This window comes from Pseudomonas sp. LBUM1671, assembly GCF_059695685.1.
Genome location: NZ_CP166782.1, coordinates 2,282,990 through 3,205,735 on the forward strand (window position 1 = coordinate 2,282,990; position 922,746 = coordinate 3,205,735).

The window sequence follows — 922,746 nt, forward strand, 5'->3', positions numbered from 1 at the left end:
CACCCACTAATAAAGACAATAGGGGTCGTCATGGATCAACCCAGTGCAAGCCCGCAGCGCAGCTATACCCGTGGTTCCCAGAACAAAGTGTTGTTAGCGATGACCATCGGCGAGAAGTTCGATCAGACCGTCACGCAATATCCGGACGGGGAGGCGCTGGTCGTGCGCCATCAGCAGTTGCGCTACACCTGGCAGCAACTGGCCGATGCCGTCGACCTGCACGCCAGAGCCCTGTTGGCGCTGGGCTTGCAGGCCGGCGACCGCCTCGGTATCTGGGCCCCGAATTGCGCGCAGTGGTGCATCAGCCAGTTTGCCAGCGCGAAGATCGGCGTGATCCTGGTCAACATTAATCCGGCCTATCGCAGCTCCGAACTCGAATACGTGCTGAAGCAATCCGGCTGCCAATGGCTGGTCTGCGCCGGTGCTTTCAAGACCTCCGACTATCACGGCATGCTGCAAGGCCTGGTGCCTGAATTGGCGGAGCAATCCATCGGAAAGCTACACAGCGAACGCCTGCCGGAATTGCGCGGCGTCATCAGCCTGGATGCGCAACCACCGTCGGGTTTCCTGCCGTGGTCGCAATTGGGCGATCTCGCTGCCAGCGTGTCCGCTGAACAATTGCGCGAACGCCAGGACAGCTTGAACTTCGACCAAGCGGTGAACATCCAGTACACCTCCGGCACCACCGGTTTCCCGAAAGGCGCGACCCTCAGTCACTACAACATTCTCAACAACGGTTACATGGTCGGTGAAAGCCTCGGGCTGACCGCCGATGATCGCTTGGTGATCCCGGTGCCGTTGTATCACTGCTTCGGCATGGTCATGGGCAATCTCGGCTGCATCACCCACGGCAGCACCATGATTTACCCCAACGATGCGTTCGATCCGCTCTTGACCCTGACCACGGTAGCCGAAGAAAAAGCCACCGCGCTCTACGGCGTGCCGACCATGTTCATCGCGATGCTTGATCAACCCAAGCGCGCCGAGTTCGATCTGTCGAGCCTGCGCACCGGGATCATGGCCGGGGCGACGTGTCCGATCGAGGTCATGCGCCGGGTCATCAGCGAGATGCACATGAGCGAAGTGCAGATTGCCTATGGCATGACAGAAACCAGCCCCGTGTCTTTGCAGACCGGTCCTTCAGACGAGCTGGAATTGCGCGTCACCACCGTCGGCCGCACCCAGCCGCAACTGGAAAGCAAGATCATCGACGAAGCGGGCAACCTGGTGCCGCGCGGCACCATTGGCGAACTGTGCACCCGCGGTTACAGCGTGATGCTCGGCTACTGGAACAATCCGCAAGGCACCGCCGAAGCCATCGATCAAGCGGGCTGGATGCACACCGGCGACCTGGCGAGCATGAACGACGAGGGTTACGTATGCATTGCCGGGCGTAACAAGGACATGATCATCCGCGGCGGTGAGAACATTTACCCGCGTGAGCTGGAAGAGTTCTTCTTCACCCACCCGGCGGTGGCGGACGTGCAGGTGATCGGGATTCCGTGTTCGCGCTATGGCGAAGAGATTGTTGCCTGGATCAAGTTCCACCCGGGCCACAGTGCGACCGAGCAAGAGCTGCAAGCCTGGTGCAAGGAACGCATCGCGCACTTCAAGACGCCGCGTTACTTCAAGTTTGTGGAAGAGTTTCCGATGACCGTGACCGGCAAGATCCAGAAATTCCGGATGCGCGAGATCAGTATCGAGGAATTGCGCGAAAAGCAGGGCTGATAAATTCTCTCTGGTGGGAGCCCGCCTGCTGGCGATAGCGGAGTGTCTGAATCACCGCAATCGCCAGCAGGCTGGCTCCCACAGGGGCGGTGGTGAAAACACAAATCGCAGAAAGCACAAAGGGGAGCCGAAGCTCCCCTTTAATTTTCGTTGCGCGTGCTCTTTTTTTATTATTGAGGGGCGGTCTGTTGTTGTTTTTAGTGACCGTGGCCCTTTACCGCTGTTTTTGTCGATCCCCATCCGGGATCAAGAGCAAACGTATTTTTTTGAGCGCTGATCTACTTTTTCGCTGAGCGATCCAACCAGTTCGGGAGCTACCTGAAGGTAGTTTTATTGTTCTCTGCCCGGTTGCGGGTTACTCCGAAAAGCACCCTGAAAAGCACATCCTCTCCAAAAAAATCTGTTAGCTGCGTCTCTGCCGTGTTGTTTTTGTTATGTCAGAGTCGTTACGTCTTATTTTTATTAGGTTTGCCGCTTTTTTTGTTCTTGTTATGCAGTAGAGATAGCAGAAGCCGTGCCAACTTTTAAAAATCGTTATAAATCAAATAGTTAAGATTTTGTCGGATTTTTCCTTCGGGCGAAACCAGACAATTTGTTTCCGTGTTACTCGCTTACGCCCCACGTTTCAGGCGCAGCGGTAACACCTCACGCCTCACTGTGCGCTACGAGCCTTGGCCACGCGCGAGCCGGTTGGTCGCCCCAGCACTGCGCAAATCTGCTGACCGGCCAGAATCAACGCGTCCAGGTCAATGCCGGTCTTAATGCCCAGGCCGTTGAGCAGGTAAACCACGTCTTCGGTGGCGACGTTGCCGCTGGCACCCTTGGCGTATGGGCAGCCGCCGAGGCCGGCGATGGAGCTGTCGAACACCGAGATGCCTTCCAGCAGGCTCGCATAGATGTTGGCCATGGCCTGGCCATAGGTGTCGTGGAAGTGCCCGGCGAGTTTTTCACGCGGCACCTCGGCCGAGACCACATCGAACATCTTGCGGGTCGCGCCGGCGGTGCCGGTGCCGATGGTGTCGCCGAGGGAGACTTCATAGCAGCCCATGGCATAGAGCTCGCGGGCGACCCGGGCGACTTGTTCCGGCGCGACGTTACCCTCGTAGGGGCAGCCCAACACGCACGACACGTAACCGCGCACGCTGACGCCGTTTTGTTTGGCCGCTTCCATGATCGGCACGAAGCGCTCCAGGCTTTCGCTGATCGAGCAATTGATGTTGCGTTGGGAAAACGCTTCGGACGCCGCCGCGAACACCGCGACTTCCTTGACCCCGGCCGTGATCGCATCCTCAAACCCGCGCAGGTTGGGGGCGAGGGCGCCATAGGTCACGCCCGGTTTGCGCTGGATCTGCGCGAACACTTCGGCGGAACCGGCCATTTGCGGCACCCACTTGGGCGAAACGAAACTGCCGACTTCTATATAGCCAAGGCCCGCTGCGGTCAGCGCGTCGACCAGTTGCACCTTGTCGGCAACGCTGATGGGTTGGGCTTCGTTTTGCAGACCGTCGCGGGGACCGACTTCGACCAGGCGTACGTGGGTGGGGAGAGGCATGGGGATTCACCTGTGATAGTGGGTGAACGACGATCTACTGTGGGAGCGGGCTTGCTCGCGAAAGCGTCAGGTCTGTCGAAATCAGTGTTGAATGACACACCGCTTTCGCGAGCAAGCCCGCTCCCACACTGGATCTTCGTACGATTATTGGACGGCCTGCTGGCTCTTGATCGTCTGCTCCAGCGCCTGGGTGCAGCGTTCCTGCGCCGTGTCCAGTTCCAGCTTCATCTGCTCGATGTCGAGCATCTGCTGCTCCAGCTGTTCGCGGCGCTCGGCGATCTTGCTCAGCATGGTTTGCAGTTGTTTCTGGTTGCCGCCGGTCGGGTCGTAGAGTTCGATCAGCTCACGGCACTCGGCCAGGGAGAAGCCAATGCGCTTGCCCCGCAGGATCAGCTTCAGGCTGACCTTGTCACGGGGCGTGTACACGCGTTCCTGGCCACGCCGCTCAGGGCTGAGCAGGCCTTGCTCTTCATAAAAGCGAATGGCCCGCGTGGTGATGTCGAGCTCGCGGGCGAGGTCGGAAATGCTATAGGTCTGGCTGCTCATGGAAGCGCTCGAAGAAGGTCATGGCGCTAAGCTAATGGCAGGTTGACGTTTACGTCAAGGGGCAGGGATCTTCATTGATATCACTGGCCTCTTCGCGGGCAAGCCCGCTCCCACAGAGATCGCGTTATACCTGTGGGAGCGGGCTTGCCCGCGAAGAACGATAACGCGGTCCAAAGCCCTAAACCTTATCGAGCTTCTTCTCATGCGCCGTCACTTGCTGGCACAACTCAATCATTTGTTCGCGCATCCAGCGGTTGGCCGGGTCCTGGTCGGTGCTTTCGTGCCAATAGAGGTGCGTTTCCACCGGCGGCACGTCGTTGACCGGCAAGTTCACCGAGTACAAGTCATGACGACGGGCAAAGCGCTCCGGCACGGTCATGACCATGTCGGTCTGCTGCAACACCTGGGACGCCATCAGGTAATGCTGCGAGCGCAGGGCGATCTTGCGCTGGATGCCCATTTTCCCCAGGGCCAGGTCGACATGCCCCAGGCCGCTGCGGCGGCTGGAAATATGAATGTGCGTCAGCGACAGATAATCATCGAGGGTGAATTTCTCCTTGCCCGCCAGCGGATGACCCTTGCGCATCGCACACACGTAGCGGTCTTCCATCAACTTGACGTGACGCACCTGAGGGTCGGTGTTGAGCGGCGCATCCACTGCGAAGTCGAGACGCCCGGCGGCCAGTTCCTTGGTGGTCTCACGGCGCTTGGACAGAAAACTTTCGATGATCACCGTCGGCGCCAGGCGGCGCAGGCGCTGGAACAGCGGCGGCAGAATGACCGCTTCGGTCAGGTCGGTCATGCTGATGCGATACGTCTTGACCGCCTGCAACGGGTTGAAGATCCGGCTTTCCTGCACCGACACGCGCAACAGGGAGAGGGCGTTACGCACCGGCCCGATGATGTTCTGCGCCATCGGCGTCGGCACCATGCCCTGCGCAGTACGCACGAACAACGGGTCGTTGAAGGTCTCGCGCAGGCGGGCCAGAGCGTTTGAGACGGCTGGCTGAGTAATGCCGACAATCTGCCCGGCGCGGGTCAGGTTGGCTTCGGTGTAGATCGCGTCGAAGACGATGAAAAGGTTGAGGTCGACCTTGCTCAGATTCATTACGCGGCTCTCTTGTTGTAGGGGCGTTTTTGGCCTTGATGATCAGCCGATCATATATCGGTGATGAATGTTAATACACGCCGAGAATAGGCTAGGTAAATTTTCGTAGCTGTTCTAGCATCGATTACATGACCTGAACAACTCCTCTGAACCCAGTCAAAAAGGTAGAGCTGCCCATGGATTTCGCTTATTCGCCCAAGGTGCAAGAACTGCGTGAGCGCGTGACCGCGTTCATGGACACCTACGTTTATCCCGCCGAAGCGGTGTTCGAGCGCCAGGTCGCCGAAGGCGATCGCTGGCAGCCGACCGCGATCATGGAAGAGCTCAAACTCAAGGCCAAGGCTGAAGGGTTGTGGAATCTGTTTCTGCCGGAGTCCGAACTCGGCGCCGGCCTGACCAACCTCGAATACGCGCCATTGGCGGAAATCATGGGCCGTTCGCTGCTCGGTCCTGAGCCTTTCAACTGCTCCGCGCCGGACACCGGCAACATGGAAGTGCTGGTGCGTTACGCCAACGAAGAGCAGAAGCAACGCTGGCTCGAACCGCTGCTGCGCGGCGAAATTCGCTCGGCGTTTGCCATGACCGAACCGGACGTCGCTTCGTCCGACGCCACCAACATGGCCGCCCGCGCTGTGCGTGATGGCGACGAGTGGGTGATCAATGGCAAGAAATGGTGGACCTCAGGTGCCTGCGACCCGCGCTGCAAGATCCTGATCTTCATGGGCCTGAGCAATCCCGACGCGCCGCGTCATGCCCAGCACTCGATGATCCTGGTGCCGGTGGATGCCCCAGGCGTGAAGATCGTTCGTCCGCTGCCGGTGTTCGGCTACGACGACGCGCCTCACGGTCACGCCGAAGTGCTGTTTGAAAACGTCCGGGTGCCGTACGAAAACGTTCTGCTGGGCGAAGGGCGCGGCTTCGAAATCGCTCAAGGTCGCCTTGGTCCTGGCCGCATTCACCACTGCATGCGTTCGATCGGCATGGCCGAACGTGCGCTGGAGTTGATGTGCAAACGTGCGGTGAGCCGTACCGCATTCGGAAAACCGCTGGCCCGTCTGGGCGGCAACATCGACAAGATCGCCGACTCGCGGATGGAAATCGACATGGCACGCCTGCTGACGTTGAAAGCGGCGTACATGATGGACACCGTCGGCAACAAAGTGGCCAAGAGCGAGATCGCGCAGATCAAAGTCGTCGCGCCGAACGTGGCCTTGCGGGTGATCGACCGGGCGATCCAGATGCATGGCGGAGCAGGGGTTTCCAACGATTTCCCGCTGGCCTACATGTATGCCATGCAGCGCACCCTGCGCCTGGCCGACGGCCCGGACGAAGTGCACCGCGCGGCGATCGGCAAGTTCGAGATCGGCAAGTACGTGCCGAAAGAGATGATGCGTAGCGGGCAGTAACCCTGTGGGCTGTTGTGGCGAGGGAGCTTGCTCCCGCTGGGGCGCGAAGCGGCCCTGAAATACGGCAACCCGGTGTTTCAGATGTACCGGGTTGCCTGATTTTGCGACTGCTGCGCAGCCGAGCGGGAGCAAGCTCCCCCGCCACATTTGTTCGCATGCAGGTTCAATACACCCAAACCTCAACCCGCCGATTCTTGATCCGCCCCTCATCCGCGCTATTCGCCGCCACCGGCATCTCGGCGCCAAAACCGCGGATCTCGCGAAACACCACGCCGCTTTTCACCAGCTCCCGCCGTACCGCCATCGCCCGCAGCTTCGACAACAGGTCGGCACGCGCCGGATCGCTCTTGGCATCACCAAACCCAACCAGCGTCACCTGTCGATTGGTTTTGTCGCGCTGCTTTATATAGTCGAGCACCCGCGACAAGTCTTGCCGGGCCTTGTTGTCCAGTGTCGCGCTGCCTTCCTCGAAGCGGAAATTCACCGACAACCGTTGGGCGTGGCGACTTAGCGCTTGATAACCCTCGGGCATCAAGGCGTTCGGCGTGACACTCATGGCTTGCACGGTCTGCGCGATAAAACCGTTAGACGCGACGATTTCCTGCCCTTTGCTGCTTTGCGCGAACGCCACCAACGCTTGTGCCCACGGATTTTTCCCGTTGGGTGGCAGGTAAAAGAACAACCGCCGGGACAGCGGATAATCTTCCGTGGCAATCAGGTTATTGAGCGGCAACATGGCCTGGGACTGGCCATCGGCAATCGCCACGGCTTTGGCCTGGCGCACGTATGGCAAACCGATAAAACCGATGCCTTGCGGATCCTGGCTGACGGCGTCGGACAATTGCTCGCTGGATTCGAAGCGTTTCGCGGCGCTATTCAGCGTTTTCCCACGACGACTGAGGACCAATTCCTTGAAGGTGTCGTACGTGCCCGACTGATCATCACGTGCATACAGATGAATCGTCCCACCACGGCCGCCGAGTTCTTCCCAGGTTTTTGCCTCGCCGCTGAAGATTCGCGCCAGTTGTTCGGTGGTGAGTGGGTTCAGCGGATTTTGCGGATGGAGGATGATCGCCAGTCCATCGATGGCGATGACTTGTTCCGCGCCGGGGCTTTTAAAGTCGCCCAAGGATTTGAGGTCTTCCCGTTCGCTGTCCTTGATCGGGCGCGAGGAGGCAGCAAGATCGGCGGAGGCGGTTTTCAGGGCGCTGAACCCGGTGCTGGAACCATGGGCCGCGACGTCCACCACAACCCGGCGTCCCTGAATGGTTTCGCCGACGATGCGTTGTTCGTTGGCTTTATCCGGGATTTCGCTGTGGACCTTGATGAGGCCCTGTTCGCGCATCAGGCCTTCGACCAGCGCCGGCCCCAATGCGGCGCCGATAGTGTTGGAGCCCTGGATGCGCAGGACCGGGCCGTTTTCGGGTGTCGGCAAATCGCCGGCCGAAGCCGTCAATGGCAAACAGGCGCACAGCATCAACAGGAACGATATGCGCAGCGTCATGCCGGCACCTTGTTTGGCCAAAGGAAGTGCCGGGAGAATAAGTCAGTAAGATTTCTAAAAGATGACAGCTGCTAAATGTGGGAGCGAGCCTGTGGTGAGGGGATTTATCCCCGTTGGGGCGCGAAGCGGCCCTGAACCTGTGATTACGGTCTCTCAGAAGAACCGCATTCTCCGGTTTTACGACTGCTTCGCAGCCGAACGGGGATAAATCCCCTCGCCACAGTTCGCTCCCACAGTTGATTTATGTAGATGTCGAGAGGATCAGCTCAACTCAAGCCAGATCGGCGCATGATCGGACGGTTTTTCCATCCCGCGCAGTTCGTAATCCACGCCTGCATCCTTCACCCGCGGCAACAGTCCATGGGACGCCATGATCAGGTCGATCCGCAGCCCGCGCTTGGGCTCGTCCTCGAAGCCGCGGCTGCGGTAGTCGAACCAGCTGAAACGGTCGGCCACGTCCGGGTTCAAGTGGCGGAAACTGTCCACCAGGCCCCAGTTCTTCAGGCGGGCCATCCACTCGCGTTCTTCCGGCAAGAAGCTGCATTTACCGGTTTTCAGCCAGCGTTTCATGTTGTCCGGGCCGATGCCGATGTCGCAGTCTTCCGGGGAGATGTTCACGTCGCCCATGACCACCACCGGCTGTTCATTGCTGAATTGGCTTTCCAGCAACTGTTGCAAGTCGCCGTAGAAACGCTCTTTGGCCGGGAACTTGGTCGGGTGATCGCGGCTTTCGCCCTGTGGGAAATAGCCGTTCATTATGGTCACCGGCACGCCATTGGCGTCGGCGAAAGAGCCCCAGATGAAGCGGCGCTGGGCGTCTTCTTCATCGGTCGCGAAACCTTTATGCAGCGCAATCGGTTCTCTACGGGAGAGCAGGGCGACGCCGTAATGGCCTTTCTGCCCGTGGAAATACACGTGATAACCCAGCGCCTGAACCTCGGCCAGCGGGAACTGGTCGTCATGAACCTTGGTTTCCTGCAGCCCGATCACGTCCGGCTGGTGCTTTTCGATCAGCGCCGCCAGCTGATGCGGGCGAGCGCGCAGCCCGTTGATGTTGAAGGAGACGATCTTCATGGTCGGCAGTCCTGGCAAAAGGGCGATGCTAGCTGACCTGTAGGAATCGGGCCAGTCCAGTCGATGAAGATCCAGCCTTGGTCTATACCTGTTGGGGAACTGTATTACCACCCAAAGGCTCGTACCAATAAGAGCGCCGCCATTTTGAGTGGCGCCCCGGGGAGATCTACCGTTATGCCCGAAACCTCGACCGCCATAGCCGATATCCACATGCTCGACAGCGGCTACGCCCACGAAGCGCGCTCCCTGCTTTACCACGCTTACCGGCACGAACCGACCTTCGGCTATTTGTTCGAGGCTGAACGCCCCGGCTACGAACATCGCGTGCGGGCGACGGTGCGGGAACTGGTCAAGCAACACTTTCTCCAGGACTTGCCGGCCATCGGCTTGCTGGTCAACGACCGCCTGATCGGCATCGCCCTGATCGCGCCGCCACAACGTCGACTGGGCATCACTGAAAGCTGGGCCTGGCGCTTGCGCATGGTGCTCAGCACTGGTTTCCGTTGCACCCGCCGCTATCTGGATTACCACGCCGCCGTTGCTGCTTGCGTGCCGTCCGACTCGGTGCATGTCCTGCCGTTGCTGGGGATTCATCCGCAGTTCCAGGGCAAGCACTTTGGCGAGCAACTGCTGCAAGCAGTGCACAACTGGTGCGCCGTGGATGAAACTTCCGAGGGCGTGATCCTTGATACCGGGAATCCACGTTATCTGGAGTTCTATAAACGGCAGGGCTACAAGGAAATCGGCGAGGTCGCCGTCGGACCGATCCGCGAACACGTGTTTTTCCACGCCAATCCCCAGGTGTTACAAACAGCAACGGCATAAAGGTAGAACTTTCACGCCACGCCAGGCTCTATCACGCTCCCAAGCTCGTGATAGCATCCGCGCCTATGAAGTTTCCAGGAAGAATTACCAGTGGCGTGCTGATGCTGATCACCAGCTGCGCGGCACTGGCGCAAAGTGAATTGGATGTGCGGATCAAACCGTCCAACGATGAACTGAAAGCCAATATAGAGGGCTATATCGGCAGCCTCGGCGGCCGTGACGAAGAAGCCTTGCTGCGCTTCAGTCGTGGCGCCGAGGAACAGGCGCGCAAGGCCGCCCAGGCCTTGGGGTATTACCAGCCGCAGATCGACAGCGACGTGAAGGGCGGCAAGACGCCGCGCCTGATCCTCAACATCGATCCTGGCGAGCCCGTGCATTTGCGCAATGTCACGATTCGCGTCGACGGCCCGGCGGCCTCGCTCAAATCCTTTCGTGTCCCCAAAAGCGCTGCGCTGACAACCGGCGCGGTGCTTAACCATGGCCGTTATGAAGACGCCAAGAAACTGATCCAGAATCAGGCCTCGCGCTATGGCTTCTTCAGCGGCCACTTCACTCATCAAACATTGTCGGTGGACCCGCGTGCCGGCGTCGCCGACATCGACCTCGTCTACGACAGCGGTCCGCGCTATGCGCTGGGCAAGGTCAGTTTCGAGGGTGACACGCCGTTCGATGAAGACCTGCTGCGGCGCATGGTGCCGTTCAAGGAAGGCGCACCATACGACTCCGAACTGATCGCCGAGCTCAATCAGGCGATGCAATCGAGCGGCTATTTCGAAAGCGTTCGGGTGGATGCGGCACCGACCGCGTCGAAGAACGACGTGATCCCGGTCGATGTCAAACTCGAAACCCGCAAGCCACGGACCATGGGCCTGGGGCTTGGCTATTCCACCGACGTCGGCCCCCGGGTCAAGGCCAACTGGACCCGGCACTGGGTCAACCCGCAGGGTCACAGTTATGGCTGGGAGACCGAAGTTTCGGCGCCCCGACAGAACGTCGGGGTGTTCTACGACATCCCTCTGGACCCGCCGCTGACCGACAAATTGCGTTTCGCTGGCGGTTATCAAAACGAAGAAATCGCCGACAAGGACTCTCTCAGTAAACTCCTGACCCTAGGCCCTGAGTGGCACAGCAAGTTGCCCAGCGGTTGGCAGCGCGTGGTGTCGCTCAAGTGGCAACGCGAGGAATACCGGCTCGGCGACGACTCGGGGCTCAGCACGTTGCTGATGCCCGGCGTCAGTTATTCCTACCTGAAAAGCGACAACCGCATCGACCCGCACAACGGCTATCGCCTGGAATTCGAGACCAAAGTGGCCAAGGAAGGCCTGGGTTCGGACACCAACCTGGTCTACGGCACTGCGTTGGTCAAAGGCTTGACCACGGTCTTCGATAAACACCGTTTCCTTGGTCGAGTGCAGGTCGGCGGCAGCGCCACCAACGGCTACAAATCCGTGCCGCCGTCGCTGCGCTTTTTCGCCGGTGGCGATCAGAGCGTGCGCGGCTATGACTATCAAAGCCTGTCCCCGGAAAACTCCGACGGCGACCGCATCGGTGGCCGCTACATGATCGCCGGTAGCGTCGAATATCAGTATTCCGTGGCCGAAAAATGGCGGGTCGCGACCTTCGTTGACCAGGGCAACTCCTTTAATACACTCGAACTGCCGAACCTCAAGACCGGCGTGGGCATCGGCGTGCGCTGGGTTTCCCCGGTGGGGCCGATTCGCCTCGACCTGGCCCACGCGATGGACGACGACGGCGGCATTCGACTGCACTTTTCCATGGGGCCTGAGCTGTGAAGCGTGGTTTGAAAATAACGCTGCTGGCGATTCTGGCGCTGCTGATGCTGGTCATCGTCGCCGTGACCACGGTGCTGGGCACAGCGACGGGCAGCCGTTGGGCGCTCGGCTGGGTGCCGGGTCTCACTGTGGAGAATTTCCAGGGCCGACTGGGCGGGCAGTGGAGTGCCGATCATCTGCTGTGGCAGCAGGACACCAGCCGGGTTGAGCTGAGCAAACCGATATTCGCCTGGTCGCCGCTGTGCCTGTTGCGCATGACCTTGTGCATCGAGCAATTGAAGGCCGATCAGGTCAGCCTGCAATTCCCGCCGGGCACTGAAGAAGACAGCGACGGGCCGATCACGCTTCCGGATCTGGACTTGCCCCTGGCGATCGAACTGGGTGATGTGCAGGTCGGCAGTCTGTTGTTCAACGGCAGCGAAGAACTCAAGGGCTTGCAACTGGCCGCGCACTGGACGGCGCAGGGCTTGCAGATCGACTCGGTGAAGTTGCAGCGTGACGAGCTCAGCCTGAACCTGTCCGGCCTGCTGCAACCCAGCGGCAACTGGCCGCTCAAGGCCGAAGGCACGTTGACCTTGCCGGCTCCCGAGCCTTGGAGCCTGGCGTTGAAGGTGGACGGTGACCTGCTGAAAACCCTGAACCTGAAAGCCGACAGCAGCGGTTACTTGAATGGCCAGCTGACCGGCGAGCTGCAACCGCTGGTGGACAACCTTCCGGCCAAAGTACGGATCACCGCCGATGGCTTCAAACCCAGCGCCGACCTGCCGGACACTTTGCAACTCAATCAACTGGAACTCACTGGCGACGGCGACCTGAAAAACGGTTACCAGTTGCTCGGCAAAGCCACGCTGCCTGCTGAAAAAGGCCCGGTGGCCCTGGTGCTGCAAGGCAAGGTCGACGCCAACGGCGCACAGATTGCTGCCCTCGATCTGACCGCCAACGACAAGCAAAACCTCAAACTCACCGGTAACCTCGACTGGAGCAAAGGCCTGAGCGCCGACGCGAAAATCGATTGGCTGGATTTTCCCTGGCACCGTCTCTATCCGCTGATCGACGAGCCAGAAGTGGCGTTACGCAGCTTCAATGGTGAAGTTTCCTACACCGACGGAAAATATATCGGTCACTTCAAATCGGCACTCGATGGCCCGGCAGGTGCGTTCAGCCTCGAAAGCCCGTTCAGCGGCGACCTGACAAAAATCTATCTGCAACAAATTCAACTCGAAGCCGGGCAGGGCAAGGCGGCAGGGCATCTGAACCTGCAATTTGCCGATGGCATTGCCTGGGACACCGCGCTCGACCTCTCGGCGATCAACCCGGCGTATTGGGTCGCGGAGTTGCCGGGGACGCTGGCCGGACCCTTGCGCAGCAAAGGCGAGATGAAGAATGAAAAACTCAGCCTGAACGCCGACCTCGACCTCAAAGGCAAACTGCGCGGACAACCGGCGGTGCTTCAGGCCAAGGCCGATGGCGCCGGTGAACAATGGAACCTCAACGCGCTGCACATCCGCCTCGGTGACAACAGCATCAACGGCAAGGGCAGCCTGCAACAGAAGCTCGCCAGCCAGATCGACATCAAGCTGCCGCGCCTGGCCCAACTCTGGCCGCAACTGCGCGGTCAGCTCAACGGTCGCCTCGACGTCGCCGGCACGCTCAAAGCGCCGCAAGGCAAGCTCGGGCTGCAAGGCACGCAACTGGCCTTCCAGGACAATCGCCTGCAAAGCCTGAACCTGGACGCGACCCTCGATAGCGCGCAACGGGCGAAAATCGACCTCAAGGGCAGCGGCATTCAGGCCGGTGACACCTCGCTGGGCACGCTGACCGCCCGCGGCCAGGGCGATATCAAGAACCAGAAACTCACCCTGGATCTGCAAGGGCCGAAGCTGAAACTGGCGCTCGGCCTGGACGGCAATCTGGACAAGGGCAACTGGCGCGGACGCCTGGCCAGCGGCGATATCCAGGCTGGCGGTCAGGACTGGAAGCTGCAAGGGCCAGCGAAACTTGAACGGCTGGCGGACGGCAAGATCAACTTTGGCGCCCATTGCTGGATGTCTGGCGCGGCCAGTCTGTGTGGCGAAGACCAGCGTCTGATGCCGGAGCCGAAGCTGCGTTATCACCTCAAGCAATTCCCGATTGAAAGCCTCGCGCAATGGTTGCCGAAGGAGTTCGCCTGGAAGGGCCGGCTCAATGCCGACCTGCAACTGGACCTGCCGGCCAGCGGCCCGAACGGCCAGATCAGCGTCGATGCCAGCGGTGGCACGTTGCGCATGAAGGAAAAGGATCAGTGGCTGGACTTCCCGTACCAGACCCTGAAACTCACCAGCAAACTCACGCCTAAACGCATCGACACCGATCTCAATTTCGTCGGCGGCAAGCTCGGCGAACTGATGGTGCAGGCGCAGATCAATCCGCTGCCGAAAAACAAACCGCTTACCGGTTCGTTCCGTCTCACCGGACTGGATCTGTCGGTGGCGCGGCCGTTTGTGCCGATGGTCGAGAAACTCACCGGGCGTTTGAATGGTAGCGGCACGCTCTCCGGCGATCTGCTGGCGCCGCAGGTAAACGGCAATCTGCTGCTCAGCGACGGCGAAGTGTCCGGGCCTGAACTGCCGATGGAGTTGCAGGGCTTGCAGCTTCAAGCGCAGATCGCCGGCGAAGCGGTGCAATTGAACGGTGGCTGGAAAAGCGGCAAAAGCGGGCAGGGCAGTCTTAACGGCAACATTGCCTGGGGTCAGGCGCTGGTGGTGGATCTGACGCTCAAGGGCTCGCAATTGCCCGTCACCGTCGAACCGTACGCCAAGCTGGAAGTGGCGCCGGACCTGAAAATCTCGATGAAGGATGAGCAACTGGCGATCGCCGGCAAAGTGCGGGTGCCCAAGGGCGAGATCACCGTGCGCGAGTTGCCTCCGTCCACGGTCAAGGTCTCCGATGACACGGTGATCATTGGCCAGCAGACCGAAGAGGGCAAACCGCCGCTGGCCATGAAGATGGACATCGACGTGGTGGTGGGTGAGGACAAACTCAGTTTCGCCGGGTTTGGCCTGACCGCCAACCTGCAAGGGCACGTGCACATCGGCGACAACATGGACACCCGCGGCGAGCTCTGGCTTAACGACGGCCGTTACCGGGCGTACGGTCAGCGGCTGACGGTGCGCCGTGCGCGGCTGCTGTTCGCCGGGCCGATCGATCAGCCGTATCTGGACATCGAGGCCATTCGCCAGACCGACGACGTGATCGCCGGCATTCGCCTCAGCGGCAGCGCCGAGCAGCCGACCACGCAGATCTTCTCCGAGCCGGCGATGAGCCAGGAGCAGGCGTTGTCCTATCTGGTGCTGGGGCGTCCGCTGAGCAGCAACGGCGAAGACAACAACATGCTGGCCCAGGCGGCGCTCGGGTTGGGACTGATGGGCAGTTCGGGGGTGACTGGCAAACTGGCCACTGACTTGGGGATTCAGGACTTCCAGCTCGACACCCAGGGCAGCGGCAACACCACCAGCGTCGTGGCCAGCGGCAATATCTCCGAGAAGCTCAGCCTGCGTTATGGCGTGGGCGTGTTCGAGCCGGCCAACACCATTGCCTTGCGCTACAAACTGAGCAAAAAGGTCTACCTCGAAGCCGCCGGCGGCGTGGCCAGTTCGCTGGATATCTTCTACAAGCGGGATTTCTAAGTCCCGCATTCTCCAAATCCGAGTCGCTCCCATCGCGGGCAAGCCCGCTCCCACAGGTTTAGCGAGATCCCTGTGGGAGCGTGCTTGCCCGCGATGGCGTCAGAGTATTCACCACAAAAATCCGCGCCTTTTATCAACTGAATAGCAAGCAACCTAACTATTACGTTGACATTCGCTGCCTAGGCAGTAACATCTCGACATACATTCTCTGCCTAGGCAGCTAATTGGTGGTCAGATGAAACACTTCACCCCAGACGAATTCCACACTTGCCATCTCGGCCTCCTGCTCGGGCGCGCTGCGCTGCTCAAGGACCGGATCATCGACACGCACATGGAACCCCACGGCATCACCGCTGCGCAGTTCAAAGTGCTGATCATCATGGCCCAGTTCGGCGTCGATACCCCGGCCGAGCTGTGCCGGCACCTGTCGCTGGACAGCGGTTCGATGACTCGCATGCTCGACCGTCTGGAACAGAAAGGTTTCCTCGCCCGCCAACGTTCCGAGGCGGATCGCCGTCAGGTGCAACTGGTGCTCACCGAGCAAGGCCAGCAATTGACTGACCGCCTGCCGGAGATCGGCGCTGATGCCATGAATGAACTGGCTGGCGCGATCACACCGGATGAGCTGAAAACCCTGGAACAGATCCTCAAGAAAATCCTTGTGGCGGCCGGTGACTCGATCACCTTGCTGCGGGTAGGTGACAAATGAGCAGTAAAACCCTGCGTGTCGGCCTGAGCCTGGTGCTGGCGGCCATGACCCTGGCCGGTTGCGCCAGTTACAGCGGCCTGAATACCGAAGGCGTCAGCCTTGATGCGACAAACCTCAAGGCCGGGCAATCCCTCAGCGGCGTGACCCTGTCGCCCGCGGCCTGGCCGAAAAGCGACTGGTGGAAAAGCCTCGGCGACCCGCAACTCGACGGCCTGATCCGCGAAGCCCTGCACGACAGCCCCGACATGCAAATCGCCGACGCCCGTGCCCATCAGGCCAGCGCCGCCGCGTATGCCGCCGATGCCGCGCGCATGCCGACCCTCGATGCCAGCGCCGGAGTCAGCCGTTCGCGCCTGGCCCGCGATCAAGACCCGAGCGGGCAGGGCGGCACGTATTCCACCGTGCGTAACATCGGCGCCAGTTTCAATTACAACTTCGACCTCTGGGGCGGTCAGCGGGATGCCTGGGAAGCTGCGTTGGGCGAGGCCCGTGCGGCCGAAGTCGATCAGCAGGCTGCGCAGCTGACCTTGTCCGCCGACGTCGCCCGCGCCTACAGCGATCTGGGCCAGGCGCACATCGTTTACGACCTGGCCAACGAAGACCTCAAACGCACCAAACAAATGCTCGACCTGAGCCAGCGTCGCCTGAGCTCGGGGATCGACAGCCAATACCAGTTCCAGCAAACCGAAAGCCTGGAAGCGAGTTCCGAAGCGAGCCTGATCGACGCCGAAAAGCGCCTGCAAAGCGCGAAAATCGCCTTGGCGGTGCTGCTCGGCAAAGGCCCGGATCGCGGCAATGAAATAGCCCGGCCAAAGATTCTTCAAGCCAGCGCCGTGGCATTGCCATCGGTATTGCCCGCCGAGTTGCTCGGTCGTCGTCCAGACCTGGTCGCCGCGCGCTGGCGGGTCGAAGCCGCGAGCAAGAACATCGCCGCCGGTAAAACCCAGTTCTACCCCAACCTCAACCTGAGCGCGGCGGCCGGTGCCGAGTCGTTGCTGGGTGATGCGATGTTTGGTTCGGCAAGCCGTTTCTTCAACGTTGCACCGACGATTTCCGTGCCGATTTTCGACGGCGGCCGCCTGCGTGCCGACCTCGATTCCCGCGACGCCGATTACGACCTCGCGGTGGCGCAGTACAACAAAAGCCTGGTGAAAGCCCTGGGTGATGTCAGCGACACCATCAACCAGTTGCGCGATATCGGGCGGCAGATCGGGGCTCAGCAGCATGCCACCGACATTGCTCAGGACTCTTACAACACCGTGGTCCAGCGGTACGGTTCCGGCATCGGCAACTACCTGGACGTGCTCAGCATCGAGCAGCAATTGCTCCAGGCCCAGCGTCAGTTGGCCAACCTGAATGCCGAGCAGATCGACCTGTCGATCCAACTGATGCAGGCGCTGGGCGGCGGCTTCCAGGGCGAAACCCTGACCGCAGCCAACGCACTCCCAGCCACGCAGCACAACTAATTCAAGGTATTTGTCATGGCCACTGCCGAAACGACAACACAAACCCCTGACAACGCTCAAGACACCAGCAATCCGCGTAAACGCAAAATCATGCTGGTGATACTCGCAATTGTGGTGATTCTCGCCGGTGTCGGCGTCTGGGGTTATCACGAACTCTACGGCCGCTGGAACGAAAGCACCGACGACGCCTATGTGAACGGCAACGTGGTGGAAATCACCCCGCTGGTCACCGGCACCGTGGTCAGCATCGGCGCCGACGATGGCGACCTGGTCCATGAAGGCCAGGTGCTGGTCAATTTCGACCCGAACGACGCCCAGGTCGGTCTGCAAAGTGCCCAGGCCAACCTGGCCCGCACCGTGCGTCAGGTGCGCGGCTTGTACAGCAACGTCGATGGCATGAAAGCCCAGGTCAACGCCCAGCAGGCCGAAGTGCAAAAGGCCCAGGACAACTTCAATCGTCGGAAAAACCTCGCCGCTGGCGGGGCGATTTCCCAGGAAGAACTGTCCCACGCCCGTGACGACCTGACCTCGGCGCAAAACGCCCTGGCCAACGCCAAGCAGCAACTGAAAACCACCAGCGCGTTGGTGGATGACACGGTGGTCTCGTCGCATCCGGACGTGATGGCGGCGGCTGCGCAATTGCGTCAGGCCTACTTGAACAATTCCCGCAGTACCTTGATCGCGCCGGTCACCGGTTACGTGGCCAAACGCTCTGTGCAACTGGGCCAGCGCGTCCAGCCGGGCACGGCGCTGATGGCGGTTATTCCGCTGGATCAGCTGTGGATCGACGCCAACTTCAAGGAAACCCAGCTGCGTGACATGCGCATTGGCCAACCGGTCGATATCGAAGCCGACCTCTACGGCAGCGACGTGAAGTTCAGTGGCACCATCGACAGCCTCGGCGCCGGCACCGGCAGCGCGTTTGCCCTGCTGCCCGCGCAAAACGCCACCGGTAACTGGATCAAGATCGTGCAGCGGGTGCCGGTGCGGATTCACATCAACGCCGAACAACTGGCCAAGCACCCGTTGCGCGTAGGCCTGTCGACCCAGGTTGATGTGAACCTGCATGACCAGAGCGGCCCGGTGCTGGCGCAACAGCCGCCGCAAAAGGCTTCGTTCAGCACCAACGTCTACGACCGTCAGTTGGCTGAAGCCGACGCGATGATCACGCAGTTGATCCACGACAACAGCGCAGCGGTCAGCAAAACCGCGCAGCGCTGATTGCCATCCGCCAACCCTGTGGGAGCGAGCTTCTGTGGTGAGGGGATTTATCCCCGTTGGGTCGCGAAGCGGCCCCAAAAGCTTTGCGACTGCTTCGCAGCCGAACGGGGATAAATCCCCTCGCCACACAAGCTCTCTTGCCACAAAAGCTCGCTCTCACAAGGTCAGCTGCGTCTGTAACAGGCGCTGCGCCCATCAGGTTTCAAAGGATTTGCGATGAGCAATAACGCGTCTTTCACGCCGCCCAGCCTGCTGCTCAGCACCATCGGCCTGTCGCTGGCGACTTTCATGCAAGTGCTCGACACGACCATTGCCAACGTGGCGCTGCCGACGATTTCCGGCAACCTGGGTGTGAGTTCGGAGCAGGGCACCTGGGTGATCACTTCGTTTGCGGTGAGCAACGCCATCGCGCTGCCGCTGACCGGTTGGCTCAGCCGGCGCTTTGGTGAGGTGAAGCTGTTTCTCTGGGCGACCATTCTTTTTGTAGTGGCCTCGTTTCTCTGCGGTATCTCGACCTCGATGCCCGAGCTTATTGGCTTCCGGGTGTTGCAAGGCCTGGTGGCCGGTCCGTTGTACCCGATGACCCAGACGCTGCTGATCGCGGTCTATCCGCCCGCCAGGCGCGGCATGGCCCTGGCGTTGCTGGCGATGGTCACGGTGGTCGCGCCGATTGCCGGCCCGATCCTCGGCGGCTGGATTACCGACAGTTACAGCTGGCCGTGGATCTTCTTCATCAACGTGCCAATCGGCATCTTCGCGGTGATGGTGGTGCGTCAGCAACTCAAGGCACGCCCGGTGGAAACCAGCCGTCAACCGATGGATTACGTCGGGCTGATCACTTTGATCATCGGCGTCGGCGCGTTGCAGGTGATCCTCGACAAGGGCAACGACCTCGACTGGTTCGAATCGAACTTCATCCTCATCGGCGCGGCGATTTCAGTGATCGCGCTGGCGGTGTTCGTGATCTGGGAAATGACCGACAAGCATCCGGTGGTCAACCTGCGGTTGTTTGCGTATCGCAACTTCCGCATCGGCACCATCGTGCTGGTGTTGGGTTATGCCGGGTTCTTCGGCATCAATCTGATCCTGCCGCAATGGCTGCAAACCCAGATGGGCTACACGGCGACATGGGCGGGGCTGGCGGTGGCGCCGATCGGGATTCTGCCGGTGTTGATGTCGCCGTTTGTCGGCAAATATGCGCACAAGTTCGACCTGCGGCTGCTGGCCGGTCTGGCGTTTTTGGCGATTGGCCTGAGCTGCTTCATGCGCGCCGGGTTCACCAACGAAGTGGACTTCCAGCACATCGCCCTGGTGCAGCTGTTCATGGGTATTGGCGTGGCGTTGTTCTTCATGCCGACCTTGAGCATCCTGATGTCGGACCTGCCACCGAGCCAGATCGCCGACGGCGCTGGTCTGGCGACGTTTCTACGGACGTTGGGCGGTAGTTTTGCGGCGTCGCTGACCACATGGATCTGGATTCGCCGGGCGGATCAGCATCACGCCTATATGAGCGAAAGCATCAGCACTTATGAACCGGCGACCCGTGAGGCACTGAATGCGCTGGGCGGGGCGGGCAACCCGGCGTATGCGCAGCTGGATCATGTGCTGACCAGCCAGGCGTACATGCTCTCCACCGTGGATTACTTCACGTTGCTGGGGTGGGCGTTCATGGGTTTGATCGTGATTGTGTGGCTGGCGAAACCGCCGTTTGCCGCGAAGGCGGGGCCGGCGGCGTCTGGGCATTGAGGGTACGGCTCAGGAGCCACTCCTCACCCTAACCCTCTCCCCGGAGGGGCGAGGGGACTGGCCGAGTTGTTCTTTTGATTTACATCGACCTGGAAGCCCGAGTCGAACTCAGGTCTGGAAAATGATGGAGATCTGCTCCCTTTCCCCTCTCCCCACTGGGGAGAGGGCTGGGGTGAGGGTGGCTCTCAGCCGTTTGGCAATGCCAATTGTGGCGGCGTACCAAAATCAAACGGCGCCAGCGCAAACCCTTGCTCATCCACCTGCAACGCCCAGCCTTGACGGTCCCAATCCCCCAGCACAATGCGTTTGGCTGCCTGCTCGCCAATCTGCAACTTGTGAATGGCCGGGCGATGGGTGTGCCCATGGATCAGGGTTTTCACGCCATATGCCTGCATGATCCGCGGCACTTCGTCTGGCGTGACATCGACAATGTCATTGGCCTTCATCCGCGTCTGGGCCCGGCTTTCGCTGCGCAGTTTGCGCGCCAGTTTATGCCGTGCGCGCAGTGGCAAGTGCCGCAGGATGAACAGGGTGATCGGGTTGCGCAGATAGCGACGCAGCTTCATATAAGCCTCGTCGCGGGTGCAGAGGCTGTCGCCGTGCATCAAGAGCACCGGCTCACCGTTGAACTGCACGACACTCGGGTCCTTCAGCAATGTGCAGCCGGCCTGTTTGCAAAAGGCCTGGCCGAGCATGAAGTCGCGATTGCCGTGCATCAGAAAAATCGCCGTGCCGCTGTCGCTAAGGGTGCGCAGGGCCTGGCAGATGGAACGCTGGAATGGCGTCATGGCATCGTCGCCAATCCACGCCTCGAAAAAGTCGCCCAGAATGTACAGCGCACTCGCCGAGCGGGCGCGTCCGGCGAGCAAATCCAGAAACGCCCGGGTAATGTCCGGGCGCTCCTCTTCCAGATGCAAGTCTGAAATCAGCAGTATCACGCTTCGATGATCTCGGCTTTCTCGATGATCACGTCTTCTGCTGGCACGTCCTGGTGGCCGGACTTCATGGTGGTGGAAACACCTTTGATCTTGTCGACAACGTCGGTGCCTTCAACGACTTTGGCGAATACGGCGTAGCCCCAGCCCTGAGTGGTCTTGGCGCTGTGGTTCAGGAAGCTGTTGTCAGCCACGTTGATGAAGAACTGGGCGGAAGCCGAATGCGGCTCCATGGTGCGAGCCATGGCGACGGTGTATTTGTCGTTCGGCAGGCCGTTGTCGGCTTCGTTCTGGATGCTTGGGCGCTTGTCTTTCTTTTCTTTCATGCCTGGCTCGAAACCGCCGCCCTGGATCATGAAGTTACCGATGACGCGGTGGAAAACGGTGTTTTCGTAGTGACCGGCGTTGACGTACTCGATGAAGTTGGCAACGGTCAGCGGTGCCTTTTCAGCGTTCAGTTCCAGGACGATGTCGCCATGGTTGGTGGTGAGTTTGACTTGGGTCATGATCGTGGACTCTTTTAGGAGATGCGTTTTATATGAATTCGTGGGTTTCGGGGCGTTACAGCCCCCAACCGGTCTGGCCAGCAACAGCCAAGGTGCGCAGTTTAGCGTGCCGGGCGCGAATTTCGAGGCTGTTTTTCATTTGCATCCGATTAAATGCAGCCGTTTTCGGGCCTGCTCTGTCAGCGACTTGACGGCATCGGCTATGATAAGCCCCTTTGTTTTAACAGCCGCTTTGATTTGGCCAACTGGCCGCGCACTTGTACGTTCAAGGATCCTATGAGCAAGCCCACTGTCGACCCTACCTCGAATTCCAAGACCGGCCCTGCCGTGCCGGTCAATTTCCTGCGCCCGATCATCCAGGCGGACCTGGACTCGGGTAAGCACACGCAGATCGTCACCCGTTTCCCGCCTGAGCCCAACGGCTACCTGCACATCGGTCACGCCAAGTCGATTTGCGTGAACTTCGGCCTGGCCCAGGAATTTGGCGGCGTCACGCACCTGCGTTTCGACGACACCAACCCGGCCAAGGAAGACCAGGAATACATCGACGCGATCGAAAGCGACGTCAAATGGCTGGGCTTCGAATGGTCCGGTGAAGTGCGCTATGCCTCGCAGTATTTCGACCAGCTGCACGACTGGGCCGTCGAGCTGATCAAGGCCGGCAAGGCCTACGTCGACGACCTGAGCCCGGAACAGGCCAAGGAATATCGTGGCACGCTGACAGAGCCAGGCAAGAACAGCCCGTTCCGTGACCGCTCCGTGGAAGAAAACCTCGACTGGTTCGCCCGCATGCGTGCCGGCGAATTCCCGGACGGCGCACGCGTGCTGCGGGCCAAGATCGACATGGCTTCGCCGAACATGAACCTGCGCGACCCGATCATGTACCGCATCCGTCACGCGCATCACCACCAGACCGGCGACAAGTGGTGCATCTACCCGAACTATGACTTCACCCACGGTCAGTCGGACGCCATCGAAGGCATCACCCACTCGATCTGCACCCTGGAGTTCGAAAGCCACCGTCCGCTGTACGAGTGGTTCCTGGAGAACCTGCCGGTCCCGGCGAACCCGCGTCAGTACGAATTCAGCCGCCTGAACCTGAACTACACCATCACCAGCAAGCGCAAGCTCAAGCAACTGGTCGATGAAAAGCACGTTCATGGCTGGGACGATCCGCGCATGTCCACGCTGTCGGGCTTCCGCCGCCGTGGCTACACGCCTGCGTCGATCCGCAATTTCTGCGACATGGTCGGCACCAACCGTTCTGACGGCGTCGTCGATTTCGGTATGCTCGAGTTCAGCATCCGTCAGGATCTGGATCAGAACGCTCCGCGCGCCATGTGCGTGCTGCGTCCGTTGAAGGTGGTGATCACCAACTACCCGGAAGACCAGGTCGAGAACCTCGAACTGCCGCGTCATCCGCAGAAAGAAGAACTGGGCGTGCGCAAGCTGCCGTTCGCCCGTGAAATCTACATCGACCACGATGACTTCATGGAAGAGCCGCCAAAAGGCTACAAGCGCCTGGAGCCGAACGGCGAAGTGCGTCTGCGCGGCAGCTACGTGATTCGTGCCGATGAAGCGATCAAGGACGCCGACGGCAACATCGTTGAACTGCGTTGCTCCTATGACCCGGAAACCCTCGGCAAGAACCCTGAAGGCCGCAAGGTCAAAGGCGTGGTGCACTGGGTGCCGGCCGCGGCCAGCGTCGAGTGCGAAGTGCGTCTTTACGATCGCCTGTTCCGCTCTGCGAACCCTGAGAAGGCCGAAGACAGCGCCAGTTTCCTGGACAACATCAACCCTGACTCGCTGCAAGTCCTCACCGGTTGTCGTGCTGAGCCTTCGCTGGGCAATGCACAGCCGGAAGACCGTTTCCAGTTCGAGCGCGAAGGTTACTTCTGCGCGGATATCAAGGACTCGAAACCAGGTGCTCCGGTATTCAACCGTACCGTGACCTTGCGTGATTCGTGGGGCCAGTGATTCAAGGAACCTCTAACGTGCTTTCGATCTACAACACGCTCACCAAGAGCAAAGAAGTTTTCAAGCCGCTGGATGGCAACAATGTGCGCATGTACGTCTGCGGGATGACCGTGTACGACTACTGCCACATTGGCCATGGCCGCAGCATGGTCGCGTTCGACCTGGTGACCCGCTGGTTGCGGTTCAGCGGTTATAACCTGACGTATGTGCGCAACATCACCGACATCGAAGACAAGATCATCAATCGGGCCAAGGAGAACGGCGAGCCGTTCGACGTGCTGACCGAGCGCATGATCACCGCGATGCACGAGGACGAGGCGCGCCTCAACATCCTCAAGCCGGACATGGAACCGCGGGCCACCGATCATATTCCGGGCATGCTGAGCATGATCCAGACCCTGATCGACAAGGGTTACGCCTACGCCCCGGGCAATGGCGACGTCTACTACCGCGTCGCCAAGTTCATGGGCTACGGCAAGCTGTCGCGCAAGAAGATCGAAGACCTGCGCATCGGCGCACGGATCGAAGTCGACGAGTCGAAACAGGACCCGCTGGACTTCGTGCTGTGGAAAGCCACCAAGCCGGGCGAACCGAGCTGGGAATCGCCGTGGGGCGCCGGGCGTCCGGGCTGGCACATCGAGTGCTCGGTGATGTCGACCTGCTGCCTCGGCGAGACCTTCGACATTCATGGCGGCGGCAGCGACCTCGAGTTCCCGCACCACGAAAACGAAATCGCCCAGAGCGAAGCGGCCACCGGCAAGACCTACGCCAACGCGTGGATGCATTGCGGCATGATTCGCATCAATGGCGAGAAGATGTCCAAGTCCTTGAACAACTTCTTCACCATTCGCGACGTGCTGGAAAAGTACCACCCGGAAGTCGTGCGTTACCTGCTGGTGTCGAGCCACTACCGCAGCGCGATCAACTATTCGGAAGACAACCTCAAGGACGCCAAAGGCGCACTCGAGCGTTTCTACCATGCGTTGAAAGGCCTGCCGAACGTGGCGCCGGCTGGCGGCGAAGCCTTTGTCGAGCGCTTCACCCAGGTGATGAACGACGACTTCGGCACGCCGGAAGCCTGCGCGGTGCTGTTCGAGATGGTGCGCGAGATCAACCGTCTGCGTGAGAGCGATCTTGATGGGGCGGCGGGTCTGGCGGCGCGCTTGAAGGAACTGGCCAGCGTGCTGGGCGTGTTGCAGCTTGAGGCGGATGACTTCCTGCAGGCCGGTGCCGAAGGGCGGGTTGATGCGGCTGAGGTTGATGCGCTGATTGCTGCGCGTCTGGCGGCTCGTGCGGGTAAAGACTGGGCAGAGTCCGACCGTATCCGCGACCAGTTGACCGCGATGGGCGTGGTGCTGGAAGACGGGAAGGGCGGTACGACCTGGCGCTTGGCTGACTGATTGCTGTGATTGCTACAAACAAAACCCGCCTTGTGCGGGTTTTTGTTTTTTGGGTAGCTGCAAGTCTGGTGGCGCCTCGACTGGCGCCATCGCGAGCAGGCTCGCTCCCACATTGGGTCTTCGCCAGGTTGAGCTCTGTGTTCGACACCATTCCCTGTGGGAGCGAGCCTGCTCGCGATGGTCTCCAGCCGAACGCAAACAGTGCGGCCTGCTTGTCATTCAGCCTGGCGCAACCGCTTGTATAAGGTGTTGCGGCTGACTCCGAGACGCCGGGCGAGGTGCGAAATATTCCCCCCAGCCGCCTGCAACAACCGATTCAAATCCTCGGCATCATTCAAATCCACCGCCAGCGGCTCTTGCGATTCCACCGGCTCCATCTCCAGATCGACAAAAAAATCATCCGGCAAATGCTCCGGCCGTACCGGTTGTTCTTCGGCCATGGCCAGCGCCACCTGCATCACGCTGCTGACCTGACGTAAATTCCCTGGCCACGGATGCCGGCCGAACAACTCCATCACTTCACGGCTCAATCCGGCCCACTGCGATGGTTCGCGATGCTGTTCCCACAAGCGCTTGAACAGCGCCTGTTTGTCGCTGCGTTCCCGTAGCGGCGGCAATTCCAGGGTCAAGCCGCCGATCCGGTAGTAAAGATCCTCGCGAAACCGGCCGAGCTGCACCTGCTCACGCAACGAGCGGTTGGTCGCCGAAATAATGCGGATGTCCACCGGGAACAACTCGCTGCTGCCCACCGGTTGCACGCAACGCTCCTGCAAAACCCTTAACAGCCGAGCTTGAGTCGGCAACGGCATGTCACCAATTTCGTCGAGGAACAGCGTGCCTTTATCCGCCTTGCGGATGAGGCCGATGCTGCCTTTCTGATTGGCACCCGTGAATGCACCTTTCTCGTAGCCAAACAGTTCGGATTCCACCAGTTCGGCGGGGATCGCTGCGCAGTTGACGGCGATGAATGGATTTTTGCTGCGGGAACTGGCCTGATGCAGGGCTTTGACAAAGACTTCCTTGCCGACCCCGGTTTCACCGTGGATCAACAACGGAATGTCTTTTTCCAGCAATCGTTCGGCCTGGCGCACGGCTTTTTCCACGCGAATGTCGCCGAAATGCAGGGTATTGAGGCTGATCGCAGCGGGCGCGGCCACGGCCGGTTCCGCGCTTTTGGTTTCAGAAAACAGTCTAGCTTGAACCGGCACCTGTTTTGGCCGTTTCAACAGGCATTGAAAACGGTTGCGCCCGGAGGCTTGCAGCGCAAAAGGCAGGCCTTCCGGTTGGTTCAGCAATTCCAGCAACGACACTTTGAACAGGCTCTCGACACTGACCCGCGACAGGCTGATACCCAGCAGATTGTCAGCCCGGCGATTGGCGGACAGCACCTGGCCGGTTTCATCGAAGATCAACAAGCCGGCCCATTGGCTGTCGAGGTTGTTCAGCCCGGTGTTGAAGGTCAGTTGAAAATGCTGACCGTGAAAGAGGTTGAGGATCAGCCGGTTTTCGACGGTCTGGCTCATCATCTTGACCATGCCGAGGGTGTGGGACGGCGGCAGGTAGCTGTCGCTGGACACGTCCAGCACCGCGATTACCTTGCGCTCGGCATCGAAAATCGGCGCGGCGGAACCGGTCATGAAACGGTTGGCCTTGAGGAAATGCTCATCGTGCTCGATGTGCACCGCCTGCTCGCAGGCCAGCGCAGTGCCGATCGCGTTGGTGCCGCTGCAACGCTCCATCCAGCTGGCCCCGGCGCTAAAGCCGCGGGTCAGGCTCGGTTCGATAAAACGCTGGGTGCCCCAGGACGTCAGCACCTGGCCCTGATTGTCGGCGAGCATGATCAGGCAGTTGGAATTACTCAGGATGTTTTCGTAATACGGCAGGACTTCCTGATGCGTGGTCTGCACCAGCGAATGCTGGCTTTCCAGCAACTGGGCGATGCCTTCGGCGGGCAACTGATCAAAGGCCGGGGCGCTTTGATGGTTGAGGCCGAACGCGCGACAGCGGGACCAGGAGTCCTGGATGATGGTGTCGTGGGAGAGCGGCGAGGCAGGTACGGCCATGGCAGTCGATCTCTGAGCATTATTATTTTTGTTATGTGCAGCGCGATTCATGTAGCAGCTGGCGGAGCCTGCGTTCGGCGACGCAGTGGTCGTAAAACCTGCATGTGCGGTCATCCTGACACATCGCGCTGCTTGATTTCACGACGACTGCGTCGCCGAACGCAGGCTCCGCCAGCTGCTACAGGATCGTGGTGAATTCGGATAATCGTGTCACAAAAGCATCCGTAGAGTGTTGTTCACTATTGTTCATTGTCAACGGCTGGATTGTTCAATTGTTCAGTCGCGGTTGTTCATTTCTGTTCAGCATCGAAAGCGGTTTTGTCGCTGCCTTGAAGATTTTCAAAGTAGTTCAACAACTTACATTTTCTGGCATGAAACTCGCTCTACAGCCTGGGTCGCTTGACTCCAAATAATAAAAAGGCCGAGCCATGTCATTAACCCTGGAGCACGTCAGCCGTACCGTCGAGGGCCAGACCTGGATCGACGATGCGTGCCTTAGTTTCGAAGCCGGATCCTTCAACGTTTTGCTTGGGCGTACGCTGTCCGGCAAAACCAGTCTCATGCGCCTGATGGCCGGGCTGGACAAGCCCGACAGCGGCCGCATCCTGATGAACGGCGTCGACGTCACCCAACGCCCGGTGCGTTTGCGCAACGTGTCGATGGTCTATCAGCAGTTCATCAACTACCCGACCATGACGGTGTTCGAGAACATCGCCTCGCCGTTACGCCAGGGTGGCGTTTCCAATGAGCTGATCCAGAGCAAAGTGCTGGAAACCGCGAAGATGCTGCGCATCGAGAAATTCCTCAAGCGCTATCCGCTGGAGCTTTCTGGCGGCCAGCAACAGCGCACCGCGATGGCCCGGGCGTTGGTCAAGGATGCCGAATTGATCCTGTTCGACGAGCCGCTGGTCAACCTCGACTACAAGTTGCGCGAAGAACTGCGTCAGGAAATGCGCGAGCTGTTCAAGGCCCGGCACACCATTGCGATTTATGCCACCACCGAACCCAACGAAGCGCTGGCCCTGGGCGGCACCACCACCATTCTTCACGAAGGCCGGGTGATCCAGAGCGGTAAATCCTCGGAGGTCTATCACCAGCCACAAACGGTGCTGGCGGCGGAGCTGTTCTCCGAGCCGCCGATCAACCTGATGCCGGGCCGTATCGCGGGCAACGAAGTCAGCTTCGCCAATTTCGTGCATTTCCCATTGAACGTCGATTTGCGCCCGGTGGGCGAGGGCGAGTTCCGTTTCGGCGTGCGCCCAAGCCATATCTCACTGGTGCCGAGCAACGACGATGACCTCGAACTTGCGGTAACCGTCGAGGTGGCCGAGATCAGCGGTTCGGAAACCTTCCTGCATGTGCGCAACGAGCATTTCCTGCTGGTGCTGCACTTGCCCGGCGTTCACGAATACGACGTCGATGCGCCGATCCGGATCTATATCCCGACCCATAAACTGTTTGTGTTCGATGCGCAGGGGCGGCTGGTCCAGGCGCCCGGTCGCCGTATCGCGAGGGTTGCCTGATGGCCGAAATCCGTTTGCAGAACCTCGCCCACAGCTACACCAGCATGCCGACCGGTCCCGAGGATTACGCGATCCGCGAGATGGACCACGTCTGGGAGCAGGGCGGTGCTTATGCCTTGCTCGGGCCTTCGGGTTGCGGCAAGTCGACGTTGCTCAACATCATTTCCGGGTTGCTCAGCCCGTCCCAGGGCCAGGTGCTGTTCGACAGCAAAGTGGTCAACGACCTGACTCCCGAGAAGCGCAATATCGCCCAGGTTTTCCAGTTTCCGGTGGTCTACGACACCATGACGGTGTTCGACAACCTGGCCTTCCCGCTGCGCAATCAGGGCATGGCCGAGGCGAAAATTCACAGCAAGGTGCAGGAAATTGCCGAGGTACTCGACCTCCAGGCGCTGCTGAGCAAAAAGGCGCGCAACCTCACTGCCGATGAAAAACAGAAAGTCTCCATGGGCCGTGGGCTGGTGCGCGACGACGTCTCGGCCATCCTGTTTGATGAGCCGCTGACGGTAATCGACCCGCACCTGAAGTGGAAACTGCGGCGCAAGCTCAAGCAGATCCACGAGCAGTTCAACATCACCATGGTCTACGTCACCCACGATCAGCTGGAGGCCTCGACCTTCGCTGACAAGATCGCGGTGATGTACGGCGGGCAGATCGTGCAATTCGGCACCCCGCGCGAATTGTTCGAGCGGCCGACCCACACCTTTGTCGGCTATTTCATCGGCAGTCCGGGGATGAACCTGATCGAGGTGCAGCCGCAGCCGGGCGGCGTCGGGTTTGCTTCAACGCATTTGCCTTTGTCCGACGCCCAGCAGAAACGAATCGCCGAATCGGAATGGAAAACCCTGAAGGTCGGCATCCGTCCGGAGTTCGTGCACGTGTGGGACGAGCCGTTCGATGACGCGATGCAGGCACAAGTCGTACACGTCGAAGACCTCGGCACCTACAAGATCATGACCCTGAACCTCGACGGCGCGCCGTTGAAAGTGCGTCTGGCCGAAGACAAACCGGTGCCGGAAGGCACGGCCTGGATCAGCTTCCCGGCGCAGTGGTTGATGGTCTATGCGGACGATTACCTTCTGCCAGCGCAAGCCAATAATGAGGTGCAGCCATGAACAAGGTGCAGAACAACAAGGCCTGGTGGCTGGTGCTGCCGGTGTTTCTGCTGGTGGCGTTCAGTGCGGTGATCCCGATGATGACCGTGGTCAACTACTCGGTGCAGGACATCTTCGACCAGTCCAGCCGCTACTTCGTCGGCGCCGACTGGTACAAGCAGGTGCTGCTCGATCCACGGTTGCACGACTCGCTGCTGCGGCAATTCATCTATTCCGCCTGCGTATTGCTGATCGAAATCCCCCTGGGCATCGCCATCGCCCTGACCATGCCGACCAAGGGGCGGTGGTCGTCGCTGGTGCTGATTATCCTGGCGATTCCGCTGCTGATTCCGTGGAACGTGGTCGGCACTATCTGGCAGATTTTCGGTCGTGCGGACATCGGTCTGCTCGGTGCCAGCCTCAAGGCCATGGGTATCAACTACAACTACGCGGCCAACACCATGGACGCCTGGGTCACGGTGCTGGTGATGGACGTCTGGCACTGGACCTCGCTGGTGGCGCTGTTGTGCTTCTCCGGGTTGCGGGCGATTCCGGACGTGTACTACCAGGCAGCGCGGATTGATCGGGCATCGTCCTGGGCGGTTTTCCGACATATCCAGCTGCCCAAGCTCAAGAGCGTGCTGCTGATCGCGGTGATGCTGCGCTTCATGGACAGTTTCATGATCTACACCGAACCGTTCGTACTCACGGGTGGCGGGCCGGGCAATGCCACAACCTTCTTGAGTCAGACGTTGACCCAGATGGCTGTAGGGCAATTCGACCTCGGTCCGGCGGCGGCTTTCTCGCTGGTGTACTTCCTGATCATCCTGTTGGTGTCCTGGCTGTTCTACACCGCCATGACTCACTCTGACGCCAACCGCTGAGGTCCGCCATGAGCAAGAGAAAGCTGATTCCGTTGCTGATCTACATCCTGTTCCTGCTGGTGCCGATCTACTGGCTGCTGAACATGTCCTTCAAGAGCAACACCGAAATCCTCGGCGGCCTGACGCTGTTTCCGCAGGATTTCACCTTTGCCAACTACAAGGTGATCTTCACCGATCCGAGCTGGTACACCGGTTACCTCAACTCGCTGTACTACGTGAGCCTGAACACGATCATTTCCCTGAGCGTGGCGTTGCCGGCGGCCTACGCGTTCTCGCGGTATCGCTTTCTGGGTGACAAGCACCTGTTTTTCTGGCTGCTGACCAACCGCATGGCGCCACCGGCGGTGTTCCTGTTGCCGTTCTTCCAGCTGTATTCCTCGATTGGTCTGTTCGACACGCACATCGCCGTGGCGCTGGCCCATTGCCTGTTCAACGTGCCGTTGGCGGTATGGATTCTGGAGGGCTTCATGTCCGGCGTTCCGAAAGAAATCGACGAGACCGCCTACATTGACGGCTACAGTTTCCCCAAGTTCTTCGTGAAGATTTTTGTCCCACTGATCGGCTCCGGGATCGGCGTCACGGCGTTCTTCTGCTTCATGTTTTCCTGGGTCGAACTGCTGCTGGCGCGGACGCTGACCTCGGTGAACGCCAAACCGATCGCGGCGGTGATGACCCGCACGGTCTCGGCGTCCGGCATCGACTGGGGCGTGCTGGCGGCGGCGGGGGTATTGACCATCCTGCCGGGCATGCTGGTGATCTGGTTTGTTCGCAACCACGTGGCCAAGGGCTTTGCCCTGGGCCGGGTCTGAGGAGCTGATGATGGAATGGATGAGCTGGACTGTCCCCACGGCGGCGTTCTTCATCGCCATTGGCCTGATTCTGGCGGGCATGACGACCTGGGAATTACGTTCGCCGAGTGTCCCTCGGCGTGGTTTCTTGCCGATTGCCACCACCCGTGGCGATCGGCTGTTTATCGGTCTTCTCGGCAGCGCCTACCTGCATTTGCTGGTAATCGGCGTCACCGACTGGAGCATCTGGGTTGCGTTCGCGTTGTCCCTGGTGTGGCTGTTGGCTGTGATGCGTTGGGGCTAGTCGAAATCGATCGGCAATGTTGCTCCGAAAACCAAACAGGAGGTCTCTATGTTCGACAAAAACAATAAGCTGCGACATAGCATTTCATTGGCAGCCATGCTGGCACTCAGCGGTCTGAGCGCTTCGGCCTGGGCCGATGCCTACGAAGACGCCGCGAAGAAATGGATCGGCAGCGAATTCAAACCGTCCACCCTCACGCCAGACCAGCAGCTCGAAGAGCTGAAGTGGTTCATCAAGGCCGCCGAGCCGTTTCGCGGGATGAGCATCAAGGTGGTCTCGGAAACCATCGCGACCCACGAATATGAATCCAAAACGCTGGCCAAGGCCTTCACCGAAATCACCGGGATCAAGCTGACCCACGACTTGCTGCAGGAAGGCGACGTGGTGGAAAAGCTGCAAACCCAGATGCAGTCGGACAAAAACATCTATGACGGTTGGGTCAACGACTCGGACCTGATCGGTACGCACTTTCGCTACGGCAAGACCGAATCGATCACCGACCTGATGGCCAACGAAGGCAAGAACTTCACTTCGCCGACCCTGGACCTCAAGGACTTTATCGGCATTTCGTTCACCACTGCACCGGACGGCAAGATCTATCAATTGCCTGACCAACAGTTCGCCAACCTGTACTGGTTCCGTGCCGACTGGTTCGAGCGGCCAGAGCTCAAAGCCAAGTTCAAGGAAAAGTACGGCTACGAATTGGGTGTGCCGGTGAACTGGTCGGCCTATGAAGACATCGCCAAGTTCTTCAGCGAAGACGTCAAGGAGATCGACGGCAAGCGTGTCTACGGGCACATGGACTACGGCAAGAAAGACCCGTCTCTCGGCTGGCGCTTCACCGATGCCTGGTTCTCCATGGCCGGTGCCGGCGACAAAGGCATTCCCAATGGCTTGCCGGTGGACGAGTGGGGCATCCGCGTCGAGGATTGCCACCCGGTCGGTTCCAGCGTAACCCGTGGCGGCGACACCAACGGCCCGGCGGCGGTCTATGCGACGCAGAAATACGTCGACTGGCTCAAGGCCTACGCACCACCGGAAGCAGCGGGCATGACCTTCTCCGAATCCGGCCCGGTGCCGTCCCAAGGCAACATCGCCCAACAGATCTTCTGGTACACCGCGTTCACCGCCGACATGACCAAACCGGGTCTGCCGGTAATGAACGCCGACGGCACGCCGAAATGGCGCATGGCGCCATCACCCCGCGGACCGTACTGGGAAGAGGGCATGAAGCTGGGGTATCAGGACGTGGGTTCCTGGACGTTCATGAAATCCACGCCTGAGAAGCAGAAACTGGCGGCCTGGCTCTATGCGCAATTCGTGACCTCGAAAACCGTGTCGCTGAAGAAAACCATCGTCGGCCTGACGCCGATTCGTGAGTCGGACATCAACTCGCAAGCCATGACCGACCTGGCACCGAAACTCGGCGGCCTGGTGGAGTTCTACCGCAGCCCGGCCCGCGTGCAATGGACCCCGACCGGGACCAACGTGCCGGATTATCCACGTCTGGCTCAACTGTGGTGGAGCCACATCGCGGAAGCGGCCAGCGGCGAGAAGACTCCGCAACAGGCTCTGGATGGCCTGGCCAAGGATCAGGACGCGATCATGGCGCGTCTGGAACGCTCGAAGGCTCAAGCCACCTGCGCACCGAAAATGAACCCGGAGCGCGATGCTCAGTACTGGTTCGATCAGCCGGGTGCACCGAAGCCGAAACTGGCGAACGAGAAGCCTAAAGGTGAAACCGTGAGCTATGCCGAACTGCTGAAATCGTGGGAGGCGGCGCGCAAGTAACAGACCATCTGCACTGTTGAACGGCACCTTCGGGTGCCGTTCTTGTTTAACGCTCACTTTCACGTTTCAGCGACTGGCGCACGGCTTTCAGAATCGGGAGGTCGAAGGCATTGTGTCCGGCGAAGAGTAGCCGGCACCGTAGCGGCTGGCGCTGCCGAAGCCACCGCACGCTGGACATGCCGAAGGTGTCTCTGATGCCTTGGATCACTTCAGTATGGGCATCAAGCGAAGGCGCTTCGTCCGCGCGTGTGAAGAAGTACTGGTTTACGTGGTAATGCAATTCCAGGCGGATAGCGCGCACGGCTTCGTCGTCCACGAATTCTTCGAGTGCGCTCGGCTGCATCGATTGTCCGCTCAATTGCAAAGTCGCCCTTAACCAGTGGAGGGCCGCCTGACGCTGCTGGATTGCGCAGCCATTGTCCAGGAGTTGGTAGATCGCACCGGCACTGACGGCGCATGCCCCATGTGCCATGGCTGACAGGCCGTCATTCAAGGTTTGATCGTAGGCATTTACGTTGGCTGCAAACGGTACGAATACTGAGACCAGTGTGGTTTTCAGAACGGCCTCTGGATAGCGTTGCTGGTATTGAATGGCCAGCCAGCTGCCCCATGAGACGCCGAGCATGCTGATTTTTTCGAACCCCAGATGCTGCCGCAGGGCATCGATGTCTTCGACGCAAAGCCCGGTGTCGTTGTGTTGGCGTTCGCCGTGGGGAACGGAGCGGCCGCAGCCGCGCTGGTCGAACAGGATAATGTCGAAACAGCGTTCATCGAAGAACTTGAGATGACGGCTGTCGCTGCAACCCCCCGGTCCGCCATGCAGGAAAAATATCGGTTCGCCACCGGGTGTGCCGTGCCGCTCCCAATAGAGTTGGTGACCGTCGCCGGTCGAGTAGTAGCCACTGTTCACCATTAGGCGGGTGTCCTCAGCCTGTAGAATTGAAACAGTTCTGTGTGGCCGGGCCGGGCCGCTACGCTGGATATCAGTTCAAGCTTCAGCGCCTGCGCCATATAGGGCACGGCGATCAGTACCGGCGTATGGCCGAAAAGGAGAATCGTGCCACCCGGTTTAACGCCGGCTGCCATATCGAGGAGAGCTCGCTGCGCGTCCTTGCGCGTCATCACTTCGGCATTGAGGAAACGAATGATCAGCACATCGCATTGAATACCTGTTGTCGCGATGTGGTGGGCATCGGCCAGGTAGAACCGGGCGGCTGAAGTGCCATGATGCTTTTTGGCATAGTCAATCATCGACGCTGAGCGATCAGACCCCAGGCATTGGCGATCCGGGAGTTCGCCAGCGAGGTGCGCGATGAACTCGCCCGTCGAACACGCCGGGTCATGGATCACCGCGCCGGGCGATGACAGGGTTTTGAGCAGGCTTGTGCAATGCTGGCGAAAATGCCCTTCGTCAGCATCCAGCTGTGTGGCGAGCGATTCATTGCATTGCCAATACTCGGGCGGGCAGACGCACTCTCGGCCGCTGTCATCCATGGCAGGAAACGGAAAACTCACTTCGCTGCCCGACTGCGTCAATGCGTTATGGAACGCGGTTTCTTTCTCCTGCGCAGTTACCGCACGGAAATAGATCACGGTGCCTTGATTGCCCCATTGCCATTGCACCAGCGGTCCGAGCAGCATCCAGGGTTGGAGCACGCTGCTGATGTGCCAGCCGACCGTCTCGCTGTATTGCAGGACTTTGCGGCCGACCCATTCGTTGCCGCCGACACGCAATACAAACACATGATGCAGGCCCGAGCCGAAGGGTTCGATGAAGCGATCGAGCTCGCCCGGCGATGCCTTGCGCCGGGGGAATGATTGAGCGAGGTGGTGTTCTCGACAAAGGGCAGGGGTCATGCTGCCACTCCCTGATTCCTTTGCAGGCGCCGCCCTCGTGCCTGCGGTATCACCACATTGCCACTGGACACCACAAAAAAACGCTCCAGCCCCGGAATGACGACGTTGACCAGCGTGGTCCCCAGCGAGGTTTGATGGAGTTGGGTGACCCCCAGCGCGCGCCCATGCTGGTGGAGATCTTCTGCCAGCAAGTTGATTTGCTCGGCCAACGGGCGTTCATTGATTGTTTCGGGTAAGTCGACCGTGACTTGCTCGCACAAGGTAAGCAGTGGATACAGGTCGAATTGCAGGCAGCGGAGCAGGCGAGGAAATTTGCTCAAGTGCCGTTGCGCGTTACTCAGGTAGTGTTGCAATTCTGGCTCCGAGGCCCCGTGATGGAGTTGGACGAGTTCGGTCAGCGCCCGCCAGGCGCCATGTCGGGCGCTGATCGAACTACCGCTGCCGAACACGCGAGGATGGGTGCCAGGTTCGGTTGAGAACGCCAGAAAGGTGTGTGGCAGGAATTCAGTGCTGATGTCGATCAGGATGATTTCCGCTCCGATCTCCGCTTCGGCATCCGACCACAGTTGGCCCAATTGTTCGTGATCTGCCACGCGACCGACCCGGCGCAGCACAGGCCGGTTCTCGTAGTAAAAATGCTCCAGCAGAAACAACGAAACCGCATCGCGCTCGATGCATTCATTTGCCGCATGCAAGACCGCTTCGTCGTAGCTCGCGCCAATGGCCGTTCCACTGTTAGAGGCATAGCGCCGTAATACACCGTAGTTCGTAGAGTCTTGTTCCAGTGGCTGGCGTGAATAGTCGGGAGTGCATAATGCAACGGGGTAAGAGAATAAAGTTTTTTTGAATATGTCCGTGTAAGTTCTGCAGGCTGTCAAAGCATCGGGTTGGTCGGTGAGAGTAGAAAGAACCGTGTCATCGACAAATAGTGGAGAGTCAGAAAAGTAGTGCGGGGCAATGCAGTGAATATCGCAGGCGCTGACGTGGTCACTTAGATGGTGTTCCAGTGTTTCGTAAAGTGCACCCACCTGGGCGTGATGGAGGTAACCTTTTCCCGCTCCCCTGGCGATGCCCTGTTGATTGCCAGCACTCGCCGAGACATGCACCGCGACAATTTTTTGCCCGAGTATGCGGGGTTCTGCGCGAAGCCCCAGGTTTTCCAATTCGGCGTGAATCCTCTTTTCAGCCTGCGCAAGGGTGAGTTCTCGTTCTACACGTGTAAAGTTATCCATCGTTCCCTCCCTTGAAAAACGGGGGGCATTGGCCCCCCGCTTTCTTAAACGGCTTCCAGTTCTGCTTGTTCATCCTCGGTCAGTTGCAGTTGTTCAATTTGCTCTGCTGTGGGGGTGTCCTGTTGTTCCAGGTCGATAACTTTGTTTGCGTTCCAGCTGACAAGGTAACCCATGGGTAAACTCTCTTTTTTGTTGGATAGTGGAGTGCTTAATCAAGCACGGAGCAACTGTATAAGTTGAAAGTTGGTCGGTCAAAAGTGACGTGGAGTTACGGTGTCGTTATTTCTGGTGTGAGGAAATACATGCACATTAATCCGCGATTGACGACTTTGATTCGTAAACAGGGGTGGACGCCGAATAAACGCCGCATTTGCTGCAGCGAAGGGGGAAATGGGATGTGGGAAAATTCAGATAGTTGGGTAGCCAGCTCGCAATGATTAGTTCGTTTTCGTTCCTTTACAGGTGGTAAGCGGAGACTTTTCCTATCGCGTTTGAAGTTTCTTCAGGCAGCGGTGCGGTTTTACCCTTCGAATTCAACCGGCAGAAGCCTTTGCTGTCTGCACAAATGAAAACGCCCCGAACAAGTCGGGGCGTTTTTCTTGAAACCACCTTCAGTGCCTTTTCACTCAGGTTTGAGAGGTGCCGTTTTTGTTTGTGCCAGCTCCACCGCTTTAGCGAGCAGGTCGAACCGTCATTCCGGGCGACGATCCGGTGAACGGGTCATTAAAGATGGCACAGACAATTCAAGTCAGCGCCGCCAGTTGCGCTACTGTCTGCGGAAAGCGTTCAACCAGGCGAATCAGTGTCGTGGCTTGGGCATTGGGTACTGCCCGACCCTGTTCCCAGTTTTCGAGGGTTCGGGTGTTGGTGCGCAGATACATGGCGAACACCGACCGGGAAAGATTGAGCTGTTGGCGGATGGCTACCACTTCCTCGGCCGTGATGGGCACCAGTTTTGGCAATTGAACCTTGTGGGTTCGCAAAGTGATTTTGCCTTGGCGCTCCTCCGCCAGAGCATCGAGGCCATCCATCAGTTCGGAAAAAATGTCACGTTTCATAGTGGGATCTCGTATCGGCTTCTCTATTGGATGCTTCTCGTGTTTCAACGCGCATGAGGGAAGCAATGGCAGCAACCCTTCGAAGGCATCCAGCAGTTCGTCTGACAGAGGAGCATCGAAGTCAGCGGGAAGCACAAGTTTGCCCTTCATTGCTCCGATTCGTTGTTCGCGCAGTTCTTCACGTTTCATTGTTCGCTCTTGCATCGGTTCGTCTTCCAGCAGGCATTCACGATAGAGGCATTGCCTCAATTCTGGCTGTAGGACGAACCTGACAATCCCGCATGAGCTTTCTGGGATTGCAGAAGGAGGGCAGGGCAGCGGTAACAAATCCCACAAATGCAAAAACGGCACCCGAAGGTGCCGTTCTTGTTTGTAGCCAGATATCGCCGAGTGATCAGCCCGCCAGACCCGACTGCTGAACCAGAGTCAGCAGCGGTTGTGGGTAGACGCCGAGGAAGAATGCCACCAGAGCGATGGCCAGCAGCATTACGCCGCCTGCACGTTGTTCCCAGTGCAGTTGCGCATCGTGGCGACGCAGGTTCGGCTCGATCAGGTACAGGGTGACCATGACGCGCAGGTAGTAGAAGACGCCGATGGCGCTGCCCAGTACCAGGGAACCGACCAGCCACCATTGGTGCGACTCGACACCGGTGGCGATGATGTAGAACTTGCCGATGAAGCCCGCGGTGAGCGGGATACCGGCCAGGGACAGCATCATCACGGTCAGGACGGCGGTCAGGTACGGACGACGCCAGAACAGGCCGCGGTATTCGTACAGGGCATCCGCGTCACGGCCGTTGTACGGCGAGGACATCAGGGTGATCACGCCGAACGCGCCGAGGCTGGTGATCACGTAGGTGACCAGGTACACGCCGATGGCTTCCACGGCCAGACCCTTGCTCGCCACCAGGGCGATCAGCAGGTAGCCGAAGTGAGCGATGGACGAGTAACCCAGCAGACGCTTGAGGTTGCTCTGGGTCAGTGCCAGCAGGTTACCGAACAGGATCGACGCAATGGCGATGATGGTCAGCACGTCGCTCAGCACACCGCTGCTTGCTGCAGGCGAGATCTGGAACAGACGCACCATCACGGCAAACACAGCGACTTTCGACGCGGTGGCCAGGAACGCCGCCACCGGTGCCGGAGCACCTTCGTAAACGTCCGGGGTCCAGAGGTGGAACGGTACCAGCGACAGTTTGAACGCCAGACCGATCAGCATCATGCCCAGGCCCAGTTGTGCCAGGGAGCTCGGCAAGCCGGTGGCGGCCAGCGCTTGGCCGATACCGACAAAGCTCAGGCTGCCGGAGTCGGCGTAGAGCAGGGCCATACCGAACAACAGGAACGCAGAGCCGGCGGCCGACAACACCATGTACTTGATACCGGCTTCCAGCGAACGCTTGTTGAAGAAGGCATAAGCCACCAGACCGTAGACCGGTACCGAGAGCAGTTCCAGACCGATGAACAACCCGGCCAGGTGTTGCGCGCTGACCAGTACGAGGCCACCGGCGGCGGCCATCAGGATCAGCAGGTAAAGTTCTTCACGGTTGCCCGGGTAACCCGAACCGCCATCGCCGAGGTAGGCGTGGGCGAGGGTGACACAGGCGAGGGTGGCGACCAGGATCAGCGCCATGTACAAGCAGGCGAAGGTGTCGATCTGCAGCAACGGAGTCACGGCCAGAGGCGCGACTTTCAGGGCTGGCAGGATCGACAGCAACGCCAGGTTCAGACCCGCCACGGAAATCAGGAAGGTCTGCGAGTGGTTGCGGCGCCAGGCAATCGCCAGCATCACCACGATGATCGTGACGCTGGTGATCAACAACGGCGCAAGCGCGATAAAGTGTTGAGTCGTGAATTCCATAGCGCTCTTACCGGGCCGAAGCGAGTTGAGTGAAGGCGGTGCCGAGCCACTGCTGCACGCCATGCATCGTCGCGGCAGAGGTGTCGAGGAACGGTTGCGGGTACACGCCGATGTAAATCAGCAATGCCGCCAGACCGACCACCATGATCAGTTCGCGACCATCCATGCCATGCAACACCGCGTCCGACTTGGACGGGCCGAAGTAGGCACGGTGGATCATGATCAGCGAGTAGACCGAACCGAACACCAGACCGGACGTCGCGATGATGGTGATCCATGGGGCGGCCGGGAACGTGCCGATCAGAATCAGGAACTCACCGACGAAGTTACCGGTGCCCGGCAAGCCCAGGGACGCGGCGGCAAAGAACAGGCTGATGGCCGGCAGGTAAGCGATCTTCGACCACAGGCCACCCATTTCACGCATGTCGCGGGTGTGGGTGCGCTCGTACAGCTGACCGCTGAGGATAAAGAGTGCCGCGGCCGACAGACCGTGCGCCAGCATCTGCATCACTGCACCCTGCAGCGCCAGTTGGCTGCCGGAGTAGATGCCGATCAACACGAAACCCATGTGGGAAACGGAGGAGTAGGCGATCAGACGCTTGATGTCGGTTTGTGCAAAGGCCAGGAACGCACCGTAGAAGATCCCGATCAGACCCAGGGTCATGGCGATCGGCGCAAACTCGGCCGAGGCATTCGGGAACAGCGGCAGGGCGAAACGCAGCAGGCCGTAAGCCGCGGTCTTCAACAAGATACCGGCCAGGTCGACCGAACCCGCTGTTGGCGCCTGGGCGTGAGCATCAGGCAGCCAGGAGTGGAACGGTACGACTGGCAGCTTCACCGCGAAGGCGATGAAGAAGCCGAGCATCAGGATGTACTCGGTAGTGAGCGACATCTTGGTTTTCAGCAGGTCGGCGTAGTTGAACGTGATCACGCCGGTGCTGTTGAAGTTGACCAGCACCAGGCCCAGGATCGCCACCAACATGATCAGGCCGGACGCCTGAGTGAAGATGAAGAACTTGGTCGCCGCGTAGATCCGGGTTTTCTTGCCGTCCGAAGAACTGTGACCCCAGAGCGCGATGAGGAAGTACATCGGCACCAGCATCATTTCCCAGAAGAAGAAGAACATGAACAGGTCGAGGGCGAGGAACACGCCGACGACACCGCCCAGGATCCACATCAGGTTCAAGTGGAAGAAGCCAACGTGACGCTGGATCTCTTTCCACGAGCAGAGTACCGAGAGGATACCCAGCAGACCGGTCAACAGGATCATCAACAGCGACAGGCCGTCGAGGGCCAGGTGCACGCTGATGCCGAAGCGCTCGATCCAGATGTGCTTGAACTCAAGCGCCCAGGTCGGATCGGCGCCAGGCGCCGGAGCAAATGAATAATCACCGTGGGCCCACAGCCAGAGGCCGAGCGCGAGTTCCAGGGTCATGGTCAACAGCGCAATCCAGCGGGGGAGGGTCGCGCCGAAGCGCTCACCCATCCAGCACAGCAGGCCGCCGATGAAGGGGATCAGGATTAGCCAAGGCAGAATCATGACGGGCTCAATTCCTTTCGCAAGTTCGCAAGGTTCATATCAGACCGCTACCAGCACGATGGCGCCGATGACCAGCACGGAGCCGGCTGCCATCGATGCCGCGTACCAACGCAGTTGACCGGTTTCGGTACGGCTCAGGGCGGTGTGACCGCCTTTGGCCATACGCGGGATCAGACCGATGGTCTGGTCGAGCGGGTCTCTGCGCAGTGCGTGGCTGATCGCAAGGTATGGCTTGACGAACAGTTTGTCGTAGATCCAGTCGAAGCCCCAGGCAGCGAACCACCAGGCCGAAAGGAAGCGGCCGATGCCGCTGTTGGCGATTGCAGTGACGAAACGACGCTTGCCGAGGAACAGCAGCGCGGCCAGCAGGATACCGGCTAGGGCGATGGCGCCCGAGGCGATTTCCAGACTGTGCTTGGCTTCGCCGCCGGCATGGCCGACGCTTTCCGGCAGCACACCGTGCAGTGGCGGAACGATCATGGCGCCGACGAAGGTCGACAGCACGATCAGCACCGACAGCGGCAACCAGTGAGCGATGCCGTGACCGGCGTGCGCTTCGGTCTTCGCTTCACCGTGGAACGCGATGAAGATCAGGCGGAAGGTGTACAGCGAAGTCATGAACGCGCCCACCAGACCTGCGTAAAGCAGACCGTGGTTGCCGCTGGCAAACGCTTCCCAGAGGATTTCGTCCTTGGAGTAGAAGCCTGCGGTCACCAGTGGCAGGGCCGACAGTGCCGCGCCGCCGACGATGAAGCTGGCGTAGGCCAGCGGCAGTTTCTTCCACAGGCCGCCCATCTTGAAGATGTTCTGCTCGTGGTGGCAGGCAACGATCACCGCACCGGACGCAAGGAACAGCAGCGCCTTGAAGAAGGCGTGGGTCATCAGGTGGAAGATCGCGCCATCCCATGCGCCAACGCCCAGCGCCAGGAACATGTAGCCGATCTGGCTCATGGTCGAGTAGGCGAGGATACGTTTGATGTCGGTCTGAACCAGTGCGGCAAAACCGGCCAGCACCAGGGTCACACCGCCAACGACGCCAACGAGGTGCAGGATGTCCGGCGCCAGGGCAAACAGACCGTGGGTACGGGCGATCAGGTAGACACCGGCGGTTACCATCGTTGCGGCGTGAATCAGTGCCGAAACCGGAGTAGGACCGGCCATCGCGTCCGCCAGCCAGGTTTGCAGCGGCAGTTGCGCGGATTTACCGACAGCGCCGCCCAGCAGCATCAGGGTGGCCATGACCATCCAGAAGTCGCCGGCCTGGAATTTCTGCGGTGCCAGCACCAGCAATTCCTGGATGTTCAGCGTGCCCAACTGTTGGAACAGGATGAACAGGCCGATCGCCATGAACACGTCGCCGATACGGGTGACGATGAAGGCTTTCAGTGCCGCGTTACCGTTGTTGCGGTTGCTGTAGTAGAAACCGATCAACAGGTACGAGCACAGGCCCACACCTTCCCAACCGAAGTACAGGAACAACAGGTTATCGCCCAGGACCAGGAACAGCATGCTGGCGATAAACAGGTTGGTGTAGGCGAAGAAGCGCGAGTAACCGGCCTCACCGCGCATGTACCAGGACGCGAACAGGTGGATCAGGAAGCCGACGCCGACGACCACACCGAGCATGGTCAGGGACAGACCATCCAGGTACAGCGCGAAGTTAGGCGTGAAGCCTTCCACCGCCATCCACTGCCACAACACTTGGGTGTAGTGACCGCCTTCAGGTGGCGCAACGTTGAATTGCCAGATCACGTAAGCCGTGACGATGGCAGACAGGCCGATGGAACCGACGCCAATCAGCGCCGACAGGTTTTCCGAAAAGCGGCCGCGTGAGAACGACAGCAGCAGGAAACCTATGAGAGGGAATACGAAAGTCAGATAGAGAAGATTCATCCGCGCATCTCGCTGGCAGCGTCGATATCGAGAGTGTGGAAGCGGCGATACAGCTGCAACAGAATCGCCAGGCCAATACTGGCCTCGGCGGCTGCCAGGCTGATCACCAGGATGAACATGATCTGTCCATCCGGCTGACCCCAGCGGCTACCGGCGACGATGAAGGCCAAGGCGGAGGCATTCATCATGATCTCCAGGCTCATCAGCACGAAGAGAATGTTGCGGCGGACCATCAGGCCGACCAGACCGAGGCAGAACAAGATGCCGGCGACCGCCAGACCATGCTCCAGAGGGATAGCAGGCATCGTCATTGCTCCTTGGCTTCGTTACGGCCCAAGTGGAACGCCGTGACGGCTGCGGCAAGCAGCAGCATCGAGGCGAGTTCGACCACCAGCAGATAAGGACCGAACAGGCTGATGCCCACGGCCTTGGCGTCTACGGTGGTGTGGCCGATGGCCTCACCGCTGGAGTGGCTGAACAGCACGTACAGCAGTTCAACCAGCAGCAGGGTGCCGAGGGCGACCGGGCCGAGCCAGATGCCGGGCTTGAGCCAGACGCGCTCTTGCTGAACCGAGGCGGGACCGAGGTTCAGCATCATCACCACGAACACGAACAGCACCATGATGGCGCCAGCGTAGGCGATCACTTCCAGAACACCGGCAAACGGTGCGCCGAGGGCGAAGAACGTCATGGCCACGGCGATTAGCGAAATGATCAGGTAGAGCAGGGCGTGCACAGGGTTGGTGTTGGTGATCACGCGAAGCGTGGACACCACAGCGATACCCGATGCGAAATAGAAAGCGAATTCCATCTTTCTTCCTTAAGGCAGCAAGCTCTTCACGTTGATCGGCTGGGCTTCATTCTGCGCGGAGCCTTTCGGCTTCCCGGCAATCGCCATACCTGCAACACGATAGAAGTTGTAATCAGGGTTTTTGCCGGGGCCGGAGATCAACAGATCTTCTTTCTCGTAAACCAGGTCCTGACGTTTGAACTCGGCCATCTCGAAATCCGGTGTCAGCTGGATCGCGGTGGTCGGGCAGGCTTCCTCGCAGAGGCCGCAGAAAATGCAGCGCGAGAAGTTGATGCGGAAGAAGTCCGGGTACCAGCGACCGTCTTCGGTTTCAGCTTTCTGCAGCGAGATGCAGCCAACCGGGCACGCCACGGCGCACAGGTTGCAGGCAACACAACGCTCTTCGCCATCAGGGTCGCGGGTCAGGACGATACGCCCACGAAAGCGCGGCGGCAGGTACACGGCTTCTTCCGGATACTGCAGCGTGTCGCGCTTGCGGAAGGCATGGCCGAAGATCATCACCAGGCTGCGAAGCTGGGTGAAGAAGCCATGCACGATGTCAAATATGTACTTCATGATTCTCTATCCTCACTGAGCCGCGACGGCGGGCGTGTTGAGCAACACGATCGCAGCGGTCACCAGCATGTTGACGAGGGTCAGCGGCAGGCAGAACTTCCAGCTGAAATCCATCACTTGGTCATACCGTGGGCGCGGGATCGAGGCGCGCAGCAGGATGAAGAACATGATGAAGAACGCGGTTTTCAGCGCGAACCAGATGAACGGGATCTGCGGCAGAATGCCGAACGGGCCGTGCCAGCCACCGAAGAACAAGGTCACCAGCAGCGCCGAAATCAACACGATGCCGATGTACTCGCCGACGAAGAACATGCCCCATTTCATGCCGGCGTATTCAATGTGGTAACCGTCGGCCAGTTCCTGCTCCGCTTCCGGCTGGTCGAACGGGTGACGGTGAGTCACGGCGACGCCGGCAATGAAGAAGGTCAGGAAACCGAAGATCTGCGGAATCACGAACCACAGGTTCTGCGCTTGATATTCAACGATGTCGCGCATGTTGAACGAGCCGACCTGGATCACGATGCCCATCAGCGACAGGCCCATGAACACTTCGTACGACACGGTTTGCGCCGAGGCCCGCAAGCTGCCCAACAAGGCGAACTTGTTGTTACTCGACCAGCCGGCGAACAACACCGCGTAGACCGACAGACCAGCCATGGCGAAGAAGAACAGGATGCCGATGTTGATGTCCGCCACACCCCAGGTTGGGGTGATCGGGATGATTGCGAAGGCAATCAGCAAGGCACTCATGGCCACGACCGGCGCCAACGTGAAGATCACCTTGTCGGCGAACGGCGGGGTCCAGTCTTCCTTGAAGAACATCTTTATCATGTCGGCCGCGATCTGGAACGCGCCGAACGGGCCGACGCGGTTCGGACCGTAACGGTCCTGCCAGAGGGCGAGCAGACGACGCTCGACCCAGCTCAGCAGCGCGCCGCACACCACCACGGCGAGCAGAATCACGATGGCCTTGAGGACCGCGATGATCACGTCAATCACTTCAGGCGTGAACCAGGTCATTGAGCTGCCTCCTGCAGACCGTCAACGGATTTGCCAAAGATCGCGGGCGGAATGCCGGCGATACCGGCCGGCAATGCGACCAGGCCGGCACCCAGCTCTTCGTTGATGCGCAGCGGCAGACGCAAGGTCTGGCCAGCAACGCTCAAGCTGAGCATGGCGCCGTCATTGACACCCAGGCGATCGGCTTCGGATTTGGCCAGCGACACGTAAGCGGCCGGAATGCGTTCCTGAACCGGTGCGGCTTTGGAAGAGTTTTCTTCGCTGCCGAACAAGTGGAAGAACGGTACGACTTGCCAGGTGCCCGGTGCCGGGTTGAACGCACGCGGAACAGCAGCGAACCAGTTCAGCGAATCACCGGTGCTTTCGATCAGGCGGGTGCCCGGGTCGCCAGCGCGGATGTGACCACCGACTTCGTCCTGGAACTTGTTCCAGGCTTGCGGCGAGTTCCAGCCCGGAGACCAGGCGAATGGCACTTGCTGACGCGGTTCGACCGAGCCCGAGTAACCTTCCATGGAGAACGAGAACGCAGTGTCGTTATCCTGGGAAGTACGCGGTTCGTGCACGCTGATGTCGGCGCGCATGGCGGTACGACCGGAGTAACGCAGCGGCTCGCGGGCCAGTTTCAGGCCTTTGATACGGAACGCGGCGGACGGTGCGGCATCGACGATGCGCGCCAGTTGCGGCGTGCTGGCGGCGCAGGCAGCAGTGACGTGGTCCAGTTGGGTCCAGTCGATCGGCTGGTTCAACAGGGTCGCGCGCAGGGCATGCAGCCAGCGCCAGCCTTCGTGAACCAGGATGCTCGCGTCGAGGTAAGTCGGGTCGAAGACCTGGAAGAAACGCTGGGCGCGGCCTTCCTGGCTGACCAGCGTACCGTCGCCTTCAGCGAAGCTGGCGGCTGGCAGGACCAGGTGCGCGCGATCGCTGGTGGCGGTCTTCTGATGGTCCGCCACGATCACCACTTTCGCGGCGTTCAGGGCAGCATCGACACGGGCTTTGTCGGTGCGGGTGTACAGATCGTTTTCCAGCACGACGATGGCGTCGGCCTTGCCGTCGATCACCGCTTGCAGCGCTTCGTCGACCGAGTTGCCACCGAGCATGGCCAGGCCAAGGCTGTTGGCCTCTGGCACGATCAGGCTGATGGAACCGTTCTTCTCGCGCAGCTTCAAGGCTTTGGCGATGTTGGCGGCGGCTTCGATCAGCGCCTTGGAACCCAACGAGGTGCCGGCGATGATCAATGGACGCTTGGCCGCGAGCAGGGCGTCAGCAATGCGCTTGGCCAGATCGAGGGCTTCAGTGTCGAGGCCTTCAACCGCTGGAGCGCTGGCGTCGAGGGCGTGAGCCACGGCGAAACCGATGCGGGCCAGGTCGTCCGGTGCTGCGTGAACGCATTCTTCAGCAATGTCGTCGAGCTTGGTTTCAGCCAGGCTGGCGATGAACAGCGGGTTCAGCGCGTGCTGACCGATGTTTTTCACTGCAGCGTCGAGCCAAGGTTGAACGCGCATGGCATCGGCCATGTCTTCGGCTTTGCCCTTGACCGATTGACGCAGGGACAGCGCCATACGGGCAGCGGTCTGGGTCAGGTCTTCGCCAAGCACGAAGATCGCATCGTGATCTTCGATGTCGCGCATGTTCGGGATCGGCAGCGGGCTGTCTTTCAACACCTGCATGACCAGACGAATGCGTTCCAGTTCGGCGGCTTCGATACCGGAGTAGAAGTGCTCAGCGCCGACCAGTTCGCGCAACGCGTAGTTGCTTTCGAGGCTGGCACGGGGCGAACCGATGCCGACGATGTTGCGACCGCGCAGCAGGTCAGCGGCTTTATCCAGTGCTTCGTCGAGGGTCAGCTTGGCGCCGTTGGCCAGCTTTGGCTGACGCGGGCGGTCTTCGCGGTTGACGTAGCCGTAGCCGAAACGGCCACGGTCGCACAGGAAGTACTGGTTTACCGAACCGTTGAAACGGTTTTCGATACGACGCAGTTCACCGTAGCGCTCGCCCGGAGAGATGTTGCAACCGCTGGAGCAGCCATGGCAGATGCTCGGCGAGAACTGCATGTCCCACTTGCGGTTGTAGCGCTCGGAGTGAGTCTTGTCGGTGAATACACCGGTCGGGCAGACCTCGGTAAGGTTGCCGGAGAACTCGCTTTCCAGGGTGCCGTCTTCAACGCGACCGAAGTACACGTTGTCGTGGGCGCCGAACACACCGAGGTCGGTGCCGCCAGCGTAATCCTTATAGAAGCGCACGCAGCGGTAGCAAGCGATGCAGCGGTTCATTTCGTGGGAAATGAACGGGCCCAGTTGCTGGTTCTGGTGAGTACGCTTGGTGAAGCGATAACGGCGCTCGTTGTGGCCGGTCATCACGGTCATGTCTTGCAGGTGGCAGTGACCGCCTTCTTCACAGACCGGGCAGTCGTGAGGGTGGTTGGTCATCAGCCATTCAACGACGCTGGCGCGAAACACTTTCGCTTCTTCGTCGTCGATGGAGATCCAGCTGCCGTCGGTGGCGGGCGTCATGCACGACATGACGATCCGACCACGCTTGTCGTTTTCGTCGGTGTACTGCTTGACCGCGCACTGGCGGCAAGCGCCAACGCTGCCTAGGGCTGGGTGCCAGCAGAAATAAGGGATATCGAGGCCTAGCGACAGACATGCCTGTAACAGGTTGTCTGCCCCGTCGACTTCGAGCTCTTTGCCGTCTACGTGGATAGTGGCCATGGTTCAAAGTTCTTCGTTGGCCCGGTGTCAGCGGGCGTGGCTAATGGAATCTTGTTATTCGTCCGAATCCAAACAGCCCATAAAAGGCGTCATCGAACGAGAAGGCGAAGGGCACGGACCCTTCGCCTTTTTAAGCGTTTACGCGCCGACTACGATCGGCCTTGCCAGAGGCGGGACGACGGCGCTGGTGGGCGCGATGCCGGCTTCGAATTCTGGACGGAAGTATTTGATTGCGCTGCCCAATGGCTCCACGGCGCCCGGTGCGTGAGCACAGAAGGTCTTGCCCGGGCCGAGGAAACCGACCAGACCCAGCAAGGTCTCGATATCGCCGGCTTGCCCTTCACCGTTCTCGATCGCGCGCAGCAGCTTGACGCTCCACGGCAGACCGTCACGGCACGGGGTGCAGAAACCGCACGACTCTCGGGAGAAGAACTCTTCCATGTTGCGCAGCAGGGACACCATGTTGACGCTGTCGTCCACCGCCATGGCCAGGCCGGTACCCATGCGGGTGCCCACTTTGGCGATGCCGCCAGCGTACATTTGTGCGTCGAGGTGTTCAGGCAACAGGAAACCGGTACCGGCGCCGCCTGGCTGCCAGCACTTGAGCGTGTAACCGTCGCGCATGCCACCAGCGTAGTCTTCAAACAGCTCGCGACCGGTGACGCCGAACGGCAGTTCCCACAGGCCTGGGTTCTTGACCTTGCCGGAGAAGCCCATGAGCTTGGTGCCCATGTCTTCACTGCCTTCGCGCGCCAACGATTTGTACCAGTCCACGCCGTCGGCAATGATCGCCGGCACGTTGCACAGGGTTTCAACGTTGTTCACGCAGGTCGGCTTGCCCCACACGCCAACGGCGGCAGGGAAGGGCGGCTTGGAACGCGGATTGGCGCGGCGACCTTCGAGGGAGTTGATCAGTGCGGTTTCTTCACCGCAGATGTAACGCCCGGCGCCGGTGTGGACGAACAGCTCGAAATCGAAGCCGCTGCCCAGGATGTTTTTACCCAGCAGGCCGGCTGCCTTGGCTTCTTCCACTGCACGGTTGAGGTGCTTGGCGGCGGTGGTGTATTCGCCGCGCAGGAAGATGTAGCCACGGTAGGTTTTCAGCGCGCGAGCACTGATCAGCATGCCTTCGATCAGCAGATGGGGCAGTTGCTCCATCAGCATGCGGTCTTTCCAGGTGTTCGGTTCCATCTCGTCCGCGTTGCACAGCAGGTAGCGGATGTTGATGGATTCGTCTTTGGGCATCAGGCCCCACTTCACGCCCGTGGGGAAGCCTGCACCACCGCGACCTTTAAGGCCGGAGTCTTTCACGGTCTGGACGATGTCGTCCTGAGCCATGTCGGCGAAGGCTTTGCGCGCGGCGGCGTAACCGTTCTTGGCCTGGTACTCGTCAAGCCAGACAGCTTCGCCGTCGTCGCGCAGACGCCAGGTCAGCGGGTGAGTCTCGGCCGAACGCTTGATGCGGTTGGCAGGACCGAAGGAAGTCAGGGTCATACGTAGCCCTCGAGCAATTTGGCAACGCCGGCAGGCTGCACATCACCGAAAGTGTCGTCGTCAATCATCAACGCCGGCGCCTTGTCACAGTTGCCGAGGCAGCAGACCGGCAGCAGGGTGAAACGACCGTCGGCGGTAGTCTGACCCAGGCCGATGCCCAGATTGTTCTGGATTTCGCTGACTACCGATTCATGGCCGCCGATGTAGCAGACCATACTGTCGCAGACGCGAATGATGTGGCGACCGACCGGCTGACGGAAGATCTGGCTATAGAACGTCGCCACGCCTTCAACGTCGCTGGCCGGGATGCCGAGGATCTCGCCGATGGCGTAGAGCGCGCCGTCAGGCACCCAGCCACGTTCCTTCTGGACGATCTTCAGGGCTTCGATCGACGCCGCGCGCGGGTCTTCGTAGTGATGCAGCTCGTGCTCGATGGCCGAGCGCTCGGTTTCACTCAAGGTGAAACGGTCTGTCTGGATAAGCGTGCTGTTCATGCTTAGCGGTCCACGTCGGCCATAACGAAATCGATACTACCCAGGTACGCGATCAAGTCCGCGACCATGCTGCCTTTGATCACCGAAGGGATCTGCTGCAGGTGCGGGAAGCTTGGGGTGCGAATCCGGGTGCGGTAGCTCATGGTGCCGCCATCGCTCGTCAGGTAATAACTGTTGATGCCCTTGGTCGCTTCAATCATCTGGAAGGATTCGTTGGCCGGCATGACCGGGCCCCACGAAACTTGCAGGAAGTGCGTGATCAGGGTCTCGATGTGCTGCAGCGTGCGCTCTTTCGGTGGCGGCGTGGTCAGCGGGTGATCCGCCTTGTACGGGCCTGCCGGCATGTTGCGCATGCACTGCTCGATGATCTTGATGCTCTGGCGCATTTCTTCGACGCGCACGATGCAACGATCGTAGGCATCGCCATTGACGGCCAGGGGCACTTCGAACTCGAAGTTCTCGTAACCGGAGTACGGGCGCGCCTTACGCAGGTCGAAGTCGCAACCGGTCGAACGCAAGCCTGCACCGGTGACGCCCCATTCGAAGGCTTCCTTGGTGTTGTAGGCAGCGACGCCGATGGTCCGGCCTTTGAGGATGCTGTTGTCCAGCGCGGCCTTCTGGTATTCGTCCAGACGCTTTGGCATCCACTCGACGAAGTCTTTGACCAGTTTTTCCCAGCCGCGCGGCAGGTCGTGAGCGACGCCACCGATGCGGTACCAGGCCGGGTGCAGACGGAAACCGGTAATGGCTTCGATCACCGTGTACGCCTTCTGACGGTCGGTGAACGTGAAGAACACCGGGGTCATGGCGCCGACGTCCTGGATGTAAGTCCCCAGGAACAGCAGGTGGCTGGTGATCCGGAAGAACTCGGCCATCATGATGCGGATGACGTCGACCTTCTCGGGCACCTTGATGCCGGCCAGCTTCTCGACCGAGAGCACGTACGGCAGGTTGTTCATCACGCCGCCGAGGTAGTCGATACGGTCGGTGTACGGGATGAAGCTGTGCCAGGACTGACGCTCGGCCATCTTCTCGGCACCACGGTGGTGGTAACCGACGTCAGGCACGCAGTCGACGATCTCTTCACCGTCCAGCTGCAGAATGATGCGGAACGCACCGTGCGCGGAAGGGTGGTTGGGACCGAGGTTGAGGAACATGTAGTCCTCGTTCGCACCGGAACGCTTCATGCCCCAGTCTTCAGGCTTGAAGCGCGCGGCTTCTTCCTCAAGCTGTTGCTTTGCCAGCGTCAGGCTGAACGGATCGAACTCGGTGGCACGGGCCGGGAAGTCCTTGCGCAGCGGGTGACCTTCCCAGGTCGGCGGCATCATGATGCGGGTCAGGTGCGGGTGGCCGGCGAAATTGATGCCGTACATGTCCCACACTTCACGCTCGTACCAGTTGGCGTTCGGCCAGATACCGGTCACGGTCGGCACGCTAAGGTCGCTCTCGGACAAGGCGACCTTGATCATTACGTCACTATTACGTTCGATCGACATCAAGTGATAGAACACTGTGAAGTCGGCGCCGCTTGGCAGCCCTTGACGCTTGGTGCGCAGACGCTCGTCCACGCCGTGCAGGTCATAGAGCATGACGTACGGCTTGGGCAGGTTGCGCAGGAAGGTCAGGACTTCGACAAGTTTGGCGCGGGCAACCCAAAGCACCGGCATGCCGGTGCGGGTAGGCTGGGCGGTGAACGCCTCGGGGCCAAAACGGTTGTTCAGTTCGACGACCACATCCTGGTCGTCTGCCTTATAAGGCGGGATGTACAGAGCACTGCCTGTAGTCATGGTTATTTATCGCTTTCGGTCAACGTAAAGAATGAAGCCAGTGTCTCGTTCTATAAAAGAAGCAGATCTGGATCAGACTTCGTCGGGGCTGCGCAGGTTGGTGACTGCGATACGCTGTTCGCGGCGCTGTTCCTTTTGCGAAGGCATCTCGGCGCGGTACACGCCTTGATCACCGACGACCCAGGAAAGCGGACGACGCTCCTGTCCAATCGATTCTTGCAAGAGCATCAAGCCTTGCAGAAAAGCTTCAGGACGGGGCGGGCAGCCAGGCACGTAGACGTCCACGGGCAGGAACTTGTCCACCCCTTGAACGACAGAGTAGATGTCGTACATGCCACCGGAGTTGGCGCACGAACCCATGGAGATAACCCATTTAGGTTCGAGCATTTGCTCGTAGAGACGCTGAATGATCGGCGCCATCTTGATGAAGCAGGTACCGGCGATAACCATGAAATCCGCCTGACGCGGCGATGCCCGGATAACCTCGGCGCCAAAGCGTGCGATGTCGTGGGGCGCCGTGAAGGCGGTGGTCATTTCCACGTAGCAGCACGAAAGACCGAAGTTATACGGCCACAGGGAGTTCTTGCGCCCCCAGTTGATCGTGCCGTTAAGCACGTCTTCGAGCTTGCCCATGAAGATGTTTTTGTGGACTTGATCTTCTAACGGATCGGAAACGGTTTCCCGCTCGCCAATCGGATACTGCTCGTTAGGAGCATCGGGGTCGATCCTGGTGAGATTGTATTGCATTGCCAAAGCCTCATTGTTTCAGCTTCGCCTGCCGCTTGCGACGAGCTTCCGGAGCCCAGTCAAGGGCGCCCACTCGGAACAGGTAGACAAGACCTGCCAACAGAATTGCTATGAAAACGAGAGCTTCGACGAATCCGGTCCAGCCGCTTTCGCGGACGGACACAGACCAGGCAAAGAGAAAGAGGGCTTCGATATCGAAGATCACGAAGAGCATCGCGACCAGATAGAATTTGGCTGAGAGCCGCAAGCGGGCGCCACCTGTAGGTAGCATGCCGGACTCGAACGGTTCGTTTTTGCTGCGACCCCAGGCTTTTGACCCGAGGAGGCTGGAGACGCCGAGCATGAAGGCGCAAAGGCCGACAACGCCCAGAAGGAAAATGGCAAAGCCCCAGTTGTGGGCCATGAGTCCTGTCGCTTCGGGCATGCTGGTAATCCTTAACAGAGAGCAAAGGTCTCTGAGCTTGAAAAGAAACAAAGCAGTGACGATATGTCGCAGCAATCAATCCCGCTGATTTTATGGCACAACACGGTGCAAGTAAAATTCAGATAGCGAAATTATTTAATGGAATAAGGACATAGCGCACCTCCGAAGCCCCGCAGCCCATGCGTTGCGGGCATTAGCCGGGTTTTTATCAATATTGTTTTGTAAGGAATGTAACGAACATAGTTGTAGCTAAATGATAATCAATATTGTTTGGCTTGGTTTTTAAACTGTTTAACGGCTGGGTGACTGGGAAGTTGTCTTATATGGCTGTTACTACAAGTAGCGGAGATGGACGTTTTACCTCGGTTTTCTGCGCGCGGTACCGCTCTGGATCAATGTTTTTCGTAGGACTTGAAGGTGCATGCATTCCTGTGGGAGTCGGGCTTGCCCGCGATGGCGGCCTTTCAGTCGACATCTGCAGTGACTGACACACCGTCATCGCGAGCAAGCCCGCTCCCACAGGGTTATGTGGTGTTTGGTAAATCGCGGGCAAAAAAACGCCCCGAACCAGTCGGGGCGTCAGATGTGCGGCGTTGCGGTTAGCTTTCTATTCGGTCCGCAACGGCCGTTAGCTCAGGCGAAGCAGATCAGTGGAACTGTTCTTCTTCAGTCGAACCGGTCAGCGCGGTCACCGAAGACGAGCCACCTTGAATCACGGTGGTCATGTCGTCGAAGTAGCCGGTGCCCACTTCCTGCTGGTGAGCCACGAAGGTGTAGCCCTTCGAAGCGTCAGCGAATTCCTGCTCTTGCAGCTTCACGTAGGCAGTCATGTCGTTGCGGGCGTAGTCGTGCGCCAGGTTGAACATGCTGTGCCACATGTTGTGAATGCCGGCCAGGGTGATGAACTGGTGCTTGTAACCCATGGCGGACAGTTCGCGCTGGAACTTGGCGATGGTCGCGTCGTCCAGGTTTTTCTTCCAGTTGAAGGAAGGCGAGCAGTTGTACGACAGCAGTTGGTCCGGGTATTCCTTTTTGATCGCTTCAGCGAAGCGACGAGCCTCGTCCAGATCCGGCTTGGCGGTTTCGCACCAGATCAGGTCGGCGTACGGCGCGTAAGCCAGGCCGCGAGCGATCGCCTGGTCCAGGCCGGCGCGCACTTTGTAGAAGCCTTCCTGAGTGCGTTCGCCAGTCACGAACGGCTGGTCGTACGGGTCGCAATCAGAGGTCAGCAGGTCAGCTGCGTTAGCGTCGGTACGGGCCAGGATGATGGTCGGAGTACCGGCAACGTCAGCCGCCAGACGGGCAGCGGTCAGCTTCTGTACAGCTTCCTGGGTAGGAACCAGTACCTTGCCGCCCATGTGGCCGCATTTTTTCACGGAAGCCAGTTGGTCTTCGAAGTGAACGCCGGCGGCGCCTGCTTCGATCATGCTCTTCATCAGCTCGTAAGCGTTCAGAACGCCGCCGAAACCGGCTTCAGCGTCAGCCACGATCGGTGCGAAGTAGTCGATGTAGCCTTCGTCGCCCGGGCCTTTGCCGGCTTTCCACTGGATCTGGTCAGCACGACGGAACGAGTTGTTGATGCGCTTGACCACGGTTGGAACCGAGTCCACCGGGTACAGCGACTGGTCCGGGTACATCGATTCGGCGGAGTTGTTGTCCGCAGCCACTTGCCAGCCCGACAGGTAGATTGCCTGGATGCCGGCTTTGACTTGTTGTACAGCCTGGCCGCCGGTCAGGGCGCCCATGCAGTTGACGAAATCTTTATCAGGACGGAAGGATGGCTTGGCGCCCTGGGTCACCAGGTTCCACAGCTTCTCGGCGCCCAGTTTTGCAAAGGTGTGCTCAGGTTGAACCGAGCCACGCAGGCGGACGACGTCAGCAGCGGAGTAAGCGCGTGTCACGCCTTTCCAGCGTGGGTTTTCAGCCCAATCTTTTTCGAGGGCTGCAATTTGCTGTTCGCGTGTCAGTGCCATGGAGATAAACCTCGTCGCATAGGTCTGGGGTGGAAAATTCCTGCTCCTGCCAACTACGCAAATTAAAGAAGCGTAAAAGGCTGCTCGCTGACCAGAAGCTTAGGTGGTCAAGTCGGATTCGGCGGGGTTGGCGACGGGATGAACGATGGGCTCGAGGGGAAGTGAGCAGGTAAGGGCGAACTGGCGAGCGGATTCGGGCGTCGTGGGCCTTTATACGAACTTCAGTGTGGAGCCGGGTTACCTAATTACGCTTCCGTCCCTCGGGACAACTTCGTTCCAGTCGGCAACCTCGTCAAACACACCTTGTGGGCGGTACAGACACGAAACGGCTCGCTGGGGTAGATGCGAGCATCGCTTCGAAGGCCCTTGCCAGGGCCCCTGATTAGCGGGAGCGAGGCCATCATGCCTTTGCTTTTTTCGATCGTCAAACGTTTTGTAGTGCTTTTTTTCAAGCACTACATCTTTGGTCTAATACGACTAATCAGTCAGTTTTCGGTGGTTTAGTCCAAAGTATCGACTTTCACCCGCAGGGTCATGTCATCCCGGCCTTGAGTCGAGTAGCTGCGGGTCAGGCCCTGTTTGTCGGCCTGAGTCTGGCGGTTTACCCCGGCCAGGGTGATCCACTCGCCCAAGCGTCCCGTGACAGTTGTGTCGGTACTTTGCACATTCACTACATCGGGACGTTCCTGGCTCATGCGGTCACGGTTGGTACTGATCGACAGGTGAACGATGTCGCCGGTGACGCTGGCGGTGACATAGAAACCCTGGGTGACGTTGCGGTATTCGGTCTGGCTGCGCAGATCGCCGTAGGAATCGGTCTGGCTGCTGGTGAGCGGCACGCTCTGGCCGACCTGAATCAGTGCCGGTGCGCCTTCGCTGGCCTGAATCTGCTGGATGCCGCCATCGCGGCTGTCGGTGCTGCGGTTGATGATGCGCGTCTGGCTCGGCTTGGCGCCGTTCACCGAGTAACCCTGGTCGCCCTGGAAGTTATTTTCGTTGGTGTCGACGGTGATCAGCAGGCGCTTGGCAGCCACGTCGAGTTGGGTAACAAGGGCCTTAAGTTCGTCGATCTTGCGTTGATCGGCATTGACGATCAGCTGATTGCCGTAGGCGCTGACCTGGCCGTCCTTGCCAATAAAATCCTGTGCCATGGGGAGCATATCAGCACTGGTGCGGTAGTTCAGGGGCACGATCTCGGTGGCTGCCATGGCTGAAAAACTGCACGTCAGCAGCAGCGTGGTGAGCAGGGTGCGTAGGGACATATCCGTTATCTCCGACATCTTGAAGTGTTGATATTGCCAGTTTGTCGGCCCGGCGTGGGGCAAGTTGAATCGCAGACAGCAAAACGCCCCGGCATCGGTCGATGGCGGGGCGTTTTGTGGTGTTCCCTGTGGCGAGGGGGGGTTATCTGTGGTGAGGGGATTTATCCCCGTTGGGTCGCGAAGCGGCCCCAAAATTTCTAACCACAGTGCATCAGGTATACCGCATCCGATGGTTTGACGACTGCTGCGCAGCCGAACGGGGATAAATCCCCCTCGCCACAGATTAAGTCCCCACCACAGGGTTTTAGGCGGAATGCCGCACCATGTCCACATGCGGAATCCCGGCTTCCAGGAATTCCTCACTGACCAGGCTGAAACCCAAGCGCTCATAGAACGCCGTGGCCTGGACCTGTGCGCTCAGCATCTGCTGCTTCAGTCCACGCTTCTCGGCTTCACCGATCACCGCTTGCATCAACGCATCGCCGACTTTCAAGCCGCGCCAGTCTTTAAGCACCGACACCCGGCCGACGTGACCATCGGGCAACAGGCGTGCGGTGCCGATCGGAAAGTCGCCTTCGAAGGCCAGGAAATGCACTGCCGTAGCGTCATCGGCATCCCATTCAAGCTCAGGTGGAACGGATTGCTCGGCAATAAACACCGTCTCACGAATGCGCCGGATCTCGGCGTTGTCCTTTTGCCAGTCTGCGACACGTACGTGAATTTTATTCATCAGCGAACCCCAGGCTCCCTTGCTTGATCAGTTCGCACAGCAGGCCGCGGCCGTCTTCGTCGCTCAGCCAGTCACCGAGGTTGTCGGTGTGCAGGGCGTCAGCGGCGCAGATCAATTTCAGCAGCTCGCGCAGCTTGCCTGGCAGGTAACGGCTCTGGCCGCTGGCGAACAGCAGCAGGTCGTCATCGACTTCGGACCAGGCCAGGCGCGCGCTCGGGTTGCGGATCAACACAGCGCCTTGTTCGAGGCTGGCGAGGAAGTCTTCTTCTTCGATTTCTTCCGGGCCGGCAACCAGTTCCGGGTAGCGCGGCTCGGTCATGTACTGGCCGAACCAGGTCAGCAGCAGGCGCTCGTCGCTCATGTGCTCGGCCAGCAAGGCTTTCAGGCGATCAAGGGCGTCGTGCTGGATCTGATGCGGATCGACAGCAGGCACTGCGTCGGCGTCGGTGTAACGCTCTTCGTCGGTCAGGAACTGGCTGAGGAAGTCGGTGAAGTGTGTCAGCACTTCCGAGGCGCTTGGGGCGCGGAAGCCGACCGAGTAGGTCAGGCAGTCATCGACGGCCACGCCGCAATGGGCCAGGCGCGGCGGCAGGTAGAGCATGTCGCCCGGTTCCAGGATCCACTCATCGGTGGCTTCGAAATCAGCGAGGATGCGCAAGTCCGCGTGTTGCAGCAACTTGCTCTCGGAATCGCACATCTGGCCGATTTTCCAGTTGCGCTTACCGTGACCCTGCAGCAGGAACACATCATAGTTATCGAAGTGCGGACCGACGCTGCCACCCGGGGCGGCAAAGCTGATCATCACGTCGTCGACGCGCCAGCTCGGCAAGAAGCGGAAGTTCTCCAGCAGCTCGGCGACTTCCGGTACGAATTGGTCAACCGCTTGAACCAGCAGGGTCCAGTCACGTTCCGGCAGTTTGCTGAATTCATCTTCGGCGAAGGGGCCGCGGCGCAATTCCCAAGGACGCTCGCCGTTCTCGATTACCAGGCGCGACTCGACTTCTTCTTCCAGCGCCAGTCCGGCCAGTTCGTCGGCGTCGATCGGGCTTTCGAATTCAGGAATCGCCTGACGGATCAGCAGAGGTTTTTTCTGCCAGTAGTCGCGCAGGAATTCGCGCGCCGTGATGCCGCCTAGAAGTTGAAGAGGAATGTCAGGATTCATGTGTAACCTATTGAAAAAATGCACTTTTCATACGGGAATAAAAACGCCCGGCGCTGCCGGGCGTCTCAAACGGGTAAAGCGGTCGATCAGATGCGTTTGGCTTGTGCCGCAGCGTTACCGATGTAGTTCGCCGGGGTGAGCAATTTCAGCTCGGCCTTGGCGGCGGCTGGCATGTCCAGGCCGTCGATGAAAGTTTGCAGTGCTTCAGGGCTGATGCCCTTGCCACGGGTCAACTCTTTCAGCTTTTCGTACGGGTTTTCGATGTTGTAGCGGCGCATTACGGTCTGGATCGGCTCGGCCAATACTTCCCAGCACGCGTCCAGGTCAGCGGCGATCTTCTGCGCGTTGAGCTCCAGTTTGCTGATGCCTTTGAGGCTGGCTTCGTACGCGATCACGCTGTGGGCGAAGCCGACACCGAGGTTGCGCAGCACGGTGGAGTCGGTCAGGTCACGCTGCCAGCGGGAAATCGGCAGCTTGCTCGCCAGATGCTGGAACAATGCGTTGGCGATACCCAGGTTGCCTTCGGAGTTTTCGAAGTCGATCGGGTTGACTTTGTGCGGCATGGTCGACGAACCGATTTCGCCAGCGATGGTGCGCTGCTTGAAATAACCCAGGGAGATGTAGCCCCAGATGTCACGGTCGAAGTCGATCAGGATGGTGTTGAAGCGGGCGATCGCGTCGAACAGCTCGGCAATGTAGTCGTGCGGTTCGATCTGCGTGGTGTACGGGTTGAAGCCAAGGCCCAGTTCGTCTTCGATGAAGGCGCGGGCGTTTTCTTCCCAGTCGATCTCAGGGTAGGCCGACAGGTGAGCGTTGTAGTTGCCGACAGCGCCGTTGATCTTGCCCAGCAGCGGAACGGCAGCGACCTGAGCGATTTGACGCTCCAGTCGGTAAACCACGTTCGCCAGCTCTTTGCCCAGGGTGGTCGGCGAGGCCGGTTGACCGTGGGTACGCGACAGCATCGGCACGTCAGCGAAACGGATGGCCAGCTCGCGGATGGCGTCGCAGGTCTGGCGCATCAGCGGCAGCATCACGTCATCACGGCCTTCGCGCAGCATCAGGGCGTGGGACAGGTTGTTGATGTCCTCGCTGGTGCAGGCAAAGTGGATGAACTCGCTGACCTTGGCCAGTTCCGGCAGCTTGGCCGCTTGTTCCTTGAGCAGGTACTCAATGGCTTTGACGTCGTGGTTGGTGGTGCGCTCGATCTCTTTGACACGCTCGGCGTGCTCCAGAGCGAAGTTGTCCGCCAGGGTGTTCAGCACCGCGTTGGCTTCGGCGGAGAACGCCGGCACTTCGCTGATGCCTGGGTGAGCGGCCAGGCGCTGGAGCCAACGCACTTCAACCAGAACGCGAGCACGGATCAGACCGTATTCGCTGAAAATTGGGCGCAGGGCCTGGGTTTTGCCGGCGTAGCGGCCGTCAACAGGGGAAACCGCAGTGAGCGAAGAGAGCTGCATGGGGTGTTCTCGGACAGTCGGGCAACGAAATGGGGCGCGTATCATACATGAAAAAATCCGCCGGTCCGTTGCCAACTGACCGGCGTATTACGCGTTACAGATCTAAATCAGTGTTGCGGGCGCGGTTCAGCTGCTGCGCATCAGCGGGTAAAGCTCTTTAAGCAACTTGCGGCGGCTGATCACCAACTGCCAGCGATGACCGCCCAACTGCCGCCACAGACGCGCGGAACGAATCCCGGCCAGCAACAGGGCGCGGATCTTCGAGGCGTTGCTCGGTTGCTGCAGGTTGCGCATGTCGCCGTGGACCTGAATTCGTTGGCGCAAGGTGCTCAGGGTGTCCTGGTACAGCGCGCCGCAAGCAGCAATCACGTTTTCATGCGCCGGGCCGAAGTGCTCGACCTGGGATTGAATCTGCGGCAGACGCTTGCCGATCACATCAAGCATGTCATCGCGCTTGGCCAGTTGACGTTCAAGGCCCAGCATGGCCAGGGCGTAGCGCAGCGGTTCGCGCTGCAGGGTGCTCGGGTCGCGCTCCAGGGCGCCGATCAATGCGCGATAGCCTTCGCGCAGATTGATGTCGTCGCCGCCGTACACTTCCAGGGTGTCCTTGGGGTCGCGGATCAGCAGACTGCCGAGCATGCAGGTCAGGCCGGCTTCGGTGGTCTGGCCGGTCTTGGCAATCTTGTCGACGAGGACCGCGGCGAGAAACACGCCGCCCAGCGCCGTCAGTTGCTCCTGAGTGGGGTTCATGCCTTGCTGCTCCATGGCTCTGCGACTTCAATCACGCCGCCGCCGAGGCAGATTTCACCGTCATAGAACACCACCGACTGGCCCGGGGTGACCGCGCGTTGCGGGTCATCGAATGTGGCGCGGTAGCCGGTGGCGGTTTTTTCCAGCGTGCACGGTTGATCGCTTTGGCGATAACGAACCTTGGCGGTCAGCTTGCGCGGCTCGGTCAGATCGATCGGGTTGACCCAATAGATGTCCGAAGCGAGCAGGGCGCGGGAGAACAGGTAAGGGTGGTCATTGCCCTGGCCGACGATCAGCTCGTTGTTTTCCAGGTCCTTGATCAGCACGTACCACGGCTCGTCGCCGGCGTCTTTCAAGCCGCCGATGCCCAGGCCCTGACGCTGGCCGATAGTGTGGTACATCAAGCCGTGGTGACGGCCGATGACTTCACCTTCGGTGGTCTTGATCTCGCCCGGTTGTGCCGGCAGGTATTGCTTGAGGAAGTCGCTGAAGCGGCGTTCGCCGATAAAGCAGATCCCGGTGGAGTCCTTTTTCTTCGCGGTCGCCAGGTCGTGTTTCTCGGCAATCGCGCGCACTTCGGGTTTTTCCAGTTCGCCGACCGGGAACAGGGTCTTGGCGATCTGTTCGCCGCCGACAGCGTGCAGGAAATAGCTCTGGTCCTTGTTCGGGTCCAGGCCCTTGAGCAGCTCGGTGCGACCATCGATGTCGCGGCGGCGCACGTAGTGGCCGGTGGCGATCAGGTCGGCACCGAGCATCATGGCGTAGTCGAGGAACGCCTTGAACTTGATCTCGCGGTTGCAAAGGATGTCCGGGTTCGGCGTGCGACCGGCCTTGTATTCGGCCAGGAAATGCTCGAACACGTTGTCCCAGTACTCGGCGGCGAAGTTGGCGGTGTGCAGCTTGATGCCGATCTTGTCGCACACAGCCTGGGCGTCCGCCAGGTCATCCATGGCGGTGCAGTATTCCGTTCCATCGTCTTCTTCCCAGTTCTTCATGAACAGGCCTTCCACCTCATAACCCTGCTCGATCAGCAGGAGAGCGGAAACGGAAGAGTCTACGCCGCCGGACATGCCGACAATGACGCGCTTCTTTTGTGTGTCAGAAGGGGCTGGATCACGCATAGGGATTCAATGAGTGTCTTGAAAAAGGACGCGATTCTAACAGGCCGAAGCCCGCAAGGCTAAAGAGAAGGGCGGATCAGTTCGAGACCGAAGTGAAAGCCTCCCAGATAATCATCGATACAGCGGATGATCAGCTCACTGCGCCAGTTTGCGCGCTGTGCCAGCAGTTCGTCACGGGTTAGCCATTTGGCGCCGACGATACCGTCGTCCAGTTGATAGTCGGGGTGATGTTTGAGCGGTTTGGCGGTGAAGCAGACGCGCTGGTAGGTCACGCCGTTGCTCGGGGCGGTGTAAAGGTAAATACCTACTACGCCGGTCGCTTCGACGTCCCAGCCGGTTTCTTCCAGGGTTTCGCGCACGGCGGCTTCGATCAGGGTTTCGTCCGGGTCGAGATGGCCGGCGGGCTGGTTGAGTACCGTTCGTCCGTGCTTGGTTTCCTCGACCATCAGGAAACGGCCGTCGTCTTCGACGATGGTGGCGACGGTGATGTGGGGTTTCCAGTCCATGAAGCTTCCTCGAATTCCAAAGGTTGAAACACTATCCCTGTGGGAGCTGGCCTGCCAGCGATTGCGATTAGTCAGTCACCATTAATGTTGCATGATAAGCCGCTATCGCTGGCAGGCCAGCTCCCACAGGGTTTTGCGTTGTCTTCAAAAACGCAAACCCCGGCACATGGCCGGGGTTTGTGATGCTTCCTTACAACCTTAAACCAGCGCAGCGATCGCGGCGTTGAAAGTGTTGCTCGGGCGCATGGCCTTGCTGATCAGCTCGGCATTGGCGTGGTAGTAACCGCCGATGTCCACTGGTTTGCCCTGAACGGCGTTGAGCTCGGCAACGATGGTTGCTTCGTTCTCGGTCAGGGTCTTGGCCAGTTGGCCGAACTGCGCTTGCAGTGCGGTGTCTTCGGTCTGGGCCGCCAGGGCTTGAGCCCAGTACAGCGCCAGATAGAAGTGGCTGCCGCGGTTGTCGATGTTGCCGACTTTGCGCGATGGCGACTTGTTGTTGTCCAGGAACTGGCCAGTGGCCTGATCCAGAGTCTTGGCCAGAACCAGCGCTTTCGGGTTGTTATAAGTAACACCCAGATGCTCGAGGGAAGCGGCCAGGGCCAGGAATTCGCCCAGCGAATCCCAGCGCAGGAAGTTCTCTTCCAGCAGCTGCTGAACGTGCTTCGGTGCCGAACCGCCGGCGCCGGTTTCGAACAGGCCACCGCCATTCATCAGCGGAACGATCGACAGCATCTTGGCGCTGGTGCCCAGTTCCATGATCGGGAACAGGTCAGTCAGGTAGTCGCGCAGTACGTTGCCGGTCACCGAGATGGTGTCCTTGCCTTCGCGAGTGCGGTCCAGGGTGAACTTCATCGCGTCGACAGGCGCCATGATCTGGATGTCCAGACCGGCAGTGTCGTGATCCTTCAGGTAAGCCTGAACTTTCTCGATCACCACGCCATCGTGGGCGCGCATCGGGTCCAGCCAGAAAATAGCCGGGGTTGCGCTTGCACGGGCACGGTTGACGGCCAGTTTGACCCAGTCCTGGATCGGCGCGTCTTTGGTCTGGCACATGCGGAAGATGTCGCCGGCTTCAACCGACTGCTCCAGCAAGGTGCGGCCAGCGCCATCGGAAACCCGAACGACGCCGTTGGCCTTGATCTGGAAAGTCTTGTCGTGCGAGCCGTACTCTTCGGCCTTCTTCGCCATCAGGCCAACGTTTGGCACGCTGCCCATGGTGGTCGGATCGAAAGCACCGTTTACCTTGCAGTCTTCGATGACCGCTTGGTAGATGGTCGCGTAGCAGCGATCCGGGATCACAGCCTTGGTGTCGTGCAGCTGACCGTCAGTGCCCCACATTTTGCCGGAGTCACGGATCATGGCCGGCATCGAGGCGTCGACGATCACGTCGCTCGGCACGTGCAGGTTGGTGATGCCTTTGTCGGAGTTGACCATGGCCAGCGACGGACGAACGGCGTAGACCGCCTGGATGTCTGCTTCGATCTGCGCTTGCTGTTCAGCCGGCAGGGCTTTGATGCGAGCGTACAGGTCGCCGATGCCGTTGTTCAGGTTGAAGCCGATCTGTGCCAGCACGTCAGCGTGCTTGGCCAGTGCGTCTTTATAGAACTCGGCAACGATCTGGCCGAACATGATCGGGTCGGAGACCTTCATCATGGTGGCTTTCAAGTGAACCGACAGCAGCACGCCTTTTTGCTTGGCGTCTTCGATTTCGGCAGCGATGAAGCTGCGCAGAGCGTTTTTGCTCATGACCGCGCAATCGAGGATCTCACCGGCTTGCACGGTGGTTTTTTCTTTCAGGACGGTGGTGGTGCCGTCTTGAGCGATCAGTTCGATTTTGACGGCGTCAGCGGCGTCGATCAGGGCAGCTTTTTCGCTGCCGTAGAAATCGCCGGTGCTCATGTGCGCGACGTGGGACTTGGAGTCCGCAGCCCAGGCGCCCATTTTGTGCGGGTGCTTGCGCGCGTAATTCTTGACCGACAGCGGCGCGCGACGATCGGAGTTGCCTTCGCGCAGAACCGGGTTTACGGCGCTGCCCTTGATCTTGTCGTAGCGCGACTTGGCGAGCTTGTCGGCGTCGCTGGTCACGGTTTCCGGGTAGTCCGGCAGAGCGAAGCCCTGGGCTTGCAGCTCTTTGATCGCGGCTTGCAGTTGCGGAACCGAGGCGCTGATGTTCGGCAGCTTGATGATGTTGGCTTCAGGCGTAACGGCCAGGTCGCCCAGTTCGGCGAGGTGATCGGCTACGGCTTTGTCACCCAATTGCTCGGGGAAGCTGGCCAGGATGCGCCCTGCAAGAGAGATATCGCGAGTTTCCACGGCGATATCAGCGGAGGCGGTGAAGGCCTCTACGATAGGCAACAGTGAATAGGTGGCGAGGGCGGGAGCTTCGTCGGTGAAGGTATAGATGATCTTCGAGCGGGTGGGCATATTCGGATTAACTCTCTCTTCTTTGCTAAAGCGTGCGCAGAAAAACTCGAGGGGCGCCGGGTAAGCGCGTTCGTTCAAAGTCGTCCATGAGCCGAATGTCGAGATTTGTGCGCGGTGATGTTGGGTGCATCAGTCGAGCGTCAAGCGGGTGGGTTGCGGTAACAACCCTGCTTTTTCAGGCCCAAGTCTCGGCTACTTATTCAGTTGCAGGAAAGGTTGGCCGTCGTGACTCTGTGGTCAGCGGGCGGCATTATACATAGGTAGCTGGCAATCTGCCGATGGTTCATACGTAACGATTCTCGTCCATTGGTCTAAAGGTCGCAGGGGCGAGTGGGGCGTAGAGTCTTGCACCGTGCTTGAGTTTGGCGCTTTTCCCTTTGCTTTCAGGCTTGTACGTCGCGAACTGTGCAGCTTTGCGGCAGATGGTTGGAACATAGGGTTTGCGTGCCGATTTAACTGGGGTACGCTCGAACGAAGCCAGATGTTCAATCCAAACAATGGAGTTCAGCATGGGATACAAGAAGATTCAGGTTCCAGCAGTCGGCGACAAAATCACCGTCAACGCGGACCATTCTCTCAATGTTCCTAACAACCCGATCATCCCCTTCATCGAAGGCGATGGTATTGGCGTTGATATCAGCCCGGTCATGATCAAGGTTGTCGATGCTGCTGTTAAGAAGGCTTACGGCGGCGAGCGCAAAATTTCCTGGATGGAAGTCTACGCCGGGGAGAAAGCGACTCAGGTTTACGATCAGGACACCTGGCTACCTCAGGAAACCCTGGACGCAGTTAAAGATTACGTGGTTTCCATCAAGGGCCCTCTGACCACCCCGGTCGGTGGCGGCATCCGTTCCCTGAACGTGGCCCTGCGTCAACAACTGGACCTTTATGTCTGCCTGCGCCCGGTGCGCTGGTTCGAAGGCGTGCCTAGCCCGGTCAAGAAGCCAGGCGACGTCGACATGACGATCTTCCGTGAGAACTCGGAAGACATCTACGCCGGTATCGAGTGGAAAGCCGGTTCGCCGGAAGCGACCAAGGTCATCAAGTTCCTTAAAGATGAAATGGGCGTCACCAAGATCCGTTTCGACGAAAACTGCGGTATCGGCATCAAGCCGGTTTCCCTGCAAGGCACCAAGCGTCTGGCGCGAAAAGCGCTGCAGTATGTAGTCGACAACGACCGCGACTCGCTGACCATCGTGCACAAAGGCAACATCATGAAGTTCACCGAAGGTGCCTTCAAGGAATGGGCCTACGAAGTGGCCGCTGAAGAATTCGGCGCGACCCTGCTCGACGGCGGTCCGTGGATGCAGTTCAAAAACCCGAAAACCGGCAAGAACGTTATCGTCAAGGATGCCATCGCCGACGCCATGCTCCAGCAGATCCTGCTGCGCCCGGCCGAATACGATGTGATCGCGACCCTGAACCTGAACGGCGACTATCTCTCTGACGCCCTGGCGGCGGAAGTGGGTGGTATCGGTATCGCACCGGGTGCCAACCTGTCCGACACCATTGCCATGTTCGAAGCGACCCACGGTACTGCGCCGAAGTACGCCGGCAAGGACCAGGTCAACCCGGGCTCGCTGATCCTGTCCGCGGAGATGATGCTGCGCCACATGGGCTGGACCGAAGCGGCTGATCTGATCATCAAGGGCACCAACGGCGCGATTTCCGCCAAGACCGTGACCTATGACTTCGAACGTCTGATGGAGGGTGCGAAACTGCTGTCTTCTTCGGCGTTTGGTGATGCGCTCATCTCGCATATGTAAGCGAATCGGCATAAAAAAACCGCCCTCGGGCGGTTTTTTTTATGACTGGATGACGGGGAGCGTCAGCTCGACACTTTCTCCTGCTGGATGGCAGGGGCAGCCTTTTCATTCTCGACAGGGGCGGTTGTAATGTTTACCGCGTGCAGCCCTTTGGGGCCCTGGATGATCTCGAAACTTACGATTTGCCCGGCCTTCAGTGTCCTGTACCCGTTCATATCGATGGCCGAGTAGTGGGCAAAGAAATCAATAAGACCACCGTCCTCGTCACGACCTTCTCTGGCATCGGTGTTAATGAAACCGAACCCCTTGGCATTGTTGAACCATTTCACCTTACCGACTGACATACCCATATCCCTCTGCAACAGACTCCATCACTGGAGTATCATCCAGTACATCCGCAGTCAGATCTTTAAATAAGATTGACTCCGCGGACCTTTTTTACCCACTGTGGGCTCTATTGGTTGTAACACTGTTTTCCCGATAGTCAAGGTGACCGGGCGGTCGGAGTTGAAATCGTCCATAGCCGCCCCCACCACTGTATTTGAACAACTGACGAACCTTTCTTTCCATGCATGCAATCAGCCAGATTCGACTAACATTCAATCAGGATCGCCCGGCTCTCCAAAAAGATCACCCGGAGCCCCACGACGACGATTCCGCAGGCATTGCTGTTCAGGAGGCAAAGCCTGCTTTACAGGCGCCGCCGATGTACAAGGTGGTTTTGTTCAACGATGACTACACACCGATGGATTTCGTCGTCGAAGTGCTCGAGGTGTTTTTTAACCTGAATCGGGAGCTGGCGACCAAGGTCATGCTGGCCGTCCACACAGAAGGACGGGCAGTATGTGGAGTGTTTACCCGCGACATCGCCGAGACTAAGGCCATGCAGGTCAACCAGTACGCCAGGGAAAGCCAGCATCCGCTACTCTGTGAAATCGAGAAGGACGGTTAATCGCCGACCACTTGGGTATGAGGTGAAGCTATGTTAAACCGCGAGCTCGAAGTCACCCTCAATCTTGCCTTCAAGGAGGCTAGATCGAAGCGTCATGAATTCATGACCGTCGAACACCTCCTGCTGGCCCTATTGGACAATGAGGCTGCCGCCACCGTTTTGCGTGCCTGCGGCGCAAACCTCGACAAACTCAAGCACGATCTGCAGGAGTTCATCGACTCCACCACGCCATTGATTCCTGTCCATGACGAGGATCGCGAAACCCAGCCAACCCTGGGCTTCCAGCGTGTACTGCAACGTGCTGTTTTCCACGTACAGAGCTCGGGCAAACGCGAAGTGACTGGCGCTAACGTGCTGGTCGCCATCTTCAGTGAGCAAGAGAGTCAGGCAGTGTTCCTGCTGAAACAGCAGAGCGTTGCGCGCATTGATGTCGTCAACTACATCGCCCATGGCATTTCCAAAGTGCCTGGGCATGGCGATCACTCTGAAGGTGAGCAAGATATGCAGGACGACGAGGGCGGTGAGTCTTCTTCTTCAGGCAATCCTCTGGATGCTTATGCCAGCAACCTCAACGAACTCGCGCGCCAGGGTCGTATCGATCCGTTGGTCGGCCGTGAGCTGGAAGTCGAGCGCGTCGCGCAGATCCTGGCGCGTCGTCGCAAAAACAATCCGCTGCTGGTGGGCGAGGCGGGCGTGGGTAAAACCGCGATTGCCGAAGGCCTGGCCAAGCGTATTGTCGACAACCAGGTGCCGGACTTGCTGGCCAACAGCGTGGTGTATTCCCTCGACTTGGGCGCCTTGCTGGCCGGGACCAAATACCGCGGCGATTTCGAGAAGCGCTTCAAGGCGTTGCTCAACGAGCTGAAAAAACGTCCGCAGGCGATCCTGTTCATCGACGAAATCCACACCATAATCGGTGCGGGTGCTGCGTCCGGTGGCGTCATGGATGCCTCGAACCTGCTCAAGCCGCTGCTGTCGTCGGGCGATATCCGTTGCATCGGTTCGACCACGTTCCAGGAGTTCCGCGGGATCTTCGAGAAGGACCGTGCCTTGGCCCGGCGCTTCCAGAAGGTCGACGTGTCGGAGCCTTCGGTGGAAGACACCATTGGCATCCTGCGCGGCCTGAAAGGTCGTTTCGAAGCGCACCACAACATCGAATACAGCGATGAAGCGTTGCGTGCCGCCGCTGAACTGGCGTCGCGCTACATCAATGACCGGCACATGCCGGACAAGGCCATCGACGTCATCGACGAGGCCGGCGCCTATCAGCGTCTGCAGCCAATCGAGAAGCGCGTGAAACGCATCGAAGTTCCTCAGGTCGAGGACATCGTTGCGAAAATCGCGCGGATTCCACCTAAGCACGTCACCAGCTCCGACAAAGAGCTGCTGCGTAACCTTGAGCGTGACCTGAAGCTGACCGTATTTGGCCAGGATGCCGCGATCGACTCGCTGTCGACCGCGATCAAACTGTCTCGTGCCGGCCTCAAGTCGCCTGACAAGCCTGTCGGTTCGTTCCTGTTCGCCGGACCTACCGGTGTCGGTAAAACCGAAGCGGCGCGTCAGCTGGCCAAGGCGTTGGGCATCGAGCTGGTTCGTTTCGACATGTCCGAGTACATGGAGCGCCACACCGTATCGCGTCTGATCGGTGCGCCTCCAGGCTACGTCGGGTTCGATCAGGGCGGTCTGCTGACCGAAGCCATCACCAAGCAGCCTCACTGCGTGCTGTTGCTCGATGAGATCGAGAAGGCGCATCCGGAAGTCTTCAACCTGCTGCTGCAGGTCATGGACCACGGTACGCTGACCGATAACAACGGGCGCAAGGCGGATTTCCGTAACGTGATCGTTATCATGACGACCAACGCCGGTGCCGAAACAGCTGCTCGCGCTTCGATCGGTTTCACCCATCAGGACCACTCGTCCGATGCGATGGAAGTGATCAAGAAGAGCTTCACGCCGGAGTTCCGCAACCGTCTGGACACCATTATCCAGTTTGGTCGCCTCAGTCATGAGGTCATCAAAAGCGTGGTGGACAAGTTCCTTACCGAGCTTCAGGCGCAGCTGGAAGACAAGCGTGTGCAGCTGGAAGTGACCGACGCAGCGCGAAGCTGGCTGGCAGCCGGTGGCTACGACTCGGCGATGGGCGCTCGACCAATGGCGCGTTTGATCCAGGACAAGATCAAACGTCCGCTGGCGGAAGAGATCCTCTTCGGCGAACTGGCCGACCATGGCGGTGTGGTACACATCGACCTCAAGGACGGCGAGCTGACCTTCGAGTTCGAAACCACGGCTGAAATGGCCTGACGTTAACCGCAACAAAGCAAAAGGCGCCGAGAGGCGCCTTTTTGCTGTCTGGGGTTTGTACACCGCACCTGTGGGAGCGAGCCTGCTCGCGATGAGGCCCGCACATTCAACATCAATGCAAGCTGATCCACCGCTATCGCGAGCAGGCTCGCTCCCACAGGGGGCAGAGTTGATCCATCAAATCGCAGACAAACAAAAACGCCCGGCATAAACCGGGCGTTTTGTATTGACTTGATTAGCGAGCGCGGTAAGTGATGCGCCCTTTGCTCAAGTCATAGGGCGTCAGCTCGACGCGCACTTTGTCACCGGTAAGAATACGAATGTAGTTCTTGCGCATCTTGCCGGAGATATGCGCGGTTACGACGTGCCCATTTTCCAACTCCACACGAAACATGGTGTTGGGCAGGGTGTCGACGACAGTGCCTTCCATTTCGAAGCTGTCTTCTTTCGACATGCAGTAAAGCCCTCGGTGTCCAATGAATGGCCCGGTGCAACTGCGCCAGGCAAAAGCGGCGTGCATTGTGCCCGAAAAATGGGGTTTAAGCCAAGGGGTTCTAGTTCAGGATGACCCAGCGCTGATTAATCAGCAGTTCGATAGGCCGATATTGCGTCTTGTAGCTCATCTTTTTGCAGTTTTTGATCCAGTAGCCGAGGTAGACGGCTTCCAGCCCGAGGCGCTGGGCCTCGGCGATTTGCCAGAGGATCGCGTAGCGACCCAGGCTGCGGCGTTCTTCATCGGGTTCGTAGAAGGTGTAGACCGCCGACAGACCGTTCGGCAGCAAGTCGGTCACGGCCACCGCCAGCAGTCGGCCTTCGAGACGAAATTCGTAAAAACGCGAGAACGGCAGGTCACGTACCAGGAACGTCGAAAACTGGTCGCGACTCGGTGGGTACATGTCGCCATCGGCGTGACGCTGTTCGATGTAGCGCTGATAGAGATCGAAATACTCTTCGCTGAATGTCGGCCGGGCCGGGCGCACTTGCAGGTCGGCGTTGCGTTTGAAGATGCGTTTCTGCTGACGGTTGGGTGCAAATTGCGCCACAGGGATGCGCGCCGGGACGCACGCATTGCAATTCTGGCAATGAGGCCGGTAGAGATGATCGCCGCTGCGACGAAAACCCATTTCAGACAGGTCTGCGTAGACATGCACATCCATGGGCTGACTAGGGTCGAGGAACAGCGTCGTGGCCTGCTCCTCGGGCAGATAACTGCAAGAGTGGGGCTGAGTGGCATAAAACTTCAAACGCGCCAACTCGGTCATGATCAACCCTCGGGAATAAGCTTTGGATTAAGTGTAAGCCACGCGCGCAAAAGTCGCTCAGCAAACCCAGGTGGCGCGGCTGGGTTGATCCAGATGCTGCGCGAGGAAGTTGGCGAAATCGCGCCTCGGAATCGCTCGGGCGCCGAGACTGTGCAGATGGTCGGTCGGCATCTGGCAGTCGATCAGCACAAAACCTGAATCTTTCAGATGTCGCACCAGAGTGGCAAAGCCATATTTCGAGGCATTGTCAGCGCGGCTGAACATCGATTCGCCGAAGAACAGCTGACCCATCGCCAGGCCATAGAGCCCGCCGACCAGCACGCCATCGTCCCAAACCTCCACGGAATGCGCGTAGCCACGCTTGTGCAGTTCGAGGTACGCCGTCTGCATCGCGTCAGTGATCCAGGTGCCGTCGGCATACTCCCGGGGTGCGGCGCAGGCGCTGATCACCGAGGCAAAATCCTGATCAAAGGTCACTTGATAGCGTTGCTGGCGCAGCAATTTATTCAGGCTGCGCGAGACATGCAGTTCGTCGGGAAAAAGAACGGTGCGCGGATCGGGCGACCACCAAAGGATCGGCTGGCCTTCCGAGAACCATGGAAAGCAGCCGTGGCGATAAGCCTGAATCAGGCGATCGGCGGACAGATCGCCACCCGCGGCCAACAGTCCGTTGGGGTCGCGCATGGCTTTTTCCAGCGGCGGGAAGGTCAGGGTGTTGCGTTGTAACCAAGTCAGCATGGCATCCGGGCTTGCAGAAGGGGAGGGCGGTGGCGGGCTGGAGGGCCCGCCGTAAAGTGTGCCGTCAAACGGTGGGAATGTCGTCGAGGTATTTCTCGGCGTCCAGCGCGGCCATGCAGCCAGCCCCGGCGGAGGTCACGGCCTGGCGGTAAACGTGGTCGGCCACGTCGCCGGCGGCGAACACCCCCGGGATCTCGGTGGCCGTGGCATCGCCTTCGCTGCCACCCCTGACCAGCAGATAACCGTCACGCATTTTCAGCTGGCCCTCGAACAGGTCGGTATTGGGCTTGTGACCGATGGCGATGAACACACCAGCCACCGCCAATTCACTGGTTTCGCCAGTATGACTGTCGCGCAGACGGGCGCCGGTCACGCCGCTGGCATCACCCAATACTTCATCGAGATTCTGATTCCAGTGCAGGCGGATATTGCCGTTGGCGGCTTTTTCGAAGAGCTTGTCCTGGAGAATCTTCTCCGAGCGCAACTTGTCGCGCCGGTGAATCAAGTGTACTTCCTTGGCGATGTTCGACAGGTACAGCGCCTCTTCAACCGCTGTGTTGCCACCGCCGACAACCGCGACCACTTGATTGCGATAAAAGAACCCGTCGCAGGTGGCGCAGGCTGAAACCCCACGGCCGGCAAAGGTTTCTTCCGATGGCAGCCCCAGGTACTGCGCTGAAGCGCCGGTCGCGATAATCAGGGCGTCGCAGGTGTAAGTGTCGCCATCGCCGATCAGCTCGAACGGCCGTTGCTGCAACTTGGCGGTGTGGATGTGGTCGTAAACGATCTCGGTGGCAAAGCGCTCGGCGTGTTTTTGCATGCGTTCCATCAGCACCGGGCCGGTGAGGCCTTCGACGTCGCCAGGCCAGTTGTCGACTTCAACGGTGGTGGTCAGCTGGCCACCTGCCTGTATGCCGGTGATGACAACGGGTTTGAGGTTGGCGCGGGCGGCATAAACGGCTGCGCTGTATCCGGCAGGGCCGGAACCCAGAATGATCAGGCGGGAATGCTTCGGTTCGCTCATAAAAACACCTCATAAGCCTTTGTCACAAAAGAGAATGCATGCTCAAATTGAACCGCGCGTAACGTGCTGCTGGCTATGCTACACCGAAGGGCTTCAAGCATGGCATCGGGCGAACAAACCCGTACAATGCCGTCTGTAACAGTGGTTGTAACAAAATAAGCTGTGCGTGCCGTGTTTATAAAAACCGGGGTGCAGTGTTAAAAGTAGTCCCAGTTGTGCGTGTTAACTTTTTTACCTGCCTGGATTGGGCAGTTTTTATAGTCATTCAACAGATGGACGCGCCACAGGCGCAGGAAAAGAAGCGTTTTGAAGAAATCCACCGCAGCACCTAAACCAGCCGTCGTTCCACTTTGGCGCCAGCATTTGCACTACCGGCTCAAGGAAGGTGCATTGATCGCCATCGGCGGCTTGTGCCTGTTCCTGATGATGGCCTTGTTGACCTATGGCAAGGACGATCCAGGCTGGAGCCATAACAGCAAGATCGACGACGTGCAGAACTTCGGCGGACCGGTCGGCTCCTACAGCGCCGACATCCTGTTCATGGTGCTGGGTTACTTCGCCTACATCTTCCCGCTGTTGCTGGCGATCAAGGCCTATCAGATCTTCCGTCAGCGCCACGAACAGTGGCAGTGGAGCGGCTGGCTGTTCTCCTGGCGCCTGATCGGCCTGGTGTTTCTGGTGCTGTCGGGCGCCGCTTTGGCGCATATCCATTTCCATGCGGCCACCGGTCTGCCGGCCGGTGCTGGCGGCGCGTTGGGCGAAAGCCTTGGCGACCTGGCCAGGAACGCGCTGAACATCCAGGGCAGCACGCTGTTGTTCATCGCGCTGTTCCTGTTCGGCCTGACCGTATTCACCGACCTTTCGTGGTTCAAGGTGATGGACGTCACCGGCAAGATCACCCTCGACCTGTTCGAACTGTTCCAGGGTGCGGCCAATCGCTGGTGGGCCGCCCGTGTCGAGCGCAAACAGCTGGTTGCGCAGTTGCGTGAAGTCGACGATCGCGTGCATGACGTGGTCGCCCCGACGGTGACCGACAAACGCGAGCAAGCCAAGGTCAAGGAACGCCTGATCGAACGTGAGCAGGCCCTGAGCAAGCACATGTCGGACCGCGAAAAGCAGGTGCCGCCTGTCATCGCACCTGCGCCGCCCAAGCCGGCAGCGCCGAGCAAGCGCGTAGAGAAAGAGAAGCAGGCGCCGTTGTTCGTTGACAGCGCCGTCGAAGGCACCTTGCCGCCGATCTCGATTCTCGACCCGGCCGAAAAGAAACAACTCAATTATTCGCCAGAGTCGCTGGCCGCCGTCGGCCACTTGCTGGAAATCAAGCTCAAGGAATTCGGCGTCGAAGTCTCGGTGGATTCGATTCACCCGGGCCCGGTCATTACCCGTTACGAAATCCAGCCGGCCGCCGGCGTCAAAGTCAGCCGCATCTCCAACCTGGCAAAAGACTTGGCGCGTTCCCTGGCCGTGACCAGCGTCCGTGTGGTGGAAGTGATTCCGGGCAAGACCACCGTTGGTATCGAGATTCCCAACGAAGACCGCCAGATCGTGCGTTTCTCCGAAGTGCTGTCGACGCCTGAGTACGACAACTTCAAGTCGCCGGTCACCCTGGCCCTGGGCCACGACATCGGCGGCAAGCCGGTCATCACCGACCTGGCGAAAATGCCGCACTTGCTGGTGGCCGGTACGACCGGTTCCGGTAAGTCGGTGGGTGTGAACGCGATGATCCTGTCGATCCTGTTCAAGTCCGGCCCGGAAGACGCCAAGCTGATCATGATCGACCCGAAAATGCTCGAGCTGTCGATCTACGAAGGCATTCCGCACCTGCTGTGCCCGGTCGTGACCGACATGAAGGACGCGGCCAACGCGCTGCGTTGGAGCGTGGCGGAGATGGAGCGTCGCTATAAGCTGATGGCGAAGATGGGCGTACGAAACCTGTCGGGCTTCAACGCCAAGGTCAAGGAAGCCCAGGACGCCGGCACGCCGCTGACCGATCCTCTGTACAAGCGCGAAAGCATTCACGACGAAGCGCCGCTGCTGACCAAGCTGCCGACCATCGTCGTGGTGGTCGACGAATTCGCCGACATGATGATGATCGTCGGCAAGAAGGTTGAAGAACTGATCGCCCGTATCGCCCAGAAGGCCCGTGCGGCCGGTATCCACTTGATCCTCGCGACCCAGCGTCCGTCGGTGGACGTGATCACCGGTCTGATCAAGGCCAACATCCCGACGCGTATGGCGTTCCAGGTGTCGAGCAAGATCGACTCCCGGACCATCATCGACCAGGGCGGCGCCGAGCAACTGCTGGGCCACGGTGACATGCTCTACATGCCGCCGGGCACCAGCCTGCCGATTCGTGTCCATGGTGCGTTCGTGTCCGATGACGAGGTTCACCGGGTGGTTGAAGCCTGGAAACTGCGTGGCGCGCCGGAGTACAACGACGAAATCCTGGCCGGTGTTGAAGAGGCCGGTAGCGGTTTCGACGGCGGCAGTGGCGGTGGCGACGAAGACAGCGAATCCGATGCGCTTTATGACGAAGCGGTGCAGTTCGTCCTGGAAAGCCGTCGTGCGTCCATCTCTGCGGTTCAGCGCAAGCTGAAAATCGGCTACAACCGCGCTGCGCGCATGATCGAAGCCATGGAAATGGCCGGGGTCGTGACGTCCATGAATACCAACGGTTCGCGTGAAGTCCTGGCGCCTGGCCCGGTACGCGACTGATTTGATTTTGAAAGGATGGCGCAGAGATGCGCCACCCGAACTCCCACGAATGTTATGAGGACTCCCATGCGTCTTATCCGCATGCTGTTGCTGCCGGTACTGGCTTTGACCACGCTCTCGGCCCACGCCGATGACAAGGACGTGGCGCGTCTGACCCAACTGCTCGAAAAATCCCAGACCCTGACTGCGCGCTTCTCTCAGCTGACGCTGGACGGCAGCGGCACCCAGTTGCAGGAAACCGCGGGTGAAATGTCCTTGCAGCGCCCTGGCTTGTTCTACTGGCACACCAACGCGCCAGCCGAACAGACGATGGTTTCCGACGGCAAGAAGGTAACGTTGTGGGATCCGGACCTGGAGCAGGCCACCATCAAGAACCTCGACCAGCGTCTGACCCAGACGCCGGCACTGTTGTTGTCCGGTGACGTGTCCAAGATCAGCCAGAGCTTCGACATCAGCGCCAAGGAAGCCGGTGGCGTGATCGATTTCACCTTGAAGCCGAAAACCAAGGACACCCTGTTCGACAGCTTGCGTCTGTCGTTCCGCAACGGCCTGGTCAATGACATGCAGATGATCGACAGCGTCGGTCAGCGCACCAACATCCTGTTCACCGGCGTGAAGGCCAACGAGCCGATCCCGGCCTCCAAGTTCAAGTTCGACATCCCTAAAGGCGCGGACGTCATCCAAGAGTAAAACGCAAAACCTGTGGGAGCGGGCTTGTGTGGCGAGGGAGCTTGCTCCCGCTGGGGCGCGAAGCGCCCCCCAAAATGGGACTGCTGCGCAGTCCAGCGGGAGCAAGCTCCCTCGCCACAGGATTTCGCCAGACTTGAGAACTGCGTAATAAAGCGAGGTTTCAACCGCACGTGATGGACCTGTTTCGCAGCGCCCCGATAGCTCAACCATTGGCAGCACGCCTGCGCGCAGCCAATCTGGACGAGTACGTCGGTCAGGAACACCTGCTCGCTCGCGGCAAGCCTTTGCGCGAAGCGCTGGAGCAGGGTGCCTTGCACTCGATGATCTTCTGGGGTCCGCCGGGCGTGGGCAAGACCACCTTGGCGCGGTTGCTTGCGGAAGTCTCGGATGCGCACTTCGAAACGGTCTCGGCGGTGCTGGCCGGCGTTAAGGAAATCCGTCAGGCGGTGGAGATCGCCAAGCAGCAGGCCGGCCAGTACGGCAAGCGAACCATCCTGTTCGTCGATGAGGTGCATCGCTTCAACAAGTCGCAGCAGGATGCATTCCTGCCGTACGTCGAAGACGGCACACTGATTTTCATCGGCGCGACCACGGAAAATCCCTCGTTCGAACTCAACAACGCGTTGCTCTCCCGGGCACGCGTCTACGTGCTCAAAAGCCTCGACGAATCGGCCCTGCGCAAACTGGTGAATCGGGCGTTGACCGAAGAGCGTGGCTTGGGCAAGCGGCAACTGACCCTCAGCGATGAAGGCTTCCAGATGCTGTTGTCCGCCGCCGATGGCGATGGTCGGCGCCTGCTCAACCTGTTGGAAAACGCTTCCGACCTGGCCGAAGACAACAGCGAGATCGGTGTCGATCTGCTGCAAAGTCTGCTCGGGGATACCCGTCGGCGTTTCGACAAGGGCGGCGAAGCGTTCTACGACCAGATTTCCGCGCTGCATAAATCGGTGCGCGGCTCCAATCCTGACGGTGCGCTGTACTGGTTCGCGCGCATGATCGACGGCGGTTGCGATCCGCTGTACCTGGCCCGGCGCGTGGTGCGCATGGCCAGCGAAGACATCGGCAACGCCGACCCGCGTGCCCTGAGCCTGTGCCTGGCGGCGTGGGAAGTGCAGGAACGCCTCGGCAGCCCCGAAGGTGAATTGGCGGTGGCCCAGGCCATCACCTATCTGGCTTGCGCGCCGAAAAGCAACGCGGTGTACATGGGTTTCAAAGCTGCCATGCGCAGCGCCACCGAACACGGTTCGCTGGAAGTGCCGCTGCACCTGCGCAACGCGCCGACGAAACTGATGAAGCAATTGGGTTACGGCGATGAATACCGTTATGCCCACGATGAGCCGGATGCTTATGCCGCCGGCGAAGACTATTTCCCGGAAGAACTCGAGCCGCAACCGTTCTATCAGCCCGTGCCCCGTGGCCTGGAGCTGAAAATCGGCGAAAAGCTCAATCACCTCGCACAACTTGACCGTCTAAGCCCCCGGCAGCGGAGAAAATAAGTGATTCCTTTGGTCATTGCGGTCTCCGTCGGCGGTGTCGCCGGAACACTGTTGCGCTTTGCCACCGGTAATTGGGTCAACGCTAATTGGCCGCGGCACTTCTATACCGCAACGCTGGCCGTTAATATCGTCGGCTGTTTGCTGATCGGCGTTCTATACGGTCTGTTTTTGATACGCCCGGAGGTGCCGATCGAGGTGCGCGCCGGGTTGATGGTCGGCTTCCTCGGGGGGCTGACGACTTTTTCATCCTTTTCACTGGATACGGTGCGCCTGCTCGAAACCGGGCAAATGCCGCTGGCCCTGGGCTATGCTGCCATCAGCGTATTCGGCGGGCTGCTCGCCACCTGGGCTGGCCTGTCCTTGACCAAACTTTGATAACGAGAGACCGATATGCTCGATTCCAAACTGTTACGTAGCAACCTTCAGGACGTAGCGGACCGCCTGGCATCCCGTGGCTACACGCTGGATGTTGCGCGCATCGAAGCGCTGGAAGAACAGCGCAAGACCGTCCAGACCCGCACCGAAGCACTGCAGGCTGAACGTAATGCGCGCTCAAAATCCATCGGTCAGGCCAAGCAGCGCGGCGAAGACATCGCGCCGCTGATGGCCGACGTCGAGCGCATGGCGAACGAATTGAGCGCCGGTAAAGTCGAGCTGGACGCGATCCAGACCGATCTGGATTCGATCCTGCTCGGTATCCCGAACCTGCCGCACGAGTCCGTGCCGATCGGTGATGACGAAGACGGCAACGTCGAAGTGCGCCGCTGGGGCACCCCGACCGCTTTCGATTTCCCGGTTCAGGATCACGTGGCCCTGGGCGAGAAGTTCGGCTGGCTGGACTTCGAAACCGCCGCCAAGCTGTCTGGCGCCCGTTTCGCCTTGTTGCGCGGCCCGATCGCCCGTATGCACCGCGCCCTGGCGCAGTTCATGATCAACCTGCACACCAGCGAACACGGTTACGAAGAGGCTTACACGCCGTATCTGGTCCAGGCGCCAGCGCTGCAAGGCACCGGTCAACTGCCGAAGTTCGAAGAAGACCTGTTCAAGATCAGCCGTGAAGGCGAAGCGGATCTGTACCTGATCCCGACCGCTGAAGTGTCGCTGACCAACATCGTGGCCGGCGAGATCGTCGATTCGAAACTGCTGCCGATCAAGTTCGTTGCTCACACGCCGTGCTTCCGCAGCGAAGCCGGTGCGTCGGGTCGCGATACTCGCGGCATGATCCGCCAGCACCAGTTCGACAAGGTCGAGATGGTGCAGATCGTTGAGCCGTCGACGTCGATGGAAGCGCTGGAAGGCCTGACTGCCAACGCCGAAAAAGTCCTGCAACTGCTGGAACTGCCTTATCGCACGATTGCCCTGTGCACCGGCGACATGGGCTTCAGCGCAGTCAAGACTTACGATCTGGAAGTGTGGATCCCGAGCCAGGACAAGTACCGCGAGATTTCGTCGTGCTCCAACTGTGGCGACTTCCAGGCGCGTCGTATGCAAGCGCGTTTCCGCAACCCGGAAACCGGCAAGCCTGAACTGGTTCACACCCTCAACGGTTCCGGCCTGGCGGTCGGTCGTACGCTGGTGGCAGTGCTGGAAAACTACCAGCAGGCCGACGGTTCGATCCGTGTGCCAGAAGTGCTGAAACCGTACATGGGTGGCCTTGAGGTCATCGGCTAAATGGACTATCTGCCGCTGTTTCATAACCTTCGCGGCAGTCGTGTGTTGGTCGTCGGCGGCGGGGAGATTGCCTTGCGCAAATCCCGCCTGCTGGCCGAAGCCGGTGCGCTGCTGCGGGTGGTTGCACCTGAAATCGAACCGCAACTGCGCGAGCTGGTTGTCGGCAGCGGTGGCGAGTGTCTGGTGCGTGGCTACGTCGAAGCGGACCTGGATGGTTGCGGGCTGATCATTGCCGCCACCGATGACGAACCGCTGAACGCGCAAGTCTCCGCCGATGCCCATCGGCGTTGCGTGCCGGTCAACGTGGTGGATGCGCCGGCCTTGTGCAGCGTGATCTTCCCGGCGATCGTCGACCGTTCCCCCTTGATTATCGCGGTGTCCAGCGGCGGCGATGCTCCGGTGCTGGCGCGGCTGATCCGCGCCAAGCTGGAAACCTGGATTCCTTCCACCTACGGTCAACTGGCCGGTCTGGCGGCGCGTTTTCGCAGCCAGGTCAAACGCCTGTTCCCGGATGTGCAGCAGCGTCGGGCGTTCTGGGAAGATGTGTTCCAGGGGCCGATTGCCGACCGCCAACTGGCCGGGCAGGGTGCCGAAGCCGAGCGCTTGATGCTCGCCAAGATCAATGGCGAAGCGCCGGTCGCCACGGGTGAAGTGTATTTGGTCGGCGCAGGTCCAGGTGATCCGGACTTGCTGACCTTCCGTGCCTTGCGCCTGATGCAGCAAGCCGATGTGGTGCTCTACGACCGCCTGGTCGCCCCGGCGATTCTCGATTTGTGCCGTCGCGATGCCGAGCGGGTCTACGTCGGCAAGCGTCGCGCCGATCACGCCGTGCCTCAGGATCAGATCAACCAGCAATTGGTGGATCTGGCGAAGCAGGGCAAGCGGGTCGTGCGATTGAAGGGCGGTGATCCGTTCATCTTCGGTCGCGGCGGTGAAGAGATCGAAGAGCTGGCGGCCCATGGCATCCCGTTCCAGGTCGTACCGGGCATCACGGCCGCCAGCGGTTGCGCGGCGTACGCCGGGATTCCGCTGACTCATCGTGATTACGCGCAGTCGGTGCGATTTGTCACCGGGCATTTGAAGGACGGCTCCACCGATTTGCCGTGGGCCGACCTGGTCGCGCCAGCGCAAACCCTGGTGTTTTACATGGGGCTGGTGGGCTTGCCGGTCATCTGCGAGCAATTGATCAAGCACGGTCGCGGGGCGGACACCCCGGCGGCGTTGATCCAGCAGGGCACCACGGTCAATCAGCGGGTGTTTACCGGCACGCTGGCTGATCTTCCTCGACTGGTGGCGGAGCATGAAGTGCATGCGCCCACGCTGGTGATTGTTGGGGAAGTGGTGCAACTGCGCGAGAAACTGGCGTGGTTCGAGGGCGCTCAGGCGCAAGTCTGAACACTGAGTCGCCCCAATCGCTAGCAGGCTAGCTCCCACAGGGGATTTGTGAACGACACAAATCCAGTGTGGGAGCTAGCCTGCTAGCGATTGGGGTCCTCAAAAACGGTACAAACCTCAGGCCCTGCGCCAAACCCCTTTCCCACTCAACCGCGCCCGATCATGGGTTGCTGTGAAATCCTGCGCCGGCCCTTTCGGCACAACCCCCGTCGGATTGATGGTCTTGTGGCTGCCGTAGTAGTGATTTTTGATGTGCTGAAAATCCACCGTCTCGGCAATCCCCGGCCACTGATACATCTCCCGCAGCCAGTTCGACAGATTCGGATAATCGGCGATCCGCCGCAGGTTGCACTTGAAGTGGCCGTGGTACACCGCATCAAAGCGAATCAGCGTGGTGAACAGCCGAATATCAGCTTCGGTCAGATACTCACCCACCAGGTAACGGTTGGCGACCAACAGCTGCTCCAGTCGATCCATTTCGGCAAACACATCATCGAACGCTTCTTCATACGCCTGCTGTGACGTGGCAAACCCGGCGCGATAAACGCCGTTGTTCACGGCCGGGTAAATCCGCTCGTTCAACGCATCGATCTCACCGCGCAGGGGCGCCGGATAGAAATCCAGGTCATTACCGGTCAGGTCGTCAAAGGCGCCATTGAACATGCGGATGATCTCCGCCGATTCATTGTTGACGATGCGATTCTGCTGTTTGTCCCAGAGCACCGGCACGGTGACACGACCGGTGTAATCGGCGGTGTCGGCGGTGTAGCGCTGGTGCATGAAATCGAAATGATCGAGCTTGTCGCCGGTCGATCCGAGGTTCTGGTCGAAGGTCCAGCCGTTTTCCAGCATCAGCCAGCTGACCACCGAGACGTCGATGAGGCTTTCGAGGCCTTTGAGTTTGCGCAAAATCAGCGTGCGATGCGCCCACGGACAGGCGAGGGACACGTAGAGATGATAACGACCGGCCTCGGCTGCAAAACCACCGACACCTGTGGGGCCGGGCTTGCCGTCGGCGGTCAGCCAGTTGCGACGTTGCGCCTGTTCGCGCTGGAACGCGCCGTCCTTGCTGCTTTCATACCACTGGTCCTGCCAGCGACCTTCAACTAACAAACCCATGTTCAAGACTCCTCAACCAATAAGCGTTGGAGAAGAGTCTATTCGCATAGGTTCGATAAAATAGCGCAAAGGTTCGGGGGTTATGATCGGTTAAATCGATCTGTCCCGAGCGTCCCAATACTGCTGGGCGGTTTTGAAGGCCAGTTCGCGGGTCTGGCCGAGGCCGCGCAACGCGAGGGCCATGGTCGAGATCAAGGCCATTTGCGGGTAGCTGTCGACCACATCACCGCGCCAGACGGCTTTCAAATGCTCGGGATCGAGCGCGGCGGGTTTGACGTGGCGCTGGCTCGACAACTGCGGCCATTCCTCGTCCCAGCTTTCGCCGCCGGTGGTGCCGTACAAGTGGCTGTCGGCGTCCGGGTTGATCTCGATTTCGCCACCGTCGCCCTTGACCACAATCGCCGTGTCACCGAGCAAGCCGCTGGCATCGCGATGCACCGCCTGGTAACCGGGGTGGAAAATGCTTTGCAGGCCGCAGCGAGCGCCCAACGGATTGAGGATCCGGGTGAGGGAATGGATCGGCGAGCGCAGGCCCAAAGTGTTGCGCAGGTCGATCATGCGCTGAAGTTGCGGCGCCCAGTCCACCAGCGGCATGAACGCCAGGCCACCGTTATCGAGTGCGGTGCCGACCTGCTGCCAGTTGCGGGACAACGGAATGTTCAATCCTTCCAGCAATTGCTCGCTGTACAGCCGACCGGCCGTGTGCGCGCCGCCGCCGTGCATGAAGATGCGCACACCGTTCTGCGCCAGGCATTTGGCCGCCAGCAAGTACCACGGCAGGTGACGCTTCTTGCCGGCATACGTCGGCCAGTCCAGATCGACCGCCAGGGCTGGCGGGTTCAACCGTTCACGCAGGGCTTCGGTGAAGCCGGCCATTTCCTCGGCGCTTTCTTCCTTGTGCCGCAACAGCATCAAGAACGCACCGAGCTGGGTGTCCTCGACCTTGTCGTCGAGCACCATGCCCATGGCTTCCCGCGCTTCGGCCCGGGTCAGGTCGCGGGCGCCACGCTTGCCCTTGCCGAGGATGCGCACGAACTGGGCAAACGGGTGTTCGGCGGGCGTTTCGAGAGTCAGCGCTGGAAAGTCGGTCATAAGCAATTCGTCGGTTTGGGCAGGCCCGCCAGTTTCGCGGCGAGTTTGGCAGGGGTGCCTTTGAACAGTTTATTCAGGTGCAGGCTGTTGCCTTTTTCCGGGCCGAGCTTCAACGCGGTGTACTTGATCAGCGGGCGGGTGGCCGGGGACAGCTGGAATTCGGCGTAGAAACTGCGCAGCAATTCGAGGATTTCCCAGTGGTCTGGACTCAGCTCGATGTCTTCGGCGGCGGCGAGGGCGGTGGCCACCTCGTTCGACCAGTCGCTGAGTTCGACCAGAAAACCGTCCTTGTCCAATTCGATGGCGCGAGCGCCGACGGTCATTGAATTCATAGCCAGCTGTTGACCTTGTCGTAGTGAATCGACAGCTCGACGAAGGCCGGGTAATCGATGGCCTTGGCTGCATCGGGAATCTCCAGCGCCCGAGCCTGGGCGTCTTCGGCCAGTACGAACAGTTTCAATGGGCGAGCATTCAGCGCGTTGAACGGCGCGGTGCCCGGCTGCAACGCGTATACGGCGTCACCGGTCAGCAACAGCGCATCGTCCGTGCCGATAACGCGCAAGCAACTGGTCAGGCGGTCATCGCCGAACGGGGAATGAGACAACACATGCAAAGTCGACATCAGAGGGTGATCACCTGGTCGTAACGGTCAATAAGTGCAGTGATTTCCTGAGCGGCCAGCACTTGGGCTTCTTCAAGCGAGCGACCGTTGAGGTCCAGACCCCGTTCAGCAGCACTGTCGCCACAGACAAACAGGTCTTCAACACCGAACATCGGCAACGCTTGCAGGTTGGCGCTGAGGTCTTTCTGTTGCAGCGTCTTGGCGTCCTGTTTCGCAGCGAGCTGGAACACCCCGTCATCGAGAAACAACAAGCCGATGGGCAGGTCGAACGCGCCGCCGGCCAGCACGATGTCCAGTGCTTCCCGGGCGCTCGGCCCGGACCACGGGGCCTGACGGCTGATGATCAGCAGGGATTTAGCCATCTCAAGCGCCTCCGAAACAGATCAGGCGGTCAGCGTCTTGCACCGCGTCATGCAACTGGCCGAGGCCGGACAATTCCCACGGCGCGCCCACGGCAACGGCGTCACGCTGATAGCGTCCGGCTTCCTCTGCGTTCAACACACCACGGCGCAGGGCGGCGGCGATGCACACCACGCCGTCCAGCTGATGCTCGGTGACAAAGGCGCGCCATTGCTTGGGCAGGTCCTGCTCATCCTGCGGGGTGACTACGCTGCCGGAGGCGTTATAGACGCCGTCCTGATAGAAAAACAGCCGGACAATCTCATGCCCGCCGGCCAGTGCAGCCTCGGCAAACAGCAAGGCACGGCGCGAGGAGGGCGCATGGGCGGCGGAAAACAGCGCGATGGCGAACTTCATGACGGACTCGATCAGCAAAACTGTGGCCATGATAAAGCTTTATCGGCGGGGCGGCGAAGGGCGTTTACTCCTAGACCGAGTCGCGGCCATCGCGAGCAGGCTCGCTCCCACAAGGGATTTGTGTCGTACACGAAATCGAAATTCTCTACAAAACCCTGTGGGAGCGAGCCTGCTCGCGATGGCTGACTCTCAGGCACCGCTCAACGCGGCATATACCCCAACTGCCAACGCCGCGGAATCTTCAGCGACAGCAACCCGATCGCCCCCGCCAGCAACCCGCTGACAAACATCGCTTTAAGCCCAAGGTAATGTTCCAGCACTGCGCCGAGCACCGCACCGGCAAACATCCCCGTCCAGGGAATCAACTGAACCCGCCAGCCATTACGCCGCTCACCGAGCATCCACCGTCCCAGCCCACGGCCGAAGCGCGACAGCGCGCCGGTGACATAAGTGAGGCCGACCGGCAGGCCGTTCACTTCTTCCACTGCGGCATTGAGCATGCCCATGGCAATGATTGCCGCCAGCAGCGCCGGCAATTGCTCTTCATAAGGCCAGGCTGCGGCGCCGCAGAGCAGCATCGCGATGCACAGCAACAAGGGCAGCGCACGGCGACCACCGAGGCGGCTGACGACAATGCCCAAGGCGTTACCGACGACGAAGGTCGCCACAAGAATCAACAGACGCAGTGTCAGCCCGAGATCGCCGTCGCTGATGGCCACGGCGAGGCGGGTGGTGTTGCCGCTCATGAAGGAGACAAAATCGCCGCTGGCCATGAAGCCGATGGCGTCGGTCATGCCGGCGAGTACCGAAAGGGCGGCCACCAGCACCATGCCGATGCGTCCGCGCCATTTCTGTATATGCAGATGGCCCGGACTGGCGCGAGAAGTCGAAAGGGATGGCAACATCGGCGGAGGTCGTCCTCAGGCAGCGACCGTCACGGTCACTTGGTCAAACCATATAACTCGCAATAGTCCAGCCAGTCCATACCAGCCATCTCGGCCACTTCCTTGTGCACTTCCCTACGCTGGGCCTCGTAGTCTTCAGGCGTCGCGGCAGTCAGTTGCAAGGTCAGCTCCCAGGCAAACAGACCCAGGCGCTCGGCCTCGGCTTCGAAGGCCTCATGCAGGCGCTCGTCGCGGTACTGCGCTGCGGTCTCGCCCTTGGCCTGAGCCAATAGCGGGTTGAGGTTGTCGAGTTCGTGGCGCAATTCGGGGCGCTCATCGAGAAACTTCTTCAGCGCCTGTTCGTGTTGCTGTTCGGTTGCCGCCATGGTCGTTCCTTGAGGCTGGGGTTACGAAGATTGCTTCTTGCTGGCTTTGGCCGCAGCGGCCAGGCACTCGAGGGCAAACTGCTCGGGGTAGGTCATCTGGATCGGCGTGGTTTCGCCTTTGACGGTGCGTTCGCCGTCGAGGATGTAACGAATCCGTTTGTCGGTGACGCCAATTCGCTTGGCGATCCAGGACGGCGTCTGACCGATCTGGCTGATCAGCTTGTCCGCGTATTCGGCGGTCGGTTTGTAATACTCGGCGTTGGGTGTCATGACCTTTCCAGAAAAATGAGCCCGAAAAAATGGGCGATGCAACGTTAATGGCGCGACAGGGTGCGCGAATCGTCACGCGGTGTCGCGGTATAAATGAAGTAAAGCAGAACGATACGCCGTGCCACGGTGATACAGTCCGCTTTTTCTTGATGAGCGAACACAATGCGAATTCTGATGGTGGCGCTGGCCGCAACGTTGCTGGCGGGATGCGCCGGCTCGGTGATGAACGATGCCCGCACCAAAGCCCCGTACAAGACCCTGAACTCGGACAAACCGGAAAAAGTCGTTGCCCAGTGCGTGCAGTTTTCCTGGCAGGACGAGGCGGTGTTCGGTGTTGATGCCGGCGCTTATTTGCAGCCGGGTGAGAAGGGTGGCTCCACCGTCTACACGCGTTCGGCGGAGTCGTTTGTCGACGTGACGACCGATGCTTCCGGTACCGTGCTGAGTTACTACGCGCAGCAGGATGACTTCGTGGCCAAGCGCCGCCTCGCGGCGCTCGCGACCTGCCTCTGATCTGAAGGCTGACGCAATTCCCCCTGTGGGAGCGGGCTTGCTCGCGAAGAGGCCGTGTCCGTCGACATAGATGTTGTCTGACACACTGCGTTCGCGAGCAAGCCCGCTCCCACAGGGGTTTGGTGTGAAGCGCATAAAGGGTTACACGTCGTTGATCAGGCGCTTCTGGAAAAACAGGCGCTTGTGCCCCGGCGGATAGTCGACGATCTGCCCCAACTCGCTATAACCCAACTTCTTGTAGAACTCCGGCGCCTGGAAGTCGAAGGTGTCGAGCCATACCCCGACGCATGCCTTCTCCCGCGCAAGGTCTTCGGCCATTCGCATCAGCTTTGAGCCCAGGCCTTGTCCCCGGGCCTGCTCAGGCACTGATAGCAATTCGATAAACATCCATTGGTAAAACACTCGACCGTAGAGACCACCGAGGATCTCGCCGTTGTCGTCACGCACCAGCAAGGCAAATGTCTCCTGCGTCGAGACACCGGCCTTTGAGGCGTTATAGGCACGCAACGGCAGAAGGATCGCTTGCCGTTCTTCATCCGTGGGGTTCAGCGATTGTTCGATACGCAGGGTCATCGGCTACATCCTTATGGCTTTGGAAAAAACAGGCCCAAGCCTATCGCGCCAAGCAGCCGTAGTTCCAGCGCTTCAGGTGGAACCCTCGCTCGCGCCTGGATGTCTAGCCTAAACAGCGTCATTCCTGAACGCGGCCAATGAGGATCACCCCGTGAATATTTTTGAAGCCCTGCGTGAAAGTCACGACCGCCAGCGCACCTACGCCAAAGCCCTCATCAAGACCAGCGGTGACACCCCGGAGCGGGTCGAGGCTTACAAACAGCTCAAGTCCGAACTCCAGGCCCACGAAACCGCTGAAGAACGCCACTTCTACATTCCGCTGATGGAGTTCGACAATGGAGTAGATCTCAGCCGCCACGCCATCTCCGAGCACCACGAGATGGACGAAATGATGGAAGAGCTGGATGAGACGGAAATGTCCAGCCCGTCCTGGCTGGCGACCGCCAAGAAGCTGTCCGATAAGGTTCATCATCACTTGGAAGAGGAAGAGCAGAAATTCTTCCAGATGGCCGGCAAGCTGCTCGACGACAAGCAGAAAGAGACCCTGGCTGGCCAATACGAAAAGGAATACAAGGCACAGCTTTCCTAAGCGTCACCATGACCCCGATTGCTGCCTTGCGTTGTAATCCTTTTGCTACACAGGGCGTAGGATTTGGATCAGATAACTGGTTATATATCCAGTATTTGCAGGTGATCAGCCAAAGCGGCCTCATCCGGGCCACAAATGGGTCGATGGACAAAAAAACCAGCTCCGTTAGGTTGAAGGCCTCTCCTCAGGAAGGAGAGTTCTTAAATCAACGGAGTGAAAAAAATGAACCAACCACAGACTCAACCGCAACTTCGACACGGTCGTGTCACATCCCCTTCCAGCCGCGGTGCGGTCGCCGTCGAGCTGGAGCTGCTGGGTAACTGGCAAGTCAACGAAATGGAAGGCGGCAAGAACTTCCCATCGCTGACGGCGGGGCCATTTGCGGCGCCGTATCAAACCGACAGCGACAGTGTCACGCCACCCGCCGACGGCAACATCCTCAGCGGAGGCAAGACGGATGCCCGTGACTGCATCAACTTCACCAACGAAGAAATGAGCCTCAAGCTTGGCCGCCCGTTCACCTGGCCTTTGCTGAACGTCGATCCGGGTCAGACCTTCAAGGTCACCTGGGAATACACCGCGCCCCACGTGACCCGCGGCTACAGCTGGTTCATCACCAAGGATGGCTGGAACCCGAAACAGCGCATCAACCGTGCGCAACTGGAGCCGAAATCGTTCTTCGACGACTTCTATACCCAGGTCCCGTACTTCAGCCATTCCGCTGAAATGAAGGCCAAGGTCAACCACGAAGTGAAACTGCCCGGCAACAAAAAAGGCCATCACGTCATCGTGCTGATGTGGATCGTGGCTAACACCGGCAATGCCTTCTACCAAGCGTTCGACGTGGACTTCAAGTAAGCCCGCAGCGTTAATCCTCCACACGTTCTGAAGGAATAGAACATGTCAAAATTCGACTTTACGTTATTGAAATCGCCACTCGCCGACGCCGCTTCGTTGATGCCGAGCATTGCCGGCAAAAAGATCCTCATGGGCTTCTGGCACAACTGGCCCGCCGGCCCGAGCGACGGTTACCAGCGGGGCCAGTTCGGCAACATTTCGCTGCAGGATGTGCCCAAGGATTACAACGTGGTGGCCGTGGCCTTCATGAAGGGCAACGGCATCCCGACCTTCAAGCCATACAACCTGTCCGACGCCGAGTTCCGTCGCCAGGTCGGTGTGCTGAATAGCCAGGGCAGGGCGGTGCTGATTTCCCTCGGTGGCGCCGACGCGCACATCGAGCTGCACAAAGGCAACGAACAACCGCTGGCCAACGAAATCATCCGTCTGGTGGAAACCTACGGCTTCGATGGGCTGGACATCGATCTTGAACAGAGCGCGATTGATTTCGCCGACAACAAGAGCGTCCTGCCTGCCGCGCTGAAGCTGGTCAAGGACCATTACGCCGGTGAAGGCAAGCACTTCATCATCAGCATGGCCCCGGAGTTCCCATACCTGACCACTGCCGGCAAATATGTCGGTTACCTTCAGGCGCTGGAAGGCTACTACGACTTCATCGCCCCGCAGTATTACAACCAGGGCGGCGACGGAATCTGGGTGCCGGAAGCCAATAACGGCAATGGCGCGTGGATCGCGCAGAACAACGACGCGCTGAAAGAGGACTTCCTGTTTTACCTGACCGAAAGTCTGGTGAGTGGCACTCGTGGGTTCACGAAGATCCCTGCGGACAAATTCGTGATTGGCCTGCCCGCCAACGTCGATGCGGCGGCCACCGGCTACGTGATCAACCCGGCGGCAGTGGTGAATGCCTTCAAGCGTCTCGACGCCAAGGGACTTTCGATCAAGGGCCTGATGACCTGGTCGGTGAATTGGGACAACGGGGTCAATAGGGACCGCGTGCCTTACAACTGGGAGTTCAGCCGTCGTTACGGGCCGATGATCAATGGCAAGCAGCTCTCTTCACAGGAAGACAGCGCGCTGCCTGATGTCGCCAGCCAGCTGTAAAAGAAGCCCGGCAGAGATGCCGGGCTTTTTCGTTTTCGCCTACCATGTGGATCTTCTGACGAAAAAAAGGATGCGTTGTGATGGCGAACACAGCCGAAAGGGTCAACATCATTGAGTCCCAGGTGTTGTCCCACGACTGGTACCTGCTGAAGAAAATCACCTTCGACTATCTGCGTAACAATGGCGATTGGCAGCGCCAGACTCGCGAGGTGTACGACCGTGGCAATGGCGTGGCGATTCTGCTGTTCAATCGCGAGAAAAGAACCGTGGTGCTGACGCGTCAGTTTCGGTTGCCGGTGTTCGTCAACGGCCATGATGGTTTGCTGATTGAAGTGGCGGCGGGGCTGCTCGAAGGCGCTGCACCTGAAGAGCGCATTCGCGCCGAAGCCGAAGAAGAAACCGGCTATCGCGTTCACCACGTGCAAAAGGTCTTTGAGGCCTACATGAGCCCAGGCTCGGTAACCGAAAAACTGCACTTCTTCATCGCCGAATATGACGCTGCGTCGAAAGTCAGCGAGGGCGGCGGGCTGGAAGAAGAGACCGAAGAACTGGAAGTGCTGGAGTGGACATTCGACGAAGCGCTCGAGGCGTTTTATCGCGGGGAGATCTGCGATGCGAAGACCATCATGTTGCTGCAGTACGCCGCGATGAAAAACATCTTCATCTGAGCGACGCTTGCCCTTTGTGGCCGCTGTCCTGTGGCGAGGGGATTTATCCCCGTTCGGCTGCGAAGCAGCCGCAAAACTTGAGCGCACGGTCTATCTGATGCACCGCGTAGTCCGGATTCACGACTGCTGCGCAGCCGAACGGGGATAAATCCCCTCGCCACAGAGTTTCCGGGGGCTCAGTTTAAAACAGCTCGCCCGTTCGCTTGGCCGCTGACCACTCGCAACCCTCCAGCGTCAACAACCGCTCCTTGGCCTCAAGCCCACCGGCAAACCCGGTTAACTTCCCCGACGCCCCAATCACCCGATGGCACGGCGCAATAATCGAAATCGGGTTCCTGCCATTCGCCGCGCCCACCGCCCGCACCGCACTCGGGTTGCCAATCTGTTCGGCGATTTCGCTGTAACTGCGCGTCTCGCCAAACGGAATGGTCAGCAGCGCCTGCCACACCTTCTTCTGAAAGTCCGTTCCGGCAAAATCCAGTTCCAGCTCGAAGCGATTCCGCGTGCCGGCGAAGTATTCCTGCAGCTGTTGAACGGCGCGCACGAGGATCGGATTGTCCGGGGCTTCGCTCATCGGCCCGAGCCGTACGCGGTTCGGCTTGTCGTTTTCCCAGAGGATGGCGGCCAGTCTTGAATCTTTCGCAACCAGCTTCAGCTCGCCGACCGGAGACGCCAGGGTGGTGAAGGTGTAGGTCATGCCGGCGAACTCCGCGCAAGGGCTGGACAGAGGCCAAGCATACTGCCTCGACGGGGAGGCGCAATACGCAATCCCAGCCATACTTGCCTCTGCTTTGAAACGTTTCCTCCGTTTTTAAACAGAGCCAAAAAACAAAAAGAGACCGACTCATGAAGTTCGAACCTTTTGCCAAATCGCTGATTGCGACCTCCTTGGCGCTCAGCTGCCTCAGTGCTTACGCGGCCTCGGTGGCCCCGGTAGCGGCCGAAAACGGCATGGTCGTCACGGCCCAGCATCTGGCCTCCCATGTGGGCGTCGACGTACTCAAGAACGGTGGCAACGCCGTCGATGCCGCAGTCGCGGTGGGTTATGCGCTGGCGGTGGTTTATCCCGCTGCGGGTAACCTGGGTGGTGGCGGTTTCATGACCGTTCAACTGGCGGACGGGCGCAAGACTTTCCTCGATTTCCGCGAAAAAGCCCCACTGGCTGCCACCGCCAACATGTACCTCGATAAAGAGGGCAATGTCGTGCCGGAGCTGAGCACCCGTGGCCACTTGGCGGTTGGCGTGCCCGGCACCGTATCCGGCATGGAACTGGCGCTGAAGAAATACGGCACCAAACCGCGCAAGGAAGTGATAGCCCCGGCGATCAAGCTCGCCGAAGACGGATTCGTGCTGGAGCAGGGCGATGTCGAATTGCTGGAATACGCCACCGACGTGTTCAAGAAGGACATCAAGGATTCCGGCGCGATCTTCTTGAGCAATGGCGAGCCGATGCAAGTCGGGCAAAAACTGGTACAGAAGGATCTGGCGAAAACCCTGCGGGAAATTTCCGAGAAGGGCGAAGACGGTTTCTACAAAGGCTGGGTGGCCGACGCTATCGTCACCTCCAGCCAGGCCAACAAGGGCATCATCACCCAGGCCGACCTCGACAAATACAAGACCCGTGAACTGGCGCCGATCGAGTGCGACTACCGGGGTTATCACGTGGTCTCGGCACCGCCGCCCAGCTCCGGTGGTGTGGTGATCTGCGAGATCATGAACATCCTCGAAGGCTACCCGATGAAAGACCTGGGCTACCACTCGGCCCAAGGCATGCATTACCAGATCGAAGCGATGCGCCACGCCTATGTGGACCGCAACAGCTACCTCGGCGACCCGGACTTCGTGAAAAATCCGATCGCCCACCTGCTGGATAAAAACTACGCGACTAAAATCCGTGCCGCGATTGATCCCAAGAAGGCCGCCGTATCGAGCGAACTCAAACCCGGCGTAGCGCCCCATGAAGGCAGCAACACCACGCATTACTCCATCGTCGATAAATGGGGCAACGCGGTATCGGTGACCTACACCCTCAACGACTGGTTCGGCGCCGGTGTCATGGCCAGCAAAACCGGGGTCATCCTCAACGACGAAATGGACGACTTCACCTCAAAAATCGGCGTGCCCAACATGTACGGCCTGGTGCAAGGCGAAGCCAACGCCATCGCACCCGGCAAGGCACCGCTGTCGTCCATGAGCCCGACCATCGTCACCAAGGACGGCAAGGTTGTGATGGTCGTCGGCACCCCCGGCGGCAGTCGCATCATCACCGCGACCTTGCTGACCATCCTCAACGTGATCGACTACGGCATGAACATCCAGGAAGCGGTCGATGCGCCCCGTTTCCACCAGCAATGGCTGCCGGAAGAGACCAACCTGGAAACCTTCACCACCAGTCCGGACACGGTGAAGATGCTCGAAAGCTGGGGCCACAAGTTCGCCGGGCCGCAAGATGCCAACCATGTGGCAGCGATCCTGGTGGGCGCGCCTTCGCTGGAAGGCAAACCAGTGGGCAACAATCGCTTCTATGGGGCCAATGACCCGCGCAGGAATACCGGATTGTCGCTCGGTTATTAAGGGTTGTTTTTCAAAGGGGACAGATCTATTTTCTGTCCCCTGATCCACCGACCTCTTAAGGAAGGAACCATGACTACTGCACTGCTGATCATCGACGTCCAGCATGCCTTGTGCACTGGCGAGTACGAATGCTTTGAGATCAAGCGCGTCATCGAGAAAATCAACAGCCTGAGCGCCAAGGCCCGAGAGGCCAAGATACCGGTCATCCTCATCCAGCACGAAGAAAAGGGCGATCTGCTGCAACAGGGTTCTGAAGGCTGGCAACTGGCCGAAAGCCTGATGACTTCACCGCAAGACCTTCGCGTGCGAAAAACCACGCGAGACTCGTTCTACAAGACCCACTTGCAAGCCCAACTGCAAGATTTTGCCATCGACCGCCTGATTATCTGCGGGCTGCAAACCGACTATTGCGTCAACGCCACCGTCCGCCAGGCCCTGAACCTGGGCTATGACGTGGTGCTCGCCGCCGACGCGCATTCCACCGTCGACAACGGCAACCTCGCCGCCGAAGACATCATCGCCGAGCACAACGCAGACCTGGCGCACTTGACGGGGCCCGTGGCACGGATCGACGTCATCCCGGCCAGCGAAGTAACGATCAAGAACTAAAAACATCGATCAGCTCGCTCAGGAACGCACTCACCAGATCCCGCTGACGCGCCGAATGCCGAACCGCCGCATGAAAGCCGACCTCATAGCGCAGCAACTCGGGGTTCAGCGGATGCAACTGCCTCAGCTGTTCATGCTTCGCCGCATAGTGCTGCGGTAGAAAGCCCAAATGCTGTCCTGACAGAATGAGCAACGCCGTGCCGTCCATGCTGTCGGTGAACACCCTGCCGTTAAAAAAGCAGGGCGGGTAGGCTTTGAATCTTGACGTAGGACCGGCTAATGGGCGTCCCCTTTTCAGTCCCCTTTTCGAGGGAATACTTTAAAGCCTATCTTGGAATTAAATGCACGGATTGGCGCATTCCAAAACGTCGATCCTTGAATGACTTGTTGTGCGCCATATGGTTCACAATGACTACACACCAATGAGGCGGCCAAAGTCGCTTTCCCCGAGTATGCGAATTTTCTGACCTTTGGCCATAAGTTCTTCGGCTTTCCTATGCTTAGTGCTCTTTTCTGCGCCAGCCAGCATGCGAATGTCTTGGTCGCCGACGACAAGCAAAGTGGTTTGTTTCGTGACGCCAGTTGCGACATCGCAGCCTGCTAACGATGCAACATTGGCAGCTTCTTGGCGAGGTATTGAAAGTGCTCCGGTGAACACAACCACATTACCGAATAGTGGGCCGTCTGGATTGGCCGTGCGAACCTCGGTGGATGATAATGACGCAGTTGGTCGTAATGCTAAAGAGCACCAATCGGCAGCACTTGAACCAGTTTCCTGAATTGCTCTAAGTAATATTTCTCCCGCAGCACGCGCATCCTCTTCTGCTTCGTGATGCTTGAAGCTTATGCCGAAGTGAGCGGCAACATTTGCAAGCCCATAACCAGACTGCGAAAAAATAGGCCAAGTGCGCCTAACAACTCGCGCCGTATCAAGCCACTGGCAATCAAGTGAGGTTGTTGAAGATTTCTCACAGGCTCTACGAATTGCAGTTCTGTCGAATGGCGTATGGCTAGCCAATATTTGATTAGAGTATTTGGCTCTCAGGCGATCATGTACTTCTATCCAATGCGGTGCCGATGCAACCATTTCCTCATTTATGCCGTGAACTGAAACGTTGTGAGAATCAAAGTAGTCATTTGGATTAACGAGCGAACTCCATGACTCTGAGAATTGTCCGTTTGAGAAAACGGCGATGCCAACTTGGCAGATGCTTGCAAGGTCTGGATTGGCGGTTTCAACGTCAATGACTACAAAATCCATGATGCCTCCTTAGGCGACATGCCATGTTGCGTTTCTTGTCGCGATGGCGTGTCGTATAACGTTCCTTGTCGTCCTGTAAGTCCTTGTCTAGCTTAGAGGTGGTCGCGGCATACGCGACATTGCTCAGGGAGAAACGCGACATGGATGACGGCAAGCCCTGCTACCTTCTGGAATCGAAAGCAGTGTCAGTGACCCTACCCATTTGCCATCACCGTGTCCACCGTCCACTTTTGGCTGATAGCTGTCTTATTCAAGAGACCACGTTGCACCATTCTTACGACGGTTACGCTTATAAAACCGCCAGAGACATCCTAAATGTTTCCCCGGTTGTCACCTCGTGCAGGAAGCGCGCGCCAGCTCATTAAACAACTATTGAAGGTTCGTGTTTAAACGCCCTCAAGGTTACGTCCTGAAAGCTACAAAACCTTGCGCCGTTGCCTACGGCTGCACCAGAATCCGCCGGCTTGTGCGCTTTTGGGACGCTCGGTAACTTGATTCGTGTCACTGCCCTTCAGTGATCGGGTTTAGCAGCCCGTCGTGACGAAGCGCATCTGCATCCAGACAGTCAGGTCATTTCATGCCTGCACTTTATGGTAGCTGTGCGCAGGGCGCCCTCGGGCGCGCCGGAGTTCGTCTCTGCCGGTCTGCTAACCTGCACACAGCTGCCACCTTACGTTTAGCAGCGTTCGGTGATGGCTCCATATGTTGGAGACAGAAATATGTTTAAGGCCACACCGAATCCACCCGACACCGATCCAGTTTCCCCCTACGAACCCGATTCAAAAAAACTCAACGAAGCCGCCGAACGCGCCCTCGACTTCCACTTCCCATCAAACGCCGATATCAAAGCCGCCCCGCGTACCTCCAGTAGGCTGTTTTCCGTAGACCCAGAAGCCACGGCCGAAACCCTGGCGGTTTTTTTGGTCGAGACGCTGGCGTCGGTGGATGTGATGGTTCATCAGTTGGTGGATCATTTGGAGGGGGAGTCGCGTTATGCCTTGTTGGGCATTTCAAACAGCATCATGGTGGCGGAGGTTGCGGCGAACCGGGTGTTGGATAGGGTTGAGCCGTCTAAGTAGTTGCTGACCTGCGGGGAGGGGGATTGCTTCCACTGAGCGGCGACGCGGGTTCAACAGATGGGCCTGCTGCGCAGGCCAGCGGGAGCAAGCTCCCTCGCCACAGGTTGCTTGTTGTTTGTTCTGTTTGTGTTCGTAAAAACGGGACGCTTGGCGTCCCGTTTTTTAGGGTGGTGGTATCAGCCTCCGGCGCGTTTATTCAACGCCTCTGCCGCCGCAGCGATTTCAGCCTGGCCTGCGCGAGCCCGCAGTCAAGCAGCGGCAAGCCCTCCATCAATCAGGTAGATCGCAAAGGAGAACGTCACGATCGACAGCACGGTGCTGACCAGAATGGAGGTCGCTGCTTCGCTTTGATAGGCGCCGGTCTGGTTCGCAAACATCGCCGGGATCGTCGCCGATGGAAGGGCGCAAAGCAGGATCATCTGTTGTGCGTACAGGCCATGAGTGCCGAGCAGTACCGTGGCGCCGAACATTAACACCGGGTGAATGAGCAGCTTGAGCCCAAGGTTGCCCCAGACTTCACCGGACATTTTCAGTTTCTCCGACGACATGATCAGTCCCAGGCACAGCAGGGATACACCAGGCGTGGCCTTGCCGAGAAGGGTGAAAGACTCCGCCGCAAGCGCAGGCAACTCGACCTGCAGCACGGAAAGCAGAATCCCCAAGGCCGGCGCCCACATCAGAGGACGACGTACCGCCCCTGAAAGGCTCGACAAAAACGCCTGGCCGCCACTGGCCTTTCCATCAGCGATGGTGAGCAACATGGTCGTCAGCGGGATCATCACCAGGCTTGCGACCAGGTTCAGCACCAGCACCGAGTAGATGCTGCCCGCGCCGTACATTGCACCCAGGATCGGGATGCCCATGAAGGCGGCGTCGGGATAACCGTTCACGAAGCCCTTGAGCGTTGCCACCTTGAGATCGCGAGTGCTGAACCAGCCGATTGCCAGCGCTATCGTGTACATGCCCATGATGCCGATGAACGTCGCCACGATGAACTTGAAGTCGAAGAGCTGTTCACGGGGCGTGCTCGCCATCCCGACAAAAAGCAACGCCGGGAATATCCAGCCCAGCACCAGCCGGCTGATCAGCAGGCTGTCCGAATGGGTCAGCCGTCCGCGCTTGCCGGCGATGTAGCCCAGCGCGATCACAAAGGCGACGGGCAAGATGGGTCCTACGATCCTGTCTAACATGTCATCAATCCTCGTATTTATTTTTATCAAGAATGTCGTCATGGCTGATCGAGGCCGACACGTCGGCGTCGATCAACGCTGCAGTGAACCAGCGGCTTTTGGGGTCAAGGTTTGAAGCGGTAGTCCCGGATGACGTCCTGGTCCGGCTCGATGCCGAGCCCCGGCCCTTGAGGTACGTCGATGCGTCCGTCACGCGGAATGATGGCGTCGCCATAGAGTTGCGCTTCGAGATCGAAGTAACGCCATTCGACCAGTGACTTGGCGCCGCCCAGGGCCGCACTTCCATGCACCGCCGCCAGCAGGCCGGGGCCGTCATAAAAGGCGTGGACCATCACGGTGACGCCATGGGCGTTGGCCAGTGCATAGACTTTTTGCAGTTCGGTGATGCCGCCCATTTTGGCGGGACTCGGCTGCACGAAATCCACCGCGCCGGCCTCAAGCAGGTGCTGGAAGTCCATGAGCGTCGAGGCATTCTCGCCAGCCGCAACCGGGATGCCGCCGTGCGCGCGCACCCTTGCCAGCCCCGAGTAGTCTTCCGGTGGCCACACCGGTTCTTCGATCCAGCGCAGGTTCAACGGGCGAAGTTTTTCGGTCATGTCCAGCGCTTCGCGCACCGTCCACGGAGCGTTGACGTCGAGGGTGATTTCCACGCCGGGACCGGCGGCTTCGCACGCAGCGCGGATGACGTCGATATCCACTTCGTGCAGCTTGAGGTGACGGAAACCGCTGTTGACTGCGCGCTGCACATTGACGCGGATGAGTTCGGGATCGGCATACCGGATCAGGCTTGCATACGCCGCAAGAGACGTGGCCTCACTGCCGCCCAGCAACTGGTAGATCGGTTTTTCGGCGGCTTTGCCCGCGATATCCCACAGCGCGATGTCAATCGCCGAGAGGCCATAGATGAACGCGCCGCTGCGACCGAAAACATGAAACTTCCTCTGCAGATCGCCTTGTAACTTCTCCCGTCGAGTGACATCGCTGCCAATCAGTTCAGGCGCAAGGATGGTGTCGATCACCACTTTTACCGCAGGGATCGCGGTGAAGCCGAAGGTTTCGCCCCAGCCAACGATACCGTCGTCGGTGGTGATTTTGACCACGAGAGAGTCGACCATTTGCAGGTCTTTCGGCCCCCAGACCCCGCCGGCCGACGGGCCACCCGTGGTGAATGGAATACGAAGCGGAATGGTTTCAATGCTGGCAATTTTCATAGGATTGCGCCTCAAGCGGGTTGCGAGGCTGGCACGGCGATTTTTTTTATTCGTCCGTGCCAGGTTGAGGGCAACGTACATCACATCCTGTTGTCCTTCAACAGAACAACTGCGTCATTTTGGCAGATTTTGAACTGCTCTTTATATAAGTGATTGTTTTATTTGAATAATGTGTTTTGTGCGTTCAGCGAATTTCAGTTTCAACTGTCAGGGACAAGTCTTCTGATGTAGATTAAGAAGACAAGTGAGGGGAGAAAAAAGAATGAGTGAAATGAATGTGCAACCCGTAACCCGCCGACCTCATCTGGCCGAGCACATCGCCCGCTCGCTGAGCGACGAGATTACTTCCGGGCGGCTGCGGCCGGGAGACCGTTTGCCCACTGAACAGTTTCTCTCGCAGAACTTCGGCGTCAGCCGCAACGTGGTGCGCGAGGGCATCGCCACGCTGCGGGCGCAGGGGCTGATTCAGTCTCGCCAGGGCGTAGGTGTGTTCGTCTCCGCCACCTCCCAAGCGTCAGAGCCTTTGGCACGGCAGGCGAGTGCGCCGATGCTGGACGGTGACAACACCATCCGAAACATGTTTGAAGTGCGGGCCGTCCTGGAAAGTCAGGCCGCCGCGCTCACCGCGTCGCACATGACCCCGGCCAAGCTGAAAGTCATTCAGGCCGCGGTCCTGCGCATGCAATACGAAGGCGAACCGACCCTGGAAACCGTCAACGCCGACCTCGATTTTCACAGGGCCGTTGCGGCGGCGTCGGGCAACGATTATCTCGAGACGATGATTCGCACAGTACTCGAGCCAATGCGCGCACTGATCACCATGAACTTCGCGCGGCGAGGCCCGGTGTTCAGCAACATTCCTCACGCCGCGCGCGGGGAGCATGAAGAACTCGTGCAGGCTTTTATCGATCGAAATGCGACGGCGGCACGCCAGATCATGGGGGAACATATCGTCAACGCAGCCTCGCGATTCGGCTACGAGATCACATTTTTCTGATGGTTTGTGCCGAGCGGATCTTGTTTCGTTGTTCTACAACCTGGTCAGGTTGTTCCTTTGGCCTTCCGAGCATCTTGAACACGTCTGTTCCATCAGGAGAGAAGGCGAGGGAATAGGGATGACTTGTCTCTGGTCAGGCACTCGGCACTCCTGTACCAGACGCAAACATCGGCAAGCGTTGCAACATCCAGTTCAGCAGCTCTTGAGCAGGGGCGGCCAACGGTCGGCCGGACTTCACCAACAGTTTTGCTTCAACCCCAAGAAACAACGGATGGTCGATCGGCACCGCCGCCAGGCTGCCATTAGCGATTTCCCGATAGGCCGCGAATTCACCGAGCAACGAAGCAAAACCGCCGTCCTCCACCATGCGCTTGAGCGCCGCGAGGGAGTTGCTGACGAGTACCGGGCGGATCTCGATTTTCTCGGCATACTCGAGCATCTTGATCGCATGACCGATACCGAACGTCGTGGGCGTCAGGACCAGTTGGCAGGCGAGGATATCCTCGACGGTTGCCGCCGCGCCCCGCGATGCCAGCGGATGATCCGGGCGAACCAACAGCATCACTGGTTGCGAAAACGTCGCGCGGTAGTCGATGTGCGGATGCGGCGGCGGATTGTACGCAAGGCCGATGTGCGCACGGTTTTCGGCGACTTCGTTGAGGACATCGTCGACGGGCAGGATGTCCAGCCGCACATCAAGTTTGGGGTACTGCTTGCAGAACGGCGCGAGCACGTTGTCGACCAACGCATCGACATAGCCCTCGCTGATGACGACGCGCACATGGCCTTGCTGCAGGCCCTTGATCGCTTGCAACTGATCTTCGAGTTTCTCTTGGTGCGATCGATAGCCGCGCCAGAACTCCAGCAGGTGCGCCGCAGCCTCGGTGGGCTGAACGCCCCGTGCCTGGCGCTCGAACAGTTTTGCGCCGATTTCCTCTTCCAGCAGCTTGATCTGGCGCGTGATCACTGAGGGCGACGTATTGATGTTGTCGGCCGCGCCACGAATCGATCCGTGAGTCAGCACCTCATGAAAATACCGAAGCCGTTGTTGATTGATTTCGCGCATGTCGGGAACTCTCTCCAGAGATGTAGCGTTGCCTATAAAGCAACACTACACGAACTTAGTTGCTCTTGCTGGTCCTGAGGTGCCGGTGCAACATTCTTTGGCACGAACGCGGACCAACAAGAATAACGGGAGATTCGCATGTCAATTCTTCAGGCGCAGGCACGAAGTGATGCCCTTTCAGCCCTTTACCGCAAACTCAACTGGCGGCTGCTGCCGCTGCTGTTCATCTGTTACGTATTTGCGTATCTGGACCGGATCAACGTCGGCTTCGCCAAACTGCAGATGCAGAATGACCTTGGGCTTTCCGATGCGGCCTATGGCGCGGGCGCCGGTATTTTCTTTCTGGGGTATGTGTTGTTCGAGTTGCCGAGCAACCTGCTGCTGCCGAAGGTCGGCGCACGGAAAACCTTCAGCCGTATTCTGGTGTGTTGGGGCATCACCTCGGCCTGCATGTTGTTCGTGCGCAACGTGCCGATGTTTTACGCCATGCGCTTTTTGCTGGGTGTGTTCGAAGCCGGTTTTGCACCGGGCATGATTTATTACCTGTCCTGCTGGTACGGTCCCAAGCGTATGGCGCGGGCCATTGCGATCGTGTTTATCGCTGGCCCCATTGGCGGCATTGTGGGTGGCCCCCTGTCTGCGTGGTTGATCACCACGTTCGAAGGCGTTGGCGGTCTGGCCGGCTGGCAGTGGATGTTTTTGATTGAAGGCTTGCCGTGCGTTTTCCTCGGTGTGCTGACTTATTTCATCCTTTCCAATCGACCCGCTGAGGCGCGCTGGCTGAGCCATGAAGAGAAGGGCTTGCTGGCCAGTGAGCTGGGTGAATCGACCGGTCGCGTCCATTCGTTCCGTGCGGTGTTGCGCGACCCGAAAATCTACATTCTCGCCAGCGCCTATTTCTGCATCATCTTCTCGATCTACGCCATGAGTTTCTGGCTGCCGGCAATCCTCAAGGCCCAGGGCGTCAACGACACCATGCAACTGGGCTGGTACGCCGCGATTCCCTATGTCGCCGCCGCTTGCGGCATGTACTGGATAGGGCGCCGATCAGACCGTGTCGGTGAAAGGCGCTATCACTGCGCAGTGCCTGCGGGGATCGGCGCGATCCTGCTGCTTCTGTACCCCTTTGCCGACGGCAACCTGATGGCCGCGCTGGCACTGCTGACCCTGGCAACCGCCATGATGTTCATGGCCTACACCGTGTTGTGGGCGATGCCCTCCGAACACATCAAGGGCGAGGCGGCGGCAGGCGGTATTGCCTTGATCAATACCATCGGTCTTTCCGGCGGCTTCTGGGGGCCGGCCATAATCGGCTGGGCAAAAACCGCAACCGGCAGCGCGAATCTTGGCATCGTTATCGTGGGTTGCGTATTTCTGTGCGCAGCATTGGTGATCTTGTCGACCAAGCCGAAAACGCGTGACGGCGCGGTGCCTGAATACAGTGCGGGTTGATCTTTCACCACCCGCGTTCTATGTCATGTTCCGCAAGGAACCCTTTAAAGAGAGAACTCAAATGCTTTTACACCTGTCGACCTGGGCCGAGATCGGCCAATTTCTTCAACGCAGCCGCACCATCGTGATCCCGATCGGTTCGAACGAACAACACGGTCCTACCGGTCTTCTGGGGACCGACTGGATGTGCCCGGAAATCATTGCCGGTGAGGCGCAAAAAAACGCAGACATCCTGATTGCGCCGACCTTCAATATCGGCATGGCCCAGCACCATCTTGGGTTCCCTGGAACCATCTCGCTGCGTCCGTCGACCTTCATTGCGGCGATTGGCGATTGGGTGCGCTCGCTGGCCGCTCACGGGTTTGAAAAAATCCTCTTCCTCAATGGCCACGGTGGCAACGTTGCATCGATTGAGGCGGCGTTCTCTGAGCTCTACGCCGAAGCCAGCTTCGCTCGACGCCCAGCAGGGTTCGCGCTGAAGTTGTGCAATTGGTGGGACCTTGAGGGGGTAGGGGAGCTTGCGCGCGAGCAGTTCCCTACGGGGCACGGCGTTCACGCCACGCCGTCCGAGATTGCGGTCACACAATGGGCCTACCCGGATTCGATCAAATCGGCTGAATACTCGCCGCAGATCGCCCCCTGGGGCCCGATCCGCGAAGCGATGGACTTCCGCGCACGCCATCCTGATGGCCGCATGGGCTCGGACCCGGCGCTGGCGACGCCAGAAAAAGGTCGTGACCTGGTCATGCTGGCAGCACAGAGCCTGGTGCGGGAGTTGGACGGTTTCAGCCGCGAATCAATGCCTGGCTGAACAATCGCATCAAGTCTTTTCAATTGGCCAACGCCCGGTATTTCCGGGCGTTGGCACGTCCTGTTTGAGGAAATCCCTATGATCGTTGATACGGAGGGTTATCCATGCCCCGGAGTTTGCACCGAGAAAATTCCAGCGGCAGGCCAAGCACTTCAGCGACAGCAAGTCCCAACTATTAATTACTCAGTGTAATAAGTGAAATTCAATTCAGGGGCTCTATCGCTGTCTTCTCTAGTAATAAGATGGCGCCATCAAACCATTGCTACTGGAGAATCGCGTGAAAAAAACCATTATTGCCGCCCTGTTAACCGCTGCCGCTAACTATGCCAATGCCGGCACGGTATTGGTTGTACTGTCGGATCAGGCTCAACTGGACCTGAAAGACGGCAAGGTCATGCAAACAGGCTTCTTCCTGAACGAATTAATGCAACCGGTGCAGACCTTCATCGAGGCGGGTCAAACCGTCGTATTTGCCACCCCTAGCGGCAAGGCGCCAACCGCGGACCAGAAATCCAATGATGTGAGCTTCTGGGGCGGCGATGAAAAGGCCCGTCAGGAAAGTCTCGCGCTGCTGGACACGCTGAAGCTGACCTCGAAGAGCGGCTCACCGGCAATCAGCTTCGCGCAGGTTCAGAAAATCGGCTACGACAAGTTCGATGCCGTATTCGTGCCTGGCGGCCATATCCCGATGCAGGATCTGCTGAAGGACAAGCAACTGGGCCAACTGCTGACCAACTTCCATGAAAAAGGCAAGGTCACCGGCTTCACCTGCCATGGCACCATAGCCATGTTGTCGGCGATCCCGGACGCGCATGGTTTTGTCTCCGCGCTGGAATCGGGCAAACAGCCGGCAGCGCCAGCCAATTGGATTTACAAGGGCTACAAAGTCACCGCCTTTACCGACGCGGAAGAGGAGCAGGCCAAAGGTTTCCTCGGCGGCGGCCATATGAAACTGTTCCCGCAGGATGGCCTGACGGCAGCCGGTGCTAACTTCTCCGAAGCCAAGCCATGGAGCGAGAACGTGATCGAAGACCGAGAAGTCATTTCCGGCCAGAACCCACAGTCGGCCAAGGCAGTCGCCGTAGCCATGCTGGCGAAACTGAAGTAATTCTGGGCGGCCGTCCCGGGCAATCCGGGCCGTAGGTGCTGGGGGTCGATCTGCTTTGGCTCCAGCACCACCGTCTATCCCGTGGTATTGGGCCTCGTACCCAGTACCGGATTGGTCCGAGCCGAAGTCAAGATGTGATCGATAATCTGCCAAGTCGCATCTCACCTGCCTACTTATATGCGTTCGACCTGACCAATTATTTGCATTGCACCTGACTAACCAGATACCAAAGTCGTAAGCGACCGGAATCGACCCGGTGAGGCTGGTGACAGACAGAAATCGACCATAACCGGCCGCTCGAAAGACGCCTGAGAACATCAAGTCGGAGCTTCGGATGATGTGTTTCTGCTTTGATCATGAGCCAATACAAAACCTCGCGCTGTCAGCCTGGCAGTTAGGACGCTTAATGCTCGGCGGAAGACCGGATGACAGTCGGCATACGGCAAATTATCGAGCGGAGCCCAAAAAAAGCTGAAGGTATGGCCATGGTCATCGAGCGTGTGATGAGTCCATTGCTCCGGCAAGGATGCCCGCGTGAAACACAGCTGGAATGACCATATCTGGTCGAGATGCCCGGCGTCCCAGCAGCCCATATTGCTGACAACCGAGGCGGCTATGCCTGATTCTTCGCTTAATTCGCGCAGAGCGGTCTCAGCTGGAGTTTCACCTTTCTCGATTGTCCCTTTGACCAGTTGTACGCCTGCTATTGGATGGCGGAACAGAAGGATGTGTGCACCAGGAATGCTGGAGAGGATGACGGGGCAAGCCTTGTTCGGTGACATGGCGATTTCCTTATCGACAACGAAGCACACATCTTGCGACCTTAGCCTCGATGTTCAGCTTGAATAAAGCGCTTCATGGGCAATCCTTGCGATGAAATCCTCAGAAATCATAGAAGGGTTCTCGACAATGTTTTGTTCACGATTTCAGCCAAAAATATATCCTACACTTGATCTATTCTGGATCGTGACAACAGACGCAAAGCTTGTTTCCTTCAGGGTCTCGAAAGTACGCCCCATAAAAATTCGGGTGGTATTCGGGTCGCAGGCCCGGAGTGCCTTCGCATGTTCCATCCAATACCAACGCCAAAGCATGGGCGTTGTGTACGATCTGTCGATTAGGTGCTAGCAGAGCAATCATTTGCCCATTTCCTAGCGTCGCAGATTCGCCGTCGAACGGTTTGCCCACCACGAAAAGAGGGCGTGCAGTGTCGGGGTGTTTCCAGCCAGCCCATGGGCGTTCAAGGTCTGTGAACTTGAGATCAAGTCCGAGTATCTGCATGACCCCTTGATAAAACACAAGTGCTCTATTGAAGTCATTCACTCCGATGAATACATGTGAAATCATTTTTGTCCTAAAAAGAGGAAGCCTTCTCGCACCATACCAAGAATTTTCAGGCTGTTTTCAACTCCTAGCCTGAAACATACTCCGTCGACCTGGAAGCTGTTTTTACACAAACTGGGCCGATTGCTGCCTGTTGTGAAGGGCTGCTATCAACCCAGGCTGTGTGAAAGCACAAGCAGCATTTTGAAGTCCTCGCCTTTACGTAAAATCTGCCAGCGTTCGGTCAGTCGGCGAACTTGGAGTTTGCTCAGAAACGCGATGTCCACTCCGATTACAATCGCCGCCGCTGATCGAAAGCGTTTTTCGATTGGTACCCTGTACCTATTCCCGAAGCTGCTTGCGTTACATCCGGCCATCGAGAATGGGTCCCAGGCCTAGTTTCTGAAACGAGCCCGAAACCCTCTCTCTAAAAATAAGCCGCTCTCCATAAAATGATACGTGTGCCGACTACATCGGAGGACGTTGCAATTTGACCCACTCCTGTACGGTTGGTCGTTGCCATTGGCGCTGCGCGTACTCCACCAGCGCGGGTGGTACGGAGTCACCATTGAATATCAGCCGGTTGAGCATCAAGGCCAGATCCACATCGGCGATCGACCATTGGCCGAACAGGTACTCGGGGCTGTCGGCCAGTAGCGTTTGTGCGGCACCGAACAGCTTGCGCGCTGCCGACTCGGCAGCTGGCGACAAGGGGTTTGATTTGAGTCCATAAAACACAACCAATGTGGATCGTTCCTGCCGAATGGGCAGCAGGTCACTTCGCACCCATGCCTGGACTTGTCGTGCCTTTGCATGCTGCATCAGGTCTTGTGGGTAAACCGGCGCCTGGGGGAAAACGTCTTCTAGGTACTCAGTGATCGCCGACGATTCAGATAAGGCGAAGTCGCCGTGCACAAGTGTGGGTACCCGCTGGGTCTGCGAGAGGCTGGCATAGTCCTCTGACTGGTTTTCGGATGCGTCGAGGTCTAGCGGGATCATTTCAAATTCGATGCCCTTTTCGCGGAGTACCACGAAAGCCGACATGGCATAGGGGCTGGAAAATTGAGAGTCAACGTACAAGCGCAGGCGGGAATTGTTCACAGGGTCATCTCCTTATGCAGAAGGAGGCACGCTACGAGATCCACAGCGATAAATAAAATTCATGATTTTCATGGGCGTATTCCTGACCGGAATACCTTGTTTGCCGCCCGCCCTCGTCTGGCTTCCTTCAGATTGGGCGCGCTCGGTTTTGAGGGTGTTGACCCCGCCACGACAGGTCGCCCGGCTTATCATTCAGCGGTCGTGCTGAAGATCTATCTCACGGCTATCTCAATCGGATTCAGTCCAGCCGCCAGCTTGAACGGGAGGCCGAGCGCAACCCACGGGGACCAGAGCCCCCTGAGTCGGTCCACGCATCCACATACCGGTCTGAATGGTCTGCGTGGACCAATCGGGTACTTCTTTTTCCCACCCCTCAGGTGAGCTGCGCAAGTTCTAGCGTTTAATTCATCCAGCGAGATTTCACACAGCCTTGGCCGATTGCTGCCCATCGCCAAGGGTTGCTCTGGGTCGAATAGCGACCACCACTCATTGTGACTGATCCACCCTTGTCCTCCCTGAGCGTGGAGGACAAGCCACGAACACTATTGCTACATACAGCCATCAGCCTTGGAACAAGGGAAAGATTGTCGGGCAGAAAGCCCCATTGCGGCAAAAGATTTGTGTAGGTTGAGCCCGCCAGACACGTCGATGATCTAGAATCGCTCTTGGAAATAAAAGGCGAAGGGAGACGCTGATGAGATTTGAGCTAGATCGATATAATGGAGTCGTGATCGATCCGACTTCACTGCCGGCAGACATTAATAATCTGATCATTGATCTCGAAGAATTAATCACCTATTTGATTCGGCAGCGAAAATCGCTTGCCTGGATCTCAGTCCCGATCGCGTCCGCAGCAAGCATTCCTCTTTTCATCAATGCAGGCTTTACGTTCCATAGCTGCCTGCGAAATGAGCTGACTTTGGTTCGACAACCGGAATATCCAACCTTCGTACCGTTTGTGCCAACACATACCATTGGTGCAGGTGCAATCGTTCTGAGCGACACAAACGAAATCTTGGTCGTGAAAGAACGGGGTAGCAAAGGATTCAAGCTGCCCGGCGGTCACGTCGAAGCAACGGAACGAATTCAAGATTCAATCCAGCGAGAAGTGCTGGAAGAAACAGGAATCGATGCAAAATTTGAGTCAATTGTCGGTTTTACGTCCAAACACCCCTATCAGTTTGGCAAATCCAACCTCCATTTCATCTGCCAGATGAGAGCCTTGACGCATGCTATTAACATCTTGGACGTTGATGAGATCGAGGACGCAAAATGGATTTCGCTGAACGCGTACATTTCGGACCCCACCAACAGCCTCTCGAATCGCGAGATGATTAGCCGTGTTGCTTTCAGCTCAGGGCTGATGGCAACGGACGTTTCAGGGAATAACGGACCGCACCGCAAACATGAAATTTTTATGGCCGTGCCTGCGGTCGTGGCCCATCTTAAGCCCTTCTCAGAGTGCTCATATCAAATATGACCGCTTTGGGTCGTTTTCTGCCTCTCGCGACGGCAGAAAACGACCCTTAGTGGACGGTCACTTGGGCCGATCAGATTGAACAAACGAGCCGTTCACCCACGCTGCTGATAAAGGTTTCCCGTATTGTTTTACCTGCTCACCCAATGCGAATATGCCGCTTTGCAAACCAAGGCAACATGGAGGCTTCGCACGTGAGCGCTACTTCTTCGATCTGGTTTTTTGTCGTGCCCTTCGCGATTGCAGCAGCAATCCCCGGCCCCGCTCAGGGAGCCCTTCTAGGTCAAGTGGTGTCGCGTGGCGCAAGGTCTACGATCCCTTTCATCGGCGGCATGGTGCTGGGTAATGCTGTCTGGCTGGTGGTCGCCACCCTCGGTCTCGCGGCGCTGGCACTGCAGTTCGAGCCTGTGTTCATCGCGGTGAAATGGCTCGGTGTTGCCTTTATCCTGTTCATCGCATGGAACTTATGGTCGAAGAACACCGAACAACTTCAAGAACCTCCGAAGCGCTCAGCTAGCCGAGGCCTTCTTGCAGGCGCTGTGCTGACTCTGAGTAATCCAAAGGCCGTTGTATTTTTCGGCGCGGTGCTGCCTCATGCATTTGATCTGACGGCGCTGACCTGGCCAGAAGTCGTCTTTATTACCGCGCTCGGCATCGGGATCGATCTCACCATCCAACTGGTTTACCTGGTTACCGCATCGCGAATCAAGCGCACCATCCAGTCACCGAAGGCAATGAAGCGTCTGAACAGAGCGTCAGCCGGCGTAATGACCGGTTGTGCGGGCTGGATGGCCGTTTCGCGCTGATCTTCTCTGCAGTAAGGCTTTGCAAGCCTGCAAAGCCTTTTCGCTTTGCAGTTGACCGAATAGCCCCCCTCTGCCTTCAATGATCTGATCTCCTGGTCGCATGCTTGGGTGGACGTCTGCTGTTGGCCGAAAGCGGTCCTTTCTGATGGGTGGTTTTTGGCCGAAGGGGGGCAGCTTGCACTGGTTTGTAGACCCGTACGCGAGTAGACCGGCAGGCTCGAAAGCGCCCTGTGCATGACAACCATCAAACCGGGTCGAATGAACGCCGCAACGGTGTACTGCCTCCCTTTTTGTCTATCACAGGGCCAATCAATCTCATCTTCCCCACAGCAACCTTTCAACCTCATCAAATTTGCCGGCGACCTTCAAATAAGTCTCAGCCCATCCACTACTCATGCCCAGTTCCTGCAACGGTCCGGTGGGCGCAAACAACACGGCGACGTTCAACCGCTCAGGCAAGGTACCGGTTTTTAATGAGTGGATCAGGGCTTGTAGTTCAGCTTTCGCCTTGAACTCATCAGCCCAATACGACCAGCAGAAATCATTTCCCGGAATCGACACCAGTTCAACAGCGGCCTCAAGTATGAGGACGAGAGACTCGACAGCGGAATTACACTCCGCTGTTCCCTGGAGCAAGCGATGCAGGTGGCGGGTTTCCATGGGTATTCCAGGACAGTTTGGACGATAAAAAGTGGGCGAAACATGATCAAACCACCGTGGGCCGCAACTCCTGCGCCAGTTCAATCAGTGCGCGCAATCGCGCCGGCACGAAGCGATGGCCCGAGTAGTAGAGCCTCAACCCGCCAAACGACGGACACCACGGCATCAACACCGGCAACAGGGCGCCGCTTGCCAGTTCTTCTTGGATGAACCACTCGGAAATGAAACCAATGCCAAGGCCCAACACCACGGCCTGTTTGATGGCCAGCACTTCGTTGGAGGCGAAGCGCACCGGCAGATCCATCTGCACCTTCTGGCCATCGCGCTCCAATTCCCACTGGTAGAGGCCACCATGGGCCATGCGCATGCCGATGCTCCGGTGGGTGAGTAGATCTCGCGGATGCTCGGGCACGCCGTGGCGTTCGAGGTACTCGGGCGTTGCTACCACGAGCATCCGGATGTCACCTGACAGTGCCACGGCAATCATGTCTTGCGGCACAGACTCTGCCAGGCGAATCCCAGCGTCGAAGCCACCGGCGATAATATCGACCATGCTTGATTCGCTGACGATGTCGATGCGCACTTCGGGATAGCGCTGAGCGTACTGCTTCAATAGCGGATCCAACAGCAGGTAGGCCGCGCCATGCGGTGCATTGATGCGCAATGTACCGCTGGGTTCATCGGGGCCGACGCTGGCTTCTTCGCCGGCACTTTTGATCTGCGCCAACGCAGGTGCGATGCGTGCCACATAGCGTTGCCCGATGTCGGTGAGGGCCACGCTGCGCGTGGAGCGATTGAACAGGCGCACTTTCAGGCGTGCTTCCAGGCTGGCCACCGCGCTGCTCACGGCGGTAGTGGACATGCCCAACTCCTGTGCTGCGCCGCGAAAACTGCTGCGGCGCGCAACGGCCAGAACCACTTCCAGCTCGGTCATTCCTGTTCTGTGCATGGATTGTCCTGAATATAAGGATGCTTCATAAGCCAAAGGATGGCTTATCGGAATAATGAACCCTTCTTAGACTTCATCACAGAGGCTCGATTCAGGCGAGTCATTTTGAGCGAGGAGTCGCCATGCAACGCATTGAACATATCTACATCAACGGCGAGTTCGTCATTCCACACGGTCAGGAATGGTTCGACCTTCATAACCCGAGCACCGAGAAAGTCATTGGTCAGGTTCGATTGGGCGATGCACTGGACGCTCAGCGTGCCATCGCAGCAGCCAAGGCTGCGTTCCCGGCGTGGGCTCGTACAAGCAGGGAAGAACGAATTTCGGCATTGCAACGCATGCACCAGGCCGTGGCGGCAAAGGAGGAAGAGCTGCTGGAAGCCATCCTCACGGAATACGGTGCGCCTGCGGCTCGCGGGCGCTCGATGGCGACTTATCCGGCCGACGTGATCGCGCAAGCAATCGGTGCCCTGCAGGCGTTCGATTTCGAGGAGCAGGTCGGCATGGCCAGGGTCATTCTCACGCCCGTGGGCGTTGCCGGTCTGATCACACCCTGGAACAGCAATGCGGGCTTCATCTGCAACAAGCTGGCCACCGCGCTGGCAGCAGGCTGCACTGCCGTCATCAAGCCAAGCGAGATGAGCGCGTTACAGACGCAGGTCGTGGTCAGAGCGTTGCACGAGGCCGGTCTGCCACCGGGTGTATTCAATATCGTCAACGGACGAGGCGATGTAGTAGGTGAGGAAATCGCCCGTCATCCCGACGTTGCCAAAATCTCGTTCACGGGCTCGTCCGCTGTCGGTCAGCATCTGGTAAGAACCGGTGCCGACACCATGAAGCGCGTGACGCTCGAACTCGGCGGCAAGTCGCCCACCGTGGTGCTTGACGATGCGGATTTCCAGGCAGTCATGCCGCTGGTGCTGCAAGCCGGATTTCTCAACAGCGGCCAGGCTTGCATCGCCGGCACTCGTATCCTCGTGCCGCGCAGCCGGTTGGCAGAGTTCGAGCGGATTGCGAAGGAGGGTGTCTCACAGATTCAATCGGGCGATCCACGAAACGTCGACACCGACATCGGTCCGATGGTGAGCCAGAAACAATGGGAACGGGTGCAGCGCTACATCCGTACCGGCCAGGAAGAAGGCGCGAGGTTGCTGGCGGGTGGCGAAGGTCGACCGGAAGGCTTGCATGCCGGATGGTTCGTGAAGCCCACGATCTTCACTGATGCCCACAACCGGATGCGCATCGCGCGTGAGGAAATCTTCGGGCCCGTGTTGACGATCATCCCCTACGAGGATGATGCCGATGCGATCAGCATTGCCAACGATACGGACTACGGTCTGAGCGCCCTGGTGCTGGGGAAAAGCGCCAAACGTTGTATGAACGTCGCCCGTAAGATCGATTCCGGACGCGTGCTCATCAACACCCTGGCCCACGAACCGCGTGCCCCCTTCGGTGGATTCAAGCATTCAGGCCTTGGGCGCGAAATGGGCAGGTGGGGGATGAGCGCGTATTTGGAGCCGAAGACGTTGATCAGGTATGACCCGTTGAAATGACTGGGTCTGGTTCCTGTCTGGGAACACTGGATGGGGAATGGCAGTTAGCGTCCACTTTTGGCCGATAGCAGGCTGATCCAAGAGGCCACGTTGCTGACACATATGCGATGCTTACCCTCGTAATCACGACATTGGCTTTCTGAATTTTTTTCGAAGCTTTCGCCGTCTGTAGGAAGTACGCATTAGCTTATTCAACAACCCTTGAGGGAGTATGTTTAAACACCCTCAAGGTTACGTCCTGAAAGCTACAAAACCTTGCGCCGTTGCCTACGACTGCACCAGAATCCGCCGGCTTGTGCGCTTTTAGGCCGCTCGGTAACTTGATCCGTGTCACTGCTCATCAGTGATCGGGTTTAGCAGCCCGTGGATAACCTAAGACGCACGACGCTTCTATCAGTCAGGTTTTGCACCTGCATTTTGATGGTGGCTGTGCGCAGGGCGCCCTTGGGCGCGCCGGCTTCTTAGGTTTCCCGGTCTGCTAACCTGCGTGCAGCTGCCTCCCTCTCGTTTAGCAGCAAGAGGTTGGCACACCATTAGGAACCTAAGGTATGTTCAAAATCACACCCAACCCACCCGACACCGATCCAGTTTCCCCATACGAACCCGATTCAAAAAAACTCAACGACGCCGCCGAACGCGCCCTCGATTTCCACTTCCCATCAAGCGCCGACATCAAAGCCACCCCGCGTACATCCAGCAAGCTGTTTTCCATAGACCCAGAAGCCACGGCCGAAACCCTGGCGGTTTTTTTGGTCGAGACGCTGGCGTCGGTGGATGTGATGGTCCATCAGTTGGTGGATCATTTGGAGGGGGAGTCGCGTTATGCCTTGTTGGGCATTTCGAACAGCATCATGGTGGCGGAGATTACGGCGAACCGTGTGTTGGATAAGGTTGAGCCATCCGTGTAACCGCTGTTCTGTGGCGAGGGAGCTTGCTCCCGCTGGGCAGCGAAGCGGCCCCAAAAGATGGGCCTGCTGCGCAGGCCAACGGGAGCAAGCTCCCTCGCCACAGGTTGCTTGTTGTTTGTTCTATTTGTGTTTGTAAAAACGGGACGCTTGGCGTCCCGTTTTTTAGGGTGGTGGTATCAGCCGCCAGCGCGTTTATTCAACGCCTCTTCCGCCGCAGCGATTTCAGCCTGGCGTCTGATGATCACGTCGCCCACCGGCGGCCCCTGGAAGCGGCGGGCTTCGAAGCCGAACCAGACGATGGCCGTCAGCACCAGAAAGCCGATGGTGATGTACAGCGCCCAATCGTTCGGTGGCTGGATGCCGATGATGAAGATGATCACCATCGACAGGATTGAGAGCAGGGCAAACACGGTGAACCAGAAGCGCCCCATGTTCCACGGTCCCATGGTGGGCCACTTCGACGTCCCGTAGGTGAACAGGCCCAGCACGATAGGGATGATGAAGGAGAAGAACAGGAAGATCACCGTGCAGGAGACCACGATGGTATAGACCGGCGTTTCGCCGACCGAGATCACCGACGAGCCCCAGACGAACAGCACTGCGAGGGTGGCGCCGGTCCAGATCGCCGCCACCGGGCTGCGCAGGGTCGGCGAGACCGAGGCCAGTGCTCTGGAGAAGGGCAGGCCGCCGTCGCGGGAGAAGGCGAAGATCATCCGTGACACCGAGGTCACGGTCGCCAGTCCGCAGAGGAATTGCGAGATGAAAATGGCCACGTACAGCGCCGTTTTTACCGTCGGGTTCACTTGCGTGTCCATTGCCCAGAAGAACACGGTCCAGCCATGCTTCGCGGCCTCGTCCATGCTCGGCAGCATCAGCACAAAGGAGCTGAGCATGACCCAGCCGAACAGCAACGACCAGACCACCGACATAACCATGCCGCGGGGCACCGACATGGCGGCGTTGCGGGTCTCTTCCGAGGTGTGCGCGGAGGCGTCGTAACCGGTGATGGTGTAGATCGGCAAGAGCAGGCCAAGCATGAAAACCCAGCCGTTCGAGACCTGCGGCCAGACGCTGCCGCCCGCTTCGCCGGAGTAGTTGCTGAAGGTCCACAACCGGGCGAACTCATAGCTGGGCGCCGAGATCAGGCAGACGATGGTCAGCGCCAGTGCCGTGGCGAAGATCAGATAGCCCGAGAAGTCGGTGAGTTTCGCGGTCAGGCCGATACCCAAGTGGTTACACAAGGCTTGCAGGCCCGTGAGGATCGCCAGGAAAATCACCCGTGTCGTGGTGGTGTCTTCCATGCCTATTGCCGGTCCGAAGGCGCCGAAAAAGAAGTAATAAGTACCGACGTTGATCGCGCCGAGCACGGTGACCAGCCCCAACAGGTTGAACCAGGCCGTCAGCCAGCCGGTGAAGCGGTTACCGAGAATCGAGCCCCAGTGATAGAGGCCGCCAGCGGTGGGGTAGGCGGAGGAGATCTGCGCCATGGCCATGGCGAAAACCCCGGAGATCAGGCAGCCGATTGGCCAGCCGATGCCGATGGCCGCGCCGCCTGCACCCGAGGTGCCCTGGGCAAGTGAGTTGATGCCACCCGAGAGGATGCAGATGATCGAAAAGGAAATGGCAAAGTTGGAGAAAACGCCCATGCGTCGCGAGAGCTGCTGGGCGTAGCCCATGCTGTGCAACACCTTGACGTCATCGTCTTGCGGCGCGCTTGTGCCGGGCTGACTTGCTGGATTCATGTTGTGTGCCCCTTCAGGTTTTGATACGCATCCATCCGGGTCCCGGATGGGCTGGCTTTCAACCCCTTGTCGTACTGCTCCTTTTCCAACCGCTACACACTGTCCATGCCTTATGTCTGGACAGACAACTGCTCTAAATACGGCCGTGATAAGCCGCCGCGAAAATGTTTGCCGCGCCTTCCCGGGTCAATGGCAATGGATTGCCGCCGGCAGAGGGATCGACAATGGCCATGTCCGCGATCAAGTCTGCTTGCCGATCATCCACGCCCAATTCAACCAGCGTGTGCGGCACGCCGATGTCTTTGCGTAGTTTGAGGATGAAGGCCAGAAAGCTGTCGAACCCGGGCGAGGGCAGGCGCAGATAAGCCGCCAGGCGTGTGATGCGCTCTTCGATGGCCGGGCGATTGAATTGCAAGACGTAGGGCATGAAGGTGGCGTTGGTCATGCCGTGATGGGTGTCGTACAGCGCGCCGACCGGATGCGAGAGGGCGTGCATGCCGCCCAGGCCTTTCTGGAATGCCGTGGCGCCCATCGCGGCGGCGGCGAGCATTTGCGCACGTGCATCCAGGTCGGACGGTGTGTGGACGGCCCGCACCAGGGCGCTGGCCACCAGGCGCATGCCTTCCACTGCGATGCCGTCGGCTAAAGGGTGAAAGCCGGGAGCGCAGTAGGCTTCCAGGCAATGCGCCAAGGCGTCCATGCCCGTGCCGGCGGTGACTTTTGCCGGCATGCCGACGGTCAGGGCCGGGTCGCTGATGACCACGCGCGGCATCATTTTCGGGTGGAAGATGATGCGTTTGGTGTGGGTGCGCTCGTCGATGATCACCGCCGCGCGACCGACTTCCGAACCGGTGCCTGCGGTGGTCGGCACTGCGATAACCGGGGCGATTTGGCTTTCGTCGGCGCGAGTCCAGTAGTCGCCGATGTCTTCGAAATCCCAGACCGGCCGGGTCTGGCCGCTCATGAAGGCGATGAGCTTGCCCATGTCCAGGCCGCTGCCGCCGCCGAAGGCGACCACGCCATCGTGTTTGCCGGCGCGCCAGGCATCGAGCCCGCCCGCGAGGTTGGCTTCGACGGGATTGGGCTTGAGGTCGCAAAACAGCGCGACACCGAGGCCGGCATCACGCAAGGCGTCCAGCGCCGCCGTGGTGATCGGGGCGCGCGCCAGGCCGCTGTCGGTGACCAGTAACGGTCGCTGGATACCCTGGCTGCGACAGACTTCGGCCAGCTCGGCGATGCGGCCGACGCCGAAGCGGATGCTCGTGGGGTAGTTCCAGTTCCCGGTCAGGCTCATGGCTCAGATCTCATGGCGCAAATGGAAGGATTTCGCTCGGGTCAGATGCTCGTAACCCAGGCGCGACAGGGTCACTCCGCGGCCGCTGTTCTTGACGCCGGTCCAGGCCAGGGCCGGGTCGAGGTAATCGCAACGGTTCATGAACACGGTACCGGTGTCGATCTCGTTGCCCAGGTGTTCGGCGGCGGCGAGGTCCTGGGTCCAGAGGGAAGCGCTGAGCCCGAACTCGCTGTCGTTCATCAAGGCGATGGCTTCGTCATCACTGGCCACCGGCATGATGCCGACCACCGGGCCAAAGCTTTCTTCGCGCATCACCGACATTTGATGAGTGACGTCGATCAGCACCTGCGGCGCGAGGTAGGCGCTGCCCGGTGCGTCGAAGGGAAAGGCCTTCGGATCGATCAGTGCCTTGGCGCCTTTTGCCAACGCGTCGGCGATCTGGTCGCGCACGAATTCAGCCGCGCCCGGGTTCACCAGTGGGCCGAGCGTGGTGGCTTCATCCAGTGGATTGCCCAGCACGTATTGATTCGTCAGCACGACGAAGCGCTCGACAAAGGCCAAGTAGATTTTTTCATCGACATAGATGCGCTCCACGGCACAGCAACTTTGCCCGGAGTTGAAGAAGCTGCCGTCCACCAGGTTTTCCACCGCATGTTCAAGGTTGGCGTCTGCGCGAACGTAGGCCGGGTCTTTGCCGCCAAGTTCCAGGCCCAGGCCGAGGAAGCGGCCCGTTGCGGCGGTTTCCATGGCTTTGCCGGCGTCGACCGAACCGGTGAAGTTCACCTGCTGCACGCGGCCGGAGGCGATGATCTCGCCAGTCTGGCGATGATCGAGCAGCAGGTTCTGGAACAGACCTTCGGGCAGATTGGCACGGCGAAATGCTTCGCCGAACCGTTCACCCACCAGCAGCGTTTGCGAAGCGTGTTTGAGGATGACGCTGTTGCCGGCCATCAACGCCGGAATGATCGTATTCACTGCCGTCAGATAGGGGTAATTCCATGGCGCGATGACCAGCACCGTGCCGAGCGGCTCACGTTTGGTATGCCGTCGAAAACCGGCGACAGGCGTGGGTTCAACCGCTGCCAACGCTTCAGGCGCAATGGCGATCATATGCCGGGCGCGCTCTTCGAAGCCGCGCAGTTCGCCCGCGCCAAAGCGCACCGGGCGGCCCATCTGCCAGGCCAGCTCCGGGACGATTTCGTCTTTCATGGCCAGCATCGCGTCCACCGCAGCGCTGCAAAATGCGGCGCGCTCGCTCAGTGGCCGGCGTCTCCATAAAGCCTGGGCCGTTGCGGCTGCCGTCAGTGCCTGTTCGAGTTGAGTCTCATCGGCACAGCGACGTTCGACATAGACCCGGCCATCGACCGGTGAGATGAGTTGAATCGTTGCAGTCATGATGTCGGTCTCAATAGCGCTCGAAACCGCGCTGCAATTCCCAGTCGGTGATACGCCGGTCGTACTCTTTCTGCTCCCATTCGGCGGTGTGCACGTAGTGGTCGATCACTTCATCACCGAACGCTTCGCGCAACATCGTCGAGCTCTGGAGCGCGGCGCAGGCTTCGCGCAACGTCTTCGACACCTCAGGCAGATGTTCGTCAACGTAGGCATCGCCTTCGAAGGGCGGCGTGAGGTTGAGCTTCTCGTCGATACCCGCCAGGCCCGCGGCAATCAATGCGGCGAAGGCCAGATATGGGTTGAGGTCGGCGCCGCCGATGCGGCATTCGATGCGGATGGATTTGCTGCTTTCCGCACACAGACGAAAGCCTGCGGTGCGATTATCGCGACTCCAGACCGCCCGGGTCGGCGCAAAGGTGCCGGCCTGGAAACGCTTGTAGGAATTGATATAGGGCGCGAGAAAGCAGGTGATGTCGTTGGCATACTTCAGCTGCCCGGCCACCCAGGCGCGCATCAGTTTCGACATGCCGAACTCAGCCTTGGCGTCGAAGAACAGCGGTTTTTTGCCGTTCTTGTCCCACAGCGAATTGTGGATATGGCTGCTGGAACCGGCGGCATCATACCGCCACTTGGCCATGAACGTGATCGCCTTGCCTTGCAGCTGCGCGATCTCTTTGCAGGCGTGCTTGATGATGACGTGGTGGTCGGCCATGGTCAGCGCATCGGCGTAACGAATGTTGATCTCTTCCTGGCCCGGGCCCCATTCACCCTTGGAGTTTTCCACGGGAATGCCGGACGCCTGCAGATGCTTGCGAATCGCCCGCAGCACCGGCTCCTCGCGAGTGGTCTGGAGGATGTTGTAATCCTCGATGTAGTGGCCGGCAGTCTTCGGCTTGAGGTAATTGCGTTTGTGGATAGCCTCGTAGCTTTCGTCGAACAGATAGAACTCAAGTTCCGAGGCGAACATGCCGGTGTAGCCGCGTTCGCGCAGTCGCTCGATCTGCTTTTTCAGGATCGCCCGCGGACTGTGCGGCAGGTCGCGCCGATGGTGGTGATCGAGCACGTCGCACAACACCAGCGCCGTGCATTCGAGCCAGGGCACTCGCCGCAACGTCGACATGTCAGGCTTGAGGACAAAGTCGCCGTAGCCTTTGCTCCAACTGGCAGCGGCGTAACCCGGCACGGGTTCCATGTCGATGTCGTCGGCCAGCAGGTAGTTGCAGCAGTGGGTTTCTTCATGGCCGCTGTCGATGAAAAACTCGACCTGGAATCGCTTGCCGACCAGTCGGCCTTGCATGTCGACCATGCAAACAAGAACAGTATCAATTTCGCCGGAGGCGGCAGCACGCTTGAGTTGATCAAAACTGAGGAGGGGCTCGGTCATCACGTAGTCCTGCGTGAAATGGTTGGGCCTGTCTGAAATAGCTGTTGCAGACGCTCTCCAGAACAACCCAAAACCTGCAGACGCGAGCATCGTGTGCAATAAGCTGCTCTAAGCTTAGCCTACGGTTGCTGAACGCAAGTTTTCTCGCGAGCAGACAAAAATGGTGAAGAAGAGAACTCGACACGTACCGACGTCTCGAACTGCAGCCCCCGGATTACCTGGCTGCCGTAAAAATTTTTACGCTTTCTTTACGTTCGTTGCTTTTGCCCGCAACGATACTGGCCGCGATTTTTTTGATCGTCCATGCGCCTTGCTTTTCCAATGGCCCTGGCAAACTGTATTGCCCAAGGATGGGATGCACTTCCTCCCCGTAATTTGAGAGAAGCGACCCTTGAGTGAGACAGCAACCGTTGCACACGAAGACTTCCCATCCAAAACCTCTGGAGTGGGCTTGCTCGTCGCCGCTGTCGGGGTGGTTTACGGGGACATTGGCACCAGCCCCCTCTACACGCTGAAAGAAGTATTTTCCGGCCACTACGGTGTCCAGGTAAACCATGACGGCGTGCTCGGTATTCTGTCGTTGATCTTTTGGTCACTGATCTGGGTCGTCTCGATCAAATACGTGCTGTTCATCCTGCGTGCCAACAACCAGGGTGAAGGCGGCATCATGGCGTTGACAGCGTTAGCCCGCCGCGCGGCTGCGCCTTATCCGTACATGAGCAAGGTCCTGGTGTTGCTCGGCCTGTTTGGTGCGGCACTTTTTTACGGGGACAGCATGATCACCCCGGCTATTTCAGTGCTCTCTGCGGTCGAAGGACTTCAGCTGGCGTTTGACGGGATAGAGCACTGGGTTGTGCCCCTGTCAGTGGTCGTGTTGGTGGCGCTGTTCTTGATACAGAAACATGGTACGGCCCGAATCGGCATCCTGTTCGGCCCTGTCATGGTGCTGTGGTTTGTGGTGTTGGGTGCACTCGGTGTCTACGGTATTTTGCAGCGCCCCGAAGTTCTGCAAGCGCTTAACCCCGCTTGGGCCGTGCAGTTTTTCGTGGTTCATCCGGGCATGGGTGTAGCGATTTTGGGCGCTGTCGTGTTGGCACTGACCGGTGCTGAGGCGCTGTATGCCGACATGGGCCACTTTGGGCGCAAACCGATTTCCCGTGCCTGGTTCATTTTGGTGTTGCCAGGGTTGGTTCTCAATTATTTTGGCCAGGGTGCGCTGATCCTGGAGAACCCGGACGCTGTGCGCAATCCGTTCTATCTGCTCGCGCCGAGCTGGGCGCTGCTGCCGATGGTCGCGCTGTCCACACTGGCGACCATCATCGCTTCTCAAGCCGTGATCTCTGGTGCTTTCTCCCTGACGCGACAGGCTATCCAGCTAGGTTACGTTCCTCGGATGTTTATCCAGCACACCTCCAGCCAGGAACAGGGGCAAATTTACATCGGCACGGTCAACTGGGCGCTGATGGTCGGTGTTGTGCTGCTGGTGATCGGCTTCGAGTCGTCCAGTGCCTTGGCTGCTGCCTATGGGGTCGCTGTGACGGGCACCATGTTGATCACCACCATTTTATCTTCAGCTGTCGTCCTGCTTCTTTGGAAAACGCCGCGCTGGCTGGCCATCCCGATGCTGCTCGGATTTTTGCTGGTAGACGGTCTGTACTTCGCCGCCAATGCGCCGAAGATTTTTCAGGGCGGTGCGTTTCCGGTGATCGCCGGTATTGGCCTGTTCATCTTGATGACCACCTGGAAGCGAGGGCGAAAAATCATCGTCGAGCGGTTGGACGAGACCGCACTGCCTCTGCCGTTGTTCATCAGCAGCATTCGTTCGCAGCCGCCGCATCGGGTGCAGGGTACGGCGGTTTTTCTGACGGCCAGGGCCGATGCAGTTCCGCATGCGCTACTGCACAATCTGCTGCATAACCAGGTTTTGCACGAGCAGGTAGTATTGCTAACCGTGGTGTCCGAAGACAGTCCTCGGGTGCCTGCTGATCGACGATTTGAAGTTGAAGCTTATGGCGAAGGTTTCTTCCGAGTCAGTCTGCACTTCGGTTTCATGGAGGAGCCCGATGTACCGATGGCCTTAAGTCTTTGTCACTTGAATGAGCTGGATTTCAGTCCGATGCGCACGACCTATTTCCTCAGTCGGGAGACGGTGATCGCCACCAAGCGCATGGGTATGGCGCGCTGGCGAGAAAGTCTGTTCGCGTTCCTGCTGAAGAATGCCAACAGCAACCTGAAATATTTCAGATTGCCACTGAACAGGGTGATTGAACTGGGGACTCAGGTGGAGATGTAAGGACAAACAAGGACGCGAACATGGTCAGTCCACTCACAGAGTTTCTGTGAGTGTCTTGAGGTGCTGATTGCGCAGACCATTGGTAAACAGCTGTACAACCTGAACAGCTCGCTGGACGCTATTACCCGGCCTATGGCATCGTCGAAAAAATACGTCGTACAGCGAACAGGATCAGAACGATGGAGGAGGGTGATGAAGTCGGCGCGCAGCCGTCGATGGCAACGCTCAAGGCGTTCAATCGTTGCGTGCTGCACCTGGGGCGGCTGGCTCGGGAGCGTGGCGCCTCGCAGTTCATCGCCGAAGGCCTGCAAGCGTTCCGCCAACTGGTGCCCTTTGCGTCGGCGTGGTGGGGCGAGATGTCTGCATCAGCCGTCAACGCACCGCCTAAAAGCTGGATGCACGGGCGCATCAACCTGCCCGAATCGTTTGCCGCTGAATGGCACAAGAGCGCGGGCCGCGACAAATTCTCCCACGACACCCTGAGTCAACCCGGTGCGGTCGTGCGCGACAGCGGCTTCACCGATCCTGATGAAGCGGTGGACGCCTTCGCTCGGCGCCATGACCTCTTTCATCCGATGTGCATCACCTTCGAATTGCCCGAAAGCGGCTTGATGTTTTTCGTCTGTCTCTACCGTGGCATGGATGCTCCTGCGTTCAGCGACAGCGAGGCCGCGTTGTTTTCGGCGTTCTGCGATCACCTGTTGCAGCTGTGGCGATTTCAGGTGCAAGACATGATCCGCGTCGACACGGGCAACGGCGCGAGCGACTTCGGTGTGGCGCGCATGGACGGCAGTCTGCTGTACGTCGGCGCCAGCCTGTGCGCCGCCATCCAGCGCGAGTTGCCCGGGTGGAGCGGTTCGATGCTGCCGGCCGAGGTGATCGGGCAACTGCAAAAGGCCCCTTGCGTGATGCGTCTGGGCCGGTGTGCGCTGACGCTGAGTCCCAACGCAGAGCATGTGATTCTGTCGCTCGAAGCGCAGTCCCGCGCAGCAGTGCTCCCGCCACGGGAACGGACGGCGGCGATGCTGTTTGCGGCGGGTCATTCCTATAAAGAAATTGCGAAAATCCTGACCCTGAGCCCGGCGACCGTGCGCACTTATCTGCGCAACTGCTACTTGCAGCTCGGCGTGAAAAGCAAGGTCGAACTGGGTTCCGTCCTGCGAGACGCCACACGCCGCGATTAACGCCACAAATCTCCCCAACTAAATGCTCGCTCCCACAAGGGGAGATTTGTTGCTGGGCTATTTTTGTTGCCCCTCCTCATTTGTGGAGGTCCCGCAGGCGGCGGCGCTCTATAGGGTATGCCCTGCATATCAGGGGCTTGCACGGCAGTCTGTCCGGGCCACTTCCAAAACTATAAAAACAGAGGTGAGGCAGTTGAAATTTTCCAGGCTGTTTATCGCGGTTGCGACCACTACGGCACTTTCTTCCATGGCGCTGGTGGGGTGTCAGACCCAGGGCTCGGCGCCCGCTGACATGGTGATGCGCAACGGCTACGTCTACACCGTCGATGGCCAGAACTCCGTGCAGCAGGCGATTGCCGTTTCGGGCGGGAAGATCGTTTATGTCGGCAGCGACGAAGGGGTTTCTGCGTACATCGGCAAGCAGACCCAGTTGATCGATCTGGCCGGGCGCATGCTGATGCCGGGCTTCATCGATGCGCACATGCACCCGGGGGACGGCGGTCGCGCCATGACCTTGTGCGACCTGAAATACCAGACGATGACGCGCAAGGTATTCCAGGAAACCATTCAAGCGTGCCTGGACGCCGACAAGGACAAGGGCCCCGATGTCTGGCTCGAAGTCGGCAGCTGGGATCGCATGGGCATGGACGGACTCGACGGCGACCCGGACAAATCAACGCTGGACGCGCTCAAGACCCAGCGTCCGATCCAGGTCCGCTCCACCGACTTCCATACCGTGCTGACCAACTCCCGCGGCCTGGCCGTGGCCGGCATCAACAAAAACACCGCCAATCCGAGCGATGGCAAATACGTGCGTGACAGCGCCGGCAACCCGAACGGCATCTGCGAAGACGGCGCGGCCGATGCCATGGCCGCCGTGGTGCCACCCGCCACCGATGCAGAGAAACTCAACCAGACCCGCGCCGCGCTCGACGCCATGCGCCAGCAAGGCATCACCAGTTTCTTCGATGCCTTGTCGGGGCCGGAAAGTGGCAAAGCCTTCACCAGCCTGCAGCAGTCGGGCGAGCTGACCGCCCGGGCCTTGCTGGCGATCAAACTGGACCCGGCCGCCGCAGCAGCAGACCCGACAAAAACCATCGCCGAAGCCAAGGCATTGGCCACGACTTACGATCAGGGCGAAGCCAAAGTCGCGCCGGGCGTGAGCATGCGCCACGTCAAATTGTTCATGGACGGCATCATCAATGCCCCGGCGGACACCGGGGCAATGCTGACGCCGTACTTGAAAAATGCCGGAACCGAAAAGGCACCGAAGTGGACAGCGGGCAAGAACGTCGGTGAGCTGTACTTCCCGCCGCAAGTGCTCAAGCCGTTGCTGTTGCAAGCCGTTCAAGCCGGCCTCGACCCGCACCTGCACGCCACCGGAGACCGTGCGGTGCGTGACTCGCTGAACGGCATCGAACACGTGCGTCAGCAATTGCCTGGCAATGGTTTTCGCCCGGCCATCACTCACAACGAGTCCGTGGACCCTGCCGACTATCCACGCTTCAAGGCCCTCGACGTGACCGCCAACATGTCCTTCCAGTGGGCCCAGCAGGCGCCATCCACAATCGACGGCACCAGCGATCACCTCGGTGCCCAGCGTTTCGCTCGCATGGAACCGTCGGGCAGCATCGCCCGGTCCGGCGGTCGCGTGGCGTATGGCAGTGACTGGCCTGTCGACCCGCTCGACGAGTTCCTCGCGTTGAAGATCGGCGTCACCCGCTCAGGCGATCCGCAGAACCCCCACAGCTATGGCCCCAAGTACGCCGGCCGGTTGAATGCCGACCCGGCACTGTCGCGCACGGACGTGCTGCGCACCATCACCATCAATGCTGCCGAACAGCTGAAACTGGACGCGGTGGTCGGCTCGGTGGAAGTGGGCAAGTTCGCCGACCTGATCGTCCTGGACAAGAACTTCATGCAAGTGCCTGAGGATGAATTGGCCCGAAATGAAGTGCTGATGACGGTGGTCGGCGGCAAGGTTGTGTGGGCCAAGGCGCCGCTTGTGGCTGGCGTACAAAAGCCGATCCAATAAAGGCCAAACACAAAACCCTTGTGGGAGCGAGCCTGCTCGCGATAGCGGTGTGTCAGCCAGCATAAATGTCGACTGACACTCCCTCATCGCGAGCAGGCTCGCTCCCACAGGTTCTGCGCCATAGATGATCGTCAGTAGCGTCCACCCATAACAAGAGAACACCGTAATGACCCAACAACGAAGTCCCCTGATCGAGACCCGTTCGATCGATTACATCCCCGAGGCCGAGCGTCATGGCAGCCTCTACAGCCAGTTCACCCTGTGGCTCGGCGCCAACCTGCAAATCACCGCCATCGTCACCGGCGCACTGGCCGTGGTGCTGGGCGGTGACGTGTTCTGGTCGCTCATCGGCTTGCTGATCGGCCAGGTGCTCGGCGGCGCGGTCGTGGCCTTGCACGCCGCCCAGGGACCTAAGCTCGGGCTGCCGCAGATGATCTCCAGTCGTGTGCAATTCGGAGTCTATGGGGCGGCGATCCCGATTGTGCTGGTGTGTCTGATGTACCTTGGTTTCAGCGCAACCGGCGCGGTCCTGTCAGGGCAGGCTATTGCGCAGCTGATCCATGTCAGCGACAGCGCCGGCATCCTGATTTTCGCCGCCTGCATCGCGTTTCTGACGATCTTCGGCTATCGGGTGATTCACCTGGTCGGACGGGTGGCCAGCGTGCTGGGCATCATTGCCTTTGCCTACCTGTTTACCCGGCTGATGACGCTCAATGATATCGGCCTGTTGCTGGAAAACCGTCACTTCGGCTGGAGCACCTTCCTGCTGGCCGTGTCGCTGTCCGCGTCCTGGCAAATCGCCTTCGGCCCTTACGTGGCCGACTACTCACGCTACTTGCCGAGTAAAACCTCGTCCTGGAAGACCTTCGCTGCCGTCGGCCTGGGCACCGTGCTCGGCGCCCAGGCGTCCATGGTGCTGGGCGTGTTTGCCGCAGCGTTGGCCGGCGTGAATTTTCGCGGTCATGAAGTGGCAACCATCGTCGGCCTGGGCAGTACCGGGGTGATGGCCTCGCTGCTGTACTTGAGCGTGGTGTTCGGCAAGGTCACGGTGTCGACGCTCAACGCGTATGGCAGCTTCATGTGCGTGGCGACGATCATCAGTGGCTTTCGCAGCCGTCTCGAAATCACCGCCCGCCAGCGCATGGTGTTTGTGCTGTTGATTGTCGCGGCGTCCACCACGTTGGCGCTGCTGGGGCAGTACTCGTTCCTCAACTCGTTCAAGTACTTCATCCTGTTTCTGCTGACCTTCTTCACCCCGTGGAGCGCGATCAACCTGGTGGATTACTACTTCATCAACAAGGAACGCTACGACATTCCGGCGTTGTCCGATCCGGCAGGCCGTTATGGTCGCTGGAACGTGCGCGGGATCAGCGTGTATGTCATCGGCGTATTGATCCAGTTGCCTTTCGTCGACACCCATTTCTACTCCGGACCGATGGTCGCGCAGCTCGGCGGTGTCGATATTTCCTGGATCGTCGGGCTGGTGGTGCCGGGCATTTTCTACTACCTGCTGGCGAGAACATCAGCGGTGGCGGTGTTGCCTGAGCAGCCTTCAAAGGCTTGAATCAAGGACTTACAAAGTGAATGCGCCGGTCACCGGCATGTCTTGAAGCGTCTCCTATACTGATCCGCGTTGACAGGTTCAACACAGATCCCGAACGCCGTTGGAACCGCGACTCGCGTTCCGACGGCTTCCCTACGAACTCACCCTCAGGAGAACGATCATGACCATCCGCATTGGCGACGAAGCACCGGACTTTACCGTCGAAAGCACCGAAGGCACGCTGCATTTCCATGAGTGGATCGGCGACAAGTGGGCGATTCTGTTCTCGCATCCCAAGGACTTCACCCCGGTGTGCACCACTGAACTCGGTTACATGGCCGGGCTCAAGCCGGAGTTCGACAAACGCAACACCAAGGTCGTCGGGCTCAGCGTCGACCCCGTCAGTAACCATGCAAGCTGGGCCAAGGACATCGAAGAAACCCAGGGACATGCGGTCAACTACCCCATGATCGGCGACGAGAACCTGGTGGTGGCCAAGCTCTACGACATGATCCATCCAAATGCCAGCGGCGGCGCACGCACGGCCGTAGACAACGCCACGGTGCGTTCCGTGTTCATCATCGGGCCGGACAAAAAGGTCAAGGCGATGCTCATCTACCCAATGAGCGCCGGGCGTAACTTTGATGAGGTACTGCGCCTGCTCGATGCGCTGCAATTGAATGCCAAGCACACCGTTGCCACCCCGGTTAACTGGCGTCCGGGTGAAGATGTGATCATCCCGACCTCGGTGTCCGATGAGGACGCGAAGAAGAAATACCCGGATGGTTTCAAAACGGTGAAACCTTATTTGCGCACGGTGGCGCAACCGAAGTAACTCATACGTACGGAGACCCTCAGCATGGCCGTTCAAGTCTTGCGCGTCGACACAACGCACATCGACAAAATCGCGAGTCTCTTCGACGCTTATCGAGGCTTTTACGGCCAGCCTTCGAACTTGCAGCAGTCTCGGGATTTCATTGCTGAGCGCGTTGCCCGGGATGAATCGGTTATTTTTTTCGCATCGGATTCCACCGGCGATGCGCAGGGGTTCGTCCAGCTGTATCCGACGTTCTCCTCAATCGACGCCCACCGCACCTGGCTGCTCAGCGACCTGTTCACCGCCCCCGAGGCAAGGGGGCAGGGCGTGGGGAGGTTATTGATGAACGCTGCCCGAGCCTTTGCGCTATCGACTGGCGCCAAGGGCATGGTGCTGGAAACGGCTACGGATAATTTCGGCGCTCAGCGGTTGTATGAGTCGTTGGGTTACGTGCGCGACACCGGTTATTACACCTACTGCCTCGACTTGAAGCAGGGTTGACTGAGTCACGCCACCCCTGTTGCCACTGGCGAAGCCTGCGCAGACTCGGCAGCTACACGGCAGGCGGTGATTTCGGCACCAGAAAGATGACCCCATGCGCTTCGGCAATCTCGAGTATCCGCGGCAAATCCTCCGGCACCCTTAATTGATCCACCGCCGCAAAAAACTGCCCGCCCCGTGGATCCGACACCACGCCAATCATCTTCGCGGTAGGGCTGATGTTCTTGTAGGCATGGATGGATCCGCCGGGGATATGCACGTACCCCCCGGCAGAGACAGTGGTGGACTTGCCCGCCACAGTCACTTCGACCTGGCCGTCGACCACGTAGAACGCTTCGTCCCAAGGATGAAAATGCGGCGGCGGTCCCCCGCCTTGCACGCCTTCCTGAATATGCATTTCAAAGGGCTTGCTCAGGTCGCCGCCTGCGAGAATCGTGATCGCCTCGCCCACGACATTCACCGGCGCAGGCGCTTGTTCGATGACGTGCACCGTTCGCATGATTACTCTCCGAAGATGAGTCAACACCCACTGAGTATATGCCTGGCGCGTCAGCCAAGCGGCGCCCCCACAAGCCCGTCCGTCAGGGCAAATTCAACGCCAATTGAATTTTTATCCAGGCAAATCGCTCTGCTGATGTAGAGACCTGTTGATTCAGCGTCCTGCCACTGGCCTCAGACCGAGAGATGCGCCCATGACTGCCCTGACACGACTTGAATCGCGGACTGCCGACGAACACCCGATCCCGGACGCCGGAAGCCAGAAACAAGCCTATGAACAACTGCTACTGAGCGACGACCCCGAGCAACGGCGCGCACTTGCCCGAAGCTTTCTTGAGGCGCAGATCGAACACGCCACCGACCTGCCTCAGGAGATGCCGACGGACCTGTCGGCGCTGCAATCGTTCGTCGAGCAGCACAGCGTCGAGGTCGCCCGCCAATACGCCGACTACTTGCAACAACGCAAGGCAGGCGGGCCGCGCCAGTTCTTTACGAACAAGGCGCACGCGCTGTTTTTCCTGCAAGCCGTGGCTCCGACTAAACTGGTTGACGGCGCCTGGCTGTATGGCCTGTTACGTCAGTGGCGCGACCCGCGTTTTGAAGGGCTGATTTGCACTTATCTGGAAGAGCTGGGCGACGGCAACCCGGCGCAGAATCACGTGGTGATCTACCGCAAGCTGCTCGCCGAACATGGCCTGCAAGACACCGGGGTGATCGCCGACGAGCATTACCTGCAAGGCGTGATGCAACTGGCGCTGGGCGAATCCGCCGACGAGTTTCTGCCGGAGGTGATCGGCTACAACCTCGGCTACGAACAACTGCCGCTGCATTTGCTGATCAGCGCCTATGAACTCAGCGAACTGGGTATCGATCCGTATTACTTCACCCTGCACGTGACCATCGACAATGCCAGCACCGGCCACGCGCACAAGGCCGTGCAGTCGGTGCTGCGGCTGCTGCCGGTGGAGGGCGATCGTGAAGACTTTCTGCGCCGGGTCGGGTTGGGTTATCGGCTTAATGATCTGGGGCAGGGCAGTCGCGCGATCATCGAATCGTTCGATCTCGACACCGAGCTGCTCAACATGCTTGAGCGCAAGCGTCCGTTCGGCCAGCACATGCATTCCGACTACTGCCGCTTCGAAGGCAAGACCGTCAACCAATGGCTGTCGGCACCCGAGCAGTTGCCAGGTTTCCTCACCGCCATGGAAAACAAAGGCTGGATCAAGCGTCAGCAGGACCCGCAAGCCAGCCGGTTCTGGCAGTTGATCGAGGGTGACGGTGCCGCGATGTTCGGGGTGTTCAGCCCTTACGAAAAACAGCTGCTGCATGACTGGATCGCCGGCGAATGGACGCCTGAGCGCCCGGCCCCAGCGGTTCGCCGGGGCACGAGCGTCGCGACAGAACCGCCGGTGCCCGAAAACGATCCGGACATTCAGAGCCTGCAAAGCTCGCTGGACGGGCTTGCCGCACACGAACAGATGCCGGTGTTGATCCCATGGTTGTCGGCGCATCGGCATTCTCATCCGGCCGGCCTGATGGCCACGCGACGGTTCATCGAACTCAAATCCCACCTGCGATAGGAGCACGGCATGAATCAGGAAGAGCAACTGGGCACGGCCGATCTGGCGCTGGTGCAACTGGGGCGCCGCTTGCAGGCCGATGGCTACCGGTTCATCACCCCGACGCCGCTCACCCATCAGCGGGTCAACGACCGCGCTTTCGGACAGAGCGCTCGGACCCTGCGTGATGTGTTCGGTTGGTCTCGCTCGTTCGAACCGGGCCTGCTGTCGGCGGATGAACAGTTGCAGTTACAGCAGGCGGGCGTCCTTCAAGAAAGCAACGGCCGACTGAAAAGCCGCGTCCGCTGGTCCAGCCTGGATGAAATGCTGTTCGTGCACTCGGGGTTTCCTACCGATGCAGCTGACGCGGTGTTTTTCGGCCCGGACAGCTACCGTTTCGCGCAGCTTATTCACGCCCATTTGCAGCAAAACTTCGCCCCGATCCGACGCGCCGTGGACATCGGCTGCGGCGCGGGTGTCGGAGCGATTGTGATTGCCCGCGCACGCCGTGAAGCCGAAGTGCTGGCCGTCGACATCAACCCCGCGGCGCTACGCTTGACGGCCGTCAACGCGGCGCTGGCCGAAGTCGCTAACGTCACGGTCGAAGCCAGCGATGTGCTGCAAGACGTCGACGGCCATTTCGACCTGATCGTCGCCAATCCGCCCTACATGGCCGACCCAGCCGAGCGTGCTTACCGCCATGGCGGCGGCGAATTCGGTGAGCAATTGTCGTTGCGCATTGTCGAGCAGGCGTTGTATCGCCTGGCGCCGGGTGGCTCTTTGGTGCTGTACACCGGGGTGGCAATGATCGATGGCCAGGACCCGTTTCTCGAGGCGCTGACCCCGCATCTCGAGGCGTCGATGTTCGGCTGGACCTACCGCGAACTCGATCCCGATGTGTTCGGTGAAGAGCTGCTGACCCCCGGTTATCAACGGGTGGAGCGGATTGCAGTCGTGGCCTTGATCGTCACGCGCATCGGCTCCGGCATTGGGGGAAGCGTTGAGCCAGCAGGTGCGCCATGAGCAAGAATCTCGACGACTACAACCGCATGCGCGATTTCTCGGCGACCTCTGAACCCGCCGCGAAACGCTCGGGCAAAAAAACCGCGAAAGACCACGCCTTGCAGTTCTGTATCCAGAAGCACGATGCCTCGCGCCTGCACTATGACTTTCGCTTGGAACTCGACGGTGCATTGAAGAGTTGGGCAGTGCCCAAAGGCCCTTCGCTGGACCCCAAGGTCAAGCGCCTGGCGGTCCACGTTGAAGACCATCCGATCGATTACGCCACGTTCGAGGGCAGCATTCCAGAAGGGCATTACGGCGCCGGCGACGTGATTGTCTGGGACCGGGGCGTATGGATTCCGCAGGAAGATCCGGCCAAGGCCTACGCCAAGGGAAAACTCAAGTTCGAACTCAAAGGCGAGAAACTCGGCGGCCTGTGGAATCTGGTGCGCACGCATATGCCCGGCAAGCAGGAGCAATGGTTTCTGATCAAGCACCAGGACAGTGCGGCGAAACCCGAAAGCGATTACGACGTGGTCGTCGCCGAACCGGACAGCGTGCTCAGTGACCGAACCATCGTCCCCAGGAAGGCAAAGGCCGAGGCCAAACCCAAACCCAAACCGGTCAAGAAGCCTGCGCGCAAGGTCACGCCGAAAGAACAGTCAGCGCAACTCACCGGCGCGCACAAGGCCAAGCTGCCTGACCAGCTCAAACCGGAATTGGCGACGTTGGTGGAAAAAGCCCCGCAGGGCGAGTGGAGTTATGAGATCAAGTTCGACGGCTACCGGATCATGGCCCGCATCGACCACGACGAGGTGAAACTCTTCACCCGCAACGGCCACGACTGGACCCACAAGCTGCCGAAACAGGCCGAGGCGCTGGCGGCGCTGGGCCTCGAATCCGCCTGGCTCGACGGTGAAATGGTGGTGGCCAACGAGCAGGGCGTGCCGGACTTTCAGGCGCTGCAAAATGCCTTCGAAGCCAACCGCAGTGGCAACATCGTTTATTACCTGTTCGATATGCCTTACCTCAATGGCGTCGACCTGCGCGAAGTACCGGTCGAGGAGCGGCGGGTCGCGCTGGCGACGGTGCTCAAACCCAATAAAGACCCGCTGCTGCGTTTCTCCGACGCGTTCGGCGAAGAACCGGAAGCCTTGCTCAACAGTGCGTGCCAGATGCAGATGGAAGGGCTGATCGGCAAGCGCCTGGGTTCGCCTTACGTGTCCCGGCGCAGCAACGACTGGATCAAGCTCAAGTGCAAGCATCGGCAGGAGTTCGTTGTGGTCGGTTTCACCGATCCCAAAGGTGCGCGCAATGCCTTCGGTGCGTTGCTGTTGGGCCTGCATGACCGTGACAGCGGCGAGTTGCGCTACGCCGGCAAGGTCGGCACCGGGTTCAACGAGACCACGCTCAAGCACATCTACGAACAGCTGAAACCGTTGCAGGTGAAAAAGCCGGCAGTGGTCAATCCACCGACCGGTTTTGACGCCAAGGGCGTGCATTGGCTCAAACCGGTTTTGCTCGCCGAAGTTGCGTTCGCCGAGATGACCAAGGACGGGTCGGTACGCCACGCGGTGTTCCATGGCTTGCGCGATGACAAACCCGCCGAAGACATCACTGAGGAGCGTCCGAAAGCCGTGAAAGCCCAGACCAGCAAGAAAGCCGCTGCTGACAAGCCTGCCGCCGCGGCGAAAAAGAAACCGGCCAAGGCAGCGCCCGCGCCCTCACAAATCGGCCTCGGCGAAGGCAAGGTGCGCATCACCCATCCAGACCGGGTAATCGATGCCAGCAGCGGCACCACCAAAGTGCAGCTGGCGGAGTATTACGCCAGTGTCGCCGAATGGATCTTGCCCGAGCTCAAGGACCGGCCAGTAGCGCTGGTGCGCGCCCCGGACGGCATCGCCGGCGAGCTGTTCTTTCAGAAAAACGCCGAGCGCCTGGCCATTCCGGGCATCACTACGCTGGACAAGGACGTAACCGGCCAACCGGTGATGATCATCAACAACGCCGAAGCCTTGATCGGTGCGGTGCAGATGAGCACCGTCGAGCTGCACACTTGGAACGCCACCACGGAGAATCTCGACAAGCCTGACCGCTTCGTCCTCGACCTCGACCCGGACCCGGCGCTGCCGTGGAAAAGCATGGTCGAGGCGACTCAATTGACGCTGTCGGTGCTTGATGAATTGGGGCTCAAGGCCTTTCTCAAGACCAGCGGCGGCAAGGGGATTCACCTGGTGGTGCCGCTGACTCGCAAATTGGGTTGGGACGAGGTGAAGGACTTCAGCCATGCGATTGTCAGCCACATGGCCAAGTTGCTGCCGGAACGTTTTTCTGCGGTGTCGGGGCCGAAGAATCGAGTCGGGCGGATCTTCATCGATTACCTGCGCAATGGTCTGGGCGCCACCACCATTTGCGCCTATGCCGCCCGCACCCGTGAAGGGCTGCCGGTGTCGGTGCCGATCTTTCGCGAAGAAGTGGCCGAGTTGAAGGGCGGTAATCAGTGGAACATCCACAACGTGCAGGAGCGACTGGCGGAAGTGGGTGATGAGCCCTGGGCGGACCTGAAGAAAACCCGGCAAGCGATCACCGCCGACATGCGTCGGCGGGTCGGGATGAAAAAATAGCGCCCGACACAGCCTTGTAGCAGCTGCCCTGTGGCGAGGGGATAAATCCCCTCGCCACAGGTTGCTAGCGGATAAACGCCTGCAAATCGCTGGTCAGTTTATCGATCGCCACTTTGAAATCCTTGGCAGTGATTTTCTGGCTGGCGTTTTCCAGTGTGCTGCCAAACACCTTGCGCACCACCTTGGCCACGGTCTGGTTGTTGCTGGGATCGATAAATTCAGCCTCGATGAACAGCGTGGTGTCCTGATCCCGATGCCCGCTGGCTGCGGAAACGCCACCGACGACAGCCGCGACAGGCACCACTTCATACCATTTCATGCCTTCGTTTTCCGCATTCACCCCGGTGATCGCCGCGCGCATGATCAGTTTTTTTGAACCGGCCGGCGCTGATTGTTCGCTCGACACCACCCGGTATCTCTGGCCCAGCACGCCTTTGGTCTTGCTGGTCATGTAGCTCTGCAGTTCATCCAGGGTTTGCCGATTGACCCGCTCGTTGGGCTTTGGCGCCGGATAGAGCTCCAGCTTGTTGAAGACGACGGTGTCATAGGCTTTCGGATTCCACGACGGGCTGACCCAGCGCATCGCGGTTTCGCCGCTGCTGGTGGTGACTTGCTGCAAGTTGTTGTAGTTGGACAGGAAGCCTGAGTACTGGTCTTTTTCCGTGACTTTCGAGGTGCACCCGCCGAGCAACAGGCTGGCAAGTGCAGCGCCTATGAACAGTTTCTGCGACAGGTTCATTTGTTTTCTACTCCGTAGGTTCAGCGCAGGGTCGGCCCGGTCAGTCCAGGCCGGGGCAAACCCTGGCTCAAACCGGATCCTTCGCCATGAGCGTAGGTTCGGTCGCAGAATTTTCCAGTCGGTTTCAGTGGTTCGACAGAGGATGGGGCGGCGAGCAACATCCGCCGCCCCGATGACAGCTATTTGCCGACCGTACCTGCCAGCAGCGGTGCCATTTGTTCATCGGTCAATGCCGCCTGGACGTCCATCTTCATGATGTCGTTCCACTCCAGCACCCACTTCTGAATCAGCACCAGATCACTGGCTTCTGCGATGCCAAAACCGCTCGAACCACCGACGGCATGCCAACGCCCGAGCATCTGCACGCCGGCCGGTGGGACGGCGCCGGTCTTGAGGAAGCGCTCGATCGCTTTGTTACGGTTGTCCGAATTTATCGACCAGCTGACGATGAATAACATTTGCCACCTCCTGTTACGGATCGGCACCTGTTTGTCTGAGCGCACCGGGTTGGCGCCGGGACCACGGTGACGCTGTGTCTAGCGCTACTTGCCCCCTGTGAAGGCATAGCAGCGCCCGGCCGTGTGCGTACGACCGCTGATCCTCTTTAATGGCTTTTTTCGAGGTTTGAGCGACGCCTGTTTCACCAGCGAAACATCGGCAGCGGCTTGAGCGGGGAGCGCAGGAATTGCCGCGCGGTTTGCCGGAGCAGCATCTCGTGAAAGCCATGATTGGGCAGCGCCAACTTCACTGATTTGATGTACGCCCGTGGCAGACCGAACGTCAGCAGGCCGAGGGATACATCAATGACATCGGCGCGTCGGAAGGGCTCGACGCTGAGCGCATGGTCGGCAGCGTAAGGCCGCACTTTGTGGTGCTCCAGAATCAGCGCCGTCACTTCGCCACTCAGGTGCGACAGTTGCCGCTTGGCGAGGTAGTCGGTGGCCAGGCGAACCGAGGGTTCCAGGTAATCGATGGTCTGGTCGGTCCAGATGCCCAGGTCGTGAAACGCCCCCGCGATCTGCACGGCTTCGGAGGGCAGGCTTTCAATACCGCTGATCGCGCGGTAGAAGTTCAGCACCCGGTAAATGTGATTGCGATAACCCGGCAGATCGGTGCCGATCGCCAGCGCATAGGACGTGAGTATTTCGTCGGTAACGGGGAATTCGAGAAGGAGGTTCATCGGTGCGGACCTCAGGCGTCGCGCAACAGGTCATTGGCGTTGAGGATCTCGAAGGCGATCTCCGGGCGCTTCTCCAGGCTGCGACGAATCGCGGCCGGGATCGACTGCCGGGTCTTGCGACACAGACCGGGCAATTCGCCGAGGGTGATGCCGATGCCGCGCATGGTGCGTACTTCGTTGAAGCTGGGGACGATGTCCACGCGGATGCCCAATTGTTCGTACATGCGGTTTTGCAAGCGTTCGAGGTCAGCCAGGCTTTGCAGGTTTTCCAGACGATCAAGCAGACGCTTTTCTTCCTGACGGGTCAGAAACAGGATGCGCACGTCCGCCCCCGGTGTTTCCAGCAACGGGTCTCGCCCGCAGATGCAGGCGCCGGGCGGGCAGGGTGAGCGGATCGGGGTCGAGGTCGTCATGGGCCTTAATCATAGAGCGGCCCGGACAAATCGTCAGTCGGAAATATCGGTCGCCGGGATGATCTGTTCGCCATCGGGCTGAGTGCCGGTGGCGGTTTTCTTTTCCCGACGATCATTGATCCAGTTGTCCACCTGGGCGCCGAACTCGGCCGGGGCTTTTCGCCCGACTCTGCGGGCAAGGTCGAGAATAGTCTGCTGGGCGAGGGCATCTTCCATGCGTTGCTGTGCGGTCATCATCACCGCGTGAACCGAGCAATGACCTTCCACGGCCCACGTCGGCGGGGAACCGTCAAACAACGCGCAGCGCCCGCGGATATCTCGACAATCGAAGATCAGCTTCTGGCCGTCGATGGCGTTGACGATGTCCAGCACGCTGATTTCATCCGCCGGCCGCGCCAGTTTGAACCCGCCACGCACACCCTCGGTCGCCACAACCAGTTTGGCCTTGGCCAGCTTGGTGAAGATTTTTGCCAGGTAGTCCAGAGGCACGCCTTGCAGTTCAGCGAGGTCGCGCACGCTTGCCTCACGGCTATCGCCGTAATCGCCTACCAGAAAAAGCAGGCAGTGAATGCCGTACTCAACGCCCGCGCTGTAAAGAGACATGGTTATCTCCGACTGAATGAGTCGCCAATGTTACCAGCCGATGGTCAGTGCTGCAACGAGCCATCGGCATGGCTTGAACACCTTTATGCACTGCGCAGCTTGTGGGTAGAAGCTCTAGTGAGGACGGCCGAAGTATCTGTATGAGTGATGATAACCATCGATAGATGGTCATTGCTTCCGTTAACTCGGATCACTATAGTCGCCGTTGTCAGCTCGGCAACGAGTTCAGTCTTTAGTCTTCTTCGGAGTTAAAACAATGAAACAGCACATTCTGGTAATAGGCGCAGGTTTCGGTGGCATGTGGACGGCATTGAGCGCCACGCGCCTGTTGGACATTCACGATCACAATCACGTAGAAGTCACGGTACTGGCGCCTCAGGCCGAGCTGCGGGTACGTCCGCGCTTCTACGAGCCGAATGCTCATCAACTCGCTGCACCCCTCGGCGACCTGTTCGATGCGGTCGGTGTGAAGTTCATCAAGGGCGCCGCAGAAACCATCGACGTGCAGCAAAAACGCGTCGGCTACACCGATGCGTCGGGTGCCAAACAAGTGTGCAGCTACGACAAACTCGTTCTGGCCACCGGCAGCGGTCTCGCGCTGCCCAACACCCCGGGCGTGGCCAAACACGCCTTCGACGTGGACCAGATCGAACAAGCCGTGCGCCTGGAAAACCATCTGAAATCCCTGGCCAACCTGCCGCAAAGCAAAGCCCGCAACACCGTCGTGGTGGCCGGCGGTGGTTTCACCGGGATTGAAACAGCGACCGAAATGCCGGCGCGACTGCGGGCCATCCTCGGTGAAGACGCCGACATCGAAGTGATCATCGTTGATCGCGGCGAAAAAGTCGGGGCGTCCATGGGCAGCGAAATCAGCCATTCAATCGCCGAAGCCAGCTCTGAGCTGGGGGTGAAATGGCGCTTGAAGTCGTCGGTAGTGGCCGTCGATGAAAACGGTGTGACCCTGGACAATGGCCAGCGCATCGACGCCAAAACCGTGGTCTGGACCACCGGTGTACGGGCCAGCTCGCTCACCGAGCAGATCCCGGCCGAACGCGATCACCTCGGCCGCCTGCACGTCGACGCGCATCTGAAAGTCATCGGTCAGGACGACATTTTCGCCACGGGTGATGTGGCCTATGCCGCCACTGACGACATCGGCAACTACGCCTTGATGACCTGCCAACACGCGATCTCGCTGGGGCGTCACGCCGGCAACAACGTTGCTGCGCAAATTCTGGGCGTGGATCCGAGGGCGTACAGTCAGCCCAAGTACGTTACCTGTCTGGATCTGGGGGCGTGGGGCGCGGTGTACACCGAGGGCTGGGATCGCCAGGTGAAACTGGTCAAGGAGGAAGGCAAATCGCTGAAGACCCAGATCAACACGGTGTGGATCTACCCGCCGGCGGCTGACCGTGCAACAGCGCTGGCGGCAGCGGATCCGATGATTCCGGTTGTGGCCTGAGAGGTTGGCAGCGGTGTCTCGATGATACGGCCTGCCTGAAAAAATCCCGCTCAAGTGATCTTGGGCGGGATTTTTTATTCAGATGCGGAAGGCTTGTCGGCCTACCAGCAACCATTTGCCAGCCTTCTTCTGCCAGATCTGGAAGTTCTCGATTTCAGTCGGGACCAGTTCGGTGCCCTTGATCGCCTGTGCCGAAAAATGATGGCGAACCAACGCAACATCACCCGAGACGGTGATGGTCTGGTTCTGCATTTCCAGGGTTTTGAAAGCGCTCTTGCCCGTTTCGATATCGGCGATGAAGTCTTTCTTGTCCTGGACCTTGCCGCTGGAGTGCCCGTAGGTCAGGTTTTCAGCGGTCAACGCTTTCAGTTCGGGGATGTTTTTATGGAGCATGGCTTGCGTCAGATGGTCCACAGCGTCTGCGACATCCTTCTCGCCCGGGGCTGCTGCCACGTAGCCACTGAACAGGCACAGAAAACCAATCAGCACGTTCACTTTTTTCATGGGTATTTCCTTGTTGTTATGAATGACTCGTCGGTCATCGTACAACTTGGCAGAATTAAAATGAAGAGTGGCAAAACGACGAAGCAAGACTTCTATGCTGATAGAAGTCTTGCCGGGTAAAGGGAAGGGCGTCTGGATTACAGCTTCAGGCCAGCATCGACAGCAGAGCACCTTGACGGTCCAGTTTGGCCAGGTCGTCGAAGCCTCCGACATGGGTGTCACCGATGAAAATCTGCGGCACGCTGCGACGACCGCTGCGGGTGAGCATCTCCTGGAATTTGCCGGGTTCCGATTGAACGTTTATTTCCCGGGTGGCGATCCCTTTGCTGGCCAGCAACGCCTTCGCATTGCGGCAATAGGGGCAGGTGTCAGTGGTGTAAAGCGTCACAGTATTCATGGTGTGTACTCCTCGAATTAGAGATCCGCTTCAAGCGTCGATGGCCGGGAAGTCGATGTCGGTCAGCGCCAGATTGTTCAGGTAGTTGGTCAGGGTCTGCGAGGCAATGTGGGCGACCACCTCGATGATCTTGGCGTCGGAGATGCCGGCTGAGCGCGCCGCTTCAATCTGCTCGTTGCTCACGTGGCCGCGACTTTCGGTGATCTGCCGGGCAAGCGTGGCAAATGCGTTGAGTTGGCCGTGTCGGGCGCTGACGATGTCTTGCGCAGACAACCCGGCCTTGCCGGCAAACAGCGTGTGCGCCGCCAGGCAGTAATCGCAGCCGTTGACTTGCGAGGTGGCCAGGAAGATGGCTTCTTTTTCAGGCGCGCTCAGGGACGTTTTGCCCAGGGCCACCGACTGTTGCAGATAGGCAGACAGCACAGCGGGGGCATGGGCCAACGTCTTGAAGACGTTGGGCAAAAAGCCGATTTTCTTTTGCACGCCTTCCAGCAGCGGGCGAGTGGTTTCGGTGGCTTGGTCAAGGCTCAGGGTGTTGATGCGGCTCATGGTGAGACTCCGTCGATTCAAGCGCGGTATGCGCTGGGTACGGGGTCCATGCTAGGGATCTGTGCTGGCTTTGAGGGTGCAAATCGTCGAGGATATGCAACAGATCGTCCAAATATGCTCCCGGGGAGTCGTTCCATGGATCGCTTGTCCACCTTGCTCACGCATTTCGGTGTCAGTGCCGGAACCTTCCACAGCGGGGATTTTTGCGGCGTCACGGCGTTTGATGGCGACCAGGCCACCGGACACCTGCATTTGCTTCAGGCCGGCGAACTGACGCTCAAACTCGCGGATGGGCGAGACCTGCAACTCAATGAGCCGACGTTGATTTTCTTCCCGCGACCTTATCGCCATCGGTTGCTCGCCAACGAAACGTCGGGCACTCAATTGGTGTGTGCCACCCTGGAATTCGATGGCGGGGCGGGCAATGCCCTGGCGGCCGCGCTGCCTGAATACCTGGTGCTCGAACTCGACAGCATCCCGACCCTGGCCGGCACGCTGGACTGGTTGTTTAGCGAAGCCTTCGGCGGCATTTGTGGTCGCGAGGCGATGATGGACCGGCTGTTCGAACTGCTGGTGATTCAGTTATTGCGGCACATTCTGACCAGCCGCGACCAGACGCCCGGGATGATGGCCGGTCTCGCCGATCCACGCCTGGCGCGCCCCTTGAGCCTGATGCATGACTCGCCCGGCAAAGCCTGGACGGTGGCTGAACTGTCGGCAGCGGCCAATATGTCCCGGGCCAGTTTCGCTGAATACTTTCGTTCCGTGGTGGGGCAGACGCCGGTCGACTATCTGGTGAGCTGGCGTATCAGTCTGGCGCAGAAACGTTTGCGTGAAGGCAAATCCATCGCACTGATCGCCGATGAAGTCGGCTACGAAAGCCCCTCGGCGCTGGCCCGGGCGTTCCGGCGCAAAACCGGCACCAGCCCGCGCGAATGGCTGCAAGACGCAAGAAGCCCGCGCTGACCACCCTGTCGATTGAACACAATCCCTGTAGGAGCGAGCCTGCTCGTGATGGCGGTGGATCAGTCGCCATCGATGTTGGATGTGCCGGACAATTCGCGAGCAGGCTCGCTCCCACAGGTTTCGTGGGCGTGAGATAGACTCATCAACGGGCATCGAACCGTGGGAGTGACACCTGTGGCGCAATTCAAATGGATTCGTTGATCACCGCTGCAGCGCACGCACTCGCGGCGGGTGATCCCCTCGGCGCGTTGAACCGGGTTGCCTTGCGCGACGATGCCCCTGCGCTGGCACTTCGCGGCATCGCCATGGCGCAGTTGGGCGATCTGGTCCGGGCCAAGGCATTGGTGCGCAGCGCCGCACGCGCCTTCGGTCCGAAAGCGCCGGTAGCCCGGGCGCGGTGCGTGGTCGCCGAAGCCGAAATCGCCCTGGCTTCGCGGGATCTGGCTTGGCCAGTGAAGACGCTCGAAGCGGCGCGAGTGACGCTGGAGGCCCATGGCGATCACTCGAACGCGGCCCATGCGCGGTATTTGCAGATTCGCCGTTTGTTGCTGATCGGGCATCTGGATGAGGTCGAAGGGATGCTCGCCGAGCTCGACCCTGCGCCGCTGCCGCCGGCATTGCGTGCCGTTCATGAACTGGTGGTGGCCGGGATCGCCGTGCGGCGACTCGAAACAAAAAAGGCGCGGTCTGCGCTCGAAAGGGCTCAACGTGCTGCGTTCGACGCCAGCATTCCCGCGCTGACCGCCGAGGTCGAACACGCCGCACAGGTCCTCGACACTCCCGTGGCACGACGGATTGCCCGTGGTGAAGAGCGCCCCCTGTTGCTGGATGAAGTGGAAGCGCTGCTGAGTTCACCGTCACTGGTGGTGGACGCGTGTCGATACGGCGTGCGCGGCGCGGGGATGTCGATATCCCTGGCCAAACGCCCGGTGCTTTTTACCCTCGCGCGGGCATTGGCCGAAGCCTGGCCCGCGGATGTGGCGCGGGAAACGCTGATCACCCAGGCCTTTCGCTTGAAGCTCACCGACGAGTCCCATCGCGCACGGTTGCGCGTCGAAATCGGTCGGCTTCGTGCGGCGCTGAAGCCTCTGGCCGGTGTCAGTGCGACGAAGCGCGGGTTTGCGCTGCAACCGCAGATTGCTGACGAGGTTATGGTGCTGGCGCGGCCCGTCGAAGAGCCGCAAGCGGCGCTGCTCGCTTTCCTGGCTGACGGCGAGTCGTGGTCGAGTTCGGCGCTCGCCCTGGCGCTGAAGGCCAGTCAGCGCACGGTGCAACGGGCACTCGATTCGCTGGCGGCGGCGGGCAAAGTGCAGTCCTTTGGCCGCGGGCGAGCACGGCGCTGGATGATGCCGCCGCTGCCCGGATTCGCGACGACTTTGTTACTCACAGCTTGGGTGCCGGGTGACTAGGATCCATTCCACCACCCAACGAAGAGGATGCAACCATGAAGCAATCATCTGCCGAAATCATCCGCGAATACGGACCCTTTCCGGGCGTCGACAGCGTGCATGGCGTGTCTTATGACGGTCAGCACGTCTGGTTCGCTTCCGGAGAAAAACTCAATGCCCTCGACCCGACTAGCGGGAAGACACTGCGCTCGCTTGATATCGCCGCACATGCCGGGACCGCCTTTGACGGCCAGCACCTGTTCCAGATCGCCGAGGATCGCATCCAGAAGATCGATCCTTCGAACGGCCGGGTACTCGGCAGCATTCCTGCGCCTGGCGGCGGTGGCGATTCAGGGCTCGCGTGGGCCGAAGGAACGCTGTGGGTCGGGCAGTATCAGGAACGCAAGATCCATCAGATCGACCCGGACACCGGCAAGATTCTGCGCACGATCGAGTCCAACCGCTTCGTCACCGGCGTGACCTGGGTGGAAGGCGCTCTTTGGCACGGCACATGGGAAGGAGAGGAAGGGGAATTGCGGCGAGTAGACCCGAACACCGGCGAGGTGCTGGAAAGCCTTACGCTGCCGACCGGTGTCGGCGTATCGGGGCTTGAGTCCGACGGCGCGGAGCGGTTTTTCTGCGGCGGAGGGAACAGCGGTAAGGTACGGGCCGTTCGTCGGCCCGCCTCATCCTAGAAGGTGAACGCGCGAGAAGACCGAGGCGCCCTTTGCGCCAATTCGATCTCCAGCAGGTGTTCAACCAAAACGTCATTGAGAAACCGGAACTGATCGTTGAGCCCGACCACTTCATTGTTGAAGTGGTTGGCGGCGGCCGGTATCAGCAATGCTTCGAATTTTTTGTCAAACACCAGCGACAGTGTTTTACGAGAAACGAATTCCTGGGAATAGTAGTTGTTGCCGAACACCGGGAAGCTGACGGATAGGGTGATGGCGTGGATCATGATCTGCGCTCCTCGGCGAGGACAATGTAGGAAAAAACGGTCAAGGTCACGGCCGTCAGGGCCAGACAGGTCAGCAGATGGATCAACATGATTTTCCCCTCCGGTGTGGGGTTTTGCCTTGGGATGAGTTGATCCTGCGCCTGGCGGTTTTTTAGCGGAAGGTAATCATCGCGATGGTGAGTATCGACGCCGTTGATGGTGGTCTCGCGGGCCTCATCGCGGGCAAGCCCGCTCCCACAGTGGTTTGCGGGGGAACACAGTTTTGCAATCGACACAAAACCCTGTGGGAGCGGGCTTGCCCGCGATGAGGTCCTGAAAATCACCACCAATCCCAAGCGAACAATTACCGCCACCTATACTCAAATAAATAGGCTTTTCGAGCGCCGGACATACCGCCCGGGGAACACTGTAGGAACCGCGATCTTGAACCTGCGTTCGCTGATCGTCGCCGTGATGGTGGTGTTGGCGGGATGCGCCACGCCTCCGCGTGCCCCGGTGGTAGCGCCGATCGTGGTGGTGTCCGAAAGTACTTGGCGCCAAGTGGATCAGGAGATTGTCGCAGCCTCCCAATCGGCCACCGAACAGACCAAAATCTACGCTCGCGGCGCCATGGATTACTGGCGCACCCGGGTCTACCAACTGACCGAAGAGAACTTCATTCCCTGGTTCAGCAGTTACTGGACCCAGGAATGGCTGTCGATGAAGGTCAGCTGGTACAGCCTCAGTGCCCAGGGCGAGCAGGATGCCTCGGCCAAGCGCCTGGCCGCCTATCTGCTGGAGCAATACCAGAAGCGCGTGCTGGCGCCGGTCGCGGTGGAGATCGATCCCGACGCGATTCTTGGCCTGGCGACGGCCTTCTACGTGGACATTGTTCAGGAAGAGCTGCAGCGAATCTCTCAGCGCCACGGCATACCAATGACCCAGCTCAACGGCCGCATCCAGAAAATCCCCGCCATTGCACTGGGCCCGCCGCCCGCCCGGGATGCTTCGTTGTATCAAGTGGTGCACACCCAGCCGTTGAACAGCTTGCCGGCGTATGCGGCGCTGATCGAGAAGATCCACAAGGCGGGCGGCGACAAAGGGGTGGATAACACCGAGACCGCCATGGCACCGGTGGCCAAGCGCGCCAGTAAACGGATAGAAGCGGAAATGGCCCCGCGAGGAGCGGCCAGTGCGGTGGCGGCGGCCGCCGGGAAACTGGCCGGAGCGCTGATTTCGGTGGGGGTCGCGGGCGTTCGGGCGATTATCCAGGCCAACGATCGGCCGGACAGCGAGGCGCTGATTCGCAGCAGCCTGGGCAATACGTTCGACAAAGCCTGGACGAAACTGGTGCAGAACCCGACTACCGGCGTGATGGCGGGGACGTTGTACATGGCGGCGCAGATCGAGGGCAACCTGGCGGGGAGCGCCGACGTACCGTCGGTCAGTTCGAGCAGCGGCGCTGTCGATTGGAGCCCGATGGAAACGACTAGCCAGCAGACCGTTCCATAACCGAAGGAGAAACACCATGTCCTACGTTGATGGCTTCCTTGCTGCCGTACCCACCGCCAATCGCGAAAAATTCAAGAAACACGCCGAAACCGCCGCAGTCATTTTCAAGGAAAGCGGCGCGCTCAGCGTCGCTGAATGCTGGGGCGACGATGTGCCTGAGGGCAAAGTGACTTCGTTTCCCATGGCGGTAAAACTCAAGGAAGACGAAACCGTAGTCTTCAGCTGGATCATCTGGCCAGACAAGGCCACCCGTGATGCGGGCATGGACAAACTCATGAACGATCCGCGGATGCAGCCGGACGTCAATCCGATGCCCTTCGATGGCCAGCGCCTGGTCTATGGTGGTTTCGAGATGATTGTGAAGGCCTGATCCCGACGAAAGGATCACTCCGGCGACGGGGTGATCCTGCAGCTTTTGCGGTTGCGGATCTCGCTGTCCGTCGGCCGCTCCCTGACGAACTCGAAGCGCGGCTCACCTTCGCTATAGTGAACCAGCCAGCCCCATTCCAGCTCGGACTCATCCTGCCCCGGTTTCGGTGGCATCGCCCACCATGGCTCTTTGCTGATGATTGCTCGCATGGCCCCCTCCCGTTGATTCGGTTGGTTCAACTATAACGTGCATGTCAGGAGCTGCCAGGCATGACTGACGAATCCCATGAACCGTCCAAACGGCTGTTCTTTGCGCTGAATTGCCCGCCGGAGCAACGCAAGGCCATTGCCCAATGGCGCAGCGCCCTTGAGCTGCGCAGCGGGCGCCCGGTGCCGGCGGACAGCTTTCACCTGACGTTGTTGTTTTTAGGGGCTGTCGGCGTGGCGCAGATCGGCGAGATCTGTGCGGCGGCTGCGAAGGTTCGCGTACCGGGTGCGCCACTGAGCCTGGCGCTGGATCGGCTGGATGTCTGGCGCAGGGCAGGGGTGTTGGTGCTGGCGCCAGAACAGGCACCACCGGAGTTGTTGCGTCTGGTGTATGCGCTCGAGCAGGCGATGCTGCCGTTTGGTTTTGAGGAAGCGTCGAAAGAGTTTCGGCCGCATTTAACGTTGATGCGCGACTATCGACTGCCGGTGCCTGAATCCGCGACGCTACCCGAGTTTTTCCTGCGCGCCGATCGTTTTGTCTTGTTTGAATCCCATAAGGGACGGTATCGGGCGCTGGCGGAATGGTCTCTCGTTCCCGCATAAAAAAAGGCGCCCGAGGAGGGCGCCTGAATTCACCTGAACCGAGGAAGCCAGGTGAGGCCGTTCGTCAGAGAGGGTGCAGCGGTGGTAAGGCGCTGCGTGAACGGAAACGGTAATACCTGCCAGCATTGATGGTGAAAGCTCTGGCCTCATCGCGAGCAGGCTCGCTCCCACATTATTCCGTGATGGAACACAGGCTTGTGAACGACACGAATCCCCTGTGGGAGCGAGCCTGCTCGCGATGGCGGTTTCAAATTCAGCAATTACTTCCCGAGCTTCACCCGCGTCCAGCCCCGGGTCATCACCCGTTGAACACCGATCGGCATATCCGGAATCGCATACAACGTCGCCATCACCGCTTGCGGCGGGTACGACCCCGGGTCATTCCGGATCGCCTCATCCACCAACGGCGTGGCCGCTGCGTTGGCGTTGCTGTAGCCGATGTTGTTGGTGATCTCGGCGATGATGTCCGGGCGCATCAGGAAGTTCATGAACAGGTAGGCGTTCTCGACGTTTGCCGCGTCCCGCGGGATCGCGACCATGTCGTAGAAGCTGCCGGCCCCTTCTTTCGGAATGCTGTAGTCAATCTTCACCTTGTCGCCCGCTTCCTGGGCGCGCGCTTTGGCCTGCAGCACGTCGCCGGAGTACCCGACCGCGACGCAGATATTGCCGTTGGCCAGATCGGAGATGTATTTCGACGAATGGAAGTACGCCACCGACGGCCGAATCTTCATGAACAGCGCTTCGGCTTCGGCGATCTGCGCCTTGTCCTGGGAGTTCGCCGGGTAGCCCAGGTAGTGCAGGGCGGCCGGGAGCATTTCTGTCGGCGAGTCGAGGAAACTGATGCCGCAGGCTTTCAGCTTTTCCGCGTTTTCCGGTTTGAACAGCAAGTCCCAGGAGTTGGTCGGTGCGTTGGCGCCGAGCACTTCCTTGACCTTGGCTGGGTTGAAACCAATGCCGATGGAGCCCCACATGTACGGGAAAGCATGACCGTTATCCGGGTCGCTCGCGGACGCGTTTTTAAGCAGCACCGGGTTGAGGTTTTTCCAGTTCGACAGCTTCGACTTGTCCAGTTCCTGATAGACCCCGGCCTTGATCTGCTTGGCCAGGAAACTGTTGGACGGCACAACGATGTCATAGCCGGATTTGCCTGCGAGCAGCCGCGCCTCAAGGGTTTCATTGCTGTCGAACACATCGTAGGTCACGCGGATGCCGGTCTCGTCTTCGAACTTCTTGACCGTGTCCGGGGCGATGTAATCCGACCAGTTATAGACGCGCAGAACCTTGTCATTGGCCTGGGCGCCAGTAGCCATTGCGCCCAATAAGGACAGTGTCAGCAGAGTCCTGCCAAACATTTTCATCGGTACAACTCCATTTCTTTTTTATTCAAAATCACACAGCAAGATGCAGTGAACACAAAACCCTGCAGTAAGGGGATTTACCTGTAGTGAAGGGATCTATTTGTGGCGAGGGGATTTATCCCCGTTCGGCTGCGAAGCAGTCGTAAAACCATCACACGCGGTGTACCTGATACACCTCGGTTGCAGGTTTTGGGGCCGCTTCGCGACCCAACGGGGATAAATCCCCTCGCCACAGTTTTTGTGTTCACTCACCTCATCAACAACGGCACTACGCCGTCGCTTCCGCCATTCGCTTTTCAGGTTGCTGCCACGACTCGCTCGCGGTCTGGTCCATCGCTTCCTGAATCGCGCGTTTACGGGTGGCTTCGGCGCGGCGGCTGAAGTACCAGACCATGAACGTTACGATCGAAACCGCCAACAAAATCAAACTGGCCACGGCATTGATCTCAGGCTTCACGCCCAGACGCACCGCCGAGAACACTTCCATCGGCAACGTCGTCGAACCCGGCCCCGACACAAAACTCGCCAGCACCAGGTCATCCAGCGACAAGGCAAACGACATCATGCCGCCGGCCGCCAGTGACGGCGCGATCATCGGAATGGTGATCAGGAAAAACACCTTGAACGGCTTCGCCCCCAGGTCCATGGCCGCTTCTTCGATGGACAAGTCCAGCTCACGCAAACGCGCCGAGACCACCACCGCCACATACGCTGCACAGAACGTGGTGTGGGCGATCCAGATGGTGACGATGCCACGCTCCATCGGCCAACCGATCAACTGCGCCATCGCCACGAACAGCAGCAACAGCGACAGACCGGTGATCACTTCCGGCATCACCAACGGCGCCGTCACCAAGCCACCGAACAACGTGCGTCCCTTGAAGCGCGTCACCCGAGTCAATACAAACGCGGCCAACGTCCCCAACGCGACAGCGGCAATCGCCGTGTAGCAGGCGATTTCCAGCGAGCGCACCACCGAGCCCATCAGTTGCGTATTGTCGAGCAAGCCGGCGTACCACTTGAACGACCAGCCGCCCCAAACGGTGACCAGCTTGGAGGCGTTGAACGAGTAAATCACCAGAATCAGCATCGGCAGGTAGATAAACGACAGGCCGAAAATCAGCATGAACTTTGAAAATCCGAAGCGTTTCATCCCCGACCCTCCATCTCTTTGGCCTGGCTACGGTTGAACAACAGGATCGGCACAATCAGGATCAACAGCATTACCACCGCCAGGGCAGACGCCACCGGCCAGTCGCGGTTGTTGAAGAACTCTTGCCACAGCACGCGACCGATCATCAGGGTCTCCGGGCCGCCCAGCAGTTCCGGAATCACGAACTCACCGACCACCGGAATGAACACCAGCATGCAGCCGGCAATGATCCCGTTCTTGGCCAGCGGCACGGTGATTTTCCAGAAGTTGTTGAAGTTGCTCGAACCCAGGTCGGACGCGGCTTCCAGCAAGCTTTGATCGTGCTTGACCAGGTTGGCGTACAGCGGCAGCACCATGAACGGCAGATACGCATACACCACGCCGATATACACGGCGGTATTGGTGTTGAGGATCTCGATCGGGTGATCCGTCAGCCCGGTCCACATCAAAAACCCGTTGAGCAAACCGTTGTTGCTGAGAATGCCCATCCACGCATACACGCGGATCAGGATCGCGGTCCAGGTCGGCATCATGATCAGCAACAGCAAAACGTTTTGCGTTTCCTTGTTCGCCTTGGTGATCGCGTAGGCCATCGGGAAACCGATCACCAGGCACATCAGCGTGCTTAAAAACGCGACCTTCAACGAGCCGAAGTAGGCCGAGATGTACAGCTCATCTTCGGTCAGCAGCGAGTAGTTGCCGATGTTCAGCAGCAGCTGGAATTTCTGCTCGGCGAAAGTGTAGATCTCGGAGTAGGGAGGAATGGCCAGGGCCGCTTCCGAGAAGCTGATCTTCATCACCAGGAAGAACGGCAACAGGAAAAACAGGCACAGCCACAGGAACGGAATCCCGATGACGAGCTTTCGACCACTCGGCATCAGCCGCATGAACTGCTGATTGAGTGTTTTCATGAGCGCAGTACCACGCCGCTGTCGTCTTCCCACCACACGTAGACCTTGTCGTCCCAGGTCGGACGGGCGCCACGGCGTTCGGCGTTGGCCATGAACGATTGCACGACCTTGCCGCCAGGCAGCTCGACGTAAAACACCGAGTGACCGCCGAGGTAAGCGATGTCATGCACCTTGCCTTCGGACCAGTTGTAACGGGTGTCCGGCTTGAGGGTGCTGACCAGCATTTTTTCCGGACGGATCGCGTAGGTGATCGACTTGTCCTGCACCGAAGTGCTGACGCCGTGACCGACGTAAATCTTCTGCTCCAGGTCCGGGCTGTGAATGATCGCGTGACCTTCCAGGTCTTCCACCACCGTGCCTTCAAAGGCGTTCACGTTGCCGATGAATTCGCAGACCATGCGGCTGACCGGTGCTTCATAAATGTCGATCGGGCTGCCGATCTGCGCGATCCAGCCCAGATGCATGATCGCAATGCGCTGGGCCATGGTCATGGCCTCTTCCTGGTCGTGGGTCACCATCACGCAGGTCACGCCGACGCGCTCGATGATTTCCACCAACTCCAGTTGCATCTGCGAGCGCAGCTTTTTATCCAGTGCGCCCATCGGTTCGTCGAGCAACAGCAGCTTCGGACGCTTGGCCAGGGAGCGGGCGAGGGCCACGCGCTGACGCTGACCGCCGGACAACTGATGGGGTTTGCGTTTAGCGTATTGAGTCATGTGCACCAGGCGCAGCATCTCTTCAACGCGGGCGTCGATTTCGCTGGCGGGCAAACGGTCCTGTTTGAGGCCGAAGGCAATGTTCTGCGCCACGGTCATGTGCGGGAACAGGGCGTACGACTGGAACATCATGTTGATCGGCCGTTCGTACGGCGGCATGTCGGTGATGTCGACACCGTCGAGGAAAATCCGTCCTTCGGTCGGGCGCTCGAAGCCGGCGAGCATGCGCAGCAGGGTCGATTTGCCGGAGCCGGAACCACCGAGCAGGGCGAAGATTTCCCCTTGATGAATCTCAAGCGAGACATCGTCTACGGCGCAGGTTTCGTCGAACTTCTTGGTGACGCGGTCGACTTTCACCAACACCTTTTTCGATGTCTGGTGACCTTCAAGAGCCTTCCTGTAAGTGCTGGAGGCGTTTGCCATGTGAAACTCCCAACAGGTTTCAGTCGTCGGGCCAACGCGGCCTGACTTAAGAGTGGATTGCTAGCCTGAGCCGGTATTACCGGTTGGCGCTTGCCCTTGTAGGAGCGAAGCTTGCTCGCGAAGACGGCGTGTCAGTCGACATCATCGTTGCCTGATACACCGCCTTCGCGAGCAAGCTTCGCTCCTACAGGGGATTGCGCTTGCTGACCGCTCAGGCTAATTCGGCGCCGCCATCCTGGCTGCCTGGGTCGTACTTGTTGTTATTGCAGTGTGTTGTTTCGCAAGTCACGGACGCGCAAAGGCACGCCCGCCGGACTCGCGGGGGCAGTAAAGGGGTGTTTTAAGTCAGCGGGTTTTACGCAGCGCGGCCCGTTGCCGGCACGCATCGCCGAACGCCTGGAAAATACTTAAATAGGGTGGATTCGAAAGGACCTGCCATTCCGGATGCCATTGCACGCCGACGGCAAACGCCTTGCTGTGCTCCACCGAAATCGCCTCGATCAAGCCGTCTGGCGCAACTGCTTCCGAGCGCAATCCCGGCGCCAGTCGGTCGATGCCCTGACTGTGAATCGAATTGACCATGAACTCCGCCGGCAACTCCAGCGCTTCGAATACACCACCCGGCTGCACCGTCACCGCATGGGCCGGTGCGTATTGCACCGCCAGCTCCGGACTGTCCGCTTCGCGGTGATCGAGCATGCCCGGCAGTTCATGCACCTTCTGATGCAGGCTGCCGCCGAACGCCACGTTCATTTCCTGGAAGCCGCGGCAGATGCCGAGCACCGGAACGCCCGCCGCAATGGCTGCACGCAATAAAGGAAGGGTAGTGGCGTCCCGCGCCGGATCGTGATCCGTGCCGGGGGCACTGGCCGGGCCTTGATAGTGGAAAGGTTCCACGTTTGAAGGAGAGCCGGTCAGCAGCAGACCGTCGAGATGCGCCAGCACATCTTCGATTTCAGTCAAATCGCCTAAGGAAGGAATGACCACAGGCAGCCCCAAAGCCGCAACGCTGACAGCACGCAAGTACTTGTCGCCGCTGATGTGGTAGGGGTGCAGGCCAATCTGTTTGACGCACGCTGTAACGCCGATCAATGGCTTGAATGCCATTTTTATCACCTCGAAGTTTCACACTTGAACGAGCTTTTCCGGAGCTTAGCCTTGTTGATTTTAATTAACAACTCTCATGTAAAAAATTCTAAACGCCGCACGTCTGATCATCAGGGTTTACGCAGTGCGCATGACTAAATTGGCACTCTCGTCCCCCAAAAAGGCCTGAAAATAAAGGTTGAGAGGCCAGGTGTTCGCTATTGACTTCACTTTGCCGTTCGGGTTGACTGGGCTCGCAACAAGGTAGTGAACATAATAATTAACAGCTAATAGGTGCATCATGTCGGTCCCTCTGCGTACCGTTCAACTCAACGAAGCAAACGCATTCCTTAAGAAATATCCTGAGGTTTTGTACGTCGACCTTCTGATTGCGGATATGAACGGTGTGGTGCGCGGCAAGCGCATCGAACGCACCAGTCTTCATAAGGTTTACGAAAAAGGCATCAACCTCCCGGCGTCACTGTTTGCTCTGGACATCAACGGTTCTACGGTGGAAAGCACCGGCCTGGGTCTGGACATCGGCGACTCGGACCGAATCTGCTTCCCCATCCCGGGCACCCTGAGCATCGAGCCTTGGCAGAAGCGCCCAACCGCTCAGTTGCTGATGACCATGCACGAACTTGAAGGCGAGGCGTTCTTCGCAGATCCGCGCGAAGTGCTGGCCAATGTGGTGCGCAAGTTCGATGAGCTTGGCCTGACCATTTGCGCGGCATTCGAACTCGAGTTTTATCTGATCGACCAGGACAACGTGAACGGTCGTCCACAGTCGCCGCGTTCGCCGGTGTCGGGCAAGCGTCCGGTGTCGACCCAGGTCTACCTGATCGACGACCTCGACGAATACGTCGACTGCCTGCAAGACATCCTTGAAGGGGCGAAAGAGCAGGGTATTCCTGCCGACGCCATCGTCAAGGAAAGCGCCCCGGCGCAGTTCGAAGTGAACCTGCATCACGTCAACGACCCGATCAAGGCCTGCGACTACGCGGTGCTGCTCAAGCGTCTGGTGAAGAACATCGCCTACGACCACGAGATGGACACCACGTTTATGGCCAAGCCGTATCCGGGCCAGGCGGGCAACGGTTTGCACGTGCACATTTCGATTCTCGACAAAGAGGGCAACAACATCTTTGCCAGCGAGGATCCCGAGCAGAACGCCGCGCTGCGACACGCGATCGGCGGTGTGCTCGAGACCCTGCCGGCGCAGATGGCTTTCCTGTGCCCGAACGTCAACTCGTACCGTCGCTTCGGCGCGCAGTTCTATGTGCCGAACTCGCCGAGCTGGGGCATCGACAACCGTACCGTGGCGGTGCGAGTGCCGACCGGTTCGGCAGATTCGGTGCGCATCGAACACCGCGTGGCGGGCGCCGATGCCAACCCGTACTTGTTGATGGCGTCGGTGCTGGCCGGTATTCACCATGGCCTGACCAACGAAATCGAGCCGGGCGCCCCGGTGGAAGGCAACAGCTACGAGCAAAACGAGCAGAGCCTGCCGAACAACCTGCGCGATGCCCTGCGCGAGCTGGACGACAGCGAAGTCATGTCGCGCTACATCGACCCGCTGTACATCGACGTGTTCGTGGCGTGCAAGGAAAGCGAGCTGGCCGAGTTCGAGAACTCCATCTCGGACCTTGAGTACAACTGGTATTTGCACACCGTTTGAGTCTGAAAGGCCCTCACCCTAACCCTCTCCCAGAGGGAGAGGGGACTGACCGAGTTATCTCAGGACATTCAGCGACCTGACCGATCCAGTCGATTATGGAGTCGGTACAAAAGCTTCAGGTCGCAGGAGTTCCCGAGCATCCCCCGATCAGTCCCCTCTCCCCCCGGGAGAGGGCTAGGGTGAGGGCTGGACCCCAAGCCAAACACATCAGCCAGACACCCACCCAATTTCCTCTGCGTCGAGTCACAACCATGACAAACACCCGCAGCGACTGGGAACAACGCTTCCAGTCCCTCACCATCGAAAGCCGCGCCTTCATCGACGGCCAGTACCGCCCGGCACTCAGCGGTGACACCTTCGAATGCATCAGCCCGGTCGACGGCCGCTTTCTCGCCAACGTCGCCAGTACCGACGAAGCCGACGCCAACGAAGCCGTGGCCGTCGCACGCCGCACTTTCGAGTCCGGCATCTGGGCCAACCTCGCCCCGGCCGAGCGCAAGCGCATCCTGATCCGCTTCGCCGACCTGATCCTGGCCAACCAGCAAGAACTGGCCCTGCTCGAAACCCTCGACATGGGCAAGCCGATCAACGATTCGATGAACATCGACATCCCGGCGACCGCCAACGCGATCCGCTGGAGCGCCGAGGCCATCGACAAGATCTACGACGAAGTCGCCGCCACGCCGCACGACCAGTTGGGCCTCATCACCCGCGAACCTGCGGGCGTGGTCGCCGCGATTGTGCCGTGGAACTTCCCGCTGATCATGGCCAGCTGGAAGTTCGCCCCGGCCCTGGCCGCCGGCAACTCGTTCATCCTCAAGCCTTCGGAAAAGTCGCCACTGACCGCGATCCGTATCGCCCAGTTGGCGCTGGACGCCGGCATTCCGAAAGGCGTGTTCAACGTCCTGCCGGGCTACGGCCATACCGTCGGCAAGGCGCTGGCGTTGCACATGGACGTCGACGTGCTGGCCTTCACCGGCTCCACCGCGATTGCCAAGCAACTGCTGATCTACGCCGGTCAAAGCAACATGAAACGCGTCTGGCTCGAAGCGGGGGGGAAGAGCCCGAACGTGGTGTTTGCCGACGCGCCGGATTTGCGCGCGGCAGCACAAGCGGCGGCCGGTGCGATTGCCTTCAACCAGGGCGAAGTCTGCACCGCCGGTTCGCGTTTGCTGGTGGAGCGTTCGATCCGCGAGCAGTTCATTCCGCTGCTGGTGGAAGCGCTGCAAGCGTGGAAACCGGGGCATGCGCTGGACCCGGAAACCACCGTCGGCGCGGTCGTCGATCAGCGGCAACTGGACAACGTGTTGCGCTACATCCAGGTCGGCAAAGACCAGGGCGCGCAACTGATCGCGGGCGGCAGTCGCACTCTCGAAGCCACCGGTGGCCTGTACGTGGAACCGGCGATTTTCGACGGCGTGACCAACGCCATGACCATCGCCCGTGAAGAAATCTTCGGCCCGGTGCTGTCGCTGATCACCTTCGACACCGCTGAAGAAGCGCTCGCCATCGCCAACGACAGCATCTTCGGCCTGGCCGCCGGCGTCTGGACCAGCAACCTGAGCAAGGCCCACACCTTCGCCCGTGGCTTGCGTGCCGGCAGCGTCTGGGTCAACCAGTACGACGGCGGCGACATGACTGCGCCGTTCGGTGGCTACAAGCAGTCGGGTAACGGTCGGGACAAATCGCTGCACGCGTTCGACAAATACACCGAACTCAAAGCGACCTGGATCAAGCTCTAATACCTATAAAAAAGCGACGGTCACCGGCACGCTGCCGGTGGCCATCGGAGAAAGCTATGAAACAAGATTCTGTGAAACAAACCCACGTAAACAGCTACTACGCCGCCACCCGCAACTTCACCGGCGACTTCCCGGTACTCGAACAAGCGGTGGACTGCGACGTCTGCATCATCGGCGCCGGCTACACCGGTTTGTCCTCGGCGCTGTTCCTCTGCGAAGCGGGCTACAGCGTGACCGTGCTGGAAGCCGCCAAAGTCGGTTTCGGCGCCAGCGGTCGCAACGGCGGCCAACTGGTCAACTCCTACAGCCGCGATGTCGATGTGATCGAAGAACGCTACGGCGACAAGACCGCCGAAGTCCTCGGCAGCATGATCTTCGAAGGCGCCGACATCATTCGTCAGCGCATACAACACTACGACATCCAGTGCGACTACAAGCCGGGCGGCATTTTTGCTGCGCTGAACAAGAAGCAGCTCAAAGGCCTGGCCGAGCAGAAAAGCAGCTGGGAGCGCTACGGCAACAAAAACCTGAAAATGCTCGACGCCGCTGATATCAAGCGCGAAGTCGGTTGCGACAACTACGTCGGCGGCCTGCTCGACCTGCAGGGCGGCCACATCCACCCGCTGAACCTGGCCCTCGGCGAAGCCTCGGCCATCATCGGCCTGGGCGGCAAGATCTACGAGCAATCCGCCGCAGTGGAAATCACCTACGGCGAACCGATCACCGTGCGCACCGCCAAAGGCATCGTGCGCGCCAAATACCTGCTGATCGCCGGCAACGCCTACCTGCCGCAAGACCTCGACAACCGCGTCACGCGCAAAAGCATGCCGTGCGGCTCGCAAATCGTCGTCACCGAACCGTTGTCCGAGCAAGTTGCACGCAGCCTGATCAAGAACAACTACTGCGTCGAAGACTGCAACTACCTGCTCGACTACTACCGCCTCACCGCCGACAACCGTTTGCTGTACGGCGGCGGCGTGGTCTACGGCGCCCGTGAACCGGACGATATCGAGCAACTGATCAAGCCGAAAATCCTCAAGACCTTCCCGCAACTGAAGGACGTGAAAATCGATTACCGCTGGACCGGCAACTTCCTGCTGACCATGTCACGCATGCCGCAATTCGGCCGCATCGAGAAAAATGCCTACTACATGCAAGGCTACAGCGGCCACGGCGTCACCTGCTCGCACCTGGCCGGCAAACTGATCTCGGAAATGATCCGCGGCGACGCCGAACGCTTCGATGCCTTCGCGTCGCTCCCGCACATGCCCATGCTCGGCGGCCGCACCTTCCAGGCCCCGCTCACCGCCATGGGCGCCGCGTATTACGCACTGCGTGACCGGTTCGGCATCTAGCCCCAACGCAATCCCTGTAGGAGCCAAGCTTGCTGGCGAAGACGACGGCACAGTCAACATCGATGTCGCCAGAACCGCCGCCATCGCGAGCAGGCTCACTCCCACAGGGATTAGCGGTGTACACAAACTCGGCTAACACACAGATCAAACTGTGGCAGCGAGCCTGCTCGCGATGAGGCCCTATCAGTCACCATCGATATCGCCTGACTCACGCTCATCACAAGCAGACTCAATCCCGCAGCTTGCGTCGCTGAACTGGCTGGCATCAACCCCCAACAACCTTTTCACCCAACCACTTATCGAACCTGCTGAGCAACACCCTCAAACGTGATTTAATACCCGCCTTTCACATTTCCGGGACAGGGAAGCGGTACTTTCGCGGCCAAAAGTCGCCCGCCATCCACCCCCATAACCCTTAAGTATTCCTCGCATAAGGCTGTCATGGACACGGGCTCACGACTCAAACTAGTACGCGAAAGCTACAAACTCTCCCAGCGCGAGCTGGCCCGGCGTAGCGGCGTCACCAATGCCACCATCTCCCTGATCGAACAGAATCGCGTCAGTCCCTCCGTCAGCTCCCTGAAAAAACTGCTCGAAGGCATTCCCATGTCCCTGGCGGACTTCTTCACCTTCGACCAACCGCCGCGCGAGCACCAATACGTGTTCCGCGCCAATGAACAGCCGGATCTCGGCCGTCATGGGCTGCGGTTGCTGCTGATTGGGGCTTCGGTGCCGAGCCGGCAGATGCGCTTGTTGCGTGAGCAATACGCACCGGGGGCGAGTTCGGGGGAAGAGCCGATTGTGCATTCGGAAGGGGAGGAGTGTGGGCTCGTGACTCGGGGCACTGTTGAGCTGACGGTTGATGGACAGATCAGTGTGCTCAACGCTGGCGACGGGTATTACTTCCCGACGACGCTGCCTCACAAGTTTCGCAATATCGGCCAGGATGAAGCTGAAATCATCAGTGCCAACACGCCGGCTAACTTCTGATATCAAAACGGACACCCTGTAGCACCTGCCGAAGGCTGCATCCGCGGCCAACGCCGATGGGCAGCAGCTGCTATAGGGTTTAAACAAAGTAAATGGACTTCACCTCATGACCTCACTCCGCATTCGCGCCCTAGCACTCTGCATCTTCCATCACGATGGCAAGATACTGGTCAACGAAGCACTGGACCCCGTTACTGGAAAGCCATTCTTGCGCCCAATCGGTGGCGGAATCGAGTTTGGCGAAACCAGCGCCCAAGCCGTAATACGTGAAGTCGATGAAGAACTTGGTATATCCATCACCGATGTTCGCCTGCTCGGCACGCTCGAAAACATCTTCACCTATGCCGGCACGCCCGGGCACGAAATCGTGCAGGTCTACGATGCAAAATTCGTGGATGCCGCCGTCTATGAACGGCCCCACTTGAACGCTCACGAAAGCGATGGCGCTGCCTTTATTGCGAAGTGGCTGCCGCTCGACAGTCTTACTGGCGATACGCCGCTGGTTCCTGCCGGGTTGTACGAGCTGCTGAAGAAGGTTGCACTGTTGGACTGATGTTTGGTCATTAGACATGCCGCTGTTTAGCTTACGATCGTTAGGATGCGGTCACTTTTCAAGGAACGAAAATGACAAACGCTGATGCCGACGCCGTTGAGGGCCCGACGATCAGTAACGGAATAGATGACAGCGCTCAATCAGTCAGCGCGCTCAAGGCGTTGGCAGTGATAACCGATCCAGAGCACAGCCGTTGGCCGGTGACTGTTTAGCCTGAAAGAGTCGAGCTCCGGAATCCAGATCAACGATGTTGATCTGGCAGCCGCTCATGACATTGGGGCCATCAGTGATTCCGCCCTTGATCACATAGCGGGCGCCCGGCAGGAACTCACTGACAAAATCGACCGTGCATCTGCGGTTGCCGCTGGCCCCGCCTTCCAGCACCAGGTGAATCGGTTTGCCCGCTTCAATGGCTCGAAAACCTTCGGGTTTCGAGGGGTACCCACCACTGACCGAGAACAGTTCCCGTGCGGGTGTAACGGGTACCGACCTGCCGTACTTGCAGGCTGTGGTCGGCGCTGCGCTAAGGGTCAGGTAGTTGCGACGGTTGATCAGTGCGTCCATTTCACTGCGAATCTGAGCTTGGGGCGCATTGGCGGGAGTTTCGTATTGCGGGATCGGCGAGCAACCCGCAATCAGAAGCAGGAGCGAGCCTGAATACAACGGTTTCATGGGCGTTTCTATCCGTAGCGCTTAGAGGTGGGCACTCTAATACTATTTGTTGGAAGTGGAATAAATAGATCAGGTCATTTTTTCTATTTTGCCCTGTCAGGTGTACGCCAACAGTCGACCGCAAAACACCACGCTGACCCATAACATAATCGAAAAGATCGCCTGGATTTTTGCTATTCCAGGCGCCGCGATGTCGGTGTTCCACCGGGCTACTGAACGGAAGACACCCACGTGAAAAAGAGCCGCATTGAGGCCCGCAATACCGATCAAGCAAAGCTTAAGAATGAAAACGCCGTTGGATGCGAAGTCGTGCGGATGGGCTGAAAACATCATCAGCCCAGCCGGGACGATCAATAGCAGGGCCGCGACTCCCCACCTCAGGAGGTGGCGAGCCAGTGCCGTCACCGCAAGATCTCTCGACAGCCCGAGAACCCGCAGGTCGAACATGACGACAGAGCCGACAAGCACCACGAAACCAAGGATGTGAACCACCTCGACGATCGGATACAGCCATAACTCGCTTCGCATGGCCGACCCCAGTTGCGAGTCACCCAGATAGTCCAGCCAGCCGCCCGGACCCGATCCACCGCTGGTACCAGTTGTCTGCATCAGCGTAACTCAGTGGTTTTGTTGTCGACCGTGATGCGTTCTGCGCGCAGTTCATCGGGGTTGCTGCGATTCTGATAGCCCACCACCGTAGCCCGTTTTCCGACACTCAGCATTTCCTTGGAAAGACCACGGTTCTCCATGCGCGAGGGCGGCGCCAGCACAATGTTCCAGGTCTTGTCGTCGGTCTTCAGGCGAACGAACCCGTGCGGGTGGGAATAACCGGACTCCTCGATTGTTCCGTCCAGCTGCAAGGCTTTGCTCGAGTCGTACTCACTCCAGCCGTGATGAGCAAACACCGCCGATGCCACCAGTAACAATGAGAATCCAAAGGACCCAAGCAAGCGCTTCATGATGCGATCTCCTGTTACGGATTATTGATGACCGTCAGCCTGTTCTGATCAGGAACAGGTCAATCCAGAGAATCTATAAAAATAGTACAAATTCGTGACGTGGGAAGGCCGACCAATTTCCCCCTCTAAATTGACAACCCGGATCATTCAAAACACTATCGACCCATGACTTCCATTTCCCGCATGAACATGATGTGCACTTCCATGACCGCCGCTGGCGGGCCGTGAGGTCACGCGTTCACAGGATTTGACGTAGTGACACAAGGCCCCGCCAGAAATGGACGGGGCTTTTTAGTTCTCCGTCCACCGATGGCTCAAGGAGAATGAAATGTTCGAGATCAGACGAGCCCAGCCAAGCGATGCCCAAACCGCATTCGATATTCGCCTTCAAGCGATACGGCACCAATGCATCGGCGCTTATACCGCAGAACAAATGCTCGCCTGGACAGCCGGAGCCGCCAATGATGGGTATGGCGATTTAATGGAAAAACACTTTTATCTGGGCTGTATTCAGGATGAACCGGTGGCGACAGGGATGCTTGATCTGGAGAACAGCGAAATCGGCGCGATCTTTGTGCTGCCGGGGTTCATGGGACAAGGCATCGGCTTGAAGATGCTCAACCATCTGGAATGCCTGGCGCGGGAGTTTGGCCTGAAGGAGGTCAATCTGGACGCCACGTTGAACGCGGCTGACTTTTATCGGCGCTGCGGTTTTGTGGGCAATGAACCTGCTATTTACCATTCACCTTCAGGGCTTCAGTTGGCGTGTGTACCAATGGTGAAGGGACTTTTGCTTTGATTCGGAAAGGAGGGCAGGGCTAAAAACAGGTCATGAAAAACCCGCAGTGATGCGGGTTTTTTGTGGCTGAAAAATGCGGACAAGATCTGTTCACTTTTTAATGGCTAGGCCACTTAAGATTCCACCACCTCAATCGTCCATTCTGCCTGCACGTTCTTCGTGACGTATTGGAACGGCACAAACATTCCATACGTTTCGAGGTAGACGTAAATGTCGGTGCTGTATTGGTAAGAATCTTTTATGCAGCTGATTACCTTGGCAGTCCCGATCAAACTCGGGTGATACGTGCTGGCGGGTTTCTGCGACAGCACCTCACAGCTGAACCTGTCGTCGACCGGCACCAGGGCTCTGGGACCTTTCCCGCCGTTGGTGTATTGAAGCCGCATCTCCTGCGCCGTGTATCGCAGAAGTGCGCCGACCGGCATGTGCGCCCAATCGCCCTCGAAGCTGAGGTTCGTCAGCGCCTTATCCTCAATCGATATCTCACCTGCACGAGAGCTGAATTCACTTTCCGCCAGGACAATCAGGCCTCGGAACGTGGCTTTGACCCAATGACCGCGTCTGTCTTCATAACGCTCTGTCAGTTGATTGCCTGCCTCTCCTGAAAGGTATGTCGAGTCACGCCCGTTGAGCCGCACGCCTTCATCTGAATACTGTCTTGGCTCGGAGTTATCCTTGAACACCCGGCGCAGGTGCTGAATGCTTTTCTCCGGTTTGGGCATATTCAATGCCTCGATGGCTTTCAACACCGGGGCAGCAACGACGGGGGCCGGTGGTTCGAAGGGCGACTGCTCACGCCCTTCAAATGGTTTGTATTGGTCAAGCGACTGCGGTTTGCCACAGGCCACCTGAACCAGCTGACGCTCATCGGCGCCGAGGCTTTGCGGGCCGATGGGTTTGAGATCGGTCTGCATGCTTCCAGCGAGTACACGGCTGTGAGTATCAAGGTAGAAATGGCTTAACGCAGTCAGTTGTTGCAGGGCGCAGTTGGCCGTCCACCGCTGGCGTACCTGCCCATACAAGGCGTTTTTGCCGGGCATCAACATCTCGCCGGGCAGTACCCGAGCCGTCCAGAAAGTCACCTCATCACCTTTTACTGTCAGGCTGCTGCGGTCGATCATCTGCCAATCCTGATGCTCGGGTGCCGAGAACACGCGCCATTGAGGAGGTGCTGTCTGGGCACACACCTGTTTCAACTGCGCACTTTGCAGGTACTGGCTCTTTTGTTCCGCAGGCAATTGCCGGTACTCCTCCGAAAGCCCCCGCGGGTTGGCGGCAAATAGCGACATTCCCGCTTTGCTGCGGTAAGCCATTTGCGCATCCGGCTGGCTGCAGTGGGCGTCGAAACGTGCCAGATAGTGGAGATCCGGACTTGGGGACGAAGTCACTAGATAGGTGATCCGATCGCCCTCACGCACGATCGAGTTCGGCTCCGGTGTCTCGAACAGCACACTGTTGAAAACCGCAAAACCCGGCTGGGCCTCAGGTGTTTTGATTTGAGCGGGTGTTGTTGCTTGGCATCCAGAGAGGATCACGGCAACGGTCAGCAGTGAAAAAAAGCTGAAAGGGCGGAGGAACGTGGCATCCATGCGGGTGTACTTCATTGATAGGGTGATGGCATATTAACATGAGTACTGGCTGCCAAATAGAACGGCGCTTACAGCGACAAACAGGCATCTGGATTTCAGGGCTGCGACTCAAATTATGGAGAGGCAAAGATGACTGGACAGGTTTTGAAGTCGAAGTTGGTGAATTTTCTGGTGGCCGATGCCGAGGTGAATTACGACAACGTGGACGATTTATATTCCATGGCTGAGGCGGGCAATGTGGGCGCGTTAGGCGATGTGCTGGAGGCCTTCAAGGAAGCGTACGGAGGACTTTGGGTTGGCGGGAAGATGGAGCTGACCCAATCGATGGTTCGTTTGAGTGCCAATGCCATGAATCGCCTCGTTCAGGATGGGACGCTGGATATTGAACTCCCACTGGCATTAATCCGGAAGGTCACGATTGAAGGCGGGTTCATGACGAAGATCATCCGACTGGATACCGGCGCTGGCAGCGTTAAGTTTCGGTGTTTTGGTGCGAAGGATGTTGCTGGGCTGATTGAGAAAACAATCTTCTCGCCCAACTAATAAAAAGGAACAAAAAGGTAACAGATCAATTTAAATAAATAGATCTGACACCTTTTCGCTTAATGGCGGGACGACCGACAACGGCCCAACGCCTGCTGGATCCAAGACTGGCGAACCAGGGCAGGCAACGGTAGCAGCATCGGAGGAAACTCTGGTGGCGGTTAGTTCGATCCTCAGTCCGCGCTGTTAGATGAACTCGGCTTTTGGAAAAAAGGTGACAGATCTATGTTCATAAATAGATCTGTCACCTTTTTACCTTGCGTCAATTGGGAAAGACGGGCAGGGGCGCCGCCCGGCCCTGAGCCGGGCTTTTTTCGTCGTTTTTTCATCCCGGTCCATGTGGTGGTGGCTCTGCGCCATGAGTGATAGGATTTGACGGCGGTGTTTCAGGGTGAGTCTTTTCTGCAGGCATCGCGAACGCAGATGGGCCTGGGAACTAAATCAATAAACTGCGCTTTCTTTCGCCCAATCGGTGTCGGCATCGAATTCGGCGAAACAGCACCCAAGCCGTCGTTCGGCGAGTTGAAAATACGCTCGCTGTGATTTTTATTAGTTATATCAAGGACGTTACATGGTCAATGTCAAGAAAGTTGGGCTGTATGCAGGGATTTTGGGAGCGCTGGCATCTGTGGGTGCATTAGTACTGCCGGATAAAGCCGTTTCGCAAAGTACCAATGGTGCCAACAGTCCGGTGGTATCAGGAAATGGAAACTCGGTAACCTATCAAAACGGGTTTCCTAATCTCGAAACAATCAAGGCGCAACGTCCCAATATCAGCAATGAACAGTACGATGCGATAAAGCCTGGAATGACGTATAAGCAAGTACTGGATGTAGTCAAGATACCAGGAAAAGAAGCATCTTCAGGTGGACCTGTGCAGGTTTATACTTGGGGTACTGAGTTGTATGTGTATATGGTGGTTACTTTGGTAAATGGTAAGGTGCAGTCGAAGTCTCACTGAACTTGATATAGGTGGCAGCTCTATTTTATAAAAAATAGATCTGTCACCTTTGTCATTAGTACCCTTATCTAAGAAAGGCCAAAGCTGTCCAATTCAGCGGGATTAAAGAGCACGATGGGTCGCTTCATGGCCAGTTGTGACGGGATCACTTCTCGAGCAAAAATCCAGGACAATCGTTTGAAGTCGAACATGAGGCGCGGATCGTGCATGTAACAGAATGCCGTGATGATGGAAACAAGCTGCGGGTTATGCAAGTTCTTCCTCCAGCCAGCGTCCAGCGCGTCAAGCAAGTTAGCATTGGAACAATAGGCTTGGGAGTACGCACCGTTCGGATTACCAAACTCAACGCGTATCGCATCGGAAATCCAACTGGAAAATGCTTGGTCTATCTTTGCGCCATCGAACGCGTAACAGTCCGATAGACGACAAAGGGTTACCAGAGCAGACATCGCAGCGGCAATATCCTCGTTCGTGTAGGGAAGGTTGCGCATGCCGTTCCACGCAGCGCGAGTCGACGCGACGAAGTGCTTTTCATCGATATTGTCGGGTAAGCCTGTAAAGTGCCACTCGACCGCCTCGGCCCTCAGCCCCGGATACCATTCAAGCGCGTTCTTTATTGATTGCTGAACCTGATAGGCAGAGTCGGGCGCTGCGTCTCCAACGCGTAAGGGTATCGGCATTCGCCGGCCGACGGTTGAATCGAAGTGTTCAATGGGGGCTCGCGACCAATCACTCAGTACATCGCTGCTCCAGTGCTCAATTGGCTTTGGAGGCGAGATGAAATAATCCTGTTGGTCCATTGAGAACTCATCCACATCAATATGTGTGAAGTTGGCCAACGTTCTCAAGAACGCTTGGTTTTCAAGCTTTCTCTCATTGAAGAAATACTGGTCCAGCAACTGCTCAAGAAAACTTTTCCCGGCGGGATAGATCTGTTCGCGGGTGGGGAATGCGGGAGCACCACTCCAGGGAAAAACGATGCGATCCATGGCGTAGTGTAAATACCACGGGTGGTCCGCGAACAAGAAACGGCCACGTTGTGACTGCAGACGCCACAGATTGGGTACGTCCACCTCCACTGGTTCGACAAGCAAAGAACGAGGATCAATGCTCTGGTTCAATTTGCTGTAGAAATCGACAAGCTCAGTTGTGTCTAGACAATAGATGACGCAGTTGCCAGGCGCTTCAGGAGGTTGCGCGGTATCGGAGGCGAAGAAACCAGCGATTGCGGGCTCGGTGGTGAAATCGATATAGGCCGTCGGAAAACCGTAATGTTGGAGCACAGCGAAAAGCGCATCTATATTCTCGGGTTCCGCCAGATACGCGAGCTGAGGTTGATCTCTGGCCCAATCGAAAAACCTGTCTAGCTGTGCCCCAAGCAGAGGCTTGGCGTTCGGGTTTTCATTCAACCGGCGCTCAAGCGAAGACTGCGGTGTCCACTCGCGCAATTGGCCTCGGAACCAGTTGTATTTACCCTCCTGTTTGAATTGATTCGCAAGCGCCACGGCTTCTTCTACGTTGGCGACGTTTATTCTCTTCATGCGTTATCCCTGAATAACTAAAGCCTGTGCTCAGACTGCATAGGGTGTATTACTACGCGTCTCTACTTTTGAAGAAATCAGAGCGCAGCAGAGTTGCCGTCTCTGGACAAAGTGAGTGGGCTACCATGCTAGTGATTTATTGCTTGCCTTTAAATTTTGCTTGTACATCATCCAGATCGTGCCGTAGTTGCACATGTCGATTTTTTCGCAGTAGTCATGGATCACAGCATTCATGATCTTACGGTCTGTGGCTTTGGTCGCTTCTTTGAAGGCGTCGAGATTCTGCTTCTCCATCATGCGCAAGGTGGTCTCCTGGCACATGTCGATTTTCTCGCAGTAGTCTTTTTTCACCGTTGCGGTGATGGAGTCGATCACTTGCTTTTTCTGAGCCTCGGAACCGTCAAAATCCATTGGGTTGAGGATTGTCGCGGCGGAGCACACGGCAGAGTTGAAGAAAATGAACGCAAGAAGCCACTTTTTCATTGAGGTGTCCTTTCCTGTTTTGGTGGGTGTCGCAAATGTTGAGCAGATCTACACGCTTGTGCAGCGCCTGTTTGTCCATGGTGTGGCAGAGTGCCATTAACTTTAAGGGAGTGGAAGAGACGCAGACCAAAGTCGATTAACCCCGATGCGCATGATCATGGCCACACATTCAGGTCGGCTCGAGCGGCTAAACCGGCACGACGGGCGATTGTTGGCGTTCAAAGAAGCACTAAAAAAACCGCAGTACGCGGTTTTTTTTTAGCGCAAAAGCTCACTGACTCTTTGGTACATCAAACCCACGCTGCTCAATCACCCGAAACACATCGCTCACATCCTGGACCATGATCCGGGCGATGTTGGTGACGGTGTTGATGTCGTGTTTGGCGTAGTCGGGGAGGCTGGTGCAGGCCATGAGGTTGAGGTATTTGAGGACGGCGTTGAGACGTTCGCTGAGGCAGTTGTGGAGTTCGCGCAGTGGCGCGTCGTAGTCGATGAGCAGGACGGGGTAGTCGGTGGCGAGTTGGGACATTGGGGTGAAGCGGCGGGGCGTGTTGTTCGTGGTCATTGGGTAGTTCTCTACGAGAGTAAATAGAGGCTCCACCTTTTTGCTGCGAAACAAGTGGGTGGCAGCTGTACGCGGGTTCGCAGACCGAGATGACCTAAACCCGGCAGACTCGAAAGTCTCCCACGCACAACCGCCATGAAATGAAACGCGGGCGAATTTTGCCAGAATTTTCATTCGACGGTTAAGGCCATCTCTTTTTTGGGCTGCGAAACCCTATCGCTAACTTTGGTCAGCGACGGGTCGAATATAGGCGGCGATTTTGGCGTCTGCAAACGGGGTTGTAGGACCGAAATCCGGATTTTGTAGGTGATGGTGGAGACTGCGTTTGGCTGAGTAACTGACGTGAATCCAGAGGTGTTTAGTGCCAGGTGAACCGTGCGCGCCGGGATTGCGGCTGCTGCGCAGCCGAACGCAGGCTTCGCCAGCTGCTACAGGATGTGGACACGTTTAAAAGTTGGGCGGGGTTTGGGGCGGCTTCGCCGCCCAGCGGGAGCAAGCTCCCTCGCCACGGCGGGTGGTTTCCTACACGATTTTCGGAAGGCAAAATCAAAAGATTATGGCTGTCGGCGGCTCATACGCTGATCGGATAGCCAGAAACAACAAAGCCCCAAATCATCGGGGCTTTGTTGTTTTGAATTGTGCAGTTTCCAAATCGTTATCGCGGACCATCCAACCTCATTGTCTAGCCTGCGGTGAATGCGGATTGTGCTCAGTGTGTTTCGGTCCCGCCAACGCCCACGCCACCAGCCCGATCAGCGGCACAAACACGATCACCACGATCCACAAGAGTTTGTTGCTCGATTTGCCTTGGGCTTTGCGCACTCGGTTAATGGCCCATAGCTCGACCAGCAAAAGAACGGCTGTGAGTACGATCCAGATTGTTTCGATTTGCATTAGTCACCCTCCAGATAGTCTTTCCGTTAGGTGGGGTGTGCTGGGCAGGGTTCATTTAATTTTGGGGAGACGTAAGTGGGATTGCTCGCGAGGGTGGTCTGGCAGGCAAAACAGTATTGGCTGTCAGGGCCTCATCGCGAGCAGGCTCGCTCCCACAGGGGATTGGGGGGTTAGTTAGATCGAGTTGGCCAGTTTTCCGGTTGAGAGGCGGCGTTTGTAGGCGGTGTCGCGGTTGGCCAGCCAATAGTAGAGCGGGGAGGTGATGAGCAAACCGACTAGCCAGGACAGGTCAGCGCCGTTGATGTGTTCGGAGATCGGGCCGACGTACAGCGGCGTATTCATGAACGGAATCTGCACCGCGATCCCGATCGCATACGCCAGCAACGCCTGCGGGTTGTAGCGGCCGTAGATCCCGCCATCGACCTGGAAGATCGATTTGATGTCGTACTGACCTTTGTGAATCGCGTAGAAGTCGATCAGGTTGATCGCGGTCCACGGCACCAGCACCACGAGCAGCACCAGCACCATGTCGACGAAGTGGCCGATGAAATTGGCGGACGCGCCGACGGCGGCGAAGCAGCAGGCGGCAAGGATGATGAGGGAGAGGACGGCACGGCTTTTCGCGGTGGGGATCCAGCGGTAGGCGAAGGTTTGCACCAGGGTGATCAGCGACAGCACGGCGCCGTAGAGGTTGAGGGCGTTGTGGCTGATGACGCTAAGCAGGAACAGCACGAGCATCAGCGGGCCGATGGAGCCGGTGGCGAGTTTGACGGCGTCCATGGTGTCCATGCCGACGGGCGTGGCGAGCACGGCGACGGCGCCGAAGATGAACGAGAGGCTGGAGCCGAGCACGGTGCCCAGATAAGTGGTCCAGAACGTGGCGGCGACGGGCACGTTGTCCGGCAGGTAGCGCGAATAGTCGGAGACGTACGGCGCGAAGGCGATCTGCCAGAGCGCGGCGAGGGAGACGGTGGCGAGCCAGCCGGAGATGTTGAAGCTGCCGCGGGTGAGGAAGTCGGCGGTTTGTACGTGGGTGAAGATGTAGCCGAAGCCGAGCACGATGCCGGCGCCGAGCACCCAAGTGCCGATGCGGTTGAGCACATGGATGAAGCGGTAGCCGATGATGCCAATGATGCCCGAACCGAGGGCGCCGATGACGATGCCGACTGGCACCGGGACGCTGTCGACCACGCCGTGCAGGGACTTGCCGGCGAGGACGATGTTGGAGGCGAAGAAGCCGATGTACATGATGCCGGCGATCAGCACCACCAGCAGCGCGCCGAGGGAGCCGAACTGGGCGCGGCTCTGGATCATTTGCGGGATGCCCATCTGCGGGCCTTGCGCCGAGTGCAACGCCATCAGCACGCCGCCGACGAGGTGGCCGACGAGGATGGCGACGATGCCCCACACCAGGTTGAGGTGGAACATCTGCACGCCGAGGGCGCCGGTGACGATGGGCAACGGGGCGATGTTGCCACCGAACCAGAGGGTGAACAGGTCGCGGGTTTTGCCGTGGCGATCTTCGGGCGGCACGTAGCCGATGGTGTGTTTCTCAATGAGCGGGGCGGAGGTTGCTGCTGTGGTAACCATGACGGACTCCAAGGCAATTTGAGTACGTGGACGTACTTCGGTGAGCGCTGCACGGGGGCGACGCTTTTCTTGTTGGAGTGGATGATGTGCGGTGGGGGCGGATAGATAAATTAGTAAGATTGTGGGTATAGACGTTAAAAAATGTATGCCGCCGGGTCGCCGAAAAACCTGTGGGAGCTAGCCTGCTGGCGATAGCGGTTTGACAGTCAAAATTGATTTGGCTGACAGATCGCTATCGCTAGCAGGCTAGCTCCCACAGGGGTTTTTGGGTGTTCAATGCTTCGTGATTTCAGGCCTGCCGGATCGTTAAAACACCACGGACCGTGTAGGAGCGAGGCTTGCCCGCGAAGGCGGCCGAACGATTCAACATCGTGGTTGACTGACACACCGCTTTCGCGGGCAAGCCTCGCTCCTACAGGTTGCGTGTCAGTCGGCGATGGAGGTCAGCATCCGTTGCAGCATGGTGTCGCAGGCAGTGAGTTGTTCGAGGCTGACGAATTCGTCGGGTTTGTGGCCCTGGTCCATGCTGCCGGGGCCGCAGACGACGGTGGGGATTCCGGCGGCATCGAACAGGCCGCCTTCGGTGCCGAAAGCCACGGTGCCGAACTCCCGGGAGTCGCAGAACATGGCGATCAACTCGGCCGCTTCGCTGTGCGCATCGGTGGCCAAGCCGGGATACGCCGACAACTGGCTGAATCGAATCTCACTCTGTTCACTCACCGCACGCATACGCGGTAAAACCTGCTGCTCGGCGTAGACCTTCAACGCCTGCGCAACCTCACCTGGATCATGCGAAGGCAGCGCGCGAATTTCGAAGTCGAAGCGGCAATCGGCGGGGACGATGTTCAATGCTTTGCCACCGGAAATCACCCCGGTTTGCACGGTGCTGAACGGCGGATCAAACCGCGCGTCGTGGAGCTCGGGTGCTTTGAGTCGGTTGCCGATCCGCCCCAGTTCACCGATCAGTTCGGCGGCGTATTCAATGGCGTTGACCCCAAGCGGCGCGTACGCCGAATGGCACGCTTCACCGTGAATATCACAGCGCATCGCCAGTTTGCCTTTGTGCCCGAGAACCGGTTTCAGTTCGGTGGGCTCACCAATGATGCAGAGCATCGGTTTGACCGGGCGCTGCTCCAACTCTGCCAGCAGCGAACGCACGCCGAGGCAGCCGACTTCTTCATCGTAGGACAGCGCAATGTGCACCGGCAGCCGCAGCCGGGCGTTCATCAACGACGGCACCAATGCCAACACGCAAGCGATATAGCCTTTCATGTCCGCCGTCCCGCGACCGAATAACTTGCCGTCGCGCTCGGTGAGTTCAAACGGCGCAACGCTCCACGGCTGGCCATCGACGGGCACCACGTCGGTGTGCCCTGACAGCACGATACCCGGCCGATCCGCCGGGCCAATCGTCGCGAACAGATTGGCCTTGCTGCGTTGCTCGTTGTAGATCAGTTCGCACGGCACATCGAAACCCGCGAGGTAGTCCCGAACAAACTCGATAAGGTGCAGATTCGATTCGCGGCTGGTGGTGTCGAACGCCACCAGGGTTTTCAGCAAATCGCGGCTTGCGCTCATCGGTCGTCTCCGGCAACGCCGTAGCCTGGGGATTTGTCGGGGGCGAGGGCGCGGTCGATGTAGTCCTGAACTTGTGGACGATAAGCGTCCCAGAGTTTTTCCAGCTGGCCGATCGGGTTTTCATCGGCCCAATCCACCCGCAGGTTGATGATCGGCCAGGTCAGTTCGCCGACCACCACCATCGCCGCCGAATGCACCGGCCCGGCTTCGCCACCGGCGACAATGGCCGCTTTCATCGCAGCGAGCAAGCGGTCGGCGAGTTGGCCTTCGCCGTGTTCGAACGCTTCGACCATGGCTTCGATCACCGCGCGGTCGGCAAGCATGTTGCCGGCGGCGACGCATTGCTCACCGGAGACGGCATTGTGCTTGCCGAGGGTTTGTGCGCCGCTGAAGTGGGCGGTCTGGCCGAGGTGGTCGATGGCGGTGATCTGGCGGTATTGGCTGTAGCCGTTGCGGGTCAACACCTTGTCCAGCGCCTCGGCGGGGGCGAGGCCTTGCTCCATGAGGGCGAGGACTTCCGGGCCTAACGACGGCAGGGTGATGTTTTGCGTCGAGACGGCGCCGACACCCGGCAGCAGCCACGGGCAGCGGGCGCCGACGGCGATGCTGGAGGAACTGATCGCAATGCCGAACTGACCGGTTTCGGGGCAACGGGCGGCGATGGAGAAGGTCATGGGTTTTGCTCCTTGGGTGGCCTTTGCAAAGTGGTTGTCAGGTCAGGCGCCATCGCGGGCAAGCCCGCTCCCACAGAGATCTTCAGTGGTCGCAGTTTTGTGCACGACGACTAACCTGTGGGAGCTGGCTTGCCTGCGATGGCCGCGACTCGGTCTACTTCCTTACTCAGGAATCACCGCAATCACATCAATCTCCATCAACCACTGCGGTTGCCCCAGCGCCGACACCACCAGTCCGGTCGAAATCGGAAACACACCTTTCAGCCACTTGCCGACTTCCTGATAAACCGGCTCGCGATACCGCGGATCAATCAGATAAGTCGTGGTTTTCACGATGTGGCTGAGGTCGCTGCCAGCCTCTTCCAGCAACTGCTTGACGTTGCGCATGGCCTGCTCGGTTTGCGCGCGCGGATCACCGAGACCGACCAGTCGGCCCTCAAAATCAGTCCCGACCTGGCCGCGAACATAAACGGTGTTGCCGGCCCGGACGGCCTGGCAAAGATCGTTGTCCAGGCTCTGATTCGGGTAAGTTTCCTTGGTGTTGAACATGCGAATTCGGGTATGGGTTGGCGTGGACATGTTTAGCTCCTGACAGAAAAAGGCTTAGGCACTGACTGTGGTTTTATGGGCGACCGGGGCCTGTTCAGTCTCGCGTTGCGCCGCATCGTGGTAGTCGAGATAAGAGCGCTGGATGGCGATGTGATCCGCCACGTACTTGGCGTCGTGCCAGACACCCCAGATGAACGAAGACCCGCGCCGCGACTGCCACGGCAGGCCGAGGAAATACACACCAGCCTCGCTCGACACACCGCGCTGATGCTGCGGTTTGCCGTTGTCGTCGAAGGCATCGACCTTGAGCCAGCTGTAATCGGTGGCAAAACCGGTGGCCCAGATGATCGAGGTGACGCCGGCCATGGTCAGGTCGAGTTCAAGAATCGGATGGGTCACGCATTCGGGATCCGGGAACACGTGGCGGGCTTCAGGTTCTTCCGGCAAGTCCAGACCGTTGCGTTCGATATAGGCGTCGGCGGCATTCAGCAGCGCCAGGTAGTTCTCATCGCCACGGGCCAGGTTGTCGGCCAGGTTCGGCTGGAACGTCGCCACGCCACCGTTGAACGATTGAGTCAGACCGACCAGCGTCATGCCGCGATGAGCCAATCCACGGAAGTCCACGGTGCGGCCGCCATGGGCGCCGCTGACCGCGATGGTCACGTGTTCCCGGCCCGGTTTCATCGCCGCTTGATCCCACTCGCCCAGCACCCCGAGCCACCAGCAGAAATCACGGTTGCGATAAGCGCGAGGAGGGCGGTCGTGAGCGCCGACCGAGAGGTAGACCTTCTTGCCGGCGCGCTGCAATTCATCGGCAATCTGCACGCCGGACGAACCCGCGCCGACCACCAGCACCGCGCCTTCAGGCAGTTGCGCCGGGTTGCGGTAGTCGGCGGAGTGGATCTGCATGAAAGGCTGATCTTTGGGCGCAATCGGTGGAATGACCGGCCGCTGGAAAGGCCCGGTGGCCGCGACTACGCGGTTGGCTTCAATCACGCCTTCGGAGGTTTCAATGGTGAAGCCCGGGCGACCGACATTGCGCTCGACTTTGAGCACGTCGACGCCGGTACGGATCGGCGCGTTGAATTTCCTGGCGTAGGCTTCGAAGTAATCGGCGACGCGTTCTTTCGGGGCAAATTCGTCGGGGCTGAGGTCGTCAAAATCAAGGCCCGGAAAGCGGTCATGCCACGCCGGACCATTCGCCACCAGCGAATCCCAGCGCCCGGTGCGCCAGCGCTCGGCAATGCGGCTGCGCTCCAGCACCAGGTGCGGCACGCCAAGTTTGCTCAGGTGTTCACTCATGGCCACGCCAGCCTGACCGGCGCCAACAATCAGCGTATCTGTTTTTATTTTTTCAGTGGTCATCTCAATACCCTTCGAAGTTGGAGTGAGGTCGCGAACGACCTGCCATTTCTTGGGCTCAAGACTAGGGATGACCCTGGTATCGGTAAAATATTATTAAGCTGGCATTTGAGTATAAATAACTGAGGCAGCGGGTTTGCTTGCGCTCTATCGAGCGTACGCCGTAGTGGCGTTGCGGGGTAAGATGGCGCTTTATCAAAGCACCAGACAACCTGTTCGGTAACGTAATGGAGTGGGGCGAGCATTGATCGAACGACGCCAATTTAGCGGAGGCATGAAGGGCAAAAACCTTCGCTACCTGAATGAGCACCCGGATGGGATCCAGCAAACGGTCCGCGCGGGATTCCTGCTGCTCGAACATTTCTCGCTGCCTGCGTTCACCCAGGCGCTGGACACGGTTGTCACCGCCAATCTGCTGCGGCCCGATTCGTTTTCTTCGCGCACGTTTGGCTTGAATGAAGGAGAGGTCGTCAGCGATCTGGGCCTGGTCATTCGGCCCGATGCCCGTATCGATTGTTCGGCGGTCAAAGAGTTGGACCTGCTGGTGATTTGCGGCGGCTACAGGACAGAACTCAAGGCCAGCGAAGGCTTGATCAGCCTGTTGCGCACGGCATCGGACCAGGGCATCAGCCTGGCCGGTTTGTGGAACGGTGCATGGTTTTTGGGGAAGGCCGGTTTGCTCGACGGTTACCGTTGCGCGATTCACCCGGAACATCGCCCGGCGCTGGCGGATTTCTGCAAGGCCACGCAGGTCAGCAGCGAGCCTTACATCATTGATCGGGACCGGCTGACGGCGTCCAGTCCTTCCGGGGCCTTCCATATGGCGCTGGACTGGATCAAGGGGCTGTATGGCAAAGCGCTGGTCGAGGGGATCGAGGATATCCTGGCGTTCGAGGAATCTCGCTACCGGCGCATCAAGCCGACGGAAAATGTGTGTGTGAGCGCGCCGTTGCGCGAGGTGGTGAAGCTGATGGACGCCAACCTTGAAGAGCCGTTGGAGTTGGAGCAACTGGCGGTTTACGCCGGCCGCTCACGGCGACAACTCGAGCGCTTGTTCAAGGAGCAACTGGGCACCACGCCGCAGCGCTATTACATGGAGCTGCGGATTACCGAAGCGCGGCGGTTGCTCCAGCATACGGAGCTGTCCCAAGTGGACGTGCTGGTAGCGTGTGGCTTTGTGTCGCCGAGCCATTTCAGCAAGTGCTACAGCTCGTATTTCGGCTACCGGCCATCCAAGGAGAAGCGACTCGTTAAATAGGATCAGCCGAGCCTAAATCCTGTGGCGAGAGGGCTTTTGTGGCGAGGGGATTTATCTGTGGCGAGGGGATTTATCCCCGTTGGGCTGCGAAGCGGCCCCCAGCGTCCATTCAGACAAACCGAGTTGTCCGGATTTACGACTGCTGCGCAGCCGAACGGGGATAAATCCCCTCGCCACAAGTAACCCTCGCCACAAAAGCTCCGCCAGGCCACAAATATGGGTGGCATTGCTTGGGTGAACAGCGTTAATGCATCTTGCTGTGATCAACCATGCCCAGTGCCCGAGCCTCAGCGTCTACCTTAATCGTCTCCTTCTCGCCCTTGGCGTTTTCCACGGTCAGGATCAGCGGGACTTTATCGCCTTCCTTAACTTGCGCCGTCAGATCCATCAGCATCACGTGGTAACCGTGGGGATCAAAACTCACCGGCTTGCCGGCCGGCAACTCGACGGACTCGACCTGACTCATGCTCATCACATCGTCTTTCATGCTTGATTGGTGAATTTGCACGATTTTAGCGACAGACGATTGCACGCTCAGCAGTTTGCTGTCGCTGTCGGCTTTCAGGGTCATGAACGCGCCGGTCGATGGCTGGCCGGCCACGGTTGCGCGGACCCAGGCGTCGTCCACTCGGGTTTGCGCCGAGACCTGCCAGGCCATGCCGATCAGGGCGCAGCCCAGGACCAGTTGCTGGACGCGTCGCGAGAAAGCAGTGTTTGCGTGGAGCGAATTCATTAGCAGACTTCCATGACGGTGAGCAGGTCTTCTGCGCACTCTTTAGCCGTAAGGGACGCGGACAGCCCCAGGCGCAGGTTGCCCCGGGAGTCGAAGACGTAGCTGGTCGCGGTGTGGGAGAGGGTGTAGGTCGAACCGCTGGGAATCTTTTCGAAGAACACGCCGAACTCTTTGGCGGTGGCGGCGGTTTCTTCCAGTGTGCCGTGCAGCGCCTCGAAACTCGGGTCGAACGATTTGACGTAGGCGTCGAGCATTTGCGGGGTGTCGCGTTCGGGGTCGAGGGTGATGAAGATCACCTGCAACTTCTCGCCATCGCGGCCCATCAGTTTTTTGGCTTGCGCCGCACGGGCCAGGGTCGTGGGGCAGACCGCCGGGCACTGGGTGAAACCGAAGAACACCATCGGCATCAGGCCACGATAGCTGGTGAGCATCTTCGTTTCGCCCTGGGCGTCTTTGAGCTTGAAGGTACGTCCCATGATCTTGTCGCTGAGGTCTTTGCCATATTTGAACGACAGCTTGGGGCTGTCATCGCAGCCGGCGAGCAGGCCAAGACCCAACAAGCCCATACCGCGCAGGACCGTGCGACGGGTAAACAACGTACTCATGGAAAAACATTCCTGTGTTGCGACGGGAAATCTACAGCGCCTGAAGAGTCAGACGAAAAAAACGCGTGGATATTAACAAACTGTGGCCGTACGTCGCGCATTGTTGGACGAGGGGCGGGTTGGGTACAGGTGCAGTAACTGCAGAAAACTACAGATCAGCAGAAAAGCGACCGACCATACCGCGATCCCCTGTAGCAGCTGGCGAAGCCTGCGTTCGGCTGCGCAGCAGTCGTAAACCCAGAATGCACGGAATGCCTGACACACCGCATCGCCTGATTTTACGACTGCTGCGCAGCCGAACGCAGGCTTCGCCAGCTGCTACAGGTTATGCGTTGCGGTTGATCGCTGGTATTGGACACATTGTCGCGCGGACACATTCCAGATACATAAGTGCGCTTTCATGGGCACGTCCCCCCATCACAATGAGAGCGTTGCCATGTTCCGTAAACTGCAACAAGCCGCCCGCGTCCTCCGCCAGAGCGCACGTTTGATGGTCGGCGTCCCCGATTACGACAACTACGTCGCCCAGATGGCGCTCAAACACCCGGAACAGCCGGTGATGAGCTATTCGGCGTTTCTTCGTGAGCGTCAGGAAGCCCGTTACGGCGGCAAGCAATGCACCACGCGTTGCTGCTGAATGCCGCCGGGAATGCGCTGATCACCACAATCTCCTCGCCATTGCGTTACGGCTGCTAAGCTTCGACGTTGCAGCGTCCGAGCCTTCTCGGAATCGGGCGTTGCGCGTGGCCATGGAGTACGACTTCAGTATCAATATCCACTTCTGACAGGGGTGGCGAACGATTGTCGGTAACCTGCACGGAGGCAGGCAATGGTGATCAAGCACGTAGGCCATTCGAGTGCCGAGGGTATTCCCGAGCCACTCGATCGTGAAGAGATGGAACGGGTGCTGGCGTTGTTGCTGGCCAGTCCGGTGTTTGCCAAGTCCAGGCGCATGGGCAGTTTGTTGCGGTTCCTGGTCGATCACGATCTTCAATTTTCCAACATTCCGCTCACTGAACATGCCATCGGCATTGCGGTGTTTCGCCGTGACCCGGCGGTTTACTGCACGGGCGATGACCCGGTGGTGCGCGTCCAGGTGGGCCGGTTGCGGCGCAAGCTCGCGACCCATTACGCCACCCTGGGGCAGCAAGACCCGGTTCGTTTGAGCATACCGGCCGGTTGTTATCGACTGGCTTACCAGCGGCTCAGGCCCAAAAGCACCTCGACTCGCCATCCTGTCCTGCAGATCCAGCCATTTACCTGCATCACCCGCGACGGCGATGACTTCACCCGGGGCTTGTGCGAAGAGCTGAGCTGCCGGCTGTTCGAGTCGTTCGAGCAGACGCAAAGCCATGGTAACCATGTGTTGATGAAGGTGCCGCGAAGCAGCATTAAGGCACTGGACGTTATGCGAGCCGGGCGCGGTAACTATTCCCTTGAAGGCAGCGTGAGGGTGGAGCCGAGCCGTGTCCGGACGTCGGTGCGCCTGATTGATGTCGCTCAGGGGCGCATCCGCTGGTCCGAGCAGTTCGATCGCAATCGACCTTACGGCATCGCGACCCAGGAAGATCTGGCGGAATCTATTTGTCGATCATTGACGGGCTATTTCGCCAGGGGCGGTGGTGACGTTTCCTGAGTAGAAGGGGCAACCGCGAGGTTGCCCCTCGATGCGACGGCTATATCGTTTTCCATTCGCCGCCTTCGTAGAGGCGGGCTGCATCATTAGCGAAGGTAAGGTCGATTTCGATGGACTTGGAGCGTGAGGTGCTGAACATGGTGCTGGTCTGCATATTCTGTTCGAACCACACGAGAATGGTCTCGACGGGGGTCAAAACGGTGTTGCCGGTGACGACCTGGTTGACGGCTACGTAGATGGGTGTACTGATCTGAGTGCCATCGATGCCCGTAGACAACTGATTAACTCCTGGGTGAATGGGCGCGTAGTTGTTCACCATTGTGAAGGAGGTGGCAGGGCCGCCTGTCACCGCAGGGCCCATCACACCACTGGAATCGAGTATCGCGGTTTGCCCAAGGCCAATGTCGACGGGTTTGGTTGAGGCTTTGACTGTTACGTTGTCCTTGAACACGTTGGAGGCAAACAACTGATACTGAGGCGTCCAGCTGAAGTCGTTGTTGCTCAGGTATGCGTCATAGGACTGCCAGACCACGTTGTAATCTTCGGTACCCACCTTTTTGGCAAAGCACAGCTTGTATTTAGACTGCTTGAGCATTTTCAGATCAGCGTCGGCGATCTCGATCGTGACCACTTTTTGAGTAGCTGCCAGAGTCGACCTCAACACCTTGCCATAGTCGGCAGGGCTCAAGGCCGTGGTGGCTCCAAGAATCGCCTGGACGGCCTCTTGCACGTCATTTTGAAGTTGTTGGCTACGATTGCTTACTGCGGTTGACTTGCTCATGGTTTCCCTCTTCCTTGGTTGTGTTGGGCAATCAATGGGCAGCGGGCAGCGAATCCGACAAGTGATCGGGCAGCACCCTCTAAACACATTGACGGCTTCACAGTAGGCGCAGGATTCAGGGCGGCGAAGTGTCTTGGCGTTACAGGGGGGAGGGTGTTTGAACCGGCGAGGTAACAGCTTGCGTAACCAGGTTGTATCAAGGGGATCTGTGATTGAAACAGCGGGGCGGCCGTGCGGCCGCCCCACCGTGGCGTCATGCCGCCGGGCTACTCACCTTCGCGTCCGCCCAGACGAAGTTCCAGCTGGTTCGTTTGCCCTTGGCAATCTCGATCAGCTTGTTCTCATACACGGTGTGATTGACCGTGCCGGTGTAAGTCAGCTTCCGGGCCGCGTTGCTCCCGGTGACTTCCCCGGGTTTGCCGCCAGAGTCGGTCATGGCCTTTTTCATATCGGCTTCCGACGGGGCGCTGCTCTGGTTTTTTTCAACGGTTACGAAACTCATGGTGTCACCTCTTCCGTGATGGGGGGATCGGCGGACAGCAGGGGCGAGAGGTTTTCTCGATCCTGCCAACACACCGAAGCCAATACTCTATTGGCCTGCCGGGCACCGCAGAAGTGACAACTCGGTCGGTAAGGTAACAACGCGGATACAGCGAAAAGCGCAATGTAACGGCGACGTATCAGCCGGCGACATCACTTCGCTTTCCAGTGCCCACCGCCCGATTCGCAATCGATCTTCGATTGGTTCAAGTGTTCCGCGCCGTAGTAATACGTAGTGACTTGGGCGTTGTCGGGAATATTCAGCGACTTGCTGTTCTTGTCCTTGCTGGTGGAGTGAGGGTTGGCCAGGGATTCCTGGGTCAAGGTCGCGATGCAGGTGGCCTGGTAATGGTCGTCACACTGTTCGACTTTTTTCTTGGTGCTGCTGAGCATTTCCTTGCTCTCGTTGCTGCATGACCAATCGATGGCGTTCACCGGCATGCCTTTGTACTCATAACAGCTATGGGACTCGACCACCGGAACGGAAGGGCTTTGGGATCGGGTCAGGACGTCACAGCCTTCAGCGAATACCAGCGTGGGGCTCAGGCTGGCGAGCAGAAACAGCAGTCTACGGTTCATCGGGATTACCTCTCCAATGGCGCTGCTCAAGATCAAAGATCGGCGCTTATAGGGTTTCGAATACGTGAAGAGGCGTGGGGTTCAATTCGTTTTGTGATCCCGCAGAAGGACTGCCCTCTCGCTCGCACGAGAGGGCAGGTGCCAGGCTCAGGTGTGATGAATCTCCCGGTCCTTGGTTTCCGGCATGAAGCATATGCCCAGAACGGCCGTCATCAAGGCGATGACGATCGGGTACCAGAGGCCGTAGTAGATATCACCCGTGGCCGCGACCATGGCGAACGCCACTGTCGGCAGGAAGCCGCCGAACCAGCCGTTGCCGATGTGATAGGGCAGCGACATCGAGGTGTAGCGGATGCGCGCCGGGAACAGTTCCACCAGCCAGGCGGCGATCGGGCCGTAGACCATGGTCACGTAGATCACGAGGATGGTCAGGAGCAGCAGGACCATTGGGTAATTGGTCTTGGCCGGGTCGGCTTTCTCGGGGTAGCCGGCCTCTTTGAGCGAGGTGCCGAGGGCGGCGGTGAAGGCGTCGTTCTTGGCTTTGAAGTCGGTCGCCGGCATGCCGGTGCCCTCAAAGCTCTGGATCACCTTGTCGCCGATGCGTACTTGCGCGACGGTGCCCGGTTCGGCTTTCTCGTTCTTGTATGGGATGGCCCGTTTCGCCAGTACCGTTTTGGCGAGGTCGCAGGAGCTGGTGAATTTGGCCTTGCCCACCGGGTCGAACTGGAACGAGCACTGGTCGGGATCGGCGATCACCGTGACCGGGTTCTTCTCCTGCGCGACGAACACGTCGGGGTTTCCGTATTGGGTCAACGCATGGAAGATCGGGAAGTAGGTCAGCGCCGCGATGATGCAGCCGGCCATGATGATGCCCTTGCGGCCAATGCGATCGGACAGGCTGCCGAAGATGACGAAGAACGGCGTGCCGATCAGCAGCGAGCCGGCAATCAGCAGGTTCGCGGTCTGTGGGTCGATCTTCAGCGTTTGCAGGAGGAAGAACAGCGCATAGAACTGCCCGGTGTACCAGACAACTGCCTGGCCAGCCGTACCGCCGAGCAGAGCCATGATGACGATTTTCAAGTTGTCCCAGCGGGCGAAGGATTCGGTCAGCGGCGCCTTCGAGGACTTGCCCTCAGCCTTCATTTTCACGAACACCGGCGACTCGCTCAGTTGCAAGCGGATGTACACCGAGACAATCAGCAGCAGGATCGACAGCAGGAACGGAATCCGCCAGCCCCAGGCCTCGAAGGCTTCGTTGCCGAGGATCGTCCGGCAAGCAAGGATCACCAGTAGGGAAAGGAACAGGCCCAGGGTCGCGGTGGTTTGAATCCACGAGGTGAAATAACCGCGTTTGCCTTTCGGCGCATGCTCGGCGACGTAGGTCGCCGCGCCGCCGTACTCGCCACCCAGCGCCAGGCCTTGCAACAGGCGCAAGGTGATCAGGATGATCGGCGCCGCCACGCCTATGGTCGCGTAGCCGGGCAGAAAGCCCACGATGGCGGTGGAGATACCCATGATCACAATGGTGATGAGGAAGGTGTGCTTGCGCCCGATCATGTCGCCCAGTCGACCGAACACGATCGCGCCGAAGGGACGCACCGCGAAGCCCGCGGCGAACGCGAGCAGCGCGAAGATGAAGGACGTTGTCTCGTTGACGCCTGCGAAGAAGTGCTTGGCGATGATCGCGGCCAGGGAGCCGTAAAGGTAAAAGTCGTACCACTCGAATACGGTGCCCAGGGACGAGGCGAAGATGACCTTGCGCTCCTCCTTGGTGATGCCGTGGTGGGGCGCGCTGCCCGTGGAAGTGTTGTCGATTGCGGCCATGAGTCTTCTCCGTCGTTCTTGTTATAGGCCGGAGTACCTAATACCTCTTTGCCGCACCCAGGCCCTTGGGCTGTTATCGTCGGATTACGGATTTCGCGAAGCATGCACACAGGTTGACTGCCTCGCATCGCTGCAAGGTTTCCTGAAGCATAATCGGCTTCGCGCAGATATCCACTCGCCATCACTTTCAACCGCTGGATCAGGCCGCAGGGCTCACTTCGCAACCATTCGTTTAATCAATAATCACCATCAAGGAAGGCAAGTTCCGTTTTTCTGTCATGAGAGGAGGATAGCGTCATACCAAAGTCGCCTCTGAAGGAACCTGCGCGATGAGAATCTCTACCATGTTGGCCCTGGCCGCCGTTTTGACCGGCAGTGTTGCCGCCACCGCACCGGCCTACGCGGCTGACCCGTCCTGCCATTTCCTGCCGATGGCCGACAGCCCCGCCAGCTTGCAGCACACTCAATCGGTGGGCGTGCTCTACAGCGAAAACACCCTGAATACCCTCGAATACCTTGAGCAGTACCATTCTGTCGCGCTGAACGGTGCGAAGAACCCTGCGCTGGATTCGCGCATCAGCAACGCCTTCGTCAACAGCTCCGATCCGAAACGGGCGATCAACTGGCTGATGGGCTCGCTGCAGAAACAATTCGCTTCGGTGACCGTCTACGACAACCTCGACGCCGTGGTGCAAGCCCATCCCGATGTGGTGGTGATGCTCGACACTTACAGCCGTCTGGTGTCCAAGCGCAACAACCAGGTCGAAGCGCGTTTCCTGGCTAAGTTCTACGACTCGAACCTGCAATACATCGGCAAGGCCGAGGGCTCACGTGAACAGCAGATGCCTTCGGTCTGGGTGCAAGGCAAAGCCGCCCCGGAGATTGCCGCGCAGATAGACCAGCAAAACGTGGTGCAGGTGAATGCGTTGAAGCAGTTTGATGCGTCGTTGAAGGCGCTGGTGACCTCTGGTAGTGGGGCGCAGGTCGCCAGTTACTGATGCACATTCAACGTGATCCGTTAATCCGCCAAATTTGTGAATTTTCCACATCGAGGTCTGACTGCGCACAATCCTGTGGCGAGGGGGTTTACCCCCGTTCGGCTGCGCAGCAGTCGCAAATCCTGCGCACGCGGTTTATCTGAATAAATGCGGTGGCAGGTTTTGGGGCCGCTGCGCGACCCAACGGGGGCAAGCCCCCTCGCCACAGGTTTTGTGTGCTCCCCTGCATTGAGGTATTGCCGCCCCCCTTGAGGCGGAGGGCGGTCAGATGATTCTCGGATTTATTCAAGTGCCGCGTTTATCAGGTGGCGCACGACCTCGGCCTCCACAGCCCCTTCGTTGCCGCTTTCATCAAAAATCGCGCAACTCGCCGAACGGCCGCCATCGACGCAGCGGTAGACCGCAATGACGCTGCCTGGTCCAGCTCCCGTGTGACCGCTCAAGGTGAGCCCACCCTCCACAGTGCCCTGCATCAAACCAAGGCCGTAACCCGGAGCAACCCAGGGACGTCCAGCCATCGGTCCGCCCAGCGTGCGTACGGTTTGCATCTCCCGCAGCAATGCTTGCGGCAACAGATCTCCACCCAACAACCGGTCCAGGCACAGGGCCGCGTCAGCAAGCGAACCGACCAGCAAACCGTGATAGACCCAACCCGGATCGTAACTCGCGGCCGCTCCCATCTTCACGCCATCCAGATCGTCGCGCTTCGTGGCCAGGCGCACCCGCGATAACCCGAGAGGGGACAACACGCGTTGCGTCAGTGCATCCTCAAGCGCGACACCGGTCACTCGCTCAATGAGTCTGGCGATGTACAGATAGCCCACGTTCGAATATCGCCAGCCGTCTCCCGGTGCATAGCGCAACCGGGCGGCATCCAGCCGCTGCAGCATTTCAGCGGCTGGCCAAGATGCCTCATGGCGAGAAACAGCGGCGTGGTAGTCAGCGAGTTCACCATAATCCGCCAACCCCGCCTCATGCCGCAGCAGTTGACGCAACGTGAAAGGACCTTCAGGCACAACATCGTCCAGACCGATCAATCCATCACGCACCAACGACAACGCCGCGGCGGCGAGCACCGTCTTGGTGAAACTCCACCACGGCACGGTTATGTCGGGCTGTTCAAGCGTGAGGAGTGAACCGTTTGAGACAAGGGCGAAATGCATGGGGTGAATGCTCTCGATGGACGCGCCGGGGAGTTTGCCAGAAAACAAAACCGCGATTGTGTTTGCGCAGCGCTTTGGCTAATCTCGCACAAACACGCAAAATCAGGCGCAAACATGCAAGATCAGCATTTGGCAAATGAGCTTCCTTCCGTGCGCCGGCAAAAAATCCTTCTGATTCTTGAGCGCGACGGCAAGGTCATGGCCTCGGAATTGAGCCAGCATTTCGCCGTTTCAGAAGACACCATTCGCCGCGACCTGTCGGAGCTGCACAGCGCCGGTCTGGTGCAACGCGTGCACGGTGGGGCGCTGCCTCGTCCCAAGGACACGGGCAAGGATTTCCTCACTCGGGTGGGTGAAACCGATGAGGTGAAAGTGCACCTCGCACAGCTCGCCGCGCGACACGTCCGGGACGGTCAGATCGTGATGTTCGATTCGGGAAGCACCACGCTGCAGATCGCCCGGTCCTTGCCTTCGACTATTTCCATCACGGCCATCACCACATCGCCGTTGACCGCGATTACCCTCGCGGAATACCCAGGCATCAAGGTGATTCTGGCGGGTGGGCAACTTAACCTGGCGACGATGTCGGTCAGCGGTCACGAGACCGTGCGTTTGTTGCAGGGCATCAAGGCTGACGTGCTGTTTACCGGGGTGTGTGCGATTCATCCGGAGGTCGGCATCAGCTCGCTGCATTTTGATGAGGTGCCCGTGAAGCAGGCGCTGTTCGACAGTGCCTCTCAAGTGATCGCCGTCACCACGGCCGACAAACTGGGGGCGGTGGAACCGTACATCGTCGTGCCGTGCTCACGTTTGCACACCCTGATTACCGAGCGTCACGTGGCGTCGGGCGACATCGACGACTATCGCAAGCTGGGAATCGAAGTGGTGCAAGCGCACGCCTGAGCGATCAGCCATGCCCCAGCGCAATCGCAAACGACACCACGATCAAGCACGCAAACGCAAAATTGATGTTCATGAAGCTTTCGCCCGAATTATCAGAGGTGGCGCCATCCTGAACTCGCCGCTGAAAAATAAAAAATTCGGCTTCATGATTTAAAAGATCGAAGCAATTGATAGCTGGGTCGCCCACACCTGCAAACAACCCCAAAGATCGCCGCCTCGTTTCACTCGACAGCTGCTACAAGCAACCGGTGTAGCAGCTGTCGAGTGGAACGAGGCTGCGATCTTTCGAACTTAAATCAGGTATTTGTTGAACCAGGCCACTGTCCTGTCCCACGCGAGTTTCGCCGCGGCTTCGTCGTAGCGAGGCGTGGAGTCGTTATGAAAACCGTGATTGCAGCCCGCATAAATGTAGGCCTCGTACGTCTTGCCCGACGCCTTCAGCGCTTTCTCATACGCCGGCCAGCCTTCATTGATGCCCTTGTCCAGTTCACCGTAATGCAGCAGCAACGGTGCCTTGATTTTCGGCACATCCTCAGCCTTTGGCTGACGGCCATAAAAGGGCACGGCCGCCGCCAGTTCCGGATACGCCACCGCCGCCGCATTGGAAACGCCGCCGCCATAGCAGAACCCGGTGATGCCGACTTTCCCGGTGGTCTTGTCGTTTTTCATCAGCCATTCAATCGCTGCGAAAAAGTCATTCATCAGTTTTTCCGGGTCGACAGCCGCTTGTAACTCCTTGCCTTTTTCATCGTTGCCCGGATAGCCGCCCACCGAACTCAGGCCATCGGGGGCGAGGGCGATGAACCCTGCCTTGGCAACGCGTCGGGCGACGTCCTCGATGTAAGGATTGAGCCCACGGTTTTCATGCACCACCACCACCGCCGGCACCTTGCCGGTGGCTTTGGTCGGGCGCACCAGATAGCCGCGGACATTGCCGTGGCCCTTGGGCGATGGATAGGACATGTACTCGGCGAGGATGTCCGGGTCGGTGAATTCAACCTGCTCGGCGAGCGCGTAGTTCGGGCTCAGGGCGGCGAGGAGGGCGCTGGCCGTCAGACCGCCCAACGTGAACAGCGCCGCCCGATCAAGAAACTCGCGCCGGTTGATCTTGCCGTGCGCGTAGTAGTCGTAGAGCTCAAGCAATTCCGGGGCGAAGTCTTTGGCGGTGAGACGGTCCATGGGGGCGCTTCCCGTTGGTTCAGGATCTGAATCAGTAAAGCAGTGTTTGGCGCACTGACTCAGTTTTCGAAGCACGACGCCAGAAAACCCATCACCGCCTGCACCGACGGGGTGTGCCGGATATCGCTGTGCACCACCAGCCAGACTTCACGCGCCAGCCCCGCGCCCACGGTCTCCATCGCTTGCAAGCCGTAGTGCTCGCCCAGGAAGTATGGCAATGCCGCAACGCCGGCGCCGGCCTGGGCAATGGTTGCCTGGATGTTCAGATCATTGCTGCGCAGCAGGATCGGGCGATCCCCCGCTTGTTGCTTGAGCCAGACCTGTTGCGGGGTTTGCTCCATGGACTCGTCGTAAGCAATGAAGGCCAGATCTTCCGGGGCTGTCTTGGCCAGATAATCCGCCGAGCCATACAGGTGGAACTGCACCGTCGCGACCTTGCGTGCCACCAGGTCCGGTTCCTTGGGCCGGCTCAGGCGCAAGGCAATATCGGCTTCGCGTCGTGACAACGACGCGCTGTCCAGACTGCCGATCAACTGCAACGACAGCTGTGGATGTTGGGTGCGCAACGCGTTTATTCGCGGCGCGATCAACGCGCAGGCGAGGGCGGGCGGGGCACTGACGGTGACTTCGCCGGCAAAGCTTTCCTGCCCGGCCAACGCCGTGCGCTGCACCGCGAAAGACTCGCTTTCCATGCGCCGTCCCAGCTGCGCAATGCGTTCGCCGTCCTCGGTGATGACATAGGAACGAGGGCGGCGGTCCACCAATTTTAGGTTCAGCGAACTCTCCAGTGCGCTGATGCGCCGCGCCACGGTGGCGTGGTCGACCTTGAGTTTGCGCGCCGCCGCGGACAGCGACTGCTCGTGGGCGAAGACGATGAAGTAGCGCAAATCCTCCCAATCGAACATGGGCGTTTTCTCACATGAAGGGTGAATAAATAGGGAATTCTGCACCGCTACCAAGCCTGCAAGAATCCTTCAACACCTGACAAGCAGGTCTGAAGCATTCCGCAGTTTGCGGTGTGTTCATCGCACGACTTGACGAGGAAACAGCCATGTCCAAATCAACGCCTCTCGCGTATGCCGGCATCGTCGGTGCTACGTTTTTCTGGGGCACCAACTTCAACGCCGGTGCCTACATCATCAAGAGCATGGCACCGATCAGCGCATCCATTGAGCGCTTTGCCATTTCCACTCTGTTGCTCGTGCTGATTTTCGGCTTGGCGGGCAAGTTGCGCCTCAGCACGCTGAAGCAAAATCTACCGGCCTTTATCGGTCTGGGCCTGCTGGGCTTTACCGCGTTCAACCTCGCAACCTTCTTCGGCCTGCAAACCACCACGCCCATCAACGGCGCGCTGATCCTGGCGACCACGCCGTTGTGGACCATGATCTTTGCTGTGCTGCTGGAAGGCGAACGCATCGATCGCGGCCGCGCCATCGGGCTTGTCTTGGGTTTGCTGGGCGTGGGTCTGGTGATTACGCGCGGGGATATCCAGGTGCTGCTCGGCCTGAAAGTGGCGACCGGTGACGCGATCATCCTGGCCGGCAGCATCGCCTGGGCGGCCAACATGGTCGGCACACGACGCTTCGTCAAAGACTCGACTCCGCTGGAAACCACCACGTTTTCGATGCTGTTCGGGGTCATTGGCTTGGTCGTGCTGGGCTTCATCTATGAGGATCCGATGGCCTCAATCAGCACGGCTTCGCTGTCGGTACATGGCGCTGTTGCTTATCTGGCGGTCTGCGGTTCGTTGATTGCGTACTTGCTGTGGTTCAGGGGCATTCATGCGATCGGTGCGGCGCGCACGTCGATCTTCTTCAACCTGGCGCCTGTCTTCACCATGTTGGTGTCCTCGATACTCGGTGTGCTGCCAAATGTGTGGCAGTTGCTGGGGGCGGGTGGGGTGATTCTTGGGGTGGTGTTTGCTTCGGGGTTGGTGTTTGGAGCGGGGCAATCTTCGGCGATGAAGGTTCGTGGGGACTTGGCAGACAAGGCCGTTTGATAGGACAGTTCTGTTCACTAAAGCGCGAGCCCCCTCGCCACAGGTTCTGGCTTGACTGAGGATTCACCTGGTGTGGGAAGCTGGCACCAAGTGAATAAACATCGCTAATTAGGCCGCCACCTTATTTCCTGTCACGCCATCGACTTCGGGCATGCAGATAGGCAGTCAAATCGCTGTAGCCCAATTGAGCTGCAATCTCCGTTAACGACTCTCCTTGCAACTCAAGATGCAGTTCCAGTTCTGCACGAATCTGATCGAGTAATTGTCTGAAGGTTGTGCCTTGCTCTTCCAGGCGTCTGCGTAGAGTCCTGGGCGTCTGGTGCAGCGCCTTTGCCAGATTTTCCAGGTTAGGAGTTTCACCCCTCGCCAGAGAACGTCGCGCACCTTCGGCAACCTTGGCTGACCAACCGCTGAAATTGCGATGCGCGGCAATTCGTCGATCTAGCTCCTGAGTCAATAACTCCAACATCCCGTGATGACGGGTCTGCATCGGCAGGCTCAAGCTTTGAGCATGGAAATAGAAGCAGTTCACCGGGCAGTCAAACTCGATACGGTCTCCAAACCACTGGGTGTATTGCTTGTAATACGGCGGACGCGAATGAATGAATTTTGCCAGAGTCGGCTGCACATCCTGCCCCGTTCCACGTCGTAATTGCGCGATGGACATCACGCCGTAGTGTTCGATGACATACCGCGCCAACTCTCCTGGTGCATCGACGCCAACCTCGATCCCGACGCCATTTTCATCATTCACCAACTTCACTATGTCTGTGTCCGATGCAAGCGGTGCGTACCGGGCCCAAAGGTGCATGGACGACAAAACGTCGGGGCTATACAGGCAAAGATAAGCCAGGACGTGCCAGTCCTGAGGCGTGAACAGCGCGAACAGTTTTAACCCGATAGCCGGATCAATGCGCGCCGCCTCGCGCCAAAGCTGATCCAGCTCGATCAGGCTGTAATCCGTGCTTTTTCGGGAAACCTGGCTGTCAAGGAAGCGCTCCAGCACTTGGCCCAGCCTGCCACGATGAAAGCGCTGGGGCGGGCGATTGGCCGGTTCTAGCTCAATTCTGTCCATTTCGCGCATTGGGAAGGCTGACTCCTGAGTTTCTAATGACAAGGCATTGCCCACAAGGGCCTAAATCGAGAGTGCCATGAATATAACAATGCTCGCCAATAACCCTGCTGTGATAGTGGCCGGGATTTTCCTTGCCTTCATTTTGCTAGAGCTTGCCTGTTCCTCGTTTCGTCAGTCGTCAGGCGGCAAACGAGACGTACTCATTGAAGTCGTCGGTTCTGGAATACTGGTGGCGGTCACATTCCCTTTAGTCATGTGGCTAAGTGGCAAGATGTTAAATCAGGCTGTACCGGACATGAAGGACGCGTTGGCCGGAATTCCGTGGATGGCAGGATTTGTATTGTTTTTACTGCTGGATGACATGACCCAATATTGGTGGCATCGTCTGACTCACCGGGTTCCTGCACTTTATGCATTGCATCGTGCGCATCATTCCGCGCCTTACATGAGTGTTCGCATCGTCTATCGCAATAACAGTTTCTACTATCTTCTGATGCCCGGCATCTGGTTGTCCGGCGTGCTGATTTATCTTGGGCTTGCTCCTGTTTATTATGTTTATTTGATTCTGAAAATGACCGTGATCTTCGCTGCACATAGCAGCATCGCGTGGGATGACAAACTTTATCGCATCCCCGCGTTACGCCCAATTATTTGGGTTTTAGAGCGAACCTTCTCCACACCATCCACTCACTCTGCGCATCACGGTTTGACTGCAGAGGATGGCGTTACGCATTACAAAGGCAATTTCGGCAACCTGTTATTTCTTTGGGACGTACTGTTCGGAACAGCAAAAATTACCCGTCGGCGTCCGCCAGCCTACGGAATCGAACACTTGTCACCGATAAGCTGGAAAGAAGAATTGTTCTGGCCCATCGTGCGCTCCCGCCGTACCGCACCCAAGGTAAACGCTAACCAGAAGGTGGCGCGATGAGTCGTCATATCGTTTTGCTGTCTGGATCGAACAGATCAAATAGTCAATCAGTCAAGGTCGCCAGGTTTCTGCGCGATCGATTAGAGAAACTTGAGCTTTGTGACTCAAGTGAATTGATAGACCTGGCTTCTCATCGGTTACCGCTTTGGCCAGAAGAAGACACCGACAGAGTCTGGAACGCCCAGCAATCCATCCTCAAAAGAGCAACTGCACTGATCGTGATCAGCCCTGAGTGGAATGGCATGGCTTGCCCAGCCCTGAAAAACTTCTTTTTGTACGCAGGGCTCAATGAAATTGGACATAAGCCTGCGCTCTTGGTGGGCGTTTCGGCTGGGCTTGGCGGGGCATATCCAATTGCTGAGTTACGTGCATCGAGCTACAAAAATAGCCGGATCTTGTATTTGCCTGAACAACTCATCATTAGAAACGTAGAGTCGATGTTAAACAGCGAAGAGCCTTCAGATGAAAATGATAGTCGCATTCGGGCACGTGCCGACTGGGTGCTGCAAATACTATGTCGATACGATGCAGCCTTACTCACCCTACGATCTGCAATCGAACACCCGCCAGAGTTCTCTACCGGAATGTAGAGCCCCGAATGCTGAAATCCATCACAACTCCAGGTGGTCGCGCACCGTGTGGGGGCGTGAGGATCTGCAGAAACAATATGAAGAACGTCGTCGGTGCCATTTCAGTTCAACCACGGGGCGAAACTATGCAGTGGGCACTTAACGCGTTGAAGTTCAGAGCCCGATCAAATCACGATGAACTTCCAGCGCATTACGCTCCACCCAGTTGTGCGCCAGCAGGCCGTCCGGGCGAACTTCCCAGACCGCAGTGCCGAGCATTTCAAACGGGCTGTTACACGAGCGGCCACCAATAAAGCCCTGGTTCTTTCCGACCAGTTTCCAGCGTGAGGCAACGCGAGTGCCTTCGGCATTTTGAAACGTCTCGATACTGCCGAATTCGAAGTCTTCGATCTTCGACAGAAAGACACCGATCCATTGAATGAAGGCTACGCGGCCAACGATATCCATACCGCCAGATGTGATGACAAAGTCTTCGGCCACAAAGCGCGCCGCGGCGTGTGGATCTTTGGCTTGCCAGACTTCGCGCCAGAAACGTTCAACGATCTCTACGGCTGTATTGACTGACATTTTGGAACTCCTCGTATTCAGGTTGAGTACGATGTTCGGCAATTGCTATCTAGAATACAAACGCATAAATTTAATGACATCCAGTTGAAAGGCGAATTCATCATGCAAGGCAGCGACCTTGAGATTGGCCTGCTACGGGCGTTTATCGCAGTGGCGGAGACCGGCAGTTTCACCGCCGCTGCCGAGGTGATCGCGCGGTCGCAATCGGCGGTGAGCCAGAAGATCATCCGGCTGGAGGAGGTGCTCGGCTTTCGTGTCTTCGAACGCACCAGCCGCGCGCTGACGCTGACCCCGGACGGCGAGCGCCTGCTGGTAGGCGCGCGCCGGATGATGGTGCATTTCGACACCTTCATGCGGGACATCAAGGCGCCGGCCACCGTCACCCTGCTGCGCCTGGGAATCTCGGAAAACCTCGTACCGACCCAGTTGCCCAAACTGCTGTCGCGCTTCACCCAGTTGTATCCCGACATTCAACTGGAACTGACCACCGGCTTGAGCGACGACCTGCTCACCGATTACGAAGCCGGGCTACTGGACGTGGTCATTTCCAAACGAAAATTCAGTTCGGGCGCCACGCGAGGCCGAGTCATCTGGCGCGAGCCGTTGGTGTGGATTGCCGCGAAGGATTACCAAATCGAATCGTCGAAACCTGTGCGACTGGTGATGATGCGGCCACCCTGTGCGTATCGGGCCATCATGATCGAGGCCTTGGCTACGGTTGGGCGTGAATGGGCGTCAGCGTGCCTGGCCAGCAATTTGATGGGTGTTCAGGCGGCGGTTGCGGGTGGGTTGGGGATTACGGCGTTGGGGACGTCGTTTTTGCAGGAAGGGATGCGGATCCTGGAACCGTCGGAAAAGTTACCAACTTTACCCAGCACTGAAGTGGCGGTGATTGGCGATGATGTTCGCACTCAGCATCTGGTGCAGCCGTTGGTGTCATTGCTGACGGAGGGGTTGATGTCGGGGGGCCGTCTGACTTGATCCGGCGTTGCAAGCCATAACCCGGGCAACTCGCCCGGGTTATGGACCGTTTGACGTTTAGTGCCCGCCCACCACCATGCTGCTGAACGGCGCCACATACGCCTGCAACGTCACCAATCCACCGACCAGAATCGCCAGCACAATCGAGTGGAAGAACACATAACGCAGAATCTCCCCTTCATGCCCGTACCAGCGAGTCGCCGTGGACGCGACCACGATCGACTGCGCGTCAACCATTTTGCCCATGACCCCGCCGGAACTGTTGGCCGCGGCCATCAGCACGGGACTGATCCCCAGTTGCTCGGCGGTCACTCGTTGCAAGCCGCCGAACAGCACGTTGGAGGCGGTGTCGGAGCCGGTCAACGCCACACCGAGCCAGCCGAGGAGGGTGCCGAACATGGGGTAGAAAATGCCGGTCGCGGCGAAGGCCAGGCCCATGGTCGCGTCGAGGCCCGAGTAGCGGGTGAGGAAGCCGAGCGCGAGCATGGCCACGATCGTGATGAGTGAGTAACGCACCACCCACAGCGTTCGCAGGTATTGGCGTGCCAGTTGCGGGATGGAATAGCCCATCAGCAGGCCGCCGACGATGGCCGCCAGGAGGATGCCGCTTCCGGTGCTGGTCAACCAGGTGAACTTGTAGACCGCTTCCTCGGTTTTAGCCGCGGGCACTACGGGTGGCACCTTCTCGATCTGCTGGTGAATGGTGGTGAAGGTCACGACCGGGGCGAAGATCGGGTTGGCTTCGCGCATCGGTTTACCTTGTGGATCGAGCTTGGCCGAGTTGGTGGCCGGATCGATCGCCGGACGGGTATCGAACATGTTTTTGAAGCTTTGGGTGCCCCAGGCGAACACGAACACGGTGAGAATGATCCACGGCATCCACGCGCGCATCACCGCCGGTTTCGCATCGCTGGCAAAGGCCCCGCTGGACTCGGGCTTTTGCTGATGCTCCTCGTCGATTTTCGAGTTGTCGACGCGCCCGGACAGGGCGGCGGAGGTGTGGATCGTGGCCGGTTTCCAGACCTTGAGAAAACCGGTCAGGCACGCCATGGAGATCAGCGCGGCGATCACGTCCACCAGCATCGGCCCGTGGTAGTTGGACACCAGGAACTGCGGCACGGCGAAACTGACCCCGGCCACCAGAATGGCCGGCCAGATTTCAAGCATCTTGCGCCAGCCGGCAAAGGCCCAGATCAACCAGAACGGTACGAGCACCGAGAAGAACGGCAATTGTCGGCCGACCATCATCGACAGCTCCATTTCATCCAGCCCGGTGACCTTGGCCAGCGTGATGATGGGCGTGCCCAGCGCGCCGAACGCCACGGGCGCGGTGTTGGCGATCAACGCCAGGCCGGAGGCGGCCAGCGGCGAGAAGCCCAACCCGATCAGAATCGCCCCGGTCACCGCCACTGGCGTGCCGAACCCGGCAGCCCCTTCGAAGAAGGCGCCGAAGCAGAAGGCAATCAGCAGCAGTTGCAGGCGTCGATCGTCGGTGATGCGCGCCAGGGAATCCTGCAGCACTTTGAACGAGCCGTTCTCGGTGGTCAGCCTATGCAGGAAGATGATGTTGAGCACAATCCAGCCAATCGGCAGCAAGCCGTTGGCGGCCCCATAAAGTGCCGCCGAGCCGGCCATGTCCGCGGGCATGCCGAAGGCGAAAATGGCGATCAATAGCGCCGAGCCAAGAGCCAGCAAGGCCGCCAGATGCGCCTTGATATGAAAAAACGCCAGGGATGCCAGCATCACCACCACGGGCACTGCCGCCATGAGGGTTGAGAGCACCGGGTTACCAAAGGGATCGTAGATTTGCTGCCAGACCATGTTCCACCTCTGCTTTTTATTGTTGGTAGTGCAGGCCCCGGGCGGGGTTGGTGGCATGGAGTATAGGTGGCATTACGCCGCTGTCCCGCCGCAACATCAGGCTTCTCGCCACCCATCCCGCAACGCGCAACCGATGTAGCAGCTGTCGAGCTCCGCGAGGCAGCGTTCGGCGGCAAAGCCGTCGCAAACCCTGCAACCGAGTTCTCTCTGTTAGACGGTAGACGCAGCCTCGCGCTGCTCGACAGCTGCTACAGAATGTTGACTTGAACAAGATTCGGCGTGCGGGTTTTACCGAAGTCGTCAACAATGAGGAGATCACGATCAACGCGGTGAAGCGGCTTGCACAAAGGGGGTTATCTCCGCGTGCCCCGTTACTCGGCTACTACCGACGAGAGGGAGACAGCGATGACTGAACGCCATGAGGAACACAAGGAAACGCTTTCCAACGGATGCAGGATCGAGGTGAAAGCCGAAATATTGAAAGACGGCTCCCTGAAGATGTTCATCGGAGTCTACCGGCCGGACGGCTCGGTCATTGAAGAGGACAATCGCCCGTCCCCCCATATGCTGGACATGGAGGCGGCGTTGGAATGGGCAATCGAAAAAGCCAAAGACATCGGTAACCAACAACATACGTTGTAAGAGCGGTGAACCACCGCTCTTGCCACCGCCGTTATTGCGTACCGAACATGGCGGTCCAATAAATCCCGGCGTCACTCTTTGGATCAACCGCATAGGCCGCGCCCAGTTCGCGGAACTTCGGGTTCATCAGGTTGGCGCAATGCCCGGCGCTGGCCAGCCAGCCATCGACGACCTTGCGCGGGGTGTCTTGCCCGGCAGCGATGTTCTCGCCGATCTCCTGAAAGTTGTAACCCGCCAGTTCCGCGCGGTCACCCGGCGTGCGGCCGTCGCGGTCCTTGTGGTCGAAGAAATTGTTATTGGCCATCGACCGGGAATGTTCCTGGGCCGCAGTCGCCAGCGTTGCGTTCCAGGCCAGCGGCGTGGTTGCGGCGAACGGTTGACCGCCGCACTGGCGCGGCTGGGTGCGGGCGGCGTTGAGCATTTCCAGGAGCTTCTGGCCTTCAACCGCGGCGTCGCCCAGGCGTGCGGTCAATAGGGGGCGCGCGAGCACAATGCGCCAGTCGCGTCCCTCGTGGCTGACACCGACGTCGACGAACTGCGAGTCCAGCACCACTTGGCAGAAACTCTCCTTGATCGCCGTGATGGCGGACTGCGCATCACGCGGCCCGGACAAGGTGATCGCCTGCACGTTGACCATCGGGTACGACGCCCGGGCCATGGCTTGCTGCAAGTCGACGGGCCCGCTGGCCGATAAAACCAGACGCTGATCGCTCGTCAGCGGTGGCAATTCCTGTGACGCCTGACCGGCACACTTTTGCGCCTGGCTGCGGTAAGCGTTGATCGACTCGACCAGTTGCGTTTCTTCGGTGGCCACGGCAGTGGCGGCGAATACCAACCCCAGCGGCAACACGGCAAAACGCACAGCGGATGACAGGACGCGCATGGAATTCTCCCTTGAATTGACTGCGCCCATGATGCGCGATTCCACCCCATGCCGCGCAATGCCTTTTTGTGCTTTGTTGCCAGCGTTTGACATGATTTGGCTACTACACTGAAGCCAAGTCGCCAGACGGGCGCTTCCCTCGACGCCACACAGAGTGTCTCCATCATGTCCTTCAAATGGTCCGTTGTGATTCTTGTGGTTACCCTTGTCGCAGGCCAGGTTATTGCCGACGACCAGCAGCAGAAAAAAGAAGTGGCCGAAGACAAGGCCCAAGTGCTTGAGCACAAAGCAGCAGAGAAGGGCGGCGATCTGCCCGTACCGAAATCCGAAGCGATTACCCAGTCCGAAGTCCAGGCCGTCGATCCCACCGGCAAGTCCCCGCTGGACGATGCGATTACCTGCATGGCCCGCTCCATCTATTGGGAAGCCAAAGGCAAAAACACGGCCGACATGGAAGCGGTCGCCAACGTGGTCATGAATCGCCTCGGCCACGAAGGTTTTCCCGACACGGTGTGCGCGGTGGTCAAGCAAGGTTCCGAAACCAAAAGCTGCCAGTTTTCGTGGTGGTGCGATGGGAAACCGGACACGGTCCAGGAAGAAACCCAATATGCCCTCGCCAAGGAAATCGCGCGCAAGGCGTTGAACAAACAACTGCCTGACCGCACCCGCGGCGCGATGTATTTTCATGACCGCACGGTGAAACCGGACTGGTCCAGGTCGTACACCAAAACCTTTGAGACCAAGATGTTCCGGTTTTACAAACCGCATGATGGGTCGGCGAAGTAGGCCGACAGCCATCTGCTTTTTTGATCTACGGCTGATTCCATTTTGGAGGGCGTGGGGTTTTACTACGATGGCTTGAAACCCGTCATGCCACGTAATCGGACAGCCGCCATGCACACCATCGGACTCATCGTTTACCCCGGCTTCCAGGTGCTGGGCCTCGCCATGTGTGCCACCTTCGAGTTGGCCAACATGGCGGCCGACGAGCCGGTGTACAGCATCGCGTTACTTTCCGAGCACGGCGGCACGGTGAAAACCTCTGCCGGATTCGGCGTGGAAACCAGCGCATTCGACCAGCGGATGTTCGATACGCTGCTGGTGATGGGCGACAACCTGATCCGCCCGACATCACCGGGCATGGTCGAGTTTTTGCGCAATGCCAGCCTGACCACTCGACGTCTGGGTTCTATCTGCACCGGCGCGATTGCGCTGGCGGAGGCCGGTTTGCTGGATGGTCGGCGGGCGACGACTCACTGGTGTCATGCGCCGGCCTTGCAGCGGGCGTATCCGAAAGTGAAGGTCGAAGAAGACCGCATCTTCATCAACGACGGCCACATCTGGACTGCCGCGGGCATGAGCGCTTGCGTCGACCTGGCTTTGGCCCTGGTGGAAAAGGATTTGGGCGCGGACGTCGCACGGCGGGTGGCCCGGCAACTGGTGGTGTATCACCGACGGGCGGGAGGGCAGTCGCAGTTTTCGGTGATGCTGGAACTTGAGCCCAAAACCGACCGCATCCAGGCCGCGCTGACCTACGCCAAACACAATCTCAAATCCGCGCTGTCGGTCGAAGAGCTGGCCAGCGCCGCCAATCTCAGCCCACGGCAGTTCAGTCGGGTGTTCCAGGCTGAAACCGGCCAGTCCCCGGCCAAAGCCATCGAAAACCTGCGGGTGGAAGCGGCCCGGCTGATGATGGAAACCGGCCGGCACTCGATCGATGTGGTGGCCGCCGACACCGGTTTTGGTGATCGCGAGCGCATGCGTCGGGCGTTTATCCGTGCGTTCGGGCAGCCGCCGCAGGTAATCCAGCGCGCCCATCGCGCGTGACGTTAGTTGTGTCCTAAAAGGTGGTGTATTCGGCATTTGAGACAAAATATGATTGCCGTAATCTAGATCTCGTTGAAGTCCAACCCCAATGAGATCACCGCCATGACCCTCGTCAAAGCCGCCGCCGTACAAATCAGCCCGGTGCTCTACAGCCGCGAAGGCACCGTCAATAAAGTCGTGCAGAAGATTCTGGAACTCGGCGACCAAGGCGTTCAGTTCGCCGTGTTCCCGGAAACCATCGTGCCGTACTACCCGTACTTTTCCTTCGTGCAGTCGCCGTTCGAAATGGGCGCCGAGCACTTGAAGCTGCTGGATCAGGCCGTCACGGTGCCTTCTGATGCCACCGATGCCATCGGCGCCGCCGCGAAACAGGCCGGCATGGTCGTGTCTATCGGCGTCAATGAACGGGACGGTGGCACGCTGTACAACGCGCAGTTGCTGTTCGATGCCGATGGCACGCTGATCCAGCATCGCCGAAAAATCTCACCGACTTATCACGAACGGATGATCTGGGGCATGGGCGATGGCTCGGGCCTGCGTGCCACCGACAGCGTAGTCGGGCGCATCGGCCAACTGGCGTGCTGGGAGCATTACAACCCGCTGGCCCGTTACGCCTTGATGGCCGACGGCGAGCAGATTCACGCCTCGATGTACCCGGGGTCGTTTGCTGGTCCGCTGTTTGCGTCGCAAATGGAAGTCAACATTCGTCAGCATGCCCTCGAAGCAGCGTGTTTCGTGGTCAACTCCACGGCGTGGCTCAACCCTGAGCAGCAGGCACAAATCATGGCCGACACCGGTTGCCCGATCGGCCCGATTTCCGGTGGTTGCTTCACGGCGATCATCAGCCCGGACGGCGTGGTGCTGGGTTCCCTGCAGGAAGGCGAGGGCGAGGTGATCGTCGACCTCGACATGAGCCTGATCGACAAGCGCAAACGCATGATGGATTCTCGCGGTCACTACAGCCGTCCGGAGTTGCTGAGTCTGCTGATCGACCGCACGCCAGCGGCGCATGTGCATGAGCGGGGTGCTCATCTGCAGGTGGCGGTGATTGATTCTGTGGAAGAGATCAGCCGCTGATTGGCTTGAGACCGCGCCGCCCCCTTCGCGGGCAAGCCTCGCTCCTACAGGTCATACGCCACATCAAAATGGGCGCATGACCTGTAGGAGCGAGGCTTGCCCGCGAAGAGGCCATCACAGGCGCAAACAAAAAAAGGGACTTGTCTTTACAACTCCTGCCCCAAAAAGATCAACGTATTGCCATGAGCCTCAGCCGCCGCACGCTGGTTGTAACTGTCGCGATGCGAGCAGTTGAAACCATGCTCGGCCTCCGGATAAACGACAATTTCCACGTTGTCGTTATTTTCGAAACGCTCGGCGATTTTCTCCACGGCTTCCAGGGAAATGTGGCTGTCCTGTTCACCGAAGTGCATCAGCAACGGCACCTCGATTTCATCGGCGCGGTCCAGATAATTCTGGATGCCGCCGCCGTAGTAGGCGATGGCCACATCCACCAGGCCATTGGTGGCGGTCAAGTAGGACAGCAAGCCGCCAAAGCAGTAACCGATGGACGCGATCCCGCCTTCCAGGCCAGGTTGCGCATCCAGCGCGTCGATGGCCAGTTTGATGTCGGCCTGTGCCTTGTCGATGTCGGTGGCGTTCATCAGTTCGACGGCGCGTTTCCAGCCGGCTTCGTCGTAAGTCAGCTCGATACGGTGGCCGTTGCGCCAGAACAGGTCCGGCGCGATCACCAGGTAACCATCGGCGGCGTATTGCTCCGCGACCGATCGGATGTGTTCATTCACGCCGAAGATCTCCTGGATCAACACGATCCCCGGGCCTTTGCGGGTATGCGGAATCGCCAGGTAAGCGCCGAAGGTGCCTTCGTCGCTGTCGATCTCGATCCATTGGGTGGTCACGCTCATGGTGGCTCCTGTCTACGCAAGTGAGAGGGGAAAGCTTATTGCGGTGGTGTGGCCTGAAAGCTCGGCAATGCCTGAACCCGTTTCCACCAGTCATCGAAGCCATTAACGGCAAACACCTGCGGTGCATCCGGGGTCATTGCCATGTAAGCACAAGCCGGTGCCAGGTAAAAGTCACCGAGGCTCGGATCCTGGCCGGCGACGAAGGGGTCGGAGCCTTTGATTTTCATCAATTCACGCAGGACCATTTTCGAGGTCTCGATGCCTTTGCGACGGGATTCTTCGTTCTTTCCGCCGATAAAGTCGGGGAACAAGTGATAGCCGAACACCGAGCCTAGTGCACCGTAGCCATAAGAATCGTAAATTCCCATGACCATATGTGTGCGGGCACGGTCGTGGGCATTGTCGGGCGTCAGGGAAGGGCCCGGCAGGACTTCGTCCAGATAGGCCACGATCGCGTCGGTTTCAATGATGCGGAAACCGTCGTGATCGATGACCGGCACCTTGCCGAATGGATGGCGTGCCAGGTGTTCGGGCAGGTGCGGTTCGCCTTTCATCACATTGACCTGCAACTGGTCGAAATCCGCACCTTTTTCCGCAAGCAGCATCTTCACTGTGCGCACATACGTACTGCCGTCAAAACCGTAGAGAGTGAGGCTCATGGCGAATGCTCCGTGTTTATGGGAGTGGAGGACGCGCCGGGCTCTGGTCGGTCAACGGTTATGGCGACGCCAGAAGAATCGAGCCAACAGTGCATCCAGGCTGAGCTTGCCGGCACCCGAGAGCAACAGTGGCATAAGGGCGGCGAGGTAGATCAGCGGCAGTTTGAAGTTGCCGTGGCCCTTATTGCTGATGGAGTAACCCTGGGCAAGCTCACTCAATGTAGACCAATCGGCCGGCCAGTGAACGGCGGCGGTCGCGACGATGGTGACAACAATCAGAATGATGGCCGATACCCGTGTTCCGAGGCCGACCAGGATGGCCAGGGCGCAGATCAGTTCAGCCCACATCGACAGTTCCCAGTTCAGCGTGGCCGGCACGTGGTTGAACGGAAACGGGAAGGCGTCCTGGATGTCGGCGAACCAGTTCTCGCCGTTCCATTTTTCCAGGCCCGACTCGAAAAATTCCCAGGCAATGAACAGCCGCAGCGTCAAAGGCGCGAGCCAGCTGCCGGCACGGTCGAGGTTCAGGTGCAGGCCTTTGACGGCCGATGAAATTGAGGTGTTCATGAGCTTGATCTCCGTTCAGTCGGGTGTGCGGGGCAGTAACTGCCCCGCGGCAATGAATTACTCGCCGGAACCGCACTTGCCTTCACCGCACTTGCCTTCGCCACATTTGCCTTCAGCGGGTTTTTCCGAGGTGTCGGCCTGGGCCTGGCTGTAGCCGTGGGCCAGTTGCTTCATGCTGAACGCTTCGGATTCGGAAGCCGAAGCGACGTTGGACAGGGCCAGGCCGCCGGCGATGATCAGGCCGAGGGTGAGGGAGGAAGTCGAGAGCTTGAACATGGTGATACTCCGTAGCGTTGAGTGAGTTGAGCGCTTTGATCGGCGTGGCCGATCGACAGGCACAGTTCATCAAGCGGGTGTATCTGCGATGTGTCTTTGGTGCGGGGTTTTATGGATGGGGTGTGTCGCAGGCGGGTCTGTACACACTGCGATACATAGCCACTAAAACCTCGAGCCGGTGCCTCCCCTGTGGGAGCTAGCCTGCTAGCGATAGCTGACGGTCAGTCGACATTGATGGTGTCTGACACACCGCTATCGCGAGCAGGCTCGCTCCCACAGGGGGCATGGGTGATTTTGAGATTGTGGTCGGTCAATCTGTGGCCTCGCGCCAGCCAACAGCGTCTAGCCTCCGTGTCCCCGCAATCCCACGGGGCGAGACTTCGGAACCCGGCATGCAAGCGCTGTTGAACGAGATCCTTGACGCTGTCCGGCCGCTGATCGGTCAGGGCAAGGTGGCTGACTACATTCCCGCCCTCGGCACGGTGCCGGCCAATCAGTTGGGCATTGCGGTGTATGGCAACGACGGCGAGTTGTATTGCGCGGGCGATGCCGATACGCCGTTCTCGGTGCAGAGTATTTCCAAGGTGTTCAGCCTGGTACAGGCCATCGATCATTCCGGCGAAGCGATCTGGGAACGCCTCGGTCACGAACCCTCCGGTCAACCGTTCAACTCGCTGGTGCAGCTGGAGTTCGAGCGCGGCCGCCCGCGCAATCCGTTCATCAACGCCGGTGCCCTGGTGATCTGCGACATCAACCAGTCACGCTTTGCCGCGCCGGCGTTGTCGATGCGCGACTTTGTCCGTCGGCTGTCCGGCAACCCGCAGGTCATGGTGGACGGCAAGGTCGCCGAATCCGAATACCAGCACCGCGCGCGCAACGCGGCCATGGCGTACCTGATGCAATCCTTCGGCAACTTTCACAACGATGTCGAGGCCGTGCTGCGCAGCTACTTCAGCCATTGCGCGGTGCGCATGAACTGCGTGGACCTGGCCCGGGCGTTCTGCTTCCTGGCCAACGACGGGTTCTGCAAACACAGCGGCGAACAGATCCTCACCGCGCGCCAGACCCAGCAGGTCAACTCGATCATGGCCACCAGCGGGCTGTATGACGAAGCCGGCAACTTTGCCTATCGTGTCGGTTTGCCGGGCAAAAGCGGCGTCGGCGGCGGAATCGTCGCGGTGGTGCCGGGGCAGTTCACGGTGTGCGTCTGGTCACCGGAATTGAACGCCGCCGGCAACTCGCTGGCCGGGATGGCGGCTCTGGAATTGCTCAGCCAGCGGATTGGCTGGTCGGTGTTCTGAGGCGTTCAGGCTGGCGCGGTTAATGACGCTCCGTGGATTTTCCTATACATTTTCCAGCCGCCCCCTGCATGGTGAAACCGCTTCATGTCTCTTGCGCTCGAACGTCTAGTCGCTGGCACGCCGATCCCTTTCGCCGGTAATCGTGTCACCGTCGTCAGTCCCGAACTGGCCGCGCGCTTTCAGCCCGGGGACCATCTGCTGGTGGAGCAGGTCAGCGGCGAATTGTTGCTGATTCCGGTGGCTGACCAGCAAGCGGCGGCGGTCGCTATCGAGCGCGCCGAAGCGGCGTTCAGCGTGCTGTCCAGCGTTTCGGATCAGGCGATCAGCGCGTTCTTCGATCTCTTCGCTCAGCGCTTGGAAAACCCGGATTGCTGGGCCTTGATCGAGGCCGCGAACCTGGCTGACATCGAACGCGCCAAGGCCCGCGGACGTTCCACCACGCGCTTGCTGGCCGATGAACGCATGCGCCGCGACATGATCGCCGGCCTGCGTGCCTGGCGCGATGCGTCGGCGACTCGCGGCAAGGTCATCAGTTGCGTCGAGCACGACGGCTGGAAGGTCGAGCAAGTCGTGTCGCCGCTGGGCATCGTCGCGTTTGTGTTCGAAGGCCGACCGAATGTGTTCGCCGACGCCGCTGGTGTGTTGCGCACCGGCAACACCGCCGTGCTGCGTATTGGCAGTGATGCGCTGGGCACCGCTCAGGCCATCGTCACTCACGCACTGAACCCGGCCCTCAGCGATGCCGGTTTGCCAACCGGCGCGGTGTCGCTGGTGGAAAGCGTCAATCACGCCGCCGGTTGGGCGATGTTCGCCGACCGCCGCTTGTCCCTGGCCGTGGCCCGTGGCTCGGGTCGTGCGGTCAGTCAATTGGGCAGCATCGCCCAGCAGGCCGGCACCGCCGTCAGCCTGCATGGCACCGGTGGTGCCTGGCTGATTGCTGATAAAGACGCTGACGCCCAGCGCTTCGCCGCCGTGGTGCGCAATTCTCTGGACCGCAAGGTCTGCAACACCCTGAACGTCTGCCTGATCCAGCGCGACCGCGCCGCTGAACTGGTGCCGTTGTTCCTCGACGCACTGCAACAGGCCGGCACCGCTCGGGGCCAGGGCTGCAAGTTGCACATCGTCGAGGGCAGCGAGTCGTGGTTGCCGACTGAATGGCAAACCGGCAGCGTTGAGGTGTATCGCGCTGAAGGCTACCAGACCGAAGCGCTGGCCGAACCCTTGGCCGAGGATCAGTTGGGCCGCGAGTGGGAGTGGGAAGAAACCCCGGAAGTCAGCCTGAAAATCGTTGATGACCTGGACAGCGCGATTGCCTTGTTCAATCGCTACAGTCCGCAGTTCACCGTGTCGCTGATCAGTGAAGAGGGCGCGGCGCATGAGCGCTTCTACAATGCGGTCAACGCACCTTTTGTCGGCAACGGGATTACCCGCTGGGTCGATGGACAGTACGCGCTGAACAAGCCGGAACTGGGGCTTTCGAACTGGGAGAGCGGTCGCCTGTTCGCCCGCAGCGCGATTCTTTCGGGAGATGGCGTGTTCACTATCCGTAGCCGCATGACCCAGACGGATCTGTCGGTCAAACGCTGAGCATTCCGGGCGCAGGCAACGATCGCACTATAATTAAGGGTGTGTTTGCGTCTGTGTTCTGAGTGAGGGCTGCGTCATGAAACTTCATTCTTTTCGGCATTACTCCCACGATCTGGAAACGGTCGTCCACGACACATGGATTACCACCAAGGTGAAATCTGCCCTGACCAGGGCCGAGCCGGCCCTTGGCATGAATATCCATGTCAAAACCCATGCGGGCACGGTCTCACTGAGCGGTCGCGTCAACACGCACCGCCAGTGTGAGCAGGTGGTTGCACTGGCCCGGTCGGTGCCGGGTGTCGTCGAAATCGACGCCCGGGACTTGCTGACCCACGTGTTCACGCCTGGCAGTCATCCAGTTCCCCCCAACGCCGAAGAAACTACCGAGCGTCGGCCTTCATCGGAAGATCAGGACGACCACTGATCAGGGCGACCTTGTGAGCAGCGCTCCCGTCAATCGGGAGCGCTGCGTCGCGGGCATTTCAGTTCCAGCAACAATGGATTGCGTTTTCTGGGTGTTCTCTCATGTAAGGCAAAGGCCGACTATCGGCCGATCCCTGAGAGGTGTACCCGATGAAACGCGTCCTCATGTTGTTGGCCAACGGTGTTGAACCGCTGGAAATGGCGGCTTTTACCGATGTGCTCGGTTGGGCCAATCTGCTTGGCGACCAACCCGTGGAATTGATCAATGCCGGCCTGCGGCCGCAGATCGTGACGACCTTCGGGCTGTCCCTCAACCCGGCTCATTTGTTGAGGGACCTTGACCTGGACAGCTTCGATGCCTTGGCATTGCCCGGAGGTTTCGAACCGTCGGGCTTTTATGAAGAAGCCTTGAGTGAGCCGTTTCTGGAGGCCATCCGGCACTTTGTCGCGGCCGGTAAAACCGTCGCCAGTGTCTGCGTGTCTTCGGTGTGCCTGGGTGTTGCCGGGGTGCTGAAAGGCAAAGACGCCACGACCTATCACCAGGTGGGTGGCAAGCGCAAAAACCAGCTGGTGGAAAGCGGTGCGCGTTTTGTCGACTGGCCTGTTGTAGTCGATGGCCGCATCATCACCTCAAGCGGTCCCGGCACGGCAACGGAAGTCGCCTTCGTGCTACTGGAACAGCTGAGCAGCCCCGCGAACGCCGCGCATATCCGGCAGAAAATGCGATTCCCGACGCCGTCTCGCCAGTGGTATGAAACGCCGCAAGTGCCTTGATCTGGCCCGTACATCCGACGACCCGCCACAGGCCGTTTTAGCGAACTACGCTTGAACGCCTGAGCCACAAAAGCCAGCACCGGCTTGCGGGCGAAAGACACCTGTTTACGAAGGCGTAGAGGTCGTCATGAATCAGTCGCAGGAGCAAGGCGCGTCACCCTGGCACGCGGGCGAGCGGCAGTTGCAGGAAAGCGTCGGTGTGGCCGAGCGCATGGAGGTGTTCGGGCGCAAGGTGGTGCGCGATTACCTGCCCGAGCAGCATCAATTGTTCTACGCGCACCTGCCGTATTTACTGGTGGGCGCCGTCGATGAGCACGGCGTGCCATGGGCGACCCTGATTGAAGGGCCGCCCGGATTTGCGCATTCGCCTGATCCCCGTCAGTTGTTACTCGACCGCCTGCCCGCCGAAGGCGATCCCGTCAGGCCCGCGCTCAAGGCGGGTGCCTCGGTGGGGCTACTCGGTATCGACCTGAAAACCCGCCGACGCAACCGAATGAATGGTCGCATCAGCACCGCCACCCAAGACGGTTTTGCCGTGGCCGTCGAACACGCCTTCGGCAATTGCCCGCAATACATTCAACTGCGCGCCGTCGACCCCGGGTCAGTGGGCCGCGCTTCGTCTGCTGTGGCGGTCGAGCGATTGGATGAGCTCGACGAAGCCGCCCGGGCGACCATCGGCAACGCCGATACCTTTTTCCTTACCAGCTACGTAGACCTTGATGGCGACCCGACAAAACGTTCGGTGGATGTCTCGCACCGTGGCGGCAATGCCGGCTTCGTGCGGGTCGAGGGCAACGTGCTGACGATCCCCGATTTCGCCGGCAACCTGCATTTCAATACCTTGGGCAATCTGCTGCTTAATCCGCAGGTGGGCCTGCTGTTTGTCGACTTCGAATCCGGTGATGTGCTGCAAGTCGCGGGGCGCACCGAGATCATCCTGGAAGGCCCGGAAATAGCGGCGTTCCAGGGCGCCGAACGGCTCTGGCGAATGACTGTGGAACACGTCGTGCGTCGCGCCGGTGTGCTGTCGCTGCGCTGGCAATTTGAAGGATTCTCCCCGAACAGCCTGATGACCGGCAGTTGGCAGCAGGCCGAAGGGCGTTTGCAGGCCGATGCCCTGCGCGATCAATGGCGGCAGCTGCGCGTGACCCGCATCGTTGAAGAAAGCACCCGTATCCGTTCGTTCTACCTGGAGCCGACCGACGACGCGGGCTTGCCGCGCTTCGAGGCCGGGCAGCATTTGCCCGTGCGCTTTTGCCTAACGGAGGGGCAGGCGCCTTTGGTGCGCACGTACAGTCTGTCGAGCGCACCGTCGGACAGCTTTTTCCGGATCAGCGTCAAGCGCGACGGGCTGATTTCATCGCATCTGCACGAGCGTGTCCGCGAGGGCGATCTCATTGAAGCCCGCGCGCCACAGGGCCGGTTCACGGTGAAAGCGGATGAGCGTCGACCGCTGGTGCTGCTGGCCGCAGGCGTCGGCGTGACGCCATTGCTGTCGATGCTGCGCGAAGTGATCTACGAAGGCGAACGCATCCGCCGCACTCGACCGACCTGGTTTATTCAAAGTGCCCGCAGCCTCGCCGAACTGGCGTTTCGCGATGAGCTGTACGAACTGGCCACTCGTGCCAAGGACTCGGTGCGAGCGCTGCGCCTGCTCAGCCAACCCGAGGATCATGCCCGTGAAGGTGAGGATTTCGAGGTGGCGGGGCGCGTTGACATCGAGTTGCTCAAGGCGTTACTGCCGCTGGACGATTACGATTTCTACCTGTGCGGCCCCGGTGCATTTACCCAGGGGATTTACGACAGCTTGCGGGCCTTGCGCATTGGCGACGAGCGCATTCATGCGGAGACGTTCGGGCCTTCCACGTTGGTTCGTCTACGCGACCAACTCAGCCCGGCCCCGGCACAGGTGCCGGCAGCGGACAGCCCGGTGAAAGTGGTGTTTTCAGGGTCGGCCAAGGAGGCACGCTGGGAGCCGGGTGGCGGGAGCTTGCTGGAACTGGCTGAAAGCCGCGGCTTGAATCCGGACTTCAGTTGCCGTGGAGGTTCGTGCGGGACGTGCCGCACCCGGTTACTCAGCGGGCAGGTGCATTATCTGAACATGCCCGCCGAGCTGCCGGCGCAAGGGGAGGTATTGATCTGCTGCGCGGTGCCGGCCAAGGGCGATGAGCCCTTGGTGCTAGAGATCTAGCGCGGCCAGCCATCAAGCAGCTTCGACCGCTTTGCCATACACGGCGCAGGTGGTCGGGTGTTCAGCCAGCGACACAAAGCGGCGGCTGTCGGCCTCCAGGGCGTCGATCGAACCGGTCTCAATGTCGTAGACCCAGCCATGCAGGTTCAGCTGACCTTTTTCCTGGGCCAGGCGCACGCTCGGGTGCGTCTGGATGTTGGCCAGTTGCGCGATGACGTTCTCCCGGACCATCGAACTCACCTTCGCCGCGTCGTCGGCGTGAGGGCGGGATTCATTGATGACCTTGGCGGATTCAGCGTGTTGCAACCAGCCGCTGACAGCTGGCAGGTGATCCATGCATGTGCACTTGGCGATGGCGGTCATGGCGCCGCAGTCCGAGTGGCCGCAGATCACGATGTCCGTCACGCCCAGTACTGCGACTGCGTATTCGACCGTGGCCGAGACACCGCCCGGATGCGGGCTGTAGGAGGGCACGATGTTGCCGGCATTGCGGATCACAAACAATTCGCCGGGTTCTTGCTGGGTCAGCAGTTCCGGGACCACGCGGCTGTCGGAACAGGTGATGAACAACGTGCCGGGATGCTGGGTGGTGGCCAGGTGTTTGAACAGGTCGGTGCGTTGCGGGAACGCTTCGTTCTGGAACTTCAAGAAACCTTCGATGAGCGCTTTCATGGTGACGTCCTCATAAGTGATGAACAGTGGCTACTCAGTTCGAGCAACCGGTGCCGAATTCGCTGTATTGCAGAATGTGAGTCGCGCCTTTGGAGTCGAGGTAAGTCATCTCCACCGGAACCACGCCGCAGACATCAGCGGCCGGGGTGATTGCGACGACGTGGGCGATGTCCAGGTTCATGCCGTATTGGTAGGCAACGGCGGCGTCCTGGGCTTGAGCCTGGGCCGATACGCCCGCTATCAACGAAAGAACCAGCAGCATTTTTTTCATGGGGCATCCTCCAGACGAATGTGGTGGCTGAAAAAGTGTTTGGGGTGTCGGGTCTGGCCCACACCGGAGTGCGGGCCGGTATCAACTCAGAAAGGACGCAGTGGCAGGAACTTGCCGTCGAGGGTGATGACTGCGCGGTGGCCGCCTTCCGGGTCTTCGACTTTCTTCATGTCGAGCTTGAAGTTGATTGCGCTGATGATGCCGTCGCCGAACTGCTCATGAACCAGGGCTTTCAATGTGGTGCCGTAGATCTGGATCATTTCGTAGAAGCGGTAGATGGTCGGGTCGGTTGGCACGCCGGAGAGGCTGCCGCGCAGTGGAATGATTTGCAGGCGGGCCACGGCGTCGGCGTCCAGGTCGAGTTTTTCGCCGACCACTTTGGCGGCGGATTCCGGCAGCGGGTGCTGGCCGAGCAGGGCTGCGGTGACGTAGGCCAGGCTCAGGCCGGTGCCCTCGGCCATGTCTTCGAATGACAGGTTTTTGCGAGCTTTGGCGTCCAGAATTTTGGCGGTCAGTTCGAGGTTGGTGTCGTTATAAGCGTGGGACTGTTGCATGGTGCTTCTCCTATCGGCGTTGTGTTGCTTGGGTGTGAAGCAATCTTCTGCCGATTGATCCATAGCGTCCAAGATCGATATACAATGCTTTGTATAAGTCCTGCCTATAGATGGTGTTCACCATGTTGCTGCGACATCTGCGTTACTTGTTGGCGGTTGCCGACCACGGCGGCTTCACCCGCGCCGCCGAGGCGCTGCACGTTTCACAACCGACCCTGTCCCAGCAGATCCGCCAACTGGAAGAAACTCTGGGCGTGAGCCTGTTCGACCGAACGTCGCGCACGGTCAAGCCGACCGATGCGGGCGAGGCCTACATCGAATGTGCTCGTCGAGTGTTGGTGGAACTGGAGGCCGGCAAACGGGCGCTGCATGACGTGAAGGATTTGTCGCGCGGCACCTTGCGCCTGGCCATGACGCCCACGTTCATGGCGTATCTGGTGGGGCCGTTGGTGCGCGACTACGTGGCACGATTTCCCAACATCCATCTGCAAATTTTCGAGTTGTCGATGGATGACATCGAGGCGGGTCTGGCTGATGACTCGCTGGACATCGCCATCGCCTTTACTCAGGTGCGAAATGCCGACATCGAATCGATCCCGGCGTTTACCGAAACCCTGGGGGTGATGGTAGGGCGGGATCACCCGTTATATGAACGCCAGGTCGCGTTGTCCGCTGAAGAGGTGGCGCAACTGGACTTTGCGCTGTTGGCCCAGGACTTCGTCACCCGCACTCGCATCGATGAATATTTTGCCCAGGAGCAAATCACGCCCAAGGTGGTGATTGAGGTCAACTCGGTGAGCACCTTGCTGGAGGTGATCCGGCACACGGCCATCGCCACCATTCTCCCGGAGCCTATTGCCACTCAGGACCGGGCACTGCACAGAATTCCGTTGCTGGGTGAAGCGCCTACGCGTGGGGCGGCGCTGCTTCGGCGCAAGAACAACTATCACAGCGCGGCGTCGGTGGCGTTCATGAATCTGGTGTTGGGCGCGGTGGCGACGGAGTCAGTCGTCCAGTGATTGGCAAACGCCGTTGGGGGCCTTGCCCGTGGAGCTTACGGTCACCGAGTCATCATCGGCGAGAACGATCGAAATCGTCACGCCTGATCCCTTGGCTTCGAAGCTGCGCTCTTTGATCATGGCTTTGGTTTCGGCTTCTACGTTGTTGATCAACACCGGTCCGCCCTGATCCGCGTGAACGATGATTTTTCCGGGGCATTCGACATCGAATGATGGAACACCTTCGATCTTGTTTGCGTGAGCAAGCGTTGCGGTTGTCAGCAACAGCAGAAATGTCAGGGCATTTTTCATCGCAAGTCTCCATGGGCACAGCAGCGAATACGCTTAACGATAGCTGCATTTGCCGCGCACGAGACAAACAAAAAAAGGCCCCGCTCGATATTACGAGCGGGGCCTTTTTATTGTTGAGCGGCGGGGGAGATATCAGTAGAACCGGTCAATCACCCGAACTTCGTTCTGGTTCTGCATCGAGGCCCACGCCTGTTTCAGCGTTTGCAGAACATTACCGATGAAGTCCTTGTCGGCTGCGGCTTTCTTGCCGACATAGCCTTGGCCGCGACGGTACATCTTCAGTCGGGCCAGCAGGTTCTGGTTGTTCTGGTCGAACTCCGCTTCATGGGCGTGTGGCGACAGGCAATCGATATGAACCTGGCCCGATTTGCTGATCCACAGAATGTGGCTGTCGTGGCTGTCTTTTTGCGCCGCGAAGATACGAGCCAGTTCATCGATAGTAGGTTGATTGTTCAGATTCATAATATGCCCCTTGACCATTTGGTGATCTTTCAAAGTTGATTCGCTAATACAGGTAGCCCATCGGTTAGTTGATCCCTGGCACCGAAACCAGGACGTCAGCGGTCAGCCGTCAATTCGACGGGGTCTCGCGTCTGTTGCATGTAGTCGTGTTGAATAACTGCTACGCAATAGCGTCACAACGAAGAGAAGCAGCGAAAACCTGGAGGCCACCGCCGACTTTTGAGGGTCGGCCACAAGCTTCATGAGGATTGATCGCCAGCGCTTCTCGTCTTTGTACTGGACGTTCGGGCCAGGTCAGCTTCTTCAATCTGCCTTGTGGGCAGCGTGTATCCGGGAAAAACAGCTCGGCGGTCAGACGAGCTTGCTCAAACATGTTGCCTTACTCCCGATCGGGGAGATGTCTGCATCATGCAAGGGCAAATCGGAGGCGTCAACCGTTATGTAGTGATTATTTTCAGTCACTACATATTGTCGGACAAAGCGCTTTGGAATTAAAAACGGGAGTCGCGAGGTGCCAGTCAGGACGATGGCGGCGGGTGTTGAAAGCGGTAGAAGGTGCAGGGATGACCGTCTACCGGCAGCTGATGCAGGGTGAATCCATCGTCCGCGAGCTCGGGCATCACCTTGGCCCAGAACCGCCGTGCAGGCTGGTTCGCGTCGATGTGGAAAATCTGCCATTGCCCGGGGAACCGGCTCAAGAGGGTGGACACGACAAACTTTGCGACGCCTTGGCCACGAAAACGCCGACTGACAAACAAGTAGCCGATGTTGTGCTCGGCGCCGTCGATATGCGTGTCGTCGTCCACGGTCACGAAACCGGCGAGCTCACCGTCCACCTTGATCAGAAATGGCTGGGTCCCAGGCTTGCGCCAGTAATCTTGGTTGGATCGGATGTCGAAGAAACCGTGCTCGCCGAGTTTCAGCGGCAGCCACTCGCTGAAGTCGTGCATGTAGAACTGCATCAGGTTTTCGATCGTTTCCAGTTCGTCGCGGTGTGCGGCGTGCAGTTCAATCGAAGGCATGCTGGGCATCTCTCCAGATGCGGGCCGTCCGTGGCCCTTTCGGGATCACTCAGTGGGGCGCGAAGTCGTACGTGCCACCCGTCTTCAACGCCGCCGCGTAAGCAGGACGGGCCTGGAAGCGTTCAACCCAGGCCGCCACATGAGGGTAGTTGCCCAGCTTGCCTTGGGCGCGGGCAATTTCACCGATAAAGCTCATCTGGATGTCGGCGGCGCTGAACTCGTCACCGAGCAGGTAATCGGACTGGCTCAAGGCCGTGTCGAGGTAGCCGAGGTAGTTGGCCACTTCCGAGTTGATACGCGGATGCAGCGGCGCACCGGCCTCACCCAGGCGCCCGACGTACAGGTTCAGCATCAGCGGCAGCATGGCCGAACCTTCGGCGAAGTGCAGCCACTGGACGTATTCGTCGTAGGCGGCGGTGGATGGGTCCGGTTGCAGGCGGCCTTGGCCATGACGGCGGATCAGGTAGTCGATGATGGCCGAGGATTCGATCAGCTTTTGCGCGCCATCTTCGATGACCGGCGATTTGCCCAGGGCGTTGATCGCTTTCAATTCCGGCGGGGCCAGATTGGTTTTCGGGTCACGCTGATAGCGTTTCAGCTCATAAGGAATGGCCAGTTCTTCCAGCAGCCAGAGAATTCGTTGGGAGCGGGAGTTGTTCAGGTGGTGCACGATAATCATAAACAAGATTCCTGTAGCAGCTGTCGAGTGAAACGAGGCTGCGTTGCTTTTTAGAAAAGGGGGCCATCGCCGGGCTTGAAGAACACTAGACCATCACGGCCCATCCGAAGTGCCCTCACGCTTTGCTGGCCGGTTTCGCCGCGCGCGTGGTGCCCGTCGCTGGCTTGCGCTTGGCAGTTTTTCGTTTGTTTTTCCACGGTGTGGCACCCCGTCCGGCCGGGCTCGCCGGCCCACTGATGGTCAGGCTCAGGCCGGCGCAACGGGCGACCTGCTTGCTCATCCACGCGGCCTGCTTGGTGACGAATTCTTCCAGACTCATCTCGCCGCTCTGCACCATGTCCAGCGCCTGTTCCCAGATCGCCGTGGTGCCGGGATCGGCAATCGCGCGCGGCACCGCATCGATCAGGCTGAAGGCGGCCGGAGTCGCGGCCAGGGCCTTGCCGTTCTTGATCAGATAGCCGCGGTCGAGCAGGCCCTGGATGATCGAGGCGCGAGTCGCTTCGGTGCCAATGCCGGTGGTGTCCTTGAGCTTCTGTTTGAGCAGCGGGTCTTCCACCAGTTTGGCGACGTTCTTCATCGCTTTGATCAGGTCGCCTTCGGTGAATGGCTTGGGCGGTTGCGTCCAGAGGTCCTTGAGCTTCACGTCGGCCACCGCGCAGTCCCGCCCTTCGGCCAATGCCGGCAGGGTTTGCGGTGCCGGCGCCTCGCGACCCTTGGCCGGGGCGAGCGCTTCGGGCAGGGCGCGTTTCCAGCCCGGCTCGACGATCTGCTTGCCGACGGCACGCAAGGCTTCACCGGCGCAATCGAAGTCCGCCTGGGTGCGGTCGTATTCATGGTTGGGAAGGAACTGCGCCAGATAACGCGCACGGATCAGCGTGTAGACCGCCCGTTGCTTGCCCACCAGTCGATCAAGATTCTTTGCGGCAGCCGTGGGGATGATGCCGTGGTGAGCCGTGACCTTGGCATCGTTCCAGGCCCGTGAACGGCGCTGTGGCTCCAGGTGATCGTTCAAGGCATCAAGAGACGGATCGGCCTGCCGGAGCGCGGCGAGAATGCCCGGGGCTTCGCTGTGCTGGCTCAGCGGCAGGAAACCGCAATCGCTGCGCGGGTAGGTGATGACCTTGTGGGTTTCGTAGAGCGCCTGGGCGATGTCGAGGGTTTCCTGGGCGCCGAGACCCAGTTTCTTCGAACAGACTTCCTGCAAGGTGCCCAAGTCAAACGGAAGAGGCGCGATTTCACGCATCCGCTCAGTGCGCAGCTTGATCACCCGGGCACTCGCGGCGCTGCTGATGGCGGCGGCCGCTTGCTGGGCCAGCGCCTGATTCAGGCAGCGATCCTGATCGTCACAGACGTCGGAGGCCGCACGCCACTGGGCGGTGAACGCCGTGCCGTCGTGCAACAGCTGCACGTCGATGGCCCAATAGGCGACCGGCACGAAATCGGCAATGCTGCGGTCGCGATCCACCACCAGCCGCAAGGTCGGCGTCTGCACCCGGCCCACCGGCAACACGCCCTGATAACCGGACTGCCGGCCCAGCAGTGTGAACAAGCGGCTCATGTTCATCCCGATCAACCAGTCGGCCCGGGAACGCCCCAGCGCCGAATGATAAAGGCTGAACGTCTCGGCCCCCGGTTTGAGCGCCGCCAGCGCCTTGCGTATCGACGCATCGTCCAGCGCCGACAGCCACAGTCGTCGGATCGGCCCGCGATAGCGGCAATGCTCGACCAGCTCCCGGGCAATCATCTCGCCTTCACGGTCGGCGTCGGTGGCGATCACCAGTTCATCAGCCTCGCCAAGCAGGCGTTTCACCGCTTTGTACTGGCTGGCCGTACGTGGTTTGACCGTCATCTTCCACTTGTCCGGAATGATCGGCAGATCCGCCAGCACCCAGCGCTTGTAGCGCGCGTCGTAGGCGTCCGGCGGCGCGGTTTCCAGCAGATGGCCGATGCACCAGGTCACCGTGACACCCGTCCCCAGCCAGCAACCGTCGCCCCGACGCTTGGCGCCGAGTACCGCCGCGATGTCTTTGGCCTGGGAAGGTTTTTCACAGAGGTACAGCTGCATAACCACCATCGTTCATCAAGTGTGCAAGAGGCGCACAGAATGGCCGTTGATGAGCAATGGATCAATCATTATCTGTATGGATGTACAGCAAAGCTGTTGCGTTTGTTTGCGGCAGTCAAAATACCCCGTTCGGCTGCGAGGCCGTCGTGTCGGCGAATTTTGGGTTATACCTGACACTTCGCAGTCTCAGATTCTGGGGCCGATGCGCAGCCCCGCGGGAGCAAGCTCCCTCGCCACATGAGCGGGGCGCAAATCTTGCCTCCACAGGTCCATCACCGTCATGAGGAACGTATTCCATGAAAAGCACCGGTCCCAGTCCTGTCATCACCATCGCCGAGGAGCCTAGCTTCCTGTTGGTGAAGTTTCACGGTATTCAGGTGGCTGCCTCCTCACGGGCGCTGGTGCTGCTGGAGGCCAATTATCCGCCGGTGTATTACGTGCCCTGGGAGGACATCGACGAACAGTATTTTGCCCGCACCGACCACACGACCTATTGCCCATACAAGGGTGACGCCACTTATTACAGCCTGCAAATCCCGGGGCATGAGGGTGCCAATGCGGTGTGGCGCTATGAAGATCCCAAAGTATCGGTAGAGCAGATTCGCGGCTACGTGGCGTTCTATCCGGATCAGGTTACGTTTGAGTTGCTCAAAGACGTTGAGTGAACCGCATTGACGGCAATGCAGTGCTCTCAAACCATCCTTGTCGAACACAAAATCTGTGGCGAGGGGATTTATCCCCGTTGGGCTGCGAAGCGGCCCCCTGCGTCCGTTCAGACCGACCGAGTTGTCTGGATTTACGACTGCTTCGCAGCCGAACGGGGATAAATCCCCTCGCCACAAGGGCCCCTTGCCACAAACGATAAGTAAACGACATTGCCCGCACCCTCAGCGAACAGCTCCCACCAACGTTGATTCATCAATCTGACCAATCGAAGTTACCCCGGTCAGCGTCATGGCCACGCGCATTTCCTTGGCGAAAATATCCAGCATGTTCTCCACCCCGCGTTGCCCATCGGCGGCCAGCGCATAGGCCATGGATCGCCCCAGTAATACGCCTTTTGCGCCCATGGCCAGCATCCGCACGACATCCAGCCCCGAGCGGATGCCCGAGTCGACCAGCACCGTCAAATCATTGCCCACCGCCTGCATGATCGGCGGCAACGCCTTGGTGGTGGAGAGCACGCCGTCCAGCTGCCGTCCGCCGTGGTTCGACACCACAATGCCATCCGCGCCGAAACTGACCGCGTCCTTGGCATCCTGAGGGTCGAGGATGCCCTTGATGATCATCGGGCCTTCCCAGAAATCACGAATCCACTGCAGATCGGCCCAGCTGATCGACGGGTCGAAATTGTTGGCCAGCCAGCCCATGTAGTCTTCGAGCGTGACGGCTTTGCCCAGGTACTTCGAGATGTTGCCCAGGTCGTGCGGACGGCCCATGACGCCGACGTTGAACGCCCAGTCCGGTTTGGTCATGGCCTGAAGCATTCGCCGCGATGAGGCAAAAGGCCCCGACATGCCTGAATGCGCGTCCCGGTAGCGGGCGCCGGGGGTAGGCATGTCGACGGTAAACACCAGATTTTTCACGCCGGCGGCCTTCGCGCGCTCCAGCGCGTTTTTCATGAAGCCCCGGTCTTTCAATACGTACAACTGAAACCAGATGGATTGCTGGCTCTGCGCCGCGACTTCCTCGATCGAACACACCGACACCGTAGAAAGGCACAGGGGGATGCCTTTGTTCTCTGCCGCTCTGACCGCCTGCACTTCACCTCGGCGGGCGAACATGCCCGTCAGGCCGACCGGCGCCAATATGACGGGCATTGAAAGTGGTTGATCGAAAAGGGTGGTTTCCAGGCTCAGGGTTTCGACGTTTTTCAGGATGCGCTGACGCAGGCTGATGCCCGTCAGGTCGGCGCTGTTGGCCCGTAGCGTGTGCTCGGCATAAGCCCCGCCATCGATGTAATCGAACAGAAAACGGGGGAGTTTGCGGCGTGCTGCCTCGCGGTAGTCGGATGCGGATGAAATGATCATGGTGCCTCGGTCTGGTGAGTGTCGGGGCTGTAGAGACCGTTGAGCTTACCTGTGGTGAGGGGATTTATCCCCGTTGGGCTGCGAAGCGGCCCCAGCGTTCTTTCATACTGAATGAATTGTCCGGATTTACGACTGCTTCGCAGCCGAACGGGGATAAATCCCCTCGCCACAAAAGCCCCCTCGCCACATATGTGTCGCCCCGGGCTTGAGTGAACAGTATCACCGCAGCGCGGGGCGTTATTTCACGGTCGCTATCAGTTGGTATCCAGATCCACGTTTTTCGTCTCACGCAGACAAATCATCCCCACCACCAAACTCACGGCGGTAATCACCACCGGGTACCACAGCCCGTAGAAGATGTCCCCGGTATACACCACCAACGCAAACGACACGGTTGGCAGGAACCCGCCGAACCAACCGTTGCCGATGTGGTAGGGCAGGGACATCGAGGTGTAGCGGATGCGGGTCGGGAACAGTTCGACCATCAGCGCCGCCAGCGGGCCGTAGCACATGGCGGAAATAATGATCAGCACCACCATCAGCCCCACGATCATCGGCTTGTTGACCTGTTGCGTATCGGCTTGTGACGGATACCCCGCCAATGTCACCGCACCACGCAGGGCCGCTTCGTCGAAGCCATCCAGTTTCACGTCACCGACGCTGACTTGCACGGCGCTACCGGCCGGGGCCGCTTCGCTCTTGTAAGGCAGGCCCTGTTTCACCAGGAAGGTTTTGACCTTGTCGCACGGGCTGTCAAATTTCGCCTTGCCCACCGGGTCGAACTGGAAGGTGCAGGTGGCCGGGTCGGCCAGTACGGTGATCGGTGCCTGACGGCTGGCCTGGTCAATGGCCGGGTTGGCGTAGTGGGCGATGGACTTGAAGATCGGGAAGTACAGCGCGGTCGCCAGCAGCAAGCCGATCATCAACACCGGTTTGCGCCCGACCTTGTCCGACAGCCAGCCAAAAAAGATGAAGAACGGCGCGCCGATGATCACGCTGACAATCAGCAGGCTGTTGGCCAGGGCCGGGTCCATCTTCAGGAACTGGGTGAGGAAAAACAGCACGTAGAACTGCGCCGCATAGAAGGTCACGGCTTGCCCGGCGTTGATGCTGAACAGAGCAATCAGAACGACTTTGAGGTTTTCCCATTTACCGAAGGAATCGCGCAGCGGCGACTTGCAAAGCTTGCCTTCCTCTTTCATTTTCACGAAGGCCGGCGACTCGTGCAGGCTCAAGCGAATCCAGGTCGAGATGCCCAGCAGCACGATGGAAAACAGAAACGGAATCCGCCAGCCCCAGACTTCAAACTGGTCACCGGTGAAGTAACGGCAGCCGAGCACCACCAGCAGCGACAGCAGCAACCCGAGGGTCGCGGTGGACTGAATCCAGCTGGTGTGGAAACCACGTTTACCCATCGGCGCGTGTTCCGCGACGTACGTCGCAGCACCGCCGTACTCACCGCCCAGGGCCAGGCCCTGGAGCATGCGCAGCACCACGAGGATGATCGGCGCGGCGATGCCGATGCTGGCGTAGGTCGGTAGTAACCCGACGCAGAAGGTCGCCAGGCCCATGAGGACGATGGTCGCGAGGAACGTGTATTTACGCCCGATCATGTCCCCCAGCCGTCCGAACACCAGCGCGCCGAATGGCCTCACGATGAAACCGGCGGCAAACGCCATCAGCGCAAAGATGAACGCCGTGGTGTCGTTGACCCCGGCGAAAAACTGCTTGCTGATTACCGCCGCGAGGGCGCCGTAGAGGAAAAAGTCGTACCACTCGAACACCGTCCCGAGTGACGACGCGAAGATGACCTTGCGGGTGTCGGGGCTGGTGTCGACGCTGAGCGTGGCGTCCAGCGGCTGAACATGTTCTGACATATCGGTATCCCTCACAGTGATTGTTTTTGTTGTTCCACTGGTGTTGCGTAGTCAACGTCCGTGAATCAGGGTGCGATCCCTTGTGGGAGCGAGCCTGCTCGCGATAGCGGTGTGTCAGTTGACACCAATGCTGGGTGTCACACCGTCATCGCGAGCAGGCTCGCTCCCACAGGGGGTGTGTCAACAGTAGCGGTAAGGATCAGTTGCGCAGCCTTTTCGGCAATCATCAACGTAGGCGAACAGGTATTGCCCGAGGTGATGCGGGGCATGATCGAAGCATCAGCAACGCGCAGACCGGGAATCCCATGAACGCGAAGCTCGGCATCCACCACCGCATCCCCATCATTGCCCATGCGGCAGGTGCCCACCGGATGGAAAATCGTCGTGCCAATTCGCGCTGCGGCTTCGTGCAATTCCTCTTCAGTCTGCAAGCGGTCACCGGGCAAATACTCAATAGGTTTGAACGCTTGCAGGGCAGGGGCGGCGACGATGCGCCGGGTCAGGCGAATAGCATCAGCCGCAACCCGCAAATCCTTCGGATGGCTCAAATAATTGGGTTGAATCAACGGCGCTTCCTGCGGATCAGTGGAACGAATTTCCACGCGCCCGCGACTCTGCGGCCTCAGATCGCAAACCGACGCAGTGAAAGCAGGGAAGGCATGCAACGGCTCACCAAACCGCTCCAGCGATAGCGGCTGAACATGGTATTCAAGATTGGCCGACGTCTGCTCCGGCCCCGACCGGGCAAACGCCCCGAGCTGACTCGGCGCCATCGACAGCGGGCCGCTGCGGTCATACAGATAGCGCAAGCCCATGCCCATCTTGCCCCACACGCTGCCGGCGATCTGGTTCAACGTGCGCGCATTTTCCAGTTTGTAGATCAGCCGCAGTTGCAGGTGATCCTGCAAATTACCGCCCACCCCGGGCAGCTCATGGGCCACGCCGATTCCCAGTTTTTCAAGCAGCGGGCGAGGGCCGATTCCGGAGCGTTGCAGGATGCTCGGCGAGCCGACAGAGCCCGCGCACAACACGATTTCCTTGCGTGCCTTGAAGGTTTTCGCCTGACCCTGATAACGCGTACTGACCGCCGAAGCACGGCCGTTTTCCAGCAGCACGCGGTCCACTTCGACGTCGGTCAGCACGGTGAGATTGGGTCGGTTACGGATCGGTTTGAGAAACGCCTTGGCCGCGTTCCAGCGAATCCCGCCTTTCTGGTTGACCTGAAAATAGCCGCAGCCTTCGTTATCGCCCTGGTTGAAGTCATCGATGCTGGCAATGCCGGTTTGCTCGGCGGCGCTGCGGAACGCGTCCAGGATCGGCCATGACAGCCGTTGACGCTCGATCCGCCATTCCCCGGCGGCGCCGTGAAATTCCGAGTCGCCGGCAAAATGGTTTTCGCTTTTCTTGAACAGCGGCAGCACGTCGTTCCAGCGCCAGCCCGGATTGCCGTCGGCGGCCCAGCCGTCATAGTCGCCGGCCTGGCCGCGCATGTAGATCATGCCGTTGATTGAGGAGCAGCCGCCCAGCACTTTGCCGCGCGGGTAACTCAAGGCGCGACCTTGCAGGCCGGGTTGCGCTTCGGTCTTGAAGCACCAGTCGGTGCGCGGGTTGCCGATGCAGAACAGGTAACCGACGGGGATATGAATCCACGCGTAGTTATCGCGGCCGCCGGCTTCGAGCAGCAATACGCGGTGTTGCGGGTTGGCCGACAGCCGATTGGCCAGCAAACACCCGGCCGGCCCGGCGCCGACCACGATGTAGTCGAATTCATCAAGGGAAGTCTGCATCCCTGACCTCGTATTGTTGTTCTTGTTGTCGGTCATCCTAGTTGTTAGCTTTCGTCAAAAGAATGTTAGTTTTTGCGCAGCCGCTGTGCGTTTTTAGACAGCACCTCACCCAGCGTAGACCCAAGGACGACTCATGTTCGACTGGAATGACCTGCGGTTTTTTCTCGAATTGCAGCGCAGCGGGCGTTTGCTCACCGCCGCCCGCCGTTTGAACACCACGCACGCCACCGTCGCCCGGCACATCGAGGCCATCGAAAAGAGCCTCGGCACCGCGCTGTTTGTCCAGCACGCCCAGGGCTACGAACTGACCCCGGCCGGCGAAGCGCTGCTCAAACACGCCGAAGCCATGGAAAACGTCGCGTTGCTGGCGCAAGAGGAAATCACCCAGTCCACCGCGCCACTGGGCAAAATCCGCGTTGGCGTCACCGAAGGATTGGGCATCATGTTCCTCGCCAGCCGCATGAACGGCCTGTTCGAACGCTACCCTGGACTGGAAGTGGAACTGGTGGCCGTGCCGCGCTTCGTCAGCATCCTCAACCGCGAAGCCGAGATCAGCATCCACCTCGAACGCCCGGCTGCCGACATGCTGGTCACGCGCAAACTCACCGACTATCGCCTGGCGCTCTACGCCAGCCAGGCCTACCTCGACAAGGCGCCCCCGCTGCACAGCCGCGAAGACCTCGGCCGCCACGCGTGGATCGGCTACGTCGACGATTTGCTGTTCAGCCAGGAATTGATGTTCCTCAACAGCTTCTGCCGCAACCCGCAAGTGGTGTTCCACAGCACCAGCGTCATCGCCCAGCAACAGGCGGCGCGTTCGGGATTGGGGATCGCGGTGCTGCCGTGCTACATGGCCAGCGCCGATCCGGAACTGGTGCCGTTGTTTCCGGATGAGAGCATTGAGCGCAGCTACTGGATCAGCACGCGGCGGGAGCTGCACAAGTCGGTGAGATTGCGGGTGATGTGGGATTACGTGGTGGAGCTATGCGAACGCGAACAAACCTTACTGCGCGGCCCAAATCCCCTGTAGGAGCGAAGCTTGCTCGCGAAGGCGTCAAGCCTGATACACCGCGTATTCGTTCTTCGCGGGCAAGCCTCGCTCCTACACACCCACGTCAGGTAACTCAGTTTTTCTTCACGACGGCCGATGAAGTTCAGACGATTTCATCGGATGCAGTTCATGAACAAGGCTGTTGCTTTACTGGCGTTCACTGCTCTCATTGCAGGATGCCAATCCATCCTCCTTCCAAGCGGTCTGGACAATAAAGTTTCCCCCGGCTTGCGTTGCTTTGGTTACTGGGGTCATGAGTCCACCAACGCGCTGGAGGCCGCCTATATCCAGGAACTTAGCAAAAGCGGCGATAGCTTATGCAGATCGATCCTCGGCAGTCTTTACGAGAATGGTCATGGTGTGCCCCAGGACATACCGAAAGCCAAGGCTATCTATCAGTCCTTGGCCGACGCCGATCCGAGGGCCTATGGCGAACTCGGCCGCATGGCGGAAAAAGGCATTGGCGGGCCGCCCAGCCTGGTTGAGGCCCGACAGTTTTATCAGCGTGCCGTCGCCAAACCCGGGGCTCCCGACAATGAAGTCAAACTGGCTGAGTTCATGGAGTACGGCATAGGCGGCCCCCAGGACTTCCAGGGTGCGCTGAAGCATTACTTGAATTCCGCCGGGGTCATCGACAGCGCCTCATGGGAAGGCGTGGCACGGATGCGCGCCAAAGGCCTGACCCTGACAACTGAACAGCAACAGCGCTACAACTACGTCTTCGCCAGCCGCGTGCAGGACGGCGTCAGAAAGAAGAGCGAGGCCATCAAGGAGACCCTGGCGGCGGAGCACACGCCGGTGCCTGCCAGCAAACGTGTGCAAGTACAGCTGGTATATACGCCCGGGTCGGTGGTTCCTGCGATCTCGTTGCTGGAAAGTTCGGGTAATAGAGCAATCGACCAAAAGGTAATGCAGGGCTTCAGCGACTATCGCTTCCCCGCCGATCCAATGATGCCCCCGAGCCAGAAGACTTATAAGGCGATTGGTACCCTTAATGGAGCGTTGAAGTGACAGGCTCCAGCCAACACCGCTGAGTTATTCGCAATGACGAGGCGGGTCGAGTGAAGGCGGGGCAGGGTGGTTGCCGGAATTGCACTTGGCGTCCAATCTTAGGCGTGACGACAAGGAGCGTTATCCGACACTCCGTCGCGAAACAGGGAGCTTGCAGCATGAGCGAAGAGACAAAAGTGAAAGGCCCGGCGTCGTACTTCCCGTCCATCGAGAAAAAGTATGGCCAGCCGATCAGCCATTGGCTGGATTTGCTGGGAACCGTGAGTGGCAAGAAGCATATGGAAATGGTGGCTTGGCTGAAGGAGGAGCACGGGATGGGGCATGGCCATGCGAATGCGTTGGTGGCGCATTATTTGGCGAGTGCTAAAAAGTGAGGCAGCTGTTAACGGCTGGCTAAGTTGTATGGCAATGACTTCAAGGCTGGATGTGCCACCGCCATCGCGAGCAGGCTCGCTCCCACATTGGTTCGGTGTCGTTCGCGAGTGTTGTGGTCGACACCGGCCCCTGTGGGAGTGAGCCTGCTCGCGATGGCGTCGGATCTGACACACCGCATTCAGGCGAGGATTACTCGCTCGGCGGTATCGGGATCACTCAAGCACTCGGCGGCAACTCGCGGGTGGTTCGCTGGAGCGGGTCGCGCGGCTGGCTGTCGGGAATGGACAGCGTCGCGCACAACCCACCTTCGGGGCGGTTGGCCAGCGTGATGCGTCCGCCCAGTCGGGTTGCGATGGTGTTGACGATGGTCAGGCCCAAACCCGCTCCATGGGCATTCCCACGGCTGTAGAACCGTTCAAACAACCGCCCGCGATCCGCTTCGTCGATGCCGGGCCCCTGGTCCTCGACGCTCAGCGAATAGAACCCGTCCGCCTGACTCAACTGCACCGTGATAACGCCGTGTTCGGGGGAAAAGTTGGCCGCGTTGCTGATCAGGTTGTTGAGGGCGATGTCGATGGCGGCGGCGTCGGCCACCACTTCAAAAGGGCGATCCGTAACGTCGAACGCCAGCTCAAGGTTTTTACTCAGCAACCACGGCGTCAGTTGCACGAGGCTGTCTCGCACGGTGGCGGCCAGGTCGATGCGCTGCAGCACCGGGTCCATGCCTTTGGGTTCGAGGCGGGCCATGGTCAGCAGTTGATTGACCAGCCGGCTGGTGCGGTCGACGCCGGCAATCAGGAACTCCAGGGATTCACGGCGTTCCTGTTCAGTGCCGGCCTCCAGCAGGTTTTGCGCATGCACACGCAGCACGGCCAGCGGGGTGCGCATTTCGTGGGCGGCGTCGGCGATGAAGCGCCGTTCGCGGCCCAGCACTTCCTGAATCTGCGCGAGCATGCGGTTGAGCGCCGCTTGCATCGGCTCCAGTTCACTGGGCAACGGGGTCAGTTGCAGCGGCTCCAGCGAACCGCTGTGCCGCGCGCGCAAGGTCGCCGCCATGTCTTCCAGCGGCTTGAGGCCCCAGCCGATGGCCATCCAGATCATCGCCGCCAGAATCAGGCTGCCCAGCACATTGGGCCACAAGGTGTGCCGCACGATCCGGTCCACCAGGTCCGAGCGCACGTCGTCCCGTTCGCCCACCCAGATTCTCAGGTCGTTCTGTTTGTCTTCCAGCAGGAACGCGCGCCAGTGGCGGTTGTTCAGGTCCACCACGTCGCTGAAGCCGGGTTTGGTCGGCGGCGCGTTGAAGGAGGGCGCGCTGGCCGTGTGCACCAGCACTTCACCGGTGCGGTTCCACACCTGAAAGGCCATTTTCGATTCGTAGGGATGGCCGTCGACCCGAGGCTCCGCTTCGCCCAGCGCCTTGTTGAAGGCCTGATACAGATCGGCGTGTTCCTTGCTCGCCATCGGCATGCGCATCACCCCCTGCAACAGCCGGGCGTTTTGCGCGAGTTGGGCATCGTAGACTTCGGCGATTTCGTGATTGCTGTCGTGCAGGTTGAACAGGCTGATCACCGCCACCCCCACCAGCATCAGGCCGATGATCAGCGTGAGGGTGCGGCGCCGGATCGACGTCATCGACGCTCCTCCACCAGATAACCGACACCGCGAATGGTGCGGATCAGGTCGGTGGAGAATTTTTTGCGCAGGTGATGAATGTGCACTTCCAGGGTGTTGCTTTCGGCTTCTTCATTCCAGCCATACAGCAACTGCATCAAGTGATCGCGGGTCATGACCCGGCCCGGCGGCGACAGCAATTCGTGGAGCAACTGATATTCCTTGGGCGTCAGCGCCACTGGCTCGCCCTGATAACTGACTTGCTGGGTGCCGGGGTTCAGGCTGATGCCAGCGTGTTCGATCAGCACCTGGGCGCGGCCGGCACTGCGGCGCAACAAGGCCCGCAAGCGAGCCTTCAGTTCCGCCAGATCAAACGGCTTGATCAGGTAATCGTCGGCCCCGGCATCCAGTCCGGCAATGCGGTCTTCGGTCGCGTCCCGCGCGGTGAGAATCAGCACCGGCAGGTTGGAACCGCTGTCGCGCAAGCGCCGCAGCACTTCCAGCCCGTCCATGCGCGGCAGACCGAGGTCGAGCACCGCCAGGTCAAAGGTTTCACTGAGCAGCGCATGCAAGGCGCTGGCGCCGTCCTTTAGCCAGTCGACGGTGTAGCCCTCGCGGCCGAGGGCTTGATGGATGCCCTCGCCGAGCGCAACGTCGTCCTCAATCAGTAATAAGCGCACACGGACTCCTGTCAGTTAAGTTTCTTGTTCACGTCCACCAGCAACGTTTCGATCTCTTTGCGTCGCCCGGCGTCGGCGAGTTCCCGGCCTGGTCTTGGGGCGGCTTGCAGGGCCTTTTTCAATGCGGTCTGCGCTTCGTTGTAGCGTTTTTGACGGTAGAGGTGATCGCCCCAGAAGTACAGACTATCGATGCCCTCCGGGTTGAGTTGCAAGGCCTGTTTGAGTAACTGTTCGGCCTTGTCCGAGTCGCCGAAACCGATCGGCCAGCCGGGGACGCGGTCATACAACGCGCCGAGGCTGGTGTAGGCCGAGCCTTGCAGGGCTTTGGGGTCCAGCGTCATGGCTTTTTCCAGATCGGCTTTCGCCGCTTTCACCTTGCTCAGCGCACCGAGTCCACCCTGCGCACCGGCCCAACTGCTGCTGACGATACCGGACCAGATCCACGCTTCGGCCACCGATTGGCGTTCCTGGGTGAACGCGGACGCCTGGGCCGCCAGCCTCTCGAAGGCGGCGGTGCGTTGCGCTTCCGGGACTTCGTATTGAATGTGCGCCCAGCTTTGCTGGATGCCCTGAAGGCGTTGCTGGTCGGCGGGTTCCAGTGCCCAGACGCTTTGGCTCAGGGCCCCCAGCAGCAGGCACGCGATGATTTTTTTCATGGTTTGAGGTTCTCGTTGTCAGGCTTTTGACTCAGGCGACGGATCAGCGGCAATTGCTTGCGCAAGCCACGGTCCACCAGATTGGGCAGCAGGCTGTTGAGGCGCACGAAAAAGCGCTCCGGCCAGCCCAGGTACAAGTCGCGGCGGTCACCGGCAATCGCATGCATCACCGCAGCGGCAACGGTTTGCGGATCATCGACGTTGGCCTTGAGCGCATCGTTCAACGCCTGCGCGGCCGGGCTGTTCATGCTGGTGCGGGTGGCGCGCGGGGCGACGTAGAGCACGCTGACCCGGGTGTCCGCCAGTTCCCGGCGCAAGGCCTCGGAAAACCCGCGCAAGGCAAACTTGGTGGCGCAATAACTGGCGTAACCGGGGTAGCCGATGGAGCCGTAAGTCGAGCCGACGTTCACCACCATTGCGCTCTCGGCTTGCTTGAGCAGCGGCAGCAGGGTTTTGGTCAGGCAGATCGGCGCGCTGATGTTCACCGCCAGCATCGCGTGGACGTCGCTGTCCTCCAGCTGTTCGAGCATGGCGAAGTGATTGACCCCGGCGGCGTTGATCAGCAGGTTGACCCCGCCAATCGCTTCTGCCGCGCTCAGCACCTTGCGCCGGTCGGACAGCACGGTCAGGTCCGCGCCGATCCAGCACAGGTGTTGCGGATAGCGTTCAAGCAAAGGCAGCAGCGGTTCCTGGTGCCGCGCCACCGCGAGCACCCGGGCGCCACTGGCACACAGCGCGGTCGCGATCGCCAGGCCGATGCCGCCGCTGGCACCGGTCAGCACCACGCGAGCTTCATGCAACTTCATGCAGGGCCTCCCCGTCACGCGGCAAGCCGCGGAACATGTCGGTGTAAAGCCTGTACACCACTTTGGAAGCGTGAATCACCGCCGCCTGGTCCGCCGGATCGTCAAGGGTGTTCATCAACCGGCGATAGGTTTGCATGTGCTCGATGTCCAGGGAGCCATGGGAACTCAGGTAACTGAAGGCGCTCTCCGGCAACGCCAGACGCTCGCGAATGCTGCCGGCGGCGTGGGTGGCCAGGGCAATGCTGGTGCCTTCCAGCACGTTGACCATGCCGAACAGACCGACCGGGTTATCGCGGGCAATCAGGTCGTAGAGGTAGCTGACCATCAATTCAATCGGCAGGCTCGGACGACCGTCGCGCACGGCAATGCGGTCGCCGCCGCAGGCTTCGATATCGTCCAGCACCCACTGCTCGTGACCGTATTCCTCCTCGATGTACTCGCACACCGCTTTACGCAGCCATTCAAGGCGGGACGGCAATTTCGCCCCGCACGCCATCATCAACGGCACGGTGTGGCGCACGTGGTAATAGGCTTGCGCCAGGAAAGCCCGGTAGCTTTCGAGGCTGACCTTGCCCTCAAGGGCATCGCGGATGACCGGCAGGTTGAACAGTTCATGGCGTTCGTGTTGCGTGGCTTCTTGCAGCGTGTCGAAAAAACTCATGATGCGGATTCCTCGGAAAATACAGATTCAGTCAGTTGCGCCCGATAGCGCTCGACGATGGCGTCACGGCGCGGGCGGCCATTGGCGGTAAGCAGGCCATTGGCGGGGGTGAACGGTTGATCGAGACGGGTCCAGTGATGGACCTGCGCATAACCGGGCAAGGCCTCGTTGGCCTCGGCGACGGCGGCGGCCAGTTCGGCGTCGGTGCAGTCCGGACGATGCGGCCAGAGCAGCGCGTGGTTGTGCGGCATGGCTTCGCCGTAGACGAAGGCCTGGGCGATATGGCGGCGCTGGGTCAGTTCGGACTCGACCCATTCCGGGTTGACGTTGCGCCCGAAACTGGTGACGAACTGATGCTTCTTGCGCCCCTTCAGATAGAGAAAACCATCCGGGTCAAACTCGCCGAGATCGCCGGTTGGCCACCATTCTTCGCTGTGCGGCGCCTCGCCCAGGTAACCGAGCAAGGTCGAGCCCTTGACCAGCACTTCGCCGTCCTCCGCCAGGCGAATCTTCACGTGGGGCAGGGGCTTGCCAACACTGCCGGCGCGGCGCGCTTCGGGGCGATTGAGGCACACCACCGAGGCGCATTCCGACAGCCCATAACCTTCGTAAACGGGTAGGCCAATCCGTTGCGCACGCTGCAGCAACTCCTCGGAAACCCGCGCGCCACCCACTGCGGCGAAACGCAGCGAGTAGGGGCTAAAGGCTTTCTGCTCCGCGGCGCTGACCAGCATCAGCAACAACTGCGGCACCAGGATCAGACTTTCGGGCGCACGGGCCGCCAGGCAACCCAGCAACCGCGGCACATCAACACCGCTGGCCCCCTGAATCCCCAAGGTTTTCTGACTGGGCAAACTCAACTTGGCACCGGCATACAACGCCGCGTAGCACCCGAGGTTTTCCAGCAAAATCGCCAGCGGCAGCAGGGCCAGGTGATGCTGCGGATCGCTGGGTTTGCTGGCCTGATTCAGTTCGCGAGCGACCGTCAACAGGCTCTCGGCGCTAAGGCACACGCCTTTGGGCGTGCCCGTGGTGCCCGAGGTGAACGTCAGTTTGGCGGTCCCTTCCGGCATACGGTTGGGGCCGCTGAACGTGCGGCGCCAGAACTCACCGTTTTTCTCGTAACCGGCCGTTTGCAGCTCGTCGTCCAGCGCAGGCTCGGCAATCACCCGTTCCGCCTGGCTCTGTTCCAGGCAATGGGCGCGTTGAGCCGGGCTGAAAAACGGCGGCAGCGTCAGGCACGTCAGGCCTTCGAACAGCGCCGCCAAGTCCCAGAGCATCGCTTCGACGCCATTGTCCAACGCCAGCGCGATCACCTTGATTTGCTCATCGCGCAGCCGTTGCTGGCGATACACCACCTCGGCGTACAGCGTCGCGTAATCCACCGTCTGCTGGTCACCCCACAACGCGATGGCGCTGGTCTTGCGCTCAGCGTGGCTGCGCAGGGTCTGTTTGAAACGCTCGGTTTCAGGCGACATGGCTGGATTCCTCAACGGACGTCGGCAAACCCAGGCGATTGAACATCCCGATGTTGCGCAAATGAATGAAACCGGCGCGGATGTTGCCGACGTGCACCCAAGGCTTGCTCTCGTAATAACTGCCCCAGTGCTGGCGCTCATCGCCCAGCCGCTCGGGATCGGCCGCGCACAGCGTCACCGGTTTCAAACCGAGGCGATGAAAGCTGTTGACCAGGCCGATGTTGCCGGTGAACGCCACCCATTCCAGGCCGCCCATGGCCAGCAAATAAGTGATGGCGATGATGCTCATCCGCGCACTGCCGGTGTCACTGGCGGCCAGATTGCCGACCTCGACGATACCGGCACGATCCACCGGGCGGTCCGCCGCAGCACTGATCAGCGGCTCGATCGACTCGTCCAGATAACGTTCCAGAAACAACGACTCAGCATTGGCCATGCGCACACCGGCCACCGCACACAGCGAGCCGGAGGCATCACTCATGCCAAACAGCTCCGGCATGAAATGACGAATGTCGGCGCCATGGGCCTTACGAAAACGTTGCTGAATAAAGGCTTCAAAGACCGGGCGCTCGACGTCGTCCGGCAACGCCCTGGCCAGGTTCATCGGCGGAGCTTCGGCCTGGCCGAAGCGTAGGGGTAGAGGAATATTCCATTCAAAGTCAGGCATTGGAAGACGCCTCCCGAGTAAGTGTGGGAGAAGTATCGAAGCCATTTCTTAACGGAGTCTGAAGGTGAAAAAAAGAGCGACCGGCGCAGTCTTCAGATTGCCTTAAGACTAGGCGGGCAGGGTGTGGCCCGTCGGTGCGGTGACACACCGGACCCCGGCCGCACGAATGACTCGGCAGCCGGCAATGACATTCAAGAGGCCCGTTATGACCCGCGAATCAATGACCCATCGGTATGGAAAACTCTCAATCACCTTGCACTGGCTGATGCTGGCGTTGTTTGTGGGCGTGTACGCCTGCATCGAAATCAAAGGCCTGCTGCCCAAGGGCCAACCGTTGAGAGCCATGTTTCTCGGGCTGCACGGCCTCTTTGGCTTGAGCATTTTTGCCCTGGTGTGGGTGCGCCTGCTCGGACGCCTGACGCCTCGGCCACCGATCACCCCGGCACTGCCCAAATGGCAGACCGGCGTTTCGCACCTGATGCATCTGGCGTTGTACGTCTTGATGATCGCCACACCGTTATTGGCCTGGCTGATGCTCTCGGCCGGCGGCAAACCGATGCCCTATTTCGAGTTCTACCTGCCATCGCCGGTCGCGGTAGACCCGGACCTGGCCAAGCAATTCAAGTACTGGCACGAACTGCTCGGCAGCGCGGGCTACTGGCTGATCGGCTTGCACGCAGCGGCGGGGCTGTTCCATCACTACTGGGTCCGCGACAACACCCTGACGCGCATGCTGCCGGGCCGATCCAGTAATCCCATCAACCAGCGCCAGCGATAAACCCGAACCCGATGCACCCACGACGTCGAATTCGCCACAAGCCCTGTGGGAGCGGGCTTGCCCGCGATGACGCCAGACCTGACACCCCATATTCAGGCATGAATGTTTTGCTCGACTGTCGATGCACTTAAACAGGTTTCAAGGCCCACGTTTAAAGACACTCAGTGTTACGTCCCAACGGCTACAACGCCTTGCGTCATTACCTACGCGTGCGCCAGAATCCGCCGGCTTGTGCGTCTAGGGCGTGGGTTCTATCGTGGTCCCGTCGCTGAAAAACAGCGATGGGTTTGGTAGACCCACAGCATCGACGCATAGCGTCACCTTCGGCGGTCCTTCTTCAGGACTGCGATTTTATGGTGGCCATGCGTAGGGCTTCTTCGGAAGCGCCGGTTCCGATGCCCGGTCTACCAACCTCCGTATGGCCGCCACCCTCCGTTTGGTAGCGAGAGGGCGATGGCTCCTTTTTTAAGTAGCATCGGAGTTTCACCATGATCAAACCAACACCAAACCCACCAGACACCGATCCGGCATCCCCCTACGAATCCCTCGATTCCAAAAAATTCCACGAAGCCGCCGAACGCGCCCTCGACCACTACCTCAACCCAGGTGCCAACATCATGGCCAGCACCCACGAACCCGAACCCATGTTCCTCGCCAACCCCAAATACGATACCGAATCCCTATTGGCCAACGCCAGCGAATCACTGGGCTCGGCTACCACCATGCTCAGCAATTTTGCGGCGTTGCTGGATAACTCGCACCGCAAGACGCTGCTGGGGATTACGCAGGTGGTGATGTTGGGGGAATTGGCGGTGAATCAGGCGTTGGATAAGGTTGAGGTGAAGGAGTAAGGGCAAGCCCTCTGTGGCGGTCGGGTAGGCCGTCGTCACAGAGGGGGCATTAGCAAGTCGACATCCAAATGCATGAGGCCTCAGTTTTCGGGCGAAACCGGATCATTGTTGGCCGCTATCGGGGCAGATGCAGTCAGTGAACCGGCTCAGTCTCGTATAGCTCTCCAGATTCAGTGTCACGTCTTGAAGTGATATGAGCAGCGAACAGACGTGGAGTAATATGCGCTAGCACTCAAATGGTCAGGCTCATGGAGCTGGCTCCCAGGTCAGTTGCTACCACTGCGCGGTTAAAAATCCCGATGGCTATAAAAATTACTCCTCATCTCGTTCAATTAGCCTATGAAGCCGCTCTCAAATCTTTCTGGCGCAAGGAGTCGCTCCGCAAGTTTCTCCGACAATCTCATGTTGCAGAGACTCACTTAGCAACATGGGCGCCGGAAGAGAGTAAGCGAGACTTTTTGGATCGTACGTTCGCTGCGTTGCAGAGAAATGATAAGGGCAAGGCCGTTATTGGAAAAATGGCCAATTTCCTAGCCGAGCAAACTACCTTCCCTGATCTTCGTAATTGGGAGGACTCTGCTTTAAAGATTCAGGATGCATCTAAGGCTGTTTCTGAGTTGAGGGCGTTAATTGCCCGTCAATCCGAAGAGATTCGAACTGAACGAGAACGCGAAGCTGCAAAGGAAAAAGCGCGAGAAGAGCGTGAGATCATTCAAAGACAGCAAGGAAGCCTCGCCACGTTAACGCAACGACTAGATGATCTAGCCCCGCAGATGGGTACAGCGCCGGGAGGGTACGCATTTCAAGACTGGTTCTATGACTTCTTGGCTTTCGCAGAAGTTGAGCATCGCCGCCCATACAATACGGGCGGCAGACAAATTGATGGATCAATCACCATTGACGGAACCACCTACCTTGTTGAACTAAAGTTCACTGCGAGTCAAGCAGGGGGGCCGGACATCGATGTCTTTCGTGGGAAAGTTGAGAGCAAAGCCGATAACACAATGGGTTTGTTCCTATCCATGGCTGGTTATTCTTCGGTGGCGGTAAGGGAGGCATCGGGCAAAAAAAGCACCTTGCTGCTGCTAGACGCCTCTCACATTTACCTCATTCTCACGGGCGGAATGCATTGTTTGGATGTTATTCGTAGGATTCGCCGCCATGCATCTCAAACTGGAGAGGCATTTTTACCAGTTTCATCATTCGGTGGTTGAAGTCATAAAAAGGGGCCGTTTTAGTTTTTTAGTTGGGAAATAGATATGTCCCTTTCTACCCTCCAACCCAAGTGCCCACATCATGGCCAGTACCCACGAACCCGAACCCGTGTTCCTCGCCAACCCGGCGTACGACACCGAATCCCTGCTGGTCGACGCCAGCGAATCACCGGGCTAGGCCACCACGATGCTCAGCAATTGTGCGGCGCTGTTAGATAAGTCACACCGTAAGACACTGCTGGGGATTACTCAGGTGGTGATGTTGGGGGAGTTGGCGGTGAATCAGGCGTTGGATAAGGTTATGAGGTGAGGGAGTAAGTACAAACCCTCTGTGGTGAACGGGTAGTCCGTCGCCACAGAGGGGGAAGTTTAATAAGTCGGCATCCGGATGCGTGACGTCTTAGCTTTCGGGCGAAAAGCGGATCAGCACTGGCTGATATCTGCCCAGAGTGTGTGAAAACGCATCCGTCATTTTGAATCTTGCGTTGCTATTTAAAATCTACCAGCGCTCGCTCAGTTAATAGACCTAAAATTTACGTAGGAACACAATTTTCGGACTTTTTCGTCCGCAGCTGCTGGTCACAAACGTTTTTACATATCCTAGGCCAAAGAAGTCGTCGGCGAGAGCCGACGAAAATCTGGGCGATTTAGAATAGAGTTGATGGTGACTGGTATGTATGGGCCTTAACGGCCGAAGCAAGTTTTTTCAAGTTTTTAGGGCCCGATCTTGCCATATATGATGGCTATACGCTACTCTGTCTATATTTAACTCTGTGGGGCCTAAATAGCTAAACCCTAGGATAGTATATCCAAAATCATATATTCGAAAGTAGCAGGTGGATCCTACGGTGGTGCGCGATCATTAATTACCGCTTTGGTGTTGAGCGATTTGACCATCATAACTTTCAAAAGGGTTTGTGTAGTGAATGTGTTTAAGTATTTCAGGCCTGACGTCTATTTTGAAAAAGCAGTGCGTTACAATGAGTTGTATTTTTCTGAAACTCATGAGCTTAACGATCCTCACGATCTTAAAGCTACTTATTTTTTTGAAAATGATCCGGAGATCTGGACCAAGCTTTTATGTTTGTCAGAGAAAGATTCGGCCTGGTCTATTGATCTCCATGTGGATCCTAATGGCAGAAACCTTGCCAAGAATTTAAATGACCTTTTTAAAGATATTGAGTTCGAGTCCTCTAGCTCAATCAAAACCGTGGTGGAGAGCAAGGCGAAAGAATTAGATGAGATATTTGTATCAGAATTATGGGAGGGGAGCCCAACACTATCGAACTTCTCATTTGCTAGTAAAAACCCACCAAAGGCTCGTGCAGAAATGTGCAGGTTTGAGCTCACGGCACTATTGGGTCGCGGTCATAATAAACTGTTTTACAGTTTGTCATTTTCGAAACGCGCGCTCGAACCAATGATGTGGGCTCACTACGCGGATGGTTTTAAAGGTTGTGTTTTAATTTACGGAGCTGCGAATAATAAACTCTCTGTGAAGCATCATCCTCTAGCACGAGAGGCCGATCTCTACCCATTGCTACCCGTCACATACATAAATGGTGACAAGAGAATTCCTATATTAGATTGTGCGGTCAGTGGCAACATGAAAAAAGTTGCTGCATTGCTTCAAAAAAATTCATTCTGGGAATACGAAAAAGAAGTTCGTCTACTGACAATGGAGGGCATAGATAATAAATTTCAAGCTATTCTGCCTAAGATTCCGAAGAACAGTCGTCAAAAAATTCTCTATCACAATACGAATGATTTGGTTGGTGTGATATTTGGACCTCGCTGCGACGAAAAATATAAAAAGAAAATTGAGGCAATTATCAGGAGTAATCGGTTTTATCAGGATCAGCAATCATTTTTTTCTCTTGGTACTACATTGACCAATGATGGCGAGGTTAAGGTTACTGAAGCCGCGAGATGCATATGTGTCAGTCAATTTGGTGGGCGAAGCCCTATCCCAGAGGATGATTTAGAATATTTACTATCAAGTATCGGGGTCAATTGAGATAAAATTAGTATTTTCTGGGTGTCCAGATCAAAAAGCCCGAATCTATTCCCCTCCAATAATTGCCAATATAGTTATTGCGAGCAGCGTTGGTTAAGGGTATTGGCTGTATCTGAAGGGTGATGCATAAACTGCCTAAGACATAGGATGTCTCTGGTGAAATTATTATTAATATATTTGTTGGTGTTTATATGTCTGCAAGCCTGCTTTTTGGTAATGGTTTCAATAGGGTTTTTGATGTGGGTGATAATTCTGTTAGCTGGGAAGGCTTGCTTTCAGAAATTAAAGGGTTAAATAAGTTTGAAAGTGAAAGCCTTCCCAATACTTTGACATATGAGAGAATTGTTATCGAGGGAGGAGAAAAAAATATAACTTTATCCGAGGAGCATACAAAAAACCTAATAGCTGATAAGTTTTCTATGCAGGGTACGAATAATTTATACGCGCAGATAATTGACTTAGGCTTGAGCAATTACCTTACTACTAACTATGATTTGGCCTTTGAGTTGGCCGTCCAGTCTCCTCCTGTTCTTGAGAATAACTCTGAGGAGCTGTACAGCATACGGAGGAAAAAGGAGTATAGCATTGGTGATTGCACAGCAAGCATTTGGCATATTCACGGGGATATCAACAATCCAAAATCTATCATGTTAGGCTTGGATCATTACTGCGGGTCAATTGGCAAAATCGACGCGTACATCAAAGGGACCTATACATATTCTATAGCTGGTGAAGGTAAGAGAGTTAATGGTATTTCAAAAAAAATAGAAAGTGATTCGTTTGATGGTGTGTCTTGGGTAGAACTATTTTTTAAAGAAGATATTCATATCGTAGGACTGTCACTTGATTACAGTGAGACGGATCTTTGGTGGATATTGGCGCGGCGAGCAAGGATGCAAAAAAACGGAATTTCTATACAAAATAACATCTTTTTTCATTGCAGTTCTTCGGACTGTCCGCAGAAGATAGGCACTCTTAAATCGTTAAATGTCGTAGTAATCCAGTATGAGACTGCATACGGATATGAAAGCATGTATCGGCAGATTATCGCGAATGTAGATAGTATCGAGTGCCAAAAACAGTTCGTGAATAATGTAACGATTATCAACGAATCACAAGTTGCAGAGCTCTCGAATACGAACTACCTGTTTTCTGCGAAAAAAGAATTGGACGCTCAAGAAACATCTTTGGAGTAGTGTAAGAGCGGTGGCGAATTTTTTGTCCCATATGGAAATCAATTCGTCCCTTTTCGTTTAGAGGAACATATTGTTTTCGTTTGATTTGATAGAGGAAGTTGGGGATGTCAATTTCTTATGATTTAAACTCGGAATTAGGTTGCACAGCTAATTGCCAAAGTGGTAGTTGCTCTCCAGAATATCCATCTGGAATTTTCACGGAGAAGACTTCAGGGTCAACCTTCGCGTCTAAAGCGATGATTTTACTTTCATATACAGTGTGTTCGTTGTAAGCACTAGTCACCATAGAGCTTAGCTCACCCAGTATGGCAAAGCCTTGCTCTTTCTCCCAGGGTACGTCTGGGTAAAACTCATACCTTACAGATTCAACCCTGTCTCCATTCATCTGAGCAACAGGCGTATTTGTAGTCCAGCTACCAAATCGAATTAAATAGAATGCAATGTGTTGTTCTACATTGTTTGTTATTTCGACTCCGGCGCAGTACATTTTGACATCACCAATAGTAATGCTGGCCTGTCCATCCTCAGTGATAATTGCTTCATTCCCTTTCCTAGATATCAACTCAAATGATAGATTTGGGGTGCTACCAATCAACCTGTCGCCGAGAGTGATCATTTCGTTCATCGCATACGCCTCAATAAAATTTGTGGTGTATTTATTTCGATGCGCTGTCATTGAATCCTTGGATAGTAGAACCCACTTATGAATTCTGGAGAAATATATTGCGAATTTTACAGCGGTTCCCTGTAATGCTGCATAATTTTCTAAGCGCTCAACGTAATCCTTTCGAAACTCGTAGTCATCTTTTGGGTTTTCGTGATGACAGTTTTTAACTTCAACTAGAAATCTTCTGCCATCCTTCAGAGTTATCGAATAATCAGGAGCTTGAATCGGTTTTCCGGCTGCGAATATATTTCCGCTATCTTCCTGTTTGATCATGGCGCATTTGCCGAGCGCTCCTGCAATATGCGCAAATAGGGCTTCTACACGTTTACCATGGATCATGTTCATGTTTTTCAGCGAGGATTTAAGTGAGATTCCAAATTTCGCTATAAAATCGTTAATATCCTCTTCAATATCGATATTATAATCATTGTCGCGGCTAACAGCCGAAAACAGTTCAATTGGATCAAATTTCAAAGGATTTCTGGATAGACGTTTCAATTAAATGCCGCTCCTTGTTTACTAACAATCAGGCGTTTCTTCTAAAGTGATCAATCTATAATTGGTGCTATTGTGGAGTCTTCCATTTCTTTAAGTGTTCTACCATCAACAGAGTACCAACTTTGCGGTCCGCTCCGTGAAGTTCCTGCGATGAATGCCGCTGCGTAACTCGAAGAACTCATAAGTACGTCTTCAGCAAGATATAAATGGTCACCGTTATCAACAAGTCTGCCATCTTCCAGTAATTGTTCCTTCATCTTGACTAGCTTCCCGCTGAGACTATCAGTGTTGATCTTCGATGCTGCGGACCCTTTTTTGAGTACAAATCCTTCGTCAGTCTGCACCCCATGCGCAACAAGCTTGTGAACTGTAAAGGTTAGCTCTTCACTGGATGCGTCGGGTGGAGGAGTGGATGCCGCAACCAATGGGATAGGTTTGTTTTGAATAAGAGGCTCTAGGATTGGATAGCCTAGTGTCCCTAATACTAATCGAATGTCCTCTAGAAGCTCATCCATAGCCTCGCGCTCGGCCCGTGGGAGGCTGGATTTCGTAGGCGTATTTCCGTTCTCTAACTTGTAGCGATCAGCGGTTTTAGCCAATGCTTCGAGTTTTGATTCAAGATATTTTATATGCGACTTAGTTAAATTTTCGTCCTTGCTTGTGAATATCGCTACGTCATTCCAGAATTCTTTTTTTCGATCATGTGTTAAGAGGCGATCTGCAACGTTCTCAGACTCTCCTATATATGCAAGTGGCTTCGAGTCACCTAAACGCGCTTCGAAAAGAAAGTAAACTCCAGGCTTGGAAGTTTCGGGCCAGTGCTTGAGTTCATCAAGGCGACTTCTCGGGCACGCCACTGTTTGCCCTGTGCGATTAACTATCTCTGCGTGCCGAATGCCGGCGGCAGTTGCATCTGGAAGAAAAATACGGACAGATTTCCCATATGGCATATATGTGTCTCTCTAGCAACTTACGGAAAAGATAATGGGGGATACTAGGTTCACTGCCAAAGCTTGTTGGCATCAAAATCCAGTTTCGCGGCTTTCAGTTCTTTCACCAGTTTTGTCTGCCAACCATCTGCTGAATCCATCTCGGTATAGATCACGCCATACAGGTCTGAGGGGATTTCAACATGACCTTTACGCAAAAGACATACACGGCCTCTGCCCAACTTTCCGGCAAAAAAGCCAAGCTCAAAAATGACGTTTTGTCGAGCTCTAGGATCCGGAATATCCGACTTTGCGGATTTAGCTAAATCGTCAGGCGTTAACAACACGACAGCAAAACCGACATCATCCGCCGAGTCCTCGAATTTCTCGATAATGGTTCGCCCTTGGTCAGGCTGCTCCTTAAGGATAATGGCTTCTAGACCCAGCTTTTCGAGGAAGCGAGCAAGGCCTTGTAGTGCCGCGTCATCGTGACCATGCACCACAAATACACGGCGTGACAGAATTGGCGTTTTGGGACTTACCGTAGGCTCAGGTTCACTGTCGAGTACATGATCAGCAAGATCTTCCCTCAGAGTACGCTGCGCCTCTGCAAGCATAAGTATCGATTGCTGAATATTATTCTGAGTACCTGTCACGTAATGCTGCCTAAGCGGGTAGTCATGCGAGTAGTACCCAGGGAAAAAATGCAGTGTTGCTGCGCCTCCTAAACGGTCGAAAACCGATGTGTTTTCGCCAAAACACCGCTCTAAGGTGTCTTTGATTGCGGCCGAAAGGGCCGATAACTTTGGAGAGTCACCCTCATCGTTGAGTTCTGACGCATCGAAATTTCTCAACTCAGTGATGCGATCTTGGAGACGTTGAATCCCCCGCTCAATTTGGTCTGGGGCCAACTTCAGTTTGGGAGCAAATCCAGTAGTGCCGGTCGGAGATTTAGCGCGGGCCATCGGGTAAATCCTTTTTTATCCAATGTGTGATAACGGGCATATTAAACATTTGATGACAACAAGGTAAGCGAACTGAATTCTCGTTGTTTTTGGGTCGCTGTGAATGGCCTATTTTGGCCAATTGCTGCCCGTCGCGAAGCCCTGCAATCGAGCCGTAACGGACGACATAAATGGCAGATTTTTTTTCTAATATAGTGGCAGGTCAGGCTTGGCACCATCGCCGCCAAGCTTCGCTCCTATAGGAAAACGGCGTATTTTAGGCGAGGATTTCGAATGAGGTGCTGGCCAGCCGTTCCCCGTTCACCAGAATATGCACTGCGTGTTTGCCCACATAGTGCTTCCGAGTAGTCAGCTCCTTGATCTGCTGCCCACGACTAACCCGTTCAGTCGCCCCACCAGCCAACGTCAACGCCTTCAGCTTGAACACCTTCGCCGAAGTGCTGCCATTGGCTTTGACGTAATCAATTGCATAATCAATCACCAGCCGCTGACTCTCCGCCACTGTGGATTTCACCGCAAACGACAACGTTATCTTCTCCCCCAACCGAATCACCGCCGGCTCAACCTTCACCCCAACAATCTCAACCTCCGCTTTACCACTCGCCCCAATAATCGCCAGCGCCCGCTGATTCCCCTGCTTGATCAAACTACGCAACGCATGCTTCGCAATCCACGCGGTGTGCTTGTTCTCCAGCGACCACCCCTCAATCAAGTCCAACACCCACTCCGGATGGTCCTTGGTAATGTCATTCAGGTGATTGGCCACGGACTTGCGCACGTAAAGGCTGTCATCCGCCTTGAGGTTGTCGAGAATCGCCGCCGCCAATGTCGGGTCGCTCTGAATCTGTTCCAACCGAAACGACCACGGCAAGCGCGGTCGACTGCCTTCACTGGCCAGGCGCCGAACATGCTCATTCTCATCCCGAGACCATGCCTGCATCAGCGCCAATGACCGCTGCAGATCGCTACGCAGAAAATACCGAATCGCAAATTCCGCTGAGCCAAACGCGGTGAAGTATTTGAGCGCGTCCATCGATTGCTCGAAGTCATGCGCGCCATACATCGCCACGTAGTGCGGCAGCGAGATGCTGACGAAGCCGCTGTTGAGGCGGGGGGCGAGGGCGCGCAGGACTTCGAGGGATTGGTTGTAGTCCAGCGGGAGCACGGCGTGCAGGCATTCGCTGACGCGGGCCATGCGTTGCATGATCGACAGGTCGGCGAGGCCGTCGTTGGCCATTTTCAGGAAGGCTTTGGCGTTGAAGGCCGGGTAGACCGCCGTCATTTCGGTGGCGATGTGCTTGAGGCGTTCGGCGTTGAAGATTTCCTTCAGCGCCGGGGCAGGTTGTTCGGCGGCGGTCATGGTCGGGTCCGTTCGAGGGGGCCGGTCAGGTTATCGGGGTACTGATGAAAGCCTCAAGCTTTTCTGTCTGCGCGGCGAATTCCGTGATAGTGGCGGGCTCACGGGTCAAATCATTCCCCAGGGGATCGACGTTCGTTGACGCTGACGATGGACGCTCGGGCCGGTTCGGGAGGGGAGTTGAGTGGGTCCATACGGACGGTGCCTGTGAAGTACGCTTCAGGGGCTTTTATCGATGGTTGCGAGCCTGCGCGCTTGAGGATCATGATCCGGTCCTATTGATAAATGAACAGGAAATTTTATGGGCCTCACGCTCCGCATACACTCTCTGCATGTCCTGGAGTAAAGCGACCCATGGAAGCCAACCGTTTTGGTGACATCGCTGCATTTGTCGGCGCCGTAAAGGCTGGAAGCTTTACCGCGGCGGCGGCCTCTCTCGGTCTGACCCGGTCGGCGGTGGGAAAAAGCATAGTTCGCCTGGAAAGCCGGATGGGCGCACGGCTTCTCAATCGCACGACGCGCAAACTGAGCCTGACGGACGAGGGGCAGGTGGCCTATGAGCGCTGGCGTCAGATTCTCGAAGATCTGGATGAAGTGGAAGCGACCATGGCCTTGCGTCGTGGGCGGCCCACCGGGACCTTTAAGCTCACGGCACCGCTGTCCTTTGGTCAGCGCCACATTCTGCCGATTCTGGATGCTTATCTGAAGCAGTGGCCTGAACTGCGGGCGGATGTCTGGTTTACCGATCGCTTTGTTGATCTGGTCGAGGAGGGCATCGACATCGCCATACGAATTGGCATGCCCAAAGATGACTCCCAATTATTTACCCGTACCGTGGCTTGGCAGCAATTCGCGACGTGTGCATCGCCTGCTTATCTGGCCCAACGCGGCGTGCCGCAAACGCCCGATGACCTTGTCGGGCATGACACCATCGCTTTGTTCGGTGGCGAGCGGCCGACCGTCTGGCGTTACCAGACACCTGCCGGCCTTCATCTTTACGAACAGCCGGGGCGACTGAACATCGACAGTTCAGAAGCCACGCGCGAAGCGGCGCTGGCAGGCATCGGCCTGATTCATCTGCCGACCTACATTACGGGTAACGACCTGCGCGATGGCACGTTAGTGGAAGTGTTGAAACCCTATCGCGCACCTCCTGATCCCATCAGAGTCGTCTACACCAGCAAGCGTCACCTGTCCCCCCGCGTTCGCAGGTTTATTGACCTGTTGATCGAGCGTTGGGAAACAGGCGTGCCGTGGGAAAGATAGCGATATTGGGGACTCAGCGGACCGTGTAACGGTCGTGAACTGCTGTTTATCCAGCCTGGGGAATCAATAAATATGTCAGTCATCGTCACTCACGGGACTGCCATCATGACTACCGCCACACACTTCTCGCCGCCAGCTCAACCTGCGACTTTACTGACTGCCCATCCTTCGCTTGAGCGCCATCCCGGGTTTCAACGCTTGTTTAAACCGCAGGCGCTCACGATTGGCCTGATTTTGCCCCTCGAAACCCACCCGGGCCGACCAGCGCCGACCATGCGTGATCACGTGGAGATGGCGCAACGCGCCGAAGCGCTGGGCTTTGGTGCCTTGTGGATGCGCGACATACCTTTCTACGACCCGGATTATGGCGATGTGGCGCAGATCTTTGAGCCGCTGGTCTACATCGGTTACCTGGCCGCCGCCACCCGCAGCATTGTCCTGGGCACCACGGGTATTGTGCTGCCGACCCGTGATCCGATGTATCTGGCCAAGCAAGCGACGTCCCTCGATCAACTCAGTGAAGGTCGCCTGGTGTTGGGACTGTCCTCGGGTGATCGATACAGTGATTACCCGATGCTGGGCATCGATTATGAATCCCGTGGCGATCGCTACCGTGATGCTTTTTCGGTGTTTCGAACCCTGATCGAGCAGAGCTTTCCGCGTTTCCGCTCCGAGCGATTCGGTGGCTCACACGGAAACCTGGACCTGGTGCCGAAAGCGCCGTATGGCCGCGTCCCGTCAATTGCTGTCGGCCAGGCGCAACAGAGCGTTGAATGGTTGGCTCAGCACCTTGATGGCTATCTTGCCGGCGTCCAAAGCCCGGAGCGGTTGGCATCGTTGGGCGAGAGCTGGCACGCCGCCGTGCAGGAGGCCGAGAACCGCAACGCTTTCAAACCGTTGGGCCTGGGTGGCTATTTCGACCTCAGCGATAACCCGGATCAGCCATTCCAGCGCATCCAGGGCGGCTTCCGGGCAGGGCGCAACGGCCTGCGCAATTACCTGGAGCACGCGCAATCTGCCGGTGTCTCGCATATCGCGCTCAACCCCAAGGTCAGCCGTCAACCCTATGGCGAAATCCTCGACGAACTCGGCGAGTACGTTCTGCCGTACTTCCCGTCACATGCCTGAGATCACGCGGAGGAATCACTCATGTCATCACTTTTCGAATCTTATGACCTTGCGGGTCAGCAGTTGCCCAATCGCATCGTCATGGCGCCGATGACCCGCGCTCGCGTCGAGGGCACCGTGCCCTCTGAAGACATGGCGACCTATTACGCCCAGCGCGCCGGAGCCGGCCTGATCATCAGTGAAAGCGCGCAGGTGTCTCCACAGGGACGCGGCTACCTGTATACCCCGGGGATCCACAGCGCAGCGCAAATTGAAGGCTGGAAGCGCGTGACTGATGCGGTTCATCAAGCCGGGGGACGCATGTTCCTCCAGCTCTGGCATGTGGGGCGCGTCTCGCATTCTTCCTTGTTGGACGGACGCTCACCTGTCGCGCCTGTGGCCATGCCCGCCGGTCAAACGCTGGTGCATGCCTACGACAGCGACGGCAAGCCTGCGCAAGTTCCGGTGAGTACGCCCGTGGCGTTGGATGCCGAGGGGATCCGGCAGGTCATTGCAGACTTTCGCCTTGCCTCGGCCAATGCCCTGTCGGCAGGTTTTGACGGCGTCGAAATTCACGCCGGCAACGGGTATCTGTTTGAACAGTTCATCAACGGCGGCTTCAACACGCGTGGAGACCGTTACGGTGGTGCACCGATCGCGAATCGCCTGCGATTGCTGCTTGAGACGGTCGATGCGGTGAGTGCGCAGATCGGCAGTGCGAAGGTGGGTGTGCGCGTGTCGCCTTTCGCCCACTTGGCGGATCTGCACCCGTTCGATGGCGAAGAGGCCACTTGGCTCGCTCTGGCCGGAGCACTGTCGCAACGCCAGATTGCCTACATGCATGCGAGCCATCTCGGCACGGCGGACTTTCAAAAAGACTTCCGCGCAGCTTACGACGGCACCTTGATGGTGTCGGGCGGGTTCACCCTTGAAACCGCGCAGCAGGCCATCGAAGAAGGATTAAGCGACCTGGTGGTTTTTGGCCGGCCGTTTATAGCCAATCCCGATCTGGTCAATCGCTTGCGCCATGGCTGGCCACTGGCCGAAGCGGGAAGGGAGGCTTACTACGGCGGGGGAGCGCATGGCTACATCGATTATCCCGCGTACTCGTCGCCAGTCGCAGAAAGTGCATAGTGGACCCGTCGTGCAGCGCCGGGGCAGGTTGTTCGGCGGCGGTCATGGTCGGGTCCGTTCGAGAGCGCCGGTCAGGTTATCGGGGTACTGATGAAGGCCTCAAGCTTTTCTGCCTGCGCGGTGAATTCGGCGATGCGTGGGAAGCGCGAGGCGTCGACTTGGTCCGGGGTGACGAGGTTGGTGAAGCTCCAGGCGACGGCGAGGGTGATGCCGTCTTGTCCGATCAAGGCACCGTTTGCCAGAGGCTGTTTTTCCAGCTCGCGCTCAAGCGCTGAATAGGCGGCGGCGAGTTGGCCTTCGACGCGCTCAACCCAAGGCTGGTATTGAATTTCGGCGGGGCGCAGGTTGCGTTCGTAGTAAAGCTGCACGGACTTTTCGCACGCTGCCAAGCCGAGGCCGATCAAGCGCCATGCGCGCAGTCGTTGCTTGAGGTCGCCGGGCATCAGGCTTTTGCCGGGGCCGGCCAGGGCTTCGAGGTAGTCGATGATCAGTGTCGAGTCGATCAACACTTCGCCGTCGTCCAGCACCAGGGTCGGGGCCTTGACCACGGGGTTGATCTGCTGGAAGTGCTCGAAGTGGCGGAACACGGAAACCGATTCGTGCTCCAGGTCGATGCCCAAATGCTTGGCGGAAATGGCCACGCGCCGCACGTAGGGCGAATCCAGCATGCCGATCAGTTTCATTGCGCCGCTCCTTCAGGTGTCCATGTCGGGATGGACTACCTTAGCTGAGGTTCGGCGACCTGCAAACGGCGCGGGGCTAATCCTCGAAACCGACCTGTTCGTGAATCTCGTCAACCTTCAGTTCCAGGCGATAGGCCACGGCGATGAACAGCGCCTGGCACAGGCACAACGTCGCGCTTAGCGAGCGGAAGGCGAACGAGCTGCCTTCGTTGACCAGTAGCACGGTGTTGGCGCGTTTGGCCAGGGGCGAGAGGTTGCTGTCGGTGATGATCAGGGTTTTCGCCTGGTTGTGCTGGGCGATGCGCAGGCAGTGTTGGGTTTCTTTGCCGTACGGGGTGAAGCTGATGGCGATGACCAGGTCATTGGCGCGCACGCTGCGCATCTGCTCGCGGTAGCTGCCGCCGAGGCCGGAGACCAGATGGATGCGCTTGTTGGTGTGTTGCAGGTTGTAGACCAGGTAATCGGCCACGGCGAAAGAGCGGCGCACGCCGACCACGTAGATGTTGTCGGCATTGACCACCAGGTCCACGGCTTTGTCGAAAGCCTCGTCATCGAGTTCCTGCCCCAGTCGCTCGATGCCGGACAGGGTCGCGTCGATGCACTCGCGGGCGAGGTCGCCGCCGCTGGCTTTCTGCGATTTGTTGGCGATCATGCTGCGAATGCGCTGCTGGTAGTTCTGCACCGGCGTGGTCTTGTGCGTGTACGCCTCGCGGAACAGGGCCTGCATTTCGCTGAAACCGCTGAACCCGAAGCGCTGGGAAAACCGCACGATGGCCGACGGGTGGACTTCGCACTCGCGGGCGATGTCGCTGATGCGGTCGACCATGATCCGGTCGCTTTGCTGGCTCATGTAGCTGGCGATGCGTTTGAGCTGGCGCGGCAGGCTTTCGTATTCGTTGGTGATCAGCTGCAGCAGACGCTCGGCATTGATCGGGGGGCTGACGAGATCGCTGTCGGGCGTGCTCTCGGTCGTAGCCGGCTGATCGGTGCGGGACATAAGGAATCCTTCTGGCTTGTTCTTATAGGGCTGACTTGCGTGTCATCCCCTGACAATAGGTTGGCTGTGCGCAGTCTACAGGGTAGGCCGGAATAAAATCTTGAGCTTGCGGCCGGCGTGAGGTTTGCTGAAACGATGCACTGTGTCTGGAATGCTTTTGTAAAAGTTTATTGGAAAAAATATTCCACGTAAAAATTATTTGGAATAATTATTGATTGTTCGGTCCCGGTCGTTTTAGTCTGCATCCCACCAAGAGCGTTCGGCGCCTGAAACGCCCCGAACGCAGGCTGATAAAAATAACAGGAGCCAGCATGGGCCAGACTCGTTTTGCCAGTGGGCGTCAATTGGATCTGATTTGCCTGGGGCGCCTTGGCGTCGACCTCTATGCGCAGCAAGTCGGGGCGCGGCTGGAAGATGTTTCAAGCTTCGCCAAATACCTTGGCGGGTCGTCCGCCAACATCGCGTTCGGCACCGCACGGCTGGGCCTGAAATCGGCGATGTTGAGCCGGGTAGGGGACGACCACATGGGTCGGTTCCTGCTGGAATCCCTGGCCCGCGAAGGCTGCGACGTCAGCGGCGTCAAGGTTGATCCGGAACGCCTGACCGCCATGGTCCTGCTCGGTCTCAAGGACCGCGAAACCTTTCCTTTAGTCTTCTACCGCGAAAACTGCGCCGACATGGCGCTGCGGACCGAGGACATCAGCGAGGCCTTTATTGCCTCCAGCAAAGCCTTGCTGATCACCGGTACCCATTTCTCCACCGACGGCGTCTACAAGGCGAGCATCCAGGCGCTGGATTACGCCCAGAAGCACAACGTCAAACGCGTGCTGGATATCGACTATCGCCCGGTGCTGTGGGGGCTGGCCGGCAAGGCTGATGGCGAGACGCGATTCGTCGCCGATCAGAATGTCAGCCAGCATGTGCAGAAAATCCTGCCGCGTTTTGATCTGATTGTTGGCACTGAAGAAGAGTTTTTGATTGCTGGCGGTTCGGAGGATTTGCTCACGGCGTTGCGTAATGTCCGGCGTTTGAGTGATGCAACGTTAGTGGTGAAGCTCGGGCCGCAGGGTTGCACGGTGATTCACGGGGTGATTCCGGTGCGCCTTGAAGACGGGGCGATTTACCCTGGCGTTCGGGTGGAAGTGCTCAACGTGTTGGGGGCCGGCGATGCGTTTATGTCGGGCTTCCTCAGTGGTTGGCTGGAGGATGCCAGTGACGAGCGCTGCTGCCAGTTGGCCAATGCTTGCGGCGGTCTGGTGGTGTCGCGCCATGCCTGCGCCCCGGCGATGCCGACCCGCGCTGAACTTGATTATCTGTTCAATAGCCCGGTGCCGATTACCCGGCCGGATCAGGACGCGGTGTTGCAGCGGCTGCACCAGGTCAGTGTGCCGCGCAAACAGTGGCGGCAGCTGTTCATCTTTGCCTTTGATCATCGTGGGCAACTGGTGGAATTGGCGCACAAGGGTGGTCGTGACCTGAACGCGATCTGCGAACTCAAGCAACTCTTTATCAAAGCCGTGGAGCGGGTTGAAACCGATTTGCGTGAGCAAGGGATCGATGCGGATGTCGGGTTGCTGGCTGATCAGCGCTTTGGTCAGGACTCGCTGAATGCCGCTACCGGTCGTGGCTGGTGGGTGGCGCGGCCGGTGGAAGTGCAGGGCTCGCGGCCGTTGGCGTTTGAACATGGGCGCTCGATTGGCAGCAACCTGATTGCCTGGCCGCAAGAGCAGATCATCAAGTGCCTGGTTCAATTTCATCCCGATGACGAGCCTTTGCTGCGCCTGGAGCAGGAAGCGCAGATCAAGGGTTTGTATCAGGCCTCCCAAGTCAGTGGGCATGAACTGCTGCTGGAAATCATCCCGCCGAAGGATCATCCGTCGACCCACCCGGACGTGCTGTATCGCGCGCTGAAGCGCCTCTACAACCTCGGCATTTACCCAGCATGGTGGAAGATCGAAGCGCAGAGTGCCGAGGAGTGGAAGCAGCTTGATGAGCTGATTCAGGAGCGCGACCCGTATTGCCGTGGCGTGGTGCTGCTTGGGTTGAATGCGCCGGCGTCTGCGCTGGCCGAAGGGTTTCAGCAAGCGAGCCAGAGCCAGACATGCCGAGGTTTCGCCGTGGGCCGCACGATATTCCAGGAACCGAGCCGCGCATGGCTGGCGGGTGAAATCGACGATGAGGCACTGATCCGCCAGGTGCAGGACACCTTCGTCGAACTCATCAACGCCTGGCGCACCGCCCGCGCATGACGCAACACCGCGTTATCGTTCTTCGCGGGCAAGCCTCGCTCCTACGGTATTGCGGTGATTTGTAGGAGCGAGGCTTGCCCGCGAAGACGGCCTCAGACCCAACGGAAATTTAAAAAACAACAAAAGGTGCAGCCATGCCCGCTATCCGAATTGGCATCAACCCGATCTCCTGGAGCAACGACGACTTGCCGTCCCTCGGTGGCGAGACGCCGCTGAGCACTGCGTTGAGCGAAGGCAAGGAGATCGGTTACGAAGGTTTCGAACTCAACGGCAAATTCCCCAAGGATGCCAAAGGCGTCGGTGACGTGTTGCGGCCGTACGATCTGGCGCTGGTGTCGGGCTGGTATTCCAGTCGTTTGGCCCGCCGTTCCGTGGCCGAGGAAATCGACGCCATCGGCAGCCATGTCGAGCTGCTGGCGAAGAACGGCGCCAAAGTGCTGGTTTACGGTGAAGTGGCGGACTCGATCCAGGGCCAGCGTATTCCCTTGGTCGAACGCCCGCGTTTCCACACCGAGCAGGCCTGGCAGGAGTACGCCGACAAGCTCACCGAACTGGCGCGTTTCACCCTGTCCCAAGGCGTGCGCCTGGCGTATCACCACCACATGGGCGCTTACGTCGAATCCCCGGCCGACATCGACAAACTGATGGCGTTGACCGGTAGCGAAGTCGGTCTGCTGTTCGATTCGGGCCATTGCTACATGGGCGGCGGCGAGCCGTTGCAGGTGCTGCGCAAAAACATCGAGCGCATCTGCCACGTGCATTTCAAAGACGTGCGCAAACCGGTGGTGCAACTGGCGCGCAACAACCTGTGGAGCTTTCCGGACTGCATCATCAACGGCACTTTTACCGTGCCCGGCGATGGCGACATCGACTTCGCCGCGCTGCTCGACGTGTTGCTGGCCAACGATTATCACGGCTGGCTGGTGGTCGAGGCCGAGCAGGATCCGGCCGTGGCACCGAGCTACGTCTACGCGAAAAAAGGCTACGACACCTTGCGGGCGTTGCTCGACGAGAGGATTGCCTCATGAGCCTGCTAATTAAAAGCAACGCCCGTGGCCGGACCATGGTCGAGTTGGGCCAGGGAGAATTGGAGTACGTCGGCTTCGCCGCTTACCGCTTGAGTCTGGGCGAAACCTTGCCGGTGGCGGCGGGCGAAAAAGAACTGTGTCTGGTGCTGCTCAGCGGTCGCGTCAGCATCAAGGGCGAAGCGCCGGGGCAGGGCGCCTTCGACTGGGACAACCTCGGCGATCGCCAGTCGGTGTTCGAAGACAAATCACCGTTCGCTGCTTATCTGCCACCAGGCAGCCAGGCGCAAGTCGTTGCGTTGAGCGATGTGCAGATCGCCGTCTGCGCCGCACCGGGCTCAGCCGAAAAGGGCCTTGGTCCACGGCTGATCAAACCCGACACCATGAAACGCAGTGTGCGTGGCAAGGGCGCCAACACCCGTTATGTCTGCGACATCCTGCCGGACACCGAGCCCGCCCATTCGCTGCTGGTGGTGGAAGTGCGCACGCCGTCGGGACACTCGTCGAGCTACCCGCCGCACAAGCACGACACCGACGATCTGCCGCACCAGAGCTTTCTCGAAGAAACCTATTACCACCAGATCAACCCGCCCCAAGGCTTCGTGTTCCAGCGCGTCTACACCGACGACCGCAGCATCGATCAAGCCATGGCCGTGGAAAACAGCGACCTCGTGGTCGTGCCCAAGGGCTATCACCCGGTCAGCGTGCCGTATGGCTACGAGTCGTATTACCTGAACGTGATGGCCGGCCCGAAACGCGTCTGGCAGTTCCATAACGATCCGCAGCACAGTTGGCTGCTTGATCTCTGAATCTCACTTTCTGCACGGAGAACAAGAACAATGAGCAACGCCCCGGTCATCGGCCATTACCTCGACGGTCAAGTGCAAGACAGCGGCAGCGAGCGGTTCAGCAATGTCTTCAACCCGGCGACCGGCGAGGTGCAAGCGCGCGTCGGGCTGGCCAGTCAGAAAACCGTCGATGACGCCGTTGCCTCGGCCCTGAAAGCATTCCCGGCCTGGTCCGAGCAATCGTCCTTGCGCCGTTCGCGGGTGATGTTCAAGTTCAAGGAACTGCTCGACCGTCATCACGATGAACTGGCGGAAATCATCAGCCGCGAACACGGCAAGGTATTCTCCGACGCAAAGGGCGAAGTCACCCGTGGCATCGAAATCGTCGAATACGCCTGCGGTGCGCCGAACCTGCTGAAAACCGAGTTCAGCGACAACATCGGCGGCGGCATCGACAACTGGAACCTGCGCCAGCCACTGGGCGTGTGCGCCGGGGTCACGCCGTTCAATTTCCCGGTGATGGTGCCGCTGTGGATGATCCCGCTGGCGTTGGTCACCGGTAACTGCTTCATCCTCAAACCCTCCGAGCGCGACCCGTCCGCCAGTTTGCTGATGGCCCGCTTGCTGACCGAAGCCGGGTTGCCGGACGGCGTGTTCAGCGTGGTCCAGGGCGACAAGACCGCCGTCGATGCGCTGTTGCAACACCCGGACATCGAGGCGATTTCCTTTGTCGGCTCGACGCCGATTGCCGAGTACATCCACCAGCAAGCCACCTCGCGCGGTAAGCGGGTTCAGGCGCTGGGCGGGGCGAAGAATCACATGATTGTCATGCCCGATGCGGATCTGGATCAGGCCGCAGACTCCTTGATCGGCGCGGCTTACGGCTCGGCCGGCGAGCGCTGCATGGCGATCTCGATTGCCGTGGCGGTGGGCGATGTTGCTGACCAGCTGATTGCCAAACTGCTGCCGCGCATCGATCAGCTCAAGGTCGGCAATGGCATGCAGGGCGACAGCGACATGGGGCCGTTGGTGACGGCCGAACACAAGGCCAAGGTCGAAGGCTTCATAGATGAAGGCGTGGCCCAAGGCGCGCAGCTGATTGTCGACGGTCGCGGGTTCAAGGTGCCGGGCGCGGAGAACGGCTTCTTCGTCGGCGCGACGCTGTTCGATAACGTCACCACCGAAATGAGCATCTATCAGCAAGAGATCTTCGGCCCGGTGCTGGGCATCGTCCGCGTCCCGGATTTCGCCAGCGCCGTCGCTTTGATCAACGCCCACGAATTCGGCAACGGCGTGTCGTGTTTCACCAGCGACGGCGGCATCGCCCGCGCGTTTGCTCGCACCATCAAGGTCGGCATGGTCGGCATCAACGTGCCGATTCCGGTGCCGATGGCCTGGCACTCGTTCGGCGGCTGGAAGCGTTCGCTGTTTGGCGACCATCACGCCTATGGCGAAGAAGGCATCCGCTTCTACAGCCGCTACAAAAGCGTGATGCAGCGCTGGCCCGACAGCATCGCCAAGGGCCCTGAATTCAGCATGCCGACAGCCAAATAATTCACCTGTGCGGAGAACAACAATAATGAGCAAGCCCCTGCGTTTCGCCCTGAACCGTATGGTCGCCCCACGTTTGTCACTGCCCGCGTTCATCGACCTGGCGGTGGCCCTCAAGGCCGATGCCATCGAGATTCGTAACGACCTTAAAGGCGTCGAGATCGAAGACGGTACTTCGGCCGAGCATGTCCGTGAATTGTGCGTGGCCCAAGGCATCACCGTGCTGTCGATCAACGCGCTGTATCCGTTTGATGTGTGGAGTGACGAGCGCCGGGTTCAGGCCTTGAAACTGGCGGCTTATGCCCGGGATTGCGGCGCGCAGGGTTTGGTCATGTGTCCGCTGAATGATCGTACCGATACGCGCAACGAAGCCGAACGCGCCGCCGGCTTGCGCACCGCGTTGAGTGAACTGGCGCCGATCCTGCGCGATCACGGCATCCTCGGTTTCATCGAACCGCTGGGTTTCGAGGAGTGCTCGCTACGGCTTAAACATACGGCGGTGGACGCGATCAAGGCTGTCGGTGGGCTGGATGTGTTCCGCTTGGTTCACGACACCTTTCACCATCACCTTGCCGGCGAGTCCGAGTTTTTTCCCGAGTTGACCGGGCTGGTGCACATCTCTGGCGTGGAGGATGCCGAGGTGCCGCTGGCGACCATTCGCGACGGCCATCGCGTGCTGGTGGGCGAGGGCGACATTCTTGGCAACGCCGCGCAGATCGACACCTTGCTCAGCAGCGGTTACAGCGGCTACCTGTCGTTCGAACCGTTTGCCGACAGCGTCCATGACCTGCCGAATATCCAACAGGCCCTCGGCGCAAGCATGGATCACCTGCAAAATTCCCAAGATTAATGAAGATCCCTGTGGGAGCGGGCTTGCCCGCGATAGCGATCTACCTGACACATCAATGTTGAATGTACTGCCGCCATCGCGGGCAAGCCCGCTCCCACAGGTTTTTTTGGTGTATTGAAGGATCGGTTATGACCACAACAAGACTGACCATGGCCCAGGCCCTGGTGAAATTCCTCGATAACCAGTACATCGAGGTCGACGGGGTCCAGAGCAAATTCGTCGCCGGGATCTTTACCATTTTTGGCCACGGCAACGTGCTCGGCCTGGGTCAAGCCCTGGAGCAGGACAGCGGCGACCTGATCGTCCATCAGGGCCGCAACGAGCAAGGCATGGCCCATGCCGCCATCGGTTTCGCCAAGCAACACCTGCGGCGCAAGATCTACGCCTGCTCCTCATCCGTCGGCCCGGGCGCGGCGAACATGCTGACCGCCGCCGCGACGGCCACCGCCAACCGTATTCCCTTGCTGTTGTTGCCCGGTGATGTCTACGCCTGCCGCCAGCCGGACCCGGTGCTGCAACAGATCGAGCAGTTCCACGACCTGAGCATCAGCACCAACGACGCGTTCAAGGCCGTGAGCAAATACTGGGACCGCATCAACCGCCCCGAGCAGTTGATGACCGCGGCGATCCACGCCATGCGCGTGCTCACTGACCCTGCCGAAACCGGCGCCGTGACCCTGGCCTTGCCGCAAGACGTGCAAGGCGAGGCCTACGACTATCCTGATTACTTTCTGCAAAAACGCGTGCACCGCATCGAGCGTCGTCCGGCCACCGAAGCGATGCTCGGCGATGCCTTGGCGCTGTTCAAAGGCAAGCGCAAACCGCTGATTATCTGCGGTGGCGGGGTTCGTTATTCCGGTGCCAACGAAGCGTTGCAGGCGTTTGCCGAGCGTTTCGATATTCCCTTCGCTGAAACCCAGGCCGGCAAGAGTGCGGTGGTGTCCAGCCATCCGTTGAACGTCGGCGGGATTGGCGAAACCGGGTGTTTGGCGGCGAATCTGCTGGCCAAAGAGGCGGACCTGATCATCGGCATCGGCACCCGCTACAGCGATTTCACCACCGCGTCGAAATCTCTGTTCCAGCATCCGGACGTGCAGTTTCTCAACCTCAATATCAGCCCGTGCGATGCCCTGAAACTGGATGGCGTGCAACTGCTGGCGGATGCGAAAGCCGGTTTGCAGGCCTTGACCGATGCCTTGGGCGATTACCGTTCCGCGTGGGGCGATCAACCGCGCCAGGCCAAGGCGCAACTGGACGAGGAGGTCGATCGTCTCTATCAGGTCGAGTACCAGACCCAAGACTTCTCCCCGGAAATCAACGACCACATGGACCCGGCGGTCCTGCGTGAATTCATCGAGCTGACTGGCTCCTGCCTGACCCAGAGCCGCGTGCTCGGCGTGCTCAACGAAACCCTCGCCGACGACGCCGTGATCGTCGCCGCCGCCGGCAGTCTGCCCGGTGACTTGCAGCGCAGCTGGCGCAGCAAGGGCGTGAACACCTATCACGTCGAATACGGTTATTCCTGCATGGGTTACGAGGTCAACGCCGCACTGGGCGTGAAGCTCGCCGAGCCGGGTCGCGAGGTCTATGCGCTGGTCGGCGACGGCTCTTACATGATGCTGCACTCGGAGCTGGCGACCTCGATCCAGGAGCGACGCAAGATCAACGTGGTGCTGCTGGACAACATGACCTTCGGCTGCATCAACAACTTGCAGATGGGCAACGGCATGGACAGCTTCGGCACCGAATTCCGTTTCCGCAATCCGGACACCGGTAAGCTCGATGGCGGTTTTGTGCCGGTGGATTTCGCCATGAGCGCGGCGGCCTACGGCTGCAAGACTTACAAAGTGAACACCGCTGACGAGCTGAAAGCCGCGCTGGCGGATGCGCGCTTGCAGACGGTGTCGACGCTGATCGACATCAAGGTCCTGCCCAAAACCATGATTCACGGCTACCTGTCGTGGTGGCGGGTCGGCGTGGCGCAAGTCTCCACCAGCGCCCGCACCCACGCGGTGGCCAAGACCCTGAATGAACGACTGGCCAAGGCCCGTCAGTACTGATTGCCCTGAATCGAACAATAAGGAGTCCTTACATGTCATTAAAGTTAGGCGTCATCGGTACCGGGGCCATCGGCCAGGACCACATTCGTCGTTGCAGCCAGACCTTGCTCAACAGCCAGGTGGTCGCTGTCACCGACATCAATTTGCAGCAAGCGGTCAAGGTCGTTGCCGACCTGAAGCTGACCGCCGAGGTCTACCCGGACGGCCTGGCGCTGATCAACGCGCCAGAAGTCGAAGCGATCCTCGTCACCTCCTGGGGGCCGAGCCACGAAGCGTTTGTATTGGCGGCGATTGCGGCGGGTAAACCGGTGTTCTGCGAAAAACCCTTGGCCGTCACCGCTGAAGGTTGCCGCAACATCGTCGAAGCCGAAGTGGCCCACGGCAAGCGCCTGGTGCAAGTGGGTTTCATGCGCCCCTATGACGAAGGGTATCGCGCCCTCAAATTGGTCATCGACAGCGGCCAGATCGGCGAACCGCTGATGCTCCATTGCGCGCACCGCAACCCGACCGTGGGCGAGAATTACAAGACCGACATGGCGATCACCGACACGCTGATCCATGAACTCGACGTGCTGCGCTGGTTGCTCAATGACGATTACGTGTCGGTGCAAGTAGTTTTTCCACGCAAGAGCAGCAAGGCCCTCGCACATTTGAAAGACCCGCAGATTGTGTTGCTGGAAACCGCCAAGGGCACGCGGATCGATGTGGAAGTGTTCGTCAATTGCCAGTACGGCTACGACATTCAATGCGAAGTGGTGGGGGAGACCGGCATCGCCAAACTGCCTGAGCCTTCGCAGGTTCAACTGCGCAGCGGGGCGAAGCTGTCCAACGCGATTTTGATGGACTGGAAGGATCGCTTCATTGCCGCCTACGACGTTGAGTTGCAGGCGTTCATCGATGGCGTGCGTGCCGGGCAAGTGGGCGGTCCGTCGGCATGGGACGGCTTCGCCGCTGCCGTCGCCGCAGATGCCTGCATCGAAGCCCAAAACAACGGCCAGATCGTAAAAGTCGCACTCCCTGACCGCCCCCATTTCTACGGCTAACCAAAAAACCTGTGGGAGCGGGCTTGCCCGCGATAGCGATCCGTCAGTCACATAGACGTTGAATGTGCTGCCGTCATCGCGGGCAAGCCCGCTCCCACAGGGACTGTGTTCTATTTATAAGGAGAATCCATTCATGCGCATCGGACTTGTCGGCTACGGCCACGGCGGCCGGTTTTTCCATGCTCCGCTGATCAGCAGCCTCCCAGCAACGACGTTCGTGGGCGTGGTCACTCGCTCCCCGGAACGCCGACAACTGCTGGCGACTGAGCACCCGAGCGTACCGGCCTTCGACAGCATCGGCCAACTGGTGGAGGCCGGGATCGATGTGCTGGTGGTGTCCACGCCGCTCAAGGGCCGTCCGGCACTGGTGCTCGATGGCATCGAGCACGGTGTGGCGGTGGTCAGCGACAAACCGTTCGCCGCCGATGCGCAGCAAGCCCACACCCTGATCACCATGGCCGAGCGCCAGGGCGTACAGCTCAGCGTCTACCAGAACCGCCGCTGGGACTCGGATTTCCTCACCGTGCGCAAACTCATCGAGTCCGGCGCCCTGGGCCACGTCACCCGTTTCGAATCGCGGATCGAGCGTTACTCGCCGCAATCGGTCAACAACGGCAGCGGCGGTGGCTTCCTTCGCGATCTCGGCAGCCATCTGGTGGATCAGGCGATGCTGCTGTTCGGCCCGGTAACCCGGGTTTATGCCGAACTGGATTGCCTGGAAAAAGGCCAGACCTACGACAACGGCTTCTTTATGTCCCTGACCCACGCCAACGGGGTGGTCTCGCACCTGGGTGGCAGTTGCCTGCAAAACACCCCGGGCCCGCGTTTTCGCGTGACGGGCACCCAAGGTTGTTACAGCGTCGATGGCCTGGACGGGCAGGAAGCTTCAGCGCTCGCCGGGCTCTCGCCGAAATCCGAGGGTGAGCGCTGGGGCGTGGAGGAGCATCGGCGCTGGGGCTGGTTCGAACAGGGCGAAGTGCGCGAGCGGGTTCCCTCGGAGCGCGGGTGCTGGAACCAGTTCTATTTGCAGTTACAAACCGCGTTACAGAGCGGTGGCCCACTGCCTGTGGAAGCCCGTGATGCACTGGCGACCACCCGCGTTCTAGACGCTGCGCGGTTGAGTTTCGAACGGCGTCAGGTGGTGGAATTGAGCACGTTTGAGAGCCATGGAACAAAATCAGAATAAAATTCTAAAATGAGTTGATATAGAAATAATATTCCAATAAAGTCATTTCCAGCGAACTGCCTCTCGCTCGTTTTCTCAGCTTTCCCGCTTGCCTGCTTACTGAAAATCGTCACGCCTCATCCATAAAACCAACAAGAATGTGGAGAAAGACTTTTCATGAAGACCAAGATCCGTTTTGCCTCACTGGCCTTGTCCCTGATGTTCGCCAGTGGCGCTGCCCTCGCCGACATGAAGATCGGCGTCAGCATGTCCCAGTTCGATGACACCTGGCTGACCTACCTGCGCGAATCCATGGACAAGAAGGCCAAGTCCTACCCCGATGGCGTGCAGCTGCAATTCGAAGATGCCCGCAGCGACGTGGTCAAGCAGTTGAGCCAGGTCGAAAGCTTCATCAGCCAGAAAGTCGATGCCATCGTGGTCAACCCGGTGGACACCGCCGCCACCAAGAAAATCACCGAAGCCGCCGTCAAGGCCGGCATCCCGCTGGTCTACGTCAACCGTCGCCCGGATGACCTGAAGCTGCCCAAAGGCGTGGTCACGGTGGCCTCCAACGACCTGGAGGCCGGTGAAATGCAGATGCAATACCTGGCCGACAAAATGGGCGGCAAGGGTGACATCGTGATTCTGTTGGGCGACCTCGCGAACAACTCCACTACCAACCGCACCAAAGGCGTCAAAGAGGTGCTGGCCAAATACCCGAACATCAAGATCGAACAAGAACAGACCGGCACCTGGCTGCGGGATAAAGGCATGACCCTGGTCAACGACTGGCTGACCCAGGGCCGCAAGTTCGATGCGGTCGTGGCCAACAACGACGAGATGGCCATTGGTGCCGCGATGGCCCTGCAACAGGCTGGCGTCGACAAGGGCAGTGTGCTGATCGCCGGTGTCGACGGTACGCCGGACGGCTTGAACGCGATCAAGAAAGGCAGCCTGGCGGTCTCGGTGTTCCAGGACGCGAAAGGCCAGGCCGACGGCTCCATCGACACGGCAGTGAAAATGGCCAAAAACGAGCCGGTTGAACAGGCCGTATGGGTGCCATATCGCTTGATCACTCCGCAAAACGTCGACACGTTCAAATAGCTCGTCTGCCCCATAACAACAATAAGCACGCAAGGTCGCCACCGCGACCTTGCTGATGGAGTACCTGATCATGTTCGCTTCAGCGACTGCTTCAAGCACCCCGTTGGTGGGTATCCAGCCAACCGCAACACCTGTCGATGAGCCGTACCTGCTGGAGATCATCAACGTCAGCAAGGGGTTTCCCGGTGTGGTGGCGTTGTCCGACGTGCAGCTGCGGGTTCGCCCCGGCTCCGTGCTGGCGCTGATGGGCGAGAACGGCGCGGGCAAATCGACCCTGATGAAAATCATCGCCGGCATCTACCAGCCGGACGCAGGCGAACTGCGCCTTCGGGGCAAACCGGTGGTGTTCGACACGCCGCTGGCCGCGCTCCAGGCCGGGATCGCGATGATCCACCAGGAACTCAACCTGATGCCGCACATGAGCATCGCCGAGAACATCTGGATCGGCCGCGAGCAGCTCAACAGCCTGCACATGATCGACCATCGCGAGATGCACCGCTGCACCGCGAAATTGCTCGAACGTCTGCGGATCAACCTCGACCCGGAGGAGCAGGTCGGCAACCTGAGCATCGCCGAACGGCAGATGGTCGAGATCGCCAAGGCAGTGTCCTACGACTCCGACATCCTGATCATGGACGAGCCGACCTCGGCCATTACCGACAAGGAAGTCGCGCACCTGTTCTCGATCATTGCCGACCTCAAGAGCCAGGGCAAAGGCATCATCTACATCACTCACAAAATGAACGAAGTGTTCGCCATCGCCGATGAAGTGGCGGTGTTCCGTGACGGCGCCTACATCGGCCTGCAACGGGCCGACAGCATGGACGGCGACAGCCTGATTTCGATGATGGTCGGCCGCGAGTTGAGCCAGTTGTTTCCGGTGCGCGAAAAACCCATCGGCGATCTACTGCTGTCGGTGCGCGACCTCAAGCTGGAGGGGATTTTCAAAGGCGTGTCCTTCGACTTGCATGCCGGCGAGATTCTCGGCATCGCCGGGCTGATGGGCTCGGGCCGCACCAACGTTGCCGAAGCGATTTTCGGCATCACTCCTAGCGACGGTGGCGAGATTCGCCTCGATGGCGAAGTGGTGCGCATCAGCGATCCGCACATGGCGATCGAAAAGGGCTTCGCCTTGCTGACCGAGGACCGAAAACTCAGCGGCCTGTTTCCGTGCCTGTCGGTGCTGGAAAACATGGAAATGGCAGTGCTGCCGCATTACGCCGGCCACGGCTTCATCCAGCAGAAAGCTTTACGAGTCTTGTGCGAAGACATGTGCAAGAAGCTGCGGGTGAAAACCCCGTCGTTGGAACAATGCATCGACACCTTGTCCGGCGGCAACCAGCAGAAAGCCTTGCTGGCGCGCTGGCTGATGACCAATCCACGGATCCTGATCCTCGACGAGCCGACCCGCGGCATCGATGTCGGCGCCAAGGCCGAGATCTACCGGCTCATTTCCTACCTCGCCAGCGAAGGCATGGCGGTGATCATGATTTCTTCGGAACTGCCGGAAGTGCTCGGTATGAGCGACCGGGTGATGGTCATGCACGAGGGCGACCTGATGGGCACCCTCGACCGCAGCGAAGCGACCCAGGAACGAGTCATGCAACTGGCCTCGGGGATGTCCGTACGCCATTGAATCAAGGGTGAGCAGAGTCCAGGGGTGAACCGGGATTCTGTGGCGAGGGAGCTTGCTCCCGCTGGGCTGCGAAGCAGCCCCAATGTCTCGGACATACCGTAGAACTGGCGAGCGCTACGCACTCGAGCGGGAGCAAGCTCCCTCGCCACAGGTATGTAGTCGATGCCGGAATTCATTAGAAGGGTGAGTGGTTATGAACGCAATTCTGGAAAACAAGCCAGCAACGGCACCGGTCAAGAGTCGCCGGCGCTTTCCGACCGAGTTAAGTATTTTCCTGGTGCTGATTGGTATCGGCCTGGTCTTCGAAGTGTTTGGCTGGATCGTGCGCGACCAGAGCTTCCTGATGAACTCCCAGCGCCTGGTGCTGATGATCCTGCAAGTGTCGATCATCGGCCTGCTGGCGATTGGCGTGACTCAGGTAATCATCACCACGGGGATCGACCTTTCCTCCGGTTCGGTGCTGGCGCTGTCGGCGATGATCGCTGCCAGTCTGGCGCAGACCTCGGATTTCTCCCGGGCGGTGTTTCCGTCGCTGACTGACTTGCCGGTGTGGATTCCGGTGATCGTCGGGCTCGGCGTAGGACTGCTGGCGGGCGCGATCAACGGCAGCATCATTGCCATCACCGGGATTCCGCCGTTCATTGCCACCCTCGGCATGATGGTCTCGGCGCGTGGCCTGGCGCGCTACTACACCGAAGGCCAGCCAGTGAGCATGCTCTCGGATTCCTACACGGCCATCGGACATGGCGCCATGCCAGTGATCATTTTCCTGGTGGTCGCAGTGATCTTTCACATCGCCCTGCGCTACACCAAGTACGGCAAGTACACCTACGCCATCGGCGGCAACATGCAGGCGGCGCGCACCTCGGGGATTAACGTCAAGCGTCATTTGGTGATTGTCTACAGCATCGCCGGGTTGCTGGCGGGCCTGGCGGGCGTCGTGGCCTCGGCGCGTGCCGCGACCGGGCAGGCGGGGATGGGCATGTCTTATGAGCTGGACGCGATTGCCGCGGCGGTGATCGGCGGCACCAGCCTGGCCGGTGGCGTCGGGCGCATCACTGGCACCGTGATCGGCGCGTTGATACTCGGGGTGATGGCCAGCGGGTTTACCTTTGTCGGGGTTGATGCGTATATTCAGGACATCATCAAGGGAATGATTATTGTGGTGGCGGTGGTGATCGACCAATACCGCAACAAGCGTAAACTCAAGCGCTGAGTCGTAGAACAGACAGCCAATGCGCCACGCCTGACCCGCGTGGCGCAGCCGTTTGTCTTCTCTATACAGCCGCTCGATTGAATTTCTTGCTATAAACGCACTCCGATAACCACCGCAAAGACTGCCATAGAGCACTTTCCGGGCTTTGTCGGACAAATTCGCTGTCTTTTCAGTTGCTGAGGCCTCAAGTCGGCCTTAGACTGCCGGCCCTCGTAAATTGAGTGCCGGGTGGCGCTTGGAATAAACGGCGCCTTTCCGATGGCCAGACCTGGTCCGCCGGAATGCTCCCTAATTCGCCTTAATGCACGTTTTTTTATAGAGATATCAATGACAAAGGACAAGTTGCTGGCCATGCCGGCGGATGACTACATGAATGCCGAGCAACATGCTTTCTTCTCCGAGCTGTTGCAGAACATGAAAGTCGAAACCCATGAGCGCATCGAACAGAACCGCATCGCCATCGAGAGCCTGGACACTCCAGCCGATCCGGCCGACGCTGCTTCTGTTGAAGAAGAGCGCACCTGGCTGGTGAACGCGATCGATCGCGACCAGCGCATGCTGCCTCAGTTGGAACAGGCTCTGGAACGCATCAAAGAAGACAGCTTCGGCTGGTGCGACGACAGCGGCGAGGCCATCGGCCTGAAACGCCTGCTGATCAGCCCGACCACCAAGTACTGCATCGAAGCTCAAGAGCGTCACGAACAGATCGACAAGCACCAGCGTCAGGCCTGATTTCGTAGCGCCCCGCATCGCGGGCAATCCCGCTCCCACGGTTCACGATGAACCTGGAGTGAGGCTTGCCCGCGATGCTTTTTGCTGTCTGCGAAAACCTCAAGCACTTCTATTGATCTGCTGCAACGCCCACTACTAATGGACCATAGATAATGGCCCTGTAGTGGCGTTTAATGCATGCACAACAATTAGAAGGTTCATGGGGTGACGAAGATGACGAGAGACGGATCTCTGGTTGCGGCAGTGCCTGCACCAGTGTTTTTGCCGAAAAACCCTTGGCTGACGCCAACCCTGCAAAGCGTCGCCCTGATGCTCTTGCTGTGCGGCATGGCGCTGGGTGGCTGGTCGCTTTACCTTTGCCTGCCACTGGCGGTGCTGGTGATCTGGCTGCCTCGACTGCGCACGCGCGCCACTCCCGAAGCAACGGCTGTCGACGGCGCCTGCGCCATCGCCGAGTTGACTCGCGATCTTTCCTACACCACCAGTCATAACGCCTTGTCGGCCGCAGGCGTCGCCTTTTCGGTCAAGCAACTGGCGGACAAACTGCAATCGCAACTCGACGCGGCGGCGCGAATCGTCAGCAACGCCGAAGTGATGATCGCGACCGAAAAAGCCACCTCGACACTTAGCCGCGAAGCCCTCAGTGCCGCCAGCGAAGCTCATCAGAGCAGCGCAGCAGGGCGCACGGAACTGATCGAGTCCATCAGCCGCATGCATCAGCTCAGTCAGCGCGCCAGTAACAGCCGCGAACTGATCGAGGCCCTGAGTCTGCGCAGTGACGATATTCAACGGGTCACGTTGGTGATTCAGTCCATCGCCAGCCAGACCAACTTGCTGGCGTTGAACGCCGCGATCGAAGCGGCCCGGGCCGGGGAGCACGGTCGTGGATTTGCGGTGGTGGCGGATGAGGTTCGCGGTCTGGCGGCGCGCACGGCGACGGCGACTGGTGAAGTCGGGGAGATGGTCGCCGATATCCAGCGACGCACGGCGCAAGTGGTGGAGCAGATCCGCCAACTGTCCAGCGACCTCGACATCGGTGTCCAGCAGGTCGAGCACACTGGCCAGCACCTGGAAAACATTGCGCGCCTGGCCGCTGGCGTCGAGAGTCAGGTCGGGGAAATCGCCAAGGGCGCGGACACTAATCGCGAACAACTCGACAGCCTGTTCCACGCCATCGAACAAATGCGCAGTGACCTGGCGGTCAGTGACCAACAGACCCAGCGACTGGCCCAGGCTGCGGTGCAAATGGAAGGTCAGGCCGAAACCATCAGCGAGCGTCTCGCCGAAGTCGGACTGGATGACTACCACCAACGGATTTATGACCTGGCCCGCGAAGGCGCCAGCCAGATTGCCGCGCGTTTCGAAGCGGATATCGATCAGGGTCGGGTCAGCCTCGATGACCTGTTCGATCGCAGTTACCAACCGATCCCCAACACCAGCCCGGCCAAGTTTCAGACCCGCTTCGATCGCTACACCGATCAGGTTTTGCCGGCCATCCAGGAACCGTTGCTGCCGCGTCATGAAGGCCTGGTGTTTGCCATCGCCTGCACCCAGCAGGGTTACGTGCCGACCCATAACAAAATTTTCAGTCAGCCGCTGACTGGCGATGCGCAGGTTGATACGGTGCAAAATCGCACCAAACGCAAATTCGCCGACCGCACCGGCATCCGCTGCGGCAGCCATCAACAGCCGGTGTTGTTGCAGACCTACACCCGCGACACGGGCGAACTGATGCACGACCTCTCGGTGCCGATCATGGTCAAGGGCAGGCATTGGGGTGGGTTGCGGTTGGGCTACAAGCCCGAGAGTCCTCGCTAAAGGCGTGATGCTGGTTTTTGTGGCGATTGGGCTTCCCGTGGCGAGGGGATTTATCCCCGTTCGGCTGCGCAGCAGTCGTAAATCCGGACAATTCAGTATGTCTGAACGGACGCCGGGGGCCGCTTCGCGACCCAACGGGGATAAATCCCCTCGCCACAAGGTTTATCGTTTAGCTCAGGAATAGATGTCAGTGAACCTGATGCATACGCAGGTTCAGGTCATCGACCACCCGCGCCCAATCGGCGTCTTCACGTAATTGTTCTTTGAGGAAGCCGGCTTGTTGCGGCGTCCAGAACTCGGCATCGATCAATTTCTTGTCGTCGGCCAAAGGCGAATGGCTGGCGATGAAATCGTCGATGGCTTTCTCGCTGGAGTCCAGACCGAGCTGGTCGAACAAACCTTTCAAGTCGTGTGTAGGTGAATCCATCTTTATCTCCTTGCGGTCGCGATCTGAGGTGCGGCTTCATTGCATCTGAGGGGGCCGCGCGTCAGGAGTTCGAAAGCGGTGTTGGAAAGCAGGAGAGAGCGTAGACGGCAAATCCGACGATCAGGCTTTCAATGCACCGTTATCGACGGCAAGTTTCAGCTCTTTGGCAGCTTCCTGGGCGGCAACGGCGGCGACATCCGAGGTTTTGAACCAGCGATCCTTCTCGACCTGGTGATACGTCACCGCGGTCAAGGGAGGTTTGGCACGCATGACAATGACTGCCTGGAATTCGCCTTCGACCTCTCTGGCTTCGCCCCGGATAAAAAATTCACCGATATCAAATTCCGTCACGTAGCTGCCTTCCCTTGGAAATATGTTGTTGTATTGAACGCCGTCCGTCCTGGGGACGGATTTCATTGGTCGGGCAGTATGGCAGCAGTTGCCTGCCGGCGGCTGAGTTAAGTCGCCGGTGTGACGAAACGTCTATAGGCATGAAGACAGACGAGGGCGTCAGCCGCGTAGCTCGAATGAGCGGGCGAGGGCGCAGGCTTCGTTATGGCAGCCACGGAAACCTCTTACACGACCCGTGGAAATTTCCTTGATATGGAAGAAGGAACTGCCCGCCAGCACGACCTGAAAGCGCGGCAGCAGAAGGCTTTCAGGCTGCAACTCATGGGGCTGGTACATCGCCGGGTGCAAGGGGGCGGAGCTGTTTAAGCGCGTTGCCTGCGAGGAAGCGAAGTGAGTCATGGTGCACATGTGAAGTCCTTTTCATTGTTTTACCGACGTGTGTACGTCGTTTTGGGTAGTCTCGGTGAGCATGGCTGCTCTAGAATCACCAACACCGGTTGGCGAATGGTGTTCATCTAAAGCAATTTTTTACTGGCGATATGTCGGAAAAGTGCTTTTTTTAGAGAGAAACTTCCCTAAAGTTGGTAATCCGGTTTCCTCTGGCTGCAAGAAGGGCGTTTTCCTTCAACACCTGACGACTTTCACAGAGGACGGCGCGAGTGGTATTCCAGTAATCTCACTGTCCTCGCGAGGCATGAGCACTCTGCTCGGCTCAGGATTTCAATTCGGGTCTTACGGTAAAACTTCGGCATGGCCGCTTTTTTCTGCTGTGCGCTTTTTCTGCGTGCGGCATCAATTTCAGATGTGGGGATGTTTCCTTGGCAGTAAGTAATCTCGATATGCATGCTTTGTTCGTGCTGGGTGATTTGCGCGCAAAGCTGGTTAAACAGTTCCAGTCACGTTTCGTTTACATCACCGAACAGAACGCTGAAGGCATTTACATTGCCGAGATAGACACCGAAGAGGCGTTGGTGGTCGATGACAAGCCAGGGCTCAAGCTCAAGGTCGGTGATCATTTCAGCGCTTCGGTATTGCCCAGTCGTGAAGGCGGCAAGCTCGACATCAAGTTCCGTGAAATCAAACTGACGGTGTACGGGCTGGGCGATTACGCCTTTGTCACCACCGCAGACGGTCAAGCGGTTGTGTTCAAGGAAGGTCATAGCGTGGTGATGGTCTTCGCCGCCCACCAGCAATTGCAGGAAGGCCTGACCAAAACCCTGAAAGCCGTAACCGCCAAAGCCGCCAAGTGGCGCAAGGGCGAACTGGTGACGTTCAAGGCCAGCGAGTAATGACCCTGGCCCGCGCCGATTTCCACGAACTGAACCAGGCCAGTGCGCAAGTCGAAGCCCGGCGACTGTTCGAGCAGAAGGCTGTTCTGCAGGGAGGCTGGCTGAATTGGGTGGCGTCACAGATCTACACGCTGCGCCCGGCGGCGTACGCCAGCATGGTAAGAAGAGAGCTGGCAAGCTTGCAGGAAACTTCCGAAAAGTAATTCATGCCCCCTCGAATGCAGGAACCTCTACTACAGTCAGTTGACTGAGTATTCAGAGGCTTGCGGTCTTCTGTCAGGCCATCCTGCTATTGCTGTGAACAGCACGAGGTGCAAAAGCATGAAAGGATTTCGACGGTTGCTGGCCGTTGCCCTGGCCACGTTGGGTGTGTTGAGTTCGCCCGTTCCGGTATCCGCTGCCCAGGCGCCGATTCACTTCGCCGACCTGAACTGGGAAAGCGGCAGCCTGATCACCGACATCCTGCGGATCATCGTCGAGAAGGGCTACGGCCTGCCGACCGACACCTTGCCCGGGACCACCATCACCCTGGAAACCGCCTTGGCCAACAATGACATTCAGGTCATTGGCGAAGAGTGGGCCGGTCGCAGTCCGGTCTGGGTCAAAGCTGAAGCCGAGGGCAAAGTCGTGAGCCTGGGCGATACGGTCAAGGGCGCGACTGAAGGCTGGTGGGTGCCCGAATATGTGATCAAGGGCGACCCGGCCAAAGGCATCAAGCCGCTGGCCCCGGGTTTGCGAAGTGTCAGCGACCTGCCCAAGTACAAGGACGTGTTCAGCGATCCGGAAAGCCCGGGCAAGGGACGCTTCCTCAACAGCCCGATTGGCTGGACATCGGAAGTGGTGAACAAGCAGAAACTCACCGCCTATGGCCTGAACGACAGCTATGTGAATTTCCGTAGCGGTTCCGGGGCGGCGCTGGATGCAGAGATCAGTTCGTCGATCCGTCGTGGCAAGCCGGTGCTGTTTTATTACTGGTCACCGACGCCGTTGCTTGGGCGCTTCAAGCTGATTCAGCTGGAGGAACCGCCCTTTGATGCCGAAGCCTGGAAAACCCTGACGGACGCTGACAACCCCAATCCGAAACCGACGCGCTCGCTGGCCTCGAAGCTCTCGATCGGCGTGTCCACGCCCTTCCAGAAACAGTATCCGCAGATTGCCGATTTCTTCAGCAAGGTCGATTTCCCGATCGATCCCTTGAACAAGGCACTGGCCGAAATGAGCGAAAAACACACCCCGCCACGGCAGGCGGCAGAGGCGTTCATGAAGGCGCACCCAGAGGTTTGGCAGGCATGGTTGCCGAAGGATGTGGCGGATAAGGTTTCTGCCAGTCTTCAGTGACAATTGTGGCGAGGGGGGCAAGCCCCCTCGCCACAGGATGAGAGCCTGACGGTCGATGTAGCCATTGCCGGTGTTGTGGCTGACGTAGAGTCGCGACTGCAGGCGAACACGTTGAACAGGACGCAGCAATAAAGCATCCAAGCCATCAATGTGCGATCAGTTCGGGCGAATTTCATGGAGCGGCGCTTTATCACCGTCGATAACAAATACCCTTACAAAAACGTTCAAGGAGGTTCATCCTGCTGCGACATTTCACGCTGGATGTCTGAATATGAGCCTGATGATCGCGCAAGGGATGGCTACCATCTTCCTGTTGATCAGCCTGATCCACCTGTACTGGGCGGCAGGTGGAAAGTTGGGTAGCGAGGCGGCGGTGCCGCGAATATCACCAGACGGTGGCGGGGAACCCAGGCCGGCGTTCAAACCGTCGGGGTTTGCCACGTTGCTGGTCGCGGTGGGATTGCTGTTGATCGCGATGCTGGTGTGCCTGCGGGTCGGGCTGTACTTGCCGGCGGTGCAGCACTGGGCGCTGCAATGGGTGATCAGCGCCATTGCGATGCTGATGTTTGCCCGGGCGATCGGCGATTCGAATCTGGTCGGGTTCTTCAAGCAGGTCAAGGATTCGAAGTTTGCCCGGCTCGACACCTGGGCGTATTCGCCGTTGTGTGTGGTGTTGGGGGCGGGGTTGTTGGCAGTTGCCTGGATCTGAGTCGTTGCAGTAATAGCCATCGCGAGCAGGCTCGCTCCCACATTGGATTTTCAGTGAACACAGATTTTGTGTCTGACAGAGATCAACTGTGGGAGCGAGCCTGCTCGCGATGAGGCCCGCCCAATCAACAAAAACGTCTGAACCTAACTCCCGCTTTCCGTGCGCCGGCTACTCACCTCAGCCGGCACATCATCCCCCGCCATGCGCTTGCGAAACAGCGCCGCCCGCGCCAGCAGCAATGTTGTCACCGGCACTGTGATCGACAACAGGATCGGAATCAGCCAGGCATGCAGCACCGGCCCGGACTTGAGCGCCGAAAAGTAAATGATCGACGCCAGCGCCACACACCACGCCCCCAATGTCGAAGCCAGCGCCGGCGGGTGCATGCGCTGGAAATAATCCTTCATACGCACCAGGCCAATGGCGCCGATCAGCGCAAACACGCTGCCAAGCACCAGCAGGATCGCCACCGCAATCTCAATCCACAGAGACAGTTGCGTGTTCATTCGATCACCTCGCCACGCAGCAGGAATTTGGCCAGGGCAAACGAGCCGACGAAGCCGAACAGGGCGATCAGCAGCGCCGCCTCGAAGTAAGTGTCACTGGCATAACGAATGCCTAGCGCCAGCATCATCAGCATCGCAATGATGTACAGGTAGTCCAGCGCCAGAACCCGGTCCTGGGCCGACGGGCCTTTGAACAGGCGAATCAGGGTCAGGATCATCGCCAGGGAAAAAATGAACAGGCTCAGCAGGATCGCGTTCGACAGCAATTCGCTCATTCGAAGATCTCCATCAGGGGGCGCTCATAAGTCACCTTGAAGTGCTCGATAAACAGCGCTTCATCGTCCAGATCGAACACGTGCAGCAACAGGATGCTGCGGTCCAGCGCCAGTTCCGACCAGACCGTGCCGGGCACCACCGTGCAGATCATCGACAGCGCCGCGAGGCCGTTGGCATCGCGCAAAGCCAGCGGTACTTTAACGAAACGCGAGCGCGGTGGGCGGCGACCAGCGTTGAGCACGCCCCAGGCGACGACGAGGTTGGACACCAGCACGTCGCGACCGACCATAAAGAACAAACGCAGGATCACCCCTGGTCGACGAATTCGGATCGGCAGCGGCCGCAGCTTGCGCATCATCAGCGGCGCGCAGAGCCCCAGCATCGCGCCGAGCAACAGATTGCCAGGGCTCAGCGAGAGGTTCAGCAGCAGCCACAGCAGCCACAACGCCAGTGACAACCACGGTGCCGGAAACAGATGCTTCATGGCTGCACCTCCAGCATCGCCGCACGGGCTTCCGGGCTCGGCACCACACGCGTACCCAGCACCGCCATGACGTATTGCTGCGGATTGTTCAACGCATTAGCGGCTGCCTGGGTGTAGCGCAGCAGGGGTTCGGCCTTGAAGGTCAGCGCAACGCTCAGCCCCAGCAGGACGATGATTGGCACGCATTCGAAACGGCGCAGCAAGGGTGACGGCCGTTCTTCGGGGGTCCAGAAACGCTGGATGCCCAGGCGTGAGAAGGCAATCAGCGACGCCAGCCCGGACAGAATCAACAACGCCAGCAAGCCCCACGCCGCATTCGACACCGGTTCATCAGCGCCATTGCCCAACCCCAGCGGGTTAAGCAGGGCGCTGAGCAGGCTGAGTTTGCCGATAAACCCGGACAGCGGTGGCATGCCGATGATGAGCAGCGCGCAGGCAATGAAGCTCAAGCCGAGGAACGCCACGGTCCAGGGAATCACCTGGCCGACCACGGCTTTCTGCTCGTCATCGAGGTTGATGCCTTTGGGCGGTTGCAGGGATTCCATCGGCCGTGGCAGCAGGTCGCCGTCGTCGAACAGCGGCATTTCGTTGGCCGAACGGGAGCGCTCGATCAACTCGGCCAGAAGGAACAGCGCGCTCAACGCCAGGGTCGAGCTGACCAGATAGAACAGCGCCGCGCCGATCAGGTTCGGCTGGGCGAAACCGATGGCCGACAGCAGGATCCCGGCCGACACCAGAATGCTCAGGCTGGCCAGGCGTTCCAGCCGTTGTGCGGCAAGAATCGCCACGCCGGCGCAGGCGATGGTCGCCATGCCGCCGTAGATCAGCCAGTCGCCGCCAAAGTACGCCGACGCCCCGGCCTGCCCGGAGAACAGCAGGGTCCACAAGCGCAGCAAGGTGTACACGCCGACCTTGGTCATGATCGCGAACATCGCCGCCACCGGCGCGCTGGCCGCCGAATAGGCCGGCACCAGCCAGAAGTTCAGCGGCCACATCCCGGCCTTGGCCAGGAACGCTACGGCGAGAATTCCCGCGCCGGCATGCAGCAGGCCGCGATCGGCTTCCGGCACCAGCGGGATTTTCAGTGCCAGATCGGCCATGTTCAGCGTACCGGTGACCCCATAGATCAGCGCTGCGCCGATCAGGAACAGCGACGACGCCAGCAGGTTGATCGAGATGTAATGCAACCCCGACGACACCCGCGCCCGGCCCGAACCGTGGAGCATCAGGCCGTAGGAGGCTGCCAGCAGCACCTCGAAGAACACGAACAGGTTGAACAGGTCCGCCGTCAGGAACGCGCCGTAAAGTCCCATCATCTGAATCTGGAACAACGCATGGAAACTCGAACCGGCGCCGTCCCAACGGGCCATGGCGAACAGCAAGGCGCTGACGCCGATGATCCCGGTCAGCACCAGCATCAACGCCGACAGGCGATCGACCACCAGCACGATACCGAACGGCACCTGCCAGTTGCCCGGCAGGTAGACACCGATCGAGCCCGGCACGCCGGTGGTTTGCGTCCATTGCAGCAACAGCACGGAAATCCCCAGGCCCAGCAGGCTGGAGAACAGGTTGATCTTGGCTTTCAACGGGCGGTGTTTCTCGCCGAGCATCAGCATGATGGCGGCGGTCAGCAGCGGCAGCAGAATCGGTGCGGCGATCAGGTGCGTCATCGCAGTCATTCTTTAGGCTCCCGGCCATCGACATGGTCGGTCCCGGTCAAGCCCCGGGAGGCGAGCAACACCACTAGAAACAGCGCGGTCATGGCGAAGCTGATCACTATGGCGGTCAGCACCAGCGCTTGCGGCAAGGGGTCGGTGTAATGCAGCAAGTCCTGCGGCACGCCGTCCTTGATGATCGGCTCCTTGCCGATAAACAGGCTGCCCATGCTGAAGATGAACAGATTGACGCCGTAGGACAGCAGGCACAGGCCCATCACCACCTGAAACGTCCGTGGCCGCAGGATCAACCAGACGCCGGACGCGGCCAGTACGCCGATGGCGATTGCGATGACTTCTTCCATCAGACGGCTCCTTTGGTGGCGACGGATCTGGGCAGGGCTGCGGTCTTGTGACCCCGAACCGATTGGTGGGCGAGGGCGGTGAGGATCAACAGCGTCGAACCGACCACCACGGCGTACACGCCGATGTCGAAGAACAGTGCGCTGGCGATGTGAATGTCGCCGAGCACTGGCAGTTCGAAATGCCAGGTGTGGGTGGTCAGGAACGGATACCCGACCGCCATCGCACCGAGCCCGGTGGCCGTGGCGAACAGCAGGCCGGTGCCCATCCAGCGCAGCGGTCGAAGGCTCATTTGCGCCTCGACCCACTGGGTGCCGGCGACCATGTATTGCAGGATGAACGCGACCGACATCACCAGCCCGGCGACAAAACCGCCGCCCGGTTGGTTGTGCCCGCGCATGAACAGATAGAAGGACACCACCACTGCAATCGGCAGCAGCAGGCGCACCAGCACCGCCGGGACCATCATGAAACCGAGCGCGGTGTCGCTGGCGTGACGCGGGTTGACCAGGTCGGTGACGACGTCGGGTGCGAGCAGGCGCTGCTGGGCCGGCAACTGCAGGCTTTCTTTCGGTGGGCGGAAGCGTCGCAGCAGGGCGAATACGGTCAGGGCCACGGCCGCCAATACGGTGATTTCACCGAGGGTGTCGAAGCCGCGGAAGTCCACCAGCATCACGTTGACCACGTTGCTGCCGCCGCCTTCGGGCAGGGCGCGACTGAGGTAGAACGAAGAAATGTGGTTCGGCGTCTGGCGCGTCAGCATCGCGTAGGACAGCAACGCCATGCCGCCGCCGACGGCGGTCGACAGCAGCAAGTCGCGGATACGCCGCACGCGCGCCTTGCGCAAGGTGCTCGGCAGTGGCGACACCTCTTCGATCCGGCGCGGCAACCAGCGCAGACCGAGCAGGATCAGCACCGTGGTCACCACTTCGACCACCAGCTGCGTCAGCGCCAGGTCCGGTGCCGAAAACCAGACAAAGGTCACGCAGGTCATCAGACCGCAAACGCTGACCATGGTCAGGGCCGCGAGCCGGTGATACTTGGCCTGCCACGCGGCGCCGAGGGCGCAGGCAATCGCCAGCAGCCAGAGGGTCACGAACACGATCGAGCCGGGAATTTTCGGCCGGTCGCCCCAGCTCAGGCTGCTGTGCAGCATCGGGATCAATCCGGCAAACACCGCTGCGAGGACCACCAGGAATAATTGGGTTTGCAGGCGTTTGGTGCTGCCCCGCCGCTCCAGCCGACGGGCCAGGCGCATCATGATCACCAGGCTGCGCTCGAACTGGCGCTTGCCGTTGAACCGGCCAATGATCGGCGGGTATTTGAAACGCCCGAGTTTGAGCTGCTTGCGCAACAGCAGATAGAGCACGATGCCGCAGGACATGGCGATCAGGCTCATGATCATCGGCGCGTTCCAGCCGTGCCAGATCGCCAGGCTGTATTCGGGCAAGGTTCCGCCCACCACTGGCAGGGCCGCCGCGGCCAGCAACGGGCCGACCACTTGCGCCGGGAAAATCCCCACGATCAGACACGCGAACACCAGCAACTCCACCGGCGCGCGCATCCAGCGTGGCGGTTCGTGCGGGGTGTGGGGCAGGTCGGTGGCGGTCGGGCCGAAGAACACGTCAACGGTGAAGCGCAGCGAGTAGGCGACGCTGAAGGTGCCGGCGATGGTCGCAACGATCGGCAAGGTCATCTCGACCCAGGCCGTGGCGTTGATGAACACGGTTTCGGCGAAGAACATCTCTTTTGACAGGAAGCCGTTGAGCAGCGGTACGCCCGCCATCGAGGCGCTGGCGACCATCGCCAGGGTCGCGGTGAACGGGATCAGCTTGATCAGGCCGCTGAGCTTGCGGATGTCCCGGCTGCCGCTTTCGTGGTCGATGATCCCGGCGGCCATGAACAGCGAGGCCTTGAACGTGGCGTGGTTGAGGATATGGAATACGGCGGCCACGGCGGCCAGAGGGCTGTTCAGACCCAATAGCAGGGTGATCAGGCCGAGGTGGCTGATGGTCGAGTAGGCCAGCAAACCTTTGAGGTCGTTCTGGAACATCGCGCAGTACGCGCCGAGCAACAGGGTGCAGGCCCCGGCGCCGCTGACGATGTAGAACCATTCTTCACTGCCGGACAGCGACGGCCATAGCCGTGCGAGCAGGAACACCCCGGCCTTGACCATGGTTGCCGAGTGCAAATAGGCCGAAACCGGTGTCGGTGCCGCCATCGCATGGGGCAGCCAGAAGTGGAAGGGGAATTGCGCACTTTTACTCAGGGCGCCGATCAGGATCAGGGGTAGCAGGATAGGGTAGAGGTGGTTCGCGCGAATCAGGTCGCCGGCGGCCAGGACCTTGTCCAGGTCATAGCTGCCGACCACATGGCCGAGCAGCATGACCCCCGCCAGCAAGCACAGTCCACCGGCGCCGGTGACCATCAGCGCCATATAGGCGCCGCGTCGCGCATCGGCGCGGTGGTGCCAGTAGCCGATCAACAGGAAGGAAAAGAGGCTGGTCAGCTCCCAGAAAAACACGATCTGGATCAGGTTGCCGGAGATCACCAACCCAAGCATCGCGCCCATGAACGCCAGGAAAAACGCGAAGAACCGCGGCACCGGATCGTCCGGCGACATGTAATAGCGGGCGTATAAAGAAACCAGCGTGCCGATGCCCAGCACCAGCATCGAGAACAGCCAGGCGAAACCGTCCATGCGCAGGACGAAGTTCAGGCCCAGGCTGGGCAGCCAGAAGAACTCTTCACGAATGACGCCGCCATCGGCGATTTGCGGGTACAGAAGGGCAACCTGCACGGTGCCTATCAAGGCAACCAGGCCAGCCAACAAAGATTCGGTGTTACGCGCGTTGTGAGGCAGCAATGCCGCCAGACAGCTGCCGATAAAAGGCAGAAGCAGTAGAACTATCAGGGACATAGGCTTCTAATCTGCGGAAGTTTGTGAAGCATCATACGTGCCAGCTCCCCGATCACCAAACGCCAAGCTGTCGCAGAATCCTACAAGGTAGATGGAAAAAGCCTGATTTACATTGTTTCAAAGGGCTGTATTCAGCAGGTCTGGCCTCTTCGCGAGCAAGCCCGCTTCCACAGTGGATTTACTGTGTACACATAACCTGGGCACAACACAGTTCCAGTGTGGGAGCGGGCTTGCTCGCGAAGGCGATCTACCATACGCCACAGATAATGCGGTTTAACCCTGAGTTTCGCGTTCCAGCTCTTCCTCCGCCGCAGCCGCCTTACCCTTGGTCTTCAACTCACTCACAATCACCGCCGCCACGATCAACCCCGCGCCCACCAGCGCAATTGCCGGCAACCGTTCCCCGGCGATCCCTCCGACAATCCCGGCCCACACTGGCTCCCCGGCATAAATCAACGTCGCCCGGGTCGGCGAGACACTCTTCTGCGCCCAGTTCATCGCCACCTGAATCGCCGCGCTCGCAGCCCCCAGGCCCAACGCACTGCACAGCAACAGCCATGAGAAATCCGGGATCACTTCCTGAGTCGGCACCACCATCAGGAACGACAGCACCGACGTGGTCGCCAATTGCACCACCGTTACCCGCCGCACATCGACCTGGCCGGCATAGGTGCTGATCAAAATGATCTCCGCCGCAATCGCCACGGCGCTGATCAACGTGGCGATTTCACCGGGACTGAAATTAAAGGAAGCACCAGCCGGCCCGGACAGCAGCATCAACCCGGTAAACGCCAGCATGATGCCGATGCTCGGCATCAGCCCCGGACGCCGCCCCAGCACCAGCCATTGCAGCAATGGTACGAAGGGCACGTACAACGCGGTGATAAACGCCGACTGACTGCTGGGAATGCTCTGCAGTCCGACGGTCTGCAAGCCATAACCGAGCATGATCGCCACGCCGATAAACGCCCCGGCCTTGAGTTCGAACAGGGTCAGTTCCCGCAGATGACGCCAGGAGAACAGCGCCACAATGATCGCTGCCGCGGCAAAGCGCAGGCCGACGAAAAACATCGGTCCGCTGACGGTCATCGCATGCTGCACCAGCAAGAATGTCCCGCCCCAGACCATGGTGATCAGCACGAGCACGCACTCGGCTTTGCTGAACCGCGAGAAACGGGAAGAAGTGTGAGGGGCGTTCACAGACGTCATGACCTTGCGTACTACCTGAGGGCGACGCACAATGCGCCGAATGTTGCGCAGTATACTGCCCAACCCCACCGAGTGAGCAATATAGTGCACAAAGATTCTCCCCAGCGGGCTTCGGTCCTCCAGCACGTCAGCCAGAACGTCCGACGCCTGCGCCATGCCGCCGACATGAGCCAGACCGCGCTGGCCGAAAAGTCCGGGGTCAGCCGCCGCATGCTGGTGGCCATCGAGGCCGGCGAGAAGAACGTCAGCCTGACCACCCTCGACCGCGTGGCCGAAGCGCTGGACGTGGCGTTCAGCGATCTGATCCAGGCCCCGGATGCCCGCGACCCGAGCCGCATCAACGAAGTCGCCTGGGCCGGGACGATTCCTGGCAGCAAAGCCGTTTTGCTGTCCAAAGCCACCGCCACTCGCGAAGTGGAACAGTGGGAGTGGTGCCTGCAACCGGGGGAGGTTTATCCGTCGCAGCCGGATGCGGAGGGCTGGAGTGAACAGATCTATGTGTTCGAAGGCTGCCTGACGTTGATGCTGGGCGATACCCCCCATGAGATCGCGGCCGGCGAGTTCTACATGTTTGCCAGCGACCAGCCCCATGCCTATCGCAACGATGGGCCGGTGGCGGCGCGATTTGTGCGAAACGTGGTGATCTAAGCCCTGATTACCGCTCATCGGAAATGAGCACATACCTGTTATTTCTGACAGTAGACGTTAAACGTCATTGAGCTCTCAATAGCGTTCAGCGCTTCATAACTTCAGCGGTGCAAATTATCTGCTGATAGCGCTTCTCTCGAACGTGTACTAGAAGGAATCAGGAAATGGATTTGGACCCGCTTAAAATTAAAGAAGCTATCGATGGGGTGATCACGATGTCGGCGGTCGAAGAGGGCGGGACGGCTATTATTTCTTGTTGGTCTGATGCTTCTCGTGGTGATGAAGTTGATATTCACATTAAAAAAGAAGTTGTCTACACCTATACACTTACGGGGCTGGAAGGTGAAGAGATAGAGGTGGTGGTGCCAAAAGAATTCTTCCTGAACAACTCAGGCCAGGGAAAGGTTCCTTTCACGTATATGGTCTACTGGGGTGGCGGTGGTATCGGAGTGGAGTCAAAACCGGTTTCCTATGAAATTCACTTGGCTGAGAGATCAATCTAAACTTCCCTGTTTATAAGCAGGGAGGACTTATAAGTTGGTTTTGATTGCTGCTTCGATGGCATGCTCAGCGTTCTCTAAGCGAGAGCGCTGACAAGTTCCCCTACATGCTGTTGCTCAAGCAACAGGTAAACGTCAGTTTGCTGCATATTCTTTATCGGATAATGCATGTTTTTTTGCATAACCAGTTGAATAATAAGGAATAGATATTCTGGCACGGCTTGTGAAAGAGATCTCGGGTACTCACCCGAAATCCGGAGTCGGCCCATGACAGCCTCTGCCCAAGCCCCTCGCACCGCCCACGTCATCCACTCTGACGCCGAAGCCATTGCCGTCGCTCACAAGCTCGCCGCACGCTTCGCCGTCGAGGCCAGTGTCCGCGACCGTGAACGACGCCTGCCCGTCGCCGAGCTCGACGAGTTCTCCGCCAGCGGTCTCTGGGGCATCACCGTTCCCAAGCCATACGGCGGCGCCGGCGTTTCCTACGTGACCGTCGCCGAAGTGATCAAGATTATTTCCGTCGCCGACTCATCCCTTGGCCAAATTCCGCAAAACCACCTCGGCGTCCTCGACATCCTGCTGCAAACCGCCACCGAAGAGCAGAAGCGCTACTACTTCGGCAAAGTGCTGCAGGGCTATCGTTTCGGTAATGCCTTCTCCGAATCCAAAAGCAAAAACGCCGGTGCCTTCGAAACCCGCATTCGTTTCGACAAAGCCGGCACGGATTTCGAGATCCACAAACGGCTCAAGTAGAACATCCTCGACAAGGGCAAAAGCGACCTAAAGGACCTGAAGAATTTCGGCAGCGTCTACTACAACTCCGGGCTGGTGAACGCCGCCGTGATGGTCGAAGCGATCCGTACCGCCCAAGGCAAGTTCGGCAAGCGCCCGCTCAATGGCGAGGAAGGGCGCTGGGGCCTGGAACACCTGAACATCGACGATGCGCGGCTCAAAGACATGGGCTACTTCGGTTTGATGCAGAACCTCAAGCTGTCCTGCAAGGATCACGAGGGTGGCGGTTCGGCGCGGGTTCAACAATGGGACGGCGCCAACTGGACGCTGATCAGCGACTGGATCCCCGCCGACCGTGCACTGTTGCGGCCATTGATCGATGAGAAATCCGCCGCCTTCGCCAAGGAAAAAGGTCTGACGCCACGCACCTGCACCGGGGATGAATAAGCCATGAGCCAAGCCGCCAGCGACATTGCTGCCCAGGACCTGTTGCAGGTCAAAGACATCGAGGTGATTTACGACGGCGCGATTCTGGCCGTGGCGGGCGTGTCGCTGACGGTGCCCAAGGGCGGCATCGTGGCGTTGCTCGGGGCCAACGGCGCGGGCAAAAGCACCACGCTCAAAGCGATCTCCGGGTTGGTGCGCGCCGAGAGGGCGGAAGTCAGTCGCGGGAGCATCGAGTTTCTAGGGCGCGATACGGCGGGTGTCGATCCAAGCCTGCGGGTGCGCCAGGGCATGGTCCATGTGCTGGAAGGTCGCCACGTCTTCCCGCAACTGACGGTCGAGGACAACCTGCGCAGCGGCGGGTTTGTCCGGCGTTTGAGCCGTCAGGACATGGCCCGTGATCTGGAGCGCATCTATGCTTGGTTTCCGCGCCTGAAAACCAAGCGCAAGACCCAGGCCGGGCTGACTTCCGGCGGCGAGCAGCAAATGGTCGCCATCGGTCGGGCGTTGATGACGCGTCCTACTTTGGTACTGCTTGATGAACCTTCCATGGGATTGGCGCCTATTATCGTCCAGGAGATTTTCGAGATCGTCGCGCAACTCAATCGCGACGAGCAGGTGAGCTTCCTGATTGCCGAGCAAAACATTAACGTGGCACTCAAATACGCATCGACGGCCTACGTGTTGGATACCGGTCGAGTGGTGCTGTCCGGGAGCAGTGAGGCGCTGCTGGCGCGGGGCGACCTGCACGATTTCTATTTAGGTAAACATTGACCAGTGAGAACGCCATGACTCAAACCCAACGCGCACAGGCGACCGACGCCATCCGCCACGCGGACATCCTGATCGTTGGCGGCGGCCTCAGCGGCGCGATGCTGGCGGCGCAGTTGCTGCGATTGCCCGGCAAGCGTTCGGTGCTGGTGATCGAGCCGCGCGCCGAACTCGGCCTTGGCGAGGCATACAGCGCGGTCGAGCTGGGCCATACGCTCAACGGCAACGCCGCACGCATGAGCGTCGACCCGGACAACGCCGACGACCTGACCCAATGGCTGACCGAGCACATCGCGGCGGGTGGCTGGCCGGAGTCGGATGAGCAGCATGTGCCGGTCAGCGAATTGTTCCCGCCTCGGGGGCTGTTCGGTGTCTATGTGCAGCAGCGCCTGGCGGAGGCGCAAGCGGTGGGGGCGGTGAACGGTTCAACGGTCGAGCATGTGCGGGCCGAGGTGGTTGATCTGCAAACCCGCGATGATTCGGTGTTGCTGACCTTGAGTGACGGGCAACGGTTGCAAGGCGCTTACGCGGTGCTGGCCACCGGGATGTTTCCCGCCGCGCGCACGCCGCAGACCGAGTCCAGCGGTTTGAACGCTGCCGCGCTCGATCCGTGGGATGTCGCGGCCATGCGCCGGTTGGACCCGCAGTCGACAGTGCTGATCATCGGTTCGGGCCTGACCATGGTCGATGCCGTGGTGTCGCTGGAACAGGCCGGGCATCGCGGGCCGATCGAAGTGTTTTCCCGTCATGGCTTGCTGCCGCACGTGCGCCGGCAGCCGCCAACGTGGGTGGATTTTCTTGCCGAGGACCTGAGTATTCGCTCACCTCGACAGTTGGTGCGCGAGCTGCGCCGGCATTGTCGGGACGCCATTGCTCAAGGCATCGACTGGCAGGCACCGCTCGACACCGTGCGGGCACATATTGGCCGGTTGTGGAATCAGGCGACGGACGTGCAGCGACGGCAATTTGTGCGGCATGTGCGGCCCTGGTGGGAAAGCCATCACCACCGCTCGCCACCGTTGAGTGCCGAACTGGTTGCACGGCTGCACGAGGAAGGGCGGTTGCGGATTCAGGCGGCGTCGTTCAAAGGGCTGGAATCGACGGTCGAGGGGCGGGTGAGCATTCGCATCCGCCGTCGTGGTGAGGTTGAAACCACGGTTGTGAGCGGCGCGGCGTTGATCAATTCCAGCGGCATTGAATACGACTGGCGCCGGGTGGCTCGACCGTTACCGCAGCAACTGTTGGCTCGCGGGCTGATTCAACCGGGGCCGTTGGCGTTGGGGATTGCGGCTGCAGTTGATGGCGCAGTGCTGGACGCTGACGGGAAGATCGCCGAACGCCTGTTCGCCATGGGCCCGCCGTTGCGCGGTATGTGGTGGGAAAGCACGGCTGTCACCGACGTGGCGAGCCAGGCCAAAGCCCTCGCCGAACGACTCACCCGGTTTCTGTAGCCGCTTCCGTTGTGGCGAGGGGATTTATCCCCGTTCGGCGGCGCAGCCGTCGTGAAACCTGTGATCGCGGTTCGCCTGAAACACCGCGGCGTCTGATTTCACGACTGCTACGCAGCCGAACGGGGATAAATCCCCTCGCCACAATGCAAGCTCGACAGCTGTTACGGGATCAATGATCACCTGAAATGAAGAAACCCCGGGTAGATCGGATCTACCCGGGGTTTCTTGTTTCAAGCAGGCCAAAGCCGTTAATCAATAACGCTGATACTTCGAGCCAAACTCAGGGCGGTTTTCAGCGACGTAGAGTTTGCTGGCTTGGTTGTCTTTGTGATCAACACCGACAGTGTTTACGTTCACTGTTGCCGGTTGGCTGACTTTAGCGGCTGCGACAACTTGCGAGGTGGCGTGTGGGGCGGCGATGGCGGAAGTAGCGCCAAGGACCGACAGGGCGAAACCGAGACCGATGATGCTTTTCATGATGTTGCTCCAGTAGAGTGGGGAGAAGATGTGGCCACTGTAGGGCTGGAGCGTCGCAATGAGAAAACACCTTTGCGCATAGTTGTTATCACGCGCGTTGATCCACGGTCAGCGGGGCAGGTTGTCGCTGAGCCAGCGTTGCTTGAGTTGTTCGAGGCGTCCGTCGCGGCTCATTTCCTCCAGGGCCTGCTGCCAGCGCGCCACCTGACGGGCATCGGTGAGCGGAGAAAACGCAATGTAGGCGCCTTGCTTCATCAGCGGCATCTGGTAATGCAGTTGACTCGGCGCCAGACCTTCCTCCCGCGCCAGGGCGGTGATGGAGAGGGTGTCCGCCACTACGAATTCGGTACGCCCCAGGCGCGCCAGACGCATCATTTGTTCGGGCGTTTCCACGCCGTATAGGTTGTTCAAACCCTGCTTCTGCAAGTAGCTGTAGACCAGCCATTTTCGTGGGACAACGATGCGGCCCACGCTAACGGCGTCCTGCAAGCTGCGCACCGGTTGTTGGGCGTCATTGGCGGAGTAGAGCGCCGTTTCCACTTCCATCAACGGGCCGACCCATTGGTACTGGCCATCGCGCTCGGCGGTGCGCAACACGGTAAACACCGCGGTGGCCGGCTCGGTGGCGGCGACACGCAAGGCGCGTAGCAAAGGGACTTGTTGAAAATGCACCTGGTCGCCGGCGCTTTCGGCCAGCGCCTGCACCACATCTACACCGAACCCCACCAGTTGGTTGCCTTGCTGGAAATGCAGGGGCGGATGGTTGTCGGTGAGCAGGTTCAGATCAGCCGCCACCGCAGTGAATGTCAGGATAGACAGCAGGCAACCGGCAATGCGCTTCATGAATCGTCCTTGATTGAATGAGGTGCAAATCTTAGTACGGGTGTATTCAGCTGTCTCGGGAATTTGTCGGACTATTTCGACAGATTTCAGGATTTATGGCTTTAGTGCAGGAACATAGGCAAAACACTAAACAACTGTGGGAGCGGGCTTGAACGCGAAGAGGTCCTGTCAGTCGACATCATTGCCGTCTGACACACCGCTTTCGCGAGCAAGCCCGCTCCCACATTTCGATCTCTGCTGTGTTGTCGAGCTTGCTCAGTAACGCTGATATTTCGAACCGAACTCAGGGCGGTTTTCTGCGACGACCACACCCCCTTGTACGGCATTCTTCGGGCTGATCAGCGCGACACGTTCGCGCAGTTCTTGCAGACGCTCAGCACCGCCTTCAGCGACGCGGTTCTCGATCAGGCGATCGGAGCCGCCTTCAGCGACACGGTTCTTTTGCAGGTTTTCAGAGCCATATTCAGCGACGCGATTCTGTTGCAGGCGGTCCGAACCACCTTCCACCAGCAGTTGCTGGATCTGGCTGTGGGACGCAGCGCTTGAGGTATTCGCCGATGCCAGGTTCGACAGGCCGAGACCGCCTACCAGTGCCAGACCGAGTGCCAGGGACGAGACTTTCGAGAAGTTGAACATGGTTGATTCTCCGTGCGCTTGAGTGTGTGGGTCGGTAGCTGCTGCTATCCGGTGAACACAGTTAAACGCCGGGGTGTATCGGTGATGTGTGCTTGAACGAGCTGAAATCGGCTTCTACGTATCCGTTCGGGGTTCTTATACAGACGGATACAAAACCCTTGAGATTTTTGAGCAGCGGTCGTAGTCCTGTGGTTCCGCGTGAATCGCTTTTCGTAGGAGCCAGGCTTGCCGGCGAAGGCAATCTTGAGGACGCCTTCGCCGGCAAGCCTGGCTCCTACAAGGGCGATTTGCGGTTGCCCGGTGAGATCTACACGCTGTGAGGGCCGAGGGTGAGTTCGGCGCACAAGCCGCCGCCTTCGCGGTTGCTCAGCGTCAGCGAGCCGCCGATGGCCATGGCCAGTTGTTGCGCGATGGCCAGGCCCAGGCCGGTGCCGCCGGTGTTGCGGTTGCGCGAGTTTTCGACGCGGTAGAACGGCATCAGGACTTGCGCCAATTCTTCTTCGGCAATCCCCGGCCCTCGGTCCAGCACCTTTATTGAATGGCTGCCGTCGGCCTTCGATACCACCTGCAATTCGGCGGCACCGGCGAACTTCAGCGCGTTATCCGTCAGGTTGACCAGTACCCGGCGCAGGGCATGCGGGCGCGTGTCGATGACCCCGGCGTTGTCGCCGCTAAGCTCCACGGCCTTGCCCATGTCCTGATAGTCGTAGACCAGGCTGTTGAGGAACGAGTCCAGATTGATCCGGCAACTGGCTTCGGTGGAACCGTGAACGCTGCGGGCATAGGCCACGCCTTCGCGCACCAGGTGCTCGATTTCGCTGAGGTCGTTGGAGAGTTTTTCTTTCTCGCTGGAATCGTCCATGAATTCGGCCCGCAGTTTCATGCGGGTGATCGGGGTTTGCAGGTCATGGGAAATCGCCGCCAGCAGTTGCATGCGTTCTTTCAGGTAGGCGGCAATGCGCGCCTGCATGGCATTGAACGCCCTGGCGGCATGGGCGACTTCGGTCGGGCCTTTTTCGTCCAGATGCACCGCGTGGGTGTTCGGGTCCAGGGTGTCGACTGCTTGAGCGAGGCGGGTGAGGGGGCGGATGGCGACCCGTACCGCGAGCCAGGTGCAGATCAATAGAAGGGTCAGTTGCACCAATAGCACCATCGGCAACCAGGAGGACAGCGGCATCACGGACGGCCGGACGTCGATGGTCAGCGGGCTGCCGTCGGCGAGTTTCAGATGGGCCTGGAAATGCTGCTGCGCGCCTTCGATGCGAGTGAAGGTGAGGGCATATTGCTCACCAACAGCGTCCTGGATGGACTGCACCGCGTCGTGGGCATCCTTGAGATTGATTGGCGTGCCTGGCAAGCCTTCGCCCAGCGAATAGCGATAGGTGCGGCGCTCGAAGCGGGGCACCCAATCAGCGCGCTCGGCGGCCGGCAAGCGGTCGAGGATCGAGACCGCGATCGACACGTCGTTTTCCAGATTACCCAGCAACATCGCCTCGGCGCTGCGATAACGTTCGTAGAACTGCACGCCGAAGGACAAGCCGTGGGCGACGATCAGGCCCGCCAGGAAAATCAGCGACAACCGGGACGCCAGCGTACGCGGCCAATACAGGGCTGGCTTCATGATTCTGCGCCGAGCAATTCCACGGGGTAGGAGAAGACGTAGCCTTCGCTGCGCACGGTCTTGATGTAGGTCGACTCCCGGGAGTCATCCATCAGCCGTTGGCGCAGGCGGCTCACCAGCAAGTCGATGGAGCGGTCGAACAGGTCGGCATCGCGGCCCTGGGTGAGGTTGAGCAACTGGTCGCGGCTGAGCACGCGCTGCGGGTGATCGAGGAACACCCGGAGCAAGCGGTATTCGGCGCCACTGAGCGCGACCATCGTGCCGTCTTCGTCCAGCAAATGGCGGGCGGTGGTGTCCAGGCGCCAGCGGCCGAAGCCCAGCAACCGACCGCTTTCGGTGATGAGCAGGTTGGGCGGCAGCATCCGGGTGCGGCGCAGCACGGCGTTGATCCGTGCCAACAGTTCGCGGGCGGCGAACGGCTTGGTCAGGTAGTCGTCGGCGCCCATTTCCAGGCCGAGGATGCGGTCGGTTTCGTCGTTGCGGGCGGTGAGCATCAGGATCGGCGTGGCCTTGTGCTTGCCCGAGCGCAGCTCGCGGCACAGCAGCAGGCCGTCATCGCCGGGCATCATGATGTCGAGCACGATCAGGTCCACGGTGTTGGTTTCCAGAAAGCTGCGCATTTGCCGGCCGTCGGCGACCACCGTGGTGCGCAGGCCGTTCTTCTTCAGGTAATTACCGACCAGTTCGCGGATCTCGCGATCGTCGTCAACGATCAGGATGTGGTTCACGTGTTCCATTGCTCAACCCTCTTGTTATTCGCACGTCGCGCATTCTAGGGAGCCGCACCGCGCCTGCCTGCCGGCCTTTGTATCTCACTGTATCTGGAGGCGACTTTGATACATGGGCATACAAGGCGGCTTTTTTCAGGTGTGGGTGTATCGAACTGTATCGGGTGCCCCGTGTGACACCTTACACCTTGATAATCCCGGTTTTGCGACACATGGCAGATACCTCGGGCCGGTTAAATGGGTTCCATCGAGGCAGGATGACTTGCCTCGCTCCACTGCCCATCGACTTAGAGGACAGATCATGAATTGGAACAAATTGGTTGCCGCTGGCTTCTTTGCTGTCCTGAACGTTGCGGCGTTTTCGGCGCATGCGGATGTTCAGGCTCGCAGCAGCCACCTGGACATCAAGAAGGTGATTTCAACTGTAGAAGATGGCGGGGCGAATTGCGGGATTGTGAATGCGCGGATGACGTATCTGGATTCGAGCGGTACGCAGAAGGTGCTGGATTACAGCAAGTTCGCGGCGTGTGGCAATCAGGGCGGTTGACCTAGGCGGCCTGTCAGCCGACCAATCTCTTTCAGATGTACACACAATCCTTGTGGGAGCTGGCTTGCCTGCGATGGCGGTCTGACATCCAGCATTTATGCCGGCTAACACACCGCCATCGCGGGCAAGCCACGCTCCCACAGGGGGAAATGAGTCGTGCACAAAACTGGCGTTCGACACCGCTTTACTGTGGGAGCGAGCCTGCTCGCGATGAGGCCTTGTCATTCAACATTAATGTTGGATGACACTCCGCCATCGCGAGCAGGCTGGCTCCCACAGTGGATTGGGTGTTTGTCAGGCGCCGTTTATTACGCAACTACCTGATAACACGGCACATAAGCCGCGCCACCCGGCAGTTTCATCCGGTGCTGCGCAACGAAGGCCTTGAGCAGTTGATCCAGCGGATGCATGACCGCTGCATCGCCCCGGATCTGGTACGGCCCGTGTTCTTCGATCAGGCGGATGCCCTTGTCCTTGACGTTGCCGGCGACGATGCCGGAGAACGCGCGGCGCAGGTTGGCAGCCAGTTCGTGGGGGGGCAGGTCGCGGCTGAGTTTCAGGTTGGCCATGTTTTCGTGGGTCGGGTCGAACGGGCGCTGGAAGCCTTCGTCGATTTTCAGCAGCCAGTTGAAATGGAACGCGTCATTGCGCTCGCGGCGGAACTGTTTGACCGCTTTGAGGCCTTGGGTCATGTGCCGCGCGACTTCGGCCGGGTCGTCGATGATGATTTCGTAGTGTTGTTTCGCGGCGTCACCCAAGGTCGCGCCGACGAACGCGTCCAGTTGTTCCAGATACGGAGCCGCATGTTTCGGCCCGGTGAGGACGACCGGGAAGGGCACGCCGGCGTTGTCCGGGTGCATCAGGATGCCGAGGAGGTACAGGAACTCTTCGGCCGTGCCGGCGCCGCCCGGGAAAATGATGATGCCGTGGCCCACGCGCACGAAGGCTTCCAGACGTTTTTCGATGTCTGGCAGGATCACCAGCTCGTTGACGATCGGGTTCGGCGCTTCGGCGGCGATGATGCCGGGCTCGGTCAGGCCGAGGTAGCGGCCACCGTGGATACGCTGTTTGGCGTGGGCGATGGTCGCGCCTTTCATCGGGCCTTTCATCACGCCAGGGCCGCAACCGGTGCAGATGTCGAGGCTGCGCAGGCCCAGTTCGTGGCCGACTTTCTTGGTGTATTTGTATTCTTCGGTGTTGATCGAGTGGCCGCCCCAACACACCACGATCTTCGGTTCGACGCCGGGGCGCAGGGTGCGGGCGTTGCGCAGCAGGTGGAAGACGTAGTCGCTGATGCCCTGGGAGGTGCTCAGGTCGATGCGCTGGGCGTCGAGTTCGTTTTCGGTGTAGACGATGTCACGCAGGGCGCTGAACAGCATTTCCCGGGTGCTGGCGATCATTTCGCCGTCGACGAAGGCGTCGGCCGGGGCGTTCAGCAGTTCCAGGCGCACGCCCCGGTCCTGCTGGTGGATGCGGATTTCGAAGTCTTTATAGGCTTCGAGGATGGTCTTGGCGTTATCAACATGGGCGCCGGTATTGAGGATGGCCAGGGCGCACTGGCGGAATAAGGTGTAGGTGCTGCCGGATCCGGCTTCGCTCAGTTGCTGTACTTCACGTTGAGAAAGGGTTTCCAGGCTGCCTTTAGGGCTGACGGAGGCGTTGATTACTTGTCGTTGGGTCATTCAATGATCCTTAAAACGATGCCGTTCATACCCGCAAATGGCATCCGAATAGTATGTATCCATGAAAGAAGATGGCACGAACTGCGCGGTATCGCCATGTTCCCCGATTGACGATGAAAAGATGAAGAGGCGCCCAGCATAGCTAAATCCTGCGCAGGGGCGATAATGCCCCGCAGTCTTTTTGCTCACCGAGCCTTTTACCATTGATGCAAGGAACCCCGTCACGATGTTCGAAATCCAGCCGATGAACGCCGAACGCTTTCGACAACAGACGCGACGCAGTACGGTGATTATTGCCCTGATTTTCCTGGCCCTGGCGATGGTGCTGTCCACCACGGCGGTGGCGTTGTTCGGTGAACCCGGGGGCGACAATCTGCGGTTTAACGTCGGCGGCGTGTTTGTCGCGGTGTTGGCGATGGTGGCGCTGATGCGCGGCACGTTCTGGTCTCAGGCGTGGATGGCGCCGGCGGTGTATGGCTGGCAGCTCAAGCGCAGCCTGATGAGCATCACCAATGTGATGCATCAGTTGACGGCGGCGGTAGAGGCGGGTGATCCGACGGCCATGAAACTGCTGCGTTTCTACCACCTTGGCTTGAGCCAGATGCACGAACTGGATGGCAATTCCAGCGATCATGGCCAGTTGATCCGGGAAATGGAGCAACACAAGGCGCGAATGGAAGCGCTGGGACTCGACACCGAACAGACGCAGTTGAATCCCGCCTGGCTTGAAGCGATCAAGCAGACGTCGAATTAAAATCCGTGGTGTGGCTCATCACCCCGACATAAACCCTTCACAACGCTAACAGATCGCCTATCTTGTTTCTGATGGGGCACCGCGATCCACAACTGGATGGGGCTAAAAGGGCGAACGGGAAAAGTCGCCATGTCATAACGATTCAGGGAGCGTCATGGGACATCCGTCCATCAACGACCGAATTGAACACACCCGGCCCACCTTGCCTTGGGAGCCCGAACCGATTGAGTCCCGACTCAGGGTTCGCTATGCGGTTGTCCTGCTCGTGGCGGTGTGTCTGTCGTTAACGACCATTGTGATCTGGGAAGCCTGGAGCTCACGTCAGTACCATTTGCATGACAAAGAAGTGGCGATGTCCAACCTGGCCCAGACCTTGGCATCGCAAGCGCAATCGTCGATCAAGCAGGCCGATACGCTGCTGTTTACCTTGGTGGACCGCATCGAAAATGAGGGCGTGAACCCGGCGCAGTTGCCCAGATTCAGACGTTTGCTCGCCACCCAGCGCAGTGAGCTGGCCCAGCTCCATGGCTTGTTCGTATTTGACGAAAAAGGCGGGTGGATCGCCAATTCCAACGGCGCGGATATGCCCGGTGCGAACAATTCCGACCGTGAATATTTCATTTACCATCGTGATCATCCTGACCGAGGCCCCCACATCGGTCCGTCGATCAAGAGTCGCTCGACCAGCGAATGGATCATGACCGTGTCACGCAGGATCAACCACCCGGATGGCAGTTTCGCCGGTGTGGCGCTGGCAACGATCTACCTCACCCATTTCCTCGGGCTGTACGACAGCATCGACATGGGCAAGAACGGCGTGATCAACCTGATCGCCGACGACGCCAGCATCGTCGTTCGCCGACCATTCAACGAAGCAGAAGTGGGCACCAGCGTCGCCAAGGGGCCGCTGTTTATGCAGCTGTTGCCCAAGGGCAATTCCGGCACGGCCACCGTCAAGTCTTATGTGGATGGTGTCGAGCGCGTGGTCGGGTTCCGACGAGTCGATGGTTATCCGCTGATCGTCTTCGCCGGCCTGGACAAGCAAGACGTCCTGGCCGGTTGGCGCGAGGAGTCAATCCTCAGCGCCGGCATCGTGCTATTGCTGCTGGTGTTTCTAGGAGGGCTCGGTTATCGCCTGATTCGCTTCATGAAGCAGCAGAATCACATTCAAAGCGTATTGCTCGATGCCCAAGAGAAGCTCATCGAGGTCAACCGCAGCCTTGAATTGCTGGCGCTCGAAGACGCACTGACCGGGCTTTCCAACCGGCGTCAGTTCGATCTGTTTATTCTCGCGGAAATGGGCCGTGCCCGGCGCACGGTGACTCACCTCGCCATGCTGATGATAGATGTCGATCACTTCAAGAGCTTCAACGATCGATACGGGCACGTGGCAGGCGATGAGTGCCTGCGCAAAATCAGCGCGATCATCAAGGACAACATCAAGCGCCCCGGCGATCTGGCCGCCCGCTATGGCGGCGAGGAGTTTACGGTGGTGCTGCCCGGCACCGATTATGTGGGGGCGTTCCTGGTCGCGGAAAAAATCCGCCGCGCGGTCCAGCAGGCCAGTATCGAACACAGCGAATGCCCGGAAGGGACGGTGACCGTCAGTGTGGGAGTCTGCGCCTACAACCCGGCCTCGCAGGATCAGCCCGACGACCTGGTCAGCGCTGCGGACAAGGCCTTGTATGTGGCCAAGGCCAGTGGACGGAACATGAGCGTCATTGCCAACTGAATTCAAACGAAGCGATCACTACTTTTTTTTCTCTGTCCTCGGCGGGTGTTTCAGGCAGCTCGGCGTAACTTCCACAACCTGATCAGCCGAAGATAGACCACGACGTTGATCACCAGCACCACACTGCCCAGCGCCAGTTGAATCGCGGGTGTCAGCCCGGCCGGGTAGATGACCGGCCACACGTAATGTTCAATGAAACCACCGCCGTAACCGGTTTGCCCGGCGGCCTGGCGCATGAGGTTTTCCCATTGCGTCAGCGGGCATGGCAGGTGAAAAACCTCCACACTCACGCCCCACACAGCCGCGGGCAGGTGCCACCAGATCAGGGGGCGCCATTTGAGCACCAGCAGCCCGCCGAACAGCACGAACAGAATGAACAGCAAGTGAAACAGCACCAGCCCATCGGCGGCGATCCGGTAAAGCATGTCGACTCCCTGACGCATTAGGCGAATAGCTCCATGGTACTCGCGTTCTCTTCATTACAGCGGTTCAGCGCCATTTGGCAGGCGTTGCCCGCAAGTGCGCAAGATTGTTCAAGCCATCGACCGCAACTGCTGGCACAGTCTGGCGTCTTTCCCTGGTTGTAGAGCGTTATGTCGAACTCACTCATGCCGCGCAGTGCCTTTCTTCGCGGCGCCGTAGCGATCATGCCGTTGTCCCTGGCGACTGCGCCCTGGGGGTTGCTGGCCGGGTCCATGGCCATCGAGGCCAATCTCACGCCGCTGCAAGGTCAGGGCTTGTCGAGCATCGTGTTTGCCGGTGCCGCGCAACTGGTGGCCATCGGCATGCTCAAGGGCGGTGCCGGGATCTTTTCGATTCTGCTGACCACGCTGCTGCTGACCTCGCAGCATTTGCTGTACGGGATGAGCATGCGTTCGGTGATTTCACCGCTGCCGGGCCGTTGGCGTGTGGGGCTGGGCTTTTTGCTAACTGATGAGCTGTTCGCCCTGACCAGCCAGCATGACAAGCAGCAGTTCAATCGCTGGTATGCCCTGGGCGTGGGCCTGACGTTCTACATCGCCTGGAACCTGTTCACGCTCGCGGGCATTGTGCTCGGCAGCAGCATTCCCGGCCTCGAACACCTGGGGCTGGACTTTTCCATTGCGGCGACTTTTATCGCCCTGATCACCCCGGTGGTGCGCAACGTGCCGACGGTGGTCTGCGTCGCGGTTTCGCTGTTTTGTTCGGTGCTGTTCAGCTACTGGCAGTGGGGCTCGGCGCTGGTGCTGTCGGGATTGGCGGGTATGACTGCAGGCTTCATCTGCAACAAATTCTACATGGGGCGCACATGATGGTCTGGGCTGTGATTATCGGGATGGGTGTGCTCGTCTTTCTGAACCGCTACGTGTTCCTCGAACCTCGACTGCCGCTGCGCCTGAGCAGCAATGCCCGGCAGTTCCTCGGTTTTGCCGTGCCGGGGATGTTGACCGCGATCTGCGGACCGATCGTGTTCATGCCGGACAAACAGCTGAATCTGCAGTGGGACAATCCGTACCTGATCAGTTCGCTGGTGGCGGTGGGGTTGGTGCTGTACACCCGCAATACCTTGCTCAGCATGTTGTTGAGCATGGGGTTTTTCTTTTTGCTGCGTTGGTGGCTTTGAGTCGGGCTTTGGAAATTGTTCTACGCTTAAAGGGGATTCCCTTCAGGAGGTGAGCATGGCTAACGAACCTAAGCGGCGTACGGATCTGAATGAAGAAGAGGATGAACCCACGGAGGAAGAACTCGAGCGGCAGAGGCGTTCAAGCCAGACCTGGAAACATGACGACAGTCGAGAGCTGTCAGACCGTGACGAAGAGCGTCCACTGAAGCCTTGAGCGGTCAGCACAAACCAAAAGCTCGCGATCAAGCGCAATGTTGTTCACTCAATCTTCAATCGAGCAAGAAACCTGTGGCGAGGGAGCTTGCTCCCGCTTGAGTGCGCAGCACTCACAACAATCGGCATGGTTATCACATTTTGGGGCCGCTACGCAGCCCAGCGGGAGCAAGCTCCCTCGCCACAAAGACAGGCGTGCCTGAAGTACTGTGATTGAGTGAACAGCGCTGCGCAATCAAGCGCAGCGGATCAAGGGGTCAGATCGCCTCATTCCAGCGTATCTGCGTGATGCCCCATTGTTGAGCAGTCAACCGCGCCGCTTCGAGAGAGGCATGTGCGGCGATCTTTCGCTCGGATTGCGGAAAGGCATGCGCGGAGGCCGAATGAATCGCGTCCACGTCGGAGAACTGTTCAGCCAGTTTGAAAAAGTGCTGACGAACGCCGTTGAGCAAATAGTGCACGGCATAGGGAACGAGTTCGCTCATGTATTCCTCCTTAACTGCGCAGGGCTCTGGTTCAGTCTTCGAATGGGTCATTGAAAAAATCTGCGGTGTCATCCTTGCGCAGATAATGAAGGTTGAAAAAAAAGAGGCCCGGTGGCCTCTTCTTCAGAGTGCAAGGGTTTCCGGTTCGTTCAGTCGTGAGTTGAACTGAACCGTGTATCACTTTAAAGATCTTCCAGTGGCGGAAAATCCGGGTGGGAGGCCCGATAGCCCAACGTCTTGTCGATCCAGGCATTCAGCTCGTTGACCATGACCGGCGGTTTGCCGGAGTAGGCCGCGAGGGTGGAACGCAGGATGTCGTTAATATTGGGAATGGAACGCAGGTTTCGGGTCTTTATGTATTGCCCGATAAAACAGTCAAGTTGAAAGCGTTCTGTCAACGACAGGTACACGCAGTCCAGACCGCTGACTTGATTAATTACAAGATCGTCGCGCAACTTAGTTCTCTGCAAGGCTTGTTAGATTTCGGGATTTCCTTGTTTATTGACTCTTTGGTCAATTGGGTGCTGCCGAGGGAAATGCGGCGCGCATGCTAGCTGTAGCGTTTCTAAATGTATGCACGATGATTCAATTGTCAGACAAGCGGTTAATGCGTCCTTTTGCTGCATTCCGCCAAGTGTTTCTATTATGAAACAGTGTGCGTAACGTCTATCTCGTTTGGTTATTCAGGCTCAGGAATGGATCCACTTTAAACCAGCTTGTTAATCAAAATCGCACCCTGGTTCCTGACATTTCCCACCGCTTTATCGACCCTGTACCACTCGAACACTTCGCTGGCTTCACCTTGCATCAGCACCATCTGCTCGGCGCGCTCTTTGGGTGTGGCCGGGTCCAGCCATTCACGGGCCAGTACCGCTGACAACACCACCGGTCGCCGGTCATGAATGTCGAGCATGCCGCCGGCGCTGTCCGCGGTGATGATGACAAAACCGTCGCCTTCCTTTTGCTCGCTGCCACTCGATGGGAACTGGCCGATCGCCGCGCAGCAGATCGGCGCCCGATCCCGTCGACGAATCAGCCACGGTTGCCTCGTCGAATCGCCGGCATCCACCCATTCGAACCAGTTGTCGATCGGCACAATCGCACGGTGCGGCCAGATCGCCCGGAAAAACGGGCCATGAGCGACTTTTTCGACCCGGGCGTTGATCGGCGCCGCGCGATCCTTCGCCCAATGCGGCCGCCATCCCCAGCGCACCGAATCGGCGTGCAACCCGTCGGGCTCAAGGTGCAGCAGGGCGAGCTGGGTAGTAGGCGCGGCATTGTAGCGGGCCAGCGGTTCATCACCGACATGGTTGATCAGCGCGTCGGGAATGCTCAGCACCGCGACAAAGTCGTGGATGCCACGGTACTGCGAGAGTCGTCCGCACATCGGCTGATCTCCGGCTGGAAAGCGCTGGCTGGAGCGTTCAGCTTAGTCTTCAAATCACAGGGGCACGCTGCAACTCGGTCAGCGACAACGCCTTCAGTTGCGCGAGCAACGGGTCCCGCCGGTCACGAGGATGTGGCAATTCCACAGCCAGCTCCTGACGAATGCTGCTCGGGCGAGCTACGAGGGTGAGCGCTGGAACCAAACACTGTGTAACCTGATCCAACCTCGGCCCGTAGCCACCTGCGGGCCGACAATGGATCAATGGGCGAAGGGTTTTTGCCGTTTAACGTGATGACCTTAACGGTCTGGCCCAAGGCAAACCATGAAACAGCTGTTCAAGGTTCTCTGTGCGCTCGCCATCGCTGTCGGGCTGGTGGGCTGCATTGCCTCACCGATCGAACTGACCCCGCAAACCGAACAGCGTCTGCGCGAGCAGCCACCGATCCGCTTCCTGCTGACCTTCGACGACGGTCCAAGCGCGTCGAGCTTCTGGAACCCGAGCATGACGGTGCTCGACAGCCTCGCGCAGAACCCGGTGCAACCGGGGATCAAAGCGGTGTTCTTCGTCCAGACCGGCGCGCCACGGGCCGGCGACAGCGACATCGGACGCGCAGTTATGCGCCGGGAACAGGCGGAAGGGCATGTGCTGGGTTTCCACACGGCGACTCATTCGCACACCAATCACCGCTCGCTCAGCCCGCAAAAGCTGGAGCAGTCGCTGAGCAAAGGCAGTGCCGACATCGCCGCCATCACCGGCGCACCACCCACCCTGGTGCGTCCGCCGTTCTGGAACTACGACAAACGTGTGTTCGCCGCCTACCAGCGCCACGGCATGCACCTGTTGCTGACGGACCTGAGCGCCAACGACGGCAAGATCTGGGGCTTCAACGCCAGCCCGCGTCGACGGGCCAACATGCTGCTGCAACTGTCGCAAGTCCGCGAACGTATTGCGCTGGGCGAGTTGCCGACGGTGGACGGTGTGGTGCCGGTGGTGGTGACCTTTCACGACCTGAATCGCTATACCGCCCGGCATGCCCGCGAATATCTGCAAATCCTCCTGGACAGCGCCCGTGACACCGGGGTGACGGTGGCGCAAAAGCCGTTTTACGATGACAGAGCAGCGCTGCAACGGGCGGCTTTGGCGCGCACCGTAAGTAGCGGTTCAGAGGAAGTGAAGTTGCCGGGGATCTGGAATTGGCTGTGGGATGGGGATTCTCATTAGAACGTGAGAAATATGAGAAACGGCCCGTAGGAGCGTAATACTGTTCACTTAAACGCGAGCCCACACATTTGTGGCGAGGGGATTTATCCCCGTTGGGCTGCGAAGCGGCCCCAGCGTCATTTCAGGCAGAATAAGTTGTCTGGATTTACGACTGCTTCGCAGGCGAACGGGGATAAATCCCCTCGCCACAGGTCATTTTTTGGCTGCTCCATCACCGGGGCAGCAACTCATCAATCATCTTCAAGCAGTGATTCAACCCCGGCGTCACATCGCCCACGCGCCGGCTGAGGATGATCGGTGAGGTCGCGTTGTCTTCCAGCAGCGGGGTAAAACCAATGTCGTCTCGGTGCAGCAACTGCACCGACGCGGGTACCAGCGTGACCCCGATTCCAGCCCCCACCAGACCAATCGCGGTTTGCAGTTCGTTGGTCCATTGCGCCACGTGGATGCTCACGCCATAGGATTCGAACAGCGCAATTACATGATCGGCGTAGCTGGGGCGCGGGTTGCCGGGGTACAGCACAAAGGGTTCCTTGGCCAGTTGGCGCAGGCTGATCGGCCCGGCCAGCAGCGGATGGCCGGCGGGCAGGGCGGCGACCAGCCGGTCTTCGGTCAATACGGTCTGAATGATCGCCGGGTCGTCGATGCGAATCCGCCCGAACCCGATGTCGATGCGCCCGGCCTTTAGCGCCTGCACCTGTTGCAGCGTGGTCATTTCCGAAAGCCCGAGCTCAAGCTCCAGGGGCTCGCCACTGCGTAAACGGCGGATCAGTTCCGGCAGCACGCCGTAGAGGGTCGATGGCGCAAAGCCGATGCCCAGCCAGGTCTTTTCCCCCAGACCGATGCGCTTGGTGTTGTCGCACACTTTGGCGAGTTGTTCGAGCAGGGCGGTGGAGTGTTCATGGAAGAAACGTCCGGCGTCGGTCAGCTTCAGCGGCCGGCCGCGTTCGAGCAATAACACCCCGAGTTCATCTTCCAGTTGCTGGATCTGCCGGCTCAGGGGCGGCTGGGCAATGTGCAGCAGCTCGGCGGCGCGGGTGAAGTTGAGGGTTTGAGCCAACACCTGAAAATACCGCAGGTGACGCAGTTCCATGGGGCCTCCAGGCATTGATCAGTTGAATACCTTTAAGGTATCGAGCCAGACCAATTCTATATTGGCCGTGGGGAAAAAGCCGTACGAGAATCCATTTCAGAACTTCAAGAACCTGACGGGTATCGACATGCGTGCAACTGCCATTGAATCGATCGAGACGATCATCGTCGATCTGCCGACCATTCGCCCGCACAAACTGGCCATGCACACCATGCAGAACCAGACCCTGGTGATCATCCGTGTGCGCTGCGCCGATGGCATCGAAGGCATTGGCGAGTCCACCACCATCGGTGGCCTGGCCTATGGCAACGAAAGCCCGGACAGCATCAAGACCAACATCGACAAACACTTCGCGCCCCTGCTGATCGGTGAGGACAGCGGCAATGTGAACGCCGCGATGTTGCGCCTGGAACGCAGCATCCGTGGCAACACTTTCGCTAAATCCGGTATCGAAACCGCCTTGCTCGACGCCCATGGCAAACGCCTTGGCCTGCCGGTCAGCGAGTTGCTGGGCGGTCGCGTTCGTGATGCGCTGCCGGTGGCCTGGACCCTGGCCAGCGGCGACACCGACAAGGACATCGCCGAAGCGGAAAAAATGCTCGACCTGCGGCGCCACCGGATCTTCAAACTGAAAATCGGTGCCGGCGAAGTCAATCGCGACCTGGCCCACGTCATCGCCATCAAGAAAGCCCTGGGCGACCGCGCCAGCGTGCGGGTCGATGTCAATCAGGCCTGGGACGAGGCTGTCGCACTGCGCGCCTGCCGGATCCTGGGCAGCAATGGCATCGACCTGATCGAACAGCCGATCTCGCGCAACAACCGTAGCGGCATGGCACGCCTGAATGCCGTGAGCCCGGCGCCGATCATGGCCGATGAATCCATCGAGTGTGTGGAAGACGCCTTCAACCTGGCGCGCGAAGGGGCCGCTTCGGTGTTCGCCCTGAAGATCGCCAAGAACGGCGGGCCACGCGCCGTGTTGCGCACCGCCGCCATCGCCGAGGCCGCCGGTATCGGCCTGTACGGCGGCACTATGCTGGAAGGCGGGATCGGCACGCTGGCCTCGGCGCATGCCTTTGTCACCCTGAATAAACTGGCCTGGGACACCGAGTTGTTCGGCCCGTTGCTGCTGACGGAAGACATCCTCAGCGAGCCGCTGGTCTATCGCGATTTTGCGCTGCATGTCCCGCAAACACCGGGCCTTGGCCTGAGCCTGGATGAAGAGCGCCTGGCGTTTTATCGCCGCGACAAAACATCCACTTCCGTTCATCAAGCCTGAGGAGAGCATCATGCTATTCCACGTAAAAATGACCGTGAATCTGCCGGTCGACATGAATCCTGAAACAGCCACCAAGCTGAAGTCCGACGAGAAAGCCCTGGCCCAGCGCCTGCAAGAGCAAGGCAAATGGCGTCACCTGTGGCGCATCGCCGGGCACTATGCCAATTACAGCGTTTTCGACGTCGACAGCGTTCAGGAATTGCACGACCTGCTCATGCAATTGCCGCTGTTTCCGTACATGGCGATCGAGGTCGACGCGATGTGCCGGCATCCTTCTTCCATTCGAGACGATGACCGCTGAACCCAGCCTGTTCAGTTCGCTACGCTAATAATTACAAGATGAGGAACCGCCAAAAATGAACGTCAAGATTTCCCACACTGCCAGCGCCCAGAAGTTTCTCGAAGATGCCAGCGGCTTGCTCAACGACGCTGGCGACCCACGGGTCAAAGCCCTGATTTACCGCATTCTGCGTGATTCGGTGAACATCATCGAAGACCTCGCCGTGACCCCGGAAGAGTTCTGGAAAGCCGTCAACTACCTCAACGTACTGGGCGCGCGTCAGGAAGCCGGTTTGCTGGTGGCCGGGCTCGGCCTGGAACACTACCTGGACTTGCTGATGGACGCCGAAGACGAGCAGGCCGGGAAGGCGGGCGGTACGCCGCGGACCATCGAAGGTCCGTTGTATGTGGCGGGTGCGCCGCTGTCTGACGGTGAGGCGCGACTGGATGATGGCGTTGATCCGGGCGTGGTTCTGTTCATGCAGGGCCAAGTGCGCAACACCGCTGGCGAACCGTTGGCCGGTGCGGTGGTGGATGTCTGGCACGCCAACACCGGCGGCACTTACTCTTACTTCGATGCCACGCAATCGGAGTTCAACCTGCGCCGCCGCATCGTCACCGATGCCGAGGGTCGCTATCGCTTCCGCAGCATCGTGCCGTCGGGCTACGGTTGCCCGCCGGACGGTCCGACCCAGCAATTGCTCGATCAACTGGGCCGTCATGGCCAGCGTCCGGCGCATATTCACTTCTTCATCTCCGCGCCGGATCACCGTCACCTGACCACTCAGATCAACCTCGACGGCGACCAATACCTGCACGATGACTTTGCCTATGCCACCCGCGACGAACTGATCGCCCACATCGCCTTCAGCGACGATCCACAGCGTGCGGCGGCCCATGGCGTCAGTGGCCGGTTTGCCGAGATCGAATTCGATTTCACCTTGCAGACCTCTGCGCAACCTGACGAACAACAGCGTCACGAACGGGTTCGTGCACTCGAGGATTGATTGCTGCGCCTTGTGGGAGTGGGCCTGCTTGCGAAAGCGGAGTGTCAGTCAACGTTGATGTGAGGCTGGTGGCCCTATCGCGAGCAGGCTCGCTCCCACATTTTGACCGCGTTGGCCCTGAAGAAACCCGGCCAACTGTGGGAGCGGGCTTGCTCGCGATAGGGCCAGAACCTTCCACAGGTCAGCCCACTGACACACCGTTGCAGGTACTGCCTTAGAATGGCCCGACAACACCTATAACAACAACGAGAGTGACCCGATGATGCACGCGCAACTATTGAGTCAGCGCAGCAGAATATTCGACCACGCCGACCCTTACGCGGTGTCGGGTTATGTGAATCAGCATGTCGGCAACCATTGCATCCTCATGCCCAGGGCCGGCAGTCCGCTGGCCAGCCTCGGTCATCGCAAATTCGCCAGCCTCGACCTGTGCCGTATCAGCTACGGCGCCAGTGTGCGAGTGACCTCCGGCGCGCTGGAAACGATCTATCACCTGCAAGTGTTGCTGCGCGGCAACTGCCTGTGGCGCGGGCACGGTCAGGAGCATTACTTTGCGCCGGGCGAATTGCTGCTGATCAACCCCGACGATCCGGTGGACCTGACGTACTCCGACGATTGCGAAAAATTCATCCTCAAAGTGCCGACCCGACTGTTTGAGTCGGTGTGCGAGGAGCAGCGCTGGCGCTATCCGGGGCAGGGCGTGCGGTTTCTGGAAAACCGTTATCAGCTCGATCAACTGGAAGGTTTCGTCGGCCTGCTGGCGATGATTTGCCAGGAAGCCGAAGCCACCGAGCAGATCCCACGGGTGCAAGAACACTACGCGCAGATCATCGTCAGCAAGATGCTCAGCCTGATGAAAACCAACGTCATCCGCGGCAGCCTCGGTTCGTCGTCGGCGACGTTCGAGGGGATTGCCGATTACATCGCACGCAACCTCAAGCAGGACTTCGACAGTGAAGAACTGGCGCGCCAGGCCAGTATGAGCCTGCGTTCGCTGTACGGCTTGTTCGAGCGCAACGCCGGCACCTCGCCGCAAAACTACATCCGGCAGAAGAAACTCGAACGCATCAACCTGTGCCTGAGCGACCCGACCTGCAATGTGCGCAACATCACGGAAGTGGCCATGGATTACGGCTTTCTGCACTTGGGGCGGTTCTCCGACAACTACCGCAAACAATTCGGCGAATTGCCGTCGGACACCCTCAAGCGCCGGCACTGACTGCAGACGACGAACACCTGTGGCGAGGGAGCTTGCTCCCGCTCGACTGCGCAGCAGTCGCAAACCTGTGACCCCGGTTTTACAGAATGATCGCGGTTGCAGGTTTTGGGGCCGCTTCGCAGCCCAGCGGGAGCAAGCTCCCTCGCCACAGGTCAGTGTTAATCCTTGTGATAAGCATCAGCCATTCACCGCACGTTGCAGTAATCGGATGCACGTCTGCACCCATCGGATAGTCCCCCGCATCCCCCCGTCCTAGCATGGCCCTGCCTGAATAAAAACAATGGAGGCGGCGGCCATGTCCCTGCGACCCGAATACCTTCACTCCCTGCTCGAAGACGACAAAGAACAGGGCATCTACCGCTGCAAGCGCGAGATGTTCACTGACCCACGGCTGTTCGACCTGGAGATGAAACACATCTTCGAAGGCAACTGGCTGTACCTGGCGCACGAAAGCCAGATCCCCAACATCAATGATTTCTACACCACCACCATGGGGCGCCAGTCGATCTTCATCGCGCGCAACAAGGAGGGTGTGCTCAACGCCTTCATCAACGCCTGCAGCCATCGGGGCGCGACGCTGTGCCGGCACAAGACCGGCAACAAGAGTTCCTACACCTGCCCGTTCCACGGCTGGACCTTCAACAACTCCGGCAAACTGCTCAAGGTCAAAGACCCGGCGGCTGCGGGTTACCCCGCGAGCTTCAACTGCGAAGGCTCCCACGACCTGACCAAAGTCGCGCGTTTCGAGTCCTATCGCGGCTTCCTGTTCGGCAGCCTCAATGCCGATGTCGTGCCGCTGGTTGAGCACCTGGGCGAGTCGGCCAAGATCATCGACATGATCGTCGACCAGTCCGCCGATGGCCTCGAAGTGCTGCGCGGCTCCTCAAGCTACATCTACGAAGGCAACTGGAAACTCACCGCGGAAAACGGCGCCGACGGCTACCACGTCAGCTCGGTGCACTGGAACTACGCCGCCACCCAGAACCAACGCAAACAGCGTGAAGCCGGTGACAGCAACCCGACCATGAGCGCCGGGAGCTGGGCCAAGCAGGGCGGGGGTTTTTACTCGTTCGACAAGGGCCACATGCTGCTCTGGACCCGCTGGTCCAACCCTGAGGATCGTCCGCTCTACGAGCGCCGCGACGAACTGTCCCGGGACTTCGGCCAGGCCCGCGCCGACTGGATGATCGAGAACTCGCGCAACCTGTGCCTGTACCCGAACGTGTACCTGATGGACCAGTTCAGCTCGCAGATCCGCATCGCCCGGCCGATCTCGGTCGACCGCACGGAAATCACCATTTACTGCATCGCCCCCAAAGGCGAAAGCGACCACGCCCGGTCGAGCCGGATTCGTCAGTACGAGGATTTCTTCAACGTCAGTGGCATGGCCACGCCGGATGATCTGGAAGAGTTCCGCTCGTGCCAGACCAGCTATCAGGGCAGCGTCACGACATGGAATGACATGTCCCGCGGTGCCGAGCACTGGGTCGAGGGCGCCGATGAGGCGGCCAAGGAAATTGATCTGCATCCGCTGCTCAGCGGCGTGCGTACCGAAGACGAAGGCCTGTTCGTGCTGCAACACAAGTACTGGCAGCAAACCATGCTCAAGGCCCTGGCCGCCGAACAGTCCGGGTTGATTGCTGTGGAGGCCGTGCAATGACCATCACTTATGACGCCGTGCGCGATTTTCTCTACCGCGAAGCGCGCTATCTCGATGACAAGCAATGGGACGACTGGCTGGAAATGTACGCCGCCGATGCCTCGTTCTGGATGCCGTCCTGGGATGACAACGACGAGTTGACCGAAGACCCGCAGCGCGAGATTTCGCTGATCTGGTACGGCAACCGCACCGGCCTGGAAGACCGCATCTTCCGGATCAAGACCGAGCGCTCCAGCGCGAGCATTCCGGACACCCGCACCTCGCACAACATCAGCAACATCGAGCTGCTCGAACAGGCTGACGGCCTGTGCAAGGTGCGCTTCAACTGGCACACCTTGAGCTTTCGCTATAAAACCGTCGACAGCTATTTCGGCAGCAGTTTCTACACCCTTGATGTGCGCGGTGAAAACCCGTTGATCAAGGCCAAGAAAGTGATCCTGAAGAACGATTACGTTCGCCAGGTCATCGATGTCTACCACCTCTGAGGCGGCCGTCATGACTCATTCCATTGCATTCAATTTTGAAGACGGCGTCACCCGGTTCATCGACGCCAATGTGGGCGAAACCGTGGCCGATGCTGCGTACCGCCAGGGCATCAACATTCCGCTGGATTGCCGCGACGGCGCGTGTGGCACTTGCAAGTGTTTTGCCGAGGCCGGTCGTTATGACTTGGGCGAGGAGTACATCGAAGACGCGCTCAGCGCCGATGAGGCCGAGCAGGGTTTCGTCCTGACCTGCCAGATGCGCGCCCAGAGCGATTGCGTGGTGCGCGTGCCGACTTCATCGCAGGTGTGCCGCACCCAGCAGGCCAGTTATGACGCCACTATCAGTGCCGTGCGACAGCTGTCCGACAGCACGATCGCGCTGTCGATCAAGGGCGAGTCGCTGAGCAAACTGGCGTTCCTGCCGGGCCAGTATGTGAACCTCGGGATTCCCGGCAGTGAACAGACACGCGCGTATTCCTTCAGCTCGCTGCAGCGTGACGGCGAAGTCAGTTTCCTGATCCGCAACGTGCCCGGCGGCTTGATGAGCAGCTTCCTCACCGGCATGGCCAAGGCCGGCGATAGCATGCGCCTGGCCGGGCCATTGGGCAGTTTTTATCTGCGTGATATCCGCCGGCCGTTGTTGCTGCTGGCGGGCGGCACCGGTCTGGCGCCGTTCACCGCGATGCTGGAAAAAATCGCCGAGCAGGGCAGTGAGTATCCGCTGCATTTGATCTACGGCGTGACCAACGATTTCGACTTGGTGGAACTGGATCGGCTCGAAGCGTTTGCCGCGCGAATTCCGAACTTCAGCTTCAGTGCCTGCGTCGCCAACCCCGACAGCCAGCACCCGCTCAAAGGCTACGTAACCCAGCACATCGAGCCACGGCATTTGAACGATGGCGACGTCGACGTCTACCTGTGCGGCCCGCCGCCGATGGTCGAAGCGGTCAGCCAGTTCATTCGCGAACAGGGCGTCGCCCCGGCGAACTTCTACTACGAGAAATTCGCCGCCAGCGCGGCTTGAGTATCAGCAACGACACCGTCTCTGTAGCAGCTGCCGAGCCTGCGAGGCTGCGTTCGGCTGCGCAGCAGTCGTAATACTTGAGTGCACAGTCTTCCTGATGCACCGCATTCACTGATCTCACGACTGCTTCGCAGCCGAACGCAGCCTCGCAGGCTCGGCAGCTGCTACAGAGATAGCCGTTCCCGCGAAATTGATTTTCGTATTGAGGTGACCATGAACAGATTTCACGAAAAAGTCGCGCTGATCACTGGCGCGGCGCAAGGCATCGGTCGGCGGGTGGCGGAGCGCATGGCCGCTGAGGGTGCGCGATTGATTCTGGTTGATCGCTCGGACCTGGTGTTCGAGGTGCAGCAACACTTGGCGCAGGACAGTCAGGTGCTTGCCTTGACCGCTGACCTTGAGCAATACAGCGAATGCAGCCGTGTGATGCGCACCGCCGTCGAGCGCTTCGGGCGTCTGGATGTGCTGGTGAACAACGTGGGCGGCACGATCTGGGCCAAGCCTTTCGAGCACTACGAAGAGCAGCAGATCGAGGCTGAAATCCGCCGTTCGCTGTTTCCGACATTATGGTGCTGCCATGCTGCGCTACCGTTCATGCTGGAGCAGGGCAGCGGCGCCATCGTCAACGTATCCTCCATCGCCACCCGCAGCATCAATCGCGTGCCGTACGGCGCGGCGAAGGGCGGCGTCAACGCGCTGACCGCCTGCCTGGCGTTTGAAACCGCCGGGCGAGGGGTTCGGGTCAATGCCACTGCGCCCGGTGGCACGGAAGCGCCGCCACGGGTCATCCCGCGAAACAGTGAAGAGCAGAGCACCGAAGAAAAGGTCTGGTACCAGCAGATCGTCGACCAGACGCTCGACAGCAGTTTGATGAAGCGCTACGGCACGCTGGATGAGCAGGCAGGCGCTATCCTGTTTCTGGCCAGCGACGAAGCGTCGTACATCACCGGCATGATCATGCCGGTGGGCGGCGGCGACCAGGGCTGAGATGACTGCACAAACTTACAGGCGACGCTGAAAGGCTCTGACGATCTTGAGCGTGGCGTCGCTTGTGTTCAGGTTCTGCACCGCATCCAGCGGATACCACAAGCAATCGAAAATCTCATTGAGTGGCCGGGCTTCGTCCGAATTGAGCACTGACGCCTCATAAACATGGTGTCGGGTGCTGCCCGTTTCCAGCTCCATCAAGTACAGCAAGCCGTCGACGCCCAGCCCTGTTTCTTCCCGGAGTTCGCGCATGGCTGCGCCCGCAGTGGTTTCACCGCGCTCGACTTTTCCTCCGGGCAAGGTCCAGCGGCACCTGGGTTTGCGCACCAGGAGAACATGCCGATCCTGCTCGCAAATGACTGTTGCCCGTACTTTCATGTGTTACTAAACCGTCGCTTGTCATAAAACAGTCATAAAAATGCAATATTCAGGCCGAGGCCCGTGTTTCAAGGGTTGGAGTCAAGGGAGCCGCAGAAAGTGCAAAGCGATGTCGTAAACCCGGCGCGACGTCTGGTCGGCACTTGGGCGAAGGTCGGGTGTAAGGTAGCCAAGTCAATCGAGGCTTATCACTGCCGAAAAGGAGGTGACTATGAGCGTTCCGATGCTGAATAAAATGCACATGAACGGTTATGACGTACTCAGCGTAAACAACGGCCCCTGGCGGGTGTGCACCAAAGGCGACCGGCTCGGAGCCTTTGGCAGCAGAGAGGAGGCACTGGCGTTTGCAGCCGCTCTTCCCGCCTACAAAGCTAGAGCGGGTCGATCGACTGCAAGCCAGAAATCAGAATGAGCGAGCGTTTGAAGCCCTGGTATGCCGGGGCTTTTTTTTTGTCTTCAAACCAGGGGCGGGAGGATTTTAAACGTGACATTTGGGTGATAGGGTGGCCGCTTTCAATTCAAGGAAGAAAGCATGTTGAAAGGTCGCTGGGCTGCTCTGGCAATGTTGTCTGCTCTTTGCCTCGCGGGTGTCAGTCAGGCTCACGCCCAGACGCAAGGCGAGATTCACACCAATCAAAAGGTCTGCGATGTTTTCCGTGTTTTGGCCGGATCGATCATGCAGTCCCGGCAAAATGGGGAATCGAAAGAAAGTCTGCTGGCGGTGAAGTCGGGTAATCCCGAGCATGACAAGTTGGGCGCAATGTTGATCAACGTAGCTTACAAAGAGCCCGTTCTCGATTCTCCTGACCTCAAAAGCGAAAAGATCACTTCGTTCGCGGATAAATGGCGAGACACTTGTAATAAACCTGTTTCCGGCTAGCCCGGTACGCCGCACTGGCTAGTAACCTCCACCGCCAGCACGACGACCAGCGCGAATGGAAGCTTGTTCATGACAAGGCTCCCGCTATCGCGCTTTTTGAGCTTTCGTCCGACTGATGATTTTGGCTTTCACTTCTTCGGCATAGCCCGCCAGTCGCTGTTCATCGCCTTGAAATAGATTGCACAACTTCATGGCCGCTTGCGCATCAACATCATTGCCAGCCAGGCGTAGTTGCTCTGCAATGCGCAAGAGTTCCACCGCCGACCACCTCAGGTCTGACGCAAGTCCTTGCAGATCACGCCGAAGTTCATTTTCATCCTCGTTGAGCCACATGATGACCTCCTGCAAATACCCCGCTACAAAAGAGTAGTCCCAATTAACGGACAAGGCGTCTGTTCGTCGGCTGCTCAATGAATGGAAGACGCACCGCTTGTCGGGAGAATGAGCGCGAACGAACAGACGTGATGTCGTACTGAGGTGGCGAATTTTCGCTAGGGCAAGGGAACCTCAAATGACCAGTACCGATGATTTCAGATTCCATGCACATGAGTTGATTGTTGACCTGGACGCAGCCACCACGGAGATGATGAAGCTGATTACGGCCCATCAGTTGAGCGGGCCGGAGTGGGAACGGGTCACTCTATGGCAGCATGAAGCGTATGAGCGATGGATGACGTATTTGAACGAACGGTCTTATCCAGCGCCCGGCGATCACAATGCGGCTCCCTGAGGGCTGATTCTATTGATGGATGTCCGGTCCGCTACGCGCTACATTTCCCGTTTTTCAGGATAAGGAAGCGTCATGCGAATGTTGATTGGGGGATTAGCGATGACGATGCTGGCGGGTTGTTCATTGCCGGCATCCCTGGTTCCAGGTGAGCCTAACGTCAGCAAGTACAGTAATAAACCGCCCAAAGAGTACGCCGCGTGTCTTTTGCCATTATGGCAACAGGAAGTCTCCAGAACGACTCAGACTGCGATTTCCAATGGTTACCGGATCAACGCGCCCAGCATCATCACGGCTGACGAGATTCTGGACATCGTGAAATACAAGGACGGCAGTCGCGTATCGCTGTATCAGGGGCCGCCGTGGGCCAAATCGGACGCGATGCGTAAAGCGGTTCGCAGCTGCTTGTAACACTCGCTTCTTCTGAGCTTCATAGATAAGCGCCGTACGTCGGAATCGAGGAACGGTCATTCATTCAGAAACTTCCAAGTGAAAAACTGGCCTTGGAGTTGGGTGATGAATGACGATCAAAAGAAACAAGCCCTGGCGGCCTGGTACAAACTTCTGAACGAGCCGGAAATTCGCATGGATGTTGAAGAGCAGTACGACGAGTTGCTCAAGGCCGCCGACGAGATGGAACGTATCGGGCTGATCAACAGCACGGAATGGCGCAAGTTAGTGAAGGAAGCGGGTACCGCATTTGCAAAAGCGATAGAGGGTGTGGACGGCGGCACGTAGGTGGGCCGCACACTGGCGTTTAAGGTAACTCCTCCCAATTGACCTGTATCAAGCCATGTTCCTGTGCATGGCTGCGCACAGCATCGAAATTTTGTTGGTCGTGATTGTCCCCGTACGAAAGCCCGATTCCCGAATGCAGGCAGGCGTAGTACCAAGCGTCTGCCTCAGTCATGTGGGAGTCGGGTTGTACAAAAATATTCCGAGTCTTGTTAAAGCCATACGTGATTTGAAAATATCGAGGGCGGGTCATCCGAATCTCCAGGTGCTGCCACTACGACATTGATGGCGTAGTGCCAGTTCCTTCTATTTTCGGACTTTTGTCTGCTTCAACAAAACGCCAGGTTTTTCCGTCATTCATTTATGCACGCGCTCATGGCGTGTTCTCGCGGGGGCGCTCAGCCAGCATGCATTGAAGGCATTCAGTGTTGAGCTGCAAGCATTCCTTGTCGGCCTCTATCCGTGTCAGGTAGGTGGTGGGAAGTCTTCGTTTTTCTTCATTGTCGTAGAGGTTGAACCCGATGGGGGCGGTTTTGCAGTAGAAGCGCGTTCCGTTGCGCGTTGATCCCGTTTCCGTGGGTATTGCAGGAACAACAACGAATCTTGGAATCATCCTCGCGTACTCCTTCCGAATTCACCTTAACGTGTAGCGGCTACTGGCCACCACCGCAAGGGAGCGCTTGAAGTATCCGATGAACAGAGCAGATCTGTTGAACTGTACGGACAGAAGCCATCAGGAAGTCGGGCGGCGGCGCTCGACGCCAGAAGGGTTTCCGGTGTCTATCAGCCTTCGCTCTGCCAGGACATTATCAAGAGCCTGGCGGGCATTGCGGTCCAGTTCATTCTCTCTCTCTTTGAGTGCAAGCAAGATTGGGTTGGACCAGGCGCGATAGGTTTTCTCGGCTTTGTAAATGGACGTCATCTATCCTCCTTGATCACGCGCCCGCTGGGGAAGCAGGGCCTCTCGATTCGGTAGAAACCCTAGTCGAGGAAACGGCTTTGCGCCAGTGAGGCGCACTGCAATGGTGCGCCTGGGGGGAGCGTTGATTGCTCTATCGAGGAGCGCCATTGCGCTTTGATCAGAGATTTAGACGGTGTAAATCAGATACACAGCAACGATCAGGGATGAGCCGGGTAATCACGTTCCGGGGTGACGAGCAAACCATCCAGCTCAACGTGCACGGCCGCCTGCAAAGTAACAACGCCGACATCTTGCGCGAAGCGGCAATTGCGGGCGGCGGGGTGACCCTGCTGGCCGACTGGCTGGTGCGCGACGACGTCGCCGCAGGCCGGCTGACCCGTTTGCTGGAACATTACGAAGTCAATCCCGGCAGTGCGAGCAGTTGCATCAATGCGCTGTATTTGCCCAATCACCGGGGTTCCAGCCGCATCAATGTATTCATCGACTTTCTGGAGGAGATCCTCACGCCGCTCACTCCGTGTACTGTTAATCCTTGAGCTCGCTCGGGTCGCTGACCAACATCACGTTGCCCTGAATAGCGGCCAAGGTGTATTCGAGCAATGACGTGCCCCGTCCCAGTGTCGCGGCCTTGTCCTGCTCCAGTGCCTGTTGCAGAACGACAAGGTAATTTTGCGTCTTCGAGGCCGAGGCAGGGATCACATTGTCCTCTTCCAAATGCCCCTTTACGTATTTGGAAATGCGCGTGGACTGGCTTGCCGAATGGCTGACGGATGCTTCAACCAACTCACCTTCGACATAACCGATGCGGCTGGTGCTGCTGGCCTGATCGTTGATCTGGTAGTACCGGTAGTTTTGCGATTCCGAGTCAGTGGTCAGTTCCAGCTTTTGCCCGGCATACAGTGGCTTATGGTACTGGGCTGTCAGATGTGATTGCTGGTTCTGGACAAGGGTGCGGTTGAGCCGATTCAGACCTTTGGATTGCGTGGCTTGGGATAAGTCGTAGCTAAACGAATCGAGCTCGCCAGGCCGTGCGGGATTGCCATTTACAGTCTTCTCGGTGACCGTCGCGCTGAAATCGGCGAGGCCGGAGAGCAAGCTGCGGTCGGTGTCTGTCAGATGGTTCGAGCCAGGGGGCTGCTGCACGGTTGCGGCGAGGCTTTCCGAGTAATTTGTGTGTACGGTCTTGAACGCACTCTCGAACATCGATAGCAGGCGTGAGTCGCCATCGCCTCGATCGCGCGCCGCTTCTATTTGACGCAGGTAGCTCTCGAGCGCCTTGGCCTTCTGAGTGCTGTTGCCGAGAATCGCAGCATTTTTCAAGTCCGCGGCGATGTTGAGATCACCCGCCGCGCCACTCATGCGCACGCGGCGCTGGCTTGCATCGGCATGCAGATCAAGGGTCTGCGTGCTGTCATCGCTGAGCTTGAACCGTGTGACCAGGTCGACCGAAGAAAACACCTTGGAATCGAACTGCATCAGCGCCTCCAGCTTGAGTTGCGGCGGCACCGCAGTCAGTCCTTGAATGGCCGACTCAAAGCCATCCGCCATTGCGCCCAGCGCAGCCAGTTCTTCTTTGCTCAGATCACCACCCTCGACCTGCGCCTGCACCGCCAGCGCATTGTCCTGGCTGGACAGGGTCAATTGGACAGTCTTGCCACTCGCTGTTTTCAGCGTGAGGCTGATGGAATTGTCCGCGACGCCACTGTGAAGTTTGGCTTGGGCAGCCGCCAGCTCACCGGCCTCAAGCGGCCTTCCAGTCGATGAGCGAATCACTGACTGGGAAATGTTTTTGTTGGTTTCAGCCAATTGCAAAAGCAGTGAAGCGCCCAGGTTCTGGAACCGGCCGACAGTCGACGAATTCCCGAAATTGCCCCTCATGTGCATGGACACTTTGTCGTGCTGCAGGTATTCCCAGGAAAGCGGTGCATCAAGCTCCGCTATCACACCCCGAGAGGTATACGTCTGTGCATCAATGGCTTTGTTGTCTTGCAGCAAAGTGACTATCGACGAGGGCGAAGACACGGTGGCTGTCGATTCGGCGGGATGGCCGACGAGCACGGAGGTCGCTACTTTTGCGACCGTCAGTGGCTGTGTGGCGGAGATAGAAGAGATTACGGTCACGGCTGCTCCATGCTGATGAGGTCCTGGGTAATTTGTCGGCGGTGGATGCGACAACTTGAGGTTTGGGTGCGGGAGGTAAAACCTGCGAATTGAAACTTTGAACACCTTCCATCGCGACCGGCCTAATCCACTATATGAATCAGGAGGGCATGATCATGTCCGAAGCCGCCAGTTATTTTGCAATTGCCGTAGCAGTGATTATCTTGCTCGTCGACCTGTGGGCAATTGTCAGTGTGTTCCGCAGTGACAAGCCTGTGGGCATCAAAGCCGCCTGGGCCATCGGGTTGATCGTTTTCCCGGTGCTCGGATTGGTTGTCTGGGGGATTGCCGGACCGCGCGGGATCAAGGAAGGGCCTACATCACCTGAACACAGCAAGGGGTGAGCCGATTCAGACGGAGCAAAAAAATCGCCTGATCGCCGGGCCTTTTTCGCCGTTCGTCCAATGCCTGGCACTTGCTCTGCGCTCTCTGCTCTCAATTACAAGCACGGACATCCCGCGCATCAGAACGGAGAACCCGCATGGACATTGATGAAAATGCACCTGGAAACATTTCTCAGGCAGGCGTAACGAGGGGCACGGATAACGAAGCAGGTCACGATCCCAAGGGGAAGGACCCTGAGGTTGCGCTGCCGCCGGACGACGAAGCGCCTGTCGATGAAGAGTTGGCGGATGTAGACGCCGACAACTCGGTGTCGAGCGAGCATCCCAGGCCGTAAAGATTTCCAACGCCATGGCAAGACGTCCCGCTGACCGCGATGACATTGGCGACCGAGCCGAAAGGGGGCAAGTGTGTCCTGCGCACTTGTCGACCACGTTGATTCTGGTTTTTATCTAAGGTATCGCATAGACCTTGAAGAGCTTTTTGGTCGTCTCGCTGACGCCACCGAGGTACTTGTCGAATCCCTGCTCAATCTCGCCCGACCTGTACATTTCACTGAGCGCAGTATCAACCAGCAAACGAAAATTCTCATCGTTTCGGTCCACTGCCATTGCGGTGGGTGAGTACTCAAAAACGCGTTCGAGCAGCACCAGGCTGGTTGCCGACTTATCTGTGGCGAGGAGGTTCTGGAGCATCATGCGTTCGGCGAAGAACGCGTCGGCTTTGCCTTCGGAGACCAGCGTGAGGCCTGCGGCGGTGTTTTCGACGGTGACCAGAGTGGCCACCACGCCCAGTAGTCGCATCTGCTGACGAATCCATGTTTCGGTGACACCGCCAGCCGTGGCGGCATAGGTTTGGTTGGACAGCCCATGGTTGACCGTCGCTCGCCAGGTTGGCCCGGTCCGAGCCACCTTGCCATTCAGCACATTGAGCAACGCCTCTGATGCATCTTGGCGCACCACGGCCGAGAGGCCGGCCGTGTAGATCGGTACCGAGTAGCTCACTACCTTGCGCCGCTCCAGTGTGGGGGGCGTCGGCGTACAAAGAATATCGACCGTCCCCGAGTTGACGGCGCTCATCTCGTCGGTGACCGTGACGGGCAGGTAACGTATTTGCAGGCCGGGCAAACCCAACTCAGTCTTCACCTTGTCGGCGATTTTCAGGCAGAGATCGATGGCATAACCGCTGGCTTTATCGGCTGCCTGGACACTGAAAGGTGCAAAGTCCGGCAGGTAACCGAGGGTGAAGGTATTGCTCGCCCGCACGCGCTCAAGGGTATTGGCATTGGCCAGTACGGACACCAGCATGAGCAAGCAGACGAGCAGCAGGTTGTTGGTGTTGGTCAGTTTCACGTTCATATCCTGATTCCCCGAATTCAGATGTCTGTGCAGTTCTGAAATCAACGGTCAAGGGGTGTCGGCCCGGGTCTGCGCGGCGGGAGATGCCTCGACACTACGTTTGGCGAGGAAACCATAAAGCAGGTAGCCGAACACCAGGACGAGGGTGCCGCCGAACACGGCGTCTCTGCCGCAGGCATACAGGGCGTACAAGGAATAGGCCACGGCAACCAATAACAATAGGGTGTTGCGGGTGTACACACCGAAACCGACCTTGGCTTTGTACATCATGATCAGCAGGCCGGTGGCCGCCGTCACGTAGGGGATGAGGTTGGTCACTGCCGCCAGGCTGACAAGTTTTGCGAATTGGGCACTGGCATTGGGCGAAATGGTCGATAGTGCCAGCAACGTCTGCAACACACCGCAGACCAACATTCCGACTATAGGGGCATTCCGTGCGCTGACCTTGGCGAACAGTTTCAGGAACATACCCTGGTCAGCCGTCATCTTGGCGGTTTGCGCCAAGGTGAACTGCCAGCCCAGCAGCGAACCGACACAGGCCATCACCGCCAGCGCCATGATGATGTTGCCCACCGTGGGGTTGAACATGTGTGCATAGACGAGCGCGAAAGGGGCCGATGAGTTGGCCAGTTCGGCATTGGGGATGATGCCTTGAATAACGGTTGTCGACAGCACATAAACCACTGCCGCACCCAGCGTGCCAAACAGGCACGCCAGCGGTACCGTGCGTTTGGGATCTTCCACTGCATCGGAGGCCTGTGCTGCCGATTCCATGCCGAGGAAGGCCCACAGGGTCAGGGGAATCGCCTTGCTGATGGCTTCAGAGATGGGCAAGTCGTTCGGGTTCCAGGCGGCAGCCAGCACATCGGGCTTGAACCAGAACCAGCCGATGATGCTCAAGCCGGCCACCGGGATGATCACACCCCACACGGTAATCGCACCGATCTTGCCCGTGATGCCGGGGCCGCCAAAGTTGGCCACAGTGGTCAACCAGAGCAAGCCGACCGTTCCGATGAACAGCGGAATGGCGCCACTCCCCAGCCACGGCAAGAACGATGTCATATACCCCACTGCGGAGATGGCGACCGCCACGTTGGCGATGGCCAGCGAAAGGAAGTACAGATACGAGCAGAGGAAGAACCCTGATTTGGCGTGCGCCTCTTCGGTATAGGCGGATAACCCGCCTGGGCGCGGACAGTAGATGCCACACTGGGAAAAGCAATACGCGATGGCCATGGAACCGACGGCAGTGACGATCCATGACAACAATGAAACAGCGCCGAGCTGAGCCATGCTTGTCGGTAACATGATGATGCCCGAGCCCATCATGTTAACTGTCACCAGTGTGGTGAGCCCCATGAGGCTCATTTTCTTGCTTGAGTCGGCCATCGAAAACTCCTTGATCTGCTCAACGCATTGAGCCTGAATCCGGCGTTTGATTACGTGTTGTCGGGCAAGGGGCCGTCCAGAGAAAACACGGCGCCGGCACCATCGGTATAGTCGGTTTGATCGAGAGCGGAAATCTTTGTGAAATTGCGAAAGCAAATTTCATATTTAGTTGGCGACCGCTTGCTTGAAGGCGCAGAGATAAGCAGGTTGAGTTCGTCAGTTGTTGAGTCATCTGATTTGAATCAATCAATCGACAAATCCTTTGCTCCTCGCATTTGAAGTCCACACAAAAATCAGACTTCAACGGGTCTCGAACATCTCGCGAATCAAGTTAGGCGTGCTGCCGGTCCAGCGCTTGAAGGAGCGCCGAAAGTTCGCCGCATCGTTGAATCTCAGGTAGTCCGCGACTTCTTCGTTACTGAATCCCTTGATCTGATAGAGGTAAAGCGCCACATGCTTGCGCACCAAATCCACCTGTTGTTGAAATCCTGTGTCGTGTTTTTGCAGTTTGCGCTTGAGCGTGGCGGGGCTCATGGCGAAGGCCAGGGCGGCCTGTTCGAGGTTGGGGGCTTGGCGAACATGGGTTTGAAGGTAGCGATAAACACAGTCGATGAAGCTTGAGGCAAATCCCAATTGTTCGATTTGTCGGTGGGCTTCCTGGCGGGCAACCTGGCCTGCTGTGGCCGAGGCGTCGGGCCAGGACTGAGTGAGATATTCCCGGGGGATGCGCATTTGGTCCAGCGGGCGCTTGAACTGTGTGTGCTCACCCAGATGCACCCAGTATTGCTCGACATAACGGGGTTCGGCATGGCTGAAGCTGCATTCCCACGGCAGGCGCTGGCCACTCTGTGACCGGCTCATGGCCACGATCGAGGTCATGCTTGCCTCCAGCACAAAACGCCACTGTTCACCCGCTCCGCAGCTGTCCAGCCAGTAGAAATAGGCGTGTTTTTCATCCAGCACCAGTCGCGGGGTGGCCAGCGGGCTGAGCAGCGCCTGTAGCTGCACCAGCGTGTCGAGGGCCTGGTGCAGGTTTTGGGCGTGGCGCAGGGCGTGGCTGGCGGGACCGTAATGCCCCGGTAGCAGGCGCTGGCCGAACAAAAAGCTGCTGTCGTCGGCATCCAGCAAGCGCCGGCAGTTGCCGATCAAACCGAGAAACTGCTGCGGGCTGAGGCGAGTCTGGCCGACCAGGATGTCGTCATGAAACAGTCCGGTGCCGCGTAACAGACGATGGCTGTCGATTCCCCGGGACAGCGCCAGATCGATCAGGGTTGCTGGCTGGTAATGCCCGGGAATGAAACGGCTGTCGGTTTCGTACCAAGTGGTTTTCAGGGTCATGGCCGGGTCTCAGGCCGTTCTGGCCAGAGGCTGCTTGGCCCGGGCCAGCGCCAGGTTAAGGCGCTTGAGCAGGGCGTCGGGTGACTCGTTCAGTGCCATCACCACCGCCGTGCTCGCCGACAGTTGCAAGCGTTCGCCGTGCTGCCGGGTTTTGTGCGCCAGGCCCTGAACCGCTTGCTGCAGTTCCAGCGCCAGCAACCGTGCCTGGCTCTCGCCGGTGTTGGGCAGTAGCACCACGAAACGGTCGCCGGCCAGTCGGCAGAGCAAGTCCTGTCGGCGCAGGTTGAGCAGCAGCACATGACTGAGTGCTTGCAGCACGGCGTCGCCTTCGGCATGCCCGAAGGCCTGATTGATGGCCGAGAAGTTGTCCAGGTCCAGCGCCAACAATGACAGCGGCTGTTGTTGACCATGACTTTCCTCAAGACTGCCGGTCAGTTGCCGCTTGAGGTAATCGGCGCCGCCCAATGGCGTGAGTTTGTCGAACAACCGATGCTCGCGGAACAGCCGCTCGCGTTTCTCCATCTGTGCGCTGATTGCCAGTTGTTCGCGGTGCCAGTGATAGATGCCGAGGGTCAGCAATATCATGCCCACCGGCATCGGCCCGGACTCGAGCCAGTGATCCCAGGTGATGCTGTCGGGCAGGCGGATGAACTCGTCGAGGCTGTCGATCCACCAGGAGAAAAAGATGCAACTCAAACCCAGCACCAGGTAATGGGTGACGCGCCCGGCCGGCCGACTCTTGAGCACCAGTCCCAGCCAGACCAGCGCGAGCAGCGCCGAACCGCCTTCACCGACGATGTCCAGCCAGACCCATTCGCTGACCGGTTTGACCTCGCCGCAGGCCAGATGCACAAGCAACCCCAGGTTGGCGGCCAACAGCAGCAGGGCGAGTTTCCAACGGTGAGGTTTGAGCACTGAGAACATGGCCGCGATCCTTTGGCGAAGAAGCAATTCGCGCCAGCACAGCAGATGTTTGTGACAGTCGGGTGACTGGGGTGTGAGGTCGAATCAGCTCATGGTCCTGTGGGATTTTCTGGCGAGTGAGGACCAGCAAGCAGTAATGCGATCTGTAGCAGCTGTCGAGCTTGCGAGGCTGCGTTCGGCTGCGAAGCAGTCGTCAAACCAGAGATTGCGGTGTGGCAGGCAGACCGCATCAACCTGATTCACGACTGCTGCGCAGCCGAACGCAGCCTCGCAAGCTCGACAGCTGCTACAAGAGTGCGTCGCGGCAGAAATGGCATAACTGACTGGACAGCAAAGTCATTTCAGCTCACTTCCCTCCCCGAAACCCGGCAAAACCCCGGTTTACCGCACCTCCCGCCAACCCCTGTCACAGAACCGTCATCCCCCGTGCCTAGCGTGCCCTCCCAGTTGCCGGGCCACTTGCCTGGCGTTATCGGACTCTTGGGGGAGGACCACCATGTATAAGCGCAGCAGCACCGCTGGAGTCGTCGGCTTCACGCTCACCGCCCTGGCTATGGCAATCGCCAGTGAACGCCTGAGCGCCGCCGAAGCCGTGGCGAACACCGAACACGTCGAAGTGGTGGGCCAGGCGGCGAGCATTGATCAGGCGCTCAAGGAGCAGCGCAGTTCCGACAGCATCAAGAGCGTGGTGCATGCCGACGGCGTGGCGCAGTTGCCGGACGAAAACGTCGCCGAAGCGGTGCAGCGTCTGCCGGGAGTCAGCGTCGAGCGCGACCAGGGCGAAGGGCGGTTTGTCAGCGTGCGCGGCCTCGGTCCGGATCTGAACAGCGTGACCATCAACGGCACACTGGTGCCATCGCCGGAAAGCGAACGGCGGGCCGTGGCCCTCGATGTGCTGCCCTCGGAATTGGTGCAGTCATTGTCGGTGATCAAAACCCTGACACCGGACATGGACGCCAACTCTCTGGGCGGCACCGTGGATGTTAAAAGCCTCTCGGCCTTCGATCACAAAGGGCTGTTCTACACCGGCAGCAGCGAAGCCAGTTACGACAAAAACACTCACCAGACCAGCCCGAAATTTTCCGGTGCCGTCAGTGATCGCTTCAGCCTTGGCGACGGCATCGACAACTTCGGCGTCGCTGCGGCGCTGAGCTGGCAGAAGCGCGACTTCGGCTCGGACAACGTCGAAACCGGCGGCGCCTGGGACTTCGAGCAAGGCGCCAAATTGCAGGAGTTCGAGCAACGCGATTACGACATCAGCCGTGAACGCTCCGGTGGCGGCCTGAACTTCGATTACAAACCCGACGACCTCAGCAGCTATTACCTGCGCACCCTGTACAGCCGCTACAAGGACAGCGAGACGCGCAATTCCACCAGCCTGGAATTCGCCGACCCACTGGCGGCGGGGGAGTTGGGCGATGCCGAAGGCGCCCGAAAACTCAAACAACGGGAAGAGACCCAGGAAATCCAGTCTTACGTATTGGGCGGCGAACGTATGTTCGGCCTCTGGACCCTCAGCGGCCAGGCCGGCTACAGCCGCTCCAGTGAAGACAGCCCGGGTCATATCGCCAACGCCGCGTTCAATGGCACCGACGACTTCGCCGACAGCGGTTTCTACGACACCAAAAAACCGCGACCCCTGATCGGTCAGGGCTTCTACAACCCGGACAACTTCAGCCTCGACAAGGTCGATTGGGAAAAACAGAAAACCACCGACACCGAGAAAAACCTGCGACTGGACCTGGCCCGCGACTACGACCTCAGCGGCTATGCGTCCCAGGTCAAATTCGGCGGCAAGGTCAGCCGCCGCAACAAAGACAACAACCTCGATGCCTGGGTCTATGAAGATTTCGACGATCTGGGTTTCAGCGATGAACAGCTCAACCTCAGCCGATTCCAGAAAGGCACCGTGGACTATCGCCTCGGCCAGTTCGGCCCGGGCATCAGCGGCAGCGGCATCAAGCAGTTGATCGGTGGCCTGAATCAAGCGGACTTCTATGACGAGACCGAATCGCGGGTCAACGACTTCAAGATCAGCGAAGACATCGACGCCGGCTACCTGATGAACACCATCGATATCGATGACTGGCGTTTCATTGCCGGCATGCGCTACGAAGGCACCGAGTTCGAAGCCAAGGGCACGGGCGCCACCGGTGGCGAGTTCCAGTCCACCGAAACCAAACGCCGTTATCACCACTGGCTGCCGGGCTTGCATGCGCGCTATCAACTGGACAAGAACACTCAGGTGCGCGCGGCCTGGACCAAGTCCGTGGTGCGCCCGACGTTCGGCCAACTGGCGCCGGGTTTTGTCATCGACGATGACGAGGCGACCTTCGGCAACCCGGAGCTCAAGCCGCTGGAATCCAGCAACCTCGACCTGGGCATCGAGCACTACATGGGCCATGCCGGCACAGTCTCGGCGTTCGTGTTCTACAAAGACATCAAGAACTTCGTCTACAACACTGACCTGGCGGGCACCGGCGCCTGGGCCGATTTCTCCGAGGCTCATACGTTTGCCAATGGCGACAGCGCCAAGCTCTATGGCCTGGAACTGGCCTACTCGCAAAAATTCGACTGGCTGCCGGCGCCCTGGAATGGTCTGCTGCTGGGCGCCAACACCACCTTCAGCCGCTCCGATGCCGAGATCGAAGGCTTCGACGCCGCCAGCGGTATCGACCGCAAGCGCAGCATCGATTTGCCCAACCAGTCGGACACTGTCGGCAACCTGATGCTCGGTTGGGAAGATGACAAGTTGAGCCTGCGCCTGTCGGCCAACTACAAGTCCGATTACCTCTTTGAGCTGGCCTCGATCAACGACAAAGCTCACGACCTGCACGTCGATGCCCAGACCTTCGTCGATTTCAGTGCGCGGTACTCGCTGACCAAAAACCTGCAAGTCAGCTTCGAGGCGCAGAACCTCACCGACGAGCCGTATTTCGTCTACACCGGTAACCGCTCCTATAACGGCCAATACGAAGAATACGGCCCGACCTACAAGCTCGGCCTGACCTTCACCCACTTCTAAGCCCCGGGGCGGCAGCCCGGTGCTGCCGCCGTGATGGATGCACGACAAGGACTTTGCCTGTTCATGAGTATTTCGTGGTTACCCAAACACGGTCTGCTGACCACCCTGATCAGCTTGACCATCGGCCAGGCCATGGCGGCCGCGCCGAACCTGAGCCTCACACCCTGGGCGCCGAACCTGGCGGTCGACGCGGTAGCGTTTTTGCCCGCTGAGATTGGCCCTGAACGCCTGGCCGCCAGCGAACGCGTCGGCTTGCTGCTGCTCGACGCGCAAGGCAAAGAGTTGGCGCGCCTGAAAGGTTCGTTCAGTAGCCTGGACAGCCGCGCCGCCGGTCAACACGTCTTGGTGGCCAGCCTCGACAACGCTCGCCAACAAGCGTTGCTGGTCAGCCTCGATCCGGCCAAGCGCAGTTGGGGGCAACCGGTGTATCTGCCAACGCGGGATTACCCGGTGAACGGTTTGTGCCTGTACCGCGACGAAGCCAGCAATCTGTTCCTGTTTCTGGTGGGCGAGGAGGGCAAGGGTGAGCAATGGCTGGTGGGCAACGGCGCCACTTTGAACCCGCAACCGCAACGGGTGCGCGGTCTGCCACTGCCGCCGTCGGCACAGTTCTGTCAGGTCGACGACGCGGCCAATCAACTGGTGGTCAATGAAGAGAACGCCGGTTGGTGGGCCTACCCGGCGCATGCCGAGGCTGATGTAACGCGCACACCTGTGGCGATGCGCGAACCGTTCGGCGAGATCAAACAGTTCGCGGGTGCGATGGCCGTGGTGCCGGGTGGCATCGTCGGACTCGATCCGAAAGCCGCGCAACTGCATCTCTATCAGCAGCAGGGCGAACGCTGGACGGCTCAGGCCACCTTGGCGTTGCCAGGCTTGAACGAGCCGGAAAACCTCGCCCTGCGCCCGACGGCCAAAGGCTTGCAAGTACTGTTGCGCGACGATGACGACGGCCTTCTGTATCAGGGCGAACTCAACTGGCAAGCCACGCCGGTGCCCTTGGCGCCGGTGCTGCCGAACGTAAAAGCAATCAGCCAAAGCGACCCGGTTGGGCGCCAGGGTGATGCCGCGGATGATCCGGCGATCTGGATTCATCCGCAGCAAGCCGCACTGAGTCGGGTGCTGGGCACCAATAAAAAGCAGGGGCTGATGGCGTACGACCTGCAAGGCAAATTGCTACAGGAGTTGCCGGTGGGCCGCCTGAACAACGTTGATACACGGCCGAATTTCAAGCTCGGTCAGCAGACCGTCGACCTCGCGGTGGCGAGCAATCGCGATCGAAACAGCCTCAGCCTGTTCAGCATCGACCGCACCAACGGTGAGTTGCGCGAAGCCGGTGAGATCCCCACGCCGCTCAAGGACATCTACGGCATCTGCCTGTTTCAACCGGCCAGCGGCGAACTTTACGCGATCGCCAACGGCAAGGATGGCACCTTCCTGCAATACCGCCTGAGCGCGCCGAACGGCAGCGTACAGGGCGAGCTGGTGCGCCAGTTCAAGGTCGACAGCCAACCTGAAGGCTGCGTCGCCGACGACCAGCGCCAGCGCCTGTTTCTCGGTGAAGAGGACGTCGGCGTCTGGGCGGTGGACGCCCGCGCCGATCAGCCGGCGACACTCAGCAGCGTGATCAAAGTCGGCGCGCAGTTGCAGGCAGATGTGGAAGGGCTGGCGCTTTATCAAAGCGCGGCGCAGGACTATCTGGTGATCTCAAGCCAAGGCAACGACAGCTATGTGGTGCTCGATGCCGAACCGCCGTTTGCGTCTCGCGGTGCATTGCGCGTAGGGCTGAACGCCGAGCTTGGTATCGACGGTGCGTCGGAAACCGACGGCCTGGAAGTCACCTCGGTGAACCTTGGCGGGCGTTGGAGCCAAGGCCTGCTGGTGGTGCAGGACGGCCGTAAACGCATGCCCGAGCAAACCCAGAACTTCAAATTCGTGCCCTGGGCCGAAGTCACCCGGGCCCTGAAGTTGCCTTGACCCGGTCTGTCATCAACGCGTCATCACATTTTCATCGAATAGCTCAACGGCCGTCGCGCATCGGCGGCCCGAGAGCATCAGACAAGGAGTTTCACCATGCAGGCCACACTCGAACACATGACGATCTGGGGGCTGATCAGCGACGCCAGCCTGTTGGTCAAGGCGGTCATGCTTACCCTGTTGCTGGCCTCGTTGCTCAGTTGGTACCTGATCATGCAGCGCAGCCTTGTGCTGCAACAGCGCGAACGGCAGATGAATGCGTTTGTGAAGCGCTTTCGCAGCAGCTCGGATCTGCTGCCGCTGTACCGGGACACTACTGACAGCGAGAACGGCGTCGAGCCGATATTTCACGCCGGGCTTCACGAGTTCAACCATCTTCATCAGCACACGGGCAATGCCGCCGACGTGGTGCTCGAAGGTGTGGAACGCGCGCTGTACGTCGCCATCAGCGAGCAGGAAGTGCAGCTGGAGAAAGGCTTGCAGTTTCTCGCGACCGTCGGTTCGGTCAGCCCTTACATCGGTTTGTTTGGCACGGTTTGGGGAATCATGAATTCGTTTCTCGGCTTGTCTCAGGTACAGCAAGCGACGCTGTCGACCGTGGCCCCGGGCATCGCCGAAGCGCTGATCGCCACGGCCATCGGCCTTTTTGCGGCGATTCCGGCGGTGATTGCCTACAACCGCTTTTCCTCGCGCAGCCAGACCTTGCTCACCCGTTACTACGCCTTCGGCAATGAGCTTCAAGTGCGCCTGCATCGCACGTTGCATGGCAAGCCGTTGAACCTGGCCGCCGCAGCCTGAGAGGAGAATGAAGATGCTGGTCAGACCGCAACGCAAGCACGGGCCCAAGGCCGAAATGAACGTGGTGCCCTACATCGATGTGATGCTGGTGCTGCTGGTGATTTTCATGGTCACCGCACCGATGCTGACCCAGGGCGTGAAGATCGAATTGCCCAAGGTCGCCAGTGAAGCGTTGGCCACCGATACCCGCCAGCAAATCCTTACCCTGTCGGTGAAGGCCGAGGGCAGCTACTACTGGAACCTCGGCGGAGAACTGGATACGCAGCACCAGACCGACAGTGCGGTGGGGCTCGATGAGATGCGGGCCAAGGTCGCGCAAATCGTTGCCGAGCGTCATGACACTCAGGTTTACATTCGCGCCGACAAGGACGCCGGTTACGGCAGCGTGGTCGCGGCCATGGCGGCACTGCAACAGGGCGGGGTCAGCAACCTCGGGCTGGTGACCGAGGCTGCGCAATGACGGCGATGATCATGCACGACTCCACCATTACGTTGCCGCGCAGTGCTCCCGGCGGGTTCTGGCAGAACAGTCTGGCGGCGGGCCTGGCCGTGGCGCTGCACGTCATCGTTCTGGCGTTGTTGGTACACGGCTGGTCGCTGGAGAAAACACCAGTCAGTCAGCCGGCAGTTTTGAAAACCCAATGGGTGATGTTGCCGCCGGAACCTCAGGTGCAGGCTCCCGAACGGGCACCCGCAATCGAGCAGCCAGCACCTCCTGAGCCCGTTGCAGCCGCACCCATCGAGCCGATCAAACCTGCTGTCGATCCACAACTCCAGGCTCAAAAACGCGAACAGGCAGCGTTGGCGCGAAAGCGGGTCGAAGATAAAAAACTCGAGCAGCAAGCCGAGCAGCAACGCGAGCGACTGGAGACGCAACGACGTGACCGGGAGACCCAGCAGCGGCAACTCGCCCAGCAGCAAGAACAACGTGCCGAGCAGGCCAGACTGGCTGCCGAACGCTCGCGCCGACCAGCCGCACAGAACGCTGCCGACATTCGTCAGTATTTACCTCTGAGCAAGGAAGCACCGGACTATCCGCAGCGGGCTCTGGACAAGAACATAGAGGGTGATTGCTCGGTGGAATACACCGTCAACCCACAAGGCAAAGTCGAGAATCCCAGGGTGCTTGATGGTTGCCATCCGCTGTTCATTCGACCATCGCTGGCAGCCGCTAACACCTTCCGTTACCAACCGCGAGTCGTCGACGGCCAAGCCGTTGCGGTGCCGGCTGTGCGCAATACGTTCCATTACCGGATCAAGTAAGTGGTAACCCTGTCATGTGACAGGCAAATCATTCACCTTGCTCGGGTCTGCTCGATGGTTTCGACAAATGCCTTGACCAGCGGGCTGCGTTCGCGTTTGCGCGTCAATATCAGCAAGGGTGCGGTGGCCCCGGGTTCAGCCAGGGGCCGATAGGTCACGCCGCGCTTGACCAGGGTCTGGGTGCATTGGGGCACCACGGCGACGCCACGGCCTGCGGCGACCAGGGCGATGATGGAGGTGATCTGCTTGCCCTTCGGCGCGGGCAGGGGGATCAGCGCCTGGCGCCGATAGAGCGCCTCGATGATCTCGTTCAACCCGGAACCGTAGTCGGTCGGGAAGGCGATCAACGGGTAGGCGCTCAAATCGGCGAGTGTCACCTGTTCTTTCCGGGTGAGCGGGCTGTCACTGGCAATGGCCGCGACCAGCGGCTCGTTGTCCAGGCAGATGGCTTGAATCTCGGCATCGTCGGCGGGCGGCTGCATACGGCTCATGCCGATATCCAGACGTCCCTCGATGAGCTGCGACCATTGAGTGCTGGACGCGCCTTCTTCCACCGTCAGTTGCACATCCGGGTACGCCGAGCAGAAGGTCTGAATGGTCTGGCTGAAAATGTCCGACAGCGCAATCGAACTGGCGTAGCCCACCGCGAGATGACCCGCGGAACCCGCCGCCAGCTTGCTGGTAATGCTCGCCGTCAGATCGACTTGTTCCAGCACCGCCCGGGCGTAGGGCAGAAAGTGCCGGCCCTCGGAGGTGAGCCTGACATTGCGGGTGCTGCGATCGAACAGGCGAAAACCCAGATCCGCCTCCAGTGCCGAAATCTGCCGCGTCAGCGGCGGTTGGGCAATGTGCAGGCGTGCCGCGGCACGGCCAAAGTGCAGCTCGTCGCTGACGAGCAGGAAGTAGCGCAGGCGGCGGAGGTCAATCATCGTCATCCTTGAGGTATCAATCGGTCAGAAATAGGTATTGGATCCTTTCGACGGTCTATCTTATAAAATTGTAAAAATACATTACAGATAATCCAGGGAATCGTCGCGTGAGTTGTCCTCGAGTTGCCTTGTTTCTGGCTGGGTGCGCCGCTTTTATCAACCTTTATGCCACACAAGGGCTGCTCAACGAGTTGGCTGCGGCGTTTCACATTTCCGCCAGGCAAGCGAGCTGGAGCATCACCGTCACCACCCTGGCCGTGGCAATCACCGCTCCCTTTGTCGGCCGGTTGACGGCGCGGGGCGAGCAGCACCGGGTCATCGCCGTGGCCGCGATATTGCTGGCACTGCCTGCGGTGATGGCGGCCTGCTCGGGCAGTTTCAGCGAGCTGCTGCTCTGGCGAGCGGTGCAAGGCATGCTGATCCCGGTGGTGTTTGCCACCAGCGTTGCCTACATCGGCGTGCGCTGGAGCGGCGAGGCCGTGACGGAAATGACCAGCCTCTATGTCGCTGGCACGGTGCTGGGCGGCTTTAGCGGACGCTTTTTGTCCGGCCTGGTGACCGAGTTCGATGATTGGCGCCTGGCGTTGGCAGTGCTGGCCGGCTTGAATCTGATCATCGGTCTGGGGATTTTCCTGCTGTTGCCGCGCAATCTTCGGCCACCCGTACAAACGCCTGCCGATCGCAAGGCGATGCGCAGCGAATTGCTAAGCAGGCCGTTGCTGGCCACCTACGCCGTGGGTTTCTGCGTGCTGTTCGCCCAAGTCGCAATGTTTACCTATGTCGGCTTACACCTGAGTCGGGCGCCGTTTGCGCTGGGCACCGCTGCGCTTGGTTCGATTTATGCGGTGTTCCTGCTGGCACTGGTGGTGGTGCCGATCGCCGGGCGCATGAGCAAGGCCCGCCCTCGCAGTGAATGGGTGAGGGTGGCGGCATGGCTGGGCGTCAGCGGCTCGGTGCTGACCCTGTGGCCATCGTTGTGGCTGATCGTTGCCGGTCTGGCGCTCAGTTGCACCGGCGTGTTTCTCGCCCAGTCCGCGGCCAATGCCTTTATCACCGCTCATGCCCGGCAAAACAAGGCCGGCGCCGTGGGCGTGTATCTGACCTGCTACTACCTGGGCGGCAGCTTCGGCGCGTTTGTGCCTGGCGTGCTGTGGGAGCAATGGGGCTGGCCTGGCTGTATCGCGTTGATCGCGGTTTTCCAGTTGCTGCCGCTGCTGATCGTGCGCAGTGGCTGGAAGTATTCCCCATTGCCATCAATGCCGCTCCCGCGCCCGTGAATGTGCCTGAAATCATCATCCAACAAGGAAAATAGAGATGACCGTGAGTAACCTGCTGACGCTGCAAAGCCAGTTGTTGAACGTGATAGAACCGGTGCTGGAGCTGATGCCGGCCGGGGTTTTGAAGCAAGCGTTGGTGGATGCGTTTCGCAGCCAGGAATCGGAATTGCTGGACATCGAAAGTACGTTTCAGACGCTCACCTCACGCCGCCATGCGGCGCCGCAGTTGCGCAAGTTCTTTGGCAGTTGGTCGAAAACCAACAACTCGGCGGCCAGTGTGTCCGGCCTGGCCAACCGCATCACGCTGCTGGCGCGTTCCGAGCAGTGGGGCGAAGCGGCGCAACGGCTCTACCGAATCTGCGGCAACCTGCAACGGATCACCGACGAGGACCTCGGCGCACTGAGCAACACGCTGCATTCCGAACTTTTTTACAACATGGCAACGCGGATCTGCGGTGACGATCAGTGGCTGCTGACAGACAATTGCCTGCCATCGGCGCAGGCCTTCAAGGACTGGACGGACGCGCAACGCCTGCGTGACCGTGACCTGTTGCAGGGGCTGTTGGTCACCCTGGTTCACGAGGTCTACACCCACGGTGAAGTGGAGTTCATTCATCCACTGTTCAAGCAATGGTTCGAACGTGACATGGGCGTGCCGCCCGCGAAGGTACGGGCCACCGTTGCCTGGGTCACCGTGCACACCGGCGGCACCGAAAGCAATCACTTCGCCCACGCGGTGGCAGCGGTCGAGGAGTTCGTCGATGTCATGGGCATCGTGGTGGTCAAGTCCGCCGCCCAGGAAATCTTCGGCCAATACCTGCAGCGCAAGGCTGCGGTGATGCGTGAGTGCGGCCAATACCTGGGCTGACAGACCACGATCTGACCAGCGCTTGGGAAAGTATCAATAACGACGGCATCGGTATTGGCCTGTCCTTCAGGTTTTTATCAAGATACTGAGGCTCCGGATCCGGCGTGGATGTGATGTGCCTGAAGTTGGAGATTTACAAACTATGGAAGATTGCAAGGAAAGCCGCATGCAGCTCATTGTTTTTTGCCCGCCGAAAATTCTTCTCCAGCACTCTGCCTCGAGCTGGTCTGCTGCGCTTGGCCAGGGGGGCATGCTGTTGAGCTGTGCCTCGCGATCTCAAGAGATTGCGGCGCATCTGGGCCATACCGTCCACTTTCAGCTCTTCGACAACTTTAACGACAGCGCGCTGGTCGAGATCGATGTCTATGAGCTTGCACGGGAGCTCCATGCGCCGCTGTGTGTGGCGCTGGCCGAGATCGATGTGCTGCGGGTGGCGCGCATCAATGATCGGCTCGGGATTACGGTGGGTGCCGAGGATCGCGCCTCGTTTTACCGGGACAAGTTCCTGATGAAACAACGCACCAGGGACTGCGGGTTTGCCATCGCCGAAATGGCATTGATCAGCAATGCCACGCAAGCGGTTCGCTTCAGCGAGCGCTTCGGTTTCCCGGTGGTCATCAAGCCTTGCGATGGCCGCGGCTCGAACGGCGTGGAGGTGCTCGACGATGCGCAGCAGCTGCGCGAATGGCTGGCCGGGCGCACTTCAAGCACGTTCCACAACCTGATGATCGAAAGCTATGTCCGTGGCCGCCATTACATCGTCAATGGCCTGTACATCGATGGCCGTCCGATCCTGGTTTCACCGGTTCGGGTCATGACCTCGGCGCTGGATTTCCTCGGCGGCAAATCACATGACCTGCACATGCTCGACGCCGACAACCCGATGCGCGACAGGTTGGTTCGCTATGCGCGTTCGCTGGTCGAAGAGGTGCTGCCATCCGATCCGACCATGCTGTTTCATCTCGAACTTTTCGTCGATGGAAATGACGAGATCGTTCTCTGCGAAATCGCCTCGCGGTTGGGTGGGGTGTTCTTCAATCAGGAGCTGACCCACGCCTGGGGCATTGATCCGCGGATGAGCTTCCTGCGCGCGCTGCATGATCCGTTCTACCGTCCTGAGCCAATGGCCGCGCCGCTGCGGATGGTCGGGCATATCAGCATCCCGCCACGGGTCGGTCTGCTGCGCGACGTCCCGCAAACCTGCCCGCTCGACGGTGTCCTGGAGTACCGGATTTCCGCCAGGAAGATGACCTCCTATGGCGACATGGAATTCACCAACTCGGAAATCCTCAACGCCATTGTGGCGGGCGGGGATGAGGCCGAGTTGCGCAACAAGCTGCATCAGGTCGAGGCCTGGTTCCACGAGAGTTGCGACTGGTCGGACAGCGAAATCGCCGCCGCGATATAGACCCTGCCGCGCTCTCTTTCGACATTAATCGAGCTGACCTCCCTGAGCTGGACGATCTCGTCACGCCTGCAGAAAAGTGGATATCCAATGAAGACAGTGTTTGAAAGCCTTATCCCGATTCCCGTGGCGGCCCTGGGCGCATGGCTCGGTTACCTGACCGGGCTTCCACTGGGTGAGCTGATCGGCGCGATCTGCCTGGTCACGGCGCTCAGTAAAATGGGCGTGCGCATGCGCATGCCGTATCCGTTCGTGGCCACCGTGCAGTTGCTGCTCGGGGTCAGTGTCGGCTCCATCGTCACCGCCTCGATGATGCATGAGCTGACGGACTTCAGCATTCTGGTCGGTCTGCTCATCTGCATGACCACGCAGGTTTTCGTCGGCTACAACTGGCTACGGCGCATGGAGCGCTGGGGGCATATAGAAAGCCTGCTCGGGTCGATTCCCGGCGCAATGGCGGCGGTGATGACCGTCTCGGGAGAGGAGGGCCCGGCCTCCGGGCGCATCGCGTTCGTGCACATTGTCCGCTTGCTCGCGCTGTTGCTGGTGGTGACGATCATTGCCGGTGGGCACGCCGAAAGCGCCGCGCCGGTGCTGGGCACGCTTGATAATTACCTTGGCGTGATCCCTCCGGCGATCGCGGCGGTGGTGGCCGGTTATCTGCTGGAGCGCTTCGATGTTCCCGCGCCTTACATGTTGACCGGGCTAGTTTGCAGCGCAGCGGTCAACGTCGGTTTTCCTCAAGTCCATCTGCATGTTCCCGATCCGCTGGCGATCGTTGCGCTGATCCTGCTCGGCGGCCTGATCGGCATTCGCCTCAAGGACATCACGTTCAAGGATTTCGTGCGTTACATCCGCGCCGGGCTGGTGGTTACTGCCCTGACGTTCTGCACGACACTGCTGGTCGCCTTCGCGTTCAGCAAGCTGACTGGCAAGCCGTTCCTTTCGCTGTTCATGTCGTGGGTTCCGGGCGGTGTCGAGGTGATGACCGCAGCGGCTTTGCTGCTCAAGCTCGATCCTGCCTTTGTGATGCTCAATCACGTGGTGCGGATGTCGATCATCCATATTTCGCCGGCGTTCCTGCCCAAACGGCTGCTGCAGGAAAAGCCCTCGGCCTGATCGTAATGGCTGCAAAAAACTTCGAATGATGACAAGGACTTGATCTCGATGAGTATTGCAATTCACGACCCAACGCTGCGCGACGGAAATCATGCTGTCTCCCATACGCTGAGCCTGCAGGACATTGCCGCCTACTGCCGCGCGGTCGATGGCTGCGGCCTCAGCGTTGTAGAAGTCGGCCACGGAAATGGCCTGGGTGCGTCCTCCCTGCAACTCGGACTTGCGCGCTACAAAGACAGCGAGATGCTCGAAACGGCGCGAGCCAACCTGACGCATTCCAGGCTCGGCATCCACATGATTCCCGGGTTTGCCAGGCTGAGCGATGTTGATACCGCACTGCAGATCGGCGTCGACGTACTGCGCATCGCGTCCCATTGCACCGAGGCCAGCCTGACCGAGAGCTACATCGAGCATGCGCGGTCCAAGGGCGCGTACGTCCAGGGCGTGCTGATGATGACCCACATGGCCAGCCCCGAGACGCTGCTCGAAGAAGCGTTGAAGCAGCAGGGCTATGGCGCCAATGCCCTGGTTCTGATGGATTCGGCGGGGCACTTTGACCCGGACAGCACACGCGAAAAGATCGGCCTGCTGGTCAGGGAGCTTGCTATTCCCGTGGGCTTCCATGGCCACAACAATCTTGGCTTGGCGGTTGCCAACTCGCTGGCTGCCGCCCAGGCCGGGGCGACCATCATTGACGGCTGTATGCGCGGATTCGGCGCGGGTGCCGGCAACACCCAGCTGGAGGTGCTGTGCGCGGTGCTTGAACGCTACAAATTCGAGACCGGGGTGAAGGTTTTTGACCTTTGCCGCGCCGTCGAGAGCCTAGAGGATTCAGCACCGGTCAGGACTCCCACGGTGGTGAAGACTGCCAATCTGATCAGCGGCCTCTACGGTGTTTGCAGCGGGTTCGAGAAGCACGTCGCGCGCGCGGCGGCGGAATTTCACGTCGAGCCGCGAAAAATCTATGAAGAGCTTGCGCGATGCAACGCCGTGGCCGGCCAGGAAGACCTGATCATCTCGGTGGCCAGCCGCCTTTCTCAACCCGTCGTCGCCTGACTCTGGAGCTGAAAAAATGACTTTGAAAACCGCCATCATCGGCAGTGGCAATATCGGCTGCGACATCCTGTGCAAGGTGCTGGCCCATCCGAATCTGGATTGCACGCTGGTTGCCGGTCGCTCCTTGCACTCATCGGGCCTTGCGTTTGCCCGTGAGCGCGGGGTCGCCACCACCGCGGACGGCATCGACGGCCTGTTTGCCCGGATCAACGAATTTGATCTGGTGTTCGATGCCACCTCGGCAGCCGACCATGAAGCCCACGCACCGCGCCTGATCGAGGCCGGTAAAGCGATCATCAACCTGACCCCAGCCTCTCTGGGCGCGTTGTGCGTGCCGTCCCTCAACGGCGAGGAGCTGACCGAGGCGAGCAATATCAACATGATCACCTGTGGTGGCCAGGCTTCCATCCCGCTTGCGGCCGCGATCGCCCGGGCTAATCCGGGCGTGCGCTACATCGAAGTGGTGTCATCGATCAGCGCCGAAAGCGCCGGCCCGGCCACTCGGCGAAACCTGAGCAACTACATCACTACCACCGAGCATGCGTTGAGCCATTTCACCGGCTGCAAGGACGTCAAGGCGATCCTCAACATCAATCCGGCCAAGCCGAATGTCTTTATGCAGACCGCGGTTTCGGCGCTGATAGAGACGGTTGATCTGACCGCCACCCGCCGTGAAGTGGAACGTGCCGTGGCCCAGGTGCAGTCTGCCGTGCCTGGGTATCAGGTCATCGTCGATCTGCATTACAGCGAGGGACGCTTGTTCACCATGGTGCGCGTTGAAGGGGCAGGGGACTTTCTCGATCCAAGCGCCGGCAACCTCGACATCATCACGGCGACTGCCACTCACATGGCCGCGCTCATGGCCCGAGCCCGCGTGACCGAACGCGCAGCCTGACTCAGCGTAACGGAGCCATTTTTATGCCTACTCTTTCGCCAGATCTCGAATTTGCACGGTTTTGCCCGATCCTGGGTGTCGTTCAGAAAGTCAGGGAAACCCTGCATCCAGTGATCGATCTCGGTGTCGGTGTGCCGGGTTTTCTTCCGGCGCCGCACATCGTCGAAGCGGCCGTCAAAGCTGCCTGCGAACACACCGGCGGGTATGGCTCAAGCCGCGGAGATGAAGCGCTGCTGGCGGCGTATCTGGATCATCTGCATGGACAGGGGTTCACCCACTATCGCGAGCAGAATCTGGTGGCCGGCCTCGGCGCCAAGCACCTGTTGTTCAGTGTGCTGCGCGCGATCATCCGCCCCGGCGACGAGATCCTCGTGTCCACCCCTTGCTGGCCGACCTATTTCGACATTGCCGATCTGGTCGGAGCGGGCGTGGTCAACGTCACCTGCTCGGCACAAACCGATTTCAAGATGACGGCGCAGGCCCTTGAAGAGGCCTTGTCCGACAAGGTGCAGGTGGTCATGCTGAACTCGCCGGGCAACCCTACCGGCGCCGTGTATTGCGCCGAGGAACTCGCTGCGTTGGCACAGGTGCTGCGTAAAAAGGATGTCTGGATCATTTCGGATGACGTCTATCAGCGATTCGTCTACGACATGGATAGCTGCCCCAGTCTGCTGTCGGTCGCACCGGATCTGAGCGACCGCATCATCAAGATCGACAGCGTATCCAAACTCTATGGAATGCCGGGCTGGCGCGTCGGGCTGTTGGCGGCCAATGAACGGATTGCCGCCGCAGTCACCACGCTCAATTCCAACTCGATCTCCAATATCCCGCCGATTGCGGCGGCTGCGGCAGCGGCGGCCTTCAGCGGTGACCAGGCGTTCTCCTACGCCGCAAGAGACCGCTTGTACAGTCAGCGCCAGGCATTGCTCGCCGACTTGCAGGGGGCGCCACACCTGAGATTCTGCGAACCAGCGGGGGCGTTTTATCTGTTCATGGATATCAGCCAGGTCCTGGGCAAATCCCTGCACGGCAGGTTGATCGCCGATGACGAGGCATTTTGCGCCTTGCTGCTGGAGGAATACGGCGTCGCGCTGATTCCCGGCAGCTTTTTTGGCGCACCGGGTCATGCGCGATTGTCGTACTCCAGCGATGTCGAGCAGGTCAGGGCCGGGGCCGCGCGCTTGAGAGAGTTCCTGTCTGCCGTTTCGTGATTACCGGTCTGGCAGGGGCGAGGTCTGGCGACGTTGAAGTGTCCCGGAACGGGGGGTGGCTGGCTGCGCCACGTCTGCTGCCGGGAGGAAACACACGTAGGGAAGCGGTTCACTATAAGGAAATACCTTGATGAAAAATGCCTTTGCAATCGTAGGCTGCGGCGCGACGGCTATCGCATTCCTGCAACGTCACCTGGATCGCGTCGCGGCATGCAACGCACCGGCCGGGACCATTTACCTCTTCGAAAAACGCGAAGACTTCGGGCGCGGCGCGGCATATGAGGCTGATTTGCAGAGCAACATCCTCAATACCAAGACAGGTTTCATTACGCCCTATCCGCATCTCCCTGGTCATTTCCAGCGTTGGTTAGAGGACCATCCCGGGGCGTGGCGGCATGCCTTTCCCGAGTTTTGTCCGACCCCGGAGAGCTTTGCTCCGCGGGCCTTGTTCGGCGTTTATTTGCAGCACCAGATCAAGAAGATCGTATTGCGGGGCGCTTCGCTCGGCTGCCAATTGGTGCTGATGAATGCCGAGGTCTGCGCGATCGATCTGATTGACGGAATGGAGACCGTGCGGACGCGATGCGGGCTGAGTCTCGCCACGCACAAGGTGTTGCTGTTCTGCGGGCCGTTGGCCAAGAAAATTGATCCGGACCAGCACGACGAGCGCGTCCTGGCGACACCCTATCCGGTTGCGCGCCTGCTCAAAACAATTTCCCCGGACGAGCGGGTGGCCGTCATCGGTGCGCGGTTGAGCGCCATTGACACGGTGATCGCGCTGATCGAGGGCGGGCATCGCGAGTTGATTCGCATGCATTCGCGTAGCGGCTATTTCCCCGTGGTTCGCGCAACCCAGGAGCGCGTCGAGCTCCAGCACCTGACCCTCGAGGGTGTTCGCGCGCTGGTCGCGCAAAACGGGCCTTTGCAGATCAGTGATCTGGTCGCACTGTTTCGCAAGGAACTGGCCACCCACGACCCGGCCTCGACGAGTGCCGTGATCCCTCTGCCAGCACCGCCGGCCGATGTCATCAGCTTTATCGAAAACGAGATCAATGCCTCGCAAGCACCGCGTATCTGGCAGGCCATCCTCTATGCAACCAACGGCTTCATCGAACACCTTTGGCAGGCGCTGGACGACACTGCACAAGCCAGGTTCATGAAAGAGTATTTCAGCTTCTTCATGGCTTACCGCGTCTCCATCCCGGCGGAAAACGCGCGCAAGATCCTCGGTTACCTGCGAAGCGGCCAGCTGGAGTTCGTCCCCGGTGCGTTTACCGCGCCCGAGCCAGTTGATGTGCCGGGACTGAGCATTCGGGTGGCGGGCTGTGAGCATGTCTATGATCGGGTGATCTACGCAACGGGCTTTCCTCGAGATGCGAACCTCATTGAGTCGACCTTGCTGAGCTTGCTGATCAAGAACGGCACGGCCACCTGTCATCCTATGGGGGGCATCTGCGTCGACCCGGATACCTACCGCATTCAGGGCCGGACGGGCTCGGCGCGGCAGATTTATGCGGTCGGCGAGCTAACCGTGGGGCAGTTCTTCTTCACCTCTGCGCTGGAAATCAACGGGCGACACGCCTTCTGTTGCGCGGACGCGCTGCAATGGCGCGAAGAAACGCACAGGGTTGAGCGTGTGGAAGAGCATGTCTGAGAAACAGCGGCGCGGCAGTGGTGGGTGGCCTGACATTCCGAACGTCTGCCTCTACACACTGGCGGACAGTTATCGAGAGTGGGAAAAGACCTGTTTGAAGTCAGAACACGATGCGAATCGAGTTTGAAACAGGTGAAATGAAGCGTCATGAAAAAAACAATCCTGGCCTTCAGTCGCGTCTCACCCAGCCAGGCAGTCACTCAAGTATGGCTTTTCACGCAGGGCGGCGAGTTCGGCTGGTATCCCTGGATGGCGGACACCCGAATTGACGACTGTATTCTCGGCTGAATTGCGATGGGCTTTCGTAGCCCACTCGATAACATGCACTCGCCACATCCAGCCCTTCGCCGAGCATCAGACGGCGGGCTTCCTGCAGACGGAGTTGCTTCTGAAACTGCAGCGGACTCATGGCCGTCACTGCCTTGAAGCGGTGATGCAACGTAGAGCTGCCCAAATTGGTTACCCGGGCAAGCTCTTCGATGCGTAATGGTTGGGTGTAGTGGTTACGCAAAGCCAGGCAGGCTTCAACTACTCTCCAGGCGCTGCCTCGTACCTTATCCGCGCACCCGGAAATCAAGGACATTGTGATTCAGCTGTTCACCCATCGCAGCGTCATTGAACCCATTCTGGTGCCTGCGGTGGTGGACCCGTTGCTCGTACTGGTGCTGGCGGGGGCGGCGAGGGTGGAGGAGCGCGTACTGGGTGGAGAGTGGAAAGCGGCAGATGTCAGCGCTGGCGATTTCTTCCTCACCAGTTCCGATGAGCCGTATGGAGTGCGCTGGCAGACTCGCGGGGGCGATACCTTCGAAGCCATGCACCTCTATCTGGGTTTACCGCTGATCGAGCAAGCTTCGAGCGAGCAGCTAGGTGAACACGTAAGGGCTGTACGTTTGCGCGATGTATCAGGTGCACGGGACGCGCGAGTTGCGTTTGTCATGGAGCAGTTGCGCACTGAGTGGGTCGAAGAGCGCTCGCCCAGCTCCCTTTTCGCCCGCTCTCTGGCGCAGGCGCTGGCAGTACATCTTGTGCGCAGCTATCTCTGCGACATCCAGCCTGGGCGTCGGGTCAACGCATTACAAGCGTACAAGCTGCGCAAAGTCACTGACGCGATGACACGTTCGCGGGGTGCTACATGGCATTGCCGCCGTCTTGCCAAGCATGGAGGCGCAAGGGTACGGGCAGGTCATCAATATTTCATCGATCGGCGGCCTTGCGGTGTCCCCGACAGCCGCAGTGTATTGCGCTACAAAGTTCGCGGTCAGGGCTGCGGAAACGAGCCATGAAGACGTAACAGAAATCGCCTGCCGCAGAAACGACAAAGCCCTGAATAATCAGGGCTTTGTCGGTACAAATATGGCGGAGGCGATGGGATTCGAACTCATGGACCTGTTACAGTCGACGGTTTTCAAGACCGTTGCCTTAAACCACTCGGCCACACCTCCGTTTGCGTTGCGGGCGCCATAATACCTGAATGAAACACACTGTCAAACTCTCTGCATGGCTTGTTACAGAGCGTCTGTTATGATCTTTGCGACTGAACGTTTCAAACCAACAGGAGTGTCGCCATGCGCGAACAGGATTACGCAGTTAATAACAGCGTGCAGGCTGAGCAGCTAGAGGTTAGCCGCGTCCTGCGCAACACATACGGCTTGCTCGCTCTCACCCTCGCATTCAGCGGCGTGATGGCGTTCGTCGCTCAGCAGATGCGTGTCGGCTACCCGAATATTTTCGTGGTGCTGATCGGTTTCTACGGGCTTTTCTTCCTCACCAACAAGCTCCGTGACTCGGCCTGGGGCCTGGTGTCGGCATTTGCCCTGACTGGTTTCATGGGGTTCCTGCTCGGCCCGATCCTCAACCGTTACCTGGGCATGCAGGGCGGCGCTGAAGTCGTCAGTTCGGCTTTCGCGATGACCGCGCTGGTGTTCGGTGGTCTGTCGGCCTACGTGCTGATCACCCGCAAGGACATGAGCTTCCTCGGTGGTTTCATCACCGCAGGTTTCTTTGTACTGCTGGGCGCGACGCTGGCGAGCTTCTTCTTCCAGATCAGCGGTCTGCAACTGGCGATCAGCGCAGGTTTCGTGCTGTTCTCCTCGGTCTGCATTCTGTTCCAGACCAGCGCCATCATTCACGGCGGCGAGCGTAACTACATCATGGCGACGATCAGCCTGTATGTATCGATCTACAACCTGTTCGTCAGCTTGTTGCAGCTGTTCGGCATCATGAGCCGCGATGATTAATCGCAGGCTCTAAGTAAAAAACCCGCTCAGGCGGGTTTTTTATTGCCCGGAATTCGGGTTTATTCCGTGATGATAATGCTGCCATCGGCCTGCTGGCGGTAGATGGTATAGGGCAGGAGCAACGTATCGAGGGCGCCGGAAATGACTACGTCGATGAGGACAATGGCCGGAGCACTGTCATGCACCTGCGCATCCCGTCCTTTTTGCAGGGGAGCATTGAGCATGCAGAAATCGTAAGTCACGCCGCTGTAGATACGGGGAACGGCACCGCAGTAACTTTTGTACTCCTTGAGATCCTTCGCCGCCACTTCGTCACCGCGAATCACAGTCTGTACCGTACCGCAACCCGTCAGCATCAATGCCGCGAGTAAAACCACCTGAATTTTCATACCGCCAATCCTTCGCCGGAAAACTGTCAATTTACGCGTTTCCAATCAAAACCGCACTCAAGCCATCGGTGGCAAGCGGCGTTTGACCGGGGTCTTCTTGACGATGGCGGTGTTGGTTTCGGCGTGGGTGTTGAGGCGGTCGAGCAGGGTGTCCAGTTGCTCCATCGAGCGAACATGCAGGCGCGCGATGAAACAGTCGTCGCCGGTAACTTTGTCGCACTCGGTGAATTCGGGGATGGCCTGAATCTGCCGCTCGACTTCCTGCAACTGGCCCGGCAACGGGCGTATCCGTACGATGGCCTGCAGTTGATAGCCGAAGCATTTCGGGTCGATTTCGACGGTGTAACCCTTGAGCACGCCACGCTCTTCCAGCCTGCGCAAACGCTCGGCAACGCTGGGTGAGGACAAGCCGCTGATCTGCGCCAGGGCCTTGAGCGAACGGCGGGAATCTTCCATTAATGCGGTGATGAGCACTTGGTCGATGTCGTCGGTCATGGCAAATCCTCTGTTAGGCAGTTGACGGAATACGCCTTGATAAAAAAGGCAGAAACCGAGTTTAGCCTGCTTTTTGCGCTGGAGAAGCCCTTGGGCGGATTGGCATAATTTGGGCTCAATCACAGGAGTCTGATGATGGACAAAACAATACGTCGCGGTTCATTTGAAATGACCGCCGCCATGCTGATCTCCGGGACCATCGGTTGGTTCGTGCTGGTGTCCGGGCAGCCCGTGCTGGACGTGGTGTTCTGGCGGTGCGTGTTCGGCGCCGGCACGCTGTTGCTGATCTGCGCGGCATTCGGCTTTCTGCGCCCGGGCATCCTCACCCGCACCACGTTCTTGCTGGCGGTGCTCAGCGGCGTGGCGATTGTCGGCAACTGGGTGCTGTTGTTCGCCTCTTATTCTCGCGCGTCGATTGCCATTGGTACGGCGGTTTATAACGTCCAGCCGTTCATGCTGGTCGGGTTGGCGGCGCTGTTTCTGGGCGAGAAAATCACCCTGCAAAAGCTGTTCTGGCTGGGTATTTCGTTTCTCGGGATGCTGGCGATTGTCAGCGCACATGGCGAGCAGGGCGCGAGTGGCAACGATTACCTGATGGGCATCGGCCTGGCGTTGGGCGCTGCGTTTCTGTACGCGATTGCGGCGTTGATCATCAAACACCTGACCGGCACGCCACCGCACTTGATTGCTCTGATCCAGGTCAGCACCGGCGTGCTGCTGCTCGCGCCATTTGCGCACTTTTCAGCGTTGCCGCAAGCGCCCAGTGCCTGGGCCAGCCTGGTGACGCTGGGCATTGTTCACACCGGCGTGATGTATGTCCTGCTGTACGGCGCGATTCAGAAACTGCCGACGGCATTGACCGGCGCGTTGTCGTTCATCTACCCGATTGCGGCGATTTTCGTGGACTGGTTTGCCTTCGGCCACCGCCTGGAGCCGCTGCAATGGATCGGTGTTGCCGCGATTCTGCTGGCCGCCGCTGGCATGCAGCAGGGCTGGGGCCTGAAGACTCGTCGCGCGGTCACCCAATAAACAGGCGTCAGATGTTCCAGCGCGGCGCGGTCTTGGCCAGTCGCTGGCGCATCTCGCCGATGTTCGATGCGAACTGGCGGATCAATAACCGATAGCCGTCCAGCGCGTTATAAACGGGCGCTTCGAGACTTGAATCAACCGGCAAATCGACAGAACGACTGAGGCGCTGCGATGCGCCGGTTTTCAGCGCCCGGGCCATGCCGATCAGTTGCACGCGAATCTGCCGGTGCTCGGCTTTGAAACTCGATTGCAGATGGGCCATGGCGTCGCGATCGTTGGCATCGGGCCGGGTGTTGCCGAGGATCTCCAGGGTGCTGACGCACATCCGCAAATTGCGCTGGATGGCATCGAGCTCAGTCATGGAAATCTTCACTTCCTTGGACACCGACGGCATCAGCGAACGCAGTTGCACCATCGCTGCGTTCAGGCGATTCATGATCTTCAGGTGTTCGTCATCGGAGACGGGCTGACCATCGATGATGCGCCCGTAAATCGTCGCGCAATCGCGCAGCGAGTTGGCCAGGTTGTAGCGCCAGGAATAAACCGCATACGACGGCAGGGCGAAGGAAAAGGCCAGGGCCAACGCCACGCCAATCAGAATATCCACGCCGCGCCACAGTCCGTCGGAGATCGGGTTGTCACCATGCCCGGCGACAATAAACACCGTGATCCCCGCCAGCAACGCGGTGTAACCGCCCTTGCCGATGGCGTGATACGAGAAGAATCCGCACACCACCGACATCACAAAATAGGTCAGCCACGGCATTCCGAGCCAGGCCTGTTGCGCCACCAACAGCAAGCCGATGGTGGCGCCGATCAACGTGCCGACGGCGCGCTCGGCGGCTTTTTTGCCGATGTTGCCGTGGTGCTGCAAACCGCCGATCACCACCAGCATCGTCACCGACGCCCACTCACCGTGGGGCAGGTTGATGCCGGTGGTCAGCACGATCGATGCCAGCAACCCCAGCGACACGCGGACCGCGTGGATCAGTTTCGCGTGGCGGTAGCGCCGGTACGGGTCCAGCAACGGACGCAGTAGCCGACGCAGCAGCGGTGGCAGTCGATGGGCTCTGAACGTGTTCAGGCTTGGTGTCCTCAGAAGATGTAATCGGTGGTCAGGAAACTCGAACTGCGTCCGCTGATGATCTCGCTGATGAGTTCTTTATTGGTTTCCTGGAACTTGGTTGCCACCAGCGTGCGGATAGAGAACACCCGCAACGCGTCATGCACCGACAGCGTGCCTTCGGCGGAGTTTTTGCGGCCGTTGAACGGGTAGGTGTCCGGGCCGCGCTGGCACTGGGCGTTGAGGTTGATCCGGCCGACTTGGTTGGCAAAGGTGTCCACCAGCCGACCGACCGCCACCGGGTTGGTGCCGAAGATACTCAACTGCTGGCCGAAGTCCGACTCCAGGACGTAGTCGATCACTGTGTCGAGATGCCGGTAAGGCACGATTGGCACCACCGGGCCAAACTGCTCTTCCTGATAGACGCGCATCTGCGGCGTCACCGGGAACAACACCGCCGGGTAGAAGAACGACGCCCGTGCCTCACCGCCATTCGGGTTCACCACCCTGGCGCCTTTGCTGACCGCGTCCGCGACCAGCGAGTGCAGGTAATCGACCTTGCTCGCTTCCGGCAGCGGCGTCAGCGCAACACCGCTTTCCCACGGCATACCCGGTTTCAGGGTGGCCAGTTTGGCGTTGAATTTCTCGATGAACGATTCGACCACGTCTTCATGGACGAAGAGGATTTTCAGGGCGGTGCAACGCTGACCGTTGAACGACAGCGAGCCGGTCACTGCTTCGTTGACCGCGTTGTCCAGATCGACCTCCGGCAACACGATGCCCGGGTTCTTCGCATCCAGGCCCAATGCTGCGCGCAAGCGGTGGGGTTTCGGGTGGAGTTTTTTCAGGTCGCTGGCGGCTTTGTTGGTGCCGATAAACGCAAAGATATCGATCTTGCCGCTGGCCATCAGCGCGCTGACGGTCTCGCGGCCGCTGCCGTAGATCACGTTGATCACCCCGGCCGGGAAGCTGTCGCGAAAAGCTTCCAGCAGCGGACGAATCAACAGCACGCCCAGCTTGGCCGGTTTGAACACCACGGTGTTGCCCATGATCAGCGCCGGAATCAGCGTGGTGAAGGTTTCGTTCAGCGGGTAGTTGTAAGGGCCCATGCACAAGGCGACGCCCAGTGGAACGCGGCGGATCTGCCCGAGGGTGTCCTGTTCCAGCTCGAAGCGGCTGGAGCGGCGGTCGAGTTCCTTGAGGGCGTTGATGGTGTCGACAATGTAATCGCAAGTGCGATCGAACTCTTTCTCGGAGTCCTTGAGGTTCTTGCCGATCTCCCACATCAGCAGCTTGACCACCGCCTCACGCTGTTCGCGCATGAGGCCCAGAAATGTTTCGACGTGCTGGATGCGTTCGGCCACGCGCATGGTCGGCCACAGTCCCTGACCCCGGTCATAGGCGCGGACGGCGGCGTCCAGTGCGGTCAATGCAGTTTCAGCGTCGAGCAGCGGCGTGCTGCCGAGGATCACTTGTTCGTCGCCATTTTCGCCGGTCAGGTACACGGGACTGCGGACTTGGGCGAGGGGGCCGGACCAGGTTTTCAGTTCGCCATCGACCAGGTATTCACGCTGCTCGGTCTGACCGTCGAGGCGGTATTTTTCCGGGATGTCGCTTGAATCGGGAAACAGGTTGCCAAGGATGTGTGCTGTGGTCATGTCGCTACCCCGTCTGGATTGGGTGATGAACTGATGAATCGTTTTAGCAGACCTCGGCCTCGCTTGTCATGACTCATCTCATCGTTCGGCGGTTCAGGGTTTTCGATCGTGGAACGGCCGGCACCTACGGTCATGGCCTCAGATGCCCCCCTTGTTGGCCCCCGATGCCCTCAACCCGTGCGCGTTGGTGCCTTAGTGTTGACCTGTGCCTGATCACAATAAAAAGTGCTCCCCGCGAGGGATGCCCAACGAGAGGACAACCATGCGGGCCAGTCGAGTCTCTGAAAAGCCTAGCCTTTGTTTGGCGTTGATGGGCGGCATCTTCGCCGCGCTGCTGAGCGGTTGTGGTGATGAGCGGAAAAGCCCGGCGGTGCACGGCGACGGCCAACGCCATTCCCACAATAAGAACGGCGGATGCGATTCATGACGATGGATTTAACACGGCGCCAACTGCTGCAACGGGCGAGCGTCATTGGCGCCTTCACCGCGCTGGGCTCAACCCCCGCGTTGGCCGAGTTCCTGCGCGGGCCACGGCTGATTCCCTGGCGTAACTGGTCGGGCGGCCAGAGTTGCTTGCCGGCAGCCGCACCTTGCGTCGGCGCCTGACCGAACATGCGCTGACTTTCGAGACGCTGCTGGAACAAGTACTCCAGGCCCGGACGATGAGCCTGCTGGCCAATCCGGACCTGTCCATCGAGCGCATCACCGAAGAAGTCGGCTACAGCGACGTGCGCAGCTTTCGCCGAGCCTTCAAACGCTGGACCGGCATGAGCCCGAGCGCGTTTCGCAATGAATCCCCACTCTCAACAAATCCCATGTAGCAACTGACTTGTGGTGAGGGGATTTATCCCCGTTCGGCTGCGTAGCAGTCGTAAAACCTGAACGCACGGTCTATCTGGCGCACCGAGTTGTCTCATTTCACGACGGCTTCGCCGCCGAACGGGGATAAATCCCCTCACCACAAGGGAGCTGCGACAGGGAGTGCACAGAAAGGCTCATCCCCGGTTAAACTCCGCGCTCTTTTTCAAGGAGTTCATATGAGTTACTACCAGCCGGGCATTCTCGCCACCCCCGTTCCGCCTCAAGCCCGTCATATGTTCTTCGCCCTCGAATCCGCCGAAGCCTTGCCAGCCGCGCTCGATAACTTGATGCAGCTGGTGGACGGAAAGTCGGTGGTGGTCGGCTTTGGTGAATCCCTGGTCAAGGCGCTGCACGCGCAAATCGATGGCCTGCGACCGTTTCCGGCGCTGACCGGTGTCGGCGTCGACAACCCGTCGACCCAACACGCGCTCTGGTGCTGGCTGCATGGCGTCGACCGTGGCGAGTTGCTCAATCGCAGCCACGCCATCGAAGCCTCGCTGGCCCCGGCCCTGCGCCTGGTGCAGATGAACGAAACCTTCCGCCACATGACCGGCCACGACCTGACCGGCTACGAAGACGGCACCGAAAACCCGCACGACGAAGCCGCCGTGGCCGCCGCGCTGTTGGGCGACGGCGCTGAAGGCCTGGTCGGTGGCAGCTTCGCCGCGATCCAGCAGTGGCAGCACGACCTGAAAGGCTTCCACGCGATGCCGTCCCATGAAAAGGACAACATCATGGGCCGACGCTTGAGCGATAACGAAGAGCTGGATGACGCGCCGATTTCCGCCCACGTCAAACGCACGGCCCAGGAAAGCTTCGCCCCCGAGGCGTTCGTGGTCCGTCGCTCGATGCCGTGGATCGAAGGGGATCGTGCCGGCCTGATGTTCCTGGCGTTCGGTTTTTCCCTCGATGCGTTCGAGGCCCAGCTGCGACGCATGAGCGGACTGGAAGATGGCATCACCGACGGTTTGTACCGCATCAGCCGTCCGATCACTGGCGGTTACTATTGGTGCCCGCCGCTCAAGGACGGTCATCTGGACCTGCGCGCCTTGAGCATAGGCTAAGGATCAAGGAGAAAACATGGACGTCGTACGCTGGGGCATGATCGGTTGTGGCAGTGTCGCCGAACGCAAGAGTGGGCCGGCCTTTTACAAGGCCCCCGGTTCGGCGCTGGTGGCAGTGATGGGGCGACGCCTGGAGGCGGTCACCGACTACGCCGCACGCCACGGCATCGCCCGGGTTTACACCGATGCACAGGCGCTGATCGATGATCCCGAGGTGGACGCGGTGTACATCGCCACGCCCCCCGACAGTCACCATGCCTATAGCTTGATGGTCGCTGCGGCCGGCAAGCATTGCTGCGTCGAAAAACCGATGTCGCTGAATGCCGGGCAAAGCCGCGAGATGCAACAGGTCTTTGCCGACGCCGGATTGCACCTGTTCGTGTCCTATTACCGACGCTCGCTACCGCGCTTTCAACACGTGCGGCAGTGGTTGGAGGAGGGGCGGATCGGCGAGGTGCGGCATCTGTCCTGGACCCTGACCAAAGCACCTTCCCCGAACGATCTGGGTGGCGCCGACAATTGGCGCACGAATCCGGTGATGGCCGGCGGCGGCTACTTCGCCGACCTGGCCAGTCATGGTCTTGACCTGTTCCAGTATCTGCTCGGCGATATCGTCGAAGTCGCCGGTTTCACCGCGCGGCAGGCCGGTTTGTATGCCGCCGAAGACGCCGTCAGCGCCAGTTGGCGGTTCGCTTCGGGTGCCCTGGGCATGGGCTGCTGGAATTTCGTGGCGGATCGCCGAGAAGACCGGGTCGAGCTGATCGGCAGCAAGGGCCGGATCAGTTTTTCAGTGTTCGATGAACACCCGGTGCAGCTTGAAGCGTATGAGCACCTGAGCCTGCTCATCGACCATCACGAGCACATCCAGTGGCATCACGTGCTGGGCATGAACGCTCACATCCGTGGCGTTTCGCAGCATCCGGCGGTGGCCGAACAGGCGCTGAAAACCGATTGGGTGATGGACCAGATCCTCAAGCGCACCTGAAACCTCCCGAGTTCACTCACGAAACGGAATCGCTGGATCAGCTGCCGACCACCGCGAGGCTGCGTTGTGGCACAGTGCCGGTTATCAGCCATTGCGATGCAGTACGCCGAGCGGTCTATGCTTGCCAGTGCGCCCATCGTAATGGGAGAACTCTGATGATCAACGTACGCACCGCCCGCATGCTTGCCGATTACAAGCAATGGGCCGATCAGCGCCTCTTTGACAGCCTGGCCGCATTGCCGCCGGGGGAGGTCAACAAGGAGCGAGTGTCGGTGTTCAAGAACATGATCGGCACCCTGAACCACATCTACGTCGTGGACTGCATCTGGCAGGCTCACCTCGAAGGCCGAGGGCACGGCTTCAAAACCTCACACGATCTGCTGCATCCCGACCTCGCTGATTTGCACATGGCGCAAAGGGAGATCGATCACTGGTATTGCAACTGGAGCGCCCGACAGACAGAGAGGTCGCTGGATAAACCCGTCGAGTTCACTTTTGTCTCGGGCGAAAGCGGCACCATGAGCGCCGGCGCGATGCTGCTGCACGTGGTCAATCACGCCAGTTATCACCGTGGCTGGGTGATCCAGATGTGTTTCGACATTCCCGCCATGCCGCCGATGACCGACATGCCGATCTTTCTGCGCGAGACCGATCCGGATTTCAACTCGCTCAGAGCACCGGCAGTTCAGCCGACATGTGTTGGGCAATTCGCGAGCGCAACCAACGTTCTGCCGGATCGTTATCGTTGACCCCGTTCCAGACCATGGACAGTTCGGACAGCACGATGTCAAACGGCGGGTCGTCGGCTCGCATCTGGTTGCTGCCTTCGATCAACGCACACGCGGCGTAGTCCGGCACCGTGGCCAGCATATCGGTGCCGGTCAGCAAGGCGCGCAGCCCGGAGAACTGCGGCACCGCCAGCACCACCCGCCGCGAGCGGCCGATGCGTGCCAGATCGTTGTCGATGGCACCGGTCAAATCCCCGGAAAACGACACCAGCGCATGGGGACGTTCGCAATACTCATCCAGGGTCAATGGACCCGGACGGTTATCGCCACGCAGAATCTTCACGCTCAAGTCCCGCAACTTCTTGCGCTTGGCATTGGCCGGCAGTTCCGTGGTGTAGCTGATCCCGACGGAAATCTCCCCGGAGGAGAGCATCGGTGACATCAACAGGTAATTCACCCGCCGCACCACCACCACGACGTTCTGCGCTTCTTCGCGTATCTGCTTGAGCAGCGGCGGAAACAGACCGAACTCGGCGTCGTCGGACAGGCCGATGCGAAACACATCACGGCTGGTCGACGGGTCGAAATCCTTGGCCCGGCTGACCGCACCGGAGATGGTGTCCATCGCCGGCTGCAACTCCTTGAGAATCGCCAACGCCCGTTGGGTCGGCTCCAGCACCCGACCGTTGCGCACCAGCAACGGATCGTCGAACAGATCGCGTAACTTCGCCAGCGAAGCACTGACCGCAGGCTGACCGAGGAACAGCTTCTCCCCGGCCCGGGTCAGGTTCTTCTCGAACATCAACGTTTCGAAAATCACCAGCAGGTTCATGTCCACGCGGCGCAGGTCGTTGCGGTTCATGGGAGGGCTACTCGCAGGGTTTTTGGGGTCTTTTCAGTAAAGCATCAAACCCTGTGGCGAGAGAGCGCCGGTGATGAGGGGGTTACCTGTGATGCAAGACCCACCTGAAATGAAAGCCCTACCCGTGGCGCAGGGATTTACCTGTGGCGAGGGAGCTTGCTCCCGCTCGACTGCGCAGCAGTCGTAAACCCTGTGCATGCGGTGTACCTGAATGACCGCAGTTGCAGGTTTTGGGGCCGCTTCGCGACCCAGCGGGAGCAAGCTCCCTCGCCACAGAAAGCGGCGCTTATTTGGGCAGATCAATCTTGTCCAACACCCGGTTCGCGGTGATCTCCGCCACCATGATGCTGTTGGAAATACCCAGCAGGGCGTAGCGCGACTCTCCCTCCAGGTGATCCACCAACTGATGGACCATCACGTCGACCGAGGCGAGTATTTCGACCAGATAGACCGCCAGGGTTTCGGCCGTGGCCTCGGGGTCTACGGAGAACAGGGTGCTGCGGGTTCGCGGGGTGGCTTTGATGTCGGCGTTCGATGGGAAGTGGAAGTCGAGCGCTCGCTCGGCTGCCTCGTTGAGTTTTTTTGAATCGGGCTCGTAGGGGGAGGCCGGATCAGTGTCCGGTGGGTTGGGCGTTACTTTGAACATATGCTGAGTTTCCAAATTGGGTGCCACCCCTCTTGCGACTAAACGTAAGGGGAGGCAGCTGCACGCAGGTTAGTCGACCGGGAAACTCAGCAATCCGGCGCGCCCTAGGGCGCCCTGCGTACAGCCACCATCAAGTACAGGAATGAAAGACCTGCATGACAGATGCACGCACAACTGAGTTAACGCGGGCGACTAAACCCGATCACTGATGGGCAGTGACGGGAATCAAGTTACCGAGCAGCCCCAAGGCGCACAAGCCGGTGGATTCTGGCGCAGCCGTAGGCAACGGCGCAAGGATTTGTAGCTTTCAGGAAGTATCTTCGAGGGTGTTTAAACAAGCGCTGTTTCGGTGTTAAACAGGCGAGCGCGACAGGACCTATTCATCCACCCAGCTCTGTGGCGAGGGGATTTATCCCCGTGGGGTGCGCAGCAACCAAAAACCTGCAGCCGCGGTCATTCAGTCAAACCGCATGCACAGGATTTGCGACTGCTGCGCAGCCGAACGGGGATAAATCCCCTCGCCACAGGGGTTTTGTGAACTCCAGACATTGAGGTTTTGCAGGCCAAAAGGTTTTTGATCGCTCCCACGCGTGGGAACGATCAATGCGGGCCCGGCTCGGTCAGCACCTTCCTGAACGTCTCCACCAACGGCCGCAAATTGATCCGGTGCCACGCTGCCCACAAGGGCGTGGTAAACGAAATCCACGGTACTTCCCGCAGCACCACGCCCGGCGGTGCATTGCGGCTCAAGCCTTTCTGAATCATCGCAATCCCCAGCCCCGACGCCACCAGCCCCAACGCAGTGAAAGGCTCGGTGGCTTCCATGCGAATGTCCGGGGTGAAACCGGCGCGGATGCAGGCGCTGACGAAGTCTTCGCGGCTGGCACAATTCTGGCGGTGCTGCACGCCGATCCATTCCTGATCGGCCAGGTCCGCCGGGGTCAGCGTGGCCTGCTGGGCGAGGGGATGGTGTTCGGGCAGGGCCAGCAGCATCGGGTCGTCCAGCACTTGAAAACCCAGCAGGTCCGGGTCGTCGGCGACGGGCGGTTCACTGACCAGGGCGATATCCAGACTACGCTGGCGCAGGCCTTCGAGTTGTTCGGCGGAGCTCAGGTTGTACAGCGCAACGTGCACGCTCGGTCGGTCGACGCGCAGCACCCGCAAGGCATTGGGCAACACGCCGGCGTGCATGGCGTTTTCGATATAGCCGATGCACAAGCCACCTTCTTCGCCGCGACCAAGGCGTTTGCCCAGGGATTCGAGGCGGCTGGCGTGGGTCAGCAGGGCGCGGGTTTCGGCGAGGAAGGTCTGGCCGTCGCGGGTCAGGCGGATGCGCTGTTGGCTGCGCTCGAACAGGGTCAGGCCCAGGCGTTCTTCGAGCTGGGCGATCTGCCGGCTCAAGGGCGACTGGGAGATGTGCAAACGTTCGGCGGCGCGACCGACGTGTTCTTCTTCGGCGACGACGACGAAGTAGCGCAATTGGCGAATGTCGATCATGTCAGACCTATCGGGACTTAAGTGCTGCACATTATGTCTTGGACGGTCCGACCATCGCAATCTAGGATCTGCTCAACGGTCAGGCAACTGACCACTGAAACTGACGAGGATTGAATCATGAGCTTGAAAGACAAACTGCCCGGCACGCTGGGTTTCGGTACCGCTCCATTGGGCAACATGTTCCGCGCCATTCCTGAAGACGAGGCGCAGGCCACCGTGCACGCCGCCTGGGATGCCGGCGTGCGTTACTTCGACACCGCGCCGTTCTACGGCTCGGGCCTGTCGGAGATTCGCCTGGGCACCGCACTGGCCCAATACAACCGCGACGACTACGTGCTGAGCAGCAAAGTTGGCCGGGTCATCCTGGATGAAGTCGAAGACGCTGCCGCCCGCGACCTGGGTGAAAAGAGCGGGGTGTTCGAACACGGCCGCCCGAACAAGATCGTCAACGACTACAGCGCCGACGCAACGATGCGCTCGATCGAAGACAGCCTCAAGCGCCTGCAAACCGATCGCCTCGACATCGTCTGGGTGCATGACATCGCTCAGGACTTCTACGGCGATCAATGGCTGGAATACTTCAATCAGGCCCGTACCGGCGCGTTCAAAGTGCTGACCCGTTTGCGCGAAGAAGGCGTGATCAAGGGCTGGGGCCTGGGCGTGAACAAGGTCGAACCTTGCGAACTGACCCTTGATCTGACTGAAGCCCAGCCGGACGGTTTTCTGCTGGCGGGTCGCTACACTCTTCTCGACCACGACCGCGCCTTGCAACGTCTGATGGACGCGGCGCTGGCGCAGAACGTTGAAATCGTGGTCGGCGGTCCTTACAGCTCGGGCATTCTGGCCGGCGGTACGCACTTCGAATACCAGAAAGCCAGCCCGGCCATCGTCAACAAAGTCGAGCAGATCAAACGCATCGCGGCTGCCCACGGTGTCGACATCAAGGCTGCAGCCTTGCAGTTCTCGCTGGCCAACCCGGCCGTGGCGGCGGTGATTCCGGGCTCCAGCCGTCCGGACCGGATTGCTGAAGATGTTGCGGCACTGTCGGCCGTGATCCCCGCTGCATTCTGGCAGGCGATGCGTGACGCGAAACTGGTGAGCGAACGCGCTCCATTGCCAATCTGAGGAGTTTGAGCATGAAGATCGATCTGACTGGAAAACTCGCCATTGTCAGCGGCAGCACTGCCGGCATTGGCCTGGGCATCAGCAAGGCGCTGGCCGAATCCGGCGCCACGGTGGTGGTGATCGGCCGCGAGACGGCCAAGGTCGAACAGGCGCTGGCGAGCATTCGCCAGAGCGTGCCGGGCGCGCAATTGCGCGGCCTGACCGCCGACCTCGGCACGGCCGAAGGGGCTGAGCAACTGTTCGCCGCCGAACCGCGCGCGGACATCCTGGTGAACAACCTCGGGATCTTCAACGAGGTGGATTTTTTCGACACGCCCGACAGCGAGTGGACGCGTTTCTATGAGGTCAACGTGATCTCCGGCGTGCGCCTGTCCCGGCATTACGTGCCGGACATGGTCAAGCAGGGCTGGGGCCGGGTGATCTTCTTGTCCTCGGAATCCGGCATCGCGATCCCGGCCGACATGCTCAATTACGGCGTGACCAAAAGCGCCAACCTTGCGGTGTCCCATGGCTTGGCCAAACGGCTGGCGGGCACTGGCGTGACGGTCAATGCGATCCTGCCGGGCCCGACTTTGACCGATGGCCTGGAGCAAATGCTCAAGGACGCCACCGCCGAATCGGGGCGCAGTGTCCGGGAAGAGGCCGACGCATTTGTACGCAAGGCGCGGCCGACCTCGATCATCCAGCGCGTGGCGGATGTCGAGGAAGTCGCCAACCTGGTGGCCTACATCGCTTCGCCGTTATCCTCGGCCACGACGGGCGCGGCATTGCGGGTCGACGGCGGTGTCGTCGACAGCATGGCGATCTGAATTTTATTGATTGAGAGAGAGCATTACATGGCAAAGGCATCAGCGTTTATTGATATTCCGGCTTCGGCCGATGCGGTGTGGCAATTGATTGGCGGCTTCGACACGCTGCCGGACTGGCTGCCGTTTATTCCGAAAAGCGAACTGAGTGAAGGCGGGCGAGTGCGCAGTCTGCAAACGTCCGACGGCGCGGTGGTGGTTGAGCGGTTGGAGACGTTTGATAACGCCGGCAAGACCTACAGCTACTCGATTTTGCAGGCACCGTTTCCGGCGACTGAGTACCTGGCGACGATCAAGGTAGAGGCTCAAGGGCAGGGGGCTCGGGTGACGTGGTCGGGTCGGTTCACGCCCGTCGGTGTCAGTGAGGCAGAGGTTGAGGCGTTGTTTGCCGGGATTTATCAGGGTGGGCTAGAAGCCCTGCGGGCCAATTACCCAACCTGATAAACACCACAAGACCCTGTGGGAGCGGGCTTGCCCGCGATAGCGGAGTGTCAGACGACAGTGTTTTGCCTGTCAGGCCGCCATCGCGGGCAAGCCCGCTCCCACAGGTTTGTGTTAGCTCGGATGTTGGGTCAGGTTTGAGGTATCAAGTCCTGTCCGCAATCGAGCACCAACCGCGCCCCACCAAGCTCACTGCTGCCCACTTCAAGCGCAAACCCATGCAGGCTGACAATCGCCGCAACGATCGACAGCCCCAATCCGAACCCGCTTTTCTGATTCCCGCCCTCGGCACGGTAAAAGCGCTGGAACACCGCTTCGCGTTCGCTTTCTGGAATACCGGGCCCTGAGTCGAGCACTTCGATTCGCGTCCGTCCACCTTCATTGATCCCCCGCAAAACCACCTCGCCACCGGGCGGTGTGAATTTGATCGAGTTGCTCAACAGGTTCGCCACCGCTTCAAACAACAGCGCCCGATCACCGTTCAACATCGGCAGCGATGCCGGCAGTTGCAGCTTGAACACCAGTTCGCCTTCCTCCGCCAGCGGCAGGTAAAAGTCATGCAGTTCCTGCAACAACGGCACCGGTTCCAACTGGACAAAACCGGATCGGCGCTGGCGATCCTCCAGTTCGGAAATCCGCAGCAACCCGCGAAACCGTGCCATCAGCGTATCCGCTTCACCGAGGACGGAATCGAGCTGCACGGCCAGGGGCGAGCCGTCATCCGCCTGCTGTTGGATCCGGTACAACTGCGCCCGCAAGCGGGTCAGCGGTGTGCGCAGGTCGTGGGCGATGTTGTCGCACACACCCTTGACCTCGTTCATCAGGCGTTCGATGCGTTCGAGCATGGCGTTGACGATGGCGGCGAGCATGTCCAGCTCATCGCGGCGGTTGGACAGCGGCAAGCGCCGGGTCAGGTCGCCGGCGACGATGGCCTCGGCGCTGGCCTGGATCGCCCGAATCCGCCGCAGCGGACGCCGCCGCAACAGATGCCAACCGGCGATGCCGGGCAGGATGGTCAGCGTCACGCCCCAGAGCAACGCGTGCAGAATGATCCGGGTCACGGCAAACAGCGAACCGTTATCGCGCACCAGCACCAGCCAGCGACCGTCCTTGGTCTGGGTCGCGACCGCGTCGCAACTGTCGGTGGGCAGGCTGGGGTCGTCAGACTCTGCGCAGTCGCCGAGCATGTGAATCTTGCCGTCCAGCGGCAGGCCTTCGGGCATGTGCCGCAGCGCGCCGCTGAGGTAGCGGTGCTGCGAATCGAACAGGCCATAGGCGTCGATGCCGCGAATGTCAAAGGTCATGCTGACGGCGAGGGCGTCGGCCAATTGCTCGCCCTTAAAGTGCGAAAACAGATGCTGGCGTTGCATCAGCGAGTGCTTGGCCAGGTTGTCCAGGTATGCGGACACTTCGTAATACATGACCCCCATCAGAATCCCGCTCCAGATCACGAACAGCGAACTGTAGAGCGCGAGCAAGCGGCTGCTGGAAGAGCGCCAGCCGTTAGAGGGGTTCAGCAATGACATAACCCGAGCCTCGCACGGTCCGAATCAGTGGGACTTTGCCAGGCGGATCGATCTTCTTGCGCAGCCGGCCAATGTGCACGTCGATCAGGTTGGTGCCCGGGTCGAAGTGATAACCCCAGACCTCTTCGAAGATCATCATCCGCGAGAGGATTTGCCCGGTGTTGCGCATCAGGAATTCCAGCAACTTGTACTCGGTGGGCAGCAGCGTCAGCAACTGATCGTCGCGACTGGCTTCATGGCTGATCAGGTTCAACTCCAGATCGGCGACCCGCAGCGTGGTCGCCTGGGCGGTCACGGTGTTCTGGCGACGCAACAGCACTTCAACCCGGGCGGCCATTTCATCGGTGGCAAACGGCTTGGTCAAGTAATCGTCACCACCGGCCCGCAAGCCGCGCACCCGCTCATCGACGTCGGAGAGGGCGCTGATCATCAGGATCGGCGTGGCCACGCCCATGGTCCGCAGCGTGGTGACGATGGCCAGGCCATCGAGCTCCGGCAGCATGCGGTCGAGGGTGATCAGGTCGTAGTTGCCGCTGACCGCACGCTCCAGGCCTTCGCGGCCATTGTCGACCCAATCGACGTCGAGGCCATGGCTACTGAGTTCGGCGACGATTTCCCGGGCGGTCACGGCGTCGTCTTCGATGGTCAAGATGCGGGTCATAGGGCTGGCCTGATAGTCAGTTCATGGCAGAGTGTGGGGGCATTTTGCCAATAAATGCTTGCGGACTTTCTAAATAAAACTTCACGTGAAGGAAAGACAAGAACTCGCAGCCTCGTTTCACTCGACAGCGGCTACAGAGTAATGCGTATTCCCTGTAGCCGCTGTCGAGTGAAACGAGGCTGCGAGCTTTGGATCGTCCAATGCATAAAACCCGCTGCGATTGCCGCTTCCTTGCAATTTGCATGGATTTCGGAAGTTCAAAATTTATAAGCAGTTGAAATAAATCGATTTATTGAAAGTTGGCGACTGGCACGGTGACTGCAATTACTCATTCGAAGAGTTGTAACACCATCTTTCCTGCCTGGAGCGATACAACAATGAATAGATCCTCTGATGGTTTCTATCCTGCCGCAGAAGAATCAAGCACGCTCTCGGGTGTGTCCTGGGGAGCGATCTTCGCCGGTGCCGCTGCGGCAGCTGCGTTATCGCTGATTCTGGTACTGCTGGGTTTTGGTCTTGGATTCTCGGCCGTTTCGCCTTGGGCTAACGAAGGTGTGAGTGCCAAGGGCCTGGGGATTTCAACGATTATCTGGCTGGCCGTTACACAGATCGTCGCGTCCGGGCTCGGTGGTTACATCGCCGGTCGCCTGCGGGTCAAATGGGCCAACATGCACGGTGATGAAGTCTATTTCCGTGACACGGCTCATGGCTTCCTGGCTTGGTGCGTTGCAACGCTGGTGACCGCGACGCTGGTCGTCGGTTCGGTCAGCAGCATCGTCAGCGGTGGTGTGCAAGCCGGGGCGAGTGTGGTCGGTGGCGCTGCCGGTGTTGCGACTCAAGCCGCGGGCACTGCGGCGGGCAATACCGACAGCGACCAGTATGGTTACTTCGTTGACAGCCTGTTCCGCGATGATCGTCCGGCTGCCGTCAGTGATGACGCTGCCCGTAGCACTGTGACGCGCATCTTCGTCCGCTCCCTGAGCAATGATGGTCAGCTGTCTGCCGAAGACCGGACTTACCTGGCCCAGCTGGTCGCCCAGCGCACCAACCTGACCCAAGCCGATGCCGAACGCCGTGTCGATGAAGTCTATGCCCGCACCCAAAAAGCCGTGGCCGACGCCAAACTGGCTGCACAACAAGCGGCTGACACTGCTGCCAAAGTCGCTGCCTGGACGTCGCTGTGGATGTTCATTGCGCTGCTGATCGGTGCGTTTTTCGCCAGCCTCGCCGCTACCTTCGGCGGTCGTCGTCGGGATGCCGTGGAGTATGTGGAAACTGACGCTTATGTGACCACCACTTCCGTGCCACCTGTTCGCTAACCCAGGAGAATTACCATGCGCTCATTACTGCTGTTCTTTCTTGGCGTGCCAATCCCGATCATCATCCTGATCGCCCTGTTCATGCATTGATCTTCTGAGGCTCATGCCTCTGCCGCTTCCGCCTCGGGTGGAAGCGGCGTTTTGCTTTCTGGCGTCCAATAAAGCGAAGATGCGCCCCTTAGTTTGCATTGACTCAAGAAGGGGAGAAGTACATTGGACAAAAAGGAAATCAAACGGCAACTGGTGGCGATGCTCGACGCCGGGCGTTCCAAAACCGAGACGTTCAAGGCGTTCTCCGGTGGGGCGGTCAAGGATCGGGTACTGGCTTACTGGATTGGGGCCAGGCCGGATCCGGCACTGCGCGAAAAGCACTCACTCAAGGTCAACATTCTGATCGCGCTGACTTGCGTTCAAGCCTTGCTGGGAGCGGTCTCCGGGTTTTACCTGGGCGCGATGATCGGCTCCGGTGCGGTCGTGTTCTTCACCTTGTTTGCGGCATTGGTACCGCTGGCGTTCGCCTGGGGCTTCTACAAGTACGTGCCACAGGCTTACACCATTTACGTGATTCTGACGGTCAGCCAGGTCTCGCGGATGTTCAAGGGTTATGAAGAAGACCCGGTGATGACTGTGGTCGGCGTCGCAATCACCTTGGGCATGGCGTTCTTCGTCGCCTTGGTCAAAAACCTGCTGTTCCCGGACCTGGGCTTCATCGGCGCGAAAAAGGTCAGGGGCGAGTACGTGTTCTCCAACTGATCGACGAGGTGGGGGCGGCGTCTTTCACTGGCCTGGATCAATATTCTCTTACGCAATTTCTCCTACCGTAAAAGATCCAAGCCCCTACTGCGGCTTCGACTACATTGCTTTGACGCGCACCCTGTTGCGCTGTCGAAGTACCAGTGCGAGTTTTTACATAGCCGTGGCCCGCAAGGTGTAGTGCAGCAAGGAGCTGTGGAACCTCACCTGAACTCATCATGGATGAACATCGCAATGCCACGCTTAGACAGAACGTTTGATATCCAGCCGCTGCTGCGCGCGGATATGACTGTGCACATCAACGGCCAGGCGGTCCGCGCCGCCCTCGGCGAAACCGTCCTCTCGGTCATTCAATCCCTTGGCCTGCGCCAGGTGGCCCGTAACGATCACGACCAAATCAGCGGCGCCTATTGCGGCATGGGCGTGTGCCAATGCTGCCTGGTGAAAATCAATGGCCGACACAAACGTCGCGCCTGCCAGACCTTAGTGCGTGACGGCATGACAGTCGAAACCCAAGTCAACCGCATCGTTGAGCAGGAGGGCGTATGAGCCAGCTTCCGGTGATCGTTGGCGGCGGGCCGGCGGGGATGGCTGCGGCCATTGAACTGGCCCGACACGGCGTGCGTTGCACATTGCTTGAAGAAGCTTCGCGGCTGGGGGGTGTGGTCTATCGCGGACCGCTGCGCGATGGCGTGCAACTCGACTATCTGGGGCCGCGCTACTCGGAAGCGCTGGACACCTTGCATGGCGAGTTTCAGGAACACTCGGCGCTGATCGACGTGCGCCTGAATCACCGCGTGATCGGCGCCGAAGGCACGCGCGCGTTGGTGGTGCTGGACAGCGACGAGCAGTTGCAGGAAATCGACTACCCGCAACTGCTGCTCGCGGCCGGTTGCCATGAGCGCAGCGTGCCATTTCCGGGCTGGACCTTGCCCGGCGTTATCCTGCTGGGCGGTCTGCAATTGCAGATCAAGAGCGGAGTGGTCAAGCCGCAGGGGCCGGTGGTGATTGCTGGCACCGGACCGTTATTGCCGTTGGTGGCCTGTCAGTTGCACGCGTCCGGCGTGACCGTCGCGGGTGTGTATGAGGCGTGCGCGTTCGGCAAGATCGCTCGGGAAAGCCTGTCGCTGCTGAACAAGCCGCAGCTGTTCCTCGATGGCTTGAGCATGCTCGCGTTCCTCAAACTGCATGGCATCCCGATGCATTACGGCTGGGGCGTGGTGGCGGCGCAGGGCGAAGGTGAGCTGAACTCCGTGACCGTGGCGCCGTATTCCAACACTTGGGTGCCGGACCTGAGCCGCGCCGAGCAGGTTCCGGCGCAAACCCTGGCGGTTGGCTACGGTTTCATCCCGCGCACCCAACTCAGTCAGCAGATGGGCCTGAACCATGGCTTCAGCGACGACTGTTACCTGCGGGCCAGCGCCAATATCTGGCAGCAAAGCAGCGAGCCCCACGTGCACCTGGCCGGTGATATGGGCGGGATTCGCGGTGGCGAAGCGGCGATGCTCGCGGGGCGGATCGCGGCCACGTCGATCCTGTTGCAACGGGACGTGCTGGACGCCGAATTGGCGCTGGTTCGGCGCAACCGCTATTTGTCAAAACTCAAGGCCATCGTGCGCTTCCGTGCAGCAGTGGACCGCTACACCGAACGCGGCGCCGGGCAAACCGCGCTGCCGGCCGCCGACACGGTGATTTGCCGCTGCGAACACGCGACCCGCGCCGATATCGACCGGGCGCTGGAGCAGGGCGTGCAAGACCTGGCCAGCCTGAAAATGCGCACTCGGGTGAGCATGGGCGATTGTCAGGGGCGGATGTGCGTCGGCTATTGCACCGACCGCTTGCGCGAAGCCACGGGTCGGCAGGACGTGGGCTGGTTGCGGCCGCGTTTTCCGATTGATCCGATTCCCTTTTCTGCGTTCCACTCCGTCGGCACGGAGGCCGCACATCATGAGTAGGTTTTATGACGTGGTCATCGCCGGTGGCGGTGTGATCGGGGCGTCCTGCGCTTATCAGTTGTCGAAACGCAAAAACCTCAGGGTCGCGTTAATCGACTGCAAGCGCCCGGGAAATGCAACCCGCGCTTCCGCCGGTGGCCTATGGGCGATTGGCGAGTCAGTGGGGCTGGGTTGCGGGGTGATTTTCTTTCGCATGATGTCGGCCAACCGCAAGCGCGACGCCCTGGGTTCGGCGGTGGTGGTGGACGCCAGCACGCCGCACATTTTGCCGCCGTCGTTCTTCGATTTTGCCTTGCAGTCCAACGCCATGTACCCGGCGCTGCACCAGGAGTTGAAAGACCACCACGGGATGGATTTCAAGTTCGAGAAGACCGGCCTGAAGTTCGTGATCTATGACGATGAAGACCGCCTCTACGCCGAGCACATCGTTGCCTGCATTCCGCATCTGGCGGATCAGGTGCGCTGGCTCGATCAGGCGGCGCTGCGCGAGGCCGAGCCGAGTGTCAGCCATGAGGCGAGCGGGGCGCTGGAGTTTCTCTGCGACCATCAGGTCAGCCCGTTCCGACTGGCCGATGCCTACACCGAAGGCGCGCGGCAGAACGGCGTCGACCTGTACTTCAACACCAACGTCACCGGGGTTTTGCACCACGGTTCCCGCGTCAGCGGTGTGCAGACGGCCGAAGCCGGAGTGTTTCATTGCAACACGCTGATCAATGCGGCGGGTGCCTGGGCGGCGGATCTGAGCGAGCAGGCCACCGGGATCCGGATTCCGGTGAAACCGGTAAAAGGTCAGATTCTGCTGACCGAGCGCATGCCGAAAATCCTCAACGGTTGCCTGACCACCAGCGATTGTTATGTGGCGCAGAAGGACAACGGCGAAATCCTGATTGGCAGCACGACGGAGGATAAAGGCTTCGACGTGACCACCACGTATCCGGAAATTGCCGGGTTGGTGCAGGGGGCTGTTCGGTGTATTCCCGAGTTGGCGGATGTGAACCTCAAACGGACCTGGGCCGGGCTGCGGCCAGGGTCGCCGGATGAGTTGCCGATTCTTGGGCCGATGCATGGGGTAGAGGGCTATCTCAATGCCTGCGGGCATTTCCGCACGGGGATTTTGACGTCGGCGATTACCGGGGTGTTGCTGGATAAGCTGGTTAACAACGAACCGTTGCCGTTGGATATCACGCCGTTTTTGGCGGATCGGTTTGCGGTGGAGACCGTTGAGTTGAAGAAGTTGGCCTGACATCACATCGCGTTATCGTTCTTCGCGGGCAAGCCTCGCTCCTACAGGTCCGGTGATCCCTGTGGGAGCGAGGCTTGCCCGCGAAGGCGGCATCACTATCACCCAATGACTCAAGCCTTACCCGCTTCCCGCTCCTCCATCTGATCCGACTCAAACAACCGCGCCAATTCCGCCCGGGCTTCCTGGGCGGTCTGCAGCACCTTCGCCGCATCGTCATACACCGCATGCTGAGCCTCCAGCACCTGTTCATCGTGATGCTTGAAGCGTTTGATCCGCGCATCGGCCTGCGCCTGGGTCAGCCCCAGCCCGACCAGGGTGCGGCGGCTCATTTCCAGGCTCGAATAATAGGTCTCGCGAATCGCCTCGGCGCCCAGGTCCACCAAGCGGTGCACATGCTGGCGGTTACGTGCCCGGGCGATGATCTTGATGTGCGGATAGAGCTTGTGCACGATTTCGGCAGTCTTGATGTTGGTGTCCGGGTCATCAGTGGCGATGACGAAGTATTCCGCCTGCTCGACCTTGGCCGCGCTGAGGATTTCCGGGCGCATCGGGTCGCCGTAGAACACCGGCACGCCGCCGAAGCTGCGGGACAGCTCGATGGTTTCCACCGAGGTGTCCAGCGCCACGAACTTGATGTTCTGAGCCCGCAGGATCCGCGCCACGATCTGGCCCATCCGGCCCATGCCGGCGATCACCACACGCGGGGTGTCGGTGTCGATTTCGCGGAATTTCTCCGGCACCACCACGGGCTGCACTTTCGGCGAATACAGGCGTGCGCACAACAACAGCAACAGCGGCGTGACGGCCATGGACAGGGTGATCGTCAGCACCAGCAAGTCGTACAGGCGCGGCTCGAACAAACCCTGGTCGCGACCGATCTTGAACACCACAAACGCGAATTCACCACCGGCAGCGAGCACGATGCCGAGACGAATGGCGCTGACTTTGCCCAGCCCGCCGGCCAATCGGCCCACCACAAACAGCAGCGGCAGCTTGATTGCGATCAGCAACAGGGTCAGCCCCAACACCGTGATCGGTGCACTGAGCAGCAGGCTCAGGTTGGCGCCCATGCCGACGCTGATGAAAAACAGCCCCAGCAACAGCCCCTTGAACGGTTCGATCTGCGCTTCCAGTTCGTGACGGTATTCAGAGTCTGCCAGCAGCAAACCGGCGAGAAACGCCCCGAGCGCCATCGACACGCCGACCAGGTCCATCAGCCACGCCGTGCCGATCACCACCAGCAACGCGGTGGCCGTGGACACTTCGGGCAAACCGGATTTGGCCACCACGCGAAACACCGGGCGCAGCAGATATCGCCCGCCGATCACCACCACCGCAATGCTGCCCAACACGCGCAAGCCGTGATTCAAGTCCTCGGCCGCCGTGGTGGTGTGATCGCCGCCCGCCAGCAGCGGCACCATGGCAATCAACGGGATCGCGGCGATGTCCTGGAACAGCAGAATCGCGAACGCCAAACGTCCATGGGGGCTGGTCAGTTCCTTGCGCTCGGCCAGGCTTTGCAGGCCGAACGCGGTGGACGACAACGCCAGGCCAAGGCCGAGCACAATGGCGCTGTTCAACGGCTGGCCGAAGACAAACAGCGCCAGAACGCCAATCACCGAACCGGTCAACAGCACCTGCGCCAAGCCGACGCCAAACACCGATTTGCGCATCACCCACAAACGACGCGGCGACAATTCCAGGCCAATGATGAACAGCAGCAACACCACGCCGAGTTCGGAAATATGGCTGACGCTTTGCGGATTGCCGATCAAGCCCAGCACAGACGGACCGATGATGACCCCGGCAAACAGATAACCCAGCACCGCCCCTAATTGCAGGCGTTTGGCCAAGGGCACGGTGAGCACCGCCGCGAACAGAAAAACGACAGCGGCTTGCAACAGGTTGCCTTCGTGGGGCATGGCTTACTCCAGAACTCGGTACGGCGGAGTGCCAAGGATAAAGGGTGGGGCTTCAGGCGTCAGCCATGAACATGAACTGATGTTGACTGACAGGCCGCTTTCGTGAGCAAGCCCGCTCCCACATTTTGACCGTGCTCGTCTGGACAACTCGGTCGAATGTGGGAGCGGGCTTGCTCGCGAAGGCGTCCGAATGGACAACCAGTGACTCAGATAAACCCCTCAATATGCGCCATCCCCCGAGCCACATACGCTCACTCCATTGCAGAATCATCGCAACAGTAAGGAATGATTCAGCACAGGCGCAGTCGGAGTTCAGATACCACGAATTTACTGGAGGTTCATCAATGAACAACAAGACCTTTATTGCCAGCCTTGCCCTCGTCGCAGGCCTCACCGGTCTCAGCCCCATCGTTCAAGCGGATGACCCACCCCAAAAAACCGTCCAGCCCGGGGTCAACAACACCCGCGAGCTGGTGGTCGGCGACCGCGCCCCGGACGTTTACCAACGCAGCGACAAAGCACTGCGCAACTGGAAGGCGAAAGGCTTGAAAGCGCCAAAAGAACAGGCGCAGTGGGTGCAGATCAATGACAAGTACATGATGGTGATGGTCACCAACGGGACGATTGTGGACATCACGCCGGTGGAGCGTTAGGCCACCGAAAGACTATTCGCTGTGAGCGCGCGCAGGGTTTTCAGTGCCCAACCTATACTGATTATTCCCGCTGCGTTTTGCCTCATACATCGCCAGGTCCGCAATGTGAATCAACCGGTCCATGCTCGGCGCGTGGTCCGGGAACACCGCCACGCCCAGGCTGGTGCCGATGTGGCGCTGATCGTTGCCGATGGTGATCGGCGGTGACAGTTCGACGAAGATTTTCTGGCAGATGCGGCGTGCCTCGTCTTGCAGGCTGACGCCTTGGGGCAGCCCCTGAAGAATGACCACGAATTCATCGCCGCCGATCCGGGCGACGGTGTCGGTTGAACGCAGGATTTTCTTTAATCGCGTAGCCATAGTGATCAGCACTCGGTCGCCGGCCGCATGCCCGTAATGGTCATTGATCGCCTTGAACCCATTCAGATCGACAAACACCAACGCCACCCGCGTGGCGCTGACGCGTGCCTGTTCAAGCGCTTCGCAAAGGCGCTCTTCTAGCACCAGGCGATTGGGCAGGCCGGTCAACGGGTCGTAATGCGCCAGGTGCTGCAGATAGCTGGCCGAGGCTTTTTCCTCGGTGATGTCGCGCACCACGCCCATCATCTTGATGGTGGCGTCATGGTCGTTCTTGACCACGTTGCCGGTTTCCCGTAGCCAGCGAATGCTGCCGTCGGGCCAGACCACGCGGTATTCCTCATCATGGTTTTCGCCGGTTTCCAGGCAACGCAGTTCCCCGGTCCGGACTCTGGCCCGGTCGTCTGGGTGTACGCAAGTGCAGAACAGGGCGTAGGAGGGCGTCACCTCGCCGATCTTGAAGCCGAACATTCCATAGATGGCGTCTGACCAGTAAAGCTTGTCGGTATCGACATCCCAATCCCAGGTGCCGATGCGAGCAAAGTATTGGCTGCGCTTGAAACGCTCGGCATCGCCGTCCTGGCGGATGTGCAGCCCCTCGGACAGGCTGGCGATCAGTGCGCGTTGCTCAGCCAACTGCTTGCGCAGCGAGCGCTCGCGCCAGATCAGCGCGATGATCAGGGCGAGCATCACCGAGCCGATGGCTGCGCTGGTCCAGACGTCATTCATTCAGGAGTTGCCATCGTGTCGTATTGATCCGTGTGCCTTGGTGTTGCTTATCTTAGTTGAGGTTAATGCCCAAAACCGTTCCGAATGGGTTGCCAATGGCGCGCATTTCTGGGAAAACGGCGCCCATTGGGTCCTATCGGGCGAGAGAACAATAGAGTGAATGTGATGAATGATGAATTGCAGGTAATCGATCTGGAAGTGGGCGACGGTAAAGCCGCCGTGAAAGGCGCGCTGATCACCACCCAATATCGCGGCTGGCTGGAAGACGGCACCGAATTCGATTCTTCCTACAGCCGTGGCAAACCTTTCCAGTGCGTAATCGGCACGGGGAGGGTGATCAAGGGTTGGGATCAGGGAATTATGGGGATGCAGGTCGGCGGCAAGCGCAAATTGCTGGTGCCGGCGCACTTGGCTTACGGCGAGCGCACGATGGGCAAGATCACGCCGAATTCGAACCTGATTTTTGAAATTGAGTTGCTGGAAGTGCTGACGCGGGATGATTGATTGTCGCGTGGGCTGAAATGGCAAGTGCAGCGAGGGGGCAAGCCCCTCGCCGCAATCAAACGGTTTTAGCCACTACTCTCGCACCCCTATGAAGAGGTCCAGGTCAGTCGGTAGCTGCACATCGAGTGCCATGGCGATTTGTCGGATTTGTTCAGCGGTCAGCAAGCAGTCCCCGTACGCGCTTTCTTCAAGATTTTTCCAGCCGAGTACACGCATCATTGCGTCTTCAAACTCAGGTAGAACGGTCAATTCGTACTTTAAGACGTCACCCTCTTGATCACCTTTTGAAAATCCACTGATCCAAAAAACATAATGGGCCTCCTGATTTTTGCCCGGATAGTCCTGCGGGGTGTCGCGGGCGGGGTGCCCGTCGCCTGATGGTGGGTTTTGAATCGGAGGTATGTTTGTGTTGCTAGCCATGAGCGTCCTTGTTTCAACTTTTGTAAGCGATCCGGACGCTATCTCAATGGGCGTTAAATGGATGTAGGCATTTTCTGAATGTTGAGTTGTTGTTGCAAAAGGTACTGCTCGCTACGGCGCTTGTGGTGATGGATCCGCCTCACCACAGAATTCCGCTAGCCTTTCGGATCGATGCTATCCAGCGCCCGGTTTACCGCCAGTTCGTCCAGCATGACGACCTGCGCAATCCCCAGCGCCTTGCTGCGATGCAGGCCTTTCAGCGGGTCGGCGAAGTCGTTGTAGTGATCAAGCGGCTGCACACCTTCAGACCTGAAATGTCTCCCGATAGGCATACAACCCCGGCGTTCCGCCCGTCATGACAAACAGCACATTGTCACCGCGCTGGAAACGCCCGTGCCCGAGATCGCCCAGCAGCCCGGCAAACGCTTTCCCGGAATACACCGGATCAATCAACACACCTTCGGCGCGAGCCATCAGGTGAACCGCGTTCAGCATGTCGGGCGTCGGCAGACCGTAACCGTCGCCCAACTGACTACCATCAATGACGATCTCTGAAGCCTGAACGACGGCGTTGCTGCCCAACAATGTCAGTGCGTCCTGAGTCAGCTTCACGGTTCTTTCCGCCGAAGTGTCCCGATCAGACAAGACCGAATACGACTTGACGATCGACGTCCCCCGACCCAGCAACTGGAACCCTGCCGCGAGCCCGGCATGGGTGCCAGCGCTGCCATTGGGCACGACCACCTGATTAAAAATGAGGCCCAGTTCCCTCTCCTGCTGCGCGATCTCCGCTGCGCAACGCGCATAACCGAGGCTGCCGAGCGGCGTTGAGCCCCCCGTCGGTATCACCAAAACCGTGCGTCCGGCTTCTCGAAGTTGCACGGCGCGTTTCTCAGCCTCGGCGAGTGAGTCACTGCCACCGGCAAGCACCCGTATTTCTGCGCCGAACAATTGGTCGAGCAGGATGTTGCCGTTCAGCTCGTAGTCCACTTCGGATTTTGGCACCGACCGGGTCAGGATCAGTTCGCAGGCAATGCCCAGACGGGCGCACACCGCGGCGGTCAGGCGCGCATGGTTGGACTGGAGACCGCCGATGGTAATGACCGTGTCGACCCCGGCCGCGAGCGCCGCGCCAAGGTGGAATTCAAGTTTGCGCAGTTTGTTGCCACCACCGCCGATCAACATGTGATCATCGCGCTTGAGAAACAGGCCGATGCCTTGCGCCTTCAAACCCAGCAGCTGTTCCAGGCGTTCGGCCCGCTGAATCGGCGTGGAGCCCTGCAACAGGTCGGCCCGCGCAAAAGAATTCAGTGACGTGTCCAGTAGGGTTTGCATCAATGGCGCCTCGTTATGCACTTTATTACAGTGACTCTAGGGACAAAGTCCCGGGTGATAAACGCATCACCGGTTATTACTCCTTTAACCTGATGTATTGAATGCAAGGCAGGGTCATGAGCAAACTCAGGCAAATGGAAGTCTTTGTCGCGGTCGTCGAGGCGGGCAGCTTCGCTGATGCGGCCAGTGAAGTCGGCATGTCGGCGGTGATGGTCGGGCGGCATATCCAGGGCCTGGAGAAAGCCCTCAATACCCAGCTGATTAAACGCACCACCCGGCGGCAATCCATCACCGGCGAGGGGCGCTTGTTTTACGAAGAAGCCAAATTGGCGCTGGAGCAAGTGAGGTACGCGTTCAGTCGAGTGGAGGCATCAAATCCAGAGCCTAGTGGCCTGCTGCGGATCACCGCGCCGATGAGTCTCGGCGTCTCCCTGGTCGGGCCTCTGGTGGCCGAGTTCATGCAGCGTTATCCGCAGATTCAGGTTGAGTTGATTCTCAGTAATGAAGTGGTGGACTTGTACGAAACGTCATTCGATCTGGCGTTCAGGATTTCCGAACTGATCGGCGTCAACCTGCTGGCCACACCATTGCCGCCGTATCGAATGGTGATCTGCGCCTCGCCCCGGTATCTGGAAAAATGGCAGGAACCGCAGTCCCCCGAAGACCTGCACCGTCACCGAATTCTCACCCACACATCCTGGAACAACCGCTTTGCCTGGCCGCTACGAAATGGCGCCAGCGAAGTGCCCTGGCCTGAAGGCGCGGTGTTGAAGAGCAATGACGGTCAGGTGCTGTTGCAGGCGGCCGTGGCCGGCGAGGGGATCTTGATGCAGCCCGATTTTCTGGTGTCGGCGGCGTTGGCCAGCGGTGACTTGGTGCGGATCATGGACGCCTACGTTCCGCCGCCCAAACCGGTGCAGATGGTGTATCCGCGCTCCAGGAAATCGCTGCCCAAGTTGCAAGCCTTCGTCGACTTTGTCGCGGGTCGACTGGCGTCCTGAAGCGCAGAAAGATGCAGGGCTAGCGCAGGGCGTAACCGCTGTCGACCACCCAATCCTGGCCGTACACGCTACGTGCGCTGCGGCTCAATTGGACCAGGCTACGCTGCCCCCCGATGGTTTCACTTCTCTACGTGATTGCCTTATTGCCAGGCCTGCCCGCATCGATGACTATGTTTGTCATATAGGGGGAGGGGGTATTGGTATGTCGCATATTCACGAACACAAAGACGATTTGCTCAACCGGGTACGGCGCATTTCAGGTCAGGTCCAGGCTGTGGAGCGCGCGCTGGAGTCCGACGCTGACTGCGCCAAGACCCTGCACCTGGTCGCCGCCATCCGGGGTGCGGTCAATGGTTTGATGGATCAGTTCATCGACGCCCACGCCCGGGAACATGTGGCCCGTCCAGGCTTGAGCGACGAAGCGCGCGCCGAAGGTCTGGAAGAGTTGCTGCAAGCCATCCGTCGTTACTCGAAATAAGGCCAAAACCCATGACACTCACGCCGCAGGCTTCGCGCTTTTCCCACGACCATGTGTTCTTGGGTGCTTCCCATGATGAAAACGCCCGCCGCACCTTGTGGGTGGTGGCGTTGACGTTTTTCATGATGATCGGCGAGATTGTCGCCGGTTACATCACCGGTTCGATGGCGCTGCTCGCCGATGGCTTTCACATGGCGACCCATGTCGGTGCCTTGGGCATCGCGGCGGCGGCCTATGGTTATGCCCGACGTCACGCCAACAACGCCCGCTACAGTTTTGGCACCGGCAAGGTGGGAGATCTGGCCGGTTTTGCCTCGGCCATGGTGCTGGGGCTGGTGTCGCTCGGCATTGCCGTGGAGTCCATCCTGCGATTGTTCCAGCCGACCACCGTGGCCTTTACGGAGGCGACAGTGATTGCTGTGATCGGGCTGGCAGTGAACATCGCCAGTGCCTTTTTACTGGCGGGCAATCATGGGCATCACGGCCATGATCATGGCCAAAGCCATCACCACGAGCACCCTCACGACAACAACCTGCGGTCGGCTTACGTTCATGTGCTTGCCGATGCCTTGACCTCGGTGCTTGCGATTGCGGCCTTGCTGGCGGGCCGTTACCTCGGCTGGGTCTGGCTGGATCCGGTGATGGGCATCGTCGGCGCCATTATCATTGCCAAATGGGCCTATGGCCTGATGCGCGACAGTGCGGCGGTATTGCTCGACACCACCGACGAGCCTGTCGCTGCTGAAATTCGGGAGTTGCTGGAATCGGCGGGTGACGTGCGCATCAGCGACCTTCACGTCTGGCAGGTGGGGCCTGATGCGCGGGCAGCGATAGTCAGTGTCGTAGCCACCGGCCAGGTCAGTGCCGACACTATTCGCGAACGTCTGGCACCGGTTCATGAGTTGTCTCACCTCACCGTGGAGTTTCGCAACGCCTGATGACGCCAGTGGAGCGATCATTGAAATGCGGCAGGCGGCTGTTGAGGGAAGGGCGGTAATGCCAGCTCAGGCAATCCCAATCGGGTTGATGGGCCAGAATCTGCGTCAGCGTCGCTCTGGCAATCTGCAGTGCCAATAATTGCCCCGGACATTGATGGCGGCCTTCGCCAAAAGTAAAGCTGCGCCGACGTGGGCGATCCAGAATAAAGGCGTCGGGATCTTCATTGAGCAGCGGGTCGCGATTAGCCGAAGCCAGCAGCATCAGAATCACATCGCCTGCATTGAGGTGGACTCCTTCGATCTCGCACGGTGCCACGACAAACCGGCGGGTGTTTTGTACGGAAGGGTCGAAGCGCTGAACTTCGGCGATCAAGTCTTCAACTGGCGTCGAGTCACGCAGAAATGACGGATTTCGAATCAACGCCACGATTGCGTTTCCGATCAGTCCGGCGGTGGCTTCATATGTCTGGGAAAACAGGCCAATCAAATTGGCGATCAGCGTGTCGCAGTCGGCCGCGAAACGCTGGCGAATCCCGGCGAGCAGTGCGCTTCTGTTATCCGGATCATCCAGCAGTTCAACGAAATAACCCTGCAACCGTTCCGCCGCGGCATGGGAAACCTTCAGTAACGCCTGATCACTCAGCGGCGACAGACACGCCACGAAATCCGCCGTCAGCTCACTGATCGCCCGGCCCTGAGCCGGCGAGAACCCCAACAGCGCCGCCACCACGCAAACCGGGCCGCGAAACATCGCGTTGTACAGTCCATCGGCATCCGGCGTGATCAGCCTCGCGCTCACCAACGCATTGACCTCGTCCACATCAATCAGCGCCAAACCCGGCTCAATCGCCGACCTCGGGCAACGCTGGCGCTCGCCCTCATTCATCCGCATCAATTGCCCGAATACCTTGCCGGCCATGCCGTCGGCAATCCCTTTGGGTACCGGCTCAGCGGCCGGTCGGACATGGCAATCCCGGTGCGCCAGCACAGCCGCAACGGCCTGGGCGCTGCTCGCCACCCACAATTTCAGTCCTTGGTGAAACACCAGCCCACCCTCGGCGCGCAGCCGGGCGTAATAGGGATAGGGATCGGTATGAGTCGCAGCGATGATCGGGTCCATGGGTCGCAGCCTTGTTCGTGGTGGGAGAAGTGTTGCTACTATCTCCAGTTCGAAACGGCCTTGATTCGTCCGGGAGCGAAATATGAACGTTGAACAACACGACATCGGCGTCTCTCAAGTGGCCGCGGCCATCGCGGAACCGGCCCGGACGAAAATCCTCTGTTCGCTGATGGACGGCCACGCCCGCACCAGCACCGAGCTGGCGGCGATTGCCGAAGTCAGCGCCTCCACCGCCAGCGCGCACCTGGCCAAGCTCAAGGAGCTGGCGCTGCTGCGTTTGCACGTGCAAGGCCGCCATCGCTATTACAGCCTCGCGGACAAACGCGTGGCCCAGGCGCTGGAAGCGCTGATGGTGATCGGCCAGAACACCGCGCCGCCCTTCAATTCGCGCACGCCGGACCGCCTGCAATTCGCCCGCACTTGCTACGACCACATGGCCGGGACGCTGGCGGTCCTGCTACATGACCGGATGCTGGAAAAAGGCTGGTTGCTGGAAACCGACGAGCAGGTTTATCGCCTGAGTGAAAGTGGCGAGGCGCTGATGCAAGGGCTGGGCATCGAGGTCAACGACTTGAACACCTTGCGCCGCCGCTTTGCTTGTCCGTGCCTGGACTGGAGCATGCGTCGGCCGCATCTGGGCGGTTCGCTGGGGGCGGCATTGCTGCAAGCGGCGATCAAGCGCAAATGGGTGACCCAGGATCTGGACAGCCGTGCTCTGGCGTTGACGACACTGGGACGCAAGGAGCTTGGCGCACGCTTCGACCTGACGCTGGCGCAGCCAACCCTGCAACCCGTCCGCGAGCAACGCCAACCGCTACTGACTCAGGATGTGATCTGACCCGACCAAGGGTTCGCTGATGACTTGTGCCTTGGAGATCGACCCTATACTGTATATCCACACAGTAAAAGGCGTGCTCCATGGAACTCATCGACAAGCTCAGCATTCTCGCCGACGCCGCCAAGTACGACGCGTCGTGTGCCAGCAGCGGCGCGCCGAAGCGTAGCTCCGAGGGCAAGAGCGGCCTGGGGTCGACCGACGGCATGGGCATCTGCCACAGCTACACGCCGGATGGGCGTTGCGTGTCGTTGCTGAAGGTTCTGCTGACCAACTTCTGTCTCTACGACTGCCAATATTGCGTCAATCGACGTTCCAGCGACGTGCCACGCGCACGCTTCACGCCGGAAGAAGTGGTGACGCTGACCATGGATTTCTACCGGCGCAATTGTGTCAGCGGACTGTTTCTCAGCTCCGGGATCATTCGCTCGGCGGACTACACCATGGAGCAACTGATCCGCGTGGCCAAATTGCTGCGCGAAGACCACGAGTTCCGGGGTTACATCCACCTCAAGACCATTCCCGAAGCCGATCCGGCGCTGATCGAGGAAGCGGGGCGCTACGCCGATCGCTTGAGCGTGAACATTGAACTGCCCACCGACGCCAGCCTGCAAACCCTGGCGCCGGAGAAACAGTTGGGCTCGATCAAGCAAGCGATGAAAACCATCTACACCGGCGTGCAAACCGTGCTCAACGAACCCCGCGCGCCGAAATTCGCCCCGGCCGGGCAGAGCACGCAGATGATCGTCGGCGCCGATGACACCGATGACAGCACCATTCTCCACAGTGCCCAGGCGCTGTACGGCAACTTCAGTTTGCGGCGGGTCTATTACTCGGCGTTCAGCCCGATCCCCAACAGCCCGAAAAGCGTGCCGCTGGCAGCGCCGCCGCTGATGCGCGAACACCGCTTGTATCAGGCGGATTTCCTGTTGCGCAGCTACGGCTTCACCGCTGGCGAGCTGTTCAAGGGGCCCGGGCACCTGGCGCTCGACATCGACCCGAAACTGGCGTGGGCGCTGGAGAACCGCGAGGTCTTCCCGCTGGACCTCAATCGCGCCGAGGCCTCGTTGATCGCGCGCATTCCCGGTATTGGCCTGCGCACCACCGAGCGGCTGGTGGAGTTGCGCCGTCAGCGCCGCATTCGCTACGAGGACCTGGCCCGAATGCGCTGCGTGCTGGCCAAGGCCAAGCCGTTCTTCATCACCAGCGATTACCACCCGCAGCAGGCGGAGGTCACCAGCCACTTGCTGTATCAGCAATTGCGCGACCGGCCGCAGCCGCAACAAATGGGGTTATGGGGATGATCAGTCTGGATTGCGATGACTTGTTCGACACCTGGCGTCAGCAGGCACGCTGGCTGCTGAGCCATGAGGTGGACCCGAGCCGGGTGAGTTGGGCCAGTGAAGGTGTGTCCGATCTGTTTGCCAGCGACGATGCGCCACCCCAAACCCAAGGCCCGTTTCACGCACGAATACCGCGAACGCTTCTGGACACCCTTGAACGCGCGGCCCGATATCGGGGTGATCAACGCTGGAGTCTGCTGTATGAAGTGCTGTGGCGGGTCAGTCATGGTGACCGTACCGCGATGCTCGCCGGGGACAAACTAGGAAGTGAATTTCATAGAAGAATCAAACAGGTACAGCGTGAAGCTCATCACTTACATGCATTTGTACGTTTTGTGGCGATGCCTGAAGGTGAAGGTCCGCAATACGTTGCCTGGCATGAACCGGCCCACGACATCCTGCACAGTGCCAGTGAGCATTTTATCGGGCGCATGGGCCGGCATCGCTGGTTGATCGCCACGCCCAGGGACGGGGTTTACTACGACGGCGAGCAGTTGATCCATCAACGCCAATGCCCGGTTGAATGGCAGCGGCTGGCACAAAACGTCGATGACCCGCACAGCGACATGTGGTTGACCTACTACAGCCACATCTTCAATCCGGCGCGCCTGAACCCGAAGGTCATGCAAGGTCACTTGCCGGCCCGGTTCTGGAAAAACCTGCCGGAAGGCGCGTTGATTCCGGGGCTGATCACCCAGGCCCGCACGGGTAAGCAACAGGATGGTCAGGCGAGCGGAATCAAGGGCAGGGGGGGCAAACGTATTGCGCGGGGAGAAGCCGAACGTCGTTCATAAAAAAGCCCCCCATCGCCAATACGATGGAGGGCTTCGATGCCGCTGGGGTCAGATCAAACCTTGACGATCCAGCCCGCTGGCGCTTCGACGTCACCCGTCTGTACACCGGTCAGCTCTTTGTAGAGCTTCTGGGTGACCGGGCCGACTTCGGTTTCGCTGTGGAACACGTGCAGGTGGTCGTTGTAGCTGATGCCGCCGATCGGGGTGATCACGGCAGCAGTACCGCAAGCGCCGGCTTCCTTGAAGTCGGACAGCTTGTCGATGAACACGTCACCTTCAACCACTTCCAGGCCCAGACGCGATTTGGCGAGTTCGATCAACGACAGACGGGTGATACCCGGCAGTACCGACGGCGAGTTCGGTGTGACGAACTTGTTGTCGTGGGTGATGCCGAAGAAGTTGGCCGAGCCGACTTCTTCGATTTTGGTGTGGGTCATCGGGTCCAGGTAAATGCAGTCGGCGAAGTGGGCTTTCTTGGCCTGGGAACCTGGCATCAGGCTGGCCGCGTAGTTGCCACCGACCTTGGCTGCGCCGGTGCCTTGTGGGGCCGCGCGGTCGTAGCTGGAGATCAGGAAGTTGTGCGGGGTCAGGCCGCCCTTGAAGTAAGCGCCGACCGGAATGGCGAAGATCGAGAAGATGAACTCGGGGGCGGTGCGCACGCCGATGTTGTCACCCACGCCGATCACGAACGGACGCAGGTACAGCGCGCCGCCGGTGCCGTAAGGCGGGATAAAACGCTCGTTGGCACGGACCACTTCCTTGCACGCTTCGACGAACTGCTCGGTGGACACCTGTGGCATCAGCAGGCGGGCGCAGCTGCGTTGCATGCGGGCGGCGTTCTGATCCGGGCGGAACAGGTTGATCGAACCGTCCTTGCAACGATAGGCCTTCAGGCCCTCGAAGCATTGCTGGCCATAGTGAAGGGCAGTGGAGCCTTCGCTGATGTGCAGCACGTTGTCTTCGGTCAGGGTGCCTGTGTCCCACTCGCCATTACGCCAGTGCGACAGATAGCGCTTGTCTGTCTTGATGTAGTCAAAACCCAACTTGTCCCAATTGATGCTTTCGTTACCCATGACACCCTCTATCACTTAACAACCGCCGAAACGGTTCAAGGCTTCTGACGTTTTTCTGGATGGGGACAACAATACTTCATTCCGGGCCGGTTTCGCAGCCGGAATTCAATCTCTGCGACCATCGATGCACCCCGATGTAGCAGCTGTCGAGCAACGCGAGGCAGCGTTCGGCGGCGAAGCCGTCGTATTCCGGCTGACTCGGTATGCCTGAAAGCATGCGGTGGCAGGTCTTGCGACGACTTCGTCGCCGAACGCTGCCTCGCGTTGCTCGTCAGCTGCTACAGGGTTTTGCGTCTGGTTTTAGAGGTGCAGCGCATGCCCCAAAGCACGCAACGCCGCTTCCTGTACTGCTTCGCCCAGCGTCGGATGCGCGTGGATCGTGCCGGCAATGTCTTCCAGCCGCGCGCCCATTTCCAGGCTCTGGCCGAACGCGGTCGACAACTCCGACACGCCCACACCTACCGCCTGCCAGCCGACAATCACATGATTGTCACGCCGTGCCACGACGCGCACGAAGCCGCTTTTCGACTCCAGCGTCATCGCCCGGCCATTGGCCGCAAACGGGAAGCAGGAAACGATGCAGTCCAGGCCCGCCGCCTTGACGTCGTCCGGGGTCTTGCCGACGACCACCAGTTCCGGGTCGGTGAAGCACACGGCCGCGATGGCGGTCGGGTTGAACTCGCGGGACTTGCCGCTGATCAGCTCGGCAACCATCTCGCCCTGAGCCATGGCCCGGTGCGCGAGCATCGGTTCGCCGCTCAAGTCGCCGATGGCGTATACGTTGCGCATGCTGGTCTGGCAGCGGTTGTCGATCTTGATCGCCGAGCCGTTCATGTCCAGGTTCAGCGCTTCAAGGTTCCAGCCCTGCGTGTTCGGCTTGCGACCGACGGCCACCAGTACCTGATCCGTTTCCAGGTTCAGGGTGTCGCCACCCGGCTCAAGTACTTGCAGTGTATTACTGGCAGAATCAAAGCCTTGGACGCTGTGCTTCAAGTAAAGCTTAACACCGAGTTTTTTCAGTTCGTCGTGTACCGGCTGGGTCAGTTCGGCATCGTAGGCCGGCAGAATGCGCTCTTGCGCCTCGACCACGCTCACGTCAGCGCCGAGCTTGCGATAGGCAATCCCCAGCTCCAGGCCGATGTAACCGCCACCGACCACGACCAGCCGTTTCGGCACGGACGTCGGCGCCAGGGCTTCGGTGGAGGAGATAATCGGCCCGCCAATTGGCAGCATCGGCAGGTTCACGCTTTTCGAGCCGGTGGCCAGCACCAGGTGCTCGCACTCGATACGCGTATCGCCCACATCAACGGTTTTGCCGTCGATCACGTTCGCCCAGCCTTGAATGACCTGGACCTTGTTCTTTTTCAGCAGCGCTGCGACGCCAGTGGTCAGGCGATCAACGATGCCGTCTTTCCACTCGACGCTTTTACTGATGTCGAGGGTCGGCGCCGACACGCTGATGCCCAGGGCCGAATGCTGGCTGTGATGCTGCGTCTGGTGGAACTGTTCAGCGACGTGAATCAGCGCCTTCGACGGAATGCAGCCGATGTTCAGGCACGTACCGCCCAGAGATTCGCCTTCCACCAGAATGGTCGAGATGCCCAGCTGGCCGGCACGGATCGCCGTCACATAACCGCCAGGGCCGCCGCCGATGATCAGCAGCGTGGTGTTCAAAGTTTGCATCTCTTACTCCACAAACAGGGTGGCGGGTTGTTCGAGCAAGCCGCGAACGGCCTGGATGAATTGCGCCGCGTCCATGCCATCGACCACGCGGTGATCGAAGGAGCTGGAGAGGTTCATCATCTTGCGAATCACGATCTGGCCTTTGACCACCATCGGGCGTTCAACGATTTTGTTGACGCCGACGATCGCCACTTCCGGCAGGTTCAGCACCGGGGTGCTGACAATGCCGCCCAACGCGCCGAGGCTGGTCAGGGTAATGCTCGAGCCGGAGAGCTCGTCGCGGCTGGCCTTGCCATTACGCGCGGCGGTGGCCAAGCGGGAGATTTCGGCGGCGTTGTCCCACAAGTTGCGGGCTTCAGCGTGACGCACCACTGGCACCATCAAGCCAATGTCGGCTTGCGTGGCGATGCCCACGTGGACGGCGCCGAGGCGAGTGATGACCTGGGCTTCGTCGTCGTAACGGGCGTTGATCTGCGGGAAGTCGCGCAGGGCGACGACCAGGGCGCGGACCAGGAACGGCAGCAACGTCAGCTTGCCACGGGAAGCGCCGTGTTTTTCGTTGAGGTGCGCGCGCAGTTCTTCCACCGCGGTGACGTCGATTTCTTCGACATAACTGAAGTGAGCGGCGCGTTGCGTCGCGTCCTGCATGCGCTGGGCGATCTTGCGGCGCATGCCGATGACCTGGATTTGTTCTTCGTCGTTACGCTGGGCGTAAGCGGCGGCTGCGGTCGATTGCGGCTGCTGACCCTGGGCCAGATAGGCGTCGAGGTCTTCGTGCAACACACGACCGGCAGGGCCGGTGCCACGGACCAGGCGCAACTGGATGCCGAGGTCCAGCGCATGTTTGCGCACGGCCGGGGAGGCCAGCGGGCGTTCGTCGGCTTCGCGAGCCACCATTGGGCCTTGGCAAACGGCGGCTCGTGGCGCTGCGGCCGCAACCGGTTTGCTTGCCACCACGGCTTCAGCTTTAGGCGCTGCAACCGGGGCTTCTTTAACAGGAGCAGGCTGGGCCGACTCTTTAACGTTGCCCGCGCCTTCGACTTCAATGCTGATCAGAATGCTGCCAACCGCCATGACTTCGCCCGGCTGTCCGCCCAGCGCAATCACCTTGCCGTGCACCGGCGAAGGGATGTCGACCATCGCCTTGTCGGTCATGACATCGGCCAGCACCTGATCTTCGACGACCATGTCGCCGACTTTGACGTGCCACACCGACAGTTCAACTTCTGCAATGCCTTCACCAATGTCCGGCATTTTAATAACGTGCGTGCCCATTCAGACCTCCATAACCCGTTTCAAAGCCGCGCCCACTCGGGACGGACCAGGGAAATACGCCCACTCTTGCGCGTGCGGGTAGGGAGTGTCCCAACCGGTGACGCGTTCGATCGGCGCTTCCAGGTGGTGGAAGCAATGCTCTTGCACCAGGGCGACCAGTTCGGCGCCGAAACCGCAGGTGCGGGTCGCTTCGTGAACGATCACGCAACGGCCGGTTTTCTTCACTGACTTGACGATGGTGTCCAGGTCCAGCGGCCACAGGCTACGCAGGTCGATGACTTCAGCGTCGATGCCGGTTTCTTCAGCCGCGACTTGCGACACATAAACGGTGGTGCCGTAGGTCAGGATGGTTACTTCCTTGCCGGGACGGGCGATGGCGGCAACGTCCAGCGGCACGGTGTAGTAACCGTCGGGCACTTGCGCGGCCGGGTGTTTCGACCACGGGGTTACCGGGCGGTCGTGGTGGCCGTCGAACGGGCCGTTGTACAGGCGTTTTGGCTCAAGGAAGATCACCGGGTCATCGTTTTCGATGGAGGCGATCAGCAGGCCTTTGGCGTCGTACGGGTTGGATGGCATGACCGTGCGCAAACCGCAGACCTGGGTGAACATGGCTTCGATACTTTGGCTGTGAGTCTGTCCGCCGTAGATGCCGCCGCCGCAAGGCATGCGCAGGGTCATCGGGGCGGTGAACTCGCCGGCCGAGCGATAACGCAGGCGCGCGGCTTCGGAAATGATCTGGTCCGACGCCGGGTAAACGTAATCGGCAAACTGGATTTCGGCCACCGGACGCAGGCCGTAGGCGCCCATGCCCACGGCGACGCCGACGATGCCGCTTTCGGAGATCGGCGCATCGAACACCCGGGAAGTGCCGTACTTGTTCTGCAGGCCTTCGGTGCAGCGGAATACGCCGCCGAAGTAGCCCACGTCCTGGCCGAACACCACGACGTTGTCGTCACGCTCAAGCATCACATCCATGGCCGAGCGCAGGGCCTGGATCATGGTCATGGTGGTCGTGGTCATGGCGGTTTCCAACTCGATATTGTTGTTGTGATCGTTCATGTCAGATCCCCAACTCTTGACGCTGGCGCTTCAAGTGCTCCGGCATCTCTTTATAGACGTCTTCGAACATGGTCGCGGCGCTCGGAATCTGGCCACCGGCGAGAGTGCCGTACTGCTCGGCTTCTTTCTGCGCGGCAATCACTTCGGCTTCCAGTTCGGCGCTGACGGCGACGTGTTCCTCTTCGGACCACTGACCGATTTTGATCAGGTGCTGCTTGAGGCGCGCAATCGGGTCGCCCAACGGGAAGTAGCTCCAGTCGTCGGCAGGACGGTATTTGGACGGATCATCGGAGGTCGAGTGCGGACCGGCGCGGTAGGTGACCCATTCGATCATGGTCGGGCCGAGGTTGCGGCGCGCGCGTTCGGCGGCCCAGGCAGAGGCGGCGTAGACCGCGACAAAATCGTTGCCATCGACCCGCAGGGAGGCGATGCCGCAACCGACGCCGCGTCCGGCGAAGGTGGTGGCTTCACCACCGGCAATCGCCTGGAACGTCGAGATCGCCCACTGGTTGTTGACCACGTTGAGGATCACTGGCGCACGGTAAACGTGGGCGAAGGTGAGGGCGGTGTGGAAGTCGGATTCCGCGGTGGCGCCGTCACCGATCCAGGCCGAGGCGATTTTGGTGTCGCCCTTGATCGCCGAGGCCATGCCCCAGCCCACACCCTGTACGAATTGGGTGGCGAGGTTGCCGGAAATGGTGAAGAAGCCGTAGTCCTTGACCGAATACATGATCGGCAGCTGACGGCCCTTGAGCGGATCGCGCTCGTTGGACAGCAGTTGGCAGATCAGGTCCACCAGCGGCACGTCTCGCGCCATCAGAATGCTTTGCTGGCGGTAGGTCGGGAAGCACATGTCATCGACATTCAGCGCCAGGGCCTGGCCGCTGCCGATGGCTTCTTCGCCAAGGCTCTGCATGTAGAACGACATTTTCTTCTGACGCTGGGCGACCACCATGCGGTTGTCATAGATCCGCGTCTTGAGCATGGCGCGCATGCCTTTACGCAGGATCTCGGAGGGAACGCCTTCAGCCCATGGCCCGAGGGCATTGCCCTGGTCGTCGAGCACGCGGATCAGGCCCTTGGCCAGGTCGGCGGTGTCGGCCGGTTCAACGTCAATTGGGGGTTTGCGCACCGTACCGGCGTCGGTCAGACGCAGGTAGGAGAAGTCGGTTTTGCAGCCAGGACGGCCCGATGGTTCGGGAACGTGCAGTTGCAGCGGTTCGTACGCTTGGTTCATGGCTTCTACGCTCGATCTTGTGAATTTCTTGTAGTGAGCTGACCGTCATTCTTCGATAAAAGAATTCTTGTCCTACAACAATCATAGGCCCGGCGCAGAAGAATATTTATCTCTGTTTCGTTGCGTTGGCGATCATTTGAGGATAAAAAATCTGCATAAACATAAAAAGTAGGTGGTTTTGTCTCATGCGCAAACTGGACCGTACCGATATCGGCATTTTGAACAGCCTTCAGGAGAACGCCCGTATCACCAACGCCGACCTCGCACGCTCGGTCAACCTGTCGCCGACGCCGTGCTTCAATCGGGTCAAGGCGATGGAGGAATTAGGGCTGATTCGCGAGCAAGTGACGCTGCTGGATGCCGACCTGCTGGGGCTGCACGTGAACGTGTTCATTCATGTCAGCCTGGAGAAACAGGTGGAGGAGGCGTTGCAGCATTTTGAGGAAGCGATCTCGGATCGCCCGGAAGTGATGGAGTGCTACTTGATGGCGGGGGACCCGGACTATTTGATCCGGGTGCTGGTGCCGACCATTCAGTCGCTGGAGCGCTTCATGATGGACTTTCTGACCAAAGTCCCTGGTGTGGCCAACATCCGCTCGAGCTTTGCGCTCAAGCAAGTGCGCTACAAAACCGCGCTGCCATTGCCCGCCAATGGCCTGACCCTCAACAACTAAACGAAACCCTCTGTAGCAGCTGTCGAGCACCGCGAGGCAGCGTTCGGCGGCGAAGCCGTCGCAAACCCGGTAACCGAGTTTCTTCAGATTCACCGCAGACGCAGCCTCGCGCTGCTCGACAGCTGCTACGGGTTACGTGTTCGATCGTCCCCATGCGAGGGAACGATCGAGCGTTAGAGTTTATTCAGGGGGATTTTCAGGTACACGACGCCGTTATCCTCCGCCGGCGGCAAATTCCCCGCCCGCACATTCACCTGGATCGCCGGCAGCAACAACGTCGGCATGCCCAGCCCGGCATCACGCTGGGTTCGCATGGCGACGAACGCCGTTTCATCGATGCCGTCATGAACGTGGATGTTGCTTTTGCGCTGCTCGCCCACCGTGGTCATGCAGCGGGATTCGCGGCCTTCGGGCGGATAGTCGTGGCAGACGTACAGCCGGACGCTGGCGGGGAAGGCCAGCAGTTTGTGGATCGAGGCGAACATCTGGTGGGCGTTGCCGCCGGGGAAATCGCAACGGGCGGTGCCGACGTCGGGCATGAACAAGGTGTCGCCCACCAGGATCACATCGCCGTCGATCAAATAAGCCATGTCTGCCGGTGTGTGGCCGGGCACATGCAGGGCGGTGGCTTTGAGGTGGCCGATCATGAACGATTCGTCCGGCGCGAACAGATGGTCGAATTGCGAACCGTCGCTGCGAAATTCCGGCTCAAGGTTGAACAGGGTCTTGAACACACCCTGGACCTTGCTGATCGACTGGCCGATGGCAATTTTGCCTCCCAGTTCCCGGCGCAGATACGGTGCGGCAGACAGGTGATCGGCATGGGCGTGGGTTTCCAGCAGCCATTGCACCTGCAGTTGATGTTCGCGTACGAAGGCGATGATCTTGTCGGCTTGCGTGGTAGCGGTGCGCCCGGCGGCGGGGTCGTAGTCGAGCACCGGGTCGACGATGGCGCATTGACTGCCAGCACCTTCGTAAATCACGTAGCTGTAGGTGGATGAGGCAGGGTCTAAAAAAGCTTCAATCAAGGCGGGCATGGTGGCCGTTTCTTTCAGGACAAGCCATGAGGGTAGTGTCATTTTCCCTGCGCTGACCAGCCCCGCGTTAATTGATGAAGGAAAAAATCCGCACGGGCTCTATCCTGTCAGTCATCGATACCGGGCGTCCCCGGCTTTTTTTCGCGGATCACGAGCGTTTTATGTTGTTGGCAAGTTTCTTTGGGGTGGTGATGGGTCTGGTCCTTGGATTGACTGGGGCCGGTGGCGGCATTCTGGCAGTGCCGGCCTTGGTGCTGGGACTGGGTTTGACCATGACCCAGGCCGCGCCGGTGGCCTTGTTTGCGGTGGGCAGTGCGGCGGCGGTCGGGGCGATTGATGGTTTGCGCCATGGCCTGGTGCGCTATCGCGCGGCGTTGCTGATCGCATTGCTGGGGGCGGTTTTTTCGCCGGTCGGTATCTACTTCGCCCATCAACTGCCGGAAAAAATCCTGATGATCCTGTTCAGCCTGCTGATGGTCATGGTGGCCTGGCGAATGCTGCGTCGCGAGCGTCAGGAAGAAGGGCCGAGCGACCATGGCCACGCCAACTGGGGCCAGAAAAACTGCATGCTCGATCAGCAGACCGGGCGTTTTTCCTGGACCGCCAAATGCACCGCAACCCTCGCGGCGCTGGGCGCGGTGACCGGCGTTGTCTCTGGCCTGCTCGGGGTCGGCGGCGGCTTTTTGATCGTCCCGGCCTTCAAGCAACTGACCGATGTGCAGATGCGCGGCATTGTCGCCACGTCCTTGATGGTGATCAGCCTGATTTCGGCCATTGGCGTGATCGGCGCGTTTCATGCCGGGGTCAGAATTGACGCATTGGGTGGGGCGTTCATCGTCGCCAGCGTGGTCGGCATGATTGTTGGCCGAAAGCTCTGCGCGCGCGTGCCGGCCCGAGCGCTGCAAATCGGTTTCGCCAGCGTCTGTGTCGTAGTCGCCGCTTACATGCTGTTCCGGGCGGGCGTCTAGGAAGTACCGGTTCCTGTGGCAGCCAGTCTGCCGGGCAGGCGTACGTCCTAAGTTCCGGGTCTTGGCGCGGCCCGGTCTTACACCGAATTTGCCGCGCTTAACCTGCCACTCCAAAGCACTTCAAAACCGCCCCCAAGGCAGCGTATGCCGCCGCCGGTCACCTTTCGATAATCGCCTCCGACATCCAGTCCCCCGCTGCGGAGCGCGTCATGCCCAACAATAAGAACTTCAAGCATCGTTACTTGCCTGCCTTCATCGCCAGCCTGTCGACCCTCGGTTTGAGCTCAATGGCCCAGGCCGAGATCGTGCTGTACGACAAGGACCAGACCACATTCTCTACCGACGGCTACATCAACGCCTTCTACGTGAACAGCGATGTGGACCGTGCCGGCGACCAGTACGACCGGAAACAGGCGCGGGTGAAAATGGGCTATCTGCCCAACTACCTGGGTTTCAACATGGGCAAACAGGTCGATGACCTGAAGCTCGGTGCGCGAGCGTCGTTCTGGGTGACCATCAACGACAGCCAGACCAACGGCACCGACACCGCCATCGATGTGCGGCAGTTCTACGGCACCGTGGCCAATCCGGAGTGGGGCGAAGTGCTGATCGGCAAGGACTTCGGCCTGTTCGCCCGCTCCAACATCTTGCTCGATGAAATGCTCGCCGGTTACGGTCAGGTCAGCGATACCCTGGGGTTGGTGGACGGTGGCGGCGTGTCGTTCGGCAATATCGGCACGGGTTATCCGTACCCGTTCCCGACCTCGCAGATCACCTATCGCACCCCTGTGATGGAGGGGTTGCGGGTGGCCGTGGGGATTCTCGATCCGGTCGACACCAACGACAGCAGTCCATTGGGCAAGGCCTATCAGGAGAACCCGCGTACCGAGAGCGAGGTCACCTATCAGTTCGACGTCGCCGGCGCGAAGATTTACAGCTGGGTCAACGGCAGCTACCAGACCTCGGAGAATACCGACGCCACGGTGCAGTCCGTCACTTCCAAAGGCGTCGGCTATGGCGTGCAGGCCAAGATGGGCGGGTTGTCGCTGACCGGTTCCGGGTTCCAGGCCAAGGGCATCAACCCGTTCTTCACCAACAACGCCGGCGAACCGACCTTGCGCAACGTCGACAGCGACGGCTACTTGCTGCAGGGCTCGTACAAACTGGGCAAGAATCGCCTGGCCTTGTCATATGGCAAGACCAACGATGACGGCAACGGCGTGGTCGGCAGCGGCGCGGATTATGAGACGCGCGGCATTGCGCTGTTCCATGACGTCAACGACAACCTCAAGCTCGTGGCCGAGTACAACCAGTTCGAAATCAACGGCCACGACACCAGCGCCCAGAACGAAGACACCGACACCTTTGCGGTGGGGGCGGTGTTGAACTGGTAACGGCTTGACAGAGATGACCTGTGGCGAGGGGACTTGTCCCCGTTGGGTCGCGAAGCGGCCCCCTTCGGTTGCGCATCGACCGCAGGGGGCCTGCTACGCAGTCCAACGGGGACAAGTCCCCTCGCCACAAGGGTTCGAACGTCACACTGAACTCATCCCATCGAAGCGCCTGACCGCTACCCAAGTAGCATACGTCGCAGCCCGCAAGCTTCGTACACTCGAGCCTCATACACGCGCACCTGCGGGGGGCGACCATGCAGCAGGTCCAGAGTGAAGGAGTGGTCAGCGGCATGTCCCAGGCCATGGATGCCCAACAAGTCGCTCAGGAGCTCGCGCGGCAGTTATTGCACCCGCACCTGGGCTTCGTGCTGTTCTTCTGTTCCGCCGAGTACGACTTGCAGGCGCTGGGCCAGGCCTTGCAACAGAGCTTCGGCGGCATTCGCCTGGTGGGTTGCACCAGCGCCGGGGAAATCACGCCGCTGGGTTACGGTCGCAACTGCGTGACGGCGGTGGGATTCGACCATCGGCATTTCTCCATCGACGCCGAACTGATCTGCGAGATGGAGCGCTTCAGCCTGATCGACGCCCAGCAAATGGTCGAACGCCTGGTCAGTGGCTGTCGCAGCAACACCCTGGCGCCGATCAAGGGCAACAGCTTTGCCCTGACCTTGCTCGATGGTCTGTCCAGCCGTGAAGAGATGGTCCTCGCGGCGCTAAGCGCGGCGTTGGGCGATATCCCGCACTTCGGCGGTTCGGCCGGCGACGACAATTACCTGACCCACACCCACGTCTATTTCGGCGGCGAGTTTCACAGCGGCGCGGCGGTGGTGGTGCTGGTCAATACCTGGCTGGATTTCGAGGTGTTCACCACTCACCACATCTTGCCGAGGGCGGAAAAACTGGTGGTCACCGGGGCTGACAGCGCCTCGCGCCGGGTCTTTGAACTCAACGCCGAACCCGCCGCCGAGGAGTACGCCCGGCACATCGGCGTGCCGGTGGCCGAGCTCGACCACCGGGTCTTCGCCGCGCACCCGTTGGCGGTGCGGATCAACGAGCAGTATTACGTGCGGGCGATCCAGCAGGTGCATCCGGACCTGAGCCTGAGTTTTTACTGCGCCGTGGAAAACGGCATCGTCCTCACCGTCATGACCCCCGGCCCGATGCTGCCGAACCTGCAAACCTTGTTTGAAGGCTTGCAGGAGCGGCTTGGCGATCTGCTGCTGACCATCGGCTGCGACTGTTTTCTCAGGCGTCTGGAGCTGAAAGACGGCGGCGGCCTGGAGCAAATCGGTACGTTTTTGCGTGACCAACGGGTGATGGGTTTCAACACCTACGGAGAACAGTTCAATGGCATGCACATCAACCAGACCTTCACCGGGGTTGCCATTGCCCGAGGCCGGTCCCCTGGACATCGTTGAATTGCAGGCGCAGCTCGCCAGTCTGCGCCACGACAACCACAAACTGCAGCGCATCAACAGTGCGCTGATCGAACGGATCGAATCCGGCATTACCCGCGGCAACGACCCGTACGCGGCCTTCCAGCATTCGGTGGTGCTGGCCGAACAGGTGCGTGAGCGCACCGATGCCTTGAACCAGGCCATGGCCGAACTCAAGTCGGGCAATCACTTGCTCAGCGAAGCGCGCCTGCGGGCCGAGACGGCGCATCAGCATCTGATCGATGCGATCGAGAGCATTTCCGACGCCTTTGTGCTGTTCGATGCCGAGCAGCGCATCGTCTTGTTCAACAGCCGCTTCAAGGCGTTCTGGGGGAACAGCCGGGTGCGGATCAACGCCGGCATGCGCCTGGCCGAGGTCAAGCGCCTGATGAGTTCCACCGGTTTGTTCACTGAAGAACCGCGCGGGCATGCCGACGAAAACCTGATCTATCGCCTGCAGAACGGCCGCTGGTTGCAGGTCAGCGAACGGCCGACCCAGGAAGGTGGACGGGTGATCCTGTTCACTGACATTACCGACGTCAAACTCAGCGAAACCGTGCGCCGCGAGCAGGCGGTGGCGCAGAAATCCCACTTGTTGCAACGGGCGGTCGATAACCTGTCCCAAGGCGTGGCCATGGTCAATGCCGAAGGCATCCTGGAGCTCTGGAACCGCCGTTTCCTCGAGCTCAGCGGACTGGCCCCGGTGGCGGCCCATCGGCCGTTTGCCGAAGTGATCGCCGACAGCGAATTGAACCTGCTGACCCCAGCGAGTCGCGATGCCAACGGGCGGCCCGTGCAGGAATGCGAGCAGCGTCTTTACGATGGTCGGGTGCTGGAAATCCGCACCCATCCGTTGCCTACCGGCGGTTTCGTCAACACGTTCACTGACATTACCGAACGCTACCAACACGCCGAAGCACTGAGCGAAAGCGAGCGCTGGATTCGCCTGATCACCGACCATGTGCCGGCGCTGATCGCCTACCTCAATGCCGATCTGGTCTATGAGTTCACCAACAAAGTCTACGAAGAATGGTACTGCTGGCCTCGCGGCGTGATGCTTGGGCAGAGCCTGCGCGAGGTCCACAGCGAGCAGCATTACCAGCGCCTCGAAGCCTACGTGGCCCGGGCCCTGGCCGGTGAGAGCGTGACGTTCGAGTTCGCCGAAACCAACATCAACAATCAGGAACGCTACATGCTGCGTTCCTACGTACCCAATCGCCTGGCCACCGGGGAAGTGGTGGGGATCTTTGTGTTGATCCGCGACATCACCGAACGTCGTCGCACGGCCGAGGCGCTGCACCAGGCCTATCAGAATCTCGAGTTGCGGGTGCGCGAACGCACCACCGAACTGACCACCCTCAACGACCAATTGCTGCGGGAAATCGATGAGCGTCGGCGCGTGGAGTCGCGTTTGCGCGAGGCCAAACTCGAGGCCGAGCAGGCCAACCTGTCCAAGACCAAGTTTCTCGCCGCCGTGAGTCACGACCTGCTGCAACCGCTCAACGCGGCGCGACTGTTTACCAGCGCTTTGCTGGAACGCCGCGAGCCGGTGGCCAATGCGATTCTGGTGCGCAATGTCAGCAATTCCCTGGAAGATGTGGAAAACCTGTTGTGCACGCTGGTGGATATTTCCAAACTCGATGCGGGAGTGATAAAGGCCGACATTGCACCGTTCGCCTTGAGCGAACTGCTGGAAAACCTCGCCGCCGAGTACACCCAGGTGGCCCGCAGTGAAGGGCTTGAGCTGCATTTCATCCCGTGTTCGGCGTTGGTGCGCAGCGACATCCAGTTGCTGGCGCGGATCCTGCGCAATCTGCTGAGCAACGCCATTCGCTACACCTACAGCGGTCGTGTGGTGCTCGGGTGTCGGCGTCATCATCAGCGGTTGACGATCGAGGTCTGGGACAGCGGCATGGGCATTGCCGAAAATCGGCTTGAAGAGATTTTCCAGGAATTCAAGCGCGGCGATGTGCAGCGCCCGGATCAGGACCGTGGGTTGGGTCTGGGGCTGGCGATTGTCGAGAAGATTGCCGGGATTCTCGGTCACCGGATTCACGTGCGTTCGTGGCCGGGCAAGGGCTCGATGTTTTCCGTCGAAGTGCCGTTGAGCGCCACCGCCCCGACGGCGCAACCGGCGCTGCTGATGAGTGAGCCGATGCTGGAGCGTCTGCGCGGTGCGCGGGTGTGGGTGCTGGATAACGACGCGGCGATCTGCGCGGGCATGCGCACGTTGCTGGAAGGGTGGGGATGTCGAGTGGTGACGGCGCTGTCGGAGCAAGACCTGGCGCGGCAGGTGGACAACTATCATGAAGAAGCCGACTTGCTGATCGCCGACTATCACTTGGATGACGATCAGAACGGCGTCGATGCCGTCGCCCGGATCAACGCCCGGCGCGGTTCAGCGATCCCGGCGATGATGATTACTGCCAACTACAGCAATGAGCTCAAGCAGCAGATTCGTGAGTTGGGGCATACGTTGATGCATAAGCCTGTACGGCCGATGAAACTGAAGACGGCGATGAGTCATTTGCTTGGGCCATCCCGTTAATCCCTCCGGACACTGAATCTGTGGCGAGGGAGCTTGCTCCCGTCCGGCTGCTAAGCAGTCGTAAATCAGGCAACTCGGTCTATCTGGAAGTTTGAAGGGGGCCGCTTCGCGGCCCAACGGGAGCAAGCTCCCTCGCCACAGGGATCAGGGGAACCCCAACATTCAGCGCCGCAGGTAAGACCCGAAATCAATATCCCCGGCACTCAGGATCGCCTGCACCCGATTGTGCACGTTGAGTTTGCGCAGGATCGCCGAGACATGCGCCTTGACCGTGGTTTCGGCGATTTCCAGGGTGTAGGCGATCTGTTTGTTCGATTCCCCTTTGGTCATGCGCTCCAGCACCAGCAACTGCTTGCGAGTCAGGGCCTGGAGCAATTCTGGCGGGAAGCTCGGGTTGTCATTCATGCGCCGGTGGGTGCCGCATTTTTGTGTGCGGATGATGTCCGGCGGCAAGTACACGTTGCCATTGAGAATCTGCTGGATGGCCTCGGTCATTTGCACGCGGGGGGAGGATTTGGTGATGAACCCCACCGCGCCATAGGTGATGGCTTGCAGCACGATCTGCTTGTCCTGCTCGGCTGAGACGATCACCACCGGAATGGTCGGCGCTTCGTTGCGCAGGTTGATCAGGCCGTTGAGGCCGTGCATGCCGGGCATGTTCAGGTCGAGCAGTATCAGGTCCAGGTCGTCGTGTTCCTGGGTCAGCAGCAGGGCGCTGTCCAGGTCAGCGGTTTCCATGACCTCGCTGCCCGGAAAGCCATCGCTGATGACGTTATGGATGGCTTCGCGAAACAGCGGGTGATCGTCGGCAATCAGAATTTTGTACATAGCCTTTCACCTCATTATTTTCATTATGGTGTGGCAACAACACTCACGCGTAAAGGTCAGGGGAAGGGCTCGGGCTGGGCGGGCGTCACGGGCAGATTGGCTGCCTGCCAGGCGTCCAGGCCGTCGCGATACCAATACAGTGTCTTATAGCCCATGGCGGCGGCGCGTTTGACGGCATTCCAGCTCAGCCAGCAGTCGGAGCGGCAGTAGAAGACCATCGGTTGCGCCAGGTTTCCTGCGGTCAATGTGTTCAGGTTACGCGCAAAATAGCCCTGCCAGTCAGCTGTCAGGTCGCCGTCGCCGGTATTGGCCAGCCAATGGCTGCCGGGAAGGTTCTCGTGGGGCTGGTCTTCGATGAAACGGCCTTGAAGCCATTGGCGACGGTAGACGTCGATCAGCACCGGGCGCGGTGTCTGGGTGAGCAGGGTTTGCAGGGCGGCGGTGTCGATGATGGCCGCGCCTTGCAGCTGATTCGGAGTCGGGCTGCGATAAAGATTGATGCGATAGCCGTCGGCAGAAAACAGCGGTGTCTCGGCGTGCGCGGCGCCCAGCAACAGGCTCAGCGACAGCGCAGCAAGGGAAGGGCACAACAGACGACGTTGGGCACGCAGCATGGGGGTTCAATCCTTATAGTTATGAACCCATTACATGCCAGTCTCGGTGCATTGGGAATGCGACGATAGACAGGAAAACCAGTACTAAAGTAGTAATTTCCCCCTGTCTGTCCAACACAAATCCCCTGTGGGAGCGGGCTTGCTCGCGAAAGCGGTGTGTCAGGCAACATTTTTGTCGACTGGACAGCCGCCTTCGCGAGCAAGCCCGCTCCCACAGGGGGATTTGTGTTGTTAGCTGGTTTTGCGCAGGGCGGCGTGTTGTGGGTTGAAGGTGAGTACGGCCAGCAGGGCGAATACCAGGGTCAGCCCCACGCACACTGCCAGCGCCAGCGGATTGAAGCGCTCATACAAGGCAAACCGCACCAGCTCCACTGCGTGGGTAAACGGGTTCAATGCGCACAGCCAGTACAACCACTCGCTGGACTCGCGCATTTTCCACAGCGGATACAACGCCGATGACATAAAAAACAGCGGGAAGATCACGAAATTCATCACCCCGGCAAAGTTCTCCAATTGGCGGATCGCATTGGACAGCAGCAGACCCAAGGCGCTGAGCATCAACGCCACCAGTAGCAACGCCGGCAAGGCGATCAGCAACCCCATGGCCGGCGGCTGCACGCCATACACCCAGGCAATCGCCAGGAAGGCATACACCTGCAACAACGAAATCAGCGACGTGGCCAACAACTTGCTGCACAGCAGGAAAGTCCGGGGCAGGGGGCTGGTCAGCAGCACGCGCATGCTGCCCATCTCCCGGTCGTAGACCATCGACAACGAACCTTGCATGCCGTTGAACAGCAGGATCATGCAAGCAAGGCCAGGGATGATGTAGACCTCATAAGGAATGTAAGTGTCGTAGGGCTCGATGATCGCGATCCCCAGCGCTGCGCGAAACCCGGCGGCGAACACCAGCAACCACAACAACGGCCGCACCAGCGCACTGAGAAACCGCGTGCGTTGCAGCACAAAACGCAGCCATTCACGCAGCACGATGCCGCTGAAGCATTGCCAATAAGCATTCATCTGGCGGCTCCTGATGTGGTCAGGCGGGTGAAGGCCGAACCAAGGTCGCCACCATGTTCCTGGCTCAAGGCCTCAGCCTGACCGCTGGCGACCAAGCGTCCTTGATGGAGAATCAGCAAGTCGTCGCTGGGCTGCACTTCATCCAGCAAATGGGTGGTCCAGAGCACGCTGATGTTCTGCTCGCGGCAAAGGCCGCGAATATGTTGATTGAGCGCCAGACGGCTGGCCGGATCGAGGCCGACACTGGCCTCGTCGAGCAACAACAGGCGTGGCTCATGCAACAAGGCGCGGGCGATTTCCACCCGGCGACGGTGACCGCCATTGAGTTCACGCACCCGCTCGCGACGGCGTTCGGTCAAGGCCTGGCGCGCCAGTTCGGCGTCGACCCGCAGACCGGTCTGGCGCCGGGACATGCCATGCAACGCGGCGTGATAGCGCAGGTTCTGCTCGACGCTGAGGTCCAGGTCCAGCGTGCTTTGCTGGAATACCACGCCCAATTGCTTGAGTGCCGGGCGCGCCACATTGCGCAACGAACAACCGCCGACCCGGATGTCACCGCGCTGCACATCATAGAGCCGGGTCAACAACGCAATCAGCGTGGATTTTCCCGCGCCATTGGGCCCCAGCAGCGCCGCGAAACGCCCCGGCGCCAGGTTGAAACTCACCTGCCGCAATGCCTCCCGCGCGCCATAGGCAAAACTCAGCTCGCTGACTTCCAGTGCGTTCATGGCGTCACCACCACGCCCCACGGATAGCGTCCGACCTTCACCGATTTGGTCACCTTGAGGTTGTCGACATCAATCACCGACACATCGCCGCTGACGCCGTTGGTGGCCAGCAGTTGCTTCTGATCCGGGGTAAACGACATCTGCCACACGCGGCGGCCGACCAGCAGGTAATCAAGCACTTCAAAGGTCTTGGCATCGATCACCGCCACATGGTTGGCCGGACCGAGCGCGACGAAACCGTACTTGCCGTCGGCGCTGAGCTTGATGCCCACTGGCTGGACCTTGTCCGGGTGCACGCCCTTGATCTGGAAGGTCAAGGTCTTGAGGACCTGCCGGGTGGCGACATCGAGAATGGTCACCGTGCCGCCGATCTCCGCCGAGGCCCAGAGCTTGGAACCATCAGGGGCGAACTCGACGAAACGCGGTCGCTGATCCACCAGCGTGCTGTCGGCCAGGGTCTGGGTGCTGGTGTCGATCCAGTGCAGCATGTTCGTGGTTTCGCTGGTGTTCACCGCCCACTTGCCGTCGGGGCTGACGGCCATGCCTTCGGGTTCGACGCCGACGCTGATCTGGCTCAGCACCTTGGAGGTTTCGGTGTCGATCACGGTGACCAGCGCATCGTCTTCGTTGGAGACGTAGAGCCAGCGATTGTTGGGGTGCAGGGCGAACTGCTCGGGGTCTTTGCCCGAGGGCAGTTCCTTGATGATCTTGCGCGTGGCGACGTCCATCACTTGGACCCGGTCCGAGTCGCTGGCGCAGATGTACAGCAGCTTGTTGTCGTGGGACAGCAACAAACCCCGCGGACGCTGGCCGACGGGCAGGGTGTCAGTGACTTGCAGGGTTTGCAGGTCGATCAGGCTCAGGCTGTTGTCTTTTTCGTTGGAGACCCAGGCGGTGCTGGCCGCGGCGTGCCCGGCGGCGAGCAGCAAAGCGCAAGAGAGCAGGGTGCGGCGCATGGTGGATTCCTTTTTTGTTTTGGTTTTTTTGGAAAGTTGGATCAGGGAAAGCGGCAGCTGACCTCGGGCTTGTCGTAGCCGAGGCTGTCCATCTCGTTGAAGGGGTGCAGGAAACCGTCCTGCGGTGACGTGCTGACCAGCGCCCGGGGCTGGACGATGGGAATCGGTTGGCGCAACTGACCGTTCCACGGCCGATAGCTGAGCTTGCGACCCTTGAAACCGTCCAGCGGCAATTGATCGCTGATTTCCAGCGCACGGATCGCCATCGGATCAACCTTTCGCAATTTGCTCACCGCGCTGGCGATGCTGCGCACGGCAATCCATGCCGCGAAATCGCGGTCATTCATCCAGCGCCCGGCCAGGGCTTCGAAGCGTTTCTGCAATTGCGCGGCGCCGTAGGTTTCCACGGTTTTGTGCCATCCCACCGGGGTCAGGCCTTGGGTGCCGGCGACCGGCCGTGGGTACCAGGTCTGGTAAGGCACGTACTCGCCGAAGTCACCGCGCTCATCCGCCACCAGCACCACGTCGTACTCGGCGGTCTGGGTGAACAGCGGCATGTCGGCCTGGGCGCTGCGACGCTGGTCGTTGTCGAAGCTCCAGGCTTTTTCCGCCACCAGTTTTAAACCGAAGCGTTTGGCGGCGCGGCGCAGGGCGGCGGCGTAAGCCTGATCGTCCGGGGTCGGGCCGACGATCAGCAGCGCCCGCTGCCATTTGCGCACCACCAGAAATTGCGCCAGCGCATCGGCGAGCATCGCCCGGCTCGGCAGGCTGTGCAGCACGTTCGGCAGGCAGTCGGTGGTGCGCAGGCTGTCATCCGGGCTGCCGGCGTTAAACAGCAGACTGTCGGGCAGCACGGCGCTGAGTCTACGCAGACTCTCGACCGGTGCATTCACCACAAACAGGCGCAGACCTTGCGCATGCTGGGCCTTGGCCGCTGCGATCAGGGCGTCCGCGCTGTCGGCGTTGACGCTGACAAGGCTGTAACTCTGGTTGAGAAAACGCCCGGTGCTGTTGCTGTCGGTGATCGCCAGTTCGGCGCCGCGAAGTCCGGCATCGACCGGTTCGGGAATCACGTTCGACAGCAACGGGCCGGGGTCAGGTCGAAAGCCCAGGTAGCCGATTTGCACCTGCAATGGCGCATCGGCCGCCTGGCTCTGGGTCGCCAGCCCGGCGGCGCAGGCAATCGCCAGCAGGTAGATCAAGGCGTAAGGGGCAAGCTGGCGCATTTCGGCACTCCATTACAGGTAGCGCCAGCATAGGAAGCCTGCGAGGCAGAATGAAATATGCAGAAAGTACCAGTCAGGCAGTACCAAGGTAGTAGCTCGCCCGGGACGGCGCGGTTTTAGCATGGGCAATAACGGCCATCACACAGGAGGAGATCGACCATGCGAATTCTCAAAGCGTTGCTCCTGCCGTTGCTGTTGATCCTGACCCTGATCGGCGTCGACAAGCTGCACGGCCCGCGTCCGGCGCCGTTGCTGGTCTTGCCCGCGACACCGGGGCGCTAAGCGTGTCGGCCCTGTGGCGGATCAACCTTTGGGTGTGCGGATTGTTCGCCCTGGTTACGCTGGCGTGCATGGGTTTGCTGGTGCACCAGGCCCTGGCGGACGTGGAGCGTGAGCTGCAATCCGCCGAGGCGGTGGTCGAATATTTGAGCGAATCCGCCGAGCGTGATCCCGCCAGTTTGCAGCCACGGTTGACCGGTAGCCTGCGGCATGTGCGGGTGCGCTGGCTGGAACCCGGCGAAGCGGCACGGCTGCCGGTTCAGGACGGGCTCGATGCGTGGCTTGGGCGTCTGTTGTTCGCCGAAGCCCGGCACAGTGCGCGGGTCCTAGATTTGCGCGATGGCCGGCGCGTACAGATCGCAGTCGATCCCCGGGATGAGATCGACGAAGTCTGGGATTCATTGCAGCAATTGTTGGGCCTGTGTGGCCTCGCCTTGATCTTGAGTCTGCTCACCATCCGCTGGGCTGTACGCCGAGGCATGGGTTTGCTCGATGAATTGCTGCGCGCGTTGCAGCAAGTCTCGGGTGGCCAGCTCAAGGTGCGATTGCGCGCGGAAGGCGTACCGGAGGCGCGGCAACTGGCGGTGCATTTCAATCGCATGACCGAGGCGTTGGAGCAGGCCCGCGCCGACAATACGCATCTGACCCGGACGCTGTTGGCGGTGCAGGAACAGGAGCGCACTCATCTGGCGCAGACCCTGCACGATGATCTCGGCCAGTACCTGGCAGGGATTCGCGCCCAGGCCTGTCTGTTGCGGCTGGTGACTGATCAACCCGTGGTGGTGGAACGCACGGTGCTCGAGCTGGAACACAATTGCGAACACTTGCAGCAGGGCTTTCGGGCGCTGGTGCATGACCTCTATCCGGTGGTGCTGCAACACCTGCCGCTGGCGGAAGCCCTCGGCTTGCTGGTGGAGCAATGGCAGGCGCGCCAGGGCATCGATTGCCAGTTGCGGGTCAGCGCGCAGTTGCCGGCGTTGTCCGCGTCGAACAAAACCCATCTCTATCGCCTGTTGCAGGAGTCGCTGACCAATATCGCCCGGCACGCCGACGCGACTCAGGTTCGGGTTCGCCTGCAACACCGCGGCGGGCATCTGCGTTTGTTGATTCGCGATAACGGACGCGGCGCAGCGCAGCCACAGCGGCCCGGCGTCGGTTTGTATTCGATGTTCGAACGCGCCCGCAGCCTCGGCGGCGAATTGCGGATCATCAGCCACCCCGGCGCGGGTTGGGCGCTGGCCTTGAGCATGCCTTTGGAGGCGACATGAATATTCTGCTGGTCGATGACCATGCGGTGGTCCGTCAGGGCTATGCGAGTTTGTTGCGGGCATTGTTGCCGGCGATGGAGGTGCGTGAAGCGGCCACGGGGGAGGAGGCGCTGACGCGGGTTCAGGAAGCCGTGCCGAACCTGGTGATCATGGATTTCGGTTTGCCGGGGATCAGCGGGCTGGAAACCACCCGGCGTTTGCGTCAACGATTGCCGCAACTGAGGGTACTGTTTTTCAGCATGCACGATGAGTTGCCGCTGGTGCGCCAGGCACTGGATGCCGGGGCTTCGGGGTATTTGACCAAAAGCTCGGCGCCGCAAGTGCTGATCGAGGCGGTGCAACGGATCCTCGCCGGCCACGCCTACATCGAACAACCGCTGGCCACCCAACTGGCGTGCCACCCGCAACAGGACGCCAGCGACCCACGGTTGCAGAGCATGACCCAGCGCGAACTGGAGATTTTCGTGATGCTCGCCAAAGGCACCCCGGCACGCTTGATTGCCGAGCAGTTGAGCATCAGCAGCAAAACCGTCTCCAACCACCTGACCTTGCTCAAGAGCAAATTGCAGGTCACGTCTCACACTGAGCTGGTGCATTTGGGGATTGATATGGGGGTGGTGCGGGTCGCCAGCTGACTCGGTAGCCCGGGCAACAAATTTCTAATGTGGGAGCGGGCTTGCTCGCGAAGAGGGCCTCACATCCAACATTAATGTCGACTGATACTCCGCCTTCGCGAGCAAGCCCGCTCCCACAGGGGTTTGTGTGCATTCAGTTCATTTGTTCCAAGTCGTCGGGCAACCGGTGCAGCCCTCCATATTGGCATCCTGAAAATTCGCATAGTGCTGCCGTGAACCGCTGAGGTTGGCCTGCTCCAGATTGCTTTCGCCCAACTTGGCTTCTTGCAGGTTGGCATCGCTGAGATTGGCGCCCTTGAGATCTGCCTTGCTCAACCAGGTCATCTCCAAATCGGCAGCCCGCAGATTGGCGTTGTGCAATTTCGCACCGGAGAGGCGGGCGAATTGCAGGAAGGCGCCGCTGAGGTTGGCGTCCTGGAATTGCGCGCCTTGGGCAAACATTCCCCAACCCTGGATCGCCATCAACGTCGCACCGGTGAAATCGGCCAGGCGCAAGTTGCTCTGTTGCAGGCTGGCGCGGGTCAGGTTGGCGCCTTGCAGTTGCGCTTTTTCCAGGTTGGCGAGGTCGAGTCGGGCGTGACGCAGGTCGGCATCGCGCAGGTCGGCGCCGCTGAGGTTCATGTTGCGCAGGTCCTGATTGCTCAGGTTGGCGCCTTTGAGATTGGCGCCGGGGCATTGGCTTTGATCGGCGATGGTGCAGCCGTTGATGATGAGTGGGGAGTCGTCGTCGGCGAAAACCGGAAGGGCGGCGAGCAATAGCAGTAGAGGCAGATATTTCATGGCAAGTCCTCGAAAGGTGGAGGGCAGCTGGATACACACAAAATCTGTGGCTAACTGAGTTCCTGTGGCGAGGGGGTTTACCCCCGTTCGGCTGCGAAGCAGTCGTTAATCCAGGCAACTCGGTCTCCCTGGAGAATGCAGGGGGCCGCTTCGCGACCCAACGGGGGTAAACCCCCTCGCCACAGAAAGCGTCCTGAACACAGGCAAGCCCCCTGTGAGCACAGGGGGCGAGCAGATTACTTCTGCGCAGTCTTGTTGTCCCAACTCGGAATCTTGAACACCCAGAACGACCCGCCCTGAGCCACCGGTTTGGTCAATTCAGCCATATCACCGCCCCACAACGGCACCGCGCCGCCATAACCGACGGTCACGCCGACGTACTGCTCGCCATCCTGTTCCCAGGTGATCGGCGGCGAGACGATGCCGCTGCCGGTCTGGAACTTCCACAGCTGCGCGCCGGTTTTTGCGTCGAAGGCCTTGAGGAAGCCGTCGCCGGTACCGGTAAACACCAGGTTGCCTTTGGTGGCCAATACGCCGGCCCACAGCGGCAGCGCTTCCTTGTGCTCCCAAATCACTTTTCCGGTGGTCGGGTTCATGGCGCGCAGGGAGCCGACGTGATCGTCGTACATGCGCTTGATGCGGAAACCCATGCCCAGATAGGCCGAGCCTTTCTTGTAGTTGACCTCTTCGGTCCAGTATTCCTCTTTCCACTGGTTGCCCGGGATGTAGAACAGCCCGGTGTCCTGGCTGTACGCCATCGGGTTCCAGTTCTTGCCACCGAGGAACGGCGGCGACACTTCCACCGACTTGCCCTTGGTCTCGCCCGGCAGCGGTTTGGCTGGACGCTGGCCCGGGTTTTCCACCGGTTTGCCGGTCTTCAAGTCGATGTGGCTGGCCCAGGTGATGTTGTCGACGAAAGGGAACGCGTTCTGCAATTTGCCGTTGTTTCGGTCCACCACGTAGAAGAAACCGTTGCGGTCCGCATGGCCGGTGGCCTTAACCGTTTTGCCGTCCTTGTCCTTGTAATCGAACAGCACCAGCTCGTTATTGCCGGAGAAATCCCAGGCATCGTTCGGCGTGTGCTGGTAGAACCATTTCACCTCACCGGTGCTCGGGTCGACGCCGACCTGGCCGGAGGTGTAGAGGCTGTCGTAGTCGTGGGGATTGCCGTCCTTGGACGTGCGCGCCCAGGTATTCCACGGGCCAGGGTTGCCGGCGCCGACGATGATGGTGTTGGTTTCCGGATCGAAACTCGCGCTCTGCCAAGGGGCACCGCCGCCGTGGCTCCAGGCTTCGACCTTGCCGGTTTCGGTGGTCGGATCATCCGGCCAGGACGGCGCCTTGACGTCGCCGGTGGTGGTGCTGTCCTTGCCGTTCAAGCGACCCATGTGGCCTTCGACGAAGGGCCGCATCCAGACTTCTTCACCGGTGTCCGGATCACGAGCAAACAACTGACCCACCACGCCGAATTCATCGCCGGAACTGCCGTGAATCAGCAGCACCTTGCCGGTGGTCTTGTCTTTGATCAGCACCGGGGCGCCGGTCATGGTGTAGCCGGCGGCATGGTCGCCGAACTTCTTGTTCCACACCACTTTGCCGGTGTTCTTGTCCAGGGCGACCAGGCGGGCGTCGAGGGTGCCAAAGTAGATCTTGTCGCCAAAGATCGCCGCGCCGCGATTGACCACGTCGCAGCACGGACGAATGTTGTCCGGCAGGCGATGGTTGTAGGTCCACAGGCGTTTGCCGGTCTTGGCGTCCAGGGCGAATACCCGCGAGTACGAACCGGTGACGTAGACCACGCCGTCGCTGACGATGGCCTGGGATTCCTGGCCACGCTGCTTTTCATCGCCGAACGAGTAGGACCAGGCCGGCGTCAGTTTGAACACGTTCTTGTCGTTGACCTGGGCCAACGGGCTCCAGCGCTGGGCGTTGGTGCCCATGCCGTATTGCAGCACGTCCTTAGTGGTCAGGTGATCATTGGCAATGTCTTCCCATGTCACGTTGCGGGTGGGCGTGGCGGGAGCCGTCGCGGCATGGCTTGCAGAACTCAGCGACAGGCTGCTCACCAGCAGAAAAGCCTGCACGGCGAGGGTCAAAGGGGAAAGGGCGGGTAGCGATCTTATTGTCATGGTTGCAGTTCCCAGTGGAGGTTTTGGCCTGCACAGGGTGGTGCGCCCAGCGTGGTGGCGGATACGGAAAAAGTCCCGCTGTTGCCGGGAAAACTTCCCGTGCGGCACCTGAATTGGGTGTGCGCCACAAGCCCTACTACCAAGGTACTGGGCGGCGGCCACCAAAGCAGCATGGGGATTGTGCGAAGGCCGTACCAAGATGGGTGCCATAGCCTCTTCAAAGAGGTTTTGCGTGCAATCTTGAGGGCATAACAATGACAACAAAACGCAACGCCTTGCTCGTTGCCGGACTGCTGGCCGGTTTTATCAGTGCAGGCTCCGTCTGGGCCCATGGCAACGTGGTACCTCAGGCCATAGAAACCAAGGGACTGACCCCGATCAAGGACGCCGGCTTGCAGGTGGATGCCGATGGTTGGGCGGCGGTGAACCCGTATCGCACCTCCCCGGAACACGATAAGGCTGTGGAAATCGGCTCTTCGGCCTACAACCAGAACTGTGCGGCCTGTCATGGCCTGGAAGCCAAGTCCGGCGGCATCGCCCCCGATCTGCGCATGCTCGATGTGGGCGAAGCGGGGGATGAATGGTTCGTCGAGCGCGTGCGCAACGGAGCCGTGCGCGATGGCCGGGTGTACATGCCGAAGATGGCTGATTACCTGAGTCAGGAAGCCTTGTGGGCCGTGCGCACTTACCTGGACAGCGTTCACGTCGAGGAGTAATCCATGCGCCTGTTCGCTGTGTTGATCTGCGCCGTGTTGCTGTGCTGCCAGGCTGTGCAGGCGCAGGTCCGTACCTATGACGAAATGATCGCCGCCGGGGAGCTGAAAGTGGCTGTCTACAAGGACTTCGCCCCCTACAGTTTTGAAGACGCCGGCCAGCCCCGCGGGGTCGATGTCGAGCTCGCCGCAGCCTTGGCCAAAGCGCTGGGTGTGCACCTGACGTTGATCTGGGCGCCCGCCGGCGAGAAGCTCGATGACGACCTGCGCGATTACATCTGGCGGGCCAGTCAGTTGCACGATCTGCAACTGGCCGACCTGATGATGCGCGTGCCATACGACCGCGATTACGCGCAAAAACGCAACGAAGTGGGTGAACTGGAAAACGGCCATGTGGTGATGTTCGGGCCGTACCAGAACGAACAATGGCAAGTCGCCTATGACCGTCGCCGTCTGGAATCGGTGGGCAGCGTCGCCGTGTTCGAGCACCACCCGATCGGCGTCGAAGTCGACAGCGTGCCGTCGTTCTACCTGACCTCGGTGTTCAGCGGCATGCTTGCCGGCAAGACTCACCACTATCCCGGCGTGCCCCAAGCGTTTGCGGCGATGAAGGCCGGCGAAGTCGACGCGGTCATGGCCATGCGTGGTGAGATCGACTGGCAGGTTCACGAAGCAGCAGACCCGCAAGTGGCGCTGGCGGAAAACGCCTACCCGAACATGGGCAAGCAGCTCTGGGAGATCGGCATGGCGGTGCATGAAAGCAACCGTCAACTGGCCTATGCCGTGGAAGAGGCGCTGGAGGTGTTGATCCGCGAGGGTGCGGTCAAAACCATTTATGGCCATTACGGCCTGCGCTATGACGTGCCAGAGATGTATCAACAGTGAACTGGCGAGCGAGTTGCCTGTTGCTCTGCTGGCTAACCTTGGCGGCGCATGCTGGCGCCGTCGAGCCGGGCAAAGACCCGGTGCCGTCGGTGATGTGGGCCTTCTATCACAAGCAGATGCTCGGCGATGCACCGTTCATTTTCGATGACCGGGTGAAGCTGCTGGCACCGCCGTTTGCCGAAGACGCCCGGCAAGTGCCACTGGAAATCGACGCCCGGGCGTTCAAAGGCGAGGTGGTGAAAATCCTCGCCTGGGCTGAACTCAATCCCTTGCCGAAGATCGTTGATTTCCAACCGGTCGACCGCGTCCTGCCCTGGCTGTCGATCCGCATTCGTATCGAGCAGGCCACGCCGTTGCGCGCGGCAGTGCTGACCCGTGATGGGCTCTGGCATGTCGGCTCTACGTTGATCGATGCGGCGGGCGGCGGATGCACGGCGCCGAGTGTGGTGCGCACCCAGCCAGGCTGGGAAGACCACATCGGCGAAGTGCTGGGCGGTCGTTATCCCCGTGGCGAATTCAGCCGTGTGCGCCTGCAAGTGGCGCATCCGATGGACAATGGGATGGTCAGCGGCATCCCGGAATTTTTCATCAACCATGCCGAACTGCGCGACCAAAACGATCAGTTGCTGGCTCGTCTTGAACTGTTTCCCGCCGTCAGCGAGAACCCCAACCTGGCCTTCGACATCGAAGGGGCAGGGCAGACGCGCCTGTTGCTGCGCGACAACAGCGGCAATCAATTCGATGCGGCCATACCCTGACCCCAAGGAGCGCGTGATGCGCTGGATGCTGCTGTTGTTTTTGAGCCTGAGCCTGCCGGCCCTGGCGGACCTTGACTATGAACTCAAGCCCCGACAGATCGCCGAAGACACTTGGCTGCTGGAAGGCAGCACCGACAATTTCGCCAAGGCCAACGGCGGCAACATCGTCAATACCGCTTTCATTGTCACCGAACGCGGGGTGGTGGTGATCGATACCGGGCCGTCGAAACGTTATGGCGAAGCGATGCGCAAAGCCATTGCCGCGACCACCGACAAACCGGTGATCGAGGTGCTGCTGACCCATCACCATCCCGACCATGTGTTGGGTAACCAGGCCTTCAGCGACGTGCCGATCGGCGCGCTGCCCGGCACCACCGAGCTGCTGCATCAGCAGGGCGACGCCATGGCCGAGAACATGTATCGGCTGGTGGGCGACTGGATGCGTGGCACCGAGGTGGTGTTGCCGACGCGGACGCTGGCACCCGCCGTCCTCAGTTTTGGGAATCATGATCTGCGCCTGCTGAGCCTGGGTGGGCACACCGGCGCGGATCTGGCTATTCTCGACCAGCAAACCGGCGTGCTGTTTGCCGGGGACCTGGTGTTTTACCAACGGGCGCTGACCACGCCCAACAGCCCGGGGCTGTCGGTGTGGCTGGCGGACATCGCCACGCTGCAAGGCTTGCCGTGGACGCTGATCGTGCCCGGCCATGGGCCGGTGGCGACGGACACGAAACCGTTCGAGCAAATGCGTGACTACCTCGGCTGGCTCGATCAGCTGATGCGAGAGGGTGCGATCAATGGCAGCGACATGAGCGAGATGATCCGCAGTTCCATACCTGAACGGTTCGCGGCGATCAGCCTGAGCCGCTATGAACTGATCCGCAGCGTCAGTCATCTCTACCCTCGCTACGAGCGCGCGCAAATGACCCGTGTCGATTCCACTGCAAACAAATGAACAACACAGATCCAATGTGGGAGTGAGCCTGCTCGCGATGAGGCCCTCACATTCACCATTGATGTCGTCTGACACACCGCCATCGCGAGCAGGCTCGCTCCCACAGGGGGCCGGTGTCGACCGACATATCCGGTGTTGGTCTCATCCGACCCGGTACTAAGGAACTAGCAATCTCAACACTGCGGGCAATTGTTCCAAGGGCGGCGGCGCCGAAGAATCTGCACCAGACCGGGAAAATTTCCCGGGTATAACAAAAACCGCAGAGGTAGCTGTCATGACCCACCCCGCACGTCGCCAACCCTTCGTCCTTAGCGTGCTGCTCAGTGCCATGCTGTTGTCCGGCACCGCGCTGGCCGGCGTCTCCGATCAGGACATTCTCCAGGACCCCAAGAACCCGGAGCAGATCGTCACCAACGGTCTGGGCGTCCAGGGTCAGCGCTACAGCCCGCTGGATACGCTCAACGTCAACAACGTCAAGGACCTGCGGCCGGTCTGGGCGTTCTCTTTCGGCGGGGAAAAACAGCGCGGTCAGCAAGCACAGCCGATGATCAAGGACGGCGTGATGTACATGACCGGTTCCTACTCGCGGGTGTTTGCGGTGGATGCGCGCACCGGCAAGAAGCTCTGGCAATACGATGCGCGCCTGCCCGATGACATCCGTCCGTGCTGCGACGTGATCAACCGGGGCGTCGCGCTGTATGGCGATCTGGTGTTCTTCGGCACCCTCGACGCCAAGCTGGTGGCCCTGAACAAGGACACCGGCAAAGTGGTCTGGAGCAAGAAAGTCGCCGACCACAAGGAGGGCTATTCGATCAGCGCCGCGCCGTTGGTGATCAACGGCAAACTGATTACCGGCGTGGCCGGTGGTGAGTTCGGCGTGGTCGGCAAGATCGAAGCCTACGACCCGAAAAACGGCGACCTGCTGTGGACCCGACCTACCGTCGAAGGCCACATGGGTTACACCTACAAGGACGGCAAAGCGGTAGAAAACGGCATCTCCGGCGGTGAAGCCGGCAAGACCTGGCCTGGCGACTTGTGGAAAACCGGCGGCGCTGCACCTTGGCTGGGCGGTTACTACGACCCGGAAACCAATCTGCTGCTGTTCGGCACCGGCAACCCGGCACCATGGAACTCGCACCTGCGTCCTGGCGACAACCTCTACTCCTCGTCGCGTCTGGCGCTGAACCCGGACGACGGCACCATCAAGTGGCACTTCCAGAGCACGCCACACGACGGTTGGGACTATGACGGCGTGAACGAACTGGTGTCGTTCAACTACACCGAAGGCGGCAAAGAGATCAAAGCCGCCGCCACCGCTGACCGTAATGGTTTCTTCTACGTGCTCGACCGCACCAACGGCAAGTTCATCCGTGGCTTCCCGTTCGTGGACAAGATCACCTGGGCCTCCGGCCTCGATAAAGAGGGCCGGCCGATCTACAACGAAGCCAGCCGTCCAGGCGCGCCCGGCACCGAAGCCAAGGGCGGTTCGGTGTTCGTAGCGCCGGCATTCCTCGGTGCGAAAAACTGGATGCCGATGGCCTACAACAAGGACACCGGGCTGTTCTACGTGCCGTCCAACGAGTGGGGCATGGACATCTGGAACGAAGGCATCGCCTACAAGAAAGGCGCAGCGTTCCTCGGTGCCGGCTTCACCATCAAGCCGTTGAATGAAGACTACATCGGCGTGCTGCGTGCGATCGATCCGAAGACTGGCAAGGAAGTCTGGCGCCACAAGAACTTCGCGCCGCTGTGGGGCGGGGTGCTGACCACCAAGGGCAACCTGGTGTTCACCGGTACGCCGGAAGGTTTCCTCCAGGCCTTCAATGCCAAGACCGGCGAGAAAGTCTGGGAATTCCAGACCGGCTCCGGCGTCCTCGGTTCGCCTGTGACCTGGGAAATGGATGGCGAGCAGTACGTCTCGGTGCTGTCCGGCTGGGGCGGCGCCGTACCGCTGTGGGGCGGCGAAGTGGCCAAGCGCATCAAGGACTTCAACCAGGGCGGGATGCTCTGGACCTTCAAACTGCCCAAAGACCTGGTCGTGGCCAAGCACTGATTGCTGCCACTGATCTAAATACCTACACAACCTGTGGCGAGGGAGCTTGCTCCCGCTCGGCTGCGAAGCAGTCGTAAAACCAGCCGATGCGGTATGACAGATGAACCGCAACGTCTGGGTTTGGGAGCGCTTCGCACTCCAGCGGGAGCAAGCTCCCTCGCCACAAAAACCTGCTGATCCCCGGACACCTTCTACTACCAAATAACGAGAGTCCCCCTGCCAACGGCGCATTCGTCTGGCGCGCGAGGCTCTCTACTATCGGTTCATCGCCTGTTTGCCCGACAGGCATCGACCCAGACAGAGGCCCACCATGATCTATGCACAACCTGGAACACCCGGCGCCGTCGTGACCTTCAAACCGCGCTACGGCAATTTCATCGGCGGCGAGTTCGTTGCCCCGGTCAATGGCGAGTACTTCACCAATTCTTCGCCAGTCACCGGCGAAGTGATCGCTGAATTCCCGCGCTCCAGCGCCGCCGACATCGAAAAAGCCCTCGACGCCGCCCATGCTGCAGCAGATGCCTGGGGCAAGACCTCGGCTCAGGATCGCTCGTTGGTGCTGCTGAAAATCGCCGACCGCATCGAACAGAATCTGGAAATCCTCGCGGTCACCGAAACCTGGGACAACGGCAAAGCCGTGCGCGAAACACTGAACGCCGACGTGCCGCTGGCCGCCGACCATTTTCGTTATTTCGCCGGCTGCATCCGCGCTCAGGAAGGCGGCGCCGCCGAGATCAACGAACTGACCACCGCCTATCATTTCCACGAACCGCTGGGCGTGGTCGGGCAGATCATCCCGTGGAACTTCCCGCTGCTCATGGCCGCGTGGAAACTCGCCCCGGCCCTCGCTGCCGGTAACTGCGTGGTGCTCAAACCCGCCGAGCAGACGCCGCTGTCGATCATGGTCTTTGCTGAGTTGATCGCCGACTTGCTGCCACCTGGCGTGCTGAACATCGTCCAGGGTTTCGGCCGCGAAGCCGGTGAAGCGCTGGCCACCAGCAAGCGCATCGCCAAGATTGCCTTCACCGGTTCTACCCCGATCGGCGCGCACATCATGAAATGCGCGGCCGAGAACATCATTCCAAGCACCGTCGAGCTGGGCGGCAAGTCGCCGAACATCTTCTTCGAAGACATCATGCAAGCCGAGCCGCAGTTCATCGAGAAGGCCGCCGAAGGCCTGGTGCTGGCGTTCTTCAACCAGGGCGAAGTCTGCACCTGTCCGTCCCGTGCGCTGGTGCAGGAGTCGATCTACGACGACTTCATGAAAGTGGTGATGCAGAAGATCGTCAAGATCAAGCGCGGCAACCCGCTGGACACCGAAACCATGGTCGGCGCCCAGGCGTCCGAGCAGCAGTACGACAAGATTCTCTCGTATCTGAAAATCGCTCAGGAGGAGGGCGCCGAGCTGCTCACCGGCGGCGCGGCCGAACGCCTTGAAGGCGATTTGTCGACGGGTTATTACATCCAGCCGACCCTGCTCAAGGGCCACAACAAAATGCGCGTGTTCCAGGAAGAAATCTTCGGCCCGGTGGTGGGTATCACCACCTTCAAGGACGAAGCCGAAGCCCTGGCGATTGCCAACGACAGCGAGTTCGGCCTCGGCGCCGGCCTGTGGACCCGCGACATCAACCGCGCCTACCGCATGGGCCGGGCGATCAAGGCCGGGCGTGTCTGGACCAACTGCTATCACCTGTACCCGGCGCATGCTGCGTTCGGCGGCTACAAGAAGTCCGGTGTCGGCCGTGAAAACCACAAGATGATGCTCGACCATTATCAGCAGACCAAAAACCTGCTGGTGAGCTACGACATCAACCCGATGGGGTTCTTCTGATCTCTTAAGCACACTGAAAAACCTGTGGGAGCGGGCTTGCCCGCGATAGCGGTCTGACAGTCAACATCAATGTTGAATGTTCCAGCCTTATCGCGGGCAAGCCCGCTCCCACAGTGTTATGTGTGGTGTTGAGGACCGCGCTAACACCCCCTACCAACGCACGCCGCCATCTCGTCCCAAAGTAGCATTCGATCACTTGGCGCCCCGTGCATTAATGGCTTTACCGGAATCACCCGGCACAAGAAGAGGATTGACCCATGTGGAATAAACCCGCGTTCACCGATCTGCGCATTGGTTTCGAAGTGACGATGTATTTCGCCAACCGTTGATTGTCCACCCGGCCAACCGTGGCGTTGGCCGGGCCTGCCTTCTGGAGGCCCCCATGCACATCCGCGTTCTCGGTTCCGCCGCTGGTGGCGGTTTTCCGCAATGGAACTGCAACTGCCGCCAATGCGCCGGAATGCGCAATAGCAGCCTGCGGGCGCAACGGCGCACGCAGTCGTCGATTGCCGTGAGCGACAACGGTGTGGAGTGGGTGCTGTGCAATGCGTCACCGGACATTCGCGCGCAGCTTGAAAGTTTCCCGGCGCTGCAACCGGCCCGTCGCTTGCGCGATACGGCGATTGCCGGCGTCGTCCTGCTGGACAGCCAGATCGACCATTGCACTGGCCTGCTGAGCCTGCGCGAAGGCTGCCCGCATTCGGTCTGGTGCACGGAGCGTGTTCATCAAGACCTGAGCAGTGGCTTTCCCTTGTTCCCCATGCTTGAACACTGGAACGGCGGGTTGCAGTGGCAACCGGTCGGACTCGACCGTGAACCATTCACCATCGCGGCCTGCGAGCACCTGCAGTTTCGTGCGATTCCCCTGGTGAGCAACGCACCGCCGTACTCGCCCAATCGCGGCAATCCGCAGCCGGGCGACACCATTGGTTTGTTTATCGAAGACCTGCGCAGCGGCGCCAGCGTGTTCTATGCCCCGGGCCTTGGGCAAATCGACGACGAAGTCCTGAGCTGGATGCAGCGCGCCGATTGCCTGCTGCTGGACGGCACGTTGTGGCGCGACGACGAGATGCGCGTGTGCGAAGTCGGGCAGAGCCTGGGCAGTGAAATGGGGCATCTGCCACAGAGCGGTCCTGGCGGGATGCTTGAGGTGCTTAATGACTTCCCACGCCAGCGCAAGGTGCTGATCCACATTAACAACACCAATCCGATTCTCGATGAAGACTCGGCTGAGCGGGCGTTGCTGGAGCGGCGGGGGATTGAAGTGTCCTACGACGGCATGAGTATTGAGTTGTAGCCGCTGGCCCCATCGCTGGCAAGCCAGCTCCCACAGGGTTCTGCGGTGTTTACAAAAACCTGTGGGAGCTGGCTTGCCAGCGATGAGGCCAGACCAAGCACCGCAGAGCTCCCAGGAGAACCACCATGACAGACCAACCCATGTCCCCCGCCGAATTCGAGCAAGCCCTGCGCGCCAAAGGCGCCTATTACCACATCCATCACCCGTTCCACCAAGCCATGTACGCCGGCCGCGCCACCCGCGAGCAGATCCAGGGCTGGGTCGCCAATCGCTTCTACTACCAAGTCAACATCCCGCTGAAAGACGCCGCGATCCTCGCCAACTGCCCGGACCGCGACGTGCGCCGTGAATGGCTGCAACGCATCCTCGACCACGACGGCGTCCCCGGCAGTGAGGGCGGCATCGAAGCCTGGTTGCGGCTGGGGGAAGCGGTGGGGCTTGACCGTGAGCAAATCCTCTCCCAGGAATTGGTGCTGCCTGGCGTGCGTTTCGCCGTGGACGCCTACGTCAATTTCGCCCGACGCGCCTGTTGGCAGGAAGCGGCCAGCAGTTCGCTCACCGAGCTGTTCGCGCCGCAGATCCACCAGTCCCGACTCGACGCCTGGCCCGCGCATTACCCGTGGATCGACCCGGCCGGTTACGACTATTTCCGCACGCGCCTGAGCCAGGCGCGGCGCGATGTCGAGCATGGTTTACGCATCACCCTGGCGCACTACGTCACGGTCGAAGGCCAGCAACGCATGCTGGAAATTCTGCAGTTCAAGCTCGACGTGCTGTGGAGCATGCTCGACGCAATGAGCATGGCCTACGAACTGGGGCGCCCGCCGTATCACACCGTGACCACGGAAAATGTCTGGCACCGGGGGATCGCCCTGTGAACCTGATCGAACAGCCACCCGGTCCGCCCTTGTGGTTACTGGCCGAGCTGACCTATCGCTGCCCGTTGCAATGCCCGTATTGTTCCAACCCGCTGGATTTCGCCCAGCAGGGTGAGGAATTGAGCACCGAAGAATGGATTCGGGTGTTCCGCGAAGCTCGGGAGATGGGCGCCGCGCAACTGGGCTTTTCCGGCGGGGAGCCGCTGGTGCGTCAGGACCTGGCCGAGCTGATCAAGGCTGCGCGGGACATGGGTTACTACACCAACCTCATCACCTCGGGCATCGGCCTGACCGAGCAAAAAGTCCGCGACTTCAAGGTCGCCGGGCTGGACCACATCCAGATCAGCTTTCAGGCCGCTGACGAGCAGGTCAACAACATGCTCGCTGGCTCGCGCAAGGCCTTCGCACAGAAACTCGCGATGGCCCGTGCAGTGAAAGCCCAGGGCTATCCGATGGTGCTGAATTTCGTCACCCATCGGCACAACATCGACCAGATCGCGCAGATCATCGACCTGTGTCTGGAACTGGAAGCGGACTTCGTCGAACTGGCCACGTGTCAGTTCTACGGCTGGGCCGAACTCAACCGCGTCGGCCTGTTGCCGACCCGCGAGCAATTGCAGCGTGCCGAGCGCATCACCAACGAATACCGTGAACGTCTTGAGGCCGAGGGCCATCCCTGCAAACTGATCTTCGTCACCCCGGACTACTACGAAGAACGCCCCAAGACCTGCATGAACGGCTGGGGCAACCTGTTTCTCGACATCACCCCGGACGGCACGGCGTTGCCTTGTCACAGTGCGCGGCAATTGCCGGTGGAGTTTCCCAACGTGCGCGAGCACAGCATCGCGCACATCTGGACCGAGTCATTCGGCTTTAATCGCTTTCGTGGCGATGACTGGATGAAAGAACCGTGCCGCTCCTGCGATGAAAAGCACAAGGACCTGGGCGGCTGCCGCTGCCAGGCGTTCATGCTCACCGGCGATGCCGAGAATGCCGACCCGGTGTGCAGCAAGTCGGTGCACCACGGGGTGATCCTCAAGGCCCGCGATGAAGCGGATGCGCCGGGGCACGGGATGGAACACCTGACGTTGCGTAACGAGAAGGCTTCGCGGCTGATCTATCGCGGCTGAATCAAGGACGACACAAATCCCCTGTGGGAGCGGGCTTGATCGCGAAAGCGGTGGGTCAGTCGACATCATTATTGAATGTGATGCCGCCTTCGCGAGCAAGCCCGCTCCCATAGGGGGGCTGCGGTGTTCAGGCGGGAAATGCTACCCATTGGTCTGATTGCATTCGCGGAGGGATGGGTTAGTGTGGTTCTACCTTCAAAACAATAAAAACAGGCTTTCCAATGAGCCAGAGTCTCAGCCAGCTGCGTAAATTCGTTTCGCCTGAAATCATTTTCGGTGCCGGTTGCCGGCACAACGTCGGCAACTGCGCCAAGACCTTCGGTGCCCGCAAGGTATTGGTGGTCAGCGACCCCGGTGTGATTGCCGCCGGTTGGGTGGCCGATGTCGAAGCCAGTCTGCAAGCCCAGGGCATCGATTACTTTCTGTATAGCGACGTTTCGCCCAACCCGCGGGTCGAGGAAGTCATGCTCGGCGCCGAGCTGTACAAGGAAAACCATTGCGATGTGATCGTCGCGGTCGGCGGTGGCAGCCCGATGGATTGCGGCAAAGGCATCGGCATCGTCGTTGCCCACGGACGCAACATCCTTGAGTTCGAAGGCGTCGACACCATCCGCGTACCCAGCCCTCCGTTGATTTTGATTCCGACCACCGCGGGCACCTCGGCGGATGTCTCGCAATTCGTGATCATTTCCAACCAGCAAGAACGCATGAAGTTCTCCATCGTCAGCAAGGCCGTGGTGCCGGACGTATCGTTGATCGACCCGGAAACCACCCTGAGCATGGACCCGTTCCTGTCCGCCTGTACCGGCATCGATGCGCTGGTGCATGCCATCGAAGCGTTCGTCTCCACCGGCCACGGGCCGTTGACCGACCCGCACGCGCTGGAAGCCATGCGCCTGATCAACGGCAACCTGGTGCAGATGATCGCCAACCCGACCGACATCGCCCTTCGCGAGAAGATCATGCTCGGCAGCATGCAGGCGGGGCTGGCGTTTTCCAACGCGATCCTCGGCGCGGTGCACGCGATGTCCCACAGCCTCGGCGGCTTTCTCGATTTGCCCCATGGCTTGTGCAACGCGGTGCTGGTGGAGCACGTGGTGGCGTTCAACTACAGCTCGGCGCCGGATCGCTTCAAGGTGATCGCCGAGACCTTCGGCATCGATTGCCGTGGCCTCAATCACCGGCAGATCTGCGGGCGTCTGGTCGAGCACCTGATCGCCCTGAAACATGCGATCGGCTTCCATGAAACCCTCGGTTTGCACGGAGTCAGTACCGCCGACATTCCGTTCCTGTCGCAACACGCCATGCACGACCCGTGCATCCTCACCAACCCGCGTGAGTCCAGTCAGCGTGATGTCGAGGTCGTCTATGGCGAAGCCCTCTGACGAGCAGCAACGCGCGCTCGCCGGGCTACTGGGATTAGGCAGCCACTCGGCGCGCAAGAGCCACTACCCGGAACTCGCCGCACGACTGGACGAGCTGGAAGCCGAGCGCAATCGCTACAAGTGGCTGTTCGAAAACGCCGTCCACGGGATCTTCCAGGCCAGCCTCATGGAAGGCATGCGTGCCGCCAACCCGGCCCTGGCGCGGATGCTTGGCTATCAGGATCCGCAAGAGGTGCTGTTTTCGCTGGCCGACCTGGCGAGCAACCTGTTTGTCGGCGGCGCTCAAGAGCTGGAGAAAATCCGTGAAATGCTCCAGCGCGAGCGCAGCCTGCACGGCTATGAAACCCAGTTGCGACGCAAGGACGGCACCAGCCTCGACGTGCTGATGAACCTGCTGCTCAAACCCGATCAGGAAGGGCTGGTAGAAGGCTTTGTCGCCGACATCACCGAACGCAAATTCGCCCAGCAGCGCCTGCAACAACTCAACGACGAACTGGAGCAGCGGGTCACCGCGCGCACTGACGAATTGCTGGAAGCCAACCGCAACCTGCAACAGCAGATCACCCAACGTAAACAGATTGCCCAAGACTTGCGCGATGCCCGGGACGCCGCCGAGGCCGCCAACCGCAGCAAGGACAAATACCTCGCTGCCGCCAGCCATGACTTGCTGCAACCCCTCAACGCCGCGCGTTTGCTGATCTCGACCTTGCGCGAGCGCAAGTTGCCGGATGTCGAACAGGTGCTGGTGGAGCGAACCCATCAGGCGCTGGAAGGCGCTGAAGATTTGCTCACCGACTTGCTGGATATTTCCCGACTCGATCAGGCCGCCGTCAAACCGGACGTCGCGCTGTACCGCCTCGACGAATTGCTCGCGCCGCTGGTCTCGGAGTTCCAGTCGGTGGCCGAGGCCGCCGGGTTGAACCTGCGGGTGCACATGGGCGATTACGCCATTCATACCGACCTGCGCTTGATGACGCGGATCCTGCGCAACTTCCTCAGCAACGCCTGCCGTTATACCGATGAGGGCGCCATTCTGCTGGGGGCCAGGCGACGCGGCGATATGCTGCGCCTGGAAGTGTGGGACACCGGGCGCGGGATCGCGGCGGACCGGCTCGACTCGATCTTCCTCGAATTCAATCAACTGGATGTCGGCCGCGCCGCCGACCGCAAGGGTGTGGGTCTGGGGCTGGCCATCGTTGAGCGCATCGCCAAGATCCTCAACTACCGGATTCAGGTTCATTCGCGGCCGGGACGTGGCTCGGTGTTCAGCATCGACGTGCCGATTTCCCATGAGATCCCGTTGCCGATCAGCCTGGCAGCACCGCAGCCGGGCACGGGCAATCCGTTGCCGGGCCGGCGCCTGCTGGTGCTGGACAACGAAGTGAGCATTCTGGACAGCATGAGCGCGCTGCTCGGGCAGTGGGGCTGCGAGGTGGTGATTGCCACGGATGAACACTCAGCGTTGGCCGCTTTGAAGGGGCGGGCGCCGGAACTGATTCTGGCGGATTACCACCTCGATCACGGCGTCGTCGGCTGTGACGTGGTGCGGCATTTGCGCGAGCATTTCAGTCAGGCGATTCCGGCGGTAATCATCACTGCCGACCGCACCGACCAGTGCCGGCGTTCGTTGCAGCGACTCGACGCGCCGCTGCTGAATAAACCGGTGAAACCCGGCAAGTTGCGTGCAGTGTTGAGTCAGATGCTGGGCTGATCAAGCTGGCGATAGTGCAGGCTGAAGCCGAGTTCGACGGATTGACCTTGCTCCAGCAAACGCAGCCCCGGCCGCCCGGGCAAGTGATGGGCGTTGACCGGATGGCTGACCGGCTCGATGCAGAAAAATCCAAGGCCTACAGGGCAGTAGAGCAGGTAGTAATTGCTGCCGGTGGCCTGGCATTCCAGCTCATAACCGAGCTCGGGTTGCTGGATCAGGCAATGACCGTCCCATTCGCAGAAACCGTTGTCGACCAGTGTGTCGGGCAGCACTTTGAGCTGATCAAAGTCCCACTCGGCAGGCAGTGCCATGCGTTCAGTTGGCAGTTTCGATCCATCGCATAACCAGGCTTTTTCTGCCTTGGCCTGTAACCGGGTGTTCGCTGTGCGCGGAAAGTACGGGTGCAGTCCGAGCCCATGCCATGCGGGGTGTTTGGCCAGGTGGGTGACGTGCAAATCGATGCTCAATCGGCCCTCGCTCAGATGAAACCGCTGCCGGGCGCGATAGGCGAAGGGGCTTTTGCTGTTGAGTTGCAGGACCACTTCGTCATGGGTCTGCGACACCACCTGCCACGGTTGTTGCCAGGCGCTGCCGTGAATCGGCAGTGGATCGGTGAGGCTGTTGGGCTTTAAGGCGAGCCAGCCATCGGGACAGTCGAAGCCCCCTTCGGCGATTCGGTTCGACCACGGAATCAAGGGGTAGCAACCCAGTTTACCTGGCAGGCCGGTGTTCAGCGCGTGGGCGTCGTTGTGGCGCAGCAGCGGTTGACCGGTGCTGCGAACGGTCCAGTTTACGAGGCTGCCACCGAGTTCGGGGGCGAGGGTGAGGTGGGTGAGTTCGTCTGTGAGTTCGAGAATGTTTGGTGTCATACCTGGTTGGGCCTTGATGAGAGAATACTGATGTTCCCTGTAGCAGCTGGCGAAGCCTGCGTTCGGCTGCGCAGCAGTCGTAAACCAGATAACGCGGTGTATCAGAAAAATCGTGTGCACCAAATTGACGACTGCTGCGCAGCCGAACGCAGGCTTCGCCAGCTGCTACAGGAATGTGCGTGCCCCTCGTTAGCGGAGGGGCACATTTGTCACAACACCAAATGCGGCAACCACAGCGACAGCGCCGGAATGTAGGTCACGGCCAACAGCACCAGGAACAGCACGCCATAGAACGGCAGCAGCGCCTTCACGGTTTTTTCGATACTGACTTTGCCCACGGCCGACCCCACAAACAAGACCGCGCCCACCGGCGGCGTGATCAATCCAATCCCCAGGTTCACCAGCATGATCATGCCGAACTGCACCGGGTCCACGCCAATGCCCAGAATTACCGGCATCAGGATCGGCGTCAGGATCAGGATCAGCGGCGCCATGTCCATCACGGTGCCGAGCAACAGCAGCATGACGTTGATGCACATCAGGATCACGTAACGGTTGTCCGACAGGGTCAGGAACATCGTGGTGATCTTCGACGGAATCTGCATCAGGGTCATGATGTAGCCGAAGCTCGCTGCGAAGCCGATCAGGATCATCACGATCGAAATCGTCCGCACCGTGCGGTGCATCAGTTTTGGCAGCTCGCTCCACTTGTAGTCGCGGTAGATGAACATGGTCACGAAGAACGACCACAGCACCGCAATCGCCGCCGATTCAGTGGCGGTGAAAATACCCGAGAGAATCCCGCCGAGGATGATGACCATGGCCATCAGGCCCCACATCGCTTCGCCGCAGATTTTCAGCGCCTGCTTCAAGGGAATGACTTCGCCCTTGGGGTAGTTGCGCTTTTTCGCGAAGATCAGGCACAGCACCATCAGGCACGCGCTCATCAGCAAGCCCGGGACCACGCCGGCCATGAACAGCGACGCAATCGACACCGTGCCGCCCGCGGCCAGCGAGTAGAGCACCGAGTTGTGGCTGGGCGGCGTCAGCAGCGCTTGCACCGAGCCGCTGACCGTCACGGCCGTGGCGAATTCCCGCGGGTAACCACGGCGTTCCATTTCTGGAATCAGCACCGAACCGACCGAGGCCGTGTCCGCCACCGAAGACCCGGAGATCGCGCCGAAGAAGGTCGAGGCCATGATGTTGACCAGCGACAAGCCGCCACGGACAAACCCGACCAGCACCCCGGCAAACGCCACCAGCCGCCGGGACATGCCGCCCTCGGCCATGATCGCGCCCGCCAGGACGAAGAACGGAATCGCCAGCAGAGAGAATTTGTTCACGCCGCCCGCGACCTGAATCATCAGCGCCTGGAACGGGATGTCGATCCACCACGCGCCGATCAGGGCGGAAAGCCCCAGTGCATAAGCGACCGGCATGCCGATCAGGATCAACGCAATAAAACTGCCCAACAGAATCAACGCGTCCATTCAGGCAGCCCCTTCGCTTTCTTCAACCAGGTCGAAACGCACGACCCGACGGTTGCTCTGGTCACCGAGCAAGAGTTTTTCCAGGACAAAGATCAGCGTCAGCACACCGCCAATCGGGATCGGCATGTAGGTGATGCCCACGCGCAGCGTCGGCATGGCGCTCATGAACTGGTTCCAGGTCGACAGGCACAGCTTGGTGCCCCAGATGGTCATGAACAGGCAGATGGTCGCCATCAGCAATTGCGAGAAAATCGCCATCGCATTGCGCAGTCGGGGCGCCATGCGGTCAGTGAGCATCGCCACGGCCATGTGCGCGCCGGCGCGGTAACTCGCGGCGGCGCCGATGAAGGTGAAGACCATCATCAGCAAGATGGCGGTGGGCTCCGGCCAGCTTGAGCCGGTGCCGAGCACGTAACGGGCGAAGACGCCCCAAGGAATGATCAGGGAAATCGTCAGGACCGACAGACCGGCGACCCAGATGCAGGCCATGTAAATCCTGTCGTTGATGCGTAGCAGCAGATTCTTCATCGGGTTCCACCGTAACCGGGCGCGCGCTGACATACACCAACGTCAACGGCGCCGGGCCTTTCATGAGGGCAGGGAGGGTTACTGAACGGCTTCGATGCGCTTGATCAGGTCGGCGTAAGGCGCGCCGTATTTCTCGCGGATCGAGGCGGTGGCCTCATAGAAAGGTTTCTTGTCGACGGCGATGAACTCGACGCCGGCTGCCTTGAGTTTTTCCTCACTGCTGGCGGATTTTGCATCCCACAACGTGCGTTCTTGCGCCTGTGCGGCTTTGGCGGTTTTTTTCACCAGCACTTGTTGCTCGGGGGTGAGCTTGTCCCAGGTGATCTTCGACATCACGATCGGTTCAGGCAGGATCAAGTGCCCGGTCAGGCTGTAGTACTTGGCATTCTGGTAGTGGTTGTGTTCGAGCAGGGTCGGCGGGTTGTTTTCCGCGCCGTCGATCACGCCAGTCTGCAGGGCGCTGAAGATCTCGCCGGTGTCCATCGCAATGCCGTTGCCGCCCATGGCGTTGATGGTCTCGATGAACATCGGGTTGCCTTGCACGCGGATTTTCATGCCCTTGAGGTCTTCAAGTTTGCGCACCGGTTTTTTCGTGTAGATGTTGCGCGTGCCGCCGTCCATCCAGGCCAGGGCGACCAGGTTGAATTCGGAGTTGGTGATCTTGTCGAGAATTTCGTCGCCGACGTCACCGTCGATGACTTTGCGCATGTGCGCCTGATCGCGGAACACGAACGGCATGTTGAACACGTTCACGTCCGGCACCACCGGCCCGACGATGCCAAGGCTGACCCGGGCCATCTGGATGGCGCCGACCTGGGCTTGTTCAACCACTTCTTTTTCCGAGCCGAGCACACCGCCGGCGAACATCTTGAAAGTCAGCGTGCCGTTGCTGTCGGCCACCAGGGTTTTGCCCAGTTGTTCTTCGGCCACCACGGTCGGGTAGCCGGCCGGGTGGATGTCGGCGAATTTGATTTCCAGCGCCTGGGCGGCACTGCTGAGGGTGAAGGCCAAGGGGAGTGCAGCGGCGAGCAAGGTGCGTTTGAAGTCCATGGGGGTGTCTCCAGTTTGTTATTTTTTTTGTATTCAAGGCGCAGCGGTGCAGCAGAATCGGTTAAAGCAGATCGTTGAACAGCGGTTCCGGTAAACCTTTGATGCCGGGGTCGAGCGCGAACACGCCGCCGGCCAATGACTGAGGGTCATGGTCGTCACCGGGGCGGATCGAGGTCACGAACAGCGTGTCCAGTCGACTGCCACCGAAGGCGCACATGGTGGGTTTTTGCACGGGGACGGCGAGGGAACGGTCCAGTCGGCCGTCCGGGGTGAAGCGGTGAATCAGTCCGGCGTCGTTGGCGCAAATCCAGTAGCCGCCTTCGGCATCAACGGCGGCGCCGTCGGGGCGGCCGGGGAACTGGTTCATGTCGACGAACAGCCGCCGGTTGGACGGGGTGCCGCTGTCGATGTCGTAATCGAAGGCCCAGATCTGCTGGACCAAGGGATGGGAATCAGACAAGTACATCGTCCGGCCATCCGGGCTGAAGCCCAGACCGTTGGGCACAATGAAGCCGTCGAGTCGTGCTTCAAGCGGCCCGCGCTGCCCGGCGCTGTAGCGATACAACGTGCCGTCTGCGGCGTTGGCGCCCATGTTCAACACCATGCTGCCGGCCCAGAAACGCCCCTGACGATCACAGCGACCGTCGTTCAGGCGCATGTCGACACGGGCGTGATCGATGTGCGCGAGCAGTTCGCTGTCGAGGCTGCCGTCGTTGTGCGGCTGCAAATGGAAGAAGCCGCTTTCCATCCCGGCCACCCAGCCGCCGTCGCTGTGACGGGCGATACAGGCGAGCATTTCCGGGGCGGTCCAGGCATGGACATGACCGCTGTCGGCGCTCCAGCGCTGCAATCCACCGGCAGGAATATCCACCCAATACAGGGCGTTTTCCTCGGGGACCCAGACCGGGCTTTCACCGACCGCGTTTCGGGCATCGACAATCAATTCGGCTTGCATGGCGACTCATTCCCTTGGGTTTTTGTTGTGGGGATCAAGTGAGGTCAGCGGGTTCAGTCACCGAAAGGGCCGGACGACACAAACGCGCCACCCTGGTAAACCATGGCCGGGTCATCAGCGGCGGGCATCGGCTGTGCTTCGACTTTTTCGCGGAACACTTCGGAGCTGTCCTGAGGAGCAAAGCCCAGCGCGGTGGCGAAACGGTTGTCCCACCAGACGTTCTTGTTGTCGGACATGCCGTAGACCACGGTATGGCCGACGTTCGGCGCGTACAGCGCGCGTTCGAGCAAGTGGGTCAGGTCGCCGAAGCTCAGCCAGGTGCTCATCATTCGGCGGTTTTGCGGTTCCGGGAACGAGGAGCCGATGCGGATGCTGACGGTCTCGATGCCGTAGCGATCGAAGTAGAAACTGGCCATGTCTTCGCCGTAGGACTTGGACAAACCGTAATAGCTGTCCGGGCGGCGAGGGCAGTGGGCGTCGATGGTTTCGCCTTGTTTGTAGAAACCGATGACGTGGTTGGAACTGGCGAAAATCACCCGCTTCACGCCATGGCGGCGCGCGGCTTCGTATATATGGAAGACGCCGCAAATGTTGGCGCCGAGGATTTCTTCAAACGAGTGCTCCGTCGATACGCCACCGAAATGCAAGATCGCGTCCACGCCTTCGACCAGTTGGTGCACGGCCTGCTTGTCTGCCAGATCGCAGGTGACGACTTCTTCGCGGTCATCGACGGCCGATGCCATGTTGGCGATGTCCGACAGGCGAATGACGTTGGCATAAGGACGCAGGCTTTCGCGCAAGACTTTACCCAGGCCACCGGCGGCACCGGTCAGCAGCAGGCGATTGAAAGGGGCTGAAGGAGTGCTGGTCATGGAAGTCCCTGTGTACGCAATTATTGTTGTAGGTTGTCGTATGACTATGCCGAAGTATCGTTAGGCTTTCCGAGTCTTGTCAACGCGACTTTGGTTGAAAATGACGGAGGGTCTTGTGGCAAAGGTGTTTTCCTTTGGCAAAGGAGATACCTGAGCCAAAGGGAATACGTGTGGCGAGGGGATTTATCCCCGTTGGGCCGCGAAGCGGCCCCAAAACTGAATCTTCATTTCTTCAGGCAAACCGCATAGCTGGATTGACGACTGCTTCGCAGCCGAACGGGGATAAATCCCCTCGCCACAGGTGATGTGAACCTGCAGAAGATGTCTGTCTACAACAACGAAATCGGGTAGCTGATGAAAATGCGGTTTTCGTCGAACTCGTTGGTGCTGAAGCTCTTGCGGATGGTTGCGTTGCGCCATTTTACATTGAGGTTCTTCAGCGGGCCGCTTTGCACGGTGTAGGCCAGTTCCGATTCGCGGCCCCATTCCTTGCCGTCGGTGATCGCCCCGGTGTGCACGTTATCGCCGCTAATGTAGCGGTTCATCATCGTCAGGCCGGGAACGCCGAGGGCGACGAAGTTGTAGTCGTGGCGCAGCTGCCAGGATTTTTCCTTGGCGTTGTCGTAGCTGGAGTTGTAACTGTCGTTGGCCAGAGTGCCGCCGCTGGTGCCGTTGACGCGCATCCAGACATCGTCGCCGCTGAGTTTTTGCAGGCCGACGTAGAAGGTGTTGCCGCCGTACTTGGCCGAGAGCATGGCGAACGCGGTTTTGTTGTCCAGGTCACCGGCGAAAGCGCTGCCGTCTTCCTTGCCGATGAAGTAGCCGAGGTTGGCGCCCAGGGTCCAGTCGCCGATGGGCTGGCTGTGGCTCAGGTTGAAATACTGTTGTTGATAGATGTCGCTGAGTTCCGAGTACCAGATGCCGACCTGGGTGCGTTTGTCGTTGAAGGCGTATTCGCCGCCGCCGAAGTTGAAGCGGTCCGAGGTGAACGCGGCTTTGGTGTTCATGGACATGTCTTCCATGCTCGCATCGTTGCGCGGGCTGTTCTGGCGGAACTGGCCGCCGTAGAGCGTCAGGCCGCTGATTTCGGTGGACGTCACCTGGCCGCCACGGAAGGTTTGCGGCAACGAGCGGCCGTCGTCGGAACGCAGGATCGGTAGCACCGGCATCCATTCCCCGACCTTCAATTCGGTCTTCGAGATTTTGCCTTTCAGCGCCACGCCCATGCGCCCGAAGTTGTCGGCAGGGCGGCCGTCGTCGTGGATCGGCAGCAGTTGTGTGCCGCCCGTGCCTTTGCCGCCATCGAGTTTTTGCGAGTACAGGCCGAGTACGTCCACGCCGAATCCGACGGGGCCCGGAGTGAACCCGGACTTGGCGTCGAGGATGAAGTTTTGTGTCCACTCTTCAGCCTTGCCTTGTGGGTAGGCCGGGTTGGTGTAGTTGCGATTGATATAGGCGTTGCGCAGGTTCAGCGTGGCTTTGGCGTCATCGACGAACCCTTCTGCATTGCTGGTCATGGGCAAGGCGAAAGCCAGGCTGCTGCAACCGATCAGGCTCAGGGTGTGACGGCGTACGAAGGTGGGGCGAGGGGTGCTGGCGAAGGAATTACGGACGAGTTTGCTCACAATGAAGCTCCCTTTTTTCTTGTTGTTTTTATTTTTTGTCATACGTCGTCGTACAACATTGGGAGCGATTATTTGCGAGGCTTTCAGGGGTTGTCAATCAGAAGTTATACGATGACTTAGGCAGCTGCCGATATCTGAAGGGCGAACATCGGTTGCGCCAACGGCTGATACGGCGACGAGTCATGGCTCGGAAGCAGAGGTCGCCGCGAGGTAGAGCGGATGCTAGTCTTGGCCAACGCTGTTGTCAGGGAGCCCTCATGGGCAATCACAAGATCGAGATTCGTCGCAGTAACGTCGAGAAGATTTTGCTGGGGGCCGAAAAGGTCTTCGCCGAAAAAGGCTTCGGCGGCACCGCCATGGCTGACATTGCTGCAGAAGTGCAACTGCCGCGCTCCAACCTGCATTACTACTTCAGCACCAAAAGCGAACTGTACAGCGCGGTACTGTTGGGTTTGCTGGAAGTGTGGAAGCAGGACGCGTTGTGCTTCGAGATGTTCGACGACCCGCGCGTGGTGCTCAGCAGCTACATCCGCGCCAAGATGAACCACTCCCGCAGCCGGCCTTATGGCTCGAAAGTCTGGGCCAACGAAATCATCCACGGCGCCCCGACGCTGGGCGTGGCGCTGGACGCGAGCCTGTACGACTGGGCCAAGATGAAAGAAGCGAAAATCCGCCAGTGGGTGGACGACAAACGCATCCTGCCGGTGGAGCCTTCAAGCCTGCTGTACATGATCTGGGCTTCTACCCAGCATTACGCGGACTTTGATCATCAGGTGAATATCCTCAATGATCATCAACCGCTGTCGGACATGCAGTTCGAGCGGGCGGTGCAGACGGTGACGAGTGTGATTTTGCGGGGGATCGGGTTGGAGCCGTAAGGCTCGCGGTGTAGCTACCGGCCTCATCGCGGGCAAGTCGAGTCGTCGCACCGCCGCTCCCACAGGGTTCTTTGGTGTACACAAATTTTATGTACGACATCAATCACTGTGGGAGCGGGCTTGCCCGCGATGGCGTCCTTTCAGACGCCGCTGAACTCAAACCGCAACATGGTACGGATTCCTCGGATCATGATTCCAATCCAGAAACGGCTTGCCGTTCTCCATCGGCACCATCTCGATGCAATCCTCCACCGGGCAGGTAATCTGGCACAGGTTGCAGCCCACGCACTCGTCATCAATCACTTCGTACTTATGCGTCCCGTCCGCCTGCTTCAGGCTCGCCACCGCCTGGTGCGAAGTGTCTTCGCAAGCGATGTGGCAACGCCCGCAACCGATACACGCCTCCTGATCAATCTTCGCGATCACTTGATAGTTGATGTCCAGGTACTTCCAGTCCGTGGTGTTGCCCACCGCGCGGCCGGAAAATTCCGAAATGCTGGCGTAACCCTGACTGTCCATCCAGCGTGACAACCCGTCCTTCATTTCCTCGACAATCCGGAAGCCATGCAGCATCGCCGCCGTGCACACCTGCACCGAGCCGCTGCCCAGGGCGATGAATTCCGCGGCATCGCGCCAGCTGCCGATGCCGCCAATGCCGGAGATCGGCAGGCCTTGGGTCTGCGGGTCGCGGGCGATTTCGGCGACCATGTTCAGCGCAATCGGCTTCACCGCCGAGCCGCAATAACCGCCATGGGTACTTTGGTTGCCGACGGCGGGATTGGCGACCATGCGCTCCAGATTGACGCTGGTGATCGAGTTGATGGTGTTGATCAGCGACACCGCATCTGCTCCACCGCGATGGGCTGCTCGGGCGGCAACGCGGATGTCGGTGATGTTCGGCGTGAGCTTGACGATCACCGGCAGCGAGCAATACGTCTTGCACCAACGGGTGACCTGCTCGACGTACTCCGGCACCTGGCCGACCGCCGCGCCCATGCCGCGTTCCGGCATGCCGTGCGGACAACCGAAGTTCAGCTCGATGCCGTCGGCGCCGGTGGCTTCCACCAGCGGCAGGATGAATTTCCACGACTCTTCGACGCAGGGCACCATCAGCGAAACGATCAGCGCGCGGTCCGGCCAGTCCTTTTTGACCTGGGTGATTTCCCGCAGGTTGATCTCCAGCGAGCGGTCGGTGATCAGCTCGATATTGTTGAAGCCGACCACTTCACGGTTGGCACCGAAGAGCGCGGAGTAACGCGAGGACACGTTGACCGCCGCCGGGTCTTCACCCAGGGTTTTCCAGACCACGCCACCCCAGCCGGCCTCAAAGGCGCGAACCACGTTGTAGGCCTTGTCGGTTGGCGGAGCGGAGGCCAGCCAGAACGGATTCGGGGATTTGATGCCAGCGAAGACAATCGAGAGATCGGCCATTTACGCAGCCTCCACGTTGAGCATCAGTTGAGCGTTGATGGCCTCGGCCGCCTGTTTGCCATGCTGCACGGCTTGCACGGTGAGGTCCTGGTCGAGGCTGGTGCAGTCGCCACCGGCATACACGCCGGGAATGCTGGTACGCAGCTGTTCATCGACCTGGATTCGATCGCCCTGACGCTTGAGTTCGCGTGCCAGTGGATCGGCGAGGGCGCTGGCATCGAAGGCCTGGCCGATGGCTTTGAAAATCGCGTCGGCCGCCAATTCGAAGGTTTCGCCGGTGGTTTGCAAGCGACCTTCTACCAGGCGCGTGCGGGCGAAGCGCATGCCGCGCACGTTGCCTTGGTCATTGAGCAGCACTTCTTCGGGCTGCGCCCAGGTCAGCAAACGCACCTGATTGGCCTTGGCGATGTCCTGTTCGTGGCCGGTGGCGCCCATTTCCTCGACGCCGCGGCGGTACACCAGATTCACGTCGCGAGCCCCGAGGCGGGCCATTTGCACGGCCATGTCGATGGCCGTATTGCCGGCACCAAGGACGATGCAATGATCCGCCAGCGGCAGTTGGCTCAGGTCATCCGCCTGACGCAGTTCGCGGATGTAGTCGGTGGCCGCGAGCAGGCCGGGTGCGTCTTCGTGAGGCAAGCCCAGTTGTTTGCTGGCGGCCAGGCCGAGGCCAAGGAACACCGCGTCGAATTGCTGATGCAGTTCGCTGAGGGTCAGGTTTTCGCCGAGTTTCTGCCCGTGACGGATTTCGATGCCGCCAATCTGCAGCAGAAACTCAAGTTCTTTTTGCGCGTAGTCATCCACCAGTTTGTATTTGGCGATCCCGTACTCGTTGAGGCCGCCAGCCTTTTCCCGTGCCTCGAAAATCACCACGTCATGGCCATGCATCGCACTCCGGTGCGCGCAGGACAACCCGGCCGGGCCGGCACCGACCACGGCGATGCGTTTGCCGGTGGTGGCGGTGCGCTGGAAGGGGTGTTCGCTGAAGTGTGCGTTGTCAACGGCGTACCGTTGCAACAGGCCGATCAGCACCGGTGCGCACTCGTGATCGTTGTTGCGCACGCAGGCTTGCTGGCAGAGGATTTCCGTAGGGCACACCCGGGCGCAACTGCCGCCGAGGATGTTCGCCGAGAGGATTTTCTGCGCGGCGCCCTGGACGTTTTCCTGATGGATATTGCGAATGAACGACGGAATATCGATCTCGCTCGGACAGGCGTTCACGCACGGCGCGTCGTAGCAATACAGGCAGCGCGAGGCTTCAAGATGGGCCTGGCGGTCGTTGAGTGGCGGCGCCAGGTCGGTGAAATGGCCGGCGAGGGCGGCCGCATTCTCATAGGGATGCGGGAGGTGGTTCAGGGTCTTGATCACGGTGTTGGCCTCACGGTTATTGAGGGCTGCCTCTGGTGGGCATTGGTTTTTGTGGCGCTTGTACTGGCGCCATCGCGAGCAGGCTCGCTCCCACAGGGGAACGCATTTCAAATGTGGGAGCGAGCCTGCTCGCGATGGCCGAAGGCCTCGATTTCAGCGTTTCACAGCAGTCGGCTTATTTTGTTCAGCCCGCTTGCTCAGCAAATCAAACACCGCCGGATACGCCGGTCGTTCGACATACCGCCCGGCACCACGCTCGGCCCGCAAGTCGCCATCAGCCCACACCACCCGGCCCTGGCTCACGGTATGGCTCGGTACGCCACGTACGGTCTTGCCTTCGAAGATGTTGAAGTCGACCTGCTGGTGGTGAGTTTTCGCCGAAATAGTCCGCGTCCCCTCAGGATCCCACAGCACCAGGTCCGCATCCGCACCCACGCGAATCGCCCCTTTGCGCGGGTAGAGGTTGAAGATTTTCGCGGTGTTGGTGGAGGTCAGCGCCACGAAGTGCTGCATCGACAAGCGCCCGGTATTGACCCCTTCATCCCAGAGCACGGCCATGCGGTCTTCGATACCGGCGGTGCCGTTGGGGATCTTGCTGAAGTCATCGCGGCCGGCGGCTTTCTGCTCGGCGCAGAAGCAGCAATGGTCGGTGGCGGTGGTGTGCAGGTTGCCCGATTGCAGGCCATGCCAAAGCGCTTCCTGATGGCCGCGAGGACGGAAGGGCGGGCTCATCACGTAACCGGCGGCGGTTTGCCAGTCCGGGTGTTGGTAGACGCTGTCGTCCAGCAGCAAATGCCCGGCCAGTACTTCGCCGTAGACTTGCTGACCCTTGCTGCGGGCGTAGGTGATTTCGTCCAGCGCTTCCTTGGTCGAGACATGCACCAGGTACAGCGGCGTGCCCAGGGTTTCGGCGATACGGATCGCCCGGCTGGCGGCTTCGCCTTCCACTTGGGAAGGGCGCGACAGCGGATGCGCTTCAGGCCCGGTCATGCCCTGGGCCATCAACTTGCGTTGCAGGTGGTAGACCAGCTCGCCGTTTTCCGCGTGCACCGTCGGCACCGCGCCGAGTTCCAGGCAGCGCTCGAAACTCGCCACCAAGGTGTCATCGGCCGCCATGATCGCGTTCTTGTACGCCATGAAATGTTTGAAGCTGTTGACCCCGTGCTGGCTGACCAGCTCGGCCATTTCCTCGCGAACCTGTTCGCTCCACCAGGTTATCGCGACGTGGAAACCGTAATCCGACGCCGATTTCTCGGCCCAGCCGCGCCATTGATGAAAGGCTTCCATCAAGGATTGCTGCGGATTGGGAATCACGAAATCGATGATCGACGTGGTGCCACCGGCAAGACCCGCCGCCGTGCCGCTGAAAAAGTCTTCACTGGCGACGGTGCCCATGAAGGGCAGTTGCATATGAGTGTGCGGGTCGATGCCGCCGGGCATCAGGTATTGGCCACTGCCGTCGAGCACTTCTGCGCCTGCCGGAACATCAAGGTTGTCGCCAATGGCTTTAATCACGCCATCAGCGCAATAGACGTCGGCGCAGTAACTTTCATCATGGGTAATAACGGTGGCGCCACGGATCAACAGAGACATTCCGAGTTCCTCGCAGGCAATGACCGACTTATGCCGGTTCTAAATGTTTTATATGAAGCTGACGCAAACAGGAGTATTCCTGTCAACGCTGTCAGGAATAGAAGCTAGTCTGAGTTTATGGAATGAGCAAGAATATTTTTTATAAGCTTATGACTATTTTAACATATTGATAATTAACGATAAAAACGTTAACTCACCAAAATGGTGTGGCTTCGAACCATTTTGACGCACTTGACAGGTTCTAAAAATGAACGAGATTTCTTATGTGAAATCAGCTGCTTGAGGATGGTCTATGGTTGATGCGCAACTTTGAAAAAAAGATGTATGCACCAGATTGAGCCCTGACTGTTCGGACAACTTGCCTGGCATTCGGCCTGAGTGAATAGGCAAGTCACCAAGGACTTATCCGGACTGTATATAAAAACTGATAAACATCAGTGGGTTGCGAGGTTTTTGTGGAACTGCCCGATGCGCAACAGGGGTGCCCGGCACGCTTATTGATGCCGCCAGCCCCTGATGAGCAAAAAATAATTCAAAGAACAGTGGAGCGGCCATGCAACAGATCAGATCGCAAGTGACCGAGCGCGACGGCTTGTTTGAGCTCGAAGCCGGCAGCGACGTCCTCGACAGTCCCCGTTACAACCACGACATGGCACCGACCAAGGTGCACGAGCGAACCTGGAACAAATGGCACATCACTGCGTTGTGGGTTGGCATGGCGATCTGCGTGCCGACCTACACCCTCGGCGGCGTGCTCACCGCCTATTTCGGCCTGAGCGTCGGTGAAGCGCTGCTGGCGATTCTGTTCGCCAACATCATCGTGCTGATCCCGCTGACCCTGAACGCCTTTCCCGGTACCAAGTACGGCATTCCGTTTCCGGTGCTGTTGCGCTCGTCCTTCGGCATTCTTGGCTCCAACGTTCCGTGCCTGATCCGAGCGCTGGTGGCGTGCGGCTGGTTCGGCATTCAGACGATGTTCGGCGGGCTGGCCATTCACCTGTTTCTCGGTTCGGTGTTCGACGGTTGGAAAGCCCTCGGCGGGACCGGTGAAGTGATCGGCTTCATGGTGTTCTGGGCCTTGAACCTGTGGGTGGTGATTCGCGGTGCGGACTCGATCAAATGGCTCGAAACCCTTTCCGCGCCTTTATTGGTGCTGGTGGGCGTGGGGCTGCTGGTGTGGGCGATGCCGAACGTGTCGATGACCGAATTGATGGCGATCCCACCCAAGCGTCCGGAAGGGGCCAGCGTGGTCAGTTACTTTGCCGCCGGGTTGACCGCGATGGTCGGGTTCTGGGCCACTTTGTCGCTGAACATCCCGGACTTCAGCCGCTATGCGAAAAGCCAGAAAGACCAGATCGTTGGACAGATTATCGGCTTGCCCCTGACCATGTTCCTGTTCGCCTCGCTGGGCGTGGTGATGACTGCCGCCTCGGTCAAACTGGTGGGCGTCACCGTCTCCGATCCGGTCACCCTGATCGGCCACATCCAAAGCCCGGTCTGGGTCGCATTGGCCATGGCACTGATCATCATCGCGACATTGTCGACCAACACCGCGGCCAATATCGTTTCGCCGACCAACGACTTCCAGAACGTCGCGCCCAAGCTCATCAACCGCACCAAAGCGGTGATCCTCACCGGCCTGGTCGGCCTGGCGCTGATGGCCCATGAACTGCTGAAGAAGCTCGGGTTGATCGTCTCGGATGTGAGCCTGGAGACCGTGTATTCCAACTGGCTGTTGGGCTATTCGAGCCTGTTGGGCCCGATCGCCGGGATCATGGTGGTGGACTATTTCCTGATCAAGAAACAGCAACTGGACCTGGCCGGGTTGTATCGCGATGACGTGTACCCGGCGTGGAACTGGTTCGGCTTTATCGCGTTTGGCGTGCCAGTGGCGTTGACGCTGCTGTCGCTGGGCAGCGATGCATTCAGCTGGTTCTACAGCTATGGCTGGTTCACCGGCTCGGCGCTGGGTGGGCTGATTTATTACGGGTTGTGCTCGATGCGGCCCAGTCCGACTGTCGTGAAATCGGCGGTGTGAACACTGGCCTCATCGCGGGCAAGCCTCGCTCCTACAGGTTCGCGTATTCCTTGTAGGAGCGAAGCTTGCTCGCGAAGACGGCCTTCCAGACACCCAAAAATTGCCTGAAGAAATCCATAAGAACTGCCTGAGGAGATCATCATGAACGCTGCTGTAGACGTTCTGCAGTCCACCCATCAGCACATCAACCGCGACCGCTTGTGGCAGTCGCTCATGGACCTGGCCAGACTCGGCGCCACGGTCAAGGGGGGCGTCTGCCGCCTGGCCCTGACCGATCTGGACCGTCAGGCCCGGGACATCTTCGTCAACTGGTGCGAAGAGGCCGGTTGCACCGTCAGCATCGACGCCGTCGGCAACATCTTCGCCCGCCGCCCCGGGCGCAATCCGAACCTGCCTCCCGTCATGACCGGCAGCCACATCGACACCCAACCCACCGGCGGCAAGTTCGACGGCTGCTTCGGCGTTCTGGCCGGCGTTGAAGTGCTGCGTACCCTCAACGACCTCGGCGTGGAAACCGAGGCGCCGCTGGAAGTGGTGGTCTGGACCAACGAAGAAGGCTCGCGCTTCGCTCCGTGCATGATGGGCTCCGGCGTGTTCGCGGAAAAATTCACCCTCGAAGAAACCCTGGCCAAGGTCGATGCCGAGGGCGTCACCGTTGGCGAAGCCCTCAACGCTATCGGCTACGCCGGCCCACGCAAGGTCAGCGGCCACGCCGTCGGTGCCTATTTCGAGGCGCACATCGAACAAGGCCCGATCCTCGAGGACGAACACAAAACCATCGGTGTGGTGATGGGCGCTCTCGGCCAGAAATGGTTCGACCTGAAACTGCGCGGCGTCGAAGCTCACGCGGGCCCGACGCCAATGCACCTGCGCAAGGACGCTCTGGTCGGCGCCGCGGTGATCGTCGGCGCCGTCAACCGCGCCGCCCTCGGCCATCAACCCCACGCCTGCGGCACCGTCGGTTGCCTGCAAGCCTATCCGGGCTCACGCAATGTCATTCCCGGTGAAGTGCGCATGACCCTGGACTTCCGTCATCTGGAACCGGCGCGCCTGGACTCGATGATTGCTGAAGTCCGCGAAGTCATCGAAACCACCTGCGAAGAACACGGCCTGACCTTCGAACTGACGCCCACTGCCGACTTCCCGCCGCTGTACTTCGACAAGGCTTGCGTCGAAGCGGTACGCGGCGCGGCGCAAGGCTTGGGGTTGTCGCACATGGACATCGTCAGCGGAGCAGGGCACGACGCGATCTTCCTCGCCGAACTCGGCCCGGCCGGGATGATCTTCGTGCCGTGCGAAGGCGGCATCAGCCACAACGAAATCGAAAACGCCGCGCCGGATGATCTGGCGGCCGGGTGTGCGGTGTTGTTGCGGGCAATGCTGGCGGCGTCGGCGGCGATTGCCAGCGGCCAATTGGCGGCCTGAAGCGCGAACACGGTCGTAGGCTTTGGCAGCGCATGCGCCGCCCAAACCTGCGATCGACCGTGACTCAGTGGCGCGCTTGCTTCGCTTTGAAGATCAGCATCCCCGCGAGCATCGCCATGAAAAACACCCAGGCCTGCCAATGCCCCGTTGGCAATAACACCAGCGCGGGCCCAGGGCAGATGCCCGCAATGCCCCAGCCGACTCCGAACAACAGGCTGCCAGCGATCAGGCGTCGATCCAACTCGCGACTGACCGGCAGTTGCATCGGCGCCCCCAGCAAAGACGTGGCGTGTTTCACCGCCCAATGAAACGGCGCCCAGGCCACCGCAATGGCAGCGATCATCACCAGTGCCAGGGAGGGATCCCATCGCCCGGTGATATCGAGAAACCCCAGCACCTTGGCCGGGTTGGCCATGCCGGCCAACAGCAGGCCGATGCCGAACACCAGGCCGGCGAGGAAAGCGGTCAGCTTTTTCATGCTCAAACCCCCAACAGATGACGCACCACAAACACGGTCACAAAGCCTGTGAACATAAAACACAACGTCGCAACGATGGAGCGTGGTGACAGGCGCGAGATGCCGCACACCCCGTGCCCGCTGGTGCATCCCGAGCCATATCGGGTGCCGATCCCGACGCACAATCCAGCGATGATCAGTCCCACGGCGCCCGTCTTGAATTCAATGGTCGGCCACGCCTGAAACAGCGCCCACAGCAGGGGGGCGGCCAGCAGTCCGAGGATGAACACGGCTTTCTCACCTCGACCGGAATCGCCGGATGACATCAGGCTGCCCAGCAATCCACTGATCCCGGCAATCCGTCCATTGGCCACGATCATCACGCTGGCCGCCAAGCCGATCAGAGCACCTCCGGCCAACGCGGACCACGGGGTGAAGTTAATCGTATCGAGCATCATCGCCATTCTCCGGTCCGGTAAAAATCAGCATGCAAGCACGCGTTTGCTTGAGCTTAGAGCAGCACCTGCAAGAAAACCCTACGACCAAAGATCCCAATGTCTGCCGGCGCGTCACAAACCTAATCCGGATAAGTTGACGGGGCTGGAAGCGTCTTTGCTGGTGCAGTAATTAACATCCACCTCACACGGTCTGTAGCAGCGGCTGCACCTGCTTTGCACTATCCCACCCCCTCGCGGTCGTAATCTTCACAGGGCGGCGCGTCGCTGCGCCGCTGCACCCGTGGAGATCCAATGAGCCAGGACGTCCTGACCACCGAAACCAATCGCCGCCAGTTGCAGCAGATAATCGCCGGTTTGTCCGACGGGGTGATTCTGCTGGAGCTCGACCAGACCATCCTGTGGGCCAATGAAGCCGCGCTGGCCATGCACGGCGTCAGTCGGATCGGCGAATTGGGCGTGAATGCCAAGGAATACGCCAGGCGCTTTGCCTTGCGCTATCGCAATAATCACCCGGTGGCGCCGGAGAACTACCCGATCAGCCGCGTCGCCAAGGGCGAGACGTTCGCCGATGTGCTGGTTGAGGTGACACCGACCGACGACGAAGAACGTACCTGGGTGCATAACGTGCGCAGCATGGTGCTGGCCGACAGCGCAGGCGAGCCGGAGTCGCTGGTGTTGATCATGGACGACGTCACGGAGTGGGCCAGCGCCGAGCAGCGATTCGAGAAGACTTTCAACGCCAACCCGGCGCCGGCGGTGATCTGTCGCCTCAGCGATTTGCGTTACATCAAGGTCAATGCGGGCTTTCTGGAAATGACCGGCTATGCCCGCGACCAAGTGATCGGCGCGTCGACCTATGAGCTGGACATCCTGGACGGGGTAGAAAACAGAGACCTGGCGATCGAGCGTCTGCGCGATCACGCCACGATCCCGCAGATGCAGGCCGAACTGAAACTGCCCGAAGGCGGCAGCAAACAGGTGATCGTCGCCGGCCAACCGCTGGAGTTCAACGAGGAAGACTGCATGCTGTTTTCCTTCGTCGACATGGAGCCGCGTCACAAGGCCGAGGTGGCCTTGCGTCAGAGCGAGGAACGATTTGCCAAGGCGTTTCGCCTGACGCCAGTGCCGACATTGGTCTGCGATGCGCAAGACCAGGTGGTGATCGACGTGAATGAGGCCTTCCTGGACACCCTCGCGTACCCCAGTGAAGAAGTGCTTGGCAAGACCGTTGCCGAACTCGACTTTATCGATGACAAGAGCGCGCGCACCCGGCTGTTTGCGGCGCTGGAGAAGGCCGGAAGCCTGGATAGGGTCGATGTCAGAATCCGCAGGAAAGACTCGACCTTGATCGACTGCACGGTGTCGGCCGACACCGTGAACATTCAGGACAATCCTTGCTACCTGCTGGTGCTGATGAACATCACCGAACGCAAACGCACCGAGCTGGAGCTGGTGGCGGCGATCGAGGAGGTGATGAAAGACGCCTCCTGGTTCACCCGCACGCTCATCGAAAAGCTCGCCAACGTGAAGAACATCAACTCGCCGCAGTTGCCCAGCGTGTCCTTCACCGACCTGACTGCCCGCGAGCGCGATGTACTCGGGCTGATCTGCGAAGGCCTTGCGGACAAGGAAATCGCAGCGCGCCTGAAGCTGGCGCCCAATACCGTGCGCAACCATGTGTCGACGGTGTATTCCAAGCTGGATGTGCACAGTCGCAGCGAAGCGATTGTGTGGGCGCGGGAGCGCGGTTTGTTCTCCAGCGAGTGGCGGCCCAAAGGTCAGCGTTAAGGTGCAAATGCACTAGGCCGGGCAGTGCAAATGGATGTTCTGGCGGGTCGTGGCAGTTCTTAATCTGTAAGGGTGCGAAACGGGCTTTTGGTCGGTATCGCGTCCTCTACGAAACAGCTTAAGGAACAGTCGCATGCTCGGCCAATTCAACAGGTTTTCAGTCGACGGGGTCAGCCGGCCCATGGGTGAATCGCAATGATTTATCTGACGCAATTGCGTGCGCAACTGGAACAGCACTTTTCCCCTCTTGCTTGTGATTGCAGCGTGTCGGGTGACAACTCGGTGACGGTGAAGCTGTATCACCCGGTGTCGGGGCAGGTGGATCTGGTGGTCAGTGGTCTGAGTGTCACTCAGCTCAGAACCCCGGAAGCGGTCGCATCGTTGATTGAGGAACTGCGTTACGAGCTCGAGAGCAACAGTTTGCATCAGCGGCAGGACTCGGTTTCGTAGCTGTCGTTTTTCAGGGTTGAAAAGAGGCTAAGGGCCTCATTTGCTGGCATTGGCGGCTGACTAGGCTATAAGAAATGCGAGGGTATAATTTTCTGTGACCAATCCGCGGCTTCGCGGTAAGTGCGTCGGGTCGCGGAAAGTGTCGATGACTTATCGCGGGACAGCCTATGAACAGTCTTGGGAAACGTGCTTTTTCGCCTCTGTCGCTCGCCTTTTGTGTAGCGATTCTCAGCGGTTGCGCCAGTCCGCCACCACCAGCACCCGTCGCACCACCGCCCGCGCCTCAACGCACGTGTGAAACCACTGAACAGAAAGAAGTGATGGGCGACGCCCGAGTGACCGAAGAGGTGACCCGGGAGACGACGCTCACTCGTTGCGTCACTCAATAATCCTGAGCGGCTGGCGGTACCCGGCACCCTCACGGGTGCCGGAAGCCGTGGGCGTCTGAACCTCAGATGTTCTCGATCCTGACCCAGCGTGATTCGTCTGCCGCCAAGCGGATTGCCGTCGCCAGGCGTTCGACTTCCCATGCTTGCTCAAAGTCAGTGCCACTCTGGGACAGGCCGGCCAGCGCCAGTACCAGGTCGTGCACTTCCAGCGTCTTGAGTTCGTTGTACCCCAACTGATGCCCCGCCGCCGGGCTGAACGCGGCGTAACCCGGCAGGTTCGGCCCAGCGAGCAAACGCTGGAAACCGTCCTGGCCGACGCGATACAACCGCAGCTCGTTCAAGCGTTCCTGGTCGAACGCCAGCGTGCCTTGCGTGCCGCTGATCTCGAAGCTCAGGTGATTCTTGTAGCCATGCTTGAGCCAACTGCTGCTGAACGTACCTCGTGCGCCGTTGGCAAACCGCAGCAGCGCGTGGACCTGATCGTCGACCGCAATATGCCGCTGTTCCTGGCTGCCCGCCGTCGCAGGACGCTGGAGATGCACGGTCTGAGTGTCGGCGCACACCGATTCGACATCGCCCACCAGGTAGCGCGCCATCGCCAGCAAATGGCTGCCCAGATCCGCCAGCGCACCGCCGGCGTGATCAGCATCGCAACGCCACGACCACGGTGAATCAGGATCGGCCATGAAGTCTTCGCTGAACTCACCCTGAAAACTGATGATCTGCCCCAGCTTGCCGCTGTCGATCAGCTCCCGCGCGAGCCCGATCATCGGGTTGTGCTGATAGTTGTAACCCACCCGCGTCACTACTCCCGCGGCTTTTGCGGCCTGACGCATGGCGTTGGCTTGCTGCAGATTCACCGCCAAAGGCTTCTCGCAATACACCGGTTTGCCGGCGGCAAGGGCGGCCATGGCCATCGGGAAGTGGAGGTGATTGGGGGTGGTGATGGCGATCAGATTGACCTTCGGGTCATCGATCAGCTGTTGCCAGTCGGTGTGCGCGGTTTCAAAACCCCAGGCATCGGCACAGTGCCGGGCGCGGTTTGGATCGGCGTCGGCGAGGGCGGCCAGTCTGAGCTTAAGCGGAAGCTCGAACACCGCGCTGACGTTGCGAAACGCCAGGGCGTGGGCGCGGCCCATGAAACCTGTGCCGATGAGTCCGATACCGAGTTCGCGCATGATGGAAGGCCTTTAGATTTTTATTTTCAGAAGGCACTTTATGGAATAAAAATTCTGTTAATGCAATATGCGGAATAAATATTCATTAGGTTGATGGCTTGATCATTCCCACGCGTGGGGACGAACGGAACGAACAAAAAAGGCAGCCCCGAGGCTGCCTTTCGTTCATCCGGAGAAATGAATCAGGACAAGAACCCGCCATCCACGTTCAACGAAACCCCGGTGGTGTAGCTCGACGCATCACTCGCCAGATACAGCACCGCACCCGCCATCTCACTCGGATCAGCCACACGCTTGAGCGGGATCTGTTGCAACGCGGTGTTCAAGATCGCCTCGTTCTTCACCAGTGCCGATGCAAACTTGGTGTCGGTCAGGCCAGGCAACAGGGCGTTGCAGCGGATGCCGAACTGCGCGCATTCCTTGGCGAACACCTTGGTCATGTTGATCACGGCGGCCTTGGTCACCGAGTAGATGCCCTGGAAGATGCCGGGCGAGATGCCATTGATCGACGCGACGTTGATGATGCTGCCGCCGCCGTTTTCGCGCATCAGTTTGCCGGCTTCGACCGACATGAAGAAGTAGCCGCGGATGTTGACGTCGACGGTTTTCTGAAAGGCGCTGAGGTCGGTGTCCAGCACGTTGCAGAACTGTGGGTTGGTCGCGGCGTTGTTGACCAGGATGTCCAGGCGTCCGAACTGTTCCTTGATACCGGCGAAGACCTGGCTGATCTGTTCCATTTCACCGATATGGCAAGCAACAGCGGTGGCTTTGCCGCCGGCGGCGATGATCGCATCGGCCACGTGCTGGCAGCCGTCGAGCTTGCGGCTCGAAACGATGACGTGGGCGCCTTGCTGGGCCAGCAGTTTGGCGATGGCCTCACCAATGCCACGGCTGGCGCCGGAAACGAATGCGATTTTGCCGTCGAGGTCGAACAACTGAGTCTTGGACATGGGATTCTCTTGTAAAAAGTCTTGTTATTGGGGCCAGGGGGGCAATCAGCGCCGCGATCAGAGCGTAGATTTCTGGATGACTTGCAGGCTCATCTGCTCCAGCAGTTTGTTCATGTGAATGAACTGCGCGAAGCGTTTGTCCTGGGTTTGACCGTGGAAGAAGCGGTAGTAGATCTGCTGCACGATGCCGGCCAGGCGGAACAGGCCGTAGGTGTAGTAGAAGTCGAAATTGTCGATTTGGATGCCTGAGCGCTCGGCGTAGTAGTCGACGAATTCGCGGCGGGTCAGCATGCCCGGGGCGTGGCTCGGTTGGCGACGCATCAGTTGCACCGGCGCCGGGTCGGCGGCCTCGATCCAGTAGGCGAGGGTGTTGCCGAGGTCCATCAGCGGGTCGCCGAGGGTGGTGAGTTCCCAATCGAGTACGCCGATGATTTGCATCGGGTTGCTCGGGTCGAGGATCACGTTGTCGAAGCGGTAGTCGTTGTGGACGATGCTGGAAGTCGGGTGATCGGCCGGCATCTTGTCGTCAAGCCAGGCCTTGACCGCTTCCCACTTCGGCGCGTCCGGGGTCAGGGCTTTGTCGTAGCGATCACTCCAGCCTTTGATCTGTCGCGCCACATAACCTTCGGGCTTGCCAAGGTCGCCCAGGCCGTAGGCTTTATAGTCGACCCGATGCAGCTCAACGAACTTGTCGATGAAGCTCTTGCACAAGGTTTCGGTTTGCGCCGAGTCCAGGCCCAGTTCCGGCGGCAGTTCGGAGCGCAGGATGATCCCGTTGACCCGTTCCATCACATAGAACTCGGCGCCGATCACCGATTCATCGGTGCAGTGCACATAGGCTTTGGGGCAATACGGGAAACCGTCGCGCAACTGATTGAGGATGCGAAATTCGCGGCCCATGTCGTGTGCGGACTTGGCTTTGTGGCCAAACGGCGGGCGACGCAGGACAAATTCCTGCTCCGGGTATTCCAGCAGGTAGGTCAGGTTCGACGCGCCGCCGGGAAACTGGCTGATCACAGGCAAGCCACTCAAGCCCGGAATGTGGGCCTTGAGGTATGGATCGATCAGGCTGGCATCGAGTTCTTCGCCGGTACGGATACGGGTGGACTGGTCAGTAAGCGCCATGCTTATCCCTTCTGCTTATTTTGGAGGCCAGACATCATTGGCTAATCTAATGGTGCGCCGGGGCAGCCACAAGCGTGGCACGGTCTTATAGGTTAGCGTGTTGCTGGATAATCAGCGTTCCTGATGTGCGGGAACGGGCGCGTGGGGACAGGGCTCACGGGGCGAACAGCGCCCCGGCTCTGGACGCTGTCGAGCGTCCGTTCAGTCAGCGAACGAGAACGGCGGAACCGGTGCGGGTAATTCAATGGGGGTCAACACCGGTTGACCGGAAAAGAACGCCACCAGGTTTTTTCCTACCAGCTCAACGGTGCCTTGGGTCGCTTCCGGGGACAAGCCCGCGACATGCGGCGTCAGGATCACGTTGGTCAGCGCCTTGAGTGCCTCCGGCACGTGGGGCTCTGCATCGAACACATCCAGCGCGGCACCGGCAATGCGTCGCTGTTCAAGCGCGCTCACCAGGTCTGCGGTGGCGATCACTGAGGCTCGGGCAATGTTCACGACGAACCCCTTTGGCCCCAAGGCCTCGAGCACTTGTCTGTTGATCAGGTGTTTGGTGCCCAGGCCGCCGGGCGTGGCGACGACCAGAAAGTCCGAAGCGCGTGCCAGTTCGGTCGGCGTCGAGCAGAAGGTATAAGGGACGTCGCTGCGATGCTGGCGGTTGTGGTAACTCACGGTCATGTCGAAACCGGCGGCGGCGCGTTTGGCGATGGCCATGCCGACCGCGCCGAGGCCGAGAATTCCCAGGCGCTTGCCGGCCAGGGAAGGGCGCATGATCTTCGGCCACTCGCCGCGGCGTACGGCGGCATCGCAACGGGGAATGTCGCGCACCAGTGCCAGCAGCATGGCCATGGCATGGTCGGCGACTGAAGAGGCATTGACCCCGGCGCCATTGGTGACGGTGATGTCGCGGTTGGCCGCGGCTTGCAGGTCGACGTGTTCGTAACCGGCACCGATTACGCAAATGATCTTGAGGTTGGGCAAGGCGGCGATTTCATCGGCGTACAAACCCAGGGGGCCGCGGGTCAGCACGGCATCGATCTGGGCGCCATGTCGTGCGATGGCGTCGGCGCGCTCGGCCGGTGTCGGAGCCAGAATCAGGTGAAAGCCCTGATGTTCGAGAATCGGCAAGTAATCATTAATGGTTTCAACCAGTACCAGAACGGTTGCAGGCATGCTGGGCTCCTGTGGGTATTGAATGTCGGATCTCGAATGTTGCTTCAGACTGCTGATTCCAGAGGAGTTTAGCAACGCCCGGGGATTGCACACGCCGTTGATCAGACTGATTGACCTGGTGAGGTCAGAAAATTCCGGGCGGCGTCGAGAATCTCATCGGACAACCCGTCCCCGCGTGTGGCACGCGCCAGCGTCAGCGCACCGACCATCAAGGAATAATCGACCAAGGCTTGCTGGCGATTGGCTTCGGGCTGGTCCGCACCCATCAAGGGCGTAAGTATCTGCAGAAAGGCTTCCAGGCCATGGGTGTAGGTCTGGTGCAAACCGCTTTCGGCGGTTTCATGGCACATGTCACCGGCAAACGCCGCGACCGGGCAGCTTTCGCCCGGGTTGTCACGATTGGCCGCCGACAGGTAGGGCGCGATGATGCTGGTGCGGGCGGAGACGTTGTCGTCGCTGGCGTCGATTTTCTGCTTCCAGCGTTCCATCGACTGCGTGAACGCCCGGGTGCAAGCCTCTTTCGCCAGCGCTTCCTTGGAGTCGAAGTGACCATAGAACCCGCCATGGGTCAGCCCGGCCGCGCCCATCACATCGACGACGCTGATCCCGTGCAGGCCGCGCTCGCGAAGCAGCCGTGAGGCGGCTTCGACGATGATCTCGCGGTTGAGGTCAGCTTGTTTGCGGGAGACTCGGGGCATGGCGGCTCACAGGTAGGGAAGGTTGATAGATGACGGGCATCATAGCGAACGGTGGGGCGCGCGTCTGGCCGTCACTTCGGTACTGCTGTTGGACCGCTCAAAGCGCGTATTGAGCGATGCCATTGCCAAACGACCAGTTCTCTTTTTTCACTTCCACCAGATTGATAAAGACGTCTTCCAGGCGCACCGCCAGTTCCGTGTTAAGGCTATCGGCGATGGTTTTGTAGAGGAGTTTTTTCTGCTCGACGGTGCGGCCTTCGCTCAGGGTAATCTGAATCACCACCAGGCTGTCGGTGCGGTCGATGCCCAGATAGCCGGGATCAAAGATGAAATGCTGCTCATCGTGCTCGGAAAGAATCTGGAAATTATCGTTTTCCGGCACGCCAATCGAGCTGTGCATGGAAGCGTAGATCAACTGCCCGACACGTTTGGCGAAAGTAGGGTCTTGATGCTTTTTGATGTCGACGCGAACGAGTGGCATGAGAGGCTCCTTAATCAGGGTTGCCGATCAGCAGTCAGGGTTGAAATTACCTGACGCTCATCCTTTATCAAATAGATTTTTTGGAACCATCGTCTTCCAATATATATAGGCATGTTGGGAGTGGCGGTAGGTGAACTATAAAAGTTGCCGTTTACTCTTAATCGAATAACAAGCCGATAAAATTCCAGCCTACCCCTATAGTAAAAATTAGAAGAATCAGTATGGATGTAAGCATTATCGACTCATGGGGCATGATGGTAGCTCCCTAATATAGCAACGTACTATGAGCGGCGAACTTCGGCGTGGGTATTTCATTACCTGCTGAGTGCAGATGCCTTGGGAGTGCCGCTTACCCGGATCTCTTGATTAATATCATAATTAAGATTCAGCAAACTCTATGCCACACTTATAGAGCCTGAAGTCTTGCCGGTTTAACCAGTTTTATGGGGCTCTTTCGATATAGGGTTGGGGTAAATAAAGCCCGTTTATGGGGGTGTTTCCTCTGAAATGGGGAGGCATTTTCAAGTTGGTTTCGGAGGAGGCGTTGGGCGGATATCAGCCGGTTTGGCGAAGCCCTGTAGCAACTGGAAGAGTGAATATTTTAGAGGTTTTGGACAGAATGTTGCCGATCGCGTTTGGATGAAATCGATAGCTGCCCCATGAAAGGCAGCTATCGATCCATTGAGATTTTCCGCCCAAGAACACAACACAAACACAACACAACCTGCCACGCTGCGAGCAGCCCTTCAGGCAATTCCTGAGCAGGGCTGCGGCGCTGCTGTCATGTCAGCGTGTTACCGGGGTGCCGAGACCGCCACGGTCACCGTCGCCGGTGTCGATAACGCGCCCTTGGTATCGCTGGCTTGATAGGTAAAGCTGGCGACGAACGACGCTGCGATTGTGGCCGGTGGTGTGTAGATCACGCGTACGCCGTCGGTGCTGACCGCGACCGTGCCCTTGCCGGCGCTCGGTTGCGTCAGACCCACTACTTTAAGTGGCACATGACCGTCAGGGTCGGAGTCGTTCGCCAGGACATTGATGGTCAGCGGTTTGCCGTCTCTGCTGCTGGCGCTGTCGGGTTTGGCGACGGGTTTTTTGTTTTCGCCTTCGCCCGTGCGGAAGGTCGGCAGCGCCGCAGAGTTTACATAGGTGACGCCGTCCCAGCCGGGCAGGGGCGTTGGCATCAACTGAAACTGGCCGGGCCTCTCGATGTCCCAGCGCAGCAGCATCGAAGTGTCCTCATGCTGGGTGTTGTGGCAGTGCTCCATGTAGGTCCCGGCGAACTCGCGGAAGCGGATGGCTATTTCCACGTCCACCGAACTGTCGATGCCCTCGCCAATGCGATAAACGTCCTTGCGCGCCCCTTTCTCCCATTCCGGCGGCGCCTTGCCGTCGCGGTTGAGGACGATGCCTTCTTCGAAATGCACGTGCACCGGGTGGGCCCAGCCGTTGCCGCCGTTCTTGATTTTCCACACCTCAAGGGTGCCGTCGCCGGAGAACCCGGCATCCGTCGGACCGTTGGCCAGTTGCGGGGCAGCGCTGATTCGCCGTGAGTCCATCTGGTAGCCAAAACCACCGTCGGTCTTGATGGTCCAGGGTTCTTCGTCGGTGCCATCGGAGCGACCGAAGATGAACTCGCGATGCCGCGCCAGTTTGAGTTTGGCCTGCACCGTCGGATCGTCACGGTTGAGGGTCAACGGAATCATGATTTTACCCACTGCCTTGCCCGGTTTGGCCGGCTCGTACTCGGCAGGGTTCATGCTGACATCCGTGCCGCTGTAAGGCTGAACCACCATTTGCATGAATTTGCCCACCACCGGGTCGCCGTTGTCCCATTCCAGTCCTTTGCTACCCAGCTTGAGCACCGCTTTGTACTTCCCGGACAGTACATCGGCCAGGCTCACCGGTTCTATCTCCGGTCCCCTGCCGCCCTCGTGCACCATAAGGTTGACGAAGTACAGCTTGTCGCCGGTCTTGATCCCGTTTTTCGCGAAGTTGACGATGATGTCGTAACGCTCGGCGATGCCCTGGGTCGGCAGGATAGCGTTGTGGTCCTGCAGGTCGCCGTCGGCGTCGAGGTCCATGCTGCCGTCGAATGGCACGGCGTGTTCCATGAGGTTGCCGTCGTTGCCGATCATGTGGAACGGCACGCGCGCAAAAGACACGTTGGAACCTGCCGGTCCGGGGAATTCACCGCCGGTGCCGGCGATTTCACGCACCAGCGCAATCCTGAAGTAGCGTGATATCGAGCCGTTGAGTATGCGGAAACGATAGCTGCGAGCGCGCACATTCAGGCGCGGCTGGTACTGCCAGTTGACCAGGATCTGATCGCCGAGGAAGCCGTCGGTGTTGAACGGGTTGAACCACAGCTGGCCGTTCTTATCCCAGGCTTTGTCGGCCACCATGAGGTTGACGTCATAGTCGCGGTTGCCCCAAGGCAGCGCCGAACCGCTGGGCAGGCGCAGGTTGACGCCGTCCTCGACCGCCTCGTTGCCGCGATCCAGGGCGCTGTAGTAATTCATCATCACCGCGTTGCCCTTGTAGACGTTCTGCGCGGTGAAATCGAGCATGTGGTCGTGAAACCAGTGAGTGCTCATGGTTTCGCGCCAGTCGCCGCGGATCTTGATGGTGCCGTTGTTGCAGGTCTTCAGTCCCGGGGTGGCGTCGTTGACGAACAGGGTTTCGCCCGGCGCACAGGGGAACGCCGCGCGAGGATCTTCAGCCTTGGTGTTGATGGTGTCGTAGCCGGCCAGTTGCATTGGCCAGCGATAGTCGTAGTACTGCCCCGGAAAGAAAAACGCATTGGTATAGCCGTCGCTTTCGGCCGGGTTGTGGCCGTTGTGTTCGTGGGTGCTGAGGGTGTGCAGGCCGAAACCCATGTTTGCGGCAGGGTCTATCGGCAGGGCGTTGTAGTGACGCATCAGCACCGGTTGACCGTAGCGCACCATCAGCAGTTTTACCGGAAAGGTGCCGTCGAAGGTCCATAGCGCCTTGTGGTTCTGAATCGGCATTTTGGGGTGAAAACGGGTGTCGATGCCCTTGGTGGTGCCCGTGGTGGTCGGGATGTCCGAGGTCTGGTAGTAGAGCCCGCCAGGCCCGAACTCACCGACGGCATAGTTGTGCATTTGTCGGCGGTCGCGCATGCCGCCATTGAGTTTGGCGCCGACTTGCACGGTTTTGAAGGCGACCTGCGGGTAGAACTCGTTCCAGCGTTGATGGGACCAGCCTTTTCCTGGCGGACGACCTTCGGCTGGCGAACCGACCGGATGGCGGTTGAGGAAGGCTTCAATCTGCGATTTCCAGGGGTTGCGATCCAGCACGTTGGAGTATTGCGACGGAAACGGGTAAAGCCCGGGTTGGCGCATGAAGGCTTCCAGTGCCGCACTCGACGGGCCGCTGCGAGCGATGCTGTTCGGGTCCTGCTGTGGCGCAGGGCCGGCAAGGGGCACAGGGAATGTCAGTGTCGGTGCGGGCAGGGTCGGGTCGAGTTTTTCCGTGCCGAACTCCTCCATCAGCAGCAGTTGCTGGGTGAAGGGTTGCGCCCCGAACAACGGACTGGGTTTGCCGTTGGTGGGGATTTTGAACGAGGTTTGCAGGCTCGGCGGCAGCGCGTTCTCAGCGCGTGGGGTCTTGCGGTCACCGTACGCGCCGTTGGGCAGGGCAATCGCGCCCTGGTTGGTCGGCGGCATTGTTTTCAAGGCTTCCAGCGCTGCCGCAGGGTCGGCGGGCGGGTTGGTATACGCCGAGGGGTCCGTCGGTGGCGGCTGGCTGACATCGTCGAGTGGCACGGCATTGGCAGTGTTGAGCGTAAGGAGCATCGCACAGGGCAGGCTTGACCTGCGCAGAAAGTCGATGGAATTGCATGGTGGTTTTGCGCGTTTCATTTTTCACCCCTCGCGTGATGCCCCGCCGTCTCCATGCTCGGGACGACAGCTAATGCGGGTACAAGGAGTGGAGCAACAATTGAGCCATTACAGCAGCGCGAAGAAAAAGTTCAGTTTTATTGACCGGCGGCTTTGGGTGTGACAAGTGATCGAAAAATAGGGTGGGTGACATTCCTCAAATACGGTGGAAAGTCCCCGTTTATGGTGGGTGTAGTGCCCCATTTCTGGGAGTGGTAATTGCCCGTTTTCGACAGTGAAAAATCAGGCCGTCAACAACTGCGAATGCGATTTCATCAGTGCCAGAGCGTTGAGAGTGGTTCAGAGAGGCGGTGATGAATGGCGGGTATTTGATTGATCAAAGTTACCCGGAAGGGGGGGCGGTCGGCCCTCATTGGCTCAACCGGCCGACAGGCGAACGTCAGTTGGTGACCAGCAGTTCCGGGCCAAGGTAGTTGTTGATCTGGTCGATATCATCGTCACCCAGGCTGCCCACCGAAGAGGCCAGGCGCAGGCGTGACATCAAATAACGCAACTTGGCCTCGAACAGATCGTGTTGCGCAACGAAGAGCAGTTCTTGGGCGTTGAGGACATCCGAATTGGTACTGGTGCCGCCTTCCTTGAAACCCTTGCGTGTCGACGTCAGTGAGCGTTCGTTGGACTCCACGGCCCGCTCCAGCGCATGAATACGTCTGGCGCCGCTGTGGATGCCGGCATACTCGCGGGTAGTTCCGGAGATGACTTCCTGTCGCGTGGCGTCGAGCTCGTCCAGGGCCTTGAAACTATTGGCGCTGGCTTGACGTGTCAGCGCGCTGGTACCACCACCGTTGTACAGCGGGAAATTGACTTCCAGCCCGATTGAGCCGTAGCGGTTGCGTTGATTGAGCTCGGAGATTGATTGGCTATCGCCCGCCGTGTAGCCGGCAACGAAATCCAGTGTCGGCCAGTGTCCCGCCTTGGCGCGCTTCACTTCTTCTTCAGCGAGGTTGCTGCTATGGCGGCGCGCATGGATCAGCGGACTATCGGTCTGAGCCTTGACCAACCAGTCCTGCAGGTTGCTCGGTTGTAGCGGTGGCGTATCGAAGCTCGGACGCAAGGTGGTCAGCGATTCGGGCGTTTCTCCGATGAATTCCTCAAGCTTGCGGCGCGCATTGATCAGGTTGTCCTGAGCTTCGATCAGCTCGGCTTCGGCGAGGTCGCGGCGAGCGACCGACTCGTCGATGTCGGTGACAGTGCCGGCCCCCAGCTCCATGCGCCGTTTCGCCGAGGCGAGTTGCTCATCGAAGGCGCTCAGCTTGGACTTGGCGAGGAGGATGGTTTCGCTGGCCAGGAGCACGTCGAAATAGCTTTCGGCCAGGCGCACCGCGGCGTCCTGACTCTTGGCATCGAACACCGCGACGCTGTAGTCGGCACGCTGTTGACCTTGGCGGTACTCGGCCATTTTCTGTTTGTTGAACAGCGGCTGGCGCAAGCGCACATTAGCGCCCTTGGAGTCGTAGTCGAGATCCCTTTCGATGCCGCTCTGGCGCTGAGTGCCATTGACCTTGTTGTCGTAGGCCGAGGCACTGATCTGCGGTAGCAGGCCGGCCTGGCCAATGGCGCGGTTTTCCAGGCCGGCCTCTTTTTCATGCACGGCGGCGCGGTAGACGGGGCCTTGGTACTGCAGCAGATCCCAGGCTTGTTTGAGGTCCATGGCGCTGGCCGGGAGAGACAGCCCCAGCAGGCAGAAGATCAGGCAATGACGGTCCATTTCATTGCTCCTTGAACGAGCTGTCGACACGCTCGAGCATGGGTTTGAGAAGGTAGCTCATCAAGTTGCGCTCGCCGGTCTTGATGGTGACGCTGGCGGGCATGCCGGGACGAATGTGATTGCTGCCAAGCAGGCTCATGCCTTCGGGTGTGACTTCTACCTGAGCCAGGTAGAACGGTTGCTTGCTTTCCTCGTCGAGCAGGCGGTCGGCGGAGACGGTCTTCACGCGGCCAGGGATGTTCGGCGTCTGGGCATGGTTGAAGGCTGGAAAGGCAATGTCCACGGCCAGGCCGGGGGCCATCTTGTCGATGGCCTGTACGGGAATCATCGCGTCGACCTGCAGCGGTTCGTTGTCCGGAACGATTTCCATGATTTTGAAGCCGGGTTGAATGATCCCGCCGATGGTCGCAATGCTCAGTGACTGGACCATGCCATCGATGGGCGAGCGAATCACCGTGTGGGTCACTTCATAGTCCAGCGCACGCAAGCGGTCGGCCAGGGTGGTGTTTTCCTTGGCGGTGTCGGTGAGCTGCGATTCGACTTCCTTCTGGTAATCGTGCTGGCGCTGCAGGATGCGCAGCTTGATTTCGGTGGTCTGGCTCCGTATGCGAGCAATGTTGTTGAGGTTTTCGGCCTGGCCTGCGGAGAGGTCGGCGTTGCTGCGTTCCAGCTCAAGCAACCGGTTGCGCGGCACGTAACCTTCGGCTGCCAGCACGCGGGTGCCTTGTAGTTCCTGGTTGAGGAAGTTGATCTGCGAGGCGCGGGCGCCATAAACCTGTTGCAAACCCTTGAGCTGCACCGCCGACGCTGCGAGGTTTTCCTGCAGGATGCTGATTTCGCCAGCGAGGCCGGCGCGCCGGGTATCGAGCAAACGTTGTTGCAGATTCATGGCGGCCACCAGGCGGTGGTCATGACTGAAGCGCTTGAGTAATTCGGGGTCGTAGTTCACTACATCGCGGCCGTCGCGTTCCGCTTCCAGGCGGTTTTCCACGGTCTTGCTGACGATGTACTGGGCGCTGACCGCACCCTGTTCGGCAACGGCACGCAGTGAGTCGAGGCGAACCAGCTCCTGGCCTTTTTTCACTGCATCGCCTTCGCGTACAAGAATGGCCTCCACGGTGCCGCCGCTCAGATGTTGCACGGCTTTGCGATTGCTGGTGACTTTGACCGTGCCTGTCGCAACCACGCCGGCATCGAGTGGCGCCAGCCAGGACCACAGGAGGAAGCCGCCGAAGCCGGCGAGCACCAGCCAAATGCCCTTGCGCATGGGTTTGCCGACGTCCAGATCCACCACGTTTCTGGGGTCGGTGTGAATCATCTCAATGTGTTGGTTCATTTGCATGATCGGTCACTCCCGTGCTTTGACGGAGGCCAGCGGAGTCGACGCGCCTGCAGGCATCACATTGGACTTGCGCAGCGCTGCGAATACTTCGTCACGTGTGCCAAGCATCTGAACGCCGCCGTCGCGCAGCATCAGCACTTTGTCGACGGCGCAGAGCACGTTGGGGCGGTGGGAAATCAGAATGACGGTGGCGCCACGGCCCTTGAGTTGGGCCAGCGCATCGACCAGGGCTTTTTCACCGACGTCGTCGAGGTTGGCGTTCGGCTCATCCAGCACAATCAGATTGGGCTCTCCGTACAGCGCGCGGGCCAAGGCGATGCGTTGCTTCTGGCCACCGGAAAGCGGGCTGCCATCGGTGCCCAGCCGGGTCTCATAACCCTGCGCAAAACGCAGGATCATCTCGTGCACTCCCGTCGCTCTTGCGGCGCGGATGACTGCGTCGCTGTCCACTTCACCAAAGCGCGCAATGTTATCGGCGATGGTGCCCTCGAACAGCTCCACATCCTGTGGCAGGTAACCGAGCCAGGGGCCAAGTTCGCCCTTGTTCCAGGTGAATATGTCCGCGCCGTCCAGGCGCACCTTGCCGGCCTGCGCCGGCCAGACGCCGACCAACAGGCGGGCGAGGGTGGATTTGCCCGAGGCGGATGGACCGATAATGCCAAGGCTTTCGCCGGGCGAGAGGTTGAAGCTCACCCCGCGCAGAATCGTGTTGTTGGTGGCGGGGGCGCCGGCATACACATTCTCCACTGACAGCATGCCAAGCGGCCGCTGCAGCGACATGCTGGGTGGTCGGCGCGGATAGTCTTCAAGCATCTCGTTGAGCCGGCCCCAGGCCGAACGGCAACCGAGCAGTTGTTTCCACGACGCGATGACTTGTTCCACCGGGGCCAGCGCTCGGCCGGTGAGGATCGAGCAAGCAATCATCATCCCGGGGGTGATCTTGCCTTCGATCGCCAGCAGTGCGCCGGCGCCGAGGATCAGCGACTGCAACGTGATACGCACGAAGCGCCCGGTGCTGCTGATCAGGGCGGCACGGTCGGAGGCCAGGGTCTGCATTTCCAGGATGCGCAAATGGCTTTGGTACCAGCGCTTGCCAATCGACGGCAGCATGCCCATGGCTTCGATCACCTCGGCGTTGCGCAGGTTGTTGTTGGCGTAGCAGGCGGAGGAGAGAGCGGCCTGATTGGCTTCGGCCAGCGGCTTCTGCGTGGCCTTTTCGGTGAGATAAGCCAGGAACACCAGAATCAGCGAGCCGATCAGGGTGATCAGTCCGAGCAGCGGGTGGATCAGGTAGGCGACCAGCAGGTACAGCGGCGTCCAGGGCGCATCGAAAAAAGCGAACAGGGCATTGCCGGTGAGGAACTGACGAACTTGCGCGAGATCTTGCAGGGCCTGGGCCGGATTGCCTCCGGCGCGGCTCAGGTTGCGCTCGAACGCAGCCGTGAAGATGCGTCGGTTCAGGTCCATGTCGAGGCAGTTGCCGACCCGGATCAACACGCGGGTGCGGACCAATTCCAGGGTGGACATCAGCAAGAACAGGCCTATCACCAGCACGGTCAACATCGTCAATGTCGTGACGTTGCGACTGACCAAGGCCCGGTCGTAGACCTGCAGCATGTACACGGCTGGCGTCAACATCATGACGTTGATGACGCCACTAAACCCCGCCAGCGAGTAAAAACTGCGGCGCAGGCGAAAAATCGCGTCGGCCAGTTCGGATCGGGTGCTTGAGAGCTTGTGCATTTGATAGTCCCTCACCGAAAAAGCCGGTAGTGCTTGCGGCAAAACCGCATCAGCAAATGTTGTGGCAAACCATAGATGTAGTTGCGAATGCTTATCGTGGGCACAAGCGATAGCGTTCTTTGAAAAGTTCCATAAATTTTTATATTCACATGCAGCAGCGTAGGTGGCGTTTGTCTCTCTAGCGATACAGTTTGAAATAACATTTCGCTCTATTGGTTCATCTGAATATCTATATCTCGTTTAAGAACAGTAAGTTGTCGGGTCAGATGCCAATCGTCTTTTTTTACGTCGTAATATTGACAGAGCATGTCTATAGAACTTTAGTCATGTGCAAGGGCGCCCGTCTGAAGCTTGCCATCGCTTCGAAAGTGCAAGGCACGGTGGTCCTGAAGGAGCACCGCATGTCGATCATTTCGTTCTGTAACACCGTGACGAAGCTGTTCAGGAAGTTCGCTTCGACTTCCCGATTCCATGGCCCACCAGTGGCTCGGAATCGCTCTGCCTAATCGCTCAGCGAGCAATTCATCCAGCGAATTCCAGGCGCGCATTCACCGGCGCAGGGGACGGCTTTGCCTGCCCCACGCCTGCTCTCGCCAAACACTGAACCAACGAACTGCGCAAGCCAGCACGTGACTTGGCGCGGGAGGATTTATTCGTCCCGAGCCTTTCCCATATAGATCGAGGGCAATCGAAATGGCCAATTTCAACAAGTCGGACCTGGAATTCATCCTCAAGCAAATCTTCATCGCAGAAGCGCATGCCAACGGAACCAGCCTTGGTGATTTATTACCCAACAGTCAGGTGCCATTCGGCCTGCGAACCGTCGATGGCAGTTTCAACAACCTGGTCGCCGGGCAAAGCGAGTTTGGCGCTGCGGACAATTCCTTCCTGCGCCTGCTTGATGCTTCGTATCGTGCGTCGTACGCCGGGACAGGGACGGTGGTCGACCCGCAGCCACGGATTATCAGTAACCTGATTAACGACCAGACCGCCAACAACCCGGCCGCGGTTGCGGCGAACGGCGGTGCCACCCCGATCATCAGCCCCGGTCTGGATGGCGTGTTCGGCACGGACGACGACAAGGAAGTGTTCTTTATCCCCAACGAGTCGCCGGACGTGGGTCTGACCGCCGGCTTCAACTCGTGGATGACTTTCTTCGGCCAGTTCTTCGACCATGGCCTCGACCTGGTCAGCAAGAGCAGTACCGACATCGTATTTATTCCGCTGATGCCGGACGATCCGTTGTTCATACCGGGCAGCCCGACCAATTTCATGGTGCTGTCACGAGCTGTGCGTACTGCTGGCGCGGACGGACTAGTCGGCACTTCCGATGATGGCCAGCCCAATACCACCTCGCCATTCGTGGACCAGAGCCAGACCTACAGCTCCCACCCGTCGCATCAGGTGTTCCTGCGCGAGTACGTCCTGAACGCGGCAGGTGACCCTGTTGCAACGGGGCGCTTGATTACCAACCGCGATCTCGGCGCCGATGGCAAGTTCGGCACGGCCGATGATGGTGACGGCGAAAGCGGCGGCATGGCGACCTGGGCAGTGGTAAAAGCTCAGGCCCGTGACATTCTCGGCATCAACCTGACCGACCTCGATGTGCACAACGTGCCGCTGCTGGCAACGGATGCCTATGGCAGCTTCATCCGGGGGCCGAACGGCATGCCTCAGGTGGTGATGCGCACCAGTAATGGTGCCGACGGTATTGCCGGGACGGCTGATGACGTCACGCAACTGGTCGAAGGCAACCGGGATGCTCCGATCAGTCTGGCAAGCGCCGTAAGCACCGGGCATGGTTTCCTCGACGACATCGCCCACAATGCAGCGCCGGTAGTCGTCGGAGGGGTTCTGCAGGCGGATGCCGACGCCGATGTCGGCAATGCGCAGCCCGTTGGTGCGGGCGGCAATAACCTGACCTATGACAACGAACTGCTCGACGCCCACTACATTGCCGGCGACGGCCGGGCGAACGAAAACATTGGCCTGACCGCCGTGCACCATGTGTTCCACTCCGAGCACAACCGCCTGGTCCAGCAGTCCAAGCAAACCATCCTGGCCGCCGGCGATCTGGCGTTTCTCAATGAGTGGCTGGTGGACGATGTCGCCGCAATGCCGACGACGCTCGCCGAAATCTCAGCCTTGGTGTGGGACGGCGAACGCCTGTTCCAGGCCGCCAAGTTTGGCACCGAGATGCAGTACCAGCACCTGGTGTTCGAGGAGTTCGGGCGTTCCATTCAGCCGCAGATCGATGCATTCCTTGCACCCAACGGGTATGACACCTCGATCAACCCGGCCATCCTCGCCGAGTTCGCCCACGTGGTGTATCGCTTCGGTCACTCGATGTTGACCGAGACCGTCGATCGTTTCGACCCCGAATTCAATCCGCTGCTCACTGACCCGAACAACCCGGACTCGCAAATGGGTTTGATCGCGGCCTTCCTCAACCCGCTGGCGTTCGCCGGAAGCGGGGCCACTGCTGACGAAGCGGCAGGGGCGATCATTCGCGGTGTGACCCGCCAGCTCGGCAACGAGATCGACGAGTTCGTCACCGAAGCGTTGCGCAACAACCTGCTCGGTCTGCCGCTCGATTTGCCGGCGCTGAACCTGGCGCGTGGTCGCGACACGGGCATCCCCACGTTGAACGAGGCGCGGCGTGAGTTCTATGCATCAACCGGCGACAGCCAACTCAAGCCGTATATCAGTTGGGCTGACCTGGCAGACAACCTCAAGCACCCCGAGTCGCTGGTTAACTTCATCGCCGCCTACGGCACGCATGACACGATTACCTCGGCGACCACGCTGGCCGACAAACGCGATGCAGCCTTGGCGCTGGTATTCGGTGGTCCGGGTGCACCGGCTGACCGCCTGGACTTCCTCAATGGCAGCGGTACCTGGGCCAACGTGACGAAGGCCGGCAAGGATGGGGTGCTGGGCACTGCAGATGACCTGACGGGTGTAACGATCACGGGTGTCGACGACATCGATTTCTGGGTCGGTGGCCTCGCCGAGCAGAAAATGCCGTTCGGCGGCATGCTCGGCTCTACGTTCAACTTCGTATTTGAAACCCAGATGGAAGCGTTGCAGGACGGCGATCGCTTCTACTACCTGTCACGCACCGCTGGCCTGAACTTCGGCACCGAGCTGGAAAACAACTCCTTTGCCAAGCTGATCATGCTCAACACCGATGTGACCCACCTGTCGAACACCGTGTTCCTGACGCCTACGTACACCCTGGAAGTGAATCAGGCCAATCAGTTCACCGGCCTTGGCGCAAACGGCGGCGCCGACCCGACTGGCGGCCTGATGATCAACGGCGTGGAAATCGTGCCACTGGTGATCCGAAACAATCCCGACACCGTTGGCGCGGACAGTAATTATCTGCAATACACCGGTGAAGACCATGTCGTCCTCGGTGGTACCGCCGGCAATGAGATCCTCATCTCCGGTGACGGCGATGACACCCTTTACGGCGACGGCGGCAACGACCGTCTCGAAGGTGGCGCCGGGAACGATGCGGTACTGGGTGGCGCGGGCGATGACATCATTACTGACTCGTTCGGCGACAACCGTCTGGAAGGCAATGCCGGCAACGATGTAATCGTGGCCGGTAGCATGCTGGCTGGAGGCAACCTGATCCTGGGCGGCGATGGGCAGGACTTTATCGTCACCACCGAAGACATCAGCACCACTTTTGGCGGTCAGGGCGACGATTTCATCTTGGGAGCCAAGACCAACCTGCCAGCCACCGGCAACGAAGGCGATGACTGGATCGAAAAGGGCACCCAGGACGGTGCCCCTGGCGATAACGCCTCGCCCTTGCTCAACGACGATGTGATCGGCAACGACATCTTTATAGGGGGTGCTGGCTTCGACGAAATGATCGGCGAGGGTGGCGATGACATCTTTGTCGGCAGCGATGCCCAGGACAATATGGACGGCATGTCCGGTTTCGACTGGGTGACCCACAAAAATGACCGGATCGGCGTCACTGTTGATCTGACCATGGCCGCGCTGGCTCAGCCACACGGCAACGCGCCAAACCAGAACAACGGGCCGTTCAATCCGGTCGGCGCATCTCCGGCCTCGATCCTCGACCGGTTTGCCGAGGTCGAAGGCTTGTCCGGTTCGAAATTCGGCGATGTGCTCAAGGGCGATAATATCGATGCAGTCACTATCGTCGACCACGGTGGTACCACCGGCAGTGCGCTGACCAACGTGGCGTTGATCCGGGGTCTGGAGCAGCTTCTGGCGGATGCCGGTTTGCCGACCACCGGCTTTGCCACCGGCAACATCATCCTGGGTGGCGACGGCAGTGACCTGATCGAAGGTCGCGGGGGCGATGATCTGATCGACGGCGACAAATGGCTCAATGTCAGGATTGCGGTTTATGACGCCGGCGATGTCAATCATTCCGGTCCAGAGATCGCCAGTTTCGACAGCATGGTCGACATGATCCCTTTCATGTTGGACGGTACCTATAACCCGGGCCAGCTCAAGGCGGTACGGGAAATCCTGCCCGGTACCTCGACGGGCGGGGCGGCTTTCGATACCGCCTTTTTCTCCGGCGTCCAGTCCGAGTATGTGGTGACACGGGACGACCGCGGCACGGCCAGCCTGGCGGACGATGTCTGGACGGTGACCGATACCGAAGTGGGTCGCGACGGCGTCGATACCCTGATGCATATCGAGCGCCTGCAGTTCGCCGATACCCAGCAAGTGCTGGTGCCGGGGCTTAATGCGCAACCCGTTGGCAGACCGACCATTGCCGATGGAAACGGCGGGGCGATTACGGTGGGCGACATGCTGACCGTCAGCGTGGCCGGGGTGACCGATGCCAACAACGTCGGGGGTACTCTGAACAATTCTTCGGTGTCCTACTATTGGCAGTTCGAGGCCGATCCAGGCACTGGCGTGTTCGAGGACATCATCCTGCTACCTGCCGGTGACCTGGCGTTCCAGAGTGCCGACGGCACTTCGTTCAAGGTCTCTCCAGATCTCGCCGGGTTGTCGTTGCGGGTCAAGGCGATCTACCAGGATGGTCATGGCACGACAGAAGTGGTGTTCTCGCAACCGACTGCCGTGGTCGCTCCCGGCGCCCCGGTTGTGCCGGTGGCGCAGGCACCTGTCGTCGATGCGACCGCGGGCGGCGAGGGCCTCAACATGGTCCGCTCCGACCTCAACTTCATTCTTGATCAGATCAAGATTGCCGAGGCTGACGCGGCCGGTCAGGACATGCTCTCGTTGATCCCGAATATCCGCGCACCCTTGGGCTTGCGTGCGGTCGATGGATCGAACAACAACCTGTTGAACCTCAATGGCATCAACAACACCCAGTATGGTGCTGCCGATAACGTCTTTCCGCGGCTGACCGATCCGGTGTTCAATCCGGCCGAAGGTGCTCCTGCCGGATTCTTTGGCCCCGGCTCGCCAGCCATTCCGGGATCGTCCTATCAGCAAACCAGCGGGGCTGTGTTTGACTCGCAGCCGCGCACCATCAGTAATCTGATCGTCGACCAGACGTCGAACAACCCGGCGGCCTATGCCACGGCTTACGACGCGGGGGCGGACGGAGTGCTCAATTATGGCGTGCCGGACAATGATGACGTGCTCAAGGAGGGTGTGCGGATCGTCGCCAGCCCCGGCATGGATGGCCAGTTCGGTACGGGCGACGACCACGATGTTTACCTGTTCGAGAACACCACCGCGGATGCGGGATTGTCCGCGCCGTTCAATGCCTGGATGACCTTCTTCGGGCAGTTCTTCGACCATGGTCTGGACCTGCTTACCAAGGGCGGTTCGGGCACTGTCTACATTCCGCTGCAACCGGATGATCCGCTGTATGTACCCGGCGGCCACACCAACTTTATGGTGCTGACCCGCGCGACCAACCAGCCTGGGGCGGATGGCGTGCTCGGCACGGCCGACGATGTCCGTGAGCACACAAACACCACCACACCGTTCGTGGACCAGAACCAGACCTACAGCTCGCACCCCTCGCACCAGGTTTTCCTGCGCGGTTATGAGCTGACTGACAATGGCCCCATCGCGACCGGCAGACTGATCACTAACCGTGACCTGGGGACGGACGGCAAGTTCGGGACTGCAGACGACAGCGAAATCGGTGGCATGGCCACCTGGAAGGTAGTCAAGGCGCAGGCCAATGACATTCTGGGTATCCGCCTCACCGATGCCGATGTCGATAACTCCCCGTTGTTGGCAACCGACGCCTATGGCAACTTCATCAAGGGGCCAAACGGCTTCCCGATGGTCGTGATGAAAGGGGCTGACGGTCTTGGCGGCACGGCGGATGACGTTCTGGTCGAAGGCAATCCGCTTGCTCCCGTCGACCTGACCAATGCGGTGCGCACCGGTCACCAGTTCCTCGCCGACATTGCCCACAATGCAGCGCCGGTGTTCAGCGGTGGCGTGCTCGTGCCTGACGCGGATTCCAACATAGGCAACGCAGTGCCGGTCAATCCGCAGACCGGGGCTAACCTGGCCTACGACAACGAGTTGCTGGATGCGCACTACATCGCCGGCGACGGCCGGGTCAACGAGAACATCGGCCTGACCGCCGTGCATGCGATCTTCCACGCCGAGCACAACCGGCTGGTTGCGCAGACGATGGACACCGTCCTCGACTCGGCTGACCTGACTTTCCTCAACGAGTGGCTGCTGGCTCCGGTGAGCGCGTTACCCGTCAACCAGGCCGAGATCGATGCGCTGGTGTGGAATGGCGAACGTTTGTTCCAGGCGGCCAAATTCGGCACCGAGATGCAGTATCAGCACCTGGTGTTCGAGGAGTTTGCACGGACCATTCAGCCCCGAGTCGACCTGTTCTTTGCACCGACCCAGGTCTATGACGTCGACCTCGATGCCTCGATCGTCGCCGAGTTCGCTCACACCGTGTACCGGTTTGGCCACTCGATGCTGACCGAGACCGTCGATCGCTACGATGTCGATTTCAACGTGGTTGGCGATCCGAACAGCGCTGATCCCGATCAGCAACTGGGCTTGATCGCGGCGTTCCTCAACCCGTTGGCGTACGCCGCCAGTGGCGTGACGCCTGAGGATGCGACCAGTGCGATCATCCGTGGGGTGACTCGGCAAGCCGGTAACGAAATCGACGAGTTCGTGACCGAGGCGCTGCGCAATAACCTGCTCGGCTTGCCGCTCGACCTGCCGGCGATCAACATCGCCCGTGGCCGCGACGTGGGGATTCCCTCACTCAACGCGATCCGCCGCGACATCTACAGCCAGACCGGTGATACCCAACTCAAGCCTTACACCAGCTGGGTCGACCTGGTTCAACACCTCAAACATCCGGAGTCGTTGATCAACTTCATCGCGGCCTATGGCACGCATGACACGATCACGGCCGCGACCACCCTGGAAGCCAAACGCGCTGCTGCCATGGCGCTGGTATTTGGTGGTACGGGTGCGCCGGCTGACCGCATGGACTTCCTCAACAGCACTGGCACCTGGGCCAACGTGACGCGTGCCGGCAAGGACGGGGTGCTGGGGACTGCCGACGATCTGAAGGGTGTGACCGTTACGGGCGTCGATGCCATCGACCTCTGGATCGGCGGCCTGGCCGAAGAGAAAACGCCGTTCGGCGGCATGCTCGGCTCGACCTTCAACTTCGTGTTCGAGAACCAGATGGAAAAACTGCAGGACGGCGACCGCTTCTACTATCTGGAGCGTACCTCCGGCCTGTCGATGAATGCCGAGCTGGAAAGCAACTCGTTTGCCAAACTGATCATGGCCAACACCTCGGCCACGCACTTGCCAGGCCTGGTGTTCTCGGACCCGGGGTTCTATCTGGAAAGGGACCAGAGCAAGCAGTTCAACGATGGCCTGGGCAACGCCGATCCACTGGGCGAGAACGGCGAGCAGGTGGTGTTCCGCGACAACCCGCTGACCGCGGGGCCGGACACCAACTACATCAGGTACACCGGTGATCAGCACATCGTACTGGGCGGCACCAACAACGCAGACATCCTCATCGCCAGTGAAGGCGATGACACGGTCTGGGGTGACGGCGGCAACGATCGCATCGAAGGGGGTGACGGTAATGACCAACTGCGCGGTGGCGCCGGCGACGACATCATCAGCGACCGCGGTGGCGACGATAACATCCAGGGTGGCGACGGCAACGACGTACTGCACGGTGGCAACGGCGTCAACTTGATCATTGGCGGTTTTGGTAATGACTTCATCGTCACCGGCGAGGACGCGTCCGAGGCCATTGGTGGCCAGGGCAACGACTTCATCCTGGGCAGCAAAGCCAACGAACAGGACATGGGTAACGAAGGCGACGACTGGATCGAGAAGGGCACCTCGGACGGTGCACCTGGCGACAACTTCGACCCGCTCGGCAACGACCCTGTCATCGGCCACGATGTGTTCATCGGCGCCAGCGAAAACGACAAGTTCAACGGTGAGGGCGGCGACGACATCATGGTTGGCAGTCTCGGCTTCGGTGACCGCTATATCGGTGGTTCCGGCTATGACTGGGCGACTTTCAAGGACCTTGCCCAAGGCGTGTCCATCGATTTCACCGACCGCTTTTTCGATGTACCTCCGGTGCCGGGATCGGGTGCCTCGGCGCTCGTGCGTTTCGACATCATGGAGGGTCTGTCAGGGTCGGCGCACGGTGACTTCCTGCGCGGTAATAGCGAAGACGCAACCTCGCTACCCACCGCCGGCGCGACCGGCAGTGTGTTGACCAACATCAACCTGATCGACGGCCTGGCTGATCTGTTGCCAGCCGGAGCGACATTCTTCGACGGCGGCAACATCATCCTCGGTGGCAGCGGCAGCGACCTTATCGAAGGTCGCGGTGGTGACGACATCATCGATGGTGACAAGTGGTTGAACGTACGCATCAGCGTACGGGCAAACATTGATGGCACTGGCCCGGAAATCGCCACGTTCGACAGCATGGAGCCGATGGTTCCACTGATGCTCAACGGTACTTACAACCCAGGCCAGTTGGTCATCGTGCGGGAGATTCTGACCGGCAATGACCGCTTCGACACTGCGGTGTTCTCGGGTAATTCGACGGAATACCTTGTCGAAGTCCAGGGCGACACCGTTATCGTGACCGACCTGGTGGCGGGGCGTGATGGTGTCGATCGACTGACGGGCGTCGAGCGTCTGCAGTTCTCTGACCTGGCGCAAGAGTCCGGAGTGGGCACCGCCTTGAACGAAGGCCCATCGGGTCATCTGGCGATCCTCGACGATGCTACCGGTCTGCGTGACGATACGCCTGTCGCCGGCCAGTTGCTGCGCGTCAGCAATCGGGCGGTACACGACGCGGACAACCAAACCCTGGCCAATCCGACCGGCGCAGTGACCGGTGCGGTGGCTTACTACTGGCAGGTCGAAAACATTCCTGGCACGGGCATCTATGAAGACATCACCGTGGTTGCTGCCGGCGAAGCTACGCGAGCAACCGGCACCACCTACCGGGTGGCGGATGATATAGCGGGCCTGAACATCCGCGTCAGGGCGGTGTATCAGGATACCAAGGGCACACTGGAGATCATCGACTCGTCGGGGAACAGCACGCCGACCGCAGGGCCGACCGTCAACGGGCTTTTGGTGCAGAACCAACTGTTGACCGCTGACCCGTCGAGCATCATCGACGTCGATGGCCTCAGCAATCCGCAGTTCACCTACCAATGGCAGGCGACCAATGGAGTCAGCTTCGTCGACATCGCCGGCGCCACCGGGAGCACGTTCACGCTTGGCCAGGACCAGGTCGGCGATCAAGTGCGCGTGGTGGTCAGTTACGTGGATGACTTCGGTGTCGCCGAAAGCGTGGCGTCCGACCCTTCGGACCCGGTGGCCAACGTCAATGACGCACCGACAGGCGCGTTGCTGATCAGCGACACGACGCCTGAACAAGGCCAGGAGCTGACCGCGCTGACGGCCGGGATTGCCGATGCGGATGGGTTGGGCACCTTCAGCTTCCAATGGCAGCAAGGTATCGGCACTTCCTTCACCAACATCACCGGAGCGACCGCTGCGACGTTCACCCCGGGTCTGTTGCAGAGCAATCTGCAACTGCGGGTGATCGTGCGTTATACCGATGGCTTCGGCACGCTGGAGACGGTGACCTCTGCGGCAACCGCAGCCGTTACGCTACCGCCTGGCGTGGTGCTAGTGGGTACCGCTTTGGCCGACACCCTCACCGGTGGCGCGGGTGCCGATGTGCTGCTTGGCCTGGGCGGGAACGATACGCTCAATGGTCTGGCCGGCATTGACCAGTTGTTTGGCGGCACTGGCAACGACATTCTCAACGGCGGAGACGACAACGACATCCTTAATGGCGAGGACGGAAACGACACCCTCAACGGTGGGCTCGGCGCGGATGCCATGAACGGTGGTGCCGGCAACGATACCTTTGTCGTCGACAACGTCGGCGACACCGTCATCGAGGCGCTGGGTGGTGGAACCGATCTGGTGCAAACCAGTCTGGCCAGCTACGTACTCGGTGCCAACGTCGAGAACCTGGCCTTCACCGGAGCCGGTAACTTCACCGGTACCGGTAATACGCTGGCCAACACCCTCACCGGCGGGGTCGGTAACGACGCCCTGAATGGCGGGGACGGCAACGACATCCTCAACGGCGGGCTCGGCGCAGATGCCATGAACGGCGGTGCCGGCAACGACACCTTTGTGGTCGACAACGTCGGTGACAGCGTCATCGAGGCACTGGGAGGTGGTACCGATCTGGTGCAAACCAGTCTGGCCAGCTACGTGCTCGGCGCCAACGTCGAAAACCTGACCTATACCGGAGCCGGTAACTTCACCGGTACCGGTAACGCGCTGGCCAACACTATCACCGGCGGGGTCGGTAACGACGCCCTCAGTGGCGGGGACGGCAACGATATCCTCAACGGTGGGCTCGGCGCGGATGCCATGAACGGTGGTACCGGCAACGACACCTTTGTGGTCGACAATGTGGGTGACACTGTTGTCGAGGCGCTGGGTGGCGGTACCGATCTGGTGCAAACCAGTCTGGCCAACTACGTACTGGCTGCCAACGTCGAGAACCTGACCTTTACTGGAGCCGGTAACTTCACCGGTACCGGTAATGCGCTGGCCAACACCCTCACGGGCGGTGCCGGTAACGACGTGCTTAATGGCGGTGCGGGTGCAGACCAGATGGTTGGGGGAACCGGCAACGATACCTACGTCGTCGATGTTGCAGCGGACGTGGTGGTTGAATTGGCGGGTGGCGGTACGGATACCGTGCAGACATCGCTGGCCAGTTACACGCTGGGTGCCAACCTCGAAAACCTGACCTTTACCGGAGCCGGAAACTTCACCGGTACCGGTAACGCGCTGGCCAACACCCTCACCGGCGGTGCAGGTAATGACACCCTCAATGGTGATAGCGGCAACGACACCCTCAACGGTGGGCTCGGCGCGGATGTCATGAACGGCGGTATCGGCAACGACACCTTTGTGGTCGACAACGTCGGTGACACCGTCATCGAGGCGCTGGGCGGTGGTACCGATCTGGTGCAAACCAGTCTGGCCGCCTACTTGCTGGGTGCCAACGTCGAGAACCTGGCCTTCACCGGAGCCGGCAACTTCACCGGCACCGGTAATGCGCTGGCCAACACCCTGACCGGCGGGGTCGGGAACGACGTCCTCAATGGCGGCGCGGGCGCTGACCAGTTGGTTGGGGGCGCCGGCAACGATACCTACATCGTCGATACAACCGCAGACGCGGTGGTAGAAGTGGCGGGTGGTGGTACGGATACCGTGCAGGCGTCGCAGGCCAGCTACACGCTCAGCGCCAACGTCGAGAACCTGACCTACACCGGCGTCGGCAACTTCGTTGGCAACGGCAACGTGTCGGACAACGTCATCACCGCCGGGGCAGGTAATGACACCCTCAATGGTGGCAGCGGCGACGACATCCTCACCGGCAACGGTGGTAACGACACGCTCAATGGTGACCTCGGCAACGACACGCTGCTCGGCGGGCTGGGTGACGACCGCCTGGATGGCAGTACCGGCAACGATCTGCTCCAGGGTGGCGATGGCAACGACACGCTGCTCGGCGGTATCGGTAACGACACGTTGTTGGGTGGCAACGGCAATGACTTGATCGATGGCGGTGCTGGCAACGATACGGTCACGGGTGGTGCCGGCAACGACCTCATGGATGCCGGCAATGGGAACGATATCTTCCTGTTCGCAGCGGGCTTCGGGGCCGATCAGATCTTCAACTTCGATGCCAACGCGGCGGGAGGTCAGGACCTGCTCGATATTTCCTCGTTCGGCGTCACAGCTGCGACCTTTGCCGCCACCGTCATCATCACCGATGTCGGTGCGGATACCTTGATCAGCTCCGCAGGCGCTGAGTCCATCCGCCTGATAGGGGTGGCCGACGCAACGACAGTCACTGCTTCGGACTTCATTTTGGCTACTTGAGGTTCTGATCGGTATTGCTGCAGGGAGCGTGTACAGAGGAGGGAGGGCAATGGATGCCCTCCCTTTTTTTATCATCTGTGAAGCACTCCAGTAGCCGTTCAACCAGCGTGAAACAAGTCCAGATAATGTTGAAAACCTATGGAAACGTCTATTGGAGGGGGCGCCAGAAAATCTGATCCGCACAACCACTCCTCAGCTATGTCTTTGCTTCCGTTCATTAATCCCGGACAATCGCGCCCCTGTTTCGGCCAGGGCGCTGCCCGTCGGATTTTTCCGACTCGTCCTGACCGGGTAGCAAATGACCGGAATGCGGAGATCCCACCGGATGAATGATCAGGCCAATAGCGTCGACGAACGCTATGTAGCGGCGGCACCAGCGACTCTCACTAGCTGGAATCGCCATGACACCACCTGGATGCTGGGCCTGTTTGGCACGGCCATCGGGGCCGGTACCCTGTTTTTGCCAATCAATGCGGGGCTGGGCGGTTTCTGGCCGTTGCTGATCCTGGCGGTGCTGGCGTTCCCCATGACCTTTTACGCACACCGTGGCCTGACCCGCTTTGTGTTGTCCGGCCGCGAAGGCGCGGACATCACCGAAGTGGTGGAAGAGCACTTCGGCATCAAGGCCGGTGCGTTGATCACCTTGCTGTACTTCTTCGCGATCTTCCCGATCCTGCTGATCTACAGCGTGGCCCTGACCAATACCGTGGGCAGTTTTCTCGAACATCAACTGCACATCATGCCGCCACCTCGCGCCGTGCTGTCGTTGGTGCTGATCCTCGGCTTGCTGGCGGTGGTGCGTTGCGGCGAGCAGGTGATCGTCAAGGCCATGAGCCTGATGGTCTATCCGTTCATCGTGGCGCTGCTGTTCCTGGCGGTGTTCCTGATCCCGCACTGGAACGGCGGCATCCTGGCCACGGCGTCAACCCTGCCTGAGCCGTCGGCGCTGCTGCACACGCTGTGGTTGGCGATTCCGGTGATGGTGTTCTCGTTCAACCATTCGCCGATCATCTCGGCGTTCGCAGTGGACCAGAAGCGTCGCTACGGCGAACACGCTGAAGAACGCAGCTCGCAGATCCTGTCCCGCGCCCACGCCTTGATGGTGGTGATGGTGCTGTTCTTCGTCTTTAGCTGCGTGCTGACCTTGTCTCCAGCGCAACTGGCCGAAGCCAAGGCGCAGAACCTGTCGATCCTGTCGTACCTGGCCAACCACTTCAGCAACCCGACCATCGCCTTCGCAGCACCGTTGATTGCCTTTGTGGCGATTTCCAAGTCGTTCCTGGGCCACTACATCGGCGCCAGTGAAGGGCTCAAAGGCCTGATCGTCAAAAGCGGTAAACGCCCGGCGCCGAAAACGCTGGACCGTATGACCGCCGCGTTCATGCTGGTGGTGTGCTGGATTGTCGCGACCCTGAACCCAAGCATTCTCGGCATGATCGAAACCCTCGGCGGTCCGGTCATCGCGGCGATCCTGTTCCTGATGCCGATGTACGCGATCCGCAAAGTGCCAGCAATGGCGCGTTATCGCGGTCAGGCGTCCAACGTCTTCGTGACGGCGGTGGGTTTGGTGGCTATTTCCGCGTTGATTTATTCGCTGAGTGCCTGATCAGTGCAGCTCGTTTGATTTGATTTGCTGGAATGAATGACGGCTGATCCGCTTTGCGGGTTGGCCGTTTTTTTTGGGGGTGAGTGTCGGTTCTTGCAGATGTACCCGGAACCCCTGTGGGAGCTAGCCTGCTAGCGATGGACACCCAGACACCGCGTTCAGTCAGACCACACGCGTAATCGTTGACGTCCATCGCTAGCAGGCTAGCTCCCACAGGGAGAATGCGTGCGCTTACACAAAAAACCAGGCATAAAAAAACGCCGCTCATCTCACGATGGGCGGCGTTTTTTATTGCGTTGCAGCGTTAGGCTTGAACGACCGGGATGTTGGCGTTCGCAGCAGCTTCACGGAACTCGGCGATCTGGTCGAAGGACAGGTAGCGGTAAACATCAGCCGCCATGCTGTCGATCTTGCCAGCGTATTCCATGTACTCCTCGACGGTCGGCAGGCGACCCAGGATGGAAGCAACAGACGCCAGCTCGGCCGAAGCCAGGTAGACGTTCGCGCCGTCACCCAGACGGTTCGGGAAGTTACGGGTCGACGTGGACACCACGGTGGAGTTCGGCTCTACACGAGCCTGGTTACCCATGCACAGCGAGCAGCCTGGCATTTCCATGCGTGCGCCGGCCTTGCCGTAGATGCCGTAGTAGCCTTCTTCGGTCAGCTGGTGAGCGTCCATTTTGGTCGGCGGCGACAGCCACAGACGGGTTGGAAGCTGACCCTTGACCTGATCCAGCAACTTGCCGGCAGCGCGGAAGTGACCGATGTTGGTCATGCACGAACCGATGAACACTTCGTCGATCTTCTCGCCAGCAACGCTGGACAGCAGACGGGCGTCGTCCGGATCGTTTGGCGCGCAGAGCACAGGCTCTTTGATGTCGGCCAGGTCGATTTCGATGATTTCAGCGTATTCGGCGTCAGCATCGGCAACCATCAGCTCAGGGTTGGCAACCCAGGCTTCCATCGCTTGAGCACGACGTTCCAGAGTACGTGCATCACCGTAGCCTTCGCCGATCATCCAGCGCAGCAGGGTGATGTTGGAGTTCAGGTACTCGGTGATCGATTCTTTCGACAGCTTGATGGTGCAACCGGCAGCCGAACGTTCAGCCGATGCGTCGGACAGCTCGAAAGCTTGTTCGATGCTCAGGTTGTCCAGGCCTTCGATTTCCAGGATGCGGCCGGAGAAGGCGTTCTTCTTGCCTTTCTTCTCAACGGTCAACAGGCCAGCCTGAATCGCGAAGTAAGGAATGGCGTGAACCAGGTCACGCAGGGTGACGCCCGGTTGCATTTTGCCTTTGAAGCGCACAAGGATCGATTCCGGCATGTCCAGCGGCATAACGCCAGTGGCTGCGGCGAACGCTACCAGGCCAGAACCGGCCGGGAACGAAATGCCCATCGGGAAACGGGTGTGCGAGTCACCACCGGTGCCGACGGTGTCCGGCAGCAGCATACGGTTCAGCCAGCTGTGGATGATGCCGTCGCCCGGACGCAGGGAAACGCCGCCGCGGGTCATGATGAAGTCTGGCAGGGTGTGGTGGGTGGTCACGTCGATCGGCTTAGGGTAAGCCGCGGTGTGGCAGAAGGACTGCATCACCAGATCGGTCGAGAAGCCCAGGCACGCCAGGTCTTTCAGTTCGTCACGGGTCATAGGACCGGTGGTGTCCTGAGAGCCGACGGTGGTCATTTTCGGTTCGCAGTAGGTGCCAGGACGAACGCCTTTGCCTTCTGGCAGACCGCACGCCTTGCCAACCATTTTCTGTGCCAGGGTGAAGCCTTTGCCGGTGTCGACAGGTGCTTCAGGCAGCTTGAACAGGTCGGTAGGGCCCAGGCCCAGTTCGGCACGGGCCTTGTCGGTCAGGCCGCGACCGATGATCAACGGGATACGGCCGCCGGCACGTACTTCGTCCAACAGTACCGGAGTCTTCATTTCGAAGGTGGTCAGGACTTCGTCAGTGCCGTGTTTGCAGACTTTGCCAGCATGCGGATACAGGTCGATCACGTCGCCCATGTTCATGTTGGTAACGTCGAATTCGATTGGCAGTGCGCCGGCATCTTCCATGGTGTTGTAGAAGATCGGAGCGATCTTGCTGCCGAAGCAGAAACCGCCGGCACGCTTGTTCGGTACGAACGGAACGTCGTCGCCGAAGAACCACAGCACCGAGTTGGTGGCGGATTTACGCGAAGAACCGGTACCGACCACGTCGCCGACGTAGGCGATAGGGAAGCCTTGACCGCGCATTTCTTCAATCTGCTTCATCGGACCGGTGACGCCCTGGACGTCAGGCACGATGCCTTCACGAGCCATTTTCAACATGGCGAGGGCGTGCAGCGGGATGTCCGGGCGGGACCAGGCGTCCGGAGCAGGGGACAGGTCGTCGGTGTTGGTTTCGCCGGTGACCTTGAACACGCGCAGGCTGATCTTGTCGGCCAGCACAGGGCGGTTTTTGAACCACTCGCCGTCAGCCCAGGATTGCAGCACGCCTTTTGCGTGAACGTTACCGTTCTTGGCTTTTTCAGCAACATCGTGGAACGCGTCGAACATCAGCAGGGTGTGCTTGAGTTCTTCGGCAGCGACTGGCGCCAGTTCGGCGTCGTCCAGCAGATTGACCAGGGTCACGATGTTGTAGCCGCCTTGCATGGTGCCAAGCAGTTCAACAGCGCGTTTCTTGTCGATCAGAGGGGATTTTGCTTCGCCTTTGGCGAGTGCAGACAGGAAACCGGCCTTTACATAGGCTGCTTCGTCCACACCTGGCGGAATGCGATTGGTGATCAGGTCAACGAGGAAAGCTTCTTCGCCAGCCGGGGGATTCTTCAGCAGCTCGACCAGGCCTGCAGTTTGTTCGGCGTTTAGCGGCTGGGGAACGATACCCAGTGCTGCACGCTCTTCGATATGTTTGCGGTAGGCTTCAAGCACAGTTATTACCCTCATCAGTGGTCCCAAATGGGTGTCCGGGACGCTCATCCCGAAATTGCCGTACTCATGCGCTGCGTGGCGTTGTGGGCCACTTAGCCAGAATTACCGACAATTCCTTACAGAAGCTGCTTTCAAAGTTTTACGCCTGCAGAACGGGGAGCTGATGAGGGTTGGCGTAGCGCTTTTCCCCGCTGGAAAAACCCTTCGCCAACTCCGCTCTGAAGGAACGACTGTGCTCGTGACGCTTTGAAAACAGCTTCTAACGGACATTGGCGCCTTAAAAGGCTGGCTGATTCTACGGCAAAAAAAAATTAAAGGTAAGTTAGCCCCTCAAGATTGAGGGGTGATCAATGTTAGACAAAGGGCTAACATGCCGGCCTGTTCTGCTTTCCCGTGTTTTGCCTACCTATGCCCAATCAGACCATCAAGACCCCCTGCGTCGGCCTCTGTTCCACTGTTTACGGTGATCTGGTGTGCCGTGGTTGCAAGCGTTTCCACCATGAAGTGATCAACTGGAATGGTTACAACGAGGAGGAGAAGCGCGCGGTGTGGCTGCGTCTTGAGCAGTTGCTGTCCCAGGTGATGGCCAGCAAACTGGAAGTTTTCGACCCCCAGCGCCTGCGCCTGCAGCTGGAGCAGCGCAAGATTCGCTTTGTGCCGCATCAGTCGGAATATTGCTGGGCGTATCAGCTGATCGCCCGTGGTGCGCGGGTCATCAACAACCTGGAAGCCTACGGGATGGTGCTGATGCCGGAGTTTCGCGACTGGAACCTGCCGGAACTGCGCGATGCCATTGATCGGGAATTCTTTTTGCTGTCCGAGGCGCATTACCAACGCTACATCGCGCCGGGTTTCCTGAGAGACGCCTTCGGCGGTTGAGCACATAACCTGTGGTGAGGGGATTTATCCCCGTTGGGTTGCGAAGCAACCCCAAAATCAGGCACCCGGATGGATCAGACATACCGTGTGCGCCGGTTTTGCGGCGACTGCGTCGCCGAACGGGGATAAATCCCCTCGCCACAGGGGCACCGCCTGTCTCAATGCTGAGTAACGATCTCTTCCAGATGATCCATGATCGTATCCGGCTTCAGCACCAGCACATCGCTCTCCACCGCATCCAGCACCACCTCCGCCGTATTCCCGATCAACGCTCCGGACAACCCTGACCGCGCGACCGTCCCAATCACCGTCACCGCCGCCTGAAGCTTGTGGACCATGTACGGAATCAACACATCCGCCGGACCTTCCTCTATGTGCAGGTGTTCATCATCGATATCAAACTCGGCCTGGAACGATTTGCACTGTTCGCGATAGCGCGCCTCGATGGTTTCACTGAGCTGTAACGTCGGGTCCGCGGCCGACAGCATCGGTGACGGATGGGCGCTGACCACGTGCAGACGGGCCTTGGCCAGGCTGGCGATGTCGTAACCGTGATCGACGATGGTGGCGTGCAAGGTGCGGTGCTCGCCATCGGTATTGCCAACATCAATGGCCGCCAGAATCACGCCGCCGGTCCACGGTTTCGAGGTTTTCACCAGCAGCACCGGGGTCGGGCAATAACGCAGCAATTTCCAGTCCGCCGGGGTCAGCAGGGCTTTTTTCAGCGGGCTGTCGGGGTAGTGCTGTTTGACCACCAGTCCGCAGCCTTCCGCCTGCTGCACATCGACGATGGTTTCGTGCAGGCTCTCATTCCAGGCCTGCTCGGTGGTGACGCTATAACCGTCCTCGATCAAGGCTGCCTTGAGCACGCCCAGCATGCCGCTATGGTCATGCTTGCGATCGCACACCAGCAAGTGCAGATGCGCCTGGGTCACGCCGGCAATCAGTTTGGCCCGTTTAAGCGCCAGGCTTTCCGAGTGTTCGGGTTCGATGACCACCAGGATGCTGCGAATGGCTTGCATGATCGGGATCTCCAGGAAGGTAAAAAATACTGCGTTGGACAACTATAGTTCTTCGCCGCCAAACCGGTACTTGATGCATATCAACGGTGGCGACTGGTGGTCTTGCGGCAGGCCGGTATAATCGGCGCCCTTCGATTTATACCTTTTTATTCCGTGAGCCCCATGATCCTTCCCGAAATTCACGAGTTCCTCGGCTGCCGCACCCCCGATGGCTGGGTCCAGGCCGCGCTTGCCGATCAGGAAACCCTGCTGATCGACCACAAGAACTGTGAGTTCAAGGCGGCCAGCACGGCGTTGAGCCTGATCGCCAAGTATCACTCCCACGTCGACCTGATCAACCTGATGTCGCGCCTGGCCCGGGAAGAGCTGGTGCACCACGAGCAGGTCATGCGCCTGATGAAAAAGCGCAAGATCGAGCTGCGTCAGCTGTCCGCCGGGCGTTACGCCTCGGGCCTGCGTAAAGTGGTGCGCAGCCACGAGCCGGTCAAGCTGGTGGACACGCTGGTGGTTGGCGCTTTTATCGAGGCTCGTAGCTGTGAGCGTTTCGAGGCGCTGGTGCCGCATCTGGACGAAGAACTGGGCAAGTTCTATTTCGGCTTATTGAAAAGCGAAGCGCGGCATTTCCAGGGTTATCTGAAACTGGCTTACCAGTACGGTGATGCCAAGGACATTGCCCAGGTTATTGACCGGGTTCGCGCTGCCGAGCAGGAACTGATCGAGTCACCGGACGTGGAGTTTCGCTTTCACAGCGGTGTTCCAGCCGCGGCATAACCTTGTAGGAGCGAGGCTTGCCCGCGAAGGCGATTTCAAGGACGCCTTCGCGGGCAAGCCTCGCTCCTACAAACGTCATGTCTGATTCGACATTGTTAAAAACTCTTAAAAACATGAAACATCACCTAAAACCGGCCCCCGAGGCCGGTTTTTGCTGCCCGTCATCACCGCCCTGTCACCGATTGGCGCCATAATGCCGCCCACTTCACACAAGGGGCAGCAGACGGTCGTTATGGATAACCTGGGTTTTGGCAAAGTATTGCTGGTGGAAGACGATGAGAAGCTCGCCGGGTTGATCGCGCATTTTCTGTCCCAACATGGCTTTGAGGTCCGCCAAGTGCACCGCGGTGACCTCGCGCTGGCCGCCTTCCTCGAATTCAAACCGAAAGTTGTCGTGCTCGACCTGATGCTGCCGGGGCAGAGCGGGCTGCACGTGTGCCGCGAGATCCGCAGCGTGTCCGATACGCCGATCGTCATTCTAACGGCCAAGGAAGACGATCTCGATCACATCCTCGGCCTGGAGTCTGGCGCCGACGACTATGTGATCAAACCGATCAAGCCGCCGGTGCTGCTGGCCCGCCTGCGTGCCTTGCAACGGCGTCAGACCCCGGACAGCAGCGTGTGCAGCGCCCTGGAATTCGGCCACCTGAGCATCGACCGCAGCTGTCGCGAAGTGCGGCTGGCGGGTGAGGTCATCGACATGACCACCATGGAATTCGAACTGCTGTGGTTGCTGGCCAGTGCCGCCGGCAAGACGCTGTCTCGCGATGACATCCTCAACCGCATGCGCGGGATCGCCTTCGACGGCCTCAACCGCAGCGTCGACGTCTACATCAGCAAATTGCGCGGCAAGCTCAAGGACAACCCGCGCGAACCGGTGTGCATCAAGACCATCTGGGGCAAGGGTTACCTGTTCAATCCGTTTGCGTGGGAGCTGTAAATGCTGCGGTTATTTCTTGGGCTGTTTCTGGTGATGACCGTTGGCCTGGTCCTGGGGCTGCAAACCGTCGAGCGCACGTTCGATGCGCTGCTCGCCGGCCAGATGCAGAGCTACAACCGCGAGGCGGTGCGTGGCCAGGCCTGGTCGCTGGCCGAGCAGTTGCGCGATCTGGACGGTTCGGACCGGGAGCAACAACTGGAAGCGGTGCGCCCCCACTATGGCTTGGGCCTGACGTTGGTCGAGAGCAGTCAACTGTCCCTGATCGATCAGGAGAAAGCCGAGTTGGCCCTTGGGCTACTGGTGATTCGCGACAAGTACACGCAGTTCATCTCGCGCATCGACGAAGGGTCTCAGTTGCTCAGCATCAAGCTGCCGGCCGAGCCCAGTCTGATGCCGTTCTACATTGCCGCGGCGTACCTGATGATCGCGGTGATGATCGGTTTCGTGTTGATGTTCTGGGTGCGTCCGCACTGGCGGGATCTGGAGAAACTGCGCCTGGCGGCCGAGCGTTTTGGCGATAACGACCTGTCGTCGCGCATCCAGCTGTCCAAGCGCTCGAACATTCGTGACCTCTCCGAGCACTTCAACCTGATGGCGGCGCGCATCGAAGGCTTGATCGCCAACCAGCGCGAGCTGACCAACGCGGTGTCCCATGAATTGCGCACGCCGATTGCCCGGTTGTCGTTTGAACTGGACCAACTCAAACAACAACCCGATCCAACCCAGAACCGCGAACTGATTGCCGACATGTACGCCGACCTTGGCGAGCTGGAAGAAATGGTCTCCGAGCTGCTGACCTATGCCAGCCTTGAACGCGGTGCCACGGTTATCACCCGGGAAAACATCCAGGCCAACAGTTGGCTGGACAGCGTGGTCGGCAGTGTGGCCCTGGAGGCCGAGGCCGCCGGGGTTCAGTTGTTGATCGTCGAGTGTCAGGTCGATGAGGTGCGCATCGAGCCGCGTTTCATGGCCCGCGCGGTGATCAACCTGCTGCGCAATGCCATTCGTTACGCCGATGAGCGAGTTGAAGTGTCGTTGGTCCGTACCGGTGATCACTACGAAGTGCGGGTCAACGATGATGGCCCCGGCGTGCCGGTGGACGGACGCGAGAAAATCTTCGAACCGTTCTCCCGCCTGGACGCCAGCCGTGATCGCCGCACGGGCGGGTTTGGTTTGGGGTTGGCATTGGTGCGGCGGGTATCGCAATCCCATGGAGGGCAAGTGGAGGTGGCGGACTCGCCGTGGGGTGGGGCATCGTTTCGCATGACTTGGGCGCATCTGGATTAATGATGTGGTTCTTGCGGGCCCTATCGCGGGCAAGCCACGCTCCCACAGGATCGAGTCGTCCACAAATTATGCGAACGACTCGGTCCTGTGGGAGCGGGCTTGCCCGCGAAGAGGTCATCAGCAACACCGCATTGTCAGAAGGTGTACACAAACTGCCCAGCCAAAGAGGTCTGCAGCCTGCGCTCAACAATCGGACTGTCCGCTGCATCTCCCGCCAGATACTGCACGGCCAGCACCGTCGAAACACTCCACTGATCATCGATCGGCAACGACCATGTCAACGCCGCCCCGCGACTCACCAGCCCACCATGAGTGTCATGCGCCCTGAACTGACTGCGTGAAGCCTGCGCCGCACTGACGCCATACCAGGTGCGCACGTAATTACCATCACCAAACTGACTGTTCAGGCTGCCCGTGACCTTGCCATAGTCGCCCTCATAAAACGGCGCGCTGATGCTCAGCTTCAGGCGATTCCAGGACGAGCCGGTGTCGTGATCGTCATCGTCCTTTTCCAGCGCATGTTCAAAACTGGCACCGAGAATGATCGGGCCCATGTTATAGGTCCCGTCCAGACCCAGCGCCGGCCGCGACTTGATCGAGCCCATGCCGTTGAGCTCATCCGAACCCTTGAATCCAGTCTTGCGATCCTTGCGCACATCGCTCGCGCCGATGTACACGCTCAGACCGAAGTCTTCTTCATCAAACGCCCAGCCCAATCCCTTTTCCGTGTCCAGAAAGACTCCATACGGGCTGACCACCTTGGCGCCCAGCAGCGGCGCCACCACGCGCTCGTCGCTGCCGCTGTAGCGCGGCACGCTGGCGGCACCGGCGCGCAAGGTGTAACGCCAGTCTTCGGCGTGTAATGAATCGGCGGGAAACAGCAGGCAAAGCGAAGGCAATGACAGACACAGCGAACGTAGCATGGGAACACCCGAAGGGAGATTGGATGCGCCCATGCTAGGCGGCTGCCGGCCGGCAATCTTTGAGAGCTTTGTCGGGAAACTGTCAAAGACTGTGAAGCAGCTTCAGCGGCTCAAACCCAGGCGTTCATGCCAGTCGGCAATGGACTCTTCGGGATAGACGTCGAACTGCTTGTCCCCGGGACGCATGTCGACTTCCACCCATGGCGCCTTGGAATCGAGCAACAAGTGCGTGTGTTCCGGCGGCACCGGCAGCGGGGTGTCGATGGCCGATGCGAACGGGTGAATCAGCTCCGGCCATTCAGGGCTATACACCCACAGGCACGAGCCGCAGACCGAGCAGAAATGCCGCCCGAGGCTGCTGCGATGGGCGCGCTTGTCGCCTTCGTTTTTCAGTTGTGCATGGTAGACCGCGACGTGCTTGCGCCCGCGGACCTTCAGGCTGGCGGCATCACCGGCAATATTGATCGAGTAACCGCCACCGCCTTGAGTCTTGCGGCAGATCGAGCAGTAGCAACGCTGATACGGGTAGGGGTGGGTGCTGGTCAAACTGAACGACACAGCGCCGCAATGGCAGGAGCCTTCGAGCTGCATGGGAACCTCCGACGAGGGTTGGGTTACCCAAGACAGCCTAGACCGTCAGCGCACTTCGACCGGCACCAGAATCGCATCGCCGGTCGCCACCAGTTTCAACTGGTCACCGGTTTGCGCGAACAGCTCGGCGCGGGCGAACACCTGCTTCTTGCCGGCCTTCACCACGCGGCCCCTAGCGATGAACACTTCACCGACGGCGGGTGCCAGGCAGTTGACCGAAAAGTGCGAGGCCAGCACGTTGCCGGCGACCGTCCCGGCGGCGAATCCGCAGGCCGTGTCGAGCAGCGCGCCGATCAGCCCGGCGTGCAGGAAACCGGCGTATTGCGCCATGTCGGCTTCGCGAAAGGCCAGGGTCAGTTCGGCTTCGCCGCTTGCGGCTGCGGTCACTTCGAAGCCGGCCCAGCGGTTGAAGGCTGAGGTTGAGTTAATCTGTTTGAGTGCGTTGAGCATGACGAATCCCTCCGGTTGAGACACCAACATGCGCCGGGTTTTGGGGGATGTCATGGTGGATAAGGGAGGGTGATGGGCCGCAGGATTTGTGGTGAATGTGCCGCCTTCGCGAGCAGGCTCGCTCCTACAGTTGAAATGCATTCCCCTGTAGGAGTGAGCCTGCTCGCGAAGAACGATAGCGCGGTCCCGCTGGACGCCCACCCATGCCCAAGGCAGCATGGTCGCCTTCATCACCGGGGCTGAATTCATGCGACGACTGCCTTCCTTAGCAGCACTCAGAACCTTCGAATGCGCCGCCCGTCACGCCCATTTCGGCCGGGCCGCCGCCGAGTTGTGCGTCACCGACAGTGCCGTCAGCCATCAGATCCGCCAGCTCGAAGAGCACCTGGGCGTTTCGCTGTTCATCCGCGAGGGCCGACAAATACGCCCGACCATGGCCGCGGGCCGGTTGATGCAAAGCCTGCAGCAAGCTTTCGAACTGATCGGCGAAGCCTGCGATGAATTGCGTGACCCGTCTTCGCTGGCGGTGTTGCGGCTGGCGGTCACCGCCGAGCTGGCGCAGAAGTGGTTGATGAGTCGGCTCACGGACTTCTATGCACGCTATCCGCACATCACGCTGCACCTTTACGAACAACCGATCGACGCCACGGCGCCGGGGGAGGACATCGACCTGGCGATCACCTACGGCACGGGCCCTGTCGACAGCAGCGCATACTTCGTCCGGCCCTTGCCGGCGCTGCAATTCTTCCCGGTGTGCAGCCCCGGCCTGTTCAACCAGGCCACCCTGAAAACCCCGAAGGACCTGGCACGACACTGCCTGCTGCATGACGATCAGGACGGTAAGACCTGGACCGCATGGCTCACCAGCCATGCCGGCGATCAGCGTCCCCAGCGGCAACTGTATTTCGCCCACGCGGGCCTGGCACTGGAAGCGGCGGTGCAAGGGCAAGGCGTGGCCATGGGCGACAATCTGACGGCTCAGGAAGACTTGCTCAGCGGTCGTCTGGTCCGGCCTTTCACCGCCAGCATGACCGCGCTCGGGCAATATGCGCTGGTGTGTGAGCGGGTGCGCCTGGAGCGTCCGGCCGTGGCGCAGATGCTGGAATGGTTCAACGATCAGCTGATCGATTGATGAGTTGAATTCAAGTATTCCGAAATAATCATCGTTGGCGAGGAGGGCGCCGACGACCGTAGCCTGTGGTCATTCCAATCCCCGCTGATGAGGTCTGACCATGGCACGTTTGCTCGATTCCACCCCCAAACTCGACGGCTTTCGCTTGCCCGGCGAATTCGAGACCAAGTCCGGTTGCTGGCTCGGCTGGCCGGAGCGCACCGACGTCTGGCGCAACGGCGCCAAGCCTGCTCAGAAAGTCTGGGTGCAAATCGTCACCGCCATTGCCCAGAGCGAACCGGTGACGGTGTGTGCTTCCGCCGCACAATTCGCCACCGCTCGCCGCCAGTTGCCGCCTCAGGTTCGCGTGGTGGAAATGACCTGCAATGACACTTGGTTCCGCGACAGCGGCCCGTGCTTTGTCGTTAATGATGGCAGTGGTGAAGTGCGCGGCGTCGATTTCGAGTTCAACGCCTATGGCGGTCTCGACGGTGGTTTGTATTATCCGTGGGACAAGGACGATCAGATCGCCAGCAAAATCCTCGAAATCGAACGTTTCGACCGTTACCGCGCGCCGTTGATTGCCGAACTGGGCGGGATCCAGAGTGACGGCCAGGGCAGCATCCTCACCACCGAGCAATGCCTGCTCAACCGCAATCGCAACCAGCATCTGGGCAAGGAAGAAGTCACCCGCCGCCTGACCGATTACCTCGGCGCCGAGCAAATTATCTGGCTGCCACGAGGTTGCAAGTTCGACGAAACCGACGGCCACGTCGACGACCTCGCGTGCTTCGTGCGTCCCGGTGAAGTGGTGCTGCAATGGACCGACAACCGCGATGACCCGCAGTGGGAAATCTATCAAGAGGCCTACGACATTCTGCGCAGCACCCGCGACAGCCGGGGCCGTGAGTTGATCGTGCACAAATTGCCGCAACCGGATGTGCTGGAATGGACCGCTGAAGAAGCTGAAGGTCTCGACCAGCAAGACAGCACCCATACCCGTCAGGCCGGGACCCAGATCTGTGCGTCGTACATCAATTATTACGCCGGCAACACTTCAATCGTGGTGCCGCTATTTGGCGATCGAAATGATCAGGCGGCGCAGGCGACCCTGGCCGAATTGTTCCCGACACACAAAATCGTCGGCATCGAAAACTCCCGGGAAATCCTCCTCGGTGGCGGCAACGTCGCCTGCATCACCATGCCGCAATACGCTGCGCCTGCCCGCAGCAAACAGGGAGCGTAATCATGGGCCTGCACAAACTGACTCAAGCGTTATTGCTGGTGCTTGCACCCTGGTGTGTGCAGGCCGCCGACTCCGTGAAACCGGTGGTGAACCTGTACATCTGGGGCGAGTATCTGGCCCCGGATACCCTGACCGATTTCGAGAAAAAAACCGGCATCCATGTGGTGGTCGATCACTTCGACTCCCTAGAAACGGCGGAGACCAAACTGCTGACCGGACGCAGCGGATATGACCTGGTGCTGACGGCGGGTCAGCACTTGTCCCGGGCGATCCAGAGCGGGGCGATCCAGACACTGAATCTGCAACAATTGCCCCACTTTGCCGGTGTCGGGGAAGAGTTCCGCCAACACATGGCGGCGTTCGATCCGGGCAACCGTTATGCCGGGATTTACGCCTGGGGCACTACTGGGGTCGGCTATCAGGAAGAGGCGATCAAACAGCGCTTGCCTGACGCGCCAAGGGACAGTTGGGCGATGCTGTTCGACCCGACGGTGGTGTCGAAATTTGCCGATTGCGGGGTCAGTCTGCTCAACGATCCCAACGAGGTGTTTGCCGCAGTCATGAAGTACATGGGTCTGGACATCAACCGCCAGAACCTCGACGACCTGAAACGGGCCGAGCAACAACTGGCGAAGATTCGGCCGTACATCCGCTACTTCGACAATGACCTGAACATCAGCGACCTGGCCAACGGCAACACCTGTGTGGCGATGTCGTGGAACGGCAACGTGGCCATCGCCGCCGGACAGGCCGAGGTGGCGAACAAACCGTTCAAGCTCAGTTACCGGATACCGAAGGAGGGCACGTTGATCTGGTTTGACGCCATGGTCATTCCCAAGGATGCACCGCACCCCGAGGCTGGGCTGGCGTTGATGGATTACCTGATGACCCCCGAGGTGATTGCGCCGATCACCGACACCATTCACTACGCCAACGCGATCACGGCGGCGGACGGGTTGATCGATCCGGCGATCCGCAATGATCCAGGGACGTACCCGTCGGCGCAGGTGCGGGCTTCGTTGTATAGCAAGAATGACAATGGCAAGGCGTTCAACCGGGCGCTGATTCGGGCGTTTACTCGGTTGAAATCCGGGTTGTGATTGGCTTTGGGTGATGCGGTGAATGTTCTGGCCTCTTCGCGAGCAAGCCCGCTCCCACAGGGGGTTTGTGAACACTCGAGCTCCAGTGTGGGAGCCAGCCTGCTGGCGATGAACGATGACGCGGTCTACTTGCCGGTCATCCGCCACAAATACCAGGAAGCCACCGTCCGATACGGGCTCCACGCCAAGCCGATCTCAACCATCTGCTTACGCGTCGGCTGCACCTCCAGCCCCTTCAGCCGCCGATACCCCTCACGCACCCCGAAGTCATCCGCCGGCAAAATATCCAGGCGCTCCAGGCTGTAAATCAGCAGCATTTCGACCGTCCAGCGCCCAACCCCGCGCAAGGTGATCAACCGCTCAATCAGCGCCTCATCGTCCATCGCCAAAGCCGTTGCGTAATCTGGCACCACACCGTCCAAAGACGCCTGCGCAATCCCCTGAATGGTCGCAATCTTGCCCCCGGAAAACCCGCAACTGCGCAACTGATCAAACCCTGTCGCCAGAATCTGTTCCGGCCTTGGAAACGCCGTCGACGGATACAACGCCAGCAGCCGACCGACGATCGCATCCCCCGCCTTGGCGTGCAGTTGCTGATAGGCAATCGCCCGCACCAGCGACTCATACGGATCGCGAGCCGCGTGGGGTTGGTGCAGGCACGGTCCGATAGCGGCGATGTGGCGCCGCCAGTCTTCATCGATCGATGACAGAAACTTAGTCGCAGGCAGATAGGGATCGGGCATGGTGATCAAGTATTCCCGGCCGTTTTGAGCAGGGCGTTGATTTCCCCGTACGTGAAGGCCTTGAGGTCACTGCTATCCAGTTTGCCCGTCTCCAGAAACCCTTTGGCCAAGGACGCCATGGCGCCATACAGAAACTCGGCGATGCCCGAACCGGCACTCAGGCGCCTCACGCCGAGGGCTTGCAGCGTTTCAGGCGACGGCAAACCCGGCAGCCCAAGTACGTTCACCGGCAGTGTCGTGCCTTGGCACAGCGCCTTGATTTCGTACTCCGCAGCGACGCCCGCCGCGAACAACCCATCGGCGCCCGCCGCCTGATACAACGCAGCGCGCTTGAGCGTTTCGGCGACGCGATCTTCGGCAGGCACCAGGCCCTTGAGGTACACGTCGGTGCGGGCATTGATGAACAGCTTCACCTTGCGCCGATTGGCAACCTCGCGGGCGACTTCGATCTTGCGTGCCAGCAACTCCGGCGAAGAGTTACCGTCCTCGATATTGATCCCGACCGCACCGGCCGCGATCACCGCCTCGACAACTTCGGCCACCCGCGCCAGGTCATCGGAATAACCGGCCTCGATGTCGATAGACAACGGCACCGAAATCACCCGGGCGATGGATTCAACGGTAGATATCAGGCGTTCAAGCGGCAGGGCATTGCCGTCCGCATACCCATGCGCCCAGGCCACCGCCGCGCTGCTGGTGGCCACGGCTTTGCAGCCCAATTGCTCGACGATGCGCGCCCCGGTGGCATCGGCAACGTTGGTGAGTATCAGCAGGCCGTCGTGATGCAGTTGATGAAATTGCGTGTCCATCGAATGTCCTTCCTTATGACTTTTTGCAGAAAACCAGGGGATCAGAAAGCGAGTTGTTCGGTCACCTGCACGGCGGCTTTTTCCAGCCTGAGCAAAAACGCCTTGCGCGGTTGTCCTCCACCATAGCCCGTCAACGAGCCGTCTGCACCGATCACCCGGTGGCAGGGCAACACAATCGAAAGCCGGTTGTGCCCGTTGGCCAAACCCACCGCGCGACTGGCGCCGGGCTTGCCCAGTGTCGCGGCAATGGCGCCGTAAGTGCTGGTTTTTCCGTACGGAATCTTCGCCAGTTCGGCCCAGACCTGCCGCGCGAATTCGCTGCCGGGCAAGTGCAGCGGCACGGTGAACTCGGTGAGTTTGCCGGCGAAATACTGCGCAAGTTCCGCTTCAATCTGCTGCAAATGGGCGTTGTGCCCCGGCGCCACGGCATAGCCATAACGGTTCTGCAGTTCTTCGACTTCCCGGGTCAGCGCCGGTCGATCGAGGAACTCCAGCAACACCAGCCCACGGCGTTCGGCCATGGCGATCATCGGCCCCAGCGGTGTGGTCAGGCGCGTGAACAACAACGGCTCACTGTTGGCCGCACGGCCCGGCGTGATGTGGAAGGATTTTTGAAACGCATCACGAAAACCGCTCAGGGATTCGTAACCCGAGTCGAACGCCGCGTTGTCGATGGAATCGCCCTGTTTGATACCGCCCAATGCCATGCCCAGGCGCCGGGTGCGCAGCCAGGCGTGGAAGGTCATGCCGAAATGCTGCTTGAACCAGCGGCGCAGTTTCAGCGGTTCAATGCCCTCGGCGACGAGTTGGGCATCGGTCCAGCGCATCTCGGGATCGGCGTCCACCGACTTGAGCAGCGCCTGCACCCAGTCCGGCGCAATGGCGGCAGCGTCCAGCGGCTTGCAGCGCAGACACGCGCGATAACCCGCCGACATGCACTCATCGGCATGGGCGAAGAACTCGACGTTCTCCGGCTTGGGTTTACGCGCCGTGCAACTGGGGCGGCAGAAGATCCCGGTGGTCTTCACGGCAGTAAAGAACACCCCCTCGTAGGCGGTGTCTCGTTCGAGCATGGCGCGAACCATCTCGGCGTGGGGCGGCAGCACAGCGTTTTGTAGGTTCATGGGCTGAGCATAAGACGCGTTGAGCGACGCCTCCACCGGAAAATCGACAGAGAATTCCGCGGCCTCAGATCGAGCGCTGATTGACTCGCTTCGACAGCTCCTCAGCGCTCTCTTTGCGTTCCGAATAACGGTCCACCAAAAACTCCTCGCGGCCACGCACCAGCACGGTGAACTTCATCAGTTCTTCCATCACATCCACCACGCGGTCGTAGTACGCCGAAGGCTTCATCCGGCCAGCCTCGTCGAATTCCATGAAAGCCTTGGGCACCGACGATTGATTAGGGATGGTCAACATCCGCATCCAGCGGCCCAGCACGCGCAGTTGATTGACCGTGTTGAACGACTGGGAACCGCCACAGACCTGCATCACCGCCAGGGTTTTGCCTTGGGTCGGACGAACCGCGCCCATCGTCAGCGGGATCCAGTCGATTTGCGCCTTGAACACCGCCGACATCGAACCGTGGCGTTCCGGCGAACACCAGACCTGGCCTTCGGACCAGAGCACCAGATCGCGCAGTTGCTGAACTTTGGGATGGTCGCTGGGCGCATCGTCAGGAAGGGGAAGACCGGAAGGATCGAAAATCACCGTTTCGGCCCCCAGCAGACGCAGAATCCTCGCGGCTTCTTCGGTCAGCAGGCGACTGAAGGAGCGCGCGCGCGTCGAGCCGTAGAGCAGCAGGATGCGCGGTTTGTGGGTGCTTTCGGTTGGAAACGTCAGCAGCTCCAGATCGAGATTGGGCAGGTCATCGTTCATCACAGGGCTCCGATGCGGTCCAGTTCGGTTTTCAGTTCGGCATCTGAAAGGTTTTTCAGGTCCAGGGCGAAGAAGGCTGCAAACCGTTGCTTGATCGTTTCGACGGTGCTGTCGAACGCAGCCTGAATCTCCTGCTCGTTGCCATGCACCTCCGACGGATCGGCCAGTCCCCAGTGGCTTTTGATCGCTGGACCGAAATACACCGGGCACGCTTCCCCGGCGGCTTTGTCGCACACGGTGATGACGATATCGGGCGGGGAGTCGGCGAACACCGAAGAGTCTTTGCTGTAGAGGCCTTCGGTCGAGATGCCGAGGTTGTGCAGTGTTTGCACGGCTTGAGGGTTGAGCCGGCCGCTGGGGAAACTGCCGGAGCTCACTGCCACAAAGCCTTCGGGAGCCAAATGATTGAACAGCGCTTCGCTCAACACGCTGCGGCAGCTGTTGGCGGTGCACATGAAAAGAACTTTGGTGGGAGAGGGGAGTGGGCTCATCGCTGGAGACTCGTATATATGGATATCCGAATATACGGATGCTTGCCCGGGTTGCCAACTCCCTTTTACGAGCCGTTACCTGCGGCGTAGGCGCTGATGGCGATCCATTCCAGCATCAGGAACAACGCGCCGAGCAGTGCGAATTGCGGTGTCATCGAGCGGGTCGGGTCGACGGACTGGGGCAGGAAATGCGGTGAAAATCAGGATCGCCTTGGGGTCGCTGGGGCCTAGTTTGATGCCTCCATGCCCGGAGGGGCTGTTTTCGGCCAAAAGCAGGCATTAGACGCGTGTACGAACCCAGCGGCTATTCACTGCTCTAAATCCCGCTGTCTGCCGAAGACGTTCACGGCGCCGACGCCCTATTGCATCGGTCTCGCTGATCCCGTCTCGCACCACCCCGAAAGCATGTGAGGTCAGGGTGCGGGGGCTGCCGGTTGTTGATTCCGTACGTCGCACTATCCGGCCATCGACGTCAAGGCCTCCCCAAGGGCGGCCCTGGCTACAGGTAAACTCAAGGCGTAAAAAAGCCCGCGTTGAGCGGGCATCGGAAATCATCCGAACTAATTCAGGCACCTGATTCAGGGTCACTCGCAGGCATACCGCGAGCTTCCTTATCGTTTTCGTCCTGATCGTCCATCTGTGGGTCGGCGTCAGGGTTATTGACTCGACCGCTCTGTCCAGCTTCTGGATGCTCACTCGACACCGAGTTATTTGCATCCACGTCAGTCATGTCTTCGTCGACAGGAGCCTCGTCGTCTGGAGGCAGCGGAACTTCGGGCTCGTCCCTCTTGGGGTCATGGCCGGTTTCGTTGTCCGTCGTGCGCGTTTCGGGCTGCTGTGATTTGTTGCCAGGTGCGTTCTCGTCAATGTCCATGCTGAACCTCCGTACTGATGCGCGGGATGTCCGTGCTTGAACATGAGAAACGGCAAAGCGTTACAAGTGCAGCGCAGTGGACGAACGGAGAAGAAAAACCCGGCTCACTGGCCGGGCTTTCTCTCCTATCTCCTATCGTCTGAAAGCGGTGTCTGTTCATCCGCCTCTGGGGTAGTCCTCTCACCAGGATCTTTCCAGTCTTCTGGACGATCATCGCTTGGATTTTTCAACGGATCGTATTTGTTCGGATCGTCTGGATCTAGCGTCGGCTCATCTGAACCTGGCTCAGGCTTGGATGGAACAGAACCTTGTGTTTGGTTTTGAAAACTCGAATCGGTAGACATACCCACCTCACCAATAAGGTCCAGCTTTTCTGGGCCGTAATAGTTTGAATTTGGCAGGTGAAAAGTGTGCGACTGAGCAGATGAGCGGGCAGTAAAAAGCCCAGCGGGCGGCTGGGCTTTTGGAGTTGCACGGACTTGCCCCCCCATCTGCATCACAACTGACCAGTCATTTGCAGCCGACTTGACCAGCGCACGTGGGAATGACGACCGGCAGAGAACGGCCAAAAGGAGACGTTCAACGATCAGCCCGGCTAGAATCTTCGACTTCTTCTCACTAGCTAAAGAGGTACTGTTCAGTGTTTAACCGCTATGTAGCCTCCCGCGAGAGGATGACCCAGGACTTAGGAAATGCGCGTTTGCTGCTGGGTCAGCGACTTTCCGTGTTATTGCATGACCAGTACTACTTCAACGATGAGAAATGTCCGGAAGACATAGGATCGTTAGTATGGCGGTTTGGCGAACATCAGACCGTTTCGATGTACTTGCTAGCTGACGGAGAAAGTGTCGGGGCTGACCTATCAGACCTGGATCCCCCCGTGCCCTTCGAGCTTGACGCAGCTAGCGCCTGCTCGTGGCGTAGAGAAAATCTGCTTTCCGGTTTATCCGCACTCTCTCTTGAAGGAAAGATCATCACTGAGGTTCAAGGAGTTGTCGACAAAGGATGGGGCCAAGAGACTCGACTTGTAGCCTTCAAAATCACATTCGAGACCGGCGACTACCTGATCTATCTCAACCAGGGTGACGATGCAGTCGTGCTGATCAACGAAACGCTTGAGAGTGTGGCGGGTATCGAAACCAGCTTGGTGACTTCGCTGGAATGACAGCTATGGGTCGATAGCTGCCCGTCATCAGTGGTAGCTATCGGGTAATGCTAGATATCAGAATGGGGGCTAGAATGAGCCGAACGGCTTGCGTTGATCTCGCCAAGCTTGAGTAGACGCTGATCGAAGGCGTGCATATTTCAACCATTCGCCCGCAACCAACACGCTTCGTTTCACCCATACATGTACAAAAGGTCGTCGATCAGCTCTAGCTCCTGCTGCGTGTACTGGACCTTGTTGTACCGTCTAATGTTCTCAAGCACACCTCTGATCGGAACCTGCCGCGAAGGATCCTGAACAATTTCGATCAGACGGTCGTAATCGGGATCGTTTCCCTTGAGGTATTTTTCAATCAGTTCTTTGAGCGCTACGCGCGCCTCTAGATCGGTTAGCACTGTTACTTCTCCGGCAAGACAATGACCTCATCCACTTTGATGATAGTGGTAGTACCTTGTTTCGGAATGAGTTATCGCGCACCACCTGTACCTTAGCCAGCATACGCTTTCGTGAAGCGTTCCAGGTTCGGACTTTTACCATCAAGCTAATATGGGACTTTTACGATTGGCACGTCGTCCTTATAGAGTTGCAGCGTGTCGAACTTCAATCGCAGGCAACCATCACTCCATGCCGGGGCGGGGGCAGCACTACGGCCATCAAGCAGATTTGGTATCCATGTGGCGATTCAGTGGTTGCAGAAAACTCTGAATGATAGGGTAAATGTAGGGAGCCATTCCGGTCTGTGAGATGGTTTCAATCCCCGCGTGTGCTGCGGGGATTACTTTCCATAAGCTAGGAGCTACTGATAAAGTCCCGCAGAAGAATCCAGGGCGTTCAACAATTCCTGAGCTGGAATAGCGTACTGACCGAGGTTCGCCATATCCAGATCCCCCCAGTCTTGATCATCATCAATTTCCAATATCAGCAAATCGATTTTTTTGAGCTGGAAGAAACTGATGATGTCGCGAATCTCTTTCTCGCGTTGCACCTGATCATTTCCATAGAGCCCACCGGCATAGAAGAAGCCCTTATCACCCATGGCAAGTTTCTTCTGAGAGCCAATAAGGGACATTTTGAAGCGTTGGTGAAGAAATTTCGCGGCTTCCACATCACTCGTCGGTGATGCCGCTGCAATGCTTATTTTGGTCATGGTTTAAAAGTCCTCAGAGATCAGAGGGTTAAGTGGTTTGCCCATGGTGTCTTTCTGGTAGTTACCATCGTGCCACCTGTGTTCATGGGCGACGTCGCGCACGGCGGAGCGTGGTTAAGTCGCAGGCCCGAAGCTTGCTGTCGATGGCCATATCGAAGAGCGCAAGATCACGGGTTCGTTCTGCAATTTGAAGCCTTCCCCGGATGGCCCAGATATCTCTCAGTCGGAGTGGAGCTTTCTGCCCAACCAATTTTCCTTTGTTCCAGGGCTGACGGCTGCGGGTAGCGAAGATGTTCATGACTAGTCCTCCACGTGTCGAAGGCAACGACGCCTGATGGTCAATACTTTGTGGTCAAAGGGCAGCTCTGGCGGTGTACCAACCCATCGCTGAGTGAGCGATGTGCGGTCAACGAGCTAATGGCCGCTCGTCGTGAGGTTAAGGCAGCGAAAGTCTCTGGCGATTCTGAGCAGTTAAAGAAGGAAAGGCCCCCACAAAGCGGATCTATTAAATGATTCAAAAAGGTTCGAGGTCGAGCTGAGATGCCATTCGTGTCCTAGTAGATGGCGGTTCCCCTGCAATCGTGCGATGCAGAATGCTAGTAAGTGGTTCTCAATACCTTGGCGCACCATGATCACCTAGCCCGCTTGGCAAATGAATATCCATCGCCCCTCCCTTAGTGTTGTCTGAACTCATCCGAATTACGATTACTGGTTCCCTCCATTTACGCCTTCAGGATATTTCGAGATCGGACAACGTGAGGAAGCTAACAAAATGCGTGCCAACACCCTCCGAAAACCATCATCTTATACTTTTGGCTAAAAAACACATATTTGCCGCGCTGCAAAAAATAATCAGCAATAGACTGCTACACTCCGATTTTCGAGTGGAAAGCTAAGTAAGGCACTCTGAGTGATTTCACTATTCACTCCAACGTTCAGGATTAACTAAATAATATAAATAATATCCAACTATTTGGAGTGCGACGTGACCGTTTTCCCGAACTCATTGACTTCGCCCAGTGGTTGCCAAGGATGCAAAAGCTCCTTAGAACTGGATTTAGATTTCACCTTCGCTTATCAGCCGATCGTGGACGTACGTGATCAGTCGATTTTTGCACATGAAGCATTAGTTCGGGGCTTCAACGGTGAAGGCGCGCTGTCAGTGCTCGAGAAAGTCAACGATCAGAATCGCTATGAATTCGATCAATTGTGCCGCGTTCGGGCTATTTCTACTGCAGCGCAGCTCGGCATGACCCAACATCTATCGATTAACTTTCTACCCAAAGCTGTCTACCGTCCAGAACTGTGCATTCGAAGCACACTCGAAGCTGCACGAGTTAATAATTTCCCCCTCGATCGGTTGATTTTCGAGACGGTTGAAAGCGAATATGTTGATAACAATCACCACCTAACCAATATATTATCAAAATACCGAAAGTTTGGATTAAAAACGGCAATTGATGACTTTGGTGCGGGTTATTCAGGGTTAAACTTATTAGCAGATTTTCAGCCGGATTTTATTAAGCTGGATCTTGCGTTGGTGCGCAATATTCATCTTGACTCCGCTCGCCAGGCTATCGTGCGTGGCATTGTTACAATGTGCGCCGATCTAGATGTAAAAATCATTGCTGAAGGTATAGAAAATTCGGAAGAACGGAATTTTCTTGCCGGCTGCGGAATTTTTCTAATGCAAGGTTTTTGGTTCGCCAAACCTGCATTTAGATCAATGGCTTCCATCGATCCAAGCGCTTGGATATAAGTAAAAATCCACAAAGTCTTATCGATCACATTTAATATTTGGCTAAGATAACAGCCGCGACATCGCCGCCATTATCCACTGGACCGATAAAACTTAGAATAATAATTTGCAATTGGTCCTTGTCATATATTGGTTGCGGAAAGGGTGAGCACCCTGCATCAAAAGTTGACTGAAGATAGGCTGGCAGAAAGTGCTCAAATTGATATCGAACTTAGCGAGTGAATAGAAATGAATCTTACGTTCGAAGAAGCATCGATACAATCATTATTGGATGCGCCTGACCAACTGGATACTCTAAACTTCGGCATAATTGGTTTTAACGATGCTTCAGAAGTGACGATTTACAATACTTTTGAAGCTACAAGTGCGGGCTTGCGACAGGCACGTGTTTTAGGTAAAAATTTATTTGTGGAAATTGCACCCTGCCTGAATAACGCCATGGTCGCTCAAAGGTTTGAGAATGAATCTGAGTTAGACGTGATTATTTCTTACGTTCTGGCGCTTCGAATGCGGCCAATCCCCGTCAGATTAAGACTACTTAAAAAAATCAATAATAACACCCGCTTCCTACTGGTTGAATGGGCATAAAAATGAGTGGCATTGAGCAGGATAATGACTCAATCGAGTCAGAGTACGAAGCGTTACTTTCATTCATGTATCTGTCACCCGTAGGACTGGTAAGAACCAACCCCAGCGGAAAAATTGATATGCTTAATCCTATGGCAACACAATTGTTGATGCCATTGGTTAAAGCTATTGGCCTTGAGAATCTGTTTGAAACACTTGCTTCCGTTGCGCCTGAATTACGTAACCTTGTGACAAGTTTTAGGGAGTCATGCGGATCAATATGTGTAAATCATAGAATTCACGTGACGTCCGCAGCCGACGGAGGTGTTGTACTGTCATGTACTATTGTGAAGGTCAACGACGATGTTTTGATAACAGTTTTGACTGATATCTCTTGCCAAGTTGCAACTGAAAGGAGGCTAAGGCAGACCGACTCATGGCTTGACGCCATTTATACTGTTGTTAACGATTTCGCAGTCCTCGGTTTGACTAAGCAGGGAGAGATTAATAGGTGGAGTCCCTCAGCAGAGCGTTTGACGGGATACTCGGAATCTGAGGCTATAGGTGAGACGTTGCGCCACTTCTGTAATCTTTCCGCCATGGATGTGCACGTTTTAGGTGAACATCTGGCATTCGCACGTGAGGAAGGTTGGCATTCACGAGACTATTATTGCCAACACAAATCGGGACACAATTTTTTTGCTCAGGCAATGATCGCCGTTTTGCGTGAAGAGGATGATGAGTTCTCTGGATATACTGTGGTGTTTCGGGATATTACCGAGCGAAAGGTGTCGAGCGAGAATCTTGCTGACTTGCTAACTAAAGATCACCTCACAGGTGCAGTTAACCGGGCTCATTTTTTCAACCTTGCGGAGAAAGAGTTTGCTCGAGCAACTCGATATAGACAGTCAATATCGATAATCATGTTAGACGCTGACCACTTCAAACTTGTTAATGATCGTTGGGGGCATCCGATTGGCGACGAAGTTCTGAAGTCAATTGTTAAAGTTTCCGAGGGGGTTCTTCGGCCCGCGGACACTATAGCCCGGTTCGGTGGAGAAGAGTTTGTGATTATGCTGCCCAATACCAACAGCCTCGAGACGTCCGTTATTGCAGAGCGACTCAGGAGCAGCATTGAGGCATCTAGTGTCGATGCTGGTAGCGAGGGAATTAAAATCACCGTCAGTATTGGATGTGCGTCGATGAATGAATCGCGATCCACTCTCAAGCAGTTGTTAGTCTCTGCAGATAGTGCGCTCTATCACGCAAAATCCAAGGGTAGAAACTGTATAGTTGATATTTGTGAATTCTAAATTGATGGCATCTCGTGGGTTAACACGAGATAGGCAAGTGAATTACCTAGATCTCAAATATTCCTAGAGGGCTTTGTGTTTCTTGATTTCAAGGGTCTCATTAGTTTTTAATAAGGCTCTCTTGTTGCACATGCTTCGCGATACCCAAAAACTCGACCGGATCAATGCCATAGCGCCGTCAGGTTTCTATAGCTCCAATACCCCCGGCATGCGACCTGCAATCCTTGCAATAACCCCTCATGGCGTTGGCAAGCGCGAGCTCATTTTCGTAAAGTTTTTCGAGGATTTCCGGCAGATGAGTGTTTGCTTACTTGGCGACATTTCATCAGCGTGAAAGGAAAACTTAGCAGTGGCAAGACGGCGTGCACTAGCTTCATGGTGATTTAGGTTGTATGACCGAGTTAGCAAGGCATGAGCTATCTCCGAGCTAGTAGAGGTTCCCGAATGGCCGCTTCTGGCCGATTTCTGCCTGTTGCGACGGGCCGCAAACAACCCGAAGCGGTCTTTTGCTTTTGCCTGTCTGCGAGTTTATATAACCTCGCGAAATTCGTTTCGCACACTCGTTGCAATATCTAGGATCCTTTTATGCTGACTGACCAGACCAGGCTACTCGCCCTCGCATTGCTTGAGATTAGGACATTGCTTGCTGATTATCTGGGCAGCGATGTCGATGCTCCAATGAGCGTCCGTGTCGCGGCGCATATGGCCTATGCACTCCACAATGAGGCGGAGGCTGCATACAGCAACGCTGAATTTCAGATCGACCACGCAACTCGGAAAATCGCCGCGATCGATGAGATTCTTGGTGTTACGGATGGTGCCGCGTTGTTGAGCAGATTTGAAATCGAGGCCAAAGTCATTCTGGATAGCGCTCAACCTGGATGACCGCTTCTGGCCCAGAGCTGTCAGTTATGAACCCAGCAGAAGTCCCTCGAGCCTCTTTTGACCTTGAGGGGGATCGCCTTTACAGACGCATTCCCATCTCGAAAGCACGAGTTTCAAACCCGAACTCTGTGTACATGCGAGCAGCGCGTGCATTGAACGGCCAGACGGACAACCTCAAGTCCTGGGCGTCATTTTCGATAGCCCAGTTTTTAACGAGCTGAATAAGCATACGTCCAATACCTTTCCCCCAAAATTGCTCGGCAACACATACCGATCCAATGCGAACAACATTCAGCGGTTGCATCAGCGGCCCAGAGCTTGCCGACAAGCTGGCGGTTATGAAGGCTGCGGCCTGGTGACCGACATTCGCGATGAATACAACCTGACCCGGTTTCTCGAAAAGACCTGACCAGTGAGGAAGATCGCGCGAAAAGTCTTGGGTGGCAGCCGCGTAAATATCGGGGCGGGCAGCGTGGTGCACCGCGTTAAGCAATTGTCCTAACTCACAAATGCTCAATGCGTCTTCTACCGTTGCTGCTCGGTAAGTAATGGCTTCGTCCATGATGTGCAGCTCTCCTTGATTGTATGGGTGGTTCGCAGGGCTCCCGGTCTTTGTCTCATGGCAGGGATGATATTCCAATGGCTGCTTTTGGGCTGTGGATTCAACCGGTCGATGCAACAGATTTGCTAAATCCGCAGGCCGAAAGCAGCCATTCCGGACGCTCCTGCACGCAAGAGTGATCGCCATGCGTGGAAGGACTATCCATTAGTCATTTGATATGTCGGTAGACCTTTGTTGTACGGACCGAAAATCCTGCCCCCTCATATAAACGATGGGCAGATTCACGATCTGGATTGGAGGTTAAATCCAGAGTTCTCGCGCCGAGGTCATGGCTTTTTTCTATTGCTGCTTGTATGAGTGCTTTGCCGACCCCTTGACCTCGAGCACTGGCATCTACTACGACGTCTTCGATCCAGGCACGAATGCCTGTCGGAATGCGAAAATGAATTAGGGTTAGCGCCCCCAAAATGCTTCCTCCACCTGCTGCTCTCACTACCAATAAATCGGAACACTCTGAATCCACAATCTGCTCCAAATCTTCCATTGTCATCGCTTGAGCGTTTCTGGAAAGCTGTGGGAGAAGGTCATTCAAAGATCTGAGCAGCATAGGATCGGTTTCTTGAACCACCTCGACAATAGCGGATTGGTTTGTCATTAGAGATCCTCAAGTGAAGGGGGGTGAAGCTTCAATGGTTCAATTCGACACACTACTCCAAAGGCTCTGCGAGTGACCGCTTCTGGCCCAGAGTGTGTCATAACCCTTGTTAGCCGCTTCCACTCCGGAATGTTTTGGCTTACTCAGCCTAGGTCAGACATCAGTTGCTCACTTCCCTTCAGGTATTTTTCAATTAGCTCTTTGAAGGGGACGCGGGCCTGCAGGTTGGTTCGCATTTTTATTTCTCCGGCAAAATAGTGACTTCATCCGCGTGCGGTGGTGTAGGCAAGTCGCCGTACACTTTTGTTGCTTTTCGTGAGTGCGCGCCCGCTCATTCAACATGATTTGAGGGGGAGTGTTTAAACTCCGCCGAGTTTACTTCTTGAAAGCTACAAATCCTTGCGCCGTTGCCTACGGCTGCGCCAGAATCCGCCGGCTTGTGTGTCGTAGCCCTTGGTTCTATCGTTTCCGTGCCGCTGATCATTCAGCGGTCGGGCTTGGAAACTCGACGGGTAAACGACACGAAAGCACCTCTTCATAACGTATTTTTTTCGCACTAAGTGCATTGCGTTATGGCGGCTGTGCGTGGGAGACCTTATAGGTCTGCCGGGCTCGTTTACCCTGGTTTTCCAACCCGCGTACAGCTGCCACCCCTTCGCTTGGAAACGAACGTGGCAGCTTCACCAGTAAACGAGGTTTCACCATGTTCAAAGTCACACCAAACCCGCCGGTCACCGATCCGGTTTCCCCATACGAACCTGATTCAAAGAAGCTCAACGAGGCTGCGGAACGGGCGCTCGACTTCCACTTCCCGTCAAATGCCGATATCAAAGCCACTCCGCGAATACGCAGCACCCTGTTTTCCGTAGACCCTGAGGCCACCGCCGAAACCCTGGCGGTTTATCTGGTCGAGATCCTGGCCTCGGTCGATGTGATGGTCCATCAATTGGTGGATCATCTGGAGGGTGAATCGCGTTACGCCTTATTGGGCATTTCCAACAGCATCATGATGGCGGAGATCACAGCGAATCGAGTGTTGGATACGATTGATCTGCCCAAGTAGGTGCCGCTTGCTGTGGAGAGTGGCTAACTGATGTTTGGTTGTTAATCAGGGCCAGAAGTTGCATAGCAGCGACTCGCTGCGTTTCAAACGCGATGAAAACCCCCGGTGGTTTGCTGATCACTGGGGGCTTTTGTTGGCAGCAAGACCGGCCGGCTTTATCGCTGGTCAAATGCTCCCCCGGTCACATGTTGCTTATCGCCTCGTTCTTGTTAAGCACGAAATTTCATGAGCTCCTTCCAAATGTAACCGTAGCTGTAGCGAAGCCATGCAACTTTTAACAAGTCGAATCTACGTCGTAGCCAACTGTTTTCTCGCGCTTTTAGCTCTTTGGTTATTTCATCTAACAACCACTCATCCTTAAAACCAGTCCAGACAGGAGGGACGGGCGTTTCAAGGTTGCTGAAACACACAGGCGCGACCTCTGAGTACAAGATCTCCTCAACGACCTTTGGGTCATAGCCCCGGATTCTTTCTGCGATAGAGGCGTAGTCGACAGAGCTGTCTACAAAAGCCTCTGCCAGTGCGATCTGGATGCTTGCTCGTTCCGCAGGAGTCAGAATATGTACCAATGGGTGTGCTCCTTTAGCTCTGCGTCGAACGCTCCCCGGTCAATAGCTTCGTCCGCTTTAAGCACGAACTCCATCCCAATGCCTACGCCCTTCAGCACTAAACACGGTGCCGGACACTTCCGAGGCTAGCGCACTACCGCAGGTACACGTGTCACCTTTGCGAGCGGCTGCAAGACCGTCGAAGAACACATCAGGAGAACCGGAGGCGATAGCTTTGGAACCGTGCCCCGGGATGGGACAACTGGTTGGGTCGGTAATTCGTGCAGCTGGCTTTGCCATGCTTGACTCCCTGTCAACGAATTTAAAGGGGGGCGACTGTATCAGACTTGCTCTGAAAAATGGCTCGCGAAGCGAGGCATAAGACGAGCTGAGCGACGGCTCCACCGGAAAGTTTGCCCTGGAACTCAGGCGCGGCGCGCCATCAACAGCACCGAAGCCGCCGCCGACAACAACCCGGCGCAGCAACGATTGAATATCCGCTTGCCCCGAGGCTCGGCAAACCAGCGGCGCATGTGCAGGCCCATGTAGGCGTAGGCGCTGATGGCGATCCATTCCAGCATCAGGAACAACGCGCCGAGCAGCGCGAACTGCGGTGCCACCGCGCGGGTCGGGTCGACGAACTGGGGCAGGAACGCGGTGAAGATCAGGATTGCCTTGGGATTGCCGGCCGCCACCAGAAACTCCTGTCGCGCCAACGCCAACACGCCAACCGACGCCCGCGTCACTGCCTGCTCGGCCCCCGGATCGGCGCGCCACAACTGCCACGCCAGGTAAAACAGATACGCCGCGCCGACAATTTTGATGCCATAGAACAGCAACTCGGACGTTTGCAGCACCACCGCCAACCCGGCCGACGCCAAGGCAATCATCCCGGCAAACGCCAGCAACCGCCCGATCCCGGCCACGCACGAGATGCGGTAGCCGTAGCGGGTCGAGTTGCTGACCGACAGCAGATTATTCGGGCCCGGCGCCATGTTCAAGGCGAAGCAGGCGGGGAGAAACAGCGTCAGCGTGGCGAGGTCCATGACAGGTCTCTGGTAACGAGAACGGTATTTTTATCATGGGACCCGGGTGGCATTCCCCGTACAGCGGTGGACGCAAGTCGCCGTACACTTTTGTTGCTCGTGGTGAGTGCGCCCCGTTCATTCAACAGGTTTGAGAGCGCTTGTTTAAACGCCATCAAGTTTACTTCCTGAAAGCTACAAATCCTTGCGCCGTTGCCTACGGCTGCGCCAGAATCCGCCGGCTTGTGCGCCTAGGGCCGGGCCTCTATCGTTTCCGGGTCGCTGCCAATTCAGCGTCCGGATTTGACCGTCCGATTCAATCAAGGCGTACCAGTGCCCAAGAAAAGCGTCCGGCTTTTTTGCGGTGGCTGTGCGTGGGACATCTTCGGGTGTGCCGGATGCCTTGATTTCCGGTCGGTCAACCCGCGTACAGCTGCCACCTCTATTCGTTTGACCGCGAGCGGTGGCGGCTCCACTAATCAAGGAGCAACACCATGTTCAAAGCCACGCCCAATCCCCCGGAAACGGACGACGTTTCCCCCTACGAATCCACCGATTCCAAAAAACTCAACGATGCCGCCGAGCGAGCGCTCGACTACCACTTCCCGTCGAACGCCGACATCAAAGCCATCCCGCGAACCCGCAGCAGCCTGTTTTCCGTAGATCCCGAGGCCACGGTCGAAACATTGGCGGTTTATCTGGTCGAGACACTGGCCTCGGTCGATGTGATGGTGCACCAGTTGGTGGATCATCTGGAGGGTGAATCGCGTTACGCGCTGTTGGGTATTTCCAACAGCATCATGATGGCGGAGATCACCGCGAACCGGGTGTTGGATAAAGTTGATCTGCCCAAGTAGGGGTGGTCTACGGTGGTAATGGGGAACTGATGTTTGGCTATCTATCAGGGCCAGAAATGGCATAGCAGAGACGTCGCGACGTTTTAGCGCGAAGAAAACGCCAGTGGTCTGCCGATCACTGGGGTTTTTTGTAGCCGAAAGACCTGCGGGCTTTGCCGGGTACCGGCGTTACTTCGCAAACCTCCTCGCACCCACCACACACAAAATCACCGCAACAGTAACCCCCAGCATGCCGAGACTAACCTGCTCGTGAAGCAACGTAGCCGCCAGCGCCAAGCCAAAAAATGGCTGAAGCAGCTGAAGCTGTCCAACGGCAGCAATCCCTCCTTGAGCCAATCCGCGATACCAGAATACGAAGCCGATCAGCATGCTGAAAAGCGACACGTACCCGAGGCTCCACCAGGCTGGCGCGCTGATGCCGGAGAACGAGGAGGGCGTCAGCCACCAGGTCAGCGGCGCCACCACCGGCAACGACAACACCAGTGCCCAGGAAATCACCTGCCAGCCGCCCAGGGTTTTGGACAGCTTCGCCCCTTCGGCGTAACCGAGGCCGCAGGCGAGGATGGCCAGCAGCATGAGGATGTCGCCGGCCGGGGAGGCGGTCAGTCCCTGGGACACGGCGAAACCGACCACCAGCAAGCTGCCCAGGACCGAGAAGAACCAGAACGCCGGCCGGGGACGCTCGCCACCGCGCAGTACACCGAACGCGGCGGTCGCGAGCGGCAACATGCCGACGAAGACAATGGAATGCGCGGACGTCACGTACTGAAGTGCCAGCGCCGTCAGCAGCGGAAACCCGATCACCACGCCCAACGCGACGATGACCAAGGGCAGTAACTGGTGTCGCGCTGGCCGCTTTTCCTTGAACAGCCACAGAATGCACAGCGCCAGCACGCCGGCGATGGTGGCGCGGGCCACGGTCAGAAAGACCGGGTCGAATTCCAGGACGGCCACCCGTGTCGCGGGCAGCGAACCGCTGAAGATCAGCACGCCGATGAGTCCGTTGATCAACCCGCTGGTGTTCTTTTCCATGGTCTGGTTTTGCAGCTTCGAGGTACGTTCCATTTTGAGTTCACTCAGTCGGGTTGCATGAAGCGCATCGTATGACCGACTATCGATACAATCAAAAAATTGTCATGGATACATTTCCCTATGCCGCGCTCTCGGTACAAGTCGCTGGTGGATGCCTTTGCAGCCGATATCCGTTCAGGGCGTTTGCCGCCCGGTACGCGTTTGCCCACGCATCGCCTGCTTGCCGCCAGCCATGGATTGGCCTTGGTCACTGCCAGCAGGGTTTATGCAGAGCTGGAGGCCATGGGCCTGGTCAGTGGCGAAACGGGGCGCGGGACTTTCGTACGGGAGACTTCGCTGCCGCCGAGCCTGGGCATTCATCAGCCCAACGTTGCGGCGGGGATGATCGACCTCAATTTCAACTATCCGTCCGTGCCGGGGCAGGCCGATCTGCTGCGCAATGCGTTGCGTCAGCTCGCGTTGTCCGGCGATCTGGAATCCCATCTGCGCTACCAGCCGCATGCGGGGCGCCCGCACGAGCGGGCATCGGTCGCGCGTCATCTGGTTGCGCGGGGGCTGACGGTGCAGGCCGAGCAGGTGTTGCTCGTCAGTGGCGCTCAGCACGGATTGACGGTGGCCTTGATGGCATTGCTGCAACCCGGTGATGTGATCGCGGCAGATGCCTTGACCTACCCGGGGTTCAAGGTGCTGGCCGAAACGCTGCACCTTGAAGTCGTGCCCATTCCCGGCACCGACACCGGGCCGGATCTGGAGGCGTTCGAAAAACTCTGCCGAAGTCGTTCCGTGCGTGCGGTCTACACCATGCCGACGCTGCATAATCCGCTGGGTTGGGTGATGGCCGCCGATCAACGCGAGCGCCTCGTGGCTATCGCGCGCAAGCATGACCTGCACATCATCGAGGACGCGGCGTACGCGTTTCTGGCAGAGGATTCGCTGCCACCGATCGCGCAACTGGCGCCTGAAAGAACGCTGTACGTTTCAGGATTCTCCAAGAGCGTCGCCACCGGGCTACGCGTCGGATTTGTTGCCGCGCCGCTGCAAACGGTGCCTGCGCTGGAGCGCACGATCAGGGCGACCACCTGGAATACCCCCGGGGTGCTGACGGCGATTGCCTGCGCGTGGATCGATGATGGAACCGTCAGCCTGCTTGAGGCGCAAAAGCGCGCAGACGCCCAGGCCCGGCAAGCCGTGGCCGACCAGCACCTGGCAGGCCTGCACTTCGTGCGCCATCCATCCTCCTACTTCATCTGGCTGCCCTTGTCGGAAGACGCGCGGGCCGACCAGATCGCCATGGCGTTGATGCGTGAGCACGTCGCGGTATCGACCGCAGAACCGTTCGCGACTTCTGTCCATGTGCCCCACGCGATCCGCCTGGCGTTGGGCTCGGTAGACATGGGCGCGCTTGGCGTGGCGCTGGAGAAAGTGAAGCGGGTGGTGGGGGCTTACACATAGCGGAGCCATATCAAGCCAAAACCGGATGACTGCAAGTACACCGCGTTATCGTTCTTCGCGAGCAAGCCAGCATCAGACTCACCACAGCGACGCGCCTCGATACATCAACAAGAACTTTGGAATCAACCTTTCTCTCTGGGACTGGATGTTCGGCACGCTCTACGTCACCACCTCGAAGCCGGAAACCATCCGCTTCGGCACCGGTGAGCAGGACCACGAACGTTACCTGACGGTCTACAGCCTGATCGTCACGCCGCCGAAGGATCTCGTAAAGCATTCAGCTGAGCGAAGGGCGTCACCAAACTGAAGCATGACCTACGCTTGTTCACAGACGCATGTTCAGTGAGCAGGGTTTGCTCCTGAGCGAGATTCAATCGGCACCCACAAAAATAATATCGGGAGACTCCATATGCTCGCCTTGTTCCGTCGCTCCATTGCAGTGGCCATGACGGCTGCCGCGCTCACTACACCCGCGTTTGCGCTGGACACCGTCAAGTTCATGGCCCCAGGCTCCGTCGGTGGCGGCTATGACCAGACCGCACGGGACCTGGGCAAAGCTCTGGTCGAGGCCAAAGCCGCAAAATCCGTCACCTTCGAGAACAAGGGCGGGGCTGGCGGCACGTTGGGGCTGGCGCAATTTGCCAACAGCACCAAGGGCGATCCGAATGCGCTACTGGTGGTCGGCGCGATCATGGTCGCGGGTATTGAGCAGAACAAACCGCAAATCACCTTGAAGGACGTGACTCCGATCGCCCGGCTGTTTACCGAATACAACGTGATTGCGGTACGCAAGGAGTCCGAGTTCAAAACCCTGGACGACTTGCTGAAAACCTTCAAGGACAAACCGTCCAGCATCACCTGGGGCGGTGGCTCCAAGGGCTCGATCGATCACATCGGTATCGCCGATCTGGCCAGCAAAATGGGAATCCCTGTCAATAAGGTCAATTACGTCGCCTTCGCCGGTGGGGGTGAAGTCGTTGCTCAGGTGCTTGGCGGCCAGATCAAAGTGATCACGGGTGGTTATGCCGAACTGGGCCAATACATCAGGAACGGTCAGTTCCGTGTGCTTGCCATCGGCGCACCGGAGCGTATTGCCGACATCGATGCGCCGACCCTGAAAGAGAGTGGCTATGACGTGATTATCGGCAACTGGCGCGGTGTCTACGGTGCCTCGGGCCTTACTCCAGCGCAGCGCAAGGAAGTGACCGACGCCGTCGTGGCCGCCGCCAATAGCGAAGGCTGGAAGAAGAACGTCGAGACCAATAAATGGGCACCCAACGTCCTGACCGGCGATGAGTTCGGCACCTTTGTCGACCAGGAGCATGTGCGGTTGCGTGCAATGCTGGTCGAGGTCGGGTTGATTAAATGAACCCGTCTCGTCGAATCATGCCGGTACAACTGGCGATCGGCTTGGGTGTGGTCGCCATCAGTGCGGTACTGGCGCTCGGCGCCTATGGCTTTCCCGAGGAGATGGGGTTCGTCATCCTCGGTGCGCATGTCTATCCCTACGCGTTAGCGGTGTTCCTCGGCGTGGTCGGTGTGCTGCTGTGCTTTCAGGCCGTGACCGGTGGTTTTCGCGAACTGGCGGACCACGATGACGAGTCCGCGAAAGCGCTGCCCGGCGGCAAACTCGGGGCGGCCTGGGTGACGGCGGGACTGGTGGCCGTGGCCATGCTGATCAACCTCATCGGGTTCGTCCTGGCGGCCGGGTTGCTGTTTGCCTGTTCGGCCCGGGGTTTTGGCAGTCGCCGTCCGGTGCGGGACCTGGCCATCGGCATTGCCCTGACGCTGCCGATCTACTGGCTGTTCAACGCCGGGCTCGGGGTTTCCCTGCCGCCCCTGATCAACGCCTGGCTCTGACCCCGGCCCAAGGAGATAAACACGGTGGATATTCTCTCAAGCCTGGCCGTCGGTTTTGCCGCTGCGCTGACGCCGATCAATTTGATGTGGGGGTTTATCGGCTGCTTGCTCGGCACGGCCATTGGTGTCTTGCCGGGGATCGGACCGGCACTGACCGTTGCGCTGCTGTTGCCGATCACCGCCAAGGTCGACCCCACCGGGGCGCTGATCATGTTCGCCGGGATCTATTACGGCGCGCAGTTCGGTGGTTCGACCACCTCCATCCTGCTCAATACGCCGGGGGAGTCGTCGTCCATGGTCACGGCCCTGGAAGGCAACCTCATGGCCCGTAACGGACGGGCAGGGCCGGCCTTGGCGACAGCGGCGATCGGCTCGTTTGTCGCCGGCACCATCGCCACGGTTATGCTCACCTTGTTTGCGCCGATCGTTGCCACGCTGGCGCTCAAGTTTGGTCCTGCGGAGTACTTTGCGATTCTGGTGTTGTCCTTCACCACCGTGTCGGCGGTGCTCGGCGCTTCGATGCTGCGGGGGTTCGCTTCGCTGGGGATTGGCCTGACGATCGGCTTGATCGGCCTAGACTCGACCTCGGGCATTGCCCGCTACACCCTGGGTGTTCCGGAGTTGGTGGATGGCATCGAAGTCGTGCTCGTGGCGGTCGGTTTGTTTGCCGTGGGCGAGGCGTTGTACAGCCTGCTGTATCAAAAAGAAGAGGCGTCGGGCCGCCACCGGCTGACGTCTTTGTGGATGACCCGCGCGGACTGGAAACGCTCCGTTCCTGCCTGGTTGCGAGGTACGCTGATCGGTTTTCCGTTTGGTTCGATTCCGGCCGGTGGCGCTGAAATTCCAACTTTCCTGTCCTATTCCGCCGAACGCAAACTGAGCAAGTTTCCCAAAGAGTTCGCGGGCAACAAGGGCGAGGGCGCCATCGAGGGGGTTGCCGGCCCCGAAGCGGCCAACAACGCCAGCGCCACCGGTTCTCTGGTGCCGCTACTGACGCTCGGTATTCCGACCTCTGCGACGGCGGCGATCCTGTTGGCCGCGTTCCAGAACTACAACCTGCAACCGGGGCCGATGCTGTTCCAGACCTCGGGCGATCTGGTCTGGACCCTTGTCGCTTCGCTGTACATCGGCAACGTCATCCTGCTGGTGTTGAACCTGCCGCTGGTGGGGTTGTGGGTCAAGCTGCTGCAGATTCCCCGACCGTACCTGAACGCCGGCATTCTGGTGTTCGCCACCATCGGCGTGTATGGCATGCGCCACTCTTCGTTCGACCTGCTGCTGATGCTGGCAATCGGTTGGGGCGGGGTGCTGATGCGGCGTTTCGATTTCCCCGTCGCGCCGGTGATCGTAGGCATGCTGCTGGGGCCGATGGCGGAAAAGCAGCTGCGCAACGCGTTGTCCATCAGCGAGGGTGACTGGATGATCTTTCTGACCCAACCCATTGCCGCGTCGTTCCTCGCGCTGACGCTGCTGGTGCTGGTCGTGCCTCATCTGCTGCACGCTCGGGGCATCAAGTTGCATGAGGATGATTAGGCAGTTTTCTTCAATACGCAGGGCAGGGCGCTCAGTACCTTGAGCGCTGGTTTCTCTGACATTGAAGAAGGTGTGCGATGAGTCTGATTGTCTCCATGGCGACATTTGCGTTGGTTGCTTCGATAACGCCCGGGCCGGTGAACATTGTTGCGTTGAGTTCGGGGGCGCAATTCGGTTTTCGTGCCAGTCAGCGGCATGTGGCCGGGGCCACGTTGGGCTTCGTTTTGCTGCTGGTGCTGATGGGCCTGGGGTTGCATGAGGTGTTGCGGCTGTGGCCGGCGCTGACGCGGGTGGTGCAACTGGCCGGCGTGGCGTTTCTGTTGTTCATGGCCTGGAAACTGGCGGCGGACGACGGCCACATCGACGCGAAAGAGTCGCGCCGGGCACCTTCAATGCTGTACGGCGCGGTGATGCAATGGCTCAACCCGAAAGCCTGGCTGGCGTGTGTGGCAGGCATGGGCGCCTTCGTCGCGGACGGCGAGGCGCGGTTGGTCTGGCAGTTTGCGGCGGTGTATCTGGTGATCTGCTACGTATCCGTCGGATGTTGGGCGTATGCCGGCACCTTTTTGCGCGGGTACTTGAGCAATCCTGCGGGCATGCGCCTGTTCAACCGGATCATGGCGTTGCTGCTGGCGGTGAGTGCTGCGTACCTTTTGATGCCCTGATCAGCCGCGATATTGCCCCGGTGTGGCCGCCAGATGCTGCTTGAACACCCGCTGAAAATGCGCCTGGTCGGCAAATCCCGCTTCCAGCGCAACATCAGCAATCAACTTGCCGTTGCGCAATTGATCACGGGCGAACTGGATACGCCGGTTGACCAGAAATGCGTGTGGCGTCATGCCGTGATGCTGCTTGAAGGCTCGAATGAGATAGGACGGCGACAGTTGAGCCGCTTCGCAAATGTCCTCCAGTTTGAGCGGGTGTGTGCAGTGATCGCGAATATAGTCGGCCGCCCGTTCCAGCTTGAAATTGGGTTCGCGCAGCGGTTGATCGATCGGGTTGAGCCGCTGTTGCACCTCGGTGAAAAACTCCACCGCCGCACTGTGTTTGCACAACACGTCCTGCAGGGGATCCACCAGGATTTCGTACAGGCCGTTGAGGCCGGCGAACAGGTTGCCGTCGCGAGTGTGGGTGATGGAAAACCGCCGGAATGCCGAGTCCTGGCTGAAGCCGAGCTGGTGTTGCAGATCGGTCAGCCAGGGCGTCTCGACGTACAGCATCAAGTACGACCACGGCTGGTCGTCGATCGGATTGCAGGCATGGACATCATCGGGGTTCATCAACACCACGGTGCCGGCGCTGACTTCGAACTGCGCTTGCTCGTGAAGGTAGGTACTGCGCCCGGCCGTTATCGCACCGATGGAAAAGTGCTCGTGGGAATGCCGGGTGTAGCAGACCTCGCGTCCGTCGGCGATAGAGCGGGCTTCGATGAAGGGCAGGGCATCGTCGCGCCAGAAGCGGGGGGCTGTGTCAGCGTCTTTGGCAACGGTGTGCTTCATCGTCAGTGTCCCAGGCAGGCCAGCTACGGAGTGTATTAGCTCTCGCCATCAAAGGCTCGCTGCAAGGCGGCGATGTCGAGTTTTTTCATCTGCATCATGGCTTGCATGGCCCGTTGCGATTTCTTCGTGTGATGACGGTGATTTTCGAATGATCGAAGATCGAACAGTAAAACTTCGCGGCCTCTTCGGCCTGAGTGTCGAACCAGAGGCAGGGAGTCAGTTTTTGCACACGTTGCATGGTGGTTTGCTCCTCTACGGGTTACTCATGCTGGATTATCAGCGTAGCCAGCTTGTAGGCGATTGGCTGGACCGTAGATCGACATGGGCCCTCAGATATAGGTGTGATCGAGTCTAAATGACAAATGTAGTAGTCATACTGACTATTTCTGAATATGGTCGATATGACTCGAACTGCTTCAGGGGGCTGATTTACAAGGACTAAAAAACTGGCACGAGACTTGATAAGTAAAACGTACAACTGAACTGCTACGGGAGTACGGAAAAATGTTCGATTTCTTCAGCAATCCTCAGAACGTTCTGCACCTGTCGAGTCGTGTACTGGGCGCTGGCCTGGCGCTGCTTTTGGCAGGCATCTACGGCGCATACCTCTACAACGGCCACCTGCCCATCGTGGTGCTGGTGTCGATGCATGCGATGACCATCATCGGCCCGACCTTACTCAAGATCGGCTATGTCATGCGCCTGCTGGCCCAGCATCGCTTGGGCACAGGCCTGGTAAGGGTTGCTGCCTGATGCGCAGACTCGCTGCTGCACCGGTCTTCAGTCTCGGGTTTCGACCGTTCTTTCTGGCAGGCGCCGGATTCGCTGCGATCGCGGTGGCGATCTGGGCGCTTTGGCTGTTCGGCCGATTGCCCGGCGCGCAGCCTGTGGGCGGGATGCTGGCCTGGCACCGGCATGAAATGCCGTTTGGTTTTGCCACGGCGATCATCGCCGGATTCTTGCTGACTGCAGTGCCCAATTGGACAGGGCGTCCCGGCCTAAATGGCTGGCCGCTGATGGGGTTGGTGCTAGTGTGGCTGCTGGCGCGACTGGCCTGGTTACTGCCCATTTCCGATAGCCTGTTGCTGGCCTCGCAAGTGCCTTTTCTTCCACTGCTGGCCTGGGCGATCGGACGGGATCTGGTGGCCGCCGGCAAGCGCGACAACTACCCGATTCTGTTGGTGATCGCGCTGATGGCCGGCTGTCAGGGCATAACGCTGTGGGGCATTGCGATTGATGACGCAGTCCTGCAACGGCATGGCGTGTTGTCGGCCTTATGGCTGGTGGCGGCGTTGATGACCGTGATCGGTGGCCGGGTCATTCCCTTCTTCATTCAGCGCGGCTTGAACCGTGCCGCTGCATCCGCCGCTCCCGCGTTGCCAACTCAAGTATTGCTTCTGAGCAGCCTGGTCGCGGCGATGTCCTTTGCTGGCGGGTTGAACGATGAGCCCAGGCGTTTGCTGGCGGCGTTGTTTCTACTGATGGGCGCGCTGCACCTGCTGCGCTTGTGGCGCTGGCATGACCGGGGTATCTGGCGCGTGCCGCTGCTCTGGTCGCTGTACCTCGCGTATGCCTGGCTGGTGGTTGCCGCGCTGGCGATGGCGTTGTGGCATGCGGGCCTGATGCCGCAGCAAAGTCTGGCCACGCACGCCTTGGCGGTCGGCGGTATCGGCGGGTTGATCCTGGCGATGATCGCGCGGGTCAGCCTGGGTCATACCGGGCGCCTGTTGCAGCCGTCGAACACGGTGGTGCTGGGGTTTGCGTTGCTGGTGATCGCCGCGTTGAGCCGGGTGTTTCTGGTGCCGTTTTCCGGGTTCGGTCTAGGCCTTTCGGCGCTGCTTTGGAGCAGTGCTTTCGGCCTGTTTCTGCTGCACTACACCGGCATCTTGCTCAAACCGAGGCTTTAACGTCCCAGCGCACCGCGATCGGCGATCCACTGCGTGGCCATATCGATGAAGGCGCGCAGTTTCGGTTGAGTCTGGGTGCGGCTGGGAAAGTACAGGTACAACGCCGAACTCAGTGGCACAAACGGCTGCAGCACCGGCTCCAGCTGACCGTTCGTCAGCTCGTCGATGATCTCCAGATTGCAGGCGTAAGCCAGTCCGAGCCCGTTCCGGGCGGCGGAGACCAGCAGCTTGCGATCATTGACGAGCACGCTACTCTCGACGCCCACCGTGAAGTCCCTCCCGTCGCGGCGAAACTCCCAGCGATGCGCGCTGCCGGAGCTGGCAAAGCGGAAGCCGATGCATTGATGCCGAGTCAGCTCGTCAGGGCTGAGCGGTTTGCCGGCCTTGGCGAAGTACGCCGGCGAGCCCACCACCGACCATTGCAGGTCCGGCGTCAGGCGCACGGCGATCATGTCTTTCTCGATGGACTCCCCCAGCCGGATCCCGGCATCGAAACCGCTCTCCATCAAGTCGACCGTGGCGTCGTCCAGCGAGATGTCGAGGCTGACCTGCGGATAAGCCTGACGGAACAGCGGCATCAACGGCTCGATCAACAAGGCGCCGGACAGGCGCGGGGCGGTGATGCGCAACGTGCCCATCGGCTGGTCGCGAAAACCGCTGAGCACTGCCAGGGCTTCATCGATTTCATTGGCTGCCGGGCGCAAACGGGCGAACAGGCTGGCGCCGGCTTCGGTCAATGCCACGCGCCTGGTGGTGCGTTGGAACAGCAGCACGCCGGTGCGCCGTTCCAGCAGTTTGATCGCATGACTGACCGCCGTGGGTGTGACCGCCAGCCGGGTAGCGGCGAGGGTGAAGCTTTTGTGTTCGGCCACCGCCAGAAACTCGGTCAAACCGTCGAAAGGATCGTGATTCATAAAGCCGCCATTATGAAAGACAGTTTCATAGTGCTTGTAACACGAGGGCATTTTTCCGGCCAATCTTCCTGCGTACCTTGTGCTCACCCCAACCCAAAACAAGGAACTCGATCATGACCACCTCCCACACCTTCAAACGTGTCTGGCTTATCACTGGCGCTTCCCGCGGAATCGGCGCCAAGATTGCCGCAGCGGCTTTGGCCAACGGCGACGCGGTGGTGGCGACTGCCCGTGATGCAAGCAGCGTCACTCAACGTTTTGGCACGCAACCCGCGTTGCTCGCGGTGTCCCTGGATGTCACCAACGAAGCCCAAGGCATTGCGGTTGCCAAGGCAGCTATCGAGCACTTCGGGCGCATCGATGTGCTGGTCAACAACGCCGGCTTCGGTTTGCTGGGCGCGGTGGAAGAAGCCAGCGCCGATGAAGTGCGCCGGGTGTACGAAACCAACGTCTTCGGCTTGCTGAACATCACTCGCGCCGTTTTGCCGTACATGCGCGCCGCTCGCAGTGGGCATGTGATCAACCTGTCTTCGGTGGGTGGTTATGCATCGGGGCCTGGCTTTGGCGTCTACTGCTCGACCAAGTTTGCCGTCGAAGGCCTGAGCGAAGCGCTGCACGCCGAGTTGGCGCCGCTGGGTGTCAAAGTCACCGTGGTTGAGCCTGGTTACTTCCGGACCGAATTCCTCGAGGGCAATTCCCTGGTCGAATCCCCGTCGACGATTGCCGACTACGACAGCACGGCGGGCGAGGTCCGCAAAATTGCCAAAGCCGTGACCCTGAATCAACCGGGCGACCCGGACAAGCTCGCCCAGGCCATGATCACTCTGGTGGAAGCGAAAAAAGCACCGCTGCGCTTGCCGTTGGGCAGTGACTGCGTCGCGGCGATCGAAGCCAAGAACGCCTTCGTCGCCGATGAATTGCAGACATGGCGCGAGGTGTCGGTGTCCACCGATTTCCAAGCCTAAGCTCGGTCCGTAGCAGCTGCCGAGCCTGCGAGGCTGCGTTCGGCGACGCAGTCGTCGTGAAGTCAGACCCCGCGGTGCCTCAGGAGAACCGTGTTCGCAGGGTTTACGACGAATTCGTCGCCGGACGCAGCCTCGCAGGCTCGACAGCTGCTACAAAGCACCCCGGTTCGCCTTTCATTGTGTGACCGGTGGTCGATGAACCGGTCTCCCTCGGCATTTTGCGCTTAGCTGTAGGGATAACCCGAGGCGCGCGTGTGCATTTTGTTGTCACAGCGACGCCCCTTCAGAGCACCATGAGTCTGAGGAAATTGGCAATGCTGACCCTGAACATCAATGGCAAGGATCAGGAGCTGGATGTCCCCGCGGACATGCCGCTGCTTTGGGTCCTGCGCGATGTCGCGCACTTGACCGGTACCAAATTCGGTTGCGGCATGGCCCAGTGCGGCGCCTGCACCGTGCATGTCGACGGCGCGCCGCTGCGTTCCTGCATCACGCCCGCCACTGCGGTGGCCCACGGGCAAAAAATCCTCACCATCGAAGGCCTGTCCACCGATGGCTCGCACCCGGTGCAGCAAGCCTGGGCCGAACTCGACGTGGTGCAGTGCGGTTACTGCCAGTCCGGGCAGATCATGTCCGCCGCCGCGTTGCTGGCGAAGATTCCCAAACCCACTGACAGCGACATCGATCAGGCGCTCTCCGGCAATATCTGCCGTTGCGGCACTTACCCAAGGATCCGTGCCGCGGTCAAACGCGCTGCCGAGATCGGTTGATGCCACGTTGAGGGAGTCTGAACCATGAACAGCATCAACCCGGTATCACGTCGCGGTTTTCTCAAGGGCAGCGCACTGTTGGGCGGCGGTCTGGTGGTGGCGTTCGTCATCCCCGGTGCTCATCGCTTTGCCGTGGGCGCGGAGAATGAAGGAAACGTTTTTGCGCCCAATGCGTTTTTGCGGATCGGCAACGACAACGTCGTCACCGTACTGCTCGGCCACTCGGAAATGGGTCAGGGCATCTGGACTGGCCTGACTATGTTGATCGCCGAAGAACTGGACGCCGACTGGTCGAAAATCCGCGTCGAACATTCACCTGCCTCGGCCGCTGACTACGGCATGGCAGGGTTCGGCGGCATGCAGATCACCGGCGGCTCGACGTCGACCTGGATGGAGTTCGATCGTTACCGGCAGGCTGGCGTGGCAGCGCGCTTGATGCTGATCGATGCCGCCGCCAAACGTTTCAATGTTGCGCCCTCGGCGATTCACACCGAGTCGGGCGTGGTCATTGCTGGCGACAACCGCGCGACCTACGGCGAACTGGCGGACGACGCCGGCAAGCTGCCGGTTCCAGACCCGGCCTCGATCAAGTTCAAGGAGGCCAAGGACTGGAAACTCATCGGCAAACCCACCAAGCGCCTGGACACGCCAGAGAAAATCACCGGCCGGGCCAAGTTCGGCATGGACGTGCAATTCGAGGGCTTGATGACCGCCATGGTGGCCCGTTCGCCCGTGTTTGGCGGCAGCGTCAAATCCTTCGAAGGCGCCGAGGCGCTGGCTGTGCCGGGCGTGCATAAAGTAGTGCAGGTGCCCACGGGCGTGGCGGTTATTGCCGACCATTACTGGGCGGCAAAACTGGGGCGCGATGCGCTGAAAGTCGAGTGGGACTTGGGGCCGAACGCCGGCCTCGACAGTCAGAAACTGCTGGAGAGTTTCCGCAAGCTCGCTGCCACCCCCGGCACCTCGGCCAGCAAGGCCGGGGATACCACCGCAGCACTGGGCAAAGCGGCCAAGACCGTCGACGTCGAATACAGCGTGCCGTACCTGGCCCACGCGCCGATGGAACCGCTTAATTGCACGGTGAAAATCAGCAAGGACAAATGCGAGATCTGGACCGGCACGCAGTTCCAGACCCTGGATCAAATGATCGCGGGCAAGATCACCGGGCTCAAGCCCGAACAGGTCGAGATCCACACTGAGTTTCTCGGGGGCGGCTTCGGTCGGCGGGCCAACCCGACCTCGGATTTTGTCGCTGAAGCCGTGCAGGTCGCCAAGGCGGCAGGCGGGCCGGTGAAAACTGTCTGGTCCCGGGAGGACGACGTGCGCGGCGGTTACTACCGCTCGGCGTTCCTGCATCAGGCTCGCATCGGCCTGGACGCCGGCGGCATGCCGATCGCCTGGAAACATGTGATGGTCGGTCAGTCGATCATGGCCGGCACCATGCTTGAAGCAACGATGGTCAAGGACGGGGTAGACAAGACCTCGGTCGAAGGCGTCGCTGACAGCCCTTACCTTGAAGGCCTGGCCAATCACCAGGTGGAACTGCACTCACCGACCACCGGCATCAGCGTGTTGTGGCTGCGTTCGGTGGGGCACAGCCACACGGCGTTTGTCATGGAATCGTTGATTGATGAATTGGCGGAAGCGGCCGGCAAGGACCCGGTGGAATACCGACGAACCTTGCTCAAGATGCATCCGCGGCATTTGGCGGTGCTGAACCTTGCCGTCGAGAAAGCCAACTGGAAGGCACCACTGCCGGACGGCCACGCGTTGGGTGTGGCGGTGCACGAATCCTTCGGCAGTTACGTGGCCCAGGTTGCGGAAGTGTCGCAGGACAACCTGAAAATCCGCGTGCACCGGGTGGTGTGCGCGGTGGACTGTGGAATTGCGGTCAACCCGATGAGCATCGCGGCGCAAATGGAGTCCTGCATCACCTTTGGCCTCGGCTTTACCTTGCACAGCAAACTGACGTTCAAGGACGGCCAGGTGGTGCAATCCAATTACCACGACTATCAAGTGCTGCGGCTCAACGAAATGCCGGTGGTCGAAGTGCATATCGTGCCGAGCACCGAACGGTCCGGCGGCATCGGCGAGGCCGGTGTCCCACCCACGGCGCCGGCAGTGGCCAACGCGGTGTTCGCCCTGACCGGGCAGCGCTTGCGGGAACTGCCGTTGCAACTGTCAGGGGTGTGAGATGAGACGACATTTGATTCTGGGCGCGGTGGTGTTGATCGGCCTGGCCGGTTATGCCGAAGACCTGTTTGCTGACGATAAGGAAGCCATCAAGGCGTTTGATACGGTGCAGAAGGTTTTCCAGAGCCCGCGTTGCCAGAACTGTCATATCCCGGGCGATTCGCCGTTGCAGTTCGACGCTGGAATCCCGCACGCGATGAATGTCGTGCGCGGCATGGACGGCAAGGGCGCGGCCGGTCTGCCCTGCGCGACCTGTCACGCCGAGGCCAATCCGCCCGTCAGTTACGGTCCAAATACACCACCTGGGGCGCCGCACTGGAGCTTGCCGCCCGCGGCACACAAGATGGCCTGGATCGGGCTGCCGGCCGACCAGTTGTGCGCGATGATCAAGGATCGCTCCAGCAATGGGGACCGCGATTTCGCGGCGCTGATCAAGCACGTCAGCGAGGACAAATTGGTGCTCTGGGGCTGGAATCCGGGTGAGGGAAGGGCGCCGGTGTCGGTGCCGCACGACATTTTCGTCACTCAATTCAAGCTCTGGGCCGAGGCTGGAGGACCGTGTCCGGTGCAGGGCAGTTGACCGGCGGTCCGTTAGCAGGGAGTCAAACGCGATAGAGATGGCTCTAAAGGACATACCCATCACAGGAGTGAACAATGTTGGTTTCCGGCAAACCGGCTAAGCCCAGCCCCGATGCAGACAGCCTGCACGGGCCGAACGTACTTGAAACCGGCGTGCAAGAGCGCGACACGATGCGCAACCTGGCACGCGAGTTCGAACACCAGATAACGGCTGTGCAAATGGCGAGTATGGATGAGCTGACATTGTTGACCAACCTGCACGGCTTTCAGGTGCTGGCTCAGTTGTGGCTGGACGCCTGCCAGCATCTGGAGAAACCGGCGAGCCTGTTGGTTTTCGATCTCGACTCTTTCAAGCGCATCAACGAGGTGTACGGCCGCAGTGAAGGCGACAATGCCCTGAAGACCTTTGCCGACGTATTGCGCATCGCCTTTCGCGAAAGTGATGTGGTCGGGCGAGTAGGGGGTGATGAATTCGCCGTTTTGCTGACCGGTTCCAGCGCTGTGGAAGTCGCCGGGATCAGGACCCGGCTCGAGGAAATGCTCGACGAGCGCAACGCTACCGTCCATCGCTGTTACGACATTCGGTTCAGTGTCGCGCAGGTCGAATTCGACCCCGAGCATCACAAGACGGCGCAGGGCCTGATGGACGCCATCGAGCATGCTCGTCATCAGGGGGCTGTCAACTTTTGACCGGCGACGCTATTGGGCGAACAGCTGATTGATGTCCTTGAACGCCTTGAACTCCAGTGCGTTGCCGCAGGGATCGAATAAAAACATCGTCGCTTGCTCGCCCACCAATCCTTGAAAGCGAATCCCCGGTTCAATCACGAATCGGGTGTCGAGGGCGTTCAGTCGTTCTGCCAACGCCTCCCATTCCTCCATCCCCAGCACCACGCCAAAATGCGGCACCGGCACATTATGGCCGTCCACGGCATTGGTGTGCGCCGCTTCCTGGGAAGCGTTTTTCGGTGCCAGGTGAATAACCAGTTGATGGCCGAAAAAATTGAAGTCCACCCAGTGGTCGCTTGAACGGCCTTCTTCCAGGCCAAACACTTCGCCATAGAAACGCCGCGCAGCAGCGAGATCGTAAACAGGGATGGCCAGGTGAAAAGGGGAGAGCTGCATCGGGTTTGCCTCGGATCTTCAGGAAAGTTGAGGCTGAGTTTAGCGCTGTGCTTTTTGATGGAAAGACGATAGTTTTTGCGTCGAGCTCAAATTATTTCGATCAATCGAGGACGCTGATGCTGCGCGAGTTGAAAACCTTCATCGCCGTGACGCGCTATGGCACGTTCGCGGCGGCCGGCATGCACATCGGCCTGACGCAGTCGGCGGTCAGCGCGCAGATGCGCAATCTGGAACAGGCGCTGGGCATTCGCCTGTTCGACCGCACCGGGCGCCAGGCGATGCTTAACGCCGCCGGGCAACGGGCATTGCCGATGGCGCGGGAGATTCTCGAAACGTTCAGTCGAATGGCCGTCAGCGAGGATGTCGGCGAGTATCGCGGCGAGTTGAAAATCGGCGCGGTGGCTACGGTCCAGACCGGGCTGCTGCCTCAGGCGTTGTTGCGCTTGAGGCAACAGGCGCCGTTACTGGAACCGAAACTGGTGCCGGGCGTGTCATTGAATTTGTTGAGTCAGGTCGATACCGGCGAAGTGGATCTGGCGATCCTGATCAAGCCGCCGTTCGAGCTGCCCAAGGAACTGTCGGCGCAGGTGATTCGCCGGGAACCGTTTGTGTTGATCGTGCCGATGGACCTTGAGGGAGATGACCCGTTGCAGATCCTCGCGAATCACCCGCACGTGCGCTACGACCGCAATTCGTTTGGCGGACGTTTGGTGACGCGGTTTTTGCGTGAGCAGCAGATTGAAGTGCGAGTCGCGCTGGAACTGGATGAACTGGAAGCCATCGTGAAGATGGTCGAATGCGGACTCGGCGTTTCACTGCTGCCCGAGGCCGGGTTATGGCTTGAACATGGGGCGAAGGTCAGGATCATCCCGCTGGATGAGCTGACGTTTTACCGCGAGATCGTGCTGCTGCAACGCTACAGCCAACGCACACAGCCGATCCAGCAGCTGTTTGCCAAGTGCCTGACGGCGCCCGCCGACTAAACGCAAGCCCGCTCCCACAGGGATTTGCATCAGATCTGAAACCGCAGGCATAAAAAAACCCGCCAGAACCGGCGGGTTTTTAGTGGCTAGTGGAAGATCACTCTTCCAGGCTGCCCATCGCAGTGGTGTTGAAACCACCGTCTACGTACATGATTTCGCCGCTGATGCCGGACGCCAGGTCCGAGCACAGGAAGGCGCCGGCGTTGCCGACTTCGTCAATGGTGACGTTGCGACGCAGCGGGGTTTGCGCTTCGTTGGCGGCCAGCATCTTGCGGAAGTTCTTGATGCCGGAAGCGGCGAGGGTGCGGATCGGGCCAGCCGATACGCAGTTGACGCGGGTGCCGTCCGGGCCCAGGGATCCGGCCAGGTAACGAACGCCGGCTTCCAGCGAAGCCTTGGCCATGCCCATCACGTTGTAGTTTGGCATGGTGCGCTCGGCGCCCAGGTACGACAGGGTCAGCAGGCTGCCATTGCGGCCTTTCATCATTTCGCGGCCGGCCTTGGCCAGGGCCACGAAGCTGTAGGCGCTGATGTCGTGAGCGATGCGGAAACCTTCACGGGTGGTGGCTTCGGTGAAGTCGCCGTCCAGTTGGTCGCCCGGGGCGAAGCCGACGGAGTGCACGATGCAATCCAGGCCGTCCCACTTCTTGCCCAGTTCGACGAAGACCTTGGCAATTTCTTCATCGCTGGCCACGTCGCACGGGAAGCACAGGTCAGGGTTGGAACCCCAGCTCTGTGCGAACTCTTCGACACGACCCTTGAGTTTGTCGTTCTGATAAGTGAAGGCAAGCTCAGCGCCCTCGCGATGCATGGCGGCAGCGATGCCGGATGCGATGGACAGCTTGCTGGCGACACCGACGATCAGTACGCGCTTACCGGCGAGAAAACCCATGTGTTGCTCCTCTCTTTCAGGTTATTGCGCAGTGGCCGGAGCCAGGAAAGCGGCTTCCAGCAACTGCTGTGTATACGGATGTTGGGGGGCGGCAAAGATACTTTGCGCGTCTCCCTGTTCGACCACTTGGCCTTGCTTGACCACCATCAGCTGGTGGCTCAGCGCCTTGACGACAGCCAGGTCATGGCTGATAAACAGATACGTCAGGTTGTACTTGGTTTGCAGTGAACGCAGTAGCTCCACCACTTGGCGTTGCACGGTGCGGTCGAGGGCCGAGGTCGGCTCGTCCAGCAAAATCAACGCCGGTTTTAGCACTAATGCCCGGGCAATGGCGATTCTCTGCCGCTGCCCTCCGGAAAATTCGTGGGGGTAGCGGTTCCGGGTTTCCGGGTCCAGGCCTACCTCCTTCAATGCCGCAATAATCGCTTGTTCCTGTTCCGCCTCGGTGCCCATCTTGTGGATCCGCAGGCCTTCGCCGACGATCTGGCTCACGCACATCCGCGGGCTCAGGCTGCCGAACGGGTCCTGGAACACCACCTGCATCTCCCGGCGCAACGGCCGAACCTCGGCCTGCGTCAGGCAGTCTAGCTGCTTGCCTTCAAAACGGATGGCGCCTTTGCTGCCGATCAGCCGCAAAATCGCCAGCCCTAGCGTCGACTTGCCCGAACCGCTTTCTCCCACAATCCCCAGGGTCTGCCCCTGGGGCAGGCTGAAATTGATCCCGTCCACCGCTTTGATGTGGTCGACGGTCTTTTTCAGAAAGCCTTTTTTGATCGGGAACCAGACTTTCAGGTCCTCGACCTGCAGCAGCGGCGGGCCAATAACGTTGGTCGCCGGCTTGCCGCTGGGCTCCGCTGCCAGCAGTTCCCGAGTGTACGGATGCTGCGGCGCGCGGAACAACTCTTCGCACGATGCCTGTTCGACGATGCAACCGCGCTGCATGACACATACGCGATGCGCAATTCTTCGCACAAGGTTCAAATCGTGACTGATCAGTAGCAATGCCATGCCCAGGCGGGCCTGCAATTCCTTGAGCAATTCGAGGATTTTCAGCTGAACGGTCACGTCCAGTGCGGTGGTCGGCTCGTCAGCGATCAGCAGTTCCGGCTCGTTGGCCAGGGCCATGGCGATCATCACCCGCTGGCGCTGGCCGCCGGACAGTTCGTGGGGCAGGGCTTTCAGGCGCTTCTCGGGTTCTGGAATGCCGACCATTTCCAGCAGTTCCAGCGTACGTTTGGTCGCGACTTTGCCGATCAAACCTTTGTGGATGCCGAGGACTTCGTTGATCTGTTTCTCGATCGAGTGCAGCGGATTGAGCGAGGTCATCGGCTCCTGGAAGATCATCGCGATCCGGTTGCCGCGGATGTGGCGGATGGTTTTCTCTTTCAGGCTCAGCAGGTCTTGCCCCGAATACTCGATGGTTCCGGACGGGTGCCGGGCGAGCGGGTAGGGCAGCAGTCGCAGGATCGAGTGCGCGGTCACCGATTTGCCAGAGCCGCTTTCGCCAACCAGGGCCAGGGTTTCGCCGCGCTTGATGTCGAAGCTGACGCCTTCCACCACCCGCTGACAGTGGTCGCCGACGACGAATTCGACGGCCAGGTCGCGCACTTCGATCAGATTGTCCTGATTCATTTCACTTCCTCGGGTCGAAGGCATCGCGAGCGGACTCGCCGATGAACACCAGCAAACTCAACATCAATGCCAGCACCGCAAACGCGCTCATACCGAGCCACGGCGCTTGCAGGTTGGATTTGCCCTGGGCCACCAGTTCACCCAGGGACGGCGCGCCCGGCGGCAAACCGAAGCCCAGGAAATCGAGGGCGGTCAGGGTGCCGATGGCGCCGGTCAAAATGAACGGCATGAAGGTCATGGTCGAGACCATCGCGTTGGGCAGGATGTGGCGGAACATGATCGCGCCATTCTGCATCCCCAGCGCCCGGGCTGCGCGCACGTATTCCAGGTTTCGCCCGCGCAGGAACTCGGCGCGCACCACGTCCACCAGGCTCATCCACGAGAACAGCAGCATGATCCCCAGCAGCCACCAGAAGTTTGGCTGCACGAAACTGGCGAGGATGATCAGCAGATAAAGGACCGGCAGCCCGGACCAGATCTCCAGGAAACGCTGACCGGCCAGATCCACCCAGCCGCCATAGAACCCCTGCAAGGCCCCGGCGATTACGCCGATGATCGAGCTGATAATGGTCAGGGTCAGGGCAAACAGCACCGAAATCCGGAAGCCGTAAATCACCCGCGCCAACACATCGCGACCCTGATCGTCGGTGCCGAGCAGATTGTCGGCTGAAGGCGGCGCGGGCGCTGGGACTTTCAGGTCGTAGTTGATGCTCTGGTAGCTGTAGGGAATCGGCGCCCACAGCACCCAGGCGTCCTTGGCCTTGAGCAATTCGCGGATATACGGGCTCTTGTAGTTGGCTTCCAGCGGAAATTCGCCGCCGAACGCGGTTTCCGGGTAGCGCTTGAGTGCCGGGAAGTACCAGCCGTTGTCGTAATGCACCACCAGCGGTTTGTCATTGGCAATCAGCTCGGCGCCGAGGCTCAGGCCGAACAGCACCAGAAACAGCCACAGCGACCACCAGCCACGCTTGTTGGCCTTGAACAGTTCGAAACGTCGGCGATTGAGTGGGGACAGATTCATCTCAATGCTCCCGGCTTTCGAAGTCGATGCGCGGATCGACAAAGGTGTAGGTCAGGTCACCGATCAGTTTCACCACCAGACCGAGCAAGGTGAAGATAAACAGCGTGCCGAACACCACCGGGTAATCGCGGTTGATCGCCGCTTCGAAACTCATCAAGCCAAGACCGTCCAGGGAGAAAATCACTTCCACCAGCAACGAGCCGGTGAAGAAGATCCCGATAAACGCTGAAGGGAACCCCGCGATCACCAGCAGCATCGCATTGCGGAACACATGGCCGTAGAGCACACGGTGATTGGTCAGGCCTTTGGCCTTGGCGGTGACCACGTACTGCTTGTTGATTTCGTCGAGGAAGCTGTTTTTGGTCAGCAGGGTCATGGTCGCGAAGTTGCCGATCACCAGCGCAGTTACCGGCAATGCCAGGTGCCAGAAATAATCGAGGATCTTGCCGCCCGTGCTCAGTTCATCGAAGTTGTTCGAAGTCAGTCCCCTGAGCGGGAACCAGTCAAGGTAACTGCCGCCGGCAAACACCACGATCAGCAGGATGGCGAACAGGAACGCCGGGATCGCATAGCCGACGATGATCAGCGAACTGGTCCAGACGTCGAAGTGGCTGCCGTGTCGCGTCGCCTTGGCGATCCCCAGCGGGATCGACACCAGGTACATGATCAGCGTGCTCCACAGCCCGAGCGAGATCGACACTGGCATCTTTTCCTTGATCAGGTCGATGACCTTGGCATCGCGGAAGAAGCTGTCGCCGAAATCCAGGGTGGCGTAGTTCTTGATCATGATCCACAAGCGTTCCGGCGCCGATTTGTCGAAGCCGTACATGTGCTCGATCTCCTTGACCAGCATCGGGTCCAGGCCCTGCGCGCCGCGATAGGCCGAGCCGGCAACCGAGACTTCGGCACCGCCGCCGGCAATGCGGCTGGTGGCGCCTTCGAAGCCTTCAAGCTTGGCGATCATCTGCTCCACCGGCCCACCGGGGGCGGCCTGGATGATCACGAAGTTGATCAGCAAAATGCCGAGCAGGGTCGGGATGATCAGCAGCAGTCGCCGAAAAATATACGCCAGCATCTGATTACTCCGTGCCCGCAGGGTCGGCTTGCAGTTTGGTTTCGATTTCTACCGCAGGTTTCGCATCGGGCTTGACCCACCAGGTATTGGTGCCGATGTCGTACTTGGGAGAGACTTTCGGGTGGCCGATGTGGTTCCAGTACGCCACGCGCCAGGTCTTGATGTGCCAGTTGGGGATCACGTAATAGCCCCATTGCAGCACGCGGTCCAGTGCCCGGGCGTGGGCGACCAGGCTTTTGCGCGAATCGGCGTTGATCAGTTGCTCGACCAGTTGATCGACCACCGGATCCTTGAGGCCCATGGAATTGCGGCTGCCGGGTTTGTCGGCCGCAGCGGACATCCAGAACTCGCGCTGTTCATTACCCGGCGAGTTGGACTGCGGGAAGCTGCCGACGATCATGTCGAAATCCCGTGAACGCACGCGGTTGATGTACTGGGAAACGTCGACCCGGCGGATCACCAGGTCAATGCCCAGGTCGCTGACGTTGCGCTTGAATGGCAGCAGCACCCGTTCGAATTCGGTCTGGGCCAGCAGGAACTCGATGGTCACCGGTTTGCCGTTGGCGTCGACCATCTTGTCGTCGACGATCCGCCAACCGGCTTCCTGCAACAGCTGATAAGCCTTGCGCTGTTGTGTGCGGATCATGCCGCTGCCGTCCGTCACCGGGTTCTGGAAGGCCTCGGTGAACACCTGTTCGGGAATCTTGCCGCGGAACGGACTCAAAATTTCAAGCTGATCGGCGTCGGGCAGGCCGGTCGCGGCCATTTCCGAGTTTTCGAAGAAACTGCGGGTACGCACATAGGCGCCGTTGAACAGTTGTTTGTTGGTCCATTCAAAGTCCATCAACAGCGTCAGCGCCTGACGCACGCGCACGTCCTGGAACACCGGACGGCGCAGGTTGAAGACAAAACCCTGCATGCCCGTGGGATTGCCGTTGGGGATCTGTTCCTTGTTCAATAGGCCTTCGGTGACCGCCGGGATGTTGTAGGCGCTGGCCCAGTTCTTCGCGCTCATCTCCAGCCAGTAATCGAACTGACCGGCCTTGAGGGCTTCCAGCGCCACCGTGTTGTCGCGGTAGTAATCGGTGGTCATCACGTCGAAATTGTAGAAGCCACGGTTGGCCGGCAGGTCTTTGCCCCAGTAATCCTTGACCCGCTCATAGCGTATCGAGCGCCCGGCCTTCACTTCGGTGACCTTGTAGGGGCCACTGCCCAACGGGATTTCAAGGTTGCCCTTGTTGAAATCGCGGTTCGCCCACCAGTGTTTCGGCAACACCGGTAACTGGCCGAGGATCAGCGGGAGTTCGCGGTTGTTGCTGTGCTTGAACTTGAACAGCACGGTGAGCGGGTCTTCGGCGACCGCTTCCGCGACATCACTGTAGTAGCCGCGAAAGAGCGGAGCGCCGTCCTTGATCAGCATCTCGAAGCTGAACACCACGTCTTCGGCGCGGACCGGATGACCGTCATGGAAGCGCGCTTCAGGACGCAGGTAGAAACGCACCCAGCTGTTATCCGGGGCTTTCTCGATCTTGCCGGCGATCAGTCCGTATTCGGTAAATGGTTCGTCCAGACCCTGTTTGGCCAAGGTGTCGTAGATCATGCCGATGTCGTCGGCCGGCACGCCTTTGCTGATGAACGGGTTGAGGCTGTCGAAGCCGCCGAACCCGGCCTGGCGAAAGATCCCGCCCTTGGGCGCGTCGGGGTTCACGTAATCGAAATGCTTGAAGTCGGCCGGGTATTTCGGCGGCTCGTTGTAGAGGGTCACGGCATGTTGCGGGGCGGCGCAGGCCAACCCGGCGAACAGCAGGCCGCTGGCCTGCAAGAGCAGGGCGCGTAAGGGTTTCATCGATCTTTCTCCGAAGATTTCAGCCACCACGCGGAGAGGCCCAGGGTGTAGGGCGGCGTGGTGACAAAGGCGAACCGGTTGCGGTAGGCCAGGCGGTGATAATTGAGGTACCAGTTGGGAATGATGTAGTGCTGCCACAGCAAAACCCGATCCAGGGCTTTGCCGGCGGCCACTTGTTCGTCGCGGGTCTGCGCGGCGAGCAATTGTTCAAGCAGGTGATCGACCACCGGGTTGGCGATACCGGCGTAGTTTTTACTGCCCTTGACCCCGACCTGGCTGGAATGGAAATACTGCCATTGCTCCAGGCCCGGGCTGAGGGTCTGGCTGAGCGTCATCAGGATCATGTCGAAATCGAACTGATCGAGGCGTTGTTTGTACTGGGCGCGATCGACCGTGCGCAGCCGCGCGTCGATGCCAATGCTGGCAAGGTTCTCGACGTAAGGCTGAAGGATGCGTTCCAGATTCGGGTTGACCAGCAGGATCTCCAGCTTGAGCGGCTGGCCCTTGGCGTTCTCGATCCGTTGCCCGTTGAGCTTCCAGCCGGCCTCGGCGAGTAGCGCCAGGGCTTTGCGCATGGTTTCCCGGGGGATGCCGCGTCCTTCGGTCTTTGGCAGGCTGAACGGCTCGGTGAGGAGCTTGGCGGGTAACTGCTCGCGATACGGCTTGAGCATCAGCCATTCGTGACCGACCGGCAGGCCCGTCGCGGAGAACTCGCTGTTGGGGTAGTAACTCATGGCGCGTGTATAAGCGCCGCTGAACAGCGTGCGGTTGGTCCACTCGAAGTCGAACATCAGCCCCATGGCTTCACGGACTTTGGTCTCGGAGAAGATCGGTCGCCGGCTGTTCATGAACAGGCCTTGGGTCTGGGTCGGGATCTGGTGCGGGATCTGCGCCTTGATCACTTCGCCGCGGCGCACGGCCGGGAAGTTGTAACCGCTGTCCCAGTTCTTCGCCTGGTGCTCGATGTAGATGTCGAATTCGCCGGCCTTGAAGGCCTCGAAGGCCACATCGCTGTCGCGGTAGAACTCCACTTCCATGCGATCGACGTTGTATTTGCCGCGATTCACCGGCAGGTCCTTGCCCCAGTAATCCTTGACCCGTTCGAAAATGAGCTGGCGCCCGGGGGTTACCGACGTGATGCGATACGGTCCGCTGCCCAGGGGCGTTTCGAAGGTGGTGGCCTTGAAATCGCGACCTTTCCAGTAATGCTGCGGCAGTACCGGCAATTCGCCGAGGCGCAGGATCTGCAACGGATTGCCGGCGCGCTTGAAGACGAATCGAATGCGCTGCGGGTTGAGGATGTCGACCCGCAACACTTCCTGGAGGCTGGTGCGGTACTGCGGATGACCTTCCTTGAGCAGCAAACGGTAGGAAAACGCCACGTCGTAGGCGGTAATCGGCGTGCCGTCGTGAAACCGCGCCTCCGGACGCAGGTTGAACACCACCCAGCTGCGATCTTCGCTGTATTCCACCGATTGGGCGATCAGGCCGTAACTGGAGGTTGGCTCATCGCCGGACGGCGCGTACTGGCCGGTGCCGACCATCAACGGTTCGTTGAGCTCGTTGATGCCGTATTGCAGGAAATTAGGGGTGGAAACCGGGCTGGAGCCCTTGAACGTGTAGGGATTGAGCGTATCGAAGGTGCCAAACGCCATCACCCGCAAGGTACCGCCCTTGGGCGCTTGCGGGTTGACCCAGTCGAAGTGGGTAAATCTGGCCGGGTACTTGAGCGTGCCGAACTGCGCATAACCATGGCTTTCGCTGATCGTCGCGCTTGCGGGGGAGCTCAAGGCCAGGCTGATCAGGAAGAGGAGGAGGGGACGCTTCAAGTCAGAGATCCGATCCAGGCGGCTTGGGCTTTGTGGACCGTACAGTAACAGCTTGTATCGACAGGAAAAAGACAGGTGGTTAATGCGTGGTTAATTGCAGACGCGGTAGCTCGGCCAGCCGCAGAACCTGTGGCGAGGGAGCTTGCTCCCGCTGGGCTGCGAAGCGGCCCCAAAACCTGAAATCTTTAAAATTTCTGACGCACCGCATGTTCAGGGTTAACGACTGCTTCGCAGCCGAGCGGGAGCAAGCTCCCTCGCCACAGGGAGCCATGCAGCCACACGATTTCAGCAGACCTCAAATCACAGGCAAAAAAAGCCCCTGAAATCAGGGGCTCGTTTTTAGCGCGGCGAAGACACCGTCAACATCTGCCCAGGCTTCAACGCCTGACCGACACGCGGGTTCCAGCGCTTGAGGTGCTGCATTTCAACGTTGAAACGCTTGGCGACCATATACAACGAGTCACCTTGCTTGACCTTGTATTGGGTCTGCGTTTTTTTCTTGGACGCCTTGCTGTTCGCCGCCACGACGGTGTTGACGCGACCGCCGCTACGTTTGGTGGTGTCTTGCATCACCAGGGTCTGGCCGACCTTGAGGTTCTTGCCGGTCATCTTGTTCCAGCGCTGCAGGTCCTTGACGTCGACCTTGTTCGCCTTGGCGATGGCGGCCAGGTTGTCGCCGCGTTTAACACGGTAGGCACGTTTGAGGCTGGCGATTTCCGATTCATCAGCACCTTCGAAGACCGGCTTGAGCGACTTCTTGCTGATCAGTTCCTCAGGACGCATGGTCGAGAGGCTGGCGGTCAGCAACTGTGCCTTGGACGTTGGCACCAGCAAATGCTGGGGACCGTCGATGGTGGTGCGCTGCTTGAAGGCCGGGTTGAGCTGGAACAGTTCGTCTTCGTCGATGTTGGCCACTGCGGCAACCTTGGACAGGTCCATGCGCTGGTTGATTTCGACGACCTGGAAGTACGGTTCGTTGGCGATCGGGTTGAGGTTCACGCCGTAGGCTTCGGGGGCCAGTACAACCTGGGACAAGGCCAGTAGCTTCGGCACATAAGCCTGGGTTTCCGCTGGCAGCGGCAGGTTCCAGTAATCGGTCGGCAGGCCAAGTTTCTCGTTGCGCTCGATGGCGCGACTGACCGTGCCTTCACCCGCGTTGTAGGCCGCCAGGGCCAGCAACCAGTCGCCGTTGAACATGTCGTGCAAGCGGGTCAGGTAATCCATGGCCGCAGTGGTCGAGGCGGTGATGTCGCGACGGCCATCATAGAAACGGGTCTGGCGCAGGTTGAAATAGCGGCCGGTGGAAGGAATGAATTGCCAAAGGCCCACCGCATTGGCCCGGGAATAGGCCATCGGGTTGTAGGCGCTTTCAATCACTGGCAGCAGCGCCAGCTCCAGCGGCATGTTGCGTTCTTCAAGGCGTTCGACGATGTAGTGAATGTAGAGGCTGCCGCGTTCGCCGGCGTTTTCAAGGAAGGACGGGTTGCTGGCGAACCACAGGCGCTGTTGCTCGATGCGCGGGTTGACGCCCAGGTTGTCCTGCAACTGGAAACCTTGGCGCATGCGTTCCCAGACGTCTTGCGGTATTTGCGGTGTTGGTTTCTCGCTGAGCCAGATGGGTTTCTGCTTGGCTCGCGCGGCAATATTCGGAACGTGTGTCGCTTCGGTCTGCGGCACATGGCTGGAACAGCCCGCCAGAGTGGCGGACACAGCCACCGCTATGGCTTGAGCCAAGCGGGTCAATGCGTCTGAATTGATGGCTTTACGAATAGGTGACGACATTGGCTGGAAGTAAGTTCCGGGCAAAAATGTCGGGCGATTCTAGAAAGCGCACCCCTTGCGGTCAACCATTCAGAATTTTTGTACCAATGGCGAGCCAGGTTAGAACTTATCTTTCCAAGCCCGAAGAGCAGCAAAGACCGCACTCGGAGCCCGGTTTTGGGTTCCATTCCGTTCGTCCACTTTTTCTTTAACGGATGTTTCGTCGACACGCAAAAAGGGGTTGGTCTGCTTTTCAAGCGCCAGAGTAGAGGGCAGCGTCATGATTCCGGCTGCACGTTGCTCGGTAACTTTTTCCAGACGTGCGGCGGTGTCCGGATTGCCCGGTTCGACCGCTGCGGCAAACTTCAGGTTGCTCAGGGTGTATTCGTGGGTGCAGTAGACCAAGGTGTCTTCGGGAAGCGCGGCAAGGCGGCTCAGCGAGGCGTGCATCTGTTCCGGCGTGCCTTCGAACAGGCGCCCGCAACCGGCGGCAAAGAGGGTGTCGCCGCAGAACAGCAGGCCGTGATGGTAATAGGCGATATGTCCCAGGGTGTGTCCGGGCACGGTGAAGACGTCGAAGTCCCAACCCAGCACGCTGACGCGGTCGTTGTCCTTGAGCGCCACGTCCCGGGCCGGGATGGTTTCGCTGGCCGGGCCGTAGACTGTTGCGTCTGTCGCTTTTTTCAGCTGCTCGACGCCTCCGACATGATCATGATGGTGATGAGTGACCAGAATATCGCTCAATACCCAACCCGGATGCACCGCCAGCCAGGCTTGCACGGGCGCGGCATCACCCGGATCGACCACGGCGCAGCGCTGGGTGCTGTGGTCTTGTAACAACCAGATGTAGTTGTCGGTGAAGGCGGGCAGGGCACTGATCTGTATCATCGTCGGATTCGCCAAGCGGAAAACAATGGCGCATCTTAGAACTTCCTGGCGCGTTGGAGAATGCAATGACCGATAAAGCGTTCGCTCAGGCCGATCCTGAGTGGCTGAATTTGATCAGCGCGGCCCGTGAATGGCTGTCCGGGCCCATCGGGCAATTTTTGCTGGACGAAGAACGACGCATGCTCGAAGACGAGCTGGGGCGCTTCTTCGGTGGCTACCTGGTGCATTACGGTCCGTCAGCCCAGACGCCACCGTCTGCACCGCAAGTGCAGCGCAATGTGCGGCTCGGTGCACCGTTGCCGGGTGTCGAGATTGTCTGCGAAGAGCAGGCCTGGCCGTTGAGCGAGCATGCCGCCGATGTGGTGGTGATGCAGCACGGGCTGGATTTCTGCCTGTCGCCCCACGGTTTGCTGCGTGAAGCCGCGAGCAGCGTACGGCCCGGCGGGCATTTGCTGATCATCGGCATCAATCCCTGGAGCAGTTGGGGCTTGCGCCATGTGTTTGCCCACGACGGGTTGCGCAAGGCGCGCTGCATCTCGCCATCGCGGGTCGGCGACTGGCTGAATCTACTGGGCTTCGCGCTGGAGAAACGCCGCTTCGGGTGCTATCGTCCGCCGCTGGCTTCACCCGCCTGGCAGGCTCGTCTCGCCGGTTGGGAGCGCAAGGCCGGTGACTGGCAACTATCAGGTGGCGGCTTCTATTTATTAGTGGCGCGCAAGATCGTTGTTGGCTTGCGGCCGGTTCGTCAGGAACGTCGCGAACCGATGGGCAAGCTGATTCCACTGCCGATGGCCAAAGTCAACCGTCGCAACATCGAGCCGTAACACACTCTTTATTTCCCGGCCGGGTTCGCCCCGGCCTCGGGCATCGTCGGTCACTGATCGGCGAGCCACCGAATTTTCTGGATAGATTGGCATGAGCGATAGCGTAGAACTCTTCACCGACGGCGCCTGCAAAGGCAACCCTGGCCCTGGCGGCTGGGGCGCATTGCTGGTGTGCAAAGGCGTTGAAAAGGAACTGTGGGGCGGCGAAGCCAATACCACCAACAATCGCATGGAGCTGATGGGCGCGATCCGCGGCCTGGAAGAGCTCAAGCGTTCCTGCGACGTGTTGCTGGTGACCGACTCCCAATACGTGATGAAAGGCATCAATGAGTGGATGGACAACTGGAAGAAGCGTGGCTGGAAAACGGCGGCGAAGGAACCGGTGAAAAACGCTGATTTGTGGAAACTGCTGGATGAGCAGGTCAACCGTCACAACGTCACCTGGAAGTGGGTCCGCGGACACATCGGCCACCACGGCAACGAACGGGCCGACCAGTTGGCCAACCGTGGCGTGGATGAAGTGCGCGGGTACAAGCAGGCTTGATGATTCCACTCTGTCCTGTGGGAGCTGGGCTTGCCCGCGATGAACGATGACGCGGTTTTACTGAAAGACCGCGGTGCCCGCATCGCGGGTAAGCCAGGCTCCCACAGGAAATCACAGTATCAGGATCGCGCTCGCCAGTTGCTGGTCGGAATACTGATCGCTGACCTTTCCGCGTATCCGCAAAAAAGCCGCCTCGATCCGCGCCCCGCGAATCGTCCCCTCGCTCGCCACAAACGCCGCCGCATCATCCTTCGCCGCCAGCACAATCTTGTCGTCGCTGAACGACCCGCTAGTGCCTTTGCTCGAGCTCAACGTCAAACTCACCGTCACATCCGTGCTGATCACGAAACTGGTGGCCAGGGCGCCCGTACCCAACAGGCAAGTGCTCAATAATAGAAACCGTGCGGTCTTCATGACGAAATCAAACCCATGGGAAACAAGCCCCGCACGCTAACAAGCCGTACCTCTCCAGACTTTATGAACATTGCTAATGATTGTTAAAAACTGCATGAGCGTCGGTCACTTGGCTGCGCGCGCCGGATCCCGTCAGCGTGTTAACATCGCCGCTTTTGCACGATTGACCCGTTGAGAGCTGAGCACTGATGGCCACCAGATCCGTTGTACTCGATACCGAAACCACCGGCATGCCGGTGACCGACGGCCACCGGATTATCGAAATCGGTTGTGTCGAGTTGATCGGTCGGCGCCTGACCGGCCGGCATTTTCACGTCTACCTGCAACCGGATCGCGAGAGTGACGAAGGCGCTATCGGCGTCCACGGCATCACCAACGAATTCCTGGTGGGCAAACCGCGTTTCACTGAAGTGGCTGATGAGTTCTTCGAATTCATCAAGGGCGCGCAGCTGATCATCCATAACGCGGCGTTCGACGTTGGCTTCATCAACAACGAATTCGCCCTGATGGGCCAGCACGATCGTGCGGACATCACGCAACACTGCTCGATCCTCGACACCCTGATGATGGCCCGGGAACGTCACCCGGGGCAGCGCAACAGCCTCGACGCCTTGTGCAAACGTTATGGCGTCGACAACTCCGGCCGTGAACTCCACGGCGCCTTGCTCGACTCCGAGATCCTCGCCGACGTTTACCTGACCATGACCGGCGGACAGACCAGCCTGTCGCTGGCCGGTAATGCGTCCGACGGCAACGGCTCCGGCGAAGGCGCGGACAACTCCGCCACCGAAATCCGCCGCTTGCCGGTGGATCGCAAGCCGACCCGGATCATCCCTGCCAGCGAAGATGACCTGGCCCGGCACGTGGCACGTCTGGAAGCCATCGCCAAGTCCGCCGGCGCCCCGTCGCTGTGGCAGCAACTGGTTGAGGCCAAGGCGCAGGCTTGAATCAGGGCTGATGTGACACGGCTTGTGTGGCGAGGGGGCTTGCCACAACTAGTCCTGCTGAATGTTCGAGATTGATGGCCACATGATGGTGCATTCATTGACCCGCTTCGGGGCATCGACGCTCGCCACATCCGCTTCAACCCTCTACCCTGAGCATATTGGCAGGCCATGGTCTGCCGCCTCAGAACACTGAGCCTCATGTATAAAGATTTGAAATTCCCGGTATTGATCGTCCACCGCGACATCAAGGCCGACACCGTCGCCGGTGACCGCGTGCGGGGCATCGCCCGGGAGCTGGAACAGGAAGGCTTCAGCATTGTGTCGGCGGTGGATTACACCGAAGGGCGGCTGGTCGCTTCGACCCATCACGGCCTCTCCTGCATGTTGATTGCCGCTGAGGACGCCAGCGCCCATTCGCATTTGTTACACAATATGGCTGAGCTGATCGGCTTGGCGCGGGTTCGCGCGCCGGACTTGCCGATCTTCGCGCTGGGGGAGCAGGTGACGCTGGAAAATGCTCCGGCCGATGCCATGGCCGAGCTTAATCAACTGCGCGGCATTCTCTATCTGTTCGAAGACACCGTGCCCTTCCTGGCCCGGCAAGTGGCCCGGGCGGCGCGCAAATACCTTGATGGTCTGCTCCCGCCCTTTTTCAAGGCGCTGGTGCAACACACCGCCGATTCCAATTATTCCTGGCACACCCCCGGTCATGGCGGCGGCGTGGCGTACCACAAGAGTCCGGTTGGCCAGGCGTTCCACCAGTTTTTTGGGGAAAACACCCTGCGTTCGGACTTGTCAGTCTCGGTGCCGGAACTAGGCTCCTTGCTCGATCACACAGGTCCGTTAGCCGAGGCGGAAGCCAGGGCCGCGCGCAATTTCGGCGCTGATCACACCTTTTTCGTCATCAACGGCACCTCGACCGCCAACAAAATCGTCTGGCATTCGATGGTCGCTCGCGATGACCTGGTGCTGGTGGACCGTAACTGCCACAAGTCGGTGCTGCACTCGATCATCATGACCGGCGCGATTCCGTTGTACCTGTGCCCGGAGCGCAATGAACTGGGGATCATCGGCCCGATTCCACTGAGCGAATTCAGCCGCGAATCGATTCAGGCCAAGATCGACGCCAGCCCGCTGACCCAAGGCCGTGAGCCCAAGGTAAAGTTGGCGGTGGTGACCAATTCCACCTACGACGGCCTCTGCTACAACGCCGAGTTGATCAAGCAGCAACTGGGTAACACCGTCGAGGTCCTGCATTTCGACGAGGCCTGGTATGCCTACGCGGCGTTCCACGATTTTTTCGCCGGGCGATACGGCATGGGCACCTCCCGTGGCGAAGACAGTCCGCTGGTGTTCACCACGCATTCCACGCACAAATTGCTGGCCGCGTTCAGCCAGGCCTCGATGATTCATGTCCAGGACGGCGGCGCGCGGCAACTGGACCGCGACCGCTTCAACGAAGCGTTCATGATGCACATCTCGACGTCGCCGCAGTACAGCATCATCGCTTCGCTGGACGTCGCATCGGCAATGATGGAAGGGCCGGCCGGGCGTTCGCTGTTGCAGGAAATGTTCGACGAGGCCCTGAGTTTTCGTCGGGCCCTGGCCAATCTGCGTCAGCACATCGCTGCGGATGACTGGTGGTTTTCCATCTGGCAGCCGCCGTCGGTGGAAGGCATCGAGCGTGTGGTCACCGAAGATTGGCTGCTGCAGCCTGACGCCGACTGGCACGGCTTCGGTGGCGTGACCGACGATTACGTGTTGCTCGATCCGATCAAGGTCACTCTGGTCATGCCTGGCCTGACTGCGGGCGGGGCACTGAGCGATTGCGGGATTCCGGCGGCGGTGGTCAGCAAGTTCCTGTGGGAGCGTGGACTGGTGGTCGAGAAGACCGGGCTGTATTCATTCCTGGTGCTGTTCTCGATGGGCATCACCAAGGGTAAATGGAGCACGCTGCTGACCGAGTTGCTGGAGTTCAAGCGCAGTTACGACGCCAACGTCAGTCTGGCAACCTGCCTGCCGTGCGTGGCGAAACAGAACGTCGCACGTTATCAGGGCATGGGGTTGCGGGATTTGTGCGACCAGTTGCACGCCTGTTATCGCAGCAATGCCACGGCCAAACACCTCAAGCGCATGTACACCGTGCTGCCGGAAATCGCCATGAAGCCGGCTGACGCCTATGATCATTTGGTGCGAGGTGAAGTGGAAGCGGTGTCGATCGATGCCCTCGAGGGGCGAATTGCCGCGGTGATGCTGGTTCCGTATCCGCCCGGCATCCCGCTGATCATGCCGGGCGAGCGGTTTACCGAGTCGACCCGCTCGATCATCGATTACCTGTCGTTTGCTCGCACGTTCGACAGTAGCTTCCCCGGTTTTGTCGTTGATGTGCACGGACTGCAACACGAAGATGAGGGCAATGGACGGCATTACACCGTTGATTGCATCAAGGAATGAGGACCTTTCCGAGTATGCAACCGATCATGAATCCCAAATACCCAGGCCTCTCGGTGCGTGTCGCCGACGAGGGTTTCGCGCCCTATATCTGGGGCAGCGACTTCAGTTTTGAAGTCGCGGCCTATGGCGCAGCCGAAATCGGCAAGCCGGTGGAGCAGTGGCGGGTAACGCCGATCACTCCTTATCGAAAGTGCTACGGCATTGATCCCGAGGAATTCAGCAGCTTCCGCGATGCCGGCGACAGTGCGGTGTTCATGGCCTATCTCGACGACGAGCCCGTCGGCCATCTGGTGGTCAGCACCAACTGGAACGGCTTTGCCCATATCGACGAGTTGGCGGTACATGCGCCGGCGCGCCGTCACGGTGTGGCCAAGGCGTTGCTGGACGTGGCGCAGTTCTGGAGTCGCAAGAAGAAATTGCCGGGGATCATGCTCGAGACTCAGAACAACAATCTGGGAGCCTGCCGACTGTATGAACGCTGTGGTTACGTGGTGGGCGGGATCGATCACCTGCGTTATCGCGGCATCGACCCGAACACCGCCGAGGTGGCGCTGTTCTGGTATCGCCTGTTTGATAATCCGCTGGAAAACCCGCTCAGCTCGACAACATCGCCACGGCTTGTTCCGTGATGATCTCCAGCAACACCTGAACGGCCGGCATGGGCTCGCCGTTCTTCAGGGTCAGGGCATAGAGGTTGATCGGTACCGCAGGCGCCAACGGGCAGGCATCCAGGCCGCTCGATTTGGCCCCGAGAGCGGTGAACGGGTCGACGATTGCCAGGCCTTCGCCGGCCTCGACCATGCTGCGCATCATCTGATGAGTCTGCACCCGCGTCTGGATGACCGGGGCAGGGCGCAAGGCATGCAGTTTGTTGTCGAGCGCCGGGCTCAGCGGATCATGACCTTCCAGGCCAACCATCGACTGGCCGGCCAGATCCTGCAACGAAATGTACTTTTGCTTGGGTTGCAGCCAGCCATGGGGCGCCAACAGCTGGAGTTTGCCTTGGGCAATCACCTGGCAACGAACGTCGGCGTGGTCAGGATCATGCAGGCTCAGCCCCAGATCGCTTTCACGCAGCAGCAGGCTTCTGACGATCTCGCGGGTGGGTTGGCTAAGCAGGGTGCAAGGCGCATCGGGAAGGCGTCGGCGTAGGGCCGCGATGCTGTGGGGTAATAACTGTTGGGCCAGTGGCGGGGTGCAGATGACGCGCAGCGGGTGCGCCTGATATTGCTTGAGGCTGCTGGCCAGACGCTGGACCGGTTCAAGCGCGTCATAGACGCGGGCGATTTCAACCTGTAGCTCCCGCGCTTCGCGCGTCGCCTGCAAACGTCCACGCACGCTGGAAAACAGCATGAATCCCAACTGATCCTCGGCGTCGCGCAAAAGGCCTTCGACCTCGGCCACCGGCAACTGCAGCCATTCGGCGGCGGTGCCCAGGTGACCGGTCTGCAAGAGCGCGTGGATCACTTCGATATGACGTAAACGCATGCGTGAAGTCCATGTTCAGCAGGTGAGGGAGTCAGTAACTGAATCCTAACTCAAGTGCGCGCATATGACTTCTGCTCATAACGCGGGGTTATGAGGCGGTGGTGATTTCCGGCCGGCTGCCGACATAGGTGTCGGGTTCGCGCACGATGGTGATGTTCGATTGCACCAGCAGAAACTGGTTGTCGTCGAGCTTGTTGACGCGATCGCCAATGGCCAGTTTGTAGGTGGTCACAGGCGCCGAGCCAGTGAGGCCGTCATGCGAGGGGGTGGATTCCTGGAACTCATGCACGGAATAAACGCGGCCTTCCGCGTCTCTTGCATGGAACTGACCGACGAGTACTGCTGCCATCTGCTTAGAACCTCTGGAGATAAATCACTCAATTTGCGGTTCTGTAGACCGTGGTTAAGCGAAGTAAGTTTTCCTACAGGAAAAAAATAGTCAGGGGCGGCAAATTCAACAGCCCACTGGGTGAATCGTCATCTATAACTACAAGTCTTTCCATCGAACAGTCGAGAGTCTTCCATGAGCAACGTCTATACGATCGCCGTACTGGTCGGCAGCTTGAGAAAGGAATCGATCAACCGCAAGGTTGCGCTGGCCCTGGCCGACCTGGCGCCTGCCAATCTCAAGCTCACCATCGTCGAAATCGGCGACCTGGCGCTCTACAACGAAGACATTGATGGCGCTTCACCGCCGGCAGCCTACAGCACTTTCCGACAACAAGTGAGTTCATCCGACGCAGTGCTGTTCGTCACCCCCGAATACAACCGCTCGGTGCCGGCACCGCTGAAGAATGCGATCGACGTGGGTTCGCGTCCGTATGGCAAGAGCGCCTGGAGTGGCAAACCGGGGGCGGTGATCAGTGTTTCGCCAGGCGCTGTCGGCGGGTTTGGCGCCAACCATCACTTGCGCCAATCCATGGTGTTTCTGGATGTGCCGTGCATGCAGCAGCCGGAAGCCTACCTGAGCGGTGCTGGATCGGCGTTTGATGAGGCGGGCAAATTGTCCGAGTCGGTAAAGCCGTTCTTGCAGAAGTTCATCGATGCATATGGCAAGTGGGTCGAGCAACACAAGAAAGAGTGACCCAAACGCAGGATATCCCTTGTAACAGGTGCCTTGTGGCGAGGGGATTTATCCCCGTTCGGCTGCGAAGCAGTCGCTAAATCAAGCAACGCGGTGCATCAGATAGACCGTGCGTTCAGGTTTTACGACTGCTTCGCAGCCGAACGGGGATAAATCCCCTCGCCACAGGGCGCTACTACAGAGTTCGGTTATTCAGTCTTTGCTTTACTGCATATTCGAAATTCCATATATTCACGCCTCGTTTGTCCAGAGGCGTGTCTCCTCATGTCCAGCTCCCATAGTCCTGTCGATATTTTCAAGGCCCTGGCCGATGACACCCGCAGTCGCATCGCACTGTTGATCGCCCGCGAAGGCGAGTTGTGCGTGTGTGAATTGACGGCCGGGCTGGACCTCAGTCAGCCAAAAATCTCCCGTCATCTGGCGCAGTTGCGCAGCCATGGCCTGCTCGCAGACCGCCGTCAGGGGCAATGGGTTTTTTATCGCCTGCACCCTCAATTGTCGCCTTGGGTAATCACGCTGTTACAGGGCGCACTGGCCGATCACGCTGACTGGCTGGCCGCTGATGTTGACCGATTGCAGGCAATGGCTGATCGCCCCGTTCGCTGCTGCTAACTCCGATTTTTTCTTTGAAGGCTGCTCCGCATGCTCATAGCGTCGCTGATTTTTCTGCTGACCATCACCTTGGTGATCTGGCAACCCAAAGGCCTGGGTGTTGGCTGGAGTGCGACATTCGGCGCCGTGCTGGCGCTGATTTTCGGGGTGGTGCACCTGGGTGACATTCCAATCGTGTGGCAGATCATCTGGAACGCCACCGGCACTTTCGTGGCGCTGATCATCATCAGTCTGCTGTTGGATGAGGCAGGGTTCTTTGCCTGGGCAGCCTTGCATGTGGCCCGTTGGGGGCGAGGCAGCGGACGCAAGCTCTTTGCTTATATGGTGTTGCTCGGGGCACTGGTGTCCGCGTTGTTCGCCAATGACGGCGCCGCACTGATTCTGACGCCCATCGTGATTTCCATGCTGCTGGCGTTGCGCTTTTCCCCGGCGGCGACCCTGGCATTCGTGATGGGTGCCGGGTTCATTGCCGACACCGCGAGCCTGCCGCTGGTGGTGTCTAACCTGGTGAACATCGTTTCGGCGGACTTCTTCAATATCACCTTCAACCGTTACGCGGCGGTCATGATTCCGGTCAACTTCGTCAGTGTTGCCGCCACGCTGGCGATGCTGATGTGGTTTTTCCGTCGCGACATTCCCAAGGCTTACGACCCCGAACAACTTGAGCATCCGTCGACCGCAATCCACGACAAGGCGACGTTTTATGCGGGTTGGGCGGTGCTGGTGATTCTTCTGCTCGGCTGCTTTGCCCTTGAGCCATTGGGCATTCCGATCAGCGCCATTTCCGCCGTGTGTGCCGCATTGCTGCTGGCCATCGCCGCCCGTGGCCACAAGATCTCCACGCGCAAGGTGATGAAAGAAGCGCCGTGGCAGATCGTGATTTTCTCGCTGGGCATGTACCTGGTGGTGTATGGCCTGCGCAATGCCGGGCTCACCGGGTATCTGGCGGGGTGGCTGGACGGGTTCGCCCAATACGGCATTTGGGGCGCGGCCATGGGCACGGGCGTGCTGACGGCGCTGTTGTCGTCGATGATGAACAACCTGCCGACGGTGTTGATTGGCTTGCTGTCGATCGATGCGAGCCAGGCCACCGGGGTGGTGAAGGAAGCGATGATTTATGCCAACGTCATTGGCAGCGACCTGGGGCCGAAAATCACGCCGATCGGCAGCCTGGCGACGTTGTTGTGGTTGCACGTGCTGCAACGCAAGAATATTCAGATTGGCTGGGGGTATTACTTCAAGGTCGGGATTGTGTTGACGGTGCCGGTATTGTTGGTGACGTTGGCGGCTTTGGCGTTGCGGTTATCCATTTAGATCGAGGTGGCCTCATCGCGAGCAAGCTCGCTCCCACAGGATTTGTCGAATGCAAACTCGGCGAACGACACAAGACCTGTGGGAGCGGGCTTGCCCGCGATGAGGCCAGTCCAGACACCACAAATATCACCCACTACCCGGCACATTCGGCCAAAGATCCGCCACCAGAAACAACCGCTCCGCTTCCTCCCAGTCCCCGTCTGCATTCTCGATCAGCCGCACCATCAGTTGCGCCGGGGCCAAAGGCTCCAGATCACTGAGCCACGCTTTCAGCTGCGCCGTGTTCCAGGTCTGATCCACCGGATAATGCGCCGGCGCCAGCCAGGCATGGCGGGGCAGGGGTTGCCAACGGCCGAACGGGCGTTGCACGACAAAATCGGCCCAATCCTTCTGATGCAACCAGCTGCCGCGCAAATGCTGCGGATGCGCGCCGTTGGGTGGTTCGGCTTGTCCTGGCCACGGATACAACAGATAGCCGCCCAGCCACAGATGCGCGCTGAACTGCTGAATATCCAGCGCCGCCAGCACCTCGCGACTCTCGGGGCGAGCGGAAATCGGCAATTGATGCTGGGTCAAATGCGCCAGTTTACGATCCAACCGGTCATGGCAACCCGGCCCCAGCCACTGCGCCGTGTCGCGTCCGTCACCGTTCTGCGGCCCCAGATAAAGTTTGATCGCCAGTTCCAGGTGATGCACACCGTCGCGATCGCGCAGCAGCATATCCAGCTCGCCCAGCGTATGGCCTTCGCGGCGGATCGGCATGTTGGCGGCAATCAAATCGATCCCCGGCGCATGGCGCACGGCGTATTGCCACAGCCGTTCGTAATACAAGCCCAGTCGCCGCGTCCTGGCCTGCGCCAGCCAGTGCAGCAAGTCATAACTGTCCCGGTCCAGTTGCCGAAGCCAAAGCTCCAGCCGTTCCGGTGCCTGCACCCAGTCACTGCCGGCCAGCGGGTGACGCTGCGGCCACGGCGTCTCGTCGAGCATCGGCGGCGCGAGGATGACCCAGGCCAGGTCGCGCACTTCGGGGTGGCGCAACTGGTGGGGTAACTGGAGCAAATCGGGAAATAGGATCATCTTGCGAGCATAGCCCTAAACATGAGTACACCCTTGTGGCTGAAAGGATTTTGTCTATCCCGCGCTTTCGCCCATAATCGTGTTTTTCACCGTCGCGCAGGAACCTCATGGAGCAATTTCGTAATATCGGCATCATCGGTCGCCTGGGCAGTTCGCAGGTGCTGGATACCGTCCGCCGACTGAAACGGTTTCTGCTCGATCGTCACCTGCACGTGATCCTCGAAGACACCATCGCCGAAGTCCTGCCCGGTCATGGCCTGCAAACCTCGTCACGCAAGATGCTCGGTGAAGTATGTGACATGGTGATTGTGGTCGGCGGTGACGGCAGCCTGCTGGGCGCCGCGCGTGCCTTGGCCCGACACAATATCCCCGTACTCGGCATCAACCGCGGCAGCCTCGGTTTCCTGACCGATATTCGCCCGGATGAGCTGGAAGTCAAAGTCGCCGAAGTGCTCGACGGCCACTACCTGGTGGAAAACCGCTTCCTGCTGCAAGCCGAAGTTCGCCGCCACGCCGAGGCCATTGGCCAGGGCGACGCGCTGAACGACGTGGTGCTGCACCCCGGCAAATCCACGCGGATGATCGAATTCGAGCTGTACATCGACGGCCAGTTCGTCTGCAGCCAGAAGGCCGACGGCCTGATCGTCGCCACGCCCACTGGTTCGACCGCTTACGCGCTGTCGGCGGGCGGGCCGATCATGCATCCCAAGCTCGACGCTATTGTGATTGTGCCGATGTACCCCCATACCTTGTCGGGTAGACCGATTGTGGTCGATGGCAACAGTGAGCTGAAAATCGTCGTGTCCAAAGATATGCAGATTTACCCGCAAGTCTCCTGTGACGGGCAGAACCATTTCACCTGCGCCCCAGGCGACACCATCACCATCAGCAAAAAAGCCCAGAAACTGCGGCTGATTCACCCGCTCGACCACAACTACTATGAGGTCTGCCGGACCAAGCTTGGCTGGGGCAGCCGGTTGGGTGGTGGAGGCGACTGATGCTCGATCCCGCGCGTAGCTACGACCTGATCGGTGACGTGCACGGTTGCGCTCTGACCCTTGAGCACTTGCTCGACCGGCTCGGTTATCACAAACAAGGTGGCGTCTGGCGGCATCCATCGCGCATGGCGGTGTTTGTCGGTGACATCATCGACCGCGGCCCGCGGATTCGCGAGGCGCTGCACATCGTTCACGACATGGTCGAGGCCGGTCAGGCGCTGTGCATCATGGGCAACCATGAATTCAACGCCCTCGGCTGGGCCACGCCGGCGCCGCCGGGCAGCGGCAAGCAGTTCGTGCGCGAACACACGCCACGCCACGCACGCCTGCTCGGTGAAACCCTGACCCAGTTTGAAGATCATCCCGGCGACTGGCATGACTTCCAGCAATGGTTCTACGAATTGCCATTGTTTGTGGACGCCGGACGATTCCGCGTGGTGCACGCCTGCTGGGATTCCGGCCTGATCGAACCGCTGCGCGCGCTGTTCCCCGACGGTTGCGTCGATGAGCATTTCCTCCAGGCCTCGGCCGTGCCGGGCAGTTTCGCCTGCACGGTATTCGATCGCTTGCTGCGCGGCACCGACATGCGTCTGCCCCACGGGTTGACCATGACCAGCGGCGATGGCCTGACGCGTTCGTTCTTCCGCACCAAATTCTGGGAAGACGACCCGCAAACCTACGGAGACATTGTGTTCCAGCCTGACGCCTTGCCCGAACCCGTGGCCCAGACGCCCCTGTCGTCCACGGAAAAAAACACCTTGCTGCGTTATGGCGTCGATGAGCCGCTGCTGTTTGTCGGTCACTACTGGCGCAGCGGCAAGCCGGCACCGATTCGTCCGAACCTGGCCTGCCTGGATTACAGCGCGGTGCTCTACGGCAAACTGGTCGCCTATCGCCTGGATCAGGAAACCCGTCTCGATCCGCACAAATTTGTCTGGGTCGATGTCGAGCGGCCGGAGGTGTTGCGATGAGTACCGTTGCTGTTCTACGCCTGCCGCTGGCAGTGGATTTGAGCGGGTTCGTCAAACTGCTGCAACGCATGCAGGTGCCGCATCGGGTCAGCGAAGAGTCCGGCGAGCAGGTGCTGTGGGTGCCGGCCAATATCAGCGAAGACGTGCGTTCCTTATATGAACGTTTCCCGGCGGGCGACCCTGATCAGCAGCTGGATATTCCCGTCGCACAAACCACCAGGCGACCCGGTTTCGTCGAGCAACTGCGCCACGCCAAGGCGACTGCGCTGGTGTTGCTGCTGAGTCTGATCGTTGGTGCGGTGACGCTGCTGGGTGAAAATCTCGACACGCTGCGCTGGCTGACCTTTCTCGATTTTCGCATCGTCGGCGAGTACATCCATTTTGTTCCCCTGGCTGACAGCCTGGCGGCGGGGCAGTGGTGGCGTCTGGTGACGCCGATGCTGATCCATTTCGGCATCCTGCACCTGGCCATGAACGGCATGTGGTACTGGGAGCTGGGCCGGCGCATTGAGTCGCGCCAGGGCAGCATCAACCTGATCGGCCTGACCTTGCTCTTCAGCCTGGTGTCCAACTACACCCAGTTCGTTTTCAGCGGCCCGACCCTGTTCGGCGGGTTGTCCGGGGTGCTTTACGGCCTGCTCGGGCATTGCTGGATTTTCCAGTTGTTGTCGCCGAACCCGGCTTATCGCCTGCCGCGTGGCGTGCTGGTGATGATGCTGGTGTGGCTAGTGGTGTGCCTGTCGGGGCTGGTCTCGATGATCGGTTTCGGTGAAATCGCCAACGCGGCCCATGTCAGCGGGTTGCTCGTCGGATGCTTGACCGGTTTGTTGGGTGGTTTGTACAACCGCCGTAAACTGGCCGTCTAATCAGTTATGTATTAAAGAGCGGAGCCCTTGATGTCCTCTTTTAACGAAATGATCCAGAACATCACCCCCGATATCTACCAGAGCCTGAAACTGGCAGTGGAGATCGGCAAATGGTCCGACGGTGGCAAACTCACCGCCGAGCAGCGTGAACTGTCGTTGCAAGCGATGATCGCCTGGGAAATCCAGAACCTGCCCGAGGAAGAACGTACCGGCTACATGGGCCCGCAGGAATGCAGCTCGAAGTCGATCAGCGTGCCAAATATCCTGTTCAAGTCGGATGCCGTCCATTGATTGAGATTGGCCGCGGTGCAATCAGCAAAATGTCGGCGCGCCTTGACGGGCCGGACGTGCAGTACGCGTTTCGTCTGGATGACGTCGAGGTACCGGTCAATCCATTGATCGGCTCCACGGTGCGTCTGGAATACCTGGGGGCGATCCATTGCTCCCATTGCGGGCGCAAGACCAAAACCAGTTTCAGTCAGGGTTATTGCTATCCGTGCATGACCAAACTGGCACAGTGTGACCTCTGCATCATGAGCCCGGAGCGGTGCCATTACGATGCTGGCACCTGCCGTGAGCCAGAGTGGGGCGAGAAGTTCTGCATGACCGATCACATTGTGTATCTGTCGAATTCATCCGGGGTGAAAGTGGGGATTACCCGCGCCACGCAGTTGCCGACTCGATGGATCGACCAGGGTGCCCGTCAGGCCTTGCCGATCATGCGCGTCTCGACCCGTCAGCAGTCGGGGTTCGTCGAAGACCTGTTCCGCAGTCAGGTGGCGGACAAGACCAACTGGCGTGCTTTGCTCAAGGGCGACGCGGTGTCGGTGAACCTGGCTGAGGTTCGCGATCAGTTGTTCGACAGCTGCGCCGAAGGTTTGCAAGGTTTGCAGGAACGATTCGGCCTACAAGCGATCCAGACTATTGCCGATGTAGACGTCCTCGAAATCCGCTATCCGGTCGAGCAATACCCGGCCAAAATCGTCAGCTTCAACCTGGACAAGAATCCGATTGCCGAAGGCACGCTGTTGGGGATCAAGGGCCAATACCTGATTTTCGACACCGGCGTCATCAATATTCGTAAGTACACGGCTTATCAGCTCGCCGTGCATCAGTAAGGACTCCAGCATGCGCACCGAACAACCGAAGATGATTTACCTGAAGGACTATCAGGCGCCCGAGTACCTGATCGACGAGACGCACCTGACCTTCGAGTTGTTCGAGGACCACAGCCTGGTCCATGCGCAACTGGTGATGCGCCGCAATCCCGAGCGCGGCCCGGGCCTGCCGCCGCTGGTGCTGGATGGCCAGCAACTCGAACTGCTGTCGGTCACCCTGGCTGACCGCGAGTTGAGCGACGCCGATTATCAGCTGACCGAAAACCACCTGACCCTGCACCCGACCAGCACCACCTTCACGGTCGATACCAGCGTCAGGATCCACCCGGAAACCAACACTGCGCTGGAAGGTTTGTACAAATCCGGCACGATGTTCTGCACCCAGTGCGAGGCCGAAGGCTTCCGCAAGATCACTTATTACCTCGACCGCCCGGACGTGATGAGTACGTTCACCACCACGGTGGTCGCCGAGCAGCACAGCTATCCAGTGTTGCTGTCCAACGGCAACCCGATTGCCTCAGGTCCTGGTGAAGAGGGCCGGCACTGGGCGACCTGGGAGGACCCGTTCAAGAAACCGGCGTACCTGTTCGCGCTGGTGGCCGGTGACTTGTGGTGCGTCGAAGACACCTTCACCACCATGAGCGAACGCTCGGTGGCGCTGCGCATTTACGTCGAGCCGGAAAACATCGACAAATGCCAGCACGCCATGAACAGCCTTAAGAAGTCGATGCGCTGGGACGAAGAGGTCTACGGTCGCGAGTACGATCTGGACATCTTCATGATCGTCGCGGTCAACGACTTCAACATGGGCGCGATGGAGAACAAAGGTCTCAACATCTTCAACTCCAGCGCCGTGCTGGCCCGCGCCGAAACCGCGACCGACGCTGCGCACCAGCGTGTCGAAGCGATCGTCGCTCACGAATACTTCCACAACTGGTCGGGCAACCGCGTGACCTGCCGCGACTGGTTCCAGTTGTCGCTCAAGGAAGGCTTCACCGTGTTCCGCGATTCGGGCTTCTCTGCCGACATGAACTCGGCCACCGTGAAGCGCATCCAGGACGTGGCGTACCTGCGTACTCACCAGTTCGCCGAAGACGCAGGTCCGATGGCTCACGCCGTGCGCCCGGACAGCTTCATCGAGATTTCCAACTTCTATACCCTGACCGTGTACGAAAAGGGTTCGGAAGTGGTCGGCATGATCCACACCTTGCTCGGCGCCGAAGGCTTCCGCAAAGGCAGCGACCTGTACTTCGAACGTCATGACGGCCAGGCCGTGACCTGCGACGACTTCATCAAGGCCATGGAAGATGCCAACGGTGTCGACCTGACCCAGTTCAAACGCTGGTACAGCCAGGCCGGCACGCCGCGTCTGGCGGTGAGCGAGTCTTACGACGCCGCCGCGAAAACCTACAGCCTGACTTTCCGCCAGAGCTGCCCGGCGACCCCGGACAAGGTTGAAAAACTGCCGTTCGTGATTCCTGTGGAATTGGGCCTGCTGGATTCGAAAGGTGCGGCCATTGCGTTGCGTCTTTCCGGTGAAGACCGTGATCAGGGCACCTCGCGGGTCATTTCGGTGACCGAAGCCGAGCAGACCTTCACTTTCGTCGACATCGCTGAACAGCCACTGCCATCGTTGCTGCGCGGCTTCTCGGCACCGGTGAAACTGAGCTTCCCGTACAACCGCGATCAGCTGATGTTCCTGATGCAGCATGACAGCGACGGTTTCAACCGCTGGGATGCCGGTCAGCAATTGTCGGTGCAGGTGCTGCAAGAGCTGATCGCTCAGCAGCAGAAGGGCGAGAAACTGGTGCTGGATCAGCGCCTGATTTCGGCCTTGCGCACCGTGCTGTCCGACGAGACGCTGGACCAGGCGATGGTGGCGGAAATGCTTTCCCTGCCGGGCGAGGCGTACCTGACTGAAATCAGCGAAGTGGCAGACGTCGATGCCATCCATTTCGCTCGCGAGTTTGCCCGTAAGCAATTGGCTGAAGGTTTGTTCGAAGCGCTGTGGCTGCGTTATCAGGCCAACCGCGATCTGTCGAAGAAAACCCCGTACGTGGCCGAGGCCGAGCACTTCGCCCGCCGCGCGTTGCAGAACATTGCGTTGTCTTACCTGATGCTCAGCGGCAAGCCGGAAGTGTTGGCTGCCACTCTTGAGCAGTTTGAGACTAGCGACAATATGACCGAGCGCCTGACGGCCTTGGCGGTGTTGGTCAACTCTTCATTCGAAGAGGATAAAGCCAAGGCACTGGGGAATTTTGCCGAGCACTTCAAGGACAATCCGCTGGTCATGGATCAGTGGTTCAGTGTCCAGGCGGGCAGCACGTTGCCAGGTGGTCTGGAACGTGTTCGTCAGTTGATGGAACATCCGGCGTTCAATATCAAGAACCCGAACAAGGTGCGGGCGCTGGTCGGTGCGTTTGCCGGGCAGAATCTGATCAACTTCCATGCGGCTGACGGTTCCGGGTATCGTTTCCTGGCGGATCTGGTGATTGAGTTGAACGGGTTTAACCCGCAGATCGCCTCTCGCCAACTGGCGCCGTTGACTCGCTGGCGCAAATACGACGATGCGCGTCAGGCGTTGATGAAGGGTGAGTTGGAGCGGATTCGTGCTTCGGGTCAGCTGTCCAGCGATGTGTTTGAGGTGGTCAGCAAGAGCCTGGCCTGAGTCTGGCGATGCTCCCTCAGGGTTCACTTGGGCCCTGTGGGAGCTGGCTTGCCAGCGATGGCGGCCTTCGGGCCGACCATGTTGTGGTTGACCGGGTACATATCCATTCCTGCGGTTACGGCGGCTGGCGGTTTCGCCCTTACGGCGACTCACTTTTTTTTCAAACGCCAAAAAAAAGTAAGCAAAAAAAGGCTCGCCCCGAGCGTCCGGCCCCTCGCCTAGGCTCGGCGTACCTTCGCTCCGGTATCCATCCGGGGACACTGCCCTCCGGTCTGCTTCGCGACGACCTACATGCAGCGTGTTCGACTGCGTCGAACGGCGCTTCGCGCCACTTCCCGGATGAACACCTCCACTCAGCCTCCCGAAGGGGCGGGCAGATCAAGATCAAAAGCTGAAGGCGAGCTAACGCTCGGCCTGATGAGTGGTGAGAAGCGGAAGGCGCACGTCGGTCCATTGTGGGAGCTGGCCTGCCAGCGATGGCGGCCTGACAGCCGACCTGTTCTTGCGGATGTACGCAAGCTTCTAGATGGCTATGATCCTTTTGGCTTTGGCTTTGGCTTTGGCTTTGGCTTTGGCTTTGGCTTTGGCTTTGGCTTTGGCTTTGGCTTTGGCTTTGGCTTTGGCTTTGGCTTTTGACGTTGATCTTGATCTTGATCTTGATCTTGATCTCTCGCCCCTTCGGCAGGCCGAGCGTAGGTGTTCATCAGGGGGTTAGGCGCGTAGCGCCGTGCGGCGAAGCCGCACACATCGAGAGGAGGTCGTCGCGAAGCAGACCGTAGGCGATGCCCCCTGATGGACACCGTAGCGAGGGAACGCGGAGCCTCAGCGAGGCGCCGTACGCCGGGGCGAAGCCTTTTGCTTACTTTTCGGCGTCTGGAAAAGTGAGTCGCTGTAAGAGCGAAACCATAAGTCGCCGTTACCGAAGAAACGGATATGTACACCGAACACCGAACACCGAACACCGAACACCAAAGAAACCCCAATCACCCCACCTGATACCCAATCATTCACCCAAACCGCATTCCGCCCCAGTTAACAAAACATAACGTGGCGTCGATTGTCAGACCTTTCCAAACCCCGATAGGATAAGCCAGCTTCCGAAGGGGCTCTAGATTGCGCATTTCAGGACTATGCTCCAGAACAGGCAATCCCGATGGGACCCCTTACGGCGCCCTGAAAGGTTGAACGACCTAACAATAATAATGGGGGAAGGTCTATGAGTGAGCCTGTCATGGGTGTGGGTATTTGCCGCCCGCCGGCATTACGCAAGTTCGCGTTGCTGGCCACAGCGCTCTCGCTGTTGGGTTGTGCCGTGCTGTCGGCACCTGCGTTGGCCGCTGCGGCGCCAGCGTCCGACATTGTTTATGCCGTTGAATCTGCCAAAGCCAGCAAGAGCCTGATGCTCGACGTCGTGCACGCCGGCAAGCGCCTGGTGGCGGTCGGGGATCGCGGGCACATTCTGTATTCCGATGACCAGGGCGCGACCTGGACCCAGGCCAAGGTGCCCACCCGGCAACTGCTGACGTCGGTGTTTTTCGTCGATGACAAACATGGCTGGGCCGTCGGCCATGACGCACAGATCCTCGCCAGCGAGGACGGTGGCGTCACCTGGACCAAGCAATTCGAAGACCTGAAACGCGAATCGCCGCTGCTCGACGTCTGGTTCCAGGACGTCAACAGCGGCTTTGCCGTGGGCGCCTACGGTGCGTTGATGGCCACCACTGACGGTGGCAAGCACTGGGAAGATGTCAGCGATCGTCTCGACAACGAAGACCAGTACCACCTCAACGGCATTGCAGCGGTCAAGGATGCCGGGCTGTTCATCGTCGGCGAGCAGGGCAGCATGTTCCGCTCCGTCGACTGGGGCCAGACCTGGGAAAAGCTTGAAGGCCCGTACGAAGGTTCGCTGTTCGGCGTGATCGGCACGGCTCAAGCCAACACGCTGCTGGCCTACGGGTTGCGCGGCAATCTGTTTCGCTCCACCGATTTCGGCACCACCTGGGAGCCGGTCGAGCTCAAGGCTGCGCGAGGTGCGCTGGAATTTGGCCTGTCCGGCGCAACGCTGCTCGACGACGGCTCTATCGTGATCGTCGGCAACGGCGGCTCGGTGATCCGCAGCAACGACAACGGCGAAACCTTCAGCGTATTCAACCGTCCGGATCGTATATCCGTTTCGGCAGTGACGGCAGCAGGCAACGGCAATCTGATCCTGGCAGGACAGGGCGGCGTTCGCGTCACCTCGCTAACCGGCGCCAGCGCCGAGAATGGCAAAAACGGGTCGTCCCAATGAGCCGGGCAAATAATAAGAAGGCGGGTCTATGACATCCTTGAGCAGTCATCATCAAGACAAGGCGACGTTTCTTGAGCGCCTGATTTTCAACAACCGCCCGGCAGTGATCGTCATCTGCCTGCTGGTCAGCATCTTCCTGTTCTGGCAGGCGACGCTGATCCGGCCGTCCACCAGTTTCGAAAAAATGATTCCCCTGGATCATCCCTTCATTCAAAAGATGATGGAACACCGTAACGATCTGGCGAACCTGGGCAACACGGTGCGCATTTCCGTTGAAGCCACCGATGGTGACATTTTCTCCAAGGAGTACATGGAGACCCTGCGTCAGATCAACGACGAGGTGTTCTACATTTCCGGCGTCGACCGTTCCGGCCTCAAGTCGCTGTGGAGCCCGAGCGTACGCTGGACCGAGGTGACGGAGGAGGGCTTCGCCGGTGGCGAAGTGATCCCGCAGAGCTACAACGGCTCCCAGCAAAGCCTCGACCTGCTGCGCAACAACGTGCTCAAGTCCGGTCAGGTCGGGCGTCTGGTGGCCAACGACTTCAAGTCGAGCATCGTCGACATCCCGCTGTTGGAGTCCTACCCGGACCCGCAGGACCAGGGCAAGTTGCTGGCACTGGATTACCGCAAGTTCTCCCACGAGCTGGAAGAAAAGATCCGCGACAAGTTTGAAGCGCAGAACCCTAACGTGCAGATCCACATCGTCGGTTTCGCCAAGAAAGTCGGCGACCTGATTGATGGTCTGGTCATGGTGGTGATGTTCTTCGGCGTCGCCTTCATCATCACCCTGATCCTGCTGTACTGGTTCACCAACTGCATGCGCAGCACCGTGGCGGTGTTGAGTACGACGCTGGTGGCGGTGGTCTGGCAGCTGGGCTTGATGCACTTCTTTGGTTTCGGGCTTGATCCGTATTCGATGCTGGTGCCGTTCCTGATCTTCGCCATCGGTATTTCCCATGGCGTGCAGAAGATCAACGGCATCGCCTTGCAGTCCAGCGAAGCGGACAACGCCTTGACTGCCGCACGACGCACGTTCCGTCAGCTGTTCCTGCCGGGGATGATCGCGATCCTCGCGGACGCCGTGGGCTTCATCACGCTGCTGATCATCGACATCGGTGTGATTCGCGAGCTGGCCATCGGCGCCTCCATTGGTGTGGCGGTGATCGTGTTCACCAACCTGATCCTGCTGCCGGTGGCGATCTCCTACGTCGGCATCAGCAAGCGCGCCGTCGAACGCAGCAAGAAAGACGCACACCGCGAACACCCGTTCTGGCGCCTGCTGTCGGGCTTTGCCAGCCCGAAAGTCGCACCGGTGTCGATCGTCCTGGCCTTGTTGGCCTTTGGTGGCGGCCTCTGGTACAGCCAGAACCTGAAGATCGGCGACCTTGACCAAGGTGCTCCGGAGCTTCGTCCTGACTCGCGCTACAACAAGGACAACAACTTCATCATCAGCAACTACTCCACCAGCTCCGACGTGTTGGTGGTAATGGTCAAGACCAAGTCCGAAGGCTGCTCGCGCTACGAAGCCATGGCGCCGATCGACGAGCTGATGTGGAAGATGCAGAACACCGAGGGCGTGCAGTCGGCGATTTCCCTGGTGACTGTATCCAAGCAGATGATCAAGGGCATGAACGAGGGCAACCTGAAATGGGAAACCCTGTCGCGCAACCCTGACGTCCTGAACAACTCCATCGCCCGTGCCGATGGCTTGTACAACAACAGCTGCTCCCTGGCGCCGGTGCTGGTGTTCCTCAATGACCACAAGGCCGCAACGCTGGACCGCGCGGTGCATGCGGTGCAGGACTTCGCCAAGGAAAACAACAAGGACGGCCTGGAATTCATCCTCGCGGCGGGTAACGCCGGCATCGAGGCGGCCACTAACGAGGTGATCAAGGAATCCGAGCTGACCATCCTGATCCTCGTCTACATCTGCGTCGCTACCATGTGCATGATCACCTTCCGCTCCTGGGCGGCGACCTTGTGCATCGTGCTGCCGCTGGTGCTGACCTCGGTACTCGGCAACGCCCTGATGGCCTTCATGGGCATCGGCGTGAAAGTCGCGACCTTGCCGGTGGTGGCGCTGGGGGTAGGGATTGGCGTGGACTACGGCATCTACATCTATAGCCGTCTGGAAACCTTCCTGCGTGCGGGCCTGCCGTTGCAAGAAGCCTACTACCAGACGCTGAAGTCCACCGGTAAAGCCGTGCTGTTCACCGGCCTGTGCCTGGCGATCGGCGTGTGCACCTGGATCTTCTCGGCCATCAAGTTCCAGGCTGACATGGGCCTGATGCTGACCTTTATGCTGCTGTGGAACATGTTCGGCGCATTGTGGCTGTTGCCAGCGCTGGCGCGGTTCCTGATCAAGCCGGAGAAACTGGCGGGGCAGAAGGGCAACTCGTTGTTCGCTCACTGATCCCTGGCTGAAACAAAAAAGCCGCAACCCTGGTTGCGGCTTTTTTTCATCTGAAGATTCACACCGGCCCCTGTGGGAGCGAGCCTGCTCGCGATGGCGGTCTACCAGCCAACATCAATGTTGAATGTGAAATTGCCATCGCGAGCAGGCTCGCTCCCACATTGGAGTTGTGGTGTTAGGAGGGATCGGTGCCCAGCACGACGTTCAGCGCGCTGCGCGCATCATCAAGCTGTACGAGGGTCGCATGCCGCGCACCCAGCGCATCACGGTTTTCGATCGCAGTGAGGATCGCCTTGTGCCGAGGCAGCGCCAGTTCATGCAGGTTCGGCCGCTGGTTGGAATGCTTCAGCGCTTCAGCAATCGCCACCGACAGCATGTTGCACAGGTTGGCCAACAGGTCGTTGTGGGTCGCGTCGGCAATGCGGCTGTGGAAATCCAGGTCGGGCTGCAACAGCGCTTCAGGCGTCGGCGCGGCTTCCATGCGCTGGTAGGCTTCGCCGATGGAGGCGATGTCGGCGTCGGTGGCGAATTGCGCAGCGAGGGCGGCGGCAGCGGGTTCGATGATGCTGCGCACGCTGGTCAGCAAATCGAAGAATTCATTTTGCGGGCTGCTTTGCATCAGCCAGTGCAACACATCCGGATCGAGCATGTGCCATTCCTTGCGCTGCTTGACCACGGTGCCGACCCGGGGGCGGGAATACACCAGGCCTTTGGCAACCAGCACGCGGGTGGCTTCGCGCAGCACCGGGCGGCTGACCGCGTACTCCTCGCACAGCAGGGCTTCGGCGGGCAGTTTGTCACACGGCTTGAAGCGTCCGGAAACGATCTGCATGCCCAGTTCCTGGACGATGCGCGAGTGCATGCTTTTGCGGTCGGAGGGTTTGCGGTAATCCATGGGGAACGGCGCGATCCTGTGCGATGGAGATGCCGCGCATGATAGCAGGCGCGGCGCAATCTTGAGGCAAGTGCAAATCAATGTGGGAGCGGGCTTGCTCGCGAAGGCGGTGTGTCAGTCAACAAAAATGCTGAATGCACTACCGCTTTCGCGAGCAAGCCCGCTCCCACAGGGGACTGATGTGATTAGTGGGAGTGGCGGGGCACTTCGGAGCCGCGGCAGCCGACCAGGAAGTCGAAATCGCAACCCTGATCCGCTTGCAGCACATGGTCGATGTACAGCTGGCGATAACCGCCCACGATCAGATTTTGCGGCGGTTGCAGATCAGCCATGCGCGCCGCCAGTTCCGCATCCGGAATATCCAGGTGCAAACGCCCGTTGGCGCAATCTAGCTCAATCCAGTCGCCTTCCTTCACCGTCGCCAAAGGCCCGCCGGCCGCTGCTTCCGGGGCAACGTGCAAAACCACCGTGCCGTACGCCGTGCCGCTCATGCGTGCGTCGGAAATGCGCACCATGTCCGTCACGCCCTGAGCCAGCAGCTTGGCCGGCAAGCCCATGTTGCCGACTTCAGCCATGCCCGGATAACCCTTCGGCCCGCAGTTCTTCATCACCAGAATCGAGTTGGCATCGACGTCCAGTTCCGGATCGTTGATCCGCGCCTTGTACATGTCGAAGTTCTCGAACACCACGGCACGCCCGCGATGTTGCATCAGTTCGGCACTGGCGGCGGAAGGTTTGAGCACCGCACCGAGTGGCGCGAGGTTGCCGCGCAGCACGCAGATGCCGCCGTCGGCGCGGATCGGGTTGTCGAGGGTGCGGATCACTTCGTCCTGACCATAGATCGGCGCGTCCTTGGTGTTCTCGCCGAGGGTCTTGCCGTTGACGGTCAGAGCGTCCGGGTTCGGAATCAGATTGGCTTCACCGAGGCGGCGCAGCACGGCAGGCAGGCCGCCGGCGTAGTAGAACTCTTCCATCAGGAAACGCCCGGACGGTTGCAGGTCGACGATGGTCGGCATGCCGCGGCCAATGCGGGTCCAGTCGTCCAGGTCCAGTTCGACGCCGATGCGACCGGCGATGGCTTTCAGGTGGATCACGGCGTTGGTCGAGCCACCGATGGCGGCGTTCACGCGAATGGCGTTTTCGAAAGCTTCCTTGGTCAGGATCTTCGACAGCCGCAGATCTTCGCGGACCATCTCCACCGCGCGCATGCCGGACATGTGCGCCAACACATAACGCCGTGCATCCACTGCGGGAATCGCCGCGTTGTGTGGCAGGGAAGTGCCCAGTGCTTCGGCCATGCAGGCCATAGTCGATGCGGTGCCCATGGTGTTGCAGGTGCCGGCCGAACGGGACATGCCGCCCTCGGCCGCGAGGAAATCGTCAATGGTGATGGTGCCGGCTTTCACTTGTTCGCTGAGCTGCCAGACCACGGTGCCGGAACCAATGTCCTGGCCTTTGTGCTTGCCGTTGAGCATCGGCCCGCCGGTGACGACGATCGCCGGCACGTCGCAACTGGCCGCGCCCATCAGCAGTGCCGGGGTGGTTTTGTCGCAACCGGTCAGCAGGACCACGCCATCAATCGGGTTGCCACGAATCGCTTCTTCAACGTCCATGCTCGCCAGGTTGCGGGTGAGCATGGCGGTGGGGCGCAGGTTGGATTCGCCGTTGGAGAACACCGGGAATTCCACTGGAAAACCACCGGCCTCGATCACGCCGCGTTTGACGTGTTCCGCGATCTGGCGGAAATGCGCGTTGCACGGGGTCAGTTCCGACCAGGTGTTGCAGATGCCGATGATCGGCTTGCCGTGGAACTGGTGGTCGGCGATGCCCTGATTCTTCATCCAGCTGCGGTACATGAAGCCGTTCTTGTCGGCGGTGCCAAACCATTGGGCGGAACGCAGGTTGGGTTTCTTATCAGACATGATCGATTCTCTTATTGTATGACTATATTGTTCGAGCTAAGGCGTAACATAAGCTCAAATTTGCCGATTTGGAAGTGTTGTTGGGTAATTAGTATTACTATATAGTCGCTTTCAACGGAGGGATGGCCCTGGCTGTTTTCAGCGAGAGGCGTCCCCCGAGGTTCTATAAAAACAACAATCGGAGACCGATCTCATGAGCCAGGAACTGCGGCTTATTCGTCGCATCACGCTGAAACTGATTCCCTTCCTGATCCTGCTGTACCTGATCGCCTATGTGGATCGCTCCGCCGTAGGGTTCGCCAAGCTGCACATGGGCGCCGACATTGGCTTGGGTGACGCGGCTTATGGCCTTGGAGCAGGGTTGTTCTTCATTGGCTACTTCTTGCTGGAAATCCCCAGCAACCTGATGCTCGACCGCTTCGGCGCCCGGCGCTGGTTTGCGCGGATCATGGTCACCTGGGGCGCCATCACCATCGGCATGGCCTTCGTCCAGGGGCCGCACAGCTTCTATGTCATGCGCTTCCTGCTCGGCGCGGCCGAAGCCGGGTTCTTCCCGGGCGTCCTCTACTACATCACCCAATGGTTCCCGGTTCGCCATCGCGGCAAGATCCTCGGGCTGTTCATCCTGTCCCAACCTATCGCGATGATGATCACCGGCCCGGTGTCCGGCGGCTTGCTCGGCATGGACGGCATCCTCGGTCTGCATGGCTGGCAGTGGCTGTTCATTGTCATCGGCACCCCGGCGATCCTGCTGACTTGGCCAGTGCTGCGTTACCTGCCGGATGGTCCGCAACAGGTGAAATGGATGGACCAGGCCGAGAAAGACTGGCTGACCGGTGAGCTGAAAAAAGACCTGGAAGAATACGGCCAAACCCGTCACGGCAATCCGCTGCACGCCCTGAAAGACAAACGCGTGTTGCTGCTGGCGCTGTTTTATCTGCCGGTGACCTTGAGCATCTATGGCCTGGGCCTGTGGTTGCCGACGTTGATCAAACAGTTTGGTGGCACGGATCTGGTGACCGGTTTCGTGTCATCGGTGCCGTACATCTTCGGGATTGTGGGGTTGCTGATCATCCCGCGCAGTTCCGACCGCTTGAATGATCGCTACGGCCATTTGGCGGTGCTTTACGTGCTGGGTGCTATCGGTCTGTTCCTCAGCGCCTGGCTGACGGTGCCGGTGCTGCAACTCGCGGCGTTGTGCCTGGTGGCGTTTGCGTTGTTTTCCTGCACCGCGGTGTTCTGGACCTTGCCCGGTCGTTTCTTTGCCGGGGCGAGTGCGGCGGCGGGGATTGCGTTGATCAACTCCGTGGGCAATCTGGGTGGCTACATCGGTCCGTTCGTGATCGGCGCGCTGAAGGAATACACCGGCAACCTGGCTTCGGGGCTGTATTTCCTGTCGGGGGTGATGGTGTTCGGGCTGGTGTTGACTGGCGTGGTGTATCGGTTGCTGGAGCGCAAGCATGTGCTGGCAGCGGATCAGTTTGCAGCCAGCGCTCGCGGCGCGACCCGTACCTGAGGATGTACACCGATCAACTGTGGGAGCGAGCCTGCTCGCGATGACGGACTGACATTCAACGCTGATGTCGGATGTGACGGCCTCATCGCGAGCAGGCTCGCTCCCACAGGGAACAGCGGTGATTTGAATAGACAGGAGAATTTCATGCGTTTGGTTCAATTCGAGTTAAGTAACGGCGAGCGTCGGGTGGGCGTGGTCGAGGAGGGGCTGATCCGCGAAGTGCAGGACGCGCGAACGGTGCGGGACCTGGCTCTGGCGGCGATCGAGGCGGGCGTCAATCTTGAGCAGCAGGTAAAAACCCTGGGTCTGGGCATCAGCCATGACTACGCGGACCTGCTGGCCCAACTGCGAATCCTGCCACCGCTGGATCACCCGGACCCGGCGCACATGCTGGTCAGCGGCACCGGCCTGACCCATCTGGGCAGCGCTTCGGCCCGCGACAAAATGCACCAACAGGCCGGCGACGAAGCCGCGATGACCGACACCATGCGCATTTTCAAATGGGGCGTGGAGGGCGGTAAGCCGGCGGCTGGTCAGGCCGGCGTGCAACCGGAGTGGTTTTACAAGGGTGACGGCAGCATCGTCGTGCGTCCGGGTCAACCGTTCCCGCTACCGCCGTTTGCCGAAGACGCGGGTGAAGAGCCTGAACTCAGTGGTCTCTACGTCATCGGCCACGACGGCAAGCCGTATCGCCTCGGTTTTGCGGTGGGCAACGAGTTTTCCGATCACGTCATGGAGCGCAAGAATTACCTCTACCTCGCACACTCGAAACTGCGCAGTTGCAGCTACGGTCCGGAGCTGCGCGTCGGCGAACTGCCGCAGCATCTGGCCGGCACCAGTCGCATCCTGCGTGACGGTGAAGTGCTGTGGCAGAACGAGTTCCTCAGCGGCGAGGCCAACATGTGCCACAGCCTGGAAAACCTCGAGTACCACCATTTCAAGTACAGCCAGTTCCTGCGTCCGGGGGACGTGCACATTCATTTCTTCGGCACCGCGACCCTGTCCTTTGCCGACGGCATTCGCACCCGGCCGGGTGACGTGTTCGAGATCAGCCAGGCCGAGTTCGGCGCACCGTTGATCAACGGGATTGCACCGGTTGAAGCAGTGTTCGAACCCGGCACCGTCGGCACCCTTTAAGGAGACACCCATGACCCAGATTCTCGGTCACAACTACATCGGCGGCCAGCGCAGCGCTGCCGGCAGCATCAAAATGCAGAGCGTCGACGCTAGCACCGGCGAGGCTTTACCTCATGATTTCTTCCAGGCGACACCTGAAGAAGTCGATGCCGCCGCCAAGGCTGCCGCCGCCGCTTACCCGGCCTATCGCAGCCTGAGCGCGGAACGTCGTGCGCAGTTTCTCGATGCGGTTGCCGATGAACTCGACGCCCTGGGCGATGACTTTGTCGCCGTGGTCTGCCGCGAAACTGCGTTACCTGCCGGACGTATTCAAGGCGAGCGTGGGCGTACCAGCGCACAGATGCGACTCTTCGCCAAAGTACTGCGTCGCGGCGATTTCTACGGCGCGCGAATCGATCAGGCATTGCCGGATCGCCAACCGCTGCCCCGTCCGGACCTGCGCCAATACCGAATCGGCCTCGGGCCTGTCGCCGTGTTCGGCGCGAGCAACTTTCCGTTGGCCTTCTCCACCGCAGGCGGTGATACCGCGTCGGCGCTGGCCGCCGGTTGCCCGGTGGTGTTCAAGGCTCACGGTGGCCACATGGCCACCGCTGAACAGGTGGCTGATGCGTTGATTCGCGCGGCGGAAAAAACCGGCATGCCGGCCGGGGTGTTCAACATGATCTACGGCGGCGGAGTCGGCGAAGCGCTGGTCAAGCACCCGGCGATTCAGGCGGTCGGTTTCACCGGTTCGCTGAAGGGTGGTCGTGCGTTGTGCGACATGGCCGCCGCGCGTCCACAACCCATCCCGGTGTTCGCCGAGATGTCGAGCATCAACCCGGTGATCGTGTTGCCCCAGGCACTGGACGCTCGGGCCGACACCGTCGCCCGTGACCTGACCGCTTCGGTGGTTCAGGGTTGCGGACAGTTCTGCACCAATCCCGGTCTGGTGATCGGTATTCGCTCGCCGCAGTTCACCGCGTTCGTGCAACAGGTGGCCGGGTTCATCGGAGATCAGCCGGCGCAGACGATGCTCAACGCCGGAACCTTGAGCAGCTATGGCAAAGGCCTGCAAAAACTCCTCGCTCACCCGGGCATCGAGCACCTGGCTGGCAATCCGCAGCAAGGCAATCAGGCGCAACCGCAGTTGTTCAAAGCCGATGTCAGCCTGTTGATCAATGGCGATGAAGTGCTGCAGGAAGAAGTGTTCGGCCCGACCACGGTGTTCGTCGAAGTGGTGGATCAGACGCAACTCAGTGCCGCATTGAACGGCCTGCACGGGCAGCTGACGGCGACGATCATTGGTGAACCGGCGGACTTCGAACAGTTCAGCGAGTTGACGGCATTGCTTGAGCAAAAGGTCGGGCGGATCCTGCTCAATGGCTATCCGACGGGTGTTGAAGTCTGTGATTCGATGGTCCACGGCGGGCCGTATCCAGCGACTTCCGATGCGCGTGGCACGTCGGTGGGCACGTTGGCGATTGATCGGTTCCTGCGTCCGGTGTGCTTCCAGAACTATCCGGACAGCCTGTTGCCGGAACCGTTGAAGAACGCCAATCCACTGCGCATTCAGCGCCTGGTGGACGGCAAGCCATCCCGCGACGCCCTCTAACGGCCAAGCACACAACCCCTGTGGGAGCGGGCTTGCTCGCGAAGGCGGTGTATCAGTCAATACATGTGTCGACTGACACTCCGCCTTCGCGAGCAAACCCGCTCCCACATTTGTCCTGCGTTGTGTCCGAGTTTTGTGGTCGGCGCTAGGGCGCTGCCACATTGAGCTATCATTGCGTCTTTCCATTCAAAGATTGACTGCCATGACTGCCGCAACCGACACCTTGCTCGCCACCCTCGAACACTGCGATATGGTGGAAATCGACGGGCTGCACGCCTTCGAATTCTCCCTCGATGAAGACGACAATCTGCACATCGAGCTCCTCGACGGCCGTGTGTCCAAGCACTGGGAGTTCACCCCGGCCGAGGTCGAGGCCGCAACCTTCGATCCAACCCTGCAAAGCTGGTTGATCACCGGAGCTTCCGGCGAGCACCGGTTGGTGTGCATGACCGCGTTCCGCGGTGATGACGACGAGGAAGCAGGGAATGAGGATGCATAAGCTCTGGCCACTGTTGATGGCCGGCAGCCTCGGCGCGATGGGCATTGAGGTGGCATCGGCCGACGAGTATCAGTTGCTGGTCGGTTCGTACACGGCGGGGCAGAGCCAGGGGATTTATCGCCTGAACTTCGACAGCGACACCGGGCAGATCAACCCTATGCCGTTGCAAGTGGTCACCAGTGAAAACCCGTCGTGGATGACAGTGTCCAAAGATCAGCAGCGCCTGTTCGTGGTCAACGAAAATGGCCCGGGCCAGAAAGACCCGGTCGGGCGCGTCAGCAGTTATGCGATCGACCCCAAGACCCATGCACTGAGCCTGATCAATCAGGTGCAGAGCCTGGGCAACGAGCCGACGCACTCAAGCCTCAGCGGTGACGCCAGCCATCTGTTCGTCAGCAATTATTCCGTGGTTGAAGACCCGGGTGGCACCCTGGCGGTGTTGCCCGTGGGCACCGATGGCAAGCTCAAGTCTGTGGTGCAGATGAGCAGTCACCCGTCGAGCCGGGTCAATCCCGAGCGGCAGATGTCGGCGCATGTGCATTCGACGGTTTCGTCGCCGGACGGCAAGTTTGTATTCTCCAATGACCTGGGCGCCGACAAGATCTTTGTCTACCGCTTCGATCCCAAGGCTAATCCGGAGCTGCCGTTGACTGCCGCCCCACTGGCGTCGGTCCAGTTGCCAGCCGGAAGCGGGCCGCGTCATTTGTTGTTCAGCGCCGATGGCAAACATGCCTGGCTGACCATGGAAATGAGCGCGCAGGTTGCGGTGTTCGATCACCAGAACGGCAAGCTTGAGCAAACCCAGATGGTTGATCTGGCGGCGGGGCAGCCCACGTCCGACAAGGCCGCTGCTGCGCTGCACGCATCGGCCGATGGCAAGTTCCTGTACGTCAGCAACCGTGGCACTGCCAATCAGTTGCTGGTATTTGCCATTGATCCTGCGAGCGGGCATCTCAAGGAGCTGCAGCGTCGTTCGGTGGAAGGTGATCACCCGCGCGAGTTCAGCCTCGACCCGAGCGGCAAGTTTTTGCTGATTGCCAATCAGAAGAGCAACCAGATTGTCGTGGTCGAGCGCGATGCCAAGAGCGGTCTGCTGGGTAAAACCGTGCAGAAACTGCCGATGGATGCCCCGAGCGACCTCAAGTTCCTGGTGCGTCAATAGGCCGCAGGCCCCGGTTGATGGGGCCTGCATCCTTGTATTAATGAGACTGATATCTGCTAATGCTACAAAAGATTTCAAGGCGTCAACCTCGAAGGTTAAGTTTGCTTCACGGCCCCACCGGGCAAGCAAGCCAACTGAATCCGAGGAATACCGCCATGAACTTCAATCTCTTTTCCATCATCGCCGCATCCGCCATCTCTGCCACCGTTGCTCTGCCAGCCAGCGCCAACGTTGAAATCAGCGACAAAAAATCCCACGCCCAGAGCTACACCCAGAAATACCTGCAACAGAGCGCCAACTTCTACGCGGCACTGGATCACAAGACCCAAGCCTGAAATTCAAGCCCTGCACCTTTTATGCAGGAGCGAAGTCACTTGCGTCGATCGGGCTGAGAAGCATCGAGAAACCTGAGTGATGTCGCTCCTGCATAACGCGTTTACGACAGCATCACATTGCCATCAATCAACGGCTTGATATCACATGGCTATTGCGTTTAGATTTGACGCTGAGTTTTTGACTCCTTTTCCAATAACAAGGATCGACAGCATGGCGATGCGTCTGGCAGTGGTTCTTCTGTTTCTGTATTCCGCCCCCATTCTTTCGGCTGCCCAGCCCGTTCCAGACGAGCCGGATGCGGCCCGCGAGCGCTTGATGAGTTTTATTGAAGACTGAAATAGACTGGCTTAATGATTAATGAAGCTGATGGTTACTATGGAAAACCCTGAGTGGTTGTCACAGCTTTTTTGATCGATTCTGTGGGCTCTGAAACATGCCCACGGAGAACACCATGGCCAGCTCAATCATCACTTCTGCCAAATACGGCGCCTACCTGGCCATAGGTCTTTACGTGGCCCTGGTACTGGTCGTCAGCATTTCGGCGCAATCGCAGCACACGTTTGAAGCACCCGTTCAGGTCGCTTATCCCGCCATCCAGTTCGAACACCGCGCTCAAAACGTGGTGGTCGATCACGAAGACTTGGCGGGAGCGGCAGGGGCATGAAAGGGGGCAAACTCTGGGTCATCGCCTTCCTGGCGTTCATGACCAATGGCTCTTCCCTGTTGGGGATAGGGCAGGGCTCGGCGGGTTCCGTTGCACGGTCCATCGAAGCCAATCACAACCTTGCGCGTAATATTGAAACCGCAAAAGCTCTGGGCTTGCTGGCCGGCAATCCGCCCATGAAACGGCAAGACGATTTCTTCGGGCCGTTCCAGGTTGATTGCTCCGTTCTGGAAATGTGCGAGGTGTTCGCCTAAGAGCTGCAGGCCAGAGAGATCCATTGTGGCGAGGGGGCTTGCCCCCGTTCGGCTGCGAAGCAGTCGTCAATCCTGCAAACTCTATGCACCTGAAGAAATGTAGGGTGCCGCTTCGCGGCCCAACGGGGGCAAGCCCCCTCGCCACAGGGATTGTTACTTGGCCATGATTGCGATGAACAGTTCCGACTCCAGAAACCGCTGCAACCACGCCTGCAACCGCACGTAAGGCGTCTGCCCGAACCATTCGCGATCAATATGGGCGAACTGCCGTATGAACGGCATCAACGCCACATCCGCCAGGCTCGGATGCCCGGCCAGCAAATAGTCGCGCCCCTCCAGCAACTCATCCAGCTTGCGCAAGAACACCTCGCCCGCAGCACGATAGGCTTCCATCGGCTGCTCCGGGTAACGCTCGGCGTACTTGTAACGATTCAGATGCACCTTGAACGCCTGATCGTTCTCTTCAATCAGCGCGGTGATGTGCGCCTGTGCGACGGGATCATCCTTGAGCAACCAATCCTGCGGGTCGTTCTGCGCCAAGGCCCAGTGCATGATCGCCAGGCTTTCATCGATCACCTGACCGTCGACACTCAGCACCGGCACCGTGCCCTTGGCCGATAGCTCAAGCATCTCGGCAGGCTTGGCCTTCAGGCTGACTTCGACAATCTGCACCGCAACGCCCGAATAGCGCAGGGCCATTCGCGCTCGCATGGCGTAAGGGCAGCGGCGGAACGAATACAGCGTATTCATTTCACCTCCAGGGTGCTCAGGCCATTGCCCTGGCGGTGGACCTGGATCTGCACCGGAATCCGCTCATGCATTTCCTGCACGTGGGAAATCACCGCGACCTTGCGGCCCTGGGCCTGCAAGCCATCCAGCGCATCCATGGCCAGTTGCAGGGACTCCGGATCAAGGCTGCCGAAGCCTTCGTCGATGAACAGCGATTCGATTTTCAGTGTGCTCGAAGCCATCGACGCCAAACCCAGCGCCAAAGCCAACGACACCAGGAACGTCTCGCCGCCCGACAACGAATGCACCGAGCGCAGCTCATCGCCCATCTCGGTGTCCATCACCAACAACCCGAGCATGCTGCCGCCGCGTTTCAGGCGATAACGCCGCACCAGTTGCCGCAACTGCACGTTGGCGTGGTGTACCAGCAAATCGAGGTTGTAGGCCTGGGCGATCTTGCGGAAGGTGTCGCCAGTGGCCGAACCGATCAAAGCATTCAAACGTGCCCAGCGCTGGTATTCGCTGTAGGCGTCGGCGATCTGCTGCGCCAGGGCCTGATTGGCGTTCTGCCGACGCTGATCCTCGGCCTGTTCGGCACGCAGTTCGGCGCAGCGGTGTTCGCTGGCGGCGAACAGGTTTTGCAGGTCTGTCAGGGCCGTGGCGAGTTGCTCGGCGTCGAGATTACCGTTGTGTTGCGCCTGATGATTGAGCAGGCGCTGATCGCGCTCCTGCAATCGCACGTTGGCCTGCTCGATGGCTTTTTCGCTTTGCTGCAAGTGCTGCCGCAGTTCGCTGACGTGCTGATCGTCGACACTCAACAGTGCTTCCAGCCCGCCGTCATCCAGCTCCGGATGCAAGGCCCGCCAGTCGGCGATCTTCGCGCTCAGTTCGCGATCCTCGGTTTCCAGGGCCAGCAGACGCTCGTGTTTGGCTTTGAGTTCAGCGGCCAGTTCGACTAACCGTGTGTGCACGGTTTGCAGTTCCTGATTGGCCGTTGCCTGGGCAGTGCGCGCCTGTTCGACGGCTTGATCCAGTTGCTGCTGCCAGTGTTCGGCGCTGCTGTGTTCGCCCAGCCATTGCGTCAGCTGTTGCTGGCAAGCCTGTTGCTGCTCGGCGAGGACGGTGAACTGTTGCTGAGCCGCTTCCAGTGTCTGGGCGCGGGCCAGTTGGCGGTCCTGTTCTTTTTCCAGTGTCTGTTGGCGTTGTTGCTGCTCACCGAGTTCATCGCGTTGCTGGTCGAGTTGCTCCAGACGCTGGGCGATCTGCCGGTCAAGCTGCATGAAGGTCGCAGCCGGTTCGTTGCGCAAGGCCTCCAGCGTATCCGCCGGAAGCAGGGTGCTGAAGGCGCTCAGCTCCTCGTCGAGACGCTGGCGATCACTGCTCAGCTCACGCTGCTGATTGCTCAGGTGCTGCGTCGCTTGCAGGCTCGCCGCTTCGGCACTGCGCAGTTGCTGCTGAAGGCGAGCCGCGTCTTGTTGCAGGGTGAGCAGGGCAGTTTGCCGTTGTTCATCCTGGGTGATGCTCTGGTTCAACTGGCTGTTTTGCTGCGCCAGCCAACCGTCGCGTTTGCTCGCGTCCTGCGCCAGCAATTGCGTGGACAACGGATGCGCTTCGAGGCTCGGCGTCAGGCCTTGTTGCTGGGTGGCGAGTTGTTCTTGTTGCTGCAACAGTTCTTTTTGCTGAGCGATCAAGCCGCCGACTTCGCCGCGTAAATCGGTGAGTTTTTCTTTGAGCAGATCAACGGCTTTTTGCGCGTTGGCCTGCTCGCTTTCATCGTGGCGACCAAGACTCTGCAGCAACGCTTCGGGCTGATGGTAAGGATGGTCGGGGCTGCCACAGACCGGGCACGGCTGATCGTCCTGCAACTGTGCGCGCAATTCTTCGACACTGGCGCTGCGGGCCAGACGCTGACGCTCCAGCAGTTCGCGAGTGACGGTGAGGGTCTGTTCGGCGACGACCAGGTCGTTCTTGGTTTTCACGCCGTCCTGGGTCAGGCGATCACGTTCCTGCTGAGCGCGGAGCTGGCGTTGCGTAAGCTCCGCGCCGCGCTTGTCGATCTCTTGCTGGCTGGCCCACAGCCGGGTCAGTTCTTCGAACGCTCGCAGCTGTTTGCGGTTGTCCTGCAACAGCGTACCGAGCAACTGGATCTGTTCGGCCACGGCCTCGGGTTCGGCACCGGCCTCTTTGTAGAGCACTTCCAGATGTTGCTTTTGCGCGGCCAGTTCTTCGCTCGCGCGGGCGGCGCCTTGCTCCAGGGCAGCCAGTTCAGCCTTGCCCTTGTTCAAGCGATTGCCGATCAGCATCAGCTGTTGCAGGCGATCACGGTAGGCGTTCCACGCCTCGCTCAGCGGCGCCAGAGGGGAGCTTTGTTCAAGCTCCCCGGCAATCCGCTCCAGACGTGCAGCCACCTGCTTCTGTTGCTCAAGCAGGCCCTGAATCGTGTTCTGCCCTTGAGTGCTGGCCAATTCCGCTTGTTGTTTGAGGTCCGCACTCGCGCTGGCGTCTTTGATCAGCCGGGCGAGGGTGCTTTGCGCTTCAAACGCCTGTCGCAGCAGCGGAGCCTTTTCGGTGTGTTGGCGTTGGGCTTCGACCAGCGCGGTCTGCGCAGCGCTCAAGCTCTGTTCGAGTTGCGTCTGACGCTCGTTCAACTCCGCTTGCTGCTGGGTGTGTTGCTGAATCTGCGCCGCCAGCGGGGTGAGCTGGGCGGTGAGTTCGGTCTTGCGGGCGAACTGGTGCCGTTGCGGGGCCAGTTGCTCCAGGCGCGTCAGCTTCAAGCGTTCGCCGGCCAGGCTTTCCCAATGCTGCCGGGCGCTGGTCAGTTGCTCGGTGGCGCTCTGTTGCTCGTCCTGCAATTGACGCAGGTCCTTGAGCCAAGTGTGCTGCAATTCAAGCTGTTTAAGCTGCGACTGCTGGGTCTTGAGTTGCTGCTGCGCTTCGTTGAAACGTTCATCCAGCTCGGCCCGAGCCTCGGTGGACAGCGGCGTCACGCCCGTGGCCTGATCCTGCAACAGCTTGTGCGCTTCGCGGGCTTCTTTGGCTTTGTCGAACGCGCGGCGACCGAGGCGGGTGTACAGCGCGGTGTCGGTGAGCTTCTCCAGCAGTTCGCTGCGCTCGTTGTCGTTCGCCTTGAGGAAGGCACTGAACTCGCTCTGGGCCAGCAGCACGGCGCGGGTGAACTGTTCGAAGTTCAGGCCCAGCACGGCTTCAAGCTGGGTTTTGAACTCGACTTTCTGACTGGCCAGCAACTGATCCTGATCGATGTCGCGCAGACTCTGACGGCTGGCCTGCAGCTTGCCGCCAGCCTTTTCGCGCGCGCGATTGGCTTCCCAACGCGCGCGGTAACGACGGCCGTCGATGCCGACGAAATCCACTTCGGCATACCCTTCGCCGGTGCCACGACGCAGCAAGGTGCGCGGGTCACCGGTGCTGATTTCGCCATCGGCGTCCGGCGCCTTGGCCGACACCTGAGCGTTACTCAAGCGCGGCACGGCGCCAAACAGGGCGAGGCACAACGCATCGAGCAAGGTGCTTTTGCCAGCGCCTGTCGGCCCGGTGATCGCGAACAGACCGGCACTCGCCAGCGGTTCAGCGGTGAAGTCGATTTCAAAAGGTCCGGCCAGGGAGGCGAGGTTTTTCAGGCGGATCGCGAGGATCTTCATGGTTGTTCGCTCTCCATTTGCACATCCTGCAACAGCTCGGCAAAGTCCTTCAGCGTCTGCTCATCGACCTCGCTGCCGTAGCTGTCTTGCCAGGCGCGACTGAACAATTCCTGTGGCGTGAGCTGGTCCAGTTCAATCAACGTGGTGCCGTCATCGACGCCCTCGCGACTGCCGTTGCCGGCGTACTCGGCGGCGATGCGCACCAGGCGCACGGCTTTGCCTTGCAGCGCGCTTTCTACTTGATGGCGCAAGTCGGGTTGCGGTTCGTCGAGACGCACGCGAACCTCAAGCCACGGCTGACGCTGGATGTCGGCGAGCAAATCGATGTTCGGCAAGTCGGCCAGTTGCAAGAGGATCTCGGCCAGGGGCGCCGGGCCGATGCGTTGCAGGTTGACCGCGCGGGGGATCAGTTTCGGTTCGACGCTGACCAGGGTTTCGCCGTCGAGCGTGACGTCGAGAATCTGATGCTGATAACCGATTTCCGAGAACGACAACGGAATCGGCGAGCCACTGTAGCGGATGCGTTCTTCACCGTTGACCTTCTGCGGCTTGTGCAAATGCCCCAGCGCGACATAGCTGATGCTCGGCCCGAACAGGCTGGCAGGCAGGGCTTCGGCATTACCAATGATCAAACTGCGCTCGGAGTCTTCCGATACGGAACCACCGGCCATGTGCGCATGGCTGATGGCAATCAGTGCCTGGCCCGGCTTGCGTTTGGCATTGGCAGCCTCGATCAGCCATTCATGAACCTGACCGATGCCGCGCAGGTAGTTGTCACCCAACTGCGCGCCGGTCACTTCGGCAGGACGCAAAAACGGCAGCGCCAAACACCAGCCGGCAATTTCACCGCTGGCATCCGGCAACGGCAGCAACAACCGTTCGGCATCCAGTTGGCCGTCATCCAGCCACAGCACTCGACCCAGCGCATGGGTGCGCAAACGGCGCATCAACGGCGCGGGCAGTTCAATCCGCGAGCCGGAGTCGTGGTTGCCGGCGATGATCACGATGGTCAGCAACGGTTGCTGTTCGTGGGCGCTGACGATGAATTCGTAGAGTCGTTCCTGGGCTTTGACCGGCGGATTGACCGTGTCGAAGATATCGCCGGCGATCAACAGCACATCAGGCTGGTCCAGCTTCAGCTGGCGCAAGAGCCATTCAAGAAAGCAGGCGTGCTCGAAATCGCGTTCCTGGCCGTGCAGGTTCTGCCCAAGGTGCCAGTCGGAGGTGTGGAACAGACGCAAGGCGAACTCCGTAGGAAATAAGGTAATGGCCGCGTGGAAAATGATGGCGGCGAAAGGGGAGAGAGTTTACGGGTAAAGCGATATCAAACCTACCGCGGGAACAGGTTGCCGGCGATGGCTGCCTCAAACTCAACTCCAATTTCAAGGGCCCCTTCGCGGGCAAACCTCGCTCCTGCAAGAGCGGGGTGGGCGCGAATCCTTGTAGGAGCGAGGCTTGCCCGCGAAGGCGGCCTCGAGGGCGCCGCGGGATTCAGCTTCGTTTCGCCAGCAAGCCGGCTCCTACAGGATTGGGGTTATTTCGGGTAAAGCGGCGGCAGGCCGCTGTCACCCACCGGATCCTGAACCCGTTCGGCAATGGGGATCGCCTTGATTGCCCGCCACAGTTCTTCGCCTTGCCAGTGCTGGCCGGTTTCGCTGTAGAGCGCGCCGTTCAAGCCGTCCAGTGCGTCGGACAGTGGCACGAAGCGGGCGGCCATGTCAGCGAGGGTTTCTGGTTGTTGCCGGGCCCAGGCGTCGAGGGCCTGGCGAGTGGCGTGGGAATCGTTGGCCTGGCAGGCACGCTTGAGTTCGTCGAGGACGGTGCGTGGGCTCGGACCGGTCTGCGCGGCGCGCAGCACCGCCGGTTGCCAGCGGCCACGCCACCAGAGGCCGAAACCGAGCAGGGTGGTGCAGGCCAGGATCAAGGTGCTGAGTTTCCACTTCCACAGGGTTTCGCTGTCGACGCCGGCATTCACTTGCGTGGTGCTCATCGGTGTATCGACTACCAGGCTTGGATTACTCGCCACTTGCAGGCTTCGGGCTGGCAGGCTGCTGTGTTCCAGGTGATCTTCGAAGGTGTTCCACCAGACTACTTCCACCGCCGGCAGCTCGATTGCACCGCTGCGGCCCGGCACCAACGCTTCGCGATCTTCACGGCTGCCGATCAAACCGCGCTCGGTGCTCTGGTTGCTCAATACCGGTTGATCCGGGTAGCGCCGCAGGCCGTTGACGTCGGTGGCGGGCAGCGGCGGCAGTTGTGAGCTGGCCAGGCCTTCGGCTTTCAAGGTCAGGCTGCGGGTCAGCGAATCGCCCACCTGCGCATGGTCCGGCTCCGGGTTCCAGCTTTCGCTCAGGCTCAGGCTACGGGCCGGCAGCCACGGCAGGTCGGCCGGGTACGTAATGGGTTTGGCCTTGACTGTCAGCAGAATCGGGGCGGAGCTGACACGCATCAGTTTCCCGGATTTCGGCGCCTGACTGGCGGCGTCCTGGGCGGGCTGCGCGTCGACGAGCGTGGCACTGAAGATCTGCGCCGGAATGGTCAATTCGCCGCTGTGTTGCGGGTAGATCGCATAGCGCATTTCAATCACGCCATGGCGTAGCGTGTTGATGACTTTCTCGTACGTGCGTGACTCGCCGAGTTGTTCGATGCGCGCATCGGGAATCTGCAACGGGGTCAGGCTGCTGTCGTCGTACAGCGACACCGAATGGTAGATGCGCAAGGTCAGGATGGCCTGTGCCTGCACGTACACGCTGGTCTGGTCGAGGCTGGCGTCGATGAACACCGGGGCCAGTTTATTCGCGGTGTCCTGGGTTTCGCTCTCGACCACTTGCACGGTGATCGGCTGGCTCTGTGCCTCGCCCAGTTGCAACGGTGGAATCGTCACGCTGCCGTTTTCCTTCGGCAGCAAGGTAATGATCCAGCGCGTGGTGGCGCGGTTGTCGCCGTTCAGGGTGGTCAGCTGGTTGACTTGGCGGGTGCCGCGCACTTCGAACAGCGGCTCCAGCGGCGTCAGGTCAGGCTTGCCGAACTGCGTCACGTCGTTGGATTCCAGGGTCAGTTCGACCGTCTCGCCAGAGTTCAGGCGACTGCGATCGACACTGGCGACCAGAGCTGCCGCCTGAGCCTCAACGGTGCTGAACAACAGGGCGAGCATGAGAAGGGTGAAGCGGGTCATCGCGTTTTTTCCTGATCCTGATGTTGTTGCTGTTCGTACCAGAATTTGCGCCTGAGCAATTCACCCGGATCATCGGGGATCTTGCGCAGCCATTGCTCCAGCGCCTGACGCTGTTCGCCATCGATATTGTCGCTGGCCGGCCGCATCGGAGGCGTGGTGGTTTGCTCGTCCCCCAATTCGCTGCCCGGGACTTCATTGGCGCCCGGTTTCGGCGGCGTTGTCGCCTGTTGCCCGGCGTCCGGCGTGGTCTGCTCGGCGTCGGATTTGGGATGGTCGTTGTCCGCCGGTTGTGTAGCAGACCCCGGTGGCGGTTCCTGCGCGTTGGTCTCGGTTTCGTCATCGGCGGATTTCTGCGGCTCAACCGGCGGCGCGTTTTTCTGCTTGAGCAGACTTTCCACCAATGCCTTATTGGTCTGCGCCGGGCGTAAATCAGGTTGCCGCTCCAGCGCCTGATCGTAGGCGTCCAACGCCGCTTCCAGCTCACCGCTTTTGGCCAGGGCGTTGCCACGATTGTAGTGGGCGTGGGCGTCATTGCCTTTGGCGAACCGCTGGGCGGCGCCGCTGTAGTCACCGGCCTCATACAGCGCCACGCCTTGCCATTGCGGATCTTCAAAGTGCTGCGAAGCCTTCGCCGGATGGCCTTGCCTGAGCAAATGCAGGCCTCGCTGATCAGGGCGCAACCACAGATCTTCGAAGTCGAAGGCATAGCTCGGTTGCGGCAGCAGGAACAGCAGCGGCAAGCAGAACAACCAGCCACGGCGACCGGCACAGGCGGCGAGCAGCAACAGCGGCAGCAGCAACCAGTAACCCTGATCGGCCCAGGTGTCGAGGTGCAAGGTCTGGCCGTCGTTGCGCAGGGTGCGTGGGCCATCAAGCAGGCCGAGTCCGCGCAGATCGGCATCGTCCAGACGCGCCGGGCGATAGTCTCCGCCGAGGTCGTTGGCAAAGGCCTTCAGGCTTGGGCTGTCAAGACGGGGCACCAGAATCGCGCCCTGATCGTCCTTGAGGAAACTGCCGTCCTCCTGAGCGACCGGCGCGCCTTCGGCGGTGCCGATTCCGAGCATCAGAAACTGCGTCGATTTCCTCTCCAGCACCTGGCGAATGCCTTCACGTTCCAGGTCCGTCAGGGTTGAACCGATCAACAGGATCCGGCCTTCACCCAAATCGCCCTGATTCAACAGCGCCAACGCCTTGGTCACCGCGAGATCGGCACGATGACCGACCTCGGGCATCAGCGAAGGCTTGAGCGCGTCCAGCAGATTACGGCTGGTCGACAGGTCATCCGACAGTGGCACCAAAGTGTGCGCGCTGCCGGAGTAGACGACGATGGCGGTCTGGGCGTCGCTGCGGGCTTGCAGCAGGTCCAACAGCTTGCGTCGGGCCTGTTCGAGTCGGTTCGGCGCAACGTCGGTGGCGAGCATTTCCGGCGTCAGCTCCAGCACGACCACCAGCGGGTCGGCGGGTTTCTGGCTGAGTTGTTCGACGCGCTGCCAACTCGGGCCCAGCAAGGCCAGAACGGTCAGCACCCACGCCACGCCGAGGACGACCCATGGCAGCTTGCTGTCGCGACCGTTTCCACCGCTCAGCAGGGCGGCATGAAAGGCCGGTGGCAAGATCATCTGCCAGCGCCCTGCGCGTTTTTGCCGGTGCCAGAGTTGCCAGAGCAGCCAGCCCAATAGCGGCAACAACAGCAGCCACCATGGGCGGAACCAGTACGGCCACAGCGCACTCATCGGCGCCTCCGCAGACGCAGGCGTTTGAGCCGCTGGCGCCAATCAGGCAGTTGCGTTTGCAAAAACAGATCCTTGGTAAACAGCCGTTGCAACGGGTTATCCGGCCAGCGCTCGCGCACCACCAGCAACATGCTCAACAACAATGCCAGCGCCAGAGGCCAGTGATACAACGCTTGCGCCGGGCGGGCCTGGGTCGGTTGTTGAGTCACCGGCTCGAGTGTGTCGAGGGTGTCTTTGATCACCTGCAGTTCTTTGCCATCGTGGGCGCGGAAGTACTGACCGCCGGTGGCTTGGGCGATGGCCTTCAGCGCCGGTTCGTCGAGGTCCAGGCTCGGGTTGATCCCGAGGAAACCCAGGGTGCCGCTTTGCTCCGGGTCGGCGCCGATGCCGATCGGGTAGATTTTTACGCCTTCTTTGGCCGCCAGCCGAGCCGCGGTGAGCGGGTCGATTTCACCGCCGTTGTTGGCGCCGTCCGTGACCAGGATCAGCACGCGGCTCTGGGCGGGACGCATGCGCAGGCGTTTAAGGGCCAGGCCGATGGCATCACCAATCGCGGTGTTCTTGCCGGCGATGCCGATGCGCGCTTCGTCGAGCCACACCCGCACGGTACGGCGGTCGAACGTCAACGGTGCTTGCAGGTAAGCCTGGCTGCCGAAGAGGATCAGGCCGACGCGATCGCCGTCGCGACTTTCAAGGAAGTCGCCGAGCAAATGTTGGACCAGCGACAGACGGCTGACGTCTTCGTCGTGCCACTGCATGTCGGGGAAATCCATCGAACCGGACACGTCCACGGCCACCAGCAGGTCGCGGCCACTGGCGGCAATTGGCAGCGGATCGCCCAACCATTGCGGGCGCGCTGCTGCGATCAGCAACAACAGCCATAACAGAATGAACGGTGCTTGCTGGCGCCAGGCCGGCAGGTTGGCCCGGGCGCGGCGACGGGCCAGGCCTTCGAGGTCATTGAGGAAACTGACTTTGAGCGCCGGTTCGCCACTGTCGGCCACCGGCAGCAGGATGCGCATCAGCCAGGGCAGCGGCAGCAGGGCAAAGATCCACGGCCAGGCGAACTCAAACATGTTTGCGAATCCAGGTATCGACGGCCTGAGTCAGGCCGGCGATGGCCTTGTCGTCGAGTTTGCATTCAGGTTTGTAGGCGCCTTCGACCAGCACCATCCAGCGGGTCAGGCCGGCGGCCGGGCAGCGGTTGTCGAGGAACGCCAGCCATTTGCGCCCATTGAGCGTGTGGCTCTGGCTGTAAGGGTAATGGTTGCGGCACAGGCGTTTGAGCAAGCCGTTAAGCTGCTGCAACCAGGCGCCGGCCGGTGCGCCATCGTAGGGTTTTGGCATCAGCGCCAGTTCGGCCAGTGCGGCGATACGCACCGGATCCAGCGGTTGTTCGGCGCGCACGATCGGGCGTTTGTCCGGAATGAAGCGCCGTGCCTTCCACAGCCCGAAACCGATCAGCGGCAGCAACAACAGCAACAGCCACCAACCGGGCGCGGGTGGCCAGAATTCGATAGGAGGCGGGGAGATCAGCGGTTGCAGTTGATCAAGGCTGCTCATCGACCTTTCCCCGGTTTCTGTGGGTTCAGGTACTCGCGCAGTTGCTCGACCATCTCGCTCTGGGTGCTCAACGGCATCAGCAACACACGGAGCTTTTGCGCGAGCAATTCCCAACGGGCAATACGCGTTTCGGCCTGGGCGCGGTAGGTCTGGCGCAAGTCGAAATTCAGCGTGTCGAGTTCGAGTTGCGCGCCCCGTTCGGCGAAGCGAAGCAGCCCGGCGGCGGGCAGGGCGTGGTCCAGTGGATCGGACAGTGGCAGCAGCAACAGGTCGCAATGGCGTGATAACAGGCTCAGTTGCTGTTCAGAGCCTTCGGTCAACGCACGCTCATCACAGATCACGATCACCAGACTGCCGGGGCGCAGCACTTCTCGCGCACGACGCAGCGCCAGGTTCAGGGAGTCGCGGTTCTGCTCGCTTTCGGTGTGCAGCGACTGATTGACCCGCACCAAGCGGTTCAGCAGCTGCAGCAGGCTTTGTTTGCTGCGCCGGGGCTTGATCTCGTAGTGCTCGTTATCGCCGAACACCAGCCCGCCAACCCGGTCGTTATGGCCCAGGGCGGCCCAGCCGATCAGGCTCGCCGCCTGGGCGGCAAGTACCGATTTGAACATCAGCCCGGAACCGAAAAACAGCCGACGGCTTTGCTCGACCATGATGAAAATCGGCCGCTCGCGTTCTTCGTGAAACAGCTTGGTGTGCGGTTCCTGGGTGCGGGCGGTGACGCGCCAGTCGATGGTGCGCACGTCGTCGCCGGCCTGATAGACCCGCACCTGATCGAAGTCCACGCCACGGCCGCGCAGCTTGGAATGGTGCAGCCCGATCAGCGGGCTGCGCTGGCTCGGCGTGGAAAACAGCTGCACTTCGCGCACGCGATGGCGCATCTCGATCAGCTCGGCGAGGCTGACGCGGATGCCCGGCTCGGGCGGCAGGAGGGCGTTCATCGGGGTCAAGCGACGGCTACGACGTCGAGAATCCGCTGGACCACCCGGTCCTGATCGATGCCAGCGGCTTCGGCTTCAAAGGAAAGAATGATGCGATGGCGCAATACGTCGAACAGCACCGCCTGAATGTCTTCCGGGCTGACGAAGTCGCGACCGGCCAGCCAGGCGTGGGCCCGGGCGCAGCGGTCGAGGGCAATCGAGCCGCGGGGACTGGCGCCATAGGCGATCCACTCGGCCATCTCTGGGTCGAACTTGGCCGGGGTGCGCGTCGCCATGACCAGTTGCACCAGGTATTCCTCCACGGCGTCGGCCATGTACAGACCGAGGATTTCCTTGCGTGCGGCGAAGATCGCCTGCTGGCTGACCCGGCGCTCGGGCTTGGTTTCGCCGTTCAGGGCTTCGCCCCGGGCCTGTTGCAGGATCCGGCGCTCGACGGCGGCGTCCGGGAAACCGATTTTGACGTGCATCAGGAAACGGTCGAGCTGGGCTTCGGGCAACGGATACGTGCCTTCCTGCTCGATCGGGTTTTGCGTGGCCATCACCAGAAACAGTGGCGACAGCTCGTAAGTGCTGCGTCCAACGCTGACCTGGCGCTCGGCCATGGCTTCCAGCAGTGCTGATTGAACCTTGGCCGGGGCACGGTTGATTTCGTCCGCCAGCACCAGGTTGTGGAAGATCGGGCCTTGCTGGAACACGAAACTGCCGGTTTCCGGGCGATAGATTTCCGTGCCGGTGATGTCGGCGGGCAGCAGGTCGGGGGTGAACTGAATGCGATGGAACTGGGCTTCGATGCCTTCGGCGAGTTCTTTGATGGCCTTGGTCTTGGCCAGCCCCGGTGCGCCTTCGACCAGCATGTGGCCGTCGGCGAGCAAGGCGATGAGCAAGCGCTCGATGAGTTTTTCCTGGCCGAGAATCTGCGTTGAAAGAAAGGTTCGCAGCGCTAGCAGCGCTTCACGATGTTCCATCGATGACTGTTCCTGGAAAGGGTGACCGAAGACGTTCGAATAACGCCAGGGCTGGGGGCGTTACTTTAATCCATCGCGGGGGGCGGCGACTAACGGCATTTTGTGCAAAGTGTGGGAAATGGCTGGGGAAATTGTTGGAGATTTGTAGGCGTGGGGGATTGCGGTGTTCTTTTGGCCGCCTTCGCGGGCAAGCTGAACTGGTCAAGTAAATCCGGACACCGTTTACGGTGCTTATGCCGCTTTTTGCTCCATAGCTATGGGCGACAGGTAGTTGTTGTAGCTGTGTAGCCGGGTGCGGTTGTAGTACATGAAGAAGCGGACCATGTCGGTTTGTGCTTCCTCGCTCGTGCCATAGCCGCCGCGAGGCACCCATTCTGACTTCAGGGTGCCGAAAAACCGCTCTGTTGGCGCATTGTCCCAGCACTGACCACGATGGCTCATGCTTTGCAAAATGCCATGGCGCATCAGCTCCTCTTGAAACTTGCGACTGGTGTACTGACAACCTTGATCCGAATGAAACATCAATCCAGGTGAGCACGTTCGAAGCTCTGTGGCCATGCGCAGCGCCTTGCTGACCAGGTTGGCATCATTGATCAGGGAAAACGCCCAACCGATCACTCGGCGCGCAAACAGGTCGATCACGACGGCCAGATGAACCCAGCGCTTACCCACCATCAAGCTTGTAACGTCGCCACACCAGACTTGATTGACCGCCGCCGGCTTGAAATTGCGCTTAAGCAGATTGGGCGCGACAAATGCTTCCACTCCTTTGGACCTGAACGGGTGAGGCTGGCGTTGCTTACTGACAATGTTGGCCTCTCTCATCAGCGCCTGAACAAGGCTTCTGCCGACCGCTATGTTTTGGGCCTTCAGATTTTTGCTAATCGTTCTGGACCCCATGGCTTCGCGGCTTTCGCTGTGCAACTCAACCACTTTCCCTTTGAGCTCTTCGCGCCTGATCCTTGGTCTGGCACGCCGCTGCATCCATTCATAAAAGCTGCTGCGCTTCACATCGAAAACGCGACACAGGGTGGCGGTCGGAAATGACTCTCTTAGCTCCGCGATCATCGAAAACGATCGGGGTCCGACATCAAGAGAGCGGTAGCCTTTTTTAAGATATCGGCTTCCATTTCCATGCGCTTGATCTTAGCTTTCAAGTCCTGAATCTGGCGCTGATCCTCGGTAATGGCCTTGGTGCCTTGAATCGGCTCCCCCTTGTGTTCCTTGCGAACCTGATCTACCCAGCGCCGTAACGCGGTGGCACTGATGTCCAGCGAGGCGCAGACTTCCTGTACCGAACAATGATCATCAATCACCATGCTGGCCGCACGGTGTTTGAACTCGCGGGAAAAGACTCTTCTTTCTTTCATGGAACCTCCAAATTGGCGAAATCATATCGCCCTTAAGAGGTGTCCGGAATTATTAGGCCAGTTCAAGCCCGCTCCCACAGGTTTCAATATTGTGCCTTCGATTTGTGCAACACATCGGACCCTGTGGGAGCGGGCTTGCCCGCGAAGAGGCCCGTTCAGACACCATCAAATCTCGCTTATATAAGTCCCTGTGCCCTTGAGGATGTTCTGCAGGGTCAATTCAATTTCAGCCAGATCACTCGCATCGGTACTGTGAATAATCTCCAGCGAATCATCCCCATTCAACGCATCCGCATCCGCCGCGGCGATTTCGATCAGCAAGCGGGTCGGGCTCAAGGTCACTTTCACGCCGTCCAGGGTCGACGGTTCGCCATCAAGGGTGATGTCCAGCGCGTCTTCGTCCGGGTAGCGGGTCATCAGAAACATGTCGCCCTGTTCGCTGTGGCAGCAGAGCATGGCCATGTTGTCTTCTTCGTCATCGCACGGGTTGACGATCAAGAGTTGGGTGGTCATTTGCATGGGGAAATCCTGGCTCGGCGAGCGTTGAGAGCGCAATAAAAGGCGATTCTGCCAGCCCGCGGGAATTTCTGCTTGGCTGAGTGTCAGAGGATGTGTCGTGAACGCTCAGCGTGTTGCTGGTCATTTCGGGTACGCAAAAGCCGTAAAACCGGGGATAAAACGCCCGTTTTCCTGCACGACTGCTAGTGTTGTTCGAGGCGTATGCCGCGAGCTGCGTACCGATGACCGAATATGTCGCAGCGCCGCAAGCACAGGCCTTGCCGCACTCGTTAAGCTGCGCATCGAATGGATATCCGTAAAGACATTGTGCAATTCATCGCACAGGCGTTTTTGCCGATAGCCATCCATGGAAGGTGAATGTGACCTGAGTGTCTCGTCCAGCTTCACCCACCTGTCATCCTGTTTCCTCTGCCCGAGAATCAGGAACAGGGTGACGGATCGCCCCGAAAGGGGTTTTGCACGCGACGCTTCCATCAATAACAAGCCCAAGCGGAGTACCACAGATGGCGTTCTTCACCGCAGCCAGCAAAGCCGACTTCCAGCACCAACTGCAAGCGGCACTGGCCCAGCACATCAGTGAACAGGCACTGCCACAAGTGGCGCTGTTCGCTGAACAATTTTTCGGCATCATTTCCCTGGATGAGCTGACCCAGCGTCGGTTGTCCGACCTCGCCGGCTGCACCCTTTCTGCGTGGCGCCTGCTTGAGCGCTTCGATCACGCGCAACCGCAAGTTCGCGTCTACAACCCTGACTACGAACGCCACGGCTGGCAGTCGACCCACACCGCGGTCGAAGTGCTGCACCACGACCTGCCATTTCTGGTGGACTCGGTGCGTACCGAGCTGAACCGTCGCGGCTACAGCATTCATACCCTGCAAACCACTGTGCTGAGCGTGCGTCGCGGCAGCAAGGGCGAGCTGCTGGAAATCCTGCCGAAAGGCACTCAGGGCGAAGGCATTCTGCAAGAATCGCTGATGTACCTGGAAATCGACCGTTGCGCCAATGCGGCCGAGCTCAATGTCCTGAGCAAAGAGCTGGAGCAGGTTCTCGGTGAAGTCCGCTTCGCGGTCACCGATTTCGAACCGATGAAAGCCAAGGTCCAGGAAATCCTGACCAACCTGGACAGCAGCCAGTTCGCGGTTGATCCAGAAGAAAAAGCCGAAATCAAAAGCTTCCTGGAGTGGCTGGTGGGCAACCACTTCACGTTCCTGGGCTATGAAGAATTCGTGGTTCGCGACGAAATCGACGGCGGCCACATCGTCTACGACCAGGATTCGTTCCTGGGTCTGACCAAGCTGCTGCGCACCGGCCTGACCTACGATGACCTGCGCATCGAAGACTATGCCGTGAACTACCTGCGCGAACCGACCCTGTTGTCGTTCGCCAAGGCTGCCCACCCAAGCCGTGTGCACCGTCCGGCCTACCCGGACTACGTGTCGATCCGTGAAATCGACGCCGACGGCAAAGTTATCAAGGAATGCCGTTTCATGGGCCTGTACACCTCGTCGGTGTATGGCGAGAGCGTGCGGGTCATTCCGTACATCCGCCGCAAGGTCGAAGAAATCGAACGCCGTTCCGGCTTCCAGCCCAAGGCTCACCTGGGCAAGGAACTGGCGCAGGTGGTCGAAGTGCTGCCACGCGATGATCTGTTCCAGACCCCGGTGGACGAGCTGTTCAGCACCGTGATGTCGATCGTGCAGATCCAGGAACGCAACAAGATCCGCGTGTTCCTGCGCAAAGACCCGTACGGCCGTTTCTGCTACTGCCTGGCCTACGTGCCGCGTGACATCTACTCCACCGAAGTGCGCCAGAAGATCCAGCAAGTGCTGATGGATCGCCTGAAAGCCTCTGACTGCGAGTTCTGGACCTTCTTCTCCGAATCCGTGCTGGCTCGCGTACAACTGATCTTGCGCGTCGATCCGAAGAACCGTCTCGACATCGACCCGGTCCTGCTGGAAAAAGAAGTCGTACAAGCCTGCCGCAGCTGGCAGGACGACTACGCCAGCCTGATCGTCGAAAGCTTCGGCGAAGCCCACGGCACCAACGTGCTGGCTGACTTCCCTAAAGGCTTCCCGGCCGGTTACCGCGAGCGCTTCGCTGCCCACTCGGCCGTGGTCGACATGCAGCACCTGCTGAGCCTGAACGAAAAAAATCCACTGGTGATGAGTTTCTATCAGCCACTGGGCCAGGTCTCCGGTCAGCGCGAGCTGCACTGCAAGCTATATCACGCCGACACGCCGCTGGCGCTGTCCGACGTATTGCCGATCCTGGAAAACCTCGGCCTGCGCGTGCTGGGCGAATTCCCGTACCGCCTGCGTCACAACAGTGGCCGCGAGTTCTGGATTCACGACTTTGCGTTCACCGCTGCTGAAGGCCTGGAACTCGATATCCAGCAACTCAACGACACCTTGCAGGACGCCTTCGTCCACATCGTGCGTGGCGATGCCGAGAACGATGCGTTCAACCGCCTGGTGCTGACCGCCGGCCTGCCTTGGCGTGATGTGGCGCTGCTGCGTGCCTACGCCCGTTACATGAAGCAGATCCGCCTGGGCTTCGACCTGGGTTACATCGCCAGCACCCTGAACAACCACACCGACATCGCTCGCGAGTTGACCCGGTTGTTCAAGACCCGTTTCTACCTGGCGCGCAAGCTCACCGGCGACGATCTGGAAGACAAGCAGCAACGCCTGGAACACGCGATCATCGCCGCTCTGGACGAAGTCCAGGTGCTGAACGAAGACCGCATCCTGCGTCGCTACCTGGACCTGATCAAGGCCACGCTGCGGACCAACTTCTACCAGACCGATGCGAACGGCAAGAACAAGTCCTACTTCAGCTTCAAGTTCAACCCGCACCAGATTCCAGAGCTGCCGAAGCCAGTACCGAAGTTCGAAATCTTCGTTTACTCGCCACGCGTTGAAGGCGTGCACCTGCGCTTCGGCAACGTCGCTCGCGGCGGTCTGCGCTGGTCCGACCGTGAAGAAGACTTCCGCACCGAAGTCCTAGGCCTGGTAAAAGCCCAGCAAGTGAAGAACTCGGTCATCGTGCCAGTGGGCGCGAAGGGCGGCTTCCTGCCGCGCCGTCTGCCACTGGGCGGCAGCCGAGACGAGATCGCGGCCGAAGGCATCGCCTGCTACCGCATCTTCATCTCGGGCCTGTTGGACATTACCGACAACCTGAAAGACGGCGCGCTGGTTCCGCCGGCCAACGTCGTGCGTCATGACGACGATGACCCGTACCTGGTGGTCGCTGCGGACAAGGGCACTGCAACCTTCTCCGACATCGCCAACGGTATCGCCATCGACTACGGCTTCTGGCTGGGTGACGCGTTCGCGTCCGGTGGATCTGCCGGTTACGACCACAAGAAAATGGGCATTACCGCCAAAGGCGCGTGGGTCGGCGTTCAACGTCACTTCCGCGAGCGCGGCATCAACGTCCAGGAAGACAACATCACCGTGGTCGGCGTCGGCGACATGGCCGGTGACGTGTTCGGTAACGGCTTGTTGATGTCCGACAAGCTGCAACTGGTCGCAGCGTTCAACCACCTGCACATCTTCATCGACCCGAACCCGGAGCCGGCGAACAGCTTCGCCGAGCGTCAGCGCCTGTTCGACCTGCCGCGTTCGGCGTGGTCGGATTACGACACCAGCATCATGTCCGAAGGCGGCGGGATCTTCTCCCGTAGCGCGAAAAGCATTGCGATTTCCCCGCAGATGAAAGAGCGCTTCGACATCCAGGCTGACAAGCTGACCCCGACCGAACTGCTCAATGCCTTGCTCAAGGCCCCGGTGGACCTGTTGTGGAACGGCGGTATCGGTACTTACGTCAAAGCCAGCAGCGAAAGCCACGCCGATGTCGGCGACAAGGCCAACGATGCACTGCGCGTGAACGGCAACGAACTGCGCTGCAAAGTCGTGGGCGAGGGCGGTAACCTCGGTATGACCCAACTGGGTCGTGTCGAATTCGGCCTCAATGGCGGCGGTTCCAACACCGACTTCATCGACAACGCCGGTGGCGTGGACTGCTCCGACCACGAAGTGAACATCAAGATCCTGCTGAACGAAGTGGTTCAGGCCGGTGACATGACCGACAAGCAACGCAACCAGTTGCTGGCGAGCATGACCGACGAAGTCGGCAATCTGGTGTTGGGCAACAACTACAAGCAGACTCAGGCCCTGTCCTTGGCGGCCCGCCGTGCTTTCGTGCGGATTGCCGAATACAAGCGCCTGATGAACGATCTGGAAGGCCGCGGCAAGCTGGATCGCGCCATCGAGTTCCTGCCGGCTGAAGAGGCAATCAACGAACGCCTCGTGGAAGGCCATGGCCTGACCCGTGCCGAATTGTCGGTGCTGATCTCCTACAGCAAGATCGACCTCAAGGAAGCGCTGCTCAACTCCCTGGTGCCGGACGACGACTACCTGACGCGCGACATGGAAACCGCTTTCCCGCCGAGCCTGGTGAGCAAGTTCTCCGAAGCCATGCGCCGTCACCGTCTGAAGCGCGAAATCGTCAGCACCCAGATCGCCAACGATCTGGTGAACCACATGGGCATTACCTTCGTTCAACGACTCAAAGAGTCGACCGGCATGAGCCCGGCGAACGTGGCCGGTGCCTACGTGATCGTGCGTGACATCTTCCATCTCCCGCACTGGTTCCGTCAGATCGAAGCCCTGGATTACCAGGTCTCCGCCGACGTGCAACTGGAGCTGATGGACGAACTGATGCGCCTGGGCCGTCGCGCCACGCGCTGGTTCCTGCGTGCCCGTCGCAACGAGCAGAATGCTGCCCGTGACGTCGCGCATTTCGGTCCGCACCTGAAGGAGTTGGGCCTCAAGCTCGACGATCTGCTCAGCGGCGAGATCCGCGAAACCTGGCAGGCGCGTTATCAAGCGTACGTCGAAGCCGGTGTGCCGGAGTTGCTGGCGCGCATGGTGGCTGGCACCACGCACCTGTACACCCTGCTGCCGATCATCGAAGCTTCCGACGTGACCGGCCAGAACCCTGCAGACGTGGCCAAGGCTTACTTCGCCGTGGGCAGCGCGCTGGACATCACCTGGTACCTGCAACAGATCAGCGCTCTGCCGGTTGAAAACAACTGGCAGGCCCTGGCCCGTGAAGCGTTCCGTGATGACGTCGACTGGCAGCAACGTGCGATCACCATCTCCGTCCTGCAACAGGGCGACGGCACTCAGGACGTGGAAACACGCCTGGCGCTGTGGATGAAAGAGCACAACGGCATGATCGAACGCTGGCGCGCCATGTTGGTGGAAATCCGTGCCGCCAGCGGCACTGACTACGCCATGTACGCGGTGGCCAACCGTGAACTGTTGGACCTGGCGCTGAGCGGGCAAGCGGTAGTGCCTGCGCCTGTCACTGCAGCTGCCGAGCTGGAACCGGCTGCCTGATCAGGCGTTGAATGAAAAAGCCCCGCATTGAGAGATGCGGGGCTTTTTTTTGCCTGCAGGTTTTGTGTTGGCTGATCTGGCCTCATCGCGAGCAGGCTCGCTCACACATTGGAATGCATTTCAAACTGTGGGAGCGAGCCTGCTCGCGATGGGGACATTAGCCTTAATGCAACTTCTGAGCTGTTGTGTTATCAATCATCGACACTTTATTTGTCGGTCTGGTCAGTAAATTACTGAGCGACTGGTCAAACTTCTGCAGTGCCCTGACTTGCACATACTGCTGTTCGTTAATATCCGCCACGATCTCTTCACTGCGTTTGTAATCCGCCCATACCGGACTCAATGCTCTGGCATCATGCCCTTGTGCAGTGCCGATGTAGTTGAAGTTGGAGTCATAGAACTGCGCACTTACATTCGCCTCGATATCCGAACTGCGCGACGTCATCAATTGGCTGCGGGTGTCGACAATGGCGACCACATCGGGCTTCGCCGCCTTGAGGCTTTGCATATTCGGGTACACGGTTACCGAGCCGAACTGACGTTGCAAGGATGCCTTGACCCAATCTACCGCATGGTCCGGTCTGGAGGTGGCGACGTAGGCGTCGTGGATCGACTGCACCAGCAGGCTCTGGCCGAAACCGGTGCCGGCGTTGGCTTGGTAGTGCTGCAGGTAGGCACGATTGGTCTGGGTGTTGCGGCTGTAGACGACGCCCAACGAAACCTGGCTGCCGTTGGGAACCTGCGTGGCACTGCTGCGGCCAACCGGTTCGCTGAAGAGGCCGTCCAGCGAAGACACGGCTTTGGGCGCGGTGGGAACCGAGCAGCCGGCCAGGAGAACGGTCATTGTTAATGTACTGACGAGCGCAAGTTTCATGGTGTTTCTCCAGTGAAACAACTTGAGTCGGAACGTTGTAATGTCGGATTAATCCGGCGTGGGTCCAGACTAAACCTGTCGCTGCTGAATGAAATAGCCAATGACCGAACTTGTTGGGTGGCCAATAGTTTAATTGGGTTTAAAACATGCCCGGTAATGACGCCGGGAAATAAAAAGACCCGGAAAGTTAATTCGGGTCTTTTTATTTATGGCTATCTCTTCAGCTATCAGTTTTCCAAAGGGATCAACACTTTTTCGTCCGGCGACAAGACCATGAATACCAACAGCTTGGCAGGCTTGGTTGCACTGGCGTTTTTCGAGACCAAGTGTTCGGAGCCGGCCGGTTCATACCAATACTGCCCAGCCTTGTAGGTGGTCGCTTTCTCGCCCTTCACTTGCGAGGTGACCGCGCCATCAAGGACGTAGGCCATGGCGGTGCCGTCATGCTTGTGGGCAATCGAGGATTGGCCGGGTTTGTAGTCGACCTCGATCATCATGGCTTTTTTGCCAGGCACGTTTTTCAGCGCCTCATCCTGCAGAACCGTGACCTTCTCCGAAGGGCCTTCGTGGGCAATGGCAGTCGCTGAAACAGTCAGGGCGAGGGCGGTTAACGGAGCAGCAAGGAAACGCAAAGCTTTCATGGTTCTTCACCTGCGGTGGTTAGTTGTCAAAACCAACGATAGTCCGCAGGTGGGGCCAATCAAACAGCCAATATTCGCGAAGGTGAGGGGACCAATCCAGCCCATGATTGATGTAACTGCCCTGTGGCGAGGGGATTTATCCCCGTTCGGCTGCGAAGCAGTCGTCAATCCTGCAAACTCTGTTCGTCTGGAGGAATGCAGGGGGCCGCTTCGCGGCCCAACGGGGATAAATCCCCTCACCACAGGGTATCTACAGGGCGTTCAGCGGATCGGGAAGCTGTTGAAATCGACGGAATTAGCCAATTGGCTGTCGATCAGGCCAATAAAGCCTTGTACTTCGGGGCAGTTGAAATGCGATTGCATGGCCGCTTCCGATTGCCAACGGGCGCTGACGGTCCAGCGGTTGCTGTCCTCGGGGCAGCGGTCGACCATATAGGAATCACAGCCCGGTTGCTGACGCAGGGTGTCGACAATCTTTTGCAGTTGCTTACCCAGTTCTTCCGAGCGGCCGGCGGCGGCCTGCACCTTTACGGTATTGATCACTTCGTTGGACATTGCTCACACTCCTGAATCAGGCCGGACGAATCCTGCTCATTGAGGGATAACGCTTATGCAGGATAGGCCTGCACCTTGGGACCGCCAATAGCCAATCGCCGGATAAAGCCGCAGACCAATCGCTCAGGCCACCTGCTGCAAAATGTCACGTAAACGGTCCAGGGCGATGTCGATGTCCAGGGTTTCTATGGCGCCAAAGCCCAGGAAAAACCCGGCCCGTGGCGTTTGCTGGTAGAAAAAGCTGTCGATGGCGTAGAGCCCGACTTCGACCTTCTTGGCCAATTCGATCACCAATGGAATATCGATAGGCACTTTGCACATAACCACCATGTGGAACCCGGCCGTGGTGGGCACCGGTTCCAGCCAGGGTGAAAGGTCGCCTGCCATGCGCGACAGGATCCGTTCGCGGCGCCCGGCATAGATCGTATGGCAGCGTCGGATGTGCTTGAGCAGGCAGCCTTCGGCGATGAATTTGGCCAGTGCCCATTGGGGCAAGGTGGAGGTGTGCAGGTCGGTGAGCTGCTTGGCGCGGATCACGGCTTCCAGAATCGCCGGCGGCAACACCGCATAACCGAGCCGCAGCTCCGGCAGCATGGTTTTTGAAAAGGTCCCGACGTAGGCGACGATGCCGCGCTCATCCATGCTTTGAAGTGAATCGGTAGGCCGGCCTTCGTAGCGGAATTCGCTGTCGTAATCGTCCTCGATGATGATCGCGCCCAACTCGTAGGCCCGTTCCAGCAGCGCAACCCGGCGCGCCTGACTCATTGGCATGCCCAGCGGAAACTGGTGGGACGGCGTGACGTAAATCAGCCGGGTGCCCAAGGGGATTTTATCCACCTCAATCCCTTCGGCATCCACCGGCACCCCTATCACCGTGGCCCCGTGGGTGCCAAACAACAGGCGTGCCGGCGGATAGCCGGGGTCTTCCATGGCGACAATGCTGCCGGGACGCGTCAACACGCGGGATATAAGGTCCAGCGCCTGCTGCGCGCCGTTGCACACCACCACGTCTTCGTCCTGGCAATTGACCCCGCGGGAAAACGCGATGTGCCGGGCGATGGCGTTGCGCAGCGCCGGCAAGCCTTCCGGCAGGCTGTAGAAGCCCTTGGAAGCGGTGATCTGGCGCAGCGCGTGGGAGGTGCAGCGCCGCCAATCGTCCTGCGGAAACTGGCCTTTGCTGGTCGCGCCACCGATGAAGTCGTAGCGTAATGAGCCTTCCAGCGTCGGGTGGCGCAGAAACACCGGCAGGTTGCGCCAGGACTCGATCACCTCAAAGCTCGCCAGCTGCGAATGGCTTTGCTTGGGTGCGGCTTTGGCTGTGCGGGCGTTGACGAAGGTGCCTTTGCCGATCACACCGGTGAGGAAGTTCTCATAGGTCAGTTGCGCGTAGGTGTCGGAAATGGTCTTGCGCGAAATGCCCAGCTGTTCGGCCAGCAAGCGGCTGGGCGGCAGCTGCGTCCCGGCTGCCAGACGACCGGATTCAATGGCGCTGCGCAGTTGGTTGTACAACTGGCCTGCCAGGTCCTTGCGGCCGTTGATGACAACATGAAGTTCCATACCGGCGAGGCTCCTGGGGCGATTGAGGCGCGTGTGCGTCGCGCCAGATTACCCGCATGAGCGGCTGCGCAGAAGTTGCGTGGACGAAAAACCGCGGATTGGTCTGGCGGCGAGTGGTCCACGACTTTTTCGCTGAATTGGATCTGTAAGGTCCGCGCATCAACGCCTACCTTGGAGGTCTCTATTCGATCCCAGAGACCGCCCCCATGAGTTCCCGCCTGGATTACTACAGCGCATCGCCCAAGGCGATGAAAGCGATGATTGCCATGGAGGCGTTGACCAGCAATCTCAGTATTGAGCCGGCGTTGCTGCATCTGATCAAGATCCGCGCCTCGCAACTCAATGGCTGCGCCTTTTGCACCGACATGCATTCGGTGGACGCCAGGCGCCTCGGCGAGACCGATCGGCGTTTGTATTCGATTGTGGTGTGGCGCGACAGCGGCTTCTTCAACCCTCGCGAACGCGCCGCGCTGGCCTGGACCGAAGCAGTAACGTTGCTCTCTGAAAGCCATGTGCCGGATGACGTCTACGCCTTGGCCCGGGAGCAGTTCAACGAAAGCGAAATGGTCGACTTGACCATCGCGGTCACCACCATCAACAGCTGGAATCGCCTGGCGGTGAGTTTTCGGCAAACCCCCGGCGGCTGAATCGATTTTCCGCTTAGGTTGTCACGTCAGGTTCATAAACGCTGCGCAGGATGAGGGCTTCAAGGATAGATCGACAGGAGTCATTGATGTCATTCATGGAATCCACCCGCGCCGCCGGTATCGATCCGGTACTGGCGCAGTCTTTCCGGGTCAGCGCCCGTTGCGGTTGTTTCATGCAGGCGGCCCGCAGCCTCAACATCAAATCAACCCAGTTGCGCAAACACCTGGCGCAGCTTGAAACGCAATTGCAGTGTTCGCTGTTCAATCATCAGGACAATGGCCTGGCCTTGAGCCGCGAGGGGTTGCAGCTTCAGGCGCAACTGATCGCTCTGGCCCATGAACACGACGTGCCGGTGATCGAACAGCCGTTGATCCGCCTGGCTGTTTCCGAGTCGATTCTGCACGACATCCTGGGCCGCGACCTGGTGTCGCTGCTGCGACGCAACGCCAGCGTGCGCCTCGACATCATCACGTTGGACAGTGAGCTGTCGCTGCAAGCGGTCAGTGCCGACGTGGTGCTATGGCTGGCGGGCCCCGAGTCACCGCTGCCGGGCCCGAGTTTCCCGATCAGCGAGCCTCAGCCTTTGGCCCGACTGGATTATCTGCCACACATCGCCAAACGGTATTCACGGGTTGCGGCCCGGCCCGACAGCCTCGATGACCTGGCCGATTTCATGCTGGTGCAATGGCAGCCAGACCGTCAGGTCGAGTGTTTCCGGCCGTGGAATGGCGTGGTGGATCAGCGTTTGGCCGGTGTGGTGCAGTTGCATTCTTATGAGCTGATGCTGGAGATGATCCGTTGCAGCGCCTGCATTGGTTTGCTGCCCAATTACATGAGCCAGTTTGATCGGGGGCTGGTGGCGTTGTCGGGGTTGTTCGACCAGCCGATGCAGCGCCAGGTGTGGATGGCGGTGAATGCCGAGTCGGCGGGTCAGGCGGAGGTGCAGATGATCGTCGAACTGATCCATAACACCTTCAATGAACGGCGAGACTGGTTCGTAAGCTGAACACTGTCCCATTGTGGGAGCGGGCTTGCTCGCGAAAGCGGAGGGGCAGACAAATCAATGTTAACTGACCCACCGCATTCGCGAGCAAGCCCGCTACCACAAAGGTTCTCGCCAGACAGGAAGAGCGCGTTATAGAGTGATCGGCCATGTCTGCATCAAGGATGAGTCACCCATGCCCGCCACCGATTCTGTCATCACCCTCGAACGCTTCAGCGAATCCCACATCGTCGGCGTCACCGCGCTCTACAACGATCCGGCGATCACCCGTCAGGTCTTGCAAATGCCGTTTCAATCCACCGAGATCTGGCGCCAACGCCTGGCATCGGACAACGAGCGGCTGGTGCAACTGGTGGCGCTGCATCAGGGCGTAGTCATCGGCAACATTGGCCTGGAGCAATTCTCGCGAATTCGCCGCAGCCACGCCGGCAGTCTCGGCATGGCGGTCGCAGTGGAATGGCAGGGCAAAGGCGTGGGATCAAAACTGCTGGCGGCGGCGTTGGACGTCGCCGACAACTGGATGAACCTGCAACGGGTCGAGCTTTCGGTGTACGCCGACAACGAAGCGGCCATCGGGCTCTACCGCAAATTCGGTTTCGAGACCGAAGGCCTGTTCCGCGACTATGCCGTGCGTGACGGCCGACTGGTCGACACCTTGAGCATGGCGCGCCTGCGTCGCACGCCAAGGTCTGACTGACTCAGTCGCCCAACGCGAACGCCACCGCCGCCTGCGCATGCAGTGCGGTGGTGTCGAGCAAGGGCAGGGCGCTGTGCTCGGGTTTGATCAGCAGGCCGATTTCGGTGCAGCCGAGAATGATCGCCTGGGCGCCTTGCCGGGTTAGCGATTCGATGACCTGCTGATAAATCTTGCGTGATTCCTCGCTGATCACCCCGACGCACAACTCGTCATAGATAATCCGGTGCACGGCCTGGCGTTCCTCTGTTTCCGGCACCAGCACCGTCAACCCCATCGTGCTCAGACGATCCTTGAGAAAGTCCTGTTCCATGGTGAAGGCAGTCCCGAGCAAACCGACTTTCAGCGCTCCAGCGTCCACGGCGGCCTGGCCGGTCGGGTCGGCGATGTGCAAGAACGGAACACTGATCGCTGCCTGAATTTGCCCGGCAACCTTGTGCATGGTGTTGGTACACAGCACCACGCACTCGGCGCCTCCGGCCTCGAGCCGGCGCGCCGCATCCACCAGAATTGCCGCCGCATCGTCCCAGCGCCCGGCATGCTGGGCCTGTTCGACAGGGCCGAAGTCGACGCTGTACATTAGCAATTTCGCCGAACGCAACGGCCCGAGCCGGTCGCGAACCTGTTGGTTGATGAGGCGGTAGTACTCGGCGCTGGACTCCCAGCTCATGCCGCCGATAAGGCCGATGGTGCGCATGGCGTGCTCCTGTTGTTGGCAACCCTTTGCGAGAGAGTGTCCAGTGGATCCCGGTTTCGATCTATCAGGAAATTTCACATGCCTGACGTCATGAGTCAGCGTTTGTTCGACGGCAAAGTCTGCCTGCAACTCTTGCCCCGTGCGGCGTACAGCGCGCGTGACGCGGCGCAGTCGCAAACGCTCGGGGTCACGCTGGAGCGTCAGCAGGGCGTACACGCCATCGATTCTGACCGTCGAATGGATTTCGATACCTTGCCCGGCGTCCTGGCTTATACACCGATCGGCGTCGAGGTGTTTTCCGAGTCTGCCACCGGCGGCGAATACCTGCTGATGCGCCTGGACGAACAGTTTGCCGAGGAACAGTTACCCAGCGTCACCCACCGTATGCAGTCTTCAGGCAATCGACCTGCGCTGGCCCTTGCACGAGAGTTGCGGCGGCTGTTGCTCGCGCCGCAGTCCGACCTACTGGCGCTTGAACAATGTGCGCTGGCGCTGGTTGGCCTGACCCACCGGAAAATCGACACCCCGCAGCGGATCACGTCCACGTCCTTCGATCGGGTGCTGGACCAGATCGCCGAACAGTTCCAGCAGCCTCTGACGATCGCGGAATTGGCCGATACCTACGGGCAGACCCCGCTGCGTTTTCTTCGCGATTTCACCCAGGCGATCGGCCTGACGCCCCATGCTTTTCTGGTGGAGGTGCGGCTTCAAGCGGCACGCCGGATGATCGAACACACAGACCTGACCCTGGCCAGCATCGCCCTCGATTCGGGATTCGCCCATCAATCACACATGGGCAGTGCATTTCGCAAATACCTGGCCATGACCCCCAGCCAATACCGTTCACGCTTTTAGTCGTACGCCGATCCCGCGCATCTGCCATGCTCAACGTCCGCAGCACCGCTTCAACCAAAGGAACACCGCAATGGACGACGTACAGCAACTGGGCGAGATGCTTCGCCACTATGCAGAAAGCGAAGCGCACAAGAAGCAAGTGTTTGAGTCGCAATCGGCCGTGTGGGCGACGCGCATCGGTGAACTGTTCGACCAGATCCAGCAGTGGCTGGAACCGGTCCAGGTGCCGAATCTGCTGGAAGTGAGTCGCGAGGTGTACGTCGCTTCAGGGCCGAGCGTTCCCGTCGAGACGTCGACGTTCAAGACCGAGAAACTGAGCATTGTCATCGCCGGCAAACCGGTGGAGTTTGTGCCGGATGTGATGGGCGCCGGTGGTCAGATTTCGTTGGCGGTGATGGGCTTGACGGCTGCCCGGTATGGCAGCATTTCGCTGGTGTGCCTGCCGCCGGCCTCGAGCTGGCAGTGGCGCAAGACCAATGGCTTGAAGGATCCGGATACGTTTGCGTTCGATGCGAACTTCCTGGCGCAGCAGTTGCAGAGCCTTATTCCCCGCGAACGCGGCTGAATCCACCAATCCATTGTGCGGCCGAGCTTTTGTGGCGAGGGGATTTATCCCCGTTGGACTGCGCAGCAGTCCCTTTTTTGGGGCCGCTTCGCGACCCAACGGGGATAAATCCCCTCGCCACAAAGGCTGCCTCCAACATTAGTCAGGTGAGGTGTCAGATTTCGAGGTTGCCCCAACCAGGTTTAGCTTCTTCCGGCGCCACCGCTTTCACGGTTTTCCCCGTCGCCAACTCCACCCGCCGCGCCACCTCAGGGTCATCCGCAAACGGAATCAGACTCGCATCCTCCAGACTCTCAGCCGTCTGGTGTTTCAGGCAATATTCAATCGCCAGCCAAAACCCCACGACCCCAAACAGATTCAGCACAATCTCGGTCATCTCAAACCTCACGCAAACTGCGCATCACGTTCGGCCATCGCCACGTCCGCCACCCGCACGGTGCGCCACACGTTGTACGCCATCAGCAACATCCCGCTGAGGAAGAACACCCCGCCGGCAAAGCGCACCACAAACCCCGGATGGCTGGCCTGCAAGGCTTCCACAAACGAATAGGTCAACGTGCCGTCGTCGTTGATCGCACGCCACATCAACCCTTGGGTGATGCCGTTGACCCACATCGAGGCGATGTACAACACCGTGCCGATGGTTGCCAGCCAGAAGTGCAGGTTGATCAGCGGTGTGCTGAACATCTGCTCGCGGCCGAAGACTTTCGGGACCATGTGGTAGATGGCACCAAAGGTGATCATCGCCACCCAACCGAGGGCGCCTGCATGCACGTGGCCTATGGTCCAGTCGGTGTAATGGGAGAGGGCGTTCACAGTCTTGATCGCCATCATCGGCCCTTCGAACGTCGACATACCGTAGAAGGCCAGCGACAGCACCAAAAAACGCAGGATCGGGTCGGTGCGCAATTTATGCCAGGCGCCCGAGAGCGTCATCATGCCGTTTATCATCCCGCCCCAGCTCGGCGCCAGCAGGATCAGCGACATCGCCATGCCCAGCGACTGCGCCCAGTCCGGCAGCGCGGTGTAGTGCAAGTGATGCGGGCCGGCCCAGATGTACAGGGTGATCAGTGCCCAGAAGTGCACGATCGACAACCGATAGGAATACACCGGCCGGCCGACCTGTTTCGGCACGAAGTAATACATCATCCCGAGGAACCCGGTGGTCAGGAAAAAGCCCACGGCGTTGTGCCCGTACCACCACTGCACCATGGCGTCGGTGGCCCCGGAATACACCGGATAGGACTTGAACCAGTCCACCGGGATCGACAGGTGATTGACCACGTGCAGCATCGCGATCACCACGATGAACGCGCCGAAGAACCAGTTGCCGACATAAATGTGTTTGGTCTTGCGCTGCACCACGGTGGTGAAGAACACGATGGCGTAAGCGACCCACACCACGGTCATCCACACCGCGCCGGAGAACTCGATCTCGGCGTATTCCTTGGTGGTGGTGTAGCCCAGCGGCAAAGTGATCAGCATCACCACGATCACCGATTGCCAGCCCCAGAAAGTGAACGAGGCCAGTTTGTCGGAGTACAGCCGCACCTGACACGTGCGCTGCACCGCGTAGTAACTGGCGGCGAATTGCGCGCTGCCGGCAAAGCCGAAAATCACCAGGCTGGTGTGCAGCGGGCGCAAGCGGCCGAAGGTGGTCCACGGCAGGTCGAGGTTCATCTCGGGCCATACCAGTTGCGAGGCGATCCACACCCCCATCGCCATCCCCACGACACCCCAGACAATGGTTGCCACGACGAATTGGCGCACGACCTTGTAGTTATAGGCCTGTCCGATTGTTGCTGTGCTCATGGTCAATGCTTCCACGGTTGCAAAGTCTTGCCAGGCCACCCGGACTGGCATGCCGTCAACTGTAGAAAGCCTGCCTTAAACAAAACAGACTCAGAAAAACCGAGTTTATGCGGATCAGATATGAGGCCTGCCTGCGGTGATCTGACGCAGTCTGATACGGTTTTTTAGTGCTCAGGTGAATCTGTAACGCGCTGCGCCGCAGGTTCATAGTCACTGCCTCAACGAGCCACAGAGCTCGGCACCCACCGCAATCCCTGTGGGAGCGAGCAAGCCCGCTCCCACAGGTTCTATGCCAGATCCTGATGAGGTAGCCACATGTATCAGTACGACGACTATGACCGGGCCTTGGTCTTCGAACGGGTTGCGCAGTTTCGCGATCAGGTCGAGCGTTTCATGAGCGGCGAGTTGAGCGAAGAAGAGTTCTTGCCGTTGCGCCTGCAGAACGGCCTCTACATGCAAAAGCACGCCTACATGCTGCGCGTGGCGATTCCCTACGGCACCCTCAGCGCCACGCAAATGCGCACGCTGGCGAGCATCGCCCGAGATTACGATCGCGGTTATGGCCACTTCACCACCCGGCAGAACATGCAGTTCAACTGGATCGAGCTGGCGCAGGTGCCGGACATTCTCGAACGCCTTGCCCAGGTCGAAATGCACGCGATCCAGACCTCCGGCAACTGCGTGCGCAACATCACCACCGAAGCGTTTGCCGGTGTGGCGGCGGATGAGCTGATGGACCCGCGACCGCTGGCCGAGATTCTGCGTCAGTGGTCGACCATCAACCCGGAATTCCTCTACCTGCCGCGCAAGTTCAAGATCGCCATTTGCTCGGCGGAGCAGGACCGCGCCGCGATCATGATGCATGACATCGGCCTTTATCTTTATCGCGATGACAACGGGCAAATGCTGTTGCGGGTCATTGTCGGCGGCGGGTTGGGGCGCACGCCGATCCTTGGCTTGCAGATTCGCGAGGGTTTGCCGTGGCAACATTTGCTGTCCTACGTCGAGGCAGTGCTGCGGGTCTACAACCGCCACGGCCGGCGCGACAACAAGTACAAGGCGCGGATCAAGATTCTGGTCAAGGCCCTGGGCATCGAAGCGTTCGCCAGGGAAGTGGAGGAGGAATGGCAATACCTCAAGGACGGTCCGGCGCAATTGACCGACGTCGAATATGAGCGGGTTGCCAGTGCCTTCGTATCCCCCGACTACCGTTCGCTGTCCGACACGGACCTGGATTTCGGCACCCGCCTGGCCGAGAACCCGGCGTTCGCGCGTTGGGTTACACGCAACGTTCAGCCGCACAAGGTCGCGGGCTACACCAGTGTGGTGCTGTCGACCAAACCGGGGTACGACTCACCGCCGGGTGACGTGACGACCGCGCAAATGCTGGCGGTGGCCGAGTGGTCCGAGCAGTTCGGTTTCGGCGAGATTCGCATCGCCCACGAACAGAACATCGTGCTGCCGGACGTGCCCAAGGCCGATCTTTATACGCTGTGGTGCCTGGCCTGCGAGCAGGGCCTGGGCTGCGCCAACATCGGCTTGCTGACCGACATCATCGCCTGCCCCGGCGGCGACTTCTGCGCGCTGGCCAACGCCAAATCGATCCCGATTGCCCAGGCGATCCAGGCACGTTTCGAAGACCTGGATTACCTCCACGACCTGGGCGACATCAGCCTGAACATCTCCGGCTGCATGAACGCCTGCGGTCACCACCACATCGGCAACATTGGCATTCTGGGGGTCGATAAGAACGGCAGCGAGTGGTACCAGATCACCCTCGGTGGCAGCCAGGGCAAGAACAGCGCCTTGGGCAAGGTCATCGGCCCATCGTTCAGCGCAGCTGAGGTGCCCGGGGTGATCGAGCGGATCATCGCCACGTTCGTTGACTACCGCGAGAGCGAGGAACTGTTCGTCGACACCTTGCAGCGCATCGGTCTGGAGCCGTTCAAGGAGCAGGTGTATCCGAAGATGCTGGAGGTTTCGGCATGAACAATCTGTTGCGACTGGAGGAGGGTGACGCGCGGATTGTGACTGACGATCCGTGGGTGCTGGTCCGGGACGTAGAGGGTGAGCTGCCGGCCGGGTCGGTGATTTTGCCGCTGAGTCGCTGGCTTCAAGCGCCAGCACCGCATGCGGTCTGGCTGGGGCCGGACGATGAGATGGAAAGCCTCAGGCCCTGGTTCGAGAAGCTGCCCTTGATCGCCCTGGATTTTCCGAGTTTTCGCGATGGGCGCGGTTACAGCCAAGCGTATTTGCTACGAACTCGATTGGGCTGGACCGGCGAATTGCGCGCGGTCGGTGATGTGCTGCGCGATCAGCTCAGCCACATGCGCCAATGCGGGTTCGACAGCTTTGCGGTGCGTGAAGACAAAACCGCTGAGGACGCGTTGAAGGGACTGGCCGGGATGAGTGTGCTCTATGGACGTTCAGTGATTGAACCGCGGCCGTTGTTCAGAAGACGCTGACACGAGAGTGTCAGATTTTTTGTAGCAGCTGTCGAGCAGCGCCCTGTGGCGAGGGGATTTATCCCCGTCCGGCTGCGAAGCAGTCGTGAATTCAGACCACGCGGTGCATCAGAAAGACCGTGCGTTCAGGTTTTACGACTGCTTCGCAGCCGGACGGGGATAAATCCCCTCGCCACAGTTGCTACGAGGCGTGCCCTTGTATTTTCGCTTGGGGCGATGATGGCATTTTGGTAGAGTCCGCAACTCGAAAGGGAGTCAGTCAAGAAAGGAGTCTGGTTTGAGTGTGGGCAAGAAGGTTTTGGGGCTGATTGCGCTGTTGCTGATGTTGGCGCTGTGGGCCAGTTATTTTTATGTGTTCAAGGAAAACCGTGACGGCCAGTTGGGCGGAGCCTTCGACAGTACGGCGTGGTGCGGCACGCCACCGGCCAGCGATGCCGCGGCGCTGGGCAAGGATCAACTGACGCTGCGCATCACCAACACCGTGCGCGGGGAGTTCATGCTCAGTGGCGCCGTGGTGGTGTCCGAGCGTACCTTCAACCGCTACGACCTGGGTCGCAACGAACTGCGCCTGCGCCTGGAACCCCTGCAGTGGTCGTTCGGCGTCACGCCGATTTTCCTTGAACAGGTCAAGGTTCAGCCGCTGAGCCGCAACCTCGCGTCGGCCAGCAAAAGCGCCTACGCCGAACTCGAACCAAGGCCCATCGGGGTTCAGGGCCGGGCCACGGATTTTCCCTTCGATACCTACCGCTACGGCTACAAACCGGTGCTGTACTACCTCAAGGGCAACGAGCGCATTGATCTGAGGTTCAAGAACATCACCACCCTGATGGAGATGTCGAACACCTTCACGCCGATCCAGAAGTACAACCGCGTCGACTTCATCAATGAACGTAACTCGATGATCCGTGACGAGGACTACAAGGCTTACGGCGCCCACGAATGCGCGTTCAGCGTCGAGCGCAAAGGCTCATTCAAAGTGATCGTGCTGCTCTTGTTGCTGGTGCTGTGCCTGCCGCTGCTGCACGTGTTCTACCGCGATGAGCCGGGGATCGATTTTCTCGCCACGCTGGTGAGTATCGGTGCGATCCGGGTCTTGTTGGTGGGGCCGATGAAAGACTTCCAGTTGTACACCATCGACTTCCTGTTCGCCGGGGTGATTATCCTGGTGGGCACGGTGTCGTTGATCAAGGCGATGCGGGCGAACAGTCGGCGGGAGTTGGCGTTGAAGAGTGGTTCTTCGTGGTGAAGACCCGGCGCTTGTGAGCCAATGCGCAGCGATAGATGAATATTGTGCTTTTTGAAAACAAAACGCTGTGTGTTGGCTATAACTGTAATTCCCCTATGCAATACCGTTGTCGGCCTTCTGACAGGAGTTACAGCATGAAGCTTGCGTTAATGATGGGCACGTTGTGCATTGCCTCGATCGGGGTTGTGGGATGTGCCAGCAAAGTCGTTGAGCCGGACCAGTATTCAGGTTTTCTCAAGGACTACAGCCAACTCAAGGAAGCAAAGTCGCCCTCCGGTGCGACGGTGATGCGTTGGGTCGACCCCAAGCTCGACATGAGTAAATTCACCAGCGTCTACATTGAGCCGACTCAGCTGTATCCGAAACCGCAACCGACGGTGAAAATCCCGCAGGCCACCCTCAATGGCATCACCGGTTACTACGACCAGGCGCTGAAGCGTGAAGTGGGTAAATCCCTGCCATTGGCCGCAGGTCCCGGCCCGGGTGTGATGGTGGTGCGTGCTGCAATTACGGCGGTGAGCAGCAAGACAGAAGGGCTGAAACCTTATGAAGTGATCCCGATTGCGCTGGTGGCGGCGGCGGTCAGCACGGCCAGCGGTATTCGTGATCAGCAGACCGATCTGGCTACCGAAGCGGTGTTCCTCGATGGCGGCAATAACCATGTGTTAGCCCAGGTCGTGCGCAAGGGCACCGGTAAACCGCTGGAAAACGACTCTCAGGTGATGAAGGCCGATGATGTGAAAGGGGTGATCGATGGCTGGGCGTCGGATTTGCATCAGTCGTATCTGAAGCTTAAGTCCAAATGATGCAGTGAGGCTGATGGCCTCTTCGTTGGCAAGCCCGCTCCCACAGGGAAACGCGTAAACCTGTGGGAGCGGGCTTGCCCGCGATGAGGCCTCAATAACAACACATCAATCAATACTCAGCCCGCGCCAACCGATTGTAATGGCTGATCAGCGAATCATACCCACGCGTCACCGCATAAAAATCATCACTCAATCGCTGTGGTTCAGCCTTGTTCTTCCAGTCCTTGTGCAGAGCATTCAAGGCATCCAGATACTTCTGTGTCGGCCTGGCAATGTGCGACCAGAGATAATCGGGTACTTCGTTGCGTTTTTGCGTTTCCGGCAAGTAGCGTTGGCTGAACTGCTGCCGGTAATCCCAGGCCAGTTGCAGTTCAGCGATGGATTTAGCCAGTGCCGGCGGCGTCAGGGTTCGATTGTTCACACCCTCGGTTACAAGGTTCAGCGTGTCCCTGGCCTGGATCATGTAAGCCAGCAAATACCAGTGAATGTCCTTGCCCAGACGTGCTTCGATCAGATTGAGTTGCTCGCGCCGTTGTTCAAGGTCGAGCGATTCAACCTGCTGCCTCAGTACCGTTGACGCCGTGAGGTAGTCCTCGGCCCTGGGCCCGAATTGATCGGCAAAGGCGGGCAGCACCTCACTGATGGCGGTCGAAAAACGCGCCTGTCGGTAAAAGGTGATCTGCTGCGTAAAGGGCGTCACTTGCTGTAATGCCTGCGCGTAGGCATCGGCTTTCAACGCCAGCGGTGGGTCGTAGTTCAGTAGCTTGAGTTTTTCGCTTATTTTCGGCGAACAGATATCCCTTTGAATGCCGGGCGCATCACTGGCCCCGTTGTCGTCAAAATCATGCTGGTTGGCGATCCAGTCTCGCACCGGTTCCGCAGGTTGCTTCGGCGATTTGTACAGTTCGTAGGCGACCCGCCAATGCACGTCGACCCGGTTGATGCAATCGATCACCGGGCTCAGGGCGTTGGCCTGCGCGGTGAGCGGAGCGTCGTGTCGATCCAGCCACAAATCGATGCGGGCGACAAATTTCGAAGAACCGGCCAGCCCCATCAGGGTCAGCATCACAATGGTGACCACCGGGAACAGCCATTTCGGGTTCATGGCAGTTTCTCCTGGCCGTACCACTGCTCAACAGTGGCCGGTGCGTTGCATTCGCTGGCGGTAACCGGCATCCGGCTGCACAAGCGTTCGGTCCACTGTTGCAAGCCCTGGTTGCGGTTGACCGTACCTTGGCTCGAGATCACTTTGAACACGCCGAGTATTAAAATCAGCACCAAAATGCCCGCGCCCATCAGGCAGCGTTTGAGCAAGGGGCTGGCGTGTTGCCACGAAACCTGCGGTCTGACCTCCCGCCGGCGTATAAGTCCGACACCCGTCAGTGTGGCGACGTAAACGATGCTGCCGACCACGCCATATACGTTGCCAATGCCCGCCGCCATCGCAATGCAGGGAATCAAGTCGCGCAGCAAGCCAAACGGCAGGGGCATGAGCGAGGGCGAAAGGCGCACACTCAATCGGTCGTCCAGCAACCAAAAGCGGTGGGCTACGTGCGCCGTCAGCCAGTTGAGTACCCAACCGACGAGCGCGAATATCACCGACCAGAACACAGCGACGCCGATCAATCCGCCCAGACGCGTGCCCAACGGCGCGTACTGAACAAAGGTGCCGATCAGGCAGGCAAGGACGATCCCCAGGTACATCGGCCAGCTGTCGTAGGCATGTTCCCACTCGCGCCAGAAGAACGGCGTGCCACCGGGCAAGTCGGCGCAGATGTCCGGGTGGTGGGCGTACAACGCAGAGCTGAGTTTGCGGCATTGTACCCAATCGCCTTCGCGCAAACGTCGGGCGAGGGCACGGCGCTGATTGAATGGGCCTGGTGCCAACAACAAGTGGGCAGCACGATGCTCCGGCGTGGCGGCGGGTTCTGCGGCGAGACGCCGTTGCCCGGCCAGGAATATCGGTGCTTCACGACGCTCGGCCAAGCGCTTGCGCTGCTGCGATAACGCTTCGATCAGCTCTTCGTCCAGTTCCAGTCGCTGCCAGAGACTGAACCAGTGAAACGTTTCCATCGCCCAGTCGAGCAGCGTTTCGGATGTCTCGAAGTGTTCGACGCAATGCCTCAGCACCGCATCTTCCATGACATCGGCCGCGCCATGTTCGACGGCGATGGCATGGCGTCGTTCGAGCTCGACACGGCTGATTCCGTCCAGCGAACAGCTGACCAGTTGCAGGGTGTCGACTTCAACCACCGACAGCCCGGTCAGGTCCCACAAGGCATCGTCGCTTGAGTCATCCTCACGCAATTGCTCCCATTCCTTGATGCTCAGTGCGTGTTCATACGCCTCACGCAGCCGCTGAAACCCTTCGGGGTCTTCATCCGGGCGCGTCTGTTTGAGCAGGATGGCGTATTGGCGTTTGATACGGCGCGTATCGGCATCGGCCGGGAGGCCGAGGAGGGTCCAGCAACTCATTGCGTGTGCAACTCCATGAAAACCCGCGACGCGACAGCTTCCCTGAAACCGGGGGATGGTGGCAGTTTGATTTTGCGCACCCTACCTGTTTCCCGTCGAAAAGTCCTCGGGTCTTGCCTTCAGTCGCCGATCACAGGGGTCAACAGGGGCATTCCCCATTGGCCGCTGGTGACTTCCGGTTTCGGCAGGTACAGGCGTAATACCCCGAAGAACGGGCCTTCTGGCGCTGGCAGCCAGTTGCTTTGCAAGTCCTTGGGCGGTGCCTCGTTTTGCAGATAAAGGGTCAGGCCACCGTCGGCGTCGAACTTGAGCTCGCGCAGCATCCGCGAGTTGATCAGATAGCGATTGATCGGGTTGGCCACCAGCAATTTGTTTTTGCCGTCGTACATCGTCAGCGACCAGAACGCATCGGCTGGGGGCAGGGCACCTTTGTCGAAATGCAGGGTGTAATCGTGTTTCGAGGCATCGAACGGTTGGCCATCCTTGTCGACGAAATAGCCGATGTAATTCGCCTCTTCGGCCGAGTTGCCGAAGATCCCCATGTTGGCGCCGGCGTAGCGGTACAGGTAATTGCCCTTGAGGTGATCGCGGGTGCCGTAGAAATCGCTGCTGGTGACCTCGTGAGTATCGACTTTGTCTTTCTTGAACCGGGCGAATTCGGCCTTGGCATCACTGATACCGTCTTCCAGGGCCTGGCGTTGTTCCGATGTGAAGTCGTGCAGTCTGAAAGGCATGCCGGCTTCTATACCGATGGTCTTGAAGCGCGCGAGCAGGTCCTGTTCCGCGTCCTGCGCCGGGGCGAAGGCCAGCATGAAATTCAGGTAGCGGAACAGGTCCGGGGTGTCGCTCATGGTCGGAGTGGGTTTCGGCCAGGCAATCTTCGGCGCGGCGGGCGGGGCCTTCTTTTTGACGTAGTGGCTCAGCGTTTCGACTTTGTAGCCTTTCTGGACTTTCTTGACCTTGGCCAGGTCCTTTTCATCGAACAGCTGCGTGCGATACAGGGCGTAGGCAATGTTGGTTTCGCTGCGCAGCATTCGATCCATTTTTATCGGTTGCTGACCCTGCCAGTTGGGGCCTGCGACCATGAAGTGCCCGCCGTTGTTGCCGGTACTGCGGGTGCCCAGGTACGCAAAGTTCTGCGTGTAGGCGTCGATCAATTGCACAGAGTAGTAACGGTGCTCGTCGATAGCCGGCAAGGTCAGCACCACCGGTTCGGCGCGCAGGTCCATCCAGACGAACGAGTAGGGCGTGTCGGCGTTGGGTGTGACGAACGCAGTGTCCTTGGCGGTGAACGCCTTCGCGGTGTTGCCGATCCGGTTGAACGGCGCCTTGAAGTTCGCGCTATTTTTGTCGACCGCCTGGGAGTAGAGGGTTTTGTACATCTCCACCACCGGGAATCCGTACAGGTAGGCTTCCTTGGCGATGCTCCGGGCTTCTTCAGGCGTGGCGGTGAAGTCGGCCCAGGCGCTGGTGCTCAGGGCGAGCGACAGCGCGGTGAGCAACAGGCGGTTATTCATAAAATTCCTTATTGAACCCTTGGGCGTCATTCCACGTCCGTTGCGTCGTCGTTTGCCGGACGGGACGGCAGATTGATCACCAGCGGACCGGCAGAGAGCCAGGGGATCGCTTCATGGGCCCGCAGACTGTTTTCCAACATCTTGCCGACTCGGGTATCGAGGTCCTGGGCACCGACGCCGCAACTGACGAACATGGTCATCAGGCTGTAGCCGGCCAAGCGAATTGCACCGTGCATAGAGATATCCTCATTTACCGAACGTGACATTGAGCCCGGCGAACAGCGTGAACTGCAGCAGGCCATCGCCTTTGCGCTCCACGGTCCACTGCGGTTCGATGAAGGCGTTGAGAATATTGGCCCCGGATTTCCACACTTTTGCGCCCCACAAATCGAGTGGGATGTAATGGGTGTCGTTCCTTACCGTTTACGACGTAATCTCTTTCCTTTCAAGCCTGTAGGACACGTCTGTTGAAGTTAGCAGCTAACTTCGGGTTAGCCAGTCGGTATGAGGGCGCATTGGATTTTTGAACAAGTTTTCGGAGTTTGATTGTGTACTGGAGTTAATGCGAATCAGGGGGGTGGTCGCGGACAAGCTCGCGCCGGTAGGAGCGAGGCTTGCCCACGAAGAACGATGATGCAGTGGTGTTCCGTTTAATGCCCTGAACGGTTCAACGCTTTTTCATCTGCTCGCGAATCCGTTCTTCCTGCTCGCGCAGTTGCGGGGTGAACTCTTCGCCGAAATCTTCGGCCCCATATATAGGGCGAATCTCGATCTCAGCTTCGGTACCCGGCATCGGATTGGGGCAGCGTTTGACCCACTCGATCGCTTCCTCTTTCGACTTGACCTCCCATATCCAATAACCGGCGATCAGCTCCTTGGTTTCGGCGAACGGGCCGTCGATGACCGTGCGTTTTTCGCCCGAGAATCGCACCCGGGCGCCTTTGCTGCTCGGTTGCAGGCCGTCGCACTCAATGAGGATGCCGGCCTTGGTCAGCTCTTCGTTGTAATTGCCCATCGCGGTCATCAGTTCCTCGGTGGGCATAACACCGGCCTCGGAGTCCGGGCTGGCTTTCACAATGATCATGAATCGCATGGTCTTGTCTCCGCTGGATTGTGGGTGATTCGCTGTCTAGTCGAATAACCGGGGCCTGAATCGACAACGCTGACGAAAGTTATTTGTACGCGCCAATCTGTTTTCGACTCGCCGCCTGGATAGCTCTCGACTGTCGGTGTAATGGCCACCCTATAACTATGTACCGCACCGGACCACTGCTCCATCGACATGCTGTGCCCTACAGACAAGGAGTGACTGTATGGCACAACAAGTACATAACGATGGAACGTCAGGAAGTGTCGTCATCCGGTCGGGTCCGCCCGCTTCAAGCGGTGGTTCCGGTGGAGGAGGTGGCGGCGGCGGAGGGGTTTCAGGCGGGTTCGGTAAAACCAGCAAGAAAAAGAAAAAGGCCCGAAAGCGGGCCATAGAGGCCGCTCGTCAGGCAAAGGAAAACGAGCGTGTGCAGGCAGGTATTCAAGCGCAAGCCTTGGCGGCTCAAGCTCAAGCTCAAGCAGCCGCGGCACAGGCTCAGGAGCAATCTCGCGTTCAGGCCTTGCACCAATTTCTCAACGGCCTGGCCCAGCGTCATGACGCTATCAGAGCCGAGGCAGACCGAAGCTTTGCGGCTAAGGCCAGTCAACTCGCACCCTCCCTAGAGCATGAAATCTCCGGTGTTCGACGACCGCCGGACAGCGGTTCGAGCGAGCGTTGGCAGCTCTACACCATCACCAAGGAAAAAAACGAAATTGACGGGCTGATCGCCCGCAAAACCGCAGAGTTCAATGTAAAGAATGCGGTTGCCAGGTCCTTCGATGGACATGACCCACTCACCCGCACTTCGAACGATTACCTGACACGACTGGGTGAGTTCGGCCAGGCGCTCAACGACGGCCACCAGATCTGGGAAAACGCCTACAACGCCGCCCACGAAGCCCGGCTTCTATCCGCGCAGATAAACGCGCTTACGGATAAATCCAATGCGCTGGGCAGACATCATGCCGAGCAGACCATTGTCTGGCGTGAGCGGGAAGCGGTGTGGGAGGCGCTCCGTCAGTTTTCCGAGCAGCGCGATGCTCGAGTCCGGTTCAAGCAGCAGGCTGATGAAGACTCTCGCGTCGAACGCGTCAGGCGGGTCAACACGCTGACTGTGCCCATGTCGACGCCGGCCACCGGCGGGATGTTTTTGACCCGTGAGGGTGTGCTCGTTGCTCAGGACGTCGCGGCGGCAATCGAGGCTGCTTCCAGAGCTGCGGGCAGGCTCCTTGGCGATTTTGCTCGCATTGCAGCCAGAACAGGACCGGTATTCGTTACCGCCATGGTGTACTCGCCGACGCTTGGCAATGGCGAGCTGACGCCCGAGCAACGCAGGCGCCTGTTCCATTCAGTCGGCGTGCCGGCGCAATCGCTGGGCCTCGCTGACAGCAGCGTCTTGCAATCGATCGCTGATGCGGGCGGATCGGTTGAAATGGCCTATCGGCTCAAAGCCGAAACGGTGCCGGAAGGCACCGCGATCATCGCCGTCAGTACTGGCGGCGGCATTGACGCACAGGTTCCGGTCGTCAATGCAGTGCTCGATCTTCTGACGGGGGCCTATCACGCCGAGATCCCCGGATATCCCGGCAGGCACTTGCAGTTCACTCCAGACGTCCCCTCTCTTCGGACAACGGCGAGTCAATCCGGATTGGCGGTGATCACTGCGCAGGTCCAGAACATCCCGGAGGGTGTCGATCTACGCATACAGGATTGCATTGTGTGCGTGCAAGGCCTGCCACCGACTTACTTCTCTTTCGGTTTGCCGGCGATGGGATCTGGTGTCGTCACCGGCATCGGTCAACCCGCCGGCCTTGACTGGTGGAAAACAGCCAGCCAAGCGAGCGGTGCAGCTATCCCGGTACAGATTGGCGATCAGTTCCGTGGCCGGGAAGTCAATTCGTTCGGGGCCTTCGATGAAACGCTGTGGCGAACAGTTGGCGAGTACCCGGCACTTGTCGCCGAATTCGATGAGGTGAACAAAAAACGCCTCGAGCAAGGCTTTGCACCCTATGCCCCGAAAAACACCTGGGTCGGTGAGCGGCGTGAATTCGAGTTGCGTTATCAAACGCTCGCAGAGTTTGGCGAAAACCCGTTCAACCTCGACAAAATAAGCATTACTACTCCGCAAAGCAGCCAAGGACGGCTGGGCATAGCACCGGCAATTTTGCCTTGGCCAATACGTCCTGTTGGCGTCGGTACCTGGATACCCCTCGTTCCACCGGGGATCGAACACCTCGGTCCTACAACTTCACCGGTCATACCGTCGATTCCTGCGGTTTATCCCGGTACTCCGGCCATCCCGGTCCTACCTCAAAACGAGACGTTTCCGGCTGTTGATCAAGGTCTGGTCGGTGGCAGTATTCCCGGGTTCCCGGCGGACATGGAGTTGCCTTCGTCGGATGTTCTGTTTCTTGACCGGCGGGATGATCCGGGTGTCGCAACCGGGGTTGGGCAGTCGGTGTCAGGAGTCTGGCTGGGTGCAGCCGCTCGTGGGGAGGGAGCGCCTATTCCTTCGCATATTGCGGATCAGTTAAGAGGACGGGAGTTTGCTAACTTTCATCGATTCAGGGAGGCTTTTTGGAAGGCAGTGGCCGCTGACTTAACTTTAAGTACTCAATTCCATGCCACAAATTTAAGGTTTCTGCGCAAGGGCACTGCGCCATTTCCTATCGGAAATGATCAGTACGGAGGTCGAGTGAAATACGAGCTCCATCATCAGGTAGAGATTGCGCAAGGAGGGGCGGTGTACGACATGGATAACATTGTCGTAATGACGCCGAGACGACACGTTCTCGTACATAAGGGTGGTCAGCACCTATGAAAAACTATTCACGTATCGAAGATTACACAGAGTCTGAGTTTCTGGAATTTCTTAGAGAACTATTTGATGGTGGAGAGGATTTGACGGCCGATGAGTTTGATCAATACATGATCGAGCGCATCAAGCATTTCGAGACGATCACAGAACACCCAGACCGCTCAGACGTCATTTTCTACCCCAAGGAAGGCCAGGAAGACAGTCCCGAAGGCATCCTGAAAGCAGTCAAGGAATGGCGCGCACTCAATAACAAACCCGGCTTCAAGCCGGAGTAATGCAGTCACCTCGAGCGAAAAACCATCTGCTCATCATTAATGAGCAGATGCATCTATCTTGCAGCTGTTAAGTGTCTTCTCTACAAGGAAAAACCAGGGATGGAACTCAAAGCAACACTCAAGGATTACACCGAGCCGGAATTCCAGGCGTTGGTGAACAGAATATGGGCCGTCGATTTGCCTAAAGTGGACCATGACCGACTCATCAACCACTTCGACCGGATCGTCGGCCACCCCAAAGGCGCAGATCTGTTGTTCTACCCTGCAGAGGACGATTACAACGGTCACACCACGGGCTCGGTTGTGTACTACGTCAAAGACTGGCACCACAAGAAAGGGCAGCCTGCATTCAAGGGCGAGGGCATCCCCATGCCGAGCTCCAATGCCAATTGGCCGTCCACTCCGATGACGTTTGCCCAAGTGACGCAACTGCGCATCGCTCAAAGTCTGGCAGCGGCACAAAAAGTCGTCATGGACGTGGCAACTTCCCAGAATGATGTCGAGCCAGCGTTAAGCCTTTTAGAGCGCAGTATCAAGCATCTGCGCAGCCAACAGAACGCTGAAGTGGACATCCGTGGGCGTGAGGCGGACATCCGCAGTCTCGAAATCGCTGAATTTGATACACGTCTGGTGGTCAGGCGCTACGAGTTCTGGGAAATGAGGCTCAAGTTCAAAAGGGACGCTGCCCAACGCGATTTGACTTATGGCCGCGCCGAGCATGCACAGTGGCAAAACATCGCCCAATTGATCACAGCCACTGAGTCTCGGTATCTGGCGACGTTGAGCGTCGTCAGGCAGCGCCTGAATCACCTGCAAATCGAGGCTGAAACGTTACTGATCAATGCGCAAACCCAACTGGTACGCCAACGCTATCAGGGAGGAGTGGGTCCCGTTCAGACCCCGGGCCTGTTGGTGGCGTCACTTGGCCAAGTCAATTCGCGTCCCGGCGTGTGGATCGATGGGGCGCTTTCACAGCCAATGGAAATTTACCGGATCGCTCTGCAAAAATCGGTGCGTTCTGCGGTGGCAGAATTTACCTGGCAGATCACCTCCCGTACCGAAGCCCATCAGGGTCAATTCGCGGCGGTTCTACGAATGGAATTTTCAAGTCGCGCCGAGGTTGGCAGGTATGCGGTGTGTGTGCCTTTGCACGAGTTCCAGCCCATCGAGGGGCATGATTGGCACGACCTTGCAGCAAACGCGGCAGACGTGGACATTGCTTTCAGGATGATCAGCGGTACATACGATGTTCCCGCAGGGACGCTGTCTCAAGGCGTGAGATTGATAAGCACGCTGTTACAGGTGGCCATAACGCCAACGAATGGCAACACCTTGTCGTCCAAAGTGAAGGTGCGCCCCGCGGTCTGGAAGGACTCGATGCAAGCTTACTGTTTCACCGCCGATGGACCGGCCCCGGTCACTGTCAGCTGGCGCGCACCTGCGGCGCTTGAAACCACACCGGACCAGGGGTCGACCACCGAGTATCGCCTGGGTTTTTTGCAATCTCCGCCTGTTCCGTTATTGGAGCCATTTGATGGCACGAGCGAGATCAAATTCGATGACTACATCGTTGTCTTCCCGACAGGCTCCGGGGTGGACCCCCTATACGTCATGTTCCGGGACAGAAGAGAGTTTCCGACTCCCGAAACCATAAATTGATGTGCCTGCCACGCTTGCCACTTCACTTCCTGTCAAACAATGGAATGTCACTGCAAATGCCTGTGTTGCAAATTACTACGCTCATCCCCGGCCGGACACCGGCGCAAGTCCTCGATTACTGCCTGGAAGGCGTCAACTTTCCGAAGATCTTCCCGGGGCGGCTGACGCTATTAAGCAATATCGACTTAAGCAATCTTCGAATCGAAGCCGGGCGCCAGTTCCGTTTTCGACACTGGATGTTCAATTTCATACCTGCCGATTGGACCGTGGTGATTCGCGAGGTTGGCGAGCATCATTTCATCGATGAAATGCTCAAGGGACCAATGGCTGCCTTTCGTCATGAACACCGGGTGGAGACGGGAGAGGGCGGTACGCTGTACACCGATCATGTGACGTATTCGGCTTTCGGTGGCGCGTTGACAGAGGCGCTACTGGTAAATGCGTATATGCGCCGGATCTTCGAGGCGCGACACCGCAATATGTTGCGGTTGCTGGCCTGACCCCGACCCTGTGGACCTTGTGGCGAGGGGGCTTGCCCCCGTTGGGTCGCGAAGCGTCGCCATAGCCGAAGTTCAGGGGACTGCTGCGCAGTCCAACGGGGGCAGCCCCCTCGCCACAAAGGCTCGCTCCCATCAGGGATTTGGGTTGTATACAAGTTTTGTACAGGGGATAGGTCGTCGGACCATTTCGTGGTTAACTTCGGCCTCTTCAAAATTCTCCACAACAACGTCAGAAGGACTCCGTTCATGGCTCAAGTCACTCTTAAAGGCTCCCCGGTTCAAGTCAACGGCCAATTGCCACAAGCCGGTTCCAAGGCGCCAGCCTTTTCCCTGGTTGCCGGCAATCTGTCCGACGTGACCCTGGCGAACTTCGCCGGCAAGCGCAAAGTGCTGAACATCTTCCCAAGCGTCGACACTCCGACCTGCGCCACTTCGGTCCGCAAGTTCAACGCCCAGGCCAACGACATCGCCAACACCGTGGTGCTGTGCATCTCCGCTGACCTGCCGTTCGCTCAAGCTCGCTTCTGCGGCGCTGAAGGCCTGGAAAACGTTCAGAACCTGTCGACCCTGCGCGGTGCCGAGTTCATCGAGAACTACGGCGTGGCCATCGCTGACGGCCCGCTCAAAGGCCTGACTGCCCGTGCCGTCGTAGTGCTGGACGAGAACGACAACGTGCTGCACAGCGAACTGGTCAAGGAAATCGCTGAAGAGCCGAACTACGAAGCGGCACTGGCCGTTCTGAAATAAGTAAAGCATTACAATTGTTAACGGCCTGGCCCTGTCCAGGCCGTTTTCATTTGTGCTTCAGTGTCTTAGATAAACCTCCTGTTACGTAAGCCGAAGGTAAATTGCCGGTAAAGGCGCTTTGCTTAATACCCACCAGTGCTTATCGTTCAGCCTCCTGTAGAAAGAAGCTCACGCGCCCAATGGTTGATCATTCCATGCAATCCTCCGCTTCCCGTAAACCTCGTCGCTGGCTCCTCGGCCTGCTTGTCCTGTTGGTCATCGCTGGCCTGTGCTGGAAATTCTGGCCCGCCGGTACTGCCAACAAGGACGGCGCTGCGCCGAAAGCCGTGGCCGGCCACACCGGCAAGTCGGGGGGGATGCGTCCGGGCTTCGGCGGGGCGACCGGGCCGATCCCGGTGCGCGTGGCGCCGGCGGTCAAGGGAGATTTCCCGTTGTACTACAAGGCGCTGGGCACCGTTACCGCGCTGAACACCATCAATGTGCGCAGCCGGGTTGGCGGCGAATTGATGAAGATCTCTTTCGAAGAAGGGCAGATGGTCAAGGCCGGCGACCTGCTGGCTGAAATCGACCCGCGTCCTTACCAGAACGCCTTGCTCCAGGCCGAAGGCACGCTGCTGCAGAACCAGGCACAGTTGAAAAACGCTCAGGTCGACGTCGAGCGTTATCGCGGCCTGTTCAAGGAAGACAGCATCGCCAAGCAAACCCTGGACACCGCCGAAGCACTGGTCGGTCAGTACCAGGGCACGGTCAAGACCAACCAGGCGGCGGTCAACGACGCCAAGCTCAATCTCGAATTCACCAAGATCCGCGCCCCGATTGCCGGGCGTGTGGGCCTGCGGCAGCTGGACGTCGGTAACCTGGTGGCGGCCAACGACACCACGGCGCTGGCGATCATCACCCAGACCCAGCCGATCAGCGTCGCCTTCACCTTGCCGGAAAACAGCCTCGACGTCGTACTGGCGCGCTATCGCGCCGGCGCCAAACTGCCGGCCGAAGCCTGGGACCGTGGCGACACCAAGTTGCAGGCCACCGGTGTGTTGCAGAGCCTGGACAACCAGATCGACGTGACCACCGGCACCCTGAAATTCAAGGCGCGCTACGAGAACCGTGATCAGGCGCTGTTTCCCAACCAGTTCGTCAACGTCCATCTGCTGGCCGACACCCTCAAAGATGTGGTGCTCGCACCTTCCGCGGCGATTCAGTTCGGCACCAACGGCACCTTCGTCTACGCTCTGGACGGCGACAAGAAAGTCGCGATCCGTCAGTTGAAAGTCGGCGCCAGTGACGGTGAAAACACCGTGATCACCGAAGGCCTGGCCCCCGGAGATCGCGTGGTCCTCGAAGGCACCGACCGCCTGAAGGAAGGCAGCGAAGTGGAAGTGGTCAACGACACCAAGGACGTGCCGACCACCCCGACCGGCCACCTGCAAGGCAAATCGGCGGCCAGCTCGACTGAGCCGGCGACCACCGACAAGGCGAAAAAGGGCGGCGCATGAACATCTCGCGGCTGTTCATCCTTCGCCCGGTCGCCACCACGCTGAGCATGCTGGCCATCATCCTGGCCGGCGTGATCGCCTATCGGCTGCTGCCGGTGTCGGCATTGCCTCAGGTGGATTACCCGACCATCCGCGTCATGACGCTGTATCCCGGCGCGAGCCCGGATGTCATGACCAGCGCCGTGACCGCGCCGCTGGAGCGTCAGTTCGGGCAAATGCCCGGGCTGACCCAGATGGCATCGACCAGCTCTGGCGGCGCTTCGGTGCTGACCCTGCGTTTCAGCCTCGACATCAACATGGACGTCGCCGAGCAGCAGGTGCAAGCCGCGATCAACGCCGCGACCAATCTGCTGCCCAAAGACTTGCCGGCGCCGCCGGTGTACAACAAGGTCAACCCGGCGGACACCCCGGTGCTGACCTTGGCCATCACCTCCAAAACCATGCTGTTGCCCAAGCTCAATGATTTGGTCGACACGCGCATGGCGCAGAAAATCGCCCAGATCAGCGGCGTCGGCATGGTCAGCATTGCCGGCGGCCAGCGTCAGGCGGTGCGGATCAAGGTCAACCCGGAAGCGTTGGCGGCCAATGGCTTGAACCTGTCGGACGTGCGGACCCTGATCGGCGCGTCCAACGTCAACCAGCCCAAGGGCAACTTCGACGGCCCGACCCGGGTGTCGATGCTCGATGCCAACGATCAACTGACCTCGCCCAAGGACTATGCCAACCTGATCCTGGCCTACGCCAACGGCGCGCCGTTACGCCTCAAGGACGTGGCCGAGATCGTCGACGGCGCAGAAAACGAACGTCTGGCAGCGTGGGCCAATGAAAACCAGGCCGTGTTGCTGAACATTCAGCGTCAACCCGGGGCCAACGTCATTGAAGTGGTCGACCGGATCAAGGCCTTGCTGCCGAGCATCACCGACAACCTGCCGGCCGGTCTCGACGTTACGGTCCTCACCGACCGCACCCAGACCATCCGCGCCTCGGTCACCGACGTGCAACACGAATTGTTGATCGCCATCGCGCTGGTGGTGATGGTCACGTTCCTGTTCCTGCGTCGGGCCAGTGCCACGATCATTCCGTCGGTGGCCGTGCCGCTGTCGTTGATCGGCACCTTCGGCGTGATGTACCTCGCCGGTTTCTCGGTCAACAACCTGACCCTGATGGCCCTGACCATTGCCACCGGTTTCGTGGTGGACGATGCGATCGTGATGCTGGAGAACATTTCCCGGTTTATCGAAGAAGGGGACAGTCCCTTGAATGCCGCGCTCAAGGGCGCCAAGCAGATCGGCTTCACCCTGATTTCCCTGACCCTGTCGCTGATCGCGGTACTGATTCCGCTGCTGTTCATGGCCGACGTGGTAGGGCGGCTATTCCGCGAGTTCGCCATCACCCTGGCGGTGGCGATCCTGATTTCTCTGGTGGTGTCCCTGACCCTGACGCCGATGATGTGCGCACGCTTGCTCAAGCGTGAACCCAAGGAAGAAGAACAGGGTCGTTTCTACCGCGCCAGCGGCGCGACAATTGATTGGATGATCGCGACTTACGGGCGCAAGTTAAAGTGGGTTCTCAAGCATCAGCCGCTGACATTGCTGGTGGCAATCGGCACGTTGGCGCTGACGGTGCTCCTGTACATGGTCGTGCCCAAGGGCTTTTTCCCGGTGCAGGACACGGGCGTTATCCAGGGCATCTCCGAGGCGCCGCAGTCGATTTCCTTTGCCGCGATGAGTGAACGTCAGCAGGAACTGGCCAAGGTCATCCTGGCCGATCCGGCGGTGGAAAGCCTGTCGTCTTACATCGGCGTCGACGGCGACAACTCGACGCTCAACAGCGGTCGCCTGCTGATCAATCTCAAGTCCCACAGCAACCGCGACCTGAGCGCCACCGAAGTGATCGCCCGCCTGCAACCGGAACTGGACAAGCTGGTCGGTATTCGCCTGTTCATGCAGCCGGTGCAGGACCTGACCATTGAAGACCGCGTCAGCCGCACGCAATACCAGTTCAGCATGTCGTCGCCGGATTCCGAGTTGCTCAGCCTGTGGAGCGGTCGTCTGGTAGACGCACTGGCGCAACGGCCTGAGTTGACCGACGTCGCCAGCGACCTGCAGGACAAGGGCTTGCAGGTCTATCTGGTGATCGACCGCGATGCAGCGTCGCGGGTCGGTGTATCGGTGTCGAACATCACCGATGCGCTGTACGACGCCTTCGGCCAGCGGCAGATTTCAACTATTTACACCCAGGCCAGCCAATACCGCGTGGTGCTGCAATCGCAGTCCGGCGAGAAGATTGGCCCGGACGCGTTGAACCAGATTCACGTCAAGACCACCGACGGCGGGCAAGTGCGCCTGTCCAGCCTGGCGCACATCGAGGAGCGGCAGGCGCAGTTGGCGATCACGCATATCGGCCAGTTCCCGGCGGTGATGATGTCGTTCAACCTGGCACCCGGCGTGGCGCTGGGGCATGCGGTGGAAATCATCGAGCAGGTGCAGAAAGACATCGGCATGCCGATTGGCGTGCAGACTCAGTTCCAGGGCGCGGCCGAGGCGTTCCAGGCCTCGTTGTCGAGCACCTTGCTGCTGATTCTCGCGGCGGTGGTGACCATGTACATCGTGCTTGGCGTGCTCTACGAGAGCTACATCCACCCGATCACCATCCTTTCGACCTTGCCCTCGGCGGCGGTCGGCGCTTTGCTGGCGCTGCTGTTGAGCGGTAATGATCTGGGGATGATCGCGATCATCGGCATCATTTTGCTGATTGGCATTGTGAAAAAGAACGCGATCATGATGATCGACTTCGCCCTCGACGCTGAACGCAACCAGGGCATGGACCCGGAAACAGCGATCTATCAAGCGGCGCTGTTGCGTTTCCGGCCGATTTTGATGACCACGTTGGCCGCGTTGTTTGGCGCGGTGCCGTTGATGCTGGCCACTGGTTCCGGCGCGGAATTGCGCCAGCCGTTGGGTCTGGTAATGGTCGGTGGCCTGTTGTTGAGCCAGGTGCTGACGCTGTTCACCACGCCGGTGATCTATCTGTATTTTGACCGCCTCGGCCGGCGCTGGGGTCGCAAGTCTGAAGCCGCGGAAGCGGTCGAGCAGCCATGAACCTGTCCGGACCTTTCATCAAGCGCCCGGTCGCGACCATGTTGCTGAGCCTGGCGATCATGCTGCTGGGCGGCGTGAGCTTCGGCCTGTTGCCGGTGGCGCCGTTGCCGCAGATGGACTTTCCGGTGATCGTGGTCCAGGCCAGTCTGCCGGGCGCCAGCCCTGAAGTGATGGCCTCGACCGTGGCCACGCCGCTGGAACGCTCTTTCGGCGCCATCGCCGGCGTCAACACCATGAGCAGCCGCTCCAGCCAGGGCTCGACCCGGGTGATTTTGCAGTTCGACCTGGACCGCGACATCAACGGCGCGGCCCGGGAAGTGCAGGCGGCGATCAACGCCTCGCGCAACCTGCTGCCGAGCGGGATGCGCAGCATGCCGACCTACAAGAAGGTCAACCCGTCCCAGGCACCGATCATGGTGCTGTCGCTGACCTCCGATGTGCTGGAAAAAGGCCAGCTCTACGATTTGGCCTCGACCATTCTTTCCCAGAGCCTGTCCCAGGTGCAGGGCGTCGGTGAAGTGCAGATCGGCGGCAGCTCCTTGCCGGCGGTGCGCATCGAACTCGAACCCCAGGCGCTCAACCAATACGGCGTGGCCCTGGACGATGTGCGCAACACCATCGCCAACGCCAACGTGCGCCGGCCCAAGGGCTCGGTCGAAGACGGCCAGCGGTTGTGGCAGGTGCAGGCCAACGATCAACTGGAAAAAGCCAAGGATTACGAGTCGCTGATCATCCACTACGCGGACGGCGCCGCGTTGCGCCTGAGGGACGTGGCCAAGGTCAGCGATGGCGTCGAGGACCGCTACAACAGCGGCTTCTTCAACAATGACGCGGCGGTGCTGCTGGTGATCAACCGCCAGGCCGGCGCCAACATCATCGAGACGGTCAACGAAATCAAGGCGCAGTTGCCAGCGTTGCAGGCGGTGCTGCCGGCCAGCGTCAAATTGAACCTGGCAATGGACCGGTCACCAGTGATCAAGGCGACCTTGCACGAAGCGGAAATGACTCTGCTGATCGCCGTGGCGCTGGTGATTCTGGTGGTGTTCCTGTTTCTCGGTAACTTCCGCGCCTCGCTGATTCCGACCCTGGCGGTGCCGGTGTCGCTGGTCGGCACCTTTGCGGTGATGTACCTCTATGGGTTCTCCCTGAACAATCTGTCGCTGATGGCGCTGATCCTGGCCACCGGACTGGTGGTGGATGACGCCATCGTGGTGCTGGAGAACATTTCCCGGCACATCGATGAAGGCGTACCGCCGATGAAGGCCGCCTACCTGGGGGCTGAGGAAGTCGGCTTTACGTTGCTGTCGATGAACGTCTCGCTGGTGGCGGTGTTCCTGTCGATCCTGTTCATGGGCGGGATCGTCGAAAGCCTGTTCCGCGAGTTTTCCATCACGTTGGCGGCGTCCATCGTGGTCTCGCTGATAGTCTCGTTGACACTGACGCCGATGCTTTGCGCCCGTTGGCTCAAGCCGCACACGCCGGGGCAGGAAAACCGTTTGCAGCGCTGGAGTCAGCGGGCCAACGAGTGGATGGTCGGCAAATACGCGACCAGCCTCGACTGGGTATTGCGTCACCGCCGGTTGACTTTGCTCAGCCTGATCGTGACGGTCGGCGTTAACATCGCCCTGTATGTCGTTGTTCCTAAAACTTTTATGCCGCAACAGGATACCGGTCAACTGATCGGTTTCGTGCGCGGCGACGACGGTCTGTCGTTCACCGTGATGCAGCCGAAAATGGAAATCTTCCGCCGTGCCGTGCTCAAGGACGACGCGGTGCAAAGCGTCGCCGGTTTCATCGGCGGCACCAACGGCACCAACAACGCCTTCATGCTGGTGCGCTTGAAACCGATCAAGGAACGCAACATTTCCGCGCAGAAAGTCATCGAGCGCCTGCGTAAGGAAATGCCCAAGGTCGCTGGCGCGCAATTGATGCTGATGGCCGATCAGGACCTGCAATTCGGCGGCGGTCGTGAACAAACCACGTCGCAGTATTCCTACATCCTGCAAAGCGGCGACCTCGGTGATTTGCGCGAGTGGTACCCGAAAGTCGTCACCGCTCTGAAAGCGTTGCCGGAGCTGACGGCGATTGATGCCCGTGAAGGGCGGGGGGCACAGCAAGTGACCCTGATCGTCGATCGCGATCAGGCCAAGCGCCTGGGCGTCGACATGGACATGGTCACCTCGGTACTGAACAACGCTTACAGCCAGCGGCAGATCTCGACGATTTACGACAGTCTCAATCAGTACCAAGTGGTGATGGAGGTCAATCCGAAATACGCCCAGGACCCGATCACGCTCAAGCAAGTGCAAGTGATCACCGCCGACGGTGCGCGGATTCCGCTGTCGACCATTGCCCATTACGAAAACAGCCTGGAAGACGACCGGGTCAGCCACGAAGGCCAGTTCGCCTCCGAAAGCATTGCCTTCGACATGGCGGAAGGCGTCACGGTGGAGCAGGGCAGTGCCGCCATTGAGCGCGCGATTGCCAAGGTCGGCCTGCCGGAAAGTGTGATCGCGAAAATGGCCGGCACCGCCGATGCCTTTGCGGCCACGCAGAAGAGCCAGCCGTGGATGATTCTCGGCGCACTGGTGGCGGTGTATCTGGTGCTGGGTGTGCTGTATGAAAGCTACATCCATCCGCTGACCATCTTGTCCACGTTGCCGTCGGCCGGGGTCGGCGCGTTGCTGTCGATTTATGCGCTGGGTGGTGAGTTCAGCCTGATTTCGTTGCTCGGGTTGTTCCTGCTGATCGGCGTGGTGAAGAAAAACGCCATTCTGATGATCGACCTGGCGCTGCAATTGGAGCGTCATCAGGGCATGGCTCCGCTGGAGTCGATTCGCAGTGCTTGCCTGCAACGTCTGCGACCGATTCTGATGACCACCCTGGCGGCGATCCTCGGCGCGTTGCCGTTGCTGCTGAGCCGTGCCGAAGGGGCGGAAATGCGTCAGCCGCTGGGTCTGACCATCATTGGCGGGCTGATCTTCAGCCAGGTGTTGACCCTTTACACCACCCCGGTGGTTTACCTCTATCTCGATAAACTGCGCCATCGCTTCAACAAATGGCGTGGAGTGCGTACCGATGCTGCTCTGGAAACTCCGCTATGACTGACCGTTCGCTTATCAATCTGGCCACGCCGTTGGCCGCAGCCCGGGGCTCGCGCTTGCTGAGCCTGGCGCTGTGCGTGGCGATGCTCAGCGCTTGCGCTGTCGGCCCCGACTACCAGCGCCCGCCAGCCGCCGCGCCGGTGCAATACAAGGAAGCCGCCGGCTGGCGTCAGGCCAGCCCGAGTGATTCCCTGGCCCGCGGCGCCTGGTGGGAGTTGTATGGCGATCAGCAGCTCAATGGCCTGATCGAAAAACTCAACAGCTCCAACCAGACCGTCGCCCAGTCTGAAGCCCAGTACCGTCAGGCCCAGGCCTTGGTGCGCAGCGCCCGGGGTGCGTTTTTCCCGACGGTGGATCTGACCGTCGGGAAAAAACCGCTCCAGCCAGGGCACCGGCAGCAGCAGTTCAAGCCTGACCAGTTCCTCCAGCGGTATTCGTGACACCTACACGGCGCAAGCCGGGGTCAGTTGGGAAGCGGACATCTGGGGCAAGTTGCGCCGAGGCCTTGAAGCCGACACCGCCAACGCCGAGGCCAGTTTTGCGGATCTGGCGGCGATGCGCCTCAGTCAGCAATCGGAGCTGGTGCAGAACTACCTGCAACTGCGGGTGATTGACGAACAAAAGCGCCTGCTGGAAGCGACCGTCGAGGCCTATCAGCGCTCGCTGAAAATGACCGAAAACCAGTACCGCGCCGGCGTCTCCGGCAAGGACGCGGTGGCCCAGGCGCAAACGCAGCTCAAAAGCACCCAGGCGGACATGGTCGACCTGATCTGGCAACGTGCTCAGTTCGAAAACGCCATTGCCGTGCTGATCGGGCTACCGCCAGCCGAGTTCGACCTGGCCGAAACCAAGAATATTCCGGCGTTGCCCGAAGTACCGCTGGGCCTGCCTTCGCAGTTGCTCGAGCGTCGCCCGGACATCGCTTCCGCCGAGCGTTCGGTGATGGCGGCCAACGCCAACATCGGCGTGGCCAAGGCTGCCTACTACCCGGACCTGACCCTGAGTCTGAATGGCGGTTATAGCAGCAGCACCTATGCCAACTGGATCAGCGTGCCGAACCGCTTCTGGTCGGTGGGGCCGCAACTGGCCATGACCCTGTTCGATGGCGGCCAGCGATCTGCCGAGGTCGATCGCAGCGAGGCCGCTTACGACGAAACCGTCGCCAAGTACCGCCAGACCGTGCTCGATGGTTTTCGCGAGGTGGAAAACTACCTGGTGCAACTCAAGGTGCTGGAAGACGAAGCCGGCGTGCGCCAGGAAGCACTGGATGCCGCGCGTGAATCCCTTCGTTTGACGCAAAACCAGTACAAGGCCGGGGTGATTGCGTACCTGGACGTGGTGGTTGTCCAGGCCACCGCGTTGAGTAATGAACGCAGCGTGTTGAGCCTGTTACAGAGTCGGTTGATTGCCAGTGTGCAGCTGATTGCGGCGCTGGGTGGTGGCTGGGACGGAGCGCTTCAGGTAAGCGAAAACAAGTAGAGCAACCCTGTGGCGAGGGAGCTTGCTCCCGCTCGGCTGCGCAGCAGACGCAAATCGGCTGACGCATTCTTCCTGACCGACCGCGTTTGCCTATTTGGGACGGTTTCGCCGTCCAGCGGGAGCAAGCTCCCTCGCCACAAGTTCGCAACTTGAGGCTTTGCGACGATCAAACAAGCGTTTCATCGGTTTGATGGCCATTTGATTACTTTTGTCAGTGCGTTCTTTTGTGCAATCAGTACAATCGCCCGTTTTGCCCTCCCGAGAACGGAAGCAGTACGGGAGGGCGATCGCGAGATAGTCACATGCTCATCGGTAGCTATTCCCCCACGCTGGTAATCATTTCGCTCTGCGTAGCGATCCTCGCCTCTTATACCGCGCTCGACCTGACCGAGCGCATCGCGACCGCCAAAGGCCGCGCCGTGTTTCTATGGACGGCGGGCGGCGCCTTTGCCATGGGCGTTGGCGTGTGGTCGATGCACTTTATCGGCATGCTCGCGTTCACATTGCCCATCGACCTGGGTTACGACTTCACCCTCACGGCACTCTCGCTGTTGACCGCGATCCTGTCCTGCGGCTTTGCCCTGTGGCTGGTCAGCCAGCCCCGGCTGCCGTCCTGGCAACTGGGGTTCGGCGCGTTGCTCATGGGCGCCGGGATCAGCGCCATGCATTACACCGGCATGGCCGCCATGCACATGCAGCCGGGCATCGATTACGACCCGACGCTGTTTGGTGCGTCACTGCTCATCGCCGTTGGCGCCTCCGGTGCGGCGTTATGGATCGCCTTCCGCCTGCGTCAGCACACGCCATACGTAGGCCTGCTTCGCGCCGGTGCGGCGGTGATCATGGGCCTCGCCATCGTCGGCATGCACTACACGGCCATGGCCGCGGCGCGCTTCCCGGACGGCAGTTTCTGTGGCGCCGCCATCAGCGGCTTGAACGGCAAGGGCCTGGACAACCTGGTGCTGATCACCACGCTCGCGGTGTTGAGCATCGCCTTGCTGACTTCGGTACTCGATGCGCGTCTTGAGGCTCGCACCGCCGATCTGGCGCGCTCGCTGACGGAAGCCAACCGCGAACTGACCCAACTGGCCCTGCACGACACCCTCACCGGTTTGCCCAATCGCATGTTGCTGGCCGACCGCATCGAGCAGGCCATGTCCAAGGTCCAGGAGCAGGGCGGTTGTTTTGCGCTGATGTTCATAGACCTCGACGGCTTCAAACCGGTCAACGATGCCTTCGGCCACCACATGGGCGATCAGTTGTTGCGCGAAGTTGGTTTGCGTTTGCGCGAGGACATGCGCAGTCAGGACACTTTGGCGCGCATCGGCGGCGATGAATTCGTCCTGCTGGTGCGCCTCAGCGAGCCAAACGACGCGCTGAACGTGGCAGCGCGGCAGGTCGGGCTGATCGGTAGTGCGTTCCGGGTCGCCGAACACGACCTGCAGATTTCCGCCAGCCTCGGCATCGCGTTGTACCCGGGCAACGGCCAGACCGCCCAGGAATTGCTGATGAACGCCGACGCGGCGATGTACCACGCCAAGGGCGCCGGGAAAAACGGCTACAGCTTCTTCGACGCGTCGATGAACAGCAACGCGCGCAAACAGCTGCAATTGCTGCAGGATTTGCGCAATGCCCTCGAACAGCAGCAGTTCAGCCTCTATTACCAGCCCAAGTTCGACGCCGGCAATGGTCGCCCGGTAGGCGCCGAAGCGCTGCTGCGTTGGGAGCATCCGACCCAGGGCATGCTGCTGCCGGACAAGTTCATCGATCTGGCGGAAAGGACCGGGCTGATCATTCCCATTGGTGAATGGGTGCTGAACGAAGCCTGCCGCCAGATGCGCGAGTGGTACGTGCTCGGCTATACCGACTGGCGCATTGCGGTGAACCTCTCTGCGTTGCAGTTCTGCCATGCGGGTCTGGTCAAGAGCGTCTCCAAAGCCTTGGCCACGCATAAGCTGCCGGCCAATAGCCTGACCCTGGAAATCACTGAAACCACCGCCATGAGTGATGCCGATGCGAGCATGACGGTGCTCCAGGAACTCTCGGAAATGGGCGTCGACCTGTCCATCGACGACTTCGGCACCGGTTATTCGAGCTTGATGTACCTTAAGCGACTGCCGGCCAACGAACTGAAGATCGACCGCGGTTTCGTCCGCGATCTGGAACACGACAGTGACGACGCCGCCATCGTCTCGGCCATCGTCGCCCTCGGCCAGGCGTTGGGCTTGCGCATCGTCGCCGAGGGCGTGGAGACCGGCGTCCAGCAAGACTTCCTGACCAAACTCGGTTGCGATTCGTTGCAGGGCTACCTGCTCGGACACCCGCTGCCGGCGGATCGCTTCATGGCCGACATTGTTCGCGGGGAACGATTGGCGACGGCTTGAATACCGTTGTGATTGATGTGAGTCCATGCAAATCCGTGCAATGGCGGGTATTCTTGGCCCCGACTGCTTACGCGTGAAGGGGGAAAGTCAGCATGGACAAAGTCATTGTCATCACCGGCGGAGGCCGTGGTATCGGCGCGGCAACCGCGCTGCTGGCCGCTGAGCTTGGCTATCGGATCTGTATCAACTATCAATCCGACGAATCGGCCGCGCATGGCGTATTGGCGCAAGTCCGCGCTTTGGGCGCTCAAGCCATCGCGGTGCGCGCCGACGTCAGCATCGAAGACGAAGTGATCAGTCTGTTCCACCGGGTGGACACCGAACTGGGTCGAGTTACCGCGCTGGTGAACAACGCCGGCACCGTCGGGCACAAGTCCCGAGTCGACGAAATGTCCGAATTCCGCATTCTCAAAACCCTCAAGACCAACGTCCTGGCACCGATCCTCTGCGCCAAGCACGCGGTCATGCGCATGTCGCCCAAACATGGCGGGCAGGGCGGCAGCATCGTCAACGTGTCCTCAGTGGCTTCGCGTTTGGGCTCGCCTAATGAGTATGTGGATTACGCCGCGTCGAAAGGCGCGCTGGACAGCTTCACCATCGGTCTGTCCAAGGAAGTGGCGGGCGAGGGGATTCGCGTCAATGCGGTGCGACCGGGGTTTATCTACACCGATTTCCATGCGTTGAGCGGTGATCCGGATCGGGTCAGCAAGCTGGAGTCGGCGATCCCGATGGCTCGCGGGGGGCGGCCGGATGAAGTGGCGGAGGCGATTATCTGGTTGCTGTCGGACAAGGCGTCGTATGCGACCGGGACTTTTGTTGATCTGGGGGGCGGGCGTTAAACCCAAAGATTCTTTTTGCCGGATCTGACCTCATCGCGAGCAGGCTCGCTCCCACAGGGGGTTAGTGTTGTTCACAAATACTGTGTTCACATCAATCCACTGTGGGAGCGAGCCTGCTCGCGATGACGGTAGCCCAAACGACATCAAACCCTCAGAACGACCGCACTATCCGCCCCAACGTCTCCATCGCCTTCTCCGACTCCTCGGTCCACGGGCTCCCATAATTCAGCCGAATACAATTCCTGAACCGCTGCGTCGGTGAAAAGATCGGCCCCGGCGCGATGCTGATGCCTTGCGCCAGTGCCATCTGAAACAACTTCAGCGAATCCATCTGCGGCGGCAGTTCCAGCCACAGGAAATAGCCGCCGGCCGGTTGGCTGACGCGCGTCTGTGCCGGGAAGTAGCGGGCGATGGCGGCGAGCATGGCGCTTTGCTGTTCTTCCAGGGCGTAGCGCAGTTTGCGCAGGTGTCGGTCGTAGCCGCCGTGTTGCAGGTAGTCGGCGATGGCGGCTTGGGCCGGCATCGAGGCGCACAGCGAGGTCATGAGTTTAAGGCGCTCGATCTTCTGCGCGTAACGCCCAGCGGCAACCCAGCCGATGCGGTAGCCGGGGGCCAGGCTCTTGGCGAAGGAACCGCAATGCATCACCAGCCCTTCGGTATCAAACGCCTTGGCCGGTTTCGGCGCCTGCTGGCCGTAATAGAGTTCGGCGTAGACGTCATCTTCGATCAGGGGCACCTGATGGCTGCGCAACAACTCGACCAGCTCCTGCTTCTTCGCCTCGGGCATGGTGGCGCCCATCGGGTTCTGGAAACTGGTCATGCACCAGCAGGCCTTGATCGGGTGGCGTTCCAGGGTTTGCGCGAGTACGCCCAGGTCGATACCGTCACGCGGGTGCACCGGGATTTCGACGGCTTTCAGTTTAAGCCGCTCCAGGATTTGCAGGCAGGCATAGAACGCCGGCGCTTCAATGGCCACCAGGTCGCCGGGTTCGGTGACCGCTTGCAGGCACAGGTTCAGGGCTTCCAGCGCGCCGTTGGTGATCAGCAGTTCTTCCATCGGCAGCATCAGCCCGCCGACCATGTAGCGCAGGGCAATCTGGCGTCGCAATTGCGGGTTGCCCGGTGACATGTCGGTGACGACCATGCGCGGGTCCATGTCCCGGGCGGCGCTGGCCAGGGAACGGGACAGGCGCTGTAACGGGAACAGCGTCGGGCTGGGGAAGGCCGAGCCAAAGGGGACGGTGGTTGGGTCCTTGATCGAGTCGAGGACCGAGAACACCAGTTCGCTGACGTCGACTTCGGTGGATTCGTTGACCTGGCTGCTGATCACCGGCTCCGAGAACGGGCTCGGCGCGTGCGCGTTGACGAAGTAGCCGGAACGCGGCCGGGCGCGGATCAGGCCCCGGCGTTCAAGCAGGTAATAGGCCTGGAACACGGTGGACGGGCTGACCCCATACGTCTGGCTGGCATAGCGCACCGACGGCACGCGCTGACCGGGGCCGAGGACGCCGGAGCGGATCAGTTCAGCGATGTCGTCGGCGAATTTTTCGTAGCGTTTCATCGAGTGCCTGGTGTGAAGTAATTCAATGGGTACGCTGTTGTGGCGAGGGAGCTTGCTCCCGTTGGGGTGCGAAGCGCCCCCAGAATTTACGACTGCTACGCAGCCGAACGGGGCAAGCCCCCTCGCCACAGGGCACCGCAGTCTAAGGGATCAACGGTTCATCGGCGCAACAAACCGGCTTTTGGCCACGCTATAAATGTCCGGTTCGTCGCTGTCGGCAATCTTGAAATTGATCGTCTGCGAGCTGCTGCTTGGCCGTTCGGTGGTCATGGCCACCGACACCGGCACATCGACAATCTCACCCGGCGCCAGGCTCAGCTCGGTCTTGCCTTGCAGGACGAAGCCTTCGCCGTCCACCAGGCTCAGCCGGTAATCCTGACGCAGCTGGGTCTTGTTGATGACCTTCAAACTGTAGATGTTTTCGATCTGCCCCTGACTGTTCTCGCGGAACAGGCCACGGTCCTTGCTCACGTCCAGCGACACCATCGGCCGTTCGACCAGCGCGAGGGCGAGGGCACCGATCATCACCAGCAGCACCGCCGTGTAACCGATCAGCCGCGGCCGCAGCAGATGAGTCTTGCCACCTTGCAACTCATGCTCCGAGGTATAGCTGATCAAGCCACGGGCGTAGCCCATTTTGTCCATGATCGAATCGCAGGCGTCGATACACGCCGCGCAGCCGATGCATTCCATCTGCAAACCGTCACGAATGTCGATCCCGGTCGGGCAGACCTGCACGCACAGTTGGCAATCGATGCAATCCCCCAGGCCCACCTCGGCCGGTTTCACTTCACGTTTGCGCGGGCCACGGTTTTCACCGCGGGCGACGTCGTAGGAAATGGTCAGGGTGTCCTTGTCGAACATCACGCTCTGGAACCGCGCATACGGGCACATGTGCATGCACACCGCTTCACGCAGCCACCCGGCGTTGATGTAAGTCGCACCGGTAAAAAACAGCACCCAAAACAGACTGACACCGCCCATTTGCAGGGTCAGCATCTCTTCAGCCAGGGGCCGGATCGGGGTGAAGTAGCCGACAAAGGTCAGCCCGGTGAGCAGGCTGATGGCCAGCCACAGCGTGTGCTTGGCCGAGCGGCGGACCAGTTTGTTCAAGCCCCATGGCGCGGCTTGCAGCTTGATGCGCTGGTTGCGTTCGCCTTCAGTGATCTTCTCGCACCACATAAAGATCCAGGTCCAGGAACTCTGCGGGCAGGTGTAACCGCACCAGACGCGACCGGCGAACACGGTGATCGCGAACAGGCCGAACGCAGCAATGATCAACAGCGCTGAGAGCAGGATGAAATCCTGGGGCCAGAAGGTCGCGCCGAAGATGTGGAATTTGCTCTCGGAAAGGTCCCAGAGCACCGCCTGACGGTCGCCCCAGTTCAGCCACACGGTGCCGAAAAACAGCAAAAACAGAAATCCTGCGCCGCTCAGGCGCAAAGTGCGGAACAGGCCGGTGAAGCTGCGGGTGTGGATCAGGTTGTCGCTGGACTTGGCCTTCATCTTTGGACGCGAAGGCTCAAAGCTCTGTACTAAAGGGACGCTTTCTACGGTTCGGACGGGGATTCTTTCGCTCATGGTCTTTCGCTCATCAGCCTCCATCAGGCATGAGCACTATGACCAGCGATCTGTTTGCATAACAGACTCAGGTATTGCAATAAAAAGCGGATCAGATGGACTTTGATCCGCTGCCTGCGACAACTTGATGCACCCCGTCACAGCGGGACGCAGACGCCTATAACAGGCGCCTGCGGGCGTTGTTGATCCGCATCAGTCAAATCACCGAATCACTGTCGGTGGCTTTCAAATGCTTACGACCGTCCACTGCGCCTGCTACGGTCAATGCGTCGGCTTCTGCTTCGGTGATGTAGATGCGCTGGCCGTTGAGCTCAACCGCCGACATGGCTTTTTCCGAGTCGGTGATGATCGTGACATCGGGGCACAGGCGAATTTCTTCGCCGTTCTCGGTAACGAAAAAGCAGGTCTGGTTTTCGATGCGCACAGTCATGGAGGTGTCCTTTTTTTAGCGGGTTCTAAACTGTTAGGGCGCATCCGACGGACATCGTTCTGTGCAACTGATTAATGGTCGGCGCGGTCCATCCTCCCATAATGATCAATCACAAGGATTGCACCATGAACGCCTGGTGGCATGAGGTTTGGGTAACGCTGCAAGCGGAGTTCGCCGACATCGGCGATGCGTCACAACTGACGCGTATCACCGTGAGATTGCTGATGGCTGCGATTCTTGGCGGCATTCTCGGCTTCGAGCGCGAGCAAAAGGGCAAGGCTGCCGGGGTTCGTACTCACATGCTGGTGGCGCTGGGCGCGGCACTGTTTGTCCTGGTGCCACAGATGTCCGGCTCCCAGGCCGATGCCATGAGCCGGGTGGTGCAAGGGGTGATCGCCGGGATCGGCTTCCTTGGCGCCGGCACCATCCTGAAAAACCAGGAAGGCGATGAAGGCCACGTCAAAGGCCTGACGACCGCCGCCGGGTTGTGGATGACCGCCGCCATCGGCGTCTCGGCCGGGTTGGGTCGAGAGGCGACGGCGGTCTTGAGTACGATACTGGCGTTGGCGATTTTCAGCGTGATGCCGAAGATCGTGCAACTGCTCGACAGGGATAAAGACGAGCAGGAGCGGCCGTAGTCATCACTCGGGCACAACGATCACCGGCGGCATCGTGTCCGGTGGATCTTCTCTGGGCGGTGGCGTGGTGCCGGGCGGCTCTTGCTCGGGCACCGGTTCCGGTTCGGTCGGCGGAATGGTCGGGGTGTCTATGTTCGGATCAGGCGTCTCGGCCGGGATAGGAATACTCATCGTTGAAGCCTCCAGTGGCACATGGCGTAAGTCGTGCTTAAGTGAGTTGACCGTCGCGCGAGGGATTTGATTCCCCGGCAAATGGGCGTGAACTTTTCCCCGCGCTTGTCGCTCGGAACCTAAGTGAGTTCATTTCGGGACCGACGGTTCTGCGTGAACGACGAACAGACACAAGAGCGTCCATGGGGCGTTAAGGAGAGATGCTCGATGACTGCTGAAAAACCGACTGAGTTGAACTACAACCCTCATATGCCGCTGTCGCAGGCGCTACTGCTGCCGCGCATCGCCATTGAAAACATCATGCCGACCCTCGATGGCGGGCAGTTCGCTGCCAAGGCCGTGGTGGGCCAGGACGTGGTAGTCACCGGCAAAGTGTTCGCCGACGGCCACGACAAACTGGCCGTGCGCATCCGCTGGCGTGCCGATGGTGACGAGGCGTGGCAGAGCGAGGCCATGGCCGAGCTCGGCAATAACGGCTGGCAGGGCCAGTTCCGGGTTGAGGATCAGGGCCGGTACGTCTTTTGTATCGAAGCCTGGATCGATCAGTACGCGAGCTTTCTGTATGAGATCGAGAAGAAACACATCGCCGGCGTGCCCATCAGCCTGGAGTTGCAGGAAGGGCGCAATCAGGTACAGCAAGCGGCCGGGCGAGCAGAAGGGCCACTGAGCGAAGCACTGGCGGCGTTGCACCATGAGCTGTCCGGCCTGCTCGAAGCCGAGCAGGTCGCCCTGTTTCTGCACCAACGCAGTGCTGACCTGATGGCCCAGGCCGATCACCGCGCTTATCTGAGCCTCAGTCCTGAATTTCCGCTGGACGTCGAACGGGAACTGGCCCAGTTCGCCAGTTGGTATGAGCTGTTTCCGCGCTCGATCACCGACGATCCGGCCCGCCACGGCACGTTCAACGACGTGCACTCGCGACTGGCGATGATCCAGGACATGGGTTTCGACGTGCTGTATTTCCCGCCGATCCACCCGATCGGACGCAGCTACCGCAAAGGCCCGAACAATTCATTGACCGCTGGCCCCGACGACCCGGGCAGCCCGTATGCCATCGGCAGCGAAGAGGGCGGGCACGAGGCGATTCACTCCGAACTCGGCACACGCGAAGATTTTCGCCGATTGGTGGCAGCCGCGGCCGATCACGGACTGGAAATTGCCCTCGATTTCGCCATCCAGTGTTCCCAGGATCACCCGTGGCTCAAGCAGCACCCGGGCTGGTTCAACTGGCGCCCGGACGGCACGATCAAATACGCCGAGAACCCGCCGAAAAAATACCAGGACATCGTCAACGTCGATTTCTATGCCAGCGATGCGATTCCGAGTTTGTGGGTCGAGTTGCGCGACGTCGTCGTCGGTTGGGTTGAAGAGGGCGTGAAGATCTTTCGCGTCGACAACCCTCACACCAAGCCGCTGCCGTTCTGGCAATGGCTGATCGCCGATGTGCGGGCGTTGTACCCCGAGGTGATTTTCCTCGCGGAAGCCTTTACCACGCCAGCGATGATGGCGCGGCTGGGCAAGGTCGGTTACTCCCAGAGCTACACCTACTTCACCTGGCGTAATACCAAAACCGAACTGGCGACCTATTTCACCGAGCTTAACGAGTCGCCGTGGCGCGAATGCTACCGGCCGAATTTCTTCGTCAATACGCCGGACATCAACCCCGCATTCCTCCATGAGTCCGGACGCGCCGGTTTTCTGATCCGCGCCGCGTTGGCCACCATGGGCTCCGGATTGTGGGGCATGTATTCGGGCTTCGAACTCTGTGAAGCCGCGCCGGTGCCGGGGAAGGAGGAATACCTCAATTCCGAGAAGTACGAGATCCGTCCGCGGGACTTCAACGCGCCGGGCAACATCATTGCCGAAATCGCCCAGCTCAACCGCATCCGCCGGCAGAATCCGGCGCTGCACACGCACCTGGGTTTAACGGTCTACAACGCCTGGAATGACAACATTCTGTATTTCGGCAAGCGCAGTGCGGATGGCAGCAACTTCATTCTGGTGGCGGTCAGCCTCGATCCGCATAACGTCCAGGAAGCGAACTTCGAGTTGCCGCTGTGGGAAATGGGCTTGCCCGACGACGCCAGCACCCAGGGCGAAGACTTGATGAGCGGCCATCGCTGGGCCTGGCACGGCAAGTACCAGTTCATGCGGATCGACCCGGCGCATCAACCGTTTGGTATCTGGCGAATCACCACTTCCTGACAGCGGTGAGAGGGGGCTTTTGTGGCGAGGGGATTTATCCCCGTTGGGCTGCGAAGCAGCCCCTAATCCGCCCAAACACCGCATCAGCCAGATCAAAATTATGCGACTGCTTCGCAGCCGAACGGGGACAAGTCCCCTCGCCACAAAGCCCTATACCCAAGCGACTGGCTCGGTGGTGGCTATTTCGAATTCAACAGGAGTTTCAAATGGCGAAGAAACCCAAGGCAGCCACCTTTATCAAGGACCCGCTCTGGTACAAGGATGCGGTGATCTACCAGGTACATGTTAAGTCTTTTTTCGACTCCAACAATGACGGGATCGGCGACTTTCCCGGCCTTATCGCCAAGCTCGATTACATTGCCGACCTCGGCGTCAACACCATCTGGCTCTTGCCGTTCTACCCGTCGCCACGGCGCGACGATGGCTACGACATTGCCGAGTACCGCGGCGTGCACCCCGACTACGGCACCATGGCCGACGCCAAGCGTTTCATCTCCGAGGCCCATAAACGTGGCCTGCGGGTGATTACCGAGTTGGTCATCAACCACACCTCCGACCAGCACGCCTGGTTCCAGCGTGCGCGTAAAGCCAAACCCGGTTCGGCGGCGCGGGACTTCTACGTCTGGTCCGATGACGACCACAAATACGACGGCACCCGCATCATCTTTCTCGACACCGAGAAGTCCAACTGGACCTGGGATCCGGTCGCCGGCCAATACTTCTGGCACCGCTTCTATTCGCACCAGCCGGACCTGAACTTCGACAACCCGCAAGTCATGAAAGCGGTGCTGTCGGTGATGCGCTACTGGCTCGACATGGGCATCGACGGCCTGCGGTTGGACGCGATTCCGTACCTGATCGAGCGCGACGGCACCAACAACGAAAACCTGCCCGAGACCCACGACGTCCTCAAGCAGATCCGTGCCGAAATCGACGCCAATTACCCGGATCGCATGCTGCTGGCCGAGGCCAATCAATGGCCGGAAGACACCCAGCTGTACTTCGGTGACACCGACAAAAAAGGCCTTAACGGCGACGAATGCCACATGGCCTTCCACTTTCCGTTGATGCCACGCATGTACATGGCGCTGGCCCAGGAGGATCGCTTCCCGATCACCGACATCCTGCGCCAGACCCCGGAGATTCCGGCCAACTGTCAGTGGGCGATTTTCCTGCGCAACCACGATGAGTTGACCCTGGAAATGGTTACCGACAAGGAACGCGATTACCTGTGGAATTACTACGCGGCCGACCGAAGGGCGCGGATCAACCTTGGTATCCGTCGCCGCCTCGCACCGTTGATGGAGCGGGATCGTCGTCGCGTGGAACTGCTCAACAGTCTGCTGCTGTCGATGCCGGGTACGCCGACGATGTATTACGGCGATGAAATCGGCATGGGCGACAACATCTACCTCGGCGACCGTGACGGTGTGCGCACGCCCATGCAGTGGTCGATCGACCGTAACGGCGGCTTCTCCCGCGCCGACCCGGCGAGCCTGGTGCTGCCACCGATCATGGACCCGCAATACGGTTACCTGTCGGTCAACGTCGAGACCCAGGCAGGCGACCCACACTCACTGCTGAACTGGACCCGACGCATGCTCGCCGTGCGCAAGCAGTCCAAGGCCTTTGGTCGCGGCACGCTGAAAATGCTCTCGCCGAGCAATCGACGGATTCTGGCCTACACCCGTGAATACACCGGGCCGGATGGAAAATACGAAACCATCCTGTGTGTTGCCAACGTCTCGCGCAGTGCGCAAGCGGCGGAGCTCGACCTGTCGGCCTACGTCGGCATGGTGCCGGTGGAGATGCTCGGCGGTAACGCCTTCCCGCCGATCGGCCAGTTGAATTTCCTCCTGACCCTGGCGCCTTACGGCTTTTATTGGTTCGGACTCGCTGCGGAGAATCAAATGCCGAGCTGGCACGTAGAACCGGCGCAAAGCCTGCCGGACTTCACCACATTGGTGTTGAAAAAACGCATGGAAGAACTGCTCGAAGCGCCGTCACGCGGCACGCTGGAGCAGGGCATCCTGCCGAACTGGCTGCAAAACCGTCGCTGGTTCGCCGGCAAGGACGCGGCCATCGAGAAGGTCAACCTGGCCTATGGCGTGCGCTTCGGCGACGCGCAGCATCCGGTGCTGCTGAGTGAAATCGAAGTCACCAGCGGCGGCCAGACCAGCCGTTACCAGCTGCCGTTCGGCTTCATTGCCGATGATCAGGTCGGGCCGGCACTGCCGCAGCAATTGGCGCTGTCTCGAGTGCGACGTGGCCCTCAGGTGGGGTTGATCACCGATGCGTTCAGCCTGGAAAACTTTATCCGCGCGGTGTTGCAAGGCATGCAGGAAAGCACCGTATTGCCTTCGGACGGCGGCGAGATTCGTTTCGAACCGACTGCCGAACTGGCCAAGCTGGGCCTGAACGCAGAATCGGAAGTGCGCTACCTGTCCGCCGAGCAGTCCAACAGCTCGGTGGTGATCGGCAACAGCCTGGTGCTGAAGCTGATCCGCAAGGTCGCCTCGGGCGTGCACCCGGAACTGGAAATGAGCGCCTACCTGACCAACGCCGGTTTCAGCAACATCTCGCCGCTGCTGGGCTCGGTGGTTCGCCGCGATGCCCAGGGCGAAGACAATCTGCTGATGATCGCACAAGGCTATTTGAGCAATCAGGGCGATGCCTGGGAATGGACCCAGAACAACCTCGAACGGGCACTGCGCGACGAACTGGCCGACGCCATGTCCGAGCAAGAGCAACACTACAACGCCTTGGGTGAACTGAAAGACTTCGCCGGCATGCTCGGCCAGCGGCTGGGGGAAATGCACCAGGTGCTGGCGGCCCCGACCGATGACCCGGACTTCGCGCCGCAGGTCACCACGCAGAAAGACGCCCTGGCTTCGGCCAAGGACGTCGCGGCTCAGCTGGAACACTCGCTGAAGTTGCTCAAGCAACATCAAAGCGAACTGAACCCGGCGGACAAAGCGCTGGTCACTCGTTTACTGGACAACAAAAAAGCCATCCTCAGCCATGTCCAGGACCTGGGCAAAAAAGCCGTCGGTGGTTTGCGCATTCGCGTCCACGGCGACTTGCACTTGGGGCAGGTGCTGGTGATCAAGGGCGACGCTTACCTGATCGACTTCGAGGGTGAGCCGGCTCGGCCGTTGAGCGAGCGACGCGGCAAGCACAGCCCCTATAAAGATGTCAGCGGCGTGTTGCGCTCCTTCGATTACGCCGCGGCGATGGCGATCAACGTGCACAACGTCGACAACACGGCCGAGGCCCAAGCGGCACGGCAACGGGTAGCCGACCGCTATCTGAATGAAGCAAAACAGGCATTTGTCGACGCTTATCGGCTGGCGGCAGCTAGTCTTGCTCATGCGTGGCAAGATCCGGAAGGCGAGGACGCCGCGCTGGCGTTGTTCGGGCTGGAGAAGGCGGCGTATGAGGTGGCGTATGAGGCTGAGAATCGCCCCACTTGGCTGCCGGTGCCATTGCACGGTTTGTATGGATTATTGAGTGGGCTTAAACCCTTTTCCGATCTTGGTGGAGAGTAGTTATGAGTTTCTCGAACAAGGAACAGGGTCACGCTAAAGAGGCGCTGCTGCCCAGATCGCGGGATATCGACGCGCTGGTTCGCGCCGAACATCAGGACCCTTTTGCAATTCTCGGCCCCCACGGCGATGACGCCGGTGGGCAATTCATTCGGGCTTATCTGCCGGACGCACTGAGCGTTCAGGTACTGGCCAGGGACTCCGGGGAAGAACTCGGCAACCTCGAAGCCACCCAGACCCCGGGCCTGTTTGTCGGTCACTTCGACAGAGCGCAGCCGTATCTGCTGCGCACCCGTTGGGCCGGCGGCGAACAGGTTTCCGAAGACCCTTACAGCTTCGGCCCGCTGCTCGGCGAGATGGACTTGTACCTGTTCGCCGAAGGCAATCACCGTGACCTCAGCGCCTGCCTCGGCGCGCAATTGAAGAACGTCGACGGTGTCGACGGCGTGCGTTTCGCCGTGTGGGCGCCAAATGCCAAACGGGTGTCGGTGGTCGGTGACTTCAACAATTGGGACGGTCGTCGGCACCCGATGCGCCTGCGCCATCCCACCGGGGTCTGGGAAGTCTTCATTCCGCGCCTGCAGGCGGGGGAAACCTACAAATACGAAATCCTCGGCGCCCACGGCATTCTGCCGCTCAAGGCTGACCCGATGGCCCTGGCGACCTCGCTGCCGCCGGATACGGCGTCAAAAGTCGCTGCACCCTTGAACATCGATTGGCAGGACCAGGCGTGGATGCAATCCCGTGGCGAGCGGCATCTGCCGAGCGCGCCGCTGTCGATCTACGAATTGCACGCCGGCTCGTGGCAATGCGAGCTGGACGATCTGGGTGAAGTGGCACGCCAGTACACCTGGCACGAATTGGGCGAGCGGCTGATTCCTTATGTGAAGGAACTGGGCTTCACTCACATCGAACTGATGCCGATCATGGAGCACCCATTCGGCGGTTCCTGGGGTTATCAGCTGCTGTCGCAATTCGCCCCGAGTGCCCGCTATGGTTCGCCGGAAGATTTCGCGGCTTTCGTCAACGCCTGTCACCAGGCTGATATCGGCGTGATCCTCGACTGGGTGCCGGCGCATTTCCCGACCGATACCCACGGTCTGGCGCAGTTCGATGGCACCGCGCTGTACGAATACGGCAATCCGCAGGAAGGTTTTCATCAGGATTGGGACACGCTGATCTACAACTTGGGCCGCACCGAAGTGCATGGCTACATGCTCGCTTCGGCACTGCACTGGCTCAAGCATTTCCACGTCGATGGCCTGCGGGTCGATGCCGTGGCGTCGATGCTCTATCGCGATTACTCGCGCAAGGCCGGGGAGTGGGTGCCGAACCGTCACGGTGGGCGCGAGAACCTCGAAGCCATCGACTTCCTGCGTCACCTCAACGACGTGGTCAACCTGGAAGCGCCGGGTGCCTTGGTGATCGCCGAGGAATCCACCGCATGGCCGGGTGTCAGCCAAAGCACCCAACAGGGTGGACTGGGTTTTGACTACAAATGGAACATGGGCTGGATGCACGATTCGCTGCATTACATCCAGCAGGATCCGGTGTACCGCGGCCATCACCACAACGAACTGAGTTTTGGCCTGGTGTATGCCTGGTCCGAGCGTTTCATCCTGCCGATCTCCCACGATGAAGTGGTGCATGGCAAGCACTCATTGATCGACAAGATGCCCGGTGACCGCTGGCAGAAATTTGCCAATCTGCGGGCCTATCTGAGCTTCATGTGGGCGCATCCCGGCAAGAAGCTGCTGTTCATGGGTTGCGAATTCGGCCAGTGGCGCGAGTGGAACCACGATCAGCAACTGGATTGGTACCTGCTGCAATACTCGGAACACAAGGGGGTGCAGAAACTTGTCGGCGACCTCAACCGGCTGTACCGCGAAGAGCCGGCGATGCATGACCAGGACGACGCGCCGCAGGGCTTCCAGTGGTTGATCGGCGACGATGCGATCAACAGCGTTTATGCGTTCTTGCGCTGGAGCAAGGAAGGGCGGCCGGTGCTGGTGGTGGCGAACTTCACGCCGGTGCCGCGCCAGGCCTATCGCATCGGCGTACCGTTCGCCGGGCGCTGGGGCGAGATGATCAACAGCGATGCGACGATGTATGCCGGGTCCAACTATGGCAACAGCGGCGGAGCCTTTACCGAAGAAGAGCCGAGCCATGGTCAGGCGCTTTCGCTGGTGTTGAATCTGCCGCCGCTGGCGGTGTTGATCTTGCGGCCTGAGGGTTGATCTAAAACCGAGTTGCTCCCATCGCGGGCAAGCCCGCTCCCACAGGTCATGCGTTGTCCTTGTGGGAGCGGGCTTGCCCGCGATGGCGTCAGCTCAAACAATACTTATCTTGAAGCCTGCCGCTCACCACCGCATCCGCACACCCAGGCTCCCAATCAACCCATTCAAATCGTTGTCATCCACATCACTGCTGTAATCGGCGCTGACGTAAAAACTCACCGCAGGCGTGACTCTGGCCACCAGCCCCAAGCCCACTTCGACCGTCGATGAATTGCGACTGCTGCTGATCTTCTCGACCTGATCGAGGTTCACGGTATTGCCGGTGTACACGGTGTGCCACAAGTTGGTCCGCACATAGGGTTCGACGCCCAGTCCGTTGATGTCGTAACTCCCTTTCAACCGGGCACCGACCCGGCCGCTCCAGGACGTCAGGTCGCTGGACGACGCATTGCTTGAACCGGCATAAGGCGTATCCAGGGTGATGCGTTGATTGATCAACTGCGCTTGCGGTTCAACCACCCAGTTTTCGCTTACGCCAATCGGAAAACCGCCTTCTACCGACAACGTGACCGCGCTGCCTTCGGTCGCCATCCGCGCGCCCTGGTCGTTACGGCTGTAGCCGTTGACCCGCCCGCCACTGGCCGACAAATCCACGTGCCAGCCTTGTGGCCCGGTCAGGCTCCAGTAGGCGCCGAGGCTCTGGCCTTGCAGGTTGAGGGTGTCGTTTGCCGGGTCGGCGAGTGCACGACTGGTCAACAGGCCGTTGCTGTTGCCTTGTAACTGGGTCATCCCGCCGATCAGACCGACCCGCTGGGTATGGCCGCTACCGCTCTGCAGGGTCAGGATCGCCGGGCCTTTGAATTCGGTGCTGCCCGGGATTGAATAACCCTGGGTCATGACATCGGTCTGTGCCTGGCGCGATGCCTGTCCGTAAAGCTGATCCCAGGCCGAAGGCGCGGCATCTTCGATGGTCAGGCGTGAACTTCGTGTATCGGAGGCGGCGCTGAAGTGGCCGGGGTAGGGGGCGGTGACAGTGATCGTGGGCAAGGTCATTGCCGGAACATCCTGGCGATACCAGGGGGCGGTTTCTTCCTCTGCGGGCCCTGCTTGCACCTCCATGGAAGAACACAGCAGCAGTGAACTTGAGACAGTGCAAAAAGTGACTTTGATCTCTTGTTGGGTGAATGAAGTTTTCATGGGGGTCTACCTTGCAATCGCATGCCGTATCTCGCTCTGGCGTCTCTCCTACCCCGAATGAGGGGCGACCGAATGGATTGAGGCAAGCCGCTGGCCGCCCGATTTCGCGGGTGTCTGGAGGTTTGCCCCTGGTGGATTTCCGGGGGTAGTAACGTGAAGCTAAGAAGACCCTTGACAAGGCGTCAAGAAAATGGCCGATAAGTGGTAGTGTTATTTTAGTGCTCGCAAGTGACTGATTTTTACCGCGCATCTAAGTTCTTGTTTGTTCGAAAAATCGTCAAAAACCCCGCGTGCCAGAGCCTTTGGATAGTGGGCTATCGGTCTGCCGGGGTGAGGTAGAGTGCAAGGTTGTACCGCTGATCCGGTGTCTCGATTCTGTCAGTAATGCAGCGCTGAGATGAACGCAAGGTGACCGGCGTCTTCACGCCGGTTTGTCTGTCTGGCGAACAGGGTGGGCCGCGACTAGGCTGAATATTCAGCCATGAAATTCGGCGGCACCCCGGTGCAAGGACAGGAGCGGAACCCATGAAAACCCAACCCAGTGTTTTCTGCCTGATGGTCACCCTGGCCCTTGCTCCGGGGGCTCGCGCCGAAGAAGCACCCCCGGCGGACACTGCCCCGACGATCAACCCTCAGGTGGTCGACAAGTTGATTGATATGGGCGACTACCTGCGCAGCCTGTCGAAGTTTCAGGTAGACGCCGAAGTGTCCCGGGATACCGTTCTGGAGACCGGTCAGAAGATCAAGTCCGAGGCGGCCACGACCTTGAAAGTGCTTGGGCATGATCGAATGTACGCCAGGACAGAAGGCGATATTCGAACGCGGGAATTTTTCTACAACGGCAAGAAACTGACCCAGTACTCACCGTACCTCAAGTACTACACCACGGTGGATGCTCCGCCCAAGGTGGCCGAAGCCCTGCACATGATCGAAGACCATTACGGTATTCAGATTCCCATGGAAGACCTGTTTCTGTTTGGCAGCGATCAGGCACAGATCGATGCCCTGAAAGAAGCCCTGTACGTTGGGCCGTCGACGATCAATGGTCAGCTCTGTGATCACTTGGCCTTTCGGCAGGAGGGCGTCGACTGGCAACTGTGGATCACCCGGTCCGAGAAACCGCTGCCGTGCAAACTGGTGATCACCACCACCGACGAGAAGAGCTTTCCGGAATACAGCGCGGTGTATCGCTGGAACCTCAAGCCTGGCCTTCAGGAGTCGATGTTCACCTTCAAACCGGCCAAGGGCGACGTGGCGATTCCGTTGAAGAAAGCCGTTGAGCAGGGAGGGGAATGACATGAACCGGACAATGTCGTGGAGCCTGTTGTTATCGCTCGCCGCTGCCACCATGCTGACCGTCGGCCTGATCGCCGAAGCGGATGCCCGACCGCGAGGCCAGGGGCAGGCAAGGGCCTCGGTCAATCGAGCGCCGGCACCCAATGCCCAGCGGGCGCAGCGGATGAATACCTCGCAACGGGCGACCAATGTGAATGCGGCCAATCGGGTGAACTCAGGCAACCGGGTCAATGCCGGGAACAACGTCGGCAACCGCACCAACATCAACAACAGCACCCGTAACGTCAACATCAACAACAATCGCGATGTCGACATTGATGTCGACGGGCGTGGCCGCTATGGCTACGACAATCACTACCACCCGATCGCCGCGGCGGCGGCCGTGACCGCGACGGTCGCGGTGACAGCGGCCGTGGTCGGCTCGATCTTTACGCCTGCGCAAATGCCCACGAGTTGCGTGGAGGTCATGCAGTACAACACGTTGTACATGCAGTGTGGTTCGACCTGGTATCAACCGCAGTATCAGGGCAGCAATGTGACCTACGTCGTGGTCAACGCGCCTTGATGCGCTGACCACTTAGAGGTGCACTTCGACTGCCAACGGCAAGTGATCCGACAGGTGCGTCCAGGGTTTGTTGCCGAGGATTCGCGGGTTGTGGCTGCTGGCGTTGCGCAGGTAGATCCGGTCCAGGCGCAGCAGCGGAAAGCGCGCCGGGTAGGTTTTTGCGGGTCGGCCATTGTGGCGCTCGAACGCTTCGTGCAGGTAATCGCGACGGGCGAGGGCGGCGTTGCCTTGTAGCTGCCAGTCGTTGAAGTCGCCGGCGATGATCACCGGCGCATCGTCGGGCAGGGATTCGAGCAGCAGGCAGAGCAGCTGGAGCTGCAACTGGCGATGACTTTCCAGCAGGCTCAGATGCACGCAGATTGCGTGGACTTCAGCGTGCCCCGGTACATCGAGGATGCAGTGCAACAACCCGCGCCGTTCGGGGCCGGTGATCGAGACGTCAAGGTTGCGGTGTTCGCGAATCGGGTATTTCGACAGCAGCGCGTTGCCGTGATGGCCGTTGGGATATACGGCGTTGCGACCGTAGGCGAAATCGCTCCACATGCTGTCGGCCAGGAACTCGTATTGCGAGGTCTGCGGCCAATCGTTGTAACGTGAAGAGTGCCGATCGTGCTCACCGACCACTTCCTGCAGGAACACCAGATCGGCCGACGTACTGCGCACCGCTTCGCGCAGTTCCGGAAGGATGAAACGCCGGTTGAGGGCGGTAAACCCCTTGTGCGTGTTGACCGTCAGCACCCTCAAGCGATGAATCGCCGGGGGCGAGTCCAAGGGCACTGATTCGACGGCTCGCTGCTCGGCATCGCTGGTCACGTTCACTCCTCTGAATCTGGGCTGCTTAGTCATGCGACTGATTCAGCGGCGGGCAGTTCAGAGTGATTCGTCGCCAGCAGCCTGTTCACAAGAATGTAGCAGCTGTCGAGCTTGCGCTGTGGCGAGGGGATTTATCCCCGTTGGGCTGCGAAGCGGCCCCCAGCATTCCGGCATTCACACCGCACTTGCAGGATTCACGACTGTTCCACAGCCGAACGGGGATAAATCCCCTCGCCACGGTGGCTCGACAGCTGCTACAGAGAGCGTGTTCGGTCAGACGAAGACGACTTCATAGGGCAGGCGCATCCGTTCCAGGATCACCCTGGGCAGTAGCGGTGCGATGCCGATGGCCGGTTCGCCGTCGAGCTGGCTGGCGTAGGCGTGGGTGGCGTGGCTTTTGCGCGCGACGGTCCAGGTGTCGAGGCGGATTTTGCGGGCACGATGCCAGGGAAACAGTCCTTGATCCCGGGTGGGCCAATGCCAGGCCCAGACCGGCAGTTCGTTGATCGTCGCGCCGACCATGCTCGCTGCATTGGCGCTGGCGCGGCCGACGGCGTCATGATCCGAGGTGCCGTCTTCGCGCCAGGTGCTGAACACCACGTCACCGGGGCGCAAATAACGGGCGATGAATTGCGTCAGTTGGGTTTCACGCTCGGCCAGGGCGTTGTCGGTGAAGCCGCCGCGAATCCACTTCAGGCTGTGCATCGGCAATCCTAGCCGGCGCAAGGCTTCGACGCTTTCCTGGCCGCGAAACACACTCAGGCGCTTCTCTGACCATTGCTGCGAACCCGGATGGCTGGCGCTGCCATCGGTGATCGATATCAATTGCAAGGGATGACCGAGGGAGGAAAGAAGTTGAAGCAGGCCGCCACACATGACCACTTCATCGCCGGGATGCGGCGCGATCACCACCGCGCGGGCGCCAGCAGGGACCAGGGTCTCGGTGTTGATAACGGGGATGTTGTCCAGTTGCTGGGCGTTGTTCCAGATCTGTCCCGGCAAGCTGCTGTCGATGATGGAAACGGGTTTCATCGGGCTACGTCCTTGTTCTGTTTGATAGCAATAGGCAGCGCTCCATACCTTGGATTGCCGCGAGCAGAGTATTGCTCAAGTCAGGCTGTTCGTCGCGTGGTGGTGTTGTCTGAGCCGGTTTTTTTTAACCAACCTGTGCCAGGTCCCGCAAATAGTCGCCAAAACCGCCGCGGGCCCGGCTGTCCAGTCGGGCACTGGTGAGCACTTGCGGACGATGACTCCACGCGATGTTCGCGCCACAGCGTTCGAGTTGCCGCACCAGTTGCACATCTTCATCGCAGGCCAGCGGTTCGAAACCACCGGCGCGCCGGTAGGCGTCGGCACTGATGCCCAGGTTCGCGCCGTGAATGTGCCGATGGCCGTCGCGGGCCTGATAATGCTGGTGATAGCGAATCTGTGCCGACTCATCGATCGACTCGTGCCATTCGTCCACCGTGACCGTGCCGCACACGGCATCGACGTCGAGGGCCAACTGCGCCACCAGCCAATCCTGCGCCACACGGCTGTCAGCGTCGGAACAGGAAATCCAGCGCGCCCCGCGATCCAGCAGAAACCGCGCCCCGGCGGCGCGGGCCTGACCGACGTTACGCGCCTCGATCACCAGGCTGTGCACCGGGTAAGCACTGACGATCTCCAGGGAGCGGTCGGTGCAACTGTCAAGCACCACCAGCACCTCGACGGTTTCACCGCCCAGCAGCTCATGTTTCGCGGCGAGCAGGGCCGCTTCAAGGCAGTCTTCGAGCAAGTCTTCTTCGTTGTGCGCGGGGATCAGAATGCCAATCATCGCAAACCCTCCAGAGCCGCCACGGAGCGGGGTTCACGACTCCAGAGTTCCAGCAGGAAATCCGCTTCCTGATGCAGGACCAGGCGCGGCAGATGCAAATGTTCGTGCAGCAAGTCATGGACTTGCCGGGCATTCAGCGGGCAACCGTCGATGGGCGGGCGCCAGTGGCAGGCCAGCAGTTGGCCGTCGGCGGTCAGCGACTCTGCGGCCTGTTCGATCAGGCGTTTCAGGTCGTCGGCGTCGAGGTAATAGCCGATCTCGCTAAGCACGATCAGATCGAATTTTTCGTCCGGCCAATCCGCGGGCAAGCGAAGGTGACGGACTTCGGCGTGGTCGAACGGGCCGAGTCGGGTGCGGGCCAGCGTCACGGCTGCGGGGGCGGTGTCGCAACACAAAAGACGATCACAACGACTGGCCAGCTCAAAGCTCAGTTCGCCGTTGGCACAGCCGGGCTCGAAGATCGCTCGGTAGTGTGGGCGGGGCAGTGCGGCGAGGGTGATTGCGCGTTTGCGTTGTTCATACCAGCGCTGACGAAAGGACCAAGGATCGTCGTTGCCGGCAAACAAACCGTCGAAGTAGCGATCCTCCACGCTCATAAAAACACCACCTCGAACGGTTGCAACAGTCGTTCCAGCACATAAGGCGCCAGCACTGGCGGCAGGCCGATTTTCGGGTCACCTTCCAACTGGCTGGCAAAGGCGTGGATCGCATGGCGTTTGCGCGCGACCAAATGCGGCGCCAGCAGGACCTTCCGCGCCCGGTACCATGGCACGAAACTGTCTTCGGGCGTTGCCCAGTGCCAAGTCCACACGGGCAATTCGTGCACGGTCGCACCCGCACGTTTCGCCGCTTCGGCGCTGGCCCGGCCGACGGCTTCGTGATCACAATGACCGTCTTCGCGCCACGTGGTGAACACCACGTCGTTGGGGCGCAAATGACGTTCGATGAATTCGCTCAATTCGTGTTCTCGAGCGGCGACCTGGCTGTCCTTGAAACCGCCGCGCAGCCATTTCAGGCTGTGCAGTGGCAGCCCAAGACGGCGCAAGGCTTCGACCGACTCCTGAGGCCGCACCGCGCTCAGGCGCTCCACCGGCCAACGCTCGGACCCCGGATGACTGGCGCTGCCGTCAGTGACCGAGATCAATTGCAAGGGCCGGCCAGCGGCAGCGAGTAATTGCAGGAATCCGCCGCAGCCCAACACTTCGTCATCCGGGTGCGGGGCGATGATCACCGCGCGGGCGCCTTCCGGCACCAGGCTCAGGATATCGATGACGGGCAACTGCGCCAGGTGGCTGGAGGTCTGCCACCGATGAAGTGGCGTGCCTTGGCCGACGATAGGGTTGGTTTTCATAACGTCCATGTTCCGCTGATGACGGTCTGACCGAGGGCGGCGAGGTCCCGCTCGGCGTGGCTTTGACGCAGGAATACCGGCAGGTCGGCGATCAATCGGGCGAACTGCCGATCCTTGCAATAGGGGCCCGCCCCGAGAGCGTGGCCGACGTGCAACAGGACTTGTTCAGCAGCGTGTTCCATCACTGCCCGGGCGCGCCGGGCCAGCACTTCGGCGTCGTCCAGCGGCGCGGCGTCGATCATCAGTGCGCTGACCCGCAACACTTCGGCAGCCGCATGCAACGCACTGTCGACGGCGCCCAGATGGGCGAGGGCGTGGGGTTCATCATGTTGAGCGCAGTGCGTGCGCAGGCGTTCGGCGATGCTCTGTGCCGCGCCGTACCAGCAGGCGGCAATGCCGATGCCGCCTTGCCAGAAACCGGGGCGATTCAGGTAGTCTCCCCGGTAGCCGATGGCTTGTGCTTCGGCGCCTTCGAACAGCACCTCGACGCTGCCGGTGGCGCCCATGCCGACCGCTTGCCAGCCCTGATCGGTGATGGTCACGCCGGGTTGATCCAGCGCCACCGCGACCAGTTGCTGGCAGTCCTGATGATCCCAGGCCGTGAGCAACGCATGACTCAACACCGCCGCGCCCGAGCACCAGGCCTTGCGCCCGTTCAGCACGACCATATGGCCCTGCGGACGGACGCGCACCCGCGCCTGTGGTGGTTCGGCCGCCCACATGCCCCACGTGCTGCCGGGGGTTGGCGAGCCACCGAGTTGCTGGATGATCGCCAGCGCGTCGGTATGCCCTTCGTACAATTTGCACAACCCGAGGTCATGAGCACCGACCTCGGCCAGGCGTTGGAACCGCTCCAGCGTCTGGCCACTGCCCGGCAGCGGAAGCTGATCAAGACCGGCCTCCACCAGCGCCCGCAGGCACCGGCCTAGCGCCTGAGTATCGGCGTAGTCCGCTGGCTGGCGATCGAGAAACGCTTGGAGGTCCATTTCACTCATCTTCCTCATGCTGCAATTCGAACAGCAGCAGCGAACGACCGGTGACGGAATATTCGACACCGAACTCGAAGCGTTCCTGCCCGCGAATCGACGGTTGATTGGTGTCGATCATGCACGTCCAGTGACCGCCGTCCGGCACTTCCGGCAAGGTGAAATTGACGATGTCGTGGTGCGCGTTGACCACCAGCAACAAGGTCGCGTCACCGCCCTTGCGGCGGATACCGGTTTCCTGGGCACGGCCATCCATCAGCATGCCGAGGCAGCGGCCGTGGGCTTCTTCCCATTGTTCGATGGACATTTCACTGCCATCCGGGGCGAGCCAGGTCACGTCCTTGACGCCGATGTCTTCGTTGTAATTGCCCACCAGGAAGCGTCCGCGACGCAGGATCGGATAAGCCAGGCGCAACTTGATCAGGCGTTTGACGAACTTGAGCAGGGCCTTGCCGTCTTCGCTCAGGTCCCAATTGACCCAGCCGATCTCGCTGTCCTGGCAGTAGGCGTTGTTATTGCCATTTTGTGTCCGGGCGAATTCGTCGCCGGCCACCAGCATCGGCGTGCCTTGGGACAGCAGCAGCGTGGCGAAGAAATTGCGCATTTGTCGCAGACGCAGTTCGTTGATTTCCGGGTCGTCGGTCGGGCCTTCGACGCCATGGTTCCAGGACAGGTTGTTGTTGCTGCCGTCCTGATTGTTCTCGTCGTTGGCTTCGTTGTGCTTGTCGTTGTACGACACCAGGTCATTGAGGGTGAAACCGTCATGCGCCGTGATGAAGTTCAACGAGGCGTAGGGGCGCCGGCCGCGCTGGTTGAACATTTCGCCGGACGCGGTCATGCGGCTGGCGAAGTCCGCGAGTTGGCCGTCATCGCCTTTCCAGAACGCGCGCACGGTGTCGCGGAACTTGTCGTTCCACTCGACCCAGCCCGGCGGGAAACCACCGACCTGATAACCACCAGGGCCGCAATCCCACGGCTCGGCGATCATTTTTACCTGACGCAGCACCGGGTCCTGACGACAGGCGACGAGGAAGCTGTGACGTTCGTCGAAGCCTTCGTGATAGCGGCCGAGAATGGTTGCCAGGTCAAAGCGGAAACCGTCCACGTGCATTTCCGTGGCCCAGTAACGCAGGGAATCGGTGACCATTTGCAGCACGCACGGGTGACTCAGGTCGAGGGTGTTGCCGGTGCCGGAATCGTTGATGTAGTAGCGCTTGTCATCGGGCATCAAGCGGTAATACGAGGCGTTGTCGATGCCGCGCATGGACAGGGTCGGGCCTTGTTCGTTGCCCTCGGCGGTGTGGTTGTAGACCACGTCGAGGATCACTTCCAGATTAGCCTCGTGCAGGTGCGCGACCATCTCCTTGAACTCGGCGATCTTGCCGCTGGCCAGGTAACGCGGGTCCGGGGCGAAGAAGGCGATGCTGTTGTAGCCCCAGTAATTGGTCATGCCTTTGTGCAGCAGATGCTGGTCGTTGACGAAGGCGTGGATCGGCAGCAACTCAACTGACGACACCCCGAGCTTGCGAATGTGTTCCAGCACGTCATCGACCATCAACCCGGCGCAGGTGCCACGCACGTTCTCGGGGACGGAGGGGTGACGCATGCTGATGCCGCGCAGGTGGGTTTCATAAATGATCGTCTTGTCCCACGGGATGCTGACCCGTTGATCATTGCCCCAGGTGTGAGCCGGGTCGATGACTTTGCACTTGGGCACGAACGGCGCACTGTCGCGCTCATCGAAACTCAGGTCAGCGTCCGGGTGGCCGATGGTGTAGCCGAACAGCGCTTCGGACCATTTCAGCTGGCCGACCAATTGCTTGGCGTAGGGGTCGATCAGCAATTTGTTGTGGTTGAAGCGATGGCCGTTGGCCGGGTCGTACGCACCATAGACACGGTAGCCGTAGATCAGCCCCGGATGGGCGTCGGGCAAATAACCGTGGTAGATCTCATCGGTGTATTCGGGCAGTTCGATGCGCTCCAGTTCCACCTCGCCGGCATCATCGAAAATGCACAGTTCGACCTTGGTGGCATTGGCGGAAAACAAGGCAAAGTTGACCCCCAGACCATCCCAGGTCGCACCCAGCGGGAAGGGCAAGCCTTCACGGATTCGCGAGGCCTCGGCGTGAGGTTCTGGCGCGGCATTCTTTGGATTGGTCATACATGCTCCTGCAAAAAGGGGGGATTCTTTGTAGGAGCGAGGCTTGCCCGCGAAGGCGGTGTTTCAGTCACATTTGAATCGACTGACATGCCGCCTTCGCGGGCAAGCCTCGCTCCTACAGGTTTTTCGTGGGCGAGCGAGCCCACAGTGGCCAGCGGGCTGGCCACGAGGTCAATCAGAACAGGTTTGGGAAGCGTCAGACCGCAGGCGGTTTTCGCGCTGCTTTAGGCTTCTTCTCTGCAGCTTTTTCGCCAGGCGGAATCACCTTCGACGCCGCGGCAGGCTTGGCCTTGGCTTTCGGTTCCGGGACCTTGCCATTGGCGGCTTTGGCCGCAGCAGGCTTGGCAGCCGGTTTGCTGCCGGTGGCTTTCGGCGATTTTTTGGGGGCCAGGGCTTCGGCTTCAGCCAGTTTGCGAGCCATCTCCCAGTGCCGGGCTTCCTGGCCTTCGGGCTTGCCTTCCGATTCCCAGATTTGATAGGCAAATTCGCGAACGCGTTTATCGTCGGTACTCATCGCAATACTCCTGAACTGAACTCAAGCTTGGGTAAACGTTTGAATAAAGAGATTGACCGGGAAATCCCCCAGCGCGGCGCTGATGTTCAGCTCCCTGTGGTGTGTGACTGCCGAGCTCGAAAAAAGTCCCTTCAGATTTTCCTCGGGGGCGGTGAACGGTAATTTCACCCGCGTATCGCCCCAGCGCAGCGCATCCACCAAGGGGGCGGCACTGTTTCCCAGCAGTGGGGCGCAACGGATCGGTACGATCACGAGGGCCCGTTTTCCTTCATGTTCGCGACAAAACGCCAGCACTCGGTGAGCCTGACTGCCGAGGACTTCGAGGGCGTGATACGTCCCTCGCCGAAACAGCTCGGCATGCTCGGCACGCAGGTTCAACACCTGCTTGATCAGGGTCTGCTTGATGCGCCCGTCACGCCAGTTGGCCAGCAGGTCGGGCAGGTTCAACGGCTCCTGCATCGCCTGTTGGCGGTTGACGTAATCCACTGGCCGGCGGTTGTCCGGATCGACCAGCGAGAAGTCCCAGTATTCGTTGCCCTGGTACAGGTCCGGGATCCCCGGTACGGTCATGCGCAGCAAGGTTTGCGCCAAACCGTTGATTGCGCCGGGCGCGGTAATCGTTTGAACCGCTTTGCCGAGGGCCGCGCGTAACAGCTCACCCTCGGGGCTCAGCAGCAGACGCTCGATAAAGAGCTGCATGGCTTTTTCATAAGGCTCGTTCGCCGCGCTCCAACTGCTTTGCAGCTTGGCTTCACGCAAGGCTTTCTGCTGCCATTGCCATAGGCGTTTAGCGTAGTCCTCCAGCGCGGGCTGATCGTCACTGCGCAGGTCCAGCGGCCAACTGCCGAGGATCGCCTGATAGAGGATCAACTCATCGCCCGCCGAGGGCATCTGATCGTCGTCACGCAAGGGCCGGGCGAGTGTTCGCCAGAGCGGAACCTGCTCGGCGTACCAGGCGCTGCGTTCACTCAACACCGCCAACCGCGCGCGAGTGTCTTCGCCGCGTTTGTGGTCGTGAGTGGCGGTGGCCAGCAGGTTGTCCGGAAACTGTTCCAGGCGGTTGATGCAGACGGCATGGAAGTCAGACACCGGCGCACTGAACTGCTCGGTGCTGAAGCCCACGTCATTGCGCGACAGCAGCACCGCCGAGCGATAGAACGCAGTGTCTTCCACCGCTTTGGCGGCCGCCGGAGACGTCAGTTGCTGGAACCGCACGCAAGCGTGCTTGAGGATCTTGCGCGGGCGTCCCACCGGGCGTTTGCGCCACGGCTCACCGCCCAGCCAACCGGCCAGACAATCCAGCACCGGCCAGTCGGCCTCGCTGAGGGTTTGCCGTGCCCCGTCCATGGCTTGCTGGAAAAACACGTCGTCTTCGGCAGAACGGCCACGCGGGCTGATGTAAGTGCGGTACACCGGGAAGTGCACGATCAGTTCCTGCAACGCCCGACGGATCGCGCCAAGGGTCAGGTCGCGGGTCATCAGGTCGTCCCGGGCCACTTGCAGCAGCGCCTGGGCGACACTTTCGAAGTCACCGGCCAACGAACCGTTGAGAATCTGCTGGCGCGCCAGTTGCGCTTCCTGGCGGAAGTCGGCGGGCCGCTCGCTGTAGCGATTCCACAGCTCACCCAGGGTTTTTCCACCGTCGGGATCGTGCTGCAGCAACGACAGCTGGTTCATGAATTCATAACCGGTGGTGCCGTCCACCGACCAGTCGCGGTGCAGGGTTTCGCCTTCACCGAGGATCTTCTCGACGTAGATCGGCAAGTGCCGGTCGGGCGACAGCGTATCGACCCGACGCCGCAGTTTGCGGCAATAACCGCGTGGGTCGGCGAGGCCGTCGATGTGGTCGATGCGCAGCCCGTCGACCAGGCCTTCAGCTACCAGTTCGAAGATCTTCGCGTGGGTCGCTTCGAACACGGCCGGGCGTTCGACGCGCAAACCACCCAGTTCGTTGATATCGAAAAACCGCCGCCAGTTGATGTCATCCGCCGCGGTGCGCCAACTGGCCAGGCGATAACTCTGGCGTTCGAGCAGGTGATGCAGGCGTTGGAAACCCTCGGGTGTCAGGGAATCGTAGGCTTTAAGATTCTGCTGGATGCATTGCAGGAGTGCAGGGTCGCTGGCCAGTTCACGTAACTCTGCCTTCAGCGGTTGCGCCAGGCTGTGAGCATCGGTCTGGTAGCTCAATGCACTGAAGCGGTCGGCGAGAAACCTGAGCGGTTCGTCGTCGGTTCGCAGCAACTCACCGTAGCTCGACGGGCAGATCGGGAAATGATGCTCGTAGTGCTCGACATAAAACGCGCCGCGCTCTGCATCGAAACGCAAGGGCAGGGTGCCGTCCTGCAGGGCGACACCGTAATCGCTGCCGAGGAATGGCAGCAGCAACTGGCCCTCCATCAACGGATCGGGCGAGTGCCATTGAATGTCGAAGAACTCGCCGTAAGGGCTCAGGCGTCCCCATTCCAGCAAGTCCAGCCACCACGGGTTATCACTGCCACCGACGGCCATGTGGTTGGAGACGATGTCGAGGATCAGCCCCATCTTGTGCTCGCGCAGGGCCGCGACCAAACGGCGCAAGGCGGCTTCACCACCCAGCTCGGGGTTGACCGTGGTCGGGTCCACCACGTCGTAGCCATGCATGGAGCCGGAGCGGGCGGCGAGCAGTGGCGAGGCATAAACGTGGCTGATGCCCAGGCTGGCAAAGTACGGCACCAGCGGCACCGCTTGATCCAGGGTGAAGCCTTTATGAAATTGCAGGCGCAGGGTCGCGCGCAGCGGTTGGATTAACGGATGAGTCATTGGTCACGCTCGCCAGCCTGAAGTCGCGCGCAGGCGAGCAATTCCAGGCGTCGGGCGGCGTCCGGATCATCGAGCAGCGCTTCGCTGCCACCGGGCAAGCGCCGCGACCAGTTGGGGTGCGTGTCGATGGTGCCCGGCAAGTTGGCCTGCTGTTCAATGCCCAGGGCATCTTCCAGCGGCAGCAACACCAGCGGCGCCTTGGTATGACCGAGGAAACGAACCGCGGCATCCAGCACCTGGTCGGTTTCATGGGACTCTTCGCGAAAGTTCTGCGGGTCCTCGCTCAACACGCGGCGCAGGCCTTCGCGCTCGCGTTCACGGTGCTGGCGCCATTCGATTTCACCCGTGGCATCGACCAGGCCCAGTCGGGCATTCCAGTCGATATCGCGGCCATGCCACCAGCCATTGAGCGTCGGCAAGTCATGGGTGCTGGTGGTCGCGAGGGCGTTGTCCGGCCAGTCGAGAATCGATTTGAAGTGCGCGTTGTCCTGTTCGAACAACAACACCCGCATGCCGAGGATCGAACGGGCGATGAGTTTTTCCCGCAGGCCATCCGCCACGGTCCCGAGGTCTTCGCCCAGGACGATCGCCTGATGACGATGGGATTCAAGGCTGAGCAAGCGCAGCAGGTCGTCCACCGGGTAATACAGATAGGCGCCGTCAGCGGGCGGCGAATCATTGGGGATCACCCACAGCCGTTGCAGGCCCATCACGTGGTCAATGCGCAATCCGCCGGCGTGGGCGAAGTTGGCCCGCAGCATTTCGATGAACGCGCGAAAGCCGTTGCGCACCAGGCCTTCTGGGGAGAAAGCAGAAATGCCCCAGCCCTGGCCGGTACGGTTAAGAATGTCCGGCGGCGCGCCCACCGTCAGTGAGGCGAGTAATTCGTCCTGGCGACTCCAGGCCTGACTGCCACCGCCGTCGGCGCCCACGGCCAGGTCCGCGATCAGGCCGATGCTCATCCCCGCGCTGCGGGCGGCGGTTTGCGCGCGCTCCAGGCAGCGGGTGATCAACCACTGGCTGAACGCGAAGAAGCCAATGCGCCCGGCGTTCTCTTCGGCAAATTCGGCAAGGGCGGCACTGCGCGGGTCGCGCCATTGTTCCGGCCACTCGCGCCAGTCGAGGGTTTCACCCTTGGCAGCGCGGGTTTCTTGAATGGCCTCGAAACGGCAATGATTTTCCAGGGCTTCGCCGGCAGCATGGCGGAAGCTGCTGAAGTCGGCATGCAACGGGTGTTCGCCCTGGACGAAGCCTTCGTACAAGGCTTGCAGCAAACGATGCTTGGCTTCGGCGGCCACGGGCCAGTTAATCAGCGGCTGTTCTTCCAGCTGTTGCAGTTCAGCGGCCAGGCCGGTGGCGTCAATCGCGGCCCGCCATGCACGCTCGCCGAGGATTGCACCCGGCGCGGCATAGAGGCTGTTGAGAAACAAACGGCTGGACGGTGAATACGGGCTGTAGCGCTGGGTGTCGCTGCCGAACATTGCATGCAGCGGACTGATCGCCAAGGCCTCGGCGCCGCGTTCGCCGGCCACTCGGGCGAGGTCTTCCAGCGCCTGGGTATCGCCGAATCCGCAATCGCCAGGTCGACGCAGCGAATACAGCTGCACGCTCAGGCCCCAGGTACGCGGAATCGGACTGTCCACGGCATCGCCGACGCTGTAGCAACGGGTCGGTGCCACGGCCAGGGTAAAAGATTGCCCGTCGATGCTGACGTGTTGATACCCGACCGGAACCAGACCCGGCAGCATCGCCTCGGTATCCAGTTTCAGGTTGAGCCGTGAGCCATCTTCAAGGTGGATCTCACACGGCGTTTCGGGTTCAAAGAAATGCGCCAGATCGAGGCTGACGCCGAAATCGGCTGTGATCAGCGGCGGCAGATGCCGGGTCTGTTGCACCTCCTGCAATTGCAGGAGGCTGGCGTCGATTTCCTGTGCGGTGCTGGCCGGGTGGCCGAGTCCGATCAGGACGTTACGCAATACCGATGGAGCGACTTTCTGCGGGCGGCCGTTGGCGTCGATCCAGTCGACTGCCAAACCGGCACGGCTGGCCAGTATTTCCAGTTGCGCATCACTCATTGGCGCTCTCCATCCGGGGGTAGCAAGGGGGCTGCGGCCATGAGGCTGACTAGCGCGCAATACGGGGCAAGGGTGCCCTGTTCCAACAGGCCGGCGGACTGAGGTGGAGTTTCGAACAACAACCTGGCGTCGGCCTGTGGGGAGTGGACCACTGGCGTGTCGCTGAGGTTCAGGTCAATGCGCAGCTGTCGGCCATTACCCAGTAGCCAGCGCGCCGTCACCGCACCTTCGGCCAGCACCTCGGCCCCCAGGGCCTGAGCCCCCGGCAGATGCGGGATGATGTGGTCATGACGAATCCGCAACAGCTGGTGATACAGGTCCTGCATGGCCGATTGCCGGGTGGCGGTCAGTTTCGGCCGCGACGCTTCAAAGGTCTGTTGCGCGTTCGGATCGGGGATCTGTTCGCGTTTATGAGGATCAGTAAAGGCGCTGAAGGCTGCAAATTCATTACGTCGTCCTTCACGAACCAGTTCCGCCAGTTCACCGTGGTGGCTGGTAAAGAACAGGAACGGTTCCTCGGCCGCGAATTCATCGCCCATGAACATCAGCGGAATCATCGGTGACAGCAACAACAGCGCGGTAGCGGCTTTCAAGGCGTCGAGGTCGGTCAGTTGATGCAGCCGCTCGCCGAAGGCACGATTGCCGATCTGGTCATGGTTCTGCAAGAACAGCACAAACGCGCTGGGCGGCAAGTGACCACTGGGCTCGCCCCGGGTTGTACCGTGTCGGGTCACGTGGCCCTGAAACACGAAGCCCTGACTCAGGCAGCGCGCCAATTGTTCGGTGGGTTTGTCGGCATAGTCGGCGTAATAGGCGTCGGTTTCACCGGTCAGCAACACGTGCAACGCGTTGTGCCCGTCATCGTTCCACTGCGCGTCGAAGCCTTCTTCCAACAGGCTGGCCTGGTTGTGTTCGTTCTCGACCGTCAGCCACACATGCCGCGCCGGATCGGTCTGTTGCCGGACCCGTTGCGCCAGTTCCTGGAGAAAGTCCGGGCTCTCGATGGCGTGCACCGCATCCAGGCGCAAGCCATCGAAGCGGTATTCCAGCAACCACATCAGCGCGTTGTCGATGAAGAAGTCCCGCACCTCGCGCCGCCGGAAGTCGATGGCTGCGCCCCAAGGCGTGTGCTTGTCTTCGCGAAAGAAGCCCTTGGCGTAGTGATGCAAGTAATTGCCGTCCGGGCCGAAGTGGTTGTAGACCACGTCGAGAATCACCGCCAGACCATGGCCGTGGGCGGTGTCGATCAGGTGTTTGAGTTGTTCGGGAGTGCCGTAGGAGGCTTGGGGCGCGTAGGGCAGAACCCCGTCGTAGCCCCAGTTGCGGTCGCCGGGGAACTGCGCCAGCGGCATCAGTTCGATCGCGGTGATGCCCAAGTCGACCAGCCGCGCCAAATGCTGCTCGACCTCACTGAAGCCGCCAAGTGCACCGACGTGCAATTCATAGATCACGGCCTCATTCCAGGGCCGACCGGTCCAGGCGCTGTTTTGCCATTGATAGGCGAGGGGATCGACCACCACGCTGTGGTCGCCGATATCGCCGGCCTGCGCCCGGGAGGCCGGGTCCGGCACCTCCAGTTCGCCATCAATGTTGTAACGGTAACGCGTACCCGCCGGGCAGCGGGTCTTGATCACGAACCAGCCATCAGCCTGAGGCAGTAGCGGCAAGGATTGTCCATCTTCCAGTTCGACACTGACGTAAAACGCATCTGGCGCCCACAAGGCAAAACGCGTGTGTTCTGCGTCCAGCATGATTGCGCCGTGGGGCCAGGTCTCAAGGGTCCGTAACGGCATCGGTGAAAACCTCTTTTTTACTGCCTGCCCGATTTACCCAGGGCTTTGGCGACAAGTTGTTCGTAGAGTTCGGCGTAGGGTTCTACCGCCTTGCACCAGTTGAAAGGTGCGGCCATGGCGCGGCACCGCATGGCGTTGAGCAGGCCGGGGAAGGCAAACACCTTGAACGCGCGGCTCAGGGCTTCCTGGTAGCTTTCGACGGTGGATTCGTCGAACAGGAAACCGGTCACGCCGTTTTCAATGGTGTCGGCCAAGCCGCCGGTGTTGCGCGCCACCGGCAGCGAACCGAAGCGCTGGGCATACATCTGGCTCAGGCCGCAAGGCTCGTAACGCGACGGCATCAGCAGGAAATCGCTGCCGGCGAACATGCGACGGGCGTCGGTTTCATTGAAGCCAATGCGCACGCCGATTTGCCCGGGGAAGCGCAGGGCCAGTTCACGCATGGCTTGTTCTTCTTCCGGCTCGCCTCGACCGATGATTGCGATCTGGCCACCGTTTTCGACGATGTATTCGGAGACCGCTTCGGTCAGGTCCAGGCCTTTTTGATAGACCAGGCGTGAGACCACCGCAAACAGCGGGCCTTCGGAGTCTTCCAGGCCGAACAGCTCACGGACATGGGCGGCGTTGACCGCTTTGCCATCCCAGTCGCCGATGCTGAACGGGCAGAACAAATGCGGATCGGTGGCGGCGTCCCAGCTTTCATCAATACCGTTGGGAATACCGCTGAGCAGACCTTGCTGGGTCTTGGCGGCGAGAAAGCCGTCGAGACCGCAGCCGAAGGCCGGCGTGGTGATTTCCTGGGCGTAGGTGGCGCTGACGGTGGTGATGTGGCTCGAATAGGCCATGCCAGCCTTGAGGAACGACATCTTGCCGTAGAACTCCATGCCTTCCTGTTGCAAGGCATGGTTGGGAATGCCGAGTTCCGGGCACGAACCCAGGCTGGTGACACCTTGATAGGCCAGGTTGTGAATGGTGAACAGCGTCGGGGTGCGCTGTCCACGCCAGTGCATGTAGGCAGGCGCCAGGCCGGCGGGCCAGTCATGAGCATGCACCAGATCCGGGCACCAGTGGATTTGTGCAAGATTGGCGGCAATATCGGCGGCGGCAAGGCCCAGGCGGGCGAAACGAATGTGGTTGTCCGGCCAGTCGCGGCCGTTGTTGGCGCCGTAAGGCGAACCTTCGCGCTCGTAGAGCTCGGGGCAGATCAACACGTAAATGACCAGACCGTCCGGCATGTCCATGCGTCCGATCTTGCAGGGCGGCAGTGCGGCATGCCCACCGAGTTCACCGATGATGTGAATCGGGTTTTCGCTGTTCAGCACTTGCGGATAACCGGGGATCAGCACCCGCACATCGTGCAGCAGCGCCATCGCACGGGGCAGGGCTGCGGACACGTCACCCAAACCGCCGGTCTTGACCAGATCGGCAATTTCGGAGGTGACGAACAACACCTTCTTTCTATTCGGGTTCTGACTGGCAGCCGGTGTCAGCGTCTTGGTGCCCGGTACGCTGATCGATTGGGCGCTCGGAGCATTCACGGCGCTCGATTCGCCGACCTGCTGATGAGCACGCTCTCCCTGAATATCTAAAGCCGCACTAATCATATGAATCTCCCGTGTTGTTGATCTAATTCCAGGTCCGGCACAAACGGTGTTCGTGGCCAAATCCTGTGGCCGGGCGCAAATGCGCTTCGCATCGGTGAGCAATGCTGCCCCATGCGCTAATGCAGAAAGGGTGGAGGGGCCTTTGCAAGGAATGCACCAGTCGCTGTGGCCCTACCTTTAACCTGACCCCCGGTCAGGACCAAAAGTTTCGAGTTTCTTACCGCCAGATGACTGACCGGTTTTACCTCGCGAAAATGAGTCTAGGCCAGATCCTAGAGCGGGGCAGGTCAAGTGGCGAAATTGTTCGACAATCGCTGGAAAGAGGGTAAAGGCACAGCGCCTGTAGGGGGAAACGCACCGACGAAGGGCAGGTTTATTTTTCAGAGTGGGTCAAAACGGGACTGGCCAGTCAGGGAAGTGGGCGTGGTTTGGAGCCAAATGCACCATTGCGGTGCGAGGTGTGTGGGGGCTGAGGGCCCCATCGCGAGCAGGCTCACTCCTACAGGGATTGCGTAAATTCTGTGGGAGCGGGCTTGCCCGCGATGAACGATAACTCGGTTTCAGCTGAGCAAACGAATCGGCTCGCCCGCCGACCACGCCTGAATATCCTCGATCATCTGTGAAAAGAACTGATGGTAGTTCTGCTGGCTGACATACCCGACATGCGGCGTCGCCAACACATTGTCCAGCGTTCTGAACGGATGGTTCATCGGCAAAGGCTCCACGTCGAACACATCCAGCGCAGCCCCCGCCAGCCGATTCTTCTGCAACGCCTTGATCAGCGCTGTCTCATCGACAATCGGCCCGCGGGCGGTGTTGACCAGCAGCGCCGAAGGTTTCATCCAGGCCAGCGCCTGGGCGTCGACCAGTCCCCGGCTGCGGTCGCTGAGCACCAAGTGAACCGACAGCACGTCGGCCTGTTCGAACAGCTCTTGCTTGCTGACATAGGTCACGCCCGCTTCGGTGGCGCGTTCGGCCGTGAGGTTTTCGCTCCACGCGATCACCCGCATCCCGAACACCTGACCGAACTGCGCGACACGTTTGCCAATGCTGCCAAGGCCGAGGATCGCCAGCGTCTTGCCGTACAAATCGCCGCCCAGGCCTTGCTGCCATTTCCCGGCGCGCAGGGCATTGGCTTCGACCACGAGGTTGCGGGTTGCGGCCATGATCAGCGCCCAGGTCAGTTCCGGAGCGGCGTGTTTGTAGCTGTCGGTGCCACTGACCTGGATGCCCAGTGCTGCGGCGGCCTTGAGGTCCAGCGCGGCATTGCGCATGCCGCCGGTGACCAGCAGTTTGAGTTTTGGTAACTGACGCAGCAGGTCTTCATCGAACCGGGTGCGTTCGCGCATCACACAGATCACCTCGAACTTGCCCAGACGCTCAGCCAGTGTTGCGTTATCGGCAGGGTAGTCGTGGATAAAACTCACCTCGCCGAGGCTCTCCAGCACCGACCAGTCGACCACATCACGGGCCACGTCCTGCCAATCATCGATCACCGCAATCTGCACAGCCATCAGCCTTACCTCATTAACGCACGGGATTGGTTTTGTTCAGCCAGTCGAGCAATGCCTGGTGGAATTTCGCCGGTTCTTCCATTTGCGGCGCGTGGCCCATGCCGGGGAATTCAACCAGGGTGGACTGGGGAATCAGTTTTGCCACGTGCTTGCCGAGCACATCGTAATGACCGAGCTTCGCCTTGACCTCCGGGGAGGCAATGTCACTGCCGATGGCCGTGGTGTCGGACGTGCCGATCAGCAACAGCGTCGGCATTTTCAGGTCCTTGAATTCGTAATACACCGGTTGGGTGAAGATCATGTCGTAGATCAACGCCGAGTTCCACGCCACTTGCGTGTGGCCCGGGCCTTTGTTCAAGCCGGCCAGCATGTCGACCCAGCGATCGAATTCAGGCTTCCAGCGGCCGCCGTAATAGGTGTTGCGTTCGTAAGTGCGGATGCCGTCGGCGCTCAGCTTGAGTTCGCGCTCATACCATTGATCGACGGTGCGATACGGTACGCCGAGGGCTTTCCAGTCTTCCAGGCCAATGGGATTGACCAGCGCCAGTTGCTCGACCTGATCGGGGTATTGCAGCGCATACCGGGTGGCGAGCATGCCGCCGGTGGAATGCCCGAGCAAGCTGGCCTTCTGGATGCCGAGGGCTTTGAGCAGTTGCTGGGTATTGGTCGCCAGTTGCTGGAATGTGTATTGATAGTTGTCCGGTTTGCTGGAGGTGCAGAAACCGATTTGATCCGGCGCAATGACCCGGTAACCGGCTTCGCTCAGGGCCTTGATCGAACTGTCCCAGGTAGCGCCGCAGAAATTCTTGCCATGCATCAACACCACGCTGCGCCCGTTGGCCTTGCCATGGGCGGCGACGTCCATGTAACCCATCTGCAGGGATTTGCCCTGGGACTCGAACGCGAAATGCTTGACCGTGTAGGGGTACTCGAACCCTTGTAGTTCCGGTCCGTATTCCGGGCCTTCAGCGTGGGCCAGAACAGGCAGTGCAGCCGTCAGGAACAGGCCGGGCAACCAGCGCGAAAGAGCAAGGGACATGGGTGGACTCCGTAGGAAACGGCCGATGCTGGATCGGCATGATTAGGGCGACATTAAACACAGGCAATTGCCGCCGCTGATCGTTCAACCGATCCAGCCCAGCGTGGCCAGGGCCAGCACCCCGTAACGAGCACCTTTGGCGAGGGTCACGATCAGCAGGAACCGACCCAGCGGCTCGCGCATGACGCCGGCCACCAGCGTCAGCGGGTCACCGATGATAGGCACCCAGCTCAGCAGCAATGACCAGTGACCATAGCGTTGATAGTGTTTTCGGGCCTGTTCCAGATGGCGCGGGCTGACAGGAAACCAGCGTCGGTCGCGAAACCGTTCGAGGCGACAGCCGAGCCACCAATTGACCACGGAGCCGAGGACATTACCCAGCGTCGCGACGGCCAGCAGCGACCACAGCCAGTACTGCTCGCTGAGCAACAGGCCCACGAGCAGCGCTTCGGATTGCAAAGGCAGCAAGGTCGCGGCACCGAATGCCGCAAAAAACAGCCCGATGTAGGCGCCGCCGATCAATGGGCCGGGTAGTCCGCCACCACCACATCAGTGCCGTCCTTTTTCAGGCCGATCACTTGGTAGGCATCGCTCATGCCGTCCATTTCCATGCCCGGCGAGCCCATGGGCATGCCCGGTGCCGCAACACCCAGCAGGTCATCGCGTTTGCTCAAGGCCAGGACTTGATCCGCCGGCACATGACCTTCAACGAATTTGCCGTTGATCAGGCCGGTGTGGCACGACGCCAGGCGTGGAGGCACGCCGTGCTGTTGCTTGAATTCGCTCATGTTGGATTCGACGTGGTCTTCAACCTTGAAGCCATTGGCTTCCAGGTGGCTGATCCATTTTTTGCAGCAGCCGCAGTTGGCGTCACGGTGGACTTCGATCGGGACCAGGTCGGCGGCCTGGGCCAGGGAGGAGATGAAAAGGGCGCTCAGGGCGACCAGACGCAGGTGGGTTCGCATGGGGATTTCGTCTCGGGGTGGCGGCCAAAATAAGATGCATTTTGACCATTTTTTGCCGCGAAGAGATACGAGGTTGTTTCGAAGTAATACAGCAAACGCTGAGCCATTGTGTTGAAGGGGGCTGTTGTGGTGAGGGGATTTATCCCCGATGGGCTGCGAAGCGGCCCCAAAAAATCTACGACTGCTGCGCAGCCGAACGGGGATAAATCCCCTCGCCACAAAAGCTCCGCACCACCACAACCTTTTACTACACCAGCTCCCTGGCCACAGGGAGCTTGTGTCATCGGGCAGCGGTCAACGCACCTTGAATCGCCCCATGATCGAGCTGACGCGCGCGTTGGCTTGCAGCAGTTGCTGGGTGTTGAGCTCACTGGCCTGGCCGCTTTTCACCAGCTCATCCACCATGTGGCGGATTTGCACCATGCTGCGGTTGATCTCTTCGGTTACCGCGCTTTGCTGCTCGGCAGCGGTGGCGATCTGCGTGCTCAGGCTGTTGATGTGGCTGACCGAGCCGGCCATTTCATCCAGCCCCGTGTTGACCCGCGCCGTGGCATCGGCGGCGGACTGGCAGCTGGCCTGGGTGTTTTCCATGGCGCTCACCGACGAACTCACGCCTTGGGTCAGGCGCTTGAGCATTTCATTGATTTGCGAGGTGCTGGCCTGGGTGCGAGCGGCGAGGGCGCGGACTTCATCGGCGACCACCGCGAAACCGCGACCTTGCTCACCGGCCCGGGCTGCTTCGATGGCGGCGTTGAGCGCCAGCAAGTTGGTTTGCCCGGCAATCGCGCCAATCACCCCGAGAATCTCGGTGATGCGCTGCGCATCCTCCTGCATGCTTTCGACTTTATGAGTAGCGCTCGCCACCTCGTCGATCAACGCGATCACGCTGCTGGACGCTTCTCCGACCACGACCCGCGAACGGTCGGCGTTTTCATTGGCGCGCTGGGTGAAGGCCGCGGTTTCGGCCGCATTCTGCGCGACGCTTTCAGCCGTCGAACTCATCTCGGTAATCGCCGTCACCGTCTGATCGGTTTCAGACGCGTGCCGCACCAGAATCTGGCTGGTGTGGGCCGAGGTGCGTTGCAGGTTGTCGAGACTGGACGCCATGGCGCCGGTAGCTTGGGTGACTTCGCCGATCATGTTCTGCAGATAAATGATGAACGCGTTGACCGAGTGCCCGATGGCGCCCAGTTCGTCTTCGGCGCGGATGGTGATGCGCTTGGTCAAATCGGCATCGCCAGCGGACAGGGCGTCGATGTTGGCCTTGAGGATTTTCATGCGCTGGATCAGTTGGCGAATCGCGTAGATCTGCAGCAACACCAGCAGGATCACCATCGGAATTTGCAGCAGGCTCAAGGTGCTGAGCACGTCGTCACGCTGGGCGGTGATCAGCTTGGTGGGCAGGGCGGTGGCGAGGAACCACGGCGTGCCTTCGATCGGGCGCATGAAGAAGGTGTTGGCTTCGCCGTTGTTGTCGAACTCGACACGCTGCGACTGATCACGGTTTTGCAGGCCGGCCTTCACTTGACTGGCGAATGGCGAGTTGCCGGCCAGTTCACTGATGTTCTTCAGCACAATCGGCCCATTGATCCGCGAGCTGTTGCTGATGATCTTGCCGTCGGCCTCGACGATCAGCATTTGCGCGCCGAGGTCTTTTTCCTTGCGCGCGATCAGGTCATTGAAAAAGCCCAGGGTCACGTCGATGGTCGAGACGCCATACGCCGCACCATTTTTCTGAATGGCCATGGCGCAGTTGGTGCGTGGCTCGGCGCTGGCGTCATCTTTGTAGGCCGCGGCCCAGGCGCATTGGCCTCGCGGGGTTTGCATGCCGCCCTTGTACCAGGTCTGGTCGTAATAGTTGGGGGCCGCGTCGCTGTTCCAGAAGGTATTGACCGCCAGCTTGCCCGAGGCGTCGCGGTGCCAGAAGGTGCTGAACTTGTTGCGTCCGGCCTCACGCTGGCCGGGCAACGGCCAGATCCCGCCACCGAACACTTTCAACTCGCCGTACTGATCGACCAGTCCCGGCAGGACGGTGTCGATGGCGGCGCTGTCGAGCAACGCAATGGTCTGGGTGATGCTGCGTTGTTGCGCTTGAACCTTGTTCAGTTCGCCCTGGATTTGCTCGGCCACTTCGGCGATGCGGTTGAGGGCGACCTGTTCTTCGGTGTGACGAAGTTTAGGCGCGACCAACTGGCTGATGCCGACCACTGTCAGGACAAACAACAGCAGGATGAACAGGACCAGAAATAGCGTGTAGCGAGCCTGGATGGTGCGGAATGCGGGCATGGGACCGGTCCTTGTGCAGCGTTTTTATTGTGGTTTTCGATCAAAAGATCGGCGCTTCGAAGGGCTATCGGCCTGCGAAAGACGAGCTTTAGGTACGAACGTACAAGATGCGGGCGGGGTGACGGACGGTCGGGTCATGAAGGTGTCGATGTGGATACAAACGAGGTTGATCAGCTGCCAGTCCAATGACGGCGAGTTGGTATAGACCAATGAATCAAGGCACTTGGTGCTTTGTATCGTGAATGTACGAAAATTGTAAAAACCGGAAATACTTGTTGGTATGGCAAGTTGCCACGCTGATACTTGGCCGCTCTAAATCGGGGTTAACAAGGAGTTTTTTATGGTCACGCCGTCGGGAGTGCAATCATGACTATCGGCTACGCCGGGGCTTGGACATCCAAGGCAGGTTTATTGGTTCAGGATACGGGCGGCGGCAAGCCTATCAAGCAAAGCGCCCGGATCAAGCAAATGCTGTCACTGGTGGGGAGCAATCCAAACGCGCTGAGCACGGCGAAAATGGATGCAATGAAAATCCATCGAAACGTAAAAGGTTTCGATCCGGAAAATGTCTCCGCCAAACAACTGGGCAATCTCAGTTCCTTTTTGAGAGGCAAGGGGCTGATTTCCGACATTACGTGGATGACATTGATGAATGCCGGCGACAAGTTTGACCGGTTCGGCGTGCAGAAAGACCCGGATGCAAAATTCAATGCGCTGGAGTATTTCGCCACGCAACTGGACACCATCCAGAGCAACAGCATCAAGGGCGACAAGTATTCCGCTGGCCTGATCCCGGAGTTCAAGACAGCAATCTACGTACTGCAGAACTTGCAGACTTACGGCAAGGGCAATGGCACGACGGTGCCTCCTACCGATGGTGGCGTCAGCTCCAAGGCCTGACGCTAGGTGTGCTGGCCCACTCAGGCTGAGTGGGCCAGGCCTGGCTACCGGTCAAGCAACTTCATGACTTCCTCTGGATAGCGCAAGCCAGCGGTGGCATTGGCCGGGAAGATCGCCTCCAGCGCGTGCAACTCGTCACGGCTGAGTTTTACCTCCAGTGCAGCAACATTCTCTTCAAGGTATCTACGCTGTTTGGTCCCCGGAATCGGGATCAGATAATCACCTTGCGCCAGCACCCAGGCCAACGCCAGTTGGCCCGCCGTCACCCCTTTGTCGGCGGCCAGGGCCTGAACTTGCTGCACCAGCAACAGGTTCTTCGCAAAATTATCCCCTTGAAAGCGCGGGCTGAAGCGACGGTAATCGTCGGCGGCGAAGTCATCCGCGCTTTTCAGTGCGCCCGTCAGAAAACCTCGACCCAATGGACTGTAAGGGACGAAGGCAACGCCCAGGCGCTGACATGCGGCCAGGCAACCATTTTCTTCCTGATCGCGGCTCCACAGCGAATATTCACTTTGCAGGGCGCTGATGGGATGAACCTTGTGCGCGCGCTCCAGCGTGTCGGCTGACGCTTCACTCAAGCCCAGATAACGCACCTTGCCGGCTTTGACCAACTCGGCCATTGCGCCGACCGTTTCCTCGATGGCCACCTGCGGATCGATGCGGTGCTGGTAGTACAAATCCAGGGTTTCAACGCCCAGGCGTTTAAGCGTGCCGTCGATAGCGTCGCGAATGTACTCCGGGCGACCGTTGACGCCCCGGGCGCCGGGGTTGGACGGATCGCGGACGATGCCGAACTTGCTGGCCAGGAACACCTGCTCGCGCTTGCCGACAATGGCCTTGCCGATCAGTTCTTCGTTGGTGTGCGGGCCGTACATGTCAGCGGTGTCGAGCAGGTTGATCCCCAATTCCAGCGCCCGATGCAGGGTGGCGATGGCTTCGCGGGTGTCAACACCGGTCGTGTAGAAATCGGTCATGCCCATGCAGCCCAGACCGATGGCCGAAACCTGCGGGCCATTTTTGCCCAATTGACGTGTTTGCATGAAATCAACTCCCTGTGGTGTAAGACCCTAGTGTTGACCTCGACAGAAACAAGATAAACCGGCTAAAACTGCTATCACTGTTTGCAAATTCTAAACAATCACTTGGAGCGCTCTGACCATGGACCGCTTTAACGCCATGCGCGTGTTCACCCGAATCGTCGAGTTGGGCGGCTTTGCCAAAGCGGCAGACAGCCTGCAGTTGCCCCGCGCTTCGGTGACCATCCTGATCAAGCAGCTTGAAGCGCATCTTGGTGTGCAACTGTTGCAACGGACCACGCGGCAAATCAGCCTGACCCTCGACGGTGCGGCCTACTACCCGAGATGCGTGCGATTGCTGGCTGATCTGGAGGAAACCGAAGCAGTGTTCTCCGCCGCTCGCCAGAACCCCAAAGGCCTGCTGCGAGTGGACATGCCGTCCGGGATCGGGCGTTTGATCGTGATTCCCGCATTGCCGCACTTCACCCGTCGCTATCCCTTGATCGAACTGGACATCGGCTTGAATGACCGACCTGTCGACCTGATTCGTGAAGGCGTCGATTGTGTGCTGCGCGGCGGTTCGGCGCTGGATGACTCACTGGTGGCGCGGCCGCTGGTCATGCTCGATCAGGTGACCTGCGCCAGCCCCGATTATGTGGCGCATTACGGCGCCCCCCAAACCCTGGCGGACCTCGAGGGCCATCGGATGGTGGAGTACTTCTCCAGTGCAACCGGAAAACGCTTCGGCCTGGACTTCATGATCAACGATCAAATCCGCCAGGTAGATCTGCCCAAGCATGTCTCGGTCAACAGTGCTGATGGTTACATTGCGGCCTGCGAGGCAGGCTACGGGTTGGTGCAGACACCGTACTACCACGTTGCCCGTCAATTGAAGGAAGGGCGTTTGTGCGAAATCATGAAATCGACGCCGCCCCCCGGAATGCCATTGACGGCCCTCTATCCCCCACACCGCCAGTTGTCCCGGCGGGTAAGGGTGTTTGTCGACTGGCTGGTGGAGCTTTGCGCGCAGCCGGGCAATGACTTTCACAGAAAAGACTCAAGCAGCTGAGCGAGCGCTGGCCAGTGTTTCGGTATTGCGCTGCAAGTCGTCGTGCAGCTGTTGCATGTAGGGGCAATGCAGGTTGAGGGATCGAGGCTGCGCTCCTCTATGAAACAGGGCGAACCATCCATGATTGCCGGGTGCGGGCATCAACCCGGTGAAGGTGAAACCCAGCAGCGTCAAACTGCGCAGGTCTTCGGTGAAGTGCCGTGATAACGCAACCCGGGTCGAGATCATCCAGTGACCGGGCAATTGCCGGATCTGGTCGAGCAGGCGTTTGCTCAAGCGCTGAACGACCATGTCGAAGCGGTGATGATGTTGCTTGATCTGCAAGGGCATCGAAGGTGGTGCTGGTATTTGCGGATGAGTCCCGAACAGCGAACACAGGTGCTGCATAAATCCTCGATAGCGCTCAGGCCAGGGAATGTCAGGGAGCGGGCGCGCGTGGCCTTCAACCACGTAGCAACCCATCACAATGGTTTCCGGGTGCGGCTCGCCGAAGGGCGAAGGGACGTAGTCGGGAAGCACGCCCGTGCTGTGGAAGCCGATGTTTGCAGCCATGCGTTGAGTGTACGGGTGGTGGGTCACTTGTTTGATCACGACACTCTTGAAGCCCAGTGGTCCGGCCTGCAACAGTAACTCCCGGCCCAGGCGGGTCGCGATACTTTGCCCCTGCGCGGCGGGATGCACCACGCTGAGCGCCAGTTCCGCAGTTTGCGGGAACACTTCCTGGCACAACGCGGCATGCCCGAGAACCCTTACGTCGTCCACCGCCAGCATCGATTTCCAGCGGCCGTCGGCAATGTGCTGGCTGATCATGTTCGGCAGGTAAACATCCGGTTGAACGTAATGATCGCCATAGACCTCACGAAACAACTGGCTCACGGCGCGGGCGTCGGAAGGGCGAAAGCGTCGAAAAATCAGGTGAGACATCACGCAGTCTCCAGTGATGGCGCGTCATAGGTGCGCAAATCCAAGACCCGCATCTGTTTTCCCGAGCGAGGGTGAAGCTTCAGTTCGGTGGCGGGGCAGGACAGCACCCGCAGCTCCAGCAACCCTTCGCGATTCAGTTGCTCGAGCGCGGGATAGTGGGTCACAAGCGCTGCATACAGCGCCTGGCACATCGGCGCGGTGGTCAGTGCTGGAACGCCGGGCACCCATTTCACACTGACGATGTCCTTGTAGCCGTCATGTTCGATGCGCAATTGCCACTGATCGGTATCGGCAACGCGCTGGACGATCTGCAGAACTTCGTCGATCAACAACGACATAGACCCCACCCGAACCCGCTGACTATGGGCGCTCCGTCCCTTGAGGGCGAATTTGCGCATCGGGGTTGTGCCTGGCTCACGCCAGCAGGCGCGGTCGCCCACCGGATAACGCAGCAGTGGCATCAGTCGGCGTGTCAGGTTGGTCACCACCAACACTCCAGTACGGTCGCATTCTTCGATGACTTCGCCGGTGAGTTCATCGACGATTTCCAGCAAAGTCTGCGGTTCAAACACCCGATGCTCGCCCGGGGCGCAGTCTCGGCTCGTCGCCCCGATCAGACCCGCATCGACGCTGGCATAGCCGATTGAGGCGATGCGCACGTTGGGAAACACCTGGGTGAATATTGCCATTTGCGGGCCGAACAGGCTTTCGCCGCCGTACAGCAACGTTTCAACCCCACACAGAACCCGCTGATGCTGGTTCAGGTAGGCCGCAAAGCGCAATAACTGCGCCGGCACGCCGACCAGCACGTTGATCCGGTGCTGATCCAGCGCATCCGCCAGCACATCCATGCTGACTTCGCCAGTGAACGGAAACTCACAGATAGACCGTTTGACGTGCGTCAGCGAGTCGTGGATGAACAGAAAGCTGGCATAGAGATCGCCGCTGAAGAACAGATTGGCGACGCGGTCGCCGTTTTTCAGTTGGCAGGAAATACTGTCGCCGAACGTGCTGACCAACGTTTGCCATTCATCCTTGGAATACACCGATAGTTTGCCGTGGCTGGTTGAACCCCCCGTTTTGAACACCAGCCCGTTACTGATCTGTCCGGTCAGTACGGGCCATTCAGTTAGATCGTTACTGTCGGCCCAATAGTCGGCAACATTGGTTAATGGAAGGTCTTTTAAAGTGTTTCCTTCCAATGGCAAGTGTTGCAGGTATTTACGATAGAAGTTTGAGTGTTGCCTTATGTAAGGCACGAGTTGTTCAAGCGAATAAGGTGTGTTCACCGGGTTCTCTTTTTATCAGGCGTTTCTACGGTTGAAAAACTGGCAACAGGTTTATTTCCTGTTATCGATAACCAACGGTGTTTTCCCGCTGTGTTTGTTTCTGGTGAACCCGGATTCAGCGCACTGGTGAACTTCCACCGTTAACAGTGCAGCGTTCACGGCATTGGCCAATGCTTCATGGTTCAACAAGTTTGCATAAACCTGGTCGGCATTCAGGTTCGCTAGAACCGTCAGTCGCTCCCGGCCATCGAGGGCATGGTCCAGGACCAGTTGAACAGGCAAGCCGACACTCTCCTGTAGTGCCAACGGAGAAATGAATTCCGTGCCCATGCGAATCAGCTTGCCGTGACGCTGCAGCAATTCGAATCGCGGAGAGTCGAGCCCGCACGGACAGGCTCCGGGTATCCAGCGCCCGGTGTCGCCAACGTCGTACCGGCGCACGCTCTGGCCTTGCCGGGCGCGGGAGGTGAATAGCAATCGGCCGACCTCATCGGCCTGCACCGGCACATCGTGTTCGAGATGCACGATTTCCAGATGCTGTGTGTCGCGCATCAAATGAAAGACGCCGTCCTCGGTCGCCGTGCAGGCATGCCCCAGCGGGCCGGCGTCGACCGAGCCATAGATCGCCGAGCGAATCGTCAAAACCCCGCAGCTTTCCATCAGGCGCAGGCTGGCCTCGCCGGGGTGCTCACCGCCGAGGAACACTTTGCTGATGCCGGCGTATGCGCGAAGTCGGCTTTGTTCGTTGAAAAACAGGCGGTGCAACGTACTTGGCATGCCGATCAACACGGTAATTCGGTGGTCCACAATCAGCTGGGCAATTTCACTGAAATCATCATTGTGCGGCGCGCCCATGGGGAAGTGTGTAACGCCCATCTGCTCCAGAACCTTGGTGAAGCTGGAGAAACCTCCATACAGGCTGCCGCCGTAAAACAGGTTCATCACCCGGTCTGTTGACGGATCGAGACCGGCGGCAAACATGCCGTCAGCCGCGGCGCGCATCTGCCGTTGAAAGTCGTGATAGCTGAACCCGGCCAGGGCCGGCGTACCGCTGCTACCGCCGGAACGGAAATACAGCTGTGCAGAGGCGTTGATCGGTTGGGTCATGAACGCGGTTTTGTCCATGATCGGTTCGTGACGTGTATCGGGAGCGGGAGGTGGCGCATCGAGCGTTGCCCGACCAGGCACTGCTTCCGGCGGCAGACTCACTGAGAGGCGACGACTGAAGCGTGACAGCGCGTAGACGCCGTCATGGGGCTCCCCGGGGTAACCGTCATGAATCGAACCGCACGGGGCGATACGCGTGACGCCGGCATTGACCAGCGTGCGTATCAGCCCGGGCGTCTGTGCAGGTGAGCAAATCAACGCGCAGCTTTGCAGGACCGTGCGCCAAGGCAACAGCGTCTCGGCGATCAAGTGTTGCGGCACCGGTTTGAGTAGCAACGTGCGAAACAACGGCGAGGGCGCGAGCGTCTGGTTGTGATCCCAGATGACTCTCCATCCGGGGCCGGCCCAGACCTGACCAGTCCGGTTTGCAAAGCAATGTTCCAGGCGCGCCATGGCGGTGCGGGTGGTGATCTCCGAAGCCTCCTGGTCTGTCGGAATCAGCGCCGGCCAGTGTGAGGCACGACGTGTGAACGCTTCGGCCAAACGTTCACCCAGGTCCCGCAAAACCGCCGGATCGTTGCTGTCCACCAGTAGCCATTGCGGGCTGGAACACGCTTGTTGATCGAGGCTGCACACTTCATCCACCAACGCGTCCAGCGTCGAAGGGCTAGCCGCGTCGGGCGACAGGTAAGCGAAACTGATCCTGTGGCCCCAATCGATGAAGCGACACCCGGCCGGGATCTGCTGACGAATCGCCTTGAGTGCTTGTTCACCGCCCCAGGCGGCGACACCATCAGCGTGGGTGCAGAGTCGCGTTATCTGAGTAGTGCTGACCGGCAACACCGCAATGAAATCAGCCAGCTTGCCGCGGGTATCGCAGTGCACCAGCGCTGCGAGTAACCGGGCGGTCAATCCATCATCGCTGGAGCTGGGGCGCAGCCAGTTGATGTTACCGGCCAACAGGCTTTCGACGACCGCGCAGAACGCCAGCATCGGCGCATTGCCCGGCGTGATGTGAACCACCAGACCCAGCGGGTGCCAGCTCTCAAAGCACGCTTGGCGGTAATCGATACGCCGCAGGGAGCGCGGTTGCACACCCAACTCTCGCTCAAGCTTGGTGACGAGGTTGCTGCGTTGGCAGAAGTCGACAAGCCCCAGTCGTTGATCGTCGTCGAGGGGCACGTCCAGCCTGCCAGCCTGCAATTGCAGGATAAAGCGGGCCGCTGCGTCGATCACGGTGGCGCTGTCGATCGGCGCGTTCAGCAGCCGTGGCAGTTGTGGGTGCAGTTCACCGAGGGCGGTTTCGAGGGTGACGTCGTCACGCAGTTCGCCATGGATCAGGTACATATCAGGCTCCTCCAATCAGTTCAGACGCGGCCATTGCGCAGCTTCGGCTGGCGCTCGTGCCGGCGCGTCCATGCAGTTCAAACCAGTCGGTCTGCAAGCCGCATCCGCAGCTTGATCCGGGGTGCAGCGTCGCCAGATCCCCCATGACCACGGCATGCGCGGGGCTGGAAGAAATGTAGGGCGACACGAACTCCAGCAACCCGCGCCGGCCGTAGGGCAGGACGGTGAAGTCGGATGGATTGCGCACGAAGACCTTCGAATAAACCGGCACATGAAAATGCTGGTGAGCGCACTGGACGTAGGGCACGGCATGCTCGACAGCGCCGTAGCCGTCGCGGCAGCGGGACAGGTCGATACCCAGTTGGCGGTTGATCCGTTCATACAACTGCGACAAAGGAATTTCCTGCGCCGCCTGGGTTTTCCAGCCGCCACCGAGAAACACCAGTGACTCGGCCGGCAACTGCAGATCCGCCACGCCGGTGTCTGCCATGTGTTGCAGCGCGTGGGAAAGGAACGCGGGGAAGCCGAGAATACGCACGGGTAAACCTTCTTCGGCAAACGCCTGCAAGGCGCTGATCACCCCGAACAGATCGAACGCGTGACCTTCTCCGGTCAGGCGCAATCCGTAGGCGACGCGGTTGACCGGCGCGTAACTGCACAAAAACTGGTCGGTGTAGGCGGTACCCAATGTGATGGCGGCCTTGGGTTCATAGCTCAGGAGCAAGTAGTTGCAAGGGGTGTCGGGGGTGTCCCAGCCGTAATGGCGAAAAATGTGGCTCACCATCCCTTGGGCGGCGGCCATGCTGCGCTCGTCGTAGCGCAAGCGACTCTTCTGGCCGCTGGTGCCGGAGGATGTCAGCTCCAGCGCGTCTTCGCCTGTGGGACCGAACAACAAGTGACGTTTGAAATAATGGGCGAAAATCGGTGGCAGCCTTGACCAGTCATCCAGTGTCTCCAGGTCTCGTGCAACGAGACCGTTAGCATTGAGCCAGCGCTCGTAGCCGGGCGTGTGGTGACAATGAAACAGGCTGATTTCCCCCATAGCCTGGTCGAACAGGCCTTCAGGCACGGAATCCAGGCAATAGGGGTGCGTTAACGCGCAAAGCGCATCGGTGTGGGGTAAATGGATCATCGAAGGACCTATCGAGTGGGGTCAGGCAGCAAGCGGGGGAAGGGCGCGCCGCAGGAACAGGCGCAAGGGCAGCAGGCACAAGAGCCCGGCGACACCCGCCATCAGGGCGAAGGATTCGTGACTGACGCCAGCGCCGGCCGCTGCCATCAGCGAGCCGCCGCCGCCCATGACGGCGATCGAAATCATGCCGATCATGGCCGAGACCAGGCCTTTGCTGTCGTCGCTTGAAAATAGCGCGAGCCGGTACAGTGCGGCATTGCTCATGCCCAGGCCGATGGCGTAAAGCGCCAGGGCGCTGATCAGCAAAGGCGTCGACGCACCGTAGACACTGCTGGCGAGCAGCGCGATAAGCCCACCGCAAAACGGCCAAAGCGCGTATCGAATCAGTTGTGGCAACTCATTGTTGGCAATCAATCGGTTGAGTATCAGGTTGCCGAGAATGACTGCCGCAAATACCGGGATTTGCCACAGGCCGTACTCAAGCGACGAAAACCCCTGGTTCTGAATCAGCAGGAGTGGCGCCAGTCCGATCCAGGCGATCAATGGCAGGCTCATCACGCCTAGTGCAACAGAGGCCGTCATGAATCGCAGGTTGGTGAGTAAAGCGACATAGCGGCGAAAGGTGCCACGCCATTCAAAGGGCATTGCAGCCAGGCGCTGACCATCGTGGCGCAAAGTTCCCACGGTCTCCGGCATGAAGATGAACAGCGCAACCCAGGCCAGCACGCCAATGACGCCCAGCAGTAAAAACAGCTCCCGCCAGGAGATCCATTCCAGCAACAAACTGCCCAGCAAGGGCCCCAGAAGAGGTGAAAGCAGGGCAACATTCCCTAGTAGCGCCATGATTTTTACTGCATCGGCTTCGCAGAAGACTTCTTGCAAGGCCGGATAGCTGACGGCAATGACAAACCCCAGCCCCATTCCTTGAACCAGACGCAAGGCGTTGAAGGCATATATGGTTTTCACGTTGAACGTGGCAACGCAGGCCAGGGCGAATAGCCCGCAACCGATAAGCAACATTCTGCGGCGACCGTACTGATCGGACAGCGGCCCGATCAGCCACTGCAGGAGAACGCCCCCGGCTAAATACAAATTAAAGGCATAAGGGACATGCTCGGGACTGGAATTCAGTTGTTGGGTGACAGTTAGCATGGCCGGCATGATCATATCGCTGGCCATATAAGTGAGTAGTTCGAAAAGAGCAATTGCGATGCAAAACCCGAATAATCGAATGGGGCTTATAGTTATCAAGGCGCTGCGCATGGAGTTCCTTCGGGGGGCTTAAGTTATAAAGTAAGTTCTCAGGTGGTGGAGCAAGAATAGTCATTATCGATGAGTAATTTCATTGCGATAAGTGAGACACAAAATTTCAGAAGTTTTGCGGCCCGTCTAGTGCGCGGGTCAGAGAACAAAAGAGAGAGTTTTTGTGAAGTGACGTACATTGGTGCAGGAGAAATCCTACACGAAAATACCCGCTACTAAGCGGGTATATCGAAAAGTCTTACAGGGTGCGTTTGTGTTTTTACAAGTGATTAGTTTTACTTTCGAAGAGGTTTTAACGGTGCTGGTAATAACCGGGTCCACCTCTGTCGTAATGGTGGTCACCGTGCCAGCCCCCGTGGGGGAAAACGATGCAACCGCTAAGGGTTAGCAGAGCGATCAGGGGAATCAGCAACGTGATTCGACGTAACATTTGAAAATCCTCATGGTTATCGCTGCAATAAAGCCAAATCTCTTCATCGGCTGTAACATGAGACCCCGTTTGCAGCGTCCCATTCCCGCACAAAGGTAGGGGCTTGGCATGCTTTCAGATACAAAACGGATACATTTTTCAGGTTCAGGAACTCGCAATGACTCAGTCGCAACGTTTGAAATACTCGATTCTGATCTCCCTGGTGGTGCTGGGGATCATGTTCGGCCTTTCGTATCTGCAAAACGCAGGTGTCATCAGCGAGAAGCTGTTTCAGTACATCGCCATCGGCGTGGCGGTGATCGTGGTGGTGATCAATGGCGTGATGCGTCGCAAGGTCAAGCCTTGAACGACGCATTGAACTGATCAGTCGCGATGAAGCAGGGCTACAGCCTGTGGATGCAGGCTGTAGCTTTTGTCCGCGTTGAGCGTGATTACGCCTTCGCTGCACAAGCGTTTCAACACTTCTCGCACACTGAGAAAGGACAGGGGGATATCCAGGTCCAGCAAGTGGCCATGCACGCCGCGCACGCCCAGGCTGCGCTCGCTTTCGGCGGCGGTCAGCAAGGCGTCGATGACCTTGAGTCGAATCAGGCTGGTTCGCAGTCCATAGCTTTTGAGCAGCAACCTGATCCGCTCGTTGCCATTGCGCTCGCCTTGTTGGCTGAAGACCCCGGAGCTCATGGCTGAACCCTTGGGCGCGTGACTACCGTCCGTTGGCAGTTGCGAGTTGTACATGCAAAAACTCCTTTTCCGAGCCGGCCAGGAAATGTGATGGGTGCTCTCATTGAATAAGACGTACGAGCACACCAAATAATGAACGCCCGAATGTAGAAAATTCGTCACCGGCATGTCAGCAGCCTGTGAGATGGCCGGAAAAAGCGCCTTTCAGGGCCTAAATTTTTGTCGTCGATTTCGTTCCTAGGGGAAGGCGCGGTGCGTGTTTGACGCAGGGTGTTTGTCTTTTCGATCAGGAGCGAGCGTGATTATTTCCAGGCAATTAACCAGGTTGAGCCTGGCGGGCATGTTGGTGGGGCTGAGTCTTGCGGCAAGCGCGCGCAGTACGCCCGAGGAGGCGAGCGCCGATATTCGCCGCACCAGTTTTGGTGTGCCGCATATCCGTGCCGAAAACGAGCGTGGTCTCGGTTATGGCATCGGTTACGCCTACGCCCAGGACAACCTGTGCTTGCTGGCCAATGAGATTGTCACCGTCAATGGCGAGCGTTCACGCTATTTCGGCCCGGACCAACTGACGGTCGAGGAGCGCGAAAACCAGGTCAGCGATCTGTTCTTCACCTGGCTCAATACCCCTGACGCCGTCGCCGGGTTCTGGAAGGCGCAAACCTCACCAGTGCGTGATCTGGTCGAAGGTTATGTTGCGGGCTACAACCGCTCGCTGAGCGAACGCCGCGCACAGGGTTTGCCGCAGCAATGCCAAGGCGAATGGGTACGCGATATCACCTCGCAGGACCTGGTCAAGTTGACCCGCCGTCTGTTGGTCGAAGGCGGAGTGGGGCAGTTCGCCGAAGCGCTGGCGGGGGCGACGCCACCCAAGGCCGTCACGAAGGCCGCAGGCGAAGGGTCGTCGTTTCAGCTGGCGGCCACGCGCATGCAGCGGTTCGCGCTGGATCGCGGCAGCAATGCGGTGGCGGTCGGCAACGAGCGGTCGTTCAATGGCCGTGGGATGCTGCTCGCCAACCCGCATTTCCCCTGGATTGGCGGGATGCGCTTCTATCAGATGCACCTGACCATTCCCGGCAAGCTGGATGTGATGGGCGCGGCGTTGCCGGGGCTGCCGATGATCAATATCGGGTTCAACCAGCACCTGGCGTGGACCCATACGGTGGACACGTCCAAGCACTTCACCCTGTATCGCCTGCAACTTGATCCCAAGGATCCGACTCGTTACCTGCTTGACGGCAAGTCGCTGCCAATGGACAAGCAAACCGTGACGGTGAACGTGAAACAGCCCGACGGCCAGACCCGAGCGGTGTCTCATGTGGTCTATAGCTCGCAGTTCGGTCCGATCGTGCAGTGGCCCGGCAAACTCGACTGGGACAATCAATACGCCTACAGCCTGCGCGATGCCAACCTGGAAAACGACCGGGTGTTGCAGCAGTGGTACGCGATGAATCAGGCCACCAGCCTCAAGGATTTGCAGGCCTCGGTGCACAAGATTCAAGGCATCCCGTGGGTCAACACCCTGGCGGTGGATAGTCAGGGGCAAACGCTCTACATGAACCTGTCGGTGGTGCCGAACGTCAGCGCCGACAAACTGGCCAAGTGCAGCGACCCGCGCATCGGGTTGCAGATGATCGTGCTCGACGGCTCCAACAGCGCTTGCGCGTGGGACAGCGATCCGAACGCCGCGCAACAGGGTATTTATGCGGCGGACAAGTTGCCGCAACTGCTGCGCAAGGATTACGTACAACACTCCAATGATTCTGCGTGGATGGCCAACCCGGCGCAGCCGCTCACCGGTTTCTCGCCCCTGATCAGTCAGGAAGGCCAGGCACTGGGGCTGCGCTCGCGTTTCGCCCTGGATCGATTGAGCACGCTGAGCAAGGCCGGCCTGATCTCGGCGGCGGATTTGCAACGAATGGTGATGGACGATCAGGTCTATCAGGCCGGGCAAGTGATGCCGGATCTGTTGCAGTTCTGCGCTGGCGATCTGGGCGCCGATGCCGCCACGCTCGCGCCGGTATGTGCGAGCCTCAAGGCGTGGGACCGCAGCGCAAATTTGGACAGCGGGCTCGGGTTTGTTCACTTCCAGAACGTAATGGAACCGTTGCAGCAAGTCCCGGACATCTGGCGAGTGGCATTCGATCCGAAAGACCCGCAACACACACCGCGCGGGCTGGCGCTGGATAATCCGCAGGTGAGCCGGGCGATACGCGAAGCAATGCTGGCGTCGGTGGAGCAGGTCAAAAAGCTTGGGCTCAAGGATGACAGCCGTTGGGGCGACATTCAGGTGGTCAGCAGCGGCGGCCAGCAGACGCCGATCCACGGCGGGCCGGGCACGCTGGGCGTGTACAACGCCATCCAGAGTGTGCCGAGGACCGATGGCAAACTCGAAGTCATCAGCGGCACCAGCTATTTGCAAGTGGTGACCTTTGATGACAAAGGCCCGCACGCGCAAGGTCTGCTGGCGTTCTCGTTGTCCAACGATCCGACATCGAAGTATTCCCGGGACCAGACCCTGGCCTTTTCGAAGAAACAGCTGAGTCCGTTGCCGTTTACCGAGCAGCAGATCACGTCAGATCCGCAGTATCAGGCGCAGACGATCCGCGAGCAGGATGAAAAAGCCGGGAAGGTGGCCGCTCAATAAGAAGAGGGCGGTGCAAGCGACAAATGAAAGGCCGCCTCCCGTTGAGGGTTGCGGCCTTTCAGCTTTTCGGGGTTTGTTGCGGGATCGAATTGAGTACCGGATTACCTTCCTTGTTTCGGGTCAGGTAGACCGGCAGTACTTTGGGCAGGGAAGCCACCAGGTTGTTGAGTTCCTTGATGTTGTAGATGCCACCCAGACGAATCGTGCCGGTGCTGTGGTCAGCGACCATGATCGGTTTGCTCAGGTAACGGTTGATCAACGGCAGGGCATCGTTCAACGACAGATCATCAAGCACCAGTTTGCCGCTGCGCCAGGCCAGGGCGTTGTCGTTGGGATAGGTCTGATTGATCTGCGGGGTGAAGTCGCCGTGTTTATAGCGCGCCTGCATGGCAGGTCCGAGACGCAAGCCATCGCCCGGAAGATCATCGTTGCTGCTGACCAGCACTGAGCCCTCAATCAGGTTCACGCGTACCTGATCCTCGTACATCCAGACGTTGAATTTGGTCCCGGTGACCCGAATTCTTCCCTCCGCTGCCCTGACAACAAAAGGGTGAGCCAGGTCGTGGCTGACACTGAAGAAGGCCTCGCCTTTTTCCAGCGTGACCCGGCGCTGATCCTTGTAGTTGCTGAACGTCAGCTCGCTGTCCAGGTTCAACTCCACTTGGCTGCCATCGCTCAGGGTGACCTGACGAACCGTGTCGCTGGCTTCGAAGTGCTGATACGAATTTGGTAGCCAGCCCATGTTCCAGCCGCTGTACGCCGCCAACGGCAACGCTAGGGCACAAACGGCGGCGGCAATGCCAATCGTGCGCCAGGGTGTGGCAGGTTTGAAACGAGCAACCGGTGCGACGGCTTCGGGACGCGGCAAGTCCCCCGCGACTTCCCAGATTTCCAGCATGGCCTCGTACTCGAACGCATGCAGCGGATGAGCCTCTCGCCACTGTTCGAAGGCGATCCGCTCTTCAGCGGTGCAGTCCACGGCGTGCAGACGCATGCACCAGTGCGCAGCGGCATCGGTGATGGCGTCATATTCGGCTTGCGAGAGAGAATTGTCGGTCATTGACTCATCCTGATTTCCCACATTCTAACCTTGTGGGGAAGCATGCGAGAACAGCCGTCATGGCAATTAACCATCAAATGGGAATTATTTTTGACATCAGGGCGTGCTGACGTGCAGTTGACGGCCCAGATGACTGATCAGCCAGGCTACGCTGTCGGCGTTTGCAAGTTGGACCGACAGCCTGGCCATCGGGTCTTTTCTGAATGTGTGGCGGGCACCGCTCAGGTTTTCTGCGCCGGTCAAGGCCAGGATATGCTCTCTCACACTATCGGTATCTTCACCGGAAGTGCTGCCCAGGTCCTCCCACACCTCGGTATCCGGATCCTGGACCATAAACAACCGGGTAAGAGGGGTCTTCAGCGACAGTGCGGTGCTTTGCAGTTCGCGTAATGCTTTTTTCAGAGCGCTGGCGGTCAGGGTCGCTGTTCCGATCAGATCGGGAAAAGGTCTGCCGGAATCAAGGTACGAAATATCCGAGGCCTTGCAGGCAGTGTGGGCGAGCTCATGAATCAGCGTCGTCGCTCGGGCATGGGTACTGATAGGGAAGGCAGTGTCGGAAAGATGCTCGCGGTAATGATTGAATCCGGGGGCGAAGAATTTTTCTGCCAGATAGATCCTTTGTTTTACATCCGTTGGAACGGTAAAGCCGAACGTATGTTCCGCCCCTTCGATCAGCCTGCCCACCACAAAACGCTTCGATTTGGGCTTCCTGAGCGAGGGATCCAGCAACGCTGCAAAAATATCGCCCACCACGTTTTCAAGTTTTTCCAACTGGGCCGCTGACACCGACGGCACGTCGATAAAATCCATGATGAGCTGATGTGCGGGAGTGACTGTTCCATCGGTCGATTTGAGCAATTCCAGATTCCGAAACGCATTCCAGGCATAGGTGGTCGCCAGGTCCAGCGCGGAATCAATCTGACGCGCCTTCTTCGGAAACAGCTGGCGGATCCGGTGCATGCCATTGGCGTCGACATTCATGCCCTCCCAAACCGTCAGGGCCGTTTCCAGCCGTTTGACGAGGCCGGGCCGTTCTGCCGACGATTGCCTGTCCAGCATCCATTGTTTCGCGACATTCTGGCGCAGTCGAGGCCCCCTTTTTTTTCCGTCGCTGATGCGCCAGCGGGTGCCATGTTTGGCGACGGGATAGACTTTGCCCTCGACTGCCCCGAAGCGCTTTTTGGTTGTCGGGTGCGTGTAGAGCCCAAGCGTAGAGTCGTGTGTCAGCGACCCAAGGTCGGCTTCGAGGCTTTCATGACGCTGCAGGCGAGTGCGTTCCGGTGCCGTTATATCGACGTTCTGCCACTTGACTCGGGTGTCTGGGGGTTGCGTCGCCGGCGCGACTGGCGACGAAGGTTGCTGCGGTTCATCTCCCAGCGATAGGCGTAACGAGGCCAATTGTGAAATGCCGCTGATAAACGCGCTGATCGCCGCGCCCCATTTGTGCATCTGGAGGTCCTCGGCGGACTGCTTGATATCGCGATAACTGCGCCACACCGTAAGGGGGTAAGCGAGTTTGCCCATGCAGAACGAAAAGGCTTCGTGCACATCTTCGCCCAGCACATGCTTGATGGTTGCCCATTCGCCTTGCTTCTGGTTATCCGACTGAAAACCGAGCAATCGCCCCAATAGCGCGGCATTGTCATTGAACAAATGCTTGAACAGATTACCTTTGACCGGATTGGACGCCAGTGTGACCGGCGTCAACTGGGGGCTGGTGGTCATCATCCGGTATTGCACATGCGTGCGGTCAGGCTGTGGGAGGTTGATGAGTACCCAATCCAACAATCCGCCCTGGTTCTTCAGTTCCGTCAGCAAGTGTGTTTCGTTGGCGTATTCTTTGACCCCGTGCTGCGGGCTGTGAGGCGCGACAAGCACGTGTGGTGCCTTGCTATCGGCCTTGGAACCGATCAGATAAACGCCAGGCACTTTGATCGACTGCCCGTTCCCGATACCCAGAAACTCCAGCGGACGAATGATCGCGTTCGCACCCTCGATTGCCGCACGGGCGATGGCGTCGGGCATGTCCATGACTTGCCGGATCAGGTCAAACCCCGTCTCGCTCAGACGCTCCTGGAGTTTTTCCGAGTGGGCGTAGTGCATCAGTTGCCACGGTAATTGGGTGTAGAACCGTTTCCTGCGCCCCGCGTTTGCCTCCGTGTCTGCGAGGGCGTCACTCAAGATCTTTTGTTGATGCTCGCCCGGTTTCAGGCTGCGTATCAGGTCTTTGATGTAGCTTTCGTCCATATCCTCAGGAATCACAGTGGCATCCAGCGACACCAGTTTGAAATGGGCCTTATCCAGATCCTCAAGGTGATTCAACGCAAAATCGGTCAGGATTTGCGGCCTGACCGCAGCGCCTGGGCGTGCGTTGATACGGACCTGGACTTGATCCGGATCGATGTTGAATGTGTCTGCCTTGAGCTGTTTCTCAAGTTCATCGTGAGCCGTACGGCGCAGTGACGGAATACCGGCCAGGTAGTCCCGGTCGTCTTTGACGTTATCGAGGTATTGCTGCAGCAGTTCGCCATGCAGAATCAAGTCTTTGATCGGCGCTTTTGCCAGCCACGCCGGCAGTATTTGCCGGGTCGTCAGAGACTGGGCAATGTCCCTGGCGCGGCGTAGTCCTGTCTGGGGTTCGCGTAGTCCCACCAGATTCAGAAGGCTGGCGAGTGGCGTGGCGGGGAGCTTCGTGGCGAGCGCGCGGCCGACCATCGTTTCGTCCAGACAGACATAGGGTTTTTGCAGGTAATCGAGAAAATGGCCAAAGATCCGTTGCAGCGGCGCCAGCGTGTAAGTCGCTCCCGGCAAGCGCTCGCTGCGGCCAAGGTTCTCTAAAAGGGTTGTCCGCTGATCATCGTCTTTGAGACGTCGATCGAGTTCGTCCAGCAGCGGCGTCAGAGCCTTGAACGCTTCGAATCCGAACGCAGGTGTCCACAAGATCGCTTTGCCCGAATGCACAGGGTCCAGGCCACCTCGCTCAGTCAGCAAAAAACAACTGGCCAGTTTCAGCACGTCTGTCCCAGCGCCGGCCTTTAATGCCAGGGAGAAGACATCGGGCAAGAAACCGTTTAATGCCGCGCGTTGCAGGTGTACCGGGGAATCGAGCACGGTACTGACGATGGCCTGTTCCGTCTGCCCCAGCGTGCGGGTGACAGCTCGCAGCTTCAGTTCGCTGCGCAAGGCCGTTGACAAGGTATGCGTAAAACTCGATTGCAGGCTCGCCACCGATGAGCTGACGAGGTTCAGCGCCTCGGTCAGCGTGCTGGTCGTTGCGGGAATGGCCGGGTGGTTTTCAAGGCGCTGATCAAGCGCCTGCTCAACGGTATCAAGCAGTGCCAGTTCGGCTTTGGCCGACTCGGCGCGCACAGTAGCCGGTCGCGCGCTCCGGCGATGGTCGACCCGGGTACTCCAGCGCCCCCCGGCGTCGCTGGTCAGCAGTCGGTCATCAATCAATCCCCGGACGTCCAGCGCCTTATCAATCAAGGCATAGGGGTTTAGCGTGCCTTCACTTTCGCGGTACAGGCCCAACGCATGGCTCAGGTTATCCCGCTGTTTGATCAGGATGTCGGCCATCAATTGTTTGAACACCGGGCCGACGATCGTTTTGCCTTCAATCACGCGCTCATCTGGCTCGAACGCAAGAAAGGTCTCGCGTTCGTTCAACGACATGAAATTGAATAACGTGTCGTCATGTCCTTCGCTTTTCATCATCTGCAGCACGCTTTTCTTGATGGCTGGCAGATTGCTCGTCGCCTCGATACCTCTGGATGGGGTGTACAGAAAGCCCAGGGTGTTGACGCTCCCGATCATCAACGTCGAGGCCAGCTCGGCGAAATGCTTGAGGGGCGCGGTGACACGTACCTTTTCGATACGAAGCGGGTCTCTTCTGTCAGGCGTCAGGCTGACATTCATCAGTCGCAGGTATTCCTGCGTCGTCAACGTCCCTTGTTGACGCTGGTTGAGCAGTCTCATGTGGAAGGTGTCGCGCAGGCACTCGGTGAAGAATTCCAGCCGTGACAGCCCGTTGCTCATGGCCGTATTCCAGAATGTGCCGAGCAGGCTTTGCAGATGGGGCGTAAAGCTGTGCGCGATCTCTTTTATCGCGTTCTCCCAGGCCTGGTTGTCGGCGTCGCTGCTCACGCCGTGTTCGGGGTTGGAAAAAACCCTGGAATCACCCGCAGGCCAGTGATGGGTCAGGTAAAAGTGCAACAGCGCATCGCTCAGTGAGTGCGAGGAAGTCGTATGCTGGTCTTCACCGTCGTCGAAGGCTGAGATCGTCCTGACATAACTCTTGAGGCGCGTCAGGCGCTGGTCCAGTTTGGGGAAGGGTATTTCCAACGCATTCCTGAGGGCGTCGTCGAGCATCGATTGCAGGGTCGGCGTCTTGACCAGTTCAGCCATCATCGTCGTGATGTTTTGCGCCTGATTGCGGTCGAGGATGAGCTGTTGGTCCTGGAAGACCGCGCCTTTGATGTCTTCCGTTGCAATGTCGGGTAGGGAGGCGGCGGGCAAGGCGCTGCGTTGCTCGATGGAGAGAAATCGCAGCAGCTCGCGCTTGCCGATGGTCTGCGCCAGCCACTCCTTGAGCCAGCTTTTGAGGTCGTCCATGTCGGCGAATTTGATCAGGCCTTTCCATGGCGTGTAGAGCGTGACTTCGCCGTCGTCGGGTCGACTCATGGCGAAGGTTCCAGCCAAGGGGATATCCGGGGTGCCCGTCACCCGCAGCAACAGCTGACAGGCGATCATCGGGTCTTTTTGCATGATGCGGGCGATGTGGGTGGCCAGGTACACGTTATTCAGCCACTTCAGATCATCCATCGAGAACGTCAACGCTTTCTCGCGATCCCCAGGCTGTTTAGCCTTGGAGGCACGTTCTGCTTCGTCAAAAAAATACGGCAGGGCGGGATCAGTCATGTGTTTTCCTCAGTGTTACGACCGGCGGTTGGTCGCGGGTCGTCAGTTCGGGAAAAAACACTACGGTCATTGGAAGGCGTCGGTGCGGTACATATTGCTTGAGAAAAGCAAGCGCTCGAGACTTGACAGGACGCCGGTACAACAGCGCTTAATCGACGTCTGCTGTTGGTTGCCATGCAACCTCGTTTCCCCTGGTGCCCGTATTCAATAATAAAACTGGAGCTTCAGATGACCGCAACGCCCGAAGTGGCCGTCAGTTCGACCACCCCCTCGCTCGATTTCGACGCGCTCGTTCTATTGCTTGAGCAAATTTTTCTGCGCCACGGTACCTCCGCCGATGTCGCCAAGACCCTGGCGCTGAATTGCGCCGGTGCTGAACGCGATGGCGCCCACAGCCATGGCGTGTTTCGTATTCCAGGTTATGTCTCGACGCTCAAGAGTGGCTGGGTCAATGGCCAGGCCGTGCCGGTGGTCGAGGATGTTGCATCGGGGTTTGTCCGGGTCGACGCGGCTAACGGTTTTGCCCAACCCGCGCTGGCGGCGGCCCGTGCACTGTTGGTGGAAAAAGCCCGCAGCGCCGGGATTGCGGTGTTGGCAATTCGTAACTCCCACCATTTCGCGGCACTGTGGCCGGATGTCGAGCCGTTTGCCTATGAAGGGCTGGTGGCGTTGAGCGTGGTCAACAGCATGACGTGCGTGGTGCCACACGGCGCCGACCGGCCGTTGTTCGGCACCAACCCGATTGCCTTCGCCGCGCCCCGGGCTGACGGTGAACCGATTGTCTTTGACCTGGCCACCAGCGCCATTGCCCATGGCGATGTGCAGATTGCCGCGCAAAAAGGTGAGCGCCTGCCGGCGGGCATGGGCGTGGACGGCCTTGGTCAGCCGACTCAGGATCCGAAGGCGATTCTGGAGGGTGGCGCGTTGCTGCCGTTCGGTGGGCACAAAGGTTCAGCGCTGTCGATGATGGTCGAATTGTTGGCGGCGGCACTGACCGGCGGCAATTTCTCCTTCGAGTTCGACTGGAAGAACCATCCGGGAGCCAAGACGCCGTGGACCGGGCAATTGCTGATCGTGATCGATCCGAGCAAGGCGGCCGGGCAGAATTTTGCCGAGCGCAGCCAGGAACTGGTTCGTCAGATGCACAGCGTGGGGCTCAAACGCCTGCCGGGTGATCGACGTCATCACCAGCGAATCAAGTCGAATGCCCAAGGCATTCAACTGGATGCCCAGACGTTGGCGAATTTGCGAGCACTGGCAGGGCTCTGAACCCGGAGCAAAACGCGGACAAGAAAAAGGCGAGCGCAATGCTCGCCTTTTTGCAGTGTGGCTATTGAAGCGGGACCGTTTAACGGCGGCCCAGCAACAACCCGACCACCAGGCCGAAACCGGCTGAGATGGCGACGGTTTGCCATGGATGACCACCGATGTAGGTCTCGGTCGCGTCGACTACCGGTTTGGTGCGGTCGCGAACACTGGTGACCGAATCCCGGGCCTGCTGGAGTTTCTGGGCGATTTGCCCACGAAGGGTCTCTGCTTCCTCACCCACTAATGAAGCGCTGCTTTTCAGCAGTTTTTCCGACTCTTCGATCAAGGATTGAAGTTCGCTGAATGCCTGATCCTTGATCTGGTCATTGGCGACTTGTGTGGCTGTTTTCCGGGCCATTGGGTACTCCTTGCAGGTAAATGGGCAGTGAACAATGGAGTCTGCGGCAACCGAAAAAGTTGCAGTGAATTTGCGCACTGACTGTGAGTCGAGGAAAAATCCCGAGTCAGACATTTCGTCCTACAGTGTAAGATGGCGCCTATTTTTACGCAGCAGGTAACTCCCCATGAGCTTCAATCTGGCCGACAAACCCCTGGCTGAGCGCGCAGCGCTTGAAGATGAGAAATCCCGTCTGTTCGACCTCTGGCAAAGCAACCTTGGCAAATCCAAGGGCGAAGCCGCGCGGTTGTTTGGCGAGCGGGCCAAGCGCAAAGGCAAATGGGCGGAATGGGTTCGTGCCGAACTTGACGCCATGTCACCGCCGGAATTCGCGAACATGGTGCGCAGTGAAGTGAACCGTTTGATGGCCGCCAAGTAAGACCGGCCTCAGGCAAAACTCGCGACAATGGCCTCGCGCACTTTCAACACCACCGGATCGAGTTGCGTGCTGGTACGCCAGCCCAGTTCGATCGGGTAGCGTGGCAAGGCCAGAGGGCAGGGCAGCAGCGCCAGTCCGCAGAGCGCCGCAATGCTTTTGGCCGAGTGGGCCGGAATGGTCGCCACCGCCTGACTGCCCTTGAGCAGGTGTGGCAATGCTGCAAAGTGCGTGGTCGAGGCGCACACCCGCCGATTCAGCCCCAACGCTGCCAAGCCCCCATCGGTGATCCCGATAAAACCGCCCGATGACACCAGAATGTGCTCGCGGGCCACAAACTCTTCAAGGCTGATTGCCTGTTGCCCCGGTGCCAGGCTGAGCGGATCCACCAGGCACAGATAACCGCCTTCCCCCAGCACTTGGCGGCTGAGCAATCGCTCGGTGAAACCGCCCGCGGTGATTGCCAGATCAATACTGCGCTCCATCAATGCCTGAGCGACGATCTGACTGTGCGTCTGCCGAAAGATCAGGCGTAATTTCGGCGCGCTTAGGGCAATGGCCTCGATCAACCGCCGACCGTAGGCGATCTCGAAATCATCCGACAACCCCACCGTGACCGAACGTCCGTCGTAATGATTGGCCGCCGGATCGACCATCGCCAGGCTCTGCCGGCATTTGTTCAGCGCGTCGCTCACCACCGGTTTCAACTGGTTGGCCCTGAGCGTCGGCGCCAGGCCTCGGCCGGTGCGCACGAACAGCTGATCGCCATACAGCTCGCGCAACCGTCGCAGCGCCGCGCTGACGGCCGATTGCGTGACGCCCAGGCGCAACGCCGCACGGCTGGCGCTGGACTCTTCATGCAGCGCTTCGAAGACTTTGAGCAGGTTGAGGTCAACGGTCACGATATTCATAAGGTTCATATCATTCAGCAGTGAATCGGGCTTTATTGATGATCCGGTGGCGCCTGAGAATGAGCAACACCTCATTGCTTTCGGAGTGACAGACATGACCAAGTCCATTGTTGCAGCGTTGCAAATCGGCGCCTTGCCCGGCGGCAAGGCCGAGACCCTTGAACAGATCCTTGCGTGGGAAAACGCGATTATCGAATCTGGTGCCGCGCTGGTGGTCATGCCCGAAGCGTTGCTGGGGGGTTACCCCAAGGGAGAGGGCTTTGGCACTCAGCTGGGCTACCGGTTGCCGGAAGGTCGTGAAGCCTTTGCCCGCTATTTTGCCAACGCCATCGACGTGCCCGGCGCCGAGACTGAAGCGCTGGCCGGATTGTCGGCCCGCACCGGGGCCAATCTGGTGATCGGCGTCATCGAGCGCGCCGGCAGCACGTTGCATTGCACGGCACTGCTGTTCGATCCGCAGGCCGGGCTGGTCGCCAAACACCGCAAGCTGATGCCGACCGGCACTGAGCGTCTGATCTGGGGCAAGGGCGATGGCTCGACGCTGCCGGTGATCGACAGCCAGGTCGGGCGAATCGGCGCGGTGGTGTGCTGGGAAAACATGATGCCGCTGCTGCGCACCGCGATGTACGCCAAAGGCATCGAGGTCTGGTGCGCGCCGACGGTGGATGAGCGGGAAATGTGGCAGGTCAGCATGCGCCACATCGCCCATGAAGGACGCTGCTTCGTGGTCAGCGCGTGTCAGGTCCAGGACTCACCGCAGGCCTTGGGCGTGGAGATCGCCAACTGGCCGGCGGATCGGCCGCTGATTGCCGGCGGCAGCGTGATCGTCGGCCCCATGGGCGACATTCTGGCGGGGCCGCTGCGTGACGGGGCGGGGTTGCTCACCGCTGAGATCGACACCGACGACCTGATCCGCGCGCGGTACGACTTTGATGTGGTCGGTCACTACGCGCGCCCGGATGTGTTTGAGCTGACCGTTGACGAATGTTCCAAGCCTGGGGTCCGCTTCACCGCATATCCCACCCGTGAAAGCTGATGTTGTTCACTCAATACCATCTTCAGGCGAGCACGAAACCTGTGGTGAGGGGATTTATCCCCGTTGGGTCGCGAAGCGGCCCCCGCGTTTGTTCAGACAGGTCGGTTTGTCTGGATTGACGACTGCTTCGCAGCCGAACGGGGATAAATCCCCTCGCCACGGGCGCTCCCACAGGGGATATTTATCGTCGGTTTTACCGCGTGCCGGTCGTAGACCCCAGGCTCAGTTTGCCGGTGTCCACAAAACGCATCGTGCCAAACAAACCACCCGCCAGTTTGCCGCGCAGCACGTAGGGCAGGTTGTTCAGCGTTTGCGTCTGGCTCAGCCCCAATGTCTGGCGTATCACCGAGAACGCCGAAACGCTCACCGGCACGCTCAGCACGGTTTCGGAAAAGCGTGCAATCGAGCCCGACTGATCACTGACTCCGGAAGCCAGCGGCTGGCCATTGACCTCCAGGTCCAGCGCCACGCCGTTGTAGTCGATTGGTGTTTCATTGGGATTTTGCACGCGGATCTTCACGGCAAAGCGCACTTCCATGTCCTGGCTTTGCAGCGGTTCGATGCCGACCACATTGATGTTCAACGGGTCGCGATGGGGGAAGAGGGCGCAGGCACTCAGGGAGAGCAACAGCAGGGAAAGGATGACGGCGTGGACGCTGCGCATGTAGACGCTCTCATAAAGAAAAGGGCTGAACCGCCACAGGCTCAGCCCTTGAGCCTTTCTAGCGGTTCAACTGTGCGACCGCTTGAGTGCGTGCGGGTTCACCCTTGGCCGGGACATCGGGGTTTTCCATGACCTGCAGGATCGAAGCTTCCGGGTCGAAATCGTCCTCTTCCAGCTCGATGAACTCCTCGGGCAGGAAGATGTTCAGCACGATAGCGCACAACGCCCCGACGGTGATTGGCGATTCGAAGATGTTGTGCAGCGCCTTCGGCAGCTCGCGCAACACTTCCGGCACCGCCGCGACACCCAGGCCCATGCCGATGGAAATCGCCACGATCAGCATGTTGCGCCGATGCAAACCGGCTTCGGCGAGGATCTTGATCCCGGCCACCGCCACGGTGCCGAACATCACCAGCTCGGCGCCGCCGAGCACCGGTTTGGGCATCAATTGCAGCACCGCGCCGATCATCGGGAACAGTCCCAACAGCACCAACAGACCGGCGATGAAAAACGCCACGTAGCGGCTGGCCACGCCCGTCAACTGGATCACGCCATTATTCTGGGCGAAGGTCACCATCGGCATGCTGTTGAACACTGCCGCCATGGCCGAGTTCAGGCCGTCAGCCAGCAGGCCGGATTTGATCCGGCGGATGTAAATCGGGCCCTTGACCGGCTGCCGGGAAATCATCGAGTTGGCGGTCAGGTCGCCAGCGGCTTCCAACGGCGACACCAGGAAAATCACCGCCACCGGCACAAACGCCACCCAATCGAAATTGAAGCCGTACTTGAACGGCACCGGCACACTCATCAGCGGCACGTCGGGCAGGCTGGCGAAATTGACGTCGCCCATCAGCCATGCGACGACATAACCCAACGTCAGGCCAATGACGATTGCCCCCAGGCGCAGGAACGGCACATCGACCCGGTTCAACACCACGATCGTGCCGAGCACCAGCGCCGCCAACGCCAGATGACTTGCCGCGCCAAGGTCCGCTGCGCCGAAGCCGCCGGCGATGTCGGTCATGGCGACCTTGATCAGCGACAGGCCCATCAGGGTAATGATGGTGCCGGTCACCACGGGCGTGATCAGCATCCGCAGCTTGCCAATGAACTGGCTCAATACCACTTCGATGAACGCGGCGAAAAAGCACACACCGAAGATCGTCGAAAGGATTTCATCGGTACCGCCACCCCGGGCCTTGACCATGAACCCGGCGCTGAGAATCACGCTGATGAACGAGAAGCTGGTGCCTTGCAGGCACAACAGGCCGGAACCGATCGGGCCGAAGCGCCGCGCCTGAACAAACGTACCCAGACCCGATACAAACAGCGCCATGCTGATCAGGTACGGCACTTCGCTTTGCAGACCGAGGGCACCGCCCATGATCAGGGTCGGGGTGATGATGCCGACAAAACTCGCCAGTACGTGTTGCAGGGCGGCGAAGACCGTGGCGGTGAGATGGGGGCGATCGTTGAGGCCGTAGATCAGGTCGGAACGGGGCTGGGGTTTTGCGTGTTCGGAAGAGGTCACGAGGAAAGCGCCAGGGGCCAGGTCAAAAAATGGAGGCGCAGGATGCCAGCAGCGGCCATAGAGGGCAAACGATACATCGGCGGGATACACGCAACCTGTGGCGAGGGAGCTTGCTCCCGCTCGGCTGCGCAGCAGTCGCAATTCAGACACAACACCGCGTCAGCCGATTTGAGGTCCGCTTCGCGGCCCAACGGGAGCAAGCTCCCTCGCCACAGGGTCCGTGCGTGTTCATGCAAACGCGGCGAGCAGGTCTTCTTCAAATGCCTTCTGCGCATCCCCCGGCACCTGCGCACGATGGCGCGCCAGGTGAAACGCCACATCAAAACTCAGGTCATCCCGGCGTACGGCGCGCAGCAAGCCTTTGTCTTCCCAGCTACGGGCGAAATGATCGGGCAAATACCCGACGTGCTTGCCGGAAAGAATGAAGGCGAGGGTACCTTCGACCTGCTCGGACCGTGCCGAACATAATTTGCCTTGAAACGGCTCGTCGCTGCGCAGGAAACGATAAGGGTGATCAACCCGATCACACGCCTGCAACGCCAGATCATCCGGCGCATCATCGGTAAACAACGGATGCCCGGGAGCGCAATACAGGTGCTGGGTTTCGCTGAACAGTTCGCGGTAGTCAAACGCGCTTTGTACCTGGGAGAAATAGCCGATCGCCAGGTCCAGTCTCTGTTGCAACAGCAGGCGTTCCATTTCCCCGGGCATGGCACTCATCAACTCGATGCGCACCGACTCGTCCCGTTCACGAAAACGCCGGATCGCATCGGCCACTTTTTGCAGCACCGATTGATCAAGAGCTTCGGACAAGCCCAGGCGCACCTCGCCGATCAAACGACCCGCCACGCCGTTGGATTGATGACGGAACGCTTCGATGGATTCAAACAGCCCGCGCGTCGCGCTCAGCAACTGTTCGCCCTTGGGCGTGATCCTGAATCCACCCTTGCCGCGACTGCACAAGCGGTAGCCAAGCCGGGTTTCGAGTTTGGCCATTTGCTGGCTGATGCTCGACTGGCTCAAACCCAGTTCACCTTGCGCCGCGCTGAACCCGCCGCATTCCACCACGCGGACAAACAAGCGCAGCAGTTGCAGGTCGAGGTCGTGGAGTTGACCGAGCATCAAACATTGCTCCGCAATAAAGTCAGGTTAACAAACTTGATATTTCGCCAATGTATCCGAGCGCGCACGCTGCAACCACTTCCTCTGGTCAGGTGATCGTCATGGCTCCCGTATTCAAACTGTGTTTGCCCGCGCTGTTTCTCGCCATGGCCGTGTCGGCCCAGGCCGAGGAAAAGACGCTCAACCTCTACAGTTGGGCCGATTACGTGGCGCCCGAAACCTTGCAGCGTTTCGAACAGGAAACCGGCATTCACGTGCGTTACGACACCTTCGATTCGTCCGAGGTGCTGGAAACCAAACTGCTCACCGGCGGCAGCGGCTATGACGTGGTGGTGCCGTCATCCAGCGTATTGGCCCGTGGTTTGGCGGCCGGTGCGTTGAAGGAGATTCCTCACGACGGACTCAAGGGTTACGCCAACCTCGATCCGGACCTGCTGGAAAAACTTGCCGCCGTCGACCCCGGCAATCGTTTTGGCGTGCCGTATACCTGGGGCACGCTGGGTTTGGGCTTGAATGTCGAGGCCGTGAAAAAACGTTTGCCGGATGTCCCTCTCAATAGCCTCGATCTGCTGTTCAAGCCGCAATACGCCAGCCAGCTGAAGGACTGCGGCATCGCGATTCTCGATTCGCCGCAAGAGGTGATCGGCCTGGCGTTGCACTATCTCGGCAAAGATCCCTACAGCACCGACAAGGCCGATCTGACCGCCGCCGAGGCGTTGTTGCATCAGCTGCAGCCCAATGTGCTGTACGTCGCCACCGGGCGGCAGATCAACGATCTGGCCAATGGCAGCGTGTGCCTGGCCTTGACCTATAACGGCGACGCCAGCATGGCCGCCGACCAGACGCGCAAGGCCAATAAACCGTTCGAGGTGGCCTACCGGATTCCCAAGGAAGGCACGCTGGTCTGGCAGGACAACCTGGCGATTCCCAAGGACGCGCCGCACCCCGAGGCAGCCCGGGCGTTCATCGAATTCATGCTGCGCCCCGAATCCGTGGCGGCGCTGACCAACACGCTGTTCTTTGCCACGGCCAACCAGGCAGCGACGCCGCTGGTGGATGAAGCCGTGCGCACCGACCCGGACATCTACCCCTTGGCCGACACCCGCGAACGGCTATACGCCGACCGCAGCATGAGCCTCAAGGACATGCGCACGCGCACGCGCCTTTGGACCACTTTCCGTAGTCGCCAATAAATAAAAAGGAGATCACCATGGACGCCCCGATGCAAAACGATCAGGCCCTGACCCGCGACAGCCTTTATGGAACTGCCGCCGAAAGCACCTACGCCGGTATCACCAGTTTTATGCGCCGTCGCTACAGCCGTGATTTGCGCGGTGTCGACGTGGTGGTCAGCGGTGTGCCGTTCGACACTGCGACCAGCAACCGTCCCGGTGCACGCTTCGGACCGCGCGGCATTCGTGCCGCGTCTACCGGGATTGCCTGGGAGCGCCACTGGCCGTGGACCTTTGACCCGTTCGATCATCTGGCGGTCATCGACTACGGTGATTGCGACTTCGATTACGGCTCGCCGCACTCGGTACCGGAAAGCATCGAGGCCCACGCCGAGCAGATCCTGAACGGCGGTTGCGCAATGTTGACGTTCGGCGGCGATCACTTCATCAGCTACCCGCTGCTCAAGGCTCATGCGCGCAAACATGGTCCGCTGTCGCTGATTCACTTCGATGCGCACAGCGACACTTGGCCGGACGAAGAGGGCAAGCGTGTCGATCACGGCACGATGTTCTGGCACGCGGCCAAGGAAGGACTGGTGGATCCGTCGCGCTCGGTGCAAATCGGTCTGCGCACCACCAATGATGACCACCAGGGCTTTCAAGTGCTGGATGCGCGGCACGTGCATCGGCAAGGGTGTGAGGCGATCGTCGAGGCGATTCGTGCTCGGGTGGGGGATAACCCGGTGTACCTGACGTTCGACATCGATTGCCTCGACCCTGCGTTCGCGCCGGGCACCGGAACGCCGGTGTGCGGAGGTTTGAGCACGGTGCAGGCGCTGGAAATTCTCGGCGGGTTGCGCGGGATCAATCTGGTGGGGATGGACGTGGTGGAAGTGGCGCCGGCCTACGATCATGCGGACATCACCTCGCTGGCGGCGGCGACGTTGGCGATGGAGATGCTGTGTTTGTACGCGGCTAAACACAAAACAGACCGTTAAAACACAATCCCAATGTGGGAGCGGGCTTGCTCGCGAAGGGGGCCTGTCAGTCAACGTCTTTGTTGAATGTGCGACCGCTTTCGCGAGCGAGCCCGCTCCCACAGGTTGATTGATGTCAGGCCACGGGAATGATTGGCAGGTCGAGGTTTTCACCGCCGCTATACCGCGCCATCGACCCGGCAATGGATTCATGCGGCACACCTTTCGCCACCTCGCTTACCCCATCCAGCCGCGACAATTGCTCCGCGCTCATTTGCACGTTCAGCGCGCCCAACGTCGCATCCAACTGCTCACGAGTCCGCGAACCCAGGATCGGGATCAACGCCGTCGTCGAGCGTTTGGCCTTTTCGCGCAGCCAGGCAATGGCCACGTGCGTCGGACTGGCTCCAAGCTCCGCCGCAACGGCCAGCAAAGTATCGAGCAGGGCGGTTTCCCGTGCACTTTTTTCGGCGTGAATCAGCATGCCGAGTTTGGCGGCGCGGTTGTCACCATCACTGTTGCGGTACTTGCCGGTGAGGAAACCGCCACCCAATGGCGACCATAACGTCGCGGCCAGGCCCAATGCCTCGGCCATCGGCAGTTGTTCACGCTCAGCCGTGCGCTCGGCGAGGCTGTACTCGGCTTGAATCGCTGCAATGGGCGAAAAACCGCGCACTTCGGCCAACACATCCGCACGAGCGATGCGCCAGGCCGGGAAGTTTGACAGCCCGGCGTAGTGAATCTTGCCGGCACGCACCAGATCGTCGAAGCCACGCAGGATTTCTTCCATCGGCGTGACGCCGTCGCTCATGTGCGCCCAGAACAGGTCGATGTGATCGGTGTTGAGCCGTTTCAGGCTTTCTTCCACGGCACGAACCATGTTCTTGCGGTTATTGCCGGTGTGGGAAATGCCCGCGGCGGGTGTGGTCCCCAAGGTGTATTTGGTGGCGATGACCAGGCTATCCCTTTCCGCTGCAATGAACTCGCTAAGCATGGCTTCCGACTGCCCGCCCTGATAGCCGTTGGCGGTGTCGATAAAGTTGCCGCCGGCCTCCAGGTAGCCATCGAAAATGCGCTTGGCTTCGTCACGCTCGGCGCCATGGCCCCAGCCGGTACCGAAGTTGCCGGCGCCCAGCGCCAGTTCCGAAACCCGCAAGCCGGTTTTGCGACCGAAGACTTTGTAATGCATGAGGTGACTCCTGAGGAACAACGGCGGGATTTATTTGAATGTCTAGCAACATGTATTAAATATGATGTCAGTAATATGAGCCGTCAAGGCGCTTTTCCATTCAGGGCAAAACAGCCGACCGCCGGGGGTAACGTTGTCAAACTCAGCACAATCTTCAGTCGAGCAAAAAACCTGTGGCGAGGGAGCTTGCTCCCGCTTGAGTGCGTTGCACTCATAAAAATCTGCGTTGCTGTCTCATTTTGGGGCCGCTACGCAGCCCAGCGGGAGCAAGCTCCCTCGCCACAAAGTAGGTGTGACTGAGAGTCCGCGCAGCATTTTGCTCCTGCCAGTTTCTGACAGCAGCCTCTGCTAAGCTCCGACGACTTCTCAGGAAAGAGACTACAGATCGTGTCGCGTACCACTCGTTTACTCACGTTGCTGCAAGTGCTGCGGGGCAAAAGTCGTCCCGCTACGGCTGCAACGCTGGCCAGTGAATTGGAGATTTCCGAACGCACGCTGTACCGCGACATCGCCGAGCTGACGGCGCTGGGTGCACCGATTTTCGGCGAAGCAGGGGTTGGTTACGTGTTGCGCAGCGGTTTGTTCCTGCCGCCCTTGATGCTCAATGCCGACGAAACCGAAGCCATCGTGCTCGGATTACGTTACGTCGATCAGCGTGGCGACGAGGTGTTGAGCAAAGCTGCGGCCGACGCCCTGGCGAAGATTGCTGCGGTGTTGGCGCCTGAAGCTCAGGACGCCTTGCGCAACCCGACGGTGCTGCCGGGCCCGCGCGGTTATGGCTATCCGCAAAATGCCGTACCGTTAAACGTGTTTCGCCAGGCCATCCGCGATCAGTCCAAGCTGAACATCGACTATGCAGACGCCCATCAAGTGCCCAGTCAGCGGCTGATCTGGCCATTGGCGCTGGGTTTTCTCAATGAGGTGCGGATCATCGTCGCCTGGTGTGAATTGCGCAGTGCCTACCGCACGTTTCGCACCGACCGGATCTCGGCCGCCACTGAGCAGGGTGAGCGCTATCCGGGGCGACGCAGCGACCTGTTGCGCACCTGGCACAAGCAGATGCAACTGGATGACGCCGGGCGTTTCACTCCTGACAAGAACTGACACAGACCTGTTCTAGCATGGCTCCAGAATCAAACAACAAGGAGCCGCACCCATGTCCAATCCAGCCTCTTCACTGGCACCCGCCATCGCCGCCTACATTGCTGCCGCCAATGCCCGCGACACCTCGCGGGTCGGCAGTTTTTTTGCTGAGGACGCCAACGTGTTCGATGAGGGCCAGCACCGGATCGGCACGCAAGCCATCGCCCAGTGGATGCAAGACACCGCGCAGCGTTATGAACCTCGGGTCGAAGTGCTAGACGTTCAGCAACGTACCGGCAAAGTCTTGGTGCACAACCTGATTTCCGGGACGTTTCCCGGCAGTCCTCTGGAGTTGCGCTACATGTTTCGCCTCAACGAACAGGGCAAGATCGCCAGGCTAGACATCTCTCTGTAAATCCGGGCGCCGTGGCATACTGCCGCGCATGAATGTCGACTCTCCCCTAAGCGCCTGGCAACACGCCATTGAACAAAAGGGCTTCGTCCAGGACGAAGCCCAGGAACATGCCGTGTGGGCGCTGCAAAAATGCCACGAAGCGTTGCATGAAGGGCGCACGCCGGTCACCGGCGTTTACCTTTGGGGCCCGGTCGGGCGGGGAAAAACCTGGTTGATGGACCAGTTCTACCAAACCCTGAGAGTCCCGGCCCGACGCCAACACTTCCACCATTTCATGGGTTGGGTGCATCAGCGCTCGTTCCAGCTGACTGGCACGGCAGACCCGCTGAAGGCGCTGGCCCGTGAGTTGAGCCAGGAAGTGCGGGTGTTGTGTTTCGATGAACTGTTCGTCAACGACATTGGCGACGCGATCATTCTCGGGCGTTTGTTTCAAGTGATGTTTGAGCAGGGCGTGGTGGTGGTTTGCACCTCCAATCAGCCGCCGGACCAACTATACGCCGACGGCTTCAACCGCGACCGTTTCGTGCCCGCCATCGAGGCGATCAAACAACACATGCAGGTGATCGCGGTGGATGGCGGCGAAGACCATCGCCTGCATCCGGGCGCTGCGCTGCAACGTTATTGGGTGGCGGATTCCGGGCAACCCAGCGCGCTCGGTGAAGTGTTCAAGGCGTTGACCGTTGGCCAGTCAACATCCAGCGAGCCGATTACGGTCGGTTATCGCTCGATCAACTTGGTACAGGCCAGTTTGACGGTGCTCTGGTGCCGCTACGCCGACCTGTGCGAACAACCGTTTGCCGCCATGGACTTCATGGTGCTGTGCGACACCTTCAGCGCTATTCTGTTGAGTGACGTGCCCAACCTCAGCGCGCAGAAACGCGAAGGGCGCATCGCCAGAGGCACCGAGGACGGTGCCGAGCGGGTCGTGGCCGGTGATCGCGAGCTGCCGCAATTGTCGGTGCATGACGACGGTGTCCGGCGTTTCATCGCCCTGGTGGACGAGTGTTACGACCGCAAGGTGCCGCTGTACCTCGAAGCGCGGGTGCCGATGACGGCGTTGTACACCGAGGGCTATCTGGAATTCCCGTTCCGCCGTACGTTAAGCCGTTTACAGGAAATGCAGCTGCAACGTTTCGCCGAAGCCTGATGGCCGGGAGCCGCGAATATGAATCAGCCTCTGTCTCACCATTTGTTGACCATGGCTTATCAGAATGCCTGGGCCAATCATCGACTCGCCAAGGCCTGGAATCAGTTGAGCCCGGCCGAACTGGCGGCGCCTCGGGTCAGCTTCTTCCCCAGCCTCATTGCCACCCTCAACCACATCCTGACCTGCGACTGGTTTTACGTGGATGCGCTGGAGCGGGAACTGCGCGGTGACGATCCGCACCCTGATTGCCATGTGTTCTTCGCCGAGGACGAACCGTTCACGGCGGGTGCCGATCTGCAGCGTGAACAAGCGCATGTGGACTGTCGCCTGATTGCTTATTGCGAACAACTGCGCGACGCCGACCTGGGGCGAATCGTGACCATTGCCCGGGACACGCCGCAACATGACAGCCGTTTGCGCCTGCTGTCGCACCTGTTCGAGCACCAGCTTCATCACCGTGGCCAGGTTCACGCGATGCTCAGCGGCACCTCGGTCAAACCGCCGCAACTGGACGAGTTTTTCTGTGCCGGTGAATCGCAGTTAAGAGCCAATGATTTTGCCGAGTTGGGCTGGACCGAAACGCTGATCTGGGGCGTTTGAGGCAGGTTCGGGTTGTCGCCGATTGCGCCTCGCGATAATGTCCGTCGACCTCCCGGCGCGAGCGACGCGCCGGGACCACTTGACGGGACGTTGACGATGGAAATGGAAGCCGCAGAAATTCTGGTACTTCAAGCCAGCTACACCAATCCGCTGCATGCCGAGGCTATCGGTGTGGTGCTCAATGCGTACGCCGAAGACCCGATGGGCGGCGGTCAGCCACTGTCCGAAGACATTCTGCAACAACTGCCGGGAGAGCTGGCGAAGCGTCCCCATGCGTTCAGCGTACTGGCGTTTGTCCGTGGCGAACCGGCCGGGCTGGTCAATTGCTTCGAAGGTTTCTCGACGTTTGCCTGTCGGCCGCTGGTCAACGTGCACGATGTGTCGGTAGCGCCGAAGTTTCGCGGTCTGGGGCTGAGCCAAAGAATGCTGCAAAAGGTTGAAGACATCGCCCGCCAACGGGGTTGCTGCAAAATCACCCTGGAAGTGCTCGAAGGCAATGCCGTCGCGCAGGCCTCCTATGGCAAGTTCGGCTTTGCGCCCGGCATGTTCGACCCGGCCCATGGCCGCATGCTGTTCTGGACCAAGGAGCTTTAACGCCACATGAACAGCCTCGATGGTGCGCAGGACAGCACACCCGTGACAAAAGACAAGCCGTGGGCGATTTTCCTGATCTTCCTCCGTCTGGGGCTGACCTCGTTTGGCGGCCCTGTCGCGCATCTGGGCTATTTTCGCAGTGAGTTCGTGGCGCGTCGGCGCTGGCTGAGCGAAGCCGCGTACGCCGAATTGATCGCCCTGTGCCAGTTTCTGCCGGGCCCGGCGAGCAGTCAGGTGGGCATGGCGCTGGGTTTGTCCCGCGCCGGGTTTTCGGGGGCATTGGCGGCGTGGGCAGGTTTCACCTTGCCTTCGGCGTTGATACTTACGCTGTTGGCAGTCGGCATCACCCACGGTGGCTGGGCGTTGCCAGCGGGTTTGATTCACGGGCTGAAAATCGTCGCCGTCGCCGTGGTGGCTCAGGCCGTGTGGGGAATGGCTCGTACGTTATGCCGAGGTCCGGTGCGCGTGGGCATCATGCTGGTGGCGACGGTCGGGGTGTTGCTCTGGCCAACGACTGGCGGGCAGTTGACGGTGATGGCCGTGGCGGCGGTGATCGGCCTGGTCTTGCTGCACAACGCCAATGCGACGCCACGGGAGGGCTTGTCTATTCAGGTCAGTCGCGTGGCCAGCTGGCTGGCGATTGCTGTGTTCGTGACCTTGCTGCTGGGGTTGCCGCTGATCGCGCATCACTGGCCGGACTCGATGTTGAGCTTGTTCGACGGCTTCTACCGCACAGGCGCGCTGGTGTTTGGTGGCGGCCACGTCGTGTTGCCACTGTTGCAAAGTCAGGTGGTGAACACGGGATTGCTGAGCAATGACGTGTTTCTCGCCGGTTACGCCGCCGCTCAAGCGATTCCGGGGCCGCTGTTCACGTTCGCGGCGTTTCTGGGAGCCTCCATCAGTGGCTGGAGTGGGGCGCTGGTGTGCGTGCTGGCGATTTTCCTGCCGTCGCTGTTGTTGGTGATCGGCGTGTTGCCGTTCTGGCAGCGCTTGCGTGGCAATGGCCGGGTGCAAGCGGCGCTGGCCGGAGTGAATGCCGGGGTGGTCGGGTTGTTGCTGGCCGCGTTGTATCAACCGTTGTGGACCAGCTCGATTTTCAGCCCGCTGGATGTCCTGTTGGCGGTGCTGGCGTTGATGGCGCTGCTGTTCTGGCGATGCCCGCCGTGGTTGCTGGTGCTGCTGGGTGGTTTATGCGGCGTGCTGCTGAGCGCTTGAAACCTTTCGATCGGGCATGAAAAAGGGCGTCCACCAGGACGCCCGTTAGTCATCGTTTATTTAGGCCGATAAGTTTCGGTCACTTGTGCGGTTTGATCGTTCGGAACCCTCAGTTCAATAGATCTGGTTTCGACGCCATTAGCCTGCTGTTGTTTGAGATGCAGGGTTTCGAAGTAATACCGCATGCGCTCGGCGCCGCCTTCGGCAAATGCGGTGGTCGAACCGAACATCATCAGACTGGCGAGGATCAACGCAGTACGTTTCATGGTTTGCCTCCCACTACGGATATCGGGTGCCTTTCATCCATGAACCAATGTTGCCGGGACATTATCCGCCGATTCCGGTATTTGGGAATCAACCGCGTTAAAGCTTCCAGTCCAGGCTCAAGGTGACCGTGCGCGGGTCGCCCCAATAGACGCCGTTGTAGAACCCGACGTTGTCGTAATACTTTTTGTCGAACAAGTTGTCGACGTTCAGCGAAGCGGACAGGTGCTTGTCGAACTCATACCGCGACATCAGCTTGACCACGGTGTAGGCCTCCTGGCGGATGTTGGTGCTGGCGGTGATGACCTCGCCATCAGCGCCACGACCGACCGGGCGTCTGGCGGCGCGGTAGACGTCGCTTTGCCAGTTCACCGCGCCGCCCACGGTCAGCGCCTGCCAGTCGCCGGGCAGGCGATAAGCGGTGGAGAAGCGGACCATGTTCAACGGCTGGTTGGTGTTGTTGCGCTGCTTCTCGCCATTGGCCGAGTGGGTGTAGGTGTAGCCGGCCGTCATGTTCCAGCCCGCCATCACCTCGCCGGAGATCTCGGCTTCAAAGCCCTGAACCTTGTTGCCTTTGCCGCCCGATCTGAAGAATTCCTCACCGGTGACCGGGTCTGGCGGTACGGAATCGTCGAGTTCGGCGACGTTGTCCTGCTTGCTCCAGAACACCGCAGTGGCGAGGTTGAGTCGCTCTTCCAGCAGGCTGCCCTTGAGCCCCAGTTCATAGTTGCTGCCGACCACCGGCTCGAGGTATGTGTGATTGCTGTCACGCTCGTCCTGCGGCTTGAAAATGTCGGTGTAGCTGACATACACCGTGTACTCGGGCGTTATGTCGTAGAGCAACCCGGCGTACGGCGTCCACATATCGTTGTGTTGCTGGCGGGTGGTTTCGACACTGCTCAGTTGCAGATTGCCGTCGTACTTGTTGGCCGTTTTCGAGATTTCCCACGTTCCGTAGCGACTTCCGAGGACTGCGTGCAGGTCGTCGGTCAGGGTCAGGCGCGTGGCCAGGTAACCGGCCTTTTGCCGGGTGCTTTCATCCGAGCCTTTCAGTCCGGTGACGGTGTCCGGGAATTTGGGAATGCCGCCCATGTACTTCCAGTCGGGAACCCTCTCGTAATCCGCCGACCGTGGGCCGTCTACGGTGTAGGGGTTGTCTTCGCTGCGTTCGGCTTCGCCATAGCCGATCATCATTTCGTGTTCACGACCGAACAGCGAATAAGGGCCGGACACGTTGAAGTCATAGGCCTTCATTTTCTGCGTGCCGACCATGTGGCTGACGTTGGCGAACATGCCGCTGCGATCCGCCTCGGGGAAACCGCCACCGCCGTAATAGATCTTGCCGTCGGTGTCACTCTCGCGGTGGGTGTAGGCCGCCTTGAGGTGCCAACCGGCACCCAGTTGCTGGTCCAGCGTGGCAAACGCGGTCTTGTCCTTCAGCGGCCAGGAACTCCACGGCGTGGCCATGTTGGTGGAGCGTCCGAGGTTGGCTTTGCTGCCGTCAGCGTTCCAGTACGGCACGGTGCCCCAGGACGTGCCTTGCACCTGTTTGTCCTGATAGTCGTAACCCACGGCCAGCACGGTGTCGTCGGTCAAATCGGCTTCGAGAATCCCGTAGCCGACTTCCCGTTGCAGCGCGTACTTGTCACGGTAGGAACCGCTGTCGCGATAGGCCAGCACACTGCGAGCGCGCAGGCGCCCGTCGAAGGCCAGCGGCCCGCCGACGTCCACATAGCTGTAGTAATCGTCATAGCTGCCGCCGCTGACACCGGTCTGGGCGGCCCATTGTGCGGTCGGCCGTTTGCGCACCATGTTGATAGTCGCGGAGGGATCGCCGGCGCCCGTGGTCAGGCCGGTCGCGCCGCGAACCACTTCGATGCGGTCGTAGATGATGGTGTCGGAATCGGACTTCATGTAGCTGAAGGTGTTGAGCATCCCGTCGATCTGGAAATTGTTGATCGAGTAACCGCGGGACGAATAGCTGACGCGGTCCGAGTCGTTGTGCTGAACCACCACACCGGTGGTCTGGCTCATGGCTTCGGACAACGTACCGAGTTTGAAATCGTCCATCTGCTGGCGCGTGACCACGGACACCGACTGCGGCGTTTCCTTTATCGACAGGTTCAGCCGCGTTGCGGTGCTCATGGCGCCGGTGGTGTACGACTCGGTGTTTTCGGTGGTAGTGCCCAGCCCCTGGGCGGTCACATTGGTGGCACCCAGTTCAAGGGTGCGGCTCGGTGCATGTTCCGGGGCGGTTTCAGCCAGCAAATCGGGGCTCAGGGCAGCACTGCACAGGCCCAGGGTAAAGGTCATGGAACGGGTGATAGGCGCGAACATCGCAGCCGACTCCTTGTCTTCGAGGGAAAAATTCCGTTTGTTCAAAGACGAAGGGGGGAGAGAGGATTTAGGTCTAAACGAGAATTATTGTTATTTTAAGGTGTTTCGGAGACGTTAAAGCGGGCGGCTGGTGTAAACCCTGTGGGAGCAAGCTCCCACTGGTTCCTCTACATAGTGAAAGATCGGAGCCGATCCCTCAGGACATCATTTCTGCGCGACTGACGGATCGGACGGCGTGCTTTTCGGTTTCATCAGGCTGAAATCGATCAGCGGGCGCGACTGACGTTCATATGGATTGCCGATCATCAACGGCCGCGGCGTGAAGCTGTCGCTGACCAGGCTCTTGCTGCGGTCCAGTTCATCAAAACTCAGGCCCGCCAGATCGGCCCAGGTGTGGATCAGCTGCGAACTGCTGTAAGGCCGCCCCAGGTCAGCGGCAAAACTCCAGTCGTGGGTTTCACGCCATTTCGGCGAAGCCCAGGCCATGAACGGAATGGTGTACATCGGCGCGGTCGGCTTGGCCTCGTTGCGCCCCAGCGTGCTGTGGCCCGCAGAGTCGAATACATCTTCGCCGTGGTCCGAGAGGTACATCAGGAAGCCGTTCGGATCGGACTTGGCGTAATCCTTGATCAGGCTCGAGACGACGAAGTCGTTGTACAGCACCGCGTTGTCGTAGCTGTTGTAGGTCGGCACCTGATCGTCACGCACGCCGTCCGGCACACCCTTGCGATCGGTGAACTTGTTGAAGGTCGGCGGATAACGGTACTGATAGCTCATGTGCGTGCCGAGCAAATGCACCACGATCAGCTTGCGCGGCGCGGCGTCCGCCAGGGCCTTGTTGAACGGCGCGATCACGTCGCCATCGTACTGCGCGGCATTCTGGTTGCGGTTGTTGTTCAGGTACACCTGCTCGTCGGCTTGTTCAGAGAACGTCGTGAGCATGGTGTTGCGCTTGGTCATGGTTTGCTGGTTGGTGATCCAGAAGGTCTTGTAACCTGCCTGTTTCATCATGCTCACCAAGGACGGTGTGGACAGGTAAAGGTCCGGGTTTTCTTCGTCGGCGAAGGTCAGCACCTGCTGCAACGCCTCGATGGTGTACGGGCGCGGGGTGATGACGTTGTCGAAGACCGCCATCTGATCCTTGAGCTTGTCCAATTCCGGCGTGGTTTCACGCGGGTAGCCGTAAAGGCTCATACGCTGACGGTTGGTGGACTCGCCGATCACCAGCACCAGGGTCGCTGGCTGGTTGGCCATCGTGTCCTTGAGGTTTTTTAGCGGTGGAATCTTGCTCGCGCTGTCGAGCATGTCTTGCATGCCGGCCAGGGTGTCGAGGTAACGGTGATACGCCACCGCCATCTGCCAAGGCACCGCCGGCTCGATACGGGTTTCGAATTTCTCGAAGCCGCCGGCCAGGCTGCCGGTGCGCGCGGTTTGCTTGATCAGCGGGTAACCGACCACGGCCACCAGGATCGCGGTTGCGGCAACCAGTGCGCGGCCGCGAGGCATGTACACCGGACGCAAGCGGGTCCACAGGAAATACGCGAACAGCGTGTGGGCGAGGAACGCCGCCACCATCCACCAGGCGAAATACTGGGTCATGTATTCGCCCGCTTCAGAGATGTTCGATTCGAACATGATGAAGATGACGCTCTGGGAAAATTCCTGCTGATAGATGAAGAAGTAACCCAGGCTGGCCATCGAACAGGCCCACAGCACCACGCCGATCAGCGCGGCCATTACCCGCGTCTGCTTAGGGAACAGCAGCATCGGCGCGAGCCAGATGGCGCTCATCACAAAGGCCTGGCGGAACCCGGTAAAACCGGAGGTGCCCGTCAGTTGGATCAGCAGTTGGGTAATGCCGGAAAAATACCAGAAGAACAGGAACAACCAGAGAAATCCTGCCCAATCGAAACCTTTCGCAGTCGTAGTGCTGCGTTTGAACACACTCATTCAGCGCTCCAGCCAAGAAATCACGTCGACACGTCGGGAGCCTTCCATGTTGCCGACGAACGGAAGCCGCGCGGATACCGAGCGGCCATAATTCGCGGGAGTATCAACAAGTTGATGTGAAAACTTTGTGAGTCGCCGCGAACGGCAAGACAGGCAGGGAAGCGGTGTCGGAAACAGCGGAGGGCTGTTTCCGGATCAAGCGAGGGGATCAGGCGTGTGGAGCACGCTGGGTAACGGGCAAGGGCTGTGCCGTAGAACTTTGTGTGAGTAAGCGCAGCTGCGCGAGCTCCTGCTTCAACAGGTCGCGCTCTTCTTTCAACTGGCGCAATTCATCACGACGGATCGTGACGTAAAGGGTTTGTGCTGGTCGTGCTGCTTGTACTGTGCCCATTGCTCACCTCGCAAATGGCTGTCTCAACTGTAAATCCGCCCCGACATCGGTGCTTATTTACTATCGGCACCAATTTTGATTTCTTTTGCCCCTGATGGGAACTTTTTTATTTTTCATGGTCGTTGTGTCTTCAGTTCGATTTCTGACGTTATCAGTCAGGATCGGGCACAATGCCCGGAAACTTCACGCCGGCGCTCTGGACTAACCCACATTAGTCGCGTTGGGCTATAACCTTTGACACACTTTATTTGTAGTAGGGAGCATCAGCACATGCAACTCGGGATTATTGGACTGGGCCGCATGGGCGGAAATATTGCGCGTCGCCTGATGCTCAACGGGCATACCACCGTTGTTTACGACCGCAATACCGCCTTCGTCGATACCCTGGCCGCAGAAGGCGCCAAGGGCGTCATCGACCTGCCGGCGCTGGTCGCAGGCCTGGCCAAACCACGTGCGGTGTGGGTCATGCTGCCGGCCGGCGCGCCGACCGAAGACACCATCGACACCCTGAGCACCTTGCTCGAAGCCGGCGATACCATCATCGACGGCGGTAACACCTTCTATAAGGACGACATCCGCCGGGCGAAAACACTGTCGGAGAAAGGCCTGCACTACATCGACGTCGGCACGTCCGGCGGCGTCTGGGGCCTGGATCGCGGTTACTGCATGATGATCGGTGGCGAAGCCGAGGTGGTAAAACGCCTTGATCCGCTGTTCGACAGCCTGGCCCCCGGCATGGGCGACATCCCTCGCACCAAGGACCGCAAGTCGGAAGACGATCGCGCCGAGCGCGGTTACATCCACGCAGGTCCCGCAGGCTCTGGCCATTTCGTGAAGATGATCCACAACGGCATCGAGTACGGAATGATGCAGGCCTTCGCCGAAGGCTTCGACATCCTCAAGACCAAGGCCAGCGAAAACCTGCCGGAAGACCAGCGCTTCGACCTGAATGTGGCCGACATCGCCGAAGTCTGGCGCCGTGGCAGCGTGGTGTCGTCGTGGTTGCTCGACCTGACCGCCGACGCACTGGCCAGCGATCCTAAACTCGACGGTTACTCAGGCTCGGTGGCCGACAGCGGTGAAGGCCGCTGGACCATCGAAGCCGCCATGGAGCAATCAGTGCCCGTACCGGTGCTGTCGAACTCGCTGTTCTCCCGCTACCGTTCGCGCGGCCAAGGCACCTTTGGCGACAAGATTCTCTCGGCCCAGCGCTTCGGCTTCGGCGGCCATGTGGAGACTGCGAAAAAATGACGCGTCTGATCCGCAATAAATCAAAGGCAGAACCCGCACCACCGACCACGCTGTTTTTGTTCGGTGCCCATGGTGACCTGGTCAAGCGCTTGCTGATGCCGGCGCTGTACAACCTGAGTCGCGACGGTCTGCTTGGCGATGGACTGCGGATCATCGGCGTTGACCACAACGCCATCAGTGACGAAGCCTTTGCGCAGAAGCTCGAAGATTTCATTAGGACTGAAGCGGCCACCAAAGTCGGCAAGGGCGATGAAGCCCTTGATCCGGCGCTGTGGGCCAAACTGGCCAAAGGCATCAGCTACGTCCAGGGCGACTTCCTGGACGACAGCACTTATCAAGCGCTGGCGGCGAAAATCGCCGCCAGCGGCACGGGCAATGCGGTGTTCTACCTGGCCACCGCGCCACGTTTCTTCAGTGAAGTGGTGCGCCGCCTCGGTGCCGCCGGCTTGCTACAAGAAACACCCGAAGCGTTCAGAAGGGTGGTGATCGAGAAACCGTTCGGCTCCGATCTGCACACCGCTGAAGCGTTGAACGCCTGTTTGCTCAAGGTAATGTCGGAAAACCAGATCTACCGGATCGACCACTACCTGGGCAAGGAAACCGTGCAGAACATTCTGATCAGCCGGTTCTCCAACAGCCTGTTCGAAGCGTTCTGGAACAACCATTACATCGACCACGTGCAGATCACCGCCGCCGAAACCGTCGGCGTGGAAACCCGTGGTAGTTTTTATGAACACACCGGCGCGTTGCGGGACATGGTGCCCAATCACCTGTTCCAGTTGCTGGCGATGGTGGCGATGGAACCGCCGGCAGCCTTTGGTGCCGATGCGGTCCGTGGCGAGAAGGCCAAAGTGGTCGGCGCGATACGTCCGTGGTCAACGGAAGAGGCGCGGGCCAACTCGGTGCGTGGCCAGTACACGGCTGGCGAACTCGATGGCAAACCCTTGGCCGGTTATCGCGAGGAAGCCAACGTCGCGCCCGACAGCAACACCGAAACCTACGTTGCGCTGAAAGTCATGATCGACAACTGGCGTTGGGTCGGCGTGCCGTTCTACCTGCGCACCGGCAAACGCATGAGCGTGCGAGACACCGAGATCGTCATCTGCTTCAAGCCCGCGCCGTATGCGCAGTTCCGCGATACCGAGGTCGATGAACTGCAACCGACTTATCTGCGAATCCAGATCCAGCCCAACGAAGGCATGTGGTTCGACCTGCTGGCCAAGCGGCCCGGGCCGGCGCTGAAAATGGCCAACATTGAGCTGGGTTTTGCCTACAAGGATTTCTTTGAAATGCAGCCGTCCACCGGCTACGAAACGCTGATCTACGATTGCCTGACCGGCGACCAGACGCTGTTCCAGCGCGCCGACAACATCGAGAACGGCTGGCGCGCCGTGCAGCCCTTCCTCGATGCCTGGCAGCAGGACGCGAGCGTGCAGCGCTATCCGGCCGGCGAGAACGGCCCGAAGACGGCTGATGAGCTGTTGGCCCGCGACGGTCGCGTCTGGCACAGCCTCGGATGAGTGAAGCCCCGCAACAGCCCATCCGTTTCCTGCTGAGCGACATGGACGGCACCTTGCTGCTGCCCGATCACAGCCTCAGTCAGCGCACCATTGAGGCAGTTCGTTCCTTACGCGAGGCTGGTGTGCTGTTCAGCCTGGCCACCGGCCGTCCACCCAAAGCCATGCTGCAGCAGATCGAAGCCCTCGGCGTCGACCTGCCGACGGCGGCGTTCAATGGCGGCACGATCGTCCATCCGGACGGTAGTTTGCTGGTTGCGCATTATTTGCCGGCCACCGCTGCGCTGACGGCGCTGGCACTGTTTGCCGATCAGCCGGACGTTGAAGTCTGGGTGTTCAGTGGCGGTGACTGGTTGCTCAAGGACGCGGACGGGCCGATGGTCCCGCGCGAGCAGCACGGTCTCGGCTATCCGCCGGTGGTGGTCGAGAGTTTCGAGCCGTTTCTGACGCGCATCGACAAGATCGTGGCTACCAGCAACAACACGCAATTGTTGATCGAGCTGGAGGCGCAACTGTTGCCGAAAGTGGAAGGCCAGGCGCAGGTCTCACGGTCGCAACCGGTGTACCTGGACGTGACGGCGATGCAGGCCAACAAAGGCGCCGCACTGGCGACACTGGCCGAGTTTCTCGGCGTGCCGCTGGAGCAGACTGCCGCGATGGGCGATGGCGGCAATGACCCGGCGATGTTTCATTGTGCCGGGTTGTCGATTGCCATGGGGCAGGCGGAAGAAGCGGTGAAGCGCCAGGCCGATGTGGTGACAGGCGCCAACACCGAAGACGGCGCGGCACAGGCGATTGAGCGGTATATCCTGCCCCGGTAAGTACACAACACCAATGTGGGAGTGGGCTTGCTCGCGAAGAGGCCGTGTCAGTCAATATTTATACTGAATGACACACCGCTTTCCCGAGCAAGCCCGCTCCCACATTTTGCTCGGTGTTTACAGCCAGTAACTGACGGCGTACCAACCCAAAACACCCATCACCACCGTATACGGCAACGCCATCAACACCATCCGCCCATACGACAGCCGAATCAGCGGTGCAATCGCCGACGTCAGCAAAAACAGAAACGCCGCCTGACCATTAGGCGTCGCCACGCTCGGCAGGTTGGTGCCGGTATTGATCGCAATGGCCAGCGTTTCGAAGTGCTCGCGGCTCATATGGCCGGAGACGAATGCCTGCTTCACTTCAGTGATGTAAATGGTTGCCACAAACACGTTGTCGCTGATGGCTGACAACAAGCCGTTGGCTATGAACAACATGCCCGGCTGCTGATCGGCCGGCAGCGCCAGCACCCACTGGATCAACGGCGTAAACAGCTGCTGATCGTGAATCACCGCGACCACTGCGAAGAACACCACCAGCAATGCCGTGAACGGCATGGCGTCCTTGAACGCGTTGCCGATGCGGTGCTCGTCGGTGATGCCGGTGAAGGCGGTGATCAGCACGATTACCATCAAGCCGATCAGCCCCACTTCAGCCACGTGAAACGCCAGGCAGCCAATCAGAATCAGTGCCGCCAGCCCTTGAACGATCAGGGCTGCGCGTTGGCGCGAGGTACGCTGGGCGTTGTCTTCGGCCGCATAATTGGCCAGTACCGCGCGCACGTTGTCCGGCAGCAGCGTGCCATAACCGAACCAGCGCAGTTTCTCCAGCAGCACGCAGGTCACCAGGCCGGCGACCAATACCGGCAATGAAACGGGCGCGACTTTCAGAAAGAACTCGGAAAAGTACCAGCCCATCTCGTGACCAATCAACAGATTCTGCGGCTCGCCAACCAATGTGCAAACACCGCCCAATGCCGTGCCCACGGCGCCGTGCATCAGCAGGCTGCGCAGGAAAGAGCGGAACTGGTTGAGATCGTCATGATGCAGTTTGGGCAGGTGCTGGTCATCGCTGAACCCACTGTCCTGACGCGGATCGTTGCCCGAGGCGACGCGGTGATACACCGAATAGAACCCCACCGCAGCGCTGATGATCACCGCCGTCACCGTCAAGGCATCAAGGAACGCCGACAGGAACGCCGAGAGAAAGCAGAACATCAGGGCCAGCAGCGCCTTGGATCGAACCCCCAGCAGCAAGCGCGAGAACAGGAACAGCAGCAGGTCTTTCATGAAGTAGATGCCTGCCACCATGAACATCAGCAGTAGGATCACCGGAAAGTTGTGCACCAGCTCGTCGTAGAGCGCCTGGGGCGTGGTCATTTTCAGCAGCAGCGCTTCGACCAGCAGCAACCCGCCGGGTATCAGCGGATAGCACTTGAGCGCCATGGCCAGGGTGAAGATGAATTCCAGCACCAGCAACCATCCGGCTGCCACCGGACCGACCGTCCACAACACCAGTACGTTAAGTATCAGGAAGCCGACAATGCTCGCCTTGTACCAGCGGGGTGAGTGGCCGAGAAAGTTGTGCGCGAAGGCGTGGGCCATTGAACCGGACATCGGCTACTCCTTGTATTCAGAAGCGCGCAACTTGCCGTAAGCCGAAGGGAAGATCAAGGGTGGGAAAATTCGTTGGCCTAACCGAGATAGCGCGCCACGATCGCCCGGTAGTTACCGTCCAGCGAATAACCCGCTACGACGATTCCTCCATCCGCTTGAACAGCCACCGACGTGGCGGTATCCAGGCTGCGGCCCAGGCGGGTGCGAACCCAGCAGGTGCCCTCGGCAAAGCCAGGATCCAGCTGTCCGCCCGGTAAATACCGGGCCAACAGAAAGTCGGCTTCAACTCCGCCAATCGTGGCGCCCACTGCCAGCACGCGACCGTCTGGCTGGAGCTGTGCGGCGTTCCACTGGCAACCGCTGCGCCCGATCTTCAGCAAGTGTGGCTGGCCACTGTTGCAATGAACGTCCGGGCGACCGTTGCTGTGCAGTTTCAGCGCCAGGCTATGCATCGGGTCGCGGCTGCTGCCAAAACACTGCAAATCGCCATTTTCCTGCTGGACGATCTGACTGACCTGAGCGCTGTGCCCCTCAACACTGAAGGTCATGAAACCATCCACGGCGAAGTGGTTATCCAGGCTGCCGTCGGGGAGGTAGCGCGCCAGCAAGCCTTCTTCAGGGAAATTGATCGAGCCGCCGACCATGATCCGACCGTCCCGCTGCACCATCAGGCTGCTGAGCCAGGAGTTCATCAGCAAATGCCGGACCATGACAAAGCCGCGGCCGTTGAAGGAGCTATCGAGCTCGCCCGTGTCGGTGAGGCGAATCAGCAGGCCCACGTGGTCGGCCAGTTCGAAGGGGTGATTGGCCAGCAGCAGGATGCGACCGTCAGCCTGAACCTGGACGTCGCAGGCTTCGGCTCCCGGGACGCCAGGAGGAAGCCAGGCGTCGCGCACGCCCCGTGACAGATTTCCCGGCAGGCGTATGACGCAGCATCCATCGTCGCCAAAATCTCTGAGTGGTTGACCTTGCGAGTCAAACATCGCCAGAGCCGGCAGTGTCTGGTGAGCGTCTTCATAGTGCAGGCCGGCGACCAGGATGTTGCCGTCTCCCAACACCAGGACCTTGCCCGCCATGGCCTCATAACCGCGCTGGAATTGCCCGATGACACTGCCGCGAGTACCGAATGCCAGGTCCGCCGAACCGTCTTCAAGCAAGCGAGCCAGGCCAAAGCAATGGCCGCCCCGAGTGCCGACTTTCGCCGCTACCAGAATGCGACCGCTGGAATCGATCGCCACGCTGTTGGCGATGCTCGACGTACTGGCGGCGAAATACACCTGGGTTTTGCCATTGGAGGCAAAATTTTTATCGAGGTGACCGGCCGTGTACTGCGCTGCAGGTCGGGCAAAAGCAGTCTGGTCTGGCATGCACGCGTCTCCTTGCGAGCTGACCGAAACCCGGGAACCGGGAGGGCAACTGCGTGTGCAAAACATTCAATCCCTGAACGCTCGATTGCACAACCGTAACAACTAACAGGTGGAGGGTCGCTTTGTGCCAGAACAGTGTCTTTTCGAACCACTGACAAGCCTGCCAAGTAATAAAGCCAAAAGATCGCAGCCTCGTTTCACTCGACAGCTCCTACAGGGGAAAGCGTATCCGTTGTAGGCGCTGTCGAGTGAAACGAGGCTGCGTGCGATCTTTTTTACGCTTTAAATGCGAAATTCTTAGTGCGGCATGGACCACGATTGCAGCATGTAACCTTCTTCGCTCAATTGGGCGCGAGCTTCTTCAAGAAGGTGTTCGAGTTGCGCCGGGTCGGTATAGGCGCTGCATGGGATTTGTTTGCGGCCGAGAGGGGTGCTGGTGCGATCGATCACCGTCAGGCAGAGTTCGCCGTTGCCGTCTTGTGGGGCCCAGGCCACGCATTGGAAAGGTTGGAATGCGCGGTCGGCAATCAAAAGAGCTTCGTTGATACGGAGCGGGGCGGTCATGGGGTCTTCTCTCTATTATGCCCAATCAAGTGACAGGCCGTCGGTTGGGCTTACCGTTCGGCTGGTTACTTGTACTGATGCCTTCAACCGGGGGTCAGGTCACACCCAAATCAAAAGAAATTTCAACTTTCTTTCATATACTCAACGCAGGGCGGTTTTTGAAAGCTGAGTGAAAGGTTGAACTCGTTAGGTAACTAACAAACCCGTTCTTATAACTAATAAAGCAATATCCCTATAGTCAAACGGTACAAGGTAGTGTCAAATTCTTGCTAATGTTACAGCCAGATCCGCCAAACGACTGTTTTTAATAATATTTCCTAAAGTTTGGCGTCAAGGAACAGTCATGATCGAAACGCCTGCGTTACGACGTCTGTTAGTAGTAGATCCCTGCGACGACTGCCATCGTCTGTTGCCGGGTCTGCGCTCTGTGGGCTGGGATGTTGACAGCTGTTCCCTGGAGAACGCCGGCGACCGAACGTGCGATGTCGGTCTGTTGCGATTACAACCCTTTCATCTGGAACGCCCCGAAGCCGTCAAAGAACTGATCAGCCGCAGCGGTACCGAGTGGATTGCCGTTCTCAACCAAGAAGTCCTGCGCCTGCAAAACGTCGGGGACTTTGTCTGCGAATGGTTTTTTGACTTCCATACCTTGCCGTTTGATGTCTCCCGGGTGCAAGTCACGCTGGGCCGGGCGTTCGGCATGGCGCGCCTGCGCGGGCAGGGCACGATTCATATCGATCAGCCAGAGCACGAACTGCTTGGCGACAGCAAACCGATTCGCGAACTGCGCAAATTACTCAGCAAACTCGCGCCCACCGAGTCTCCGGTATTGATTCGTGGTGAAAGCGGTACGGGTAAAGAACTGGTCGCCCGCACGCTCCATCGACAATCCCAGCGTCACAACAGGCCTTTCGTGGCAATCAATTGCGGGGCAATTCCCGAACACTTGATCCAGTCCGAACTGTTTGGCCACGAGAAAGGCGCCTTTACCGGCGCCCACCAACGCAAGGTCGGTCGGATCGAAGCGGCGAATGGCGGCACTTTGTTCCTTGATGAGATCGGTGATCTGCCACTGGAGTTGCAAGCCAATCTGCTGCGCTTCCTGCAGGAAAAACACATCGAGCATGTTGGCGGCAGCCAGCCGATTCCAGTGGATGTGCGGGTATTGGCGGCGACGCATGTCGACCTTGAGGCCGCGGTCGAGAAAAAAAGCTTTCGTGAGGATTTATACTACCGACTGAACGTGCTGCAAGTCGTCACTGCGCCACTGCGTGAGCGCCATGGCGACTTGGCGATGCTGGCCAACCACTTCTCCCATTTCTACAGCCATGAAACCGGACGCCGCCCTCGCAGCTTCAGCGACGACGCGTTGATTGCCATGGGCAAGCATGACTGGCCGGGCAATGTTCGCGAGCTGGCCAATCGGGTACGTCGCGGGTTGGTACTCGCCGAAGGCCGGCAGATCGAAGCGCGAGACCTGGGGCTGCTCAGCCAGCATACGATTCCCGCGCCGATGGGCACGCTTGAAGACTACAAGACCCGCGCTGAACGCCAGGCCTTGTGCGATGTACTCAACCGCCACAGCGATAATCTGAGCATCGCCGCCAAGGTGCTGGGGATCTCCAGGCCTACCTTCTACCGTTTGTTGCACAAACATCAGATCCGTTAGACGCAAGATAAAAAGCTTACAAACACAAAAAAGCCCCGCCGGGATTGAAGTCGCAGCGGGGCTTTTTGTTGTGGATCAGAAGTAGTACGGGAATTTCAGGCTGAAGGAAAAGTCAGGCGAGTCATCGGTCAAGCCGATGGCCAGGTTGGGTACGATCGTCAAGTTGTCGGAGGCGGCCAGGGTCATGCCGATGTTGAAGTTGGCCGAGTTGTAATCGCTGTTGGAAATCGACTGCCAATCACCACCGTCCGGCCTGATCTTGCTCTTGCGGGCGAACTGATCGGTGAACGAGAACGACATACTCATCTTCTCGTTCAAGGCGAATGCAATGCCGGCGCCGATCTGCCAGGAATCGCCCAGCTTCACGTCCCCTTTCACCTTGGAGCCGACCTGAGGACTGATGTCGCTGAAAGAGTCCTGCACGTTGTAGGTGTAGGACAGGCTGCCGAATAGCACGGCAGGGTCGAAGGTCTTGACCAGCGAGATACCCGGGGTGATCGCCCAGACACCGTTGCCGGTCGGCAAATCCTCGGGGACGGAGAGGTTATCGTTGGTCGGGTCGCTGACCAGCTTGATGCCGTAAGGGTCCTTGCCGGTCGGCGCCTTGACGCGCAGTGTAGCGACCGCGTCGGGCAGGCTGGCCGACTCATCCAGAAACTTGTAGGCAACGCCAACGTTCACATCGCCGATGGTCGGGTCGCGAGTAACGGTTGCGTCAGACGTCACCGGGCCTGCGCCACCAGCCCCACCGGAGGAGTACGTCGATTCGCGATAAACCACGGGAACGTTAATGTCGAACTGCCAGCGCTGTGCCACGTTGTAGCGGGCGGTCAGGTCCAGGGTCCAGTTGTCGGCCTTGATGCGGTCGAGGTTGATGTTGCCGAGGAAAATCGAGTCCAGTGCGAGGAAGCCGTTGAGCGTTAAGGCGCGGGTATCGTAGTGCGTGTAGGTCAGGCCGGTTTCGACGCTGAACTTGCCGCCACCGAAGAAACCGCTGGCTTCGTCATACAGGTTGGAAACGCTTTGCGCAGGCTCCGAATCGTCCTTGAGCGATTGGCCGTATGAACTTCCGGTCGTTCCCGGCGCACCGGCGGCTACCGCCTGGCCACCCCTGGCGGGTTCGGCGGGGGATTTGGTCAGGCGTTTGGGAGCTGGTGACGCCGGTGCTTCTTCGACTTGGCGAACGCGTTGCTCAAGTACCATCAGCGCGTTCTGTTGTGCTTCGTAACGCTGTTTCAACTCCATGAGTTCTTGTTTTAGGATCTCGACCTGGGGGTCCGGTGCTGCGTATAGCATTGTGGCCGGGGCCAGGCTACTCAAACATACCAAAGCTCTGAACGTAAAAGATCGTTGCATGGGTTAGCCGTCCCTTCTGACTACATCTGATGAGACTGAGCGTAGATCAGAAACCGAGAGTGCGAAGACCTTTGAGCTGGTCCAGATTGCCGCTCACCGATCCGGCTGACGGCACGTTGTCACGCAGCACGACATTGAAGGTCGTAAGGTTGCGGACCTGGTTGCTACTGCCGAGCAAAGTCGTGTTCTGCATCAGTCCCCCCTGGGCCAGGCGTTGTACGGTACTGCCCTGGTTGTTGTTGGCCACGATGTTGAATTGCACACCCGTTCCGGTCGAGGAAACGCTCATTGAGCCCGCGCCATTGGCGCCGACCAACGTCGAGCCTGCGGCGAGTGCCTGGCCTTGCTGTTGCGTTGTTGGCGCCTGGTTGGCCTTGGTGACGTTGATATCAACGTTGTTGTAGGCCGTATTATTGTCGCCGGCCGCCCGCACGACCTGGGTGACGCCTTCCGTGGTGTTGAGGCCCCCGCCGCCCGTGACGGTGCCGGTGCCCGTGCTTTGCGAGCGCGCTGAGCCATTACCTTTTTCATCGATCATCGACACATAGAACTGTGGCTTGATGGTCGATTGTTGAATTTGCATCGTGGAAGTCGCGCCGATCACTTCACCGTTGGCATTTTGCCAAGTGCTCGTCATCGCAATGCCGAAACTGATGATCCGTCCCGGCATGACATAGCGGCCTCGCAGCGTCGCCAGTTCCTGATCCTTCAGTTCAATGGGTTTGAACGTCTGTGCCTGGGTCGGCAGGCTGGCGGCCAGGCAAACCACGGCCAGCCAGAATGGAGTCTTCATTGGATGCTCCCGGAGCGTCATGCTCGCTTGTTATTAGAAGAAGTCGCTTTGGATAAATCCAAAATCCATCAACTCTGCGTCCTGCACCGGGCTGAAGGCGTTGATGCGGTTCCTGGCGGTCAGTGGCATGGGCGGGTCGAGCAGCGCGTTGTTTTTGTCGTAACCCTGGCCAATGACGGCAAAGATGATGCCGTTCCAGCCTTTGATGAAGTCGTCTACTTTGTAACGTTTATGTCCGAGTACCGGATCGCCGATATAGACCCAGCCCTGATGGACTCTTTGCATGACCACAAAATGTTTGTAGCCACGGATATCCATCAGTACCACCACCGGAATCCGGATATCGCTCAACGTTTCCGGCGCTACCCGATAGCCACGGGCCCGCATGCCGATACTCTCCACGTAACGCTTCATGTCGAGCATGGAGAAGCCCTGGACGCGGACAAGGTCTTGATCGGAGTGAGCCAGCATGCCTTCGATGATCTGTTCTTCATCCACGTCGAGCCAATAAGCTTGGCGCAAGATGGTTGCCAACGCCGCTGCGCCGCAACTGAAGTCGGTTTTCTGTTGCACCAGGTCGGCAAATTTACGCTCGCGTACGCTCTGGATCGGCTTGTACACAACGGCGCCGCCCGGCAGGATGGACAGCGGCATTTGTGCGGCCTCGATCACGGTGGCCGCACAAAGCAAAATTGCCAAGGCGATTATGCGCATGATGGGACGCCCTCTGGTGGTGTTGAAAAAGGCCCCCGTGAGGGGGCCTCCAGAGACAGCATTTAGAACGATTGGTTGGAAATGGCCAACGAGTTGCTTTGTTGGTTGCCCACACCAGCCGCCACGTTGACGCCCAGGTTGCCACTGCCGCCATTCACCGAACCGCTCAGGGTTGCAGTGTTGGTCACAGGGTTGGCCCAGCCAGTTGGAGTCAGCACTTGATAGGAGTAAGTGTTGCTCAAATCATAAGAGCTGCTTTCACTGTAGCTTTTCGCTTTTGCGTACTCAGATTCGGACGATTTGCTGCCCGATTTTTCGTACGAGGAGTCAGACGACTTCGTGTACGACTTGTCGTACGATTTTTCGAACGACGAATCGCGAGATCTGTCGTACGAGGAATCGCGCGATTTGTCGTACGAGGATTCGTGCGACCTGTCATACGATTTGTCTATCGAAGAGTCGAGCGTTGCGTCGAGCGATGCGTTAAACGATGCGTCGGACGAACTGCTGCGAGTGCGATCGCCCCAGCCATTGTTGACAGTAGAGGAGCTGGAAGCCGCCGCAGTAGCATCCAGCGTAGCGTTCAACGAAGCATTCAACGAAGCACTCGAAGAACCGCTAGCACTGCTGCTGTTAGAACCGCTCGCATTGCTGCTGTTCGAGCCGCTCGCATTACTGCTGTGAGAACCGCTTATATCAACGCTTTTTGAACCGCTGGCGTCATAGCTTTTGGAACCGGCTTTGTTCCAGCTGGAAGAAGCGCTTTGACTGCCGCTTGCCTCAAACGACTTATCTTTGGAGAAACTGCCGCTCGCCGTATTGGTAACGGTGATCGTATCAACGCGGTAGGTCCGATCAGCGTTGTTGTTCACGATCAGGCCGGGACCGTTTTGAACGGCAGACGCGGTGGCGGTTGCATTACCCAGTGGAGCATTGGCGTTGGCAATTGCCATGGTGTTTTTCTGCTGGTTCAGATCGCCGCCAGCAATGTTGATACCCATGTTGCCGCTGCTGCCGCCGCCAGATCCGCTCATTACGGCAGAGTTGGTGGAGCCAAAGTTATCGACGCGGTTATTGTTGCTGACTTGCCTCACGTCAGCGGTGGCAGTGGCCGTGCCGAACACAAAGCTGTTATCGATCGCGGCGTTGTCGGAGGCTGCGTTGGCGATGGCGGCGGCGTTGTCTTGCTGGTTGCCGGCACCGGCCGCCACGTTGACGCCGACGTTGCCGCTCGCGCCTGCGGCCGAACTGCTCATCTCGGCCGAGTTTTCTGTCCCTTCATTCCAGATGCTATTGCCGGTACTGTTCTGCCGGTCCGTCGCATTGGCAGTCGCATTGATTGGGACCATTCTTGCAGGAGGGGTTTGTTGTTGGCCACCGTTGTGATGACCGTGATGGTTGCCACGCCGATCATTTTGCCCAGCTTGTACAGCAACAGCCATGACCGCAGCAATTGCGAAAACCAGAGGCTTTAGTGCCATCGAAGGTTTCATGGTGATTCTCCGTACTTATTTTAGGTTAAGTGTTGTTTCTTACCTTTTGGGTCAATCCACGACCCGTACGCTCAGGGTGTTGGCCATGCGGTTTCCCACCCCGGCGCTCTGATTCAACTGGATCACCCCACGGCTACCGGTGAATGCCTGGTCACTGGTAGTGACCTGGCGATAGCCGGGTGCAGAGTCAGTTGGATCGGAGTTGTTGAGCAGCGCCACGTTCTGTTGCATGAGGACGCTGTCGTCGATACTTTGCGGCTGTTTACTGATGCTTATCCGCAGTGCGTTGGCTTGCTGGTTACTGGCACCTGCGCTCTGGTTGACACCCAGTACGCCGTTGCCGTGGCTGAAGGAGTCACCCTGAATGTTGGACTGGGCATCAATTCTGGGGTCGACAACGGTGCGCAAACGCTGGCGAATCTGCGTGGTCGCACTGGCATTGGTACCAATGGCGATGGCCCGGGCGTTGGCCTGTTGCTGAAGATCGCCCGCCGCCTGGTTGACGGTGAGGTTGCCTTGGTACTGCATGCCCGAACCGTCGATGTCGGCGTTATTGATGACGGGAGGTTGGGCAAAGGTCGATGCACTGCAAAACATGGCGATCATCAGCAGCGTACGATTCATCTTAACGGTCTCCCGTTATGATTTTCAGAGCACCCAGGCCTTGCTGGATGTTGGAATTGACCATGTTGGCAATACCATTGCCCGAATTTCCCGAACGTCCGGCAGGGAGGTTGGAAAGTTGGGTCTGGTTGCTGATATTGCCGCCCAGGTTGTTGGTGTTTTGAGTGACCAGGCGGTTGATGCCTGCACCACTGGCGACGTTGGCAAAGTCGCCGTCGCTCAACTCGTTCGTTTGCTGGAGGATTTGTCTGGACGGGTTGGCATTGACGGTCGTGGGGTTGGGATCGGGGATTAGCGGAGGAATCGTTGCGTTGCGCGTCTGCACATCACGGGTGATGGTAATGAGGCCGTTGTCAGCCTGTGCGGGCAGCGAGACACCGGTTCCCAGTGCGCATCCGATCAACAGTAGGCCATAGATGCTTCTATCAAATTTCCCCACGGCGGCAATTCCTTCTGTAATTGGAACGCTGGCCCTTATCAGCGTTGCGAGGTAGAGAGCAGAAGGTGTGCCGCTTTCTGTTTTTCCTTGAAAAACAGTCGGTTGACTTAAATTGTCGGGGTGGTCAAAAAAATTGTGTAACACCAACGAGACAGAGCCGCGCAAAAACGCGGTCCATGCGGGCGGCGGTGCTCGCTGGGGGCATTGAACGAAGGTTGTATCACTGGCTTAACATTTTCTTGCGGGAACGCTCGAGCCGCTTTAGATCGCGGGTTTGCGCAGGAATGGGTGTTTCAGGGATGGACAGTTTCGGCGGGGTGGGGCACCCAGGTCAGGCCTTGAGCAAGCGCGTCACAGCTTCGAATGCCGCGTCCTTGCGCTGTTGCCAGTCCCCTTGCAAGACCTGGCAAGGCTGGCGGTGCAGGTCAAGCCATTCGCGGCTGGCCTGGAAAAACGTTTGGCGTTCTGCCAATTGCGGTTGGCAACGCTGCCCGTCGTCATGCCAGGCCACGGTTTCAGGGCTTAGCAGTAAATGCAGGTCGTAGTGCCGCGCCAGCAATGCGTGCTCGATCCATGCCGGGCAAGCGCCAAACAACGTGCGGCTCCAAAGGATATTGCTGAGTAGATGCGTATCGAGAATCAGCAGTGACGGTTGCCGGGCTCGTGCTTCGTCCTCCCACGTAAGCTGGCCATGAGCTATCGATGTAATGTCATCGTAGCGGGTTTCTCGAGCTTCGCTTTCGATAAAGTGCCGAACGTACTCTTCGACCAATATGCCGCCAAAGTTGGCGTGTATCTCGCCCGAAAGCCAGCTCTTGCCGCTCGATTCCGGGCCAGTGAGTACCAACACTTTCATGCGTGCAAGGCCGGGTCAGCGCGCCATTCACGCCAGCCTTGTACGGCAAGCAACAGGAACAACGCATAGAGGGCAGCAGTCAGGTACATGCCTTTATAAAGGAACAGCCCGACGAAAATCACATCAAGGGCGACCCACAACGGCCAGCACTGCACGCGTTTTTGCGCCATCCATAACTGTGCCACCAGGCTAAAGCCGGTCAGTGCAGCGTCGAGCCATGGCTGCGCGGCATCAGTCCAGTGCGCCATGGCGGCACCCAGCAACAGACTGCCGATGGCGCCGGCTGCAAGGCTCGTTGCGATCGACTTTCCATCGAGCCGGCTGACCTGCCGACCGGTATTCGCCTCACCCGCGCGGGTCCATTGCCACCAGCCGTAAATCTGCAGCGCGGCGTAGATCACTTGCAGGAGCATGTCCGAATACAGCTTCACTTCAAAAAAGATCCAGCTATAAAGCAGCACCATGACCAGACCGATCGGCCAGCACCAGGGGTTCTGTTTGACCGTCAACCAGACGGCAATCACGCCGAGGGAGGCGGCAAACAGTTCAAGCCCGGACATGGAGGTTCCTTGGTGAAAACGAAAGAGGGGGGCGGATTGTACCGACAGACGTCGCGAAGTAGAACCAACCCATAGCCGCTGTCGAGCAGCGTCCTGTGGCGAGGGGATTTATCCCCGTTCGGCTGCGAAGCAGTCGTAAAACCTAAACGCACGGTCTATCTGGTTTACCGAGTTGTCTGATTTCACGACGACTTCGTCGCCGAACGGGGATAAATCCCCTCGCCACAGGGTTCTGTGTTTGCTTTTACACGCGGAACTGTTTGAGAAGGCTGTTCACCTGCTCGCTCAAGTCCTTGAGCCGAACGCTGGCCACACTCGATTGCTCGGCTGCCAGCGCAGTGCTGTGGGACAAGCCTGCCGCCTGGGTGACGTTCTGATTGATGTCTTCCACCACATGGGCTTGCTGCAGGGTCGCGCTGGCGATCGAGGCGTTCAGTCCGTTGAGGTTGCGCAACGCCTGGCCGATTGCATTCAGGCTGGCGCCTGCCAGACCGGCCTGTTCGATGGTCAATTGCGACGCCCGGCTGCTGTCGCCGATCACTTTGACCGCCGCTTCGGAGTGAGTTTGCAGGCGTTCGATCATCGACTGGATCTCCGCCGTGGACTTCTGCGTACGCTGGGCCAACAGGCGCACTTCATCGGCCACCACAGCAAAGCCTCGACCTTGTTCACCGGCCCGGGCGGCTTCGATGGCTGCGTTGAGGGCCAGCAGGTTGGTTTGCTCGGCAATGGAGCGGATCACCTCCAGCACGCTGCCTATCTGGGTACTTTCAGCCGCCAGGGTACGAATCACTTCAACCGCTTGATCAATGGTGCCGGACAGTTTGTCGATCTGCTGCAAGCTGCCATCAATGTTGATCTGGCCCTGCTGCGCCTGGGATTCGGCATCGCGCATTTCGCTGGCCGCATGTTCGGCATTCTTGGCCACGTCCTGCACGCCGTAAGTCACTTCATTGATCGCAGTCGCCACCAGTTCCATTTGCTGGGACTGTTGCTGGCTGCGCTGCTGAGCCTGTGCGGCGTCGTTGCCCAATTCGCTGGAGGACTGGCCCAGGGCACTGGCGGACACTTGCAGCTCGCTGATCACCCCTCGCAGTTTGGCGGTGAAGGCATTGAAGTGCCGGGCCAACTGAGTGACTTCATCCTGGCCATGGGTGTCGAGGCTGCGGGTCAGGTCGCTTTCACCGCTGGCAATATTGGCCATGGCGTTCACCGTGGCCTGAAGCGGACGTACGATGCTGCGAGCAATCATGATCACCAGCAACGCCATGATCAGCGCAATCACCAGGCCGACGAAAGAAGCCTTCCAGACCTGGGCATGGAACTCCGCCTGCATGTCATCGATATACACGCCGGAGCCAATTACCCAACCCCACGGCTCGAACAGTTTGACGTAAGAGGTTTTTTCAACCGGATCGCTGGCACCCGGTTTAGGCCAGCGGTAGTTGACCGTGCCGGCGCCCTTGGCCTTGGCCACGGCGACCATTTCGTTGAACAGTGCAAACCCGTCGGGGTCGCGGATCGCCGAGAGGTTCTGGCCATCGAGTTTGGGGTTGGCCGGGTGCATCACCATCACCGGCGTCAGATCGTTGATCCAGAAATAGTCGTTCTGGTCATAACGCAGCCCGCGCACGGCGGTCAGTGCCTGTTTCTGCGCGGCATCGCGGGTGAGCGTGCCGGCGGTTTCCAGGCCATGGTAGTAAGTCAGAATGCCGCTGGCGGTCTGCACCACGTGCTGGGTTTTCTGGGCCTTGGCCTGATACAGGTCGTCATGGATCTGCTTGAGCATCAACACGCCCAAGGTTAATAACATCACCACCGACACGATCAAGATGAGCCACAAGCGTCGGCTGATCGACACACTGCGCAAGCTGTTCATAACGCTGTCACTCCGATTTCTTTTTCTTGTAATAAACGATTGCCAGCATCCAACCACGCTTTGCCGGTCGGGCATATGCGACCCAAGTCTCATTACGCGGCAGCGTTATCGAGGCTTGTCTGATAGGATTTCGGCCCCGCGCGGAAAAACCTGAATCCAAGTTGATTTTTCACGGAATTTTTACGGTTTCGTCTGGATCCTTTGTGCGCGGGACTTCGGCTACGCTTGGCGCAGTGAACGATTAAAAAACTAACGGGGCATGCCTTGGCGCATCGCCTTTGGGGGATTGATGGATCTTTGGACCGCCTTTCAGGCATTGATTCTCGGGGTTGTAGAGGGGCTGACGGAGTTTTTGCCCATTTCGAGTACCGGCCACCAGATCATTGTGGCTGACCTGCTCAACTTCGGTGGCGAGCGCGCCATCGCTTTCAACATCATTATCCAGCTGGGGGCGATCCTGGCCGTGGTGTGGGAGTTTCGCCGCAAGATCTTCGATGTGGTCACCGGCTTGCGCACTCAGCCGAGCGCTCGACGCTTTACCGCGAACCTGCTGATCGCCTTCATGCCGGCCGTGGTGCTGGGGGTGATTTTTTCCGATTTGATTCACCACTACCTGTTTAACCCGATCACGGTGGCCACGGCATTGGTCGTGGGCGGTATCGTCATGCTCTGGGCTGAACGGCGCCAGCACGAAGTGCACGCCCACACCGTCGACGAAATCACCTGGAAAGATGCCCTGAAAGTCGGCTTTGCCCAATGCCTGGCCATGATTCCCGGGACTTCGCGGTCCGGCTCGACCATCATTGGCGGTCTGCTGTTCGGGTTGTCGCGCAAGACTGCCACGGAGTTCTCGTTCTTCCTGGCGATGCCCACCATGGTCGCGGCAGCGGTGTATTCAGGCTACAAGTACCGCGATCTGTTCGTGCCGTCTGACTTCCCGGTATTTGCGCTCGGCTTCGTCACGGCGTTCATCTTCGCGATGATTGCCGTCAGGGCCTTGCTGGTCTTCATCGGCAGTCACAGCTACGCGGCATTCGCCTGGTATCGCATCGCGTTCGGCCTGGTGATCCTGGCCACCTGGCAGTTTGGCTGGGTCGACTGGACCGCGGTCAATCCATGAGTGACGCCAGCGCGCGCAACAACCCCGGACGCCGGTCCGGGGGCGAGTGGTTCCAGCATCCACGGCTGAAACTGCTGGTGTTGGCGGTCCTGTGCGCGCTGCCGCTGACGGGCTCGGTGTCGCTGTGGCTGCACGGGGTTTCGCTGATTCCCCTGGCGGCCTATGGCATCGTCAGCGTGCTGGCGTTCTTTCTGTACTGGAGCGACAAGCGCAAGGCGCGCGCCGACAGCTGGCGGACCCCGGAAAACGTGTTGCACGCGGTGGAACTGGCGGGCGGTTGGCCGGGTGCCTTGCTGGCTCAGCAGGTGTTTCGGCACAAGACCCGCAAGGTTTCGTACCAGCTGGTGTTCTGGCTGATTGTGCTCATGCACCAGGTGTTCTGGATCGATCAGCTGTTTCTTGGCGCCCATCTGTTTGCATTGTTCTAAAAGAAAGAACACTAAAGCAGCAGGCTGACCTGGGTACGCTTGGGCAGCTTGCTCACCACCAGTTGGTGCGAACGTTTCAACAATTCCTGCAGTTCCTCGGCACCCAGCGGGTAGGGCGTTTGCATGATGATCCATTGCGCCCGCGCCAGATACGGCGCCGGGTGGATGCCCGGACGGTCGCAATGCCCGAGGAACAGGTCCTTGTCGACCTTGAACGCCAGGGAATCGCCGCGCAGGTTCTGCAAGGCGAACATCTTGTTCCCGGCAATCGAAAACACCCGAACGCCTCCCCATTTGTAGTCTTCCCGCGCGCCGGGCAGCGCGAGACAGAATTGCGCGACGTCCTCTTCGCTCATGCGTCCAGCCTTCATATCAATCGGTCCCCGCAGGCATTGAATGATTCGATCAGATGGTCGATCCAGGCCCGCACGGCCGGCATCACGCCGCGCCTATGAGGGTAGACCGCTTGCAGCCAGCCGCCAGGCAATGACCAGTCGGGCAGCAACTGCACCAGCGAACCATTTTCCAGTTCCTGTTCGCAATACATCATCGGCAGCATGGTGAAACCCTGACCGGCGAGCGTGCAGGCCTTGCGCACGATGAAATCGTCGATGCCCAATCGCGCTTCCAGGCTCAAGTCATAGTTTTTGCCCTGTTGATCGAGCATGCGGATGTGCACCATGCGGTCGGCTTCCAGCGCGCCGAGTACCGGCAAGGTTTTCAGGTCCTCGGGGTGGTTGATCTCACGGCCGTGCAGGAAGGCCGGGCTGGCGACCATCGCCATCTGAGCCTGGCGTAAGCGACGGGTCACCAGTAACGGATCCTCATCGCCCAACTCACGGACGCGCAGCGCGACATCGACGCCCTCGGTCACCAGATCGACCCGGCGATTGAGCAGCATGACTTCCAGCTGCACCTGGGGGTGTTTTTCCAGGAATCTGCTGATCACCGTCGGCAGCATTTCGTGGGCCAGGCCGACGGGGCAGGACACCCGCAAACGCCCCCGGGGTTCGCTGGACATGCTGGCCACGGCCTCATCGGCCATCTCGGCTTCCAGCAGCATCGCCTGACAGTGCCGCAAGTAGCGCTCGCCCACCGCCGTCAACTTGAGTTGGCGGGTGGTGCGTTGCAGCAGGCGCGCGCCGAGGCGTTCTTCCAGCTCGGCAATGCGTCGCGACAACCGGGACTTGGGAATCCCCAGCAAACGCCCGGCTGCGGCGAAGCCGCCGGCTTCGACCACCTTGGCGAAATAGTAGAGATCATTGAGGTCTTGCATGACTGGACATCCGATTGTTCTATCAGTGGGACGAACTATCGCATTGTTGCGGGCTAATCAGCTATTGGTTTCATCTGTAGGATCCTCCCCATCAGATCGCCCGGTGGCGATCCTCACCTGGAGATCCCTTATGAAACTGTTGCATATCGATTCGAGCATTCTTGGTGACAACTCGGCTTCCCGTCTGCTGAGCAGCGAAGTCGTCAAAGCCTGGCAAGCCGCCGAGCCATCCGCCGTGGTGACCTACCGCGACCTGGCCGCTGATGCCATCAGCCATTTCTCCGCCACCACCCTGGTTGCCGCCGGCACCACCGCTGAACTGCGCAACGCCGCGCAACAGCACGAAGCCGAACTCAGCGCCACCACCCTGGCCGAATTCCTCGCTGCCGACGCCGTTGTCATTGCAGCACCGATGTACAACTTCACCATCCCGACCCAACTCAAGGCCTGGATCGACCGCATTGCCGTTGCCGGTCAGACCTTCCGCTACACCGAAGCCGGTCCTGAAGGCCTGTGCGGTGGCAAGAAAGTCGTGATCGTCTCGACGTCCGGCGGTCTGCATGCCGGTCAGGCGACTGGCGTTGCCCACGAAGAGTACTTGAAGGTGCTGTTCGGCTTCATCGGCATCACCGACATTGAGTTCGTTCGCGCCCACGGCCTGGCCTACGGTGACGAAGTGCGCACCAAAGCCATGAGCGACGCTCACACGCAGATCAGCGAGCAATTGTTCGCCGCTGCGTAAGACTTGCGTAAAGCGCTTAAACAGCTCAGGCACCACCCAAAAAACTCTGTATTCTGATCACGCAAGTGCCAGATACGGAGTTTTTTGTTTCTGGCTATTACAGATTGTGGCCCGGGTTATGCAATCCAGGGTTACCGACTCCGGTCCAGTAATAAGGTGGGGCATCCCATGGTGCGTCTTTGTGCAACGTTTCTGATTTGCCTGCTCAGCAGCCTGAATTCAGTGCACGCCGCGCCTGCGCTGCATCCTCACTGGAGCGTCGGCTTTCATGAAATGAGTTTTCTCGATCCGCTGGATTTGCAGCCGATGCGCGCCATCGCGTTCTATCCCTCCAGCGACCGGGAACACACCAGCAAAATCGAGGGTTACACGGTCGAGGCAGGGGAAGACACCCGCGTCGCCATGGGCCGTTTCCCGATGCTGATGCTGTCCCACGGCAACACTGGAACCCCGCTGGCCTTGCACGACCTCGCCACCTCGCTGGCGCGCAAAGGGTTTGTGGTGGTGGCGGTGATCCATCCCGGTGACAACTCCAAAGACCACAGCCGCCTCGGTACGTTGAGTAACCTTTACGGCCGGCCCATCCAGATTTCCGAAGCCATTACCGCAACCCTGGGTGATCGCATGCTCGCGCCGTTCGTCAATGCCGATCAGGTCGGTGTGATCGGTTATTCGGCGGGAGGTGAGACGGCGCTGATCCTATCCGGCGCGACGCCTGATCTGGATCGTCTGCGCCGCTATTGCCAGGAACGCCCTGACGACCATGATGCCTGCAACACCCAAGGCGAACTGATTGTCGACCGCGACGACTTGCAACCCGTGGCGGATCCCCGCGTGCATGCGTTGCTGCTGATGGCGCCGCTGAGCCTGAAGTTCGGCCGCCACACCTTGGCTGACGTGCATGTGCCGGTGCTGCTCTACAGCGGCGATGGCGACAAACTGGTGGCATTCGACAAAAACGCCGCCGCCCTGGCGCGCAAACTGCCGATCGCGCCGGACTTCAAGCTGCTGGCCGGGGCAGGGCACTTCGTGTTCATGGCGCCCTGCAATGAAGAGCAAATCGCCGCCATGCCGGCGCTGTGCACCGATGCCGACGGCGTTGACCGCGAGGACATCCATCGCAACATGGTGTCCGAAGCCGGGCGGTTTTTCTCCCATGCGCTGGGCAAACCTACCCGGGCCGGGATGCAGACCGCCGATCAGTGATTTTCCCCGAACTCCTGTGGGAGCACAGGTGTCAGGCCATTGCGCGGCGTTTGAGTAGCAAGGTCAGTCCGAGTCCGGTCACCGACAACAGCGCCGCATTGAAGAAAATCCACGAATACCCCAGGTTCAACGCGACAGCGCCCATCAACGGTCCGGCAATCGCCAGTGCCAGATCGAAAAACACCGCATAAGCACTCAAGCCCGCGCCGCGACTGGAGTTGGGCACCTGCTTGATCGCCTCGACCCCCAGCGCCGGATACACCAGCGACAGACCGAACCCGGCCAGCCCCGCGCCGATCAGCGTATAAGCGGTCGAGGGCGCGAGCCACAGCAGCACCAGGCCCACGGTTTCAATGCTCATGCAGGCAATCGCCGAGGTGAAACCGCCGAAGCGGCTGATCGCGGAGATAAACAGCAACCGCGACAAAATAAAGCAGATGCCGAAGACCGTCAGGCAGTAGGCCGCGCCGGTCCAGCCACGACTGACGTAATACAAAGTGATAAAGGTCGTCAGGGTGCCGTAACCGATGGAGGCGAGGCTCAGGCTCGCACCAAACGGCGCAATGCGCCCGAACACCGCCCAGAACGGCAGGCGTTCGCCGCGAATCACCGGCACCGAAGGTTTGTTGCGGATCAGCACCAGCGCGGCCAAGGCCAGTAGCGACAGCGCGATCCCAAGGCTGGCAAAGCCGTACTCGGCGACCATCACCACGCCCAGCGGCGCACCAATCGCAATGGCACCGTAAGACGCAATGCCGTTCCACGAAATCGAGCGCGCGGTGTGCTCCGCACCGACCTGGCCCATGCACCAACTGATCGTGCCCACGCCAATCAAGCCCTGGGCGATGCCAAGCAACAAGCGGCCGGCAATCAGGATCAACAGGCTCAGCAGCGGAAAGCTTTGCAACAGCGTTGAGATCAACGTCAACACGCCGCTCAACACGATCCCAGACAGACCGTAGACAATCGCCCGTTTGGTGCCAATGGTGTCCGACATGCGCCCGGCCATGGGCCGGCTGAGCAGGGTGGCCAGGTATTGGGAACCGATGGTCAACCCGGCGACGATTGCGCTGAATCCCAGTTGCTCATGGACATAGCCCGGCAACACCGCAATCGGCAGGCCGATGCAGAGGAAGGCAATAAAGGTATAGAAAACGATGGAGACGATCTGCAGGGTGATCGCCATTGAGCTTTGCGGTGGCAGTTGCTGCACAGACATGACGGCTCGTTCGCGGGCGGCGGCGGGAGAGCTGCATCATGGCTTGGGTAGGGAATAAAAGGAAGCAGGCTAACTATATCGGGCCTCGAATTTTGCGGTGCTATTGAGGGCCTCTTCGCGAGCAAGCCTGCTCCCACAGGGGGAACGCATTCAAAATGTGGGAGCGGGCTTGCTCGCGAAGGTTTCAGCACCAACGGATTTTTGGGCCCTGAAACGCAAAAAGCCCCGTCACAAGGACAGGGCTTTTCATTTATAGCGAACGCTTAGAACACAACGCCCTGGCTACGCAGGTAGTCATCATAAGTCCCGCTGAAATCGATCACGCCGCTAGGGCTGAGTTCGATAATGCGGGTGGCCAACGACGATACGAATTCACGGTCGTGGCTGACGAAGATCAGCGTGCCCGGGTAGTTCTCCAGCGCCAGGTTCAGCGCTTCGATGGATTCCATGTCCAAGTGGTTGGTCGGTTCGTCCATGATCAGCACGTTCGGCTTTTGCAGGATCAGCTTGCCGAACAGCATGCGACCTTGCTCACCACCGGAGATGACCTTGACCGACTTGAGGATCTCGTCGTTGGAGAACAGCATCCGGCCGAGGGTGCCGCGAACGATTTGCTCGCCACCCTGGGTCCATTGGCCCATCCAGTCGAACAGGTTGCAGTCGTCTTCGAAGTCGTGTGCGTGGTCCTGGGCGTAGTAGCCCAGTTCCGCGGCGTCGGTCCACTTCACGGTGCCGGCATCCGGGGTCAGTTCGTTGACCAGGGTGCGCAGCAGGGTGGTTTTACCGATACCGTTCGGGCCGATGATCGCCACACGTTCGCCAGCTTCAACCTGGAAGCTGAAGTCCTTGAACAGCGGCTTGCCGTCGAAGCCTTTGGCCATGCGCTCGACGATGACCGCCTGACGGTGTAGCTTCTTGGTTTGTTCGAAACGGATGAACGGGCTCACACGGCTCGAAGGCTTGACCTCGGCCAGCTGGATCTTGTCGATCGCCTTGGCGCGGGAAGTGGCCTGCTTGGCTTTCGAGGCGTTGGCCGAGAAGCGGCTGACGAACGATTGCAACTCGGAAATCTGCGCTTTCTTCTTGGCGTTGTCCGACAGCAGCTGCTCGCGGGACTGGGTTGCCACGGTCATGTACTCGTCGTAGTTGCCCGGGAACAGGCGCAGCTCGCCGTAATCCAGGTCAGCCATGTGGGTGCACACGCTGTTCAGGAAGTGACGGTCGTGAGAGATGATGATCATCAGGCTGGAGCGCTGGGTCAGAATGTTTTCCAGCCAGCGGATGGTGTTGATATCCAGGTGGTTGGTCGGTTCGTCGAGCAACAGTACTTCAGGATCGGAGAACAGCGCCTGTGCCAGCAATACACGCAGTTTCCAGCCTGGGGAAACCTCGCTCATCGGGCCGAAGTGCTGTTCGATGCCGATACCCAGGCCCAGCAGCAATTCACCGGCACGGGATTCGGCGGTGTAGCCGTCCATTTCGGCGAATTCGGTTTCCAGCTCGGCCACAGCCATGCCGTCTTCTTCGGTCATTTCCGGCAGCGAGTAGATGCGGTCGCGCTCGGCTTTAACCTTCCACAGCTCTTCGTGACCCATGATCACGGTGTCGATGACGGTGAATTCTTCGTAGGCGAACTGGTCCTGGCGCAATTTACCCAGACGCACGTTCGGCTCGAGCATGACCTGGCCGCCGGACGGCTCGAGGTCACCGCCGAGGATTTTCATGAAAGTCGACTTGCCGCAACCGTTGGCGCCGATCAGGCCATAGCGGTTGCCCGCGCCGAACTTGACCGAAACGTTTTCGAATAGCGGCTTGGCGCCGAACTGCATCGTGATGTTAGCTGTAGAGATCAAAGGTTTTTCCTGCGAAGCATTCAGAGTAGCTAGGGTTGCGGCAGTACCGATTCAGTACCCGTTTCCGGTTTTCAAACCACGGGAAATGCATCCCGGTCAGAAGCGGAAGGTCCATCTGGCAATAAGTGGACAGCAGCAGTTGGAGCGCTTGGCCCGAGTCGAAGTGCGCTGAGACGGGGTTCATTCCCGTCATCAACCAAGGGGGGCGCGTAATGTTTGGCGGCGATTGTACTGGTCTGGCTCTTTAAACGATAGGGCGTTGAGGCCGCACGGACGCTTTGGCGGCACCAGCGGACAGATTTTCACATTTGAAGGTTAACTATTGGTTACAAAATGAGACTAAAATGCCACTTTCCACCAGACGCCGACCGTCGGCGCAGGCTCAAGGACGTGCCACCGGGACCGCTGTTTCGTATTCAGACGCTGCACAAGTCCCCTGTGCCGCTAGGTTGGCCGGGGAAGCAGTTTGTTCACCTCTGACGTGTGACGATTTCTGTGAAACTGATCATTGCCGCTATCTATGTAGTATCCATTGCCTATGTCCATCTGCGCGGTCGGGTGCGCCACAAGCTGGGTCGCCAACTGAGCGATCACTCGTCGTTTCTCGCGCCGATCAATTGCTTCCTTTATCTGTTCTCGAAAATCCCCAACAAGCCTTACCTCAATCCGGCCGATTTCCCGGACCTGAGCCCGTTGCAGGAGCATTGGGAAGAAATACGCGCCGAAGGCCAGAACCTGCTCAGGGCCGGGGAGATCAAGCGTTCGAACCAATACGACGACGTCGGTTTCAACTCATTCTTCAAGACCGGCTGGAAGCGTTTCTACTTGAAGTGGTATGGCGACAGCCATCCTTCGGCGACGAAACTCTGCCCACGTACCACCGAGCTGGTGCAAAGCATCGGGTCGATCAAAGCCGCGATGTTCGCCGAGTTGCCGCCGGGGTCCAAACTGGTCCGCCACCGCGATCCCTACGCCGGCTCTTACCGTTATCACCTGGGCCTGGAGACGCCGAACGATGCCGGTTGCTACATCAACGTCGACGGTGAGAACTACCACTGGCGCGACGGTGAAGCGGTGATGTTTGACGAGACTTTCATTCATTACGCCGAAAACACCACCCAGCAGAACCGCATCATTCTGTTCTGCGACGTCGAGCGGCCGATGAAGTATCGCTGGGCGGCGGCGTTCAACGGCTGGTTCAGCCGTAACGTGATGTCGGCGGCGGGCGCGCCGAATGATGCGGGGGACAAGACTGGTGGCATCAACCGTCTGTTCGCCAAGATTTACAAGATTCGCCTGCGGGGCAAGGCGCTGAAGAAGAGTAATCGCAAACTTTACTACCTTGAGAAGTGGGCGATTTTTGGTGGGTTGCTGGCATTCTTTGTACTGATCTGAACTCTGCGTCGCCGCTTATTACGCCATCGCCAGCAGGCTGGCTACCACAATGAAATGCATTCCAACTGTGGGAGCTAGCCTGCTGGCGATGGGGCCGGTAGATTCTCCGAAAAACGCTCAGACACTCCGTACGATCAACCACTCGACCGCTTCGTGGTTTTTTTCGCTGCTGCCGGTTTCTCCGCAGCCTTCGGTTTCGCAACCGTCTTCCCGCCAGCCTTGCCCCCCAAACTGCGTTTAAGCAACTCGGTCAAATCGATAACATCCGCCGTCTTGCGTTCCTCTTCACCTGTCGCCGTCTCGACATCCTCAATCTTCCCTTCATTCGCCTTCTTCTCGACCAGCGCCATGATCTTGTCTTCAAAACTGTCGCGGTAATCCTCAGGTTTCCAGTCCGCGCTCATGTCTTGCACCAGACGCTTGGCCATGTCGAGCTCGCCCTTGGCCAGTTCGGGCTTGGTCACTTCAGTGCCCAACTCCAGCGTATCCAGACTGCGCACTTCAGCGGGCCAACGCAGCATCACCAACACCATCGCCGATTCCAGCGGCATCAACGCCGCCAGGTGCTGACGGGTATGCAGGACAACGTGGGCGAGGGCGACCTTATTGGTCTTGCTGAGAGTTTCGCGCAATAACGCATACACCTTGCCGCCGCGTTTATCCGGCGCCAGGTAGTAGGGCGTGTCGATGTTTTGCAGGGGGATCTGTTCGGCGTCGACAAAGGAAAAGATGTCGATGGTCTGCGTGGATAACGGGTGCGCCGACTTGATCTCTTCCTCGCTGAGCACCACGTAGCGGCCCTTTTCGTATTGCACACCTTTGACGATATTTTCCTTGGTGACTTCCTTGCCTGTGACCTTGTTGACGCGCTTGTAACCCACCGGCTCCATGCTGCGGCTGTCGAGCCAGTCGAAATCCACCCCTTGCGAAGACGTCGCCGAGACCAGCGCCACAGGGATATGCACCAGCCCGAAACTGATTGCGCCTTTCCAGATTGCCCGTGCCATGGTCGTCTACTCGCAAGTGATGTGTTCAGGTGACCCGCAGCGCGGCGCAAAAGTTTCAGCGGGCTGCGGCCCGGTCCTGCTGGGCCGTCAACTGGTGTTACATCTTGTGAAAGAGGTTTTAGTTAACAAATCCGAACCCCGGGCGTAGCGTGCTATCGAAGATCCTATCTACGTCGACGCCCGGAGACCTTCCATGAACCGATTCGTGCTCGCCTGCACCGCACTGGCATTCAGTGGCCTGTTGAGTCAGCTGGCCCAGGCCGACGTCGAAGTACCGTCTTCCACTTTACTGCTGGCCCAAAGTCCGACGGGCGCCGGCAATAACAACCCTTACAACAGCCCGATCCGCCGGGCCAATCCCAATAGCATGCAAGGCACGCAACCGAATGCCCCGGTCATTCGTGGGCCGAACACCGTGCCAGTGCCGCGACCACCCACGCTGGATAACGGCGGTATCGGCAATCGCTATCCCCAGAACCGAACGGCGCCCGCCAGCCCTCCCAAATTCATTCCCAATCCGCCTCATCGAGACGCAGACACCAGCAACCGTTGAACGGCAGGACAGCGTTCTTGCCAGCCATTCGAACGACAAAAGGAATCGTGCATGTTGCGTAAAACCCTCTTGGCCTCCTTCTGCGCCAGCGTACTGATCACCGCCACGCCCCCCGTTCTTGCGGCGCCGTCCCAGGAAATGAAAAGCGAACAGGGCACTCTTGAGGTCACGCAAGTCGCCAAAGGACTTGAACATCCATGGGCCCTGGCGTTCCTGCCTGATCGCAAGGGCATGCTGGTCACCGAACGACCCGGCAACCTGCGGGTGGTCGGTTACGACGGCAAGCTTTCAGCACCGATCGATGGCGTGCCCGAGGTCTGGGCCAAGGGGCAGGGCGGCTTGCTGGACGTGGTGTTGTCGCCTGACTTCAAACAGGACCGCACGGTGTATCTGTCCTACGCCGAAGGTGGCGGCGCGGGTGACAAGGCCGGCACCGCGGTTGGTCGGGGACAATTGTCCGAAGATTTGAAAACCCTCAAGGATTTCAAAGTGATTTTCCGCCAGGCGCCCAAGCTGTCAGTCGGCAATCACTTCGGCTCGCGATTGGTGTTCGACCGCGACGGCTATCTGTTCATTACCTTGGGTGAAAACAACGATCGGCCGACCGCCCAGGACCTCGACAAGCTGCAAGGCAAGGTCGTGCGGATTTATCCCGACGGCAAGGTGCCGGACGACAATCCCTTTGTCGGCCAGGCCGGGGTGCGTCCGGAAATCTGGTCCTATGGCCAACGCAATCCGCAAGGCGCGGCGCTCAATCCGTGGACCGGCGTCCTCTGGGAAAATGAGCATGGCCCGAGGGGCGGCGATGAAATCAACATCATCGAGCGCGGCAAGAACTACGGCTGGCCACTGGCAACCCACGGCATCAACTACTCCGGCCAACCGATCCCGGAAGCCAAGGGCAAGGCCGCCGAAGGCACTGTGACGCCGCACCATGTCTGGGAAAAGTCGCCGGGCATCAGCGGCATGGCGTTTTATGACGCTGATCGCTTCAAGGCCTGGCAGCACAACGTGTTCATCGGTGCGCTGGTGAGCCAGGAGTTGATTCGCTTGCAGTTTGATGGGGACAAAGTGGTTCACGAAGAACGCTTGCTCGGTGAGCTCAACAAGCGCATTCGCGATGTTCGGCAGGGGCCGGATGGCTACTTGTATGTGCTGACCGACGAAGACGACGGCGGGCTGTACAAAATCGGACTGAAGTAACTGGTTCCTGAAACCACCACTTCCCCTGTGGGAGCGAGCCTGCTCGCGATAGCGGTGTATCAGTCACCGACAGTGTCGGATGTGAAACCGCAATCGCGAGCAGGCTCGCTCCCACAATGGATAGGTGGCGTCACCGGTCATGCAGGATAACCGCCGCCCGAAGCTTGCCCCGGCCAAAACTGCACATCTTCTCGAACTCCCCATGGCTGACCGGCAAATGCTGGCAATCCATCGGTTGACGATGCTGGCTGTGGTCCACATCCGGGTCGTGCAGGTAGACGAATTCGTCATCGCAATCGGTGACGATCACCCAATGCGGCGCTTTGGAGCGGGTCAGCCGATAGCTGCTGATCAGCACCAGCGGTTGACCGCCATCGTTCAGTAACCGAGGAAGGTCCAGCGGACCACCGATCACTCGCTCCACATCAGTTTCTTCCAACTGTGTGGTGAATTCGTCGTGCACCAAACGCATTACGTCTTTTTTATGCTCATCGCGTACGCCATCGAGAAACAACGGTCCGGCCATGCTCAGTTGCAGCCGCACCCGAAAACCCCGTCGCCACCCCGCCAACGCCAGGCCTTGAGGGCTGCAGCCGCCATGACCTGAGGTCATGAACACCGTCGTCGCCTCGCGCCAGATTTGCAGTTCCTCGCGACGTTCCAGCCATCGCTCACCTTGCAGCGCGGCCATGGCCATCAGCAGGCAGGCCGGGCCGCAGGTGAAATCGGTGGTCTGCCGGTACCACGGGACTTTGATGTTGCGTGAATCGCGGTGCTCAAGAATGCGTTTTTCCAGACGCAGCGCATCGGCATGGTCTTGGTAATAGTCATGGATCAGCGCGAAACGCCGGTAACCGTTGCGCTCATACAAGGCAATCGCCGCCGGGTTGTCGATGCGCACTTCTAGCCGCAAGTAGGCACAATCATGTTCAAGAGCACTGGATTCGATGCGTTCGAGCAACTGCTTGCCCAGTCCACTGCCGCGCGCCCCGGTCGCGATGGCAATCGAGTACAGCCGCGCCAGTGAAGTGCCGCGGTGAAACAGCACCACCGCGTAGCCGACCAATTGCTCGCCACGCTGGGCCACCAGTAACTGGCCATGCGCCCGGGTGATCATCCACAGAAAGCTGCGACCGTTGAGCCGATCCGTGGTGAAACATTGCTGTTCGAGTTCCAGCAGTGCGGGTAAGTCTTCAACTACCGCCAAGCGAAAGACAGTACTCATATGACCGCCGTAAAAGTTGCGTAACGAAACGGGACTTTCGAAAAAGTTCGTGCTTAATAGGAAAGGTCTTGTTCTCCAACGGATCAATCACTATGTCAGCGGTACAAGGTCATTGGCGCGAAGTATCCGAGCAAACTTTGCCGGCAGCAACTTATTTAAATGACGCAGGCAGAACTTCCAGTCAGTTGATTATCATCGTCGAACGCAAGGAAGACTGGGCCTCGTATTTTCCCAGCGAGGATATTGTCAGCGCCCAGGAATACCTCGAGCAGACGCGGGACAACGAACAGGGCAAACGGGTCCAGGTGATCAACCTGTGCCGCAGCTACAAGTATCTGGGGCACGGTTATTACTGCTCGTTGCTGGCCGAAGCGCGGGGGCACAAGGTCATTCCGTCGGTGCGGACCATCAGTGAGTTGACCAAAAAATCCCTGTACGGCCTGGCGCTGGACGACCTGGATAAACCCTTGGAAAAAGCCCTCAGTAACCATCTTTACAGCGATACCGAAGGCTTTACCCTGACGTTGTACTTTGGCAAAACCAATATCGAGCCGTTGCAGGATCTGGCGCGGCAGTTGTTTGAAGTATTTCCGTGTCCGATATTGTTAGTTGAGTTTCGCCGAACGAATGGCTGGCACATCGAAGGGATAAAGTCGGGCGCCTTGCATAAGTTACGCGAAGATCAGGAAGATCAATTCGCCAACTCCCTGGACAGTTTTAGTCGCAAGATCTGGCGTGTGCCGCGTTCACGGCGGCTGGCCCGTTATGACCTGGCCATCCTGCATGACCCGCAGGAAGCCTTGCCGCCCTCCAACGCGAAGGCGCTGGATAATTTCGTACGCGTGGGCAAGACCTTGGGCATCGATGTGGAGTTGATCGAGCGCAAAGACTACGCGCGCATCGCCGAATACGACGGCTTGCTGATCCGCGAGACCACCAGCGTCGACAACCACACCTATCGCTTCGCGAAAAAAGCCGAGAGCGAGGGACTGGTGGTGATGGACGACCCGACGTCGATCCTGCGCTGCACCAACAAGGTCTACCTGACCGATCTGCTCAAGAGTCATCAACTGGGCATGCCGGTCACCGAAATCCTCTACAAGGATCGACCGGAAGATTTCGAGCGGGTCGGCGAACGCCTGGGTTTTCCCTTGGTGCTGAAGATCCCGGATGGCTGCTTCTCCAGGGGCGTGATCAAGGTCGAAAGCCAGCAAGCCTTGCTCGAAGCCACCGCCGAGCTGTTCGAACACTCGGTGCTGTTGCTGGCCCAGGAATTCTTCTACACCGAATACGACTGGCGCATCGGCGTGCTCAACCGCAAACCGATCTTCGCCTGCCAATACTTCATGTCCAAGGGCCATTGGCAAATCTACAACCACAAGGCCAAGGGCCAGGACATCAACGGCGAGTGCCGTACCCTGGCTGTCCACGAAGCTCCGCGAGCCGTGGTCGACCTGGCCGTGAAAACCGCCAACCTGATCGGCGACGGCCTTTACGGCGTCGACCTCAAGCAGTCCGGCGACAAGGTGGTGGTGATCGAAGTCAACGACAACCCCAACATGGACGCCGGAATCGAAGACGCGTACCTGCAGGACGATCTGTACTCGCTGGTGCTGGAGGAGTTCGTCCGTCGGCTGGAACTGAAGCGTCGCGGCCAGGCCTGGTGATCGGCCGATGATCAGAAGCTTTCAACTGGTCGGCGGCGCCTTGCAATCGGTCGAGCGACTAGACGCTGAGGTGATGTTGTTCAGCAATCCCGATGCCGCCGAACGGGATCTGTTGCACAGCCATTTCAAGCTCGATGAGCACGCGCTGGCCTCGGCCCTGGACCCTGACGAGGTGTCGCGCATCGAGTTCCACCCCGACAACCTGTTCCTGATCTGGAAGCGCCCGGAGAATTACTCCGGCGCCGGCAGCCTGGCCTTTGAAGTGTCGTCCTGTGGCCTGTTGTTTTCAGCGCAGCGATTGCTGGTGATTGCCACCGACGATGCGCCGCTGCACGGGCTCGGCACCCGGCAGCGGTTGAATACGCCTCTGGATGTGCTGCTCGATCTGCTGTTCAACAACATCCATCACTATTTGGGTCATCTGAAGGTGATCAAGCTGGTTGCCCGGGAGTTGCAACAGAAATTCAACGCCTCGATGCAGAACCAGCACCTGATCCAGATGTTCAACCTCAGCGAAAGCCTGATCTATTACATCAACGCGATTCACAGCAACGGCGCGGTGCTGACGCGGCTGCGCAATCACGCGGCCAAGGAACACTTCAGCGCCGAAGCCATCGGCCTGATCGACGACCTGATCATCGAAAACAACCAGTGCTACAAACAGGCGGAAATCTATTCCACGGTGTTCTCCGGGCTGATCGATGCCCGGGGTAACCTGATGAACAACAGCATGAACAACCTGCTGCGCAAACTGACATTAATTAACGTGGTGTTTTTGCCGCTGAACCTGATTGCGAGCATTGGCGGCATGTCCGAGTTCAGCATGATGACCGGGGACACGCCGTGGTGGGTGTCGTATCCGTTGTTTCTGACGGCGATGATGGTTGGAGCGGGGGCGATGGTGCTTGGGCTCAGGCGCCTGGCGAAATGATGGTGTTGGCAGTCAGGCCGCAATCGCGGGCAAGCCCGCTCCCACAGGTCAGGTGTCGTCTGTAAGAACACCGATAACCTGTGGGAGCGGGCTGCCCGCGATTGCTTTAGCAGCATCAAAACAACTTCTGAATCAAGCTTGCTGGCCCGCATCGACGCAATTCCTGCGGTTCTTAAGCCCCCGAACCACGAGGTACAACAACGGCCCGACAGACACGAAAACCGCGGTGATCAACAAATACGGAATCACCGACAACCCCGACTGCCCACGCTTGCGCGCATCCTGGTACATCCAGACCCCGGCCAGAATCGCCAACAGATAAAGATCAATCACCACCTGCGCAGTATCCGGGCGCGACATCAGGCTGATGCCGAAATCGATCAACGACTGTTCCGCCTGGAGCATCACGGAAACGGTGTAACCGGCAAAGGCGATCAGGGCAATGAGGGGCAGGGCGACAGACTTCATGGTTTCCTTCCTTGGGCGATGAGCAGTGTCGCCAGCCTACAGAGGCCGCAGAAAATTGGCCATTGACTTGCCCTCGATGCCCGGCTAGTTTCCAGCCATGACTTCCACCGTATTGCGCTGCCAGCCAAGCATTATTACCGCCATTCCTTATTTGGCGGGCTAGCTCACGACTGCAGCACCCAACCCGCCCTAGAGGCGGGTTTTTACTTTCTGTCTCCCGGGCTTTGATCAATGTCAGGAGACGACCATGAGCAGCACCCCCGCCCAGCAGGCTTTGCTTGAGCACTACGTGAAAAAGATCCTCGCCGCGCCGGTGTATGAACTGGCCGTGCGCACACCCTTGCAACCCGCGCCAGCGCTGTCCGAGGCCTTTGGTAATCAGGTCCTGCTCAAGCGCGAAGACTTGCAACCGACCTTTTCATTCAAGATCCGCGGCGCTTACAACAAACTGGTGCAACTGAGCGATGAGCAAAAGGCTCGCGGCGTGATCACCGCTTCAGCGGGCAATCACGCCCAAGGCGTGGCACTGGCGGCGCGTGAGCTGGGGATCGCCGCGACCATCGTCATGCCCTGCACGACGCCAGAACTGAAGGTGCTCGGGGTGCGCAGTCGGGGGGCTGAGGCGGTGCTGCACGGAGAGAGTTTTCCGTTCGCTCTCGAATTTGCGCTGAACCTGGCCGAGCAAACCGGTCGCACCTTCGTCTCGCCTTTCGACGACCCGGACGTGATCGCGGGGCAGGGCACCGTCGCCATGGAGATCCTTCGCCAACATCAAGGCCCGCTGGACGCGATCTTCGTCCCGGTGGGTGGCGGAGGATTGATCGCCGGCATCGCGGCGTACGTCAAATACCTACGACCTGAAGTGCGCATCATCGGCGTCGAGTCAGAACATTCGGCTTGTCTGTACGCCGCGTTACAGGCTGGCGAGCGGGTTGTATTGCCCAACGTAGGAACATTCGCCGATGGCGTGGCGGTCGCACAGATCGGCGCTTATGGATTCGAAGTGTGTCGGTTTTGCGTTGATGAGGTATTGACTGTGAGCAACGACGAGCTGTGCGCCGCGATCAAGAATATCTACGACGATACCCGCTCGATCACCGAACCTTCCGGCGCTTTGGCGGTGGCCGGCATCAAGAAGTACGTCGCTCGGACCGGTGCGCGTGGTCAAACGCTGGTGGCGATCGACTCTGGCGCCAATATCAATTTCGACAGTCTGCGGCACGTTGCCGAGCGCGCCGCGTTGAGCGGCGCCTCAGCATGAGGAGGGGCAACGCGATTATTCCTGAACGGCTTTCTCTACCTTGCTCGACGCCGACCAGATCCGATAGCGGACTTCGACGTCCTTGGGCACGTAGAGCACGATCGGCAATTTGCTGTTGTAGCGAAGCATGAAGCCGTCCCCGACCACCGGCACGAACTCCTTTTTACTCTTGCCGTCGGGACAGGCCATCATCGTGCTCATCGGGCCGATGACTTTTTCCAGGCGGTAAAAGGGGTAACCCCAGCCTTCAAGATTCTTTTCTTCAAGGATACCGCCCAGGCGTTGGCGATTGCAGTCTACGGTCAGGGTCTTGCCGGCCAGCACCTCAACCTGGAAGTTTTCTTCCTGGGGCTGCGGCGCTACATGAATGACCTGGCGGGTAAATCCGCTCTCGGCTTTGGGAAACGGCGCGACCGTTTCGAGCTTGGCGGCATGGGCCGCGCCGGACAATCCGGCCACAATCAGCCCGACGGTAGTGATACAGGTCAATGAACCCATAATGCCTCCTTGCGTGTGAGTAGGGTCAGCGGATACTGGATTAACAGGCGCATTTTTACCGCCGTCCATCACCAATGCAAATACGTGTGGGAATGTATGCAAATTGCAGGGCTCAAGCAGCCCTTTCTTGCAGATTGCATGAGCCATTTATAGGCAAATCCGCTAAATCATTGATTTGCCGATGAGCTGCACGGCGAAATTTGCGGCATGTTTTATGCTCAAGCAGATCTTAAGTTGACCGGGACATTATTGAGTCAGCTCTGGAACGAGAAAACGGCCCGTTGTTGAGGCGTAGAAACCCCGCAAAGGAAGTAAAGCGGGAGATCTCAGCACCGCCGACGTTGGATATTAATTGGCAATCTCACAATTAGGAGAGGGTCGCCATGTTTCTTTCTGCCTTGGAGTTACGCAATATCGTTGAAAGCAGTTTTCTGCCGAAACGCTGTCAGTGCACGCTGTCGCCGGACCTGTCGATGACCGTCAAGGTGTATTCCGACCGTGAAACCGATCACCTCGATCTGATGGTGACCGGGATAAATGCCAAACACCTGAACGGTTGCCGTGAAATCAACGACCTGATTGCAGGGCTACGCTCTGAGATGCAGCATCGGGAAGCGAATCGACCACTGCATCCCGACAGGAAGGCGCTTTAACCTGCAGTTTCGAGTTCTGCTGACACGCGCCGGGTCTGGATAAACCCCAGGCCCAGCGCCGACTCGACCACCACAGCCAGCAATATGCCCGGCCCGGCATGGCCATTGAGCCATTCGCCGAAACCCAGCACTGCCAGGCCAAAACAGCCGACGGTAAACCCGGTGCTCAGCGCATTACGGGTGACGGACGGCGTCTCGTTTCGAACCAGATAAAACATCACGCCCAATGCCGCGAACAGCACCGCACTGCGCCGCGCGACAAACCCTGCCGCCGATGAAAATTCAATACTCCAGATCGCCAGCAGCCAATCCGGCATCAAGCCCCAGACCAGGGCCAGCAGAAAACACAGAAGGGAAGTGAGGGTCGACAGGGTGCGAAACGATAACTGCATGGCGAATCCTTGCGGCAGTGAGGGGGGGCGCCAAAGCATAGCGCCAGATCCCTCACAGGAGTACCGCAAAGTGCAAAATCAGACCTTTCAGTCAGTTCTGATAACTGCACGCGTCAGAAAGCTTCCGGTAGCTGATTTCTTCAGGTTTGCCTGACGTATCGATGTACTTCATATCGGCCGTGATCACTTTGCATTCCAGTGTGTTCGGTTCAGTCAGGGCGACCACTTTGCCGATGTTCAACGGCATGCCGTAGTGATAGGGGGTGGCTTGCGAGGACGACGTGTCATTGGCCTGCGCAAGACCGGTAAATGCGGTGCAGGCGAGGGCGGAAGTCATCAGCAGCGTACGGATGTTCATGGGGCGATCTCCAGTGCAGACGTTGAGTCAGCTCGACGGATTGGGCGTCGAACCTGCCGCACTGGGCGTCAGAGGAACCTGAGGGCGTGCGGTCCAGTAAAGTTTTGGACCGCGGGGTTAACGGATGGTTAACCTGGCTGAACGCCGCCTGTCGCGAGTTTTTTCTGTCGGATGATTCGTTAGGAAAGCGTCTACGAAGTCTTCGGCTTGGTCCTACAAGGTCAGGCGCTTTGTCGACTTTCGCCGGATGGGTTGAAGCGATTACTGTTTGGGCTCGCTGCAAAATCAGCGGACAGGTTTGGTCACCTGATAACACCGCACATATATGTGCCATGATTCGCGCCGCGGACTTCTACGTCCTCGTGGTGCGTTGCAATGGTGGCTGTGTGCGGGACGCCTTAGGGCGAGCCGATTGGGTGTTGTCGGTTGACCAAGCCTGTACACAGCCGCCTCCCACCGTTTGGTCACGGTGCTGGCGATTACTAATTAATACCCGAGTAATTACTATGCCTACGCTAAACCCGTTTCCCGATCGCTACCGTTCAATCAACAGCAGCGTTACCGACTCAAGTCCCTTGGTGATCGACACCGAAGCCAATCCCCAAGACATTCTCGAAGCCGCCTTACAGCGGGTCCGGGCCGCCAGCCAGTTACTTGAAACCCTCCATTGCCAATGCTTCAAGCACGGGGATGTTCAGGATATTCCGCACATTACCCATGCGCTTTATCTGCTGACTCAGGATGGTTTTGATCTGTTGCAGGTGGCACAGCAGCGGATGATGGGGTGGAAGGCGCCCGCCTGACGTCGCACCTGCAAAAGCGAGCCTGCCTCTTGGGGGCAGGCTTTGAAGCCTCACTAGCCGTCACAAGGTGGGGGTGGGCACTCTGCTTAGAAACAGTTTCAAGCCTTGCTGATATTGCTCTGCGTCCATGGCATCGCTGTGTCTGGGGATGAGATATGCCTTTCCCTTACGATCCAGTTCGGCGCAAGAAATAAAGTAGAAATCGAAACTCTCCTTCACGCGCACAACCTGTCCCCATGCTAAACCGCTCTTGATGCCCTTGGGGTTGATCATGGTGAAACCCTTGTCATCGAGTTGGAGGCGATAATCACCTTCAGTGGCTTCGAGGTTTGTGCGTAGCCTGGTTTCGATAAGACGCTGGTTCAAGCCACGCAAAGGTGCTCGCGGCTTGGTACGGTTGGCGGCCATGCGTGTACTCAGGTACCCCAGCAGCCGACCTGAGAAAAACCACCAGAGCGGGGCGAAAACCACCCCGAATAAAACCATCGAAATTTTTTTTTCGGAAGTGAGTTGACGTTCGGGGAAATAAATCGCCAGCGCGCCGGCTCCAAGACACAGTGCAAACAGCAACGGAGATAGCAAACGATCCTGCACACGCTCGACGTAACCGAGTAATTGAGTCTGCTGCTGATCATGCTTGAGCATTTCGCGCTCCAGCAGTACAGCCAAGCGGATTCGGGTGTGGGCTGGGGTTATGGTGAATTGAAGTTCCATGAGCTGAGTTCGACGTCCGTTTCTGAAGTGGGCACTAACTTATGTACGCGCGGTTTATTGTCTGCCCCGGTCAAATCTCAGGAACGGACGCATTCGATGCTGAATGGCACCTGGCGTAATCGACCAGATCTCTGGGGTAGACCATGTGATCTATTTTGCTGTCATCAATACCGTATAAAAAAGCAATGGCTCCGGCCTCGAAAGCCCAGTATCCAACATAACTTCCTTCGTCTCCTTGTAGGTGGGAATCATGCCAAGGGGATTGCTTGAATGCTGGATACCACTGCTGGCAGTATTTTTTTAGTAGTTTTGGCGGCTCGTCTTCGCTATCGGTATAGATTGCTTGAATCAGTGGCGTATATACATCGTGATACCACTCGTCTACGTCGTGCCGATTTGGCATTACCTTATTCAGTAAGGCCTCATATAGCGTGTCTTCACCCGCGTAACCCGCATCGTCGATGAGCTTGACGAAGCGGGAGAGCAAGTCAGTGCGATGCAAAAGAATGCACAGGCTAATCACTTGAACGGCTTCTTCGTATTGGTTAAGCCAGTCATCTATTGCTAATGGTGAAATATTTGGGGCATCCTGATAATCGGCCAAGGCTTTTTGGCGAATTTCGTACTTTCCAATCAAGTCCTTAAGAAGGGGGATGAGGGACTCTATGTTCTCACCAGCAGTGTAAGTTACGAGTATTCCGTCTAAAGCAAGAGTCTGAAAATACCTGGCGCGCTGAGAGGTCTCCTCTAAGTCAGAGTCAGATCTAAATTTATTTATCAGAAAAAATTCTATGAGCTCATCATGTTCCCTGAGGACGTTATCATAACGTGTCTCACTGAAATATTTTTGTCGTATTGTCATGGGTGTCAGGCCCGGTAAGGGTCTTGTCTTTTTCACGGTTGCCCTGCATCTACACGAGCAACCTGCGATCCATTAGTCGGTCGATAGTTTCTGGCGTATTCAACCAAGTTTTTTGGATAAACCATGTGATCTATTTTGCTGTCGTCTATGCCATACAGAAACGCAATTGCACCTGCTTCGATAGCCCAATAGCCGACGTAGTTGCCTTCCTCCCCCTGAAGATGGGTGTCGTGCCACGGAGCTTGCTTAAAAGCTGGGTACCACTGTTGACAATATTTTTTGAGTAGATTCGAAGCCTCCTCTTTACTATCAATGTAGATGGCTTGGATAAGCGGTGTATACACATCGTGATACCAACGGTCTACATCATGCCGGTGGGGTAGAACTTTTTTCAGCAAGTCTTCATAAAGAGTGTCGTCCCCAGCATAACCCGCTTCATCAATGAGCTTTACGAAACGCGGCAGCAAATCAATTCGATGCAGTAAGATGCATAAACCTATAACTTGGACAGCTTCCTCATACTGATCTGGCCAGTCATCCAATGCCAAAGGAGAGATTTTTTCGGAATTCTCATAATCTGCTAGGGCTTTCTGACGAGTCTCATACTTTTCAATCACGTCCTCAAGCAGGGGAGCGAGAGTTTCTATACTCTCGCCCGCGGTATAGCTAGCGAGCAGTCTGTCGAGTGCTAAAGTCTGAAAAAATGCTGATCTAAGAGACGCTTCCTCTTCGGCAGAGTCAGATTTAAATTTGTTGGTCTTGAAAAATTCTATGACTTCATCATGTTCTCTGAGGAAGTTTTCATAATGTTTTTTTCTGAAATATTTTTGTCGTATGGTCATGGGTATCAAGCCTGATAAGAGTATCTTCTCTTTCTTTGCTCTATAGGTGAAAAGCTTAGGGGCTTTCCCGCCGTTCGCAAGAATCAGTTCCTGAAGTCATTTCAAACTGGCCGCGCTATCATTCTTCACCTGACCAATACCAAAGCGTATCGCCCCATTTCGAATCACTGAAACTCGGCATGATTTCGCCTTGTTGGAAGTGATGCCTGGAGTTGGCTCGTGCCGGAGTAAACCAGTAGCCAGTTTTGCTACATGGTTCGCCGGCGACAATTCGGTTAATCTGAGAGTCAGTATCTCCCTTGTGGTTTCTAGCATATTCGACCAGATCTTTTGGATAAACCATATGATTGATCTTTCTATCGTCAATACCATATAGAAAGGCAATTGCCCCGGCCTCGAATGCCCAGTATCCAACATAACTTCCTTCGTCTCCTTGCAAATGCGAGTCGTGCCAAGGGGCATGTTTGAATGCGGCATACCACTGTTTACAGTAATCATCTAGTAATTGTGATGCCTCCTCTTTCTCATCGGCATATATAGCCTGAATTAAAGGAGTGTATACATCGTGAAACCATTCATCGACATCTTCACGGTCAGGTAGCACTTTACGAAGCAGGTCTTCGTAAAGAGTGTCCTCTCCTTTGTAGTTTGCGTCATCTAAAAGCTTGACAAATCTCTTTAGTAGGTCCGTTCTGTGGAGTAAGACGCATAAACTAAAAATTTGCACACACTCTTCAAATTCATCAGGCCAGTCGTCGATGGCAAGTGGTGAAATATTTTCAATTTGTTCGGAATCTGAAAGTTTATTTTGGCGCTCTTCATATCTCGAAATGAGATCTTCAAGCAGTGGTGCCAGCGAAGAGATTTCTGCTCCTGCTGTGTAAGCGATGAATAATTTTTTAAGCGCCAAATTCTTAAAGTGATTTGCCCTCAGTGACGCCTCTTGCTCAGGAGAGTCTGACTCAAACTTATTTGTTTTCCAGAATTCTTTCGTTTCTTCGCTGTAAGCCAGAAAGTCTTTATATCTGGTCTCACTAAGAAATTTTTGTCTCTTATTCATGATGAATATTACTCGATGGTCAGCGAAGGTAGTGCCCCGTGTTTTGCGGCAAGAGATTTTTTTCGCTTGTTCACAAAGGACTTGATTTCGCTGTCGGCGTAATGGAACGCAGAATGGCTGGTGTGGGTTGTTTCATCGCTGTTGTTCAGTCGAGCCTCGGCGTGTTCTTTTGGGCTTTGTTTAGGATGGTACAAAGGGGCATAAAATAAATGCCGGCTATACGAAGCCGAAACCTGATCGGCTAGTCGTTCAGATACAGCATCGCCAATGTTTTTCTGGATCCACTCCTTGCTCATTTGTACAAGTATTTCTTTGGTTCTTTTAGCAGGCTTATTTTTTGTTTTATCGATTGGAGCAGGGGCAGTCTTAGATTTCGCAAGTTTCCCTTTTTTCTTATCAGGATAGACGCTTTGTTCGGGTTCTAGAGGCTCCAGCAACTCACTTGGATCGGTTACACCCGAAACACCCAGCTTTGAGGCGACACCGGGTTTACGGGTGTTATTGGGTTTACGCATAAACTTCGGGCCATCTTCGTCGCGACTTGCTTTTGCCTCAACAATCGCAAATTTTTTTCCGTCGTTCGTGGCAGGATTGGCGCGCCAGACAGCATCAATGCCAGTTCCGTTAGCACCATCTGTCAACTTGTAAAGCACATGGCGGGCCTTGGGGCTCCCACCCTTTGAGAGCTTCCCCGTCTTACTCGCACTCGGCACACCCTCAAGCCACTTCCCATCCGCGCCCTTGTCATGCCCATCCCAATCCTTGCCCCAGCCAAACTCCACTGCGCAGATGTAGTCGGCAATGTGCTCCCCACTCACCCCCAATCCTTCATTCAAAATGCTGGACGGGGCCTGAAGGCCTACCTTGGAGGCTTCGACCTGGTTGGAATGGGTGCCGCTCGCGCCATCGGTGCCCTTTGCCGCAACGGCCGAGTCTTTGTTGGCAGGCTTTTCCGCTCTTTTCGGGTGGCTTGAGCCGGAGGAGGCCGCAGAACTGTTGCGCTGCATGCCTTTCCATTTAAGCAGCCGCTTCTCAACGATGCCGACCATGGCCGGCATGTTGTCGCGGGAGGCTGCGAGGACGGTGACTACCGATGTTTTGGCCCAGTTGGGCAGGCTCTGGAACGTAGAGGAGCCTTTCACGCCGGTGATGATTTCGTCGAGTTCGGAACGCAGTTTTCCCGCGTCGAAAATCTGTTTGAGCAGCTCTTCAGGGCTGGTTTTAACCCCGCATTCCTGGAGGACGAAGCGAAGCAGGTCGAACAGGACCGGGGCGTAGCGTTGCGGGTCTTTGTTGACGATTCGCAAGCTCTTCTTCAGGCCGTCGCCCGGTCCTGGAACCCAGCCGATCACGGCCATCAACAGATCGAATTGCGCGTCTTCCTTACCATCCGTTGACTCTGCGTTGTAGAGGACGATAGAGGATTCGATAGTGTCGTAGGCGTCGATGGCCTGGCCCAGAAACGGCACTGCGCCGAGCGCGATACCTTTTGCCAGTTCAATCGCTGCTTCTTGATAAGCGGCGCTACGGTCTTCGCCACCCTCGTTTGCGCTCTCAGCTACTGCCTCGCTCATGTCAGCCTCCCTGCGGCTTTCTCCACTAATGCTTGTAAATCAACCTGATCCGGGTCCAGGCCGAGCTTGCGTAAATCTTCGTTAACTTTCTCGTCCGAGTTCTGTACGACCGTTACGCTTTCACGATTGAACGGCCTCGGATCCTCGCCGTAATACACTTTGGCCGGTCCTTTCGGCACATCTTCCAATCGGGCGAAGCCGTCGTCATCCAGCACGCCTTCACGCGTGGAGCCATCGGCGAAGTCAACGCGATACGACGCACCCGGCACCGGCTCAAGGTTGTCGTAGTTCAGGTTCAATTCCAGCCAGGTCGGGTTGGGCTTGGCTTGTTGCATCAGGTGCCCGGCGATGTCGGCGGCGGCGAGGCCGGGTATGAGGGGGGCGAGGATTCCAATCCCTGTCCCCACCCCAGGCGAGCCCCCAGTGTTCACCTTCACCTCAGCCCCACTGATCGTCACCCCCCCCGCATCAACCTTGACGAAACTCCCGCCAGCCTTGGCCGTCAGTTCCATCCCGCCTTCAACCACCACCTTCTCGCCAGCGTGGTAATGAATCTCCTGACCCGCCTCGACAAACTGCGCTGTCCCCACCTTCAAATGCTGAGTTACCGCCACGGTCAGGTGATCATCCGCCCGCGCTTCGGTCTTGCGGTCGAGATGGGTAATGCGGTGTTCTTCAACCTTGAACTCGCTGAAAATATTGGCCTCGACCGTGTCATGGCGTTCGTTGCCGATGCGGATCTTCTGGTCGTGCTCGATGTTTTCATCCCAGTCGCGCTGGGCGTGCAGGTAGATCTGTTCCGCACCTTTCTTGTCTTCGATACGGAACTCGTTGTAACCCTTGCCGCCCGGTGAGCTGAGGGTTTTGAAGGTGCTGCGGGTCTTGTTCGCCGGCAGGTCGTAGGGGACGACGTTTTCCTTGTGGAACAGGCAGCCGGTGATCAGCGGTTGGTCGGGGTCGCCTTCGAGGAAGGTGACGAGGACTTCCATGCCGACGCGCGGGATGGCGATGCCGCCATAGGCACTGCCGGCCCAGCCAGTGGCGACGCGTAGCCAGCAACTGGTCTTGTCGTTGGCCTGGCCGTCGCGGTCCCAGTGGAATTGCACTTTGACGCGGCCGTATTCGTCGCAGTGGATTTCTTCGCCGGGCGGGCCGGTGACGATGGCGGTCTGGCTGCCCAGGACTTTCGGTTTCGGGTGTTCGAGGGCCGGGCGGAAGTGTGCGTCCCACGGGGTGGCGAGGAAGGTGTTGCGGTAGCCCTGATGGAAATCATCTTTGTTGTGGGTGACGTCGCTGGTGACGTTTTTGCCGAGCACTTGCGGCTGCTTGCCTTCGTGCACGACTTCGAGCAACAGCCAGAGGTCGTTCCACTCGGCGCGCGGGTGTTCGCTCAGGGCCATGAAGTGGCCGCTGACCAGGGTGGGTTCGTCGCCTTTGCCTTCGGCCAGTTGGTAATCGCTGCGATGGCGTTCCAGCGCGCGGGTCGCCAGTTGCTTGCCGCGTGCACGGTCGGTGAAGCGGCCAGGGTAGTCGTAGTCTTCGAGGTCCGGCGCGAAGGTGCTCTTGGCGGCGCCTTCGGGCAGGATGCTTGGTTTCTCGAAGTCGTAGTCGCGGCGGCTGACGCGGGTGGTGCGGGTTTCCAGGCGCAGGTTGAAGCGCTTGATCACCGGTTTCGTGGCGGCCATGCCGGAGTCTTGCTGGTAGGCCACGGGCGCGAGTTTGCGGAACACCGTCTGGTCATCGCCGAAGACGAGTTTGTGGCCGCTGGCGCTGTGCTGGAAGTGGAAGTGAATGCCTTCCTCTTCACACAGACGCTGGATGAAATGCAGGTCGGATTCGTCGTACTGGACGCAGTAATCGAGCTCGGGGTAGATCGCGCCGAGCTGGAAACTGTAGGCGTCAGACAGGATGCCGCGCGCCTCCAGTACCTGGGCGATGATCTTCGGCACACTTAAATGCTGGAAAATCTGCTGGTCATGGTTGTGGCGCAGGTAAGCGAGTTGCGGGACCAGGCTGATGCTGTAGCGCGTCAGGCTTTTGCCGGAGTCGCCTTGCTCGATGCGATAGACCAGACCGTGAATGATGCCTTCGCCGGTTGCGCCGAAGGTCAGGCAGCCAGGCTTGTGCAGCAACTCTTCGAGCTTCAGGTCGGGACGGGCGCTGACCAGTTCGATGTCGAAACAGAATGGCTGATTGAGGGTTTCGCGACCGACGAAGCTGAGCACTTGCAGGTCAACGGAAACGCCTTCCAGCGTCAGGGAAATATGGGTTGCGTTCGCGTCCAGCATGCCTTTAATTCCGTCCTTTGAATAAGCTGGTGCGGATGGTGCAGCATTAAACCGCCTCGTTCAAGGCGCAAATGGCGTAGGTGTGGATGCCTTGGGCTATCAGGAAAACCCCTAGGTACACGGTTTGGGCCAATGAATGCTGGACTTAGTTCGTCATCCGTTCCTGAACATGACAGCGTCACACCTTTGCGGCGATCCCGAATTGACAGTCATTTCAGGCTTTCGATGGTGTGACCGTTGGATTGGCGGCGTGTGTTACATCGCCATCGCGAGCAGGCTCGCTCCCACATTGGATCGTTGCCGGGCACACAACCTGTGTTCACTGAAGATCTACTGTGGGAGCGAGCCTGCTCGCGATGAGGGCCTTACATTCAGCGCATTTCCAACTGCTGCCGATACGGCAAATCCGGCCCGGTCTTGCTGCAGGTCAGCGCCGCGGCACTCACCGCAAACCTCAACATCCCGTCGATTTGCTCGCGCTCAAGCGATTGCACACCTTCAACCGAATCCAGCTGCTGCTCCGTCAGCCAGGTAATCACCGCCGCCTGGAACGTATCCCCCGCGCCCACGGTATCGGCGATTTTCACTGCGCTGGCCGGCACTGACCATGAGCCATGCTTGCGGCTGAACACCGTCGCACCTTCGCCACCGCGGGTCAAAAACACCAACTGACAACGGTGCTGCAACCAACCCTCGATAACCCGCTGCGGATCCTGCTCGGGATACAGCAGGCTCAAATCCTCATCGCTGACTTTGATCAAGTCGGCCAACTCAACCAGCGTCGCAATCCGCGACCGCCATAGGTCGATGTTGGGCTGGGGATTGAGTCGCACGTTTGGATCAAGGCTGATCAAGCGTTTGCCGCTTTCACGCTGCACCAATGCCAGCAGCGTGTTGGCAATCGGCTGCACCACCAGGGAAAACGAGCCGATGTGCAAACCGCGCACGTCAGGCCCCAGCTCCGGCAGGTGCTCGGATTTAAGCTGACGATCTGCGCAACCTTCACCGCGAAAGCTGTAGTGCGGCGAGCCATTGGCGCCGACCGCGACCATTGCCAGCGTGGTCGGTGCGGCGAAGTCCACCAGGTAGTCGGGACGCACGCCCTCATTCTGCAAAACCTGCTGCAAGCGTCGACCGAGGTAGTCGGTGGAGAGTCCGGCAAAGAGTGCCGCGTCCACGCCCAACCGCCGCAGTCCGACGGCGACGTTGAACGGCGAACCGCCGGCAATCGCCTTGAAATTCACTTTTGAAGCCAGGCCGCTGGCGTCGTCTTCACTGAAGAAATCGAACAGCGCTTCGCCACACACCAGATACATAATTATTCGCTCGTTAAAGGGTTACGACATGCTGTTGATAGCGTTCATAGGCCTGCTGACAGGCCGCCACATTTTGCGCAATCGGCAAGGTTTCACTGGCTGGATCGAGCTTCACGCAACGCTCGCAAAGGTCCGCCAGACTGTCCTCGTGGCCGTTTGCCCAAGACTTGCACCACGCCGCCTGAATCGCCGCGCCGAGGGCGGCGGCTTCGCTTTGTTCGGTGCAGATGACCGGGGTGTTCATGATGTCGGCGACGATCTGCCGCCACACCGGGCTTTTCGAACCGCCGCCGATCAGGCAAATGCTGCGGCTTTGTAAGCCATTCTGGCGCAGCAGGTCTAGTCCATAACGCACACCGAAGGTCGTGCCTTCCACCACGGCACGGCACAGATTGGCTTGGGTCAGGTTGGTCATGGTCAGGCCGAGCAGGCTGCCGGTGGCATGGGGCAGGGCGGGGACGCGTTCACCGTTGAGGAACGGCAACATGCACACGCCGTCGGCACCGATGGGTGCTTCTGCCACCAGATCATTGAATTGCTCGATATCGAGCTCGAACAGCTCACGAATGACCCCGGTGGCGTTGGTCAGGTTCATGGTGCAGATCAACGGCAGCCAGCCACCGCTGGAAGAACAGAAGGTCGCGACTGACGCATCCGGGCTGACTTTCGGCTGCTCGGAGTAGGCGTACACCGTCCCCGAAGACCCGAGGCTCATGGTGATCGCGCCGGGCTTGATGTTGCCGGTGCCGATCGCGCCCATCATGTTGTCACCGCCACCGCTGGACACCAGCGCTTGCGGGTTGATGCCCAGGTGTTCGGCGATGCTCGGCAGGATCGTGCCGACCGCTTGATGCGCGTCGATCAACTCAGGCAGCGCGGCTTGCAGGCGGCCGGTCGGGTCGATGTCGCGCAGCAATTGCAAATCCCATTGACGGGTCCGCACGTTGAAATAGCCGGTGCCGGAGGCGTCACCGTACTCGCTGCAACTGCGGCCGGTGAGCCAGTGGTTGAGGTAATCGTGGGGCAGGAGGATGCGGGCGATTCGGGCGAAAATGTCCGGGTGCTGTTCTTTGGTCCACAGCAGTTTGGACACGGTGTAGCCCGGCGCGATGACCACGCCGAGGCGTTCCAGTGAGCCTTTTTCGCCACCGAGGTGAGTCAGCAGACGGTCATTCTCCGGGGTGGATTCGGTGTCGCACCAGAGCTTGGCCGGACGCAACACCTGGCCCTGTTCGTCGAGCAGCACCAGGCCGTGTTGCTGGCCGGAGACACCGATCCCGAGGATGTCCTGGCCGTCGACTTTCGCGGCGAGTAAGGCGCGGCGAGTGGCGAGGGTGAACGCTTCCAGCCACTGGCTGGTGTCTTGCTCACGCCGACCGTTGGCGCCGCTGATCAAGCAGTGCACGGCGGCGCCCTGACCGAGGACCTGCCCGCTGTGGGCGTCGAGGATCACGGCTTTGGTGCCTTGGGTGCCGCAGTCGATGCCGAGGAATAATTGTTGGTTTGCCATCGAAGGTCCTTGGATCGTCAGGTTCAACATATGGGCTGCCTGTCAGTCCGTCATCGCGGGCAAGCCCGCTCCCACAGGGATCAACGTCGTTCACAAATCTGTGTTCCACCACAGACCACTGTGGGAGCGGGCTTGCCCGCGAAGACGGCAGTGGTTTCACCGCCGCACTTACGCCAACACCCGCTCCAACGTCCGCGAAACCCCCACCTCTCGCAAGCTGTTACAGCACCATTCAAACGCCGCCACAAACTCCGGCGAACGCGGAATCGCCGTACCAAAGATATCTTCAACCTCCAGCAACCGCTGGGTAATCAACGCATCATCCGCCACCAATGCCTGACAGAACGTAGCCCTCGGATCGGGTATCGAGTAGGTATCGCCATTCTCATCCACCCCCTTCAAATACAACGCCCAGGCTGCCACCACCAACGCGGCGCGCTTGGTCTCCCGGCCATCGGCAATCAGGCGATTGATCGTCGGAACAGTGAACTTGGGAAACTTCGACGACCCGTCCGAACACACCCGCTCCAGCTGATCGGCAATCGCCTGATTAGAGAAGCGCGCCACCAGCGTGTTCTTGTAGTCCGTCAGATCAATCCCCGGTACGGGCGACAGTTGCGGTGTGACATCCAAGTCCATGTAGGCACGCATGTAACGCACGAACAGCGGGTCATTCATGGTCTCGTGAACGAAGCGATAACCCTTCAAAAACCCCAGATACGTCAGGGCCAGGTGACTGCCGTTGAGCAGTTTGATTTTCATCTCTTCATAGGGCGTGACGTCGTCGGTGAATTGCACGCCGACCTTTTCCCAGGCCGGACGCCCGTTGACGAACTTGTCTTCCAGCACCCATTGCACAAAGGGTTCGCAGACTACCGGCCAGGCATCGTCCAGCGCATGTTTGTCGGCCAGTTGCAGGCGATGTTCGGTGCTGGTCATCGGGGTGATGCGGTCGACCATGGCGTTAGGGAAGCTGACGTTGCTCTCAATCCAGTCGCGCAGATCGGCATCGCGCAAAGCGGCGAACGCCAACAAGGCTTTGCGGGTGACCGCGCCGTTGTGCGGCAGGTTATCGCAAGACATCAAGGTGAAGGCCGGCGTGCCGGCGGCGCGGCGTTTGGCCAGTGCGGCGCAGAGAAAGCCGAACACGGTTTTCGGTGCGTTCGGGTTCGCCAGGTCGTACTGGATTTGCGGCAGGTGGGCCATGAACTCGCCGTTGCTGTCGTCGATGCAGTAGCCGCCTTCGGTGATGGTCAGCGAAACGATGCGGATCTCTGGGCTGGCGAGTTTGTCGATCAACGCCTGCGCGCCGTCTTCGGCCAACAGCATGTCGCGAATTGCACCGATGACCCGGACTTCGGTGTCGTCGGTATCGCCGAGTTCGAACAGGGTGAACAGGTAGTCCTGCTCCTTCAGATCGTCCCGGGCGCGGCGGTCTTCGGCGCGCAGGCCGACTCCGCAAATCGCCCAGTCCAGGCCTTCGCCGGTGTTCATCAGCGCGTCGGTGTAATACGCCTGATGAGCACGGTGAAAACCGCCGACGCCAATGTGGGCGATGCCCTGGCGCGTATCGCTCAGGGTGTAGGCCGGCAGGACCACCTCGGAGGCGAGGCGGTTGAGGTTGTGTTTATTGAGTTTCATCACAGGCTCTCTAAATCAGGCCGCTGCGCGCAACGGGCGGGTCAGCGCCACGCCGTCGGCATCGAATAAATGGCAGTGTTCGGCGTCCAGGTGCAGGCTCAAGACTTCGCCGTAGCGGCTGGCCAGGTCGCCGCGAACGCGCATGGTCAGCGCTTCGCCGGAAGCGGTCACGACGTGGCAGAAGGTGTCGCTGCCCAGGCGTTCGCTGACGTCGGCAGTGACTTGCAAGGTGCAGTCGCCTGTTTGCGCGAGGTTGAGGTGCTCCGGACGAATGCCCAGGGTTACGGCGCCACCGACGTTCAGATTGGCGCCAGCCAGCGGAAGCGTGATGCGGGTGCCGGCGTCCAGCAGGACTTCGCAGCTTTGGCTTTCGACGCGGGTGACTTTACCCTTGAGGAAACCCATTTTCGGCGTGCCGAGAAAGCCTGCGACGAACAAATTGGCCGGCTGGTGATACAGATCCAGCGGCGAGCCGACTTGCTCGATTTTGCCGCCATTGAGGACGACCACTTTGTCAGCCATGGTCATCGCTTCAACCTGATCGTGGGTCACGTAGATCATCGTGGCTTTCAGGTCTTTGTGCAGACGCAACAGTTCCAGACGCATCTGCACCCGCAGAGCGGCGTCGAGGTTCGACAGCGGTTCGTCGAACAGGAAGATTTTCGGGTTGCGCACGATGGCGCGGCCGATGGCCACGCGTTGACGCTGGCCGCCAGACAACTGTTTCGGTTTACGTTCGAGCATCGGCCCCAGCTCAAGGATGCGCGCCGCTTCGCCGACTTTCTTTTCCACTTCGGCTTTCGGCACGCCGGCCAGGTCGAGAGCAAACGACATGTTTTTGCGCACGCTCATGTGCGGGTACAAGGCGTAGGTCTGAAACACCATCGCCAGGTCGCGCTTGGCCGGGCTGACTTCGGTGATGTCGCGGCCATCGAGTTCGATGGTGCCGCCGCTGACTTCTTCCAGCCCGGCGATCAGGCGCAGCAGGGTGGATTTACCGCAGCCCGACGGGCCGACGAAGACCACGAATTCCTTGTCGTTCACTTCCAGGTCGATGCCCTTGATGATGGAAAAGCCTTCGAAGCCTTTTTGCAGATTCTTGATTTTCAGGTTGGCCATGGTGGCGCTCCTTTGTGCTTATTCTTTGAGGGCTATTTCACGGCGCCGAACGACAGGCCGCGGACCAGTTGTTTCTGGCTAATCCAGCCGAAGATCAGGATCGGTGCGCAGGCCAGCGTCGAGACCGCCGACAACTTGGCCCAGAACAGACCTTCGGGACTTGAGTAGGAAGCGATCAATGCGGTCAACGGCGCGGCCTTCGACGAGGTCAGGTTCAGCGACCAGAACGCCTCGTTCCAGCACAGGATCAGCGACAGCAACACCGTGGACGCGAGACCTCCCTTGGCGATCGGCAGCAGCACCCGGACCATTTCCTGCCACAGGGTCGCGCCGTCCAGGCGCGCGGCTTCGAGGATGTCTTTGGGGATGTCCTTGAAGTAGGTGTAAATCATCCAGACCACGATCGGCAGGTTGATCAGCGTGTAGATCACGATCAGTGCGATGCGCGTATCGAGCAGGCCGAAACTCTTGGCCAGCAGGTAGATCGGCATCAATACGCCCACCGGCGGCAGCATCTTGGTCGAGAGCATCCACAGCAGAGTGCCTTTGGTGCGCTGGGTTTCGTAGAACGCCATCGAGTACGCCGCCGGCACCGCGATCAGCAGGCTCAGGGCCGTGGCGCTGAAGGAAATCACCACCGAGTTCCAGGCAAAACTGAAGTAGTCGCTGCGCTCGTTGATGTGCAGGTAGTTCTCCAGCGTCGGCGTGAAGATGAACTGCGGCGGCGTGGCGAACGCATCGATTTCGGTTTTGAAACTGGTCATCACCATCCAGAAGATCGGGAAGAAGATCAGGATCGCGATGGCCCAGGCCAGGGTGCCGAGCAGCAGGCTTTGCAGACGGCGGGATTGTTGAAGGGTCATGGCGCAGGCCTCAAGTCTTGTCGGTCAGGTTTTTGCCGATCATGCGCACCAGCACGATGGCCGCGATGTTGGCGATCACCACCGCGATCAAGCCGCCGGCGGACGCCATGCCGACGTCGAACTGCACCAGCGCCTGGTTGTAGATCAGGTACGCGAGGTTGGTCGAGGCATAGCCGGGGCCGCCGTTGGTGGTGGTGAAGATTTCGGCGAACACCGAGAGCAGGAAGATGGTTTCGATCATCACCACCACCGCAATCGGCCGGGCCAGGTGCGGCAAGGTCAGGTGCCAGAAAATCGCGATCGGCCCGGCGCCGTCGAGGCGTGCGGCTTCCTTCTGTTCCTGGTCGAGAGACTGCATGGCGGTCATCAGGATCAGGATCGCGAACGGCAGCCATTGCCAGGAGACGATGATGATGATCGACAGCAGCGGGTAATGCGCCAGCCAGTCCACCGGCTGCGCGCCGAACAGTTTCCAGACGTAGGCGAGAATCCCCGAGACCGGGTGGAAAATCAGGTTCTTCCAGATCAGCGCCCCGACCGTGGGCATGATGAAAAACGGCGAGATCAGCATCACCCGCACGATACCGCGGCCGAGGAATTCACTGGCTTCCAGCAACGCGCTGATCAACACACCCAGGACCACGCTGATCAGCAACACGCTGCCGACCAGCAACAGGGTGTTGGTGGCGCCCGGCATGAACCCCGAGTCGGTCAGGAAGTAGGTGAAGTTCTCCAGCCCGACGAACTCGTTTTCACCGGGGTAGAGCAGGTTGTAGCGGATCATCGAAAAGTAAACGGTCATGCCCAGCGGCACGATCATCCACAGCAGCAACAACGCCACCGAGGGGCTGACCAGAAACCAGCCGGGATTGGCCAACCGGCTTTTACGCACCGGTTGGGGGATGTCCATGTGAGCTTTGGCAGTTGAAATATTCATGGCATTTAACCGATTAGGACAGACAGACGAAGATCAAAATGTGGGAGCGGGCTTTTGTGGCGAGGGGTTATTTGGGATAACCGGCGCGCTTCATCTCGCGTTCTGTGGTTTGCTGGGCGGCCGCAAGCGCCTGGTCGACCGTGGTCTGGCCGATCAGCGCCGCCGAAAACAGCTTGCCGACCTGGGTGCCCACCGCCTGGAATTCAGGAATGGTCACCAACTGAATGCCAATGTAAGGCGCCGGCTTGAGGGTCGGCTTGCTCGGGTCCGCCGCTTTCAGCGATTCCAGCGTGACCTTGGCAAACGGCGCTGCACTCATGTAAGCCTCGCTGTAGGTCGAGGCCCGAGTGCCGGGCGGTACGTTGGCGATGCCATCTTTTTCAGCAACCAGCGCACCGTATTCCTTGGAGGTCGCCCAGGCACTGAAGGTTTTCGCCGCGTCCTTGGCCTTGGAACTGGTAGGGATCGCCAGCGCCCAGGAGTACAACCAGGCCGAACCTTTATCGGTTGTCTCGTGCGGCGCGTAGGTGAAGCCGACGTGCTCGCTGACCTTGCTTTGGGTCTTGTCGGTGACGAAGGAGCCGGCGACGCTGGCGTCGACCCAGATCGCGCACTTGCCGCTATTGAACAGCGCCAGGTTCTCGTTGAAGCCGTTGCTGGACGCGCCCGGCGGGCCGGACTTCTTCATCGTGTCGACGTAGAAGTTCAGCGCGTTTTTCCACTCGGGACCGGTGAATTCCGGCTTCCATTGCTCATCGAACCAGCGCGCACCGTAAGCATTGGCGACGGTGGTGATCAGCGCCATGTTCTCGCCCCAGCCGGCCTTGCCCCGCAGGCAGATGCCGTACTGTTCTTTGTCCTTATTGGTGAGTTTGCTGGCGAATTCACCGATCTGGGTCCAGGTCGGGTGCTCGGGCATGATCAACCCGGCGCCCTTGAACAGGTCGGTGCGGTAATAGGTAATGGAGCTTTCTGCGTAAAACGGCAGGGCGTAGAGCGAGCCCTTCACCGAAAGGCCTTCACGCACCGAAGGGAATACGTCGTCGAGAGCGTAAGTCGCAGGCAAATCCTTCATCGGCTCCAGCCAGCCCTTGGCGCCCCACAGTGCGGCTTCGTACATGCCGATGGTCAGCACATCGAATTGCCCGCCTTGGGTAGCGATGTCAGTGGTCAGGCGTTGACGCAGGACGTTTTCTTCCAGCACCACCCAATTGAGCTTGATGTCCGGGTGCTCGGCCTCGAAGGTTTTCGAGAGCTTTTGCATACGGATCATGTCGCTGTTGTTGACGGTGGCGATGGTCAGGGTCTGAGCGCCGAGGCTGACGCTGCTGAGGGTCATGCAGGTGAGGGCAAGCAGAGCTTTTACAGAAGGTTGCATCGTGCACTCCTTTTCTGCACCCGATGGGGGACAGAAGGACAGTTATTGTTTTTGTGTCTTCCGACGGCAGGAAGAATGTGCACTGATTACAGCCTTCAATTGAGGATGAGACAAATCATCCATCGCACTTGAATCGATACTATTTTGCACTGGGGTTTTCAACAGAAGGCACAGGAAAGCGCCTCTTCTTGATAGTGTGACATCGGATATGTACAGGTTTCAGGCCGTAAATACAGCACTTGTGGGAGCGGGCTTGCTCGCGACAGCAATGTCAGCCACATCAATTATGAATGTGCCGACGCCATCGCGGGCAAGCCCGCTCCCACAAGAATTGTGTTTTTAACCTAGATTCTGTTCGGTCAGCCGCTGTACCGCCAACCGCCGGTAATGCGAAGGCGTCATGCCCTTGAGCTGCTGAAAACGCCGATTGAAATTGGAAATATTGTTAAAGCCGGATTCGAAACACACATCGGTCACCGGCTTGTCGCCATCGGCCAGCAACTCGCAGGATTTGCTGATGCGCAGGCGATTGACGAACTCGATGAAGCAGCGGCCGGTAGCCTGTTTGAACACCCGGCTGAAGTAAGTCGGCTTCATGCCCAAGTGCTCGGCGACTTCTTCCAGCGGCAAGTCGCGGGCGTAATGCGCAAAAATGTAATCCACCGCCCGGTTGGTGCGGTCGATGTTGTGTTCATCCGCCAGTTGCGGCGTGGTGGCGCCCGACAGTAATTGAAAGTCGTCCGACGCCGCGAGCAGTTCCAGCAGGATAAAAAAGTGCCCAAGCCGGGTCACGCCTTGAGTGTCGGCGATGCGTTGCATCAACGTGGTCGCCTGGCGGATGGTGTGCTTGCAACGAAATTCGATGCCGTATTGCGCACGCTCCAGCAGAGGGGCCAGGGACTTGAGTTCAGCGAACACCTGATGACCGCTTTCGAACAACTCATCCGTAAAGTTGACCAGCATGTCGCGTTTGGGCACGACCTCATCCTCGGCCACCTGACTGATCCAGTTATGAGGCAGATTAGGCCCGGTCAGGAACAGGCTTTGCGGGTAAAAGTTGCCAATGTAATCACCGATGAACACCTTGCCGGAACTGGCGACGATCAGATGCAGTTCGTATTCCTTGTGAAAATGCCAGCGCACCAGCGGGCAGGGGAATCCATGCTGGCGATAGATGATCGACAACCCGTTGTGGTCGTCCATCAGTTCGTAGGAGGGGTCGGTGACTCTGGCGGTTCGGGTCATGTCAGGGCGCTTCTTATTGTCATTGCGCCCTGATCATGCCTCTTTCCGGGTAAGGAATGCCAGCGTACAGCGACCCGGTGTCAGGCGGGTTCCCGATCATGCAAGGCTTCGCCGTAAACAGCTTTCATGCTGTTGGCGCTCCAGCAGTAGCGGACTATTTCCGACTCCTCGAAGAAATCCGTGCTGATGACGCTGCAGCGGGTGACCCAGTCGCGGGTGGTGTGAAACCAGTCGTCGATCTGGGTTTTGATGTGCTGGGGCCCGCCCAGCAGCGAATAGCATGTCGCCGGCAACGACCACAGAAATGTCGTATAGGGCGCGTCTATGAGCGTGGTGCGGATATGGGATTGCAGGTCGCTGGCGTCAGTGAATACTTTGCCATTCCACTTATGCGTGATTGATGGCCAGAAATTATCGCTGTACACCGCGAGATTCGGCGGTGCGGCTAGGACAATACGGCGCTGTAAACTGTCGTTCTTGAGCTGCTCGATGGTCCTGTATGCACCCCAAGCAGAGATCAGGCGCAAACGCAGGCGGCGCATCAGCAAATCATAGAGTTGCGAGTGGTCGAAAGGTTTTGACGCATCACCCAGCTGGTGGAAATCGAAGAGGATGAACTCGTCGGGATTTTCATCGAGGAAAGCCGTCACCGCGTCGATCAACTCATCAAGAATGCGGTGGGATTGGTAGCCGTTGTGATGGAAATAGAACACCGGGTCTTGTGGGCCGGCGGTATAGCCGAGCCGAATATCGAACGCTCGTGCGCCATTAGCCAATTGCCAGGCAAATGAATCGTTCTGGCAGGTCGTCCAGTTACCGAGCACCACCTCGTAGTTGGGTGCCTTTTTGTCCATACCGGCATTGTGCGTGCCGGGCCAGACAAGATCGGTCAGCTTCAACCGGCCGATGTCGAGTACGTTACTCATCCACCGGCGTTTATCTAATGTGATTGCTGTATTGCGGGTCATGACAGTTCCTTGTCGTTGATTCGCTCCATCCGTGAGCGAAACCGTTCAGGTGGGGATGTGGCGACGTGCCACATCCGTATTGATCGCCTGCGTATAAAGGCTTTCATGACCCAGCATAGAACTGTGCGACAGCATTGCCAGTCGCGGAAATACTTGCTTAAAAATTGCCAATTAATGGCGCAGCAGCTAATGGGCTCGTTTGGCGGCTTTACTTAAATTCACCGCTCGGCAGTACGAAACAATCTTGCTCTCTTCAATAAAATCGACGTTGATAATGTTGCACCGGGTCGCCCAGTCGCTTTTATTCGGGTCAAACCACACGCCAAGTTCATCGTGAATATCAATCGGGCCACCGAGCGCGCTGTAACTGGTCGCGGACAGAGACCACGGTGCCCATGTGCCTGGCGGATATTTCATAACTTTTATAATGTACTGTTCCAATTCGGTGGCGCTCGTAATGCCGTTGCCAGACCATTTGTGCTCGACCTGTTCAATGAAAATGTTTTGATCAAGTGCCTTATTCCTGGGGGCAGCCACCAAAATTCGTTGTTCAGAACTGATTTGCCTCAATTGACGCAGGCTTAACGCTCGATTACTTGCAGGGATCAATCGCCATCCCAACATGTGGACAATCATTTTGTTGAAGTAAGTAAAATCAAACGAGTCCCCACTTAACTCATGAAAATCGAGAATGATGAATTCATCGGGGTTGTCCGTAAGAAAGTTCCGGACATCGGTCACAAGGTGTCCCAAGGTGCGACCATTGCGGTAACCATTGTGATGGAGGCAGAATTTCCCAAGCCCCGGGGCGTCGGCGTCGTATGTCAATCGGATGTCCAACGCGCGGGAACCATGGCGAAGCTGGGAGTAAAACGAGTCGTGCTGACAGGCCAGCCAATGGGTACCGGGGATAAGCGGCCAGGACGCTTTCCAGTCGCTACCGGCATTATGGGTGCCCGGCAGTGTCATCTCGAAGAGCGACAACGTATCGATGGCGGGTGTTGCTGCGATCCAGTTATTCGTGGCGTAGTTATTCTGAACAATGGTGTCCATTTAATGCATCCTTGCATTGATGTGTTTCATTAAAATTAGTTGTGCCAAGTCTGTTGATCAAACTTGGGTTCGGCGTGTTATTTATAGAGCGGGTAACAAGGCTTGGTCAATAATCGTGACGATGCAAAGTATGTATCGCCTGTGTGCGGCCGCTAAATCGGATTCCTGTTTTTAGCTTCAATCCATTGCCCCATGTATTGCGTACTTTTGTGGTGGTGATGACGCAACATGCTGCCCGTAAAGTTCTGGCTTCTTAGTTGCGACAGATGTTGTTGGCAATGCAATAATTTTTCAATCAGGGCGGGGCCATGTTGCGACTGTCGATATCGATCAGCCAATAATACTTGCCCCCGGGATTGGGCCTCCCTCCAAAGCGCTTCTTCCTTGTAAAGCTGCACGGCGCAATCGGCGAATTCCTGCGCCGTGCGGGTCACGGCTCCAGGCCAGCGATGATCACCCTGCATCGCCTCGGCGCCGATGGGCGTCGTCACCGATGGCGTGCCACACAACATGGCGTCGACAATCTTGCCCTTGATCCCGGCGCCGAAGCGCAACGGCGCCAGGCACACACGTGCCACCGACATCACCTGCAAGGCGTCTTCTGCCCAGTTCATGATATGAAACCCTTGGGCCGGGTTATGCAGCGCGGTCGCTTTGGGCGGTGTGTAAGCGCCGTAGATATGCAACTGGGCCGAGGGTAGTTGCTCACGGATCAGTGGCCAGATGGCGGTTTTCATCCAGAGGACGGCGTCCCAGTTCGGCGCATGCCGGAAGTTGCCGATGCTCAGGAAATGCGCCCGTTGTTCGAACGGTATCGGCGTCGAGTCCGGTACGTCGACCATCAACGGACACCAATGCAGCAAGTTGCGTGGCATTCTGAATTGCTCGACCAGCAACTCGATTTCCACTTCGGAGATCATCAGGTTCAAGTCGCAACGATACAGCGCGGCAATTTCTCGTTTGGCTAGATCAGTGTCTGCCATCAACTCGAACTCTTCGCGCAACGCTGGTACAAACAACTCGCTGAAATCATTGTTGTCGTCACTGGCCTTCAAGCGATCCTTGAGCCGTTGATGCCGGGCATGGCGCAGGCTTTGCAAATCCGATGTTTCAAGCACACGCAACGCGTCAGGACAGTGTTTCTCTACACGCCAGCCAAATTGCTCTTCCATCAAAAACTGGTCGAACAACACGATATCCGGCGCCAGTTCGCTGATGAACGCGTCGAAGCTGCTGTTGTTCAACTCGATAGGCACTTCACGAATGCCCAGCGCCGTCAGATCTGCCCGATGTTCGCCGGTCCCGGCCGGGCTGCTGAACGTAATGTCCCAACCCTGCTGCAAGAACGTTTCGAGGATCTGCATGACATGCCCACTGGCCGCCGAAGAACGGGGCTCGGGCCAGACGTAACCAATAACCAATACTTTGGTTGCGCGGGGCTGACTCATTAACGGGTATTCCTTGGTGCGGGTAGAGGGCAGAGGAGAAACGGCAGGGCGAAACGACGAGACTCAGGCAAGCATGCCCTTGACCTTGTCCCGCAGTTGATCAATCGAGAACGGCTTGCCGATCACATGCATGCCTTCCGGCACATCAATGCTCTCGGCATAACCGCTGGCAAACAGGATCGGCAGTTCAGGGCGCAGCATCCGCGCTTGAGTTGCCAGTTCGCGGCCATCCATCACCGGCAAACCCACATCGGTCATCATCAAGTCAATGTACTGGTCTTCATCATTGAGAAATTCCAGTGCCTTTTCGCTGCCATCGGCCTCAAGGACCTTGAACTCCAGTTCCTCCAATACATCGACGATCAGCATGCGCACGATGGCATCGTCTTCTACTACCAGGATGATGGATGGGTCGGAGGACATAAGAGGGCTCTCAAGTTAGGTTCAGGGTCGCCGGACGATCGAAATCGCCGGTCTCTTGCATGAGTAAGTGGCGGATCCCGACAAGTTCCCAACGCGGTGCAAAAAAGAATAGCTGCACAAGAACCGGCAAGGATAACCGCTCCCTTTGCTCCGGAGCAGCAAAATGCGGCAATTCGCACGCAAAGACATCAGAGTGTTGGATCAAGGTGCCACTTCTGGGGCAAACTCCCTGCTTTTCAACAGTTCGACAAGGCCTTCCCATGACCCCTGCGTCTTCGGTTGATGAGCAACGATTCCGTAAACTCCTGAGCCGCAACATCAGCCTGCCGCTGGGTGTCGGTGTGCTCAGCGCGGTGTTCTTTGTCTCGCTGATCACTTACCTGCTGTCGGTGATCCAGTGGGTCGAACACACCGACCGGGTGATCAATAACGCCAATGAAGCGGTGAAGCTGACCGTTGATCTGGAAACGGGGATGCGCGGCTTCCTGCTCAGTGGCGACGAACATTTCCTCGACCCTTACGAAACGGCAAAGCCGAGGATCGCGGTCGCGCTCAATACCTTGCTCGATCTCACGGCCGACAACCCGGTGCAGACCGATCGTCTGCGCCGGCTACAGGCCTTGCAAAAGGACTGGGCCACCTACGCGCAGACGATGATCGAGTTGCAGCGTTCTAGCGGCGATTACCGTAGCGCGATCAAAGCGGGCCATGGCAAACGGCTGACTGACGAGATCCGCAAGCAATTCGAAGACGTGATCGACATGGAGCAGCAGTTGCGTACCACGCGCAACGAAGAAGTGCGTCGTACCACAATCTGGAGCATTTCCCTTTACCTGTTGTTCATTCTTGGTATCAGCGGGTTGCTGGCCTACATCGGTCGCCGTGACTTGCTCAATCTTTCCCAAAGCTACAGCGCCAACCTCGCAGCGCAACAGGCCAGCGCCTGGCGCCTGGAACAGCAAGCGTGGCTGCGCAATGGCCAGACCGAACTGGCCGAGCAGGTATTGGGTCAACTGTCTCTTAACGTGTTGGGGCGCAATATCCTGCAGTTCTGCGCCCAATATCTGGGCTCTGCCGTCGCGGCCATTTATGTGCGTGAAGAACATGGCGGCCTGACGCGAGTGGCGTCTTACGGTTTTTCTCGCGAGCAGGAAGAACGTGACCAGCAAATCTACAGCGATGAGGGGATTGTCGGCCAGGTGGCGCGACAGGCTCGCTTGATCCGTCTGGATAACGTGCCCGGCGACTACTTCAAAGTCTGTTCCGGTCTTGGCGAAGGCCTGCCGCATAGTGTGCTCGTGGTGCCGACCAGTGACGATGAACGGGTCAACGGCGTGATCGAACTGGGCTTCCTGCGCCCCTTGGATGATCGCGACGTCGAGTTGCTTGAACTGATTGCCGGTAACATCGGCACGTCGATCGAGGCCGCTCGCTATCGTCAACGTTTGCAGGAAGTCCTTGCCGAAACCCAGCAGCTCAACGAAGAACTGCAAGTCCAGCAGGAAGAACTCAAGACCGCCAACGAAGAACTCGAAGAGCAGTCGCGGATTCTCAAGGAGTCCCAGGCGCACCTGGAAACCCAGCAGGTCGAACTCGAGCAGACCAACGAACAGCTCGCCGATCAGGCGCAGATCCTCGCCGACCAGCGCGATGCGATGGACCTGAAAAACACCGAACTCAATCAAGCCCAGGCCCAGCTTGAAGAGCGCGCCGAAGAGTTGCAGCGCTCGAGCAAGTACAAGTCCGAATTCCTCGCCAACATGTCCCACGAACTGCGCACGCCGTTGAACAGTTCGTTGATCCTGGCCAAGTTGCTGGCAGAAAACCCTCAGGAAAACCTCAGTACCGAGCAGGTGAAGTTCGCCGAGTCGATCTATTCCGCCGGTAATGACTTGCTCAACCTGATCAACGACATTCTCGATATTTCCAAGGTCGAGGCCGGCAAGCTGGAAATGCGCCCGGAGAACACCAGCGTTGCGCGACTGGTGGAAGGTCTGCGCGGGATGTTCGAGCCGATGGCCACAGACAAGAAGTTGAAGTTCGAAGTCGACTTGCAACCCGGTTCGCCGATGATGCTGTTCACCGACCGTCAGCGTCTGGAACAAGTCATCAAGAACCTGTTGTCGAACGCAGTGAAATTTACCGAAAAAGGCACCGTCAGCCTGACGGTGGCGTCCCAGCCAAACGACGGCATCGCCTTTATCGTCCGCGACTCCGGGATCGGTATCGCCTCCGACCAGCAGGAAAGTATTTTCGAAGCCTTCCGCCAAGCCGACGGCACTACCAATCGCCGGTATGGCGGCACGGGCCTGGGGCTGTCGATTTCCCGGGACCTGGCCGCGTTGCTGGGCGGTTCGATCAGCGTCACCAGCGAACCGGGGCAGGGCAGTGTCTTCACTTTGGTACTGCCTCAGCAATACGTTGAGCCGAACGAAGTGCCGGTCGCACCGATGCAGGCCACGCCGGTCGCCATGGCACCGAGAGCAGCAACGCCTGCGCTGGTGCCGCTGATTGCCGAAGTCGACATCCCGCGTTTCGACGATGACCGCAGCAAGGCGCCGTTCACCACCCGTTGCATCCTGGTGGTGGAAGACGAGCCGAATTTTGCCCACATCCTCTACGATCTGGCTCACGAACTGGGTTATCACTGCCTGGTTGCCCACGGTGCCGATGAAGGCTACGACCTGGCCAAGGAGTTCATTCCCGACGCCATTCTGCTGGACATGCGCCTGCCGGATCATTCCGGGCTGACCGTGCTGCAGCGCCTGAAAGAGCATGCCGAAACCCGCCATATCCCGGTGCACGTGATTTCGGTGGAAGATCGGGTCGAGGCCGCCATGCACATGGGCGCCATCGGTTATGCGGTCAAGCCGACCACACGCGAAGAGCTCAAGGACGTGTTCGCCCGCCTCGAAGCCAAGCTGACCCAGAAGGTCAAGCGGGTGCTGTTGGTGGAAGACGACGATTTGCAGCGCGACAGCATTGCGCGTCTGATCGGCGACGACGACATCGAGATCACCGCCGTCGGCCTGGCCCAGGAAGCCCTCGATCTGCTGCGTACGACCATCTTCGATTGCATGGTCATCGATCTTAAGCTGCCGGACATGCTCGGCAACGAACTGCTCAAGCGTATGTCCACCGAAGATATCTGCTCGTTCCCGCCGGTCATTGTCTATACCGGACGCAACCTGACCCGGGACGAAGAGGCCGAACTGCGCAAGTATTCGCGCTCGATCATCATCAAGGGCGCGCGCTCACCCGAGCGTTTGCTGGATGAGGTCACACTCTTTCTGCACAAAGTCGAATCCAGGTTGTCCCATGATCGCCAAAGGATGCTCAAGACCGCGCGCAGCCGCGACAAGGTCTTCGAGGGCCGCAAGGTGCTGCTGGTGGACGACGATGTGCGTAACATCTTCGCCCTGACCAGCGCGCTGGAGCAAAAGGGTGCGGTCGTGGTCATCGGCCGGAACGGTCGTGAAGCGATTGAAAGACTGAATGAAGTCGAGGACATCGATCTGGTGTTGATGGACGTGATGATGCCGGAGATGGATGGTTTCGAAGCCACCATCGAGATCCGCAAGGACCCGCGCTGGCGCAAGCTGCCGATCATCGCAGTGACGGCCAAGGCCATGAAGGATGATCAGGAGCGCTGCCTGCAGGCCGGCTCCAACGATTACCTGGCCAAGCCTATCGACCTGGATCGCCTGTTCTCGCTGATTCGCGTGTGGTTGCCGAAGATGGAACGCATTTAGTGGAACGTATTGATTCAGTGGAGCGAAGCAGCGAAATCGAATTGCGGTTGTTGATCGAGGCGATCTACCTCAAGTACAGCTACGATTTTCGCGATTACTCCGGCGCTTCGATCAAGCGCCGGGTCAATCACGCGTTGGTGCAATTTGAGTGCAATACCATTTCGGCACTGCAAGAAAAGGTGCTGCACGATCCCACCGCGTTCATGCAGTTGCTCCAATTGCTGACGATTCCGGTCAGCGAGATGTTTCGCGATCCTTCGCACTTCCTGGCTATCCGCAACGAAGTGGTACCGCTGCTCAAGACCTATCCGTCGATCAAGATCTGGATTGCTGGCTGCAGCACAGGCGAAGAGGTCTACTCGATGGCAATACTGTTGCGCGAAGAAGGTTTGCTCGACCGCACCATCATCTACGCTACCGACATCAATCCGCGCTCGCTGGAAAAAGCCAAGCAGGGGATTTTCTCCATGGAGAACGTCCGCGCCTACACTCACAACTACCAGCAGGCAGGTGGCCAGCGTTCGTTCGCCGAGTACTACACGGCGGCGTATGGCTATGCGATTTTCGACAAGACGTTATGTGAGAACGTGACCTTCGCCGATCACAGTCTGGCAACCGACAGCGTCTTTTCAGAAACCCAATTAATTTCGTGTCGTAATGTTTTGATCTACTTTAATAAAAAGCTGCAGGACCGAGCATTCGGTTTGTTCCATGAATCCCTTTGTCATCGTGGATTCCTGGTACTGGGCAGTAAGGAAACGCCGGATTTTTCGGCCTTCGGCAACCAGTTTGTGCCCTTGGTCAAACAGGAACGGATCTACCGTAAATCATGAACAGTGCAGCGGATTTGCCTTCTATAGAAGCTATTGTGATCGGCGCTTCGGCCGGTGGGGTGGAGGCGTTGCTCAACATCCTCAGCCCGTTGCGTGAAGGTTTCCTGCTGCCGATCATTGTGGTTCTGCACTTGCCCGATGAGCGTCGCAGCCAACTGGCCGAAGTCTTTGCCCGCCGGGTGGCGATGCCTGTTGTGGAAGCCAGCGACAAAACCGTCGTGGAAGCCGGAACAGTGTATTTCGCTACGCCGGGTTATCACTTGTCGGTGGAACAGGACCGCAGCTTTTCCTTGAGCCTGGAAGAGCGCGTGCACTATTCGCGTCCTTCCATTGATTTTCTGTTCGAGTCCGCTGCCGATGCCTACGGTTCAAGCCTGGCAGCCGTGTTGCTGACCGGCGCGAACCGCGACGGTGCCCGCGGGTTGGCTCAGGTCAAACACCGCGGTGGCCTGACCATCGTGCAGGACCCGGACGAAGCCCAGGTCGCGACCATGCCTCGGGCTGCGCTGGAATTGCATCAACCGGACCACATTCTCCCTATACGCGGCATCGGCCGTCTGCTTGTCGAGCTGGAACGAATAGCATGCTGAGTAACATCCAAGCCAAACTGCTGATTGTCGACGATCTGCCGGAGAACCTGCTGGCGCTTGAGGCGCTGATCAAGCGTGAAGACCGCGTGGTCTACAAAGCCTTGTCCGCCGACGAAGCCTTGTCGCTGCTGCTGCAACACGAATTCGCCATGGCCATCCTCGACGTGCAGATGCCGGGCATGAACGGCTTTGAACTGGCCGAGTTAATGCGCGGCACGGAAAAAACCAAGAACATCCCGATCGTGTTTGTCAGTGCCGCCGGCCGCGAGTTGAACTACGCGTTCAAGGGCTACGAAAGCGGTGCCGTGGATTTCTTGCACAAGCCGCTGGATATTCACGCGGTCAAGAGCAAGGTCAATGTGTTCGTCGATCTGTATCGCCAGAGCAAGGCGATGAAGCAACAGGTCGAAGAACTGGAGCAGGCTCGCCGCGAACAGGAAGCGCTGCTCAAGCAATTGCAGACCACCCAGAACGAGCTGGAACAAGCGGTGCGCATGCGCGATGACTTCATGTCGATCGTCGCCCACGAAGTCCGTACGCCGCTCAATGGCCTGATCCTGGAAACCCAGTTGCGCAAGATGCATCTGGCCAGGAACAACGCGTCAGCGTTCACCCTCGACAAGATGCACGCCATGGTCGACCGTGACGAGCGGCAGATCAAAAGCCTGATCCGTCTGATTGAGGACATGCTGGATGTGTCACGCATCCGCACCGGCAAGCTGTCGATCCGCACGACAAAATTCGACCTCGTACAATTGGTCAGCAACCTGTTGCAAAACTTCGCGCCACAGGTCGACGCCGCAGAGTGCTCCGTGACGTTTACCGCCGAACAGCCAGTGGTCGGCAACTGGGACGAATTTCGCATCGAGCAAGTGATTTCAAATCTGCTGACCAACGCCTTGCGTTATGGTGGCAAGAGCCGGATCGATGTGAGGGTCTACTGTCACGAGGGTCAGGCACGGGTCGAAGTGCAGGATCGCGGGATTGGTATCAGTGAAGAAAACCAGAGGCGTATTTTTCAGCAGTTCGAACGGGTGTCAGCCAAGACCGTGGTCGCGGGGCTGGGACTGGGGCTGTTTATTTCCGAACAGATCGTCGCCGCCCATGGCGGCTCCATCGCCGTCGAGAGCAAGATCAACGAGGGCGCCTTATTTCGCGTTTGTCTGCCGCTGTAGGAAATCAGCCGGATAAACGCAACCTCTGATCGACCCTATGGTCGTATCAGCAGCTATTGACCGAACAAAGGCTTCCCATGAGTGAAGATGCACAAGATGTAGTACTCATCGTCGAGGATGACCCCTCGATTCTGATGGTTTTGTCCGCTTACTTGTCGGGTGAGGGTTACCGGGTTCTGCAGGCCGAAAACGGCGAGCAGGCCTTCGAAATACTGGCGAGCAAGCCGCACCTGGACATGATGATCACTGACTTTCGCCTGCCTGGCGGGATCTCCGGCGTGCAGATCGCCGAGCCTGCCGTGAAGCTGCGACCGGAACTCAAAGTGATTTTTATCAGCGGCTATTCCCAGGAAATCCGCGAGACCGACAGCCCGATCACGCGCAAGGCGCCGATTCTCGACAAGCCGTTCGATCTGGATAAGTTGCAAGAGCTGATGCAGGACATGCTGTCGTAAGCAGCCCCAAAGCCCCCGTCATGGGGGCTTTCAGATGCGGATCATCTCCCGCACCTTGGCCGTCAACAGGTCGAAGGTGAATGGCTTGGTGATCATCTGCATGCCAGGGTCAAGGAAGCCGCCGCGCACCGCCGCGTGTTCGGCATAACCGGTAATGAACAACACTTTCAGATCAGGCCGATACTGCCGCCCGATTTCCGCCAGCTGCCGGCCGTTCATTCCAGGCAGTCCCACATCGCTGATCAACAGGTCGATGCGCTGGCCGGAGTCGAGAATCGGCACCGCGCTGTCGGCATCGCCTGCTTCGACGAACGCGTAGCCCAACTCACTCAATACCGCACTGACCAGCACGCGCACTGCCGGATCGTCTTCGACGATCAGTACGGTTTCACCGTCCTGGGCATGAGGCGCGTGGGCGATATTCACCCGTGTGTCCTCGACCACATCTCCGTTGTAGCGCGGTAGATACAGGCTCACTGTCGTGCCGTTGCCCACTTCACTCTCGATGGTCACGTGGCCATGGGACTGCTTGCTGAAACCGTAAATCATCGACAAGCCCAATCCGGTGCCCTGGCCAATCGGCTTGGTGGTGAAGAACGGATCAAAGGCCCTGTTGATGATGCCTTCCGGCATGCCGCAGCCTGTGTCGGTCACGCGTAGCACAACGTAATCACCCGGTTGCAGGTTGCTGTGGGCTTGGGTGAAGCTTTTGTCCAGATGTTGATTTGAAGTAGTGACCACCAGCTTTCCGCCTTCGGGCATGGCGTCGCGCGCGTTCAGCACCAGGTTGAGCAGGGCGCTTTCGAGCTGATTGGGGTCGGCCGCGGCCACCCACAAGTCCTCGCTCAACTGCATGTCCAGTTGAATGCTTTCGTTGATGCTGCGCTGCAAGAGTTCGCCCATGGACACCACCAGGGTGTTCATTTCCACGGGTTTGGAATCCAGCGACTGGCGGCGGGAAAACGCCAGCAGACGATGTGTCAGGCCCGCCGCGCGATTGGCGGAAGTCACCCCCAGATCGATCAGGCTGTCCAGGTCCTCGGTGCGGCCCCGGGCCAGGCGTCGACGCAGCAACTCGAGGCTGCCGATGATGCCGGTCAACATGTTGTTGAAGTCGTGGGCGATGCCGCCGGTGAGTTGGCCGACCGCTTCCATCTTCTGCGACTGCCTTAACGCTTCTTCGTTGTGGCGCAGTTGGGCGGTACGTTCCTCGACTTGTTGCTCAAGGGTTTCCAGGGTGTTTTGCAGCCGCAATTCGCTTTGACTCAGGTCAATCAACCGGTCCCTGGCTTCATACTGTCGTCGTCGCCCACGCAACGCGGTGGTGACCAGACTGATCAACGTCACCGGATGAAACGGGCGCTCGAGGAAGGTGACGTTACCCAATTGCGGGCCAAGGCGTGACGCGGGGTTCTGTTCCGGGCCGCCGTGGTGGGTCATCAGTACGATAGGCAGGTCCGACCAGGCCGGTTGTTCCTCGATCAAGCCCAGCAGCGGTTCGAGATCGCAACCCAGCAAGGCTTCCGAAGAAATCACCAGCAGGCCGGCACCCAGCGCCAGCTCGCGGCACAGCGTGACCAGATCCCGGGTCACGATACCTTCGAATCCTGCTTCGTTGAGCATCATCAGCGCAATCTGGCTGTCGCGTCCCAGCGGCGCGAGAATGATCGCGCGCTCGGACATCGCCTCGACCGCATTCACCGGACATCATCCTGAAGGAGTGGCTGGCTGGCGCCCATATAGGTCGGTACGCCGCGCAATACGCCCTGGAACGCATCCAAAGGTTCACCGATGGTCATGCCCGTGCTACCGATGCGGTATTCGCGAATGGTTGATTCGTGGCTGCCGGTGCGTTTCTTGATGATTGAAATGGCCCGGCGAACCTTGCCCAGGGCTTCGAAGTAACGCAACAGAATCACCGTGTCAGCCAGATAAGTAATGTCGACCGGCGCCTGCATGTCCCCGACCAGCCCATGTTGGGCGACCGTCATGAACGTCGCGGCGCCTCGGCGATTGAGGTACAGCAGCAACTCGTGCATGTGCAACACCAGCGCGTTTTCCTCGGGCATCGCCGCCTGATAGCCGTTGATGCTGTCGATGACCACGGTTTTGATATTGCGCTCATCGACACAACGACGAACCCGATGAGAGAACTCGCCGGGGGACAGTTCCGCGGCGTCGACTTGCTCGATCAAAAGGTTGCCGGTGTCTTGCAGCGCTTGCAGGTCGATGCCCATGTTTTTCATGCGCTCAAACAGCAATCCCAACTCTTCATCGAAGATAAACAGCGCGGCTTTTTCACCCCGAGCGACGGCGGCTGCAGCGAAGATCATCGAGATCAGCGACTTGCCGGTGCCGGCCGGGCCGAGAATCAGCGTGCTGGAACCGGTCTCGATGCCGCCGCCAAGCAGGGCGTCCATTTCCTTGATGCTGCTGGTCAGCTGCTGACGGACGTAACCGCCGCGGTGTTCTGCCGCGACCAGCCGAGGGAACACATGAACGCCGTCGCCCATGATGGTGAAGTCGTGATAACCGCCACGGTACTTCTGGCCGCGGTACTTCACGACGCGGATACGCCGGCGTTCGGCGCCATAGTTGGGCGTCAGTTCTTCCAGGCGAACCACCCCGTGCGCCACACTGTGCACGGTTTTATCGAGGGATTCGGTGGTCAGGTCATCGAGCAACAGCACCGTGGCGTCATAGCGCACGAAGTAGTGCTTGATCGCCAGAATCTGCCGGCGATAACGCAGGGAACTCTGGGCCAGCAGACGGATTTCGGAAAGGCTGTCGAGGACTACCCGGGTCGGCTTGACCCGTTCGACCACTTCGAAAATCTGCTTGGTCGCTTCGCCCAGCTCAAGGTCCGAGGAATACAGGAGGCTTTGCTGATGCTCGGCATTGAGCAGACTTTCCGGCGGGGTCAGTTCGAAGATGTGGATGTTTTCATCCAGCTCCCAACCGTGGGACAAGGCCCCTTGGCGCAGTTCGCGCTCGGTTTCGGAAAGCGTGATGTACAACGAGCGCTCGCCGGCACGGGCGCCGGCCAACAGAAAATGCAATGCGACGGTGGTTTTGCCGGTACCGGGTTCACCCTCCAGCAAAAACACATGGCCGCGGGACAATCCACCGGCCAGGATGTCATCCAGACCTTCGATGCCGGTGGCGGCTTTTGCACTGAACAACTCGTTAGATGTAGACAAAAAAAACCCTCTCATGACTAGGGGAAGCGAGGCAGCAGGCCTGAAGTGCCTGAATGGACTGCCTGATCACTTGACCTTTTGCCGTGGCGACGGTTCAACCTTTTTGTTGGCGTAGCGGAGGGTGCTTTACAAGCCTTGTTGCAACGCCGGGTCGTCTGGGTTGAGCTGTTCCAGCTGCGCCAAAAGGATTTGCACGTTCTGCAGTTGTCCGCTTTCTTTCCAGTAATTGATCAACAGCAGCCGGGCCTTGCGATCGGCCGGGTGGCGCTGGACGATTTCCTGCAGCTGTTTTTGTGCCGCTTCCAGCTCTTGCTCACCGTGCAGTGTAGTTGCCAGATCGTAGCGATAGTCCTTGTTGTTCGGTTCGATCTCGACCGCTTTGGACAGACCGAGCAGGGCGAACTCGCTTTGCCCGTGATGCAGCAACCAGAGGCCCAAGGCATGTTGCAAGTAGGCCGAGTCGGGCTGCGCCTTCAACTGTTTCGCCAGCAACTGCCGCGCTGCGTCGCTTTGGCCCTGTCTGTCCAGGACATCAATCTGCATCACCAGCGCCGGCAGATTGCCCGGGTCCAGTTGCACCGTGCGTTCCAGCGCCTGCTGAGCCTCTTTCAGTTCGGCATTGTGCAGGTGCAGGCGGGCTAGTTGGTATTGGGTTTCGGCGCTGGCGGGTTGACTCTTCAGGACCTGTTCCCAGGCATCGATGGCTTGTTGCAGCGGTCCGAAATACAAGCCCAGGTCATCTGGCGACAGGCCCAGCAGTGCGTTGATCGCGGCAAACCGCACGCTTTGTTCGCTGTCATCGAGCAACGGTCCGATCAGCAGGCTGCGTTGCCCACTGGGCACCAGTCCGCTGATGCTTTTGATCGCTGCAATGCGCACGTCGGCCGAAGGGTTTTGCAGGTCTGCGTCTGCCAGTTTCAGTGCGTGCGGGCTCGGGTAATTAGGCAGTTCGGCATGCAACCAGACACGGCGTTTGGCCGACAGGTCAGGGCGACCCAGTTGCTGGTACAAAACTCGTGCGGCCCCCGGTTGCCCGGCGCGCGCCTGGGTCAACGCTTCGCTGTAGCCGCGCTTGATGGCTTCCGGCACCACGGGTGTCGTACTGCGCAGGAAAAACCAGGCAAGGGCGATGGCGAAAAGGACACAGAGGCTGATGAGCAAGTAACGGCGGAACTGGGGCATGCAGGAATCCGGGGGCTGGCGGCTTTTGCAAAGCTGTCAGCTTCGGTCAGGTAGGCGTGTGAGTCAAACCCTGACTCGGTTCAATGTCGACGATTTGGCCTACAGGTCGCGTCGACATTGAAACCCCTCTAAGCCCTGAAGCAGTGACTACGCTTGCTGGAGATGCCTCCACGAGTGTTCCCATGCAACCGCTGCTTCAGTACTTCAAGGCAATGCTCAACCCCGGGCAAGGGGTGCTGTTGTTCGCCTTGAGAACCATCACGGCCGGGCTGCTGACGTTGTACCCGGCTTTCCTGTTCGACCTTGACCAGCCCAAGTGGTCGATCATGGCAGTGGTCATCGTCAGCCAGCCATTGGGTGGCATGGCCCTGGCCCGCAGTTTCGGCCAGGTCATCGGTACCACGCTGGGTGCGGTAGTCGCGGTGTTGATCATGGCAATCTTTCCCCAGGCGCCGATGCCTTTCATTCTTACGCTGGCCTTGTGGCTGGCGCTCTGTACCGCCGGCGGCACCTTGTTGCGCTACACCAGTTCCCAACCTGCTGACCCGGCAGGGCGACTACGCCACGGCGGGGGGCGCGTTGCTGGCATTGGTCGACAGCGATTCGTTTTATGTCAGCGGCTACTTCGAAGAAACCAAACTGCCGCGAATCAGGGAGGGCGACCGGGTCAGGATTGAATTGATGAGCGGCGAAACCTTCGGTGGCACCGTGCAGAGCATTGCTTTTGCGATTGTCGATCGGGAAAACCTGCCCGGTAACCGTCTGCTGGCCAACATCAACCCCAGTTACACCTGGGTCAAACTGGCGCAACGGGTGCCGGTGCGGATTCAGATCGATGCCGACTATGCCGGCAAAGACAAACTGCGGGCGGGGACTACCGCCACCGTAACCATCCTGGAAAACCACAAATCTCAAGATCAACCCTAACCCTGTGGGAGCGGGCTTGCCCGCGATGACGGTCGAACATTCAATATTGATGGTGGCTGACCCACCGCAATCGCGGGCAAGCCCGCTCCCACAGGGATACGCGTTGCATTCGGAGTGAGCAAAAAAAAGCCCCGCGACTGAATGAGGCGCAGGGCTAAAAAATTGGTTGGTTGCGGCCAACCAAAGGAGCTCTTTAAAAACTTACTTGCTAGCGACCGTCTCTGGTTGCCAGCCACCGCCAAGGGCTTTGTAAATCGCGACAATGCCGCGATAGAGATCGGTTTCCGCCGAGGCTTGGGTATCTTCGGCCGCCAAGCGCTCACGTTGGGCATCCAGCAGGACGAGGAAGTCCACGGTGCCTTCGCGGTAGCGAATCTCGGCCAGGTCCGCGGCGGCACGGCTCGCTTCGCTTTGACGGATCAGCGAGATCAGTCGTTGCTGACGTTTGCCATAGTCGCTGAACGCGTTTTCCGACTCTTCCAGTGCCAGTAGCACTTGCTGCTCGTAGGTCGCCAGCGCGCCTTCGGCTTCAGCATCAGCGCCACGCAAACGGGCCCGCACGCTGCCCAGGTCAAACGCTGCCCAAGTAATGCTTGGGCCGAGCGCCCAGGCATTGGCTGCCGAGGAGCCAATTTGCGAACCGCGACCGGCCGTAAAGCCAAGGAAACCGCTGAGGCTGACCCGAGGGAACAAATCAGCCTTGGCCACACCGATACGGGCAGTGGCGGAGGCCAGTTTGCGCTCGGCGCTGAGGATGTCCGGACGACGTTGCAGCAACTCACCCGGATCACCGATCGGCAAAGCCTTGGCAATCGCCGGCAAGTCTTTTGGACTCAGGTCGACGGTCAGCTTGTCCGGGCGTTCACCCAGGAGGGTGGCGATACGGTTTTTCTGCCGAACCTGTTCGGCCTGCAATTGCGGCACGCTGGCTTCGACCGAGGCGAGGCGTGCATCGGCACGCTCCACGTCCAGTTGATCGCCGACGCCGGCATCGCGCAGGCTTTCGGTAATCTTGCGCGATTCCTGCTGGTTGTTCAGGTTGGCCAGGGCAATCTTTTCCCGCAGTTGTGCACCGCGCAGTTGACCGTAGGCGTCCACCAGTTCGGCAATCATGGTGACTTGCAGTTGGTACAGATCGGCTTCGGCCGCTTGCTGCTCGGCGTCGCTGGATTCCAGGTTGCGCTGGATACGGCCAAACAGGTCCAGTTCCCAAGCCATGTCCAGGCCCAGGTCGTAGCGTTCGCTATTGACCCGTTTGGTGGTCTGGCCCGGAATCTGGCCTTTGCCCAAATCACTGCTGGCGCGGCTGGTGATGGTCGGCATGGCGTCATTGCTGGCGTCATCACGAATCGCCCGGGCCGCTTTCCAGCGGGCGAAAGCTACACGCAGATCACGGTTGCCTTGCAGCGATTGAGTCACCAACTGGTTGAGGGTCGGGTCTTCGAACTGCTGCCACCAGACACCTTCGAAACGCGTCCGGTCGAAGTTTTTCTGACCGGCAGCACCGTCGGTGGCGGTGGTGATGTTCGCCGGTTCAGTCGCTGGAGTCTTGTAGTCCGGGCCGACGGCACAGGCACTCAGGGCCAGTACCAGCAGGCTCGGCAGGAAGGCTTTCAGGCTCATTGTTGCGCCTCCAGTTTCAGGGCTTTAGCCGCTTTGCGTTTTTCACCGCGCTCCACAAAGTTACGAATCAGCACGTAGAACACTGGCGTCAGCAACAGGCCGAAGAAGGTCACCCCGAGCATCCCGGAGAACACCGCCACACCCATGGCGTGACGCATTTCGGCGCCGGCACCGCTGGAGAACACCAGAGGCACAACACCCATGATGAACGCGAAGGAGGTCATCAGGATCGGACGCAGACGCAGACGGCACGCTTCCAGGACCGCAGCCAGCGGGCTGAGACCTTCGTCCTGCTGTTTATCCTTGGCAAACTCGACGATCAGAATCGCGTTCTTACACGCAAGTCCCACCAGTACGATCAAGCCGATCTGGGTGAAGATGTTGTTGTCGCCTCCCGAAGCAATCACACCGGTGATGGCCGACAGCAGGGTCATCGGTACGATCAGGATCACCGCCAGTGGCAGGCTCCAGCTTTCGTATTGAGCCGCGAGCACCAGGAATGCCAGCAATACGCAGAGCGGGAACACGAACAGCGCGGTGTTGCCGGACAAAATCTGCTGGTAGGTCAGGTCGGTCCATTCGTAGGTCATGCCGTTCGGAAGTTCTTCCTTGAGCAGTTTCTCGATGGCAGCCTGAGCCTGGCCCGAGCTGTAGCCCGGAGCTGCCGCACCGTTGATTTCAGCGGTGATGAAGCCGTTGTAGTGCATCACGCGGTCCGGCCCCGAGGTGTCGCTGACCTTGATAAAGGTCGCCAGCGGGATCATCTCGCCTTTGTTGTTACGCACTTTCAGCTGACCGATCTGGTCCGGTTCGAGACGGAACTGCTGTTCAGCCTGAACGTTGACCTGGTAGGTGCGGCCGAAGCGGTTGAAGTCGTTGGCATACAGCGAACCCAGGTAGATCTGCAGGGTGTCGAAGATGTCGCTGACAGCCACGCCGTGGGTCTTGGCTTTTTCCCGGTCGATGGCAGCATCGACCTGCGGCACGTTCACGGTGTAGCTGGTGAACAGGGCGGCCAGTTCCGGCACGTTGTGGCTCTTGGTGATGATGTTCATGGTTTCTTTGTACAGCTCGTCGTAGCCCAGGTTGCCCCGGTCTTCGATCTGCAGGCGGAAACCACCGATGGTCCCCAGGCCTTGTACCGGCGGCGGCGGGAAGATCGCCATGTAGGCTTCCTGGATCCCGGCGAACTGGCCGTTCAATGCACCGGCAATCGCACCGGCGGACATGCTCGGGTCTTTGCGCTCGTCGAACGGTTTCAGGGTCACAAACACGATGCCGGCGTTAGGGCTGTTGGTGAAACCGTTGATCGACAGGCCCGGGAAGGCCACCGCACTTTCCACACCCGGCTGTTTCAGGGCCAGGTCGGACATGCGCTTGATCACGTCTTCGGTACGGTCCAGGCTCGAGGCGTCCGGCAGTTGCGCGAAGGCCACCAGGTATTGCTTGTCCTGGCCGGGTACGAAACCGGTCGGGGTGTGGGCGAAACCGAAGAAGGTCAACACCATCAGGCCTGCGTACAGCAGCAGGGCGATACCGCTGCTGCGGATAACCCGCGCTACGGTGCCGACATAGCCATGGCTGGCGCGTTCGAAGAACCGGTTGAACGGACGGAACAGCCAGCCGCCCAGTAGTTTATCAAGCACTTTGGTAAAGCGATCTTTCGGCGCACTGTGGCTCTTGAGCAGCACGGCGGCCAGGGCAGGGGACAGAGTCAGCGAGTTGAACGCCGAGATCACGGTCGAGATGGCAATGGTCAGGGCAAACTGCTTGTAGAACTGGCCGGTGAGTCCGGAAATGAACGCCGCCGGGATAAATACCGCACACAGCACCAGCGCCGTCGCGATGATCGGCCCGGTCACCTCTCGCATGGCTTTCTTGGTGGCTTCGACGGGCGTTTCTCCCAGCTCGATGTGCCTTTCCACGTTCTCCACCACCACGATGGCGTCGTCCACCACGATACCGATGGCCAGTACCAATCCGAACAGCGACAGGGCGTTCAGCGAGAAGCCGAACAAGTGCATCACCGCAAATGTACCGATCAGCGAAACCGGCACCGCCACCAAGGGAATGATCGAGGCACGCCAGGTTTGCAGGAACAGAATCACTACCAGAACAACGAGGATCAGCGCTTCGAAGAGGGTGTGGACCACCGCCTCGATGGAGCCGCGCACGAAGATCGTCGGGTCATAGACGATGCTGAAGTCCATGCCTTCCGGGAAGTTCTTCTTCAGTTCGGCCATCTTGTCGCGAACTTCGTTGGAGATTTCGATCGCGTTGGAACCAGGGCGCTGGAAAATCGGGATCGCCACCGCCGGCTGGTTGTTCAGCAGCGAGCGCAAGGCGTATTGGCTGGACCCCAGTTCAACGCGAGCGATGTCTTTCAGGCGCGTGATTTCACCGTTGTCGCCGGAGCGAATGATGATGTTCTCGAACTCTTCTTCAGAAACCAGGCGGCCCTGAGTGTTGACCGACAGCTGGAACGCAGTGGCATTCGGCGCAGGCGGCGCACCCAGTGCACCGGCGGCGACCTGACGGTTCTGTTCACGAATCGCCGTCACCACGTCGGTGGCGGTCAGGTTACGCGAAGCGGTCTTGTTCGGATCAAGCCAGACCCGCAGCGAGTAGTCGCCCATACCAAACAGTTGCACGTCACCGACCCCGCCCAGACGCGCCAGCTCATCCTTGATGTTGAGCAAGGCGTAGTTGGACAGGTAGAGCATGTCGTAACGTTTGTCCGGCGAGGTCAAGTGCACAACCATGGTCAGGTCGGGCGACGCCTTGTCGACGGTGATACCGATGCGCGTCACTTCTTCTGGAAGCTTCGGCTCAGTCCGGGTCACGCGGTTCTGAACCTGTACCTGCGCGTTGTCCAGGTCGGTGCCCAGGGCAAAGGTGATGGTCAGGGTGATCTTGCCGTCAGCGGTGGATTGCGAGGACATGTACAGCATGTTCTCGACGCCCGTGATGGCTTGCTCCAAGGGAGCGGCCACGGTTTCACCGATGACTTTTGGGTTGGCGCCAGGGAAGTTCGCACGGACCACAACGGTCGGTGGCACGACTTCCGGGTATTCGCTGATCGGCAACTGGAACAGCGAGATGGCGCCGGCGATCAGGATCAGCAGCGAAAGCACCGCTGCGAAGATCGGCCGTGAGATGAAGAATTGGGAAAAATTCATCGGAGTTGTCGTCCCTTAACCGCGTGGAGTCGCAGCAGCCAGTTTCACAACCGAACCCGGCGCGACCTTGGCAGGTGCGACTTGGGGCAGGTTGCTGGCTTCCAGCGCTTGTCGTTGTTGTGCGAGTGCCGCGAGGGTTTGTTCACTGGCCATCGGAATCACTTCAGGGGTGACCGGTGAGCCAGGGCGAACCCGTTGCAGCCCCTTGACGATGACGGTGTCATCCTTGTTCAGGCCGCTGCGCACGATGCGCAAACCTTCGATCTTCGGACCGAGCTCGACCGAGCGATAAACCGTCTTGTTGTCGGCATCCATCACCAGCACGAACTTTTTACCCAGATCGGTACCGACCGCTTCGTCGTTGATCAGCACGGCGGAGTAGGTGCCGCTACCGACCAGTTTCAGGCGAGCATACAAGCCAGGGGTGTACTGGCCGTCGGCGTTATCGAAGACCGCGCGGCCGCGGATGGTGCCGGTTTTCGGGTTGACCTGGTTGTCGACGAAGTTCATCACACCCTGGTGCGGGTTGCCGTCTTCGTTGGACAGGCCGAGGTAAACCGGGGTGGTTGCACCGCGTTTGCCCTGACGCGCGAGCTGGGTGTATTTGAGGAACACGCGTTCGTCAGCGTCGAAGTAGGCGTAGACCTTGTCAGTGGAAACGACGCTGGTCAGCGCGGTGGTATCGGCGGTCACCAGGTTGCCGGCGGTGATTTCCGCACGGCTGACGCGACCACTGATGGGCGCGGTGACACGGGTGAAGCTCAGGTTCAGTTTGGCCAGGTCCAGTTGCGCCTGGAGGGCACCGACGGCGGCGCGGGCTTCTTGGGAAGCGCTGGTGCGCGAGTCAGCGAGTTCCGCGGAGATGGCGTTGCTCGCACGCAAGCGTTCACCGCGCTGGGCTTCGTTTTCGCTGCGAGTGGCGTTGGCGCGACCTTGGGCAACCAGTGCTTCGAGGCGGCGAACCTCGGCCTGGAAAGGGCGTGGGTCAATCTGGAACAGCAAGTCACCTTTCTTGACCAGTGCGCCTTCAGTGAAGGCCACTTCATCAATCTGGCCGGAGACCCGTGGACGAATTTCTACGGTTTCTGGCGCTTCAAGGCGTCCTGTGAATTCGTCCCACTCGTTGACCGGTTGTTCCAGCACCTTGGCGACACTGACTTTCGCCGCAGGCATGGTAGCGGCAGACTCCGGAGCCTTGCCGCAGGCGCTCATCACCAGTACGGCCAACATGGCCAATGGGAAGCGCAAATGTTTGAGTGACTGTTCCATGGATGCATCCGCCAATGTATTGAGATGGGCGGATGATGAGCGGCGGGGTGGTAGGGCACGAATCGAATGAAGCGAAGGTAACTATCATTCGGAATGATATAAGTCTGATGCCAGCCCTCTAGCATGCGCCTTACATTCGATGGGGATCAATTGGCTTGATGACAATTCTGTGTTGCGGGGAACGCAAAGAGCAATCTTGGAGACCGAGGTGCGGCCTTCGCGGGCAAGCCCGCTCCCACAGGGAATTGTGGTGCTAATTAAATCCCTGCAGGGGCGAGGCTTGCCCGCGAAGAGGCCATCAGCCCCCACAAAAGATCCGGATCACGCCAAGCTATCCGGATCCCCGAAGAACATCTGGATCCTGGACCGCAACCAACGCTCCCCCGGGTCATTGTCCTGCGACCCACGCCACGCCATGTGCAACTCAAAGCTGCGCACCGGCAACGGTGGATCTTCAGCCCGCACACCGCCAGCCGCTGTCAACGCATCAGCCGTGTAATCCGGCACCGTCGCGACGATATCTGTGCCGCTGAGGAGCGTGCTGAGCCCGTTAAACTGCGGCACTGCAAGCACCACATGACGCTTGCGTCCGAGCTTTTCCAGTTCTTCATCTATAAAGCCGCTCAGGTCACCGGCAAAGGAGACCAGCGCATGGGGGCGGGCGCAGAAGTCATCCAGGCTCAACGGCCCCGGCACTGTATCGGCACGTAACAGCTTCGGCATGCTGCGGCGCAGCACTTTGCGCTTGGCGTTGGCCGGCAGGTCGGCGGTGTAGCTGACGCCGATGGAGATCTCGCCCGAGGCCAACAGGCTCGGCATCAGGATGTAGTTGGCCCGACGCACCACCAGCACGATCCCCGGCGATTCGGCACGCAAACGCTTGAGCAGCATCGGCAATAGTGCGAACTCGACATCGTCCGACAGGCCAATGCGGAACACCGCCGTACTGGTCGCCGGGTCGAATTCCGCCGCACGGCTGACGGCGGTGGAGATCGAATCCAGGGCCGGGGAGAGCAGGGCGAAGATTTCCACCGCACGGGCGGACGGTTCCATGCTGCGCCCGGTGCGCACGAATAACGGATCATCGAACAGCCCGCGCAGGCGCGAGAGCGCCGCACTGATGGCCGGCTGACCGAGGAACAATTTCTCCGCAGCACGGGTCACACTGCGTTCGTGCATCAATGTTTCAAAAACGATCAACAGGTTCAGGTCGACACGACGCAGGTCATTACGATTCATCTGGAGTCCTGGCAGAGTCATCAAGCTTGACGAGAGCGGCCATATGAGAACAATGGCCGGCATGAATATTACGGGGAAAGGCTGCTACTCTGCACCGAATAATTCAGTTTTCCTGGAACGGATCCTCCAGATTTTCAAGACAACCGTTGATCCAACGGATGCTGCGGAATCAATGACAGGCATGTCGACTATTAATAGCCACTGATAGTCTTGGGTAGAAAGCCCAGATAGAGTTCAGGGCATTAGAGGTTTCTTTGACGAGGTTTGCGATGTCACGCACGATCCGTTTTCACAAGTTTGGTCCAGCCGAGGTGCTCAAATGCGAAGAGCATGCGGCCGCTCTCCCTGCTCCGGGCGAAGTGCAGGTGCGCGTCGAGGCGATTGGCATCAGCTGGTACGACATTCTCTGGCGCCAGAACCTGGCCTCATCCCACGCTCGTCTTCCTTCTGGCCTTGGCCATGAAATGTCTGGCGTTGTGACCGCGGTCGGCGAGGGCGTCGATGACCTGGAAGTCGGTGACAAGGTCGCCAGCTTCCCGGCTGAAAGCCCGAACGACTATCCGGTTTACGGCGAGCAGATCGTTCTGCCTCGCTCGGCACTGACCCGTTATCCGGACGTGCTCAGCCCGATTGAAGCTGCCGTGCATTACACGCCGCTGCTGATTGCCTACTTCGCTTATGTCGACTTGGCACGGGTCAAGCCTGGCCAGTTCGCTTTGGTGACTGATGCCAGTCACTGTGCCGGTCCTTCGTTTGTGCAACTGGGCAAGGCATTGGGTGTGCGGGTAATTGCCGCCACCAAGACCGCTGAAGAACGTGAATACCTGCTGTCGCTGGGTGCCGAAAAAGTAATCGTCACTGAGGAAGAAGATCTGCTTATGCGGATCAACAAAATCACCGACAACCGCGGCGTGGACGTGGTGTTCGATGGCCTCGGTGGTCCGCAGATGTCACTGCTCGGCGATGTGCTCGCGCCTCGTGGCAGCCTGGTGTTGTACGGTCTGCAAGGCGGTAACCAGACACCGTTTCCGGCCTGCGCAGCGTTCCAGAAGAACATTCAGTTCTTCGTTCACTGCATCGGCAACTTCACCGGCAAGCCGGAACTGGGCATCATCCAGGACCAGGTCGCACTGCAACGTGCCTTGCGCGACATCAACCAACTGACCGCCGACCGCGTGCTGCTGCCACTCAAGACTCGGGTCTTCCCGTTTTCCGAGTTTGTCGAGGCTCACCGCTACATGGACGAATGCCCGTGTCGCGAACGGGTCGCCCTCCAGGTCGAGCCGGCCTGACGTTCCTGAAAAAAGTCCGTGCTTGCACGGACTTTTGCATTGCCCCTCCGAAAATTCGAGACGTCCGGTCAATCTGCGACGGAACCGTTCAGCAACTGAACTGGTTTTTGCTCTCAATCTATATCTTCTAATCACCTTATAAGCCCCGATAATTGAATGATTACTTTCATCTCAAGGAATGAGCTATGGCTGGGTATTGGATAGATACTTTTCATTGCGCTCCGGTAATACAAACTCAACAAATAGCGCGTTATCGATCATTTGCCGAAAAATTAATGACGACTTCTTTCTTTATTTCTCGTGCTACATGTCTGTGGGACTCTGTCAGATATTTCCTAGGACTCATCATTCAATCGCAGGGTGCTTGCTCTGTGGGGCTTTGCAGCCATCGCAAACGAGTGGTGGCATAAGTAAGCTCGATTCATTTCAAATAATTACAGAAAACTAAGTGTTAGGATTTGATATCAAGCCCAGCACTTTAATCATGACAGGCAGCCGTTTGCGCAATGCATACAGTTGTTTGCGTGACATCGGACCTATGTGTAGCAGGTAAACAATGATGACCCATACCCATGAACAGGCAATGAACTATGTTTATCAGCAAGTATTGCAGCGATTGCTGAGTTTTTTCTCTCGCGCCGAACGCACGGCATTGCAGCTGATGATTCAGCGTCTGGTGGTCGCGGCTGGGGGGATGGAGCGTATCGGAGAATACAAGGTGTTGGCGATCCAGTCCAGGACCCGCGACAGTTGTTACACGCTTGCATTGCTGCGTGCCGCGCAACTGAGCATCGCCGGCCGAGCCCCTGCAACCTTCAAGCTGCGCGTGGCGACTTTGCGCACGAACGGAGCAAGCTCGACGGCCCTTGAAAACATCCATCGCAGTTTCAGCGCGTTGTTTGTCTACGACGATCCTCGGGTCGAAGTGGTGATGGTCGATAATCGTGAAGTCCTGCCATTCAATCATCTGGCGTCCGCCTCCGAAGCGGGCCGCGAGTCAAATCGCCTCAATCTGCTGATGGTTGGCCACCGAAGAGCCTGGACCGGGCCGCTCGATCTATGGGATGACGGGTACCTGGCAACCGGCGAGTTTTATGGGCAGATCTCTCGTTGGGATCGGGGCGTCGATGCATTGGTCAGCAGCGATACACCTCGTCAGCAAAAGCAGTTCATGGATGGGTTGGACCGTGCAGCGCAAAAGGCCGGTCTCAAGGCATCGAGTTACCCTGAATCCGGGTACGAAGAGCTTTTCGCGCGAGTGGATGAACTGGGCGGCGATTGCTATCGCGAGTTCTATGCCGGACATGGCCAGGCCCAGTGGCGTCCGGCCGAATGTTTTGAGGCCTGTCGGCGCACGACCTTCATCGATATTCACGACATGCTGGTCAGCAACCTGGAAGATCGCTGGCCACTGCTCACCGATTTCCTTGGTTTTCAACCTGACGAACTGGCGGTCCAGCTCAGTGATAACGAATTCGTCAGCCTTTCGATTTTCGCGCACGTTCGGGGGCTGGAGGCTTGTTATGTTCACGGTCGCACGTATGAAGCGGGCGTTGCCGAATACGTGCAGCGGACCTTGGTGATGATGCGTCGCAAACAACTTCCCGAGCGCTTTTGCGAGCAGGCTCTGGAGAAGTTCGGCAATCCGACGACAATGTCCGACCAGCGTGCACGGGCATCAACCGAGGCCCAGAAAAACCTTGGTTTGAGCGAGGCTCAGCTCGTGTGTTTGCTGTTCGCACCCTTTGTCGAGAATGGCGCTTCGCTTGAGCGCTTTTTGCGCCAATGTCATCCCGGCATGCTTGTGGCGTTGCCCGACCTTCACCGGGCGATGCAGGGCAAGCCGGCACCCGAGCAGGTTCTGCAATGGATGGCCGACGTCAGCGGGCTGCCCGTCACTCTGATCGGCACGCTTTACCGCATGGGACCGGTGGCCCGGGGCGAGATGCCTGGCCCTCAAGTCGGCGATACGCAAGTGCAAGCATTGGACATCGACGCGAGTACAGCTGCGAGTGGCGAACGGTCAACGGGGCATTGAGAGTGCCGGATTTTAACGCGTTCATCCGCAAGCGCCCCGTGCGTAGCGTGTTCGGTCGTTACCCATGAAAGGACCACGCGAAACCGACTTCGCCTATCAGGCGGTCTACCGTTACCTGACTAACCTCATCAACGAACCGGTCAGCGACACGCGGGTCCGCCTCCCTTCACTGCGGCAGTTGGCAGACCGATTGAGCGTGTCGATTTCGACCATCCAGTACGCCTATTCGCTGCTGGAAAAGGAAGGCCGAGTGTACTCGGTCGCCAAATCCGGTTATTACGCATTGCCGGTGTCGTCCATTCGCCCGCTCAGCAGCGGCAATGACCTGCTCGAAACGGTCTATGTGAATGCCAGACGTCCGGGAATGCTGGTGTTGAGCGCGGATGAACCGGCGTTGCTGCAGCCCCTGGACAGCCCGTTATTGCTGCTCGAAAGAGAACTGCTGCGTCAATACCCGCGCCAGCCGCAAACGACTTCACAACCTTGCGGTGAACTGGAACTGCGCGCCGCTCTGGCCGCACGATATACCTCCTCTCCGGCACGCTGCTGGCACGCCGATGACGTCTATATCGGCGCCGATTTGCGTGGCGTCCTGGAGATACTGATCGCCGTGCTGTGTCTCAAAGACGCCACGGTCGTCGTCGAGTCACCCTGCGACTGGACGATTCTGCGTTTGCTTCAGGACGCTGACGTTCGGGTCATCGAGCTGCCCCTGCTAGGCAATGGCAGCCTGGACCTTGAGCAGCTGACGCAATTGCTGGAGACCGAGCCGGTTCGGCTGGTCATGCTTTCATCCGGCCTCAACATGCCACGCGGCAGCGTGGCTCCTCACAGCAACAGGCAGGCAACCGCTCAGCTGTTGGAACGTCATGGCAGTTGGGTGCTGGAGAACGACTGTTACGGCGAACTCGAATTCGAGTCCGACGGACTGCGGTTTCGCGATCTGCTGAACCCGGATCGGCTGATCGTCTTCTCCACCTTCGAAAAATCCATCGGGCCTGAGGCGCCTTATGGCTTTGTGCTCTCGCGGCAATTGAGCGTCGAACTGCAGCGGCACTTCTTGTTGCGCTCATTCCGCTTGTCGCCGATTCGCCAGAAAGCCATCGCACGGCTATACAGCAATGGGCGAATCGATCAGCACTTGCTGGTCCTGCGGCGGCTGCTCAAGGACCGCAAGGCGCACATGACCCAGCTGTTGCAGGAACGTCTGGGGGATGCCTTGCACTTCGTCGACCCCGTGGGCGGTGCGACGATCTGGGTGCGGTCTTTGCGTCAGGTCGATGTACGTCGGGTGTTTCAGCGTCTGCTCAAGCATCAGGTGGTGATTGCGCCGGGGGAACTGTTCAGCCTCCACGGATTGCACGCGCAACACTTGCGCCTGAGTCATACCTTCGGCGGCGACCACGACCTCCCAGCGGTCATGGGTTTGCTGGGCGATGCGTTGCGCCTGGAGTCCATTGACTGACCAGGGCCGGGGCGTTGGTGATTGATAACATTTCGCCCGGGATCGATAACGTCGCGCTGCGGTCAAACTGCCAGTAAACTGCATTCCTATTCCTGAACCACTCTATTCCAGAGGTTTTGCATGACACTCAGTCCTTTTGCGGGCAAACCGGCGCCGGCAGAATTGTTGGTCGACATCCCGCGACTGGTAACGGCCTATTACACTGGCCAGCCTGATGCCGCTATCTCGACCCAGCGTGTTGCCTTCGGCACGTCCGGACACCGAGGCAGCTCGTTCGACCTGAGTTTCAACGAATGGCACGTTCTGGCGATCAGCCAGGCCATCTGCCTGTACCGTGAGGCCCAGGGCATCGACGGTCCGCTGTTTGTCGGCATCGACACTCACGCGCTGTCCACTCCGGCCGGCGTCAGCGCCCTGGAGGTGCTGGCCGCGAACGGCGTCACGGTGATGATTGCCGAGGGTGACGAATACACACCGACTCCGGCGATTTCCCACGCGATTCTTTGCTACAACCGCGGTCGCACTTCGGGCCTGGCGGACGGCATTGTGATCACTCCGTCGCACAATCCGCCGCAAAGCGGTGGCTATAAATACAACCCCACCAACGGTGGACCGGCCGATACCCACATCACCAAGTGGATCGAAGCCAAGGCCAACGAACTGCTGAGCAACAAGCTGGCTGGCGTCAAACGCATCAGCTACGAGCAGGCGCTGAAGGCCGGCACGACTCATCGCCACGATTACCTCAACACCTATGTCGCCGACCTGATCAACGTCATTGACTTCGATGCCATCCGTGACGCCAAGCTGCATCTGGGTGTCGATCCGCTGGGCGGAGCAGGGGTGCGTTACTGGTCGGCGATTGCCGAGCATTACCGTCTGGACCTGGAAGTGGTCAACAAGCAGGTCGATCCGACGTTCCGTTTCATGACGGTCGACTGGGACGGGCAAATCCGCATGGACCCATCGTCGAGCCATGCCATGCAAGGCCTGATCGGCCTGAAAGAGCGCTTTGACGTAGCGTTCGCCTGCGACCCGGATCACGATCGACATGGCATCGTGACCCCGTCCGGTGGTTTGCTGGCGCCGAACAGCTACCTCGCCGTGTCGATCGACTACCTGTTCCAGAACCGTCCGCAGTGGCGCGCCGACGCAGCCGTGGGCAAAACCGTGGTCAGCAGCGGCTTGATCGATCGCGTGGCCAAGCGCCTGGGTCGTCGTCTTTACGAAGTGCCGGTCGGCTTCAAATGGTTTGCTGATGGTCTGTTCGACGGTTCGCTGGGTTTTGGCGGCGAAGAAAGTGCAGGGGCCTCGTTCCTGCGCAAGGACGGCGGCGTCTGGTGCACCGACAAGGACGGCTTGATTCCGGCATTGCTCGCCGCTGAAATGACCGCTCGCACGGGTCGTGATCCGAGCCAGGCCTACCGTGCGTTGACCGATGAACTTGGCGAGCCGTTCTCGGTACGCGTCGATGCAAAGGCCAATCCTGAACAGAAAGCCTTGCTGAGCAAGCTGTCGCCAGATCAGGTCACCTCGACCCAACTGGCTGGCGAAGCGATCCAGAGCATCCTCAGCCATGCGCCGGGCAATGACCAGGCCATCGGCGGCTTGAAAGTCATGACCGAGAACGGCTGGTTTGCGGCACGGCCTTCGGGGACTGAGGACATCTACAAGATCTACGCTGAGAGCTTCGTCAGTGACGAGCACCTCAAGCAGTTGGTTGCAGAAGCTCAGACATTGGTGGATGGCGCTATTTCTGCGAAGTGATTGAGGGACTTGTGGCGAGGGGGCTTGCCCCCGTTGGGTCGCGAAGCGGCCCCGGCATTTTCCCAGCTATACCGCGATATAGATCTGACGACTGCTTCGCAGCCGAACGGGGCGATGGGGCTTTCCGACAAGCCCCCTCACCACAAAGGTTCAGATGTAAAAAGGGGCGACCATCAACGGTCGCCCCTTTTTTTGCCCGCATTTACCCGATCAAGCCAGATCCACCAACACAATCTCACTGTCTTCGATGGCAGTCACTCGCAACACCTGCTCATCCGCCACCGCCACACCGTCTCGGGCTTGGGCCCGCAAGCCATTGACCTCAATGACCCCGGTAGCTGGAACCAGATAAGCGCGACGACCACTGTCCAGGTGATATTCAGCGGATTCACCAGCCTTCAGGTTCGCCGCCACCAGCCGTGCATCAGCGCGGATTCGCAGGCTTTGATCATCGCCGGACTTGCCACTGGCCAGGGTCACGAAACCTTCGCGCTGACCTTTCGGAAAAGGCTTGGCGCCCCAGGAAGGGGCCAGGCCGGATTCATTCGGAATGATCCAGATCTGGAAGATCCTGGTTTCACCCGCCTCCAGGTTGTATTCGCTGTGGGCAATCCCGGTACCGGCACTCATGACCTGAACGTCGCCCGCTTCAGTGCGACCCTTGTTACCCAGGTTATCTTCGTGGGTAATTGCACCTTCACGAACGTAGGTGATGATTTCCATGTCCCGGTGCGGATGTTTTGGAAACCCGGTGCCAGAGGCAATCACGTCGTCGTTCCATACCCGCAGGTTGCCCCAATTCATGCGCTTCGGATCGTGGTACTCGGCGAACGAAAAGTGGTGATGGGCATCCAACCAGCCATGGTGGGCGCCGCCCAGGGATTTGAAAGGTCTGAGTTCAAGCATGATCGTCTCCTGAAAAGGTTCGTCATGGGGCAGAGCGCCTGAGCCACGAAACAAGAACCGGTGGTTGATGGCGGGCATCATCTATCAGGTACCAATCGATAAAAAGCGTAAAAAATGCCTCAATATGATCGATTTAGTTGATGTCAAATAACCTCGAAACATTCTCACCCAGCCTTCACTTCATCGTATAAGCCAATGACCTGTAAGCATTTCACTAGAACTCAACGGCAAATACGGACACCATAGCCCTCGTCAGCCTCACACCCTGGAGTCCGCCCGCGTGCCGCAACACACCCCCGATCTTCCTCCCGAACTTCGCCCCTTGGCCGAGATGCCACTGCTCAAGCGCCTCGCCGCGCGTTTCTTTGGCCATGGCCTGACTCGTCTGCGTGCGCAACACCGTGCGTCGTGGCTACACGGGCAAGCCGATGGTTTTCGCAGCGGTCACAGCGCTGGAGTGGACTACGGCTATAAAGAAGGCAAAGCCGAGGGGTTGGAGGAAGGTCGGCAAGTGCTGTTGATCCGCGATTCGCGCTCGACCGAGCACCGGCCGCCTAATGTCGATGACAACTTGTTCGACGATTGGCGCCTGCCCTTGAGCGCCGAGCTAAAGAAGCGGATGAAGGCCGATGTCGCCCGATTGCTGCCCCCACACGCCCAGCCAAGCGCCGCCCAGTGGAAGATGATTTTCAGCGACACGCCTTCGACGTCGGTGATTGCCGGGGCCGGCGCGGGCAAGTCGACGACGCTGGTACTGCGCATATTGCTGCTGACCCATTACCTGGGCTTCGAGCTGAGTTCGATGACCGTGGTGACCTTCACCCGCGAGTCGCGCAAGGACTTCATCAATAAGCTGATCGAGTTGTTTGCCTTGTGGGATCGGGCCCTGAGCCTCAAAGAGGCGCGGGATCTGGTGCGCACCTTCCACTCACGAATCCTGCCCATGGTTCGCAGTCTGCCGGGCTTCGAACGTCTGCAAGCGTTCGAAAACCTCAGCAATCGCGCGCAGAACGGTGATGAGGAGGTCGACAGCAACCCCTTTGACCTGCGCATCAACGACGCCCAGCGTCAGCAACTCAATGCCTGTTTTCACAGCCTGCATACCCGCGATGAGCGTTTTCGCGAACTGATAAAGCCATTGTCCCGTCATGCCTTGCAGCTCAAGGAGCTGGAGCGTGATCACCCCGACGTGCAGAAACGCATGGCGGTGACCGAATTGGCGGCCAAGCGTGACGAAGAACTCTGCGACACGATTGAAGACCTGTGGTTTCGCGCAGGCGCGTGGCCAATTAAAGGCATCGAGCCCAATCGACAGACCTTCGACATCAATGGTGCGACCTTCCATTGTCACGGTTACATCCCGACGCTGGATGCCTGGGTGGTACTCGGGTTTGACCCGCGGGAAAATCCGCAAGTGTGCCGTCCAAATGCCAAGTTGACTGTCCGCGCGGAATGGGCAGTAAAGCGCACCCTGTTTCAAGCTTTCTGTCGTAAGCAATTGATATGGATAGATAGTTACGAGTCTTCAAAGCGCATGTTGGCCTCCCTCGCAGGCGACGCCAGCGCCGGGCCGGGCTTCGATTACAAGGTCAAAGGCGAATTGGGATCGGCACCCTTGCTGGACTGTTTTGTCGCGGCAGCCGGGTTTATCGAAAACCTGGGCCTGGATGTTCCGAATGCTGTGGGTCAGATGAGTTTCGCCAAAGATGACCCTGACCGGTTTTTCTTCGAGGCCTTGAGCCTGTTCTGGCGAGCCCTTGAAGATCATTTGCTCGATCAAAAGCCACCGGTAATGACCTACAACCGAATGTTTGCCTTGTTCAGCGAACACTCCCCGGAAAATCTGAAACTGCTGAGTGATGAGCTGCTAAGACCTTTGTCTCACTTGATGATCGACGAATTTCAGGACGTATCGCCGCAGATTGTCTCGTGGATCCGCGCCAGCCTGGCCGAAATTCGCAGTCGCGGCCCGGCGATGCACGTCGGGCGTGGTGCGCAACGCTCATCCTTGCTCTGTGTTGGCGATGACTGGCAGTCCATTTATGGCTGGCGTGGCAGTTCGCCGTCGTATTTCATGGAGTTCAACAAGGAATTCCCGTCGCCGAGCACGACTAAAGTAATGCTCAGCGACAACTACCGCAGCCATCAGCACATCATTGATGCCGCCGAGCATATCGTTCGCGCAGCGCCATCGATCGCTGGAAAGAAGGCCAAGGCTACCGGTGAACCCAAGGCACTATTGCCGGTAAACGTCATGGATCGAGACGATCAGGGCATGGCTCAACGCCTGATCCAGCACTACCGACAGGGCGATTCGATCTTGATGCTTTATCGAAAAAGCAGCGATAAGCTATTGATAGAACAACATATTCGGTCGGTAGTTAATGTGGATTCTAGCTTGCCGTACAACGCTCGCCGCATCAAACAGCTGACATACCACAGCGCCAAGGGCCTGCAAGCTGACGCGGTGTTCTTGCTCGGTGACTGCCAGCACCTGACCAGTTCTCCTTACAAGAACCAGGTCTATCGCATGGCGGGACTTGGCAAGGCTGGCGACAACGAGCCTTACGACAACGCACAAAAAGACGAAATCCTGCGACTGGCGTATGTCGGCATTACTCGGGCAGTGAGTCATTGCTATTGGTATGTCGAAGGTCAGGACACGCAGGCGGCGAATATGCCCAAGGCATCGGACAGGGTTGGCAAGGACAAGCCGTTCTTCGCTGATCATCGCCAGGGTCAACAACTGGCCTGAACCCGAGGCCCACAAAAAAGCCCACATGATGTGGGCTTTTTGTTGGGTGTTTGACCTTCAGGCATAACTCTTGAGGGCCACGGGAGGAATGAAAGACTCAAGTTCGTCTTCCACGGCTTCGATTATTCGTTCTACGTCCGCAGCATTCATCACAGTTGCGCAAGGAATGCCTGCAATGGCGATCATGGTCTCGCCACTGGCTCGGTCAAACAGGCGGGCAATCATGCTGCCCGGCGCGTCCATGCTCGCCTCGAATCCCATGGGATGAAAATGCCAGCGCATCAGCTGGCAGGCGTTTGGAAAGGTAACTTTGCTGAATGACCCTTTATTCATGTGTTGCCCGCCTTCTTCATCGAGCGCTTCCTTTAGCTCATGTTAGGAGGGAAGAGCCTTCAATGGCTCAACCGGTGACTGCCTTTAAAAGTAGCACCCAGATGTGAAAACCATGTGATTTTTTTCAGTCCGTTTGGCGATTGGTCACGTTTTTTTGATGTGGATCACGTGCCGGGCCTGGCTCGACACTGCGCCGATTCGTTCTGGTCATTGAAGCCGTGACCGAACTTCGGCAAGCTCGGTTTTTTTCGCCGAGTCCTTTATGCACGCCGATGATGATGGCCCCCTGCAAACCCAGGCCACGGGCGAGACGGTCATGCGCTACCACCTGTGCTGGAAACACCGGGATCTGGAGGGGGTCATGGCGCTTTATCACCCGGACATTCAGTACAACGACTTTTTCCAGAACCGGGTCATGGGCCTGGACGAGTTGCGCGACTACGTGCGCGGCAGCATGCCGCGTAACCCGGATGAAGCGCTGGAGCATTCGGATCGCATACGCCTGGACGGCAACACAGCGTTCATCCAGTACCAGATGACCTTGCGCGGCGGCGAAGGGCTGGTGTCGTTCCGTTCCAGTGAGGCCATCACGGTGCGCGACGGGTTGATCTGGCGGGTCAACGAATACGCATCCCTGGTGCGCGAACAACCGCAAAGCAGCACCGCTGCGAACTTTCGCCCGGCCGCCAGTCGTCTCGGGCTTTCACCGCGCCAGCTGAGTTTCATGGCTGAGGACTTGCAACAGTATTTCCAGCGCCAACAGCCTTATCTGGACCCCGAACTCGACCTGCAACGGGTGGCGAAGGAGTGCGGCTACAGCCGCAATCAGATTTCCTATCTGCTGAATCAAGTGCTGGGCCAGAGCTTCTATCGCTATGTGAACCAGGCACGGCTGCAACATTTGCTCGCAGCCCTGGACGCCGTCACGCCGCCGGTGCGCATTGATGAGCTGGCGTTTGCCGCCGGCTTCAATTCGTTATCGGCGTTCTACAGTTGTTTCCGCCAGCACACCGGGCTGTCGCCCAAGGCTTACGTCAAACAAATTTCTTTGCGTGCACGCGCGCACGACAGTCCCTGAGCCCACGCACTAGGATCGACGCCATCGAAGTTTGAGTGGCGGAGTCTGGCATGTCGGCGTGGCGCACTATCAGTTTGTGGATGGATCAACTCGACGAGCCGTTGTTGGCACGTCCTGCGCTGGAGCACGACCTTGACGTCGACGTAGCCATCATCGGCGCTGGCTACACCGGACTTTGGACCGCGTATTACCTCAAGCGTCTGGCGCCAGGCCTGGACATCGCCATCGTCGAGGCGCAAACCGCCGGTTTTGGTGCGTCGGGCCGTAACGGTGGCTGGCTGATGGGCAACCTGCTGGGCGAAGACCGTCTGCTGGCCGGTTTGCCGGCGGAGCAACGTCGCGCATCCTTCGATCTGCTGCACAACATTCCTGATGAAGTAGAGATAGCCATCGAACGTGAGGGTATCGACTGCGATTATCGCAAAGGCGGCGTGCTGTACTGCGCCGCGCGTTATCCCGAACAGGAAGCCAGCCTGCGCGAATACCTCGATAAGCTGTACAGCCAAGGCCTGACCGAAAGCGATTATCGCTGGCTCAGCCCTGAGCAACTGGCGCAACAGATCAGAATTGCGAAACCCTATGGCGGTATCTATGCACCGCACGTTGCGACCATTCACCCGGCAAAGTTGGTGCGAGGCCTGGCAGAAACGGTCGAGCGAATGGGCGTTAAAATTTACGAAAACAGCGCGGTCACGCAGTGGCAGTCGGGGAGTTTGCGCACCGCCAAGGCTCAGGTTCGCAGCCGCTGGGTCGTGCCGGCGGTAGAGGGCTATTCGGTCACGCTGCCGCCACTGGGCCGCTATCAGCTGCCGGTACAAAGTCTGATTGTCGCCACTGAACCACTGTCCGCCGCGACCTGGGACGAAATCGGCTTGAGCCGTGGTCAGGCGTTCAGTGAAAGCAGTCGGCAAGTCACCTATGGCCAGCGCACGGCCGACAACCGCCTGGTGTTCGGTGCCCGGGGTGGCTATCAGTTTGCCGGCAAATTACGCCATGACTTTGACCTGACCACCAGCGAAGTGGAATTGCGGCGCTATTTGTTCAGCGAACTCTTTCCTCAACTCAAAAACGTGCAGATCACTCACGCGTGGGGCGGCAACCTGGGCATGTCCCGGCACTTCAAGCCGCACATGCTCTGCGATCACGCCAGTGGCATTGCCTTGTCTGGCGGTTATGGCGGGGAGGGCGTCGGCGCCAGCAACCTGGGCGGCAGAACCCTGGCGGACCTGATTCTGGAACGCGATACCGAACTGGTTCGCCAACCCTGGGTCATGCCCCAGGGCGGTCTCGACACACTCAGGGCCTGGGAACCCGAACCCTGCCGCTGGCTGGGTTACAACGCAATCATCCGCAGCTTCGTCCACGAAGACCAGACCCTGGCCAACCCGGCTACGGCCCCTTGGCGCCGCAAACTGGCGAGCAAGGTGGCGGGGTTCATGGAAGGTTTCATGCACTAAACAGCGCCTCCTCATCTACAGGCTCAATCGACAGGTACTCCCATGGGCATCACCCAATTCAAGAACACCGCAACACTGGAACTGGAAGAGTCGAACCCCGTCGCCGTGCCGCTGGGAACACCGGTGGCGGTGGCTTCGACCACCAGCGTCGAGCGCGACGATGGCGTCGAAACCGGCGTCTGGGAATGCACGCCCGGCCGCTGGCGTCGGCAGATCGTTGCCCAGGAATTCTGTCACTTCATCCAGGGGCGCTGCACTTTTACCCCGGACAACGGTGAAACCCTCTGCATCGAAGCCGGCGACGCACTGATGTTGCCGGCCAACAGCCTCGGCATCTGGGACATCCAGGAAACCGTGCGCAAGACCTACGTTTTGATTTTTTGATTTTTGATCCTTTGATTGCCTGCCAATAGCGCTCCAACAAAAAAAACGGCCCATACAGGAATCGACTCATGATCCGAAAGACACTGACCCTCGCACCCCTTGTGCTTGTCGCGTCCCTCAGCCACGCGGCCGAGACCGTCAAGATCTACAACTGGTCGGACTACATCGCCCCGGACACCACCAAAAACTTCCAGAAAGAAACCGGCATCGCCTTCAGCTACGACGTCTACGACAGCAACGAAACCCTCGACGGCAAGTTGATGACCGGCAAATCCGGGTACGACGTGGTGTTCCCGTCCAACCATTTCATGGCGCGGCAGATTCAGGGTGGGGCGCTGAAGAAGCTCGACAAGAGCCAGCTGCCAAACTGGAAAAACCTCAATCCGGTGTTGCTCACCGCGTTGCAGACCAACGATCCGGGCAACGAACATGGCTTCCCATACCTGTGGGGCAGCACTGGCATCGGCTACAACATCGCCAAGGTAAAAGCCGTACTGGGCGACAACGCGCCGGTGGATTCCTGGGACCTGATTTTCAAGCCCGAGAACATGGAAAAGCTGCAAAAGTGCGGCGTCGCTATCCTCGACAACGGCCCCGAACTGCTGCCTGCCGCGCTGAACTACCTGGGACTGCCGCATCACAGCAAGAACCCGGAAGATTACAAAAAGGCTGAAGCGCTGCTGATGAAAGTCCGGCCATACGTCAGCTATTTCCACTCATCCAAATACACCAGCGACCTGGCCAACGGTGACATCTGTGTAGCGGTCGGTTTCTCCGGCGACATCCTGCAAGCCGAAAACCGAGCGAAAGAAGCCAACAATGGCATCGACATCGGCTACGCCATTCCCAAGGAGGGCGCCGCCATCTGGTTCGACATGGTCGCCATGCCCGCCGATGCCCCGGACGAAAAGGCCGGCTACGCGTTCATGAACTACCTGCTGCGCCCGGACGTCATGGCCAGCATCAGCAACCACGTGCACTACGCCAACGGCAACCAACAGGCCGACAGCCTGATCGACCCAGCCATCAAGAACGACACCAAGGTGTATCCGAGCCCGGAGATGATGGGCAAGCTGTTCGCGCTGGAGGCCATGCCGCTCAACATTGACCGGATTCGGACGCGGGTGTGGAACAAGATTCGGACGGGGAGTTGAGGGTTCATGTTTTGTAGCGATTGCGGCGCGTCGGGTTCGATGGCGACGTTGTAGATTCCGGGCCTCCTTTCAATGGATCTGGAGGCAATGGAATGCCTGTTTGTTCAAATGCGGGCCTGCTACGCACTGGCCGTTTTTCTGAGCCAGGACGTATTTATCTGCTAACGGCTGTCGTTGACCAACGGCAGCCGTTTTTTGCGGATTGGCGGTTGGGAAGGCTGGTTGCTTTGCAATTGCGCGAGGCTCAAGAAAACGGCTGGGCTGATTTTTTAACATGGGTTGTGATGCCGGATCATCTGCATTGCCTGGTGCAACTGCACGACAAGTCATTGGCAGAGTTGATGTGCCGAATAAAATCGCGGAGCAGTTTGGCGGTCAACCAGGCGTTAGGGCGGCGAGGGCGGTTGTGGCAAAAGGGCTATCACGATCGGGCGGTTCGCAGGGAGGAGGGCGTGAAGGATCTTGCTCGATATGTCGTGGCTAACCCGATACGAGCGGGTCTGGTAACACGTGTTCATGATTACCCGCTGTGGGATGCGTGTTGGTTGTGAGTATCTGACGACTGCTGCGCAGCCGAACGCAGCCTCGCAGGCTCGGCAGCTGCTACAGGAACCGCGCACACCGCAATCTTTGTAGCAGCTGCCGAGCAGCGCGAGGCTGCGTTCGGCTGCGCAGCAGTCGTCAAAATCTCACACTTACTACAAATACGACTGATATCAATCCACTGGCACACATACTAATAAGTCCGAAAAAACGAGACGCCTTCGACAAAAAACAACTTACCCATATTTAATATTTAAATACGCAATTGTCAGACAATTAGTCCGAACACCATGAGCTTGAAACTATATTTCGACAGCGCAGGCATTGTTTCCGGGTACTTGCTGGAGCAGAACAATTTGACGTCAAAAAAAATGTAGACGTTTGATTTCGAATTGTGTCAGTTTTCTTTCGCCTTCATTGGGCGAGTGATAGGACGATCTCGCCAGAGATTGTCGCTATCTGACAAAAACTGTTCCATTGCTTAACAAGGAAGTGTGTTTATGTCGAAAGTTAAAAACAATGCTATTGATCTTGCCGAACAGGCCTTTTCGCCATTGCAATCATTGGCGGCGCCCAGTTCCGCCTACAACCAGATCGACAGCTTCAGCCATCAGTATGACCGGGGTGGCAATCTCACGGTCAATGGCAAACCTTCCTATTCCGTCGACGAGGCAGCAACCCAATTGCTGCGTGACGGCGCTGCCTACCAGGACAAGGACGGCAGCGGAAAAATCGAACTGACTTACACGTTCCTGACCTCGGCGTCGTCGAGCACCATGAACAAGCACGGGATTTCCGGTTTCAGTCAGTTCAGCGCCCAGCAGAAAGCCCAGGCCGTGCTCGCCATGCAATCCTGGGCCGATGTGGCCAAAGTCACTTTCACCGAGAAAGCCACAGGCGGCGACGGTCACATGACCTTCGGCAATTACAGCAGCGGCCAGGACGGCGCAGCGGCATTCGCCTACCTGCCTGGCACCGGCGCCGGTTATGACGGTACTTCGTGGTATCTGACCAACAGCAGCTACACGCCCAACAAGACGCCGGACCTGAACAACTACGGTCGTCAAACCCTGACCCACGAAATCGGTCACAGTCTGGGCCTGGCCCACCCCGGCGACTACAACGCCGGTGAGGGCGCGCCGACCTACAACGACGCGACCTACGCGGAAGACACTCGCGGTTACAGCCTCATGAGCTACTGGAGTGAAAGCAATACCGACCAGAACTTCAGCAAGGGCGGCGTCGAGGCGTATGCGTCCGGTCCGCTGCTGGACGATATTGCCGCCATCCAGAAGCTCTACGGTGCCAACACCACCACCCGCACCGGTGATACCACTTACGGCTTCAACTCCAACGCCGGTCGCGATTTCCTGAGCGCGTCTTCGTCGTCGGACAAGGTCGTGTTCTCGGTATGGGATGCGGGCGGAAAGGACACGCTGGACTTCTCCGGCTTCACCCAAAACCAGAAAATCAACCTCAATGAAGCCTCGTTCTCCGACGTTGGTGGCATGGTTGGCAACGTTTCCATTGCCAAGGGTGCCACCATCGAGAACGCGATTGGCGGTTCGGGCAATGATCTGCTGATTGGTAATGGCGTGTCCAACGAGCTGAAAGGCGGGGCCGGCAACGACCTCATCTACGGCGCGGGCGGTGCGGACAAATTGTGGGGCGGTACCGGTTCAGACACCTTTGTGTTTGCGGCCAGCAGTGACTCCAAGCCGGGTGTAGCCGACCAGATCCTCGATTTTGTCAGCGGCCTGGACAAGATCGACCTGACCGGCATCACCAAAGGCGCAGGTCTGCACTTCGTGAACTCGTTCACCGGTGCGGCAGGCGATGCAGTGTTGACCTCTTCGGGCGGTAATAGCCTGTTGTCGGTGGATTTCTCCGGGCATGGCGTGGCTGATTTCCTGGTCAGCACCGTTGGCCAGGCGGCGTTCTCGGACATCGTGGCCTGATACAAGGCTAAAAGGAGCGCGACGCTTGATGCGCCGCGCTCTGTCCTTGCATCGATGTGCACTGTGCGTAAGGCTACACGCCGGAGTTGAAAGTCCTATGACCCTTAACGCCTTTACCTACAGAACGACCGCGTGGCTGTTGGCGACGCTGATGATGTTTCTTGGAGATGTAGCCATGGCAAGCAGCCTGAAATTAGCAGACCCCTCGGAACTCGCCGGGAAATGGCAGGCCACCCTGATAGCCAAGTCGGACTCGCCGGAGTCTCAGGCTTTGCAGGATAAACCGTCGAACGTTTGCGTCATTGAGCTTGTAGCGAACCAGACCCTGGGCGAGGGGGCTGATTGCCTCGGCGCGTGGCTGCATGACACTGCGGTTGGCTGGTTCCCGGAACCGGACGGCATCGCAATCACCGGCAAAGAAGGCTCAAGAATCGTGTTTTTCAGCCGACAGCATGAAGGGCTTTATCAACGCATCTTGAAGTCGGGTCTGATCATTACGCTCCAGCGCGTTGCGCCATAAGCGCAAAGTGCCGACCGACGCAAGTGTTGGATATAAAGCCCGTAGTTGCCGTTAAAAGCGACAGATCAATAACCAGGCTTTTATGTAAAGCATAAAAAGTTGTTGTTCATTTGTAAGCGCTGACTGGCAAAGAATGTCTCGACACGTGTGCGGACAGTTAATTGAAACCTCGCCAAAACAGGGCGAGGAATATCATCTCAGGAAAAATCAATGAAGATGGCGAAGGCCCCAGCCACCGCACCGTTATTCAAGGCACTGGGCGACTATAAAAGCATCCTTATCAGCGTCGGTTGTTTCACCGCGTTAATTAACGTGTTGATGCTGGTCCCGTCGATTTACATGCTGCAGGTCTACGACCGCGTGCTGTCTTCGCAAAACGAAACCACCCTGGCCATGCTGTCGCTGATGGTGGTCGGATTTTTCGCCTTCATCGGTTTGCTTGAGATCGTGCGCAGTTTCATCGTCATCCGCATCGGCAGCCAGCTTGAGCGCCGTTTCAACCTGCGCGTCTATCAGGCCGCGTTCGAGCGCAACCTGCTCAAGGGCGAGGGCAACGCCGGGCAGTCCCTTGGCGATCTGACCCACATTCGCCAATTCGTCACCGGCCCGGCGCTGTTCGCGTTCTTCGATGCGCCGTGGTTTCCGGTCTACCTGTTCGTGATCTATCTGTTCAATGTCTGGCTCGGTGTGTTCGCCACCGTGGGCGCGGTGGTGCTGATCGGCCTCGCTTGCCTTAACGAGGCGATGACCAAAAAACCCTTGGGCGAAGCCGCCGGCTTTTCGCAGAAGTCCAGCCAACTGGCCACCAGTCACCTGCACAACGCCGAAACCATTCAGGCGATGGGCATGCTCGGTGTGCTGCGCAAGCGCTGGTTCCAGGTGCATTCGCGTTTTCTCGGCCTGCAGAATCAGGCCAGCGACACCGGCGCCATCATCAGTTCCCTGAGCAAGACATTGCGTCTGTGCCTGCAATCCCTGGTTCTGGGCTTGGGCGCTTTGCTGGTGATCAAAGGCGACATGACGGCCGGGATGATGATCGCCGGCTCGATTCTGATGGGCCGCGTCCTGAGCCCCATCGATCAACTGATCGCAGTCTGGAAACAATGGAGCGGCGCCAAGCTCGCTTATCGTCGTCTTGATTCGCTGCTGCAAGCCTTTCCACCGAGTGATGAAGCCATGGCGCTGCCGGCGCCGAAGGGGCAGATCACCTTTGAACAAGTCAGCGCCGGCCCTCCGGGGCAACGTGCCGCGACCCTGCACATGGTCAATTTCAGTCTGGGTGCCGGCGAAGTGTTGGGTGTGCTTGGCGCCTCCGGCTCCGGTAAATCGACCCTGGCCCGGGTGCTGGTCGGCGTCTGGCCAACCCTCGGCGGCACTGTGCGGCTTGATGGCGCGGACATCCATCGCTGGAACCGCGACGACCTCGGTCCCTACATCGGTTACTTGCCCCAGGACATCGAATTGTTCAGTGGCAGCATCGCCGAAAACATCGCCCGGTTTCGCGAGGCCGACCCACAACAAGTCGTCGAGGCGGCGCAACAGGCCGGCGTCCATGAGTTGATCCTGCGCATGCCGCAGGGCTACGACACGGTGCTCGGCGAGGACGGCAGCGGTTTGTCCGGCGGCCAGAAGCAACGGGTGGCATTGGCCCGCGCGCTGTACGGCAAGCCAAGCCTGGTAGTGCTGGATGAACCCAATTCCAACCTCGACACCGTGGGCGAAGCGGCACTGGCCGGCGCCATCGCGCAGATGAAAGCCCAGGGCACCAGCGTGATTCTGGTGACCCATCGTTCCTCGGCCTTGGCCCAGGCCGACAAATTGCTGGTGCTCAACGAAGGTCGTTTGCAGGCCTTTGGGCCCAGCCAGGAAGTGCTCAAGGCACTCTCCGGCGCCCAGGAACAGCAACGCGAAAAAACAGCGCAAGCAGCGGGCGGTCTCAGCATGAGTCGCCAGTATCAGCCCACGACAAGGAATTCGGGTGTATGACCAGCGCTCGCATGAACACTGAAAACGAAGCGACGATGGAACACGATTACATCGCTGAACGCCCGGAGCGCGATGCGCGTTTCTTCGCCCGCATGGGCTGGATTCTGGCGATCGTCGGCGCTGGCAGTTTCTTCACCTGGGCAAGCCTCGCGCCACTCGACCAAGGCATTCCGGTGCAAGGCACGGTCGTGGTCTCCGGCAAGCGCAAGGCCGTGCAATCGATGAGTAACGGCGTGGTCAGTCGGATTCTGGTGCGCGAGGGCCAAGTGGTTAAGCAGGGCCAGCCGCTGTTTCAGCTCGACCAGACTCAGGTCGCCGCCGACGTGCAATCGCTGCAGGCGCAATACCGCATGGCCTGGGCCAGCCTGGCCCGTTGGCAGAGCGAGCGGGACAACCTCAAACAGGTAAATTTCCCCGCCCAGTTGAGCAACGATCCTGATCCGCGCCTGGCCTTGGTCCTCGAAGGCCAGCGGCAATTGTTCAGCAGCCGCCGCGAAGCGTTTTCCCGCGAGCAGGCGGGCTTGCGCGCCAGCATCGAAGGCGCGAGTGCGCAACTGGCCGGCATGCGCCGCGCACGGACGGACCTGACGGCCCAGGCCAGCTCCTTGCAACAACAACTGAGTAATCTGCAGCCCTTGGCGGACAACGGCTACATCCCGCGCAACCGCTTGATGGAGTACCAGCGGCAACTGTCGCAGGTGCAGCAGCAATTGGCGGAAAACAGTGGTGAAAGCGGCCGGGTCGAGCAGGGCATTCTCGAGTCGCGCCTGAAGTTGCAACAGCACATCGAGGAATACCAGAAAGAAGTCCGCACACAACTGGCCGACGCGCAGCTCAAAAGCGTGACCCTGGAAGAGCAATTGACCTCCGCCGGCTTCGATCTGCAACACAGCGAAATCATCGCTACCGCCGACGGCATTGCGGTCAACCTTGGGGTTCACACCGAAGGCGCGGTGGTCCGCCAAGGCGACACCTTGCTGGAGATCGTGCCGCAAGGCACTCGCCTGGAAGTGGAAGGGCACCTGCCGATCAACCTGATCGACAAGGTCGGCACCCACTTGCCGGTGGACATTCTGTTCACCGCATTCAACCAGAGCCGTACACCGCGTGTACCCGGCGAAGTCAGCCTGATCTCCGCCGACCAGATGGTCGACGAGAAAACCGGCGCGCCGTATTACGTGCTGCGCAGCAGCGTCAGCGACCAGGCCATGGAAAAACTCAACGGGCTGGTGATCAAGCCCGGCATGCCGGCGGAAATGTTCGTGCGCACAGGTGAACGTTCACTCCTCAACTATTTGTTCAAACCGCTGCTCGACCGGGCAGGCTCCGCGTTGACCGAGGAATAAGGATGTTCGGCTGTATGAATAAGCTTTCAATGCTCACAGCCACCCTGGCGTTGCTGACGTGCAACAGTGTGATGGCCGCCATGGGGCCGTTCGAGATCTACGAGCAAGCGTTGCGCAATGACCCGGTGTTCCTTGGCGCCATGAAGGAACGCGATGCCGGTCTTGAAAACCGCATCATTGGCCGCGCCGGGCTGTTGCCCAGGATCGGTTACACCTACAACAAGGGCCGCAACACCTCCAAGGTCACGCAAATCAATGAAGGTCGGCCGGACTTCACCGAGGACCGCAACTACAGCAGCTACGGCTCTAACCTGACCCTGCAACAGCCATTGCTCGATTACGAAGCCTACGCGGCGTATCGCAAAGGCGTGGCGCAGTCGTTGTTTGCCGACGAAGCCTTCCGCGGCAAGAGCCAGGAATTGCTGGTTCGTGTGCTGGAAAACTACACCAATGCGCTGTTCGCCCAGGATCAGATCGACATCGCGCTGGCCAAGAAGAAAGCCTTCGAACAGCAGTTCCAGCAGAACGAGCAGATGTTCCGTCAGGGCGAGGGCACGCGCACCGATATTCTTGAAGCCGAGTCCCGCTACGAGCTGGCGACCGCCGAGGAAATCGAGGCGCGCAACGAGCAGGACGCGTCCTTGCGCGAACTGGGCGCGCTGATTGGCGTGCCGGCCGTCGACATCACGGACCTGGCGCCGCTGGACCAGAACTTCCAGACCTTCAGCCTGCAGCCGGCCAACTTCGACACCTGGCACGAGATGGCCGTGGCCAACAACCCGAACCTGGCCTCCCAGCGCCAGGCGGTGGACGTTGCGCGTTATGAAGTCGAACGCAACCGCGCCGGGCACTTCCCGAAAGTCAGTGCGTACGCTTCCGTGCGTCAGAACGAGTCGGAAAGCGGCAACACCTACAACCAGCGTTACGACACCAACACCATCGGCATCGAAGTCAGCGTGCCGTTGTATGCCGGTGGCGGGGTGTCGGCGTCGACCCGACAGGCCAGCCGCACCATGGAACAGGCCGAGTACGAACTGGACGGCAAGACCCGGCAAACCCTGATCGAACTGAGGCGGCAATTCAGTGCCTGCCTGTCCGGGGTGAACAAACTTCGGGCTTATCAGAAAGCCCTGAAGTCGGCGGAAGCACTGGTGGTCTCGACCAGGCAAAGCATCCTGGGCGGTGAGCGGGTGAACCTGGATGCGTTAAATGCCGAACAACAACTATTTACCACCCGCCGGGATTTGGCACAGGCAAGGTACGACTACCTGATGGCCTGGACCAAGTTGCATTACTACGCCGGGACCTTGAATGAGCAGGATCTGGCCAAGGTGGACGAGGCGTTCGGCCAGGGCCCAAAGACCCAATGATTTCCTGAAGAAACACCCCTGTGGTGAGGGGATTTATCCCCGTTGGGCTGCGAAGCGGCCCCAGCAGTTCGTTAGCTACACGCATTTCAGGATTGACGACTGCTGCGCAGCCGAACGGGGATAAATCCCCTCACCACATGTTTCGCCAACTGCTACAGATGCGTTGCGGCCCTTAATGGGCAAACAGAATTCTAAAAACGCCAAAAAAGCGAGAAGTAAACATGGACGTACAGATCAAGCCGATGTCGGTCGGCACGTTGTTGCTCTGGATTTCAGTAGCGCCCGGCTCGGCCCAGGCGCTTTATCAGGAAACCGGCACCCTGGGTGATGCCGCCAGTTGGCGTACCACAGAATTCCAGCGCGATTGGGGGCTGGCCCGCATGCAGGCCGATCAGGCGTACGCCGCCGGCATTACCGGTAAAGGCGTAAAAATCGGCGAGCTCGATTCAGGCTTCGATGCGTCCCACCCCGAATTCGCCACCGACCGTTACCACGCGGTGCTGACCAGCGGCAGTTACGTCGACGGTTCACTGTTCAATGTCGACGGCACCCTCAACGCCAACAACGACTCCCACGGCACCCACGTCGCGGGCACCATCGGCGCCTCCCGCGATGGCACCGGCATGCACGGCGTGGCCTACAACGCGCAGGTCTACGTCGGCAACACCAACAAGAACGATAGTTTTCTGTTCGGTCCCAACCCGGATCCGCGCTACTTCAAAGCGGTCTATAACGCCTTGGCCGACGCCGGCGTACGGGCGATCAATAACAGTTGGGGCAGCCAGCCACCGGACGTCAGCTATCGCACCCTCGGCGATCTGCACGCCGCTTACGCCCAGCACTGGAACAAAGGCACCTGGCTAGACGAAGCGGCTGACGTTTCCCGACGCGGCGTGATCAACGTGTTCAGCGCCGGCAACAGCGGTTACCCGAATGCCAGCGTGCGTTCGGCCTTGCCGTATTTTGAACCTGACCTGGAAGGCCATTGGCTGGCAGTGTCGGGGCTGGATCAAAGCAATCAGCAAAAGTACAACCAGTGCGGCATCGCCAAGTATTGGTGCATCACCACCCCCGGCGCGAAGATCGACAGCACCATTCCCGACGCCGGTTATGCGATCAAGTCCGGCACGTCCATGTCCGCGCCACACGCCACCGGAGCTTTGGCGTTGGTGATGGAACGCTATCCGTACATGACCAACCAGCAGGCGCTGGAAACCCTGCTGACCACCGCCACCCAACTCGACGGTTCTGTCACCCAGGCGCCGAATACCCGCGTCGGCTGGGGCGTGGCCAACCTTGAACGGGCGATGCGCGGGCCGGGGCAATTGCTTGGGCGCTTCGACGCCAATCTGGGGGCAGGGCAGAGCGATGTCTGGAGCAACGATATCTCGGACAACGCGCTGATCCAGCGGCAGAGCGAAGACGTGGCCGAACGCAGCGCCTGGCAACAAACCTTGAGCAACAAAGGTTGGCAGAACGGTGTGCCGGCCGGTGCCAGCCAGCAGGACAAGACGGATTACGCCGTCGGCATGGCTCGCGATTCAGCCGCCGCCAACCGGGTCTACGAAGGCAGCCTGATCAAGTCCGGCGCCGGTCGCTTGATGCTGACCGGTGACAATAGCTATCGCGGGGCAACCACGGTCAATGGCGGTTTGCTGTCGGTCAACGGTTCGCTGGCATCCCGTGTGACCGTCAATGACAGCGGCACGCTGGGCGGGTCGGGACGAATCGGCGCCCTGACCGCCAACCGAGGCGCTACCATCGCGCCGGGCAATTCCATCGGCACCTTGCAGGTCGCTGGCGACGTGACGTTTGCCCCCGGTTCGACCTACGCGGTGGAGCTGTCGCCGACCGACAGCGACCGCATCATCGCGGGCGGCACGGCCACCGTCAGCGGCGCGACAGTCAGCCTGTCGCTGGAAAACAGCCCGACCTTGCTCAGCACCCACCAAGTGCAAAGCCTGCTCGGTCATCAATACAACATCCTGCAAGCGGCCGGCGGCATTCAAGGTCAGTTCGGTGCGGTGCTGCCCAACTATCTGTTCATTGGCGGCAGCCTCGACTACGCCGCCACCGGTATTCAACTGAGTGTGGGGCGCAACGATACGACGTTCGCCAGCGTCGGCCAGACGCCGAATCAGCGCGCCGTTGCCTCCGCTGTGGAAGGTCTTGGCGCGGGGAATCCGGTTTACGAAAGTCTGCTGCTGTCGCCCACCGCAACGTCCGCACAGCAGGCGTTCCAGCAGTTGTCGGGGGAAATTTACCCGGCGTTGGGCTCGGTGCTGATCAACGACAGCCGTTACTTGCGTGATGCGGTCGGTGAGCGACTGATTGACGCTAAAGGTTCTCAAAGCAATGGCTGGATCAAAGCGTTGGGGGCTTGGGGCAAGACCGACGACCGCCATGACACCGCCGGTTACACCACCTCGATTGGCGGCTTGCTCGCCGGTGTCGATGGCGCGATCGACGAGCAAACCCGCATCGGTCTGGTCACGGGCTACAGCGACAGTTCCGTGAGCATGGGCTCGGGCACGCATTCATCGGCCAAGGTCGACAGCTATCACTTGGGTGCCTATGCCGGCCGCGAGTTGGGCGCCTGGCGCCTGAGTGCTGGTGGTGCCTATAGCTGGCATCGCGCCGACGTCAAACGTGACCTGCAATACGGCGACGTCAGCGCCAAACAGAAAGCTAAAGTCGATGCCGGCACCACTCAAGTGTTCGGTGAGGCGGCGTATCGCCTGAACCTGCAACCGCTGGCGCTCGAACCCTTTGCCAATCTGGCTTACGTGCACCTCGACACCGAAGGCTTCACCGAGAAAGGCGATGGCGCCGCACTGAAAAGCAGTGGCAACACGCGGGATGCGGTGCTCAGCACCTTGGGCGTGCGCGCGTTGAAAACCGTGAACCTGTCCAGCCAGCAGCAACTAGACCTGAGCGGCAGCCTCGGCTGGCAGCACAACCTGAGCAATACCGATGCTGAAGAAAATCTGGCATTTGCCAGCGGCAGCACGGCGTTCTCGGTGGAAGGTTCGCCCATGGTGCGTGACGCGGCGCTGATAGGCGCCCATGCCAGCCTGGCCCTAAGCCGGGATGTTCGCGTGAACCTCGATTACACCGGCCAACTGGCCAGCCGCGAGAAAAGTCATGGCGTAGGGCTGAGCCTCAATTGGCAGTTCTGACGCGAACCCTGTAGCAGCTGCCGAGCAGCGCGAGGCGGCGTTCGGCGGCGAAGCCGTCGCAAAACCTGCGCATGCGGTTTACCTGATAAACCGCGGTGCCTGATTTCACGACGACTTCGTCGCCGAACGCCGCCTCGCGCTGCTCGGCAGCTGCTACAGGGGGCGTGCTTCACCACATAAAAGTGTGCTTTTCAAGGCACAGGATTTCGCAACACAACTAAGGACGGTAGCTGGATGAATAAGAAGTACAACAACCTTGCCTTGCTTTGCGCACTGGCCTCAGTAGGCACCGCACAAGCGGCGCCCTACGTGGAAAGCGGCCAGGCAGGCGATCCCAACAGCTGGCGCAGCGCTGAGTTCAACGCTGACTGGGGTCTGGGTGCCATCAACGCCCAAGATGCCTACGCCGCCGGTTACAGCGGCAAAGGCGTGAAGCTGGGGATCTTCGATCAACCCGTTTACGCCCAGCATCCGGAATTTTCCGGTGCCAACAAAGTGGTCACCCTGGTCACCAGTGGTATCCGCGAATACACCGACCCGTATATCCCGGTCAAAGCCGGCGATGCGTTTGTGTATGACGGTTCACCCTCGGTCGGTTACGACGGCAAGCTCGGCTCCCACGGCACTCACGTCGGCGGGATCGCCGCGGGCAGCCGTGACGGCAACCCGATGCACGGCGTGGCGTACAACGCGCAGATCATCAGTGCCGACAACGGCGATCCGGGCCCCGAAGACGGGATCATCCTCGGCAACGACGGCGCGGTGTACAAGGCCGGTTGGGATGCGTTGATCGCCAGCGGCGCACGCATCATCAACAACAGTTGGGGCATCGGCATCACCGATCGCTTCGATCTGGGCGGTCGTGACCCTGCGTATCCGCACTTCACCGTGCAGGACGCGCAGCTGCAGTTCAATCAGATCCAACCCATCCTCGGCACACGCCAGGGCGGTGCCTACGATGGTGCGATTGCAGCCGCTCGCAGCGGCATCGTGACGATCTTCGCCGCCGGCAACGACTACAACCTCAATAACCCGGACGCCATCGCCGGCCTGGGCTATTTCGTCCCGGAAATCGCGCCGAACTGGATGACCGTCGCGGCCTTGCAGAAAAACCCGGACCTGAACAGTCCGGACCTCTACAACATCAGCACCTTCTCCTCGCGCTGCGGCTACACCGCGAGTTTCTGCGTGTCGGCACCGGGCAGCAAGATCTTCAGCGCCGTCATCGGTGGCACCAATGCCGATAACATGACCATCGGCTACGCCAACAAAAATGGCACCTCCATGGCGGCGCCGCACGTCGCAGGCGCGGTGGCGGTGCTGATGGAGCGCTTCCCGTACATGACCGGCGCCCAAGTCGCCAGCGTGCTGCGCACCACGGCCACCGACATGGGCGCACCGGGTGTCGACGCGCTGTACGGCTGGGGCATGATCAACCTGCGCAAAGGCATCGATGGGCCAGGGATGTTTGTCACCGAGCAAGACATTCCCGAAGAGTTCCGCATCCAGGGCGCCTACGGTTCCAGCCAGTTTGTCGCGGACTTGCCGGGCATCGGCGCGATCATCGATGCGGGCAAACCGACCGAGCGCGTGTGCAATGACGTGCAGTGTGGGCGGGACGTCTGGCGCAACGACATTTCCGGCCATGGCGGCCTGACCAAGCAGGGCATCGGCACGCTGGTGCTGACCGGCGCCAACACTTATGCCGGCCCGACCCTGGTCAATCAGGGCCGATTGGCCATCAACGGCTCGCTGCTCTCGTCGGTCACCGTCAATGACAGCGGGATCCTCGGCGGTAACGGCCGCATCGGCGCATTGACCGCGAAAAGCGGCGGCACCGTGGCGCCGGGCAATTCCATCGGCACCTTGCAGGTGGCGGGCGACGTGACTTTCGAGCCCGGTTCGACTTACGCCGTGGAGTTGTCGCCGACCAGCAGCGACCAGATCGTCGCGGGCGGTAAAGCCGTGATCGACGGCGCGACCGTCAGCCTGTCCCTGGAAAACAGCCCGACCTTGCTGACCACCAGCGAAGTGCAATCCCTGCTCGGCAATCAATACAACATTCTGCAAGCAGCCGGCGGCATCGAAGGGCGGTTTGGCGCGGTCCTGCCGAACTACCTGTTCATTGGTGGTGCGCTCGACTACTCGGCCACTGGCATTCAGTTGGCGGTAGAGCGCAACGCCGCGTCCTTCGCCAGCGTCGGCCAAACCCCGAACCAACGTGCGGTTGCGGCTGCCGCCGAGCAATTGGGCGCGGGCAACGCGCTCTATGAAACCCTGCTGCTGTCGCCGACCGCCGCCGTCGCACAACAAGCCTTCCAGCAACTCTCCGGTGAGATTCACCCGGCGATCGGCACGTTGCTGATCAACGACAGCCGTTACCTGCGCGACGCCGTCGGCGAACGCCTGCGTGAGCGTGATCTGTTCGATGCCGCGGCACCGACCGATGACCGCAGCAACGCCTGGGTCAAAGTCCTCGGCGCCTGGGGCAAGAGCGATGGCGGGCATGACAACGCCAGCTCGAACAGCTCCATCGGCGGCTTGCTGGCCGGTGTCGACGGTCTGATCACTGAAGATACGCGGCTGGGTTTCGTCACCGGTTATAGCGACAGTTCGTTGAGCATGGGCGATGGCACGCATTCATCTGCCTCTGTCGACAGCTACCACTTGGGCGCTTACCTGGGCCATGAAATCGACGCACTGCGTTTGAGCGTCGGCGGCGCCTACAGCTGGCATCGCATCGACGTGAAACGTGACCTGCAGTTCGGCGACGTCAGCGGCAAACAGAAATCCAAGCGCGATGCGACCACCGCGCAACTGTTCACCGAAGCCGCGTATCGCCTGGACCTGCAACCGCTGGCACTGGAACCGTTCGCCAACCTGGCTTACGTGCACCTCAACCGCGACAGCTTCACCGAGAAAGGTGATGCCGCCGCGCTCAAGGGGGGCGAAGACAACCGAGACGCCGTGCTCTCGACCCTCGGTGTGCGGGCGAGCAAAGCGATTGCGCTGTCGGACAAACAGCAACTGGAACTGTCCGGCACCCTGGGCTGGCAGCACAACCTGAGCAACACCCGTTCCGAAGACCACCTGGCCTTCGCCAACGGCAACACCGGGTTCAGCGTGCAGAGCGTGTCATTGGATCGTAACGCCGCCGTCATTGGTGCGCGGGCCGGTCTGGCGGTGGCGCAGGATGTGCGTGTGAGCCTGGATTACAACGGACTGCTGGGCTCCAACGAGAAAGACCACGGTGTAGGTCTGACACTCGATTGGCAGTTCTGAATTCACGCAAAGGAAGCAAACAACATGGGACTGTTTGATTACAAAAATGCAGATGGCAAGGCGTTGTACAGCGACGCCATCGCGCTGACGCTGTACGCGTACACGCCCACCGGTCAGCCGCTGCCGGCTATCGGATGGGCGCCGATTGGCGCTACGCAGCTGGGTTATCAAGGCCAGGTCGGTGCTCAGGGCACCTTCTATGGCGAGAAGGACGGCTTCACCAGCGCCGAAGCCGAAGTGCTCGGCAAGTACGACGCGGCGGGCAAGCTGATCGGTATCGGCATTGCCTTCCGTGGTACCGGCGGCCTGGGGTACAGCGACACCTTCGGTGACATGAAAAACAACCTGCTGGCCGCCGTCGGCCCGGTGGATTACGCGACGAACTACGCGAAAAACGCCTTCGACAACTTGCTCAAGGACGTTGCCGCGTTTTCGATAGCCCATGGCCTGAGCGCCAAAGACGTCATGGTCAGCGGCCACAGTTTGGGCGGGTTGGGCGTCAACAGCCTCGCCGAACTGAGCGGCAACAACTGGGGCGGGTTCTTCAAGGACGCCAACTACATCGCGTTCGCTTCGCCGACCCAGAGCGCCACGGGCAAAAACGTGCTGAATATCGGCTACGAAAACGACCCGGTCTTCCGGGTGCTCGACGGCACCACGTTCAGCAGCGGTTCCCTGGGCAAGCACGATGGACATCAGGACTCGGCGACTAACAACATCGTCAACTTCAATGACCAGTACGCGTCCACGGCGCAGAACCTGGTGCCGTTCAGCATCCTCAATCCGCTGAACTGGTCGGCCCACGGCTCATTGGGTTACGCCGACGGTTTGAACCGGGTGATCGACTCGCGCTTCTACGACCTCACCGACAAGGACTCGACGCTCATCGTGTCCAACCTGGCGGAATCGTCCCGGGGCAACATCTGGGTCGAGGACCTCGGCCGCAGCGGCGAGCCGCACACTGGCAGCACCTTCATCATCGGTACCGACAGCAACGATTTGCTCAAGGGCGGCGCCGGTAATGACTTCATCGAGGGTCGCGACGGTAACGACCGGTTTCGCGATGACGGTGGCTACAACATTCTGCTGGGCGGCAAGGGTAGCAACACCTTCGAGTTGCAGAAGCCGTTGCAGAACTTCAGTGTTGCCAACGATGGCGACGGCACGCTGTACGTGCGTGATGCCTACGGCGGCCTCAGCATGACCCGCGACATCGGCGCGCTGGTGAGCAAGGAGCCGGGTTCATGGTGGGGCAGCAAGGAGGTGACTTACAGCGTCACCGCCAATGGCTTGCTCAATGGCAGCGAATTGACCCACTACAACCACTCGCTCAACGGTGACGCCTACGGCAATACACTGGCGGCCAGCGTCGACGGCGACTGGTTGTTCGGTAACGCCGGCGACGATTTGCTGCGCAGCGACAAAAGCCAGGTGACCTTTGTCGGTGGCGCGGGCAACGACGTGATGCAGGCTTCGGGTGGCAACAACACCTTCCTGTTCAGCGGCGCCTTCGGTTTTGACGCGATCAATGGCTACCAGGGCAACGACAAACTGGTGTTCCTCGGCGTACAGGGCGCGGGGCAGGGTTACGACTACAAGCAACACGCCTCGCAGTCGGGCCATGACACGCTGCTGAAAGTGGGCGATTTTGCCGTGACTCTGGTGGGCGTGGGGCTGGACAGTCTGTCGGCTTCAGGCATTACGTTTGCGTAAAAGCTGCATGCACTAAATGCTCCGGGGCGCCTCGGGAGCGAGGCGTCCTGGTTGTGAGCTATCTCTGACAATTCCAACAAAGAGAGAGGCAATACCCATGGGTGTGTATGACTACAAAAACTTCGGTACAGCCGATTCCAAAGCGTTATTCACCGACGCGATGGCGATCACGCTGTATTCCTATCACAACCTCGACAACGGCTTTGCCACCGGTTACCAGCACAACGGCTTCGGCCTTGGCTTGCCGGCGACCCTGGTCACCGCGCTTCTGGGCGGCACCGATTCCCAGGGCGTAATCCCGGGCATTCCATGGAACCCCGATTCGGAAAAAGCCGCACTGGAAGCCGTGCAAAAAGCCGGCTGGACACCCATCACCGCCTCGCAACTGGGCTATGACGGCAAGGTCGACGCTCGCGGAACGTTCTTCGGCGAGAAGGCCGGGTACACCAGCGCGCAGGTCGAGATCCTCGGCAAGTACGATGCTCAGGGCCATCTGACCGAAATCGGTATCGCCTTTCGCGGCACCAGCGGCCCGCGAGAAACCTTGATCAGCGACTCCATCGGCGACGTGATCAACGATCTGCTGGCGGCGCTCGGCCCCAAGGATTATGCGAAAAACTACGTGGGCGAAGCTTTTGGCAATCTGCTCGGCGACGTCATGGCCTTTGCCCAGGCCAATGGCCTGTCGGGCAAAAACGTGCTGGTCAGCGGCCACAGCCTCGGCGGGCTGGCGGTCAACAGTCTGGCTGACTTGAGCACGGACAAGTGGTCCGGGTTCTACAAGGATTCCAACTACATCGCCTACGCGTCCCCGACCCAGAGCAGCACCGACAAAGTGCTCAACGTCGGCTATGAAAACGACCCGGTGTTTCGTGCCCTCGACGGATCATCCTTCAACCTGTCGTCGGTGGGCGTGCACGATGCCGCCAAGGCTTCGGCGACCGATAACATCGTCAGTTTCAACGACCACTACGCCTCGACAGCGTGGAATGTGCTGCCGTTCTCCATCCTCAACATCCCGACCTGGATTTCGCACTTGCCGACCGCCTATGGCGACGGCATGAACCGGGTGATCGAATCGAAGTTCTACGACCTCACCAGCAAGGACTCGACGATCATCGTCGCCAATCTCTCGGACCCGGCGCGCGCCAACACCTGGGTTCAGGACTTGAATCGCAACGCTGAAACTCACAAGGGCAGCACGTTCATCATCGGCAGCGACGGCAACGACCTGATTCAGGGCGGCAAGGGCAACGACTACCTGGAGGGTAGGGACGGCAACGACAGCTTCCGCGACGGTGGCGGCTACAACATCCTGCTGGGGGGCAAGGGCAGCAACGTGCTGGACTTGCAGCAGTCGGTGAAAAGTTTCGATTTTGCCAATGACGGCACGGGCAACCTCTACGTCCGTGATGCCAGTGGCGGCATCAGCATTACCCGGGACATCGGCAGCATTGTCACCAAGGAACCGGGGTTCCTGTGGGGGCTGTTCAAGGATGACGTGACGCACAGCGTGACGGCCAATGGTCTGGCGGTCGGCAACAACCTGACCGCGTACGCGTCATCGGTGAAGGGCGGCGCGGGGGCCGATACGCTCAAGGCGCATGCAACGGGCGACTGGCTGTTTGGTCTGGACGGCAACGATCATTTGATTGGCGGCCAGGGCAACGATGTGTTTGTCGGCGGGACGGGGAATGACCTGATGGAATCGGGAGGCGGGATCGATACGTTCCTGTTCAGCGGTGCGTTCGGCCAGGACCGGGTGCTGGGGTATCAGGCAAACGACAAGCTGGTGTTCCTCGGGGTTCAGGGGGTAGCGCCGAATGATGACTATCGGGCTCATGCCACGGCGGTGGGGCAGGATACGGTGCTGACGTTTGGTGGTGATTCGGTAACGTTGGTGGGGGTTGGGCTGGAGAGTTTGGCTGGCTCAGGAATTGTAATCGCCTGATGTTGATGTGGCGCCAGTAAGGGCCTCATCGCGAGCAGGCTCACTCCCACATTGGATCTCCAGAGTTTGCAGGATCCCTGTGGGAGCGGGCTTGCCCGCGAAGAACGATAACGCGGTAAACCTGCCTGAATTCGTGACCCAACAGTCACCTGCGGACTCCAATACCTTGCAACAACAGGATTGAGTACTGGATCAGGAGATTAAGGAACGTGAGTAACAGCAAGAAGCACCTCATCGGATTGGCACTGGCCCTGTTATCGGCAAGCGCCACCGCGGAGTTGCCTCACAGCTCGATTTTGAGCCGCTATGGCATGACGCCAGATCAACTGCCGACGCCGGCATCGCCGGAAACCGTCGAACCCCTTGAAGAGAAAAGCCGCTTCCAGCTCCAGCCGGAGCAGCCTTTTGTGACCTTTCGCTCGGAGCAAAAGCATCCGGAGATCACCGGAAATATCAGCATCGATCACGCGATGCAGCAGGAATATGACCGCTGCCAGAAGATTAATGAAGAGCTGAGAAGGCGAGGGGGGAAGTTCATTTCGTGCGATAACAGCACGCCGTGGATGCCTTAGGCTTTTGGCGTCTGTGAGGGACACATCGCGGGCTTGCCCGCGATGAACGATGACTCGGTCCTCAGTCTTCCTCGCGAACCGTGGCCACGTCGTTGGCATTGACCTTCACTTTCGCGCCAGAAATATCCTCGAACTCATAGAAGCCGTCCTTGGTCTTGGTTTTCGGCATGTCCTTGGTCAAATACTGGGTGCCGTTCTGCAACGTCACGACCGTTGGCGTGGAGCAACCGGCCAGGGCCAGGAAGGCCGCAGCTGCCAAAGGCAAACCCAGAGTCTTGATATTCATACCCACCTCTCAAATGCTTGAAATAAGCCGCTATGCCGGTTGGTGCCGTGGAACGGCAGAAAGTTCGATGGCCACCTGAAAATAAACAAATAGCGCCGCCGCTTATCCTTTTCCGTTTGCACAGGATACGCCGTAGCTGGTATCTGTACGCATAACCAGTACTCGCTTGCCATGGCCCTTTTTCCCTGTGACTGCAAATCCTCTCGACGACCCGTTCTATTACTTGAACAACTTCATGCAAGTGCTTGATTGGCTTGAACATCGCTATGCCGATGTGCTGAGCGTCGAGGAGCAAGCCTTCATCCGTGATTTCCGTCGGCAACCCCGCGAGTCCCGGGCGCTGCTGGTCAGGATGGTGATGCGCAAGGGCCTGCATTTCAGGGCCGGCAAATTGAGTTACCTCGAAATCGGTGACATTGCCAGCGCTGCCGAGCCGTTGCTGGCGGCAGGCTGGATCTCTGATCAGTCGCCGTTGCAGATCGAGGAACTGTTCGACGTTCTGCTCAAGGCCGAGATTCTTCACTGCTTCGGTGCGGTCATTGAGCAACCGAAAGGCAAGAAGACCGAATGGCTGGCGTTCCTGAGCGAGCAGTTTTGCGAAGCACAAAGCTTCGCGCAATGGTGCCCGCAGCTGAACGACCGACTGTTCACGTTGACTCTTATGGACCTGTGTGACCGCTTGCGGCTGATGTTCTTCGGCAACCTGTATCAGGATTGGTCGGAGTTCGTGCTGGCCGATCTCGGCATCTTTACCTATGAGAAAGTCGAGTTCTGCGTCGAGTCCCGAGGCTTGCGCTGCCGTGAAGACGTGGACGCCTGCCTGTTCCTGCATCACTGCCAGCAACGTTTCGAGGCCGGTGAAGACGTGGCGGTCATTGTCGAGCAGATCAACGAATTGCAACTCGATAACCCTTGGCTGCAACGACGTCGCGGCAAGTTGTTGTTCCAGATCGGTCAGCACTGCGAACGCATGGCGGATTTCTCCACGGCGCTGACGATTTACCGCGACTGCGTCTATCCCGGCGCACGCGTGCGACTTATTCGTGTGCTGGAGCGCTGCGGTGAATATCAGTTGGCCCTGCACTTGGCCATGCACGCGGAACAATCGCCGGAAAGCGCCACCGAGCATCAGCATCTGCTGCGTGTGTTGCCCAGGCTGCGGCGCAAACTGGGCGGGCCGGCGATGAAGCGGCCGTCCCCCCGGGAAATGCTGCGCCTGGACCTTCAGTTGCCAAGGACCGATCTGGCGCTGTCGGTTGAATATTACGTTCAGGCGCATCTGGCGGAGGATTCGGCGCCGGTGCATTACGTCGAGAACAGCCTGATCAACTCATTGTTCGGGCTGTTGTGCTGGCCGGCGATCTTTGCCCCGTTGCCGGGAGCGTTTTTCCACCCGTTCCAGCGCGGGCCGGTGGACTTGCTCAACGAGGACTTCCATGCGCGTCGAGCTGATTTGTTTGAGGCGTGTCTCGCCGAACTCGATGACGGCCGCTATCTAGAGACAATTCGTGAACGTTACGTCGCCAAGTGGGGCGTGCAGTCACCCTTCGTGTTCTGGAGCGCGCTGAGCGAAGAACTGCTGGATCAGGCGCTCGATTGCCTGCCCGCCGAACACCTCAAGCACTGGTTCAACCGTCTGCTGCTGGACATCAAGGCCAACCGTGCCGGCATGCCCGACCTGATCCAGTTCTGGCCGCAGCACAAGACCTACCGCATGATCGAAGTCAAAGGCCCCGGCGATCGCCTGCAAGACAACCAATTGCGCTGGCTGGAGTTCTGTCACGAACATCAGATGCCGATCGCCGTCTGCTATGTGCAATGGGCGGAGCAGAGCGCTTGAGCTACAGCATTGCGGTGCGGGCGTTGTGTGAATTCACCGCCAAGGTAGGCGACCTCGACCTGCGTTTCACTCCGTCGCCGACCGCGCTGGAGGGCATTGTCGGGCACCGCACCGTCGCCTCGCGTCGAAGCGAAGGCTATCAAAGCGAAGTCGCCCTCGAAGGCTTGTACAAAACCTTGAAGGTCAAGGGCAGGGCGGACGGCTATGACCCGGCGCAAAACTGCCTGGAAGAAGTCAAAACCTACCGCGGCGACCTGAGCAAGCAACCGGCCAACCACCGGCAATTGCACTGGGCCCAGGCCAAGGTCTACGGTTGGTTGATGTGTCAGAAGCTGGACCTGGGGCAGATCAATCTGGCGCTGGTGTACTTCGACATCGTCAGCGAAAAGGAAACTTGCCTGGTCGAGGTCTTCAGCGCCGGGGAACTGCAGCAATTCTTCGAGCATCATGGCGAGCTGTTCCTGCAATGGGCGGAACAGGAAATGGCCCATCGCGCGGCGCGCAATCACGCGGCGCAGCAACTGGCGTTTCCCCATGCCGACTTTCGTCCGGGGCAACGGCATCTGGCGGAATCGGTGTTCAAGGCGGTCAGCACCGGTCGTTGCCTGATGGCTCAGGCGCCAACCGGCATCGGCAAAACCGTGGGCACGTTGTTTCCGATGCTCAAGGCCTTGGCGCCGCAGCAACTGGACAAGGTATTTTTCCTCACGGCGAAGACCCCGGGGCGCAAACTGGCACTGGACGCCGCGCAAGTGATCCTGGATAGCCCCGATGCGCCGCCGCTGCGGGTATTGGAGATGATCGCCCGGGACAAGGCCTGCGAGCACCCGGACAAAGCCTGTCACGGTGAATCCTGCCCGTTGGCCCAAGGCTTTTATGATCGTCTGCCCGCCGCCCGCCAAGCCGCCAGTGAGTTGAGCCTGTTGAACCAGAACGCATTGCGTGTGGTGGCATTGGCGCATGAGGTTTGCCCTTATTACCTGAGCCAGGAAATGGCCCGTTGGGCAGACGTGGTGGTCGCCGACTACAACTACTACTTCGATTTCAGTGCGTTGCTGTTCGGGCTGGCCCAGGCCAATAACTGGAAAGTCGCGGTGTTGGTGGATGAGGCACACAACCTGGTGGAACGCGGCCGGCAGATGTACAGCGCCACGCTGGACCAGGCGACCCTCAACGGTGTACGAAAAGCCGCACCGGATGCGCTGAAAAAACCGTTGCAGCGGGTCAATCGTGAGTGGAATGCCCTGCATAACCTGCAATTGGCCCCGTATCAGGCGTACGACAAGGCACCGGAAAAACTCCTTCAGGCGTTGTCGTCGTGCAGCGCGAGCATCGGCGATTATCTCAACGACCACCCCCAGGGCCTGGACAGCGCCTTGCAGGGTTTTTACTTCGACATGCTGCAGTTCTGTCGTGTGGCCGAGCTCTTCGACGAGCAGTTCCTGTTCGACATCAGCAAGCGCGACCTTGACCGTAAGCAAAACCTCTCGCAACTGTGCCTGCGTAACGTGGTGCCGGCCGGTTTCATCCGCCCGCGCCTGACCGCTGCGCGCAGCACGGTGCTGTTCTCCGCGACGCTGAGCCCTCGGCATTATTACGCCGACCTGCTGGGCACACCGCCGGACACGGTGTGCATCGATGTCGAATCACCGTTCCATGCTGACCAGTTGAAAGTGCACATCGTCAGCCAGATATCGACCCGATTTGTCCATCGTCAGGCGTCCCTCGAGCCTATTGTCGAACTGATCGCCCGGCAATTCAGCCAACGCCCCGGTAACTACCTGGCGTTTTTCAGCAGCTTCGATTATTTGCAGCAAGTGGCGCAGTTAATGGCCGAACGACACCCGCAAATCACTCTGTGGTCACAGTCCCGGGGAATGGCGGAAGGGCAACGTCAGGCCTTTCTCGATCAGTTCACGGCGCACAGTCGGGGAGTCGGTTTTGCGGTGCTGGGCGGAGCGTTCGGCGAAGGCATCGACTTGCCCGGCGCACGCCTGATCGGTGCGTTCATTGCCACGTTGGGGCTGGCGCAGCTCAATCCGGTCAATGAGCAGATGAAACATCGAATGGCAGCGATTTTTGGTGCCGGTTATGACTACACCTACCTGTATCCCGGGGTGCAGAAAGTGGTGCAGGCGGCAGGACGGGTGATCCGCACCCAGCAGGATCAAGGCGTGGTGATGCTGATTGATGACCGCTTCGGCGATAGCAAGGTTAAACAATTGTTGCCGCGCTGGTGGGCGGTTGAGCCGACGCATTTTCACTCTATTGCGTAGGTTTTTTTACCTTTAAAAACAGTGATATATCTTGAAAGACTCGCTCATTTGAACAATCGGGGAGTACGAGCTTTATTCAAAGGGCCGGCATCACTTTTCAGCCGGTTCTTTGATAAGGAAATCAAGGTATGTCAGCTGCACCGAATTACGCTTACACCTCTGAGCAAGTTACCCCCGCATTCAATGAAATAAAAACCGAGCTGTTTCGCGGTAAAACGGCCGAGGTGACACCCAAAATTCTGGTGGTTGCCGGATTGCAAGGGTCGGGTAAAACCTTTCTGTTGGAAAATAAACTTCTCCCGTCCGAGCGCTACGAAAATTATGTTCGCCTCTACCTGCCCAAGTATCGACAAAAACACCCCCAATACGCGGAGATGATCAAGATCAGTGTCCTGCATGCCTATGAACATACAGAGGCCTTTGTCCTGGAAGTCAGCACCAAGATCTTCACCGAAGCCTTTACCCTCAAATACAACATCATCATGGAGTGCGCGTTCGACGACATCCGTTTCGCTACGTTTGCGCCACTGGCGACGGCGGCCGACTACCAGTTCGAAACGCACATCGTTGCCTGCACACAGGAATTCGCTCACGTATCGAGTATCAAGCGGGCACTTAAAAGCCTGGAAAGCCGTGAGCTTGAACGATTTGTCACCTACAAGGACCTCGACGCCAGCATGAGCAATGCGCGAGCGATCATTCTGGCCTTCGAGGTCGCCTCGAAAGCTGTTAGCGGCTCGCAAATCTCCGTGTATGAACGCGGCCTCGGCGTATTGAATGAGAGGGCACTGCGTCTGCATAACACCTACACCAAGGCTGTCGATGGCACCCCCTCGACAGCGCCGAACCTGTACAGCGCCTATGGCAACATCATCAACAACGACATCTACACCCCTGCCGAGCGTGACGAAATGATCAAGGAGTGCCACTTGGCGTTACTCAAAACTCAAACCTACGCCCAGCTTGTCCCTGACTTCGCCTACAACGACCTGTACGCCTACATCGTCAAACACGTGTACCGATAAGTCGTATCCATTCGGCGGCGAAGCGATGACAGTCTCCCGGCCAGCGAGCGGTCAGCAACTGGCCATCACGGACGACGAAACCTCGTTGTGGCCGGTCCGCCGAATCACGCACTGCCAGGAATGGCCCACGCAGGAAATCCGTCGGACTGGACAGTGCGGCGGTGACTTGCGCTTCGACCGTTTGAGGATAGGTTCGGTAGTAGCGTCCGAGCCAGGCGGCGGTGATTGCCCAGGCAGGCAGTTCCATGGCATTGGCCACCAATGCGGTGACCTTGCGACCCTGCAACACTGAAAACCCGGAGACGGGGTCAAGCGTGCGGGCAAGCAGCAGCACGCCGTGACAGACCGCTGCGACCGGTTTGTCTGCCTTGAAAAAGTGCAGGACAATCCGTCGGGCCTGCTCGGACTCCAACAGGCTGCGCATGCCCTTGGCATGTCCGCCGGGAATCAGCAGCCCGTGGAACTCGCCGGGGTCGACATCGTCATAGGACAGCGGATTGCGAAATGTCGGGTCTTCGATCATCCGGGCGTAGCTGGCAAGGTCGGCCTTGCGTGTCATCAGTAGCGGGTTCAATGGGCCGAAGCCGATGTCCACCAGGCGCGAGTCGGCGTAGGCGGGCAGTCCCTCGGGTGACGCGAAGCGCACCTCGATGCCGGCCTGGCGCATGGCTTGCCACGGAACGCTGCTCTCAGTGGGATCGTAGTCGCAAGTCGGTAACAGAATCAGAATCATCGGGGCGCCTTGAAACCGCCAGGAATGGCGTTTGGCGTCGAGAATAGGTGGTCTGAGCGCTATGCTCCAGTGCACGACCGTTTTCTGGCTTACCAAGTCCTCGGTTTGTCGCATACTCCACAAAACAATAGTCACGGGTGTGATCGATGAGCGATATCCAGTCCAAAACCAAATCTATCGAGGAAATGCGCTTTCGCCTGCTGATTGATGCCGTGGTGGACTATGCGATTTACATGATTGACCCCGGTGGCATCATCACCAGCTGGAACGCTGGCGCCAAGCGGTTCAAGGGCTATGAAGAGGCGGAGATTCTCGGTCAGCATTTCTCGCGGTTCTATACCGAAGAAGACCGACGCATCGGCTTGCCCCAGCGTGCACTGGATACGGCGACTCGCGAAGGCCGTTTCGAGAGCGAAGGCTGGCGGGTTCGCAAGGACGGCTCGCACTTCTGGTGCCACGTTGTGATCGATCCGATTATCGATCCGAACGGCAAGCTGCTGGGTTTTGCCAAGATCACCCGTGACCTGACCGACCGCAAAATGGCCGAGGAAACCCTCAAGCAAAGCGAGCAGCAGTTTCGCTTGCTGGTTCAAAGCGTCACCGATTACGCCATCTATATGCTCGCCCCGGATGGACGCCTGACCAACTGGAACCTTGGAGCCCAGCGCATCAAGGGCTACCGGCCCGAAGAAGTCATCGGCCAGCATTTTTCGATCTTCTACACCCCTGAAGACCGCGAAGCCGGGGAACCGCAACGCGCGCTGGAGACGGCTACGCGGGAGGGTCGCTTCGAAAACAAGGCCTGGCGCGTGCGCAAGGACGGTACACGGTTCTTTGCCCATGTCGTGGTCGATCCGATCTGGGGCGAAACGGGTACGTTGCTGGGTTTTGCCAAAATCACCCGGGATATCACAGAGGCCACGCTCGCACAGAAGGCCCTGGAGCAGACCCGAGAAGCGCTGTTCCAGGCGCAGAAGATGCAGGCCATCGGCCAACTCAGTGGCGGGATTGCCCACGATTTCAACAACCTTCTGACCGTCATCCTCGGCAACCTGGAAATCGTACGCAAACGCGTGGGAGAAGATCCGAAAGTCACTCGATTGGTGGATAACGCCACCCAGGGTGCCTTGCGTGGCGTTTCCCTGACCCAGCGCATGCTGGCTTTCGCAAGGCGTCAGGAACTCCAGTCCGAATCCGTTGAGATACCTGCGCTGGTAGAAGGGATCAGCGGACTGTTGCGCAGCTCTCTCGGGCCTTCCGTACAGCTCGAAACACGCTTTTCCCCTGACCTCGTACCGGTCGTGGCCGATGTCAATCAACTCGAACTGGCGGTGCTGAACCTCGCCACCAATGCCCGGGATGCCATGCCCAACGGCGGCAAAATCGTCATCAGTACCCGGACCGAAGAAATCCCCGATCAATCAACGTTAATGCTGGAGGCCGGCCAATATGTCTGCCTGAGTGTCACCGATACGGGAGAAGGGATGGATGAGGCCACGCTGGCCTCGGCCATGGACCCGTTTTTCACCACAAAAGGCGTGGGCAAGGGCACGGGGTTGGGGTTGTCGATGGTCCACGGCTTTATCGAGCAATTGGGCGGGCGATTCATTCTCAAGAGTCAGAAGGACATAGGCACCACCGCTGAACTCTGGATACCCGCGACCACCGCTACATCGGTCATCAAACCCGCTGCAGCGGAAGTGGAAGCACACCCAGTGGCTCAATTGTGCGTATTGGTCGTGGACGATGACAGCCTGGTGTTGACCAGTACCGGCTTGCTGCTGGAGGACCTCGGCCACCGGGTGCTCAGTGCGATGTCCGGCGCACACGCGCTGGAGTGGTTTAACACCGCGCAGCACATTGACCTGGTCATTACCGACATGGCAATGCCACAAATGAATGGCGCGCAGCTGGCAAAAGCCATCCGGACCCTGAGGCCAGACCTGCCGATTATCCTCGCCACGGGTTATGCCGAACGCCTGGAAGGCTTCGCGACCGAACTCCCGCGTTTGTCCAAACCTTTTACCCAACTCAATCTGGTGGAGGTCATTGCCCTGGCCATGAAATGACTCGCATTGCGCTCAGCCGTTAGCGTTCTTCCTGAAGCCGCGCAAGTTCATGGCACACAGGCAAAACTGCAACACGATCAATGCATAGGCGTGGGTGTGGTAACCCCAGATCACCCACAGCAGGTTGCTGACGATAAAACAGCTGAAGCCCCACACCCTGCGCGAGGGTGTTTGTGAGCCGATCAACCACGCTGCCAGCACCGTGACCAGCATTGCCGGCCATTGCACCCAATCAAGAGAGTCCATGCGTGTCCTTAAAGTCAGAGTCTGTATCTGAGGGGACCACGGCGGCGAAGTAGCGTTCGAGCGAACGCGCATTGAGTCCGGCTGAACTTTACTCGGAAAGGTTTCTTCTAAACGCTTTCCCAGCCCATGTGTATGTCCCGTGCCCAGAATACTGACCGAACCTGCCGCCGAAGAAGCTTTATCCGAGCACAACGCCAAGATGTTCGGCTCACCAAAGGAGCGCCTGGATTTCTACCGCCGGGAAATCCAGTACGAAACCAGCATCCTCGCCAATCGAACCGATGCTTACCTGGCAGCGCAATCGTTTCTTGTAATTGCCTTCGCGTCCTGCATGTCCAACCTCAATCCCGAGTGGGGAAAACTCTTCACCCTGGTGGTGCCGCCGTTCCTTGCGTTGCTTGGGCTGCTCAGTTCGCTGAACGCCTGGCCGGGGATTCGTGCAGCCTACGACATCATCGATCACTGGCACTTCAAGCAGAGTGAGTTGTTGCGCAGCGAGCCATTGATGGGGCTGGCTTACGATGAGTCGCCGCTGTTCAGCGAAATGGAATCGTCCCACAAGGGTTATCGTAAATCGCTGCTGTTTTCCGTGCGCACGCCATGGATCTTCGCGACGTTCTGGGTTTTGCTGGGCAGCTACGCGGTTTACATTCAGGTGACCAACCCTGGCGGCTGATCCGCACATGCAAAAAGCCCGGCAAATGCCGGGCTTCTTTACATAAGTCACCCCAATCATGCTGCCAGATTAGGCGTGCTCATTTCTTTCTTGTACTGGGCTTTCAGCGTTTCCATCTGCGCACCCAACTCTTCGAGGGTGGCTTTGCCCAGCAGCTTTTTGGCCTGAGGGAACATTTCGGTTTCCTCTTCTTCGATGTGGTGTTCCAGCAGCTCCTTGACCACTTTCACACGACCTGCGAATTCCGGGGTGGATGGGTCGGTGACTTTCAGGTCCGGCAGCACCAGCGAATCCACAGTGCGATGTTCTTCCTTGGCTTCGTAATACATGACGTCCTGTTCCTTGCCTCCGGCCTTTTTATACGCTGGATACAAGACTTCCTCTTCGAGGCGGGTATGGATGGCAATTTCCATTTCAAGCTTGGCCAGCAGTTCGGTGCGTTTTTTAACGCCACGCTCGGTGGACTCGCTCAATTGGGTCAGGATGCCCTTTACACGTTCATGGTCGGCTTTCAACAGGTCGATGGCGTTCATGGTCGAATCTCTCAAATAGTCACGGGGATGGGCGCAAACGGTCTCATGGCCGTAGGTCGCTCATTGTCCTGGAGCATTTGTCGTGCCGACTTTGACTCATCAATAAAACCATATAAAACAACAGGTTGAAAAGGCTGATGGCGAACTGAGGTCGTGCAGGCTGCATGAGTCCGGAAATTGACTCATGCAGTTCGCGGCGTGAATTTTTCCCTCGAAAAATGTGAATTTTTAGCATCTTATCGCCGATCAGATTCGCACCACCGAAACCGTGCTTGCCACCTTGAAACTGGAGGGCCGCAGTCTAAGCGGTACCGGTGATGTAACACCTGACTACCAGGCAGCAAAGAGCCCGGCAAATAGCCGGGCTCTTTAGTCAGTGAGCCGCAGAATGAGGCGCGCCTGGTGGGCGGCGGCTCAAGCCCGGTCTTCAAGCCGCTGGCGCAACCGGTGAGAGTTGTTCACCGACATCGGGATCGGCGGAAAATTTTCGTTGAGCACGCGCAGATGCTCGATCGCTTCCTGAAACTTCAGATCAGCCTTCCTGCGCATCGCTCGATAGCGTTCAAACCGTTCCATGTCCATCTCGCCGCCCTCAAGCATCTCGAAGGCACAGAGGTTCAACGCCTGGGCGTCTTCGAACATCTGGCGATTGCATTCCAGGGCGAACGCACGGCAGGCTTTGATTTGATCGGGGGTTGAACATTGGATCATGACCGGCACCTTAATCTATTTCGAGGTCCCTTTTTGAAGGCATCGTTGCCACAGTGGAACCGAACCTGTCGGGTCCCGCCGTGCTGAAAAATCAGGCGGAATTAAGGTTGTGACTACCGGGTTGCGCAGGGATTTCAAATATCTGAGCGCGAAAATTCGATGGATCCCACCGTGAACAGGCTGACAAAAAATCAAATAACCTGTTTCTTACGCCGCTCATACCGGGCGAGGGTGGGTTGCGTGCTGACCCCGTGAATCAGGATGCTTAACGCAACCACGGACAAGGTCAGGTCCATACACAGCGTCGACACAGACTGGCCCAACCCGTGATTCACGGCGTAGAACAGGTAAAACAGACTGCCGATGCCACGTATGCCAAACCAGCCGATCAACATTCGCTGGCGCCAATCGAGCAATCGCCCCCACGGCATCACTGCGACACTCAAAGGGCGAATCAGGAAAAACAATACCCCGCCGAGCAGCAGGGCGCGCCAGTCCCAGTGAGCGATCAGCACAACGCCGAGCAGCGTCACCAGAAACACTTCCATGGCCCGCTCCACAAGGCTGCCGAAGGCGAGCATGTCCCCCATCATGATGCCCGCAGCGACCTGAGTGTCTTCAAGATTGTCGGTATCGCCATGCACAGCGTGTTGCGGTTCGACGTTCTGGTGACCGACCACAGGCTGGACCAAATGCTCGGCCGGCAGTTCGTCACTGTCTGTGGAGCTGACTTCCTCCTGGCGCAATCCGAGGCCGGCGGCGAATACCGACAAAAACCCGTAGGCGTGGATTGACTCGGCTCCGACATATGCCAACGCGATCAGGGCGAGGGCGAGGTAATCGTTCGGGGACAGCGTGCTGTCATCATTCTTGATACGCAGCGCCAACGTCAGGCGCCCGATGCCGCGTCCCATCCAGTAACCCGTCAGCAAACCCGCCGGAACGGCCCAGATCAGACTGTGCAACACCCAGTCGCCAAACCAGCCGGGGTTACCCTCGTGTTGCAGCAGGAGCAGGCCGAGGATGACGAACGGAAATGCAATCCCGTCATTGAGCCCGGCTTCACCGGAGAGGCCAAACCGCACGCTGTCGTCATCCCGCGCGTCGTTGACTTGGACGAGCGCGGCGAGCACCGGATCGGTAGGCGCCAGGATCGAGCCGATCAGCACTGACGCGCCCCAAGACAACTGCAGCGCGTAATGCAGCAACAAGCAGATGCCGATGATGGTCAGCAGCATGACCGGGCCGGCCAGGCCGATCGCAATCCTCCAGTTTTTATGCTTGAGCGGCGAGCGCAATTTCAGGCCACAGACAAACAACGAAAAGATCACCGCGACTTCCGTCAGGTGCTCCATCCAGATCGAAGCCTCAGCGGTGTCCAGCTTCAACAGCCCGAACCCGGCCGGCCCGATGGCAGCCCCCAGCACCAGGCACACCGCAGATGTGGTCACCGGCATCCAGCGCAGGTAGGACGAGGTCAGCGCCAGCGTCAGCAGTACCGCACCCAACACGGCCACCCATAAAATGAAACTCATGTTCGGTTCTCGCAGGGGGTGGGCCGCGTGTGTGGGCCTTTAGGGATCAACCGACCGTCGCGCGCAGGTATTCAGGCGTCAGCACGTTGAACCACAGCAGAATCATCTCAACCAGAATAGTCACCAAAACCAGAAGGCCGACGCCCCAGACGCACGCCGCATTCAGCAGGCCTTGCTCCTTGCGTTCGTGCATGAAGGTTGGCAGGCCGACAAACAGCAAAAACGTCGAGTAGAGGGAGGCGGCGCCCAATACCGCAATCGCCAGCCAACGACTCGGGTACAGCCCGGCAAACCCGGCCAGGAAGAACGGCGTCGCGGTGTAGGCGGCAAAACCGATGCATTGATTGAGGGTCGGCCGCGCGTCGAAGGTGCGCGACATCCAGCGGATGAACCCTCCCATCACAGCCACGCCGGCGATGATGGTGATGTACAGCAGCACGCAGAGTTGCAGGGCACTTTGGGTGCTGAGCTTGACGGTTTCGTTCTCGGCCAGGCTCCAGCCGACATAAGTGGTGCCGATGAACAGGCAGACGGCAGGGATCAACGCGAGCAGCAGCAAATGCGCGAGGTAATGGCGCGGGTGTGCTTCCTCTTCGCGGCGAATATCCGTCCAGGCGAAGTTGGGTTGGGTGAAGAGTTTGACGATAGGTGCGGACATGACGACCTCCTCGAACGGCCCGTGATGGGGGGGCTAAATGTATTGATCAGGGGGATTTGTCAGGGGTTCATTTTTTTGCGCGCTCGCTGAGGTCTATGTAGCAGCTGCCGAGCAACGCGAGGCTGCGTTCGGCTGCGAAGCAGTCGTAAACCCGGCACGTAAGGTTTACCTGAAACACCGTGGCTGAATGGTTTTACGACTGCTCCGCAGCCGAACGCAGCCTCGCGCTGCTCCGCAGCCGAACGCAGCCTCGCGCTGCTCCGCAGCTGCTACAAGAAATCGATCACAGCATCGGTTTACCGCCGGTCACGCCGTAGCGCTGGCCCGTGATGTAACTGGCCTCGTCCGACGCCAGCAGCACATAAATCGGCGCCACTTCCACCGGTTGCCCCGGGCGGCCCAGCGGGGTTTGCGAGCCGAAGTCCTGCACTTCTTCATCGGGCATGGTCGAGACGATCAGCGGCGTCCAGATCGGTCCCGGTGCCACGCTGTTCACACGGATGTTTTTCGGCCCAAGCATCTGCGCCAGGCCGCCGGTGAAGTTGGCGATCGCGCCTTTGGTTGTGGCGTAAGCGAGGAGAGTAGGTTTGGGCATGTCCGAGTTGATCGAACTGGTGTTGATGATCGAACTGCCGGCCTTCATGTGCTTCATTGCGGCCTGGCAAATCCGGAACATGGCCGTGATGTTCACGTCGAAGGTCATCACCCATTCTTCGTCCGGGATGTCTTCGAAATTCTCGTGAGTCATCTGGAAGGCCGCGTTGTTGACCAGAATATCGATCCGCCCAAAGCGCTCGACCGTCTTGTCCACCAGGGCCTGGCATTGCGCTTTCTGTGCGATGTCGCCGGGCAGCAGCACGCATTGGCGTCCGGCCTGTTCGACCCAGCGTGCGGTTTCCTGCGCGTCTTCATGTTCATTGAGGTAGGCGATCGCGACGTCGGCCCCTTCACGGGCGAAGGCGATGGCCACCGCGCGGCCGATGCCGCTGTCAGCCCCGGTGATCAGGGCGATCTTGCCGTCCAGCCGGCCCGAGCCTTTGTAACTTTGTTCGCCACAATCCGGGTACGGCTCCATTTTCTTTTGCGAGCCGGGAACGGGCTGGGCTTGTTTCTTGAAGGGTGGTTTTGGGTAGTCAGTCATGGCAAATCTCCGATCTCGGGGCACAGGATTCAAAGGGTTGACCCTGGTGTTTTGCCTTGAGTTCGGTTGGATTTCGGTGCGTTCACAAAACACCGAATCCACGTTAATTCCTTGTAGGAGCGACCTGTGGTGAGGGGATTTATCCCCGTTGGGTCGCGAAGCGGCCCCAGCGTCCGATCAGACAGACCGGGTTGTCCGGATTCACGACTGCTTCGCAGCCGAACGGGGATAAATCCCCTCGCCACAGGTAGCTCCCCCAGGGGATTTGTTGTGTTGCCGAGGGGTGTCAGGCCTTGAGGCTGCGCAAGCTGCGCTCCATGCGCGCCAATCCTTCTTCCAGCAACGCCCGTGGGCAGCCGAAGTTCAGGCGCACGAATTGCCGGGCGTTATCGCCGAAATCCAGGCCAGGGCTCAGGCCGACCTTGGCATGGTCCAGGAAAAATTGCTGCGGATTGTCCAGCCCCAGCGCCGAGCAATCGAGCCACGCCAGATACGTGCCTTGCGGGATGTTCATCGTCACACCCGGCAATCGGCTGCGAACCGCTTCCACCAGGTAATCCCGATTGCCTTGCAGATACGCCTTCAACCCGGCCAGCCACGGGCCGCCTTCGCTGTAAGCCACGCGAGTCGCTTCCATGCCCAGCGGGTTGACGCTGTCGACCATGCCGCAACGGGCATGATTGACCCGCGCACGCACCGCGGAGTCCTGAATGATCATGAAGGAGGTTTTCAATCCGGCAATGTTGTACGCCTTGCTCGCCGACATCAGGGTGATGGTGCGCTTAGCGATCTCAGGGCTGAGCGAAGCCGTGGGGATGTGCTCGCGCCCGTCGAAGCACAGCTCGGCGTGAATCTCGTCAGAGATGATCCACGCGTTGTGTTCAAGGCAGATATCGGCCACCGCTTGCAGCTCTTCCCGTGGGAACACCTTGCCCAGCGGGTTATGCGGATTGCTCAGCAGCAGCGCACCGCCGCCTTTCAGTGCCTGACTCAAGGCCTCGATCTGCGTGCCGTAGGTGCCGTCAGCCAACGCGTCGAATTCCAGTTCAACCTTGTTCAAGCCCCAATGACCCGGCGCATGACGCAGCGGCGGGTAGTTCGGCACCTGAACCACCACGTTCTGTTGCGGCTCGACCAACGCCTTGAGAGCCATGTTGAAACCCGACTCCACGCCCGGCAGGAAGATCAGTTCCTCCGGCAAGACGCGCCAGGCGTATTTGTTCCAGAGGTCGGCGACGATGGCGGCGCGCAAATCGTCCTGAGGCACGCTGTAACCGACCATCGGGTGTTCCAGGCGTTTGCGCAGGGCTTGCAGGATGACCGGCGGCGCGGCGAAGTCCATGTCGGCGACCCACATCGGCAACACGTCGGCCGGGTAGCGGCTCCACTTGGTACTGCCGGTGTCGTGGCGGTCGAACACCTGATCAAAATCGAAGGTCATGCTCAGTCTCATAAAAACGGGGTTGAACGTGGCGCCATGATAAACGCCAAGCCCCTGTGGGAGCGAGACGGTAATCGCCCGAACAGCACAAAACCCTGTGGGAGCGAGCCTGCTCGCGATGGCGTCAGCTCATTCAACATCTATGCAAACTGACCCACCGCTATCGCGAGCAGGCTCGCTCCCACAGGGTTATGTGTGATGGCTGGAATACGGGCACTGCCCGATGGTCGGTTTTCATGCAGTCAGTTCTCCCATTGGCTAGAGTTTGAAATGTCGGTAGTTACGCTGCCGGCACCGTGATCGTCCAGAAAAACCCGGCAAAAGTACCGGGTCTCCACCTGATCAGGAGTGCACGATGGACCTCAACCGTCGTCAGTTCTTCAAGGTCGCTGGTATCGGCCTTGCGGGCTCGAGCCTCGGCGCGCTGGGCATGCTCCCGGCGCCTGCCTTCGCCGAGCAGGTACGCCATTTCAAACTCGCCCACACCCATGAAACCCGCAACACCTGCCCGTACTGCTCGGTCGGCTGCGGGTTGATCATGTACAGCCAGGGCGATACCGCCAAGAACGTCGCGCAAAGCATCATCCACATCGAAGGCGATGCCGACCACCCGGTCAACCGCGGCACGCTGTGCCCCAAAGGCGCGGGCCTGCTCGACTTCATTCACAGCCCCGGGCGCCTGCAATATCCGCAAGTGCGCAAGCCCGGCAGCAGCGAGTGGACGCGTATCTCCTGGGATGAAGCGCTGGACCGCGTCGCCGACCTGATGAAGGCCGACCGCGACGCCAACTTCATCGAGAAGAACGACAAGGGCCAAACGGTGAACCGCTGGCTGACCACCGGTTTCCTCGCGGCCTCGGCGGCGTCCAACGAAGCGGGCTACATCACCCACAAGGTCATTCGCAGTCTCGGCATGCTGGGGTTTGATAACCAGGCGCGTGTCTGACACGGCCCGACGGTGGCAAGTCTTGCCCCGACGTACGGCCGTGGTGCCATGACCAATCACTGGACCGATATCGCCAACGCGAATCTGATCCTGGTGATGGGCGGCAACGCAGCAGAAGCGCACCCGTGCGGTTTCAAATGGGTGACCGAAGCCAAGGCGCACAACAAGGCGCGTCTGATCGTGGTCGACCCGCGTTTTACCCGGACCGCCTCGGTGGCCGATTATTACGCGCCGATCCGTACCGGCACCGACATCGCCTTCATGGGCGGGCTGATCAATTACCTGCTGACCGAGGACAAGATCCAGCACGAGTACGTGCGCAACTACACCGACGTATCGTTCATCGTCAAAGCCGGGTATGGCTTCGAGGACGGCATCTTCAGTGGATACGACGTGGCCAAGCGTGCGTATACCGACAAGTCCGGCTGGGGTTATGAACTCGGCGAGGACGGCTTCGTCAAGGTCGACCCGACCCTGCATGACCCGCACTGCGTCTATCAATTGATGAAGCAGCATTACAGCCGCTACAACATTGAACTGGCGAGCCAGATTTGCGGAATGCCGGTCGATGCCATGCAGAAGATCTGGGAAGAAATCGCCACCTGCTCGCAACCGGGCAAGACCATGACGATTCTCTATGCGCTGGGCTGGACCCAGCACTCGATCGGCTCGCAAATCATCCGCAGCGCGGCGATGGTGCAACTGCTGTTGGGCAACGTCGGCATGCCGGGCGGCGGCGTCAACGCCTTGCGCGGGCACTCCAACATCCAGGGTTTGACTGACCTCGGCCTGCTGTCCAACTCGCTGCCGGGCTACCTGACCCTGCCGGGTGATGCCGAGCAGGATTACACCGCCTACATCACCAAACGCACGCAAATGCCGTTGCGTCCGGGGCAACTGTCCTACTGGCAGAACTACAGCAAATTCCACGTCAGCCTGATGAAAGCCTGGTACCGCGACAACGCCACGCTGGAGAACAACTGGGCTTACGACTATTTGCCGAAACTGGACATTCCCAACTACGACATCCTCAAGGTGTTCGACCTGATGGGCCAGGGCAAGGTCAACGGCTATATGTGCCAGGGCTTCAACCCCATCGCCGCGCTGCCTGACAAAAACCGCGTGATGGCGGCACTGGCCAAGCTGAAATGGCTGGTGGTGATGGACCCGCTGTCCACCGAAACCTCAGAGTTCTGGCGCAATGTCGGGCCGTACAACGATGTGGAAACCGCCGGTATCCAGACCGAAGTGATTCGCCTGCCCACCACCTGTTTCGCCGAGGAGGACGGCTCGCTGGTCAACAGCAGCCGCTGGTTGCAATGGCACTGGAAAGGCGCCGACGGACCGGGCGAAGCGCGCACCGACGTGCAGATCATGAGCGAGTTGTTTCTGCGCCTGCGCCAGCGCTATCAAGCCAAGGGCGGCGCTTATCCCGACCCGATCCTCAAACTGTCGTGGCCGTACAAGATTGCCGACGAACCCTCGCCGGAAGAACTGGCGCGAGAAATCAACGGCTATGCCACTGCCGATTTCACTGATGCCACCGGCGCGACAATCAAGAGCAACGCGCAACTGGCCGGTTTCGGCCAGCTCAAGGACGACGGCAGCACGGCTGCCGGTTGCTGGATTTTCTGCGGCAGCTGGACCGAGACCGGCAACCAGATGGCCCGGCGCGACAACAACGACCCATACGGCATGCATCAACATCAGGGCTGGGCCTGGGCCTGGCCGGCCAACCGGCGGATCCTCTACAACCGCGCTTCGGCCGACCCGCAAGGCAAACCGTGGGACGAGAAAAAGCGCTTGGTTTGGTGGAACGGCAAAGCCTGGGGCGGCACCGACGTGCCGGACTTCAAGGCTGACACGCCACCGGAAGCCGGGATGAATCCGTTCATCATGAACCCCGAAGGCGTCGCGCGATTCTTCGCCGTCGACAAGATGAACGAGGGCCCATTCCCCGAGCATTACGAGCCGTTCGAAACCCCGATCGGTATCAACCCGCTGCACCCGCAAAACAAGAAAGCCACCAGCAACCCGGCGGCGCGGATCTTCGATTCGGTGTGGGATTCCCTCGGGGTCGCCAAGGACTATCCGTACGCGGCGACGAGCTATCGCTTGACCGAGCATTTCCACTTCTGGAGCAAGCATTGCAAGCTCAATGCGATTTCCCAGCCGGAACAATTCGTCGAGATCGGTGAAGTGCTGGCCAAGGAGAAAGGCATCGTGGCCGGCGATCGGGTCCGCGTCAGTTCCAAGCGCGGGCATATCGAAGCGGTGGCGGTGGTGACCAAGCGGATCCGTCCGTTGCAGGTCAACAATCAGGTGGTGCACCAGATCGGCATCCCGCTGCACTGGGGATTTACCGGCCTCACGCGCCACGGTTACCTGACCAACACCCTGGTGCCGTTCCTCGGCGATGGCAACACACAGACCCCGGAATCCAAGTCATTCCTGGTCAACGTGGAGAAAGTCTAAATGGCCAGCCAAGACATCATCGCCCGTTCGGCCACTACGACTGTTTCGCCTTCGGTGCGCAATCAGGAGGAAGTGGCCAAGCTGATCGACACCACCAAGTGCATCGGCTGCAAGGCCTGCCAGGTCGCCTGCTCGGAATGGAACGAGCTGCGCGACGAAGTCGGCCACAACCTCGGCACCTACGACAACCCGCAGGACCTCAGCGCAGAAACCTGGACCCTGATGCGCTTCACCGAGCATGAAACCGATGCCGGGAACCTCGAATGGCTGATCCGCAAGGACGGCTGCATGCATTGCGCTGAACCCGGTTGCCTGGCGGCGTGCCCAAGCCCGGGAGCGATCATCAAGCACGCCAATGGCATCGTCGATTTCGATCAGGACCATTGCATCGGCTGCGGTTATTGCATCACCGGTTGCCCGTTCAACATTCCACGGATCTCGCAAAAGGATCACAAGGCCTACAAATGCACCTTGTGTTCAGACCGCGTTGAAGTGGGGCTGGAACCGGCCTGCGTGAAAACCTGCCCGACCGGCGCGATCGTGTTCGGCACCAAGGAAGACATGAAGGAGCACGCCGCCGAACGCATTGTCGACCTGAAAAGCCGCGGCTTCGATCACGCCGGTTTGTACGACCCCGAAGGCGTGGGCGGCACGCACGTCATGTACGTGCTGCATCACGCGGACACGCCGACGCTCTACGCCGGTTTGCCGGGCAGCCCGACGATCAGCCCGTTGGTGGAATTGTGGAAGGGCGTGAGCAAACCCTTGGGTTTGCTGGCGATGGGCCTGGCGGTGCTGGCCGGGTTCTTCCACTACGTGCGCGTCGGCCCGCAAGTGGTTGAAGAGGATGAGTTGCCGCCGCTCAACGACCCGGCGGTGCATGAAGTCGATCCATCGGTGCACACCTTTGATCCGCGCGGGGAGGACAGACCATGATCCGCAGACAGATCCTGCGCTACACCTCGAACCAGCGTACCAATCACTGGCTGGTGGCGATTCTGTTTTTGATGGCGGCGCTGTCGGGGCTGGCGTTGTTTCATCCGGCGCTGTTCTGGCTCAGCCATCTGTTCGGCGGCGGACCGTGGACGCGCATCCTGCACCCGTTCATGGGGGTGGTGATGTTTGTGCTGTTCCTTGGTCTGGTGATCCAGTTCTTTCGAGCGAATTTCTTTATCAGCAATGACCGCTTGTGGCTCCGGCGCGTCGGGCGGGTGATGCGCAACGAAGAGGAGGGCGTGCCTCCCATCGGCAAGTACAACCCGGGGCAGAAACTGCTGTTCTGGATCTTGCTGCTGTGCATGCTGGTGTTGCTGTTCAGCGGGCTGGTGATCTGGCGTGCGTACTTCAGCGAATACTTCGGCATCACCTCGATTCGCTGGGCGATGCTGCTGCATGCCTTGGCCGGTTTTGTGCTGGTGCTGAGCATCATCATCCACATCTACGCCGGCCTCTGGATCAAAGGCTCGGTCAGCGCCATGGTGCATGGCTGGGTCAGCCGCGCCTGGGCGAGGAAGCACCATGAGCTCTGGTACCGGGAAGTGACCCGGGACGAGCACCCTGATCCGCCGATCAACAAAAAAGGATAACGACTTGGCGACGATTCTTGAGCCTGGCGAGATTGAAGCGGCGGCGGGTTCGCCACCGTTCCTGCACCTGCCACCGAGCAACCTGTTCGCGTTGCGGGCGTTGCGTCTGGAGAAACTCGCGGAAGGGCACCCGCTGGCCGATTACCTGCGACTGGTGATCGACCTGTGCCGCGTTCAGCAGAATCTTTTGGACGATCCACCTTTAACTGCGCCGCTCGACCGCGAACGCCTGCGAGTGTGCCAGCAACACGGTTTGCCACCGTTCGCTGCCGATAGCCTGGTGCGTGAGGACACCTGGTTGGCGTATCTCGACGCCCTGTTGCAGCGTTACTCACCACCGCCGCACTCCGCTGTCGAGAAAGCCGTCGCCACCTTGCGCAACGCCAATAGCGGGCAACGCAAAGCCTGGGCGATCGCCTTGGTCAGCGGCCAATATTCGATGCTGCCGGCGGCGCTGGTGCCGTTCCTCGGCGCGGCATTGCAAGCCGCTTTCAGTCACTGGCTACTGAGTACGCCAAACCTCGTACTGAAACCCGGCGACAGCCTCAGCCAGTGCCCGGCCTGTGGTTCGCCGGCCATGGCCGGAGTCATCCGTCACCGTGGCAAACACAACGGTTTGCGGTATCTGGTGTGTTCGTTGTGCGCCTGCGAATGGCACGTGGTGCGGGTCAAGTGCGTGTATTGCGAACAAAGCAAAGGCCTGGAATACGTCAGCCTCGATGACGACCGCCATGCCGCCAATCAAGCGCCATTGCGCGCCGAAACCTGCCCCGGCTGCCGCAGCTACCTGAAACTGCTGTACCTGGAAAACGACGCCGAGGCCGAAGCGCTTTCCACCGACCTGACCAGCCTGATGCTGGACATGCGGCTGGAACAGGAAGGCTACGTGCGCCCGGCGCCGAATCTTCTGCTGGCACCCGGAGGCGACTAAGCACAACGGCTACACTCAGGCGCGACAGTCAACGTTTGCGGGAGCGCCTGATGCCTGCCAGATCCGCCAGCCCAGCCTTGCGGCTGCCTTCCATCGACAGTTTGCTGCGCCACCCGGCGTGTCAGCCTTTGGCCGAGCGTTACGGGCGTGACGCGCTGCTGGCCAGTCTGCGGCAGTTGCTGGATGACCTGCGCGAGCCAGTTCTGCTAAGCCAACTCGACGCCGTTGAACTCACCCCCGAAGTCTTGGCCGGCAGAGCCGGCGAGCGCCTGGCCCTGCGGCATCGCAGCCACGTACGCCGGGTGTTCAACCTCACCGGCACGGTGCTGCACACCAACCTCGGTCGGGCGTTGTTGCCGGACGAAGCCATCGAAGCCGTGCAAATGGCCGCCCGTTATCCGCTCAATCTGGAATTCGACCTGCACAGCGGCAAACGCGGCGACCGTGACGACCTGATCGAAGGCCTGATCCGCGAACTGACCGGCGCCGAAGCGGTGACCGTGGTCAACAACAATGCCGCCGCCGTGCTGCTGACGCTCAATAGCCTGGGCGCGCGCAAGGAAGGGATCATTTCCCGGGGCGAGCTGATCGAAATCGGCGGCGCCTTCCGCATTCCTGACATCATGGCCCGGGCCGGCGTACGGCTGCATGAAGTCGGCACCACCAACCGCACCCATGCCCGGGATTACGAGGCCGCAATCGGCCCGCGCAGTGGCCTGGTAATGCGAGTGCATGCGAGCAATTACGCCATTGAAGGCTTCACCGCCCGGGTGCCGACGGCCGAGCTGGCTGCGCTGGCGCATAAGCACGGTCTGCCACTGCTCGAAGACCTCGGCAGCGGCAGTTTGCTGGACCTGACGCGATGGGGTTTGCCCGCCGAACCCACGGTGCGCCAGGCGCTGATCGATGGCGCGGACATCGTCACCTTCAGCGGCGACAAGTTACTCGGCGGCCCTCAGGCCGGGTTGATCGTGGGTCGCAAAGACCTGATCGCAAAGATCAAAAAAAACCCGCTCAAACGAGCGTTGCGGGTCGACAAGTTGACATTGGCAGCCCTCGAAGCGGTGTTGGGTCTGTACCGCAATCCCGATCGACTGGCCGAACGGCTGCCGAGCCTGCGCCTGCTGACCCGACCGCAAGCCGACATCCTTGCTCAAGCCGAACGCCTGCAACCGTCATTGGCGCAGGCCGTGGGCAATGGCTGGACCGTCAGCGCGCTGCCGGCGCTGGGCATGATCGGCAGCGGCAGCCAACCGGTGGCGCGTCTGCCGAGCGCCGCTTTATGCCTGCGACCACAGGTCAGCAAGCGCCTGCGCGGACGGCAATTGCTGAACCTTGAGGCCGCGTTTCGTCAGCTGGCCATTCCGGTGCTGGGCCGACTTGACGACGACGCGCTGTGGCTGGACCTGCGCCAACTGGATGACGAAGCCGCGTGGCTGGCGCAACTCGATCAATTGCAGGTGCCGGGGTGATCGTCGGCACTGCGGGGCACATCGACCACGGCAAGACGTTATTGCTCCAGGCCTTGACCGGCCAGGCCGGCGATCGTCGGCGGGAAGAACGTGAACGCGGCATGACCATCGACCTCGGCTATCTCTACGCGGCGTTGGAACCGGGCGCGGCATTGACCGGTTTTATCGACGTGCCTGGTCATGAACGCTTCACCCACAACATGCTGGCCGGTGCCCAGGGCATCGATCTGGTGTTGCTGGTGGTCGCCGCGGATGACGGCGTCATGCCGCAGACCCGCGAACATCTGGCGATCGTCGAACTGCTGGGCATCCCTCGAGCCTTGGTGGCGATCAGCAAATGCGACCGGGTCGATCCTGCCCGCGTGCAGGCCGTGCGCGAGCAGATCGAAACCTTACTGGCGCCCGGACCTTTTGCCGGCGCGCCGCAGATTGCGCTGTCGAGCGTGACCGGGGAGGGCGTCGAGGCTTTGCGTCAGGCCTTATTGGATGCGCAGCGTGATGTCCTTCAGCGCAGCACGAACGGCGGTTTTAGGCTGGCGATTGATCGTGCCTTCAGCGTGGCCGGTGCCGGTATCGTGGTGACCGGCACCGCACTGTCGGGCCAGGTTGTTGTGGGCGACACGCTGATGCTCGGTCCGCTAGGCAAAACCGTGCGCGTACGTGGCTTGCATGCGCAAAATCAAGCCGCGGACAGCGCTTTTGCGGGCCAGCGAGTCGCGCTGAACCTGAGCGCCGAGCGTCTTTCACTGGAGCAGATTCACCGGGGTCACTGGCTGGTGGCGGAGTGGCTGTATGCGCCGACCCAGCGGCTGGATATCGATATGCAGTTGCTGACCAGCGAAGCCAAGCCCTTCGAGCATTTTCAGCCGGTACACGTTCACTTGGGCACTCAGGACGTCACGGGGCGAGTGGCGCTGCTGAAGAGTTCCAGCCTAGCGCCAGGCGAGCGAATGTACGCGCAAATCCTGTTGAATGCTCCGGTGCAGGCGGTGAAGGGCGATCCTTTGATTCTGCGTGACCAAAGTGCCCAACGCACCCTCGGCGGCGGTCGGGTGCTCGACCCGTTCGCGCCGACCCGACACCGCCGCAGTCCCGAGCGATTGGCCCAGCTCCAGGCTCTCGCCACCCATGATGCTCTGGAAGATGTCCTGCCTGCGTTATTGCTGAACAGTGAAACCGGGCTCGATCCGCAGCGCCTTGAGCGCCAGTTCAACCGGCCGCGTGACACCTGGGTGCTGCCCGCCAATGTCCGTTTGATCGATACACGCCAAGGGCCGTTGCTGTTCAGCGCTGACCGCTGGGAGTCCCTGAAAGTGCCGTTGCTGGAACATCTGGCACGCTTCCACCAACTCGAACCCGACCAGATGGGACCCGACCGGGATCGCCTGCGCCGCTTCACCGGCACTGCGCTGGACCGTCCGACCTTCATCAGCCTGCTCGACGAACTGCTCGCCAGCGGCGCCCTGCATACCAGCGGGCCGTGGCTGCATTTGCCCGAGCATCAGGTGCGTTTGAGTGAAGACGATGAAGCCCTGTGGCAACAGCTGCAGCCGGTGTTCGAACAGGCCGGGTTCAATGCCCCTTGGGTGCGTGATCTTGGTCATGACGAAGCGGCGGTGCGCCTGCTGCTGCGCAAAATGGCGAGGTTGGGATTGGTGCATCAAGTCGTCCGCGACCTGTTCTATACCGACGCAATCATCCGCCGATTGGCGGCTATGCTTGTGCAACTGGCCGCGCAGGACCCGGTGATTCAGGTCGCGGCGTTTCGCGATGCAGTGGGCCTTGGCCGTAAGCGCAGCATCCAGATTCTCGAATACTTCGACCGGCTGGGCCTGACCCGACGCTTTGGCGACAAGCGCCATCTGCGTCTCGACAATGCCTTGGCGCAACGATCAGACAACTGACTTCAAGGAAGGCAATCGCGCCCGGTGGCGCGGCCGGGCTTCAAACCCGGTTGGGGACGGCATCCGTTCCCGGGCAGGTTCGACTCCGGCTGCCTTCCGCCATTTCCAGCGCCATTGATCTCCTGTGGGAGCGAGCCTTTGTGGTGAGGGGGATAAATCCCCTCACCACACAAGCCCACTCCCACTCTGGGACGGTGGTCACTGCATTACATTCCCCTCACAGATGCCCGAAACTCAGCGGGTACTGGATCACCACGTACACCCGATCAATGTCATCGCCGGCCTGCGCCGTATTGGCCCGATGCGACACATGGGACAGTTGCAGGGACAACCCCTTGGCCTTACCGGACTGCACGATATAGCGCAGGTCGATGTCGCGTTCCCAGTGTCGGCCGCCATCGCCTTGTTGCGGCACGTAGTTACCGACGGACTCATCAAAAGGGTTGTAGGCACCGCCCTTGGGCGCATGGGTGCCGTCGATCTGGCTGCCCATGACGTAGCGCGTCATGAAATTCAGGCCGGGTATCCCGAAGGTGCTCAAGTCGAGGTCGTAGCGTGCCTGCCATGAGCGTTCGTGAGCGCCGTTGAAGTCGGCGTACTTGATCGAGTTGGCGAGGTAGATCGAATCGCCGCCGACAAAATCGAACGGCGTGTCGCCATTGATTTTCTGATACGCCAGGGTGAAGGCATGCGCCGCGACGGTGTACTTGCCCGAGAGGCTGAACGCGGTGTTGTCGATGGCGCCGGCCAGCGCTTTGCCGGTGTCCCGCGTGTGGTAGAGGTTGGCGTCGAGCAACACGCCGGGCTGCTTCAGGTGCAGGTTGGCGTAATACTGGTGCCAGGTGTCGCTGAGCTCTGACGCGTAGAGCGCGCCGCCGACGGGGCGTTGGGTGAACAGGTCGGTGCCGAGAAACGTAATGCCGCCAGCTTCGGTGTTGGCACCGTAGCCGTAGAAGTTGCCCTTGCCCGAAGAACTGTCCTGGTTCTTGAACGCTGTGAAATGACCAGCCACCAGATTCATGTCATCGATTTCGCGGCTGTTCAGCAGCAAGCCTGTGGCGTATTCCGGTTGCAGGCGTTTGTCCGCGGTGTCGAACACCGGGGTTTCCACCATCATTTCACCGAAGGCCAAAGTGGTTCGCGAGGCTCTGATTTTCAGCGCGCCGCCGCCACTGGAATAGCTGTCTTCGCTACGCCCGTCATCATCCACGGGCAACAATCCGGTTCCGGAATGCCCCTTGCCGCCATCCAGTTTCAACCCCCAAAAGGCATGGGCATCCAGGCCAAAACCAAGCGTGCCGGGTGTGAAACCGGATTCAAAAGTGCTGATAAAGCCTTGAGCCCATTCCGCTTTATAGCTTTTGCCTGTCGGCGAAGGGGAGCGGTAATCGCTGTTGAGGTAGAAGTTACGGCTGAGTACATCAAGCGTCGCGCCATCCAGAAACCCTTGTGCGGGTTCATCCGCCAAGGCGGTTCCGGCGAATAGCATCGACAACCAAAAGGGAAGGACTTGCTTGCGAAACTTCATCGTCAATCACCACAAAGCAACGACTGCGCAATGTCCGCAGTCGCTGGCTATTTACAGGAAAAGCGCTTAGTGGCCTTCCGAGGCACCGAACATGGTTTTGGCGTAGATCAGGCCAAGACCATAGGAGCCACCGTTGGCAATCGAGGTTTTCACGGTTTCTTCGTAGGTCTCGGTACGCGCCCAGTCGCGCTGCAGTTCGAGCAGGTATTGCAGCGAGGTCATTGGGCGGGCGCCGATCTGGATCATGCGCTGCATGGCCATTTCATGGGCTTCGGTGCTGACGTCGCCACAGGCATCGGCGATCACGTAGACCTCGAAACCCTGGTCGATGGCCGACAGCGCCGGGCCGACGATGCACACCGAGGTCCACAGGCCGGCGAGGACGATTTTCTGTTTGCCGAAGGCGTTGACTTCAACGGCGATGCGCTCGTCTTCCCAAGTGTTCATGCTGGTGCGGTCGATGACGTTGTGTTCCGGGAACACTGACTTGATTTCGTCGAAGATCGGCCCGGAAAAGCTCTTCTCGGCGACGGTGGTGAGGATGGTCGAGACCTTGAAGCCCCGCGCGGCCTTGGCCACCAGTGCGGCGTTGTTGCGCAGGGTGACGGCGTCGATCGACTTGGTCGCGAAGGACATCTGCGATTGGTGGTCGATCATGATCAGGGTGTGGTCGGTCGGGGTCAGCAGGGTTTTGCCGGGAACGGCTTTGGCGATGGCCATGGCGAGGTCCTTACGGGTGAGTGAGGAGGCCATGGTTGCGTAGATTCGGGCGGGGATATTGAGTCGATGTGCTGTGTTTGGGATTTTTGCGAGGACGCGTGAAGAACGGCCCCGCGCACTACCGGTCAGTGTGCGGGGCAGTCTGTCATTGCATCACATAACGCCCGGGCGCGGATTCAATCGCCGTGTATTGCGCATTGCCCGTGTGCAGCACGGAAGGCTGGCGCTCGCCGGACTGCTCTGCGAGCCAGACGAACCAGTCATTCCACCAGCTACCGGCATGTTCCTGGGCATTCATGAACCAGGTTTCAGGGTCCTTCGTGACCCGATTGTTGGTCCAGTAATGGCGTTTTTCCTTGGCCGGCGGGTTGATGACCCCGGCGATATGCCCGGAGGCACCCAGCACAAAGCGCTTGGTCCCGGAGAGCAATTGGGTGCTGGCATAAGCGCTGCGCCACGGCACGATGTGATCATCATGCGTTGCGAGGATGTACGCCGGCGCATCGATAGCGCGCAGGTCGAGTTTGACCCCGCAGCAGTCCAGCTCGCCGGATTTCAGGTCGTTCTGCAAGTAGGTATGGCGCAGATACCAGCAGTACATCGGGCCTGGAAGGTTGGTGCTGTCGTTGTTCCAGAACAGCAGGTCAAGGGGAATCGGCTTCTGGCCCTTGAGGTACTTGTCGACGTTGTAGTTCCACCACAAATCGTTGGGGCGCAGCAGCGAGAAGGTGTTGCCCATGTCCTCGCCCTTGAACAGGCCGATGGGGCCATCCAGGCCGCCGATGGTGCGCTCGCGGTAGGCCACCAATTGCTCGTCGACGAAGATGTCGATAGGGCCGGTGTCGAGGTAATCGAGGAAGGTGGTCAACAGGCTCACGCTGCCGATGTCCTTGTCGCCGCGCGCCGCCAGTACGGCCAGCGCCGAACTCAACAGCGTGCCGCCGATGCAGAAGCCAACGCAGTTGGGACGTTGCTCGCCGCTGATCTCGCGGGTCACTTGCAGGCCTTTGATGATGCCGGTTTCGATCAGGTCATCCCAGGTGGTGCCGGCGTGCGCCTGATCGAAGTTGCGCCACGACATCAGGAACACCGGGTGGCCTTGTTGCAACAGATGGCGAACCATCGAATTGTCCGGGCGCAGGTCGAGGATGTAGTACTTGTTGATCGACGGCGGGACGATGAACACCGGGCGCCGGTACTGGGTTTCGCTTTGCGGGTAGTACTGAATCAGCTGGAACAGTTCGTTCTCGAACACCACTTCGCCGGGCGTATTGGCCAGGTCGACGCCGACGGTGAAGGCGCCGCTGTCACACTGGCGCATCTTGCCTTCCTGCAGGTCGCTGGCCAGGTGCAACAGTCCGGTAAACAAGCTGCCGCCCTGAGTGTCGACGACGCGCTGCAAGGCATCGGGGTTGCTCGCCAGAAAGTTGCTGGGGGCTCCGGCGGCAATCGCTTGCTCCACCAGGTACAGCAGGCGCTGGCGGGGTTTCTTGTCTTTGATCGGCAGTTTATCGAGCAGCTTCAGCAGGAAACCGGCATTGAGCAGGTAGAACGCGGCGAGGGAGCCGAACAGCGGCGTGCTCCAGTTGCCGCTGGCAAAACGTCGATCTTCAAAGGAGAACGGCTGGCCGGTCAGCAGCCGCTGGCCCAGATCACCCCATTGGGTTTGATACTCGGTTTGCAGGCTTTCCAGGGTGGTGCGCGGCAGGTCGAACCACTCTTCGTATTCCTGGCCGGTGAACCATGGATTGGTGCTGACCCACAGGCGTAATTGTTGCACTGCAAAGGAGGCAATGAACGGGACTTGGCCGGACCAGAAGGTGTTGAAAGTGTGCGCGTTATTGTCCATGGAACTCCTTGCCCACATCGCAAAACCGGGCGAAAAAAAACCGCGGTGCCGGAATTCGGCACCGCGTCAGCAGTCAAGCAAGCAGTCCTGTGTTTCTTGTTTTTATCGTTCGATGACCAGGCTGACGCCTTGGCCGCCACCGATGCACAACGTGGCCAAGCCTTTTTTGCCGTCACGGCGAATCAGTTCGTGCACCAGCGACACCAGAATCCGCGCGCCTGACGCGCCGATCGGATGACCCAGCGCAATCGCGCCACCGTTGACGTTGACCTTGTTCGTGTCCCAGCCCAGTTCTTTGCCGACCGCCAGCGATTGCGCGGCGAACGCTTCGTTGGCTTCGATCAGGTCGAGGTCGTCCAGGCTCCAGCCGGCTTTCTCCAGCACCAGGCGAGTGGCCGGCACCGGGCCGATGCCCATGATCGACGGGTCGACGCCTGCGCTGGCGTAAGCCTTGATGCGCGCCAGCACCGGCAAGCCGAGGGCTTGGGCCTTGGCGGCGCTGGCCAGCAGCAACACGGCGGCGCCATCGTTGAGGGTCGACGAATTGCCGGCGGTCACGCTGCCGTCTTTCTGGAACGCCGGTTTGAGGTTGCTCAATGCTTGCAGCGTGCCGCCCGGGCGCGGTTGTTCATCCGTATCGAACACCAGCGGATCGCCCTTGCGCTGAGGGATCAGGATCGGGGTGATTTGCCCCTTGAAATAGCCCGCTTCGGTGGCGGCGGCCGCTTTCTGTTGCGAGGCGGCGGCGAAGGCGTCCTGATCTTCGCGGCTGAGGCTGTACTTCGTGGCCAGGTTCTCAGCGGTGATGCCCATGTGGTAGTCGTTGAAGGCGTCCCACAAACCGTCTTGAATCACGCTGTCCTGCAATTGCGCATGACCCAGGCGCAGACCGGTGCGTACCTTGGGCAGCACATACGGCGCCAGGCTCATGTTTTCCTGACCGCCGGCAATCACCAGCTCGGCGTCGCCGCAACGGATCGCTTGAACGGCAAGCTGAACAGCCTTGAGGCCCGAGCCGCAAACCTTGTTCAGGGTCAGGGCAGGGGTGGTAAAGGGCAGGCCGGCCTTGATCGCCGTCTGGCGTGCCGGGTTTTGCCCCGAGCCTGCGGTGAGGACCTGGCCGAGGATCACTTCATCAATCTGCGCGCCGTCCACGCCGGTTTCTTCCAGCAGACGGCGAATCACCGCGGCGCCCAGCTCGGTGGCTGGAATCGCCGACAAGGCCCCTTGAAAACTGCCGATGGCGGTACGTGTAGCGGCAACGATTACGACTTCGTTCATGCGTGACCTCATTAAAATTTTGTCCAGCGGGAACAGGGCGTCCTTGCCCTGATCGGTCTACTGCATGTTCATGCCGCCGTTCACCGAGAAGTCGGCGCCGGTGCTGTAGCCCGATTCATCGGAAGCCAGCCAGGCAACGATCGAAGCGATTTCTTCGGGTTGGCCGAGGCGCCCGACCGGGGTGGCCGCAATCATGGTGTCGAGGATGTCCGGGCGGATGGCCGCGGTCATGCTGGTCTGGATGTAACCCGGGGAGACGGTGTTGACGGTCACGCCCTTGCCGGACACTTCCCGCGCCAAGGCCATGGTGAAGCCGTGGATGCCGGCCTTGGCCGCGCTGTAGTTGGTCTGGCCGAACTGGCCGCGCTGACCGTTGATCGAGGAAATATTGATTACCCGTCCCCAGCCCTTGGCCAACATGCCTTCAATCACCTGCTTGGTGGTGTTGAATACGCCGCTCAGGTTGGTGCCGATGACTGCGTTCCAGTCCTCGGGCGTCAGCTTGCGAAAGGAGGCATCGCGAGTGATGCCGGCGTTATTGACCAACACATCGATCGGGCCGAATTGTTCGCGCGCCATCTCGAAGGCCTTGCGCGTCGACTCCCAATCGGTGATGTCGCCGTAGACGCATTCGAACTGATAACCGGCCGCCAGTTGAGTGGCAATCCAGTCATTCTTGCGGGCGGAATCGGCGCTACAGCCGACGATGACCTTGAATCCTTCCTTGTACAGGCGCTGGCTTATCGCCGTGCCAATCCCACCCATACCACCTGTGACCAACGCAATACGACCAAGCGACTTCATAAGCTCCGTTCCTTTTTTGTTTTTGCGCTGCAAGATGGGTGATTGTTTGGTATTGGCGGGGGATGCGGAAGTGTTGGGAGGTGACGGCGTGGTGTCCAACGGTGCCACGAGCGGTTTAGTTGCATCGGGGCGACGAATGGCTCGAAACACTGGCAAAAAGTGAGGAGTACCTATACTGGGATCAATATTGGCAACGAAACAACCCGTTAGAATTTTGCTTCATCGCAGATCAGTCATGGCTCCGGACAGGATGTTCGGTTCCACAGGTCATTGAGGACGCCATGTATAAAATGAGTTCAGGCTATGCCAGCGTGCTGGTCAATACGCTTTCGGCTCAAGGACTGGATGTCGCCAGTCTGTGTCGGGAGGCTGGACTAGACATTGATCTCGCGAACAAACCAGGAGCGTTTTGCGAGCGAAAGGCCATTTATCGACTCTGGGGACTGGCCGCTGAGGCCTCGGGCGACCCGGACATTGGCTTACGGGCCTATGGCAGCTTCCACCCCGGCAGCTTTCAGATCATCGGCTACACCATGATGTCCAGCCTGAATCTGAAAAAGGCCCTTGAACGCCTGGTTCGTTTCAGTCCGTTGATTGGCACCGGGTTCAGTCTTTTCTTTACCGCGGAACAGCAACATTACCGGTTGTCCAGCCTCGACCATCAACAGCATGGTTCGGTCAAACCGCGCCAGTACACCGATGCCGCTCTGGCGTCATTGCTGAGTTTTTGCCGCAAACTGTTGGGCGGCGACGCACCGCATCCCTTGAGCGTTGAGTTCACTTATCCCGAGCCCGAAGACATTTCCGAGCATCGACGCCTGTTTGGCCCCAACCTGCAATTCGACGCGCCTTACGACAGCATTTTGTTTGACGGGCAGGAGCTGATGCGACCGCTGAGCATGGCCAACGAAGCGTTGGCGGTGCTGCATGACAGTTTCGCCGAGGCGCAATTGGACCTGCTGTTTGGTTTTTGCATTGTCGGGCGGATTCGCGCGCTGATTACCGAGCGCTTGAGTCAGGGCCAGGGGCAGTGCGACATGGAGTCGATCGCAGCCGCCTTGAACATCAGCAAGCGCACGCTGCAACGGGCGCTGGAGAAGGAAGGGACACAATTCAAGGACGTGCTGAGCGCGGTGCGTCGGCAATTGGCCGATTTCTACCTGCGCCACTCTCACTTCAACATGAAGCATGTCGCGTATCTCCTTGGTTTTCATGACCACAGCAGCTTCAACAAAGCCTGTACCCGCTGGTTTGGCATGACACCGGGGCAGTATCGCTCCGATGTATCGTTCGGGATCGAGGAAGCCGCGCCGGTGTGACGCGGTGAACTGCTCTAACATTTTGTAAACAACGAATCCTCTGTGGAGCGCGCTTTTGTGGCGAGGGGATTTATCCCCGTTCGGCTGCGAAGCAGTCGTAAAACCATTGTGCGCGGTGCACGTGATACACCGCGGTTTTCGATTTTGGGGCCGCTTCGCAGCCCAACGGGGATAAATCCCCTCGCCACAGAGCTCGCTCCTACAGGTTGCTCATCAGGGTGCAGGAGGTTTCTTCGCGCCTTTTTTGACCTTGGCCGGTTTGCGCGTTTTGGTCGGCGTTACCGGAGCAATCGGCTCAGCGACGACCGCCGGGACCTTTTGTTTAACCGGCTCTGTTACGACGACCGGGGCCTTTTGTTTAACAGGCTCTGGTACGACCACCGGTGTTTTCGCCTTGATCGGCTCCGGATTTGTCGCCGGGGCTTTCTCCTCGACAACATCGGCTTCACCCGGTGGTCGAGTCAGGTTGAAACCCGGCAGTGGCACGTTGAGCAGCGTGTGCAGCTCACACCAGAACGGGTTATCTGCGCCGCTGGTCAGCAATTCCGGGAGCAAATTGGCGACGGCCGCCAGCACCTGTTGGCGTTCTTCGACCTCGGCCAGCATCAGGGGCAAGCTGTGCAGGCTTTCCTGTGGGTGGGTGGCGACCAGCAGTTTTTGCAGGCGCAGGGTTTCGCGCAGGTCGAGTGGCTCGGCGCTGTAGTCCTGCAGCAGCACCTGCAATTGCAGGATCAGTTTCTCGACGCTTTGCTTGCCTGGTTCATCGCTGTCGCGGCCCAGCAGAAACAGGATCCGGATCAAGGCTTCCATCAAACCGCCCAGGGGCAGGGCGTCCTGAAGGCGTTCAATCAGGACTTTATCGTGCTGCTCGGCATGCGCGTGGAGATCGCGCGCCGATGTGTTGCCGCTGAGGCAGTTGAGCAGGCCATACACGCCGTAAAAACTCATTTCCTGAGCGGCATCACGCAGGTCCCGATAGCCGTTCAAGGCGTCCTGAATCTGGTTGGAAAACAGATCCTGCCAGGCCAGCAACGGATTGGACGGGCTCGCCGGAAGGCGATCCTTGCTCACCTGGACGGCACTGCCAGCCAGCCACCAGAGCGCCGGGTTCAGGCTGTTCCACATCACTTGTTGCTGGTGGAACGGGTGTGCCTTGCGCATCATTTCGGCGGTCGGCTCGTTGATCAACTGACGCAACCACGGCCGTACACATCCGTCGTAAAGCGTGTTGTTGAAATCGGAGGCACGCTCGACCAGCGCGAATTCGCGATCGTCGTCACGGGCCGGCTGCACTTCACCATGGATGTCGGCGATACGCCGTGGCTCGAAACGCACGGCGTACGGCGTTGGCGAATTTTCCGGCAGGTCATCGATGAGCATTTCATAGAGACCGCCCGGCAGTTCGTTGATCGCGTCGACGGCTCCCAGCAATTCGCGGTGTTCACGCCGCGCGACTTCGCCGGAAACAAAGATGCCCAGATGACCAATGCTCGCGTGCCGCAGGTAAACAATGGTGCGACCGGCATTTTGCAGGGCGAGGTCGCTGGGATAGACGTCGGTGATCCAGTCCAGCGCCTGTTGCGGCGAGGTGATGTTGTCGCCATAGGAGCAGAACACCACCACCGGCACTTCGATGCGTTTGAGGTCGAGCCCGCTGCTCTTGCGCCCGAGGCCGCCAGACAGCTGATTGCCGATGAACAGGTCGTCGACAATCATCTCGATTTCTTCGCCATTGAGCAGGGTCGGGCTGCCCCACCAGCGTTCGAAATCCAGGAACCGTGGGGCCTCGCTGTCGACTTCGCTGAACAAGTGGTAGTACTTGCCCCATAAGGCGTTGGCCGGGTCGAGGCTTTCGAAATTGCTCACCAGCCAGGTGCCGTCGAAACGGTCATTGCCCAGGTCGCTGCCCAGGCGCGCCATCCAGCCACCGCCCAGCAAACCGCCGGTGTAGCGCATCGGATTGCGGCCATTGACGCCAGCCCAATACGACAGCGGTGCACCATTGACGATGATCAGTCCCGGCAGTTCCGGGCGGGTCGCCGCCAGGCCCATCAATGCCCAACCAGCCTGGCAATTGCCAATGACCACGGGTTTGGCGCTGGCGGGATGTCGGGAGCTGACCTCTTCGATAAACCGCGCCTGGGCTTCAACGATGTCCGCCAGGGTTTGGCCCGGGCGTGGTGAATGGCTGAACGAGATGAAATAGGTCGGGTGGCCGGCACGCAAGCTTTCGCCGATCACCGAATCCTGTTTGAAACCGCCGATCCCCGAACCGTGGCCGCCGCGCGGGTCAATGATGATCACCGGCTGCTTTTTGCTGTCGAGCTGTTGCCCGGGGCCTGCGAGGATCTGCAACAACGAGTAGTTGACCGGGCGCGGCAGGTCTTCGCCGGCGACCAGGGTTTGATGGTTGAACTTGAGCAGCAGCGGATACCCGGCGCGTTCATGGGCCAGGGTGTTGTCGCCGCGCTGACGCAAGGTGTCCCAGAACAGCACGCTACGTTGGCCAAGGTCGGTGAGGTATTCCTGCCAGTCTGCGGCGGTTGGCTGTTTGAGCAACCCAAGGCTTGAAGGCGCGTAGGTTTTGGCCTGGCGCTGTTGCACGGCGTCAAGAACGTTGCGGGTGTTGAGGCGCTGCAGATGGTTCAGATGCTCGAACAAACCGGACGGAGCAGAGAACCCTTCATCGTGCAGCGCAATATTTTCTTCCTGACCCATCGTGGACTCCTGACACCCTGCATGGGAACGTCGCCCTGACTACTAGAAGCCAAGCCGGCCGTTCGATTATCACGAGTGTATAGGGAATGTAGGTCAAGGAAGCGAACTTTATTGTGCGCTGCACAAAATAGCCGTTGCCAAATTGTTTTGTGCGCTGCAATATTCAACCTAACGCGATGGCTGGCAGGATCGCTTCGCGTCCTCAGGTCCATCCGGGCCTTTAAGTACCAGGAGATTCAAGCATGTCTTTTTTCAATTCGGAAAAACTGCAAACCGCTCAGAAAGCCAACCTCGATCTTTTGCAGCAGATCAGCGGCAAAGTCTTCGCCAGCGTTGAACAGCTGAGCCAGTTGCAGTTCAAGGCACTGCGTGACTCCACCGAAGAGCACTTCGAAGGCGTTCGCAAGCTGTTGGCCGTGCGTGATCCACAAGGTTTTGCTGATTTGCAGGCGTCGTTCACCCAGCCGAGCGCGCAGACCGAACGTCTGGCCGAGTTCAATCGTCAGGTTCAAGCGCTGATCGTGGGCACGCAGTCGGACATCGCCAAACTGACGGCGAGTCAAGTCGAGGCGGGCACCCAGCAGGTGAATGAGTTCGTTGAATCGATCAGCAAGAATGCACCGGCCGGTTCCGAGCCAGTCGTGGCGGCCTTCAAGTCGGGCCTGGCGAACGCCAGTACCGCGTTTGAAAGTGCACAGAAAGCCGTGAAACAGGCTTCCGATGTGGCTCAGAGCAATTTTGACGCGGCCACTGCCGCTGCCACCAAAGCAGCACCGGAAGCGGGCGCCAAGGCTACCAGCGGTAACAAGTAAGTCATATCAGGCCCAGCGGCACAAACAATGGCGATGGGTTTATTCCCCATCGCCATTTTTTTTCGGCCCGCTTTCGGTGCCGGGCTTGGCGCCAAACATGCCGAACAGGTTCTGGGTATTGAGGTACAAGGCTTTGGACTGATCGACATACTGGCGCATCAGGTCCTGCATGACCGGAGCTTGTTGATGCATGAAGTCGCTCCAGGCCTCGGACGACTGCGCGCCGGTCTGCGACTGAATGTCGATAACGGTCTGGATGCTTTTGTCCAGGTAGCTGCCGAGCACGCCTTGGTACGGACCATAGAACTGGATAATCCCCATCAGCATCTCGCTGGTGAAGATCGGCTCTCCGCCGCTTTCGGCTTCCAGAATCACTTGCAGCAGGATGCTGCGCGTCAGGTCTTCGCCGCTCTTGGCATCGACCACCTGAAACGCAACTTTATCGACGACCAATTGGCGCACATCCGCCAGCGTCAGATGACTGCTGGTGTGGGTGTCATACAGTCGGCGATTGGGGTACTTCTTGATCAGACGGGGCGTGTTCCGACTGTTATCTGGCATGCGGGGCGTCTCGTGGCGAGCCTGGTTTGCAGGCATCTTAACCTACTATGGCCACTGCCGCGGGATGGGGTAGGTCGGGAGCAATATCTTCGGTGCTTCTGAGGCCGCCATCGCGGGCAAGCCCGCTCCCACAGGGATCTTCAGTGTCCCCAGATCCCTGTGGGAGCGGGCTGGCTCGCGAAGAGGCCAGCCATGACAGCGAAAATCCACCATAAAAAAGAGGACTGCGCCGGCAAGCGAGTCCCCCTTGTGAAACATGAATCGGCTTACCAGATCGGCAGGGTGTAGCTGACAATCAGACGGTTTTCATCGAGATCACTGCCAAAGTTGGTCGACCGCACCGTTGCATTCCGCCATTTCACGCCGACATTCTTCAGCGGGCCGCTCTGCACGACATAACCAATGTCGGTATCACGTTCCCACTCCTTGCCTTCCGGACGATTGCCGCCCAGGTCGATATTGTCGCCGGTGATATAGCGGGTCATGAAGGTCAGGCCCGGCACGCCCATGGCCGCAAAGTTGTAGTCGTAACGCGCCTGCCAGGATTTTTCGTCCTTGCTGGCGAAGTCACCGATCTGCACGAAGTTCACCAGGAACGCATCGGTGCCGTTGACGTAGGCAAAACCGGTGTCGCCGCTCATGCCTTGATAACCCAGGCCAAACGCGTGCCCGCCGAGGCTGTAGGTGAACATTGCGCCAATCGCATTGTTGTCGACATTGCTGCCGCCATCATCCGTGGAGCGAGCAAAACGCAGGTCCGTTTTCAACGACTGCCCCGTGGTCACCGGCATCACGTAGGTCAGGTTCACCAGGTGCTGACTGTAGAAATTGTCGAGGTGGCCGTAGCTGTAGCCGGTGGCGAGATTGCTGGTCCACTTGTAGTTGAGGCTGGCGAAATCGAAGCTGTCGCTGTCGACATGCCGCGTGGTGATGCCTTTGGCGCCGGTGCGGGTGATGCCCATGTCCTCGTAGTCCGAGGAGTCACGCTGATTGACCTGGGTCAGCCGCCCGGCATCCGCCGTCAGGCCTTCAATCTCCAGCGAGGTCAACTGACCGCCCTTGAAGGTTTGTGGCAACAACCGAGAATCGTTGGCCAATACCGTTGGCAGTTTCGGCAGCAGTGTGCCGAGTTTCAGGGTGCTTTTGGAGGCGCGCAGTTTGGCGGTCAGACCCAGTTCGCCGTACTCGTCCTGCGCCCCTTTGCTCGTGTCGCGATGGCGTTTGAGCAGGCCGGAGCCTGCGCGATCAGGGCTGGAATCGAGTTTGACACCGACCAGGCCAATCGCATCGAAACCGACGCCGATCAAACCGTCGGTGAAGCCCGACTCATAGCGCAGCAGAAAACCCTGGGCCCATTCCTCTTGTTTGGATTGGGCGGCGTTGTCCTGGCGATAGTCACGGTTGAAATAGAAGTTGCGCAGCTCGAGGCTGGCCTTGCTGTCTTTGACAAAGTCCGCAGCAGCGGGGGCCGAGAGGCTGATGACGCCGCCAGCCAGTAACAGTCGGGTAGCGAGGGTGCGGGTGTTGCGGTCCATGGTGAAGCCCCTTTGTTTTTATTATGGAAAGACAGGTCCCGCGGCCCTCGCCAGGCAGGCGAGGGCTTATCAATAAAAAAACGCGGACGCCGAATCGAGAGGAGCGTGGCGCCGCGTCGGTTCAATCGTTAGAACTGTTCGGCGCTCAGGCCGTACAACGAGGCGCTGCCGGCGAGAATGGAATGCTCCAGGCTCAACGTGCGCGGGAGCAGGCGACGGATGTAGAAATCGGCGGTGGCGATCTTCGCGCCGTAAAACTTGGGGTCGTCGCTGAGTTTTTTCTTCGCGACCTGGGCCATGCGCGCCCAGAGCCAGGCGTAGGCGACGTAACCGAACAGGTGCAAATACTCGACCGAAGCCGCGCCGATTTCGTTGCGATTGGTCGCGGCCTGGTCTTGCAGCCAGTCGCTGAGGTTTTCCAGACGCTGCACGGCATCGAACAGTTGCACGGAGTAGGGCGCGTCGGGCTGATGGGCGAAACGACGGATCTCCCCGGTGAATTGACGCAGCGCGAAGCCGCTATCGGCCAGCACTTTGCGACCGAGCAGGTCCAGCGCCTGAATACCGTTGGTGCCTTCGTAGATCTGCGCGATGCGCACGTCACGGACCAATTGTTCCTGGCCCCATTCGCGGATGTAGCCATGGCCGCCGAAGACTTGCTGGCCGTTGATGCAGCTTTCCAGACCGGTGTCGGTGAAGAACGCTTTGGCCACTGGCGTCAGCAGCGCGACCAGGGTCTGGGCGCTGTCGCGCTCCTTGGCGTCATCGGAAAACTTCGCCAGGTCCAGTTGCTGTCCTACATAACTGGCAAACGCACGGCCACCTTCGGTCATGGCTTTCATGCTCAGCAGCATGCGCCGCACATCCGGGTGGACGATGATCGGGTCAGCCACTTTGTCCGGGGCAATCGCACCGGTCGGGGAGCGGCTCTGCACACGTTCGCGGGCATACGCCACGGCGCTCTGATAGGACGCTTCGGCGCAGCCAATGCCCTGAATGCCGATGGACAGGCGCTCGTAATTCATCATGGTGAACATCGCCGCCAGGCCTTTGTTGGCCTCGCCGACCAGCCAACCGCTGGCGCCGTCGAAGTTCATCACGCAGGTGGCCGAGGCCTTGATGCCCATCTTGTGTTCGATCGAACCGCAGCTCACGGCGTTGGCATCGCCGAGTGAACCGTCGGCATTGACCAGCACCTTGGGCACGACGAACAGCGAGATACCTTTCGGCCCCGCAGGCGCATCCGGCAGTTTGGCCAGCACCAGATGAACGATGTTTTCGGTCAGGTCCTGATCACCACCGGTGATGAAGATCTTGCTGCCGGTGATGCTGAAGCTGCCGTCAGCCTGAGGTTCGGCGCGGGTGCGGATGATCCCCAGGTCGGTGCCGGCGTGGGCTTCGGTCAGGCACATCGAGCCGGCCCAGCGACCTTCGTACATCGGCGGCAGATAGATTTTTTTCAGGCTCTCGCTGGCGTGGGCATCCAGTGCCAGGCAAGCACCGGAACTCAATGCCGAATACAGGGCGAAACTTGAGTTGGCGCCGTAAAGCATTTCTTCGAACTGCACGGCGAGCATCTTCGGCATGCCCATGCCGCCGAAATCGGCGTTACCGGAAAGGCCCACCCAGCCGCCTTCAATGAAGGTGGCATAAGCCTGTTTGAAGCCGATCGGTGTGCTGACCTGGCCATCGAGCCACTGGGCGCCTTCTTCGTCGCCGCTGCGATTCAACGGCGCAATCAGGTGCGAGGTGACTTTCGCCGCTTCCTCAAGAATGGCGTCAGCGGTGTCGGCGTCGACATTGTCGGCCAAGGCCGGCAAGCGCGCCCACAGGGCCGGGGCATCGAACACTTCATGCAGCACAAAGCGCATGTCGCGCAGCGGGGCGTTGAATTCGGGCATAACGTGAACCTCAAAAGGTGTGCGGTGGGCACGGCGCTGCAATGGCAGGCCGTGCCCTTTCAATCAATGAGCGGAAGCGCTGGCAGCGCCGAGGCCGGTCTGGGCACGAACGAACTGGTCGGCGTAGGCATCACGCTCCTTGTCGGCCCGCACGCTGCGGTCGAGTTTGGAGACGACGATGATCACGAAGAACGCCAGCGGCATGGAGAACAGTGCCGGGTGGTCGTACGGGAAGATCGCTTGGGCATGACCGAGTACGGTGACCCAGACGGCTGGCGACAGGATCACCAGCACCAGCGCGCAGATCAGGCCGGCGAAACCGCCGATGATCGCGCCTTTGGTGGTCAGGCCTTTCCAGTACATGGCCATGATCAGCACCGGGAAGTTGGTTGACGCGGCGATACCGAAGGTCAGGCCCACCAGGAACGCAACGTTCATCTTCTCGAACAGAATGCCCAGCAGAATCGCGATGATGCCCAGGCCAACCGTGGCCATGCGCGTCACACGCATTTCCTCTTTCTGACTGGCTTTGCCTTTCTTGAACACCGTGGCGTAGAGGTCATGGGAAATTGCCGAGGCACCGGCCAGGGCCAGCCCGGACACCACCGCCAGAATGGTGGCGAAGGCCACCGCCGAGAGGAAACCGAAGAACAAGTTGCCACCGACCGCTTTGGCCAGGTGCATGGCAACCATGTTGCCGCCGCCGATCAAGGCACCGCCGACTTCACCATTAACGTAGTACTGCGGGTCGGTGCCGATGATGACCATCGCGGCAAAGCCCAGGGTGCACACAACGAGGAAGAAGAAGCCGATGAAACCGGTGGCGTAGAACACCGACTTACGCGCTTCCTTGGCGTTGGGCACGGTGAAGAATCGCATCAGGATGTGCGGCAGGCCGGCAATCCCGAACACCAGGCCCAGGGACATGGAAGCGGTGTTGATCGGGTCGGCGAGCATCGAGCCCGGGCCCATGATGTTCCAGCCACTGGCATGGGCCTGGACGGCTTTGTCGGCGAGGGTTTCGTAGCTGAAACCGAACTGCGACATGGCCATCACCGCGAGGGTGGTGCCGCCGGCGAGCAGCAACACCGCCTTGATGATCTGCACCCAAGTGGTGGCGATCATGCCGCCGAAAATCACGTAGACCAGCATCAACGCGCCAACAATCACCACGGCAACCGGGTAATCGAGACCAAACAGCAATTTGATCAATTGACCGGCACCGACCATCTGCACGATCAGGTAGCAGCACACCACCGTCAGCGAACCGAACGCGGCGAAGATCCGCACTTTGTTCTGGTCCAGGCGATAGGACACGATGTCGGCGAAGGTGTAGCGGCCAAGGTTGCGCAGACGCTCGGCCATCAGGAAGGTGATGATCGGCCAGCCGACAAAGAAGCCGATGGTATAGATGAAGCCGTCGTAGCCCTTGGCGAATACCAGGCTGGACAGCCCCAGCAGCGTGGCGGCGGACATGTAGTCACCGGCAATCGCCAGACCGTTCTGGAACCCGGTGATGCCACCGCCCGCGGTGTAGAAGTCCGACGTGGATTTGGTTTGCCGCGCGGCCCACCAGGTAATCGCCAGCGTGCCCAGCACGAAGACGAAGAACATGCCGATGGCGTGCAGATTTAGCGGTTGTTTTTCCACTGCGCCCACGGCCGGGGCAGCGAGGGCGATGGAGGCCGGCAACAGGCCGGCAGCGGCGAGGACGAGCTTACGAAGCAGGTTCATTACTTGCTCTCCTCGAGAATGGCGGCGCCCAGTGCATCGAAGCGCGTGTTGGCGCGGTAGACGTACCAGCCAGTCAGCAGCCAGGAAAAAATGATGATTGCCGCGCCCACTGGCATACCCAGGGTCAACATCCGATGTTCGGCGAGCGGCGCATGCAGCCACTGCGGGGCAAACGCCACGACCAGCATGAACCCGTAGTAAGTGCCCAGCACCGCAGCGCTCAGCGACCAGGCCAGGCGCGAACGGCTGCTGACCAATTGCAGGAACTTCGGATTGGTCCGAATGCGTTCGCAACGTTGGGTATCGGTTGAATGGATGTCGATCATGGGTGGCTCCACATGTGTTGTTATAGGCGTTTGAACGGGGCTGAATTCGGCGTGCACGAGCCCGAAGCGGCAGGTAAGGCACCTGCCGCCGGGTGGGGACAACGTCGGTTCGGGTTAGAGCGCTTTAGCCCTGTCGCGCAGGACGTACTTCTGGATCTTGCCGGTGGATGTTTTCGGCAGCAGGGTGAAAATCACCGTGCGCGGGACTTTGAAACCGGCCAGGTGCTCACGGCAGAAACTGATGATGTCGGCCTCGCGCACGTCCTGGTGATCGGCCTTCAAGGTGACGAAGGCGCAAGGCGTTTCGCCCCATTTTTCATCGGGACGGGCGACCACGGCGGCTTCCATCACGCCCGGATGGCGATAGAGCACGCCTTCCAGTTCGATGGTGGAAATGTTCTCGCCGCCGGAAATGATGATGTCCTTGAGCCGGTCCTTGATCTCGACATAACCGTTGGGATGACACACCGCCAGATCACCGGTGTGGAACCAGCCGCCTTCGAATGCTTCGGCGGTGGCAGTCGGGTTCTTCAGGTAGCCCTTCATCACAGTGTTGCCGCGCATGAAGATCTCACCGATGGTCTGACCGTCGCGTGGGGTCGGTTCCAGGGTCTTCGAATCGCCGACCATCACGCCTTCGAGCGTCGGGTAGCGCACACCCTGACGGGATTTGATCTGTGCCCGTTCTTCCAGCGGCAACTCATCCCATTCGGCATGCCAGGCGCAGAGCGTTACCGGGCCATAGGTTTCGGTCAGGCCGTAGACGTGGGTGACCTTGATGCCCATCTCTTCGACAGCGCCGATCACTTTGGCCGGTGGTGCAGCGCCGGCAACCATGGCGTTGACCGGGTGATCGATGGCCGCTTTCGCCGATTCCGGCATGTTGACCAAGGCATTGAGCACGATCGGTGCAGCGCACAGGTGCGTGATCTGATGCTCGCGGATCAGGGTGAGGATTTTCTGCGGATCGACGCGGCGCAGGAACACATGCACGCCGGCCATTGCGGTGATGATCCACGGGTAGCACCAACCGTTGCAGTGGAACATCGGCAGGGTCCAGAGGTACACCGGATGGTTGCCCATGGCCCAGGTCATCTGGTTGCCCAGCGAGTTCAGGTACGCGCCGCGATGGTGGTAAACCACGCCTTTCGGGTTGCCGGTGGTGCCGGAGGTGTAGTTCAACGAGATGGCTTGCCACTCGTCGGCCGGCCACTGCCAGGCGTAATCCGGATCGCCTTCGGCCAGCAGCGCTTCATAGTCCAGGTCGCTGACGGCCTGGCCTTCACCGTATTCCGGGTCATTGACGTCGATGACCAGCGGCGGGTGATCGAGCATGCCGATGGCGGCATGAATCACATCATGGAACTCGCGGTCGGTGATCAGCACCTTGGCTTCACCATGCTGCAGCATGAAGGCAATGGCTTCGGCATCCAGACGCACATTGAGCGGGTTGAGCACTGCACCGATCATCGGCACGCCGAAATGCACTTCCAGCATCTCGGGGATGTTGGGCAGCATCACCGCCACGGTGTCGTTCTTGCCGATACCGCGACCGGCCAGCGCCGAGGCCAGACGACGGCAACGGGTGTAGGTCTGCGCCCAGGTACGACGGATCGAACCGTGGATCACGGCCGGGTAGTGGGGGTAAACGCTGGCAGTGCGCTCGATGAAGCTGAGCGGAGACAAAGCAATGTGATTGACAGCCGAAGGGCCTAGCCCTTGTTCATAGATCGACATGACGGGTACTCGGTGGCTGATTGTTAGCTCTATGGATGGCCTGTTCAGCTTAGCCGCTGAGGTCATCCTTTATGTCCGGTCTGCTTTATATAACAATCTGCCATGCATATGGAAGTACAACCTACGCAGTATAGTATATGTACTATATTTGATTCTTCGGTGTCCAAATGAATGCGGCGATACCTCTGGCGCCGGTATATTCTTGGCTCCCCCGGACAAAGCGGACCTGTGATGACCCTGACTCCCGTTCGATTGCACAGCTGGTTGCGCCTGCAACGCGAGGGCGTGTCCCTGGCCGCCCGGGCGGATGCGTTGTGCCGAGCGTTGCAGGAATGTCCCGAGGTACGCCGGGCGGTTTATCTGAGCTGGCAACCCACAGCGCGCATTTACAGCCACGAAGGCGCCGCACAGCATTTCCCGCCGGGCCTGGGCGATCCGTCGCTAGCCAGCGATCAGTTGCTGTTTGATCGGCTGGGCGAAACCGGCCGCCTGGACCTGGCCCAGGTGCGGCAACTCGATTGCTGGCTGTCCGGGCGGTTGCGCCGCGCCGCGATCAGCCACGGTCAGGTATTTGATCTGGCGTTGCAGGCGGGTCAGGCAGGCCTGTTGCTGGTGGAAGTCTGTGACGGCGTGAGCCTTGACTGGCTGGGCTGGGTTCAGGATTTGCTGACCACCTTGCTCAGCAGCGTCAACGGCATGCTGCGGGGGTCGCCGCTGTTAGGCCACGATCCGCAACCGAGTCTGTTGCTTGATGCACAGGGCCGGCCGCTGGAGTTCAACGCGGCGTTGCTGGCGTTGCTCGCGGAAAAGCCGCTGACCGAGGTGCTGGGTTTTCTGCCGGTCAATCACCGGGTGCTGGTGCGCGCCTGCCTTGATCAACAGCGCGCTATCGAAGGGGTTGAAGCGCAGTTCGAAGCGCAGATCCTGATCTGGACATTTATCCCCGATCCCCAGGACAACCGCGTGCTCGCCCGTTGCCGCGACGCCACGGTACAAGTGCTGGCCGAGCGCGAAGCCGCCACGGCACGCCGGTTGTATCGACTGATCATCGAGAACACCACCGACCTGATTTCCCGCCACACCCCGGACGGGCGTTTTCTCGATGCTTCGCCAGCGTCCTGGACATTGCTCGGCTACTGGCCCGAAGAGCTGCGCGGGCAAATGGCCCAGGGCCTGTTCCATGGCCAGGACCTGGCCAATCTGGTACAGCGCGCCCGGGATGCGCTGGAGCAGGACGGATATCACACGATGACGTACCGCATTCGCCACCGTGCCGGGCATTACCTGTGGTTCGAAACCGCCAGCCGGGCGATTCGCGAAACCTACACCGGCGCGGTGGTTGAAGTGGTCAGCGTGTCCCGGGACATCACCGCCCGGGTGCAGGCCGAAGAGAACAAGCGGCGCCTGGCCGAAGTGGTCGAGGCCAACACCGATCCGGTGTTGTTTATCGACCCTGACGGGCAAGTGACTTACCTCAACCCGGCGGCGCGGCGCATCCTCGGCATCGATGAGCAGCAACCGATGCCGGCCCTGGCGCAGTTGTTCGCCAGTGCTGACCTGACACGCCTGCAACGTGACGGCTGGAGCTGCGCCGAACGTGACGGCGTGTGGAGCACCGATGCGCGGCTGCAGCCCCCCGGTGGCGGCACGTCAGTGCCGGTGTCGCTGGTGCTGCTGGCGCACCGTTCGGCCGGCGGCGAGCGCTATTACTCCTTAGTCGCCCGGGACATGACCGAGCGCGAACTGCGCGAGGTGCAACAGCGCCGCCATCAAGACGAACTGGCGCACACCGCACGGCTGGTCACGCTGGGCGAACTGGCCTCGGGCATTGCCCACGAAATCAACCAGCCATTGGCCGCCGTGGTCAATTACGCCAATGCCAGCCAGCGCTATTTGCAGACGCTCGATTCCAACCCGCAGGCTGCCGAACGAGTGGCCCAAGGGCTGCAACGTATCACCCAACACGCCACCCATGCCTCGGAAGTGATCAAGCGTCTACGGGCGTTTCTGCGCAAGGGCCAGCGGCGCATGCAGGCGCTGAATTTTACCGACGTCGCCCGCGAAGCCGTGCGTTTGTGCGCCTGGGAAGCGAGCAATTGCCAAGTGACAATCGAGGATCGACTGCCGGATAATCTGCCGCCCGTTTATGCCGACCGGGTGTTGCTCGAGCAAGTACTGCTCAATCTGTTGCGCAACGCCATCGACGCCAACCGCGAACAACATCCGGGGCAGCCCTCGCTGATCGTGATGACGGCGGAGCAGGGCGGTGGTGCCACCGTGGAAATCCGTGTGCAAGACCAGGGGCCGGGCGTCAGCGAGCCCGAACTGGAGCAGATATTTACCCCGTTCTATACCAGCAAGGCCGATGGCCTGGGCCTTGGCTTGTCCATGAGCCGCAGCATCATTGAAGGTTTCGGCGGTGAATTGCAGGCCCGACGTCAACCGGTCGGCCTGCTGATGTGTTGCCGCTTGCCGCTGGCCGGTCCAACAAAACAACAACAGGAATAATTCAATGGCAGGTGTGACGGAGCACGTGGTGTATGTGGTCGACGATGACCAGGGCATGCTCGATTCAACGGTCTGGCTGCTGGAATCGGTCGGGCTCAAGGCCTTGCCGTTCACCAGCGGTGTGGAGTTTCTCAGTGCCTGCGATGCCACGCTCGATGCCTGCGTGCTGCTCGATGTGCGCATGCCCGGCATGGGCGGTTTGAACGTGCAGGAAGAAATGCGCGCTCGGGAGCTGAACCTGCCGATCATTTTCGTCAGCGGGCACGCCGATGTGCCAATCGTGGTGCGGGCGTTCAAGGCCGGCGCCCATGATTTCATCGAGAAACCCTACAACGAGCAGTTGTTGCTGGACAGCGTGCAGCAGGCGCTCAGCAACTGCGCCGCCAACCGTTCGGGCAATCACGGCCATGACGCCTTGCAGGCCCGCTTGCTGACACTGACCCCCCGCGAGCGCGATGTCTTGCTGCCGCTGGTGCAGGGTTACACCACCCGGGAAATCGCCGAGCAACTGGGCGTCAGCGCAAAAACCGTCGACCTGTATCGCTCGCGTGTGATGAAGCGCATGCAGGCCAATACGCTGCCGGACCTGGTGGGCATGGCCATTGCCGCCGGACTGGTCGATCCGCTGAAACTGCGTTGAGGCCTCGCGCCGGGTATTGAGCGTCTATGCTGGGCTAACCATCCCCACCGTTGCAGTGACCTGCAAGGAGGCATCCGTGGAGCCCACGCCCTTTTCCGAGAAAACGCTCGCACGCACGCTGCTCGATGTGCTGATTCGTGCCGGGTTGATCGCTGTCCTGGTGCTTTTTTGTTTCGAGATATTCAGCCCGTTTCGCGACCTGATGCTGTGGTCGCTGATCCTGGCGATCACCCTCTATCCGCTGCAAGAGCGACTCAGGGGGAGCCACAAACCAGGGCACGTGGCGACGCTGATCATTTTGATCGCCATTGTTATCCTGATGGTGCCGATCTACCTGCTGGGCACCTCGATTGCCGATTCGGTCGAGCGGGCGATGGAAGTCGTCAAGAGTGGCGGCTTTCATATTCCGCCACCGGCCCCGTCAGTCGCCAGTTGGCCGGTGGTCGGCCAGCCGCTCACTGATCTATGGATACAGGCCTCAACCAATCTGCCTGACCTGACGGAGAAGTACATACCGCAGATCAAACACGTCAGCCTGGGCCTGTTGGGCAAACTGGCCGGCGTCGGCATGGGTTTCCTGATGTTCATCGTGGCCTTGATCATCGCCGGAATCTTCATGGCCCATGGTGAAGGCGGCAGCCGCGCCGCCGTTCAGATTGCGTCAAGATTCAGCGGTCCAGTCAAGGGGCATAAAATCGCCGAACTGTGCACCGCGACCATCCGTGCGGTCGCACTGGGCGTGGTGGGTATCGCTTTTATCCAGATGCTGCTGGTCGGGCTCGGTTTTGTCTTCAAGGGCATCCCCGGTGCCGGCCTGTTGGCCTTGGCGGTGCTGCTGCTTGGCATCATGCAGTTGCCAGTGAGCCTGATTACGTTGCCAGTGATTGCCTTTGTCTTCGCCACGGAAGGCGCCAACACCGCGACCATTATTTTCGCCATCTATGTGTTCATCGCCGGCCTGGTGGACAACGTCCTCAAACCTTTACTGTTGGGGCGCGGTGTCGATGTGCCGATGCCGGTGGTGCTGATTGGCGCCTTGGGCGGCATGGTCACCAGCGGCATCATCGGGCTGTTCATCGGCCCGGTGGTGCTTGCCGTCGGCTATCAATTATTCTGGCAATGGGTGCAGGATCGACCGCCGGAAGGAGGAGGGCCGCCACTATGACTGCGCAGGACCAAGAACTGCTGGATCAGGTGCTGATCGCCCATGGTGGTCTGGAGCGCTGGAACAGCTTCAAAACCGTACGCGCCACGCTGGTGACCGGCGGTTCGCTCTGGGGCGCGAAAGGGCTGACCCAGGACAGCGCCCCTCGCCAGATGACCGTTTGGCTGCATGAACAGAAAGCCTCGGTAACGCCCTTCGGCGGCCCGGATAAACGGACCGCCTATACACCCGACAGAATCGCCATCGAAACCACGGACGGCACGGTGATCGCCGAGCGCCAGGCACCCCGGGAATCCTTCCGCGATCACGACGTAGACACCCCGTGGGACCCACTGCATCGCGCCTACTTCAACGGCTATGCACTCTGGTCCTACCTGACCATGCCTTTCCTGTTTGCCTTGCCCGGTGTGGTGACCGAAGAAATCGAGCCGTGGCAAGAAGGATCACAAGACTGGCGCCGCTTGCGGGTGCACTTCCCCGAGCACATCGCCACCCACTGCGCCGTACAGGATTTCTACTTCGGCGCAGACTTTTTGCTGCGTCGACACGACTACAACGTCGACGTCAGTGGCGCCATGCCGGCCGCCCAGTATGTGTCTGACTACATCGAAGCTGACGGGCTGCGCATGCCCGGCAAGCGGCGTGCCTACCGACGCGGGTGGGACGGCCAGGCCAACAAGGATGCGTTGCTGGTGGCCATCGACCTGAGCGAAATCGGCTATTCCTGATGCGACGCGGAGGGATCAATCATGACCGTACATGCCTGGGAAAAGCTCTACCTGGATGACCTGAGCCTGGGTCAGCAGTTCGAAAGCGACAGCCTGCGCGTCCATCGCGCCTCAATGCTGGCCTTCGCTCAGGAGTACGACCCGCAACCGTTTCACCTCGACCCTGAGGCCGCCGAGATGAGCCTGTTCCGTGGCCTGGCCGCCAGCGGCTGGAACACCGCTGCGTTGACCATGAAACTGCTGGTGGACAGCGTACCGTTGGCGGACGGCATCATCGGGTTAGGCATCGAACTGAGCTGGCCGACACCGACTTACCCCGATGACCTGTTGCACCTGCAATGCACCGTGCAGGCCATCGACCCGTCCAGCACCAAGCCCGACCGGGGCGTGGTGACGATGTTCATGGAAACCCTCAATCAGAATGACAAGGTGGTGCAGCGAGCCACTGGCAAACTGTTGGTCTTCAGGAGACCGCCGCCTGACTGAAAAGTAGTTATAGGTTTCAGGGCACGCGCATGATGGCGCAGGCCAGATTTCACCGAGTCAGTCGAGTGCGCTCTGTCGATGGCAGGGACCGGAGGAGGCGTTGTGAAACCATTTCTGCCCAGGCCCAGCGCCTCAACGATGAACATGTTGCGTGAAGGTTGCCTGCAACGCCGTGACGCGGTGCCGCAAGAACTGACGGAACAAGCGGTCATCCCGGGCATCCCGAATGCGCGTTACTGGCTGGACCGGGACCTGACGTCGTTCATCCGGGATGCCAGCCTGGCCAATGATCGCGAGGTCGAGGCGCTCGCCGACACAGAGTTGCCCCCCGACGCGCTGCCACTGGCTTACTACCTGGCCATTTCGGGGGGCGGCGACGCCGGCACCTTTGCGGCGGGCATCATCGCCGGCTGGAGCTTGCATGGGAGCCGACCGCCTTTCAAAGTCGTCACTGGTATCAGCGCGGGCGCCCTGGTCGCACCGTTCGCTTACCTGGGGCCTGAGTACGACAACATCATTCTGGGAATCTGCAGCGCAATCGGTCCGAAAGATGTTTTCCATGCGCGAAGTGTGCTGACCCGCCTGGCCAGCGACGGCATCGCAGACAGCAAGCCGCTGGCGCGCCTCATTGCCAAGTACATCACCGCCGACGTGCTGGCGGCCATCGCCGCGCAATACGCCAAGGGACGGCTGCTGATGATCGGCACCACCGACCTCGATGCCGGGCGTCCCGTCACCTGGAACATGGGCGCGATTGCTTCCAGCGGAGCACCGGGCGCGCTGCACCTGTTTCGCAACATCATGATCGCCTCGATGAGCATTCCCGGCGCCGTTTCACCGGTCATGATCGATGTGGAGGTCGACGGCCAACAGTTTCAGGAAATGCACGTCGACGGAGGCGTCCTCACTCAAGTGTTCCTTTACCCGCCGGGCACGGTGATAGCGCTGAACAGCGTGGCCGGCGCGCGTATCCGCCAGGCCCGGCATTTCTACGTCATTCGCAACGGCAAACTGGAACCGCAGTGGGCCGGCACCAAGCGCCGCACCTTGAGCATCGGCGGCCGGGCCATCAGCACCTTGATCCAGACCCAGGGGATCAGCGACCTCAATCACATTTACCGGATCGCCCAGCAGGATGGCGCGGACTTCAATCTGGCGTACATCGGCGGCGATTTTATCTGTCCGCGCAATCAGAAATTCGATGGCGAGTACATGAAGCGTCTGTTCGATTACGCCTTCCAACTCAGCACGAAGGGCTATCCGTGGCATAAATCGCCGCACACCTGAGTTGTCCGAATGAAAATTATGCTGTAGTTTTTCATGAAATTATAAAAAGATAATTTCATGAGGCTTGTATGTTTCAGCAGTCCACGCAGCATGTCGCCAGCTATTACGCCCACAGTTGCGCCGATCGCCTGACCACTCGGCCAGCGCTTTGCGGCGAGCAAACCACTGAGGTGGTGATCATCGGCGCCGGCTTCAGCGGTTTGCACACTGCGCTGCGCCTGGCCTTGGCCGGCAAACGCGTGACGCTGCTGGAAGCCAGCCGCGTGGCGTGGGCCGCATCGGGGCGCAATGGCGGGCAGGCGATTCTCGGCTGGTCGTGCGACATGCCGCCCCTGGAAGCGGCGCTGGGCTACGAACGCGCGCGACGGTTGTGGGACGGCATGCGCTGGGCTGCGAAAGAGTTGCGTGAATTGCCGGCGCGTCATGGCTTCGACTGTGATTATCGCGCCGGCCATTTGTGGACATCGGTGATGCCCCGTCGGGTCGGTCTGCTCACCGAGTGGCAGCGCGAAGCCAGTCACAAGTGGGGCCACGATGGTTTGCAGTTCATCCATCGTGAGCAACTGCCGGAGTGGGTGGCCAGCGAGCGCTATCAGGCCGGACTCTATGACCCCGAGGGTGGGCATCTTAATCCGTTGAAACTGGCCCTCGGCCTGGCCACCGCCATCGAACATGCGGGCGGGCGTATCCATGAACAAAGCAAGGCGTTGAGTTACCGAGAGGAGGGCGGTCAGTTCCTGGTGCACACCGAGCGCGGGTCCATTCGCGCGGATGTGCTGGTGCTGGCCTGCAATGCCTATCTCGATCGGCTCGACCCGCAACTCGCCAGTTGCGTGTTGCCGGTGGGCACTTATCAAGTCGCCACCGCACCGCTGACAGCCGAGCAGGCCACGGCGCTGTTGCCGAGCAATGTCTGCGTCACCGACAACCAGTTCGTTCTCGACTATTTCCGTCGTACGCCGGACAACCGCTTGCTGTTCGGCGGCGGCTGCACTTACCTGGGCGGCATGCCCAAGGACATTGCCGGTGCGACCCGGCCATTTCTGGAACGGGTTTTCCCGCAGCTCAAAGGCGTCGAGCTGGAATTCGCCTGGGGCGGGCATATCGACCTGACGCTTAAACGCACGCCGGACATTGGCCGTTGGGGTGATCGCTACTGGCTTCAGGGTTACTCCGGGCATGGCGTACTGCCGACGCTGGCCGCCGCCCGCGCCGTGTCCGACGCGATTCTCGGCCAGAGCGATGAACTGGCGTTGTATCAGGGCTTGAGTAACCCCAGCTTCCCCGGCGGTAAATACCTGGCCGCGCCGCTGGAAGCCATCGGCAAGGCGTGGTATCGACTGCGCGACAGCATCTGATGAATCACTTGGCGGAATTCCGGGCATGAACAAGCAAGAAGAAATCGCTGCGCTGGCGATCCTTATTCACGACCTGCGCAAGCACAAGAAATACACCTTGAAGGACTTGGCCGACCAGATCGGTCGTTCCGTCGGCTTTCTGTCACAGGTCGAACGCGGCCTGTCACGGCCCACCGTGGCCGACCTGACGGCGATCAGCGAAACCCTGGGCGTGCCGACCACTTACTTCTACAGCCTGCCCAAACCCAAGGAACTGCCGTGGGTCACCCGGCCGGATGAACGCCGTACGCTGTATTACGCCAATGGCATCACCGACATTCTGGTGTCGCCGAAGATGCGGGCGTCATTTTCCATGCTCGAAAGTCACCTCGAAGCCGGCGCCAGCAGTGGCGAGCGGCACTTGAGTGACAGCTCGGAGCAGGGCGGTTACGTGCTCGAAGGCGAGTTGACGCTGTGGCTGGGCGATGACGAGGCCGTCACCTTGCAGGCCGGCGACAGCTTTCAGTTCGACAGCCATACCCGTTGCCGCTACGGCAACCTCACCGAGCAGCTCACGCGAGTGCTCTGGGTCTACACCTGACAACCACAATAGGACCAACCATGATGGACGCTGATCTGCTGGCCGAGGTGCGCGCCTTTCGCCAACGCCACCCTGATGTACGTTATGTCGACCTGATTTCCCTGGACATTCCGGGGCACTTCTACGGCAAGCGCTATCCCGTTGAAATGCTGGAAAAGGTCGCGGCCGGCAGCGCGCTGAAGCTGCCGCAAAACTGCGTGCTGCTGGGTGTACAAGGTGGATTGTTCAAGATTGGCGACTACTGCTTTAACGACGGCGACCCGGATGCGCTGCGCCGCCTGGTGCCGGGCACACTCAAACCGGTGAGCTGGGAAGCGCAACCGCTGGGGCAAATGCTGATCACCTCGGACGGCACCGAGCAACCGATCGTGTTCGAACCGCGCCAGGTGCTGGCGCAGGTGTTGGACCGGCTCGCCGGCAAGGGCATTCATCCGGTGGTGGCATTCGAACTCGAGTTCTATCTGTTCGATAAAAAGCTGCGCGACGGGCTGCCGCAGTTTCCCCGGGATGACCTGACCGACGATGCCGACGATCAACCGAACATGCACATCGAGCGCCTGTCGCGCTTTGCGCCGGTGCTTGATGACATGGTCGAGACGTCGCAGGCGCAAGGCATCGACACCACGGTGATCACCGCCGAACTCGGCCCGGGCCAGTTCGAAATCAATTTCGGCCATCTCGATGATGGTTTGCGCGCGGCGGACTGGGCGGCGTTGTTTTGTCGCAGCACCCGGGGCGTGGCCCTGAAACACGGCTACCGCGCCAGTTTCATGGCCAAGCCTTACTTGCAGCACCCGGGCAGCGGCATGCATGTGCACGTCAGCCTTTACGACGCAGCCGGCAACAACATCCTCGCCGCGAATCAGCAGCAATCTCTGCGTCATGCCGTGGCGGGCTGCCTGGAATTGCTGCCGCATTGCATGCCGATTTTCGCACCGAACCAGAACGCGTTTCGCCGTCTGGGCGGCACGACGAACATCGCCACTCGGGCGAGTTGGGGCTTTGAGGATCGTGATGCGTGCCTGCGCATTCCGGAATCCGATGCGAAAAACCTGCGCATCGAACATCGCCTGTCGGGTGCCGATGCCAACCCATACCTGGTGCTGGCGGCGATTCTGGTGGGACTCGAACATGGCCTGGAAGCGGGCAACGAACCGATCCTGCCGCTTAACGAAGACCGCAACAGCGGGGTCGACTTCCCGCTGGAAATGCTCGAAGCGGTGCGCGCCATGCAGCATCAACCGCAGCTGCGCGAAGGGCTGGGCGCGGAGTTCGTCGATGTGTATTGCGAGAACAAGCGCCAGGATCATCTGGCGTTCATGCAGGAGATCAGTGCCCGGGAGTATCGCTGGTATCTGTAATGCACTTTTATAAAGCTTTCGTGGTGCGTCATGCACTACGCCAAGGCAGAAACGGCAGAACCGATCCCTGACAAACCCCGGCGCAAGCCTTAAAACACTGATATTCAGCGCTTGGCACAATCGCTGCATTACATCGATCAGGCCCACCGTAAACGCAGTCGAGTGGGCAGCCCCCTCGGTCAACGACGATCGATTCGTGGGCAACATCGGTGGGTCAGGCATAGACGTCTGGTTTCAACACCGCAAAAGAACAGGCAAAGACGCCTGGAACCGCAAGGTTTCAGGCGTTTTTTTTTGCTTTTTGAACCGTGATGGGCTTAGCCGGGTGCTTCTTATGAATTCCAATGTGGCCGCGTTGAACAAGCTGCAAACGCTGATCGTGATCGGTAACGGCATGGTCGGACACCATTGTGTCGAACAGCTGATCGAGCGCGGGGCGCTTGATCACTATTGGCTGCACGTCTTCAGCGAGGAGCCGATGCGTGCCTACGACCGCGTGCACCTTTCCGAATACTTCGCCGGCCGTGATGCCGAATCGCTCGCCTTGGGTGAAGCTTCGCTGTACCAGACCCCGGGCGTCACCTTGCATTTGGGTGTGCCGGTCCTGGAAATCGACCGCGCCCAACGCCAGCTGATCACCGCCCAAGGCTGCGTCGCTTACGACAAACTGGTCCTGGCCACCGGGTCCTACCCATTTGTGCCGCCGATCGAAGGCGCCGAGGGCGATTCGCGCCTGGTGTACCGCACCCTTGAAGACCTCGATGCGATCCGCACCGCTGCGTCCAATGCCCGACGCGGCGTGGTCGTCGGCGGTGGCTTGCTTGGGCTGGAAGCCGCCAATGCCCTGAAAAGCCTGGGCCTGGAAGCCCATGTGGTGGAATTCGCCCCGCGCTTGATGCCGGTGCAGCTGGACGAGCAGGGCGGTCGTGCGCTCAAGGCACAGATCGAACGCCTCGGCGTCGGTGTGCACCTGTCACGCGGCACTCAATCGATCAGCGCCGGCGAGGAATACCGCTATCGGATGAACTTCGCCAATGACGAATTCCTTGAAACCGACCTGATCGTGTTTTCCGCCGGTATCCGCGCCCAAGACACCTTGGCCCGCCAGAGCTCGCTGGAAGTCGGACCGCGTGGCGGCGTGGTGATTGACGACCAATGCCTGACCAGCGATCCGCACATCTATGCCATCGGCGAGTGTGCCGCGTGGAATGGCAGTATTTTTGGCCTGGTCGCCCCGGGTTACCAGATGGCGCGCGGCGTAGCGGCGCTGTTGTGCAACGAAGCCGTCGAGCCGTTCATGGGCGCGGACATGTCGACCAAGCTCAAGCTGTTGGGCGTCGACGTCGGCTCCATCGGCGATGCGCACGGCAGCACGCCGGGCTCGCGCAGCTACCAGTTCATCGACGAAACCACCGCCAGCTACCGCCGCCTGGTGGTGGATGCGACCGGCAAACATGTGCTTGGCGCGGTGCTGGTCGGTGACAACAGCTATTACGACACGCTGCTGCAATACATGCAGAACGCGATCGCACTGCCGGCGGAACCTGCGAGCCTGATTCTGCCGTCGTCCGAAGGCGCGCCAACCCTGGGCCCAGGCGCATTGCCTGAGTCGGCCACGGTGTGCTCGTGCCACAACGTCACCAAGGGTTCCATCTGCTCGGCCATCGACGGTGGCTGCACCGACCTCGGCCTGCTCAAGTCGAAAACCAAGGCCTGCACCGGATGCGGCGGTTGTGCCGGGTTGCTCAAGCAAGTGTTCGAGCATGAGCTGATCGCCCGTGGCGTCAGCGTCGACAAGAGCCTGTGCGAACACTTTGCCTACACCCGTCAGGAGCTTTATGCGCTGGTACGGGTTGAAGGCGTCATCACCTTCGAAGAACTGCTTGCCAAGCATGGCCGCGGTCACACCGGTTGCGACGTGTGCAAGCCGGCGGTGGGCTCGATCCTCGCGTCGTGCTGGAACCAGCCGATCATGGACGCCTCACTGGTGCCGTTGCAGGACACCAACGATACGTTCATGGCCAACATGCAGAAAAACGGCACCTATTCGGTGGTGCCGCGCATCCCCGGTGGCGAGATCACCGCCGACAAACTGATCGCCATCGGCGTGGTGGCGAAGAAATACGACCTCTACACCAAAATCACTGGCGGCCAGCGCATCGACCTGTTTGGCGCGCAGTTGCACGAGTTGCCGGACATCTGGGCCGAGCTGATTGAAGCGGGCTTCGAAACCGGGCATGCCTACGGTAAATCGACTCGCACGGTGAAGTCTTGCGTCGGCAGCACCTGGTGCCGTTACGGCGTGCAGGACAGCGTGCAAATGGCGCTGACCATCGAGGATCGCTACAAAGGCCTGCGCTCGCCGCACAAGCTCAAGTTCGCGGTGTCCGGTTGCACCCGTGAATGCGCCGAAGCCCAGAGCAAAGACGTCGGCGTGATCGCCACCGAGAAAGGCTGGAACCTTTACATCGCCGGCAACGGCGGCATGCGCCCGCGTCACGCCGAGCTGTTTGCCACTGACCTGGACGATGAAACCCTGATCCGCTACATCGACCGCTTCCTGATGTTCTACATCCGCACCGCCGACAAATTGCAGCGTACTTCGGTATGGCGTGAAAGCCTGGAAGGCGGCCTCGATTTCCTCAAGGACGTGATCATCCACGACAGCCTTGGCCTGGGTGAAGAGCTCGAATCGCAGATGCAGTTGGTGGTCGACCGTTATGAATGCGAGTGGGCCAACGCCCTCAAGGACCCGGAAAAACTCAAGCGTTTCCGCACCTTCGTTAACGATAAACGCCCGGACCCGGACATCCACTTTGTCCAGGAACGCGGCCAGCGGCGCCCGATTATGGCCGCCGAACTCAACCTTATCCCTGTCACCGAGGAGATTGCCTGATGAGCCAGCCCACTACCCGCCGCATCGCTTCCCTGGAAACCGCCGACGCCTGGCAAACCGTGTGCGAACAACAGGACCTGGTCAGCAACTCCGGCGTGGTCGTGTGGCTCGACGGCGCGCAAGTGGCGCTGTTCTACCTGCCAGGCGCTGAGGGCAAGACCCTTTTCGCCATCGACAACCATGACCCGCAATCCGGGGCGAATGTCATCGGCCGCGGCCTGATTGGCAGCATCAAGGGTGATCTGGTGGTTGCGTCGCCGATCTACAAACAGCATTTCCGGCTTGAGGACGGCAGTTGCCTGGAGTACCCGCAACAGCGTTTGCGGGTCTGGCCAGTGCGGTTGAACGGCGGGGTGGTGGAAGTCGGGGTGGTTTGACGGTCATTAACGGCATTGGAGGCATGTATGAAAACAGCCGCACAGCTGCTCAAACTCAAGGTCGTGCAAAACCGTCAGGTGCACAGCATCGCGCCTGACGAGATGGTGCTGGACGCCTTGAAGCTCATGGCCGAAAAGAACGTCGGGGCACTTCCCGTCATCGAGAAAGGCCAGGTGGTCGGGGTGATCAGCGAGCGCGATTACGCCCGCAAGGTCGTGTTGCAGGGGCGTTCTTCCGTGGGCACGCCGGTGCGTGACATCATGAGCGCGCCGGTGGTGACGGCGCCGAGTCAGCAGAGCATCGAGCGCTGCATGGAAGTCATGACCGACAGCCATCTGCGTCATTTGCCGGTGGTGGACGACGGTGAACTGATCGGCCTGTTGTCGATTGGCGATCTGGTCAAGGAAGCCATCGTCGAGCAGGCCGATCTGATTCGGCAGCTGGAGCATTACATTCGCGGGCATTGAGACGGTGGGTGGTCTTGCGCCAAGGCCATCAGCCGACCGGCTCGACGGTGCAACTCATTTCCCGTGAGCCTGGTTTCTGGAAAAGCACCACGCCGCCGTCCTGCCAGAAACTGTAGTTACCCTGGTAATCCTTGCCGGTATAGCGGGTGCCTGATTCGCTCGGTACCTGGTTCAGGGTGATCGCGGTGTTGGCCCATTTCAGGTACACGACACCCGGTTGTGTGCTGAAGAAGGTGGCGGCAATCAGCGCGTTTAACCCTGCGCAACGATACGCCAGGGGGCCTTCGGTGAGTCGGTCCGGATCCTTGGTTCGGACAATGGCCGAGCCTTGGCGCAGCAGGTGCGCGCGCTCGGCATAACTTCGGATGATGCAGGCTTTTTGCTCCGGTCCCGAGGCACACTCGTTGCGGGCCGCGATCCAGAACTGCTGGTCGATGATGATGCTGTCCGGGGGCGGCACTGAGCGTTGATCCGTGAGTGCCAATCGATAAAGGCGCGTCAGTTCATTGTCCATCTGCATCAGTTGCGGATCGCGACAGATCAGCTTTTCGACGGAGGCTTTTGCCTGGGTGCAGTCGATGCCGGGAGGGGGGGCTGCATTGGCGCAGGTGCTCACCGCCGCGCACACGCTGGCAGCGAGCAGACAGGTGAAAAGGGCCGTGACCGTTTTCATGTTGGCTTCACCCAGATCATTGCTTGATGCCCGGATTGCCGTGGGTGTACGCAGTGTAAGTCAGTGCTCAAAACTTGCCACACCCGCCCGGCGGCGGGTGTGTCTCAGAATCGATCCAGACGGTACGGATCAATGGCTGGTAACCCATCGGCAGCGGTCGCCGGCGAAGCCAGTTGCGCGATGAGTTCGGCAGTGACCGCGGCCTGCGTCAGGCCCAGGTGCTGGTGACCGAAGGCGAGCAGCACCTTGCCGTCGCACACCCGGTCGATGATCGGCAGGGAGTCCGGCAAGGAGGGGCGAAAGCCCATCCACGGCGTGGCAGCCTCGGCGTTCAAATCGCGCTTGAACAGGCCGTCACTCAACCGGTGCAACTGCCAGGCGCGTTCCATCACCGCAGGCCGGTCAAGGCCGGCGAACTCGACGGTGCCGGCCAATCGCAGTCCATCGGCCATCGGGGTCATGATGAACTTGCGCTCCAGCGAGGTGACGGCGAACGGCAACCGCCCGTGTTCATGGGGCAACATCAGGTGATAGCCGCGCTCGGTATCCAGCGGTACCTTTTTGCCGGTCAGCGCTGCCGTCAGCTTCGCGGAGTGCGCACCGCAAGCGATCAGGGTCTGGCGGGCGGTCAAACGGCCCTGGTCGGTGATGAGAGAGACGCCGTTCTCCTGCAGGTTTGCGCCCAGAACCTGCTGCTTGAAGAAATGCACGCCGCCGGCTTTGGCTGCTTGGACCAATTCGCAGACCACCCGGTAGGGGTCGAGAAAATGCCCGGTGCGCGGAAAGAACAGCCCGCCCTGAATCCCCTCGCTGAGTTGTGGCGCTGCCTCGCGAACGGCGTTGGCGTCCCAAAAGTCGACCGGCACCTGTTGATGACGCATCCGTGCCTCTAGCGCTTCGATCGCCTGACGCGAATCGGCGCGCTCGAACACCAACAACGAGCCGTCCTCACGCAGCAGGTCGGGGCGAGCAATGTCCCCCAGCAGGCGGTGCCAGGCGCCAAGGCTGTTTTCATTGAGCGCACGGATACCGGTCACGGTCCGCTGGAAGGGAGCCGGGCGCAGATTCAGCAACAGGCGCATGAACCAGGGCAGGGCGCGCGGCAGGTATTTCCAGTCCAGGCGCAGCGGGCCCATCGGGTCCATGAGCATGCCGGGCAGGCGCTTGAGGATGGACAGGTCGGCGATTGGAAACACCTGTTCGGTCGCCAGATGCCCGGCATTGCCGAACGAGGCGCCCCGGCCGGGGTCCTGCTGGTCGATGACCACCACTCGCAGCCCCTGGCGTGCCAGCCGCAGGGCGCAGGCGACGCCGATGATGCCGGCACCAACCACGGCGACATCCGCATTGTCGTGCGGGTTGTTTGCAGCGGGGGAGTCAGACATTTTCAGGGGTTTCCCTCTGGCCATCGAGCAGGCGACGCAACTGCAATGGATTGCTGTGCTTGAGCGCCGCAGGCAGCAAGGCATCCGGGAAATCCTGATAACAGACCGGCCGCAGGAACCGCAGGATGGCCGCCGTACCGACCGAGGTCGTGCGCGAGTCGGAGGTGGCCGGGAAGGGACCGCCGTGGACCATGGCGTCGCACACCTCGACACCGGTTGGCCAGCCGTTGACCAGCAGGCGACCGGCCTTGCGTTCCAGTGCAGGCAATAACGCTTGGGCGCTTGGCAGATCGGCGTCATCCAGGTGCAGGGTGGCGGTCAGCTGACCTTCAAGGTGTTCGATGACCTGGCGGATTTGGTGGTCGTCGGCACATTGCACGATCAGCGATGCGGCACCGAACATTTCTGCCTGCAACATCGTGTCGGCAAGGAAATCCTGTGCCTGAGTGACGAACAGATGGGCCTGGCACTGGTTCGGCGTTTCACCCTCAAGGCCGTTGGCGGACGCCTCGACACGTTGAAGCATCGAACCGACGCCTGCCTCATAAGCATTGAAGATCCCGGGCGTGAGCATGGTCTGCGCGGGGCTGCGCCGGACGAGGTCCGCCGCCGCGTTGATGAAACGATCAAGGGCCGGACCTTGACGGGAAATCACCAGGCCGGGGTTGGTGCAGAACTGTCCAGCGCCTTGGGTCAGGGAGGCGACAAACCCTTGGGCCAACGCTTCGGCGCGGGATTCCAGGGCAGTCGGGAACAGCAACACCGGGTTTATCGAGCTCATTTCCGCGTACACCGGAATGGGTTCGGGACGTGCCTGGGCCGCCTGGCACAACGCGATGCCGCCACTGCGCGAACCGGTGAAACCTACAGCCTTGATACGCGGGTCCGTGACCAGAGCGATACCCACTTCGCGGCCAGAACCGAACAGCAGCGAAAACACACCTTCGTGCAGTTCACATTTCGCCACGGCACGGGCCACCGCTCGGCCCACCAGTTCGCTGGTGCCGGGGTGCGCGCCATGGGCTTTGACGATCACCGGACAACCGGCGGCCAATGCCGACGCGGTGTCACCGCCAGCGACCGAGAACGCCAGCGGAAAATTGCTCGCGCCGAACACGGCCACCGGCCCCAGCGGCACCTGCCGCTGACGCAGGTCCGGGCGCGGCAGGGGTTGGCGTTCAGGCAGCGCTGTATCGACCCGCACATCCAGCCATTCGCCGGCCCGCACTGTACGGGCAAAGGTGCGCAGTTGCTGGCAGGTGCGGCCACGCTCACCCTGGATACGTGGGCGCGGCAGGCCTGTCTCGGCGACAGCCCGCTCGATCAGCTCATCGCCCAGGGCTTCGATCTCATCGGCAATCGCTTCGAGGAACTGCGCGCGTGCTGCCAGTGATGTTTCGCGATAGCTGTCGAAGGCTGAACTCGCCAGAGCGCAGGCTTGTTCGACATGCTCGTGGGTACCACCGGGATAGGCCGGTTCGAGCGGTTTGTCGGTGGCGGGATTGATCGCCCGGATCGCTTCGCGAGTGCCGGTAATGGCGTGCTGACCAATCAGCATCTGGCCTGTCAGAGTCATGGCGCTTTCCTGGAAAAGAGGGTGGCCCGCTGTGGTTTCACAGCGGGCGCGTTCAGGTGAGATCAGGCGACGTTCTGTTCTGCCGACCAGTTTTTGTACCACTGGCGGAACAACGTGTACTGGTTCTCGGCGTAATGACGCTGGGCATCGCTGAGCGCATCGGTCTCGTTGAAATGCAGCGTGTATTCCTTGTCGCCATTGAGCACCATCAAGTGCTTGTAATAGAGCACCAGGTCGCAGCCTTCATCAAAGGACGACAGGACGGCCAGCGCCGATTCCAGCTCCCTCGCCAGGCGACGAGCCTTGGCGTCGCCTTTGGCTGCCTGCTTGCTCAGGGCGACCAATTGCAGCACTTCGCGGGGCAGCGCGTTGCCGATCCCGGTGATGGCGCCGGTGGCATTGCAGTTGACGAAACCGTGTACCACTTGAGTATCGACACCGACCATCAGGGTGACGTCATCGTCCTTGGACGTGATGTTCTCGGCGGCGTAGCGCAGGTCGGCGGCACCACCGAACTCTTTGAAGCCGATCAGGTTCGGGTTTTCGCGACGCAGTTCGAAGAACAGATCCGCGCGGGTGGCGAAGCCATAGTAAGGGCTGTTGTAGATCACCGACGGCAGATTCGGGGCCGCCTTCAGGATGGCGGAGAAGTGAGCTTTTTGCGCGGCCGGAGAGGCGCCCCGGGACAGAACGCGCGGGATCACCATCAGGCCATGGGCGCCGACTTTGGCCGCATGGGCGGCGTGGGAAATCGCTTCCCGGCTATTGACCGCGCCAGTACCGACAATCGTCGGAACGCCGGCGGCAACCAGGCGGGCCACGCCTTCCTGACGCTCGCCTTCGGTAAGCAGGGGCCAGTCACCCATGGAACCGCAATACACGACCGCACTCATGCCGATATCAATCAGTTCGCGACCTTTGGCCACCAGCGCGTCGAAGTCGGGTTTGCGCTCGGCCGTGCAGGGGGTCATCAGGGCAGGAATGCAGCCAGTGAAGATGCTATCGCTCATTGTTGTAACTCCTTGAAGCGTTCATTCAAATGGATTGAGGGAAGTGCCGCGTGGTCGCTCAAATGCCCCACGCGAAGGGATCCTGTTCGTCGATCAGCAGCGTGCTGTCGGCGGTCATGAAGGCCTGGCCGGTAATGAACGGGCGCACACGTTCGCCTTCCCATTCATAGCTGCCGACGAATTGGCTGGCAGTGATGCTCGCTTGTACCCAAGGCTCACCGGCGGCCAGTTTTCCATCGGCCGCCAGGCACGCCAGTTTGGCGCTGGTGCCAGTGCCGCAGGGCGAGCGGTCGTAAGCCTTGCCCGGGCACATGACGAAGTTGCGGCTGTCGGCCTGGTCGTCGTCGGCGAATAATTCGACATGGTCGATGAGGGCGCCGTCTTCGCCGTGAATGCCCTGGGCTTCAAGGGCTTTGAGCATCGCCCAGGTGTATTCGGTGAGGGCTTCGACGTTGTCGAGTTGCAGCACCTGCCGGTGGTCGGAGACCAGGAAAAACCAGTTACCGCCCCAGGCGATATCGCCATAAACGCAGCCGTGTCCGGGGACTTCCACCGACACCTGTTGACGGTAACGGTAGGCGGGCACGTTGCGCAGGGTCACGGTGCCGTCGTCATGCAGGGTGGCGCTGACCGGGCCGACGGGGGTGTCGATCTTGTGCACGCCGGGGGCGATGTGCCCCAGGTAGTGCAACGAGTTGACCAGGCCGATGGTGCCGTGACCGCACATGCCGAGATAACCGGCATTGTTGAAGAAGATCACGCCGCAAGTCGCATCCGGCGAGACCGGCTCGCAATACAGCGCGCCGACCAGCACATCGTTGCCACGGGGCTCCAACAGGCAGGCTCGGCGCCAGTGGTCATGCTGATCGCGCAGGGCATCGCGTTTCTCGACCATGGTCTGGCCGGGCAGCTGGGGAAAGCCGCTCATCACCAGGCGAGTCGGTTCGCCGCCGGTGTGGGAGTCAATGACATGAACCCGTTTCATAAACCTATCCTTTAGAAGTGAGCAGGGGCAGGGCGCTGGGACGTTGTGGTGTCGGCGCGAGTCAAATCGGCTTCGCTTTCATCGTCCTCGGATTCCAGACGGACCAGATGCGCCGGAACGCCAGTCGCCGCGCCCCAGCAATAGATGCCCAGTGCGCAGACCGCCACGACCAGAGTGTCGAAGGGATGGCTGAGGACGCCCAGGCCACCGAAGCTGCCGAGTTTGGAGAGCACGATGGTCACGGCGTAGAAGCCGATCAGCCATGCGGACGAGCGTACTTGTTGGGTCAGGCTCAGATGCTGGGTCGGCACAAAACGACCACACATCAGGTACACGACGAACATCAGAATCTGCAGGCCCAGCAGCCATGACACGGTGCTCCAGCCCGACCAGTAGACGATCAGCGCCGCGATGACGAATGACAATGGACCGAGGACGCTCATCCACTTGACCCTGAACGGGCGCGGCATATCCGGCGCATTGCGACGCAGCGCGGCAACAGATACCGGCGCGACGGCATAGCTCAACACCAGCGCTGCGGATACCACATTGATCAGGGCTTCCCATGAAGGAAAGGGCAGGGTCCAGAACACAGACAGGGCAAAGGTCAGCCACAGCGCCGGGCGTGGAATGCCGGACTTTTCGTCGATGCGGGTGAAGACCTTGAAGAAGGTGCCGGTTCGCGCCCAGCCGTAGATCACTCGCGGTGTCGCGTTCATGTAGATGTTGCCGCAACCGCTGGGGGAGATCACCGCGTCGGCGACCACGAGGTAGGCCAACCAGCCCACGCCCAGCGCCAGGGCGATGTCGCGATAAGGAAGGGCCAGTTCCTTGGCCACCCCGGCCCAGCCGTTGGCCAGCATCTCGGTGGGTACGCCGCCGAGGAAAGCGACCTGCAATAGCACATAGATCAAGGTGGACAGCAGCACGGACAGGATCAGTGCGATCGGAATGGTCCGTTGCGGATTCTTCACTTCGCTGGCCACCGAGATGATCGGTGTCAGTCCCAGGTAAGCGAAGATCACACCGCCGGCGGACACCGCCATCTCGATGCCCGACAGGCCGAATGGCGCGAAGCCCTGAGCCTGGAAGTTCTCCGGTTTGAAGAAGGTGAACAGCACACCGATGACCAGCAGCGGGACGATGAACTTGAACACACTGACCAGGTTATTGGCCATGGCGAAGGTCTTCACACTCCGGTAGTTGAGCAGGAAAAACAGGCAGAGCAAGCCGAATTGCACGAGCCAGCCGATGATTGTCGGATCGCTCGAACCGGTCTTGGTCAGCTCTGGAAACCAGGCAGCGGCGTACTGGCGAGAGGCGACCACTTCGATCGCCACCAGGCTGGTGAAAGCGATCAGTGTGATAAAGCCCATCAGGTAGCCGAGCAACGGACCATGGGAATAGACCGGATAACGAACCACGCCCCCGGCACGCGGCAGCGCCGCCCCCAATTCGCAATAAACAATGCCCAGCAGCAGGACGGCAAAGCCGCCCAAGAGCCAGGAAAATATACCGGCCGGCCCCGCAATCGCAGAGACGTGACTGGCTGCAAACAACCAGCCGGAACCGAAAATGGCGCCCAAGCCGATAAACGTTAGGTCCATCAACGAAAGTTGTTTTTTGAACTTGCCTTTGCCTGACATAGCGTCGCCTTCTTGTGAGTTATTGGATAGGCAGGTGTGCATGCAATGGCGATAGAGTGAACGCGTCAGGACGCTGGCGATTGATGTTTTGCATGGATGCGAATGACGAAATCAGCACAATGCGGATGGCTGATCCGGCTATGTTCCTATCAGCTCGACACGGGGTAAGCCTTGGGGCAATCTGCCTGCGCGCGCCTCAATAACGCCGCTGAAAGGCACTGGACAACGTGCTGAGCGAAGAGGGCGCAAGCGTGTTTTTTCAGTGGGAGATCAAGATTGATGACGCAGAACGCATTGGCGATCCTGTGCCAGGGAAACGACCAGAATCGTCCCGATACCCTCGAAGCATTACTGGCGGGCGTGGCACTTCTGTTGCCGATGCTGGATGTGATCCCCAATGCCGCGATCTTTATCAAAGACATCAAGGCGCGCTATGTCATGGCCAACAGCACGCTGGTGCAGCGCTGTGGGCTGAAACAGTTGCAACCGCTGCTGGGGAAAACCAGCGCCGAAGTTTTTCCAGAACAATTGGGGCCGGGCTACACCGAACAGGACCGTCGTGTACTGGAACAAGGCTTTGTCCTGGAAGACCAACTGGAATTGCACTTGTACGGCAGTCGAGAGCCCGGTTGGTGCCTGACGCATAAACGCCCGCTGTATAACCGCCAAGGCGAAATCATTGGCCTGGCAGGAATTTCGGTCGACCTGCAATCGGCCAGTGACACACATCCGGCTTATCAGCGCCTGGCCGCCGTGGATGAACACATTCGCGCGCACTTCAATCGCCGCATCACCTTGGGCGAACTCACACGCATCGCCGGCATTTCAGTGGCGCAACTGGAAAGGTATTGCAAACGCGTGTTCCACCTGACGCCGCGACAGATGATTCAAAAGGTTCGCCTGGAACACGCACACCGTTTGCTACACACCGAGATTCCGATTACCGACGTGGCACTGCAGTGCGGCTATACCGACCACAGTGCGTTCACTCGGCAGTTCAAGGCATTGACTGGATTTACGCCTCGGCAGTATCGGCAGGCGACGGGGTATTGAGAAGAGCCAAGCAAGAGTCAGGGCCTTCGCCCCATGCCGGTGGAGAGAGGCGACCTTTGCCACCTAATCAGAAAACAGCTCGAACATCAGCTGGCGAAGCCAACGATTGGCCGGGTCCTTGTTATAGCGTGCATGCCAGAACAAATTTATTTCGATGTTAGGCAGTTCCACTGGCGTCGGTAGAACCACGAGCCCAAAGGGTTGTTCGCAACTGCTGGCGAACCGTTCAGGCACTGTTGCCATTAAGTCGGTGCGTTGAAGGATGTGACCGACTGCGACGAAATGGGGAACCTCCAGGCGTATGTTGCGCTCGATGCCGGCCCGCGCCAGAAACGTATCGACTTCGCCGTGACCTGTGTTCGCCGCTACGACGCGAACGTGGTCATAACTGCAAAAACGCTCAAGCGTTAGCGGCTCCCTGGTAGCCGGGTGGTCCTTGCGGCAAATGCAGACGTAACGATGGTGAAACAGGCGCTGCTGAAAAAAGCCGGCTTGCAGGTGCGGCAGTAATCCAACGGCGAGGTCGATCGCGCCGTTCTGCAAACCTTCGGCCAAGGTGTCGGAGGTGTTGCGTAGCGTACTGATCGAGCAACCCGGAGCGCGTTCAGCCAGAGCGTCCATCAGTCGCGGCATGAAGTAAATTTCACCAATGTCGGTCATTGCCATCGTAAATCGACGACTGCAGTTGAGCGGATCGAACGTGTCCTGTCGGCTCAGCGCTTCACGCAACGTCTGGATGGCCAGTGCAACCGGCTCAGCCAACTGCCGGGCATAGGGCGTGGGCTCCATTCCTTGATAAGTGCGAACGAACAGCTCGTCGTTCAACGTGACACGCAGCCGTTTTAACGCGTTGCTGACAGCGGGCTGGGTCAACTCAAGGCTATCCGCCGCCGTTGATACCCGGCGGTCAATCAGCAGTTGGTTAAACACCAGAAGTAGATTGAGATCCAGCTCACGTAATTCCATAACGCCTCGTGCAGATTACGCGCTCATAAGGGCTATAAGTCTTTGCCCGCCGTTGGGTCTGCACCGCGCTGAAATTGCCGCCCAAGAGCCAAAGCCTAACAAGTGCCAGACCGCCGCGTCCATCGTGAGATCGATGGGGCTTTTACTACCCTTCGATCTTTATTCACGTTCGAAATAATGCGTATTCGCCTGGCTGCATTTATCAGGGGTGATGGTTTGCCCATGATTGAATCCATGTCCAGTGCTGAACGCTCTACGAAACACCATTGGGCACCGCGCAATTTCCGGAGGCATCCGATCCTCCGGCTCTATAACAATGACAAGAAGAGCGATGCCATGCGTACGATTGATGTCTCAGCCCTGATTGACGGGGCACGTTTCAATGCTTTCCATGCGCGCGTGCTGTTCTGGTGCGCGCTTATCATCATTTTCGACGGCTACGATTTGGTCATCTATGGGGTCGTATTGCCCTCACTGATGGCCGAGTGGGGCCTCAGTTCGTTACAGGCGGGTGCGTTAGGTAGCTGTGCGCTGGTGGGCATGATGCTGGGTGCGCTGTTTTTCGGTTCACTGTCGGATCGTATAGGCCGACGCAAAACCATCATGATGTGTGTCGCCATCTTCAGCGCCGTCACAGCGATCAATGGCCTGGCACGCAGCCCCGAAGCGTTTGCCTTGTGCCGATTCATCGCCGGTCTTGGGATCGGGGGTGTAATGCCCAACGTTGTCGCGTTGATGAACGAGTACGCGCCAAAGAAATCCCGCAGTACGTTGGTCGCGATCATGTTCAGTGGCTACTCGTTAGGCGGAATGCTATCGGCGGGCCTGGGCATGGTGCTGATCCCGCAGTGGGGATGGCAAGCGGTGTTTTATGTGGCGCTGATTCCTCTGTTGGCGTTGCCATTGCTGATACGACAGTTGCCTGAGTCGATGGATTTCCTGTTGCGCACCGGGCAGACCGTCAAGGCGCAAAACCTGTTGGCACAAGCCGCGCTGTCTTATGAACCAAGCGCCAATGACCAGTTGAACCAGATGGTCGCCAAAGGCACGACCGTGTCGATTGCACAGCTGTTCCAGGACGGGCGCAAGTTGAACACCTTCATGCTGTGGTTGGCGTTTTTCTGTTGTTTGCTGATGGTTTATGCATTGAGCTCCTGGCTGCCAAAACTCATGAGTGCAGCAGGCTATGGGTTGAACTCCAGCCTGGCGTTTCTGGTAGCGCTCAACGTCGGCGCAATTATTGGCGCGGTGGCCGGAGGATGGCTGGGTGACCGGATTGGAATCGCCAAGGTCTTGTTCGCGTTTTTTAGCTGCGGCGCGTTAGCCCTGAGCCTTTTGGCGCTCAAGGCGCCGCTGCCGGTGCTTTATCTGCTCATCGCTATCGCAGGGGCGTGCACCATTGGCACGCAGATCCTGGCCAACGCCTGCACGGTGCAGTATTACCCCGCGCACATACGGTCTACAGGACTTGGTTGGGCGATGGGCGTCGGTCGCACCGGCGCCATCATCGGGCCTTTGTTAGGGGGCGCACTGCACGCTTCTTCATTGCCGCTGCAGGCGAGCTTTCTTATCTTCGCAGTGCCCGGTCTGATAGGGGCCATCGCTGTTCTGGTGTTTCTGATTCAGAACTCTCCAGGTCGTCAAGCCGCATCATCCAAGCAACCGGTGCCGCAGTAACGATTGCAGAAAAAAGCGAGCTCAAGGACGAGCTCTTCTGGCCAATGACTGCTCATCCCGTGCAGTAATATTCACACTCGTAATGGCATGTATGGGAGTTACGGTATTTATCAATAGCGCTCGGATGGTGATGATTTGGTGACTCCAATAACAATCAGCCTCATGGGTAACTTGCTATGCGTACTTCTCAATCCAAACTGCAAATCGGTATTGTTGGCGGCGGTATTGCCGGCGTGGCTCTGGCCCTGGACCTGTGCCGTCATTCCCACCTGAACGTGCAGTTGTTCGAAGCGGCTGCAGCCTTTGGCGAGGTCGGAGCAGGTGTCTCCTTCGGCGCCAATGCCGTTCGTGCCATCGCGGGTCTGGGGATTGCCGAACCCTACCGCAAGATTGCCGACCAGACGCAGGATCCGTGGCAGGACATCTGGTTCGAATGGCGCCGTGGTGAAGATGCCGGTTATCTGGGCGCCAGCCTGGCCGAAGGGGTAGGGCAGTCTTCGGTACACCGTGCAGACTTTCTCGATGCCCTGGCCAGTCAGTTACCCGAAGGAATCGCCCAATTCGGCAAGCGCGCCGTTAGCGTGGAGCAGGGCGCCGAGCAGGCTCGCGTCCTTTTCACCGATGGCACTGAGCATCGCTGCGATCTGTTGATCGCCGCGGACGGTATCAAGTCTTCAATTCGTGATCATGTTCTCAGCGGTCTTGGCCAACCCCTCGTGGCTCCGCGTTTCAGTGGGACTTGCGCCTACCGTGGGATGATCGACAGCCAGCAGCTGCGCGCCGCTTACCGGGCTCGGGGTGTCGATGAGCACTTGGTTGACGTTCCGCAGATGTACTTGGGGCTCGACGCACACATCCTCACATTCCCGGTCAAGCAAGGTCGGCTGATCAACGTCGTAGCCTTTATTTCCGATCGCAGTCGCCCTGATCCAACCTGGCCGAGCGATTCTCCGTGGGTGCGCAATGCTAGCCAGGAAGAAATGCTCTCCGCCTTCAATCATTGGGGAGATGCTGCACGGGTGCTGCTCGAATGCATTCCGTCACCCACCCTTTGGGCGCTGCATGAACTCGACGAGTTGCCAGGCTACGTGCACGGCCGCGTGGGTCTGATCGGCGATGCGGCGCACGCCATGTTGCCGCACCAGGGCGCTGGTGCAGGTCAGGGCCTCGAAGACGCCTGGCTTCTGGCCCGATTGTTGACCGACCCGCAGGTTCTGGACAGCCAGCCTCAAGCGGTGCTCGCGGCTTACGACGCCATCCGTCGTCCGCGCGCCTGCCGTGTGCAACGTACTTCCTGGGAAGCCGGGGAGCTTTATGAACTGCGTGATCCAGCCGTCGCCGATGACGAACAACTGCTGGGCAAAACCCTCGCAGAGCGTTTCGACTGGCTGTGGAATCACGATATGCAGTCCGATCTTCAAGAGGCTCGTGCCCAATTGGGCTGGCGAGCAGTTGCTTGAGGACTTGAACTGACAAGCACAGAGAGAGCCTTCAGCGGCTCTCTTGCTTGCGCCTTCATTGAACTCAGCGGCTGAAACCGTCGAAAGGGGTCATGTACACCGCCCCGAACGGATCAAGGCGTTTACGGATTTCTGCGTCCGGTGTGCCGTAGACCATCAGGCTGGTAACGGTGCACAGCTCGAGGAAGCGCTTGCCGAAGGGGGCGAAGGTGGTGTCTACGTGACTGACGACGGCATCGGCGTTATAGCGTTCAAGGATGTGGACGGTGCTGTTGTCGTCGTTGACGCTGTATTCGTAAACCAGTGTGCCGGGCTCGGCGCGGGTGGCTGCCACGATGTTCGAGATCAGCGCCTTGAACTCTGGAAACACTTCAGGTTTTACAGCGAGGGAAAACAGGCAGGAGATAGGTGGGTGCATGAGTAGCCCTTGCGTCGCAGGCTTCCTAAAAAGCCAGTTGAGTATGCATCGCTGGCCAAGCCGATGCATTCGGTGCTGATGGGTCAGGATTTCTCGGGCGCGTCCCCGAACAGTTTGCCAGCGCCAGCCCAATCCGAAGCCGCAACGTCCTCGAAAATGACGTAGATGAAATTGGCATCTGTACCGGTGTGTTTAACGATGCTTTCGGTGATGTCTGCGGCAACAGCGGCTTTTTGTGCGTGTTCTTTACCTTCGAACCAGCTCACACGTACGACGGGCATGATGGTGTCCTTCTGGGCATTGATGATCGGGAGAGAGGTGCGCGACGTGCGATCACGATCTGCACCGTTACTTTTCTGGAGCCCATCTTACTGTTGAGCATGCTGGTGATAAACGACCTGAAACTATAATCTGGGTAGATTAAAACTCTATAATTATTGAGCTGGCATGGTCCCTATCGACTCGTTTCAAGGCGTCATCACATTTGTCGTGGCAGCGCGCTCGACCAGCTTCACCCAGGCTGCCGAACGCCTCGAAGTGTCCAAATCCGCCGTCGGCAAAGCCATTGCGCGCCTGGAAGAACGCCTGGGCACACAGTTGTTTCATCGCACGACTCGTCGCATTTCCCTGACTGCGGATGGTGAGGCCTATTTCGTGGCGTGCTCCAACGCCCTTGAAGAAATGGGTGCCGCAGAGAGCGGTTTGGGGCCCGATGGTGGTGAGCCCTCCGGACGCCTGCGAGTCGATATTCCCGTGGCATTCGGGCGTCGGGTCGTGGCCCCATTGCTGTTTGAGATCGCCAACAAGTACCCGGCCTTGCAACTGAGCCTGACGTTTTCCGATCACTTGGTTGATCCCTTCGAAGAGGGCATCGACTTGTTGGTGCGTTTCGGAGAACTGCAAGACACCAGCGGTCTGGTGGCGCGGCGGCTGACCCGACAACGCTGGGCCATTTGTGCCGCCCCCGACTACCTGACGCGGTTTGGCGTTCCGCAAACACTGGAAGATCTGAGCCATCACCGTTGCATTGTCGGGCACCGACGCGGTCAACCATTGGCGTGGCGGGTCATGCAAGCAGGGCAGACCGCCCGTTATGCGCCACCCTCAGCCCATCAGATTGGCGACGGCGAAGCCATGATTCTCGCCGCAGTCGCCGGCACAGGTTTGTGCCAGATGCCACGCAGCCTGTTCCAGGACGATATCGAAGCGGGCAGGCTGGTGGAGGTTCTGCACGTGTATGAACCGGAAGCTGTCGATGTGCATGCCGTCTGGCCAAAGGTGTCCCATCTGCGGCCGAAGGTGAGGTATGTGGTCGATGAGCTGGTCAAGCTATGTGCGCACTGGCAGTGATGCAGTCTGACGTCGGGCTTTTCGTCCAGACTAATCCTTTAACTTCATGAGCGGTTGTGACCTTGGATTTTGAGACCCGTTAGCCAGAAACCACGTTAGAGTGTTCATCAATGTCTGTTCATAAGGGCCCTCCATTCGATACGCGTAGCCGCGCCAAGCGGTTCCAGCGAGCGAACCGGGCAAAAAAAACCGTGTATCAATCGTTGTTTGAAGAATGAATCCTCCGCTGTTTGTTTCTCTAGATGGGCCCAAGGGAACCGGCAAAACCACACTGTTGGAGGCCGTTACGAAAGTACTGAGGGCGGACAACAAAAAGGTGATCCGACTTTCCGAGAGTAAAAGCGATCCCTTTAGGGGTGAAACAATGGCCCTCGTTAACAAGCTCGTCAGAAATCCCACCCGGGATTTGGAGTTCGAGGTTTGTGAGCGCCTTGCGGATAGCCGTACCTGGATTTCCCGGCACGTGCTGGCTAAACAGCCACCCGGCAGCATCATCTTGATCGATCGCTGGTACCCGTCTGATGCCGCGTTCCGCCGGATAATTCCGTTTGCGCAGATCCTGCAGTTGAACATTGATCGAAACGTGCGAGTGCCAGACCTGCATGTCGGGGTTGTCACCGTCCCTGAAATTTCATGGGCGAGGGCTGCGGCACGATCGCGTGGGCTGAGCAGTACGGTGATGCATAAGCTGGAAGAACATGTCGCTTGTACCCAGGCGTTCGAGCGAGCGATTGCAGATAACGGCTGGGTTTTATGCCGTAATGAAGGAACGATTGAAGACGCAACGATGCAGGTGATTTCGGAGATCTATAAAGTTCTTTGATGCCCTTTAGGCGAAGTTCGCTGCGCTGGCCTTGATGCGGTTGAGAGCGTTATAGATTTAGATCGTTAGCGGGATCGAAGGGGGATTTTGGGGTGGTCGATCCAAAGCAACACTCCATCCCATGCGCCACGCTAATTGAAAGCCTCGCAGCATAGAGCATTCAGAACAAGCGAAAAGACGGGTGTTGGCAAGCGACGGCTTGGGTAGTACAGGTGATAACCCGAGAACAAAGGGCACCAGTCCTTTAGGACTTTTACCAAACCGCACCGGCACGGTGAGCATCGTTTTCGAATTGCAGAAATTAATAAAGCATCAATGCTCTGTTTCACTCGGGCATATAATAGCGACGGGGAGATACATCAATGCCTAATGCGGTTTTTGTCAGCAGAACCATTTTGTTTGGAGACTGTGATCCTGCGGGAGTGGTTTACACTCCGCGATTTTCATATTTTGCTGTAGAAGCTATTTATGTAGCGCTTGATAAGTGGCTGGGAGTGCCCGGGCTTAGAACTTTGATGGGGTTTGATATATTGCCGCCAGTACGCGCCATGTCATTTGAGTTGCTGGCGCCTGTGACATGGGATGATCAATTAAATATTAAAGTCGGCGTGGCCACGTTGGGTGCTCACTCTTTCACTTTTTTGGTTGAGGGTTTTTTAGATAATGGAACACTGTCCTTCGTCGCGAATATCACACATGTATGTGTCTCGCCAAAAACCAAAGAAGTTGTAGCCGTGCCAGCCCAGTTGAGAGCGCTTCTTTCATAAAAGCGTCAATGGTGGATAAGTCCAGCAGCAGTGTCCCGGCGACAGAGGCACTAAGCCCCACCGCATGCAGGCATACGGTTTTCGTCCGGGCAGAAAATATCAGCCGGCCATCGAAGCGCTGCCTGCGTCCTGGTGGCGGCGGAACACTTCTAGTGCGTGACAGGCTAATGGCCAATCGAAAGCAAGCGGGTGTGCTATTACCTGACTGTTTCTTATAGTGATGCCCTGACCACCAATGGGCAATCAACTGGCTGGGCTCCCGATTCTTCAAGGGTCTCGATCAAGTGCCGGGCAGCCTTGCGACCGATCTCGTAGTACGGCAGTTGCACCGTGGTCAGCGGCGGGATGAACAGCTCGGCAATGCCGATCATGTTGTCGTAGCCGAGCACGGCGACATCGCTGGGAATTTTCAGGCCACGGCCCAACAACAGCTGATAGGCACAAAACGCAATGCGGTCGTTGCCACAGATCAGAATATCGAATTGGGGGCGACCATCAATGATGTGCCGGTCGAGGATGGCGGCGGTTTCACCATAGGCGTCATGATCGGAAAGGTCGTATTGCAGGAGCGCGTCAGGCGCTAGTCCGAATGCCTGGCAGGCACGCTGCATGCCTTTTTGTCGGAGCCCCCAGGCCAGACTCTGTTTTGGCAGATTGATACAAAGAGGGCGCCGATAGCCCTGGCTCAACGCATGATGTACCGCTCGATACTGCCCCGTTTCGTCGTCTGGCACATAACTGACCAGGCGACTGTCATCTGCCAGGCAATTGGCGAGTACCAGGGGTTTGCTCTTCAAGCGCTCGGGAATGCTCACGTGGCGAAACCCCATAGCGCTGAAGATCAACCCGTCGGGACGGTGCGATAGCATCAGGTCGATATTCTGGTCGGTGGGCGGGTTGCTTAGCAGGTTGAGGATAAAGACATTCCAGCCGGCTTGTTGCGCAGTCTGTTCGATGGACAGCAGCAACTCGACCGCGAACGGTGTGGTCGCAGTGTCCAGAGCGAACACACCGATGGTGCGCGACTGGAGGTTGTCGCCGCGCATCTTGCGCGCCGACAGGCTCGGTACGAATTGCAGTTCATCAATGGCGAGACGTACCCGCTGAAGGGTTTCGGGGCTCAGTTTTTCCGGATTGTTGAGCGCTCGAGAAACCGTCATCAGGGACACGCCGGCCAGCTGTGCAACGTCTTTCACTGAAGTCATGCGTGGCGAAACCGGTCAGGTTGACGCAGGATCATGACACATGGCCCGCGCTTCTCGCGACTCGAATGAGGCTGCTCATAGCCATCCCGAGGCAAGAGGCCATGCCCTGGGAATCGAGACACGCCCGCCGGTCCCGCTTGCGAGAAGCTTTACACCCAGACTATCGCGTTGTGGATAGATGCGACTGCTGAGGCTGAAGCGCCCGTTTTCGTCGAACACCTCAATGGACGAGCGATCGAGGAACACACGCAATGCCAGTAACGCTTGTGTCGGGTCTATCGCCACGCTGCGCTGACCGGTGACTTGCGCACCCGAGCGGTTGCGGTCCAGCACCAGGCGCTGCAGCGCCGCATCGTAGTAGAGCAGGGTTTGTTCATCGCCATCGTCGCTGCAGCGCAACGCGATTCCCAGGTGGCCGTCGGTACAGCCGAGTAAATCCAGGTTCACATGGATTTCGAGCATATCGCCGTTCACTCCTGGCACCCACTGGGTGCCCGACGCCTCCCACCACGGCGTGCTCGGCAATAGCGTCTTGCGCAGAGCGGTGAGCTCCCGTGCGGGAAACACGCACAGGCGATCTGCGCACAGTTCAAGTTCGCGTGGCAATCCGAGCATGCCGCACCAGTGATGGGCCTGGCTCGGCATCGGGCTGTCCCACATGTCGAGCCACGCCCACACGAGGCGCCGACCATCGGCGGCCAGTAGCGTTTGCGCTGCATAAAAATCGTGGCCGTTATCCAGTTCGATAAAAGGCCCACCCATGAAGTGCCAGTCGCTGTCGAGTCGACCCACGCGATAACCCGTCTGGTACTTGTTGAGCCGTTCGTAACCTTGGGATGACATGCCTTGGGGGGAGTACAGCAGCACATCGCTTCCGTTCAGTCGGAACAGATCCGGGCACTCCCACATATAGCCATCGCCCTCGCTGCCACCGGCCACATAGTCGAGGAACTCCCAGACGTGCAGATCCGTGGAGCGGTACAGCGGGAGCACCGGCCTGTCGCCCAGACGTGCGCCGGCAATGAGGTACCAATAGCCATCCTCCTTCCATACCTTGGGGTCACGAAAGTGCATGATCGTGTCTTGCGGTGCGGTCTCGATGACGGCGCCATGCTTGACGAACCGGACGCCGTCGATGCTGGTGGCCAGGCACTGGACCTGACGGATGAAGCGCTCGTCACCCACTTCCCCCAGCCAGGTGTGCCCCGTGTAGATCAGCGCCAGGGTATCTCCGCACACCACCGCACTACCGGAAAAGCAGCCGTCACGGTCGAATTCATCGTCGGGTGCCAGCGCAATGGGCAGGTGCTGCCAATGAACCAGATCGGCACTCTTGGCGTGCCCCCAATACATCGGCCCCCATTTCGCTTCGAAGGGGTAATGTTGATAGAAAACGTGATATTCGCCACGAAAGAACACGACCCCGTTAGGGTCGTTCATCCAGCCTGCCGGGGGGGCGATATGATAACCGGGGCGATAGTCCTCGATGACGCGAGACAGGCCGTCACTCAGCGCACGCTGCGCAAGGTCAAGGGTAGAAGGCATTGGATCGCTCATGTGATTCGAAGACAAGGTCATAGGGCCCGTGCTCGGACTGAGCGCAGAGAGACATCATTCGGCTGGTTTTCCATGGCTTGTGGGTGGCGCTCCAGGGCCGTGCCGTCGTCGTCGAACAGGTGCAGGTTGTCGATGTCCAGCTGCAGTTCGACCCGATCGCCCACCTGCCATCCGGCGTTGACCTCGCAACGACAGATCATTGACTCGTCCTGCCCCGTTTCGAGGTGCACATACGTTTCGCTGCCCAGGTATTCGACCCCGATCACGACGATGCCGACGGCTCCATCAGCCTTTTTGAGCGAAATGTGCTCCGGGCGAATCCCCAGGCTCAACAACGTCCCCGCCGCCAGGTTCGAGCTGTCGAAGGGCAGGGTGGTCATTCCCAAAACGGGGGTGTCGACCTCGCTTGTTTCGCCCGGGGCATGCAGGCGCGCCGCCATAAAGTTCATTTTGGGTGAACCGAGAAAACCGGCCACAAAGCGGCTCGCCGGGCGCTCATAGAGATCGCGCGGTGAGCCGACCTGCTCTACGTGACCGCCATTGAGCACAACAATTTTGTCGGCCAGGGTCATCGCTTCCACTTGATCGTGGGTGACGTAGATCATGGTCGAGCCCAGTCGATCATGCAGCCGGGCGATTTCGTTGCGCATCTGCACCCGCAACGATGCATCCAGATTGGAGAGCGGCTCATCGAACAACAAAATGTCCGGCTCCCGGGCCATGGCTCTGCCCATTGCCACACGCTGACGCTGTCCTCCAGAGAGTTCTTTTGGTTTGCGTTGCAGCAGTTTGTCCAGTTGCAGGATTTGCGCAGTTTTCAGCACGCGCTCGCGCAGGCTGGTCTTTTCAGTCTTGGCCAGTTTGAGACCAAAGCTGATGTTGTCGTAGACGCTCATGTGCGGGTACAGCGCATAAGACTGAAACACCATGCCGACGCCACGCTCGCGCGGCTCCAGGTCGTTGACCCGACGCCCGTCGATCAGCAGGTCGCCGCCGCAGATCGAATCCAGTCCAGCGATCAGTCGTAGCAGGGTCGATTTTCCGCAGCCCGAAGGGCCGACGAACACCACGAATTCACCCGCCGCGATTTCCAGGCTGACGTTGCGAAGAATGCGCATGCCGCCCAATTGTTTGTTCACGTTGTCCAGTTTCAATTTGATCACGATGCTGTTCCTTGTATTTGTTGGGCATCAACCCTTTAACGCGCCGGCAGTGAGACCGGAAACGATTCGGCGCTGGAAGATCAGCACCAGAATCACTAGTGGGACGGTGACCACCACCGAGGCGGCCATCAACAACCCCCAAGGCAACTCATGAGGGCTGCCGCCGGAAATCAAGGCGATGGCGACCGGCACCGTGCGTTGTGTGTCGGTGAGGGTGAAGGTCAGGGCAAACAGGAACTCGTTCCACGCTGCGATGAAGGCCAATAAGCCAGTAGTGACCAGTGCGGGCCAGAGCAGTGGCAACAGCACGCGGGTCAGCGTGACCCAGGGGGACGCTCCGTCCATGATTGCTGCTTCTTCCAGCTCATGGGGCAGTTGGCCCATGAACGTGGTCAGCACCCAGACGGTGAAGGGCAGGGTGAAAATCGTGTAGCTCAGGATCAATGCCCAAGACGTGTTGTACAGGCCCAGGGCGCGAATCACTTCGAACAGCCCCGACAGCACCGCGACCTGGGGAAACATCGACACGCCTAGAACCATCATCAAGACCGTGCCACGTCCACGGAATTTCACCCTTCCCAAGGCATAGGCTGCGGTGACACTGAGGAACAACGCCAGCGTCACAACGCTAAGCGCAACTATTAGCGAGTTACCGATAGCCCGCAGGAATGAGGCTTGGTGGAGTACCGCCGCGTAATTGGAGAAGTCGGGGCTTTCGATCCAGTAGCTCACCTGGAACAGGGCACTGGATGGCTTCAGCGAAGTCACGATGGCGTAGTAGAAAGGGAAGACCGCATACAGCAGCAAAACCCCGATCAGACACCAGAATCCGAGGCGCAACAGCGCCTTTTTGAGTAGGCGCAGGCTCATGACCGAACCTCCATTTGACGGCGTCCGAGGTAGAGATAAAGCATGGCGATTGCCGCAACGACCAGAAACAGCAGAGTCGAGGCCGCACTGCCATAGCCAACATCCTGGAACTCCACCAAGTGTTGGCGGGCATAGACCGACATGCTCATGGTGCTCGAAGAATTCGAGGTCAGCACATAGATGACGTCGAATACCCGCAGGGAATCGAGGATGCGGAAGATCGCCGCCACCAACAATGCAGGCATCAACAGCGGAAGCGTGACGCGCCAGAACACTTTCAATGGATGAATGCCATCGACCCTGGCGGCTTCGTAACAATCGCTCGGCAACATCTGCAAGGCGGCCAGCATCAGTAGCGTGACAAAAGGTACGGTCTTCCAGACGTCAACGATGATGACTGCCCACATCGACAGATCCGCATCTGCTGTCCAGGCCAAGGGGGCATCAATCAGACCGACGCTCAGCATCATGTGATTGATGATGCCGAACTGGTCGTTGAGCATCCATGACCAGATCTTCGCCGAGACAATGGTAGGAATCGCCCAAGGAATCAGAATCAACGCACGCACCAAGGAGCGGCCGGTGAACTTGATGTTCAACAGCAACGCCACCAGTAGCCCCAGGACGACTTCCAGTCCTACCGACACCACGGTGAAATGCAAGGTGTTGCGCACAGCGTTCCACCATTGAGGATCAACCAGGATGCCCGACCAGTTGGAGCCGTTGTGGAACAGATAATTGCTCAAACCTATGAAGGTTCCGCCACCGGTGTCCGCCAGGTTGGCATCGGTCAGACTGAACCAGAATGTCCGCAGCAGCGGCCAGGCGGCCACCAGGGTCAGACACAGCAACATGGGTGTCAGAAACAGCCAGGCGGCGCGTACTCGGCGGCGCTGTACAGGCGTTTCCCTGGTGAGCAGCAGCTCGTCACAGGGGGCATGGATAGTAGAGACAGACATGGTGATTTCCTTCCTTGTGGCTTACCAGTTCCGGCGTTTGATGCGCGTGAGTTCGCTTTCCAGTTCAGCCAGCGCCTGATCGACAGGCAACTCGCCCGCCAGCACGCCATGCACTCGATCGAAGAACGCGTTGGAGACCCGTGGATAGCGATCGGCGGTTATTGACGCGGGGCGCATGACCCCTTGGTTGAGAATGCTGAGGAGTTGACTGTAATAAGGCATGGCCGCGAGCAGCTCGGGATCTTGATAAAGCGACTCGATAACCGGGTTATAGCCGCCCACTAAAGCTCGATGTTTTTGCTGCTGGGCACTGGTCAGGTAGGTCACCAGTTCTGCGGCAAGTTTTGGATGGGCGCTGTAACGCGATACCGCCAGACCCCAACCACCGAGGGTGGAGGCATGGGTGCCGGACATGCCGCCGCGGGGCAGGGGAGCGACGCCGACTTTATCTTTTACGGCACTGTCCTGGCTTTGTACCAGGGCCCAGACATAAGGCCAGTTCCGCATGAACAACGCATTTCCCGACTGGAATACGCCACGCCCTTCTTCCTCGGTGTAGTTGAGTACGCCACGCGGGGAGATGTCTCCTACCCAACTTTTCGCCAGGGCCAAAGCAGTTCTTGAGGCCTGACTGTTGACCACGATATCGCCTCGTGGGTTGACCAGTCCGCCTTCCGGTTGGCTGCTGATCCACTCCAGCGCATTACACGTCAGCCCCTCGTAAGCGCGCCCCTGAAAGATGTAACCCCATGCATTGGGGTTCCCGGCGGTGCGCTCTGCCTGTTGAACATCCCTGGCGGTAGCGGTCATTTCCTCCCAGGTCTGGGGAACCTGCTTGGCGTACTTCTCAAGCAAGTCCTTGCGGTAATACAGCAGGCCCGAGTCGGTGAACCACGGCATCGTCACCAGCCGTCCATTCACTGTGGCGTTATCCACCTGTGCCTGGAAGTAACCGTGAGTGGCGTTGGCGGGCAGCACCTCACGCAGATCCATCAGGTGTTTGGCCAGCATCCCCGGCCACACCATATCGATCTGAATGATGTCGATGTCGCTGGACTGCGCACTGAGGATTTGTTGGTAGAACGACAACCTCTCGGTCGCCGAGTTAGGCGTGGAAACCACCTCAACGTTGTTGCCGGTCTGCTTCGACCAGGCCTCGACAGCTTCCTTGCACAATTGTAATTCCGCACCCACTGCACCGCACGAGATCGTCAAATCGGCCGCGCTCGAGAGCGATGGAAGCCCGGCACAGAGGGTAAGCAGTGCTGCTGGAAGGATAGATTTGAGCAGTTTCATAAAGCCCTCTTTATTTTTGTTTTTAGAAAAGTTAACGTTAACATCGCCAAATGTAGCAGCGTATTTGCGATGAGGCATCCTTTTTTTCGTCGATTGCGACAATTCGCAACTCACGAAAAATGGCCGGTCGCGGGAACAAAACAATAAAAACAAAACAGGGAAATCCACATGCAGAAAGCACCAGGCTGGCTACTCGCAGGCGTGCTCGGCACCTCGGCGGCAACCTCTCAGGCCGCGACTCTGGAAGAACGCATGGCCGCGTTTGAAGCCCGTGCCGCCGCAGCGGAAAAGCGCGCAGCCGCAGCCGAACAGGTAACCCAGGCACTCGCCAGGGAATTGCAGCAGATCAAGCTCGCCACTCCCGCCTCGCAGCCCGTTGCGTCCACTGCGACAACCATTGCGGCGCCCAATTTGGACACCCGGCTGGCAAAACTCGAAGCCCGTCAGCAAAGCATTGAGAAAGAGAGCAGTACCGCACACCTCACTGACGGGTTCAGCTTCAAGGGCTACGCCCGTTCCGGATTGCTGATCAACGATGGGATGGGTGGTGGTCGTGGAGGACCTTATACAACCCCGGCCGGTTCAGTCGGTGGCGCCGTCGGGCGACTCGGCAATGAAGACGACACCTACATGCGCATCGACCTGTCGAAAGAGGCCTATGCGCAGAACGGCACCCATTCCAAATTCACGGTCTCCATCGCCGATGGTGTGGAAAGCTCCAATGACTGGACGGCCGACGAGAGCAACCTGAACGTACGTCAGGTCTTTACCGAACTCGATCATCTCGCTGCATTCAAGGGTAATTCAGTGTTCGAAAACTCCACCTTGTGGGCAGGTAAGCGCTTTGATCGAGATAACTTCGATATCCACTGGCTGGACTCGGACGTTATCTATCTGGCTGGTACCGGGGGTGGAATCTACGATGTGCAGATGAACAAGAATTGGCGCTCGAATTACTCTTTGATCGGGCGTAACTATGGGGATTTCAGTGAGGGCGGCATCAACGCCGATGTGGAAAGCTACATCCTGACCTCCAACCAGTTCTTCGATAATGGTCAATGGCAGTGGATGTTCAATGCCATCGGCTCAAAGAAAAACGACATTGGTACTCGCAGCAATGAAGCAGGTCTGGCGCCTGCGGATTCTGGTTTGCACAGCATGCTGGCCAATCATCAGAAAACCTTTTTCGGCAGAGAAGGCTTCTTCAAAACCGCGCTGCTCTATGGGCAAGGTCTGGGGGCAGAGGTCAAGAACGTCGGCTCGGATGGTGAGCTGATTGACGATGCCCGCGCTCTACGTCTGGCACTCTACGGCGAGACTCCCATTGCGCCTGGTTGGCGCATCGGTCCCAGCTTGTTGGCTGAACAAAGCAAGGATAGATACGTCAAGGGTGACAATTACCGCTGGATGACCCTGAACATGCGTTTGGCCAATGAAATCAACAGCAATTTTGAGATGGCCTACGAAATGAGCTGGCAAACCATGAACCTCGACCCGAAGGGGTATCTACAACGTAATGCGGTCGACGGTAACTTCTGGAAATTCACGATCGCCCCGACATTTAAACCTGACGTAGGAGACCTGCTCACACGTCCTGAACTGCGTGTGTTCGCGAGCTTCATGAATTGGTCTTCGGATCTGGACAGATACAGTGCCTCAGACTCCTTCGGCAAGACGGACTTCAACGCCGGAGGTGTATGGCAATACGGTATACAAATGGAAACCTGGTTTTAATGTTTGAACGCGTCGGCCAACACGCCGCGAAAAAGAGGAGGAGGGTGAAGCGTGTTCTTGATCTGCTGATCAGGTCTCCGCGAACCTCCATTACTGTCGAGTCGGCTCCAGGCTGCCCGGGAACGGATTCTTCCCGGCGCCCGGGCGAATCAGTGTACGAACGATCTGAAGTCGCGTATCTGTCAGGCTGCGGAAAATTTGCCGTTTCAGATTGCCGATCAGGGCGACCAGATTGTCGGCTTGACGACCGCTTTGGAGCCAGATGGCGTAACCGTCCTGTAAAGCCAGAATCGCCTCGAAGTGGCAGGCCAGGATTGCGTCATCAATTGAGGTCACTCGCGCGTAGATGTTCCGCCGCTGTGTTGTAAGCGCGGTGCCTGAGTTTTAGTTGGACGTAGATGAACGGAACGAGTGTGGGCACCGGCGCCGCATCTTCAGTCTGCATGAGCAGCGGTGCGCGCTGACCTGAAGAGAAACGGCATTCAATGACTCGCCGTGAATACGTTGCACATGGCCCGTTGAGGGAGTGGGCGTCAGAGCGGATACGTAGAGTCAGTGGCTTAGACAGCTCATGAACAAATCCACCATGACACATGATTTAACATAATATACATTACACGTAAGACGAGCATGTTCGTGTGTGTTGCGTTACACAGGAAATTACCTAGGCTCAACTGCAACGCTTCCTACCATAAGGAGCAGCTTCAGCTGTTGCACTTATGCCTGTTGTTCATTTGAAAGACATTTCCGTGCCCTCCGGACTCGTTGGTTGGTTGTTGACCGATGACCGTGGACGACCGCGCTATTGGTCGACAGTCTGGTCTGCACTGGACGGTGCGAGCTTGGCGCCGTCCACACTACGAACCCAATTGTCCGTGATCGAACAGCTGTACCAGTCGGCCAGACGGCTGTACCAGGCTGACTGCCTTGATTGCTTGATTGCGGAGCTCAAATTCGATGAGCTTGAAGCCTGTCTTGAGACGTTTTTCATCACGGCCAGAAATCATGGTGCCCAGACTGCCGCCAACTACCATCCCAACTGGCGTGTGGCCTACGTTTTCGTCAAAAGTTGTGTTCAGCGTCTGGTGAAAAGTCATGCCGATCCTGACATGCTTTGGCTGCTGAGCATGCGCCTGGAGCGTCTGGAGAAGCTGTTTGACTCGCTGGGTATGGCGCCCGCGCCGCCGGCAGAAATTGTCCGAGCGTTGCCAAGCCCAGTGCTGGATGAATTTTACCAGATCATTGATCCGTACTCGGTTCGTAATCCCTTTAGGAACAGTACGTTACGCTGGCGCAATTACGTATTGTGCCTACTCATGTTGCATCTTGGATTACGCCGCGGTGAAACCCTCGTGCTGCCTATGGATGCATTAAAAAGCGAAAAACGCTTCACCCCGACCGTAGAAACTGTGAACTGGCTGAACGTCGGCGACAATCCGTATCAGCGTGATCCGCGCCAAGAACAGCCCAGCCTAAAAAACAACAATGCCGCCCGGCAGCTGCCTGTGCCGCCAGCGTTGGCCAGCCTCATCAGGACCTTTGTCGAGAGCTACCGACCCTCGACCCGACACAGCTACTTATTTTCCTCGCTGGAAGGCAATCCACTATCATTACGCCAGGTCAATGGTATTTTTGTCACCATCACAGGTGAGCTCACCACTGAAGCGCGCCAAACACTTCAGCAGTATCGCGGGGCCGGCCGCATTACACCGCACGATATGAGGCATACCTGTGCGACTGTCAGGCTTCATCAATTTGTAGAAAATGGCGACGACCTCGAGATGGCAATCCAGAGACTGCGAGCTTTTTTTGGCTGGGCCCGCACCTCGGATATGCCACGACGGTACGCACGAGCTTTTTTTGAGGATCGCTTAGCCACCGTTTGGAACCATGCATTTGACGTCCATGTCAGCCATCTGCGCTCCTAAAAGGGACAGATGAAGGAGCAACGCATGCCGCGGAGTCAGTCGGGCTTTCTTGGTAACGCAAAACTGCTAGAGGCGTTGGCTCCCCTGCCTCCCCTGCCCTCTGTAATCCGTTATTGGGATGATTTTGCAGACTGCTGGAAAACCATAAGAAATCCCGAGGAAAACGCATGGTCCTTTGAGGTTAATGGTGAGTTCCTAGAGTTAGATTTCAGTTCCTTTGACGGAGAATTGATACACCTAATGAAGTTGTGGCTTGCTCGTTCCGTCTCTGAATTGGCAGGCGCAACCATCAAAATGTATTTCCAGGCACTTCAGAAGCTCGATAATAGCCTTATATATACGACGCTAGACCTCTCACTAACCCTGCCCCTGAGTGTCGATGCTAAGTGGCGACGCGAAATAGTCACGGCGTGTAATAACCATCAACTATGCGCGCTAAAGTCGCTACTGTTATTTTGTTGTAGTCAATCCGTGGGCGTTCTGAATAACGATTCCAGACCCCGAATTGCGTCACTTCGTCAACATACCGTGGATAGTTACGCCAGTGTCCGGAGCGGTGACGTATTTTTTGATTCGTATGAAGACCGGAAAATTATTGATTTTCTGGATTCGATCAATGACCTTTCAAAGCATGACTTGGGAAATGTCAAAATATCCCTTTTAATCAGTGCCTGTATTTTATGTATTTGCTATCAGCTTGCAATGCGCCCCAAGCAGATTGCAAAACTTAGAATCGAACATTTAAATATATTTAATTTTGAAAAATCCCACAGTGTGCAGTTGCGATTTTTTCGAGGAAAACAACGCAAGGGCACGCCGCCTATCCCGATGTTACGAAAAATAAAGCGCGAGTGGGCGAATATATTTGTAGTGTTGCATCGCCGGCGAACCACGGACCAATCGTACCCTCAAACACCCGGCGCTCTAACCGATTCCCTGTTTGGCCTGACGCCATCAGGCGTCGGCGCATCGTTAGCAAGACTCACCGCAGAACTTGGGTTGGATGGACGTAGTAGCACCGATTTCAGACATAGTGCTGCGCAACGTATGGTGGACGCGGGTGCCACCCAGGAAGAACTAGCTGAATACATGGGGCACAGCTGGTCAATGACAGGGCTGGTTTATTTTGAATCATCACCGACGCAGGCCGAACGAGTGAATCGGGCACTGGCTATTTCTCCGATATATAGCAAAATTGAGCGTATTGCGAGAAACCGAACGATCAGTACTGAGGACTTATCGAACGCACTACCCGCACACCAAATAGGAGGCATGCCACACGGAATACCGATAGCGGGAATTGGCATGTGCACCCTTGGACAGGGACTTTGTGCAAAAAATCCGGTATTGTCATGTTATGGCTGTGATCGTTTCTTGGCTGTCAAGAACGCAAAAATTCATGAAGAGGTTCTTGAGGGTTTGCGACCCGTTGTACTGCAATTTTACAATGCATCCAGAGGCGAGAACTATTCCCCCGCTTATTCGCAGCTGCAAGATGTTTTAGAACGGGTGGAAAGTATTATTGATGAGCTAAATGGTGTCGTCGATAATGAATAATAATTTTAGGGATTTTATTGAAGCAAACAAAATTCTTGCAATGTCTAAAGACGTCAACTGGGACATTCCGACTGCACCTGATGGAACCGTAAAAAAAGGTGAGGGATGGCCCTTATTCCATATGGCAGATAATCCCCGAGTCCCTTATTGGCTTGCGGACTTTGGGACCGACATAAAATGCCTGGCGTTGATCAACGCGGAGCGGAGCGCACAAGGAGTACCCGCAATCGTAAGGGTGAAGCTTACGAACTCGTGGCAGGACTTAATCAAAGCATGCGCAATTCACTACATTTATGTGAAAGGTGTATCCGCAGCGCATGCGAGCCAATACATTGTCCGAACCATTCGTATCATTGCATCTTGTTGTGGCAAAGCTGAGCCGTGGGAATTGAGTGTTGATCACATTGCGACTGCTCTTAAATACGCATCACTGTTACAGCCTTCTGGTCAACTGGCCAGAGGAATTAGAAATTCGGTACAGCATATATTTGACTTTCATTGTCTGGTTGATCGCACTCCTTTGTTGCCTGCAGTTAGCGTCAAGCGCCGTAACAGTCGCGAGGATACGTCTAATTTTCGACAAAACCTTTCGGAGCGCAAACGCACAGAGCGCCTTCCAGATTACAATGCATTCTGGGAACTGATCCGAATTGTTTTTACCGAAGATCCACAGACATTTTATGATGAGTTGCGGTTTGCGCAAGCCAAAATTCTGGTGCTCTGTGGGTTGCGAATGGGCGAAACACCACTTATACCAGTCGATTGGTGCCAGGAGTTCTCTCATCTGAGTAAAAAGGGCATTCCCGCAAGCGAATTCGGCGGTATTTCGTCATCGATTGCTCTTAGATATTTTGTTGAAAAAAGAAGTATTTCGGATAAAGAGGGCAAACTCTTACATCCGGATATACAGCACATTCCCGAGATGTTCAGGGAGATTATTGTTGATTTTCTGAATCGGGTGCTCTTGCTCACCCAGCCGCTCCGCGCCACTCTTGAGAAACAGTATCAATCCAATCGGATTTTGGCTGACTTTCAACCGGACGAATTGGTGGCCGCAGCAGACCTATATCCGTATTTGACTGGCAATCCATTTGTATTTGAAGATGACGACGAAGTTCGATTAATTGCGCAGTACAGAAAAAATTATGACATTGGCGTACTGGACGAAATTGAGAGTCGACAGTTGTCATTAAAAGAACATGGAGGAAAAGTGAAGAATGTCGTACGGCAGTATTTCGCCGTGCTGCGTAGAGGGTATGAATCGCTCACTCCTTTCCGCACAGTGTCCGGGGTGCCTTGTAAGGTAAATTTCAGAAAGGGGTACTTTAAGGTATCGGAGTTAGAGCAGTTGGTGAGATTAAGAATGCCATCCAAGCTCTCACCTCTAAAGCCGTTGCGCACCGCTGCGGGCTCGATACCTCCCCATAATATGTTATTTCTTGCGCCCATACGCGCGCTATCAGAAGGGAGAAATGATGGGCTATGCGATATTCGCAAATACTGCTTTGTTGGAATCCTCGATACGGTCGATTTGCGAAACCACTATTACAAAAGTCAAACTTCAAACACCACTTTTTTTCAGCGGTATGGGCGCAATGAAGAAACCCAAAGCCTTACAATAAATAGTCATTCTTTTCGTCACGTTCAAAATAGTGAACTCTTTAGGATGGGCGTAGCTGACACGATTATAACTAAGCGTTACGGCCGTCGTAGTGTTGAGCAGTCGTACCGGTACGACCACCGCAGCTTATTAGAAGAACTCGCTTCAATGGATCTACCGCACACGGCACTTGATATTATGCCAACAGGTGGTTCGCAAGTGCTAGCGATGATCCTAAGTGGCAAGGTGTCCGGTCCGATTGTTGAAGAGTTTCGAGAGATTCAGGCGACAATGGGCGATGAGGCGGCATTTCTCTTTCTGGCGGGAGAAGCTGATGGGTTTCACGTTACGCCTTATGGATTTTGCATTAACAGTTTTATGACCAATCCTTGTCCAAAGCATTTAGAGTGTTACGGCGGCTGCCGTCATCTTTGCGTTACAGATCTGAAAAGTCATCAGCAAAATCTATTTGGGCTTCGTGAAAAAATCGCCTTAGCCGTTAATAAAATAGAGGCTCGATTCAGTGATAGTGTCGGAAGAGCAAATCAATTGGATCATGCAAAAAAAACGTTAGAAAATATTGATAAAGCATTGGCATGTCGACCAGGTGAAAACCCTTTTCCAGATGGTCCGGATTTGTCGGTGCAGGTCCATCAAGTAGACTTATTTGAAGGCTAGCCGCTTTTGCGCTAAGCCCTGTTACGTGCCTAGCGGAGTCAATATGCCAGCACCGAGCAAGCCAGTACGCCGCACCGCAAATGCGGTTAATCTTGATGACAATCTACTTAGCGTTCTTGAGTCCATGCTGGAAAACGATGAGAGAATAACTGCCCATGCCATTGTGCGTAGAATGGAGAATCTAGGCGCCGTTTCCACTCTCACGCGGGACACATTTCGCAGAAACCTAATTGCTCACTATCAACAATTGCAAACGACCCGAAACCAATGGGTAGAACGAGCGAAAAAGAACTCTCAAAAACGGCTAATAGCCAGTCTTGCAATGAAAGACGAACGTATAAAAGATTTAGAGCGGCAAGTCGCTCTGCTCACGGCCTCTCACAAGGCTATTATCCTAGCTGTGGGCGAGTTGGGTGGTGTACGTGCATGGCAGCGATTTTTTGCTCATTACGATGAACATACGCTGATGGTCCTGCCCAACCTCAACGAGCATAAGCCTGACTAGACGCCACTCTCCCCTCCCCTGATCACGGCGTCAAAATACTAATTGAGAACAGCGCTCCATCTGTAATCAGTGTCTTCAACTGGACGATATATTGCCTTCCTCGGTAGACGTCTGTTGTCTATCACTAACTACCAGCGAGAAAAATGAGCAATCAGAAAATCCAGTCAGTTAGACTCGTGTCGCGATAAGATATAGCGTCTTTGTCAAACACCATGCTCACTCTCGCTTCCCTTAGATTTTCGATACCTCTAGTCTGCCAGTCACCCAGGCTGTCTCTCCAAGTAAACTGGAGTCTTGCGTCCTGAGCGAATTCCAGCCGCCCGACGATATCTCTGGGTGATAATGGATCAGTCGCGAGACCAAGGACTGCAGCAGGCACCTTCAATTTCGCCAGCACGATGACCTCGCCTCCGTCTGTTACAGAGAAAAACTGGGCAAAACGCTCTAGACCCTTGGAATATTGACTCTTGTAGATAGCCTGCATCAGTTGTTCGTCCCCCATTAGACGCTCCAATGGAAACTGCTTGGAGACGGCTACACCATCGGCTTGGCGATAATAGAGCGCGAGATGAGGCCTTGCGACAAATGTCTTGTCCATTCGTAGCATTAGGCCATCGTCCAACAAAGCGTTGATTAGCGCCGTGACAGTAGAGCGAATAGCTTCTCGGTCCACTGGCTCGTTATCTTCAGGTAGATATAAGCTCATGGCACTCGGAGCAGGCAACTGAGATATCAGCCCTTTGGCAACTGCCAGGCGATAGTTCATCCTCAGCTCGCGCTGGCGCTCCGGCAACTGAAGAAGAAATGCTGCTAGGTTGGTATTAAACGAATCGACCGCCGCGATATGTTCGAGCGCGTCCTCCACTTTGTGAACGGCGTTGCTTTGCAAAAGACCGATAGCGTATTTTAGCGCGAGTTCACCTGCAGGCGAGCTTTTATCATAATTTTTGAGATTGAGGTAGGACTGGTAACGAAGCGGCTCGAATGCCGAGTTATCCTGAAGATATGCCGCTTCAACCTCAATGAGGTTTCGATTGCGCGAAAGGATCTGCAGTATGTCGAGCTTTCTCATCGAATCAAAGCGCGGGTCTTTAATCAGTCCGACAAGATCACGTCCCAACTCGTTCTCGCCGACGATAATGCCCCACTCTCCGTCGGCCACTGCTAGCAAGCGCAACGCGTCGTAAAAATCCTGGTAGTCAGACGATGGTGAGCGGACGATCGCCATAAGGCGCTTCTTGTCACTTACCTTGAAGTTCAGATCAACAATGGATGTGTTCTGCGATTTCTGCCTAGCGAGTTGGATCATGTACGAGTCAAGCAAAGCACGGGTCCGATAGGCATCGAGGGTCTTGCTGGCCTGTGAATGCTCATCTTCAAGCGACAGCCAGGATTCGATCCTCTTCGTCATGAGCGTTTGCAAGGTGGACTCAAGGTTATTGGCTGTCAGCCAGGCGAACACACCACCGACTATAACTACCGCAGCCAAAACGTAGGTGAGGATACTGACAGCTCTATTTACTGGTGCGTTGGCTTGGTCGATGAGATCCTTGCTTAGCTCATACTTGAGCTCTTGGATTCTCTCCTGACAATCGCGTTGTACGTCCTTCATCGCTTCCAGTGACTTAGAAGACCGGCGCTCGACCTTTTTTGCCAAGCGTCGCATCTCATCAGCTGTTTGTTCTAAATTAACAACGTTTTCGTGGTTCATTTAAACTCGTTTTCAAGTTGTTTATTGGCCTTGGCCATGATTTCTAGGTCGGCTGTGCCGACCAATCCCTGTTCAATATGTTATCGGCATGCAGATTCAATGAATCAATCGCCAGCGTAGCCCTGCGCTACAGCATCGACGCCATTCCGGTTCGCAAGTGGAGACCAATTATCTGGGAGCGCCATTCGCTAGTTTTACCGGTATTTGTGCCTTGACGTTCGAGGTCATTCCAGCGTTTTTTCTACAGTTTCTGCAAGAATCGATATCCCATTCAAACAACAAACACTCATGGTGAGTTGACCAACCTAACACTCGACCGGCTGTGCACGTTTCATTCTTGGTCTTTCCCAACGATCCGCATCAACGCGGTCTGCCTTGCCACCGAGCCAATGGACATGCGTACCTGAACCGGCGCTGCGTTGGCCCGGGGACATAAGGGCTTATCCTCCTAGGAGGCCGATGCTAAAAGGGAGTTGATGGTGTTCGGATTCAACCAAATTGCGTAGTGCTTGGGCATAGTGCCTGTGTCCAAACGCGTCATCTTGCTCGTATGCTATTTGCCGATCTAGCACGGCCGGCATCGACTCATGGGGCTGCATAGGACATTCGTGGGCGAGACGTGGCCGAGGGCCAGCACAGTGAGATTAATTGATCGGCGGCGCGAACACTACTCTCCCGCTCAGTGAGAGCTCTGTAGCGACGACATTTAGAAGATTTGAGGAGTTTGGGAGGCTTGCTGAGTTTGTTCGTAGGTGTTGCGTATGGCTCATCCTCATGGCACTTTCAATCCTGGCGGTCGGAGAAATGGGTGGCATGAGTTCATGGCGCATTTTTTTCAAAAATTACGACCATGCTTGCGATTAGGATCGAACCAATGTCATGCCAAGGTGGACTGAGTGGGCAAATATCGGTTTGTGTCGTTAATGCTTAGGGTGAGCGCGAACAGACGCTGATCATCAGCCCCATAGCTAGGGAATCCCTGGGTTAATTGTCTTCTGCAGGAATGAATTTATGCAAAATTATGCCCAGTCCGATGCAGAGCTTGCTGAAATCTTAGAGGGCAAGCAGCGTAGGCGTGAACAGTTAATCTTCGCAGTCAATCGAGCATCTCCAGGAGAGCTTCAAGGCCCTGCTGAGCGATTGCGTGAAGTAATGCGAAAGCCCCCGGGTGAGAAGAGTCGTCAACGGCTGCCCCGCCCGAAATTCCTGAACGAATAACGACTTTTTGCCCCCAGTCCTGACACTGCTCCATGCTGCACAGTACTCCCCCTACTAGTTTATAGCTCTCTCGAATACTGAGACGGAATTCATACTTAAGGACGGAAATGCAGACCACATGGAAGAGCAACGTTGTGCATGCTACGCCGCATTATGATCTCCATCCTCTCCTACCAGTTCTGAGGTGAAGTACTCCTGGATTGCCATTTCTCCAAGCTGGCACGAAAAGGGCTACCTGTCGTATATCGCCGACACCCGTTACGCGACAGTTGACTCTCGCTAGGAAGCGCAGGCACTGAGCTCAGACGACATTTTTCTTGCGTCGCCGAAATACGATACCGGCGACGCCAGAATGCTCAGCACCTATTTTAACTACGTGCCCGACATTGCCGGCCCGCGAGAGCGGATAAAGCTCACGATCCAAGCCTGACTAGTGAGCTTGGTAGCATCCGTACCTATGCATGCTCGAACCCGTTTGCGGCTCAAGCAGCCTATCTCTTATTGGGCCTACCATGGCAGCGTGCGGGCTCCGGCGGTGCGATCACACTGCTTTAACGGCTGCCATTAGCCCATTGGTCTATCGTCCCGAGTTGCTTGGCCTGGCAAAATCGGCCCCATGACTCTCCCAGACTTCGACCATCTAAACCCTGAACAGCTGCGCGCATTGGCGGCGCAGTTGTTCCAGCGCGTCAAGACGCTCGACCATCAAGTCGACACGTTGGGCAAGACGGTTGAGACGATGGGCAAGAAGATCAACCGCGATCAAACGGTCATTGAGAAGCTGACCCACGAGATCGCGCAGCTCAAGCGCTTGAAGTTTGCCAAGCGCAGCGAGCAGATGAATCCTGACCGAGATCGGCTGCATGGCCCATGCACGGCGCAAGTTCTTTGAACTGCACGCCACTAACAAGAGCATGCTCGCCGAGCAAGCCCTGCGCTACATCCAGTTGCTTTACGAAATCGAAAGCGAAGTCCGCGACCTTGAACCGGATATACGGCGCCGAATACGGCAAGAAAAAGCCGTACCGGTGACGGATATGCTGCATGCCTGGATGATCGCCCAGCGCGATCTCGTGCCCGAAGGTTCGGCGATCAGCAGAGCACTGGATTACAGCCTCAAACGCTGGGCAGCGCTGTCGCGCTACCTCGATGACGGGGCCGTCCCCATAGACAACAACTGGGCGGAGAACCAGATCCGGCCGTGGGCTCTTGGACGCAAGAACTGGCTCTTCGCAGGGTCACTGCGCAGCGGAAAACGGGCCGCGGCGATCATGAGTTTGATCCAATCCGCTCGACTCAACGGGCATGACCCGTATGCCTATTTGAAGGACGTCCTCACGCGCCTGCCGACGCAGCGGGCGAGTGAAATCGATCACTTGCTACCGCATAAGTGGCAACCGGTCTAATCACGCAAGGCGTGATGGCCAGACGCATACGAACAGGCGCCAGCCTCATGCACTGCACCGATCGGATACACTAGCAAAGTAGAACCCCATGCGCCGTGACGAAGCTCGTAGGAGCTGGCAGACGCCGGGCCCTTGTCTGCGCTCAGGGGCCTTGCGGCTGCATCTAAACTTGCATCGGTGACTAAAAGCACATTACGGCAGCCAGTAAATCCGCCCTCCTCCATTGGTATTGGCTGCCCGCTTAGCCTCCTCTAACTGCCTGAGCCGGGAACTGTGCACGCTGAGTAAGTAGGAGCAGCCCCAGAAGACTGGAAGCTTCGCCTTTACGCTGCTCGATAGCCTCCTCGAGTAGTGCCCGCGTGTCCTCCTGCGTGAGCTTCAGCGAGCCGGTGGCCAGCGCCGCAGCGAACTCCAGTGCGGCATCGCCGTAAGTTCTCTCCCACCGGGCAAATACCTTGGCGATGAACTCCTTCATCAGCTTGCTCAGCTCCGGACTCGCTGAGTAATCAAGCTCCGAAGGGAGACACGCCCGCAGGAATGAAGCCTGGAGGACATTGTCGTTAAACCGGAGGAAGCACTCCGGCGACAGCACCACTGACTCATACCCCGTCGGCTGAAGGCGTAGCTCATGATCGTCGTGTTCGCGAGCGAATTGCAGGACTGCAGCAATCGTGAAGAACACTGTGCTTTGCGGTACGTTTGGACAGTCCCGACCCACATTGCTTGAGGGGTCGAAGAACAGAAACCCATCGGACAAGGCGAGCGCGCTGCCATCATGTTTTGGCAGGAAGTTGTGCTTGTGCTCCTCAACAAGCTCAGTGGCCTCATCAATAGCCTCATGACGAACCTTTTCCGCGACTTTGGGCGTGAAGCCGACGTCATCGACCTGCCCGGCAGACGCAACCGTGAGCAAGCGACTCCAGGCGTTCTGCTTCCCGTCATCACCAATGGGTAAACACAGCCAGTTGGAGAAGCCGTATTCCCGGGGCGTGGGGTTCTTCATCAGGAAAGTCTTGAGGAGCGCCCAGGCTCTGGCGCTCTGTGGAATCCCGATCGGTGCAAGGAACCTGCGTGGCACGGTCGCGTCCATGTAGGCCCGCAGATCACGACTGATCTCCCTTAGAATACCCCCGTCGCGCGCTACCACTGTCGCGACAAGCACCCCGGAGACGGTCTCAAAATCGACTTGATCAAGTTCGCTGTAAGGCACGCATCGGATTGACTTGGTAGCGCCCCATTTCTGACTGAGCATCTCATTGGCCACCTCGCCGAGTTTTTTCGACCCGTCATCGTCGGCGTACACAATTAGGTTTGTCGCCATAGAGACCGACCAGTCGATTTCAGCGGTCAGCCATTTCCTGAAGTCAGCGTCCGCTAGCAGCAGATCAGGATTGAGCGTCAACAGCTTGCGAGGCTTGCTCGACCGGTTGAATCCAATGATTCCCCCCATACCGAAATACTTGTGGAATTTGGCCAGCCGCTTAGGGTCATGCTTCAGGGATATTGTGATCGATTTGGGAGGCTTTGATTTCGCCGAGAAGTTCTCCCCTATGATCTCGATCAGTGTGCAGCCTTCCTCCGCCTTGACCGGCAGTGGATAGTCAATGTCGTCCAGGGCGACCAGGACGCCCCCGTATCGGCCATCCGCCGTGCGATCGATCAGCGTGGCAACGCAATCCCCTGTGAAACCCTGCTCCCCCATCTGCTTGGCCATGCCGCCGGATGTGGAGGCCGATACCACGCAGAAATAGTCACTTGCTGGAGGGTACATTGTCTTGAGTCGCTCATAGGAGTGGAAACTCATGACTTCGGCCTTACTGTCCAAGCGACCAAGCGCATTCTTCACGAAGGCGTAAATGCCCATGGTGTCGATGTACACCTTGTCCGCCTGGCGCAGCCTGGCGCCGTACTCGAGTGCGATCGCATACCCCACCACGCAAACTTCGGCCTCATCACTCGCCAGTTCTCGGGCCTGGATAAACACGTTGTTGAGCGTGCCGGACGGGTGCTTGAAAGAATGCGCGGACGGTGCAGAATGAATGACGTTGTTCTTCTCGATCAGCGTTCTCAAACCATCTCGCAAGAGAGAGCTCGGATCATAGCGGTAGACAAGTTCCTGGCCGCCCAGCACATGAACGTTGAAGCTCGCGCCATTCCACTGTAAGAACACGTATTCATGGACGCACACACGCGCGTTTTTTACGCCACGCTTCAGGAGGTTGGCCAGGCGGTCTTGATCGTCAGCCCAACTGCTGTTGTACACCGACAACTGATCAGACGTTCCCACGATGTAGACGCAGTCAGGCAGATGTCGTTGGGCCTTCAGCGCGTCTTCGATATCAGTGAAGACGTGCTGTACCGAGAGCTCCGAATCGTTGTAACAGATGACCAACGCTTCATGACTGCCGCTGGGGTCGCTGACAGCGGACATCCATTGATAGAAACGCTCCATTACATGCCCCTCAATGGAATCATCATGGTGACAACGGCCCCGGCAACGGGTGCCAAGTCGGTGTTGTCCCAATCCCTGAAGTCGTCAGGGTCACGCTGCCGATCGTTTTCTTCGAACTGGTTGTAGATGCACAGCCGGCCAGAACGAATACGGATTAACCCGCCCACCTTGCGAAGCTCATTCAGGATGGCAGGCAGACCTATCCCCGCGGCGTCTAGAGTCTTGCTGGACTGACGCGGCTGCAAGCATTTGAGCAGGTACCCCCGCTCATCCTGGAGCGACATCTCTTGCACCGCCTTGCCGCTCATTCTGGAGGCAAATCCGGGGCCCGAGTCGAAGAAGCTGATGTGCAACGCCCGCAAGCTGGTCTTGTTATTGTCGGTGGTAGAAGATTCTCTCTGCCAGTAACGGCGCAAGTCCTCACTGCCGTCAAAGTCTTCGGCAAAGATGTCGTCCTCAAGACGCCTCCAGCCGACCATGACGCCTTCAACATGGGCAAAATACGCGTGGCCAAGATGATCTGAGGTCGCATGTTCCTGTGTGTTGGATACAAGCTCAGAACAGAACAGACCCAAGCTTTCGATCAATGATTCCGGAACACTGGTGCGCCCGCTCTGCTTGTTGACAAAGTCAATGAGCCTGCGCATCTCGGTGGTCATTTCAGATGGAGGCTTTACCTGACCTGCAGCGCTGAACAGCGGTCGCAGGTGCTGAACCTTCGATCCCGCTACACAAATCAAATCGACGGCCCGGCCGTTGACGACGTCCTCGTACCGACCTGCATCCATGGCCTGCATTCGTTCTACCGACTCTTGGAAGACCTCTCGGCGATTGAATGTCAGTTCGCCTAGCCGGATACCCTTGGAAAGACGTAAAGCTGCGATACCTGGCGAACAGTTAGCGAGGTTGTGTAGGAGCGTTTTAACATCGGCCTGCGGGTTAAAATCCAGGTAGTCGCTCTGCAGCTGCTGTCGGGCCAGGGTGACGATCAGTTGGAGGCGTGCGGCATCATGCATGGCGCCACGCCGGGCGCTGAGCATGTCTGCCTGAATGAGGAATTTCTCCCCCGGACGATCGCAGATCTTGCGAATGGCCGCCTCGATGTCTTTGAGCGTACGCGTCTTGCCAAGGTTGATGGATTTCAAGCCTGTTCTCCGATCAAGCGTCCGCTTTGTCGTTAGCGCCAAGAAGCAAGTTTTTGATCTTGGGCTCTGGTTTCCAGTAATTCGGGCCTTTGAGGAACTTGCCATTTTCATCGTAGATCGGCTTTCCATCCGCCCCGAGCTTGCTCTCGTTGCTGTCCATGATGATGTCCAGCACCTCCTCGAGCGGTAAGCCGTACTTCAGGGCCTCAGACCTGCAGTAAACAATCACGTCGCCCAACAAGTCGGCAATGGCGACCTTTATATCGATTTCAGCATCGCCTTTTTCGATCTTTTCGACGATTTCATCGATCTCATGAACTTCAGCCATCAGCGTGGCTTTGAACTTCTTGAGCTTGTCCGCAGGATCGGTCAGTAGCGTGGGCGTGCCGTTGATCGGCAGCTTGTACATCTGATTCATGGCATGAATTCGGTCTTTAAAAGGCTTACCCATGAATGCTCCCTTATCGATTAGTCAAAAATTGTAAGTGTGGGCTGCGGGATGCTAAGCGCAAAAAATCAAGGCTATGCTCTGAGCCACGTGACCACTGGTTCAGGGTTGGTTGCTCTGGCTGCATGCGCCCTCTCTCCGGTTAGCCGTGAGGCCTTAAGCATACACGGAGGGGGCCTAGGAACGGTTCATAGGCAGGAGACCTCCATGTACAGTTGAAAACTCATCGTCTCACCCTACTGATTTAGATCAAAAGGCCAAGTTGACGAAAGCATTCCCCAGAAGTTTTGCACAGCGCGCCCAGCATGAGTGAACGACCTAAATGGTGATTAGATTTAACGAGTGGAACGCAAATGTGCTCGTTTAGGGACGGTTATCGGGGGGGCGGTACTTCAAACCCCAATTGTGCCAGTACAGGTCGATCCTCTTCTTTGAGCTTTTTTACCGCCCAAATCAGCATATGCTGGGGCCTGGAACTCGCCACATAAGCGAACCTTGCGGCTTCCGATCCGCGATCTCGCAACCAGTCTTGCCAATGAGACTGGTGCGGCCCGGGCTGTTGGGACGAAACCACCACAGTGACATCGTGAGTTTCGCCCTTCACCTGGTGAATAGTTTCGTAGCGCAACGTGTCTGGTGGCCCCTCCAGTACCTCTTGGCTCAACACTCGCACGGAGACTGGCTTATCACCCTGCCCTTTGCGAGCCACAAGGTTCAAGTCTTTCAGGACATCCAGCTCCTCCAGTAACTCCACAGGTACGAAAGGTTGATTCGGGAGCCGTCGGATCGCCAGCTTTGCAGTGCGCACCCAAGCAGACCAGGTCTGATCGGACTTGCCAGCACCATTGGCGACCATGAATTTCAGGCTTTCATGGAGGAACTTCCGCCAAATAAGCTTGGACTCCATGACAATGGGGCAATAGGGGCCGACCTTGGTGACCTGCAGCTCGAGTTTGTCGGCCAGCCACTTTGCAAACGTCATCAGGCTTTGCTTGATGTCCTTGAGGTTACCTGTGCTGGCGCTGATGCACGCGACTGCCAATAGTTCGATGCCTTCGAAGGTCTCACCATTACGCAAACGCTGCAGGGTCATATGACCCCGGGCCACCAGTACCACTTTGGTGTACCCCTGTGTCATGGTGCGAATCGTAGGCAGCAGCTCAGAGGGGCACACTTCATATTCGAGTATCCGTGGTTGCAGGGAAGCAATATCTACATTGCCCCTGATCCGTTCGCCGCCAAGGATGTTGGTACACAGATCGACTATGGCCTGTCCACTCCGCCAGTTCGCCTTGAGCTCATACGGGTCGAATTTCAGCTTGACCATGAGGTCGGTGACATTCTCTGGGTTCGACTTGCGAAAGCCATAGATTGACTGGTTCAGATCACCCACGAAATGGAACGCCATACCGAACCGTGCGAGATGCTCCACGATTCGCAGTTGCTCTGCAGAGAGATCCTGGCATTCGTCCACGATGACCAGAGGAAACCGGCGCGCGATCCGCGAAAAATAGGGGTCGAATTTCCTATCCTTGAATGCCTTCAGGGCAAGCATGTCGATGTCACCAAAGGTGGCAAAACCTCCTCGCCACAGCCGCTTCTTAGTGGCAATGAGATCTTTGAAGGTATCCTGATTAAGGGTTTCGGCGTTCAGTTGCTTATCGAGGCCGCGTTCGCCAGTGGAAAATACGAACTTGGTCGTTCCAAGGTCGTAGTCGTATTTGCACGCAGAGATCCAACGATCGCAAATGCTATTTCGCGTGCGATAGATGTTCGCTGCTTTGTCCAGAATCCGAATGCGAAAGTCACCCTCCCTGCCGGTATATCCCGTCATCTCACTGGCAATGCTCGCCACCAGCCGGTTCAGCACAAAGCTGTCGAACGTAGCGATTAGATGAGGTTTGCCGATCGGCTCCCCCAGGTACCTATGAACCCTGTTCCTGAGTTCGTCCGTGGCACTGTTGGAGAACGTCAGCACTGCGATGCCCGATGGTGAACGCGACCATTCTTGGACTATTCTGGCCACCATCGCGGCAACCACTTCCGTCTTTCCGCTGCCCGGGCAGGCCTTGAGGTAAACGTGCCTGTCGAGCGGTGAGGCGAGATAATCCAACTGTTCCTGGGTGAAGTTCATTGGGGGAGCACCCTGCGTGGGGTTTCTTCAGCAACTCGAGCGATCATGCCTGTCCCTCTTCCAGTCCACAGGCCCAAAGGATGGCCAGTCGGATGTACTCCGGCACGACGAAATCAGCTGGGCGCGCCAAGAGCGCGTCCGCGAGCGCTTGGGCGTACAACCCCTTGCCAATCTCTTCGGAGTCGAGCCTGGCGAGCAAAGCGCCAGCAAAAGGGGCTTTGTCAGCAGAGGACATGGAGGCGAAATCCCGTTTTGCATCTTCCCTCAAATTCCCGGCCACCTTGCCATCCTGAACGGGCCAGAGATCTGCTGCCACATTCAGCATGGTCGTGAGGTTGCCGCCCTCCAGCGCAATGTCGTACTCGAAGGTCTTGTACTTGCCGGCGAACAACCGAGCGAATTGAGACTGATTGATCGGCCCCTGAAGCTCCAATGCCGGATTGTTTCCCTGCCGGTGATCTTCGGCATGCGGAAGGAATGGAACTGGTTTTTCCCTGCCTTCGCCATCGTCAATGGTCGAGAAAGATTTGGGAGGGTCATTATCCGTGAGTCCGGCGCACCTGATAGGCACATTACCACCAGGCTGGGCGCCCGTGACATCGCAGAACAGCTGCATGAAATGCTTGAAATAGATACCGCCAAGGTTGATGACGGACACGCCGTAATCGTCCAAAGAGTCCCTGCCCTTCCCTTGAGCATGCAAGACGATCCTAGCCAGCTCGGGGACAACGATTGCCTCGGCAATTCCTTCGACGAGGATCGCGCCTTTTGAGAAAAGAAGATTTGACTTGGTGACGTCGAGCCAGCGATCTACAAAACGCCGGCTCTGCTCAGGAAGCCCTGTTTTTCTCAGAGGAACGGCTGTTGGCATGCCTTCATTGGAGAGGTGAATCAGGTGCTCCACAGACACCGCAGCCGAAATCACAGTTGAGTGGGTTGTGATGATGACCTGGATACCTCGAGCTTCTGCCTCCGTTTTGAGGTGTCGTAGCAACCGTAGTTGGAGCTGCGGGTGTAGGTGCGCCTCCGGTTCCTCGATGAGCAGCAGCCGCAGGTAGGTCTCTTCACCACGACCCTCCTCTACCTCGAGGACGAGCTCCGCTAGGATGGATGCGATGTACAGTAGGTTGTTGTACCCCAGGCTGTTCTCCCCCAGAGATCGGAACTGGGTGGGGTCGGCATTTGTGAGGTCGGGGAAGTAAAGCAGTCTCAATCCTTCAACGATACGGGAGAAGCTCACCTCGGAGAATTGGATCAATGTGCTTTGGGACAGATGCATTCCGAGCGCGGCCTTCAGGCTTTCACCGATGCGTTGGTTGGCCAGTTTGATGGCAAAGTCGTCGCTCTGAGAAAGCTCGCGGTTGAAGTCGCCAACGCGCTGCTCCAGCGCAGTTTGAGTACCGGCCTTTCTGGCAGCATCCAGCTCTTTCCGACATAGGGCCTTCAACAGTCTGGCCAAACGTGATTGGCGCCCCTCTCGGAGCTTGCTCTCTGCGTCGCGTAGTGGCGGCAGATAAACACAGTGAATCAAGTCGAGTGTTTCAGGATCTAAGGGCTGGGTGAATTCGTGACCACCATAAGTGTGATACTTGAAGCGTCCACGTGACTCTTGGTTTTTGGCAATGAAGGTGAGCTTCGCTTCATCATAGTTCCCGCACCACTCATCAAAGGCAGTGGCATCCTTATCATCCAGGTCGGAAAACGTGGCCTGGATCTGGAGCTCCTCCGAGGCGAAAGCACCTGCCTCAAAACCCTTGTAGAAATCGTGCTCACCGATGATTCGTTTGCCCGACTCCGAGTCATTGAAGAGCTGACGCACCGCGCTGATTACACCGGTCTTGCCCGCGCCGTTTTCGCCCACCAACACGTTCAGCCCATCGTGAAATTCGATAGTGAAGGGTTCGCCAAAGCACTTGAAACCTCTAACGTCCAACGCGCGTAGATACATGAGAATCCCTTCTATCTGGAGTCATCCGGTGGCGAGCAGAGGCCGCGCCTAGATGGCGCTAGGTCTCGATGAACGACGCCTAGCTGAATAGTGGCAATACGTTACACCGGTTGACTATCAGGGCCTACCTGTAGATGGGGCTTTAGCTTCCGGTTGAAGCGGACAAAAGCGCACGCAAGCCTGCCAATCCACAGAATCTCTGGGGCACATTAGCGCCGCTCTACGCGTGATGCCGGCAGACCGGTATCATTTAACATCCTCAAATGGTGCGGCTCAGGTGCGGCCGAACCTCCAAAGAACGACCCTCACCAGGGTGCTGCTCAATTTTCAGTGGAGCCACGCGGCGTGATCGAAAAATTCATTGAGTTCAACGAAAAGCGAGGCAGAGCGCTGACTGAGCGCTACGTTCTCCATGTGTTCAACGTGTTCTCTCCCACTCAGCTGAAACGCAGGCTGGGGCACAAGCAACCGAAGGTGTGTCGGTATTGTGGGAAAGACGAGAGATCCACGACCTTCCGCGAAGAGTCGCATGCCATACCCATTTTTCTGGGGAACAAGACGATTATCGATGAGCTGGAGTGTGATCAGTGCAATCACCACTTCGGGGATCATCTTGAAAACAGCTTCGCAGCCTACACCCACCCTCACCGTCCATTTCAGCGAATCCGGGGGCGCAATGGCATCCCCAAGTACAAAGCCCCAAACTTAGAGGTTTCGGCTGTCGACCAATCTAACCTAGTCATCTGTGTCGGTGATAAAGGTGGAGTCGATGCGTTGGAGGTCGAGGGCAAGAATCAACTCCGTTTCCAGGTTGTGCGCCAACCCTACTACCCGACCGCCATTCACAAGATGCTCATCAAAATGGCATTGGCCATGATGCCAGACGATGATCACCGCCAATTCGATTACCTCAAACCCTGGCTTCTGAGTAAAAACCATAAGCCTGGCTTGAGTGGCTCCGTGCCGGTTATCGAGTGGGGGATAAGCGGAGGCGTCAATCCGAACAAAATCACCTGCATCGTTGCCAAGGTGAGAGAGGCGTTTCAAGAATCGACATATAGGTATCAGTTCATATTTCAGTACGGGAATTTCCAGTACCAGTTTGTGATTCCCCTGCCTGACGAGTGTGGCCATCGTAAGGATTTCGTCTACGCGCCCGTGTTCCTGCCTGATGAGCATTTCCGAGTATTCGGCCCATCCGACTACCAGGAGAAGCACTTCAACTCACCTGACCGGGTGCGTGGAGAAAAACTCAGCATCCTGCTTCAGTACAGCGACAAATCCTCTGGAGGGTCTGGGCAGGAGAACACTGCTGATTAGATTCTCAGTTTTCAGGCGGCGAGTTTCGCGCGTCGAAGCGCAACTCCTCGGAGTGAAGACCGGGTCGTAGTAAAACGAGCTCGTAGACCTGGACGCTGCCTGGCAAGGCATTCAAACCTGATACTAGGTACGTACTAGATCTCGCAGATTACTAATGATTTGGGCTGCAGCTTGCTCTGGCGATTGCTCTCGAAGCAGCGCCAGCGCCTGTACCGTTTTTGGGATATCGGTAGCAGGCCTGGTTGGTCGTCCCCCGCTTTGCACGAACGGGCCATCGGTCTCGGTGAGAAGCCGGTCAGACGGTAGCAAGGCGACGAGGTTGCGGTGCTTGGCAGAGGTCAGCATCTGCGAGTTGATCGAAAAATAGCATCCAAGCTCCACAGCCCTCCTAGCTTCACTGGGGGAGCCGGTAAACCAGTGGAGCACCACCGTCCCCCGGTCAGTCGGAAGCAGGCGCTCGATATGGGATAGCACCTTTCCAACACTCCGTACGCTGTGGACGGTGAGAATCTTCCCGCCCTGCTCCGAGCAAGCCTCGAGCACCCTCTTGAAGACCCGTTCCTGCGCCTCAAAGCTCCGATAGAATTGGGGCCCGGCATCAAGCCCTACCTCTCCAACGTATCGAGTCTCCTCAAGCAGGCGCTCCAGTAGCGGCAGCTCCGATTCACGCTCGGCCACCAGTTGGGGATGTAGCCCCAATGCCACCCGGACATGCCGAGACGATGCCGCAAGCTCACGATTGCGCCGCCATGCTTTCGGTGTAGTGGTCACGGCCAAGGTAGCGACCCCTGCCTGATCGCACTCCACGATGAGACGCTCGTGATCGGGATAGAGGTCAAGGTGGCAGTGGAAATCCACCCACTTTGGAATCGAGCTCTTCTGCGGTTTCATAGTGGTATGGCTGTCACACCTTCGAGGTAATCGTCGACTTCCAGCAGTCCATCTCGATAAACCTGTTCGAAGTCATCCAAGCTGTCAGGATGGTCGATCAAAGGCCCGGGCTCATGAATTGCAAACTTGGCGCGGTGTGGAGCACGTTTGAGGCGCGCGATGGCCAGCTGGAAAGAGCGCACATGTTCGCCATCAGATTTGTTCGTGTCCAGCGCTTGCGCATGTAGATCCGGGATGACATATCGGGTTTGATCCGGCCCGCACCCACGATGAATTGCTGCCCGCCTGATAATGCAGGGGACGCAGAACCCGCAGTGCTTGGGTGATCGATTCGAGGGGTCAGGATGGTACCTTGCCTTTCCTGGCGAGGAGCACGACATCGTGAGATGCACATGATCCGCTAGGAACTCAGGGTCAGCGCACTGCTCTGCCATTTGGCCCTTGGTGAGATGGCTGAACATGTTGAATAGCCTCGTGCTTAGGCCCAAACGCCCGAAGAGCTCATTCACCCGCGCCATGTAGTATGGATGAGTCGTGCGCGTGCTACATGCACCCAGGCGGCGCGGATCCAGGGGAACGTTCAGAGAGATCAGGCCATTTTCAGGCACATGGATGGTGATCGAGTCGCCGATCGCTTCCGCGGCCATGGCCGCCAGCGCGAAGAACAGGAATGAGCGCGCTCGAAGCGTATCTTCACTACCTCCACCCTCCACGAGATCGTGCGGGAACCCCACACGGGCCTGGACGTGGTTGATCGACGTCTCGGAAAACCTCTCCTGCAGCGCTGCCCGGCAGTCGTTCTGATAGGTACTGGTGCTGTTGGTGTCCCAGTAATGGCTCACAAGCAATGGTTTGCCGCCGCCACTGAATAGATCGATCGCCCCAATGAAGCTGTCCATCCCCCCTGAGAACAGGCAGACGCTGTCCGACTCATCTGTTCTCAAGCTCTCCGGAGCGGGAGATAGCTCATCGATATCTGTGGGCCGCTCGCGGAAGACCAGGCGCCAGCGATCACCAGTGAGGAATTTCAAAGTCGAGGCCAGCAAGTCGGACGTTGCTGTCCATACTGCGGGTTCTGCGACGGGGACGTAGAGGTCGATCTCCCTCGTCCAGGAATTCTCCGATTCGGTGTCTCGTGAGATTCTGGTGTCCGCCGCGGTAAGGGTCGCCGCCAGCAGTGCCAGATCGACGGCAGTCTCTCCTGGGCTCAGCCCCAGATCAGCCAATTGCTCAATGGCTTGGCCAATCCCGAACTGCAATCGCCCGTGCCCGTCGAGGAACTGGATATTGGTGATGACACTACCTGACTCCAGCAGCGCTAGATCCTCGTCATCCGTTTCGCCGAGCCGGCAGATAATGCTGTGGTGCCTCATTCCAGCCCCTCCGCTGCAGTCGCGATAAGATCGAACGCCGCCTCATAAATCGCAGACGTGACCTGATTGACCTCTTGGTCTGTGGGCGCCGGCCATTGCTCCAGCCGGTTGGCGAGCTGACCTCGCGTACAACCTGTGATGAACGAACTCAGCTGAGACTGGATGCGTTCAACCGCTTCCACATCATCCGGCATGGTGATGCCCCTACCGCCCAAGTCCGCCATGATCATGCTCTCAATCGAATTCGCTACGAAATCGAGGAAGAAGTTCTGCCGATCAGATTGAGTCATATCCTCGAAGCTACCGCTGCCTGCCTCGTCAAGTTCGGCGATCGTGTTCAGTGCAGCCTGGCGCGCAACGCCTTCGTCAATCGCCCCACCAGGCGGGCAAATGAACTCAAGCAGCGCGAGTAGTACCTGGGAGGCCGGTTGCCCTGGAGCCACGGTGAGTTGCAATCGCCGTAGTGTTTCTGCTGCCCCGTTGCGCTGAACATCCCCGAAGATACTGAGCAACTTTGCCGCGGTAGCGCGGGATGTTCCCATGCGCCGCGCACCTCTCGATGATCCCCCTACGCCTTTACGCACATAGGAAGACAGGGCATTCCCCAAATCGCTGGGGCTTCCAGTGCGGGCGAAACGGGTGAAGCTGCTGCGGGCACCCCGAAGTGAGCCAGTGCCGTCATTGTTCACCGGCCCTGATGGAGATAAGCCTGGCTGAGACGGGGTAGAGCCAGGCTGAGATGGATTCGATTGCCCAGGCCCATTCGGTTGAGCGGCCGGGCCGGCTGGTTGTGCTACATCATCAATCCAGGAGGGCACCAAGCCGGAGCTCGGGCCTCCATATCCTTTGGAGGTACCCATATCAATCCTTAAGATTTCCCGCTGAATTCAAGTACGCGCTTGGCTGCCTTCTGAAGCGTCTCGTTCTCGACCTGCTGGCTCCAGCCCCTCAGAATCCCCTCAAGCCCCTGGATGGCATTGGTATCCTTTAGGCTCTCATGCCATGGGGCGGGAGCCCACATGCCAAGCTTGGGCGTGGGCAGAGATCGGATGAATTCGACTAGACGTTTCTGTAGCGCGGGGCGTTGTTTGACAAGTTCGATCAATCCCGTAACGCCTTTGGGTTGATTCGAATACTCGTCTGCTTGGATTATCCGATCGCGGAGTGCATCAAAAACATTCTCGGCATCAACTTCAGCTAATGCCACGATGTCCTTCTTCGTGGCCGCTTGTCGGATCTGCAATGCAGGGCCCATTAGCTTGTCAACGAGCGCCTCGAGATGACTCACTGCGACCTGCCCCATCAAGGAGCTGCGTTTGTCGCGAGTCACGAAGATGTAGGGGCGCAGATCAACACCGGTCAGCGTGGGATCGATCGCCGCCCAGTTGCTGATCCAGTCGCTCTTCTCCCAATCGTGCACATCGCCAGAGTTGGCCACAGCCTTGAGCTTCCCAGAGCCTTTCTCCTTCTCCGACTCTGAGGCGGTTCCCTTTGACTTCTTGGTCCGCTTTTCCAGCTCGGCGATTGCAGGTACCGTACCGTCCGCATCCAGGCTCGCGATTCGTGCCAGTTGCTCATAAAAGTCAGGGTGGAAACGCTCAGCCAGCATGATTTTCGCAAGTATTGGACGCCGAATATCCTCAGCAAATCCTCGAGCCTCGGCGATGGCGTGGCGCAGCATCATCGAGTTCAGAAAGCGTTTGATCTGGCGGGGGTTGCCGCGAGTACCTTCACTCAAGATCCGCGCCAGCAAGGCACTGGTATCCAGTGCTTCCTGGACAAAGTCAGGAAGTGGATCGCCGAAAGCACCAGTTAGCGCTTTGCGGTCGAGGCCGCTGCTTTTCCAGGGCCGGAGCATATCCTTCTGAGCGGCCGTCAAGAGCTTCTTGAGTTGATCGTCATCGGTTTTGACGGCGCTTTCCAACTGTAGGAGCGTGATGTAACTACGGGTCTCCGCCAGCCCCAGCGCCGGGATGCGGAACGGTACCTGAATGAGCTTTTCGAGGTAGTTACGCGCATAGGTCACCGGCCCCGCCCCCTGTGGCAGGTCTGGGAAGTGCTCGCGCACCGCGTACTCGATCATGGCCTCGTCAGCACCGACCACGAATGCTGTCCGGTTTACGAAGAGGAAGAGACGGATGGCCTCAAGCGTGGCGATGGCTGTCTTGGGCAGGCATCGATCAAGGTCATCAACGATGACCACCAGTTGGTCAATGTCTGCGGCCGTCAGAAGCTCTTCGAACTCGGCCCGGAACTTGTGCATGTGCTCGGGGAGCTGCTCAGACTCCTTCTCAGCATCCTTGATGAAGCCACCGGCCTTCTCAGCAAGGCCGGTGAGGCTTTCTATGCTGAGATGGTCGCCCGGGTTATGCACGAAGGCGGAAATGGACTCCACTGCCCCTTTGAGCTGGTCAATGCTGGGGATGCCGGACAATGCGGTGAGCCCGAGCCCTCCGGCATGCTTCGCCAGCTTGAACCAATCAATACGTCGCAAGACCTTCTTCGCGGCGTCGGCGACCTTCTTGGAGCCTGGCCGTGCACGCTGCAATTCATCGACAATGGTCTGGATAACGACAGTTTTCGCGTCCTCAAAGCCTTCGAATGTCCAGCCGTTGAACCAGATACAGCAGACGCGCTCATCAGCGTTGAGCAGTTGCTGAGTCATCTTCAGGACGCTGGATTTACCCGCCCCCCAGTCGCCGTGCACACCAATAGTGACCGGGGTTCCCCGAGATTCATCAAGTAGGCGCTTTACCGTTTTGGCAATGGGGGCGTAATACAGCAGGTCAGTGGCTGTTTCCTGGTCATTCAGGAACATGTAAAGAACTCCTTTTCTAGCATTTGAGATCAAACCACGGGGGTGACCCAGCGGAAAGCCGCCGCTCTCACATCAGGTTATGGGCATCAATAGATGTCCGCGAGTAGGCCAAAGTCGGCGCATTGATGTCAATACGCCATTTGGCGGGGTGATGAACTGCCCCGACTCAAGCGCGAGTTGGCTGGAGCCGCCAAAGGGCGATTTTTTCAAGAGACGGAGGCTGCGCGACTTGCCAGCGGAGCATCGGCAAGTAGACGTTGCGCCGTACGCTGACGTAACGAGTGAGGGGCTAAGGTAAAACTTGATTTCCTAAGCGAATCTGATGTTGTCTTCGAATGGATATCGACGTCCCAGGACAGCTAAGCAAGGTGGGCCCACCGATCGAGCTATAACAATCTTTTAGCTCGTAGAAAATCATAACCACCTCAAAGCTAATCTACCCGTTTTCAGGATGGTTTTTTTGACCCCTGAGGTAGTTATCGAGTTCCCTGCAAAGTATACAATATTGGTAAAAACGACCTGAGAAATTAGTCAAATCCTCAGCCCCCATCGTTACTCTTTCAAAAATTGAAAGTGATTCAAAATGCTCACAGCCCTCGACCCTTGTAAGAATCTCTACAGTTTCAGCATCCAATCCAACTGGCTGTGCAATAACTTTCGCGATTCGAGCATTGGCCTCCCGCTTATAGTAGATCATGCTCTCAATCCAAGGCGCATAGACGGGTGGCATTCTGACTTCTGCAATCAATCTAGAAGGCCCGTAAGGCTTCAATTTTTTGAATGCCTCCTCAACCTGCGCCTCCGTAAGCTGATTCAAATTCATGTGTACCGAGGCTGCGTTGGAAAATGCAGTGATTTGTGCGGTACATCCGCTGACGATAGCTCCTGCATGCTTCTGGATATAGGGCTGCACTAGCGTTTTGTCGGAGCGCTCCTTTATGTGAACAACCACAATATAAAACGCATAGCTCGCGATAATTGACGCCAATATCGAATCTACCCACAGTCCAATTTCATAGGCACCAGAGAATATGGCAGGAATCTTATTCAGAAGAAGAATTTTAATAAGTAGAAGGAAGGTTGCAGAAATCGCAAGTGCATTCGCTTCCTTTGACGCAGTACGAAAAACCTCAACCAATTCCCTTAACCAATTAACCAGTTTATTTTTCTTTCCGCCTGTCTTCGCTCGCTGCATAAAACTAATAGTCCTTGGCATATCCATGGCAATTTTCAAATCACTCTCATGATGGCATATTGCCTCGAAAGAGTCTCGAGACGTTTCAGCTTCGTATCAGCGATCGAGCGAGTGGCTGTAGCCGTGCATTGCGCGCAGATAACTAGCGTTTTAGATGGCAAGCAAATGCCTACCTGATCTCCCTCTACCTGAATCGCCCCTAGTTTCGTAGATAACTCCATGCCGTAAACGGAGACCAATTAGGAGGTGCCATGAGCAAGGGGCGAGGCACCGACGGAGGACTCGAGTGCTATTGTGTTGAGCGCGACGGCACTGAAGCACGCAGGCAAGCCAATACTTCTTCTGTTTTGGGCGCGACTGATTCATCGATCGATTCAATATCAGTCGAGTCTCGCTTAGTCGTCGTTATAGCCCAGAGCTCAATATCGAATTGCCGATACGTAAAGCCCTCATAGCTTTCGCACTTGACCCTAAACTCGCAACTAATGTGGCGAGCTGGGCGGACGATCTTGAGCAGGCGCGCGCCCAGATATCCCGTCAAAAAACCGAGCCTTCGCCTTCCCAACGCCGGCCTTCTGAACGACACTCGCTCTGCACAGCCCAACAGCACCCAATGGATAGGGACGGACTCCGATGCATCTTGAATTTCACGCCCCAGACGAATTGAAGCAAGAGTTTGCGAAGCTTCTGAATGAAGCTCACCCCGAGCAGGTCTACCAAAGCTTCCTGGAAAAACACACGCAGTTCATACCCCGCGAATTTGTCCAGAACCATGGCATCCACTTTGACCTAGTTTTCAGAAAGCTCCACCTAGCCAGCGACTATGCGCCTGATTTCTTCTACATGTCGAAGAGCTCAGCTGACTGGAATCTTGTACTGATTGAAATTGAGAAGCCTCAATCCAAATACTTCAAGGACGGCAGCAACGACCTCCACCCTGACTTCGTATCAGCTTTTAGTCAAATTCTGCAGTGGCGCGCCTGGTTTGAAAACAATAGTAACTATACGGGATTTATAAATGGCACGCTGGGGTCAGTACGCGAGCCCATGGGTCACAATAGTTGCCACGTAAAGTACGTCCTCGTGCATGGCCGCCGCCATGAGTTCGCCGAAAACGCGATTAAGCGCAACAAAATCAAAGCCATGGAGCAAAATGACTTCAAGATCCTTTCCTATGACAGCCTGCTTGAAGCTCTTGATAGGAAACACCCACTTTACGTGTGCGCCCGCAAGAACGAATGGGTAGATTTCCTTTCTACAGCATATGTTTCAGATGAGGTCTTCTCTTATTTCGATCCGAGCATGCTTCGGATCAATGACGACCTCAGAAAGGACATTGTCGAAAACAAACCTAACTGGCGTATCAGCAGCCTAAGAGGTGGAATGGCATTAGATCATGTGCTGGATAAGCTAGGTCGCTGCTGACGAGCATCACTGCAGAAGCTCAAAAGGCTCCTTCGGAAAACGTCGCCTTCCCAATTGCGCGCATAAGCAGGCCATAGGCAAGCGGCGCGCGCAGTCTGGCACGGCCGACTGTAGTGGTCCAAAACTCATGCATGCGTCATGGGTTGCTTTTGTCAACCCCGCACGCCCATCGAGCAACCTCGGACGCAATACTTTAGCGGTGCTCACAGGCCTTTCTGAACAACAGTCAAATTCACTTTTCGACAAGCGGTAAATTATTTTTAGCTAACTCGATAGGAAGCTTGTTATCGACCCTCAGTGGAGCCTGCTACTGGCGAATCTTCTTAAGTAACTGAAGAACATGGCAAAAAGGATCCAATAAAGAAAGATACTGTATCATCCATGAAGCATCACACTCCATCTGACACTAATTCTCTTTGCCTCAAAACACGGACGGCCTCACCGGCTTACTTTCTTAATCATTTTACGCTGATGTCGTTCTGGCAAAAAAGAATAGCCGTGCTATACCATCCAACATCTCTTCAGGCCTTCTGGATGGACCCTATGTCACTTAACTACTGCGAGCTCGAGTTTAAGATAGGCTGGCTCAAAGATGGCTGTTATAAGCTTGACGCCAGATTTATGAATCCACGGAGTGATACGGAAAATGAACTCGTAGATCAAACCGAAATCGCGATTGATCTAGCGCAATTGCGGGATCAAATATTAGATATCAAGGCCTATGGTAAAACGCTCTCAGCCATGCTTTTCGGTGCCGCCAACAGCCCGGTTCGCACGGCATATGACCATGCCAGAATTGCCGCATCGCAACAGGACGGGCTGAGAATCAGACTGAACATCCAAGGAAGCGCACCGGAACTGAACTCTATTCGCTGGGAAACTCTATTAGATCCGGAAGATGATACGTGCCTGTTCACACAAGAACGCCTGTGGTTCGCTCGCTTCCTCAGCAGCAAGGACTTTCGCTGGAAACCACCGGTGAACATCACCGACATGAGAGCGCTCGTTGTTATTGCCAACCCTATTGATTCCAAGAGTAAGTGGAACCTCGCCGAGGTCGATGCTAGCAGCGAATTCGAACTTATTAAGAAAGCTATCCATATCGGTGGCAAGAATGCCGCGCGACAAATCAAACTGGATGTACTTAACAAACCCGCAACTGTCATTAATATTGCCAGCGCACTGAAAGAAGAGTATGCGGATATTCTTTATATCATCTGCCATGGCATGCTTACGCCAGACAACAAGCCTAGGTTATTGTTGGAAACACCCGACAGCCTTTCACATTTAATAGAAGGGCGCGAATTGGTCGAACGCCTTCGTGACATGCATGAGCGTCCTCGCCTGATTGTATTGGCTTCTTGCGCCAGCGCCGGGGCCGAGCACGCCGACGCCCTGGCAGCCATTGGTCCGGGTTTATCCGCAGCCGGGGTTCCTGCGGTAATTGCCATGCAAGGCAACATCACCCAACAGACATCCAGTTTGTTTATGTCAACGATGTTCGAGCATCTGGCTTGCACCGGTCAGATCGACTCTGCAGTGGCCGCAGCGCGCAGTGCCATAAGACAAAGGTCTGACTGGTGGATGCCTGTTCTTTTCATGCGCCTGAAAACCGGCCGGCTATGGCCAGCTTTCGCCAGTCCGAGTACAATTTTCGACAAGTGGGATGCCATTGTCAGCGATATCCAGCTCAATACATGCGTCCCGATACTCGGCCCTGGGCTTGTTGAATCGGCCTGGGGAGGTATGCGAAACATGGCCGGTAAATGGGCCAAGCGTTATGAGTTTCCATTGGCGCCATGGGACCTAGATAATCTGGCTCAAGTGGCTCAGTACATCGTCTACCGGCAAAGTCGAAGTCGTGTACTTACCGAGCTAACTGGATATTTAATCGATTATTTTCGGAATCATTTCCCAAGCGACCGCGATGTTGTTGAAGCGATCGAAGATCCAGCACCCCCTGTGGAAAAAGGTGCCTCGCGGATACTCAATCAATGGCTCGCGCATGTGGGACGTCTGCAACGATTACAGAACAAACAAGACCCCCATCGATTATTGGCCAGACTTCCAATTCCTGTCTTCATCAATGCCAACCGCGACAACTTTCTTCTGGATGCACTGGTCGAGGTCGGCAAGAGACCTCAAGTCTGCTTATGTACCTGGCTCGTCAACTACGACATGCCAGTACATCTCGGTCCGAAATTACCCGACAACTATATTCCCTCCCCCGAAGAACCATTGATCTTCCACGTATTCGGTAATTTGAAACATCCTCGCAGCCTGGTACTTACAGAAGATGATTATTTCGACTTCCTGATGGCTGTGACCCGCAATGAACACTCCAGGCAGGCCTGCATACCCGGTATGGTCACCGAAGCCCTGGCGTCGTCCGGGCTGTTATTGTTGGGTTTCCAACCGGACGACTGGGATTTCCGTGTATTGCTCAAGGGGGTACTGAAACAGCCAGGAAGCCAAATGAGCAACGAATACACCCGAGTCGCTGTACAGATGAGCCCTACCGAGGGCTCAATCATCGACCCCGACAGGGCCATCCATTATTTGCAGACTTATTTCCAATCCCAGGGAAAGTTGACGACCTTCTGGGGTGCCGCGCAGGACTTTCTGAATGATCTCGCACAGCACTGCGAAGAACAGGGTGTCATACCGCACGAAGAGTAATGGAGAACTCCTATGTCTGCGCCGTCCGCCGCTGCCCCGCTTAAACCTTATATCGGCCCCCTGCCGTTCGAAGAAGGTAGAGAATTATACGGCCGCAAGCGAGAAACCCAGCAGCTGTTCGATCTGTTGATCAGCAAACGCATCGTCTTGCTGATTTCGCCGTCCGGCGCAGGCAAGACATCATTAATTCAAGCCTCGCTGGTGCCCCGTCTTCGCAGGAAGCTGCAGGTTCTGCCAATTATTCGGCTGGCCGCCTCTACGGCTCAGAATAACGAAGCCCCTCATCAGGCCAACACTTACGTCAGCGCAGCGCTGCAATCACTGGAAGCCGGATACGACCAGGCAGACCGGATGAGCGAGGAAACGCTGCGCGGTCATACCCTGGACAGCTATCTCCAGGCACGTCGGCGGCCGAACTCCGACGGCGTCCACCGAGAGTATCCGCTGCTGATCCTTGATCAGTTCGAGGAGCTGTTCACCCTCAATCATTTCGATTGGGACGCCAAAAGGACGTTTATCGAACAGCTCGGTGAAGCGCTGAGCGGGGGCGCCGCCTCCGAGGATGAACTGGAAGATGATGGCCACAATCGTCGGCCAATCTGGGCGCTACTGTCCATGCGCGAAGACTATGCTGCTGAACTCGAGCCCTATCGCGATCTGCTACCGACCGCGCTGACATTCCGCTACCGGCTGGAGCCACTGGAGCGCGAACAGGCGATCGAAGCGGTCAGGGAACCATCACAGGGATGGTTCGAAACAGAAGCCGCCGAACGTCTGGTAAACGATCTCAGCCTGATGAAACAAACCGTAGACGGCAAGGAAACCTGGGTAATTGGGCGTTTTATCGAACCCGTGCATCTCCAAGTGGTTGCCCTGAGTTTGTGGAACAAGGTGGTGATCAAGGAAAATCGGGCGATCCAGACATCCGATATCACCAAAACGCTGCAAGCGACCAGCGAGATTGATACAGCGCTCGGCGATTACTTTCAGAACGCTGTCAGCAGAGCATCGGCCGCTAGCAAGATCCATGAGCGGGTGATTCGCGACTGGATAGAGTCCCGACTCATCACCCCTTCGCACAACCGCACCCATGTGTCATCCAATCCCGAGGAGGCAGGACTGCCCAGTGACGCGATACGCTCGTTGGTGGACAGCCACCTGCTGAGCATCGAAGCCTTTGGGGAGCGTAAATGGCTAGAACTCTCACACGACCGTTTAGTCGGGCCCGTTCGCAAAAGCAATAACGACTGGCGTGAAGCCCACCTCGTGCCGCTACAAAAACGTGCCCGGGAATGGCTGGAACAGACCCGTTCACCCGCCCTGCTTTTTCAAGGCCGAGACCTGCACGACTCCAATACCTACGCTCAAGGGCATCAGGATGAGCTCAGTCAGACAGAACTTGAATTTCTCAAGGCCTCGAATGAACAGCGCAGTCGCCTGCGTCGTCGCCTCGGTGCGGCGATCGTGATCACGATCGGGCTGGTGACGACGCTGGGGGCGTTCACCTGGAAACTGGAGTCAGGACTGGTCGAAGCAAAAGAAATGTTGAAAGATGCCGACGACTCCCAGATAGAGGCCGCCAAAAAACTCAAGATTGCCAACAGTCAACATGCCCACGCTGAAGAGAAGTTGCAACACGCCAATGAATTGGTCATCAAAGCCCAGATAATTGCCTCTGATGCTCAAACCAATACTACCGCCGCACTGAGCATGCTAGGGACACAGACCCAGTCGAAGGTCAAGGACTCGCCGGAACTCAAGGCCAAGTACTTTAAAAGCCTGGTCAGAGCACTAGGATCGATGCCGCCACTTCAGGAGGTGATTGGCAGCGGTCATCTGATTAGAGCCCTGCAATACAACGAAGATGGACAGACCCTGTTCTCCGGCGACTGGAATAGTCGCATAGCCGCTTGGCCAGTGGCAAAGCCCGCAGAGTCCGAACATATCCTGAACACCGAAGGCTCGAGCATCCAGTCGCTTGCTTATAACGCCAAGCGCAAACTACTTGCGTCTTCGAACCAGGATGGCCTTGTCCACCTCTGGAAATCAGAGGGAGGGAAGATGGAACCCCTGGCCACCTTTACTGCGCCTGGAGCCGATATCGAGAAAGGGGTAGTGGTCAGTCTGGCTTTCGATCCCGAGGGAAAGTACTTGGCCACCAGCGGTAAAGTGGGTAAGCACGGTGCGGTACTCTGGGACTTGAGCGATCCGAAGCGCCCGACGAAAACCGGCGAGCTGAGAAGCGCCAAACTCAAAACCAGCGTTTACAAGCTCGCGTTCATTCCTGCCGGACGGTCAAAAGGCGGACTGATAGCCGCTGATACCAATGCGACAATCGTCATCTGGCCGAGCATTGCAAAACCCGCGGCGGCTCAGGTGCTGGATATCAGCAAGGTCATCCGCAAACCATCCGGCATTTTCTCGCTTGACATCAGCCCTTCCGGCCGCTGGTTGGCTGCGGGCACCGGCGAAGGTGGGGTATTGATGTGGGATCTGCTCACCACCGACCCCAATCTGAATGGCGCTCTGCTATCGAACTTCACCCACCAATCACGGGTAACGGGGATCACCTTCTCCCATACAGGGAAATCTCTCTATTCGGTCGGTGGTGATAAACGTCTCGCGGAGTGGCGGCTGCCACAAGCGCCCGAGGCGTCAAGTATTGGCGACATGACCAGCAGAATAACGGCTGGCAGCATCGAAGGCTGGGGAGAAAAACTATATAGCGTGGCGTCCGATCCGCTGAACGAAAACCGGATTGCGGTAGGCGGCGGGTCACGCATACGCACGGTCGAGCTTGATCGCCTGAATCCTTTGGCCAGCCGTATAGCGGGAAGCCAAAACACTTGGCGGGCCTTTGCCGCATCCAGGGATATGAGCCGAGCAGTGGCGTTGGCCAGTGATATGCGAAAGGTCCTGCGCTGGGACTTGGGACCCAATGGATACAGTTCGACCAAACTGGACGTCGAAACCCAAGGGATCAATCTGACGACCCTTGCACTCACCAGCGATGGCCAGACAATGGCGACGGTATCGTGCGCAGGGCAACTGAAAATCTGGTCTTTGGCGCAAGACGCTCCTCAGAGGGAACTAAGCCAACCACCTGCATCGAACAAAAACAGTTGCATCGAAACAACCCTAGGCTTCCATCCCGACCGAAAACTACTGGCGGTAGCAACCGCCAACCGCCTGAGCTTATGGACCCTCGTGGGTGATAGCTGGAAACAAACCGACGTCAAGGTTTTCGACAAGACCGACATTCTTAAGACAATCGCTTTCAGCCCTGATGGCAATAGCCTCGCAGTAGCAGGCAATCTCAAGGAGTTGCAGCTATGGTCCGTCGACGACAACAATCGGTTGAGTGAGGAACCACAAAAATTTGCAGCCACCCAATCCGTGGTCACTTCATTGGCATTCTCATCTGACGGTTCACGCCTGGCCTCAGGTGGGGACGATATGTCCGTTGTAGAATGGACGACGGACAAAGGCCTTGCCGTGGCGGGGATCAGTCAATATCACAACCGGGCGGTACGCAGCCTGACGTTCTTGACCTCTGACAAGGAGTTGTTCCTGATGAGTGGCGACAGGGAAGGTCAGCTCGTGCTCTGCTCTACCCCGTTGAGTGAAGAAACCTGTGTATCGATCGGCCCCCCAAAAGGGGTAGAAATCATTGGCCTGCAGGCTTATGGCGATCGATTGCTGTCAGCCAGCGACGCCATTTGGTCCTGGCAACTGGACCCCATGAAGATGGCAGAAGATGCCGAGAGACTGTCCACCAGCCCGGCTACCGCTGTTTCCAAAGTGAACTCGGAGGTAACCGCGCCATGACCGATACCTTTTTCGTCCCCAACGGAATCAACGGCAGCAATGGAGAATATTTACTCGAGCCACCGACGCCGCGCCAAATCCTCGAAATATCCCTCGGGAATCGTCTGCCCAAGGAGTTCCTGACGAAACTGCAAGACCGAAATGACAGGAGCGCGGCAAATTTCGGTGTACCGTTCGGTGTCGAGCCGGAGAATCTTTCACAAACCGGCTGGGCCGTGCTGTTCCCGCGCGACATTCGCCCGGAAGTTATCCAGGCGCTGCGCCCGTTACTGGATCTTCGCAAGGAACAGGCGGACTCACTTTATCGCGAGTTCCTAAATGGCGAGGGATATCTCCCTGGGGACACCGCCAACCGCTGGCTTGCCCGAGCCCCGAGGTCTAAGGGACCTGGTGTATGCACATGCGAAAAGGTGCCGTATTACTTACTGATCGTGGGAACACCCGGACAGATTCCATTCCGTTTCCAGTACGAGCTGAGCGTCAACTACGCGGTTGGCCGCATCCATTTCGAAGAGCTGGAACACTATCGCAATTTTGCGAACAACGTGGTCAGGGCTGATGAAGCGCGTGCCACCGCCGGACGACGAGCGCTATTCTTTGGACCGAGAAACAACGGGGATGCTGCCACCCGATTAAGCGCCGACAAGTTGGTAGCGCCGTTGGCAGGCTACGTTGGGCATCCAGACTGGCAGATTGAAACCTGCCTGGCCGACTCCGCCACGAAGGAAATGCTCAAATCGCAACTCTTTCACAGTGGCCCGGCTCCGGCGTTTCTGTTCACTGCCAGTCACGGGATGGGTTTTGCATTGGACGATCCCCGCCAGCAACGCCATCAGGGCGCCCTGCTCTGTCAGGATTGGTCTGGTCCCTTGGTCCATAGAGGCAGCATTGCACCTGAGCTGTACTTCAGCGCCGATGACCTCGACGACGACATGGACTTGAACGGCATGATCATCATGCACTTCGCCTGCTATGGCGCAGGAACCCCTCAACTGGACAATTTCAGTAGACCCGGACAGCCTGCACGCCAACTAGCCTCGGCCGATTTCCTCTCGGCTTTACCCATGCGAATGCTGGGCCTACCCAAGGGCGCACAGGCCGTCGTAGGCCATATTGAGCGGGCTTGGTCCTACGCATTCGATTGGCCTGGGACACAAGCGGAACTCTCGACCTTTGAAAGCACCCTCCGCGCATTGATGCACGGCGACTACCGACTAGGCCACGCCATGGAGTTTTTCAGCGAAAGGTTCGCCGGGCTGAGTGTCGCGCTGAACTCACAACTAGATGATGCAAATCTCGGTGCCAATATCGACGAAATACTGCTCAGCCAATTGTGGATGGCCAGCAATGACGCCCGGAACTACTTAGTGCTGGGTGATCCGGCCGCCAGGCTTGGAAGCTCAGTAACAGTGGAATAACTCACCACAAGGAACAACCTCATGGCTATCGAGAAGCTACCAGGAACGGACATTCATTACTATTTGATCGCGTTTGATGAAAATGGCATCGAACGAGAAAACGCGCAGATCAGCGCTCAGCTTGTGGTCCTGTTGCAGCAGCGTGAGATCACCGATGTGTTTATTCTCACTCACGGCTGGAAAGGTGATCCACCAGCGGCACGAACACAATACCGCAGTTGGATCGGCGCAATGTTGGAGTGCACGGCCGATATTAAACGGGTGAAAGATCGCAACCCAAAATTCAAGCCATTGATCATTGGCTTCCACTGGCCGAGTCTGCCGTGGGGCGACGAGGAAATGAGCATCGGCGCCGTAGCATTCGACGCCCTGGAGAACTCCAAGCAGGCATGGATAAGCGAAGCCGCTGCAAAAACCGCAGATACCGCTGTCGCACGTCAGGCGTTGGGTGTGTTGTTCGATGCTGCTCTTACTGAACCCAATCCACCGACACTCCCCCCCGAAATCATCAATGCATACAACGTTCTGCATAACGAAGCGTTTGGCACAACGTCAGACGATATCAATGTGGACAGGGATCTGTTCGACCCCGAAAAAGCCTATCAAAACCAGACACAGGAACCACTGGATTACGGCGGTATTACCGGCAGCGCACTCTTCGCCCCCTTGGTTCAGCTGTCATTCTGGAAGATGAAAAAAAGGGCTCAAGTGATCGGCGAAGGTGCCGGCGCGCGGTTGATTGCCCAGCTACAGCAAGCCTGCGCTGCCAAACCAGCGCGATTTCATCTGATGGGGCACAGTTTCGGCTGCATAGTGGCCTCGTCCATGCTCCTCTCCAAAGCTGGGCAACCCGCAACTTGTGTTGACTCGTTGATTCTGGTCCAAGGCGCCCTGTCGTTATGGTCCTATGCGGCCCGTATTCCCCACAAACCAGAACTGAGGGGGTATTTTCACCCTATTCTCGCCGAACATCGTGTTCGCGGGGCAATCATCACTACCCGATCCGAACACGACACTGCAGTCGGCAAAATCTATCCGCTTGCCGCCGGGCTGGCAGGGCCAGCAGCTTATGATGATTTGGCGCTTCCCAAGTATGGAGCCTTGGGTGCATTTGGTGCTCGTGGTGAGGGCGTTGAATTAACGGAAATGACAATTGGAGACGTGCATCACTCTTACGCTTTCAAACCGCATACGCTCTACAACCTGGAATGCAGCAACGTTATCAAGAGCGGCGCAGGGCTATCCGGCGCTCACAATGACATTGCCCATGCCCAATTGGGTCATGTTGTGTGGGAGGCCGTCATCCAGTCTATGGGCTGACGGCATTCCTTGCTTGACCGGAAGCGTCACCTTGGCAAGTGACTATTGGCGGCTACAGCTGAAGCTGCTCCTTATTGCAGACTGCTGGAAAACAATAAGAAATCCCACGGAAAACATATGGCCATTCGAGGTTAATGGTGAATTCCTAAGATTCGACTTCAGTTCCTTTGACGGAGAATTGGTACACCTAATGAAGCTGTGGCTTGCTCGTTCCGTTTCTGAATTGGCATGCGCAACCGTTAAGATATTCCAAGCACTGCAAAGGCTCGATAAATGCCTTATATATACGACGTTAGAACTCTCACTAATCCCAACCCTAAGTATCGATGATAAGCGGCGTCGTGAAATAGTTACAGAGTGTAATAATCATCAGCTAAGCGCGCTCAAGTCGTTGCTATTATTTTGTTGCGGTCAATCCTTGGGGCTTCTGAGCAACGATTCCAGACCTCGAATTGCATCACTTCCTCAACACACCGTGGACAAATACGCCAGTGTCCGGAGTGGTGATGTATTTCTTGATTTGTATTTGATTATCTGGACTCGCTCAATGACACCTCAAGACATGATCTGGCATACCTCAAAACCCCTCTTTTAATTTGCGTTTGTATTTTATGTATTTGCTAGCAGCTTGCAATGCGTCCCAAACAGATCGCCAAACTTAAAGTCGAACATCTGAATATATTTAATTTTGAAAACTCCGTCAGTGTGCAGTTGCGATTTTTTTCGAGGGAAACAACGCAAAAGCACAGCCCCTTTAACCAGCACGTCGACGGCGGCGGGAGGCAATTCGCAAACTTTCTTGTTGTTGTTCATCTCGGGCCCTTGTTGTGATTGAAGTCGTGAGACGCGAGGTCTCATCGTCAGGCGAGGTCAAGGTATTCAATATTGAGATATTTTTCAATATTGATGTTTTTGTCATTGATTTTTGGGATCATGCTCAAGCCGCGACGGGGCCAAGGGGCGAGCCGAATTGCGCGGCGTGAACCGAGTATGCGCGTGTGCCAGTTTCCGACCGGCGACGCTTGGCTTCAGCACCGATCAGCGTTGTCATTGGAGTAATGGCTCAAGACTGCCGAGGTTGGAGAGCAGTTGATTCAAATGGCTGGTCGATAGGGAAGTCGGGCACACCGGTTTTCAGCATCGACCCCCCTGTGAAGCTTCGCGGCGCACAACCCTGTTTTAGTCTTTAGGAATCAACCGTGGCACGTCCGCAGCCCCACCCAGATCCAGTCTTGCTCTGCTTCTTCGAATTCGAGCTCGACGAGTCCAACGCCTGCTTGTTGCGTAATGGGGAACCCGTTGCAGTGGCACCAACGCCTTTCACGTTGTTATGCGCGCTGGCACGCCAGCCAGGGTCGCTGGTGACCAAGGATGCCTTGCTTGATGCCGTGTGGGGGCATCGGTTCGTCAGCGATTCGGTCCTGAAAACGGCCATCAGCGATCTGCGCAAGGTGCTGGGCGACGACCCCAGGCATCCTCGTTTCATTGAGACGGTGTCGCGGCGCGGCTATCGCTTCATCGCCCCACCCTCCTCCGCACTTTTGCCGCCGCCTGCATCCGCGACGGTTACAGCGGCCGGCACACCTTCGTCACCGTCATTCATCGGTCGCACTGACGAGGTTGCGAGGTTGCAAAGGGCCTGGGAGCGGGCGAATGGCGGCCAGCGCGCCGTGGTTTGGCTCGCCGGCGAGCCGGGGATCGGCAAGACCACGTTGATCGAACATTTCCTCACTGGCCTTGGCGACATCGCCTGCGCACGCGGCCATTGCGTGGAGCACTACGGCGCCGGCGAGCCGTATCTACCGGTGCTGGAGGCCTTAGCCGATCTGTGCCGCAACGACCCTACCCTGCCGGCCCTGATGCGTGCCGTGGCACCGACCTGGCTGTTGCAACTCCCGTGGCTGAGTACCGCGCAGGAGAAAGACGCGTTGCGGCGTGAGCTCGCCGGCGTCGGCCCGGATCGCATGCTGAGGGAAATGGGCGAATTGCTGGACCGCTACACAGAGCAGCGCCCGCTGATGTTGGTAACCGAAGACCTGCACTGGAGCGATCGGGCGACAGTCCAGCTCATCAACTATGTGGCGCGGCGACGTGGCGGCACGCGGCTGATGTGGCTGTCGAGCTTCCGCCTGGCCGAGGTGGTTGCACTCGATCATCCCCTCAGCTCATTGCGCCACGAACTGCGTCTGCAACGTCTGTGCGAGGAAGTGGTGCTCGATCCGTTCTCGGAAACCGAGGTCGCTGACTATGTGGCGCTGCGTTCGGCCTCGCTGGCGTGCGATGAAGCCTTCGTGCGCGCCCTGCACGAGCGCACTGACGGTGTGCCATTGTTCGTTTCGTCAATCACCATTGAAGTGATGGACCCAAAGGACGACAAAGCCACCATCGAGGCTCGACTTGCGGATCTGGCGGTTCCCGAAAATCTCGCAGCCATCATTGATCACTACATCGCCAGACTGGGTCCGGAGCAACTTACCCTCCTCTCGGCCGCAGCGGTGTGCGGGGTCGAATTCCGCATCGAGACGGTTTCACTGGCCCTCGAGCGCGACCTCGCTTCGGTGGCCCACGCCTGTGAAGAGCTGATACGCGAACAGGTATGGCTCATACGGTCGCGGGCCACAGAAGTTGAAGAGACGGAAGAGCTACCCCACTCCTTCCGACATGCGCTCTTCCGCCAAGTGCTGTACGACCGCACGCCGCGCTCATTGCGCACCCAACTCCACCGCCAGGTTGGCGCTGCCCTCGAACGCGAGCGCACGGCCGGCGTGCCGGTTGCTGCCCCGGAGCTGGCGATGCACTTCGACCGCGCTCGGCAGCCGCTGATTGCGCTGCGTTACTACGCCGAGGCAGCAGAAGCCGCGCTACTGCACTTCAGCCCGGACTTGTGCATTGGCCTCACTGAGCGCGCCTTGGTTCTGTTGATGCAGGCTCCCGAAGGGACGGAGCGCAATGCCCTCGAAATTACCCTGGCTACGCTGCAGGGTGTTTCGGCTTTCCACATGTTCGGTGTCGGCAGCGAAGCAAAAGGCGCCTTCGAACGTGCCTACAGGCTGCTGACGGATGTACCTGAGCACCCCATGCGTGGTCGCCTGCTGCACGGATTCGGCTATCTGCTTGGTCTGCGCGGCGACTATGCGTTGGCGCTCGAAGTGGCGGAGCGTGCCGAAGCCCTCTCCTGCGACGCAAATGATCAAGAGCTCATGCTGGCGGCGTGCATCGTCCAGGGCGAGGTGCATCACCTCCAGGGACGCACAAAAACGACTCGCCGCTGGCTGGAACGCGCCCTCGCGATCGCCGAACCGCTGGACATCGGGACGAACGAAGTTTTTGCGGCTGATCCTCAGGTCATGCTGCACGGCATGCTGGCTATAGAACTCGTGCGTTCGGGTCTGGTTAAGCAAGCCCGAATCCACCTGCAGCAGGCGCGGGCACGCGCGCAGGCGTTGCGCCAACCCATGACCTGGCTGGTCGCCGCCTGGCAGGAGGTGTTGATCGAGGTGCGGATGGGAAACCACATGCGTGTGGCTGCGCTGGCCGACGACATGCAGGCGCTGGTCGATGAATATTCGCTCGCACTCGGGCGAACGGCTTGCCGCTGGTGGCGCGGCTGGGCCGACGCGCGCAACGGTGCACCGCGCGACGGCTACCGTCGCATCCGTGAGGCCTATGAAGAACACACCGGGCTTGGAATGCGCTCCGGTGCCAGCGAGATACTCGGCTACGCCACCGAGGCGCTACTGCTCGCAGGTGATTGCAATGCAGCGCAAGTCGAGTTGCAGGAAGCATTTCGGGTGGGCGAGGAACTGGGCGAGCGCGTCTACCTGCCGCAGCTATTGCTGCTGGAGGCAGCGATCGCGCGAGCACAGGGTCAGCCCGACGCCAGCATCGCTACGGTGCGGCGCGCGGTTGATGAAGCTAGCGCCCAGGAAGCACCGTGGCTGGAGCTTCAAGCGCTGGTCGAACTGTGCGAGCACCCTGACGCTACGGCCGAGGACCATCTGGCATTGGCGACGCTGGTTGACCAGTCGCCGGAAACTGACGGAACCGAGCTGGCGAAACGTGCGCGCTCGCTGATTCACGCTGCCAGGCCGGCGTGAAGCGACGCGATTGCTCTGCAGTAAGGATCACTGTCCCGACCGAAGTCTGACCTTTCGCTTACGACTCGCCCCAGAGGGCCGCTTACGCTGTCGTCGAACTTTCCTGCCCCCCTGGTCTGCGATGATCCTGAACCCTGAATCCAAGTACCCGAGCCGCCGCTCTTACGTAGTGAAGCTGCGCAGCGACGCCGCGCCGGGGGCCCTGGTGGGCCGCCTCGAAAACCTGGTCACCGGACGACAGCGCGAGTTTTCGTCCGCCGAAGAGCTGTTGGAGTCGATTGCCTCGGACCTCGCGTTGACAGCCGGCGAGCACACGGCAGATACCGGCGGCGAGTGACGCCTCCACCACGAACGAGTGCTCGATATGGCGACCGAACGGCGACCCTTCGCTGACGACTTCGCGCACACCGGGCCCTACGCTGATGCCACCTCGAATTTGCACGAGCCTAATCCGATGCCGCGACTTCCGAACTTCCACCTGTTGACCCGCAACACCGGGCAGACGCCCCTGCAACATGCCGAACGCATAATCGGTGTCGTAAAGGGTGCGGCGCTCGCCGCGTCCATCGCCCTGATCCTGACCGGTTGCTCCACGGAGGTGCTCGCGCCGTCGGTAGACCTGCCGAGCAACTTCTCCGCGAGCACGGCCTCCGAAATGGAACCCGAGGCGGCATGGTGGGAGGTTTACCACGACCCGGTGCTGACGGATCTGGTGCGCCGAGCCGCGCGCGAGAATCGCGACGTCAAGATTGCCGCCGAGCGCCTGCACGCCGCGCGTGCTGGCGAAACGGTCAGCCGTTCATGGCTGTTCCCGAGTGTCGGCGCATCCGCCTCCGGCAGCGATCGCAGCAGCGGCTACAGCTCGGCCACGAAACAGGGTTATCCGGATACCAAGACCACCAGTGCGGGCCTGGACGTCTCGTGGGAGCTCGACCTGAGCGGCCGCTTGCGCGCCGGCGCAGCGGCGGCTGACGCCGATGCGATGGCCGCGGAGCACAGCATGCGCGGCGTACGCCTGCTGGTGATGAGCGACGTCGTCAGCAATTACTTCACACTGCTCGGCGCGCAACGCCAGGTCGCGACACTGCGCGCCATCTCAGCGATGCAGGACGAGACGCTGCGTCTGGTTGTCGCTCGCCAGCAGGCGGGGCTGGCCTCGGCCTTCGACGTCGAACGCGCGCAGACCGACGCCTTGTCGGCGCGGGCGCAGATTCCGCCGCTGGAAACACAGGTGGCTGTGTCGCGCCATCGTATTGCAGTACTGATTGCCGACCAGTCCTTCAATACCGCGAACATCCAGTCTTCGATCAGCGATGTGGCAGTGGTGCCCGAGGCCAAGCCAGGCCAGCCCGCAGAGCTGCTGCAACGTCGACCTGACGTGCTCGCGTTGATGGCGCAGCTCGATGCAGCCAATGCGCGCCGCAAGCAGGCCGCGGCCGAGTGGTTTCCGCGGCTGTTCCTCGACGCCTCCTTCGGCCGCCAGGGCTTGAGCCTGAACGGCGCCGATCTCGGCGTTGCACGCTTCACTAACGTGGCGGGTTTGCTGGCGATGCCGCTCTTTAACGCCGGGCGCACGCAAGCAATCAACGATGCGGCCGAAAGTGCTCAAAAAGAGGCGCTGCTGCGCGCCGAGGACGGCATCGTACGGGCGCTCGAGGATGTGGAAAACGCCCTTGTCACGCTTGCGCAGGAACGCCGCCGCTCCGGGTCGCTGCAATTGGCCGCCGCGTCCGCGGAGGCTGCGCAGAACCGCGCCCAGTCGCTCTATAACCGCGGGCAAATCGACCTGTTGCCACTGCTGGATTCGCAACGGGCGCGCCTGGCGGCACGCCTGAATTCCAACGAAAGCAACACCCGCCTGCTGCTCGACAGCGTGCAGCTCTACAAGGCACTGGGCGGGGGCTGGCAGGTGTTCGAACAACCCGCCAACTCAACCGCATCCGCCAAAGCCGATCGGCCACCACTTTCCTAAGTATCTGTCGTTTTCCAAAGAGGAACCGTCTTGAAGAATTCCCTTACTGCGGCCGGCGCCTTGGCCGTCGCCGTCATGCTGTCTGCGTGTAGCCCCGACCAGCCCACCGTGCAGGCGCCACGACCGGTGCGCACCGCTGCAATCAGCTACGACAATGCCCGCGACATCAGTCGCTATGTGGGCACCGTACAGTCGCGACATGAAGTCGACCAGGCCTTCCGCGTGGGCGGCAAGGTAGCTCAGCGCAAGGTCGATGTAGGCCAGTTTGTGCGTGAAGGCGACATCTTGGCTGTGCTGGATGACAGTGACTACCGACTCGCCGAAGAAGCGTCGCGACAACAGTGGACGGTTGCCGTCGAGCAGACACGCCAGGCCGACTCGGACCGCCAGCGCCTGACCGCACTGAAGGCTGACGGCTCGGTCAGTGCAGCCGACGAAGAGCGCGCGCAGACCAATGCCCAAACCGCGCATGCGACTGCCGAGGCCGAGGCACGCAAGCTCGAACTTGCGCGCAACCGGCTCAAGTACACCGTATTGCGCGCCTCGCGCAGCGGTGTCGTCACAGCGTTGCGCTTTGAGGCCGGCCAAGTCGTGGCGGAGGGTCAATCCGTTGTCTCGATTGCGAATCCGGATGAATCCGAGATCGTCATCGATGTGCCCGAGAATCAACTGGCCGTCTTCAAGGACGCGCGTTTCAAGGCCTCGCTGGCCAGTGCGCCGAACGAGATCTTCGATGTCACGTTGCGTGAGCTGTCGCCACAGGCTGCAGCACAGACGCGCACCTATCGCGCGCGGCTCAAGCCGTTGCAGGCGCTGCCGCTGGGCGCCACCGCCACGGTGATGGCCGAGCGAGTCATGACAAGTGTCTCTGTGGCGGCAGTGCCAGCCACGGCATTGACGCAGATCGGCGGTCAGCCGGCGCTATGGGTGGTCACGCCCACGGGCAAGGATCCGGTAGGCATCGTCGATCTGGAGCGTGTGGCAGTTTGGGGTTACCGCAATGACGAGGTACTCGTCTCCGGGCCGCAAGCAGGCGTATTGGTCATCACCGCCGGCGTCCAGAAGATGACTTCCGGACTGAAGGTCGCGCTCCCCGGTGCGGCGATCGTTGACGCCAATACCACGCAGCAGGCCGCCCGATGAACAACTTCAACCTCACCGACTGGGCGCTGCGCCACCGCGCCATCGTTCTGTTCATGCTCCTCATTGTCGCGGTGGCTGGCGCCTTCAGCTTCACCCGGCTCGGCCAGCTCGAGGATCCGAACTTTTCCGTGCCGTCCATGACCGCCATGGTCATCTGGCCGGGCGCCACTGCCCAGCAGTTGCAGGACCAGGTCCTAAACCGCATGGAGAAGAAATTCGAGCAGATCGACAACTTCGAGAAGGTGGTCACCTACGCGCGGCAAGGCTACGCAGGCATGACGCTCACCGTACGCGGCGGCACTTCCAAGGCTGACCAGCGCGAAGCCTGGTACCAGGCGCGCAAGAAACTCAACGACCTGAGCCTCGAGATGCCTGACGGCGTGATCGGCCCGATCCTGAACGACGAGTACGGCGACGTGTATGGCCTGATGTACGCTATCAAGGGCGACGGCGTCGGTCAGGCCGACCTATCGCACGTGGCCGAGGATATCAAGCGCCAGATGCTGAAAGTGCCGATGGTCAAGAAGATCGATCTCATCGGCAAGCAGGCCGAGCGTGTCTACGTCGAGTTCTCGCACGAGCGCCTGGCCGCGCTGGGCATCACACCGCTGGCCATCGCCGAAAGCCTCAAGAGCCAGAACGCCATGGTGCCGGCGGGCCAGATCGACACCCGCGGCGACCGCGTCATGGTGCGCGTGAGCGGCCAGTTCGCCAGCGAAGAGGCGATCCGCAACGTGCCCATCTCTGCGAGCGGCCGGCAGATCAAGCTCGGCGACATTGCGACCGTTACACGTGGGTTCGAAGATCCGCCCACCTACACGGTCCGCCACAACGGCCAGCCCGTGCTGATGCTCGGCATCACGATGACCAGCGACGGCAACATCGTGGACCTTGGCAAAGAGATGGACACGGCCGTCGCCAAGATCCAGTCGGAGCTCCCGCATGGCGTGGAACTGGAACTCGTGGCCGACCAGCCGACCACGGTGAAGGATGCAATCCTGGACTTCGGGCGCGCGCTGGCCGAGGCGTTGATCATCGTGATCGCGGTGAGCCTGGCCAGCCTGGGCTGGCGCGCCGGCCTCGTGGTCGCGGCCACGGTGCCGCTGGTGCTGGGCGGCGTGGCGCTGGTGATGCTGGCGATGGGCTGGAATCTCGAGCGCATCTCGCTCGGCTCATTGATTATCGCGTTGGGACTTTTGGTGGATGACGCCATCATCGCCATCGAGATGATGGTGGCGAAGATGGAAACCGGCATGGACCGCGTGAAGGCGGCCGCCTTCTCCTATCAGTCCACCGCCATGCCGCGCCTGACCGGCGCACTCATCACGGTCGTGGGCTTCCTGCCGATCGGCCTCTCGAAATCCACCACCGGCGAGTACGCGGGTGGCATTTTCTGGATCGTTGGCGCCGCGGTGCTGTTCTCGTGGATCTGTTCCGGCATCTTCACACCGTACCTGGCGGTCAAGATGCTGCCCAACGACTTGGGCACCCACCAGCACGGTGATCCACACGACACGAAGTTTTACCGCAGCCTGCGCCGCCTGATCGACACCGCCATCGAGCGTCGCTGGGTGGTCATCGGTGCGACGGTTGCCGCTCTGGTACTTGCTCTGGCCTGTATCAAGCTGGTGCCGCAGCAATTCTTCCCCAACAGTTCGCGCCCTGAACTGGTCATAGACCTGCGCGTCAAGGAGGGTTCCTCGTTCGCCGCGACGACCGAGCAGGTCAAGCACATGGAGGAGATCCTGGCGAAGGACGAGGACGTGCGTTTCTATACCGCCTACACCGGCGCCGGCGCACCGCGCTTCTATCTCTCGCTCAACCCCGAGCTGCCGAATCCGGGATTTGCCCAGTTCGTTGTGATGACCAAGGACCTGGATGCACGCGAGCGGGTACGTGCGCGGCTGGTGGCCTCGGCTGACCAACAATTCCCACAGGCGTGGGTACGTGTGACCCGGCTCGAATTGGGGCCACCTGTCGGCTACCCGGTGCAGTTCCGCGTCGTCGGGCCTGATACCCAGAAGGTGCGGCAGATCGCCCGCGAGGTGGAGAACGTGATTGCGTCCAACCCGAAGGTGCGCGATCTCCAGCTCGACTGGAACGACCCGGTGCGCACGCTGAAGGTCGAGCTTGATCAGGACAAGGCGAGCGCGCTCGGTCTTACGCCGGCCGACGTGTCACTGGCGACCCAAACCGTGATGAATGGCGCAACCTTGTCGCAACTGCGTGAGCACGAGGAACTGATCGACATCGTCGCCCGTGCCGTGCCCGCTGAGCGCTTGAGCCTCGACACACTGAAAGACATCAACCTCTACACTCGCCAGGGAACCGTTGTGCCACTGTCGCAAGTTGCACAAGTGCGCTCTGAGCTGGAAGAGCCAGTGCTGTGGCGGCGCAACCGGGATATGGCAATCACGGTGCGTGCCGATGTGAAGGATGGCGAACAAGGTGTTTCGGTGACTCAGGAGATCCAACCGTTGCTCAAGGACATCGAAGCGAAGCTGCCCTCGGGCTACCGCATCGACACGGGCGGAGCCGTTGAGGAAAGTGACAAGGCCAACAAGGCGCTGCTCGCGGTGGCCCCGCTGATGCTGATCACCATCCTGCTGTTGCTCATGCTGCAACTGCAGAATTTCTCCCGCATGTGGATGGTAGTGCTCACCGCCCCGCTGGGCCTGATCGGTGTGGTGCCGGCGCTGCTGGTGTTCCAGTCGCCGCTGGGCTTCGTTGCGATCCTGGGCATCATCGCACTGGGTGGCATGATCATGCGCAACGCAGTGATCCTGATCGATCAAGTGCAGATCGAAATCACTGAAGGGCGCGACCCGTGGAATGCTGTGCTGGATGCCGCCATTCACCGGGCCCGTCCGGTGATGCTGACGGCGCTGGCGACCGTACTTGCAATGATCCCGCTGACGCGCAGTGTGTTTTGGGGGCCAATGGCAATTGCGATCATGGGCGGTCTTACGGTGGCGACGCTGCTAACGATTTTCTTCGTCCCTGCATTGTACGCCGCATGGTTCAAGGTGGGTCGCCAGACGACCGCTGACGCTCATCAGTTACAGGGGGACGCCACGTTCGCTTCTGACTTATAAATGCCGGGGCACTGTGCCCCGATTTCACCGCAATTAGAAGGCTTGCGAGGCGGTCGTTCAGGCTATCCGGCTTCGAATGCCGCTCTCCAATCGAAGGGCGCCCCGCTCCAGCCTCTCTTTAATAGACTTGAGGAACGATGAGTTCCCGTGGCGTCGGACTGCGGGAGTAATCCTCCTGTCTTACGCGTTGCGGTAGTTCGATCACCGGTAACTCTACTTCTTCATAGGGCATCTGCCCGAGCAGGTGGTGGATGCAGTTAAGTCTTGCTTTCTTCTTATCATCGGCTTGCACCACCCACCATGGCGCTTCGGCGATGTGGGTGCGTTCCAGCATCACTTCCTTGGCCTTGGTATAGGCTTCCCAGCGCCGACGGGACTCCAGATCCATGGGGCTGAGTTTCCACTGCTTGAGCGGGTCGTGAATGCGACTGAGAAAGCGCAGGTGCTGTTCCTGGTCGGAAATGGAGAACCAATATTTGATTAGCTGAATGCCGGAGCGTGCAAGCATTCTTTCGAACTCTGGCACAGTGCGGAAGAACTCTTCGTACTGATCGGCGTTGCAAAAACCCATCACCTGTTCGACGCCTGCGCGATTGTACCAACTACGGTCGAAGAGCACGATCTCACCCGCTGCCGGCAGGTGTGAGACGTAGCGCTGGAAGTACCACTGAGTACGTTCGCGGTCATTGGGTGCAGGCAACGCGGCAACCCGACACACGCGAGGATTAAGCCGTTGGGTAATGCGCTTGATGACACCACCTTTGCCCGCGGCATCACGACCTTCGAACAGAATGACTACTTTGTGACTGGTCTTTACCACCCAGCTTTGCAGCTTCACCAATTCGCCTTGCAGGCGGAATAGTTCGCTGAAATAAACTCTTCGAGCTTCCTTCTCACTTCCTTCCTCTACCTGCTCATCGAACAGAGTATTCGGGTCAGTGCCGTCTTCGGATAATTCCAGTTCCAGCTCTTCGTCACTGTGATCAAGCAGCTCACGGCGGATGCGCTGTATCAGTGTGTCTTCGGTTGATAGCATGGGAGCAACTCGCGTCGGGAAGGGCCTGACTCAGTGTTAGTCGTACTTGGTTACGAAGTAATTACAAAAACTTTTGCTACAAAGCAGGCTCGTATCAACGGCGGCTACGGGTGCAAGGCGATATCGAGCTGGCAGACAATTCAGTCAGCGGGATCTTGTGCCATCCGACTTTCATAAAAGCGTAACAAGATTGTTGCAGAGTTCCGGAGCCCGCTATCACAAGGAGTTCCTTCGATGAAAAATTTGATGAAGTCTGCTGCGCTCGCCATTACGGTTTCTCTTTGTGCAACCTCAGTGTCTTTCGCTGCTGAAAGCGTTCGACTGACAGGTTCCGGCGCCAGTTTTCCGGCTCCGATTTACCTCACTTGGTTCAAGGATTTCAGCAAGAAAACCGCTGGCGTCACCGTGGATTATCAATCCAAGGGCAGCGGTGCAGGTGTGCAGGACTTTTTGAACAAAACGGTCGATTTCGCCGCCAGCGACTCGGCGATGAAAGACGAGGACATCGCCAAGGTTGCCGAAGGCGCGCAGTTGCTGCCGATGACAGCGGGTGAAATCGTCCTGGCCTATAACCTGCCAGGCAGTCCTAAAGGGCTGAAATTGCCACGCGATGTTTACTCCAACATCTTCCTGGGCAAGATTACCCAATGGAACGACCCGCAGATCGTCGCGGCCAACCCGGAGCTGAAACTGCCTGCTACACCGATCACCGTTGTCGTGCGTGCAGATTCCAGTGGCACCACCGCGGTGTTCACCAAGCACTTGGCGGCAATCAACCCGGCGTTCAAGCAGGAGTTGGGTGAAGGCAACACCGTCAACTGGCCAGCCAGCGACAAATTCATCAAATCGCCTAAAAACGATGGCGTGACCGCTACCGTACGCCAGACCCCGGGCGCCATTGGCTACATCGAGTACGGCTTCGCCAAGCTGGCCAAGGTCGACTTTGCCCAATTGCAGAACAAGGCCGGTCACTACGTTGTGCCGAATGCCGAGAGCGGTGCCGAGGCTCTGGCTGCGGTGAAGATGCCTGAAAGCCTGGTGGCCTGGCTGCCTGATCCGGATGGCGCCAAGTCCTACCCGATCACTTCCTACACCTGGATGATCTTCCGCAAGCAGAACGAAAGCCCGGCCAAGGCCAAAGCCATGCGTGAAATGGTCGAGTACAGCCTGACTGAAGGTCAGAAAATCGCCGATTCGATGGGCTACATCCCCCTGCCGCAATCGGTCGTCGATCAGGTTCGCAAAGCTTCCGCCAACATCCAGTGACGCTCGCGAGACCTCTCGGCGTGTGCTTCCAGCCTCGCCGAGAGCGTTCTCCCCTACGCCGGAACAGCCCATGAACAAGCCATTTGTCGTACCGGTCAATCCGGATTCCGCCTGCCGTCCACCGTCTGCAAAGGATTTTCTGGTTGATCGCACCTTCCGCGCACTAGCGCGCATCGGTGTGGTTCTCGTTCTGGCGCTGGTCTTTGCCTTGGTGTTCGAGGTGGGACGCAAGGCACTTCCAGGCATGGAGAAACACGGTTTTGACGTCCTTTTGGGGACCGTTTGGGACGTGAACCAGGGCAAGTACGGCATTCTGCCGGCCATTTGGGGCACGCTCTACAGCGCCTTCATCGCCTTGATGATCGCAGGCTTTTTCGGCGTCAGCATGGCGATTTTCCTGACCCAGGATTTCCTGCCCGCGAAACTGGCGGCGGTTTTTCGCACCATTGTCGAATTGCTCGCGGCCATTCCCAGCGTCGTTTATGGCCTGTGGGGCATCTACGTGGTGATCCCGGCCATTCGTCCCCTCACGGATTGGCTGAACAGTGAACTTGGCTGGATCCCCTTTTTCGGCACGACCTTGAGCGGACCGGGACTGTTACCTGCCGCGCTGGTACTTGCCATCATGATTCTGCCGACCATTGCCGCCGTTTCGCAGGATGCCCTCACCGGTGTTCCGATGAAAACCAAGCAGGCGGCCTATGGCATGGGCACCACCCACTGGGAAGCGATTCTCAAGGTCATGGTGCCCTCCGCTGCCACCGGCATTTTCGGCTCGCTGGTGCTGGGTCTGGGCCGGGCCTTGGGTGAAACGATGGCCCTGGCCATGTTGGTAGGCAACTCGAACAACATTTCCCTTTCTCTGTTTGCACCCGCCAATACCTTGGCCGCCCTGTTGGCGCTGAACTTCCCCGAGGCGGGACCGACCGAGATCGAGGTCTTGATGTATGCGGCACTGGTCCTGATGCTGATCACCCTGATCGTGAACGTCATCGGATCCATGATCATGGTCTATGCCCAGCGTGGTACTAAATGATGACTGACCTCACTTCCCCTGCGGCCGCGTTGCCCAGTCTGCAGCGCAAGTTTGAAGGCCGCGCCCTGCGCAGCCTGGTGTTGACGACGCTGGTCTGGGCTGGCGCCCTGCTGGCCAGCGTGCCCCTGATTTCCGTGCTCTACATGCTGATCACGCGCGGTGGTGCCCGTCTCAGCCTGGAGGTATTCACCGAACTGCCGCCGACCGGTTTCGAGACGGGCGGCGGCTTCGGCAACGCGATGGCAGGCACCTTCGTCATGGTCGGTATCGCCGCCGCTATCGCGGTTCCGGTCGGCATAATGGCGGCCATCTTCTTGGCTGAATTGGGGCCGGAGAGCAAGCTGGCCAATGCCGCGCGCTTTGCCGCCAAGATGCTCACCGGGTTGCCTTCGATTTTGGCCGGGGTTTTTGCGTACGCCTTGGTGGTGATGACCACGGGTACCTACTCGGCACCGGCAGGTGGCGTGGCGCTGGCAGTTCTGATGCTGCCCATCGTTGTGCTGACCGCTGAAGAGTCGATGAGGATGGTGCCCAAGATCATGAAGGACGCCGCCTATGGCATGGGCTGCACCCGATCGCAGGTCATCTGGAAAATCGTACTGCCGACCGGCCTGCCGGCGATCCTGACCGGCGTAATGCTGGCGGTGGCCCGTGCAGCCGGCGAAACCGCGCCGCTGTTGTTTACCGCCCTGTTCAGCAACTACTGGATCTACCACGACGGCAGCCTGGCGGTGATGAATCCGACCGCATCGCTCGCCGTACTGATCTACAACTTCTCCGGCATGCCGTTCGACAATCAGCTTGAGCTCGCATGGGCGGCCTCGCTGGTGTTGGTGATGATCGTGCTGATCGTGAATATCGTCAGCCGAATCTTCGGCAAGCCAAAGTTTTAAGAATGGGAGCACATAGTGTGAATGTATTATCTGCGCAAAAAGTCGCCCCGCTCGAGGCCCAGGTACCTGTGGTCATGGACTGCAAGCTGGACAAGATTTTCTACGGCAACTTTATGGCGGTACGTGACAGCCATGTGCCAATCGAAAAAAACAAGATCACCGGATTCATTGGTCCTTCGGGCTGCGGCAAGAGTACTGTACTGCGCAGCCTCAATCGAATGAATGATCTGGTGAAAGGCTTTCGTTTCGAAGGCCATGTGCATTTCCTCGGCCAGGACGTCTATGGCAAGGGCGTCGATCCAGTGGTCGTGCGCCGCTATATCGGGATGGTGTTTCAACAGCCGAACCCGTTCTCGATGAGCATTTTCGATAACGTTGCGTTTGGCCTGCGCCTCAATCGCTATCAGGGCGACCTGGGTGACCGCGTCAAGCACGCCTTGCAGGGCGCGGCGTTGTGGGATGAAGTCAAGGACAAACTCAAGGTCAGCGGCCTGTCCCTCTCGGGCGGCCAGCAGCAACGACTGTGTATCGCCCGCGCCATCGCCACCGAACCGGAAGTCCTGTTGCTGGATGAGCCGTGCTCCGCACTTGACCCGATCGCCACCCGCCGTGTTGAAGAATTGATGGTCGAGTTGAAGAAGGATTACACCATCGCGCTGGTGACTCACAACATGCAGCAGGCGATCCGTGTCGCTGACACCACGGCATTTTTCTCGGTGGATATTTCCCAGGGTACGCGTACCGGTTATCTGGTTGAGATGGGCCCCACGGCCCAGATATTCGACAATCCCCGCGAGCAAATGACGAGCGATTACATCAGCGGCAAATTCAGCTAATCGACAAACGTCCGGTCAAGACCGAAAGCAGTCAATGGCAAACGACATTGGCATGCCTTCGGTCTTTTTACCTCTCACACTTCTAATCAGGATTGCCAATGTCCGCAAAGCGTCGTCTTGACTTGCCAGCAATCGAGCGTGCACTCCGTAAGGTGCAGGGTCGCTTTGCCGAGCTCAGCAGGCACTTCACCGAGCCGCGTGATCCCTTGACTGACGAAGTGCTGCGCAATGTGGTTGATGGCTATGCGCTGATTGACGACTATGTCGCCCGTGGTGTCGATCTGTTCGATCTTCAGCAACTGAACCTGATGCTGGAGATCAATGCCACCGTTCTCTGCGGCCGAGACCCGGCACGTCGTCTGGAGTACGCTCAGCACCTCGCGGCGACCGAAGAACACTTCTTCAACAACGTTGAAGGCGGGATAAAGGACTTGTACAACTGGTACTGTGCGTATCGCAGCGAATCTGTCTGGAAGCGTGCGGCCGGTGTCTATGTACGGATCCTCAGCAAGCCGCAATTGTTCATTGAAGGCAATAACCGCACTGGGTCGCTGATCGTCAGTTACTTGCTCATGCGTGCAGGGCTGCCGCCGTTCGTACTGACGCTGGACAACGCCGAGGGTTACTTCAACCCGTCATCCGTCATCCGCAACTCCGCCAAACATGGCGTCAAGGCCTTGTACGAATTGCCCAAGATCAAGAAAAAATATGCAGCCTTCCTGGAAGAACAAGCGCCTGATCCAAAGGAATTTTTTGTGAGCGACAAACCAGTGCCCGTCTATCTGGGGGGCGAATGATGAGCAGGTATCCGATGCTCGACAGATGCCGGGTTTCCAGCGGTCGAGCGTGGCAAGCAATCAAGCGTTCCATTCCGATGGACGCGTTCAGCCGCCAGCGCATCCGTATTTCGTTTGATATCGATGACACGTTGGCCTGTCAGGCCCATCACTGCGCTGTCGAGCACAGCAGGCTGCCGGCTTTTGTTCATCGTTGGCTCGGCGAACCATTGCGTAGGGGAACACGCGACCTGACCCGAGAGTTACGCCGACAGGGATGCAGCATCTGGGTCTACACGTCGTCCGGTCGGACACCATCTTACATCCGGCGCTGGTTATTACTACACGGTATCCACGTTGACGGTGTGGTCAACAGTGTTCGGCATAACCATGCCCTGACAGCGCATGGGCTTTCGAACTCCCCTTCGAAGTTTCCACCCGCATTCGATATCGACTTGCATGTCGATGATTCCGAGGGCGTGCAGATTGAAGGCTATGATCACGGTTTTCGCGTCGTGGTCGTGCGTCCGGATGATGAGAGCTGGGCGCAGAGCGTTTTAAATGCAGCAGCTGAAGTCCAGGCACAGTTAGCTTGGCAGCAACGGCACAGAAACACGGAGCCTGCGCAACAACGCTCAGAAGCTTTTTTCTCCTGAATTTCGAAACATCACGACCTTGTCTTTACTGTGACGAACATTTTGATGCGGTCGTGAATCTCCTGGAGTGCATGACGCAAAGGCTCATGTTTCTCACTGGTCGTCGGGTCTTCAAAACTCCACATGATCGCTTCATCGGAAGACGGCATTCGTGAGGCTTCTTCGGAAGACTTATCACACAGTGTGATGACGTAGTGGAACTGCTGTCCTTCAAATTCATCGATCGATTTGCTACGCAAGCCATTGCTCTCTATGCCTATGTGTTCGAGAGACTCCAGGGTGCGAGGATCAACCTCGCCCGGTTCGAGGCCAGCACTGAAAGCTTCAAAGTGTGAAGAATCAGTGTGGCGAAGCAGCGCTTCGGCCAGCAAGGAACGGACATCGTTTTTAGCGCAGACAAACAGCACCCGGAATTTGTCAGCCATTCCTTTCACCCCGCTTGGACAGTTGATCTGAAAAATGCCAATGCTTAGTTAAGCAGCGTTTTTGATCGCCCGACCTCAAGTCGATGGAATGCACTATTTCGAATTCTTTCAGCGCCCGTGCCGATTCAGCCTGTCTCCTCCAGCAGGTGTAAGAGATCAACAAACTGGCCTGTCAACTTGTGATGCCGGTCGAGGTGAATCAAAGGTTGGCAGCGCTCATGTGATTCACGCATCTTCACCGAGCTGCCGAGATACACCGGAAGAATCGGCAGCCCTTCCGCGATGAGCTCTTCGACCAGATTGCGGTGAAAGCCAGTGGTGCTGACGTAATGATTGATGACAATCCCTTCAACGACCAATGACTCATTATGGTCACCCTGAAATTCTGCCACCTGTGCCAGCACCTGGTACAACGCCTGACGAGCGAAGGTATCGCAATCAAATGGAATCAAAACCGCATCCGCTGCGATGAGGGCACTGAACGTATAGAAGTTCATCGCCGGAGGCGTATCGATGTAGATCCGGTCGTAGTCTTGTGAAATGTCGTCCAGAAACCGGCACAGCTTGTTTATCTTGAATTTCGCTTCCAGTTTGGGCTGTAAATCCGAAAGCTCGCGGCTGGCAGTGATGAGGTGCAGATTATCGTAGGGTGTCTCAACGATATGAGCGCGGCTTTTTTTGGCTGCCGGCCCAGAAGACAGGGTTTGCTTGAAAAAATCCGCAATGCCCACCGGGATATCATCCCCAGTCAGGCCGGTGAGGTAATACGTGGAGTTGGCCTGGGCGTCCAGGTCGACAACGAGCGTCCGGTAGCCTTCCATTGCGCTTGCAGCAGCCAGGTTGCACACAATACTCGACTTGCCTACCCCACCTTTTTGATTGAAAACAACACGACGCATCAACACCATTCCATTCCTGCGACAAAAGGTTCCAGTCTATCGACTTCCCGCGAATCCACAGCGGCAACTTGATGAATTTTATATTGCAGTGCCCGTGCGCAATGGCTGCAACGAACAATTGCTCTGCGAACCCACTCACAAGCGAGGACGATGATGTCTTTTGTCAACGATTTTGTGGCTCAGATCATTTCCCTGGAGGTCTCCCTCTATCACTCGCGCGCTCGGCTGCAAGCCAACAGTGACAGCGAAGCGCTGCATGATCTGAGGATTGCAGTACGGAAAATACGTAGCCTTTTGCGACCGCTGCGCAACATGCCAGAGGTTATCGAATTGAATCAAGCTGCCGCTGAGGTCGGCAGAGCGACGACTCCCACGAGGGATCTGGAGGTCATCGTTGATGAGCTTCGAAAAAAGGGGTACTCGCGCCAAGCAATCAGCCGAAGCGCAACCCTGACAGAGCAGTATCGGAAGATCGCTGCCAGCTCAGTGCTCGACAAACTATTTGCCGAACTGGATCGATGGCCAGAGATATTCAGGACAGCCGAGCGAGCCGGCGAACTGGTTGATGTAAAAAGACAGATTGAGAAAGCCCTGAAGAAAAGAATCACTCAACTGATCGCCGGACTTCGGGACAAAAATTTTGATCGGCACGAGCTGAGGATTATTGTGAAAAACGCGAGATACCTCTCCGATGCGTTTCCAACACTGTCACCGCTCAAGGCAAAATCCAGGGATCAATTGAAGTCGGTACAAGCGTCGCTCGGCTCATGGCACGATCATCATCAATGGTGCCTGCGGGCCGAGGAGGAACCTGATTTGCTAGAAATCGCACCCTACTGGAAAGTCGCGTCAGAACAGGCGTTGGCTGATGCCGAGCTAAAATTAGCGTCGCTGCTTGATCACCTGTCGAAAGACCTGGCGAAGTCTAAAAACTGACATCAAATTGCCTTGAAAGGTCTGATGTAGAGCCTCTGATACATTATGAATCATCAAAAAATAGCGTTACCCTCCGCCGCCTCAACAGCAAAGGGTTTGCAGATGAAAATCACTATTGAAACAAATGAGCAAGGAAGCGGTTGCAAAGTTTGGCTAGGCGAAACGGCAGTTTCGATCCCCAGCCTAGAGGACGCTAAATCCTACATTGCCCAACTCGAAGAGCGGATAGAGGCTGCCTCTCATACTTTT

The 922,746-nt window shown here is 59.1% G+C and carries 813 protein-coding genes, 2 tRNA genes and 24 pseudogenes; 406 read left to right on the forward strand and 433 right to left on the reverse strand.

Going from position 1 to position 922,746, the window contains the following annotated elements:
* Positions 1 to 30: 30 nt before the first annotated feature.
* A complete protein-coding gene (locus tag ACA060_RS10465) occupies positions 31 to 1,728 on the forward strand; it encodes an AMP-binding protein (RefSeq protein WP_497317054.1) in 1,698 nt (565 codons plus the stop codon).
* Between the two features lie 652 nt (positions 1,729 to 2,380).
* On the opposite strand, the gene ACA060_RS10470 is transcribed toward ACA060_RS10465, so the two are convergent.
* From ACA060_RS10470 to ACA060_RS10480, 3 genes are all read right to left on the reverse strand, one after another.
* Positions 2,381 to 3,280, reverse strand: coding sequence for a hydroxymethylglutaryl-CoA lyase (locus ACA060_RS10470; protein ID WP_497317056.1), 900 nt, complete (start codon positions 3,278 to 3,280; stop codon positions 2,381 to 2,383).
* 144 nt (positions 3,281 to 3,424) lie between these two features.
* A complete protein-coding gene (locus ACA060_RS10475; RefSeq protein ID WP_109629356.1) occupies positions 3,425 to 3,826 on the reverse strand; it encodes a MerR family transcriptional regulator in 402 nt (133 codons plus the stop codon).
* 178 nt (positions 3,827 to 4,004) lie between these two features.
* On the reverse strand, positions 4,005 to 4,934 hold the full coding sequence (locus ACA060_RS10480; protein WP_008148497.1) for a LysR family transcriptional regulator: 930 nt from the start codon (positions 4,932 to 4,934) through the stop codon (positions 4,005 to 4,007).
* A gap of 176 nt (positions 4,935 to 5,110) precedes the next feature.
* On the opposite strand from ACA060_RS10480, the gene ACA060_RS10485 reads away from it, so the two are divergent.
* Positions 5,111 to 6,340, forward strand: a complete 1,230-nt coding sequence (locus ACA060_RS10485; protein WP_010458791.1) for an acyl-CoA dehydrogenase — start codon at positions 5,111 to 5,113, stop codon at positions 6,338 to 6,340.
* Between the two features lie 163 nt (positions 6,341 to 6,503).
* Here ACA060_RS10485 and ACA060_RS10490 read toward each other — a convergent pair whose 3' ends face one another.
* Positions 6,504 to 7,844 carry a substrate-binding domain-containing protein gene (locus ACA060_RS10490; protein ID WP_497317058.1) on the reverse strand — a complete coding sequence of 447 codons (1,341 nt, stop codon included), beginning with the start codon at positions 7,842 to 7,844 and terminating at the stop codon, positions 6,504 to 6,506.
* A 261-nt stretch (positions 7,845 to 8,105) separates the two neighbouring features.
* Positions 8,106 to 8,918 (reverse strand): exodeoxyribonuclease III, encoded by an 813-nt coding sequence (gene xthA / locus ACA060_RS10495; protein ID WP_109629360.1) that lies wholly within the window; start codon positions 8,916 to 8,918, stop codon positions 8,106 to 8,108.
* Positions 8,919 to 9,092: 174 nt separating this feature from the next.
* Here xthA and ACA060_RS10500 point away from each other — a divergent pair, with 174 nt between their 5' ends.
* The 7 genes from ACA060_RS10500 (at position 9,093) to ACA060_RS10530 (ending at position 20,343) form a co-directional block, all read left to right on the forward strand.
* Positions 9,093 to 9,743 carry a GNAT family N-acetyltransferase gene (locus tag ACA060_RS10500; protein WP_497317061.1) on the forward strand — a complete coding sequence of 217 codons (651 nt, stop codon included), beginning with the start codon at positions 9,093 to 9,095 and terminating at the stop codon, positions 9,741 to 9,743.
* A gap of 65 nt (positions 9,744 to 9,808) precedes the next feature.
* Positions 9,809 to 11,536: an autotransporter assembly complex protein TamA gene (locus tag ACA060_RS10505; protein ID WP_497317063.1), complete on the forward strand. Its 1,728-nt coding sequence runs from the start codon at positions 9,809 to 9,811 to the stop codon at positions 11,534 to 11,536.
* A complete protein-coding gene (locus ACA060_RS10510) occupies positions 11,533 to 15,201 on the forward strand; it encodes a translocation/assembly module TamB domain-containing protein (protein ID WP_497317065.1) in 3,669 nt (1,222 codons plus the stop codon). The genes ACA060_RS10505 and ACA060_RS10510 overlap by 4 nt, the downstream gene beginning before the upstream one ends.
* Before the next feature lie 235 nt (positions 15,202 to 15,436).
* Positions 15,437 to 15,910 carry a MarR family winged helix-turn-helix transcriptional regulator gene (locus tag ACA060_RS10515; protein ID WP_010458806.1) on the forward strand — a complete coding sequence of 158 codons (474 nt, stop codon included), beginning with the start codon at positions 15,437 to 15,439 and terminating at the stop codon, positions 15,908 to 15,910.
* Positions 15,907 to 17,376, forward strand: a complete 1,470-nt coding sequence (locus ACA060_RS10520) for an efflux transporter outer membrane subunit (RefSeq protein WP_497317067.1) — start codon at positions 15,907 to 15,909, stop codon at positions 17,374 to 17,376. Before ACA060_RS10515 ends, ACA060_RS10520 begins: the two co-directional genes overlap by 4 nt.
* Before the next feature lie 15 nt (positions 17,377 to 17,391).
* Positions 17,392 to 18,597 carry an HlyD family secretion protein gene (locus tag ACA060_RS10525; protein WP_497317069.1) on the forward strand — a complete coding sequence of 402 codons (1,206 nt, stop codon included), beginning with the start codon at positions 17,392 to 17,394 and terminating at the stop codon, positions 18,595 to 18,597.
* A gap of 216 nt (positions 18,598 to 18,813) precedes the next feature.
* The gene (locus tag ACA060_RS10530) at positions 18,814 to 20,343 is read left to right on the forward strand and encodes a DHA2 family efflux MFS transporter permease subunit (RefSeq protein ID WP_497317071.1); all 1,530 of its coding nucleotides are present in this window, start codon (positions 18,814 to 18,816) and stop codon (positions 20,341 to 20,343) included.
* 185 nt (positions 20,344 to 20,528) lie between these two features.
* Here ACA060_RS10530 and lpxH read toward each other — a convergent pair whose 3' ends face one another.
* Complete coding sequence (gene lpxH, locus ACA060_RS10535; RefSeq protein ID WP_497317073.1) at positions 20,529 to 21,281, reverse strand: UDP-2,3-diacylglucosamine diphosphatase; 753 nt, start codon at positions 21,279 to 21,281, stop codon at positions 20,529 to 20,531.
* The gene (locus ACA060_RS10540) at positions 21,278 to 21,784 is read right to left on the reverse strand and encodes a peptidylprolyl isomerase (RefSeq protein WP_109629376.1); all 507 of its coding nucleotides are present in this window, start codon (positions 21,782 to 21,784) and stop codon (positions 21,278 to 21,280) included. The genes lpxH and ACA060_RS10540 overlap by 4 nt, the downstream gene beginning before the upstream one ends.
* A 276-nt stretch (positions 21,785 to 22,060) precedes the next feature.
* On the opposite strand from ACA060_RS10540, the gene ACA060_RS10545 reads away from it, so the two are divergent.
* Both ACA060_RS10545 and cysS read left to right on the forward strand, forming a co-directional pair.
* On the forward strand, positions 22,061 to 23,761 hold the full coding sequence (locus ACA060_RS10545) for a glutamine--tRNA ligase/YqeY domain fusion protein (RefSeq protein WP_497317075.1): 1,701 nt from the start codon (positions 22,061 to 22,063) through the stop codon (positions 23,759 to 23,761).
* Positions 23,762 to 23,778: 17 nt separating this feature from the next.
* Positions 23,779 to 25,161: a cysteine--tRNA ligase gene (cysS, locus tag ACA060_RS10550; protein WP_497317077.1), complete on the forward strand. Its 1,383-nt coding sequence runs from the start codon at positions 23,779 to 23,781 to the stop codon at positions 25,159 to 25,161.
* A 215-nt stretch (positions 25,162 to 25,376) separates the two neighbouring features.
* Here the strand turns inward: cysS and ACA060_RS10555 are convergent, their stop codons facing one another.
* On the reverse strand, positions 25,377 to 27,224 hold the full coding sequence (locus ACA060_RS10555) for a sigma-54-dependent Fis family transcriptional regulator (protein ID WP_497317079.1): 1,848 nt from the start codon (positions 27,222 to 27,224) through the stop codon (positions 25,377 to 25,379).
* Between the two features lie 428 nt (positions 27,225 to 27,652).
* Here ACA060_RS10555 and ACA060_RS10560 point away from each other — a divergent pair, with 428 nt between their 5' ends.
* Genes ACA060_RS10560 through ACA060_RS10585 form a run of 6 tightly spaced genes read left to right on the forward strand, consistent with a single transcriptional unit; the run spans position 27,653 to position 33,608 of the window.
* Positions 27,653 to 28,747 (forward strand): ABC transporter ATP-binding protein, encoded by a 1,095-nt coding sequence (locus ACA060_RS10560; protein ID WP_497317081.1) that lies wholly within the window; start codon positions 27,653 to 27,655, stop codon positions 28,745 to 28,747.
* Positions 28,747 to 29,862 carry an ABC transporter ATP-binding protein gene (locus ACA060_RS10565; RefSeq protein WP_497317082.1) on the forward strand — a complete coding sequence of 372 codons (1,116 nt, stop codon included), beginning with the start codon at positions 28,747 to 28,749 and terminating at the stop codon, positions 29,860 to 29,862. The genes ACA060_RS10560 and ACA060_RS10565 overlap by 1 nt, the downstream gene beginning before the upstream one ends.
* Entirely contained in the window at positions 29,859 to 30,725 is an 867-nt protein-coding gene (locus ACA060_RS10570; protein ID WP_497317084.1) for a carbohydrate ABC transporter permease, read from the forward strand. The genes ACA060_RS10565 and ACA060_RS10570 overlap by 4 nt, the downstream gene beginning before the upstream one ends.
* 8 nt (positions 30,726 to 30,733) lie before the next feature.
* Entirely contained in the window at positions 30,734 to 31,534 is an 801-nt protein-coding gene (locus ACA060_RS10575; RefSeq protein WP_497317086.1) for a carbohydrate ABC transporter permease, read from the forward strand.
* Between the two features lie 10 nt (positions 31,535 to 31,544).
* Positions 31,545 to 31,817, forward strand: a complete 273-nt coding sequence (locus ACA060_RS10580) for a DUF2160 domain-containing protein (RefSeq protein ID WP_109629387.1) — start codon at positions 31,545 to 31,547, stop codon at positions 31,815 to 31,817.
* A gap of 48 nt (positions 31,818 to 31,865) precedes the next feature.
* The gene (locus ACA060_RS10585; protein WP_497317088.1) at positions 31,866 to 33,608 is read left to right on the forward strand and encodes an ABC transporter substrate-binding protein; all 1,743 of its coding nucleotides are present in this window, start codon (positions 31,866 to 31,868) and stop codon (positions 33,606 to 33,608) included.
* A 46-nt stretch (positions 33,609 to 33,654) separates the two neighbouring features.
* On the opposite strand, the gene ACA060_RS10590 is transcribed toward ACA060_RS10585, so the two are convergent.
* The 28 genes and pseudogenes from ACA060_RS10590 to ACA060_RS10725 all read right to left on the reverse strand — a co-directional run bounded on the left by ACA060_RS10590 (position 33,655) and on the right by ACA060_RS10725 (position 64,474).
* Positions 33,655 to 34,521 (reverse strand): alpha/beta fold hydrolase, encoded by an 867-nt coding sequence (locus ACA060_RS10590; protein WP_497317090.1) that lies wholly within the window; start codon positions 34,519 to 34,521, stop codon positions 33,655 to 33,657.
* Positions 34,521 to 35,465 (reverse strand): class I SAM-dependent methyltransferase, encoded by a 945-nt coding sequence (locus ACA060_RS10595; RefSeq protein WP_497317092.1) that lies wholly within the window; start codon positions 35,463 to 35,465, stop codon positions 34,521 to 34,523. Before ACA060_RS10595 ends, ACA060_RS10590 begins: the two co-directional genes overlap by 1 nt.
* Positions 35,462 to 36,697 carry a YcaO-like family protein gene (locus tag ACA060_RS10600; protein ID WP_497317094.1) on the reverse strand — a complete coding sequence of 412 codons (1,236 nt, stop codon included), beginning with the start codon at positions 36,695 to 36,697 and terminating at the stop codon, positions 35,462 to 35,464. Before ACA060_RS10600 ends, ACA060_RS10595 begins: the two co-directional genes overlap by 4 nt.
* Positions 36,698 to 36,741: 44 nt before the next feature.
* Positions 36,742 to 36,870 (reverse strand): hypothetical protein, encoded by a 129-nt coding sequence (locus tag ACA060_RS10605; RefSeq protein WP_256597498.1) that lies wholly within the window; start codon positions 36,868 to 36,870, stop codon positions 36,742 to 36,744.
* 570 nt (positions 36,871 to 37,440) lie between these two features.
* Positions 37,441 to 37,755, reverse strand: a complete 315-nt coding sequence (locus ACA060_RS10610) for a helix-turn-helix domain-containing protein (RefSeq protein ID WP_497318207.1) — start codon at positions 37,753 to 37,755, stop codon at positions 37,441 to 37,443.
* Between the two features lie 75 nt (positions 37,756 to 37,830).
* Positions 37,831 to 37,920 (reverse strand): annotated as a pseudogene (locus ACA060_RS10615) (type II toxin-antitoxin system prevent-host-death family antitoxin); the annotation flags it as partial.
* 229 nt (positions 37,921 to 38,149) lie between these two features.
* Positions 38,150 to 39,613, reverse strand: a complete 1,464-nt coding sequence (gene nuoN / locus ACA060_RS10620; RefSeq protein WP_497317096.1) for an NADH-quinone oxidoreductase subunit NuoN — start codon at positions 39,611 to 39,613, stop codon at positions 38,150 to 38,152.
* A gap of 7 nt (positions 39,614 to 39,620) precedes the next feature.
* Positions 39,621 to 41,153, reverse strand: coding sequence for an NADH-quinone oxidoreductase subunit M (gene nuoM / locus ACA060_RS10625; RefSeq protein ID WP_109629406.1), 1,533 nt, complete (start codon positions 41,151 to 41,153; stop codon positions 39,621 to 39,623).
* 39 nt (positions 41,154 to 41,192) lie between these two features.
* Complete coding sequence (gene nuoL, locus ACA060_RS10630) at positions 41,193 to 43,046, reverse strand: NADH-quinone oxidoreductase subunit L (protein WP_109629409.1); 1,854 nt, start codon at positions 43,044 to 43,046, stop codon at positions 41,193 to 41,195.
* On the reverse strand, positions 43,043 to 43,351 hold the full coding sequence (nuoK, locus tag ACA060_RS10635; RefSeq protein WP_010458852.1) for an NADH-quinone oxidoreductase subunit NuoK: 309 nt from the start codon (positions 43,349 to 43,351) through the stop codon (positions 43,043 to 43,045). Before nuoK ends, nuoL begins: the two co-directional genes overlap by 4 nt.
* A 2-nt stretch (positions 43,352 to 43,353) precedes the next feature.
* Positions 43,354 to 43,857, reverse strand: a complete 504-nt coding sequence (nuoJ, locus tag ACA060_RS10640; RefSeq protein WP_109629413.1) for an NADH-quinone oxidoreductase subunit J — start codon at positions 43,855 to 43,857, stop codon at positions 43,354 to 43,356.
* Between the two features lie 9 nt (positions 43,858 to 43,866).
* A complete protein-coding gene (gene nuoI / locus ACA060_RS10645) occupies positions 43,867 to 44,412 on the reverse strand; it encodes an NADH-quinone oxidoreductase subunit NuoI (protein WP_007905075.1) in 546 nt (181 codons plus the stop codon).
* Positions 44,413 to 44,424: 12 nt separating this feature from the next.
* Entirely contained in the window at positions 44,425 to 45,432 is a 1,008-nt protein-coding gene (nuoH, locus tag ACA060_RS10650) for an NADH-quinone oxidoreductase subunit NuoH (protein ID WP_008146046.1), read from the reverse strand.
* Positions 45,429 to 48,143, reverse strand: coding sequence for an NADH-quinone oxidoreductase subunit NuoG (nuoG, locus tag ACA060_RS10655; protein WP_497317099.1), 2,715 nt, complete (start codon positions 48,141 to 48,143; stop codon positions 45,429 to 45,431). Before nuoG ends, nuoH begins: the two co-directional genes overlap by 4 nt.
* Positions 48,144 to 48,281: 138 nt before the next feature.
* Positions 48,282 to 49,637, reverse strand: coding sequence for an NADH-quinone oxidoreductase subunit NuoF (nuoF, locus tag ACA060_RS10660; protein WP_109629418.1), 1,356 nt, complete (start codon positions 49,635 to 49,637; stop codon positions 48,282 to 48,284).
* Complete coding sequence (gene nuoE / locus ACA060_RS10665; protein WP_003223804.1) at positions 49,634 to 50,131, reverse strand: NADH-quinone oxidoreductase subunit NuoE; 498 nt, start codon at positions 50,129 to 50,131, stop codon at positions 49,634 to 49,636. Before nuoE ends, nuoF begins: the two co-directional genes overlap by 4 nt.
* Before the next feature lie 2 nt (positions 50,132 to 50,133).
* Positions 50,134 to 51,918 (reverse strand): NADH-quinone oxidoreductase subunit C/D, encoded by a 1,785-nt coding sequence (gene nuoC, locus ACA060_RS10670; RefSeq protein WP_109629421.1) that lies wholly within the window; start codon positions 51,916 to 51,918, stop codon positions 50,134 to 50,136.
* Positions 51,919 to 51,990: 72 nt separating this feature from the next.
* On the reverse strand, positions 51,991 to 52,665 hold the full coding sequence (locus tag ACA060_RS10675) for a NuoB/complex I 20 kDa subunit family protein (protein WP_008146035.1): 675 nt from the start codon (positions 52,663 to 52,665) through the stop codon (positions 51,991 to 51,993).
* Between the two features lie 10 nt (positions 52,666 to 52,675).
* Positions 52,676 to 53,089 (reverse strand): NADH-quinone oxidoreductase subunit A, encoded by a 414-nt coding sequence (locus ACA060_RS10680; protein ID WP_003223812.1) that lies wholly within the window; start codon positions 53,087 to 53,089, stop codon positions 52,676 to 52,678.
* 647 nt (positions 53,090 to 53,736) lie between these two features.
* Positions 53,737 to 55,062: an isocitrate lyase gene (gene aceA, locus ACA060_RS10685; protein WP_033057066.1), complete on the reverse strand. Its 1,326-nt coding sequence runs from the start codon at positions 55,060 to 55,062 to the stop codon at positions 53,737 to 53,739.
* 500 nt (positions 55,063 to 55,562) lie between these two features.
* Positions 55,563 to 56,324: a secretin N-terminal domain-containing protein gene (locus ACA060_RS10690; RefSeq protein ID WP_109629424.1), complete on the reverse strand. Its 762-nt coding sequence runs from the start codon at positions 56,322 to 56,324 to the stop codon at positions 55,563 to 55,565.
* Positions 56,325 to 56,628: 304 nt separating this feature from the next.
* Positions 56,629 to 57,054 carry a GNAT family N-acetyltransferase gene (locus ACA060_RS10695; RefSeq protein WP_017339601.1) on the reverse strand — a complete coding sequence of 142 codons (426 nt, stop codon included), beginning with the start codon at positions 57,052 to 57,054 and terminating at the stop codon, positions 56,629 to 56,631.
* Positions 57,047 to 58,216, reverse strand: a complete 1,170-nt coding sequence (locus ACA060_RS10700; RefSeq protein WP_497317102.1) for a ribosomal protein uL16 3-hydroxylase — start codon at positions 58,214 to 58,216, stop codon at positions 57,047 to 57,049. The genes ACA060_RS10695 and ACA060_RS10700 overlap by 8 nt, the downstream gene beginning before the upstream one ends.
* Positions 58,217 to 58,302: 86 nt before the next feature.
* Positions 58,303 to 59,673: an adenylosuccinate lyase gene (gene purB / locus ACA060_RS10705; RefSeq protein WP_497317104.1), complete on the reverse strand. Its 1,371-nt coding sequence runs from the start codon at positions 59,671 to 59,673 to the stop codon at positions 58,303 to 58,305.
* A gap of 126 nt (positions 59,674 to 59,799) precedes the next feature.
* Positions 59,800 to 60,423 carry a high frequency lysogenization protein HflD gene (gene hflD / locus ACA060_RS10710; protein WP_109629433.1) on the reverse strand — a complete coding sequence of 208 codons (624 nt, stop codon included), beginning with the start codon at positions 60,421 to 60,423 and terminating at the stop codon, positions 59,800 to 59,802.
* Positions 60,420 to 61,544, reverse strand: coding sequence for a tRNA 2-thiouridine(34) synthase MnmA (gene mnmA, locus ACA060_RS10715; protein ID WP_109629435.1), 1,125 nt, complete (start codon positions 61,542 to 61,544; stop codon positions 60,420 to 60,422). Before mnmA ends, hflD begins: the two co-directional genes overlap by 4 nt.
* A gap of 59 nt (positions 61,545 to 61,603) precedes the next feature.
* Positions 61,604 to 62,050, reverse strand: coding sequence for an NUDIX hydrolase (locus ACA060_RS10720; protein WP_497317106.1), 447 nt, complete (start codon positions 62,048 to 62,050; stop codon positions 61,604 to 61,606).
* Between the two features lie 198 nt (positions 62,051 to 62,248).
* Complete coding sequence (locus ACA060_RS10725) at positions 62,249 to 64,474, reverse strand: NADP-dependent isocitrate dehydrogenase (protein WP_497317108.1); 2,226 nt, start codon at positions 64,472 to 64,474, stop codon at positions 62,249 to 62,251.
* A gap of 509 nt (positions 64,475 to 64,983) precedes the next feature.
* Here ACA060_RS10725 and icd point away from each other — a divergent pair.
* Entirely contained in the window at positions 64,984 to 66,240 is a 1,257-nt protein-coding gene (gene icd, locus ACA060_RS10730; RefSeq protein WP_008146904.1) for an NADP-dependent isocitrate dehydrogenase, read from the forward strand.
* A 62-nt stretch (positions 66,241 to 66,302) separates the two neighbouring features.
* Here the strand turns inward: icd and ACA060_RS10735 are convergent, their stop codons facing one another.
* Positions 66,303 to 66,584, reverse strand: coding sequence for a cold shock domain-containing protein (locus ACA060_RS10735; RefSeq protein ID WP_109636008.1), 282 nt, complete (start codon positions 66,582 to 66,584; stop codon positions 66,303 to 66,305).
* A gap of 224 nt (positions 66,585 to 66,808) precedes the next feature.
* On the opposite strand from ACA060_RS10735, the gene clpS reads away from it, so the two are divergent.
* Positions 66,809 to 67,192 carry an ATP-dependent Clp protease adapter ClpS gene (gene clpS, locus ACA060_RS10740; protein ID WP_010458899.1) on the forward strand — a complete coding sequence of 128 codons (384 nt, stop codon included), beginning with the start codon at positions 66,809 to 66,811 and terminating at the stop codon, positions 67,190 to 67,192.
* 30 nt (positions 67,193 to 67,222) lie between these two features.
* A complete protein-coding gene (gene clpA / locus ACA060_RS10745; protein ID WP_007946437.1) occupies positions 67,223 to 69,493 on the forward strand; it encodes an ATP-dependent Clp protease ATP-binding subunit ClpA in 2,271 nt (756 codons plus the stop codon).
* A gap of 235 nt (positions 69,494 to 69,728) precedes the next feature.
* Here the strand turns inward: clpA and infA are convergent, their stop codons facing one another.
* The 4 genes from infA to trxB all read right to left on the reverse strand — a co-directional run bounded on the left by infA (position 69,729) and on the right by trxB (position 72,517).
* Positions 69,729 to 69,947, reverse strand: a complete 219-nt coding sequence (gene infA / locus ACA060_RS10750; protein ID WP_002553999.1) for a translation initiation factor IF-1 — start codon at positions 69,945 to 69,947, stop codon at positions 69,729 to 69,731.
* 100 nt (positions 69,948 to 70,047) lie between these two features.
* On the reverse strand, positions 70,048 to 70,755 hold the full coding sequence (locus tag ACA060_RS10755) for an arginyltransferase (protein WP_109629446.1): 708 nt from the start codon (positions 70,753 to 70,755) through the stop codon (positions 70,048 to 70,050).
* Positions 70,756 to 70,812: 57 nt separating this feature from the next.
* Complete coding sequence (gene aat / locus ACA060_RS10760) at positions 70,813 to 71,493, reverse strand: leucyl/phenylalanyl-tRNA--protein transferase (protein WP_497317111.1); 681 nt, start codon at positions 71,491 to 71,493, stop codon at positions 70,813 to 70,815.
* Between the two features lie 64 nt (positions 71,494 to 71,557).
* Positions 71,558 to 72,517 carry a thioredoxin-disulfide reductase gene (gene trxB, locus ACA060_RS10765; protein WP_497317113.1) on the reverse strand — a complete coding sequence of 320 codons (960 nt, stop codon included), beginning with the start codon at positions 72,515 to 72,517 and terminating at the stop codon, positions 71,558 to 71,560.
* 306 nt (positions 72,518 to 72,823) lie between these two features.
* Here trxB and ACA060_RS10770 point away from each other — a divergent pair, with 306 nt between their 5' ends.
* From ACA060_RS10770 to cysG, 6 genes are all read left to right on the forward strand, one after another.
* Positions 72,824 to 75,232: a DNA translocase FtsK gene (locus tag ACA060_RS10770; RefSeq protein ID WP_109629455.1), complete on the forward strand. Its 2,409-nt coding sequence runs from the start codon at positions 72,824 to 72,826 to the stop codon at positions 75,230 to 75,232.
* A 66-nt stretch (positions 75,233 to 75,298) separates the two neighbouring features.
* Positions 75,299 to 75,922 carry an outer membrane lipoprotein periplasmic chaperone LolA gene (gene lolA / locus ACA060_RS10775; RefSeq protein ID WP_008154853.1) on the forward strand — a complete coding sequence of 208 codons (624 nt, stop codon included), beginning with the start codon at positions 75,299 to 75,301 and terminating at the stop codon, positions 75,920 to 75,922.
* A 173-nt stretch (positions 75,923 to 76,095) separates the two neighbouring features.
* Positions 76,096 to 77,418 (forward strand): replication-associated recombination protein A, encoded by a 1,323-nt coding sequence (locus tag ACA060_RS10780; protein WP_497318209.1) that lies wholly within the window; start codon positions 76,096 to 76,098, stop codon positions 77,416 to 77,418.
* On the forward strand, positions 77,419 to 77,793 hold the full coding sequence (gene crcB / locus ACA060_RS10785; protein ID WP_461954768.1) for a fluoride efflux transporter CrcB: 375 nt from the start codon (positions 77,419 to 77,421) through the stop codon (positions 77,791 to 77,793). It begins immediately after the preceding gene.
* A 15-nt stretch (positions 77,794 to 77,808) separates the two neighbouring features.
* Positions 77,809 to 79,089, forward strand: a complete 1,281-nt coding sequence (serS, locus tag ACA060_RS10790) for a serine--tRNA ligase (RefSeq protein ID WP_109629460.1) — start codon at positions 77,809 to 77,811, stop codon at positions 79,087 to 79,089.
* Entirely contained in the window at positions 79,090 to 80,484 is a 1,395-nt protein-coding gene (gene cysG / locus ACA060_RS10795; RefSeq protein WP_497317116.1) for a siroheme synthase CysG, read from the forward strand.
* A 117-nt stretch (positions 80,485 to 80,601) separates the two neighbouring features.
* Here the strand turns inward: cysG and ACA060_RS10800 are convergent, their stop codons facing one another.
* The 9 genes from ACA060_RS10800 to ACA060_RS10840 all read right to left on the reverse strand — a co-directional run bounded on the left by ACA060_RS10800 (position 80,602) and on the right by ACA060_RS10840 (position 85,613).
* Positions 80,602 to 81,603 (reverse strand): glutathione S-transferase family protein, encoded by a 1,002-nt coding sequence (locus ACA060_RS10800; protein WP_497317118.1) that lies wholly within the window; start codon positions 81,601 to 81,603, stop codon positions 80,602 to 80,604.
* Between the two features lie 90 nt (positions 81,604 to 81,693).
* Positions 81,694 to 82,695 carry a glycosyl transferase family protein gene (locus tag ACA060_RS10805; RefSeq protein ID WP_497317120.1) on the reverse strand — a complete coding sequence of 334 codons (1,002 nt, stop codon included), beginning with the start codon at positions 82,693 to 82,695 and terminating at the stop codon, positions 81,694 to 81,696.
* Entirely contained in the window at positions 82,692 to 83,027 is a 336-nt protein-coding gene (locus tag ACA060_RS10810) for a TusE/DsrC/DsvC family sulfur relay protein (RefSeq protein ID WP_109629474.1), read from the reverse strand. Before ACA060_RS10810 ends, ACA060_RS10805 begins: the two co-directional genes overlap by 4 nt.
* Positions 83,024 to 83,317 carry a sulfurtransferase complex subunit TusB gene (tusB, locus tag ACA060_RS10815; RefSeq protein ID WP_497317122.1) on the reverse strand — a complete coding sequence of 98 codons (294 nt, stop codon included), beginning with the start codon at positions 83,315 to 83,317 and terminating at the stop codon, positions 83,024 to 83,026. Before tusB ends, ACA060_RS10810 begins: the two co-directional genes overlap by 4 nt.
* A complete protein-coding gene (gene tusC, locus ACA060_RS10820) occupies positions 83,317 to 83,679 on the reverse strand; it encodes a sulfurtransferase complex subunit TusC (protein ID WP_497317124.1) in 363 nt (120 codons plus the stop codon). Before tusC ends, tusB begins: the two co-directional genes overlap by 1 nt.
* 1 nt (position 83,680) lies before the next feature.
* Positions 83,681 to 84,073 (reverse strand): sulfurtransferase complex subunit TusD, encoded by a 393-nt coding sequence (gene tusD / locus ACA060_RS10825; protein ID WP_109636010.1) that lies wholly within the window; start codon positions 84,071 to 84,073, stop codon positions 83,681 to 83,683.
* 200 nt (positions 84,074 to 84,273) lie between these two features.
* Positions 84,274 to 84,978 carry a YoaK family protein gene (locus tag ACA060_RS10830; protein WP_497317126.1) on the reverse strand — a complete coding sequence of 235 codons (705 nt, stop codon included), beginning with the start codon at positions 84,976 to 84,978 and terminating at the stop codon, positions 84,274 to 84,276.
* 35 nt (positions 84,979 to 85,013) lie between these two features.
* Positions 85,014 to 85,343 (reverse strand): DUF6388 family protein, encoded by a 330-nt coding sequence (locus tag ACA060_RS10835; RefSeq protein WP_497317128.1) that lies wholly within the window; start codon positions 85,341 to 85,343, stop codon positions 85,014 to 85,016.
* A gap of 21 nt (positions 85,344 to 85,364) precedes the next feature.
* On the reverse strand, positions 85,365 to 85,613 hold the full coding sequence (locus tag ACA060_RS10840) for a hypothetical protein (RefSeq protein ID WP_008154823.1): 249 nt from the start codon (positions 85,611 to 85,613) through the stop codon (positions 85,365 to 85,367).
* Between the two features lie 162 nt (positions 85,614 to 85,775).
* Between ACA060_RS10840 and ACA060_RS10845 the strand changes: the two genes are divergently transcribed.
* On the forward strand, positions 85,776 to 86,126 hold the full coding sequence (locus ACA060_RS10845; RefSeq protein ID WP_109629487.1) for a hypothetical protein: 351 nt from the start codon (positions 85,776 to 85,778) through the stop codon (positions 86,124 to 86,126).
* A 141-nt stretch (positions 86,127 to 86,267) separates the two neighbouring features.
* Here the strand turns inward: ACA060_RS10845 and ACA060_RS10850 are convergent, their stop codons facing one another.
* A complete protein-coding gene (locus tag ACA060_RS10850; RefSeq protein ID WP_109629490.1) occupies positions 86,268 to 86,699 on the reverse strand; it encodes a GNAT family N-acetyltransferase in 432 nt (143 codons plus the stop codon).
* Between the two features lie 151 nt (positions 86,700 to 86,850).
* Between ACA060_RS10850 and ACA060_RS10855 the strand changes: the two genes are divergently transcribed.
* The 4 genes from ACA060_RS10855 (at position 86,851) to ACA060_RS10870 (ending at position 89,918) form a co-directional block, all read left to right on the forward strand.
* Positions 86,851 to 87,288: a hemerythrin domain-containing protein gene (locus ACA060_RS10855; protein WP_497317131.1), complete on the forward strand. Its 438-nt coding sequence runs from the start codon at positions 86,851 to 86,853 to the stop codon at positions 87,286 to 87,288.
* A gap of 222 nt (positions 87,289 to 87,510) precedes the next feature.
* Positions 87,511 to 88,146, forward strand: a complete 636-nt coding sequence (locus ACA060_RS10860) for a lytic polysaccharide monooxygenase auxiliary activity family 9 protein (protein WP_497317133.1) — start codon at positions 87,511 to 87,513, stop codon at positions 88,144 to 88,146.
* A gap of 42 nt (positions 88,147 to 88,188) precedes the next feature.
* Positions 88,189 to 89,250: a chitinase gene (locus ACA060_RS10865; protein WP_497317135.1), complete on the forward strand. Its 1,062-nt coding sequence runs from the start codon at positions 88,189 to 88,191 to the stop codon at positions 89,248 to 89,250.
* A gap of 80 nt (positions 89,251 to 89,330) precedes the next feature.
* Positions 89,331 to 89,918 carry an NUDIX domain-containing protein gene (locus ACA060_RS10870; protein ID WP_497317136.1) on the forward strand — a complete coding sequence of 196 codons (588 nt, stop codon included), beginning with the start codon at positions 89,331 to 89,333 and terminating at the stop codon, positions 89,916 to 89,918.
* 181 nt (positions 89,919 to 90,099) lie between these two features.
* On the opposite strand, the gene ACA060_RS10875 is transcribed toward ACA060_RS10870, so the two are convergent.
* A complete protein-coding gene (locus tag ACA060_RS10875) occupies positions 90,100 to 90,615 on the reverse strand; it encodes a methylated-DNA--[protein]-cysteine S-methyltransferase (RefSeq protein ID WP_497317138.1) in 516 nt (171 codons plus the stop codon).
* A gap of 149 nt (positions 90,616 to 90,764) precedes the next feature.
* On the opposite strand from ACA060_RS10875, the gene ggt reads away from it, so the two are divergent.
* Entirely contained in the window at positions 90,765 to 92,492 is a 1,728-nt protein-coding gene (gene ggt, locus ACA060_RS10880; RefSeq protein WP_109629505.1) for a gamma-glutamyltransferase, read from the forward strand.
* Between the two features lie 69 nt (positions 92,493 to 92,561).
* Positions 92,562 to 93,101: a cysteine hydrolase family protein gene (locus ACA060_RS10885; protein ID WP_497317140.1), complete on the forward strand. Its 540-nt coding sequence runs from the start codon at positions 92,562 to 92,564 to the stop codon at positions 93,099 to 93,101.
* Here ACA060_RS10885 and ACA060_RS10890 read toward each other — a convergent pair.
* Both ACA060_RS10890 and ACA060_RS10895 read right to left on the reverse strand, forming a co-directional pair.
* A pseudogene (locus ACA060_RS10890) lies at positions 93,091 to 93,324 on the reverse strand (LysR family transcriptional regulator); the annotation flags it as partial. The gene ACA060_RS10885 and the pseudogene ACA060_RS10890 overlap by 11 nt on opposite strands.
* Positions 93,325 to 93,513: 189 nt before the next feature.
* Complete coding sequence (locus tag ACA060_RS10895) at positions 93,514 to 94,362, reverse strand: exonuclease domain-containing protein (RefSeq protein ID WP_497317142.1); 849 nt, start codon at positions 94,360 to 94,362, stop codon at positions 93,514 to 93,516.
* 719 nt (positions 94,363 to 95,081) lie between these two features.
* Here ACA060_RS10895 and ACA060_RS10900 point away from each other — a divergent pair.
* The gene (locus ACA060_RS10900) at positions 95,082 to 95,441 is read left to right on the forward strand and encodes a DUF6124 family protein (RefSeq protein WP_497317144.1); all 360 of its coding nucleotides are present in this window, start codon (positions 95,082 to 95,084) and stop codon (positions 95,439 to 95,441) included.
* 248 nt (positions 95,442 to 95,689) lie between these two features.
* Here the strand turns inward: ACA060_RS10900 and ACA060_RS10905 are convergent, their stop codons facing one another.
* Together ACA060_RS10905 and ACA060_RS10910 are read right to left on the reverse strand one after the other, a co-directional pair.
* Positions 95,690 to 96,673, reverse strand: coding sequence for an AEC family transporter (locus ACA060_RS10905; RefSeq protein ID WP_497317146.1), 984 nt, complete (start codon positions 96,671 to 96,673; stop codon positions 95,690 to 95,692).
* 62 nt (positions 96,674 to 96,735) lie between these two features.
* The gene (locus tag ACA060_RS10910; protein WP_497317148.1) at positions 96,736 to 97,842 is read right to left on the reverse strand and encodes a mandelate racemase/muconate lactonizing enzyme family protein; all 1,107 of its coding nucleotides are present in this window, start codon (positions 97,840 to 97,842) and stop codon (positions 96,736 to 96,738) included.
* A gap of 262 nt (positions 97,843 to 98,104) precedes the next feature.
* Between ACA060_RS10910 and ACA060_RS10915 the strand changes: the two genes are divergently transcribed.
* Positions 98,105 to 98,839: a FadR/GntR family transcriptional regulator gene (locus ACA060_RS10915; protein WP_497317150.1), complete on the forward strand. Its 735-nt coding sequence runs from the start codon at positions 98,105 to 98,107 to the stop codon at positions 98,837 to 98,839.
* A 133-nt stretch (positions 98,840 to 98,972) separates the two neighbouring features.
* On the opposite strand, the gene ACA060_RS10920 is transcribed toward ACA060_RS10915, so the two are convergent.
* Positions 98,973 to 99,905, reverse strand: coding sequence for a LysR family transcriptional regulator (locus tag ACA060_RS10920; RefSeq protein ID WP_109629534.1), 933 nt, complete (start codon positions 99,903 to 99,905; stop codon positions 98,973 to 98,975).
* A 138-nt stretch (positions 99,906 to 100,043) separates the two neighbouring features.
* Here ACA060_RS10920 and ACA060_RS10925 point away from each other — a divergent pair, with 138 nt between their 5' ends.
* The 3 genes from ACA060_RS10925 (at position 100,044) to ACA060_RS10935 (ending at position 103,276) form a co-directional block, all read left to right on the forward strand.
* Entirely contained in the window at positions 100,044 to 101,357 is a 1,314-nt protein-coding gene (locus tag ACA060_RS10925; protein ID WP_497317152.1) for an MFS transporter, read from the forward strand.
* Between the two features lie 61 nt (positions 101,358 to 101,418).
* Positions 101,419 to 102,168: a creatininase family protein gene (locus ACA060_RS10930; RefSeq protein WP_497318211.1), complete on the forward strand. Its 750-nt coding sequence runs from the start codon at positions 101,419 to 101,421 to the stop codon at positions 102,166 to 102,168.
* 277 nt (positions 102,169 to 102,445) lie between these two features.
* Positions 102,446 to 103,276 (forward strand): type 1 glutamine amidotransferase domain-containing protein, encoded by an 831-nt coding sequence (locus ACA060_RS10935; RefSeq protein WP_109629539.1) that lies wholly within the window; start codon positions 102,446 to 102,448, stop codon positions 103,274 to 103,276.
* 317 nt (positions 103,277 to 103,593) lie between these two features.
* On the opposite strand, the gene ACA060_RS10940 is transcribed toward ACA060_RS10935, so the two are convergent.
* The 3 genes from ACA060_RS10940 to yfcF form a co-directional block, all read right to left on the reverse strand.
* Positions 103,594 to 104,058, reverse strand: coding sequence for an NUDIX hydrolase (locus tag ACA060_RS10940; protein ID WP_497317154.1), 465 nt, complete (start codon positions 104,056 to 104,058; stop codon positions 103,594 to 103,596).
* 172 nt (positions 104,059 to 104,230) lie between these two features.
* Positions 104,231 to 104,623, reverse strand: coding sequence for a VOC family protein (locus ACA060_RS10945; RefSeq protein WP_497317156.1), 393 nt, complete (start codon positions 104,621 to 104,623; stop codon positions 104,231 to 104,233).
* 444 nt (positions 104,624 to 105,067) lie between these two features.
* Complete coding sequence (yfcF, locus tag ACA060_RS10950) at positions 105,068 to 105,700, reverse strand: glutathione transferase (RefSeq protein WP_109629543.1); 633 nt, start codon at positions 105,698 to 105,700, stop codon at positions 105,068 to 105,070.
* Between the two features lie 132 nt (positions 105,701 to 105,832).
* On the opposite strand from yfcF, the pseudogene ACA060_RS10955 reads away from it, so the two are divergent.
* The 4 genes and pseudogenes from ACA060_RS10955 to ACA060_RS10970 all read left to right on the forward strand — a co-directional run.
* A pseudogene (locus tag ACA060_RS10955) lies at positions 105,833 to 105,978 on the forward strand (transposase); the annotation flags it as partial.
* A gap of 266 nt (positions 105,979 to 106,244) precedes the next feature.
* Positions 106,245 to 106,316: pseudogene (locus ACA060_RS10960) on the forward strand (integrase); the annotation flags it as partial.
* Positions 106,317 to 106,394: 78 nt separating this feature from the next.
* Positions 106,395 to 107,180, forward strand: a complete 786-nt coding sequence (locus ACA060_RS10965; protein WP_497317158.1) for an NUDIX hydrolase — start codon at positions 106,395 to 106,397, stop codon at positions 107,178 to 107,180.
* A gap of 191 nt (positions 107,181 to 107,371) precedes the next feature.
* Positions 107,372 to 107,983, forward strand: a complete 612-nt coding sequence (locus ACA060_RS10970) for a LysE family translocator (protein ID WP_253436847.1) — start codon at positions 107,372 to 107,374, stop codon at positions 107,981 to 107,983.
* Positions 107,984 to 108,298: 315 nt separating this feature from the next.
* On the opposite strand, the gene ACA060_RS10975 is transcribed toward ACA060_RS10970, so the two are convergent.
* Positions 108,299 to 108,643 (reverse strand): hypothetical protein, encoded by a 345-nt coding sequence (locus ACA060_RS10975; RefSeq protein WP_497317160.1) that lies wholly within the window; start codon positions 108,641 to 108,643, stop codon positions 108,299 to 108,301.
* Positions 108,644 to 108,689: 46 nt separating this feature from the next.
* Positions 108,690 to 109,592, reverse strand: coding sequence for a LysR family transcriptional regulator (locus ACA060_RS10980; RefSeq protein WP_497317162.1), 903 nt, complete (start codon positions 109,590 to 109,592; stop codon positions 108,690 to 108,692).
* Positions 109,593 to 109,714: 122 nt separating this feature from the next.
* Between ACA060_RS10980 and ACA060_RS10985 the strand changes: the two genes are divergently transcribed.
* On the forward strand, positions 109,715 to 111,145 hold the full coding sequence (locus ACA060_RS10985) for an aldehyde dehydrogenase family protein (protein WP_497317164.1): 1,431 nt from the start codon (positions 109,715 to 109,717) through the stop codon (positions 111,143 to 111,145).
* A gap of 548 nt (positions 111,146 to 111,693) precedes the next feature.
* Complete coding sequence (locus ACA060_RS10990) at positions 111,694 to 112,053, forward strand: DUF6124 family protein (protein ID WP_497317166.1); 360 nt, start codon at positions 111,694 to 111,696, stop codon at positions 112,051 to 112,053.
* Positions 112,054 to 112,229: 176 nt separating this feature from the next.
* Here the strand turns inward: ACA060_RS10990 and ACA060_RS10995 are convergent, their stop codons facing one another.
* The 4 genes from ACA060_RS10995 to ACA060_RS11010 all read right to left on the reverse strand — a co-directional run bounded on the left by ACA060_RS10995 (position 112,230) and on the right by ACA060_RS11010 (position 117,868).
* A complete protein-coding gene (locus tag ACA060_RS10995) occupies positions 112,230 to 113,795 on the reverse strand; it encodes an amino acid permease (protein ID WP_497317168.1) in 1,566 nt (521 codons plus the stop codon).
* A 133-nt stretch (positions 113,796 to 113,928) separates the two neighbouring features.
* Positions 113,929 to 115,089, reverse strand: a complete 1,161-nt coding sequence (locus ACA060_RS11000; protein ID WP_497317170.1) for an iron-containing alcohol dehydrogenase — start codon at positions 115,087 to 115,089, stop codon at positions 113,929 to 113,931.
* Positions 115,090 to 115,092: 3 nt separating this feature from the next.
* The gene (locus ACA060_RS11005) at positions 115,093 to 116,484 is read right to left on the reverse strand and encodes an aldehyde dehydrogenase family protein (RefSeq protein WP_497317172.1); all 1,392 of its coding nucleotides are present in this window, start codon (positions 116,482 to 116,484) and stop codon (positions 115,093 to 115,095) included.
* 10 nt (positions 116,485 to 116,494) lie between these two features.
* Positions 116,495 to 117,868 carry a glutamine synthetase family protein gene (locus tag ACA060_RS11010; protein ID WP_109629574.1) on the reverse strand — a complete coding sequence of 458 codons (1,374 nt, stop codon included), beginning with the start codon at positions 117,866 to 117,868 and terminating at the stop codon, positions 116,495 to 116,497.
* Between the two features lie 391 nt (positions 117,869 to 118,259).
* On the opposite strand from ACA060_RS11010, the gene ACA060_RS11015 reads away from it, so the two are divergent.
* From ACA060_RS11015 to ACA060_RS11040, 6 genes are all read left to right on the forward strand, one after another.
* Entirely contained in the window at positions 118,260 to 120,161 is a 1,902-nt protein-coding gene (locus ACA060_RS11015; protein ID WP_497317174.1) for a potassium transporter Kup, read from the forward strand.
* A 179-nt stretch (positions 120,162 to 120,340) separates the two neighbouring features.
* A complete protein-coding gene (locus tag ACA060_RS11020) occupies positions 120,341 to 121,345 on the forward strand; it encodes a helix-turn-helix transcriptional regulator (RefSeq protein ID WP_497317176.1) in 1,005 nt (334 codons plus the stop codon).
* A 193-nt stretch (positions 121,346 to 121,538) separates the two neighbouring features.
* The gene (locus ACA060_RS11025; RefSeq protein ID WP_497317178.1) at positions 121,539 to 123,380 is read left to right on the forward strand and encodes an amidohydrolase; all 1,842 of its coding nucleotides are present in this window, start codon (positions 121,539 to 121,541) and stop codon (positions 123,378 to 123,380) included.
* Positions 123,381 to 123,546: 166 nt separating this feature from the next.
* Positions 123,547 to 124,944: a purine-cytosine permease family protein gene (locus ACA060_RS11030; protein ID WP_497317180.1), complete on the forward strand. Its 1,398-nt coding sequence runs from the start codon at positions 123,547 to 123,549 to the stop codon at positions 124,942 to 124,944.
* Between the two features lie 160 nt (positions 124,945 to 125,104).
* The gene (locus tag ACA060_RS11035) at positions 125,105 to 125,758 is read left to right on the forward strand and encodes a peroxiredoxin (protein ID WP_403104202.1); all 654 of its coding nucleotides are present in this window, start codon (positions 125,105 to 125,107) and stop codon (positions 125,756 to 125,758) included.
* A gap of 24 nt (positions 125,759 to 125,782) precedes the next feature.
* On the forward strand, positions 125,783 to 126,241 hold the full coding sequence (locus ACA060_RS11040) for a GNAT family N-acetyltransferase (RefSeq protein WP_497317182.1): 459 nt from the start codon (positions 125,783 to 125,785) through the stop codon (positions 126,239 to 126,241).
* Positions 126,242 to 126,293: 52 nt separating this feature from the next.
* Here ACA060_RS11040 and ACA060_RS11045 read toward each other — a convergent pair whose 3' ends face one another.
* A complete protein-coding gene (locus ACA060_RS11045) occupies positions 126,294 to 126,740 on the reverse strand; it encodes a cupin domain-containing protein (RefSeq protein WP_109629589.1) in 447 nt (148 codons plus the stop codon).
* Positions 126,741 to 126,933: 193 nt separating this feature from the next.
* On the opposite strand from ACA060_RS11045, the gene ACA060_RS11050 reads away from it, so the two are divergent.
* Genes ACA060_RS11050 through ligD form a run of 3 tightly spaced genes read left to right on the forward strand, consistent with a single transcriptional unit; the run spans position 126,934 to position 131,924 of the window.
* Positions 126,934 to 128,319: an iron-containing redox enzyme family protein gene (locus tag ACA060_RS11050; RefSeq protein WP_497317184.1), complete on the forward strand. Its 1,386-nt coding sequence runs from the start codon at positions 126,934 to 126,936 to the stop codon at positions 128,317 to 128,319.
* 9 nt (positions 128,320 to 128,328) lie between these two features.
* On the forward strand, positions 128,329 to 129,321 hold the full coding sequence (locus tag ACA060_RS11055; protein WP_497317186.1) for a methyltransferase: 993 nt from the start codon (positions 128,329 to 128,331) through the stop codon (positions 129,319 to 129,321).
* A complete protein-coding gene (gene ligD, locus ACA060_RS11060) occupies positions 129,318 to 131,924 on the forward strand; it encodes a DNA ligase D (RefSeq protein WP_497317188.1) in 2,607 nt (868 codons plus the stop codon). The genes ACA060_RS11055 and ligD overlap by 4 nt, the downstream gene beginning before the upstream one ends.
* A gap of 64 nt (positions 131,925 to 131,988) precedes the next feature.
* On the opposite strand, the gene ACA060_RS11065 is transcribed toward ligD, so the two are convergent.
* From ACA060_RS11065 to ACA060_RS11085, 5 genes are all read right to left on the reverse strand, one after another.
* Positions 131,989 to 132,663, reverse strand: coding sequence for a DUF3313 domain-containing protein (locus tag ACA060_RS11065; protein WP_497317190.1), 675 nt, complete (start codon positions 132,661 to 132,663; stop codon positions 131,989 to 131,991).
* A 179-nt stretch (positions 132,664 to 132,842) separates the two neighbouring features.
* Positions 132,843 to 133,121, reverse strand: coding sequence for a DUF3303 domain-containing protein (locus ACA060_RS11070; protein WP_497317192.1), 279 nt, complete (start codon positions 133,119 to 133,121; stop codon positions 132,843 to 132,845).
* A gap of 182 nt (positions 133,122 to 133,303) precedes the next feature.
* The gene (locus ACA060_RS11075) at positions 133,304 to 133,843 is read right to left on the reverse strand and encodes an HD domain-containing protein (protein ID WP_497317194.1); all 540 of its coding nucleotides are present in this window, start codon (positions 133,841 to 133,843) and stop codon (positions 133,304 to 133,306) included.
* A gap of 11 nt (positions 133,844 to 133,854) precedes the next feature.
* Positions 133,855 to 134,256 carry a hypothetical protein gene (locus ACA060_RS11080; RefSeq protein WP_109629612.1) on the reverse strand — a complete coding sequence of 134 codons (402 nt, stop codon included), beginning with the start codon at positions 134,254 to 134,256 and terminating at the stop codon, positions 133,855 to 133,857.
* A 33-nt stretch (positions 134,257 to 134,289) separates the two neighbouring features.
* Positions 134,290 to 134,859: an RrF2 family transcriptional regulator gene (locus ACA060_RS11085; protein WP_497317196.1), complete on the reverse strand. Its 570-nt coding sequence runs from the start codon at positions 134,857 to 134,859 to the stop codon at positions 134,290 to 134,292.
* Between the two features lie 256 nt (positions 134,860 to 135,115).
* Here ACA060_RS11085 and ACA060_RS11090 point away from each other — a divergent pair, with 256 nt between their 5' ends.
* Positions 135,116 to 136,321, forward strand: a complete 1,206-nt coding sequence (locus ACA060_RS11090; RefSeq protein ID WP_497317198.1) for an NAD(P)/FAD-dependent oxidoreductase — start codon at positions 135,116 to 135,118, stop codon at positions 136,319 to 136,321.
* A 78-nt stretch (positions 136,322 to 136,399) separates the two neighbouring features.
* On the opposite strand, the gene ACA060_RS11095 is transcribed toward ACA060_RS11090, so the two are convergent.
* From ACA060_RS11095 to ACA060_RS11105, 3 genes are all read right to left on the reverse strand, one after another.
* On the reverse strand, positions 136,400 to 136,825 hold the full coding sequence (locus ACA060_RS11095; RefSeq protein ID WP_497317200.1) for a nuclear transport factor 2 family protein: 426 nt from the start codon (positions 136,823 to 136,825) through the stop codon (positions 136,400 to 136,402).
* Positions 136,826 to 136,970: 145 nt separating this feature from the next.
* Positions 136,971 to 137,222, reverse strand: a complete 252-nt coding sequence (gene grxC, locus ACA060_RS11100; RefSeq protein WP_109629622.1) for a glutaredoxin 3 — start codon at positions 137,220 to 137,222, stop codon at positions 136,971 to 136,973.
* 30 nt (positions 137,223 to 137,252) lie between these two features.
* Positions 137,253 to 137,771, reverse strand: a complete 519-nt coding sequence (locus ACA060_RS11105) for a carboxymuconolactone decarboxylase family protein (protein ID WP_109629625.1) — start codon at positions 137,769 to 137,771, stop codon at positions 137,253 to 137,255.
* A gap of 135 nt (positions 137,772 to 137,906) precedes the next feature.
* Between ACA060_RS11105 and ACA060_RS11110 the strand changes: the two genes are divergently transcribed.
* The 3 genes from ACA060_RS11110 (at position 137,907) to ACA060_RS11120 (ending at position 140,820) form a co-directional block, all read left to right on the forward strand.
* Positions 137,907 to 138,737, forward strand: coding sequence for a helix-turn-helix domain-containing protein (locus ACA060_RS11110; RefSeq protein ID WP_497317202.1), 831 nt, complete (start codon positions 137,907 to 137,909; stop codon positions 138,735 to 138,737).
* Positions 138,738 to 138,925: 188 nt separating this feature from the next.
* Positions 138,926 to 140,146: a helix-turn-helix domain-containing protein gene (locus ACA060_RS11115; RefSeq protein WP_497317204.1), complete on the forward strand. Its 1,221-nt coding sequence runs from the start codon at positions 138,926 to 138,928 to the stop codon at positions 140,144 to 140,146.
* Positions 140,147 to 140,181: 35 nt separating this feature from the next.
* A complete protein-coding gene (locus ACA060_RS11120; RefSeq protein WP_109629634.1) occupies positions 140,182 to 140,820 on the forward strand; it encodes a Vgb family protein in 639 nt (212 codons plus the stop codon).
* Here the strand turns inward: ACA060_RS11120 and ACA060_RS11125 are convergent.
* Positions 140,817 to 141,086 (reverse strand): hypothetical protein, encoded by a 270-nt coding sequence (locus tag ACA060_RS11125; protein WP_497317206.1) that lies wholly within the window; start codon positions 141,084 to 141,086, stop codon positions 140,817 to 140,819. The two genes, ACA060_RS11120 and ACA060_RS11125, sit on opposite strands and share 4 nt — an antisense overlap.
* A complete protein-coding gene (locus ACA060_RS11130) occupies positions 141,083 to 141,439 on the reverse strand; it encodes a hypothetical protein (RefSeq protein ID WP_497318382.1) in 357 nt (118 codons plus the stop codon). The genes ACA060_RS11125 and ACA060_RS11130 overlap by 4 nt, the downstream gene beginning before the upstream one ends.
* 70 nt (positions 141,440 to 141,509) lie before the next feature.
* Between ACA060_RS11130 and ACA060_RS11135 the strand changes: the two genes are divergently transcribed.
* The gene (locus ACA060_RS11135; protein WP_497317208.1) at positions 141,510 to 142,577 is read left to right on the forward strand and encodes a hypothetical protein; all 1,068 of its coding nucleotides are present in this window, start codon (positions 141,510 to 141,512) and stop codon (positions 142,575 to 142,577) included.
* A 16-nt stretch (positions 142,578 to 142,593) separates the two neighbouring features.
* Positions 142,594 to 142,947 (forward strand): DUF1428 domain-containing protein, encoded by a 354-nt coding sequence (locus tag ACA060_RS11140; protein WP_109629643.1) that lies wholly within the window; start codon positions 142,594 to 142,596, stop codon positions 142,945 to 142,947.
* Between the two features lie 14 nt (positions 142,948 to 142,961).
* Here the strand turns inward: ACA060_RS11140 and ACA060_RS11145 are convergent, their stop codons facing one another.
* On the reverse strand, positions 142,962 to 143,156 hold the full coding sequence (locus ACA060_RS11145) for a hypothetical protein (RefSeq protein ID WP_497317210.1): 195 nt from the start codon (positions 143,154 to 143,156) through the stop codon (positions 142,962 to 142,964).
* A 60-nt stretch (positions 143,157 to 143,216) separates the two neighbouring features.
* Between ACA060_RS11145 and thpR the strand changes: the two genes are divergently transcribed.
* Positions 143,217 to 143,756 (forward strand): RNA 2',3'-cyclic phosphodiesterase, encoded by a 540-nt coding sequence (gene thpR / locus ACA060_RS11150; RefSeq protein WP_497317212.1) that lies wholly within the window; start codon positions 143,217 to 143,219, stop codon positions 143,754 to 143,756.
* 260 nt (positions 143,757 to 144,016) lie between these two features.
* On the opposite strand, the gene ACA060_RS11155 is transcribed toward thpR, so the two are convergent.
* The 5 genes from ACA060_RS11155 to ACA060_RS11175 form a co-directional block, all read right to left on the reverse strand.
* Entirely contained in the window at positions 144,017 to 145,114 is a 1,098-nt protein-coding gene (locus tag ACA060_RS11155) for a polyamine ABC transporter substrate-binding protein (protein ID WP_497317214.1), read from the reverse strand.
* Between the two features lie 268 nt (positions 145,115 to 145,382).
* Complete coding sequence (locus ACA060_RS11160) at positions 145,383 to 146,267, reverse strand: ABC transporter permease subunit (RefSeq protein WP_497317216.1); 885 nt, start codon at positions 146,265 to 146,267, stop codon at positions 145,383 to 145,385.
* Positions 146,264 to 147,145, reverse strand: coding sequence for an ABC transporter permease subunit (locus tag ACA060_RS11165; RefSeq protein ID WP_162556267.1), 882 nt, complete (start codon positions 147,143 to 147,145; stop codon positions 146,264 to 146,266). Before ACA060_RS11165 ends, ACA060_RS11160 begins: the two co-directional genes overlap by 4 nt.
* Positions 147,146 to 147,174: 29 nt before the next feature.
* Positions 147,175 to 148,317 carry a polyamine ABC transporter ATP-binding protein gene (potA, locus tag ACA060_RS11170; protein WP_109629660.1) on the reverse strand — a complete coding sequence of 381 codons (1,143 nt, stop codon included), beginning with the start codon at positions 148,315 to 148,317 and terminating at the stop codon, positions 147,175 to 147,177.
* Positions 148,318 to 148,662: 345 nt separating this feature from the next.
* Positions 148,663 to 149,424 (reverse strand): gamma-glutamyl-gamma-aminobutyrate hydrolase family protein, encoded by a 762-nt coding sequence (locus ACA060_RS11175; RefSeq protein WP_109629663.1) that lies wholly within the window; start codon positions 149,422 to 149,424, stop codon positions 148,663 to 148,665.
* Between the two features lie 280 nt (positions 149,425 to 149,704).
* Between ACA060_RS11175 and ACA060_RS11180 the strand changes: the two genes are divergently transcribed.
* The 5 genes from ACA060_RS11180 (at position 149,705) to ACA060_RS11200 (ending at position 155,721) form a co-directional block, all read left to right on the forward strand.
* Positions 149,705 to 151,081 (forward strand): glutamine synthetase family protein, encoded by a 1,377-nt coding sequence (locus ACA060_RS11180; protein WP_497317219.1) that lies wholly within the window; start codon positions 149,705 to 149,707, stop codon positions 151,079 to 151,081.
* 251 nt (positions 151,082 to 151,332) lie between these two features.
* Complete coding sequence (locus ACA060_RS11185; protein WP_497317221.1) at positions 151,333 to 152,823, forward strand: aldehyde dehydrogenase; 1,491 nt, start codon at positions 151,333 to 151,335, stop codon at positions 152,821 to 152,823.
* 71 nt (positions 152,824 to 152,894) lie between these two features.
* Complete coding sequence (locus tag ACA060_RS11190) at positions 152,895 to 154,178, forward strand: NAD(P)/FAD-dependent oxidoreductase (RefSeq protein WP_497318213.1); 1,284 nt, start codon at positions 152,895 to 152,897, stop codon at positions 154,176 to 154,178.
* A gap of 441 nt (positions 154,179 to 154,619) precedes the next feature.
* A complete protein-coding gene (locus ACA060_RS11195) occupies positions 154,620 to 155,168 on the forward strand; it encodes a cupin domain-containing protein (RefSeq protein ID WP_007946335.1) in 549 nt (182 codons plus the stop codon).
* Positions 155,169 to 155,274: 106 nt separating this feature from the next.
* On the forward strand, positions 155,275 to 155,721 hold the full coding sequence (locus ACA060_RS11200; RefSeq protein WP_497317223.1) for an NUDIX hydrolase: 447 nt from the start codon (positions 155,275 to 155,277) through the stop codon (positions 155,719 to 155,721).
* Between the two features lie 153 nt (positions 155,722 to 155,874).
* On the opposite strand, the gene ACA060_RS11205 is transcribed toward ACA060_RS11200, so the two are convergent.
* The 3 genes from ACA060_RS11205 to ACA060_RS11215 all read right to left on the reverse strand — a co-directional run bounded on the left by ACA060_RS11205 (position 155,875) and on the right by ACA060_RS11215 (position 157,352).
* The gene (locus ACA060_RS11205; protein ID WP_497317225.1) at positions 155,875 to 156,393 is read right to left on the reverse strand and encodes a hypothetical protein; all 519 of its coding nucleotides are present in this window, start codon (positions 156,391 to 156,393) and stop codon (positions 155,875 to 155,877) included.
* A gap of 96 nt (positions 156,394 to 156,489) precedes the next feature.
* The gene (locus ACA060_RS11210; protein WP_497317227.1) at positions 156,490 to 157,002 is read right to left on the reverse strand and encodes a DUF6644 family protein; all 513 of its coding nucleotides are present in this window, start codon (positions 157,000 to 157,002) and stop codon (positions 156,490 to 156,492) included.
* Positions 157,002 to 157,352, reverse strand: a complete 351-nt coding sequence (locus tag ACA060_RS11215; protein ID WP_497317229.1) for a DUF6152 family protein — start codon at positions 157,350 to 157,352, stop codon at positions 157,002 to 157,004. The genes ACA060_RS11210 and ACA060_RS11215 overlap by 1 nt, the downstream gene beginning before the upstream one ends.
* Positions 157,353 to 157,680: 328 nt before the next feature.
* Between ACA060_RS11215 and ACA060_RS11220 the strand changes: the two genes are divergently transcribed.
* Positions 157,681 to 158,151, forward strand: a complete 471-nt coding sequence (locus tag ACA060_RS11220) for a GNAT family N-acetyltransferase (protein WP_497317231.1) — start codon at positions 157,681 to 157,683, stop codon at positions 158,149 to 158,151.
* Positions 158,152 to 158,264: 113 nt separating this feature from the next.
* On the opposite strand, the gene ACA060_RS11225 is transcribed toward ACA060_RS11220, so the two are convergent.
* On the reverse strand, positions 158,265 to 159,740 hold the full coding sequence (locus ACA060_RS11225; RefSeq protein ID WP_497317233.1) for a hypothetical protein: 1,476 nt from the start codon (positions 159,738 to 159,740) through the stop codon (positions 158,265 to 158,267).
* A 129-nt stretch (positions 159,741 to 159,869) separates the two neighbouring features.
* Between ACA060_RS11225 and ACA060_RS11230 the strand changes: the two genes are divergently transcribed.
* Together ACA060_RS11230 and ACA060_RS11235 are read left to right on the forward strand one after the other, a co-directional pair.
* On the forward strand, positions 159,870 to 160,283 hold the full coding sequence (locus tag ACA060_RS11230) for a hypothetical protein (protein WP_497317235.1): 414 nt from the start codon (positions 159,870 to 159,872) through the stop codon (positions 160,281 to 160,283).
* A 571-nt stretch (positions 160,284 to 160,854) separates the two neighbouring features.
* Entirely contained in the window at positions 160,855 to 161,244 is a 390-nt protein-coding gene (locus tag ACA060_RS11235) for a hypothetical protein (RefSeq protein ID WP_497317237.1), read from the forward strand.
* 68 nt (positions 161,245 to 161,312) lie between these two features.
* Here ACA060_RS11235 and ACA060_RS11240 read toward each other — a convergent pair whose 3' ends face one another.
* From ACA060_RS11240 to ACA060_RS11280, 9 genes are all read right to left on the reverse strand, one after another.
* Positions 161,313 to 162,785: an FRG domain-containing protein gene (locus ACA060_RS11240; RefSeq protein WP_497317239.1), complete on the reverse strand. Its 1,473-nt coding sequence runs from the start codon at positions 162,783 to 162,785 to the stop codon at positions 161,313 to 161,315.
* 120 nt (positions 162,786 to 162,905) lie between these two features.
* The gene (locus ACA060_RS11245; protein WP_497317241.1) at positions 162,906 to 163,268 is read right to left on the reverse strand and encodes a hypothetical protein; all 363 of its coding nucleotides are present in this window, start codon (positions 163,266 to 163,268) and stop codon (positions 162,906 to 162,908) included.
* A 271-nt stretch (positions 163,269 to 163,539) separates the two neighbouring features.
* A complete protein-coding gene (locus ACA060_RS11250) occupies positions 163,540 to 163,833 on the reverse strand; it encodes a fructose-bisphosphate aldolase (RefSeq protein ID WP_497317243.1) in 294 nt (97 codons plus the stop codon).
* A 675-nt stretch (positions 163,834 to 164,508) separates the two neighbouring features.
* Entirely contained in the window at positions 164,509 to 164,727 is a 219-nt protein-coding gene (locus ACA060_RS11255; RefSeq protein WP_109629695.1) for a PLD nuclease N-terminal domain-containing protein, read from the reverse strand.
* Between the two features lie 174 nt (positions 164,728 to 164,901).
* A complete protein-coding gene (locus tag ACA060_RS11260) occupies positions 164,902 to 166,317 on the reverse strand; it encodes a purine-cytosine permease family protein (protein ID WP_497317246.1) in 1,416 nt (471 codons plus the stop codon).
* Between the two features lie 426 nt (positions 166,318 to 166,743).
* Positions 166,744 to 167,895, reverse strand: coding sequence for an acetylornithine deacetylase (argE, locus tag ACA060_RS11265; RefSeq protein ID WP_497317248.1), 1,152 nt, complete (start codon positions 167,893 to 167,895; stop codon positions 166,744 to 166,746).
* Positions 167,892 to 168,569, reverse strand: coding sequence for a DUF1028 domain-containing protein (locus ACA060_RS11270; protein WP_497317250.1), 678 nt, complete (start codon positions 168,567 to 168,569; stop codon positions 167,892 to 167,894). Before ACA060_RS11270 ends, argE begins: the two co-directional genes overlap by 4 nt.
* A gap of 162 nt (positions 168,570 to 168,731) precedes the next feature.
* Positions 168,732 to 169,148 carry a RidA family protein gene (locus ACA060_RS11275; RefSeq protein ID WP_008038953.1) on the reverse strand — a complete coding sequence of 139 codons (417 nt, stop codon included), beginning with the start codon at positions 169,146 to 169,148 and terminating at the stop codon, positions 168,732 to 168,734.
* A 24-nt stretch (positions 169,149 to 169,172) separates the two neighbouring features.
* Positions 169,173 to 170,483 carry a flavin-containing monooxygenase gene (locus ACA060_RS11280; protein ID WP_497317253.1) on the reverse strand — a complete coding sequence of 437 codons (1,311 nt, stop codon included), beginning with the start codon at positions 170,481 to 170,483 and terminating at the stop codon, positions 169,173 to 169,175.
* 271 nt (positions 170,484 to 170,754) lie between these two features.
* Between ACA060_RS11280 and ACA060_RS11285 the strand changes: the two genes are divergently transcribed.
* The gene (locus ACA060_RS11285; RefSeq protein WP_497317255.1) at positions 170,755 to 171,738 is read left to right on the forward strand and encodes a GlxA family transcriptional regulator; all 984 of its coding nucleotides are present in this window, start codon (positions 170,755 to 170,757) and stop codon (positions 171,736 to 171,738) included.
* A gap of 244 nt (positions 171,739 to 171,982) precedes the next feature.
* Here the strand turns inward: ACA060_RS11285 and ACA060_RS11290 are convergent, their stop codons facing one another.
* Together ACA060_RS11290 and ACA060_RS11295 are read right to left on the reverse strand one after the other, a co-directional pair.
* Complete coding sequence (locus tag ACA060_RS11290; protein WP_497317257.1) at positions 171,983 to 172,471, reverse strand: copper chaperone PCu(A)C; 489 nt, start codon at positions 172,469 to 172,471, stop codon at positions 171,983 to 171,985.
* Positions 172,471 to 173,076, reverse strand: a complete 606-nt coding sequence (locus ACA060_RS11295; RefSeq protein ID WP_109629716.1) for an SCO family protein — start codon at positions 173,074 to 173,076, stop codon at positions 172,471 to 172,473. Before ACA060_RS11295 ends, ACA060_RS11290 begins: the two co-directional genes overlap by 1 nt.
* A gap of 436 nt (positions 173,077 to 173,512) precedes the next feature.
* Between ACA060_RS11295 and ACA060_RS11300 the strand changes: the two genes are divergently transcribed.
* Positions 173,513 to 173,713: a YbdD/YjiX family protein gene (locus ACA060_RS11300; protein WP_497317259.1), complete on the forward strand. Its 201-nt coding sequence runs from the start codon at positions 173,513 to 173,515 to the stop codon at positions 173,711 to 173,713.
* A gap of 192 nt (positions 173,714 to 173,905) precedes the next feature.
* A complete protein-coding gene (locus ACA060_RS11305; RefSeq protein ID WP_497317261.1) occupies positions 173,906 to 174,712 on the forward strand; it encodes a hypothetical protein in 807 nt (268 codons plus the stop codon).
* 40 nt (positions 174,713 to 174,752) lie between these two features.
* Here ACA060_RS11305 and ACA060_RS11310 read toward each other — a convergent pair whose 3' ends face one another.
* The 4 genes from ACA060_RS11310 to ACA060_RS11325 all read right to left on the reverse strand — a co-directional run bounded on the left by ACA060_RS11310 (position 174,753) and on the right by ACA060_RS11325 (position 178,436).
* Entirely contained in the window at positions 174,753 to 175,493 is a 741-nt protein-coding gene (locus ACA060_RS11310; protein ID WP_109629724.1) for a hypothetical protein, read from the reverse strand.
* A gap of 253 nt (positions 175,494 to 175,746) precedes the next feature.
* Positions 175,747 to 175,995: a hypothetical protein gene (locus tag ACA060_RS11315; RefSeq protein WP_497317263.1), complete on the reverse strand. Its 249-nt coding sequence runs from the start codon at positions 175,993 to 175,995 to the stop codon at positions 175,747 to 175,749.
* A gap of 191 nt (positions 175,996 to 176,186) precedes the next feature.
* Complete coding sequence (locus tag ACA060_RS11320; protein WP_497317265.1) at positions 176,187 to 176,612, reverse strand: hypothetical protein; 426 nt, start codon at positions 176,610 to 176,612, stop codon at positions 176,187 to 176,189.
* Between the two features lie 147 nt (positions 176,613 to 176,759).
* Positions 176,760 to 178,436: an MFS transporter gene (locus ACA060_RS11325; RefSeq protein WP_497317267.1), complete on the reverse strand. Its 1,677-nt coding sequence runs from the start codon at positions 178,434 to 178,436 to the stop codon at positions 176,760 to 176,762.
* A gap of 329 nt (positions 178,437 to 178,765) precedes the next feature.
* Between ACA060_RS11325 and ACA060_RS11330 the strand changes: the two genes are divergently transcribed.
* Entirely contained in the window at positions 178,766 to 179,434 is a 669-nt protein-coding gene (locus tag ACA060_RS11330) for an ATPase (RefSeq protein WP_497317269.1), read from the forward strand.
* Positions 179,435 to 179,715: 281 nt separating this feature from the next.
* Here ACA060_RS11330 and ACA060_RS11335 read toward each other — a convergent pair whose 3' ends face one another.
* Positions 179,716 to 180,597, reverse strand: a complete 882-nt coding sequence (locus ACA060_RS11335) for a serine hydrolase domain-containing protein (protein WP_497317271.1) — start codon at positions 180,595 to 180,597, stop codon at positions 179,716 to 179,718.
* A 114-nt stretch (positions 180,598 to 180,711) separates the two neighbouring features.
* Here ACA060_RS11335 and ACA060_RS11340 point away from each other — a divergent pair, with 114 nt between their 5' ends.
* Complete coding sequence (locus ACA060_RS11340) at positions 180,712 to 181,500, forward strand: DeoR/GlpR family DNA-binding transcription regulator (RefSeq protein ID WP_109629742.1); 789 nt, start codon at positions 180,712 to 180,714, stop codon at positions 181,498 to 181,500.
* 4 nt (positions 181,501 to 181,504) lie between these two features.
* On the opposite strand, the gene ACA060_RS11345 is transcribed toward ACA060_RS11340, so the two are convergent.
* The 3 genes from ACA060_RS11345 to ACA060_RS11355 all read right to left on the reverse strand — a co-directional run bounded on the left by ACA060_RS11345 (position 181,505) and on the right by ACA060_RS11355 (position 183,584).
* Positions 181,505 to 181,705, reverse strand: a complete 201-nt coding sequence (locus ACA060_RS11345; RefSeq protein ID WP_162556148.1) for a hypothetical protein — start codon at positions 181,703 to 181,705, stop codon at positions 181,505 to 181,507.
* Positions 181,706 to 181,791: 86 nt separating this feature from the next.
* Positions 181,792 to 182,679 (reverse strand): YghX family hydrolase, encoded by an 888-nt coding sequence (gene yghX / locus ACA060_RS11350; RefSeq protein WP_218277782.1) that lies wholly within the window; start codon positions 182,677 to 182,679, stop codon positions 181,792 to 181,794.
* 59 nt (positions 182,680 to 182,738) lie between these two features.
* Positions 182,739 to 183,584 (reverse strand): LysR family transcriptional regulator, encoded by an 846-nt coding sequence (locus ACA060_RS11355; protein WP_497317274.1) that lies wholly within the window; start codon positions 183,582 to 183,584, stop codon positions 182,739 to 182,741.
* Between the two features lie 146 nt (positions 183,585 to 183,730).
* Between ACA060_RS11355 and ACA060_RS11360 the strand changes: the two genes are divergently transcribed.
* Positions 183,731 to 184,678: a DMT family transporter gene (locus tag ACA060_RS11360; protein WP_497317276.1), complete on the forward strand. Its 948-nt coding sequence runs from the start codon at positions 183,731 to 183,733 to the stop codon at positions 184,676 to 184,678.
* A 121-nt stretch (positions 184,679 to 184,799) separates the two neighbouring features.
* Here the strand turns inward: ACA060_RS11360 and ACA060_RS11365 are convergent, their stop codons facing one another.
* Positions 184,800 to 185,762 (reverse strand): AraC family transcriptional regulator ligand-binding domain-containing protein, encoded by a 963-nt coding sequence (locus ACA060_RS11365; RefSeq protein ID WP_497317278.1) that lies wholly within the window; start codon positions 185,760 to 185,762, stop codon positions 184,800 to 184,802.
* Positions 185,763 to 185,829: 67 nt separating this feature from the next.
* Here ACA060_RS11365 and ACA060_RS11370 point away from each other — a divergent pair, with 67 nt between their 5' ends.
* Positions 185,830 to 186,684, forward strand: a complete 855-nt coding sequence (locus tag ACA060_RS11370) for a sterol desaturase family protein (protein ID WP_497317280.1) — start codon at positions 185,830 to 185,832, stop codon at positions 186,682 to 186,684.
* Positions 186,681 to 187,274: an NADPH-dependent FMN reductase gene (locus ACA060_RS11375; RefSeq protein ID WP_497317282.1), complete on the forward strand. Its 594-nt coding sequence runs from the start codon at positions 186,681 to 186,683 to the stop codon at positions 187,272 to 187,274. The genes ACA060_RS11370 and ACA060_RS11375 overlap by 4 nt, the downstream gene beginning before the upstream one ends.
* A gap of 153 nt (positions 187,275 to 187,427) precedes the next feature.
* On the opposite strand, the gene ACA060_RS11380 is transcribed toward ACA060_RS11375, so the two are convergent.
* Positions 187,428 to 187,841, reverse strand: a complete 414-nt coding sequence (locus ACA060_RS11380) for an ester cyclase (RefSeq protein ID WP_497317284.1) — start codon at positions 187,839 to 187,841, stop codon at positions 187,428 to 187,430.
* Between the two features lie 102 nt (positions 187,842 to 187,943).
* On the opposite strand from ACA060_RS11380, the gene ACA060_RS11385 reads away from it, so the two are divergent.
* Positions 187,944 to 188,822, forward strand: a complete 879-nt coding sequence (locus ACA060_RS11385; RefSeq protein ID WP_497317286.1) for a LysR substrate-binding domain-containing protein — start codon at positions 187,944 to 187,946, stop codon at positions 188,820 to 188,822.
* A 57-nt stretch (positions 188,823 to 188,879) separates the two neighbouring features.
* On the opposite strand, the gene ACA060_RS11390 is transcribed toward ACA060_RS11385, so the two are convergent.
* Positions 188,880 to 190,643, reverse strand: coding sequence for an L-lactate permease (locus ACA060_RS11390; protein ID WP_497317288.1), 1,764 nt, complete (start codon positions 190,641 to 190,643; stop codon positions 188,880 to 188,882).
* A gap of 405 nt (positions 190,644 to 191,048) precedes the next feature.
* On the opposite strand from ACA060_RS11390, the gene ACA060_RS11395 reads away from it, so the two are divergent.
* Positions 191,049 to 191,285 carry a hypothetical protein gene (locus tag ACA060_RS11395; protein WP_109629760.1) on the forward strand — a complete coding sequence of 79 codons (237 nt, stop codon included), beginning with the start codon at positions 191,049 to 191,051 and terminating at the stop codon, positions 191,283 to 191,285.
* A gap of 31 nt (positions 191,286 to 191,316) precedes the next feature.
* On the opposite strand, the gene ACA060_RS11400 is transcribed toward ACA060_RS11395, so the two are convergent.
* A complete protein-coding gene (locus ACA060_RS11400) occupies positions 191,317 to 192,168 on the reverse strand; it encodes a CAP domain-containing protein (RefSeq protein WP_109629762.1) in 852 nt (283 codons plus the stop codon).
* Positions 192,169 to 192,333: 165 nt separating this feature from the next.
* Between ACA060_RS11400 and ACA060_RS11405 the strand changes: the two genes are divergently transcribed.
* The 3 genes from ACA060_RS11405 (at position 192,334) to ACA060_RS11415 (ending at position 195,072) form a co-directional block, all read left to right on the forward strand.
* A complete protein-coding gene (locus ACA060_RS11405; protein WP_497317290.1) occupies positions 192,334 to 192,954 on the forward strand; it encodes a cell wall hydrolase in 621 nt (206 codons plus the stop codon).
* Between the two features lie 108 nt (positions 192,955 to 193,062).
* Positions 193,063 to 193,995 carry a GlxA family transcriptional regulator gene (locus ACA060_RS11410; protein ID WP_497317292.1) on the forward strand — a complete coding sequence of 311 codons (933 nt, stop codon included), beginning with the start codon at positions 193,063 to 193,065 and terminating at the stop codon, positions 193,993 to 193,995.
* Between the two features lie 102 nt (positions 193,996 to 194,097).
* Positions 194,098 to 195,072 (forward strand): nitrilase-related carbon-nitrogen hydrolase, encoded by a 975-nt coding sequence (locus ACA060_RS11415; protein WP_497317294.1) that lies wholly within the window; start codon positions 194,098 to 194,100, stop codon positions 195,070 to 195,072.
* Positions 195,073 to 195,218: 146 nt separating this feature from the next.
* Here the strand turns inward: ACA060_RS11415 and ACA060_RS11420 are convergent, their stop codons facing one another.
* Genes ACA060_RS11420 through ACA060_RS11435 form a run of 4 tightly spaced genes read right to left on the reverse strand, consistent with a single transcriptional unit; the run spans position 195,219 to position 197,419 of the window.
* Positions 195,219 to 195,917, reverse strand: coding sequence for a dienelactone hydrolase family protein (locus tag ACA060_RS11420; protein WP_109629774.1), 699 nt, complete (start codon positions 195,915 to 195,917; stop codon positions 195,219 to 195,221).
* A gap of 35 nt (positions 195,918 to 195,952) precedes the next feature.
* Complete coding sequence (locus ACA060_RS11425) at positions 195,953 to 196,576, reverse strand: glutathione S-transferase family protein (RefSeq protein ID WP_109629777.1); 624 nt, start codon at positions 196,574 to 196,576, stop codon at positions 195,953 to 195,955.
* 51 nt (positions 196,577 to 196,627) lie between these two features.
* On the reverse strand, positions 196,628 to 197,143 hold the full coding sequence (locus ACA060_RS11430) for an HvfX family Cu-binding RiPP maturation protein (protein WP_109629779.1): 516 nt from the start codon (positions 197,141 to 197,143) through the stop codon (positions 196,628 to 196,630).
* Positions 197,144 to 197,200: 57 nt separating this feature from the next.
* A complete protein-coding gene (locus ACA060_RS11435) occupies positions 197,201 to 197,419 on the reverse strand; it encodes an HvfA family oxazolone/thioamide-modified RiPP metallophore (protein ID WP_497317297.1) in 219 nt (72 codons plus the stop codon).
* Between the two features lie 392 nt (positions 197,420 to 197,811).
* Here ACA060_RS11435 and glsB point away from each other — a divergent pair, with 392 nt between their 5' ends.
* From glsB to ACA060_RS11460, 5 genes are all read left to right on the forward strand, one after another.
* Positions 197,812 to 198,720 carry a glutaminase B gene (glsB, locus tag ACA060_RS11440; RefSeq protein WP_010459549.1) on the forward strand — a complete coding sequence of 303 codons (909 nt, stop codon included), beginning with the start codon at positions 197,812 to 197,814 and terminating at the stop codon, positions 198,718 to 198,720.
* A gap of 84 nt (positions 198,721 to 198,804) precedes the next feature.
* Positions 198,805 to 200,307, forward strand: coding sequence for an aldehyde dehydrogenase family protein (locus ACA060_RS11445; protein ID WP_497317299.1), 1,503 nt, complete (start codon positions 198,805 to 198,807; stop codon positions 200,305 to 200,307).
* Positions 200,308 to 200,383: 76 nt separating this feature from the next.
* A complete protein-coding gene (locus ACA060_RS11450) occupies positions 200,384 to 200,731 on the forward strand; it encodes a BON domain-containing protein (protein ID WP_497317301.1) in 348 nt (115 codons plus the stop codon).
* A 149-nt stretch (positions 200,732 to 200,880) separates the two neighbouring features.
* Positions 200,881 to 201,504, forward strand: a complete 624-nt coding sequence (locus ACA060_RS11455) for a DJ-1/PfpI family protein (RefSeq protein WP_109629791.1) — start codon at positions 200,881 to 200,883, stop codon at positions 201,502 to 201,504.
* A 127-nt stretch (positions 201,505 to 201,631) separates the two neighbouring features.
* Positions 201,632 to 203,695 carry a 2Fe-2S iron-sulfur cluster-binding protein gene (locus ACA060_RS11460; RefSeq protein ID WP_497317303.1) on the forward strand — a complete coding sequence of 688 codons (2,064 nt, stop codon included), beginning with the start codon at positions 201,632 to 201,634 and terminating at the stop codon, positions 203,693 to 203,695.
* A gap of 12 nt (positions 203,696 to 203,707) precedes the next feature.
* Here ACA060_RS11460 and ACA060_RS11465 read toward each other — a convergent pair whose 3' ends face one another.
* The 3 genes from ACA060_RS11465 to cynS all read right to left on the reverse strand — a co-directional run bounded on the left by ACA060_RS11465 (position 203,708) and on the right by cynS (position 205,192).
* The gene (locus tag ACA060_RS11465; protein ID WP_438660305.1) at positions 203,708 to 204,367 is read right to left on the reverse strand and encodes a carbonic anhydrase; all 660 of its coding nucleotides are present in this window, start codon (positions 204,365 to 204,367) and stop codon (positions 203,708 to 203,710) included.
* 34 nt (positions 204,368 to 204,401) lie between these two features.
* On the reverse strand, positions 204,402 to 204,638 hold the full coding sequence (locus ACA060_RS11470; protein WP_109629800.1) for a DUF2790 domain-containing protein: 237 nt from the start codon (positions 204,636 to 204,638) through the stop codon (positions 204,402 to 204,404).
* 86 nt (positions 204,639 to 204,724) lie between these two features.
* Entirely contained in the window at positions 204,725 to 205,192 is a 468-nt protein-coding gene (gene cynS / locus ACA060_RS11475; protein ID WP_109629803.1) for a cyanase, read from the reverse strand.
* Positions 205,193 to 205,314: 122 nt separating this feature from the next.
* Here cynS and cynR point away from each other — a divergent pair, with 122 nt between their 5' ends.
* The gene (gene cynR / locus ACA060_RS11480) at positions 205,315 to 206,211 is read left to right on the forward strand and encodes a transcriptional regulator CynR (protein ID WP_497317306.1); all 897 of its coding nucleotides are present in this window, start codon (positions 205,315 to 205,317) and stop codon (positions 206,209 to 206,211) included.
* Here cynR and ACA060_RS11485 read toward each other — a convergent pair.
* The 5 genes from ACA060_RS11485 to ACA060_RS11505 form a co-directional block, all read right to left on the reverse strand.
* Complete coding sequence (locus ACA060_RS11485) at positions 206,197 to 206,502, reverse strand: hypothetical protein (protein ID WP_497317308.1); 306 nt, start codon at positions 206,500 to 206,502, stop codon at positions 206,197 to 206,199. The two genes, cynR and ACA060_RS11485, sit on opposite strands and share 15 nt — an antisense overlap.
* Positions 206,503 to 206,634: 132 nt before the next feature.
* The gene (locus tag ACA060_RS11490) at positions 206,635 to 206,964 is read right to left on the reverse strand and encodes a hypothetical protein (RefSeq protein ID WP_042932832.1); all 330 of its coding nucleotides are present in this window, start codon (positions 206,962 to 206,964) and stop codon (positions 206,635 to 206,637) included.
* A gap of 518 nt (positions 206,965 to 207,482) precedes the next feature.
* The gene (locus ACA060_RS11495) at positions 207,483 to 207,986 is read right to left on the reverse strand and encodes a GNAT family N-acetyltransferase (RefSeq protein WP_497317310.1); all 504 of its coding nucleotides are present in this window, start codon (positions 207,984 to 207,986) and stop codon (positions 207,483 to 207,485) included.
* Positions 207,987 to 208,035: 49 nt separating this feature from the next.
* Positions 208,036 to 208,665: a glutathione S-transferase family protein gene (locus ACA060_RS11500; RefSeq protein WP_497317312.1), complete on the reverse strand. Its 630-nt coding sequence runs from the start codon at positions 208,663 to 208,665 to the stop codon at positions 208,036 to 208,038.
* A 115-nt stretch (positions 208,666 to 208,780) separates the two neighbouring features.
* Positions 208,781 to 210,730: a DNA topoisomerase III gene (locus ACA060_RS11505; RefSeq protein WP_497317314.1), complete on the reverse strand. Its 1,950-nt coding sequence runs from the start codon at positions 210,728 to 210,730 to the stop codon at positions 208,781 to 208,783.
* Between the two features lie 296 nt (positions 210,731 to 211,026).
* Here ACA060_RS11505 and ACA060_RS11510 point away from each other — a divergent pair, with 296 nt between their 5' ends.
* A complete protein-coding gene (locus ACA060_RS11510; protein ID WP_497317316.1) occupies positions 211,027 to 211,395 on the forward strand; it encodes a DUF427 domain-containing protein in 369 nt (122 codons plus the stop codon).
* Between the two features lie 222 nt (positions 211,396 to 211,617).
* On the opposite strand, the gene lldD is transcribed toward ACA060_RS11510, so the two are convergent.
* The 3 genes from lldD to ACA060_RS11525 all read right to left on the reverse strand — a co-directional run bounded on the left by lldD (position 211,618) and on the right by ACA060_RS11525 (position 216,424).
* The gene (lldD, locus tag ACA060_RS11515) at positions 211,618 to 212,760 is read right to left on the reverse strand and encodes an FMN-dependent L-lactate dehydrogenase LldD (protein ID WP_497317318.1); all 1,143 of its coding nucleotides are present in this window, start codon (positions 212,758 to 212,760) and stop codon (positions 211,618 to 211,620) included.
* Between the two features lie 254 nt (positions 212,761 to 213,014).
* Positions 213,015 to 214,637: an MFS transporter gene (locus ACA060_RS11520; protein WP_109629822.1), complete on the reverse strand. Its 1,623-nt coding sequence runs from the start codon at positions 214,635 to 214,637 to the stop codon at positions 213,015 to 213,017.
* A 137-nt stretch (positions 214,638 to 214,774) separates the two neighbouring features.
* Positions 214,775 to 216,424 carry a GMC family oxidoreductase gene (locus tag ACA060_RS11525; protein ID WP_497317320.1) on the reverse strand — a complete coding sequence of 550 codons (1,650 nt, stop codon included), beginning with the start codon at positions 216,422 to 216,424 and terminating at the stop codon, positions 214,775 to 214,777.
* 133 nt (positions 216,425 to 216,557) lie between these two features.
* Between ACA060_RS11525 and ACA060_RS11530 the strand changes: the two genes are divergently transcribed.
* The 3 genes from ACA060_RS11530 to ACA060_RS11540 all read left to right on the forward strand — a co-directional run bounded on the left by ACA060_RS11530 (position 216,558) and on the right by ACA060_RS11540 (position 218,860).
* Positions 216,558 to 217,454, forward strand: a complete 897-nt coding sequence (locus ACA060_RS11530; protein WP_497317322.1) for a LysR family transcriptional regulator — start codon at positions 216,558 to 216,560, stop codon at positions 217,452 to 217,454.
* 150 nt (positions 217,455 to 217,604) lie between these two features.
* Positions 217,605 to 218,486: a tetratricopeptide repeat protein gene (locus ACA060_RS11535; RefSeq protein WP_497317324.1), complete on the forward strand. Its 882-nt coding sequence runs from the start codon at positions 217,605 to 217,607 to the stop codon at positions 218,484 to 218,486.
* A 158-nt stretch (positions 218,487 to 218,644) separates the two neighbouring features.
* The gene (locus ACA060_RS11540) at positions 218,645 to 218,860 is read left to right on the forward strand and encodes a DUF4287 domain-containing protein (RefSeq protein ID WP_497317326.1); all 216 of its coding nucleotides are present in this window, start codon (positions 218,645 to 218,647) and stop codon (positions 218,858 to 218,860) included.
* Positions 218,861 to 219,077: 217 nt separating this feature from the next.
* On the opposite strand, the gene ACA060_RS11545 is transcribed toward ACA060_RS11540, so the two are convergent.
* Genes ACA060_RS11545 through ACA060_RS11575 form a run of 7 tightly spaced genes read right to left on the reverse strand, consistent with a single transcriptional unit; the run spans position 219,078 to position 225,423 of the window.
* Positions 219,078 to 220,496, reverse strand: a complete 1,419-nt coding sequence (locus tag ACA060_RS11545) for an ATP-binding protein (RefSeq protein ID WP_497317328.1) — start codon at positions 220,494 to 220,496, stop codon at positions 219,078 to 219,080.
* Positions 220,493 to 221,155 carry a response regulator gene (locus ACA060_RS11550; RefSeq protein WP_109629839.1) on the reverse strand — a complete coding sequence of 221 codons (663 nt, stop codon included), beginning with the start codon at positions 221,153 to 221,155 and terminating at the stop codon, positions 220,493 to 220,495. Before ACA060_RS11550 ends, ACA060_RS11545 begins: the two co-directional genes overlap by 4 nt.
* A gap of 11 nt (positions 221,156 to 221,166) precedes the next feature.
* Complete coding sequence (locus ACA060_RS11555; protein ID WP_497317330.1) at positions 221,167 to 221,811, reverse strand: tetratricopeptide repeat protein; 645 nt, start codon at positions 221,809 to 221,811, stop codon at positions 221,167 to 221,169.
* On the reverse strand, positions 221,808 to 222,617 hold the full coding sequence (locus ACA060_RS11560; protein WP_109629845.1) for an SDR family oxidoreductase: 810 nt from the start codon (positions 222,615 to 222,617) through the stop codon (positions 221,808 to 221,810). The genes ACA060_RS11555 and ACA060_RS11560 overlap by 4 nt, the downstream gene beginning before the upstream one ends.
* Positions 222,604 to 223,278, reverse strand: coding sequence for an iron-containing redox enzyme family protein (locus ACA060_RS11565; protein ID WP_497317332.1), 675 nt, complete (start codon positions 223,276 to 223,278; stop codon positions 222,604 to 222,606). Before ACA060_RS11565 ends, ACA060_RS11560 begins: the two co-directional genes overlap by 14 nt.
* Entirely contained in the window at positions 223,275 to 224,756 is a 1,482-nt protein-coding gene (locus tag ACA060_RS11570; protein ID WP_497317334.1) for an AMP-binding protein, read from the reverse strand. The genes ACA060_RS11565 and ACA060_RS11570 overlap by 4 nt, the downstream gene beginning before the upstream one ends.
* Complete coding sequence (locus tag ACA060_RS11575; RefSeq protein ID WP_497317336.1) at positions 224,746 to 225,423, reverse strand: thermostable hemolysin; 678 nt, start codon at positions 225,421 to 225,423, stop codon at positions 224,746 to 224,748. Before ACA060_RS11575 ends, ACA060_RS11570 begins: the two co-directional genes overlap by 11 nt.
* Before the next feature lie 205 nt (positions 225,424 to 225,628).
* On the opposite strand from ACA060_RS11575, the gene ACA060_RS11580 reads away from it, so the two are divergent.
* The 6 genes and pseudogenes from ACA060_RS11580 (at position 225,629) to ACA060_RS11605 (ending at position 231,479) form a co-directional block, all read left to right on the forward strand.
* Entirely contained in the window at positions 225,629 to 226,201 is a 573-nt protein-coding gene (locus tag ACA060_RS11580) for a cytochrome b (protein WP_102595685.1), read from the forward strand.
* A gap of 488 nt (positions 226,202 to 226,689) precedes the next feature.
* On the forward strand, positions 226,690 to 227,052 hold the full coding sequence (locus tag ACA060_RS11585; protein WP_497317338.1) for a DUF6124 family protein: 363 nt from the start codon (positions 226,690 to 226,692) through the stop codon (positions 227,050 to 227,052).
* Between the two features lie 248 nt (positions 227,053 to 227,300).
* On the forward strand, positions 227,301 to 228,266 hold the full coding sequence (locus tag ACA060_RS11590) for a restriction endonuclease (protein WP_497317340.1): 966 nt from the start codon (positions 227,301 to 227,303) through the stop codon (positions 228,264 to 228,266).
* A 64-nt stretch (positions 228,267 to 228,330) separates the two neighbouring features.
* A pseudogene (locus ACA060_RS11595) lies at positions 228,331 to 228,576 on the forward strand (DUF6124 family protein); the annotation flags it as partial.
* A gap of 612 nt (positions 228,577 to 229,188) precedes the next feature.
* Complete coding sequence (locus ACA060_RS11600) at positions 229,189 to 230,283, forward strand: DUF2971 domain-containing protein (protein ID WP_497317342.1); 1,095 nt, start codon at positions 229,189 to 229,191, stop codon at positions 230,281 to 230,283.
* Positions 230,284 to 230,474: 191 nt separating this feature from the next.
* Positions 230,475 to 231,479 carry an SIR2 family protein gene (locus ACA060_RS11605; protein ID WP_497317343.1) on the forward strand — a complete coding sequence of 335 codons (1,005 nt, stop codon included), beginning with the start codon at positions 230,475 to 230,477 and terminating at the stop codon, positions 231,477 to 231,479.
* Positions 231,480 to 231,594: 115 nt separating this feature from the next.
* On the opposite strand, the gene ACA060_RS11610 is transcribed toward ACA060_RS11605, so the two are convergent.
* The 4 genes from ACA060_RS11610 to ACA060_RS11625 all read right to left on the reverse strand — a co-directional run bounded on the left by ACA060_RS11610 (position 231,595) and on the right by ACA060_RS11625 (position 235,898).
* On the reverse strand, positions 231,595 to 232,644 hold the full coding sequence (locus ACA060_RS11610) for a hypothetical protein (protein ID WP_497317345.1): 1,050 nt from the start codon (positions 232,642 to 232,644) through the stop codon (positions 231,595 to 231,597).
* 50 nt (positions 232,645 to 232,694) lie between these two features.
* Positions 232,695 to 233,594, reverse strand: a complete 900-nt coding sequence (locus ACA060_RS11615; RefSeq protein ID WP_497317347.1) for a GIY-YIG nuclease family protein — start codon at positions 233,592 to 233,594, stop codon at positions 232,695 to 232,697.
* Positions 233,595 to 233,644: 50 nt separating this feature from the next.
* A complete protein-coding gene (locus ACA060_RS11620; RefSeq protein ID WP_497317349.1) occupies positions 233,645 to 234,538 on the reverse strand; it encodes a TIR domain-containing protein in 894 nt (297 codons plus the stop codon).
* 256 nt (positions 234,539 to 234,794) lie between these two features.
* Positions 234,795 to 235,898 carry a DNA alkylation repair protein gene (locus ACA060_RS11625; RefSeq protein ID WP_497317351.1) on the reverse strand — a complete coding sequence of 368 codons (1,104 nt, stop codon included), beginning with the start codon at positions 235,896 to 235,898 and terminating at the stop codon, positions 234,795 to 234,797.
* A gap of 351 nt (positions 235,899 to 236,249) precedes the next feature.
* On the opposite strand from ACA060_RS11625, the gene ACA060_RS11630 reads away from it, so the two are divergent.
* The 3 genes from ACA060_RS11630 (at position 236,250) to ACA060_RS11640 (ending at position 239,402) form a co-directional block, all read left to right on the forward strand.
* The gene (locus ACA060_RS11630) at positions 236,250 to 237,161 is read left to right on the forward strand and encodes a LysR family transcriptional regulator (RefSeq protein WP_497317353.1); all 912 of its coding nucleotides are present in this window, start codon (positions 236,250 to 236,252) and stop codon (positions 237,159 to 237,161) included.
* Positions 237,162 to 237,266: 105 nt separating this feature from the next.
* Positions 237,267 to 238,289 (forward strand): LLM class oxidoreductase, encoded by a 1,023-nt coding sequence (locus ACA060_RS11635; RefSeq protein ID WP_497317355.1) that lies wholly within the window; start codon positions 237,267 to 237,269, stop codon positions 238,287 to 238,289.
* 21 nt (positions 238,290 to 238,310) lie between these two features.
* The gene (locus ACA060_RS11640) at positions 238,311 to 239,402 is read left to right on the forward strand and encodes an alkene reductase (RefSeq protein WP_497317357.1); all 1,092 of its coding nucleotides are present in this window, start codon (positions 238,311 to 238,313) and stop codon (positions 239,400 to 239,402) included.
* 71 nt (positions 239,403 to 239,473) lie between these two features.
* On the opposite strand, the gene ACA060_RS11645 is transcribed toward ACA060_RS11640, so the two are convergent.
* Positions 239,474 to 240,085: a glutathione S-transferase gene (locus ACA060_RS11645; RefSeq protein ID WP_497317359.1), complete on the reverse strand. Its 612-nt coding sequence runs from the start codon at positions 240,083 to 240,085 to the stop codon at positions 239,474 to 239,476.
* 76 nt (positions 240,086 to 240,161) lie between these two features.
* Entirely contained in the window at positions 240,162 to 241,082 is a 921-nt protein-coding gene (locus ACA060_RS11650; RefSeq protein WP_109629879.1) for a MurR/RpiR family transcriptional regulator, read from the reverse strand.
* Positions 241,083 to 241,393: 311 nt separating this feature from the next.
* Here ACA060_RS11650 and ACA060_RS11655 point away from each other — a divergent pair, with 311 nt between their 5' ends.
* The 13 genes from ACA060_RS11655 to ACA060_RS11715 all read left to right on the forward strand — a co-directional run bounded on the left by ACA060_RS11655 (position 241,394) and on the right by ACA060_RS11715 (position 258,319).
* The gene (locus tag ACA060_RS11655) at positions 241,394 to 243,331 is read left to right on the forward strand and encodes a bifunctional 5-dehydro-2-deoxygluconokinase/5-dehydro-2-deoxyphosphogluconate aldolase (RefSeq protein ID WP_497317361.1); all 1,938 of its coding nucleotides are present in this window, start codon (positions 241,394 to 241,396) and stop codon (positions 243,329 to 243,331) included.
* Positions 243,332 to 243,465: 134 nt separating this feature from the next.
* Positions 243,466 to 244,359: a myo-inosose-2 dehydratase gene (iolE, locus tag ACA060_RS11660; protein ID WP_497317363.1), complete on the forward strand. Its 894-nt coding sequence runs from the start codon at positions 243,466 to 243,468 to the stop codon at positions 244,357 to 244,359.
* Positions 244,356 to 245,165, forward strand: coding sequence for a 5-deoxy-glucuronate isomerase (iolB, locus tag ACA060_RS11665; protein ID WP_497317365.1), 810 nt, complete (start codon positions 244,356 to 244,358; stop codon positions 245,163 to 245,165). Before iolE ends, iolB begins: the two co-directional genes overlap by 4 nt.
* Before the next feature lie 30 nt (positions 245,166 to 245,195).
* Positions 245,196 to 246,698, forward strand: a complete 1,503-nt coding sequence (locus ACA060_RS11670; RefSeq protein WP_497317367.1) for a CoA-acylating methylmalonate-semialdehyde dehydrogenase — start codon at positions 245,196 to 245,198, stop codon at positions 246,696 to 246,698.
* Positions 246,699 to 246,723: 25 nt separating this feature from the next.
* Positions 246,724 to 247,545: a TIM barrel protein gene (locus ACA060_RS11675; RefSeq protein WP_497317369.1), complete on the forward strand. Its 822-nt coding sequence runs from the start codon at positions 246,724 to 246,726 to the stop codon at positions 247,543 to 247,545.
* Between the two features lie 128 nt (positions 247,546 to 247,673).
* A complete protein-coding gene (iolD, locus tag ACA060_RS11680) occupies positions 247,674 to 249,605 on the forward strand; it encodes a 3D-(3,5/4)-trihydroxycyclohexane-1,2-dione acylhydrolase (decyclizing) (RefSeq protein WP_497317371.1) in 1,932 nt (643 codons plus the stop codon).
* 32 nt (positions 249,606 to 249,637) lie between these two features.
* On the forward strand, positions 249,638 to 250,648 hold the full coding sequence (gene iolG, locus ACA060_RS11685) for a bifunctional inositol 2-dehydrogenase/D-chiro-inositol 1-dehydrogenase (protein WP_497317372.1): 1,011 nt from the start codon (positions 249,638 to 249,640) through the stop codon (positions 250,646 to 250,648).
* A gap of 133 nt (positions 250,649 to 250,781) precedes the next feature.
* Positions 250,782 to 251,834 carry a Gfo/Idh/MocA family protein gene (locus ACA060_RS11690; RefSeq protein ID WP_497317373.1) on the forward strand — a complete coding sequence of 351 codons (1,053 nt, stop codon included), beginning with the start codon at positions 250,782 to 250,784 and terminating at the stop codon, positions 251,832 to 251,834.
* A gap of 156 nt (positions 251,835 to 251,990) precedes the next feature.
* On the forward strand, positions 251,991 to 252,917 hold the full coding sequence (locus tag ACA060_RS11695; RefSeq protein ID WP_010459630.1) for a sugar ABC transporter substrate-binding protein: 927 nt from the start codon (positions 251,991 to 251,993) through the stop codon (positions 252,915 to 252,917).
* 70 nt (positions 252,918 to 252,987) lie between these two features.
* The gene (locus ACA060_RS11700; RefSeq protein ID WP_497317374.1) at positions 252,988 to 254,553 is read left to right on the forward strand and encodes a sugar ABC transporter ATP-binding protein; all 1,566 of its coding nucleotides are present in this window, start codon (positions 252,988 to 252,990) and stop codon (positions 254,551 to 254,553) included.
* Between the two features lie 193 nt (positions 254,554 to 254,746).
* Complete coding sequence (locus ACA060_RS11705) at positions 254,747 to 255,769, forward strand: ABC transporter permease (RefSeq protein WP_497317376.1); 1,023 nt, start codon at positions 254,747 to 254,749, stop codon at positions 255,767 to 255,769.
* Positions 255,770 to 256,096: 327 nt separating this feature from the next.
* Positions 256,097 to 256,501: a TraR/DksA family transcriptional regulator gene (locus ACA060_RS11710; protein WP_007907888.1), complete on the forward strand. Its 405-nt coding sequence runs from the start codon at positions 256,097 to 256,099 to the stop codon at positions 256,499 to 256,501.
* A gap of 594 nt (positions 256,502 to 257,095) precedes the next feature.
* Positions 257,096 to 258,319, forward strand: coding sequence for a methyl-accepting chemotaxis protein (locus ACA060_RS11715; protein ID WP_497318215.1), 1,224 nt, complete (start codon positions 257,096 to 257,098; stop codon positions 258,317 to 258,319).
* A 187-nt stretch (positions 258,320 to 258,506) separates the two neighbouring features.
* Here ACA060_RS11715 and ACA060_RS11720 read toward each other — a convergent pair whose 3' ends face one another.
* The 3 genes from ACA060_RS11720 to ACA060_RS11730 all read right to left on the reverse strand — a co-directional run bounded on the left by ACA060_RS11720 (position 258,507) and on the right by ACA060_RS11730 (position 259,505).
* Positions 258,507 to 258,746: a DUF2789 domain-containing protein gene (locus tag ACA060_RS11720; RefSeq protein ID WP_084323168.1), complete on the reverse strand. Its 240-nt coding sequence runs from the start codon at positions 258,744 to 258,746 to the stop codon at positions 258,507 to 258,509.
* Positions 258,747 to 258,866: 120 nt separating this feature from the next.
* Positions 258,867 to 259,097 (reverse strand): hypothetical protein, encoded by a 231-nt coding sequence (locus ACA060_RS11725; RefSeq protein ID WP_403097639.1) that lies wholly within the window; start codon positions 259,095 to 259,097, stop codon positions 258,867 to 258,869.
* Positions 259,098 to 259,256: 159 nt separating this feature from the next.
* Positions 259,257 to 259,505, reverse strand: a complete 249-nt coding sequence (locus ACA060_RS11730; protein WP_497317378.1) for a hypothetical protein — start codon at positions 259,503 to 259,505, stop codon at positions 259,257 to 259,259.
* Between the two features lie 431 nt (positions 259,506 to 259,936).
* On the opposite strand from ACA060_RS11730, the gene ACA060_RS11735 reads away from it, so the two are divergent.
* From ACA060_RS11735 to ACA060_RS11745, 3 genes are all read left to right on the forward strand, one after another.
* Positions 259,937 to 260,386 carry a hypothetical protein gene (locus ACA060_RS11735; protein WP_497318218.1) on the forward strand — a complete coding sequence of 150 codons (450 nt, stop codon included), beginning with the start codon at positions 259,937 to 259,939 and terminating at the stop codon, positions 260,384 to 260,386.
* Positions 260,386 to 260,589, forward strand: coding sequence for a hypothetical protein (locus ACA060_RS11740; protein ID WP_497317380.1), 204 nt, complete (start codon positions 260,386 to 260,388; stop codon positions 260,587 to 260,589). Before ACA060_RS11735 ends, ACA060_RS11740 begins: the two co-directional genes overlap by 1 nt.
* 118 nt (positions 260,590 to 260,707) lie before the next feature.
* Entirely contained in the window at positions 260,708 to 261,724 is a 1,017-nt protein-coding gene (locus ACA060_RS11745) for an ABC transporter substrate-binding protein (protein WP_497317382.1), read from the forward strand.
* A 95-nt stretch (positions 261,725 to 261,819) separates the two neighbouring features.
* Here ACA060_RS11745 and ACA060_RS11750 read toward each other — a convergent pair.
* Positions 261,820 to 261,900: pseudogene (locus ACA060_RS11750) on the reverse strand (DUF2946 domain-containing protein); the annotation flags it as partial.
* A gap of 95 nt (positions 261,901 to 261,995) precedes the next feature.
* Between ACA060_RS11750 and ACA060_RS11755 the strand changes: the two are divergent.
* Positions 261,996 to 262,433 carry a DUF3995 domain-containing protein gene (locus tag ACA060_RS11755; protein ID WP_497317384.1) on the forward strand — a complete coding sequence of 146 codons (438 nt, stop codon included), beginning with the start codon at positions 261,996 to 261,998 and terminating at the stop codon, positions 262,431 to 262,433.
* 143 nt (positions 262,434 to 262,576) lie between these two features.
* On the opposite strand, the gene ACA060_RS11760 is transcribed toward ACA060_RS11755, so the two are convergent.
* From ACA060_RS11760 to ACA060_RS11790, 7 genes are all read right to left on the reverse strand, one after another.
* A complete protein-coding gene (locus ACA060_RS11760; RefSeq protein ID WP_109629933.1) occupies positions 262,577 to 262,939 on the reverse strand; it encodes a Na+/H+ antiporter subunit G in 363 nt (120 codons plus the stop codon).
* Positions 262,936 to 263,214, reverse strand: coding sequence for a K+/H+ antiporter subunit F (locus ACA060_RS11765; protein ID WP_007935991.1), 279 nt, complete (start codon positions 263,212 to 263,214; stop codon positions 262,936 to 262,938). Before ACA060_RS11765 ends, ACA060_RS11760 begins: the two co-directional genes overlap by 4 nt.
* The gene (locus tag ACA060_RS11770; protein WP_109629936.1) at positions 263,211 to 263,699 is read right to left on the reverse strand and encodes a Na+/H+ antiporter subunit E; all 489 of its coding nucleotides are present in this window, start codon (positions 263,697 to 263,699) and stop codon (positions 263,211 to 263,213) included. The genes ACA060_RS11765 and ACA060_RS11770 overlap by 4 nt, the downstream gene beginning before the upstream one ends.
* Positions 263,696 to 265,381 carry a monovalent cation/H+ antiporter subunit D gene (locus ACA060_RS11775; protein ID WP_109629939.1) on the reverse strand — a complete coding sequence of 562 codons (1,686 nt, stop codon included), beginning with the start codon at positions 265,379 to 265,381 and terminating at the stop codon, positions 263,696 to 263,698. The genes ACA060_RS11770 and ACA060_RS11775 overlap by 4 nt, the downstream gene beginning before the upstream one ends.
* Positions 265,378 to 265,722 carry a Na+/H+ antiporter subunit C gene (locus ACA060_RS11780; protein WP_007986256.1) on the reverse strand — a complete coding sequence of 115 codons (345 nt, stop codon included), beginning with the start codon at positions 265,720 to 265,722 and terminating at the stop codon, positions 265,378 to 265,380. The genes ACA060_RS11775 and ACA060_RS11780 overlap by 4 nt, the downstream gene beginning before the upstream one ends.
* Complete coding sequence (locus tag ACA060_RS11785; RefSeq protein WP_497317387.1) at positions 265,722 to 268,640, reverse strand: monovalent cation/H+ antiporter subunit A; 2,919 nt, start codon at positions 268,638 to 268,640, stop codon at positions 265,722 to 265,724. The genes ACA060_RS11780 and ACA060_RS11785 overlap by 1 nt, the downstream gene beginning before the upstream one ends.
* A gap of 273 nt (positions 268,641 to 268,913) precedes the next feature.
* The gene (locus ACA060_RS11790) at positions 268,914 to 269,939 is read right to left on the reverse strand and encodes a DMT family transporter (RefSeq protein WP_497317389.1); all 1,026 of its coding nucleotides are present in this window, start codon (positions 269,937 to 269,939) and stop codon (positions 268,914 to 268,916) included.
* Between ACA060_RS11790 and ACA060_RS11795 the strand changes: the two genes are divergently transcribed.
* From ACA060_RS11795 to ACA060_RS11815, 5 genes and pseudogenes are all read left to right on the forward strand, one after another.
* Positions 269,934 to 270,497: a helix-turn-helix domain-containing protein gene (locus tag ACA060_RS11795; RefSeq protein WP_497317391.1), complete on the forward strand. Its 564-nt coding sequence runs from the start codon at positions 269,934 to 269,936 to the stop codon at positions 270,495 to 270,497. The genes ACA060_RS11790 and ACA060_RS11795 overlap by 6 nt on opposite strands.
* Positions 270,498 to 270,661: 164 nt before the next feature.
* The gene (locus tag ACA060_RS11800) at positions 270,662 to 271,000 is read left to right on the forward strand and encodes a hypothetical protein (protein WP_497317393.1); all 339 of its coding nucleotides are present in this window, start codon (positions 270,662 to 270,664) and stop codon (positions 270,998 to 271,000) included.
* 264 nt (positions 271,001 to 271,264) lie between these two features.
* Positions 271,265 to 272,176, forward strand: a pseudogene (locus tag ACA060_RS11805) (acyl-CoA dehydrogenase family protein).
* Between the two features lie 3 nt (positions 272,177 to 272,179).
* On the forward strand, positions 272,180 to 272,947 hold the full coding sequence (locus ACA060_RS11810; protein WP_497317395.1) for an ABC transporter ATP-binding protein: 768 nt from the start codon (positions 272,180 to 272,182) through the stop codon (positions 272,945 to 272,947).
* Positions 272,948 to 272,961: 14 nt separating this feature from the next.
* Entirely contained in the window at positions 272,962 to 274,395 is a 1,434-nt protein-coding gene (locus ACA060_RS11815) for an FAD/NAD(P)-binding protein (RefSeq protein ID WP_497317397.1), read from the forward strand.
* A 252-nt stretch (positions 274,396 to 274,647) separates the two neighbouring features.
* Here the strand turns inward: ACA060_RS11815 and ACA060_RS11820 are convergent, their stop codons facing one another.
* The 3 genes from ACA060_RS11820 to ACA060_RS11830 all read right to left on the reverse strand — a co-directional run bounded on the left by ACA060_RS11820 (position 274,648) and on the right by ACA060_RS11830 (position 276,351).
* Positions 274,648 to 274,872: a hypothetical protein gene (locus tag ACA060_RS11820; protein ID WP_497317399.1), complete on the reverse strand. Its 225-nt coding sequence runs from the start codon at positions 274,870 to 274,872 to the stop codon at positions 274,648 to 274,650.
* Positions 274,873 to 274,980: 108 nt separating this feature from the next.
* Positions 274,981 to 275,715, reverse strand: a complete 735-nt coding sequence (locus ACA060_RS11825) for a substrate-binding periplasmic protein (protein ID WP_497317401.1) — start codon at positions 275,713 to 275,715, stop codon at positions 274,981 to 274,983.
* A gap of 255 nt (positions 275,716 to 275,970) precedes the next feature.
* Entirely contained in the window at positions 275,971 to 276,351 is a 381-nt protein-coding gene (locus tag ACA060_RS11830) for a hypothetical protein (RefSeq protein ID WP_497317403.1), read from the reverse strand.
* Between the two features lie 92 nt (positions 276,352 to 276,443).
* Between ACA060_RS11830 and ACA060_RS11835 the strand changes: the two genes are divergently transcribed.
* A complete protein-coding gene (locus ACA060_RS11835) occupies positions 276,444 to 276,671 on the forward strand; it encodes a hypothetical protein (RefSeq protein WP_497317405.1) in 228 nt (75 codons plus the stop codon).
* Here the strand turns inward: ACA060_RS11835 and ACA060_RS11840 are convergent.
* Positions 276,659 to 277,972 carry an ATP-binding protein gene (locus ACA060_RS11840; RefSeq protein WP_497317407.1) on the reverse strand — a complete coding sequence of 438 codons (1,314 nt, stop codon included), beginning with the start codon at positions 277,970 to 277,972 and terminating at the stop codon, positions 276,659 to 276,661. The two genes, ACA060_RS11835 and ACA060_RS11840, sit on opposite strands and share 13 nt — an antisense overlap.
* Complete coding sequence (locus ACA060_RS11845) at positions 277,969 to 278,709, reverse strand: response regulator (RefSeq protein ID WP_219094804.1); 741 nt, start codon at positions 278,707 to 278,709, stop codon at positions 277,969 to 277,971. The genes ACA060_RS11840 and ACA060_RS11845 overlap by 4 nt, the downstream gene beginning before the upstream one ends.
* Positions 278,710 to 279,001: 292 nt before the next feature.
* Here ACA060_RS11845 and ACA060_RS11850 point away from each other — a divergent pair, with 292 nt between their 5' ends.
* Positions 279,002 to 279,247, forward strand: a complete 246-nt coding sequence (locus ACA060_RS11850; protein WP_497317409.1) for a DUF2790 domain-containing protein — start codon at positions 279,002 to 279,004, stop codon at positions 279,245 to 279,247.
* 308 nt (positions 279,248 to 279,555) lie between these two features.
* On the opposite strand, the gene ppnN is transcribed toward ACA060_RS11850, so the two are convergent.
* On the reverse strand, positions 279,556 to 280,929 hold the full coding sequence (gene ppnN / locus ACA060_RS11855) for a nucleotide 5'-monophosphate nucleosidase PpnN (RefSeq protein ID WP_497317411.1): 1,374 nt from the start codon (positions 280,927 to 280,929) through the stop codon (positions 279,556 to 279,558).
* A 226-nt stretch (positions 280,930 to 281,155) separates the two neighbouring features.
* Here ppnN and ACA060_RS11860 point away from each other — a divergent pair, with 226 nt between their 5' ends.
* Complete coding sequence (locus ACA060_RS11860; protein ID WP_497317413.1) at positions 281,156 to 281,683, forward strand: DUF3087 domain-containing protein; 528 nt, start codon at positions 281,156 to 281,158, stop codon at positions 281,681 to 281,683.
* A 154-nt stretch (positions 281,684 to 281,837) separates the two neighbouring features.
* Positions 281,838 to 283,415, forward strand: a complete 1,578-nt coding sequence (locus ACA060_RS11865) for a sensor domain-containing diguanylate cyclase (RefSeq protein WP_497317415.1) — start codon at positions 281,838 to 281,840, stop codon at positions 283,413 to 283,415.
* Between the two features lie 50 nt (positions 283,416 to 283,465).
* Here ACA060_RS11865 and ACA060_RS11870 read toward each other — a convergent pair whose 3' ends face one another.
* A complete protein-coding gene (locus ACA060_RS11870) occupies positions 283,466 to 283,840 on the reverse strand; it encodes a DUF2784 domain-containing protein (protein ID WP_497317417.1) in 375 nt (124 codons plus the stop codon).
* Positions 283,841 to 284,008: 168 nt separating this feature from the next.
* Here ACA060_RS11870 and ACA060_RS11875 point away from each other — a divergent pair, with 168 nt between their 5' ends.
* The 3 genes from ACA060_RS11875 to ACA060_RS11885 are packed head-to-tail and all read left to right on the forward strand — an operon-like array spanning position 284,009 to position 285,232.
* The gene (locus ACA060_RS11875) at positions 284,009 to 284,707 is read left to right on the forward strand and encodes an AzlC family ABC transporter permease (protein ID WP_497317419.1); all 699 of its coding nucleotides are present in this window, start codon (positions 284,009 to 284,011) and stop codon (positions 284,705 to 284,707) included.
* A complete protein-coding gene (locus tag ACA060_RS11880; protein ID WP_010455066.1) occupies positions 284,707 to 285,018 on the forward strand; it encodes an AzlD domain-containing protein in 312 nt (103 codons plus the stop codon). Before ACA060_RS11875 ends, ACA060_RS11880 begins: the two co-directional genes overlap by 1 nt.
* A 55-nt stretch (positions 285,019 to 285,073) precedes the next feature.
* Positions 285,074 to 285,232, forward strand: a complete 159-nt coding sequence (locus ACA060_RS11885; protein ID WP_497317421.1) for a hypothetical protein — start codon at positions 285,074 to 285,076, stop codon at positions 285,230 to 285,232.
* Between the two features lie 256 nt (positions 285,233 to 285,488).
* Here the strand turns inward: ACA060_RS11885 and ACA060_RS11890 are convergent, their stop codons facing one another.
* The 4 genes and pseudogenes from ACA060_RS11890 to ACA060_RS11905 form a co-directional block, all read right to left on the reverse strand.
* Entirely contained in the window at positions 285,489 to 285,716 is a 228-nt protein-coding gene (locus ACA060_RS11890) for a DUF6555 family protein (protein ID WP_497317423.1), read from the reverse strand.
* Positions 285,717 to 285,898: 182 nt separating this feature from the next.
* Complete coding sequence (locus ACA060_RS11895) at positions 285,899 to 286,171, reverse strand: hypothetical protein (RefSeq protein ID WP_497317425.1); 273 nt, start codon at positions 286,169 to 286,171, stop codon at positions 285,899 to 285,901.
* A gap of 251 nt (positions 286,172 to 286,422) precedes the next feature.
* Positions 286,423 to 287,103 carry an SOS response-associated peptidase gene (locus ACA060_RS11900; RefSeq protein ID WP_497317427.1) on the reverse strand — a complete coding sequence of 227 codons (681 nt, stop codon included), beginning with the start codon at positions 287,101 to 287,103 and terminating at the stop codon, positions 286,423 to 286,425.
* Positions 287,104 to 287,152: 49 nt separating this feature from the next.
* Positions 287,153 to 287,293 (reverse strand): annotated as a pseudogene (locus ACA060_RS11905) (ABC transporter ATP-binding protein); the annotation flags it as partial.
* A gap of 132 nt (positions 287,294 to 287,425) precedes the next feature.
* Here ACA060_RS11905 and ACA060_RS11910 point away from each other — a divergent pair.
* Positions 287,426 to 288,325, forward strand: a complete 900-nt coding sequence (locus tag ACA060_RS11910; RefSeq protein ID WP_497317429.1) for a polysaccharide deacetylase family protein — start codon at positions 287,426 to 287,428, stop codon at positions 288,323 to 288,325.
* 211 nt (positions 288,326 to 288,536) lie between these two features.
* Here ACA060_RS11910 and ACA060_RS11915 read toward each other — a convergent pair whose 3' ends face one another.
* On the reverse strand, positions 288,537 to 289,418 hold the full coding sequence (locus tag ACA060_RS11915; RefSeq protein ID WP_077749269.1) for a LysR family transcriptional regulator: 882 nt from the start codon (positions 289,416 to 289,418) through the stop codon (positions 288,537 to 288,539).
* Between the two features lie 127 nt (positions 289,419 to 289,545).
* Here ACA060_RS11915 and ACA060_RS11920 point away from each other — a divergent pair, with 127 nt between their 5' ends.
* From ACA060_RS11920 to ACA060_RS11955, 8 genes are all read left to right on the forward strand, one after another.
* A complete protein-coding gene (locus ACA060_RS11920; protein ID WP_162556202.1) occupies positions 289,546 to 290,694 on the forward strand; it encodes a muconate cycloisomerase family protein in 1,149 nt (382 codons plus the stop codon).
* Positions 290,695 to 290,704: 10 nt separating this feature from the next.
* A complete protein-coding gene (gene catC, locus ACA060_RS11925; protein WP_109629998.1) occupies positions 290,705 to 290,995 on the forward strand; it encodes a muconolactone Delta-isomerase in 291 nt (96 codons plus the stop codon).
* A 55-nt stretch (positions 290,996 to 291,050) separates the two neighbouring features.
* Positions 291,051 to 291,980, forward strand: a complete 930-nt coding sequence (catA, locus tag ACA060_RS11930) for a catechol 1,2-dioxygenase (protein ID WP_109630000.1) — start codon at positions 291,051 to 291,053, stop codon at positions 291,978 to 291,980.
* Between the two features lie 259 nt (positions 291,981 to 292,239).
* Positions 292,240 to 293,199 carry an AraC family transcriptional regulator gene (locus ACA060_RS11935; RefSeq protein ID WP_497317432.1) on the forward strand — a complete coding sequence of 320 codons (960 nt, stop codon included), beginning with the start codon at positions 292,240 to 292,242 and terminating at the stop codon, positions 293,197 to 293,199.
* Between the two features lie 295 nt (positions 293,200 to 293,494).
* Complete coding sequence (benA, locus tag ACA060_RS11940) at positions 293,495 to 294,859, forward strand: benzoate 1,2-dioxygenase large subunit (RefSeq protein WP_497317433.1); 1,365 nt, start codon at positions 293,495 to 293,497, stop codon at positions 294,857 to 294,859.
* The gene (benB, locus tag ACA060_RS11945) at positions 294,856 to 295,344 is read left to right on the forward strand and encodes a benzoate 1,2-dioxygenase small subunit (protein WP_109630009.1); all 489 of its coding nucleotides are present in this window, start codon (positions 294,856 to 294,858) and stop codon (positions 295,342 to 295,344) included. Before benA ends, benB begins: the two co-directional genes overlap by 4 nt.
* Before the next feature lie 10 nt (positions 295,345 to 295,354).
* Complete coding sequence (gene benC, locus ACA060_RS11950; protein WP_497317435.1) at positions 295,355 to 296,368, forward strand: benzoate 1,2-dioxygenase electron transfer component BenC; 1,014 nt, start codon at positions 295,355 to 295,357, stop codon at positions 296,366 to 296,368.
* 213 nt (positions 296,369 to 296,581) lie between these two features.
* Entirely contained in the window at positions 296,582 to 297,355 is a 774-nt protein-coding gene (locus ACA060_RS11955; RefSeq protein ID WP_109630014.1) for a 1,6-dihydroxycyclohexa-2,4-diene-1-carboxylate dehydrogenase, read from the forward strand.
* Positions 297,356 to 297,370: 15 nt separating this feature from the next.
* On the opposite strand, the gene ACA060_RS11960 is transcribed toward ACA060_RS11955, so the two are convergent.
* Complete coding sequence (locus ACA060_RS11960) at positions 297,371 to 297,733, reverse strand: NUDIX hydrolase (RefSeq protein ID WP_497317437.1); 363 nt, start codon at positions 297,731 to 297,733, stop codon at positions 297,371 to 297,373.
* A gap of 211 nt (positions 297,734 to 297,944) precedes the next feature.
* Between ACA060_RS11960 and ACA060_RS11965 the strand changes: the two genes are divergently transcribed.
* Positions 297,945 to 298,145: a DUF2188 domain-containing protein gene (locus tag ACA060_RS11965; protein ID WP_109630019.1), complete on the forward strand. Its 201-nt coding sequence runs from the start codon at positions 297,945 to 297,947 to the stop codon at positions 298,143 to 298,145.
* Positions 298,146 to 298,265: 120 nt separating this feature from the next.
* A complete protein-coding gene (locus tag ACA060_RS11970; protein WP_497317439.1) occupies positions 298,266 to 298,613 on the forward strand; it encodes a hypothetical protein in 348 nt (115 codons plus the stop codon).
* Between the two features lie 84 nt (positions 298,614 to 298,697).
* Here the strand turns inward: ACA060_RS11970 and ACA060_RS11975 are convergent, their stop codons facing one another.
* On the reverse strand, positions 298,698 to 298,946 hold the full coding sequence (locus ACA060_RS11975; protein ID WP_497317441.1) for a hypothetical protein: 249 nt from the start codon (positions 298,944 to 298,946) through the stop codon (positions 298,698 to 298,700).
* A 178-nt stretch (positions 298,947 to 299,124) separates the two neighbouring features.
* Here ACA060_RS11975 and ACA060_RS11980 point away from each other — a divergent pair, with 178 nt between their 5' ends.
* The 3 genes from ACA060_RS11980 (at position 299,125) to ACA060_RS11990 (ending at position 300,078) form a co-directional block, all read left to right on the forward strand.
* The gene (locus ACA060_RS11980; RefSeq protein ID WP_109630027.1) at positions 299,125 to 299,343 is read left to right on the forward strand and encodes a hypothetical protein; all 219 of its coding nucleotides are present in this window, start codon (positions 299,125 to 299,127) and stop codon (positions 299,341 to 299,343) included.
* 72 nt (positions 299,344 to 299,415) lie between these two features.
* Positions 299,416 to 299,751, forward strand: a complete 336-nt coding sequence (locus ACA060_RS11985; protein WP_109630030.1) for a hypothetical protein — start codon at positions 299,416 to 299,418, stop codon at positions 299,749 to 299,751.
* Between the two features lie 105 nt (positions 299,752 to 299,856).
* Complete coding sequence (locus ACA060_RS11990) at positions 299,857 to 300,078, forward strand: hypothetical protein (RefSeq protein ID WP_497317443.1); 222 nt, start codon at positions 299,857 to 299,859, stop codon at positions 300,076 to 300,078.
* A 19-nt stretch (positions 300,079 to 300,097) separates the two neighbouring features.
* Here ACA060_RS11990 and ACA060_RS11995 read toward each other — a convergent pair whose 3' ends face one another.
* The 3 genes from ACA060_RS11995 to ACA060_RS12005 form a co-directional block, all read right to left on the reverse strand.
* Positions 300,098 to 300,328, reverse strand: coding sequence for a DUF6555 family protein (locus ACA060_RS11995; RefSeq protein ID WP_497317445.1), 231 nt, complete (start codon positions 300,326 to 300,328; stop codon positions 300,098 to 300,100).
* Positions 300,329 to 300,448: 120 nt separating this feature from the next.
* Entirely contained in the window at positions 300,449 to 300,688 is a 240-nt protein-coding gene (locus tag ACA060_RS12000; protein ID WP_109630037.1) for a hypothetical protein, read from the reverse strand.
* Between the two features lie 120 nt (positions 300,689 to 300,808).
* Positions 300,809 to 300,997, reverse strand: a complete 189-nt coding sequence (locus tag ACA060_RS12005) for a hypothetical protein (protein ID WP_109630039.1) — start codon at positions 300,995 to 300,997, stop codon at positions 300,809 to 300,811.
* Between the two features lie 218 nt (positions 300,998 to 301,215).
* On the opposite strand from ACA060_RS12005, the pseudogene ACA060_RS12010 reads away from it, so the two are divergent.
* Positions 301,216 to 301,533, forward strand: a pseudogene (locus ACA060_RS12010) (LysR substrate-binding domain-containing protein); the annotation flags it as partial.
* Here the strand turns inward: ACA060_RS12010 and ACA060_RS12015 are convergent.
* Positions 301,523 to 303,118 carry a lactate dehydrogenase gene (locus ACA060_RS12015; protein ID WP_497317448.1) on the reverse strand — a complete coding sequence of 532 codons (1,596 nt, stop codon included), beginning with the start codon at positions 303,116 to 303,118 and terminating at the stop codon, positions 301,523 to 301,525. The pseudogene ACA060_RS12010 and the gene ACA060_RS12015 sit on opposite strands and share 11 nt — an antisense overlap.
* A gap of 155 nt (positions 303,119 to 303,273) precedes the next feature.
* Here ACA060_RS12015 and ACA060_RS12020 point away from each other — a divergent pair, with 155 nt between their 5' ends.
* Together ACA060_RS12020 and ACA060_RS12025 are read left to right on the forward strand one after the other, a co-directional pair.
* Positions 303,274 to 303,501, forward strand: coding sequence for a PLD nuclease N-terminal domain-containing protein (locus ACA060_RS12020; protein ID WP_497317450.1), 228 nt, complete (start codon positions 303,274 to 303,276; stop codon positions 303,499 to 303,501).
* Between the two features lie 137 nt (positions 303,502 to 303,638).
* Entirely contained in the window at positions 303,639 to 303,836 is a 198-nt protein-coding gene (locus tag ACA060_RS12025) for a hypothetical protein (protein WP_497317452.1), read from the forward strand.
* A gap of 115 nt (positions 303,837 to 303,951) precedes the next feature.
* Here the strand turns inward: ACA060_RS12025 and ACA060_RS12030 are convergent, their stop codons facing one another.
* From ACA060_RS12030 to ACA060_RS12045, 4 genes are all read right to left on the reverse strand, one after another.
* Positions 303,952 to 304,857 carry an amino acid ABC transporter substrate-binding protein gene (locus tag ACA060_RS12030; protein ID WP_497317454.1) on the reverse strand — a complete coding sequence of 302 codons (906 nt, stop codon included), beginning with the start codon at positions 304,855 to 304,857 and terminating at the stop codon, positions 303,952 to 303,954.
* Positions 304,858 to 304,905: 48 nt separating this feature from the next.
* The gene (gene potE / locus ACA060_RS12035) at positions 304,906 to 306,246 is read right to left on the reverse strand and encodes a putrescine-ornithine antiporter (protein WP_497317456.1); all 1,341 of its coding nucleotides are present in this window, start codon (positions 306,244 to 306,246) and stop codon (positions 304,906 to 304,908) included.
* Positions 306,247 to 306,546: 300 nt separating this feature from the next.
* Positions 306,547 to 307,584: an AraC family transcriptional regulator ligand-binding domain-containing protein gene (locus tag ACA060_RS12040; protein ID WP_497317458.1), complete on the reverse strand. Its 1,038-nt coding sequence runs from the start codon at positions 307,582 to 307,584 to the stop codon at positions 306,547 to 306,549.
* Positions 307,585 to 307,593: 9 nt separating this feature from the next.
* Positions 307,594 to 308,508: a GGDEF domain-containing protein gene (locus ACA060_RS12045; protein ID WP_497317460.1), complete on the reverse strand. Its 915-nt coding sequence runs from the start codon at positions 308,506 to 308,508 to the stop codon at positions 307,594 to 307,596.
* Between the two features lie 496 nt (positions 308,509 to 309,004).
* Between ACA060_RS12045 and ACA060_RS12050 the strand changes: the two genes are divergently transcribed.
* The 5 genes from ACA060_RS12050 (at position 309,005) to ACA060_RS12070 (ending at position 315,571) form a co-directional block, all read left to right on the forward strand.
* A complete protein-coding gene (locus ACA060_RS12050; RefSeq protein ID WP_497317462.1) occupies positions 309,005 to 311,533 on the forward strand; it encodes a TonB-dependent receptor in 2,529 nt (842 codons plus the stop codon).
* A 63-nt stretch (positions 311,534 to 311,596) separates the two neighbouring features.
* Complete coding sequence (locus ACA060_RS12055; RefSeq protein WP_497317464.1) at positions 311,597 to 313,510, forward strand: phytase; 1,914 nt, start codon at positions 311,597 to 311,599, stop codon at positions 313,508 to 313,510.
* A gap of 96 nt (positions 313,511 to 313,606) precedes the next feature.
* Positions 313,607 to 314,308 carry a protein TolQ gene (gene tolQ, locus ACA060_RS12060; protein ID WP_497317465.1) on the forward strand — a complete coding sequence of 234 codons (702 nt, stop codon included), beginning with the start codon at positions 313,607 to 313,609 and terminating at the stop codon, positions 314,306 to 314,308.
* A 13-nt stretch (positions 314,309 to 314,321) separates the two neighbouring features.
* The gene (gene tolR, locus ACA060_RS12065; RefSeq protein ID WP_109630070.1) at positions 314,322 to 314,768 is read left to right on the forward strand and encodes a protein TolR; all 447 of its coding nucleotides are present in this window, start codon (positions 314,322 to 314,324) and stop codon (positions 314,766 to 314,768) included.
* Entirely contained in the window at positions 314,765 to 315,571 is an 807-nt protein-coding gene (locus ACA060_RS12070) for an energy transducer TonB (protein WP_497317467.1), read from the forward strand. The genes tolR and ACA060_RS12070 overlap by 4 nt, the downstream gene beginning before the upstream one ends.
* A gap of 32 nt (positions 315,572 to 315,603) precedes the next feature.
* On the opposite strand, the gene ACA060_RS12075 is transcribed toward ACA060_RS12070, so the two are convergent.
* Positions 315,604 to 316,500 carry a LysR family transcriptional regulator gene (locus ACA060_RS12075; RefSeq protein ID WP_497317469.1) on the reverse strand — a complete coding sequence of 299 codons (897 nt, stop codon included), beginning with the start codon at positions 316,498 to 316,500 and terminating at the stop codon, positions 315,604 to 315,606.
* Between the two features lie 107 nt (positions 316,501 to 316,607).
* Here ACA060_RS12075 and ACA060_RS12080 point away from each other — a divergent pair, with 107 nt between their 5' ends.
* The 8 genes from ACA060_RS12080 (at position 316,608) to ACA060_RS12115 (ending at position 325,985) form a co-directional block, all read left to right on the forward strand.
* Positions 316,608 to 317,777 (forward strand): MFS transporter, encoded by a 1,170-nt coding sequence (locus ACA060_RS12080; RefSeq protein WP_497317471.1) that lies wholly within the window; start codon positions 316,608 to 316,610, stop codon positions 317,775 to 317,777.
* 43 nt (positions 317,778 to 317,820) lie between these two features.
* Positions 317,821 to 318,645 carry a hypothetical protein gene (locus ACA060_RS12085; protein WP_497318220.1) on the forward strand — a complete coding sequence of 275 codons (825 nt, stop codon included), beginning with the start codon at positions 317,821 to 317,823 and terminating at the stop codon, positions 318,643 to 318,645.
* 166 nt (positions 318,646 to 318,811) lie between these two features.
* The gene (locus ACA060_RS12090; RefSeq protein WP_497317473.1) at positions 318,812 to 320,053 is read left to right on the forward strand and encodes an ATP-grasp domain-containing protein; all 1,242 of its coding nucleotides are present in this window, start codon (positions 318,812 to 318,814) and stop codon (positions 320,051 to 320,053) included.
* An 87-nt stretch (positions 320,054 to 320,140) separates the two neighbouring features.
* Positions 320,141 to 321,169, forward strand: coding sequence for an AbrB family transcriptional regulator (locus ACA060_RS12095; RefSeq protein ID WP_109630087.1), 1,029 nt, complete (start codon positions 320,141 to 320,143; stop codon positions 321,167 to 321,169).
* A 48-nt stretch (positions 321,170 to 321,217) separates the two neighbouring features.
* Positions 321,218 to 322,225, forward strand: coding sequence for a 4-hydroxy-2-oxovalerate aldolase (dmpG, locus tag ACA060_RS12100; protein ID WP_497317475.1), 1,008 nt, complete (start codon positions 321,218 to 321,220; stop codon positions 322,223 to 322,225).
* Positions 322,226 to 322,241: 16 nt separating this feature from the next.
* Entirely contained in the window at positions 322,242 to 323,120 is an 879-nt protein-coding gene (locus ACA060_RS12105; protein WP_497317477.1) for an acetaldehyde dehydrogenase (acetylating), read from the forward strand.
* 23 nt (positions 323,121 to 323,143) lie between these two features.
* Positions 323,144 to 324,331, forward strand: a complete 1,188-nt coding sequence (locus ACA060_RS12110; protein ID WP_497317479.1) for a pyridoxal phosphate-dependent aminotransferase — start codon at positions 323,144 to 323,146, stop codon at positions 324,329 to 324,331.
* Between the two features lie 130 nt (positions 324,332 to 324,461).
* Positions 324,462 to 325,985, forward strand: coding sequence for an FAD/NAD(P)-binding protein (locus ACA060_RS12115; protein WP_497317481.1), 1,524 nt, complete (start codon positions 324,462 to 324,464; stop codon positions 325,983 to 325,985).
* Between the two features lie 214 nt (positions 325,986 to 326,199).
* Here the strand turns inward: ACA060_RS12115 and ACA060_RS12120 are convergent.
* A pseudogene (locus tag ACA060_RS12120) lies at positions 326,200 to 326,520 on the reverse strand (helix-turn-helix domain-containing protein); the annotation flags it as partial.
* Positions 326,521 to 327,098: 578 nt separating this feature from the next.
* Here ACA060_RS12120 and ACA060_RS12125 point away from each other — a divergent pair.
* Positions 327,099 to 327,251 (forward strand): annotated as a pseudogene (locus tag ACA060_RS12125) (SDR family NAD(P)-dependent oxidoreductase); the annotation flags it as partial.
* An 88-nt stretch (positions 327,252 to 327,339) separates the two neighbouring features.
* On the opposite strand, the gene ACA060_RS12130 reads toward ACA060_RS12125, so the two are convergent.
* Positions 327,340 to 327,427 (reverse strand) — tRNA-Ser (locus ACA060_RS12130).
* A gap of 123 nt (positions 327,428 to 327,550) precedes the next feature.
* Between ACA060_RS12130 and ACA060_RS12135 the strand changes: the two genes are divergently transcribed.
* Positions 327,551 to 328,222 (forward strand): Bax inhibitor-1/YccA family protein, encoded by a 672-nt coding sequence (locus ACA060_RS12135; RefSeq protein WP_008006561.1) that lies wholly within the window; start codon positions 327,551 to 327,553, stop codon positions 328,220 to 328,222.
* A gap of 59 nt (positions 328,223 to 328,281) precedes the next feature.
* Here the strand turns inward: ACA060_RS12135 and ACA060_RS12140 are convergent, their stop codons facing one another.
* Both ACA060_RS12140 and ACA060_RS12145 read right to left on the reverse strand, forming a co-directional pair.
* Positions 328,282 to 328,611, reverse strand: a complete 330-nt coding sequence (locus ACA060_RS12140; RefSeq protein ID WP_497317483.1) for a YceK/YidQ family lipoprotein — start codon at positions 328,609 to 328,611, stop codon at positions 328,282 to 328,284.
* Between the two features lie 57 nt (positions 328,612 to 328,668).
* Positions 328,669 to 329,106 carry an Lrp/AsnC family transcriptional regulator gene (locus ACA060_RS12145; protein ID WP_008155029.1) on the reverse strand — a complete coding sequence of 146 codons (438 nt, stop codon included), beginning with the start codon at positions 329,104 to 329,106 and terminating at the stop codon, positions 328,669 to 328,671.
* Positions 329,107 to 329,241: 135 nt separating this feature from the next.
* On the opposite strand from ACA060_RS12145, the gene ACA060_RS12150 reads away from it, so the two are divergent.
* Entirely contained in the window at positions 329,242 to 330,135 is an 894-nt protein-coding gene (locus tag ACA060_RS12150; RefSeq protein ID WP_109630120.1) for a DMT family transporter, read from the forward strand.
* A gap of 7 nt (positions 330,136 to 330,142) precedes the next feature.
* On the opposite strand, the gene ACA060_RS12155 is transcribed toward ACA060_RS12150, so the two are convergent.
* Positions 330,143 to 331,183: an FUSC family protein gene (locus tag ACA060_RS12155; protein ID WP_497318222.1), complete on the reverse strand. Its 1,041-nt coding sequence runs from the start codon at positions 331,181 to 331,183 to the stop codon at positions 330,143 to 330,145.
* Between the two features lie 47 nt (positions 331,184 to 331,230).
* Positions 331,231 to 332,856, reverse strand: a complete 1,626-nt coding sequence (locus ACA060_RS12160; protein ID WP_497317486.1) for an NADP-dependent glyceraldehyde-3-phosphate dehydrogenase — start codon at positions 332,854 to 332,856, stop codon at positions 331,231 to 331,233.
* A gap of 429 nt (positions 332,857 to 333,285) precedes the next feature.
* Between ACA060_RS12160 and ACA060_RS12165 the strand changes: the two are divergent.
* The 5 genes and pseudogenes from ACA060_RS12165 to ACA060_RS12185 form a co-directional block, all read left to right on the forward strand.
* Positions 333,286 to 333,441 (forward strand): annotated as a pseudogene (locus ACA060_RS12165) (twin-arginine translocation signal domain-containing protein); the annotation flags it as partial.
* Positions 333,423 to 333,677: pseudogene (locus ACA060_RS12170) on the forward strand (helix-turn-helix domain-containing protein); the annotation flags it as partial. The pseudogenes ACA060_RS12165 and ACA060_RS12170, both read left to right, overlap by 19 nt.
* A gap of 216 nt (positions 333,678 to 333,893) precedes the next feature.
* Positions 333,894 to 334,781 (forward strand): Dyp-type peroxidase, encoded by an 888-nt coding sequence (locus ACA060_RS12175; RefSeq protein ID WP_497317488.1) that lies wholly within the window; start codon positions 333,894 to 333,896, stop codon positions 334,779 to 334,781.
* 16 nt (positions 334,782 to 334,797) lie between these two features.
* On the forward strand, positions 334,798 to 335,766 hold the full coding sequence (locus ACA060_RS12180) for a Gfo/Idh/MocA family protein (RefSeq protein ID WP_497317490.1): 969 nt from the start codon (positions 334,798 to 334,800) through the stop codon (positions 335,764 to 335,766).
* A 155-nt stretch (positions 335,767 to 335,921) separates the two neighbouring features.
* Complete coding sequence (locus ACA060_RS12185) at positions 335,922 to 336,515, forward strand: DinB family protein (RefSeq protein ID WP_497317492.1); 594 nt, start codon at positions 335,922 to 335,924, stop codon at positions 336,513 to 336,515.
* On the opposite strand, the gene ACA060_RS12190 is transcribed toward ACA060_RS12185, so the two are convergent.
* From ACA060_RS12190 to ACA060_RS12200, 3 genes are all read right to left on the reverse strand, one after another.
* Positions 336,436 to 337,356 (reverse strand): LysR substrate-binding domain-containing protein, encoded by a 921-nt coding sequence (locus ACA060_RS12190; RefSeq protein ID WP_497317494.1) that lies wholly within the window; start codon positions 337,354 to 337,356, stop codon positions 336,436 to 336,438. The genes ACA060_RS12185 and ACA060_RS12190 overlap by 80 nt on opposite strands.
* A gap of 286 nt (positions 337,357 to 337,642) precedes the next feature.
* On the reverse strand, positions 337,643 to 338,002 hold the full coding sequence (locus tag ACA060_RS12195; RefSeq protein ID WP_497317496.1) for a DUF6124 family protein: 360 nt from the start codon (positions 338,000 to 338,002) through the stop codon (positions 337,643 to 337,645).
* A 600-nt stretch (positions 338,003 to 338,602) separates the two neighbouring features.
* Positions 338,603 to 339,499 (reverse strand): LysR substrate-binding domain-containing protein, encoded by an 897-nt coding sequence (locus tag ACA060_RS12200; RefSeq protein ID WP_497317498.1) that lies wholly within the window; start codon positions 339,497 to 339,499, stop codon positions 338,603 to 338,605.
* 117 nt (positions 339,500 to 339,616) lie between these two features.
* Between ACA060_RS12200 and ACA060_RS12205 the strand changes: the two genes are divergently transcribed.
* From ACA060_RS12205 to ACA060_RS12215, 3 genes are read left to right on the forward strand one after another with little or no spacing between them, the layout of a single operon-like run.
* Positions 339,617 to 340,624, forward strand: a complete 1,008-nt coding sequence (locus ACA060_RS12205; RefSeq protein WP_109630144.1) for an aldo/keto reductase — start codon at positions 339,617 to 339,619, stop codon at positions 340,622 to 340,624.
* An 11-nt stretch (positions 340,625 to 340,635) separates the two neighbouring features.
* Positions 340,636 to 341,433, forward strand: coding sequence for an SDR family NAD(P)-dependent oxidoreductase (locus ACA060_RS12210; RefSeq protein ID WP_109630147.1), 798 nt, complete (start codon positions 340,636 to 340,638; stop codon positions 341,431 to 341,433).
* A 27-nt stretch (positions 341,434 to 341,460) separates the two neighbouring features.
* Positions 341,461 to 341,871: an SRPBCC family protein gene (locus ACA060_RS12215; protein ID WP_109630149.1), complete on the forward strand. Its 411-nt coding sequence runs from the start codon at positions 341,461 to 341,463 to the stop codon at positions 341,869 to 341,871.
* A 131-nt stretch (positions 341,872 to 342,002) separates the two neighbouring features.
* Here ACA060_RS12215 and ACA060_RS12220 read toward each other — a convergent pair whose 3' ends face one another.
* The gene (locus ACA060_RS12220) at positions 342,003 to 343,397 is read right to left on the reverse strand and encodes a sensor histidine kinase (RefSeq protein ID WP_497317501.1); all 1,395 of its coding nucleotides are present in this window, start codon (positions 343,395 to 343,397) and stop codon (positions 342,003 to 342,005) included.
* Positions 343,375 to 344,058, reverse strand: coding sequence for a response regulator transcription factor (locus tag ACA060_RS12225; protein ID WP_109630157.1), 684 nt, complete (start codon positions 344,056 to 344,058; stop codon positions 343,375 to 343,377). Before ACA060_RS12225 ends, ACA060_RS12220 begins: the two co-directional genes overlap by 23 nt.
* Positions 344,059 to 344,435: 377 nt before the next feature.
* Here ACA060_RS12225 and ACA060_RS12230 point away from each other — a divergent pair, with 377 nt between their 5' ends.
* From ACA060_RS12230 to hcnC, 5 genes are all read left to right on the forward strand, one after another.
* Positions 344,436 to 345,377 (forward strand): hypothetical protein, encoded by a 942-nt coding sequence (locus ACA060_RS12230; RefSeq protein WP_109630160.1) that lies wholly within the window; start codon positions 344,436 to 344,438, stop codon positions 345,375 to 345,377.
* 213 nt (positions 345,378 to 345,590) lie between these two features.
* Complete coding sequence (locus ACA060_RS12235) at positions 345,591 to 346,130, forward strand: hypothetical protein (protein ID WP_109630163.1); 540 nt, start codon at positions 345,591 to 345,593, stop codon at positions 346,128 to 346,130.
* Positions 346,131 to 346,364: 234 nt separating this feature from the next.
* The gene (gene hcnA / locus ACA060_RS12240) at positions 346,365 to 346,679 is read left to right on the forward strand and encodes a cyanide-forming glycine dehydrogenase subunit HcnA (RefSeq protein WP_497317504.1); all 315 of its coding nucleotides are present in this window, start codon (positions 346,365 to 346,367) and stop codon (positions 346,677 to 346,679) included.
* A complete protein-coding gene (gene hcnB, locus ACA060_RS12245; RefSeq protein ID WP_497317506.1) occupies positions 346,676 to 348,085 on the forward strand; it encodes a cyanide-forming glycine dehydrogenase subunit HcnB in 1,410 nt (469 codons plus the stop codon). Before hcnA ends, hcnB begins: the two co-directional genes overlap by 4 nt.
* Positions 348,078 to 349,328: a cyanide-forming glycine dehydrogenase subunit HcnC gene (gene hcnC, locus ACA060_RS12250; RefSeq protein WP_497317507.1), complete on the forward strand. Its 1,251-nt coding sequence runs from the start codon at positions 348,078 to 348,080 to the stop codon at positions 349,326 to 349,328. The genes hcnB and hcnC overlap by 8 nt, the downstream gene beginning before the upstream one ends.
* 110 nt (positions 349,329 to 349,438) lie before the next feature.
* Here the strand turns inward: hcnC and ACA060_RS12255 are convergent, their stop codons facing one another.
* Entirely contained in the window at positions 349,439 to 351,250 is a 1,812-nt protein-coding gene (locus tag ACA060_RS12255; protein WP_497317509.1) for a monovalent cation:proton antiporter-2 (CPA2) family protein, read from the reverse strand.
* Positions 351,251 to 351,594: 344 nt separating this feature from the next.
* On the opposite strand from ACA060_RS12255, the gene ACA060_RS12260 reads away from it, so the two are divergent.
* The gene (locus ACA060_RS12260) at positions 351,595 to 351,903 is read left to right on the forward strand and encodes an RcnB family protein (protein WP_497317511.1); all 309 of its coding nucleotides are present in this window, start codon (positions 351,595 to 351,597) and stop codon (positions 351,901 to 351,903) included.
* Between the two features lie 12 nt (positions 351,904 to 351,915).
* Here the strand turns inward: ACA060_RS12260 and ACA060_RS12265 are convergent, their stop codons facing one another.
* Positions 351,916 to 352,989: a diguanylate cyclase domain-containing protein gene (locus tag ACA060_RS12265; protein ID WP_497317513.1), complete on the reverse strand. Its 1,074-nt coding sequence runs from the start codon at positions 352,987 to 352,989 to the stop codon at positions 351,916 to 351,918.
* 165 nt (positions 352,990 to 353,154) lie between these two features.
* On the opposite strand from ACA060_RS12265, the gene ACA060_RS12270 reads away from it, so the two are divergent.
* Positions 353,155 to 353,493, forward strand: a complete 339-nt coding sequence (locus ACA060_RS12270; RefSeq protein WP_497317515.1) for an FKBP-type peptidyl-prolyl cis-trans isomerase — start codon at positions 353,155 to 353,157, stop codon at positions 353,491 to 353,493.
* Between the two features lie 72 nt (positions 353,494 to 353,565).
* Here ACA060_RS12270 and ACA060_RS12275 read toward each other — a convergent pair whose 3' ends face one another.
* The 3 genes and pseudogenes from ACA060_RS12275 to ACA060_RS12285 form a co-directional block, all read right to left on the reverse strand.
* On the reverse strand, positions 353,566 to 353,913 hold the full coding sequence (locus ACA060_RS12275; RefSeq protein ID WP_497317517.1) for a pyocin S6 family toxin immunity protein: 348 nt from the start codon (positions 353,911 to 353,913) through the stop codon (positions 353,566 to 353,568).
* A 155-nt stretch (positions 353,914 to 354,068) separates the two neighbouring features.
* Positions 354,069 to 354,191 (reverse strand): annotated as a pseudogene (locus tag ACA060_RS12280) (DUF6124 family protein); the annotation flags it as partial.
* A gap of 25 nt (positions 354,192 to 354,216) precedes the next feature.
* The gene (locus ACA060_RS12285) at positions 354,217 to 355,248 is read right to left on the reverse strand and encodes a D-cysteine desulfhydrase family protein (protein WP_497317519.1); all 1,032 of its coding nucleotides are present in this window, start codon (positions 355,246 to 355,248) and stop codon (positions 354,217 to 354,219) included.
* A gap of 116 nt (positions 355,249 to 355,364) precedes the next feature.
* Here ACA060_RS12285 and ACA060_RS12290 point away from each other — a divergent pair, with 116 nt between their 5' ends.
* The 3 genes from ACA060_RS12290 (at position 355,365) to dmeF (ending at position 357,665) form a co-directional block, all read left to right on the forward strand.
* Complete coding sequence (locus tag ACA060_RS12290) at positions 355,365 to 356,249, forward strand: LysR family transcriptional regulator (RefSeq protein WP_497317521.1); 885 nt, start codon at positions 355,365 to 355,367, stop codon at positions 356,247 to 356,249.
* Positions 356,250 to 356,451: 202 nt separating this feature from the next.
* Complete coding sequence (locus tag ACA060_RS12295; RefSeq protein ID WP_109630190.1) at positions 356,452 to 356,727, forward strand: metal/formaldehyde-sensitive transcriptional repressor; 276 nt, start codon at positions 356,452 to 356,454, stop codon at positions 356,725 to 356,727.
* 11 nt (positions 356,728 to 356,738) lie between these two features.
* Positions 356,739 to 357,665, forward strand: coding sequence for a CDF family Co(II)/Ni(II) efflux transporter DmeF (gene dmeF / locus ACA060_RS12300; RefSeq protein WP_497317523.1), 927 nt, complete (start codon positions 356,739 to 356,741; stop codon positions 357,663 to 357,665).
* On the opposite strand, the gene ACA060_RS12305 is transcribed toward dmeF, so the two are convergent.
* The gene (locus ACA060_RS12305; RefSeq protein ID WP_497317525.1) at positions 357,640 to 358,785 is read right to left on the reverse strand and encodes a cytochrome P450; all 1,146 of its coding nucleotides are present in this window, start codon (positions 358,783 to 358,785) and stop codon (positions 357,640 to 357,642) included. The genes dmeF and ACA060_RS12305 overlap by 26 nt on opposite strands.
* 82 nt (positions 358,786 to 358,867) lie before the next feature.
* Between ACA060_RS12305 and ACA060_RS12310 the strand changes: the two genes are divergently transcribed.
* The 3 genes from ACA060_RS12310 (at position 358,868) to ACA060_RS12320 (ending at position 361,757) form a co-directional block, all read left to right on the forward strand.
* A complete protein-coding gene (locus ACA060_RS12310; protein WP_497317527.1) occupies positions 358,868 to 359,623 on the forward strand; it encodes an ArsR/SmtB family transcription factor in 756 nt (251 codons plus the stop codon).
* Between the two features lie 80 nt (positions 359,624 to 359,703).
* A complete protein-coding gene (locus ACA060_RS12315; RefSeq protein WP_497317529.1) occupies positions 359,704 to 360,924 on the forward strand; it encodes a putative DNA modification/repair radical SAM protein in 1,221 nt (406 codons plus the stop codon).
* Positions 360,921 to 361,757 (forward strand): TIGR03915 family putative DNA repair protein, encoded by an 837-nt coding sequence (locus ACA060_RS12320; RefSeq protein ID WP_497317531.1) that lies wholly within the window; start codon positions 360,921 to 360,923, stop codon positions 361,755 to 361,757. Before ACA060_RS12315 ends, ACA060_RS12320 begins: the two co-directional genes overlap by 4 nt.
* A gap of 53 nt (positions 361,758 to 361,810) precedes the next feature.
* On the opposite strand, the gene ACA060_RS12325 is transcribed toward ACA060_RS12320, so the two are convergent.
* The 6 genes from ACA060_RS12325 to ACA060_RS12350 form a co-directional block, all read right to left on the reverse strand.
* On the reverse strand, positions 361,811 to 362,830 hold the full coding sequence (locus tag ACA060_RS12325) for a branched-chain amino acid aminotransferase (protein WP_109630208.1): 1,020 nt from the start codon (positions 362,828 to 362,830) through the stop codon (positions 361,811 to 361,813).
* Between the two features lie 76 nt (positions 362,831 to 362,906).
* Positions 362,907 to 363,047, reverse strand: a complete 141-nt coding sequence (locus tag ACA060_RS12330) for a hypothetical protein (protein ID WP_497317533.1) — start codon at positions 363,045 to 363,047, stop codon at positions 362,907 to 362,909.
* Positions 363,048 to 363,130: 83 nt separating this feature from the next.
* Positions 363,131 to 364,513, reverse strand: coding sequence for a dihydrolipoyl dehydrogenase (gene lpdA / locus ACA060_RS12335; RefSeq protein ID WP_497317535.1), 1,383 nt, complete (start codon positions 364,511 to 364,513; stop codon positions 363,131 to 363,133).
* 3 nt (positions 364,514 to 364,516) lie between these two features.
* Positions 364,517 to 365,788 (reverse strand): dihydrolipoamide acetyltransferase family protein, encoded by a 1,272-nt coding sequence (locus tag ACA060_RS12340; RefSeq protein ID WP_497317537.1) that lies wholly within the window; start codon positions 365,786 to 365,788, stop codon positions 364,517 to 364,519.
* Positions 365,789 to 366,847: an alpha-ketoacid dehydrogenase subunit beta gene (locus ACA060_RS12345; RefSeq protein WP_109630216.1), complete on the reverse strand. Its 1,059-nt coding sequence runs from the start codon at positions 366,845 to 366,847 to the stop codon at positions 365,789 to 365,791.
* A 1-nt stretch (position 366,848) separates the two neighbouring features.
* The gene (locus ACA060_RS12350; RefSeq protein ID WP_109630219.1) at positions 366,849 to 368,084 is read right to left on the reverse strand and encodes a 3-methyl-2-oxobutanoate dehydrogenase (2-methylpropanoyl-transferring) subunit alpha; all 1,236 of its coding nucleotides are present in this window, start codon (positions 368,082 to 368,084) and stop codon (positions 366,849 to 366,851) included.
* A gap of 185 nt (positions 368,085 to 368,269) precedes the next feature.
* Here ACA060_RS12350 and bkdR point away from each other — a divergent pair, with 185 nt between their 5' ends.
* Positions 368,270 to 368,758, forward strand: coding sequence for a Bkd operon transcriptional regulator BkdR (bkdR, locus tag ACA060_RS12355; protein WP_008005367.1), 489 nt, complete (start codon positions 368,270 to 368,272; stop codon positions 368,756 to 368,758).
* A 173-nt stretch (positions 368,759 to 368,931) separates the two neighbouring features.
* Here bkdR and ACA060_RS12360 read toward each other — a convergent pair whose 3' ends face one another.
* Positions 368,932 to 369,795, reverse strand: coding sequence for an MBL fold metallo-hydrolase (locus tag ACA060_RS12360; RefSeq protein WP_497317540.1), 864 nt, complete (start codon positions 369,793 to 369,795; stop codon positions 368,932 to 368,934).
* Positions 369,796 to 369,956: 161 nt separating this feature from the next.
* Between ACA060_RS12360 and ACA060_RS12365 the strand changes: the two genes are divergently transcribed.
* The 4 genes from ACA060_RS12365 to nahK all read left to right on the forward strand — a co-directional run bounded on the left by ACA060_RS12365 (position 369,957) and on the right by nahK (position 376,141).
* Positions 369,957 to 370,763, forward strand: a complete 807-nt coding sequence (locus ACA060_RS12365) for a sulfite exporter TauE/SafE family protein (RefSeq protein ID WP_497317542.1) — start codon at positions 369,957 to 369,959, stop codon at positions 370,761 to 370,763.
* A 209-nt stretch (positions 370,764 to 370,972) separates the two neighbouring features.
* The gene (locus tag ACA060_RS12370) at positions 370,973 to 372,157 is read left to right on the forward strand and encodes a porin (RefSeq protein ID WP_497317544.1); all 1,185 of its coding nucleotides are present in this window, start codon (positions 370,973 to 370,975) and stop codon (positions 372,155 to 372,157) included.
* 254 nt (positions 372,158 to 372,411) lie between these two features.
* A complete protein-coding gene (gene nosP / locus ACA060_RS12375) occupies positions 372,412 to 373,575 on the forward strand; it encodes a nitric oxide-sensing protein NosP (protein WP_497317546.1) in 1,164 nt (387 codons plus the stop codon).
* Entirely contained in the window at positions 373,544 to 376,141 is a 2,598-nt protein-coding gene (gene nahK, locus ACA060_RS12380) for a hybrid sensor histidine kinase/response regulator NahK/ErcS' (protein ID WP_497318224.1), read from the forward strand. The genes nosP and nahK overlap by 32 nt, the downstream gene beginning before the upstream one ends.
* Positions 376,142 to 376,303: 162 nt before the next feature.
* Here the strand turns inward: nahK and ACA060_RS12385 are convergent, their stop codons facing one another.
* The 6 genes from ACA060_RS12385 to ACA060_RS12410 all read right to left on the reverse strand — a co-directional run bounded on the left by ACA060_RS12385 (position 376,304) and on the right by ACA060_RS12410 (position 381,516).
* Positions 376,304 to 376,969 carry a response regulator transcription factor gene (locus ACA060_RS12385; protein WP_094471953.1) on the reverse strand — a complete coding sequence of 222 codons (666 nt, stop codon included), beginning with the start codon at positions 376,967 to 376,969 and terminating at the stop codon, positions 376,304 to 376,306.
* A 56-nt stretch (positions 376,970 to 377,025) separates the two neighbouring features.
* Entirely contained in the window at positions 377,026 to 377,583 is a 558-nt protein-coding gene (locus ACA060_RS12390; RefSeq protein WP_497317548.1) for a PQQ-dependent catabolism-associated CXXCW motif protein, read from the reverse strand.
* Between the two features lie 231 nt (positions 377,584 to 377,814).
* Positions 377,815 to 378,606, reverse strand: a complete 792-nt coding sequence (locus ACA060_RS12395) for an ABC transporter permease (protein ID WP_109630233.1) — start codon at positions 378,604 to 378,606, stop codon at positions 377,815 to 377,817.
* A complete protein-coding gene (locus ACA060_RS12400; RefSeq protein WP_497317550.1) occupies positions 378,603 to 379,334 on the reverse strand; it encodes an ABC transporter ATP-binding protein in 732 nt (243 codons plus the stop codon). Before ACA060_RS12400 ends, ACA060_RS12395 begins: the two co-directional genes overlap by 4 nt.
* On the reverse strand, positions 379,331 to 380,290 hold the full coding sequence (locus ACA060_RS12405; RefSeq protein ID WP_497317552.1) for a YVTN family beta-propeller repeat protein: 960 nt from the start codon (positions 380,288 to 380,290) through the stop codon (positions 379,331 to 379,333). Before ACA060_RS12405 ends, ACA060_RS12400 begins: the two co-directional genes overlap by 4 nt.
* 41 nt (positions 380,291 to 380,331) lie before the next feature.
* Entirely contained in the window at positions 380,332 to 381,516 is a 1,185-nt protein-coding gene (locus ACA060_RS12410; RefSeq protein ID WP_497317554.1) for an ABC transporter substrate-binding protein, read from the reverse strand.
* Positions 381,517 to 381,675: 159 nt separating this feature from the next.
* Here ACA060_RS12410 and ACA060_RS12415 point away from each other — a divergent pair, with 159 nt between their 5' ends.
* Genes ACA060_RS12415 through ACA060_RS12425 form a run of 3 tightly spaced genes read left to right on the forward strand, consistent with a single transcriptional unit; the run spans position 381,676 to position 383,698 of the window.
* Positions 381,676 to 381,798: a hypothetical protein gene (locus ACA060_RS12415; protein WP_255143041.1), complete on the forward strand. Its 123-nt coding sequence runs from the start codon at positions 381,676 to 381,678 to the stop codon at positions 381,796 to 381,798.
* A gap of 2 nt (positions 381,799 to 381,800) precedes the next feature.
* Complete coding sequence (locus tag ACA060_RS12420) at positions 381,801 to 383,063, forward strand: sensor histidine kinase (protein WP_497317556.1); 1,263 nt, start codon at positions 381,801 to 381,803, stop codon at positions 383,061 to 383,063.
* Complete coding sequence (locus ACA060_RS12425; RefSeq protein ID WP_497317558.1) at positions 383,060 to 383,698, forward strand: response regulator; 639 nt, start codon at positions 383,060 to 383,062, stop codon at positions 383,696 to 383,698. The genes ACA060_RS12420 and ACA060_RS12425 overlap by 4 nt, the downstream gene beginning before the upstream one ends.
* A 138-nt stretch (positions 383,699 to 383,836) precedes the next feature.
* On the opposite strand, the gene ACA060_RS12430 is transcribed toward ACA060_RS12425, so the two are convergent.
* Both ACA060_RS12430 and exaA read right to left on the reverse strand, forming a co-directional pair.
* Entirely contained in the window at positions 383,837 to 384,478 is a 642-nt protein-coding gene (locus ACA060_RS12430) for a pentapeptide repeat-containing protein (protein WP_497317560.1), read from the reverse strand.
* A 236-nt stretch (positions 384,479 to 384,714) separates the two neighbouring features.
* Positions 384,715 to 386,607, reverse strand: coding sequence for a quinoprotein ethanol dehydrogenase (gene exaA / locus ACA060_RS12435; RefSeq protein ID WP_497317562.1), 1,893 nt, complete (start codon positions 386,605 to 386,607; stop codon positions 384,715 to 384,717).
* A gap of 254 nt (positions 386,608 to 386,861) precedes the next feature.
* On the opposite strand from exaA, the gene pedF reads away from it, so the two are divergent.
* The 12 genes from pedF to ACA060_RS12495 all read left to right on the forward strand — a co-directional run bounded on the left by pedF (position 386,862) and on the right by ACA060_RS12495 (position 400,203).
* Entirely contained in the window at positions 386,862 to 387,323 is a 462-nt protein-coding gene (gene pedF / locus ACA060_RS12440) for a cytochrome c-550 PedF (RefSeq protein WP_497317564.1), read from the forward strand.
* Positions 387,324 to 387,326: 3 nt separating this feature from the next.
* A complete protein-coding gene (locus ACA060_RS12445; RefSeq protein ID WP_497317566.1) occupies positions 387,327 to 388,205 on the forward strand; it encodes a substrate-binding periplasmic protein in 879 nt (292 codons plus the stop codon).
* Complete coding sequence (locus tag ACA060_RS12450; protein ID WP_497317568.1) at positions 388,202 to 388,963, forward strand: quinoprotein dehydrogenase-associated SoxYZ-like carrier; 762 nt, start codon at positions 388,202 to 388,204, stop codon at positions 388,961 to 388,963. The genes ACA060_RS12445 and ACA060_RS12450 overlap by 4 nt, the downstream gene beginning before the upstream one ends.
* 16 nt (positions 388,964 to 388,979) lie before the next feature.
* Complete coding sequence (locus tag ACA060_RS12455) at positions 388,980 to 389,918, forward strand: quinoprotein relay system zinc metallohydrolase 1 (protein WP_497317570.1); 939 nt, start codon at positions 388,980 to 388,982, stop codon at positions 389,916 to 389,918.
* 274 nt (positions 389,919 to 390,192) lie between these two features.
* Entirely contained in the window at positions 390,193 to 391,971 is a 1,779-nt protein-coding gene (locus ACA060_RS12460; protein WP_497317572.1) for a PQQ-dependent methanol/ethanol family dehydrogenase, read from the forward strand.
* 310 nt (positions 391,972 to 392,281) lie between these two features.
* Complete coding sequence (gene exaC / locus ACA060_RS12465; protein ID WP_109630268.1) at positions 392,282 to 393,802, forward strand: acetaldehyde dehydrogenase ExaC; 1,521 nt, start codon at positions 392,282 to 392,284, stop codon at positions 393,800 to 393,802.
* 257 nt (positions 393,803 to 394,059) lie between these two features.
* Entirely contained in the window at positions 394,060 to 394,131 is a 72-nt protein-coding gene (gene pqqA / locus ACA060_RS12470; protein WP_010455123.1) for a pyrroloquinoline quinone precursor peptide PqqA, read from the forward strand.
* Positions 394,132 to 394,184: 53 nt separating this feature from the next.
* Positions 394,185 to 395,099 carry a pyrroloquinoline quinone biosynthesis protein PqqB gene (gene pqqB / locus ACA060_RS12475; RefSeq protein WP_497317574.1) on the forward strand — a complete coding sequence of 305 codons (915 nt, stop codon included), beginning with the start codon at positions 394,185 to 394,187 and terminating at the stop codon, positions 395,097 to 395,099.
* A 125-nt stretch (positions 395,100 to 395,224) separates the two neighbouring features.
* Positions 395,225 to 395,977 (forward strand): pyrroloquinoline-quinone synthase PqqC, encoded by a 753-nt coding sequence (gene pqqC / locus ACA060_RS12480; protein ID WP_497317576.1) that lies wholly within the window; start codon positions 395,225 to 395,227, stop codon positions 395,975 to 395,977.
* The gene (pqqE, locus tag ACA060_RS12485) at positions 395,974 to 397,107 is read left to right on the forward strand and encodes a pyrroloquinoline quinone biosynthesis protein PqqE (protein WP_497317578.1); all 1,134 of its coding nucleotides are present in this window, start codon (positions 395,974 to 395,976) and stop codon (positions 397,105 to 397,107) included. The genes pqqC and pqqE overlap by 4 nt, the downstream gene beginning before the upstream one ends.
* A gap of 221 nt (positions 397,108 to 397,328) precedes the next feature.
* Positions 397,329 to 398,492, forward strand: a complete 1,164-nt coding sequence (gene ercA, locus ACA060_RS12490; protein ID WP_461954414.1) for an alcohol dehydrogenase-like regulatory protein ErcA — start codon at positions 397,329 to 397,331, stop codon at positions 398,490 to 398,492.
* Positions 398,476 to 400,203 carry a PAS domain-containing hybrid sensor histidine kinase/response regulator gene (locus tag ACA060_RS12495; protein ID WP_109630282.1) on the forward strand — a complete coding sequence of 576 codons (1,728 nt, stop codon included), beginning with the start codon at positions 398,476 to 398,478 and terminating at the stop codon, positions 400,201 to 400,203. Before ercA ends, ACA060_RS12495 begins: the two co-directional genes overlap by 17 nt.
* On the opposite strand, the gene ACA060_RS12500 is transcribed toward ACA060_RS12495, so the two are convergent.
* From ACA060_RS12500 to ACA060_RS12530, 7 genes are all read right to left on the reverse strand, one after another.
* The gene (locus ACA060_RS12500) at positions 400,188 to 401,072 is read right to left on the reverse strand and encodes an aldose 1-epimerase (protein ID WP_497317581.1); all 885 of its coding nucleotides are present in this window, start codon (positions 401,070 to 401,072) and stop codon (positions 400,188 to 400,190) included. The two genes, ACA060_RS12495 and ACA060_RS12500, sit on opposite strands and share 16 nt — an antisense overlap.
* Positions 401,073 to 401,281: 209 nt before the next feature.
* The gene (locus ACA060_RS12505; protein WP_497317583.1) at positions 401,282 to 402,562 is read right to left on the reverse strand and encodes a TRAP transporter large permease; all 1,281 of its coding nucleotides are present in this window, start codon (positions 402,560 to 402,562) and stop codon (positions 401,282 to 401,284) included.
* Complete coding sequence (locus tag ACA060_RS12510) at positions 402,563 to 403,090, reverse strand: TRAP transporter small permease (RefSeq protein ID WP_497317585.1); 528 nt, start codon at positions 403,088 to 403,090, stop codon at positions 402,563 to 402,565.
* 78 nt (positions 403,091 to 403,168) lie between these two features.
* Complete coding sequence (locus ACA060_RS12515) at positions 403,169 to 404,140, reverse strand: TRAP transporter substrate-binding protein (RefSeq protein WP_497317587.1); 972 nt, start codon at positions 404,138 to 404,140, stop codon at positions 403,169 to 403,171.
* Positions 404,141 to 404,201: 61 nt separating this feature from the next.
* Positions 404,202 to 405,095: an SMP-30/gluconolactonase/LRE family protein gene (locus ACA060_RS12520; protein WP_497317589.1), complete on the reverse strand. Its 894-nt coding sequence runs from the start codon at positions 405,093 to 405,095 to the stop codon at positions 404,202 to 404,204.
* 53 nt (positions 405,096 to 405,148) lie between these two features.
* Positions 405,149 to 405,967, reverse strand: a complete 819-nt coding sequence (locus ACA060_RS12525; RefSeq protein ID WP_497317591.1) for an NAD-dependent epimerase/dehydratase family protein — start codon at positions 405,965 to 405,967, stop codon at positions 405,149 to 405,151.
* Positions 405,968 to 406,296: 329 nt separating this feature from the next.
* Positions 406,297 to 407,592, reverse strand: coding sequence for an OprD family porin (locus ACA060_RS12530; RefSeq protein WP_497317593.1), 1,296 nt, complete (start codon positions 407,590 to 407,592; stop codon positions 406,297 to 406,299).
* A gap of 257 nt (positions 407,593 to 407,849) precedes the next feature.
* Here ACA060_RS12530 and ACA060_RS12535 point away from each other — a divergent pair, with 257 nt between their 5' ends.
* Positions 407,850 to 408,470, forward strand: coding sequence for a TetR/AcrR family transcriptional regulator (locus tag ACA060_RS12535; RefSeq protein ID WP_010455096.1), 621 nt, complete (start codon positions 407,850 to 407,852; stop codon positions 408,468 to 408,470).
* 156 nt (positions 408,471 to 408,626) lie between these two features.
* On the opposite strand, the gene preA is transcribed toward ACA060_RS12535, so the two are convergent.
* The 3 genes from preA to hydA form a co-directional block, all read right to left on the reverse strand.
* Entirely contained in the window at positions 408,627 to 409,901 is a 1,275-nt protein-coding gene (gene preA, locus ACA060_RS12540; RefSeq protein WP_497317595.1) for an NAD-dependent dihydropyrimidine dehydrogenase subunit PreA, read from the reverse strand.
* Entirely contained in the window at positions 409,902 to 411,269 is a 1,368-nt protein-coding gene (locus ACA060_RS12545; RefSeq protein WP_497317597.1) for an NAD(P)-dependent oxidoreductase, read from the reverse strand. It lies immediately after the preceding gene.
* A gap of 153 nt (positions 411,270 to 411,422) precedes the next feature.
* The gene (gene hydA / locus ACA060_RS12550) at positions 411,423 to 412,862 is read right to left on the reverse strand and encodes a dihydropyrimidinase (RefSeq protein ID WP_497317599.1); all 1,440 of its coding nucleotides are present in this window, start codon (positions 412,860 to 412,862) and stop codon (positions 411,423 to 411,425) included.
* 553 nt (positions 412,863 to 413,415) lie between these two features.
* Between hydA and ACA060_RS12555 the strand changes: the two genes are divergently transcribed.
* Positions 413,416 to 414,900 (forward strand): NCS1 family nucleobase:cation symporter-1, encoded by a 1,485-nt coding sequence (locus ACA060_RS12555; protein WP_497317601.1) that lies wholly within the window; start codon positions 413,416 to 413,418, stop codon positions 414,898 to 414,900.
* A 141-nt stretch (positions 414,901 to 415,041) separates the two neighbouring features.
* Positions 415,042 to 416,325: a Zn-dependent hydrolase gene (locus ACA060_RS12560; protein ID WP_109630315.1), complete on the forward strand. Its 1,284-nt coding sequence runs from the start codon at positions 415,042 to 415,044 to the stop codon at positions 416,323 to 416,325.
* Between the two features lie 64 nt (positions 416,326 to 416,389).
* On the opposite strand, the gene ACA060_RS12565 is transcribed toward ACA060_RS12560, so the two are convergent.
* Together ACA060_RS12565 and ACA060_RS12570 are read right to left on the reverse strand one after the other, a co-directional pair.
* Positions 416,390 to 416,803 carry a DUF6691 family protein gene (locus tag ACA060_RS12565; RefSeq protein WP_109630318.1) on the reverse strand — a complete coding sequence of 138 codons (414 nt, stop codon included), beginning with the start codon at positions 416,801 to 416,803 and terminating at the stop codon, positions 416,390 to 416,392.
* A 2-nt stretch (positions 416,804 to 416,805) separates the two neighbouring features.
* The gene (locus ACA060_RS12570) at positions 416,806 to 417,240 is read right to left on the reverse strand and encodes a YeeE/YedE family protein (protein ID WP_497317603.1); all 435 of its coding nucleotides are present in this window, start codon (positions 417,238 to 417,240) and stop codon (positions 416,806 to 416,808) included.
* Between the two features lie 291 nt (positions 417,241 to 417,531).
* On the opposite strand from ACA060_RS12570, the gene ACA060_RS12575 reads away from it, so the two are divergent.
* Complete coding sequence (locus ACA060_RS12575) at positions 417,532 to 419,028, forward strand: helix-turn-helix transcriptional regulator (protein ID WP_497317605.1); 1,497 nt, start codon at positions 417,532 to 417,534, stop codon at positions 419,026 to 419,028.
* Positions 419,029 to 419,223: 195 nt separating this feature from the next.
* Positions 419,224 to 419,478: a DUF1652 domain-containing protein gene (locus ACA060_RS12580; RefSeq protein ID WP_497317607.1), complete on the forward strand. Its 255-nt coding sequence runs from the start codon at positions 419,224 to 419,226 to the stop codon at positions 419,476 to 419,478.
* Between the two features lie 451 nt (positions 419,479 to 419,929).
* Here the strand turns inward: ACA060_RS12580 and ACA060_RS12585 are convergent, their stop codons facing one another.
* From ACA060_RS12585 to ACA060_RS12630, 10 genes are all read right to left on the reverse strand, one after another.
* Positions 419,930 to 421,045: a Gfo/Idh/MocA family protein gene (locus tag ACA060_RS12585; protein WP_497317609.1), complete on the reverse strand. Its 1,116-nt coding sequence runs from the start codon at positions 421,043 to 421,045 to the stop codon at positions 419,930 to 419,932.
* A 182-nt stretch (positions 421,046 to 421,227) separates the two neighbouring features.
* The gene (locus tag ACA060_RS12590) at positions 421,228 to 421,995 is read right to left on the reverse strand and encodes an SDR family oxidoreductase (RefSeq protein ID WP_109630332.1); all 768 of its coding nucleotides are present in this window, start codon (positions 421,993 to 421,995) and stop codon (positions 421,228 to 421,230) included.
* Positions 421,996 to 422,052: 57 nt separating this feature from the next.
* Positions 422,053 to 423,120: a phosphotransferase family protein gene (locus ACA060_RS12595; RefSeq protein ID WP_497317611.1), complete on the reverse strand. Its 1,068-nt coding sequence runs from the start codon at positions 423,118 to 423,120 to the stop codon at positions 422,053 to 422,055.
* Between the two features lie 201 nt (positions 423,121 to 423,321).
* Entirely contained in the window at positions 423,322 to 424,293 is a 972-nt protein-coding gene (locus ACA060_RS12600; protein ID WP_109630337.1) for a 2-hydroxyacid dehydrogenase, read from the reverse strand.
* Positions 424,294 to 424,394: 101 nt separating this feature from the next.
* Positions 424,395 to 424,991, reverse strand: a complete 597-nt coding sequence (locus tag ACA060_RS12605) for a TetR/AcrR family transcriptional regulator (protein WP_497317613.1) — start codon at positions 424,989 to 424,991, stop codon at positions 424,395 to 424,397.
* A gap of 97 nt (positions 424,992 to 425,088) precedes the next feature.
* On the reverse strand, positions 425,089 to 425,472 hold the full coding sequence (locus ACA060_RS12610; RefSeq protein ID WP_497317615.1) for a tautomerase family protein: 384 nt from the start codon (positions 425,470 to 425,472) through the stop codon (positions 425,089 to 425,091).
* 794 nt (positions 425,473 to 426,266) lie between these two features.
* Positions 426,267 to 429,290 (reverse strand): Ig-like domain-containing protein, encoded by a 3,024-nt coding sequence (locus ACA060_RS12615; protein ID WP_497318226.1) that lies wholly within the window; start codon positions 429,288 to 429,290, stop codon positions 426,267 to 426,269.
* 484 nt (positions 429,291 to 429,774) lie between these two features.
* Positions 429,775 to 431,103 (reverse strand): TolC family outer membrane protein, encoded by a 1,329-nt coding sequence (locus ACA060_RS12620; protein ID WP_497317617.1) that lies wholly within the window; start codon positions 431,101 to 431,103, stop codon positions 429,775 to 429,777.
* Between the two features lies 1 nt (position 431,104).
* Positions 431,105 to 432,445 (reverse strand): HlyD family type I secretion periplasmic adaptor subunit, encoded by a 1,341-nt coding sequence (locus ACA060_RS12625; protein ID WP_497317619.1) that lies wholly within the window; start codon positions 432,443 to 432,445, stop codon positions 431,105 to 431,107.
* 6 nt (positions 432,446 to 432,451) lie between these two features.
* Entirely contained in the window at positions 432,452 to 434,188 is a 1,737-nt protein-coding gene (locus ACA060_RS12630) for a type I secretion system permease/ATPase (protein WP_497317621.1), read from the reverse strand.
* A gap of 693 nt (positions 434,189 to 434,881) precedes the next feature.
* On the opposite strand from ACA060_RS12630, the gene ACA060_RS12635 reads away from it, so the two are divergent.
* On the forward strand, positions 434,882 to 446,650 hold the full coding sequence (locus ACA060_RS12635; protein WP_497317623.1) for a peroxidase family protein: 11,769 nt from the start codon (positions 434,882 to 434,884) through the stop codon (positions 446,648 to 446,650).
* A 325-nt stretch (positions 446,651 to 446,975) separates the two neighbouring features.
* Positions 446,976 to 448,256 carry a serine/threonine transporter gene (locus tag ACA060_RS12640; RefSeq protein WP_109630360.1) on the forward strand — a complete coding sequence of 427 codons (1,281 nt, stop codon included), beginning with the start codon at positions 446,976 to 446,978 and terminating at the stop codon, positions 448,254 to 448,256.
* A 304-nt stretch (positions 448,257 to 448,560) separates the two neighbouring features.
* Here ACA060_RS12640 and acnB read toward each other — a convergent pair whose 3' ends face one another.
* Positions 448,561 to 451,170: a bifunctional aconitate hydratase 2/2-methylisocitrate dehydratase gene (gene acnB / locus ACA060_RS12645; RefSeq protein WP_497318228.1), complete on the reverse strand. Its 2,610-nt coding sequence runs from the start codon at positions 451,168 to 451,170 to the stop codon at positions 448,561 to 448,563.
* 408 nt (positions 451,171 to 451,578) lie between these two features.
* On the opposite strand from acnB, the gene ACA060_RS12650 reads away from it, so the two are divergent.
* A complete protein-coding gene (locus ACA060_RS12650; RefSeq protein WP_109630366.1) occupies positions 451,579 to 452,049 on the forward strand; it encodes a DUF1289 domain-containing protein in 471 nt (156 codons plus the stop codon).
* A 158-nt stretch (positions 452,050 to 452,207) separates the two neighbouring features.
* On the opposite strand, the gene uspL is transcribed toward ACA060_RS12650, so the two are convergent.
* Positions 452,208 to 453,071: a universal stress protein UspL gene (gene uspL / locus ACA060_RS12655; RefSeq protein ID WP_497317626.1), complete on the reverse strand. Its 864-nt coding sequence runs from the start codon at positions 453,069 to 453,071 to the stop codon at positions 452,208 to 452,210.
* Positions 453,072 to 453,233: 162 nt separating this feature from the next.
* Between uspL and ACA060_RS12660 the strand changes: the two genes are divergently transcribed.
* From ACA060_RS12660 to ACA060_RS12670, 3 genes are all read left to right on the forward strand, one after another.
* Positions 453,234 to 453,842, forward strand: coding sequence for a MiaE family protein (locus ACA060_RS12660; protein WP_105345386.1), 609 nt, complete (start codon positions 453,234 to 453,236; stop codon positions 453,840 to 453,842).
* 232 nt (positions 453,843 to 454,074) lie between these two features.
* Positions 454,075 to 454,782 carry a response regulator gene (locus ACA060_RS12665; RefSeq protein WP_497318230.1) on the forward strand — a complete coding sequence of 236 codons (708 nt, stop codon included), beginning with the start codon at positions 454,075 to 454,077 and terminating at the stop codon, positions 454,780 to 454,782.
* The gene (locus tag ACA060_RS12670; protein WP_497317628.1) at positions 454,783 to 456,069 is read left to right on the forward strand and encodes an ATP-binding protein; all 1,287 of its coding nucleotides are present in this window, start codon (positions 454,783 to 454,785) and stop codon (positions 456,067 to 456,069) included.
* Between the two features lie 134 nt (positions 456,070 to 456,203).
* On the opposite strand, the gene ACA060_RS12675 is transcribed toward ACA060_RS12670, so the two are convergent.
* From ACA060_RS12675 to ACA060_RS12685, 3 genes are all read right to left on the reverse strand, one after another.
* Positions 456,204 to 456,992, reverse strand: a complete 789-nt coding sequence (locus ACA060_RS12675; RefSeq protein ID WP_497317630.1) for a MipA/OmpV family protein — start codon at positions 456,990 to 456,992, stop codon at positions 456,204 to 456,206.
* A 102-nt stretch (positions 456,993 to 457,094) separates the two neighbouring features.
* Positions 457,095 to 457,583: a GFA family protein gene (locus tag ACA060_RS12680; protein ID WP_497317632.1), complete on the reverse strand. Its 489-nt coding sequence runs from the start codon at positions 457,581 to 457,583 to the stop codon at positions 457,095 to 457,097.
* A gap of 45 nt (positions 457,584 to 457,628) precedes the next feature.
* Positions 457,629 to 458,033, reverse strand: a complete 405-nt coding sequence (locus ACA060_RS12685; protein WP_497303317.1) for a PaaI family thioesterase — start codon at positions 458,031 to 458,033, stop codon at positions 457,629 to 457,631.
* 247 nt (positions 458,034 to 458,280) lie between these two features.
* On the opposite strand from ACA060_RS12685, the gene ACA060_RS12690 reads away from it, so the two are divergent.
* The 3 genes from ACA060_RS12690 to ACA060_RS12700 all read left to right on the forward strand — a co-directional run bounded on the left by ACA060_RS12690 (position 458,281) and on the right by ACA060_RS12700 (position 461,490).
* Positions 458,281 to 459,165, forward strand: a complete 885-nt coding sequence (locus ACA060_RS12690; RefSeq protein ID WP_497317634.1) for a LysR substrate-binding domain-containing protein — start codon at positions 458,281 to 458,283, stop codon at positions 459,163 to 459,165.
* Positions 459,166 to 459,265: 100 nt separating this feature from the next.
* A complete protein-coding gene (gene aguA, locus ACA060_RS12695; protein WP_497317636.1) occupies positions 459,266 to 460,390 on the forward strand; it encodes an agmatine deiminase in 1,125 nt (374 codons plus the stop codon).
* Positions 460,391 to 460,392: 2 nt separating this feature from the next.
* Positions 460,393 to 461,490 carry an extracellular solute-binding protein gene (locus ACA060_RS12700; protein WP_497317638.1) on the forward strand — a complete coding sequence of 366 codons (1,098 nt, stop codon included), beginning with the start codon at positions 460,393 to 460,395 and terminating at the stop codon, positions 461,488 to 461,490.
* 125 nt (positions 461,491 to 461,615) lie between these two features.
* Here the strand turns inward: ACA060_RS12700 and ACA060_RS12705 are convergent, their stop codons facing one another.
* The 8 genes and pseudogenes from ACA060_RS12705 to ACA060_RS12740 form a co-directional block, all read right to left on the reverse strand.
* Positions 461,616 to 462,233 (reverse strand): DNA-3-methyladenine glycosylase family protein, encoded by a 618-nt coding sequence (locus ACA060_RS12705; protein ID WP_497317640.1) that lies wholly within the window; start codon positions 462,231 to 462,233, stop codon positions 461,616 to 461,618.
* Between the two features lie 5 nt (positions 462,234 to 462,238).
* Positions 462,239 to 463,042 carry an isocitrate lyase/PEP mutase family protein gene (locus ACA060_RS12710; protein ID WP_497317642.1) on the reverse strand — a complete coding sequence of 268 codons (804 nt, stop codon included), beginning with the start codon at positions 463,040 to 463,042 and terminating at the stop codon, positions 462,239 to 462,241.
* A 41-nt stretch (positions 463,043 to 463,083) separates the two neighbouring features.
* Positions 463,084 to 464,166 carry a bifunctional transcriptional activator/DNA repair enzyme AdaA gene (locus tag ACA060_RS12715; protein WP_109630399.1) on the reverse strand — a complete coding sequence of 361 codons (1,083 nt, stop codon included), beginning with the start codon at positions 464,164 to 464,166 and terminating at the stop codon, positions 463,084 to 463,086.
* 64 nt (positions 464,167 to 464,230) lie between these two features.
* On the reverse strand, positions 464,231 to 464,920 hold the full coding sequence (arsH, locus tag ACA060_RS12720) for an arsenical resistance protein ArsH (RefSeq protein ID WP_497317644.1): 690 nt from the start codon (positions 464,918 to 464,920) through the stop codon (positions 464,231 to 464,233).
* On the reverse strand, positions 464,920 to 465,375 hold the full coding sequence (locus ACA060_RS12725) for an arsenate reductase ArsC (protein ID WP_497317646.1): 456 nt from the start codon (positions 465,373 to 465,375) through the stop codon (positions 464,920 to 464,922). Before ACA060_RS12725 ends, arsH begins: the two co-directional genes overlap by 1 nt.
* Positions 465,376 to 465,494: 119 nt before the next feature.
* Positions 465,495 to 465,630, reverse strand: a pseudogene (locus tag ACA060_RS12730) (LysE family translocator); the annotation flags it as partial.
* Positions 465,631 to 465,976: 346 nt separating this feature from the next.
* Entirely contained in the window at positions 465,977 to 466,285 is a 309-nt protein-coding gene (locus tag ACA060_RS12735; RefSeq protein WP_497317648.1) for a hypothetical protein, read from the reverse strand.
* A 125-nt stretch (positions 466,286 to 466,410) separates the two neighbouring features.
* Complete coding sequence (locus tag ACA060_RS12740; protein WP_371922067.1) at positions 466,411 to 466,854, reverse strand: hypothetical protein; 444 nt, start codon at positions 466,852 to 466,854, stop codon at positions 466,411 to 466,413.
* A gap of 71 nt (positions 466,855 to 466,925) precedes the next feature.
* Between ACA060_RS12740 and ACA060_RS12745 the strand changes: the two genes are divergently transcribed.
* Complete coding sequence (locus ACA060_RS12745; protein ID WP_497317650.1) at positions 466,926 to 467,450, forward strand: hypothetical protein; 525 nt, start codon at positions 466,926 to 466,928, stop codon at positions 467,448 to 467,450.
* 173 nt (positions 467,451 to 467,623) lie between these two features.
* On the opposite strand, the gene ACA060_RS12750 is transcribed toward ACA060_RS12745, so the two are convergent.
* The 3 genes and pseudogenes from ACA060_RS12750 to ACA060_RS12760 all read right to left on the reverse strand — a co-directional run.
* Positions 467,624 to 467,845, reverse strand: coding sequence for a hypothetical protein (locus ACA060_RS12750; protein ID WP_109630428.1), 222 nt, complete (start codon positions 467,843 to 467,845; stop codon positions 467,624 to 467,626).
* Between the two features lie 401 nt (positions 467,846 to 468,246).
* Complete coding sequence (locus tag ACA060_RS12755; protein WP_109630431.1) at positions 468,247 to 468,597, reverse strand: hypothetical protein; 351 nt, start codon at positions 468,595 to 468,597, stop codon at positions 468,247 to 468,249.
* Between the two features lie 84 nt (positions 468,598 to 468,681).
* A pseudogene (locus ACA060_RS12760) lies at positions 468,682 to 468,895 on the reverse strand (integrase); the annotation flags it as partial.
* A gap of 687 nt (positions 468,896 to 469,582) precedes the next feature.
* Here ACA060_RS12760 and rimA point away from each other — a divergent pair.
* The 4 genes from rimA to ACA060_RS12780 all read left to right on the forward strand — a co-directional run bounded on the left by rimA (position 469,583) and on the right by ACA060_RS12780 (position 473,121).
* Positions 469,583 to 470,356 carry a S6 modification regulatory phosphodiesterase RimA gene (gene rimA / locus ACA060_RS12765; protein ID WP_497317653.1) on the forward strand — a complete coding sequence of 258 codons (774 nt, stop codon included), beginning with the start codon at positions 469,583 to 469,585 and terminating at the stop codon, positions 470,354 to 470,356.
* A 228-nt stretch (positions 470,357 to 470,584) separates the two neighbouring features.
* Positions 470,585 to 470,944 (forward strand): hypothetical protein, encoded by a 360-nt coding sequence (locus tag ACA060_RS12770; RefSeq protein WP_497317655.1) that lies wholly within the window; start codon positions 470,585 to 470,587, stop codon positions 470,942 to 470,944.
* Between the two features lie 2 nt (positions 470,945 to 470,946).
* Positions 470,947 to 472,236 carry a sensor domain-containing diguanylate cyclase gene (locus ACA060_RS12775; protein ID WP_497317657.1) on the forward strand — a complete coding sequence of 430 codons (1,290 nt, stop codon included), beginning with the start codon at positions 470,947 to 470,949 and terminating at the stop codon, positions 472,234 to 472,236.
* A 585-nt stretch (positions 472,237 to 472,821) separates the two neighbouring features.
* Positions 472,822 to 473,121, forward strand: coding sequence for a hypothetical protein (locus ACA060_RS12780; protein WP_497317659.1), 300 nt, complete (start codon positions 472,822 to 472,824; stop codon positions 473,119 to 473,121).
* 79 nt (positions 473,122 to 473,200) lie between these two features.
* On the opposite strand, the gene ACA060_RS12785 is transcribed toward ACA060_RS12780, so the two are convergent.
* Positions 473,201 to 473,683 carry a GNAT family N-acetyltransferase gene (locus ACA060_RS12785; protein ID WP_109630452.1) on the reverse strand — a complete coding sequence of 161 codons (483 nt, stop codon included), beginning with the start codon at positions 473,681 to 473,683 and terminating at the stop codon, positions 473,201 to 473,203.
* A gap of 208 nt (positions 473,684 to 473,891) precedes the next feature.
* Positions 473,892 to 474,338, reverse strand: coding sequence for a GNAT family N-acetyltransferase (locus tag ACA060_RS12790; RefSeq protein ID WP_497317661.1), 447 nt, complete (start codon positions 474,336 to 474,338; stop codon positions 473,892 to 473,894).
* A gap of 703 nt (positions 474,339 to 475,041) precedes the next feature.
* Between ACA060_RS12790 and ACA060_RS12795 the strand changes: the two genes are divergently transcribed.
* Positions 475,042 to 475,401: a DUF6124 family protein gene (locus ACA060_RS12795; protein ID WP_497317663.1), complete on the forward strand. Its 360-nt coding sequence runs from the start codon at positions 475,042 to 475,044 to the stop codon at positions 475,399 to 475,401.
* Between the two features lie 209 nt (positions 475,402 to 475,610).
* On the opposite strand, the gene ACA060_RS12800 is transcribed toward ACA060_RS12795, so the two are convergent.
* The 3 genes and pseudogenes from ACA060_RS12800 to ACA060_RS12810 all read right to left on the reverse strand — a co-directional run bounded on the left by ACA060_RS12800 (position 475,611) and on the right by ACA060_RS12810 (position 476,995).
* Positions 475,611 to 475,970, reverse strand: a complete 360-nt coding sequence (locus tag ACA060_RS12800) for a DUF7079 family protein (protein WP_497317665.1) — start codon at positions 475,968 to 475,970, stop codon at positions 475,611 to 475,613.
* 99 nt (positions 475,971 to 476,069) lie between these two features.
* Positions 476,070 to 476,249 (reverse strand): annotated as a pseudogene (locus tag ACA060_RS12805) (PAAR domain-containing protein); the annotation flags it as partial.
* Between the two features lie 125 nt (positions 476,250 to 476,374).
* A complete protein-coding gene (locus ACA060_RS12810) occupies positions 476,375 to 476,995 on the reverse strand; it encodes a LysE family translocator (protein ID WP_109630464.1) in 621 nt (206 codons plus the stop codon).
* Between the two features lie 473 nt (positions 476,996 to 477,468).
* Between ACA060_RS12810 and ACA060_RS12815 the strand changes: the two genes are divergently transcribed.
* Positions 477,469 to 477,831: a DUF6124 family protein gene (locus ACA060_RS12815; RefSeq protein WP_497317667.1), complete on the forward strand. Its 363-nt coding sequence runs from the start codon at positions 477,469 to 477,471 to the stop codon at positions 477,829 to 477,831.
* Positions 477,832 to 477,999: 168 nt separating this feature from the next.
* Here ACA060_RS12815 and ACA060_RS12820 read toward each other — a convergent pair whose 3' ends face one another.
* Positions 478,000 to 478,896, reverse strand: a complete 897-nt coding sequence (locus ACA060_RS12820; RefSeq protein ID WP_497317669.1) for a DMT family transporter — start codon at positions 478,894 to 478,896, stop codon at positions 478,000 to 478,002.
* An 87-nt stretch (positions 478,897 to 478,983) separates the two neighbouring features.
* On the opposite strand from ACA060_RS12820, the gene ACA060_RS12825 reads away from it, so the two are divergent.
* From ACA060_RS12825 to ACA060_RS12850, 6 genes are all read left to right on the forward strand, one after another.
* A complete protein-coding gene (locus tag ACA060_RS12825; protein ID WP_109630473.1) occupies positions 478,984 to 480,315 on the forward strand; it encodes an aminotransferase-like domain-containing protein in 1,332 nt (443 codons plus the stop codon).
* 7 nt (positions 480,316 to 480,322) lie between these two features.
* Positions 480,323 to 480,622, forward strand: a complete 300-nt coding sequence (locus ACA060_RS12830; protein ID WP_497318232.1) for a sterol desaturase family protein — start codon at positions 480,323 to 480,325, stop codon at positions 480,620 to 480,622.
* Positions 480,623 to 480,724: 102 nt separating this feature from the next.
* Positions 480,725 to 481,684: a Bug family tripartite tricarboxylate transporter substrate binding protein gene (locus tag ACA060_RS12835; RefSeq protein ID WP_109630478.1), complete on the forward strand. Its 960-nt coding sequence runs from the start codon at positions 480,725 to 480,727 to the stop codon at positions 481,682 to 481,684.
* A complete protein-coding gene (locus tag ACA060_RS12840; protein WP_497317672.1) occupies positions 481,681 to 482,175 on the forward strand; it encodes a tripartite tricarboxylate transporter TctB family protein in 495 nt (164 codons plus the stop codon). The genes ACA060_RS12835 and ACA060_RS12840 overlap by 4 nt, the downstream gene beginning before the upstream one ends.
* A 24-nt stretch (positions 482,176 to 482,199) precedes the next feature.
* Entirely contained in the window at positions 482,200 to 483,708 is a 1,509-nt protein-coding gene (locus ACA060_RS12845) for a tripartite tricarboxylate transporter permease (protein ID WP_497317674.1), read from the forward strand.
* 77 nt (positions 483,709 to 483,785) lie between these two features.
* A complete protein-coding gene (locus ACA060_RS12850) occupies positions 483,786 to 484,373 on the forward strand; it encodes a LysE family translocator (protein WP_497317676.1) in 588 nt (195 codons plus the stop codon).
* Here ACA060_RS12850 and ACA060_RS12855 read toward each other — a convergent pair whose 3' ends face one another.
* Both ACA060_RS12855 and ACA060_RS12860 read right to left on the reverse strand, forming a co-directional pair.
* Positions 484,374 to 485,207 carry an AraC family ligand binding domain-containing protein gene (locus tag ACA060_RS12855; RefSeq protein WP_497317678.1) on the reverse strand — a complete coding sequence of 278 codons (834 nt, stop codon included), beginning with the start codon at positions 485,205 to 485,207 and terminating at the stop codon, positions 484,374 to 484,376.
* Between the two features lie 109 nt (positions 485,208 to 485,316).
* Positions 485,317 to 485,445: pseudogene (locus tag ACA060_RS12860) on the reverse strand (VOC family protein); the annotation flags it as partial.
* Between the two features lie 266 nt (positions 485,446 to 485,711).
* On the opposite strand from ACA060_RS12860, the gene ACA060_RS12865 reads away from it, so the two are divergent.
* The gene (locus ACA060_RS12865; RefSeq protein ID WP_497317680.1) at positions 485,712 to 485,960 is read left to right on the forward strand and encodes a transmembrane sensor/regulator PpyR; all 249 of its coding nucleotides are present in this window, start codon (positions 485,712 to 485,714) and stop codon (positions 485,958 to 485,960) included.
* Positions 485,960 to 487,114 carry an NnrS family protein gene (locus tag ACA060_RS12870; RefSeq protein WP_497317682.1) on the forward strand — a complete coding sequence of 385 codons (1,155 nt, stop codon included), beginning with the start codon at positions 485,960 to 485,962 and terminating at the stop codon, positions 487,112 to 487,114. The genes ACA060_RS12865 and ACA060_RS12870 overlap by 1 nt, the downstream gene beginning before the upstream one ends.
* Here ACA060_RS12870 and ACA060_RS12875 read toward each other — a convergent pair.
* Positions 487,111 to 488,028, reverse strand: a complete 918-nt coding sequence (locus ACA060_RS12875) for a LysR family transcriptional regulator (protein WP_497317684.1) — start codon at positions 488,026 to 488,028, stop codon at positions 487,111 to 487,113. The two genes, ACA060_RS12870 and ACA060_RS12875, sit on opposite strands and share 4 nt — an antisense overlap.
* A 113-nt stretch (positions 488,029 to 488,141) precedes the next feature.
* Here ACA060_RS12875 and ACA060_RS12880 point away from each other — a divergent pair, with 113 nt between their 5' ends.
* From ACA060_RS12880 to ACA060_RS12900, 5 genes are all read left to right on the forward strand, one after another.
* Positions 488,142 to 488,993, forward strand: coding sequence for an oxidoreductase (locus ACA060_RS12880; RefSeq protein WP_497317686.1), 852 nt, complete (start codon positions 488,142 to 488,144; stop codon positions 488,991 to 488,993).
* A gap of 314 nt (positions 488,994 to 489,307) precedes the next feature.
* On the forward strand, positions 489,308 to 489,763 hold the full coding sequence (locus ACA060_RS12885) for a (2Fe-2S)-binding protein (protein ID WP_010459764.1): 456 nt from the start codon (positions 489,308 to 489,310) through the stop codon (positions 489,761 to 489,763).
* 24 nt (positions 489,764 to 489,787) lie between these two features.
* On the forward strand, positions 489,788 to 491,956 hold the full coding sequence (locus ACA060_RS12890; RefSeq protein WP_497317688.1) for a xanthine dehydrogenase family protein molybdopterin-binding subunit: 2,169 nt from the start codon (positions 489,788 to 489,790) through the stop codon (positions 491,954 to 491,956).
* Position 491,957: 1 nt separating this feature from the next.
* Entirely contained in the window at positions 491,958 to 492,536 is a 579-nt protein-coding gene (locus tag ACA060_RS12895) for a hypothetical protein (protein WP_497317690.1), read from the forward strand.
* 74 nt (positions 492,537 to 492,610) lie between these two features.
* Positions 492,611 to 493,225, forward strand: coding sequence for a GGDEF domain-containing protein (locus ACA060_RS12900; RefSeq protein WP_497317692.1), 615 nt, complete (start codon positions 492,611 to 492,613; stop codon positions 493,223 to 493,225).
* A gap of 9 nt (positions 493,226 to 493,234) precedes the next feature.
* On the opposite strand, the gene ACA060_RS12905 is transcribed toward ACA060_RS12900, so the two are convergent.
* Complete coding sequence (locus tag ACA060_RS12905) at positions 493,235 to 493,660, reverse strand: VOC family protein (RefSeq protein ID WP_497317694.1); 426 nt, start codon at positions 493,658 to 493,660, stop codon at positions 493,235 to 493,237.
* Between the two features lie 116 nt (positions 493,661 to 493,776).
* Between ACA060_RS12905 and ACA060_RS12910 the strand changes: the two genes are divergently transcribed.
* Positions 493,777 to 494,643, forward strand: coding sequence for a LysR family transcriptional regulator (locus ACA060_RS12910; RefSeq protein ID WP_497317696.1), 867 nt, complete (start codon positions 493,777 to 493,779; stop codon positions 494,641 to 494,643).
* Between the two features lie 97 nt (positions 494,644 to 494,740).
* Here the strand turns inward: ACA060_RS12910 and fabI are convergent, their stop codons facing one another.
* From fabI to gloB, 8 genes are all read right to left on the reverse strand, one after another.
* Positions 494,741 to 495,535, reverse strand: coding sequence for an enoyl-ACP reductase FabI (fabI, locus tag ACA060_RS12915; protein ID WP_008152082.1), 795 nt, complete (start codon positions 495,533 to 495,535; stop codon positions 494,741 to 494,743).
* A 21-nt stretch (positions 495,536 to 495,556) separates the two neighbouring features.
* On the reverse strand, positions 495,557 to 497,167 hold the full coding sequence (locus tag ACA060_RS12920) for an ABC transporter ATP-binding protein (RefSeq protein WP_109630523.1): 1,611 nt from the start codon (positions 497,165 to 497,167) through the stop codon (positions 495,557 to 495,559).
* Between the two features lies 1 nt (position 497,168).
* The gene (locus tag ACA060_RS12925; RefSeq protein WP_109630526.1) at positions 497,169 to 498,188 is read right to left on the reverse strand and encodes an ABC transporter permease; all 1,020 of its coding nucleotides are present in this window, start codon (positions 498,186 to 498,188) and stop codon (positions 497,169 to 497,171) included.
* 1 nt (position 498,189) lies between these two features.
* Complete coding sequence (locus tag ACA060_RS12930; protein ID WP_010459785.1) at positions 498,190 to 499,263, reverse strand: microcin C ABC transporter permease YejB; 1,074 nt, start codon at positions 499,261 to 499,263, stop codon at positions 498,190 to 498,192.
* A 4-nt stretch (positions 499,264 to 499,267) separates the two neighbouring features.
* Positions 499,268 to 501,109, reverse strand: a complete 1,842-nt coding sequence (locus tag ACA060_RS12935; RefSeq protein WP_497317699.1) for an extracellular solute-binding protein — start codon at positions 501,107 to 501,109, stop codon at positions 499,268 to 499,270.
* Entirely contained in the window at positions 501,106 to 502,938 is a 1,833-nt protein-coding gene (locus ACA060_RS12940; RefSeq protein WP_497317701.1) for an extracellular solute-binding protein, read from the reverse strand. The genes ACA060_RS12935 and ACA060_RS12940 overlap by 4 nt, the downstream gene beginning before the upstream one ends.
* 339 nt (positions 502,939 to 503,277) lie before the next feature.
* Positions 503,278 to 504,720, reverse strand: a complete 1,443-nt coding sequence (locus tag ACA060_RS12945) for a transglycosylase SLT domain-containing protein (RefSeq protein WP_497317703.1) — start codon at positions 504,718 to 504,720, stop codon at positions 503,278 to 503,280.
* A gap of 99 nt (positions 504,721 to 504,819) precedes the next feature.
* Positions 504,820 to 505,587, reverse strand: coding sequence for a hydroxyacylglutathione hydrolase (gloB, locus tag ACA060_RS12950; protein ID WP_109630536.1), 768 nt, complete (start codon positions 505,585 to 505,587; stop codon positions 504,820 to 504,822).
* 65 nt (positions 505,588 to 505,652) lie between these two features.
* On the opposite strand from gloB, the gene ACA060_RS12955 reads away from it, so the two are divergent.
* Positions 505,653 to 506,411, forward strand: coding sequence for a class I SAM-dependent methyltransferase (locus tag ACA060_RS12955; protein ID WP_010459795.1), 759 nt, complete (start codon positions 505,653 to 505,655; stop codon positions 506,409 to 506,411).
* A 91-nt stretch (positions 506,412 to 506,502) separates the two neighbouring features.
* Entirely contained in the window at positions 506,503 to 506,955 is a 453-nt protein-coding gene (rnhA, locus tag ACA060_RS12960; protein ID WP_008028618.1) for a ribonuclease HI, read from the forward strand.
* 111 nt (positions 506,956 to 507,066) lie between these two features.
* On the opposite strand, the gene ACA060_RS12965 is transcribed toward rnhA, so the two are convergent.
* On the reverse strand, positions 507,067 to 507,369 hold the full coding sequence (locus tag ACA060_RS12965; RefSeq protein ID WP_497317705.1) for a DUF2388 domain-containing protein: 303 nt from the start codon (positions 507,367 to 507,369) through the stop codon (positions 507,067 to 507,069).
* Between the two features lie 188 nt (positions 507,370 to 507,557).
* Between ACA060_RS12965 and dnaQ the strand changes: the two genes are divergently transcribed.
* The 3 genes from dnaQ (at position 507,558) to ACA060_RS12980 (ending at position 511,399) form a co-directional block, all read left to right on the forward strand.
* The gene (dnaQ, locus tag ACA060_RS12970; protein ID WP_497317707.1) at positions 507,558 to 508,316 is read left to right on the forward strand and encodes a DNA polymerase III subunit epsilon; all 759 of its coding nucleotides are present in this window, start codon (positions 507,558 to 507,560) and stop codon (positions 508,314 to 508,316) included.
* A gap of 198 nt (positions 508,317 to 508,514) precedes the next feature.
* Positions 508,515 to 510,770, forward strand: coding sequence for an Orn/Lys/Arg family decarboxylase (locus ACA060_RS12975; RefSeq protein ID WP_497317709.1), 2,256 nt, complete (start codon positions 508,515 to 508,517; stop codon positions 510,768 to 510,770).
* Between the two features lie 14 nt (positions 510,771 to 510,784).
* On the forward strand, positions 510,785 to 511,399 hold the full coding sequence (locus ACA060_RS12980; protein WP_497317711.1) for a GNAT family N-acetyltransferase: 615 nt from the start codon (positions 510,785 to 510,787) through the stop codon (positions 511,397 to 511,399).
* Here ACA060_RS12980 and ACA060_RS12985 read toward each other — a convergent pair.
* Both ACA060_RS12985 and ACA060_RS12990 read right to left on the reverse strand, forming a co-directional pair.
* Entirely contained in the window at positions 511,365 to 512,258 is an 894-nt protein-coding gene (locus ACA060_RS12985; RefSeq protein ID WP_497317713.1) for a LysR substrate-binding domain-containing protein, read from the reverse strand. The two genes, ACA060_RS12980 and ACA060_RS12985, sit on opposite strands and share 35 nt — an antisense overlap.
* 88 nt (positions 512,259 to 512,346) lie before the next feature.
* Positions 512,347 to 512,607: a hypothetical protein gene (locus ACA060_RS12990; RefSeq protein ID WP_094467661.1), complete on the reverse strand. Its 261-nt coding sequence runs from the start codon at positions 512,605 to 512,607 to the stop codon at positions 512,347 to 512,349.
* A gap of 174 nt (positions 512,608 to 512,781) precedes the next feature.
* Here ACA060_RS12990 and ACA060_RS12995 point away from each other — a divergent pair, with 174 nt between their 5' ends.
* The 3 genes from ACA060_RS12995 (at position 512,782) to ACA060_RS13005 (ending at position 515,268) form a co-directional block, all read left to right on the forward strand.
* Entirely contained in the window at positions 512,782 to 513,342 is a 561-nt protein-coding gene (locus tag ACA060_RS12995; RefSeq protein ID WP_497317715.1) for an NADPH-dependent FMN reductase, read from the forward strand.
* A 264-nt stretch (positions 513,343 to 513,606) separates the two neighbouring features.
* On the forward strand, positions 513,607 to 513,954 hold the full coding sequence (locus tag ACA060_RS13000) for a metalloregulator ArsR/SmtB family transcription factor (protein ID WP_109630556.1): 348 nt from the start codon (positions 513,607 to 513,609) through the stop codon (positions 513,952 to 513,954).
* 30 nt (positions 513,955 to 513,984) lie between these two features.
* Complete coding sequence (locus ACA060_RS13005) at positions 513,985 to 515,268, forward strand: arsenic transporter (protein WP_109630559.1); 1,284 nt, start codon at positions 513,985 to 513,987, stop codon at positions 515,266 to 515,268.
* Positions 515,269 to 515,394: 126 nt separating this feature from the next.
* Here ACA060_RS13005 and ACA060_RS13010 read toward each other — a convergent pair whose 3' ends face one another.
* Positions 515,395 to 516,345, reverse strand: a complete 951-nt coding sequence (locus tag ACA060_RS13010) for a DUF1853 family protein (protein WP_109630561.1) — start codon at positions 516,343 to 516,345, stop codon at positions 515,395 to 515,397.
* A 107-nt stretch (positions 516,346 to 516,452) separates the two neighbouring features.
* On the opposite strand from ACA060_RS13010, the gene ACA060_RS13015 reads away from it, so the two are divergent.
* The 9 genes from ACA060_RS13015 (at position 516,453) to ACA060_RS13055 (ending at position 527,669) form a co-directional block, all read left to right on the forward strand.
* On the forward strand, positions 516,453 to 517,343 hold the full coding sequence (locus tag ACA060_RS13015) for an NAD(+) kinase (RefSeq protein ID WP_010459816.1): 891 nt from the start codon (positions 516,453 to 516,455) through the stop codon (positions 517,341 to 517,343).
* On the forward strand, positions 517,340 to 518,314 hold the full coding sequence (locus ACA060_RS13020) for a metallophosphoesterase (protein WP_371922079.1): 975 nt from the start codon (positions 517,340 to 517,342) through the stop codon (positions 518,312 to 518,314). The genes ACA060_RS13015 and ACA060_RS13020 overlap by 4 nt, the downstream gene beginning before the upstream one ends.
* On the forward strand, positions 518,311 to 519,180 hold the full coding sequence (locus tag ACA060_RS13025) for a rhomboid family intramembrane serine protease (RefSeq protein ID WP_109630566.1): 870 nt from the start codon (positions 518,311 to 518,313) through the stop codon (positions 519,178 to 519,180). Before ACA060_RS13020 ends, ACA060_RS13025 begins: the two co-directional genes overlap by 4 nt.
* A 30-nt stretch (positions 519,181 to 519,210) precedes the next feature.
* Positions 519,211 to 519,471, forward strand: coding sequence for a YeaC family protein (locus ACA060_RS13030; RefSeq protein WP_090183249.1), 261 nt, complete (start codon positions 519,211 to 519,213; stop codon positions 519,469 to 519,471).
* Positions 519,468 to 520,298, forward strand: coding sequence for a DUF2797 domain-containing protein (locus ACA060_RS13035; RefSeq protein ID WP_461959140.1), 831 nt, complete (start codon positions 519,468 to 519,470; stop codon positions 520,296 to 520,298). Before ACA060_RS13030 ends, ACA060_RS13035 begins: the two co-directional genes overlap by 4 nt.
* Before the next feature lie 10 nt (positions 520,299 to 520,308).
* Positions 520,309 to 522,966: an aminopeptidase N gene (pepN, locus tag ACA060_RS13040; protein WP_497317718.1), complete on the forward strand. Its 2,658-nt coding sequence runs from the start codon at positions 520,309 to 520,311 to the stop codon at positions 522,964 to 522,966.
* A 339-nt stretch (positions 522,967 to 523,305) separates the two neighbouring features.
* Positions 523,306 to 523,602: a hypothetical protein gene (locus ACA060_RS13045; RefSeq protein ID WP_497317720.1), complete on the forward strand. Its 297-nt coding sequence runs from the start codon at positions 523,306 to 523,308 to the stop codon at positions 523,600 to 523,602.
* A gap of 580 nt (positions 523,603 to 524,182) precedes the next feature.
* Positions 524,183 to 525,256, forward strand: a complete 1,074-nt coding sequence (locus tag ACA060_RS13050; RefSeq protein ID WP_497317722.1) for a WD40/YVTN/BNR-like repeat-containing protein — start codon at positions 524,183 to 524,185, stop codon at positions 525,254 to 525,256.
* Positions 525,257 to 525,284: 28 nt separating this feature from the next.
* Positions 525,285 to 527,669 (forward strand): efflux RND transporter permease subunit, encoded by a 2,385-nt coding sequence (locus tag ACA060_RS13055; RefSeq protein WP_109630581.1) that lies wholly within the window; start codon positions 525,285 to 525,287, stop codon positions 527,667 to 527,669.
* Between the two features lie 175 nt (positions 527,670 to 527,844).
* On the opposite strand, the gene ACA060_RS13060 is transcribed toward ACA060_RS13055, so the two are convergent.
* The gene (locus ACA060_RS13060) at positions 527,845 to 528,564 is read right to left on the reverse strand and encodes a FadR/GntR family transcriptional regulator (protein WP_094467649.1); all 720 of its coding nucleotides are present in this window, start codon (positions 528,562 to 528,564) and stop codon (positions 527,845 to 527,847) included.
* A gap of 185 nt (positions 528,565 to 528,749) precedes the next feature.
* Positions 528,750 to 530,486 carry an IlvD/Edd family dehydratase gene (locus ACA060_RS13065; protein ID WP_109630584.1) on the reverse strand — a complete coding sequence of 579 codons (1,737 nt, stop codon included), beginning with the start codon at positions 530,484 to 530,486 and terminating at the stop codon, positions 528,750 to 528,752.
* Between the two features lie 193 nt (positions 530,487 to 530,679).
* Between ACA060_RS13065 and ACA060_RS13070 the strand changes: the two genes are divergently transcribed.
* The 9 genes from ACA060_RS13070 (at position 530,680) to ACA060_RS13110 (ending at position 537,645) form a co-directional block, all read left to right on the forward strand.
* Entirely contained in the window at positions 530,680 to 532,002 is a 1,323-nt protein-coding gene (locus ACA060_RS13070) for an MFS transporter (RefSeq protein WP_109630587.1), read from the forward strand.
* 144 nt (positions 532,003 to 532,146) lie between these two features.
* Positions 532,147 to 533,139 carry an AraD1 family protein gene (araD1, locus tag ACA060_RS13075; RefSeq protein ID WP_497317725.1) on the forward strand — a complete coding sequence of 331 codons (993 nt, stop codon included), beginning with the start codon at positions 532,147 to 532,149 and terminating at the stop codon, positions 533,137 to 533,139.
* A 10-nt stretch (positions 533,140 to 533,149) separates the two neighbouring features.
* Positions 533,150 to 534,730: an aldehyde dehydrogenase (NADP(+)) gene (locus ACA060_RS13080; RefSeq protein WP_497317727.1), complete on the forward strand. Its 1,581-nt coding sequence runs from the start codon at positions 533,150 to 533,152 to the stop codon at positions 534,728 to 534,730.
* A gap of 202 nt (positions 534,731 to 534,932) precedes the next feature.
* The gene (locus ACA060_RS13085) at positions 534,933 to 535,229 is read left to right on the forward strand and encodes a DUF5629 family protein (RefSeq protein ID WP_497317729.1); all 297 of its coding nucleotides are present in this window, start codon (positions 534,933 to 534,935) and stop codon (positions 535,227 to 535,229) included.
* A complete protein-coding gene (locus ACA060_RS13090) occupies positions 535,216 to 536,391 on the forward strand; it encodes a lactonase family protein (RefSeq protein WP_497317731.1) in 1,176 nt (391 codons plus the stop codon). Before ACA060_RS13085 ends, ACA060_RS13090 begins: the two co-directional genes overlap by 14 nt.
* 155 nt (positions 536,392 to 536,546) lie before the next feature.
* Positions 536,547 to 536,726: a hypothetical protein gene (locus ACA060_RS13095; protein WP_010459844.1), complete on the forward strand. Its 180-nt coding sequence runs from the start codon at positions 536,547 to 536,549 to the stop codon at positions 536,724 to 536,726.
* A 211-nt stretch (positions 536,727 to 536,937) separates the two neighbouring features.
* Entirely contained in the window at positions 536,938 to 537,063 is a 126-nt protein-coding gene (locus ACA060_RS13100; RefSeq protein WP_497317733.1) for a hypothetical protein, read from the forward strand.
* A gap of 115 nt (positions 537,064 to 537,178) precedes the next feature.
* Positions 537,179 to 537,391 carry a hypothetical protein gene (locus ACA060_RS13105; protein WP_109630599.1) on the forward strand — a complete coding sequence of 71 codons (213 nt, stop codon included), beginning with the start codon at positions 537,179 to 537,181 and terminating at the stop codon, positions 537,389 to 537,391.
* Positions 537,388 to 537,645 (forward strand): hypothetical protein, encoded by a 258-nt coding sequence (locus ACA060_RS13110; RefSeq protein ID WP_109630600.1) that lies wholly within the window; start codon positions 537,388 to 537,390, stop codon positions 537,643 to 537,645. Before ACA060_RS13105 ends, ACA060_RS13110 begins: the two co-directional genes overlap by 4 nt.
* A gap of 153 nt (positions 537,646 to 537,798) precedes the next feature.
* On the opposite strand, the gene ACA060_RS13115 is transcribed toward ACA060_RS13110, so the two are convergent.
* The 12 genes from ACA060_RS13115 to ACA060_RS13170 all read right to left on the reverse strand — a co-directional run bounded on the left by ACA060_RS13115 (position 537,799) and on the right by ACA060_RS13170 (position 552,299).
* The gene (locus ACA060_RS13115) at positions 537,799 to 538,395 is read right to left on the reverse strand and encodes a glutathione S-transferase (RefSeq protein ID WP_497317735.1); all 597 of its coding nucleotides are present in this window, start codon (positions 538,393 to 538,395) and stop codon (positions 537,799 to 537,801) included.
* Complete coding sequence (locus ACA060_RS13120) at positions 538,392 to 542,033, reverse strand: AAA family ATPase (protein ID WP_497317737.1); 3,642 nt, start codon at positions 542,031 to 542,033, stop codon at positions 538,392 to 538,394. The genes ACA060_RS13115 and ACA060_RS13120 overlap by 4 nt, the downstream gene beginning before the upstream one ends.
* Positions 542,030 to 543,274 (reverse strand): exonuclease SbcCD subunit D C-terminal domain-containing protein, encoded by a 1,245-nt coding sequence (locus ACA060_RS13125; RefSeq protein ID WP_497317739.1) that lies wholly within the window; start codon positions 543,272 to 543,274, stop codon positions 542,030 to 542,032. Before ACA060_RS13125 ends, ACA060_RS13120 begins: the two co-directional genes overlap by 4 nt.
* 293 nt (positions 543,275 to 543,567) lie before the next feature.
* Positions 543,568 to 545,208: a BatD family protein gene (locus ACA060_RS13130; RefSeq protein WP_497317741.1), complete on the reverse strand. Its 1,641-nt coding sequence runs from the start codon at positions 545,206 to 545,208 to the stop codon at positions 543,568 to 543,570.
* Positions 545,205 to 546,941, reverse strand: coding sequence for a tetratricopeptide repeat protein (locus ACA060_RS13135; protein WP_497317743.1), 1,737 nt, complete (start codon positions 546,939 to 546,941; stop codon positions 545,205 to 545,207). Before ACA060_RS13135 ends, ACA060_RS13130 begins: the two co-directional genes overlap by 4 nt.
* Positions 546,938 to 548,017, reverse strand: coding sequence for a vWA domain-containing protein (locus tag ACA060_RS13140; protein WP_497317745.1), 1,080 nt, complete (start codon positions 548,015 to 548,017; stop codon positions 546,938 to 546,940). Before ACA060_RS13140 ends, ACA060_RS13135 begins: the two co-directional genes overlap by 4 nt.
* The gene (locus ACA060_RS13145) at positions 548,010 to 548,504 is read right to left on the reverse strand and encodes a DUF4381 domain-containing protein (RefSeq protein WP_109630619.1); all 495 of its coding nucleotides are present in this window, start codon (positions 548,502 to 548,504) and stop codon (positions 548,010 to 548,012) included. Before ACA060_RS13145 ends, ACA060_RS13140 begins: the two co-directional genes overlap by 8 nt.
* Positions 548,501 to 549,445: a DUF58 domain-containing protein gene (locus tag ACA060_RS13150; RefSeq protein ID WP_109630622.1), complete on the reverse strand. Its 945-nt coding sequence runs from the start codon at positions 549,443 to 549,445 to the stop codon at positions 548,501 to 548,503. Before ACA060_RS13150 ends, ACA060_RS13145 begins: the two co-directional genes overlap by 4 nt.
* A 5-nt stretch (positions 549,446 to 549,450) precedes the next feature.
* A complete protein-coding gene (locus tag ACA060_RS13155) occupies positions 549,451 to 550,410 on the reverse strand; it encodes an AAA family ATPase (RefSeq protein WP_003218556.1) in 960 nt (319 codons plus the stop codon).
* 231 nt (positions 550,411 to 550,641) lie between these two features.
* The gene (locus ACA060_RS13160; RefSeq protein WP_497313044.1) at positions 550,642 to 551,478 is read right to left on the reverse strand and encodes an IS3 family transposase; all 837 of its coding nucleotides are present in this window, start codon (positions 551,476 to 551,478) and stop codon (positions 550,642 to 550,644) included.
* Positions 551,475 to 551,780: a transposase gene (locus ACA060_RS13165; RefSeq protein ID WP_497313046.1), complete on the reverse strand. Its 306-nt coding sequence runs from the start codon at positions 551,778 to 551,780 to the stop codon at positions 551,475 to 551,477. The genes ACA060_RS13160 and ACA060_RS13165 overlap by 4 nt, the downstream gene beginning before the upstream one ends.
* Before the next feature lie 165 nt (positions 551,781 to 551,945).
* The gene (locus tag ACA060_RS13170) at positions 551,946 to 552,299 is read right to left on the reverse strand and encodes a hypothetical protein (protein WP_497317748.1); all 354 of its coding nucleotides are present in this window, start codon (positions 552,297 to 552,299) and stop codon (positions 551,946 to 551,948) included.
* A gap of 503 nt (positions 552,300 to 552,802) precedes the next feature.
* Between ACA060_RS13170 and ACA060_RS13175 the strand changes: the two genes are divergently transcribed.
* A complete protein-coding gene (locus tag ACA060_RS13175) occupies positions 552,803 to 557,704 on the forward strand; it encodes an NAD-glutamate dehydrogenase (RefSeq protein WP_497317750.1) in 4,902 nt (1,633 codons plus the stop codon).
* 163 nt (positions 557,705 to 557,867) lie between these two features.
* On the opposite strand, the gene ACA060_RS13180 is transcribed toward ACA060_RS13175, so the two are convergent.
* The 4 genes from ACA060_RS13180 to pdxR form a co-directional block, all read right to left on the reverse strand.
* Positions 557,868 to 558,578: an ATPase gene (locus tag ACA060_RS13180; RefSeq protein ID WP_497317751.1), complete on the reverse strand. Its 711-nt coding sequence runs from the start codon at positions 558,576 to 558,578 to the stop codon at positions 557,868 to 557,870.
* Between the two features lie 227 nt (positions 558,579 to 558,805).
* The gene (locus tag ACA060_RS13185; protein ID WP_497317753.1) at positions 558,806 to 559,219 is read right to left on the reverse strand and encodes a cupin domain-containing protein; all 414 of its coding nucleotides are present in this window, start codon (positions 559,217 to 559,219) and stop codon (positions 558,806 to 558,808) included.
* Positions 559,220 to 559,480: 261 nt separating this feature from the next.
* A complete protein-coding gene (locus ACA060_RS13190) occupies positions 559,481 to 559,774 on the reverse strand; it encodes an antibiotic biosynthesis monooxygenase family protein (RefSeq protein WP_438659146.1) in 294 nt (97 codons plus the stop codon).
* Positions 559,775 to 559,897: 123 nt separating this feature from the next.
* On the reverse strand, positions 559,898 to 561,331 hold the full coding sequence (gene pdxR / locus ACA060_RS13195; RefSeq protein ID WP_497317755.1) for a MocR-like pyridoxine biosynthesis transcription factor PdxR: 1,434 nt from the start codon (positions 561,329 to 561,331) through the stop codon (positions 559,898 to 559,900).
* A 206-nt stretch (positions 561,332 to 561,537) separates the two neighbouring features.
* Between pdxR and ACA060_RS13200 the strand changes: the two genes are divergently transcribed.
* The 3 genes from ACA060_RS13200 to ACA060_RS13210 all read left to right on the forward strand — a co-directional run bounded on the left by ACA060_RS13200 (position 561,538) and on the right by ACA060_RS13210 (position 563,679).
* Positions 561,538 to 561,978 carry a carboxymuconolactone decarboxylase family protein gene (locus tag ACA060_RS13200; RefSeq protein ID WP_497317757.1) on the forward strand — a complete coding sequence of 147 codons (441 nt, stop codon included), beginning with the start codon at positions 561,538 to 561,540 and terminating at the stop codon, positions 561,976 to 561,978.
* 86 nt (positions 561,979 to 562,064) lie between these two features.
* The gene (locus tag ACA060_RS13205) at positions 562,065 to 562,985 is read left to right on the forward strand and encodes a LysR substrate-binding domain-containing protein (protein WP_497317759.1); all 921 of its coding nucleotides are present in this window, start codon (positions 562,065 to 562,067) and stop codon (positions 562,983 to 562,985) included.
* Positions 562,986 to 563,157: 172 nt separating this feature from the next.
* Complete coding sequence (locus ACA060_RS13210) at positions 563,158 to 563,679, forward strand: GNAT family N-acetyltransferase (protein WP_497317761.1); 522 nt, start codon at positions 563,158 to 563,160, stop codon at positions 563,677 to 563,679.
* Position 563,680: 1 nt separating this feature from the next.
* On the opposite strand, the gene ACA060_RS13215 is transcribed toward ACA060_RS13210, so the two are convergent.
* The gene (locus ACA060_RS13215) at positions 563,681 to 564,373 is read right to left on the reverse strand and encodes an aspartate/glutamate racemase family protein (protein WP_497317763.1); all 693 of its coding nucleotides are present in this window, start codon (positions 564,371 to 564,373) and stop codon (positions 563,681 to 563,683) included.
* A 78-nt stretch (positions 564,374 to 564,451) separates the two neighbouring features.
* Between ACA060_RS13215 and ACA060_RS13220 the strand changes: the two genes are divergently transcribed.
* Entirely contained in the window at positions 564,452 to 565,228 is a 777-nt protein-coding gene (locus tag ACA060_RS13220) for a helix-turn-helix domain-containing protein (protein ID WP_497317765.1), read from the forward strand.
* 70 nt (positions 565,229 to 565,298) lie between these two features.
* Positions 565,299 to 565,793 (forward strand): hypothetical protein, encoded by a 495-nt coding sequence (locus ACA060_RS13225; RefSeq protein ID WP_497317767.1) that lies wholly within the window; start codon positions 565,299 to 565,301, stop codon positions 565,791 to 565,793.
* Positions 565,794 to 565,947: 154 nt separating this feature from the next.
* Here the strand turns inward: ACA060_RS13225 and ACA060_RS13230 are convergent, their stop codons facing one another.
* The gene (locus ACA060_RS13230) at positions 565,948 to 566,169 is read right to left on the reverse strand and encodes a cbb3-type cytochrome c oxidase subunit 3 (RefSeq protein WP_461959084.1); all 222 of its coding nucleotides are present in this window, start codon (positions 566,167 to 566,169) and stop codon (positions 565,948 to 565,950) included.
* An 8-nt stretch (positions 566,170 to 566,177) separates the two neighbouring features.
* Positions 566,178 to 567,605 (reverse strand): cytochrome-c oxidase, cbb3-type subunit I, encoded by a 1,428-nt coding sequence (gene ccoN / locus ACA060_RS13235; RefSeq protein ID WP_497317769.1) that lies wholly within the window; start codon positions 567,603 to 567,605, stop codon positions 566,178 to 566,180.
* Between the two features lie 315 nt (positions 567,606 to 567,920).
* Between ccoN and nirA the strand changes: the two genes are divergently transcribed.
* The 4 genes from nirA (at position 567,921) to ACA060_RS13255 (ending at position 572,122) form a co-directional block, all read left to right on the forward strand.
* Positions 567,921 to 569,594: a nitrite reductase NirA gene (gene nirA / locus ACA060_RS13240; protein ID WP_497317771.1), complete on the forward strand. Its 1,674-nt coding sequence runs from the start codon at positions 567,921 to 567,923 to the stop codon at positions 569,592 to 569,594.
* Positions 569,591 to 570,070, forward strand: coding sequence for a DUF934 domain-containing protein (locus tag ACA060_RS13245; RefSeq protein ID WP_497317773.1), 480 nt, complete (start codon positions 569,591 to 569,593; stop codon positions 570,068 to 570,070). Before nirA ends, ACA060_RS13245 begins: the two co-directional genes overlap by 4 nt.
* 277 nt (positions 570,071 to 570,347) lie before the next feature.
* The gene (locus tag ACA060_RS13250) at positions 570,348 to 571,316 is read left to right on the forward strand and encodes a hypothetical protein (protein ID WP_497317775.1); all 969 of its coding nucleotides are present in this window, start codon (positions 570,348 to 570,350) and stop codon (positions 571,314 to 571,316) included.
* A gap of 134 nt (positions 571,317 to 571,450) precedes the next feature.
* Positions 571,451 to 572,122, forward strand: coding sequence for a DUF3313 domain-containing protein (locus ACA060_RS13255; protein ID WP_497317777.1), 672 nt, complete (start codon positions 571,451 to 571,453; stop codon positions 572,120 to 572,122).
* A 109-nt stretch (positions 572,123 to 572,231) separates the two neighbouring features.
* Here the strand turns inward: ACA060_RS13255 and ACA060_RS13260 are convergent, their stop codons facing one another.
* The 6 genes from ACA060_RS13260 to ACA060_RS13285 form a co-directional block, all read right to left on the reverse strand.
* Positions 572,232 to 573,227, reverse strand: coding sequence for a DUF3829 domain-containing protein (locus ACA060_RS13260; protein WP_497317779.1), 996 nt, complete (start codon positions 573,225 to 573,227; stop codon positions 572,232 to 572,234).
* Positions 573,224 to 574,597 (reverse strand): J domain-containing protein, encoded by a 1,374-nt coding sequence (locus ACA060_RS13265; RefSeq protein WP_497317781.1) that lies wholly within the window; start codon positions 574,595 to 574,597, stop codon positions 573,224 to 573,226. The genes ACA060_RS13260 and ACA060_RS13265 overlap by 4 nt, the downstream gene beginning before the upstream one ends.
* A 119-nt stretch (positions 574,598 to 574,716) precedes the next feature.
* Positions 574,717 to 576,114, reverse strand: a complete 1,398-nt coding sequence (locus ACA060_RS13270) for a DUF1254 domain-containing protein (RefSeq protein WP_497317783.1) — start codon at positions 576,112 to 576,114, stop codon at positions 574,717 to 574,719.
* 26 nt (positions 576,115 to 576,140) lie between these two features.
* Positions 576,141 to 576,350, reverse strand: coding sequence for a hypothetical protein (locus ACA060_RS13275; RefSeq protein ID WP_497317785.1), 210 nt, complete (start codon positions 576,348 to 576,350; stop codon positions 576,141 to 576,143).
* Positions 576,351 to 576,360: 10 nt separating this feature from the next.
* A complete protein-coding gene (locus ACA060_RS13280; protein WP_256597507.1) occupies positions 576,361 to 576,486 on the reverse strand; it encodes a hypothetical protein in 126 nt (41 codons plus the stop codon).
* Between the two features lie 295 nt (positions 576,487 to 576,781).
* Positions 576,782 to 577,207 (reverse strand): YciI family protein, encoded by a 426-nt coding sequence (locus ACA060_RS13285; RefSeq protein ID WP_109630691.1) that lies wholly within the window; start codon positions 577,205 to 577,207, stop codon positions 576,782 to 576,784.
* Positions 577,208 to 577,427: 220 nt separating this feature from the next.
* Between ACA060_RS13285 and ACA060_RS13290 the strand changes: the two genes are divergently transcribed.
* The 11 genes and pseudogenes from ACA060_RS13290 to ACA060_RS13340 all read left to right on the forward strand — a co-directional run bounded on the left by ACA060_RS13290 (position 577,428) and on the right by ACA060_RS13340 (position 595,603).
* Complete coding sequence (locus ACA060_RS13290; RefSeq protein WP_497317787.1) at positions 577,428 to 580,022, forward strand: pyocin-S2/colicin E7-DNase domain-containing protein; 2,595 nt, start codon at positions 577,428 to 577,430, stop codon at positions 580,020 to 580,022.
* Complete coding sequence (locus tag ACA060_RS13295) at positions 580,019 to 580,294, forward strand: bacteriocin immunity protein (protein ID WP_109630696.1); 276 nt, start codon at positions 580,019 to 580,021, stop codon at positions 580,292 to 580,294. Before ACA060_RS13290 ends, ACA060_RS13295 begins: the two co-directional genes overlap by 4 nt.
* Before the next feature lie 99 nt (positions 580,295 to 580,393).
* Positions 580,394 to 581,953 (forward strand): S-type pyocin domain-containing protein, encoded by a 1,560-nt coding sequence (locus ACA060_RS13300; RefSeq protein WP_497317789.1) that lies wholly within the window; start codon positions 580,394 to 580,396, stop codon positions 581,951 to 581,953.
* Positions 581,954 to 582,009: 56 nt separating this feature from the next.
* On the forward strand, positions 582,010 to 582,453 hold the full coding sequence (locus ACA060_RS13305) for an SRPBCC family protein (RefSeq protein WP_497317791.1): 444 nt from the start codon (positions 582,010 to 582,012) through the stop codon (positions 582,451 to 582,453).
* A gap of 246 nt (positions 582,454 to 582,699) precedes the next feature.
* Positions 582,700 to 583,200 (forward strand): thiol peroxidase, encoded by a 501-nt coding sequence (gene tpx, locus ACA060_RS13310; protein WP_010459910.1) that lies wholly within the window; start codon positions 582,700 to 582,702, stop codon positions 583,198 to 583,200.
* A gap of 179 nt (positions 583,201 to 583,379) precedes the next feature.
* Positions 583,380 to 584,696 carry an MdtA/MuxA family multidrug efflux RND transporter periplasmic adaptor subunit gene (locus tag ACA060_RS13315; RefSeq protein ID WP_497317793.1) on the forward strand — a complete coding sequence of 439 codons (1,317 nt, stop codon included), beginning with the start codon at positions 583,380 to 583,382 and terminating at the stop codon, positions 584,694 to 584,696.
* A complete protein-coding gene (locus tag ACA060_RS13320; RefSeq protein WP_497317795.1) occupies positions 584,693 to 587,797 on the forward strand; it encodes an MdtB/MuxB family multidrug efflux RND transporter permease subunit in 3,105 nt (1,034 codons plus the stop codon). Before ACA060_RS13315 ends, ACA060_RS13320 begins: the two co-directional genes overlap by 4 nt.
* Positions 587,794 to 590,901, forward strand: a complete 3,108-nt coding sequence (locus ACA060_RS13325; protein WP_497317797.1) for an efflux RND transporter permease subunit — start codon at positions 587,794 to 587,796, stop codon at positions 590,899 to 590,901. Before ACA060_RS13320 ends, ACA060_RS13325 begins: the two co-directional genes overlap by 4 nt.
* Positions 590,898 to 592,380: pseudogene (locus ACA060_RS13330) on the forward strand (efflux transporter outer membrane subunit). The gene ACA060_RS13325 and the pseudogene ACA060_RS13330 overlap by 4 nt, the downstream one beginning before the upstream one ends.
* A 302-nt stretch (positions 592,381 to 592,682) precedes the next feature.
* Positions 592,683 to 594,764 (forward strand): putative bifunctional diguanylate cyclase/phosphodiesterase, encoded by a 2,082-nt coding sequence (locus ACA060_RS13335; protein ID WP_109630718.1) that lies wholly within the window; start codon positions 592,683 to 592,685, stop codon positions 594,762 to 594,764.
* Between the two features lie 92 nt (positions 594,765 to 594,856).
* Positions 594,857 to 595,603: an SDR family oxidoreductase gene (locus tag ACA060_RS13340; protein ID WP_497317799.1), complete on the forward strand. Its 747-nt coding sequence runs from the start codon at positions 594,857 to 594,859 to the stop codon at positions 595,601 to 595,603.
* Positions 595,604 to 595,754: 151 nt separating this feature from the next.
* On the opposite strand, the gene mapR is transcribed toward ACA060_RS13340, so the two are convergent.
* From mapR to ACA060_RS13355, 3 genes are all read right to left on the reverse strand, one after another.
* Positions 595,755 to 597,164, reverse strand: coding sequence for a GntR family transcriptional regulator MpaR (mapR, locus tag ACA060_RS13345; RefSeq protein ID WP_497317801.1), 1,410 nt, complete (start codon positions 597,162 to 597,164; stop codon positions 595,755 to 595,757).
* Between the two features lie 150 nt (positions 597,165 to 597,314).
* On the reverse strand, positions 597,315 to 598,745 hold the full coding sequence (gene ccoG, locus ACA060_RS13350; protein ID WP_497317803.1) for a cytochrome c oxidase accessory protein CcoG: 1,431 nt from the start codon (positions 598,743 to 598,745) through the stop codon (positions 597,315 to 597,317).
* Between the two features lie 196 nt (positions 598,746 to 598,941).
* Positions 598,942 to 599,175 carry a DUF3203 family protein gene (locus ACA060_RS13355; RefSeq protein WP_497317805.1) on the reverse strand — a complete coding sequence of 78 codons (234 nt, stop codon included), beginning with the start codon at positions 599,173 to 599,175 and terminating at the stop codon, positions 598,942 to 598,944.
* Between the two features lie 125 nt (positions 599,176 to 599,300).
* On the opposite strand from ACA060_RS13355, the gene ACA060_RS13360 reads away from it, so the two are divergent.
* A complete protein-coding gene (locus ACA060_RS13360) occupies positions 599,301 to 599,813 on the forward strand; it encodes an MgtC/SapB family protein (protein WP_109630733.1) in 513 nt (170 codons plus the stop codon).
* Positions 599,814 to 599,816: 3 nt separating this feature from the next.
* Here the strand turns inward: ACA060_RS13360 and ACA060_RS13365 are convergent, their stop codons facing one another.
* On the reverse strand, positions 599,817 to 599,984 hold the full coding sequence (locus ACA060_RS13365; RefSeq protein WP_497317807.1) for a hypothetical protein: 168 nt from the start codon (positions 599,982 to 599,984) through the stop codon (positions 599,817 to 599,819).
* 207 nt (positions 599,985 to 600,191) lie between these two features.
* On the opposite strand from ACA060_RS13365, the gene ACA060_RS13370 reads away from it, so the two are divergent.
* The 3 genes from ACA060_RS13370 (at position 600,192) to glgB (ending at position 607,971) form a co-directional block, all read left to right on the forward strand.
* Entirely contained in the window at positions 600,192 to 602,189 is a 1,998-nt protein-coding gene (locus ACA060_RS13370; protein ID WP_497317809.1) for an alpha-1,4-glucan--maltose-1-phosphate maltosyltransferase, read from the forward strand.
* 206 nt (positions 602,190 to 602,395) lie between these two features.
* Entirely contained in the window at positions 602,396 to 605,737 is a 3,342-nt protein-coding gene (treS, locus tag ACA060_RS13375; protein WP_497317811.1) for a maltose alpha-D-glucosyltransferase, read from the forward strand.
* 2 nt (positions 605,738 to 605,739) lie between these two features.
* Entirely contained in the window at positions 605,740 to 607,971 is a 2,232-nt protein-coding gene (gene glgB / locus ACA060_RS13380; protein ID WP_497317813.1) for a 1,4-alpha-glucan branching protein GlgB, read from the forward strand.
* Positions 607,972 to 608,094: 123 nt separating this feature from the next.
* Here glgB and ACA060_RS13385 read toward each other — a convergent pair whose 3' ends face one another.
* Entirely contained in the window at positions 608,095 to 609,168 is a 1,074-nt protein-coding gene (locus ACA060_RS13385) for an autotransporter domain-containing protein (protein ID WP_497317815.1), read from the reverse strand.
* A 525-nt stretch (positions 609,169 to 609,693) separates the two neighbouring features.
* Here ACA060_RS13385 and ACA060_RS13390 point away from each other — a divergent pair.
* Entirely contained in the window at positions 609,694 to 610,464 is a 771-nt protein-coding gene (locus ACA060_RS13390) for a DUF2092 domain-containing protein (RefSeq protein ID WP_497317817.1), read from the forward strand.
* Position 610,465: 1 nt separating this feature from the next.
* Positions 610,466 to 611,029: a hypothetical protein gene (locus ACA060_RS13395; RefSeq protein WP_109630749.1), complete on the forward strand. Its 564-nt coding sequence runs from the start codon at positions 610,466 to 610,468 to the stop codon at positions 611,027 to 611,029.
* Between the two features lie 12 nt (positions 611,030 to 611,041).
* Here the strand turns inward: ACA060_RS13395 and ACA060_RS13400 are convergent, their stop codons facing one another.
* The 17 genes from ACA060_RS13400 to ACA060_RS13480 all read right to left on the reverse strand — a co-directional run bounded on the left by ACA060_RS13400 (position 611,042) and on the right by ACA060_RS13480 (position 632,745).
* Positions 611,042 to 611,842 carry an endonuclease/exonuclease/phosphatase family protein gene (locus ACA060_RS13400; RefSeq protein WP_497317819.1) on the reverse strand — a complete coding sequence of 267 codons (801 nt, stop codon included), beginning with the start codon at positions 611,840 to 611,842 and terminating at the stop codon, positions 611,042 to 611,044.
* Positions 611,843 to 612,115: 273 nt separating this feature from the next.
* Positions 612,116 to 612,874 carry a PIG-L deacetylase family protein gene (locus ACA060_RS13405; protein ID WP_109630755.1) on the reverse strand — a complete coding sequence of 253 codons (759 nt, stop codon included), beginning with the start codon at positions 612,872 to 612,874 and terminating at the stop codon, positions 612,116 to 612,118.
* 124 nt (positions 612,875 to 612,998) lie between these two features.
* Positions 612,999 to 613,658 (reverse strand): glycosyltransferase family 2 protein, encoded by a 660-nt coding sequence (locus ACA060_RS13410; RefSeq protein ID WP_109630757.1) that lies wholly within the window; start codon positions 613,656 to 613,658, stop codon positions 612,999 to 613,001.
* Entirely contained in the window at positions 613,655 to 614,254 is a 600-nt protein-coding gene (locus tag ACA060_RS13415) for an SAM-dependent methyltransferase (RefSeq protein WP_497317822.1), read from the reverse strand. Before ACA060_RS13415 ends, ACA060_RS13410 begins: the two co-directional genes overlap by 4 nt.
* On the reverse strand, positions 614,251 to 615,009 hold the full coding sequence (locus ACA060_RS13420) for a PIG-L deacetylase family protein (protein ID WP_497317824.1): 759 nt from the start codon (positions 615,007 to 615,009) through the stop codon (positions 614,251 to 614,253). The genes ACA060_RS13415 and ACA060_RS13420 overlap by 4 nt, the downstream gene beginning before the upstream one ends.
* Positions 615,006 to 615,995, reverse strand: coding sequence for an acyl-CoA dehydrogenase family protein (locus tag ACA060_RS13425; protein ID WP_497317826.1), 990 nt, complete (start codon positions 615,993 to 615,995; stop codon positions 615,006 to 615,008). The genes ACA060_RS13420 and ACA060_RS13425 overlap by 4 nt, the downstream gene beginning before the upstream one ends.
* A gap of 1 nt (position 615,996) precedes the next feature.
* On the reverse strand, positions 615,997 to 618,156 hold the full coding sequence (gene glgX, locus ACA060_RS13430; RefSeq protein ID WP_497317828.1) for a glycogen debranching protein GlgX: 2,160 nt from the start codon (positions 618,154 to 618,156) through the stop codon (positions 615,997 to 615,999).
* A gap of 196 nt (positions 618,157 to 618,352) precedes the next feature.
* A complete protein-coding gene (locus ACA060_RS13435) occupies positions 618,353 to 618,670 on the reverse strand; it encodes a DUF2934 domain-containing protein (protein WP_497317830.1) in 318 nt (105 codons plus the stop codon).
* 21 nt (positions 618,671 to 618,691) lie between these two features.
* Complete coding sequence (locus ACA060_RS13440; protein ID WP_497317832.1) at positions 618,692 to 621,469, reverse strand: malto-oligosyltrehalose synthase; 2,778 nt, start codon at positions 621,467 to 621,469, stop codon at positions 618,692 to 618,694.
* The gene (gene malQ, locus ACA060_RS13445; RefSeq protein WP_497317834.1) at positions 621,466 to 623,544 is read right to left on the reverse strand and encodes a 4-alpha-glucanotransferase; all 2,079 of its coding nucleotides are present in this window, start codon (positions 623,542 to 623,544) and stop codon (positions 621,466 to 621,468) included. Before malQ ends, ACA060_RS13440 begins: the two co-directional genes overlap by 4 nt.
* A complete protein-coding gene (treZ, locus tag ACA060_RS13450) occupies positions 623,541 to 625,337 on the reverse strand; it encodes a malto-oligosyltrehalose trehalohydrolase (RefSeq protein ID WP_497317836.1) in 1,797 nt (598 codons plus the stop codon). The genes malQ and treZ overlap by 4 nt, the downstream gene beginning before the upstream one ends.
* Positions 625,338 to 625,354: 17 nt before the next feature.
* A complete protein-coding gene (glgA, locus tag ACA060_RS13455) occupies positions 625,355 to 626,941 on the reverse strand; it encodes a glycogen synthase GlgA (protein ID WP_109630780.1) in 1,587 nt (528 codons plus the stop codon).
* 560 nt (positions 626,942 to 627,501) lie between these two features.
* Positions 627,502 to 628,455, reverse strand: coding sequence for a D-2-hydroxyacid dehydrogenase family protein (locus tag ACA060_RS13460; RefSeq protein ID WP_497317838.1), 954 nt, complete (start codon positions 628,453 to 628,455; stop codon positions 627,502 to 627,504).
* A gap of 13 nt (positions 628,456 to 628,468) precedes the next feature.
* Positions 628,469 to 629,494, reverse strand: a complete 1,026-nt coding sequence (locus tag ACA060_RS13465; protein WP_497317840.1) for an alpha/beta fold hydrolase — start codon at positions 629,492 to 629,494, stop codon at positions 628,469 to 628,471.
* 84 nt (positions 629,495 to 629,578) lie between these two features.
* Complete coding sequence (locus ACA060_RS13470; RefSeq protein ID WP_109636035.1) at positions 629,579 to 630,013, reverse strand: YqaA family protein; 435 nt, start codon at positions 630,011 to 630,013, stop codon at positions 629,579 to 629,581.
* On the reverse strand, positions 630,013 to 630,459 hold the full coding sequence (locus tag ACA060_RS13475; RefSeq protein ID WP_109630789.1) for a DUF411 domain-containing protein: 447 nt from the start codon (positions 630,457 to 630,459) through the stop codon (positions 630,013 to 630,015). Before ACA060_RS13475 ends, ACA060_RS13470 begins: the two co-directional genes overlap by 1 nt.
* A gap of 294 nt (positions 630,460 to 630,753) precedes the next feature.
* The gene (locus ACA060_RS13480) at positions 630,754 to 632,745 is read right to left on the reverse strand and encodes a methyl-accepting chemotaxis protein (RefSeq protein WP_109630791.1); all 1,992 of its coding nucleotides are present in this window, start codon (positions 632,743 to 632,745) and stop codon (positions 630,754 to 630,756) included.
* Between the two features lie 366 nt (positions 632,746 to 633,111).
* On the opposite strand from ACA060_RS13480, the gene ACA060_RS13485 reads away from it, so the two are divergent.
* The gene (locus tag ACA060_RS13485; protein ID WP_109630794.1) at positions 633,112 to 633,645 is read left to right on the forward strand and encodes a hypothetical protein; all 534 of its coding nucleotides are present in this window, start codon (positions 633,112 to 633,114) and stop codon (positions 633,643 to 633,645) included.
* A gap of 44 nt (positions 633,646 to 633,689) precedes the next feature.
* Here the strand turns inward: ACA060_RS13485 and ACA060_RS13490 are convergent, their stop codons facing one another.
* Positions 633,690 to 634,685: an aldo/keto reductase gene (locus ACA060_RS13490; protein WP_497317843.1), complete on the reverse strand. Its 996-nt coding sequence runs from the start codon at positions 634,683 to 634,685 to the stop codon at positions 633,690 to 633,692.
* Positions 634,686 to 634,803: 118 nt separating this feature from the next.
* Between ACA060_RS13490 and ACA060_RS13495 the strand changes: the two genes are divergently transcribed.
* A complete protein-coding gene (locus ACA060_RS13495; protein WP_109630799.1) occupies positions 634,804 to 635,730 on the forward strand; it encodes a LysR family transcriptional regulator in 927 nt (308 codons plus the stop codon).
* On the opposite strand, the gene ACA060_RS13500 is transcribed toward ACA060_RS13495, so the two are convergent.
* From ACA060_RS13500 to ACA060_RS13520, 5 genes are read right to left on the reverse strand one after another with little or no spacing between them, the layout of a single operon-like run.
* Positions 635,719 to 636,654, reverse strand: a complete 936-nt coding sequence (locus ACA060_RS13500; protein WP_497317845.1) for a GNAT family N-acetyltransferase — start codon at positions 636,652 to 636,654, stop codon at positions 635,719 to 635,721. The two genes, ACA060_RS13495 and ACA060_RS13500, sit on opposite strands and share 12 nt — an antisense overlap.
* On the reverse strand, positions 636,654 to 637,943 hold the full coding sequence (locus ACA060_RS13505) for a phenylacetate--CoA ligase family protein (protein ID WP_497317847.1): 1,290 nt from the start codon (positions 637,941 to 637,943) through the stop codon (positions 636,654 to 636,656). The genes ACA060_RS13500 and ACA060_RS13505 overlap by 1 nt, the downstream gene beginning before the upstream one ends.
* Positions 637,944 to 637,994: 51 nt before the next feature.
* Positions 637,995 to 640,397 (reverse strand): aldehyde dehydrogenase family protein, encoded by a 2,403-nt coding sequence (locus ACA060_RS13510; RefSeq protein ID WP_497317849.1) that lies wholly within the window; start codon positions 640,395 to 640,397, stop codon positions 637,995 to 637,997.
* A 1-nt stretch (position 640,398) separates the two neighbouring features.
* A complete protein-coding gene (locus ACA060_RS13515) occupies positions 640,399 to 641,529 on the reverse strand; it encodes a LuxE/PaaK family acyltransferase (RefSeq protein WP_497317851.1) in 1,131 nt (376 codons plus the stop codon).
* Positions 641,530 to 641,550: 21 nt separating this feature from the next.
* Complete coding sequence (locus tag ACA060_RS13520; RefSeq protein ID WP_497317853.1) at positions 641,551 to 642,792, reverse strand: MFS transporter; 1,242 nt, start codon at positions 642,790 to 642,792, stop codon at positions 641,551 to 641,553.
* 587 nt (positions 642,793 to 643,379) lie between these two features.
* Here ACA060_RS13520 and ACA060_RS13525 point away from each other — a divergent pair.
* Positions 643,380 to 643,568, forward strand: coding sequence for a hypothetical protein (locus tag ACA060_RS13525; RefSeq protein ID WP_008024801.1), 189 nt, complete (start codon positions 643,380 to 643,382; stop codon positions 643,566 to 643,568).
* 17 nt (positions 643,569 to 643,585) lie between these two features.
* Here ACA060_RS13525 and ACA060_RS13530 read toward each other — a convergent pair whose 3' ends face one another.
* Positions 643,586 to 643,957 (reverse strand): fe2+ zn2+ uptake regulation protein, encoded by a 372-nt coding sequence (locus ACA060_RS13530; protein ID WP_497317855.1) that lies wholly within the window; start codon positions 643,955 to 643,957, stop codon positions 643,586 to 643,588.
* A 244-nt stretch (positions 643,958 to 644,201) separates the two neighbouring features.
* On the opposite strand from ACA060_RS13530, the gene pvdQ reads away from it, so the two are divergent.
* On the forward strand, positions 644,202 to 646,547 hold the full coding sequence (pvdQ, locus tag ACA060_RS13535) for a bifunctional acylase PvdQ (protein ID WP_497317856.1): 2,346 nt from the start codon (positions 644,202 to 644,204) through the stop codon (positions 646,545 to 646,547).
* 58 nt (positions 646,548 to 646,605) lie between these two features.
* On the opposite strand, the gene ACA060_RS13540 is transcribed toward pvdQ, so the two are convergent.
* Positions 646,606 to 647,607, reverse strand: coding sequence for a FecR family protein (locus ACA060_RS13540; protein ID WP_109630819.1), 1,002 nt, complete (start codon positions 647,605 to 647,607; stop codon positions 646,606 to 646,608).
* A 96-nt stretch (positions 647,608 to 647,703) separates the two neighbouring features.
* Complete coding sequence (locus tag ACA060_RS13545) at positions 647,704 to 652,524, reverse strand: dermonecrotic toxin domain-containing protein (protein ID WP_497317857.1); 4,821 nt, start codon at positions 652,522 to 652,524, stop codon at positions 647,704 to 647,706.
* Between the two features lie 228 nt (positions 652,525 to 652,752).
* Between ACA060_RS13545 and ACA060_RS13550 the strand changes: the two genes are divergently transcribed.
* Complete coding sequence (locus ACA060_RS13550) at positions 652,753 to 653,793, forward strand: Ldh family oxidoreductase (RefSeq protein ID WP_497317858.1); 1,041 nt, start codon at positions 652,753 to 652,755, stop codon at positions 653,791 to 653,793.
* 79 nt (positions 653,794 to 653,872) lie between these two features.
* On the opposite strand, the gene ACA060_RS13555 is transcribed toward ACA060_RS13550, so the two are convergent.
* On the reverse strand, positions 653,873 to 654,190 hold the full coding sequence (locus tag ACA060_RS13555; RefSeq protein ID WP_109630828.1) for an ElaB/YgaM/YqjD family protein: 318 nt from the start codon (positions 654,188 to 654,190) through the stop codon (positions 653,873 to 653,875).
* Positions 654,191 to 654,356: 166 nt separating this feature from the next.
* On the opposite strand from ACA060_RS13555, the gene ACA060_RS13560 reads away from it, so the two are divergent.
* Positions 654,357 to 654,608 carry a hypothetical protein gene (locus ACA060_RS13560; protein WP_010460650.1) on the forward strand — a complete coding sequence of 84 codons (252 nt, stop codon included), beginning with the start codon at positions 654,357 to 654,359 and terminating at the stop codon, positions 654,606 to 654,608.
* A gap of 8 nt (positions 654,609 to 654,616) precedes the next feature.
* Here ACA060_RS13560 and ACA060_RS13565 read toward each other — a convergent pair whose 3' ends face one another.
* Entirely contained in the window at positions 654,617 to 655,525 is a 909-nt protein-coding gene (locus ACA060_RS13565) for a LysR family transcriptional regulator (RefSeq protein WP_497317860.1), read from the reverse strand.
* A gap of 85 nt (positions 655,526 to 655,610) precedes the next feature.
* On the opposite strand from ACA060_RS13565, the gene ACA060_RS13570 reads away from it, so the two are divergent.
* A complete protein-coding gene (locus ACA060_RS13570; protein ID WP_497317862.1) occupies positions 655,611 to 656,552 on the forward strand; it encodes a carbon-nitrogen hydrolase family protein in 942 nt (313 codons plus the stop codon).
* A 193-nt stretch (positions 656,553 to 656,745) separates the two neighbouring features.
* Here the strand turns inward: ACA060_RS13570 and ACA060_RS13575 are convergent, their stop codons facing one another.
* From ACA060_RS13575 to ACA060_RS13585, 3 genes are all read right to left on the reverse strand, one after another.
* Positions 656,746 to 657,216, reverse strand: coding sequence for an LEA/WHy family protein (locus ACA060_RS13575; protein ID WP_109630839.1), 471 nt, complete (start codon positions 657,214 to 657,216; stop codon positions 656,746 to 656,748).
* A 58-nt stretch (positions 657,217 to 657,274) separates the two neighbouring features.
* A complete protein-coding gene (locus ACA060_RS13580; protein ID WP_497317864.1) occupies positions 657,275 to 658,747 on the reverse strand; it encodes a nucleobase:cation symporter-2 family protein in 1,473 nt (490 codons plus the stop codon).
* Positions 658,748 to 658,975: 228 nt separating this feature from the next.
* Complete coding sequence (locus ACA060_RS13585; RefSeq protein ID WP_497317866.1) at positions 658,976 to 659,869, reverse strand: LysR family transcriptional regulator; 894 nt, start codon at positions 659,867 to 659,869, stop codon at positions 658,976 to 658,978.
* Between the two features lie 101 nt (positions 659,870 to 659,970).
* Here ACA060_RS13585 and ACA060_RS13590 point away from each other — a divergent pair, with 101 nt between their 5' ends.
* Both ACA060_RS13590 and speB read left to right on the forward strand, forming a co-directional pair.
* Positions 659,971 to 661,062 (forward strand): polyamine ABC transporter substrate-binding protein, encoded by a 1,092-nt coding sequence (locus tag ACA060_RS13590; RefSeq protein ID WP_497317868.1) that lies wholly within the window; start codon positions 659,971 to 659,973, stop codon positions 661,060 to 661,062.
* Positions 661,063 to 661,079: 17 nt separating this feature from the next.
* Entirely contained in the window at positions 661,080 to 662,039 is a 960-nt protein-coding gene (gene speB / locus ACA060_RS13595; RefSeq protein ID WP_109630848.1) for an agmatinase, read from the forward strand.
* A gap of 115 nt (positions 662,040 to 662,154) precedes the next feature.
* Here speB and ACA060_RS13600 read toward each other — a convergent pair whose 3' ends face one another.
* Positions 662,155 to 663,207: an aldo/keto reductase gene (locus ACA060_RS13600; protein ID WP_497317870.1), complete on the reverse strand. Its 1,053-nt coding sequence runs from the start codon at positions 663,205 to 663,207 to the stop codon at positions 662,155 to 662,157.
* A gap of 387 nt (positions 663,208 to 663,594) precedes the next feature.
* On the opposite strand from ACA060_RS13600, the gene ACA060_RS13605 reads away from it, so the two are divergent.
* From ACA060_RS13605 to chrA, 6 genes are all read left to right on the forward strand, one after another.
* Positions 663,595 to 664,311: a helix-turn-helix transcriptional regulator gene (locus ACA060_RS13605; protein ID WP_497317872.1), complete on the forward strand. Its 717-nt coding sequence runs from the start codon at positions 663,595 to 663,597 to the stop codon at positions 664,309 to 664,311.
* 52 nt (positions 664,312 to 664,363) lie between these two features.
* Positions 664,364 to 664,705, forward strand: coding sequence for a nuclear transport factor 2 family protein (locus ACA060_RS13610; RefSeq protein ID WP_077747789.1), 342 nt, complete (start codon positions 664,364 to 664,366; stop codon positions 664,703 to 664,705).
* A gap of 28 nt (positions 664,706 to 664,733) precedes the next feature.
* Positions 664,734 to 665,852 carry a cell division protein ZapE gene (zapE, locus tag ACA060_RS13615; protein WP_497317874.1) on the forward strand — a complete coding sequence of 373 codons (1,119 nt, stop codon included), beginning with the start codon at positions 664,734 to 664,736 and terminating at the stop codon, positions 665,850 to 665,852.
* 18 nt (positions 665,853 to 665,870) lie between these two features.
* Positions 665,871 to 666,452, forward strand: a complete 582-nt coding sequence (locus ACA060_RS13620; RefSeq protein ID WP_497317876.1) for a DinB family protein — start codon at positions 665,871 to 665,873, stop codon at positions 666,450 to 666,452.
* Positions 666,453 to 666,554: 102 nt separating this feature from the next.
* Positions 666,555 to 667,046 (forward strand): GNAT family N-acetyltransferase, encoded by a 492-nt coding sequence (locus ACA060_RS13625; protein ID WP_497318234.1) that lies wholly within the window; start codon positions 666,555 to 666,557, stop codon positions 667,044 to 667,046.
* 6 nt (positions 667,047 to 667,052) lie between these two features.
* Positions 667,053 to 668,261, forward strand: coding sequence for a chromate efflux transporter (gene chrA / locus ACA060_RS13630; protein ID WP_497317878.1), 1,209 nt, complete (start codon positions 667,053 to 667,055; stop codon positions 668,259 to 668,261).
* A gap of 56 nt (positions 668,262 to 668,317) precedes the next feature.
* On the opposite strand, the gene ACA060_RS13635 is transcribed toward chrA, so the two are convergent.
* From ACA060_RS13635 to ACA060_RS13650, 4 genes are all read right to left on the reverse strand, one after another.
* Positions 668,318 to 668,527, reverse strand: coding sequence for a hypothetical protein (locus ACA060_RS13635; protein ID WP_109630869.1), 210 nt, complete (start codon positions 668,525 to 668,527; stop codon positions 668,318 to 668,320).
* 97 nt (positions 668,528 to 668,624) lie between these two features.
* Positions 668,625 to 670,862 (reverse strand): TonB-dependent siderophore receptor, encoded by a 2,238-nt coding sequence (locus ACA060_RS13640; RefSeq protein ID WP_497317880.1) that lies wholly within the window; start codon positions 670,860 to 670,862, stop codon positions 668,625 to 668,627.
* Positions 670,863 to 671,066: 204 nt separating this feature from the next.
* Positions 671,067 to 672,812 carry a phosphoethanolamine transferase CptA gene (locus ACA060_RS13645; protein WP_497317882.1) on the reverse strand — a complete coding sequence of 582 codons (1,746 nt, stop codon included), beginning with the start codon at positions 672,810 to 672,812 and terminating at the stop codon, positions 671,067 to 671,069.
* Positions 672,813 to 673,020: 208 nt separating this feature from the next.
* Positions 673,021 to 673,203, reverse strand: a complete 183-nt coding sequence (locus ACA060_RS13650) for a DUF6026 family protein (RefSeq protein ID WP_497317884.1) — start codon at positions 673,201 to 673,203, stop codon at positions 673,021 to 673,023.
* Positions 673,204 to 673,473: 270 nt separating this feature from the next.
* Here ACA060_RS13650 and gnd point away from each other — a divergent pair, with 270 nt between their 5' ends.
* Genes gnd through ACA060_RS13665 form a run of 3 tightly spaced genes read left to right on the forward strand, consistent with a single transcriptional unit; the run spans position 673,474 to position 676,792 of the window.
* The gene (gnd, locus tag ACA060_RS13655; RefSeq protein WP_497317886.1) at positions 673,474 to 674,454 is read left to right on the forward strand and encodes a phosphogluconate dehydrogenase (NAD(+)-dependent, decarboxylating); all 981 of its coding nucleotides are present in this window, start codon (positions 673,474 to 673,476) and stop codon (positions 674,452 to 674,454) included.
* On the forward strand, positions 674,451 to 675,974 hold the full coding sequence (gene zwf, locus ACA060_RS13660; RefSeq protein ID WP_497317888.1) for a glucose-6-phosphate dehydrogenase: 1,524 nt from the start codon (positions 674,451 to 674,453) through the stop codon (positions 675,972 to 675,974). Before gnd ends, zwf begins: the two co-directional genes overlap by 4 nt.
* Positions 675,971 to 676,792 carry an HAD family hydrolase gene (locus ACA060_RS13665; RefSeq protein WP_497317890.1) on the forward strand — a complete coding sequence of 274 codons (822 nt, stop codon included), beginning with the start codon at positions 675,971 to 675,973 and terminating at the stop codon, positions 676,790 to 676,792. The genes zwf and ACA060_RS13665 overlap by 4 nt, the downstream gene beginning before the upstream one ends.
* A 117-nt stretch (positions 676,793 to 676,909) precedes the next feature.
* On the opposite strand, the gene nhaB is transcribed toward ACA060_RS13665, so the two are convergent.
* From nhaB to ACA060_RS13680, 3 genes are all read right to left on the reverse strand, one after another.
* The gene (gene nhaB / locus ACA060_RS13670; protein WP_497317892.1) at positions 676,910 to 678,412 is read right to left on the reverse strand and encodes a sodium/proton antiporter NhaB; all 1,503 of its coding nucleotides are present in this window, start codon (positions 678,410 to 678,412) and stop codon (positions 676,910 to 676,912) included.
* 77 nt (positions 678,413 to 678,489) lie between these two features.
* Positions 678,490 to 679,779, reverse strand: a complete 1,290-nt coding sequence (locus tag ACA060_RS13675; RefSeq protein WP_497317894.1) for a hypothetical protein — start codon at positions 679,777 to 679,779, stop codon at positions 678,490 to 678,492.
* A 297-nt stretch (positions 679,780 to 680,076) separates the two neighbouring features.
* Positions 680,077 to 680,343, reverse strand: a complete 267-nt coding sequence (locus ACA060_RS13680; protein WP_497317896.1) for a DUF1652 domain-containing protein — start codon at positions 680,341 to 680,343, stop codon at positions 680,077 to 680,079.
* A gap of 343 nt (positions 680,344 to 680,686) precedes the next feature.
* Here ACA060_RS13680 and ACA060_RS13685 point away from each other — a divergent pair, with 343 nt between their 5' ends.
* Positions 680,687 to 682,012: a sigma-54 dependent transcriptional regulator gene (locus tag ACA060_RS13685; RefSeq protein WP_497317898.1), complete on the forward strand. Its 1,326-nt coding sequence runs from the start codon at positions 680,687 to 680,689 to the stop codon at positions 682,010 to 682,012.
* Between the two features lie 75 nt (positions 682,013 to 682,087).
* On the opposite strand, the gene fapF is transcribed toward ACA060_RS13685, so the two are convergent.
* The 9 genes from fapF to ACA060_RS13730 all read right to left on the reverse strand — a co-directional run bounded on the left by fapF (position 682,088) and on the right by ACA060_RS13730 (position 690,726).
* Positions 682,088 to 683,368, reverse strand: a complete 1,281-nt coding sequence (fapF, locus tag ACA060_RS13690; protein WP_497317900.1) for a fibril amyloid transporter FapF — start codon at positions 683,366 to 683,368, stop codon at positions 682,088 to 682,090.
* 46 nt (positions 683,369 to 683,414) lie between these two features.
* Positions 683,415 to 684,161, reverse strand: a complete 747-nt coding sequence (gene fapE / locus ACA060_RS13695; protein ID WP_497317902.1) for a fibril amyloid subunit FapE — start codon at positions 684,159 to 684,161, stop codon at positions 683,415 to 683,417.
* 33 nt (positions 684,162 to 684,194) lie between these two features.
* Positions 684,195 to 684,875 (reverse strand): fibril amyloid maturation endopeptidase FapD, encoded by a 681-nt coding sequence (gene fapD / locus ACA060_RS13700; protein WP_497317904.1) that lies wholly within the window; start codon positions 684,873 to 684,875, stop codon positions 684,195 to 684,197.
* A gap of 62 nt (positions 684,876 to 684,937) precedes the next feature.
* On the reverse strand, positions 684,938 to 686,368 hold the full coding sequence (fapC, locus tag ACA060_RS13705; protein ID WP_497317906.1) for an amyloid-like fimbrin subunit FapC: 1,431 nt from the start codon (positions 686,366 to 686,368) through the stop codon (positions 684,938 to 684,940).
* Between the two features lie 51 nt (positions 686,369 to 686,419).
* Positions 686,420 to 686,992: a fibril amyloid subunit FapB gene (gene fapB, locus ACA060_RS13710; protein ID WP_109630910.1), complete on the reverse strand. Its 573-nt coding sequence runs from the start codon at positions 686,990 to 686,992 to the stop codon at positions 686,420 to 686,422.
* A gap of 1 nt (position 686,993) precedes the next feature.
* Positions 686,994 to 687,431 (reverse strand): functional amyloid chaperone FapA, encoded by a 438-nt coding sequence (fapA, locus tag ACA060_RS13715; RefSeq protein WP_497318236.1) that lies wholly within the window; start codon positions 687,429 to 687,431, stop codon positions 686,994 to 686,996.
* 331 nt (positions 687,432 to 687,762) lie between these two features.
* The gene (locus ACA060_RS13720) at positions 687,763 to 688,287 is read right to left on the reverse strand and encodes an AAA family ATPase (protein ID WP_109630916.1); all 525 of its coding nucleotides are present in this window, start codon (positions 688,285 to 688,287) and stop codon (positions 687,763 to 687,765) included.
* On the reverse strand, positions 688,284 to 688,847 hold the full coding sequence (gene pnuC / locus ACA060_RS13725) for a nicotinamide riboside transporter PnuC (protein ID WP_497317909.1): 564 nt from the start codon (positions 688,845 to 688,847) through the stop codon (positions 688,284 to 688,286). Before pnuC ends, ACA060_RS13720 begins: the two co-directional genes overlap by 4 nt.
* 244 nt (positions 688,848 to 689,091) lie before the next feature.
* Positions 689,092 to 690,726, reverse strand: coding sequence for a methyl-accepting chemotaxis protein (locus ACA060_RS13730; protein WP_497317912.1), 1,635 nt, complete (start codon positions 690,724 to 690,726; stop codon positions 689,092 to 689,094).
* Positions 690,727 to 691,015: 289 nt separating this feature from the next.
* On the opposite strand from ACA060_RS13730, the gene ACA060_RS13735 reads away from it, so the two are divergent.
* Positions 691,016 to 691,846: an undecaprenyl-diphosphate phosphatase gene (locus ACA060_RS13735; protein ID WP_109636040.1), complete on the forward strand. Its 831-nt coding sequence runs from the start codon at positions 691,016 to 691,018 to the stop codon at positions 691,844 to 691,846.
* Positions 691,843 to 692,274, forward strand: a complete 432-nt coding sequence (locus tag ACA060_RS13740) for a DUF1294 domain-containing protein (RefSeq protein WP_497317914.1) — start codon at positions 691,843 to 691,845, stop codon at positions 692,272 to 692,274. The genes ACA060_RS13735 and ACA060_RS13740 overlap by 4 nt, the downstream gene beginning before the upstream one ends.
* 11 nt (positions 692,275 to 692,285) lie before the next feature.
* On the opposite strand, the gene ACA060_RS13745 is transcribed toward ACA060_RS13740, so the two are convergent.
* Complete coding sequence (locus ACA060_RS13745; RefSeq protein WP_109630928.1) at positions 692,286 to 692,645, reverse strand: MmcQ/YjbR family DNA-binding protein; 360 nt, start codon at positions 692,643 to 692,645, stop codon at positions 692,286 to 692,288.
* Positions 692,642 to 693,550 (reverse strand): LysR substrate-binding domain-containing protein, encoded by a 909-nt coding sequence (locus ACA060_RS13750; RefSeq protein WP_497317916.1) that lies wholly within the window; start codon positions 693,548 to 693,550, stop codon positions 692,642 to 692,644. The genes ACA060_RS13745 and ACA060_RS13750 overlap by 4 nt, the downstream gene beginning before the upstream one ends.
* Positions 693,551 to 693,680: 130 nt before the next feature.
* Between ACA060_RS13750 and ACA060_RS13755 the strand changes: the two genes are divergently transcribed.
* Together ACA060_RS13755 and ACA060_RS13760 are read left to right on the forward strand one after the other, a co-directional pair.
* The gene (locus ACA060_RS13755) at positions 693,681 to 694,292 is read left to right on the forward strand and encodes an FMN-dependent NADH-azoreductase (protein ID WP_497317918.1); all 612 of its coding nucleotides are present in this window, start codon (positions 693,681 to 693,683) and stop codon (positions 694,290 to 694,292) included.
* Between the two features lie 168 nt (positions 694,293 to 694,460).
* Entirely contained in the window at positions 694,461 to 695,498 is a 1,038-nt protein-coding gene (locus ACA060_RS13760; RefSeq protein ID WP_497317920.1) for an alpha/beta hydrolase family protein, read from the forward strand.
* A gap of 31 nt (positions 695,499 to 695,529) precedes the next feature.
* Here the strand turns inward: ACA060_RS13760 and ACA060_RS13765 are convergent, their stop codons facing one another.
* Together ACA060_RS13765 and ACA060_RS13770 are read right to left on the reverse strand one after the other, a co-directional pair.
* On the reverse strand, positions 695,530 to 696,717 hold the full coding sequence (locus ACA060_RS13765; protein ID WP_497317922.1) for an MFS transporter: 1,188 nt from the start codon (positions 696,715 to 696,717) through the stop codon (positions 695,530 to 695,532).
* A 263-nt stretch (positions 696,718 to 696,980) separates the two neighbouring features.
* Complete coding sequence (locus ACA060_RS13770; RefSeq protein WP_010460520.1) at positions 696,981 to 698,570, reverse strand: ABC-F family ATPase; 1,590 nt, start codon at positions 698,568 to 698,570, stop codon at positions 696,981 to 696,983.
* A 495-nt stretch (positions 698,571 to 699,065) separates the two neighbouring features.
* Between ACA060_RS13770 and lpxO the strand changes: the two genes are divergently transcribed.
* Positions 699,066 to 699,965 (forward strand): lipid A hydroxylase LpxO, encoded by a 900-nt coding sequence (gene lpxO / locus ACA060_RS13775; protein WP_109630942.1) that lies wholly within the window; start codon positions 699,066 to 699,068, stop codon positions 699,963 to 699,965.
* Between the two features lie 134 nt (positions 699,966 to 700,099).
* Here lpxO and ku read toward each other — a convergent pair whose 3' ends face one another.
* The gene (ku, locus tag ACA060_RS13780; protein WP_497317925.1) at positions 700,100 to 700,972 is read right to left on the reverse strand and encodes a non-homologous end joining protein Ku; all 873 of its coding nucleotides are present in this window, start codon (positions 700,970 to 700,972) and stop codon (positions 700,100 to 700,102) included.
* A gap of 193 nt (positions 700,973 to 701,165) precedes the next feature.
* On the opposite strand from ku, the gene ACA060_RS13785 reads away from it, so the two are divergent.
* A complete protein-coding gene (locus ACA060_RS13785) occupies positions 701,166 to 701,525 on the forward strand; it encodes a hypothetical protein (RefSeq protein WP_497317927.1) in 360 nt (119 codons plus the stop codon).
* 51 nt (positions 701,526 to 701,576) lie between these two features.
* Entirely contained in the window at positions 701,577 to 702,728 is a 1,152-nt protein-coding gene (locus ACA060_RS13790; protein ID WP_497317929.1) for a PQQ-dependent sugar dehydrogenase, read from the forward strand.
* Positions 702,729 to 702,858: 130 nt separating this feature from the next.
* Here the strand turns inward: ACA060_RS13790 and rimI are convergent, their stop codons facing one another.
* Entirely contained in the window at positions 702,859 to 703,953 is a 1,095-nt protein-coding gene (gene rimI / locus ACA060_RS13795; protein ID WP_497317931.1) for a ribosomal protein S18-alanine N-acetyltransferase, read from the reverse strand.
* Positions 703,954 to 704,045: 92 nt separating this feature from the next.
* Between rimI and ACA060_RS13800 the strand changes: the two genes are divergently transcribed.
* Both ACA060_RS13800 and ACA060_RS13805 read left to right on the forward strand, forming a co-directional pair.
* Positions 704,046 to 705,620: a RimK family ATP-grasp domain-containing protein gene (locus ACA060_RS13800; RefSeq protein WP_497317933.1), complete on the forward strand. Its 1,575-nt coding sequence runs from the start codon at positions 704,046 to 704,048 to the stop codon at positions 705,618 to 705,620.
* A gap of 7 nt (positions 705,621 to 705,627) precedes the next feature.
* A complete protein-coding gene (locus ACA060_RS13805) occupies positions 705,628 to 706,551 on the forward strand; it encodes a magnesium transporter CorA family protein (protein WP_497317935.1) in 924 nt (307 codons plus the stop codon).
* 132 nt (positions 706,552 to 706,683) lie between these two features.
* On the opposite strand, the gene ACA060_RS13810 is transcribed toward ACA060_RS13805, so the two are convergent.
* Positions 706,684 to 707,019, reverse strand: a complete 336-nt coding sequence (locus ACA060_RS13810) for a DUF2834 domain-containing protein (RefSeq protein ID WP_497317937.1) — start codon at positions 707,017 to 707,019, stop codon at positions 706,684 to 706,686.
* Positions 707,020 to 707,266: 247 nt separating this feature from the next.
* Here ACA060_RS13810 and ilvA point away from each other — a divergent pair.
* Positions 707,267 to 708,262 (forward strand): annotated as a pseudogene (gene ilvA, locus ACA060_RS13815) (threonine ammonia-lyase, biosynthetic); the annotation flags it as partial.
* 33 nt (positions 708,263 to 708,295) lie between these two features.
* On the opposite strand, the gene eco reads toward ilvA, so the two are convergent.
* Complete coding sequence (gene eco / locus ACA060_RS13820) at positions 708,296 to 708,778, reverse strand: serine protease inhibitor ecotin (RefSeq protein ID WP_497317939.1); 483 nt, start codon at positions 708,776 to 708,778, stop codon at positions 708,296 to 708,298.
* A 383-nt stretch (positions 708,779 to 709,161) separates the two neighbouring features.
* Here eco and ACA060_RS13825 point away from each other — a divergent pair, with 383 nt between their 5' ends.
* Positions 709,162 to 709,431, forward strand: coding sequence for a DUF1652 domain-containing protein (locus ACA060_RS13825; RefSeq protein WP_109630973.1), 270 nt, complete (start codon positions 709,162 to 709,164; stop codon positions 709,429 to 709,431).
* Here the strand turns inward: ACA060_RS13825 and ACA060_RS13830 are convergent.
* A complete protein-coding gene (locus ACA060_RS13830) occupies positions 709,428 to 709,823 on the reverse strand; it encodes a hypothetical protein (RefSeq protein ID WP_497317941.1) in 396 nt (131 codons plus the stop codon). The genes ACA060_RS13825 and ACA060_RS13830 overlap by 4 nt on opposite strands.
* A gap of 91 nt (positions 709,824 to 709,914) precedes the next feature.
* Complete coding sequence (locus ACA060_RS13835) at positions 709,915 to 710,181, reverse strand: DUF2790 domain-containing protein (protein ID WP_077747819.1); 267 nt, start codon at positions 710,179 to 710,181, stop codon at positions 709,915 to 709,917.
* 506 nt (positions 710,182 to 710,687) lie between these two features.
* On the opposite strand from ACA060_RS13835, the gene ACA060_RS13840 reads away from it, so the two are divergent.
* Entirely contained in the window at positions 710,688 to 710,984 is a 297-nt protein-coding gene (locus ACA060_RS13840) for a hypothetical protein (protein ID WP_461958803.1), read from the forward strand.
* A 60-nt stretch (positions 710,985 to 711,044) separates the two neighbouring features.
* On the opposite strand, the gene ACA060_RS13845 is transcribed toward ACA060_RS13840, so the two are convergent.
* From ACA060_RS13845 to ACA060_RS13930, 18 genes are all read right to left on the reverse strand, one after another.
* Positions 711,045 to 711,698 carry a YcxB family protein gene (locus tag ACA060_RS13845; RefSeq protein ID WP_497317944.1) on the reverse strand — a complete coding sequence of 218 codons (654 nt, stop codon included), beginning with the start codon at positions 711,696 to 711,698 and terminating at the stop codon, positions 711,045 to 711,047.
* 70 nt (positions 711,699 to 711,768) lie between these two features.
* Positions 711,769 to 712,560: a PoNe immunity protein domain-containing protein gene (locus ACA060_RS13850; RefSeq protein WP_497317946.1), complete on the reverse strand. Its 792-nt coding sequence runs from the start codon at positions 712,558 to 712,560 to the stop codon at positions 711,769 to 711,771.
* 32 nt (positions 712,561 to 712,592) lie between these two features.
* The gene (locus ACA060_RS13855; protein ID WP_497317948.1) at positions 712,593 to 713,402 is read right to left on the reverse strand and encodes a PoNe immunity protein domain-containing protein; all 810 of its coding nucleotides are present in this window, start codon (positions 713,400 to 713,402) and stop codon (positions 712,593 to 712,595) included.
* Positions 713,403 to 713,520: 118 nt separating this feature from the next.
* On the reverse strand, positions 713,521 to 714,462 hold the full coding sequence (locus ACA060_RS13860) for a PoNe immunity protein domain-containing protein (RefSeq protein WP_497317950.1): 942 nt from the start codon (positions 714,460 to 714,462) through the stop codon (positions 713,521 to 713,523).
* Between the two features lie 8 nt (positions 714,463 to 714,470).
* Positions 714,471 to 716,036, reverse strand: coding sequence for a hypothetical protein (locus ACA060_RS13865; RefSeq protein ID WP_497317952.1), 1,566 nt, complete (start codon positions 716,034 to 716,036; stop codon positions 714,471 to 714,473).
* Positions 716,033 to 718,324: a type VI secretion system Vgr family protein gene (locus tag ACA060_RS13870; RefSeq protein WP_497317954.1), complete on the reverse strand. Its 2,292-nt coding sequence runs from the start codon at positions 718,322 to 718,324 to the stop codon at positions 716,033 to 716,035. Before ACA060_RS13870 ends, ACA060_RS13865 begins: the two co-directional genes overlap by 4 nt.
* A 371-nt stretch (positions 718,325 to 718,695) precedes the next feature.
* Positions 718,696 to 719,640, reverse strand: a complete 945-nt coding sequence (locus tag ACA060_RS13875) for a carbohydrate kinase family protein (RefSeq protein WP_497317956.1) — start codon at positions 719,638 to 719,640, stop codon at positions 718,696 to 718,698.
* Positions 719,641 to 719,653: 13 nt separating this feature from the next.
* Complete coding sequence (xylB, locus tag ACA060_RS13880) at positions 719,654 to 721,150, reverse strand: xylulokinase (RefSeq protein ID WP_497317958.1); 1,497 nt, start codon at positions 721,148 to 721,150, stop codon at positions 719,654 to 719,656.
* 168 nt (positions 721,151 to 721,318) lie between these two features.
* Positions 721,319 to 722,791 carry a mannitol dehydrogenase family protein gene (locus tag ACA060_RS13885; RefSeq protein WP_497317960.1) on the reverse strand — a complete coding sequence of 491 codons (1,473 nt, stop codon included), beginning with the start codon at positions 722,789 to 722,791 and terminating at the stop codon, positions 721,319 to 721,321.
* Positions 722,792 to 722,806: 15 nt separating this feature from the next.
* Positions 722,807 to 723,910 (reverse strand): ABC transporter ATP-binding protein, encoded by a 1,104-nt coding sequence (locus ACA060_RS13890; RefSeq protein WP_497317962.1) that lies wholly within the window; start codon positions 723,908 to 723,910, stop codon positions 722,807 to 722,809.
* A gap of 32 nt (positions 723,911 to 723,942) precedes the next feature.
* Positions 723,943 to 724,773 carry a carbohydrate ABC transporter permease gene (locus ACA060_RS13895; protein ID WP_283180389.1) on the reverse strand — a complete coding sequence of 277 codons (831 nt, stop codon included), beginning with the start codon at positions 724,771 to 724,773 and terminating at the stop codon, positions 723,943 to 723,945.
* A 10-nt stretch (positions 724,774 to 724,783) separates the two neighbouring features.
* Entirely contained in the window at positions 724,784 to 725,710 is a 927-nt protein-coding gene (locus ACA060_RS13900) for a carbohydrate ABC transporter permease (protein WP_109631004.1), read from the reverse strand.
* A gap of 67 nt (positions 725,711 to 725,777) precedes the next feature.
* Positions 725,778 to 727,088 (reverse strand): ABC transporter substrate-binding protein, encoded by a 1,311-nt coding sequence (locus tag ACA060_RS13905; protein ID WP_497317964.1) that lies wholly within the window; start codon positions 727,086 to 727,088, stop codon positions 725,778 to 725,780.
* Between the two features lie 339 nt (positions 727,089 to 727,427).
* The gene (locus tag ACA060_RS13910; RefSeq protein WP_109631010.1) at positions 727,428 to 728,333 is read right to left on the reverse strand and encodes an AraC family transcriptional regulator; all 906 of its coding nucleotides are present in this window, start codon (positions 728,331 to 728,333) and stop codon (positions 727,428 to 727,430) included.
* A gap of 80 nt (positions 728,334 to 728,413) precedes the next feature.
* On the reverse strand, positions 728,414 to 729,301 hold the full coding sequence (locus ACA060_RS13915) for a phosphatidylinositol-specific phospholipase C domain-containing protein (RefSeq protein ID WP_497317966.1): 888 nt from the start codon (positions 729,299 to 729,301) through the stop codon (positions 728,414 to 728,416).
* Between the two features lie 186 nt (positions 729,302 to 729,487).
* On the reverse strand, positions 729,488 to 730,354 hold the full coding sequence (locus ACA060_RS13920) for a phosphatidylinositol-specific phospholipase C domain-containing protein (protein ID WP_497317968.1): 867 nt from the start codon (positions 730,352 to 730,354) through the stop codon (positions 729,488 to 729,490).
* 152 nt (positions 730,355 to 730,506) lie between these two features.
* Positions 730,507 to 731,802 carry a glycosyltransferase gene (locus ACA060_RS13925; RefSeq protein ID WP_497317970.1) on the reverse strand — a complete coding sequence of 432 codons (1,296 nt, stop codon included), beginning with the start codon at positions 731,800 to 731,802 and terminating at the stop codon, positions 730,507 to 730,509.
* A gap of 63 nt (positions 731,803 to 731,865) precedes the next feature.
* Positions 731,866 to 732,225 carry a response regulator gene (locus ACA060_RS13930; RefSeq protein WP_497317972.1) on the reverse strand — a complete coding sequence of 120 codons (360 nt, stop codon included), beginning with the start codon at positions 732,223 to 732,225 and terminating at the stop codon, positions 731,866 to 731,868.
* Positions 732,226 to 732,485: 260 nt separating this feature from the next.
* On the opposite strand from ACA060_RS13930, the gene ACA060_RS13935 reads away from it, so the two are divergent.
* The 5 genes from ACA060_RS13935 to ACA060_RS13955 all read left to right on the forward strand — a co-directional run bounded on the left by ACA060_RS13935 (position 732,486) and on the right by ACA060_RS13955 (position 739,030).
* A complete protein-coding gene (locus tag ACA060_RS13935) occupies positions 732,486 to 735,977 on the forward strand; it encodes a response regulator (protein WP_497317974.1) in 3,492 nt (1,163 codons plus the stop codon).
* Positions 735,977 to 736,810, forward strand: coding sequence for a CheR family methyltransferase (locus tag ACA060_RS13940; protein WP_109631028.1), 834 nt, complete (start codon positions 735,977 to 735,979; stop codon positions 736,808 to 736,810). Before ACA060_RS13935 ends, ACA060_RS13940 begins: the two co-directional genes overlap by 1 nt.
* A complete protein-coding gene (locus ACA060_RS13945; RefSeq protein ID WP_497317976.1) occupies positions 736,807 to 737,400 on the forward strand; it encodes a chemotaxis protein CheB in 594 nt (197 codons plus the stop codon). Before ACA060_RS13940 ends, ACA060_RS13945 begins: the two co-directional genes overlap by 4 nt.
* Positions 737,394 to 738,575: a hybrid sensor histidine kinase/response regulator gene (locus ACA060_RS13950; RefSeq protein ID WP_109631035.1), complete on the forward strand. Its 1,182-nt coding sequence runs from the start codon at positions 737,394 to 737,396 to the stop codon at positions 738,573 to 738,575. Before ACA060_RS13945 ends, ACA060_RS13950 begins: the two co-directional genes overlap by 7 nt.
* Before the next feature lie 77 nt (positions 738,576 to 738,652).
* Positions 738,653 to 739,030 (forward strand): response regulator, encoded by a 378-nt coding sequence (locus tag ACA060_RS13955; protein ID WP_109631038.1) that lies wholly within the window; start codon positions 738,653 to 738,655, stop codon positions 739,028 to 739,030.
* A 30-nt stretch (positions 739,031 to 739,060) separates the two neighbouring features.
* On the opposite strand, the gene ACA060_RS13960 is transcribed toward ACA060_RS13955, so the two are convergent.
* The 3 genes from ACA060_RS13960 to ACA060_RS13970 all read right to left on the reverse strand — a co-directional run bounded on the left by ACA060_RS13960 (position 739,061) and on the right by ACA060_RS13970 (position 743,412).
* Entirely contained in the window at positions 739,061 to 740,713 is a 1,653-nt protein-coding gene (locus tag ACA060_RS13960) for an ATP-binding protein (protein ID WP_497318238.1), read from the reverse strand.
* Positions 740,714 to 740,727: 14 nt separating this feature from the next.
* Complete coding sequence (locus ACA060_RS13965) at positions 740,728 to 742,230, reverse strand: ATPase domain-containing protein (protein WP_109631044.1); 1,503 nt, start codon at positions 742,228 to 742,230, stop codon at positions 740,728 to 740,730.
* 126 nt (positions 742,231 to 742,356) lie between these two features.
* Entirely contained in the window at positions 742,357 to 743,412 is a 1,056-nt protein-coding gene (locus tag ACA060_RS13970; RefSeq protein ID WP_497317979.1) for a tetratricopeptide repeat protein, read from the reverse strand.
* 182 nt (positions 743,413 to 743,594) lie between these two features.
* Here ACA060_RS13970 and ACA060_RS13975 point away from each other — a divergent pair.
* Together ACA060_RS13975 and ACA060_RS13980 are read left to right on the forward strand one after the other, a co-directional pair.
* Positions 743,595 to 743,945: pseudogene (locus ACA060_RS13975) on the forward strand (FUSC family protein); the annotation flags it as partial.
* A pseudogene (locus ACA060_RS13980) lies at positions 743,941 to 744,339 on the forward strand (HlyD family secretion protein); the annotation flags it as partial. The pseudogenes ACA060_RS13975 and ACA060_RS13980, both read left to right, overlap by 5 nt.
* Before the next feature lie 201 nt (positions 744,340 to 744,540).
* Here ACA060_RS13980 and ACA060_RS13985 read toward each other — a convergent pair.
* The 4 genes from ACA060_RS13985 to ACA060_RS14000 form a co-directional block, all read right to left on the reverse strand.
* Positions 744,541 to 745,962: an efflux transporter outer membrane subunit gene (locus ACA060_RS13985; RefSeq protein WP_497317981.1), complete on the reverse strand. Its 1,422-nt coding sequence runs from the start codon at positions 745,960 to 745,962 to the stop codon at positions 744,541 to 744,543.
* Positions 745,959 to 749,141, reverse strand: coding sequence for an efflux RND transporter permease subunit (locus ACA060_RS13990; RefSeq protein ID WP_497317983.1), 3,183 nt, complete (start codon positions 749,139 to 749,141; stop codon positions 745,959 to 745,961). Before ACA060_RS13990 ends, ACA060_RS13985 begins: the two co-directional genes overlap by 4 nt.
* A gap of 15 nt (positions 749,142 to 749,156) precedes the next feature.
* Positions 749,157 to 750,410, reverse strand: a complete 1,254-nt coding sequence (gene mexE / locus ACA060_RS13995; protein ID WP_109631065.1) for a multidrug efflux RND transporter periplasmic adaptor subunit MexE — start codon at positions 750,408 to 750,410, stop codon at positions 749,157 to 749,159.
* A 321-nt stretch (positions 750,411 to 750,731) separates the two neighbouring features.
* Positions 750,732 to 751,649 (reverse strand): LysR family transcriptional regulator, encoded by a 918-nt coding sequence (locus tag ACA060_RS14000; protein ID WP_008026287.1) that lies wholly within the window; start codon positions 751,647 to 751,649, stop codon positions 750,732 to 750,734.
* Between the two features lie 269 nt (positions 751,650 to 751,918).
* Between ACA060_RS14000 and ACA060_RS14005 the strand changes: the two genes are divergently transcribed.
* The 4 genes from ACA060_RS14005 (at position 751,919) to pgm (ending at position 758,211) form a co-directional block, all read left to right on the forward strand.
* Complete coding sequence (locus tag ACA060_RS14005; RefSeq protein ID WP_109631067.1) at positions 751,919 to 752,941, forward strand: zinc-dependent alcohol dehydrogenase family protein; 1,023 nt, start codon at positions 751,919 to 751,921, stop codon at positions 752,939 to 752,941.
* Between the two features lie 559 nt (positions 752,942 to 753,500).
* The gene (locus ACA060_RS14010) at positions 753,501 to 754,979 is read left to right on the forward strand and encodes a hypothetical protein (RefSeq protein WP_497317986.1); all 1,479 of its coding nucleotides are present in this window, start codon (positions 753,501 to 753,503) and stop codon (positions 754,977 to 754,979) included.
* 64 nt (positions 754,980 to 755,043) lie between these two features.
* On the forward strand, positions 755,044 to 756,444 hold the full coding sequence (locus tag ACA060_RS14015; protein ID WP_497317988.1) for an aminotransferase-like domain-containing protein: 1,401 nt from the start codon (positions 755,044 to 755,046) through the stop codon (positions 756,442 to 756,444).
* 120 nt (positions 756,445 to 756,564) lie between these two features.
* A complete protein-coding gene (gene pgm / locus ACA060_RS14020) occupies positions 756,565 to 758,211 on the forward strand; it encodes a phosphoglucomutase (alpha-D-glucose-1,6-bisphosphate-dependent) (RefSeq protein WP_497317990.1) in 1,647 nt (548 codons plus the stop codon).
* A 210-nt stretch (positions 758,212 to 758,421) separates the two neighbouring features.
* On the opposite strand, the gene ACA060_RS14025 is transcribed toward pgm, so the two are convergent.
* The gene (locus tag ACA060_RS14025; RefSeq protein ID WP_497317992.1) at positions 758,422 to 759,117 is read right to left on the reverse strand and encodes a pirin family protein; all 696 of its coding nucleotides are present in this window, start codon (positions 759,115 to 759,117) and stop codon (positions 758,422 to 758,424) included.
* Positions 759,118 to 759,397: 280 nt separating this feature from the next.
* On the opposite strand from ACA060_RS14025, the gene ACA060_RS14030 reads away from it, so the two are divergent.
* Positions 759,398 to 761,872 (forward strand): UvrD-helicase domain-containing protein, encoded by a 2,475-nt coding sequence (locus ACA060_RS14030; RefSeq protein WP_497317994.1) that lies wholly within the window; start codon positions 759,398 to 759,400, stop codon positions 761,870 to 761,872.
* A gap of 57 nt (positions 761,873 to 761,929) precedes the next feature.
* Here the strand turns inward: ACA060_RS14030 and ACA060_RS14035 are convergent, their stop codons facing one another.
* The gene (locus tag ACA060_RS14035) at positions 761,930 to 762,205 is read right to left on the reverse strand and encodes a DUF1652 domain-containing protein (RefSeq protein ID WP_109631085.1); all 276 of its coding nucleotides are present in this window, start codon (positions 762,203 to 762,205) and stop codon (positions 761,930 to 761,932) included.
* Positions 762,206 to 762,467: 262 nt separating this feature from the next.
* Between ACA060_RS14035 and ACA060_RS14040 the strand changes: the two genes are divergently transcribed.
* From ACA060_RS14040 to ACA060_RS14110, 15 genes are all read left to right on the forward strand, one after another.
* Positions 762,468 to 763,283 (forward strand): helix-turn-helix domain-containing protein, encoded by an 816-nt coding sequence (locus tag ACA060_RS14040; protein WP_497317996.1) that lies wholly within the window; start codon positions 762,468 to 762,470, stop codon positions 763,281 to 763,283.
* Between the two features lie 50 nt (positions 763,284 to 763,333).
* Positions 763,334 to 764,740: an NAD(P)/FAD-dependent oxidoreductase gene (locus tag ACA060_RS14045; RefSeq protein WP_497317998.1), complete on the forward strand. Its 1,407-nt coding sequence runs from the start codon at positions 763,334 to 763,336 to the stop codon at positions 764,738 to 764,740.
* 42 nt (positions 764,741 to 764,782) lie between these two features.
* Positions 764,783 to 765,124, forward strand: a complete 342-nt coding sequence (locus ACA060_RS14050) for a cupin domain-containing protein (protein WP_497318000.1) — start codon at positions 764,783 to 764,785, stop codon at positions 765,122 to 765,124.
* Positions 765,125 to 765,192: 68 nt separating this feature from the next.
* The gene (locus tag ACA060_RS14055; RefSeq protein WP_497318002.1) at positions 765,193 to 766,278 is read left to right on the forward strand and encodes a polyamine ABC transporter substrate-binding protein; all 1,086 of its coding nucleotides are present in this window, start codon (positions 765,193 to 765,195) and stop codon (positions 766,276 to 766,278) included.
* A 92-nt stretch (positions 766,279 to 766,370) separates the two neighbouring features.
* Positions 766,371 to 766,829: an REP-associated tyrosine transposase gene (locus ACA060_RS14060; RefSeq protein WP_497318004.1), complete on the forward strand. Its 459-nt coding sequence runs from the start codon at positions 766,371 to 766,373 to the stop codon at positions 766,827 to 766,829.
* A gap of 492 nt (positions 766,830 to 767,321) precedes the next feature.
* Entirely contained in the window at positions 767,322 to 768,779 is a 1,458-nt protein-coding gene (locus ACA060_RS14065) for a serralysin family metalloprotease (protein WP_497318006.1), read from the forward strand.
* A 97-nt stretch (positions 768,780 to 768,876) separates the two neighbouring features.
* The gene (locus tag ACA060_RS14070; RefSeq protein ID WP_497318008.1) at positions 768,877 to 769,299 is read left to right on the forward strand and encodes an AprI/Inh family metalloprotease inhibitor; all 423 of its coding nucleotides are present in this window, start codon (positions 768,877 to 768,879) and stop codon (positions 769,297 to 769,299) included.
* Between the two features lie 210 nt (positions 769,300 to 769,509).
* Positions 769,510 to 771,285, forward strand: coding sequence for a type I secretion system permease/ATPase (locus ACA060_RS14075; RefSeq protein WP_497318010.1), 1,776 nt, complete (start codon positions 769,510 to 769,512; stop codon positions 771,283 to 771,285).
* Positions 771,282 to 772,631, forward strand: a complete 1,350-nt coding sequence (locus ACA060_RS14080; RefSeq protein ID WP_497318012.1) for an HlyD family type I secretion periplasmic adaptor subunit — start codon at positions 771,282 to 771,284, stop codon at positions 772,629 to 772,631. The genes ACA060_RS14075 and ACA060_RS14080 overlap by 4 nt, the downstream gene beginning before the upstream one ends.
* A 2-nt stretch (positions 772,632 to 772,633) precedes the next feature.
* On the forward strand, positions 772,634 to 774,001 hold the full coding sequence (locus tag ACA060_RS14085; RefSeq protein WP_497318014.1) for a TolC family outer membrane protein: 1,368 nt from the start codon (positions 772,634 to 772,636) through the stop codon (positions 773,999 to 774,001).
* A 221-nt stretch (positions 774,002 to 774,222) separates the two neighbouring features.
* Positions 774,223 to 777,180 carry an autotransporter serine peptidase EprS gene (eprS, locus tag ACA060_RS14090; RefSeq protein ID WP_497318016.1) on the forward strand — a complete coding sequence of 986 codons (2,958 nt, stop codon included), beginning with the start codon at positions 774,223 to 774,225 and terminating at the stop codon, positions 777,178 to 777,180.
* 234 nt (positions 777,181 to 777,414) lie between these two features.
* The gene (locus tag ACA060_RS14095) at positions 777,415 to 780,462 is read left to right on the forward strand and encodes an autotransporter domain-containing protein (protein ID WP_497318018.1); all 3,048 of its coding nucleotides are present in this window, start codon (positions 777,415 to 777,417) and stop codon (positions 780,460 to 780,462) included.
* A gap of 24 nt (positions 780,463 to 780,486) precedes the next feature.
* Positions 780,487 to 782,175: a polyurethane esterase gene (locus tag ACA060_RS14100; protein ID WP_497318020.1), complete on the forward strand. Its 1,689-nt coding sequence runs from the start codon at positions 780,487 to 780,489 to the stop codon at positions 782,173 to 782,175.
* A gap of 97 nt (positions 782,176 to 782,272) precedes the next feature.
* A complete protein-coding gene (locus ACA060_RS14105) occupies positions 782,273 to 784,126 on the forward strand; it encodes a polyurethane esterase (RefSeq protein WP_497318022.1) in 1,854 nt (617 codons plus the stop codon).
* A 209-nt stretch (positions 784,127 to 784,335) separates the two neighbouring features.
* Positions 784,336 to 784,698: a hypothetical protein gene (locus ACA060_RS14110; protein WP_109631130.1), complete on the forward strand. Its 363-nt coding sequence runs from the start codon at positions 784,336 to 784,338 to the stop codon at positions 784,696 to 784,698.
* Positions 784,699 to 784,759: 61 nt separating this feature from the next.
* Here ACA060_RS14110 and ACA060_RS14115 read toward each other — a convergent pair whose 3' ends face one another.
* The gene (locus ACA060_RS14115) at positions 784,760 to 784,984 is read right to left on the reverse strand and encodes a YgdI/YgdR family lipoprotein (protein WP_109631133.1); all 225 of its coding nucleotides are present in this window, start codon (positions 784,982 to 784,984) and stop codon (positions 784,760 to 784,762) included.
* A gap of 187 nt (positions 784,985 to 785,171) precedes the next feature.
* Between ACA060_RS14115 and ACA060_RS14120 the strand changes: the two genes are divergently transcribed.
* The 3 genes from ACA060_RS14120 (at position 785,172) to ACA060_RS14130 (ending at position 790,125) form a co-directional block, all read left to right on the forward strand.
* On the forward strand, positions 785,172 to 786,824 hold the full coding sequence (locus ACA060_RS14120) for a VRR-NUC domain-containing protein (protein WP_497318024.1): 1,653 nt from the start codon (positions 785,172 to 785,174) through the stop codon (positions 786,822 to 786,824).
* Positions 786,821 to 789,100 (forward strand): ATP-dependent DNA helicase, encoded by a 2,280-nt coding sequence (locus ACA060_RS14125; protein ID WP_497318026.1) that lies wholly within the window; start codon positions 786,821 to 786,823, stop codon positions 789,098 to 789,100. The genes ACA060_RS14120 and ACA060_RS14125 overlap by 4 nt, the downstream gene beginning before the upstream one ends.
* 128 nt (positions 789,101 to 789,228) lie before the next feature.
* Entirely contained in the window at positions 789,229 to 790,125 is an 897-nt protein-coding gene (locus ACA060_RS14130; protein WP_497318028.1) for a zeta toxin family protein, read from the forward strand.
* Here the strand turns inward: ACA060_RS14130 and ACA060_RS14135 are convergent.
* On the reverse strand, positions 790,106 to 790,858 hold the full coding sequence (locus ACA060_RS14135) for a DJ-1/PfpI family protein (RefSeq protein ID WP_497318030.1): 753 nt from the start codon (positions 790,856 to 790,858) through the stop codon (positions 790,106 to 790,108). The two genes, ACA060_RS14130 and ACA060_RS14135, sit on opposite strands and share 20 nt — an antisense overlap.
* A 146-nt stretch (positions 790,859 to 791,004) precedes the next feature.
* Here ACA060_RS14135 and ACA060_RS14140 point away from each other — a divergent pair, with 146 nt between their 5' ends.
* Entirely contained in the window at positions 791,005 to 792,927 is a 1,923-nt protein-coding gene (locus ACA060_RS14140; RefSeq protein ID WP_497318032.1) for a hybrid sensor histidine kinase/response regulator, read from the forward strand.
* Positions 792,928 to 792,939: 12 nt separating this feature from the next.
* Here ACA060_RS14140 and ACA060_RS14145 read toward each other — a convergent pair whose 3' ends face one another.
* Positions 792,940 to 793,173 (reverse strand): hypothetical protein, encoded by a 234-nt coding sequence (locus ACA060_RS14145; RefSeq protein ID WP_109631148.1) that lies wholly within the window; start codon positions 793,171 to 793,173, stop codon positions 792,940 to 792,942.
* 139 nt (positions 793,174 to 793,312) lie between these two features.
* Between ACA060_RS14145 and ACA060_RS14150 the strand changes: the two genes are divergently transcribed.
* The gene (locus ACA060_RS14150) at positions 793,313 to 793,849 is read left to right on the forward strand and encodes a hypothetical protein (RefSeq protein WP_109631150.1); all 537 of its coding nucleotides are present in this window, start codon (positions 793,313 to 793,315) and stop codon (positions 793,847 to 793,849) included.
* 56 nt (positions 793,850 to 793,905) lie between these two features.
* Here ACA060_RS14150 and ACA060_RS14155 read toward each other — a convergent pair whose 3' ends face one another.
* The 6 genes from ACA060_RS14155 to ACA060_RS14180 all read right to left on the reverse strand — a co-directional run bounded on the left by ACA060_RS14155 (position 793,906) and on the right by ACA060_RS14180 (position 799,868).
* The gene (locus ACA060_RS14155; RefSeq protein WP_109631154.1) at positions 793,906 to 794,382 is read right to left on the reverse strand and encodes a PA2171 family ribosome-binding persister protein; all 477 of its coding nucleotides are present in this window, start codon (positions 794,380 to 794,382) and stop codon (positions 793,906 to 793,908) included.
* Between the two features lie 414 nt (positions 794,383 to 794,796).
* Positions 794,797 to 795,093 carry a hypothetical protein gene (locus ACA060_RS14160; RefSeq protein WP_497318035.1) on the reverse strand — a complete coding sequence of 99 codons (297 nt, stop codon included), beginning with the start codon at positions 795,091 to 795,093 and terminating at the stop codon, positions 794,797 to 794,799.
* 191 nt (positions 795,094 to 795,284) lie between these two features.
* Complete coding sequence (locus ACA060_RS14165; protein WP_497318037.1) at positions 795,285 to 796,628, reverse strand: cation:proton antiporter; 1,344 nt, start codon at positions 796,626 to 796,628, stop codon at positions 795,285 to 795,287.
* Positions 796,629 to 796,674: 46 nt separating this feature from the next.
* Positions 796,675 to 797,286 (reverse strand): Yip1 family protein, encoded by a 612-nt coding sequence (locus ACA060_RS14170; protein WP_109631161.1) that lies wholly within the window; start codon positions 797,284 to 797,286, stop codon positions 796,675 to 796,677.
* 283 nt (positions 797,287 to 797,569) lie between these two features.
* On the reverse strand, positions 797,570 to 798,427 hold the full coding sequence (locus tag ACA060_RS14175; RefSeq protein ID WP_497318039.1) for an SDR family oxidoreductase: 858 nt from the start codon (positions 798,425 to 798,427) through the stop codon (positions 797,570 to 797,572).
* Positions 798,428 to 798,713: 286 nt separating this feature from the next.
* A complete protein-coding gene (locus tag ACA060_RS14180) occupies positions 798,714 to 799,868 on the reverse strand; it encodes a MalY/PatB family protein (RefSeq protein ID WP_497318041.1) in 1,155 nt (384 codons plus the stop codon).
* A 355-nt stretch (positions 799,869 to 800,223) separates the two neighbouring features.
* On the opposite strand from ACA060_RS14180, the gene fdnG reads away from it, so the two are divergent.
* The 7 genes from fdnG (at position 800,224) to ACA060_RS14215 (ending at position 809,284) form a co-directional block, all read left to right on the forward strand.
* Positions 800,224 to 803,289, forward strand: a complete 3,066-nt coding sequence (gene fdnG, locus ACA060_RS14185) for a formate dehydrogenase-N subunit alpha (RefSeq protein WP_162556206.1) — start codon at positions 800,224 to 800,226, stop codon at positions 803,287 to 803,289.
* Complete coding sequence (gene fdxH / locus ACA060_RS14190) at positions 803,290 to 804,225, forward strand: formate dehydrogenase subunit beta (RefSeq protein ID WP_109631175.1); 936 nt, start codon at positions 803,290 to 803,292, stop codon at positions 804,223 to 804,225.
* Entirely contained in the window at positions 804,222 to 804,875 is a 654-nt protein-coding gene (locus ACA060_RS14195; RefSeq protein ID WP_497318044.1) for a formate dehydrogenase subunit gamma, read from the forward strand. The genes fdxH and ACA060_RS14195 overlap by 4 nt, the downstream gene beginning before the upstream one ends.
* Positions 804,876 to 804,879: 4 nt before the next feature.
* Positions 804,880 to 805,806, forward strand: coding sequence for a formate dehydrogenase accessory protein FdhE (fdhE, locus tag ACA060_RS14200; RefSeq protein WP_497318046.1), 927 nt, complete (start codon positions 804,880 to 804,882; stop codon positions 805,804 to 805,806).
* 50 nt (positions 805,807 to 805,856) lie between these two features.
* Positions 805,857 to 807,278 (forward strand): L-seryl-tRNA(Sec) selenium transferase, encoded by a 1,422-nt coding sequence (selA, locus tag ACA060_RS14205; RefSeq protein WP_497318048.1) that lies wholly within the window; start codon positions 805,857 to 805,859, stop codon positions 807,276 to 807,278.
* A complete protein-coding gene (gene selB / locus ACA060_RS14210) occupies positions 807,275 to 809,182 on the forward strand; it encodes a selenocysteine-specific translation elongation factor (RefSeq protein WP_497318240.1) in 1,908 nt (635 codons plus the stop codon). Before selA ends, selB begins: the two co-directional genes overlap by 4 nt.
* A 6-nt stretch (positions 809,183 to 809,188) precedes the next feature.
* Positions 809,189 to 809,284: transfer RNA gene (locus tag ACA060_RS14215), tRNA-Sec, on the forward strand.
* 115 nt (positions 809,285 to 809,399) lie between these two features.
* Here ACA060_RS14215 and ACA060_RS14220 read toward each other — a convergent pair.
* The 5 genes from ACA060_RS14220 to phbB all read right to left on the reverse strand — a co-directional run bounded on the left by ACA060_RS14220 (position 809,400) and on the right by phbB (position 815,364).
* Positions 809,400 to 810,710 carry an OprD family porin gene (locus tag ACA060_RS14220; RefSeq protein ID WP_497318050.1) on the reverse strand — a complete coding sequence of 437 codons (1,311 nt, stop codon included), beginning with the start codon at positions 810,708 to 810,710 and terminating at the stop codon, positions 809,400 to 809,402.
* A gap of 66 nt (positions 810,711 to 810,776) precedes the next feature.
* On the reverse strand, positions 810,777 to 811,430 hold the full coding sequence (locus ACA060_RS14225; protein ID WP_094467459.1) for a hydrolase: 654 nt from the start codon (positions 811,428 to 811,430) through the stop codon (positions 810,777 to 810,779).
* 145 nt (positions 811,431 to 811,575) lie between these two features.
* The gene (gene phaC, locus ACA060_RS14230) at positions 811,576 to 813,279 is read right to left on the reverse strand and encodes a class I poly(R)-hydroxyalkanoic acid synthase (protein ID WP_497318053.1); all 1,704 of its coding nucleotides are present in this window, start codon (positions 813,277 to 813,279) and stop codon (positions 811,576 to 811,578) included.
* A 102-nt stretch (positions 813,280 to 813,381) separates the two neighbouring features.
* Entirely contained in the window at positions 813,382 to 814,560 is a 1,179-nt protein-coding gene (locus tag ACA060_RS14235) for an acetyl-CoA C-acetyltransferase (RefSeq protein ID WP_497318055.1), read from the reverse strand.
* A gap of 57 nt (positions 814,561 to 814,617) precedes the next feature.
* Positions 814,618 to 815,364 carry an acetoacetyl-CoA reductase gene (phbB, locus tag ACA060_RS14240; protein WP_109631201.1) on the reverse strand — a complete coding sequence of 249 codons (747 nt, stop codon included), beginning with the start codon at positions 815,362 to 815,364 and terminating at the stop codon, positions 814,618 to 814,620.
* Between the two features lie 281 nt (positions 815,365 to 815,645).
* On the opposite strand from phbB, the gene ACA060_RS14245 reads away from it, so the two are divergent.
* A complete protein-coding gene (locus tag ACA060_RS14245) occupies positions 815,646 to 816,683 on the forward strand; it encodes an AraC family transcriptional regulator (protein ID WP_497318057.1) in 1,038 nt (345 codons plus the stop codon).
* Between the two features lie 213 nt (positions 816,684 to 816,896).
* On the opposite strand, the gene ACA060_RS14250 is transcribed toward ACA060_RS14245, so the two are convergent.
* On the reverse strand, positions 816,897 to 819,401 hold the full coding sequence (locus tag ACA060_RS14250; protein WP_497318059.1) for a DUF3141 domain-containing protein: 2,505 nt from the start codon (positions 819,399 to 819,401) through the stop codon (positions 816,897 to 816,899).
* 242 nt (positions 819,402 to 819,643) lie between these two features.
* On the opposite strand from ACA060_RS14250, the gene phaP reads away from it, so the two are divergent.
* Positions 819,644 to 820,213 (forward strand): TIGR01841 family phasin, encoded by a 570-nt coding sequence (gene phaP / locus ACA060_RS14255; protein ID WP_497318061.1) that lies wholly within the window; start codon positions 819,644 to 819,646, stop codon positions 820,211 to 820,213.
* A 39-nt stretch (positions 820,214 to 820,252) separates the two neighbouring features.
* Here phaP and phaR read toward each other — a convergent pair whose 3' ends face one another.
* From phaR to ACA060_RS14285, 6 genes are all read right to left on the reverse strand, one after another.
* Positions 820,253 to 820,774: a polyhydroxyalkanoate synthesis repressor PhaR gene (phaR, locus tag ACA060_RS14260; RefSeq protein WP_497318063.1), complete on the reverse strand. Its 522-nt coding sequence runs from the start codon at positions 820,772 to 820,774 to the stop codon at positions 820,253 to 820,255.
* Positions 820,775 to 821,040: 266 nt separating this feature from the next.
* The gene (locus ACA060_RS14265; RefSeq protein WP_497318065.1) at positions 821,041 to 822,309 is read right to left on the reverse strand and encodes an OprD family porin; all 1,269 of its coding nucleotides are present in this window, start codon (positions 822,307 to 822,309) and stop codon (positions 821,041 to 821,043) included.
* A 128-nt stretch (positions 822,310 to 822,437) separates the two neighbouring features.
* A complete protein-coding gene (locus ACA060_RS14270) occupies positions 822,438 to 824,210 on the reverse strand; it encodes an acyl-CoA dehydrogenase C-terminal domain-containing protein (protein ID WP_497318066.1) in 1,773 nt (590 codons plus the stop codon).
* Between the two features lie 63 nt (positions 824,211 to 824,273).
* Positions 824,274 to 825,944 carry a cation acetate symporter gene (locus tag ACA060_RS14275; protein ID WP_497318068.1) on the reverse strand — a complete coding sequence of 557 codons (1,671 nt, stop codon included), beginning with the start codon at positions 825,942 to 825,944 and terminating at the stop codon, positions 824,274 to 824,276.
* Positions 825,944 to 826,270 (reverse strand): DUF485 domain-containing protein, encoded by a 327-nt coding sequence (locus tag ACA060_RS14280; protein ID WP_109631221.1) that lies wholly within the window; start codon positions 826,268 to 826,270, stop codon positions 825,944 to 825,946. Before ACA060_RS14280 ends, ACA060_RS14275 begins: the two co-directional genes overlap by 1 nt.
* A gap of 114 nt (positions 826,271 to 826,384) precedes the next feature.
* Positions 826,385 to 828,007 (reverse strand): acyl-CoA synthetase, encoded by a 1,623-nt coding sequence (locus tag ACA060_RS14285; RefSeq protein WP_109631224.1) that lies wholly within the window; start codon positions 828,005 to 828,007, stop codon positions 826,385 to 826,387.
* 231 nt (positions 828,008 to 828,238) lie between these two features.
* Between ACA060_RS14285 and ACA060_RS14290 the strand changes: the two genes are divergently transcribed.
* The 12 genes from ACA060_RS14290 to ACA060_RS14345 all read left to right on the forward strand — a co-directional run bounded on the left by ACA060_RS14290 (position 828,239) and on the right by ACA060_RS14345 (position 841,861).
* Positions 828,239 to 830,515, forward strand: coding sequence for a PAS domain-containing sensor histidine kinase (locus tag ACA060_RS14290; RefSeq protein ID WP_497318070.1), 2,277 nt, complete (start codon positions 828,239 to 828,241; stop codon positions 830,513 to 830,515).
* A gap of 4 nt (positions 830,516 to 830,519) precedes the next feature.
* Entirely contained in the window at positions 830,520 to 831,155 is a 636-nt protein-coding gene (locus tag ACA060_RS14295; protein WP_109631233.1) for a response regulator transcription factor, read from the forward strand.
* Between the two features lie 76 nt (positions 831,156 to 831,231).
* Positions 831,232 to 832,320: an AI-2E family transporter gene (locus ACA060_RS14300; RefSeq protein WP_497318072.1), complete on the forward strand. Its 1,089-nt coding sequence runs from the start codon at positions 831,232 to 831,234 to the stop codon at positions 832,318 to 832,320.
* Positions 832,317 to 833,048, forward strand: coding sequence for a hypothetical protein (locus tag ACA060_RS14305; protein WP_497318074.1), 732 nt, complete (start codon positions 832,317 to 832,319; stop codon positions 833,046 to 833,048). Before ACA060_RS14300 ends, ACA060_RS14305 begins: the two co-directional genes overlap by 4 nt.
* A gap of 21 nt (positions 833,049 to 833,069) precedes the next feature.
* Positions 833,070 to 833,534, forward strand: coding sequence for a MaoC family dehydratase (locus ACA060_RS14310; protein WP_497318076.1), 465 nt, complete (start codon positions 833,070 to 833,072; stop codon positions 833,532 to 833,534).
* Between the two features lie 144 nt (positions 833,535 to 833,678).
* Positions 833,679 to 834,821: a patatin-like phospholipase family protein gene (locus ACA060_RS14315; RefSeq protein WP_497318242.1), complete on the forward strand. Its 1,143-nt coding sequence runs from the start codon at positions 833,679 to 833,681 to the stop codon at positions 834,819 to 834,821.
* Positions 834,822 to 834,889: 68 nt separating this feature from the next.
* Positions 834,890 to 836,179: an NAD(P)/FAD-dependent oxidoreductase gene (locus tag ACA060_RS14320; protein ID WP_497318078.1), complete on the forward strand. Its 1,290-nt coding sequence runs from the start codon at positions 834,890 to 834,892 to the stop codon at positions 836,177 to 836,179.
* 25 nt (positions 836,180 to 836,204) lie between these two features.
* Complete coding sequence (locus ACA060_RS14325; RefSeq protein WP_109631250.1) at positions 836,205 to 836,759, forward strand: helix-turn-helix domain-containing protein; 555 nt, start codon at positions 836,205 to 836,207, stop codon at positions 836,757 to 836,759.
* Between the two features lie 20 nt (positions 836,760 to 836,779).
* Complete coding sequence (locus ACA060_RS14330; RefSeq protein WP_497318080.1) at positions 836,780 to 838,120, forward strand: glutamine synthetase family protein; 1,341 nt, start codon at positions 836,780 to 836,782, stop codon at positions 838,118 to 838,120.
* Between the two features lie 334 nt (positions 838,121 to 838,454).
* Positions 838,455 to 841,016 carry a nitrite reductase large subunit NirB gene (nirB, locus tag ACA060_RS14335; protein WP_497318082.1) on the forward strand — a complete coding sequence of 854 codons (2,562 nt, stop codon included), beginning with the start codon at positions 838,455 to 838,457 and terminating at the stop codon, positions 841,014 to 841,016.
* The gene (nirD, locus tag ACA060_RS14340) at positions 841,016 to 841,393 is read left to right on the forward strand and encodes a nitrite reductase small subunit NirD (RefSeq protein ID WP_497318084.1); all 378 of its coding nucleotides are present in this window, start codon (positions 841,016 to 841,018) and stop codon (positions 841,391 to 841,393) included. Before nirB ends, nirD begins: the two co-directional genes overlap by 1 nt.
* Before the next feature lie 27 nt (positions 841,394 to 841,420).
* Complete coding sequence (locus ACA060_RS14345) at positions 841,421 to 841,861, forward strand: CBS domain-containing protein (protein WP_109631260.1); 441 nt, start codon at positions 841,421 to 841,423, stop codon at positions 841,859 to 841,861.
* A 28-nt stretch (positions 841,862 to 841,889) separates the two neighbouring features.
* Here ACA060_RS14345 and ACA060_RS14350 read toward each other — a convergent pair whose 3' ends face one another.
* From ACA060_RS14350 to ACA060_RS14375, 6 genes are all read right to left on the reverse strand, one after another.
* Entirely contained in the window at positions 841,890 to 842,534 is a 645-nt protein-coding gene (locus ACA060_RS14350) for an MliC family protein (RefSeq protein WP_497318086.1), read from the reverse strand.
* A gap of 104 nt (positions 842,535 to 842,638) precedes the next feature.
* A complete protein-coding gene (locus ACA060_RS14355; protein WP_497318088.1) occupies positions 842,639 to 843,919 on the reverse strand; it encodes an NAD(P)/FAD-dependent oxidoreductase in 1,281 nt (426 codons plus the stop codon).
* Entirely contained in the window at positions 843,912 to 845,495 is a 1,584-nt protein-coding gene (locus ACA060_RS14360; protein ID WP_497318090.1) for an aldehyde dehydrogenase (NADP(+)), read from the reverse strand. The genes ACA060_RS14355 and ACA060_RS14360 overlap by 8 nt, the downstream gene beginning before the upstream one ends.
* Before the next feature lie 62 nt (positions 845,496 to 845,557).
* Positions 845,558 to 846,505 carry a dihydrodipicolinate synthase family protein gene (locus tag ACA060_RS14365; RefSeq protein WP_497318092.1) on the reverse strand — a complete coding sequence of 316 codons (948 nt, stop codon included), beginning with the start codon at positions 846,503 to 846,505 and terminating at the stop codon, positions 845,558 to 845,560.
* Positions 846,506 to 846,563: 58 nt separating this feature from the next.
* Complete coding sequence (locus ACA060_RS14370; RefSeq protein WP_497318094.1) at positions 846,564 to 847,490, reverse strand: 4-hydroxyproline epimerase; 927 nt, start codon at positions 847,488 to 847,490, stop codon at positions 846,564 to 846,566.
* A gap of 11 nt (positions 847,491 to 847,501) precedes the next feature.
* Positions 847,502 to 849,136 (reverse strand): APC family permease, encoded by a 1,635-nt coding sequence (locus tag ACA060_RS14375; protein WP_497318096.1) that lies wholly within the window; start codon positions 849,134 to 849,136, stop codon positions 847,502 to 847,504.
* A gap of 279 nt (positions 849,137 to 849,415) precedes the next feature.
* On the opposite strand from ACA060_RS14375, the gene ACA060_RS14380 reads away from it, so the two are divergent.
* Positions 849,416 to 850,189: a PAS domain-containing protein gene (locus ACA060_RS14380; protein ID WP_497318098.1), complete on the forward strand. Its 774-nt coding sequence runs from the start codon at positions 849,416 to 849,418 to the stop codon at positions 850,187 to 850,189.
* A gap of 63 nt (positions 850,190 to 850,252) precedes the next feature.
* On the opposite strand, the gene ACA060_RS14385 is transcribed toward ACA060_RS14380, so the two are convergent.
* Positions 850,253 to 851,155 (reverse strand): LysR family transcriptional regulator, encoded by a 903-nt coding sequence (locus ACA060_RS14385; protein WP_497318100.1) that lies wholly within the window; start codon positions 851,153 to 851,155, stop codon positions 850,253 to 850,255.
* Between the two features lie 336 nt (positions 851,156 to 851,491).
* Here ACA060_RS14385 and ACA060_RS14390 point away from each other — a divergent pair, with 336 nt between their 5' ends.
* Together ACA060_RS14390 and salA are read left to right on the forward strand one after the other, a co-directional pair.
* Positions 851,492 to 852,832, forward strand: a complete 1,341-nt coding sequence (locus tag ACA060_RS14390; protein WP_497318244.1) for an MFS transporter — start codon at positions 851,492 to 851,494, stop codon at positions 852,830 to 852,832.
* A 176-nt stretch (positions 852,833 to 853,008) separates the two neighbouring features.
* The gene (gene salA, locus ACA060_RS14395; RefSeq protein ID WP_497318102.1) at positions 853,009 to 854,292 is read left to right on the forward strand and encodes a salicylate 1-monooxygenase; all 1,284 of its coding nucleotides are present in this window, start codon (positions 853,009 to 853,011) and stop codon (positions 854,290 to 854,292) included.
* A 64-nt stretch (positions 854,293 to 854,356) separates the two neighbouring features.
* Here the strand turns inward: salA and ACA060_RS14400 are convergent, their stop codons facing one another.
* Positions 854,357 to 854,710: a putative quinol monooxygenase gene (locus tag ACA060_RS14400; RefSeq protein ID WP_497318104.1), complete on the reverse strand. Its 354-nt coding sequence runs from the start codon at positions 854,708 to 854,710 to the stop codon at positions 854,357 to 854,359.
* A gap of 83 nt (positions 854,711 to 854,793) precedes the next feature.
* The gene (locus ACA060_RS14405) at positions 854,794 to 854,991 is read right to left on the reverse strand and encodes a tautomerase family protein (RefSeq protein ID WP_497318106.1); all 198 of its coding nucleotides are present in this window, start codon (positions 854,989 to 854,991) and stop codon (positions 854,794 to 854,796) included.
* 166 nt (positions 854,992 to 855,157) lie between these two features.
* Between ACA060_RS14405 and ACA060_RS14410 the strand changes: the two genes are divergently transcribed.
* Together ACA060_RS14410 and ACA060_RS14415 are read left to right on the forward strand one after the other, a co-directional pair.
* On the forward strand, positions 855,158 to 856,060 hold the full coding sequence (locus ACA060_RS14410) for a LysR family transcriptional regulator (RefSeq protein WP_497318108.1): 903 nt from the start codon (positions 855,158 to 855,160) through the stop codon (positions 856,058 to 856,060).
* 214 nt (positions 856,061 to 856,274) lie between these two features.
* A complete protein-coding gene (locus tag ACA060_RS14415; protein ID WP_109631282.1) occupies positions 856,275 to 856,883 on the forward strand; it encodes a dTMP kinase in 609 nt (202 codons plus the stop codon).
* 131 nt (positions 856,884 to 857,014) lie between these two features.
* Here the strand turns inward: ACA060_RS14415 and ACA060_RS14420 are convergent.
* A pseudogene (locus tag ACA060_RS14420) lies at positions 857,015 to 857,143 on the reverse strand (LysR family transcriptional regulator); the annotation flags it as partial.
* Positions 857,144 to 857,245: 102 nt separating this feature from the next.
* Here ACA060_RS14420 and ACA060_RS14425 point away from each other — a divergent pair.
* On the forward strand, positions 857,246 to 857,650 hold the full coding sequence (locus ACA060_RS14425; RefSeq protein ID WP_497318110.1) for an acyl-CoA thioesterase: 405 nt from the start codon (positions 857,246 to 857,248) through the stop codon (positions 857,648 to 857,650).
* Positions 857,651 to 857,862: 212 nt separating this feature from the next.
* Here the strand turns inward: ACA060_RS14425 and ACA060_RS14430 are convergent, their stop codons facing one another.
* From ACA060_RS14430 to ACA060_RS14455, 6 genes are all read right to left on the reverse strand, one after another.
* The gene (locus tag ACA060_RS14430) at positions 857,863 to 858,855 is read right to left on the reverse strand and encodes a LacI family DNA-binding transcriptional regulator (protein ID WP_109631287.1); all 993 of its coding nucleotides are present in this window, start codon (positions 858,853 to 858,855) and stop codon (positions 857,863 to 857,865) included.
* A gap of 75 nt (positions 858,856 to 858,930) precedes the next feature.
* Positions 858,931 to 860,433 carry a glycoside hydrolase family 32 protein gene (locus ACA060_RS14435; protein ID WP_497318113.1) on the reverse strand — a complete coding sequence of 501 codons (1,503 nt, stop codon included), beginning with the start codon at positions 860,431 to 860,433 and terminating at the stop codon, positions 858,931 to 858,933.
* Positions 860,430 to 861,575, reverse strand: a complete 1,146-nt coding sequence (locus ACA060_RS14440; protein ID WP_497318115.1) for an ABC transporter ATP-binding protein — start codon at positions 861,573 to 861,575, stop codon at positions 860,430 to 860,432. The genes ACA060_RS14435 and ACA060_RS14440 overlap by 4 nt, the downstream gene beginning before the upstream one ends.
* A 27-nt stretch (positions 861,576 to 861,602) precedes the next feature.
* Positions 861,603 to 862,445 (reverse strand): carbohydrate ABC transporter permease, encoded by an 843-nt coding sequence (locus tag ACA060_RS14445; RefSeq protein WP_497318117.1) that lies wholly within the window; start codon positions 862,443 to 862,445, stop codon positions 861,603 to 861,605.
* A complete protein-coding gene (locus ACA060_RS14450; protein ID WP_109631298.1) occupies positions 862,442 to 863,404 on the reverse strand; it encodes a carbohydrate ABC transporter permease in 963 nt (320 codons plus the stop codon). The genes ACA060_RS14445 and ACA060_RS14450 overlap by 4 nt, the downstream gene beginning before the upstream one ends.
* A 21-nt stretch (positions 863,405 to 863,425) precedes the next feature.
* Complete coding sequence (locus ACA060_RS14455) at positions 863,426 to 864,700, reverse strand: ABC transporter substrate-binding protein (RefSeq protein ID WP_497318119.1); 1,275 nt, start codon at positions 864,698 to 864,700, stop codon at positions 863,426 to 863,428.
* Between the two features lie 168 nt (positions 864,701 to 864,868).
* Between ACA060_RS14455 and ACA060_RS14460 the strand changes: the two genes are divergently transcribed.
* A complete protein-coding gene (locus tag ACA060_RS14460) occupies positions 864,869 to 866,434 on the forward strand; it encodes a carbohydrate porin (RefSeq protein ID WP_497318120.1) in 1,566 nt (521 codons plus the stop codon).
* A gap of 90 nt (positions 866,435 to 866,524) precedes the next feature.
* Here the strand turns inward: ACA060_RS14460 and ACA060_RS14465 are convergent, their stop codons facing one another.
* Entirely contained in the window at positions 866,525 to 866,770 is a 246-nt protein-coding gene (locus ACA060_RS14465; RefSeq protein ID WP_256597418.1) for a hypothetical protein, read from the reverse strand.
* A 539-nt stretch (positions 866,771 to 867,309) separates the two neighbouring features.
* Here ACA060_RS14465 and ACA060_RS14470 point away from each other — a divergent pair.
* Genes ACA060_RS14470 through ACA060_RS14485 form a run of 4 tightly spaced genes read left to right on the forward strand, consistent with a single transcriptional unit; the run spans position 867,310 to position 872,702 of the window.
* Entirely contained in the window at positions 867,310 to 868,362 is a 1,053-nt protein-coding gene (locus tag ACA060_RS14470) for a tyrosine-type recombinase/integrase (RefSeq protein WP_497318246.1), read from the forward strand.
* Between the two features lie 24 nt (positions 868,363 to 868,386).
* The gene (locus ACA060_RS14475) at positions 868,387 to 869,919 is read left to right on the forward strand and encodes a tyrosine-type recombinase/integrase (protein ID WP_497318122.1); all 1,533 of its coding nucleotides are present in this window, start codon (positions 868,387 to 868,389) and stop codon (positions 869,917 to 869,919) included.
* Positions 869,912 to 872,197, forward strand: a complete 2,286-nt coding sequence (locus ACA060_RS14480) for a hypothetical protein (protein ID WP_497318124.1) — start codon at positions 869,912 to 869,914, stop codon at positions 872,195 to 872,197. The genes ACA060_RS14475 and ACA060_RS14480 overlap by 8 nt, the downstream gene beginning before the upstream one ends.
* A 43-nt stretch (positions 872,198 to 872,240) precedes the next feature.
* Entirely contained in the window at positions 872,241 to 872,702 is a 462-nt protein-coding gene (locus ACA060_RS14485) for a hypothetical protein (RefSeq protein ID WP_497318126.1), read from the forward strand.
* 151 nt (positions 872,703 to 872,853) lie between these two features.
* On the opposite strand, the gene ACA060_RS14490 is transcribed toward ACA060_RS14485, so the two are convergent.
* Positions 872,854 to 874,413 (reverse strand): hypothetical protein, encoded by a 1,560-nt coding sequence (locus tag ACA060_RS14490; protein ID WP_497318128.1) that lies wholly within the window; start codon positions 874,411 to 874,413, stop codon positions 872,854 to 872,856.
* A gap of 1,834 nt (positions 874,414 to 876,247) precedes the next feature.
* On the opposite strand from ACA060_RS14490, the gene ACA060_RS14495 reads away from it, so the two are divergent.
* Positions 876,248 to 876,523, forward strand: a complete 276-nt coding sequence (locus ACA060_RS14495; protein WP_497318130.1) for a transposase domain-containing protein — start codon at positions 876,248 to 876,250, stop codon at positions 876,521 to 876,523.
* Positions 876,477 to 877,037, forward strand: a pseudogene (tnpC, locus tag ACA060_RS14500) (IS66 family transposase); the annotation flags it as partial. The gene ACA060_RS14495 and the pseudogene tnpC, both read left to right, overlap by 47 nt.
* Before the next feature lie 241 nt (positions 877,038 to 877,278).
* Here tnpC and ACA060_RS14505 read toward each other — a convergent pair.
* The 5 genes from ACA060_RS14505 to ACA060_RS14525 form a co-directional block, all read right to left on the reverse strand.
* Positions 877,279 to 879,489 (reverse strand): hypothetical protein, encoded by a 2,211-nt coding sequence (locus ACA060_RS14505; RefSeq protein WP_497318132.1) that lies wholly within the window; start codon positions 879,487 to 879,489, stop codon positions 877,279 to 877,281.
* The gene (locus tag ACA060_RS14510; RefSeq protein ID WP_497318134.1) at positions 879,489 to 880,634 is read right to left on the reverse strand and encodes a hypothetical protein; all 1,146 of its coding nucleotides are present in this window, start codon (positions 880,632 to 880,634) and stop codon (positions 879,489 to 879,491) included. The genes ACA060_RS14505 and ACA060_RS14510 overlap by 1 nt, the downstream gene beginning before the upstream one ends.
* A gap of 13 nt (positions 880,635 to 880,647) precedes the next feature.
* Entirely contained in the window at positions 880,648 to 881,085 is a 438-nt protein-coding gene (locus ACA060_RS14515) for a MazG nucleotide pyrophosphohydrolase domain-containing protein (protein ID WP_017699490.1), read from the reverse strand.
* Positions 881,086 to 881,455: 370 nt separating this feature from the next.
* Positions 881,456 to 883,216, reverse strand: coding sequence for a UvrD-helicase domain-containing protein (locus ACA060_RS14520; protein WP_497318137.1), 1,761 nt, complete (start codon positions 883,214 to 883,216; stop codon positions 881,456 to 881,458).
* Between the two features lie 43 nt (positions 883,217 to 883,259).
* Positions 883,260 to 885,164: an ATP-dependent nuclease gene (locus tag ACA060_RS14525; RefSeq protein WP_497318139.1), complete on the reverse strand. Its 1,905-nt coding sequence runs from the start codon at positions 885,162 to 885,164 to the stop codon at positions 883,260 to 883,262.
* Between the two features lie 345 nt (positions 885,165 to 885,509).
* On the opposite strand from ACA060_RS14525, the gene ACA060_RS14530 reads away from it, so the two are divergent.
* A complete protein-coding gene (locus tag ACA060_RS14530) occupies positions 885,510 to 886,484 on the forward strand; it encodes an HNH endonuclease (RefSeq protein ID WP_497318140.1) in 975 nt (324 codons plus the stop codon).
* A 123-nt stretch (positions 886,485 to 886,607) separates the two neighbouring features.
* On the opposite strand, the gene qatD is transcribed toward ACA060_RS14530, so the two are convergent.
* The 5 genes from qatD to ACA060_RS14555 form a co-directional block, all read right to left on the reverse strand.
* Positions 886,608 to 887,375 (reverse strand): Qat anti-phage system TatD family nuclease QatD, encoded by a 768-nt coding sequence (gene qatD / locus ACA060_RS14535; RefSeq protein WP_497318142.1) that lies wholly within the window; start codon positions 887,373 to 887,375, stop codon positions 886,608 to 886,610.
* On the reverse strand, positions 887,372 to 888,748 hold the full coding sequence (gene qatC, locus ACA060_RS14540; RefSeq protein ID WP_497318144.1) for a Qat anti-phage system QueC-like protein QatC: 1,377 nt from the start codon (positions 888,746 to 888,748) through the stop codon (positions 887,372 to 887,374). Before qatC ends, qatD begins: the two co-directional genes overlap by 4 nt.
* Positions 888,745 to 889,608, reverse strand: a complete 864-nt coding sequence (gene qatB / locus ACA060_RS14545) for a Qat anti-phage system associated protein QatB (RefSeq protein ID WP_303045954.1) — start codon at positions 889,606 to 889,608, stop codon at positions 888,745 to 888,747. Before qatB ends, qatC begins: the two co-directional genes overlap by 4 nt.
* A gap of 8 nt (positions 889,609 to 889,616) precedes the next feature.
* Positions 889,617 to 891,566, reverse strand: coding sequence for a Qat anti-phage system ATPase QatA (gene qatA, locus ACA060_RS14550; RefSeq protein ID WP_497318146.1), 1,950 nt, complete (start codon positions 891,564 to 891,566; stop codon positions 889,617 to 889,619).
* A 436-nt stretch (positions 891,567 to 892,002) separates the two neighbouring features.
* Positions 892,003 to 892,800, reverse strand: coding sequence for a hypothetical protein (locus ACA060_RS14555; protein ID WP_497311541.1), 798 nt, complete (start codon positions 892,798 to 892,800; stop codon positions 892,003 to 892,005).
* A 594-nt stretch (positions 892,801 to 893,394) separates the two neighbouring features.
* Here ACA060_RS14555 and ACA060_RS14560 point away from each other — a divergent pair.
* The 10 genes from ACA060_RS14560 (at position 893,395) to ACA060_RS14605 (ending at position 913,738) form a co-directional block, all read left to right on the forward strand.
* The gene (locus tag ACA060_RS14560; RefSeq protein ID WP_497311542.1) at positions 893,395 to 894,186 is read left to right on the forward strand and encodes a Shedu immune nuclease family protein; all 792 of its coding nucleotides are present in this window, start codon (positions 893,395 to 893,397) and stop codon (positions 894,184 to 894,186) included.
* A gap of 543 nt (positions 894,187 to 894,729) precedes the next feature.
* Entirely contained in the window at positions 894,730 to 896,865 is a 2,136-nt protein-coding gene (locus tag ACA060_RS14565) for a CHAT domain-containing protein (protein ID WP_497311543.1), read from the forward strand.
* A 12-nt stretch (positions 896,866 to 896,877) separates the two neighbouring features.
* Positions 896,878 to 900,693, forward strand: a complete 3,816-nt coding sequence (locus ACA060_RS14570) for an NACHT and WD repeat domain-containing protein (protein WP_497311544.1) — start codon at positions 896,878 to 896,880, stop codon at positions 900,691 to 900,693.
* Positions 900,690 to 902,111, forward strand: coding sequence for a hypothetical protein (locus ACA060_RS14575; protein ID WP_497311545.1), 1,422 nt, complete (start codon positions 900,690 to 900,692; stop codon positions 902,109 to 902,111). The genes ACA060_RS14570 and ACA060_RS14575 overlap by 4 nt, the downstream gene beginning before the upstream one ends.
* Positions 902,112 to 902,132: 21 nt before the next feature.
* The gene (locus ACA060_RS14580) at positions 902,133 to 903,431 is read left to right on the forward strand and encodes a hypothetical protein (RefSeq protein WP_497311546.1); all 1,299 of its coding nucleotides are present in this window, start codon (positions 902,133 to 902,135) and stop codon (positions 903,429 to 903,431) included.
* A 1,199-nt stretch (positions 903,432 to 904,630) separates the two neighbouring features.
* Positions 904,631 to 907,528, forward strand: coding sequence for an AAA family ATPase (locus tag ACA060_RS14585; protein WP_497311547.1), 2,898 nt, complete (start codon positions 904,631 to 904,633; stop codon positions 907,526 to 907,528).
* A gap of 121 nt (positions 907,529 to 907,649) precedes the next feature.
* Positions 907,650 to 907,865, forward strand: coding sequence for a hypothetical protein (locus tag ACA060_RS14590; RefSeq protein WP_497311548.1), 216 nt, complete (start codon positions 907,650 to 907,652; stop codon positions 907,863 to 907,865).
* A 117-nt stretch (positions 907,866 to 907,982) separates the two neighbouring features.
* Entirely contained in the window at positions 907,983 to 909,500 is a 1,518-nt protein-coding gene (locus tag ACA060_RS14595; RefSeq protein WP_497318248.1) for an efflux transporter outer membrane subunit, read from the forward strand.
* Positions 909,501 to 909,530: 30 nt separating this feature from the next.
* Positions 909,531 to 910,643 (forward strand): efflux RND transporter periplasmic adaptor subunit, encoded by a 1,113-nt coding sequence (locus ACA060_RS14600; RefSeq protein WP_497311549.1) that lies wholly within the window; start codon positions 909,531 to 909,533, stop codon positions 910,641 to 910,643.
* A complete protein-coding gene (locus ACA060_RS14605) occupies positions 910,640 to 913,738 on the forward strand; it encodes an efflux RND transporter permease subunit (RefSeq protein ID WP_497311550.1) in 3,099 nt (1,032 codons plus the stop codon). Before ACA060_RS14600 ends, ACA060_RS14605 begins: the two co-directional genes overlap by 4 nt.
* 118 nt (positions 913,739 to 913,856) lie before the next feature.
* Here the strand turns inward: ACA060_RS14605 and ppk2 are convergent, their stop codons facing one another.
* Positions 913,857 to 914,774, reverse strand: a complete 918-nt coding sequence (ppk2, locus tag ACA060_RS14610) for a polyphosphate kinase 2 (RefSeq protein ID WP_497311551.1) — start codon at positions 914,772 to 914,774, stop codon at positions 913,857 to 913,859.
* Between the two features lie 234 nt (positions 914,775 to 915,008).
* Here ppk2 and pstS point away from each other — a divergent pair, with 234 nt between their 5' ends.
* From pstS to ACA060_RS14640, 6 genes are all read left to right on the forward strand, one after another.
* Positions 915,009 to 916,040 carry a phosphate ABC transporter substrate-binding protein PstS gene (gene pstS / locus ACA060_RS14615; RefSeq protein ID WP_407011532.1) on the forward strand — a complete coding sequence of 344 codons (1,032 nt, stop codon included), beginning with the start codon at positions 915,009 to 915,011 and terminating at the stop codon, positions 916,038 to 916,040.
* Positions 916,041 to 916,110: 70 nt separating this feature from the next.
* Positions 916,111 to 917,076, forward strand: a complete 966-nt coding sequence (gene pstC, locus ACA060_RS14620; RefSeq protein ID WP_090454569.1) for a phosphate ABC transporter permease subunit PstC — start codon at positions 916,111 to 916,113, stop codon at positions 917,074 to 917,076.
* Positions 917,076 to 917,969, forward strand: coding sequence for a phosphate ABC transporter permease PstA (gene pstA, locus ACA060_RS14625; protein ID WP_497299277.1), 894 nt, complete (start codon positions 917,076 to 917,078; stop codon positions 917,967 to 917,969). Before pstC ends, pstA begins: the two co-directional genes overlap by 1 nt.
* A gap of 2 nt (positions 917,970 to 917,971) precedes the next feature.
* Positions 917,972 to 918,805 (forward strand): phosphate ABC transporter ATP-binding protein PstB, encoded by an 834-nt coding sequence (pstB, locus tag ACA060_RS14630; RefSeq protein ID WP_497311552.1) that lies wholly within the window; start codon positions 917,972 to 917,974, stop codon positions 918,803 to 918,805.
* Positions 918,806 to 918,903: 98 nt separating this feature from the next.
* Complete coding sequence (locus ACA060_RS14635; RefSeq protein WP_497302942.1) at positions 918,904 to 919,602, forward strand: hypothetical protein; 699 nt, start codon at positions 918,904 to 918,906, stop codon at positions 919,600 to 919,602.
* Complete coding sequence (locus ACA060_RS14640) at positions 919,602 to 920,237, forward strand: hypothetical protein (RefSeq protein WP_497311553.1); 636 nt, start codon at positions 919,602 to 919,604, stop codon at positions 920,235 to 920,237. Before ACA060_RS14635 ends, ACA060_RS14640 begins: the two co-directional genes overlap by 1 nt.
* Before the next feature lie 11 nt (positions 920,238 to 920,248).
* On the opposite strand, the gene ACA060_RS14645 is transcribed toward ACA060_RS14640, so the two are convergent.
* Both ACA060_RS14645 and ACA060_RS14650 read right to left on the reverse strand, forming a co-directional pair.
* Entirely contained in the window at positions 920,249 to 920,662 is a 414-nt protein-coding gene (locus ACA060_RS14645) for an arsenate reductase ArsC (RefSeq protein ID WP_497311554.1), read from the reverse strand.
* Positions 920,663 to 920,787: 125 nt separating this feature from the next.
* Positions 920,788 to 921,561, reverse strand: coding sequence for a ParA family protein (locus tag ACA060_RS14650; RefSeq protein WP_497318250.1), 774 nt, complete (start codon positions 921,559 to 921,561; stop codon positions 920,788 to 920,790).
* A 153-nt stretch (positions 921,562 to 921,714) separates the two neighbouring features.
* Between ACA060_RS14650 and ACA060_RS14655 the strand changes: the two genes are divergently transcribed.
* Positions 921,715 to 922,497: a CHAD domain-containing protein gene (locus ACA060_RS14655; protein WP_497311555.1), complete on the forward strand. Its 783-nt coding sequence runs from the start codon at positions 921,715 to 921,717 to the stop codon at positions 922,495 to 922,497.
* Positions 922,498 to 922,746 lie beyond the last annotated feature (249 nt).

Coding starts and splice junctions, on each gene's coding strand:
- ACA060_RS12875 (WP_497317684.1), bottom strand. CDS start 488,028: ATGAATCACGATCCTTTCGACGGTTTGACCGAGTTTCTGGCGGTGGCC.
- ACA060_RS11670 (WP_497317367.1), top strand. CDS start 245,196: ATGAGCAACGCCCCGGTCATCGGCCATTACCTCGACGGTCAAGTGCAA.
- ACA060_RS13740 (WP_497317914.1), top strand. CDS start 691,843: ATGAGTGACGCCAGCGCGCGCAACAACCCCGGACGCCGGTCCGGGGGC.
- ACA060_RS11935 (WP_497317432.1), top strand. CDS start 292,240: ATGATGCACGCGCAACTATTGAGTCAGCGCAGCAGAATATTCGACCAC.
- ACA060_RS12885 (WP_010459764.1), top strand. CDS start 489,308: ATGCTGACCCTGAACATCAATGGCAAGGATCAGGAGCTGGATGTCCCC.
- lldD (WP_497317318.1), bottom strand. CDS start 212,760: ATGATCATTTCATCCGCATCCGACTACCGCGAGGCAGCACGCCGCAAA.
- ACA060_RS11875 (WP_497317419.1), top strand. CDS start 284,009: ATGTCGAACTCACTCATGCCGCGCAGTGCCTTTCTTCGCGGCGCCGTA.
- ACA060_RS14425 (WP_497318110.1), top strand. CDS start 857,246: ATGCCTAATGCGGTTTTTGTCAGCAGAACCATTTTGTTTGGAGACTGT.
- ACA060_RS13115 (WP_497317735.1), bottom strand. CDS start 538,395: ATGAATACGCTGTATTCGTTCCGCCGCTGCCCTTACGCCATGCGAGCG.
- aguA (WP_497317636.1), top strand. CDS start 459,266: ATGGCACGTTTGCTCGATTCCACCCCCAAACTCGACGGCTTTCGCTTG.
- ACA060_RS13960 (WP_497318238.1), bottom strand. CDS start 740,713: ATGTCCGAGCGCGCGATCATTCTCGCGCCGCTGGGACGCGACAGCCAG.
- ACA060_RS14275 (WP_497318068.1), bottom strand. CDS start 825,944: ATGAACCTGCTTCGTAAGCTCGTCCTCGCCGCTGCCGGCCTGTTGCCG.
- ACA060_RS13260 (WP_497317779.1), bottom strand. CDS start 573,227: ATGAACCCGAAATGGCTGTTCCCGGTGGTCACCATTGTGATGCTGACC.
- ACA060_RS11470 (WP_109629800.1), bottom strand. CDS start 204,638: ATGAAAAAAATGCTGCTGGTTCTTTCGTTGATAGCGGGCGTATCGGCC.
- ACA060_RS12290 (WP_497317521.1), top strand. CDS start 355,365: ATGAGCAAACTCAGGCAAATGGAAGTCTTTGTCGCGGTCGTCGAGGCG.
- ACA060_RS12965 (WP_497317705.1), bottom strand. CDS start 507,369: ATGAAGACCGCACGGTTTCTATTATTGAGCACTTGCCTGTTGGGTACG.
- ACA060_RS12905 (WP_497317694.1), bottom strand. CDS start 493,660: ATGCAGCTCTCCCCTTTTCACCTGGCCATCCCTGTTTACGATCTCGCT.
- ACA060_RS13920 (WP_497317968.1), bottom strand. CDS start 730,354: ATGGACACCATTGTTCAGAATAACTACGCCACGAATAACTGGATCGCA.
- iolG (WP_497317372.1), top strand. CDS start 249,638: ATGTCATTAAAGTTAGGCGTCATCGGTACCGGGGCCATCGGCCAGGAC.
- ACA060_RS11640 (WP_497317357.1), top strand. CDS start 238,311: ATGTCATCACTTTTCGAATCTTATGACCTTGCGGGTCAGCAGTTGCCC.
- ACA060_RS12560 (WP_109630315.1), top strand. CDS start 415,042: ATGAACGCTGCTGTAGACGTTCTGCAGTCCACCCATCAGCACATCAAC.
- gloB (WP_109630536.1), bottom strand. CDS start 505,587: ATGATACAGATCAGTGCCCTGCCCGCCTTCACCGACAACTACATCTGG.
- ACA060_RS12095 (WP_109630087.1), top strand. CDS start 320,141: ATGAAGACAGTGTTTGAAAGCCTTATCCCGATTCCCGTGGCGGCCCTG.
- ggt (WP_109629505.1), top strand. CDS start 90,765: ATGAAGTTCGAACCTTTTGCCAAATCGCTGATTGCGACCTCCTTGGCG.
- ACA060_RS13625 (WP_497318234.1), top strand. CDS start 666,555: ATGGAAGCCGCAGAAATTCTGGTACTTCAAGCCAGCTACACCAATCCG.
- ACA060_RS10595 (WP_497317092.1), bottom strand. CDS start 35,465: ATGACCCCTGCCCTTTGTCGAGAACACCACCTCGCTCAATCATTCCCC.
- ACA060_RS14080 (WP_497318012.1), top strand. CDS start 771,282: ATGACCAGCGCTCGCATGAACACTGAAAACGAAGCGACGATGGAACAC.
- clpS (WP_010458899.1), top strand. CDS start 66,809: ATGCATGCAATCAGCCAGATTCGACTAACATTCAATCAGGATCGCCCG.
- ACA060_RS12455 (WP_497317570.1), top strand. CDS start 388,980: ATGCGCTGGATGCTGCTGTTGTTTTTGAGCCTGAGCCTGCCGGCCCTG.
- ACA060_RS12260 (WP_497317511.1), top strand. CDS start 351,595: ATGAACAACAAGACCTTTATTGCCAGCCTTGCCCTCGTCGCAGGCCTC.
- ACA060_RS11985 (WP_109630030.1), top strand. CDS start 299,416: ATGCGAATGTTGATTGGGGGATTAGCGATGACGATGCTGGCGGGTTGT.
- ACA060_RS11120 (WP_109629634.1), top strand. CDS start 140,182: ATGAAGCAATCATCTGCCGAAATCATCCGCGAATACGGACCCTTTCCG.
- nuoL (WP_109629409.1), bottom strand. CDS start 43,046: ATGAATCTTCTCTATCTGACTTTCGTATTCCCTCTCATAGGTTTCCTG.
- ACA060_RS13835 (WP_077747819.1), bottom strand. CDS start 710,181: ATGAACATCCGTACGCTGCTGATGACTTCCGCCCTCGCCTGCACCGCA.
- ACA060_RS12230 (WP_109630160.1), top strand. CDS start 344,436: ATGAATAGATCCTCTGATGGTTTCTATCCTGCCGCAGAAGAATCAAGC.
- ACA060_RS12445 (WP_497317566.1), top strand. CDS start 387,327: ATGCGCCTGTTCGCTGTGTTGATCTGCGCCGTGTTGCTGTGCTGCCAG.
- nuoN (WP_497317096.1), bottom strand. CDS start 39,613: ATGGAATTCACGACTCAACACTTTATCGCGCTTGCGCCGTTGTTGATC.
- ACA060_RS14410 (WP_497318108.1), top strand. CDS start 855,158: ATGGTCCCTATCGACTCGTTTCAAGGCGTCATCACATTTGTCGTGGCA.
- ACA060_RS11210 (WP_497317227.1), bottom strand. CDS start 157,002: ATGCAGACAACTGGTACCAGCGGTGGATCGGGTCCGGGCGGCTGGCTG.
- ACA060_RS12570 (WP_497317603.1), bottom strand. CDS start 417,240: ATGATGCTCGATACGATTAACTTCACCCCGTGGTCCGCGTTGGCCGGA.
- ACA060_RS13730 (WP_497317912.1), bottom strand. CDS start 690,726: ATGAACAGCTTGCGCAGTGTGTCGATCAGCCGACGCTTGTGGCTCATC.
- ACA060_RS10490 (WP_497317058.1), bottom strand. CDS start 7,844: ATGACGCTGCGCATATCGTTCCTGTTGATGCTGTGCGCCTGTTTGCCA.
- ACA060_RS10515 (WP_010458806.1), top strand. CDS start 15,437: ATGAAACACTTCACCCCAGACGAATTCCACACTTGCCATCTCGGCCTC.
- ACA060_RS11375 (WP_497317282.1), top strand. CDS start 186,681: ATGAGTCGTCATATCGTTTTGCTGTCTGGATCGAACAGATCAAATAGT.
- ACA060_RS13870 (WP_497317954.1), bottom strand. CDS start 718,324: ATGCTGGACGCGAACGCAACCCATATTTCCCTGACGCTGGAAGGCGTT.
- ACA060_RS11865 (WP_497317415.1), top strand. CDS start 281,838: ATGGGACATCCGTCCATCAACGACCGAATTGAACACACCCGGCCCACC.
- ACA060_RS12975 (WP_497317709.1), top strand. CDS start 508,515: ATGTATAAAGATTTGAAATTCCCGGTATTGATCGTCCACCGCGACATC.
- ACA060_RS12000 (WP_109630037.1), bottom strand. CDS start 300,688: ATGATTCCAAGATTCGTTGTTGTTCCTGCAATACCCACGGAAACGGGA.
- ACA060_RS12700 (WP_497317638.1), top strand. CDS start 460,393: ATGGGCCTGCACAAACTGACTCAAGCGTTATTGCTGGTGCTTGCACCC.
- ACA060_RS14365 (WP_497318092.1), bottom strand. CDS start 846,505: ATGAGCGATAGCATCTTCACTGGCTGCATTCCTGCCCTGATGACCCCC.
- ACA060_RS11825 (WP_497317401.1), bottom strand. CDS start 275,715: ATGAAGCGCATTGCCGGTTGCCTGCTGTCTATCCTGACATTCACTGCG.
- ACA060_RS11990 (WP_497317443.1), top strand. CDS start 299,857: ATGAATGACGATCAAAAGAAACAAGCCCTGGCGGCCTGGTACAAACTT.
- ACA060_RS11995 (WP_497317445.1), bottom strand. CDS start 300,328: ATGACCCGCCCTCGATATTTTCAAATCACGTATGGCTTTAACAAGACT.
- ACA060_RS10995 (WP_497317168.1), bottom strand. CDS start 113,795: ATGAATCCAGCAAGTCAGCCCGGCACAAGCGCGCCGCAAGACGATGAC.
- ACA060_RS12325 (WP_109630208.1), bottom strand. CDS start 362,830: ATGGGTAACGAAAGCATCAATTGGGACAAGTTGGGTTTTGACTACATC.
- ACA060_RS12225 (WP_109630157.1), bottom strand. CDS start 344,058: ATGACCCGCATCTTGACCATCGAAGACGACGCCGTGACCGCCCGGGAA.
- ACA060_RS13095 (WP_010459844.1), top strand. CDS start 536,547: ATGAACTTCAATCTCTTTTCCATCATCGCCGCATCCGCCATCTCTGCC.
- ACA060_RS11505 (WP_497317314.1), bottom strand. CDS start 210,730: ATGCAGCTGTACCTCTGTGAAAAACCTTCCCAGGCCAAAGACATCGCG.
- ACA060_RS10530 (WP_497317071.1), top strand. CDS start 18,814: ATGAGCAATAACGCGTCTTTCACGCCGCCCAGCCTGCTGCTCAGCACC.
- ACA060_RS14045 (WP_497317998.1), top strand. CDS start 763,334: ATGTCGGCGTGGCGCACTATCAGTTTGTGGATGGATCAACTCGACGAG.
- ACA060_RS11315 (WP_497317263.1), bottom strand. CDS start 175,995: ATGAGTTTCGTAACCGTTGAAAAAAACCAGAGCAGCGCCCCGTCGGAA.
- qatD (WP_497318142.1), bottom strand. CDS start 887,375: ATGAAACCGCAGAAGAGCTCGATTCCAAAGTGGGTGGATTTCCACTGC.
- ACA060_RS10830 (WP_497317126.1), bottom strand. CDS start 84,978: ATGTTGCCATCCCTTTCGACTTCTCGCGCCAGTCCGGGCCATCTGCAT.
- ACA060_RS13735 (WP_109636040.1), top strand. CDS start 691,016: ATGGATCTTTGGACCGCCTTTCAGGCATTGATTCTCGGGGTTGTAGAG.
- ACA060_RS12110 (WP_497317479.1), top strand. CDS start 323,144: ATGCCTACTCTTTCGCCAGATCTCGAATTTGCACGGTTTTGCCCGATC.
- serS (WP_109629460.1), top strand. CDS start 77,809: ATGCTCGATTCCAAACTGTTACGTAGCAACCTTCAGGACGTAGCGGAC.
- ACA060_RS11090 (WP_497317198.1), top strand. CDS start 135,116: ATGAAACAGCACATTCTGGTAATAGGCGCAGGTTTCGGTGGCATGTGG.
- ACA060_RS12400 (WP_497317550.1), bottom strand. CDS start 379,334: ATGAACGCACTGGAAGTCAGCGAGCTGAGTTTTGCCTATGGCGCGCGG.
- ACA060_RS13840 (WP_461958803.1), top strand. CDS start 710,688: ATGCCTACGCTAAACCCGTTTCCCGATCGCTACCGTTCAATCAACAGC.
- arsH (WP_497317644.1), bottom strand. CDS start 464,920: ATGAACGATGACCTGCCCAATCTCGATCTGGAGCTGCTGACGTTTCCA.
- malQ (WP_497317834.1), bottom strand. CDS start 623,544: ATGAGTGATGCGCAACTGGAAATACTGGCCAGCCGTGCCGGTTTGGCA.
- ACA060_RS11245 (WP_497317241.1), bottom strand. CDS start 163,268: ATGAAAAAGTGGCTTCTTGCGTTCATTTTCTTCAACTCTGCCGTGTGC.
- ACA060_RS12220 (WP_497317501.1), bottom strand. CDS start 343,397: ATGTCATTGCTGAACCCCTCTAACGGCTGGCGCTCTTCCAGCAGCCGC.
- ACA060_RS14355 (WP_497318088.1), bottom strand. CDS start 843,919: ATGTCTGACTCCCCCGCTGCAAACAACCCGCACGACAATGCGGATGTC.
- ACA060_RS12505 (WP_497317583.1), bottom strand. CDS start 402,562: ATGGACGCGTTGATTCTGTTGGGCAGTTTTATTGCGTTGATCCTGATC.
- hflD (WP_109629433.1), bottom strand. CDS start 60,423: ATGAACCCCACTCAGGAGCAACTGACGGCGCTGGGCGGCGTGTTTCTC.
- ACA060_RS11675 (WP_497317369.1), top strand. CDS start 246,724: ATGAGCAAGCCCCTGCGTTTCGCCCTGAACCGTATGGTCGCCCCACGT.
- ACA060_RS11085 (WP_497317196.1), bottom strand. CDS start 134,859: ATGTCTCTTTACAGCGCGGGCGTTGAGTACGGCATTCACTGCCTGCTT.
- trxB (WP_497317113.1), bottom strand. CDS start 72,517: ATGAGCGAACCGAAGCATTCCCGCCTGATCATTCTGGGTTCCGGCCCT.
- ACA060_RS13925 (WP_497317970.1), bottom strand. CDS start 731,802: ATGAGTCAGCCCCGCGCAACCAAAGTATTGGTTATTGGTTACGTCTGG.
- ACA060_RS12680 (WP_497317632.1), bottom strand. CDS start 457,583: ATGCAGCTCGAAGGCTCCTGCCATTGCGGCGCTGTGTCGTTCAGTTTG.
- ACA060_RS14435 (WP_497318113.1), bottom strand. CDS start 860,433: ATGACCTTGTCTTCGAATCACATGAGCGATCCAATGCCTTCTACCCTT.
- ACA060_RS14310 (WP_497318076.1), top strand. CDS start 833,070: ATGACCGTACATGCCTGGGAAAAGCTCTACCTGGATGACCTGAGCCTG.
- ACA060_RS12610 (WP_497317615.1), bottom strand. CDS start 425,472: ATGCCACTCGTTCGCGTCGACATCAAAAAGCATCAAGACCCTACTTTC.
- ACA060_RS11765 (WP_007935991.1), bottom strand. CDS start 263,214: ATGAGCGAATTGCTGTCGAACGCGATCCTGCTGAGCCTGTTCATTTTT.
- ACA060_RS11270 (WP_497317250.1), bottom strand. CDS start 168,569: ATGACCTTCTCCATCGCCGCCCGTTGCCCCGAAACCGGTCAGTTCGGC.
- ACA060_RS11035 (WP_403104202.1), top strand. CDS start 125,105: ATGACCATCCGCATTGGCGACGAAGCACCGGACTTTACCGTCGAAAGC.
- ACA060_RS13090 (WP_497317731.1), top strand. CDS start 535,216: ATGAGGATGCATAAGCTCTGGCCACTGTTGATGGCCGGCAGCCTCGGC.
- ACA060_RS13230 (WP_461959084.1), bottom strand. CDS start 566,169: ATGACCGAGATTGTGCTGAATCTGTTTGGGGTCGTGGGGTTTTGGCTG.
- nosP (WP_497317546.1), top strand. CDS start 372,412: ATGCAGCAGGTCCAGAGTGAAGGAGTGGTCAGCGGCATGTCCCAGGCC.
- ACA060_RS13885 (WP_497317960.1), bottom strand. CDS start 722,791: ATGAAACTCAATAAACACAACCTCAACCGCCTCGCCTCCGAGGTGGTC.
- dmeF (WP_497317523.1), top strand. CDS start 356,739: ATGACACTCACGCCGCAGGCTTCGCGCTTTTCCCACGACCATGTGTTC.
- ACA060_RS14605 (WP_497311550.1), top strand. CDS start 910,640: ATGAACAACTTCAACCTCACCGACTGGGCGCTGCGCCACCGCGCCATC.
- ACA060_RS13165 (WP_497313046.1), bottom strand. CDS start 551,780: ATGAAAGAAAGAAGAGTCTTTTCCCGCGAGTTCAAACACCGTGCGGCC.
- catA (WP_109630000.1), top strand. CDS start 291,051: ATGAACGTCAAGATTTCCCACACTGCCAGCGCCCAGAAGTTTCTCGAA.
- ACA060_RS13945 (WP_497317976.1), top strand. CDS start 736,807: ATGAACAGTGCAGCGGATTTGCCTTCTATAGAAGCTATTGTGATCGGC.
- ACA060_RS14295 (WP_109631233.1), top strand. CDS start 830,520: ATGGCAGGTGTGACGGAGCACGTGGTGTATGTGGTCGACGATGACCAG.
- ACA060_RS14560 (WP_497311542.1), top strand. CDS start 893,395: ATGCATCTTGAATTTCACGCCCCAGACGAATTGAAGCAAGAGTTTGCG.
- nirB (WP_497318082.1), top strand. CDS start 838,455: ATGAATTCCAATGTGGCCGCGTTGAACAAGCTGCAAACGCTGATCGTG.
- ACA060_RS10575 (WP_497317086.1), top strand. CDS start 30,734: ATGAGCAAGAGAAAGCTGATTCCGTTGCTGATCTACATCCTGTTCCTG.
- ACA060_RS11635 (WP_497317355.1), top strand. CDS start 237,267: ATGACTACCGCCACACACTTCTCGCCGCCAGCTCAACCTGCGACTTTA.
- ACA060_RS14370 (WP_497318094.1), bottom strand. CDS start 847,490: ATGAAACGGGTTCATGTCATTGACTCCCACACCGGCGGCGAACCGACT.
- tusD (WP_109636010.1), bottom strand. CDS start 84,073: ATGAAGTTCGCCATCGCGCTGTTTTCCGCCGCCCATGCGCCCTCCTCG.
- selA (WP_497318048.1), top strand. CDS start 805,857: ATGCCTGCCAGATCCGCCAGCCCAGCCTTGCGGCTGCCTTCCATCGAC.
- ppnN (WP_497317411.1), bottom strand. CDS start 280,929: ATGACCCAACGACAAGTAATCAACGCCTCCGTCAGCCCTAAAGGCAGC.
- ACA060_RS14050 (WP_497318000.1), top strand. CDS start 764,783: ATGGGCATCACCCAATTCAAGAACACCGCAACACTGGAACTGGAAGAG.
- ACA060_RS13550 (WP_497317858.1), top strand. CDS start 652,753: ATGACCGCAACGCCCGAAGTGGCCGTCAGTTCGACCACCCCCTCGCTC.
- ACA060_RS12855 (WP_497317678.1), bottom strand. CDS start 485,207: ATGAAGCACACCGTTGCCAAAGACGCTGACACAGCCCCCCGCTTCTGG.
- ACA060_RS11220 (WP_497317231.1), top strand. CDS start 157,681: ATGTTCGAGATCAGACGAGCCCAGCCAAGCGATGCCCAAACCGCATTC.
- ACA060_RS11445 (WP_497317299.1), top strand. CDS start 198,805: ATGTCTCTTGCGCTCGAACGTCTAGTCGCTGGCACGCCGATCCCTTTC.
- ACA060_RS10755 (WP_109629446.1), bottom strand. CDS start 70,755: ATGACCGAGTTGGCGCGTTTGAAGTTTTATGCCACTCAGCCCCACTCT.
- ACA060_RS13130 (WP_497317741.1), bottom strand. CDS start 545,208: ATGACCCGCTTCACCCTTCTCATGCTCGCCCTGTTGTTCAGCACCGTT.
- ACA060_RS10675 (WP_008146035.1), bottom strand. CDS start 52,665: ATGCAATACAATCTCACCAGGATCGACCCCGATGCTCCTAACGAGCAG.
- ACA060_RS12555 (WP_497317601.1), top strand. CDS start 413,416: ATGCAACAGATCAGATCGCAAGTGACCGAGCGCGACGGCTTGTTTGAG.
- ACA060_RS11380 (WP_497317284.1), bottom strand. CDS start 187,841: ATGTCAGTCAATACAGCCGTAGAGATCGTTGAACGTTTCTGGCGCGAA.
- ACA060_RS12145 (WP_008155029.1), bottom strand. CDS start 329,106: ATGACCGACGACATCGACCAAGTGCTCATCACCGCATTAATGGAAGAT.
- ACA060_RS11615 (WP_497317347.1), bottom strand. CDS start 233,594: ATGCCATATGGGAAATCTGTCCGTATTTTTCTTCCAGATGCAACTGCC.
- ACA060_RS12990 (WP_094467661.1), bottom strand. CDS start 512,607: ATGGCAGCAGTACTCGTCGGTCAGTTCCATGCAAGAGACGCGGAAGGC.
- ACA060_RS13750 (WP_497317916.1), bottom strand. CDS start 693,550: ATGCAAGACCTCAATGATCTCTACTATTTCGCCAAGGTGGTCGAAGCC.
- iolB (WP_497317365.1), top strand. CDS start 244,356: ATGAGCCTGCTAATTAAAAGCAACGCCCGTGGCCGGACCATGGTCGAG.
- ACA060_RS12635 (WP_497317623.1), top strand. CDS start 434,882: ATGGCCAATTTCAACAAGTCGGACCTGGAATTCATCCTCAAGCAAATC.
- fapC (WP_497317906.1), bottom strand. CDS start 686,368: ATGAAACCTTCGATGGCACTAAAGCCTCTGGTTTTCGCAATTGCTGCG.
- ACA060_RS13355 (WP_497317805.1), bottom strand. CDS start 599,175: ATGACTGTGCGCATCGAAAACCAGACCTGCTTTTTCGTTACCGAGAAC.
- ACA060_RS11450 (WP_497317301.1), top strand. CDS start 200,384: ATGAAACTTCATTCTTTTCGGCATTACTCCCACGATCTGGAAACGGTC.
- ACA060_RS14060 (WP_497318004.1), top strand. CDS start 766,371: ATGCCTGTTTGTTCAAATGCGGGCCTGCTACGCACTGGCCGTTTTTCT.
- cysG (WP_497317116.1), top strand. CDS start 79,090: ATGGACTATCTGCCGCTGTTTCATAACCTTCGCGGCAGTCGTGTGTTG.
- ACA060_RS12515 (WP_497317587.1), bottom strand. CDS start 404,140: ATGGACTTCAAACGCACCTTGCTCGCCGCTGCACTCCCCTTGGCCTTC.
- ACA060_RS11260 (WP_497317246.1), bottom strand. CDS start 166,317: ATGGTTACCACAGCAGCAACCTCCGCCCCGCTCATTGAGAAACACACC.
- ACA060_RS10875 (WP_497317138.1), bottom strand. CDS start 90,615: ATGACCTACACCTTCACCACCCTGGCGTCTCCGGTCGGCGAGCTGAAG.
- ACA060_RS13315 (WP_497317793.1), top strand. CDS start 583,380: ATGGTTGATCATTCCATGCAATCCTCCGCTTCCCGTAAACCTCGTCGC.
- ACA060_RS12040 (WP_497317458.1), bottom strand. CDS start 307,584: ATGACCCTGAAAACCACTTGGTACGAAACCGACAGCCGTTTCATTCCC.
- ACA060_RS12430 (WP_497317560.1), bottom strand. CDS start 384,478: ATGAAATATCTGCCTCTACTGCTATTGCTCGCCGCCCTTCCGGTTTTC.
- ACA060_RS14520 (WP_497318137.1), bottom strand. CDS start 883,216: ATGAACTTCACCCAGGAACAGTTGGATTATCTCGCCTCACCGCTCGAC.
- ACA060_RS12595 (WP_497317611.1), bottom strand. CDS start 423,120: ATGGCGCTTACTGACCAGTCCACCCGTATCCGTACCGGCGAAGAACTC.
- ACA060_RS12415 (WP_255143041.1), top strand. CDS start 381,676: ATGCGAATTCTCAAAGCGTTGCTCCTGCCGTTGCTGTTGATCCTGACC.
- ACA060_RS12345 (WP_109630216.1), bottom strand. CDS start 366,847: ATGAACGATCACAACAACAATATCGAGTTGGAAACCGCCATGACCACG.
- dmpG (WP_497317475.1), top strand. CDS start 321,218: ATGAGTATTGCAATTCACGACCCAACGCTGCGCGACGGAAATCATGCT.
- ACA060_RS12605 (WP_497317613.1), bottom strand. CDS start 424,991: ATGCCCCGAGTCTCCCGCAAACAAGCTGACCTCAACCGCGAGATCATC.
- ACA060_RS13855 (WP_497317948.1), bottom strand. CDS start 713,402: ATGACCATACGACAAAAATATTTCAGAAAAAAACATTATGAAAACTTC.
- ACA060_RS11110 (WP_497317202.1), top strand. CDS start 137,907: ATGGATCGCTTGTCCACCTTGCTCACGCATTTCGGTGTCAGTGCCGGA.
- ACA060_RS12270 (WP_497317515.1), top strand. CDS start 353,155: ATGAATGATGAATTGCAGGTAATCGATCTGGAAGTGGGCGACGGTAAA.
- ACA060_RS14070 (WP_497318008.1), top strand. CDS start 768,877: ATGACCCTTAACGCCTTTACCTACAGAACGACCGCGTGGCTGTTGGCG.
- nirA (WP_497317771.1), top strand. CDS start 567,921: ATGTATCAGTACGACGACTATGACCGGGCCTTGGTCTTCGAACGGGTT.
- ACA060_RS14280 (WP_109631221.1), bottom strand. CDS start 826,270: ATGATCGACATCCATTCAACCGATACCCAACGTTGCGAACGCATTCGG.
- nuoF (WP_109629418.1), bottom strand. CDS start 49,637: ATGACCCTGACTTCCTTCGGTCCTGCCAACCGCATCAAGCGTTCGGCC.
- ACA060_RS12620 (WP_497317617.1), bottom strand. CDS start 431,103: ATGGACCGTCATTGCCTGATCTTCTGCCTGCTGGGGCTGTCTCTCCCG.
- ACA060_RS12980 (WP_497317711.1), top strand. CDS start 510,785: ATGCAACCGATCATGAATCCCAAATACCCAGGCCTCTCGGTGCGTGTC.
- ACA060_RS12185 (WP_497317492.1), top strand. CDS start 335,922: ATGATCAACGTACGCACCGCCCGCATGCTTGCCGATTACAAGCAATGG.
- ACA060_RS11285 (WP_497317255.1), top strand. CDS start 170,755: ATGAAGGGCAAAAACCTTCGCTACCTGAATGAGCACCCGGATGGGATC.
- ACA060_RS14345 (WP_109631260.1), top strand. CDS start 841,421: ATGAAAACAGCCGCACAGCTGCTCAAACTCAAGGTCGTGCAAAACCGT.
- ACA060_RS11275 (WP_008038953.1), bottom strand. CDS start 169,148: ATGTCCACGCCAACCCATACCCGAATTCGCATGTTCAACACCAAGGAA.
- ACA060_RS13105 (WP_109630599.1), top strand. CDS start 537,179: ATGGCCAGCTCAATCATCACTTCTGCCAAATACGGCGCCTACCTGGCC.
- ACA060_RS12780 (WP_497317659.1), top strand. CDS start 472,822: ATGCTGACTGACCAGACCAGGCTACTCGCCCTCGCATTGCTTGAGATT.
- ACA060_RS13160 (WP_497313044.1), bottom strand. CDS start 551,478: ATGATCGCGGAGCTAAGAGAGTCATTTCCGACCGCCACCCTGTGTCGC.
- ACA060_RS13645 (WP_497317882.1), bottom strand. CDS start 672,812: ATGAGTGTGTTCAAACGCAGCACTACGACTGCGAAAGGTTTCGATTGG.
- ACA060_RS11645 (WP_497317359.1), bottom strand. CDS start 240,085: ATGAAACTGATCGGCATGCTGGATTCGCCCTACGTGCGGCGCGTGGCC.
- ACA060_RS12810 (WP_109630464.1), bottom strand. CDS start 476,995: ATGGACCTCGCCACGCTGACGCTGTTTCTCCCCGCCTGCTTCGCCTTG.
- ACA060_RS11625 (WP_497317351.1), bottom strand. CDS start 235,898: ATGACCGCCGCCGAACAACCTGCCCCGGCGCTGAAGGAAATCTTCAAC.
- qatC (WP_497318144.1), bottom strand. CDS start 888,748: ATGAGGCACCACAGCATTATCTGCCGGCTCGGCGAAACGGATGACGAG.
- ACA060_RS14575 (WP_497311545.1), top strand. CDS start 900,690: ATGACCGATACCTTTTTCGTCCCCAACGGAATCAACGGCAGCAATGGA.
- ACA060_RS12820 (WP_497317669.1), bottom strand. CDS start 478,896: ATGGAACGTACCTCGAAGCTGCAAAACCAGACCATGGAAAAGAACACC.
- ACA060_RS11755 (WP_497317384.1), top strand. CDS start 261,996: ATGAGCCTGATGATCGCGCAAGGGATGGCTACCATCTTCCTGTTGATC.
- ACA060_RS14475 (WP_497318122.1), top strand. CDS start 868,387: ATGCCGCGGAGTCAGTCGGGCTTTCTTGGTAACGCAAAACTGCTAGAG.
- ACA060_RS11395 (WP_109629760.1), top strand. CDS start 191,049: ATGACTGAACGCCATGAGGAACACAAGGAAACGCTTTCCAACGGATGC.
- ACA060_RS11490 (WP_042932832.1), bottom strand. CDS start 206,964: ATGAATCTGAACAATCAACCTACTATCGATGAACTGGCTCGTATCTTC.
- ACA060_RS10945 (WP_497317156.1), bottom strand. CDS start 104,623: ATGATTTCACATGTATTCATCGGAGTGAATGACTTCAATAGAGCACTT.
- ACA060_RS12510 (WP_497317585.1), bottom strand. CDS start 403,090: ATGAAGAATCTGCTGCTACGCATCAACGACAGGATTTACATGGCCTGC.
- thpR (WP_497317212.1), top strand. CDS start 143,217: ATGACTGACGAATCCCATGAACCGTCCAAACGGCTGTTCTTTGCGCTG.
- ACA060_RS13135 (WP_497317743.1), bottom strand. CDS start 546,941: ATGAGTGCGCTGTGGCCGTACTGGTTCCGCCCATGGTGGCTGCTGTTG.
- ACA060_RS10925 (WP_497317152.1), top strand. CDS start 100,044: ATGTCAATTCTTCAGGCGCAGGCACGAAGTGATGCCCTTTCAGCCCTT.
- ACA060_RS12795 (WP_497317663.1), top strand. CDS start 475,042: ATGTTCAAAGTCACACCAAACCCGCCGGTCACCGATCCGGTTTCCCCA.
- ACA060_RS10500 (WP_497317061.1), top strand. CDS start 9,093: ATGCCCGAAACCTCGACCGCCATAGCCGATATCCACATGCTCGACAGC.
- ACA060_RS11175 (WP_109629663.1), bottom strand. CDS start 149,424: ATGGCATTCAAGCCATTGATCGGCGTTACAGCGTGCGTCAAACAGATT.
- ACA060_RS12580 (WP_497317607.1), top strand. CDS start 419,224: ATGATTTATCTGACGCAATTGCGTGCGCAACTGGAACAGCACTTTTCC.
- araD1 (WP_497317725.1), top strand. CDS start 532,147: ATGCGTTTGGTTCAATTCGAGTTAAGTAACGGCGAGCGTCGGGTGGGC.
- ACA060_RS13745 (WP_109630928.1), bottom strand. CDS start 692,645: ATGAAGGCTGGACGCATGAGCGAAGAGGACGTCGCGCAATTCTGTCTC.
- ACA060_RS14005 (WP_109631067.1), top strand. CDS start 751,919: ATGTCACGCACGATCCGTTTTCACAAGTTTGGTCCAGCCGAGGTGCTC.
- ACA060_RS12930 (WP_010459785.1), bottom strand. CDS start 499,263: ATGCTGGCGTATATTTTTCGGCGACTGCTGCTGATCATCCCGACCCTG.
- ACA060_RS11030 (WP_497317180.1), top strand. CDS start 123,547: ATGACCCAACAACGAAGTCCCCTGATCGAGACCCGTTCGATCGATTAC.
- xylB (WP_497317958.1), bottom strand. CDS start 721,150: ATGGCAAACCAACAATTATTCCTCGGCATCGACTGCGGCACCCAAGGC.
- ACA060_RS11585 (WP_497317338.1), top strand. CDS start 226,690: ATGATCAAACCAACACCAAACCCACCAGACACCGATCCGGCATCCCCC.
- ACA060_RS10900 (WP_497317144.1), top strand. CDS start 95,082: ATGTTTAAGGCCACACCGAATCCACCCGACACCGATCCAGTTTCCCCC.
- ACA060_RS10810 (WP_109629474.1), bottom strand. CDS start 83,027: ATGAATTCAATGACCGTCGGCGCTCGCGCCATCGAATTGGACAAGGAC.
- ccoG (WP_497317803.1), bottom strand. CDS start 598,745: ATGAGCGAAAGAATCCCCGTCCGAACCGTAGAAAGCGTCCCTTTAGTA.
- ACA060_RS12005 (WP_109630039.1), bottom strand. CDS start 300,997: ATGACGTCCATTTACAAAGCCGAGAAAACCTATCGCGCCTGGTCCAAC.
- ppk2 (WP_497311551.1), bottom strand. CDS start 914,774: ATGCTATCAACCGAAGACACACTGATACAGCGCATCCGCCGTGAGCTG.
- ACA060_RS12815 (WP_497317667.1), top strand. CDS start 477,469: ATGTTCAAAGCCACGCCCAATCCCCCGGAAACGGACGACGTTTCCCCC.
- ACA060_RS14490 (WP_497318128.1), bottom strand. CDS start 874,413: ATGAACCACGAAAACGTTGTTAATTTAGAACAAACAGCTGATGAGATG.
- ACA060_RS11390 (WP_497317288.1), bottom strand. CDS start 190,643: ATGGTCTGGCAGCAAATCTACGATCCCTTTGGTAACCCGGTGCTCTCA.
- ACA060_RS10525 (WP_497317069.1), top strand. CDS start 17,392: ATGGCCACTGCCGAAACGACAACACAAACCCCTGACAACGCTCAAGAC.
- ACA060_RS11880 (WP_010455066.1), top strand. CDS start 284,707: ATGGTCTGGGCTGTGATTATCGGGATGGGTGTGCTCGTCTTTCTGAAC.
- ACA060_RS10700 (WP_497317102.1), bottom strand. CDS start 58,216: ATGAATCCTGACATTCCTCTTCAACTTCTAGGCGGCATCACGGCGCGC.
- ACA060_RS12575 (WP_497317605.1), top strand. CDS start 417,532: ATGAGCCAGGACGTCCTGACCACCGAAACCAATCGCCGCCAGTTGCAG.
- ACA060_RS12180 (WP_497317490.1), top strand. CDS start 334,798: ATGGACGTCGTACGCTGGGGCATGATCGGTTGTGGCAGTGTCGCCGAA.
- iolE (WP_497317363.1), top strand. CDS start 243,466: ATGCCCGCTATCCGAATTGGCATCAACCCGATCTCCTGGAGCAACGAC.
- fabI (WP_008152082.1), bottom strand. CDS start 495,535: ATGGGTTTTCTCGCCGGTAAGCGCGTACTGATCGTCGGTGTCGCCAGC.
- ACA060_RS11415 (WP_497317294.1), top strand. CDS start 194,098: ATGACCCTCGTCAAAGCCGCCGCCGTACAAATCAGCCCGGTGCTCTAC.
- ACA060_RS13810 (WP_497317937.1), bottom strand. CDS start 707,019: ATGAAGTCTGTCGCCCTGCCCCTCATTGCCCTGATCGCCTTTGCCGGT.
- ACA060_RS14485 (WP_497318126.1), top strand. CDS start 872,241: ATGCCAGCACCGAGCAAGCCAGTACGCCGCACCGCAAATGCGGTTAAT.
- ACA060_RS10540 (WP_109629376.1), bottom strand. CDS start 21,784: ATGACCCAAGTCAAACTCACCACCAACCATGGCGACATCGTCCTGGAA.
- ACA060_RS14170 (WP_109631161.1), bottom strand. CDS start 797,286: ATGTCCGCACCTATCGTCAAACTCTTCACCCAACCCAACTTCGCCTGG.
- ACA060_RS11975 (WP_497317441.1), bottom strand. CDS start 298,946: ATGTGGCTCAACGAGGATGAAAATGAACTTCGGCGTGATCTGCAAGGA.
- ACA060_RS11970 (WP_497317439.1), top strand. CDS start 298,266: ATGTTGAAAGGTCGCTGGGCTGCTCTGGCAATGTTGTCTGCTCTTTGC.
- ACA060_RS11745 (WP_497317382.1), top strand. CDS start 260,708: ATGAAAGGATTTCGACGGTTGCTGGCCGTTGCCCTGGCCACGTTGGGT.
- cynS (WP_109629803.1), bottom strand. CDS start 205,192: ATGCAACAGTCCCACGCTTATAACGACACCAACCTCGAACTGACCGCC.
- ACA060_RS14595 (WP_497318248.1), top strand. CDS start 907,983: ATGCCGCGACTTCCGAACTTCCACCTGTTGACCCGCAACACCGGGCAG.
- ACA060_RS14180 (WP_497318041.1), bottom strand. CDS start 799,868: ATGACCTTCGATTTTGATCAGGTGTTCGACCGCCACGACACCGGCAGT.
- ACA060_RS13050 (WP_497317722.1), top strand. CDS start 524,183: ATGAGTGAGCCTGTCATGGGTGTGGGTATTTGCCGCCCGCCGGCATTA.
- ACA060_RS14430 (WP_109631287.1), bottom strand. CDS start 858,855: ATGACTTCAGTGAAAGACGTTGCACAGCTGGCCGGCGTGTCCCTGATG.
- exaC (WP_109630268.1), top strand. CDS start 392,282: ATGATCTATGCACAACCTGGAACACCCGGCGCCGTCGTGACCTTCAAA.
- ACA060_RS14590 (WP_497311548.1), top strand. CDS start 907,650: ATGATCCTGAACCCTGAATCCAAGTACCCGAGCCGCCGCTCTTACGTA.
- ACA060_RS10555 (WP_497317079.1), bottom strand. CDS start 27,224: ATGGCCGTACCTGCCTCGCCGCTCTCCCACGACACCATCATCCAGGAC.
- ACA060_RS12075 (WP_497317469.1), bottom strand. CDS start 316,500: ATGATTGACCTCCGCCGCCTGCGCTACTTCCTGCTCGTCAGCGACGAG.
- ACA060_RS13000 (WP_109630556.1), top strand. CDS start 513,607: ATGTCCAGCTCCCATAGTCCTGTCGATATTTTCAAGGCCCTGGCCGAT.
- ACA060_RS11555 (WP_497317330.1), bottom strand. CDS start 221,811: ATGAAAAAAATCATCGCGTGCCTGCTGCTGGGGGCCCTGAGCCAAAGC.
- ACA060_RS14075 (WP_497318010.1), top strand. CDS start 769,510: ATGAAGATGGCGAAGGCCCCAGCCACCGCACCGTTATTCAAGGCACTG.
- ACA060_RS14285 (WP_109631224.1), bottom strand. CDS start 828,007: ATGTCGATCTATGAACAAGGGCTAGGCCCTTCGGCTGTCAATCACATT.
- ACA060_RS11735 (WP_497318218.1), top strand. CDS start 259,937: ATGCATGCTTTGTTCGTGCTGGGTGATTTGCGCGCAAAGCTGGTTAAA.
- speB (WP_109630848.1), top strand. CDS start 661,080: ATGGACGCCCCGATGCAAAACGATCAGGCCCTGACCCGCGACAGCCTT.
- ACA060_RS13530 (WP_497317855.1), bottom strand. CDS start 643,957: ATGTACAACTCGCAACTGCCAACGGACGGTAGTCACGCGCCCAAGGGT.
- ACA060_RS12495 (WP_109630282.1), top strand. CDS start 398,476: ATGGCGAAGCCCTCTGACGAGCAGCAACGCGCGCTCGCCGGGCTACTG.
- ACA060_RS11010 (WP_109629574.1), bottom strand. CDS start 117,868: ATGACCGAGCCCCTCCTCAGTTTTGATCAACTCAAGCGTGCTGCCGCC.
- phbB (WP_109631201.1), bottom strand. CDS start 815,364: ATGAAGTCGCTTGGTCGTATTGCGTTGGTCACAGGTGGTATGGGTGGG.
- ACA060_RS10905 (WP_497317146.1), bottom strand. CDS start 96,673: ATGACGACATTCTTGATAAAAATAAATACGAGGATTGATGACATGTTA.
- ACA060_RS11770 (WP_109629936.1), bottom strand. CDS start 263,699: ATGAAGCATCTGTTTCCGGCACCGTGGTTGTCACTGGCGTTGTGGCTG.
- ACA060_RS11225 (WP_497317233.1), bottom strand. CDS start 159,740: ATGGATGCCACGTTCCTCCGCCCTTTCAGCTTTTTTTCACTGCTGACC.
- ACA060_RS13850 (WP_497317946.1), bottom strand. CDS start 712,560: ATGACAATACGACAAAAATATTTCAGTGAGACACGTTATGATAACGTC.
- ACA060_RS10585 (WP_497317088.1), top strand. CDS start 31,866: ATGTTCGACAAAAACAATAAGCTGCGACATAGCATTTCATTGGCAGCC.
- ACA060_RS12685 (WP_497303317.1), bottom strand. CDS start 458,033: ATGCTCAACGCACTCAAACAGATTAACTCAACCTCAGCCTTCAACCGC.
- zapE (WP_497317874.1), top strand. CDS start 664,734: ATGAATGTCGACTCTCCCCTAAGCGCCTGGCAACACGCCATTGAACAA.
- ACA060_RS11105 (WP_109629625.1), bottom strand. CDS start 137,771: ATGAGCCGCATCAACACCCTGAGCCTTGACCAAGCCACCGAAACCACT.
- ACA060_RS11560 (WP_109629845.1), bottom strand. CDS start 222,617: ATGAAGTTGCATGAAGCTCGCGTGGTGCTGACCGGTGCCAGCGGCGGC.
- ACA060_RS12255 (WP_497317509.1), bottom strand. CDS start 351,250: ATGCCCCACGAAGGCAACCTGTTGCAAGCCGCTGTCGTTTTTCTGTTC.
- ACA060_RS10870 (WP_497317136.1), top strand. CDS start 89,331: ATGGCGAACACAGCCGAAAGGGTCAACATCATTGAGTCCCAGGTGTTG.
- ACA060_RS11075 (WP_497317194.1), bottom strand. CDS start 133,843: ATGAACCTCCTTCTCGAATTCCCCGTTACCGACGAAATACTCACGTCC.
- ACA060_RS13085 (WP_497317729.1), top strand. CDS start 534,933: ATGACTGCCGCAACCGACACCTTGCTCGCCACCCTCGAACACTGCGAT.
- nuoJ (WP_109629413.1), bottom strand. CDS start 43,857: ATGGAATTCGCTTTCTATTTCGCATCGGGTATCGCTGTGGTGTCCACG.
- ACA060_RS11455 (WP_109629791.1), top strand. CDS start 200,881: ATGAAACGCGTCCTCATGTTGTTGGCCAACGGTGTTGAACCGCTGGAA.
- ACA060_RS11310 (WP_109629724.1), bottom strand. CDS start 175,493: ATGAGCAAGTCAACCGCAGTAAGCAATCGTAGCCAACAACTTCAAAAT.
- ACA060_RS13525 (WP_008024801.1), top strand. CDS start 643,380: ATGACTCAGTCGCAACGTTTGAAATACTCGATTCTGATCTCCCTGGTG.
- ACA060_RS12195 (WP_497317496.1), bottom strand. CDS start 338,002: ATGTTCAAAGTAACGCCCAACCCACCGGACACTGATCCGGCCTCCCCC.
- ACA060_RS14480 (WP_497318124.1), top strand. CDS start 869,912: ATGAATAATAATTTTAGGGATTTTATTGAAGCAAACAAAATTCTTGCA.
- ACA060_RS12880 (WP_497317686.1), top strand. CDS start 488,142: ATGACCACCTCCCACACCTTCAAACGTGTCTGGCTTATCACTGGCGCT.
- ACA060_RS12140 (WP_497317483.1), bottom strand. CDS start 328,611: ATGAAAATTCAGGTGGTTTTACTCGCGGCATTGATGCTGACGGGTTGC.
- ku (WP_497317925.1), bottom strand. CDS start 700,972: ATGGCACGGGCAATCTGGAAAGGCGCAATCAGTTTCGGGCTGGTGCAT.
- zwf (WP_497317888.1), top strand. CDS start 674,451: ATGACGCGTCTGATCCGCAATAAATCAAAGGCAGAACCCGCACCACCG.
- ACA060_RS13015 (WP_010459816.1), top strand. CDS start 516,453: ATGGAGCAATTTCGTAATATCGGCATCATCGGTCGCCTGGGCAGTTCG.
- ACA060_RS11850 (WP_497317409.1), top strand. CDS start 279,002: ATGAATTGGAACAAATTGGTTGCCGCTGGCTTCTTTGCTGTCCTGAAC.
- ACA060_RS13030 (WP_090183249.1), top strand. CDS start 519,211: ATGTCCTCTTTTAACGAAATGATCCAGAACATCACCCCCGATATCTAC.
- ACA060_RS11195 (WP_007946335.1), top strand. CDS start 154,620: ATGGACACGGGCTCACGACTCAAACTAGTACGCGAAAGCTACAAACTC.
- ACA060_RS13915 (WP_497317966.1), bottom strand. CDS start 729,301: ATGACCCGCAATACAGCAATCACATTAGATAAACGCCGGTGGATGAGT.
- purB (WP_497317104.1), bottom strand. CDS start 59,673: ATGCAGCTCTCTTCGCTCACTGCGGTTTCCCCTGTTGACGGCCGCTAC.
- ACA060_RS12215 (WP_109630149.1), top strand. CDS start 341,461: ATGGCAAAGGCATCAGCGTTTATTGATATTCCGGCTTCGGCCGATGCG.
- ACA060_RS11340 (WP_109629742.1), top strand. CDS start 180,712: ATGCAAGATCAGCATTTGGCAAATGAGCTTCCTTCCGTGCGCCGGCAA.
- ACA060_RS13665 (WP_497317890.1), top strand. CDS start 675,971: ATGAGTGAAGCCCCGCAACAGCCCATCCGTTTCCTGCTGAGCGACATG.
- ACA060_RS11125 (WP_497317206.1), bottom strand. CDS start 141,086: ATGATCCACGCCATCACCCTATCCGTCAGCTTCCCGGTGTTCGGCAAC.
- ACA060_RS12115 (WP_497317481.1), top strand. CDS start 324,462: ATGAAAAATGCCTTTGCAATCGTAGGCTGCGGCGCGACGGCTATCGCA.
- ACA060_RS12285 (WP_497317519.1), bottom strand. CDS start 355,248: ATGCAAACCCTACTGGACACGTCACTGAATTCTTTTGCGCGGGCCGAC.
- ACA060_RS10690 (WP_109629424.1), bottom strand. CDS start 56,324: ATGTCCCTACGCACCCTGCTCACCACGCTGCTGCTGACGTGCAGTTTT.
- ACA060_RS12715 (WP_109630399.1), bottom strand. CDS start 464,166: ATGAACCTACAAAACGCTGTGCTGCCGCCCCACGCCGAGATGGTTCGC.
- ACA060_RS13900 (WP_109631004.1), bottom strand. CDS start 725,710: ATGAATATTTCAACTGCCAAAGCTCACATGGACATCCCCCAACCGGTG.
- ACA060_RS11065 (WP_497317190.1), bottom strand. CDS start 132,663: ATGAACCTGTCGCAGAAACTGTTCATAGGCGCTGCACTTGCCAGCCTG.
- ACA060_RS14390 (WP_497318244.1), top strand. CDS start 851,492: ATGCGTACGATTGATGTCTCAGCCCTGATTGACGGGGCACGTTTCAAT.
- ACA060_RS12870 (WP_497317682.1), top strand. CDS start 485,960: ATGCGCAGACTCGCTGCTGCACCGGTCTTCAGTCTCGGGTTTCGACCG.
- ACA060_RS10545 (WP_497317075.1), top strand. CDS start 22,061: ATGAGCAAGCCCACTGTCGACCCTACCTCGAATTCCAAGACCGGCCCT.
- ACA060_RS14315 (WP_497318242.1), top strand. CDS start 833,679: ATGTTGCGTGAAGGTTGCCTGCAACGCCGTGACGCGGTGCCGCAAGAA.
- ACA060_RS13365 (WP_497317807.1), bottom strand. CDS start 599,984: ATGAGTATTCCTATCCCGGCCGAGACGCCTGATCCGAACATAGACACC.
- ACA060_RS11215 (WP_497317229.1), bottom strand. CDS start 157,352: ATGAAGCGCTTGCTTGGGTCCTTTGGATTCTCATTGTTACTGGTGGCA.
- ACA060_RS11230 (WP_497317235.1), top strand. CDS start 159,870: ATGACTGGACAGGTTTTGAAGTCGAAGTTGGTGAATTTTCTGGTGGCC.
- ACA060_RS11980 (WP_109630027.1), top strand. CDS start 299,125: ATGACCAGTACCGATGATTTCAGATTCCATGCACATGAGTTGATTGTT.
- pgm (WP_497317990.1), top strand. CDS start 756,565: ATGACACTCAGTCCTTTTGCGGGCAAACCGGCGCCGGCAGAATTGTTG.
- grxC (WP_109629622.1), bottom strand. CDS start 137,222: ATGAATACTGTGACGCTTTACACCACTGACACCTGCCCCTATTGCCGC.
- ACA060_RS13320 (WP_497317795.1), top strand. CDS start 584,693: ATGAACATCTCGCGGCTGTTCATCCTTCGCCCGGTCGCCACCACGCTG.
- ACA060_RS11900 (WP_497317427.1), bottom strand. CDS start 287,103: ATGTGCGGACGACTCTCGCAGTACCGTGGCATCCACGACTTTGTCGCG.
- uspL (WP_497317626.1), bottom strand. CDS start 453,071: ATGCAAGCCATTCGCAGCATCCTGGTGGTCATCGAACCCGAACACTCG.
- ACA060_RS13155 (WP_003218556.1), bottom strand. CDS start 550,410: ATGGAACATCGTGAAGCGCTGCTAGCGCTGCGAACCTTTCTTTCAACG.
- ACA060_RS13425 (WP_497317826.1), bottom strand. CDS start 615,995: ATGGACCTCCAAGCGTTTCTCGATCGCCAGCCAGCGGACTACGCCGAT.
- ACA060_RS14220 (WP_497318050.1), bottom strand. CDS start 810,710: ATGAAGTTTCGCAAGCAAGTCCTTCCCTTTTGGTTGTCGATGCTATTC.
- ACA060_RS12425 (WP_497317558.1), top strand. CDS start 383,060: ATGAATATTCTGCTGGTCGATGACCATGCGGTGGTCCGTCAGGGCTAT.
- ACA060_RS14130 (WP_497318028.1), top strand. CDS start 789,229: ATGTCAGCTGCACCGAATTACGCTTACACCTCTGAGCAAGTTACCCCC.
- ACA060_RS11420 (WP_109629774.1), bottom strand. CDS start 195,917: ATGAGCGTGACCACCCAATGGATCGAGATCGACAGCGACGAAGGCACC.
- ACA060_RS11695 (WP_010459630.1), top strand. CDS start 251,991: ATGAAGACCAAGATCCGTTTTGCCTCACTGGCCTTGTCCCTGATGTTC.
- ACA060_RS11325 (WP_497317267.1), bottom strand. CDS start 178,436: ATGGCCGCAATCGACAACACTTCCACGGGCAGCGCGCCCCACCACGGC.
- ACA060_RS13860 (WP_497317950.1), bottom strand. CDS start 714,462: ATGAATAAGAGACAAAAATTTCTTAGTGAGACCAGATATAAAGACTTT.
- ACA060_RS13055 (WP_109630581.1), top strand. CDS start 525,285: ATGACATCCTTGAGCAGTCATCATCAAGACAAGGCGACGTTTCTTGAG.
- ACA060_RS11710 (WP_007907888.1), top strand. CDS start 256,097: ATGACAAAGGACAAGTTGCTGGCCATGCCGGCGGATGACTACATGAAT.
- ACA060_RS14250 (WP_497318059.1), bottom strand. CDS start 819,401: ATGGGTCAGGAAGAAAATATTGCGCTGCACGATGAAGGGTTCTCTGCT.
- ACA060_RS10580 (WP_109629387.1), top strand. CDS start 31,545: ATGGAATGGATGAGCTGGACTGTCCCCACGGCGGCGTTCTTCATCGCC.
- ACA060_RS10520 (WP_497317067.1), top strand. CDS start 15,907: ATGAGCAGTAAAACCCTGCGTGTCGGCCTGAGCCTGGTGCTGGCGGCC.
- ACA060_RS11800 (WP_497317393.1), top strand. CDS start 270,662: ATGGATTTGGACCCGCTTAAAATTAAAGAAGCTATCGATGGGGTGATC.
- ACA060_RS14010 (WP_497317986.1), top strand. CDS start 753,501: ATGACCCATACCCATGAACAGGCAATGAACTATGTTTATCAGCAAGTA.
- ACA060_RS12790 (WP_497317661.1), bottom strand. CDS start 474,338: ATGACAAACCAATCCGCTATTGTCGAGGTGGTTCAAGAAACCGATCCT.
- ACA060_RS11590 (WP_497317340.1), top strand. CDS start 227,301: ATGGAGCTGGCTCCCAGGTCAGTTGCTACCACTGCGCGGTTAAAAATC.
- ACA060_RS11620 (WP_497317349.1), bottom strand. CDS start 234,538: ATGGCCCGCGCTAAATCTCCGACCGGCACTACTGGATTTGCTCCCAAA.
- ACA060_RS10590 (WP_497317090.1), bottom strand. CDS start 34,521: ATGGTGAACAGTGGCTACTACTCGACCGGCGACGGTCACCAACTCTAT.
- ACA060_RS12330 (WP_497317533.1), bottom strand. CDS start 363,047: ATGCTTTCAGGCATACCGAGTCAGCCGGAATACGACGGCTTCGCCGCC.
- ACA060_RS12825 (WP_109630473.1), top strand. CDS start 478,984: ATGCCGCGCTCTCGGTACAAGTCGCTGGTGGATGCCTTTGCAGCCGAT.
- ACA060_RS12265 (WP_497317513.1), bottom strand. CDS start 352,989: ATGAATGACGTCTGGACCAGCGCAGCCATCGGCTCGGTGATGCTCGCC.
- ACA060_RS12320 (WP_497317531.1), top strand. CDS start 360,921: ATGATCAGTCTGGATTGCGATGACTTGTTCGACACCTGGCGTCAGCAG.
- ACA060_RS13225 (WP_497317767.1), top strand. CDS start 565,299: ATGGACGACGTACAGCAACTGGGCGAGATGCTTCGCCACTATGCAGAA.
- ACA060_RS12200 (WP_497317498.1), bottom strand. CDS start 339,499: ATGATCGACATTCGCCAATTGCGCTACTTCGTCGTCGTCGCCGAAGAA.
- ACA060_RS13335 (WP_109630718.1), top strand. CDS start 592,683: ATGCTCATCGGTAGCTATTCCCCCACGCTGGTAATCATTTCGCTCTGC.
- ACA060_RS10480 (WP_008148497.1), bottom strand. CDS start 4,934: ATGAATCTGAGCAAGGTCGACCTCAACCTTTTCATCGTCTTCGACGCG.
- ACA060_RS14095 (WP_497318018.1), top strand. CDS start 777,415: ATGAATAAGAAGTACAACAACCTTGCCTTGCTTTGCGCACTGGCCTCA.
- ACA060_RS11405 (WP_497317290.1), top strand. CDS start 192,334: ATGTCCTTCAAATGGTCCGTTGTGATTCTTGTGGTTACCCTTGTCGCA.
- cynR (WP_497317306.1), top strand. CDS start 205,315: ATGTTGCTGCGACATCTGCGTTACTTGTTGGCGGTTGCCGACCACGGC.
- treZ (WP_497317836.1), bottom strand. CDS start 625,337: ATGCCGTTACGGACCCTTGAGACCTGGCCCCACGGCGCAATCATGCTG.
- ACA060_RS11430 (WP_109629779.1), bottom strand. CDS start 197,143: ATGAACACCTCAATTTCATCGGCCGTCAAAGGCCTGCACCTGAACCTC.
- ACA060_RS13070 (WP_109630587.1), top strand. CDS start 530,680: ATGAGCCAGGAACTGCGGCTTATTCGTCGCATCACGCTGAAACTGATT.
- ACA060_RS13675 (WP_497317894.1), bottom strand. CDS start 679,779: ATGCCAGACCAGACTGCTTTTGCCCGACCTGCAGCGCAGTACACGGCC.
- ACA060_RS13680 (WP_497317896.1), bottom strand. CDS start 680,343: ATGACCGCCCCGCTCCGTATCAACGAAGCTCTTTTGATTGCCGACCGC.
- ACA060_RS13370 (WP_497317809.1), top strand. CDS start 600,192: ATGACTGCTGAAAAACCGACTGAGTTGAACTACAACCCTCATATGCCG.
- ACA060_RS10845 (WP_109629487.1), top strand. CDS start 85,776: ATGCGAATTCTGATGGTGGCGCTGGCCGCAACGTTGCTGGCGGGATGC.
- ACA060_RS13265 (WP_497317781.1), bottom strand. CDS start 574,597: ATGAGTTGCTGGACCCTCCTCGGCCTCCCGGCCGATGCCGATACGCGC.
- ACA060_RS13175 (WP_497317750.1), top strand. CDS start 552,803: ATGGCGTTCTTCACCGCAGCCAGCAAAGCCGACTTCCAGCACCAACTG.
- ACA060_RS14165 (WP_497318037.1), bottom strand. CDS start 796,628: ATGAGTTTCATTTTATGGGTGGCCGTGTTGGGTGCGGTACTGCTGACG.
- ACA060_RS11530 (WP_497317322.1), top strand. CDS start 216,558: ATGTTCGACTGGAATGACCTGCGGTTTTTTCTCGAATTGCAGCGCAGC.
- tusC (WP_497317124.1), bottom strand. CDS start 83,679: ATGGCTAAATCCCTGCTGATCATCAGCCGTCAGGCCCCGTGGTCCGGG.
- ACA060_RS12890 (WP_497317688.1), top strand. CDS start 489,788: ATGAACAGCATCAACCCGGTATCACGTCGCGGTTTTCTCAAGGGCAGC.
- ACA060_RS11580 (WP_102595685.1), top strand. CDS start 225,629: ATGACCCGCGAATCAATGACCCATCGGTATGGAAAACTCTCAATCACC.
- ACA060_RS14570 (WP_497311544.1), top strand. CDS start 896,878: ATGTCTGCGCCGTCCGCCGCTGCCCCGCTTAAACCTTATATCGGCCCC.
- ACA060_RS13285 (WP_109630691.1), bottom strand. CDS start 577,207: ATGCGATTCATGATCATTGTGAAAGCCAGCCCGGACTCCGAGGCCGGT.
- ACA060_RS12520 (WP_497317589.1), bottom strand. CDS start 405,095: ATGCAAGCCGAATTGATTGTCGATGCCCGAAACGCGGTCGGTGAAAGC.
- ACA060_RS14305 (WP_497318074.1), top strand. CDS start 832,317: ATGACTGCGCAGGACCAAGAACTGCTGGATCAGGTGCTGATCGCCCAT.
- ligD (WP_497317188.1), top strand. CDS start 129,318: ATGAGCAAGAATCTCGACGACTACAACCGCATGCGCGATTTCTCGGCG.
- ACA060_RS10980 (WP_497317162.1), bottom strand. CDS start 109,592: ATGCACAGAACAGGAATGACCGAGCTGGAAGTGGTTCTGGCCGTTGCG.
- ACA060_RS11730 (WP_497317378.1), bottom strand. CDS start 259,505: ATGTGCACCATGACTCACTTCGCTTCCTCGCAGGCAACGCGCTTAAAC.
- ACA060_RS11020 (WP_497317176.1), top strand. CDS start 120,341: ATGGAGGAGGGTGATGAAGTCGGCGCGCAGCCGTCGATGGCAACGCTC.
- ACA060_RS14155 (WP_109631154.1), bottom strand. CDS start 794,382: ATGAACGCCATCGACCTGTTGAAAGCCGACCATGAACGTGTAAAGGGC.
- ACA060_RS12175 (WP_497317488.1), top strand. CDS start 333,894: ATGAGTTACTACCAGCCGGGCATTCTCGCCACCCCCGTTCCGCCTCAA.
- ACA060_RS10610 (WP_497318207.1), bottom strand. CDS start 37,755: ATGAAACGTGACATTTTTTCCGAACTGATGGATGGCCTCGATGCTCTG.
- ACA060_RS14225 (WP_094467459.1), bottom strand. CDS start 811,430: ATGGCCATCGCCAAAGCCGTTCCCGGCAAAACCCTGCTGACCCCGACC.
- pdxR (WP_497317755.1), bottom strand. CDS start 561,331: ATGGAACTTCATGTTGTCATCAACGGCCGCAAGGACCTGGCAGGCCAG.
- ACA060_RS12090 (WP_497317473.1), top strand. CDS start 318,812: ATGCAGCTCATTGTTTTTTGCCCGCCGAAAATTCTTCTCCAGCACTCT.
- ACA060_RS12275 (WP_497317517.1), bottom strand. CDS start 353,913: ATGGCTAGCAACACAAACATACCTCCGATTCAAAACCCACCATCAGGC.
- ACA060_RS13190 (WP_438659146.1), bottom strand. CDS start 559,774: ATGTCCAACGAAGTGATCAATACCGTAAAGGTGCAGGCCGCCGCCGGC.
- ACA060_RS14195 (WP_497318044.1), top strand. CDS start 804,222: ATGATCCGCAGACAGATCCTGCGCTACACCTCGAACCAGCGTACCAAT.
- ACA060_RS14245 (WP_497318057.1), top strand. CDS start 815,646: ATGTATAAAATGAGTTCAGGCTATGCCAGCGTGCTGGTCAATACGCTT.
- ACA060_RS12625 (WP_497317619.1), bottom strand. CDS start 432,445: ATGCAAATGAACCAACACATTGAGATGATTCACACCGACCCCAGAAAC.
- ACA060_RS11520 (WP_109629822.1), bottom strand. CDS start 214,637: ATGTCAGAACATGTTCAGCCGCTGGACGCCACGCTCAGCGTCGACACC.
- ACA060_RS13060 (WP_094467649.1), bottom strand. CDS start 528,564: ATGGATTACCGCAAACCCTCCGACCGCAAAAGCATGCACTCGCGCATC.
- ACA060_RS10725 (WP_497317108.1), bottom strand. CDS start 64,474: ATGCCCACCCGCTCGAAGATCATCTATACCTTCACCGACGAAGCTCCC.
- ACA060_RS12665 (WP_497318230.1), top strand. CDS start 454,075: ATGGATAACCTGGGTTTTGGCAAAGTATTGCTGGTGGAAGACGATGAG.
- ACA060_RS14290 (WP_497318070.1), top strand. CDS start 828,239: ATGACCCTGACTCCCGTTCGATTGCACAGCTGGTTGCGCCTGCAACGC.
- ACA060_RS12525 (WP_497317591.1), bottom strand. CDS start 405,967: ATGACCAGCACTCCTTCAGCCCCTTTCAATCGCCTGCTGCTGACCGGT.
- potA (WP_109629660.1), bottom strand. CDS start 148,317: ATGGCAAACGCCTCCAGCACTTACAGGAAGGCTCTTGAAGGTCACCAG.
- nuoK (WP_010458852.1), bottom strand. CDS start 43,351: ATGCCTGCTATCCCTCTGGAGCATGGTCTGGCGGTCGCCGGCATCTTG.
- ACA060_RS14025 (WP_497317992.1), bottom strand. CDS start 759,117: ATGCTTGAACTCAGACCTTTCAAATCCCTGGGCGGCGCCCACCATGGC.
- ACA060_RS11235 (WP_497317237.1), top strand. CDS start 160,855: ATGGTCAATGTCAAGAAAGTTGGGCTGTATGCAGGGATTTTGGGAGCG.
- ACA060_RS13760 (WP_497317920.1), top strand. CDS start 694,461: ATGGTGCGTCTTTGTGCAACGTTTCTGATTTGCCTGCTCAGCAGCCTG.
- ACA060_RS10505 (WP_497317063.1), top strand. CDS start 9,809: ATGAAGTTTCCAGGAAGAATTACCAGTGGCGTGCTGATGCTGATCACC.
- ACA060_RS13845 (WP_497317944.1), bottom strand. CDS start 711,698: ATGGAACTTCAATTCACCATAACCCCAGCCCACACCCGAATCCGCTTG.
- iolD (WP_497317371.1), top strand. CDS start 247,674: ATGACCACAACAAGACTGACCATGGCCCAGGCCCTGGTGAAATTCCTC.
- ACA060_RS11540 (WP_497317326.1), top strand. CDS start 218,645: ATGAGCGAAGAGACAAAAGTGAAAGGCCCGGCGTCGTACTTCCCGTCC.
- ACA060_RS13065 (WP_109630584.1), bottom strand. CDS start 530,486: ATGTCTGATAAGAAACCCAACCTGCGTTCCGCCCAATGGTTTGGCACC.
- ACA060_RS11155 (WP_497317214.1), bottom strand. CDS start 145,114: ATGAAAATGTTTGGCAGGACTCTGCTGACACTGTCCTTATTGGGCGCA.
- ACA060_RS12385 (WP_094471953.1), bottom strand. CDS start 376,969: ATGTACAAAATTCTGATTGCCGACGATCACCCGCTGTTTCGCGAAGCC.
- hcnC (WP_497317507.1), top strand. CDS start 348,078: ATGAGTAGGTTTTATGACGTGGTCATCGCCGGTGGCGGTGTGATCGGG.
- ACA060_RS13515 (WP_497317851.1), bottom strand. CDS start 641,529: ATGATCCATTTACCCCACACCGATGCGCTTTGCGCGTTAACGCACCCC.
- ACA060_RS14085 (WP_497318014.1), top strand. CDS start 772,634: ATGTTCGGCTGTATGAATAAGCTTTCAATGCTCACAGCCACCCTGGCG.
- phaP (WP_497318061.1), top strand. CDS start 819,644: ATGTCTTTTTTCAATTCGGAAAAACTGCAAACCGCTCAGAAAGCCAAC.
- ACA060_RS13875 (WP_497317956.1), bottom strand. CDS start 719,640: ATGTATCTGGTGTGTGGCGAAGCGCTGTTCGATTTCTTCAGTGAAGAC.
- xthA (WP_109629360.1), bottom strand. CDS start 8,918: ATGAAGATCGTCTCCTTCAACATCAACGGGCTGCGCGCTCGCCCGCAT.
- ACA060_RS12205 (WP_109630144.1), top strand. CDS start 339,617: ATGAGCTTGAAAGACAAACTGCCCGGCACGCTGGGTTTCGGTACCGCT.
- ACA060_RS13045 (WP_497317720.1), top strand. CDS start 523,306: ATGAACACCTCCACTCAGCCTCCCGAAGGGGCGGGCAGATCAAGATCA.
- ACA060_RS13830 (WP_497317941.1), bottom strand. CDS start 709,823: ATGCAGTTATCGTTTCGCACCCTGTCGACCCTCACTTCCCTTCTGTGT.
- ACA060_RS11485 (WP_497317308.1), bottom strand. CDS start 206,502: ATGAAAAATGCCCTGACATTTCTGCTGTTGCTGACAACCGCAACGCTT.
- ACA060_RS11965 (WP_109630019.1), top strand. CDS start 297,945: ATGAGCGTTCCGATGCTGAATAAAATGCACATGAACGGTTATGACGTA.
- ACA060_RS14650 (WP_497318250.1), bottom strand. CDS start 921,561: ATGCGTCGTGTTGTTTTCAATCAAAAAGGTGGGGTAGGCAAGTCGAGT.
- ACA060_RS12460 (WP_497317572.1), top strand. CDS start 390,193: ATGACCCACCCCGCACGTCGCCAACCCTTCGTCCTTAGCGTGCTGCTC.
- pqqB (WP_497317574.1), top strand. CDS start 394,185: ATGCACATCCGCGTTCTCGGTTCCGCCGCTGGTGGCGGTTTTCCGCAA.
- ACA060_RS14655 (WP_497311555.1), top strand. CDS start 921,715: ATGTCTTTTGTCAACGATTTTGTGGCTCAGATCATTTCCCTGGAGGTC.
- ACA060_RS13650 (WP_497317884.1), bottom strand. CDS start 673,203: ATGGGCACAGTACAAGCAGCACGACCAGCACAAACCCTTTACGTCACG.
- ACA060_RS14105 (WP_497318022.1), top strand. CDS start 782,273: ATGGGTGTGTATGACTACAAAAACTTCGGTACAGCCGATTCCAAAGCG.
- ACA060_RS13300 (WP_497317789.1), top strand. CDS start 580,394: ATGGAACTCAAAGCAACACTCAAGGATTACACCGAGCCGGAATTCCAG.
- fapF (WP_497317900.1), bottom strand. CDS start 683,368: ATGCAACGATCTTTTACGTTCAGAGCTTTGGTATGTTTGAGTAGCCTG.
- ACA060_RS10485 (WP_010458791.1), top strand. CDS start 5,111: ATGGATTTCGCTTATTCGCCCAAGGTGCAAGAACTGCGTGAGCGCGTG.
- catC (WP_109629998.1), top strand. CDS start 290,705: ATGCTATTCCACGTAAAAATGACCGTGAATCTGCCGGTCGACATGAAT.
- ccoN (WP_497317769.1), bottom strand. CDS start 567,605: ATGAGCACAGCAACAATCGGACAGGCCTATAACTACAAGGTCGTGCGC.
- ACA060_RS13390 (WP_497317817.1), top strand. CDS start 609,694: ATGAAAACCCAACCCAGTGTTTTCTGCCTGATGGTCACCCTGGCCCTT.
- ACA060_RS12735 (WP_497317648.1), bottom strand. CDS start 466,285: ATGGACATTGACGAGAACGCACCTGGCAACAAATCACAGCAGCCCGAA.
- ACA060_RS11760 (WP_109629933.1), bottom strand. CDS start 262,939: ATGAACACGCAACTGTCTCTGTGGATTGAGATTGCGGTGGCGATCCTG.
- ACA060_RS11205 (WP_497317225.1), bottom strand. CDS start 156,393: ATGAAACCGTTGTATTCAGGCTCGCTCCTGCTTCTGATTGCGGGTTGC.
- ACA060_RS14380 (WP_497318098.1), top strand. CDS start 849,416: ATGACGCAGAACGCATTGGCGATCCTGTGCCAGGGAAACGACCAGAAT.
- ACA060_RS11890 (WP_497317423.1), bottom strand. CDS start 285,716: ATGAGCGAACTCGTTCCCTATGCCGTGCACTATTTGCTCAACGGCGTT.
- ACA060_RS14645 (WP_497311554.1), bottom strand. CDS start 920,662: ATGGCTGACAAATTCCGGGTGCTGTTTGTCTGCGCTAAAAACGATGTC.
- ACA060_RS10570 (WP_497317084.1), top strand. CDS start 29,859: ATGAACAAGGTGCAGAACAACAAGGCCTGGTGGCTGGTGCTGCCGGTG.
- ACA060_RS11080 (WP_109629612.1), bottom strand. CDS start 134,256: ATGACGACCTCGACCCCGATCCGCTCACCCTGCCCGCCCGGCGCCTGC.
- ACA060_RS12305 (WP_497317525.1), bottom strand. CDS start 358,785: ATGGACCCGATCATCGCTGCGACTCATACCGATCCCTATCCCTATTAC.
- ACA060_RS13290 (WP_497317787.1), top strand. CDS start 577,428: ATGGCACAACAAGTACATAACGATGGAACGTCAGGAAGTGTCGTCATC.
- ACA060_RS11045 (WP_109629589.1), bottom strand. CDS start 126,740: ATGCGAACGGTGCACGTCATCGAACAAGCGCCTGCGCCGGTGAATGTC.
- ACA060_RS11400 (WP_109629762.1), bottom strand. CDS start 192,168: ATGCGCGTCCTGTCATCCGCTGTGCGTTTTGCCGTGTTGCCGCTGGGG.
- ercA (WP_461954414.1), top strand. CDS start 397,329: ATGAGCCAGAGTCTCAGCCAGCTGCGTAAATTCGTTTCGCCTGAAATC.
- lpdA (WP_497317535.1), bottom strand. CDS start 364,513: ATGCAAACTTTGAACACCACGCTGCTGATCATCGGCGGCGGCCCTGGC.
- ACA060_RS12650 (WP_109630366.1), top strand. CDS start 451,579: ATGCCCAATCAGACCATCAAGACCCCCTGCGTCGGCCTCTGTTCCACT.
- ACA060_RS11705 (WP_497317376.1), top strand. CDS start 254,747: ATGAACGCAATTCTGGAAAACAAGCCAGCAACGGCACCGGTCAAGAGT.
- ACA060_RS12105 (WP_497317477.1), top strand. CDS start 322,242: ATGACTTTGAAAACCGCCATCATCGGCAGTGGCAATATCGGCTGCGAC.
- ACA060_RS11495 (WP_497317310.1), bottom strand. CDS start 207,986: ATGCCTTCGATTGAACTGCACGCCGCACACCGCGACGAACTGGAAACG.
- argE (WP_497317248.1), bottom strand. CDS start 167,895: ATGAGCGCAAGCCGCGATTTGCTGAAAACCCTGGTGGCGTTCGACACC.
- ACA060_RS13215 (WP_497317763.1), bottom strand. CDS start 564,373: ATGCGCACCATCGGCCTTATCGGCGGCATGAGCTGGGAGTCCAGCGCC.
- ACA060_RS14175 (WP_497318039.1), bottom strand. CDS start 798,427: ATGACTGACTACCCAAAACCACCCTTCAAGAAACAAGCCCAGCCCGTT.
- mexE (WP_109631065.1), bottom strand. CDS start 750,410: ATGGAACAGTCACTCAAACATTTGCGCTTCCCATTGGCCATGTTGGCC.
- ACA060_RS13585 (WP_497317866.1), bottom strand. CDS start 659,869: ATGCTCGGTCAACTCCACGACCTCGACCTGCAACTGCTGCGCTTGTTT.
- ACA060_RS11050 (WP_497317184.1), top strand. CDS start 126,934: ATGACTGCCCTGACACGACTTGAATCGCGGACTGCCGACGAACACCCG.
- ACA060_RS11785 (WP_497317387.1), bottom strand. CDS start 268,640: ATGTCCCTGATAGTTCTACTGCTTCTGCCTTTTATCGGCAGCTGTCTG.
- ACA060_RS13255 (WP_497317777.1), top strand. CDS start 571,451: ATGAAGCTTGCGTTAATGATGGGCACGTTGTGCATTGCCTCGATCGGG.
- fapE (WP_497317902.1), bottom strand. CDS start 684,161: ATGAAGACTCCATTCTGGCTGGCCGTGGTTTGCCTGGCCGCCAGCCTG.
- ACA060_RS11655 (WP_497317361.1), top strand. CDS start 241,394: ATGGGCCAGACTCGTTTTGCCAGTGGGCGTCAATTGGATCTGATTTGC.
- ACA060_RS12360 (WP_497317540.1), bottom strand. CDS start 369,795: ATGCCCGCCTTGATTGAAGCTTTTTTAGACCCTGCCTCATCCACCTAC.
- ACA060_RS12030 (WP_497317454.1), bottom strand. CDS start 304,857: ATGAACGTGAAACTGACCAACACCAACAACCTGCTGCTCGTCTGCTTG.
- ACA060_RS12365 (WP_497317542.1), top strand. CDS start 369,957: ATGTTGTTGGCAAGTTTCTTTGGGGTGGTGATGGGTCTGGTCCTTGGA.
- ACA060_RS12895 (WP_497317690.1), top strand. CDS start 491,958: ATGAGACGACATTTGATTCTGGGCGCGGTGGTGTTGATCGGCCTGGCC.
- ACA060_RS14525 (WP_497318139.1), bottom strand. CDS start 885,164: ATGTATCTACGCGCGTTGGACGTTAGAGGTTTCAAGTGCTTTGGCGAA.
- ACA060_RS11720 (WP_084323168.1), bottom strand. CDS start 258,746: ATGGATTCACCTACACACGACTTGAAAGGTTTGTTCGACCAGCTCGGT.
- nuoI (WP_007905075.1), bottom strand. CDS start 44,412: ATGAAGTACATATTTGACATCGTGCATGGCTTCTTCACCCAGCTTCGC.
- ACA060_RS14145 (WP_109631148.1), bottom strand. CDS start 793,173: ATGGACTCTCTTGATTGGGTGCAATGGCCGGCAATGCTGGTCACGGTG.
- bkdR (WP_008005367.1), top strand. CDS start 368,270: ATGCGCAAACTGGACCGTACCGATATCGGCATTTTGAACAGCCTTCAG.
- ACA060_RS11740 (WP_497317380.1), top strand. CDS start 260,386: ATGACCCTGGCCCGCGCCGATTTCCACGAACTGAACCAGGCCAGTGCG.
- ACA060_RS11780 (WP_007986256.1), bottom strand. CDS start 265,722: ATGGAAGAAGTCATCGCAATCGCCATCGGCGTACTGGCCGCGTCCGGC.
- ACA060_RS11055 (WP_497317186.1), top strand. CDS start 128,329: ATGAATCAGGAAGAGCAACTGGGCACGGCCGATCTGGCGCTGGTGCAA.
- ACA060_RS14580 (WP_497311546.1), top strand. CDS start 902,133: ATGGCTATCGAGAAGCTACCAGGAACGGACATTCATTACTATTTGATC.
- ACA060_RS10920 (WP_109629534.1), bottom strand. CDS start 99,905: ATGCGCGAAATCAATCAACAACGGCTTCGGTATTTTCATGAGGTGCTG.
- nuoM (WP_109629406.1), bottom strand. CDS start 41,153: ATGATTCTGCCTTGGCTAATCCTGATCCCCTTCATCGGCGGCCTGCTG.
- ACA060_RS11280 (WP_497317253.1), bottom strand. CDS start 170,483: ATGACCACTGAAAAAATAAAAACAGATACGCTGATTGTTGGCGCCGGT.
- ACA060_RS14350 (WP_497318086.1), bottom strand. CDS start 842,534: ATGAAAACGGTCACGGCCCTTTTCACCTGTCTGCTCGCTGCCAGCGTG.
- ACA060_RS13460 (WP_497317838.1), bottom strand. CDS start 628,455: ATGGCTGTGCAGATTGCGGTGATCGATGATTGGCAGGACGTGGCCCGT.
- tusB (WP_497317122.1), bottom strand. CDS start 83,317: ATGTCGACTTTGCATGTGTTGTCTCATTCCCCGTTCGGCGATGACCGC.
- ACA060_RS13385 (WP_497317815.1), bottom strand. CDS start 609,168: ATGAAAACTTCATTCACCCAACAAGAGATCAAAGTCACTTTTTGCACT.
- ACA060_RS10885 (WP_497317140.1), top strand. CDS start 92,562: ATGACTACTGCACTGCTGATCATCGACGTCCAGCATGCCTTGTGCACT.
- ACA060_RS12775 (WP_497317657.1), top strand. CDS start 470,947: ATGAGTGGCATTGAGCAGGATAATGACTCAATCGAGTCAGAGTACGAA.
- ACA060_RS11360 (WP_497317276.1), top strand. CDS start 183,731: ATGTCCAAATCAACGCCTCTCGCGTATGCCGGCATCGTCGGTGCTACG.
- ACA060_RS12615 (WP_497318226.1), bottom strand. CDS start 429,290: ATGCTCCTTACGCTCAACACTGCCAATGCCGTGCCACTCGACGATGTC.
- ACA060_RS11960 (WP_497317437.1), bottom strand. CDS start 297,733: ATGAAAGTACGGGCAACAGTCATTTGCGAGCAGGATCGGCATGTTCTC.
- ACA060_RS10720 (WP_497317106.1), bottom strand. CDS start 62,050: ATGGACTGGAAACCCCACATCACCGTCGCCACCATCGTCGAAGACGAC.
- ACA060_RS10910 (WP_497317148.1), bottom strand. CDS start 97,842: ATGAAAATTGCCAGCATTGAAACCATTCCGCTTCGTATTCCATTCACC.
- ACA060_RS14445 (WP_497318117.1), bottom strand. CDS start 862,445: ATGAGCCTGCGCCTACTCAAAAAGGCGCTGTTGCGCCTCGGATTCTGG.
- ACA060_RS11860 (WP_497317413.1), top strand. CDS start 281,156: ATGTTCGAAATCCAGCCGATGAACGCCGAACGCTTTCGACAACAGACG.
- ACA060_RS14375 (WP_497318096.1), bottom strand. CDS start 849,136: ATGTCAGGCAAAGGCAAGTTCAAAAAACAACTTTCGTTGATGGACCTA.
- ACA060_RS12725 (WP_497317646.1), bottom strand. CDS start 465,375: ATGTGCACCGCCAACAGCTGCCGCAGCGTGTTGAGCGAAGCGCTGTTC.
- ACA060_RS13210 (WP_497317761.1), top strand. CDS start 563,158: ATGCCCGCCACCGATTCTGTCATCACCCTCGAACGCTTCAGCGAATCC.
- ACA060_RS11920 (WP_162556202.1), top strand. CDS start 289,546: ATGCGTGCAACTGCCATTGAATCGATCGAGACGATCATCGTCGATCTG.
- ACA060_RS12670 (WP_497317628.1), top strand. CDS start 454,783: ATGCTGCGGTTATTTCTTGGGCTGTTTCTGGTGATGACCGTTGGCCTG.
- rimI (WP_497317931.1), bottom strand. CDS start 703,953: ATGAGTACTGTCTTTCGCTTGGCGGTAGTTGAAGACTTACCCGCACTG.
- ACA060_RS11570 (WP_497317334.1), bottom strand. CDS start 224,756: ATGTCGCCTGAAACCGAGCGTTTCAAACAGACCCTGCGCAGCCACGCT.
- ACA060_RS14040 (WP_497317996.1), top strand. CDS start 762,468: ATGCACGCCGATGATGATGGCCCCCTGCAAACCCAGGCCACGGGCGAG.
- ACA060_RS11255 (WP_109629695.1), bottom strand. CDS start 164,727: ATGCAAATCGAAACAATCTGGATCGTACTCACAGCCGTTCTTTTGCTG.
- ACA060_RS14415 (WP_109631282.1), top strand. CDS start 856,275: ATGAATCCTCCGCTGTTTGTTTCTCTAGATGGGCCCAAGGGAACCGGC.
- ACA060_RS12865 (WP_497317680.1), top strand. CDS start 485,712: ATGTTCGATTTCTTCAGCAATCCTCAGAACGTTCTGCACCTGTCGAGT.
- treS (WP_497317811.1), top strand. CDS start 602,396: ATGGCGAAGAAACCCAAGGCAGCCACCTTTATCAAGGACCCGCTCTGG.
- ACA060_RS12055 (WP_497317464.1), top strand. CDS start 311,597: ATGAGTATTTCGTGGTTACCCAAACACGGTCTGCTGACCACCCTGATC.
- ACA060_RS13790 (WP_497317929.1), top strand. CDS start 701,577: ATGTTGCGTAAAACCCTCTTGGCCTCCTTCTGCGCCAGCGTACTGATC.
- ACA060_RS12190 (WP_497317494.1), bottom strand. CDS start 337,356: ATGAACCGCAACGACCTGCGCCGCGTGGACATGAACCTGCTGGTGATT.
- nuoG (WP_497317099.1), bottom strand. CDS start 48,143: ATGGCCACTATCCACGTAGACGGCAAAGAGCTCGAAGTCGACGGGGCA.
- ACA060_RS14450 (WP_109631298.1), bottom strand. CDS start 863,404: ATGTCTGTCTCTACTATCCATGCCCCCTGTGACGAGCTGCTGCTCACC.
- ACA060_RS13555 (WP_109630828.1), bottom strand. CDS start 654,190: ATGGCCCGGAAAACAGCCACACAAGTCGCCAATGACCAGATCAAGGAT.
- ACA060_RS14640 (WP_497311553.1), top strand. CDS start 919,602: ATGAGCAGGTATCCGATGCTCGACAGATGCCGGGTTTCCAGCGGTCGA.
- ACA060_RS12070 (WP_497317467.1), top strand. CDS start 314,765: ATGACGGCGATGATCATGCACGACTCCACCATTACGTTGCCGCGCAGT.
- ACA060_RS11365 (WP_497317278.1), bottom strand. CDS start 185,762: ATGCGCGAAATGGACAGAATTGAGCTAGAACCGGCCAATCGCCCGCCC.
- ACA060_RS12770 (WP_497317655.1), top strand. CDS start 470,585: ATGAATCTTACGTTCGAAGAAGCATCGATACAATCATTATTGGATGCG.
- ACA060_RS12210 (WP_109630147.1), top strand. CDS start 340,636: ATGAAGATCGATCTGACTGGAAAACTCGCCATTGTCAGCGGCAGCACT.
- aceA (WP_033057066.1), bottom strand. CDS start 55,062: ATGGCACTGACACGCGAACAGCAAATTGCAGCCCTCGAAAAAGATTGG.
- glgB (WP_497317813.1), top strand. CDS start 605,740: ATGAGTTTCTCGAACAAGGAACAGGGTCACGCTAAAGAGGCGCTGCTG.
- ACA060_RS11040 (WP_497317182.1), top strand. CDS start 125,783: ATGGCCGTTCAAGTCTTGCGCGTCGACACAACGCACATCGACAAAATC.
- benA (WP_497317433.1), top strand. CDS start 293,495: ATGTCCCTGCGACCCGAATACCTTCACTCCCTGCTCGAAGACGACAAA.
- ACA060_RS12390 (WP_497317548.1), bottom strand. CDS start 377,583: ATGCTGCGTGCCCAACGTCGTCTGTTGTGCCCTTCCCTTGCTGCGCTG.
- ACA060_RS12395 (WP_109630233.1), bottom strand. CDS start 378,606: ATGAATGCTTATTGGCAATGCTTCAGCGGCATCGTGCTGCGTGAATGG.
- tolQ (WP_497317465.1), top strand. CDS start 313,607: ATGCAGGCCACACTCGAACACATGACGATCTGGGGGCTGATCAGCGAC.
- ACA060_RS10805 (WP_497317120.1), bottom strand. CDS start 82,695: ATGACCGACTTTCCAGCGCTGACTCTCGAAACGCCCGCCGAACACCCG.
- ACA060_RS11810 (WP_497317395.1), top strand. CDS start 272,180: ATGAGCCAAGCCGCCAGCGACATTGCTGCCCAGGACCTGTTGCAGGTC.
- ACA060_RS10735 (WP_109636008.1), bottom strand. CDS start 66,584: ATGTCAGTCGGTAAGGTGAAATGGTTCAACAATGCCAAGGGGTTCGGT.
- ACA060_RS10560 (WP_497317081.1), top strand. CDS start 27,653: ATGTCATTAACCCTGGAGCACGTCAGCCGTACCGTCGAGGGCCAGACC.
- ACA060_RS11000 (WP_497317170.1), bottom strand. CDS start 115,089: ATGAGCCTGACCGGGAACTGGAACTACCCCACGAGCATCCGCTTCGGC.
- ACA060_RS13360 (WP_109630733.1), top strand. CDS start 599,301: ATGAACGCCTGGTGGCATGAGGTTTGGGTAACGCTGCAAGCGGAGTTC.
- ACA060_RS13560 (WP_010460650.1), top strand. CDS start 654,357: ATGAGCTTCAATCTGGCCGACAAACCCCTGGCTGAGCGCGCAGCGCTT.
- eprS (WP_497318016.1), top strand. CDS start 774,223: ATGGACGTACAGATCAAGCCGATGTCGGTCGGCACGTTGTTGCTCTGG.
- ACA060_RS13990 (WP_497317983.1), bottom strand. CDS start 749,141: ATGAATTTTTCCCAATTCTTCATCTCACGGCCGATCTTCGCAGCGGTG.
- ACA060_RS13895 (WP_283180389.1), bottom strand. CDS start 724,773: ATGACCCTTCAACAATCCCGCCGTCTGCAAAGCCTGCTGCTCGGCACC.
- ACA060_RS13970 (WP_497317979.1), bottom strand. CDS start 743,412: ATGCCCCAGTTCCGCCGTTACTTGCTCATCAGCCTCTGTGTCCTTTTC.
- mnmA (WP_109629435.1), bottom strand. CDS start 61,544: ATGCGTGATCCAGCCCCTTCTGACACACAAAAGAAGCGCGTCATTGTC.
- ACA060_RS11650 (WP_109629879.1), bottom strand. CDS start 241,082: ATGTCCCGCACCGATCAGCCGGCTACGACCGAGAGCACGCCCGACAGC.
- ACA060_RS13540 (WP_109630819.1), bottom strand. CDS start 647,607: ATGACCGACAATTCTCTCTCGCAAGCCGAATATGACGCCATCACCGAT.
- nirD (WP_497318084.1), top strand. CDS start 841,016: ATGAGCCAGCCCACTACCCGCCGCATCGCTTCCCTGGAAACCGCCGAC.
- ACA060_RS12370 (WP_497317544.1), top strand. CDS start 370,973: ATGCCCAACAATAAGAACTTCAAGCATCGTTACTTGCCTGCCTTCATC.
- ACA060_RS13395 (WP_109630749.1), top strand. CDS start 610,466: ATGAACCGGACAATGTCGTGGAGCCTGTTGTTATCGCTCGCCGCTGCC.
- ACA060_RS11335 (WP_497317271.1), bottom strand. CDS start 180,597: ATGCATTTCGCCCTTGTCTCAAACGGTTCACTCCTCACGCTTGAACAG.
- ACA060_RS10465 (WP_497317054.1), top strand. CDS start 31: ATGGATCAACCCAGTGCAAGCCCGCAGCGCAGCTATACCCGTGGTTCC.
- ACA060_RS10565 (WP_497317082.1), top strand. CDS start 28,747: ATGGCCGAAATCCGTTTGCAGAACCTCGCCCACAGCTACACCAGCATG.
- ACA060_RS11700 (WP_497317374.1), top strand. CDS start 252,988: ATGTTCGCTTCAGCGACTGCTTCAAGCACCCCGTTGGTGGGTATCCAG.
- potE (WP_497317456.1), bottom strand. CDS start 306,246: ATGGCCGACTCAAGCAAGAAAATGAGCCTCATGGGGCTCACCACACTG.
- ACA060_RS10965 (WP_497317158.1), top strand. CDS start 106,395: ATGAGATTTGAGCTAGATCGATATAATGGAGTCGTGATCGATCCGACT.
- hcnA (WP_497317504.1), top strand. CDS start 346,365: ATGCCACGCTTAGACAGAACGTTTGATATCCAGCCGCTGCTGCGCGCG.
- ACA060_RS12985 (WP_497317713.1), bottom strand. CDS start 512,258: ATGCGTTTACGTCATATCGAAGTGATCCACGCGCTCTTGCAGACCGGT.
- ACA060_RS11630 (WP_497317353.1), top strand. CDS start 236,250: ATGGAAGCCAACCGTTTTGGTGACATCGCTGCATTTGTCGGCGCCGTA.
- ACA060_RS12565 (WP_109630318.1), bottom strand. CDS start 416,803: ATGAAAAAGCTGACCGCTTTCCTCGCCGGCCTGGTGTTCGGCATCGGC.
- ACA060_RS13575 (WP_109630839.1), bottom strand. CDS start 657,216: ATGCGCAGCGTCCACGCCGTCATCCTTTCCCTGCTGTTGCTCTCCCTG.
- ACA060_RS11575 (WP_497317336.1), bottom strand. CDS start 225,423: ATGCCTGACTTTGAATGGAATATTCCTCTACCCCTACGCTTCGGCCAG.
- ACA060_RS13120 (WP_497317737.1), bottom strand. CDS start 542,033: ATGAAGATCCTCGCGATCCGCCTGAAAAACCTCGCCTCCCTGGCCGGA.
- ACA060_RS12630 (WP_497317621.1), bottom strand. CDS start 434,188: ATGCACAAGCTCTCAAGCACCCGATCCGAACTGGCCGACGCGATTTTT.
- ACA060_RS10990 (WP_497317166.1), top strand. CDS start 111,694: ATGTTCAAAATCACACCCAACCCACCCGACACCGATCCAGTTTCCCCA.
- glsB (WP_010459549.1), top strand. CDS start 197,812: ATGCAAGCGCTGTTGAACGAGATCCTTGACGCTGTCCGGCCGCTGATC.
- ACA060_RS10895 (WP_497317142.1), bottom strand. CDS start 94,362: ATGGATTTTGTAGTCATTGACGTTGAAACCGCCAATCCAGACCTTGCA.
- ACA060_RS11330 (WP_497317269.1), top strand. CDS start 178,766: ATGAGAATCTCTACCATGTTGGCCCTGGCCGCCGTTTTGACCGGCAGT.
- ACA060_RS13145 (WP_109630619.1), bottom strand. CDS start 548,504: ATGAGCAGCCTTGATCAACTGCAACCGCTGATCTCCCCGCCTCCTATC.
- ACA060_RS10865 (WP_497317135.1), top strand. CDS start 88,189: ATGTCAAAATTCGACTTTACGTTATTGAAATCGCCACTCGCCGACGCC.
- ACA060_RS12150 (WP_109630120.1), top strand. CDS start 329,242: ATGGACAAAACAATACGTCGCGGTTCATTTGAAATGACCGCCGCCATG.
- ACA060_RS12935 (WP_497317699.1), bottom strand. CDS start 501,109: ATGAAACCCTTACGCGCCCTGCTCTTGCAGGCCAGCGGCCTGCTGTTC.
- ACA060_RS10470 (WP_497317056.1), bottom strand. CDS start 3,280: ATGCCTCTCCCCACCCACGTACGCCTGGTCGAAGTCGGTCCCCGCGAC.
- pnuC (WP_497317909.1), bottom strand. CDS start 688,847: ATGTCCGGGCTTGAACTGTTTGCCGCCTCCCTCGGCGTGATTGCCGTC.
- ACA060_RS14015 (WP_497317988.1), top strand. CDS start 755,044: ATGAAAGGACCACGCGAAACCGACTTCGCCTATCAGGCGGTCTACCGT.
- ACA060_RS11095 (WP_497317200.1), bottom strand. CDS start 136,825: ATGAAAAAAGTGAACGTGCTGATTGGTTTTCTGTGCCTGTTCAGTGGC.
- ACA060_RS12755 (WP_109630431.1), bottom strand. CDS start 468,597: ATGACCAAAATAAGCATTGCAGCGGCATCACCGACGAGTGATGTGGAA.
- ACA060_RS13220 (WP_497317765.1), top strand. CDS start 564,452: ATGCCTGACGTCATGAGTCAGCGTTTGTTCGACGGCAAAGTCTGCCTG.
- ACA060_RS11200 (WP_497317223.1), top strand. CDS start 155,275: ATGACCTCACTCCGCATTCGCGCCCTAGCACTCTGCATCTTCCATCAC.
- ACA060_RS12045 (WP_497317460.1), bottom strand. CDS start 308,508: ATGTTCTCAGTGCTCAAACCTCACCGTTGGAAACTCGCCCTGCTGCTG.
- ACA060_RS12690 (WP_497317634.1), top strand. CDS start 458,281: ATGCGACGACTGCCTTCCTTAGCAGCACTCAGAACCTTCGAATGCGCC.
- ACA060_RS11525 (WP_497317320.1), bottom strand. CDS start 216,424: ATGCAGACTTCCCTTGATGAATTCGACTACATCGTGGTCGGCGCCGGG.
- fdxH (WP_109631175.1), top strand. CDS start 803,290: ATGGCCAGCCAAGACATCATCGCCCGTTCGGCCACTACGACTGTTTCG.
- aat (WP_497317111.1), bottom strand. CDS start 71,493: ATGCTGACTTGGTTACAACGCAACACCCTGACCTTCCCGCCGCTGGAA.
- ACA060_RS13765 (WP_497317922.1), bottom strand. CDS start 696,717: ATGTCTGTGCAGCAACTGCCACCGCAAAGCTCAATGGCGATCACCCTG.
- ACA060_RS13150 (WP_109630622.1), bottom strand. CDS start 549,445: ATGAACGCCCTCCTGCCGCCCGAGCCGGGCATCCGCGTCAGCCTCGCC.
- ACA060_RS11355 (WP_497317274.1), bottom strand. CDS start 183,584: ATGTTCGATTGGGAGGATTTGCGCTACTTCATCGTCTTCGCCCACGAG.
- ACA060_RS13570 (WP_497317862.1), top strand. CDS start 655,611: ATGACCAAGTCCATTGTTGCAGCGTTGCAAATCGGCGCCTTGCCCGGC.
- ACA060_RS13865 (WP_497317952.1), bottom strand. CDS start 716,036: ATGAGCGAGGCAGTAGCTGAGAGCGCAAACGAGGGTGGCGAAGACCGT.
- ACA060_RS11160 (WP_497317216.1), bottom strand. CDS start 146,267: ATGAAACGCTTCGGATTTTCAAAGTTCATGCTGATTTTCGGCCTGTCG.
- ACA060_RS10840 (WP_008154823.1), bottom strand. CDS start 85,613: ATGACACCCAACGCCGAGTATTACAAACCGACCGCCGAATACGCGGAC.
- ACA060_RS11510 (WP_497317316.1), top strand. CDS start 211,027: ATGAAAAGCACCGGTCCCAGTCCTGTCATCACCATCGCCGAGGAGCCT.
- benC (WP_497317435.1), top strand. CDS start 295,355: ATGACTCATTCCATTGCATTCAATTTTGAAGACGGCGTCACCCGGTTC.
- pqqC (WP_497317576.1), top strand. CDS start 395,225: ATGACAGACCAACCCATGTCCCCCGCCGAATTCGAGCAAGCCCTGCGC.
- ACA060_RS11140 (WP_109629643.1), top strand. CDS start 142,594: ATGTCCTACGTTGATGGCTTCCTTGCTGCCGTACCCACCGCCAATCGC.
- ACA060_RS13435 (WP_497317830.1), bottom strand. CDS start 618,670: ATGAGTACCGACGATAAACGCGTTCGCGAATTTGCCTATCAAATCTGG.
- ACA060_RS13340 (WP_497317799.1), top strand. CDS start 594,857: ATGGACAAAGTCATTGTCATCACCGGCGGAGGCCGTGGTATCGGCGCG.
- ACA060_RS11165 (WP_162556267.1), bottom strand. CDS start 147,145: ATGCCGAGTGGTCGAAAGCTCGTCATCGGGATTCCGTTCCTGTGGCTG.
- ACA060_RS11820 (WP_497317399.1), bottom strand. CDS start 274,872: ATGAAAAGCATCATCGGTCTCGGTTTCGCCCTGTCGGTCCTTGGCGCT.
- ACA060_RS11605 (WP_497317343.1), top strand. CDS start 230,475: ATGTCTGCAAGCCTGCTTTTTGGTAATGGTTTCAATAGGGTTTTTGAT.
- ACA060_RS12350 (WP_109630219.1), bottom strand. CDS start 368,084: ATGAACCAAGCGTACGAACCGCTGCAACTGCACGTTCCCGAACCATCG.
- ACA060_RS13475 (WP_109630789.1), bottom strand. CDS start 630,459: ATGCGAACCCACCTGCGTCTGGTCGCCCTGAGCGCCCTTTTCATCTCC.
- ACA060_RS13785 (WP_497317927.1), top strand. CDS start 701,166: ATGAACCGATTCGTGCTCGCCTGCACCGCACTGGCATTCAGTGGCCTG.
- ACA060_RS13410 (WP_109630757.1), bottom strand. CDS start 613,658: ATGATTGGCATTCTGATCCCCGCGCACAACGAAGAAGACTTGCTCGAA.
- ACA060_RS13005 (WP_109630559.1), top strand. CDS start 513,985: ATGCTCATAGCGTCGCTGATTTTTCTGCTGACCATCACCTTGGTGATC.
- ACA060_RS13950 (WP_109631035.1), top strand. CDS start 737,394: ATGCTGAGTAACATCCAAGCCAAACTGCTGATTGTCGACGATCTGCCG.
- ACA060_RS11185 (WP_497317221.1), top strand. CDS start 151,333: ATGACAAACACCCGCAGCGACTGGGAACAACGCTTCCAGTCCCTCACC.
- ACA060_RS13685 (WP_497317898.1), top strand. CDS start 680,687: ATGATCGAAACGCCTGCGTTACGACGTCTGTTAGTAGTAGATCCCTGC.
- ACA060_RS14100 (WP_497318020.1), top strand. CDS start 780,487: ATGGGACTGTTTGATTACAAAAATGCAGATGGCAAGGCGTTGTACAGC.
- ACA060_RS14460 (WP_497318120.1), top strand. CDS start 864,869: ATGCAGAAAGCACCAGGCTGGCTACTCGCAGGCGTGCTCGGCACCTCG.
- ACA060_RS13275 (WP_497317785.1), bottom strand. CDS start 576,350: ATGCACGGTGCAATTCGCTTGGCCGGCTACAGCCTGATGACCATGTTC.
- ACA060_RS11435 (WP_497317297.1), bottom strand. CDS start 197,419: ATGTTCAAGCTCTCGACTTCCTCCCTCACCCTCGGCCTGATCATCGCC.
- ACA060_RS11250 (WP_497317243.1), bottom strand. CDS start 163,833: ATGACCACGAACAACACGCCCCGCCGCTTCACCCCAATGTCCCAACTC.
- ACA060_RS11775 (WP_109629939.1), bottom strand. CDS start 265,381: ATGACTGCGATGACGCACCTGATCGCCGCACCGATTCTGCTGCCGCTG.
- ACA060_RS12705 (WP_497317640.1), bottom strand. CDS start 462,233: ATGCCCGATCCCTATCTGCCTGCGACTAAGTTTCTGTCATCGATCGAT.
- pstS (WP_407011532.1), top strand. CDS start 915,009: ATGAAAAATTTGATGAAGTCTGCTGCGCTCGCCATTACGGTTTCTCTT.
- ACA060_RS11815 (WP_497317397.1), top strand. CDS start 272,962: ATGACTCAAACCCAACGCGCACAGGCGACCGACGCCATCCGCCACGCG.
- ACA060_RS13100 (WP_497317733.1), top strand. CDS start 536,938: ATGGCGATGCGTCTGGCAGTGGTTCTTCTGTTTCTGTATTCCGCCCCC.
- ACA060_RS12640 (WP_109630360.1), top strand. CDS start 446,976: ATGAATGATCAGGCCAATAGCGTCGACGAACGCTATGTAGCGGCGGCA.
- fapB (WP_109630910.1), bottom strand. CDS start 686,992: ATGAATCGTACGCTGCTGATGATCGCCATGTTTTGCAGTGCATCGACC.
- ACA060_RS12410 (WP_497317554.1), bottom strand. CDS start 381,516: ATGCGCCAGCTTGCCCCTTACGCCTTGATCTACCTGCTGGCGATTGCC.
- ACA060_RS12025 (WP_497317452.1), top strand. CDS start 303,639: ATGGACATTGATGAAAATGCACCTGGAAACATTTCTCAGGCAGGCGTA.
- nuoH (WP_008146046.1), bottom strand. CDS start 45,432: ATGACCTGGTTCACGCCTGAAGTGATTGACGTGATCATCGCGGTCCTC.
- ACA060_RS14160 (WP_497318035.1), bottom strand. CDS start 795,093: ATGATCCAATGTTCAACCCCCGATCAAATCAAAGCCTGCCGTGCGTTC.
- ACA060_RS13270 (WP_497317783.1), bottom strand. CDS start 576,114: ATGAATAACCGCCTGTTGCTCACCGCGCTGTCGCTCGCCCTGAGCACC.
- ACA060_RS13140 (WP_497317745.1), bottom strand. CDS start 548,017: ATGTTTGAGTTCGCCTGGCCGTGGATCTTTGCCCTGCTGCCGCTGCCC.
- hcnB (WP_497317506.1), top strand. CDS start 346,676: ATGAGCCAGCTTCCGGTGATCGTTGGCGGCGGGCCGGCGGGGATGGCT.
- ACA060_RS11465 (WP_438660305.1), bottom strand. CDS start 204,367: ATGAAAGCGCTCATCGAAGGTTTCTTGAAGTTCCAGAACGAAGCGTTC.
- ACA060_RS11840 (WP_497317407.1), bottom strand. CDS start 277,972: ATGAAGCCAGCCCTGTATTGGCCGCGTACGCTGGCGTCCCGGTTGTCG.
- ACA060_RS14115 (WP_109631133.1), bottom strand. CDS start 784,984: ATGAATATCAAGACTCTGGGTTTGCCTTTGGCAGCTGCGGCCTTCCTG.
- ACA060_RS11545 (WP_497317328.1), bottom strand. CDS start 220,496: ATGACGTCGATCCGGCGCCGCACCCTCACGCTGATCATCGGCCTGATG.
- ACA060_RS12315 (WP_497317529.1), top strand. CDS start 359,704: ATGGAACTCATCGACAAGCTCAGCATTCTCGCCGACGCCGCCAAGTAC.
- ACA060_RS12920 (WP_109630523.1), bottom strand. CDS start 497,167: ATGAATCAGGACAATCTGATCGAAGTGCGCGACCTGGCCGTCGAATTC.
- ACA060_RS14325 (WP_109631250.1), top strand. CDS start 836,205: ATGAACAAGCAAGAAGAAATCGCTGCGCTGGCGATCCTTATTCACGAC.
- ACA060_RS10915 (WP_497317150.1), top strand. CDS start 98,105: ATGAGTGAAATGAATGTGCAACCCGTAACCCGCCGACCTCATCTGGCC.
- ACA060_RS12660 (WP_105345386.1), top strand. CDS start 453,234: ATGATCCTTCCCGAAATTCACGAGTTCCTCGGCTGCCGCACCCCCGAT.
- ACA060_RS11180 (WP_497317219.1), top strand. CDS start 149,705: ATGTCGGTCCCTCTGCGTACCGTTCAACTCAACGAAGCAAACGCATTC.
- ACA060_RS14565 (WP_497311543.1), top strand. CDS start 894,730: ATGTCACTTAACTACTGCGAGCTCGAGTTTAAGATAGGCTGGCTCAAA.
- ACA060_RS10975 (WP_497317160.1), bottom strand. CDS start 108,643: ATGGAAACCCGCCACCTGCATCGCTTGCTCCAGGGAACAGCGGAGTGT.
- ACA060_RS12405 (WP_497317552.1), bottom strand. CDS start 380,290: ATGCGCCGCACCCTGCTCTCTTGCGCTTTGCTGCTCGCCGCCGGGCAC.
- ACA060_RS11290 (WP_497317257.1), bottom strand. CDS start 172,471: ATGAATTCGCTCCACGCAAACACTGCTTTCTCGCGACGCGTCCAGCAA.
- pepN (WP_497317718.1), top strand. CDS start 520,309: ATGCGCACCGAACAACCGAAGATGATTTACCTGAAGGACTATCAGGCG.
- ACA060_RS13025 (WP_109630566.1), top strand. CDS start 518,311: ATGAGTACCGTTGCTGTTCTACGCCTGCCGCTGGCAGTGGATTTGAGC.
- chrA (WP_497317878.1), top strand. CDS start 667,053: ATGAACAGCCTCGATGGTGCGCAGGACAGCACACCCGTGACAAAAGAC.
- ACA060_RS11295 (WP_109629716.1), bottom strand. CDS start 173,076: ATGAGTACGTTGTTTACCCGTCGCACGGTCCTGCGCGGTATGGGCTTG.
- ACA060_RS13565 (WP_497317860.1), bottom strand. CDS start 655,525: ATGAACCTTATGAATATCGTGACCGTTGACCTCAACCTGCTCAAAGTC.
- ACA060_RS13545 (WP_497317857.1), bottom strand. CDS start 652,524: ATGACTGATCCCGCCCTGCCGTATTTTTTTGACGAAGCAGAACGTGCC.
- ACA060_RS12910 (WP_497317696.1), top strand. CDS start 493,777: ATGCTGCGCGAGTTGAAAACCTTCATCGCCGTGACGCGCTATGGCACG.
- ACA060_RS14385 (WP_497318100.1), bottom strand. CDS start 851,155: ATGGAATTACGTGAGCTGGATCTCAATCTACTTCTGGTGTTTAACCAA.
- ACA060_RS13600 (WP_497317870.1), bottom strand. CDS start 663,207: ATGCATTACAAAGTCTTCGGTCGCAAAACCGGCTTGCGGGTTTCGGAA.
- ACA060_RS12590 (WP_109630332.1), bottom strand. CDS start 421,995: ATGTCCAAGACTCAGTTGTTCGACCTCGACGGCAAAATCGCATTCGTT.
- ACA060_RS11145 (WP_497317210.1), bottom strand. CDS start 143,156: ATGCGAGCAATCATCAGCAAAGAGCCATGGTGGGCGATGCCACCGAAA.
- ACA060_RS12995 (WP_497317715.1), top strand. CDS start 512,782: ATGAGCAACGTCTATACGATCGCCGTACTGGTCGGCAGCTTGAGAAAG.
- ACA060_RS13295 (WP_109630696.1), top strand. CDS start 580,019: ATGAAAAACTATTCACGTATCGAAGATTACACAGAGTCTGAGTTTCTG.
- ACA060_RS13420 (WP_497317824.1), bottom strand. CDS start 615,009: ATGAAAACCAACCCTATCGTCGGCCAAGGCACGCCACTTCATCGGTGG.
- benB (WP_109630009.1), top strand. CDS start 294,856: ATGACCATCACTTATGACGCCGTGCGCGATTTTCTCTACCGCGAAGCG.
- ACA060_RS12955 (WP_010459795.1), top strand. CDS start 505,653: ATGACCGATAAAGCGTTCGCTCAGGCCGATCCTGAGTGGCTGAATTTG.
- nhaB (WP_497317892.1), bottom strand. CDS start 678,412: ATGTCCGGTTCAATGGCCCACGCCTTCGCGCACAACTTTCTCGGCCAC.
- glgA (WP_109630780.1), bottom strand. CDS start 626,941: ATGATTAGTGCGGCTTTAGATATTCAGGGAGAGCGTGCTCATCAGCAG.
- icd (WP_008146904.1), top strand. CDS start 64,984: ATGGGATACAAGAAGATTCAGGTTCCAGCAGTCGGCGACAAAATCACC.
- ACA060_RS13500 (WP_497317845.1), bottom strand. CDS start 636,654: ATGTCTCACCTGATTTTTCGACGCTTTCGCCCTTCCGACGCCCGCGCC.
- ACA060_RS13640 (WP_497317880.1), bottom strand. CDS start 670,862: ATGTTCGCGCCTATCACCCGTTCCATGACCTTTACCCTGGGCCTGTGC.
- nuoC (WP_109629421.1), bottom strand. CDS start 51,918: ATGACTACAGGCAGTGCTCTGTACATCCCGCCTTATAAGGCAGACGAC.
- ACA060_RS10985 (WP_497317164.1), top strand. CDS start 109,715: ATGCAACGCATTGAACATATCTACATCAACGGCGAGTTCGTCATTCCA.
- ACA060_RS11535 (WP_497317324.1), top strand. CDS start 217,605: ATGAACAAGGCTGTTGCTTTACTGGCGTTCACTGCTCTCATTGCAGGA.
- fapD (WP_497317904.1), bottom strand. CDS start 684,875: ATGCGCATAATCGCCTTGGCAATTTTGCTTTGTGCGGCCACCGTGATC.
- ACA060_RS11885 (WP_497317421.1), top strand. CDS start 285,074: ATGGCTAACGAACCTAAGCGGCGTACGGATCTGAATGAAGAAGAGGAT.
- ACA060_RS10835 (WP_497317128.1), bottom strand. CDS start 85,343: ATGGCGGCAACCGAACAGCAACACGAACAGGCGCTGAAGAAGTTTCTC.
- ACA060_RS12840 (WP_497317672.1), top strand. CDS start 481,681: ATGAACCCGTCTCGTCGAATCATGCCGGTACAACTGGCGATCGGCTTG.
- ACA060_RS14235 (WP_497318055.1), bottom strand. CDS start 814,560: ATGAACGAAGTCGTAATCGTTGCCGCTACACGTACCGCCATCGGCAGT.
- qatA (WP_497318146.1), bottom strand. CDS start 891,566: ATGTTCCTGAATGACCAGGAAACAGCCACTGACCTGCTGTATTACGCC.
- ACA060_RS14330 (WP_497318080.1), top strand. CDS start 836,780: ATGATGGACGCTGATCTGCTGGCCGAGGTGCGCGCCTTTCGCCAACGC.
- ACA060_RS11910 (WP_497317429.1), top strand. CDS start 287,426: ATGAAACAGCTGTTCAAGGTTCTCTGTGCGCTCGCCATCGCTGTCGGG.
- ACA060_RS11830 (WP_497317403.1), bottom strand. CDS start 276,351: ATGTTCAACTTCTCGAAAGTCTCGTCCCTGGCACTCGGTCTGGCACTG.
- ACA060_RS11425 (WP_109629777.1), bottom strand. CDS start 196,576: ATGAGCCTCACTCTCTACGGTTTTGACGGCAGTACGTATGTGCGCACA.
- ACA060_RS14505 (WP_497318132.1), bottom strand. CDS start 879,489: ATGGAGCGTTTCTATCAATGGATGTCCGCTGTCAGCGACCCCAGCGGC.
- ACA060_RS14405 (WP_497318106.1), bottom strand. CDS start 854,991: ATGCCCGTCGTACGTGTGAGCTGGTTCGAAGGTAAAGAACACGCACAA.
- ACA060_RS11845 (WP_219094804.1), bottom strand. CDS start 278,709: ATGGAACACGTGAACCACATCCTGATCGTTGACGACGATCGCGAGATC.
- ACA060_RS14265 (WP_497318065.1), bottom strand. CDS start 822,309: ATGGACCGCAACACCCGCACCCTCGCTACCCGACTGTTACTGGCTGGC.
- ACA060_RS13825 (WP_109630973.1), top strand. CDS start 709,162: ATGTTTCTTTCTGCCTTGGAGTTACGCAATATCGTTGAAAGCAGTTTT.
- exaA (WP_497317562.1), bottom strand. CDS start 386,607: ATGACAATAAGATCGCTACCCGCCCTTTCCCCTTTGACCCTCGCCGTG.
- ACA060_RS11715 (WP_497318215.1), top strand. CDS start 257,096: ATGATCGCGACCGAAAAAGCCACCTCGACACTTAGCCGCGAAGCCCTC.
- ACA060_RS13305 (WP_497317791.1), top strand. CDS start 582,010: ATGCCTGTGTTGCAAATTACTACGCTCATCCCCGGCCGGACACCGGCG.
- glgX (WP_497317828.1), bottom strand. CDS start 618,156: ATGACCAATCCAAAGAATGCCGCGCCAGAACCTCACGCCGAGGCCTCG.
- ACA060_RS13480 (WP_109630791.1), bottom strand. CDS start 632,745: ATGCCCGCATTCCGCACCATCCAGGCTCGCTACACGCTATTTCTGGTC.
- ACA060_RS13440 (WP_497317832.1), bottom strand. CDS start 621,469: ATGACTCATCCGTTAATCCAACCGCTGCGCGCGACCCTGCGCCTGCAA.
- qatB (WP_303045954.1), bottom strand. CDS start 889,608: ATGGGTACCTCCAAAGGATATGGAGGCCCGAGCTCCGGCTTGGTGCCC.
- ACA060_RS13245 (WP_497317773.1), top strand. CDS start 569,591: ATGAACAATCTGTTGCGACTGGAGGAGGGTGACGCGCGGATTGTGACT.
- ACA060_RS14035 (WP_109631085.1), bottom strand. CDS start 762,205: ATGAATAAAGGGTCATTCAGCAAAGTTACCTTTCCAAACGCCTGCCAG.
- ACA060_RS13405 (WP_109630755.1), bottom strand. CDS start 612,874: ATGAAACCCGTTTCCATCATCGACAGCAGCTTGCCGGGACAGATCTGG.
- ACA060_RS12020 (WP_497317450.1), top strand. CDS start 303,274: ATGTCCGAAGCCGCCAGTTATTTTGCAATTGCCGTAGCAGTGATTATC.
- mapR (WP_497317801.1), bottom strand. CDS start 597,164: ATGAAACGCTACGAAAAATTCGCCGACGACATCGCTGAACTGATCCGC.
- ACA060_RS12925 (WP_109630526.1), bottom strand. CDS start 498,188: ATGAATCTGTCCCCACTCAATCGCCGACGTTTCGAACTGTTCAAGGCC.
- ACA060_RS11915 (WP_077749269.1), bottom strand. CDS start 289,418: ATGGAACTGCGTCACCTGCGGTATTTTCAGGTGTTGGCTCAAACCCTC.
- ACA060_RS13720 (WP_109630916.1), bottom strand. CDS start 688,287: ATGAAAGTGTTGGTACTCACTGGCCCGGAATCGAGCGGCAAGAGCTGG.
- ACA060_RS14455 (WP_497318119.1), bottom strand. CDS start 864,700: ATGAAACTGCTCAAATCTATCCTTCCAGCAGCACTGCTTACCCTCTGT.
- pstB (WP_497311552.1), top strand. CDS start 917,972: ATGGGAGCACATAGTGTGAATGTATTATCTGCGCAAAAAGTCGCCCCG.
- ACA060_RS13510 (WP_497317849.1), bottom strand. CDS start 640,397: ATGTACCTGATCCATGGCGAACTGCGTGACGACGTCACCCTCGAAACC.
- ACA060_RS12600 (WP_109630337.1), bottom strand. CDS start 424,293: ATGCCTGCAACCGTTCTGGTACTGGTTGAAACCATTAATGATTACTTG.
- ACA060_RS13185 (WP_497317753.1), bottom strand. CDS start 559,219: ATGAAAGCTTTGCGTTTCCTTGCTGCTCCGTTAACCGCCCTCGCCCTG.
- ACA060_RS13930 (WP_497317972.1), bottom strand. CDS start 732,225: ATGTCCTCCGACCCATCCATCATCCTGGTAGTAGAAGACGATGCCATC.
- ACA060_RS10780 (WP_497318209.1), top strand. CDS start 76,096: ATGGACCTGTTTCGCAGCGCCCCGATAGCTCAACCATTGGCAGCACGC.
- clpA (WP_007946437.1), top strand. CDS start 67,223: ATGTTAAACCGCGAGCTCGAAGTCACCCTCAATCTTGCCTTCAAGGAG.
- pstA (WP_497299277.1), top strand. CDS start 917,076: ATGACTGACCTCACTTCCCCTGCGGCCGCGTTGCCCAGTCTGCAGCGC.
- infA (WP_002553999.1), bottom strand. CDS start 69,947: ATGTCGAAAGAAGACAGCTTCGAAATGGAAGGCACTGTCGTCGACACC.
- ACA060_RS11565 (WP_497317332.1), bottom strand. CDS start 223,278: ATGAGTTTTTTCGACACGCTGCAAGAAGCCACGCAACACGAACGCCAT.
- ACA060_RS11300 (WP_497317259.1), top strand. CDS start 173,513: ATGTTCCGTAAACTGCAACAAGCCGCCCGCGTCCTCCGCCAGAGCGCA.
- phaC (WP_497318053.1), bottom strand. CDS start 813,279: ATGGACAATAACGCGCACACTTTCAACACCTTCTGGTCCGGCCAAGTC.
- ACA060_RS13415 (WP_497317822.1), bottom strand. CDS start 614,254: ATGAGCGTGGAGGATCGCTACTTCGACGGTTTGTTTGCCGGCAACGAC.
- ACA060_RS12500 (WP_497317581.1), bottom strand. CDS start 401,072: ATGACACCAAACATTCTCGAACTCACAGACGAACTCACCCACCTCACC.
- ACA060_RS13485 (WP_109630794.1), top strand. CDS start 633,112: ATGACTATCGGCTACGCCGGGGCTTGGACATCCAAGGCAGGTTTATTG.
- ACA060_RS12310 (WP_497317527.1), top strand. CDS start 358,868: ATGAACGTTGAACAACACGACATCGGCGTCTCTCAAGTGGCCGCGGCC.
- pstC (WP_090454569.1), top strand. CDS start 916,111: ATGAACAAGCCATTTGTCGTACCGGTCAATCCGGATTCCGCCTGCCGT.
- ACA060_RS10800 (WP_497317118.1), bottom strand. CDS start 81,603: ATGGGTTTGTTAGTTGAAGGTCGCTGGCAGGACCAGTGGTATGAAAGC.
- ACA060_RS14065 (WP_497318006.1), top strand. CDS start 767,322: ATGTCGAAAGTTAAAAACAATGCTATTGATCTTGCCGAACAGGCCTTT.
- ACA060_RS12535 (WP_010455096.1), top strand. CDS start 407,850: ATGGGCAATCACAAGATCGAGATTCGTCGCAGTAACGTCGAGAAGATT.
- ACA060_RS13010 (WP_109630561.1), bottom strand. CDS start 516,345: ATGATCCTATTTCCCGATTTGCTCCAGTTACCCCACCAGTTGCGCCAC.
- rnhA (WP_008028618.1), top strand. CDS start 506,503: ATGAGCGATAGCGTAGAACTCTTCACCGACGGCGCCTGCAAAGGCAAC.
- ACA060_RS14000 (WP_008026287.1), bottom strand. CDS start 751,649: ATGAATCGTAATGACCTGCGTCGTGTCGACCTGAACCTGTTGATCGTT.
- ACA060_RS14055 (WP_497318002.1), top strand. CDS start 765,193: ATGATCCGAAAGACACTGACCCTCGCACCCCTTGTGCTTGTCGCGTCC.
- ACA060_RS10850 (WP_109629490.1), bottom strand. CDS start 86,699: ATGACCCTGCGTATCGAACAATCGCTGAACCCCACGGATGAAGAACGG.
- ACA060_RS12835 (WP_109630478.1), top strand. CDS start 480,725: ATGCTCGCCTTGTTCCGTCGCTCCATTGCAGTGGCCATGACGGCTGCC.
- ACA060_RS11410 (WP_497317292.1), top strand. CDS start 193,063: ATGCACACCATCGGACTCATCGTTTACCCCGGCTTCCAGGTGCTGGGC.
- pedF (WP_497317564.1), top strand. CDS start 386,862: ATGACAACAAAACGCAACGCCTTGCTCGTTGCCGGACTGCTGGCCGGT.
- ACA060_RS12050 (WP_497317462.1), top strand. CDS start 309,005: ATGTATAAGCGCAGCAGCACCGCTGGAGTCGTCGGCTTCACGCTCACC.
- ACA060_RS10860 (WP_497317133.1), top strand. CDS start 87,511: ATGAACCAACCACAGACTCAACCGCAACTTCGACACGGTCGTGTCACA.
- ACA060_RS12945 (WP_497317703.1), bottom strand. CDS start 504,720: ATGTCGTCACCTATTCGTAAAGCCATCAATTCAGACGCATTGACCCGC.
- ACA060_RS14400 (WP_497318104.1), bottom strand. CDS start 854,710: ATGCACCCACCTATCTCCTGCCTGTTTTCCCTCGCTGTAAAACCTGAA.
- ACA060_RS10680 (WP_003223812.1), bottom strand. CDS start 53,089: ATGCCCGAAGCGACAGGACTCATGGCCCACAACTGGGGCTTTGCCATT.
- ACA060_RS11385 (WP_497317286.1), top strand. CDS start 187,944: ATGCAAGGCAGCGACCTTGAGATTGGCCTGCTACGGGCGTTTATCGCA.
- tpx (WP_010459910.1), top strand. CDS start 582,700: ATGGCTCAAGTCACTCTTAAAGGCTCCCCGGTTCAAGTCAACGGCCAA.
- eco (WP_497317939.1), bottom strand. CDS start 708,778: ATGGGTTCATTGACCTGTATCACTACCGTCGGGCTGATTGTGGCCGGA.
- ACA060_RS11320 (WP_497317265.1), bottom strand. CDS start 176,612: ATGAACCGTAGACTGCTGTTTCTGCTCGCCAGCCTGAGCCCCACGCTG.
- gnd (WP_497317886.1), top strand. CDS start 673,474: ATGCAACTCGGGATTATTGGACTGGGCCGCATGGGCGGAAATATTGCG.
- ACA060_RS13180 (WP_497317751.1), bottom strand. CDS start 558,578: ATGAAACTTGCGCTCGTCAGTACATTAACAATGACCGTTCTCCTGGCC.
- ACA060_RS13955 (WP_109631038.1), top strand. CDS start 738,653: ATGAGTGAAGATGCACAAGATGTAGTACTCATCGTCGAGGATGACCCC.
- ACA060_RS11240 (WP_497317239.1), bottom strand. CDS start 162,785: ATGAAGAGAATAAACGTCGCCAACGTAGAAGAAGCCGTGGCGCTTGCG.
- preA (WP_497317595.1), bottom strand. CDS start 409,901: ATGGCCGATCTCTCGATTGTCTTCGCTGGCATCAAATCCCCGAATCCG.
- ACA060_RS13890 (WP_497317962.1), bottom strand. CDS start 723,910: ATGGCCAACCTGAAAATCAAGAATCTGCAAAAAGGCTTCGAAGGCTTT.
- ACA060_RS13465 (WP_497317840.1), bottom strand. CDS start 629,494: ATGTCCCTTGCTCTTTCGCGCTGGTTGCCCGGCCTGTTCCTGACGGCT.
- ACA060_RS11870 (WP_497317417.1), bottom strand. CDS start 283,840: ATGCTTTACCGGATCGCCGCCGATGGGCTGGTGCTGTTTCACTTGCTG.
- ACA060_RS10605 (WP_256597498.1), bottom strand. CDS start 36,870: ATGGGTTACCTTGTCAGCTGGAACGCAAACAAAGTTATCGACCTGGAA.
- ACA060_RS14495 (WP_497318130.1), top strand. CDS start 876,248: ATGACTCTCCCAGACTTCGACCATCTAAACCCTGAACAGCTGCGCGCA.
- phaR (WP_497318063.1), bottom strand. CDS start 820,774: ATGCCAGATAACAGTCGGAACACGCCCCGTCTGATCAAGAAGTACCCC.
- ACA060_RS12295 (WP_109630190.1), top strand. CDS start 356,452: ATGTCGCATATTCACGAACACAAAGACGATTTGCTCAACCGGGTACGG.
- ACA060_RS11460 (WP_497317303.1), top strand. CDS start 201,632: ATGAATCAGTCGCAGGAGCAAGGCGCGTCACCCTGGCACGCGGGCGAG.
- ACA060_RS11005 (WP_497317172.1), bottom strand. CDS start 116,484: ATGACTGCAACGATTCAACTCATCTCACCGGTCGATGGCCGGGTCTAT.
- ACA060_RS13635 (WP_109630869.1), bottom strand. CDS start 668,527: ATGAAACGTACTGCGTTGATCCTCGCCAGTCTGATGATGTTCGGTTCG.
- ACA060_RS13200 (WP_497317757.1), top strand. CDS start 561,538: ATGAGTTCCCGCCTGGATTACTACAGCGCATCGCCCAAGGCGATGAAA.
- yghX (WP_218277782.1), bottom strand. CDS start 182,679: ATGGACCGTCTCACCGCCAAAGACTTCGCCCCGGAATTGCTTGAGCTC.
- ACA060_RS12675 (WP_497317630.1), bottom strand. CDS start 456,992: ATGCTACGTTCGCTGTGTCTGTCATTGCCTTCGCTTTGCCTGCTGTTT.
- ACA060_RS14140 (WP_497318032.1), top strand. CDS start 791,005: ATGAGCGATATCCAGTCCAAAACCAAATCTATCGAGGAAATGCGCTTT.
- ACA060_RS12160 (WP_497317486.1), bottom strand. CDS start 332,856: ATGACCACAGCACACATCCTTGGCAACCTGTTTCCCGATTCAAGCGAC.
- ACA060_RS12585 (WP_497317609.1), bottom strand. CDS start 421,045: ATGCGCGAACTCGGTATCGGACTCATCGGCACAGGTTTCATGGGCCGC.
- ACA060_RS13620 (WP_497317876.1), top strand. CDS start 665,871: ATGAATCAGCCTCTGTCTCACCATTTGTTGACCATGGCTTATCAGAAT.
- ACA060_RS10930 (WP_497318211.1), top strand. CDS start 101,419: ATGCTTTTACACCTGTCGACCTGGGCCGAGATCGGCCAATTTCTTCAA.
- ACA060_RS10600 (WP_497317094.1), bottom strand. CDS start 36,697: ATGGATAACTTTACACGTGTAGAACGAGAACTCACCCTTGCGCAGGCT.
- ACA060_RS10475 (WP_109629356.1), bottom strand. CDS start 3,826: ATGAGCAGCCAGACCTATAGCATTTCCGACCTCGCCCGCGAGCTCGAC.
- ACA060_RS14360 (WP_497318090.1), bottom strand. CDS start 845,495: ATGACTCTGACAGGCCAGATGCTGATTGGTCAGCACGCCATTACCGGC.
- ACA060_RS14635 (WP_497302942.1), top strand. CDS start 918,904: ATGTCCGCAAAGCGTCGTCTTGACTTGCCAGCAATCGAGCGTGCACTC.
- ACA060_RS14270 (WP_497318066.1), bottom strand. CDS start 824,210: ATGCCCGAATTCAACGCCCCGCTGCGCGACATGCGCTTTGTGCTGCAT.
- ACA060_RS13935 (WP_497317974.1), top strand. CDS start 732,486: ATGACCCCTGCGTCTTCGGTTGATGAGCAACGATTCCGTAAACTCCTG.
- ACA060_RS11370 (WP_497317280.1), top strand. CDS start 185,830: ATGAATATAACAATGCTCGCCAATAACCCTGCTGTGATAGTGGCCGGG.
- ACA060_RS11115 (WP_497317204.1), top strand. CDS start 138,926: ATGGATTCGTTGATCACCGCTGCAGCGCACGCACTCGCGGCGGGTGAT.
- ACA060_RS11500 (WP_497317312.1), bottom strand. CDS start 208,665: ATGATTATCGTGCACCACCTGAACAACTCCCGCTCCCAACGAATTCTC.
- ACA060_RS12135 (WP_008006561.1), top strand. CDS start 327,551: ATGCGCGAACAGGATTACGCAGTTAATAACAGCGTGCAGGCTGAGCAG.
- tolR (WP_109630070.1), top strand. CDS start 314,322: ATGCTGGTCAGACCGCAACGCAAGCACGGGCCCAAGGCCGAAATGAAC.
- ACA060_RS13805 (WP_497317935.1), top strand. CDS start 705,628: ATGATCAGAAGCTTTCAACTGGTCGGCGGCGCCTTGCAATCGGTCGAG.
- ACA060_RS13905 (WP_497317964.1), bottom strand. CDS start 727,088: ATGCAACCTTCTGTAAAAGCTCTGCTTGCCCTCACCTGCATGACCCTC.
- ACA060_RS13110 (WP_109630600.1), top strand. CDS start 537,388: ATGAAAGGGGGCAAACTCTGGGTCATCGCCTTCCTGGCGTTCATGACC.
- ACA060_RS13170 (WP_497317748.1), bottom strand. CDS start 552,299: ATGCAAATGACCACCCAACTCTTGATCGTCAACCCGTGCGATGACGAA.
- lolA (WP_008154853.1), top strand. CDS start 75,299: ATGCGTCTTATCCGCATGCTGTTGCTGCCGGTACTGGCTTTGACCACG.
- ACA060_RS10940 (WP_497317154.1), bottom strand. CDS start 104,058: ATGTCACCGAACAAGGCTTGCCCCGTCATCCTCTCCAGCATTCCTGGT.
- ACA060_RS12785 (WP_109630452.1), bottom strand. CDS start 473,683: ATGGACGAAGCCATTACTTACCGAGCAGCAACGGTAGAAGACGCATTG.
- ACA060_RS13490 (WP_497317843.1), bottom strand. CDS start 634,685: ATGCAAACACGTCAATTGGGCAAAAATGGCCCGCAGGTTTCGGCCATC.
- ACA060_RS12340 (WP_497317537.1), bottom strand. CDS start 365,788: ATGGGCACGCACGTTATTAAAATGCCGGACATTGGTGAAGGCATTGCA.
- ACA060_RS13800 (WP_497317933.1), top strand. CDS start 704,046: ATGTCAGCGGTACAAGGTCATTGGCGCGAAGTATCCGAGCAAACTTTG.
- ACA060_RS13590 (WP_497317868.1), top strand. CDS start 659,971: ATGGCTCCCGTATTCAAACTGTGTTTGCCCGCGCTGTTTCTCGCCATG.
- ACA060_RS13910 (WP_109631010.1), bottom strand. CDS start 728,333: ATGACCCGAACCGCCAGAGTCACCGACCCCTCCTACGAACTGATGGAC.
- ACA060_RS12850 (WP_497317676.1), top strand. CDS start 483,786: ATGAGTCTGATTGTCTCCATGGCGACATTTGCGTTGGTTGCTTCGATA.
- ACA060_RS13205 (WP_497317759.1), top strand. CDS start 562,065: ATGTCATTCATGGAATCCACCCGCGCCGCCGGTATCGATCCGGTACTG.
- dnaQ (WP_497317707.1), top strand. CDS start 507,558: ATGGCCACCAGATCCGTTGTACTCGATACCGAAACCACCGGCATGCCG.
- ACA060_RS10695 (WP_017339601.1), bottom strand. CDS start 57,054: ATGAATAAAATTCACGTACGTGTCGCAGACTGGCAAAAGGACAACGCC.
- ACA060_RS14320 (WP_497318078.1), top strand. CDS start 834,890: ATGTTTCAGCAGTCCACGCAGCATGTCGCCAGCTATTACGCCCACAGT.
- ACA060_RS13080 (WP_497317727.1), top strand. CDS start 533,150: ATGACCCAGATTCTCGGTCACAACTACATCGGCGGCCAGCGCAGCGCT.
- ACA060_RS14515 (WP_017699490.1), bottom strand. CDS start 881,085: ATGGGTAAGCCTTTTAAAGACCGAATTCATGCCATGAATCAGATGTAC.
- ACA060_RS11955 (WP_109630014.1), top strand. CDS start 296,582: ATGAACAGATTTCACGAAAAAGTCGCGCTGATCACTGGCGCGGCGCAA.
- ACA060_RS13520 (WP_497317853.1), bottom strand. CDS start 642,792: ATGCGCAGCGCCTTGATAACTATAAGCCCCATTCGATTATTCGGGTTT.
- ACA060_RS12900 (WP_497317692.1), top strand. CDS start 492,611: ATGTTGGTTTCCGGCAAACCGGCTAAGCCCAGCCCCGATGCAGACAGC.
- ACA060_RS11690 (WP_497317373.1), top strand. CDS start 250,782: ATGCGCATCGGACTTGTCGGCTACGGCCACGGCGGCCGGTTTTTCCAT.
- nuoE (WP_003223804.1), bottom strand. CDS start 50,131: ATGAACAGCACGCTTATCCAGACAGACCGTTTCACCTTGAGTGAAACC.
- salA (WP_497318102.1), top strand. CDS start 853,009: ATGCGTACTTCTCAATCCAAACTGCAAATCGGTATTGTTGGCGGCGGT.
- ACA060_RS13325 (WP_497317797.1), top strand. CDS start 587,794: ATGAACCTGTCCGGACCTTTCATCAAGCGCCCGGTCGCGACCATGTTG.
- ACA060_RS13495 (WP_109630799.1), top strand. CDS start 634,804: ATGGACCGCTTTAACGCCATGCGCGTGTTCACCCGAATCGTCGAGTTG.
- hydA (WP_497317599.1), bottom strand. CDS start 412,862: ATGTCTCTGTTGATCCGTGGCGCCACCGTTATTACCCATGATGAAAGT.
- ACA060_RS13610 (WP_077747789.1), top strand. CDS start 664,364: ATGTCCAATCCAGCCTCTTCACTGGCACCCGCCATCGCCGCCTACATT.
- ACA060_RS13755 (WP_497317918.1), top strand. CDS start 693,681: ATGAAACTGTTGCATATCGATTCGAGCATTCTTGGTGACAACTCGGCT.
- ACA060_RS12710 (WP_497317642.1), bottom strand. CDS start 463,042: ATGGACACGCAATTTCATCAACTGCATCACGACGGCCTGCTGATACTC.
- ACA060_RS13985 (WP_497317981.1), bottom strand. CDS start 745,962: ATGAGCCTGAAAGCCTTCCTGCCGAGCCTGCTGGTACTGGCCCTGAGT.
- ACA060_RS11305 (WP_497317261.1), top strand. CDS start 173,906: ATGGTGATCAAGCACGTAGGCCATTCGAGTGCCGAGGGTATTCCCGAG.
- ACA060_RS11070 (WP_497317192.1), bottom strand. CDS start 133,121: ATGTTATTCATCGTCAGCTGGTCGATAAATTCGGACAACCGTAACAAA.
- ACA060_RS14135 (WP_497318030.1), bottom strand. CDS start 790,858: ATGATTCTGATTCTGTTACCGACTTGCGACTACGATCCCACTGAGAGC.